General features: G+C 60.2%; 816 protein-coding genes, 18 tRNA genes, 3 rRNA genes, 1 other RNA gene, 17 pseudogenes and 3 riboswitches (2 of these 858 only partly in view). Of the genes and pseudogenes, 486 read left to right on the top strand and 369 right to left on the bottom strand.

All coding sequences use genetic code 11. The features are described 5' to 3' along the window. A protein-coding gene (gene dksA / locus LOY35_RS23785; RefSeq protein ID WP_024779597.1) for an RNA polymerase-binding protein DksA crosses the window boundary here: on the bottom strand, positions 1–346 show its 5' portion. 98 nt of this gene lie to the left of the window's left edge; only the first 346 of its 444 coding nucleotides appear in the window; it begins with the start codon at positions 344–346; the stop codon falls past the left edge of the window. 342 nt (positions 347–688) lie between these two features. Between dksA and LOY35_RS23780 the strand changes: the two genes are divergently transcribed. After that, positions 689–1,861, top strand: a complete 1,173-nt coding sequence (locus tag LOY35_RS23780) for a pyridoxal phosphate-dependent aminotransferase (RefSeq protein WP_144929979.1) — start codon at positions 689–691, stop codon at positions 1,859–1,861. Continuing rightward, positions 1,861–2,616 carry a DNA/RNA nuclease SfsA gene (gene sfsA, locus LOY35_RS23775; RefSeq protein ID WP_258627847.1) on the top strand — a complete coding sequence of 252 codons (756 nt, stop codon included), beginning with the start codon at positions 1,861–1,863 and terminating at the stop codon, positions 2,614–2,616. The genes LOY35_RS23780 and sfsA overlap by 1 nt, the downstream gene beginning before the upstream one ends. Here sfsA and LOY35_RS23770 read toward each other — a convergent pair. Beyond that, on the bottom strand, positions 2,572–2,889 hold the full coding sequence (locus tag LOY35_RS23770; RefSeq protein ID WP_258627844.1) for a Rieske (2Fe-2S) protein: 318 nt from the start codon (positions 2,887–2,889) through the stop codon (positions 2,572–2,574). The two genes, sfsA and LOY35_RS23770, sit on opposite strands and share 45 nt — an antisense overlap. A 152-nt stretch (positions 2,890–3,041) precedes the next feature. Between LOY35_RS23770 and LOY35_RS23765 the strand changes: the two genes are divergently transcribed. Continuing rightward, positions 3,042–3,884 (top strand): ChaN family lipoprotein, encoded by an 843-nt coding sequence (locus LOY35_RS23765; protein ID WP_258633723.1) that lies wholly within the window; start codon positions 3,042–3,044, stop codon positions 3,882–3,884. A gap of 221 nt (positions 3,885–4,105) precedes the next feature. Here the strand turns inward: LOY35_RS23765 and LOY35_RS23760 are convergent, their stop codons facing one another. From LOY35_RS23760 to LOY35_RS23750, 3 genes are all read right to left on the bottom strand, one after another. Further along, positions 4,106–4,378: a TfoX/Sxy family protein gene (locus LOY35_RS23760; RefSeq protein ID WP_024779602.1), complete on the bottom strand. Its 273-nt coding sequence runs from the start codon at positions 4,376–4,378 to the stop codon at positions 4,106–4,108. A 202-nt stretch (positions 4,379–4,580) separates the two neighbouring features. Continuing rightward, complete coding sequence (locus LOY35_RS23755) at positions 4,581–4,922, bottom strand: pentapeptide repeat-containing protein (protein ID WP_258627838.1); 342 nt, start codon at positions 4,920–4,922, stop codon at positions 4,581–4,583. Between the two features lie 91 nt (positions 4,923–5,013). Then, positions 5,014–6,570 (bottom strand): bifunctional aminoglycoside phosphotransferase/ATP-binding protein, encoded by a 1,557-nt coding sequence (locus LOY35_RS23750; RefSeq protein ID WP_258627834.1) that lies wholly within the window; start codon positions 6,568–6,570, stop codon positions 5,014–5,016. 139 nt (positions 6,571–6,709) lie between these two features. Here LOY35_RS23750 and mrcB point away from each other — a divergent pair, with 139 nt between their 5' ends. The 3 genes from mrcB to LOY35_RS23735 are packed head-to-tail and all read left to right on the top strand — an operon-like array spanning position 6,710 to position 10,093. Beyond that, positions 6,710–9,028, top strand: coding sequence for a penicillin-binding protein 1B (gene mrcB / locus LOY35_RS23745; RefSeq protein WP_258627832.1), 2,319 nt, complete (start codon positions 6,710–6,712; stop codon positions 9,026–9,028). Between the two features lie 16 nt (positions 9,029–9,044). Continuing rightward, complete coding sequence (locus LOY35_RS23740) at positions 9,045–9,764, top strand: M48 family metallopeptidase (protein ID WP_258627830.1); 720 nt, start codon at positions 9,045–9,047, stop codon at positions 9,762–9,764. Then, entirely contained in the window at positions 9,764–10,093 is a 330-nt protein-coding gene (locus LOY35_RS23735) for a YqcC family protein (RefSeq protein WP_258627828.1), read from the top strand. The genes LOY35_RS23740 and LOY35_RS23735 overlap by 1 nt, the downstream gene beginning before the upstream one ends. 6 nt (positions 10,094–10,099) lie before the next feature. Here the strand turns inward: LOY35_RS23735 and LOY35_RS23730 are convergent, their stop codons facing one another. Further along, positions 10,100–10,522: a DUF4124 domain-containing protein gene (locus tag LOY35_RS23730; RefSeq protein ID WP_258627824.1), complete on the bottom strand. Its 423-nt coding sequence runs from the start codon at positions 10,520–10,522 to the stop codon at positions 10,100–10,102. Positions 10,523–10,922: 400 nt separating this feature from the next. Here LOY35_RS23730 and LOY35_RS23725 point away from each other — a divergent pair, with 400 nt between their 5' ends. The 14 genes from LOY35_RS23725 to LOY35_RS23660 all read left to right on the top strand — a co-directional run bounded on the left by LOY35_RS23725 (position 10,923) and on the right by LOY35_RS23660 (position 26,379). After that, entirely contained in the window at positions 10,923–12,647 is a 1,725-nt protein-coding gene (locus LOY35_RS23725) for an acetolactate synthase 3 large subunit (protein ID WP_258627822.1), read from the top strand. A 2-nt stretch (positions 12,648–12,649) separates the two neighbouring features. Beyond that, positions 12,650–13,141, top strand: a complete 492-nt coding sequence (gene ilvN / locus LOY35_RS23720; RefSeq protein ID WP_003205610.1) for an acetolactate synthase small subunit — start codon at positions 12,650–12,652, stop codon at positions 13,139–13,141. Positions 13,142–13,186: 45 nt separating this feature from the next. Further along, positions 13,187–14,203, top strand: a complete 1,017-nt coding sequence (ilvC, locus tag LOY35_RS23715) for a ketol-acid reductoisomerase (protein ID WP_024779611.1) — start codon at positions 13,187–13,189, stop codon at positions 14,201–14,203. Between the two features lie 145 nt (positions 14,204–14,348). Then, entirely contained in the window at positions 14,349–15,194 is an 846-nt protein-coding gene (pssA, locus tag LOY35_RS23710; protein WP_258627820.1) for a CDP-diacylglycerol--serine O-phosphatidyltransferase, read from the top strand. A gap of 75 nt (positions 15,195–15,269) precedes the next feature. Beyond that, positions 15,270–16,283 (top strand): protein-methionine-sulfoxide reductase catalytic subunit MsrP, encoded by a 1,014-nt coding sequence (gene msrP / locus LOY35_RS23705; RefSeq protein ID WP_258627818.1) that lies wholly within the window; start codon positions 15,270–15,272, stop codon positions 16,281–16,283. After that, on the top strand, positions 16,283–16,903 hold the full coding sequence (msrQ, locus tag LOY35_RS23700; RefSeq protein WP_258627816.1) for a protein-methionine-sulfoxide reductase heme-binding subunit MsrQ: 621 nt from the start codon (positions 16,283–16,285) through the stop codon (positions 16,901–16,903). Before msrP ends, msrQ begins: the two co-directional genes overlap by 1 nt. A 553-nt stretch (positions 16,904–17,456) precedes the next feature. Then, a 16S ribosomal RNA gene (locus LOY35_RS23695) occupies positions 17,457–18,993 on the top strand. A gap of 65 nt (positions 18,994–19,058) precedes the next feature. Then, positions 19,059–19,135: transfer RNA gene (locus LOY35_RS23690), tRNA-Ile, on the top strand. Positions 19,136–19,161: 26 nt separating this feature from the next. Next, positions 19,162–19,237 (top strand) — tRNA-Ala (locus LOY35_RS23685). Positions 19,238–19,487: 250 nt separating this feature from the next. Further along, a 23S ribosomal RNA gene (locus tag LOY35_RS23680) occupies positions 19,488–22,379 on the top strand. A 170-nt stretch (positions 22,380–22,549) separates the two neighbouring features. After that, positions 22,550–22,665: ribosomal RNA gene (gene rrf / locus LOY35_RS23675) — 5S ribosomal RNA — on the top strand. Together the 16S, 23S and 5S rRNA genes with 2 tRNA genes alongside form the textbook arrangement of a ribosomal RNA operon. A 148-nt stretch (positions 22,666–22,813) precedes the next feature. Further along, the gene (locus tag LOY35_RS23670) at positions 22,814–23,473 is read left to right on the top strand and encodes a paraquat-inducible protein A (protein ID WP_258627814.1); all 660 of its coding nucleotides are present in this window, start codon (positions 22,814–22,816) and stop codon (positions 23,471–23,473) included. After that, positions 23,460–24,083 (top strand): paraquat-inducible protein A, encoded by a 624-nt coding sequence (locus tag LOY35_RS23665; protein WP_258627813.1) that lies wholly within the window; start codon positions 23,460–23,462, stop codon positions 24,081–24,083. The genes LOY35_RS23670 and LOY35_RS23665 overlap by 14 nt, the downstream gene beginning before the upstream one ends. Continuing rightward, on the top strand, positions 24,076–26,379 hold the full coding sequence (locus LOY35_RS23660) for a PqiB family protein (protein WP_258627811.1): 2,304 nt from the start codon (positions 24,076–24,078) through the stop codon (positions 26,377–26,379). The genes LOY35_RS23665 and LOY35_RS23660 overlap by 8 nt, the downstream gene beginning before the upstream one ends. 216 nt (positions 26,380–26,595) lie before the next feature. Here LOY35_RS23660 and mksF read toward each other — a convergent pair whose 3' ends face one another. From mksF to mksB, 3 genes are read right to left on the bottom strand one after another with little or no spacing between them, the layout of a single operon-like run. Beyond that, positions 26,596–29,436, bottom strand: coding sequence for an Mks condensin complex protein MksF (gene mksF, locus LOY35_RS23655; protein ID WP_258627808.1), 2,841 nt, complete (start codon positions 29,434–29,436; stop codon positions 26,596–26,598). Beyond that, positions 29,433–30,134 (bottom strand): Mks condensin complex protein MksE, encoded by a 702-nt coding sequence (mksE, locus tag LOY35_RS23650; protein ID WP_024778194.1) that lies wholly within the window; start codon positions 30,132–30,134, stop codon positions 29,433–29,435. Before mksE ends, mksF begins: the two co-directional genes overlap by 4 nt. Next, entirely contained in the window at positions 30,124–31,401 is a 1,278-nt protein-coding gene (gene mksB / locus LOY35_RS23645; protein WP_024778193.1) for an Mks condensin complex protein MksB, read from the bottom strand. The genes mksE and mksB overlap by 11 nt, the downstream gene beginning before the upstream one ends. A gap of 180 nt (positions 31,402–31,581) precedes the next feature. On the opposite strand from mksB, the gene LOY35_RS23640 reads away from it, so the two are divergent. Further along, positions 31,582–32,367 carry an energy transducer TonB gene (locus LOY35_RS23640; protein ID WP_258627800.1) on the top strand — a complete coding sequence of 262 codons (786 nt, stop codon included), beginning with the start codon at positions 31,582–31,584 and terminating at the stop codon, positions 32,365–32,367. Next, a complete protein-coding gene (gene rimI / locus LOY35_RS23635) occupies positions 32,360–32,812 on the top strand; it encodes a ribosomal protein S18-alanine N-acetyltransferase (protein WP_047701427.1) in 453 nt (150 codons plus the stop codon). The genes LOY35_RS23640 and rimI overlap by 8 nt, the downstream gene beginning before the upstream one ends. 142 nt (positions 32,813–32,954) lie before the next feature. On the opposite strand, the gene LOY35_RS23630 is transcribed toward rimI, so the two are convergent. Continuing rightward, the gene (locus LOY35_RS23630; protein WP_258627798.1) at positions 32,955–33,359 is read right to left on the bottom strand and encodes a serine kinase/phosphatase; all 405 of its coding nucleotides are present in this window, start codon (positions 33,357–33,359) and stop codon (positions 32,955–32,957) included. Between the two features lie 131 nt (positions 33,360–33,490). Here LOY35_RS23630 and can point away from each other — a divergent pair, with 131 nt between their 5' ends. Next, positions 33,491–34,135, top strand: coding sequence for a carbonate dehydratase (can, locus tag LOY35_RS23625; RefSeq protein WP_258627797.1), 645 nt, complete (start codon positions 33,491–33,493; stop codon positions 34,133–34,135). Between the two features lie 11 nt (positions 34,136–34,146). Here can and LOY35_RS23620 read toward each other — a convergent pair whose 3' ends face one another. The 3 genes from LOY35_RS23620 to LOY35_RS23610 all read right to left on the bottom strand — a co-directional run bounded on the left by LOY35_RS23620 (position 34,147) and on the right by LOY35_RS23610 (position 37,575). Beyond that, positions 34,147–34,674 carry a lysine methyltransferase gene (locus LOY35_RS23620; RefSeq protein ID WP_258627795.1) on the bottom strand — a complete coding sequence of 176 codons (528 nt, stop codon included), beginning with the start codon at positions 34,672–34,674 and terminating at the stop codon, positions 34,147–34,149. Between the two features lie 210 nt (positions 34,675–34,884). Beyond that, complete coding sequence (locus LOY35_RS23615; RefSeq protein WP_258627793.1) at positions 34,885–36,045, bottom strand: hypothetical protein; 1,161 nt, start codon at positions 36,043–36,045, stop codon at positions 34,885–34,887. A 111-nt stretch (positions 36,046–36,156) separates the two neighbouring features. Then, positions 36,157–37,575, bottom strand: a complete 1,419-nt coding sequence (locus tag LOY35_RS23610) for a short-chain fatty acid transporter (RefSeq protein ID WP_258627791.1) — start codon at positions 37,573–37,575, stop codon at positions 36,157–36,159. A 215-nt stretch (positions 37,576–37,790) separates the two neighbouring features. Here LOY35_RS23610 and LOY35_RS28700 point away from each other — a divergent pair. The 4 genes and pseudogenes from LOY35_RS28700 to LOY35_RS23590 all read left to right on the top strand — a co-directional run. Continuing rightward, positions 37,791–38,573 (top strand): annotated as a pseudogene (locus LOY35_RS28700) (PAS domain-containing protein); the annotation flags it as partial. A 108-nt stretch (positions 38,574–38,681) separates the two neighbouring features. Further along, positions 38,682–39,113: a methyl-accepting chemotaxis protein gene (locus LOY35_RS28695; RefSeq protein WP_371926949.1), complete on the top strand. Its 432-nt coding sequence runs from the start codon at positions 38,682–38,684 to the stop codon at positions 39,111–39,113. Positions 39,114–39,205: 92 nt separating this feature from the next. Beyond that, the gene (locus LOY35_RS23595) at positions 39,206–39,760 is read left to right on the top strand and encodes a DUF2975 domain-containing protein (protein WP_258633722.1); all 555 of its coding nucleotides are present in this window, start codon (positions 39,206–39,208) and stop codon (positions 39,758–39,760) included. Between the two features lie 7 nt (positions 39,761–39,767). Beyond that, positions 39,768–39,986: a helix-turn-helix transcriptional regulator gene (locus LOY35_RS23590; protein WP_258627789.1), complete on the top strand. Its 219-nt coding sequence runs from the start codon at positions 39,768–39,770 to the stop codon at positions 39,984–39,986. Positions 39,987–40,003: 17 nt separating this feature from the next. Here the strand turns inward: LOY35_RS23590 and ggt are convergent, their stop codons facing one another. Both ggt and LOY35_RS23580 read right to left on the bottom strand, forming a co-directional pair. Then, positions 40,004–41,857, bottom strand: coding sequence for a gamma-glutamyltransferase (ggt, locus tag LOY35_RS23585; protein WP_258633721.1), 1,854 nt, complete (start codon positions 41,855–41,857; stop codon positions 40,004–40,006). Between the two features lie 216 nt (positions 41,858–42,073). Then, entirely contained in the window at positions 42,074–43,075 is a 1,002-nt protein-coding gene (locus tag LOY35_RS23580; RefSeq protein WP_258627786.1) for an NADP-dependent oxidoreductase, read from the bottom strand. 304 nt (positions 43,076–43,379) lie between these two features. On the opposite strand from LOY35_RS23580, the gene LOY35_RS23575 reads away from it, so the two are divergent. Genes LOY35_RS23575 through LOY35_RS23565 form a run of 3 tightly spaced genes read left to right on the top strand, consistent with a single transcriptional unit; the run spans position 43,380 to position 45,637 of the window. Continuing rightward, the gene (locus LOY35_RS23575) at positions 43,380–43,991 is read left to right on the top strand and encodes a TetR/AcrR family transcriptional regulator (protein ID WP_258633720.1); all 612 of its coding nucleotides are present in this window, start codon (positions 43,380–43,382) and stop codon (positions 43,989–43,991) included. 7 nt (positions 43,992–43,998) lie between these two features. Beyond that, positions 43,999–44,850: a DUF692 domain-containing protein gene (locus LOY35_RS23570; protein ID WP_258627784.1), complete on the top strand. Its 852-nt coding sequence runs from the start codon at positions 43,999–44,001 to the stop codon at positions 44,848–44,850. Beyond that, the gene (locus LOY35_RS23565) at positions 44,840–45,637 is read left to right on the top strand and encodes a DNA-binding domain-containing protein (protein WP_258627780.1); all 798 of its coding nucleotides are present in this window, start codon (positions 44,840–44,842) and stop codon (positions 45,635–45,637) included. The genes LOY35_RS23570 and LOY35_RS23565 overlap by 11 nt, the downstream gene beginning before the upstream one ends. Before the next feature lie 6 nt (positions 45,638–45,643). Here the strand turns inward: LOY35_RS23565 and LOY35_RS23560 are convergent, their stop codons facing one another. The 7 genes from LOY35_RS23560 to LOY35_RS23530 form a co-directional block, all read right to left on the bottom strand. Further along, positions 45,644–47,596: an aconitase family protein gene (locus tag LOY35_RS23560; RefSeq protein WP_258627777.1), complete on the bottom strand. Its 1,953-nt coding sequence runs from the start codon at positions 47,594–47,596 to the stop codon at positions 45,644–45,646. A 111-nt stretch (positions 47,597–47,707) separates the two neighbouring features. Continuing rightward, a complete protein-coding gene (locus tag LOY35_RS23555; RefSeq protein WP_258627771.1) occupies positions 47,708–48,943 on the bottom strand; it encodes an MFS transporter in 1,236 nt (411 codons plus the stop codon). Positions 48,944–49,019: 76 nt separating this feature from the next. Continuing rightward, positions 49,020–50,054, bottom strand: coding sequence for a cyclase family protein (locus tag LOY35_RS23550; protein ID WP_258627769.1), 1,035 nt, complete (start codon positions 50,052–50,054; stop codon positions 49,020–49,022). A 79-nt stretch (positions 50,055–50,133) separates the two neighbouring features. Continuing rightward, complete coding sequence (locus tag LOY35_RS23545; protein WP_258627768.1) at positions 50,134–50,778, bottom strand: glutathione S-transferase family protein; 645 nt, start codon at positions 50,776–50,778, stop codon at positions 50,134–50,136. Between the two features lie 52 nt (positions 50,779–50,830). Then, positions 50,831–51,049, bottom strand: coding sequence for a 4-oxalocrotonate tautomerase family protein (locus tag LOY35_RS23540; protein ID WP_258627766.1), 219 nt, complete (start codon positions 51,047–51,049; stop codon positions 50,831–50,833). Next, positions 51,037–52,314 carry a pyridoxal phosphate-dependent aminotransferase gene (locus LOY35_RS23535; RefSeq protein WP_258627764.1) on the bottom strand — a complete coding sequence of 426 codons (1,278 nt, stop codon included), beginning with the start codon at positions 52,312–52,314 and terminating at the stop codon, positions 51,037–51,039. The genes LOY35_RS23540 and LOY35_RS23535 overlap by 13 nt, the downstream gene beginning before the upstream one ends. A 20-nt stretch (positions 52,315–52,334) precedes the next feature. Continuing rightward, positions 52,335–53,399, bottom strand: a complete 1,065-nt coding sequence (locus LOY35_RS23530) for an iron-containing redox enzyme family protein (protein WP_258627762.1) — start codon at positions 53,397–53,399, stop codon at positions 52,335–52,337. Positions 53,400–53,821: 422 nt separating this feature from the next. Here LOY35_RS23530 and LOY35_RS23525 point away from each other — a divergent pair, with 422 nt between their 5' ends. From LOY35_RS23525 to LOY35_RS23500, 6 genes are all read left to right on the top strand, one after another. After that, entirely contained in the window at positions 53,822–54,724 is a 903-nt protein-coding gene (locus tag LOY35_RS23525; RefSeq protein ID WP_258627760.1) for a LysR family transcriptional regulator, read from the top strand. 128 nt (positions 54,725–54,852) lie between these two features. Next, positions 54,853–56,280, top strand: coding sequence for a 3-isopropylmalate dehydratase large subunit (gene leuC / locus LOY35_RS23520; RefSeq protein WP_258627758.1), 1,428 nt, complete (start codon positions 54,853–54,855; stop codon positions 56,278–56,280). An 18-nt stretch (positions 56,281–56,298) separates the two neighbouring features. Next, entirely contained in the window at positions 56,299–56,946 is a 648-nt protein-coding gene (leuD, locus tag LOY35_RS23515) for a 3-isopropylmalate dehydratase small subunit (RefSeq protein ID WP_258627756.1), read from the top strand. Positions 56,947–57,111: 165 nt separating this feature from the next. Continuing rightward, positions 57,112–58,101: a LysR family transcriptional regulator gene (locus LOY35_RS23510; RefSeq protein WP_258627754.1), complete on the top strand. Its 990-nt coding sequence runs from the start codon at positions 57,112–57,114 to the stop codon at positions 58,099–58,101. An 11-nt stretch (positions 58,102–58,112) separates the two neighbouring features. Then, positions 58,113–59,522, top strand: coding sequence for an SUMF1/EgtB/PvdO family nonheme iron enzyme (locus tag LOY35_RS23505; RefSeq protein ID WP_258627753.1), 1,410 nt, complete (start codon positions 58,113–58,115; stop codon positions 59,520–59,522). 79 nt (positions 59,523–59,601) lie between these two features. Further along, positions 59,602–60,933: an MFS transporter gene (locus LOY35_RS23500; protein ID WP_258627751.1), complete on the top strand. Its 1,332-nt coding sequence runs from the start codon at positions 59,602–59,604 to the stop codon at positions 60,931–60,933. A gap of 339 nt (positions 60,934–61,272) precedes the next feature. On the opposite strand, the gene LOY35_RS23495 is transcribed toward LOY35_RS23500, so the two are convergent. Both LOY35_RS23495 and LOY35_RS23490 read right to left on the bottom strand, forming a co-directional pair. Continuing rightward, a tRNA-Met gene (locus tag LOY35_RS23495) sits at positions 61,273–61,349 on the bottom strand. Between the two features lie 103 nt (positions 61,350–61,452). Then, positions 61,453–63,510 carry a methyl-accepting chemotaxis protein gene (locus LOY35_RS23490; RefSeq protein ID WP_258627749.1) on the bottom strand — a complete coding sequence of 686 codons (2,058 nt, stop codon included), beginning with the start codon at positions 63,508–63,510 and terminating at the stop codon, positions 61,453–61,455. Positions 63,511–64,056: 546 nt separating this feature from the next. On the opposite strand from LOY35_RS23490, the gene LOY35_RS23485 reads away from it, so the two are divergent. Further along, the gene (locus tag LOY35_RS23485) at positions 64,057–65,628 is read left to right on the top strand and encodes a TerC family protein (protein WP_258627747.1); all 1,572 of its coding nucleotides are present in this window, start codon (positions 64,057–64,059) and stop codon (positions 65,626–65,628) included. On the opposite strand, the gene gcvA is transcribed toward LOY35_RS23485, so the two are convergent. Further along, entirely contained in the window at positions 65,510–66,475 is a 966-nt protein-coding gene (gene gcvA, locus LOY35_RS23480; protein WP_258627745.1) for a transcriptional regulator GcvA, read from the bottom strand. The genes LOY35_RS23485 and gcvA overlap by 119 nt on opposite strands. Positions 66,476–66,570: 95 nt before the next feature. On the opposite strand from gcvA, the gene LOY35_RS23475 reads away from it, so the two are divergent. From LOY35_RS23475 to LOY35_RS23460, 4 genes are all read left to right on the top strand, one after another. Continuing rightward, on the top strand, positions 66,571–67,179 hold the full coding sequence (locus LOY35_RS23475) for a LysE family translocator (RefSeq protein WP_258627743.1): 609 nt from the start codon (positions 66,571–66,573) through the stop codon (positions 67,177–67,179). Between the two features lie 67 nt (positions 67,180–67,246). Beyond that, positions 67,247–67,690, top strand: coding sequence for a DUF3592 domain-containing protein (locus LOY35_RS23470; protein ID WP_258627741.1), 444 nt, complete (start codon positions 67,247–67,249; stop codon positions 67,688–67,690). Between the two features lie 2 nt (positions 67,691–67,692). Beyond that, the gene (locus tag LOY35_RS23465) at positions 67,693–68,277 is read left to right on the top strand and encodes a hypothetical protein (protein WP_258627737.1); all 585 of its coding nucleotides are present in this window, start codon (positions 67,693–67,695) and stop codon (positions 68,275–68,277) included. Between the two features lie 270 nt (positions 68,278–68,547). Continuing rightward, positions 68,548–70,611, top strand: a complete 2,064-nt coding sequence (locus LOY35_RS23460) for a calcium-binding protein (RefSeq protein ID WP_258627735.1) — start codon at positions 68,548–68,550, stop codon at positions 70,609–70,611. A gap of 51 nt (positions 70,612–70,662) precedes the next feature. On the opposite strand, the gene ychF is transcribed toward LOY35_RS23460, so the two are convergent. The 8 genes from ychF to LOY35_RS23420 all read right to left on the bottom strand — a co-directional run bounded on the left by ychF (position 70,663) and on the right by LOY35_RS23420 (position 77,571). Further along, positions 70,663–71,763: a redox-regulated ATPase YchF gene (gene ychF, locus LOY35_RS23455; protein WP_258627734.1), complete on the bottom strand. Its 1,101-nt coding sequence runs from the start codon at positions 71,761–71,763 to the stop codon at positions 70,663–70,665. Between the two features lie 21 nt (positions 71,764–71,784). Then, positions 71,785–72,369, bottom strand: coding sequence for an aminoacyl-tRNA hydrolase (gene pth, locus LOY35_RS23450; protein ID WP_024778155.1), 585 nt, complete (start codon positions 72,367–72,369; stop codon positions 71,785–71,787). Positions 72,370–72,530: 161 nt separating this feature from the next. Continuing rightward, the gene (locus LOY35_RS23445) at positions 72,531–73,133 is read right to left on the bottom strand and encodes a 50S ribosomal protein L25/general stress protein Ctc (protein ID WP_258627732.1); all 603 of its coding nucleotides are present in this window, start codon (positions 73,131–73,133) and stop codon (positions 72,531–72,533) included. 137 nt (positions 73,134–73,270) lie between these two features. Further along, complete coding sequence (locus LOY35_RS23440) at positions 73,271–74,212, bottom strand: ribose-phosphate pyrophosphokinase (protein WP_003205529.1); 942 nt, start codon at positions 74,210–74,212, stop codon at positions 73,271–73,273. 47 nt (positions 74,213–74,259) lie between these two features. Then, positions 74,260–74,334 (bottom strand) — tRNA-Gln (locus LOY35_RS23435). 37 nt (positions 74,335–74,371) lie between these two features. Next, positions 74,372–75,223 (bottom strand): 4-(cytidine 5'-diphospho)-2-C-methyl-D-erythritol kinase, encoded by an 852-nt coding sequence (gene ispE / locus LOY35_RS23430; protein ID WP_258627730.1) that lies wholly within the window; start codon positions 75,221–75,223, stop codon positions 74,372–74,374. A 1-nt stretch (position 75,224) separates the two neighbouring features. Next, positions 75,225–75,842, bottom strand: a complete 618-nt coding sequence (gene lolB / locus LOY35_RS23425) for a lipoprotein insertase outer membrane protein LolB (protein ID WP_258627729.1) — start codon at positions 75,840–75,842, stop codon at positions 75,225–75,227. Positions 75,843–75,846: 4 nt separating this feature from the next. Then, on the bottom strand, positions 75,847–77,571 hold the full coding sequence (locus LOY35_RS23420; protein ID WP_258627727.1) for a tetratricopeptide repeat protein: 1,725 nt from the start codon (positions 77,569–77,571) through the stop codon (positions 75,847–75,849). Positions 77,572–77,743: 172 nt separating this feature from the next. Between LOY35_RS23420 and hemA the strand changes: the two genes are divergently transcribed. The 6 genes from hemA to LOY35_RS23390 all read left to right on the top strand — a co-directional run bounded on the left by hemA (position 77,744) and on the right by LOY35_RS23390 (position 83,122). Then, the gene (hemA, locus tag LOY35_RS23415; RefSeq protein ID WP_258627725.1) at positions 77,744–79,033 is read left to right on the top strand and encodes a glutamyl-tRNA reductase; all 1,290 of its coding nucleotides are present in this window, start codon (positions 77,744–77,746) and stop codon (positions 79,031–79,033) included. Further along, positions 79,030–80,112 (top strand): peptide chain release factor 1, encoded by a 1,083-nt coding sequence (prfA, locus tag LOY35_RS23410; protein WP_258627723.1) that lies wholly within the window; start codon positions 79,030–79,032, stop codon positions 80,110–80,112. Before hemA ends, prfA begins: the two co-directional genes overlap by 4 nt. 11 nt (positions 80,113–80,123) lie before the next feature. Next, on the top strand, positions 80,124–80,954 hold the full coding sequence (gene prmC, locus LOY35_RS23405) for a peptide chain release factor N(5)-glutamine methyltransferase (RefSeq protein ID WP_258627722.1): 831 nt from the start codon (positions 80,124–80,126) through the stop codon (positions 80,952–80,954). Further along, the gene (locus LOY35_RS23400) at positions 80,948–81,703 is read left to right on the top strand and encodes a molybdopterin-synthase adenylyltransferase MoeB (protein WP_258627720.1); all 756 of its coding nucleotides are present in this window, start codon (positions 80,948–80,950) and stop codon (positions 81,701–81,703) included. Before prmC ends, LOY35_RS23400 begins: the two co-directional genes overlap by 7 nt. Beyond that, positions 81,696–82,487 carry a glutamate racemase gene (murI, locus tag LOY35_RS23395; RefSeq protein ID WP_258627718.1) on the top strand — a complete coding sequence of 264 codons (792 nt, stop codon included), beginning with the start codon at positions 81,696–81,698 and terminating at the stop codon, positions 82,485–82,487. The genes LOY35_RS23400 and murI overlap by 8 nt, the downstream gene beginning before the upstream one ends. A gap of 116 nt (positions 82,488–82,603) precedes the next feature. Then, on the top strand, positions 82,604–83,122 hold the full coding sequence (locus LOY35_RS23390; RefSeq protein ID WP_258627716.1) for an acyloxyacyl hydrolase: 519 nt from the start codon (positions 82,604–82,606) through the stop codon (positions 83,120–83,122). 182 nt (positions 83,123–83,304) lie between these two features. On the opposite strand, the gene LOY35_RS23385 is transcribed toward LOY35_RS23390, so the two are convergent. From LOY35_RS23385 to LOY35_RS23360, 6 genes are all read right to left on the bottom strand, one after another. Then, a complete protein-coding gene (locus LOY35_RS23385; protein ID WP_258627713.1) occupies positions 83,305–83,610 on the bottom strand; it encodes a YkgJ family cysteine cluster protein in 306 nt (101 codons plus the stop codon). A 28-nt stretch (positions 83,611–83,638) separates the two neighbouring features. Beyond that, positions 83,639–84,397 (bottom strand): SDR family oxidoreductase, encoded by a 759-nt coding sequence (locus LOY35_RS23380; RefSeq protein ID WP_258627710.1) that lies wholly within the window; start codon positions 84,395–84,397, stop codon positions 83,639–83,641. 122 nt (positions 84,398–84,519) lie between these two features. Next, entirely contained in the window at positions 84,520–85,974 is a 1,455-nt protein-coding gene (phrB, locus tag LOY35_RS23375) for a deoxyribodipyrimidine photo-lyase (protein ID WP_258627705.1), read from the bottom strand. A 13-nt stretch (positions 85,975–85,987) separates the two neighbouring features. Next, positions 85,988–86,926, bottom strand: a complete 939-nt coding sequence (locus LOY35_RS23370; RefSeq protein WP_258627700.1) for a MerR family transcriptional regulator — start codon at positions 86,924–86,926, stop codon at positions 85,988–85,990. Continuing rightward, positions 86,926–87,888: a DUF523 and DUF1722 domain-containing protein gene (locus tag LOY35_RS23365; RefSeq protein ID WP_258627698.1), complete on the bottom strand. Its 963-nt coding sequence runs from the start codon at positions 87,886–87,888 to the stop codon at positions 86,926–86,928. The genes LOY35_RS23370 and LOY35_RS23365 overlap by 1 nt, the downstream gene beginning before the upstream one ends. Before the next feature lie 175 nt (positions 87,889–88,063). Further along, on the bottom strand, positions 88,064–89,050 hold the full coding sequence (locus LOY35_RS23360; RefSeq protein WP_258627696.1) for an NAD(P)/FAD-dependent oxidoreductase: 987 nt from the start codon (positions 89,048–89,050) through the stop codon (positions 88,064–88,066). Between the two features lie 196 nt (positions 89,051–89,246). On the opposite strand from LOY35_RS23360, the gene LOY35_RS23355 reads away from it, so the two are divergent. Next, on the top strand, positions 89,247–90,146 hold the full coding sequence (locus LOY35_RS23355; RefSeq protein ID WP_258627695.1) for a TIGR01777 family oxidoreductase: 900 nt from the start codon (positions 89,247–89,249) through the stop codon (positions 90,144–90,146). 13 nt (positions 90,147–90,159) lie between these two features. Further along, positions 90,160–91,185: a ferrochelatase gene (gene hemH / locus LOY35_RS23350; RefSeq protein ID WP_258627693.1), complete on the top strand. Its 1,026-nt coding sequence runs from the start codon at positions 90,160–90,162 to the stop codon at positions 91,183–91,185. Between the two features lie 133 nt (positions 91,186–91,318). Here the strand turns inward: hemH and LOY35_RS23345 are convergent, their stop codons facing one another. Both LOY35_RS23345 and upp read right to left on the bottom strand, forming a co-directional pair. Continuing rightward, the gene (locus LOY35_RS23345; protein ID WP_188258743.1) at positions 91,319–92,593 is read right to left on the bottom strand and encodes a uracil-xanthine permease family protein; all 1,275 of its coding nucleotides are present in this window, start codon (positions 92,591–92,593) and stop codon (positions 91,319–91,321) included. Between the two features lie 2 nt (positions 92,594–92,595). Continuing rightward, positions 92,596–93,234: a uracil phosphoribosyltransferase gene (upp, locus tag LOY35_RS23340; protein WP_024778135.1), complete on the bottom strand. Its 639-nt coding sequence runs from the start codon at positions 93,232–93,234 to the stop codon at positions 92,596–92,598. Between the two features lie 162 nt (positions 93,235–93,396). Between upp and LOY35_RS23335 the strand changes: the two genes are divergently transcribed. Together LOY35_RS23335 and LOY35_RS23330 are read left to right on the top strand one after the other, a co-directional pair. After that, positions 93,397–93,954 (top strand): hypoxanthine-guanine phosphoribosyltransferase, encoded by a 558-nt coding sequence (locus LOY35_RS23335; protein WP_258627690.1) that lies wholly within the window; start codon positions 93,397–93,399, stop codon positions 93,952–93,954. A gap of 3 nt (positions 93,955–93,957) precedes the next feature. Beyond that, positions 93,958–94,431, top strand: coding sequence for a WbuC family cupin fold metalloprotein (locus LOY35_RS23330; RefSeq protein WP_258627689.1), 474 nt, complete (start codon positions 93,958–93,960; stop codon positions 94,429–94,431). Positions 94,432–94,556: 125 nt separating this feature from the next. Here LOY35_RS23330 and dauA read toward each other — a convergent pair whose 3' ends face one another. Continuing rightward, a complete protein-coding gene (gene dauA, locus LOY35_RS23325) occupies positions 94,557–96,281 on the bottom strand; it encodes a C4-dicarboxylic acid transporter DauA (protein ID WP_258627687.1) in 1,725 nt (574 codons plus the stop codon). Between the two features lie 185 nt (positions 96,282–96,466). On the opposite strand from dauA, the gene LOY35_RS23320 reads away from it, so the two are divergent. Both LOY35_RS23320 and LOY35_RS23315 read left to right on the top strand, forming a co-directional pair. After that, entirely contained in the window at positions 96,467–96,952 is a 486-nt protein-coding gene (locus tag LOY35_RS23320; RefSeq protein ID WP_258627685.1) for a hypothetical protein, read from the top strand. Between the two features lie 61 nt (positions 96,953–97,013). Next, a complete protein-coding gene (locus tag LOY35_RS23315) occupies positions 97,014–97,301 on the top strand; it encodes a PA4642 family protein (protein ID WP_258627683.1) in 288 nt (95 codons plus the stop codon). Between the two features lie 133 nt (positions 97,302–97,434). Here LOY35_RS23315 and mqo read toward each other — a convergent pair whose 3' ends face one another. After that, positions 97,435–98,940 carry a malate dehydrogenase (quinone) gene (gene mqo / locus LOY35_RS23310; RefSeq protein ID WP_258627678.1) on the bottom strand — a complete coding sequence of 502 codons (1,506 nt, stop codon included), beginning with the start codon at positions 98,938–98,940 and terminating at the stop codon, positions 97,435–97,437. A gap of 735 nt (positions 98,941–99,675) precedes the next feature. Next, a complete protein-coding gene (locus LOY35_RS23305) occupies positions 99,676–99,909 on the bottom strand; it encodes a hypothetical protein (RefSeq protein ID WP_258627676.1) in 234 nt (77 codons plus the stop codon). A 202-nt stretch (positions 99,910–100,111) separates the two neighbouring features. Between LOY35_RS23305 and LOY35_RS23300 the strand changes: the two genes are divergently transcribed. Next, the gene (locus LOY35_RS23300; protein ID WP_047701387.1) at positions 100,112–100,696 is read left to right on the top strand and encodes a YajG family lipoprotein; all 585 of its coding nucleotides are present in this window, start codon (positions 100,112–100,114) and stop codon (positions 100,694–100,696) included. Positions 100,697–100,828: 132 nt separating this feature from the next. Here the strand turns inward: LOY35_RS23300 and LOY35_RS23295 are convergent, their stop codons facing one another. Next, positions 100,829–101,035 (bottom strand): hypothetical protein, encoded by a 207-nt coding sequence (locus LOY35_RS23295; RefSeq protein ID WP_041020607.1) that lies wholly within the window; start codon positions 101,033–101,035, stop codon positions 100,829–100,831. Positions 101,036–101,314: 279 nt separating this feature from the next. Here LOY35_RS23295 and LOY35_RS23290 point away from each other — a divergent pair, with 279 nt between their 5' ends. Continuing rightward, positions 101,315–101,599: a hypothetical protein gene (locus LOY35_RS23290; RefSeq protein ID WP_258627673.1), complete on the top strand. Its 285-nt coding sequence runs from the start codon at positions 101,315–101,317 to the stop codon at positions 101,597–101,599. 176 nt (positions 101,600–101,775) lie between these two features. Here LOY35_RS23290 and LOY35_RS23285 read toward each other — a convergent pair whose 3' ends face one another. Further along, entirely contained in the window at positions 101,776–102,942 is a 1,167-nt protein-coding gene (locus LOY35_RS23285; protein ID WP_258627671.1) for a 1-acyl-sn-glycerol-3-phosphate acyltransferase, read from the bottom strand. Positions 102,943–103,084: 142 nt separating this feature from the next. On the opposite strand from LOY35_RS23285, the gene LOY35_RS23280 reads away from it, so the two are divergent. Genes LOY35_RS23280 through LOY35_RS23270 form a run of 3 tightly spaced genes read left to right on the top strand, consistent with a single transcriptional unit; the run spans position 103,085 to position 104,199 of the window. Beyond that, on the top strand, positions 103,085–103,267 hold the full coding sequence (locus LOY35_RS23280) for a CPXCG motif-containing cysteine-rich protein (RefSeq protein ID WP_258627669.1): 183 nt from the start codon (positions 103,085–103,087) through the stop codon (positions 103,265–103,267). Positions 103,268–103,279: 12 nt separating this feature from the next. Next, positions 103,280–103,540, top strand: a complete 261-nt coding sequence (locus LOY35_RS23275) for a DUF2007 domain-containing protein (RefSeq protein WP_258627667.1) — start codon at positions 103,280–103,282, stop codon at positions 103,538–103,540. 35 nt (positions 103,541–103,575) lie between these two features. Next, on the top strand, positions 103,576–104,199 hold the full coding sequence (locus LOY35_RS23270) for an SOS response-associated peptidase (RefSeq protein WP_258627666.1): 624 nt from the start codon (positions 103,576–103,578) through the stop codon (positions 104,197–104,199). Between the two features lie 105 nt (positions 104,200–104,304). Here the strand turns inward: LOY35_RS23270 and LOY35_RS28690 are convergent, their stop codons facing one another. Further along, positions 104,305–105,048: a methyl-accepting chemotaxis protein gene (locus LOY35_RS28690; protein WP_408981265.1), complete on the bottom strand. Its 744-nt coding sequence runs from the start codon at positions 105,046–105,048 to the stop codon at positions 104,305–104,307. A 114-nt stretch (positions 105,049–105,162) separates the two neighbouring features. Beyond that, positions 105,163–105,357 (bottom strand): annotated as a pseudogene (locus LOY35_RS28685) (HAMP domain-containing protein); the annotation flags it as partial. A gap of 1,303 nt (positions 105,358–106,660) precedes the next feature. Between LOY35_RS28685 and LOY35_RS23260 the strand changes: the two are divergent. Then, positions 106,661–107,476 (top strand): M48 family metallopeptidase, encoded by an 816-nt coding sequence (locus LOY35_RS23260; RefSeq protein WP_258627663.1) that lies wholly within the window; start codon positions 106,661–106,663, stop codon positions 107,474–107,476. A gap of 153 nt (positions 107,477–107,629) precedes the next feature. Here the strand turns inward: LOY35_RS23260 and LOY35_RS23255 are convergent, their stop codons facing one another. The 3 genes from LOY35_RS23255 to LOY35_RS23245 form a co-directional block, all read right to left on the bottom strand. After that, a complete protein-coding gene (locus LOY35_RS23255) occupies positions 107,630–108,214 on the bottom strand; it encodes a TMEM165/GDT1 family protein (protein ID WP_047701379.1) in 585 nt (194 codons plus the stop codon). 90 nt (positions 108,215–108,304) lie between these two features. Further along, a riboswitch (yybP-ykoY riboswitch) is annotated at positions 108,305–108,423 on the bottom strand. Between the two features lie 51 nt (positions 108,424–108,474). After that, positions 108,475–109,473 (bottom strand): class I SAM-dependent methyltransferase, encoded by a 999-nt coding sequence (locus LOY35_RS23250; protein ID WP_258627661.1) that lies wholly within the window; start codon positions 109,471–109,473, stop codon positions 108,475–108,477. Positions 109,474–109,506: 33 nt separating this feature from the next. Beyond that, complete coding sequence (locus LOY35_RS23245) at positions 109,507–110,472, bottom strand: 2-hydroxyacid dehydrogenase (protein ID WP_258627659.1); 966 nt, start codon at positions 110,470–110,472, stop codon at positions 109,507–109,509. Positions 110,473–110,609: 137 nt separating this feature from the next. Between LOY35_RS23245 and LOY35_RS23240 the strand changes: the two genes are divergently transcribed. The 6 genes from LOY35_RS23240 (at position 110,610) to LOY35_RS23215 (ending at position 120,245) form a co-directional block, all read left to right on the top strand. Further along, positions 110,610–111,239: a LysE family translocator gene (locus tag LOY35_RS23240; RefSeq protein ID WP_258627658.1), complete on the top strand. Its 630-nt coding sequence runs from the start codon at positions 110,610–110,612 to the stop codon at positions 111,237–111,239. 249 nt (positions 111,240–111,488) lie between these two features. Further along, positions 111,489–113,171, top strand: coding sequence for a fatty acid--CoA ligase (locus LOY35_RS23235; protein WP_258627652.1), 1,683 nt, complete (start codon positions 111,489–111,491; stop codon positions 113,169–113,171). Between the two features lie 334 nt (positions 113,172–113,505). After that, positions 113,506–115,365 (top strand): DUF1302 domain-containing protein, encoded by a 1,860-nt coding sequence (locus LOY35_RS23230; RefSeq protein ID WP_258627650.1) that lies wholly within the window; start codon positions 113,506–113,508, stop codon positions 115,363–115,365. Positions 115,366–115,389: 24 nt separating this feature from the next. Continuing rightward, a complete protein-coding gene (locus LOY35_RS23225) occupies positions 115,390–116,754 on the top strand; it encodes a DUF1329 domain-containing protein (RefSeq protein ID WP_258627649.1) in 1,365 nt (454 codons plus the stop codon). A 201-nt stretch (positions 116,755–116,955) separates the two neighbouring features. After that, positions 116,956–119,691, top strand: coding sequence for a LuxR C-terminal-related transcriptional regulator (locus LOY35_RS23220; protein WP_258627647.1), 2,736 nt, complete (start codon positions 116,956–116,958; stop codon positions 119,689–119,691). A gap of 53 nt (positions 119,692–119,744) precedes the next feature. Then, positions 119,745–120,245, top strand: a complete 501-nt coding sequence (locus LOY35_RS23215) for a methylated-DNA--[protein]-cysteine S-methyltransferase (RefSeq protein WP_258627640.1) — start codon at positions 119,745–119,747, stop codon at positions 120,243–120,245. A gap of 94 nt (positions 120,246–120,339) precedes the next feature. Here the strand turns inward: LOY35_RS23215 and LOY35_RS23210 are convergent, their stop codons facing one another. After that, the gene (locus LOY35_RS23210) at positions 120,340–120,774 is read right to left on the bottom strand and encodes a YhcB family protein (protein WP_024778106.1); all 435 of its coding nucleotides are present in this window, start codon (positions 120,772–120,774) and stop codon (positions 120,340–120,342) included. Between the two features lie 148 nt (positions 120,775–120,922). Between LOY35_RS23210 and LOY35_RS23205 the strand changes: the two genes are divergently transcribed. The 3 genes from LOY35_RS23205 to zapE all read left to right on the top strand — a co-directional run bounded on the left by LOY35_RS23205 (position 120,923) and on the right by zapE (position 124,129). Continuing rightward, the gene (locus LOY35_RS23205) at positions 120,923–121,552 is read left to right on the top strand and encodes an alpha/beta hydrolase (protein WP_258633719.1); all 630 of its coding nucleotides are present in this window, start codon (positions 120,923–120,925) and stop codon (positions 121,550–121,552) included. Positions 121,553–121,576: 24 nt separating this feature from the next. Then, the gene (locus LOY35_RS23200; protein WP_258627638.1) at positions 121,577–122,932 is read left to right on the top strand and encodes a tryptophan--tRNA ligase; all 1,356 of its coding nucleotides are present in this window, start codon (positions 121,577–121,579) and stop codon (positions 122,930–122,932) included. Between the two features lie 102 nt (positions 122,933–123,034). Further along, entirely contained in the window at positions 123,035–124,129 is a 1,095-nt protein-coding gene (zapE, locus tag LOY35_RS23195) for a cell division protein ZapE (RefSeq protein ID WP_258627636.1), read from the top strand. A gap of 180 nt (positions 124,130–124,309) precedes the next feature. On the opposite strand, the gene LOY35_RS23190 is transcribed toward zapE, so the two are convergent. Next, on the bottom strand, positions 124,310–125,206 hold the full coding sequence (locus LOY35_RS23190) for a GlxA family transcriptional regulator (protein ID WP_258633718.1): 897 nt from the start codon (positions 125,204–125,206) through the stop codon (positions 124,310–124,312). 243 nt (positions 125,207–125,449) lie between these two features. On the opposite strand from LOY35_RS23190, the gene LOY35_RS23185 reads away from it, so the two are divergent. Then, the gene (locus LOY35_RS23185) at positions 125,450–126,586 is read left to right on the top strand and encodes an acyl-CoA dehydrogenase family protein (protein ID WP_258627634.1); all 1,137 of its coding nucleotides are present in this window, start codon (positions 125,450–125,452) and stop codon (positions 126,584–126,586) included. Positions 126,587–126,690: 104 nt separating this feature from the next. Here LOY35_RS23185 and LOY35_RS23180 read toward each other — a convergent pair whose 3' ends face one another. Further along, on the bottom strand, positions 126,691–127,731 hold the full coding sequence (locus tag LOY35_RS23180) for an NADP(H)-dependent aldo-keto reductase (protein ID WP_258627632.1): 1,041 nt from the start codon (positions 127,729–127,731) through the stop codon (positions 126,691–126,693). 245 nt (positions 127,732–127,976) lie between these two features. Between LOY35_RS23180 and rplM the strand changes: the two genes are divergently transcribed. The 7 genes from rplM (at position 127,977) to LOY35_RS23145 (ending at position 132,857) form a co-directional block, all read left to right on the top strand. After that, a complete protein-coding gene (rplM, locus tag LOY35_RS23175) occupies positions 127,977–128,405 on the top strand; it encodes a 50S ribosomal protein L13 (RefSeq protein ID WP_024781110.1) in 429 nt (142 codons plus the stop codon). Positions 128,406–128,419: 14 nt separating this feature from the next. Continuing rightward, the gene (gene rpsI / locus LOY35_RS23170; RefSeq protein WP_003228056.1) at positions 128,420–128,812 is read left to right on the top strand and encodes a 30S ribosomal protein S9; all 393 of its coding nucleotides are present in this window, start codon (positions 128,420–128,422) and stop codon (positions 128,810–128,812) included. Between the two features lie 257 nt (positions 128,813–129,069). Next, positions 129,070–129,663, top strand: a complete 594-nt coding sequence (gene petA / locus LOY35_RS23165) for a ubiquinol-cytochrome c reductase iron-sulfur subunit (RefSeq protein WP_041020585.1) — start codon at positions 129,070–129,072, stop codon at positions 129,661–129,663. After that, complete coding sequence (locus LOY35_RS23160; protein WP_258627631.1) at positions 129,663–130,874, top strand: cytochrome bc complex cytochrome b subunit; 1,212 nt, start codon at positions 129,663–129,665, stop codon at positions 130,872–130,874. The genes petA and LOY35_RS23160 overlap by 1 nt, the downstream gene beginning before the upstream one ends. Beyond that, the gene (locus LOY35_RS23155) at positions 130,874–131,656 is read left to right on the top strand and encodes a cytochrome c1 (protein ID WP_041020584.1); all 783 of its coding nucleotides are present in this window, start codon (positions 130,874–130,876) and stop codon (positions 131,654–131,656) included. The genes LOY35_RS23160 and LOY35_RS23155 overlap by 1 nt, the downstream gene beginning before the upstream one ends. Before the next feature lie 153 nt (positions 131,657–131,809). After that, a complete protein-coding gene (locus LOY35_RS23150) occupies positions 131,810–132,427 on the top strand; it encodes a glutathione S-transferase N-terminal domain-containing protein (RefSeq protein ID WP_047701361.1) in 618 nt (205 codons plus the stop codon). A gap of 16 nt (positions 132,428–132,443) precedes the next feature. After that, positions 132,444–132,857: a ClpXP protease specificity-enhancing factor gene (locus tag LOY35_RS23145; protein WP_041020582.1), complete on the top strand. Its 414-nt coding sequence runs from the start codon at positions 132,444–132,446 to the stop codon at positions 132,855–132,857. A gap of 782 nt (positions 132,858–133,639) precedes the next feature. Here the strand turns inward: LOY35_RS23145 and LOY35_RS23140 are convergent. The 5 genes from LOY35_RS23140 to LOY35_RS23120 form a co-directional block, all read right to left on the bottom strand. Continuing rightward, the gene (locus LOY35_RS23140; protein ID WP_258624523.1) at positions 133,640–134,668 is read right to left on the bottom strand and encodes an IS110 family transposase; all 1,029 of its coding nucleotides are present in this window, start codon (positions 134,666–134,668) and stop codon (positions 133,640–133,642) included. Between the two features lie 509 nt (positions 134,669–135,177). Next, complete coding sequence (locus LOY35_RS23135) at positions 135,178–135,756, bottom strand: BON domain-containing protein (RefSeq protein WP_024781263.1); 579 nt, start codon at positions 135,754–135,756, stop codon at positions 135,178–135,180. Next, a complete protein-coding gene (locus LOY35_RS23130; protein ID WP_139644899.1) occupies positions 135,753–136,346 on the bottom strand; it encodes a phosphoheptose isomerase in 594 nt (197 codons plus the stop codon). The genes LOY35_RS23135 and LOY35_RS23130 overlap by 4 nt, the downstream gene beginning before the upstream one ends. A 111-nt stretch (positions 136,347–136,457) precedes the next feature. Continuing rightward, positions 136,458–136,820 carry a YraN family protein gene (locus tag LOY35_RS23125; RefSeq protein ID WP_258627627.1) on the bottom strand — a complete coding sequence of 121 codons (363 nt, stop codon included), beginning with the start codon at positions 136,818–136,820 and terminating at the stop codon, positions 136,458–136,460. Then, the gene (locus tag LOY35_RS23120; protein ID WP_258627625.1) at positions 136,820–138,631 is read right to left on the bottom strand and encodes a penicillin-binding protein activator; all 1,812 of its coding nucleotides are present in this window, start codon (positions 138,629–138,631) and stop codon (positions 136,820–136,822) included. The genes LOY35_RS23125 and LOY35_RS23120 overlap by 1 nt, the downstream gene beginning before the upstream one ends. A gap of 230 nt (positions 138,632–138,861) precedes the next feature. Here LOY35_RS23120 and rsmI point away from each other — a divergent pair, with 230 nt between their 5' ends. From rsmI to LOY35_RS23025, 19 genes and pseudogenes are all read left to right on the top strand, one after another. After that, the gene (gene rsmI, locus LOY35_RS23115; RefSeq protein WP_258627623.1) at positions 138,862–139,734 is read left to right on the top strand and encodes a 16S rRNA (cytidine(1402)-2'-O)-methyltransferase; all 873 of its coding nucleotides are present in this window, start codon (positions 138,862–138,864) and stop codon (positions 139,732–139,734) included. Positions 139,735–139,808: 74 nt separating this feature from the next. After that, positions 139,809–140,162: RNase P RNA component class A (rnpB, locus tag LOY35_RS23110), an RNA gene on the top strand. A 307-nt stretch (positions 140,163–140,469) separates the two neighbouring features. Then, a complete protein-coding gene (mraZ, locus tag LOY35_RS23105) occupies positions 140,470–140,925 on the top strand; it encodes a division/cell wall cluster transcriptional repressor MraZ (RefSeq protein WP_003205355.1) in 456 nt (151 codons plus the stop codon). Further along, positions 140,922–141,869: a 16S rRNA (cytosine(1402)-N(4))-methyltransferase RsmH gene (gene rsmH / locus LOY35_RS23100; RefSeq protein ID WP_408981169.1), complete on the top strand. Its 948-nt coding sequence runs from the start codon at positions 140,922–140,924 to the stop codon at positions 141,867–141,869. Before mraZ ends, rsmH begins: the two co-directional genes overlap by 4 nt. Then, positions 141,866–142,159 carry a cell division protein FtsL gene (ftsL, locus tag LOY35_RS23095; RefSeq protein ID WP_258627621.1) on the top strand — a complete coding sequence of 98 codons (294 nt, stop codon included), beginning with the start codon at positions 141,866–141,868 and terminating at the stop codon, positions 142,157–142,159. Before rsmH ends, ftsL begins: the two co-directional genes overlap by 4 nt. After that, entirely contained in the window at positions 142,159–143,898 is a 1,740-nt protein-coding gene (locus LOY35_RS23090) for a penicillin-binding protein 2 (protein ID WP_258633716.1), read from the top strand. The genes ftsL and LOY35_RS23090 overlap by 1 nt, the downstream gene beginning before the upstream one ends. Continuing rightward, positions 143,898–145,361: a UDP-N-acetylmuramoyl-L-alanyl-D-glutamate--2,6-diaminopimelate ligase gene (locus LOY35_RS23085; RefSeq protein ID WP_258627616.1), complete on the top strand. Its 1,464-nt coding sequence runs from the start codon at positions 143,898–143,900 to the stop codon at positions 145,359–145,361. Before LOY35_RS23090 ends, LOY35_RS23085 begins: the two co-directional genes overlap by 1 nt. Continuing rightward, positions 145,354–146,721, top strand: a complete 1,368-nt coding sequence (gene murF, locus LOY35_RS23080; RefSeq protein ID WP_258627615.1) for a UDP-N-acetylmuramoyl-tripeptide--D-alanyl-D-alanine ligase — start codon at positions 145,354–145,356, stop codon at positions 146,719–146,721. The genes LOY35_RS23085 and murF overlap by 8 nt, the downstream gene beginning before the upstream one ends. Beyond that, complete coding sequence (mraY, locus tag LOY35_RS23075) at positions 146,721–147,803, top strand: phospho-N-acetylmuramoyl-pentapeptide-transferase (RefSeq protein WP_258627613.1); 1,083 nt, start codon at positions 146,721–146,723, stop codon at positions 147,801–147,803. The genes murF and mraY overlap by 1 nt, the downstream gene beginning before the upstream one ends. A 5-nt stretch (positions 147,804–147,808) precedes the next feature. Continuing rightward, a complete protein-coding gene (murD, locus tag LOY35_RS23070) occupies positions 147,809–149,155 on the top strand; it encodes a UDP-N-acetylmuramoyl-L-alanine--D-glutamate ligase (RefSeq protein WP_258627611.1) in 1,347 nt (448 codons plus the stop codon). 2 nt (positions 149,156–149,157) lie between these two features. Next, complete coding sequence (ftsW, locus tag LOY35_RS23065) at positions 149,158–150,369, top strand: putative lipid II flippase FtsW (protein ID WP_258633715.1); 1,212 nt, start codon at positions 149,158–149,160, stop codon at positions 150,367–150,369. Further along, on the top strand, positions 150,359–151,429 hold the full coding sequence (gene murG, locus LOY35_RS23060; RefSeq protein ID WP_258627610.1) for an undecaprenyldiphospho-muramoylpentapeptide beta-N-acetylglucosaminyltransferase: 1,071 nt from the start codon (positions 150,359–150,361) through the stop codon (positions 151,427–151,429). Before ftsW ends, murG begins: the two co-directional genes overlap by 11 nt. Beyond that, positions 151,422–152,882: a UDP-N-acetylmuramate--L-alanine ligase gene (gene murC / locus LOY35_RS23055; protein ID WP_258627604.1), complete on the top strand. Its 1,461-nt coding sequence runs from the start codon at positions 151,422–151,424 to the stop codon at positions 152,880–152,882. Before murG ends, murC begins: the two co-directional genes overlap by 8 nt. After that, positions 152,879–153,844 carry a D-alanine--D-alanine ligase gene (locus LOY35_RS23050; RefSeq protein ID WP_258627601.1) on the top strand — a complete coding sequence of 322 codons (966 nt, stop codon included), beginning with the start codon at positions 152,879–152,881 and terminating at the stop codon, positions 153,842–153,844. Before murC ends, LOY35_RS23050 begins: the two co-directional genes overlap by 4 nt. A gap of 3 nt (positions 153,845–153,847) precedes the next feature. Further along, entirely contained in the window at positions 153,848–154,714 is an 867-nt protein-coding gene (locus tag LOY35_RS23045; protein ID WP_258627598.1) for a cell division protein FtsQ/DivIB, read from the top strand. A 15-nt stretch (positions 154,715–154,729) separates the two neighbouring features. Continuing rightward, entirely contained in the window at positions 154,730–155,989 is a 1,260-nt protein-coding gene (gene ftsA / locus LOY35_RS23040; protein WP_003205342.1) for a cell division protein FtsA, read from the top strand. Positions 155,990–156,088: 99 nt separating this feature from the next. After that, on the top strand, positions 156,089–157,282 hold the full coding sequence (ftsZ, locus tag LOY35_RS23035; RefSeq protein ID WP_258627596.1) for a cell division protein FtsZ: 1,194 nt from the start codon (positions 156,089–156,091) through the stop codon (positions 157,280–157,282). 112 nt (positions 157,283–157,394) lie between these two features. Continuing rightward, entirely contained in the window at positions 157,395–158,306 is a 912-nt protein-coding gene (gene lpxC / locus LOY35_RS23030; RefSeq protein WP_010452622.1) for a UDP-3-O-acyl-N-acetylglucosamine deacetylase, read from the top strand. Positions 158,307–158,527: 221 nt separating this feature from the next. Beyond that, a pseudogene (locus LOY35_RS23025) lies at positions 158,528–158,899 on the top strand (UDP-3-O-acyl-N-acetylglucosamine deacetylase); the annotation flags it as partial. Positions 158,900–159,162: 263 nt separating this feature from the next. Here the strand turns inward: LOY35_RS23025 and LOY35_RS23020 are convergent. From LOY35_RS23020 to LOY35_RS23000, 5 genes are all read right to left on the bottom strand, one after another. Then, the gene (locus LOY35_RS23020; protein WP_258627590.1) at positions 159,163–160,656 is read right to left on the bottom strand and encodes a sensor domain-containing diguanylate cyclase; all 1,494 of its coding nucleotides are present in this window, start codon (positions 160,654–160,656) and stop codon (positions 159,163–159,165) included. A gap of 135 nt (positions 160,657–160,791) precedes the next feature. After that, entirely contained in the window at positions 160,792–162,171 is a 1,380-nt protein-coding gene (locus LOY35_RS23015; protein WP_258627588.1) for a heavy metal sensor histidine kinase, read from the bottom strand. Beyond that, positions 162,146–162,820 (bottom strand): heavy metal response regulator transcription factor, encoded by a 675-nt coding sequence (locus LOY35_RS23010; RefSeq protein WP_258627586.1) that lies wholly within the window; start codon positions 162,818–162,820, stop codon positions 162,146–162,148. The genes LOY35_RS23015 and LOY35_RS23010 overlap by 26 nt, the downstream gene beginning before the upstream one ends. Positions 162,821–162,830: 10 nt before the next feature. Then, positions 162,831–165,944 carry a multidrug efflux RND transporter permease subunit gene (locus LOY35_RS23005; protein ID WP_258627584.1) on the bottom strand — a complete coding sequence of 1,038 codons (3,114 nt, stop codon included), beginning with the start codon at positions 165,942–165,944 and terminating at the stop codon, positions 162,831–162,833. Then, positions 165,941–167,098: an efflux RND transporter periplasmic adaptor subunit gene (locus LOY35_RS23000; RefSeq protein WP_258627582.1), complete on the bottom strand. Its 1,158-nt coding sequence runs from the start codon at positions 167,096–167,098 to the stop codon at positions 165,941–165,943. Before LOY35_RS23000 ends, LOY35_RS23005 begins: the two co-directional genes overlap by 4 nt. A 283-nt stretch (positions 167,099–167,381) precedes the next feature. Here LOY35_RS23000 and LOY35_RS22995 point away from each other — a divergent pair, with 283 nt between their 5' ends. Next, on the top strand, positions 167,382–167,612 hold the full coding sequence (locus tag LOY35_RS22995; RefSeq protein ID WP_258627580.1) for a hypothetical protein: 231 nt from the start codon (positions 167,382–167,384) through the stop codon (positions 167,610–167,612). A gap of 30 nt (positions 167,613–167,642) precedes the next feature. Here LOY35_RS22995 and LOY35_RS22990 read toward each other — a convergent pair whose 3' ends face one another. After that, positions 167,643–168,611: a LysR family transcriptional regulator gene (locus LOY35_RS22990; RefSeq protein ID WP_258627578.1), complete on the bottom strand. Its 969-nt coding sequence runs from the start codon at positions 168,609–168,611 to the stop codon at positions 167,643–167,645. A 328-nt stretch (positions 168,612–168,939) separates the two neighbouring features. Here LOY35_RS22990 and LOY35_RS22985 point away from each other — a divergent pair, with 328 nt between their 5' ends. From LOY35_RS22985 to LOY35_RS22970, 4 genes are read left to right on the top strand one after another with little or no spacing between them, the layout of a single operon-like run. After that, a complete protein-coding gene (locus LOY35_RS22985; protein ID WP_258627576.1) occupies positions 168,940–170,424 on the top strand; it encodes an efflux transporter outer membrane subunit in 1,485 nt (494 codons plus the stop codon). Between the two features lie 10 nt (positions 170,425–170,434). Continuing rightward, entirely contained in the window at positions 170,435–172,627 is a 2,193-nt protein-coding gene (locus tag LOY35_RS22980; protein ID WP_258627574.1) for an FUSC family protein, read from the top strand. After that, positions 172,617–172,817 carry a DUF1656 domain-containing protein gene (locus LOY35_RS22975; protein ID WP_258627572.1) on the top strand — a complete coding sequence of 67 codons (201 nt, stop codon included), beginning with the start codon at positions 172,617–172,619 and terminating at the stop codon, positions 172,815–172,817. The genes LOY35_RS22980 and LOY35_RS22975 overlap by 11 nt, the downstream gene beginning before the upstream one ends. Before the next feature lie 10 nt (positions 172,818–172,827). Then, positions 172,828–173,691: an HlyD family secretion protein gene (locus LOY35_RS22970; RefSeq protein WP_258627570.1), complete on the top strand. Its 864-nt coding sequence runs from the start codon at positions 172,828–172,830 to the stop codon at positions 173,689–173,691. 892 nt (positions 173,692–174,583) lie between these two features. On the opposite strand, the gene LOY35_RS22965 is transcribed toward LOY35_RS22970, so the two are convergent. Together LOY35_RS22965 and LOY35_RS22960 are read right to left on the bottom strand one after the other, a co-directional pair. Beyond that, the gene (locus tag LOY35_RS22965; RefSeq protein WP_258627568.1) at positions 174,584–175,408 is read right to left on the bottom strand and encodes an SDR family oxidoreductase; all 825 of its coding nucleotides are present in this window, start codon (positions 175,406–175,408) and stop codon (positions 174,584–174,586) included. A gap of 37 nt (positions 175,409–175,445) precedes the next feature. After that, the gene (locus tag LOY35_RS22960) at positions 175,446–175,910 is read right to left on the bottom strand and encodes a multidrug transporter (RefSeq protein WP_258627567.1); all 465 of its coding nucleotides are present in this window, start codon (positions 175,908–175,910) and stop codon (positions 175,446–175,448) included. Between the two features lie 166 nt (positions 175,911–176,076). Between LOY35_RS22960 and LOY35_RS22955 the strand changes: the two genes are divergently transcribed. Beyond that, the gene (locus LOY35_RS22955; RefSeq protein WP_258627566.1) at positions 176,077–178,830 is read left to right on the top strand and encodes an RHS repeat domain-containing protein; all 2,754 of its coding nucleotides are present in this window, start codon (positions 176,077–176,079) and stop codon (positions 178,828–178,830) included. A 101-nt stretch (positions 178,831–178,931) separates the two neighbouring features. On the opposite strand, the gene LOY35_RS22950 is transcribed toward LOY35_RS22955, so the two are convergent. The 13 genes from LOY35_RS22950 to yaaA form a co-directional block, all read right to left on the bottom strand. Beyond that, positions 178,932–180,383 (bottom strand): mannose-1-phosphate guanylyltransferase/mannose-6-phosphate isomerase, encoded by a 1,452-nt coding sequence (locus tag LOY35_RS22950; protein ID WP_258627564.1) that lies wholly within the window; start codon positions 180,381–180,383, stop codon positions 178,932–178,934. A gap of 212 nt (positions 180,384–180,595) precedes the next feature. Continuing rightward, complete coding sequence (locus LOY35_RS22945; protein ID WP_258627562.1) at positions 180,596–181,261, bottom strand: alginate O-acetyltransferase AlgF; 666 nt, start codon at positions 181,259–181,261, stop codon at positions 180,596–180,598. A 14-nt stretch (positions 181,262–181,275) separates the two neighbouring features. Continuing rightward, a complete protein-coding gene (locus tag LOY35_RS22940; RefSeq protein WP_258627559.1) occupies positions 181,276–182,451 on the bottom strand; it encodes an alginate O-acetyltransferase in 1,176 nt (391 codons plus the stop codon). 11 nt (positions 182,452–182,462) lie between these two features. Next, entirely contained in the window at positions 182,463–184,028 is a 1,566-nt protein-coding gene (locus LOY35_RS22935) for an MBOAT family protein (protein ID WP_258627555.1), read from the bottom strand. Positions 184,029–184,222: 194 nt separating this feature from the next. Then, positions 184,223–185,344: a mannuronate-specific alginate lyase gene (locus tag LOY35_RS22930; RefSeq protein WP_258633714.1), complete on the bottom strand. Its 1,122-nt coding sequence runs from the start codon at positions 185,342–185,344 to the stop codon at positions 184,223–184,225. A gap of 23 nt (positions 185,345–185,367) precedes the next feature. Beyond that, entirely contained in the window at positions 185,368–186,816 is a 1,449-nt protein-coding gene (locus tag LOY35_RS22925; protein WP_258627549.1) for an alginate O-acetyltransferase, read from the bottom strand. Between the two features lie 11 nt (positions 186,817–186,827). Then, positions 186,828–188,417, bottom strand: coding sequence for a mannuronan 5-epimerase AlgG (gene algG, locus LOY35_RS22920; RefSeq protein ID WP_258627543.1), 1,590 nt, complete (start codon positions 188,415–188,417; stop codon positions 186,828–186,830). 26 nt (positions 188,418–188,443) lie between these two features. Continuing rightward, positions 188,444–189,928: an alginate export family protein gene (locus tag LOY35_RS22915; protein WP_309475915.1), complete on the bottom strand. Its 1,485-nt coding sequence runs from the start codon at positions 189,926–189,928 to the stop codon at positions 188,444–188,446. A gap of 5 nt (positions 189,929–189,933) precedes the next feature. Further along, positions 189,934–191,442: an alginate biosynthesis TPR repeat lipoprotein AlgK gene (algK, locus tag LOY35_RS22910; RefSeq protein ID WP_309475889.1), complete on the bottom strand. Its 1,509-nt coding sequence runs from the start codon at positions 191,440–191,442 to the stop codon at positions 189,934–189,936. 9 nt (positions 191,443–191,451) lie between these two features. Next, on the bottom strand, positions 191,452–192,621 hold the full coding sequence (locus LOY35_RS22905; protein WP_258627538.1) for an alginate biosynthesis protein Alg44: 1,170 nt from the start codon (positions 192,619–192,621) through the stop codon (positions 191,452–191,454). 35 nt (positions 192,622–192,656) lie between these two features. Next, positions 192,657–194,138: a mannuronan synthase gene (gene alg8, locus LOY35_RS22900; RefSeq protein WP_408981168.1), complete on the bottom strand. Its 1,482-nt coding sequence runs from the start codon at positions 194,136–194,138 to the stop codon at positions 192,657–192,659. A gap of 93 nt (positions 194,139–194,231) precedes the next feature. Then, the gene (locus tag LOY35_RS22895) at positions 194,232–195,548 is read right to left on the bottom strand and encodes a nucleotide sugar dehydrogenase (protein ID WP_258627532.1); all 1,317 of its coding nucleotides are present in this window, start codon (positions 195,546–195,548) and stop codon (positions 194,232–194,234) included. A gap of 806 nt (positions 195,549–196,354) precedes the next feature. After that, positions 196,355–197,134 (bottom strand): peroxide stress protein YaaA, encoded by a 780-nt coding sequence (gene yaaA, locus LOY35_RS22890; protein ID WP_258627530.1) that lies wholly within the window; start codon positions 197,132–197,134, stop codon positions 196,355–196,357. Between the two features lie 201 nt (positions 197,135–197,335). Here yaaA and LOY35_RS22885 point away from each other — a divergent pair, with 201 nt between their 5' ends. From LOY35_RS22885 to moaE, 6 genes are all read left to right on the top strand, one after another. Next, on the top strand, positions 197,336–198,460 hold the full coding sequence (locus LOY35_RS22885) for a polysaccharide deacetylase family protein (protein WP_258627528.1): 1,125 nt from the start codon (positions 197,336–197,338) through the stop codon (positions 198,458–198,460). A 43-nt stretch (positions 198,461–198,503) separates the two neighbouring features. Then, entirely contained in the window at positions 198,504–198,710 is a 207-nt protein-coding gene (locus LOY35_RS22880; protein WP_258627523.1) for a hypothetical protein, read from the top strand. Between the two features lie 86 nt (positions 198,711–198,796). Then, positions 198,797–200,191 (top strand): PhoH family protein, encoded by a 1,395-nt coding sequence (locus tag LOY35_RS22875; RefSeq protein WP_258627517.1) that lies wholly within the window; start codon positions 198,797–198,799, stop codon positions 200,189–200,191. Between the two features lie 196 nt (positions 200,192–200,387). Then, positions 200,388–200,861: a cyclic pyranopterin monophosphate synthase MoaC gene (gene moaC / locus LOY35_RS22870; protein WP_144927791.1), complete on the top strand. Its 474-nt coding sequence runs from the start codon at positions 200,388–200,390 to the stop codon at positions 200,859–200,861. Next, positions 200,858–201,100 (top strand): molybdopterin converting factor subunit 1, encoded by a 243-nt coding sequence (gene moaD, locus LOY35_RS22865; protein WP_258627514.1) that lies wholly within the window; start codon positions 200,858–200,860, stop codon positions 201,098–201,100. The genes moaC and moaD overlap by 4 nt, the downstream gene beginning before the upstream one ends. A gap of 3 nt (positions 201,101–201,103) precedes the next feature. Then, entirely contained in the window at positions 201,104–201,556 is a 453-nt protein-coding gene (gene moaE, locus LOY35_RS22860) for a molybdopterin synthase catalytic subunit MoaE (RefSeq protein WP_258627512.1), read from the top strand. Between the two features lie 175 nt (positions 201,557–201,731). Here moaE and rhlB read toward each other — a convergent pair whose 3' ends face one another. Continuing rightward, positions 201,732–203,198 (bottom strand): ATP-dependent RNA helicase RhlB, encoded by a 1,467-nt coding sequence (rhlB, locus tag LOY35_RS22855; protein WP_258627508.1) that lies wholly within the window; start codon positions 203,196–203,198, stop codon positions 201,732–201,734. Positions 203,199–203,287: 89 nt separating this feature from the next. After that, positions 203,288–203,944, bottom strand: a complete 657-nt coding sequence (locus LOY35_RS22850; protein ID WP_258627506.1) for an alpha/beta hydrolase — start codon at positions 203,942–203,944, stop codon at positions 203,288–203,290. 474 nt (positions 203,945–204,418) lie between these two features. On the opposite strand from LOY35_RS22850, the gene LOY35_RS22845 reads away from it, so the two are divergent. The 4 genes from LOY35_RS22845 (at position 204,419) to LOY35_RS22830 (ending at position 208,580) form a co-directional block, all read left to right on the top strand. Next, a complete protein-coding gene (locus tag LOY35_RS22845) occupies positions 204,419–205,450 on the top strand; it encodes an amino acid ABC transporter substrate-binding protein (RefSeq protein ID WP_258627504.1) in 1,032 nt (343 codons plus the stop codon). A gap of 65 nt (positions 205,451–205,515) precedes the next feature. Next, a complete protein-coding gene (locus tag LOY35_RS22840; RefSeq protein WP_258627501.1) occupies positions 205,516–206,697 on the top strand; it encodes an amino acid ABC transporter permease in 1,182 nt (393 codons plus the stop codon). 10 nt (positions 206,698–206,707) lie between these two features. After that, entirely contained in the window at positions 206,708–207,805 is a 1,098-nt protein-coding gene (locus LOY35_RS22835) for an amino acid ABC transporter permease (RefSeq protein WP_258627500.1), read from the top strand. A gap of 10 nt (positions 207,806–207,815) precedes the next feature. Then, complete coding sequence (locus LOY35_RS22830; RefSeq protein WP_003178331.1) at positions 207,816–208,580, top strand: amino acid ABC transporter ATP-binding protein; 765 nt, start codon at positions 207,816–207,818, stop codon at positions 208,578–208,580. 63 nt (positions 208,581–208,643) lie between these two features. On the opposite strand, the gene LOY35_RS22825 is transcribed toward LOY35_RS22830, so the two are convergent. Together LOY35_RS22825 and LOY35_RS22820 are read right to left on the bottom strand one after the other, a co-directional pair. Further along, on the bottom strand, positions 208,644–209,126 hold the full coding sequence (locus tag LOY35_RS22825; RefSeq protein WP_258627499.1) for a type II TA system antitoxin MqsA family protein: 483 nt from the start codon (positions 209,124–209,126) through the stop codon (positions 208,644–208,646). Further along, positions 209,123–209,434 carry a type II toxin-antitoxin system MqsR family toxin gene (locus tag LOY35_RS22820; RefSeq protein WP_258627498.1) on the bottom strand — a complete coding sequence of 104 codons (312 nt, stop codon included), beginning with the start codon at positions 209,432–209,434 and terminating at the stop codon, positions 209,123–209,125. Before LOY35_RS22820 ends, LOY35_RS22825 begins: the two co-directional genes overlap by 4 nt. Positions 209,435–209,602: 168 nt before the next feature. Here LOY35_RS22820 and LOY35_RS22815 point away from each other — a divergent pair, with 168 nt between their 5' ends. The 5 genes from LOY35_RS22815 to LOY35_RS22795 all read left to right on the top strand — a co-directional run bounded on the left by LOY35_RS22815 (position 209,603) and on the right by LOY35_RS22795 (position 213,519). Next, the gene (locus LOY35_RS22815) at positions 209,603–210,262 is read left to right on the top strand and encodes a FadR/GntR family transcriptional regulator (RefSeq protein ID WP_258627497.1); all 660 of its coding nucleotides are present in this window, start codon (positions 209,603–209,605) and stop codon (positions 210,260–210,262) included. After that, complete coding sequence (locus LOY35_RS22810) at positions 210,252–211,580, top strand: CynX/NimT family MFS transporter (RefSeq protein ID WP_408981167.1); 1,329 nt, start codon at positions 210,252–210,254, stop codon at positions 211,578–211,580. Before LOY35_RS22815 ends, LOY35_RS22810 begins: the two co-directional genes overlap by 11 nt. An 88-nt stretch (positions 211,581–211,668) precedes the next feature. Continuing rightward, positions 211,669–212,139, top strand: coding sequence for a nuclear transport factor 2 family protein (locus LOY35_RS22805; RefSeq protein WP_258627495.1), 471 nt, complete (start codon positions 211,669–211,671; stop codon positions 212,137–212,139). Between the two features lie 41 nt (positions 212,140–212,180). Then, positions 212,181–212,504 carry a GIY-YIG nuclease family protein gene (locus LOY35_RS22800; protein ID WP_258627494.1) on the top strand — a complete coding sequence of 108 codons (324 nt, stop codon included), beginning with the start codon at positions 212,181–212,183 and terminating at the stop codon, positions 212,502–212,504. A 79-nt stretch (positions 212,505–212,583) separates the two neighbouring features. Next, entirely contained in the window at positions 212,584–213,519 is a 936-nt protein-coding gene (locus LOY35_RS22795; protein WP_258627493.1) for a glutathione S-transferase family protein, read from the top strand. A 150-nt stretch (positions 213,520–213,669) separates the two neighbouring features. On the opposite strand, the gene LOY35_RS22790 is transcribed toward LOY35_RS22795, so the two are convergent. Then, complete coding sequence (locus tag LOY35_RS22790) at positions 213,670–214,026, bottom strand: glutaredoxin family protein (RefSeq protein WP_258627492.1); 357 nt, start codon at positions 214,024–214,026, stop codon at positions 213,670–213,672. Further along, positions 214,026–215,030, bottom strand: coding sequence for a nucleoid-associated protein YejK (gene yejK / locus LOY35_RS22785; protein ID WP_014340016.1), 1,005 nt, complete (start codon positions 215,028–215,030; stop codon positions 214,026–214,028). The genes LOY35_RS22790 and yejK overlap by 1 nt, the downstream gene beginning before the upstream one ends. Positions 215,031–215,427: 397 nt before the next feature. On the opposite strand from yejK, the gene LOY35_RS22780 reads away from it, so the two are divergent. Then, the gene (locus LOY35_RS22780) at positions 215,428–215,712 is read left to right on the top strand and encodes an HU family DNA-binding protein (protein WP_024777638.1); all 285 of its coding nucleotides are present in this window, start codon (positions 215,428–215,430) and stop codon (positions 215,710–215,712) included. An 86-nt stretch (positions 215,713–215,798) separates the two neighbouring features. On the opposite strand, the gene rlmF is transcribed toward LOY35_RS22780, so the two are convergent. The 5 genes from rlmF to LOY35_RS22755 all read right to left on the bottom strand — a co-directional run bounded on the left by rlmF (position 215,799) and on the right by LOY35_RS22755 (position 222,457). Beyond that, positions 215,799–216,824, bottom strand: coding sequence for a 23S rRNA (adenine(1618)-N(6))-methyltransferase RlmF (gene rlmF / locus LOY35_RS22775; protein ID WP_258627491.1), 1,026 nt, complete (start codon positions 216,822–216,824; stop codon positions 215,799–215,801). Positions 216,825–217,078: 254 nt separating this feature from the next. Continuing rightward, positions 217,079–219,925: a valine--tRNA ligase gene (locus LOY35_RS22770; RefSeq protein ID WP_258627490.1), complete on the bottom strand. Its 2,847-nt coding sequence runs from the start codon at positions 219,923–219,925 to the stop codon at positions 217,079–217,081. Positions 219,926–220,092: 167 nt separating this feature from the next. After that, a complete protein-coding gene (locus LOY35_RS22765) occupies positions 220,093–220,470 on the bottom strand; it encodes a DNA polymerase III subunit chi (RefSeq protein ID WP_258627488.1) in 378 nt (125 codons plus the stop codon). A gap of 7 nt (positions 220,471–220,477) precedes the next feature. After that, positions 220,478–220,906: a DNA polymerase III subunit chi gene (locus LOY35_RS22760; RefSeq protein ID WP_258627485.1), complete on the bottom strand. Its 429-nt coding sequence runs from the start codon at positions 220,904–220,906 to the stop codon at positions 220,478–220,480. 60 nt (positions 220,907–220,966) lie between these two features. After that, a complete protein-coding gene (locus LOY35_RS22755; RefSeq protein ID WP_258627482.1) occupies positions 220,967–222,457 on the bottom strand; it encodes a leucyl aminopeptidase in 1,491 nt (496 codons plus the stop codon). Positions 222,458–222,746: 289 nt separating this feature from the next. Between LOY35_RS22755 and lptF the strand changes: the two genes are divergently transcribed. From lptF to pdxJ, 8 genes are all read left to right on the top strand, one after another. Beyond that, positions 222,747–223,868: an LPS export ABC transporter permease LptF gene (gene lptF, locus LOY35_RS22750; RefSeq protein ID WP_258627480.1), complete on the top strand. Its 1,122-nt coding sequence runs from the start codon at positions 222,747–222,749 to the stop codon at positions 223,866–223,868. Then, complete coding sequence (gene lptG / locus LOY35_RS22745) at positions 223,861–224,922, top strand: LPS export ABC transporter permease LptG (protein ID WP_258627478.1); 1,062 nt, start codon at positions 223,861–223,863, stop codon at positions 224,920–224,922. Before lptF ends, lptG begins: the two co-directional genes overlap by 8 nt. A 302-nt stretch (positions 224,923–225,224) precedes the next feature. Continuing rightward, positions 225,225–227,024 (top strand): translation elongation factor 4, encoded by a 1,800-nt coding sequence (gene lepA / locus LOY35_RS22740; RefSeq protein ID WP_258627476.1) that lies wholly within the window; start codon positions 225,225–225,227, stop codon positions 227,022–227,024. Positions 227,025–227,029: 5 nt separating this feature from the next. Further along, positions 227,030–227,884, top strand: a complete 855-nt coding sequence (lepB, locus tag LOY35_RS22735) for a signal peptidase I (RefSeq protein WP_258627473.1) — start codon at positions 227,030–227,032, stop codon at positions 227,882–227,884. Between the two features lie 167 nt (positions 227,885–228,051). Beyond that, on the top strand, positions 228,052–228,741 hold the full coding sequence (gene rnc, locus LOY35_RS22730; RefSeq protein WP_041022961.1) for a ribonuclease III: 690 nt from the start codon (positions 228,052–228,054) through the stop codon (positions 228,739–228,741). After that, positions 228,734–229,636 (top strand): GTPase Era, encoded by a 903-nt coding sequence (gene era / locus LOY35_RS22725; RefSeq protein WP_024777649.1) that lies wholly within the window; start codon positions 228,734–228,736, stop codon positions 229,634–229,636. Before rnc ends, era begins: the two co-directional genes overlap by 8 nt. 197 nt (positions 229,637–229,833) lie before the next feature. Next, a complete protein-coding gene (gene recO / locus LOY35_RS22720; protein ID WP_258627471.1) occupies positions 229,834–230,523 on the top strand; it encodes a DNA repair protein RecO in 690 nt (229 codons plus the stop codon). Positions 230,524–230,574: 51 nt separating this feature from the next. After that, positions 230,575–231,318: a pyridoxine 5'-phosphate synthase gene (gene pdxJ, locus LOY35_RS22715; RefSeq protein ID WP_258627469.1), complete on the top strand. Its 744-nt coding sequence runs from the start codon at positions 230,575–230,577 to the stop codon at positions 231,316–231,318. A gap of 140 nt (positions 231,319–231,458) precedes the next feature. Here the strand turns inward: pdxJ and mltF are convergent, their stop codons facing one another. Beyond that, on the bottom strand, positions 231,459–232,919 hold the full coding sequence (gene mltF / locus LOY35_RS22710; protein WP_258627467.1) for a membrane-bound lytic murein transglycosylase MltF: 1,461 nt from the start codon (positions 232,917–232,919) through the stop codon (positions 231,459–231,461). A gap of 288 nt (positions 232,920–233,207) precedes the next feature. Between mltF and purL the strand changes: the two genes are divergently transcribed. Together purL and LOY35_RS22700 are read left to right on the top strand one after the other, a co-directional pair. Next, on the top strand, positions 233,208–237,104 hold the full coding sequence (purL, locus tag LOY35_RS22705) for a phosphoribosylformylglycinamidine synthase (protein WP_258627465.1): 3,897 nt from the start codon (positions 233,208–233,210) through the stop codon (positions 237,102–237,104). A gap of 18 nt (positions 237,105–237,122) precedes the next feature. After that, on the top strand, positions 237,123–237,434 hold the full coding sequence (locus LOY35_RS22700; RefSeq protein ID WP_258627463.1) for a YqfO family protein: 312 nt from the start codon (positions 237,123–237,125) through the stop codon (positions 237,432–237,434). A 237-nt stretch (positions 237,435–237,671) separates the two neighbouring features. On the opposite strand, the gene LOY35_RS22695 is transcribed toward LOY35_RS22700, so the two are convergent. From LOY35_RS22695 to LOY35_RS22670, 6 genes are all read right to left on the bottom strand, one after another. Further along, complete coding sequence (locus LOY35_RS22695; RefSeq protein WP_258627461.1) at positions 237,672–238,760, bottom strand: hypothetical protein; 1,089 nt, start codon at positions 238,758–238,760, stop codon at positions 237,672–237,674. Positions 238,761–238,975: 215 nt separating this feature from the next. Further along, a complete protein-coding gene (nagE, locus tag LOY35_RS22690) occupies positions 238,976–240,688 on the bottom strand; it encodes an N-acetylglucosamine-specific PTS transporter subunit IIBC (RefSeq protein ID WP_258627459.1) in 1,713 nt (570 codons plus the stop codon). A gap of 31 nt (positions 240,689–240,719) precedes the next feature. Next, positions 240,720–243,233 (bottom strand): phosphoenolpyruvate--protein phosphotransferase, encoded by a 2,514-nt coding sequence (ptsP, locus tag LOY35_RS22685; protein WP_258627457.1) that lies wholly within the window; start codon positions 243,231–243,233, stop codon positions 240,720–240,722. A 26-nt stretch (positions 243,234–243,259) separates the two neighbouring features. Continuing rightward, a complete protein-coding gene (locus tag LOY35_RS22680; RefSeq protein WP_258627455.1) occupies positions 243,260–244,282 on the bottom strand; it encodes an SIS domain-containing protein in 1,023 nt (340 codons plus the stop codon). Beyond that, positions 244,263–245,369, bottom strand: coding sequence for an N-acetylglucosamine-6-phosphate deacetylase (nagA, locus tag LOY35_RS22675; protein ID WP_258627448.1), 1,107 nt, complete (start codon positions 245,367–245,369; stop codon positions 244,263–244,265). The genes LOY35_RS22680 and nagA overlap by 20 nt, the downstream gene beginning before the upstream one ends. 30 nt (positions 245,370–245,399) lie before the next feature. After that, on the bottom strand, positions 245,400–246,131 hold the full coding sequence (locus LOY35_RS22670) for a GntR family transcriptional regulator (protein ID WP_047701283.1): 732 nt from the start codon (positions 246,129–246,131) through the stop codon (positions 245,400–245,402). A 1,483-nt stretch (positions 246,132–247,614) separates the two neighbouring features. Between LOY35_RS22670 and LOY35_RS22665 the strand changes: the two genes are divergently transcribed. Beyond that, entirely contained in the window at positions 247,615–247,974 is a 360-nt protein-coding gene (locus LOY35_RS22665) for a DUF6124 family protein (RefSeq protein ID WP_258627446.1), read from the top strand. Between the two features lie 269 nt (positions 247,975–248,243). Here LOY35_RS22665 and LOY35_RS22660 read toward each other — a convergent pair whose 3' ends face one another. Both LOY35_RS22660 and LOY35_RS22655 read right to left on the bottom strand, forming a co-directional pair. Then, positions 248,244–248,750: a murein L,D-transpeptidase family protein gene (locus LOY35_RS22660; protein ID WP_258627444.1), complete on the bottom strand. Its 507-nt coding sequence runs from the start codon at positions 248,748–248,750 to the stop codon at positions 248,244–248,246. A gap of 37 nt (positions 248,751–248,787) precedes the next feature. After that, positions 248,788–249,339: an NUDIX hydrolase gene (locus LOY35_RS22655; RefSeq protein WP_258627442.1), complete on the bottom strand. Its 552-nt coding sequence runs from the start codon at positions 249,337–249,339 to the stop codon at positions 248,788–248,790. Between the two features lie 145 nt (positions 249,340–249,484). Here LOY35_RS22655 and LOY35_RS22650 point away from each other — a divergent pair, with 145 nt between their 5' ends. The 3 genes from LOY35_RS22650 to LOY35_RS22640 are packed head-to-tail and all read left to right on the top strand — an operon-like array spanning position 249,485 to position 250,829. Continuing rightward, positions 249,485–250,084 carry a CoA pyrophosphatase gene (locus LOY35_RS22650; RefSeq protein ID WP_258627440.1) on the top strand — a complete coding sequence of 200 codons (600 nt, stop codon included), beginning with the start codon at positions 249,485–249,487 and terminating at the stop codon, positions 250,082–250,084. 14 nt (positions 250,085–250,098) lie between these two features. After that, positions 250,099–250,623, top strand: coding sequence for a gamma carbonic anhydrase family protein (locus tag LOY35_RS22645; RefSeq protein WP_024780898.1), 525 nt, complete (start codon positions 250,099–250,101; stop codon positions 250,621–250,623). After that, the gene (locus LOY35_RS22640) at positions 250,620–250,829 is read left to right on the top strand and encodes a DUF1289 domain-containing protein (RefSeq protein ID WP_258627438.1); all 210 of its coding nucleotides are present in this window, start codon (positions 250,620–250,622) and stop codon (positions 250,827–250,829) included. Before LOY35_RS22645 ends, LOY35_RS22640 begins: the two co-directional genes overlap by 4 nt. Positions 250,830–251,005: 176 nt before the next feature. On the opposite strand, the gene LOY35_RS22635 is transcribed toward LOY35_RS22640, so the two are convergent. Together LOY35_RS22635 and LOY35_RS22630 are read right to left on the bottom strand one after the other, a co-directional pair. Beyond that, positions 251,006–251,638 carry a Pr6Pr family membrane protein gene (locus LOY35_RS22635; protein WP_258627436.1) on the bottom strand — a complete coding sequence of 211 codons (633 nt, stop codon included), beginning with the start codon at positions 251,636–251,638 and terminating at the stop codon, positions 251,006–251,008. Positions 251,639–251,641: 3 nt separating this feature from the next. Next, on the bottom strand, positions 251,642–251,872 hold the full coding sequence (locus tag LOY35_RS22630; RefSeq protein WP_024780901.1) for a VF530 family DNA-binding protein: 231 nt from the start codon (positions 251,870–251,872) through the stop codon (positions 251,642–251,644). A gap of 417 nt (positions 251,873–252,289) precedes the next feature. Here LOY35_RS22630 and LOY35_RS22625 point away from each other — a divergent pair, with 417 nt between their 5' ends. Continuing rightward, entirely contained in the window at positions 252,290–254,704 is a 2,415-nt protein-coding gene (locus tag LOY35_RS22625) for a glucose/quinate/shikimate family membrane-bound PQQ-dependent dehydrogenase (protein ID WP_258627435.1), read from the top strand. A gap of 236 nt (positions 254,705–254,940) precedes the next feature. Here LOY35_RS22625 and purT read toward each other — a convergent pair whose 3' ends face one another. From purT to LOY35_RS22605, 4 genes are all read right to left on the bottom strand, one after another. Further along, entirely contained in the window at positions 254,941–256,122 is a 1,182-nt protein-coding gene (gene purT, locus LOY35_RS22620) for a formate-dependent phosphoribosylglycinamide formyltransferase (RefSeq protein ID WP_258627433.1), read from the bottom strand. A gap of 102 nt (positions 256,123–256,224) precedes the next feature. Beyond that, positions 256,225–256,692: a preQ0 transporter gene (locus LOY35_RS22615; RefSeq protein ID WP_258627430.1), complete on the bottom strand. Its 468-nt coding sequence runs from the start codon at positions 256,690–256,692 to the stop codon at positions 256,225–256,227. 252 nt (positions 256,693–256,944) lie between these two features. Beyond that, the gene (locus tag LOY35_RS22610; protein WP_258627425.1) at positions 256,945–257,730 is read right to left on the bottom strand and encodes a siderophore-interacting protein; all 786 of its coding nucleotides are present in this window, start codon (positions 257,728–257,730) and stop codon (positions 256,945–256,947) included. Next, the gene (locus tag LOY35_RS22605) at positions 257,723–258,304 is read right to left on the bottom strand and encodes a PadR family transcriptional regulator (protein WP_258627422.1); all 582 of its coding nucleotides are present in this window, start codon (positions 258,302–258,304) and stop codon (positions 257,723–257,725) included. The genes LOY35_RS22610 and LOY35_RS22605 overlap by 8 nt, the downstream gene beginning before the upstream one ends. Positions 258,305–258,722: 418 nt before the next feature. Here LOY35_RS22605 and LOY35_RS22600 point away from each other — a divergent pair, with 418 nt between their 5' ends. From LOY35_RS22600 to LOY35_RS22570, 7 genes are all read left to right on the top strand, one after another. Then, complete coding sequence (locus tag LOY35_RS22600) at positions 258,723–259,208, top strand: fimbrial protein (RefSeq protein ID WP_258627420.1); 486 nt, start codon at positions 258,723–258,725, stop codon at positions 259,206–259,208. Between the two features lie 115 nt (positions 259,209–259,323). Beyond that, complete coding sequence (locus LOY35_RS22595; protein ID WP_258627418.1) at positions 259,324–261,858, top strand: CS1-pili formation C-terminal domain-containing protein; 2,535 nt, start codon at positions 259,324–259,326, stop codon at positions 261,856–261,858. A gap of 149 nt (positions 261,859–262,007) precedes the next feature. Then, the gene (locus LOY35_RS22590; protein WP_258627416.1) at positions 262,008–263,264 is read left to right on the top strand and encodes a hypothetical protein; all 1,257 of its coding nucleotides are present in this window, start codon (positions 262,008–262,010) and stop codon (positions 263,262–263,264) included. A 47-nt stretch (positions 263,265–263,311) separates the two neighbouring features. Then, positions 263,312–264,556 carry a hypothetical protein gene (locus tag LOY35_RS22585; protein ID WP_258627414.1) on the top strand — a complete coding sequence of 415 codons (1,245 nt, stop codon included), beginning with the start codon at positions 263,312–263,314 and terminating at the stop codon, positions 264,554–264,556. 57 nt (positions 264,557–264,613) lie between these two features. Next, entirely contained in the window at positions 264,614–265,357 is a 744-nt protein-coding gene (locus LOY35_RS22580) for a molecular chaperone (RefSeq protein WP_258633710.1), read from the top strand. A 45-nt stretch (positions 265,358–265,402) separates the two neighbouring features. Next, a complete protein-coding gene (locus LOY35_RS22575) occupies positions 265,403–265,885 on the top strand; it encodes a fimbrial protein (RefSeq protein ID WP_258627412.1) in 483 nt (160 codons plus the stop codon). Positions 265,886–265,974: 89 nt separating this feature from the next. Next, entirely contained in the window at positions 265,975–266,469 is a 495-nt protein-coding gene (locus tag LOY35_RS22570; protein ID WP_258627409.1) for a fimbrial protein, read from the top strand. Positions 266,470–266,481: 12 nt separating this feature from the next. On the opposite strand, the gene LOY35_RS22565 is transcribed toward LOY35_RS22570, so the two are convergent. Beyond that, the gene (locus LOY35_RS22565) at positions 266,482–269,589 is read right to left on the bottom strand and encodes a transglycosylase domain-containing protein (RefSeq protein ID WP_258627406.1); all 3,108 of its coding nucleotides are present in this window, start codon (positions 269,587–269,589) and stop codon (positions 266,482–266,484) included. A 2,698-nt stretch (positions 269,590–272,287) separates the two neighbouring features. Here LOY35_RS22565 and LOY35_RS22560 point away from each other — a divergent pair. Next, entirely contained in the window at positions 272,288–273,706 is a 1,419-nt protein-coding gene (locus LOY35_RS22560; protein WP_258627404.1) for an amino acid permease, read from the top strand. Positions 273,707–273,778: 72 nt separating this feature from the next. On the opposite strand, the gene LOY35_RS22555 is transcribed toward LOY35_RS22560, so the two are convergent. The 13 genes and pseudogenes from LOY35_RS22555 to LOY35_RS22500 form a co-directional block, all read right to left on the bottom strand. Beyond that, positions 273,779–276,076: a glycoside hydrolase family 3 N-terminal domain-containing protein gene (locus tag LOY35_RS22555; RefSeq protein ID WP_258627400.1), complete on the bottom strand. Its 2,298-nt coding sequence runs from the start codon at positions 276,074–276,076 to the stop codon at positions 273,779–273,781. 58 nt (positions 276,077–276,134) lie between these two features. After that, positions 276,135–277,727 (bottom strand): glucan biosynthesis protein, encoded by a 1,593-nt coding sequence (locus tag LOY35_RS22550; protein WP_258627398.1) that lies wholly within the window; start codon positions 277,725–277,727, stop codon positions 276,135–276,137. Positions 277,728–277,858: 131 nt separating this feature from the next. After that, the gene (locus LOY35_RS22545) at positions 277,859–279,478 is read right to left on the bottom strand and encodes an FMN-binding glutamate synthase family protein (RefSeq protein ID WP_258627394.1); all 1,620 of its coding nucleotides are present in this window, start codon (positions 279,476–279,478) and stop codon (positions 277,859–277,861) included. Between the two features lie 185 nt (positions 279,479–279,663). Beyond that, positions 279,664–279,807, bottom strand: coding sequence for a hypothetical protein (locus tag LOY35_RS22540; protein ID WP_258627391.1), 144 nt, complete (start codon positions 279,805–279,807; stop codon positions 279,664–279,666). Between the two features lie 185 nt (positions 279,808–279,992). Next, positions 279,993–280,136 carry a hypothetical protein gene (locus LOY35_RS22535; RefSeq protein WP_258627389.1) on the bottom strand — a complete coding sequence of 48 codons (144 nt, stop codon included), beginning with the start codon at positions 280,134–280,136 and terminating at the stop codon, positions 279,993–279,995. A gap of 185 nt (positions 280,137–280,321) precedes the next feature. Next, a complete protein-coding gene (locus LOY35_RS22530; RefSeq protein WP_258627385.1) occupies positions 280,322–280,465 on the bottom strand; it encodes a hypothetical protein in 144 nt (47 codons plus the stop codon). A 185-nt stretch (positions 280,466–280,650) separates the two neighbouring features. Further along, on the bottom strand, positions 280,651–280,794 hold the full coding sequence (locus tag LOY35_RS22525) for a hypothetical protein (RefSeq protein WP_258627383.1): 144 nt from the start codon (positions 280,792–280,794) through the stop codon (positions 280,651–280,653). Between the two features lie 515 nt (positions 280,795–281,309). After that, positions 281,310–281,363, bottom strand: a pseudogene (locus tag LOY35_RS28680) (hypothetical protein); the annotation flags it as partial. Between the two features lie 22 nt (positions 281,364–281,385). Beyond that, positions 281,386–282,792: an ATP-binding protein gene (locus LOY35_RS22520; protein ID WP_258627380.1), complete on the bottom strand. Its 1,407-nt coding sequence runs from the start codon at positions 282,790–282,792 to the stop codon at positions 281,386–281,388. Further along, positions 282,789–284,591, bottom strand: coding sequence for a DAHL domain-containing protein (locus tag LOY35_RS22515; RefSeq protein ID WP_258627375.1), 1,803 nt, complete (start codon positions 284,589–284,591; stop codon positions 282,789–282,791). The genes LOY35_RS22520 and LOY35_RS22515 overlap by 4 nt, the downstream gene beginning before the upstream one ends. After that, a complete protein-coding gene (locus LOY35_RS22510; RefSeq protein ID WP_258627373.1) occupies positions 284,588–285,547 on the bottom strand; it encodes a cytochrome-c peroxidase in 960 nt (319 codons plus the stop codon). The genes LOY35_RS22515 and LOY35_RS22510 overlap by 4 nt, the downstream gene beginning before the upstream one ends. A gap of 36 nt (positions 285,548–285,583) precedes the next feature. After that, positions 285,584–287,458: a GGDEF and EAL domain-containing protein gene (locus LOY35_RS22505; protein ID WP_258627372.1), complete on the bottom strand. Its 1,875-nt coding sequence runs from the start codon at positions 287,456–287,458 to the stop codon at positions 285,584–285,586. Then, a complete protein-coding gene (locus LOY35_RS22500) occupies positions 287,455–289,746 on the bottom strand; it encodes an EAL domain-containing protein (protein ID WP_258627370.1) in 2,292 nt (763 codons plus the stop codon). Before LOY35_RS22500 ends, LOY35_RS22505 begins: the two co-directional genes overlap by 4 nt. Before the next feature lie 228 nt (positions 289,747–289,974). Between LOY35_RS22500 and LOY35_RS22495 the strand changes: the two genes are divergently transcribed. From LOY35_RS22495 to LOY35_RS22480, 4 genes are all read left to right on the top strand, one after another. Next, positions 289,975–291,342 (top strand): HD domain-containing phosphohydrolase, encoded by a 1,368-nt coding sequence (locus LOY35_RS22495; protein ID WP_258627368.1) that lies wholly within the window; start codon positions 289,975–289,977, stop codon positions 291,340–291,342. 215 nt (positions 291,343–291,557) lie between these two features. Beyond that, entirely contained in the window at positions 291,558–291,986 is a 429-nt protein-coding gene (locus LOY35_RS22490; RefSeq protein WP_258627366.1) for an NUDIX domain-containing protein, read from the top strand. A gap of 5 nt (positions 291,987–291,991) precedes the next feature. Continuing rightward, a complete protein-coding gene (locus LOY35_RS22485; protein WP_258627364.1) occupies positions 291,992–292,630 on the top strand; it encodes a LysE family translocator in 639 nt (212 codons plus the stop codon). Continuing rightward, the gene (locus LOY35_RS22480; RefSeq protein WP_258627361.1) at positions 292,627–293,124 is read left to right on the top strand and encodes a GNAT family N-acetyltransferase; all 498 of its coding nucleotides are present in this window, start codon (positions 292,627–292,629) and stop codon (positions 293,122–293,124) included. The genes LOY35_RS22485 and LOY35_RS22480 overlap by 4 nt, the downstream gene beginning before the upstream one ends. A gap of 112 nt (positions 293,125–293,236) precedes the next feature. On the opposite strand, the gene metR is transcribed toward LOY35_RS22480, so the two are convergent. After that, entirely contained in the window at positions 293,237–294,154 is a 918-nt protein-coding gene (metR, locus tag LOY35_RS22475; protein WP_258627357.1) for a transcriptional regulator MetR, read from the bottom strand. 109 nt (positions 294,155–294,263) lie between these two features. Here metR and metE point away from each other — a divergent pair, with 109 nt between their 5' ends. Further along, positions 294,264–296,576, top strand: a complete 2,313-nt coding sequence (gene metE / locus LOY35_RS22470) for a 5-methyltetrahydropteroyltriglutamate--homocysteine S-methyltransferase (RefSeq protein ID WP_258627355.1) — start codon at positions 294,264–294,266, stop codon at positions 296,574–296,576. A 318-nt stretch (positions 296,577–296,894) separates the two neighbouring features. Then, entirely contained in the window at positions 296,895–297,914 is a 1,020-nt protein-coding gene (locus LOY35_RS22465; RefSeq protein WP_258627353.1) for an alpha/beta fold hydrolase, read from the top strand. 84 nt (positions 297,915–297,998) lie between these two features. On the opposite strand, the gene LOY35_RS22460 is transcribed toward LOY35_RS22465, so the two are convergent. Beyond that, complete coding sequence (locus LOY35_RS22460; RefSeq protein ID WP_258627348.1) at positions 297,999–298,928, bottom strand: AraC family transcriptional regulator; 930 nt, start codon at positions 298,926–298,928, stop codon at positions 297,999–298,001. 323 nt (positions 298,929–299,251) lie between these two features. On the opposite strand from LOY35_RS22460, the gene LOY35_RS22455 reads away from it, so the two are divergent. Next, positions 299,252–299,596 carry a putative quinol monooxygenase gene (locus tag LOY35_RS22455; protein ID WP_258633708.1) on the top strand — a complete coding sequence of 115 codons (345 nt, stop codon included), beginning with the start codon at positions 299,252–299,254 and terminating at the stop codon, positions 299,594–299,596. Positions 299,597–299,638: 42 nt separating this feature from the next. Continuing rightward, positions 299,639–299,872, top strand: coding sequence for a hypothetical protein (locus LOY35_RS22450; RefSeq protein ID WP_258627343.1), 234 nt, complete (start codon positions 299,639–299,641; stop codon positions 299,870–299,872). A gap of 170 nt (positions 299,873–300,042) precedes the next feature. On the opposite strand, the gene LOY35_RS22445 is transcribed toward LOY35_RS22450, so the two are convergent. After that, positions 300,043–300,663, bottom strand: coding sequence for a flavin reductase family protein (locus tag LOY35_RS22445; RefSeq protein ID WP_258627341.1), 621 nt, complete (start codon positions 300,661–300,663; stop codon positions 300,043–300,045). A gap of 172 nt (positions 300,664–300,835) precedes the next feature. Next, entirely contained in the window at positions 300,836–301,246 is a 411-nt protein-coding gene (locus LOY35_RS22440) for a heme utilization protein (RefSeq protein WP_258627339.1), read from the bottom strand. A 340-nt stretch (positions 301,247–301,586) separates the two neighbouring features. Between LOY35_RS22440 and LOY35_RS22435 the strand changes: the two genes are divergently transcribed. After that, positions 301,587–302,345: a hypothetical protein gene (locus LOY35_RS22435; RefSeq protein WP_258627337.1), complete on the top strand. Its 759-nt coding sequence runs from the start codon at positions 301,587–301,589 to the stop codon at positions 302,343–302,345. Between the two features lie 122 nt (positions 302,346–302,467). Here the strand turns inward: LOY35_RS22435 and LOY35_RS22430 are convergent, their stop codons facing one another. The 7 genes from LOY35_RS22430 to LOY35_RS22400 all read right to left on the bottom strand — a co-directional run bounded on the left by LOY35_RS22430 (position 302,468) and on the right by LOY35_RS22400 (position 319,114). Continuing rightward, on the bottom strand, positions 302,468–303,787 hold the full coding sequence (locus tag LOY35_RS22430) for an MFS transporter (protein ID WP_258627336.1): 1,320 nt from the start codon (positions 303,785–303,787) through the stop codon (positions 302,468–302,470). A 287-nt stretch (positions 303,788–304,074) separates the two neighbouring features. Then, positions 304,075–305,409, bottom strand: a complete 1,335-nt coding sequence (locus LOY35_RS22425; RefSeq protein WP_258627335.1) for a sigma-54 dependent transcriptional regulator — start codon at positions 305,407–305,409, stop codon at positions 304,075–304,077. After that, entirely contained in the window at positions 305,402–307,168 is a 1,767-nt protein-coding gene (locus LOY35_RS22420) for an ATP-binding protein (RefSeq protein WP_258627333.1), read from the bottom strand. Before LOY35_RS22420 ends, LOY35_RS22425 begins: the two co-directional genes overlap by 8 nt. Positions 307,169–307,242: 74 nt before the next feature. Next, positions 307,243–310,062 carry an RHS repeat-associated core domain-containing protein gene (locus tag LOY35_RS22415; RefSeq protein ID WP_258627332.1) on the bottom strand — a complete coding sequence of 940 codons (2,820 nt, stop codon included), beginning with the start codon at positions 310,060–310,062 and terminating at the stop codon, positions 307,243–307,245. A gap of 134 nt (positions 310,063–310,196) precedes the next feature. Next, on the bottom strand, positions 310,197–312,920 hold the full coding sequence (locus tag LOY35_RS22410; RefSeq protein ID WP_258627330.1) for an RHS repeat domain-containing protein: 2,724 nt from the start codon (positions 312,918–312,920) through the stop codon (positions 310,197–310,199). Positions 312,921–312,944: 24 nt separating this feature from the next. Beyond that, on the bottom strand, positions 312,945–317,396 hold the full coding sequence (locus tag LOY35_RS22405; RefSeq protein ID WP_258627328.1) for a SpvB/TcaC N-terminal domain-containing protein: 4,452 nt from the start codon (positions 317,394–317,396) through the stop codon (positions 312,945–312,947). A gap of 194 nt (positions 317,397–317,590) precedes the next feature. After that, the gene (locus tag LOY35_RS22400; RefSeq protein ID WP_041020308.1) at positions 317,591–319,114 is read right to left on the bottom strand and encodes a fumarate hydratase; all 1,524 of its coding nucleotides are present in this window, start codon (positions 319,112–319,114) and stop codon (positions 317,591–317,593) included. Positions 319,115–319,711: 597 nt separating this feature from the next. On the opposite strand from LOY35_RS22400, the gene LOY35_RS22395 reads away from it, so the two are divergent. Beyond that, complete coding sequence (locus LOY35_RS22395) at positions 319,712–320,818, top strand: diguanylate cyclase (protein WP_258627325.1); 1,107 nt, start codon at positions 319,712–319,714, stop codon at positions 320,816–320,818. Next, positions 320,811–321,758 (top strand): iron-sulfur-binding ferredoxin reductase, encoded by a 948-nt coding sequence (locus LOY35_RS22390; RefSeq protein WP_258627324.1) that lies wholly within the window; start codon positions 320,811–320,813, stop codon positions 321,756–321,758. The genes LOY35_RS22395 and LOY35_RS22390 overlap by 8 nt, the downstream gene beginning before the upstream one ends. Before the next feature lie 291 nt (positions 321,759–322,049). Here LOY35_RS22390 and pyk (LOY35_RS22385) read toward each other — a convergent pair whose 3' ends face one another. Further along, a complete protein-coding gene (pyk, locus tag LOY35_RS22385; protein WP_258627322.1) occupies positions 322,050–323,501 on the bottom strand; it encodes a pyruvate kinase in 1,452 nt (483 codons plus the stop codon). A 429-nt stretch (positions 323,502–323,930) separates the two neighbouring features. Here pyk (LOY35_RS22385) and LOY35_RS22380 point away from each other — a divergent pair, with 429 nt between their 5' ends. Together LOY35_RS22380 and LOY35_RS22375 are read left to right on the top strand one after the other, a co-directional pair. Beyond that, the gene (locus LOY35_RS22380; RefSeq protein WP_258627320.1) at positions 323,931–324,305 is read left to right on the top strand and encodes a tol-pal system YbgF family protein; all 375 of its coding nucleotides are present in this window, start codon (positions 323,931–323,933) and stop codon (positions 324,303–324,305) included. Positions 324,306–324,576: 271 nt separating this feature from the next. Then, positions 324,577–324,936, top strand: a complete 360-nt coding sequence (locus tag LOY35_RS22375; RefSeq protein WP_258627317.1) for a PilZ domain-containing protein — start codon at positions 324,577–324,579, stop codon at positions 324,934–324,936. Positions 324,937–325,110: 174 nt separating this feature from the next. Here LOY35_RS22375 and LOY35_RS22370 read toward each other — a convergent pair whose 3' ends face one another. Beyond that, positions 325,111–325,479: a DUF6124 family protein gene (locus LOY35_RS22370; protein WP_258627315.1), complete on the bottom strand. Its 369-nt coding sequence runs from the start codon at positions 325,477–325,479 to the stop codon at positions 325,111–325,113. 374 nt (positions 325,480–325,853) lie between these two features. Here LOY35_RS22370 and LOY35_RS22365 point away from each other — a divergent pair, with 374 nt between their 5' ends. From LOY35_RS22365 to LOY35_RS22355, 3 genes are read left to right on the top strand one after another with little or no spacing between them, the layout of a single operon-like run. Beyond that, positions 325,854–329,078 carry a hypothetical protein gene (locus LOY35_RS22365; protein WP_258627313.1) on the top strand — a complete coding sequence of 1,075 codons (3,225 nt, stop codon included), beginning with the start codon at positions 325,854–325,856 and terminating at the stop codon, positions 329,076–329,078. A gap of 35 nt (positions 329,079–329,113) precedes the next feature. Then, positions 329,114–331,387: a Tc toxin subunit A gene (locus tag LOY35_RS22360; RefSeq protein WP_258627308.1), complete on the top strand. Its 2,274-nt coding sequence runs from the start codon at positions 329,114–329,116 to the stop codon at positions 331,385–331,387. Further along, positions 331,344–332,648, top strand: a complete 1,305-nt coding sequence (locus LOY35_RS22355; RefSeq protein WP_258627306.1) for a hypothetical protein — start codon at positions 331,344–331,346, stop codon at positions 332,646–332,648. The genes LOY35_RS22360 and LOY35_RS22355 overlap by 44 nt, the downstream gene beginning before the upstream one ends. A 1-nt stretch (position 332,649) precedes the next feature. On the opposite strand, the gene LOY35_RS22350 is transcribed toward LOY35_RS22355, so the two are convergent. The 6 genes from LOY35_RS22350 to LOY35_RS22325 all read right to left on the bottom strand — a co-directional run bounded on the left by LOY35_RS22350 (position 332,650) and on the right by LOY35_RS22325 (position 339,551). Then, a complete protein-coding gene (locus LOY35_RS22350; RefSeq protein WP_258627303.1) occupies positions 332,650–333,981 on the bottom strand; it encodes a DUF58 domain-containing protein in 1,332 nt (443 codons plus the stop codon). A gap of 184 nt (positions 333,982–334,165) precedes the next feature. After that, entirely contained in the window at positions 334,166–335,170 is a 1,005-nt protein-coding gene (locus LOY35_RS22345) for a MoxR family ATPase (protein ID WP_258627298.1), read from the bottom strand. Beyond that, the gene (locus LOY35_RS22340; RefSeq protein WP_258627295.1) at positions 335,167–336,333 is read right to left on the bottom strand and encodes a DUF4350 domain-containing protein; all 1,167 of its coding nucleotides are present in this window, start codon (positions 336,331–336,333) and stop codon (positions 335,167–335,169) included. Before LOY35_RS22340 ends, LOY35_RS22345 begins: the two co-directional genes overlap by 4 nt. Further along, entirely contained in the window at positions 336,330–337,868 is a 1,539-nt protein-coding gene (locus tag LOY35_RS22335; RefSeq protein WP_258627293.1) for a DUF4129 domain-containing protein, read from the bottom strand. The genes LOY35_RS22340 and LOY35_RS22335 overlap by 4 nt, the downstream gene beginning before the upstream one ends. Continuing rightward, a complete protein-coding gene (locus tag LOY35_RS22330) occupies positions 337,855–338,829 on the bottom strand; it encodes a stage II sporulation protein M (RefSeq protein ID WP_258627289.1) in 975 nt (324 codons plus the stop codon). The genes LOY35_RS22335 and LOY35_RS22330 overlap by 14 nt, the downstream gene beginning before the upstream one ends. Next, positions 338,826–339,551: an RDD family protein gene (locus LOY35_RS22325; protein WP_258627284.1), complete on the bottom strand. Its 726-nt coding sequence runs from the start codon at positions 339,549–339,551 to the stop codon at positions 338,826–338,828. Before LOY35_RS22325 ends, LOY35_RS22330 begins: the two co-directional genes overlap by 4 nt. A gap of 186 nt (positions 339,552–339,737) precedes the next feature. On the opposite strand from LOY35_RS22325, the gene sbcB reads away from it, so the two are divergent. Beyond that, positions 339,738–341,165 (top strand): exodeoxyribonuclease I, encoded by a 1,428-nt coding sequence (sbcB, locus tag LOY35_RS22320; protein WP_258627282.1) that lies wholly within the window; start codon positions 339,738–339,740, stop codon positions 341,163–341,165. A gap of 90 nt (positions 341,166–341,255) precedes the next feature. Here the strand turns inward: sbcB and mvaT are convergent, their stop codons facing one another. Then, positions 341,256–341,636, bottom strand: coding sequence for a histone-like nucleoid-structuring protein MvaT (gene mvaT / locus LOY35_RS22315; RefSeq protein ID WP_047701220.1), 381 nt, complete (start codon positions 341,634–341,636; stop codon positions 341,256–341,258). Between the two features lie 294 nt (positions 341,637–341,930). On the opposite strand from mvaT, the gene purU reads away from it, so the two are divergent. Together purU and LOY35_RS22305 are read left to right on the top strand one after the other, a co-directional pair. Next, complete coding sequence (purU, locus tag LOY35_RS22310; protein WP_258627279.1) at positions 341,931–342,779, top strand: formyltetrahydrofolate deformylase; 849 nt, start codon at positions 341,931–341,933, stop codon at positions 342,777–342,779. A 229-nt stretch (positions 342,780–343,008) separates the two neighbouring features. Next, on the top strand, positions 343,009–343,173 hold the full coding sequence (locus tag LOY35_RS22305; RefSeq protein WP_178111825.1) for a hypothetical protein: 165 nt from the start codon (positions 343,009–343,011) through the stop codon (positions 343,171–343,173). Positions 343,174–343,186: 13 nt separating this feature from the next. On the opposite strand, the gene LOY35_RS22300 is transcribed toward LOY35_RS22305, so the two are convergent. The 4 genes from LOY35_RS22300 to LOY35_RS22285 all read right to left on the bottom strand — a co-directional run bounded on the left by LOY35_RS22300 (position 343,187) and on the right by LOY35_RS22285 (position 347,777). Further along, a complete protein-coding gene (locus tag LOY35_RS22300) occupies positions 343,187–344,182 on the bottom strand; it encodes a lysylphosphatidylglycerol synthase transmembrane domain-containing protein (protein WP_258627276.1) in 996 nt (331 codons plus the stop codon). After that, positions 344,179–344,952, bottom strand: coding sequence for a DUF2334 domain-containing protein (locus LOY35_RS22295; protein ID WP_408981166.1), 774 nt, complete (start codon positions 344,950–344,952; stop codon positions 344,179–344,181). The genes LOY35_RS22300 and LOY35_RS22295 overlap by 4 nt, the downstream gene beginning before the upstream one ends. A gap of 10 nt (positions 344,953–344,962) precedes the next feature. Beyond that, positions 344,963–346,084, bottom strand: coding sequence for a glycosyltransferase family 1 protein (locus LOY35_RS22290; RefSeq protein ID WP_258627273.1), 1,122 nt, complete (start codon positions 346,082–346,084; stop codon positions 344,963–344,965). 211 nt (positions 346,085–346,295) lie between these two features. After that, positions 346,296–347,777 carry a DUF853 domain-containing protein gene (locus tag LOY35_RS22285; RefSeq protein WP_258627271.1) on the bottom strand — a complete coding sequence of 494 codons (1,482 nt, stop codon included), beginning with the start codon at positions 347,775–347,777 and terminating at the stop codon, positions 346,296–346,298. Between the two features lie 188 nt (positions 347,778–347,965). On the opposite strand from LOY35_RS22285, the gene LOY35_RS22280 reads away from it, so the two are divergent. After that, positions 347,966–349,855, top strand: coding sequence for a methyl-accepting chemotaxis protein (locus LOY35_RS22280; RefSeq protein WP_258627269.1), 1,890 nt, complete (start codon positions 347,966–347,968; stop codon positions 349,853–349,855). 137 nt (positions 349,856–349,992) lie between these two features. Here the strand turns inward: LOY35_RS22280 and LOY35_RS22275 are convergent, their stop codons facing one another. Continuing rightward, positions 349,993–350,448, bottom strand: a complete 456-nt coding sequence (locus tag LOY35_RS22275) for a DUF721 domain-containing protein (protein WP_041022924.1) — start codon at positions 350,446–350,448, stop codon at positions 349,993–349,995. Between the two features lie 297 nt (positions 350,449–350,745). Here LOY35_RS22275 and secA point away from each other — a divergent pair, with 297 nt between their 5' ends. The 4 genes from secA to LOY35_RS22255 all read left to right on the top strand — a co-directional run bounded on the left by secA (position 350,746) and on the right by LOY35_RS22255 (position 356,551). Then, on the top strand, positions 350,746–353,487 hold the full coding sequence (gene secA, locus LOY35_RS22270) for a preprotein translocase subunit SecA (RefSeq protein WP_258627266.1): 2,742 nt from the start codon (positions 350,746–350,748) through the stop codon (positions 353,485–353,487). A 100-nt stretch (positions 353,488–353,587) separates the two neighbouring features. Continuing rightward, positions 353,588–354,805, top strand: coding sequence for a bifunctional glutamate N-acetyltransferase/amino-acid acetyltransferase ArgJ (gene argJ, locus LOY35_RS22265; RefSeq protein WP_258627264.1), 1,218 nt, complete (start codon positions 353,588–353,590; stop codon positions 354,803–354,805). Positions 354,806–354,977: 172 nt separating this feature from the next. Then, positions 354,978–355,610: a glutathione S-transferase family protein gene (locus LOY35_RS22260; protein WP_258627263.1), complete on the top strand. Its 633-nt coding sequence runs from the start codon at positions 354,978–354,980 to the stop codon at positions 355,608–355,610. Further along, the gene (locus LOY35_RS22255; protein WP_258627260.1) at positions 355,607–356,551 is read left to right on the top strand and encodes a Nudix family hydrolase; all 945 of its coding nucleotides are present in this window, start codon (positions 355,607–355,609) and stop codon (positions 356,549–356,551) included. Before LOY35_RS22260 ends, LOY35_RS22255 begins: the two co-directional genes overlap by 4 nt. 110 nt (positions 356,552–356,661) lie before the next feature. Here the strand turns inward: LOY35_RS22255 and LOY35_RS22250 are convergent, their stop codons facing one another. The 3 genes from LOY35_RS22250 to LOY35_RS22240 are packed head-to-tail and all read right to left on the bottom strand — an operon-like array spanning position 356,662 to position 360,245. Next, positions 356,662–357,243 (bottom strand): cob(I)yrinic acid a,c-diamide adenosyltransferase, encoded by a 582-nt coding sequence (locus LOY35_RS22250; protein ID WP_258627258.1) that lies wholly within the window; start codon positions 357,241–357,243, stop codon positions 356,662–356,664. Positions 357,244–357,245: 2 nt separating this feature from the next. Further along, positions 357,246–359,282, bottom strand: coding sequence for an ATP-binding protein (locus tag LOY35_RS22245; protein ID WP_258627256.1), 2,037 nt, complete (start codon positions 359,280–359,282; stop codon positions 357,246–357,248). Between the two features lie 45 nt (positions 359,283–359,327). Then, positions 359,328–360,245 carry a putative 2-dehydropantoate 2-reductase gene (locus tag LOY35_RS22240; protein WP_258627253.1) on the bottom strand — a complete coding sequence of 306 codons (918 nt, stop codon included), beginning with the start codon at positions 360,243–360,245 and terminating at the stop codon, positions 359,328–359,330. Positions 360,246–360,388: 143 nt separating this feature from the next. On the opposite strand from LOY35_RS22240, the gene LOY35_RS22235 reads away from it, so the two are divergent. Further along, a complete protein-coding gene (locus tag LOY35_RS22235; protein ID WP_024776466.1) occupies positions 360,389–360,874 on the top strand; it encodes a YajQ family cyclic di-GMP-binding protein in 486 nt (161 codons plus the stop codon). Between the two features lie 86 nt (positions 360,875–360,960). After that, on the top strand, positions 360,961–361,803 hold the full coding sequence (locus LOY35_RS22230) for a mechanosensitive ion channel family protein (RefSeq protein ID WP_258627251.1): 843 nt from the start codon (positions 360,961–360,963) through the stop codon (positions 361,801–361,803). Between the two features lie 162 nt (positions 361,804–361,965). Here LOY35_RS22230 and LOY35_RS22225 read toward each other — a convergent pair whose 3' ends face one another. Then, entirely contained in the window at positions 361,966–363,228 is a 1,263-nt protein-coding gene (locus tag LOY35_RS22225) for an OprD family porin (RefSeq protein WP_258627249.1), read from the bottom strand. A gap of 862 nt (positions 363,229–364,090) precedes the next feature. On the opposite strand from LOY35_RS22225, the gene LOY35_RS22220 reads away from it, so the two are divergent. Both LOY35_RS22220 and LOY35_RS22215 read left to right on the top strand, forming a co-directional pair. After that, positions 364,091–364,516 (top strand): HIT domain-containing protein, encoded by a 426-nt coding sequence (locus LOY35_RS22220; RefSeq protein ID WP_258627247.1) that lies wholly within the window; start codon positions 364,091–364,093, stop codon positions 364,514–364,516. 3 nt (positions 364,517–364,519) lie between these two features. Beyond that, positions 364,520–364,726, top strand: a complete 207-nt coding sequence (locus LOY35_RS22215; protein ID WP_258627244.1) for a SlyX family protein — start codon at positions 364,520–364,522, stop codon at positions 364,724–364,726. A 70-nt stretch (positions 364,727–364,796) separates the two neighbouring features. Here the strand turns inward: LOY35_RS22215 and LOY35_RS28445 are convergent, their stop codons facing one another. Continuing rightward, on the bottom strand, positions 364,797–365,402 hold the full coding sequence (locus tag LOY35_RS28445) for a cold-shock protein (protein ID WP_309475888.1): 606 nt from the start codon (positions 365,400–365,402) through the stop codon (positions 364,797–364,799). A 463-nt stretch (positions 365,403–365,865) separates the two neighbouring features. Here LOY35_RS28445 and LOY35_RS22205 point away from each other — a divergent pair, with 463 nt between their 5' ends. The 18 genes from LOY35_RS22205 (at position 365,866) to LOY35_RS22120 (ending at position 379,803) form a co-directional block, all read left to right on the top strand. Further along, the gene (locus LOY35_RS22205; RefSeq protein WP_047701202.1) at positions 365,866–366,339 is read left to right on the top strand and encodes a Dps family protein; all 474 of its coding nucleotides are present in this window, start codon (positions 365,866–365,868) and stop codon (positions 366,337–366,339) included. Between the two features lie 273 nt (positions 366,340–366,612). Continuing rightward, positions 366,613–366,963, top strand: a complete 351-nt coding sequence (locus tag LOY35_RS22200; protein ID WP_258627242.1) for a ribbon-helix-helix domain-containing protein — start codon at positions 366,613–366,615, stop codon at positions 366,961–366,963. Positions 366,964–367,143: 180 nt separating this feature from the next. Beyond that, the gene (locus LOY35_RS22195) at positions 367,144–367,365 is read left to right on the top strand and encodes an FmdB family zinc ribbon protein (RefSeq protein ID WP_024776474.1); all 222 of its coding nucleotides are present in this window, start codon (positions 367,144–367,146) and stop codon (positions 367,363–367,365) included. 75 nt (positions 367,366–367,440) lie between these two features. Next, a complete protein-coding gene (gene aspS / locus LOY35_RS22190) occupies positions 367,441–369,216 on the top strand; it encodes an aspartate--tRNA ligase (RefSeq protein WP_024776475.1) in 1,776 nt (591 codons plus the stop codon). Between the two features lie 118 nt (positions 369,217–369,334). Further along, positions 369,335–370,081, top strand: coding sequence for a YebC/PmpR family DNA-binding transcriptional regulator (locus tag LOY35_RS22185; RefSeq protein WP_258627238.1), 747 nt, complete (start codon positions 369,335–369,337; stop codon positions 370,079–370,081). A 256-nt stretch (positions 370,082–370,337) separates the two neighbouring features. Then, on the top strand, positions 370,338–370,862 hold the full coding sequence (ruvC, locus tag LOY35_RS22180) for a crossover junction endodeoxyribonuclease RuvC (RefSeq protein ID WP_024776477.1): 525 nt from the start codon (positions 370,338–370,340) through the stop codon (positions 370,860–370,862). A gap of 114 nt (positions 370,863–370,976) precedes the next feature. Continuing rightward, a complete protein-coding gene (ruvA, locus tag LOY35_RS22175) occupies positions 370,977–371,585 on the top strand; it encodes a Holliday junction branch migration protein RuvA (protein ID WP_258627236.1) in 609 nt (202 codons plus the stop codon). Further along, a complete protein-coding gene (gene ruvB / locus LOY35_RS22170) occupies positions 371,586–372,647 on the top strand; it encodes a Holliday junction branch migration DNA helicase RuvB (RefSeq protein ID WP_041023877.1) in 1,062 nt (353 codons plus the stop codon). Between the two features lie 127 nt (positions 372,648–372,774). Beyond that, a complete protein-coding gene (gene ybgC / locus LOY35_RS22165; RefSeq protein WP_139645237.1) occupies positions 372,775–373,242 on the top strand; it encodes a tol-pal system-associated acyl-CoA thioesterase in 468 nt (155 codons plus the stop codon). Continuing rightward, the gene (gene tolQ, locus LOY35_RS22160; RefSeq protein WP_042728759.1) at positions 373,232–373,927 is read left to right on the top strand and encodes a protein TolQ; all 696 of its coding nucleotides are present in this window, start codon (positions 373,232–373,234) and stop codon (positions 373,925–373,927) included. Before ybgC ends, tolQ begins: the two co-directional genes overlap by 11 nt. 23 nt (positions 373,928–373,950) lie before the next feature. Beyond that, positions 373,951–374,403: a protein TolR gene (gene tolR / locus LOY35_RS22155; RefSeq protein ID WP_172679583.1), complete on the top strand. Its 453-nt coding sequence runs from the start codon at positions 373,951–373,953 to the stop codon at positions 374,401–374,403. Beyond that, complete coding sequence (gene tolA, locus LOY35_RS22150; RefSeq protein WP_139645239.1) at positions 374,403–375,461, top strand: cell envelope integrity protein TolA; 1,059 nt, start codon at positions 374,403–374,405, stop codon at positions 375,459–375,461. The genes tolR and tolA overlap by 1 nt, the downstream gene beginning before the upstream one ends. Further along, the gene (gene tolB, locus LOY35_RS22145; protein ID WP_408981165.1) at positions 375,458–376,759 is read left to right on the top strand and encodes a Tol-Pal system beta propeller repeat protein TolB; all 1,302 of its coding nucleotides are present in this window, start codon (positions 375,458–375,460) and stop codon (positions 376,757–376,759) included. The genes tolA and tolB overlap by 4 nt, the downstream gene beginning before the upstream one ends. Positions 376,760–376,811: 52 nt before the next feature. After that, positions 376,812–377,312 (top strand): peptidoglycan-associated lipoprotein Pal, encoded by a 501-nt coding sequence (gene pal / locus LOY35_RS22140; RefSeq protein WP_024779460.1) that lies wholly within the window; start codon positions 376,812–376,814, stop codon positions 377,310–377,312. Between the two features lie 6 nt (positions 377,313–377,318). Further along, the gene (gene ybgF, locus LOY35_RS22135; protein WP_258627227.1) at positions 377,319–378,155 is read left to right on the top strand and encodes a tol-pal system protein YbgF; all 837 of its coding nucleotides are present in this window, start codon (positions 377,319–377,321) and stop codon (positions 378,153–378,155) included. Positions 378,156–378,322: 167 nt separating this feature from the next. After that, on the top strand, positions 378,323–378,970 hold the full coding sequence (queE, locus tag LOY35_RS22130) for a 7-carboxy-7-deazaguanine synthase QueE (protein ID WP_258627225.1): 648 nt from the start codon (positions 378,323–378,325) through the stop codon (positions 378,968–378,970). 1 nt (position 378,971) lies between these two features. Then, positions 378,972–379,664: a 7-cyano-7-deazaguanine synthase QueC gene (gene queC / locus LOY35_RS22125; protein ID WP_258627223.1), complete on the top strand. Its 693-nt coding sequence runs from the start codon at positions 378,972–378,974 to the stop codon at positions 379,662–379,664. Between the two features lie 63 nt (positions 379,665–379,727). Next, positions 379,728–379,803, top strand: a tRNA-Lys gene (locus LOY35_RS22120). A 111-nt stretch (positions 379,804–379,914) separates the two neighbouring features. Here LOY35_RS22120 and LOY35_RS22115 read toward each other — a convergent pair. The 6 genes from LOY35_RS22115 to LOY35_RS22090 form a co-directional block, all read right to left on the bottom strand. Continuing rightward, positions 379,915–380,850 (bottom strand): LysR family transcriptional regulator, encoded by a 936-nt coding sequence (locus tag LOY35_RS22115; RefSeq protein ID WP_258633707.1) that lies wholly within the window; start codon positions 380,848–380,850, stop codon positions 379,915–379,917. Between the two features lie 524 nt (positions 380,851–381,374). Further along, positions 381,375–382,562 carry a cyanate transporter gene (locus LOY35_RS22110; RefSeq protein WP_258627220.1) on the bottom strand — a complete coding sequence of 396 codons (1,188 nt, stop codon included), beginning with the start codon at positions 382,560–382,562 and terminating at the stop codon, positions 381,375–381,377. A gap of 355 nt (positions 382,563–382,917) precedes the next feature. Continuing rightward, complete coding sequence (gene copD, locus LOY35_RS22105) at positions 382,918–383,844, bottom strand: copper homeostasis membrane protein CopD (RefSeq protein ID WP_258627218.1); 927 nt, start codon at positions 383,842–383,844, stop codon at positions 382,918–382,920. A gap of 1 nt (position 383,845) precedes the next feature. After that, positions 383,846–384,232 (bottom strand): copper homeostasis periplasmic binding protein CopC, encoded by a 387-nt coding sequence (gene copC, locus LOY35_RS22100; protein ID WP_258627215.1) that lies wholly within the window; start codon positions 384,230–384,232, stop codon positions 383,846–383,848. 57 nt (positions 384,233–384,289) lie between these two features. After that, positions 384,290–385,192, bottom strand: coding sequence for a copper resistance protein B (locus LOY35_RS22095; protein ID WP_258627210.1), 903 nt, complete (start codon positions 385,190–385,192; stop codon positions 384,290–384,292). Positions 385,193–385,203: 11 nt separating this feature from the next. Beyond that, positions 385,204–386,976 (bottom strand): copper resistance system multicopper oxidase, encoded by a 1,773-nt coding sequence (locus LOY35_RS22090; RefSeq protein WP_258627207.1) that lies wholly within the window; start codon positions 386,974–386,976, stop codon positions 385,204–385,206. Between the two features lie 337 nt (positions 386,977–387,313). On the opposite strand from LOY35_RS22090, the gene nadA reads away from it, so the two are divergent. Beyond that, a complete protein-coding gene (gene nadA / locus LOY35_RS22085; RefSeq protein ID WP_024779477.1) occupies positions 387,314–388,372 on the top strand; it encodes a quinolinate synthase NadA in 1,059 nt (352 codons plus the stop codon). A gap of 195 nt (positions 388,373–388,567) precedes the next feature. Here nadA and LOY35_RS22080 read toward each other — a convergent pair whose 3' ends face one another. The 8 genes from LOY35_RS22080 to LOY35_RS22045 form a co-directional block, all read right to left on the bottom strand. Continuing rightward, positions 388,568–389,056, bottom strand: coding sequence for an RDD family protein (locus LOY35_RS22080; protein WP_258627205.1), 489 nt, complete (start codon positions 389,054–389,056; stop codon positions 388,568–388,570). Between the two features lie 92 nt (positions 389,057–389,148). After that, positions 389,149–389,361, bottom strand: coding sequence for a cold-shock protein (locus LOY35_RS22075; RefSeq protein ID WP_258627200.1), 213 nt, complete (start codon positions 389,359–389,361; stop codon positions 389,149–389,151). A gap of 395 nt (positions 389,362–389,756) precedes the next feature. Further along, a complete protein-coding gene (gene gcvT, locus LOY35_RS22070) occupies positions 389,757–390,881 on the bottom strand; it encodes a glycine cleavage system aminomethyltransferase GcvT (protein ID WP_258627197.1) in 1,125 nt (374 codons plus the stop codon). 33 nt (positions 390,882–390,914) lie between these two features. Next, the gene (locus LOY35_RS22065; protein WP_258627192.1) at positions 390,915–392,291 is read right to left on the bottom strand and encodes an L-serine ammonia-lyase; all 1,377 of its coding nucleotides are present in this window, start codon (positions 392,289–392,291) and stop codon (positions 390,915–390,917) included. 106 nt (positions 392,292–392,397) lie between these two features. After that, entirely contained in the window at positions 392,398–395,247 is a 2,850-nt protein-coding gene (gene gcvP / locus LOY35_RS22060; RefSeq protein ID WP_258627190.1) for an aminomethyl-transferring glycine dehydrogenase, read from the bottom strand. A gap of 10 nt (positions 395,248–395,257) precedes the next feature. Continuing rightward, positions 395,258–395,641: a glycine cleavage system protein GcvH gene (gene gcvH, locus LOY35_RS22055; RefSeq protein WP_175364257.1), complete on the bottom strand. Its 384-nt coding sequence runs from the start codon at positions 395,639–395,641 to the stop codon at positions 395,258–395,260. 412 nt (positions 395,642–396,053) lie between these two features. Next, positions 396,054–397,559, bottom strand: a complete 1,506-nt coding sequence (locus tag LOY35_RS22050) for a sigma-54-dependent transcriptional regulator (protein ID WP_258627186.1) — start codon at positions 397,557–397,559, stop codon at positions 396,054–396,056. A 214-nt stretch (positions 397,560–397,773) separates the two neighbouring features. Further along, positions 397,774–398,679 (bottom strand): LysR family transcriptional regulator, encoded by a 906-nt coding sequence (locus tag LOY35_RS22045; RefSeq protein ID WP_258627181.1) that lies wholly within the window; start codon positions 398,677–398,679, stop codon positions 397,774–397,776. A 112-nt stretch (positions 398,680–398,791) separates the two neighbouring features. Between LOY35_RS22045 and LOY35_RS22040 the strand changes: the two genes are divergently transcribed. Both LOY35_RS22040 and LOY35_RS22035 read left to right on the top strand, forming a co-directional pair. After that, entirely contained in the window at positions 398,792–399,670 is an 879-nt protein-coding gene (locus tag LOY35_RS22040) for an MBL fold metallo-hydrolase (protein ID WP_258627179.1), read from the top strand. A 174-nt stretch (positions 399,671–399,844) separates the two neighbouring features. Further along, the gene (locus tag LOY35_RS22035; RefSeq protein WP_258627176.1) at positions 399,845–400,459 is read left to right on the top strand and encodes an NAD(P)-dependent oxidoreductase; all 615 of its coding nucleotides are present in this window, start codon (positions 399,845–399,847) and stop codon (positions 400,457–400,459) included. A gap of 92 nt (positions 400,460–400,551) precedes the next feature. Here the strand turns inward: LOY35_RS22035 and LOY35_RS22030 are convergent, their stop codons facing one another. From LOY35_RS22030 to glpK, 10 genes are all read right to left on the bottom strand, one after another. Next, positions 400,552–400,881 (bottom strand): GlpM family protein, encoded by a 330-nt coding sequence (locus tag LOY35_RS22030; protein WP_170167956.1) that lies wholly within the window; start codon positions 400,879–400,881, stop codon positions 400,552–400,554. A gap of 26 nt (positions 400,882–400,907) precedes the next feature. Beyond that, positions 400,908–402,236, bottom strand: a complete 1,329-nt coding sequence (locus LOY35_RS22025; protein WP_258627173.1) for a sigma-54 dependent transcriptional regulator — start codon at positions 402,234–402,236, stop codon at positions 400,908–400,910. Next, entirely contained in the window at positions 402,233–404,134 is a 1,902-nt protein-coding gene (locus LOY35_RS22020) for an ATP-binding protein (RefSeq protein ID WP_258627171.1), read from the bottom strand. Before LOY35_RS22020 ends, LOY35_RS22025 begins: the two co-directional genes overlap by 4 nt. A gap of 160 nt (positions 404,135–404,294) precedes the next feature. After that, the gene (locus LOY35_RS22015) at positions 404,295–405,029 is read right to left on the bottom strand and encodes an amino acid ABC transporter ATP-binding protein (RefSeq protein ID WP_258627169.1); all 735 of its coding nucleotides are present in this window, start codon (positions 405,027–405,029) and stop codon (positions 404,295–404,297) included. Beyond that, complete coding sequence (locus LOY35_RS22010) at positions 405,026–405,697, bottom strand: amino acid ABC transporter permease (RefSeq protein WP_258627167.1); 672 nt, start codon at positions 405,695–405,697, stop codon at positions 405,026–405,028. Before LOY35_RS22010 ends, LOY35_RS22015 begins: the two co-directional genes overlap by 4 nt. Then, a complete protein-coding gene (locus LOY35_RS22005) occupies positions 405,697–406,443 on the bottom strand; it encodes an amino acid ABC transporter permease (RefSeq protein ID WP_258627164.1) in 747 nt (248 codons plus the stop codon). The genes LOY35_RS22010 and LOY35_RS22005 overlap by 1 nt, the downstream gene beginning before the upstream one ends. 192 nt (positions 406,444–406,635) lie before the next feature. Next, a complete protein-coding gene (locus tag LOY35_RS22000) occupies positions 406,636–407,550 on the bottom strand; it encodes a glutamate/aspartate ABC transporter substrate-binding protein (RefSeq protein ID WP_258627162.1) in 915 nt (304 codons plus the stop codon). A 440-nt stretch (positions 407,551–407,990) separates the two neighbouring features. Next, positions 407,991–409,529, bottom strand: coding sequence for a glycerol-3-phosphate dehydrogenase (gene glpD, locus LOY35_RS21995; RefSeq protein ID WP_258627161.1), 1,539 nt, complete (start codon positions 409,527–409,529; stop codon positions 407,991–407,993). A gap of 350 nt (positions 409,530–409,879) precedes the next feature. Then, on the bottom strand, positions 409,880–410,635 hold the full coding sequence (locus LOY35_RS21990; protein ID WP_258627159.1) for a DeoR/GlpR family transcriptional regulator: 756 nt from the start codon (positions 410,633–410,635) through the stop codon (positions 409,880–409,882). A gap of 94 nt (positions 410,636–410,729) precedes the next feature. Continuing rightward, positions 410,730–412,235: a glycerol kinase GlpK gene (gene glpK, locus LOY35_RS21985; RefSeq protein ID WP_258627156.1), complete on the bottom strand. Its 1,506-nt coding sequence runs from the start codon at positions 412,233–412,235 to the stop codon at positions 410,730–410,732. 196 nt (positions 412,236–412,431) lie between these two features. On the opposite strand from glpK, the gene ybaK reads away from it, so the two are divergent. Together ybaK and LOY35_RS21975 are read left to right on the top strand one after the other, a co-directional pair. Beyond that, entirely contained in the window at positions 412,432–412,902 is a 471-nt protein-coding gene (gene ybaK / locus LOY35_RS21980; protein ID WP_258627154.1) for a Cys-tRNA(Pro) deacylase, read from the top strand. A gap of 121 nt (positions 412,903–413,023) precedes the next feature. Continuing rightward, entirely contained in the window at positions 413,024–413,806 is a 783-nt protein-coding gene (locus LOY35_RS21975) for a PhzF family phenazine biosynthesis protein (RefSeq protein ID WP_258627152.1), read from the top strand. Between the two features lie 205 nt (positions 413,807–414,011). Here LOY35_RS21975 and LOY35_RS21970 read toward each other — a convergent pair whose 3' ends face one another. Next, a complete protein-coding gene (locus LOY35_RS21970) occupies positions 414,012–415,121 on the bottom strand; it encodes an ABC transporter ATP-binding protein (protein WP_258627150.1) in 1,110 nt (369 codons plus the stop codon). Next, the gene (gene argF, locus LOY35_RS21965; RefSeq protein WP_258627148.1) at positions 415,118–416,038 is read right to left on the bottom strand and encodes an ornithine carbamoyltransferase; all 921 of its coding nucleotides are present in this window, start codon (positions 416,036–416,038) and stop codon (positions 415,118–415,120) included. The genes LOY35_RS21970 and argF overlap by 4 nt, the downstream gene beginning before the upstream one ends. A gap of 404 nt (positions 416,039–416,442) precedes the next feature. Between argF and LOY35_RS21960 the strand changes: the two genes are divergently transcribed. From LOY35_RS21960 to grxD, 3 genes are all read left to right on the top strand, one after another. After that, complete coding sequence (locus LOY35_RS21960; protein ID WP_024779502.1) at positions 416,443–416,727, top strand: hypothetical protein; 285 nt, start codon at positions 416,443–416,445, stop codon at positions 416,725–416,727. A gap of 131 nt (positions 416,728–416,858) precedes the next feature. After that, the gene (locus tag LOY35_RS21955) at positions 416,859–418,967 is read left to right on the top strand and encodes a molybdopterin oxidoreductase family protein (protein ID WP_258627145.1); all 2,109 of its coding nucleotides are present in this window, start codon (positions 416,859–416,861) and stop codon (positions 418,965–418,967) included. A 99-nt stretch (positions 418,968–419,066) separates the two neighbouring features. Beyond that, positions 419,067–419,408, top strand: coding sequence for a Grx4 family monothiol glutaredoxin (gene grxD / locus LOY35_RS21950; protein ID WP_258627139.1), 342 nt, complete (start codon positions 419,067–419,069; stop codon positions 419,406–419,408). A 215-nt stretch (positions 419,409–419,623) separates the two neighbouring features. Here grxD and bfr read toward each other — a convergent pair whose 3' ends face one another. Together bfr and LOY35_RS21940 are read right to left on the bottom strand one after the other, a co-directional pair. After that, positions 419,624–420,097, bottom strand: coding sequence for a bacterioferritin (bfr, locus tag LOY35_RS21945; RefSeq protein ID WP_258627133.1), 474 nt, complete (start codon positions 420,095–420,097; stop codon positions 419,624–419,626). Positions 420,098–420,296: 199 nt separating this feature from the next. Next, complete coding sequence (locus tag LOY35_RS21940; RefSeq protein ID WP_041020240.1) at positions 420,297–420,515, bottom strand: bacterioferritin-associated ferredoxin; 219 nt, start codon at positions 420,513–420,515, stop codon at positions 420,297–420,299. A gap of 297 nt (positions 420,516–420,812) precedes the next feature. Here LOY35_RS21940 and LOY35_RS21935 point away from each other — a divergent pair, with 297 nt between their 5' ends. Then, positions 420,813–421,415, top strand: coding sequence for a peroxiredoxin (locus LOY35_RS21935; RefSeq protein ID WP_047701158.1), 603 nt, complete (start codon positions 420,813–420,815; stop codon positions 421,413–421,415). A 225-nt stretch (positions 421,416–421,640) separates the two neighbouring features. On the opposite strand, the gene rnt is transcribed toward LOY35_RS21935, so the two are convergent. Both rnt and pyrC read right to left on the bottom strand, forming a co-directional pair. Beyond that, the gene (gene rnt / locus LOY35_RS21930; protein WP_258627129.1) at positions 421,641–422,318 is read right to left on the bottom strand and encodes a ribonuclease T; all 678 of its coding nucleotides are present in this window, start codon (positions 422,316–422,318) and stop codon (positions 421,641–421,643) included. Next, entirely contained in the window at positions 422,315–423,361 is a 1,047-nt protein-coding gene (gene pyrC, locus LOY35_RS21925; RefSeq protein WP_258627124.1) for a dihydroorotase, read from the bottom strand. The genes rnt and pyrC overlap by 4 nt, the downstream gene beginning before the upstream one ends. A gap of 191 nt (positions 423,362–423,552) precedes the next feature. On the opposite strand from pyrC, the gene LOY35_RS21920 reads away from it, so the two are divergent. Together LOY35_RS21920 and LOY35_RS21915 are read left to right on the top strand one after the other, a co-directional pair. Next, the gene (locus LOY35_RS21920; RefSeq protein ID WP_258627114.1) at positions 423,553–424,569 is read left to right on the top strand and encodes an OmpA family protein; all 1,017 of its coding nucleotides are present in this window, start codon (positions 423,553–423,555) and stop codon (positions 424,567–424,569) included. A 128-nt stretch (positions 424,570–424,697) separates the two neighbouring features. Next, the gene (locus LOY35_RS21915) at positions 424,698–425,915 is read left to right on the top strand and encodes an argininosuccinate synthase (protein ID WP_024779511.1); all 1,218 of its coding nucleotides are present in this window, start codon (positions 424,698–424,700) and stop codon (positions 425,913–425,915) included. Between the two features lie 97 nt (positions 425,916–426,012). On the opposite strand, the gene LOY35_RS21910 is transcribed toward LOY35_RS21915, so the two are convergent. Continuing rightward, on the bottom strand, positions 426,013–426,504 hold the full coding sequence (locus tag LOY35_RS21910) for a hypothetical protein (protein ID WP_258627105.1): 492 nt from the start codon (positions 426,502–426,504) through the stop codon (positions 426,013–426,015). Between the two features lie 473 nt (positions 426,505–426,977). Here LOY35_RS21910 and LOY35_RS21905 point away from each other — a divergent pair, with 473 nt between their 5' ends. Next, positions 426,978–427,604 (top strand): response regulator transcription factor, encoded by a 627-nt coding sequence (locus LOY35_RS21905; RefSeq protein ID WP_024779512.1) that lies wholly within the window; start codon positions 426,978–426,980, stop codon positions 427,602–427,604. A 54-nt stretch (positions 427,605–427,658) separates the two neighbouring features. Here the strand turns inward: LOY35_RS21905 and LOY35_RS21900 are convergent, their stop codons facing one another. From LOY35_RS21900 to metG, 8 genes are all read right to left on the bottom strand, one after another. Next, complete coding sequence (locus LOY35_RS21900) at positions 427,659–427,838, bottom strand: PA3496 family putative envelope integrity protein (RefSeq protein WP_047701153.1); 180 nt, start codon at positions 427,836–427,838, stop codon at positions 427,659–427,661. Positions 427,839–427,945: 107 nt separating this feature from the next. Next, positions 427,946–428,584, bottom strand: coding sequence for an endonuclease III (nth, locus tag LOY35_RS21895; protein ID WP_258627098.1), 639 nt, complete (start codon positions 428,582–428,584; stop codon positions 427,946–427,948). Then, positions 428,581–429,111 carry an Rnf-Nqr domain containing protein gene (locus tag LOY35_RS21890; protein WP_258627092.1) on the bottom strand — a complete coding sequence of 177 codons (531 nt, stop codon included), beginning with the start codon at positions 429,109–429,111 and terminating at the stop codon, positions 428,581–428,583. Before LOY35_RS21890 ends, nth begins: the two co-directional genes overlap by 4 nt. Further along, complete coding sequence (locus LOY35_RS21885; protein WP_258627090.1) at positions 429,104–429,715, bottom strand: RnfABCDGE type electron transport complex subunit G; 612 nt, start codon at positions 429,713–429,715, stop codon at positions 429,104–429,106. The genes LOY35_RS21890 and LOY35_RS21885 overlap by 8 nt, the downstream gene beginning before the upstream one ends. Further along, positions 429,712–430,698: an RnfABCDGE type electron transport complex subunit D gene (locus LOY35_RS21880; protein ID WP_258627087.1), complete on the bottom strand. Its 987-nt coding sequence runs from the start codon at positions 430,696–430,698 to the stop codon at positions 429,712–429,714. Before LOY35_RS21880 ends, LOY35_RS21885 begins: the two co-directional genes overlap by 4 nt. Further along, on the bottom strand, positions 430,685–431,701 hold the full coding sequence (gene rsxB / locus LOY35_RS21875) for an electron transport complex subunit RsxB (RefSeq protein ID WP_258627085.1): 1,017 nt from the start codon (positions 431,699–431,701) through the stop codon (positions 430,685–430,687). Before rsxB ends, LOY35_RS21880 begins: the two co-directional genes overlap by 14 nt. Further along, positions 431,698–432,270: an Rnf-Nqr domain containing protein gene (locus LOY35_RS21870; RefSeq protein WP_258627083.1), complete on the bottom strand. Its 573-nt coding sequence runs from the start codon at positions 432,268–432,270 to the stop codon at positions 431,698–431,700. The genes rsxB and LOY35_RS21870 overlap by 4 nt, the downstream gene beginning before the upstream one ends. Before the next feature lie 118 nt (positions 432,271–432,388). After that, complete coding sequence (gene metG, locus LOY35_RS21865; RefSeq protein WP_258627080.1) at positions 432,389–434,434, bottom strand: methionine--tRNA ligase; 2,046 nt, start codon at positions 434,432–434,434, stop codon at positions 432,389–432,391. Positions 434,435–434,751: 317 nt separating this feature from the next. On the opposite strand from metG, the gene apbC reads away from it, so the two are divergent. After that, positions 434,752–435,846 (top strand): iron-sulfur cluster carrier protein ApbC, encoded by a 1,095-nt coding sequence (gene apbC / locus LOY35_RS21860; protein WP_258627069.1) that lies wholly within the window; start codon positions 434,752–434,754, stop codon positions 435,844–435,846. A 110-nt stretch (positions 435,847–435,956) separates the two neighbouring features. Here the strand turns inward: apbC and LOY35_RS21855 are convergent, their stop codons facing one another. After that, positions 435,957–436,715 (bottom strand): SDR family oxidoreductase, encoded by a 759-nt coding sequence (locus LOY35_RS21855; protein WP_258627067.1) that lies wholly within the window; start codon positions 436,713–436,715, stop codon positions 435,957–435,959. 56 nt (positions 436,716–436,771) lie between these two features. Here LOY35_RS21855 and LOY35_RS21850 point away from each other — a divergent pair, with 56 nt between their 5' ends. The 4 genes from LOY35_RS21850 to groL all read left to right on the top strand — a co-directional run bounded on the left by LOY35_RS21850 (position 436,772) and on the right by groL (position 440,435). Beyond that, complete coding sequence (locus LOY35_RS21850; RefSeq protein ID WP_258627064.1) at positions 436,772–437,503, top strand: HugZ family protein; 732 nt, start codon at positions 436,772–436,774, stop codon at positions 437,501–437,503. Positions 437,504–437,731: 228 nt separating this feature from the next. Continuing rightward, the gene (locus LOY35_RS21845; protein WP_258627062.1) at positions 437,732–438,208 is read left to right on the top strand and encodes an FxsA family protein; all 477 of its coding nucleotides are present in this window, start codon (positions 437,732–437,734) and stop codon (positions 438,206–438,208) included. 239 nt (positions 438,209–438,447) lie between these two features. After that, on the top strand, positions 438,448–438,741 hold the full coding sequence (locus tag LOY35_RS21840; RefSeq protein WP_024779525.1) for a co-chaperone GroES: 294 nt from the start codon (positions 438,448–438,450) through the stop codon (positions 438,739–438,741). 50 nt (positions 438,742–438,791) lie between these two features. Next, positions 438,792–440,435: a chaperonin GroEL gene (gene groL, locus LOY35_RS21835; RefSeq protein ID WP_024779526.1), complete on the top strand. Its 1,644-nt coding sequence runs from the start codon at positions 438,792–438,794 to the stop codon at positions 440,433–440,435. Between the two features lie 208 nt (positions 440,436–440,643). Here the strand turns inward: groL and LOY35_RS21830 are convergent, their stop codons facing one another. Continuing rightward, positions 440,644–441,387: a phosphatase PAP2 family protein gene (locus LOY35_RS21830; protein ID WP_258627058.1), complete on the bottom strand. Its 744-nt coding sequence runs from the start codon at positions 441,385–441,387 to the stop codon at positions 440,644–440,646. Between the two features lie 205 nt (positions 441,388–441,592). On the opposite strand from LOY35_RS21830, the gene colR reads away from it, so the two are divergent. From colR to LOY35_RS21805, 5 genes are all read left to right on the top strand, one after another. After that, positions 441,593–442,276 carry a two-component system response regulator ColR gene (gene colR, locus LOY35_RS21825; protein WP_025215158.1) on the top strand — a complete coding sequence of 228 codons (684 nt, stop codon included), beginning with the start codon at positions 441,593–441,595 and terminating at the stop codon, positions 442,274–442,276. Then, positions 442,266–443,543: a HAMP domain-containing sensor histidine kinase gene (locus LOY35_RS21820; protein WP_258627054.1), complete on the top strand. Its 1,278-nt coding sequence runs from the start codon at positions 442,266–442,268 to the stop codon at positions 443,541–443,543. Before colR ends, LOY35_RS21820 begins: the two co-directional genes overlap by 11 nt. Positions 443,544–443,654: 111 nt before the next feature. Then, a complete protein-coding gene (locus LOY35_RS21815; RefSeq protein ID WP_258627050.1) occupies positions 443,655–444,323 on the top strand; it encodes a class I SAM-dependent methyltransferase in 669 nt (222 codons plus the stop codon). A 4-nt stretch (positions 444,324–444,327) separates the two neighbouring features. Next, entirely contained in the window at positions 444,328–445,038 is a 711-nt protein-coding gene (locus LOY35_RS21810; protein ID WP_258627047.1) for a lipopolysaccharide kinase InaA family protein, read from the top strand. Positions 445,039–445,040: 2 nt separating this feature from the next. After that, a complete protein-coding gene (locus LOY35_RS21805) occupies positions 445,041–445,268 on the top strand; it encodes a hypothetical protein (RefSeq protein ID WP_258627043.1) in 228 nt (75 codons plus the stop codon). Between the two features lie 224 nt (positions 445,269–445,492). Here LOY35_RS21805 and LOY35_RS21800 read toward each other — a convergent pair whose 3' ends face one another. The 11 genes from LOY35_RS21800 to LOY35_RS21750 all read right to left on the bottom strand — a co-directional run bounded on the left by LOY35_RS21800 (position 445,493) and on the right by LOY35_RS21750 (position 457,981). Beyond that, complete coding sequence (locus LOY35_RS21800) at positions 445,493–448,519, bottom strand: multidrug efflux RND transporter permease subunit (protein ID WP_258627040.1); 3,027 nt, start codon at positions 448,517–448,519, stop codon at positions 445,493–445,495. A gap of 13 nt (positions 448,520–448,532) precedes the next feature. Next, positions 448,533–449,681, bottom strand: a complete 1,149-nt coding sequence (locus LOY35_RS21795) for an efflux RND transporter periplasmic adaptor subunit (RefSeq protein ID WP_258627038.1) — start codon at positions 449,679–449,681, stop codon at positions 448,533–448,535. Positions 449,682–449,831: 150 nt separating this feature from the next. Continuing rightward, positions 449,832–450,929 (bottom strand): DUF1513 domain-containing protein, encoded by a 1,098-nt coding sequence (locus LOY35_RS21790; RefSeq protein ID WP_258627031.1) that lies wholly within the window; start codon positions 450,927–450,929, stop codon positions 449,832–449,834. A gap of 2 nt (positions 450,930–450,931) precedes the next feature. After that, a complete protein-coding gene (locus LOY35_RS21785) occupies positions 450,932–451,996 on the bottom strand; it encodes an imelysin family protein (RefSeq protein ID WP_258627028.1) in 1,065 nt (354 codons plus the stop codon). Positions 451,997–452,022: 26 nt separating this feature from the next. Further along, positions 452,023–453,459 (bottom strand): di-heme oxidoredictase family protein, encoded by a 1,437-nt coding sequence (locus tag LOY35_RS21780; protein ID WP_258627026.1) that lies wholly within the window; start codon positions 453,457–453,459, stop codon positions 452,023–452,025. Positions 453,460–453,752: 293 nt separating this feature from the next. Next, the gene (locus LOY35_RS21775; RefSeq protein WP_258627024.1) at positions 453,753–455,093 is read right to left on the bottom strand and encodes a cell wall metabolism sensor histidine kinase WalK; all 1,341 of its coding nucleotides are present in this window, start codon (positions 455,091–455,093) and stop codon (positions 453,753–453,755) included. Positions 455,094–455,158: 65 nt separating this feature from the next. Further along, complete coding sequence (locus LOY35_RS21770) at positions 455,159–455,593, bottom strand: Spy/CpxP family protein refolding chaperone (RefSeq protein WP_258627022.1); 435 nt, start codon at positions 455,591–455,593, stop codon at positions 455,159–455,161. Between the two features lie 279 nt (positions 455,594–455,872). Then, positions 455,873–456,550 (bottom strand): response regulator transcription factor, encoded by a 678-nt coding sequence (locus LOY35_RS21765; RefSeq protein WP_024779541.1) that lies wholly within the window; start codon positions 456,548–456,550, stop codon positions 455,873–455,875. A gap of 7 nt (positions 456,551–456,557) precedes the next feature. Further along, entirely contained in the window at positions 456,558–456,968 is a 411-nt protein-coding gene (locus LOY35_RS21760) for a translation initiation factor 2 (protein ID WP_258627019.1), read from the bottom strand. A gap of 115 nt (positions 456,969–457,083) precedes the next feature. After that, positions 457,084–457,383: a YciI family protein gene (locus LOY35_RS21755; protein ID WP_258627016.1), complete on the bottom strand. Its 300-nt coding sequence runs from the start codon at positions 457,381–457,383 to the stop codon at positions 457,084–457,086. A 1-nt stretch (position 457,384) separates the two neighbouring features. Next, complete coding sequence (locus tag LOY35_RS21750; RefSeq protein WP_258627014.1) at positions 457,385–457,981, bottom strand: septation protein A; 597 nt, start codon at positions 457,979–457,981, stop codon at positions 457,385–457,387. An 87-nt stretch (positions 457,982–458,068) separates the two neighbouring features. Between LOY35_RS21750 and LOY35_RS21745 the strand changes: the two genes are divergently transcribed. The 5 genes from LOY35_RS21745 (at position 458,069) to rluB (ending at position 462,860) form a co-directional block, all read left to right on the top strand. Further along, complete coding sequence (locus tag LOY35_RS21745) at positions 458,069–458,932, top strand: PHP domain-containing protein (RefSeq protein WP_258627012.1); 864 nt, start codon at positions 458,069–458,071, stop codon at positions 458,930–458,932. A 13-nt stretch (positions 458,933–458,945) separates the two neighbouring features. After that, on the top strand, positions 458,946–459,575 hold the full coding sequence (locus LOY35_RS21740; RefSeq protein ID WP_258627010.1) for an L-threonylcarbamoyladenylate synthase: 630 nt from the start codon (positions 458,946–458,948) through the stop codon (positions 459,573–459,575). A gap of 132 nt (positions 459,576–459,707) precedes the next feature. Beyond that, positions 459,708–460,406: a ScpA family protein gene (locus LOY35_RS21735; protein WP_258633706.1), complete on the top strand. Its 699-nt coding sequence runs from the start codon at positions 459,708–459,710 to the stop codon at positions 460,404–460,406. 11 nt (positions 460,407–460,417) lie between these two features. Further along, the gene (gene scpB, locus LOY35_RS21730; protein ID WP_258627009.1) at positions 460,418–461,362 is read left to right on the top strand and encodes an SMC-Scp complex subunit ScpB; all 945 of its coding nucleotides are present in this window, start codon (positions 460,418–460,420) and stop codon (positions 461,360–461,362) included. 280 nt (positions 461,363–461,642) lie between these two features. Then, on the top strand, positions 461,643–462,860 hold the full coding sequence (rluB, locus tag LOY35_RS21725) for a 23S rRNA pseudouridine(2605) synthase RluB (protein ID WP_258627008.1): 1,218 nt from the start codon (positions 461,643–461,645) through the stop codon (positions 462,858–462,860). A gap of 231 nt (positions 462,861–463,091) precedes the next feature. Here rluB and LOY35_RS21720 read toward each other — a convergent pair whose 3' ends face one another. Both LOY35_RS21720 and LOY35_RS21715 read right to left on the bottom strand, forming a co-directional pair. Further along, positions 463,092–464,057 carry a leucyl aminopeptidase gene (locus tag LOY35_RS21720; RefSeq protein ID WP_258627007.1) on the bottom strand — a complete coding sequence of 322 codons (966 nt, stop codon included), beginning with the start codon at positions 464,055–464,057 and terminating at the stop codon, positions 463,092–463,094. Between the two features lie 91 nt (positions 464,058–464,148). After that, positions 464,149–464,286 (bottom strand): hypothetical protein, encoded by a 138-nt coding sequence (locus LOY35_RS21715; RefSeq protein ID WP_042729498.1) that lies wholly within the window; start codon positions 464,284–464,286, stop codon positions 464,149–464,151. 633 nt (positions 464,287–464,919) lie between these two features. Between LOY35_RS21715 and LOY35_RS21710 the strand changes: the two genes are divergently transcribed. Both LOY35_RS21710 and arfB read left to right on the top strand, forming a co-directional pair. Further along, on the top strand, positions 464,920–466,329 hold the full coding sequence (locus tag LOY35_RS21710) for an amino acid permease (RefSeq protein ID WP_258627006.1): 1,410 nt from the start codon (positions 464,920–464,922) through the stop codon (positions 466,327–466,329). A gap of 211 nt (positions 466,330–466,540) precedes the next feature. Continuing rightward, on the top strand, positions 466,541–466,954 hold the full coding sequence (gene arfB, locus LOY35_RS21705; protein WP_258627005.1) for an alternative ribosome rescue aminoacyl-tRNA hydrolase ArfB: 414 nt from the start codon (positions 466,541–466,543) through the stop codon (positions 466,952–466,954). 46 nt (positions 466,955–467,000) lie between these two features. On the opposite strand, the gene LOY35_RS21700 is transcribed toward arfB, so the two are convergent. From LOY35_RS21700 to LOY35_RS21675, 6 genes and pseudogenes are all read right to left on the bottom strand, one after another. Further along, positions 467,001–468,200, bottom strand: coding sequence for an MFS transporter (locus LOY35_RS21700; protein ID WP_258627004.1), 1,200 nt, complete (start codon positions 468,198–468,200; stop codon positions 467,001–467,003). A 92-nt stretch (positions 468,201–468,292) separates the two neighbouring features. Continuing rightward, on the bottom strand, positions 468,293–468,487 hold the full coding sequence (locus LOY35_RS21695; protein WP_258627003.1) for a hypothetical protein: 195 nt from the start codon (positions 468,485–468,487) through the stop codon (positions 468,293–468,295). A 75-nt stretch (positions 468,488–468,562) separates the two neighbouring features. Then, a complete protein-coding gene (locus tag LOY35_RS21690; RefSeq protein ID WP_167355718.1) occupies positions 468,563–468,706 on the bottom strand; it encodes a hypothetical protein in 144 nt (47 codons plus the stop codon). A 126-nt stretch (positions 468,707–468,832) separates the two neighbouring features. Next, positions 468,833–469,015: pseudogene (locus LOY35_RS21685) on the bottom strand (magnesium transporter CorA); the annotation flags it as partial. Between the two features lie 83 nt (positions 469,016–469,098). Continuing rightward, positions 469,099–469,410: a PepSY domain-containing protein gene (locus LOY35_RS21680; protein WP_258627002.1), complete on the bottom strand. Its 312-nt coding sequence runs from the start codon at positions 469,408–469,410 to the stop codon at positions 469,099–469,101. 225 nt (positions 469,411–469,635) lie between these two features. Beyond that, positions 469,636–470,763 carry a glycerophosphodiester phosphodiesterase gene (locus LOY35_RS21675; protein ID WP_258627001.1) on the bottom strand — a complete coding sequence of 376 codons (1,128 nt, stop codon included), beginning with the start codon at positions 470,761–470,763 and terminating at the stop codon, positions 469,636–469,638. 238 nt (positions 470,764–471,001) lie between these two features. Here LOY35_RS21675 and LOY35_RS21670 point away from each other — a divergent pair, with 238 nt between their 5' ends. Continuing rightward, positions 471,002–471,328 (top strand): DUF2025 family protein, encoded by a 327-nt coding sequence (locus LOY35_RS21670; protein ID WP_258627000.1) that lies wholly within the window; start codon positions 471,002–471,004, stop codon positions 471,326–471,328. A 258-nt stretch (positions 471,329–471,586) separates the two neighbouring features. Here the strand turns inward: LOY35_RS21670 and LOY35_RS21665 are convergent, their stop codons facing one another. Further along, positions 471,587–471,901 carry an antibiotic biosynthesis monooxygenase gene (locus LOY35_RS21665; protein WP_258626997.1) on the bottom strand — a complete coding sequence of 105 codons (315 nt, stop codon included), beginning with the start codon at positions 471,899–471,901 and terminating at the stop codon, positions 471,587–471,589. Further along, positions 471,898–472,608, bottom strand: coding sequence for a CTP synthase (locus LOY35_RS21660; RefSeq protein ID WP_258626993.1), 711 nt, complete (start codon positions 472,606–472,608; stop codon positions 471,898–471,900). Before LOY35_RS21660 ends, LOY35_RS21665 begins: the two co-directional genes overlap by 4 nt. 14 nt (positions 472,609–472,622) lie before the next feature. On the opposite strand from LOY35_RS21660, the gene LOY35_RS21655 reads away from it, so the two are divergent. Then, entirely contained in the window at positions 472,623–473,570 is a 948-nt protein-coding gene (locus LOY35_RS21655; protein ID WP_258626990.1) for a LysR family transcriptional regulator, read from the top strand. Between the two features lie 333 nt (positions 473,571–473,903). On the opposite strand, the gene LOY35_RS21650 is transcribed toward LOY35_RS21655, so the two are convergent. Beyond that, positions 473,904–474,512 carry a TetR/AcrR family transcriptional regulator gene (locus LOY35_RS21650; protein WP_258626982.1) on the bottom strand — a complete coding sequence of 203 codons (609 nt, stop codon included), beginning with the start codon at positions 474,510–474,512 and terminating at the stop codon, positions 473,904–473,906. Between the two features lie 187 nt (positions 474,513–474,699). Here LOY35_RS21650 and LOY35_RS21645 point away from each other — a divergent pair, with 187 nt between their 5' ends. Then, the gene (locus LOY35_RS21645; protein ID WP_258626979.1) at positions 474,700–475,758 is read left to right on the top strand and encodes an MBL fold metallo-hydrolase; all 1,059 of its coding nucleotides are present in this window, start codon (positions 474,700–474,702) and stop codon (positions 475,756–475,758) included. A 20-nt stretch (positions 475,759–475,778) separates the two neighbouring features. Here LOY35_RS21645 and LOY35_RS21640 read toward each other — a convergent pair whose 3' ends face one another. Then, on the bottom strand, positions 475,779–476,096 hold the full coding sequence (locus tag LOY35_RS21640; RefSeq protein ID WP_024779566.1) for a helix-turn-helix transcriptional regulator: 318 nt from the start codon (positions 476,094–476,096) through the stop codon (positions 475,779–475,781). Between the two features lie 147 nt (positions 476,097–476,243). On the opposite strand from LOY35_RS21640, the gene LOY35_RS21635 reads away from it, so the two are divergent. Both LOY35_RS21635 and LOY35_RS21630 read left to right on the top strand, forming a co-directional pair. Beyond that, a complete protein-coding gene (locus tag LOY35_RS21635) occupies positions 476,244–476,594 on the top strand; it encodes a hypothetical protein (protein WP_258626971.1) in 351 nt (116 codons plus the stop codon). A gap of 23 nt (positions 476,595–476,617) precedes the next feature. After that, positions 476,618–477,313 (top strand): DUF6933 domain-containing protein, encoded by a 696-nt coding sequence (locus LOY35_RS21630; RefSeq protein ID WP_258626969.1) that lies wholly within the window; start codon positions 476,618–476,620, stop codon positions 477,311–477,313. A 48-nt stretch (positions 477,314–477,361) separates the two neighbouring features. Here the strand turns inward: LOY35_RS21630 and LOY35_RS21625 are convergent, their stop codons facing one another. Further along, positions 477,362–478,351, bottom strand: a complete 990-nt coding sequence (locus LOY35_RS21625) for a hypothetical protein (protein WP_258626967.1) — start codon at positions 478,349–478,351, stop codon at positions 477,362–477,364. A 215-nt stretch (positions 478,352–478,566) separates the two neighbouring features. On the opposite strand from LOY35_RS21625, the gene LOY35_RS21620 reads away from it, so the two are divergent. After that, positions 478,567–478,812 carry a type II toxin-antitoxin system Phd/YefM family antitoxin gene (locus LOY35_RS21620; RefSeq protein WP_258626965.1) on the top strand — a complete coding sequence of 82 codons (246 nt, stop codon included), beginning with the start codon at positions 478,567–478,569 and terminating at the stop codon, positions 478,810–478,812. 11 nt (positions 478,813–478,823) lie between these two features. Next, positions 478,824–479,195, top strand: coding sequence for a type II toxin-antitoxin system VapC family toxin (locus LOY35_RS21615; RefSeq protein ID WP_258626962.1), 372 nt, complete (start codon positions 478,824–478,826; stop codon positions 479,193–479,195). 388 nt (positions 479,196–479,583) lie between these two features. On the opposite strand, the gene LOY35_RS21610 is transcribed toward LOY35_RS21615, so the two are convergent. The 5 genes from LOY35_RS21610 to LOY35_RS21590 form a co-directional block, all read right to left on the bottom strand. Continuing rightward, the gene (locus tag LOY35_RS21610; RefSeq protein WP_258626959.1) at positions 479,584–479,742 is read right to left on the bottom strand and encodes a DNA-binding protein; all 159 of its coding nucleotides are present in this window, start codon (positions 479,740–479,742) and stop codon (positions 479,584–479,586) included. A gap of 103 nt (positions 479,743–479,845) precedes the next feature. Next, the gene (locus LOY35_RS21605; RefSeq protein WP_258626957.1) at positions 479,846–480,559 is read right to left on the bottom strand and encodes an HNH endonuclease; all 714 of its coding nucleotides are present in this window, start codon (positions 480,557–480,559) and stop codon (positions 479,846–479,848) included. Between the two features lie 102 nt (positions 480,560–480,661). Further along, positions 480,662–481,195, bottom strand: coding sequence for a Bro-N domain-containing protein (locus tag LOY35_RS21600; RefSeq protein WP_258626955.1), 534 nt, complete (start codon positions 481,193–481,195; stop codon positions 480,662–480,664). 393 nt (positions 481,196–481,588) lie between these two features. After that, entirely contained in the window at positions 481,589–482,836 is a 1,248-nt protein-coding gene (locus LOY35_RS21595) for a ribonucleotide-diphosphate reductase subunit beta (RefSeq protein ID WP_024776511.1), read from the bottom strand. 486 nt (positions 482,837–483,322) lie between these two features. After that, a complete protein-coding gene (locus LOY35_RS21590; RefSeq protein WP_258626952.1) occupies positions 483,323–483,586 on the bottom strand; it encodes a DUF2790 domain-containing protein in 264 nt (87 codons plus the stop codon). A gap of 428 nt (positions 483,587–484,014) precedes the next feature. Between LOY35_RS21590 and acs the strand changes: the two genes are divergently transcribed. From acs to astE, 13 genes are all read left to right on the top strand, one after another. Then, positions 484,015–485,970 carry an acetate--CoA ligase gene (acs, locus tag LOY35_RS21585; protein WP_047701102.1) on the top strand — a complete coding sequence of 652 codons (1,956 nt, stop codon included), beginning with the start codon at positions 484,015–484,017 and terminating at the stop codon, positions 485,968–485,970. Between the two features lie 718 nt (positions 485,971–486,688). Next, complete coding sequence (locus LOY35_RS21580) at positions 486,689–487,462, top strand: ABC transporter substrate-binding protein (RefSeq protein ID WP_258626949.1); 774 nt, start codon at positions 486,689–486,691, stop codon at positions 487,460–487,462. 90 nt (positions 487,463–487,552) lie between these two features. Beyond that, positions 487,553–488,242, top strand: a complete 690-nt coding sequence (locus LOY35_RS21575; protein WP_258626946.1) for an ABC transporter permease — start codon at positions 487,553–487,555, stop codon at positions 488,240–488,242. Next, positions 488,239–488,937 carry an ABC transporter permease gene (locus tag LOY35_RS21570; RefSeq protein WP_258626944.1) on the top strand — a complete coding sequence of 233 codons (699 nt, stop codon included), beginning with the start codon at positions 488,239–488,241 and terminating at the stop codon, positions 488,935–488,937. Before LOY35_RS21575 ends, LOY35_RS21570 begins: the two co-directional genes overlap by 4 nt. A 56-nt stretch (positions 488,938–488,993) precedes the next feature. Then, the gene (locus LOY35_RS21565) at positions 488,994–489,758 is read left to right on the top strand and encodes an ABC transporter ATP-binding protein (protein WP_175363326.1); all 765 of its coding nucleotides are present in this window, start codon (positions 488,994–488,996) and stop codon (positions 489,756–489,758) included. A 113-nt stretch (positions 489,759–489,871) separates the two neighbouring features. Further along, positions 489,872–490,852, top strand: a complete 981-nt coding sequence (argR, locus tag LOY35_RS21560; protein ID WP_047701099.1) for a transcriptional regulator ArgR — start codon at positions 489,872–489,874, stop codon at positions 490,850–490,852. Positions 490,853–491,267: 415 nt separating this feature from the next. After that, positions 491,268–492,488 (top strand): aspartate aminotransferase family protein, encoded by a 1,221-nt coding sequence (locus tag LOY35_RS21555; protein ID WP_258626939.1) that lies wholly within the window; start codon positions 491,268–491,270, stop codon positions 492,486–492,488. A gap of 191 nt (positions 492,489–492,679) precedes the next feature. Continuing rightward, complete coding sequence (aruF, locus tag LOY35_RS21550) at positions 492,680–493,699, top strand: arginine/ornithine succinyltransferase subunit alpha (RefSeq protein WP_144930305.1); 1,020 nt, start codon at positions 492,680–492,682, stop codon at positions 493,697–493,699. Positions 493,700–493,745: 46 nt separating this feature from the next. After that, entirely contained in the window at positions 493,746–494,768 is a 1,023-nt protein-coding gene (gene astA, locus LOY35_RS21545) for an arginine N-succinyltransferase (RefSeq protein ID WP_144930304.1), read from the top strand. Continuing rightward, positions 494,765–496,234, top strand: a complete 1,470-nt coding sequence (astD, locus tag LOY35_RS21540) for a succinylglutamate-semialdehyde dehydrogenase (RefSeq protein WP_258626934.1) — start codon at positions 494,765–494,767, stop codon at positions 496,232–496,234. The genes astA and astD overlap by 4 nt, the downstream gene beginning before the upstream one ends. Before the next feature lie 129 nt (positions 496,235–496,363). After that, positions 496,364–497,710, top strand: coding sequence for an N-succinylarginine dihydrolase (gene astB, locus LOY35_RS21535; protein WP_258626927.1), 1,347 nt, complete (start codon positions 496,364–496,366; stop codon positions 497,708–497,710). Between the two features lie 69 nt (positions 497,711–497,779). After that, positions 497,780–498,067 (top strand): hypothetical protein, encoded by a 288-nt coding sequence (locus LOY35_RS21530; protein WP_024776525.1) that lies wholly within the window; start codon positions 497,780–497,782, stop codon positions 498,065–498,067. A gap of 12 nt (positions 498,068–498,079) precedes the next feature. Then, on the top strand, positions 498,080–499,087 hold the full coding sequence (gene astE, locus LOY35_RS21525; RefSeq protein WP_047701094.1) for a succinylglutamate desuccinylase: 1,008 nt from the start codon (positions 498,080–498,082) through the stop codon (positions 499,085–499,087). A gap of 120 nt (positions 499,088–499,207) precedes the next feature. On the opposite strand, the gene LOY35_RS21520 is transcribed toward astE, so the two are convergent. After that, a complete protein-coding gene (locus LOY35_RS21520) occupies positions 499,208–499,714 on the bottom strand; it encodes a 6,7-dimethyl-8-ribityllumazine synthase (RefSeq protein ID WP_258626922.1) in 507 nt (168 codons plus the stop codon). Between the two features lie 100 nt (positions 499,715–499,814). Then, positions 499,815–499,984: riboswitch (FMN riboswitch) on the bottom strand. Between the two features lie 267 nt (positions 499,985–500,251). Between LOY35_RS21520 and ltaE the strand changes: the two genes are divergently transcribed. The 7 genes from ltaE (at position 500,252) to LOY35_RS21485 (ending at position 506,214) form a co-directional block, all read left to right on the top strand. Continuing rightward, positions 500,252–501,256 carry a low-specificity L-threonine aldolase gene (gene ltaE, locus LOY35_RS21515; RefSeq protein ID WP_258626920.1) on the top strand — a complete coding sequence of 335 codons (1,005 nt, stop codon included), beginning with the start codon at positions 500,252–500,254 and terminating at the stop codon, positions 501,254–501,256. A gap of 145 nt (positions 501,257–501,401) precedes the next feature. Then, positions 501,402–504,023, top strand: coding sequence for an alanine--tRNA ligase (gene alaS, locus LOY35_RS21510; protein WP_258626917.1), 2,622 nt, complete (start codon positions 501,402–501,404; stop codon positions 504,021–504,023). Between the two features lie 87 nt (positions 504,024–504,110). Further along, on the top strand, positions 504,111–505,352 hold the full coding sequence (locus LOY35_RS21505) for an aspartate kinase (protein ID WP_258626916.1): 1,242 nt from the start codon (positions 504,111–504,113) through the stop codon (positions 505,350–505,352). Positions 505,353–505,538: 186 nt separating this feature from the next. After that, the gene (csrA, locus tag LOY35_RS21500) at positions 505,539–505,727 is read left to right on the top strand and encodes a carbon storage regulator CsrA (protein ID WP_003178872.1); all 189 of its coding nucleotides are present in this window, start codon (positions 505,539–505,541) and stop codon (positions 505,725–505,727) included. 62 nt (positions 505,728–505,789) lie between these two features. Then, positions 505,790–505,880: transfer RNA gene (locus LOY35_RS21495), tRNA-Ser, on the top strand. Positions 505,881–505,988: 108 nt separating this feature from the next. Beyond that, positions 505,989–506,065 (top strand) — tRNA-Arg (locus LOY35_RS21490). Positions 506,066–506,137: 72 nt separating this feature from the next. After that, positions 506,138–506,214: transfer RNA gene (locus tag LOY35_RS21485), tRNA-Arg, on the top strand. 40 nt (positions 506,215–506,254) lie between these two features. On the opposite strand, the gene LOY35_RS21480 is transcribed toward LOY35_RS21485, so the two are convergent. Continuing rightward, positions 506,255–506,758, bottom strand: coding sequence for a cell envelope protein SmpA (locus LOY35_RS21480; RefSeq protein WP_258633703.1), 504 nt, complete (start codon positions 506,756–506,758; stop codon positions 506,255–506,257). Positions 506,759–507,211: 453 nt separating this feature from the next. On the opposite strand from LOY35_RS21480, the gene mgtE reads away from it, so the two are divergent. After that, entirely contained in the window at positions 507,212–508,654 is a 1,443-nt protein-coding gene (gene mgtE / locus LOY35_RS21475; protein WP_258626914.1) for a magnesium transporter, read from the top strand. Positions 508,655–508,765: 111 nt separating this feature from the next. Here the strand turns inward: mgtE and LOY35_RS21470 are convergent, their stop codons facing one another. Further along, positions 508,766–509,092: an Arc family DNA-binding protein gene (locus LOY35_RS21470; protein ID WP_003178899.1), complete on the bottom strand. Its 327-nt coding sequence runs from the start codon at positions 509,090–509,092 to the stop codon at positions 508,766–508,768. Positions 509,093–509,764: 672 nt separating this feature from the next. Between LOY35_RS21470 and LOY35_RS21465 the strand changes: the two genes are divergently transcribed. The 3 genes from LOY35_RS21465 to LOY35_RS21455 all read left to right on the top strand — a co-directional run bounded on the left by LOY35_RS21465 (position 509,765) and on the right by LOY35_RS21455 (position 513,726). Then, positions 509,765–509,839, top strand: a tRNA-Arg gene (locus tag LOY35_RS21465). Between the two features lie 315 nt (positions 509,840–510,154). After that, positions 510,155–511,969, top strand: coding sequence for an ATP-dependent endonuclease (locus LOY35_RS21460; RefSeq protein WP_258626901.1), 1,815 nt, complete (start codon positions 510,155–510,157; stop codon positions 511,967–511,969). Continuing rightward, positions 511,966–513,726, top strand: a complete 1,761-nt coding sequence (locus tag LOY35_RS21455) for a UvrD-helicase domain-containing protein (protein ID WP_258626899.1) — start codon at positions 511,966–511,968, stop codon at positions 513,724–513,726. The genes LOY35_RS21460 and LOY35_RS21455 overlap by 4 nt, the downstream gene beginning before the upstream one ends. An 819-nt stretch (positions 513,727–514,545) precedes the next feature. Here LOY35_RS21455 and LOY35_RS21450 read toward each other — a convergent pair. Continuing rightward, positions 514,546–514,824 (bottom strand): helix-turn-helix domain-containing protein, encoded by a 279-nt coding sequence (locus LOY35_RS21450; RefSeq protein WP_073638108.1) that lies wholly within the window; start codon positions 514,822–514,824, stop codon positions 514,546–514,548. A 136-nt stretch (positions 514,825–514,960) separates the two neighbouring features. On the opposite strand from LOY35_RS21450, the gene LOY35_RS21445 reads away from it, so the two are divergent. Both LOY35_RS21445 and LOY35_RS21440 read left to right on the top strand, forming a co-directional pair. Further along, positions 514,961–515,518, top strand: coding sequence for a hypothetical protein (locus LOY35_RS21445; RefSeq protein WP_258626878.1), 558 nt, complete (start codon positions 514,961–514,963; stop codon positions 515,516–515,518). 118 nt (positions 515,519–515,636) lie between these two features. Then, positions 515,637–515,810, top strand: a complete 174-nt coding sequence (locus LOY35_RS21440; protein ID WP_258626862.1) for a hypothetical protein — start codon at positions 515,637–515,639, stop codon at positions 515,808–515,810. Positions 515,811–516,965: 1,155 nt separating this feature from the next. On the opposite strand, the gene LOY35_RS21435 is transcribed toward LOY35_RS21440, so the two are convergent. The 4 genes from LOY35_RS21435 to LOY35_RS21420 form a co-directional block, all read right to left on the bottom strand. Then, complete coding sequence (locus tag LOY35_RS21435; RefSeq protein ID WP_258626857.1) at positions 516,966–517,220, bottom strand: hypothetical protein; 255 nt, start codon at positions 517,218–517,220, stop codon at positions 516,966–516,968. A gap of 136 nt (positions 517,221–517,356) precedes the next feature. Next, the gene (locus LOY35_RS21430) at positions 517,357–518,046 is read right to left on the bottom strand and encodes a hypothetical protein (protein WP_258626842.1); all 690 of its coding nucleotides are present in this window, start codon (positions 518,044–518,046) and stop codon (positions 517,357–517,359) included. A gap of 90 nt (positions 518,047–518,136) precedes the next feature. Further along, on the bottom strand, positions 518,137–519,516 hold the full coding sequence (locus tag LOY35_RS21425) for a relaxase/mobilization nuclease domain-containing protein (RefSeq protein ID WP_258626838.1): 1,380 nt from the start codon (positions 519,514–519,516) through the stop codon (positions 518,137–518,139). A gap of 38 nt (positions 519,517–519,554) precedes the next feature. Continuing rightward, positions 519,555–519,947, bottom strand: coding sequence for a hypothetical protein (locus LOY35_RS21420; RefSeq protein ID WP_258626827.1), 393 nt, complete (start codon positions 519,945–519,947; stop codon positions 519,555–519,557). A gap of 1,533 nt (positions 519,948–521,480) precedes the next feature. On the opposite strand from LOY35_RS21420, the gene LOY35_RS21415 reads away from it, so the two are divergent. The 3 genes from LOY35_RS21415 to LOY35_RS21405 all read left to right on the top strand — a co-directional run bounded on the left by LOY35_RS21415 (position 521,481) and on the right by LOY35_RS21405 (position 525,825). Then, complete coding sequence (locus tag LOY35_RS21415) at positions 521,481–522,809, top strand: hypothetical protein (RefSeq protein WP_258626824.1); 1,329 nt, start codon at positions 521,481–521,483, stop codon at positions 522,807–522,809. Between the two features lie 253 nt (positions 522,810–523,062). Then, complete coding sequence (locus LOY35_RS21410; RefSeq protein WP_258626821.1) at positions 523,063–524,934, top strand: hypothetical protein; 1,872 nt, start codon at positions 523,063–523,065, stop codon at positions 524,932–524,934. Positions 524,935–525,030: 96 nt separating this feature from the next. After that, positions 525,031–525,825: an NYN domain-containing protein gene (locus tag LOY35_RS21405; RefSeq protein WP_003347561.1), complete on the top strand. Its 795-nt coding sequence runs from the start codon at positions 525,031–525,033 to the stop codon at positions 525,823–525,825. Positions 525,826–526,029: 204 nt separating this feature from the next. On the opposite strand, the gene LOY35_RS21400 is transcribed toward LOY35_RS21405, so the two are convergent. The 3 genes from LOY35_RS21400 to LOY35_RS21390 all read right to left on the bottom strand — a co-directional run bounded on the left by LOY35_RS21400 (position 526,030) and on the right by LOY35_RS21390 (position 529,756). Beyond that, a complete protein-coding gene (locus LOY35_RS21400) occupies positions 526,030–527,031 on the bottom strand; it encodes a restriction endonuclease (RefSeq protein WP_258626820.1) in 1,002 nt (333 codons plus the stop codon). A gap of 82 nt (positions 527,032–527,113) precedes the next feature. Beyond that, a complete protein-coding gene (locus tag LOY35_RS21395) occupies positions 527,114–527,509 on the bottom strand; it encodes a hypothetical protein (protein WP_258626819.1) in 396 nt (131 codons plus the stop codon). Between the two features lie 525 nt (positions 527,510–528,034). Then, entirely contained in the window at positions 528,035–529,756 is a 1,722-nt protein-coding gene (locus LOY35_RS21390; protein WP_258626812.1) for a sigma 54-interacting transcriptional regulator, read from the bottom strand. Positions 529,757–529,944: 188 nt separating this feature from the next. Here LOY35_RS21390 and LOY35_RS21385 point away from each other — a divergent pair, with 188 nt between their 5' ends. The 7 genes from LOY35_RS21385 to LOY35_RS21355 all read left to right on the top strand — a co-directional run bounded on the left by LOY35_RS21385 (position 529,945) and on the right by LOY35_RS21355 (position 536,645). Continuing rightward, a complete protein-coding gene (locus LOY35_RS21385; protein WP_258626805.1) occupies positions 529,945–530,307 on the top strand; it encodes a hypothetical protein in 363 nt (120 codons plus the stop codon). A gap of 62 nt (positions 530,308–530,369) precedes the next feature. Continuing rightward, positions 530,370–531,608 (top strand): GTPase, encoded by a 1,239-nt coding sequence (locus LOY35_RS21380; protein ID WP_122811381.1) that lies wholly within the window; start codon positions 530,370–530,372, stop codon positions 531,606–531,608. A 140-nt stretch (positions 531,609–531,748) separates the two neighbouring features. Then, positions 531,749–533,392 carry a hypothetical protein gene (locus LOY35_RS21375; protein WP_122811382.1) on the top strand — a complete coding sequence of 548 codons (1,644 nt, stop codon included), beginning with the start codon at positions 531,749–531,751 and terminating at the stop codon, positions 533,390–533,392. Continuing rightward, positions 533,389–534,012 carry a thymidylate kinase gene (locus LOY35_RS21370; RefSeq protein ID WP_258626789.1) on the top strand — a complete coding sequence of 208 codons (624 nt, stop codon included), beginning with the start codon at positions 533,389–533,391 and terminating at the stop codon, positions 534,010–534,012. The genes LOY35_RS21375 and LOY35_RS21370 overlap by 4 nt, the downstream gene beginning before the upstream one ends. A gap of 47 nt (positions 534,013–534,059) precedes the next feature. Further along, complete coding sequence (locus LOY35_RS21365) at positions 534,060–535,055, top strand: GTPase (RefSeq protein ID WP_258626788.1); 996 nt, start codon at positions 534,060–534,062, stop codon at positions 535,053–535,055. Between the two features lie 5 nt (positions 535,056–535,060). Then, positions 535,061–535,747 carry a GTPase family protein gene (locus LOY35_RS21360; protein ID WP_258626780.1) on the top strand — a complete coding sequence of 229 codons (687 nt, stop codon included), beginning with the start codon at positions 535,061–535,063 and terminating at the stop codon, positions 535,745–535,747. Positions 535,748–535,976: 229 nt separating this feature from the next. Continuing rightward, the gene (locus tag LOY35_RS21355) at positions 535,977–536,645 is read left to right on the top strand and encodes an ankyrin repeat domain-containing protein (protein ID WP_258626768.1); all 669 of its coding nucleotides are present in this window, start codon (positions 535,977–535,979) and stop codon (positions 536,643–536,645) included. A gap of 148 nt (positions 536,646–536,793) precedes the next feature. On the opposite strand, the gene LOY35_RS21350 is transcribed toward LOY35_RS21355, so the two are convergent. After that, positions 536,794–537,666, bottom strand: a complete 873-nt coding sequence (locus LOY35_RS21350) for a WYL domain-containing protein (protein ID WP_122811386.1) — start codon at positions 537,664–537,666, stop codon at positions 536,794–536,796. Positions 537,667–537,785: 119 nt separating this feature from the next. On the opposite strand from LOY35_RS21350, the gene LOY35_RS21345 reads away from it, so the two are divergent. The 13 genes from LOY35_RS21345 (at position 537,786) to LOY35_RS21285 (ending at position 557,311) form a co-directional block, all read left to right on the top strand. Next, positions 537,786–538,040, top strand: coding sequence for a hypothetical protein (locus tag LOY35_RS21345; protein ID WP_122811387.1), 255 nt, complete (start codon positions 537,786–537,788; stop codon positions 538,038–538,040). A gap of 10 nt (positions 538,041–538,050) precedes the next feature. Then, positions 538,051–539,103 (top strand): ADP-ribosylglycohydrolase family protein, encoded by a 1,053-nt coding sequence (locus tag LOY35_RS21340; protein WP_122811388.1) that lies wholly within the window; start codon positions 538,051–538,053, stop codon positions 539,101–539,103. After that, on the top strand, positions 539,096–539,893 hold the full coding sequence (locus tag LOY35_RS21335; RefSeq protein ID WP_258626749.1) for a DUF1819 family protein: 798 nt from the start codon (positions 539,096–539,098) through the stop codon (positions 539,891–539,893). The genes LOY35_RS21340 and LOY35_RS21335 overlap by 8 nt, the downstream gene beginning before the upstream one ends. Beyond that, positions 539,890–540,462 (top strand): DUF1788 domain-containing protein, encoded by a 573-nt coding sequence (locus LOY35_RS21330; RefSeq protein ID WP_258626745.1) that lies wholly within the window; start codon positions 539,890–539,892, stop codon positions 540,460–540,462. Before LOY35_RS21335 ends, LOY35_RS21330 begins: the two co-directional genes overlap by 4 nt. Before the next feature lie 5 nt (positions 540,463–540,467). Further along, a complete protein-coding gene (gene brxC, locus LOY35_RS21325; RefSeq protein WP_258626742.1) occupies positions 540,468–544,145 on the top strand; it encodes a BREX system P-loop protein BrxC in 3,678 nt (1,225 codons plus the stop codon). An 83-nt stretch (positions 544,146–544,228) separates the two neighbouring features. After that, positions 544,229–544,858, top strand: a complete 630-nt coding sequence (locus tag LOY35_RS21320; RefSeq protein ID WP_258626739.1) for a hypothetical protein — start codon at positions 544,229–544,231, stop codon at positions 544,856–544,858. Continuing rightward, positions 544,855–548,418: a BREX-1 system adenine-specific DNA-methyltransferase PglX gene (gene pglX, locus LOY35_RS21315; RefSeq protein WP_258626737.1), complete on the top strand. Its 3,564-nt coding sequence runs from the start codon at positions 544,855–544,857 to the stop codon at positions 548,416–548,418. Before LOY35_RS21320 ends, pglX begins: the two co-directional genes overlap by 4 nt. A 53-nt stretch (positions 548,419–548,471) precedes the next feature. After that, positions 548,472–550,160, top strand: a complete 1,689-nt coding sequence (locus tag LOY35_RS21310) for a DUF262 domain-containing protein (RefSeq protein ID WP_258626728.1) — start codon at positions 548,472–548,474, stop codon at positions 550,158–550,160. Between the two features lie 174 nt (positions 550,161–550,334). Further along, positions 550,335–551,099, top strand: a complete 765-nt coding sequence (locus LOY35_RS21305) for a type IV toxin-antitoxin system AbiEi family antitoxin (RefSeq protein ID WP_258626726.1) — start codon at positions 550,335–550,337, stop codon at positions 551,097–551,099. After that, positions 551,089–552,027: a nucleotidyl transferase AbiEii/AbiGii toxin family protein gene (locus LOY35_RS21300; RefSeq protein WP_258626724.1), complete on the top strand. Its 939-nt coding sequence runs from the start codon at positions 551,089–551,091 to the stop codon at positions 552,025–552,027. Before LOY35_RS21305 ends, LOY35_RS21300 begins: the two co-directional genes overlap by 11 nt. A gap of 99 nt (positions 552,028–552,126) precedes the next feature. Then, positions 552,127–554,748 carry a BREX-1 system phosphatase PglZ type A gene (gene pglZ / locus LOY35_RS21295; protein WP_258626720.1) on the top strand — a complete coding sequence of 874 codons (2,622 nt, stop codon included), beginning with the start codon at positions 552,127–552,129 and terminating at the stop codon, positions 554,746–554,748. Then, complete coding sequence (brxL, locus tag LOY35_RS21290) at positions 554,732–556,786, top strand: protease Lon-related BREX system protein BrxL (protein WP_258626712.1); 2,055 nt, start codon at positions 554,732–554,734, stop codon at positions 556,784–556,786. The genes pglZ and brxL overlap by 17 nt, the downstream gene beginning before the upstream one ends. Positions 556,787–557,080: 294 nt before the next feature. Beyond that, complete coding sequence (locus tag LOY35_RS21285; RefSeq protein ID WP_258626709.1) at positions 557,081–557,311, top strand: ThiF family adenylyltransferase; 231 nt, start codon at positions 557,081–557,083, stop codon at positions 557,309–557,311. A gap of 858 nt (positions 557,312–558,169) precedes the next feature. Here the strand turns inward: LOY35_RS21285 and LOY35_RS21280 are convergent. The 4 genes from LOY35_RS21280 to LOY35_RS21265 all read right to left on the bottom strand — a co-directional run bounded on the left by LOY35_RS21280 (position 558,170) and on the right by LOY35_RS21265 (position 562,672). After that, the gene (locus LOY35_RS21280; protein WP_258626706.1) at positions 558,170–559,837 is read right to left on the bottom strand and encodes a non-canonical purine NTP pyrophosphatase; all 1,668 of its coding nucleotides are present in this window, start codon (positions 559,835–559,837) and stop codon (positions 558,170–558,172) included. Between the two features lie 333 nt (positions 559,838–560,170). Beyond that, complete coding sequence (locus tag LOY35_RS21275) at positions 560,171–560,812, bottom strand: hypothetical protein (RefSeq protein ID WP_258626694.1); 642 nt, start codon at positions 560,810–560,812, stop codon at positions 560,171–560,173. Further along, positions 560,805–561,527, bottom strand: a complete 723-nt coding sequence (locus LOY35_RS21270; RefSeq protein ID WP_258626693.1) for a hypothetical protein — start codon at positions 561,525–561,527, stop codon at positions 560,805–560,807. Before LOY35_RS21270 ends, LOY35_RS21275 begins: the two co-directional genes overlap by 8 nt. Continuing rightward, positions 561,527–562,672: a DNA adenine methylase gene (locus LOY35_RS21265; protein WP_258626692.1), complete on the bottom strand. Its 1,146-nt coding sequence runs from the start codon at positions 562,670–562,672 to the stop codon at positions 561,527–561,529. Before LOY35_RS21265 ends, LOY35_RS21270 begins: the two co-directional genes overlap by 1 nt. A 1,077-nt stretch (positions 562,673–563,749) precedes the next feature. On the opposite strand from LOY35_RS21265, the pseudogene LOY35_RS21260 reads away from it, so the two are divergent. Next, positions 563,750–563,910 (top strand): annotated as a pseudogene (locus LOY35_RS21260) (transposase domain-containing protein); the annotation flags it as partial. Positions 563,911–564,377: 467 nt separating this feature from the next. Here LOY35_RS21260 and LOY35_RS28675 read toward each other — a convergent pair. Both LOY35_RS28675 and LOY35_RS21255 read right to left on the bottom strand, forming a co-directional pair. Continuing rightward, positions 564,378–564,560 (bottom strand): AlpA family transcriptional regulator, encoded by a 183-nt coding sequence (locus LOY35_RS28675; RefSeq protein WP_098950608.1) that lies wholly within the window; start codon positions 564,558–564,560, stop codon positions 564,378–564,380. A gap of 530 nt (positions 564,561–565,090) precedes the next feature. Beyond that, positions 565,091–565,390, bottom strand: a complete 300-nt coding sequence (locus LOY35_RS21255; RefSeq protein WP_004668039.1) for a chorismate mutase — start codon at positions 565,388–565,390, stop codon at positions 565,091–565,093. Between the two features lie 275 nt (positions 565,391–565,665). On the opposite strand from LOY35_RS21255, the gene LOY35_RS28670 reads away from it, so the two are divergent. Together LOY35_RS28670 and LOY35_RS28435 are read left to right on the top strand one after the other, a co-directional pair. Further along, positions 565,666–565,791, top strand: a complete 126-nt coding sequence (locus LOY35_RS28670; protein WP_397417207.1) for a transposase domain-containing protein — start codon at positions 565,666–565,668, stop codon at positions 565,789–565,791. Positions 565,792–565,845: 54 nt separating this feature from the next. After that, positions 565,846–565,977 (top strand): annotated as a pseudogene (locus LOY35_RS28435) (N-acetyltransferase); the annotation flags it as partial. Here LOY35_RS28435 and LOY35_RS21245 read toward each other — a convergent pair. From LOY35_RS21245 to tnpA, 4 genes and pseudogenes are all read right to left on the bottom strand, one after another. Beyond that, positions 565,977–566,135 (bottom strand): annotated as a pseudogene (locus tag LOY35_RS21245) (GFA family protein); the annotation flags it as partial. The pseudogenes LOY35_RS28435 and LOY35_RS21245 overlap by 1 nt on opposite strands. A gap of 103 nt (positions 566,136–566,238) precedes the next feature. Continuing rightward, positions 566,239–567,822, bottom strand: a complete 1,584-nt coding sequence (gene tnpC / locus LOY35_RS21240; RefSeq protein WP_122324940.1) for an IS66 family transposase — start codon at positions 567,820–567,822, stop codon at positions 566,239–566,241. Positions 567,823–567,883: 61 nt separating this feature from the next. Further along, on the bottom strand, positions 567,884–568,219 hold the full coding sequence (tnpB, locus tag LOY35_RS21235; protein WP_024669638.1) for an IS66 family insertion sequence element accessory protein TnpB: 336 nt from the start codon (positions 568,217–568,219) through the stop codon (positions 567,884–567,886). Continuing rightward, positions 568,216–568,548: an IS66-like element accessory protein TnpA gene (gene tnpA, locus LOY35_RS21230; RefSeq protein ID WP_122324941.1), complete on the bottom strand. Its 333-nt coding sequence runs from the start codon at positions 568,546–568,548 to the stop codon at positions 568,216–568,218. Before tnpA ends, tnpB begins: the two co-directional genes overlap by 4 nt. Before the next feature lie 103 nt (positions 568,549–568,651). On the opposite strand from tnpA, the pseudogene LOY35_RS21225 reads away from it, so the two are divergent. Next, positions 568,652–568,993: pseudogene (locus tag LOY35_RS21225) on the top strand (transposase); the annotation flags it as partial. A 241-nt stretch (positions 568,994–569,234) separates the two neighbouring features. Here the strand turns inward: LOY35_RS21225 and LOY35_RS21220 are convergent. The 3 genes from LOY35_RS21220 to gstA form a co-directional block, all read right to left on the bottom strand. Then, the gene (locus LOY35_RS21220; RefSeq protein ID WP_258626691.1) at positions 569,235–569,855 is read right to left on the bottom strand and encodes a hypothetical protein; all 621 of its coding nucleotides are present in this window, start codon (positions 569,853–569,855) and stop codon (positions 569,235–569,237) included. A 639-nt stretch (positions 569,856–570,494) separates the two neighbouring features. Continuing rightward, positions 570,495–571,931 carry an integrase family protein gene (locus LOY35_RS21215; RefSeq protein ID WP_258626688.1) on the bottom strand — a complete coding sequence of 479 codons (1,437 nt, stop codon included), beginning with the start codon at positions 571,929–571,931 and terminating at the stop codon, positions 570,495–570,497. 331 nt (positions 571,932–572,262) lie between these two features. Then, entirely contained in the window at positions 572,263–572,874 is a 612-nt protein-coding gene (gene gstA, locus LOY35_RS21210; protein WP_258626686.1) for a glutathione transferase GstA, read from the bottom strand. A 133-nt stretch (positions 572,875–573,007) separates the two neighbouring features. Here gstA and LOY35_RS21205 point away from each other — a divergent pair, with 133 nt between their 5' ends. The 5 genes from LOY35_RS21205 (at position 573,008) to LOY35_RS21185 (ending at position 579,497) form a co-directional block, all read left to right on the top strand. Continuing rightward, complete coding sequence (locus LOY35_RS21205) at positions 573,008–573,934, top strand: transcriptional regulator GcvA (protein WP_258626684.1); 927 nt, start codon at positions 573,008–573,010, stop codon at positions 573,932–573,934. Between the two features lie 293 nt (positions 573,935–574,227). Next, positions 574,228–575,835, top strand: coding sequence for a tetratricopeptide repeat-containing response regulator (locus tag LOY35_RS21200; RefSeq protein ID WP_258626682.1), 1,608 nt, complete (start codon positions 574,228–574,230; stop codon positions 575,833–575,835). Further along, the gene (locus LOY35_RS21195; RefSeq protein ID WP_258626680.1) at positions 575,828–576,520 is read left to right on the top strand and encodes a sensor histidine kinase KdpD; all 693 of its coding nucleotides are present in this window, start codon (positions 575,828–575,830) and stop codon (positions 576,518–576,520) included. The genes LOY35_RS21200 and LOY35_RS21195 overlap by 8 nt, the downstream gene beginning before the upstream one ends. Positions 576,521–576,860: 340 nt before the next feature. Beyond that, positions 576,861–578,102, top strand: a complete 1,242-nt coding sequence (locus LOY35_RS21190) for a glutamine synthetase family protein (RefSeq protein ID WP_258633701.1) — start codon at positions 576,861–576,863, stop codon at positions 578,100–578,102. Between the two features lie 69 nt (positions 578,103–578,171). Further along, positions 578,172–579,497 carry an MFS transporter gene (locus LOY35_RS21185; protein WP_258626678.1) on the top strand — a complete coding sequence of 442 codons (1,326 nt, stop codon included), beginning with the start codon at positions 578,172–578,174 and terminating at the stop codon, positions 579,495–579,497. 132 nt (positions 579,498–579,629) lie between these two features. Here LOY35_RS21185 and LOY35_RS21180 read toward each other — a convergent pair whose 3' ends face one another. From LOY35_RS21180 to flgA, 4 genes are all read right to left on the bottom strand, one after another. Then, positions 579,630–580,376, bottom strand: a complete 747-nt coding sequence (locus LOY35_RS21180; protein WP_258626674.1) for a flagellar brake protein — start codon at positions 580,374–580,376, stop codon at positions 579,630–579,632. A gap of 92 nt (positions 580,377–580,468) precedes the next feature. After that, on the bottom strand, positions 580,469–580,936 hold the full coding sequence (locus LOY35_RS21175; RefSeq protein ID WP_258626672.1) for a flagella synthesis protein FlgN: 468 nt from the start codon (positions 580,934–580,936) through the stop codon (positions 580,469–580,471). A gap of 46 nt (positions 580,937–580,982) precedes the next feature. Further along, positions 580,983–581,288, bottom strand: a complete 306-nt coding sequence (flgM, locus tag LOY35_RS21170) for a flagellar biosynthesis anti-sigma factor FlgM (RefSeq protein WP_258626668.1) — start codon at positions 581,286–581,288, stop codon at positions 580,983–580,985. Positions 581,289–581,460: 172 nt separating this feature from the next. After that, on the bottom strand, positions 581,461–582,225 hold the full coding sequence (flgA, locus tag LOY35_RS21165; RefSeq protein WP_258626667.1) for a flagellar basal body P-ring formation chaperone FlgA: 765 nt from the start codon (positions 582,223–582,225) through the stop codon (positions 581,461–581,463). A 78-nt stretch (positions 582,226–582,303) separates the two neighbouring features. On the opposite strand from flgA, the gene LOY35_RS21160 reads away from it, so the two are divergent. The 6 genes from LOY35_RS21160 to flgE all read left to right on the top strand — a co-directional run bounded on the left by LOY35_RS21160 (position 582,304) and on the right by flgE (position 587,428). Next, positions 582,304–583,230, top strand: coding sequence for a chemotaxis protein CheV (locus LOY35_RS21160; RefSeq protein ID WP_258626664.1), 927 nt, complete (start codon positions 582,304–582,306; stop codon positions 583,228–583,230). Positions 583,231–583,284: 54 nt separating this feature from the next. Next, positions 583,285–584,112: a protein-glutamate O-methyltransferase CheR gene (cheR, locus tag LOY35_RS21155; protein WP_258626662.1), complete on the top strand. Its 828-nt coding sequence runs from the start codon at positions 583,285–583,287 to the stop codon at positions 584,110–584,112. 383 nt (positions 584,113–584,495) lie between these two features. After that, complete coding sequence (flgB, locus tag LOY35_RS21150; RefSeq protein WP_258626660.1) at positions 584,496–584,903, top strand: flagellar basal body rod protein FlgB; 408 nt, start codon at positions 584,496–584,498, stop codon at positions 584,901–584,903. Between the two features lie 3 nt (positions 584,904–584,906). Beyond that, positions 584,907–585,350 carry a flagellar basal body rod protein FlgC gene (gene flgC, locus LOY35_RS21145; protein ID WP_003204730.1) on the top strand — a complete coding sequence of 148 codons (444 nt, stop codon included), beginning with the start codon at positions 584,907–584,909 and terminating at the stop codon, positions 585,348–585,350. 15 nt (positions 585,351–585,365) lie between these two features. Beyond that, entirely contained in the window at positions 585,366–586,088 is a 723-nt protein-coding gene (gene flgD / locus LOY35_RS21140; protein WP_258626659.1) for a flagellar hook assembly protein FlgD, read from the top strand. Positions 586,089–586,117: 29 nt separating this feature from the next. Further along, on the top strand, positions 586,118–587,428 hold the full coding sequence (gene flgE / locus LOY35_RS21135) for a flagellar hook protein FlgE (RefSeq protein ID WP_258626652.1): 1,311 nt from the start codon (positions 586,118–586,120) through the stop codon (positions 587,426–587,428). Positions 587,429–587,697: 269 nt separating this feature from the next. Here flgE and LOY35_RS21130 read toward each other — a convergent pair whose 3' ends face one another. Continuing rightward, positions 587,698–590,589 (bottom strand): ribonucleoside-diphosphate reductase subunit alpha, encoded by a 2,892-nt coding sequence (locus LOY35_RS21130; protein WP_258626649.1) that lies wholly within the window; start codon positions 590,587–590,589, stop codon positions 587,698–587,700. A gap of 888 nt (positions 590,590–591,477) precedes the next feature. On the opposite strand from LOY35_RS21130, the gene LOY35_RS21125 reads away from it, so the two are divergent. After that, positions 591,478–592,200 carry a response regulator gene (locus LOY35_RS21125; protein ID WP_258626646.1) on the top strand — a complete coding sequence of 241 codons (723 nt, stop codon included), beginning with the start codon at positions 591,478–591,480 and terminating at the stop codon, positions 592,198–592,200. Further along, positions 592,197–593,807 (top strand): ATP-binding protein, encoded by a 1,611-nt coding sequence (locus tag LOY35_RS21120; RefSeq protein ID WP_258626644.1) that lies wholly within the window; start codon positions 592,197–592,199, stop codon positions 593,805–593,807. Before LOY35_RS21125 ends, LOY35_RS21120 begins: the two co-directional genes overlap by 4 nt. Before the next feature lie 117 nt (positions 593,808–593,924). Here LOY35_RS21120 and LOY35_RS21115 read toward each other — a convergent pair whose 3' ends face one another. Next, positions 593,925–594,650 (bottom strand): 4'-phosphopantetheinyl transferase, encoded by a 726-nt coding sequence (locus LOY35_RS21115; protein ID WP_258626642.1) that lies wholly within the window; start codon positions 594,648–594,650, stop codon positions 593,925–593,927. Between the two features lie 213 nt (positions 594,651–594,863). Further along, positions 594,864–595,655: a dienelactone hydrolase family protein gene (locus tag LOY35_RS21110; RefSeq protein WP_258626640.1), complete on the bottom strand. Its 792-nt coding sequence runs from the start codon at positions 595,653–595,655 to the stop codon at positions 594,864–594,866. A 155-nt stretch (positions 595,656–595,810) separates the two neighbouring features. Between LOY35_RS21110 and LOY35_RS21105 the strand changes: the two genes are divergently transcribed. From LOY35_RS21105 to LOY35_RS21095, 3 genes are all read left to right on the top strand, one after another. After that, complete coding sequence (locus LOY35_RS21105) at positions 595,811–596,410, top strand: porin family protein (protein WP_258626637.1); 600 nt, start codon at positions 595,811–595,813, stop codon at positions 596,408–596,410. Between the two features lie 108 nt (positions 596,411–596,518). Beyond that, entirely contained in the window at positions 596,519–597,196 is a 678-nt protein-coding gene (locus LOY35_RS21100; RefSeq protein ID WP_258626635.1) for a response regulator, read from the top strand. Next, positions 597,193–598,539: an ATP-binding protein gene (locus LOY35_RS21095; protein ID WP_258626629.1), complete on the top strand. Its 1,347-nt coding sequence runs from the start codon at positions 597,193–597,195 to the stop codon at positions 598,537–598,539. The genes LOY35_RS21100 and LOY35_RS21095 overlap by 4 nt, the downstream gene beginning before the upstream one ends. Positions 598,540–598,667: 128 nt before the next feature. Here the strand turns inward: LOY35_RS21095 and LOY35_RS21090 are convergent, their stop codons facing one another. Continuing rightward, positions 598,668–599,666 (bottom strand): AraC family transcriptional regulator, encoded by a 999-nt coding sequence (locus tag LOY35_RS21090; protein ID WP_258626626.1) that lies wholly within the window; start codon positions 599,664–599,666, stop codon positions 598,668–598,670. 334 nt (positions 599,667–600,000) lie between these two features. Here LOY35_RS21090 and LOY35_RS21085 point away from each other — a divergent pair, with 334 nt between their 5' ends. Together LOY35_RS21085 and LOY35_RS21080 are read left to right on the top strand one after the other, a co-directional pair. Beyond that, positions 600,001–601,353 carry a dicarboxylate/amino acid:cation symporter gene (locus LOY35_RS21085; RefSeq protein ID WP_258626623.1) on the top strand — a complete coding sequence of 451 codons (1,353 nt, stop codon included), beginning with the start codon at positions 600,001–600,003 and terminating at the stop codon, positions 601,351–601,353. Positions 601,354–601,611: 258 nt separating this feature from the next. Further along, positions 601,612–602,793 carry a CaiB/BaiF CoA-transferase family protein gene (locus LOY35_RS21080; RefSeq protein ID WP_258626621.1) on the top strand — a complete coding sequence of 394 codons (1,182 nt, stop codon included), beginning with the start codon at positions 601,612–601,614 and terminating at the stop codon, positions 602,791–602,793. A gap of 118 nt (positions 602,794–602,911) precedes the next feature. Here LOY35_RS21080 and LOY35_RS21075 read toward each other — a convergent pair whose 3' ends face one another. Both LOY35_RS21075 and LOY35_RS21070 read right to left on the bottom strand, forming a co-directional pair. After that, positions 602,912–603,406 (bottom strand): SprT family zinc-dependent metalloprotease, encoded by a 495-nt coding sequence (locus LOY35_RS21075; protein ID WP_139647900.1) that lies wholly within the window; start codon positions 603,404–603,406, stop codon positions 602,912–602,914. Between the two features lie 156 nt (positions 603,407–603,562). Further along, positions 603,563–604,165 carry a Yip1 family protein gene (locus LOY35_RS21070; RefSeq protein ID WP_139647902.1) on the bottom strand — a complete coding sequence of 201 codons (603 nt, stop codon included), beginning with the start codon at positions 604,163–604,165 and terminating at the stop codon, positions 603,563–603,565. A 333-nt stretch (positions 604,166–604,498) separates the two neighbouring features. On the opposite strand from LOY35_RS21070, the gene ttcA reads away from it, so the two are divergent. Both ttcA and LOY35_RS21060 read left to right on the top strand, forming a co-directional pair. Further along, positions 604,499–605,323, top strand: a complete 825-nt coding sequence (gene ttcA, locus LOY35_RS21065) for a tRNA 2-thiocytidine(32) synthetase TtcA (RefSeq protein ID WP_258626618.1) — start codon at positions 604,499–604,501, stop codon at positions 605,321–605,323. 19 nt (positions 605,324–605,342) lie between these two features. Continuing rightward, on the top strand, positions 605,343–606,017 hold the full coding sequence (locus tag LOY35_RS21060) for a DNA-3-methyladenine glycosylase I (RefSeq protein WP_258626613.1): 675 nt from the start codon (positions 605,343–605,345) through the stop codon (positions 606,015–606,017). A gap of 99 nt (positions 606,018–606,116) precedes the next feature. Here the strand turns inward: LOY35_RS21060 and LOY35_RS21055 are convergent, their stop codons facing one another. Genes LOY35_RS21055 through arsC form a run of 3 tightly spaced genes read right to left on the bottom strand, consistent with a single transcriptional unit; the run spans position 606,117 to position 607,490 of the window. Then, positions 606,117–606,542 (bottom strand): DUF2069 domain-containing protein, encoded by a 426-nt coding sequence (locus LOY35_RS21055; protein ID WP_139647907.1) that lies wholly within the window; start codon positions 606,540–606,542, stop codon positions 606,117–606,119. Continuing rightward, a complete protein-coding gene (gene wrbA, locus LOY35_RS21050) occupies positions 606,535–607,140 on the bottom strand; it encodes an NAD(P)H:quinone oxidoreductase (protein ID WP_258626608.1) in 606 nt (201 codons plus the stop codon). The genes LOY35_RS21055 and wrbA overlap by 8 nt, the downstream gene beginning before the upstream one ends. After that, complete coding sequence (gene arsC, locus LOY35_RS21045) at positions 607,137–607,490, bottom strand: arsenate reductase (glutaredoxin) (RefSeq protein ID WP_258626605.1); 354 nt, start codon at positions 607,488–607,490, stop codon at positions 607,137–607,139. The genes wrbA and arsC overlap by 4 nt, the downstream gene beginning before the upstream one ends. Positions 607,491–607,579: 89 nt before the next feature. On the opposite strand from arsC, the gene LOY35_RS21040 reads away from it, so the two are divergent. Then, the gene (locus tag LOY35_RS21040; RefSeq protein ID WP_258626600.1) at positions 607,580–608,047 is read left to right on the top strand and encodes a TlpA disulfide reductase family protein; all 468 of its coding nucleotides are present in this window, start codon (positions 607,580–607,582) and stop codon (positions 608,045–608,047) included. A gap of 194 nt (positions 608,048–608,241) precedes the next feature. Here LOY35_RS21040 and LOY35_RS21035 read toward each other — a convergent pair whose 3' ends face one another. The 3 genes from LOY35_RS21035 to LOY35_RS21025 form a co-directional block, all read right to left on the bottom strand. Beyond that, entirely contained in the window at positions 608,242–608,646 is a 405-nt protein-coding gene (locus LOY35_RS21035) for an META domain-containing protein (protein ID WP_258626596.1), read from the bottom strand. Then, positions 608,646–609,080, bottom strand: a complete 435-nt coding sequence (locus tag LOY35_RS21030) for a hypothetical protein (protein ID WP_258626593.1) — start codon at positions 609,078–609,080, stop codon at positions 608,646–608,648. The genes LOY35_RS21035 and LOY35_RS21030 overlap by 1 nt, the downstream gene beginning before the upstream one ends. A 194-nt stretch (positions 609,081–609,274) precedes the next feature. Then, positions 609,275–612,025, bottom strand: a complete 2,751-nt coding sequence (locus LOY35_RS21025) for a response regulator (RefSeq protein WP_258626590.1) — start codon at positions 612,023–612,025, stop codon at positions 609,275–609,277. Positions 612,026–612,239: 214 nt separating this feature from the next. Here LOY35_RS21025 and LOY35_RS21020 point away from each other — a divergent pair, with 214 nt between their 5' ends. From LOY35_RS21020 to LOY35_RS20990, 7 genes are all read left to right on the top strand, one after another. After that, positions 612,240–612,962, top strand: coding sequence for a response regulator transcription factor (locus tag LOY35_RS21020; RefSeq protein ID WP_258626588.1), 723 nt, complete (start codon positions 612,240–612,242; stop codon positions 612,960–612,962). Then, positions 612,949–614,382, top strand: coding sequence for a sensor histidine kinase (locus tag LOY35_RS21015; protein WP_258626587.1), 1,434 nt, complete (start codon positions 612,949–612,951; stop codon positions 614,380–614,382). The genes LOY35_RS21020 and LOY35_RS21015 overlap by 14 nt, the downstream gene beginning before the upstream one ends. Before the next feature lie 181 nt (positions 614,383–614,563). Continuing rightward, the gene (gene cysM / locus LOY35_RS21010; protein ID WP_258626586.1) at positions 614,564–615,466 is read left to right on the top strand and encodes a cysteine synthase CysM; all 903 of its coding nucleotides are present in this window, start codon (positions 614,564–614,566) and stop codon (positions 615,464–615,466) included. After that, positions 615,466–616,836: a 23S rRNA (uracil(1939)-C(5))-methyltransferase RlmD gene (gene rlmD / locus LOY35_RS21005; protein ID WP_258626584.1), complete on the top strand. Its 1,371-nt coding sequence runs from the start codon at positions 615,466–615,468 to the stop codon at positions 616,834–616,836. The genes cysM and rlmD overlap by 1 nt, the downstream gene beginning before the upstream one ends. Positions 616,837–616,937: 101 nt before the next feature. Further along, a complete protein-coding gene (relA, locus tag LOY35_RS21000) occupies positions 616,938–619,184 on the top strand; it encodes a GTP diphosphokinase (RefSeq protein WP_258626583.1) in 2,247 nt (748 codons plus the stop codon). Positions 619,185–619,341: 157 nt separating this feature from the next. Beyond that, positions 619,342–620,175: a nucleoside triphosphate pyrophosphohydrolase gene (mazG, locus tag LOY35_RS20995; RefSeq protein ID WP_258626581.1), complete on the top strand. Its 834-nt coding sequence runs from the start codon at positions 619,342–619,344 to the stop codon at positions 620,173–620,175. 26 nt (positions 620,176–620,201) lie between these two features. Next, positions 620,202–620,741, top strand: coding sequence for a DUF2058 domain-containing protein (locus tag LOY35_RS20990; RefSeq protein WP_024779739.1), 540 nt, complete (start codon positions 620,202–620,204; stop codon positions 620,739–620,741). 131 nt (positions 620,742–620,872) lie between these two features. On the opposite strand, the gene LOY35_RS20985 is transcribed toward LOY35_RS20990, so the two are convergent. From LOY35_RS20985 to purM, 4 genes are all read right to left on the bottom strand, one after another. Next, on the bottom strand, positions 620,873–621,079 hold the full coding sequence (locus tag LOY35_RS20985; RefSeq protein ID WP_258626578.1) for a hypothetical protein: 207 nt from the start codon (positions 621,077–621,079) through the stop codon (positions 620,873–620,875). Between the two features lie 374 nt (positions 621,080–621,453). Further along, the gene (locus tag LOY35_RS20980) at positions 621,454–622,167 is read right to left on the bottom strand and encodes a DUF3108 domain-containing protein (RefSeq protein WP_258626576.1); all 714 of its coding nucleotides are present in this window, start codon (positions 622,165–622,167) and stop codon (positions 621,454–621,456) included. A gap of 8 nt (positions 622,168–622,175) precedes the next feature. Further along, a complete protein-coding gene (gene purN / locus LOY35_RS20975; protein WP_258626574.1) occupies positions 622,176–622,826 on the bottom strand; it encodes a phosphoribosylglycinamide formyltransferase in 651 nt (216 codons plus the stop codon). A gap of 11 nt (positions 622,827–622,837) precedes the next feature. Then, positions 622,838–623,896: a phosphoribosylformylglycinamidine cyclo-ligase gene (gene purM / locus LOY35_RS20970; RefSeq protein WP_258626573.1), complete on the bottom strand. Its 1,059-nt coding sequence runs from the start codon at positions 623,894–623,896 to the stop codon at positions 622,838–622,840. Positions 623,897–624,261: 365 nt separating this feature from the next. Here purM and LOY35_RS20965 point away from each other — a divergent pair, with 365 nt between their 5' ends. The 6 genes from LOY35_RS20965 to LOY35_RS20940 all read left to right on the top strand — a co-directional run bounded on the left by LOY35_RS20965 (position 624,262) and on the right by LOY35_RS20940 (position 629,504). After that, complete coding sequence (locus tag LOY35_RS20965) at positions 624,262–625,320, top strand: DUF2066 domain-containing protein (protein ID WP_258626571.1); 1,059 nt, start codon at positions 624,262–624,264, stop codon at positions 625,318–625,320. Positions 625,321–625,352: 32 nt separating this feature from the next. Continuing rightward, positions 625,353–626,426 (top strand): AI-2E family transporter, encoded by a 1,074-nt coding sequence (locus LOY35_RS20960; protein WP_258626569.1) that lies wholly within the window; start codon positions 625,353–625,355, stop codon positions 626,424–626,426. 157 nt (positions 626,427–626,583) lie between these two features. Then, positions 626,584–627,288, top strand: a complete 705-nt coding sequence (gene hda, locus LOY35_RS20955; RefSeq protein ID WP_003178999.1) for a DnaA regulatory inactivator Hda — start codon at positions 626,584–626,586, stop codon at positions 627,286–627,288. A 212-nt stretch (positions 627,289–627,500) separates the two neighbouring features. Continuing rightward, positions 627,501–628,127, top strand: a complete 627-nt coding sequence (locus LOY35_RS20950) for a C40 family peptidase (protein WP_258626566.1) — start codon at positions 627,501–627,503, stop codon at positions 628,125–628,127. Between the two features lie 165 nt (positions 628,128–628,292). Next, positions 628,293–628,826: a C40 family peptidase gene (locus LOY35_RS20945; RefSeq protein WP_258626563.1), complete on the top strand. Its 534-nt coding sequence runs from the start codon at positions 628,293–628,295 to the stop codon at positions 628,824–628,826. A gap of 15 nt (positions 628,827–628,841) precedes the next feature. After that, positions 628,842–629,504 carry a class I SAM-dependent methyltransferase gene (locus LOY35_RS20940; protein WP_258626562.1) on the top strand — a complete coding sequence of 221 codons (663 nt, stop codon included), beginning with the start codon at positions 628,842–628,844 and terminating at the stop codon, positions 629,502–629,504. A gap of 182 nt (positions 629,505–629,686) precedes the next feature. On the opposite strand, the gene LOY35_RS20935 is transcribed toward LOY35_RS20940, so the two are convergent. Both LOY35_RS20935 and LOY35_RS20930 read right to left on the bottom strand, forming a co-directional pair. Next, positions 629,687–630,997, bottom strand: a complete 1,311-nt coding sequence (locus LOY35_RS20935) for a sorbosone dehydrogenase family protein (protein WP_258626561.1) — start codon at positions 630,995–630,997, stop codon at positions 629,687–629,689. 66 nt (positions 630,998–631,063) lie between these two features. Then, the gene (locus tag LOY35_RS20930) at positions 631,064–631,648 is read right to left on the bottom strand and encodes a hypothetical protein (protein WP_258626559.1); all 585 of its coding nucleotides are present in this window, start codon (positions 631,646–631,648) and stop codon (positions 631,064–631,066) included. A 159-nt stretch (positions 631,649–631,807) separates the two neighbouring features. After that, positions 631,808–632,008: riboswitch (cobalamin riboswitch) on the top strand. 80 nt (positions 632,009–632,088) lie between these two features. On the opposite strand from LOY35_RS20930, the gene cobO reads away from it, so the two are divergent. From cobO to LOY35_RS20865, 13 genes are all read left to right on the top strand, one after another. Next, positions 632,089–632,715 carry a cob(I)yrinic acid a,c-diamide adenosyltransferase gene (cobO, locus tag LOY35_RS20925; protein WP_258626557.1) on the top strand — a complete coding sequence of 209 codons (627 nt, stop codon included), beginning with the start codon at positions 632,089–632,091 and terminating at the stop codon, positions 632,713–632,715. Beyond that, positions 632,712–634,112, top strand: a complete 1,401-nt coding sequence (locus LOY35_RS20920) for a cobyrinate a,c-diamide synthase (protein WP_258626555.1) — start codon at positions 632,712–632,714, stop codon at positions 634,110–634,112. Before cobO ends, LOY35_RS20920 begins: the two co-directional genes overlap by 4 nt. After that, a complete protein-coding gene (gene bluB / locus LOY35_RS20915; RefSeq protein WP_258626553.1) occupies positions 634,109–634,759 on the top strand; it encodes a 5,6-dimethylbenzimidazole synthase in 651 nt (216 codons plus the stop codon). Before LOY35_RS20920 ends, bluB begins: the two co-directional genes overlap by 4 nt. Next, positions 634,756–635,664: an adenosylcobinamide-phosphate synthase CbiB gene (gene cbiB / locus LOY35_RS20910; protein WP_055126767.1), complete on the top strand. Its 909-nt coding sequence runs from the start codon at positions 634,756–634,758 to the stop codon at positions 635,662–635,664. The genes bluB and cbiB overlap by 4 nt, the downstream gene beginning before the upstream one ends. Further along, positions 635,657–636,649, top strand: a complete 993-nt coding sequence (gene cobD, locus LOY35_RS20905; protein WP_258626548.1) for a threonine-phosphate decarboxylase CobD — start codon at positions 635,657–635,659, stop codon at positions 636,647–636,649. Before cbiB ends, cobD begins: the two co-directional genes overlap by 8 nt. After that, positions 636,646–638,097, top strand: a complete 1,452-nt coding sequence (locus tag LOY35_RS20900) for a cobyric acid synthase (RefSeq protein WP_258626542.1) — start codon at positions 636,646–636,648, stop codon at positions 638,095–638,097. The genes cobD and LOY35_RS20900 overlap by 4 nt, the downstream gene beginning before the upstream one ends. 120 nt (positions 638,098–638,217) lie before the next feature. After that, on the top strand, positions 638,218–638,739 hold the full coding sequence (gene cobU, locus LOY35_RS20895; protein ID WP_258626540.1) for a bifunctional adenosylcobinamide kinase/adenosylcobinamide-phosphate guanylyltransferase: 522 nt from the start codon (positions 638,218–638,220) through the stop codon (positions 638,737–638,739). Continuing rightward, positions 638,736–639,791 (top strand): nicotinate-nucleotide--dimethylbenzimidazole phosphoribosyltransferase, encoded by a 1,056-nt coding sequence (gene cobT, locus LOY35_RS20890; protein WP_258626538.1) that lies wholly within the window; start codon positions 638,736–638,738, stop codon positions 639,789–639,791. Before cobU ends, cobT begins: the two co-directional genes overlap by 4 nt. Beyond that, positions 639,788–640,363: an alpha-ribazole phosphatase family protein gene (gene cobC / locus LOY35_RS20885; RefSeq protein ID WP_258626531.1), complete on the top strand. Its 576-nt coding sequence runs from the start codon at positions 639,788–639,790 to the stop codon at positions 640,361–640,363. Before cobT ends, cobC begins: the two co-directional genes overlap by 4 nt. A gap of 2 nt (positions 640,364–640,365) precedes the next feature. Beyond that, a complete protein-coding gene (locus LOY35_RS20880) occupies positions 640,366–641,097 on the top strand; it encodes an adenosylcobinamide-GDP ribazoletransferase (protein ID WP_258626530.1) in 732 nt (243 codons plus the stop codon). Positions 641,098–641,212: 115 nt separating this feature from the next. After that, entirely contained in the window at positions 641,213–641,617 is a 405-nt protein-coding gene (locus LOY35_RS20875; RefSeq protein WP_047700515.1) for a MarR family winged helix-turn-helix transcriptional regulator, read from the top strand. Between the two features lie 61 nt (positions 641,618–641,678). Next, a complete protein-coding gene (locus LOY35_RS20870) occupies positions 641,679–642,878 on the top strand; it encodes an MFS transporter (RefSeq protein ID WP_408981264.1) in 1,200 nt (399 codons plus the stop codon). 182 nt (positions 642,879–643,060) lie between these two features. Beyond that, positions 643,061–643,612, top strand: coding sequence for a glutathione peroxidase (locus LOY35_RS20865; protein WP_258626526.1), 552 nt, complete (start codon positions 643,061–643,063; stop codon positions 643,610–643,612). 92 nt (positions 643,613–643,704) lie between these two features. Here the strand turns inward: LOY35_RS20865 and LOY35_RS20860 are convergent, their stop codons facing one another. The 3 genes from LOY35_RS20860 to LOY35_RS20850 form a co-directional block, all read right to left on the bottom strand. Next, entirely contained in the window at positions 643,705–644,979 is a 1,275-nt protein-coding gene (locus tag LOY35_RS20860; RefSeq protein WP_258626524.1) for an OmpP1/FadL family transporter, read from the bottom strand. A 145-nt stretch (positions 644,980–645,124) separates the two neighbouring features. After that, positions 645,125–645,607 (bottom strand): hypothetical protein, encoded by a 483-nt coding sequence (locus LOY35_RS20855; protein WP_041022718.1) that lies wholly within the window; start codon positions 645,605–645,607, stop codon positions 645,125–645,127. A gap of 478 nt (positions 645,608–646,085) precedes the next feature. After that, positions 646,086–646,310 (bottom strand): hypothetical protein, encoded by a 225-nt coding sequence (locus LOY35_RS20850; RefSeq protein WP_007898912.1) that lies wholly within the window; start codon positions 646,308–646,310, stop codon positions 646,086–646,088. Positions 646,311–647,219: 909 nt separating this feature from the next. Here LOY35_RS20850 and LOY35_RS20845 point away from each other — a divergent pair. Together LOY35_RS20845 and rmuC are read left to right on the top strand one after the other, a co-directional pair. Further along, complete coding sequence (locus tag LOY35_RS20845) at positions 647,220–647,543, top strand: sel1 repeat family protein (protein ID WP_258626521.1); 324 nt, start codon at positions 647,220–647,222, stop codon at positions 647,541–647,543. 189 nt (positions 647,544–647,732) lie between these two features. Next, entirely contained in the window at positions 647,733–649,121 is a 1,389-nt protein-coding gene (rmuC, locus tag LOY35_RS20840) for a DNA recombination protein RmuC (RefSeq protein ID WP_258633698.1), read from the top strand. Positions 649,122–650,006: 885 nt separating this feature from the next. Here the strand turns inward: rmuC and LOY35_RS20835 are convergent. Continuing rightward, positions 650,007–653,477: a PAS domain-containing hybrid sensor histidine kinase/response regulator gene (locus tag LOY35_RS20835; RefSeq protein WP_258626518.1), complete on the bottom strand. Its 3,471-nt coding sequence runs from the start codon at positions 653,475–653,477 to the stop codon at positions 650,007–650,009. Positions 653,478–653,851: 374 nt separating this feature from the next. Beyond that, a complete protein-coding gene (locus LOY35_RS20830) occupies positions 653,852–654,391 on the bottom strand; it encodes a TetR/AcrR family transcriptional regulator (protein WP_258626515.1) in 540 nt (179 codons plus the stop codon). Between the two features lie 116 nt (positions 654,392–654,507). Here LOY35_RS20830 and LOY35_RS20825 point away from each other — a divergent pair, with 116 nt between their 5' ends. The 4 genes from LOY35_RS20825 to LOY35_RS20810 all read left to right on the top strand — a co-directional run bounded on the left by LOY35_RS20825 (position 654,508) and on the right by LOY35_RS20810 (position 659,308). Then, positions 654,508–655,701, top strand: a complete 1,194-nt coding sequence (locus LOY35_RS20825) for an MFS transporter (RefSeq protein WP_258626512.1) — start codon at positions 654,508–654,510, stop codon at positions 655,699–655,701. A 67-nt stretch (positions 655,702–655,768) separates the two neighbouring features. After that, positions 655,769–656,080: a cupin gene (locus LOY35_RS20820; RefSeq protein WP_258626507.1), complete on the top strand. Its 312-nt coding sequence runs from the start codon at positions 655,769–655,771 to the stop codon at positions 656,078–656,080. Between the two features lie 104 nt (positions 656,081–656,184). Continuing rightward, complete coding sequence (locus tag LOY35_RS20815) at positions 656,185–657,333, top strand: TDT family transporter (protein ID WP_258626506.1); 1,149 nt, start codon at positions 656,185–656,187, stop codon at positions 657,331–657,333. Between the two features lie 100 nt (positions 657,334–657,433). After that, positions 657,434–659,308, top strand: coding sequence for an MFS transporter (locus LOY35_RS20810; protein ID WP_258626504.1), 1,875 nt, complete (start codon positions 657,434–657,436; stop codon positions 659,306–659,308). Positions 659,309–659,438: 130 nt separating this feature from the next. Here LOY35_RS20810 and sugE read toward each other — a convergent pair whose 3' ends face one another. The 3 genes from sugE to rdgC all read right to left on the bottom strand — a co-directional run bounded on the left by sugE (position 659,439) and on the right by rdgC (position 661,923). Further along, positions 659,439–659,753: a quaternary ammonium compound efflux SMR transporter SugE gene (gene sugE / locus LOY35_RS20805; RefSeq protein WP_258626502.1), complete on the bottom strand. Its 315-nt coding sequence runs from the start codon at positions 659,751–659,753 to the stop codon at positions 659,439–659,441. A gap of 131 nt (positions 659,754–659,884) precedes the next feature. Then, complete coding sequence (locus LOY35_RS20800) at positions 659,885–660,853, bottom strand: bile acid:sodium symporter family protein (protein WP_258626498.1); 969 nt, start codon at positions 660,851–660,853, stop codon at positions 659,885–659,887. A 149-nt stretch (positions 660,854–661,002) separates the two neighbouring features. Continuing rightward, positions 661,003–661,923: a recombination-associated protein RdgC gene (gene rdgC, locus LOY35_RS20795; RefSeq protein ID WP_258626495.1), complete on the bottom strand. Its 921-nt coding sequence runs from the start codon at positions 661,921–661,923 to the stop codon at positions 661,003–661,005. 160 nt (positions 661,924–662,083) lie between these two features. Between rdgC and LOY35_RS20790 the strand changes: the two genes are divergently transcribed. The 5 genes from LOY35_RS20790 (at position 662,084) to LOY35_RS20770 (ending at position 663,494) form a co-directional block, all read left to right on the top strand. After that, positions 662,084–662,159 (top strand) — tRNA-Val (locus LOY35_RS20790). 20 nt (positions 662,160–662,179) lie between these two features. After that, positions 662,180–662,256: transfer RNA gene (locus tag LOY35_RS20785), tRNA-Asp, on the top strand. Between the two features lie 319 nt (positions 662,257–662,575). Next, positions 662,576–663,199 carry a hypothetical protein gene (locus tag LOY35_RS20780; protein ID WP_258626491.1) on the top strand — a complete coding sequence of 208 codons (624 nt, stop codon included), beginning with the start codon at positions 662,576–662,578 and terminating at the stop codon, positions 663,197–663,199. Between the two features lie 125 nt (positions 663,200–663,324). Next, a tRNA-Val gene (locus tag LOY35_RS20775) sits at positions 663,325–663,400 on the top strand. 17 nt (positions 663,401–663,417) lie between these two features. Further along, positions 663,418–663,494 (top strand) — tRNA-Asp (locus tag LOY35_RS20770). A gap of 157 nt (positions 663,495–663,651) precedes the next feature. Here the strand turns inward: LOY35_RS20770 and LOY35_RS20765 are convergent. Further along, positions 663,652–664,788: a catalase family protein gene (locus tag LOY35_RS20765; RefSeq protein WP_258626490.1), complete on the bottom strand. Its 1,137-nt coding sequence runs from the start codon at positions 664,786–664,788 to the stop codon at positions 663,652–663,654. Positions 664,789–664,819: 31 nt separating this feature from the next. Next, positions 664,820–666,628 carry a cytochrome c gene (locus LOY35_RS20760; protein ID WP_258626488.1) on the bottom strand — a complete coding sequence of 603 codons (1,809 nt, stop codon included), beginning with the start codon at positions 666,626–666,628 and terminating at the stop codon, positions 664,820–664,822. Between the two features lie 269 nt (positions 666,629–666,897). Between LOY35_RS20760 and LOY35_RS20755 the strand changes: the two genes are divergently transcribed. The 6 genes from LOY35_RS20755 (at position 666,898) to LOY35_RS20730 (ending at position 674,781) form a co-directional block, all read left to right on the top strand. Next, entirely contained in the window at positions 666,898–667,611 is a 714-nt protein-coding gene (locus LOY35_RS20755; protein ID WP_030142016.1) for an FKBP-type peptidyl-prolyl cis-trans isomerase, read from the top strand. A 293-nt stretch (positions 667,612–667,904) separates the two neighbouring features. Next, positions 667,905–668,360, top strand: a complete 456-nt coding sequence (locus LOY35_RS20750; protein ID WP_258626486.1) for a YkvA family protein — start codon at positions 667,905–667,907, stop codon at positions 668,358–668,360. A gap of 113 nt (positions 668,361–668,473) precedes the next feature. Continuing rightward, positions 668,474–668,815, top strand: a complete 342-nt coding sequence (locus tag LOY35_RS20745) for a helix-turn-helix domain-containing protein (protein WP_258626484.1) — start codon at positions 668,474–668,476, stop codon at positions 668,813–668,815. Further along, positions 668,812–669,183: a hypothetical protein gene (locus LOY35_RS20740; RefSeq protein ID WP_003179080.1), complete on the top strand. Its 372-nt coding sequence runs from the start codon at positions 668,812–668,814 to the stop codon at positions 669,181–669,183. Before LOY35_RS20745 ends, LOY35_RS20740 begins: the two co-directional genes overlap by 4 nt. A gap of 405 nt (positions 669,184–669,588) precedes the next feature. Next, a complete protein-coding gene (locus LOY35_RS20735) occupies positions 669,589–674,349 on the top strand; it encodes an RHS repeat protein (RefSeq protein WP_258626481.1) in 4,761 nt (1,586 codons plus the stop codon). 9 nt (positions 674,350–674,358) lie between these two features. Further along, a complete protein-coding gene (locus tag LOY35_RS20730) occupies positions 674,359–674,781 on the top strand; it encodes a hypothetical protein (protein WP_258626477.1) in 423 nt (140 codons plus the stop codon). Positions 674,782–674,849: 68 nt separating this feature from the next. Here the strand turns inward: LOY35_RS20730 and LOY35_RS20725 are convergent, their stop codons facing one another. From LOY35_RS20725 to LOY35_RS20715, 3 genes are all read right to left on the bottom strand, one after another. Then, a complete protein-coding gene (locus LOY35_RS20725; RefSeq protein WP_258626474.1) occupies positions 674,850–675,206 on the bottom strand; it encodes a DUF6124 family protein in 357 nt (118 codons plus the stop codon). Between the two features lie 364 nt (positions 675,207–675,570). Next, a complete protein-coding gene (locus LOY35_RS20720; protein WP_258626472.1) occupies positions 675,571–677,346 on the bottom strand; it encodes a bifunctional diguanylate cyclase/phosphodiesterase in 1,776 nt (591 codons plus the stop codon). A 119-nt stretch (positions 677,347–677,465) separates the two neighbouring features. Continuing rightward, the gene (locus LOY35_RS20715) at positions 677,466–679,547 is read right to left on the bottom strand and encodes a carboxy terminal-processing peptidase (RefSeq protein ID WP_258633697.1); all 2,082 of its coding nucleotides are present in this window, start codon (positions 679,545–679,547) and stop codon (positions 677,466–677,468) included. Positions 679,548–679,686: 139 nt separating this feature from the next. Here LOY35_RS20715 and LOY35_RS20710 point away from each other — a divergent pair, with 139 nt between their 5' ends. Next, positions 679,687–680,649: a zinc-binding dehydrogenase gene (locus tag LOY35_RS20710; RefSeq protein ID WP_258626471.1), complete on the top strand. Its 963-nt coding sequence runs from the start codon at positions 679,687–679,689 to the stop codon at positions 680,647–680,649. Between the two features lie 60 nt (positions 680,650–680,709). On the opposite strand, the gene LOY35_RS20705 is transcribed toward LOY35_RS20710, so the two are convergent. Then, positions 680,710–682,293, bottom strand: a complete 1,584-nt coding sequence (locus LOY35_RS20705; protein WP_258626469.1) for a hypothetical protein — start codon at positions 682,291–682,293, stop codon at positions 680,710–680,712. A gap of 404 nt (positions 682,294–682,697) precedes the next feature. Between LOY35_RS20705 and LOY35_RS20700 the strand changes: the two genes are divergently transcribed. Continuing rightward, positions 682,698–685,481, top strand: a complete 2,784-nt coding sequence (locus LOY35_RS20700) for a hypothetical protein (protein ID WP_258626467.1) — start codon at positions 682,698–682,700, stop codon at positions 685,479–685,481. 131 nt (positions 685,482–685,612) lie between these two features. Here the strand turns inward: LOY35_RS20700 and LOY35_RS20695 are convergent, their stop codons facing one another. From LOY35_RS20695 to LOY35_RS20670, 6 genes are all read right to left on the bottom strand, one after another. Further along, positions 685,613–686,266, bottom strand: a complete 654-nt coding sequence (locus LOY35_RS20695; protein WP_258626465.1) for an HAD family phosphatase — start codon at positions 686,264–686,266, stop codon at positions 685,613–685,615. 46 nt (positions 686,267–686,312) lie between these two features. After that, positions 686,313–687,302 carry an ABC transporter ATP-binding protein gene (locus LOY35_RS20690; RefSeq protein WP_258626462.1) on the bottom strand — a complete coding sequence of 330 codons (990 nt, stop codon included), beginning with the start codon at positions 687,300–687,302 and terminating at the stop codon, positions 686,313–686,315. Then, a complete protein-coding gene (locus LOY35_RS20685; protein ID WP_041021858.1) occupies positions 687,299–688,099 on the bottom strand; it encodes an ABC transporter permease in 801 nt (266 codons plus the stop codon). The genes LOY35_RS20690 and LOY35_RS20685 overlap by 4 nt, the downstream gene beginning before the upstream one ends. Next, on the bottom strand, positions 688,086–688,922 hold the full coding sequence (locus LOY35_RS20680) for an ABC transporter permease subunit (RefSeq protein ID WP_258633694.1): 837 nt from the start codon (positions 688,920–688,922) through the stop codon (positions 688,086–688,088). The genes LOY35_RS20685 and LOY35_RS20680 overlap by 14 nt, the downstream gene beginning before the upstream one ends. A 5-nt stretch (positions 688,923–688,927) precedes the next feature. Beyond that, positions 688,928–689,734 carry an alkaline phosphatase family protein gene (locus tag LOY35_RS20675; RefSeq protein ID WP_258626459.1) on the bottom strand — a complete coding sequence of 269 codons (807 nt, stop codon included), beginning with the start codon at positions 689,732–689,734 and terminating at the stop codon, positions 688,928–688,930. A gap of 183 nt (positions 689,735–689,917) precedes the next feature. After that, positions 689,918–690,985: an ABC transporter substrate-binding protein gene (locus LOY35_RS20670; protein WP_258626457.1), complete on the bottom strand. Its 1,068-nt coding sequence runs from the start codon at positions 690,983–690,985 to the stop codon at positions 689,918–689,920. Between the two features lie 361 nt (positions 690,986–691,346). Here LOY35_RS20670 and LOY35_RS20665 point away from each other — a divergent pair, with 361 nt between their 5' ends. After that, on the top strand, positions 691,347–692,075 hold the full coding sequence (locus LOY35_RS20665) for a UTRA domain-containing protein (protein ID WP_258626456.1): 729 nt from the start codon (positions 691,347–691,349) through the stop codon (positions 692,073–692,075). Here LOY35_RS20665 and LOY35_RS20660 read toward each other — a convergent pair. The 6 genes from LOY35_RS20660 to minC all read right to left on the bottom strand — a co-directional run bounded on the left by LOY35_RS20660 (position 692,067) and on the right by minC (position 696,904). Next, positions 692,067–692,249 (bottom strand): hypothetical protein, encoded by a 183-nt coding sequence (locus LOY35_RS20660; protein WP_258626454.1) that lies wholly within the window; start codon positions 692,247–692,249, stop codon positions 692,067–692,069. The genes LOY35_RS20665 and LOY35_RS20660 overlap by 9 nt on opposite strands. Positions 692,250–692,592: 343 nt before the next feature. Continuing rightward, complete coding sequence (locus tag LOY35_RS20655; RefSeq protein WP_024779630.1) at positions 692,593–693,882, bottom strand: M18 family aminopeptidase; 1,290 nt, start codon at positions 693,880–693,882, stop codon at positions 692,593–692,595. A gap of 200 nt (positions 693,883–694,082) precedes the next feature. After that, positions 694,083–694,718 carry an RluA family pseudouridine synthase gene (locus LOY35_RS20650; RefSeq protein ID WP_258626451.1) on the bottom strand — a complete coding sequence of 212 codons (636 nt, stop codon included), beginning with the start codon at positions 694,716–694,718 and terminating at the stop codon, positions 694,083–694,085. Between the two features lie 180 nt (positions 694,719–694,898). After that, positions 694,899–695,153, bottom strand: coding sequence for a cell division topological specificity factor MinE (gene minE, locus LOY35_RS20645; protein ID WP_007960071.1), 255 nt, complete (start codon positions 695,151–695,153; stop codon positions 694,899–694,901). Then, positions 695,153–695,965, bottom strand: coding sequence for a septum site-determining protein MinD (minD, locus tag LOY35_RS20640; protein WP_041021853.1), 813 nt, complete (start codon positions 695,963–695,965; stop codon positions 695,153–695,155). Before minD ends, minE begins: the two co-directional genes overlap by 1 nt. Before the next feature lie 201 nt (positions 695,966–696,166). After that, a complete protein-coding gene (minC, locus tag LOY35_RS20635; protein ID WP_258626444.1) occupies positions 696,167–696,904 on the bottom strand; it encodes a septum site-determining protein MinC in 738 nt (245 codons plus the stop codon). Positions 696,905–697,022: 118 nt separating this feature from the next. On the opposite strand from minC, the gene LOY35_RS20630 reads away from it, so the two are divergent. Then, on the top strand, positions 697,023–697,955 hold the full coding sequence (locus LOY35_RS20630) for a lipid A biosynthesis lauroyl acyltransferase (RefSeq protein ID WP_258626441.1): 933 nt from the start codon (positions 697,023–697,025) through the stop codon (positions 697,953–697,955). A 36-nt stretch (positions 697,956–697,991) separates the two neighbouring features. Further along, positions 697,992–699,152: a patatin-like phospholipase family protein gene (locus LOY35_RS20625; RefSeq protein WP_258626439.1), complete on the top strand. Its 1,161-nt coding sequence runs from the start codon at positions 697,992–697,994 to the stop codon at positions 699,150–699,152. A 213-nt stretch (positions 699,153–699,365) separates the two neighbouring features. Here the strand turns inward: LOY35_RS20625 and LOY35_RS20620 are convergent, their stop codons facing one another. The 6 genes from LOY35_RS20620 to puuE form a co-directional block, all read right to left on the bottom strand. Further along, positions 699,366–700,151, bottom strand: a complete 786-nt coding sequence (locus LOY35_RS20620) for an outer membrane protein OmpK (protein WP_258626437.1) — start codon at positions 700,149–700,151, stop codon at positions 699,366–699,368. Positions 700,152–700,411: 260 nt separating this feature from the next. Beyond that, a complete protein-coding gene (locus LOY35_RS20615; protein ID WP_258626435.1) occupies positions 700,412–701,713 on the bottom strand; it encodes a urate hydroxylase PuuD in 1,302 nt (433 codons plus the stop codon). Positions 701,714–701,765: 52 nt separating this feature from the next. Beyond that, positions 701,766–702,269: an ureidoglycolate lyase gene (locus LOY35_RS20610; RefSeq protein ID WP_039594514.1), complete on the bottom strand. Its 504-nt coding sequence runs from the start codon at positions 702,267–702,269 to the stop codon at positions 701,766–701,768. A 120-nt stretch (positions 702,270–702,389) separates the two neighbouring features. Continuing rightward, positions 702,390–703,385, bottom strand: coding sequence for an allantoicase (gene alc / locus LOY35_RS20605; protein WP_041021561.1), 996 nt, complete (start codon positions 703,383–703,385; stop codon positions 702,390–702,392). 60 nt (positions 703,386–703,445) lie between these two features. After that, positions 703,446–703,961 (bottom strand): 2-oxo-4-hydroxy-4-carboxy-5-ureidoimidazoline decarboxylase, encoded by a 516-nt coding sequence (gene uraD / locus LOY35_RS20600; protein ID WP_024779639.1) that lies wholly within the window; start codon positions 703,959–703,961, stop codon positions 703,446–703,448. Then, complete coding sequence (gene puuE / locus LOY35_RS20595; protein ID WP_258626430.1) at positions 703,958–704,884, bottom strand: allantoinase PuuE; 927 nt, start codon at positions 704,882–704,884, stop codon at positions 703,958–703,960. The genes uraD and puuE overlap by 4 nt, the downstream gene beginning before the upstream one ends. Before the next feature lie 411 nt (positions 704,885–705,295). Here puuE and uraH point away from each other — a divergent pair, with 411 nt between their 5' ends. Beyond that, positions 705,296–705,649: a hydroxyisourate hydrolase gene (gene uraH / locus LOY35_RS20590; protein ID WP_024779641.1), complete on the top strand. Its 354-nt coding sequence runs from the start codon at positions 705,296–705,298 to the stop codon at positions 705,647–705,649. A gap of 93 nt (positions 705,650–705,742) precedes the next feature. On the opposite strand, the gene LOY35_RS20585 is transcribed toward uraH, so the two are convergent. The 5 genes from LOY35_RS20585 to LOY35_RS20565 form a co-directional block, all read right to left on the bottom strand. After that, positions 705,743–707,233: a hypothetical protein gene (locus LOY35_RS20585; protein ID WP_258626425.1), complete on the bottom strand. Its 1,491-nt coding sequence runs from the start codon at positions 707,231–707,233 to the stop codon at positions 705,743–705,745. Positions 707,234–707,485: 252 nt separating this feature from the next. Then, the gene (locus LOY35_RS20580; RefSeq protein WP_258626423.1) at positions 707,486–711,211 is read right to left on the bottom strand and encodes a calcium-binding protein; all 3,726 of its coding nucleotides are present in this window, start codon (positions 711,209–711,211) and stop codon (positions 707,486–707,488) included. Positions 711,212–711,307: 96 nt separating this feature from the next. Further along, complete coding sequence (locus LOY35_RS20575) at positions 711,308–711,937, bottom strand: LysE family translocator (protein WP_258626422.1); 630 nt, start codon at positions 711,935–711,937, stop codon at positions 711,308–711,310. Between the two features lie 62 nt (positions 711,938–711,999). Beyond that, positions 712,000–713,349 (bottom strand): NCS2 family permease, encoded by a 1,350-nt coding sequence (locus LOY35_RS20570; RefSeq protein WP_258626421.1) that lies wholly within the window; start codon positions 713,347–713,349, stop codon positions 712,000–712,002. A 322-nt stretch (positions 713,350–713,671) separates the two neighbouring features. Further along, positions 713,672–714,118, bottom strand: coding sequence for a MarR family winged helix-turn-helix transcriptional regulator (locus tag LOY35_RS20565; RefSeq protein ID WP_258626420.1), 447 nt, complete (start codon positions 714,116–714,118; stop codon positions 713,672–713,674). A gap of 81 nt (positions 714,119–714,199) precedes the next feature. Here LOY35_RS20565 and LOY35_RS20560 point away from each other — a divergent pair, with 81 nt between their 5' ends. After that, positions 714,200–715,366 carry a PLP-dependent aminotransferase family protein gene (locus tag LOY35_RS20560; protein WP_258626417.1) on the top strand — a complete coding sequence of 389 codons (1,167 nt, stop codon included), beginning with the start codon at positions 714,200–714,202 and terminating at the stop codon, positions 715,364–715,366. A gap of 135 nt (positions 715,367–715,501) precedes the next feature. On the opposite strand, the gene LOY35_RS20555 is transcribed toward LOY35_RS20560, so the two are convergent. The 3 genes and pseudogenes from LOY35_RS20555 to LOY35_RS28430 form a co-directional block, all read right to left on the bottom strand. After that, positions 715,502–715,873: a glutathione S-transferase N-terminal domain-containing protein gene (locus tag LOY35_RS20555; protein WP_258626414.1), complete on the bottom strand. Its 372-nt coding sequence runs from the start codon at positions 715,871–715,873 to the stop codon at positions 715,502–715,504. A 102-nt stretch (positions 715,874–715,975) separates the two neighbouring features. Next, on the bottom strand, positions 715,976–716,521 hold the full coding sequence (gene folE / locus LOY35_RS20550; protein ID WP_010456659.1) for a GTP cyclohydrolase I FolE: 546 nt from the start codon (positions 716,519–716,521) through the stop codon (positions 715,976–715,978). Between the two features lie 22 nt (positions 716,522–716,543). Next, a pseudogene (locus tag LOY35_RS28430) lies at positions 716,544–716,759 on the bottom strand (site-specific integrase); the annotation flags it as partial. Positions 716,760–716,903: 144 nt separating this feature from the next. On the opposite strand from LOY35_RS28430, the gene LOY35_RS20545 reads away from it, so the two are divergent. Further along, entirely contained in the window at positions 716,904–717,431 is a 528-nt protein-coding gene (locus tag LOY35_RS20545; RefSeq protein WP_258626406.1) for a hypothetical protein, read from the top strand. Between the two features lies 1 nt (position 717,432). Here the strand turns inward: LOY35_RS20545 and LOY35_RS20540 are convergent, their stop codons facing one another. From LOY35_RS20540 to LOY35_RS20525, 4 genes are all read right to left on the bottom strand, one after another. Next, positions 717,433–717,651, bottom strand: coding sequence for a hypothetical protein (locus LOY35_RS20540; protein WP_258626405.1), 219 nt, complete (start codon positions 717,649–717,651; stop codon positions 717,433–717,435). 413 nt (positions 717,652–718,064) lie between these two features. Then, on the bottom strand, positions 718,065–718,622 hold the full coding sequence (locus tag LOY35_RS20535) for a Smr/MutS family protein (protein ID WP_258626402.1): 558 nt from the start codon (positions 718,620–718,622) through the stop codon (positions 718,065–718,067). 74 nt (positions 718,623–718,696) lie between these two features. Next, entirely contained in the window at positions 718,697–719,017 is a 321-nt protein-coding gene (locus LOY35_RS20530) for a hypothetical protein (protein WP_258626398.1), read from the bottom strand. A gap of 121 nt (positions 719,018–719,138) precedes the next feature. After that, on the bottom strand, positions 719,139–719,729 hold the full coding sequence (locus LOY35_RS20525; RefSeq protein ID WP_258626396.1) for a cysteine hydrolase family protein: 591 nt from the start codon (positions 719,727–719,729) through the stop codon (positions 719,139–719,141). Positions 719,730–719,982: 253 nt separating this feature from the next. Here LOY35_RS20525 and prmB point away from each other — a divergent pair, with 253 nt between their 5' ends. Then, positions 719,983–720,891 carry a 50S ribosomal protein L3 N(5)-glutamine methyltransferase gene (prmB, locus tag LOY35_RS20520; RefSeq protein ID WP_258626394.1) on the top strand — a complete coding sequence of 303 codons (909 nt, stop codon included), beginning with the start codon at positions 719,983–719,985 and terminating at the stop codon, positions 720,889–720,891. Between the two features lie 189 nt (positions 720,892–721,080). Here prmB and LOY35_RS20515 read toward each other — a convergent pair whose 3' ends face one another. Together LOY35_RS20515 and LOY35_RS20510 are read right to left on the bottom strand one after the other, a co-directional pair. After that, positions 721,081–721,869, bottom strand: a complete 789-nt coding sequence (locus LOY35_RS20515) for a hypothetical protein (RefSeq protein ID WP_258626384.1) — start codon at positions 721,867–721,869, stop codon at positions 721,081–721,083. A gap of 99 nt (positions 721,870–721,968) precedes the next feature. Further along, on the bottom strand, positions 721,969–722,934 hold the full coding sequence (locus tag LOY35_RS20510; protein ID WP_258633692.1) for an alpha/beta hydrolase: 966 nt from the start codon (positions 722,932–722,934) through the stop codon (positions 721,969–721,971). A 142-nt stretch (positions 722,935–723,076) separates the two neighbouring features. Between LOY35_RS20510 and aroC the strand changes: the two genes are divergently transcribed. From aroC to mtnC, 5 genes are read left to right on the top strand one after another with little or no spacing between them, the layout of a single operon-like run. Then, the gene (gene aroC, locus LOY35_RS20505; protein WP_258626378.1) at positions 723,077–724,168 is read left to right on the top strand and encodes a chorismate synthase; all 1,092 of its coding nucleotides are present in this window, start codon (positions 723,077–723,079) and stop codon (positions 724,166–724,168) included. 34 nt (positions 724,169–724,202) lie between these two features. Next, complete coding sequence (locus LOY35_RS20500) at positions 724,203–725,348, top strand: MFS transporter (RefSeq protein ID WP_258626374.1); 1,146 nt, start codon at positions 724,203–724,205, stop codon at positions 725,346–725,348. Further along, positions 725,345–725,965: a methylthioribulose 1-phosphate dehydratase gene (locus LOY35_RS20495; RefSeq protein ID WP_258626366.1), complete on the top strand. Its 621-nt coding sequence runs from the start codon at positions 725,345–725,347 to the stop codon at positions 725,963–725,965. Before LOY35_RS20500 ends, LOY35_RS20495 begins: the two co-directional genes overlap by 4 nt. Positions 725,966–725,983: 18 nt before the next feature. Continuing rightward, the gene (locus LOY35_RS20490) at positions 725,984–726,529 is read left to right on the top strand and encodes an acireductone dioxygenase (RefSeq protein WP_258626354.1); all 546 of its coding nucleotides are present in this window, start codon (positions 725,984–725,986) and stop codon (positions 726,527–726,529) included. Between the two features lie 4 nt (positions 726,530–726,533). Further along, positions 726,534–727,217, top strand: a complete 684-nt coding sequence (gene mtnC, locus LOY35_RS20485; protein ID WP_258626349.1) for an acireductone synthase — start codon at positions 726,534–726,536, stop codon at positions 727,215–727,217. A 188-nt stretch (positions 727,218–727,405) separates the two neighbouring features. On the opposite strand, the gene LOY35_RS20480 is transcribed toward mtnC, so the two are convergent. After that, positions 727,406–727,684, bottom strand: coding sequence for a DUF3509 domain-containing protein (locus tag LOY35_RS20480; protein WP_041021541.1), 279 nt, complete (start codon positions 727,682–727,684; stop codon positions 727,406–727,408). A 349-nt stretch (positions 727,685–728,033) separates the two neighbouring features. On the opposite strand from LOY35_RS20480, the gene LOY35_RS20475 reads away from it, so the two are divergent. From LOY35_RS20475 to LOY35_RS20460, 4 genes are all read left to right on the top strand, one after another. Then, positions 728,034–729,860, top strand: coding sequence for a long-chain-acyl-CoA synthetase (locus LOY35_RS20475; protein ID WP_258626335.1), 1,827 nt, complete (start codon positions 728,034–728,036; stop codon positions 729,858–729,860). 95 nt (positions 729,861–729,955) lie between these two features. After that, positions 729,956–730,474 carry an ankyrin repeat domain-containing protein gene (locus LOY35_RS20470; RefSeq protein ID WP_258626332.1) on the top strand — a complete coding sequence of 173 codons (519 nt, stop codon included), beginning with the start codon at positions 729,956–729,958 and terminating at the stop codon, positions 730,472–730,474. Positions 730,475–730,725: 251 nt separating this feature from the next. After that, a complete protein-coding gene (locus LOY35_RS20465) occupies positions 730,726–731,256 on the top strand; it encodes a hypothetical protein (RefSeq protein WP_258626324.1) in 531 nt (176 codons plus the stop codon). A gap of 71 nt (positions 731,257–731,327) precedes the next feature. Continuing rightward, positions 731,328–731,519 carry a PLDc N-terminal domain-containing protein gene (locus LOY35_RS20460; protein WP_041021537.1) on the top strand — a complete coding sequence of 64 codons (192 nt, stop codon included), beginning with the start codon at positions 731,328–731,330 and terminating at the stop codon, positions 731,517–731,519. Between the two features lie 54 nt (positions 731,520–731,573). Here the strand turns inward: LOY35_RS20460 and LOY35_RS20455 are convergent, their stop codons facing one another. From LOY35_RS20455 to gcl, 9 genes are all read right to left on the bottom strand, one after another. Beyond that, complete coding sequence (locus LOY35_RS20455; RefSeq protein WP_258626321.1) at positions 731,574–732,761, bottom strand: MFS transporter; 1,188 nt, start codon at positions 732,759–732,761, stop codon at positions 731,574–731,576. A 278-nt stretch (positions 732,762–733,039) separates the two neighbouring features. After that, positions 733,040–734,038: a sulfate ABC transporter substrate-binding protein gene (locus LOY35_RS20450; protein WP_258626315.1), complete on the bottom strand. Its 999-nt coding sequence runs from the start codon at positions 734,036–734,038 to the stop codon at positions 733,040–733,042. Between the two features lie 87 nt (positions 734,039–734,125). Further along, the gene (locus tag LOY35_RS20445; RefSeq protein WP_144929609.1) at positions 734,126–734,950 is read right to left on the bottom strand and encodes an ion transporter; all 825 of its coding nucleotides are present in this window, start codon (positions 734,948–734,950) and stop codon (positions 734,126–734,128) included. A 19-nt stretch (positions 734,951–734,969) separates the two neighbouring features. Beyond that, complete coding sequence (locus tag LOY35_RS20440) at positions 734,970–735,872, bottom strand: urea transporter (RefSeq protein ID WP_258626303.1); 903 nt, start codon at positions 735,870–735,872, stop codon at positions 734,970–734,972. A 117-nt stretch (positions 735,873–735,989) separates the two neighbouring features. Further along, positions 735,990–737,405, bottom strand: a complete 1,416-nt coding sequence (gene pyk / locus LOY35_RS20435) for a pyruvate kinase (RefSeq protein WP_258626300.1) — start codon at positions 737,403–737,405, stop codon at positions 735,990–735,992. Next, on the bottom strand, positions 737,395–738,675 hold the full coding sequence (locus LOY35_RS20430; protein ID WP_258626296.1) for a glycerate kinase: 1,281 nt from the start codon (positions 738,673–738,675) through the stop codon (positions 737,395–737,397). The genes pyk (LOY35_RS20435) and LOY35_RS20430 overlap by 11 nt, the downstream gene beginning before the upstream one ends. Positions 738,676–738,822: 147 nt before the next feature. Then, positions 738,823–739,713 carry a 2-hydroxy-3-oxopropionate reductase gene (locus LOY35_RS20425; protein ID WP_258626290.1) on the bottom strand — a complete coding sequence of 297 codons (891 nt, stop codon included), beginning with the start codon at positions 739,711–739,713 and terminating at the stop codon, positions 738,823–738,825. Positions 739,714–739,896: 183 nt separating this feature from the next. Continuing rightward, positions 739,897–740,679 (bottom strand): hydroxypyruvate isomerase, encoded by a 783-nt coding sequence (gene hyi / locus LOY35_RS20420; RefSeq protein ID WP_258626278.1) that lies wholly within the window; start codon positions 740,677–740,679, stop codon positions 739,897–739,899. 154 nt (positions 740,680–740,833) lie between these two features. Continuing rightward, complete coding sequence (gene gcl, locus LOY35_RS20415) at positions 740,834–742,609, bottom strand: glyoxylate carboligase (RefSeq protein ID WP_055127360.1); 1,776 nt, start codon at positions 742,607–742,609, stop codon at positions 740,834–740,836. A 265-nt stretch (positions 742,610–742,874) separates the two neighbouring features. Here gcl and LOY35_RS20410 point away from each other — a divergent pair, with 265 nt between their 5' ends. Together LOY35_RS20410 and LOY35_RS20405 are read left to right on the top strand one after the other, a co-directional pair. Further along, positions 742,875–743,315, top strand: a complete 441-nt coding sequence (locus tag LOY35_RS20410; protein ID WP_258626258.1) for a heme-binding protein — start codon at positions 742,875–742,877, stop codon at positions 743,313–743,315. 213 nt (positions 743,316–743,528) lie between these two features. Further along, entirely contained in the window at positions 743,529–743,987 is a 459-nt protein-coding gene (locus tag LOY35_RS20405; protein WP_258626255.1) for an REP-associated tyrosine transposase, read from the top strand. Between the two features lie 126 nt (positions 743,988–744,113). Here LOY35_RS20405 and LOY35_RS20400 read toward each other — a convergent pair whose 3' ends face one another. After that, complete coding sequence (locus tag LOY35_RS20400; protein WP_041024959.1) at positions 744,114–744,728, bottom strand: TetR/AcrR family transcriptional regulator; 615 nt, start codon at positions 744,726–744,728, stop codon at positions 744,114–744,116. Positions 744,729–744,859: 131 nt separating this feature from the next. On the opposite strand from LOY35_RS20400, the gene LOY35_RS20395 reads away from it, so the two are divergent. Continuing rightward, on the top strand, positions 744,860–745,774 hold the full coding sequence (locus LOY35_RS20395) for a DUF808 domain-containing protein (protein ID WP_258626252.1): 915 nt from the start codon (positions 744,860–744,862) through the stop codon (positions 745,772–745,774). A gap of 123 nt (positions 745,775–745,897) precedes the next feature. Here the strand turns inward: LOY35_RS20395 and LOY35_RS20390 are convergent, their stop codons facing one another. Both LOY35_RS20390 and LOY35_RS20385 read right to left on the bottom strand, forming a co-directional pair. Continuing rightward, positions 745,898–746,671 carry a VacJ family lipoprotein gene (locus tag LOY35_RS20390; protein WP_408981164.1) on the bottom strand — a complete coding sequence of 258 codons (774 nt, stop codon included), beginning with the start codon at positions 746,669–746,671 and terminating at the stop codon, positions 745,898–745,900. Next, complete coding sequence (locus tag LOY35_RS20385) at positions 746,664–747,962, bottom strand: serine/threonine protein kinase (protein ID WP_258626249.1); 1,299 nt, start codon at positions 747,960–747,962, stop codon at positions 746,664–746,666. Before LOY35_RS20385 ends, LOY35_RS20390 begins: the two co-directional genes overlap by 8 nt. 372 nt (positions 747,963–748,334) lie before the next feature. Between LOY35_RS20385 and LOY35_RS20380 the strand changes: the two genes are divergently transcribed. The 3 genes from LOY35_RS20380 (at position 748,335) to LOY35_RS20370 (ending at position 751,487) form a co-directional block, all read left to right on the top strand. Further along, a complete protein-coding gene (locus LOY35_RS20380; protein WP_258626246.1) occupies positions 748,335–749,189 on the top strand; it encodes a glycine betaine ABC transporter substrate-binding protein in 855 nt (284 codons plus the stop codon). A gap of 331 nt (positions 749,190–749,520) precedes the next feature. After that, positions 749,521–749,832, top strand: a complete 312-nt coding sequence (locus tag LOY35_RS20375) for a DUF485 domain-containing protein (protein WP_258626243.1) — start codon at positions 749,521–749,523, stop codon at positions 749,830–749,832. Then, positions 749,829–751,487 carry a cation acetate symporter gene (locus tag LOY35_RS20370; protein WP_258626237.1) on the top strand — a complete coding sequence of 553 codons (1,659 nt, stop codon included), beginning with the start codon at positions 749,829–749,831 and terminating at the stop codon, positions 751,485–751,487. Before LOY35_RS20375 ends, LOY35_RS20370 begins: the two co-directional genes overlap by 4 nt. 273 nt (positions 751,488–751,760) lie before the next feature. On the opposite strand, the gene gltA is transcribed toward LOY35_RS20370, so the two are convergent. Then, on the bottom strand, positions 751,761–753,050 hold the full coding sequence (gltA, locus tag LOY35_RS20365; RefSeq protein ID WP_041024952.1) for a citrate synthase: 1,290 nt from the start codon (positions 753,048–753,050) through the stop codon (positions 751,761–751,763). Positions 753,051–753,401: 351 nt separating this feature from the next. Between gltA and sdhC the strand changes: the two genes are divergently transcribed. The 11 genes from sdhC to LOY35_RS20310 all read left to right on the top strand — a co-directional run bounded on the left by sdhC (position 753,402) and on the right by LOY35_RS20310 (position 770,754). Next, complete coding sequence (gene sdhC / locus LOY35_RS20360) at positions 753,402–753,788, top strand: succinate dehydrogenase, cytochrome b556 subunit (protein ID WP_172679607.1); 387 nt, start codon at positions 753,402–753,404, stop codon at positions 753,786–753,788. Further along, positions 753,782–754,150 (top strand): succinate dehydrogenase, hydrophobic membrane anchor protein, encoded by a 369-nt coding sequence (sdhD, locus tag LOY35_RS20355; protein ID WP_258626224.1) that lies wholly within the window; start codon positions 753,782–753,784, stop codon positions 754,148–754,150. Before sdhC ends, sdhD begins: the two co-directional genes overlap by 7 nt. A 3-nt stretch (positions 754,151–754,153) precedes the next feature. After that, positions 754,154–755,926 (top strand): succinate dehydrogenase flavoprotein subunit, encoded by a 1,773-nt coding sequence (gene sdhA / locus LOY35_RS20350; protein ID WP_258626217.1) that lies wholly within the window; start codon positions 754,154–754,156, stop codon positions 755,924–755,926. Positions 755,927–755,937: 11 nt separating this feature from the next. Next, positions 755,938–756,642 carry a succinate dehydrogenase iron-sulfur subunit gene (locus tag LOY35_RS20345; RefSeq protein ID WP_258626214.1) on the top strand — a complete coding sequence of 235 codons (705 nt, stop codon included), beginning with the start codon at positions 755,938–755,940 and terminating at the stop codon, positions 756,640–756,642. 259 nt (positions 756,643–756,901) lie between these two features. Further along, positions 756,902–759,733, top strand: a complete 2,832-nt coding sequence (locus tag LOY35_RS20340; protein WP_258626212.1) for a 2-oxoglutarate dehydrogenase E1 component — start codon at positions 756,902–756,904, stop codon at positions 759,731–759,733. Between the two features lie 42 nt (positions 759,734–759,775). After that, a complete protein-coding gene (gene odhB / locus LOY35_RS20335; RefSeq protein WP_258626209.1) occupies positions 759,776–760,999 on the top strand; it encodes a 2-oxoglutarate dehydrogenase complex dihydrolipoyllysine-residue succinyltransferase in 1,224 nt (407 codons plus the stop codon). A gap of 110 nt (positions 761,000–761,109) precedes the next feature. Continuing rightward, the gene (gene lpdA / locus LOY35_RS20330) at positions 761,110–762,546 is read left to right on the top strand and encodes a dihydrolipoyl dehydrogenase (protein WP_258626199.1); all 1,437 of its coding nucleotides are present in this window, start codon (positions 761,110–761,112) and stop codon (positions 762,544–762,546) included. A 197-nt stretch (positions 762,547–762,743) separates the two neighbouring features. Continuing rightward, on the top strand, positions 762,744–763,910 hold the full coding sequence (gene sucC / locus LOY35_RS20325) for an ADP-forming succinate--CoA ligase subunit beta (protein ID WP_003179235.1): 1,167 nt from the start codon (positions 762,744–762,746) through the stop codon (positions 763,908–763,910). Beyond that, positions 763,910–764,794, top strand: coding sequence for a succinate--CoA ligase subunit alpha (gene sucD, locus LOY35_RS20320; protein WP_003179236.1), 885 nt, complete (start codon positions 763,910–763,912; stop codon positions 764,792–764,794). Before sucC ends, sucD begins: the two co-directional genes overlap by 1 nt. Positions 764,795–768,441: 3,647 nt before the next feature. Then, positions 768,442–769,755 carry a branched-chain amino acid transport system II carrier protein gene (gene brnQ / locus LOY35_RS20315; RefSeq protein ID WP_258626194.1) on the top strand — a complete coding sequence of 438 codons (1,314 nt, stop codon included), beginning with the start codon at positions 768,442–768,444 and terminating at the stop codon, positions 769,753–769,755. Between the two features lie 261 nt (positions 769,756–770,016). Next, positions 770,017–770,754, top strand: coding sequence for a DUF599 domain-containing protein (locus LOY35_RS20310; protein WP_258626192.1), 738 nt, complete (start codon positions 770,017–770,019; stop codon positions 770,752–770,754). A 92-nt stretch (positions 770,755–770,846) separates the two neighbouring features. On the opposite strand, the gene LOY35_RS20305 is transcribed toward LOY35_RS20310, so the two are convergent. Further along, a complete protein-coding gene (locus tag LOY35_RS20305; RefSeq protein WP_258626190.1) occupies positions 770,847–771,098 on the bottom strand; it encodes a hypothetical protein in 252 nt (83 codons plus the stop codon). Between the two features lie 157 nt (positions 771,099–771,255). Here LOY35_RS20305 and LOY35_RS20300 point away from each other — a divergent pair, with 157 nt between their 5' ends. The 4 genes from LOY35_RS20300 to LOY35_RS20285 all read left to right on the top strand — a co-directional run bounded on the left by LOY35_RS20300 (position 771,256) and on the right by LOY35_RS20285 (position 774,976). Then, the gene (locus LOY35_RS20300) at positions 771,256–771,732 is read left to right on the top strand and encodes a PaaI family thioesterase (protein WP_258626188.1); all 477 of its coding nucleotides are present in this window, start codon (positions 771,256–771,258) and stop codon (positions 771,730–771,732) included. Beyond that, entirely contained in the window at positions 771,729–772,190 is a 462-nt protein-coding gene (locus LOY35_RS20295; protein WP_258626186.1) for a PaaI family thioesterase, read from the top strand. The genes LOY35_RS20300 and LOY35_RS20295 overlap by 4 nt, the downstream gene beginning before the upstream one ends. An 86-nt stretch (positions 772,191–772,276) precedes the next feature. Then, positions 772,277–774,181, top strand: coding sequence for a molecular chaperone HtpG (gene htpG / locus LOY35_RS20290; RefSeq protein WP_258626183.1), 1,905 nt, complete (start codon positions 772,277–772,279; stop codon positions 774,179–774,181). A 66-nt stretch (positions 774,182–774,247) separates the two neighbouring features. After that, on the top strand, positions 774,248–774,976 hold the full coding sequence (locus tag LOY35_RS20285) for a dienelactone hydrolase family protein (RefSeq protein WP_258626182.1): 729 nt from the start codon (positions 774,248–774,250) through the stop codon (positions 774,974–774,976). Positions 774,977–775,115: 139 nt separating this feature from the next. On the opposite strand, the gene LOY35_RS20280 is transcribed toward LOY35_RS20285, so the two are convergent. Then, positions 775,116–775,976 (bottom strand): pirin family protein, encoded by an 861-nt coding sequence (locus LOY35_RS20280; protein ID WP_258626181.1) that lies wholly within the window; start codon positions 775,974–775,976, stop codon positions 775,116–775,118. 119 nt (positions 775,977–776,095) lie between these two features. On the opposite strand from LOY35_RS20280, the gene LOY35_RS20275 reads away from it, so the two are divergent. After that, complete coding sequence (locus LOY35_RS20275) at positions 776,096–777,109, top strand: amidohydrolase family protein (RefSeq protein WP_258626179.1); 1,014 nt, start codon at positions 776,096–776,098, stop codon at positions 777,107–777,109. Between the two features lie 275 nt (positions 777,110–777,384). On the opposite strand, the gene fabB is transcribed toward LOY35_RS20275, so the two are convergent. From fabB to LOY35_RS20250, 5 genes are all read right to left on the bottom strand, one after another. Continuing rightward, positions 777,385–778,605, bottom strand: a complete 1,221-nt coding sequence (fabB, locus tag LOY35_RS20270) for a beta-ketoacyl-ACP synthase I (protein ID WP_258626178.1) — start codon at positions 778,603–778,605, stop codon at positions 777,385–777,387. Between the two features lie 11 nt (positions 778,606–778,616). After that, positions 778,617–779,132, bottom strand: coding sequence for a 3-hydroxyacyl-[acyl-carrier-protein] dehydratase FabA (fabA, locus tag LOY35_RS20265; RefSeq protein WP_258626176.1), 516 nt, complete (start codon positions 779,130–779,132; stop codon positions 778,617–778,619). Positions 779,133–779,368: 236 nt separating this feature from the next. After that, the gene (locus tag LOY35_RS20260) at positions 779,369–781,273 is read right to left on the bottom strand and encodes an ATP-binding protein (protein WP_258626171.1); all 1,905 of its coding nucleotides are present in this window, start codon (positions 781,271–781,273) and stop codon (positions 779,369–779,371) included. Next, positions 781,270–782,202 (bottom strand): ABC transporter substrate-binding protein, encoded by a 933-nt coding sequence (locus tag LOY35_RS20255; protein WP_258626169.1) that lies wholly within the window; start codon positions 782,200–782,202, stop codon positions 781,270–781,272. Before LOY35_RS20255 ends, LOY35_RS20260 begins: the two co-directional genes overlap by 4 nt. Continuing rightward, a complete protein-coding gene (locus tag LOY35_RS20250) occupies positions 782,203–784,326 on the bottom strand; it encodes a TonB-dependent siderophore receptor (RefSeq protein ID WP_258626167.1) in 2,124 nt (707 codons plus the stop codon). A 199-nt stretch (positions 784,327–784,525) separates the two neighbouring features. Here LOY35_RS20250 and LOY35_RS20245 point away from each other — a divergent pair, with 199 nt between their 5' ends. From LOY35_RS20245 to pyrF, 9 genes are all read left to right on the top strand, one after another. Then, positions 784,526–785,551, top strand: a complete 1,026-nt coding sequence (locus LOY35_RS20245; protein ID WP_258626165.1) for an NAD(P)H-dependent glycerol-3-phosphate dehydrogenase — start codon at positions 784,526–784,528, stop codon at positions 785,549–785,551. Positions 785,552–785,581: 30 nt separating this feature from the next. Beyond that, a complete protein-coding gene (locus tag LOY35_RS20240) occupies positions 785,582–785,929 on the top strand; it encodes a DUF4389 domain-containing protein (RefSeq protein WP_258626164.1) in 348 nt (115 codons plus the stop codon). Continuing rightward, positions 785,926–786,378, top strand: coding sequence for a histidine phosphatase family protein (locus LOY35_RS20235; protein WP_258626160.1), 453 nt, complete (start codon positions 785,926–785,928; stop codon positions 786,376–786,378). Before LOY35_RS20240 ends, LOY35_RS20235 begins: the two co-directional genes overlap by 4 nt. A 191-nt stretch (positions 786,379–786,569) precedes the next feature. Next, entirely contained in the window at positions 786,570–787,013 is a 444-nt protein-coding gene (locus tag LOY35_RS20230) for a hotdog fold thioesterase (RefSeq protein WP_258626159.1), read from the top strand. A 250-nt stretch (positions 787,014–787,263) separates the two neighbouring features. Further along, positions 787,264–788,058 carry an alpha/beta fold hydrolase gene (locus LOY35_RS20225; protein ID WP_258626154.1) on the top strand — a complete coding sequence of 265 codons (795 nt, stop codon included), beginning with the start codon at positions 787,264–787,266 and terminating at the stop codon, positions 788,056–788,058. Continuing rightward, positions 788,055–788,906: an alpha/beta hydrolase gene (locus LOY35_RS20220; protein ID WP_258626153.1), complete on the top strand. Its 852-nt coding sequence runs from the start codon at positions 788,055–788,057 to the stop codon at positions 788,904–788,906. Before LOY35_RS20225 ends, LOY35_RS20220 begins: the two co-directional genes overlap by 4 nt. Before the next feature lie 129 nt (positions 788,907–789,035). Next, a complete protein-coding gene (locus LOY35_RS20215; protein WP_258626151.1) occupies positions 789,036–789,857 on the top strand; it encodes a DUF4892 domain-containing protein in 822 nt (273 codons plus the stop codon). Between the two features lie 62 nt (positions 789,858–789,919). Continuing rightward, positions 789,920–790,957 carry an AI-2E family transporter gene (locus tag LOY35_RS20210; protein ID WP_258626150.1) on the top strand — a complete coding sequence of 346 codons (1,038 nt, stop codon included), beginning with the start codon at positions 789,920–789,922 and terminating at the stop codon, positions 790,955–790,957. A gap of 299 nt (positions 790,958–791,256) precedes the next feature. Beyond that, the gene (gene pyrF / locus LOY35_RS20205; protein ID WP_258626148.1) at positions 791,257–791,955 is read left to right on the top strand and encodes an orotidine-5'-phosphate decarboxylase; all 699 of its coding nucleotides are present in this window, start codon (positions 791,257–791,259) and stop codon (positions 791,953–791,955) included. A gap of 128 nt (positions 791,956–792,083) precedes the next feature. Here pyrF and LOY35_RS20200 read toward each other — a convergent pair whose 3' ends face one another. Then, complete coding sequence (locus LOY35_RS20200; protein WP_024776953.1) at positions 792,084–793,088, bottom strand: NADP-dependent oxidoreductase; 1,005 nt, start codon at positions 793,086–793,088, stop codon at positions 792,084–792,086. A 226-nt stretch (positions 793,089–793,314) separates the two neighbouring features. Between LOY35_RS20200 and LOY35_RS20195 the strand changes: the two genes are divergently transcribed. The 4 genes and pseudogenes from LOY35_RS20195 to LOY35_RS28660 all read left to right on the top strand — a co-directional run bounded on the left by LOY35_RS20195 (position 793,315) and on the right by LOY35_RS28660 (position 797,765). After that, positions 793,315–794,076 (top strand): SDR family oxidoreductase, encoded by a 762-nt coding sequence (locus LOY35_RS20195; protein WP_258626146.1) that lies wholly within the window; start codon positions 793,315–793,317, stop codon positions 794,074–794,076. A 217-nt stretch (positions 794,077–794,293) separates the two neighbouring features. Further along, on the top strand, positions 794,294–795,691 hold the full coding sequence (locus tag LOY35_RS20190; RefSeq protein ID WP_258626145.1) for a PLP-dependent aminotransferase family protein: 1,398 nt from the start codon (positions 794,294–794,296) through the stop codon (positions 795,689–795,691). A gap of 109 nt (positions 795,692–795,800) precedes the next feature. Further along, positions 795,801–796,856, top strand: a pseudogene (locus LOY35_RS28665) (HAMP domain-containing protein); the annotation flags it as partial. Positions 796,857–796,883: 27 nt separating this feature from the next. Next, positions 796,884–797,765, top strand: coding sequence for a methyl-accepting chemotaxis protein (locus LOY35_RS28660; protein ID WP_408981263.1), 882 nt, complete (start codon positions 796,884–796,886; stop codon positions 797,763–797,765). Between the two features lie 175 nt (positions 797,766–797,940). Here LOY35_RS28660 and LOY35_RS20180 read toward each other — a convergent pair whose 3' ends face one another. Then, positions 797,941–798,711, bottom strand: coding sequence for a hypothetical protein (locus tag LOY35_RS20180; RefSeq protein ID WP_258626140.1), 771 nt, complete (start codon positions 798,709–798,711; stop codon positions 797,941–797,943). Positions 798,712–799,067: 356 nt separating this feature from the next. Between LOY35_RS20180 and LOY35_RS20175 the strand changes: the two genes are divergently transcribed. From LOY35_RS20175 to LOY35_RS20160, 4 genes are all read left to right on the top strand, one after another. After that, a tRNA-Glu gene (locus tag LOY35_RS20175) sits at positions 799,068–799,143 on the top strand. 2 nt (positions 799,144–799,145) lie between these two features. Beyond that, positions 799,146–799,221, top strand: a tRNA-Gly gene (locus LOY35_RS20170). A gap of 105 nt (positions 799,222–799,326) precedes the next feature. Then, positions 799,327–799,402: transfer RNA gene (locus LOY35_RS20165), tRNA-Glu, on the top strand. Positions 799,403–799,405: 3 nt separating this feature from the next. Next, positions 799,406–799,481: transfer RNA gene (locus tag LOY35_RS20160), tRNA-Gly, on the top strand. Between the two features lie 229 nt (positions 799,482–799,710). Here LOY35_RS20160 and LOY35_RS20155 read toward each other — a convergent pair. The 3 genes from LOY35_RS20155 to LOY35_RS20145 form a co-directional block, all read right to left on the bottom strand. Next, complete coding sequence (locus tag LOY35_RS20155; protein WP_258626137.1) at positions 799,711–800,424, bottom strand: DUF1266 domain-containing protein; 714 nt, start codon at positions 800,422–800,424, stop codon at positions 799,711–799,713. A 16-nt stretch (positions 800,425–800,440) separates the two neighbouring features. Then, a complete protein-coding gene (locus LOY35_RS20150; RefSeq protein ID WP_258626136.1) occupies positions 800,441–801,184 on the bottom strand; it encodes a DUF1266 domain-containing protein in 744 nt (247 codons plus the stop codon). 614 nt (positions 801,185–801,798) lie between these two features. Further along, complete coding sequence (locus LOY35_RS20145) at positions 801,799–802,668, bottom strand: DNA-binding response regulator (RefSeq protein ID WP_258626134.1); 870 nt, start codon at positions 802,666–802,668, stop codon at positions 801,799–801,801. Positions 802,669–802,922: 254 nt separating this feature from the next. On the opposite strand from LOY35_RS20145, the gene LOY35_RS20140 reads away from it, so the two are divergent. The 12 genes from LOY35_RS20140 (at position 802,923) to LOY35_RS20085 (ending at position 813,200) form a co-directional block, all read left to right on the top strand. Next, positions 802,923–803,120, top strand: a complete 198-nt coding sequence (locus LOY35_RS20140; protein WP_258626131.1) for a Flp family type IVb pilin — start codon at positions 802,923–802,925, stop codon at positions 803,118–803,120. Between the two features lie 150 nt (positions 803,121–803,270). After that, positions 803,271–803,468 carry a Flp family type IVb pilin gene (locus LOY35_RS20135; protein WP_258626129.1) on the top strand — a complete coding sequence of 66 codons (198 nt, stop codon included), beginning with the start codon at positions 803,271–803,273 and terminating at the stop codon, positions 803,466–803,468. Positions 803,469–803,494: 26 nt separating this feature from the next. Next, the gene (locus LOY35_RS20130) at positions 803,495–804,025 is read left to right on the top strand and encodes a prepilin peptidase (RefSeq protein ID WP_258626128.1); all 531 of its coding nucleotides are present in this window, start codon (positions 803,495–803,497) and stop codon (positions 804,023–804,025) included. A 2-nt stretch (positions 804,026–804,027) separates the two neighbouring features. Continuing rightward, positions 804,028–805,356: an AAA family ATPase gene (locus tag LOY35_RS20125; RefSeq protein WP_258626125.1), complete on the top strand. Its 1,329-nt coding sequence runs from the start codon at positions 804,028–804,030 to the stop codon at positions 805,354–805,356. Positions 805,357–805,371: 15 nt separating this feature from the next. Beyond that, on the top strand, positions 805,372–806,190 hold the full coding sequence (cpaB, locus tag LOY35_RS20120; RefSeq protein WP_258626123.1) for a Flp pilus assembly protein CpaB: 819 nt from the start codon (positions 805,372–805,374) through the stop codon (positions 806,188–806,190). A gap of 63 nt (positions 806,191–806,253) precedes the next feature. Next, positions 806,254–807,573 (top strand): TadE/TadG family type IV pilus assembly protein, encoded by a 1,320-nt coding sequence (locus LOY35_RS20115; RefSeq protein ID WP_258626120.1) that lies wholly within the window; start codon positions 806,254–806,256, stop codon positions 807,571–807,573. Between the two features lie 8 nt (positions 807,574–807,581). Next, entirely contained in the window at positions 807,582–808,061 is a 480-nt protein-coding gene (locus LOY35_RS20110) for a TadE/TadG family type IV pilus assembly protein (protein WP_258626119.1), read from the top strand. A gap of 8 nt (positions 808,062–808,069) precedes the next feature. Next, positions 808,070–808,564, top strand: a complete 495-nt coding sequence (locus tag LOY35_RS20105) for a TadE family protein (RefSeq protein WP_258633690.1) — start codon at positions 808,070–808,072, stop codon at positions 808,562–808,564. Beyond that, complete coding sequence (locus tag LOY35_RS20100; protein WP_258626116.1) at positions 808,558–809,778, top strand: AAA family ATPase; 1,221 nt, start codon at positions 808,558–808,560, stop codon at positions 809,776–809,778. Before LOY35_RS20105 ends, LOY35_RS20100 begins: the two co-directional genes overlap by 7 nt. Positions 809,779–809,781: 3 nt before the next feature. Next, a complete protein-coding gene (locus LOY35_RS20095; protein ID WP_258626114.1) occupies positions 809,782–811,224 on the top strand; it encodes a CpaF family protein in 1,443 nt (480 codons plus the stop codon). Continuing rightward, complete coding sequence (locus tag LOY35_RS20090; protein WP_258626113.1) at positions 811,221–812,207, top strand: type II secretion system F family protein; 987 nt, start codon at positions 811,221–811,223, stop codon at positions 812,205–812,207. Before LOY35_RS20095 ends, LOY35_RS20090 begins: the two co-directional genes overlap by 4 nt. Positions 812,208–812,234: 27 nt before the next feature. Continuing rightward, the gene (locus tag LOY35_RS20085) at positions 812,235–813,200 is read left to right on the top strand and encodes a type II secretion system F family protein (RefSeq protein ID WP_258626111.1); all 966 of its coding nucleotides are present in this window, start codon (positions 812,235–812,237) and stop codon (positions 813,198–813,200) included. A 490-nt stretch (positions 813,201–813,690) separates the two neighbouring features. On the opposite strand, the gene LOY35_RS20080 is transcribed toward LOY35_RS20085, so the two are convergent. The 6 genes from LOY35_RS20080 to LOY35_RS20055 all read right to left on the bottom strand — a co-directional run bounded on the left by LOY35_RS20080 (position 813,691) and on the right by LOY35_RS20055 (position 820,553). Further along, positions 813,691–813,960, bottom strand: a complete 270-nt coding sequence (locus LOY35_RS20080; protein WP_258626110.1) for a DUF3613 domain-containing protein — start codon at positions 813,958–813,960, stop codon at positions 813,691–813,693. A 22-nt stretch (positions 813,961–813,982) separates the two neighbouring features. Continuing rightward, positions 813,983–814,696, bottom strand: a complete 714-nt coding sequence (locus tag LOY35_RS20075; protein ID WP_258626105.1) for a tetratricopeptide repeat protein — start codon at positions 814,694–814,696, stop codon at positions 813,983–813,985. Between the two features lie 56 nt (positions 814,697–814,752). Beyond that, positions 814,753–815,976: a type II and III secretion system protein family protein gene (locus LOY35_RS20070; RefSeq protein ID WP_258626102.1), complete on the bottom strand. Its 1,224-nt coding sequence runs from the start codon at positions 815,974–815,976 to the stop codon at positions 814,753–814,755. Between the two features lie 333 nt (positions 815,977–816,309). After that, positions 816,310–817,227 (bottom strand): IS110 family transposase, encoded by a 918-nt coding sequence (locus LOY35_RS20065; protein WP_258626100.1) that lies wholly within the window; start codon positions 817,225–817,227, stop codon positions 816,310–816,312. Between the two features lie 379 nt (positions 817,228–817,606). Beyond that, a complete protein-coding gene (locus tag LOY35_RS20060) occupies positions 817,607–818,014 on the bottom strand; it encodes a PA2817 family protein (RefSeq protein WP_258626093.1) in 408 nt (135 codons plus the stop codon). Positions 818,015–818,105: 91 nt separating this feature from the next. Then, positions 818,106–820,553 carry an acyl-CoA dehydrogenase gene (locus LOY35_RS20055; protein ID WP_258626091.1) on the bottom strand — a complete coding sequence of 816 codons (2,448 nt, stop codon included), beginning with the start codon at positions 820,551–820,553 and terminating at the stop codon, positions 818,106–818,108. A 470-nt stretch (positions 820,554–821,023) separates the two neighbouring features. Between LOY35_RS20055 and LOY35_RS20050 the strand changes: the two genes are divergently transcribed. From LOY35_RS20050 to LOY35_RS20040, 3 genes are all read left to right on the top strand, one after another. Further along, positions 821,024–821,647: a glutathione S-transferase family protein gene (locus tag LOY35_RS20050; protein WP_258626090.1), complete on the top strand. Its 624-nt coding sequence runs from the start codon at positions 821,024–821,026 to the stop codon at positions 821,645–821,647. A 133-nt stretch (positions 821,648–821,780) separates the two neighbouring features. Then, positions 821,781–822,713 carry an ABC transporter ATP-binding protein gene (locus tag LOY35_RS20045; RefSeq protein WP_258626089.1) on the top strand — a complete coding sequence of 311 codons (933 nt, stop codon included), beginning with the start codon at positions 821,781–821,783 and terminating at the stop codon, positions 822,711–822,713. Next, a complete protein-coding gene (locus LOY35_RS20040) occupies positions 822,710–823,489 on the top strand; it encodes an ABC transporter permease (RefSeq protein WP_258626088.1) in 780 nt (259 codons plus the stop codon). Before LOY35_RS20045 ends, LOY35_RS20040 begins: the two co-directional genes overlap by 4 nt. A 197-nt stretch (positions 823,490–823,686) precedes the next feature. Here the strand turns inward: LOY35_RS20040 and LOY35_RS20035 are convergent, their stop codons facing one another. Beyond that, positions 823,687–824,202: a DUF2062 domain-containing protein gene (locus tag LOY35_RS20035; protein WP_258626086.1), complete on the bottom strand. Its 516-nt coding sequence runs from the start codon at positions 824,200–824,202 to the stop codon at positions 823,687–823,689. Between the two features lie 144 nt (positions 824,203–824,346). Here LOY35_RS20035 and LOY35_RS20030 point away from each other — a divergent pair, with 144 nt between their 5' ends. The 12 genes and pseudogenes from LOY35_RS20030 to LOY35_RS19975 all read left to right on the top strand — a co-directional run bounded on the left by LOY35_RS20030 (position 824,347) and on the right by LOY35_RS19975 (position 835,851). After that, a complete protein-coding gene (locus LOY35_RS20030) occupies positions 824,347–826,581 on the top strand; it encodes a DNA internalization-related competence protein ComEC/Rec2 (RefSeq protein WP_258626084.1) in 2,235 nt (744 codons plus the stop codon). A 107-nt stretch (positions 826,582–826,688) separates the two neighbouring features. Next, positions 826,689–827,324 (top strand): MotA/TolQ/ExbB proton channel family protein, encoded by a 636-nt coding sequence (locus LOY35_RS20025; RefSeq protein WP_258633689.1) that lies wholly within the window; start codon positions 826,689–826,691, stop codon positions 827,322–827,324. Then, complete coding sequence (locus LOY35_RS20020; RefSeq protein ID WP_258626083.1) at positions 827,321–827,749, top strand: biopolymer transporter ExbD; 429 nt, start codon at positions 827,321–827,323, stop codon at positions 827,747–827,749. The genes LOY35_RS20025 and LOY35_RS20020 overlap by 4 nt, the downstream gene beginning before the upstream one ends. Then, positions 827,749–828,758: pseudogene (gene lpxK / locus LOY35_RS20015) on the top strand (tetraacyldisaccharide 4'-kinase). The gene LOY35_RS20020 and the pseudogene lpxK overlap by 1 nt, the downstream one beginning before the upstream one ends. A 23-nt stretch (positions 828,759–828,781) precedes the next feature. Continuing rightward, positions 828,782–828,967 carry a Trm112 family protein gene (locus tag LOY35_RS20010; RefSeq protein WP_003179363.1) on the top strand — a complete coding sequence of 62 codons (186 nt, stop codon included), beginning with the start codon at positions 828,782–828,784 and terminating at the stop codon, positions 828,965–828,967. After that, positions 828,964–829,728, top strand: coding sequence for a 3-deoxy-manno-octulosonate cytidylyltransferase (gene kdsB / locus LOY35_RS20005; protein WP_258626081.1), 765 nt, complete (start codon positions 828,964–828,966; stop codon positions 829,726–829,728). The genes LOY35_RS20010 and kdsB overlap by 4 nt, the downstream gene beginning before the upstream one ends. Then, a complete protein-coding gene (locus LOY35_RS20000) occupies positions 829,728–830,192 on the top strand; it encodes a low molecular weight protein-tyrosine-phosphatase (protein ID WP_258626073.1) in 465 nt (154 codons plus the stop codon). Before kdsB ends, LOY35_RS20000 begins: the two co-directional genes overlap by 1 nt. After that, complete coding sequence (gene murB, locus LOY35_RS19995; protein WP_258626071.1) at positions 830,189–831,208, top strand: UDP-N-acetylmuramate dehydrogenase; 1,020 nt, start codon at positions 830,189–830,191, stop codon at positions 831,206–831,208. Before LOY35_RS20000 ends, murB begins: the two co-directional genes overlap by 4 nt. 263 nt (positions 831,209–831,471) lie before the next feature. After that, positions 831,472–831,942 (top strand): (2Fe-2S)-binding protein, encoded by a 471-nt coding sequence (locus LOY35_RS19990; RefSeq protein WP_055127035.1) that lies wholly within the window; start codon positions 831,472–831,474, stop codon positions 831,940–831,942. Continuing rightward, the gene (locus LOY35_RS19985) at positions 831,939–834,254 is read left to right on the top strand and encodes a xanthine dehydrogenase family protein molybdopterin-binding subunit (protein ID WP_258626055.1); all 2,316 of its coding nucleotides are present in this window, start codon (positions 831,939–831,941) and stop codon (positions 834,252–834,254) included. Before LOY35_RS19990 ends, LOY35_RS19985 begins: the two co-directional genes overlap by 4 nt. Further along, positions 834,254–835,225: an XdhC family protein gene (locus tag LOY35_RS19980; RefSeq protein WP_258626053.1), complete on the top strand. Its 972-nt coding sequence runs from the start codon at positions 834,254–834,256 to the stop codon at positions 835,223–835,225. The genes LOY35_RS19985 and LOY35_RS19980 overlap by 1 nt, the downstream gene beginning before the upstream one ends. A 26-nt stretch (positions 835,226–835,251) precedes the next feature. After that, complete coding sequence (locus tag LOY35_RS19975; RefSeq protein WP_258626051.1) at positions 835,252–835,851, top strand: nucleotidyltransferase family protein; 600 nt, start codon at positions 835,252–835,254, stop codon at positions 835,849–835,851. 317 nt (positions 835,852–836,168) lie between these two features. On the opposite strand, the gene rne is transcribed toward LOY35_RS19975, so the two are convergent. Continuing rightward, positions 836,169–839,372 (bottom strand): ribonuclease E, encoded by a 3,204-nt coding sequence (rne, locus tag LOY35_RS19970; protein ID WP_258626049.1) that lies wholly within the window; start codon positions 839,370–839,372, stop codon positions 836,169–836,171. A 697-nt stretch (positions 839,373–840,069) separates the two neighbouring features. Here rne and rluC point away from each other — a divergent pair. Genes rluC through LOY35_RS19955 form a run of 3 tightly spaced genes read left to right on the top strand, consistent with a single transcriptional unit; the run spans position 840,070 to position 842,688 of the window. Beyond that, entirely contained in the window at positions 840,070–841,026 is a 957-nt protein-coding gene (rluC, locus tag LOY35_RS19965; protein WP_258626046.1) for a 23S rRNA pseudouridine(955/2504/2580) synthase RluC, read from the top strand. Continuing rightward, complete coding sequence (locus LOY35_RS19960) at positions 841,016–841,678, top strand: HAD-IIIA family hydrolase (RefSeq protein ID WP_258626037.1); 663 nt, start codon at positions 841,016–841,018, stop codon at positions 841,676–841,678. The genes rluC and LOY35_RS19960 overlap by 11 nt, the downstream gene beginning before the upstream one ends. A gap of 20 nt (positions 841,679–841,698) precedes the next feature. Continuing rightward, on the top strand, positions 841,699–842,688 hold the full coding sequence (locus tag LOY35_RS19955) for a S49 family peptidase (protein ID WP_258626036.1): 990 nt from the start codon (positions 841,699–841,701) through the stop codon (positions 842,686–842,688). Between the two features lie 5 nt (positions 842,689–842,693). Here the strand turns inward: LOY35_RS19955 and LOY35_RS19950 are convergent, their stop codons facing one another. Beyond that, positions 842,694–843,272 carry a nucleoside triphosphate pyrophosphatase gene (locus LOY35_RS19950; RefSeq protein WP_258626035.1) on the bottom strand — a complete coding sequence of 193 codons (579 nt, stop codon included), beginning with the start codon at positions 843,270–843,272 and terminating at the stop codon, positions 842,694–842,696. 266 nt (positions 843,273–843,538) lie between these two features. On the opposite strand from LOY35_RS19950, the gene LOY35_RS19945 reads away from it, so the two are divergent. The 23 genes from LOY35_RS19945 to araH all read left to right on the top strand — a co-directional run bounded on the left by LOY35_RS19945 (position 843,539) and on the right by araH (position 863,875). After that, positions 843,539–844,066 (top strand): YceD family protein, encoded by a 528-nt coding sequence (locus LOY35_RS19945; RefSeq protein ID WP_003204262.1) that lies wholly within the window; start codon positions 843,539–843,541, stop codon positions 844,064–844,066. Positions 844,067–844,079: 13 nt separating this feature from the next. Beyond that, on the top strand, positions 844,080–844,262 hold the full coding sequence (rpmF, locus tag LOY35_RS19940; protein ID WP_003179396.1) for a 50S ribosomal protein L32: 183 nt from the start codon (positions 844,080–844,082) through the stop codon (positions 844,260–844,262). Positions 844,263–844,265: 3 nt separating this feature from the next. Continuing rightward, on the top strand, positions 844,266–845,276 hold the full coding sequence (gene plsX, locus LOY35_RS19935; protein WP_258626033.1) for a phosphate acyltransferase PlsX: 1,011 nt from the start codon (positions 844,266–844,268) through the stop codon (positions 845,274–845,276). A 123-nt stretch (positions 845,277–845,399) separates the two neighbouring features. Continuing rightward, complete coding sequence (gene fabD / locus LOY35_RS19930; protein ID WP_258626031.1) at positions 845,400–846,338, top strand: ACP S-malonyltransferase; 939 nt, start codon at positions 845,400–845,402, stop codon at positions 846,336–846,338. A 15-nt stretch (positions 846,339–846,353) separates the two neighbouring features. Continuing rightward, the gene (fabG, locus tag LOY35_RS19925) at positions 846,354–847,097 is read left to right on the top strand and encodes a 3-oxoacyl-ACP reductase FabG (protein WP_258626023.1); all 744 of its coding nucleotides are present in this window, start codon (positions 846,354–846,356) and stop codon (positions 847,095–847,097) included. Between the two features lie 190 nt (positions 847,098–847,287). Then, a complete protein-coding gene (gene acpP / locus LOY35_RS19920; RefSeq protein WP_258626015.1) occupies positions 847,288–847,524 on the top strand; it encodes an acyl carrier protein in 237 nt (78 codons plus the stop codon). A gap of 108 nt (positions 847,525–847,632) precedes the next feature. After that, positions 847,633–848,877, top strand: coding sequence for a beta-ketoacyl-ACP synthase II (fabF, locus tag LOY35_RS19915; protein ID WP_258626013.1), 1,245 nt, complete (start codon positions 847,633–847,635; stop codon positions 848,875–848,877). Then, positions 848,877–849,692 (top strand): aminodeoxychorismate lyase, encoded by an 816-nt coding sequence (gene pabC, locus LOY35_RS19910; protein WP_258626004.1) that lies wholly within the window; start codon positions 848,877–848,879, stop codon positions 849,690–849,692. Before fabF ends, pabC begins: the two co-directional genes overlap by 1 nt. Positions 849,693–849,695: 3 nt before the next feature. Further along, positions 849,696–850,856: an endolytic transglycosylase MltG gene (mltG, locus tag LOY35_RS19905; protein WP_258625998.1), complete on the top strand. Its 1,161-nt coding sequence runs from the start codon at positions 849,696–849,698 to the stop codon at positions 850,854–850,856. 19 nt (positions 850,857–850,875) lie between these two features. Continuing rightward, positions 850,876–851,508: a dTMP kinase gene (tmk, locus tag LOY35_RS19900; RefSeq protein ID WP_258625991.1), complete on the top strand. Its 633-nt coding sequence runs from the start codon at positions 850,876–850,878 to the stop codon at positions 851,506–851,508. Next, the gene (locus LOY35_RS19895; protein WP_258625977.1) at positions 851,501–852,487 is read left to right on the top strand and encodes a DNA polymerase III subunit delta'; all 987 of its coding nucleotides are present in this window, start codon (positions 851,501–851,503) and stop codon (positions 852,485–852,487) included. The genes tmk and LOY35_RS19895 overlap by 8 nt, the downstream gene beginning before the upstream one ends. A gap of 50 nt (positions 852,488–852,537) precedes the next feature. Continuing rightward, on the top strand, positions 852,538–852,894 hold the full coding sequence (locus tag LOY35_RS19890; protein WP_024776899.1) for a PilZ domain-containing protein: 357 nt from the start codon (positions 852,538–852,540) through the stop codon (positions 852,892–852,894). Between the two features lie 11 nt (positions 852,895–852,905). Then, positions 852,906–853,700 carry a TatD family hydrolase gene (locus LOY35_RS19885; RefSeq protein ID WP_258625965.1) on the top strand — a complete coding sequence of 265 codons (795 nt, stop codon included), beginning with the start codon at positions 852,906–852,908 and terminating at the stop codon, positions 853,698–853,700. 383 nt (positions 853,701–854,083) lie between these two features. Continuing rightward, positions 854,084–854,722, top strand: coding sequence for a TetR/AcrR family transcriptional regulator (locus LOY35_RS19880; RefSeq protein ID WP_003204240.1), 639 nt, complete (start codon positions 854,084–854,086; stop codon positions 854,720–854,722). Positions 854,723–854,860: 138 nt separating this feature from the next. Further along, positions 854,861–855,829 (top strand): GTP 3',8-cyclase MoaA, encoded by a 969-nt coding sequence (locus tag LOY35_RS19875; RefSeq protein WP_258625961.1) that lies wholly within the window; start codon positions 854,861–854,863, stop codon positions 855,827–855,829. 231 nt (positions 855,830–856,060) lie between these two features. Further along, a complete protein-coding gene (locus tag LOY35_RS19870) occupies positions 856,061–856,666 on the top strand; it encodes a DUF4823 domain-containing protein (protein ID WP_258625958.1) in 606 nt (201 codons plus the stop codon). A 15-nt stretch (positions 856,667–856,681) separates the two neighbouring features. Next, positions 856,682–857,242: a DUF1285 domain-containing protein gene (locus tag LOY35_RS19865; RefSeq protein WP_258625956.1), complete on the top strand. Its 561-nt coding sequence runs from the start codon at positions 856,682–856,684 to the stop codon at positions 857,240–857,242. A 190-nt stretch (positions 857,243–857,432) separates the two neighbouring features. Continuing rightward, the gene (locus LOY35_RS19860; RefSeq protein ID WP_258625951.1) at positions 857,433–858,179 is read left to right on the top strand and encodes a FadR/GntR family transcriptional regulator; all 747 of its coding nucleotides are present in this window, start codon (positions 857,433–857,435) and stop codon (positions 858,177–858,179) included. Next, positions 858,176–859,051: an SMP-30/gluconolactonase/LRE family protein gene (locus LOY35_RS19855; protein ID WP_258625949.1), complete on the top strand. Its 876-nt coding sequence runs from the start codon at positions 858,176–858,178 to the stop codon at positions 859,049–859,051. Before LOY35_RS19860 ends, LOY35_RS19855 begins: the two co-directional genes overlap by 4 nt. A 236-nt stretch (positions 859,052–859,287) precedes the next feature. Continuing rightward, complete coding sequence (locus LOY35_RS19850; RefSeq protein ID WP_258625947.1) at positions 859,288–860,106, top strand: SDR family oxidoreductase; 819 nt, start codon at positions 859,288–859,290, stop codon at positions 860,104–860,106. A 172-nt stretch (positions 860,107–860,278) separates the two neighbouring features. Next, the gene (locus tag LOY35_RS19845) at positions 860,279–861,283 is read left to right on the top strand and encodes a substrate-binding domain-containing protein (RefSeq protein WP_258625939.1); all 1,005 of its coding nucleotides are present in this window, start codon (positions 860,279–860,281) and stop codon (positions 861,281–861,283) included. 68 nt (positions 861,284–861,351) lie between these two features. Beyond that, positions 861,352–862,896, top strand: coding sequence for an L-arabinose ABC transporter ATP-binding protein AraG (gene araG / locus LOY35_RS19840; protein ID WP_258625933.1), 1,545 nt, complete (start codon positions 861,352–861,354; stop codon positions 862,894–862,896). 10 nt (positions 862,897–862,906) lie between these two features. Further along, positions 862,907–863,875, top strand: a complete 969-nt coding sequence (gene araH / locus LOY35_RS19835) for an L-arabinose ABC transporter permease AraH (RefSeq protein ID WP_258625923.1) — start codon at positions 862,907–862,909, stop codon at positions 863,873–863,875. A gap of 274 nt (positions 863,876–864,149) precedes the next feature. Here the strand turns inward: araH and LOY35_RS19830 are convergent, their stop codons facing one another. Next, on the bottom strand, positions 864,150–864,530 hold the full coding sequence (locus LOY35_RS19830; protein ID WP_047699132.1) for a Rho termination factor N-terminal domain-containing protein: 381 nt from the start codon (positions 864,528–864,530) through the stop codon (positions 864,150–864,152). A gap of 32 nt (positions 864,531–864,562) precedes the next feature. Beyond that, the gene (locus LOY35_RS19825) at positions 864,563–864,907 is read right to left on the bottom strand and encodes a hypothetical protein (RefSeq protein WP_258625913.1); all 345 of its coding nucleotides are present in this window, start codon (positions 864,905–864,907) and stop codon (positions 864,563–864,565) included. 176 nt (positions 864,908–865,083) lie between these two features. Between LOY35_RS19825 and LOY35_RS19820 the strand changes: the two genes are divergently transcribed. Beyond that, positions 865,084–865,566: a GNAT family N-acetyltransferase gene (locus LOY35_RS19820; protein WP_003179435.1), complete on the top strand. Its 483-nt coding sequence runs from the start codon at positions 865,084–865,086 to the stop codon at positions 865,564–865,566. Positions 865,567–865,571: 5 nt separating this feature from the next. Here the strand turns inward: LOY35_RS19820 and LOY35_RS19815 are convergent, their stop codons facing one another. Further along, the gene (locus LOY35_RS19815; protein WP_258625910.1) at positions 865,572–866,204 is read right to left on the bottom strand and encodes a glutathione S-transferase family protein; all 633 of its coding nucleotides are present in this window, start codon (positions 866,202–866,204) and stop codon (positions 865,572–865,574) included. A gap of 189 nt (positions 866,205–866,393) precedes the next feature. Between LOY35_RS19815 and LOY35_RS19810 the strand changes: the two genes are divergently transcribed. The 5 genes from LOY35_RS19810 (at position 866,394) to LOY35_RS19790 (ending at position 871,568) form a co-directional block, all read left to right on the top strand. Then, positions 866,394–867,377, top strand: a complete 984-nt coding sequence (locus LOY35_RS19810) for a 2-dehydro-3-deoxygalactonokinase (protein WP_258625903.1) — start codon at positions 866,394–866,396, stop codon at positions 867,375–867,377. 19 nt (positions 867,378–867,396) lie between these two features. Beyond that, complete coding sequence (locus tag LOY35_RS19805; protein ID WP_041020448.1) at positions 867,397–868,017, top strand: 2-dehydro-3-deoxy-6-phosphogalactonate aldolase; 621 nt, start codon at positions 867,397–867,399, stop codon at positions 868,015–868,017. A 48-nt stretch (positions 868,018–868,065) separates the two neighbouring features. Continuing rightward, complete coding sequence (gene dgoD, locus LOY35_RS19800) at positions 868,066–869,214, top strand: galactonate dehydratase (protein ID WP_024776883.1); 1,149 nt, start codon at positions 868,066–868,068, stop codon at positions 869,212–869,214. A gap of 178 nt (positions 869,215–869,392) precedes the next feature. Next, positions 869,393–870,703 carry an MFS transporter gene (locus tag LOY35_RS19795; protein ID WP_258625895.1) on the top strand — a complete coding sequence of 437 codons (1,311 nt, stop codon included), beginning with the start codon at positions 869,393–869,395 and terminating at the stop codon, positions 870,701–870,703. Between the two features lie 61 nt (positions 870,704–870,764). Further along, on the top strand, positions 870,765–871,568 hold the full coding sequence (locus tag LOY35_RS19790) for an IclR family transcriptional regulator (protein ID WP_258625893.1): 804 nt from the start codon (positions 870,765–870,767) through the stop codon (positions 871,566–871,568). A gap of 69 nt (positions 871,569–871,637) precedes the next feature. Here LOY35_RS19790 and LOY35_RS19785 read toward each other — a convergent pair whose 3' ends face one another. Then, positions 871,638–872,690: an NAD(P)-dependent alcohol dehydrogenase gene (locus LOY35_RS19785; RefSeq protein WP_258625888.1), complete on the bottom strand. Its 1,053-nt coding sequence runs from the start codon at positions 872,688–872,690 to the stop codon at positions 871,638–871,640. A 179-nt stretch (positions 872,691–872,869) separates the two neighbouring features. Here LOY35_RS19785 and LOY35_RS19780 point away from each other — a divergent pair, with 179 nt between their 5' ends. Further along, positions 872,870–873,760 (top strand): AraC family transcriptional regulator, encoded by an 891-nt coding sequence (locus tag LOY35_RS19780; protein WP_258625887.1) that lies wholly within the window; start codon positions 872,870–872,872, stop codon positions 873,758–873,760. A gap of 182 nt (positions 873,761–873,942) precedes the next feature. On the opposite strand, the gene LOY35_RS19775 is transcribed toward LOY35_RS19780, so the two are convergent. Continuing rightward, positions 873,943–875,607, bottom strand: coding sequence for an electron transfer flavoprotein-ubiquinone oxidoreductase (locus tag LOY35_RS19775; protein ID WP_258625885.1), 1,665 nt, complete (start codon positions 875,605–875,607; stop codon positions 873,943–873,945). 545 nt (positions 875,608–876,152) lie between these two features. Here LOY35_RS19775 and LOY35_RS19770 point away from each other — a divergent pair. The 13 genes and pseudogenes from LOY35_RS19770 (at position 876,153) to LOY35_RS19710 (ending at position 885,196) form a co-directional block, all read left to right on the top strand. After that, positions 876,153–876,902 carry an electron transfer flavoprotein subunit beta/FixA family protein gene (locus LOY35_RS19770; protein WP_024776877.1) on the top strand — a complete coding sequence of 250 codons (750 nt, stop codon included), beginning with the start codon at positions 876,153–876,155 and terminating at the stop codon, positions 876,900–876,902. A gap of 2 nt (positions 876,903–876,904) precedes the next feature. Further along, positions 876,905–877,834 carry an electron transfer flavoprotein subunit alpha/FixB family protein gene (locus LOY35_RS19765; protein ID WP_258625875.1) on the top strand — a complete coding sequence of 310 codons (930 nt, stop codon included), beginning with the start codon at positions 876,905–876,907 and terminating at the stop codon, positions 877,832–877,834. A gap of 138 nt (positions 877,835–877,972) precedes the next feature. Further along, entirely contained in the window at positions 877,973–878,797 is an 825-nt protein-coding gene (locus tag LOY35_RS19760) for an ABC transporter substrate-binding protein (protein ID WP_258625872.1), read from the top strand. Positions 878,798–878,806: 9 nt separating this feature from the next. After that, on the top strand, positions 878,807–879,166 hold the full coding sequence (locus LOY35_RS19755; RefSeq protein WP_042732091.1) for a DUF4398 domain-containing protein: 360 nt from the start codon (positions 878,807–878,809) through the stop codon (positions 879,164–879,166). After that, positions 879,163–879,972 carry an OmpA family protein gene (locus LOY35_RS19750; protein ID WP_258625870.1) on the top strand — a complete coding sequence of 270 codons (810 nt, stop codon included), beginning with the start codon at positions 879,163–879,165 and terminating at the stop codon, positions 879,970–879,972. The genes LOY35_RS19755 and LOY35_RS19750 overlap by 4 nt, the downstream gene beginning before the upstream one ends. A gap of 197 nt (positions 879,973–880,169) precedes the next feature. Beyond that, entirely contained in the window at positions 880,170–881,612 is a 1,443-nt protein-coding gene (locus LOY35_RS19745; protein ID WP_024776873.1) for a PLP-dependent aminotransferase family protein, read from the top strand. A 72-nt stretch (positions 881,613–881,684) separates the two neighbouring features. Continuing rightward, positions 881,685–882,170: a translation initiation factor 2 gene (locus LOY35_RS19740; protein ID WP_258633688.1), complete on the top strand. Its 486-nt coding sequence runs from the start codon at positions 881,685–881,687 to the stop codon at positions 882,168–882,170. A gap of 147 nt (positions 882,171–882,317) precedes the next feature. Next, positions 882,318–882,572, top strand: coding sequence for a YkgJ family cysteine cluster protein (locus LOY35_RS19735; protein WP_041021834.1), 255 nt, complete (start codon positions 882,318–882,320; stop codon positions 882,570–882,572). Positions 882,573–882,652: 80 nt separating this feature from the next. Next, positions 882,653–883,261, top strand: a complete 609-nt coding sequence (locus LOY35_RS19730; protein WP_258625868.1) for an START domain-containing protein — start codon at positions 882,653–882,655, stop codon at positions 883,259–883,261. A 147-nt stretch (positions 883,262–883,408) separates the two neighbouring features. After that, positions 883,409–883,645 (top strand): hypothetical protein, encoded by a 237-nt coding sequence (locus tag LOY35_RS19725; RefSeq protein WP_144929489.1) that lies wholly within the window; start codon positions 883,409–883,411, stop codon positions 883,643–883,645. A gap of 203 nt (positions 883,646–883,848) precedes the next feature. Next, on the top strand, positions 883,849–884,190 hold the full coding sequence (locus LOY35_RS19720) for a ribonuclease E inhibitor RraB (protein WP_258625865.1): 342 nt from the start codon (positions 883,849–883,851) through the stop codon (positions 884,188–884,190). 98 nt (positions 884,191–884,288) lie between these two features. Further along, positions 884,289–884,399 (top strand): annotated as a pseudogene (locus LOY35_RS19715) (hypothetical protein); the annotation flags it as partial. Further along, positions 884,396–885,196, top strand: a complete 801-nt coding sequence (locus LOY35_RS19710) for a transglutaminase family protein (protein ID WP_258625863.1) — start codon at positions 884,396–884,398, stop codon at positions 885,194–885,196. The pseudogene LOY35_RS19715 and the gene LOY35_RS19710, both read left to right, overlap by 4 nt. A gap of 153 nt (positions 885,197–885,349) precedes the next feature. Here LOY35_RS19710 and LOY35_RS19705 read toward each other — a convergent pair whose 3' ends face one another. Further along, positions 885,350–886,177, bottom strand: a complete 828-nt coding sequence (locus LOY35_RS19705) for a cytochrome c (protein WP_258633687.1) — start codon at positions 886,175–886,177, stop codon at positions 885,350–885,352. A gap of 608 nt (positions 886,178–886,785) precedes the next feature. Between LOY35_RS19705 and LOY35_RS19700 the strand changes: the two genes are divergently transcribed. The 3 genes from LOY35_RS19700 to LOY35_RS19690 all read left to right on the top strand — a co-directional run bounded on the left by LOY35_RS19700 (position 886,786) and on the right by LOY35_RS19690 (position 890,976). Further along, positions 886,786–887,991, top strand: coding sequence for an acetyl-CoA C-acetyltransferase (locus tag LOY35_RS19700; protein WP_258625861.1), 1,206 nt, complete (start codon positions 886,786–886,788; stop codon positions 887,989–887,991). Positions 887,992–888,014: 23 nt separating this feature from the next. After that, positions 888,015–890,159: a 3-hydroxyacyl-CoA dehydrogenase NAD-binding domain-containing protein gene (locus tag LOY35_RS19695; protein ID WP_258625859.1), complete on the top strand. Its 2,145-nt coding sequence runs from the start codon at positions 888,015–888,017 to the stop codon at positions 890,157–890,159. Positions 890,160–890,241: 82 nt separating this feature from the next. Continuing rightward, complete coding sequence (locus LOY35_RS19690) at positions 890,242–890,976, top strand: amidotransferase (protein WP_258625857.1); 735 nt, start codon at positions 890,242–890,244, stop codon at positions 890,974–890,976. A 138-nt stretch (positions 890,977–891,114) separates the two neighbouring features. Here LOY35_RS19690 and LOY35_RS19685 read toward each other — a convergent pair whose 3' ends face one another. The 3 genes from LOY35_RS19685 to LOY35_RS19675 form a co-directional block, all read right to left on the bottom strand. Then, positions 891,115–892,086: a magnesium and cobalt transport protein CorA gene (locus LOY35_RS19685; protein WP_047699176.1), complete on the bottom strand. Its 972-nt coding sequence runs from the start codon at positions 892,084–892,086 to the stop codon at positions 891,115–891,117. 131 nt (positions 892,087–892,217) lie between these two features. Further along, the gene (locus LOY35_RS19680; protein ID WP_258625855.1) at positions 892,218–892,940 is read right to left on the bottom strand and encodes a 1-acyl-sn-glycerol-3-phosphate acyltransferase; all 723 of its coding nucleotides are present in this window, start codon (positions 892,938–892,940) and stop codon (positions 892,218–892,220) included. A 251-nt stretch (positions 892,941–893,191) separates the two neighbouring features. Beyond that, complete coding sequence (locus LOY35_RS19675) at positions 893,192–893,881, bottom strand: crotonase/enoyl-CoA hydratase family protein (RefSeq protein WP_258625853.1); 690 nt, start codon at positions 893,879–893,881, stop codon at positions 893,192–893,194. 305 nt (positions 893,882–894,186) lie between these two features. Between LOY35_RS19675 and LOY35_RS19670 the strand changes: the two genes are divergently transcribed. From LOY35_RS19670 to LOY35_RS19655, 4 genes and pseudogenes are all read left to right on the top strand, one after another. After that, positions 894,187–894,276: transfer RNA gene (locus tag LOY35_RS19670), tRNA-Ser, on the top strand. Positions 894,277–894,459: 183 nt separating this feature from the next. Continuing rightward, complete coding sequence (locus LOY35_RS19665; protein WP_258625850.1) at positions 894,460–894,939, top strand: hypothetical protein; 480 nt, start codon at positions 894,460–894,462, stop codon at positions 894,937–894,939. Positions 894,940–895,083: 144 nt separating this feature from the next. Continuing rightward, positions 895,084–895,311 carry a hypothetical protein gene (locus LOY35_RS19660; RefSeq protein WP_047699184.1) on the top strand — a complete coding sequence of 76 codons (228 nt, stop codon included), beginning with the start codon at positions 895,084–895,086 and terminating at the stop codon, positions 895,309–895,311. A gap of 2 nt (positions 895,312–895,313) precedes the next feature. Continuing rightward, positions 895,314–895,445, top strand: a pseudogene (locus LOY35_RS19655) (2-hydroxyacid dehydrogenase); the annotation flags it as partial. A 272-nt stretch (positions 895,446–895,717) separates the two neighbouring features. Here the strand turns inward: LOY35_RS19655 and LOY35_RS19650 are convergent. Next, positions 895,718–896,536, bottom strand: a complete 819-nt coding sequence (locus LOY35_RS19650) for a DUF1206 domain-containing protein (protein WP_258625848.1) — start codon at positions 896,534–896,536, stop codon at positions 895,718–895,720. 511 nt (positions 896,537–897,047) lie between these two features. Between LOY35_RS19650 and LOY35_RS19645 the strand changes: the two genes are divergently transcribed. From LOY35_RS19645 to LOY35_RS19610, 8 genes are all read left to right on the top strand, one after another. Beyond that, complete coding sequence (locus tag LOY35_RS19645) at positions 897,048–898,076, top strand: sterol desaturase family protein (RefSeq protein ID WP_258625843.1); 1,029 nt, start codon at positions 897,048–897,050, stop codon at positions 898,074–898,076. A gap of 144 nt (positions 898,077–898,220) precedes the next feature. Further along, on the top strand, positions 898,221–898,409 hold the full coding sequence (locus LOY35_RS19640; RefSeq protein ID WP_258625841.1) for a hypothetical protein: 189 nt from the start codon (positions 898,221–898,223) through the stop codon (positions 898,407–898,409). 326 nt (positions 898,410–898,735) lie between these two features. Beyond that, entirely contained in the window at positions 898,736–900,925 is a 2,190-nt protein-coding gene (locus LOY35_RS19635) for an ATP-binding protein (RefSeq protein ID WP_258625839.1), read from the top strand. A 121-nt stretch (positions 900,926–901,046) separates the two neighbouring features. After that, entirely contained in the window at positions 901,047–901,268 is a 222-nt protein-coding gene (locus LOY35_RS19630; RefSeq protein ID WP_258625832.1) for a hypothetical protein, read from the top strand. 410 nt (positions 901,269–901,678) lie between these two features. Beyond that, entirely contained in the window at positions 901,679–902,086 is a 408-nt protein-coding gene (locus LOY35_RS19625) for a glycine zipper domain-containing protein (RefSeq protein WP_258625827.1), read from the top strand. Between the two features lie 295 nt (positions 902,087–902,381). After that, positions 902,382–902,591 (top strand): hypothetical protein, encoded by a 210-nt coding sequence (locus LOY35_RS19620; RefSeq protein WP_258633686.1) that lies wholly within the window; start codon positions 902,382–902,384, stop codon positions 902,589–902,591. Between the two features lie 86 nt (positions 902,592–902,677). After that, positions 902,678–903,019, top strand: a complete 342-nt coding sequence (locus LOY35_RS19615; protein ID WP_258625825.1) for a hypothetical protein — start codon at positions 902,678–902,680, stop codon at positions 903,017–903,019. A gap of 262 nt (positions 903,020–903,281) precedes the next feature. After that, positions 903,282–903,977, top strand: a complete 696-nt coding sequence (locus tag LOY35_RS19610; RefSeq protein ID WP_258625823.1) for an HAD-IA family hydrolase — start codon at positions 903,282–903,284, stop codon at positions 903,975–903,977. Between the two features lie 70 nt (positions 903,978–904,047). Here LOY35_RS19610 and LOY35_RS19605 read toward each other — a convergent pair whose 3' ends face one another. Then, entirely contained in the window at positions 904,048–904,794 is a 747-nt protein-coding gene (locus tag LOY35_RS19605) for a 3-oxoacyl-ACP reductase family protein (protein WP_258625821.1), read from the bottom strand. Positions 904,795–904,919: 125 nt separating this feature from the next. Between LOY35_RS19605 and LOY35_RS19600 the strand changes: the two genes are divergently transcribed. Then, complete coding sequence (locus LOY35_RS19600; protein ID WP_258625820.1) at positions 904,920–905,843, top strand: LysR family transcriptional regulator; 924 nt, start codon at positions 904,920–904,922, stop codon at positions 905,841–905,843. Positions 905,844–905,987: 144 nt separating this feature from the next. Here LOY35_RS19600 and LOY35_RS19595 read toward each other — a convergent pair whose 3' ends face one another. The 3 genes from LOY35_RS19595 to LOY35_RS19585 all read right to left on the bottom strand — a co-directional run bounded on the left by LOY35_RS19595 (position 905,988) and on the right by LOY35_RS19585 (position 909,502). Further along, positions 905,988–906,716 carry an aspartate/glutamate racemase family protein gene (locus tag LOY35_RS19595; protein WP_258625819.1) on the bottom strand — a complete coding sequence of 243 codons (729 nt, stop codon included), beginning with the start codon at positions 906,714–906,716 and terminating at the stop codon, positions 905,988–905,990. A 60-nt stretch (positions 906,717–906,776) separates the two neighbouring features. Continuing rightward, entirely contained in the window at positions 906,777–908,306 is a 1,530-nt protein-coding gene (locus LOY35_RS19590) for an NCS1 family nucleobase:cation symporter-1 (RefSeq protein ID WP_258625817.1), read from the bottom strand. Positions 908,307–908,761: 455 nt separating this feature from the next. After that, positions 908,762–909,502 (bottom strand): phosphoadenylyl-sulfate reductase, encoded by a 741-nt coding sequence (locus tag LOY35_RS19585; protein WP_258625815.1) that lies wholly within the window; start codon positions 909,500–909,502, stop codon positions 908,762–908,764. A gap of 156 nt (positions 909,503–909,658) precedes the next feature. On the opposite strand from LOY35_RS19585, the gene thrH reads away from it, so the two are divergent. Beyond that, positions 909,659–910,276 (top strand): bifunctional phosphoserine phosphatase/homoserine phosphotransferase ThrH, encoded by a 618-nt coding sequence (gene thrH, locus LOY35_RS19580; protein ID WP_258625812.1) that lies wholly within the window; start codon positions 909,659–909,661, stop codon positions 910,274–910,276. A 119-nt stretch (positions 910,277–910,395) separates the two neighbouring features. Here the strand turns inward: thrH and pabB are convergent, their stop codons facing one another. The 7 genes and pseudogenes from pabB to LOY35_RS19545 all read right to left on the bottom strand — a co-directional run. Next, positions 910,396–911,739 carry an aminodeoxychorismate synthase component I gene (gene pabB / locus LOY35_RS19575; protein WP_258625808.1) on the bottom strand — a complete coding sequence of 448 codons (1,344 nt, stop codon included), beginning with the start codon at positions 911,737–911,739 and terminating at the stop codon, positions 910,396–910,398. Between the two features lie 280 nt (positions 911,740–912,019). Further along, positions 912,020–912,154, bottom strand: a pseudogene (locus LOY35_RS19570) (alpha-L-glutamate ligase-like protein); the annotation flags it as partial. Positions 912,155–912,342: 188 nt separating this feature from the next. Continuing rightward, positions 912,343–912,477 (bottom strand): annotated as a pseudogene (locus LOY35_RS19565) (alpha-L-glutamate ligase-like protein); the annotation flags it as partial. Positions 912,478–912,664: 187 nt separating this feature from the next. Continuing rightward, a pseudogene (locus LOY35_RS19560) lies at positions 912,665–912,799 on the bottom strand (alpha-L-glutamate ligase-like protein); the annotation flags it as partial. Between the two features lie 188 nt (positions 912,800–912,987). Next, a complete protein-coding gene (locus tag LOY35_RS19555; protein WP_258625806.1) occupies positions 912,988–913,974 on the bottom strand; it encodes an alpha-L-glutamate ligase-like protein in 987 nt (328 codons plus the stop codon). After that, a complete protein-coding gene (locus LOY35_RS19550; protein WP_258625804.1) occupies positions 913,974–915,506 on the bottom strand; it encodes an inactive transglutaminase family protein in 1,533 nt (510 codons plus the stop codon). The genes LOY35_RS19555 and LOY35_RS19550 overlap by 1 nt, the downstream gene beginning before the upstream one ends. A gap of 6 nt (positions 915,507–915,512) precedes the next feature. Continuing rightward, positions 915,513–915,912, bottom strand: the 3' portion of a protein-coding gene (locus LOY35_RS19545; RefSeq protein ID WP_258625802.1) for an ATP-dependent zinc protease. The gene runs 137 nt beyond the window's last position; only the last 400 of its 537 coding nucleotides appear in the window; the start codon falls outside the window, past its right edge — the gene reads right to left on this strand; the stop codon is at positions 915,513–915,515.

Genomic DNA, 915,912 nt, shown 5'->3' with positions numbered 1-915,912 from the left:
CGATGCCGCAGGACTCACACCAGCCGTATTCTTCGTCTTCGATCAGTTGCAACGTCTTGTCGATTTTCTTGATCAGCTTGCGTTCACGGTCACGTGCACGCAGTTCCAGGCTGAATTCTTCTTCCTGACTGGCACGGTCGGCCGGGTCGGGGAAGTTGGCCGCTTCGTCTTTCATGTGATCCACGGTGCGATCGACTTCCTGCATCAAGTCCTGTTTCCACTTGTTCAGGATCTTGGTGAAGTGCGCGCGCATGGGGGCGCCCATGTACTCTTCGCCCGCTTTAGGGACATAAGGCTCAAACCCGCTGAGCGACTGATTTTGATTTTGCTTTGCTTGGGTGGGCATGAATGGACCGCCTCTACTCTTGTAATCCACTACGCAGGATTGCTCCATCACCGACACCTGCCGGCCCTGCGGCTGCAAGCGGGCGAACTTACCAGATCGAATCGGGCCGCGCCACTCCCGGTTGTCGAGCCTGCGGCGGGCGGGGCCTCGCAAGGCATGGCCGGGTTCGGTCCGGTGAAGAGGTCATCCTGCTCAATGCTTGATTCTAGTCAAGCCTGGGCCAATCGCCGGAGTCATTTCCTGCGATCCGGGGGCTATAGGCTTGCGCTCGTTCCCGCAGTTGTTTCTGACTTGGGCTGAGAGTTGGGTAGAATCGGTTCTTTTTTACGCGAAGGAAGGCTAATGGCTCAGCCCTACAGTGCGCGCAGTCGCGCTATCGAACCTTTCCATGTGATGGCGTTGCTGGCCCGTGCCAATGAGTTGCAGGCTGCCGGACACGACGTCATCCATCTGGAGATCGGCGAGCCGGATTTCACCACGGCCGAGCCGATCATCCAGGCCGGCCAGGCCGCGCTGGCGGCGGGCAAGACCCGGTACACCGCCGCCCGCGGCATCCCCGAACTGCGTGAAGCCATCGCCGGTTTCTATGGACAGCGCTACGGGGTGAGTATCGACCCCCGACGTATCCTGATCACGCCGGGCGGGTCCGGGGCGTTGCTGCTGGCCAGCGCCTTGCTGGTGGACCCGGGCAAACACTGGCTACTCGCCGACCCGGGCTACCCCTGCAACCGTCACTTCCTGCGTTTGGTGGAGGGCGCGGCGCAACTGGTGCCGGTGGGGCCGGAGGTGCGTTACCAGTTGACCCCCGAGCTGGTGAACCGGCATTGGGACCAGGACAGCGTCGGTGCGTTGGTGGCGTCCCCGGCCAACCCGACCGGGACGCTGCTTTCCCGGGACGAGCTGGCCGGGCTGTCAAAGGCAATCAAGGCCCGTAATGGCCATCTGGTGGTGGATGAGATCTATCACGGCCTGACCTATGGCACCGAGGCCGCCAGCGTGCTGGAAGTCGACGACGATGCCTTCGTCCTGAATAGTTTTTCCAAGTATTTCGGCATGACCGGCTGGCGACTGGGCTGGCTGGTGGCGCCTTCGGCCGCCGTCAGCGAGTTGGAGAAACTTGCGCAGAACCTCTACATCAGTGCGCCGAGCATGGCCCAGTACGCGGCCCTGGCCTGTTTCGAGCCGGCGACCATCGAGATCTTCGAGCAGCGACGGGCCGAATTCGCGCTACGCCGCGACTTCTTGCTACCGGCCTTGCGTGAACTGGGTTTCGGCATTGCGGTCGAGCCGGAAGGCGCGTTCTACCTCTATGCCGATATCCGCGCATTCGGTGGCGATGCCTTTGCCTTCTGCCAGCACTTCCTGGAAACCGAACACGTGGCGTTCACCCCCGGCCTGGACTTCGGCCGCCATCAGGCCGGGCACCATGTGCGCTTCGCCTACACCCAGAGCCTGCCGCGGCTACAGGAAGCGGTGGAGCGAATCGCGCGTGGACTGCGGAGCTGGCAAGGCTGATGCGCTTTTCTCCCGCTTTGGAAGAGGGTCGACTGATTCGGCGCTACAAGCGTTTCCTTGCCGATATCGAAACCCTTGATGGCGAACAGCTGACTATCCACTGTCCCAATACTGGCTCGATGCTCAATTGCATGGCCGAAGGCGCACGGGTCTGGTTCAGTCGCTCCAGCGATCCCAAGCGCAAGCTGCCCGGGACCTGGGAAGTCGGCGAAACCCCTCAGGGACGGCTGGCCTGCATCAATACCGGGCGGGCCAATGGCTTGATCGAGGAGGCGTTGCGCGCCGGTGTGATCAGCGAGCTCAATGGCTTCATCGGGTTGAAGCGGGAAGTGGCCTACGGCGTGGAGAACAGTCGTATCGATTTTCGCCTCGACTACGAGCACGGCTCGGCCTGGGTCGAAGTCAAGAGCGTTACGTTAGGGTTCGATGGCACGAACATCGCCGCATTTCCCGATGCCGTGACCCAGCGCGGCGCCAAGCACCTGAGGGAGCTGGCCTGTCTGGCCCGCGAAGGTGTGCGTGCGGTGCAGCTGTATTGCGTGAACCTGAGTGGCATCGAGGCGGTGCGCCCGGCCGAGGAAATCGATCCGGGCTATGCGGCTGCCTTGCGCGAAGCGGCAGCGGCGGGTGTGCAGGTGCTGGCCTACGGGGTCACGCTGACGCCCGAGCAGATGTGGGTGGATCGTGCGCTGCCGGTGCTGCTCGAGCCGTTACAGCTTGACCCAGATGCCTTGCGCGTCCTCCCGGCTGTCTAGCGCCGCCAGGAACTGACCGGCACAAGGACCGGCCACGCATTCGCCGCTTTCGATCAGAAACAGCGCGCCGTGGGTGGCGCACTGGATCAGGCTGGCACTGGCGTCGAGGAACCGGTCGGGTTGCCATTCCAGCGGGACGCCTCGGTGCGGACAGCGGTTGAGATACACGTGGACCTGACCCGCGCGCCGTACTGCCAGCACTTTGCGCCCCTCGATATCGAAACCGCGACTGTCGTTGTCAGGCAGTTCGGCGTTGGTGCACAGAAATTTCATGTGAGTCTCGATGCTGATGTTGAATACCTCCCGGTGGGAGTGATTTCACAGTTGACGGTCCGGACAAAGTATTCATCAAATGTCGGTTCGAGAGTACTCGGCCTGACGATTCCATGCCCATCCGTGAACACCACCGTCGCGAACGCCGCCCGATGCGCCTGATCCTGATTCTGGTCTTGAGTGCCTTGGCCGCTTGCCAGAGCATCGCACCGCCACCCATCAACGGGCGGATCCGTGACCTGCACAGCGGTCAGGCCGTTGCGCCCGGGGCTCTGGTCAAACAGCTGGCGAAGACACCTCGGGTCATCGTGGGCGAGCAGCATGACAACCCTGATCACCACGCGCTGCAATTATGGTTGCTCCAGGCCCTGGCCGGGCAGCGGGCGCAAGGCAGCCTGCTGCTGGAAATGCTGACGCCCGACCAGCAGTCGCGGGTCGATGGGGTCCGCCAGCTATCTGCCATGCCGGAAAACCTGCCCGACGCGCTGGATTGGTCGCCGGGTTGGGATTGGAACCTGTATGGGCCTGTCGTCGAATACGCCTTGGCGCAACCTTATCCATTGTTGGCCGCTAACCTGGATGCTGTCGAAATCCAGCGCTTCTACCAGCAAATGCCAGGCTTGAGCGGTGTTCGCTCCAATAGAGCGGCGGTAAAGGACGAGTTGCTGGGGCAGATTCGTGACTCCCACTGCGGCCTGCTGCCGGAATCGCAGATGCCGGCGATGGTGGCCGTCCAGCAACAGCGAGATCGACGCATGGCCGAACGATTACTGGCCGCGCCAACGCCCGCGTTGTTGTTTGCAGGTGCCTGGCATGGACGCAAGGATGTCGGCGTACCGCTGCATACCCTGGACATCGGGGCCGGAGAGGCGCCGGTGGTCCTGATGCTGGCCGAAGAGGGCAGCGAGGTCACATCGGCCATGGCGGATTACGTCTGGTACACACCGGCCACGCCGCCCGTGGATTATTGCGCGCAAATGCGCGGACAGCCTTAGAGGCGCTTTCCAGCGGGCAAAAAAAGACCCGGCAAAAGCCGGGTCAAATAACCGTGATTAGCCTGATGAGGAGATATCTGAGAGTCCGAACCAAGGGCTTTTCAAATATCGGCCAGTCTCGCGACCGGATGTGGTAATCATAGCGATTCTCATTACCATGTCAAACGTTGTTTTCCAATCAGCCCAAATAACTGCTGTGGCCATGTCAGTGATGAAGAGCATCAGGCCTTGTGACGGGTGGAAATGGCGTCCAATTGCTTGTTCAACGCTTCCTTGCGCTCGGCAGGAATGTCGTTCCAGTGCATGTCCATCAACGCGCCTTCAATCGCATACAACAGCACCTTGGAGGCTCGAAAACCACGGGTGCGCACAGCACGATAGGCATCGACCGCTCCGAGTCGACGCAGATCCGAGGCGCTGTGGATCCCCACGGCGTGTAGCCATTGGGCCGACGTCTTGCCCAGATTCTTCAGGTGCTGCAGTTCATCATTCATCGAGCCTCCTTGCGACGGCCGACTGTTCAGTGGGCAAGCTTCTCAGGAGTGTAGCGCTCAGTAGGAAAAGCGTGATTCTTTGGCAGAATTGTCGCAAAAACTTCTAAGGCATAACGCACGATGAGGGAAACCAGTGGCAACGCCCTCCATCCAGCGCGGGCAGGGGCGCTGGAGGTCGTGTGGGCTTACTCTGTCTGGCGAATCAGCGGGTACGGTAGCGCAACCGGGTGCCGAAGTTCATCGACATCAGAATTTCGTCGGCCGATAGCTCAGGTGGGAAATAGGCGCCGGAGATCTGCGCATGGGCCAGGCTCGCGCCCTCCAGCTTCGACTTGCGGAAGTCGACGCCACGCAGATCGGCGGAACGGAAGTAAGCGTCCGTGAAATCGATGTCGTCCACGTTCAGTTCCCGCAGGTCGAGCCCGCGAAAGTCGCCGCCGCACAGGTCGACCGGGCCTTGAGGGCGTTCCTTATTGAAGCCTGCAATGTCGTCTTTGCGCAGCAAGGCATACAGCGGAGTGTTAAGGATCTTAGGGCGGTTCATGTCATGTCACCTGTTGGTTTTATGGCGCCAGTATAGTGCCACCACTTAACGACCGTGAAGCCGGGTGTCGCTTCACGGTCGAAATAGTTGCCTACAGGCCTGGCAGGCGCTGGCGGATCTGCGCGACCACGTTGTCGAGTGTGCCGCTTTCATTGGTCTGGACCGGTTTGCTGCAGAGGATTTCCGCCGGCGTCAGGGCTTCGCGGCTGGCCTGCTGTGCGGCGATGACCGCCAGGGTCGCGTCGGAAGGGTCTTTCTGGTCGGCCTGGCGCTGCGCAAGCCTGCTCTCGACGATCGCTTGCGGCGCATTGCAATCCAGGATCAGGAACGGGGTGGCCGTCGCTTCGGCGATTTTCGCTGCGGCTTCACGCTGATCGCGCTTGAGGTACGTGGCATCGATTACCACCGGGAACCCGGCGCGCAGAATTCCGCCGGCTATTTCATGCAAGCGCGCATAGGTGGCGCTGCTGGCATCGCTGCTATAGATGCCGGCCTGGGGATCGTTTGGTACCTGCTGTTCACCGAACAGGCGCTTGCGTTCCACATCCGAGCGCAGGCGAATCGCACCCAGCGCTTCCACCAGGCGCATCGCAACGTGGCTTTTGCCTACGGCTGAAACGCCATGGGTAATGGCCAGGAACGGCGACGGAATGGTGCTGTAGCTTTCCGCCAGGTTGGCGTAGTTGCGGTATTGGCGCAGAGTGGTGGCGCGTTGCACCGGGTCGGCTTCGGCCGGCATGCTGAACAATGCGATCTTGGCCCGGACCAGGGCCCGGTAGGCTTTGTAGAAGTTCAGCAGTTCCAGGCCCTGGTAGTCGCCGGTCAGCTCCAGGTACTGGCTGACGAATCGCCGTGCCAGGGACTTGAGCCCGCGGTCTTCCAGGTCCATCGCCAGGAACCCCGTGTCGCCGTAGACGTCGGTGAAACGGAACGGTTCGTTGAACTCGATGCAGTCGAAAATCACCACGTTGCCATCGATCACGGTGGCGTTGCCCAGATGAATGTCGCCGTGGCATTCGCGGATGAAGCCTTCGGCCTTGCGCTGGATGAACAGTGGCTTGAGACGTTCGAAACTGCTTTCAGCCCAGGCTTGCAGGGCTTCGAGTTGCGTCAGGTCCGCCTTGTCGCTGAGGAACGGGCGGATCTGTTCGAAATTCTGCCGCACCGGTGCCATCACGCTGTCCGGGGTGCCGGCGGGGTTTTCGGCGGGGACCTTGGGCGTGGAGAGGTGGAAGCGGGCGATCTGTTCAGCCATTTCGTCGACGTGGGCAGTGGTCAACTCACCGTTGGCCTGCAACGTGCTGAGCAGTTGGCTCTGCGGGAACTGACGCATCTTCAGAGCGTACTCGATCGCCGGCCCGTCACCATTCAGTTGTGGCGCTTCGGCGCTGCCGGTGATCGGCAGCACTTCCAGGTACAGGTCCTGGGTCAGGCGCTGGTTCAGGCGCAACTCTTCGCCACAGAAATGCTTGCGGGCGTCGAGATCGGTGAAGTCGAGGAAGCCGAAATTGACCGGCTTCTTGAATTTGTAGGCGTAAGGACCGGTGAGCAAGACCCAGGAAATGTGGGTTTCGATGACCTGGAACCCTTCGACGGGGTGCGGGTAGAGGGCCGGGTTTTGCAGAGCGGCGATCAGTGACTGGCTCACAGGCGATCCTTCAGAGTCTGGAAAATTCAAGGCCGTCATTATGGCGGCAAGCTGCGTTAACGCAAACCGGATGGTCCGCGCATCACGCAGCTTATCGGGCTCATGTTGAACCACCGCAAAGTGCGTATAATCCGCCGCCATGACTCGTACCCGATCCTCTCGTACCCCCAAGAAACCACCCGCCAGCCGCCTGCGGCCCTGGCTGGGCTGGGCCCTTAAACTCGGCCTGGTGGGCCTCGTCGTGCTTGCCGGTTTTGCCGTCTACCTCGATGCGGTGGTCCAGGAGAAGTTCTCCGGCAAGCGCTGGACGATCCCGGCCAAGGTCTACGCCAGACCGCTGGAGCTGTTCGTCGGACAGAAGCTGAGCAAGGACGATTTCCTCACCGAACTCGATGCCCTGGGCTATCGCCGTGAAAGCGTGGCCAACGGCCCGGGCGAAGCTTCCGTCAATGGCAACACTGTCGATCTCAATACCCGTGGCTTTCAGTTCTACGAAGGCATGGAACAGGCGCAAGCGGTGCGCGTGCGGTTTTCCGGCGACTACGTGGCCGCGCTGACGGGCGCCAACAATGCCAGTCTTTCGGTGGTGCGCCTCGAGCCGCTGTTGATCGGCGGCCTGTACCCGAAGAACCTCGAAGACCGGATCCTGATCAAGATCGACCAGGTGCCGCCGTTCCTGATCGATACGCTGGTCGCCGTCGAAGACCGGGATTTCTACCATCACTTCGGCGTCTCGCCCAAGTCGATTGCCCGGGCCATCTGGGTCAACACGTCCTCGGGGCATATGCGCCAGGGCGGCAGTACGCTGACTCAGCAGTTGGTCAAGAACTTCTACCTGACCAACGAGCGCAGCCTCAGCCGCAAGCTCACCGAAGCCATGATGGCGCTGTTGCTGGAGCTGCATTACGACAAGCAGGAGATCCTCGAGGCATACCTCAACGAGGTCTTCATCGGCCAGGACGGGCAACGGGCGGTGCACGGTTTCGGCCTCGCCAGCCAGTTCTTCTTCAGCCAGCCATTGTCCGAGCTCAAGCTGCATCAGGTGGCATTGCTGGTGGGCATGGTCAAGGGGCCGTCTTCCTACAACCCGCGGCGTAATCCGGAGCGGGCCCTCGAACGTCGCAACCTGGTGCTCGACCTGCTGCAACAACAAGGCGTGGCGACGGCCGAGCAGGTCGAAGCGGCGAAGAAGATGCCTCTGGGCGTGACCAAGCGCGGCAGTCTGGCGGACAGCTCGTTCCCCGGTTTCCTCGACCTGGTCAAGCGGCAACTGCGTGAAGACTATCGCGACGAAGACTTGACCGAAGAAGGCCTGCGGATCTTCACCAGTTTCGACCCGATCCTGCAGATGAAAGCCGAAGCGTCGGTAGAGGACACGTTCAAACGCCTCGGCGGACGCAAGGGTGCCGAGGACGTGGAAGCAGCCATGGTGGTGACCAACCCGGAAACCGGCGAAGTCCAGGCCATGATCGGCAGTCGCCAGGCCAGTTTCGCCGGTTTCAACCGGGCCCTGGATGCCGTGCGCCCGATCGGTTCGTTGATCAAGCCGGCGGTGTACCTCACCGCCCTGGAAAAACCAAGTCAGTACACCCTGACCAGTTGGCTGTCGGACGAGGCGTTCTCGGTCAAGGGCGCGGACGGCCAGGTGTGGAAACCGCAGAACTATGACCGGCGCTCCCACGGTACGGTTTTTCTGTATCAGGGGCTGGCGCATTCCTACAACCTGTCCACGGCTCGCCTGGGGCTGGAAGTCGGTGTGCCGAACGTGCTCAAGACGCTGGCGCGCCTGGGGGTCAGCCGCGAGTTGCCGGCCTTCCCGTCGATGCTGCTGGGGGCCGGTGGCCTCACGCCGATCGAAGTCGCGGCCATGTACCAGACGCTGGCCAACGGCGGCTTCAATACACCGATGCGCGGGATCCGTAGCGTGCTCACCGCCGACGGCGAGCCGCTCAAGCGTTATCCGTTCCAGATCCAGCAGCGTTTCGATCCGGGTTCTATCTACCTGATCCAGAGCGCCATGCAGCGGGTCATGCGTGAAGGTACCGGCAGCTCGGTCTATAACGTGCTGCCCCGGACCCTGACGCTGGCGGGCAAGACCGGTACCAGTAACGATTCCCGTGACAGCTGGTTCGCCGGTTTCAGCCAGGACCTGCTGGCCGTGGTCTGGCTCGGCCGCGACGACAACGGCAAGACGCCGTTCACCGGCGCCACCGGCGCATTGCAGGTCTGGACCAGCTTCATGCGCAAGGCCGACCCATTGCCGCTGGACATGCCGCAGCCGGACAACATCGTTCAGGCCTGGGTCGATTCGCGCACCGGACAAGGCTCCGATGCCAATTGCCCGGGCGCGGTGCAGATGCCGTATATTCGCGGCAGCGAACCACCTCCCGGTGCCGCCTGCGGCGGACAGAATCCAGCCGATTCGGTGATGGATTGGGTCAAGGACTGGATGAATTAAGCAAAGAGGGTTTCACGTGAACAAGTGGTTGATTCCAGCGGTAACTGCCGTGGCTTTGCTCAGTGGTTGCTCGACCGTACAGCGCGGTTCGATTCCGGTTGTCGATTCCGGCACTGCCGTCTCCAACAGTGAAAGGGTGTCGGCCAACGGCGGTTTCCGTCAAACAACGGTGAGACGACCGGCGCAAGGCCAGGCCCAGGCGATTCCTCAAGGTGACACCGGTGTGGTCGTGATGGTGCCCGGCGGCGGTGCCACGACCTCGGCGCCGATCAGCACTACGCCGATCACGCCCGGCCCCATCACGCCGGGCCCTATCGAAACCTCGCCGATCAATCAGGGCAGCTACGGCACGCCTGCCTCGCCCGGCAGCATTCCGTCGGCCGGCTCCGGTGGCCTGTCCGCCGATGAACAACTGGATGGCCCGGTGCTAGCGCTGCTGACCACCGCCCAACAGCAACAGTCCAGTGGCGACCTCAACGGTGCCTCTTCCAGCCTGGAGCGCGCCCAGCGCGTAGCGCCGCGGGAACCCCAGGTTCTTTATCGCCTGGCTCAGGTGCGCATGGCCCAAGGCGATGCACCGCAAGCCGAACAACTGGCCCGTCGTGGTCTGACGCTCGCCAGCGGTCGTCCGGCCCTTCAGGCCAGCCTGTGGGAGCTGATCGCCCAGGCGCGTGAGAAGCAGGGCGATTCGGCTGGCGCGGCGCTGGCCCGCCAGAAGGCCAAGGTTTCGCTCTGATGGACACGCGTTTTCCCCAGATCGCCGATCAGCTGCTGCTGATCGAGCGGGAATTGCGGGTCCAGGGCTGGTGGAGCAGCGTTTCGCCTTCGGCCGAAGCGCTGGCCAGTGTCGAGCCGTTCGCGGTCGACACCCTGGACTTCGAACAATGGTTGCAGTGGATTTTCCTGCCACGGATGAAAGCCATCCTGGAAAACGACCTGCCGCTGCCCAACGCCTCGGGCATCCTTGCCATGGCGGAAATGGTCTATGCCCAGCGACCAGGGCAGGGCATCGAGTTGCAGCGGCTGCTGTCGCAGTTCGACCGGTTGATCAGCGACGTCAGCTGACTGCCGTCACTGGCAGTGTTCCTCTATCTGTTTGCGCGTTTCGTCGATTCGCTGGCGTCGCTCCTCGTCCGAGAGGCGGCGCATTTCCCCTTCCACATCTTCACGGACCCGCGGGTTGTTCTTCAATTGCGCGAGGTTGGTCCGGGCCTGTTCGCAAAACACCTTGAGCTGGGCTTCCTGGTCGGCCACCTGCTGCTTGACCTGTTCGTCAATGGCCTTCTGATCGCCAATGGTGCCGGCGGGTGGTGGCTCGGGCGGTTTGCCGACGGACGGTGAAGACTTGATCACGGTCGTGGCCCCTGTGCCGTCTGGCGGCTGGGCGCTGAAGTGGGTCACCCCCTGGGCGTCCACCCATTTGTAGATCTGACCGGCCATGCACATCGGGCTCAGGCCAACCAGCAGGCTGGCCGTCAGTAGGAACATTCGCATGCTGTTTCCTTGTCATGGGTTGCGCAATTGAAGCTAACACAGTTGCCGTTTAAAGGTTTTTTCTTGCGTTCTCATGCGCTTACTTCGAATAAAGCACATAGACGACTTGACTTGCAGAAGGCGAAACAGAAGAATCCAAAGTCCGCTGTAGAGGGACTGCCAGAAGCAGGCCCACTCGGCAGATCATGAGGCGCATATCCGCGTCGACCTGTTACACCCGCAACGCGTTACCTCGCGCTGGGTGGGAAAGGCCCGCAACACTTGGGACGATCCCAATACTTGCTCAGTCAGTGCTGACGTAGTCGGCGACCACCGTCGCTCATGCTCTGCCGAGAAGTAAACCTATTAAGACCCGTCCCCTTTTGAGGGGCGGTATTCTGGCGTTTTAGAGGTGAACAACGTGGAGCTTTTATCTGGCGGTGAGATGCTCGTCCGCTTTTTGCGTGACGAAGGCGTCAAATATATCTACGGGTACCCGGGTGGTGCTCTTCTTCATGTCTATGATGCCCTGTTCAAAGAACCGGAAGTGACCCACATCCTGGTTCGTCACGAGCAGGCGGCGACCCACATGGCTGACGGCTACGCCCGCGCCACCGGTAAGGCCGGTGTGGTGTTGGTGACTTCCGGTCCAGGCGCCACGAACGCCATCACCGGTATTGCCACGGCCTACATGGACTCCATCCCGATGGTGATCATCTCCGGCCAGGTGCCCAGCACCATGGTCGGTACCGATGCGTTCCAGGAAACCGACATGATCGGTATCTCCCGGCCGATCGTGAAGCACAGCTTCATGATCAAGCACCCGTCGGAAATCCCGGAAGTCATGAAGAAGGCCTTCTACCTGGCGGAATCCGGTCGTCCGGGTCCGGTGGTGGTCGATGTTCCCAAAGACATGACCAACCCGGCCGAGAAATTCGAATACATTTTCCCGAAGAAAGCCAAGCTGCGCTCCTACAGCCCGGCCGTGCGCGGTCACTCCGGACAGATCCGCAAGGCAGCCGAGATGCTCCTGGCGGCCAAGCGTCCCGTGCTGTATTCGGGTGGTGGCGTGATCCTCGGTGGTGGCTCCGCGCCGCTGACCGAACTGGCGAAGATGCTCAATCTGCCGGTCACCAATACGCTGATGGGTCTGGGCGCCTTCCCGGGCACCGACCGTCAGTTCATCGGTATGCTCGGCATGCACGGCAGCTACACCGCCAACCTGGCGATGCACCATGCCGATGTGATTCTGGCCGTTGGCGCGCGCTTCGACGACCGGGTCATCAACGGTGCGGCGAAATTCTGCCCGAACGCCAAGATCATCCACATCGACATTGACCCTGCGTCCATTTCCAAGACCATCAAGGCAGACGTGCCGATTGTCGGTCCCGTGGAAAGCGTCCTGACCGAAATGGTCGCCATCCTCAAGGAAATCGGCGAGACCCCGAACAAGGAGTCCGTGGCCAGTTGGTGGAAGCAGGTCGATGAGTGGCGTGGCGACCGTGGCCTGTTCCCCTATGAGAAGGGCGACGGCAGCGTGATCAAGCCGCAGACCGTGATCGAAACCCTCTGCGAAGTGACCAAGGGCGATGCCTTCGTGACCTCCGACGTGGGCCAGCACCAGATGTTCGCCGCGCAGTACTACAAGTTCAACAAGCCCAACCGCTGGATCAACTCCGGTGGCCTGGGCACCATGGGTTTCGGTTTCCCGGCGGCCATGGGCATCAAGTTGAGCTTCCCGGATGTCGACGTCGCCTGCGTCACCGGCGAGGGCAGCATCCAGATGAACATCCAGGAGCTGTCCACCTGCCTGCAATACGGTTTGCCGGTGAAGATAGTGATCCTGAACAACGGTGTGCTGGGTATGGTTCGCCAATGGCAGGACATGAGCTACGGCAGCCGTCACTCGCACTCCTACATGGAATCGCTGCCTGATTTCGTCAAGCTGGCCGAGGCCTATGGTCACGTCGGCGTGCGTATCACGGAATCGAAGGACCTGAAGTCGAAGATGGAGGAGGCGTTCGCCATGAAGGATCGTCTGGTGATCATCGACATTTCGGTCGACACCAGCGAACACGTCTACCCGATGCAGATCAAAGACGGTTCCATGCGCGATATGTGGCTGAGCAAGACGGAGCGTACCTAATCATGCGGCATATTATTTCCCTGCTTCTGGAAAACGAACCGGGTGCTCTGTCTCGCGTAGTGGGCCTGTTCTCGCAGCGCAACTACAACATCGAAAGCCTGACGGTGGCACCAACCGAGGACCCGACCCTGTCGCGTCTGACGCTGACCACCGTGGGCCACGATGAAATCATCGAGCAGATCACCAAGAACCTGAACAAGCTGATCGAGGTGGTCAAGCTCGTGGACCTGTCGGAAAGTGCTCACATCGAGCGCGAACTGATGCTGGTCAAGGTCAAGGCCACCGGCGCCCAGCGCGCCGAGATCAAACGCACTACCGATATTTATCGTGGGCAGATCGTCGATGTCAGCGCCAGCGTCTATACCGTTCAGTTGACCGGTACCAGCGACAAGCTCGACAGCTTCATCCAATCGATCGGCACTGCCTCGATTCTGGAAACCGTACGCAGTGGCGTCACCGGGATTGCCCGTGGCGACAAAGTACTGAGCATCTAAATCAAATTAGCGAATGGCCTGAACGGCCGGATATAGGGGAAATTCATGAAAGTTTTTTACGATAAAGATTGCGACCTGTCGATCATCCAAGGCAAGAAAGTCGCCATCATCGGTTACGGTTCTCAGGGTCACGCCCAGGCGTGCAACCTGAAAGACTCCGGCGTTGACGTGACCGTCGGCCTGCGCAAAGGCTCGGCCACCGTTGCCAAGGCAGAAGCCCATGGCCTGAAAGTGGCTGACGTGGCTTCCGCCGTTGCCGCCGCAGACCTGGTCATGATCCTGACCCCGGACGAATTCCAGGGCGCGCTGTACCGCGACGAAATCGAGCCGAACATCAAGAAGGGCGCTACCCTGGCCTTCTCCCACGGTTTCTCGATCCATTACAACCAGGTCGTGCCGCGCGCTGACCTCGACGTGATCATGATTGCGCCGAAGGCTCCGGGCCACACCGTGCGTTCCGAATTCGTCAAGGGCGGCGGTATCCCTGACCTGATCGCGATCTACCAGGACGCTTCGGGCAACGCCAAGAACGTGGCCCTGTCCTACGCTGCCGGTGTTGGCGGCGGTCGTACCGGCATCATCGAAACCACCTTCAAGGACGAGACTGAAACCGACCTGTTCGGCGAACAGGCCGTTCTGTGCGGCGGTACCGTCGAGCTGGTGAAAGCCGGTTTCGAAACCCTGGTTGAAGCTGGCTATGCGCCGGAAATGGCCTACTTCGAGTGCCTGCACGAACTGAAGCTGATCGTTGACCTCATGTACGAAGGCGGTATCGCCAACATGAACTACTCGATCTCCAACAACGCCGAATACGGCGAGTACGTGACCGGCCCTGAAGTGATCAACGCCGAGTCCCGCCAGGCCATGCGCAACGCCCTGAAACGTATTCAGGACGGCGAATACGCCAAGATGTTTATCAGCGAAGGCGCTACCGGCTATCCTTCGATGACCGCCAAGCGTCGCAACAACGCTGCCCACGGCATCGAGATCATCGGCGAGCAACTGCGCTCGATGATGCCTTGGATCAGCGCCAACAAGATCGTCGACAAAGCCAAGAACTGAGTCGCGGACTTGATCGAAAAAACGCGGCCTCGGCCGCGTTTTTTCGTTTGGGCGATGGCTTCTGGTATAAAGCTGCATCGTTTGCGGCCGAACCGTCGTCCCAGACGCCTGTCGAATTTTTTCACACCGTTGCAAGGTACTGTCCATGAGCGAACGTCCCGACGAGCCAAACCAGGCTCCTGACGCCGAAAGCATGCTGCCCATCGATGAGCACGTCGAAGAAGGTCATGACGCTGAAGGCCGTAAGGTCCGGCATCGTGGCATCTATCTGCTGCCGAATCTGTTTACCACCGCCAACCTGTTTGCCGGCTTCTATTCCATCATCAGCTCCATGAGCGCCCAGGCTGCCCTGAGCGCCGGTGATACTGCCGGGGCGAGCCGTTATTTTGCTTTCGCCGCCATTGCGATCTTTGTCGCCATGGTGCTCGACGGCCTGGACGGGCGCGTGGCCCGCATGACCAATACCCAGAGCGCATTCGGCGCCGAGTATGACTCGCTGTCGGACATGGTCGCTTTCGGCGTGGCTCCGGCCTTGCTGGCGTTCGGTTGGGCGCTGGGTGACATGGGCAAGGTCGGCTGGATGGTCGCTTTCATTTATGTCGCGGGCGCCGCGTTGCGTCTGGCGCGTTTCAACACCCAGGTCGGCAAGGCCGACAAGCGTTACTTCATCGGCCTGGCGAGTCCGGCTGCGGCGGGCGTCGTGGCGGGCGTGGTCTGGGCGTTCAGCGACTATGGCATCCAGGGCTCGAAGATGTCTTTCCTGGTGGCACTGCTGGTGGCGGCGGCCGGTATGCTGATGGTCAGCAACATCAAGTACAACAGCTTCAAGGAGCTGGATCTGAAGGGGCGTGTGCCGTTCGTGGCAATCCTGGCTGTGGTGCTGGTGTTCGCGGTGGTCTTCAGCGATCCTCCGCGGATTCTGTTGCTGGTGTTCCTCGCCTATGCCGCTTCCGGACCGGCGCAATATTTGTTGCGTCTGCGCCGACGCTAAACGTTGCCTTAATGTAATTTCCCCCATACTCCGCAGTCTATTGGTGCATCTGCCCCCCAATACTGCGGAGTTGTCATGCTTATCAAGATCCCCAAGTCGTCCGACTGCCGTGAATCGGACGTCACCCCCGAGACCCTCTATCTATCCCGTCGCCAGATGCTGGGAGCAACCGTGGCCGGCCTTGCCGTGAGCAGCCTGCCGCGTTGGGCGAGCGCTGCCGATGTGGCGCGTTACCCCGACGTGGAGCCTGGAAAGGCGCCGTCCTGGTTTGCCGAGAAGCTGCCGGCCACCCAGTGGGGCGCGGTTACGGTCAAGAATGAACCGATTACGCCGTTCAAGGATGCCACCCATTACAACAACTTCTATGAGTTCGGAACTGACAAAGGCGATCCGGCGGCCAACGCCGGGTCCCTGAAAACCGAACCCTGGAGCGTGGTGGTGGATGGGGAGGTGGGCAAGCCAGGACGCTACGGTCTGGAAGACTTCATGAAGCCCTATCAATTGGAGGAGCGGATCTATCGACTGCGCTGCGTGGAAGCCTGGTCGATGGTCATCCCGTGGATTGGCTTCCCCATTTCCGCGCTGCTCAAGCAGGTTGAACCAACCTCCAAGGCCAGGTACATCCGTTTTGAAACGCTGCAGGATCCCAAGACCATGCCCGGCCAGCGCTCCGGCTTCGCCTTGATCGACTGGCCTTATGTAGAGGGCTTGCGACTGGATGAGGCGATGAACCCGCTGGCTATCCTCGCGGTTGGCATGTATGGACGGGAGTTGCCGAACCAGAACGGCGCACCGCTTCGCTTGGTGGTGCCGTGGAAGTATGGTTTCAAAAGTGTGAAATCCATTGTGCGTATCAGTCTGGTCAGCGAGCAGCCCAAGACGACCTGGCAAAGCATTGCATCGGACGAGTACGGCTTCTATGCCAACGTCAATCCGACGGTCGACCACCCACGTTGGACCCAGGCGCATGAACGTCGCCTGCCGAGCGGGCTGTTCAGTCCCAATGTGCGCGATACATTGATGTTCAACGGCTATCAGGATGAAGTCGCTTCTTTATATGCAGGGATGGACCTGAGGAAGGACTACTGATGCGTTTTCCAGTGTGGCGGATTGGCGTCTTCGTCGCGGCGGCGATCTGGCCGTTGCTCTGGCTCTACGAGGCGTTGATGAATGCGTTGGGTCCCGATCCCGGCAAAGTGCTGGTGGACCGGTTGGGGTTGGGCACGCTGATCCTGCTCCTCATCACCTTGAGCATGACCCCTCTGCAGAAGTTGACGGGGTGGGCGGGGTGGATCGCGGTCAGGCGCCAGCTTGGATTGTGGTGCTTTACCTATGTGGTGCTGCACCTGAGTAGCTACTTGGCGTTTATCTTGGGGTTCGACTGGTCGCAGTTGGGCATCGAGTTGAGCAAGCGGCCGTATATTATCGTCGGGGTACTTGGGTTTCTCGGTTTGTTGGCCTTGGCCGTCACGTCCAACCGTTATAGCCAGCGGCGCCTCGGTGTGCGTTGGAAGAAGCTGCATCGCCTGGTTTATCTCATACTCGGGCTTGGGTTGTTGCACATGTTGTGGATCGTGCGGGCGGACCTGAAGGAGTGGGCAATCTATGCCTTCATCGGAGGTGTCTTGATGGTATTGAGGATTCCTTCGATTACGCGCCGGATCCCGCGTTTGATGGGTAAGAAAGTATCTTCTGCCACAAAAGCGTAATTAAGGGTTGACGGCAGATTCTGAGTCTCTATAATTCGCCCCACTTCCGGCGCAGCCGAAACGGAAAATTCCTTGAGTTTCAATGAGTTAGATGTTTTCTGGCAGCGCAGGGCTTCAGTTCATCGAAGTCCGGAAGGAGTCGGCAGGGCAGGTTGTTTGGCTCGGTTTGACGGTTCGATCTTCTCGGTCGAAAGCGGTGAAAAAGAGGTGTTGACAGCAGCGACCAACGCTGTAGAATTCGCCTCCCGCTAACGAGAGATCGGAAGCGCAAGTGGTTGAAGTTGTTGAGGTTTTGGAAAGCAAAACTTTGAAAACTTCTAAAATAACCGCTTGACAGATACACGGGGCGCTGTAGAATGCGCGCCTCGGTTGAGACGAAAGGCTCAACCCACCGCTCTTTAACAACTGAATCAAGCAATTCGTGTGGGTGCTTGTGGAGTCAGACTGCTAGTCAACAGATTATCAGCATCACAAGTTACTCCGCGAGAAATCAAAGATGTAACCAACGATTGCTGAGCCAAGTTTAGGGTTTTCTCAAAACCCAAAGATGTTTGAACTGAAGAGTTTGATCATGGCTCAGATTGAACGCTGGCGGCAGGCCTAACACATGCAAGTCGAGCGGTAGAGAGGTGCTTGCACCTCTTGAGAGCGGCGGACGGGTGAGTAATGCCTAGGAATCTGCCTGGTAGTGGGGGATAACGCTCGGAAACGGACGCTAATACCGCATACGTCCTACGGGAGAAAGCAGGGGACCTTCGGGCCTTGCGCTATCAGATGAGCCTAGGTCGGATTAGCTAGTTGGTGAGGTAATGGCTCACCAAGGCGACGATCCGTAACTGGTCTGAGAGGATGATCAGTCACACTGGAACTGAGACACGGTCCAGACTCCTACGGGAGGCAGCAGTGGGGAATATTGGACAATGGGCGAAAGCCTGATCCAGCCATGCCGCGTGTGTGAAGAAGGTCTTCGGATTGTAAAGCACTTTAAGTTGGGAGGAAGGGCCATTACCTAATACGTGATGGTTTTGACGTTACCGACAGAATAAGCACCGGCTAACTCTGTGCCAGCAGCCGCGGTAATACAGAGGGTGCAAGCGTTAATCGGAATTACTGGGCGTAAAGCGCGCGTAGGTGGTTCGTTAAGTTGGATGTGAAAGCCCCGGGCTCAACCTGGGAACTGCATTCAAAACTGTCGAGCTAGAGTATGGTAGAGGGTGGTGGAATTTCCTGTGTAGCGGTGAAATGCGTAGATATAGGAAGGAACACCAGTGGCGAAGGCGACCACCTGGACTGATACTGACACTGAGGTGCGAAAGCGTGGGGAGCAAACAGGATTAGATACCCTGGTAGTCCACGCCGTAAACGATGTCAACTAGCCGTTGGGAGCCTTGAGCTCTTAGTGGCGCAGCTAACGCATTAAGTTGACCGCCTGGGGAGTACGGCCGCAAGGTTAAAACTCAAATGAATTGACGGGGGCCCGCACAAGCGGTGGAGCATGTGGTTTAATTCGAAGCAACGCGAAGAACCTTACCAGGCCTTGACATCCAATGAACTTTCCAGAGATGGATTGGTGCCTTCGGGAGCATTGAGACAGGTGCTGCATGGCTGTCGTCAGCTCGTGTCGTGAGATGTTGGGTTAAGTCCCGTAACGAGCGCAACCCTTGTCCTTAGTTACCAGCACGTTATGGTGGGCACTCTAAGGAGACTGCCGGTGACAAACCGGAGGAAGGTGGGGATGACGTCAAGTCATCATGGCCCTTACGGCCTGGGCTACACACGTGCTACAATGGTCGGTACAGAGGGTTGCCAAGCCGCGAGGTGGAGCTAATCCCACAAAACCGATCGTAGTCCGGATCGCAGTCTGCAACTCGACTGCGTGAAGTCGGAATCGCTAGTAATCGCGAATCAGAATGTCGCGGTGAATACGTTCCCGGGCCTTGTACACACCGCCCGTCACACCATGGGAGTGGGTTGCACCAGAAGTAGCTAGTCTAACCTTCGGGAGGACGGTTACCACGGTGTGATTCATGACTGGGGTGAAGTCGTAACAAGGTAGCCGTAGGGGAACCTGCGGCTGGATCACCTCCTTAATCGACGACGGCAGCTGCTTCATGAGCTCCCACACGAATTGCTTGATTCATTGAAGAAGACGATTGGGTCTGTAGCTCAGTTGGTTAGAGCGCACCCCTGATAAGGGTGAGGTCGGCAGTTCGAATCTGCCCAGACCCACCAATTACTGGTGCACCCTGTAGCGATACGGGGCCATAGCTCAGCTGGGAGAGCGCCTGCCTTGCACGCAGGAGGTCAGCGGTTCGATCCCGCTTGGCTCCACCATTACCGATTGGTGACCCTCGTTAAAGCTTAGAAATGAGCATTCCATCAAGACGATGCTGAATGTTGATTTCTAGTCTTTTGATTAGATCGTTCTTTAAAAATTTGGGTATGTGATAGAAAGATAGACTGAACGTTACTTTCACTGGTAACGGATCAGGCTAAGGTAAAATTTGTGAGTGGCTCTTTGAGCACAATCGAATTTTCGGCGAATGTCGTCTTCACAGTATAACCAGATTGCTTGGGGTTATATGGTCAAGTGAAGAAGCGCATACGGTGGATGCCTTGGCAGTCAGAGGCGATGAAAGACGTGGTAGCCTGCGAAAAGCTTCGGGGAGTCGGCAAACAGACTGTGATCCGGAGATGTCTGAATGGGGGAACCCAGCCATCATAAGATGGTTATCTTGCACTGAATACATAGGTGCAAGAGGCGAACCAGGGGAACTGAAACATCTAAGTACCCTGAGGAAAAGAAATCAACCGAGATTCCCTTAGTAGTGGCGAGCGAACGGGGACTAGCCCTTAAGCTTCTTTGATTTTAGCGGAACGCTCTGGAAAGTGCGGCCATAGTGGGTGATAGCCCTGTACGCGAAAGGATCTTAGAAGTGAAATCGAGTAGGACGGAGCACGAGAAACTTTGTCTGAATATGGGGGGACCATCCTCCAAGGCTAAATACTACTGACTGACCGATAGTGAACTAGTACCGTGAGGGAAAGGCGAAAAGAACCCCGGAGAGGGGAGTGAAATAGATCCTGAAACCGTATGCGTACAAGCAGTGGGAGCCCACTTTGTTGGGTGACTGCGTACCTTTTGTATAATGGGTCAGCGACTTATTTTCAGTGGCGAGCTTAACCGAATAGGGGAGGCGTAGCGAAAGCGAGTCTTAATAGGGCGTCTAGTCGCTGGGAATAGACCCGAAACCGGGCGATCTATCCATGGGCAGGTTGAAGGTTAGGTAACACTGACTGGAGGACCGAACCGACTACCGTTGAAAAGTTAGCGGATGACCTGTGGATCGGAGTGAAAGGCTAATCAAGCTCGGAGATAGCTGGTTCTCCTCGAAAGCTATTTAGGTAGCGCCTCATGTATCACTGTAGGGGGTAGAGCACTGTTTCGGCTAGGGGGTCATCCCGACTTACCAAACCGATGCAAACTCCGAATACCTACAAGTGCCGAGCATGGGAGACACACGGCGGGTGCTAACGTCCGTCGTGAAAAGGGAAACAACCCAGACCGTCAGCTAAGGTCCCAAAGTTATGGTTAAGTGGGAAACGATGTGGGAAGGCTTAGACAGCTAGGAGGTTGGCTTAGAAGCAGCCACCCTTTAAAGAAAGCGTAATAGCTCACTAGTCGAGTCGGCCTGCGCGGAAGATGTAACGGGGCTCAAACCATACACCGAAGCTACGGGTATCACGTAAGTGATGCGGTAGAGGAGCGTTCTGTAAGCCTGTGAAGGTGAGTTGAGAAGCTTGCTGGAGGTATCAGAAGTGCGAATGCTGACATGAGTAACGACAATGGGTGTGAAAAACACCCACGCCGAAAGACCAAGGTTTCCTGCGCAACGTTAATCGACGCAGGGTTAGTCGGTCCCTAAGGCGAGGCTGAAAAGCGTAGTCGATGGAAAACAGGTTAATATTCCTGTACTTCTGGTTATTGCGATGGAGGGACGGAGAAGGCTAGGCCAGCTTGGCGTTGGTTGTCCAAGTTTAAGGTGGTAGGCTGGAATCTTAGGTAAATCCGGGATTCTAAGGCCGAGAGCTGATGACGAGTTACCCTTTGGGTGACGAAGTGGTTGATGCCATGCTTCCAAGAAAAGCTTCTAAGCTTCAGGTAACCAGGAACCGTACCCCAAACCGACACAGGTGGTTGGGTAGAGAATACCAAGGCGCTTGAGAGAACTCGGGTGAAGGAACTAGGCAAAATGGCACCGTAACTTCGGGAGAAGGTGCGCCGGTGAGGGTGAAGCACTTGCTGCGTAAGCCCACGCCGGTCGAAGATACCAGGCCGCTGCGACTGTTTATTAAAAACACAGCACTCTGCAAACACGAAAGTGGACGTATAGGGTGTGACGCCTGCCCGGTGCCGGAAGGTTAATTGATGGGGTTAGCTAACGCGAAGCTCTTGATCGAAGCCCCGGTAAACGGCGGCCGTAACTATAACGGTCCTAAGGTAGCGAAATTCCTTGTCGGGTAAGTTCCGACCTGCACGAATGGCGTAACGATGGCGGCGCTGTCTCCACCCGAGACTCAGTGAAATTGAAATCGCTGTGAAGATGCAGTGTATCCGCGGCTAGACGGAAAGACCCCGTGAACCTTTACTATAGCTTTGCACTGGACTTTGAATTTGCTTGTGTAGGATAGGTGGGAGGCTTTGAAGCGTGGACGCCAGTCTGCGTGGAGCCATCCTTGAAATACCACCCTGGCAACTTTGAGGTTCTAACTCAGGTCCGTTATCCGGATCGAGGACAGTGTATGGTGGGTAGTTTGACTGGGGCGGTCTCCTCCTAAAGAGTAACGGAGGAGTACGAAGGTGCGCTCAGACCGGTCGGAAATCGGTCGTAGAGTATAAAGGCAAAAGCGCGCTTGACTGCGAGACAGACACGTCGAGCAGGTACGAAAGTAGGTCTTAGTGATCCGGTGGTTCTGTATGGAAGGGCCATCGCTCAACGGATAAAAGGTACTCCGGGGATAACAGGCTGATACCGCCCAAGAGTTCATATCGACGGCGGTGTTTGGCACCTCGATGTCGGCTCATCACATCCTGGGGCTGAAGCCGGTCCCAAGGGTATGGCTGTTCGCCATTTAAAGTGGTACGCGAGCTGGGTTTAGAACGTCGTGAGACAGTTCGGTCCCTATCTGCCGTGGACGTTTGAGATTTGAGAGGGGCTGCTCCTAGTACGAGAGGACCGGAGTGGACGAACCTCTGGTGTTCCGGTTGTCACGCCAGTGGCATTGCCGGGTAGCTATGTTCGGAAAAGATAACCGCTGAAAGCATCTAAGCGGGAAACTTGCCTCAAGATGAGATCTCACTGGAGCCTTGAGCTCCCTGAAGGGCCGTCGAAGACTACGACGTTGATAGGCAGGGTGTGTAAGCGCTGTGAGGCGTTGAGCTAACCTGTACTAATTGCCCGTGAGGCTTGACCATATAACACCCAAGCAATTTGCTTGCTCCGAGCTGAGAAGCGCAAGGGCACCAGATTGCGGTGTGTGAAGACGAAATGAACCGAGAGTTCGACGCTCACAAAGCACCGAAAGCTGTCACATACCCAATTTGCTGAAGCGAGGCCAGCCGGTCACGAGTCAGTACCCGAATTTCTTGACGACCATAGAGCGTTGGAACCACCTGATCCCATCCCGAACTCAGCAGTGAAACGATGCATCGCCGATGGTAGTGTGGGGTTTCCCCATGTGAGAGTAGGTCATCGTCAAGATTAAATTCCGAAACCCCTATCTGCTGATGCAGGTAGGGGTTTTGTTTTGCCCACGAAAAAAGTCTGCGAAAGCTCGAAATAAATTTGAACAGTTATTTTTGAGCTGGAGCACTAGAATAGCCGCACCTCAGTTGAGCCCGAGTTGTTTATGCCCGACCCGCTGGACACCCATCGGCTGTCAGAGCTGCCTTTAGGCGAACTGGTAGCGTGCCATGAGTGCGACCTGTTGATGCGCAAGCCTCGACTGTCCCATGGCGAGAAAGCCGAATGCCCCCGTTGTGGATATGAGCTCTACGCCCACCGGCCCAATGTTGTCGAGCGCAGTCTTGCCTTGGTCATCGCTGCCCTGCTGTTGTATGTGCCCGCGAACTTTCTACCCATCATGCAGCTCAACCTGCTCGGCCAATCCGCCCAGGACACCGTGTGGAGTGGCGTGGTCGGTCTGTTCGATAGCGGTATGCAAGGCATCGCGGTGGTGGTGTTCCTGTGCAGTATGGGTGTACCGCTGCTCAAGCTGCTTTGTCAGTTGGCTGTATTGTTGACCATTCGCTGGAACGTCGGCCGCAGCTACGGCTTGTTGCTGTATCGCATTTATCACCATCTGCGAGATTGGGGAATGCTTGAGGTCTATCTCATGGGCGTGTTGGTGGCCATCGTCAAGTTGGCAGACATGGCCGCCATCACCGTGGGCCTGGGGTTGGTGTGTTTCATCAGTTTGCTGCTGGTTCAGGTCTGGTTGGAGGTGGTGATGTCGCCGCATCAGATCTGGCAAGCATTATCAGGAGAGGATGCCCATGCGGGCGATTGATGCGGGCATTCTGATCTGTACCGAATGCCATGAATTGAATCGGCTGGATGCAGACGCCGACGCACAGGCCTGTACCCGCTGCGGGGCACGGATTCATCCCCGTCGCCCGAATAGCCTGATGCGTACCTGGGCGCTGCTGATCACCGCGGCAATTCTCTACATCCCGGCCAATATGCTACCGATCATGACGATCAACTCGCTGGGCCACGGTGCCCCCAGTACCATCATGGCCGGTGTCATCGAGTTGGTGCAGCACGGCATGATCCCGATTGCCGCCGTCGTATTCGTCGCCAGTATCCTGGTCCCTACCTTCAAACTGGTGGGCATTGGTTTGCTGCTGTTTTCCGTGCAGCGGCACCAGCCCATGTCTGCAAGGCAACGCATCCTTATGTACCGTTTCATCGAGTTCATTGGTCGCTGGTCGATGCTGGATATTTTCGTGATCGCGATTCTGGTGGCGGTAGTGAATTTCGGACGACTCGCCAGTGTCGAAGCCGGTCTTGGCGCGATTGCCTTTGCCAGCGTAGTGATTTTGACAATGATTGCCGCAGTAACCTTCGATCCCCGGCTGATTTGGGATAACACGGAGTCGGATAACGACCATGACTGATTTGCCTACCGCTAAAACCCGACCGGCCTCGAACTGGTCGGCCATCTGGGTCTTGCCGCTGATTGCCTTGATCATCGGGGGCTGGCTCGGCTGGAGGGCTTATAACGAGACCGGGATCGAGATCAGCGTGCGCTTCGAGAGCGGCGAGGGTATCCAGGTCAACAAGACCGAGGTGGTCTACAAGGGCATGCCGGTCGGCAAGGTGAAGGCCCTCACCCTGGATGACGAAGGCAGCTCGAAAGGGGTGATCGCGACCGTCGAGATGAACAAGGACGTAGAACAGTACCTCAAGACCGGAACGCGTTTCTGGCTGGTCAAGCCGAGCGTGAGCCTGGCCGGGATCACCGGTCTGGAAACCCTGGTATCGGGTAATTACGTGGCGATCAGCCCGGGTGAGGGCGAATCCACCCGCAAGTTCAAGGCCCTCGCCCAGGAGCCACCACTGTCGGACGCGAAGCCGGGCTTGCACCTGACCATCAAGGCTGACCGCTTGGGTTCGCTGGATCGGGGCAGCCCGGTGTTCTACAAGCAGCTTCAAGTCGGGCAGGTGAAGAGCTACCAGCTATCTGAAGATCAGAACACGGTGGAGATCAAGGTCTTCATCGAACCGACCTATGCCAGCCTGGTGCGTAAACATACGCGTTTCTGGAACGCCAGCGGTATCAGCATCGATGCCAATCTTTCAGGTGTCAAAGTCCGCAGCGAATCCCTGGCAAGTATCGTTGCCGGTGGTATTGCGTTCGCCACGCCGGAGAGCCGCAAGGACAGTCCGCCCACGGACCCCAGCCTGCCGTTTCGTCTCTACGAGGACTTTGACGCCGCCGCTGCCGGCATTCGTGTGAAGGTCAAGCTCAGCGACTTCGAAGGTTTGCAGGCCGGCCGTACGCCGGTGATGTACAAAGGCATCCAGGTCGGCAGCCTGAAGAACCTCAAGATTGACCCTGACCTGTCCAGCGCTACGGCCGAATTGACCATGGACCCACTGGCTGAAGACTACCTGGTAACCGGTACTCAGTTCTGGGTCGTCAAGCCGTCGATTTCCCTGGCGGGGATCACCGGCCTGGAAGCGCTGGTCAAGGGCAACTACATTGCCGTGCGACCCGGTGACAAGGGCGCGGCTCCCCAGCGTGAATTCGAAGCCAGGGCGAAGGCGCCGCCGCTGGACTTGCGCTCGCCCGGCCTGCATCTGGTCCTGTTGACTGAAAACCTCGGATCGCTGGAGGTCGGCAGCCCGATCCTCTACAAGCAGGTCAAGGTCGGCTCGGTGCAGAGCTACCAGTTTTCCCGCAAGAAAAAGCAGTTGATCGTCGGCGTGCACATCGAGAAGGAATACGAAGGGCTGGTCAACGGCTCGACGCGGTTCTGGAACGCCAGTGGCATTACCCTCACGGGAGGTCTGACGGGGGGGATCCAGGTCAAGAGTGAGTCGCTGCAAAGCTTGATGGCCGGCGGTATCGCCTTCGAAACGCCGGTACCCAATGTACCGTTGAAGAAGCGTGTACCTCGTTTCCGCCTGTTCGAGAACCGCGAAGTCGCGCAACAGAATGGCACCGTGGTGACGATCAAGGTCGATCGTGCCGACGGTTTGCGCAGCGGAACACCGATTCGCTACAAAGGGCTGGACGTAGGCAAGGTCGAAGACGTTGATCTCAGTGCCGACCTGCAGTCGGTGCTGCTCACTGCGCGCATCACCGAAGTGCCAGAGCGTATCGCCCGGGTCGGCAGCCAGTTCTGGGTGGTCAAGCCCGAGCTGGGGCTGATCAAGACCTCGAACCTGGAGACGCTGGTGACCGGTCAGTACCTCGAAGTACTGCCCGCGACGAAAAACCTCGGGCCACAGAAGAGCTTCGTGGCCCTTGCCAACCCACCGGAAAGTGCCGTGCCCGAAGCCGGTTTGAGCCTGGTGCTCAGCGCTGCCCGCCGTGGTTCGTTGAAGACGGGCGTGCCGGTGACCTATCGCGAGATCACCGTGGGCAAGGTTACCGGCTATGAACTGGGCCAGACGGCGGACCGGGTGCTGATCCACATCCTGATCGAACCCAAGTACGCGCCGCTGGTACGTAGTGGTACGCGGTTCTGGAACACCAGCGGTTTCGATATGGACTTCGGATTGTTCAAGGGCGCGACGGTGCGGACCGAGTCGCTGGAGACGCTGATCCAGGGTGGCGTCGCTTTCGCGACACCGGATGGCGAGAACATGGGCAGCCCGGCGCGACCGGAGCAGACCTTTCCGCTGTTCGAAAAGTTTGAGGATGAATGGCTGACCTGGGCGCCGAAGATCAAGCTCGGTAAGTAGCGGGTCAGGCGGTGGCCTGTTCCGACGTCATCGCGAGCAGGCTCGCTCCCACAATGACCCGTTACGAACAGAATTTCTGTACCTGGCACAAATCCTCTGTGGGAGCGAGCCTGCTCGCGATGGCGGCGGTACAGTCAATACAAGTGCTCCAGACGCTCCAATGAAAAAGGCCGCGATCCAATGGATCGCGGCCTTTTTCATTTTCCGAGACCTACCTCACACGGGATCCAGCTCCGGCTCATCGGCCTCTACATTCAGCGTGGCCTTCACCACATCATGGCGGCGGATGTACTTCCAGTCCGCTTCGTCGATGTAGATACCGTTCGGGCCGCTGCCGCCTTCCAGGTCGATGGCGACACTGGCACAGACCTGCGGCTTCACACTGGCCAGGATCGGCACGAAGCCCAGTTGCAAGCTGGTTTCCAGCAGTGCTGCCTGGTTCTTTTCATCGATGTCCGCCGCTTCATCCAGGTAGTACGGCAGGCGCACGCGACCGGCCTGCTCGCGGTCCATCAGGTGCAGCAACAGGTACATGTTGGTCAGCGCCTTGATGGTCATGGTGGTGCCGTTGGAGGCCGCGCCATCGATGTCGGTATGGATCACAGGCTGGCCATTGACCTTGGTGATCTCGAAGGCCAGTTCGAACAGGTCCTTGAGGCCGAGCTGGTTGTGGTTCGCCGCCACCAGGCGCGCCAGGTATTCCTTGGCTTCTTCGTTCTTGTTGTCCTGCTCGGCGCTCTGGCTGAGGTCGAACACCGAGAGAGTCTCGCCTTCCTCGTATTGACCGGCGCTGTGGATGATCTGGTCGATGTGCTTGAGCGCTTCCTTGTTCGGCGCCAGGACGATGCGGAAGCTCTGCAGGTTGGACACCTGGCGCTTGTTGATCTCGCGGTTGAACAACGCCAGCTGGTGTTCGAGGCTGTCGTAGTCGCTGCGGATGTTGCGCAGGGTCCGGGCGATGTCGGTCACCGCCGCACGCCGGGCCTTGCCCAGCGTCAAGGCTTCGTCGGTACGGTGGGCATAGGCGTTGATCAGCAGTTGCAGACGGCGCTCCATGTCATCTTCGCTGTCGAACTTGGCGACGCCCTTGAGGCGCACCTGGGCATACAGCGCCTCAATCTGGCCGTCGACCCGCAGCAGGCCTTGCCAGCTGTCCTGATAGTCATTGAGCAGCGGCAGCAGGTTGTCCATGGAATCGTCGACCGGGTCCATGAACGGCGTGCCGAACGGCAGGTCCGCCGGCAGCAGTTGACGGCGGCGCAAGGCGTCGTCGAGGGTACGCTGCTTGGCCTCCATATCGGCGATCTGCCGGCCCACCAGTTGCAACTTGGCGGAGAGCTGCTGGACGCGCTCGGTGAAGGCATCGCTGGAACGCTTGAGTTCGTCCTGGGCGGCTTCCATCTGCGCCAGTTGCTCGAGCTTTTCGCCTTCCTCGGCACTGAGGGTCTGGCTGCGACGGAAGTCTTCCAGGGCCTTTTGCGCGTCCAGTACCCGCTGGTACAGCGCTTCGGTCTGGGTCTTGCTCGCCGCACGGTCGGCCGCCACGGCTTGCTGGGTCTTGAGTTGCTTGAGTTCTTTTTCCAGGCGCTCTTTCTGGTCCCGCAACGCGGCGCGGTCGGCCAGGGCTTGCAGGGCCGGCGGCTCGATGTGGGACAGGTCGATGGACAGGCCCGGTACTTCGAAACGCTCGCCCTTGAAGCCGTCGAGGATCAACTCCATGGATTTGACCCAGTCGCCGTTCTCGTCCAGTGCGATGCCGTGTTCGCCCAGCGGCAGGCTGAACAGGGCGCTGTTGAACAGGCGCATCAGGCGCTCGACGTCCTGTTGCGAGAATTCTTCCCGCAGGCGGGCGTAGCTGTTGTTGTCGGCGTGATCGAGTTGCTGCTTGACCGACTTCAGGCGTTTTTCCAGATCCCGCAGGCGCTCTTCCAGGTCTTCGGCGCTGAACTGCCGGGACTGGGCCAGGGCGCCGGCCAGTTCATCGTGGGCGTCCTTGGCGGCGAGCAGTTGTTGCTCCAGGACTTTGACGTCATCCACCAGGGCGAAGCGATGCTTGAGCACCGACAGTTCGCCGAGCCAGCGCTGGATGCCGGTGATTTCCCGCTCCAGGCGCATCAGCTCCTGGGTGCTGCCGCGCTGGTCGTTCTGCAGTGAGTCCTGCTCGTTGCGGTAGTGCTCGGCCTGGATGGTCAGCTCTTCCTTGCGTGCACCGGCGTAGTCCGACCAAGTACCCAGCAACGAGTCGAGCAAGGGCGACAGGCGATGCAGTTTGCCGCGCAGGATATCGCGCTGCTTCACGCCATTGGCCAGGGCTTCCACCAATGGACCTGCGGCCACCAGGGAGTTGTAGTCCTGCTCCATGCGTCGTACATCGCGGAAGGCTTCTTCGCATGCGGCGATGTAGTCCACGCTGCCGGAACGCAGGCTGTGCTCGAAGGCATCGAGGAACAGTTGCTTGAGCTTGGCCGCGGTGATTTCGCGCATGTGCAGCAGGTTGATGAACAGCGCACGGAACGTCTTGAGGCTTTGCTCGCTGGTGGAGCGCAGCGGGATCAGCGTCAGATCCAGGGGAATCGAGGTATGACCACCCACCAATAGACGACGCAATTCATCAGGCTTGAGCTCATAAGCCTTGAGGCCTTCGCGCTCCAGGTTGGTGAACAGTTCTTTCTGGCGCAGGCAGGTGTCGTTTTTCTGGTAGTGGGCCAGGTCCAGTTTGCCGGCATAGGCAAAGAACTGGTGGCCGAAACCGCCGCCGGGGCCGCGACCGACCACGCCGATCACATGAGGGCCGTGGGGCAGGGCGACTTCCACCAGAATGTAGCTGGTGTCCGACGCGAAGTAGAAGCGCCGGGATTGTTCCAGGCTGTACTTGCCGAAGCTCATGTCGGACATGCGCGCCAGGATCGGGAACTGCAAGGCATTGATCGAGGCGGATTTACCGAGGTTGTTTGCGCCATACACCGACAGCGGTTCTTCCAGCGGGAACAGGCCGAGGCTGTAGCCGGCGGTGTTCAAAAGGGCAAAGCGGCGGATGCCGTAGCGTTCCTGGCTCATGCGTCGGTCTCCTGTTCTTCGGCAATGGCGCGGGCCAGTGCGTCTTCTTCGCTTTCGTCTTCAAACGGCGCCAGGTCAAGCGGATCGTCGGTTTGCAGCAGCTTCTCGTCGCTGTCTTCGTCGATCAGTACCGGTGCCGGCAACGGCAGCACGCTGTGCACGCTGGCCGCCAGGTCGCGGTCCTGCTGGACCGACAGGCAGACGTCGAGGAACCGGTGCATCGGCGGCAGGAAGCGGTACACGCCGTTGTCTTCGCTGGCGAAGCCCAGTTGGGTCATGCGGCGCATGATTTTTTCTTCCAGCTCTTCCTGGGTCTGCACTTCGGCCTGGATGAACAGGTCGCGGTACTTTTCCAGCAGTGAAGGCAGCTCATCGCGGCCCAGGCTGCCACCGTCGAGCACGGCAATCGGGTCACGTCCCTGGTCGGCCAGGTGCTCGACGAGGATGAAGGTGAACAGCGCCAGGCGCTGGGCGGTCTTGTTCACCGCCGCCGCAGCCAGGTCCGGCACGAAGTAGTAGAAACCACGGGTATCGCACACCAGTTCGAAGCCCAGGGCCTTGAACAGCGTGCGGTACTGGTCCTGGAAATTCGACAGTTGCGCGTACAGCTCCGGGTCGCGGCGGCTGACGTGGTAACCCTTGAACAGCTCGCGAAAGATCGGCGCCAGCTGGGACAGTTCGGATAGATCAAGATGCATGGGGGATGCTCGCAGAATCCTCGGCAGCGTCGCGGGCCGAGAGCAGGGCGAAGGAGCGCAGGCTGACCTGATGCTCGTGAGTGTGGTATTCGCGGCGCTCCAGGCGCTCGCGCTTGAAGCGTTTTTCCCGCGACAGGCGCGAGAACCAGTACAGCAATTCGTCGGTGGCGCCGTCCGGCTCCTGCTCCAGCAACCAGACCATCAGATCCGGCAACGGCAGGGCGTCTTCGCAACGCTCGACCATCTCGCGCACGGTACGCGGTGCCCGTGGCGCATCGCCGCCCTGGTGGGTCTTGTGGGACTTGGGGAAGCGTGCCGGCTTCGGCTCGAAACGAGCCAGGGCGTAGACATAGGCTTCAACCTGGCTGGCGCTGCCGAGGAAGGTGCTTTGCGGCCGGGTGAACAATGGCATGGCCGCTTGCGGCACGGCGTCGATGCCTTTACGACGGATGGCGGCCAGGGCCAGGGCCGCGCCGCGGGTCACGGCGTTGTGACGGCGGGCCTCTTCGCGCAACGGCAGGAGCAGTTCACGGGCATGGCGCAGGGTCAGCTGGGCACTGGTCTGCATCTCGAGAATGCGTGCGTGGGTACGCAGCAGCATGTCGTCGTCCACCAGATGGCCGAGGCGCTGCTGTTCGGTGAGCATGCGCAACAGCACATTCTCGACCTTGCGCACGCCTTGCTCGAACGCACCGTCGGCGTTCACCAACTGGATCATCGGTTCGACGTACTCGTCCCAGGTCGCCAGCACTTCAGCGTAGCGCTGGCGCAGTGGGATCTGCCGGTCGCTGGTCTTGGCCCGTTCGGCCACGGCCACCAGGGCCTGCTCGTCGTTGGCGAGTTTCTTCAGGACGTCCCGCACGCGCATGTCCAGCAGGCGCAACTGGCGGGCCAGGTCGTTGCCGTCGCGCACGTCGAAGGCGTCCTGGATGTAGCCGGCCAGACGTTCGAGGTGGCGCAGGTAGGCTTCGATCTCCAGGCACAGGCCCAGGCGGTGTTCGCGACGCAGGTAGGCGAGGAAGTCATGGATCTGGGCGTTCAGCTCGAAGCGATTCGGGCTTTTCGCCACCGGCACGAGGATGTCCAGGCGGATCCACACGTCCAAAAGGTTGGTGATGTCCTGGGGCGTGCTGTCCAGCTGTTGGGCGGCCAGTTGTGAACGCAATTCGTTGAGGCTCAGGGTGCCCTGGTCGAAGTGCTCGCACAAAGGTTCCAGCAATGCCCAGTGTTCAGCGAGGGCGCGCAAGACGCGCTTGGGTTCGATCATCGCAATGGCCGTCGGGTTGGCAATTAAAAGGGGCGATTGTACTGCATCGGGCCGGTTGCGATTCACCCCCGAGACAGACTGTCGTCGGTATTGCCCAAGTATTGACTCAACAAAGAAGCGATCCGCGCCGAAGGGCGGTAGAATCCCCTCCACTTTCAGTTATCCACAAGTGGCCGACCTTTGCTTATCGAGTCCCGTCGCCGCGCCTATCTGACCGCCATGCAGGTGGTCAATTGGCTGCCGCGCACCGAATTGCCGTTCGCCGCCCCGTCGCGGCCCGAGCTGCTGGAAACGCCCGAGCCGGCAGAACTCGCGCCGGTTGTGGCGACGCCTGTGGCCAGGACCGTGGCCGAGCCGGTAGCACCTGTGGCCGAACGGCCGAAAATCGAAGTGCCACGGCCTAGCCTGGCCTCGACCCGCAACGGCGCCAAACCGGTGGAGGAAGCGCCGGAGGTGCCGGCCCCGGCCAGGGTCGCGCCGGTCCCGCCACCGCGTTTCGCCCTGCAATTGCTGCGTGCCGGACGCTGCCTGTTGCTGGTGGAGCTGCCCACCGGCGAGCCGTTCCAGAGCCGCGATCCGGCGTACCTGCTGCTCAAGGACATGTTGCGCGCCGCCGGTCTGCCGGACAGTCCGCAGATCGTCGGGGAACCGGTGCGCTGGCCGCTGTTGTCCCGTGGGACGATGGACCAGGGACCGGAAGCGGCGCGGGATTTCGTCCAGGGTTTTGTAGCTGCGCGGCTCGAAGAGGCGCCCTGTGCATGTCTGTGGCTGATCGGCCTGCCGGCGGTGAAGTTTGCCGGCGAGGCGGACGCGCAAGCGTTCAATCGCGAATTGCAGGTCGAAGGGCTGGGATCGGCCTGGGCATTACCGGGGCTGGAACTGTTAATGGAAACGCCACAGCACAAGGCTGAAGTCTGGCAAGCCATGCGCCGGCTGATGGCGCGCTGGAAAGAATCGAATGAGTGACGCTGTTTCGTTTCGCCCGATGACCGAGGCGGACCTCGATGCCGTGCTGAAAATCGAGTACGCAGCCTACAGCCACCCCTGGACCCGAGGGATATTTCTCGATGGGTTGGGCAAGTACCAGATCTGGCTGATGTTCGAAGGCCAACAGCAAGTCGGGCATGGCGTGGTGCAAATCATTCTTGACGAGGCGCACCTGCTCAACATTACCGTCAAGCCGGAAAACCAGGGCCGGGGGCTGGGGTTGCGCCTGCTGGAGCAGCTCATGTCGATTGCGTACAAGGCCGAGGCCCGGGAGTGCTTCCTGGAGGTGCGCGACAGTAACCGCACGGCGTTCCGGTTGTACGAGCGCTATGGCTTCAACGAGATCGGCCGGCGGCGGGACTACTACCCGGCGGTGGGTGGGCGTGAAGATGCGGTGGTCATGGCTTGCACGCTGGTGGACTGAAGCCAGCATAGAAGTCCCCTGTGGGAGCAAGGCTTGCCCGCGATAGCGATGTGTCAGTTGTCGAGCTATCGACCGTCCTGGCCTCATCGCGGGCAAGCCATGCTCCCACAGGTGTATAGGCAGCCTGGAGGCTGCGTTTCACTCAGCGCTTGCCATCCAGTGGGTCGATATCCGCCATCTCGGCCTCGTCCAGTCCATCGCCCCCGCCAATGTCATTTTCATCCACCACGCTCAGGTCCCAATCGGCCTGCTCGTCGTCGCCGGCCTCGCGGGCATCCCGGGCACCGTCTTCGCGGATGAGCGTCTCGGGGCTCATGTCATCTTCGGTCGGTTGATGATCGTCCGTCGCGGCGCCGGTCATGCCGGCCTCGCGGACGCGTTCACGAGGCATCAATTGTTCGCGTTCGTTTTCCGGCAGCTCGTCACCGATCTTCGCGCTGGGCTCATCTTCATCGAATTCCAGTTCATGTATCGAACCTATGCGGTCTTCGTTGTCGTCGATGGGTTCCGGTTGCGCCGCATCGAAAGGACGTCGTGAATCATTCATGGCAATTCTCCTGCTTTGGGCCTTACTGGATGGACCGGTAGCTGTGTCGAGAATTCCAACGGCATTATCGAAGTGACCTCGACAGCCGCTCCGTTGTCAAAGTTGCGCACTGTTCTCGAGGGCAAGACAGCATGAACGAACTACAAGATCTGATTGATAACAACGCGCGCTGGGCCGATGCGATCAAGCAGGAGGATCCTGACTTCTTCGCCAAGCTGGCTCGTCAGCAAACCCCTGAATACCTGTGGATCGGCTGCTCCGATGCGCGGGTGCCGGCCAACGAAATCGTCGGCATGCTGCCGGGCGATCTGTTCGTGCACCGCAACGTGGCCAACGTGGTGCTGCACACCGATCTCAACTGCCTGTCGGTGATCCAGTACGCGGTGGACGTGCTCAAGGTCAAATACATCCTGGTCACCGGCCATTACGGCTGTGGCGGCGTGCGGGCCTCGATGCAGGATCGCCAGCTGGGCCTGATCGACGGCTGGCTGCGGTCCATTCGCGACCTGTATTACGAGCATCGCGAAGCGTTGGCACAACTGCCGACCGAAGAAGAACGCGTGGACCGCCTGTGCGAACTCAACGTGATCCAGCAGGTCGCCAACGTCGGCCACACCAGCATCGTGCAGAACGCCTGGCATCGCGGACAGAAGCTGTCGATCCATGGTTGCATCTATGGCATCAAGGACGGGCGCTGGAAAAGCCTGGACACCACGATCAGCGGTTTCGAGCAATTGCCGCCGCAGTATCGGTTGCGTCCGGTGGGCGCTCCCTGATCCGGCTGGCGTCAGTCGCGGTGACAGCGGCGGCGCCAATGCTTCAGGAACTTCATGCCCTGTTCGTTGGGCGGTTCGTCATAGCCGGTGATCCAGCCATGGCAATTGGACGAACCGCACCGACAGGCAAACTGTCGGTAGAGCTTCTGCTCCGTGCTGGCGTGATCCATCGTCAGGCAGTCGCCTGCGTGGATGGGTGTCAGTGCCCATAACCACAGTTCGCTCATGTCGAGAAAGACATTCGGGTTGCAGGAATGCAGCAGCAATCCGGCGAAATGCGGGTCATACATATGGATGTCCGGCAGGATCTGCACGGTGTGCAGGCGTCGCCGGCCCACCAGCAGCCCCGATACCCTGCACATCCGCTCCATGGGCGCGAACCTTTTCCGGGCGATAACGGCATTGCCGCGCCCGTTGGGAGCGCGTAACACTTCGAAATCACGGGCAGACGGATAACCCAGGCGGAGGCTGAGTGCCTTTTCCGGGTATATGCAGTCCCGGTCCTGCGAAAAGGCTTTATCTGCAACGAAGATGGTCATGACGGTCCTTGTCGGTACAGGCCGACTTGCTGGCGTTGGCGTCCTGCCAACGGTCGTGGATTGACCCGGGTAGATTCCTCCAAGTCCGGCGCGGCATCTACTGTCAACTCTGACAGGCGCCAAAGGCCCTTTCCCGTGTGAGCGAGGACTTACACAGGAGCGCGGGGCCCGTGGCGAGGAGTACGCCCCTTCGCCACAAGTCCTGTGGGGTTATACCGGCTCGGATGGCAACGGCATGGGCGCCTTCAATTGCGGGAGTTGCGACTTGATTGCAGGCGTCTCGCATTTTTTCGCCGCGTCTTCCGGCGACAGCTTGCGAATCGAGGTATAGAACAACTCGCAGGTTTTTTCCTTTTGCGTGACCTGCCAGGTCTGCGTGCACTGGTTCAATTGAGTGGTTGGATCGCTGCTCGGCTTACTGCCCATGCCGGCTTGCCAGCAGGCAGCGCTCAGGTCCTGGCCCATGACTTTCAGGCCTGCCGCGTCTGCCTTGGCTTCGTCGCCGCCGTAGCTTTCCGGGTCGGCGGCGTACCAGATGTAACTCGGGTGGTTGGAACCCAGGACCGGAACCTTGACGCCGGTGGCGGGGGAGATGGTCGCCAGGCCGAGCACCGCCACGGTCTGGCCGTATTGGGTCTTGATCCAGTTCCGCACGGGCGCGCCAAAGGCCACCATCGGCAGCGCGGTCCCGCCGGCGCTCTGGCTGACTTGCTTGACCATGGTGGTCTGGTAGTCGTTGAAGTAATCGTAGACACCCTCCAGCGTCGCGCCGGCGGTAGACGGCGCGGCAATGGGGGCGATGTCGATGATGGTCTGGTAGGCCGGCGTCTGGTCGGCGGCAATGCCGTTGGCCGTCAGCAGGGTGGCCCAGCGATCAGTGGTGGCTGACTCCAGGTAGTCTTGGGCCTGGGTCAGGGAGTAATCCGGCGGGAAGTGCAGCAGCTCGACACTCTTGCGGTTTTCCAGGGCCATGCCCAACGGCAGGAACAAATACCAGTTGTAGGCCCATTTCTTGTCGTCGTTGAGCTTCGTGGCGCCTTTGTATGCCAGGTCGCCGGCATCGAGCAGTTTGCTCAGTGGTTGGTCATAGGCTTTCGGTACGCCGCTGATGTGGGCATGAATTTTACCGTTGTCGCGTTTGACCCTGACCTTGGCACTGCCATAGCCGTCACGTTGAACGCTCTGGGTCAGGTAATGCTCGACGGTCTGTTCCAGCGTCCAGTTGCGGAAGCAGATGACGTTGCAGTTGTTGGGGTAAGCGAAGAGGCGGGTAACGCGTTCGGTACTGCCAAGCTGTACATCAATGCCGGCAGCGTGGACGGTGGCACTCAAGGCCAGCGCGGCAAGGGGAAATACTGCGAGTTTAGACATGCTCAGATCCTTTTCAGCGTTTGAGCCCTTCGAACAGGGCGCCCCCATACTGAAACAGACCGAGCCGAAGAAAAAGTGGGCCGATATAAATATCGGCCCTTTTTTATGGCTTTATGGCATCACTGGCGGCAAATAAGCCAATGTTGTCCCCAGCGCCCATAGCAGCACCAGCACCAACGGTGCATGCACCAGCAGTTGCACGAAGGAAAAACCGATCAAGTCCCTGGCTTTGAGCCCCAACACACCCAGCAGCGGCAGCATGTAGAAGGGGTTGATGAGGTTTGGCAGCGCTTCGGCGGCGTTGTAGATCTGCACCGCCCAACCCAGGTGGTACTCCAGGTCATTGGCCACCTGCATCACATAGGGGGCCTCGATGATCCACTTGCCTCCGCCGGAAGGAATGAAGAACCCCAGGACCGCCGAGTAGACCCCCATCAACAAGGCGTAAGTGTCATGGGAAGCAATCTGTACAAAAAAAGTCGAGATATGGTGGGCGAGTGTCTGGGCATCGCTGCCCTTGACGGTGGTCAGCAGCGCGGCGATCGAGCCGTATAGCGGAAACTGGATCAATACGCCGGTAGTGGTCGGTACCGCGCGGGCCACCGCATCGAGAAAACTGCGTGGGCGCCAGTGCAGCAAAGCGCCGAGCATCAGGAACAGGAAGTTGTAGGTGTTGAGTCCTGAAATTGCGTTGATCGCCGGTTTGGTCGAAAACTCGTGGAACAGCCAACCGGCGGCCAGCAGCACCAGTGCGATAGTCAGCAGCGGGCTGTGTTCCAGCCATTCCCCGGGACGGGTGCGAGGCTGCAGGGCCGGCATGCTGAAGCTGGGGTCGATCCCGCACGCGGCGGCGTCACGGGCGCTATTCGGACCTGGGGCGGTCGCATAGGCCACCAGCAGCGAAATGACGATCAGCGCCAGCAACATCACGCCGGACTGCCAGAGGAAAATGGTCTGGGTGAACGGAATGACACCGGTGATCGACAGGATCGACGGCGGCAGGCTGGCCGGGTTGGCCTGCAACTGCGCGGCCGACGACGATAGGCCCAGGGCCCACACCGCGCCGAGGCCCAGGTAAGCGGCGGCACCGGCGGCGCGATAATCCATTTTCAGATCGGTGCGGCGGGCGAGGGCGCGCACCAGCAGGCCACCGAAGACCAGCGACAGGCCCCAGTTGAGCAACGAGGCGACCATGGAAATCAGCGCCACCCAGGCCACCGCGGATCGCCCGTTCCTTGGGATACGTGCCAGGCGATCGATCAGCCTGACGGCGGGCGGCGAGCTGGCGACCACGTAGCCACCGATCACGACGAAGGCCATTTGCATGGTGAACGGGATCAGGCTCCAGAAGCCATCGCCGAACGCCATGGCGGCGGCCGTGGGCGCGGCACCGATGAACTGTGTCGCCAGCGCGACCACCAGCACCGCCAGCGCGGCAAAGACCCAGGAGTCGGGAAACCAGCGTTCGGCAAAACTGGAACAGCGCAAGGCGAAGCGGGCGGAGCGGCTGTCTTGAATGTCGGTGGTCACGGCGATTACCTCGATTCTTGTGATTGATTTTATGGGTACGGGTATCTGGAGCGGCGAGGCCCCGACAACGGTAGAACAATTCACTGACCGTGAAAGACGGGCCAGGGTTCGCGAGCGTTCCGCAAACCACCAAGCCGACCAATGGCACTCTTTAGAAACAAGTCGCCGCGCCGATGGCATGAGAACAGCTTGTCAACTCTCCTGCCACCCGGAGCATGTCTATGTTCAATCAACGCTTGAAGCAGGAGCTGACGGCTCTTCGCCAAGAACTCTCCAGCCTCATGCAAGTGAAGGAAAGCCTGGACCGCGAAATGCTCGCGCTCATCCTCGATGCAGAAGGGCGGGTGCAAACGGTCAATCAGAAATTTCTCGATGAAATGCACTACAAGAGCCAGGACCTCATTGGTCGGGGGGTGGACGATCTGGTGCCGGCCTACTTGAAGTCCAATGAGTTCCAGCTTCGCTTCAAGACGGCATTGACCCGCGGCGAGCATTTCTCTGGCGCCGTGCGCCTGCTGCGGGGCAACGGCAAGGAAGCCTGGTTGCGTTCGATTCTTCAGCCGGTAAAAGGCGAAGATGGGCGAGTCCGCTATTTCTCGATGTACTCCAGTGACCTGACCCGCACCATTGAAGCTTCTCGCGAACATGAAAACCTCATCGGTGCGTTGGTGCGTTCAACCGCCGTGATCGAATTTGACCTGGACGGTCACGTACTGACAGCCAATGATCGTTTTCTCAATGCCATGGGCTATAGCCTGGCGCAGGTCAAGGGCAAGCATCACCGCAGCTTTTGCGAGCCGGAGGAATACAACAGCCCCGCCTACCAGCAGTTCTGGAAACGCCTGAACAGCGGTGAGTTCGTTGCCGGCCGCTTCAAGCGCCTCGACAGCAATGGTCGTGAAGTATGGCTGGAGGCTTCCTATAACCCGGTGGTCGACGCCAACGATAGACTGTACAAGGTGGTCAAGTTCGCCACGAACATCACCGATCAGGTCAATCAGGAAAAGGCCGTCGCCGAGGCCGCCAATATCGCCTACAGCACCTCGTTGCAGACCGACAACAGTGCCCAGCGCGGTACCACCGTGGTGACTCAGGCCGTAGACGTGATGCGTGACCTGGCCCGGCACATGCAGACCGCCGGCGAAGGCATCGAGGCGCTGAACGAGCAATCCCTGGTGATCGGCACCATCGTCAAAACCATCAGCGGCATCGCCGAACAGACCAACCTGCTGGCGCTCAACGCGGCCATCGAAGCCGCTCGTGCCGGCGAACAGGGCCGGGGCTTTGCGGTGGTGGCCGATGAGGTGCGGCAACTGGCGTCGCGTACCAGCCAGGCGACCGATGAAATCGTCGGCGTGGTTCGCCAGAACCAGGACATGGCGCGTAATGCCGTGTCGCTGATGACGGATGGACAACACCAGGCCGAACAAGGCCTTGCCCTGGCTGCCGAGGCGGGGACGGTGATCGTCGAGATCCAGGATGGGGCGAAGAAAGTGGTCGATGCCGTGAGCCAGTTCGCCAATCAACTGTCGACTTGATGCGGGCGTTATTGTTTTTTACATATTAATTATTGTTGTACGATAATTTCGTGGCTATGTTTGGCGCTCCCGTACTCTATTGGAGCCCCGACATGTGTTCGAATCGTCTCGCCCTGTACAGCCAGCGCATGGCTGCCATCACGCTTGTTTTCATTGTCGCGATGATGGCCGTCAACGCGGCTGCCTGGCTGTTTCCTGATATTGCGTCAAAATACGGCCTGGGCTTTTCCCTGACCGAGCGGCAGTTGTCCAGTTTGCCCGGAGGGGCGACGGCGTTGACGAGCTGGCAACGTCTTGGCGGGATTCTTTTGTCCAGCGTGCCTCTGCTGGCGCTGGCGGCCGGGCTGGTCAACCTGCGCCAGCTCTTCAGGCGCTATGCCCAGGGGCAGTATTTTTCCAGTGAGGCAGCGGTTTACTTGGGAAACGCGGGTCGCGCGGTAGCGCTGTGGGTGTTGCTGGATTTCCTGTGCGAGCCGTTTCTCAGCTTGCTGGTCACGATCAACGCGCCGGTCGGCGAGCGGTTGCTGACCATCAGCATCACCGCCCCGTCCTTCGTCGCCTTGTTCCTGGCCGCCTGTATCGCAATTATTGCGCGGATATTGTCCCAGGCCAGTGAAGTCGACTCAGAAAACAGAACTTTCGTTTGAGAACCCCATGCCTATCGTTATTCAACTGGATGTGATGCTGGCGACGCGCAAGGTCAAATCCAAGGACCTGGCCGCCGCCATAGGCATCACGGAAGCCAACCTCTCCCTGTTGAAGCAGGGAAAGGTCAAGGGCATACGCCTGGCGACGCTCGAGGCCATCTGCAATTACCTGGAGTGTCAGCCCGGCGATCTGCTGATTTATCAACCTGAGGACGGACAGTCGTGAGGGAGCCAGGTATCCATTCAATCCCCCAGCGCTTCACCTTCACGCCGAGGATCCGCTCCCCCGGCGAGTGATGTTTTCCCTTGCGCGTCACGCACCCGGACAATCGCCTGGGTGCCGCTGGTCATATCGATTTCGCTCACCGTATGGCCCTTATCCTTCAACGCCTGGATCAACGCAGGACTGAATTGCCCTTGTTCCAGCTCGGTGGGGCCATTGCGGCTGCCGAAGTTGGGCAGGTTGATGGCGGTTTGTGGGTCCAGGTTCCAGTCCAGCATGCCGATCACCGATTTGGTTACGTACTCGATGATCTGAGAGCCCCCCGGGGAGCCGACAGCGGCCAGCAGCTCACCATTCTGACGGTCGAAAATCAGTGTCGGAGCCATGGATGAACGTGGGCGTTTGCCGGGTTCGACGCGGTTGGCGACTTTTTGTCCATTCTCTTCCGGGATGAACGAGAAGTCGGTCATCTGGTTGTTGAGCATGAAACCCTGGACCATCAGATGTGAGCCGAATGCCGATTCCACCGTGGTGGTCATGGACACGGCGCCGCCCTGGTCGTCCACCGCCACCACTTGCGAGGTTGAGATACGCAGCGGCGAACGGTCCGGGGCGTAGGCCACCTGGATGCCTGGTGGTGTACCGGGCTTGGCAACGCCCATGCTGCGCGGGCCGATCAGGTTGGCGCGGCTGGCCAGGTAGCCGGGGTCGACCAGGCCCTTGACCGGCACAGGGACGAAGTCTGAATCGGCGACATACTGGGCGCGGTCGGCGTAGGCCAGACGTTCCGCTTCGGCGATCAGGTGCACGGCTTCGGGCGCGGGCTCAAGGCCGGCGGGTTTGCCGCTCTTGATGGGTTTCAAGGGGGCGAGGGCGGTGTGGCTGTCGCGCTGTTCCAAGGCCTGCAAGGTCCCGAGAATCTGTGCTACGGCGATCCCGCCGGAAGAGGGCGGGGCCATGCCGCAGACCTGCCAGCGCTTGTAGTCGGTACACAGCGGCGCGCGCTCCCGGGCGGCGTAGCCTTTCAGGTCGTTCAGCGAAAGGCTGCCGGCGTTGGCATGGCCCTGCACCTTGGCGACGATTTCCCGGGCCACCGGTCCTTCGTACAACGCATCGGGACCTTCATTGGCGATGCGCTTGAGCACACCGGCCAATGCCGGATTTTTCAGCAGCGTGCCGACGGCTTTCGGGCTGCCATCGGTATTCAGGAAGTAAGCGGCCATGTCCGGCGAGCCAGGCAGGGACGGGTCGCTGGCAATCATTGAGTGCAAACGTGGCGAGATCGGGAAACCTTGTTCCGCCAGCTTGATGGCCGGTTCGAACAGTGTTGCCCATTTCAAGTGTCCGTGTTTTCGGTGGGCCAGTTCCAGCGCACGCAACACACCCGGCGTGCCGACCGAACGGCCACCGATCTGTGCGGCGGTAAACGGCATGGGTTTGCCATCGGCCTGCAGGAAAAGTCGCTCTGTAGCGCCGGCCGGTGCCGTTTCGCGACCATCGTAAGTACGCACGGCCTTGCCATCCCACAGCACAATGAATGCTCCGCCGCCGATGCCTGAAGACTGCGGTTCCACCAAGGTCAACACCGCTTGCATCGCAATCGCCGCGTCGATGGCCGAGCCCCCACGCCGCAACATCTCTCGCCCGGCCTCGGCGGCCAAAGGATTGGCTGCGGCGGCCATGTGCTTTTCGGCATGGCGGGCCTGCAGATCGGCGCGGTAACCGGAAGCGATTTCCGGTGCGGTGGGTAATGCGGATGTGGAGGAGGAGGGCGGAGCCTTACAGGCAACGAGGGAGAGGGCGACAGCCAGCAAAGAAACGGCTGACAGGCGATAAAGATTCGGTTTGAGGTCTGTAAGCACGTGCTGCTCCATCCGTGGCATGGGATATAGAGTCGGACTGTAGCGATGCGAGACGCAGGGTGCAAACCGACAGGGCCCCGTTTCTCAGCAGTACCGCCAGAAAACAGGATTGGTCCGCATCACGGAGGAATGACCTGATGAAACTGGTTGGCCTGCTGGATTCTGACGATCACGACGGGGCTGAGCCAGGCCACAACTAATATGCACCTGCTCTGGCCTGCTACTCACTCATTTGATCTTAACGACGACCTTACCTTTTGCTCGACCTTGACTCAGATAGTCGAGTGCTTCTTTCGCGTTCTCGAAAGCAAAGACCCGATCAATGACAGGCTTGATGCGCTCGGATCTGACCAGCATGCCAATTTCATTGAGCTGAGTGCCGTCCGGGCGAACGAACAGGAACGAATAGGTCACGTTGTGCTTTTTCGCCAGAGCGATGATCTTGCGGCTCATCAGGCCGAAGACGAACGAGAGGAGAGCATTCATCCGACGGGCCTTGGCAAAGGCTTTGTCCAGGGGGCCGATCAGTGAAACAATTTTTCCGCCCGGCTTGAGAATGCCAATGGACCTTTCAAGCGTGTCTCCTCGAGTTGTGCCGAGTACCACATCGTAACCACTGAGCACCCGCTCAAATGCCTGTTTCTTGTAATCGACCACTTCGTCTGCGCCCAGGCTACGTACCAGCTCGATGTTTGCGGTACTGGTCGTGGTAGCGACCTTGGCCCCCAGATGTTTTGCCAGTTGGATCGCGAAGGTCCCGATACCTCCTGATCCTGCCGGGACGAACAGTTTCTGACCGGCCTTGAGATGGGCGCGCTCTTTCAACGCTTGCCAGGAGGTCAGCCCCACCATGGGCAGGGATGCGGCTTGCACGAAATCCAGGTTCTCGGGCTTTAATGCGGCAACCGTTTCGGGTACGACTGCAAACTCGGCGATTGAGCCGGTGCCCAGGTCAAAAAGACTGGCAAATATCGCGTCACCTGCCTTGAAGCGAGTGACCGCACTGCCAACCTCAATGACCACGCCCGCGAGATCGCTGCCCATGACGGCTGGCAAACTGAATTTCAGGACAGGTTTGAACATACCGGTTGGAATCATGTTGTCGATCGGGTTCACCCCGGCGGCATAGACCTCGACCAGCATTTCATCGGGCGCGATTGTCGGTCGGGCAACTTGCTCAAACCCGATTTGCGGCGACTTGCCATAGCGTTTGAATGTGAGTGCTTTCATGGTGCTTTGATTCCGATGTGGGTCTGCCATTGGCACTTCGCTCCCCCACGACATGGCCACAGGGAAGCTTTGCGTTCAATTGCGTTGATTGAGCGAGAGCCGTGGCACTCAGGCTTTCGGTTGATAGCGCTCAGCGGCGTGGGCTTGGCGAATATCCGACATCAAACCTTGCGCGGTTACGGTTTCCGGTTTCTGGTCTGGAATTGGTTTCAATAATTACGATCGAACTCTAAAATGTCAACATTTTGATGTTGGATGACATCAATGTATGCTGATCGCAAGTTGGGCAACGCTTGGACGGACGATGAAAGTCACGAAGAAACAGGCGCAGGCGAATCGCGCGCATATTGTTGAAACCGCGTCCGCGCTCTTTCGGGAGCGAGGCTATGACGGCGTTGGCATCGCAGACCTCATGGCTGCCGCCGGATTTACCCAGGGAGGTTTCTACAAGCACTTCCGCTCCAAGGCCGACCTGATGGCTGAATCGTCGGCGTGCGGCATCGCGCAGTCCGCGGAGCTCACTGCCGGTGCCTCGCTGCAAGAGTTCGTGCGTGTCTACCTCTCGCGCGAGCATCGGGATAACCGGGCCACAGGCTGTACGCTGGCGGCGTTGTGCTCGGATGCCGCTCGCAAGGAGGATGAGGAGGTCCGCAGTACCTTTGCCGCAGGCATCGAGACCCAACTGGATGTGTTGAGGGGAAGAGGAGACGTGAACCCTGAGGCCGCTGAGAAGGCTCGCGCAACGCATCTGGCGATAATGGCCCAGGCACTCGGCGCCATTGTGATGTCCCGCGCCTGTCCCGACGACTCGTCACTGGCTGATGAAATTCTTGAGGCCTGCCACGTCGCGATCCTCAAATCCGTGGCGTTGTCGGAGACCGTGGCGCAGTTGCACAGATCGCTTCCGTCCGCATAATGGGGTCATGAATCCATTGCCCGACGAGTCACGAACGCGCCCGTTACCGCCGGTTGGTGTTGGTCTGCGCGCTGCGCATTACCCTGACTTTCTGCAGACACTGCCGCCCGTCGACTGGCTTGAAGTGCACACCGAGAACTACTTCGGGCCCGGTGGCTGGGATCTGCATGTGTTGCGGCGCCTGGCCAATCACTATCCGATCAGTCTGCATGGGGTGGGATTGGGCATCGGTTCTGTACATGGTTTTTCCATGGAACATGTCGAGCGCATTCGCCAGTTGGCAGCCAGCGTCAGCCCCTTTCTGATTTCGGAACACCTGACCTGGGGCGCGGTGGAAGGGCGCTGCATTAACGATCTGTTACCGCTGCCGCTGACCGAAGCGTCTCTGAGCCTGGTCTGTGAGCGCGTCGATCAAGTGCAGAGCGCCCTCGGCCAACAATTGTTGCTGGAAAACGTGTCGACCAGTCTGCGCTACAAGGGGGACACCTTGGGTGAGACGCAGTTTCTTGCGGAAGTCGTGGCGCGCACCGGGAGTGCGGTGCTGTTGGATTTGAATAATCTTTACGTCAATCAATGCAACCACGGCGAACCGGCGTTGGCCGCCATGCAAACGCTCGCTGTTGGCTGCTTGGGGGAATTGCATCTTGCTGGCCATAGCCATGAGCAAGGCTTACTGGTGGATGATCATGGCAGTGCGGTTGCCGAGCCGGTCTGGGCGCTGTATCGCAGCGCATTGCGCCAGTTTGGCAGCGTGCCGGTGCTGATCGAATGGGACACCCGTCTGCCGCCGTTTGAAGAGCTGTTGAGTCAGGTCGAGATTGCTCGGGCGATTGCTGCTGAGGTGCCGATTGACGCGTGAAGAGTTGGCGTCGTTGCAAGCCGATTTCGTTGCAAGCCTCGACGATTCGTCAGCACCTGCGATTCTGCCGCAGGGTTGGTTTGACGCGGCCAGTGCCGATGATCTGCAGCGTTTTTCGCGTTACCGCAGTGCTCTCTGGCAGCACCAGGAGCGCTCGCTGGCGTTGACCTATCCGGTGATCAAGGCGTTGGTCGGCGATGAGTTTTTCCGCACGCTTGCGCATGCTTATGGCCAGCGATATCCATCGCGCCAAGCCGATCTGAAAACGTTCGGCGCGCAGTTTTCGGTGTTTCTCAATGATTACTCAGCCGTTCACGCCTACCCGTATTTTGCTGACGTGGCGGCGCTGGAGTGGTCGGTGCAGTGTGCGGCGTTCGCTGCTGACGCTGTGGCATTGAGTGCTGGGGAACTGGCTGCGCTGAGCAGCAGTCAACTCGATGCCCAGCGTTTGACCCTGCATCCAGGCTGTTCGCTGCTGCACAGTGACTGGCCATGCGCGGCGTTATGGACTGCTCATGTGACGCCGGGCCAGGCATTTCCGGATCTGCAAGCGAAGCACCGGACGACTCTCGTTTATCGGCTCGGCTGGGTGGTGAAGGTGCGGGAGTTGAACCCTTGCGAAGTGGCGGGGTTGATCTGCCTGAGTGGCGGGGCCAGCCTGAGCGAGGCCTTGCTGGCCGCTCAGGCGCGATTCGCCGAGGCGAATCGCTCCTCGCGGTTGATCGATAGCGCAGCGCTGGTTACGCGCTGGTTGAACGATGCGCTGCTGGTTACCGTCAGCGTCTAGCGATCCTTACGGAACGCCAACTGCCAGCGTCGCCTGAAGTTCGGCGAAGGTGGTGATGCGGCCGGCAATCGCGCTGGCGGCCACGGTGTAGGGGCTGGCCAGCCAGACGCTGCCGGGACCCGAACGGCCGGGAAAGTTACGGTTGATCGCGCTGATAGTGACCTGTTCCGCCGATACCGACTGCCCCGGTCCACAATTGGCGCAGGCGCCGCAACCCGGTTTGATCAGCACCACGCCGGCCTGCTCGAAGGTTTTCAGGTAACCGCGCTGCTGACAGTAATCGTGAACGTCCATCGTGCCGAACTGCAAAAACAGCCGTGTGTCTGCGTTCAGGGGATAGTCGTTGGCCAGCGCCCACGCCAGGACTTCGTGATAGCAGTCAAAATCACTGCGCTTGCCGGCGGTGCAGGAGCCGCCATAGGCGATGTCCACGTTCACCGGCGTGGGCAGGTCCGCCACCGCCACGCCGTTGCCGGGATCTCCCGGGCGGGCCAGCATGGCTTGCAACCGGGCGCCGTCGATGTGGATCACTTCGCGATAGTGGGCATGCGCATCACTGCTCATCCAGTCTTCGAGCTGGAAGTCGATGCCGCGCCGCTCTTTGAGAAAACTCACGGTTTTGGCATCGGGCTCGACAATGCCGGTCATGCCGCCGAGCTCGGCGACCATGTTAGTCAACGTCGCGCGTTCATCAATGCTCATTCCTCGAACGGCCGGGCCGCCATATTCGAACACTGCGCCGATTGCACCACCGGCCTGGATCGACTCCATCTGCAGCAGATACAGCACCAGGTCCTTGGCCATCACGCCAGGCGCCAACGTGCCGCTGACCTCGATCCGAATCGTGTCGGGGACTTTGCAACGCACGTAACCGGTGGCCCAGCTATTGGCCATTTCGGTCGCGCCAACGCCGAACGCCAGACAGCCCAGCGCGCCGGAATGCGGTGTGTGCGAATCGGTGCCGGCGACCACTTGGCCGGGCAGGGCGTAGCGCTCGATCATCAAGGCATGGCAAATGCCCTCTGACCCGGATTTGTCTTGCAGCGCCCCGTGGGAACGCACCGGATACTGCTCGGAAAAGTGCCGGTGGCCACGGGCAAGATCTGCCACTCCGTCGAGCAGTCCCTGCTGGATGTGCGGAATACTTTGCGGCGCGAGGACCAGATGATCCTCAAACGCAATGATCCGGTCTGGATCGATCAGGCTGGCTGGCTGACCGAACGCCTGGTGCATCAGGTGAGCGCTCATGCCGGTGAAATAGTCGTGACTGAAGCGGTAATCCGCGGCGATGAACACGCCCTCGCCACGGGTGACGGTCTGCGCATCCGGATGCAGGTGACGAGTGATGATTTTCTCGACCAGAGTCTGGCCTGTCTTGCTCGGGGTAACCCGCTCGCGGTCCGGCAGCGGCCAGTGCGCAGCGCGGCTGTACTTGAGCAGTCCACCGCTGCGGATGATCTGCTGCGTCAGTTCGTCGCGACCTTCCAGGAAGGTCGAAAATTCGATGGCTTCACCAGCGGCAATGCGTTCAAGCACAGAGAAATCGGTGGTGGTCAGAATGCCAATGTTGTCGCAGTTCTGTTGATAGATCCGCTCAAAGCTCTCGGCCACGATCAGGCGGATACCGGCCGACAGTTCAGCCACCGGCGAGGACTCGCGTGACGACCCTTTACCGTAGCGCTTGCCCGCGACGGTGATCTCAAAACCGCCTCGCTTGATCGCATGGCGGGCAATCGGCAATTGCTCGCCAGCCTTGAAGCCGACATAGGGGAACTCCCCCAGGCGCTCGTCGTAAACCATCATGACGGTAACGGGGGTGATTTCGTCGGTAGAGATGTTGTCGCGCAGCGGCTCGGCGCTTGCCAACGTCAGGTCTTCGCCGTCGAGCTGACGGCGAATACACTCAGGGTTCTGCGACAAATACAGCGCGCGCCCGGAAAAGCGAATTGCATTGTTCATAATGAGTTCTCCTGATTGCACTCTATCAGCGGGGAAAACGCCCCGCGCTGATGGTTGGAGAACACAGCGATGCTGGTTGGAGACGAATCGCCAAGCGCTGCGGGCAAGGCCTCAGACATCGACCGGGAGCTTGTCGCAAAGTGCTTTTCGCCGTTGCTGCACGTTCAATTGGCCGATCCACAGCGCACAGCCGAGCAGCAGCACGCAGGTGGCGATGAACACCGAACGAATCCCGATATGTCCGGCAAAAAAACCACCGGCGACCGGCCCCAGCACTTGTCCGGCGTATTGCGCGGAGGTCGAGTAACCGAGCATGCGGCCGACCGAGCGATCATCGACATTGTGCCGGATCAACGCAGTTACGCAGGGCAGCAAGCCGCCGAGCGCCAGGCCCATGCAGAAACGCAGGACAATCAGTTGCCATATATCGCTGACAAAGGCTTGTGGAATCAGCAACAGCCCGGCCAGTGCGAGGCTCGCGGCGACCACTTTAAGGCCTCCGATCCGGTCAGCGATCTTGCCCAGCCGCGGCGCTGAAATGATGCTGCCCAGCGCGGCGGCGGACATGGTCAAACCGGCGTAGAACGTCACGCTGCCGGCGGCCTCGACCAGTTGTTGCACGTACACGGTGATGATCGGCTCGATGGACATGTTGGCGACCATCAGCAAGGACGCCGTGGCGAGCATCGAGAAGACTACCGTGCGCTGATTATTCGATAAACCGGCGTCGGTCGCGGGGGCGCGCGCCGCGTTCGTCCTGGCCGGGGCGACGCGCTTTTCTTCGCGGACGAACAGGCACGTGGCCAGGAAGTTCAGAAAAATGCAGGCGCTGGCGAGGAAGAAGATGCTGCGAATATCCAGCACCGCCGGCAACGCACCGCCAATCAACGGGCCGACCAGACTCCCGGCCATGATGCCCGACGCCAGGGTGCCCAGCGCCCAGGCCGAGCGATCCTTGGGGGTCTGCGCCGCCACGATCACATAGGACCCGGACGTGTAGCCGCCCGCCAGTCCCACCAGAAACCGCAACAGAACCAGCTGCCAGACATTCTGCGCCAGGCCGATCAGCGCCATGCTCACAACCATGCCCAGGCTCGCGCGGATGAGGTTTTGTTTGCTGCCATAGCGATCGGCCAGACGCCCCCACAGCGGCGCCACCAGAGCCGCGGAAAGGAACGTGGCGCCATAGGCGATGCCCGACCACTGGACGATTTGCGCATGGCCCTCAACGCCCAGTTGCCCGATGTAGATCGGCAGAAAAGGCAGCAGCAACGTCATGGCGACGATATTGATGAATGAGCCGAAGAAACAGATGGCCAGGTTACGTTGCCAGTACACGCTACTCATGTGATGAATCCCTGTAAAAATGATCGAGCGCATGGGCGTTGCCTGCGCCATGCCAATGCGCTCGCCGACGCTGGGTTCAGACCGTGGCCACCGGCGTCACCGGCGAGGCCACGGCGCCAGTCAGGCGCAGGGGCGGCGCGGTCAACAGAAAACGGCTGCGACCGTTTTCCCGCAGCCATTGGGCGAGTGGCGTCAGATACCAGAGTTCGCCCAAATGGATGCCCAGTTTGAACAGACACAACTCGTGCAGCGGCAGAATCGGGTAGTGCGGCAGATCGAGTTTTTCCGACGGGAAGGCTTCCACCGCATGATTATCCGCTGCAATCGCACTGATCTGCGCTTCGTCGATCCAGCGTAGCAACTCTTCGTCACGACCGTTGAGGTCGACGCACGAGTGCTCAAGCAAATGCACGTCCGGATCGCCTTGCATATCCACCAGCATCTGCGCGAAACCGGTGTGGAACAGTACGATGTCGCCAGGCTCGACCACAATATTGTCGTCCTCCATGATCTGACGGATCTCGGCATAACCGACGCGCCGCTTGGCATTGCCAAAATGTTTGTGCAGGTCGATCAGTACCGCCCGGCCTTGCAGTCCGGTGGCGGCCATGTGCTCGACCCCGAGGAACCTGGCTGGCGCCGGGGGGAAATCGCCGTGGGCATCAGGCTCACGTACGATCTCGCCAAATATGTCCTGCTCGGCGCGGAAACCATTGTAAAAGCAGCTCTGCAAGCGCCCGTCACCGTCGATATCGAACAGGCTGCCGACTTGCGCAAGGCTGTCCCACTGGGTCGAATACTGTGTGCAAAGGGTCACGGTGTGGTCGCACAGCACATCGGTCAGATGCGGATCATCCTGGCTCAGTTGGTAGTCGATGTTCGAACGATTGTTGCGCAGTACCGGTTTCAGCACGGGTGGCTGGCGACGCGAGTTCCACTTCGAACCGCCCGGCAGGTCAAGCGGCAGACTCAGGCAGAACGATTTGCCGGCACGAACCTCGGCGGCACCTTGACGGATCTTTTCGGCGGTCAACAGATTCAGCCGCCCGAGTTGATCATCAGGACCGAAATCCCCCCAGTTCGAACCCGCCGGACGTTGCTTGTAGCGCATGTTGATACTCCACTCAGACCAGTGGGCAGCCCGCAGGCTGCCCGTTTCAACTCAGATGCTCGGCTTGAGCAAGATCGATTCAGTTGTGTTCGGTCGGGTCTGGCTCAGGTGGTAACACGGCAAAGCGCTTGAAGCCCGGGCGCTGGCTGATGCGTTGATACCAGGCGTCCAGATGCGGGGTGTCGGGTTTGTTGTCGAGCTCGAAGGTTTCATAGGTTTGCGCCAGCACACCGAGGGCAATATCGGCGATGGTGAAGTACTCGCCGGTGATGAATTGCTTGCCGGCCAGGTACTCGTCGGCAATCGACCAGTTCTTCGCCAGGCGCGTCGATTGAATGCGCACGGCATTCATGTCGCGCCGCTCGGGAGCGGTGCGGATCAGTGCAGTGAACAGCGGCACGATATCCGGCCACAGCGCACCGACAGACCAGTCCAGCCAGCGGTTGCAGTCCGCATGCAGCTTCGGTTCGGACGGGTAAAGGCTTGGCGGGCCGTAGCGCAGCGCCAGGTAGCGCATGATCGCGTTGGATTCCCACAGCACGAATTCATCATCGATCAGCGTCGGCACCAGACCATTGCGATTGAGCCGCAGGTATTCCTCATCATTGGTCCGGCCATACTGGCGGCCGGCATCGATTCGCTCAAAATCCAGCTTCAGGTCTTCAAGGCACCACAACACCTTCTTGACGCACAAACCACGTTCTCTGCCCCAAACTGTCAACATGACTATCCCTCGCACGATTTAATCAGATGGCTACTGCTTGCGTTGACCGACCTTATGCGGACGGCTTTTTCATGAATGTTTCGCGATACTCCGGCACTTGCAGACCAGCCATGCCCCAGTTATCGACATGGACTTCATCGATGACCACCGTGGTACTTCGCGGGTTTTTCTGCAGCACGCGTTCCAGCACCGCGGTGACTTCGGCGATCAGCTCGCGTTTCTGCTCGCGGGTGACGCCTTCATCGGTAATCTTGATATTTACGTAAGGCATGCAACGCTCCTCGGGTTGGCGGCGACGAGGCTCGGCACCGGGCCTTGCTTCGCCAGTTCTGTCTGTAAACCGCGCGCCAGACGCTCCATGGCATGGCGCAGCAGTTCGGGTTTCTGGGCAAAACACACACGAATGAAGCCTTCTCCCGCGGGGCCGAACGCGCTGCCCGGTGCGATGGCGACGCCATGCTGTTGTACCAGCGCCATGGCCAGGCTCAGGCTGTCGCTGACGCCCTCCAGTTGGATGAACGCATACAGGGCGGCGTCTGGCTGGTGGTAGCGGATGCCTGCAACACCGGCCAGCGCGGCGGACACGATCGCCCGCCCGGTCACGCAGTAATCGCGGAACCCGTCCACGAATGGCCGATCCTGCAACGCCGCCAGCGCCGCCATCTGCACGAAGGGCGCGACCCCGGAATGAGTCAGCTCGATCAGCTCACCAAGCTTTTCCCGCTGGCCTTGCGGCGCCACCAGCCAACCCACCCGATACCCGGTCATGGCCCAGGCTTTGCTGAAGCTGTTGCACACCACCAGACGATCCTGGGCCGTGGCGATGTCGAGCATGGAAGGGGCGGCTTGCCGGCCGTCATAGATCAGGCGTGAATAGACTTCATCGCTGACGATCCACACCCCGTAGCGGCGGCACAGGTCCAGAATTGCCTGCATCTGTTGCGCACTGGCGGTCCAGCCGGTGGGATTGTTGGGCGAATTGAGAAACAGCACCCGGCTGCCCGGCAACGCCGCTTCCAACGCTTCCAGGTTCAGCGTGAACCCTTGTTGATCGAGCAACAGCGGCACGTCGCGCACCTTCACGCCTTTGAGCGCCGCGAGATTTCCCGGGTTGGGCCACGCGGGCGAAATCAGTACCGCCGTGTCGCCTTCGCGCAGCAGCGCAGCGAAGGCGACGTTGATTGCGGCCATGCCCGAGGCGGTCACGGCGATCCGATCCTCACTGACTGGCATTTGATGCAGCTCGCTCAGGTAGTCGGCCAGCCCTTGGCGCAGGGCCGGTACACCGCGAATGTCCGGGTAGCGGGTGTGCCCGGCATCGAGCGCTTGCTTGAGCGCGGTTTGTGCGCAGACGGGGCTCGGATGATCGCTTTCGCCGAAGCACAGGAAGTCCACATCCCCGAGCCGAAACGCTTCCCGGGCCACCCCGACCAACTGCGAACCTGCGATGTGATCGAGATCGAACGTTGCCAGGTGTTCGAAGGCATCGGACACCGAATCGGGCAGCTGTCTGTCATGACTGTTCAAAGAAACCACGGATGTACCCCTCAGCCGGTTCAGGCAATCGAAAGAACGTTCTGCGGTTGCGCCACTCGGTCCTGGCGTTGCACGTGGGCGAGCAGGGCGTCGAGGAAAGTGTTCGACGAATTGAGGCGGATCAGTGCGCCGTAGAGGATTTCCCTGATGACACGCGGATCCTGTTCGACCGCCGGTTCCATAACGTTGTCGAACCAGCCTTTGCCGTGAATTGCGTCGATGCGGATGTGCAGGTCGTGGTAAGCCAGGCCAAACTCCGGCAGCCCCAGGCGCCGCCAGCCGGCAACCAGTTTCTTGAAGCGCCGAGGGGCGAGGTATTCGGTAACCCCGAAGTAACCGATGGCTTTGTAATGATGCCGTGGGCTCAGGGCCAGGCAGGCAGAAAGGTTGCCGCACACCCGTGCCTCAGGGAGCAATGCCTTGTCGATGTAAGCGGCGTCGACATTCAGCGCCTTCAAGGCTTTGCTGAACAGGACGGTATGCACCTCTCGCTCATCACCATTGCCCATCTCGTCGAAATAGTTCTTGGCGATTTCCATTTTCTCCGCGCCGACGGTGCCCACTTGCATCAGCGCCAGAATATCGTCGAAGCGCGGGTCGAGAGTGGTTTCCTGGGCCAGGAAAGTTCTGAAAGCTTCAACACTTGCCGAGTCTCGAAGATAGTTCTGGAAGAATGGGTGCGCGCCCGCGGGATGTTGAGCTATCAGTTGTTTGAACCAACTTACAAAAGCGCCGCCGCTAGTCGGCATCTGATCGAATATATCCGCCGGGATAATATCGATTTCACTTTGCAGAATGACCGGTTCAAGTAAGGTAGTGATGTCGGCGAATACACAAGAGACATCAATATCGACTGTTTCCATTGCCGGCACTGAAAAGCGGTAGTCATAGATGACGGCCAGTACCCGATGCAGTTGTTCACGCGATTCCTGTTGGCCGCAAGCGCATAGACGTTTCAGGCGGAGGCACTCGTCGAGGACTTTCTGGCGGATGTCACTGTTCAGCGCATAGGGCTGCGATCCACTGAGTCCTTGCTTGCAATAGTCAGTGATGAATGAAAGCAAATTGAAATTTTGCGTTTGCATCGTGCACTCCTTCGAACGAGTAAAACAACTTTCACGGACAAATAGTGGCTCGCAAAATTGCGCTAATAGAGTCGATTGCGTTTCTATTAGTGCAAGTAGATAGGGCGCTATTCAGTTGCGTTCCATGGTCTACGGCGATGCTGTGAAAATCAATTCTCGAATTTTCTACAGTGTTCAACTTAATGAGAACGATCGCTTCGGGTTGACGTGCTTCAGTGCTCTGAGCGAGCGGCGGAGTTTCAGTGGGTCGACCTTGTGCGGGGTGGGCTGATACTTCCAATGGTGTTGAAAAGCGTGTATTCCATGTCGGCAAGTCGCACTTCGTACTCAGTTGGAGTAGCGGTTTAATATCATTAAACAAGAACTATTCGTGTTGGCGTGTCTGGAGTTGGTCGAGAGTCTGTCGCGCCCAAGGGAGGGCCATGAATCACTTAGTCAGAAAACTGGACTTCACTTCGTTGCGCTTGTTCGTGACGGTTTGTCAGGAAAAAAACATCGCCCGCGCCGCCGAACGCGAGTGCATCACACCCTCGGCCGTCAGCCGGCGTATCGCCGAGATCGAGGCGATTGTCGGGCTGCCGATCATTCATCGCGAATCGCGCGGCATTTCCGTAACGCCGGTCGGTGAAATGATCATTCGTCACGCCAAGGCGATGATTGCCAGCCTGGAAAGCCTCAACGCCGAACTCTCACAGTTCACCTCGGGCGCCAAGGGCAGTGTGCAGATCGCCGCCAACCTGTCGGCCATCGTTCAGTTTCTTCCGGAGGACCTGGCGGCGTTCAAGCGCTTGTTCCCGGAAGTGGAAATTCTCGTCGATGAACACAGCAGTGCCCACGTGATGCGCAGCGTCACCGAGGGCACTGCTGAAATCGGTATCTGCAATGCCAATTACGGTACCGCAGAGTTGGAGTTCTTGCCGTATCGCACGGACAGGCTGGTGCTGGTGGTACCGCGTGGCCACCACCTGGCCGAAGCCGGCTCTGTAACGTTCGACGATATCGCCCGCGAAAGCTTCGTCGGTTTGTCTGAGGAAACCTCGTTGATGACTTTGCTGGCGCAGCGCGCCCGGGACATTGGCGAGGAGCTGGACGTGAAGATTCGTGTGCGCAGCCTCGATGTGTTGTGCCGGATGGTGCACGTCAAACTCGGGGTGGCGGTGGTTCCGCAACTGGTGGCCGAGTTGAATATGAACGCGCTGGACCTGCGCGTGGTGCCGATCGTCGAGCCGTGGTCGATCCGCAAACTGGTGGTTGTGTTTCGCCATCGTGATCGCCTGACTGCCACCGCGGCAGCGTTGGTCAATTATCTGACCAACAAGCACTGAGGATCTGGCGGAAGTCTTGAGCAAAGCACCTGTCACTCGCCAATCGGCACGTTAGCCATCTCGACATGTCACGTCTGGGATTGGATCCAGGTATTAATATTTGGATACATCTCCGACGGGACTTGCCCATGACCATCGCCACGCCAGCCAAAACCCTCTACGAAAAGCTCTGGGATGCGCATGCCGTGACCACCGATGAAGACGGCACGGCGCTGCTCTACATCGATCGTCATCTGATCAACGAAGTCTCCAGCCCGCAGGCTTTCGAAGGGCTGAAGCTGAGCGAGCGCACGCCGTGGCGGGTTGCATCCAACCTTGCCGTTGCCGATCACAACGTGCCGACCAGTGATCGCGCCGGTGGCAAGATCCGTGATTCGTTTTCGCGGATGCAGGTTCAGACACTGGACGCCAATGCGCAGACTTATGGCTTCACCTACTTCGGGATGAACGATCCCCGCCAAGGCATCGAACATGTGATCGGCCCGGAACAAGGCGCGACGCTGCCCGGCATGACGGTGGTCTGTGGCGACTCGCATACCTCGACCCACGGCGCTTTCGCTTGTCTGGCACATGGCATTGGCACCTCGGAAGTCGAGCATGTACTGGTCACCCAGACCCTGCTGACGAAGAAAATGAAGTCGATGAAAGTCCAGGTCGACGGCCAATTGCCGCTCGGCGTGACGGCCAAGGACATTGTTCTGGCAATCATTGGCAAGATCGGCACAGCCGGTGGCACGGGTTGCGCGATCGAGTACGCCGGTTCGACCATCGAAGCGCTGTCGATGGAAGGGCGCATGACGATCTGCAACATGTCGATCGAGGCTGGTGCGCGGGCCGGGCTGATTGCCTTCGACGATACAACCCTGGCCTATGTCAAAGGCCGGCCGCTGGCACCCACCGGCGAGCAATGGGAGCAGGCAGTCCAATACTGGCGAACCTTGCACTCGGACGCGGATGCGCAGTTCCACGAGGTGGTGACGCTGGACGCCACAACCATTGAACCGCAGGTGACGTGGGGTACTTCGCCGGAAATGGTCGCGCCGGTCGGTGGCCGGGTGCCAGACCCGAGTCAGGAAGCGGATCCGGTCAAGCGGGATGGCATGCTCAAGGCGCTGGCGTACATGGGGTTGCAAGCCGGGACTTCGATCAAAGATATCGTCCTCGACAAAGTGTTCATCGGCTCCTGCACCAACTCGCGAATCGAAGACTTGCGCGCTGCTGCCGCGGTTGTGCGCGGGCATTCGCTGGCTGCCAACATCAAGCTGGCGATGGTGGTTCCGGGCTCCGGGCTGGTCAAGAGTCAGGCGGAGCTTGAAGGTCTGGACCAAGTGTTCATTCGCGCCGGATTCCAATGGCGCGAACCCGGCTGCTCGATGTGCATGGCAATGAATGACGATCGCCTGAGCAGCGGCGAACGCTGCGCTTCAACCTCCAATCGCAATTTCGAAGGGCGCCAGGGCCCCGGTGGGCGAACGCACCTGGTCAGCCCCGCGATGGCTGCGGCGGCAGCTATTGCCGGGCGTTTCGTCGATGTCCGCACGCTTGAACACCCATAACCATAAAAGGAAATGACTGTGACGCCATTGATCCAACATCGCGGTCTGGTTGTGCCTTTTGATCGAGCCAACGTCGATACCGATGCGATCATTCCCAAGCAGTTTCTCAAATCGATCCGCCGCACAGGCTTTGGTCAGAATCTGTTTGACGAGTGGCGCTACCTCGATCATGGGGAGCCAGGGCAGGCCTGTGAGCAACGGCCACTGAACCCGGATTTCATCCTCAATCAACCGCGTTACCAAGGTGCGTCGATCCTGTTGACGCGCGCCAATTTCGGCTGCGGATCGTCGCGCGAACATGCGCCGTGGGCGCTCGAGCAATACGGATTTCGGGTGATGATCGCGCCAAGCTTTGCCGACATCTTCTTCCACAACAGTTTCAAGAACGGCCTGTTACCGATTGTGCTGGAGGAGGCGCAGATCGATCGGCTGTTCGAGGCGGCCACTCAGACCGAACCTTTACATTTGACCATCGACCTTGAACAGCAGCGCATCACATCTGATGCGCACGCCGTTTCCATCGCGTTCGAGATTGATCCATTCCGCAAATTCTGCCTGCTCAACGGGCTGGACGATATCGCTCTGACATTGCAACGCCAGGCGCTGATTCAAGCCTTCGAACACAACCATCTCAAACGCTTCCCATGGCTACTGAACACTCTATAAGCGACAGCAACTGACCGCGTTAACGGTGGGGATTGCTACCGAGCACTCGGTTCGATCCCCGGGCATCGAATGACCTGCACGGCACCGCGCTGCAAGCGGCTATCGGGGAAAGGAATGGATACCCGTTGCGTGCTTTGGCGCGCACAGGTTTAACGGAGTAAGTGCATGTATCCGATCAGTTTGTTATACCACCTGGATCTGACCACGCTGAAGCTGCTGCTTTCGATCAGCGAGGAAGGCAACCTGACACGCGGTGCTCGACGCGAGTCCATCGCTATTTCGGCCGCGAGCAAAAGACTGCTCGGTCTGGAGCAAGCCATTGGCCTGCCGCTGTTCATTAGGAAATCCAAGGGCATGACGCTCACCGCAGCCGGTGAAACCTTGCTCGACCATGCGCGGCAAATGCTACAAGGCGCGCAACAGATTCATGCCGCACTGATGGAACATGCGCGCCAGGCGCAGGATTGCGTCAGGGTTGCTGCCAACCCATCCTCCATCGCCCAGTTTGTGCCCGACGATGTCAGTCATTTTCTCAACGCCCACAAGCGGATCTGCGTCGACCTGCAGGAGGATTCCAGCCTTAACGTGTTGCAGGCCGTAGAGGCGGGCAAGGCCGATATCGGGGTGTACGCGGACAACGGCGTGGCACACGATTTGTACTGCGAACCGTACCGCCAGGATCGCCTGGTCATGGTTGTCCATCACAAGCATCCGCTGGCAGCGCGCGGTCAGATCAGTTTTGAAGAGTCGCTGGACAATTATCACATCGGTCTGCACGGCAACGACTGGATTATCAACCACGCGATGAAAAGCTCGCTGGAAGCCGGCAAACCCTTGAACATTCAAACGCAGGTGCCGAGTTTCGAAGTTTTATGCCGCATGGTCCAGGCCGGGGTCGGCGTAGGGCTGATTCCTTATCAGGTGTTCAAAAGCCTCGGGCCGCCGAAGAGTCTGGTTTCGCTCGACCTGCGCGACGATTGGGCCACGCGTCACTTGAAAGTGGTCGTGCGCGATCCTCGGCATTTGTCGCCTGCTGCCGGAAAACTGTTCACACACCTGACCCAGGCTAACAACGAACACCGCGCTGACGTATGGCTCGCACGTCCGCGCGAGCGAGTTGCGGGCGGCAATCCACATCAGTTGTTCATGTCCTGAATTCGGCCCTGATGATGAATCTCAAAGATCTTCTGTTAGCGTCGGCATTGGCCTCAATCGGTGCGACGGCCGCGAGCGAAGCCGATGCCGCCGCACAGAAAAACGCCGAAAACGAGGTGTGTTATGGCGTGGCCAAGGCTGGCCATAACGACTGTGCCGACACCCGTTGTTTTCACTCCTGCTCCGGCATGAGCAGTGTCGACAACGACCCGGGCGAGTGGACCATGGTGCCCAAAGGCACTTGCGTACAGTCAGGTGGAACGGTTGCCGCCCAGCCGCAGGCTTGCTCGGCGCACGTAGCTCCGCTGTCCGCCACGGCCGACCTGCAAGCCGGTGCCAAACTCTACGCCGAGGGTGATCATGCGCGCGCGATTCCGGCCTGTACGGCGTGCCATGGCGTGGCCGGTGATTCGCAAAACAGTGCATTTCCAAAACTGGCAGGCCAGTTCGCCGGCTACCTCGACGCTCAGTTACGCGCTTTTCGCGACGGCACGCGAGCTTCGCCGATCATGGACGTCGCGGCCAAATCCTTGACCGACGAAGAAGTCGCGAACATCGCCCAGTTTCTTGCCACACGCCAACCGGTCAGCGTGGCGAACCGCCTCAGAGCGCAAAGCCTGCAGGCCGTGCTCAGCCAGGCGAAGCCCCAGTCCGGCGAGCCGTTCAGTGATTGCGAGGACGCTTGTCCACCCTTGATGCCGATCCCTGCGGGTGATTTCGCGATGGGTTCACCGCCGAGCGAGACACAGCGCTTCGGCAATGAGCAACAGCATCCGGTGAACATTGCCAGGCCCTTCGCCATGGCGGTTACCAGTGTCACGTTCCAGCAATGGGATGCCTGCCTGGACGATGGCGGTTGCAACGCTTACAAGCCCAGTGACGAAGGATGGGGGCGCGGCAAGCGTCCGGTGATCAACGTCAGTCTCAGCGATGCGCGTGCCTATATCCAATGGCTCTCGAACAAGACCGGCCATCGGTACGCACTGCCCAGCGAGGCGCAGTGGGAATACGCCGCCCGTGCTGGCACGTCTACCGCGCGCTGGTGGGGTGAGGCCGCCAGTCGCAGTCAGGCCAACTACGGCCCGGACGATTGCCCTGCGCAAATTCGCTGTGGCGGCTTCATTGCGGGAGCGGATCAATGGTTGAACACCGCTCCTGTCGGCAGTTTTGCGGCGAACGATTTCGGGTTGTTCGACATGCTCGGTAACGTCTGGCAGTGGACCGACGATTGCTGGCACAGCGATTACCGGAATCCACCGCAGGACGGCAGCGCCTGGCAAGAGCGGCAATGCACGCAAGGGGTCATCCGGGGTGGTGCCTGGGGCAATATCCCCGCGTTCATCCGCTCGGCGAGCCGCGCCGGCTACAAGGTCGAGGGGCGGACCAGCAATATCGGTTTCAGGGTGGTGCGTGAACTGTAGAACCTTTTAATGCGGCAACCGGCTGCCGTGCGTAGCCGGAACAAATGATCTCCAACAACTACAAGTAAGGAGAAATATCATGACAACTGCCATTCAAGGCGCTGTGGTCGATACGGCCAGCGTTGATGAACTCATGCTTTACCGGCGCATTGCCTGGCGTATTCTTCCGCTCACCATGGTGTGCTTCCTCTTCTCGTATTTCGACCGGATCAATATCAGTTTTGCCAAGACCCAGATGCAGGCCGAACTCGGCTTGTCGGATTCGGCGTACGGGTTCGCCGCCAGCATCTTCTTTTTTGGTTACGTGCTGTTTGAAGTGCCCAGCAGCTATGGACTCAAACGCTACGGCGCACCCAGCTGGATCTGCCGCATCATGATTTCCTGGGGGCTGGCGACCGCCGCATTGGTGTTTGCCTACAATGAATATTCGTTGTATTTCCTGCGCTTTCTGATCGGGGTGATGGAAGCCGGTTTTGGCCCGGCGCTGTTGTTCTATCTGGCGTGCTGGTTTCCGAAAAAGAATCTGGCGAGCATGAACGGCATCTGGTTTCTTTCGATCCCCCTAGCCGGCGTGCTCGGTGCGCCGGTGTCGGGCCTGATCCTCGAATACATGAATGGCTTTCTCGGACTCGCCGGATGGCACTGGCTGTTTGTCTTGTCCGGGTTACCCTGTGCTCTGCTGGGGATTATCGTGCTGTACAAACTTGATCGCGACATTCAGTCCGCCAAATGGCTCACCCAGGACGAAAAGGATGTGCTGCAGTACAACCTGGACAACGACAAGAAACAGTCGCAGCCGATCCAGGCCTCGCTGTTCAAGGTGATCTTTACCCGCCAGGTCGCGGTGCTGTCGGTGATCTATTTCATGATCAAACTGACCGCCTATGGGCTCAACTTCTGGATGCCGCACCTGATCGGCGCATCGGGGATAAAGAGCGAACTGATGGTCGGGCTCCTGACGGCACTGCCGTATCTGGTGGCCGCCATCGGCATGATCATCGTCACCCGACGCTCGGATGCCTCCGGAGAACGGCGCAAGTACTTGTGGATGTCGATGATGGTCGGCGCCGTCGGCTATTTCGCCGCTTGCTATTTCAATCAACAATACATCCTGCTGACGGCATTTCTGGTGCTGGCCACGGCGGGTATTTTTATTGCCATTCCGATTTTCTGGACGATTCCGCAACAGGCGTTTACCGGCCTGGCAATTGCCGGCGGGATTGCTGCGATCAATACCGTCGGGCAGTTGAGCGGCATGGTGGCGCCGTTGTTGGTGGGCTACATAAACGATGTGAGCGGTAACACCTACATGGGCATGTTGGCGCTGGCCCCGTTCTGCGTTCTGTGCGCGGCGCTGATCCATTGGGGCCTGCCGGATGATTCGAAAAACGCGAGACGGGTTATGGTTTGACGCGATGCCGGGCCGACAGCCTGGTCTGCGTTGATCGAAGTCCCTGGTCGAAAGCTCGCTCGGTGCAGCCACTTGACCAGGGTCGGCGTTGAATTGCCTGGTATGCCCCTGATTCGGGAGTTAGGTTGGCCAGCGCTGTATCAAAGAGAGGTCGGCGTTTTGTCGGGGCGCTTCATCTGTGTATGCCTCCAGTTCAATTATTATTGAAGCATTACGGGGCATACAAAATGTGTGGGGCACGAGTAGAAAGGGGTGGACGTCCAGATACAAGAAAGCCCGCACTAGGCGGGCTTCTTGAGGTGATTCATAGACTGCTGTAGACATCTATGGATCGGTACTTGGTGGCTACACAGGGACTTGAACCCCGGACCCCAGCATTATGAATGCTATGCTCTAACCAACTGAGCTATGTAGCCAAGTGGCGCGCATTATTCGCCGGTAGCGAGGATGTGTCAAGCGTAAATCTGAAATATTTCTCTGCGCTTTCAACCGCTTAACCTTCCTCGCCACAAATGCCCCTCAACCGAGTTGAAATCTCCCGGTATTGGCACTTAGCGCCTGGCTTCCCTGGCTCAGGGTATCCGCTGCCAGGTTCACTGCCCGTGCACCGTCCAGCAAGCGCATGGCGGCTTGATCGACCTGCTGGATATTGCCACTGACCTCGTCCGCGGTACTGGCCTGTTCGTCCACTGCGGTGGCGATCTGCGCCAGGGTATCGGTAACGCTTTGCACGGCGCTGGCGATTTCTCCCAGGCGCTCGCCCAGGCTGGTGACGGCCAGCGCGTCGGTCTGTGCTTGCTCGCAAGCGGCTTCCATCAGGCTGACCGCTTCATTGACCGTAGCGCGCAGGCTGTCGACCGTGCCTGCAATCTGCTGGGTGGAAGATTGGGTACGCTGCGACAGGCTGCGGACCTCATCGGCCACCACGGCGAAACCGCGGCCCTGTTCCCCGGCGCGGGCCGCTTCGATGGCAGCGTTGAGGGCCAGCAGGTTGGTCTGCTCGGCCACGCCACGGATGGTGTCGACCACCAATTGGATCTGTTGTCCCTGTTCGCTTACGCGGCCCAATGCGGCGGCGGTGTCGTTGAGGCGTTGATTGAGCTGCTGAATGCTCGCGGTGGTGCGTTGGCTGTCGCGGCTGCTGTCGGCGGCGATGCGCCGGGTCTGCTGGGCGCTGTCGGACGCCTGCTCACAGCTTTTTGCCACGCCTTGAGAGGTTGCGGCCAGTTGCGTTGCCGCGGCGGCGATCTGGCTGATTTGCATCTGTTGGGCTTCGACTTCGCCCAGGGCGCCGCTGGAATGGGTGTTGAGGGTGCGCACGGCATTGCTCACTTGCGACGTCTCATGGTCGACCCCCAGCAGGCTGTTGCGCAGTTGCACCACGGCGACGTTGAGGGCGGTGCTGATTGCCGCCAATTCGTCGTGTCCCTGCACAGGCACTTGCAAGCTGAGATTGCCGTCACGCAGGGCTTCGGCCAGCAAGGTGATGCCGCTGGCGCTACGACGAATGGACGCTTGCAGACAGACAAACAGGTAGAGCGCCGCCAACAGCAGGCAACCCAGTACCGTCGCCACCAGCGTGAACTGGCGGATCGCCGTGGCGTGATAGTGGTTCAACCGTGTATCCAGGGCCGCCAGGGATTGCTGGCGCAGGGCGGCCAGATCGGACAGCAGGGCGTCCAGGTGTTTCTCGAAGTCTTCCGGCTTGAGGTTGATGGAGCCGCCGAACACGCCTTCATCCAGCACTTTCAGCTCGGCATCCAGATGCTTGAGACTTCCTTGGTATTGACCGGCCCAGGTTTGCAGATCGCTGGGCAGGCGTGCTTCCAGGAGCCCGCCAGTCTTGAGCAATTGATCCCGGGCGTCGCCGATGCGGCTGCGCAGGTCCCGCAACTGCAGGCGGCTCTGCAGGGTGAACTGGCCCGACACCACGGAGGCCTGTCCAACGCTGGCCAGGCGCCCGACCCGTTCGATCAGTTCGGGGGTCTGCTGGGTCGAGATCTGGGTCAGCAGATAGGTTTCGAGCCAAGAGGCGAGGGTCAGGCGATTGTCCATCACGATCTGCTCACGCAGGGCTTGCAATGAACTGAGGGCGGCGGTGAAACGGTCATAACCGTCCGGCCACCAGCCCACGGCGCCCAGGCTTTTCGAGTCCAGGCCCTTGAGGCTGGTCTGCAAGGCTTGGTAGCGGGCGAGGATGTCGGCTTCGGCGCCCTCGGCCTGCAAGGTGGCGTTCAAATCATCGGCAGCCTGGTTGAGGGCCGGTTGCACGGCATCGAAAGCCGCCATCGCGGCGATGGTGGCAGGCGTGGGCTGCCGATTGGTTTCCGTGGCACGCCACCGGGCGGCGCGGTTGCGCTGGGCGGTGAGCAGGTTGTCCAGGTTGTCCAGGGCCAGCAACTGGCGGACCCCGGCACGTTCCCCGGAAATCAGACTGAGCTGATCGCGATAGTCCTGACCGATGATCCACAGGCTGCCCATGAGTGGCAGGATGAAGAGCAGGAACAACAGCTGGAATTTACCGGCGAAGCCGAAACGTCCCAATAAGCCGATGCCCGGTGATAGAAAAGCCTGCATGCCCATACTCCCCTGAACACCCTCGCACTATTTTTGTGCGTTTCTACACAAATGCCGAAACAGGTGTTCTTTTAAAAGGCCTCGAAAGTTCGCTCTGGTTCGCTCTGTACGCGGGCTCTGTAGCGAAACTTCCCATTCTCGGTCCCCTTTGTAAGGGGCCGCGTTATAGCGATAAATAAGGCAAGATTCAGACCATGGCGTTGCGCTATCACCTTGTAAGCGGACATTTTTCAAGGCGGATAACAACAAAGCCAAGGGGATCGTTGCTGCACCAAGAAATGGCACGGTGCTGGGCCTGGCCGCGTGCCCTTCCGCAAAAAGTATCAAGTGTGAAGACTCAGGGCGAACCGCGCAGCTTCACCTCAGGCGCCTTGTCAGATCCTGTAATGATTCGTTTCGCATGAAGCATCCGGAATTTCTGTAGGATTTTTATCCCAAATTACTTTCAGGTCGATATGAACACCCCCATGGAGCCCCCCAGTCGCTTTTCTCCTCTCATTCGCTGCATCCATCTGACGATCTCTTTCCGAGGGGGCGAATAACGCCATGGAATGGATCGTTGACCCCACGGCCTGGCTTGGCCTCCTGACGCTGATCGTGCTGGAGCTGGTGCTCGGCATCGACAACCTTGTCTTCATCGCGATACTGGCCGACAAACTTCCTCCAGAGCAGCGGGATCGCGCCCGTATCATCGGCCTGTCCCTGGCGCTGTTGATGCGTCTTGGCTTGCTGGCCAGCATCTCGTGGATGGTGACCCTGACCGAGCCGTTGTTCGAGGTCTTCGACAAGACGTTCTCGGGACGAGACCTGATCATGTTGTTCGGGGGTGTGTTCCTGTTGTTCAAGGCAACCATGGAGCTGCATGAGCGACTCGAAGGGCATGTAGCTCAGCGCACGGGTCACGCGGCCTACGCGATGTTCTGGCCAATCGTTGCGCAGATTGTGGTGCTGGATGCGGTGTTTTCGCTGGATGCCGTTATTACCGCCGTGGGGATGGTGGAGCACCTGTCGGTCATGATGATCGCGGTGATTTTCTCCATCGGCTTGATGATTATCGCGAGCAAGCCGCTGACCAGATTCGTCAACGGCCACCCTACGGTCATCATGCTCTGCCTGGGCTTCCTGATGATGATCGGTTTCAGCCTCACCGCGGAGGGCCTGGGTTTCCACATTCCGAAAGGTTATCTCTACGCCGCGATAGGCTTCTCGATCCTGATCGAACTGTTCAACCAGTTGGCTCGCTCGCGCCGCAAGAAGAGCCTGCAGGGTCATCGTCCCATGCGCCAACGCACCGCCCATGCGGTGATGCGTTTGTTGGGCGGCCAGCCGTTGGGCGCCGACGAGGTGGGTGAAGAGATCGCCGACATGCTCTCAAGCGATGAAGCCGAACCGGCATTCGACCGCCGCGAACGCGTCATGATCAGCGGCGTGCTTCAGTTGGCGGAACGCCCGATACGCGGGGTCATGACCCCGCGTGCGGAAATCGACCACCTCGATCTGGCCGAGGCTCCAGATGTGGTCCGAACGAGGCTGATGCACTCGTCGTACTCCAGGTTGCCGTTGATTCGCAATGGTCAGGTCGATGAGCCGTTGGGTTTCGTCCACAAGAAGGAGCTGCTCAAGGAACTGTTGGCGGGGCACGAGCCAGATCTGGAAGCCATGGCCCGCAAGGCAATCAACTTGCTGGACAGTTTCACGATTCTCAATGCGCTGGAACAGATGCGTAAGGAATCGACGCACATCGCTTTTGTGGTGAACGAGTTCGGTGATTTCGTGGGACTGCTCACCATGACCGACATTCTCGAATCCATCGCCGGTGAGCTGCCCGATGCCAGTGAAATCGAAGGCCCGAATGTCGTGGCCCAGGAGGGCGGCTTTCTCATCAACGGTGCGCTGAACCTCAGCCAGATCCGCGAGCAGACGGGCTTCCAGGCGCAAGCCACCGAGGATTACCAGACACTCGCGGGATTGGTCATGAGCCTGCTGGATCGCTTGCCGGTCATTGGCGATGAACTCCGCTGGCAGACCTGGAGCCTGCGAGTGGTAGAGGTCCAGGAGCGTCGGGTGACGAGGGTGTTGTTGCGTCCTGATGGATATGAGACCGCATCCAGTCGATAAACACCTGGGTCTCAGCCGCTGCGTCCTGGGAGACGCCGTAGTAATAACGGATCAGCGGCAGGCGCAAGGAAGGAAACGGGCAGGTCAGCCGCCCTGTGGATAAGTCCCTGCCCAGCAATGAGGCCGGACACAGGGCGACACCCAGGCCATCGACGGCGGCTTGCAACACCAGGTGCATGTGGTCGAATTGCAGGGTCGGTTGGGTTCGCAATTGAGCGATGCCTGCCTGCTTGGTCCAGTCCTGCCAGTCGCTGCTGCGGGTTCTGCCGGTCAGCAGCGTGTGCTGGAGCAGATCGTTGGGGTTGTCCAGCGGCTGGCTTTGCAGCAAGGACGGGGCGGCGACCAGTATCAGGTGATCTTCCAGCAACGCATGGGGTTGAACGTTGGCTGACCATCCGGACTGCCCGCGGCGAATCACGACGTCGAATGCTTCGCGCGACAGATCTGGTGGCCGGGTGCTGGTGATTACTTCAGGGTGGATATCCGGATACTGCGCCATGAAATCCGGCAATCGCGGGATCAGCCAGCGTACAGCGAAGGATGGGCGCACATTGATCGTCACTTTGCGCCGCGAAGCGCTCCGGGTCAGGGCGGTCGCGGCGTTGGCAATCTGTGCAAGGGCCATGCTGACCTGTTCGTAAAACGTCTGGCCGGCCGGCGTCAGCACGGACTGGCGGGTGCGACGTTCGAAAAGCAGCACCCCCAGGTGTTCTTCGAGCAGCTTGATATGCCGGCTGACAGCGCTGTGGCTGACATGCAGTTCTTCGGCCGCACGGCTGAAACTCTGATGGCGAGCGGCAGCGGCGAAAGCACGCACGGCGTTCAAGGGCGGGAGGTCGGCAATCATGTGTCTAATTTAGTCACATCAGGGGCGTAATTAAAGCGTTTGTCAGCGATGCCCCTTCATACCACTCTGGGCACCACTTGCTTTGGAGTGATTTCATGGTTAATTACGGATTGTTTCTGATGCTGGCTACCCTGACCGTGCTCAGCCCAGGCCCGGGGGTGGTGCTGACGATCTCCAACGCCTTGCGCCATGGCTGGACCGGTTCGTTTCCCGGTATCTTCGGCATCGCGTTGGGGGCGTTTGTCGTGGCGGGTATTTCCGCTACCAGCGTCGGGTTGATCCTCGCCGCGTCATCCACCGCGTTCACCATTCTCAAATATGTCGGCGCACTGTACCTGTTGTACCTTGGGGTGAAGATGTGGCGTACGAGGCGTTTCATCCCGGAACTCAACGTCACGTCGCCGCGTCCGTGGCGCCGATTCGGCGAAGCGCTGTCGATCCAGCTATTGAATCCCAAGGCGGGTTTCTTCTTTCTCGCGGTATTCCCGCAGTTCATCAAGCCGGGGGACAGCTACTACAGTCAGTTTTTCCTGCTGGTGTCTTCCTATGGCTTGCTTGTCGTACTGGTTCACACCGGCTATGCGCTCATGGCCAACCGTGCAAGAGGCTGGCTCTCCACGAACAGGGGCGCAGGGATCGTCGGCAAGTTATCAGGCATCACCTTTTTCTGTTTTGGTGTATTGATGGCTTCCGCGAGCAAATGAGCGGACTCGGATAAAGCTTCTTGCTATTCTGACGTCCCTCTTTCATGGACGAATACTGAGACCCTCCATGGCTAACGACACTTCGTCATCCATCGGGAAGATACTGCGGGCACTGCTGTTTGCCCTGATCGGTATCGGCCTGTTGAGCATTGCCGTTCATCTCACCCTTGATCGACGCGAATTCCTCGCTCATGCACAGACCGCCGATGGCGTCGTCAGCCGCTTGAATGCCGGTGGCTCGCATCCCGAGATTGCCTTTACCACCGGCAATGGTGAAAAGATTTCCTACCCGCAGGGCGGTTTTATCTTCGGCTATCGGCAGGATCAGTCGGTGCGTGTGCATTACCTGCCCGAACGGGCGGCGGGCAGCGCCATCGTCGATGACCCGGCCGCACTGTGGGGCACCTCCGGTGTATTGGGTTGCATCGGCCTGGTGTTCGCCATTGTCGGTTTGTTGGGAATCATCCGTCAGCGTGGTCGCGGTGCGGCTCATTCACATAAAGGATCTTGAACATGAGTTACAACATCCCGATCCCGGTCAACGAAAGTCGCTGGCAGTACCAGACCGCCAGCGGCGGCGGCCTGACCGTGGTGATGGTGGCGGGCAGTGGCGGTTCGATCATCTTGCGTTCGCCCCAGGGCGAGGACGTCAGCTACCGTTACGGCGGCGTTGGGGTTGGAGCCGGATTTGGCGCGCGGCTGCCGCGTTTCGGCAAGATCAATATCCAGATCAAAGGCAAGAGCGTGGGTGGGGCCGCGGCGGCGGAGGCTTTCCCGAGTACCGGCAAGGTGTTTGTCAGCGATGCCCTGGTCGAGCGTGACCTGACCAGCGACGACATCACCGGGCCGTGCATGTACACCGAAGTGGGGGCGGGCCTGGTGGTTGGCGGTTCGGCCACGGCGTTGCTGTTCGGGCTTGATCCCAAATTGCTGGCGTTGTCGGTGGCGCTGAGCGCCAGCCCCGCGACCATGATGGCCGCCAGCATCGTCAACCGGCAACTGGTGCAGTCGGCCAAAGGGGCCCTGGTGATGGCGGGCATGAACGCTGGCGTGCAGGCCGGTGGTGGGGCGGCGATCTATATTGGCTACCTGTTTTAGCCAGTTATGAAGAACCTGTGGGAGCGAGCCTGCTCGCGATAGCGGTGGGTCAGGTGGCATTGATGCCGACTGTTGCTTCGCTATCGCGAGCAGGCTCGCTCCCACGGGGATAGTGCTCGTGTCGAGCCACTGCAGAGTCCCTGGGCCTATGAAAAAGCCGCGAATCAACGCGGCTTTTTCATGCCTTCAAGAAGCCGCCCGTCGTGCGCTGCTGGCAGCGACTTGCCGCTCTACTACAGTGACGGATCCACCCTCTTAAAGGATTAAGACATGGCAACTACCGATAGCACGACGGCAAGTACCCATTCCGTGAGAAGTGGCCCGGGCACCGTCCAGATCGATCTCACCGGCCAATCCGACGAAAACCAAAGCATCGTTATCCAGCCGGACGGCAAGATACTGGTCGGGGGGTATACCGAATATCTGGCATGGGGTTACCCCGGGGCACCAGGCGAAGAAAGCTACGGCTACGAACAGAACCATTCCGTTATCCGCCTGAACGCGGATGGTAGCCTGGACACCAGCTTCCATGACGGTGGCGTCGATATCATACCCGCCGCGATAGCCCCGGCGTCGCGCTATGAGCTGACGGCCGTGCAGCCCGATGGCAAGGTGCTTATCGCCGTCGCGCAGAACACCAGCGTACAGGTGGAGCGCTTCAACAGCGATGGGACGCGGGATGCTACTTTTGGTCAAAACGGCGTCATCACCGTCGGCATCAGCCATGAGTTCAAGGACATCGACCTGACGGCCAATGCGGATGGCACATTCCAGATCAGCGCCCGCGGGTTTGATCAGGCCACTGTTTCCTGGATCGGCAATGACGGCACCTTCGTCGATGGCTTTGGCGAGAATGGCGTGCTGAGTGTCGCCATTCCCGAAGACGCCTACTACAACGGCGGGATTTCCACCGCAGTGCAGGCAGATGGAGGCGTTGTGGTCGGGGCTGCGTACAATGCCGCCGATGCAGGGGAGCCGACATACGCCCTGCAGCGTTTCAACCCCGACGGTCAGTTGGATACCCATTTCGGCAACGACGGTGTCCTTTACCTGAGCCCTGCCATGGGGTTTGGCGAAGACTCGGTGATCAGCCTGCAAACGGACGGCAAGATCGTCGTGATGGGCCATGGCGAAGGCGACACCTTGGCCACCGTGGTGCGGCTGAACGTCGACGGCTCCTTCGACAACACCTTTGGCGCCAATGGCGCGGTCACCTTCGAGGCCGGCACGCCTGTGGCTCTGACGGTACAAGCCGATGGCAAGATCGTCGCTGCCGGCACGAATAACGGGGATTTCAGCGTCATCCGCTTGAACGCGGATGGCAGTTTAGACACCCGCTTCGGCAGCCAGGACGGCAAGCTCCATGTGGACGGATACGCCGGCGAGGAAATCCTGCAAGGTACCGATGCCGCCGAAATCATCCATGGCCTGGCCGGTGATGACGTGCTTCAAGGCAACGGTGGGCGCGACGTTTTGCAAGGTGGCGCTGGCGCCGACATCTTCCGCTTTAGCGAACTGAGCGACAGCTTCCGCACCGATACGCAAAACAGCAGCGATCGAATCCAGGACTTCGACGCCTCCCACGACCGCATCGACCTGATTGCCCTGGGCTTCACCGGAATCGGCGACGGCCATGACGGCACCTTGGCCATCCAGGCCAGCGCAGATGGCACGCGCACCTACCTCAAGAGTTACGACGCCGATGCCTCCGGGCAACGCTTCGAACTGGCCCTGGACGGCGATTGGGTAGCTCAGTTGAACAGCACCAACCTGGTGTTCACCGCGCCCACGGTAGAGGGAGCGTCTGGCAAAGATACGATCACCGGTACTGCCTTGTCGGAAATCGTCCATGGCCTGGACGGCAACGACCGTATCAACGGCGGCGCTGGAGCGGATGTCATCATCGGTGGCAGGGGCGCCGATCGCCTTAACGGCGGGGACAGGGCCGACATCTCGTTGTGGACCGATAACCATCAGAACGATGACGTGTTTCGCTATACCTCTACCGAGGACAGCTATCGTACTGACAGCCAGAGCTTTGCCGACCTGATCGAGGGCTTCACGGTTGACGACAGGATCGATGTATCGGCGCTGGGTTATACCGGCTTCGGAGAGGGTACGGATAATACGCTGAAGGTGGTCTACAACGAGGCGTTGGACCGGACGTACCTGACGGATGTGGAAGCAGACGCCCAGGGTCACTGGTTTCAGATCGGGCTTGCCGGGGACTGGCGGGAAAGCCTCGACGAAGATCACATGATCTTTGCTCCCGATGCCGGGATAGGATTGGTCGGGGTAGCGTCAGAGGTCGATCCAGGACATCTGTTGTCCTGATGCCCGTGGAGGAGGTCGCGTGGCAGTGGGGAGCTGCCACGCGACAAACCGTCAGACGTTGAAGCGGAAGTGCATCACGTCGCCGTCCTTGACGATGTATTCCTTGCCTTCCAGGCGCCATTTACCGGCTTCCTTGGCACCGGCTTCACCCTTGTACTGGATGAAGTCGTTGTAGGCGATCACCTCGGCACGGATGAAGCCCTTTTCGAAGTCGGTGTGGATCACGCCGGCGGCTTGCGGGGCGGTGGCGCCGACGCGCACTGTCCAGGCGCGGACTTCCTCGACACCGGCGGTGAAGTAGGTCTGCAGGTGAAGCATTTCATAGCCGGCGCGGATCACGCGGTTCAGGCCAGGCTCTTCCAGGCCCAGGGCCTCGAGGAACATGTCTTTCTCTTCGCCGTCGTCCAGCTCGGCGATCTCCGCTTCGATCTTGTTGCAGACCGGAACCACCATGGCACCTTCTTCTTCGGCGATGGCCTTGACCACGTCCAGGTGCGGGTTGTTCTCGAAACCGTCTTCAGCGACGTTGGCGATGTACATGACCGGCTTGGTGGTCAGCAGGTGGAAGCCCTTGATCACCAGCTTCTCATCGTTGCTCATGTTCTTCATCAGGCTGCGCGCAGGCTTGCCTTCGGTGAAGTGGGCGATCAATTGCTCCAGCAGGCCTTTCTGGACCACTGCGTCCTTGTCGCCACCCTTGGCGTTGCGGGCGACTTTCTGCAGTTGCTTTTCGCAGCTGTCGAGGTCGGCAAAGATCAGTTCCAGGTCGATGATCTCGATGTCGCGCTTCGGGTCGACGCTGTTGGAGACGTGAATCACGTTCTCGTCTTCAAAGCAGCGCACCACGTGGGCGATGGCGTCGGTTTCACGGATGTTGGCCAGGAACTTGTTGCCCAGGCCTTCGCCTTTCGAGGCGCCGGCAACGAGGCCCGCGATGTCGACGAACTCCATGGTGGTCGGCAGGATGCGCTTGGGGTTGACGATGGCCGCCAGTGCGTCCAGGCGCGAATCCGGCATCGGCACGATACCGCTGTTCGGCTCGATGGTGCAGAAGGGGAAGTTCTCGGCCGCGATACCGGATTTGGTCAGGGCGTTGAACAGGGTGGACTTGCCGACGTTAGGCAGACCGACGATGCCGCAATTGAATCCCATGGTGTTTCCCCTCGGTAAGAGTCAGGCCTTCTGGCTGTGCAGGTTTTTCATCGCGCGGTTCCATTCACCGGCGAGAATATCCGGCAGCACGCCGAGGGCAAAGTCGATGCTGGCATCGAGTTTTTCCTGTTCGGCGCGAGGCGCGCGACCCAGGACAAAATTTGAAACCATGCTGGCTACGCCCGGGTGGCCGATGCCAAGCCGCAGACGGTAAAAGGTATTCTGATTACCCAGCTGCGCGATGATGTCGCGCAACCCGTTGTGACCGCCATGGCCGCCGCCCTGCTTGAGCTTGGCAACGCCCGGAGGCAGGTCGAGTTCGTCGTGGGCCACCAGGATTTCTTCAGGCTTGATGCGGAAGAAACCAGCCAATGCCGCCACGGCCTGGCCGCTGCGGTTCATGTAGGTGGTGGGAATCAACAGGCGAACATCCTGACCTTGATGCGAGAAGCGCCCGGTCAGGCCGAAATACTTGCGATCGGCCGCCAGGCTGACGCCTTGTGCGTGCGCGATGCGCTCAACAAAAAGGGCCCCTGCGTTATGCCGGGTCTGTTCGTATTCGGTGCCTGGATTTCCCAGGCCAACGATCAGTTTGATGGCAGTCACGATAGGGGCCCTTCCTGGAGTGTGGACAACGTCGCGATCAGACCTAGCGACAGTGGACGAACAATGCGGATCTACCGTTAAGTAAACTTCGCGTTCCCGCCCGCTGTCTCGCTACGTTCCAGTCCGCGATGTTTTCCGGTCACTCCGGCGACAGAGTGAAATTACTCTGCAGCGCCTTCTTCGGTAGCTTCTGGAGCAACACGTGGAGCGTGGACGTTGGCAACAGCCTTGTCATCACCGTGTGCCAGGGCAACGAACTCAACGCCTTTAGGGGCCTTGAGGTCAGACAGGTGAATGATCGTGCCGATTTCGGCGTCAGCCAGGTCGACTTCGATGAATTCAGGCAGGTCTTTCGGCAGGCAGGAAATTTCCAGCTCGGAAGTCACGTGCGAGATTTCGCCGCCTTTCTTGACCGGGGCAGCTTCGTTGATGAAGTGCACTGGAACGGTAGCGGTCAGTTTCTGGCCAGCCACGACGCGAATGAAGTCGGCGTGCATGATGAACTGCTTGGCCGGGTGACGCTGCATCGCTTTAACGATGACGTTCTGCTTCTTGCCATCAACGTTCAGTTCGATTACGTGGCTGAAAGCAGCCTCGTCTTCGAACAGCTTGGCCACTTCTTTGGCCAGCATGGTGATGGACTCAGGGGCCTTGTCACCACCGTATACAACGGCAGGAACCTGGCTGGCGAGACGACGCAGGCGGCGGCTCGCACCTTTCCCCAGGTCGGTACGCGCTTGGGCGTTCAGGATGAAATCAGTCATTTTGTATCTCCAAAATAGCCATTCCGGGTGACGTCTGCGACCGACGTCAAAGCGGATGGGCAAAAAAGCCCCGCCCCAACATGATTGTTGGGGCGGGGCGCTTTTCGTCAACGGGATGTCATGTAAGGGCAGGGCCCTTAGCGGAACATCGCGCTGATCGATTCTTCATTGCTGATGCGGCGAACCGCCTCGGCAACCACCGGTGCGATATCCAGTTGACGGATACGTACACAGGCTTGTGCGGCAGCGGACAGCGGGATGGTGTTGGTCACCACCAGCTCGTCCAGCACGGAATTTTCAATGTTTTCGATTGCCCGACCCGACAGCACAGGGTGAGTGCAGTAGGCAAAGACCTTGGCAGCGCCATGCTCTTTCAGGGCCTTGGCCGCGTGGCACAGGGTGCCGGCGGTGTCGACCATGTCGTCAACCAGGATACAGGTACGCCCTTCGACGTCACCGATGATATGCATCACTTCGGAGTGATTGGCTTTCTCACGGCGTTTGTCGATGATGCCCAGATCCACGCCCAGGGATTTGGCAACTGCCCGTGCACGCACGACGCCACCAATGTCCGGGGACACGATCATCAGGTTCTCGAAGCGCTGATCTTCAATGTCATCCACCAGGACTGGGGAGCCGTAGATGTTGTCCACGGGAATATCGAAGAAGCCCTGGATCTGGTCAGCATGCAGGTCAACCGTGAGGACACGATCGATGCCGACGACGGTGAGCATGTCAGCCACGACTTTCGCGCTGATAGCCACACGCGCGGAACGCGGACGGCGATCCTGGCGGGCATAACCAAAGTAGGGAATAACAGCAGTGATACGAGTAGCCGAGGAACGGCGGAAGGCATCAGCCATCACGACGAGTTCCATCAGGTTATCGTTGGTCGGAGCGCAAGTCGGCTGAATAATGAAGACGTCTTTACCGCGAACGTTTTCATTGATCTCGGCAGTGATTTCGCCGTCGGAGAACTTACCGACAGAAATGTCACCGAGAGGGATATGCAGCTGACGTACGACACGCCGAGCCAGATCGGGGTTAGCGTTCCCCGTAAAGACCATCATCTTGGACACGCGCAGTACCTGAAGGCTGAGGGTATACCTGGATGAGTATAGGAAAATGGCAGGGGCGGCTGGATTCGAACCAACGCATGGCAGGATCAAAACCTGCTGCCTTACCGCTTGGCGACGCCCCTGTATCTGTTGCTGCGAGTGCCCAGCACTCGATTCCTTTTAGAGCAGACTTTGCAGCTTGCGATGCAACATCGAAACGTTGCTTCCTTTCGCTACAAACCCTGTAAGGGTCTCTGTCAGAAGGGCCGAGACTTTATCAGCTTCAGCTTTGCTTGGGAAGCCCCCAAACACACAACTTCCAGTTCCGGTGAGTTTTGCTTCGGTAAATTTACCTAACAAATTCAATGCGTTACGAACATCTGGATAACGCCTTGCTACCACCGGTAAGCAGTCATTTCGACTGTTTCCCTTGGGAACGGGGCGCACTTTAATGGGCGGAGAGTTACGTGTCAACAGTGGATCTGAAAAAATTTCTGCTGTACTTACAGAGACTTGCGGCACCAGTACCAGGTACCAGGGTTCTTCGGGCTCGACGGGGGTGAGTTTCTCCCCGACGCCCTCGGCAAAAGCCGCGTGGCCACGCACGAAAACCGGCACGTCGGCCCCTAGCGTCAGGCCCAGCGCCGCCAGGCGATCAGCGTCCCAGTCGAGCTGCCACAGATGATTGAGCCCGAGCAGGGTCGTCGCTGCATTCGAGCTGCCACCGCCGATACCGCCGCCCATGGGCAGGATCTTTTCGATCCAGATGTCGATACCCAGCGCACAACCGGATTGCTCCTGGAGTTTTTTTGCGGCCTTGACGATCAGATTGCTGTCGTGGGGAACGCCTGCGAACTCGGTGTGCAGGCGAATGACACCGTCCTCGCGCACCGCGAAGGTGATTTCATCGCCGTAGTCCAGGAACTGGAAAATCGTCTGCAGCTCGTGATAACCGTCCGGACGACGCCCCAGGATGTGCAACATCAGGTTGAGCTTGGCCGGGGAGGGCAGGGTCAGGCGCGCAGCGGTCATGTCATTGCCCCAGTTTGCGCGGCTGCCATTGCTTGATCACCAGCGTGACATCCAGATCGCTGCCATGCAGCTTGATTCGTTCGGGCAGCCAGTAGCCATTCTGCTGGGCATAGCTGAGGTATTCGATCTGCCAGTCGTCCTGCTCCAGATTGGACAGGCGGCTGTCGGCGTCCAGGGTCAGGCGGCTCTTGCTGTCCGGTGCCGGCAACCCGCGCACCCACCAGGTCAAGTGGGAGACCGGCAATTTCCAGCCCAGTTGCTCTTCCAGCAAGGCTTCGGGCGTGGGGGCTTCGTAGCGGCCCTGGTTGGCGACTTCCAGCGAAACCTGCCCCGGCCGACCGGTCAGGCGCGCCGCGCCGCGCCCCAGCGGGCCGGACAGGCGGATGTCGTAGTAGTCCTGGCGTTGCAGCCAGAACAGCGTCCCACTGCCCGAATCCTTTGGCGCACGGATGCCGATCTTGCCGTCGATCTGCCAGCCGTCGAGGCTGCTCAGTTGAGCCTTGTGCTCCCGCCACTGGGCCGGGTTGCCGTGGCCCTGGACGGATTCGCGGGTGCCGAAGCCCGTACAGCCGGCGAGCAGGGCGATGAAGCTGAAAACGATGAAGTGGCGCAAAAGCATGATCTTAAAGGGTCTCTGATCCGGTCAGGCGTTTAATGGTACCGCGCAGGATAGGGCTGTCGGGCTGGTCCTTGAGGAACTTGCTCCAGATCTGCCGGGCCTCGCGTTGTTTGCCGGCGGCCCACAGGACCTCGCCCAGGTGAGCGGCGACTTCCTGATCGGGAAAGCGCTCCAGGGCCTGGCGCAGCAGGCGTTCGGCTTCGTCGAGGTTGCCCAGGCGGAAATTCACCCAGCCGAGGCTGTCGAGCACTGCCGGGTCTTCCGGGTTGAGCTGATGGGCCTGCTCGATCAATACCTTGGCTTCGGCATAGCGGGTGGTTCGGTCCGACAGGGTATAGCCGAGGGCGTTCAGGGCCATGGCGTTGTCGGGGTCGCGCTGGATGATCAGGCGCAGGTCTTTTTCCATCTGCGCCAGGTCGTTGCGTTTTTCTGCCAGCATCGCACGGGTGTACAGCAGGTTCAGATCGTCCGGGTATTGCTTCAGGGCCTGTTGCAACACGCTCCAGGCTTTGTCGCCCTGATTGTTGGCCGACAGGGTTTCGGCTTCGATCAGGTAGAGCTGGATGCCATAGTCCGGCTGGGCGTCGCGCTGTACGGCCAGGCGACTCTGGGCCTCGGCCGTCTTGCCGTTGCCGATCAGGATATCGGCCTGGCGTAACTGCGCCGGCAGGTAGTCGTTGCCCGGGCCGACCTGGGCGTACTCGATCAGCGCGCTTTGCGGGTCGTTGCGTTCTTCGGCGATGCGACCCAGGTTCAGGTGGGCCGAGTCGACATGGCTTTCCCGGGCGATCAGGTCTTCCAGGTAGCCCTTGGCCTCGTCCCAGGCCTTGGCTTCCAGGCAAACCAGTGCCAGGGAGTAGCGCAATTCGTCGTCTTCGGGGTATTGCTGGACCAGGCTGGAGAACTCCACCTTGGCATCGTCCATGCGGTTGTTTTCCACCAGCATGCGGGCGTAGGTGAGGCGCAGACGCTTGTCGTCCGGATACTTCTTGATGCTTTTTTCCAGCAGCGGCAGGGCTTCGTCGCCGCGGTTCAAGCCTTGCAGCAGGCGGGCACGCAGCAGGATCGGCGCTACTTCGCCGGCTTCCGGCGGGTTGTCTTCCAGCAGGGTGAGGGCGCCCTGGGCGTCGCCATCCTGTTGCAGCAGCAGGGCCTTGCCGAAAATCAACTGCCCATTGTTCGGATGGCGTTCCAGCAGGCGGTCGAAGCTTTTCATCAGACCGCTGCGGGTTTCCTGATCGGTATCGGCAGCCGACAGCGCGAGGAAATCGAAGTGGGTATCCCCCTTGCCCTGCAGCACTTTCTCCATATAGGCCATGGAATCGTCGTAGCGCCCGGCGCGTGCCAGTTGCACGGCGGCGGCGCGTTGCGCTTCGAGGTCGTCCGGGGCATTGCGAGCCCAGATCATCGCGGTATCCAGCGCAGCCTGATCGGCTCCCAGGTACTCGGCGATGCGGAACGCCCGCTCGGAGATACCCGGGTCCTGGGTATTGATGGCCTGGGTCACGTAGTTGTCCAGCGCAATGTCGAAGCGATTGCGCTGGCCCGCCAGTTCGGCGCTCAACAGGCTGAAGATGGTTTCTTCACTGAACGAGCCGTAGACCTTGGGTTTTTCAGGTGCCTGCGTGCTGTCTTCGACCGGCGGCGTACCGTCCGTCGAAACGGGGGCCATGGACTGGCAGCCGCTGAGCAAGGCAAGAGCGAGGAGCAACGCGGAAGATCTATTCATATAGGAAGAGGACGACTAACCTGCGGTCGGATCATCATGACACAAGCCTTCGGTCAAACATAACCGCCCCGTCGATTTACGGAGCGGGCGAGGGCGATAGAGATGCGGTAGTTGTTCTGGATCTGGCGAAGTAGGACAATTGCCGGCTTCACGTCACCATCAGCGACCTTGAATGGCCTTCCTTGCACTTGGTATCAACCACAAGACTGCTTCAGTAGACGTCCGCGAGCGCGTGGCCTTTACGCCTGAGCAACTGGTGGAGGCCTTGCAGCAGCTCTGCCGGCTCACCGAGAGCCGCGAGGCTGCGATCCTCTCTACCTGCAATCGCAGTGAACTCTATATAGAACAGGATCATGTTTCGGCCGATGCGGTGCTGCGCTGGCTGGCCGAATACCACGACTTGAGCCTTGAGGAGCTGCGCGCCAGTGCCTATGTGCACGAAGATGATGCGGCCGTTCGTCACATGATGCGCGTCGCCTCCGGGCTCGATTCGCTGGTGCTGGGCGAACCGCAGATTCTTGGCCAGATGAAGTCGGCCTATGCCGTGGCCCGGGAGGCCGGTACGGTCGGCCCGCTGCTGGGGCGGTTGTTCCAGGCCACGTTCAATGCCGCCAAGCAGGTGCGCACCGACACGGCCATCGGCGAGAACCCGGTGTCCGTGGCGTTTGCCGCCGTCAGCCTGGCAAAACAGATTTTCAGCGATCTTCAACGCAGCCAGGCACTGCTGATCGGCGCCGGCGAGACCATCACCCTGGTCGCCCGCCATCTGCACGACCTGGGGGTCAAGCGCATCGTCGTCGCCAACCGGACCCTGGAGCGGGCCAGTACCCTGGCCGAACAGTTCGGCGCCCATGCGGTGCTGCTGTCGGATATCCCGGCCGAGTTGGTGCACAGTGACATCGTCATCAGTTCCACCGCCAGCCAGTTGCCGATCCTGGGCAAGGGCGCGGTGGAAAGCGCCCTGAAGCTGCGCAAGCACAAGCCCATCTTCATGGTGGACATTGCCGTGCCCCGGGACATCGAGCCGGAGGTCGGCGAACTGGACGATGTGTACCTCTACAGCGTCGACGACCTGCATGAAGTGGTCGCCGAAAACCTCAAGAGCCGGCAGGGCGCGGCCCAGGCGGCGGAAGAGATGATCACCGTTGGCGCCGAGGACTTCATGGTGCGCCTGCGCGAGCTGGCCGCGGTGGATGTGCTCAAGGCCTATCGTCAGCAGAGCGAACGCCTGCGCGATGAAGAGCTGCAAAAGGCCCAGCGCCTGCTGGCCAACGGCGGCAGCGCCGAAGAAGTGCTGGTGCAACTGGCCCGTGGCCTGACCAATAAATTGCTCCACGCCCCCAGTGTCCAGCTCAAGAAACTGACCGCCGAGGGCCGCCTCGATGCACTGGCCATGGCCCAGGAACTCTTTGCCCTCGGTGAGGGTTCACCGGATAGCTTTTCGGATAAGAAATCGCAATGAAAGCGTCACTGCTCAATAAACTGGACACCCTCCAGGACCGTTTCGAAGAACTGACTGCCCTGCTGGGCGATGGTGAAGTCATTTCCGACCAGAACAAATTCCGCACCTATTCCAAGGAGTACGCGGAAGTCGAGCCGGTTGTCGCCACCTATAAACAGTTGCTCAAAGTGCAGGACGACCTTGCCGGTGCCCAGGCGCTGCTCAAGGACAGCGACCCGGACCTGCGTGAAATGGCAGTGGAGGAAGTCCGCGAAGCCAAGGAGCAGTTGATCGAACTGGAAAGCAACCTGCAACGCATGCTGCTGCCCAAGGATCCGAACGATGGGCGCAACGTGTTCCTCGAGATCCGTGCCGGCACCGGTGGCGACGAGGCAGCGATCTTTTCCGGCGACCTGTTCCGCATGTATTCGCGTTATGCCGAGCGTCGCGGTTGGCGGGTGGAGATCCTCTCGGAGAACGAAGGGGAGCATGGCGGCTATAAGGAAGTCATCGCCCGGGTCGAAGGCGACAACGTCTACGGCAAGTTGAAGTTCGAGTCCGGCGCCCACCGCGTACAGCGCGTGCCGGCCACCGAGTCCCAGGGGCGCATCCACACCTCGGCCTGCACGGTGGCGGTATTGCCCGAGCCGGACGAACAGGAAGCCATCGAAATCAACCCGGCGGACCTGCGGATCGACACCTACCGCTCTTCCGGCGCGGGCGGTCAGCACGTCAACAAGACCGATTCGGCGATCCGCATTACCCACTTGCCTTCGGGCATTGTGGTCGAATGCCAGGAAGAGCGTTCCCAGCACAAGAACCGGGCCCGGGCCATGGCCTGGCTGTCGGCCAAGCTCAACGACCAGCAGACCAGTGCCGCCGCCAGCGCCATCGCCAGCGAGCGCAAGTTGCTGGTGGGCTCGGGTGATCGCTCCGAACGCATCCGCACCTACAACTTTGCCCAGGGCCGGGTCACCGATCACCGGGTCAACCTGACCTTGTATTCCCTGGATGAAATCCTGGCCGGCGGTGTCGATGCGGTGATCGAACCGCTGCTGGCCGAATACCAGGCCGACCAATTGGCCGCGATTGGCGAATAAAAGGTGAACACATGACCATCATCGCCAGTCTGCTACGCGCCGCCGAGCTGCCGGATTCACCCACGCCAAAACTGGACACCGAGTTGCTGCTGGCGGCGGCGCTGGGCAAGTCCCGCAGCTTCCTGCACACCTGGCCCGAGCGGATCGTGCCAAGCGAGGCCGCGCTGCTGTTTTCCGAGTACCTGCGTCGGCGTCGTTCCGGCGAGCCGGTGGCCTATATCCTGGGGCAGCAGGGCTTCTGGAAACTTGACCTGGAAGTCGCGCCCCATACCCTGATTCCGCGTCCCGACACCGAGTTGCTGGTAGAAACCGCGCTGGCCTTGCTGCCGGCCGCTGCGGCCAGGGTCCTGGATCTGGGCACCGGCAGCGGCGCGATTGCCCTGGCCCTGGCCAGCGAGCGCCAGGCCTGGATGGTCACGGCGGTCGACCGGGTGCTGGAGGCCGTGGCCCTGGCCGAGCGCAATCGCCAGCGCCTGGGCCTGGCCAACGTCACGGTGTCGAGCAGTCACTGGTTCAGTGCCTTGGATGGTGAGCGTTTCGAGTTGATCATCAGCAACCCGCCTTACATTGCCGCCGCCGATCCACACCTGGCCGAAGGCGACGTGCGTTTCGAACCCGCCAGTGCATTGGTCGCGGGCCAGGATGGGCTCGATGACCTGCGCGAGATCATTGCTCAGGCGCCGGTTCATCTGGCACCGGGCGGCTGGTTGATGCTCGAGCACGGTTACGATCAGGCCGGGGCGGTGCGGGATCTGTTGCAGGCCCAGGGCTTCTCCGAGGTCCACAGTCGCAAGGACCTCGGCGGCCATGAACGCATCAGCCTGGGGTGCCTGCCGTGCTGAACGATCAGGAGCTGTTGCGCTACAGCCGGCAGATTCTGCTGCAACATGTCGACATCGACGGCCAGCTGCGCCTCAAGCAGAGTCGTGCATTGATTGTCGGCCTCGGTGGTCTCGGTGCGCCGGTGGCTTTGTATCTGGCCGCCGCCGGGGTTGGCGAACTGCACCTGGCGGACTTCGATACGGTCGACCTGACTAACCTGCAACGCCAGATCATCCATGACACCGACAGCGTTGGCCTGAGCAAGGTCGATTCGGCCCTGCGTCGTCTCACGGCGATCAATCCCGAGGTTCGACTGGTGCCTCATCCGACGGCCATGGACGAGGACAGCCTGGCCGCGGCTGTCGCGGCAGTGGATCTGGTGCTGGACTGTTCCGATAATTTTTCGACGCGCACGGCGGTCAACGCGGCGTGTGTCGCAGCGGGCAAGCCACTGGTCAGCGGTGCGGCGATCCGTCTTGAGGGCCAGCTTTCGGTGTTCGACCCACGCCGTCCCGAAAGCCCTTGCTATCACTGCCTCTACGGCCATGGCAGCGAGGCCGAGCTGACCTGCAGCGAAGCGGGGGTGCTTGGGCCGTTGGTGGGCCTGGTGGGCAGTTTGCAAGCCCTTGAAGCCTTGAAATTGCTGGCCGGTTTTGGTGAGCCGTTGGTGGGACGCCTGCTGTTGATCGATGCCTTGGGGACGCGGTTCCGCGAATTACGGGTCAAGCGTGACCCGGGCTGTAGTGTCTGTGGTGGCTCGCATGAGTGAAGCGCCGGTCGGTGTGCTCGACTCGGGCGTCGGCGGGTTGTCGGTGCTGGGGGAGATCCGTCGGCTGCTGCCCAACGAATCGCTGTTGTACATGGCTGACTGCGGGCATATCCCCTACGGCGAGAAAACGCCGGAATACATCCGACAGCGCTGCGCGATCATTGCCGATTTTCTCCTCGGCCAGGGCGCCAAGGCACTGGTGGTGGCTTGCAATACCGCGACGGTCGCCGCGGTAGCTGATTTGCGTCGCGATTTTCCCCACTGGCCCATCGTCGGCATGGAGCCGGCGGTCAAGCCGGCCGCCGCCGCTACCCGCAGTGGCATAGTCGGCGTACTGGCCACCACTGGCACCTTGCAGAGCGCCAAGTTCGCCGCCTTGCTCGACCGTTTCGCCACCGATGTGCGGGTCATCACCCAACCGTGCCCGGGCCTGGTGGAACTGATCGAGACGGGTGACTTGCACAGTCCGGCCTTGCATCAGTTGCTGCAACATTACGTTGACCCGTTGCTCGCAGCCGGCTGCGATACGCTGATCCTGGGGTGCACGCACTATCCGTTCCTCAGGCCATTGCTCAAGCAGATGATCCCGGATCACATCAGCCTGATCGACACCGGCGCCGCCGTGGCCCGGCAACTTCAGCGTCTGCTGGCCGAACGTGGGTTGTTGGCGGAGGGACCGGCCAGCGAAACTCAATTCTGGAGTAGCGCTGATCCGACACATTTAAGAAATATCCTACCGATGTTATGGCGTTCGTCTGGCCTTGTGCAAAGCTTCAATCTGTAAGCAAAATGTGAAAATTCCGTAAATGCTGCTGAACTTCTGTTCCGGCGCGGATTTCTATAGCTCTGTCGGTTTGTAACAAAAAACTAACGATGTTCGTTCGGAAAAGGATGTTTCTAATGAAGCGCTTATTCTGCTTTGCCGCATTTGCGGCTGCATTGCTGGGGCACACTTACACGGCGCAGGCTGCGGGTGTTGAGTTCGGGGTCGGCCAGACCAGCGACTCGACCATGACCTATCGCCTGGGGATGCAATTCGATTGGGACAAGAGTTGGTGGCAAAGCGACGTAGGCCGTCTGACCGGCTACTGGAGCGGTGCCTACACCTACTGGGAAGGGGATAAGACTTCCAGTAACCACAGCCTGTCGTTCTCGCCGGTCTTCGTGTATGAATTTTCCGGGGAGAACGTGAAGCCTTACATTGAGGCCGGCGTGGGCGTTGCGCTGTTCGACAAGACCGAGGTGGAAGATAACAAGCTCGGTACCGCGTTCCAGTTCGAAGACCGCATCGGCTTCGGCCTGCGCTTCAATGGCGGACATGAAGTGGGCATTCGTGCCACTCACTATTCCAATGCGGGCATCAAGTCGACCAACGATGGCGTGGAAAGCTACGCCCTGCATTACACGATGCCGCTGTAATACCTGACCCTGTGGGGAGCAGTTGCTTGCAACGGCGCTGGTGCGGTTGGCTTTGACGTCGATTGTGTTACCGCTATCGCGAGCAGGCTCGCTCCCACACTGTTTCGCGGGTAGCCGCGAGTCTGATATCCCCTGCTGATCCCTGTGGGCGCACGCCTGCTCGCGATAGCGGCGGCGATGTTCTACCGATATGCCGTCGTAATCCCCTGGCGCTCCTCAATACACTCCGGCGCTCCCATCTCGAACTCCCGGCAGATCAGCGGGCGCTTTTCGTAGATGGTGCACTTCATGCTGTCGCGATCCAGCGCCGCGCACCAGCCATCATCGAGACGCAGCATCACTTCCCCGCCCCAATCGTCCGTGGCGATGAAGCGTTGCGGGACGCCGGTGTCGGTGATCAGCAGCACTTCCAGTTGGCAGCAGCACGCCGCGCACGTTGAACACGTAACGGTCGGTGCGGTGAGGTCAGCGAGAGGGATGGTTTCCATGGCGCGCAGTGTAAGGCAAGCGGGCCGTTCAGGGTCGACCCTTGATCGGTGACCAGGCGCTTGCCTGGCAAGGATCGATGTCCGCCTGTGCGGTCTGTCCCGAAGGTGGTAACGGCCATAGCGCGGCCAGGGCCGTGACAGGGAGAAGCACTTCATGGGGACGTTCGACCAACTGGCTCAGGATGTAGGCGGCCGTTTCGTCTGCCGAGCCTGGTGTGGCCGGAAAGTCCGCCAGGCTCCCAAGCGCGCTATCGAAGTCCGGGCGAACAAGCGTTACATCGATGTTTTCGGAGGCGCGAGCCGATTCGAAAAGATAACGCATTGCCCCGTTGTTGCCTTCGGTGTGGGACGGTGGCAGGTAAGTTGCCGGGCTGATGATGCCCACCAGCAGGGGCGCGGTGCCGGCACGCAGCAATGGCGAGGCTGTTTCGATGCAAAGGCTTGCGACCAACAGGTTGCTGCGCACAATGTGTTCGATGAGAGCAGCGTCGGGGAGCTGACTGTCAACGTACTCGGTGGTGCCGGCGTTCAGGATCAGCGTGTCCAGGGCTCCCCACTGTTGAGCGATCCGATCAATGATGTCGCGTACCGTCTGGTCGTCGGTCAAGTCGCCAGGCATCGTCAGTACCTGACCTGGATAACGTGCCGACAGCGCTTCGCAGGATTGAGCCGAGCGTGAACTGATGGCCAGGTTCGCCCCGGTTTCGAGTATTGCCTGGGCCAACGAAGCGCCAACTCCGTTACCAGCCCCCGTTAGCCAATATCGTCGTGGTGGTCTCTGGCCCATTCCATACTCCTCTTGATCGGGGCGGCACGCCGCGACGGGTAAGGGGTGCCCATGGCAAAGTCCTTGCGTATAGTTTGACTATATCTCGCCTGACTGAGCCAGCACTCCGGATGTCGATAATTTTAAGTTCGCTGATCGCCCGGCTTGCCAGTCGTGGCATGTCGCCGCGTCGGCAAATTCCTGAATGCCCCCAACGCACGTTCCCGGGATTGGCTGAGATTGACGATCGGAGCCGGGTAGTCCGGCCTATGGAACAATCCGCCCAATGGATTATGGACCTGTTGCTTATCGAGATCGTTCAGCTCAGGTAACCAGCGTTTGATAAACAGGCCCTCACGGTCGAATTTTTCCGATTGGCTCAAGGGGTTGAAGATGCGAAACCAGGGCGCCGAGTCGGTGCCGGTGGAGGCGCTCCATTGCCAGCCACCGTTATTGGCGGCCAGGTCTCCGTCGATCAGGTGCTGCATGAAAAAGCGCTCGCCTTCGCGCCAGTCGATCAGCAGGTTCTTGGTAAGAAACATCGCGACGACCATCCGTAAACGGTTATGCATCCATCCTGTTTCCAATAGCTGACGCATGGCTGCATCGATGATCGGCAGTCCGGTGCGTGCCTGCTTCCAGGCTGCCAGCTCTTCAGGCGCATTGCGCCAGGCCAGGGCTTCGGTTTCCGGGCGAAACGCACGATGACGGGACACACGGGGAAAGCCCACCAGAATGTGTTTATAGAACTCACGCCAGAGCAATTCATTGATCCAGGTCACAACTCCGACACTTCCGCTCTCGAATTCGCCCTGGTTAGCCTGCAATGCGGCGTGCAGGCACTGGCGCGGCGAGACCACGCCAGCCACCAGGTAAGCCGAAAGCTGGCTGGTACCGGGCCTGGCGGGGAAGTCCCGTTCGCTTTGGTAAAAGTCCAGGTGTTGATCGACGAACGTGTCGAGGCGCCGCCGAGCTTCGTTTTCTCCGGCGGGCCAGAGGGCGCGCAAGGAATCGCTAGGGAGAGCAAATCCTTCGACCTCTGTGGGCACCGGGTCGCTGTGGATGCCGGTCGGTGCCTGCCGGGCCGGCGCACAGACCAGCTTCGGCAGTGAAAGGCGCAGGCGGCTGTAACAGACTTTGCGAAATTGGCTGAACACCTGGAAATAGCTGCCGGTCCGGGTCAGCACGCTGCCGGGCTTGAACAGCAGTTGGTCGAGATAACTGTGAAAATCGATGCCCTGGGCTTTCAGGCAACGGGCTGCTTCGGCATCGCGCCGAGCCTCATTCACTCCGTATTCTTCGTTGGCATGAACGGCTTCGATGTTCAGTTCGCGGCACAGCGTGAGCAATACGGACGGAGCCTGATCCCAGTGCGGTGCATGGCGGATCAACAAGGGAATGTTCAGTTCGGCCAAGGCCTTGCTCAGCGCAGCCAGGTTGCGCAGCCAGAAATCGATCTTGCACGGGGCGTCATCATGGGCACGCCACTGTGCCGGGCTCGTCAGGTACACCGCCACGCAAGGCCCCCGGGCCGCGGCAGCCGCCAGCGCGGTATTGTCGTTCACGCGCAGGTCACTGCGCAGCCAGATCAATTGCATGGGTTTTTCCATTTCAAAGAAGTGCTCTGCGACTCAGCTCGCGGTAAGCCGCTAACGGGTCTTCGGCCCAGGCGATGTCCTTCATCGAGACGCCGGTGGACAATTTGGCGTGATGGATCGAGGCGGCGCTGCCGGCAACGATGATCGGGCAGTCGACTCCATTCAGCAGCCTGGGCAGTTGGGACAGATTCATGGCGTGGCTGGAGTACAGCAGTACGCCGCGGGCCTTGAGGCGTTCGACCGCCAAGGCCAGTTCGCCTGCCGGTATCGGCCCGTCGAAGACTTCCACCGGGCAATCGGCGCTGCTCGCCAGCCAGGCGGTGAGCCACAGGCCCGGTTCCAGGGGAACGTCCGACTGGTTGACCAACAGCAACGGCGCGCCGCGTAGCTGACGGTTGTTGTGATAGATCCGGCTGCCGAACTTGCTGCGCAGCCAGGAATACAGGAATACCCGCTCCAACTGCGCGCCGAACTGGCCCTGCCAGCGCAACTGCAGCTCCTCCAGCAGGGGCAACAGCAACTGTTCGCACACTGTCCCGGGTGGGTACAAGCCCATGGCCTGGTTGACCAGATCATCCACCTGGCGCTCGGCCAGTTGCGTCACTGCCAGGGCGAGGGCGTGACGCTGGCGCTGCCAATGGCTGTCCGGCGGTTCGGTGGGCGGTTGCGGCGCGTCTAGCAAGGGCTTGATCTTGCTGACCGTCACGCCCCGGTCGATCCAGGTGAGGATGCTCTGGATTCGCTGTACATGTTCGGCGTTGAACAACCGGTGTCCCTTGGGTGTGCGCAACGGCACGATCAGGCCATAACGGCGCTCCCAGGCGCGCAACGTCACGGCGTTGACACCGGTTCGCCGCGCCACTTCGCGTATGGGCAGCCAGCCGTCTGCCAGGGCCTGGGCGAAATCGCTGCCAAGGTCTTCGCGAGCGCTGGAGTCGGTATCGCCTTTCATCAGATGGCGTTCCGCAAACTGAGGTTTTCCGGATGCGGTTGCAGGTAGACCTGCTGCGCCAGATAGGGATCGGGATGCAGGCGAAGGTGATGCTTGAGCAAGGTCAGCGGCACGACCAGCGGGACGATGCCGAGACGGTACTGGGCGATGAGATGCCGGACTTCCTGTTTGTCTTCGGCGTCGATGGCGCGTTTGAGATAACCGCTCAGGTGCTGCAACACATTGGTATGGGTGCGGCGGGTGGCGCATTTTTTCAGGGCGGCCATCAGTGCGCTGAAGTATCGCGGGCCCAGCTCGTTGGGGTCGGTCTTGCCCATGTTGCCCAACAGGTTGCCCAGGACTTTGTATTGCACAGGGTTGTGGGCCATCAGCAGGTACTTGTAGCGCGAGTGGAACGCAATCAGGTCGCGCCGGGTCAGGCCCTTGCGGCGCAGCGCTTGCCAGGCGGCGTAGGCGTACACCCGGGTGAGGAAATTCTCCCGCAGCACCGGATCGTTGAGGCGGCCGTCTTCTTCCACTGGCAGGTCCGGATGGAGCTCGCAGAATGCCTGGGCATAGACGCCACGTCCGCCACCTGGCTGCGACGCACCGTTATGGTCATGGACCTTGACCCGCTCCAGGCCGCATGACGGCGATTTTTGCATGAAGATGTAGCCGCAGATGTCGTCCAGTTCCGCAGCCATTTGCCGCGCGTAATCGACCAACGGGCGGGTCACGTTGAGGTCCCGTGTCACCGTGCCGACCACCTCGGGACGTTCGGGATTGCCCACCAGCCGGATCGGTTCTCGCGGAATGCCCAGGCCGATGGCGACTTCCGGGCAGACCGGCACGAAATCAAAATGCTCCGCGAGAAGACGACTGCACAACTGCGATTGCTTGTGCCCGCCGTTGAAGCGAACTTCTGCTCCCATGAGGCAAGCGCTGACGGCGATTTTCGGGCGGATGGCGGCTGAGTCGGACATGGGGACCTCTGATGCATAAACTTGTACAATTTGTTATTTCTTGTATAGTTTTTTCATCATAGATCCATGGCTGTACAAGTCAACCCGGTTTGCATGATGGGAGAGGTCGCTGGCGTTGTTCACGGGCAGGCTGCCGTCTCGTTCGACAGCAGCGGGTGGCGCAGGGTGACACGATCTACTGGAGGCTGGCGTGCAAGCGCCGCGCGGCTTCCTGGCCGCTGAGCCAGGCGCCTTCGACCCGGCCGGACAGGCACCAGTCGCCACAGACATACAAGCCCAGGTCGGCATCGGCCAGGGCGCCCCACTCATGATTGCCAGCGGGGCGGGCATAAAGCCAGCGATGGGCCACGCTGAAGCTCGGCGCTGGCATGGCGCTGTGCAGCAGTTCGGCAAAGGCACCGTGCAGGTGTTCGATCACCGCTTCCTTGGACAGGTCGATGTGCTGCCGGCTCCAGTCGCTCGTGGCGTGCAATACCCAGGTGTCGAGCGTGCTGTCGCGTCCCGGTTTGCTGCGGTTACGGGCCAGCCAGTCGAGGGGGCTGTCCTGCACGAAGCAGCCTTCCATGGGCGTATCCAGTGCCTGTTCGAAGGCCAGGGCAACGGCCCAGGTGGGGTCCATCTTCACGCCGGCCGCCACCCCGGCAAGTTTCGGCACGGCCGCCAGCAATGCGGTGGCCTGGGGCGCGGGCGTGGCGATGACAACCTGGCCGAAGGGGCCGTGGGTGAAGCCTTCCGCGTCCTGCAAGTGCCAGTGTTCCTGGCCGCGGTAGACCTCGGTGATCCGGCAGGAGAACTGCACTTGCAGCTTGCCGAGCAAGGCGCGGGTGATGGCGCTCATGCGTGGGGTGCCGACCCAGCGGGTCTGTTCGTCCGGGGAGGGGGTCAGTTGCCCGTCTTGGAAGTTGTAGAGTTGCGGGTTCCACTCCGCCGCCCAGCCGTTGGCCTGCCAGCGCTGGACTTCGGTGACGAAGCGGCGATCACGGGCGGTGAAATATTGCGCGCCCATGTCCAGTGTGCCAGCGTCGCTGCGTTTGCTGGACATGCGTCCGCCGCTACCGTGGCTTTTGTCGAAGAGTTGAACGACATGCCCGGCCTCCGTCAGGGCCTGGGCGGCTGAGAGTCCGGCGATGCCGGTGCCGATGATTGCGATGGGTACAGTCATGAGGGCCTCGTTTACCTTTCTGTACAGACTATGCCGTCGTTTAAACCTGTACAATTTGGGTTTTTGGTATAAGTTTTACCGTTCGCGTTTGGACAGGTTGACCTATTGTTAAACACAGACCCTGTCCGATACGAAAAATCCCTGCTTATAAAAATAGACTAGTGGGCCGGGTAAAACGCGCTGCGAGGAACATCTCATGCACATATTGCTGACCGGCGGTACTGGTTTGATCGGGCGTCAGCTCTGCCGCCTCTGGTTGGGGCAGGGGCATCACCTGACGGTATGGAGTCGCCGACCCGCGGAGGTGGCGAAAATCTGTGGGACGCAGGTGCGGGGCGTCGCCAGGCTCGATGAGATCGACGAGCCGGTGGACGCGGTGGTCAACCTCGCCGGAGCGCCGATTGCCGACCGGCCCTGGACCCATAAACGCAAGATGTTGTTGTGGAGCAGTCGCATCACCCTGACCGAGGTCCTGCTGGCGTGGCTGGAGCGCTGCGAGCGGAAACCCGCCGTGTTGATTTCAGGTTCCGCGGTGGGTTGGTACGGCGACGGTGGCGAACGGGAATTGACCGAGGAGTCGGGACCGGTCAGCGAAGATTTCGCCAGCCAATTGTGCATCACCTGGGAAGAAACCGCGCAACGGGCCGAGGCCATGGGCATACGCGTGGTACTGGTCCGCACCGGCCTGGTCCTGTCCGCCGAGGGCGGCTTTTTGTCGCGGCTGCTATTGCCCTTTAAACTGGCGCTGGGTGGGCGTATCGGCAATGGTCGGCAATGGATGCCATGGGTCCACATCGACGATCAAATCGCCCTGATTGATTTTCTTCTGCACCGCGATGATGCCAGCGGTCCTTATAATGCCTGCGCGCCGAACCCGGTGCGTAACCGCGATTTCGCCAAGGCCCTGGGACATGTGTTGAATCGGCCCGCCGTGATGCCGATGCCGGAGCTGGTATTGAAAGTCGCCCTGGGGGAATTGTCATCGCTGTTGCTGGGCGGCCAGCGCGCCACGCCGGCCCGGTTGCAGGCGGCGGGTTTCGCTTTCCGGTTCACGGATTTGCCTGCGGCACTGGACGACTTGTCCGGCCGCTTCTGAAATAGGACGTTGCATGACCGATCACGCGTTGCTTCTGGTGAATCTGGGTTCGCCTGCCTCCACTTCGGTGGCCGATGTACGCCGCTACCTCAATCAATTCCTGATGGACCCGTACGTCATCGACCTGCCATGGGCGGTGCGGCGTTTGCTGGTGTCGCTGATCCTGATCAAGCGCCCCGAGCAATCGGCCCACGCCTATGCCTCGATCTGGTGGGAAGAAGGATCGCCGCTGGTGGTGCTCAGCCGCCGGCTGCAACAGGCGATGGCCGCCCAGTGGACCCAGGGTCCGGTGGAATTGGCGATGCGTTACGGCGAACCGTCCATTGAGTCGGCGCTGGTGCGTCTGGCGAGCCTGGGGCACAAGAAGATCACGCTGGCGCCGTTGTATCCGCAGTTCGCTGACAGCACCGTCACCACCGTGGTCGAAGAAGCCAAGCGGGTCGTGCGAGACAAGAAGCTCGACGTGCAGTTCTCGATTCTCCAGCCGTTCTACGATCAGCCGGAGTACCTCGACGCGCTGGTTGCCAGTGCCAGGCCTTATCTGATGCAGGATTACGATCATCTGCTGCTGAGTTTCCATGGCTTGCCGGAACGGCACCTGACCAAGCTCGACCCGACAGGGTTTCATTGCTTCAAGGATGCCGACTGCTGCAAGAATGCGCCGCCGGAGGTCATTGCGACGTGCTACCGCGCCCAGTGCATTCGCACGGCCGAGCTGTTCGCCCGGCAGATGGGGCTCAAGGAAGGGCAATGGTCGGTGTCGTTCCAGTCCCGACTGGGCCGCGCCAAGTGGATCGAACCCTACACCGAAGTACGCCTGGGAGAATTGGCCAGAAGCGGAGTCAAGAAGGTGATGGTGATGTGTCCGGCGTTCGTGGCCGACTGCATCGAGACCCTGGAAGAAATCGGCGATCGCGGGCGCGAGCAGTTCCGCGAGGCCGGGGGAGAGGAGTTGGTGTTGGTGCCGTGTCTCAATGACCAGCCGCAATGGGCCGAGGCGTTGAGCACGTTGTGCGAGCGGGCGCCGATCGCGCTGTAACATTCAAGGGCCCTATCGCGAGCAGGCTCGCTCCCACAGTGGGATCCAGGTTGGTTACAAAATCTGTGTACACAACCGATCCCTTGTGGGAGCGAGCCTGCTCGCGATGGGGCCATGTCAGGCAACAAACATCTCAGAGCAACGGCTCATCCGCCTTCTTCTGCTTCCAACCGTCGTTACCCGGCAGCAGCAGGTTCAGCCCGATCGCCACCACCGCGCACAGCGCGATGCCTTTGAGGCCGAAGTCATCCGGGCCGGTGCCGGTCCCCACCAGTACGCCGCCGATGCCGAACACCAGCGTCACCGAAACGATCACCAGGTTGCGCGCTTCGCCCAGGTCGATCTTGTGGCGGATCAGGGTGTTCATGCCCACCGCCGCAATCGAGCCGAACAACAGGCACAGGATCCCGCCCATGACCGGTACCGGGATGCTTTGCAGCAGCGCACCGAACTTGCCGATGAAGGCCAGGGCGATGGCAAAGATCGCCGCCCAGGTCATGATTTTCGGGTTGTAGTTCTTGGTCAGCATCACCGCGCCGGTGACTTCGGCGTAGGTGGTATTGGGCGGACCGCCAAACAGACCGGCCGCGGTGGTGGCGATGCCGTCACCGAGCAGGGTCCGGTGCAGGCCGGGCTTTTTCAGGTAGTCGCGACCGGTCACGCTGCCCACCGCAATCACTCCGCCGATGTGCTCGATGGCCGGGGCCAGGGCCACCGGCACGATGAACAGGATCGCCTGCCAGTTGAACGCGGGGGCGGTGAAGGCCGGCAGGGCGAACCACGGTGCGGCGGCGATCTTGGCGGTGTCCACCACGCCGAAGAAAAACGCCATGGCGAAGCCCACCAGCACGCCGGAAATGATCGGCACCAGACGGAAGATGCCTTTGCCGAACACCGCGACAATCAGCGTGGTGAGCAGGGCCGGCATCGAAATCATCATTGCGGTCTGGTAGTGGATCAGTTCGGTGCCGTCGCCGGCCTTGCCCATCGCCATGTTCGCGGCTATCGGCGCCATCGCCAGGCCGATGGAGATGATCACCGGGCCGATGACCACTGGCGGCAGCAACCGGTCGATGAAACCGGTGCCCTTGATCTTCACGGCCAGGCCCAGGAAGGTGTAGACGAAACCCGCCGCCATCACGCCGCCCATGGTCGCCGCGAGGCCGAACTGGCCCTTGGCGAGGATGATCGGGGTGATGAAGGCAAAGCTCGACGCCAGGAACACCGGCACCTGCCGCCCGGTGACGATCTGGAACAGGATCGTTCCCAGACCTGCGGTAAACAGCGCGACGTTCGGGTCCAGCCCGGTGATCAGCGGCATCAGCACCAGGGCGCCGAAGGCGACGAACAGCATCTGTGCGCCGGACAGCACCTGGCGCCAGAGCGGATCGTTGAACTCGTCCTGCATGCTCAGGCGTCCTTCTGCTTGGTGCCGAAGATCTTGTCGCCGGCATCGCCCAGGCCCGGGATGATGTAGCCGTGCTCGTTGAGTTTCTGGTCGATGGAAGCGGTATAGATAGTCACGTCCGGGTGAGCGTCCTGGACCACCTTGATGCCTTCTGGGGCGGCAACCAGGACCATGGCGCGGATGTCGCGGCAACCGGCCTTTTTCAGCAGGTCGATGGTGGCGACCATGGAACCGCCGGTGGCGAGCATCGGGTCGATGATCATGGCCAGGCGCTCGTCGATTTCCGGCACCAGTTTTTCCAGGTAGGTGTGGGCCTGCAGCGTTTCTTCGTTGCGAGCCACGCCCACGGCGCTGACCTTGGCACCCGGGATCAGGCTCAGCACGCCCTCGAGCATGCCGATGCCGGCGCGCAGGATCGGTACCACGGTGATCTTCTTGCCGGCGATTTTTTCCACCTGGACCGCACCGGCCCAGCCGTCGATCTCGTAGGATTCCAGCGGCAGGTCCTTGGTGGCTTCGTAGGTGAGCAGCGCACCGACTTCCTGGGCGAGCTCGCGGAAGTTCTTCGTGCTGATATCGGCGCGGCGCATCAGGCCGAGTTTGTGTCTGATCAGCGGATGGCGGATCTCGAGAATGGGCATGGGGAAGGCTCCGGCGGCGGGCAAAAAAACCGGGCTAGATTAATCTATCCCGAAGGCTTGTCCTATAGACAATACAGAACGTTAGTCCACAAACCCTTGATCTGGCCGGGCGGGATGCGTACCTTTGCCCGCTTTTCCGACCTGCCACCCCTGGAGAGCGACATGTCCGCTGATCTCGAACATATCCGTCAAATCATGGCGGAGGCTGACTGCCTGTACACCGAAGCCGAAGTCGAAGCGGCCATTGCCCGGGTCGGTGCGCAAATCAACGACCAACTGGCCGATTCCAACCCGGTGGTGTTCTGTGTCATGAACGGCGGGCTGATCTTCTCTGGCAAGCTGCTGACCTACCTGAACTTCCCGTTGGAGGCGTCGTACCTGCATGCCACCCGTTATCGCAACGAAACCAGCGGCGGCGACCTGTTCTGGAAAGCCAAGCCGGAAGTCTCGTTCATCGACCGCGATGTATTGGTCATCGACGACATCCTCGACGAAGGGCACACCCTGGGCGCGATCATCGACTTCTGCCGGCATGCCGGCGCCCGTGCCGTGCACACCGCCGTGCTGATCGACAAGGACCATGATCGCAAAGCCCGTCCCGACCTGAAGGCCGATTTCGTCGGCCTGCCGTGCATCGACCGCTATATCTTCGGCTATGGCATGGACTACAAGGGTTACTGGCGCAACGCCAACGGTATTTTCGCCGTCAAGGGTATGTGATCGATGACTCGGCCTGGCTTCCTGGATCAGACACTGTTCGCTGAGCTGGCCGAGAAAGCCGCGACCAGCCCTCGCGGGCGGCAGCACCACAACTTCCATCAGATGGACGAGCCCTGCCATCGCATGGCGGTGGGGTTGCAACCGTCCACGTACATTCCGCCCCATCGTCACCTCAGTGCCGACAAGGCGGAAACCCTGCTGGTGCTCAGGGGCCGGTTGGGAGTGTTGATCTTCGACGACGCCGGTGCGGTGACGGACAAGCGGATTCTCCAGGCCGGAGGCGATTGCCTCGGCGTCGACCTGCCGGCCGGCGTGTATCACGGCCTGGTGGTGCTGGAAGCCGACAGCCTGATGTTCGAGTGCAAGGCCGGTCCTTACCGGCCCGTGGGCGAAGGTGAACAGGCCCACTGGGCACCCCGGGAAGGCGAGCCGGGTGTGGCTGAGTACCAGGCCTGGATGCGTGCTCAGTTCGATTGAGCGCCGGTTAAGGATTGTGTGGGCGCAAAGCTTGCTCGCGAAACAGGCGCTTCGATTTCTGAGAGACGGCGTCGCCTTCGTCGCGGGGCAAGCCTTGCTCCCACAACAGATCCCCTTGCCACAATTCAGGCAGGGCCGGCCTTAAGCCAATGCTCGCTCTTGATCCGCGCCTGCTCCAGGGTCTGCACATACGCCAGTTGACGCTGCTCGCGATGGATGCCGGCGCGGCGCAGCTTCAGGCGCACCCGCGGCGCGGTCGCTACCAGGATCAGGCCGATACCGTGCTTGCGGTAGTCCTTCAGGATATTTTCAAACGCCGCCAGTGCGGTCATGTCGAGTATCGGCACGGCGCTCATTTCCACCACCACGACGCGGACTCCCGGATCGAACCGGCGCAGCACCCCCAGGGCTTTTTCTGCCGCACCGAAGAACAGCGGGCCGCGAATCCCGTAGCACCGTACATGCTCGGGCATATCCAGCAATGCCTGGTGAAAGTGCCGCGGCAGTTCGGCGCTGTCGGTCAGCTCGCTCATGCGTTTGATGAACAAGCCGGCCGCCAGCAACAGGCCGACGGAGACCGCCAGGACCATGTCGAACAGCACTGTCAGGCCCAGGCAGGTCAGCAGCACCAGCACATCGCTGCGCGGGGCGATGCGCAGGGTGTGCAGCACGTGCCCGGCTTCGCTCATGTTCCAGGCGACCATCACCAGCAGCGCCGCCAGCGCGGCCATGGGCAGGTAGCTGAACAGCGGCGCCAACAGCACGATCGCCGCCAGCACCACCAGGCTGTGGATAATCGATGCCAAGGGCGAAGACGCGCCGCTGCGCACGTTGGTGGCGCTGCGGGCAATCGCGGCGGTGGCGGTGATGCCGCCGAACAGCGGCGCCACCAGGTTGCCCAGGCCCTGGCCCATCAGCTCTGCGTTGGGATCGTGCTTGCTGCCGGTCATGCCGTCCGCCACCACGGCGCATAACAGCGACTCGATGGCGCCGAGCATGGCGATGGCGAAGGCGGGGCCCAGTAGTTGTCGGATCAAATCGTAGGACAGCGCCAATGGCCGCCCCTGGCTGTCAGGAAGATTCCAGGGCCAGTCGAAGCTCGGCAGGAACGGTGGAATTCCCGGGTGGCTGATGCCATCGACCACATAACTGAAGCGTTCTCCCAGCGTTGCCACTGGCCACCCGCCGCGTTCCAGCACCCACCCCAGCAGTGCCCCGAGCAGCAGGGCGACCAGGTGGCCTGGCACCCGCGGTACCCAGCGCGGCCAGATAATCAGGACCGCCAGGCACGCGACTCCGATGAGGCTATCACCGAGGTGGGCCCCCGGCAGTGCCACGATCAGCTCGCCCAGTTGTTCGATGTAGTGTCGGGCCTGGCCGGCAGTCGTCAGGCCCAATAGATCCTTCAGTTGCAGGGTGGCGATGACCACGCCGATGCCGGCGGTGAAACCGAGGATGACCGGATAGGGGATGTACTGGATCAACCGCCCGGCGCGCATCAATCCCAAAACGATCAGAATCAAACCGGCGAGCATCGTGCACAGCAGCAGGCCACCTAGCCCGTACTGCTGGGTGATGGGCAGCAGGATCACCACGAATGCCGCGGTCGGCCCGCTCACGTTGAAACGCGAGCCGCCGGTCAAGGCAATCAGCGGTGCGGCCACCAGTACCGTGTACAGGCCGTGCTGCGGCGGTACCCCCACCGCGATTGCCAAGGCCATCGCCAGGGGGATGGCGATGATCCCGACCGTCAGCCCGGCCACCAGATCGCCCCGCAGGCGTTCAAGGGTATAACCGGCCCGCCAGCTTTGGCGCCAGGCGGCGAATAGAGGTGGGGCGGAGAAGGACATGGGTACTCCCTCAAAATGAACGGGCAAAAAAATCGAGTTCCCCTCGCCACAGGGAGTCTTGTGTAGTGTCAGGCTGATGGCTCTAGAGTATGCCGTGGTCGTTGCGCGGATGTATTGACCCGGATCGCTTATTTTTACCGACCATGCTCATGCTAGAGTGCCGGGCCAAGATCCCGGAGCCTGTCATGACTGTATCGATCCGCCGCCGTGCCGCCTTGCTTCTGATTTCCAGCCTGCCGCTGGTGGCCGTGGCCGCGCCGATGCACAGTCAGTTCCTGCCGCCCGACGACCTTACGGTACGCCAGGAACAACCCGAACAGCAGCAACTGCTGCAAGTCACCGAGTACTCGGTGGTACTGGGCAATCAGCGTCAGTCCAACCAGCAGCCGATACCGGTGACTTCGCCGCTGCTGGTACGCCTCAAAGGCAAGCCGCTGAACAAGGGCGCCACTATCAATCAGGTGATCCTCAATTTCGATGGCGAAAGCAAGAGCCTGAAAAAGCCGGTTTTCGACGAGACGAGCAAGACCCTGACCCTGTCTTATCCACAGGCGCATTATCAGGCGGTCATCGATCTGCTGCGCAACGACACGGTGTATGTACAGTTTCTCAGCTATGCCAACGGCCATGTCTGGGCCGATCTGCACACCGGAGCGGTACGCCCGCGTTGAGCCGCGGGGCCTGCCGGGGGTAAACTGCCCGCCCCGTGAACTGTGCGAGTTGGAGCCGGCAATGCGTAAAGACAAAAAACAAGTGATTGGTGACGAGATTGGCGATGAACAGATCAAGCTGTTCCTCAATTTCGAACCGGCCGATGCCACTCCGCCGTCGTTGCACAAACTGATCAAGGGCTACCGTGGCCTGCGGGTCGATGATTTCGCGCGTTTCCTGACCTTCTTCGTCGAAGCCGGCTATGACCTCAATGGCAAGGATGAGCACGGTAACGATTTCGTTGCGTTGATCCGGGATCAGCGCAATGCCGAGGAATACATCGAGTTGTTCAACAAGGCGCGCGGCTGAACGTGCAAGAGTGGATTTAAACGCCTTTCGGGGCGCTTGACCGCCTTCTGGCGAAACACGCGTCAAGTTCAGCGTGAAGCCCCATAAAAAAGCCTCCATCAGTTGGAGGCTTTTTATTTATAGCGAGACAGTATCAGGCGTAACTTTGAGCCTTGCTGTCTTCAACCAGTTCCAGCGCGATGTTGTTCTGCGCATTGATCTTGCGATACAGCGCCGCATCGGTTTCCAACACTTTTTCCCGGGCCGGGAAGATTTCCGCGAGCTTGGCTGCCCACTCTCCGTTGGCCTTGTCCGGGAAGCAGCGTTCGATCAGGTCCAGCATGATCGACACCGTCACCGAAGCGCCTGGCGATGCGCCCAGCAGGGCGGCGAGGGTACCGTCCTTGGCTGCCACCAGCTCGGTACCGAACTGCAGGACGCCACCTTTCTTCGGGTCTTTCTTGATGATCTGCACCCGTTGGCCAGCCACTTCCAGGCGCCAGTCCTCGGCTTTCGCCTCGGGGTAGAAGCGACGCAGGGATTCCAGGCGCTGCTCCATGGATTGCATCACTTCGCTGATCAGGTACTTGGTCAGGTCCATGTTGTCCCGGGCTACCGCCAGCATCGGGCCGATGTTGCCGGCGCGTACCGACAGCGGCAGGTCCATGATCGAGCCGTGCTTGAGGAACTTGGTGGTGAAACCGGCATAGGGTCCGAACAGCAGGGATTTCTTGCCATCGACCACGCGGGTATCCAGGTGCGGTACCGACATCGGCGGCGAACCCACCGCGGCCTGGCTGTAGACCTTGGCCTGGTGGTGCTTGACCACTTCCGGGTTGTCGCAACGCAGCCATTGGCCGCTGACCGGGAAGCCGCCGAAGCCCTTGCTTTCCTCGATGCCCGAGGCTTGCAGCAGCGGCAACGCGGCGCCACCGGCACCCAGGAACACGAATTTGGCATCGACGTCGCGGCTGCTGCCGGAGTTGACGTCCTTGATGCTCACCGTCCAGCCGCTGCCGTTGCGCTTGAGGCCGGTGACGCGCTTGCAGTACTTGACCTGGGCGTCGGGCGCGCTGGTCAAGTGCTTGAGCAGTTGGTTGGTCAGGGCGCCGAAGTTGACGTCGGTGCCATTCATGACCCGGGTGGCGGCAAGGACTTCATCGGCCGGCCGGCCCGGCATCATCAGCGGCATCCACTCGGCCATCTTGCCTTTGTCTTCGGTGTATTCCATGTCGGCGAAGGCGTGATGCTGGCTGAGCAATTCGAAGCGCTTCTTCAGGAACGACACGCCCTTTTCGCCCTGCACGAAGCTCAGGTGCGGCACCGGGGCGATAAAGGACTTGGAGGAGCCAAACGTGCCTTTCCTGGTCAGGTACGTCCAGAACTGCTTCGACACCTCGAACTGGGTGTTGATGTGCACGGCTTTCTTGATGTCGACACTGCCATCGGCTGCCTGCGGCGTGTAGTTCAGCTCACACAGCCCGGCGTGGCCGGTACCGGCGTTGTTCCAGGGGTTGGAACTCTCCGCGGCACCGGAATCCATCAGCTCGACGACTTCCAGCGAAATCGCCGGGTCGAGCTCCTTGAGCAGCACGGCCAGGGTGGCACTCATGATGCCGGCCCCTACCAGAACTACATCGACTGCTTCGTTATGCGCCATTTAACGCGTCTCCAAAATCTGCAGCACCAAATTGTCGGCATAGCGGCCAGGAGTGGCGGGGCAGGTCGGTTGCGCCCCAGGTACCCATGGCCAGGATCGCCATGTCCGAATCTTCGCAATTTTTTGCAACTGCTACGGATGGATGCAGCCTGGCCTCAAGAGTCACATGAACTCATTTAAGCGCCGGGCAGGCAATTCGACTTATGGCCGAGACATCCGTTCGTGCAACCAAATCCGTAGCGGACAGGCTTCAGGCGCCGGTTCTTGAGCGATATCCGGTCCTGTGTCGTTGGGCTGTTTCAGACGCCAATGGTGCTTGTTCAGACGCAAAACTCTTCATTTGCTCGCCACACTCTTGTGAAGTTGTGAAAACCCGTTTTTTCACGCTCTTTTGAAGACGTGAACCTCAAAAAAGGGCTGTCCCAGCCAGGCACCGTGTCCGGATTGTTCGCCCCATGCAGTACATGACAGGCAAAACGGGCAGACAGCTCAGTGACCGAGCGTAATGACAGCTCTGCAGATTCGCGAAAAGTGGTGATTGGCCCGGAAACAGCAGGCGTGCCAGCTTCACTCGATCTGTGTGGGCGGCTCTCTGTGGGCAATGTGGGGTGCCAATACAAGCGCATCGGCGGTGTTGCGAGGCCCGATCAGGAGACGTCCTTATAATCGGGGGGAGATTGTAACGAAGAAACGCAGGAAAATGGTCGTGTTTAATGACTTTTATTAGCCATTCGGTCAGATGGCCAACAACTGGCTACTGCGCGCGCGGCTGTGAAGCGGTTGTACGCGGGCGCTGGCGGGCAAAGGTCGGTGCAGCCAACTGAGACGGACTTCTTCAATTTCCACCCAGCCTTCGCCCATGGGCTGCAAGCTGCATTGTTTGAACGCCTGGCAGTGGCCGTTGCGATCGAGCAGAGCGAAGCAGCGGTGCTGTGGGCGTGGCGTGAACAGGGAGATGAGAAGGCGCATGGTCGGATTTCCGTGTCGGGGGGACTTGCATACAGCCTGACAGCGAGCCATGACATGCCGGTGTCAGGACCGTGACAGTGGAGTGACAGGAACCGGCGCTGGCGCTACATGTCAGAAATTTCAGTATTCATTCGGCTGGTTCGCCGCGATGGCGCACCGCTATACTGCGGGTCTGTCAGTGCCCGATTCTGGAGAGATGAGCATGTTGCAACGCCTGTTGTTCGGTTTGATCGCTGTGACCAGTCTGACCCTTGTCGGCTGCGCCCACAGCCCGCAACAACTTAACCCGGAACCCAAGCTCAACGCCCAGCTGGCGCCTGTGGGTCATGGCCAGCCGGTGGTGGTGCGGGTAGTGGATGGCCGTCCATCGCCGACGCTCGGCACCCGTGGCGGGCTCTACCCGGAAACCAGCGTCATCACGGTCCAGGGCGCGCAGATCCTGCCCAAGCTGCAGGCCCAGGCTGAAGCCGCAGTGCGTTTGCTGGGCTTCACCCCTACCGCGAATGCGATGAATGCTCCACAACTGACCGTTACCCTGGCCGAACTCAAGTATCAATCGCCCAAGGAAGGCATGTACGTGACCGAAGCCACCATCGGCGCGACCTTCCGTTCCGACGTGCAAAACGCCAACCGTCGTTACAGCGGTCGTTATGGGGCTTCCCTGGACCAGCGTTTCGGCATGGCGCCCAACCAGGACACCAACACCAAACTGGTCAGCGATGTATTGAGCGACGCCCTGACCCGTCTGTTCAAGGATCCGACCATTGGTCAGGTGCTGGCTGAGTAAACTCTGCGCTTGATCCCCCACCTGTGGGAGCGAGCCCTGCTCGCGATAGCGGCGTCACATTTGAAGTCAATGTGACTGATAAACCGCTATCGCGAGCAGGCTCGCTCCCACAGGTTTTTTTTGCGCGATTTCCTAGGCGGCCTGTGAATACAGTTCCAGCACACTGATGCCCGTCAGCAGGTCTGTCTCCGGCAGGTCGGCATGTTGATGGCCACCGAGGGCGCAATACACCAGCCAATGGGGGTCCTGTACGTTGAAGGATAGGCTGCCGACGAGGTTCTGCTGTTCGTCGCTTGGCGTGATGAGGTAGAGGCGATCCTGGTTTTCGGCGTGAAGCATGACGGGGTCCGTGCGGGTTTGGAGGGCGACAGGGTGGCCTATCCAGATGACGAAACCGTGACGGGGAACGTTAATCCGTAGCTCGGCCTCGCAGCAACGAAGCTCTGTGGGAGCAAGGCTTGCCCGCGATGAAGGCGCCTCGGTCCTCGGTAAACCGCGACAGCTTCATCGCGGGCAAGCCTTGCTCCCACAGGTCGGAAAAAACAGGGCAGGGCGGTGGGCTTTCGGTAGAATCCGCGCCTGTTCGAAGGTCCCGCCTGTTTTCCCTTGAGGTTTGTGATGTCGCTGCATCTGCTTTCGTTGTTCGCTGCCCACCCCGCCAAACTGATCAACCTGTTTGCCCTGCTGTTTGCCTGCCCTGGCGGCTGGGTGCTGCATGCGACGCGCCGCCGTGAACAGCGGGCGCGGGCGAGCCTGCAAGCAGGCAATCGCAATAGCGAAGAACGGTTCGAAGCGTTGCTGGACCTGGCGACCCAGCGCATGAACCGGTTCTTCTACCGGTTCGGTTTTGGCTGCCTGGCGTTGGCGTTGCTGGTGTCGTGGATCAGTACGCAGATCGGTTGAGATGACCTGACCTGTAGCAAAGTTGCTCTTGTGGCGAGGGGATTTATCCCCGCTGGGCTGCAAAGCAGCCCTAAAACCAGCCAACCCGATGGGTCAGACAGATTGAGCCGATAGCGATAGGGCCGCTTTGCAGCCCAGCAGGGATAAATCCCCTCGCCACAGGGCCCTGCGTCGTCTTACAACGCCAACCCCGCTTTGACCCGATACTGATTACGCACCGGCGTCGCATATTGCAGTACCAGGAACGGCCGGTGTTCCGCCGGGCACGCATCCAGCCGGCGCTGCCATTCTTCCTGGGCCTTGGCCAGTTCATCGGCGCCGAATACCTCGGCCGCCTGCGGAACCTGCAACTGCGGATCGGCGTCGGCCCATTGGGCGTAAGCCAGGTAATGCACCGGAAACAGGCGGTAACCGCCGAGAATCTGCCGGTCCATCTCCTGGGCCAATTGCTTGGTGTCCTCGAACAACTCGGTGATCGGTGCGGCAAAGTTCACGTGTACCCGGCCCTTGTAGCCGGTGATGCCCTTGGCAATGCTCACGTCATCTTCGCCCGGTGCCTTGGCGTAGGTGCCGGTGGTGGCGCGGATGTACAGCTCGCGGGCCTTGGCCTGGTCGCACGGGTCGTATTCGTAGCTGATCGACACGGGCGTGAGGTTCAGCGACTGGATGACCTCGCCAAATGGCTCGTCCTTGCGGCTCATATGGAACATCTTGAGGATGGCCGATTCGGTACGATCGTCGCCGTCCTTGGCCCGTCCTTCGGCCTGGGCGATCCAGATCGAGGCGCAGTCGTTGCGGATCGAGTGGTTGATATACGCTGATAGCAACTGGTAGGCCGCCATCTTCTCCCGTCGTCCGCTGATGGAGCGATGCACGATGAAGCTCTTGTTCAGGCGCATCAGGTCGCTGACGAAAGGCTTTTGCAGCAGATTGTCACCAATGGCGATGCGTGGGGTCGGCAGGCCGGCGTGATACACCGCATAGTTGACGAAGGCCGGGTCCATCACGATGTCGCGGTGGTTGGCGATGAACAGGTATGCACTGCCGGACTTGAACTGCTCCACCCCGGTATAGGTCACGCCATCGGTGGCGCGCTCGATGGTGTGATCGACGTAGAACTCCACTTTGTCCTGCAAAGTGGCGACCGATGTCACTCCGGCGAACTCACGGCGCAATCTTTGCGCTATAAGAGGTTTGAGCATCCAGCCGAAGGCGCCGGCCAGGCGCGGGAAGCGGAAGTGGGTGAGGATATCTAGAAACGCCTTGTCGCCGAGCAGCCGGGCCAGCACCGCTGGGACTTCGCTGTCGTCGTAAGGTCGGATGGCATCGAATTCGCCCATCATGCTCTCTTGTTGGAAACGGCTAGGGTAAGTTAAAGGTTCGATCGAAAAAAAACGACAGGGCACGGCCTGGAAGATAAGCCAGACGAAAATAGCCCTGCAAATAGACCGGCGATTATACGCACAAGTCACCTGGGAGACCGCGATGCTGGAAACCGCTCTTTATGATTGTCCGTATTGTGGTGAAGAGGTCGAGACGACCGTGGATCTGTCGGGTGGGGATCAGGACTATATCGAAGACTGTCAGGTCTGTTGTCGGCCGATCACCTTTATCCTGCAGGTGCATGGCGAGGAGTGGCATCTCGAGGTCCATGCCGAAAACGACTGACAGGGGCGCGCCATGCAACGCATCTACGAGTTGGAAAGCCTTATGGAAGGCGAGCTGCTGCAAGGCATGCTCGCCAGCGAAGGTATCACCGCGCATCTGGTGGGCCGTGACTTGGTGGGCGGCGCTGGCGAGTTGCCGATGCAGGGCCTCCTGGGGCTGGTAGTGGAGGACGAGCAGGCGCAATACGCTCGGGAACTGATCGTCGCGTACAATGCCGCGATGCCAGTGCCGGGCGATGAGCCGGAGAGCTATCCCGGCACGCTGGTCTGTTAGGCTGGCAACCGTTTGATCAAGAGTCGTGTTACCCCATGTGTGGACGTTATGCCCTGTTTCGCTGGAATCCCGCTTTTGCGGCCTTGCCCGGCTTTCCTGCCGACCAGAAGGCCCAATGGAATATTTCGCCCAATGATTCGGTGCTGATGTTGCGGGCCGGTGCCGAGGGCCAGCGGGAACTGGCCCGGGCACGTTGGGGACTGACGCCGCCCTGGCTGACCGATCTGTCCCGCACCCCGGCCCACGCCCGGGCCGAAACCGTGGCCGAGCAGCCGATGTTCCGTGAAGCCCTGCGCCTGCGGCGCTGCCTGCTGCCGGCCAACGGCTTTTACGAATGGCGCGGCGGCACGCGCAAGCGGCCCTACTGGCTGACGCCGGGAGAGGGTTCGTCGTTGTGTTTTGCCGCGATCTGGGAAGCGTATCCCGTGCAGGAACAGGTGTGGCTGAGCACGGCGGTCATCACCCAGCCGGCGGCGGGGCAGCGCAGGCCGTTGATCCTGGACGAAGAGGGCCAGCGCCTGTGGCTCGATCCCGAAACGCCGCTGCATGCCTTGCAAGGGTTGCTGGCGAGCGAACCGGCGCAACTGCGTGAGCGGGTGCTGGCCAACATGGTCAACGACCCGAAGCTCAACGGACCGGAATGCCTGACTCCGGCTTGAGTTCCGTTGTGCTTGTACTGCCGCTATCGCGAGCAGGCTCGCTCCCACAGGGTCATTTCCGCAACCTCCTGTGGGAGCGAGCCTGCTCGCGATAGCGGTTCTGGTTCAGACCCTGAACTGATTGATCAACCGCCGCTGCTGCTCCGCCAGTTTGGTCAAGTCGGCACTGGCCGCGCTGGACTCATCCGCGCCGCCCGCCACTTCGTTCGCCACTTGCCCGATATTGATGACGTTGCGGTTGATGTCATCGGCCACGGCGCTCTGTTCCTCGGCGGCGCTGGCGATCTGGGTGTTCATGTCGTTGATCACCGACACCGCCTGGGTGATGGTTTCCAGCGCCTGAGCCGCTTTTGCCGCATGCTGCACGCTTTCATCGGTGCGGTGCTGGCTGTCTTCCATCACCCGTACCACGTCCCGGGTACCCTGCTGCAATTGCTGGATCATCGACTGGATTTCTTCCGTGGCCTGCTGCGTCTTCTGCGCCAGGTTGCGCACTTCATCCGCCACCACGGCGAATCCGCGACCCTGTTCACCGGCCCGGGCAGCTTCGATGGCCGCGTTGAGGGCCAGCAGGTTGGTCTGTTCGGCGATGCCACGGATGGCGGTGAGAATCGCGTTGATGTTCTCGCTGTCCTTGGCCAGGGTTTGCACCACGCCCACCGCCTTGCCGATTTCCACGGCCAGGGCGCCGATGGACGTGGACGTATCCCGTACGATCTGCATGCCCTGGCTGGCGGCCTGGTCGGCGTGACTGGCGGCCTGGGCGGCCTGGGTCGCGTTGCGGGCCACGTCCTGGGCCGTGGCGGTCATCTCGTGCACGGCGGTGGCGACCTGGTCGATCTCCGACATTTGCTTATGCACGCCCTGGTTGGTGCGGATTGCGATGTCGGCGGTGTGCTCCGACGAATCGCTGACGCTCTGCACCGAGGTCACCACTTGGGTGATCATCCCCTGCAGCTTGCTCAGGAAAGTGTTGAAGCCCCTGGCAATCGCGCCCAATTCGTCGGCGCGGTCACTCACCAGGCGCCGGGTCAGGTCGCCTTCACCCTGGGCGATGTCATCGAGCATCGCCACCATTTGCTTGAGCGGCCGGGCAATGCCATGGCCCACCAGCCAGATCACAAGCAGACCGATACCGGCAATCGCCAGGCCCACCATTGCCATGCCGAAAATGTCGGACTGGCGCCGATCGTTCAGGTCTTTCTGCAGCGCTTGCAGGTCGGCCATCACCGCGTTCAGCGGCAATTGCAGCATCAGCGTCCAGCGGGCGTTGGTCTCGCCAATGCCGAAGGGCATATACACTTCGATGTGCCCGTGCTCCTCGTCGATGTCGTACCGCACTTCGCCGGTACCGAGCTTGCCGAGGTTGTCCAGTTCACTGGCATCGAGCAGGTCGCTGGCCTTTTCCCCGAGTTTGCCCGGGTCCTTCGTAAATGCCACGAACCGGTTGTTGCTGGAGAGCAGCGCCAACTCGCCGGCGCCGTTGTACAGCTTGGCATCGGCGGCCACGAGCATGTCCTGGATGAAGTTCACCGACAGGTCCGCCCCGACGATGCCCTGGAACTTGCCATCGATGAGGATCGGCTCGATGAACGAGGCGAGCATGGTCATGGTGTCGCCGACGCGGTAGGGCGCCGGGTCGATCACGCAGGCTTTCCTGCTGTCCTGGGAGCACAGGTAGTACTCACTGGCGCGGACGCCGGTGGACAGCAACTTCTGATCGGTCACGTCGGCAAGTTTTTCCAGGCCCAGGGTGCCGTCCTGATTGCGGAACCACCACGGCAGGAAACGCCCGTTGGTTTCCATGCCCACCACGGGGCTGTTCACGTAGTTGGCGTCATCGTGGTCGATGGCGTTCGGTTCCCAGGCGATGTAAGCGCCAAGGACCTTGGGATTACGCACTACGGTTTCGCGCAACAGACTGATCATCTGCTCGCGGGCAATCTTCAACGGTGGGTTGCCGTCCGTGCCCTTCATGCCCATCAGCGCGTTAGTGGTGGCAAGCCCTTTGGCGAGCTGCAGCGGGGCTTCCAGTTCCCGTTGGATCAGGCTGGCCTGGGTACGGGCCAGGGCGCTGAGGCGTTGTTCGATGAGCTGCTCGAACTGCGCCTTGGTTCGTTGCTGCACCATGTCCTGGGTGCGGGCCCCGGCGAACAACGCATATAGCACCAGGGCACCGACCACGCTGAGCACAATGGCGCCGGCCAGGGCGGCCACGGAAAACTGGATCGACTTGAATTTCATAAAAGCTCCGGACGCGAAAATGACGTCTGGAATTTGTATCGGCGTTCATGGGGGGCAGCATGAGGTGCTGTTCGTCGGCTGACTGTTCTTGAATGGTGAGTGTCGCTACTGGAGTGGGAGTGGGATCTGTCTGAAATAGCTGTAATACGTCGTTGTGTATCTGGCGCCGATACCAATCACCGCATAGGATACGACCACGTTTCCAGGGAGCTTTTATATGCACAAGACGTTGATGGTGAGTGTACTCGGCACGAGCCTGTTGCTTGCCGGTTGCCAATCGGTGAATACCACCAGTGGCGGCGCCGTGGGTGTGGAACGCAAGCAGTACATGTTCAGCATGTTGTCGACCGATGAGGTCAACCAGATGTACGCCCAGTCCTATCAGAAGACCGTAGGCGAGGCGAGCACCCAGGGTGTGCTGGACAAGAGCAGCAGCGAAGCCAGGCGCGTCCAGGCGATTGCCGACCGACTGATTGCCCAGGCTCCGGTGTTCCGTCCGGACTCGGCGCAGTGGAAGTGGGAAGTGAACCTGATCAAGAGTGACGAGCTCAATGCCAACTGCGGCCCAGGTGGCAAGATCATTTTCTACACCGGGTTGATCGACTCGCTGAAGCTGACCGACGATGAAATCGCCGCGGTCATGGGCCATGAAATCGCCCACGCCCTGCGCGAGCACGGCCGTGAAGCGATGTCCAAGGCCTACGGCATCGAGATGGCCAAGCAGGGCGCGGGTGCCTTGTTCGGCCTGGGCCAGGACAGCCTGGCCCTGGCCGACACTGTGGCCAACTACGGCATGACCTTGCCCAACAGCCGTGCCAACGAGAACGAAGCCGACCTGATCGGCCTCGAACTGGCTGCCCGCGCCGGCTATAACCCGAACGCCGCCATCACCTTGTGGAACAAAATGAGCAAGGCCTCGGAAGGCGCACCGCCAGAGTTCATGAGCACTCACCCTGCGTCGAGCAGCCGGATCGCTTCGTTGCAGGCTGCGATTCCGAAGGTGATGCCGCTTTACCAGCAAGCCAAGAAATAACCGATCTTATGCGGTGAGGTGACTGGCCTCATCGCGAGCAGGCTCGCTCCCACATTGGGCGCGGTGCTCACAAAAAATGTGGGCACTGCATATCCCCTGTGGGAGCGAGCCTGCTCGCGATGAACGATGACACGGTATTACTTGCCTACCTGATCAAACCCATCCACTGCTCTGCATTGCCTTGTACACCGCCACAATCGCCAGGATGAAGAATGCCGAGGCGGCCAGGCGGCGGATCAGGGTGAGAGGCAGTTTGTCGGCGGCGAAATTGCCGGCCAGTACCACCGGCACGTTGGCAATCAGCATGCCCACGGTGGTGCCGATGATCACCAGCCACAATTCCGGGTACTGCGCGGCGAGCATCACGGTGGCGATCTGGGTCTTGTCGCCGATTTCCGCCAGGAAGAATGCAATCAGCGTGGTCAGGAAGGGGCCGAACTTGCGCGCGGTGCTGGCTTCTTCGTCGTCCAGTTTGTCGGGAACCAGGGTCCACAGCGCCGTGGCGGCGAAGCTCGCTGCCAGGATCCAGTGCAACACCGCATCCGAGAAAATACTGCCCACCCAGGCCCCCACGGCTCCGGCTGCCGCATGGTTGGCCAGGGTCGCGGCGACAATGCCGGCGATGATCGGCCAGGGTTTGCGAAAGCGAGCCGCAAGGACGAGCGCGAGCAATTGGGTCTTGTCGCCGATTTCGGCCAGCGCAACGATGGTAGTAGGTACGAGGAAAGAGTCCAGCATCAGGTGATTCCTAGAGGGGCGGGTCGACACGGCTATGACACGTACAACCTCCCCGCCCCGGGTAAGGTGTGCGTGTCATAGGTCTTGTCAAACCCTGCGACCGGTTCCGGACGCTTGGGCCGCATACGCCATGGTCTGCTGACCAAGTATGTTGACGTATGCCGGGCGAGCAGGGTGCTCGCGGGAGACTACTCCCCTAGGACGGAGCGGATTCTGCCTAGGCAAATCCGATTGGGCAAGTGCTGTGTCTTAAAAAGGTTTCAACCGCGCTTGGCCCGGTAGATGCGAAAACCCTGGCCCTCGGCCTTGATGGTGCATATGCCCAGATGCTCTTCGATCAGCGGTTGGTACTTGAGGAAACTGTTCGCAACCAAGCGCAATTCCCCACCGTTCTTCAGATGTTTGGCCGCTTTTCGCAGCAGGTTTTCCGTCGCGTAGTAATCGGTGTGGACGCCGACGTGGAACGGCGGATTGCTCAGGATCGCATTCAGGCCCATCGGCGCGGCATCGATGCCATCACCGGTCAGCACGTCGGCCTCGAGGCCGTTGGCAGCCAGGGTCAGACGACTGCTGGCCGCAGCGAAAGCGTCCACATCCAGCAAGGTGACGGTGTTGTGGGGATAGCGACGCTTGACGGCCGCCCCGAGTACACCGGCACCGCAGCCGAAGTCCAGCAGGTGGCCGCTGGGCAATTTGTCCAGGTGTTCGAGCAGCAGTGCGCTGCCGCGATCCAGGCGACCGTGGCTGAACACCCCCGGCAGGCTGATGACCTTCAGGGGACCTTCCTCCAGGGGCAGCTCGTAGGTCTGGGCCAGGCTTTCCAGGGGCTTGGCCTCTGGAACGTTGGCGACGGTGACCTGCCACAGTTGACAATGCCGTGCGCTGTCGAGCTTGCGCGGTTTACCGAACGGGTTGAGCTGCTTGGAAGCACCTTCGATGCCGCTGCGCTTTTCCCCCACCAGGAACACTTCACGACCACCCAGGCGCGAGGCCACGGCATTGAGGATGTAGTCCGTCAGGTCTTTGGCCTTGGGCAGGAACACCACCGCGCTGTCGAACCCTCGGGAGGGGACGTCTACGCCAAAGTGGCTGCGCTCGGGGAAGCGGGCGTCCAGTGCGGCCTGATCGCCGGCATGCCAGCACCAGCCATGGGCGTCGGGCAAGCGGCCGAGCAGGTCGTCGGCGGGCAGGCCAGCCAGCAGGACCGAGCCCTGGAATAGTTCAGGCTGACGAAGCAGTACTTCACTGCGCGGATCCATGGTCTGCTCCTTGAAAAAAAGTGCGGCAGTTTATCAATTGACGACTCGTCGCGCTGTACCGCTGAAAAAGCCTTGGGCGTTTTCCGTCAATTGGCCAACGATCCGTTGTCGCGCCTCGCGGCTGCCCCAGGCGTTGTGCGGCGTGATGATCAGGCGGGGAATATCACCGGCCAGCAGCGGATTGCCCTGGGTTGGCGGCTCCACGCTCAGCACATCGGTCGCCGCGCCACCCAGGTGACCGTTGCGCAGGGCGTCAGCCAGAGCCTGTTCATCGATCAGGCCGCCACGGGCGGTGTTGACCACGAAAGCGCCGGGCTTGAGCAGCGCCAGTTCCCGCACGCCGATGAAGTGGCGGGTGTGCTCATTGAGGGGGCAGTGCAGGGTCAGTGCATCGACTTGCGACAACAGCTGATCCAGCGGCAAGCGGTCAGGGCGAGCAGGGCGTCCGGGGATCTGCCCCAGCAGCACGCGCATGCCGAAGGCCTCCGCCAGCCGCCCGACGGCACTGCCCAGTTCGCCGTGACCCAGCAGGCCCAGGGTCTTGCCTTGCAGTTCGACGATAGGAAAGTCCAGCAGGCAGAACTGTGAAGCCTGTTGCCAACGCCCGTCGCTCACCGCCTTCTGATAATCGGCCAGCCGCGTCGCGAGGTTCAGCAATAGCATGATCGTGTGCTGGGCGACCGATGGCGTACCGTAGCCCTGGCAGTTGCACACCGTAATGCCGTGATGGCGAGCGGCCGTGAGGTCGACGTTGTTGGTGCCGGTGGCGCTGATCAGGATCAACTTCAATTCGGGGCTGGCGGCCATGGCGGCGGCATCGATCACGACTTTATTGGTAATCGCCACGCTGGCGCCCTTGAGTCGTTCGATTACCTGGTCCGGTGTGGTGCGGGCAAACAGTTGCAACTCACTGAAGCAGTGGCGCAGCGGCTCCAGGTCCAGGTCGCCAAGATCCAGGGAAGGGTGGTCGAGGAAAACTGCGCGGCCGGTATTTGTCATCAGCTGTACCTTTTCTGTCTGGAACCGAAGGCGTAAGGTGGCGAGCCTATCAGATGAACTGCGGCCCTGTGGCGAGGGGATTTATCCCCTCGCCACAGAAGTCGATGTCCGTTCGAAATTGAGTCAAGGAGCCCGCCATGTACCTCACCGAATTCCTCACGGTCGCCCTGATCCACCTCCTGGCGGTTGCCAGTCCCGGGCCGGATTTTGCCGTGGTGGTGCGCGAAAGCGTGACCCATGGCCGCCGCGCCGGGACCTGGACGGCGCTGGGCGTCGGCACGGCGATTTTCCTGCATGTAGGGTATTCGTTATTGGGCATCGGCCTGATCGTGTCGCAGTCCATCGTGTTGTTCAACGCGCTGAAATGGGCCGCCGCCGCGTACCTGCTGTACATCGGCTTCAAGGCGCTGCGGGCGCAACCGGCCAGGCCGAGCGAGGAGAGTCTGCACAAGGAGGCTGGTGAACGGACCGCCCGCGGCGCATTCACTTCGGGTTTCGTCACCAATGGCCTGAATCCCAAGGCGACCTTGTTCTTCCTGTCGCTGTTCACCGTCGTGATCAACCCTCATACGCCGCTGGCGATCCAGGCCGGTTACGGTGTGTACCTGGCGGTCGCAACGGCCGCCTGGTTCTGTCTGGTGGCCATGCTGTTCAGCCAGCAGCGGGTGCGCGCCGGTTTCGCCCGCATGGGCCACTGGTTCGATCGGACCATGGGGGCGGTACTGGTTGCTATCGGTGTGAAGCTGGCATTTACCGAGGCGCATTGACTGGATCGACCCCTCTTTAGTGCCACCACTGCAGAAAGTTGCGATCTTCTTGACTTCTGCAGCTTGGCTTCTGGCAGCGGCAGTCCCGGCGGGATTGTAGATTCAAAGTATCCGGGATGGGTGGATGGATGGCTCTGGGCCAGTATTTTGCTGGCTGATCAAATCATTCCTTTGGCTGATTTGAACCGTGTATAAGCCCTCTAGAGTGCTTACTTCCAGTTACGACCATGCAGTCAGAAAAGGATTCTTATGTTGCAGACTCGCGTTATTCCTCCCGCCGAAGGCGCTTATCAATATCCACTGCTGATCAAGCGGCTGCTGATGTCCGGTGTGCGTTACGAGAAAACCCGCGAGATCGTCTACCGTGACCAGTTGCGCTACAGCTATCCGACGCTGATCGAGCGGGTGGCGCGGTTGGCCAACGTGCTGACCGAGGCCGGGGTCAAGGCGGGCGACACCGTGGCGGTGATGGACTGGGACAGCCATCGTTACCTGGAATGTATGTTCGCGATCCCGATGATCGGCGCAGTGATCCACACCATCAATGTGCGGTTGTCGCCGGAACAGATCGTCTACACCATGAACCACGCCGAGGACCGCTTCGTGCTGGTCAACAGCGAGTTCGTCGGGTTGTACCAGGCCATTGCCGGGCATCTGACCACGGTGGACAAGACCCTGCTGCTCACTGACCTGCCGGAAAAAACCGCCGATCTGCCCAACCTGGTGGGCGAATACGAGCAGTTGCTGGCGGCCGCCAGCCCCGTCTACGACTTCCAGGATTTCGACGAGAACTCCGTCGCCACGACCTTCTACACCACCGGCACTACGGGTAATCCCAAGGGTGTCTACTTCACCCACCGGCAACTGGTGCTGCACTCTCTGGGCGAGGCGACCATCATGGGTGCCATCGACAGCGTGCGATTGCTGGGCACCAACGACGTGTACATGCCGATCACGCCGATGTTCCATGTCCATGCCTGGGGCCTGCCGTACGTCGCTACCATGCTCGGCCTCAAGCAGGTCTATCCGGGCCGCTACGACCCCGAGCTCCTGGTCCAGTTGTGGCGCAAGGAGAAGGTCACCTTTTCCCATTGCGTGCCGACCATCCTGCAGATGGTGCTCAACGCCAAGGGCGCCCAAGGTACCGATTTCGGCGGCTGGAAAATCGTCATCGGCGGTAGCGCCCTGAATCGCAGCCTGTACGAAGCCGCCAAGGCCAGGGGGATCCAGCTTACCGCCGCCTATGGCATGTCGGAAACCGGCCCGCTGGTGTCCTGCGCCCACATCAACGAGGAATTGATGGCCGGCAGCGAAGACGAACGCATCAGCTACCGGATCAAGGCCGGTGTGCCGGGCCCCCTGGTGGAAGCGGCGATCGTCGACGCCGAAGGCCGGTTCCTGCCTGCCGATGGCGAGACCCAGGGCGAACTGGTGCTGCGCGCGCCCTGGCTCACCGAAGGCTATTTCAACGAACCGCAGAAGGGCGCCGAGCTCTGGGCTGGCGGCTGGTTGCACACCGGCGATGTCGCCACGCTGGACAGCATGGGCTTCATCGATATCCGCGACCGCATCAAGGACGTGATCAAGACGGGGGGCGAATGGATCTCGTCCCTGGACCTGGAAGACCTCATCAGCCGTCACGTGGCGGTACGCGAAGTAGCAGTGGTGGGTGTTCCCGATCCGCAGTGGGGTGAGCGCCCGTTTGCCTTGCTGGTGATTCACGACGGGCAACAGATTGGGGCTCGCGAGCTCAAGGAACACCTCAAGCCTTTTGTCGAACAGGGGCACCTGAGCAAGTGGGCAATCCCGAGCCAGATCGCCCTTGTTACGGAAATTCCCAAGACCAGCGTCGGCAAGCTCGACAAGAAACGCATCCGCGTCGACATCGCCGAATGGCAGAGCAACAACAGCGCCTTCCTGTCCACGCTTTGAGGTGAGCCTGCCGTGCCCGAAAGGGCGCGGCAGCCCCACCGAGCAAGCGCTTGCCTTGTCAAACCGCAAATTTCAGCCATCCTTGCCGTGCCGACAGGTGTCGGCCTGGCAAAGGACTGTTCCAGAGTGGTCGGGGGCTGCAAATCACACTTTAGAGGGATCAAGCCGTACTACCTGCTGGCTATAGTCCGCTCAAGGATTTTCAAGAATAGGGCACCTGCACGAACGGGCGATGCGACTTTGAATGAGTGCCGCAACCCTGCCGCTGGCCGTCGAAGACGTTCCTTGAAAATACCCCCCTGCCATAACAATAAAGAACATGGAGTAGCGTCGAATGACCTCTGCAAACACGTTCTGGCGCCGGGCAAAATTGCCTCTGGCGGTCAGTCTCGCCTCTTCGCTCGCCGGGCCTGCATTCGGCGTCAGTTTCAACATCGGTGAAATCGAGGGCCAGTTCGATTCGTCCCTGTCGGTGGGGGCGAGCTGGTCAACGGCCAATGCCAACAAGGACCTGATCGGCGTCAACAACGGTGGCAGGGGCCTGTCCCAGACCTCCGATGACGGTCACTTGAACTTCAAGCGCGGGGAAACCTTCTCGAAGATCTTCAAGGGCATTCATGACCTGGAGTTGAAGTACGGCGATACCGGTGTGTTTGTGCGGGGCAAGTATTGGTACGACTTCGAACTCAAGGACGAGAATCGTCTGTACAAGGACATCAGCGACAACAACCGCAAGGAAGGCGCCAAGTCCTCCGGCGGGCAGATTCTCGATGCGTTCGTCTACCACAACTACGCCATTGCCGATCAGCCGGGCTCGGTGCGCCTGGGCAAGCAGGTGGTCAGTTGGGGTGAAAGTACCTTCATCCAGGGTGGCATCAACTCCATCAACCCGGTCGACGTGTCCGCGTTCCGCCGTCCCGGCGCCGAGATCAAGGAAGGCCTGATCCCGGTCAACATGTTCTACGTGTCCCAGAGCTTGACCGATAACCTGTCGGCCGAGGCGTTCTATCAGTTGGAATGGGACCAGACGGTTGTCGATAACTGCGGGACGTTCTTTTCCCAGCCGGATGTGATTGCCGATGGTTGTACGGATAATCTGCGGGTGCTGAACAAGCGTTCCATGATTCCTGGTGCTGCCTTGCCGGCACTGGGTGCATTCGGCGTGGATGTCAACGAAGAGGGCGTCCTGGTCCGCCGTGGTCCTGATCGTGACGCTCGTGACAGCGGCCAATGGGGCGCGTCCATGAAGTATATGTTCGAACCACTGGACACCGAGTTTGGTGCCTACTTCATGAACTACCACAGCCGGGCACCGATCTTCAGTGCTACGGGGGCGCCTTCACAGTTCTATACGACTCCGCTGGGACCATTGGCAGCGCTACGTCCCCTGATCGTTGCAGGGAACTCCAATTACTTCGTTGAATACCCGGAAGATATCCGTCTGTACGGCCTGAGTTTCTCTACAACCCTGCCTACCGGCACGGCGTGGAGCGGTGAACTAAGCTATCGCCCGAATGCCCCGGTACAATTGAGCACCACTGACATTCTTTTCGCTGGTGTTCGACCAATAGGAGGGCCATTGGCTAACGCCTCGGTGCTCACAGGCGTGCCAGGCCAGGATCTGCATGGCTATCGTCGCAAAGAGATCACTCAATTCCAGACTACTTTTACCCACTTTCTTGATCAGGTCATGGGCGCCAGTCGTTTGACCCTGGTGGGTGAAATTGGCGTGACGCATGTGGGTGGCCTGGAAAGCAAATCTGAAGCCCGATACGGTCGTGATCCCGTGTTCGGTCCGGGTCAGCTGCCAAACGGCACCTGCGAAGCGCTCAACGCCTCGACTGCCGCAGGCGGCGGACAGACTGCCGGCAACGTGAACAGCAACTGCAACAACGACGGCTTCACCACCGCCACCTCCTGGGGCTACCGCGCCCGCGCCATCTGGGAATACCCGGACGTCTTCGCCGGCGTGAACCTCAAGCCCAACGTGGCCTGGTCCCATGACGTCAAAGGCTACTCGCCAGGCCCTGGCGGCAACTTCGAGGAAGGCCGCAAGGCCGTCAGCCTCGGCCTGGATGCCGAATACCAGAACACCTACAACGCGAGCCTGGCTTACACCAACTTCTTTGGTGGCGATTTCAGCACCGTGGACGATCGCGACTTCCTGGCGCTCAGCGTCGGCGTGACCTTCTAAGCACCGTATTCAGGACGACATACTATGAAAATAACAAAGAGTCTGTTGCAGGCCGGCGCACTGGGATTGTCCCTGCTGGCCGCCAGCGTCATGGCCGCGGTGCCTGCGGCCGAGGCCGATAAACTGGGCAAGGGCCTGACGCCGATGGGCGCCGAAATGGCCGGTAATGCCGACGGTTCGATTTCCGCATGGAAACCCATGGCGAAGAACGCCGGTAGCGTGGACAGCAAGGGATTCCTCGCCGACCCGTATGCCAGCGAGAAACCGCTGTTCACCATCACCGCGCAGAATGTCGAGCAGTACAAGGACAAGCTCGCGCCGGGCCAGTATGCGATGTTCAAGCGCTACCCGGAAACCTTCAAGATGCCGGTCTACCCGACCCATCGTGGCGCCACCGTGCCGGATGAGGTGTTCGCCTCCATCAAGAAGAACGCGGTGAACACCAAGCTGGTCTCCGGCGGCAACGGCCTGGAAAACTTCGAGACGGCCGTGCCGTTCCCGATTCCCCAGAGCGGCGTCGAGGTGATCTGGAACCACATCACCCGCTACCGTGGCGGCAGCGTGACGCGCCTGGTGACCCAGGCCACGCCGCAACCCAACGGCTCCTATAGCCTGGTGTACTTCCGCGATCAGTTCGTGTTCCGCGACAAGATGAAGGATTTCGATCCGGCCAACCCCGGCAACATCCTGTTCTACTTCAAGCAGCAAGTGACTGCGCCGGCACGCCTGGCCGGTGGCGTGCTGCTGGTGCACGAAACACTCGACCAGGTGAAGGAACCGCGTTCGGCCTGGGTCTACAACGCCGGCCAGCGTCGGGTGCGTCGTGCGCCGCAGGTCTCCTATGACGGTCCGGGTACCGCCGCCGACGGCCTGCGTACCTCCGACAACCTGGACATGTACAACGGTGCGCCGGATCGCTACGACTGGAAGCTGGAAGGCAAGAAAGAGCTGTACATCGCCGCCAACAGCTACAAGATCGACTCGCCGCAACTCAAGTACGCCGACATCCTCAAGGCCGGCCACATCAACCAGGACCTGGCGCGCTACGAGTTGCGTCGGGTCTGGCATGTCACCGCAACCCTGAAGGAAGGCCAGCGCCACATCTACGCCAAGCGCGATTTCTTCATCGATGAAGACACCTGGCAGGCGGCGGTGATCGACCATTACGACGGTCGTGGCCAGCTGTGGCGCGTTGCCGAGGCCCATGCCGAGAACTACTACGACAAGCAAGTGCCGTGGTACGCCCTGGAAACCCTCTACGACCTGCAATCCGGTCGCTACCTGGCCCTGGGTATGAAGAACGAAGAGAAATCGGCCTACGATTTCGGCTTCACCGCCACCACGGCAGACTTCACGCCGAACGCGCTGCGCCAGGACGGTATCCGCTAAAACCGCTTTACCCCGAGGCCGCATCCTCGAATAAACGCCCCGACTGGTTCGGGGCGTTTATTTTTCAGGTTTAAACACAGGGTTGTGGCGATTTGTAGTCTTTTTGTAGCCATTTGTAGCACTCCCTTCAATACCTCTTCGTTTACGGCTAGTCTGCGGACATCTGCAACGCCGCCATCTGCATTTAAACAAGAGCCGGCCATGACCGATCTGTCTTCACTTCCGGATTCTGCCCGCGCAGCCATCGCGGTACAGGACGGGCGCTTCTACCGACCGCCTCTGCCCGACGGGCACGTCGTGCGGCCGCGGTTGTGCGAGCGTTTGAGTGCGGGGCTCGGTGGCCGATTGCTGTTGGTCAGTGCGCCGGCGGGGTTCGGCAAAAGCTCCCTGGCAGTGGAGTTCTGCCAGAGCCTGCCGGTCCATTGGCAAAGCCTATGGTTGGGGCTCAACGCCAGGGACAATGACCCGGGACGTTTCCTGGAGCGGCTGCTCGAAGGACTCCAAGTGCTCTTTCCACAGCTGGGCGGCCGGGCAGCGGGGTTGCTGAAAATGCGTCAGCGCCACCAGCCCTTCGCGTTCGAAGAATGGCTCGACGGCCTGCTGGAGGAGTTGACCAGTCACCTGACGCTCAGCAATCCCTTGCTGCTGGTGCTCGACGATTATCACCTGGCCCAGGGTCCCGTACTGGATCGCTGCCTGCAGTTTTTCCTCAATCACCTGCCCGACGGCTTGCTGGTACTGGTCACCAGTCGCCAGCGGCCGAACTGGCATCTGGCGCGCCTGCGCCTGTCGCGGCAATTGCTCGAACTGAATGAACAGGATCTGCGTCTGACTCATGGCGAAGCCCTGACCCTGCTCGAGCATCACAGCAGCTCGCTGCGCGGTGAAGCGTTGGAAAGCCTCATCCAGCGCAGCGAAGGCTGGGTGGCCGGGCTGCGTTTCTGGTTGCTGGCTGCCTCCGAAGCCGGCTCCGAGGGCCGGCTGCCCCAGGCGTTGCACGGTGGGGAAGGGCTGATCCGCGATTATCTGCTCGAAGAAGTCATCGACTGCCTGCCCATCGAGGTGCAGGCGTTTCTCTACGACACCGCGCCACAGGATCGCTTTTGCAGCGAACTGTGCGATGCGGTGCGCGAAGCCCATGACAGCGCCGAGATCCTGCACTACCTGGCGGCCCATCAGGTATTTCTGGTGCCCCTGGACGAACACGGACACTGGTATCGCTATCACCACCTGTTTTCCGATCTGTTGCGCAGCCGCCCCAGCGCGCCGGCCATGGTGCCGGCCGCGACCCTGCACCTGCGCGCCTGTCGCTGGTTCAACGCCCGGGGGCTGATCGACGAAGCCGTGGAGCAGGCGTTGCGGGCCGGGCACCTGGATGTGGCGGCGAACCTGGTGCAGACCCTCTCGGAGGAACAGCTGCTGGCCGAGCAGAACGTCGGCATGTTGTTGCGCTGGAAGATGGACTTGCCCGACAGCCTGCTCATCAGCACCCCGAGGCTGATCGTGCTCTACAGCTGGGCGCTGGGGCTGGCCTGTCAATTGGACGCCGCCGAAGAACTGGCCGCCCACCTGAGCCGTTTCCTGCCGGCACCGTCGGCCACCGCGCAGAAATCCATGCTTGCCCAATGGTTGGCCCTGAGCGGGATCGTCGCCCGTGGCCGGGGGGATCGTGAAGCCACGGTGCGCTATTGCACCGAAGCCCTGGAGAGCCTGCCGCACAAACGCTACGGCCAACGCCTGATATGCCTGTCCACGTTGTCGAACCTGGCGATTGCCGACGGTGACCTGTGGCGTGCCCGGGGGCTGAATCGCGATTCCCTGGAACTGGCCCAGCGGGTCGGCAACCCGTTGTTCGAAGCCTTGGCTCATTACGATCGTGCCCGGGTCCTGCAGGCGCGGGGAGAGATTCTGCGGGCGCTGGATGAAGTGCGCCAGGGCTTGCAACGTTTGCACGAGCTCTCGCCCCAGCGGCTTTATGCGGTACGGGCGCGGCTGATCCTGTACGAGGGTTTCCTGCTGACCTTGCGCATGCAGCCCCAGGCCGGACTGGCGCGGTTGCAGGCCGGCCTTACCGAAGCACGAGCCTGTCGCGACATCAGCGTGCTGCTGGGTCATTGCGTGATCGCCCGTATCGAAGGCAACAATGGCGAGTTCGCCCGGGCCTTTGCCGAACTGGCCGAAGCCGAGCGTCTGATGCACATCTGGGATGTTCCGCCGATCTATTACCTGGCGATGATCACCCTGGTCAAATGCGAGCTCTGGCTGGCCCAGGGCCGTACCGAGCTGGCCGAAGCCTGGCTGGCGCGGCTGGGGCGGACCTACACCGGCGAACAGGCCGCCGCCCCGCCGGAGTTCCACCCGCAATTGCCGCTGCATGTCGAGCTGCAACAGGCGCTGCTGGAATCCATCCGGGGCCAACCGATGCTGGCGGAAGGGCGGCTCAATGCCTTGCTTGAGCACGGCCAGCAAACCGGCCGACAAATGCTCAGCGTGATGGCCCTTAACCAGAAAGTCGCCTTGTTGTTGAGCCTTGGCCGCGAGCCGGCGGCCCGCAGCACCCTGGCCCAGGCTTTCGAAGCCGCCGCTGGTGGTGCACTGCAGCCTTTTGAATGGTTGCTGGGCGACAAACATCGTGAATGGCTGCGTGAGCAACTGCTGCACGCGCCCTCCAGCACCTTGTGCCAGAATCTGCTCGAACGCCTGCCGACGTCGACGCAACCTGTCGACTCCCCGACACCTGTCGAAAACCTCAGCAGCCGTGAACGGGCGGTGTTGCAATTGATTGCCCGGGGCTGTTCCAACCAGGAAATCAGCGAGCAACTGTTCATTTCGCTGCACACCGTCAAGACCCACGCCAGCCATATCAACAGCAAGCTGGGCGTGGAGCGCCGTACCCAGGCCGTGGCGAGGGCGAAGGAGTTGGGGTTGTTGGGCTGAACCCGGCTTCTCGAGAACCCGCCACGAAAGCCAGTCAGTAAAGGAATGACTCGATGTTACCCCGGTACAAAACCATCCAATCCCCGGTCGGCCAACTGATCCTCGTTGCCCGAGGCGCAAGGCTGGCCGCCATCCTGTGGGAAAACGAGCGACTCAACCGCGTGCGCCTGGGACCCTTGGAGGAAGACATCCATCACCCGGTGCTCCAGGAAACCGAGCGTCAACTGGGTGAATACTTCGCCGGCCAGCGGCGTCGTTTCGAGCTGGAGCTGGACTTTGCCGGCACTGATTTCCAGAAGCGGGTCTGGCAGGCTTTGCTGACCATTCCCTTCGGCGAGACCCGCAGTTACCGCGACATCGCCATCCAGATCGGCCAGCCGACCGCTGTTCGGGCGGTGGGCGCGGCCAACGGCCGGAATCCCATTTCGATCATTGCTCCCTGCCACCGCGTCATCGGCACCTCCGGCAGCCTCACCGGTTTCGCCGGCGGGCTGGCAGCCAAGCAATTGCTGCTCAGCCTCGAAGGCCAGCAGAGTCTTCAATTGGCGTTCTGACCTCAACGGGCAGGCCTCACCGATGGAAACCCTGCGCCCATGAAAAAGCCCGCCCGATCACAGGATCGGGCGGGCTTCTGGTGTGGCTTGCAGCTTACTTTTTCAAACCGTAATGCTCATCGAGCATGCCGGGCGAATTCGGTGCCTTGGGCGCGTAGTCCCGAGGTGGCTCCTGATCCCTTGGCGGAGTCAGGCGTTCCCGTGGAGCCTGCGCCGAGTCGGCGTGCAGGGCGGCCAGCAGGCGCTGGCGAGTCTGTTCGTCCAGAGCCAGGCGATTGGCGCCCTCGGACAAATGATCCTGAACATCCTGGTAGCTCTGGGTGAGTTTCTTCACCAGAGAAGCGGTGGCGTTGAAGTGGGTGACCACTTCATTCTGATAACTGTCGAAACGTTCCTGAATGTCGTCCAGCTGACGTTGCGTGCTGTTGGGCACTGCGTTGGGCAGCAGTCGGGCAAGCAGGAATCCAATGGCGACACCGGCAACCAGGGCAAGAGTCGGCAACAACCAAACTAAGAGCGAGTGTTCCACGAGTCCTTCCTCTATAAACGGCTTTGCTTTACGTTAACGGCTCGGACCTGCGCTGTATACCGCGAAGAACATCGCAATCATGCCAGGCACAGACTTTTAGCTAGACGAGTCGACCCTATCCGGGGTCACGGAGTTCTTTCCCTTGCTTATGCGCGAAACCCCTGTAGTCATCGAAGGCCCGGTGGGCCAACTGGAAGCTTTGTACCTAGACAGCGAGGCGCCCCGTGGCCTGGCGCTGATCTGCCACCCGAACCCGGTGCAGGGCGGGACCATGCTCAATAAGGTGGTCTCGACCCTGCAACGCACGGCCCGGGATGCCGGCCTGGTCACATTGCGTTTCAATTATCGTGGTGTCGGCGCGAGTGCCGGCAGCCATGACATGGGCACCGGTGAAGTAGACGACGCCGAGGCCGCCGCTGCATGGCTGCGGGAAAAACACCCGCAACTGCCCTTGAGTCTTTTCGGTTTTTCCTTCGGTGGCTTCGTCGCTGCCAGCCTGGGTGGACGGCTCGAAGCCCAGGGGCAATCGCTCAAGCACCTGTTCATGGTGGCGCCGGCGGTGATGCGCCTGGACGAGCAGTCGCCTTTGGCGATGCGCGGCGAGTTGACGGTGATCCAGCCGGAAAATGATGAAGTCGTCGATCCCCAACTGGTCTACGATTGGTCCGATGCGCTCCAACGCCCCCATGAGCTGCTGAAAGTGGCAGAATGCGGACACTTTTTTCATGGCAAGCTGACCGATCTCAAGGATCTGCTCCTGCCGCGCCTTTCGAATTGACAGCAGTCTGACAAGCGATAATCCATGACGACTCGTACCCGTATCCTGACCGGCATCACCACCACCGGCACCCCACACCTGGGCAACTACGCCGGTGCCATCCGCCCGGCGATTCTCGCCAGTCGTGACAGCAATGCCGATTCGTTCTACTTCCTGGCCGACTATCACGCCCTGATCAAATGCGATGATCCGCTGCGCATCCAGCGCTCGCGCCTGGAAATCGCCGCCACCTGGCTGGCCGGCGGCCTGGATGTGGATCGTGTGACCTTCTATCGCCAGTCCGATATTCCCGAAATCCCGGAACTGACCTGGCTGCTGACCTGTGTCGCCGCCAAGGGCCTGCTCAATCGCGCCCACGCCTACAAGGCCTCGGTGGACAAGAACGTCGAGACCGGCGAAGACCCGGACGCGGGCATCACCATGGGCCTGTACAGCTATCCGGTGCTGATGGCCGCTGACATCCTGATGTTCAACGCCCACAAGGTGCCGGTCGGTCGCGACCAGATCCAGCACGTGGAAATGGCTCGGGACATCGGCCAGCGCTTCAACCACCTGTTTGGCCAGGGCAAGGAGTTTTTCACCATGCCCGAAGCGCTGATCGAAGAAAGCGTCGCCACGCTGCCGGGGCTCGATGGCCGCAAGATGTCCAAGAGCTACGACAACACCATTCCGTTGTTCAGCAGCGCCAAGGACATGAAGGACGCGATCTCGCGGATCGTCACCGACTCCCGCGCCCCGGGCGAAGCGAAGGATCCGGATAACTCGCACCTGTTCACGCTGTTCCAGGCCTTCGCCACCCCGGCCCAGTCAGCGGAGTTCCGCAGCGAGCTGGTGCAGGGCCTCGGTTGGGGCGAAGCGAAGAATCGTCTGTTCCAGTTGCTCGACAGCGAGCTGGGTGAGGCCCGCGAGCGTTATCACCAGTTGATCGAGCGTCCGTCGGACCTCGAAGACATCCTGCAGTTGGGCGCGAAAAAAGCCCGCGCGGTGGCGACGCCGTTCCTCAATGAACTGCGTGAAGCCGTTGGCCTGCGTTCGTTCGTCAGCCAGGTTCAGGTGGCGGCCAGCACGAAGAAGAAAGCTGCCAAGGCCGCACGCTTCGTCAGCTTTCGCGAAGACGACGGCAGTTTCCGCTTCCGCCTGCTGGCCGCCGATGGCGAGCAATTGTTGCTGTCTCGCCATTTTGCCGATGGCAAGACCGCGGGCCAGGTGACCAAGCAACTGCAAGCCGGCCTGCCACTGGACGTACGCAGCGAGACAGCGGGTTTCAGCGTCTGGCTCGAAGGTGAGTGCGTGGCGGACAGCCCGGCTTTTGCCGACGATGCCGCGCGGGATGCGGCCATCGATGCGCTGCGCGTCGCGCTGACGCCCGCGCAGGATTGATCCAAAGCATCATCCGACCATCGGCCCTGGATAAGGGCCGATTGCCATTCCTGCGGGCCGTCGCTACAGTGACGGCCCGTTTTTGTTGCCTTGCTAACGAATATGACCCCCCTAGAACGATATCAAGCTGATCTGAAACGCCCGGAGTTCTTCCACGACGCAGCCCAGGAAACGGCAGTGCGGCATTTGCAGCGCCTGTACGACGACCTGATCGCCGCGTCGAACAACAAGCCGGGCTTGTTGGGAAAACTCTTCGGCAAGAAGGAACTGGCACCGGTCAAGGGCCTGTACTTCTGGGGTGGTGTCGGCCGTGGCAAGACCTACCTGGTAGACACCTTCTTCGAAGCGCTGCCGTTCAAGGAAAAGACCCGCACCCACTTCCACCGCTTCATGAAGCGCGTGCACGAAGAGATGAAGACCCTGGGTGGCGAGAAGAACCCATTGACCATCATCGCCAAGCGTTTCGCCAGTGAAACGCGGGTGATCTGTTTCGATGAGTTTTTCGTGTCCGACATCACCGACGCCATGATCCTCGGCACCTTGATGGAAGAGTTGTTCAAGAATGGCGTGACCCTGGTCGCCACGTCGAACATCGTACCGGACGGCTTGTACAAGGATGGCCTGCAACGGGCGCGCTTCCTGCCGGCCATTGCGTTGATCAAGGAACACACCGAAATCGTCAACGTCGACAGCGGCGTCGACTATCGCCTGCGCCATCTCGAACAGGCGGAGCTGTTCCATTACCCACTGGATGCCGCTGCCGAGGAAAGCCTGCGCAAGAGCTTCCGCGCCCTGACGCCGGAATGCACCCAGGCGGTCGAGAACGATGTGCTGATGATCGAGAATCGCGAGATCCGCGCCATCCGCACCTGTGACGACGTGGCCTGGTTCGATTTCCGCGAACTGTGCGACGGCCCTCGCAGCCAGAACGACTACATCGAGCTGGGCAAGATTTTCCATGCCGTACTGCTCAGCGGCGTCGAGCAGATGAGCGTCACCACCGACGACATCGCCCGTCGCTTCATCAATATGGTGGACGAATTCTACGACCGTAACGTGAAGCTGATCATCTCGGCCGAAGTCGAACTCAAAGACCTCTACACCGGTGGTCGCCTGACGTTCGAATTCCAGCGGACGTTGAGTCGCCTGCTGGAAATGCAGTCCCATGAGTTCCTGTCGCGGGCGCATAAGCCCTAGGCTGATTCGCAAAGCATGAAGGGCCTGCAATTGCAGGCCTTTTTTTATGGCTGAACCACCGCAAACCCTGTGGGAGCGAGCCTGCTCGCGATGACGGTGGGCCAGCTTGCTACGATTCCGAATGTGCCGCTGTCATCGCGAGCAGGCTCGCCCCCACATGGGGTCGTGGTGACCGAAGCCTCAGGCCGCCTGCTGGAACTGCTGCCGGTACTGGTTCGGCGACAGGTCCGTGTGCTGCCGGAACAGCCGTGCGAAGAAGCTCGCGTCGTCGTAGCCGACTTCGTAGCTGATGGTCTTGATGCTCTTGCGGCTGCCGGAGAGCAGGCCCTTGGCGGTTTCGATGCGCAGCCGCTGCAGGTAATGCAGCGGTTTGTCACCGGTAGCGGTCTGGAAGCGGCGCATGAAATTGCGAATGCTCATGCCGTGTTCCCGGGCGACGTCTTCAAAACGGAACTTGTCGGCGAAGTGCTCTTCGAGCCAGTGCTGGATCTGCAGGATGATCACGTCCTGATGGAGTTTCTGCCCGCCGAAACCGATCCTGCCCGGCGAATAGTTGCGCTGCACTTCATACAGGATGTCTCGCGCCACGGCCTGGGCGATGTTGGCGCCGCAGAAGCGTTCGATGAGGTAGATGTAGAGGTCGCACACCGAGGTCGTGCCGCCGGCGCAGAACAGGTTGTCGGCGTCGGTCAGATGCTTGTCCTGGTTCAGGTGTACCTGGGGGAAACGCTCCCTGAAGGCGTTGAAGAAGCGCCAGTAGGTGGTGGCTTCCTTGCCATCGAGCAACCCTGCTTCGGCCAGCCAGAACACGCCCGTGGCTTCGCCGCATAGCACGGCGCCGCGAGCGTGCTGTTCCCGCAGCCAGGGCAGGACCTGGGGATAGCGTTGGCAAAGGGTGGGGAAGTCATCCCAGAACGCCGGCAGGATAATCACATCGGTGTTTTCCAGGCCGCCATCCACCGGCATGATCACTTCGCTGAAGCTGTTCACCGGTTTGCCATCGGGGCTGACCAGGCGGATTTCGAACGCCGGTGTCAGGCCTAGGCCCAGTTGTTTGCCGTAGCGCAGGCTGGCCATGTGGAAGAAGTCCTTGGCCTGCATGAGGGTGAAAGCGAAAACCCGGTCGACTGCCAGGATGCTGACGCGCCGCAAGGGCGTGGAAGGGTGCATAGACATAAATTCATCTTGTTTTTATAGGGGAAAGTGGTCACCAGACGGCTGGATCGTCTTATTTTTTGTCGGATGTGTCCAGTGTCCTATGGTACTTCCCGGGCTTAGGCTCAGCGGATGACCCCATCCAACCATAACCAAAGGTGCGCCATGATCCCAAGAACCCTGTTCAGTCCCGAGCACGAATTGTTTCGCGACAGCGTGCGAACGTTCCTGGAAAAGGAGGCCGTGCCGTACCACAGCCAGTGGGAAAAACAGGGTCATGTCGACCGCCAGCTCTGGAACAAGGCCGGGGAGGCAGGGATGCTGTGTTCGCACCTGCCGCAAGCCTATGGCGGGCTCGATGCGGATTTCCTCTACAGTATGGTGGTGATCGAGGAGATCGGCCGTCTGGGGCTGACGGGCATCGGCTTCTCACTGCATTCGGATATCGTTGCGCCTTACATCCTGCATTACGGCAGCGAAGCGTTGAAGCATAAGTACCTGCCGAAACTGGTCTCCGGCGAAATGGTCACGGCCATTGCCATGACCGAACCCGGCGCCGGGTCCGATCTGCAAGGGGTGAAAACCACGGCAGTACTGGACGGCGATGAATACATCATCAATGGTTCGAAGACTTTCATCACCAATGGCTTTCTTGCCGACCTGGTGATCGTGGTCGCCAAGACCGATCCGAAAGCCGGTGCCAAGGGTACCAGCCTGTTCCTGGTGGAGGCGGGCACGCCAGGCTTCGAGAAGGGCAAGCGTCTGGAGAAAGTCGGAATGAAAGCCCAGGACACCTCGGAACTGTTCTTCCAGGATGTCCGGGTGCCGAAGGAGAACCTGCTCGGCCAGGCCGGAATGGGCTTTGCCTATCTGATGCAGGAGTTGCCCCAGGAGCGCTTGACCGTCGCGATTGGGGGGCTGGCCTCGGCCGAAGCGGCGCTGCAATGGACGCTGGATTACACCCGCGATCGCAAGGCCTTCGGTAAGTCCATCGCGGAGTTCCAGAACACCCGCTTCAAATTGGCGGAAATGGCCACCGAGATCCAGATCGGCCGGGTCTTCGTCGACCGCTGTCTGGAACTGCATCTGCAAGGCAAGCTCGACGTGCCGACGGCGGCGATGGCCAAGTACTGGGGCACGGACCTGCAATGCAAGGTGCTCGACGAATGCGTGCAGCTGCATGGCGGCTACGGCTTCATGTGGGAATACCCGATTGCCCGGGCGTGGGCGGATGCGCGGGTGCAGCGGATCTATGCGGGGACCAATGAAATCATGAAGGAGATCATTGCGCGGTCGCTTTGAGTGCGTTGTGGTCTTGAGATCGCTATCGCGAGCAGGCTCGCTCCCACAGTAGGCAACGATCCATTGTGGGAGCGAGCCTGCTCGCGATTGGGTCTATGGGGCAATCAAGGAGCAGGATTCGGATGATCCTTGTGAATCGCCTCGATCCCCGCCAGCACTTCATCCGACAGCTTCAGGTCGAAGCTGGCGATGTTGCTGTCCAGTTGTTCAAGGGTGGTGGCACCGATGATGTTGCTGGTCACGAACGGTTGTTGCGTGACGAACGCCAAGGCCATCTGCGCCGGGTCCAGACCGTGTTCACGGGCCAGCGCCACATAACGGCTGCATGCCGCCTCCGACTGTGGATTGAAGTAGCGCATGAAGCGGCTATAGAGCGTCAGGCGGCCCTTGGCCGGCCGTGCGCCGCCTTCATATTTGCCCGACAGGAAGCCGAACGCCAATGGTGAGTAGGCCAGCAGCCCGCACTGTTCGCGAAGGGCGATTTCCGCCAGGCCGATCTCGAAGCTGCGGTTGAGCAGGTTGTACGGGTTCTGGATCGACACCGCGCGCGGCCAGCCGCGGGCTTCGGCCAGGGCGAGGAATTTCATGGTGCCCCACGGCGTCTCGTTGGACAGGCCGATATGGCGGATCTTGCCGGCACGGACCTGTTCGTCGAGGGCCTCGAGGGTTTCTTCCAGTGGGGTGAAGTCTTCATCGGCCTTGTGCTTGTAGCCCAACTGCCCGAAGAAATTGGTGCTGCGTTCCGGCCAGTGCAACTGGTAGAGATCGATCCAGTCGGTCTGCAGGCGCTTGAGACTGGCGTCCAGCGCCTCGACGATGTGGCGGCGGTTGTGCTTGAGATTTTTGTCGCGGATGTAGTCGATGGTGTTGCCGGGGCCGGCGATCTTGCTCGCCAGGATCCAGTCGGCGCGGTCGCCACGGCTCTTGAAATAGTTGCCGATGTAGCGCTCGGTGGTGGCATAGGTTTCGGCCTTGGGTGGGACCGGGTACATCTCGGCGGTGTCGAGGAAATTGATGCCGGCACCCTTGGCGCGTTCGATCTGGGCGAAAGCCTCGGCCTCGCTGTTCTGCTCGCCCCAGGTCATGGTTCCGAGGCACAGGGCGCTCACGTTCAGATCGGTACGGCCTAGCTGGCGATAGTCCATCGGGGACTCCTTGGGCAAAACAATCATAAAAGCAGGTTGAAATATTTTTCGCAATCTGCATAATTGCGCACCTCTTTCTGCAGTGGAAGTGATGCGCCGCCGCCGAAGAATCTTGCCGTTGAACGGACGCGCCGACCCGAGCCCCCGAAAGCGTCTGTATCCGGCTGCCTTTGACTTGTCAAAGTACGCACTATTCAGTAAGATCCGCCGTCTAATTTACAGGGCGGCCCCTGAGGCTATAAAGAATGAAAACTTTTACTGCTAAACCGGAAACAGTACAGCGCGACTGGTTCGTCGTCGACGCTGCTGGTCAGACCCTGGGTCGTCTGGCCACCGAAATCGCGAGCCGTCTGCGTGGCAAGCACAAGCCTGAGTACACCCCTCACGTTGACACCGGTGACTACATCGTCGTGATCAACGCTGAGCAAGTACGTGTTACTGGCGCTAAAACCACTGACAAAATGTACTACTCCCACTCCGGTTTTCCGGGCGGCATCAAGTCGATCAACTTTGAAAAGCTGATCGCCAAAGCCCCTGAGCGCGTGATCGAGACCGCGGTTAAAGGCATGCTGCCTAAGAACCCGCTGGGTCGCGACATGTATCGTAAGCTGAAGGTTTATGCGGGCGCTGCTCACCCTCATACTGCTCAGCAGCCCCAAGAACTGAAGTTTTAACGGAATAGTTCATTATGTCGGCGACTCAAAATTACGGCACTGGCCGTCGCAAGACTGCAACCGCACGCGTTTTCCTGCGTCCGGGCACTGGTAACATCTCCATCAACAACCGCTCCCTGGATAACTTCTTCGGCCGCGAAACTGCCCGCATGGTAGTTCGTCAGCCGCTGGAACTGACCGAGACCGTCGAAAAATTCGACATCTACGTCACCGTTATCGGTGGTGGTGTGAGTGGTCAGGCTGGCGCAATCCGCCACGGCATCACTCGCGCCCTGATGGACTACGACGAAACCCTGCGTAGCGCGCTGCGCAAAGCTGGCTTCGTGACTCGCGACGCCCGTGAAGTTGAACGTAAGAAAGTCGGTCTGCGTAAAGCGCGTAAGCGTCCGCAGTACTCGAAGCGTTAATTTCGCTTCCGCTTTCAGAAGGCGCCCAGTTTCCTCACGGAGCTGGGCGTTTTTTTATGGGCGAAATAAATGCTCTGTGACAACTTGCCACATTCGTAGAGCCCCTATACTACAAGGCTTGGCGGTAGCGCTGCTTGGTAATTACCTTGTCAGAATTGGGGGTTTTCATTACCATTCGGCAAAATTTTTATAAGTTCAGATTTTTACTTAGTAGACGCCTGATCTAACAGGCCACAAAGCTGATGGGAGAGGACTGAATGAGCAATGACGGCGTGAATGCAGGCCGGCGTCGCTTCCTGGTAGCAGCCACATCCGTGGTGGGTGCTGCAGGAGCGGTGGGGGCTGCGGTCCCGTTCGTGGGGTCATGGTTTCCCAGTGCCAAGGCGAAAGCTGCAGGTGCACCGGTGAAAGTGAATGTCAGCAAGATCGAGCCAGGCCAGCAGATGATTGCTGAGTGGCGTGGTCAGCCGGTGTTCATTGTCCGCCGTACAGAGGAAATCCTGGGGAATCTGAAAAAGATCGAGGGCCAGCTGTCCGATCCCTCTTCCAAGAACTCGGTCCAACCGGAATACGTCAATCCAGAAACGCGTTCGATCAAGCCTGAGCTCCTGCTGCTGATCGGGATCTGCACGCACCTGGGTTGCTCGCCAACATTCCGTCCCGAAGTGGCTCCTGCCGATCTGGGCAAGGACTGGGTAGGTGGCTATTTCTGCCCTTGCCACGGCTCCCACTACGACCTGGCGGGTCGCGTCTACAAATCGCAGCCTGCACCTCTGAACCTGCCAGTTCCCCCGCATTCCTATGAGTCGGATGACATCATTGTCATCGGCGTCGACACGGAGAAAGCGTGATGAGCAAACTTATGGATTGGGTTGATGCGCGCTTTCCCGCGACCAAGATGTGGGAAGACCATCTCAGCAAGTACTACGCTCCGAAAAACTTCAACTTCTTCTATTTCTTTGGCTCCCTGGCATTGCTCGTTCTGGTCAACCAGATCGTTACCGGTGTCTGGCTGACCATGAGCTACACCCCGTCGGCGGAAGAGGCGTTCGCTTCCGTCGAGTACATCATGCGTGACGTCGAGTACGGCTCGATCCTGCGCCTGCTGCACTCCACCGGCGCTTCGGCGTTCTTCATCGTGGTCTACCTGCACATGTTCCGTGGCCTGCTCTACGGTTCGTACCAGAAGCCTCGTGAGCTGGTATGGGTCTTCGGCATGCTGATCTACCTGGCGCTGATGGCCGAGGCCTTCATGGGGTACCTGCTGCCATGGGGCCAGATGTCCTACTGGGGTGCCCAGGTGATCATCTCGCTGTTCGGCGCGATCCCGGTCATCGGCAACGATCTGACCCAGTGGATCCGTGGTGACTACCTGATCTCGGGTATTACCCTGAACCGCTTCTTCGCCCTGCATGTGGTAGCCCTGCCGATCGTGATCCTCGGCCTGGTAGTGCTGCACATCCTGGCGCTGCACGAAGTCGGCTCGAACAACCCCGATGGCGTGGACATCAAGAAGCACAAGGACGAAAACGGCGTACCGCTGGATGGCATCGCCTTCCACCCGTACTACACCGTGAAGGACATTGTCGGTGTGGTGGTGTTCCTGTTCATCTTCTGCTCCATCGTGTTCTTCTTCCCGGAGATGGGCGGCTACTTCCTCGAGAAGCCGAACTTCGAACAGGCGAACGCCTTCAAGACGCCTGAGCACATTGCCCCGGTCTGGTACTTCACGCCGTTCTACGCGATTCTGCGGGCGATCCCGGACAAGCTGCTGGGCGTTATCGCCATGGGCGCGGCCATCGCCGTGCTGTTCGTCCTGCCGTGGCTGGACCGCAGCCCGGTCAAGTCGATGCGCTACAAAGGCTGGCTGAGCAAGATCTGGCTCGTGGTGTTCTGCATTTCGTTCGTGATCCTGGGTGTGCTGGGTGTACTGGCACCGACACCGGGGCGTACGTTGCTGTCGCAGGTCTGTACGTTCCTGTACTTCGCCTACTTCATTCTGATGCCGTTCTATACCAGGCTCGAGAAGACCAAACCGGTTCCGGAAAGGGTGACTGGCTGATGAAAAAGCTATTTGCTGTACTGATTCTTGCTGCCATGCCTGTCTTGTCCTTCGCGGCCGAACACGGTGGTCCAGAGCTGGAAAAAGTCGACATCGACGTTTCCGACAAAGCCGCCATGCAGGACGGCGCGCGTACGTTCGCCAACTACTGCATGGGTTGCCACAGTGCCAAGTTCCAGCGTTACGAGCGCGTGGCCGATGACCTGGGCATTCCCCATGAGCTGATGCTCGAGAAACTGGTGTTCACCGGCGCCAAGCTGGGCGACCACATGACCATCGGCATGCAGCCGGCAGATGCCAAGACCTGGTTCGGCGCTGCGCCGCCCGACCTGACCCTGGTTGCCCGTGTACGCGGTACCGACTGGCTCTATGGCTACCTGCGTTCGTTCTATGAGGATCCTGCGCGTCCGTGGGGCGTGAACAACAAGGTCTTCCCGAACGTCGGCATGCCGAACGTCCTGGTCGGCCTGCAGGGTCGTCAGGTGGTAGGCTGCAAGCAGGTGCAGGTCGTCGAGCACGGCAAGAAGCAATACGATCCGTTGACCGGTACCGCGCTGACTCACGAAGCCTGTGATCAATTGACCATCGTGCCGAACAGCGGAACCCTGACGCCTGAGCAATTCGACGAGAAGGTCAAGAACCTGGTGACCTTCCTGGCCTACTCGGCCAACCCGGTGAAGCTGCAACATCAGCGCATCGGTACGTATGTATTGCTGTACCTGGCGTTCTTCTTCGTATTCGCTTATCTGCTCAAGCGTGAATACTGGAAAGACGTACATTGATAACGCTGTAAGCTGTAACGTTGCTGTTAATCGTGCGCGCCCAAGGGCGTCTCTGAAGGTGTAACGAGCCTGGTCAGCCAGGTGTTACGGGAGACGCCCTCTGGGCGCGCTCGTTTTTCTTTTCTAAAATTTCAACAAGCGAGGAGGATCGCCATGGGCGTGACCAATCGGTTGGCCTGTTACTCCGACCCCGCCGACCACTATTCCCACCGGGTACGTATCGTACTGGCAGAAAAGGGTGTCAGCGCCGAGATCATCTACGTCGAGGCTGGCCGTCAGCCGCCGAAGCTGATCGAGGTGAACCCCTACGGCAGCCTGCCCACGCTGGTCGATCGTGACCTGGCATTGTGGGAGTCGACGGTGGTGATGGAATACCTGGATGAGCGTTATCCGCATCCGCCTTTGCTGCCGGTATACCCTGTGGCACGTGCCAACAGCCGTTTGCTGATCCATCGCATCCAGCGTGACTGGTGTGGGCTGGTGGATCTGATCCTGGATCCGCGGACCAAGGAACCGGCGCGGGTCGTGGCGCGCAAGGAGTTGCGTGAAAGCCTGACGGGCGTATCGCCGCTGTTCATCGACAAGCCGTTTTTCCTCAGTGAGGAACAAAGTCTGGTGGATTGCTGCCTATTGCCCATACTCTGGCGTTTGCCGATTCTGGGTATCGAACTGCCGCGGCCCGCCAAGCCGCTGCTTGATTATATGGAGCGCCAATTTGCGCGTGAGACTTTCCAGGCGAGTCTGTCTGGTGTTGAACGCGACATGCGCTAAGGCTTAGGGAGCCGCTATGAACTCCAGTCGACCTTATCTGGTCCGCGCGCTCTATGAGTGGATTGTGGACAACGATTGCACCCCGCACATGCTGGTCAATGCCGAGTATCCATCGGTACAGGTGCCGCAGGGGTTTGCCAATGACGGGCAGATTGTCCTGAACGTTTCGCCGGCCGCCGTGCGCCATCTGCACATGGATAACGATGCCGTGAGCTTTGAAGGCCGCTTCGGTGGCGTGCCTCATACGCTGTATGTGCCTATCGCCTCGATCCTGGGGATTTATGCCCGGGAGAATGGGCAGGGTATGGTGTTTGAGCTGGAAGCGCCGCTGGATGGCGAGGAAGAGTACGAGGTGGATGATGATTTGCCGCCACCGGATGATGAGCCGCCGCGGCCTAGTGGTCGGCCTAGTCTTAAGGTGGTGAAGTAGCGGGGGCGCCTTTTTTTGACGGGTTGGTGTGTATATCCGTTTCTTCGGTGACGGCTACTAAAGGTTCCGCCCTTACGGCGGGTCACTTTTGGCAAACGCCCCAAAAGTAACCAAAAGGTCTTTGCCCCACCACTGGGCACCTCGCCAAGGCTCGGTGTTCCCTCACTCCGGCATCGCTCCGTGGGCCCGCCGCGAAGGGCCATCCATGGCCCAGCGCGGCTAACCCGGCATCCATGCCGGGTTGCCCACTACGCAACGCCTGCGTTCGGCCCTTGTGGTTTACGGGGCACCCAAGATCAAAAGCAAAAGCAAAAGCCAAAGCGAGGCGGCCTAATGGCCGGCCTGACTTTTCCGGTTGTATCTGAATCCACCTGTGGGAGCAAAGCTTGCTCGCGAGGCGACCTGGCAGCCGACCTATCTTTCCCCGCCGTCCCCGACCAATTGTGGGAGCGAGCCTGCTCGCGATGGCCTCAGGTCAGCAGCATTGATGTAGGCTGACACATCCCCATCGCGAGCAGGCTCGCTCCCACATCTATGGTTACCCCCTTTTCTGCAATACTGTCTTTGATGCGTGTTTGGCTTGCTTTCATCTATCCGGCGTCTGGGTGGGGAATTGCGTCCCCCGCGCCTTGATGAGAATTCGATGCCCGACGATCCTGATTAGTTGAACGGCCTTGCAGCCGTGTGGGAGCCCAGGGTTTTCGTCAGGCCGGTTAGCCGTTCATGTCATCTGTTATCCAGCATCGCAAAACCAGGTAGGTGGTGCTCGGGTAATAGCGGGGTCAGGCGTTCATCGCGCTTGGCCCTGCATCGAATACCGTATGGTTTGCCGCAATTGACCAAGCGATCCTGGCTAACTTGTTGGCCAGTGCGCAGACCACAAGGTTGCGGTGACGGTGGCTGGCCAGGAGCTTGCGAACCCAATCGGCCAGCTTCCCTTCCTGTCGATCCAGCCTGTTCACATACGTCTGGGCACACTGGACGAACAGGCGCCTTTGATTTCGATCGCCACGCTTGCTGATGCCCAAAAGTACCGTCCGTCCGCCCGTTGAGTGTTGTTTGGGGACCAGTCCAATTGACGCTGAGAAGTCTCGACCACATTTGAACTGCTTACCGTCGCCCACTTCGGCAGCCAGGACGCTGGAGGTGATCGGACCCACGCACGGCATTGTCATCAGGCGGGAGGCCAGATCATCTCCAGCGGCCTGGCAGTCGACCTCCTTGTCTAACGCCTTGATACGCAGATTGAGGTAGAGGTAATGCTCGTACAAGTCCGCCAGGAGTTTGCGGATGAGCCCATGAAATGAACTTGCCTCCAACAGGGCTGGTATGTCCTTGAGCGATTTGTAGCCTGGAGTCAGGCTGACGCCGACTTCCAGAAACGCTGCATGGATCCGATTGACGGTCGCCGTGCGATCCTTAATGAACGAGTCGCGCACCGAGTTGAGCATCGCCAAAGCCTGCTGAGCTTGGTTTTTAACCGGTACAAAGCGCATCGTGGGACGACTGGCGGCCTCGCAGATTGCCTCGGCATCGGCGAAATCGTTTTTGTTGCTTTTCACATAAGGACGTACGAGATGAGGCGCTATCAGTTTGGGAGAATGCCCAAACTTGGCGACTTCTTGCGCCATGAAATGGGCCCCACCACAGGCTTCCATCACGACGATGCACGGTTCGAGATTTGCTAGATGCTGGAGGAGCTCCACTCGCTTAAACTTTTTGCGCAGAAGTGGATGCCCCTGATCATCTTGCTCATGTACGTGAAAGGTGAGCTTTCCAAGGTCGATGGCGACAACGGCTACTTTGTTCATGACGGCGGTCTCCGGTAGATCCCCCTGTGAAAGCTTAGTGGGCGTTCACAGGGGGCAGCGGGGGTAGCCATCTCATTAGTTGAATTGAGGTGCAGCCCTAGAGACAGGCCGGCCGTAACGCCGCCTCGCTTTTGCTTTTGCTTTGCTTTTGATCTTAGACGCCCCATTAACCACAAGGGCCGAACGCAGGCATTGCGTAGTGGGTATCCCGGCATGGATGCCGGGATAGCCGCGCTGGGCCATGGATGGCCCTTCGCGGCGGGCCCACGGAGCGATGCCGGAGTGAGGGAACACCGAGCCTTGGCGAGGTGCCCAGTGGTGGGGCGAGGCGCTTTTGGTTACTTTTGGCGCTCTTCCAAAAGTGACCCGCCGTAAGGGCGGAACCGCCAGTAGCCGTCACCGCACAAACGGATATACACACTAACCAACCCCCCAAAAAAAACGGCGCTTCCCCGTCTGAAGAAGCACCGTTTTCTAGCCAAGCGCAGCATCAAGAACCGCAACTACCCTCAGTCAATATACTCAAACAACTTCACGATCTTCTGCACCCCAGACACCCCTTGCACCAGATTGGTCGCCTGGGCAGCCTCTTTCTTGGTCAGCAGCCCCAGCAGGTAAACGATGCCATTCTCGGTCACAACCTTGATGCGCGAACCAGGAATGCTCGCATCGGTCAGCATCTGGGTCTTGATCTTGGTGGTCAGCCAGGCATCGTTCTGCCGCGCCAGCAACGAGGACGGTTGCAGGACCTGCAATTCGTTATGCACGGTTTTGACCCGTTGTACGGCGCTGGCCTCCTGCTCGGCCTTGGCCTTGAGGTCTTCCCGTGGGGTCTGGCCGGCCAATAGCACGACGCCGTTGAAGCTGGTAACGACGATGTGCGAATTATTGTCCAGGTCCGGGTCGGCCTTGGCGATGTTCACACCGACTTTGGTTTCGATCAGGGAGTCGTCGATCTTGCTGCCGAAGGTGCGAGTGCCGCGGTCGTCTTCGATCGGCTTTTCCCGGCTGGCATTAACCACCGATGTGCAGCCGCTGATGCCGAGGCACAAGGTCAGGGCCAGAAGGCCCAGGCGATTAGGGGTCATTCTTCACTCCCGAATATTTGGCTGTCGATCAAGTCGCAGAGACAGTGAATCGCCAGCAGGTGGACTTCCTGGATACGTGCGGTGACTTTGGCCGGTACGCGGATCTCGACATCTTCCGGCAATAGCAATGAGGCCATGCCGCCGCCGTCACGCCCGGTCAATGCTACGACAATCATTTCGCGATCATGTGCGGCCTGGATCGCCTGAATAATATTGGCCGAGTTGCCGCTGGTGGAAATCGCCAGCAGCACATCGCCGGGTTGGCCCAGGGCGCGGATCTGTTTGGAGAAGATTTCGTTGTAGCTGTAGTCGTTGGCGATCGAGGTGATCGTCGAGCTGTCGGTGGTCAGCGCGATGGCCGGCAGGCTCGGACGCTCGCGTTCGAAGCGGTTGAGCAGTTCGGACGAAAAGTGCTGGGCGTCGCCGGCGGAACCGCCATTGCCACACGAAAGCATTTTGCCTTCGTTGAGCAAGGCGTTGACCATCACTTGGCTGGCTTGCTCGATGTAGGGTGCAAGTACGTCCATCGCCTGTTGCTTGGTGTCGATACTGGCCTGAAAAAGCTGGCGAATTCGCGATTGCATGTCCATCTGTGTGACCTTAAGTAGCGCGACTTATCGGCACAAACGTGTGCGGCGCGCAAAGCAAAGAGCAGAAGTTGAGTGAAGGTGTCCGGCTCGGTTCGTCATGGACGTAGGTGTTCAGCTGTCGAAGGCGTTCTGCAGCCAATTCAACTGATCGGCGTTGCTGTCGATGGCAACCACGTCGAAACGGCAGGGGTGATCAGCCCAGCGGGATTCGCTTTGCAAGAAATACTGCGCGGCGAAAACCAGTTTCTGGCGCTTGCGCTCGTCGATGCTATCGAGCGCGCCACCCCATTGGGTATTTTTTCTGTAGCGGACTTCGACGAATACTACTGTATCGCCGTCAAGCATGACCAGATCAAGCTCGCCGCGTTTGCACAACCAGTTCTGCGCCACCAGGCGCAGGCCTTGCTGCTGGAGATGCGCGAGGGCCTGGCCCTCGGCATCCCGTCCGCTTTGCTGGCTTGATCGTTCGGGCATCAGCGCTGGGTGTCCGGCAGGCGCTGCACCTGGCCGTTGACGAACTCGGCCCAAGGCAATTGGCGTTGAACCCGTTGGGACTGGGACACCGCCAGGCTGCCCGACAGGCCTTCGATGCGGCTGTCCGGCAGTGTCTTGAGCTGACCCAGGCGCGGTGCCAGGCGATAGGCATCGGCGCCCATCGCATACAACCGGCCCAGACTGCCGGCAGCCTGTGGCCACTGGGCGGTGACCTGCTTGCGCAGTGGGTCGTTGGCATCAAGCAGCCATGGGGTTTCGCAGAAGCGGATACCGTTCATGTCGTTGTACTGGTTCTGGTCGCCGCTGGCGCTGAACACCTGGGAGGTCGCGTAGACCGGCACATCCCCGGCGTACTGGAAGTTCAAGGTCGGCTTGATCTGCTGGGCCTGCTGCGGGGTCGACGCCAGGAAGATGAACTCGATGTCCTGGCGACGGGACGGCTGGGCCGCGACCGTGGTGCCCACGGTGTTCTGCAGGCTCTTGGCGCGACCTTCGCTCTGGCGCAACTGGAACATGTCGGCGATCTGCTGGGCCAGTTGCACGGGCTGGTCGACGCGCTCGATGGCGAGGATGGTGCCGCCGTTGGCTTGCCAGTCCTGGCTGAAGGCTTTCAATACGCGATCACCCCATTCGCCTTTCGGCACCATGACTGCTGCGCGATGCAGGCCATCGGCACGGGCGCGGCGGGCGACTTCGCGGGCTTCGTCCTCGGGCGCCAGGCCGAACTGGAACAGCTGGGGTGGGCCTTGCTCGCCTTCGCTGTAGTTCAATGCCAGGGTGGTGATCGGCAGCTGCGCGCGCGTGCTGATCTGCTTGACCAGTGGTTTTTCCAGGGGGCCGACCACCAGTTGCACGCCGTCGGCCTGGGCTTTGCGATAGAAGTCGTCCATGGAGGTCAGGGTCGAGCTGTCATAGAACTGGATGCTCGGTGGGTTCTGCCCGGCCTGTTGGGCCTGATAGTGCGATGCCATGAAGCCCTCACGCAGGGCTTTGGCGACGGCGGCCAGTTGCCCGTTCTGGGGCAGCAGCAGGGCGATCTTGCTCAGTGGCTGGCTTGCCAGTTCCTTGAGCTTGACCAGGGGCGTCGGCAACTGGAGGGCGGCCGGATGCTTCGGGTTCTGTTCGCGCCAGTGGTCGATGGCCGCTTGCTGCTGTTCCAGGGTGCCGGCGGTTTTCACGGCGCGGGCCAGGCTCAGCCAGCCACCGAGGTCGTCGGTGGTGGTCGGTTGCAATTGATCGGTGGGCAGCGAGGCAATCAGGGACCAGATCGCTTCGTGGTTCTTGGCGGCGGCTTCGTTCTCGAGCAGGGGCGCAATGAAGATGCGTTCCTTCGCGGCCGCCAGGGTCTGGCCATCAGCTTCGAGGGCGCGGGCGTGGACGGTCCCGGTGCGGACCTGCTGTTCCACTGGCATTTCGCCCAGGTGTTGCAAGCTCGGGTGGCTCAGGGCGGTCAGCGCTGCCTTGGGCTGGTTGCGCGTCATTGCCAGTTCCGCCGCCAGGGTGCTGGCGAAAATCTGCTGGCCTGGCTTGAGCTGCTCCAGCGGCACTTGTTGCAGGATCTGTGCGGACTGGCCGGCATTGCCCTGGCGGTAGGCCAGGTCTGCCGCGCTCAGGCGCAGCAGGGCGGCTTTTTCCGGGGTCTTGCTTTGGGCGGCCTGTTCGAGCAGCTGCTCGATACTGGCATCCGGGGTCCGGGGGAGTTCGCCAAGGCTGGACGAGGGCGAGCTGACGCAGGCCGCCAGAAGGGCGGCGAGGCAAAGGGCGGAGAGCAGCCGCAGGCAAGCGATCATGTAAATGTCCTGATACGAGATCAAATTAGCGTCGAATTGTACCCAAGCGCTGGCCGGGGCGCGATGTCAGTGGCGTGAATCGATCAATTTAGATGGTTCAAATGTTGTGGTGCAGCAAAAAGCGTCGTTCACTCAGGTGGTGACACTGAACCTGTGGCAAGGGGATGATGTGAACGGCTGAGACCGGCACACGCTACAATGGCGGTTTTACCGATTGTGAGGTGCGCGTTTTGACTGCTCCAGGTGCTTTGAATTCCGCTGCGGGCTCGCTTTATGTGGTGGCGACGCCCATCGGCAACCTGGACGACATCAGTGCCCGGGCGCTGAAGATCCTGCGGGAGGTCGCCCTGATCGCGGCTGAAGACACCCGTCATTCCCAGCGACTGCTGCAGCATTTCGGCATCTCCACGCCGCTGGCCGCCTGCCACGAACATAATGAACGGGACGAGGGCAGTCGCTTCATCACGCGCCTGCTGGCGGGTGATAACGTCGCACTGATCTCCGATGCGGGCACGCCACTGATTTCCGATCCCGGCTACCATCTGGTGCGCCAGGCCCGTGCGGCAGGCATCAGTGTGGTGCCGGTGCCCGGCGCCTGTGCCCTGATCGCGGCGCTGTCGGCGGCCGGCCTGCCATCGGACCGCTTCATCTTCGAAGGCTTTCTACCGGCCAAGGCCGTGGGGCGCCGGGCGCGGCTGGAGTCTATAAAGGAAGAGCCGCGCACGCTGATTTTCTACGAAGCGCCGCACCGTATCCTCGAGTGCCTGCAAGACATGGAGCTGGTGTTCGGTCCCGAGCGTCCGGCGCTCCTGGCGCGTGAGCTGACCAAGACCTTCGAAACCCTCAAGGGATTGCCGCTGGCGCAGTTGCGAAGCTTCGTCGAAAGCGATAGCAACCAGCAGCGTGGCGAGTGTGTCGTGCTGGTGGCGGGTTGGACCGCGCCGGAGAGTGAGGAGGCCGTCAGTAGCGAAGCGATGCGCATCCTGGATCTGCTGCTGGAGGAGATGCCGCTCAAGCGTGCGGCCGCCCTGGCTGCGCAAATCACCGGCGAACGCAAGAACGTGCTGTATCAAGTCGCGCTGGACCGGCAGAAGGCCCGGTAAAACCGGACAGGCAACATGGCCAAAGGCTTTTAGCGCTTGTTCTTCAAGCGCTGTGCCGTTAACCTTCGCGGCGGAGAGTCGATCGGACAGTCGCTGCCCTCTATGAGAATTAGGGGGGGGAGGAAAGTCCGGGCTCCATAGGGCGAAGTGCCAGGTAATGCCTGGGAGGCGTGAGCCTACGGAAAGTGCCACAGAAAATAACCGCCTAAGCGTTTCGGCGCCGGTAAGGGTGAAAAGGTGCGGTAAGAGCGCACCGCACGGCTGGCAACAGTTCGTGGCTAGGTAAACCCCACTTGGAGCAAGACCAAATAGGGTCCCAAGGCGTGGCCCGCGCTGGGACCGGGTAGGTTGCTAAAGATGTCCAGTGATGGCCATCGTAGACGAATGACTGTTCAAGACAGAACCCGGCTTACAGATCGACTCTCCACCTTTTCCCTCCCTGCCGAAATCACTGGCAGACGCAATTCCTAAGACCAAAAAAATCTTACTCTTAACAAATCACTTTAACTTGTGCGCGCAGCTTCCTGTGGTTGCTCGGGTTGAGGTGAAAAATCCTACGTCAGATTCTTGTTGCCCCTCCTGAAACGCTCCTAAATCTCCGATCTATAAGGCTTTTCCTTCAATCCGCGCCTTGACGGTGTGGTAGGCGCATTCCTATAGTGTGCGCGAGTGGAGGAAAGTGGCATGAAGTGGGTTTTTTGGACGTAAAACGCTAGATTTTGGAGAAACGCTGACGTGTTTCGCGGAGCCAACGCTATCAGTCTCGATGCAAAGGGCCGTCTCGCCATGCCGAGCCGGTACCGTGACGAGCTCGTTTCGCGTAGTTCCGGTCAGTTGATCGTCACGATCGATGCCGTTGACCCCTGTCTATGCGTCTACCCGCTGGATGAGTGGGAAATCATCGAAACCAAACTGCGCGCGCTGCCTTCGCTGCGTGAAGAAAACCGCCGGCTGCAACGCCTGCTGATCGGTAATGCCGTCGACCTGGAGCTCGATGGCAGCGGTCGTTTCCTGGTTCCGCCGCGCCTTCGCGAGTACGCCAAGCTGGACAAGCGCGCGATGCTGGTGGGCCAACTGAACAAGTTCCAGCTGTGGGACGAAGATGCCTGGAATGCGGTTTCCGCCGCCGACCTCGCTGCTATTCAACAACCGGGCGCCATGCCCGATGAACTGCGTGATTTGATCCTGTGACTATAAATAGCGGCTTTAACCACATCACCGTACTGCTTGACGAGGCCGTCGAGGCCCTCGCCGTACGTCCTGATGGCTGCTATCTGGACGGCACGTTCGGGCGCGGTGGGCATAGCCGGTTGATTCTCAGCCAGCTCGGTCCGGATGGCCGGCTGCTGGGATTCGACAAGGATCCTCAAGCGATTGCCACCGGGCAAGCGCTGGCGGCCGAAGACGGCCGCTTTGTCATTGTGCAGCGCAGCTTTGCGGAGCTGGGGGCGGAGGTTGCCGGACGTGGCCTGGCCGGCAAAGTCAGCGGGATCCTGCTCGACCTGGGCGTCTCTTCGCCGCAACTGGACGATCCCGAGCGCGGCTTCAGTTTCCTCAACGATGGCCCGCTGGACATGCGCATGGATCCGTCTCGCGGAATCAGCGCCGCCGAATTCGTCAACACTGCTCCGGCGGAAGAAATCGCCCGTGTCTTCAAGGAATATGGCGAAGAGCGTTTCTCCGGGCGCATGGCGCGTGCCGTTGTGGAACGCCGTGACATCAAGCCATTCGAGCGCACCGGCGACCTGGCCGAAGTGTTGAAAGTCGCCAACCCTGCATGGGAGAAGGGCAAGAACCCGGCTACCCGTGCTTTCCAGGGGTTGCGCATCCACGTCAATAACGAACTGGGCGACCTCGAGGCAGGCCTCGATGCCGCCCTGGAAGCGCTGGAGATCGGCGGTCGCCTGGTGGTGATCAGCTTCCATTCCCTGGAAGACCGTATCGTCAAGCTGTTCATGCGCAAGCTCACCAAGGGTGAAGCCGACAACCTGCCGCGCAACCTGCCGGTGCGTTTCGAGGCATTCGTGCCGAAAATCAAGATTCATGGCAAGGCGCGGTTCGCCTCCGAGACGGAGCTCAAGGCCAATCCCCGGGCCCGTAGCGCCGTCATGCGTGTTGCGGAGAAGTTGCGGTGAGCCGGCTCTTCGCCAAGCCCCTGCCGGGTGGCAGCTTTTTCATGCTGCTGCTGTTTATCGGCGTGCTTCTGTCGGCCATCGGCGTGTCCTATAGCGCGCACTGGAACCGGCAGTTGCTCAATACGCTTTATAACGAACTGAGCGTGCGCGACAAGGCGCAGGCCGAGTGGGGCCGGTTGATCCTGGAGCAGAGCACCTGGACTGCCCACAGCCGCATCGAAGTATTGGCCACCGAACAGCTGAAGATGCGCATCCCGAATGCTGCCGAAGTACAGATGGTGGCGCCATGATGAAGCTCGAAGGGGCGCTGTTCCCGTGGCGGTTCCGTCTCGTCCTTGGATTGCTCGGGCTCATGGTGGCTGCCATCTCCTGGCGCATCATCGACCTGCAAGTCGTCGACCGGGACTTCCTCAAGGAGCAGGGCGATGCTCGCAGCATGCGTCATATCCCGATCCCGGCTCACCGTGGCCTGATCACCGACCGCAACGGCGAACCCCTGGCCGTGAGTACCCCGGTGACCACCTTGTGGGCAAACGCCAAGGAAATGCAGCAGGCCAAGGAAAAGTGGCCGGCCCTGGCCGCCGCCCTCGGGCAGGACCCCAAGGCCCTGGCCGAACGTCTTGAAGCCCAGGCCAATAAGGAATTCATCTATCTGGTGCGCGGGTTGACCCCCGAACAGGGCCAGAGCGTGCTCGACCTGAAAGTGCCGGGTGTCTATGGCATCGAAGAGTTCCGGCGGTTCTACCCGGCCGGTGAAGTGACGGCCCACATGGTCGGCTTTACCGACATCGATGACCGGGGACGCGAAGGCATAGAGCTGGCCTATGACGAATGGCTCGCCGGAGTTCCGGGCAAGCGCCAGGTCATCAAGGACCGGCGCGGCAGGCTGATCAAGGATGTCCAGGTCACCAAAAACGCCAAGGCCGGCAAGCCCTTGGCGTTGTCCATTGATCTGCGCCTGCAATACCTGGCCAACCGCGAGCTGCGCAATGCCATCGTCGAGAACGGTGCCAAGGCCGGCAGCCTGGTGATCATGGACGTGAAGACCGGCGAAATCCTGGCCATGGTCAACCAGCCGACCTACAACCCGAACAACCGCCGCAATCTGCAGCCGGCGATGATGCGCAACCGCGCAATGATCGACGTGTTCGAGCCGGGCTCGACCATGAAGGCTGTTTCCATGGCCGCCGCGCTGGAAACCGGACGCTGGAAACCGAGCGACACCGTCGAGGTGTATCCGGGGACCTTGCAGATCGGCAAGTACACCATTCGCGACGTCTCCAAGAGCGAGGGTCCGGTGCTCGACCTGCCCGGCATCCTGATCAATTCCAGCAACGTCGGCATGAGCAAGATCGCCTTCGATATCGGCGGTGAGACGATCTATCGCCTGGCGCAGAAGATCGGTCTCGGCCAGGACACCGGCCTGGGCTTCCCTGGCGAACGTGTCGGCAACCTGCCGAACTACCGCGAGTGGCGCAAGGCCGAGACGGCAACCCTGTCCTACGGCTACGGTGTATCCGTGACGGCGATCCAGCTGGTCCACGCGTTCTCGGCATTGGCCAACAACGGCCGCATCGCGCCGCTGACCCTGATCAAAACCGACAAGCCGCCGCAGACCACCCAGGTAATCCCCGAAAGTGTCGCCAAGACCATGCAGGGCATGTTGCAGCAGGTGATCGAGGCGCCGCGTGGCGTGTTCCGCGCCCAGGTACCGGCCTATCACGTCGCCGGCAAATCGGGTACGGCCCGCAAGACCTCCGTGGGCACCAAGGGCTATGCCGAGAACTCCTACCGTTCGCTGTTCGCCGGCTTCGGGCCGATGAGTGACCCGCGCTACGCCATCGTGGTGGTCATCGACGAGCCGAGCAAGGCGGGCTACTTCGGTGGCCTGGTGTCGGCGCCGGTATTCAGCAAGGTCATGTCCGGCACCCTGCGCCTGATGAACGTCACCCCGGATAACCTGCCACCCACGCAGCAGGCGAGCACCGCGCCGGTCGTCCCTTTGAAAGCCGATGGAGGGCGTGGCTGATGTCTCTGAGCCTGAACAAGATTTTTGCCCACGCCGGTCACGATCTGCTGATTCGCGAACTGGCCCTGGACAGCCGCAACGTCCGCGCCGGGGACCTGTTCCTGGCCGTGCCGGGCGCCCGGTACGACGGCCGCGCCCATATCGCCGATGCCTTGAAGCGCGGCGCGGCTGCGGTGGCGTATGAGGTAGAAGGCGCGACCGTGCTGCCGATCACCGATGTGCCGCTGATTCCGGTCAAGGGCCTCGCGGCGCAGCTGTCGGACATCGCCGGGCGCTTCTATGGCGAGCCGAGCCGTCACCTCAACCTGATTGGCGTGACCGGCACCAACGGCAAGACCAGCGTCACCCAACTGGTGGCTCAGGCGCTGGACCTGCTGGGGCAGCATTGCGGCATTGTCGGAACCCTGGGCAACGGTTTCCACGGCGCGCTGGAGAGCGGCCTGCACACCACGCCGAACCCGATTGCCGTGCAGGCGACCCTGGCCGACCTGAAAAAGGCTGGCGCCAAGGCTGTTGCGATGGAAGTTTCCTCCCATGGCCTGGACCAGGGACGCGTCACCGCCCTGGCATTCGACATCGCCGTTTTGACCAATCTGTCCCGGGATCACCTGGACTATCACGGCACCATGCAGGCTTATGGCGAAGCCAAGGCCAAGCTGTTTGCCTGGAACAACCTGAAGTGCCGGGTCATCAACCTCGACGATGAGTTCGGCCGGCAATTGGCGGCCAATCAGGGCGAGTCCCGATTGATCACCTACAGCCTGGAAGATGCCAGCGCCCACCTTTATGTGCGCCAGGCGCAGTTCGACGACGAGGGCGTACGGGCGACGCTGGTCACCCCGCAGGGTGAGCACCATCTGCGCAGTACCTTGCTGGGTCGTTTCAACCTGAGCAACGTATTGGCTGCCATCGGCGCCTTGTTGGGGCTGGACTACGCGCTGGATGAAATCCTCAAGGTCCTGCCGAAGCTCGAAGGCCCGGCCGGTCGCATGCAGCGCCTGGGTGGCGGTACTCAACCGCTGGTGGTGGTCGATTACGCCCACACCCCCGACGCCCTGGAAAAAGTCCTGATGGCCCTGCGGCCTCACGCCAAAGGCAAACTGCTCTGCCTGTTCGGCTGCGGCGGCGACCGTGACCGCGGCAAGCGCCCGCTGATGGCCGAGGTGGTGGAGCGGTTGGCCGATGGCGTACTCGTCACCGACGACAACCCACGTAGCGAAGACCCGTTGCAGATTTTCGACGACATCCGTGCCGGATTTTCGGCGGTGGACAAGGTGATTTTCGTCGCCGGTCGCGGCCAGGCGATTGCCCAGTTGATCGCCAGCGCTTCGGCGGACGATGTGGTCGTCCTGGCTGGCAAGGGGCACGAGGATTACCAGGAAATCAACGGCGTGCGCCATGACTTCTCCGATCTGGTCGAGGCCGATCACGCCTTGACCGCCTGGGAGGTGGCCCATGCTTAAGGCCTTGAAGCTCAGCGAACTGACCGGCGTCCTGAATGCGCGCCTCATCGCGGCGGATGCCCGTTTCGACGGCGTCAGCATCGACAGCAGGGCGATTGCGCCGGGGCAATTGTTCGTCGCCTTGGCCGGGCCGCGTTTCGACGGCCACGATTACCTGAATGACGTGGCGGCCAAAGGGGCGGTCGCGGCATTGGTCGAACGCGAAGTAGCCAACAGCGCGTTGCCACAGCTGCTGGTCGGCGACACCCGCCAGGCCCTGGGCCAGCTCGGCGCACTGAACCGTGCGGCATTTGGCAACCCGGTCGCCGCCATCACCGGTTCCAGCGGCAAGACCACGGTCAAGGAAATGCTCGCCAGCATCCTGCGTACCCGTGGTCCGGTACTGGCAACCCGGGGCAATCTGAACAATGACCTTGGCGTGCCGTTGACCCTGCTTGAACTGGCGCCGGAGCACAGCGCCGCCGTCATCGAGCTGGGGGCCTCGCGGCTCGGCGAGATTGCCTACACCGTGGGCATGACCAAGCCTCACGTCGCGGTGCTCAACAACGCCGGGACCGCCCATGTCGGCGAGTTCGGCGGCCCGGAAAAAATCGTCGAGGCCAAGGGCGAGATCATCGAAGGGCTGGAGGCCGATGGCGTCGCCGTGCTGAATCTCGACGACAAGGCTTTCGAAATCTGGAAGGCGCGGGCAGGTGAGCGCAAGGTGCTGACATTCGCCCTGAGCAACCTCGCCGCGAACTTCTACGCCAGCGACCTGGACCGCGATGCCCGTGGCTGCCCGGCCTTCAATCTGCACAGTCCCGACGGTGCGGAGCGGGTCCAGCTGAACCTGCTCGGCACCCATAACGTCGCCAATGCCCTGGCCGCCGCCGCCGCCGCCCATGCGCTGGGCGTGTCCCTGCCGGGCATCGTCGCGGGCTTGAACGCGGTGCAGCCGGTCAAGGGCCGCACCGTGGCGCAACTGGCCAGCAACGGCATGCGGGTGATCGACGACACCTACAACGCCAACCCGACGTCCATGTGCGCGGCGGTGGATATCCTCGCCGGTTTTCCCGGCCGCACCGTGCTGGTGCTGGGAGACATCGGCGAATTGGGCGACTGGGCGCAACAGGGGCACCACGATGTCGGTGCCTATGCCCGTGGCAAGGTCGATGCGCTGTATGCGGTCGGCCCGATGATGGCCCATGCCGTCGCCGCGTTTGGCGCGCACGCACGGCATTTCACCACTCAGGCCGACCTGATCCAGGCCCTGGGTGCCGAGCAAGACCCGAACACCACCTTATTGATCAAGGGCTCTCGTAGCGCAGCGATGGAAAACGTCGTCGCGGCGCTGTGCGGCACCCGTACGGAGAAACATTGATGCTGCTGCTGCTAGCGGAGTACCTGCAACAGTTCTACAAAGGCTTCGCGGTCTTCCAATACCTGACCCTGCGCGGGATCCTGGGTGTGCTGACCGCGCTGTCGTTGTCGCTGTTCCTGGGGCCGTGGATGATCCGCACCCTGCAGAGCCTGCAAATCGGCCAGTCGGTGCGTAACGACGGGCCGCAGTCGCATCTGTCCAAATCCGGCACCCCGACCATGGGCGGCGCGTTGATCCTGTCGTCCATCGGCGTCAGCACCTTGCTCTGGGCCGACCTGGCGAACCGCTATGTCTGGACCGTGCTGCTGGTGACCCTGCTGTTCGGTGCCATCGGTTGGGTTGACGATTACCGCAAGGTCATCGAGAAGAATTCCCGTGGGCTGCCGAGCCGCTGGAAATATTTCTGGCAGTCGGTGTTCGGCCTGGGCGCGGCGATCTTCCTTTATATGACCGCCGCCTCGCCGGTGGAAACCACCCTGATCCTGCCGATGCTCAAGGACTACAGCATTCCACTGGGCGCGGGCTTCGTCGTGCTGACCTACCTGGTGATCGTCGGGTCGAGCAACGCGGTCAACCTCACGGACGGCCTCGACGGCCTGGCGATCATGCCGACGGTGATGGTCGGCGGCGCGCTGGGGATCTTCTGCTATCTGTCGGGCAACGTGAAGTTCGCCGAATACCTGCTGATCCCCTACGTGCCCGGTGCGGGTGAGCTGATCGTGTTCTGCGGCGCGTTGATCGGCGCCGGCCTGGGGTTCCTCTGGTTCAACACCTACCCGGCCCAGGTCTTCATGGGCGACGTCGGCGCGCTGGCGCTGGGCGCGGCCCTGGGCACCATCGCCGTCATCGTTCGCCAGGAAATCGTCCTGTTCATCATGGGCGGCGTGTTCGTGATGGAGACCCTGTCAGTGGTCATTCAGGTTGCGTCCTTTAAATTGACCGGCCGCCGCGTATTCCGCATGGCGCCGATCCACCACCACTTTGAACTCAAGGGCTGGCCCGAGCCGCGCGTGATCGTCCGTTTCTGGATCATCACCGTGATTCTGGTGTTGATCGGCCTTGCCACCCTGAAGCTGAGGTAGAACGAGTGTCCCTGATCGCTTCTGACCACTTCCGCATCGTTGTCGGCCTCGGCAAGAGCGGCATGTCCCTGGTTCGCTTCCTGGCGAGCCGGGGCGTGTCGTTTGCTGTGGCCGATACGCGGGAGAATCCGCCTGAGCTGGCCACGCTGCGGCGTGACTATCCGCAGGTGGACGTGCGTTGTGGCGAGCTGGACGTCGAGTTCCTGTGCCGCGCCGACGAGCTCTACGTGAGCCCCGGCCTGGCCCTGGCGACGCCGGCCCTGCAGGCTGCTGCTGCCCGTGGCGTGAAATTGTCCGGTGATATCGAGCTGTTCGCGCGTAATGCCAAGGCGCCGATCATCGCCATCAGCGGCTCCAATGCGAAAAGCACCGTCACCACCCTGGTGGGCGAAATGGCCGCGGCGGCCGGCAAGCGGGTCGCCGTGGGCGGCAACCTCGGGACCCCGGCGCTGGACCTGCTCAGCGATGATGTCGAGCTGTATGTGATGGAACTGTCGAGCTTCCAGCTCGAGACCACCGATGATCTCGGCGCCGAAGTGGCGACCGTGCTCAACATCAGCGAAGACCACATGGACCGCTATAGCGGCCTGCCGGCTTATCACCTGGCCAAGCACCGGATTTTCCGGGGTGCCCGGCAAGTGGTATTCAACCGCCAGGACGCCCTGACCCGTCCGCTGCTGGGCGAGGGCATGCCGTGCTGGTCCTTCGGCCTGGGCGTACCGGACTTCAAGGGTTTCGGGTTGCGTGAAGAGAACGGCGAGAAATACCTGGCCTTCGAATTCCAGAACCTGATGCCGGTGCGCGAACTGAAGATCCGTGGTGCCCACAACCAGGCCAATGCGTTGGCGGCCCTGGCCCTCGGCCATGCGGTCGGCCTGCCGTTCGACGCCATGCTGTCGGCGCTGCGTACCTTCGCCGGTCTCGAACATCGCTGCCAGTGGGTTCGCGACCTGGATGGCGTGGCCTGGTACAACGATTCCAAGGCCACCAATGTGGGGGCCGCGCTGGCCGCCATCGAAGGTCTGGGCGCAGACATCGAAGGCAAACTCGTGCTGATCGCCGGTGGCGACGGCAAGGGTGCCGACTTCAAGGACCTGCGCGATCCGGTCGCGGCCAACTGCCGCGCCGTGGTGCTGATGGGGCGTGACCGCGAGTTGATCGCCGAGGCCATCGGCGACGACGTACCGCTGGTTCGCGTCGGTTCGCTGGACGAGGCCGTGCAGCAATGCCGTGCCCTCGCTCACCCGGGCGATGCCGTCCTGCTGTCGCCGGCCTGTGCCAGTTTCGACATGTTCAAGAACTACGAAGAGCGCGGGCAGTTGTTCGCTCGGGCTGCGGAGGACTTGGCATGAGCCTGAGAAGTGTCATCAAGCCGTATCCGTCGCCGCTGATCACCGGGCGTGGCATCGACCTCGATTTCCCGATGCTCGCCGGTTGCCTGGCGTTGCTCGGCCTGGGCTTGGTGATGATCACCTCCGCGTCGTCGGAAGTGGCGGCCGTGCAGTCCGGCAATCCCCTGTACCACATGATCCGCCACCTGATTTACCTGGTGATTGGCCTGGGTGTCTGCGTCGTCACCATGATGGTGCCGATCGCCACCTGGCAGCGCCTGGGCTGGATGATGCTGCTCGGCGCCTTTGGCCTGCTGGTGATGGTGCTGGTGCCGGGTATTGGCCGCGAGGTCAACGGCTCGATGCGCTGGATCGGTTTCGGCTTCTTCAACGTACAGCCTTCGGAAATCGCCAAGGTCTTCGTGGTGCTTTTCCTCGCCGGTTACCTGGTGCGTCGCCAGAAAGAAGTGCGCGAAAGCTGGATGGGCTTCTTCAAGCCCTTCATCGTGTTGCTGCCCATGTCGGGCCTGTTGCTGATGGAGCCCGACTTCGGCGCCACGGTGGTGATGATGGGCGCGGCGGCGGCGATGCTGTTCCTGGGCGGGGTCGGGCTGTTCCGCTTCATCCTGATGGTGGCGCTGGCGGTGGCTGCCGTGACGGTGCTGGTGCAAGCGCAACCCTATCGGATGGCGCGCCTGATCACCTTTACCGACCCGTGGGCCGACCAGTTCGGTTCTGGTTATCAATTGACCCAGGCACTGATCGCCTTCGGGCGCGGCGAATGGCTGGGCGTGGGCCTGGGCAACAGCGTGCAGAAACAGTTCTACCTGCCGGAAGCCCACACCGACTTCGTGTTCTCGGTGCTGGCCGAAGAGCTCGGCGTGGTGGGGTCGCTGTGCACCCTGGCCCTGTTCGTGTTCGTCTGCGTGCGTGGAATGTACATCGGCTTGTGGGCCGAGAGGGCCAAGCAGTTCTTCGCCGCTTATGTGGCCTATGGTCTGTCATTCCTGTGGATTGGTCAGTTCCTGATCAACATCGGTGTGAACGTCGGCCTGCTGCCGACCAAGGGCCTGACGCTGCCGTTCCTCAGCTATGGCGGTAGCTCTCTGGTGATCTGCTGTGCCTGTCTCGGCCTCTTGCTGCGCATCGAATGGGAGAGTCGGACCCACCTGGGCAGCGAAGAGATGGAATTCCAGGAGAGCGACTTCGCCGAGGAGCCGACTCATGGGCGCTAACGTGCTGATCATGGCGGGCGGCACCGGCGGGCACGTGTTCCCGGCGCTGGCCTGTGCCCGGGAGTTCCAGGCGCGCGGCTACACCGTGCACTGGCTGGGCACCCCACGGGGGATCGAGAACGAATTGGTTCCCGGTGCGGGTCTGGAGTTGCACCGGATCAATGCCAGCGGCCTGCGGGGCAAAGGCAAGCTGTCCTTGCTCAAGGCGCCACTGATGCTGCTCAAGTCGGTCTGGCAGGCGCGGGCGATCATTCGTCGCCTGCGGCCGGTCTGTGTGGTCGGGTTCGGTGGTTATGTGACCGGCCCTGGCGGTGTAGCGGCGAAACTGGCCGGCGTACCGGTAATCGTTCACGAGCAGAACGCCGTCGCCGGTACCGCCAATCGGTTACTGGTGCCGTTGGCCGCCCGGGTCTGTGAAGCCTTTCCCGACACCTTTACCCTGTCGGGCAGCCGCCGCACCACCGGCAATCCGGTGCGTACCGAGCTGTTTCTCGATACCCCGCGCCCGGCCCTGGCCGGACGCAAGGCGCGCTTGCTGGTCCTGGGTGGAAGCCTGGGGGCAGAGCCGTTGAACAAATTGCTGCCCGAAGCCTTGTCGCAGGTTGCCACCGAACTGCGGCCGGAAGTCTTTCACCAGGCCGGCAAGCACCACGATGAAGTGACCGCCGAGCGCTATCGCGCCGCAGGCGTCGAGGCGCAAGTGCAGCCGTTCATCAAAGACATGGCCCAAGCCTATGGCTGGGCCGACCTGGTGATCTGTCGCGCAGGCGCGTTGACCATCAGTGAACTGGCTGCCGCCGGTCTGCCCTCGATGCTGGTGCCCTTGCCCCACGCCATCGACGATCACCAGACCCGCAACGCCGATTATTTGGCCCGTGAAGGCGCTGCCTTCCTGCTGCCGCAAAGAACGACCGGCGCCGCGGATCTTGCCGCCCGCCTGACAGAGGTCTTGATGCAACCGCAACGACTTGAAGACATGGCCCGCGCCGCGCGCCGCCTGGCCAAACCCGATGCAACGGCCCAAGTGGTCGATACCTGCCTGGAGGTGGCCCATGGTTGAGAATCGCAAAGCCATGCCACAGCCGGAGATGCGCCGTATCCGCCGCATCCACTTCGTCGGTATCGGCGGCGTGGGCATGTGCGGGATTGCCGAAGTGCTGCTGAACCTGGGCTATCAGGTGTCAGGTTCCGACCTGAAGGCTTCGCCGGTCACCGAGCGCCTGGAATCCTTTGGTGCCCAGATCTTTATCGGCCACCGTGCCGAGAACGCCGCCAATGCCGATGTGCTGGTGGTTTCCAGTGCCGTGAACACCTCCAACCCGGAAGTCGCCACCGCCCTGGAACGCCGCATTCCGGTGGTGCCCCGTGCCGAGATGCTGGCCGAGCTAATGCGCTATCGCCACGGCATCGCCGTGGCCGGTACCCACGGCAAGACCACCACCACCAGCCTGATCGCCTCGGTGTTCGCCGCCGGCGGCCTGGACCCGACCTTCGTGATCGGCGGTCGTCTGAATGCCGCGGGCACCAACGCCCAACTGGGCACCAGCCGCTACCTGATCGCCGAAGCCGACGAGAGTGATGCGAGCTTCCTGCACCTGCAACCGCTGGTGGCCGTGGTCACCAACATCGACGCCGACCACATGGCGACCTATGACGGCGACTTCAACAAGTTGAAGAAGACCTTCGTCGAGTTCCTCCACAACCTGCCGTTCTACGGGCTGGCGGTGGTGTGCCTGGACGATCCGGTGGTACGCGAGATTCTGCCGCTGATCAAACGTCCGACCGTGACCTACGGTTTCGGCGAAGAAGCCGACGTGCGCGCCATCAATGTGCGCCAGCAGGGCATGCAGACGTTCTTCACCGTGCTGCGTCCCGACCGTGAGCCGCTGGACGTGTCGGTGAACATGCCGGGCAACCACAACGTGCTCAACGCCCTGGCCACCATCTGCATTGCCACCGACGAAGGTGTCAGCGACGAAGCCATCGTTCAGGGACTGTCGGGGTTCCAGGGCGTGGGGCGGCGCTTCCAGGTCTATGGCGAGCTGCCGGTGGACGGCGGCCAGGTGATGCTGGTGGACGATTACGGCCACCACCCGACCGAAGTCGCGGCGGTGATCAAGGCCGTGCGCGGTGGTTGGCCGGAGCGCCGCCTGGTGATGGTTTACCAGCCGCACCGCTATAGCCGTACCCGCGACCTGTACGACGATTTCGTCCAGGTGCTGGCCGATGCCAACGTGCTGCTGTTGATGGAAGTCTATCCGGCCGGAGAAGAGCCGATCCCGGGCGCCGACAGCCGTCAGCTGTGCCACAGCATCCGCCAGCGCGGTCAACTGGACCCGATCTACATCGAACGCGGCGTGGACCTCGCGCCGCTGGTCAAGCCGCTGCTGCGCGCCGGAGACATCCTGTTGTGCCAAGGGGCCGGTGATATCGGTGGCCTGGCGCCGAAACTGTTGAAAAGTCCGTTATTCGCCGGTGCCACCGCGGCCTCCAGCGAGGGGAAACTGAAATGACTGCTGCCTACGCCAACCTGGTCTCCACCCTTGACCCGAAAGCTTTCGGCCGCGTCGCCGTGCTGTTCGGCGGCAAGAGTGCCGAGCGCGAGGTGTCCCTCAAGTCCGGCAACGCCGTGCTCGAAGCCCTGCAAAGCGCCGGTGTCGATGCGTTCGGCATCGACGTGGGCGATGACTTCCTGCAGCGCCTGCTGAGCGAAAAGATCGACCGCGCGTTCATCATTCTCCACGGTCGCGGCGGTGAAGACGGCAGCATGCAAGGCCTGCTCGAATGCCTGGGCATTCCCTACACCGGCAGCGGCATTCTGGCGTCGGCCCTGGCGATGGACAAACTGCGCACCAAGCAGGTCTGGCACAGCCTCGGCATTCCGACGCCGCGTCATGCCGTGCTGGCGTCCGAGGCCGACTGTATTTCGGCGGCCACGGAACTGGGCTTCCCTTTGATCGTCAAACCGGCCCATGAAGGTTCAAGTATCGGCATGGCGAAAGTGAATTCGCTGCCTGAGTTGACCGCGGCATGGAAAGACGCCAGTTCCTACGATTCGCAAGTGTTGGTCGAGCAATGGATCACCGGTCCCGAGTTCACCATCGCCACCCTGCGTGACCAGGTGTTGCCGCCGATCGCGCTGGGCACGCCTCACACGTTCTACGACTACGACGCCAAGTACGTGGCCAATGACACCCAGTACCGCATTCCCTGCGGGCTGGACAGCACCAAGGAAAAAGAATTGATGGACCTCACGGCCAAGGCCTGTGAGGCGCTGGGTATTGCCGGTTGGGGACGGGCGGACGTGATGCAGGACGCCGATGGGCAGTTCTGGTTCCTGGAAGTCAACACGGCGCCCGGCATGACCGATCACAGCCTGGTCCCGATGGCGGCCCGTGCCGCCGGTCTGGATTTCCAGCAACTGGTGCTGTCGATCCTGGCCGCCAGTGTCGGCTCTCAAGAGCCAAGAGGTTAAGCCATGCAAGGCGCATCGCTTCGTCATCAGCCATCCGCACCCGGTCGCAAGCCGGTGCCGCGGGGTGCCAGCCGAATGGTGGCCAAAGAGCCGATGTCGGCGCGCTTGCCGAAAGCCAACTTTGGTTTTCTCAAGAGCCTGTTCTGGCCGGTGCTGCTGGTGGCGTTGGGGTTCGGTACCTATGAAGGCGCCCAGCGGTTGCTGCCTTACGCCGACCGGCCGATCGCCCGGATCAACGTCCAGGGCGACCTCAGCTACATCAGCCAGCAAGCGGTGCAGCAGCGGATCGCCCCGTTCGTGGCGTCGAGCTTCTTCACCATCGACCTGGCGGGCATGCGCACGGAGCTGGAGCAGATGCCCTGGATCGCCCATGCCGAAGTCCGGCGCGTGTGGCCCGACCAGGTCTCGATCCGCCTGGAAGAACAACTGCCGGTGGCCCGCTGGGGCGACGAGTCGCTGTTGAACAACCAGGGCCAGGCGTTCACGCCGCGGGAACTGGCCAACTACGAACATTTGCCACAGTTGTTCGGCCCCGTGCGGGCTCAACAACAGGTGATGCAGCAATACCAGGTGTTGAGCCAGATGTTGCGGCCGTTGGGTTTCTCCATCGCGCGCCTGGAATTGCGCGAACGCGGCAGCTGGTTCCTGACCACTGGCGCGGGCAGCTCTGGGCCGGGCATCGAGCTGCTGCTCGGTCGCGGCAACCTGGTGGAAAAGATGCGCCGTTTCATCGCCATCTATGACAAGACGCTCAAAGAACAGATTACGAACATCGCGCGCATCGATCTGCGCTACGCCAATGGCCTGGCTGTTGGCTGGCGGGAACCGGTAGCGCCCACGACGGCCCAACCCGCCGTCGCGAAGAATTAAGAAGAGGCAGGACCCATGGCAAACGTGCAAAGCGGAAAAATGATCGTCGGGCTGGATATCGGCACTTCCAAGGTGGTTGCGCTGGTAGGCGAGGTCGCGGACGACGGCACGCTGGTCATCGTCGGGATCGGCACCCATCCGTCCCGTGGCCTGAAGAAAGGTGTGGTGGTGAATATCGAGTCCACCGTGCAATCGATCCAGCGCGCCATCGAAGAAGCGCAGCTGATGGCCGGTTGCCGGATCCACTCGGCGTTCGTCGGCGTGGCGGGCAATCACATTCGCAGCCTGAACTCCCACGGTATCGTCGCGATCCGTGATCGCGAAGTCAGCTCCGCCGACCTCGAACGCGTGCTCGACGCGGCCCAGGCCGTGGCGATTCCGGCCGACCAGCGGGTGCTGCACACCCTGCCGCAGGATTACGTGATCGACAACCAGGAAGGCGTGCGCGAGCCCCTGGGCATGTCCGGCGTGCGTCTGGAAGCCAAGGTCCACGTGGTCACTTGCGCCGTGAACGCCGCGCAGAACATCGAGAAATGCGTACGCCGTTGCGGCCTGGAAATCGACGACATCATCCTCGAGCAACTGGCTTCGGCCTACTCGGTGCTGACCGACGACGAGAAAGAACTGGGCGTGTGCCTGGTGGACATCGGCGGCGGCACCACCGACATCGCGATCTTCACCGAAGGCGCCATTCGCCACACCGCGGTGATCCCGATTGCCGGTGACCAGGTGACCAACGACATCGCCATGGCGTTGCGCACCCCGACCCAGTACGCCGAGGAAATCAAGATCCGCTACGCCTGTGCCCTGGCGAAACTGGCCGGTGCCGGTGAAACCATCAAGGTCCCGAGCGTCGGCGACCGTCCTCCGCGCGAGCTGTCCCGTCAGGCCCTGGCCGAAGTGGTCGAGCCGCGCTACGACGAACTGTTCACGCTGATCCAGGCCGAACTGCGCCGCAGCGGCTACGAAGACCTGATTCCGGCCGGCATCGTGTTGACCGGCGGTACGTCGAAGATGGAAGGCGCGGTCGAGCTGGCCGAGGAGATCTTCCACATGCCGGTGCGCCTGGGCGTGCCCCATGGCGTCAAGGGCCTGGATGACGTGGTGCGCAACCCGATCTATTCCACCGGCGTGGGCCTGTTGATGTACGGCCTGCAGAAACAGTCCGACGGGATCTCGTTCTCGGGCATCGGCAGTCGCGACAGCTACAGCAGCGACGAGCCGAAGGCACCGCTGTTCGAGCGGCTCCAGGCGTGGGTCAAAGGAAATTTCTGATACAGGTTTCAAGCTTCGGGTGGCAGGTTTCAGGCCTGGTGCCGGAAGGGCAGCAAACGCAGTAGGCGAAAAAAACTAGAGAATGTAAGGAGAGGGAAAATGTTCGAACTCGTAGACAACATCCCCGCTAGCCCGGTTATCAAAGTAATCGGTGTCGGCGGTGGCGGCGGCAACGCTGTCAACCACATGGTCAAGAGCAACATCGAAGGCGTCGAGTTCATCTGCGCCAACACCGATGCTCAAGCGCTGAAGAACATTGGCGCGCGGACCATCCTGCAACTGGGTACCGGCGTGACCAAGGGCCTGGGTGCCGGCGCGAATCCCGAGGTTGGCCGTCAGGCTGCCCTGGAAGACCGCGAGCGCATCGCTGAAGTCCTGGCCGGCACCAACATGGTGTTCATCACCACGGGCATGGGCGGCGGTACCGGTACCGGTGCGGCGCCGATCATTGCCGAAGTGGCCAAGGAAATGGGCATCCTCACCGTTGCGGTGGTGACCCGTCCGTTCCCGTTCGAAGGCCGCAAGCGCATGCAGATTGCCGATGAAGGCATCCGCGCGCTGAGCGAAAGCGTCGACTCGTTGATCACCATCCCCAACGAGAAGCTGCTGACCATCCTCGGTAAAGACGCCAGCCTGCTGTCGGCGTTCGCCAAGGCCGATGACGTACTGGCCGGTGCCGTTCGCGGTATCTCCGACATCATCAAGCGTCCTGGGATGATCAACGTCGACTTCGCCGACGTACGCACCGTGATGTCCGAAATGGGCATGGCGATGATGGGCACTGGCTGCGCCAGCGGTCCGAACCGTGCTCGCGAAGCCACCGAAGCGGCCATCCGCAACCCGTTGCTCGAAGATGTGAACCTGCAGGGCGCCCGCGGCATCCTGGTGAACATCACCGCGGGTCCCGACCTGTCCCTGGGCGAGTACTCCGACGTGGGCAGCATCATCGAAGCGTTCGCTTCCGACCACGCCATGGTCAAGGTCGGCACCGTGATCGATCCGGACATGCGTGACGAGCTGCACGTAACCGTGGTTGCCACCGGCCTGGGCGCGAAAATCGAGAAGCCGATGAAGGTGATCGACAACACTGTCCAGACCACAATGGCCTCGCAGCCTCAGCAGCAAGCCTCCGTTCGTCAGGAACAGCCTGCGGTGAACTACCGCGACCTGGACCGTCCGACTGTCATGCGCAACCAGGCCCAGGCCGGTGCTGCGACTGCCGCGAAGATGAATCCACAAGACGATCTGGACTACCTGGACATCCCGGCCTTCCTGCGTCGTCAGGCCGATTGATGAAATGTATCAGGGGTATTCGGGTGATTGGTGTTCAGCAAAGGTCTGGTCTGCTATCATCGCCAGCCTTTGTTGATACCAGTTCGCAATTTGCGCTGAAGCGGCCCATGCCATGATTAAACAACGCACCCTGAAGAATATTATCCGTGCCACAGGTGTCGGCCTGCACTCCGGCGAGAAGGTCTACCTGACCCTCAAGCCCGCGCCTGTCGACACCGGCATTGTGTTTTGTCGTGCCGACCTCGACCCTGTGGTGCAGATTCCTGCTCGCGCGGAAAATGTTGGTGAAACCACCATGTCGACCACGCTGGTCAACGGTGACACCAAAGTGGACACGGTGGAGCATTTGCTCTCGGCCATGGCTGGCCTGGGCATCGATAACGCCTACGTCGAGCTCTCCGCGTCCGAAGTCCCGATCATGGATGGCAGCGCCGGACCCTTCGTATTCCTGATTCAATCGGCTGGCCTGGAAGAGCAGGACGCGGCCAAGAAGTTCATCCGCATCCTGCGGGAAGTGACAGTGGAAGACGGCGACAAGCGCGCCACTTTCGTCCCTTTCGATGGTTTCAAGGTGAGCTTCGAGATCGATTTCGATCACCCGGTTTTCCGTGACCGCACCCAGAGTGCAAGCGTGGATTTTTCCAGCACTTCGTTCGTAAAAGAAGTCAGCCGCGCCCGTACCTTTGGTTTCATGAGTGACATCGAGTACCTGCGCAAGCACAACCTCGCACTCGGCGGCAGTGTTGAAAACGCGATCGTGGTCGATTCCGATGGCGTGTTGAACGAAGACGGTCTTCGCTATGAAGACGAATTCGTCAAACACAAGATCCTCGATGCAATCGGCGACCTCTACCTGCTGGGCAATAGCCTGATTGGTGAGTTCAAGGGCTTCAAGTCCGGCCACGCACTGAACAACCAGCTGCTGCGCAAGTTGATTGAGCAGAAAGATGCTTGGGAAGTGGTGACGTTCGAAGATGCCAGTACCGCACCGATCTCTTACATGCGTCCTGTTGCGGCCGTGTAAGCAAAAAACCTCTCTAGTTTTTTAAGGGCTGCCTTCGGGTGGCCTTTTTTTATGGCTTGTCTGTGGCGAGGGGATTTATCTGTGGCGAGGGGATTTATCCCCGCTGGGCTGCGCAGCAGCCCCAAAACCAGGCAACTTGGTGAGTCAGATGGATTGAGTCCATAGTGATGGGGCTGCTCCGCAGCCCAGCGGGGATAAATCCCCTCGCCACAGATAACTTCTTTGCCAAAGAAGTCAGCCGCGCCCGTACCTTTGGTTTCATGAGTGACATCGAGTACCTGCGCAAGCACAACCTCGCACTCGGCGGCAGTGTTGAAAACGCGATCGTGGTCGATTCCGATGGCGTGTTGAACGAAGACGGTCTTCGCTATGAAGATGAATTCGTCAAACACAAGATCCTCGATGCAATCGGCGACCTCTACCTGCTGGGCAATAGCCTGATTGGTGAGTTCAAGGGCTTCAAGTCCGGCCACGCACTGAACAACCAGCTGCTGCGCAAGTTGATTGAGCAGAAAGATGCTTGGGAAGTGGTGACGTTCGAAGACGCCAGTACCGCACCGATCTCTTACATGCGTCCTGTTGCGGCCGTGTAAGCAAAAAACCTCTCTAGTTTTTTAAGGGCTGCCTTCGGGTGGCCTTTTTTTATGGCTTGTCTGTGGCGGGGGGATTTATCTGTGGCGAGGGGATTTATCCCCGCTGGGCTGCGCAGCAGCCCCAAAACCAGGCAACTTGGTGAGTCAGATGGATTGAGTCCATAGTGATGGGGCTGCTGCGCAGCCCAGCGGGGATAAATCCCCTCGCCACAGATAAACTTCTTTGCCCCAGAAAACTCCTTTGCCACAGGGGCATCGGGATCCTACATCGCGCAGACCACGCAATTGCGTCCGCTGGCCTTGGCCTGGTATAGCGCCTTGTCGGCGGCGAACAGGAGCTGTTCGAAGTCGCCATACGGTCCCTGGGACCAGGTGGCGATGCCGATGCTGACGGTCATGGGCGCCTCGCCCGGCCGGACGGGCAGCTGTTCCACTGCTTCGCGAATGCTCTGGGCCATGGCAAACGCCCCGGCAGTGTTGGTTTCCGGCAATACCACCGAGAACTCTTCGCCACCGTAGCGGGCGGCCAGGTCGGCTGGACGACGGACACGTTCACCGATCAGGCGTGCCAGGACTCGCAATGCCTCGTCACCTTGTTGATGGCCATGACGATCATTGAATGCCTTGAAGTGGTCGGCATCGATCATCAGCACCGACAGCGGCTGGCCCGAGCGCAAGGCACGTGGCCATTCCCGTTGCAGCGTCTCGTCGAGGGCCCTGCGGTTGGCCAGGCCCGTCAGTGGATCGGTGGCCGCCCGCTGGGCCAACTCCCGTTCAGCACGATGGCGGCGTCTCAATTCGCGGCGCAGCAGCCAGGTCAGCCAGAGCAGGCCGATGCACAGCGCACCGGTAGCGCCGCTGACGATCAGCGTCGTGCGTAGCCATGAAGCGAAGACTTCCTCGGAGGAGAGCGCCACCACGACGATCAACGGCAAGTTGCCGACCTGGGAAAAAGTGTAGAGGCGCTGTTTCTGGTCAAAACCGGAAATGCTGGTGAAGCTGCCGTTACCTTCATGCAGGATGCGCACGAAATTCGGCCGGTTGCTGAAATCCCGACCGATCATGTCCTCGGCCAGGGGCGGTTCCTGGGCCAGCAGGATTCCCTCGCGGCTGATCAGGTTGACCGTACCGCCATGCCCGATGTTCAAGCTCTTGAACAACTGGCTGAAGTAATTCAAGCGCATCGCTGCTTCGGCCACGCCCAGGAAATCGCCGCGCTCGTCGCTCAGCCGGCGACTGAAACTGATACGCCAGTCGTGCTCGTCACTCCTGGCCCGGAAGGGGCGACTGATCATCATGTCCGGACTCGGGTTCTGGAGGTGGGACTGGAAATACTCCCGCTCAGCATGGTTACCGACGCGTGGTTCGACCGAGGTCGAGTCAGCGATCACATCGCCTTGTTTGTCCAGCAGCAGGATGTCGCCTTTGTAGGGGGCGGCGGTGGCGCGGTCGAACAGGGCCAGGTGGCGGATTTCCGGTGAGACGTCTTTCAGGTCTTCGCGCTTGGCCGCGGCTATCAGGCCTTGCACCGACACGTCGTAGAGTTCCACGTTGCGCAGCACATCGGCATTGATCAACTGCACGATATTGGTGGCCGCACGGGTCGCCGCTTCACGGGCGCTGGCGTGTTCGCGAATCAGCAGGAAGGTGACGATGCTCAGGATGGCGATGACAACCAGTGAGCTGGCCAGTACGAGTATCCGCTCCGAACGTATCGATAGCGGGGTGCTGCCGGATGTCGCACTGCTGGGGCTCATGATTCCGATGTCTATTGGGTCGATCCATTCCGAAGGGAGCATAGCTGGCAATTCACCAGATGCTGGCCTTTTGCTGATTGTGCTTGGATCGGCGAGAGGGGGCAATCAGTGTTCGCGCAAAAAACGGTACGGGGATCAGGCCGGCAAACGAATCCCGAAGGTATTGGCACCCCGGTCACTGCGCACGAAGACATCGCCACCGTGCATCAGGGCGATGGCCCTGACGATGGCCAGCCCCAACCCATGGTTGGCCCCACTGTTGCTGCGAGAGGCATCGACCCGGTAGAAGCGTTCGAACAGTCGCGGCAGGTGTTCATTGGCAATGGGTTCGCCAGGGTTGGTGACGGCGAGGGTGATCTGGTCGGCCTGGGCTTCGATGCTCACGTCGATAATCTGTCCGGGTGCGGTGTGCTGTACGGCGTTGCTCAGCAGGTTGATCAGCGCCCGGCGCAGATGAGCGATCTCGATGCTGGCCTGGGCGTCGCCGCTGACCCGCACCTGGACCTGGGCATCTTCGAGGATGAAGTCCAGGTAATCGAGGGTGGTGGCCACTTCGTCGGCCAGGGACGTGGTGGTCAGCTTGGTGGCCTTGTTGCCTTGGTCGGCGCTGGCGAGGAACAGCATGTCGTTGATGATCGAGCGCAGCCGTTCCAGTTCCTCGAGGTTCGATTGCAGCACTTCGAAATAATGCTCGGCCGAACGGCCACGGGTCAACGCCACCTGGGTCTGGCCGATGAGGTTGGTCAGGGGCGAGCGCAGTTCATGGGCGACATCGGCGTTGAACGACTCCAGGCGTGAGTAGGCCTGTTCGACCCGGTCGAGGGTGGCGTTAAAGGAACTGACGAACTGGCTGAGCTCCGGTGGCAACGGCGAGAGCCGTAGGCGCCCGGACAGGCGCGGAGGGGTCAGGCGCCGGGCTTCATCGGACAATTTGATCAGTGGTTTGAGGCCGATATGCGCCACCCAGTAGCCCAGCAGGGAGGCGAGCAACACCCCGACAATCGCCAGGCTCACCAAGGCCACCAGCAGACGATGCTGGGTCTGGTAGAACGTCTCGGTGTCGATGCCGATCATGAAGCGCAGCGGCGGTCGCTGGTCCTTGGCCGGAAACTGGCTCACCAGCACTTTCATCGGGTAGTGGCGGTTGGGCAATTGCAGGTCGCGTTTACCCAGTGGCCCTTGAGTGAAGGCGCGGATCTGCGGGTCGGGATCGCCATATTCGAAGTGTGGATCACCGCTGACGATCCAGAAGTGGATGCGCTTGTCTTCCTCGCCCAGCAAGTGCAACTTGTTGTGGATCTTCACCCAGTGCTCGGGCGTACCGTAACGGCCCACGGTGGATTCGAGGACGCTGTAGCGGGCGTCGAGTTCGGCTTCGGGCAACAGGCCGAGGCCTTTTTCGACCTGCTGGTACAAGGCACCGCCGATCAACAGGAACACCAGCGCGGCGACCAGGGTGAACAGGCCGCTGAGGCGTAGCGCGATACTGTTACTCACTGCGACTTTCCAGCACATAGCCCATCCCGCGGATGGTATGCAGCAACTTCTGTTCGAACGGCCCGTCAAGCTTGGCCCGCAGGCGTTTGATCGCCACCTCCACGACATTGGCGTCGCTGTCGAAATTGATGTCCCAGACCATTTCGGCGATGGCGGTCTTGGAGAGGATTTCACCCTGGCGGCGGGCGAGGACACTGAGCAGCGAGAACTCCTTGGCCGTCAAATCCAGGCGTTGGCCGGCGCGGGTGGCCTTGCGGCTGATCAGGTCGATCCACAGGTCGGCGATGCTCACCTGCATCGGCTCATGGCCGCCGCTGCGACGGGTCAGGGCTTGCAGGCGGGCCACCAATTCCAGGAAGGAGAACGGCTTGCCCAGGTAATCGTCGGCGCCGTCGCGCAAACCCTTGACCCGGTCTTCGACCCGTTCCCGGGCCGTGAGCATGATCACTGGTGTCTGCTTGCGGGCGCGCAGGGCACGCAGCACGCCGAAGCCGTCCAGGCCCGGCAGCATCACGTCGAGCACGATCACCGCATATTCGCTTTCCAGGGCCAGGTGCAGCCCTTCGACACCATCGGGGGCCACATCCACGATGTAGCCCTGTTCCGTCAGGCCACGATGCAGGTAATCCGCGGTTTTTTCTTCGTCTTCGATGATCAGAACGCGCATTGGCCCCGCCTCAGTCTGTAGTCGCCAGCGCCGTAGCTGGCGCAGGCCCGGAATGATGGGCGGGCCGATGGAACAAGCGCTCGAGCCACAAGTATATGACCGGTGTGGTGAACAACGTCAGCGCCTGGCTCACCAGCAGGCCGCCGACTACCGCAATGCCCAGGGGCTGGCGCAACTCCGCGCCAGGGCCATGGCCAAGCATCAGCGGCAGGGCGCCGAGCAGGGCGGCCAGGGTGGTCATGATGATCGGGCGGAACCGGGTCATGCCGGCCTGGAAGATCGCCTCTTGCGGAGTCAGCCCGCCATTGCGCTGCGCGTCGAGGGCGAAGTCGATCATCAGGATGCCGTTCTTCTTGACGATCCCGATCAGCAGCACCAGCCCGATCAGCGCCATGATCGAGAAGTCCTGGCCCAACAGCCAAAGCATGATCAGCGCACCAAGGCCGGCAGAGGGCAGGGTGGAGATGATGGTCAGCGGATGCACGAAGCTCTCGTAGAGCACGCCGAGGATGATATACACCGCCACCAGCGCGGCAAGGATCAGCCACGGCTGGTTGGCCAGGGAGCTCTGGAACGCCTGCGCCGCGCCCTGGAAGTTGCCGCTGATGGCGGCCGGCATGCCGATCTCGTTCTTCGCCTGGTCGAGTATGCGCACCGCATCCCCCAGCGCCACGCCTGGTGCCAGGTTGAACGACAGGTTAGCGGCGGGGAACATGCCGTCATGGGCAATGGACAGCGGGCCGTTGGTGGGGGGATCGAAGCGGGCCAGGGCCGAGAGCGGCACCATTTCCCCGCTCAGGGGCGAGCGCAGGTAGAAGTAGGCCAGGCTTTCGGCCTTGCCACGTTGCCGGGTGTCGAGTTCCAGGATCACGGTGTACTGGTTGGTCTCTGTCTGGAATTCGTTGATCTGCCGCTGTCCGAAGGCATCGTACAGCGCCTGGTCGACGTCGCTGGCGGTCAGGCCGAAGCGTGCCGCCGCGCTGCGGTCGATGTTGATGTGGGTAATGCTGCCGCCCGGTTGCAGGTCGTTGGAGATGTCTCGGAACGCCGGGTTGCCGCGCAGCCTTTCGGTGAGTTTCTGGGTCCAGGTGTTGAGGGTAGGGCCGTCGTTGCTCTTGAGGACATACTGGTACTGAGCGCGACTGGGACCGGAACTGAGGTTGATGTCCTGCCCGGCCCTGAGGTACAGCACCACGCCAGGAATTTTCTGCAGCTTGGGACGGATCCGGTCGATGAAGCCGCTGGCCGTGACGTCGCGCTCGTCCTGGGGCTTGAGGGCGATCCAGAAACGGCCGCTGGCGATGGTCTGGTTGCTGCCCGAGACGCCGACGGAGTGGGAGAACGTCTGCACCGCCGGGTCGGCGGCGACGATTTCGGCCAGGGCCTTGTGCTTGGCCACCATGTCCGGGAACGACACATCGGCGGCCGCTTCGCTGGTGCCCAGCACCAGGCCGGTGTCCTGTACCGGAAAGAACCCCTTGGGGATGAACACATAGCCTGTCACCGCCAGTGCCAGGGTCAGGCCAAACATACCGATCATCAGCTTTTGATGGGCCAGCGCCTTGCGCAAGCCCTTTTCATAGCCGCCCAGCAGCCGTTCGCCAAAGCCCGGACCTCGGTGGGCATGATGCACCGGGGCGCGCATGAACAGCGCTGCCAGGGTTGGCGCCAGGGTCAGGGACACCACCACGGAAATCAGGATGGTCGAGGTGGCGGTCAAGGCGAACTCCTTGAACAGTCGCCCGACCACGCCGCCCATGAACAGCAACGGAATGAACGCGGCGATCAGGGAGAAACTGATGGACACCACCGTGAAGCCGATTTCGCCGACGCCCTTGATCGCCGCCTCGCGCATGCCGTCACCGGCCTCCAGATGCCGGTGGATGTTCTCCACCACCACGATCGCGTCGTCCACCACAAAGCCCACCGAGATGACGATGGCCACCAGGGTCAGGTTGTTCAGACTGAAGCCCATCACGTACATCAGGGCGAAGCTCGCGGTCAGGGACACCCCCAGCACGGCCGAAACGATCAGCGTCGCCGAGAGCTGGCGCAGGAACAACGCCATGACCGCCACCACCAGCAGCACGGCGATCAGCAGGGTGATCTCCACTTCGTGCAGCGAGGCGCGGATGGTCTGGGTGCGGTCGATCAGCACCTTGACCTGTACCGCGGCGGGCAACATGGCTTCCAGGGTGGGCAGCGCCGCCTGGATGCGGTCGACGGTTTCAACGATGTTCGCCCCGGGCTGCCGGAAGATCACCAGGTTGAGCCCAGGCTCGTTATCGGACCAGGCCTGGACGTAGGCGTTTTCCGAGCCATTGACCACCTTGGCGATGTCCTTGAGGTGCACTGGTGCTCCATTTTTGTAGGACACGATCAGGTCGCCGTATTCCTCCGGCTGGAACAATTGATCGTTGGTGGACAAGGTCGAGATGCTCGAGTCGCCGTACAGCGCGCCCTTGGCCAGGTTGAGGCTGGCCTGCTGGAGCGTGGTGCGGATGTCGGCCAGGGTCAGGCCGATGGCGGCGAGACGGTCGGCGGAGGCCTGGACCCGGATCGCCGGGCGTTGTTGACCGGAGATGTAGACTTGGCCTACGCCGTCGATCTGGCTGATCTGACGGGCAAGCAGCGTTTCGACGTAGTCGCTCAGTTCGGTGCCGGGCATCAGGCTGGAACTGATACTGAGGATCAGCACCGGGCTGTCGGCGGGGTTGACCTTGCGCCAGGTGGGCAGGTTCGGCATGTCGCCGGGCAGTTTGCCGGCGGCGGTATTGATGGCTGCCTGCACTTCCTGGGCGGCGGTGTCGATGCTCTTGTCGAGGCTGAATTGCAGGGTCAGGTTGGTCGAGCCCAGGGCGCTGCTGGACGTCATCTGAGTGATGCCGGGGATCGCGCTGAACTGCACTTCCAGCGGCGTAGCCACCGAGGAGGCCATGGTTTCGGGGCTGGCGCCGGGTAGTTGGGCCCTGACCTGGATCGTCGGGAACTCCGCCTCCGGCAAGGGGGCGACGGGCAGGCGAGGGAAGGCGATACTCCCCAGCAGTATCAGGGCGAACGTCAGCAGCACCGTGGCGACGGGGTGGTCGATGCACCACGCCGAAATCGAGCCGCGACCCTTCATGGCTGCGGCTCCGTGGTCTTGGCGAGGGCCAGTGGGGCAGTGAGCACCTGGACACGGGCCCCCGGCCTGAGGCGTGACTGGCCGTCACTCACCAGTTGATCACCGGCGTTCACCCCCTTGATGATCTGCATGCCGCTGTCCTGGTAAACCATTTCCACCGGTACGCTCTCGACCTTGTCTCCCTTGACCCGGTAGACGAAGTGCTGGTCCAGTCCGCGCTGGACCACGGTCGGCGAAACCACCAGGACACCCGTGTCGAGGGCGGTCTGGATTTTCAGCGTGACCAGTTGCCCGGGCCACAGCCTTTGCCCGGCGTTGTTGAACTCGGCCTTGGCCCGCAGGGTGCCGGTGTTGGGGTTGATCTGGTTGTCGATGAGGCTCAGCCGGCCTTCGCCAAGCATTTCCCCGGCCGTGCCATCGGCGCCGATGTAGGCCTTGACCAACGCCTGTTCGGGCGCGGCGATCAGCCGTTGCAAGGTGGGCAGCATCTGCTGGGGCAAGGAAAACTCCACCGCAATCGGGTCGATCTGGGTCACGGTGAACAGGCCTTCGGTATCGCTGGTGCGCAGGAAGTTGCCTTCGTCCACGTTGCGGATGCCGACGCGACCGGTCACCGGGGAGCGGATCTGGGTGTAGGACAACTGCACCTGTGCGGCGTCAATGGCCGCCTGGTTGCCCTGGGCAGTGGCCTTGAGCTGATTGACCAGGGCCTGTTGCTGATCGTAGGTCTGCTTCGAGACGCCATCATCGACGCTCAGCAATTTGTAACGCTTGAGATTGACCTGGGCCACCGCCAGTTGCGCCTGGCTTTCGCCAAGCTGGGCCCGGGCCTGGTCGAGGCTGGCGCGAATGGAGCGATCGTCGATGGTCGCCAGCAGGTCGCCCTTGCTCACCCGTTGCCCTTCCTTGACCAGCAATCGGGTGAGAATGCCGTCGATCTGCGGACGGATCACCACGCTGTGCAGTGACAGCACCGTACCGATGCCGCTGGCGAAGCGCGGTACATCCTTCTGCTCCACGCTGACGACCCGCACCGGAACGGCGGCAGGCACCCCTGGCTTGGCGGCGATGGGCTTCATGAGGAACCAGAGGGCGAAGGCCGCCAGGGCGGCCAATAGCGCGACGAGCAGGACGGTTCTTTTCTGGGTGTGCATGGATGTGGGACGCCGGGCCGGGACGAAGGGATTTACAGGATTCTTATATAGCGTTGCGAGACGGTCAGGAAGGTGACGGCTAACTGACAGGTTTGTCAGTTTTGTCCTGAGTTACTGTCGGACGGTTGGTCCGCCAGGTTGAATCTGCCCGATACGTTGCGGCAGCGGGCGGGTATACTGGCGCCTGTCGCGCCTCCCTCCAAGCCCGACTTGCACACAGTGTGGCGAGGACCAAGCGCCCTCGCCACGGATAGATGGCCTACCTTGAGTGAACGGCATTTACATGACTTCCCCTAACGGCGAACCGGCCGACCTGCCTGACGGCGATGTTTCCAGCGCCGAGAGCGGCAAAGCGGCGATCCCGGCCTTCAAATTTCCCTTCAAGCCCGGTGAACTGGCCACGGCCAAAGGGGCAGGACAATTGCCGTGGTACAAGAACGGCGTGAAGGATGGTCACACCAAGTCCCCGGGTGCCGCGCCTCCCGGCACGCGTCGTTCGATGGGCAAGCGCTGAAGGTCGTTCCTCGATACAGGAGCGGCGATTTCAATTCGCGACTCGCGCGCCCGCCAGGCTTCCGCTCAACTCATACGCCGTCAGCTCGGCCTGGTGCGCTGTCAGGATTTCCGGCAGCGAACCTCGCAGATACTCGACCCAGGTCTTGATCTTCGCATCCAGGTACTGGCGTGAAGGGTAGATGGCGTAGAGATTCAATTCCTGGGAACGGTAATTGGGCATTACCCGCACCAGCGTGCCGTTGCGCAGGCCTTCGATGGCTGCATAAACCGGCAATACACCCACGCCCATGCCGCTGATGATCGCGGTTTTCATCGCGTCGGCGGAGTTCACCAGGAAAGGTGACTGGCTGATGGTGACCATTTCCTGGCCTTCGGGGCCGTCGAACACCCATTTCTCCAGCGGAATGACCGGGCTGACCAGGCGCAGGCAGGCGTGGTTGAGCAGTTCGCCGGGCTTCTGTGGGCAACCGTTGGCCTTCACGTAGGCGGGTGACGCGCAGACGATGCTGTAGGTGATGCCCAGGCGCTGGGAAACGAAGCCCGAGTCCGGTAGTTCGCTGGCCAGCACGATGGAAACGTCGTAACCCTCGTCCAGGATGTCCGGCACGCGGTTGGCCAGGGTCAGGTCGAAAGTCACGTCCGGGTGGGTCTTGCGATAGCGCGCGATGGCGTCGATCACGAAATGCTGACCGATACCGGTCATGGTATGGACCTTCAATTGCCCGGCCGGTCGGGCATGGGCGTCGCTGGCCTCGGCTTCTGCTTCTTCGACATAGGCCAGGATCTGTTCGCAACGCAACAGATAGCGTTTGCCGGCTTCGGTCAGGGCAATGCGGCGGGTGGTGCGGTTGAGCAGGCGGGTTTGCAGATGTGCTTCCAGGTTGGAAACCGCACGCGAGACGTTGGCTGTCGTGGTGTCGAGCTGCACGGCGGCGGCGGTGAAACTGCCGGCTTCGGCAACAGAACAGAACGCGCGCATGTTTTGCAAGGTGTCCATGAAAGGCTCTCTGGGGCGATGGCAAATTGTGACATGAAGTTACGGTGCTACGGGATCCGACTTACGGATTATCGCGTTTACGGTAACAAAGATTCGCAGAAAGATCGGCTTATCGCCGTTTGGATGGGTGCCTAGAATTGCGGCCGTTGTAGGGGCGGGCTGTCTGGCACGGACCTCATGTGGGAGCGAGCCTGCTCGCGAGGAGTTGGGTCAGTTGCCGGCGATAAGGCGGATGACGCCTTCGCGAGCAGGCTCGCTCCCACAGGTCGCGTAACCGGCATGCACGCTCGTTGCTTTTCCCTGTCCCTCTCCCAGGAATCTTGCGCAAGTGCCGCCTCGCATCAGCAGAGAGCTGAAGACTCTCAGTGTTTGGGCTTTATCGTTGACCCTCTGCGCTTGCATCGGGACGGGAGGGATCGCACCCCAGGGCGAGGCGTTGTCAGCCAATCGACTGGCCACCGATGAAGCGATCCGCGAGGCCGCCCGCGATGCCCACTGGCCCAGTCGCCAGTGGTGGAAGGCCTATGGCGACCCGCAGCTGGACCGCTGGATCGACCTGGCTGTGCAGGACAGCCCGAGCCTGGCCCTGGCCGCCGCCCGGGTGCGCCAGGCCAAGGCCATGGCCGGCGTTGCCGAGGCGGCCGAGTCGCCGCAGGTCAATGGCCAGGCGACCCTCAAGCGTCACAACTGGCCCACCGATCAGTTCTACGGCCCTGGCGAACTGGCCGACACCACCACGTGGGACAACGATGCCGGCCTGGGCCTGAGCTATGCGCTGGACCTGTGGGGGCGCGAGCGCAATGCCAGCGAGCGGGCAGTCGATCTGGCCCATGCCAGCGTCGCCGAGGCACGCCAGGCGCAGCTGGAGTTGCAGAACAACATCGTGCAGGCCTATATCCGCTTCGCGCTGCACTATGCCCGGCGCGATATCGTCGCCGCGACCCTGCGCCAGCAGGAACAGATTCTCGACCTGGCGCAAAAGCGCCTCGGCGGTGGCATCGGCACTCATTTCGAAGTCAGCCAGGCCCAGGCACCGTTGCCCGAGACCCATCGTCAACTCGACGCCCTCGACGAAGCCATCGCCTTGAGTCGCAATCAACTGGCGGCATTGGCGGGCCAGGGGCCCGGGGAGGGCGCGGGCCTGCGACGACCGGCCCTGGCCCTGGGGGCACCCTTGAAGCTGCCGTCGGCGTTGCCCGCCGAGCTGCTGGGCCAGCGACCGGATGTGGTTGCCGGTCGTTGGCAAGTGGCGGCCCAGGCACGGGGCATCGATGTGGCCAGGGCCGGTTTCTATCCCAATGTCGATCTGGTGGGAAGCCTGGGCTACATGGCCACGGGCGGCGGTGCGCTGGAGTTCCTGACAGGCAAGAAGCTGACCTACAGCGTCGGGCCGGCCTTCACGCTGCCGATCTTTGACGGCGGGCGCCTGCGTTCGCAGTTGGGCGAGGCCGCGGCCGGCTATGACGCCGCCGTGGCGCACTACAACCAGACGCTGGTGAACGCGCTCAAGGGCATTTCCGACCAACTGATCCGTCGCAAGTCCATGGACCAGCAACAGGCCTTCGCCGCCGAGTCCGTGGCCGCTGCGCAACGCACCTACGACATTGCGCTGGTGGCGTTCCAGCGCGGGCTGACGGACTACCTCAATGTGCTCAACGCCCAAAGCCTGTTGTTCAAGCAGCAACAGGTGCAGCAGCAGGTAGAGGCTGCGCGCCTCGGTGCCCATGCCGATCTGGTGACGGCCCTGGGCGGTGGGCTGGAGGCCGGCAGCGATGTACCTGACACCGCCACGCTGCTGAATTTCGCCCGGTGAATGCTTGCCCATGACCTCTTTGATGACTCCTTTGCGCTGGCTCCACCGCCTCGAATGGCGCCGTGGTTTCTTCGACTGGGCCCGCAGCGACGGGGTGACCTGGGTCTATATCTTCAAGGTGCTGTTTGCCGCGTTCCTGACGTTGTGGCTGGCGATGCGCCTGGAGCTGCCGCAGCCGCGCACGGCCATGATCACCGTGTTCATCGTCATGCAGCCGCAGAGTGGCCAGGTGTTCGCCAAGAGCTTCTACCGCTTTCTCGGCACGTTGGCCGGTTCGGCGGTGATGGTGGCGCTGGTCGCGCTGTTCGCCCAGAACACCGAATGGTTTCTTGGCTGCCTGACTCTCTGGGTCGGTGTCTGCACGGCGGGCGCGGCGCGTTATCGCAACTTCCGGGCCTACGGTTTTGTGCTGGCCGGCTACACCGCGGCCATGATCGGCCTGCCGGCCCTGGCTCATCCGGAAGGGGCGTTCATGGCGGCGCTCTGGCGGGTCCTGGAGATTTCCCTGGGCATTCTCTGTGCCACTCTGGTCAGCGCCGCGATCCTGCCGCAAACCGCCAGTGCGGCCATGCGCAATGCCTTGTACCAGCGTTTTGGGGTGTTCGCGCTGTTCGTCACCGATGGTTTGCGCGGGCGTAGCCGGCGGGATGCGTTCGAAGCCGTCAACGTGCGTTTCATTGCCGAAGCGGTAGGCCTGGAGAGCCTGCGCAGCGTGACGGTCTTCGAAGACCCGCACATGCGTCGGCGCAACGGCCGGCTCAGTCGCCTGAACAGCGAGTTCATGGGCATCACCACGCGCTTCAATGCCTTGCACCAATTGCTCCAGCGCCTGCGCGTTGGCGCCGTCGATCATGTGGTGGACGCCATCAAGCCCGGCTTGCAGAACCTCGCCGAATTGCTGGACGGCTTCAGCGCGCGGGCCTTGACCGATAGGGACGCGGCACGCCTGGCCCAGGCCCTGGCCCGCTACAAGGCCGACTTGCCGGCACAGGTCCGCCAGTTGCGGGCAGTCTTCCAGGAGACAGGACCGAGCGATGCGCAGTTGCTGGACTTCCACACCGCCTACGAATTGCTCTATCGCTTCGTCGATGACCTGCACGGTTACGCCCTGACCCATGCGTCCCTGGCCGAGCACCGTCACGAGCGTGAACACTGGGACGAGCCGTTCGTATCGCGGACCAATTGGCTGGCCGCCGCGGCTTCGGGGTTGCGCGCCGGCTTCATCCTGCTGGTGCTGGGCAGCTATTGGGTCGCCACCGCTTGGCCGAGCGGCGCGACCATGACGATGATTGCCGCCGCCACGGTGGGCTTGTCGGCCGCCACGCCGAACCCCAAGCGCATGGCCTTCCAGATGGCATGTGGCACGTTGCTCGGGGCGCTGGTGGGTTTCGTCGAGATGTTCTTCATCTTCCCGTTGATCGACGGCTTCCCGTTGCTCTGCATGATGCTGGCGCCGGTGATCATGTTCGGCTCGTTCCTCAGTTCGCGGCCGCAATACGCCGGGGTCGGGCTGGGGTTGCTGATCTTTTTCTGCACGGGTTCGGTGCCCGACAACCTGACGGTGTACAACCCCTACACCTTCATCAACGATTACCTCGCGATGATCCTCGGCATGCTGGTGTGCGCCGCCGCCGGAGCGATCATCCTGCCGCCCAACAGCCGCTGGCTGTGGCGCCGGCTCGAACAGGACTTGCGCGAGCAAGTGGTGTTCGCCATCAGCGGCCGGCTCAAGGGGCTGGCGTCGGGCTTCGAGAGTCGCACCCGCGACTTGTTGCACCAGGCCTACGGCTTGGCGGCGGGACAACCCGCCGTGCAACGGGACCTCTTGCGCTGGATGTTCGTGGTGCTGGAAGTCGGTCACGGGATTATCGAGTTGCGCAAGGAGCAGGCGATCCTGCCGGTGCATCCGGCCTACGCCGAGAGCCAGCCGTGGCGCCAGGCCATCCGCGTAATGGGACGGGCGCTGGTGCGGCTGTTCCGCCAGCCGAGCCAGAGCAACCTGGAGCGTGCCCTGGTGGCGGTAGATCAGGCCATCTGTCGCGTGCAGGCCACCGACGAACCGTTCGCCCCGCATTTCGACACATCAGCCCTGCGCCGGGTGAAGAGCTACCTGCATTTCATCCGCACTTCGCTGCTGGATCCGCAATCGCCCGTGGCGGCCTTCGCCGCTGTGCCCTCCCAGGACCGTCAACATGCCCCGTGAAATCGCCTTCCACGGCGTATACATGCCCAGTCTGACCCTGATGTTTTTCCTCGCCGCGGCGTTGGCCTGGGCGCTGGATCGGTTCTTGTCGGGGCTGGACCTGTACCGCTTCTTCTGGCACCCGGCGCTGTTGCGCCTGAGTCTGTTTACCTGTCTGTTCGGTGCGCTGGCGCTGACGGTCTACCGTTGAGATCGATGCAATGAAAAAGTTTTTCAGTCTGCTTGCGACGCTGCTGGTGCTGACCCTTGCGCTGTGGATCGGTCGTGCATTGTGGGTTCACTACATGAACACACCCTGGACCCGCGATGGTCGGGTACGAGCCGACATCATCAACGTCGCTGCCGATGTCAGTGGCGAGGTGATGGACGTGCCGGTGCATGACAATCAGCAGGTGAAAAAGGGCGACTTGCTGATGCGTATCGATCCCGAGCATTACCGTATCGCGGTCAAGCAGGCGCAATCCCTGGTGGCCTCCCGCAAGGCGACGTGGGAAATGCGCAAGGTCAATGCCCATCGGCGCGCCGATCTGGACAGTCTGGTGATTTCCCGGGAAAACCGCGACGACGCCAGTAACATTGCCGACTCGGCCCTGGCCGATTACCAGCAAGCCCAGGCGCAACTGGAGGCGGCCGAATTGAACCTGTCGCGCACTGAAGTTCGCGCCGCTGTGGATGGCTATGTCACCAACCTCAACGTGCACCGTGGCGACTATGCACGTATCGGCGAGGCGAAGATGGCGGTGATCGATATGAATTCGTTCTGGGTGTATGGCTTCTTCGAGGAAACCAAGCTGCCCAAGGTGCGGATCGGCGACCCGGCGCAGTTGCAGTTGATGAGTGGCGAGGTGCTGAAGGGGCATGTGGAAAGCATTTCCCGGGGGATCTACGACCGCGACAACCCGGTCAGTCGCGAATTGATCGCCGACGTGAACCCGACCTTCAACTGGGTTCGCTTGGCCCAGCGGGTGCCGGTAAGGATCCATCTCGACGAAGTGCCGGACAACGTGCTGCTGGCGGCGGGGATGACCTGTACGGTGGTGGTCGAGCCCCAGGCCGGCAGCTGAGGCTCTGAGGCATGTGGGAGCGAGCCTGCTCGCGAAGCGGTGGGTCAGTTGCAGGAGAGGTTGCCAGTGCCGCCGTCATCGCGGGCAAGCCTTGCTCCCACAAGGCTTCCTGCATGTGCGAGAGACGTGTGTTCGCCGCCAATCCCTGTGGAAGCGAGCCTGCTCGCGAAGCGGTGGGTCAGTTGCAGAAGAGGTTGCCAGTGCCGCCGTCATCGCGGGCAAGCCTTGCTCCCACAATGCTTATCCTGCATGTGCGAGCGACGTGTGTTCGCCGCCAATCCCTGTGGGAGCGAGCCTGCTCGCGAAGCGGTGGGTCAGTTGCAGGAGAGGTTGCCAGTGCCGCCGTCATCGCGGGCAAGCCTTGCTCCCTCAAGGCTTCCTGCATGTGCGAGAGACTTGTGTTCGCCGCCAATCCCTGTGGGAGCGAGCCTGCTCGCGAAGCGGTGGGTCAGTTGCAGAAGAGGTTGCCAGTGCCGCCGTCATCGCGGGCAAGCCTTGCTCCCACAAGACTTCCTGCATGTGCGAGAGACGTGTGTTCGCCGCCAATCCCTGTGGGAGCGAGCCTGCTCGCGAAGCGGTGGGTCAGTTGCAGGAGAGGTTGCCAGTGCCGCCGTCATCGCGGGCAAGCCTTGCTCCCACAAGGCTTCCTGCATGTGCGAGCGACTAGTGTTCGCCGCCAATCCCTGTGGGAGCGAGCCTGCTCGCGAAGCGGTGGGTCAGTTGCAGGAGAGGTTGCCAGTGCCGCCGTCATCGCGGGCAAGCCTTGCTCCCACAAGACTTCCTGCATGTGCGAGAGACTTGTGTTCGCCGCCAATCCCTGTGGGAGCCGAGCTTGCTCGCGATAGCGGTGGGGCAGTTGTCGGTGGGCTCCCGTCGGGCCATGCCGTTTCGATCAGAGTGACCCACCCAGCCCGAACCGCTTCATCAAGCCCTTCTCCAGCAACCCTTTGGGCAGCAATCCCGCCATCAACGGCAGCGCCCGGCTTCCATTGCCCAGGCGCAGCAGGCGGGGTGGCCGGGGGTGTTGCACGGCCTTGAGCAGCCCGGCGGCGAATTCGCTGGCAGGGGTGGGGTTGTCCTGGGACGCCTTGGCCCGGGCGCGGATACCGTCGCGCAGGGGCCACCAGGGTGATTGTTCGTGGATCAACCGTTCGGCTTCATGACCGGCGTTCTTGGCAAAGCTCGAGGCAATGGCGCCGGGCTGCACCTCCATCACGCGGATACCGAAGGGCGCCAGTTCCATGCGCAGCGCATCGCTCAAGGCATGCACCGCGGCCTTCGAGGCGCAATAAGCGCCGGCAAACGGTGTCACCAGCACACCGGAGACACTGCCGATATTCACCACCAGCCCCTTGGCCCGGCGCAGTACCGGGAACAACGCCCGGGTCACGCCAACGATGGCGAACACGTTGGTTTCGAACTGACGCTGCATCGCCGGTACGCCACCGTCCAGCAGTGGACCCATGGCGCCGTAACCGGCGTTGTTGATCAGCACGTCGAGGCCGCCGTGCTCTTGGTTGATCCGTTCGCTCAATTGCTCCAGAGCCGGGCCATCGTTCACGTCCAGCTGCACCGCGGTGAACCCGGCGGCGCTGAGCTGGGTAACGTCTTCAGCTTTGCGGGCACTGGCCCAGACCTGATACCCGGCGACCTTGAACGCCTCGGCGAGGGCGCGGCCGATGCCGCTGGAACATCCGGTAATCAACGCAACGGGCATGGCGCGTTCCTTGTGCAGAATAAAATCGGGAGAGAAATCAGTCGGAGAAACTACCCTGCAATCGCTCGGCGCGAAACTCCAGGGTCTGTGGACGATAGCCAGGTCGCAGGGCTGGCAGCGGCAGGCAATCCTGCCAGTCCTTGCCCGCCTGCAATTGGCCAGGGCCCCGGTAGCGCGGCGCGCTGTAGGGTGTGTCGGCCAGGTTGATGGTATCGCCGGGGGCATAGGCCGCAATTCGCCAACGCAGTTCAACCAAGGGGACGTCGTTACCGTTGTTCATGTTCAGCAACAGCGGGCGATCGGCGGGGCAGCGTTCGGGGGCGTAGGTAATGCGCAGCTCCAGGCGTGCCAATTGCCGGGTTTCACGGTTCTCCTGCCAGACCACCCAGGCGGCGACCAGCCCTAGGCCGACGAATGCAGCCAGGGACACCGGCAGCGCCTTGGCCGGATAGCGCAGCAGCAGGATCAGCCAGGTAATGACCAGCAAGACGCCGATAAGCATGTTCGAAGCCTCTGATACCGTTGTTCCATCCTACCGAAGGGGAGGGACCATGGATATCTCATCCATCCCGCTCCGTCGGTCGTCACTGTTATCTCTGACAGTAGTCACTAGGGATTACCCCTTGTTAGATGTCGGCCAGACCGCACGACTATCAGGAGGCCAAGGCATGAGCAGGGATCACGGCACGCCGAGGCTGATTGCGGTAGACCCAAGGTTCCTGCCGGTCCGTTCGGTCGATTATTGCCGCGCACTCGAGCGTGAGCCTGCGCAGTCACGAGTCAACCGCAGCCTTTTCGACCTGGGCGCACGCGCGGTCAAGCAATGGGACCCGCGCCTGTGGGCCCTGCAACAGGACGATGCGGCGACTCCGGCCAACCTTTCGACGATGTATACGCTGTCCGGTGCCGTGCTGTTTGCGAGCAGTGTCGACGCAGGCTGGCAGCTGGATTTGCCCGGGCTCGGCAGTGAAAGCCTGCGGGGCTGGGATGGCCGGGGCACGCAGCGCGACGTGGCGTTCGACGACTTGCTGCGTCCGGTGGCGGTGTTCGAACAAGGTCGCGAGCAACTGCGCACCTGCGTCGAGCGCATGCAATATGGCGCGCCGGGCCAGGGTCTCCAGGTCTTCAATCAGTACGGCCAGTTGATCCGCCACGATGACCCGGCGGGCACCTTGTTGCTGGCGTCCTTTGCCCTGACCGGCCAGAACCTGGCCCAGAGTCGACGTTTCAGCCTGGATGGCGCCATGCCGGACTGGCCGGTGTCGGAGGCCGATCGCGAAGCCCTGCTCGAACCCGGCGGCGGTGCGCTGTCGACGTGGCGTCTCGGTCCGCTGGGGGATGTGCTGGAGCAGGTCGACGTCAGGGGCAATCGGCAGCGCCAGGTACTGACTCGCGATGGCCGGCTGTCCAGCAGCCAATTGTTGTTGCAAGGCCAGAGTCAATGGCAACCGCTGGTGAACGAGATCGACTACAACGCCCAAGGCCAGATCGAACGGGAAGTGGCCGGCAACGACGTGCAGACCACGCTCACTTACGCCCCTGAAAATGGATGGCTGATGGAGCGCCATGTCCGGCGGGCCGGTCAGTCGCTGCAACACCTGGTCTATGCCTACGACCCCATGGGCAACGTACTGGGCATCGAGGACAAGGCGTTGCCGGTGCGCTACTTCGCCAACCAGCGCATCGACCCGATCAGTCGTTTCCGTTACGACAGCCTCTATCAATTGATCGAAGCCATTGGATGGGAAGCGGGTGCTCAGAATCAAGGACCTGTCGGCCGGCTCGACCCGGCCGCCCTCAGTAATTACCGACAAACCTATCGCTATGACGACAGCGGCAACCTGCTGGAACTGATCCACGTTGGGGCGCAGAACCATAGCCGCCAGTTGCAAGCGGCGCGCTACAGCAATCGTTGCCTGCCGCACCGTGACGGCGTGCCGCCGACAGAAGAGGAGATCGCCGCGGCGTTCGATGGACGGGGTAACTGCCTGGCGTTGGAGAGCAGCCGGACCCTGGCCTGGGACCTGCGCAATCAACTGCGCTCGGTCACGCCGATCGAGCGAGAGTCGGGGCTCAATGACCGTGAGGCCTATGTTTACGATGGCGGCGGTCAGCGGGTGCGCAAGCTGCGCACGTTGCAAACCGGGGCCCGGACCCTGGCCGCCGAGGTGCGTTATCTGCCGGGACTGGAACTGCATGTCGACAGCCGCACCGGGGAATCACTGCAGGTCATCACCGCTCAGGGCGGGCTCGGCAGTGTGCGGGTCTTGCATTGGGACAGCCCACCGCCCTCCGGCGTGAATGACTGCTATCGCTACGGTGTTGCCGAGCACCTGGGCTCGATCAGCCTGGAGCTTGACCAGGATGGACGGATCATCAGCCAGGAACACTTCTACCCCTTCGGTGAAACGGCGTTTCTGGCTGGGGATAATGTGATCGAGGTCAGCTACAAGACGGCCCGCTATTCAGGCAAGGAGCGGGATGCGACGGGACTTTACTACTACGGCTATCGGTTCTATGCGCCGTGGTTGCAGCGTTGGGCCAGTCCGGATCCAGCGTGGGCAATCGATGGACTGAATTTCTATCGGATGGTCCACAACAACCCGATTACCTTGTTCGACACCGATGGCAGGATACCCACAGGCGCTGCCCCCCCTCCACCCCCTGGAATGAGAGGCCCCCCCATGCCTCCTCCACCCATGGGCGGTCCGCCGCCCCCTCCTGGAGCTGGTTCCCAGCAACCCATCCAAAAAAAATGGGTCATTAAAAAAGACCCGGCATTATATAAGCAACAGGGGGGTGAGTACCCTTACTACTCTTCGTTTTCAATTACTCTGCAGAAGCTGAATATTGAGCATTACAGTTCGATTTTTGATATGGAGATGTTTGTAAATGTATGGCGTGAAACCGGGCTTAATATGATTCCGCCCGCCAGAAGCATAGATTATGAAAAGGCCTTGGAGGTTCAAGGCGTGCTCAGAGAAATAGATGCGGAATGGTCTACGTATCGTCGTGCAGAGGTAAAGGAGGTTTTCCGCGGAGACTCGCCGGCTATATTGAAAAGCTATCCATGGCTCGCGACCTTTGCAAAGGGGGGCGGGGATAGTGCGATACAAGAAACAATAAATTTGGAGATCCGGTCCCAACTTATAATGTCAACGGCAAAAGACCCCGGGATGGGTTACGTGTCCGGTAAATCAATAATGTGGCACTTTCAATTGGAACCTGGACATGCAGGTGTCTCTGAGGGGTTGTATGCATCTGAGGGCGAAGTGACGTTTCCGCTATATAACAAAATTCAAATAGTCTCCTTGCATTACATTCCAAAAGGAAAGGCCTATATGAATAATGCAGAGCGATTCGGAGTGGCGCATCGATACGTAATCAAGGCGAAGATGCTGCCCCGCTCAGTCTCCAAATAAATATCAGCGATGCGAAAGAAGAAACTAAAAAAGCCCCCACCCAACCCGCTGCGGATAGGGGGCGCAGTGGGCTGGATGGGGGCTTCTTGTCTTGCTGATCGTTACTGCGCGATGGTCTTCACCGACACGCCGCGCTCGATCGGGGTGGAACGACCGTAGATGTCCTCGAAGCGCTCGATGTCGTCTTCGCCCAGGTAGCTGCCGGACTGCACTTCGATGATTTCCAGCGGGATCTTGCCCGGGTTGCGCAGGCGGTGAACCGACGCGATGGGGATGTAGGTCGACTGGTTTTCGGTGAGCAGGAACACGTTCTCGTCGCAGGTCACTTCGGCGGTGCCGCTGACCACGATCCAGTGTTCGGCGCGGTGGTGGTGCATCTGCAAGGACAGGCACGCACCCGGCTTGACCGAGATGTGCTTGACCTGGAAACGCCCGCCCATGTCCACCGAGTCATACGAGCCCCACGGACGATAGACTTCGCAGTGGTTCTGGGTTTCGGAGCGACCCCGGGCATTGAGGGTGTTGACCATCTTCTTGACGTCTTGGACCTTGTCCTTGTGGGCAATCATCATGGCGTCCTTGGTTTCGACCACCACGATGTTTTCCAGGCCGATCACCGATACCAGCTTGCCGTTGCCATGGATCATGCAGTTGCGGCTGTCCTGGATCACCACGTCGCCCTTGGTGACGTTGCCGTCGGCATCCTTGGGGTTGACTTCCCACAACGACGCCCAGCAGCCGACATCGCTCCAGCCGGCCGACAGCGGCACCACGCAGGCGCGCTGGGTCTTTTCCATCACGGCGTAGTCGATGGAGTTGTCCGGGCAGCAGGCGAAGGTGGCTTCGTCGAAGGTGATGGTGTCTGCGGTCTGCTCGCTGCGCTCCAGGGTCAGCAGGCAGGTGTCGTAGATATCCGGATCGTGTTTTTTCAGCTCTTCGAGGAAACGGCTGGCGCGGAACAGGAACATGCCGCTGTTCCAGAAGTAGCCGCCGGCCTCGACGAACTCGGTGGCGCGCTTGACGTCGGGTTTTTCGACGAAGTGCGAGACACGGCTCACGCCTTCAGGCAGCAGTGCGTCATTGGTCGACTTGATGTAGCCGTAGCCGGTTTCCGGTTTGGTGGCCGGTACGCCGAACAGCACCATTTCACCGCGCTCGGCGGCTACGGTGGCCAGGGCCAGGGCACGTTGCAGGGCTTTCTGGTCTTCGATCACGTGGTCGGCCGGCAGCACCAGCATCAATTCGTCGCGACCTTCGTTGACCAGCATCATCGCGGTCAGCGCCACGGCTGGCGCGGTGTTGCGGCCGAACGGTTCCATCAGGATGCGCTGGGCTTCGAGGTTGCGACCGCTCAACTGCTCGTTGACGATGAAACGGTGGTCTTTGTTGCAGACCACGATCGGCGTATCCATGCCCTCGAACACCAGGCGTTCGAGGGTCTGCTGGAACAGGGTGTGTTCGCCGGTCAGGGCCAGGAACTGTTTAGGGAATTGCTTGCGCGAAAGCGGCCAAAGACGTGAGCCGCTACCACCTGACAAGATCACCGGAATCATGTGTGTTACTCCTTTGAAGCGAAATGGTTATAGAGCTACTGCGTTCTGTCGTTTCACTCTTGTTTTTGTTCCGTACCCGAATGACGCCCCGGTTCAGGGTGGGAGCGGGCTTGCTCGCGAAGGCTGAGTGTCAGTGGACATCCATGCTGAATGTCCTACCGCAATCGCGAGCAGACTCGCTCCAACAGGAAAGCGTCAGTCGAGTGAATCCATCAGCGAGTTGACACTGGACGCTTTACCCAGACCGGCGACAAGCTGCTTCCGGAGCCGGTGACGTACAGCACGGCCGCTTCGCCGCGCTCCAGGGCCACGGGCTTGAGGTCGCCGACTTTCTTGTCGCCCTCGAACAGCGCCAGGCTGACTTTCACCGGGTTGATCTCACGTTCGCCACGGCCCTTGGCCGCGACGTTCGGCACCACGTCGGTCTTGCCGTCGGCGGTCTTGAGGGTCAGTGCCTTGTCGGTGAGGTTCTGCACACGCACCAGGGATTTCTGCTTGTTCTTGAACGGTGGTTCTTCGATCAGTTGCGGCTGGCCGCTCGCGTTGTTGACCAGGGTGTAGTAGTGATCGGGGGCCAGTTTAACCGGAACGGTCTGGCTGCCCACCTTGGCGCTGTAGTCGCCGCCGGGCATGAAGCTGAAGTCGCTGCTGGCCAATGGGGCTACGTCGTTGAGGTTGGTACTGCCGACGGTGGCGCTGACTTCGCTGTTGCTGGCGTTGTAGATACGCACGAAGCTCGAGCCTTTTGGCGCGACCGGACCGTACAGGGCCGAGTCACCGGCAAACGCTGTGAAGGAAAGGGCGCTCATGCTGGCAACCAGGGCAACGGCCTTGAAGGAACGAGCAGCGAGACGGCGAGGAGTAGTGTTGAAAGTCATGGTGGACCTCTCTTTCAGTTTTGCGCCCGGTCGGGCGTCTCGGATTGAGTGTTGGCGGCAACGTTCTGTTGGCGCGCACCGGCTTGTTTGAGCTCTGCGACCCACTGCGGGTCGGCGTCGCCGATTTCGTTGTTCACGGGCAGATAACGTTCAGGAAACTCCCAGATCAGCACTTGTGGCGGGCTGTTCTTGAAAGCGTCGCTCTTGAGGTAGCTGAGCATCGGCAGAATCGGGCCATGGCCGTCTTCGGCGTAGTTCACGACGTCGCTGTGCAGGGCCTGCTTGAGCGCACCGACGAAGTTCCAGTTGGGGTTGGCGCTGTAGCTGGTGCCGATCAGGGCCACGGGAACCTGGGCGTCGGCAAACAGCGCGTCGTCGCTGGCCGGTTGATCGTCGGCTTCGCGGGTGTTGCGCTTGACCAGGGGCTCCTGGGCCGGCATCAGGTTTTCGAACAGCGGGTCCAGGGGCAGGAACTGGCGCAGGTCGCCCTTGTGGGTGATCTTTTCCGCAGGTTCCGTGACGAAGCGTTGCGGCTCGCCGTTGAGGGGCGTGCGTTCGGCAATGGTCTTGGCAATTTTTTCGGCTGCGACCTGGGCGCCTTCCGGGGTCCAGTGGGTGTCGGTGCGCAGGAAGACTTGCTGACCGCTCTGCTTGGCCTGTTGCAGCGGGCCGAGCAGGTCGGGGGCGAGGATCTTGTCGGCCGCCACGCGGGCATGGAAGTCCTGGTAGAGATTGGCGTGAATGCTCGCCGGCTTCACTTCACCCAGGTGCTCCGGATACAGCCGCGCCTTGGCCGGCACGATCGCCATCACCAGGGTGATGCCCTGTTCCTTGAGTTTCTGACGCACGCCTTCGACCAGCGCGTAGTTACCTTGCAGGTTCAGTTCTTCGTTGACGATCGGGTTGAACTCTTCGTCGCTGTACAGCCACTGGTCGCGGCCGAGGACCACGCCTTTGCGGCCTTCGTTGAACAGCTTGTAGTCCAGCGCGGCCCAGATGTTGGTGCCCAGGCGTTTGATCGGGAACTGATCGTCGTAGTGGGTTTCGACAGCCTTGGTCCAGCGCCCGTTGAGCACGGTGGCATCGGGGTTGGTGCTGAAGCCGAAGAAACTGCGCATCGACCACAGGCCCAGGACCGCGAGGATCAGCAGGAACAGTGCGATGTAAAAGATGCGTAATGAGCGGGTCATGTTCAGATCCCTCAGAACTGGAAGTAAAGGAACGGCGAGAAGCTTTGCGCCGAGAGTTTGAGAATCGAAGCGATGAACAGCAGCAGCACCAGCGCACGCATGACGTAGCGCGGCCAGTCCGCGACCCAGTAGGCCGGTTGCACCTGGGCCTCGACGCCCACGGTGTAGCCCGGTTCGTGGATCGTCGACGGGTTATCGCCCGGTACGGCCTTGATCAGCCCCGGTTGCGCAGTGGCCGGGCCATTGGCCTCGGTGTTGACCTCCGGCTTGGTCTTGAGCGGCGGACGGTTGGTGTAGAAGTCCCGCAGGCCGAAGAACGCGAGGGTGACGTAGGCCACCACCAGCGTGGCGATCTGCAGGCCGGTGAGATTGGCGCGGGTCAGCTCCGACAGCGACCAGTCGCCGAAGCTGAACATGGCGCCGTACATGCGGGCGGCCACGTGCAGGTTCTCGGCACGGAAGATCACCCAGCCCATTACCACCAGCAGGAAAGTCAGCGCCCAGCGGATCGGGTTGAGGCTGCGTGGCGTGGTGTTGATGCCCACGGCCTTCTCGATGGCCAGCCAGATACCGTGCCAGGCGCCCCAGATTACGTAGGTGATGTTCGCGCCGTGCCACAGACCACCGAGCAGCATGGTCAGGAACAGGTTGCGATAGGTCATCAACGTGCCTTTGCGGTTGCCGCCCAGGGTGATGTAGAGGTAGTCGCGCAGCCAGGTCGACAGGCTGATGTGCCAGCGCCGCCAGAACTCGGTGATCGATTGGCTGATGTAGGGCTGCTTGAAGTTTTCCATGAAACGGAAACCCATCATCAGACCCAGGCCGATGGCCATGTCGCTGTAGCCGGAGAAGTCGAAGTACAACTGCGCGGTGTAGGCCAGGGCGCCGAGCCAGGCATCACCGGTGGTCGGGTTCTGCAGGGCGAAGCAATGGTCGGCCACCACCGCCAGGGTGTCGGCGATGAACACTTTCTTGATGAAGCCCTGCATGAAGCGCGTGCAACCTTCGGAGAACTTGTCCAGGGTGTGGGTGCGGTTGTTGAACTGGTCGGCCAGGTCACGGAAACGCAGCACGGGGCCGGCGATCAGGTGCGGGAAGATCGCCACGAACGCTGCGAAGTCGATCAGGTTGCGGGTCGCCGGCGTGTCACCGCGATAGACGTCGATGATGTAGCTGATGGACTCGAAGATGTAGAACGAGATCCCGATCGGCAACAGCACGTGGGTCAGGATGAACGGGTTGAGACCGAAGCCGGTGATGATGGCGTTGAGGCTGTCCACGCCGAAGTTGGCGTACTTGAAATAGCCCAGGATGGCCAAGTCCACGCCCACGCCGAGCAGCAGCCAGCGCTGGGCCGGTTTGGTGCGCACACCGGCGGCACCCACTTTCAGGCCGATCCAGTAGTTCCACAGGGTCACGCCGGCGAACAGGGCCAGGAAGTCCACCCGCCACCAGGCATAGAACACATAGCTGGCGATCAGCAGCAGCAGGTTGCGATAGCGTTGCCCGCTCAAGTAGTACAAGCCGAGAAAGATCGGCAGGAACAGGAACAGGAACACGTTGGATGAAAATACCATCCCGATCTCTCCATGTTGAATCAACAGTCAAGGGCCAGAGCCCCCCCAAACCCCCCCAGTGAAAAAGGGCGGTTACGATCGTTCCCACGCTCTGCGTGGGAATGCCTCTACGGACGCTCCGCGTTCGGCTTTTTGGGACGCAGAGCGTCCCCGGCTGCATTCCCACGCAGAGCGTGGGAACGATCAGCGGTGAATCAGCTTCCTTTACCTTTCTCGTTGGCCGGGTCGTACACCTTGGTCAAGTCCCCGCCGAGGCGGAAGGTCTTGAACGGCTGCATGTCATGTTTGCGCTCCAGCACATCGCCTGAGCAGGTGTAGAGGCTGCAGAACGGTTCGAGCCAGGCGAATTTCGAATCGATTTTCAGATCCTTCATGTCCTGTTCTTCGCCGTTCTTCTCTTCGAAGATGTCCGGGTCTTTCACCCCGGCCAGCACCCGGTCACCCAGGCGCTTGAGGGCGCCGTTGTTTTCCTGGCGCAGATCCACACCGTTGACCTGAGCGAAACTGGCGATCATCGCCAATGGCGGCAGGGCGTAGTTGTGATAGGACAGGGCCCGTTGCTTGCGCTTGAGTTCGTTGGGCAGGAAGCCGTCGGCATCGATCTGGTTGACGCCGACCTTGTATTCCTTGACGGCCCAGTCGAACAGGTCGCGGCGGTTGGTCGCGACCGAGGTCGCCATCACCGACCAGGCGGCCCAGTAGGAGTGGTTGTTGGTCTTGTCCAGCGGCAGGTTGTCCCAGTCGCTGACCACCTGATCGGCCATCTTGCTGAACCAGCTTTCGATCAGTTGCGCCTGTTCCTGATGGTTCGCCAACGGATGAGAGTCGGAGAACTTCAGGCGTACATAGGCCGACGCCATGCTGCCCAGGGCCCATTTGCGCATGGACTTGCCGGTGTGGTTGAAGTCCTTGGACATCAGCGCATCGGCCTTGGCCCAGGTGGTCAACCAGTTCAGGGTGCATTCCAGCTGTTCGGGACGGCCGTCACGCATGAACTGCATCACTTGCTTGCTGACGCCGCGCTCGATCTTGGTGATGTCGGCGGTGCTGTCGCGGAAGGCTTTTTCCGATTGCACGTTCAACGTCGCACGGGCCTTGTCGGAACCCTCGTACTTGCTGCGAAACTGCAGGGAGCCGGTATAGGGCGCCGGCACGGCATCGCAGCCTTGGGCGGAGTCGCCGGCCTTGGTCTTTTCGATCGGCGCGAAGTAACCCTGTGGCGGGCGCAGCGGGGCCGCGGCCTGGGTGGCCCCGGCGAACATCGCCAGGGTCAGCAGGGACGGCGCCAGCAGCGTTTTCAACGTTCGGTTGCGCATGTTTCTGGTCATAAAGCGAGACCTCATTGTCCGATTTGAGCCGTTTGTTCGGCTTGCGGAGAGACATTGCGTTTGCAGACTTTCGCTTCCACTTGCTGTGGGGCCGCACCGGCTTCGGGGCCCTGGACTTCAACGGCCAGCAGATTCTGCGAAGCCCAGTCCTCATCGGTGCGCAACTGGAAGGCGAAACGCCCGTCGGTGTCCGAGGTATTCGGTTTTTCGATCTTGATGTCCTCGTGGCGCCCATTCATGTACCAGAGGGTGGCTTGCAACGTTTTCACCGAGGTATCGGCGAAACGGATATCGACCTGGTGGCTGCCGTTACGCAGATCCATGTTCTTGCTATTGACCATCAATTCGTTCTTGCCCGGCTTGAGGGCGGTCTTGCTGCTCATCAGCGCCGGCTTGCCTTCACAACCGTTGTCGTCCAGCAGCGCCATCATCTGGCGATAGATGGTTTCCTGGTCCAGGCGATACAGCGGCGAGAATTCCCAGATCAGGATTTTCGGCGGGCTCTTCTGGAATTCTTCGCTGCCCAGGTACTGGATCATCGCGCCTTCGAAACCGCCGCCAGGGAAGGCCACGTTGAGGATGTCGGCGCCGATGGCTTCTTGCAGGAAGCCTGCGAAGTTGTAGTTCTTGCCGCTGTGACTGGTGCCCACGAGGGTGATCTGCGGGTTGCCGGAGTCGCCGAACAGATCGCCGTCACCGGCCTCGCCTTTAGGCTCGGTGGTGAACTGGTCCATGTACTGGATGGCGTAGCTGGTGCCGCACAGTTGCCCGGCCATGTTATGCAGGGTGCCGGTCTTGCCCATGCGGCCGGACTTCTTGGTCTCGAATTCACGCTTGGGAATGTCGGCGAAGGCCGGGATCTGCTTGACCTTCTCGGCGACGATCTTCGCCGTGCGCTGGGCCCCGTAAGGCGTCCAGTGCTGGTCGCCACGGAAGTAGAAATCGTGGGCCGGCAGGGTTTCGGGCAGGTTTTCGTTGGTCAGCGGCGACAGGTCCGGCACTACGTAGCCCATCTGCGCGAAACGGCCGAGCATGGTCTTGTAGTTGGTCAGGGCTTTTTCATAATCGAAACCGGCCTTTTCCTGCGGGTTGAGCTTGTTGCGGTTTACCAGGCCACGGGTCGGCTGGTAGACGATGACCAGCTCGACGCCTTTTTTCTTGAACGCATCGTGCAGCTGCTGCATGCGCTTGTAGCCGGCCGGCGTGGTGTTGAATTCGGTGCGCAGGTCTTCCTGGGTCCGGAACAGCCAGTCGCCCTGGGCCTGTACCAGCGTGGTGAAGTTCTGCTGGTAGCGCGTGGTGTAGTTCTTTGCATCGTGAGCGGCAGGGCACAGGTTGCAGCAGGGCTCCGCGGTGAAGGCAGGCGCCTTGATTTCGTCGGCGCGCGCGCCGCTTGCAGCGGCGAGAATGCCGGCAGTCAGGGCAGACAGGCCCAGGAGTTTAATCATCTGTGGGTTCATAAAGGTCATCCTCAGTCCCGCAATTCGGTCTGGCGTTCGACAGGGTCGATCAGTACGGCTTTCTGCTGGCGCACCAGCAGGTCGAGAATTTCATCCTGGCGCTCGCCCAGGATCCCGGTGAAGCTGATGCCGCTGGATTTGGTCGGCGCGAGCATGGACACGCGGTACAGCTCGACGCTCAGGGGCGAGTCGATGGACAGCGGGCCACTGCCGTTGGCGGCCAGTTCACCACCGACCACGATCAGCGAAACCTCGGCGTCGAACGGGTCGAGCTTGATGTCCCGGTCGGTGTTGGACAGGTCCTTGATGTGGCCATAGATGCCGGTGAGGCCGTTGGCCATGGACACGTTTTCGTAGAGGCGGATGTTCACGCTGTTACGAATCCGGATGCCGTGGCGCTGGTTGCTGATCACTTTGTTGTCCCACAACAGGTTGTCGGCACTCTCGTAGAGGGTGATGCCGTCGGTGTGGTTCTTGTAGATCTCGTTGTAGGCAATGATGTTGTTGACGCTGTTACGGTCGATCACCAGGCCCGAGAGTTTGTTGTCGTAGCTGCGGTTGTTGAAGATGAAGCTGTCGTTGACCTCACGGGAGATGATGATCCCGTGCTTCTTCTTCGTCCCGTAGACGGTGTTGTCGGCGATGATCAGCCGATGGGACCGGTCGTGGGGGTCGATGCCGTAGACAATGTTGTCCTTGTAAGTGTTGCCCTTGACCACGAAGTCGCGCGTCTCGTAGCAGTAGAAGCCGTACCACATGTCCGAGAACTCGGAACCGATGATCCAGCCGGTCGGTTCCGGGCGCTTGAGGACCTTGGCCATGTTCGGCGTGTACTGGGAAATACTCACCCCATACGACTTACTGTTGGAGTAGCCGAAGCTGGCCATCTTGGTGTTGACGATGTAAGTCTCGGTGCCGCCCCACGCGAGCAGGAACGGGCGGAACTCCTTGGGCGAGCGGAACGTGGCGGGGCCGTTGTCCTTTTCACGCCAGCCGGTGACCTTGGTGTCGCGGATGAACATCCGGCCATCGTTGACCAGGAACGAACCGCCTTCCTGGGACAGGCGCAGTTCCTGGGTCTGTTTGTCGATTTCCAGGATGCCTTTCTGGCCAACCACGATCGGAATCTTCGCCAGGTAGACACCCGGCGAGGTTTCGATGACGTACTTGGGCAGCTTCTTGGCCAGGTCCTTGAAGTTCATGTAGCCGTCGTCGATGAAGATGGCCTGCGGGATGCCGTGCTGACGCACCACCCACTCGGCCATCTTGTTGTCACCGCCGATGAAGTCCTTCAAGGCGTTTTCCTGCATCATCCGGCGCACGCTGACCTTGCCGGGCTTGGTCCGCACGATCTTGGCCGCGACCGCTTCGGCGGTGAAGCCTTTGAGGTCGGGCAAGGTCGGCTTGGCCAGTTCCAGCGGCTCGGTCGGCGCGCTGTTGACGGTGTAGGTCTTGGCGCGTTGCAGTTCCTTGACCACGTTGCCCGGCTTGACCACCGGTTCAACGTTGGCGAACGCCGGCGAGCCGGCCAGCAGCATCGCTGCGACCAACAGGCTGATCGAACCTTTCATCGCCTGGCTGTTCCTGAGGTAGCGGTTCATTTCGGGCACTCCCATGGCCATTCGCATCAGAAGCGCCAGATCACGTCGACAAAGGCACGGTGCATGTACGAGTCGACGTCTTTGCCGTAGGCATCGCCTGGCTTGAACACGCCGCCACGCAAGCGCACCAGCGCCGAGGGTTCGTCGATGGACTGGCTCAGTGCGGCCGGCAGCAATCCTTGCTTGAAGTACTTGGTGACCACCAGGTCGACCTCCTGGCCCAGGTCCTTGTCGCCGTCACGCAGCGGCAGGGTCGAGGTGGAGAGGATGGCGCCGGTCACGTCGTCGGTGTTGTTCTGCACGGCGTTGATGCCGTTGCTGCCCACTGGCTTGTTGCCGTCCACACGCCAGAACTTGTGGTACACCAGGCTGGCGTCGTATTCGTCGCGCAGTTGCCAGGAACCGAACAGGCTGGCGCTCTGGGTGTTGGCCATCTCGCCACGGAACGCTTCGCCGAAGCGGTGGACCCGCGAGCGGGTGCCGGTGAAGTTCGAGCGGTTGCTCTGCAGGCCGTTCTGCTGGTACTCATCGCTGGCGCGGGCATAGGCCGCACCAACCTGCCATTGCGGATCGAGGCGCAGGCGGATACCCAGGTCAGTGGCCCAGCCGTTCAGGTCTTCGCTGCGCTTGGCTTGCGCGGGACGCGTGCCGTCGGCGTTGAGCGGGTTGACGCTGTCGCTGTCACCGGACATGCCGGTGAGGCTGGCCCAGTAGTTGACGGTGTTAGTGTTGCGCCAGTTGTAGGCGTCGCTGTTGGCTTCCAGGCCGAGCCAGGTCAAGTCGCCGTTCTGGGTCTTGTCCAGGGCGTCGGTGGGTTCGCCCGGGGTCGGATAATCGAGGTTGCCGTTGTCATGGGTGTGATGGGCACGGATACCGGCCCACTGGCCTGGCATCCACTGGTAGGCCACATCGCCATAGACGTGCAGGCGATCCTTGTCCTTGGGCGACAGTTCCTTGAGGTCGGTGCGGTATTCGCTGAAACGTTCGGCGACGCCGACGTTGGCCCGCAGCAAGGTGGTGTCGAAGGTCCAGTTCAGGGCTTCGATGTTGGTGTCGCGCCATTGGCCGTCGTCGTTGCGCAGGCGCTGGCGACCGAACTTCAACTGTTCGCCCGGATAAGGGGTCAGGCCGCTGTAGCCAATCCAGAATTCACGCATGGCCAGGTAGTTTTTCTTGGCTTCGCGGTCGCCGCTGTCTGTCTGCTGGGTGGCGCCATCGGACTGTTGCAGGGTGTCGGTCTCGATGACGTCGGTGGAGGTCACGGCCTGGGCCATGGCGTAGGCGCTCCAGTTGCCGCTTTCGCCATAGACCCATGGACGCAGGTCCAGGCCCACGCCGTTGACGTCGCCACCGCTCTGGGTGCCCAGGTCACGGTCGTCTTCGGATTGGCCGGTGATCTTCACTTCCAGGCCGAAATTCTTGCTTTCGGTCAGGGCCGCCAGGGTCGGGCAGGACCACATCAGTGCGAACGTCAGGCCAATTCCGGCCTGCACGAAAGGATTGAGCTTCAAAGGCTTCATAGTTGTTCCTCGCCGTTATCTTCTTTTAGGGCTTGCAGTTCCAGCGTATCGGGGCTCATGACGCCACGAATGGCCTGCTCTTGTTGTAGCAGGCGTTTGGCTTGTGCAAGCTGCTCCGGCGGTAATTGTGCTTCGAGGGTCTGGGCAAGCTCGATGGCTTGCGGGGTGTTCTGCACCTTGGCCAACTGGCTGAACACATAAGCGTTGACCGGGTTGGGCTTGGTGCCCTTGCCTTGGGAAAACAACTGGGCAATGGCGAAGTCGGCGCTGTTCTGGCCGTTGCGGGCGGCCTTGAGCAGATGGTCCAGGGCCTTTTGCGAGTACACCCGACCCAGGTAGCCACGGCGATAGATCTGGCCAAGGTAGTAATCGGCGGCTACTTCGCGGCCGACGGCTTTCTGGAAGTGTTCCTCGGCGACCTTGGCGTCGGCCGGCACCCATTTGCCTTCGTAGTACAGCTTGCCCAGCAGCAGCTCGGCGCGAGGCTGGTCGGCGGCGCGGCCGTTTTCCAGGTATTGCATCATCTTGTCGACGTCGCCCAGTTCGGGGAAGTCGTAGAGCAGTTGCGCCAGGCTGACCCAGGCAGCGGGGTAGCCAGGGGCGATGCCTTCGAGCAACGACTGGGCAGTCTTTTCGTCGGTCTTGCCCAGGCTGGCATCGGCCAGGACACGGGCGACACTGTCCACGCGCTGGGCGGACACGACGCCACGGGCGTGGCCGGCCTGCATCTGCTTGAGCAATTCGGCCTGCTGTTCCGGCTGGCCACGCTTTTGATAGACCGTGGCCAGTTCGACGTAGCAGATATCGGTGGTGGCCAATGCGGCCTTGCAGACCTTCTCGACTTCGTCCAGATGCTGGTCGTAGGTGCCCTGGGTGCGATAGAGCAGAATCTGCGCCAGGCCCGCTTCCGGGTAGCCGGCGCTGCGCCACTGGCTGATCTGCTGCTGGGCGTTGACGTTCGGAAAGCTGTGGGGATATTGCAGGTACAGCATCGCCAGCGGGATCAGGGTATTGCCTTCACCGTTGGCGAAGGCTTTTTTCAACAGGCCTTCGGCTTCGTGCTTTTCCGCCTCGGTGGAACCCGGCTTGGCCACCAGCAGGCGACCCAGGCGAGCCTGGGCCCGTGGCGAGATATCGGCGGCGGTGCGGTAAGTGGCCTCGGCCTTCTTCATTTGCTCGGGGTCGCGGCTGTCCACCTGGATATCGGCCAGACCGACCTGGGCCTCGCTGTAGCCCAGGTCAGCCAGTTGCTGGTAGTTCTGCTGCGCCAGCGTCGTATCACCACGCTTGAGGGCCTCATTGGCCAGGCGCTGGTCGGGCAGGCCGGCGCAACCGGCCAGGCTGATTGCCAGTGCAATGGCACTGAGGGTGCCCATGTGGGAGCGAGCCTGCTCGCGATGCGGGCCGCTCGATACATCAGACACACCGCGCTGATCCCATCGCGAGCAAGCTCGCTCCCACAGGGAATGCAGCGCGTTGTTGTTTTGTGGAGTCGTCACGGGCATGTCCTCCGCTTACTTACCGACAGCCATGGCTTTTTCGACCAGCCAGTTCAGGTTCGGACCACGGTCGCTGTTGACTTCCACGGGACGACCGGCCAGGGCGCTGTCCAGGGGCTCGTCGGGCTTGATCAGCACGCGGATATCCGACGACAGGTCTTCGCTTTTCAGGCTGGTGCTGCTGATGATCTTGCCGGTGCGGGTGACGTCTTCGCCGGCGACCTGGAAGTTGACCGAGGTGCCTGGACGTACTTCACCGAACTGGCGATAGGAGAAGCGTGCTTCCACGTTGGCTTCGGTGCCGCGCGGAACCAGTTGGAAGATCACGTCGCCCTTGCTGGCGTACTGACCGTTGGCGACCAGCTGCTGGGCCACGATGCAGTCGCAAGGGGAGGTGAGGGTGCCGGTCATCTGCTTGCCGAACAGCTCCTCGACTTTAGCCGGTTGCAGTTGGTTGTCGTCCAGGTGGCCCTTGAGCACGTCGAGCATGCTGGTGCTGAAGGTCGCCAGCGGGGCACCTTTGGCGGCCACGCCGTCAGCCTTGACCAGGCTCTGCACGGTGCCGTCGCGCGGCATGGTGATTGCCATGCCCGGTACGTTCACCAGGCCCGCCTGGGCGTGGCTGACGAAGTACATGCCGTACACCGACTTGAAGATGAACCCGAACGCCGCCAGGCCGACGATGAACACGCCGAGGCTGAAGGTCACGGCCCGCAGGCGACCCAGGGCGCTCATGCCACTGTTTTCATCCTTCTGCCTGCGCGCCTTGGTGAAGTTGTCCCGTTGCAGGGTCGCCAGCACATCGCCGACGCCGACGATGTCGCCGGCCAGGTGCGAGGTGATGATGTGACGCAGTGTCGAGATATCCCGAGGTTCCAGGTTCTGGAACTGGCAACCGGTGCGACCGGTCTGGCGCTCGTGGGAACGAATCTGCAATTCCACATCCATGGCCAGGCCAAGGTTGTCGATGACGAATTGCAAGCGACCCTTGTAGGCCTCACCCACCCTGAGCGGCATCTGGCCGGCGTTGAAGCTCAGGCCGCCGGCGGACAGGTCCAGGACCTTGACTTCCATGGGGGTACGGTCGGGGCCGAAGAAGCGCAACTTGGCCGGGATTTTCACTCGGGCGTGTTGGCGCTGGGCTTCGGATTCATGCACTACGTTGACGTTCACGGCGGTGTTCATAGGGGCGATTTCCTAGTTAATTCAGGCGAGTTCGGTCAGACCATCGTCAACAGCACGGCGACGAAAATGCTGCCGGCAGAGAAGGTCATGGTCCGAGACGACCAGGTGTTGAACCAACGTTGAAAGCTGGCGAGATCACGGGTAAGAGAAGTGGGCTGGCGGGTCCAGGACTGTTGATCGAGGCGGAAGAACACATAGATCTTCACCATCGCGCCGACGATCTGGTTGTAATAGAGAATCGCCGGGTAAGCGGGGCCGATCCGGTGTCCGGAGCACGACAGCAACAGGGTCAGGATCAACCGGGTGATGCCGATCCACAGCAGATAAACCAGAATGAACGCGGTGCCGTACTTGAAGCTGGCGATCAGTGCCACGGTCAGGCCCAGCAGCGAGGTCCACATCGACACGCGCTGGTCGAACAGCACCACTGAGGTAAACAGGCCCAGACGTCTCAAGCCCAGGCCCAGTGCCCGGGAGTTCTGCCGCAGGTTGTTGCCGTACCAGCGGAACATCAGCTTGCGACTGGCCTTGATGAAGCTTTTTTCCGGTGGGTGCTCAACGGTGTTGATCGCCGCATCGGGTACGTAGAAGGTGTCGTAGCCCAGGCGCATCAGGCTGAACCAACTCGACTTGTCATCACCGGTAAGGAACTTGAAGCGACCCAGGCGCCAGTGTTGCAGCGAGTCGCTTTCCACGTCGGCGATGAATTCCGGGTTGGTTACCACGGTGGCGCGGAACACCGACATGCGCCCGGTCATAGTCAACACGCGCTTGGACAGGGCCATGGAGCACATGTTGATGTGACGCTGGGCGAAACGCAGCTTGTGCCATTCGGCCATGACGTAGCCGCCACGCACTTCGCAGAACTCGTTGGTGGTCAGGCCGCCGACGTTGCCGAACAGCTGGAACCACGGCACGGTCTTGCGCACGACGCCTTCGGCGAGCACGGTGTCGCCATCGATCACGGCAACCACGGCCCGGTCGTCCGGCAAGTGGCGGGAGATGGCGCGGAAACCGTAGGCCAGGCCGTCACGCTTGCCGGTGCCCGGGATGCGCACGAAGTCCAGCTTGACCCGCGCGGGCGGGTTCAGGCGGGCCCAGAGGCTCTTGACCAGCAGTTCGTCGGACATCTCCACGATGGAGCAGACCACGGTGGTGGGCAGCCCGCACTCGATGGCCTCGCGGATCACCGAGCCGTAGACCTGGGCAGTGGTCAGCGCGTCGATCCGGAAGCTGGTGACCATCAGGTAGACGTGGGAAGGATCCGCCGCCGCGCCCAGCTTGCGTACCTTGCGGCGCAGGTGCGGGTAGACGATGTACAGGAAGATCATGCCACGCACGAAATGCGTTGCTCCCATGGAGTAACGCCAGATGCCCACGGCGCCGATCAGGAAAATGAAATCCTTGGATTCGGAGTCGAACGTGGACGTGGGCAACGCCATGGCGATACCCATCAATAAACTCAAGTAAAACAGCCAACCGGCGGCCTGAAGCAGGCCGTGCTTTAGCCTGTGCATAATCTTGATTCCCAGAATCAGTTGCAAGCCTCAAGCTGCAAGCCGCAAGAGGGCTTTCAGCTTGAAGCTTGAAGCTCGCAGCTTGGGGCTGCCTTACCAGCAGATGCCTTCGGTCCGGCCATTTGGAGTCGTGGCCTTGGACATGAACCCGACCAGGTCGATGACCTGCTTGCCTTCCGGTACGTTCTCGGTCAGCGCACGGAACTTCTCGTCGCGGTTGCCGAGGATGATGATGTCGGCGTTGTCGATCACCGAGTCGAAGTCGGAGTTGAGCAAGGACGAGACGTGAGGGATCTTCGACTCGATGTAATCCTTGTTCGCCCCGTGGACGCGGGCGTATTCGACGTTGCTGTCGTAGATGCGCAGGTCATAGCCCTTGCCGATCAGCATTTCCGCCAGTTCTACCAGTGGGCTTTCGCGCAGGTCGTCGGTGCCGGCCTTGAAGCTCAGGCCCAGCAGGGCGACTTTGCGTTTGTCATGGCTGGAGACGATGTCGAAGGCGTTCTGCACCTGGGATTCGTTGCTGCGCATCAGCGAGTTGAGCAGCGGTGCTTCCACGTCCAGGGAGCTGGCGCGATAGGTCAGGGCGCGTACGTCCTTGGGCAGGCACGAGCCGCCGAAGGCGAAGCCGGGACGCATGTAGTACTGAGACAGGTTCAAAGCCTTGTCCTGGCAGACCACATCCATCACGACGCGACCGTCGACGCCCACAGCCTTGGCGATGTTGCCGATCTCGTTGGCAAAGGTCACCTTGGTGGCGTGCCAGACGTTGCAGGTGTACTTGATCATCTCGGCGACCGCGATGTCCTTGCGGATGATCGGCGCATCGAGTTCTTCGTACAGCGATTGCAGGACGTCGCCAGAGGCTTTGTCGAATTCGCCGATGACGGTCATCGGTGGTTGGTCGTAGTCCTTGATCGCGGTGCTTTCACGCAGGAACTCAGGGTTGACCGCGACGCCGAAGTCGACACCGGCCTTCTTGCCGGAGCAGTCTTCGAGGATCGGGATGACAACGTTTGCGACAGTGCCTGGCAATACGGTGCTGCGTACCACAATGGTGTGGCGGGTGGTCTTTTCGCGCAGGACAAAACCGATCTCGCGGCAAACGGCCTCGATGTAGTTCAGTTCCAGGTCGCCATTCTTCTTGCTCGGCGTGCCGACGCAAATCATCGACAGGTCCGTATCGCGAATGGCTTCCGCGAAGTTGGTGGTGCCACGCAGGCGACCTGTTTGAATACCTTGCGCCAGCAACTCGCCGAGACCCGGTTCAACAATTGGCGATTTGCCGGCGTTGATCATATCGATCTTGTCTTTGGCGACATCTACGCCAACCACATCATGGCCCCGTGCAGACAGGCAACCGGCACATACTGCACCGACGTAACCCAAACCAAATATGCTAATGCGCATCGCATTTTCCTCTGTTTTCATGCCATTAAATGGCCGGAGTTAATAGTGTTCAGCGGTCATAGTGCACTCGGAAGTGTGGAATGCAGGCGCCACAGTGCCATGTGCAGGCATACTAAGTTCCGAGTGTCTAAATAATTGCACTCAAGTTGTGCGCAATGCGGCCTTCTTGTTATGACCTGCCCTGTTATGCAGCCAGTCCTCGTTATCCAGAACGTTCGTGCAAAGGTCGTTTACTTCTGATTTCTGGCAAAAAGCCCACAAAATCAGAAGCTTGTGTGTTCGGGTGAACACGTTATAGGGGCGCAGCCTTGGCCTTGTAGGGGATAGTGATGGTGCTTATCTCCTGTCCTTTTATCTTGGATCCATAAGGACGACCGTTTCGCTTAGTTGCTGTGACAACTTGGTTACTTCGGTCGACGTCCCTTGTAAGTTATCTCGTACACGTTCAGCGAGAATCGTTACGGGTGGTATGAGCCGTGCATTTGGACATAGTTCCAGTCCGCTCATCGTGATTTCTGAAATTTTTTGAAATATTGGCCGAGATGGCACTGCTCTCATATTGATAGCACTTGTGATTTCGCCCTTTAGTTACGGGGAGTTAAAGGCCTCGATATTTTTTTGCCACTACTGTTGAAAATTTTCTGTGCCACTACGGAAAAAACTGACAATTGTCGAGTGAAAGAAAAGTTAGCGCAGAGGGCTGTTTGAATATTGACGCCAGTAAAGTGGCGAATTAAGCAGGGAAGTGGGATGACCTGTCGGGGTCTGATCGAGGCCCCTGATCAGGGGCCTGGAAGAGTGTTGCGTTATTGTGGGGCGTGGTCGCGCAGGAAAACCAGTTTTTCGGCCGAGGACTGTTCGGCACTGTAACGATAGCCTTGCACATCGAACTGTTTGAGCAAGACCGGATCGTTGATGCGCTCTTGAATGACAAACCGGCTCATCAACCCGCGGGCCTTTTTGGCGTAGAAGCTGATGATCTTGTACTGGCCGTTCTTCAGGTCCTTGAATTCGGTATCGATGATGCGCGCGTTCAAGGCGCTGCGTTTGACCGCCGAGAAGTACTCGTTGGAGGCCAGGTTCAACAGCACGTCATCGCCCTGGTCGGTGAGGGCTTCATTCAGCCATTCGCTGATGCGATTGCCCCAGAACGCATAGAGATCCTTGCCCCGGGCATTGGCCAGTTTCGTGCCCATTTCCAGGCGATAGGGCTGCATCAGGTCCAGCGGTCGCAGCAGGCCATAAAGACCGGAGAGCATGCGCAAATGCCGTTGGGCGTGATCGAAGTCGGCTTCGCTGAAGCTCTGTGCGTCCAGGCCCGTGTACACGTCACCCTTGAAAGCCAACAGGGCCTGCTTGGCATTGGCCGGGGTGAACGCCGGGGTCCAGCTGCCGAATCGCGCAGCATTGAGGCCGCCGATCTTGTCGGAGACGTGCATCAGTTCGCTGATCTGGGCCGGCGAGAACTCACGCAATTGCTCGACCAGTTCCTGGGAATGGTCCAGGTACTGCGGCAGGGTAAAGCGCTCGATGGCCGGCGGTGTTTCGTAATCGAGGGTCTTGGCGGGGGAAATCACCATCAGCATGAATCGTCTCCTTTAAGGGTGCGGCGATTCTAGGGGGTTGGCCGGGTGGACTCCAGCTATTGGGGTGATAGGTGATCGGTGGTGTGAACGAAATATTCAAAGCCCCTCGCCACAAAAGCCCTGTTCGAGCAATGAGATAAGCGGGCGTCGTTCTTGGATCAGCTATGATGCCGCGCGGGTTTCGTTATGGAGATATCCCTTTTGCGCATCGTGCTTCTGTTATCGGCCTGGCTCTTGAGCCTCAATGCCCTTGCCGCGCCCAACGACATCGCCACCCTGGACCGCAGTACCTGGCCGGAACAACTCACCAGCCCGACTCTGTTCGACGTCGCTTCGCGGGCCGAGATCCTGATGTTCGCCCGGGTGTTGCTGGATACCGATGCCATGGACGAAATCGCCCTCAAGCAGTACCTGGGGCTGCGCTCGGTGAACATGGCGGCGATCTCCGCCCTGCGTGCCCGGTTGTGGCAGCGGTTGCTGGCCAGCTACAACTTCGCCCAGCGAAGTTGTGATCAGGACGCGTCCTTCTGTTACCTGGTGGAGAACATGGCGACCTTGCGTGAGGAGGCACGCAGGTTTCATCTCGACGAGAACTCGTTCTACTTCAAATGGGCCGGACCGAGCCAGATTTTTCATGCCCAGTACCGGGATGAGTTGTTGCGAAAAGCCGCGCTTTTTCCGCAAGCAAGCAACGAAATAGCACGTTTCGGTGAATACGAACGCAACGGCGAGGACATGCCTGATCGGCTGTTTTTGCTGACCTTCGACAGTGGTGCCAATGTTGCGCCGGACAACACTCCGTGGCTGACGGATTACTTGCGCAAGGCGAACATGAACGGCACTTTCTTTGTGTTGGGCAAGGACATCCAGGCGCGGCTGGTGGAGGCGTCCGTCAACGATCTCCAGTCGCTGTATTCAGCACAGTGCGTGGGGATCCAGGGCTGGGAGTTCCGCTCCCATAGCTATTGGCAGGACTGGCAGGACTCGATACGGCGCAGCGTCGACCTGGTCAAGGGCAAGCTGCCGGAGAATTATGTGCCGCTGTTCCGCCCGCCCCAGGGCCAGCGGCGTGGCGATGCCGAAGCATTTTTCAGGCAGCAGGGCTTGCAAGTAGCGTTGTGGGATATCGATCCCCAGGACGGCACCAACCGGCTCAAGCCCGAGCAGAGCGCCCAGCGCGCGCTGACCTTGATGCTGCTGTGGCGCCACGGGGTGATCAACTTCAACGCCAAGCAGGATGCGGTGAAGACGGCAATGCCCTGGCTCATTACGCAAACGGCGCAAAGCGGGATCGGTTGGGAAGATTGTCAGGAGGCGTTTCGCTGAAACCGCGCAAGGCCCGGAAACATTGGGGGAGAGGAAAAAGACGGTGCGCATTCATAACGACCGGACTTCCGACTTTAACGGCGTAGCGGCGGTACGCCAAGGGCTTTTCGTCACTCTGAAAAATAAACTTCAAAAAAGCGTCAAAGTGCTTTTTCCCGTCATGGTTTTTGGAGTATCAAGAAGTCAGACCGCCGAAACCTGCAACACAGGTGGCGTCTTCCAAGACCCCGTTTGTGTGCAGTTCACCTGAATCCTCGCGGGTGAATCCGGTGGCTACCTCGAGGCGCAGCACTGTCATGGTATTGCGTCGAATGGCCCCCACAAAGGTGACCGAGTATGGATGACCACGGACGTAGCCCTTCCTCCAACCAGCCAATCCTCTATGTACTCGATACCAACGTATTGATCCACGATCCAAACGCACTGCTGAATTTCGAAGAACACCACGTTGCCATCCCGATGACCGTGCTCGAGGAGCTGGACAAGCTCAAGAGCGGCCATCACAGCGTCGCGGCCGAATGCCGGCAGGCGATTCGTCTGATCGACAAGACCCTTGGCGATGCTTCACCCGAAGACGTCGAGCTGGGTGTGCCGATCCAGCGTGGCAAAGGCGGCCCCAAGGGCCTGCTCTCGATCCTGATGAGCAAGCGCACCGAACCCAACCTGGTACTGCCCGAACACCTGAACGACAACATCATCATCAACCAGTTGATCGACCTGCACGCGCGCAACCAGGATCGCGCCGTGGTGCTGGTGACCAAAGACATCAACATGCGCCTCAAGGCCCGGGCCTGCGGGATTGCGGCGGAGGATTACAGCACCGACCAGTTGGTCGACGACGTCTCGCTGCTGCCCAACGGCTACCACAACATGACCGGCTCCTTCTGGGACCGCGTGAGCAAGGTCGACACCCGCCAGGACCATGGCCGCACCTGGCACCAGGTGCAACTGATCGACAACCTGCCAGCGGTGCACATCAACGAGTTCATCATCGACGAACAGGGCTTCGTCGGCTGGATCAAGGAGATCGAGGACGACAAGCTGCTGATTCTCGACCTGCACCAGGAGCCCTTGCTGCATCAGGAGGCCTGGGGCCTCAAGCCCCGTGACATCTACCAGAGCCTGGCCCTGTTCGCCTTGCTCGACCCCGATATCCATCTGGTCAACCTGTCCGGCGCCGCCGGTTCCGGCAAGACCATCCTGGCCCTGGCCGCCGCCATCGAACAGACCATGGTCAGCAAGCGTTACCGGCGCATCATCGCCACCCGCAGCGTGCAGGGCCTGGACCAGGAGATCGGCTTCCTGCCCGGCACCGAAGCGGAAAAAATGGAGCCCTGGCTGGGGGCCATTACCGACAACCTCGAAGCCTTGCACATGGATGACGAAAGCACCCATGGCAGCGTCGACTACATCCTCAGCAAGGTGCCGTTGCAGTTCAAATCCCTCAACTACATCCGGGGGCGCAGCTTCCAGCAGAGCCTGATCCTGATCGACGAATGCCAGAACCTCACCCCGCACCAGATGAAAACCATCATCACCCGTGCCGGCGCCGGTTCCAAAGTGGTGTGCCTGGGTAACCTGGCGCAGATCGACACCCCTTACCTGTCCGCGACCAGTTCCGGGCTGACCTACCTGACCGAACGCTTCAAGGACTTCCCCAACGGGGTCCACATCACCCTGCAGGGCGTACCGCGCTCGATCCTGGCCGAATACGCCGAATCTCATCTGTAACCCTCGATGCAACCGGGCGGCCTTGCGGTCGCCCGGTTCCCGAACACGACAAATACCTCCTGTGGGCAAGCCTAGCTCCCACAGCAGCTCTGCTCCAGCGAGCCGGCTCTCATAGAGAAGGGCGGGTGCGACAATCAGGCGTGCCCGAATCTGACTCACGGGTTTACAATCGACACTCCTGATCAGGAGTAACCCTGTGCTGACCCATCTCGATTCCCAAGGTCGCGCCAACATGGTCGACGTGACCGACAAGGCCGTGACGTTCCGTGAGGCCACCGCCGAAGCTTTTGTGCGTATGTTGCCCGCCACGCTGCAGATGATCGTCAGCGGCGGTCACCCCAAGGGTGACGTGTTCGCCGTCGCGCGCATCGCCGGTATCCAGGCGGCGAAAAAAACCAGCGATCTGATTCCGCTCTGTCATCCGCTGATGCTCACCAGCGTCAAGGTCGAGCTCAATGCTGAGGGAGAGGACCGGGTACGCATCGTTGCCCGCTGCAAACTCTCGGGGCAGACCGGGGTGGAGATGGAAGCTTTGACCGCCGCCAGCGTCGCCGCGCTGACCATCTACGACATGTGCAAGGCCGTGGACCGGGGCATGACCATTGAAGGGGTGCGGGTGTTGGAAAAGCTCGGCGGCAAGAGCGGTCACTTCCAGGCGGACGCATCATGAAAATCAATGTGAAGTTCTTTGCCCGTTATCGCGAGGCCCTGGGTGTGGACGCCCTGAGCGTCGAGGATGATTTCTCCACGGTGGACGACGTTCGCGCGCAGTTGGCGGATCGCCCGGGCTTCGACGTGCTGAGCGAGCAGAATCTGATGTGTGCCCGCAACGAAGAATTGTGCCAGCTCGATGAACCGCTGGCGGATGGCGACGAAGTCGCGTTCTTCCCCACGGTGACCGGAGGCTGAGTCATGGCGATTCGTGTACAGGTCGGCCCGTTCGACCCGGGCGCCGAAGTCAACGCGATGCACGCGGCCAACGTGGGCGTGGGCGCGGTGGTGAGTTTTGTCGGCTACGTGCGGGACTTCAATGAGGGCCTGGATGTGTCCGGGATGTTCCTGGAGCATTACCCGGGGATGACCGAGAAAGCCCTGGGCAAGATTGCCGTCGAGGCGCAGCAGCGCTGGCCGCTGCTGAAGCTGGAAGTGCTGCACCGCATCGGCGCCCTGGAGCCGGGCGAACCCATCGTCTTCGTCGCTGCCGCCAGTGCCCATCGCCAGGCGGCATTCGACGCCTGCGCCTTTGTCATGGACTACCTCAAGACCCGCGCTCCGTTCTGGAAAAAGGAAAACACCGCCGATGGCCCGCGCTGGGTAGAAGGGCGGGACAGTGATCACGCGGCGGCGGATCGCTGGAAGCAGTAAAGCAACCGGCTGTTTGCGTGTAAGCCGATAGCCCGCCATCGCGAGCAGGCTCGCACACAAGGGGGATGTTGTTCGGCGTCGATCAGCATCTCGTCGGTCGAACCCTATTCAGCAATATCCCGGGCAAAAAAAAGCGCAGCCGTCGAGGCTGCGCTTTCTGAGGGGGGGGCGACTGTCAGGGACGTTTACGTTCGACCGGCCGCAGCAGATGCGTCGGCGGCATTTCGCAACTGATCTTGCGGCCCAGCAGCGCCTCGATGGACGGCAACTGATAGGAGTCGTCCTCGCCGGCGAAGCTGATGGACACGCCCTCGGCGCCCGCCCGACCGGTACGACCGATGCGGTGCACGTAGTCGTCCGGCACTTCCGGCAGGGTGAAGTTGATCACATGGCTGATGCCGTCGATGTGGATGCCGCGACCGGCCACGTCGGTCGCCACCAGCACGCGGATCTTGCCTTCGCGAAAGCCTTCGAGCGTCTTGATGCGCTTGTGCTGGGGCACATCACCTGACAGCTGGGCTGCATTGACGCCGTCGCGCACCAGGCGTTCTTCGATGCGCCGCACTTCGTCCTTGCGGTTGGCGAACACCATGACCCGTTCCCAACCGTTGTCGTTGACCAGGTTGTAGAGCAGCTTGTACTTGTCTGCACCGGCTACGGCATAGATATGCTGTTCGACGTTTTCACTGGCGACGTTCTCGGCTTCGATCTCGACGACGGCCGGGTCGGTGGTCCATTGCCGGGCCAGGTTCATCACGTCCTCGGTGAAGGTGGCGGAGAACAGCAGGGTCTGGCGTTCGCTTTTTGGCGGCGTCTGGCGAATGATCTGGCGCACTTGCGGGATGAAGCCCATGTCGAGCATGCGGTCGGCTTCGTCCAGCACCATGACCTCGACCATGTCCAGGTGCACGTCGCCGCGCTGGTTGAAGTCCAGCAGGCGGCCAGGCGTTGCCACCAGGATGTCGCAATGACGGGCTTCGAGGTGCTTGAGCTGCTTGTCGAAGTCCATTCCGCCGACGAACGTCATGACATTCAGGCCGGTGTATTTGGTCAGGTCGGCGGCGTCCTTGGCGATCTGCACCACCAGCTCGCGGGTCGGCGCGATGATCAGCGCCCTCGGCTCGCCCATGTAACGCTCTTTGGGCGGTGGTGTCTGCAGCAGCTGGGTGATGATGGAGATCAGGAACGCGGCGGTCTTGCCGGTGCCCGTCTGGGCGCGACCGATGGCGTCCTTGCCGGCCAGGGTGTAACCCAGCACCTGGGCCTGGATCGGCGTGCAATACGGGAAACCCAGGTCCTGGATGGCGTGCATCAGTTCCGGGGCGAGCTTGAAATCGTGGAAGCGGGTCTTGCCTTCCTGGGGCTCCACGACGAAGTCCTCGAGCTTCCAGGCGACGACCGGCGGTTTTGGTGCACGTTCGCGGCGCGGCTTGGGGGCTTCATTGCGCGGTTTGTCCGGCGCAGGAGCGGCGGCAGGGGAGCTCACCGGCTCTTTTATCGTCTGCGCAACAGGGGCGGGGTGGCGCGATTGTTGTGGCGCTTCGGTACGGCTCGGGCCTTGGGCAGGGGCACTGGGGCCAGGCGCGAGCTGCTCGGCCTCGCTCTTACCGAACATCTTCTTGAGTGCTTTGAGCACGGTCATCTCATCGATTGGTTAAGGAATGTACGCCGGCCAGTGTAATGCAAGAAACGGGCGCGGCGTAGTGTGTTCGTCAAAGGCTTGGCGGCGATTCAGCGTAACCGTTCGGCCAGCCAGGTACCGATGTCGCGAATCTCCTCGGGTAACACTTCGTGGCCCATTGGGTATTCCTGCCATGTCACGGTGACACCATGCTGCTTTAAATACTCTTTTGCAGTCCGGCCCATGGGGTTGAGCACCACCTCGTCGTATTGCCCGTGCAGCGCCAGGACCGGAATGCGTTGCTGGCTGGCGGATAATTGCAGTTCGTCACCGAATGTCGGCGCATAGGTGGACAGCGCGATCACGCCCCCCAACGGCCCCTGCCACTTCACGAAAGCCGTGTGATAGATCACCGCGCCGCCTTGGGAAAAGCCGGCCAGGAAAATCCGCGAAGCGTCTATTCCGCCGGCTCGCTGGCTTTCGATCAGGTCCATGACCCGTTTGGCCGACACTTCCAGTTGCTGTTCGTCGATGGCCCGCGCCGGGCTCAAGGCACGGATGTCATACCAACTGGGCATGGCGTAGCCGCCGTTGATCGTTACTGGCTGGGTCGGTGCCTGGGGTAGAACGAAACGTGTGGAGTGCAGGCTTTGCTGCAGGATTTCAGCTACCGGCAGGAAGTCGTAACGATCGGCGCCCAGGCCGTGAAGCCAGATAACACACGCATCCGCGGCGTTGTTGGGCTCGAGAATCAGGGGGTCGGTCATGGCTGTGCTCCAAATTTGTGCGGGTGCGCCCAATCAGTGCGTGATAACGGTGCACGCCCGGTGCCTCAGTTAATTAGATGTCGCAAAATTACAACTTTTTGTCTTGACGTAATTCTCAAGGGCCCATCGCGGCGGTCTGGTACGGGCTTTGCTATGAGGATACCCGAGTGATGAATCTCACGCTGCGCGGTAACACTATCAGCTCGACGCGACGCATGGGATATCGGAAATCCGGTGATGGATGTTCGCCAATAGCCGCTACGGGCTTCGCGAACGTGAAGGGCTACAGCCCGTTCGGCCGATTGGTGAGAAGTGGGTATGGCCGCCGATAGTGCACCGTCCTCATTAATAGACTCATAGCGAAGGTCCAAACGTCGGTTGACCCTAAAAAAAGCCAACAAGGGTCGGCAATGCCCCAAAAGGGTGCGACAGGACTCAAGCTCCGACACAACAAGAGCAAAACTGGAGGTTTGAATGAAGTTACTGAAATCCACCCTGGCTGTCGTGACTGCAGCAGCTGTCCTCGGCGTCAGCGGGTTCGCGCAGGCGGGTGCCACCCTGGACGCAGTGCAGAAGAAAGGTTTTGTACAGTGCGGCGTAAGTGATGGCTTGCCGGGTTTCTCGGTGCCTGATTCGACCGGCAAGATCGTCGGTATCGATGCTGACGTCTGCCGTGCCGTTGCCGCTGCGGTATTTGGCGATGCGTCCAAGGTCAAGTTCAGCCAGTTGAACGCCAAGGAGCGCTTCACCGCGCTGCAGTCCGGCGAAATCGATGTGCTCTCGCGCAACACCACCATGACCAGTTCCCGTGATGCGGGCATGGGCTTGAAGTTTCCGGGCTTCATCACCTACTACGACGGCATCGGTTTCCTGGTAAACAATAAGCTGGGTGTCAAGAGTGCCAAGGAACTGGACGGTGCAACCATCTGCATCCAGGCCGGTACCACCACCGAACTGAACGTTTCCGACTACTTCCGCGCCAACGGCCTGAAGTACACCCCGATCACGTTCGACACCTCCGATGAGAGCGCCAAGTCGCTGGAATCCGGTCGTTGCGACGTACTGACCTCCGACAAATCCCAGCTGTTCGCCCAGCGCAGCAAACTGGCTTCGCCGAAAGACTTCGTGGTTCTGCCGGAAACCATTTCCAAGGAACCACTGGGCCCGGTCGTTCGCAATGGCGACGATGAGTGGCTGGCGATCGTGCGTTGGACTGGCTACGCAATGCTCAACGCTGAAGAAGCCGGCGTGACCTCGAAGAACGTCGAGGCCGAAGCCAAGTCCACCAAGAACCCGGATGTCGCTCGTATGCTCGGCGCTGACGGTGAATACGGCAAGGACCTGAAACTGCCGAAAGACTGGGTCGTGCAGATCGTCAAGCAAGTCGGCAACTACGGCGAAATGTTCGAGCGCAACCTCGGCAAGGGCACCCCGCTGGAAATCGACCGCGGCCTGAATGCGCTGTGGAACGCTGGCGGCATCCAATACGCACCACCAGTGCGCTGATGGTTCTGTCACCCGGTGGGCCAACCACCGGGTGATGTTCTGTTCCATTCTTTGCGGGGCACTTCATGCAAAATTCAATCGGCGCACCAAAGCAGAGGCTCGGCCTCAGCGATCCAAAAGTGCGTGCGTGGGTATTTCAGATCGTCACCGTCGTGGCGGTTATCGCGCTGGGCTGGTTTCTGTTCGACAACACACAGACCAACCTCCAGCACCGGGGCATCACGTCCGGTTTCGACTTCCTGGAACGCAGTGCCGGGTTCGGCATCGCTCAACACCTGATCGACTACACCGAAGCGGACAGCTATGCCCGTGTGTTTGTCATCGGTTTGCTCAACACGTTGCTGGTGACCTTCATCGGGGTGATCCTGGCGACGATCCTCGGCTTCATCATCGGTGTCGCACGCTTGTCGCAGAACTGGATCATCTCCAAGCTGGCGACCGTTTACGTGGAGGTTTTCCGTAACATCCCGCCGCTGCTGCAGATCCTGTTCTGGTACTTCGCCGTCTTCCTGACCATGCCAGGGCCGCGGGCCGCCTATAACTTCAGCGACACTTTCTATGTCAGCAGCCGGGGCCTGAACATGCCGGCCGCGCAGATTGCCGACGGGTTCTGGCCGTTCGTGGTCAGTGTGGTTCTGGCAGTCGTTGCTACCGTGCTGATGACCCGCTGGGCGAACAAGCGTTTCGAAGCAACTGGCGAGCCGTTTCACAAGTTCTGGCTGGGCCTGGCGCTGCTCCTGGCGATCCCGGCATTGTGCGTCTTGTTTTTCGATTCGCCGGTGCGTTGGGAAATGCCAAAACTGGCCGGGTTCAACTTCGTCGGTGGCTGGGTATTGATCCCGGAGTTTCTGGCGTTGACCCTGGCCTTGACCGTGTACACGGCAGCGTTCATCGCCGAGATCGTGCGCTCGGGCATCAAGTCGGTCAGCCACGGCCAGACCGAGGCGGCCCGCTCCCTGGGTCTGCGCAACGGTCCGACCCTGCGCAAGGTGATCATTCCGCAGGCTCTGCGCGTAATCATTCCGCCGCTGACCAGCCAATACCTGAACCTGGCGAAAAACTCCTCCCTGGCGGCCGGTATCGGTTATCCGGAGATGGTGTCGCTGTTCGCCGGCACGGTGTTGAACCAGACCGGTCAGGCCATCGAGGTGATCGCGATCACCATGAGTGTGTACCTGGCAATCAGTATCAGCATTTCCTTGCTGATGAACTGGTACAACAAGCGCATAGCGCTGATCGAGCGGTGAGGAAACGCGCATGACATCCCATACTTTCAAACCCGACATGCCCCCGCCGGGCAGCAGCATCGGCGTGGTGGCGTGGATACGCGCCAACATGTTCTCCAGCTGGATCAACACGCTGCTGACCCTGTTTGCGTTCTACCTGATCTACCTGATTATCCCGCCGCTGCTGCACTGGACGATCCTGGATGCGAACTGGGTGGGTACTACCCGCGCCGACTGCACCAAGGAAGGCGCCTGCTGGGTGTTCATCCAGCAACGTTTCGGTCAGTTCATGTACGGCTACTACCCGACAGACCTGCGCTGGCGCGTAGACCTGACCGTGTGGCTGGCAGTGCTCGGCGCGGCGCCGCTGTTCATCTCGCGCTTCCCGCGCAAGGCGATCTACGGTCTGGGCTTTCTCGTTCTGTACCCGATCATTGCCTACATCCTGCTGCACGGCGGCGTCTTCGGCCTGAAAAACGTAGCGACCAGTCAATGGGGCGGCCTGATGCTGACCCTGGTGATCGCCACCGTCGGTATCGCCGGCGCGCTGCCGCTGGGTATCGTGCTGGCCCTGGGCCGGCGGTCGGACATGCCGGCGATCCGCGTGGTCTGCGTGACTTTCATCGAGTTCTGGCGTGGCGTGCCGTTGATCACGGTACTGTTCATGTCGTCGGTGATGCTGCCGCTGTTCCTGCCTGAAGGCATGAACTTCGACAAGCTGCTGCGGGCGCTGATCGGGGTCATCCTGTTCCAGTCGGCCTATGTGGCCGAAGTGGTGCGCGGCGGCCTGCAAGCGATTCCAAAGGGGCAATACGAAGCGGCTGCGGCGATGGGCCTGGGCTACTGGCGCAGCATGGGCCTGGTGATTCTGCCGCAAGCCCTGAAGCTGGTGATCCCCGGTATCGTCAACACCTTCATTGCGTTGTTCAAGGACACGAGCCTGGTGATCATCATCGGCCTGTTCGACCTGCTCAACAGCGTGAAACAAGCTGCCGCCGACCCGAAATGGCTGGGCATGGCCACCGAAGGCTATGTGTTCGCCGCCCTGGTGTTCTGGATTTTCTGTTTTGGTATGTCGCGCTATTCCATGTACCTGGAACGCAAGCTCGACACAGGCCACAAGCGTTAGGAGTTTTGTAATGAGCGAAGCAATCAAACAGCCTGTGAGCCCTGAAGGCATTATTCAGATGCAGGGCGTCAACAAGTGGTACGGCCAGTTCCACGTGTTGAAAGACATCAATCTGAACGTCAAGCAGGGCGAGCGTATCGTACTGTGCGGCCCGTCGGGCTCCGGCAAGTCCACCACCATCCGTTGCCTCAACCGATTGGAAGAGCACCAGCAAGGCCGCATCGTGGTCGATGGCGTGGAACTGACCAACGACCTCAAGCAGATCGAAGCGATCCGCCGTGAAGTCGGCATGGTGTTCCAGCACTTCAACCTGTTCCCGCACCTGACCATCCTGCAGAACTGCACCCTGGCGCCAATGTGGGTGCGCAAGATGCCCAAGCGCAAGGCCGAGGAAATCGCCATGCACTACCTGGAGCGCGTGCGCATTCCAGAGCAGGCGCACAAGTACCCGGGCCAGCTCTCCGGCGGTCAACAGCAGCGTGTGGCCATCGCTCGCGCCCTGTGCATGAAACCGAAAATCATGCTGTTCGACGAGCCGACCTCCGCGCTCGACCCGGAAATGGTGAAGGAAGTACTCGACACCATGATCGGCCTGGCCGAAGACGGCATGACCATGTTGTGCGTAACCCACGAAATGGGCTTCGCCCGCACCGTGGCCAATCGCGTGATCTTCATGGACAAGGGTGAAATCGTCGAACAGGCGGCGCCGAACGACTTCTTCGACAACCCGCAGAACGACCGCACCAAGCTGTTCCTGAGCCAGATCCTGCATTGATCGACGCCAGGTAATGAAATGAACCCGGACTGTGCTCCGGGTTTATTTTTTGTGTGGCGATACTCAGGAGTCCGTGAGGATTTCATGCTCCTTGTGCACAGTGGTCTTGAATTGCCGCAAGTCGGCGCCTTCCGCCAGGGTTCGTGCATCTGCGAGCAAATGGGGATAGAGGTCAAGCAGGCGCATCAGCAGCATCAATGGTTTTGGCGGCAATACCTCGCCGCGCTCGTAGCGGGACATCGCGTTATGCCCTCCGCCTGACAAAAGCGATACGGCGTCCTTCTGCGACAGATGCAGCTTGCGGCGGATGCGTTTCATTTCCTCTCCGATCATCTGCCTGGCGGCGTTGACCAGTGCATCCCCCGCCTTTGCATGGCGCTCCGCGCAGTCGGCATCGAGCTCGACTTCCCCGCACATCCGGCATTCCCAACCCGACAGGTCATCGACCCGGCGCTCCAGTCCCTTGACGCTCAAGGTTTCGCCGCGACCTTCGAAATGCAACATGCCCTCCGGGGCACCACAGCTGAAACATTGCTGGGTTGTCATACGTTTTTCTCCTTGAAGGAGATTACCGGTGGGCCTCCGCTCGGACGGTAGGTCACCTTGATGTAAATCTCCAGACCGTGTGTTTTGGCGTGATAGACGTCGTGCCAGACTCGATGATCGTCATGGGCGGTCATCGATTTATAGAACTGCTTTCGCTGGAGTCCGCAAATGACTTCCTGCATATCCGAGAGCGTAAGGCCGAGCACCCACGCATTGTTTTTTGCGGTGCTGGTAAACGCATTTCCCCTGAGCTGCCTGACATCCGCCTGTATCACCGCCAACGCGTAATGAGGTGTGTTCTTTTCCATAAGAAACCGTGGGCCTCTGCTTCTAGATTTACCCTGAAAGGGTAATTTTGCCAATCGGAAATTTTGCTTTGTTTTCCCCCTCACTGACCGTAGGCGGTTGCTGTCCTACATGAAGCTGACTAACATGTCAGAAAATTCATCCTATGATTGGATGAAAAGGTGCTCTCTATGACAGAAACTTCTCCACTCATCCGTCGATCCTTGGTCGATCAGGCGCTGGATCAGATGCGTCGGCGCATCAGTGATGGCGTATGGCCGGTGGGGCGGCGATTGCCCACCGAGCCGGAACTGGTGGCCGAGCTGGGTATCAGTCGTAATACCGTGCGCGAAGCCATGCGTGTACTGGCATTTTCCGGCCTCATCGAGGTCCGCCAGGGTGACGGCAGTTATGTACGGGCGGTGGTCGATCCACTGGACACCTTCAAGGTGTTGTCCCGCTGTACGCTGGCACAGGCTCGGGAAACCCGGCATATCCTGGAAGTCGAGGCCATCGGCCTGGCGGCGATGCGGCGTACCGACGAAGACCTGCAAGCCTTGCACCAGGCGTTGCAGGCCAGTGGCGCGCATTATCATGGCGATCTGGAGCAGTACATCGCCTGCGACCTGGTGTTCCATCGCCGCTTGGTAGACGCCGCGCACAACCCGGCGCTCAGTGAGTTGTATCGCTACTTTTCCAGCGTGATCGCTGCGCAACTGCGCCAAAGCCTCAACATTGCCCCGCGTCATCAACACGTATTCGACCTGCACGCCGAAATCCTCGAAGCCGTCGAACAGCAAGATCCGCAGCGGGCCAAGGCCCTTTGTCGACAGTTGATCAATGAACCCTGAGTCCGAGTTTTCCATGTCCCGTGATCTGCTTGACCCTACCGCCTCGAAGACGCCCAAGCGCGGCGCCGAGCTCGAAGAATTGTTGATCGACGCCGAGGCCGACGACGAACAGGCCCAGCAGGCTCATCCGCTGCTGCGCCGGCCCTGGCTGTTGCTGCTGGGGTTGATCCTGGTCGCATTGAACCTGCGTCCGGCGCTGTCGAGCATGGCGCCGTTGCTCAGCGAGGTTTCGAAAAGCCTCGGCCTGTCGGCCGCCCAGGCCGGTTTGCTGACCACGCTGCCGGTGCTGTGTCTTGGCCTGTTCGCGCCACTGGCGCCGGTGCTGGCTCGGCGTTTTGGCGCCGAGCGCGTGGTGCTGGGAATCTTGCTGACGCTTGCCGGCGGGATTGTGCTGCGCAGTTCGTTCGGCCAGGTTGGCCTGTTTGCCGGCAGCATCCTGGCCGGTGCGAGCATCGGTGTGATCGGGGTGCTGTTGCCGGGCATCGTCAAGCGTGACTTCGCCCGGCAGGCCGGTACCATGACCGGGGTCTACACCATGGCGTTGTGCCTGGGCGCGGCAATGGCCGCCGGGGCAACGGTGCCATTGAGCGAACAACTGAACCATAGCTGGGCCCTGGGGCTCGGGTTCTGGGCGATTCCGGCATTGCTGGCGGTCGTGTTCTGGCTGCCGCAAACCGGTCAGAAACATGGCGGCCACCAGGCGGCGTATCGGGTTCGCGGGTTGTTGCGCGATCCACTGGCCTGGCAGGTGACGCTATATATGGGGCTGCAATCGTCCCTGGCCTACATCGTGTTCGGCTGGCTGCCATCGATCCTTATCGGTCGTGGCCTGACCCCGACCCAGGCCGGCCTGGTGTTGTCGGGTTCGGTCATCGTGCAGTTGATCAGCTCCCTGGCGGCGCCCTGGCTGGCGACCCGCGGCAGGGATCAGCGCCCGGCCATCGTGATTGTCATGGTCATGACTCTCGGCGGGCTGTTCGGCTGCCTCTACGCGCCTCTCGACGGTTTGTGGGGCTGGGCGATTCTGCTGGGGCTGGGGCAGGGGGCGACGTTCAGCCTGGCGCTGACGCTGATCGTACTGCGTTCGCGAGACGCCCATGTGGCCGCGAACCTCTCCAGCATGGCCCAGGGCTTCGGTTATACCCTGGCGTCCCTGGGGCCGTTCGCAGTGGGCGTGGTGCATGACTGGACCGGTGGATGGCAAGCCCTGGGCTGGATTTTCGGCTTGGTCGGCCTGGGCGCGATCATCGCCGGGATCGGCGCGGGGCGGGCGTTGTACGTCGGCGTCAGCAGCGAGAAAATCACCGATCTTCGCTGATGTTATTTTCATGGCGAATGACGATAGTGTTCTCGCCAGTGGCAGATTATTGTGGCGAGTCTACTGAAATGTTTTTCGGAGTTCGTCCATGAGTGATGCCCATACCGCCCTGATCAACCGGTTCTATCAGGCCTTCCAGCGCCTGGATGCCGACGCCATGAGCGCCTGCTATACCGACGACGTGGTCTTCAGCGACCCGGCGTTCGGCGAGCTGCGCGGGCGTGATGCCGGTGATATGTGGCGCATGCTCACCACCCGCGCCAAGGACTTTTCCCTGACCTTCGATAACGTGCGCAGCGATGAGCGTTCCGGGGGCGCGCATTGGGTGGCGACTTACCTGTTCAGCCAGACCGGTAATGTCGTGGTCAATGACATCCAGGCGCGCTTCGTGTTTCGCGATGGCAAGATCTGCGAGCATCATGACAGCTTCGATCTGTGGCGCTGGTCCCGTCAGGCCTTGGGTGCCAAGGGCCTGCTGCTGGGCTGGACGCCGCTGGTGCGCAACGCGGTCAGGGCCCAGGCCCTCAAAGGGCTTCGGGCGTTCCAGGCCAGTCGCTGATAAGATCGCGACCTACTTCCTACGCGTCTGTTGAACATTTCGTGACGACTGCCAACAACACTTCCGACCTGCCTGTGGAGGCCACGGCCGAACCGGGCAAGCCCTGGTTCGTCTACCTGGTGCGGGCCGCCAACGGCGCGTTGTACTGTGGCATCAGCGACGATCCGGTGCGCCGTTTCGCCAAGCACCAGAGCGGCAAGGGCGCACGTTTCTTTCTCTCCAGCCCGGCGGTGGCACTGGTCTATACCGAAGCCTGCCGTGACAAGGGCGAAGCCCTGCGCCAGGAGCGGCTGATCAAAAAGCTGCGCAAAAGCGCCAAGGAATGCCTGGTGGCGAGTGTGGCGCCGCATCATCCATCTCACTGATGAGCCCTCATCAGGTGGGTAGGCTGTGTGGCCGTGGCACGCTAAGCTTGCGGACCTCCTTCCTGCATTGGCAAATCTCATGTCAGAGCTGATTCTTCATCATTACCCGACGTCTCCCTTTGCTGAAAAAGCCCGTCTGCTGCTCGGTTTCAAAGGCTTGTCCTGGCGCTCGGTCAACATCCCGCCAATGATGCCCAAACCCGACCTGACGGCGTTGACAGGCGGCTACCGCAAGACGCCGGTGTTGCAGATCGGCGCGGACATCTATTGCGACACGGCCCTGATCGCTCGGCGACTGGAGCAGGAAAAGGCCACGCCGGCGCTGTTTCCCGAAGGCCGGGAAATGATCGCGGCATCCTTCGCGGCCTGGGCCGATTCGGTGGTGTTCCAGCATGGGGTGAGCCTGGTGTTCCAGCCCGAGTCGATGGCCGCGCGTTTCGCCAAGTTGTCGCCTGAGGCGATCAAGGCGTTCATCGCGGACCGCGCCGGGCTGTTCAGTGGTGGCACCGCCACGCGTTTGGCTACCGAGCAGGCCAAGCACCAGTGGCCGACGATCATGGCGCGCCTTGAGCAGCAGTTACAGCGCGAAGAAGGCGACTTCCTGTTGGGGGAGCCCTCGATTGCCGACTTCGCCATGGCTCACCCGCTGTGGTTTCTCAAGGGCACACCGGTGACCTCGCCATTGGTGGATGCCTACCCGGCTGTCTCGGCCTGGCTGACGCGGGTGTTGGCTTTCGGTCATGGCGCGTCGAGCGCGATGAGTTCCGAAGAGGCCTTGGAAGTGGCCCGCAACGCTACGCCGGCCGCGTTGCCGGATGAACCATTCGATGAGTCGAGCGGGTTTGCGAAAGGGCAGCAGGTGACCATCGCTGCGACTGACTATGGTGTCGATCCGGTGGCGGGAGCGTTGCTGTTTGCCGGGCGCGAAGAACTGATCCTGCGCCGTGAAGACGAGCGCGGCGGGGTGGTGCATGTGCACTTCCCGCGGTTCGGGTTTCGTATCGAGGCTTGCTAAGCCACCCAAGACCTGTGGGAGCGAGCCTGCTCGCGATAGCGGTGTGACAGTCAGTGCAAATTGTGACCGGAATGCCCTCATCGCGAGCAGGCTCGCTCCCACGCTGGATTTGCGACGTTCCCGGGATCGCGGTCCGCCGCTGATGTGGCGCTATGTTGCAGACAATGCCTTGAGAATCCTTTGCGGTTCATACCCACGAATCAACGTGCCATTCACGTCCAGGATCGGAATTCCCCGATCGCCCAGCGCCTCATAGGCCTTGCGCGCTTCGGGGTCTTTCTCGATATCGAACTCGCGATACGGCACGCCTTTTTCATCCAGGAAGCGTCGTGTTGCCTTGCAGTAGCCGCACCAGTCGGTGGCGTACAGCGTAACCTGGGCATGGCTGCGGATCTGCTGCGAGACCATCTGCGAGGGGTTGAACAACCGCTCGATCTTGCCCCAGTTCTGGTACGCCACGACCACCAGCAGAATCAGCAGAAACTTCCTCAGGACCCCGCCGAGCATCAATTGCGCCGCTTGAGCTGGTCAGTCAGGGACGTCGGCAATCCCTTGATGATCAACGTGCCGGCTTCTTCGTCATATTCGATCTTGGAACCCAGCAGGTGCGCCTCGAAGCTGATGGACAGACCTTCGGCGCGACCAGTGAAGCGGCGGAACTGGTTGAGGGTGCGTTTATCCGCCGGGATTTCCGGCGACAGGCCGTAGTCCTTGTTGCGGATGTGATCGTAGAACGCCTTCGGGCGATCCTCGTCGATCAGTTCGGACAGTTCTTCCAGGCCCATGGGTTCGCCGAGCTTGGCCTGGCTGCTGGCGTAATCCACCAGCGTCTTGGTCTTTTCCCGGGCATCGTCTTCGGGCAGGTCTTCGCTTTCGACGAAGTCGCTGAAGGCCTTGAGCAGCGTGCGGGTTTCACCGGGGCCGTCGACACCTTCCTGGCAGCCGATGAAGTCGCGGAAGTACTCCGAGACCTTTTTGCCGTTCTTGCCCTTGATGAAGGAAATATATTGCTTGGACTGCTTATTGTTCTGCCATTCCGACACGTTGATCCGGGCCGCCAGGTGCAACTGGCCCAGGTCGAGATGGCGGGACGGGGTGACGTCCAGCTCATCGGTAACCGCCACGCCTTCGCTGTGGTGCAGCAGGGCGATGGCCAGGTAGTCGGTCATGCCCTGTTGATAATGGGCGAACAGTACATGGCCGCCCACCGACAGGTTGGACTCTTCCATCAGCTTTTGCAGGTGTTCCACGGCCACGCGACTGAACGCCGTGAAATCCTTGCCGCCGTCCAGGTATTCCTTCAGCCAGCCGCTGAACGGGTGTGCACCGGACTCGGCATGGAAAAACCCCCAGGCCTTGCCTTGTTTGGCGTTGTAGCTCTCGTTGAGATCGGCAAGCATGTTTTCGATGGCCGTGGACTCTGCCAGTTCAGAGTCCCGAGCATGGAGCACAGCAGGGGTGCCGTCGGGTTTTTTGTCGATCAGGTGGACGATGCAATGACGGATCGGCATGGGCTTCTCGGCTGATGAAAGAGAGGAGGGCGCGCTCCCCCGAAAAGCGCCCAGTGTACCGCAATCACTGGTTTTGAAGCGTTGCGAAGGGGATTTCGGAGCCGTCCGACAGCCCATAAGCATTTTTTTACCGATTTAGCGCAATAAAGCTGACCAAATGGGTAGCTAAGGGCGGATATTTCACAGGGGTTGTGCTAGTTTTGCCCGGTCTTACGCGAAGGCACTGCGTTAAGCAGGCATTCAGCATTTTGTCAGGTCGAACCAAACCCGGATTTCGGCATCTATTACCCCGACCCGTCGTGGTGATGACCGAGGGTGTCCGATCCGAAGAGATCGGGCTCGATGGCTGACACTGCACTCTGCAATCCATATGAATTTGATAGGGAAGGAACACTACATGGCTCTTACTAAAGACCAACTGATCGCTGACATCGCTGAAGCTATCGACGCGCCGAAAACCACCGCGCGTAACGCTCTGGACCAGTTGGGCCAAATCGTTGCCGACCAGCTGGAAAGCGGCGGCGAAATCACCTTGCCAGGTATCGGCAAGCTGAAAGTCACCGAGCGTCCTGCCCGTACCGGTCGCAACCCTTCGACTGGCGCTGCCATCGAAATCGCTGCAAAGAAAGTCGTCAAGCTGGTTCCGGCCAAAGGCCTGGTTGATTCGATCAACGCCAAGTAAGACGCTTTAAAAAAAACCGTGCAGCGGAGCAGTCCGGGCACGGTTTTTTGTTGTCCTGAAGAAAGTGGCTGACGCAATGCAGGCATTCAGTCCTTGCGAACCCACCGCGCCTGGCGCCAGGCCTGCTGTTGTGCCTCGGTGTGGAAGGTCCAGGCCACGAAGCGGCTCTGCTTTTGTCCCTGGGACATCTCCACCACCTCGCTGTGCACCGCGCCGGCCTTCTTCAGGGCGGCCTGAATCGCCGGCAGGTTCGAAGCCTTCGACACCAGGGTGCTGAACCACAGGACCTGTCGGGCCAACTGCGCGCTTTCACCGATCAGTTGGGTCACGAAGCGGACCTCTCCACCTTCGCACCACAACTCGGCGGCCTGACCGCCGAAATTCAGGACCGGCAACTTGCGTTTCGGATCGGCCTTGCCCAGGGAGCGCCATTTACGCTGGCTGCCTCGGGTGGCCTCCTCCAGGGACGCATGGAATGGCGGATTGCACATCGTCAGGTCGAACCGCTCGGCTTCGTCGAGCAGGCCCAGCAGGATCTGCTTGCGATTGGTTTGCTGGCGCAGTTGGATAGCCTTGGCCAACCCATTCGCCTGGACAATGGTCTTGGCCGAGGCGATGGCCGTCGGGTCGATCTCCGAGCCCAGGAAGTGCCAGCGGTAGTCGCTGTAGCCGATCAACGGATACACGCAGTTGGCGCCGGTGCCGACGTCCAGCACCTTCACTGCCGCGCCCCGAGGGACTTCCCCTTCGTTATGGCTGGCGAGCAGGTCGGCGAGGAAGTGCATGTAGTCCGCACGCCCCGGCACCGGAGGGCACAGGTAGTCGGCCGGAATGTCCCAGTGGGCAATGCCATAAAAGGATTTGAGCAGCGCCCGGTTGAACACCCGCACGGCTTCAGGGCTGGCGAAGTCGATGCTTTCCTTGCCATAGGGATTGATGATCACGAACCTGGCCAGTTCCGGCGTGCCCTTGATCAATGCCGGGAAATCGTAACGGCCCTGGTGGCGATTGCGTGGGTGCAGGCTGGCTTTTTCACGGGGCACGGCGGCCTTGGCTTCGGCGGCGGGCTTGGGCTTCTGGCGTGCGGGTCTGGGGGGGCGGGGCGCGGTCATGGGCGGGTCGATTCGGGGCTGGCTCAAAAAGTGGCGGGCATTGTCCCACATCCGATGCGGTCTTGAGGCGCGCGCCGATTAAATGTGGGGGCGAGCCTGCTCGCGATAGCGGTGGGTCAGGCTGCATCTGTGGCGAATTTACTGCCGTCATCGCGAGCAGGCTCGCTCCCACAAGGTTTGTTCAGCGTTTGGAGGAAACGGCGGGCAGAAAAAAGGAGGCCACCGGGGCCTCCTTCGTTCATCGCAGCTTGCCGTTACAGACTGGCAATCCGCGCATGCTGCTCGGCCAGCTTGCCCAAGGCCTGTTCCGCCTCGGCCAGTTTGGCCCGTTCCTTCTCGATGACGTCGGCCGGGGCCTTGTCGACGAAGCCGGCGTTGGACAGCTTGCCGCCCACGCGCTGCACTTCGCCCTTGAGGCGCAGGATTTCCTTGTCCAGGCGCGCCAGTTCGGCAGCCTTGTCGATCAGGCCGGCCATCGGCACCAGTACTTCCATCTCGCCCACCAGGGCGGTGGCCGACAACGGCGCTTCTTCGCCGGCTGCCAGGACCGTCACCGATTCGAGCTTCGCCAGCTTCTTGAGCAGCGCTTCGTTTTCGTTGAGGCGGCGCAGGTCTTCGGCGCTGGCGTTCTTCAGGAACAGGGTCAGCGGCTTGCCCGGGCCGATGTTCATCTCGGCGCGGATGTTGCGCAGGCCGAGCATGAAGGTCTTGAGCCATTCGATGTCGTCTTCGGCTGCCGGATCGATGCGGCTTTCATTGGCCACCGGCCACGGTTGCAGCATGATCGTCTTGCCTTGGGCGCCTGCCAGCGGCGCGATGCGCTGCCAGATTTCCTCGGTGATGAACGGCATGAACGGATGTGCCAGGCGCAACGCCACTTCCAGCACGCGCACCAAAGTGCGACGGGTGCCGCGCTGGCGTTCGGCCGGTGCATTTTCGTCCCACAGCACGGGCTTGGACAGTTCCAGGTACCAGTCGCAATACTGGTTCCAGATGAACTCGTACAAGGCCTGTGCGGCCAGGTCGAAGCGGAACTGGTCCAGCTGGCGGGTCACTTCGGCTTCGGTACGTTGCAGCTGCGAGATGATCCAGCGGTCTGCCAGGGTCAGCTCGTAGGTTTCGCCGTTCTGGCCGCAGTCTTCACCCTTGTCCAGCACGTAGCGCGCGGCGTTCCAGATCTTGTTGCAGAAGTTGCGGTAGCCTTCGACGCGGCCCATGTCGAACTTGATGTCGCGACCGGTGGACGCCAGCGAGCAGAAGGTGAAGCGCAGGGCGTCGGTGCCGTAGCTGGCGATGCCCTCGGCGAACTCTTCGCGGGTAGCCTTCTCGATCTTCTTCGCCAGTTTTGGCTGCATCAGCCCGGAAGTGCGTTTCTGCACAAGGGTTTCCAGGTCGATGCCATCGATGATGTCCAGGGGGTCGAGGACGTTGCCCTTGGACTTGGACATCTTCTGGCCCTGGCCATCGCGTACCAGGCCATGGACGTAGACGGTCTTGAACGGAACCTGCGGCGTGCCGTCGGGGTTCTTCATCAAGTGCATGGTCATCATGATCATCCGGGCGACCCAGAAGAAAATGATGTCGAAACCGGTGACCAGCACGTCGGTGGAGTGGAAAGTCTTCAGGAACTCGGTCTGCTGCGGCCAGCCCAGGGTCGAGAAGGTCCACAGGCCCGAGCTGAACCAGGTGTCGAGGACGTCGTTGTCCTGTTGCAGCGCAACGTCCGGGCCGAGGTTGTGCTTGGCGCGGACTTCGGCCTCATCGCGACCGACATAGACCTTGCCTGACTCGTCGTACCAGGCCGGGATGCGATGGCCCCACCACAGCTGGCGGCTGATGCACCAGTCCTGGATGTCGCGCATCCACGAGAAGTACATGTTTTCGTATTGCTTGGGCACGAACTGGATGCGGCCGTCTTCCACGGCGGCAATCGCCGGCTCGGCCAGGGGCTTGGTGGAGACGTACCACTGGTCGGTCAGCCACGGCTCGATGACGGTGCCGGAACGGTCGCCTTTCGGCACCTTCAGGGCATGGTCGTCGACGCTGACCAACAGGCCGGCGGCGTCGAACGCGGCGACGATCTGCTTGCGCGCTTCGAAGCGGTCCAGACCAGCGTATTCGGCCGGGATCTGGCCGTCGACGCCTTCGTTCAGGGTGCCGTCGAGGTTGAACACCTGGGCTGCGGGCAAGACGTTGGCATTTTTGTCGAAGATGTTCAGCAGCGGCAGGTTATGGCGCTTGCCGACTTCGTAGTCGTTGAAATCGTGGGCCGGGGTGATTTTCACGCAGCCGGTGCCGAATTCGGGGTCGCAGTAATCGTCACCGATGATCGGAATGCGACGACCAACGAGCGGCAGCTCCACGAACTGGCCGATCAGCGCCTTGTAGCGCTCGTCGTTCGGGTTCACCGCCACGGCCGAGTCGCCCAGCATGGTTTCCGGGCGGGTGGTGGCGACGATCAGGTAGTCCTTGCCTTCGGCGGTCTTGGCGCCGTCGGCCAATGGATATTTCAGGTTCCACAGGAAACCTTTCTCGTCGTGGTTTTCCACTTCGAGGTCGGAAATGGCGGTGTGCAGCTTGGTGTCCCAGTTGACCAGGCGCTTGCCGCGATAGATCAGGCCGTCTTCATGCAGGCGCACGAAAGCTTCCTTCACCGCTTCCGAGAGGCCGTCGTCCATGGTGAAGCGTTCGCGGCTCCAGTCCACGGACGAGCCGAGGCGACGGATCTGACGACTGATGTTGCCACCGGACTCGTCTTTCCATTCCCAGACTTTCTCGAGGAATTTCTCGCGACCCAGGTCGTGGCGGTTCTGGCCCTGGGCTTCGAGGCGGCGCTCCACCAGCATTTGCGTGGCGATACCAGCGTGGTCGGTGCCCGGCTGCCACAGGGTGTTGCGACCCTGCATGCGACGGAAACGGATCAGGGCGTCCATGATCGCGTTATTGAAGCCGTGGCCCATGTGCAGGCTGCCGGTGACGTTCGGCGGCGGGATCATGATGGTGTAGGAATCGCCCGCGCCTTGCGGAGCGAAATAATTCTCGGACTCCCAGGTGTTGTACCAGGAAGTTTCAATGGCGTGCGGCTGGTAGGTCTTATCCATGCGCGGCGGGACCCTATTGGCATTTATTCAGGAAAAGCCGGGAAGTATAGCCCTGCGGGCAGCGGCAAGCTACCAGCTACAAGCCGCAAGATAAGGCAGCCTGGCTTTGGCTTTGGCTTTGGCTTTGGCTTTGGCTTTGGCTTTGGCTTTGGCTTTTTGCTTGCAGCTTAAAGCTTGCCGCTCGTAGCTGCGGCGAGCAGCCGCTCCATCCTGGCATCCAGCCGGCGCTTGATCTCGGTCTCGATGTGCGGGGCGAAGTCGTCGATCACGTCCTGCATGATCAACTGCGCGGCGGCGCGCAACTCGCTGTCCAGGTGCAGCAGCGCGTCGGGGCCCTTGGGGTCGGCCTTGGGCGCCGGCTTGGGCTCGGGCTGGCCGGAAATCGGTTCGAACAGCAGGGGGATCTGTTCTTCATGCACGGGCTCATGCACGACCGTGTCGGTCAGCAATGGCGGTTGCAGGGTATCGTCGCCGAGCAACTGGCGGATCGACTCAAGGTCATCCAGCAGGTGTGGAGGCTTTTGCGGTGGTTTTGGAGTATCCATCGTAGGCTCAGAGTCGCTGTAAACGGTGGTCTTGCAGAGGATAGCCCTGTTCGCGGTAGAAACGGAAACTCTCCCGCGCGGCTTGCCGGATGGCCGGATCCTCCACCACCACTTCCGCCACCCGGGCGAAGCGTGAGGCAAAGGCCGGTACTTTCAGGTCGAGATTGACCAGCAGGTCCTGGTGTGGGCCGCAGTCATCCCCCAGTCCCAGCACGATCAGCCCTTCGGGTTCGCTTTCGGCCGGGCCATGGGGCACGAAGCTTTCGCCCTTGAAGGCCCACAGGCGCGCATCAAGCGCTTCGCGCTGGGCGGCATCGCTGCAATGCAGGTAGATGCGGTGACCCATGCGCCAGGCTTTTTCGGTGAGCTTGCAAGCGAAATCCAGTCGGGCCGACGGATCGGCGCTGGGCAGGATGTAGAAATCGACTTTGGTCATTGCGGTTCCTGAGCCGCCGGTGACACCGTCCGCAGACGATGCCATCGGCAGTCATTGGTGTCAGGCCTTGGCGCGGTCCAGCAGGTACTGGGTCAGCAGTGGGACCGGACGACCGGTGGCGCCTTTATCCTTGCCGCCACTGGTCCATGCCGTACCGGCGATGTCCAGGTGCGCCCAGTTCAGGTTCTTGGTGAAGCGCGACAGGAAGCACGCTGCCGTGATGGTCCCGGCTTTCGGGCCGCCGATGTTGGCGATATCGGCAAACGGGCTGTCCAGCTGTTCCTGGTACTCGTCGAACAGCGGCAATTGCCAGGCGCGGTCGTCGGCTTGCCGGCCGGCGCTGAGCAGTTGGCCGATCAGTTCGTCGCTATTGCCCAGTAGGCCCGAGGTGTGGGCGCCGAGGGCGACGACGCAAGCACCGGTCAGGGTCGCGATGTCGATCACCGCTTGCGGCTTGAAGCGTTCGGAGTAGGTGAGGGCATCGCACAGCACCAGGCGGCCTTCGGCGTCGGTGTTGAGGATTTCCACGGTCTGGCCGCTCATCGTCGTGACGATATCGCCCGGGCGCGAGGCCGTGCCGCTGGGCATGTTCTCGGCGCAGGCCAGGATGCACACCAGGTTGATTGGCAGTTGCAGTTCGAGCACGGCACGCAGGGTGCCGAACACGCTAGCGGCGCCGCCCATGTCGTATTTCATTTCATCCATGCCGGCACCGGGCTTGAGGCTGATGCCACCGGTGTCGAAGGTAATGCCCTTGCCGACCAGCGCGTAGGGCTTCTCGGACTTCCTGCCGCCGTTGTACTGCATGACGATCAGGCGTGGCGGCTGGGCGCTGCCCTGGCCGACGGAATAGAAGGAGCCCATGCCCAGGTCCTTGATTTTCTTCTCGTCGAAAACCTCGACCTTCAGGCCCTTGAATTGCTTGCCCAGGGCCTTGGCCTGCTCGCCGAGGAACGTCGGGTGGCAGATGTTCGGCGGCAGGTTGCCCAGGTCGCGGGTGAAAGCCATGCCGTTGGCGATGGCGGTGGCGTGGGTCACGGCGCGCTGGACTTCGGCCTGGGCGGCCTTGATGGTCAGCAAGGTGATTTTTTTCAGGGCGCGGGGTTCGGCCTTCTGGCTCTTGAACCGGTCGAACTGGTATTCGCCATCCACCAGGGTTTCGGCCAGCAGGCGGGTCTTGCCGTAGCTGTCGCGGTCCTTGACCACCAACTCGTCCAGTGCCAGCGCGGCATCGCTGCCACCCAGGCTCTTGAGGGTGCCCAGCACCCCGGCGATGATCTTGCGAAACGGACGGTCGCCCAGTTCGGCATCCTTGCCCACGCCGACCAGCAGCACGCGCTCGGCCTTGAGGTTGGGCAGGTTGTGCAGCAACAGGCTCTGGCCGACCTTGCCGGCAAGGTCGCCGCGCTTGAGCACGGCGCTGATGGCGCCGCCGCACAGGGCGTCGAGCTGGGAGGCGACGACGCCGAGCTTGCGGGCTTCGCCGACGGCAACCACCAGGGTGGCGGTTTTCAACGTTTCTGGGCTAACGCTTTTTACAACCAGTTCCATGTCCGGATCCCTGAATGAATGGTCAAGATGTCGGGCGCCGACCACAAGTCTCGAATGAAGCAGTCACGGTATCGCGCCGGCGACAAAGGCCGCAGTTTGAACCCCGGGCCCCGAAGCTGACAACCCTTGGGGCAGCTATCTTTGCGGCTTCAGCCACCGGTTTAAAGCGTGCGAAGTGACAGGCGCCTCCAATCACAGGATAATGCGGCTCTTTTTTCGGCGGCTCGCGATGGCGAGTGGCTCGATTGCTTGTTTGGCCCCCTAGCCTGACAATCCTGGAGTGTCTGGTTTGATCGTCTTTCGATATCTATCCCGCGAAGTCCTGCTGACCCTGAGCGCGGTCAGTGCCGTGCTGCTGGTCATCATCATGAGCGGGCGTTTCATCAAATACCTCGCCCAGGCGGCTTCCGGCGCGCTGGATCCGGGCTCGCTGTTCCTGATCATGGGTTTCCGCCTGCCAGGCTTCCTGCAACTGATCCTGCCGCTGGGCCTGTTCCTTGGCATCCTGCTGGCCTATGGTCGCCTGTACCTGGACAGCGAAATGACGGTCCTGTCGGCCACCGGCATGAGCCAGCAGCGTCTGTTTCGCATTACCCTGTTCCCGGCTGCATTGGTGGCGCTGGTGGTGGCCTGGCTGAGCCTGAGCCTGGCGCCCCAGGGGGCCAACCAGTTCCAGTTGCTGATCAACCAGCAAGACGCCCTGACCGAATTCGACACTCTGGTGCCGGGGCGCTTCCAGGCGCTGCGCGACGGTACGCGCGTCACCTACACCGAACAGCTTTCGGATGACCGGGTCAACCTCGGCGGCGTCTTCATCACGCAAAAGAACCTGTCGTCCAACAGCCAGAAGGATCGCGGTATCTCCGTGCTGGTGGCCGAGAAGGGACGCCAGGAAATCAATCCCGACGGCAACCGCTACCTGATCCTCGAAAACGGCTATCGCTACGACGGCAAGCCGGGGCAGGCCGACTACCGGGCCATCAAGTACGACACCTACGGCGTGCTGCTGCCCAAGCCGGAGGCCAGCGAGGAAGTCACCGATCGCGACGCGATGCCTACCGCCAGCCTGCTGGGCAGCAATGACATCCGTGCGCGCACCGAGCTGCAATGGCGCCTGTCGCTGCCGCTGCTGGTGTTCATCGTGACCCTCATGGCCGTCCCGCTGGCCCGGGTCAACCCGCGCCAGGGCCGTTTCCTCAAGCTGCTCCCGGCGATTCTTCTGTATATGGCGTACCTGACCCTCCTCATTACCGCCCGCGGCTCTCTGGAAAAAGGCAAGATCCCGCCGGCATTGGGCCTGTGGTGGGTGCATTCGATTTTCCTGGCCATCGGCCTGGGGCTGCTCTACTGGGAGCCGCTGCGCCTGAAACTGGCGAGCCGCCGCAGCGCGCAGGAGGTGGCCCGTGGTTAAACTCGATCGCTACATCGGCAGCAGCGTGTTCATGGCGATCCTCGCGGTGCTGGGGATCATCCTTGGCCTGGCGACGCTGTTCGCCTTCATCGATGAAATGAGCGACGTCAGCGATACCTACACCCTGGCGGACGTGGCGAGCTACGTGCTGCTGACCGCGCCAAGGCGTCTGTATGACATGCTGCCGATGGCGGCGCTGATCGGTTGCCTGATCGGCCTGGGCAGCCTGGCCAGCAACAGCGAACTGACCATCATGCGGGCTGCCGGGGTTTCCGTCGGTCGGATCGTCTGGGCGGTGATGAAACCGATGCTGGTGCTGATGCTGGTCGGCGTCCTGATTGGCGAATACGTCGCTCCGGCCACCGAGAACACCGCCCAGGCCAACCGTTCCCTGGCCCAGGGTGGTGGCGACGCACAAAGCGCCAAACATGGCCTGTGGCACCGCCAGGGCGATGAGTTCATCCACATCAACTCGGTCCAGCCCAACGGCATCCTCTATGGCGTGACCCGGTATCGCTTCGACGAACAACGCCACATGCTGTCGTCGAGCTTTGCCAAGCGCGCCCAGTTTGTCGAGGATCACTGGCAGTTGAGCGATGTCACCACCACCCTGTTCCACGAAAGGAACACCGAAGTGGTCGCGACTCCGCAGGAGCGTTGGGACGTGGCGATCAGCCCGCAGCTGCTGAGCACGGTGGTCATGGCGCCGGAGTCCCTGTCGATTACCGGCCTGTGGGGGTATATCCACTACCTGGCCGACCAGGGCCTGAACAACGGCCGCTACTGGCTGGCTTTCTGGGTCAAGGTCTTGCAACCGCTGGTCACCGCCGCCCTGGTGCTGATGGCCATCTCCTTCATCTTTGGGCCTTTGCGCTCGGTCACCCTCGGCCAGCGGGTGTTTACCGGTGTGCTGGTGGGCTTCACCTTCCGCATTGCCCAGGATCTGCTGGGGCCTTCGAGCCTGGTGTTCGGTTTCTCGCCACTGTTCGCGGTGCTGGTGCCGGCGGGCGTGTGTGCGTTGGCCGGACTCTGGCTGCTGCGCCGGGCGGGTTGATCCCGGGGTTCGGGGGCGACGGGGCGAGAGGATTTCTGTGGCGAGGGGATTTATCCCCGCCGGGCTGCGCAGCAGCCCCAAGGCAGTCGCCCTCATCTACCTGACACACCGGGTTGCCTGGTTTTAGGGCTGCTACGCAGCCCAACGGGGATAAATCCCCTCGCCACAATGCCTCATTGCCACAGAAGCCCCCTCGGCGAAACCTCACCGACAGGCAAACGTGACGCTTGCGCGCTGTATCAGGTACAATTCCCGGCTATTTTTCGGCGGGCCCTGCCTGCAGCCTTTTTGAGTGTTGATCCGTGAGTGATTTGAGTCATATCCGCAATTTCTCCATCATCGCCCACATTGACCATGGCAAGTCGACGCTGGCTGATCGCTTCATCCAGATGTGCGGCGGCCTGACCGAGCGTGAGATGGAAGCCCAGGTCCTGGACTCCATGGACCTCGAGCGTGAACGCGGGATTACCATCAAGGCCCACAGCGTCACCCTCTACTACAAGGCCAAAGACGGCGTCACCTATCAACTGAACTTCATTGACACCCCCGGCCACGTCGACTTCACCTACGAAGTCAGCCGTTCGCTGGCGGCCTGTGAAGGTGCGTTGCTGGTGGTCGATGCCGGCCAGGGCGTCGAGGCTCAATCGGTTGCCAACTGCTACACCGCCATCGAGCAGGGCCTGGAAGTCATGCCGGTCCTGAACAAGATCGACCTGCCCCAGGCCGAGCCGGAGCGGGTCAAGGATGAGATCGAGAAGATCATCGGTATCGACGCCACCGACGCGGTCACTTGCAGTGCCAAGACCGGCCTGGGCGTGGACGAAGTGCTCGAACGCCTGGTAACCACCATTCCCGCGCCGACCGGCAATATCGAGGATCCGCTGCAAGCGTTGATCATCGACTCCTGGTTCGACAACTACCTGGGCGTAGTCTCCCTGGTTCGCGTGCGCCACGGCCGCGTGAAGAAGGGCGACAAGATCCTGGTCAAGTCCACCGGCAAGATCCACCTGGTGGACAGCGTCGGTGTATTCAACCCGAAACACACCGCCACCGCCGACCTCAAGGCCGGTGAAGTGGGCTTCATCATCGCCGGCATCAAGGACATCCACGGGGCTCCGGTCGGCGACACCCTGACCCTGAGCTCCACCCCGGACGTCGATGTGCTGCCGGGTTTCAAACGTATCCAGCCCCAGGTCTACGCCGGCCTGTTCCCGGTCAGCTCCGACGATTTCGAGGATTTCCGCGAAGCGCTGCAGAAGCTGACCCTGAACGACTCGTCGTTGCAATACACCCCGGAAAGCTCCGACGCCCTGGGCTTCGGCTTCCGTTGCGGGTTCCTGGGCATGTTGCACATGGAAATCATCCAGGAGCGCCTGGAGCGCGAGTACGACCTGGACCTGATCACCACGGCGCCGACGGTGATCTTCGAGCTGCTGCTCAAGAGCGGTGAAACCATCTACGTCGACAACCCGTCCAAGCTGCCGGACCTGTCGGCCATCGAAGACATGCGCGAACCGATCGTGCGGGCCAACATCCTTGTGCCTCAAGAGCACCTGGGCAACGTCATTACCCTGTGCATCGAGAAGCGCGGCGTGCAGCACGACATGCTGTTCCTCGGCTCGCAGGTCCAGGTGACCTACGACCTGCCGATGAACGAAGTGGTGCTGGACTTCTTCGACCGCCTGAAATCCACCAGTCGCGGCTATGCTTCGCTGGATTATCATTTCGATCGTTACCAATCGGCTAATCTGGTGAAGCTGGATGTGCTGATCAACGGTGAGAAAGTCGATGCCCTGGCATTGATCGTGCACCGTGACAACGCGCACTACAAAGGTCGTGCATTGACCGAGAAGATGAAGGAACTGATTCCGCGGCAGATGTTCGACGTGGCAATCCAGGCCGCCATTGGTGGGCAGATTGTGGCGCGTACAACCGTCAAGGCACTCAGAAAGAACGTATTGGCCAAATGCTACGGCGGCGACGTCAGCCGTAAGCGCAAGCTGTTGGAAAAGCAGAAGGCCGGTAAAAAACGCATGAAGCAGGTCGGTAATGTGGAGATTCCACAGGAAGCCTTCCTTGCGGTGCTCAGGTTGGATAGTTAGGTCCTATGTCGCTAAATTTCCCGCTGTTGCTGGTTATCGCCGTGTTTGTCTGCGGTCTGTTGGCGTTGATTGATCTGTTGTTCCTGGCGCCTCGGCGCCGGGCGGCCATTGCCTCCTATCAGGGTAGCGTCAGCCAGCCTGACGGTGTGGTGGTCGAGAAGCTCAACAAGGAACCGCTGCTGGTCGAATACGGCAAGTCGTTCTTTCCGGTGCTGTTCATCGTGCTGGTGCTGCGTTCGTTCCTGGTGGAACCGTTCCAGATCCCGTCGGGCTCGATGAAGCCGACCCTGGACGTGGGCGATTTCATCCTGGTGAACAAGTTCTCCTACGGGATCCGCCTGCCGGTGATCGACAAGAAAGTCATCGAAGTGGGTGATCCGCAACGCGGCGACGTGATGGTGTTCCGCTTTCCCAGCGACCCTAGCGTCAACTACATCAAGCGCGTGGTCGGCCTGCCCGGCGACAAGATCCGCTACACCGCTGACAAGCGCTTGTACGTGAATGGCGAACTGGTGGCCGAACAGTTGCTCGGCTCCGAGCCAGGCACCCTGGGCAGCGCCGAGCTCTATCAGGAAAAACTCGGCGAGGTCGAGCACCTGATCCGTAAGGAAATGAGCCGCTACCGCGCCACGCCGGACCATTCGTGGACCGTGCCGGCCGAGCACTATTTCATGATGGGTGACAACCGCGACAACTCCAACGACAGCCGTTACTGGGATGATCCGAACATTCCCAAGGACATGCTGGGCATGGTTCCCGACCGCAATATCGTCGGCAAGGCCTTCGCGGTCTGGATGAGCTGGCCGGAACCCAAGCTCGGACACCTGCCAAACTTCTCGCGGGTTGGCCTGATCAAGTAAACACACACGGCGCTGTTGAACACAGCGCCGAAGCATTTCTGGAGCCTGTACAAGGCGCCAACGATAGTCAGGACGTCATTTTTGAACACAGCGTTAATTGTCCCAAGCCAACGGCGCGTTGCCGACCTGGCGGTGGAATCCAGCCACGAACTCAGCGTGGGTAAACCGTGAGCGTTTCTCTAAGCCGCCTCGAGCGCCAGCTCGGCTACACCTTCAAGGACCCGGAGCTGATGCTCCTGGCCCTCACTCACCGCAGTTTTGCCGGGCGCAATAACGAGCGCCTGGAATTCCTCGGTGATGCCATCCTCAATTTCGTCGCCGGCGAGGCGCTGTTCGAGCGCTTCCCGCTGGCTCGCGAAGGCCAGTTGTCGCGTCTGCGCGCACGGCTGGTAAAAGGTGAGACCCTGGCCGTGCTGGCCCGTGGTTTCGACCTGGGTGACTACCTGCGCCTGGGTTCCGGCGAGTTGAAAAGCGGCGGTTTTCGTCGCGAGTCGATTCTGGCCGACGCCCTGGAAGCATTGATTGGCGCGATCTACCTGGATTCAGGCATGGAAAAGGCCCGTGAGCGCGTGCTGGCCTGGCTGACTTCCGAAATCGACAGCCTGACGCTGGTGGACACCAACAAGGATCCGAAAACCCGTTTGCAGGAATTCCTGCAATCGCGCAGTTGCGAGCTGCCGCGCTACGAAGTCGTGGACATCCAGGGCGAGCCGCACTGCCGTACCTTCTTCGTCGAATGCGAAGTGGTCCTACTGAATGAAAAAAGCCGTGGCCAGGGCGTGAGCCGTCGTATCGCCGAACAGGTGGCGGCCGCCGCAGCATTGATCGCCCTGGGCGTGGAGAATGGCAATGACTGATACAACCGTTACCCGTTGCGGCTATGTCGCCATCGTTGGCCGGCCGAACGTGGGCAAGTCCACATTGCTGAACCACATCCTGGGCCAGAAACTGGCGATCACCTCGCGCAAGCCCCAGACCACTCGCCACAATATGCTGGGTATCAAGACCGAAGGCGACGTCCAGGCCATCTACGTCGACACCCCGGGCATGCACAAGGGTGGCGAAAAGGCCCTGAACCGCTACATGAACAAGACCGCTTCGGCGGCGTTGAAAGACGTCGACGTGGTCATCTTCGTGGTCGACCGTACCAAGTGGACCGAGGAAGACCAGATGGTTCTCGAACGCGTCCAGTACGTGACCGGCCCGCTGATCGTGGCGCTGAACAAGACCGACCGCATCGAGGACAAAGCTGAGCTGATGCCGCACCTGACCTGGTTGCAGGAACAGCTGCCCAACGCCCAGATCATCCCGATCTCGGCCCAGCACGGCCATAACCTGGACGCGCTGGAGCGAGTGATTGCCGAACACCTGCCGGAAAACGATCACTTCTTCCCCGAAGACCAGATCACCGACCGCAGCAGCCGTTTCCTCGCCGCGGAGCTGGTGCGCGAGAAAATCATGCGCCAGCTGGGCGCGGAGCTGCCATACCAGATCACCGTGGAAATCGAAGAGTTCAAGCAACAGGGGAAGACCCTGCATATCCACGCGTTGATCCTCGTCGAACGTGACGGCCAGAAGAAAATCATCATTGGCGACAAGGGCGAACGCATCAAGCGCATCGGCACCGAGGCGCGCAAGGACATGGAGCTGTTGTTCGACTCCAAGATCATGCTCAACCTGTGGGTCAAGGTGAAGGGTGGCTGGTCGGATGACGAGCGGGCGTTGCGTTCGCTGGGTTACGGCGACTTGTAATCCGTCCGGCAGTACACCACGGACCTTGTGGGAGCGGGCTTGGTGGGAGCAAAGCTTGCTCGCGATACAAGCGACTCGGTTTCAAGAAGACCGCGTTGTGTTCATCGCGGGCAAGCCTTGCTCCCACCAGGCTCGCTCCCACAGTAGTTTCTGGTTGTTGGTAATACTGCGTTTCCTTATTGAGAACTGCGACCTTCATGTCCGCCACCCATCCCATCGCCCAAGCCGCCTACGTCCTGCATTCGCGCGCCTACCGCGAAAGCAGTGCCCTGGTGGATTTCCTCACACCCCAAGGACGCTTGCGGGCGGTGCTGCGGGGCGCGCGGGGCAAGGCCGGGACGCTGGCGCGGCCGTTCGTGCCCCTGGAGGTCGAATTCCGCGGACGGGGCGAACTGAAGAATGTCGGGCGCATGGAAAGCAACGGGGTCGCGGCCTGGCTCAACGGCGAAGCCTTGTTCAGCGGCCTCTACCTCAATGAGCTGCTGATCCGCCTGCTGCCTGCCGAAGATCCCCATCCCGCCGTCTTCGAGCACTACGCCGCGACGCTGCTGGCATTGGCCGAAGGCCGGCCGCTGGAGCCGTTGCTGCGATCCTTCGAGTGGCGGTTGCTGGATGACCTGGGTTATGGGTTCGCCCTCGACGTCGACCTGCACGGCGAACCCATTGCCGCCGATGGCCTGTACCGCTTGCAGGTGGATGCCGGCCTGGAGCGCGTCTACCTGCTGCAGCCCGGTCTGTTCAACGGCGTCGAGCTGCTGGCCATGGCCGAGGCCGACTGGAGCGCGCCGGGCGCCTTGTCCGCGGCCAAGCGCCTGATGCGCCAGGCCTTGGCGGTTCACCTGGGTGGCAAGCCGCTGGTCAGTCGCGAGTTGTTTCGCAAGCCCTGATCAACCCGTATGCTGTGGACCGAATCTCTGTCCATTCAAGGAGCGCTTTTCGTGAGCACCAGCAATCGCATTCTTCTCGGCGTGAACATCGACCATGTCGCCACCCTGCGCCAGGCCCGCGGTACCCGCTACCCGGATCCGGTCAAGGCCGCACTGGACGCCGAGGAGGCGGGCGCCGACGGCATCACCGTGCACCTGCGCGAAGACCGTCGCCATATCCAGGAACGCGATGTGCTGCTGCTCAAGGACGTATTGCAGACCCGCATGAATTTCGAGATGGGCGTGACCGAAGAAATGATGGCGTTCGCCGAGCGCATTCGTCCGGCGCACATCTGCCTGGTGCCGGAAACGCGCCAGGAACTGACCACCGAAGGCGGCCTGGACGTGGCCGGGCAGGAAGCGCGGATCAGGGCGGCGGTGGAGCGACTGTCGAAAACCGGCGCCGAGGTGTCGTTGTTCATCGATGCCGACGAGCGGCAGATCGAAGCCTCCAAGCGGGTCGGTGCCCCGGCCGTGGAACTGCACACCGGCCGCTACGCCGACGCCGAGACCCCTACGGATGTGGCCGATGAGCTGCAACGAGTGGCTGACGGCGTCGCGTTCGGCCTGGCCCAGGGCCTGGTCGTCAACGCCGGCCATGGCCTGCACTACCACAACGTCGAAGCCGTGGCGGCCATCAAGGGCATCAACGAGCTGAACATCGGCCATGCGCTGGTGGCCCATGCGTTGTTTGTCGGGTTCAAGTCGGCGGTGGCGGAGATGAAGGCGCTGATCCTGGCGGCCGCCAGGCCCTGATATCACTGTCAGGCCCCTGTGGGAGCAAGGCTTGCCCGCGATGAAGTTGATGCGGTCCTTCTGATAGGCGCGGCGCCTGTATCGCGAGCAAGCTTTGCTCCCACAGCACAAGCCCCACACATTCGGCTGGTGTGGGACCGTCAGAGCTGCGGGCTTTCCTGGTTCGGCTTGCTCTTGTCGACGCCCGGCACATGCAGGTTGCCTTCGGCCACCTGGTTGCCTTCGAGCTGCGGCTGCGTGACCCAGGTCAGGATGTCGTAGTAGCGGCGGATGTTCGCCACGAAATGCACCGGCTCGCCGCCCCGAGCGTAGCCGTAGCGGGTCTTGCTGTACCACTGCTTCTGGGATAGGCGCGGCAGGATCTTCTTTACGTCCAGCCACTTGTTCGGGTTCAGCCCTTCCTTGGCCGCCAGCTTGCGGGCGTCGTCCAGGTGACCGCTGCCGACGTTATAGGCGGCGAGGGCGAACCAGGTGCGGTCCGGCTCCTGAATGCTCTCGTCCAATTGATCCTTCATGTAGGCCAGGTACTTGGCGCCGCCCATGATGCTTTGCTTCGGGTCCAGTCGGTTGGACACACCCATGGCCTGGGCGGTGTTCTGGGTCAGCATCATCAGGCCGCGCACACCGGTCTTGGACGTGACCGCCGGTTGCCATAGCGACTCCTGGTAACCGATGGCGGCCAGCAGGCGCCAATCGACTTTTTCCCGCTTGGCGTAGGCCTTGAAGTGCTGCTCGTACTTGGGCAACCGTTGCTGCAAATGCTGGGCGAAGGTGGTGGCACCCATGTAGCCGAGGACATCGACGTGTCCGTAATAGCGGTCTTTCAGACGTTGCAGGGTGCCGTTCTTCTGCACTTTGTCGAGGTAGGTGTTGATTTCGTTGAGCAGGCTGTTGTCTTCACCGGGGGCCACCGCCCAGCTCTGGCTGCGGGCATCGCCCAGGTCGAAGGCCACGCGGACGTTGGGGAAATACACCTGGTTCATCGCCACTTCGTTGGAGTCCACCAGGGTCAGGTCGATCTGCCCCTCATCGACCATGCGCAACAGGTCGACGACTTCCACGGCGTCGGATTCTTCGTATTCGATGCCCGGATACTGCTGTTTCAGTTGCGCCAGCTGCTCGGCGTGGGTGCTGCCCTTGAGGACTATGATCTTCTTGCCCGCCAGGGCCGCCGCGTCGGTGGGGCGTGACTGGCCGTTGCGGTAGATGACCTGGGGGGTGACCTCCAGGTAGGAATGGGAGAACCGCACCTGTTTCTTGCGCGCCTCGCTGCTGACCAGGCCGGCGGCGGCCAGTACCGGGCCGTTGGGCTTGCCGATCTGGCTGAACAGGTCGTCGAGGTTGTCGGCGGTTTCGATTTTCAGTTCCACGCCCAAATCGTCGGCGAAACGCTTCACCAGCTCGTATTCGAAGCCGGTTTCACCGTTGCGATCCTCAAAGTAGGTGGCGGGGCTGTTTCGGGTAACCACCCGCAGCACGCCATCCTCCTTTACGCGCTCCAGTGTGTTGGGTTTCTCAACACAACCACTGAGCACCAGGAAGAGTCCGGTTGCGATCAGCCATCTGGCGTACCGCGGACGCAAAGCCGTTGGGGAAAACATCTGCGCAGTATACGCAAACGGCCCTTGCCGCCATATCTCGACAGCGAAAGGCCAGTCTGCTAGCGGTTGCAAAACATGTCTGCAACACAAGCCGGCCGGCGTGCGGCGGGTTTTGTGTCGATTAAAAAAATCTCGGTATGAACATTGGAACAGACGTTGGACAAGGGTTTCGGCGCAGAGACCGACATTCGGCCCGCATCGCGGATGCCGTTTCGGGTGCCGTTGCCGACGGTTTAGGCTAGAATGCACGGCCTCAAAGCACACCCCCTTCCCGAGGCTGTCCCGAAGATGTTGATCCTGCGCGGCGCTCCTGCCCTTTCTGCCTTTCGCCACAGCAAACTCCTTGAGCAACTGAGCCAGAAAGTTCCGGCTGTCAGTGGCTTGTATGCTGAATTCGCTCACTTCGCCGAAGTCACCGGCGGTTTGACCGGCGACGAACAGCAGGTGCTCGCGCGCCTTCTGAAATACGGTCCCAGCGTTCCCGTCCAGGAGCCGGCCGGTCGCCTGTTCCTGGTACTGCCGCGCTTCGGCACCATTTCGCCATGGTCGAGCAAGGCCAGCGACATCGCCCGCAACTGCGGCCTGGCGAAAATCCAGCGCCTGGAGCGCGGCATCGCCTTTTATGTCGCCGGTGAGTTCAGCGAGGCCGAGGCCCGACTGATCGCCGACAGCCTGCATGACCGCATGACCCAGGTCGTGCTGGGCAACCTGGAACAGGCCGCCGGCCTGTTCAGCCACGCCGAGCCCAAGCCACTGACTGCTATCGACGTGCTGGGTGGTGGCCGTACCGCGCTGGAAAAAGCCAACGCCGAGCTGGGCCTGGCCCTGGCCGAAGACGAGATCGATTACCTGGTCAACGCCTTCCAGGGCCTGAAGCGCAACCCCCATGACATCGAACTGATGATGTTTGCCCAGGCCAACTCCGAGCACTGCCGCCACAAGATCTTCAACGCCAGTTGGGATATTGACGGCCAGAGCCAGGAAAAAAGCCTGTTCGGCATGATCAAGAACACCTACCAGATGCACAGCGAAGGCGTTCTGTCTGCTTATAAGGACAACGCTTCGGTCATCGTCGGCAGCGTTGCCGGCCGTTTCTTCCCGAATCCCGAGACCCGCCAGTACGGTGCGGTCCAGGAGCCGGTGCACATTCTGATGAAGGTCGAGACCCACAACCACCCGACCGCGATTGCGCCGTTCCCGGGCGCATCCACCGGTTCCGGTGGCGAGATCCGCGACGAAGGTGCCACCGGTCGCGGCGCCAAGCCCAAGGCCGGCCTGACCGGTTTCACCGTGTCGAACCTGCAGATCCCGGGCTTCGAACAACCGTGGGAAAAGCCTTACGGCAAGCCTGAGCGCATCGTCAACGCCCTCGACATCATGATCGAAGGCCCGCTGGGTGGCGCTGCGTTCAACAACGAATTCGGCCGTCCGGCCCTGACCGGTTACTTCCGTACCTTCGAACAATCCATCACCACGCCCCGTGGCGAAGAAGTGCGCGGCTACCACAAGCCGATCATGCTCGCCGGCGGCATGGGCAACATCCGCGCCGAACACGTGCAGAAAGGCGAGATCGTCGTCGGTTCCAAGCTGATCGTCCTCGGCGGCCCGGCCATGCTGATCGGCCTGGGCGGCGGCGCGGCTTCCTCCATGGCCACCGGCACCAGCTCGGCGGACCTGGATTTCGCGTCGGTCCAGCGGGAAAACCCGGAAATGGAACGCCGTTGCCAGGAAGTCATCGACCGTTGCTGGCAGTTGGGTGACAAGAACCCGATCAGCTTCATCCACGACGTCGGCGCGGGCGGCCTGTCCAACGCCTTCCCGGAGCTGGTCAACGACGGTGGCCGTGGTGGCCGCTTCGAGCTGCGCAACATTCCGAACGACGAGCCGGGCATGGCCCCGCACGAAATCTGGAGCAACGAGTCCCAGGAACGTTACGTCCTGGCAGTCGGCCCGGCCGACTTCGAGCGCTTCCAGGCGATCTGCGAGCGCGAGCGCTGCCCGTTCGCCGTGGTCGGCGAAGCCACTGCCGAGCCGCAACTGACCGTCACCGACAGCCACTTCGGCAACAGCCCGGTGGACATGCCGCTGGAAGTGCTGCTGGGCAAGGCCCCGCGCATGCACCGTTCGGCCGTTCGCGAAGCCGAGCTGGGCGACGATTTCGATCCCTCCACCCTCGACATCGCCGATTCCATCGAGCGCGTCCTGCACCACCCGGCCGTGGCGAGCAAGAGCTTCCTGATCACCATCGGTGACCGCACCATCACCGGCCTCGTGGCCCGTGACCAGATGGTCGGCCCATGGCAGGTGCCGGTGGCTGACGTCGCCGTGACCGCCACCAGTTTCGACGTCTACACCGGTGAAGCCATGGCCATGGGCGAACGCACGCCGCTGGCCCTGCTGGACGCCCCGGCGTCGGGCCGCATGGCCATCGGCGAGGCGCTGACCAACCTCGCGGCCTCGCGCATCGGCAAGATTTCCGATATCAAGCTGTCGGCCAACTGGATGTCCGCCGCCGGTCACCCGGGCGAAGACGCCCGTCTGTACGACACCGTCAAGGCTGTCGGCATGGAGTTGTGCCCGGAGCTGGGCATCACCATTCCGGTGGGCAAGGACTCCATGTCCATGGCCACGCGCTGGAACGAAGACGGCGTGGACAAGAGCGTGACCTCGCCGCTGTCGCTGATCGTGACCGGTTTCGCCCCGGTCACCGACATCCGCCAGACCCTGACCCCGCAACTGCGCATGGACAAGGGCACCACCGACCTGATCCTGATCGACCTGGGCCGTGGCCAGAACCGCATGGGCGCCTCGATCCTGGCCCAGGTGCATGGCAAGCTCGGCAAGCAGGCACCGGACGTCGACGATGCCGAGGACCTGAAGGCGTTCTTCGCCGTCATCCAGGGCCTCAATGCCGACGGCCACCTGCTGGCCTACCACGACCGTTCCGATGGCGGCCTGCTGACCACCGTGATGGAAATGGCCTTCGCCGGTCACTGCGGCCTGAGCCTGACCCTCGACAGCGTCGCGGAATCCGCCGCCGAGATCCCGGCCATCCTGTTCAACGAAGAACTGGGTGCGGTGATCCAGGTTCGCCAGGACGCCACCCCGGACATCCTCGCCCAGTTCAGCGCGGCGGGCCTGGCCGATTGCGTCTCGGTGATCGGCCAGCCGATCAACAACGCCCACGTCAACATCACCTTCAATGGCGATACCGTCTTCGAAGGCCAGCGTCGCCTGTTGCAACGCCAATGGGCTGAAACCAGCTACCAGATCCAGCGCCTGCGGGACAACGCCGATTGCGCCGATCAGGAATTCGACGTCCTGCTGGAAGAAGACAATCCGGGCCTGAGCGCCAAGCTCAGCTACGACGTCAACCTGGACGTGGCCGCGCCTTACATCAAGAAAGGCATTCGCCCACAAGTAGCGGTACTGCGTGAGCAGGGCGTCAACGGCCAGGTGGAAATGGCGGCGGCGTTCGACCGCGCCGGTTTCAACGCGATCGACGTGCACATGAGCGATATCCTCGCCGGCCGTGTTGACCTGAACGACTTCAAGGGCATGGTTGCCTGTGGCGGCTTCTCCTACGGTGACGTGCTGGGTGCCGGTGAAGGCTGGGCCAAGTCGGCGCTGTTCAACAGCCGTGCCCGCGATGCGTTCCAGGGTTTCTTCGAGCGCACCGACAGCTTCACCCTGGGTGTGTGCAACGGTTGCCAGATGATGTCCAACCTGCACGAGCTGATCCCGGGCAGCGAGTTCTGGCCGCACTTCGTGCGTAACCGTTCCGAACAGTTCGAAGCCCGCGTGGCGATGGTTCAGGTGCAGGAGTCGAACTCGATCTTCCTGCAGGGTATGGCCGGTTCGCGCATGCCGATCGCCATCGCCCACGGTGAAGGTCATGCGGAATTCGAAAGCGAAGAAGCGCTGCTCGAAGCCGACCTGTCCGGTTGCGTGTCGCTGCGGTTCGTCGACAACCACGGCAAGGTCACCGAAAGCTATCCGGCCAACCCGAACGGCTCGCCGCGCGGGATCACCGGCCTGACCAGCCGCGACGGCCGGGTGACGATCATGATGCCGCACCCTGAGCGCGTATTCCGCGCGGTGCAGAACTCGTGGCGTTCGGACGACTGGAACGAAGACGCGCCATGGATGCGCATGTTCCGCAACGCCCGCGTATGGGTTAATTGAAAAAGGTGAACTGAAGCGGTGTACAAGCTCTGCTTCTTCGTCCCGGCCAGCCATGTCGACGCCGTCAAAGCTGCCGTATTCGCTGCCGGTGGCGGACGGATCGGCGACTATGACCACTGCGCCTGGCAAGTGCTGGGCCTGGGCCAGTTTCGCCCCTTGGACGGCAGCCAGCCGTTCATTGGCGAAGCGGGGCAGGTCGAGCAGGTCGAGGAATGGAAGGTTGAGCTTGTGGTGGCCGATGAGTTGATCCGTCCGGTCGTGGAGGCCTTGAAACAGAGCCATCCCTACGAGACACCGGCGTATGAGGTCTGGCGGTTGGAGGATTTCTGATCTTCTGCCCGTTGAAATGAGAAACCCGCTGATTGATTCAGCGGGTTTTTTATTGGGTGGGCGGTTTGTTGCAGTCAGTGACGGCCCCTTCGCGAGCAGGCTCGCTCTCACAAGGGATTCGGGTGTTCCCATAAATCGTAACCTGCGCCGTACCCTGTGGGAGCGAGCCTGCTCGCGAAGGCGTCCGACCAGACAACGCAAACCCTGGCACCAAACCCACAGCCATGCCCAGTGCCGCTACTGATGCCGACGCTCCAGGCGACAAACCTCTTTCTCGATACCGATGCACTCGACCGGTTCGCTCATACCTTTCTCGAACCGCCGCGCATTCATCAACAACCCGCCCTTGATGCCACCGATGAACGCGTAAGCGCCCTCACGTGCGCCGGTGGTACGGCCGGATAAATCCACCGCCACGGTGTTGGACCTGACTTCATAGACCCAGCCGCCGTTCGAGGCTTGCTCGGTGGCCCAGAGCTTGGCTTCGCCATAGTCGCGAAACGCCACGACGACCGATTGAGCCAAGGGGGACTCCGGCTGGGTGGCCAGTCTCAAATTTGGCGGCAGAGCGTTCCAGGCCTGTAACCCCTGGCTAAGCGCATCCGCGCCCTGCACGGGGTTGATGGTTGCGGAGCCGACGGCCCAGAGGGGTTCCTTGGTCGTTACCCAGGCCAGTCCTTCTGGAGGCTCCAGCTGATTCCAGTCGATGGTAATCGCAGCAACCTGCTGCATCGTCTCGTGGCCGGTGGGTTCACGGTAGTCCGGGTTCGCCACGCAATTGGCCAGGTTCGTTGCCTTGCAGGCCTTGCTGATGAAGTACCCCTTGACCCCACCCGGGAAGCTGATTTCCACCTCGCGGGGGAAGGGGCCTCCTGATTGCTCCTGATCGATTCCATGGGGCGCCTTGAACTCGTACACCCACTCGCTGGCGTAGTGTTGGGCGATGAACTGACTGCGCGTGGTGCTGCTGAACACTGTTCCTGCGGAGCCACCCGCATGGTTGTACCAGTTGTATATCCATTCGCTCTCGGGGATGCCCACGGCTTTGGGCAGCAGACCGTCCTGGAAAGCGCTGAGGCCCTGACCCGTTGTATCTCCCCGGTAGAGCGTGTCCATGTCGGTACGCCAGCGCAGCGATGGCGTGGTTTTGCGAATATCCACGTCTGGATTCGCGGTGACCCTGAGCCAGTCTTGATACCAGGGCTCTTCCTTCAGGTCTTGAGAGCCCTGGGCCGCCGCCCAAGCATCGGGCCCTGGTTGCCAGATGCCCGCCAATCCCACTGCCGCAACAGTCGCCGCCCGTATAAAAGTGCTTTTCCTAGTCATGATTGGATGCCTCAGCTGGAACGAGGAGCCAGTCGAATCACATACGTCATGACTGCCTATTCTTCGATCTGACAGGGTGGGTGATCGATTGCGGCAGGAGGGCGCCGCTGGGGCGCGCCTCGGTCCACCGCGTGAGTCCAGAGAATAGGCGACGGCGGGTTTGTCAGCTGTCTTTTTGGATCCAATTTTGTAACAAGCTACTCCAGCGGACGCCGCTAGAGGGGGTTCGCACAGGTGTTCCGATGGTTCAGCGTTGCCCTCAGCGCGTCACTCATTGCACCGGCCCGATCACCCACCAGCACATGCCAGATGCCGCCGTCCATCTGGCTGACACCCTGGCAGCCCAGCACTTTCAGATCCGCCTCGGATAACCGCCGGGCATCTTCGAGCTGCACCCGCAGCCGCGTCTGGGCGACGCATTCCAAGGCCAGCACATTGTCCTTGCCGCCCAGTGCGTCCAGCCATTGGCCGACCTGTTCGGTGCTGAGGGTGGCTGACTCGACCTGCACCGGTTCACACTCCGGCCTGTCGACTGAGCCGGTCACTGGCAAGGCCAGGCGGATTTCATCGGCAATGCTGTCGGCCATTGGCCCCACCACCACCTGCAGGCTGCCGCCGTTGCCGGGACGCACCACGGCCATGGCGCCCAAGGCCTTGAGTTGGGCATCGGAGGCCTTGCTGCGATCGACCATGTCCAGTCGCAGCCGCGTAGTGCAGGCGCCGACGGTGATCAGGTTGCCGGCGCCGCCGAGTGCCGCGATGTAGGCCCCGGCTCGCTCATTCTGGGCAATCACCGGTTTGTCGGCGGTCGGGACGTCTTCACGACCGGGAGTCTTCAGGTCGAAGCGGCGGATGCAGAAGTCGAACACGGTGTAGTAGATCACCGCGTAGGCCAGGCCCACCGGCACCACCAGCCAGCCGTTGTTCGATTTGCCCCAGCCCAGGACCATGTCGATGAAGCCGCCGGAGAAGGTAAAGCCCAGGCGAATGTTCAGCCAGTCGGTGATGGCCATCGACAGCCCGGTGAGCAAGGCATGCAACAGGAACAGCAACGGCGCGAGGAACATGAAGGCGAACTCCACCGGCTCGGTGACCCCGGTGAGAAACGAGGTCAGCGCCATGGACAACAGGATCCCGCCCATGACTTTGCGCCGCTGGGGCAGGGCGTTGCGGTACATCGCCAGGCAGGCGGCGGGCAGGCCGAAGAGCATCACCGGGAACATGCCGGTCATGAACTGGCCGCCGTTGGGGTCGCCGGCAAAATAGCGGGTCAGGTCGCCGGTCACCACCGCACCGGTGTGCGGGTCGGTGAAGCTGCCGAAGATGAACCAGGCCATGTTGTTGAGGATATGGTGCAGGCCGGTGACGATCAGCAGTCGGTTGAACACCCCGAACACGAATGCACCCAGGCTGCCGCTTTCCATCAACAGCGCGCCGAAGCTGTTGATGCCTTGCTGGATCGGCGGCCAGATCAGGCCGAACACCAGCCCCAGGCCCACAGCGCTGAAGCCGGTGACGATCGGCACGAAGCGCCGGCCGCCAAAGAACGCCAGGTACTCCGGCAGCTTGATGTCCTTGAATCGGTTGTACAGTGCCCCCGCGAGCAGGCCGCTGATGATCCCGGCGAGCATGCCCATGTTGATGCTGGCGTCGAGCACCTTCAGCGTGGCGATCATCACCAGGTAGCCGATGGCCCCGGCCAACCCCGCCGTACCGTTATTGTCCCGGGCGAAACCCACGGCGATGCCGATGGCGAAGATCATCGCCAGGTTGGCGAAGATCGCTTGCCCGGCATCGTGGATGATGGCGATGTTCAAAAGATCGGTGTCGCCCAGGCGCAGCAACAGGCCGGCGATCGGCAGGATCGCGATGGGCAGCATCAGTGCCCGGCCGAGACGTTGCAGTCCTTCGATGAAATGCTGGTACATGGCGGTTCTCCCTTATTGTTCTTCGACGTACTCAGCCCAGGGGCCAGTGTTGATGACAGGCCTGGCGCACCGCAGCGGCACTGCCCAGATTCAGCAATTCGGCGCTGAGACAGGCGCACTTGACGGTATCGAGGTCGCGCACTCGCGCCTTGATCTCGCCGATCTGCGCCGGGCTGACCGACAGTTCGCGCACGCCCAGCCCCACCAGCACCGGGGTCGCCAACGGATCGGAGGCCAGGGCGCCGCACACGCCGATCCAGCGCCGATGCCGGGCCGCGCCGGCGCAGGCCTGGGCGATCAGCCGCAGCAGTGCCGGGTGCAGGGCATCGACCCGGGCGGCGAGGCCGGCGTGGTCGCGGTCCATGGCGAGGGTGTACTGTGAGAGGTCGTTGGTGCCGATGGACAGGAAATCCGCGTGCTCGGCCAGTTGTTCGGCCAGCAAGGCGGCCGCCGGCACTTCGATCATCACCCCCAGTTGCGGACGTTCGCTCAGGCCCAACTCGTTGGCCAAGGCATCCAGGCGTCGGCGGATGTGCAGCAGTTCGTCGACTTCGGTGACCATCGGCAACAGGATCCGGCAGCGGTGCAGCGGACGGGTTTGCAGCAAGGCTCGCAATTGCTGGTCGAGCAACTCCGGGCGCACCTGGGCCAGGCGAATACCCCGCAGGCCCAGCACCGGGTTGGCTTCGCTTGGCAGCGGCAGGTAGTCCAGTTGTTTGTCGCCGCCGACATCGATGGTGCGGATGATCACCGGCTTGTCGCCCATGGCGTCGAGCACGGCTTGATAGCTTTGGCGCTGTTCTGCTTCGTCCGGGGCTGTGTGGCGGTCGACGAAGAGGAATTCGGTGCGCAACAGTCCCACGCCGTCGGCGCCGTTAGCCAGGGCCTCGGCCGCGTCGGCGCTGGAGGCGACGTTGGCCGCCACTTCGACAGTCACCCCGTCAACGGTTCGGGCCGGTGTGTGGGCGAGGGCGTGTTGTTGAGCGCGACGGGCGGCTCGCTGGGCGTGAGCCTGTTGCACCTGGGTCAGGCGCTCGGCGGTGGGTCGCAGTTCGAGACGGCCTTCGTCGGCGTCCAGTACCACTGACTGGCCTTGTTCCTGTTCCAACAATGCAGCGCCCAGCGCCACCAGGCACGGGATACCTTTGCCTCGGGCCAGGATAGCCACGTGGGAAGTGGCGCCACCCTCGGCCATGCACACGCCGGCCACGCCTTGGGCGCTGAGTTGCAGCAGGTCCGACGGGGTCAGTTCCTGGGCGGCGACAATCGCGTCCGCCGGCACGTCGAATTGCCAGGCTTCCCCCAGCAGTGCCCGCAGGACCCGCTGGCGCAGGTCACGCAGGTCGTTGGCGCGCTCGGCCAGCAGCGTGCTGCCCAATTGCTCCAGCACCCGGCATTGCACGTCGATGGACTGGCTCCAGGCGTGGGTAGCGGCGCTGCCCTGATCGATGCAGAGGTGGGCGGCGTCCAGCAGGATCGGGTCTTCCAGCAGCGCCAGATGGGCGCTGAAAATCGCTTCTTCGTCGTGGTTACGCCGGGCCCTGGCGTTGTCCAGGGTCAGGTGGATGTCACGGCTGACGTGGGCCAGGGCATGGCTCAGTTGCTGGCGCTGATCCTCGACGTCTTGGCCGCCCGCATCCTCCGGCAACTGAATGCCATTCAGCCGAACCAGCGGTCCGGCCACCAGTCCCGGGGCGGCGCACACGCCGTGCAGCACGCCGTCTTCGGCTGGACGGCCATGTGGTTTGAGCACAGGCGCTGCGGCGTGGGGTTCTTCGGAGAGAGCGGTGGACAAGGTTGTCAGTAACGCTTGCAGCGCCGCTTCGGCATCGTTGCCACGGCAGCTCACCTGCACTTCTGCCTGCTCGGTGATTGCAAGGCCCATCATCCCCATCAGGCTGTCGCAGGAGGCCGACTTGCCGCCGAAATGCAGCTGCGAGCGACTCTTGAAGCTCTGGGCGGTCTGGCGTATCAATGCCGCCGGCCGCGCGTGCAGACCGCCGCGATGGGCGATGCGGATCTGGCCGAAGACCTCGATGCCGACGTCCTGATGTTCGTCCGTTGACGAGCCGGTCGCCACGGCGACGATATGCAGCAGCGGCTCGCCGACCTTTACGCCCTTGAGGGTGACGGGGCGCGCCTGGAAATGCTCACCGTTGGTGATGACCAACAGGCTGACCAGGCTCTTGCAGTGCCGCGCCACTTTGTCCACGTCATAACGCAGCAAGGGCTGGCCGTTGCTGACCCGTGCGCCTTCCTTGACCAGCATGGAAAACCCGTCGCCACGCAGCTCGACGGTGTCCAGCCCCAGGTGCAGCAGCAGTTCGGCGCCATTGTCGGCCCGCAGGGTCACGGCGTGGTTGGTGCGGGCGACATGGATCACTTCGCCGTCACAGGGCGCGTAGAGGGTGTCGTTCAGCGGATCGATGGCGATCCCGTCGCCCATGGCGCCGCTGGCGAACACGGCGTCCGGCACGTTGGCGAGGGTGAGCACCGGGCCGCTGAGCGGGGCGCTGAGGGTCAACTCTTTATTATTGTTGGGCATGGCGCGCTCTCATCAGGCTTCGTTAGTCAGTGCGTACGGGTGACTTTGCTCAGGTGCCGCGGTTGGTCGGGGTTCAGGCCGCGGGCCACGGAGAGCTGGGCGGCCATCCCGTAAAAGCTCTGGATCGCCAGGATCGGGTCCAGGGCCGGGTGTTCGGCGCGGGTCAGGGTCAGGTCGCGTTCGGCGATGTCATCGGGCGCCGCCAGTAAGACCCGGGCGCCGCGCTGACGCATGTCGGCGGCCAGGCTCAACACGCCGGCCTGCTCGGCACCGCGAGGGGCGAAGACCAGCAGTGGGTAGTTCTCATCGATCAGCGCCATCGGCCCGTGGCGCACCTCGGCGCTGCTGAAAGCTTCGGCCTGGATCGCCGAGGTTTCCTTGAACTTGAGCGCCGCTTCCTGGGCGATGGCGAACCCGGCGCCACGGCCGATCACCATCAACCGCTGGCAAGTGCGCAGGGCCTCGACGGCGGCGCTCCAATCCTGGCGGGCGGCCTCGCGCAAGCCTTCGGGCAGGGCGCTGCCGGCTTCCAGCAATTCAGCGTCGTCTTTCCAGTGGGCCACCAACCGTGCGCTGGCGCTGAGGGTGGCGATGAAACTCTTGGTGGCGGCGACGCTGCTTTCGACACCGGCGCACAGCGGCACGCTGAACTCACAGGCAGCTTCCAGGGGCGAGTCGAGCGCGTTGACCAAGGCCACGCTCAAGGCCCCGCGCTTGCGCAACAGGCGCAGGCTGTTCACCAGGTCCGGGCTCTGTCCCGACTGGGAAAAACCGAATGCTACCTGGCCGCTGACCTTGAGCGGCGCTTGCTGCATGGTCACCACCGACATCGGCAACGACGCCACCGGCAAACCCAGTTGCTGCATGGTCAGGTAGGCGAAGTAGCTGGCGGCGTGGTCGGAACTGCCACGGGCAATGGTCATCGCCACTTGCGGCGGCTGACGGCGCAGGCGTCCGGCGATTTCCTGCAGGGCCGGGTCCAGTTGCTGCAACTGGCGTTCGACGGCTTCGCAGGCGGCGAGGGCTTCTTCAAGCATTTTGGAAGTCAATGGCTTCTCCTTCGACCATCACGTCGGTCAGGGTCAGGGAACGGTCAAAGCGCACGCAGTCGGCCCAGGCACCGGGTTGCAGGCGTCCGCGCTCGGGCAGGCCGAGGTAGTCGGCGGGAAACTGGGAGAGGCGCTGCGAGGCTTCAGCGATGGGCAGGCCGATTTTCACCAGGTTGCGCAAGGCCTGGTCCATGGTCAGGGTGCTGCCGGCCAGGGTGCCATCGGCCAGCCGCACGCCGCCCAGGCATTTGGTCACGGTGTGGCTGCCCAGCTTGTACTCGCCGTCGGGCATGCCCGCGGCGGCGGTGGAATCGGTGACGCAATACAGGCACGGGATCGAGCGCAAGGCCACGCGCATGGCGCCGGGGTGCACATGCAGCAGGTCCGGGATCAGCTCGGCATAGCGGGCGTGGGCCAGCGCCGCGCCGACAATCCCCGGCTCGCGGTGATGCAGCGGGCTCATGGCGTTGTACAGATGGGTGAAACTGCTGGCGCCGGCGGCCAGCGCGGCGACGCCTTCTTCGTAGCTGCCCAGGGTGTGGCCGATCTGCATACGCACGCCTCGGGCGCTGAGGGCGCGGATCAGCTCATCGTGGCCGGCGATCTCCGGGGCGATAGTGATCACCCGGATCGGCGCCAGGGCCAGATAGGCCTCCACTTCGACCATCAACGCGGTGTGAGCGAAGTTCGGTTGCGCGCCGAGTTTGCCGGGGTTGATGTAGGGGCCTTCCAGATGCACGCCGAGCATCCGGGCGCTGCCGCTGCGCCGTTGTTCACAGAACTCGCCCAGGGCCTTGAGCACACGGGTGATCTCTTCGCCCGGTGCGGTCATGGTGGTCGCCAGCAGCGACGTGGTGCCAAAGCGCACATGGGTGCGGGCAATGGTGTCGAACGCCGGGGCGCCTTCCATGATGTCCTTGCCGCCACCGCCGTGGACATGCAGGTCGATGAAGCCGGGCAGCAGGTAGGGCAGGTCGTTGTCGGCCGGATCGCAAGGCTGGCCTTCGACGGACACGACCTTGCCGTGGGCGTGGATCAGGCGGCCGCGAACCCAGCCATGGGCGGTGAGGATGTTGTCTTCGGACATGGGCAGTCTCTGATGTCTGGGGAGGCAGCGCTAGCGCCGGAGCTCGGCGACAAAGTCGTAGTAATCGTTGCGGCAATAGGTGTCGGTGACTTCGATGGGCGTGTTGTCCTCCAGGTAGCCGACCCGGGTCATCAGCAACATGGCGGTGCCCGGGGCGATGCCCACCAGGGCGGCGAACTCGTCCGAGGCATTGATCGCCTGGATGTGCTGCAGGGCGCGCACCACCGGTTTGCCGATGCTGTCGAGAAATTCGTAGAGCGAAGCGCCAATGGCCTGGGGCTTGGGGATGATGGCGGCGGGCAGGGTGCTCATCTCGATGGCCATGACCGTGTCGTCGGCCTTGCGCAGGCGCTTGAGCCGCGCGACCTTGTCGGTGGGCGACAGGCCCAGGCGGATCAGCTCTTCGTGGGTCGGCGGGGTGATCTCCCGTTCGAGCCACTGGGAACCGGGCACGAAACCCTTGAGCCGCAGCATTTCGCTGAAGCCGCTGAGGCGTGACAGCGGTTGTTCCAGGCGCGGGGTGATGAACGTGCCCGAGCCTTGGTTGCGGCGGATCAGGCCTTGTTCGAACAACACTTCCAGTGCCTTGCGGGCGGTGACCCGGGAAATGCCGAGTTGTTCGCTCAAGCTGCGTTCGGACGGCATGGCTTGTTCGGCTTTCCATTGGCCGGCGTGGATCGCGGCTTCCAGGTTGCGGGCCAGTTGCAGGTACAGCGGTGTGGCTTGGGTGTCGTCGGGGCGTAGGGCCTGGATGTCGTTCATGGGGTGTCCGATGCGGTTGTTGGGGTGTTGTCGCTCGGTGATGGGGTGGAAATTAATACCACTTGAATACCACGTCAATGTGGATGGCCTTTGGGTTTCTGGGATTGTCGGGGGGATTTTTGGGAGTGGATTTCAAGTGGTATTATTTTTGGTCGTTTTGGTGGAAGAGGACCGTAGCTGCTAAGGGGGGCTTTGGGGGAAGTGGTATTTGCGCTTTGGTGATGGGGGCTGGTTGGATTTATTTTTTATGCCGACCGGCGGTTGGGTTGAGGTGTGGTGTGTATATCCGTTGCTGCGGTAACGGCCACTGGTGATTCCGCCCTTACGGCGGGTTACTTTGGCAAACGCCCCAAAGTAACCAAAGGTCTGTGCCCCACCACTCGGCACCTCGCCTAGGCTCGGTGTGCCCTCACTCCGGCATTGCTCCGTGGGCCCGCCGCGAAGGGCCATCCATGGCCCAGAGCGGCTAACCCGGCATCCATGCCGGGTTGCCCACTACGCAATACCTGCGTTCGGCCAGCGTGGTTAACGGGGCGTGAAGATCAAAAGCAAAAGCAAAGCAAAGCAAAGCAAAAGCAAAAGCAAGGCGGCCTTGCCGCCGACCTGCTTTTTGAGCGCACGCGTTCCCCTGTGGGAGCGAGCCTGCTCGCGATGGCGTCGGTTCATGCAGCACTTTTCAAACTGGCCCACCGCTATCGCGAGCAGGCTCGCTCCCACAATTGATCGGGGACAGCGGAAAAAGATAGGTCGCCTTCGCGAGCAAGCTTTGCTCCCACAAGTGGATTCAGGTACAGCCGGAAAAGTCAGGCCGGCCACTAGGCCGCCTCGCTTTTGCTTTTGCTTTTGCTTTTGATCTTGATCTTAGACGCCCCGTAAACCACAAGGGCCGAACGCAGGCGTTGCGTAGTGGGCAATCCGGCATGGATGCCGGATTAGCCGCGCTGGGCCATGGATGGCCCTTCGCGGCGGGCCCACGGAGCAACGCCGGAGTGAGGGAACACCTCGCCTTGGCGAGGTGCCCAGTGGTGGGGCAAAGCGCTTTTGGTTACTTTTGGCGCTCTTCCAAAAGTGACCCGCCGTAAGGGCGGAACCCTTAGTGGCCGTTACCGAAGAAATGGATATACACACCTACTGGCATTTGCAGGCGATTGAAATCATCAGCGATCTATCGCGCGGTCTGTCAGACGCACCGAAGTTTCCGACAAGTTTTTAAGGTTGTCCCTCGGAAACGGTGGCTCTAGCCTGTGGGTGTCGCTGCCAATTCAGCGACCGGATTTGACCGTCCGAGAATCTAGACGCGCCAGCGTTCCAAGACCTAGTTCAGGCGTTTTTCTTTCGTCTGAGGTATCGTGTCGCGGCGGCTGTGCGTGGGACGTCTTCGGACGTGCCGGATTCCTGATTCCCGGTCGGTCAACCCGCGTACAGCTGCCACTTTTTGTTTGACCGCAGAAGGTTGGTAGCTCCACCGAATCAGGAGCTGCACATGATCAAAGAAACCCCAAACCCTCCAAAACCCACCTCCACCTTCCCCTACGGTGACTACGTCCCCGAAAAACTCCAGGAGGCCGGCGACCGTGCGCTGGACTACTACCTCAAGCCTGACGACAGCGACCCAGCCCCCGAACCCACATCGCAGCTGTTCATCGTGGCAGACAGCGTCGACACCGAAGTCCTGCTAGCCAACCTCAGCGAAACCCTGGCTTCGGCCAATGCCATGCTCAGCGACCTGGCCTTCGATCTTGACGGCTCGCGGCGGCATGTGGCGCTGGGGGTGGCGCAGATGATTGAGTTGGGCGCGCTGTTGGCGGACAAGGCGCTGGATCGGGTGGAGCTACGGGCTTGATGGCGTAAGGACCGGCGCCATCGCGAGCAGGCTCGCTCCCACAGGGAGGTGTTCACAGATGTGTGGACCCCCTGTGGCGAGGGGATTTATCCCCGCTGGGGCGCGCAGCGGCCCCAAAGCAAGCGACTCAATCTGCCTGACGCACCGGGTTGTTTGGCTTTAGGGCCGCTGCGCAGCCCAACGGGGATGAATCCCCTCGCCACAAAAGCCCTCATGTCGCAACAAGGCTTCCATGCCTCAACAAGCGCTTGCCGCATAAGAGACAGACGCTACGGCCGGATCTCGATCATCGTGCCATCCGGCACCAGGTTCCAGACTTCGCGCATGTCCACATTGCGCATGGCAATGCAGCCATTGGTCCAGTCCAGGGTGTGGAACAGCTGTTCAGGGTTTTCTTCGCTGTCCGGTGTGCCGTGGATCATGATCATGCCCCCAGGGTCCACGCCTTCGCGTCGGGCGCGGGCAGCATCGCTGATGTTGGGGTAGGAGATGTGCATCGACAGGTTGAAACGGTCACTGACCTTGCGCCAGTCGATCCAGTAGAAACCTTCAGGGGTGCGCTTGTCGCCTTCGATCAGCTTGGGGCCTTTCTTGGCGCCCCTGCCGAGGGATATACGATAGGTCTTGAGCGGTTTGCCGTCGCTGATCAATTGCAACTGATGGGCGGACTTGAGTACCAGCACCTTTTCGATGGGCTTGCCGTCGTATGCTCCCACCGCAGAAGCCTGGGACACAGCAGCGAACGACAAGCAGAACAGCACAAGCAACCAGCGCATTGAAATATCCCTAGGGGCGTCGTGACGATATGGTTTTTCAGGTCCTGGCAGGCTGAGCCAGCGGCGGGATCGATTCGGATCGCACCGGGTAATGCTCGGTGCGTCGGTCAGCATAAAAATATTCCAGGGTCCGGCCCACCGTACGAAAAGCCAGTTCGTCCCAGGGAATGTCCGCTTCTTCGAACAGCTTCACTTCCAGGCTCTCGGGTCCGGCGGCGAAATCCTCGTCCACCAGCTCGGCGCGGAAGAATACATGGACCTGGCTGATGTGCGGTACGTCGATCAACGTATAGATGCTTAAATTTCGCACCCGGGCGCAGGCTTCCTCGGCGGTTTCGCGCTCGGCGGCCTGTTCGATGGTTTCACCGTTTTCCATGAAGCCCGCCGGCAGTGTCCAGTAACCGCGTCGCGGCTCGATGGCGCGTCGGCACAGCAGGACTTTGCTGCCCCAGGTCGGTACGCAACCGGCCACGATGTTGGGGTTCTGGTAGTGGATGGTGTGGCAGGTGTCGCAGACAAAGCGCAGGCGCGAGTCGCCTTCGGGTATGCGCTGGGTCACCGGGTTACCGCACTGGCTGCAGAATTTCATGCTTGGGTTCCTGAATGCTGCGCCTATCTTGGCGTGCGGGACGGGTGTCGGCAAGTTGTCGTTTCGCGACACGTCGCCGTCCGGGGGTTGGGCCGCTTGAACGATTGGTGCATGATGCAAGGTAGCGAATAAATCGAGAAGTCTCATGCTGGACGAGCTACTGCATCGAGTAAGCAACCATATCCCGCGTGACCTGCAGGCCGACCGACGTTTCCCTGAAGCCGCGGTACTGGTGCCGATCACCCGCAGTGACGAGCCGGAGCTGGTACTGACCTTGCGCGCCAGCGGGCTCTCGACCCATGGCGGCGAAGTGGCTTTCCCCGGTGGGCGGCGCGACCCGGAGGACCCGGACCTGGTGTTCACCGCCCTGCGTGAAGCCGAAGAGGAAATCGGCTTGCCCCCCGGTCTGGTGGAAGTGATCGGCCCTCTCAGCCCGTTGATTTCGCTGCATGGCATCAAGGTCACGCCTTATGTCGGGGTGATTCCGGATTTCGTCGAGTATCACGCCAACGATGCCGAGATCGCCGCGGTATTCAATGTACCGCTGGAGTTTTTCCGCAAGGATCCCCGCGAACACACCCATCGCATCGATTACCAGGGCTGCAGTTGGTACGTGCCCAGCTACCGTTTTGGCGAGTACAAGATCTGGGGCCTGACGGCGATCATGATCGTCGAGCTGGTGAACCTGCTGTTCGACGCCGGCACCGACCTGCACAAACCACCCAGAAGCTTCATCAATACCTGAGCCCGAGGATCCTCATGAAATACCGCCTGGGCGATGCCCGTGTCGAAACCCACCCACAGAGCTGGGTCGCGCCCAACGCCACGCTGGTGGGCAAGGTCCGCCTCGAAGAAGGCGCCAGCGTCTGGTTCAACGCCGTGCTGCGCGGCGATAACGAGTTGATCCTGATCGGCAAGGACAGCAACGTGCAGGACGGCACGGTGATGCACACCGACATGGGCTTCCCACTGACCATCGGCACTGGCGTGACCATTGGCCATAACGCCATGCTCCACGGTTGCACGGTGGGGGATTACAGCCTCATCGGCATCAATGCAGTGATTCTCAACGGCGCGAAGATCGGCAAGAACTGCATCATTGGCGCCAACGCGCTGATCGGCGAAAACAAGGAAATCCCCGACGGTTCGCTGGTGATGGGCTCGCCTGGCAAGGTCGTGCGGGAATTGACCGAGGCGCAGAAGAAAATGCTCGAGGCCAGTGCGGCGCATTACGTCCACAACGCGCAGCGCTACGCCCGCGACCTGGCCGAGCAGGAATCATGAACAACGCCGAACGCCCGGTGCCCTCGCCCTGCGTGAACATTTGCTCGCTGGACGATGACGACGTCTGCACCGGCTGCCAGCGCACCGTGTCCGAGATCACCCGTTGGCGCAGCATGGACAACGATGAACGGCGTAGCGTATTGGCCTTGTGTCATGAGCGGGCGAAGGTCAGTGGGTTGGTGTGGATGTTGCCGGGAAGGTCTTGAGTACAAGTCCCCTGTGGCGAGGGGATTCATCCCCGCTGGGCTGCACAGCAGCCCCAAGATCAGGCGACTCGGTGAGTCAGGCAGATTGAGTTCACAGTGATGGGGCTGCTATGCAGCCCAGCGGGGATAAATCCCCTCGCCACAGGGGCGGTAGCCACAGAGGCAGTAGCAGTCTTCTAATGCCGTTGCCCCATCCACCGATCCAACCCCACCATCCCCAGCGCAATCCCGACAAACCCCAGCAATATCCCCCCGGCGTTGATGAACACCTGTGGATAACCCAAGTTTGCCACGTCGATGAAAGGGTAGGGGTACGCCCCCAGGAAACTCCCCCGCAACAGGACATGGGCGAAATACACCACGGGGTAAATCACCCAGAGCCCGATATGCCACAGGCGCAGGGTGCCTTTGGGCACGCACCGCCACCAATAGGCGATGAACAGCAGTGGCATCACGTCGTGTAGCAACTCGTCGGCCACGAACTGCCAGCCTTCGGGTTGCCAGAGATGGCGCAGCAGCAGGTTATAAGCCAGGCCGACCAGGGCGATGCTCACGGCGATTCCGCTGCTGACGGCGGGCCGCAGGAACCAGCGCCGGGCGGCCGATTCGCGGCGGGTCACTTCGCAGGTCAACACCACGGCCACCAGGGTGTTGGTCAGCACGGTGAAGAAGCTGAAGACATTCACCAGGCCGCCCAGCAGGCTCGCACCCAGTTCCCAGCGCCCCAACAGAACCAAATACAGCTGGATGCTCAATCCCGCCCAGCCCAGCAGCGCCGCCACCGATACGAAGCGCTGTCGAAGGTTCATGATTCAGACCGGCCGCTTGGTACGCATCAGCTTGATATACAGCCGCTCGACTTTCTCCCGCGCCCACGGGGTCTTGCGCAGGAAAGTCAGGCTCGATTTGATGCTCGGGTCGCTCTTGAAGCAACGGATATCGATGCGTTCGGCCAGGCCCGACCATTCGTAGTGCTGCACCAGGGCGTTGAGGATTTGCTCCAGCGTCACGCCGTGCAGGGGGTTGTTGTGCTGTTCGGTCATGGAGGTATTTGCGTGAAGGGAATAGGCGCGCACCTTAGCCGAGGTGCCCATGGGTTGGAAGTCTAGTGGCAACACTGTTACCGGATTCGAAAAGATTCATGTCGGTAAAAGCGCTTTCTCTATCGGGAGCGGGACATTATTCTTGCGCCGCTTGCTGAAACGGTTCTTCTGACGTACCAGAATCTTGGAAGATAGCGCTGTCTTGCCCTGCAGTCCCATGTGGGAGCGAGCCTGCTCGCGATGGCGGCGGATCAGCCAACACGCTTGTTGAAGGTGACGCCGCCATCGCGAGCAGGCTCGCTCCCACAAGGGCTTGCTACTAACTGATCAGCTTTTTACTGAACCATGCCTGCACAGGATCGTCATCTACAGTGATTACTTGCGCGGGACTCCTTAAATATCACGGAGAATCACACTATGAGCACTGAAGGTGCTTCGAATCGAGGCCGTCTGCTACCGAGTCTGCTCGGCATTCTGCTTCTATTGATGGGCCTGGCCCTGTTGGCCGGCGGGGTCAAGCTGAGCACGCTTGGCGGTTCGTGGTATTACCTGCTGGCCGGGATCGGCCTGGCACTGACCGGCGTGCTGCTGATCATGGCCCGCGGTGCGGCCCTGGGCCTGTACGCGCTGGTGCTGTTCGCCAGTACGGTATGGGCCTTGTGGGAAGTGGGCCTGGATTGGTGGCAACTGGTACCGCGCCTGGCGATGCTGTTCGCCCTGGGCATCGTCATGTTGTTGCCATGGTTCCGCCGTCCGCTGCTGACGGCCGACGCATCTCCCATGGGCACCCGCGCATTGGGCGCCGCCGTGGTCATCGCCGGTGTCGCGGCGCTTGCCAGCCAGTTCACCAACCCGGGTGAAATCAAGGGGCAGTTGGACCGCGACAACGTCGCGGGCATGGCCAACACCGCACCGGCAATGCCCGACGGCGACTGGAACTCCTATGGCCGCAGCGCCCATGGCGACCGTTATTCGCCGCTGGCGCAGATCACGCCGCAGAACGTCAGCAAGCTGGTTCCGGCCTGGACCTATCGCACCGGCGACCTGCCGGGGCCGAACGACCCGGGCGAGACGACCGCTGAAAACACCCCGTTGAAAGTCAACGGCATGCTCTACGTGTGCACGCCCCACAGTCAGGTGATTGCCCTGGAGCCTGAAACCGGCAAGGAAATCTGGCGTTTCGATCCGAAGCTTTCCACGCAGAAGGCGGAAAACTTCAAGGGTTGGGCCCACATGACCTGCCGTGGCGTGAGCTATCACGATGACGCCGTGTACGCCTCTGCCGAGCAGAGCCCCACCGGTACTGCCAGCACCACGCCGGCCAGCACCGTGTGCCCGCGCCGGATCTTCCTGCCGACCGCCGACACCCGTCTGATCGCCCTCAACGCCGACACCGGCAAGATGTGCGAAGACTTCGGGGATAAAGGCCAGGTCGACCTGACCGCCAACATCGGTGGCTTCACCGCGGGGGGGTACTACTCCACCTCGCCTCCGGCCGTCACCCAGAACCTGGTGGTGATCGGCGGCCACGTCACCGACAACGTTTCCACTGACGAGCCAAGTGGCGTCATCCGCGCTTACGACGTGCACACCGGCAAACTGGTATGGAACTGGGACAGCGGCAACCCGGACGACACCACGCCGATTGCCGAGGGCCAGACCTACACCCGCAATTCGCCGAACATGTGGTCCATGTTCAGCGTCGATGAAAAACTCGGCATGCTCTACCTGCCGATGGGCAACCAGACTCCCGACCAGTTCGGTGGCCTGCGTACCCCGGAATCGGAAAAATACTCCGCCGGCCTGACCGCGCTGGACATCGCCACCGGCAAGGTGCGCTGGTACTTCCAGTTCACCCATCACGACCTGTGGGACATGGACGTCGGCGGTCAACCGACCCTGATGGACATGAAGACCGCCGACGGCGTGAAGCCGGCCGTACTGGCTTCGACCAAACAGGGCAGCATCTACGTGCTGGACCGCAGCAACGGCCAGCCGATCATCCCGATCAAGGAGATCCCGGTGCCGCAAGGTGCGGTGGAAGGCGACCACACCTCGCCGACCCAGCCGATGTCCGACCTGAACTTCGTGCCGCCGGTCCTCAAGGAACGCGACATGTGGGGCGTGACGCCATTCGACCAGATGCTCTGCCGGATCGACTTCAAGTCGCTGCGCTATGACGGCATGTTCACGCCGCCGTCGCTGCAGGGTTCCATCGTTTACCCGGGTAACTTCGGGGTATTCGACTGGGGCGGTATCTCGGTTGACCCGGTGCGCCAGATCGCCTTCGTCAACCCGAGCTACATGGCGTTCAAGTCGAAGCTGGTACCGGCGGCCGAAGTGGCCGGTGGTCCGGGTCGCAAGAGCGAAACCGAAGGCGTGCAGCCGAACAAGGGCGCGCCCTATGGCGTGATCCTCGAAGCGCTGCTGTCGCCCATGGGCCTGCCCTGCCAGGCACCGGCCTGGGGCTATGTGGCCGCAGTCGACCTGACCAACAACAAGACCCTGTGGAAACACAAGAACGGCACCGTGCGTGACAGCTCGCCGGTGCCGATCCCGCTGAGCATGGGCGTACCGAGCCTGGGCGGCACGTTCACCACCGCCGGTGGCGTGGCGTTCCTGAGCGGCACCCTCGACCAGTACCTGCGTGCCTATGACGTGAAAAACGGCAAGCAACTGTGGGAAGGCCGCCTGCCCGCTGGCGCCCAGACCACGCCGATGACCTACACCGGCAAGGACGGCAAGCAATACGTGCTGGTCGTTGCTGGCGGTCATGGTTCCCTGGGCACCAAGCAAGGTGACTATGTGATCGCGTACAAACTGCCGGATTAAGCCTGACCGGCGCTCATGAAAAAGGCGACGCCCTTGCGGGTGTCGCCTTTTTCATTGCCACACTGTTCTGTGACAAGAGATTCATCTGTGGAAGGACATTATCTGTGGCGAGGGGATTTATCCCCGCTGGGCTGCGAAGCAGCCCCAAACCCAGCCGACCCGATGGGTCAGACAAATTTAATCCACAGTAATGGGAGCGGGGATAAATCCCCTCGCCACAGGGGCTTTGCGCAGCCTTAGAGTTCGATCTTCACCGCCTGCGAAGCCCGGGTCGCCTTGGCGCGGGCGGCTTCGATGGATTCGTCGCGGGCCAGGGCCACGCCCAGGCGGCGTTGGCCGTTGACCTCCGGTTTGCCAAACAGACGCAGCGCGGTGTCCGGCTCGCTCAGGGCGACGCCCAGGTTGGCGAAAGCGGTCTGGGTTGACTGGCCTTCCACCAGGATCACCGCCGACGCCGACGGGCCGAACTGACGGATCAGCGGGATCGGCAGGCCGAGGATGGCGCGGGCGTGCAGGGCGAACTGCGACAGGTCCTGGGAAATCAGCGTTACCAGCCCGGTGTCGTGTGGGCGCGGAGAGACTTCGCTGAACCACACCTGATCGCCCTTGATGAACAGCTCGACGCCGAACATCCCACGTCCGCCGAGGGCCTCGGTCACGGCCTTGGCGACGCGCTCGGATTCGGCCAGTGCCGCCGGGCTCATGGCCTGGGGCTGCCAGGATTCCTGGTAATCGCCTTTCTCCTGGCGGTGACCGACCGGCGCGCAGAAGGTGGTGCCGCCGATATGACGCACGGTCAGCAAGGTGATTTCGTAGTCGAAGTCGATAAAGCCCTCAATGATCACCCGGCCCTTGCCGGCGCGGCCGCCTTCCTGGGCGTAGTCCCAGGCTTTCTGCACGTCGTCGCTGCCGCGCAGCAGGCTCTGGCCTTTGCCCGACGAGCTCATCACCGGCTTGACCACGCACGGGAAACCGAGGGTTTCAACGGCCTTGCGGTAGTCTTCCACGGTGTCGGCGAAGAAGTACGGCGAGGTCGGCAAGCCCAGCTCTTCGGCGGCCAGGCGGCGGATGCCTTCGCGGTTCATGGTCAGCTGCGCGGCGCGGGCGGTGGGGATCACGGTGAAGCCTTCGGCTTCCAGTTCCACCAGGGTGGCGGTGGCGATGGCTTCGATTTCCGGCACGATGAAGTGCGGTTTCTCGGCCTCGATCACCGCACGCAGGGCGGCGCCGTCGAGCATGTTGATCACATGGCTGCGATGGGCCACTTGCATGGCCGGCGCGTTGGCGTAGCGATCCACGGCGATCACTTCCACGCCCAGGCGCTGCAATTCGATTACCACTTCCTTGCCCAGTTCGCCGCTGCCACACAACAAAACGCGGGTCGCGGTGGGCGACAAGGGAGTTCCGATACGGGTCATCTGAAGGTCCTCAAACAGGAGCGGATCATCGAGGGTTGCGCGCCGGGCGAGCTTCCCATAGGGAGAAAGCGCGGCATTTTACATGAACCACGGGGTTTGGCTTCAGCCGGCGACGGCCTGTTTGCGCAAACGCCAGGCCATGATCAGCCAGACGGCGGTGACCCCGGCGAATTTCGAGGCCAGGGCGGTGATCACCACGGGTGGGGTCAGGGCGTCGATCAGGCCGAAGAAAATGAAGGTGTCGAGGGGAATGCTCAGCGCCGAGCTGATCCACAACCGATCATGCAGCGGACGCTTGGTGATCGTGAACACCAGCCAGTCGATGCACTCGGACACCGCAAACGCTGTGGCGCTGGCCAGGGCGATGGTCGGGTCCGAAGTAACGTAGGACAACACCAGCGCCGCCAGCATCGCCGCGATGGCGCCATGGCCGAACCGGGTCTGCACCATGTCCCGCAGGATAAACACCAGGCCACCCCAGGCCGACCAGATGATGTCCAGGTGCGGTGCGGCGGAAAAGGCGAAATTGATCAGCACGACGCTGGCGATGTAGGCGATCAGGAAAAGCATGGAATACCTGGTTCAGTAAGTAGTAACGGCAACGATAATTCTGTGGCAGGAGGGCATCTGTGGCGAGGGGATTTATCCCCGTTGGGCTGCGAAGCAGCCCCATCACTGTAGTCTCAATCTGCCTGACACCCCGAGTTGGCTGGGTTCAGGGCTGCTACGCAGCCCAGCGGGGATAAATCCCCTCGCCACAGATGAATCTGCCTTGCCACAGATGAATCTGCCTTGCCCTGGCAGGCCGGGTTTGTCAGAGGATTACTCCTCCTCGTTATCATCCGCCTTCCAGTAGCCCACCGCCTTCACAAAGTCCTGATCCAACCCTTTCTCTTCCAGCAACACCTTGCGAATCTGCCGCGCCACCTTGCTTTCGGTGGCGACCCAGGCGTACAGCTTGCCGCCAGGCACTTCCAGTTGGCGCACGGTGGTCAGCAGGCTGTCCTGGCGACCTTCGCGCAGCACCCAGATCACGTGGACCTGGGCCGGGCTTTGCAGAACCTGCTGTTCGGCACCGTTTTCCACCTCCACGACCACCAGCGCCCGGCGGTTGGGCGCCAGGCCTTCGAGGCGGCGGGCGATGGCGGGCAGGGCGGTTTCGTCGCCGATCAGCAGGTAGCTGTCGAAGATGTCCGGCACGATCATCGAGCCCCGTGGCCCGCCGATGTGAAGGGATTGTCCAGGCTCGGCCTGGGCCGCCCAGGTCGAGGCGGGGCCGTCGCCATGGAGCACGAAATCGAGGTCCAGTTCCAGGGTCTCCAGGTCGTAGCGGCGTGGGGTGTAGTCGCGCATTTGCGGCAGAGAACCCTGGGCCTTTCCGGCGCTGGGGTCGAAGGTCTCCAGGGCGGCCCGTTCCTCGGCGTTCTGGGGGAAAAACAGTTTCACGTGATCATCCGTGCCCAGGCTGACGAACCCGGTCAGTTCCGGCCCGCCGACGGTGATGCGGCGCATGCGCGGTGTCAGGTCCACCACCCGCAGCACTTGCAGGCGACGGCGCTTGATCTCGTGGCTGACACGGTGAATGGTGCTTGGATCGATTTCAGTCATCGCTTGACTCCGAAACAGGTGGACGGGTGGGGCCGTCAATGATGGCTTTGGCGGTGTCGTTGAGCAGGTCGCGTATCCGCAGGATTTCTTCCGGGCTCCAGCGGTCCTGGTGCCTCTGCAGGGCACGACGCAGGTTACCCACCGCTTCGTGGATTTCAGCCGGTCGATCCTGCTCGCGCAGGATGCGCTTGCTGGCTTCAATGCGCATCCGCACGCCCTCCAGCGCCTCGGCCTGGTCGTGAAGGAACAGGCGTCCGGCATCGGTTGCGCTGTAGCATTTTTTCCCGCCCTCGGCGTCCCCGCTGACCATCTTACTCATTTCCAGGTGGGTCAGGGTGGGGTAGATCACGCCGGGACTCGGGGTGTAGGCGCCGTCGAACATGGCCTCGATCTGGCGAATCAGTTCATAACCGTGACAAGGCTTTTCGGCGATCAGTGCCAACAGCAGCAACTTCAGGTCGCCGGCGGCGAACACCCGTGGACCGCGCCCACCGCGCTCACGACCGGGCGGGCGCCGTTCGAAGCCATCGCGATAGTCTTGTTCGCGAATGGGAGAGGAATAAGGAACTGTCATCTATCTGCTCTCTGTTCTGCATAAATAGAACCGAGATATATCTTTGACTTCAGATATATCATCGACTATAGATATATCTTTGTTAAAAGATATATCTCGGTTGCGTCATACTTGAAATGAAACAAGACCTTACCTGAATAACTTATGGGTGCGGGACGAAACCGGATGGGCGTCTGGGTGTTTTAACCGCAACTAGTGAGAATGTCGGAAGTCTCTTACATTCAAAGTCACGCTTTATCGAAAATCGCGTATTTTTCGTTGTTTCGCATGCGTGATTTACTACATGACTCTGCGAACTTTCCTGCTTATTTTTAATTAAAGAGCGACGATCATGCACCGGCGTTGAAGGAGCACGCCAAGCTGTATTGGTGTGCAACTTCGGCCCTTCTCTCTTTATTGCTATGAACAGGTGTTAACAATGCTCATGAAAATCGTAACCGCCGCTTCCCTGACCGCTGCGGCCCTGAGTTCTTCGCTGGCCTTCGCTGCCGATGATGCACGTTCGGCGATCCACATCACCGCGAATATCCCGACCATGCAGTTCCATGTGCAGCCACGCGACGGGAACTGGGGTAAGGACGAGACCATGACCTACAACACGGTCAACGGCACCCTGACTTCGCTGCGTCAGACCTACGACGTGAAGAACACCGACGGTTCGGTCAATGCCTACATCGAAGGCGGCCCGGCTTCGCTGTACAACGGTAGCGATGCCATCGCCCTGACCACCTCCTTCAACGGCGTCACACTGACCGCCCAGTCCCAGGAGGTGGTGGACGATGCAACCTCCACTCCAGGTACCCAGGCCGAGATGACCATCACCCCGGCCAAGCCGCTTGCGACCCAGAATGGCGTGTACACCGCCGACATGACCGTCATCTTCGACGCCGTGCCGCGCCCGTAAGGCTATTCGTTGTCCGGTGAGCCTCACCTCGCTGGCAGCAGGCCGGCCGGTTCTCCCCAGCCGGTCGGCCTGAACCTGAAACACCCGAAAGCTCGCTGATTATGAGAGTCCGTTGATGTTACCGATGACACCCATCGCGGGTGCGCTCGCGCTGTTGTTTTGCGCGAGTGCATTGGCCGCGCCGACTGCCCCCGGTACTACACCGACAAGCCTGCTGTCCCAGGCCAAGGGCCTGCCGGCGGAGTTTGAAGCCCACTTCTTCGATGTGCCCTTGGCGGTTCGTATTGAACTCAATCAACAGTATCTCGGTGAAGCCATGGTGGTCTTGACGCGGGATGATCGCATTACCCTGCTTGAGTTCACCGATACCCACGACAGCACGATCAAAGCCGCCGAGCGGGACCAATGGGAGCAGACGCTCAAGCAAGGACAACTGCTAGGCGCCTGTGAAAAGAACTGCACCGCCGGACTGCTTGCCGTGCACTACAGCCTTGAAAACTCACTGGTGTCGATCCTCACCCGGGATGTCGAGCGCGGTACCGAAGCCCTGCGTTATCACGATCAGCCCCAGGGCGGCAGCCTCGGCCTGATCTTCAATAACCAACTCAATATCAATGGTGGCCAGGAACAGGACACCGGTGGGCGCTATGGCCTCAACGCCAGTTCCAGCGTGGGTAACTGGAGCCAGTCCCTGGACCTTCAGCTTTCTCGCCTGGGCGGGCCTGACGACAAGGTCTACCACGCCGTCCATGAACTCTTTACCCAACGCGAGTTGGAAGGCCATTTTTTCCGCCTGGGTTATTTCACCCCCAGCTCCGATGGCTTGAACCGCCAGATCCGTTCGTTCGGTGCCAACCCGGACACCGCATTGGGCGTGATGTACGGCAGCTCCGACAGCCTGGTGATCGAGAATCCCAAGCCCAGCGTCTACCCCATCTACGTCACCGCGAGCCGTCAGGCTTCGGTGGAGATTTATCGCAGTGGCCTGCTGATCAATACCCAGGCCGTCAGCGCAGGCTTGCAAAGCCTGGACACCCGCCCATTGCCCGGCGGTATCTACGAAGTGGAAGTGCGGCTGATCGAGGACGGACAAACCACCGCCACCAGCCAGGAACTGGTGTACAAGCCGAACAATTGGAACAGTACCGAGGAGCGCTGGCGCTACAACCTGTTCGCCGGTCGCGAAACCCGGCTCTGGAGCAACTGGGAAGACCAACCCTCCGGGTTCACGACGGCGGGGATTGGCCTCAACTACCTGCTGCACCCACGGGTGATCGTCGGCGGTTCCACACGCCAGGTGCAGGACAAGCTGCAAGTCGGCACGTCGATAGACTGGACGCTGGCCTCCCACACCAGCCTGTACGCCAACGTCTACCACACCGAGCAGTACGGCAACGGCATGGACATGCAAGCCCTGTACAGCTACGGCCACGGCAGCCTCGTCGCCAGCCACAACCGCAGTTGGCTGGACACCCGCAACACCTACGAGACCCTGCCGGACGGCACCCGCATCCGGCAACGCAACGTGTTCGTCGGCCAGACCAGCAACTCGTCGCTGTCGGTCAATCATCGCTTGAGCAACAAGTCCTCCGTCAACGGACGGCTGGCCTATAGCGAAGGCAATGTCCAGGGCACGGGCCTGGACCTGGGCTGGACCCAGCGCGGCAAGTTGCGTGGCAGCGATGCCAACTGGCGGTTGTCGCTGTTCGATCGCCCCGGTACCTCGAGCACCAGCGACCGTCGCAATCGCGGCGTGGACCTGAGCGTCAGCGTGGCCTTGGGCGGGCCGGGCGAATACTGGTCGGGCAGCATCGGCACCCGCACCTCCCGCGAAGGTGACCGGGACAACAACGCGTCACTGACCTACCGTCGCGACCTCCAGGATCACGTACTGCAAAACGTCTCCGGCACGGCGCTGGCCGACACCTATGGCGTGGGCCTGTCCGGCATCGCCAGCTTCAGCACCGAGTCGCTCTACGGCGACGGTTTCGTCCAGCGCTCCTCCTATAACGACAACCTCACCGGCGGCCTGAACCTGAGCAGCACCGTGGCTGTCGGCGGCCAGAAAGCCGTCTTCACGGGTGTGCCCCAGGGCCGTGGCGCCGGAATGATCGTCGATGTGGAAACCGAGCTGGACAACATCGTCCTGCGCGCCGACGACCTGACCGGCGGCAGCACCATCTTGCATCCGGGCCGTAACTTTGTGCCGATCACCGCCTACCGCAACAGCATGGTGACCTTCGACTTCGAGGGCGTGCATCCACCGGCGGCGAGTATCGAGCCGGCACGCACCCGTTATCACCTGAACAAGGGCGGCGTGGACTATCGCAAGGTCAACGTGTTGAAAACCGTGACCGTGCTCGGGCGCCTGCTGGACGAACAGGGGCAGCCGCTCAAGGGCCATCACGTGATCAACCACGCCAGCCGCGGGGTCAGCGAGGCGGACGGATTCTTCTCCATGGAGATGAATGCCGCGTCCCCGACCCTGGAAGTGCGTTATGGCAACGAGTTGTTCTGCCGCTTCCGCCTCGACCCGGAAACCGCCAGCGACGAAGGCGATGTGTTGATGATCGGCGACCTGCGCTGCACGCCGGACAGTCTGGCCGATAGTTCGCTGGCCGCGGCCGACCCGGCGAAGCAGCGCTCATGAGGCCGTGGGAGCAAAGCTTGCTCGCGATAAACGATAACGCCGTTTGCGTGAAGACCGAGGCGCCTGCATCGCGGGCAAGCCTTGCTCCCACTGTGAAATTTTCTCCCAAAAACCAGCAGGGATTCGCTTTGATGTATGAGGTTGTATAGATGAAATTCTTATCGGTAGCCGTGAGCAGCGTGGTCTCGATGCTGTTGCTTGCCTGTGTGCCTGCCGCCAATGCCGTGAGCCGGGATATCACTGCGATATTCCGGCCCGATGCTTCGAAACCAAACCTGAATCAATTTACCAATACCACGCCGGTCAGTGGCTATTGCACAGTCTTTCCGGCGGATTGCGCGGCCACAAAAATATTCAGTATTCAGTTGCCTGTCAGCTTCAGCTCGGTCGGCCCTATTCAGGCGAATCATACTGACTACCGGCAAGGGGCGACGTTCAAGGTACCCGCCAACTGGCGTACCGCCCAGGTGACTCATGCCGGTACGGGGGAAACTGAAACCGTTGAAGTACGCTTTTCGGGAATCGGCTCGAGATATCGCCTTCCGATGGACGTGCTAGAACTGATAGGTAATCCAAGCATAGACCTTACGCTGGCACACAACCGGCTATGGGGCGGTTATGGGCATAGTTGGGTGAACCCCCCTTCACCTTGCGGATATACCGGACACGGAGGTTTGAACGCGACGACTTACCGGTTTTTCTGGAAGACCCGAGTCGAAGCGGCTTGCTCCAAAAAGAGTAGTTTTTTGATCCCTAGCCTGGTCTACGACTATCTGGACTTTGCCTACGAATTGCGCACCCCGAACCCCTTGAAAATGTCGAGTGGTTTGTACACGGGGTCTTTGACCTACAGCATTGGGCCGGGCCAGGATCTGGACATGGGCGATATCATGATCCCCTCCGATCCGATACTCACGTTCGATTTCAGGCTGACGGTCGAGCACACCCTCAAGGTCGAAGTTCCCCCCGGCGGCAACCGCGTGGAACTGGTGCCCCAGGAAGGCTGGCAAGCCTGGCTCAACAGCGGACGCAAGCCAACGCGGCTGTTCCGTGACCAGCGCTTCCATATCTCCGCCTCATCCCGTTTCAAGATGGCAATCGAATGCCAGTACATCAGCGGCAACACCTGCGCGATCGCCGAAACCGACACCGGACACACCGTGCCGGTGGATGTCGGCGTGACCCTGCCCGATGGCTTGACCGATGGCGCCGGGCAACCGGTCAACCGCCGACGACTGATGCGCGACGGCAGTGGCACCGAGTTGTTCCAGCCTGGCTTATACGTCGATCGTCGGCTCGGAATGCTGCATTTCGAAGTGGACCGAACCAGCGTCGAAGCGATGCTCGACACCGGCGCCACTCGCTACACCGGCGATGTCACGGTGATCTGGGATTCGGAAGTTTAAAGGGCATGGATTGGCCAGCCTGAGGCGAAAGGGAAGGTGAGGGATAGATGAGTCGTCTACCAGTAGCAATGCGTAGTGTGGTTTCGGTGATGTTGGTGGCCTGTGCGTCGACGGTCAATGCCGTGAGCAGGGATGTCACCGCCGTCTTCAGGCCTGATCCCTCGATGCCCAACGAAAATACCTTCCGTAACACCACGCCGAACTCGGGTTTTTGCGCCCTGTATCAAGCGATCTGCGAGCGGGAGAAAATATTTAGCATCCAGGTGCCCATGACCTTCAATTCAACCGGCCCCATCCAGGCCAATCATGACAGCCCTCGGCAAGGGGCAATGTTCGATGTGCCCGCCACTTGGCGTTTGGCACAGGTGACCCATACCGGGACAGGCGAAACCGAACTGGTTCAAGTGCGCATATCCGGTGTTGGATCACGCTACCAATTCCCAGTGAATGTCGTTGAGCTCGTGGGCGGCGGCGTGGACGCCTTGACTGCTCACCGCATGTTATGGGGGTCCGATTGGCTTTATGCGCCGTCGCCCTGTCGGGGTACCAATCATGGCACCTATAACCACCATATTTTCAACTTCTTCTGGAAGACACCCGTCGACGGTGTGTGTGCAAAAACGGCCCGATTCCTGATCCCGAGCATGGCCTATATCAACCTGGACTTTGCCTACGAACTGCGCACCCCCAACCCGTTGAAGATGTCGTCCGGCCAATACACCGGGTCCATCATCTACGGCGTCGGGCCGGGGCAGGACTTCGACATGGGCGACATCATGATCCCCAATGACTCGACGATCATGCTCAATTTCAAGCTGAACGTTGAGCACACCCTCAAGGTGGAAGTCCCTCCCGGCGGCAACCGGGTGGAGCTGGTGCCCCAGGAAGGCTGGCAAGCCTGGCTGAACAGTGGGCGCAAACCGACGCGGCTGTTTCGTGACCAGCGCTTCCATATCTCGGCCTCTTCGCGTTTCAAGATGGGGCTCGAATGCCAGCACGTCAGCGGCAATACCTGCGCCATCTCGGAAACCGGCACCGGCCATGCCGTGCCGGTGGACATCAAGGTGACGCTGCCCGAAGGCCTGACCGACGCTGGCGGGCAATCGGTGAACCGGCGCCCCTTGCTACGTGACGGCAGCGGCACCGAGCTGTTCCAGCCGGGTTTTTATGTCGACCGCAGACTCGGGATGCTGCACTTCGAAGTGGCCCGGGGCAGTGTCGAGCAGATGCTGGACAGCGGCGCCCAGGCCTACACAGGCAGCGTCACGGTGATCTGGGATTCAGAAGTCTAGTGGCCTGCCGGCCAAATTTTCAGTGAGTTGCGTTCAACGCATGAGGTTAAGCAAGTGATGAAACATCTATGGGCATGGGTTGGCTTTTCCCTGTTCTGCGGCGTGGCACAGGCCGGTCCGCAGATCGGTGTCGGGGTGGTCTACGACTACCTGGAGGGCAACAAGACCACGTATATGAAGCGGGTGTTCAACGGCGGCACATCGACGGCTTTCGTCAAGGTGAACATCCTGGAAATCATCTACAACGAAGACGGTACCTTCAGCGAGGTACCCCTGCAGAACCAGGCCAGCGCCCAGGCCAGGGATGGCCTGATGGCCAGCCCGGCGCGCCTGATCGTGCCGGCCAACGGTGTGCAGGGCACGCGGCTGCTGTTCATGGGCAACCGCGACAAGGAGCGTTACTTCCGCGTGCGTTTCGTGCCGGTGGTGCCGGAAGCGGAAGACGAATTTGCCGTCAGCGCGGAGGAGCGCGAAGCGTATAAAAAAGAGCGCGTGGCGGCCGGGGTCAAAGTGCTGGCGGGGTACGGCACGGTATTTTTCGTGCGACCCAAGGACACCCGCTTCGACACCGTGATCGATAACAACGCCAATCGCTATGTGCTGCGCAACAACGGCAACAGCGTGGTGGTGATCGATGAGTTCAAGGACTGCGAAGCGAAGAAAGAAAACGAATGCCGGCCGACCACCAAGCATCACGTCATGACCGGTCGCACGTTCTCGTTCGACAAGGAAGCAGGGCGTGAATATCGCTTCACCCTGATCGAAGGCAGCAAGACCCAGAACGTCGAGATCAAGGGCTGACGGCACCCGTCGCCGAACCGTCGTTGACGCAAGAGGTAAATCAAAATGATCAAGACACGGCTACGCCCCCTCGCATTGACGGCCCTGCTGATGCACTGGACCTCGGCCTGGGGGGCGGTCGAGCGGGAAACCTTCGAACTCTACGTGACCATCCCGACGGCCGACTTCTACGTGTTGCCGCTGGACCCACAGTTGGTCCAGCGGGAGCAGCGCCTGCCGTTCAGCACCATCACCTCGGACCTGAGCCCGTTGCGGGCCATTTACGAAGTGAAGAACAGCAATGGCTCGATTGGCGCACGCCTCGGGGAGGAGGCCTATTTGTCCAATGGTCGTGATCGCATCGACCTGCGTGTGCGCTTCAACGGCGTCGAACTGACCCTGGATTCCGCCCAGGTAGTCACGGCCACCGAGGCACGGCCGGGCCGGCAGGTGCCGCTGGAAATCGCCGCCATCAAGCCCGATGACGACTACAAGCCCGGCGACTACTACGGCACGGTGCACATGGTGTTCGACGCCACGGCGCCGTAGGGCCGAACGGCGCACATTGAGTCAGTGCAGAACCCTGTGGCGGCACGGACGCCGCCTCCCAGACAATAACGATGAAAAAGGAAGCAAGCATGTTCAAGCAATTCGTATCCATCATGGCCCTGGGCGCCGGGACCCTGAGTCCTTCGCTGGCATTCGGCGCCGATGATGCGCGCTCGGCCATTCATATCAAGGCGAACATTCCGACCCAGCAGTTTCACGTACAGCCACGGGATCCGGAGTTCGGTAAGGACGAACGCATGTATTACGATCCGATCAAGAATGATCTGAGTGTTTTACGCCAGACCTTTGATGTGAAGAATACCGATGGCTCGATCCATGCGCACTTGCCGCAGGACCAGCCTGATCTGAGTAACGGTAATCAGGCTATTCCGCTGCGGGTCAAGTTCAACAATGTTCGCCTGAGTGCAGTGCCCGTCGAAGTGGTGGACGATGCCACATCTACGCCAGGAACCCAGGCCGAGATGGTCATCAGTGCAGACGCCATTCCTACGACTCTCACGGGGGGCTTGTACACGGTCGGCTTTATCGTGATTTTCGACGCCGTGCCCCGGGTGACGCCGTAATCCGCAAGGTCCTTACTGGCGCGCCACCAACGGCGTGCACCGGGTATGACCTCCCGGCTGCAAGTAGGGCGTGAGGAACGGTGCCATCCCCTTGAGCACCTGCACCGGCAAGGCGGAGGTGAACTTGAAGTTCTGCGCCGAGGCCCCCGGTACAAAGGCGGTGAGGGTGCCGAAATGGCTGTCGCCGATGTAGAACACGAAGGTGGCCGTGCGGTTGATTGCCTTGGAACTGATCACTCGCCCACCGGCGCCGATGGCTTCGATGCGGTTGTCGCCGGTGCCGGTCTTGCCGCCCATGGCCAGCGGCGTACCGTCGGCCAGTTTGAAACTGCCGGCCACCCGTTTCGCGGTGCCGGCATCCACCACCTGAGACAACGCGCCGCGCAGGGCCTGGGCCACTTCAACCGGCATCACGCGTTTGCCTTTGCCCGGGTCATTGACCAGTTGCGTTTCGTAAGGGGTATCGACGGCAAATTGCAGGCTGTCGATCCGCAGTACCGGTTGGCGGATGCCGTCGTTGAGAATGGTGCCCACCAGCTCCGCCAGTGCGGCGGGGCGGTCGCCGGAGCTGCCGATAGCCGTGGCCAGCGAAGGCACGAGATGGTCGAACGGGTAGCCGACTTTCTGCCAGCGCTGGTGGATATCCAGGAAGGCTTCGATCTCGAGCATGGTGCGGATGCGACTGTCGCGTGCGCTCTTGTGCCGGCTCTTGAACAGCCAGCTGTAGACTTCCTGGCGTTCGAACTCACTGGCCTTGACGATCTGGCTGAACTTGGCGTCGGGGTTGTTCAGCAGGTAACCCATCAACCATAGATCGAGCGGGTGGACCTTGGCGATAAAGCCCTGGTCCGGCAGGTCGTAAGCGCCGGGGCCGTAGCTCTGGTAGAGCCGTTCCAGGCGTTCGTCGGTGAGCTTTTCGTTGCTCTTGACCGATTTGAGGTGTGAGCGCACGAAGCGGTTGAAGCTGTCTTGGCTGTCATTGGGAAAGAAATAGCGGTGCACGGCGGCCAGGCGGATCGCCGTGGGGTGCATGCTGTCGAGAAAGGTTTCGAGGCGCTGGCTGGTGTCCTTCTTCTGATATTTTTTCCAGAACCTGAGTAGGAACGAGGTGCCTTCGCGGTCGGCGAACTGTGCCAGGTATTCCTGGCGCCGCGGGTCACTGTCGTCCTTGAGCAATTCGGCGCTGTTGTTGGGGCCGGCATAAGTGGCGTAGCGCACCAGGTCGCGCATCAGGCGGATGAACGGCAGGTTGATCGACTCACGCAGGGCATCGCGCAAGGTGGGGTTGCGGCCGTTGTCTTCGTTGCGGAAGTTGTGGAAGGTGTGCAACCCGCCGCCGGTAAAAAATGCCTCGCCGGGGCTGGCGGAGTACGTACGATCCAGCGCCGCCTCGAGCATCTTCGGCAGGCTGCGGTCGCTGTTCTGGATCAGGTAGTCGACGGCCCAGCGGGACAGGCGATCCTGCTCGGCGACCTCGACTTTTTTCAGGGCCGCCGGGGTCTCGGCGCCGTAGCGGTCGTGCAGCTCGGCAATGATCTGCAGATAGGTGGTGAGTACCCGCAACTTGGCGGTGGAACCGAGTTCGAGTTTGCTGCCTTCGTTGATGTCGAAAGGCTGGTCGGTACTGTCGGTCTGCACCCGCACGCGCGAGCCGTCCGGGGTCAGTTCCAGCAGGGTGAAGCTGTAGCGCACCTGGGTGGTGCTGGTGGGGGTGAGCAGGCGTTCTCCCATCAAGCCGATCTCGGTCGCGAAGGCCGGGTCGGCCAAACGCTTGAGGTATTCGGTGGCCTGGGTCTGCAAGTCGTTCTGCAGGGTACTGGTGGCGGACAGGTCCAGGCGATCGAGGTCATACAACGGACGGTCGAGCAGCGTGGCGAGTCGACTGCGGGCGGCGCTGATGCCTTTATTGGTTTCGTTGGGCTGGATCGTCGGTTGTTGCACCCAATCGCGATAGCTGACCTTGCTCGCCAGGGCGGCATCGGCCAGGGCGCCGTCGATCACACCGTTCTGGGTCAGTAGCCGGATGTGGCTGTCCGTCAGGCTTGCCAACTCGTCATGGCCTTTGGACAGGTAATGGGAAGGGCGGCGCTGAGCGATCATCAACGACAACATCTGTCGCAAAGCCAGGCCTTTTTCCGCCAGGCTCCGTGGATCGGTGGCGGTGTTGAACAACTGCTCGTTGGCCCGGTTGAAGTCGGCGCCGTACCAGACCCGCAGGCCTTCAGCCATGCCATGGACCTCTCCATGCCCCGGTACGGCGGACAGCGGCACGCTATTGAGGTAGTCGCGCACGATACGCTGCCGCGCCTCGAGGGTCTGCGGGCCGGTCCGATAGGCGCGCACGCTGGCGGAAATCATCTGGCGGATCTTTTCACCCCCCGAGACGGTCAGGCCATCGGGGGAATGACGGTACTTTTCCAACTGCGTCGCCAGAGTGCTGCCCCCGGCGGACTGTCCCGGCAGGCTCAACAGCTTGGCCACCTGCGACCACGCCGCCATGCCGAAGCGCGGCCAGTCCACCGCCGGGTTGGCCTTGGGCTGGCGGGGATCGAGCAGAAAGCGGTTTTCGATGAACAGCAGGCTTTGCACCACCACCGGGGGGATGGCGTCGAAACTGGCATACAGCTGTTGTGGGTACTTGAACTGATACAGCGGCGCGGCGCGGCAATCGGTAATGGTCAGCCCGGCCTGGCTCTTTTCCGAATAGGGTACGAACAGGCCTTTGCCGACGTAATCCATCAAGGCCGGCGAAAACCGCGTCTGGGCCTGGATCACGTAGTTGCGCTTGAGCAGTCGCGGCAGGAACTCCCCCAGGGAACTGTAGCCCAGCCGTCGGTCGAAAGGGCCGGTACCGGGGTAAACGATGGCATCACTGGGGCCCGGTTGCAGCGAGTAGCTCAGGGAGGCCGCGTACTTGCTGATCTCCCTGGCCTGGAACCTGGAGGTGCGCATTTCCTTGGCCACCGCGAGACCGACCACCACGATAATAATCAGCAGCAGCAACCAGAACGCCCGCCAGCCATGCCGCGTGCGGCGTTTTCTTGGGGGTGTAGACGCTTCTTCCATACGTTCAGTCGGGACCATAGGTTTGTTCGAATCGGTTTGCCATAGAGCGCCCATAGTCGACTGATCCATTCACGCAGATTGATCGGACTTGCTTGAAGCTTAGACGGTGGTTTGCGTGGGGGGAGAGGAAAATTGTGGACGTGCAATTGTCATGTCCCTCGACGACATACTCCTCGTGGCGAGGGGATTCATCCCCGCTGGGGCGCGCAGCGGCCCTAAAGCCAGACGACTCGATGCTTCCGGCAGAATTGAGTCTGCTGCTTGGGGCTGCTACGCAGCCCAGCGGGGATGAATCCCCTCGCCACGGGGCTGCGGTGGTTGTTGAGTTGCTGCGGTGCTCTTTCTGCGTAATCGAAGGTTTACACCGAAATTCCCAGGACGCTGAGACGTGTGAGCGAAGATTTCGAAACTGTGGCGAGGGGATTTATCCCCGCTGGGGCGCGCAGCGGCCCTAAGACCAGACGACTCGATGACTCTGGCAGAAATTGAGTCTGCTGCTTGGGGCTGCTGCGCAGCCCAGCGGGGATGAATCCCCTCGCCACGGGGCTGCGGTGCTTGTTGAGTTGCTGCGGTGCTCTTTCTGCGTAATCGAAGATTCACAGTGAAACTCCCAGGACGCTGAGACGTGTGAGCGAAGATGTCGAAACCGTGGCGAGGGGATTTATCCCCGCTGGGGCGCGCAGCGGCCCTAAGACCAGACGACTCGATGACTCTGGCAGAAATTGAGTCTGCTGCTTGGGGCTGCTACGCAGCCCAGCGGGGATGAATCCCCTCGCCACGGGGGTTGCGGTGCTTGTTGAGTTGCTGCGGTGCTCTTTCTGCGTAATCGAAGGTTCACAGTGAAACTCCCAGGACACTGAGACGTGTGAGCGAAGATGTCGAAACTGTGGCAAGGGGATTTATCCCCGCTGGGGCGCGCAGCGGCCCTAAGACCAGACGACTCGATGACTCTGGCAGAAATTGAGTCTGCTGCTTGGGGCTGCTACGCAGCCCAGCGGGGATGAATCCCCTCGCCACGAGGGGCTGCGGTGCTTGTTGAGTTGCTGCGGTGCTCTTTCTGCGTAATCGAAGGTTTACACCGAAATTCCCAGGACGCTGAGACGTGTGAGCGAAGATTTCGAAACTGTGGCGAGGGGATTTATCCCCGCTGGGGCGCGCAGCGGCCCTAAGACCAGACGACTCGATGACTCTGGCAGAAATTGAGTCTGCTGCTTGGGGCTGCTGCGCAGCCCAGCGGGGATGAATCCCCTCGCCACGGGGCTGCGGTGCCTGTTGAGTTGCTGCGGTGCTCTTTCTGCGTAATCGAAGGTTCACAGTGAAACTCCCAGGACGCTGAGAGGTGTGAGCGAAGATGTCGAAACCGTGGCGAGGGGATTTATCCCCGCTGGGGCGCGCAGCGGCCCTAAGACCAGACGACTCGATGACTCTGGCAGAAATTGAGTCTGCTGCTTGGGGCTGCTTCGCAGCCCAGCGGGGATGAATCCCCTCGCCACGGGGCTGCGGTGCTTGTTGAGTTGCTGCGGTGCTCTTTCTGCGTAATCGAAGATTCACAGTGAAACTCCCAGGACGCTGAGACGTGTGAGCGAAGATTTCGAAACCGTGGCGAGGGGATTTATCCCCGCTGGGGCGCGCAGCGGCCCTAAGACCAGACGACTCGATGACTCTGGCAGAAATTGAGTCTGCTGCTTGGGGCTGCTACGCAGCCCAGCGGGGATGAATCCCCTCGCCACGGGGCTGCGGTGCTTGTTGAGTTGCTGCGGTGCTCTTTCTGCGTAATCGAAGATTCACAGTGAAACTCCCAGGACGCTGAGACGTGTGAGCGAAGATTTCGAAACCGTGGCGAGGGGATTTATCCCCGCTGGGGCGCGCAGCGGCCCTAAGACCAGACGACTCGATGACTCTGGCAGAAATTGAGTCTGCTGCTTGGGGCTGCTACGCAGCCCAGCGGGGATGAATCCCCTCGCCACGGGGGTTGCGGTGCTTGTTGAGTTGCTGCGGTGCTCTTTCTGCGTAATCGAAGGTTCACAGTGAAACTCCCAGGACACTGAGACGTGTGAGCGAAGATGTCGAAACTGTGGCAAGGGGATTTATCCCCGCTGGGGCGCGCAGCGGCCCTAAGACCAGACGACTCGATGACTCTGGCAGAAATTGAGTCTGCTGCTTGGGGCTGCTACGCAGCCCAGCGGGGATGAATCCCCTCGCCACGGGGCTGTGGTGCTTGTTGAGTTGCTGCGGTGCTCTTTCTGCGTAATCGAAGGTTTACACCGAAATTCCCAGGACGCTGAGACGTGTGAGCGAAGATTTCGAAACTGTGGCGAGGGGATTTATCCCCGCTGGGGCGCGCAGCGGCCCTAAGACCAGACGACTCGATGACTCTGGCAGAAATTGAGTCTGCTGCTTGGGGCTGCTACGCAGCCCAGCGGGGATGAATCCCCTCGCCACGGGGGTTGCGGTGCTTGTTGAGTTGCTGCGGTGCTCTTTCTCGTAATTCTCACCAATTCTCTGCAGTCCCAGTCAATACCTCTCCAAAAACCCAAGTTTTGCTATGGTTTATCCCTGAATTTCCAAGGTTTTACAGTGAAACTCTCTATCCCCGGCTTTTTATACTGCACGGCCCATCGGTCTTGACGTTCTGTTTATCGGAACGGTCTGTCCACGAGGCAGGCCCGGTTTCGGCAAGGTGGCAGGCTTATCGGTCTGTGGCCTTGGAAACCCGGTGGCTAATCCAATAACAAAACGGAGTTGTATCCCTATGCCTGTCGGCAATCATCTGCCCCCTGGCGAGACCGCTCAGGGCGGTCCGCTCAAACGTGAGCTCGGCGAGCGGCATATCCGCCTGATGGCGCTTGGCGCCTGCATCGGTGTCGGTTTGTTCCTCGGTTCGGCCAAGGCCATCGAAATGGCCGGCCCGGCGATCATGCTGTCCTACATCATCGGCGGCCTGGCGATCCTGGTGATCATGCGCGCCCTCGGCGAGATGGCCGTGCACAATCCGGTGGCCGGTTCGTTCAGCCGTTACGCTCAGGATTACCTCGGCCCGCTGGCAGGTTTTCTGACCGGCTGGAACTACTGGTTCCTGTGGCTGGTGACCTGCGTGGCGGAAATCACCGCGGTGGCGGTGTACATGGGCATCTGGTTTCCCGACGTGCCTCGCTGGATCTGGGCCCTGGCCGCCCTGGTCAGCATGGGCTCGATCAACCTGATCGCGGTCAAGGCCTTCGGAGAGTTCGAATTCTGGTTCGCCCTGATCAAGATCGTGACCATCATCGCCATGGTCATCGGCGGCGTGGGCATCATCGCCTTCGGGTTCGGCAACGACGGCGTGGCCCTGGGTATTTCCAATCTCTGGACCCACGGTGGGTTCATGCCCAATGGGGTGCAGGGTGTCTTGATGTCCCTGCAGATGGTGATGTTCGCCTACCTGGGCGTGGAGATGATCGGCCTGACCGCCGGTGAGGCGAAGAACCCGCAGAAAACCATTCCCAACGCCATCGGTTCGGTGTTCTGGCGGATCCTGTTGTTCTATGTCGGCGCGCTGTTCGTGATCCTGTCGATCTACCCCTGGAACGAGATCGGCACCCAGGGCAGCCCGTTCGTGATGACGTTCGAGCGCCTGGGCATCAAGACGGCTGCGGGCATCATCAACTTCGTGGTCATCACCGCTGCGCTGTCGTCCTGCAACGGCGGCATCTTCAGCACCGGGCGGATGCTCTACAGCCTGGCGCAGAATGGCCAGGCCCCGGCCGGCTTCGCCAGGACCTCGGCCAACGGCGTACCGCGCCGCGCGTTGCTGTTGTCCATTGCCGCGTTGCTGCTGGGCGTACTGCTCAATTACCTGGTGCCGGAAAAAGTCTTCGTCTGGGTGACCTCCATTGCCACCTTCGGCGCGATCTGGACCTGGGTGATGATCCTGCTGGCCCAGCTCAAGTTCCGCAAAGGCCTGAGCGCTGCCGAGCGTGCCGCCCTGAAATACCGCATGTGGCTGTATCCGGTCAGCTCGTACCTGGCGCTGGCCTTCCTGGTACTGGTGGTTGCGCTGATGGCTTACTTCCCGGATACACGGGTGGCGTTGTATGTAGGGCCGGCGTTTCTGGTGCTGCTGACGGTGTTGTTCTACACCTTCAAGTTGCAGCCGACGGGTGAAGCTCAAGGTTCGGTAAGTTCGGTTTAATGATGCGACAGATCTGGCGAGGCCATTGTCAGGCTTGACGGTAGCCTCGCTCGATTCCGAACGATTGAGTCCCTAACGCAGTGACGTCTCGCGCAACCACCGTGGAATGGCCGAGCGTTGTTCGTTCAGGCGGGCCCCTGACGTCACTTCGAAACTGGCCTGGTTATCAGTGGCGGAGCTACCTCCGACGTACACCGTGAATATCCCGGACTCGACAACCGGCAGATAATCGGTATCGAGCGACGCGAAGTCGTCCTGATCGAGGGTGAATCCTACGGTTTCTGTTTCCCTCGCAGCGAGATTGATCTTGGCGAAACCCCGCAGAGTACGAACGGGGCGTGTCACGCTCGCGACATTCTGACGCAAGTACAGTTGCACAATTTCGTCACCGCTTCGTTGACCGCTGTTGCGAACGTTCACCTGGACTTCCAGCGTTTCATTAAAGGCCAACCGCTGTTTACTGAGGATCGGGGTTTCATACGTGAACGTGGTGTAGCTCAGGCCGTGGCCGAATGGATAGAGTGGTGTCCACTGTTCATCCAGGTATCCGGAGGCATAGGGGTTGGTTATGCTCGGTGGCCGTCCGGTATTTTTATGAGCGTGGTAAATCGGAATCTGTCCCACCGATCGTGGGAACGTGATGGGAAGCTTGCCGCTGGGGTTAATATCGCCAAACAGCACGTCGGCAACCGCATGGCCCATTTCCGAACCCAGAAACCAGGTTTCGAGAATCGCAGGCGCCTGCTCGTCCACGGCGGGGAGGGTCAGCGGCCGGCCATTCATGAGAATGACCACCACAGGTTTGCCCGTTTTGGTCAGTTCCCTGAGTAACGCATTCTGCGTTCCAGGCAAACCAAGGGAGGTGCGACTGCGGGCCTCACCGCTCATGTCTCCGGTTTCGCCAAGCACGGCGACGATCACGTCGGCGTTGCTCGTCACGTGTTCAATTTCCTTCATGACTGGAATGTCGCTGTTCCCAGGAGAACCCATGGGCAGGTAGATAATCTCCGTTGCGGGTGATACAGCGCGTTTTATACCCTCCAGGACGGTCATCGAATCCTCGGCATGCCCATCTCCATACCAGGGGCCCAGCGTTGATTGCGCGTCGTTTGCCAGGGTTCCGACGACAACGAGCTTGCGCAGTTTTTTCGACAGCGGCAGCAACGCTCGGTCGTTTTTCAGCAACACAATGGATTTTTGCGCGGCTTCCCGTGCCAGCGCACGGGTGTGAGAGGTCAGAAGTAAAGCCTGCTCTCGGGCCGGATCGCTATAGCGATAAGGGTCTTCGAATAGTCCCAGTCGCTGTTTTGCCAGCAGCACCCGGCGTACTGCATCGTTCAACCGATCCTCCGGAACCTGACCGCTACGTACCAAAGCCGGTAATCTGGAGACGTAGTCGACACCGACCATATCCACATCGACTGTCGCATTGAATGCCCGCAGGGCGGCCGTTTGGGAGGTCGAAGCGACGCCGTGCTGGATCAGTTCATGAATGCCGGCGAAGTCGCCGACGACGAGCCCTTGGAACCCCCACTCATTGCGCAGTTTATCCTTCAGCAATCGTTGGTTGGCGTGCATGGGGGTGCCGTTTACCTCGTTGAATCCCGGCATGATCGCATCGACGCCGGCCTGTACCGCGGCACGAAACGGCGTGAGGTAGACCTCCTCAAGTGTACGTTCGGATAGATCGGAGGTGTTGTAGTCACGCCCACCTTCCGCGGCACCGTAAGCGACGAAATGTTTGGCGGTAGAGAGCATTTTCTCTGTATCGGGAGCGTCCTCGCCACGAAAGCCGCGGACGCGTGAAGCCGCCAGCGCCGAGGCCAGAAATGGATCTTCACCGGCGCCTTCGACCACTCGCCCCCAACGGGGATCGCGGGTGATGTCCACCATGGGGGCGTAGGTCCAATGCACACCCGCGGCCGTTGCTTCAACGGCGGCTGCCCTTGCGGTACGTTGCGACAGATCCGGATCCCAGGCTGATGCCTCGGCCAGCGGCACGGGGAAGACGGTGCGGAACCCATGGATCACATCGAAGGAGAACAGCAATGGAATATGCAGACGCGAGCCTTGCATGGCCTGCTGCTGTACTTTGCGGGTATTTTCCGCGCCATATACTCCGAGCACTGAACCAACATCCGCGACGCCAGGGTGGTGCTGGCCTTTGGTGTCTGTCATCGGGCCAGTGGCCGTGAGCTGCATACCCAGTTGAGTCAATTGGCCGGCTTTTTCTTCGAGCGTCATCTGCCCAATCAATCGTTCGATAAAGACCCTCTTGTTTCTATCCGGGTCGTTATCGCCGCTTGTGAGTTCAAATCCGATCATGATAAGCAGCGTACCAACCAGGATGGCGGTAATAAGATGGTTCATGGTGTCGGACCTTTCGTAGGCTACGTCAGGTGGGCACTGGATACATCTTCTTCGCGGCTTATGGAGGCTCGGCCGTGTGGTATTGGTAAAGCCAGGTTTCGGTAAGCGTCTCGCCTTTGAAGCTCAGGTACAGGCGCATTTCGACCGGTTCGCCAGGCTCTACACTCAAATCGAATTGCGCGTAGCCGTGGCCGGCTTGTCCGTCCGGGAGCATTCCCGAAAAAACATTCGAAAACGTCCCTCTTGAGGCCCATAGCACGACTTCGGGCTCCTGGCTCAAGGCGAGTTTTTCCAGCGGCGCGCCTGAGAACTCGACGAAGAACTTGCGTACGCCCTTGGGTCGCGGCCGGCCCGCCAGGCCTCCATTCCCCAGGCGCGTAGCCACGCAGCGTGCCAGGCTGGAGGGGTAGGGCTCTTCGGACAGCCAATGCAGCCGATATTTGAAATGGTATTGATTACCGGCCTCGGCGGGCTCTTTGGGGACCCACATTGCGACGATGTTGTCGTGGATCTCATCGTCGGTCGGGATTTCCACCAACTGTACGCTGCCGTTGCCCCAGTCCCCCAATGGCTCGACCCACAAGCCGGGACGGCGTTCATAGCGCGCCTTGTCCAGGTAATGGTCGAAAGAGCGGTCTCGCTGGAGCAGTCCGAAACCTCGGGGATTATTATCGGAAAACGCGGAGGCCATGGTGCGCGAGGGGTTGTTAAGCGGGCGCCAGATATGTTCACCCGTTCCTGTCCATAGCGCCAATCCGTCAGAGTCGTGCACTTCAGGACGCCAGTCGAGAGCGGTAGCCTTGGTCGTTTCGCCGAACCAATACATTGACGTCAGCGGTGCGATGCCGAAGCGATCGATATTCTGGCGTAGAAACAGCGTGGCCTCGACGTCCATCAGCACACCTTTGGCGCGGCTCAGCACAAAGCGATAGGCGCCACACAGGCTGGGCCCTTCAAGCAACCCATACAGCGTCATGCTGGCTTGTCGATCGTCGGTGGGTGTCTCGATCCAGAACTGGGTGAAGTCAGGAAATTCTTCGGCCATGCCCGCCTGTGCGACATTCAGTGCTATTCCCCGCGCTGAAATGCCGTACTGGTACTGCTCTCCAATGGTCCGAAAATAAGAGGCGCCGACGAACGCCGCCCAATCGTTGTGCTTCCAATCACGATTCTTTGGCTTGCCCAAACGGCTTTCCTGAAGACGCAAACCGGCAAAGCCAACATTGGAGGCGAGCGCCTGGGCCGGGCTGTCGGCGGGCATATCGAAGAGCGATTTGTCGTAAGGGATCTCATGGGCGACGCCATCAGCGACGACATGAATTTTTACCGGGGTACGAAAGAACTCTCCCAGATGGAAGAAGGTGATCGGGTACTGGCCGGGGCCGTTGGCAAAAAGCGCACGTGCGCTGTCGAATCGAATCTTGCTCAATGCGTCGTAATCGATTTTCGCCAGCAGGTGCCCGGGAATGGCGGTCGATTTGACATAGGGTTTGAGCGCCATGGCTTCGGCGAGCAGGATCAATGTGTCGAAGCTGAAGGGGACCGGCGTGTCGGGCTTCACGTCGCTGGCCAGCGCGGGGACAGGCAGGGGCAATGAGGTAAAGGCTGCACAGAGCGAGGTGAAGCTCACGAGATCGCGGCGCGTCAACATAGCATCTTCCCTGCAATTGAACGTCTGAGGGGATGTTCAATTGCAGGGGCGTAGCCGTCTACTGTCAGAGTTGACAGGTGGAGCGATCCGAAACCCCGGCCGATCGAGGCTTTCGGGCCCTGCGTTAACGGTTACGCAACCTCCATTTCCAAAGGCTCGAAACTGTCCGCCCGCGCCATCTGCCACATTCGCGAATAAAACGCGCCATTGACTTCGCCCGTCAGCAACTCCCCTGGCTTCAGAAACACATGCAGCTGTGAAAACAGCTTGATCTCGGTCGCGGACATCCGTCGAACCAGGTGCTTGGGTTGCAACTGCGACGGGTGTTCGAGGCCGGCGGCGGCGAGCATTTCCGCCAGGGCCTTGAGGGTGTTGCGGTGAAAGCTGTAGACCCGCTGGGCCTTGTCCGGGACGACCAGGGCGCGCTGGCGCAAGGTGTCCTGGGTGGCGACGCCGGTGGGGCATTTGTTGGTGTGGCAGCTTTGCGACTGGATGCAGCCGATGGCGAACATGAAGCCCCGGGCGGCGTTGGCCCAGTCGGCACCGATGGCCAGTACGCTGGCGATGTCGAAGGCGCTGACGATCTTGCCGCTGGCGCCGAGCTTGATCTTGTCCCGCAAGTTCAGACCCACCAGGGTGTTGTGGACGAACAGCAGTCCCTCGCGCAACGGCGCGCCGATGTGGTCGGTGAACTCGACCGGCGCGGCGCCCGTGCCACCTTCCTTGCCGTCCACCACGATGAAGTCGGGCAGGATACCGGTTTCCAGCATGGCCTTGGCGATCCCCATGAACTCCCATGGGTGACCCAGGCAGAATTTGAAGCCCACCGGCTTGCCACCGGACAACTCACGCAGTTGCTGTACGAACCGCATCAACTCGATGGGCGTGGAGAACGCACTGTGGCAGGACGGTGAAACGCAATCCTCGCCCATGCGGATGCCGCGGGTTTCGGCGATTTCCCGGGTGACCTTGTGCTTGGGCAGAATCCCGCCGTGGCCGGGTTTGGCGCCCTGGCTCATCTTGATTTCAATCATCCGCACCTGTGGGTCCCGGGCCTGGGCGGCGAACCGCTCCGGGTCGAAGTGGCCGTCCGCGGTGCGACAGCCGAAGTAGCCGCTGCCCAGCTCCCAGGTCAGGTCGCCGCCGTGTTCACGGTGGTAGGGGCTGATGCTGCCTTCGCCGGTATCGTGGGCGAAATTGCCGAGCTTCGCGCCTTGGTTCAACGCCCGGATGGCGTTGGCGCTCAGGGAGCCGAAGCTCATGGCGGAAATGTTGAACACCGAAGCCGAGTAAGGCTGGGTGCACTGCGGGCCACCGACCGTTACGCGAAACCCACTGGGGTCGCTCAGCGGAGCCGGGCGCATGGAGTGGCCGATGAATTCGAAACCGGCCTGGTAGACGTCGATCAAGGTGCCGAAGGGTTTGTCGGCGCTTTCGTTCTTGGCCCGGGAGTACACCAGTGAGCGCTGGGCGCGGGAGAAGGGCAGGGCATCGCTGTCGGATTCGAGCAGGTATTGGCGGATCTCCGGGCGAATGCCTTCGACCAGGTAGCGGATATTGCCCAGGATCGGATAGTTGCGCCGCACGGCGTGGCGTTTTTGCAGCAGGTCGAACAACCCCAGCAGGCTCAGCAGGCCTGTCACCAGCGCGATCGGCCATAGCCAGTCATGCGCAAGGAACGGCAGGCTGGCGAGGGTGAACAGCACACAGCCGGCGAAGAAGGCGTAACGGCTTAATAGCGACAGGCTCATGCGGTTTCCTTGGGGTAGGGGCGAAGGGCCATTCTGCGCTGCTGGCGAAACGCTGGGCAACCGATGATAAGAGGATTTCATGTGCTAAGGGCTTTATCCGTGGCGAGGGGATTCATCCCCGCTGGGCTGCGTAGCAGCCCCAATACAATCGACTCAATCTGCCTGAAGTACCGAGTCGCCTGGTTTTAGGGCCGCTGCGCGCCCCAGCGGGGATAAGTCCCCTCGCCACAGAGGATCTTGCCCAGGCTTTGTGTTGGAGCAAATCTGGCGAGGGTGAACAGCACACAGCCGGCGAAGAAGGCGTAACGGCTTAATAGCGACAGGCTCATGCGGTTTCCTTGGGGTAGGGGCGAAGGGCCATTCTGCGCTGCTGGCGAAACGCTGGGCAACCGGTGATAAGAGGATTTCATGTGCTAAGGGCTTTATCCGTGGCGAGGGGATTCATCCCCGCTGGGCTGCGTAGCAGCCCCAATACAATCGACTCAATCTGCCTGAAGTACCGAGTCGCCTGGTTTTAGGGCCGCTGCGCGCCCCAGCGGGGATAAATCCCCTCGCCACAGAGGATCTTGCCCAGGCTTTTTGTTGGAGTAAATCTGGCGAGGGTGGACAACACACAGCCGGCGAAGAAGGCGTAACGGCTTAATAGCGACAGGCTCATGCGGTTTCCTTGGGGTAGGGGCGAAGGGCCATTCTGCGCTGCTGGCGAAACGCTGGGTAACCGGTGATGAGAGGATTTCATGTGCTGAGAGCTTTATCCGTGGCGAGGGGATTCATCCCCGCTGGGCTGCGCAGCAGCCCCAATACAATCGACTCAATCTGCCTGAAGTACCGAGTCGCCTGGTTTTAGGGCCGCTGCGCGCCCCAGCGGGGATAAATCCCCTCGCCACAGAGGATCTTGCCCAGGCTTTGTGTTGGAGCAAAGCTGGCGAGGGTGGACAACACACAGCCGGCGAAGAAGGCGTAACGGCTTAATAGCGACAGGCTCATGCGGTTTCCTTGGGATAGGGGCGAAGGGCCATTCTGCGCTGCTGGCGAAACGCTGGGTAACCGGTGATAAGAGGATTTCATGTGCTAAGGGCTTTATCCGTGGCGAGGGGATTCATCCCCGCTGGGCTGCGTAGCAGCCCCAATACAATCGACTCAATCTGCCTGAAGTACCGAGTCGCCTGGTTTTAGGGCCGCTGCGCGCCCCAGCGGGGATAAATCCCCTCGCCACAGAGGATCTTGCCCAGGCTTTGTGTTGGAGCAAATCTGGCGAGGGTGGACAGCACACAGCCGGCGAAGAAGGCGTAACGGCTTAATAGCGACAGGCTCATGCGGTTTCCTTGGGATAGGGGCGAAGGGCCATTCTGCGCTGCTGGCGAAACACTGGGTAACCGGTGATGAGAGGATTTCATGTGCTGAGGGCTTTATCCGTGGCGAGGGGATTTATCCCCGCTGGGCTGCGTAGCAGCCCCAATACAATCGACTCAATCTGCCTGAAGTACCGAGTCGCCTGGTTTTAGGGCCGCTGCGCGCCCCAGCGGGGATAAATCCCCTCGCCACAGAGGATCTTGCCCAGGCTTTGTGTTGGAGCAAATCTGGCGAGGGTGGACAGCACACAGCCGGCGAAGAAGGCGTAACGGGCTTAATAGCGACAGGCTCATGCGGTTTCCTGGGTAGGGGCGAGGGGGGGCATTCTGCGCTGCTGGCGAAACGCTGGGTAACCGGTGATGAGAGGATTTTATGTGCTAAGAGCTTTATCCGTGGCGAGGGGATTTATCCCCGCTGGGCTGCGTAGCAGCCCCAATACAATCGACTCAATCTGCCTGAAGTACCGAGTCGCCTGGTTTTAGGGCCGCTGCGCGGCCCAGCGGGGATAAATCCCCTCGCCACAAGAGGGGCACTCTTTTACAGGTAAATTCGGGTCACTCCGCCAACTTCATCTGCCGCATCGGCAACTCGATCCGGAACGTCGTACCCACCCCCACCTCACTTCGCACGCTGATCTCGCCGTTGTGCTTCTTCACGATGCCATAGGACAGTGACAGCCCAAGCCCCGTGCCCTGGCCGATGGGTTTGGTGGTAAAGAACGGGTCGAAGATTTTTTGCAGGGTTTCCGGTGGGATGCCCGAGCCGTTGTCGGCGACTTCGATCCACACGCTGTCACCGTCGACGCCGTTGCGCAGGGTGATAGTGCCCCGTTCGGGGCCGATGGCCTGAGCGGCGTTGACGATCAGGTTCATGATCACCTGATTGATTTGCGACGGCAGGCATTCGACCTCTGGCAGCGGGCTGTACTCCTTGATCACGTCGGCCTTGTACTTGATTTCGTTGGCAACGATGTTCAGCGTCGAATCCATGCCCTGTTGCAGGTTCGCCATCTGCCATTCCTGGTTGGAGTCCACGCGGGAGAAGTCCTTCAGGTCCTTGACGATCTGTCCGACCCGGGCGATGCCGTCCTTGGACTCCTTGATCAGCAACGGAATGTCCTCGACCAGGAAGTCCAGCTCCACCTGCTCGCGCAGCTTGACCAGGTACATCACCAACTCCGGCGAGGCGATGGCTTCCTCGGCGTTGCCATAGGCCAGGAGCATTTCTTCCAGCTTGCTGAAATAGCCGTCCAGGGCGCCCAGGTTGGAGGAGATGAAACCGATGGGGTTGTTGATTTCGTGGGCCACCCCGGCGGCCAGCTGACCCAGCGAGGCGAGCTTTTCCGATTGCACCAACTGGGTTTCGAGCATCTTGCGTTCGTCGATTTCCATTTGCAGCAAGGTACTGGCCTGCTTGAACGCCTGGGTGCGTTGCTGCACCAGTTCCTCGAGCTTGCTCATCTTCAACTGTGCGCGCGAAGTCATTTCCCATTTGGTGGTGAGGGTGTTGGCCATCTGCTGGACTTCGATGTTATCGAAGGGCTTTTTCAAGATCAGCAGGCGGTCGTGGCCGTTCAGTCGATCCAGCAGTTCATCCCAGGAATAATCCGAATAGGCCGTGCACACCACCACCTGTAACTGTGGGTCGCACTTCCACAGTTCTTCGATGGTCTTGGCCCCGTCCCACCCCTCAGGCATGCGCATGTCGACGAAAGCCAGTGCATACGGACGGTCTTTTGCCAGTGCCGCCTGCAATTTGCTCAGGCCTTCCTGGCCGCCATAGGCCGAGTCGAGCTCGTATACCGTGCCGACCGGTTTCGGTGCCTCGCCGAACAGCGCGCTTTCCATGTCCTGCAGGTCGGTGTTGCTGTCTTCCTCGGGGGTGAGGATCTTGCGGAAATCCTCATGAATGGCGGGCGTGTCGTCGACCAACAGGATGCGCCGGTTACTTAAATTATTCATGAATCGTCTTCCGCGAGTTTCAGGGGCACGTGCAGTACGAATGTCGCCCCCTTGCCGGGGCCCTCACTGTGGGCGGTGAGGCGGCCGTTCATTTCGATGGCGGCCGTTGCACAGCTGTGCAGGCCGAACCCGTGGCCTTCCTTGCGCGTGGTAAAACCGTGGGCAAAGATACGTGTCATGTTTTCTTCCGGAATACCTTCGCCCTCGTCCTTGACACTGATCTGCAACGTCTCGTCATTTACGACCGCCGCACTCAGGGTCATGTTCCGCGCATGATTCGAGACCCCGGCCATGGCGTATTTGGCGTTGCTGATCAGGTTGATCAGGATCAGCAGCAGCCGGTGCTTGTCGCCCATGACCCGAGGCACGTTACCGTATTCCTTGATCACCGTCACATGGTGCCGGGTCAGGGCGCCGGAGTTCATGCGCAGGGCATCTTCAAGCAATTCGCTGATCACCAGCGGTTCCATCATGCTGTTGGCTCCGGCATAGGATTGCTGCGTGGAGACGATGTCCTTGATGTGGTCCACGCTCTTGCTCAACAGGGCCAGCTCATCGATCAGGCTCTGCTGCTCGACTGCCATGGCGTCCACCAACTGGTTGAGATAGCCGGGCAGCAGCTTGCCTTTCTCGTCTTCGCTGAGGAAATGCCCCAGGTCATGGGGGTGCTCGTTGATCAGGCTCATTGCCTTGCCCAGTCCCTGGGCCTTGCTGCTGCGCAATTTGCGACTGACCAGATCGGCGGAGATATTCACGCTGTTGAGCACGTTGCCGACGTTGTGCAGCACATTGGTGGCGATTTCCGCCATGCCGGCCTGGCGGGCGGTATCCATCAATTCACTCTGGGTATCCTTGAGCTCGCGGGTGCGCTCTTCGACCCGTTGTTCCAATTCGTCGTTGGCGGTTTGCAGGGCGTTGTTGACCCGCTTGATCTCGGCAAAGCTGCGTATCAGCCGGATGGCCAGCCAGATCAATATCAACACCAGGAGAGTGGCGAACACCAGCAGGTACACGTGATTGCGCTGGTACCTGTGGGCGGCTATTTCCTGGTCCTCATCGAGCAGGCGGGTGATGGTGTCCAGGTGATCGGAGACGGGAACGGCTTCGATGCCCTCCAGCAACTCATTGACCCGTGGTTGTTCGCGCAGGATCAGGGCAATGTGCCGGCTCAGGATGTCGATGGAGTCATGCAGGCCCACCGGCAGGCGCTCCTTGTTCACATCGAGGCGGTTCAGGCCAAGCAGCACCTCGGCGGCAATTTCGCGGGTAGTGAGCTGGGAGAACTCCATGCTGCTGAGCAGCAGGTCGTAGGTATCGATGGCAACACTTTGCAGCTGCAGTTTGTCCTCGTCGGACAGCTGGGCGAACTCGGCCTGGATGTCGTCCTCGGCGGTGGGCAGGAACGCCAGGGAATTGCGCAACACTGCATTGTGGGACTTGAACTGTTCCACCAGTCGGGTCTTTTCCTTGATGGCCTTGAGGTATTCGTCGCGCTGGCTCTCCCAGAGCGAGTGGGCATGGCGACCAGGCTCCGATTCAATGGCGTCGAGGCGTCGCCACAGGCGCGTCATTTCGTGCAATGGGGAGACCAGCGGATCGTAGTTGTGACTCAGGGCGATGCGGGATTTGAGTACTTCGTTGTCCCAGATGGCGTCCTGCTGCTTGAGCAGGCGGACCAGGTCCCTGGACTCGATGTACGAAGCAGCCTGCTGGGCACTCGAATTGATGTACATGAACAGCAGGACCGAGGCGAGCAGGGCACCGATGAAGAACAGGCCGAAGCGGCGAAGGGCCTTCATAGTGGCTTGCCCTCCCATTCGCCGGTCAGGGTCTTGAGGAATTCGACGATCAGCTCCGTGTCGTTCTTCAAGGGCTCACGGCCCAACTGGTATTTGAACATCACTTCCACCGCACGCTCGAGGGTCGGCGCGGATCCGTCGTGGAAATACGGTGCGGTAACGGCCACGTTACGCAGGCTGGGAACCTTGAAGACCTGACGGTCGCCTTCATCGCCGGTGATGTTGAAGCGACCCTCATCGACCTGGGTAGGGTTGCCCCGATCCGCAATGTAGTCACCCATGACGCCGAACTTCTGGAACATGTTGCCGCCGATATTCACACCCTGGTGGCAAGCGATGCAGCCGTATTCCTTGAAACGTTGGTAACCGAACTTTTCCCGGGGGGTGAGGATGTCGGTGTTGCCCAGCAGATATTGGTCGAAGCGCGAGTTGGGCGTCAGCAGGGTGCGCTCGAAATCGGCCAGGGCCCTCTGGATATTGGGTTGGGTGACGCCCTCGGGATAGGCGCTGGCGAAATCCTTGGCGTAACCCGGATCATCGGCGATGCGCTTGACCACCGATTCCCAGGTACTACCCATTTCCGTGGAGCTGGTCACCACGGTCTGCACCTGTTCTTCCAGGGTATCGACGCGGCCGTCCCAGAACTGGTGGAAGTTCAGACTGGCATTGAACACAGTGGGGGTATTGACCTCCACGGGCTTGCCATCGAAACCCAGGGAAAACCGTTTGTCGTCGGCCCCGCCTTTGTCCAGGCGATGGCAACTGGCACAGGACAGGGTGTTGTTGACCGATAGCCGAGGGTCAAAGAACAGCCGTTGGCCCAACTGGACGCTTTTGGGGTCCAGGGCCGGAGCGGGGGGGAGTGGTTTGAGCGGCTCGTCCAGTGGTGCGGCGTGAGCAGCCACGCCTGAGCCCATGAGCAGGCCGAGAGCGAATAACAGTCCAGATGACGCCATCGGGTGCTTCCTTGAGTCTCTTGGTTGATGAGTGTTTCACGAAAACGGATTCGGACGTCGTTCCCACTCGGCCATCCACTGGACGAAGGCTTGCGGCTCCACTGCCTTGCTGAAGTAGTACCCCTGGGCCTCCTCACACTGGTGGACCTTGAGGAACTCCAGTTGCTCGCGGGTTTCCACGCCTTCGGCGATGATGTGCAGGTTCAAGCCCTTGCCGAGGTTGATGATGGTGCTCACCAGCTTGGCGTCGTTGCTGTCGATGCTCAGGTCGCCGACGAACGATTGGTCGATCTTCAGTACATCCACCGGAAATTTCTGCAGGTAACTCAGGCTCGAATAACCCGTGCCGAAGTCGTCGATGGCCAGCCGGATCCCCTGTTGCTTGATGGCCTTGAGGATGGCGACGGTGGTATCGATGTTCTGCATCAGCACGCTTTCGGTGATCTCCAGTTCTAACTGTGTCGGGTCCAGTCCCGTTTCCTTGAGGGTGCGGGCGATGCCTTCGACGAAGCTGCGTTGACGAAAGTCGATGGCCGAGACGTTGACCGACAGGTACAGCGGCCGCATGCCCTGGGCTTGCCAGGCGCAGGCCTGCTGGCAGGCCTCCTGGAGCACCCATTGGCTCAATGGCACGATCAGCCCGCTGTCCTCGGCCACCGGGATGAAATCCGACGGAGGGACCAGCCCGTGCCCCGGCCGGTTCCAGCGCACCAGTGCCTCGGCCCCGACCACCTTGCCACTGCGCAGGTCCAGCTTGGGCTGGTAATGCAGCACGAACTCCTTGCGTTGCAGGGCCAGTCGCAAACCGGATTCGATGGTCTGTTGCTGTCGGGCCCGACGATTCATGTCTTCGGTAAAAAAACGGTAGTCGTTGGGACCGGTTTCCTTGACGTTGCGCATCGCTGTCTCGGCTTTCTTGATCAGCGCCACGGCGTCGAAACCGTCGGCCGGATACACGCTGACCCCCAGGCTCGCGGTGACGGTCAGGTCATGGCCGTCGATGGGTTGGGGCGAGTTGATGGCCGTCAGCAGTTTTTCCGCAACGCCCTTGATCTGTTGCGGGTCGGTGATGTCTCCCAGCACCACCACGAACTCATCGGAACCGTAGCGAAACACTGAGTCGGACTCACGCACCACCGTCGTCAGCGTGCGGGCCACGCGTTTGAGCATCTCGTCGCCCACCGGATGGCCGAGGGCATTGTTGATGCGCTTGAAGCGATCCAGGCCGATGAACATCACCGCCAGTTGCCGGTCATGGCGCCGGCACTGGGCCATGGCCTGGGTCAGGCGATCACCCAGCAGCATGCTGTTGGGCAGTTCGGTGAGCACGTCGTATTGCAGCAGGTGGGACACCTTGAGCAATTCCTGGACCCGCTCCTCGATCGTGCGCTCCAGGCTGCGCATTTTTCTCGCCGCATCCTGGGCCAACTGCCATTTCCAGGTCATGGCGCTGGCCATCTGGCGGATTTCCAGGGTGTCGAAGGGTTTTTTCAGGATCAGCAGTTGATCGTCGAACTCGATGCGTTCGGACATGGTTTCCCAGGTGTAATCCGAAAAGGCCGTGCACAAGGCGATTTGCAGCCGCGGGTCGGCTTGCCACAAGCGCTCGATGGTCTGCAGGCCGTCCCAGCCCGGCGGCATGCGCATGTCGGCGAACACCAGCGCATAGGGCTGGCCTTCGGCCTGGGCGCGCTTGACCAGCTCCAGGGCTTCCTCGCCCTGATAGGCCGAGTCGATCTGAAATTGCAGCCGGTTGACCTGCGGTGTTCCGAACAACAGGCTCTCGGTGTCGTCCAGCGAATCATCGCTGCCGTTGCCGGGGCTGAGGATTTTGCGAAAGTCCTGATGGATGGCCGGCGTATCGTCCACCACCAGGATCCGCCGGTTGGCAGGTACCGACATGGGGTTCATGGGTTGCTCTCCGATAGCTGGCTCGCCGGCCGGGTCCAGTGATCCACCACGGGAACGATGGTACCGGCCTTGAGCAGTTCGGCGGCCTGGCCGCTGTCCACCGCCGTGCTGAAATAGTGTCCCTGGGCTTGCATCTCTCCGCCGGTGGACATCAGCGTGGTGCGTTGTTCCTGGGTCTCGACACCCTCGGCGATGATGCCGATGCCCACGTCCCGGGCAAAGTTGATGATCGCCCGCAGCGTCATGGCGTTGTCCGGGTCGTCGTTGGCGCTGTCGAGCAGGCGTTGGGCGAGCTTGAGGTGATTGACCCGATAGGTCTTGAGGTAATCGAACGAGGAATACTCGGTGCCGAAATCATCGATGGCCACCTGTACCCCCAGCTCACACAGGCGCGGCAGTACGTCGTTGTGGGTCCACTTGGTCTGGGCGAGGGTGGCTTCGGTGACATCGAAGCGCAGGTCCCAGGGGGCCAGCTCCCAGCGGGCCGTGGTACGCAGGACATCGTAGATCAGTTCCGGCCCGGTCTTGAGCTGGGTCAGTGACAGGTCGATGGCAATCACCGGAGGCGCCACACCCTGGTCGCGCCACTGGCGCATCTGTTGGCAGGCCTGATCCAGAACCCAATGCCCGAGGGCAATGATGAGCCCGGTTTTTTCGGCCGCCGGCATGAACACCGACGGCTCCAGCCAGCCCCGTTCGGGGTGCTTCCAGCGTACCTGCACGCCCATGCCCAGGATCTTGCCGGTGCCGAGGTCGACTTCCGGCAGGTACTGCAGGTGCAGCTCATGGTTCTCGATGGCCTGGCGCAGGTCGTTGGTCAGGGCCACCCGGTCCGTCACCTCCTGGTTGATCTCCTCGTTGTGGAAGTGGTACTGGTTGCGGCCTTTTTCCTTGGAACGGTACAGGGCCATGTCGGACTGGGCCATCAGGCTGTCGGCGCTCTGGCTTTCAGGGGTGTACAGGGCAATGCCGATACTCACGGAGATCCGTACGTCGTTGCCGTCCAGGGAGTAGGGCGCCACCAGGGTGTCGCGGATCTTGGCCGCCAGGGCGGCGCATTGGGTTGGTTCGTGGACATCCAGTTGCAGGATGGCGAACTCGTCGCCGCCCAGGCGCGCGACCACGTCGTTTTCTCGGGTGCAGCCCTTGATGCGCGTGGCGACTTCCTGCAACAGCAGGTCGCCGATGGGATGGCCCAGGGTGTCGTTGATCCGCTTGAAGTGGTCCAGATCCAGGTAGAACATCGCGAACGCCGCCGCCCCCCGGCGAGCGGCGGCGAAGGCCTGGTGCAGGCGCTCGATCACCGTGGCGCGGTTGGCCAATCCGGTGAGGCCGTCGGTTCGGGCCAGCAGGGCGATCTTTTCCTCGGCCAGCTTGCGCTCGGTGATGTCGAGGATGATGCCTTCCACCTCCAGCAACAGGCCTTGCTCGTTGCGCACCGGGATATAGCGGTTTTCCACCCAGCGGAACGCACCGTCGCCGGTGCGCATGCGGAACTCGATGGACGCCCCCGCTGTATCGCGATCCAGCACCCGGACCATGGCCTGGTCGATCTTGGACTGGTCGTCGGGATGGATCAGCGCTTGTGCCCAGTCGGGTGAGTTGACCAGTTGCGCCGCGACATGACCGAACTTGGTGATGTTGTGGGAGATGTACATCAACGGGAAGGGCGGTTCGCCGCGCAGGCGATAGAGGATGGTCGGGCTGTTCTGCACGATGATGTTGGCGTCGGCCAGTTCCCGGGTGCGTTCCTCCACCGCCTGTTCGAGCATGTCCATTTTCAGCGCCGCGTCTTCGGTCATCTGCCATTTGACGGTCAGGGTGCTGGCCATCTGGCGAATCTCGATGGCGTCGAAGGGCTTTTTCAGGATGAGCAGGCGGTCGCCCAGTTCGAGACGGTCGGCGATGTCTTCCCAGGAATAATCCGAATAAGCGGTGCACAGCGCGACTTGCAGCTTGGGGTCGGCGCGCCACAGCCTTTCGATGGTTTCCAGGCCATCCCAGCCAGGGGGCATGCGCATGTCGATGAAGGCCATCGCATAGGGAAGCCCTTTGGCCAGCGCTGTCTCGACCTTGTTCAGGGCTTCCATGCCCTGGAACGCCGAATCAAGCACGAAACTCTGGGTGGCGACTGCGACCGGCGCGCCGAACAGGGCCTCTTCGGCACTGCTCAGGTTGTCTTCGGCAAGTGCCTGGGGACTGAGGATTTTTCGAAAATCCTCATGAATCGTCAGGGTGTCGTCGACGATCAGGATCCGCCGATTGGCTCTCTCCAGGGGCTGGCTCATGGCCGTGCACCGAGGTGATGCTGACTACAGAACCGTGGGTACATCTGATGTCCCTTTCGCTGGCATGAGTATTCTGGCCTGTACTTGGCCCTTCATGGGGTACAGCATAGTCGTCTGATCGGGATGCGCTCGCTCGGTGGTGGCAAATCGTGCCTAAATTATTGCAATCTACTAGCCTGTTATTTGGGGGTAGGGTAGAACGTTGTCGTCTTACAGGAGGGGGTAGCAATGGAAGATCAATCGCCGGACGTTCCGGTCACGAAGCCGACGGTGCTGTTGGTCGATGACGAAGAATCGATTCTCAATAGCCTGCGTCGGTTATTGCGCAGCCAGCCATATGAAATCCTGCTGGCGGACAGCGGTGCCAAGGCTCTGGAAATCCTCAAGGAGCGGCCGGTCGACCTGGTGATGACCGATGCGCGCATGCCCAACATGGACGGTGCGACGCTGCTGGCCCAGATCCGCAAGCTCTATCCGTCGACCCTGCGCATCCTGCTCACCGGCTACGCCGATGTGGACATGATGACCAAGGCCATCAACGAGGGGGGGCTGTATCGCTACCTCAGCAAGCCGTGGAACGATGATGAACTGGTACAGGCCCTGCGTCAGGCCCTGGCCCACCAGCATTCCGAAAGCGAACGCCAGCGCCTCGAAGCGCTGAACCGCGAGCAGAACCAGCAACTCAAGACCCTCAACGCCACCCTGGAAAAGCGCGTGGCGTCCCGTACCGCCGAGCTGCAGCAGACCGCCGACATGCTCGACCTGGCCTACGAAGAGCTCAAGCGCAGCTACGTGACCGGCACCGAGGTGTTCTCCCTGATCGCCAACCTGCGCCTGCCCAAGGCCAAGCAGATCAACCGGCAGATCATCGAGCTGATCCGCGTCTACAGCCGGCTGCACTTTCTCGACGAGTCCACCGACCGCGACCTGACCATGGCCGCCGCGCTCTACAACATCGGCAAGCTGAGCTGGACCGATAACATGATGGTCACGCCGGCCGACATGTTGCATCACAACGAACTGGACCTGTATCGCTCCTATCCGAAGCAGAGCGAATCGCTGCTGATGACCCTGGACCCGATGAAGGACGCGGCGCGAATCATTCTTCATCACCAGGAGCGCTGGGACGGCAGTGGCTTCCCCGATCACCTCAGGGGCGAGGCAATTCCGTTCGGCTCCAGGCTGTTGAAGCTGGCGGTGGACTTCATCGAGTTGCAGCGCGGGCTGATTCTCGAGCGGCAGATGAACAGCGACGAGGCACTGGTCTACATCCGCAAATACGCCGGCAAGCTGTATGACCCGGACATGGTGGAGGACTTCATCAAGGCCTGTGCCGAGTACCTGGAAGACGTGACCCTGTCCGACCCGACGGTGAAGGTCATGACCACCCGCGAGCTGGCGTCCGGCATGGTCCTGGCCCGCAACCTCAACGCCGACAACGGCATGTTGTTGCTCAATGCCGGCAAGGTATTGAGTGGCCCATTGGTGGAGAAGCTCATCGCCTTCGAAGCGATGGAAGGGGCCCGGTACAGCGTATTCGTCAAGATCCCCGAGGAGGAGCTGGATCCTTCGGCACCGAAGCCGATGTTGGAGTGATGCAAGGCTGATTGGAAAATCGAATCCCCTGTGGGAGCGAGCCTGCTCGCGAAAGCGGAGTGTCAGCTATTGAACAGTCACTGATACACCGCCATCGCGAGCAGGCTCGCTCCCACAGGGGGTGGTGTTGTGCCTGTACAAGTGGGGGCAGGCTTTGCTCCAGCCTCTGTGGTCTGTAATCTCCCCAGGCATTTTTCCGCCAAGGCCGATCATCCATGACCACTCCCCTCATCCACATCGCCGCCGCCCTGCTGATCGGGCCGGACGGTCGAACCCTGCTGGTGCGCAAGCGCGGGACCCGGGCCTTCATGCAGCCGGGCGGCAAGATCGAGCCCCGTGAGCAACCGGTCCAGGCCCTGGCCCGGGAGCTGGAGGAAGAGCTGGGGCTGACAATCGATCCGGCACAGGCTCGCTACCTGGGCCCGTTCAGCGCGCCGGCCGCCAACGAGCCGGGCTTTGTCGTCGAGGCCGAGGTGTTCCTGTTGACGATCGACTCAGCGGTTCTCCCCGCTGCCGAGATTGAAGAGGTTCGCTGGATCGACCCGGCCGGCGACGGCGGGTTGCCGCTGGCACCGTTGACAGGCGAGGTCATCCTGCCGTTTTATCGAACCTCAGAGTTGTCAAACCCACGCCTCAAGGACTGACCCACATGATTCCCTTGCCGGACCTGCTGGTTTTTGCCGCCGCCGCGCTGCTGATGGTGCTTACGCCCGGCCCGAACATGATCTACCTGATTTCTCGTTCGATCTGCCAAGGCCGCAAGGCCGGGGTCACCTCCTTGCTGGGGGTGGTGGCGGGATTCTTTGTGCATGTGTTCGCAGCGGCGGTGGGGCTGACGGCGGTGTTCCTGGCCGTGCCCATGGCCTATGAAGTCCTGAAATGGGCCGGTGCGCTGTACCTGTTGTGGCTGGCCTGGCAGGCCGTGAAACCGGGTGCGCGCTCGCCGTTCCAGGCGCAGCAGTTGCCTGCGGACTCGACGCGCAAGCTGATCACCATGGGCTTTCTCACCAGCGCCCTGAATCCGAAGATCGCCGTGTTCTATCTGTCGGTATTTCCCCAGTTCATCAGCCCGGAACATGGCTCGTTGTTCACCCAGAGCCTGATCCTCGGGCTGACCCAGATCAGCGTCAGTTTCAGCGTCAACCTGCTGATTGCGCTGTTCGCTGCGGGCATTGCTTCGTGGTTCGTTCATAACCCCATCTGGTTGGCGGTGCAGCGTTATTTCATGGGGTTTGTGCTGGGTGCGCTGGCGTTGCGGCTGATGCTTGAGCAACGGCGGGCCGCGTGAGCATCCGACGGCTGCGGGCCGGCGATACACCGGCCTATCGCGAGCTGATGCTCCAGGCCTATGGGCTGCATCCGCAGGCCTTCACCTCCAGCGTCAGCGAGCGGGCGACGATGCCCATGAACTGGTGGGAGTCTCGCCTGACCAGCCGGTTCGACGTGGTGCTGGGGGCCTTCGTCGAGAATGAACTGGCCGGTATCGTCGGCCTGGCCCTGGAACCCCGGCAGAAAGCCCGGCACAAGGCGACGCTGTTCGGCATGTACGTCGTCGATGCCCATCGTCACCGTGGGCTTGGCCAGCAATTGCTGGAGGCCGCGCTTGACGAAGCCCGTCGCCATCCCTTCCTGCGTCTGGTGCAACTGACCGTCACCGCGGGGAATGATCCGGCGCTCAAGCTCTACCAACGCTGCGGTTTCGTGCTCTATGGCCTGGAGCCGATGGCGATACGTGTTGGCGACGAGTATTTCGACAAGATCCACATGTGGCGCGAGCTCTAAGGCCTCATCGCGAGCAGGCTCGCCTCCCACAATTGGATTTCCGTAGCAGGCATTGAGGTCAACACAGCTTCCCTGTGAGAGCGAGCCTGCTCGCGATAGCGGCGCCCGGGTATCACCGAACCGCACTGACCCCATCCAGCGTGGAAAACGACGTGTCCTTGGCCGTCAACAGGAAGTCGCGCATGTACGGTGCATCGAGCATGTCGGTGCGAACCGCCGCGTACAGCGTGGCGAACAGGCCTTTCTCCCCCAGCCGCTTGGCTTTCACGTAACCCCGTGAGCTGTATTCATGCAGGGCCCAGTGGGGCATGCCGCAGACGCCACGGCCGCTGGCCACCAACTGCATCATCATCACCGTCAGTTCGGACGTGCGGACCTGGGCCGGTTCGATGTCGGCCGGCTCGAGGAAGCGGGTGAAGATGTCCAGTCGGTCCCGTTCCACCGGGTAGGTGATCAGGGTTTCGCTGAGCAGGTCTTCAGGCACGATATAGGGTTTGCCCGCCAGCCGATGCTGGTTGGCCACGGCGAGCATCGCTTCGTAGGTGAACAGCGGCACGTAGGTGATGCCCGCCAGTTCCAGCGGGTCGGACGTCACCACCAGGTCCAGGTCGCCACGGGCCAGGGCCGGCAACGGGGCGAAGGCAAAGCCCGAGGCCAGGTCCAGTTCGACTTCCGGCCAGGCATCGCGGAACTGGTCGATGGTCGGCATCAGCCACTGGAAACAACTGTGGCATTCGATGGCCATGTGCAAACGTCCGGCGGTACCACCGGCCAGCCGGGCGATGTCCCGCTCGGCGCCGCGCAGCAACGGCAGGGTGGCGTCGGCCAGTTGCAACAAGCGCAGGCCGGCGCTGGTGAACCGCACCGGTTTGGTCTTGCGCACGAACAACTGCATTCCCAGGCGTTCTTCCAGCTCCTTGAATTGGTGGGAAAGGGCGGACTGGGTCAGGTGCAGGCGTTCGGCGGCCTCTACCAGGCTGTCGGCTTCGCGCAGGGCGTGCAGGGTCTTGAGGTGGCGGAGTTCAAGCACCGGAGTTTCTCCATGAATAAAACTTGTGATCAACACGAAAAGGTTGAGTTTGTCTCATGCAGGGTCGGCTGTCGACAATGGCGTCATCTTTTACAGGAGGACTCTTACCATGGCCCTGGCCCACACCCTCGGTTTTCCCCGCATCGGCGCCGACCGCGAACTGAAGAAAGCCCTCGAAGCCTACTGGAAGGGCGACCTGGCGCCGACCGCGTTGCAGAGTGTCGGCCGCGAATTGCGGGCCCGGCACTGGCAATTGCAGAAAGACGCCGGGATCGACCTGCTGCCGGTGGGGGATTTTGCCTGGTACGACCAGGTGCTCGGTCACACCCTGACCCTGGGCGCGGTGCCGGCGCGATTTCACAATACGTTGAACCCCCAGGGTCGACCGACCCTCGATACGCTGTTCGCCATGGCCCGTGGCGCCACGCCGGCCTGTTGCGATGCCGACCACGGCCACACGCAACATGCCCAGGAACTGACCAAGTGGTTCGACACCAACTACCACTATCTGGTACCGGAATTTTCCGTCGACCAGACCTTCGCCGTGAGCTGGGAACAGCTGTTCGATGAAGTGGACGAGGCCCATGCCCTGGGGCACCGGGTCAAACCGGTGATCATCGGCCCGCTGACGTATCTGTGGCTGGGCAAGGCCAAGGGCCAGGATTTCGACAAGCTCGAACTGCTGGAACGCCTGCTGCCGGTCTACGGTGAAATCCTCAATCGCCTGAAGGCCCAGGGCGTGGAGTGGGTGCAGATCGACGAGCCAATCCTCACCCTCGACCTGCCCCTGGCCTGGCGCAGTGCCTTCGAGCGGGCTTACCACATCCTCCAGTATTCGCCGCTGAAGAAGCTGGTAGCGACTTATTTCAGTGGCCTGGAAGACAATCTCGGCCTGGCCGTGAGCCTGCCGGTGGACGGTTTGCACATCGACGCGGTACGTGCCCCGGAGCAACTGGGCCAGGTGTTGGATCGCCTGCCGACCTACAAGATTCTCTCGGTGGGCCTGGTCAATGGCCGTAACGTCTGGCGCTGCGAACTGGAACAGGCCCTGGCACAGTTGCAGCCGGCCCAGGAACGCTTTGGCGACAACCTCTGGGTCAGCACGTCATGCTCGTTACTGCACAGCCCGGTGGACCTGGAGCGTGAAGACCGGCTCGATCCCGAGCTCAAGAGCTGGCTGGCCTTCGCGGTGCAGAAATGCGGCGAAGTGGCGGTGTTGCGTGACGCATTGAACGACCCGCAAGCTCCCGGCGTACAACAGGCGCTGGCCGCCAGCCGCGAGATTCAGGCGAGCCGTGCCGCTTCGACGCGCATTCACAAGCCCGAGGTCCAGGCCCGACTGGCGGCCATCAAGCCGCAGGACAGCCAGCGGCGTTCAGCGTTTGCCCAGCGCATCGGACGGCAGCGAGACCGCCTGAAATTGCCGGCCTTTCCAACCACCACCATCGGCTCTTTCCCGCAAACCCCGGCGATTCGCCTGGCGCGTCAAGCCTACAAGCAGGGCAGACTGTCGGCCAACGATTATCAGGACGCCATGCACACCGAAATCCGCCACGCCGTGCAGATCCAGGAGCGCCTCGGCCTGGATGTGCTGGTCCATGGCGAAGCCGAGCGCAACGACATGGTGGAGTATTTCGCCGAGCAATTGGACGGCTACGCCTTCACCCGCTTCGGTTGGGTGCAGAGCTACGGTTCGCGGTGCGTGAAACCGGCGATCATCTATGGCGACATCAGCCGGCCGAAGCCCATGACCGTCGACTGGATCCGCTACGCGCAGAACCTGACCGACAAGGTCATGAAGGGCATGCTCACTGGCCCGGTGACCATGCTGATGTGGTCATTCCCTCGCGAAGACGTGTCGCGCCGGGTCCAGGCACAGCAACTGGCGCTGGCCCTGCGTGACGAAGTGGTGGATCTGGAAGCGGCCGGGATCAGCATCGTGCAGATCGACGAAGCCGCGTTCCGCGAAGGGCTGCCGCTGCGGCGCGGGCAATGGCAGGAATACCTGGACTGGGCGGTGGAAGCCTTCCGCTTGAGCGCGTCGGGTGTGCGTGACGAAACCCAGATCCATACCCACATGTGCTACAGCGAATTCAATGACGTGATCCAGGCCATCGCGGCCATGGACGCCGACGTCATCACCATTGAAACCTCACGCTCGGACATGGAGTTGCTGGAGGCGTTCGAAGCGTTCGACTACCCGAACGATATCGGCCCGGGCGTCTACGACATTCACTCGCCGCGAGTGCCGGACACGGCCGAAATGGTCGGGTTGATGAACAAGGCCGCGAAGCGGATTCCCGCCGGGCACCTGTGGATCAACCCCGACTGCGGCCTGAAAACCCGGGCGTGGCCGGAAACCGAAGCGGCGCTGGTGAACATGGTAGCGGCGGCGCGGCAGTTGCGTGGGCAGTTGGCCTGAATGATTTCAAAGTGCTTGTAGGTGAACACCTTTGTGGCGAGGGGACTTTCTGTGGCGAGGGGATTCATCCCCGCTGGGCTGCGCAGCAGCCCCCATGCTGACAACTCAATTTGCCTGACACACCGAGTTGCAGTTGGTGGGGCTGCTGCGCAGCCCAGCGGGGATGAATCCCCTCGCCACGGAAATCCCCTTGCCACAAGGGGGAGTGCCTGGCCTTTCGGCAATCTTCATCAAACTGTCACGCAACTGTGGCAGCGCGCTTGAACGAATTTCATCAGACTCGCGCTCTACTGGGGTTCTGCGTTTTGGTGTTTCTTCATGCGTGTGTTTATTTTCCTGGCCGTCCTGGTGTTCGGCCTGCCGTCGATTGCGGCGTCTCGTTGTGATGTCAACGTCCCGACCCAACGGGTCGACCTGGATCAGGTGAGCCTGGCGTACCAGAGCATTGGCCGGGTCTCCGATCCGGCCTTGTTGTTGGTGATGGGGCTGGGCGGGCAGTTGATCCATTGGCCGGACGAAGTGGTGGTTGCCCTGTGCGAGCAGGGTTTTCGGGTGATCCGCTATGACAACCGGGACGTGGGCTTGTCCACCTGGCGGCAGGCACCGGGCAGCGCCAACCTGACCTTTGAAGCGCTTCGCTACAAGCTGGGGTTGACGGTGGACGCGCCTTATACCCTTACCGACATGGCCGATGACGGGCTGGGGCTGATGGATGCGCTGCATGTGCAGCATTTTCATCTGCTCGGGGCGAGCATGGGCGGCATGATCGCCCAGCACATGGCCGCCATGGCGCCGCAGCGGGTCGAAAGCCTGACCCTGATCATGTCCAGCTCCAGCGCCGCCGGCCTGCCAGCGCCCAGCGAAACGCTGGTGCGATTACTGTCCCGCCGCAGTGCGCCGAATCGCGCGGTGGCGCTGGAGCAGCAGGCTGACCTGCTGGCCGCCCTGGGTAGCCCCCTGGTGGTCGATGATCGCCAGGCCCTGCTGCATCAGGCTGCTGTGGCTTATGATCGGGCGTTCAACCCCGAAGGTGTGCAACGCCAGATCATGGCAATCATGGCCGAGCCGAGCCGCGTCGAGCTGCTCAATCAATTGCAGGTGCCGACCCTGGTGGTCCATGGCACCGCCGACCCGTTATTGCCGGTCATGCACGGCGTCCATCTGGCGGCGCATATCCGCGGCAGTCAGTTGAAGTTGATCCCGGGCCTGGCCCATCGTTTCCAGGAGGCGTTCAAGGAGCCCTTGCTGGGGGCGGTGTTGCCCTATCTGCAACAGCATCGCGAAGACACCTCGCACTGGGCGCAGGTCGAACCGGCGCAGGCGCCGAATCTGCTCTGATAGAGCGTTGCCGAATCAGACGCGCTCCTCTGTGGGAGCGGGCCTGCTCGCGATGAGGCCGGTACAGCCAACGCAAAAGCCCAATCAAACCGTCAGCCGCAACCGCGCCAGATCCCGCAACGGCGGGGCTCCGAACAACCGGCTGTATTCGCGGCTGAACTGCGAAGGGCTTTCATAACCCACCCGATACCCCGCCGCCGAAGCCTCCAGCCCTTCGGCCAGCATCAGCCGTCGGGCTTCCTGCAGGCGCAATTGCTTCTGATATTGCAGCGGGCTCATGGCGGTCATGGCTTTGAAGCGATGATGCAGGGTCGAGACGCTGAGGTTCACTTCTCGGGCCAGCTCGTCGATGCGCAGCGGCTGTTCGAAATGACCATTGAGCCATTTGATCGCCTGGCCGATGCGATGGCTCTGGCTGTTGGCAATGGCGATTTCGTACAGCCGGTAACCCTGGGGACTGCGCAGCAGGCGGTACAGGATTTCCCGTCGCACCAGGGGCGCGAGCATGGCGATATCCTTGGGGTGGTCCAGCAGGCGCACCAGGCGCAGCACCGCGTCGAGCATCGACGTGTCCAGGCGTTCGACATACAGGCCGCGACCGGCGGGGCGGGTCGGCACGCTCAGCGGGCCGGCATCGGCGATCAACGCGGTGATTTCCGCCGGGTCGATGTCCAGGCGCAGGGCCAGGATCGGATGTTCGGGCGAAACGTCGGCGATGCACCCACTCAACGGCATCGACACCGAGACCACCAGGTAATGGAGCGGGTCGTAATTGAACAGTTCGTCCGCCAGCCGCACCTGTTTGTTGCCCTGGGCCATGATGCACAGCGCTGGTTGCGCCAGCACTGGTGCAAATTTATGGGGCTTGCTGTGGCGAGACAGATTCAATAAGCCGATCGCCGTGGCGTAGCTGCCGTCTTCGCGGGTATTGCGGTCGATGATCGACGCCAGTTCGGCGCGCTGTTGTTCCAGATGCGGGTCCAGGGGGGCGTGGGCGTGATCGAGCGGCGACATGCCAGGATCCTCGGAAAATAGGAGCGATGGACAAAGCTTATGTTTGTGCAAGGGCCAATGGTAGTCACATCCTGTTGAAAGCTTGCCTGATCCTGCATGGCTATCGCGCCGGATCGTTGCATGGCTGCCGAAACTTGCTTGAAATCTTTCGTTTCAAATTGTCCGGTTCTGTCGGGGTGCTGCGGCTTTGCTGCCTCCTCTTGCGCAGGATTGTGCAAGGCGTCGGCAGAAATCGACTAACGACCCTGGCGTCGCGGCGCTTAACCTTCAATCCTGTCGCAGCTGTCCCCGGCTGCACAATGGATGACCTGGGAGGGTTGAACATGTCTACACAGATCCCCGTCAGTCACATGGCTTTTGTGCGAGCCCGCGCCGGAAGCTCCAAATCATTGGGCGCGCGCTTGAGCAAGCTCATCGCGCCTTCACGCCAGGCCCCCGGTTGCGTGCACTTTGCGTTACAACAATCGCAATGCGATGCCGATTTGTGGCTGATGTCCGGGCTGTGGGTCGATCAGCAGGCGATGGATGCGTATTTCAATTCCCCGGCCATGGGGATTTTCGCTGAGCTGGTACAGGACCTGGTGGTAAGCAGTCTGGATTTTCACACCTTCAGGGAAGTGTCCGCTGCCCAGGCGACACTGGCGACGGTACACAAACTGGCCGGATGAAGGTTTAATGACCGCCAATTTCTCATTGCCAGGATGCGCAATATGGCACGTAAAGTCTTTGGACCCTTTGAAGCTGTTTCCGCCGTCAAACCCCGGGAGGGTGGTGGCTACCATGCAGCCATTGCGACCAAAGCCATCGGCGGCTCCGGGGCTCCACGCTTCAACACGATACTCACGGAGCAGACTTTCGAAACCGCTACCAAGGCTGATGAAGCTGCCGCTGTGCAGCTGACCCGCCTGAAGGGCGTCGACGAGGAGGGCGGGTTGCTCTGGTGACCCTCAGCCAATAAAGCTTTTCTGTGGCGAGGGGATTCATCCCCGCTGGGCTGCAAAGCAGCCCTGAAGACAGGCTACTCGGTGCATCAGACAAATGGAGGCGATTGCTTTGGGGCTGCTTTGCAGCCCAGCGGGGATGAATCCCCTCGCCACAGGGATTGTGTAGGCCGTTATTGCGGGCGATTCATCTTGAACAGCGCCTCAGCCCCCAACTGGAAGTAATCCGCCGCCCCGCCCCCGCGCAAGATCGGTTCGGCGGCGGCTGTGTCGTAGATCCCGTCCTTCAATAGCCACTTGGCAATATGCACCGCAACCACTTCGCCGAGGATCAGCCAGCTCGGCACCAACCCCTTGTCCGCTCGCTGCAGCTGAATGATCTGGGTGACCTTGCATTCGAAGGACACCGGGCTTTCGGCCACCCGCGGCACCTGGATTACCCGTGATGTCGCTGGCGTCAGACCCGCGAGTTCGAATTCGTCGACCTCGGGCGCGACCATCGCGCAGCTCTGGTTCATTCGCTCGGCCAGCGGGCGTGTGGCCAGGTTCCAGGCGAATTCGCCGGTCTGTTCGATGTTGTTCAGGCTGTCTTTGCGTCCGACGCTGGAAAAACCAATGATCGGCGGGATGTAGTTGAAAGCATTGAAGAAGCTGTAGGGCGCCAGGTTCAGGCGGCCTTCGGCGTCTTGGGAAGAGATCCAGCCGATAGGGCGTGGGCCGACGATGGCGTTGAACGGATCGTGGGGCAGGCCATGGCCGTTGGCGGGTTCGTAATAGTGAATGTCGTCGGGCATGGAGGCGCTCAAATCCTGGGGTTGGGGGGATTCGAGAATAGTGCCGGGCCGTGTCGGTTTTGTCAGTACCGCAGGGAGCTTCGCAGGAGTTCTTTTGCACCGGAACGGCGATTGTCAGGGGCTTGAATGACTAAGCCCGGCGAAGCCGGGCTGTGGGGACGCCTTTGGAGGATCAGCTGATGGAGGCACCGCCGGTACGGTCGAAGCCATCTTCAGCGACAGTGGCGCCGTTGGTACGGTCGAAACCATCTTCAGCGACAGTGGCACCGCCGGTACGGTCGAAACCATCTTCAGCGACAGTGGCACCGCCGGTACGGTCGAAGCCATCTTCAGCGACAGTGGCACCGCCGGTACGGTCGAAACCATCTTCAGCGACAGTGGCGCCGTTGGTACGGTCGAAGCCGTCTGCGGCGACAGTGGCACCGCTGGTACGATCGAAGCCGTCTGCAGCGACGGTGGCAGCACCGGTGCGCTCATAACCATCGGCGGCGATAGCTGAACCGGTACGATTGAAACCGTCGGCGGCGAAGGTGTTGGCAGCCAGTACGGACAGGGTCAGGGCAAGGATCAGTTTGGTTTTCATGGTCGTAGCTCCAAATCGTTGAGAGGGTGTGTCTTGCATGGGTTTCATTTTACGCATGCAAATTTGATTAAAAAGCGCAAAATAATGCTAAAAATAATCGATTAATTCGATATTAAGGCCGACGCATCTCATGGCGTTGCAAGCCATTGCGAAGATCGCAAACGTATCGATTCAAGTGAGATGAGGATGCCAAGCCAACATTAATCGGCGATTAATTCGATCTCGGATGGATGTGACAGAATTTTCATGTATTCCCGACCTGTTTTTCACCGCCGCAACGCCAGCCTTCCGCATGGCCTGAAACCAAGGGCTGGCCGCCTCACACTGGAGCGCTCCTGCGATGAATAAACTGCCTCAAATCACCCTGGCCTTCTGGGTCATGAAAATCTGTGCGACGACCCTGGGCGAAACCGCAGGGGACCTGTTGTCGATGACCCTCGATGTCGGTTATGCCCTCAGCTCGCTGATCCTGATCAGCGTGTTCGTCCTGACCCTGGTCACGCAGTTGATGGCCAAGACCTACAAGCCGTTGCTGTACTGGATCGTGATTCTGTCCACCAGCACTGCCGGCACCACCATGTCCGACTTCATGGATCGCACTCTCGAACTGGGTTATGCCACCGGATCGATGATCCTGATCGCGATCCTGTTGGCGATCTTCGCGGCCTGGCGCCTGAGCGGTGATTCGCTCAACGTCACCAAGGTGCAGACGTTCCGTGGCGAGATGTTCTATTGGATGGCGATCCTGTTCTCTAACACCCTGGGCACCGCGCTTGGCGACTACCTGGCGGATGATTCGGGCCTTGGGTTTGGCGGCGGTGCGTTGCTGATCGGCTCGACCATTGCCCTGGTCGTGCTGCTCAAGTACCTCACCAAAATATCGACAGTGGTGTTGTTCTGGATCGCGTTCGTGCTGACCCGTCCGTTGGGAGCAACGCTGGGTGACCTGATGACCAAATCCCATGAACAGGGCGGCCTGGATTTCGGCACCATCGGTTCGTCGGCGGTGCTGGCGGGGATACTGGTGGTGATGATCGCTGGAGCGGCGTATGCGCAGAATCGGTATGGCAACCGGGAGCGTGCGGCGGAATTGAGCTAAGACCGAGTTGCCCCCTTCGCGAGCAAGCCCGCTCCCACAGGCCTAGCGCAAATCCTGTGGGAGCGGGCTTGCTCGCGAAAGGGGCATTACAGTCACTAGAGCAGTGACTGTAGAAACACCTGTCAGTCCGTCACGATCCGCGAATGCTTGCGGGTGTCTTTCATGGTGATGTACACCAGCAGCGACACCGCGATGCACGCCGTCACGTACCAGTAGTAGCCCGTCTCCATGCCAATGCTCTTGAACCACAGGGCGATGTATTCAGCCGTGCCGCCGAAGATCGACACGGTCAGCGCATACGGCAGGCCCACACCCAAGGCGCGGATCTCGGTGGGGAACAGCTCGGCTTTCACCACGGCGTTGATCGAGGTGTAGCCGCTGACGATGATCAGCGCGGCCATGATCAGGAAGAATGCCCCCCACCAGGTCTGCACGGTATGCAGGGTGGTGAGGATCGGCACGGTGCACAACGTCCCCAGGATGCCGAAGGCAATCAGGATCGGCCGGCGCCCGATCTTGTCCGACAGGCCGCCGATCACCGGTTGCAGGCACATGAACAGGAACAGCGTGGCGGCGGAAATCGTGGTGGAGTCGGAAATGTTCATGCCGACGGTGTTCACCAGGTATTTCTGCATGTAGGTGGTGTAGGTGTAGAACGCCAGGGTGCCGCCCATGGTCAGGCCGACCACGGTCAGCAATTCCTTCGGGTGGCGCAGCAGGGTGCGCATGGCGCTTTCCTTGGCCTTTTCCTTCTTGGTGAACGACTCGGTTTCTTCCATGCCACGACGCAGGTACAGCGCCACGATCGCACACAAGGCCCCGATGGCGAACGGAATGCGCCAGCCCCAGGCGTACAGCTGGTCGCTGGTGAGGAACTGCTGCAATACGATCAGCACGCCGAGGGCGATGAGCTGGCCGGAGATCAGGGTGACGTACTGGAAGCTGGAGAAGAAGCCGCGACGTTCCTTGGTCGCCATTTCGCTCAAGTAAGTCGCCGACGTGCCGTACTCGCCGCCCACCGACAGGCCCTGCAGCAAACGGGCGAAGACCAGCAGGATCGGTGCGCCGACACCGATGGTTTCATAACCGGGGCTCAGGGCGACGATCAGCGAGCCGAAGCACATCAGGTAGACCGAAGCCATCAGCGCCCGCTTGCGCCCGGCGCGGTCGGCGTAGAGGCCCATCAACCATCCGCCGATCGGACGCATCAGGAAGCCCACGGCGAAAATCGCGGCGGTGTTGAGCAACTGGGCAGTGGTGTCGCCCTTGGGGAAGAAGGCTTTGGCGAAGTACAACGAGAAAGCGGCGTAGACGTACCAGTCATACCACTCGACCATGTTGCCGACCGAACCGCTGAAGATCGATTTGATCCGGCTGGCGGTGGTTCTTTCACGGGCGGGCACGGCAGCCGACCCGAGGGGCAGGGCGTTGGAGTTATCCATTGAAGGATCCTTCGTTTAATTGTTTTTGTGAAGCGCGTAGGAACGCAGCCTGACAGGGCTATAGCAGGAGCTGTGCCAGGTGGTAGAGGGCCGGTCTAGAGGGGTTTGGCGTCTGGGGTGAGCGGAAATCCGCTTATTTTGGTCGGGTGGTGAGCGGGAATCCGCTGATTAGGCGGTGCTTGTGCCGGCCCCATCGCGAGCAGGCTCGCTCCCACTGTGGAACGGTGTACATCCCTCTGTGGGAGCGAGCCCTGCTCGCGATGGGGCCAGTACAGGCGGCACGACTCTCAGCTGTCCTGCAGGAACATTTCCCGACTCAACCCATGCCGTTGCATCTTTTCGTTGAAAGTGCGGCGCGGCAGTTGCAGTTCTTCGAGCACGGCTTTCACGTCGCCTTTGTGTCGGGTCAGGGCGGCGCGCAGGCATTGGGCTTCGAAGGCCTCCTGCTGGGCGGCGAGGGATTGGCCGGGGTCCGTCTCCAAGGCATGGGACTGATCCAGCCCAAGTAACTGGCGCTCGGCGACGTTCGCCAGTTCGCGCACGTTGCCCGGCCAGTCGTGGCTCAGCAGATGGCTCAATTGCGGGCCGCTCAAGGGGGTGGCGGGGCGGCCGAGGCGTTCGGCGGCGCTGTGGGTGAAATGCTCGAACAGCAAGGGAATGTCCTCGCGCCGTTCGCGCAACGGCGGCAGGCGCAGTTCGGCGATGTTCAGGCGATACGCCAGGTCTTCACGAAAGCGCCCGGCCCGGGCTTCGTCCAGCAGGTCGGGTTTGGTGGCGGCGATGATGCGCAGGTCCACGGCGATGCTCTGGTTGGAGCCCAGGCGTTCGAGCTTCTGTTCCTGCAAGACCCGCAGCAGCTTGACCTGTTGGGCCAGGGGCATGCTCTCGATTTCATCGAGAAACAGCGTGCCGCCATGAGCATACTCGAGCTTGCCGATGCGCTTGCCCTGGGCGCCGGTGAAGGCCCCGCTTTCATGGCCGAACAGTTCCGCCTCGAACAGCGGTTCGGGGATGGCCGCGCAGTTCAATGCCACGAAGGGCTTGTTCGCCCGGGGGCCGAAGTCATGCAGGCATCGGGCGACCAGCTCCTTGCCGCTGCCGGTTTCGCCGCGGATCAATACATTGACCGGCAGGGCCGCCAGGTCCAGTACCTGGCGTCGCAGGTTTTGCAGCGCCCGGGAGACCCCCAGCAACGTCCCGTCGAGTCGGGCCCTGGCGTCGGCCTGTTCATGCAGCCGGCGGTTTTCCAGCACCAGGGAACGCTTGTCCAGGGCGCGGCGCAGGCTACCCAGCAGGGCTTCGGGGCTGAAGGGTTTCTCCAGAAAGTCGTAGGCCCCATCGCGCATGGCTTCCACGGCCATCGGCACGTCGCCGTGACCGGTCAGCAGGATCACCGGCAGATCCGCGTCGCGCCGGCGCACTTCGGCCAGCAGCTCCAGGCCACTGAGCCCGGGCATGCGCACGTCGCTCAGGATCACTCCCGGAAAATGTGCCGGCAACGCCGCCAGGCATGCTTCGGCGCGGCTGAACAATTGCACCTGGAAACCCGACAGGCTCAACCATTGTTCGACGGCGCTGCGGATGGTGCCTTCGTCATCGACGACCATGACAGAGTCAAGCATGCAGCCGGGTCTCCTGATCGATGGGCAGTACCACGCAGAATACGGCGCCGCCTTCATGATTGTCAGCCGTCAGCCGCCCGCCGGACTCATGGATGATGGCAAACGATACCGCCAGCCCCAGGCCCAGGCCATCGCCCACCGCCTTGGTCGTAAAGAACGGATCGAAGACCTGGGCCAAGTGTTCCTCGGCAATCCCGGTGCCGCTGTCACTGACCGTCAGACGCCACAGTTGCTCATCGGCTTCCAGGCGCACTTCCAGGCGCTTCAACGGTTGCCCGGCCATGGCGTCGAGGGCGTTGCGCAGCAGATTGATCAGCACCTGTTCGAGGCGGATCGCATCGCCACGCACCCATGCCGGACGGGTCAGGTGCAGCACGGTGCTGACCTGTTCGTCCCGCAGGCGAGCGTCCAGCAGTTGCAGGGCCTGATCCACCACCGCCGCCAGGTCCAGACGTTCGCGCAGGCCGCTGGGGCTTTTTCGGGCAAAAGTTTTCAGGTGACCGGTGAGGGAGGCCATGCGGGTCAGCATGTCATCCACCGGTTTGAGCGCCTTGTAGGCATCGTCGACCCGACCGTGATCCAGCAGCAGGCGCAGGGTTGCCAATTGCATGCGCTGGGCAGTCAACGGCTGATTGATTTCATGGGCCAGAGCCGCCGACATCTGCCCCAGCGCCGCCAGTTTGGCCGACTGCACCAAGCCTTCCTGGGCGGTACGCAACTCCCGGGTCCGTTCTTCCACCAGGCGTTCGAGCTCTGCGCGGCTGCGTTGACGCAGCTTCGCCAGGCGCCAGCGCTGGTTGAGGAATAGCAGTAGGAACACCAGCGCCAGCCACGACCCGGCGGCGGCGAGCCCGGCGTTGCGGCGGTCTTCGAAAGCGATCTGCGGGCGCCGCAGCAGATGCAGAGTCCAGCCTTCGGCCGCCAGTGGCAGGGATTCCCACAGGTAATCTGCCGGGCCATCAGGGGTATCGACCCGGGCCAACTGACTGTTGTCGTCGAAACGCCGCAGTGCTTCGTAGCCCAACGGTTGCAGCGGTTGCTTGTCGTATTGGCGGGTAGCCTTGAGCTCGGCATGATCGCTGTCGGTCAGGGGCAGCAGATGGCGATAACGCCAGCCCGGCCGGTTGGCGATGAATACGATCCCCCGGGCGTCGCTGACCAGCAGGGTGTCGCTGCCCTGGCGCCATTCACGTTCAAGCACGGGAAATTCCAGCTTCACCACCATTGCTCCGAGGAATTCGCCGTTGTCACCGGTCACAGCGCTGGACAGGAAATAACCCGGAATGCCGCTGGTCACACCCACCGCATAGAAACGCCCGGTGCCCTGGGTCCGGGTCTGGAGGAAATAGGGCCGGAAGCCATAGTTGTGCCCGACGTAACTGCTGGGCAGGCGCCAGTTGCTGGCCGCCACGGCCTGGCCGGTCCGGTCGAGCAACTCCAGGGTCGAGGAGTGCGCGGTGTCGTTGATTTTCTCCAGCTTGCGATTCAGCGCGTCCTGTTGCGCCGCGCTGACCGGTCCCGCCAGGGCCGAACGCAACTCCGGGTCCAGGGCCAGTACGGCGGGCAGGGCGCGGTAGCGGTCGATCAGGGTATGCAGGGAATTGGCGTACAGCGCCAGTTGCTGGTTCGCACGGCTGACGTCCTCTTCCAACGCCTGGCGTTCGGCGTGGCGCATGGCCAGGGCGGCGGCGCCTACCGCGCCGGCGAGGATCAGTACAATGACAAGGGACAGGCGCAAGGGGCGAGGCATTGCGAGCATGTGAGCGCTTCAAGGGCCGACGGGACTGGCACCATAGCATGCCACTAGCGTGACGTAATACGCGTCCTACCGGACTATCGCAGCGCTGTTTGGGTCTGCCTCAGTCGGCCGATGGTGGCCTCCATTTCCCTGCGCAGGGATCGACGCGTGATGCCGTTGGTGGGGCCGAGCATCTTGCTCAATGGCCGGTAGGTATTGATCGCTTCGACCCCCGCTTCGTCGAACAAGGTATCGACATAGTCCATTTGCAGGTTCAGTACATTAATCATGTCGTTGATGTAGGTGTCTGCCCGGGCCAGTTTTTCCTCGGAAAGGGTTTGTCCCGCCTTGCCGATCTCATGAATGATTTCGATGGCGCCCGCAACGGTGTTGACCACCGCTCCGATTTCGTTAGCCGCTATGTTTCCGGTGGCCTTCAGCGCGGCCTTGGTACCGATGACCGTCGCTTCCTTGCCCAGCTTCAAGACGTTTTTTTGGGTTGGCGCATACGTGGCTTCGATCAGGTGCTGGACTTTACTCTGGGCATAGGACGAAAAGACCATGGATTTGTATTCGCCTTTCCTCACGATTCGATCAGGGTCCAGCTTGCGGGATTTGAAGTTCACTGCCGAGCTCAGGCTCAGCCTTTCCAGGGCATAGTCCAGGCCAACGCTCACGGCTTTGCCGGTCACGAACCCCAACGCGGCGCCCATGATGATGCCCGGGGGCCCCGCGGCACTGCCCAGCGCCGCGCTCCCAATCCCCACCGCCACACCCATGCCATAGCTGACGACCTGGGCACCCACATGAGCGCCGATACGTACCGCGGCGGATTGGGCGTGGTCCGCCGCCGAGCGGTGGTTGGCCAGTTGAGATTGCGCTTCGCTGGCCCTGCGTGAGGTCAGTTTCATGATGTAAATGAATTTTTCGACTTCCCTGTTCAGCCGGGAAAGCGTCTTCCAGCGCTGCAATTGCGTAGCGGCCAGGGCTTTCCTGGCATCTCGTTGCGCCGGTGTCTCCAGCATCAGTCCGCTGAAATCGGTGAAGATGATCGGGTTGTTACCGACGAACCCATAGAGGTTCAATCCATCCACATCTCCCGCCGGATCCGAGCTGACCCAGCGTTGCAACCACGGCGCATAGTAGCGTGCGCCGTAGTAATACAGCCCGCTGGCGTCCATCTCCTGACCTGAATAGCGGAGCGTCTTGTAATCGGCCTCCACCTCGGAGCGGGCGGCGTGCCAGGCCGTGCCGCCGAAAGGATAGTAGTGTTCCAGGCTGATCAGCGCGGCATTACGGTCCAGTTCCAGGGTGCTGGAGCCCAGGTGGTCATCCAGGCTGTAGCGCAGTTGATCGGCTTCGATACCGCTGGGTTGGCCGGTTTCCCAATGCAGGCAACGGACCTGACCGTGGGTCAACAGGCAGGTGATCACGTGCAGTTCTTCGCCGTTGGAGGCAAGACGGATTTCAAGGCCTGGCAGGTAGCGTGTCTCGTGGCGGGCGCCCGCGCGGGTGTGGGTCTTGCTGACCCGTTCACCCTGGCTGTAGAGGTAGGTTTCGTCATCGTCCGACAAACCGTTGTCGCGTTTGAGCAGCGTGACTTTACTGAGCTGGTCGCGAGCGTCCCACGTCAGCGGCTGCGCGCCGCGTTGCAAATGCAGTTGGTTGCCGTGGGCATCGAACAGCGCGTCGAAAACCGGCTCGGGGTCGCCTTCGGCCCAGCGCACTCCCCGGTTGCTGTGGGGGTCAATCCGTAGCGTCTGGGTGTGGTTGTTGCCGGTACGCACATGACGCAAGCGGGTCAGGTTATTACCGGTGTCGTAGTCATAGCGTTGGGTGTAGTTGAAACGACGACCGGGGTCGATGGGAATGAGCGGCTGCGGGAGCCCGGGTTGCAGATGCGGTATGTCTCCCTCCAGGCCGCTGGCGCTGGTCAAGCGGTAGAGTGAGTCGTAGGTGAAATCTCGATGCCCGTCCACGCGCTGGTTGGCACAGTACACCGTGGCGACGCTGTGGTCTTCGATGCGCAACACATTGCCTACGCGGTCGTAGAAATAGGCGAGGTCCTGGCGCAAGGCTCCATCGGGTTTCCCTGTCTTCAAAGTACTCAGCAGATCGTTGGCCGGGTCGTAGGTCCAGTGAGTGGTCACCCCGTTGGCAGTGTCCTGTCGCTCGACCTGGCCGACGGCATTGTAGTGGGCGTCCAGCAGAATCTGTTGCGCGCTGGCATGCCCCTTGATTTGCAGGTCCACCCGCTTGAGCTGCCCGCAGATGTCCAACTGCAGGAATTGCCGGTGGCCGCCAGCGTCAGCCCGGCCTATCGGTGTGCCGAGGGCGTCGTAGATCAGCTCGGTGGTGTAGGCGGTGGCGTCGGCAAAGCGGCGTACCTGACGCAAGGATTCGCCCGACAGGCCATAGCTGTCCAGCCGCACGACACCCGATGAGTCGATCTGCTCCAGTAATTCTCCGCGCCGGTTATGCGCGGCGTCGGCCGTGGCGTCGGCGTAGATGAAGGTATCGGTTTCGGGCTCTGTCCGGCTGTTCTCCTCAAGGAGCAGCGGACGCAATCGAGGGTCGTAAGTGATCCGCCAATGATTGCCGCGTTCATTCCACAATTGCAGGACTTCACCTGCCAGGCCCGGTAATAGCAGGCGCCACCCGGCATCGACGCTGTCGGAGCGCAACGAGTTGCCCGTCAGGGTGTACAGGCTGGCCTGATTGGCTTTGGGGGCCTGACCGAAAAGACGCGGGTCCCACTGCTCCAGCAGATGGCCGGCGGCGTTGTAGCGTTGGCGGGATATCAATGCGGTAACGGTGGATGCGACCTGGCTGCGCAAATAGACATTCTGCCGTGCCGGCAAGCCGCGACCGTCGATGGCAACGACGTTTGGAGTGCGGTAATGGATGGCGCTCATCAGTCGACGGCCTCCAGGGGGCATCGCTTCGATCTTTAACGAGGTTGCGCACTGAGGGGGCAATATACCCGCGAAAGAACAGTGCCGAACCTGTCAGGTCTGACAGGCTGCCCGGGGCAAGCCGGTCGATCGCGTCATCCTCCCGCGCCCTTGGCGTGGGACCGCTTCAACAGGAACTGATTGTCCGTGGTGCTCATCTCTTTGTACCAGGTCATGCCTGTCTGCGCCCGGTCGATGTAGTCCAGCGTGACCTGGGTCTTTCTCTGCAGGACCGAATGGTGGATCGGTGCCAGGGTTTGCCGTGTCGTCATGTGGTTGACGTTGGGCAGCAAGTCGCCCGGGTAGACCACCGATTGACCCAGGGCTTTGAAGGCGGCGTCCGTGGTACTCCAGCGCTGTTCCACGGTGCTTTTCCATTCGGCGAGCATGGCGTCGATCTTCTGGATCTTCATGGGGGTGAGCCCCATCTTGATGTCCTCGGCTTCCTGGGCCCGGGCACCCAGTTTCAGCAAGTTGATGCCGGGGACCACCGAGCCTACGACTCGATTCAGGAAAAAATTCGAGAAGTCCTGGACCGAGGCGCCCGCAGAATCGTCTCGAGCGTACCCTAGCCGGCTATCGATTGCCTTGATCGACATGGCCGACGTCTGCGGGATGAGCGGCCGTAACAGGCGGGCAGTCGGGAGGCTGGTTTCGGCTGTCACGTCAGCGATGTCGGCGCCTATGTTCCCACCGGTGAGGCCACTCAGATAAGGGATTTCATTGAGCGATGGCATCACTGAACCGAACCCCTCCGCCCCCACGTAGCCACCCGAAAAACCGACCACGGCGCCGAGAGTCTCACCCGCGAGGTTTTTCAGCAGCTCCTTACCGATGTTCGTCTTGTGGATGATGTTGTCGATCTGCGCCAGCGCCGTTGCGGACTCCTTCCCGAGTTCTGAAATGAAATCCGAATAGTTCAGAATCTGCCATTCGATTCGGTTCGTTCCGCTGTCCACATAGCACAACGGGCTATTGCCCAGGAACGCATACAGGTTCAACCCGTCCACATCCCCCGCTGGATCGGCGGCGATCCAGCGCTGCAGCCACGGTGCGTAGTAGCGTTCGTTGTAGGCATACAAGCCGCTGACATCCATTTCGCGACCCGAATAGCGCCGGGTCTTGTAGCCGATCTCCGGGGTCGATCGTGCGCTCATCCAGGCCGTCGCCCCGAACGGATAATAACCTTCGTGGCTGATCAAGCGGGCTTGCTGGTCGAGCTCCATCAGGCTTGAACCCAGATGATCCTGGAGGCTGTAGCGCAGTTGGTCGTCGGCAATCCCGGCCGGCTTGCCGCTGACCCAATGCAGGCAGCGTACGTTGACGGGGCCGGCGGCAATCTGGACGACGTGCAACTCCTCGCCCGAGTCCCGTGTACGGATTTCCAGGCCAGGCAGATAATGCACCGCGTGGAAATGACGGGAAGTCCCGGCATGGGTGGTGTGGCATTTATAAACCCGCTGGCCCTGGCTGTAGTGGTAATGCTCTTCGTCGTTGGGCGCGGCATCACGCTTGACCAATGTTACGGTCGTCAACTGGTCACGGGCGTTCCATTCCAGGTCCCGGCCGGGCTGCAAGGCCAGGAGGTTACCGTGACGGTCGTACAGCACGTCGAACGACGGTGCCGGATCGCCCGGCTCCCAGCGCGCCCCCCGGTTGCTGTGCGGGTCGATGAACATCTGGCGGGTGTGGCTGGCACCGTCGCGTGCGTGGTGGAGCCTGACCAGATTGCCGCCGTGATCATATTCGTAGGTCTGAACGTAGTTGCGCCGGTCATTGGGGTCTGTCGGTTGCGGGAGGCCGGGATTGTCCGAGGGTGGGCCATCGTCGTACCCGCTGGCGCTGAGCAGGCGATACAGCGAGTCATAGCTGAACCCGCGATGACCCTCGACCCGCTGGTTGGCGAAGTGACTGGGCGTGAAGGCCTGATCGAGGATACGGGTGATGTTGCCCACCGGGTCATACGCGTATTCGAAATCCTGCAGGGCCGTCTGGTCGCTCAGCGTCCATTGACGCTGCAAGCGCGCATCGGCCGGATCGTAACGCCAGTGGCTGATAATGCCATTGCTGATCCGCTGTTCGATAATCTGCCCGGCGGCGTTGTAGTGCGCACTCTCCAGGATCGGTAGCCATTCGGCCTGCCCCGTGAGCTGCAATTGGGCCTGTGCAAGCTGTCCGGTCAGGTCATAGCGCCACCGCTTCCGGTTGCCGCCGGCGTCGGTCTGCTCCAGGACGGCGTCCAGCGGATCGTAGAGGTAGCGGCTGGTAAAGGCTTTGTCATCCTGGAACGTACGTGTTTCGCGCAGCGGCCGGCCGAGCAGGCCGTAGCTGTCCAGGCGCAGGCTGCCCGAGGGGTCGGTCTGTTCGAACAGGCGCCCGCGCAGGTTGTGACCGGCATCCGCCGCACTGTCGCCATAGGTGAAGGTATCCGCATTGGCCTGGCCGTTCTCCTCCAGTGTCACCGGCCGCAGTTGCTCATCGTGCCTCATGCGCCAGTGGCTGCCGCGCTCGTCCCAGCGTTGCCGGAGCTCACTTGCCAGGCCCGGTAGAACCAGGCGCCAACCCGCATCGACGCTGTCGGTGCGCAAAGGATGCCCGCTCATGCCATAGCGGATGGTCTGGTTGGGTTTGGGCGCGCTATCGAACAGACGTGCGTCCCATTGCTCGACGAGTCGGCCGGCGGCATCGTGGCTGCGTCGGGAGATCAGCGCCCTGGCCGGGGTCGCGACTTGGTCGCGCAAATAAACGATCTGCCGAGCCGGCAGGCCACGCCCCTCGACGACGATCAGATGCGGCGTACGCACGTGCACAGTGCTCATGGCGTGGGCCTGCCTGTACATGTTTCAGTCCCCTGGATCCGTATCGTTGTAATCGAAGTCGCATTGGTACCAGGGGTGATAGACATGCCAGGCTTCGTGTCCCTTGGCATTGATGGCCTTGACCAGGCGTCCTGGCGGATCATAGAACTGCTGGTCGTGATAACCGTGCACGCGCAGCGACGCGTCGTTGATGTAGCGCCAGGCATCGGCGAAGTAGGGCCGGTAGACCCGCGTGACCAATCCCTTGTTGTCGTACTCGACCCGTTCACTCACACGCCAGCGCCGTTCGGCCAGGTGCTGGAGCGGCTGGCCATCCTGCAACACCAGCGAGCCGTCTTCACCCACGGCATAGGCTTGTCCGGCTTCCACCCGCTGTTTGCTTTGCAGGGCACGACCGAATCCGTCGACGGCATTGACGGTGATGCGGATCTGTTGCAACGGATCGTCCGGGTAACGATCGGCGTTCAGCACGACGCTGTGGACCGGCTCCCGGGTCGCTGCCTGCACCAGCACCCGCAGGAGTGCCTGGGCGGCGCTGCGCTCGGTCAGTCGTTCCAGACGCGTGCGCGCCGAGGCGCGGATATGGCCATCGGGCAACAAGTAGCGCTCGCTGATCCACTCGCTGCGTTGTGCGGGGAGTACCAGGGCGAGATCGAGGGACCCCATCCAACTGAGCGCATCGCTGCGCACGGCACTGGCGATCCGGCCCAGGGTGGCTTCCGGATGGTCGATGGCATGGCCGGGTGTCAGGTCTTCGGGCGGCTGGTAGGTAGCAATATCGTCGAAGCCCGCCGGAGCGCCGCTCTCGGTGCCATGAAAGGTCACGCCCAGTGGAGCGCCCGCCGGACCATAGAATGCTTGCTGGATATTGTCATTGGCATCGACGATCTTGCGCGGCAGCAACGCGTGGTAATCGTACTCGATCCGGGTCGTGCAGCCGTCCGGCAAGGTCACGGCGGTGGTCATCAAGTGGTAAGGGTCGTGCTCGACGGTGGTCACCCCGTGGCTTTGGGTTTCCCGCAGGGTCGTCAGCTGGAAGAAGCCCCCGAGGGGTTCGTAGGTCGCAAACCCGACTTTCCTGGACCAGAGATTTTCGCGATCGTCCTCATCCGGGTCGTCCGGTAGAAACAGCTTCATGGGCTCGAAGCCGATGGTTTCCAACTGCTCGCGAATGTCGAAGGGGGGAGGCAGATCGTCATAGGCTTGCAGCGCAAGCTTGTCGAACTCGGCCACCTCCAGTGGACCGCGCAGTGCCTGGAAGACAATGTCGTCGTGCTCGTCCAGCAGGTAGTTCTGTTCCTGGAGCGCGATCAGTTGCCGGGCGGCGTCCCATTGCGCGGAGTCCTGATGTTCGAGGAAGCTTTCATAGCTGACCTGCCCGGGGGTGAGCCCCAACGGCAGTTCACCTTTTGGACGTTGCAACCCGTTGGCCCTGGAGCGCCAGGGCAGGCCCAGCCGCTGGCGCTGCCTGTCGTCATCGATCAGGTGCCGATGCTCGGCGCGTTTCTCGACGAGGTGGAATACCTGTTGCTGATCGTCATGGGCGTCGCGCCACCAGTCGTTCTCGTCGTCATCGTCGAAGGGCGGTGGGTCGAGGGGGGTGAGGCGCCGGGCGTAGTGGACCGCGAAACCGTGGATAAGCTGGCCGAACAGGTTCCACTTCAGGTTGAGGCCATGCTGGATCTGCGGGTCGTCGATAAACCCGTCGTATTGATAGGTGATCGTCTCCAGTTCCAGTACCAGCAGGCTCTTGTGGTGGACATGGGGATGGCGCAGCAGGTAGCGCTGTTGGGTCACGGTGTAAGGCTTGGCGGTGTCGGCCGGTTCGGCGGGATGGGTTTCGGTGCGCAATACATGGCCACCCAGGGCATAGGCCATTTCCCGCGCGGTGTCCGGGTCGGGGCTGATGATCTCGTTGGCCTCATCGCTTTCATGGAAACGGGTCAGCAGCGTCGGGCCCAGCGGCACTGCGTCGGTGTCGCCTGCGAAACAGTCCTTGAGGGGTTGATCGACGGTGCGGCCGGTGTGGAACCAGGTCTTGACCAGTACTGGCGCGGTCAAACCGGTTGACGTCTCGCCTGCGGGCACTTCGCTGTCGACCTGGTACAGCCGGCCGAAGCCCCGGAACTCCCGGTGGTGGCTGTCATAGTCGCCTTCGAAGTAAGTGAAGCGTTGGGTCAGGCAACTACCGGTGATCTCGTCCAGTTGTTGTTGGCGCGCCACCAGCGGCAAGGCCAGGGGCAGATAGCAGGTTGGCGGCTCCCGGCTGGCCAGGCGTTGCTGCTTTTCATCCAGCCAGTACTGTGCACTGCTGCGATAGGTCAGGGTGCTGCTGCAACCCATGTTGTTGTTCATGGTACTGAGCAGATAGGGGCGGGCCGCGACGAAGTCATAGCGCCAATGCCCGGTCTTCATGTCGGGCGTCAGGTGCGGCTTGCTCAGGATCAGGCTGGCACATCTCAGGCCTTGCAGGTCGGCCAGGGTAACCTGGCACAGATTGTCGTACCGCAGGCCTTCGGGCCATGGCACTTGCACGGGGGTCTGTTCAAGTCCATTGCCGCCGCGGTTGAGGTAGATCTCGAAGCACTCGCTCTTGAGGTAGATCAACGCCGCCGCGCCGGACCCGTCCAGGTCGGCGATGCGGACCCGGTCGGCGTCGAACTGGCTGTAGCTGAAGGGCAGGACGCTCATGACAAAGCCTTCGCCGAAATGCCCATGGCCCAGGCTCGGCCAGCACTTGATCTCGTTGCAGCGGATGCGGCACAGCTCGGTACTGTCGCTGCCCAGCAAGTTGCCGAACATCACCACCTCGCTGTGCAGGTCGCTGAACAAGGGCAGGGCGCTGTCCGGTTCATGGGGCACCGTCACGCCAGGGGCAAACCCCTCCTCGCGAAGGTTTGCGTACAGCCGCACACTCTTGGGACCGATCATGGCCAGGGAGCGCAAACCGTCGCCGTTCAGGTCGCCCAGTTGCGCGGACGGGTGCAGGAACTCCGTCGGGAAACGCTTGAAGTCCGTGAAGGTGGACCAGCTACGGTCCGGGTTGAGGGTGTAGAAGCCACTCATGCCGGGCTGGACGATGAGCCAGTTGAGGCGGCCCCTGCCCGTCAGGTCCGTCAACACCTGCAAAACCGCCGGGTTGTCGGCGGCGACCGGGATGCTCTCCAGGCGTGACCACGGACCGTAGGCGATTTTGTCGTCGGCCTCGCCGCGTTCCGGCTCGCGGTAATACCAGCCCTGGGTGTAGCGGCACAGGAAGCCCGGAACGCCCTCGCCGTACAGGTCGACGCAGTGGTAACGACTGCCGTCTTCAATGGCGGGCATCGTCTGCAATTCAAAGAACGGCTCAGGTGTCAGGTTGAGCTCGAAACCGCTGTAGTGCAGCTCGACGGGGGGGCGGTAATCGACCCGGCCCTCGGCGTCCCAGTCTTGATAATGGGCTGCGGTCAGCAGGTTGTAGCCCAGTGCGGTGGCGCTGTATTCCAGCAGCAACCGTGCGACCAGCGCAGGCTCGGTGCCCGCTTCGGCGGGGAAGTGGTGGAACATCAGTACCTGCTGGCACAGGCGCCGCGTGCCGATTTCGAAACCGTACCGGTAGGCGTGGATCGGGTCGCTGCGCAGTTGCCATGGCGCTCCCTCAGGAGCGTGCCACGTCGGTTTTTGCGCAAGATCGAGGGTGCGCTGCCCATAGTCGAACAGCAGATGGAAATGCCAGTGTCTGTTGGCCGGGTCGTCCTCTTCGAAGCAGAAGAAGCTATCGCTGGCCGTGGCGTTGCCGTAGCACACCCGCCGCAGGTAGCGCTGGGCGCGATAGTCATGGGGCCCGTCGAACGGGCCGGGATCGCTTTCGTATTCATAAAAGATGTGTTCGCCTGATGGGCCGAGTTCTTCGAGCAACAACCATTCGGCGATGCGGTCCGGCTTCTGGGGATCGGCGGCGGCAACGGGGTCTACGATGCGCGACGCTTCGCTGTTGCCGTAGCAATACAAATGGCCGTTACTGCCCTGGACCCGCCAGAACGGCGCCTGGCCATCGTCGGGGCTCCAGAGTTCATACACATCGAATGCACGTTCGATCCTGGGGTAGTAGCGCACCACCGAGCAGGCCCGGCTACCGGGCCCGGCCAGGGTGCGAATGACCGGCACGCCGTCGTTGAACTCGGGCCAGCGCTCGACCCCGACGGCATCGATCATCACGTCGTCATCGCCATAGTGCGGGACGCCTTCGCTGGTGCGGCGGGCGATGCTGGGCAGGGACAACTGCATGCCGATGCCGAAGGTGCCGTTGCCGCTCTGGTTGTTGTAGTGCAGCGCCAGGGCCGGGGTCAGGTGGCGGGCGCTGGAAAGGGGCAAGGGCAATTCGAAAGAGGCTGCCCCTCGCGTGCCGACAGGGCCGATCCGGCTGCCCAGCGTGGCAATGGATGCACTGTTGGCGATAGTGGGGGGCACAATCTGAAGGGGCGCTTGTTCTGCCATTGGGGGATCTTCTCGTTAGGCATTGTCAGGGAATACCCGGCTGAACATGAGGATGCCAAGAGATGAACGATGGGTAACCTGTCAGATCCGACAGGTGCGTGGGTGGGCCGATAAGTGGTAGGCGTACCTGCGTGCAACAAAAAAGGCCGGTGGGCTTGTCGCCCACCGGCCTTTCTACGGTGCCAAAGTGCGGGTTACTGCACTTCTACCGCCAGGCTGTCACTGATCTTCTTCTGCCAGATGGCCGGGCCGGTGATGTGCACCGACTCGCCCTGGCTGTCGACCGCAACGGTCACCGGCATGTCCTTGACCTCGAACTCGTAGATCGCTTCCATGCCCAGTTCGGCGAATGCCAGGACCTTGGACTTGCGGATCGCCTGAGCCACCAGGTACGCGGCGCCGCCAACGGCCATCAGGTAGACGGCCTTGTTGTCCTTGATCGCTTCGATAGCGGTCGGGCCGCGCTCGGATTTGCCGATCATGCCCAGCAGGCCGGTCTGTTCGAGGATCTGGCGGGTGAACTTGTCCATCCGCGTGGCGGTGGTCGGACCGGCCGGGCCAACCACTTCGTCGCCTACCGGATCGACCGGGCCGACGTAGTAGATGAAGCGGCCCTTGAGGTCTACCGGCAGGGTTTCACCCTTGTTCAGCATCTCGACCATGCGCTTGTGCGCCGCGTCGCGACCGGTGAGCATCTTGCCGTTGAGCAGCACGGTTTCGCCCGGCTTCCAGCTCTGCACTTCTTCCGGGGTCAGGGTGTCGAGGTTCACGCGACGAGCCGACGGGCCGGCTTCCCAGACGATTTCCGGGTAGGCGTCCAGCGGTGGCGCTTCGAGCTCTGCGGGGCCGGTGCCGTCCAGCACGAAGTGGGCGTGACGGGTGGCGGCGCAGTTGGGGATCATGCACACCGGCAGGGAGGCGGCGTGGGTCGGATAATCCATGATCTTCACGTCGAGCACGGTGGTCAGGCCACCCAGGCCCTGGGCGCCGATGCCCAGTTGGTTGACCTTCTCGAACAGCTCCAGGCGCATCTCTTCGATACGGTTCTGCGGGCCACGGGCCTTGAGCTCGTGAATGTCGATGGATTCCATCAACACTTCTTTGGCCATGACCGCGGCTTTCTCGGCGGTGCCGCCGATGCCGATGCCGAGCATGCCCGGTGGGCACCAGCCGGCCCCCATGGTCGGAACGGTCTTGAGCACCCAGTCGACGATGGAATCGGACGGGTTGAGCATGGCCATTTTCGACTTGTTCTCGGAGCCGCCGCCCTTGGCCGCCACGTCCACTTCCACGGTGTTGCCCGGAACGATGGAGTAGTGGATGACCGCCGGGGTATTGTCCTTGGTGTTTTTGCGCGCACCGGCCGGGTCGGCGAGGATGGAAGCGCGCAGGACGTTTTCCGGCAGGTTGTAGGCGCGACGCACGCCCTCGTTGATCATGTCGTCCAGGCTCATGGTCGCGCCGTCCCAGCGCACGTCCATGCCCACCCGTACGAACACGGTCACGATGCCGGTGTCCTGGCAGATCGGCCGATGACCGGTGGCGCACATGCGCGAGTTGATCAGAATCTGCGCCATGGAGTCACGGGCCGCTGGCGATTCTTCGCGCAGGTAGGCTTCGTGCATCGCCTGGATGAAGTCCACGGGGTGGTAATAGGAAATGAACTGCAGGGCGTCGGCAACGCTCTGAATCAGGTCGTCTTGCTTGATCACGGTCATGAGTCGCGCTCCTCTCTAAGACGGGAACATTCAATAAGGTACCGTTCGTTTGGGTGCATCGGTCGACGGACGGCACCTCTTAAGACACGCCGGGCATGCTGGCGCGACGCTAAAAAGGCGCGGCAGTATATCGCAGGCGGACACCCTGTGGGAGCAAGCAGCCCCTGTGGCGAGGGGATTTATCTGTGGCAATAGGATTTATCTGTGGCAACAGAATTTGTCTGTGGCGAGGGGATTTATCCCCGCTGGGCTGCGAAGCGGCCCTAAATGATGGGTACACATTAACCTGGCACACCGCAGCGGCAGCTTTTAGGTCTGCTTCGCAGCCCAGCGGGGATAAATCCCCTCGCCACAAATAAATCCTCTAACCACAGATAAATCTTCTAGTCACAGATAAATTCTCTTGCCGCAGATAAATCCCTCAGCACAGGGGTGTGCGTCGGGCAATGAACACTGCGTCAATATGGGTCATTGCTTTGACGCCATTTTTCTGCTCCAGAATTGAATGGTCATTTGTCCTACACGCCACTAAAGTGGCGTCTGGCCTGTAGCGTAGGACGCCTCCTGTCAGTTTCCTTTCCCATGGTGAGTCAACGATTGACCCATAACGCCATTCAACGTCTCCTGCTCAAACGCTTCGCCCTGGCGGCCGCGACTTACGCGCTGGCGCTGGTGTTGTTGTGGCTGGCATTTTTCAGTGGGCATTACCTCGACTCGTTACGCGGCGTCATCATCGGCAGCGCCTTGGTGGTGCTGTGCCAGGGTGCGCTGTTTGCAGTGTTCATCAGCGGTCGCAACCTGCGTTTCGCCGACCCCAGTCTCACCGAAGTGCAAGTCCTGATCGGCCTGGGCTGGCAGACCTGGATGATGGGGCACCTGGACCAGGCCCGGGGCCTGTTCCTGGTGTTCTATGTACTGATCCTGCTGTTCGGGCTGTTTCATCTGTCGCGCCGGGCTTTTGTGCGTTGCGCGATGCTGGTGTTCTTCAGTTTCACCGGCCTCACCTTATGGGACGCCTGGTTCTTCCGGCTTTCCGACCCCACGCTGGCCGGCTTGCAGGTGTGCGTGCTGTTTATCGTGCTGGTGTGGCTGGTGCTGTACGCCCGCTATGTCCAGACGTCGCGCCAGCGCATGCGTCAACGACGGTTTGCCTTGCAGGCGCACCAGGACACTCTGCGCGGCATGATGCGCCAGCTCGAAGACCTGGTGGCCACCGACGAACTGACCGGCCTGTTCAATCGCCGGCATTTCCTGCGCCTGGCGTCCCGTGAACTCAACACGCTCAAGCCGGACATGGCCCATGGCCTGGCCTTGATCGATCTTGACCATTTCAAACGCATCAACGACCTGCACGGCCACGCTGCCGGCGACCAGGTGCTCCAGGCCTTCGCCAGCGTTGCCACGGCCTGCCTGCGTGAAGGCGATGTGTTGGCGCGCTATGGCGGCGAAGAGTTCGTCATGCTCCTGCCCGCCTGTGACCCCGCGCGCCTGACCGCTTGTTGCGAGCGGTTGCGCCTGGCGTTTGCCGCCGTCGAGTTGACCGGTCTACGGGTGGGGGCCCTCAGCCTGTCGGCGGGCATGACACTGTTGGAAATGGACGATGATCTGGACAGCGCGTTGCAACGTGCCGACCAGGCCTTGTACCGTGCCAAGCGAGACGGCCGGAATCGATGTGCCGCCGCCTGGGAGAGTGTCGATGCCTGAACTGACGGTCGCCGGCCGGCAATGGACCGTCGCGCCCGGCAGTAACCTGTTGGACGCGTTGAATCAGTCCGGGGTGCCGGTGCCCTACAGTTGCCGCGCCGGCAGTTGCCATGCCTGCCTAGTGCAATGCACCGGCGGCGATGTGCGCGACGCTCGGCCCGATGCCTTGAGCCCGACGCAGCGCGATCAGGGCTGGCGGCTGGCCTGTCAGTGCCAGGTAGTCGAGGATGTGCGGATCCACACGTTCGATCCGCAGCGCGACGGTCAGGCGGCCCAGGTAGTGGCGGCGGACTGGCTGGGGCCCGACGTGCTGCGTTTGCGCGTCAGCCCTGAACGGGCGCTGCGTTACCAGGCCGGGCAACACCTGGTGCTGTGGCTTGGTGACGTCGCCCGACCCTATTCCCTGGCGAGCCTGCCGGAGGAAGACCGTTTCCTGGAATTTCACCTCGACTGCCGCCAGCCCGGGCAATTTGTCGACAGGGCTCGCTCCCTGAACGTGGGGGACCCCATCCGCCTGGGTGAACTGCGCGGCGGTGCGCTGCATTACGATCCAGCCTGGCACGACAGGCCGCTGTGGCTGCTGGCCGCCGGTACCGGGTTGGGGCCGTTGTTCGGCATCCTGCGCGAAGCCCTGCGCCAGCAGCATCGAGGGGCGATTCATCTTGTGCATGTCGCCCATGACGCCAGCGGGCATTACCTGGGCAAACCCCTGGCGGCGCTGGCCGCCAAGTACCCGCAACTCAGCGTTCAACTGCTGACCTCGGTCGAGGCCCCTTCAGCCCTGGCGCAACTGCGGCTGGCCTCCCGACACACCCAGGCCCTGGCCTGCGGCCACCCCGAGCGGGTCGAAGCCTTCGCCAAACGCCTCTACCTGGCCGGCTTGCCGCGTAATCAGTTGCTGGCGGATGTTTTTCTTACCCGTGAGGGCGACGGGGGCTGAGCTACCGCTATCGCGAGCAGGCTCGCTCCCACAGGGTCTTGTGGTATTTCGCAGATTCACTGTGGGAGCGGGCTTGCTCGCGATAGCGGTGGATCTGTCACTGAGAGGTTGAATGTACCGCCGCCTTCGCGGGCAAGCCCGGCTCCCACAGAGTCGGGTGATGTCTGTAGATGCTGCGTACGCCGCAGATCCACTGTGGGAGCGAGCCTGCTCGCGATGGCGTCCGCCCAGGCAAAGTAAAAAAAAGCCCCGCCATTCACATGGCAGGGCTTTTATCTTTCAGCGGGACACTCAGACCATCGGGTCGCCGACGTGCAGGATCTTCATCCCGTTGGTGCCGCCGATGGTGTGGTAGCTGTCGCCCTTGGTCAGGATGACCCAGTCACCGGTCTGCACCACGCCGCGCTTGACCAACTCGTCCACCGCCGCCTGGCTGACCTCGCCCGGTTGCAGGGCGGCCGGGTCGAACGGCACGGTGTAGACGCCACGGAACATGGCGGCACGGGCCTGGGTTTCGCGGTGCGGGGAGAACGCGTAGATCGGCACCGAAGAACGGATGCGCGACATGATCAGCGGCGTGTAGCCACTTTCGGTCAGGGCGATGATCGCCTTCACGCCCGGGAAGTGGTTGGCGGTGTACATCGTTGCCAGGGCGATGCTTTCGTCGCAGCGCTCGAAAGTCTTGCCGATACGATGGCTGGAGGTCTTGCCGGTCGGGTGCTTTTCCGCGCCTATACAGATACGTGCCATGGCTTGCACCGCTTCGAGCGGGTATTGGCCGGCGGCGCTTTCGGCCGAGAGCATCACGGCATCGGTGTAGTCGAGCACGGCGTTGGCTACGTCGGACACTTCGGCGCGGGTCGGCATCGGGTTCTGGATCATCGACTCCATCATCTGGGTCGCCACGATCACCGCTTTATTGTGGCGGCGTGCGTGCAGGATGATCTTCTTCTGGATGCCCACCAGCTCGGCGTCGCCGATTTCCACGCCGAGGTCGCCACGGGCCACCATCACGGCGTCGGACGCCTTGATCAGGCCGTCGAGGGTTTCGTCGTCGGCCACGGCTTCGGCGCGCTCGATCTTCGCCACCAGCCAGGCGGTACCGCCGGCTTCGTCGCGCAGTTGACGGGCGTATTCCATGTCGGCGGCGTCGCGGGGAAAGGACACGGCCAGATAGTCGACTTCCATTTCCGCGGCCAGCTTGATGTCGGCCTTGTCTTTTTCTGTCAGGGCCGGTGCCGTCAGGCCGCCGCCGCGACGGTTGATGCCTTTATGGTCCGACAGCGGGCCGCCGATGGTCACGGTGCAGACCAGTTCGGTGGCGGTAGCGGTGTCGACGCGCATCACCACGCGACCGTCGTCGAGCAGCAGCTCGTCGCCCACGCCGCAGTCCTTGACCAGGTCCGGGTAGTCGATGCCGACCACCTGCTGGTTGCCTTCGGTCAGCGGATGACTGGTGGAGAAGGTGAAGGTGTCACCGATCTTCAGCTCGATGCGCTTGTTGGCGAATTTGGCGATACGGATCTTGGGGCCTTGCAGGTCACCCAGCAGGGCAACGAAGCGGCCGTGCTTGGCGGCGAGGTCGCGCACCAGCTTGGCACGAGCCTTGTGCTCGTCGGGGGTGCCGTGGGAAAAGTTCAGACGGGCAACGTCCAGGCCAGCCAGAATCAGCTGTTCGAGAACTTCCGGCGAATTACTGGCCGGGCCAAGGGTAGCGACGATTTTGGTGCGACGGACGGACATGCAAGACTCCTCAAGTTCAAGCGCCAGCGAAGGCTACTATGGTCTTTGGGTGTAGTCATTGTTCATGTGCACTACTTATTCGTTTCTTTTTCGAAATGAACATTCCCGAAGATTTTCACACCTCTCTGGCCTACACACACTCCTGTGGCCATGAGAATTCATCTGAGGCAATGGGATTTATCTGTGGTGAGGGGATGTATCTGTGGCGAGGGGATTTATCCCCGCTGGGCTGCGAAGCAGCCCTAAAACCAGACCACTCGGTGCATCAGGCAGAATTGAGTCGGCCACTTTGGGGCCGCTTCGCGCCCCAGCGGGGATGAATCCCCTCGCCACAATCCCCTCGCCACAGGAGCAAGCCCGGTGCCATATATAGGGTTGAAGATTTTTCCACTCAGGCCGATACAGCGCTCAAGACAGGAGAACCTTCCCATGCGATTCGTGCTTTTTATTGCCCTGGCCCTGAGTGTCACGGGCTGCACCCGGTGGTCGATGAACCATCACATGAACCTGGCCTACAAAGCCTATGACCGTGGCAATTGCGAACAGGTGATGCTCGAACTGTCCCAGGTCGACCGCGCCAGCCGGGCCCGCCGCTATATGCAGCCGGAAGTCTCGATGCTGCGCGGCCAGTGCCTGGAGCGGCAGAAACTCTTCGTCGACGCGGCGCAGACCTACCAGTTCATCATTACCCAATACCCCACCAGCGAATACGCCTTCCGCGCCCGTGCCCGGCTCGAAACCCTTGAAAGCCTGGGGCACTACCCGACCCGTAGCGCCACGGCGGTCCGCCCGACTGCATTGTGATCGCCACCGCAGCGAAGCCGCGTCTGGGAATATTTCCCAGCCGAGGAGCGGCATCGCTGGGGACTGGCTTCTGTCCAGGCTTGAGCTATATTTGTACAACTCGTGGCTAGAGCAGATTCTCTAATCGCGAGGCAACACCTGTGACCGGCAGGAGCAGGCTCAAGGCGCTTACGGGCGTCTGGCACCGGGATCGGGGAGAGCGGGCTGGCTTGGGCTCGTTCCGAAGCATTGGGTTGGCCTCTGTTTGGGGCTGGAAAAAGCGATACAAGACATGTACAAAAAGCGTCGAATTGATCGGCAGGATCTGCCGTGCTTCTTGAAAGTGTTCAACGGCGTCAACGACAGGCCCATCGGTTTTCTGGGGAACGTTTCTGAACATGGCCTGATGCTGATCAGCACGTTGCCGTTGATGATTGGCGCAGACTTTGAGCTGCACCTGAAAATTCCCGCCGACGAAGGGCCGCAGAGGAACATCAAGCTGAAGGCCACTTGCCTGTGGTGCCACGAAGACGTGACGCCACAGCATTTCGACGCCGGCTTCAGCCTCCATGGGGCGCCACCGGAGTACAGCCAGCTGGTCAGTGCGCTGCAGCATTATTTCAGTTTCCACTCGTTGCCGGCGTCGGCTTGATGCCTTACCTGACTTTTTACAGATGTACTTCAACCAATGACGGGAGAGGGCGAGCCGATCCCCTGTGGGAGCGAGCCTGCTCGCGATAGCGGTCGGCCAGTTTCATCGATATTGAATGTGCAGCCCTCTTCGCGAGCAAGCCCGCTCCCACAAGTCCTTCGTGAATCCTGATCTTCAGCGCTGGATCTTCTCTTCGCCGTCCAGCAGCTTCTCCAGCAACAACACCCCCATCTCGCCCATCTGGTGAATCGCCAGGGCCAGGTTGCGCGGGGCGCCTTCCAGATCTTCCGATAAATCCAGAATCAGCGTGCTGACCGAGCAGAAGGTTTCGTAAGTGTGCGCGAGCATGCCTTCGGGGTCGGCGTCGGGGGCGACGATGAAGTAGTCCAGGTGTTTGGCGGTTTTCTGCTCGGGTTGGCCGTTGTCGGGCTTGAGGTAGTAGTCCAGGGCTCTTTGAGCGGCTTGATCGAGCTTGGCGGGGTCGAGGGTTTCGTGGGGGGACAGTGGGTCGGTGTGCGGGGGATTGGGTGTTGGTTTGATCATGTTTCGTTATCCATTAAATGGGCTGCCACCGACTCGCGACTAAACGAGGGTGGCGGCTGAACGCAGGTTAGTCGACCGGGAGGATAACGAAAGAACCGGCGCGCCCGAGGGCGCCCTGCGCACAGCCACCATTAAGCACGGGAATAGGGAACCCGACTGGATGATGCTTATGCACTTCGTTATACCTCCCGGGCGACTAAACCCGACCGCTGGATATCAGCGACACGAATCAAGTTACGGGGCACAGCCAAGGCACACAAGCCGGCGGATTCTGGCGGATCTGTAGTCCGTTGCGCAAGGCGCTGTAGTCAAGCGGTTTTTTCCTCTCCAAGCCGAGCCGCTCGTCGGGACTGTCAGAATCAACAGGTGTTGGCGTGAGCACGCCTGTCATCTACTGGCTCAAGCGCTTAGGCGATGTTGCCAACCGAAACTTTCTTATAGTTGAGCGAGTAGTCATGCAAAGTGATGACGGTGTTGAGCAGAGCGAGTCCACAGGGAAGCCCGACGATAATATTGCCGATGGGCTCACCCATGTCGGTGAAACCCGCGCGGTGAAAACCCTGAGGGCCAGTAGTGGTGCGGCTTATTGGGCTGAATTGGAACTTAACGCCATATGGTCTGGGAATGGCAAAACGTTCACGGTAGAAACCATACGATTTAGGGCCGCAGACAATGGTCGGACTGGGGGGGATATTAAACTAGGGCTGGTTTCAGCAGTTGACACCGGTTGGGATCATCTGGAGAAACATGCGACCCAAGACGGACAATGGCACACTTATGTGAAGAGTCGCTCCGTGGCTGGGAATGTCGATCATGCAATCATACATTTCAACTTTATATATGACAGGGACGACACGACCGACAAGAACATGACGGCACAAGCCGGAGTAGAGTACGTCATTCCTAAGCCCTCCATAACCCCGATCAGAAATGTCAGTGCCCGAAGGTTTTATATGTATGGAACGGGTGGCATATTCAACGGGGGAACGGTGTTTGTACGAACCAGTATCGACCCTGCCCACCACGTTGCACAGATAACGACGGTAAACGGAACCTGGCAAGCCCTTGTCAGTCTTTCGGCAGACGGGCGGCACATGACGCTAGACGCCTATCAGAAGATGGCCGGCAGCCTTAAAGAGTCCGAACGTGCAGCCAGTCAAGACATCTACCTGGCTTACATCACCGCACCCGACGCCAATGCTGTTCTAGGCATTGGGGACAAGTTCAAGGGCTTTGGCGCCCCTGGAAGTAAAGTCAAAGTGGTCATGAGGGACAATCAGAGTTTTCAATTGGCGCCCGAAGTGACGGTGACTGCGAACGACACTTGGGAAACGGCTATCGATGTAGTGCTACCCGAAGGCTCTATCGCGGTGGTGGCAATCTTTGAGTTGGCGGGTTTCCCCAGCGTTATTTCCGAACCCGTGATCTATACCGTATTACGCACGCCGACCATCACTGGTCCTGCCGCCAATAGTATTCAGGCACAGACCTTTAACCTCAGCGGTAACAACGCACTCAAGGGTGCAACGGTGAAGGTCTATCGCGACTTGTCGGAAACCAGTGTGGGTCACACGGTGGTCACGCAGGACAATGGTAGTTGGAATGCAGACGTGACCGTGCCGGGGGGGCCTGTCTCGCTGGTTGTCTTGCAAACATTGAACGGGAAAGACTCGGCTCGTAGTTCGCCTAGAGCGTTCAAGATAAAACCGCCGAAACTGCTCAATATCCAGGTCACCTACCCCAGCCCCGGCACGGCGAAATTCTCCGGCACCGGTCACGTCGGTGCCACGGTGGATGTCCATAAAACCGGCGTTAACGACCCGCAGGTCAGCACGGGCGTCAATGGCGGCCAGTGGGCGGTGGAATGGACCGATCAGCCGCCGGGAAACTACTCGGTGGATATCCGGCAAAAACTCCCCGACGGTTCCGCCTGGATTCATTCGGATTGGAGCGACAGGCTCACGGTCACGATACCTGTGCCGATGCCGACCTTGGAGGTTCAGGTTGGCGGGGACCGCAAACCGGAGTTTTCCGGTATCGGTCACAGTTGGACGGGACAGCTTGCGGCGCAGATCGAGGTGCTGCGTGTGGGCGAATCGACGCCTGCCGTGCCGACGGTCGAGGTTGCCAACAACAGGTGGTCAAGCGCTGCGACCGAAGCCTGGAATCCGGGGAGTTATTCTGTCGAAGCCCGGCAGTTGTTCAATAACCTCTCTTCCGAGCCCACTTCAAGGCAATTCGTCATCCGGGCCCCGGTCCCCACCGTGGAGGTTCGCCAGGACGGCCTGACTCCGCGCTTCTCCGGCACCTGCCTGAATGGTGCGCAGGTGCAGCTTCAGTTCGATGGGGACCCGAATTCCCCCTATGCCGCGCAAGTGAGCGGCGCCACTTGGAGTTTTACCCGGACGGAGCCTTTCATGCCCGGCACTTATACCGCCAGGGTGACCCAGTCCTTCGGCGGCCAGACCTCGGATGAGGTGTCCCAACCGTTCGAGGTCGTCGTGTTGCGGCCGGTCATCACCTCACCGCTGAATGATGAAGAGGTGGACCACAACCCGATCATTCAGGGCACGGGTGGTATCCCTGGGGCTTTGATGCGCGTGTTTGACTTTGTATCAGAAACCCTTCTCGGCGAAGCCGAGGTCACCGACAACGAATGGTCGGTGCCCATTACCGAGGACCTTGCGTTTGACGATCACAAGGTTTACGCGGTCCAGCAATACGGCGACTTTCCCTCCGAGGACAGCGAGCCCGTCAGCTTCAAGGTGATCCTGTTCCCCCCCACCATCGACCATCCCCAGCCGGGCGATGCCATTGCCCGGGTCTCGGTCATTGACGGCTATGCCCGCCAAAAATCGCAGTGGGACACCGCGATCGTCGAGTTGTGGCTCGACGGTGCGGAAGAGCCTTTGGCGAGGGTGCGGGCCAGAGGCAACGATGGCTACTGGTTCTATGACGCGCACTTGCCGGTGGGCACCTATACGCTGCGGGCCAAACAGTTTTTTCAAGATGAAGAATCTGTCTTCAGCCCCGACCATGCCTTCACCGCCGTGCCGGCCACCCCGGTCATCGAGTCGCCGGCACTGCAGCAGCACCTCGGTGCAACGGTGACGATTTCCGGGCATGGCTACACCGGCGACTGGGTCGAAGTGGCCTGGAGCGATGCACCCGACACGGTGCTGGGCAGGGTGCAGGTGCAGGCGAACCGGACCTGGTCGATTCCCCTGGTTATCGAACGCCCGGCCGGTTCTCACTCGTTGATCGTGCAGCAGGACTGCGACGGGTACAGCTCCGGGTGGAGCGCGACCCATGAGGTGCTGTTGTTGTCCGCGGCTCCAACCTTCACGACGCCGGAGGCGGGGCACTGGTTCGCGGGCACGGCGTTCTTCGAAGGCACCGGTGAGAGCGGCAAGCGCGTTGAGGTGTCGCACTGGTTCGATGTCCGGCAGGTGATCGCCCCGGACCTTGCGGTGGCTGACGGCACTTGGGCGGGCTCACCCCGGGAGCCATTGACGCCTGGCCCGCACTGGGTAAAGGCGCGGCAGGCCGGCTCGGACTGGGGAGAAAGCCCGCGTTTTGACTTGGCCCAGGACCTGTAGCCACCCGTCTCCAATACCTGAAACGGAGCACTGCGATGAAAGATTCTCCGGCGCAAATTGCCAGTCTTTTTTGCGAACAGCTCTTGGCGGGGCGACAGTCCGAGCCTCTGTCCGACCTGGGGCAGTATTTCGAGGCAGGCGGCTCGGTGTGTGCGCTGGCACGCAAAGGGGCATCCGGGCTGGTGAACGAGTACGGGCTGGACCCCGAAAATGCCCAGGCGCTGACACTACGCCTCAACGGCTTGGCAACGTGGGTGCTGCGCAGCTTCATCGAAGATCAACTGACCCGTCAGGAACCGCTTCCCCCGCACCTGCGCCAAGGCCTGCTGGCGTTGGTTCCGGGGCCCACTTATGAAGAGCTGTTCAAGCCCAACTTCAGTAATAAATGCCCGGCGGATGCGATCGAAGCCATCCATTCGCCCGTGGCCTATGCGGTGTGGCTCAAGCATTGGTCCGAACGCCGCCTCGACCCTTCCGAGGCCGATCACGCTTACCCGCTCACCCTGCGCCGCAAGGACCTGGGACTGCTGCGCGTCGACCCGGTGACGACATATCGGGTGGTGTCGTCGGTCGAGGTGGTCAGCGCCGTGCTGGAAAAGTCCATCGAAGACTCCCTGAGTGAGGGCGTCGATCTGGATGAGATGTTGAGTCGGCGACGCTACCCCAACGGGCTGCCTTATCATCACCCGTGGGTCACGCTGGATGAGTGGACCCGGGACCTGAAACTTTCCATTGGTCGCGTCGTGCAGCTGTGCGATCCAGTGTTTCCCTATTTCCTGCAGGCGCTGCCCTGGGGCGACACCAGCGGCGCTGCCCTGACCCAGGCGGCCCGGCTCAGCCCGGCGTTGCGGCAGGTCATGGTGGAAGAGTCGCCTTTCCCCGAGGGAGACACCGAGGACTGGTTCAAGAAGAACTTCGGGGCGCGAGGCATTGAACCGCAGAACCTGAACCAGACGGCATTTTTCAACCAGCGGACCAAACTGACTCAGCGTGGGCTGGAAGCCTTGCTTTCGGTCGAGTCGTTTGCCCCCTCGCTGTCCGACCATGTGCTGATAGTCGATACAGTGATCACCCCCGGACATGCGGGCTCGGTGTTCGTCAACAATGGGTTGGCGGATGACTCGATGAGCATCACCTATGGCGGCCATGCCAGCACCAATAGAATCATCGGGCTCATTGACGACGTGAGCTTCAATGACAGAATCGATCGGCTCAACCGCAAGATCCGGCTGGACAACGCGTTGCAATTGCCCAGCCATGAAACCGATGCACTGCTGGCGGCGATCATCGCTGCCGAGCTGGCTCCAGAGGCACGGCAGGGCGGCGCGTCAGCGACGGAACCGCCCGATTACTGGATGACCAGCAGCACCGTTCGGGCCCTGGGACTGTTTCAGATGTTGCGGGAAGACTACCGCTGCTCGGCGGAAGAATTCGCGGCGTTCGTGGGCGATATTTCGATTTTCGGACGGGGCACCGAGCTGTCGCAATTCGACCGGGTGTTCAATCGCGACGTGCTGTCCACACCGCCATTGCGGATGTCCGTCCCTACCGAGCCGTCAGAGGCACAGGACCGGCTGTTCGATCAGATCCGCTCGCAGCTCACGCCCGTGCTGTTTACCGAAGCCGCGTTGCGCATGGGCGGTGTCTCGCCGTTGTCCAACGACCGGCAATGGACCCAACAGTTGCTGGAGCTGGTCGATGAACAGGGGTTGGTCATTCATCGCGACGAATCCGCTGACCCGGCTTATGAGGATCATGCCCGGGAAGTGGTCGCGCGCGTGGTGCGGCGAGTGCTCGGTAAAGACGATCCACAGACCGTCGAACAGATCGTCGCAGTGTTGCTGAGCAGCCGTGCCGGCCAGCGCGGTGTGGTTCAGGAGAGCCTGGCGGTGTTTGGCGAACTGGCCCCGCCCCTGGCATTGCCGGTGCTGACCTGGGCGGGCAGTACGGTGCAAGAGGTGCTGGCCTATGTGTCGGGACGCTCAAAGGCGGACGCTCCGTCAAGCGCCGGTGAGGAGGATGAGCCCGGCGACCCGTTCCTGGGCATGCTCAACAGTTTTATCAGCCGTAGCGAGGTCGTGAAGGCGCTGAAACTGAGCGCGGAGTTCCTGGCGCTTTACCTCGTCATCGGTGATGGCGTCGAAAACGCCCCCGCCACCAGTCCCTTCACACCCAGCGCTTTGTACTACCTGACGATCTACAACCGCGCCGTCGCGCTCAGCCAGGAACCCGAATCACAGCTGCTCGATTACCTGCGGCTGGTCAATGGGCTATGCAGAAGATCCCTGGCTCGACCTGAACGTACATAGCGGTACGGGAGCCACGCAGCGTTGGGGCGAACAGACCTTCTTCCCTCGACGGGCGGAGAAGCTCGATTTGAGGCTGTCGGTCGCAGAGGGCAGTCCGTTGCTCGATCAGATGCTGACGCTGGGGATCCAGGGTGCTGATGAACTGGATACGGCCATGAATTTCGGACCGGTAGGGCTAGGGTTTCCCCGACCATTGACCGTCGATGGCCTGCCGGTGAGTCTTGCGGCTGGTGACCGGACCGACGCGGCGTTCTATTTGCAACTGTCGGCCTCGCGGCTGCTGGCGCGCTCGCCGCTGAATGCTTTTTCCCTCGGCAGTCATATTCCGGTGGATGTCCTGGCGGTCACGCATCAAGACCCGACGGTGGTCGACTGGGGCGAAACCTTGTCCTTCGAAATCACCCTGACCAACGCACTGACCGGTCAACCGGCCCGACAGGTAGAGGTGTCCTGGCGTGGCACGGACGTGGCCATGGAGGACACGATCACGTTCACCAACTTCTACGGTGTCGCACGCTTCAATTTCGTGGCGACAGTCGACGGGCCGGGCACCGTGACGGCCAGGGCAGTCGGTGGGACCGAGGTTGTATCGTTTGAGTATCTCGTCCATGAGGCTTGCGTGATCCAAAGCCTGACCAGTGCTGACCTCGAGGGGCTCCCGGGAGAAGAGGTCAGCGCTGAGGCCACGGTGGTCAGTGCGGCCAGCGGTGAGCCGGTTCAAGGCGTGCGGGTGCACTGGTTCTACAAGGGTGTTGTGCTGGAGCCGGTCGTTACCGATGCGAATGGCAAGGCGCGGATTACCTTCGAGTTGCCGTCGAGGATAGGGCGTTATTCACTGAGTGCGTCCGTGAGGGGGGCGCTGGGGTGGGAGGCGGAGTGGTTGGAATCCAGGGTATTGGCAACGGAAGATACCTGGGTGCAGGAATTTACGCTTCGGTTAGATGAACGTCCGATCAACATGGACGACCTGGCCAATTGGAGAATGGTGATCAAGGATTCAAGTCCCAGCATTCTGGAGCTGAGGGTCAGGAAAGACAGCAATTTGATCAACGAGACGAGTGTCACTTTGTATGGAGTCCCACCGGAGGCTCTGGGGTTACGGTTCGATCCAGCACTGTTCGTACCACTGCCGGTGACGGGGGCTCCCTTATCCTGGTCCATTATTCCCAAGACAGCGGCTTACGGTGAGTTTGAGTTGGAGTTCCGCAGCCCGGATTCCTATTTGCCACCACGGTGGTTGCCTTTCAAGGTGGAACATTGATTTATAGATTCCCTGCCTTTTTCCATCCCAGGTACAGCGTCACCAGCTCGGCCCCCAGCTCCCCGGGCCGGGCTTGCAGCACCGAAATGCCATGGGCGCTCATCCGTTCATGCAGCTCGGCCCGTGCAGTCAAATAGTCCACCGTCCCGCAATAGGCCAACGCCTCCGGCAAGGTCTGCACCGGCGCCTGGCGAAGCCGGTCGAGCGCTTCTTCGCGCAAGCTCGCCACCAATACCCGGTGCTGCTGGCCCAGCCGTTTGACCGCCGTCAGCAGGTCTTCGTCGTCTTCATCCCGCAGATTGGTCACCAGCACCACCAGGGCCCGGCGTTTCTGGCGGGTCAGCAGGTCGTTGACGGCGGCCTGGTAATCGGCGGGACGTTGACTGCTATCGAGGTCGTACACGGCGTTGAGCAACACGTTGAGTTGGCCCTGGCCTTTGGCCGGGGCGAGGTAGCGGGGCGGCTCGCTGGCGAAGGTGCTCAGGCCCACGGCGTCACCCTGGCGCAACGCGGTGTAGCTGAGCAGCAGGCAGGCGTTGAGAGCGTGGTCGAAATGCGACAGTTCATCGTCCTGGCTGCGCATGCGCCGGCCGCAATCGAGCATGAAGATGATCTGCTGATCGCGTTCGTCCTCGTACTCCCGGGCGATCGGCGCGCGGTGGCGGGCGGTGGCCTTCCAGTCGATCTGGCGCAGGCTGTCGCCCTCGCGGAATTCGCGCAGTTGATGGAACTCCATCCCCTGGCCCCGCCGTTGGCGCTGGCGCACGCCGAGCTGGTTGAGCCAGTTGTCCACCACCAGGAGCTGGCCGTCGTAGAGCCTGGCGAAATCGGGATACACGCGAACTTCATCGACCGCATCCAGCAGGCGCTTATCGGTCCACAGGCCCAATGGGCTGGGCAGATTGATTTCGCAGTGTTCGAAGCTGAAATGCCCACGCTTGAGGGGGCGCAGGCGATAGCCGACCTGGCTGTGCTGGCCGGGTTGCAGCTCGACCGACAGTGGCAGGTATTCGAAATCCAGACCATTGGGTACGTGATCGAAGACCTGGACGTTCAGCGGCTGGTGAGCGTCGTGCATGATCATCAGGTGAACGTCGCTCCAGCGACCCAGTGCCAGGCTCCCGGGCATTTGCCGTTGCACGCGGGGCGACGGCAAACGCCTGAGGCGCACGGCGTCGAGGACCGCCAGGGCCAGCAGGGCGAGCTGCAAGCCCCAATTGATCGACACGAGCGCCGATGCCACCACGATGCCCAGCGCTTGCAACGTACCCAGCCCAATGCCCAGGACCAGCAGGATTGCCAGCCAGATCAACAGCAGGCGCGAGGGCTTCATGGGTGCATTCCTTTGTCCAGGAAGTCCATTGAGGCGAGGATGCTTTTTGTGGCGAGGGGATTTATCCCCGCTGGCTGCGAAGCAGCCCGTTGCGGTGTGTCAGGCAGAACCAGGGGGCTGCTGCGCAGCCCGGCGGGGACGAATCCCCTCGCCACAGAATGCGGCGTCATCAGGAGATCCATCATCACAAGCGCGGCGCCGGGACTTGGTCCAGCAGTTGTCCCAATACCTGGTCCACCGAGAGCCCTTCGATGTCCAGCTCGGGCGCCAAGCGTACCCGGTGGCGCAGCACCGCCAGGGCACAGCCCTTGATGTCGTCCGGCACCACGAACTCGCCGCCGCGCAGCAACGCCCGGGCCCTTGCACAACGCACCAGCGCGATCGAGGCCCGTGGCCCGGCCCCCAGGCTCAACCCCGGCCAACTGCGGGTGGTGCGAGCCAGCCGCACGGCGTAGTCGAGGACCTGGTCGTCCATTGGCAGGTCGCTGGCGATGCGTTGCAGCGCTTGCACGTCCTTGGCCTGCAACACCGTCCGCAAGGGTTGTACATCGAGCATGTCGGCGCGGGTCGAGCGGCTGACCTGGCGCACCATGTTCAACTCTTGCTCGGCATCGGGGTAGTCCATGCGCACCTTGAGCATGAAACGGTCGAGCTCGGCTTCCGGCAGCGGGTAGGTGCCTTCCTGTTCGATGGGGTTCTGGGTGGCAAGCACCATGAAGGGCTGGGCGATGGGCAAGGCACGGCCTTCGAGGGTCACCTGGCGCTCCTGCATGGCTTCGAGCAACGCGGCCTGGGTCTTGGCCGGCGCACGGTTGATCTCGTCCGCTAACAGAAGGTTGGTAAACACCGGCCCCTTGCGCAAGTTGAACTGCTCGGTCTGCAAGTCGTACACCGCATGCCCGGTAACATCGCTGGGCATCAGGTCGGGGGTGAACTGGATGCGCGCGAACTCGCCGCTGAAGCAGCGGGCCAGAGCACGCACCAGCAGCGTCTTGCCCAGCCCGGGAACCCCTTCGAGCAGTACGTGGCCACCGGCGATCAAAGCCGTGAGCACATCGTCGATCACCGCAGCCTGGCCGACCACCGCCTTGTGCAGCTCGGTGCGGATGGCCTGGGCCAGCTGACTGGCGCGCTGGCGCTGTTGGGCGGCATGGGCCTGGCTGCCGGCAGGTTCGTTCTGTTCAGTCATAAGGCATTCCTGAGGGTTTGCAGATGGGCGACCTGGCGGCAGAACTCGGCGCTGGACATGCGCTGTTTCGGCCGGGGGCTCAAGGCCTGGCTGATGGCCCGGGTGGATTGGCGGCTGAGCCGTGCAAGCACTTGCCACTGTTCGGCGACGGCCAGTTGTTCGAAGCCGGGATGACGATGCCGCGCCCGGCGCAGCACGTCCTGTCGCAAGGCCTGCAATAGATGCTGCCGGCCGTTGTGCCGCAGATGGAACCCGGCGCTGGCCTGCACATGTTCTTCCAGCTGGCGCCGGGCCTTGGAAGCCGGTTGTTGCAGCGGGCCGTGGCGTATCGCCGAGCGCCAGAGCCAAAGGGCGATCAAGGCCGCCAGCGCCACCAGTGCCTGGGGAAAATAACGCAGCAGCAGGATCAGCAGGCTGTCGTGGTCGATATTGAACAGCAAGGTGACGGTGCTGTCGGCGCTCAGGTACCAGAGCAGCCAGGCGTTGTCGTACTGCTCGATCTGGTCGTTCTTCCACAGCTCGGCGTCGGTGATCACGGTGATCGAGCCCTGGCCGTGTTTCAGCTGCATCATGTGGGTCGACAGCGCGCTGTTGGCCCAGGCCTGGGCGAGGTTCTTCGGGTCTTCGAGGTGAAAGTCGGTGTCGAAGCCGACATAGGCGGGTGCCTCTTCGTCTTCCAGGTACAACTTGGTCAGCTCGGGGTAGGGATCCTTGATCAGCTCGGGGGACGGCTCCTTGAGATCCTTGCTCAGGAGCTGGTGCAGTTGCACGCGGTCCAGCAGCAGGTCGCCGCTGCTGCCGGTGCTGTCATCCCACAAGGCTTCGGCCACGAACAGCAGGCGGCCACCGGCACGGGTCCAGTTCATCAACTGGTCGACCTGCCGTGGCGTCATGTTCGTCCGTTCACCCAGCAGCAACAGGGTACGCTGACGGGGTTCCAGGGTAGGCAGGACGTCCAGGTTGTTGGCGTGCTCGACCTCCACACCCTGCTGGCGCAGGAAATGCTCGGCCGCCAGGTAGGGATTGGCCTGGGCCTCGGGGGACGGGCCGTAATCGACGGTTTCCTGATAGGGCACCGCGTTCCGGTAGAGGTACATGGCCAGCGCCCCCACCAGCGCGACGACGATCAGTATCGTGAGCAGCCACCCTGCGCGGCGGTTCATCGGGATACTCCCGTGTCGAACAAGCCGCGCCAGCCGTCGCATAGCTCCCGCTGCAAATCCGGGGGCGGAGTGCGGTGTCCATAGGCAATGTTCTGCCAGTGCAGGGTCAGGTGTTTGCTGAACGCCAGCAGGTTTTCGTGCTGGAGCTGTTCGACCCGCTGCAGCACCTGGCCTTCGGTATCGGCCGGTTTCAAGGCAACGCCGAACTGATGATGCAACCGGCTGAGCAAGGCCCGATACAGCAGGCCCAGGGCGTCACGAGGATCACTGCTCCACAGTTGCTCGACGCGGGCCGCCACGTCGTCCGGCAGACTCTCTTCGCGAATATCCAGGCCGAACATCCGGGGCGGTGCCGGTCGTTCCACGGGCGACCGTTTTGTCGGTCGACGCTGGCCCAGGGCCTGGAAGTGTTCACGGTAGCGCCAGACCAGCCAGGCAATCGCTCCCGCCAGAGTGGCCCAGAGCAGGACCTGGATCAGCGCGGCGGCAGATTCGTAGCGCTGGTGGCCCAACCATTGGAACAATGCCTTGAACCAGCCCGGCGTTTCCTTGGCTTCGGTGGGTTCGGTGGTGCCTTCGCCGAAACGATAGCGGGTGACGGTTTCCGGGTTCTTGAACGGTGGGGCTTCGAGGATCGCCTTGATGCTGTCCCTGGAGGCCTCGCTGGTCAGGGGCTGGTTGAGCAGGCGCGGGCTGTCGGGGGCGCTGCTGTCTTCGTCGGCCCAGGCCGGGGGCGCCGGCGGCAGCAGGAGCAGCGCCAGCAGCATTAGCACCGGGGCTGCGCTGCTCAGGCGCTGGCGCAGTCGCCGGAACACCAGTTCAATGTCCCAGGCCTCAAGGATCGTGCGCCGATTCAGGTAGAGGCTGAAACCGCAGGCGACGTATATCGGCTCCCAGATGATCAGCAGCAGGGGGTACAAGACGTTCACCAAGTGCTCGAACCACAACCAGTCGTGCTCGGTCGCTGCGACCAGCTTCTGCCAATCCCATTCCAGTTCGACCTGTTGCGGTATGAACATATAGAACAGGGCCATCAGGCCGAACCACAAGACGGTCTCCAGGTGCACGCCGATCACCGTCAGCCACCGCGCCGCGCGGCCGTTGCGTTGCAGCAACACTTGCAGGCGCAGCCCTCGCGCATTCCCGGCGAGTCCTTCGAGTTGCACCACCGGCATCAGGAAGCTGCGACTCAGGCTCAGGCGCCGCCAGGTCAGGCTGGCGAACAATTGCGGCTTGAGCACCGCGGGCCACTGGCGCAAGGCCTGCTTCAGGGTCGGCGTTTCGCCGAACAGCGCTTTGGACAGGATGTACAGCGGCAAGCGGTCGAAGGCCGGTTTCAACCACCAGAACACCAACACGACCAGGGACGGCGAGTCCCACAACAACAGGCACAGCAGCGCGTAGATCGGCAGCGTGACAATGGCCCAACTGGTCATCAATAGCCGTCGGTGCTGCTGGCTCATCAGCACGCCCAGGTCCATGGCTTCCCAGGCGGTACGGGGACGGATGGCAACGGTGGCATCACTCAGCCGCATGGCGTATCCGTCCGGCAAACAGCAGGTAACTGACCACCAGCAGCCACAGCAAGGCGCCGACGGTGTATTTGACGGTGGGGGACACGCTGCTGGAGGACCAATACGCTTCGATGAACGCGGCAAGGAGCAGGAACAGCATGACCCCGCCGATCATCGACACGCTTTTGCCCGCGGCGAGCCGCAGGGCTTCGCCCCGGGTGAGGCGTCCCGGCGCGATCAATGCCCAGCCCAGTTGCAGGCCTGCGGCGCCGGCCAGGCTGATGGCGGTGAGTTCGAAGGCGCCATGCCCGATCACGAACGACCAGAAGGTGCCTCCGGAACCGATCTGGGTCAGGTGCCCGGCGATCGCGCCAATGGTCAGGCCATTGAAAAAAAGGAAGAAGGCACTGCCCAGGCCAAACATCATGCCGCTGGCAAACGTCTGAAAAGCGATGCCGATGTTATGCATGATGTAGTAGCCGAACATGGCCCAGTCTTCGCTGGCCGCCCGCTCGATCGAGCGCCCCAGGTGGCCGGCAGCCGGGTCGTACATGCTGCGGATCTGGCTGATCTCTTCGGCATCCATCACGCTATAGACAAGGTCCGGAAACAGATAGACCAGCAGCCCGATGCCGGCCAGGCTGCCGAGGAACATCAGGCTGGCCGCCAGCACGAAGCGCCATTGTTCACGTACCAGGCGGGGAAAACCGAACAGGATGAACGTCGAAAGGCTGGCCGACGGCCGGCTGCGGTCACGGTAGAGCTGCTGGTGTCCGCGCAACGCAAGTTGTTGCAGGGTATCGACCAGCAGGCTGCTGTAGCCCCGCGCCTGGGCCAATGCCAGGTGCTGGCAGAGCCGGCGGTAGGCGTGGGGAAAATCGCTGCTCTGGGGCACGTTGCGGCTGCGCTCCAGTTGATCGAGTTGCCGGGACAGCTGGTCCCATTCCCCTTGGTGACGGCTTTCGAACAGGCTTTGCTTCATGTCGGCCCCAGCAGGCCGCGGGCGATGCCATTGAGTTCGGCCACGGCTCGCGGTGGCTGGACGTTCAGGGGGGCAGCCAGGATGGTCGCCAGTTCGTTGACTCTGGCTTGGGACAGTTCGGCCTGGCGCTCGGCGAAACCGAGCACCGCGCGTTGCTCGTTCAGGCTCAGGGCAAAGGGTGGGCGTACCGGCAGTACTGATGGCAGGGCGGGGCGCTTGACCGGTTGCTCGCGATACACCACCAGCGTGCCGGCCGCCAGGTCGCCCAGGCGCTTGAACGCCGGGTGCTGCAGGCAACTGATCGCCCCGAAGGTGTAGCCGAAGGGCAGCATGTCGACGAAACGCAGCAGGTTGCGGATCAGCGAGGCGGACCAGCCGATGGGACGGCCGTCGTCCTGTACCACCCGCAACCCCATCATTTGCTTGCCGGGAGAGCACCCTTGGTGCAATACCTCGAACAGCACCATGTACCACCAACTGATCACGAACAGCAGGATGGAGCCCAGGCCGATACCCAGGTCACCGAAAAACGCGAGGATGCCGAACAGAAAACCCAGGATCAGCCCCCGTATTCCCAGGTCGATGGCAAAAGCCAGCGCGCGGGGTATCAACCCCGCCGGGCGCAGTGGCAGGTCGATGCCTTCGGGCGTCTCGACCTGATACCGCGTGTCCAGTGGCGGGGGCAGCGTCGCGGTCCTTTGCAGTGCTGGTGTCTCGAGCATGGGCAACCTGAGTGATGGGCCGGTTCGAACATTCAATTCCGGCAGATGCTAGCAGCCTTCGTGCGGGCAAACGATACAACTATGTATGTCATTTTATGGATCGTGACGTGATTCAATCCCCGGACCACTGGCCGAAGCCGGGTGGGACCCCCTAGACTTCGCCAGTCTTTTGCCCAGGAACAGCCCGTGACCTCCATCTTCTGGTACGACTACGAAACCACCGGCATCGATCCGCGTTGTGACCGGCCCTTGCAGGTAGCGGGCATCCGTACTGATTTCGAACTCAATGAAATCGACGAACCGGTGAACCTGTATTGCCTGCCGAGCGATGACATCCTGCCTCATCCGGCGGCTTGTGCCATTACGGGAATCACCCCGACGTGCCTGGCTGAAAAAGGCTTGAGCGAAGCCGATTTCATGACCCGTGTCCACCAGCAACTGGCCGCGCCCGGTACCTGTGGCGCCGGGTACAACACCCTGCGTTTCGACGATGAAATGACCCGCTACAGCCTTTATCGGAATTTTTTCGACCCGTATGCGCGGGAGTGGCAGGGTGGCAACAGCCGTTGGGACTTGATCGACCTGGTCCGTGCGGCCTATGCGCTGCGCCCCGATGGTATTGCCTGGCCGCAAGAGGACGGCCGGGTCACCCTCAAGCTCGAGCGCCTGACCGCCGCCAATGGCATCGACCATGGCCAGGCTCACGACGCATTGTCGGACGTGCGCGCAACGATTGCCCTGGCTCGCCTGATCCGCCAGAAGCAACCCAGGCTCTACGACTGGCTGTTCCAGTTGCGCAGCAAGCAGAAGGTGATGGACCAGATCCGCCTGTTGCAGCCAATGGTGCATGTCTCCGGGCGCTTCTCGGCCGCTCGAAACTACATCGGTGTGGTTTTGCCACTGGCCTGGCATCCGAAGAACCGCAATGCCCTGATTGTCTGCGACCTGCACCTGGATCCCCAAGGGTTGTTGGACCACGATGCGGATATCTTGCGGCAGCGTTTATATACCCGCCGCGACGAACTGCTCGAGGGAGAGTTGCCAGTGCCCCTCAAACTCATTCATATCAATAAATGTCCGGTGGTCGCGCCGCTGTCGGTGCTGCGTGCCGAGGACCGGCAGCGATTGCAACTGGACATGGATGGACTGCAGCAACGGGCGTTGCAGCTAAGTGATGCCCGGCAAGTTTGGCAGGATAAACTTCAGGCTATTTATGGCCGCGAGGATTTCACCGCCAGCGAGGACCCCGAGCAACAGTTATACACAGGCTTCCTCGGTGATCGCGATCGTCGTTTATGTGAACAAGTGCGCATGGCGGATCCGGCTCATTTGGCACAAGAACGCTGGCCTTTCGATGATGAGCGTTTGCCGGAATTATTGTTCCGATATCGTGCGCGTAACTTTCCAGATACCTTGAATCCGGAAGAGCAGGGGCGCTGGAGGCTGTTCTGCCAGCAACGCCTGTCATCACCGCAATGGGGCGCACCCAATACCTTGGAAAGGTTTGATGAGGCGATGGGAGAATGGCTGGCGCTTTCCACGCCATTGCAGCGAGAGGTGCTTATGGAGTGGCAAGGTTACAGCCAGCAACTGCGCAAACGTTTAAGCCTTTGAATGGCGATGAAGTGAAAAAACACAGGCATGAAAAACGCCAGCAATGGCTGGCGTTTTTATGTGCGTCGAGCACGCTGGACCTGGCGAGGCTTAGCCCAGCAGGGTTGCCCAGCCTTCAACCACGTCACCGCCCCACTTGGCTTTCCACTCTTTCAGAGTCTTGTGGTTGCCACCTTTGGTTTCGATGACTTCGCCGTTGTGCGGGTTTTTGTATTGCTTAACTTTGCGAGCGCGTTTGGTGCCGGTAGTTTTCACGGCGCCGCCACGAGGTGCTTTACCCGACTTGGCTTCTGGATCCAGCAGACCAATGATGTCGCGCAGGGACTTGGAATATTCGCCCATCAGAGTGCGCAGTTTGCCTTCGAATTCCAATTCTTTTTGCAATTTATCGTCTTTGGACAGGTCGGCCAGACGCTGTTGCAGTTCTTCAATGGCTTGTTTTGTAGCGTTGTATTCAGTGATCAAGGACATGGGGACTACCTTATGTAGGACGCTGCGGACAAGGAGACAGTGTGGCAATAGTAATCAGACAGTTTCATCAAGTAAACATTTAAGCAGGCTTTTATTTAATTACTTAGTGCCAGCCCACAGAACAGGGCCTTGCAGTTAAATACCTTCACGGGTTTTCACATCCGTTCACAATATAAGCGCTTGCCCCTGACTCGCCCTGCTCGCTGCCCGAAGGCGCTCGGCCTGTCATCAATACTGCAGTTTTGCTGCGCAATGGCTAGAATGGCCGCCTTTGCGAAGTTCTGGAGTTCTCTAATGCGCACTTTTCGGCTGGTGATTGCTTGCCCGGACCGCGTCGGTATCGTTGCTAAAGTCAGTAACTTTCTGGCGTCCCATAACGGCTGGATCACTGAAGCAAGCCATCACTCGGACAATCAGAGCGGCTGGTTTTTCATGCGTCACGAGATTCGGGCCGACTCGCTGCCCTTTGGCATCGAAGCTTTTCGCGAGGCGTTCGCGCCGATTGCCGAAGAGTTCTCGATGGACTGGCGCATCACCGACACCGAGCAGAAAAAACGCGTGGTGCTGATGGCCAGCCGTGAGTCCCACTGCCTGGCAGACCTGTTGCACCGTTGGCACAGCGACGAGCTCGACTGCGACATCGCCTGCGTGATTTCCAACCACGACGACCTGCGCAGCATGGTGGAGTGGCACGGCATCCCGTACTACCACGTCCCGGTCAACCCCCAAGACAAGCAGCCGGCGTTCGCTGAAGTCTCGCGGCTGGTCAGGCAGCACGATGCCGAGGTGGTGGTGCTCGCCCGCTACATGCAGATCCTGCCGCCGGCCTTGTGCAGCGAATACGCCCATAAGGTCATCAACATCCATCACAGCTTCCTGCCGTCGTTCGTCGGCGCCAAGCCCTACCACCAGGCTTCGATGCGGGGCGTGAAGCTGATTGGCGCCACTTGCCACTACGTGACCGAAGAACTGGACGCCGGTCCGATCATCGAGCAGGACGTGGTGCGGGTCAGCCACAGCGACAGCATCGAAGACATGGTGCGCTTCGGCCGCGACGTGGAGAAGATGGTGCTGGCCCGAGGCTTGCGTTATCACCTGGAAGACCGGGTGCTGGTGCACGGCAACAAGACTGTGGTGTTCTGACCGAACGGCTGGCGATCAACAATGGGGATAAACCCGCGCACCTGTGGCGAGGGGATTTATCCCCGCTGGGGCGCGAAGCGGCCCTAAAATCGACACCTCGGTGTGTCAGGCGGGCCGATTGATTATCTTGGGGCTGCTGCGCAGCCCAGCGGGGATAAATCCCCTCGCCACAAAGTTCTGTGTTGTCTGTTATTTAACGGACAGGGCTCTTTTCATGATGAGGCACGCCATGACCGACCCACTGGACAAAGCCACCTCCAAAGCCCCGGCCACCCTCGGTGAGGGTTGCCTGAGCCGCTACGATCCCGAAGAGCTGGGGCCGGAGGACGGCACGGAGTTTCCCGACGCCGCCGAACTGTGGCAACAGACCCATCCCCAGGACGATGCCGAGTAGGCAATCGACTGTTTCAAGCTTGTCTCAGCTTCATCAGCTTCTTGATCAACGGACGCCCCACCATCAGGAAGAACACCGGCCCGCCGGCCACCAGATAGAAGTAATAGGTCACTGCCCGCCAGATCAGAATTGCCGCCGCTGCGGTGGACTTGCCCACCATGGGCGCTAGCAGCGCGGCCGATGTCACCTCCGCGGCCCCGGCGCCGCCGGGTAGCAGGCTGAATTGTCCCGCGCTGAGGGACAGCATCTGGACCAGGAAACTCCAGGCCCATTGCAGATCCGCCCCCAACCCTTTCAGCGCCAGGTAGAGCACGCTATAGCGCAGGGCCCAGTGCAGGCAGGTCAGGCCGAATACCTGGAAGAGCGTCTGCCGTGGCAGTTTCAGCGTCGCGGTGAACGCCGCCAGGAAATTCAGGATCTTGCGCCCCCAGCGGCGGCGGGTAGTGGCTTTCACGCGCAGATGTCGCAGCAGCCTGGCGCCCAGCAGGATCAGCCGGCGATGGTAGCGAGCTACCAAGGCACAGCCGATCAGCCCGCCAAACAGCGAAAACGCGCTCAGCGCCAGCATCCATTCCATGCGCTGGCTGAGATTCTGGAACAGCGCATACAGCAGGATGCCCACCAGGGCGCAGAGGAAGAACAGCAGGTCGCTCAACTGGTCCATGGCGAACACCGCGCTGGCGTGGGCCGGGCGCACGCCGTTGCGGGCCAGCAGGGCCATCAGCGTCAACGGCCCGCCGCTGCCGCCGGGTGTTGCGCACATGGCGAACTCGGTGGACATCACCACACCGATGCTTTTCAGCCCGCCGATGCACCCACGTTGTTCCCCCAGCAACAGCCGCAGGCGCACGGCGTTCAGCGTCCAGCACAGCCCGATCATGCCCAGCATGCTCAACAGCAGAGACATGGGAAACCGCTGCACCCGTGACCACATTTCCCCGCCACCCACCAGCAGCGGCACCAACAGCGCCGTGAGCAGCGCCGCAGCCAGCCAGATCAGCCGCTTCATGCAGCGCGGCTGAGCCGCAGGCCTTGGGTGGCGAGCCACCCGGCCTTGGTCATCGGTACGCGACCGTCGTCGAGCAGGCGCTCAAGGGTTCGCAACCAATAGTCCCGGGAAAACCGGTGACGCATGTCCACCGGATGCAGGCCCAGGCGAATCACCTGTTCCTTTCGCCAGTGTTGTTCGCGTTGATCGCTAATGACTTTCGACAAGCCGCGGCGCCAGGCGCTGCGGGCGCTCCAGACCAGCCCCGGGGCGTCGATCGGGGTGAAATCCGGCAGGCGATAAAGATGCCGAGTGTCGCTGGTATAGCTCAGCGGCAACTGGCGCAAGGCTCGGCGCGTACCTTCGCTCATCAACCAGGCCGGGGCGACGAAGCCCTCCAGCGGCCATTGGTAACGCTCAAAGGTTTCGATCCCGGCGCGCAGGCGGGCGAGGGCGGCCTCCTCGGAAAGCGAATAGAACTCGCCTTCATGAGTGTAGACCCGGCGCATGAACCAGTCCCTGGGGTGAAGGGCCGGTGGGCCGTCGTCGCAATGGTAATAGCCGTGGAGCACCAATTCGTCGCCGCGCGCGACCCGGCTGTCGAGCAGGCGCCGGAAACCCGGGTGATCGTCCAGCGCGTTGGTGTGATGGAAGTCCGGCACCACCAGCCAGGTCATCGGTACATGACCGAGTGCGTCAACGGCTTCGACGAAGGGTTGGTAGTCGGGCCAGGTTTGCGGTGCCACGTCATGCAATACCAGTAATACGCTGGGTGAGTGATTCATCGGCATGGACCTCGCCTCAACCATTGGCCTGTAGCGGCAGCTGTTCACCCAGCACGGCGTAATAATGCCCCAGCAGGCTGTTGACTACCGAATCCCAGGCGTAATGACGTTCGACATGACGGCGCGCGAGCAAGCCGCGGCGCTGGCAACCTTCGGAGAAGAGCTGTCGCACGGCATTGGCCATGGCCTGTGGATTGTTCGGTGCGCATAGCAGGCCGCAGTCTTCGTGGACGATCTCGGTGAATGCCCCGGCCGCGACTGCCACTACCGGAATGCCGCTGGCCATGGCTTCGAGGATCACCAGGCCGAAGGTTTCCTGATCGCCGGCATGCAGCAGGGCATCGGCGCTGGCCATCAGTCGGGCAACTTGTGGCGCCGGACGGAACGCATCGATCACGGTGACGTTGTCCGGCACGATGGCGGGCATTGACGAGCCCACCAGCAGCAGGTGGTAGCGCTCGCCCAGGCGCTTCATGCACTTGAGCAGCACCGGCAGGTTCTTTTCCCTGGAGCCGCGCCCGGCGAAGATCAGCAGGCGTGTGTCTTCGGCAATGCCCAACTCGGCCCGCAGTTCCGGGTCGCGGGCGCCGGGGTTGAAGGTCTGCAGGTCTACGCCCAAAGGCTGCACATGGACATTGCGCACACCCAACCCCGTCAGCTTGTCGGCCATGACCTGGCTCGGAGCCAAGACCCGGTCGAAATTGCCATATAACTTGCTGACATAGGCTTCGATGTTGGGGGTGAACCAATTGCCCATGCGATTGCTCACCAGCAGCGGAAGGTCGGAGTGATAGAACCCGATGACGGGCACGTCCAGCTGGCGTCGGGCATCCAGCGCGGCCCAGGCGGTGAGGTAGGGATCGCCGACTTCGATCAGGTCCGGTTGCAGATCACGCAGAGCGTTGCGCCAGGGCGCCAGGCGAAGCGGAAAGCGGTAGCCCTTGCCGAAAGGCAGCGCAGGGGCGGGGACCTTGTAGATCCCATCCTGCTCGCTCAAATGCGCGCCGGGAATCAGCAGACTGTGGCGGATACCGGGCCGATCCCCCAGGCGACGGTGCTTGGCATCCAGATAAGTGCGCACGCCTCCGCTGGCGGGGGCGTAGAACATGGTTATGTCCGCTATGTGCACGATGAACATCCCTCCGGTCTGTGTTCTCCTGTGTTGACCTTTATGAAGAATAGATGTTCGGTTGGGTTGTGGTGGGGCAGTGAAGCAATGGATGGGCTGGAGGGCCCCATCGCGAGCAGGCTCGCTCCCACAGGGATTGGGGCTGGATGCAGACTTGTGCCTACTGAAGACCCCTGTGTGGGAGCGAGCCTGCTCGCGATGAAGGCGACTCGGTTTTCAGCTACCGCCGCTTGCTACCTCCCAGCAACGATCCCATCAACCCCCGCACCAGTTGCCGCCCCAATTGATTGGCCGCCTGGCGCATCGCCGATTTCAATGCCTGGCCCGCCGCCGTGCCAAGAAACTCCCCGGCCTTTTCGGTAAGGCTCGGCTCCTCGGCCGCCGGTTTGCCTGGCGCCACCTCGGGCTCCAGGCCCTTGCGGCCCATCAGCACTTCATAGGCCGATTCGCGATCGATGGGTTTATCGTAGCGTCCCTGCAACGGCGAACGGGCGATCAATCCGGCGCGCTCGGCCTCGGTCAGCGGTCCGATGCGCGACTGCGGCGGTGCCACCAACACCCGCTGGACCATCTCCGGCGTGCCTTTTTCCTGCAGGGTGCCCACCAGGGCCTCGCCGATGCCCAGTTCGGTAAGCACCGCCAGGGCATCGAACTGTGGGTTCGGCCGGAAGCCGTCCGCCACCGCCCGCAGGGACTTCTGCTCCTTGGCGGTAAAGGCCCGCAGGCCATGCTGGATGCGCAATCCCAACTGCGCCAGGACGTCGTCCGGCAAGTCGCCGGGGGACTGCGTGACGAAGTACACCCCGACGCCTTTGGAACGGATCAGGCGCACCACTTGCTCCAGGCGTTCCTGCAATGCCTTCGGCGTACCGGCGAACAGCAAATGCGCCTCGTCGAAGAACAGCGCCAGCAGCGGTTTGTCCGCATCACCGCGCTCGGGCAATTGTTCGAACAGCTCGGCCAGCAGCCACAACAGGAACGTCGCGTAGACCTTGGGCGCCTCGTGGACCAGGCGACTGGCGTCCAGCAAGTGAATGCGGCCGCGGCCGTCGCCGTCCGGTTGCAGGATGTCTTCGAGCTGCAAGGCCGGTTCGCCGAACAACGCGTCGGCCCCCTGCTGTTCCAGGGTGGACAAGCGCCGCAACAGCGCCTGGCTGGAACCGGTGGTCATCAGGGCCGCATCGTCCCCCAACAGCGCCGGGTTGTCCTTGAGGTGGTTGAGCAGGGCCTTCAGGTCCTTGAGGTCCAGCAATAACAGGCCTTCGCGATCCGCCACCTTGAACGCGGCGTACAACGCCGCCTGCTGGCTGTCGGTCAGCTCCAGCAGGCTGCCGAGCAGCAACGGCCCCATCTCGCTCAGGGTGGTGCGCAGCGGATGACCGGACTGGCCATGAACATCCCACAGGGTCACCGGATAGGCCCGGGGCTTATGTTCGAGCCAGGGCATGCCGGCGATACGTTCGGCGACTTTGCCCTGGGGATTGCCAGCGGCGCCGAGTCCGCACAGGTCACCCTTGATGTCTGCCGCGAATACGGCCACGCCGGCATCGCTGAAGGCCTCGGCCAAGCGTTGCAGGGTGACGGTCTTGCCGGTGCCGGTGGCGCCTGCCACCAAGCCATGACGGTTCGCCAGGCGCATGGCCTGGCCAATGGGCTGGCCGGCGAGATCGGCCCCGATAACGAGTTGCAGTGAGTCAGGCATGTGGTCACCTGTGATTAATTTTTAGCCAAGTATGGCCGATATAAGAAGCGACAGACCTCAGTGAAAACACGGTCGGATAATTCCCCAGGGAGAGAAGGAAATATCAGAACTTTCAACACGGCGCCTTTTTTCGAACTTTTCATATAAAAGCACGCCCAGAGCTATAAGACTCCGCGGAACCCCGAGCCATGAACAAAAACCTGCGTTTCAGCCACAAAATCCTGTTTGCCGCCGCACTGATCGTCATCGCGGCTTTCGCTTCATTCACCGCCTACAACGATTACCTGCAACGCAACGCCATCCGTGACGACCTCGACAGCTACCTGCATGAAATGAGCGACGTCACGGCGAGCAACATCCAGACCTGGCTGAGCGGCCGTATCCTGCTGATCGAAAACCTGGCCCAGAACATCGCCGCCACGCCAGACCAGGCCAGCGTCACCCGCCTGCTGGAACAGAAAGCGCTGACTTCCACCTTTATGGCGTCCTACCTGGGTGATGCCAAGGGCAGCTTCATCATACGCCCCGACGCGAAGATGCCCGACGGCTTCGATCCGCGGGTTCGCCCCTGGTACAAAGGCGCCGAAAGCAGTGGCAACGCTACCCTGACCGAACCCTACATCGATGCCGCCAGCGGCGGACTGATCATCTCCATCGCCAGCGCCTCCAGGAACAACGGGCAAAATGTCGGCGTGGTAGGTGGCGACCTGAGCCTGCAAACCATCATCGACAACCTCAAGACCGTGGATTTCGACGGCATGGGTTACGCCTACCTGGTCAGCGCCGATGGCAAGATCCTGGTACACCCCGACAAAGCCCTGGTCATGAAGACGCTGACCGATGCCTATCCGCAAAACACACCGAAAATCAGCGACCAGATCAGCGAAGTCGAGGTCGACGGCCATACGCGCATCGTCACCTTCACGCCGATCAAGGGCCTGCCCTCGGTGAACTGGTACGTCGCGGTGTCGGTCGACAAGGATCAGGCCTACTCGATGCTCAGCAATTTCCGAACCTCGGCGGTGATCGCCACCGTCATTGCCGTGGTCTTCATCATCGCGCTGCTGAGCATGCTGATTCGTCTCTTGATCCAGCCATTGCATGTCATGACCCGGGCCATGGAGGACATCGCCGACGGCGAGGGTGACCTGACCAAACGCCTGACGATCCAGAACCAGGACGAATTCGGCATCCTGGGCACCGCGTTCAACCGCTTCGTGGAGCGGATCCACGGGTCGATCCGCGAAGTGTCTTCCGCCACCGAGCACGTCAACGAAGTCGCCTTGCGCGTGGTGAGCGCCTCGAACTCGTCAATGGTCAACTCCGACGAACAGTCCAGCCGGACCAACAGCGTCGCCGCAGCCATCAACCAACTGGGTGCCGCCGCCCAGGAAATCGCCCGCAACGCCGCCCAGGCCTCCCATCAGGCCAGCGATGCCCGGGGCCTGGCGGAAGACGGCCAGCAAGTGGTGGACCGCAGCATTGCCGCGATGAACCGGCTGTCCGACCTACTGAGCACCTCAAGCAGCAACATCGAATCGCTCAATAGCAAGACCGTGAACATCGGCCAGATCCTGGAAGTGATCACCAGCATTTCCCAACAGACCAACCTGCTGGCCCTCAACGCAGCGATCGAAGCCGCCCGGGCCGGTGAGGCCGGGCGCGGTTTTGCCGTGGTGGCCGATGAGGTGCGCAACCTGGCCCATCGCACTCAGGAGTCGGCGCAACAGGTGCAGACCATGATCGAGGAATTGCAGGTCGGCGCGCGGGCGTCGGTCACGACCATGAATGACAGCCAGCGCCACAGCCAGGAGAGCGTGGAGATCGCCAACCAGGCCGGCGAACGCCTGAACAGCGTGACCCTGCGCATCGGTGAAATCGACGGCATGAACCAGTCGGTGGCCACGGCGACCGAGGAACAGACGGCCGTGGTGGAATCGATCAACGTGGACATCACCGAGATCAACACCCTGAACCAGGAAGGTGTGGAAAACCTGCAATCCACCTTGCGCGCCTGTTCCGATCTTGAACGGCAGGCGGCGCGGCTCAAACAATTGGTAGGCAGTTTCCGGATCTAGCGCACTCAAGGGCCCTTTCGCGAGCAGGCTCGCCTCCCACACTGGGATCTTCAGTTGGCACAAGTCTGCATCCAGCCCCAGATCCTCTGTGGGAGCGAGCCTGCTCGCGATGGCGGCCGGTCAGGCAACTCGCAACTTCAGGGCTTGGCCCTGGCATGGGCGGCCAACCGCTCCAGCGCGGCGCGCAGGCTCGGGTCGCTGATGCCGTCCGCGGTGGCCTGGATGGTTTCGGCGGCGTCGGTGGACAGGTCCAGGGTATGCCCCTTGGCCCCGGCCTGTACGGTGGGTGGCTGCACCTTGAAGAGTATCCGCGTCAGGCTGGCAAACTCCTCGAATGCCTGCAATTGACGTAGCAGGCGTTTCTGCTGATAGCGAAGGCGCGTGGCCCAGTGACCGTCCGTGACGATCAACAGCAAACTGCCTTCACGCCAGGACGCCACGTGGCAGTGTTCGCGGGCGGCGGGCTGCAACTGGCTGTCCAGCAGGCGTTGCAAGTGGCCCAGGCGCTTGGCGTGGCCGAAGATGGCTTTCAGCGGTTTGGCTTCGCGCAACAGAACGGCGGGAGCCTTGGCTGGGAGAGGGCGGAAGGCCATGAACGAATACCGCGAGTGACAGAGGCGCCATGGTAGCAGAAAGCGCCAGGTACGCCTCGGCCAATGGCCGCTTACTCATACAAACAGTAGGAACTTATGCAGTTTTTGGGTTGAACTTCGCGTAAAAGCCCTTATTTTAGGAAGGCCCCGTCACAGCGCTGTGCCAGCATCGTGGATAACGCCACTTTCCTCACCATCGTTTCCGGGTAGAATGCTCGTTCGCATGCGGCCATGAGGGCTGCACGGGCGACTCACGGGGCCGCCCTCCATCCCTTTAGTGTGGAAGATCCTGCCGATATGTTTGCGCCTTTGTTAAAGAAACTCTTTGGAAGCAAGAACGAGCGTGAAGTCAAGCGCATGCTCAAGACGGTACAGATCGTCAATGCCTTCGAAGAGCAAATGGTGGCCCTTTCGGACGATCAGTTACGCGCCAAGACTGCCGAATTCAAGGACCGCATCGCCAAGGGGGAAACCCTCGACCAACTGCTGCCCGAAGCCTTTGCGGTTGCCCGCGAAGCCGGCAAGCGGGTCATGGGCATGCGTCACTTCGACGTCCAGTTGATCGGCGGCATGACCTTGCACGAAGGCAAGATCGCCGAAATGCGCACCGGTGAGGGTAAAACCCTGGTGGCGACCCTGGGCGTCTACCTCAACGCGCTGTCCGGCAAGGGCGTGCACGTGGTGACGGTCAACGACTACCTGGCCCGCCGCGACGCCAACTGGATGCGCCCGCTCTACGAATTCCTCGGGCTGACCGTCGGCGTGGTCACGCCATTCCAGCCGCCGGAAGAGAAGCGTGCCGCCTACGCCGCCGACATCACCTACGGCACCAACAACGAATTCGGTTTCGACTACCTGCGCGACAACATGGCGTTCAGCCTGGAAGAAAAATTCCAGCGTGAACTCAATTTCGCGGTCATCGACGAAGTCGACTCCATCCTCATCGACGAAGCCCGTACCCCGCTGATCATTTCCGGTCAGGCCGAGGACAGCTCCAAGCTGTACATGGAGATCAACAAACTGATCCCGCAGCTCAAGCTTCACGTCGAGGAAGTCGAGGGCGAAGTGACCCAGGAGGGGCACTTCACCGTTGACGAGAAGACCCGCCAGGTCGAGCTCAACGAAGCCGGGCACCAATACATCGAGGAAATGCTGACCCGCGTCGGCCTGCTGGCCGAAGGCGAAAGCCTGTATTCGGCCCATAACCTGGGCCTGCTGACCCACGTCTATGCCGGCTTGCGTGCCCACAAGCTGTTCCATCGCAACGTCGAATACATCGTGCAGGACGGACAGGTCGTGCTGGTCGACGAGCACACCGGTCGTACCATGCCGGGCCGTCGCCTGTCCGAAGGCCTGCACCAGGCCATCGAAGCCAAGGAAGGCCTGAACATCCAGGCCGAGAGCCAGACACTGGCCTCGACCACCTTCCAGAACTACTTCCGCTTGTACAACAAGCTGTCCGGCATGACCGGTACCGCCGACACCGAAGCGTTCGAGTTCCACCAGATCTACGGCCTGCAAGTGGTGGTGATTCCGACGAACAAGCCGCTGGCGCGTAAAGACTACAACGACCTGGTGTTCCTGACCGCCGAAGAGAAGTACGCGGCGATCATCAACGACATCAAGGACGGCATGGCCCAGGGTCGTCCGATCCTGGTGGGTACCGCCACCATCGAAACCTCCGAGCACATGTCCGCATTGCTCAACAAGGAAGGCATCGAGCACAAGGTCCTCAACGCCAAGTTCCACGAGAAGGAAGCCGAGATCATCGCCCAGGCCGGTCGCCCGGGTGCGCTGACCATCGCCACCAACATGGCCGGTCGCGGTACCGACATTCTGCTGGGCGGCAACTGGGAAGTGGAAGTCGCCTCCCTGGAAAACCCGACGCCCGAGCAGATCGCACAGATCAAGGCCGACTGGCAGAAGCGTCACCAGCAGGTGCTCGAGTCCGGTGGCTTGCAGGTGATCGCTTCCGAGCGCCATGAATCGCGCCGTATCGACAACCAGTTGCGTGGCCGTGCCGGTCGCCAGGGTGACGCCGGTTCCAGCCGCTTCTACCTGTCCCTGGAAGACAGCCTGATGCGCATCTTCGCCTCTGACCGGGTGAAGAACTTCATGAAGGCCCTGGGCATGCAGCCTGGCGAAGCGATCGAACACCGCATGGTGACGAACGCCATCGAGAAGGCCCAGCGCAAGGTCGAAGGACGCAACTTCGATATCCGCAAGCAACTGCTCGAGTTCGACGACGTCAACAACGAACAGCGTAAAGTGATCTATCACATGCGTAACAGTTTGTTGGCCGCCGACAACATCGGTGACACCATCGCCGACTTCCGCCAGGAAGTGCTCGACGCAACCGTCAGCGCCCACATTCCGCCGCAGTCGCTGCCGGAGCAGTGGGACATCGCCGGCCTGGAAGCTGCATTGCGCAGCGACTTTGGCGTGTCGTTGCCGATCCAGCAGTGGCTCGACGAAGACGACCATCTGTACGAAGAGACCCTGCGCGAGAAGCTGCTGGCCGAACTGATTGCCGCGTATAACGAGAAAGAAGACCAGGCCGGCGCCGAAGCGCTGCGCTCCTTCGAGAAGCAGATCGTGTTGCGGGTACTGGACGACCTGTGGAAAGACCACCTGTCGACCATGGATCACCTGCGCCACGGTATCCATCTGCGCGGTTATGCCCAGAAGAACCCGAAGCAGGAATACAAGCGTGAATCCTTCACCTTGTTCTCCGAGCTGCTGGATTCCATCAAGCGCGACTCGATCCGTGTGCTGTCCCACGTTCAGGTCCGTCGCGAAGACCCGGCCGAAGAGGAAGCCCGACTGCGTCAGGAAGCCGAGGCCCTGGCCGCGCGCATGCAGTTCGAACACGCCGAAGCCCCGGGTCTGGAAGTGTCCCAGGCCCAGGAAGAGGGTGTCGATGTGGATGTAGCCCTGGCGACCGCGCCGGTGCGCAACGAGCAGAAGCTGGGCCGTAACGAGCTGTGCTATTGCGGTTCGGGCAAGAAATACAAGCATTGCCACGGGCAGATCCAATAACGCCCGTCTCAAACGCTGAACGACCCGCGCCGCGACAGGCCACCTCTGTCGCGGCGTTTTGCCATTTGATTCAGACATACATTTATTGAGGAGCGCATTCATGGCTGTTGGTCTTGGTCCGTTGCCAACGTTGCACCCGGTTGCCGGTTTTGAACTCGGTATCGCCTCGGCGGGCATCAAGCGCCCCGGGCGCAAGGATGTGGTGGTCATGCGTTGCGCCGAAGGCTCGACGGTTGCCGGCGTGTTCACCCTCAACGCCTTTTGTGCCGCACCGGTCATCCTGGCCAAGCAACGTGTCCAGGGGCCGGTGCGCTACCTGCTGACCAACACCGGTAACGCCAATGCCGGCACCGGTGCGCCGGGCCTGGCCGCCGCCGAGCGCACCTGTGCCAAGCTGGCCGAGCTGACCGGTGTCGAGGCCGCCCAGGTGCTGCCGTACTCCACGGGTGTGATCGGTGAGCCGCTGCCGGTCGAGAAGATCGAAGGCGCGCTGCAGGCCGCCCTCGATGACCTGTCGGAAAACAACTGGGCCGCCGCCGCCACCGGCATCATGACCACCGACACCTTGCCCAAGGGCGCGAGCCGTCAGTTCCAGCACGACGGCGTGACGGTCACCGTCACCGGCATCAGCAAGGGCGCCGGCATGATCCGCCCGAACATGGCGACCATGCTCGGCTACATCGCGACCGATGCCAAAGTCTCCCGCCAGGTGCTGCAGGACCTGATGCTCGACGGCGCCAACAAGTCGTTCAACCGCATTACCATCGACGGCGATACGTCGACCAACGACTGCTGCATGCTGATCGCCACCGGCAAGGTCAACCTGCCGGAAATCACCGAAGCCAGCGGCCCGCTGTTCGCGGCCCTGAAGCAGGCGGTGTTCGAGGTGTGCATGGAAGTGGCCCAGGCCATCGTCCGTGACGGCGAAGGCGCAACCAAATTCGTGACCGTGCAGGTCAACGGTGGTGGCAATCATCAGGAATGCCTGGATGTCGGTTACACCGTGGCGCATTCGCCGCTGATCAAGACCGCGCTGTTCGCCTCCGACCCGAACTGGGGACGGATCCTTGCGGCTGTCGGCCGTGCCGGCGTGCCGGACCTGGACGTGAGCAAGATCGATGTGTTCCTCGGCGAAGTCTGCATCGCAAGCCAAGGCGCCCGCGCCGCGACCTACACCGAGGCCCAGGGGGCGGCGGTGATGCAACAGGAAGAAATCACCATCCGCATCGAACTGGGGCGCGGTGATTGCAGCGAGACGATCTGGACCACCGATCTGTCCCATGAGTATGTGAAGATCAACGCCGAGTACCGGACTTAACAAGGCTCGGGACCGAGTTGTGCCTATCGCGAGCAGGCTCGCTCCCCACAGGGATTTATGCTGGAAACAGGCTTGTGCCAGCCTGCAGATCTCCTTGTGGGAGCGAGCCTGCTCGCGATGGCGTCGGAACAGACTGCAATATTTCTGAATAGCCATAAGAAAGGACCCAGACATGAGCCTGCACCTGATCATCGGCGACAAGAGAATATCCTCCTGGTCCCTGCGCGCCGCGCTGGCCCTGGACTTGACCGGCGCGAAGTACACCGAAGAGCTGGTCAGGCTCTTTCAACCCGACACCCGGGAGAAACTGCTCAAGTATTCAGCCACCGCCAAGGTCCCGCTGCTCCAGACCGAAACGGGGGTTGTCGCCGATTCCCTGGCGATTGCCGAATACCTGGCCGAACGGTTTCCCAATGCCGGCCTATGGCCCAAGGCTGTGGCCGCCCGGGCCCAGGCGCGTTCGGCTTGTGCGCAAATGCACAGTGGTTTCTTCGCGCTCCGTAGCAACATGCCATTTGACCTGACCCACGACGCGCCGTTGTCGCCCGTGCCGGCCGATGTCCAGGCGGAAATCGAGCGGATGTTGGCGCTGTGGGCCGAGTGCCGTGCCGTGGCGACCGAAGCCGGCCCATACCTGTTTGGCACCTTGAGCCTGGCGGACGCGTATTTCGCGCCGGTCGCCGTGCGCCTGCGTACCTATCAGGTGGAACTGCCGGAGGTCGATGCGGCCTATGTTGAAACCCTTTACCAATGGCCGGCGTTCAAGGCGTGGCAACAAGCCGGCCTGGAGGAAACAGCGCGGTGAAACGAGTACATGTAGCGGCGGCGGTCATTCGCGACGCCGCCGGCAAGATCCTGATCGCCCGGCGTGCCGACACTCAGCACCAGGGCGGCCTTTGGGAGTTTCCCGGCGGCAAGGTTGAAGCGGACGAGTCTGTCGAGACGGCCCTGGCTCGGGAGCTTCATGAGGAGTTGGGGATTGTGGTCGAGGCTGCCCGGCCATTGATCAAAGTGCGTCACGATTACCCGGACAAACAGGTCTTGCTGGATGTCTGGGAAGTCTCGGCGTTCTCCGGCGAACCTCATGGTGCCGAAGGGCAACCGTTGGCCTGGGTCACGGCTCGCGATCTGACCAACCATGAGTTTCCCGCAGCCAACCAGCCGATCGTGGCGGCGGCTCGCTTGCCCGGCGAATACCTGATCACCCCGGAAGGCCTTGAAACACCGGCCCTGTTGCGCGGAATGCAGAAGGCTATCGCCGGTGGGATCAAGCTGCTCCAGCTGCGGGCGCCCAATGGCTACGATCCGCAATACCGTGATCTGGCGGTGGATGCGGCGGGATTGTGTGCCGGCAAGGCCCAGTTGATGCTCAAGGGGCCTTTCGAATGGCTGGGGGACTTTCCCTCCGCCGGTTGGCACGTCACCGCCGCGCAACTGCGCAAGCATGCGGCGGCCGGTCGCCCCTTCGGCAAGGACCGTTGGCTGGCCGCTTCCTGTCATAACGCCGAGGAACTGTCCCTGGCGCAGCAGATGGACGTGGACTTCGTGACGCTCTCGCCCGTACAACCGACCCAGACCCATCCCGAGGCCCAGCCATTGGGTTGGGCAGAGGCTGCGCGACTGATCGAGGGCTTCAACCGTCCGGTGTATCTGTTGGGCGGGGTGGGGCCTACCGAGCGGCAGAAGGCCTGGGAGGCCGGCGCGCAGGGTGTGGCGGGGATTCGGGCGTTTTGGCCAGAGGCTTGATTCTGTGGTGTAACCGCTGGCGCCATCGCGAGCAGGCTCGCTCCCACACTTGATCGCCGTATCCCTGTGGGAGCGAGCCTGCTCGCGATGGCGTCCTCACGGACGACGAATCACCCCCCAGGCTTGGCCGCCGCCACCCAGAGCACCTCCGCCACACCCTGCCGCCGGGCAATCACCCGCGCCGCCACGAACAACAGATCCGATAACCGATTGATGTAGGCCAGCCCCGGCCCGGCCAGCGGCTCGACGGCGTTCAACTGCTGGCAACGGCGTTCGGCGCCACGGGCCAGGCTGCGGCAGACGTGGGCCTGGGCTACCAGGGTCGAGCCACCGGGCAGGATGAAGTTTTCCAGCGGCCCCAGCTCTTCGTTCCACAGATCGATCGCCGCTTCCAGTCGCTCGACTTCCGCCGTGGTCAGTGCCTGATAAGCCGGCATCGCCAGTTCGCCGCCCAGGTCGAACAACCGGTGCTGACAGGGCGCCAACACTTCGATGATCTCCCTTAGCGCCGGGTATCGGCTCGCCTCGTCGCTGAGCCCCGCCAGCAGCAAGCCCAGTTGGCTGTTCAGGCCATCCACTTCACCGATGGCCTCGACCCGTGGGTGGTCCTTCGCCACGCGACGACCATCGCCCAACCCGGTTTCACCCTTGTCGCCGGTGCGGGTGTAAATCTTCGACAGGCGAAAGCCCATGCTCAGCGCTCCAGTTGCTTGTGTTCTTGGGGCATCATCGAAATGCCCGCCAGGGGCAGGCGCAAGGTGAAGCAGGTGCCTTGGCCCGGCGCTGACTGCACTTCCATCTGGCCCTTGTGGTTGTTGGTGATGATGAAGTACGACACCGACAGCCCCAGGCCCGTGCCCTGGCCGATTTCCTTGGTGGTGAAGAAGGGCTCGAAAGTGCGTTTGCGCACGTTCTCGCTCATGCCGATGCCGTTGTCCTCCACCTGGATTTCCGCCCAGGGCGGGTTCAGCCGCGTGCGCAGGATAATGCGCCCGGGTTCACTGTCGTCCTGGCGTTGGTGGATGGCCTGGGCGGCATTCTTCAACAGGTTGAGCAGCACCTGCTCCAGTTCGTTGGCCGTGCCGGGTACCGGGCCCAGGTTCGGGTCGAATTGACGGATGATCGCCTGGCCCTTGAAGTCGAAACCGATTGCCAGGTCGAAGTCGTTGCCGGCGATTTCCACCGCCTGGTCGATCAGGGCCGGCAGGTCGCAGGGTGCCATCTGTCGTGTGCTGCGGCGGCTGAAACTGAGCATGTGGGTGACAATTTTCGCCGCCCGGGCGCCGGCCTGCTGGATGCCATCGAGCAACTGCGGGATGTCCCGGCTCTGGAGGTACTGATTGACCACCTGCAGTTCGATACCCAGTTGTTCGGCCTGTTCGAGGTTCTTGGGCAGTTCCGGTGACAGGCGGCGGCGGATGTTCTGCACGTTGTGCAGGATGGCCCCCAGCGGGTTGTTGATCTCATGGGCCATGCCCGCCGCGAGGCCACCGACCGAGAGCATCTTTTCCGACTGCACCATCATTTCTTCCAGCGACAGGCGCTGGGTGATGTCGTCGATCCGGATCACCACCCCGCGTCCCGCGCCACCCATCAGCGGGTAGAAGGTCAGGGCGTAGTGCCGGGCTTCATCGTCTTTGGTCCAGGTGACGCGTTCGATCTTGGCCACCGTGTGCTGCTCGACCGTTTGCTTGAGCTGCGGCAGGTAAGGCTTGAGGGGTTCGAACGCGAGGAAGATCGGCTGGTTCAGTGCCTCGTCCAGCCGGGTGCCGGAAAGGGCGCTGGCCTCCTGGTTCCATTGGGTGACATAAAGCTGTTCGTCGAGGGCAATCAGGGCCGACGGCATGGAGTCGATGATGCTGTTGAGGTAGTTCTGGAAGCCGGTGAGCTTTTTCTCGATCTTGCTGCGCACCTGGACTTCGAGCTCCAGCTTGCGGTTGGTGTGCCGGGTTTCTTCCGCCAGGCCCTGGGCCTGGTCATAGGCCGCCTGGGAGTCGTCCCGGGCGCGCTTGAGCTGCTGCTCCCGGGCTTCGATCCGTGACAGCATGGTGTTGAAGGCTTCGGCCAGGCTACCGATTTCGTCGTGGTTGCCACGGGCGGCGCGCAGCGAATAGTTTTCTTCCCGGGTGACCTGGCGCGACAGTTCTTCCAACTGATGAATCGGCCGGGTGATCAGGCGTTTGATCTGCTGGGCAATGACCAGCCATAGCAGCACGCTGAAAATCAGGATGCCGAGGCTGGCGGTCAGGGTGCCGGTGTAGAACGCCGTGGGCAGCTCACTGCTGGCGACCAGCAGCAGGTGGCCCGGCGCGGTACCGGGGCGGGGCAGGGTGATGACCTGGTTACTGCGGAATTCACCGGCCTGCCAGGCTTGCACGTTGCGGAAATGATCCGGCAGCTTGAGCTTCTCACCTTGTTGCAGCTGCGCCAGGCGTTCGCCCTCGCCGTCATACAGCGCCGCCGCCCGCAGCGGGGCGTAGCTGTTGAGTTCGTCGAGCAGGCGCTTGGCGTCTTGCGGCGATTGCAGGGCATCGGAGATCAGGCTCGGGTTGGCGATCAGCCGGCCGATGGTTTGCAGGGCCTGGGGGGCCATGCTTTCCTGGGAAATGTAGTAGGCGGCGCTGATAAAGGTCAGGTTGGCGACCAGCAGGACAGTGGTCAACAACACCAGCAGGGCGGCCAACAGTTTCTGGCCGACCGGCAGGTTTTCAAGGCGCTGGCGCAATGGCATCAGATTCGTCGCTGAAAAGGAACACGAGGCCAGCGTAGCCGCTGCTCAGTCGCTGGGCAATCCGAGGTTGTTCAAGTGACCGATCAGGCGCTGGCGCAACTGTTCCAGATGCGGTACCGCCAGCTCGTGCCGCCGGGCGACCTTGCAGGCGTGGCCGAGCAGATAGCTGATTTCGGTGCGGCGCCGGTTGGCAACATCCTGGTGCATCGAGGAGTAATTGGCAGCAGTGGCCTGGATCACCCGTTCGACTTCCGGCTGCAAGTCTTCGGCCGCCGCGGGCTGGCCGCAGCGTTCAAGCAGGTCGGTGAGCTCCGCGCACAGGGTTGCCACTTCGCAACGATGCTCCTGCAGGCCGCCATTCTTGCAGTGATAGAGCACGGTCAGCGGGTTGATCGCGCAGTTGAGGGCCAGTTTTCGCCAGAGCCGGGTGAGAATGTCCGCGCTCCATTCGTGGGGGATGCCGGCGGCGCTCAGGTCGTCCAGCCAGAACGGCGCCACGGGATGGGCGGGGTCACCCAGCCAGGTGTAGCCGTGACCGGCGAACACTACGCGCCAGTCTCCGTCGCGGAACGCGCCTTCGGTGCTGGAGGCGCTGATGCAACGAGCCTGGGGGACGCGGTTCGCCACCGCGTCCTGGCTGCCGAGGCCATTCTGCAGCAGGATCAGTTCCGACTCGGCGTCCAGGCGATGGGCTACCGAGGCCACCGCCGCTTCCGCGTCATAGGCCTTGCAAGCCAGCAGCAAGCGCCTGATCGGCTCGGGAGCGTCAGCAGTTTCGCCCGGCACCGGGTAGCACTGCGACTGGCCCTGTTCCACCAATGTCAGGCCGCCAGCGCTCCGATAAGCCTGGAACCGACCTTCATTGCGCAGCACCAGCCGCACCGGCAGACCGGCCCGGGCCAGGCGCGCTGCCCATAATGTGCCGAGACTGCCGGCCCCCAGGACATGCCAGGTGGTGGACATCAGCTTTTTACTCGGTTTGGTAGGGGCATCTTGGGGGCTCACGGTATCGGCTGGAAAAGACTCGTTATAATGAGCGCGATTTTAACCACAAGCCAAGCGCGCGCCTTTATTACCGGGGCGCCTTTTTTATTGGAGAACTCTACATGCCGTCATTCGACGTGGTATCCGAACTGGACAAGCACGAAGCCACCAACGCGGTTGAAAACGCCATCAAGGAACTCGATCGTCGTTATGACCTCAAGGGCAAGGGCAGCTTCGAGTTCAAGGAAAAGGACCTGACCGTCAACCTGACCGCCGAAGCCGAGTTCCAGCTCGAGGCGATGATCGAGATCCTCAAGCTTGCGCTGGTCAAGCGCAAGATCGACGTGCAATGCCTTGAGATCAAGGATGCCTATGCCTCGGGCAAGGTGATGAAGCAGGAAGCCGTGCTCAAGGAAGGCATCGACAAGGAGCTGGCAAAGAAGATTGTCGCTCACATCAAGGATGCCAAGCTCAAGGTGCAGGCCGCCATCCAGGGCGAGCAGGTGCGGGTCACCGGCAAGAAGCGCGACGACTTGCAGGAAGCCATCGCGGCACTGCGCGCCAAAGAATTCGGCATGCCGCTGCAGTTCAATAACTTCCGCGACTGACAGGACGTCAGGCTGTTCAGGAATAGGGTGGTGAGGGAGCAGGCTTCCTCGCCACATTCGTGTTTATGGTAATAAAGGAGAGTCGAATGGACTTGAATACAGAAGTGGATCATCTGATCAAAACCTCCCAGGCCGCGATACCGATGGTCATGGAGTACGGCAGCCGTGTGCTGCTGGCGGTCATCACCCTGGCCATCGGCTGGTGGTTGATCAACAAGGTTACACACAAACTGGGCGCGCTACTGGCCCTGCGTAATGCCGACCTGGCACTGCAAGGGTTCATCAGTACCCTCGCCAATGTCATCCTGAAGATATTGCTGGTGGTCAGCGTCGCGTCGATGATCGGCGTGGAAACCACCTCGTTCGTCGCCGCCATCGGTGCGGCAGGCCTGGCAATCGGCCTGGCGTTGCAGGGTAGCCTGGCAAATTTCGCCGGTGGCGTGCTGATCCTGCTGTTCCGCCCGTTCCGTATTGGCGACTGGATCGAAGCCCAAGGTATCGCCGGCACGGTCGACAGCATCCAGATCTTCCATACCGTGTTGCGCACCGGTGACAACAAGACGGTGATCGTACCTAACGGCAACCTGTCGAACGGCATTATCACCAACACCAATCGTCAGCCGACCCGCAAGGTAGTGTTCGATGTGGGGGTGGATTATCAGGCTGACCTGCAGAAAGCGCGCGAAGTCTTGTTGAATCTGGCCAAGGATGAGCGCGTGCTGGCCGATCCGGCGCCCGAAGCGGTGATTTCCACTCTGGGTGACAGTTCGATCACGGTGTCGTTGCGGGTGTGGGTCAAGACTGCGGATTACTGGAGTGTCATGTTCATGTTCAATGAACAGGCGCGGGATCGCTTGAAAGATGCGGGGATTGATATTCCGTTTCCGCAGCGGGTGATTCGGGTTGTTCAGGAAGAGACGGCGAGATAACAAACGCAGATATAACTTGTCGATTGGATCAGGTTTTATTTAGTTAGCTTGCTATTTATGAAGTTGCGCCAGGTTGTTTTATCGGGCGCATAAAAAACCGCTCACCTGGATCAGGTGAGCGGTTTTGTTTTGTTGCGGTATAGCTATCGACTCAGCACTGAATTACAAGATGCTCAGTGGGTACTCGACGATTACGCGGAAGTCGTTATTGTCGTTGCCGTTGATGCCGTTGTAAGAGGTGTTGGCACGATAGAACGCACTACGCAGACGGAAAGACAGATCTTTGGCTGGACCGCTTTGCATAACGTACTTGGTTTCGAAATCCCACTCGTGCTCTTTACCTTCGTCAGCACCAGTAGAGATGTTGTCACCCTTGACGTAACGGGTCATGAAGCTCAGGCCTGGAACGCCGTAGGTTTTCATGTTCAGGTCGTAACGAGCCTGCCAGGAACGCTCGTCTTCACCGTTGAAGTCGGAGTACTGGATGGAGTTGGCGAGGAAGATGGTGCCGTTACCATCTGCACCATAGGCATAACCACTCGAACCGCTTGAGTTCTGGTGAGCCAGGGTGAACTTGTGAGCGCCGATGCTGTAGGCAGCAGCAAGAGACCAGATGCGGTTGTCAACGTCGCCGCTGAGTTCCTGACCTTGGCTCTTGGTGTCGTAGCCGTTGAAGTCGAAGTTCAGGGACTGATCTTCATTGATCGGCAGGGTGTAGTTCAGGTTGATATATTTCTTCTTGTAGTAGTCTTCAATATCGGAAGCCGCTACACCTGCTACAAAATTGTCGGTGAACTGGTAGGTTGCGCCAGCAATGTCAGCGGACTTCAGGCCGGTGCCATTGATGCTGTCGTGACCCATGTGGTTCTGCCCGCTGATCGCGGTGAAGTGACCAGCGCTCAGCTCCAGACCTTTGATTTCCTTACTGGTGATCAAAGTGCCGGTAGCAACTTCTGGCAGCAAGCGGCTGTCGTCAGTGGAGAGGACAGGGCTGGCAACGTACTGGCTACCATACTTCAGGACCGTGTCGGACAGACGGAACTTGACCGCGCCGCCAGCGATGGATTGAGTGTCTTCCGGACGGCCGTCACTATCGGAACCGAACATGCCATTACCGGTGCGGCCACGGCCGCTGTCCAGTTTGACCATGCCATTGGCCAGAGCGTCTATACCAAAACCAACGGTACCTTGGGTGAAGCCAGACTCGTAAGTCGCGCGAGCGGCAAGACCGCTCTCTTCACGATAGCTTTGAGCGGTACTGGGGTTGTTCTTGAAATCACGGTTCATGTACAGGGCGCGGGTCAGAACTTTCAGGCTCTGATCTTCAAAAAAGCCCTTGGATTCCTCTTGGGAGGAGGCCACTGCGAACTGCGAAACGCTGGCCGAAACAGCCAGTGCGATCATGCTCCACTTCATCACGCGCATCGTGATTTGCTCCTTTGGTTTTTAGAAGAGTACTGCCGTCCCACCTGTTTTTTTATCTGGGCGGCTCTTTCTTTTTGTGTCGGCGCGAATTTATATCACGACGACATCATTGGCGATACTTGCCCATCCAACCTTTCAACTTCTTTACGACCGTGTCGCCAATGGCTCGATCCATGTCGTAATGGAGCTGTTCCGACGCAATCGGGTTTCACAACTTGAATGTTGCTTGTCTTTTTTCGGCGTCGGCGTAAAGAGTCCTTCGTTACTGCACTTGAAGCTCCATGAGGGCAACCTTGCCACTTTATTTATAGGCCAGCAGGTTCTCGTTCCAACGATTCCCTGAAGGCGATGTCCGGGATGAATGCAACAAGTATGCACAAACCCGAATTTTGTTCACATTTTTTTCACATTCTTCCTTTCGATGCGGTGAAACCCCATGAAACCGGGGCCAAAAGGCCTTGTTTTAAATAGGGTTGACTGCTGTGCCACTAACGTGTTTGAAACCTGTAAACGGCCCGAGACAATCAAAAACGTTACCGGTTCACCCTATCCAGTGAGTAAATCCCGGATGCCTCGTGCACTGAGCGTAGACGCTTTGTGCGGTTTTGGTGCAAAAAAACTTCTTGAATCGAGCAAGGCCGGTGCTTGCCACGTCCTGCGACCGCCGTTTCCGCGCTATCGAGGGGTTGGTTGCGCTGAAATGGTGCACTCTGTTGTCGCGTCAATAAGGTCGGCTCCGAAAACAGGCATTTAGCCAGGCCTGGAGGTGCGCAGTGAACGTTCAGCCATTCGCGGGTATGCTGCGAATATCCGATACAGGCCCAAACCGGGCTGCCCCCATAACGAGCAAGGAGTACTCGCGGTGTTTGTCTTAGATCCACAACTGCAGCAGGACACATTGCCCATTGGCGATTTCCCGCTGTGCCGGTTGCTGTTGTCCAATGATTCGAATTACCCGTGGTTCATTCTTGTACCAAGGCGCGAAGATATCAGTGAGTTATTTCAGCTCGATGACGCCGATCAACGCCAGCTGTGGAAAGAGACCACCACGCTGGCGGAAATCCTCAAGGACTCCTTTGACGCCGACAAGTTGAACGTTGCGGCGTTGGGTAACGTCGTCAGTCAGTTGCACATGCACGTCATCGTGCGCAGGTATGAGGATGTGGCCTGGCCGTCGCCAGTTTGGGGCAAGCATCCGGCCCGGCCTTATAATGCGCAACAGGTGGCGGCCATTCGCGAGCGGTTGCGGATGGCCCTGACCGATGATTTCAAATTTGTGGAGGGTTGAACCGTGGATCTTGAGGCGCGTGTTACCGATCTGGAAACTCGCCTGGCATTTCAGGATGACACCATCCAGGCGTTGAATGATGTGTTGGTGGCGCAGCAGCGGGTCGTCGAGCGTTTGCAATTGCAGATGGCGGCGTTGCTCAAGCGGCAGGAGGAAATGGCCGGGCAGTTCGAATCCGTCGAGGAAGAGGCGCCGCCCCCGCATTACTGATCGCCCGAGTGACAGGGCATAAAAAAACCGCGATGCAGCCTGGCTGCTCGCGGTTTTTTCATGCCTGGGATCAGCGGCGCGGCAGTGCGGCGATGACGTCTTCGGCTTGCAGGCCTTTGTCGCGGTGCATCACGGAAAACTCCACGCGCTGGCCTTCGACCAGGACGCGATGGCCTTCGCCGCGAATGGCCCGGAAATGCACGAAAATATCATCGCCGGAATCGCGGGAGATAAAGCCGAAGCCCTTGGAGGTGTTGAACCACTTCACGGTGCCGGTATCGCGGTTGGACATGTCGTAGTTCTGCGGCGCGGCGGTCGGCGACGACTTCCTGTAGAAGCTGACGGCCAGGTGCAGTGCCACGGCAAGCAGCGCCGCGGCGAGGCTGAACAGGACGGCCGGTTGGCCGCTGATTTCCGGCATCGGAGCCAGCAGGCTCAGGGTTTGCAGGGCAACGGCCAGCACCAGCAGTACGCTGACCAGGTTTTGCAGTTGATGACGAGGACCTTTGTGCCAGTAAGGAATGACAGGTGCGAGGGTCAGGTTGAGCAGGCCGAAGAAGGCCAGGTAAAGCGCATCGGGATGTTGCAGGTAAGGTGTGGCTTCGGAACCCAGGCTAGGGATGAAGGACAGCAGCAGGGCAGCTGCGCCCATTAGCAAGTGGACGATTTTCAACATTTTGATTGGCTCACGGTTAAGACGGATCACAAGGAAGAGCTGGTCGGGTGCGGTTCGCTTCAGAACAATGAGAGGCGCTGGACACGTACCCGAATCAGCCTATGCGCCACACCCAGGAAAATAGGCGTAGCGACACACTGCCTATTTAACAGCAAAGCCCGGGCCTTCTCAAACTCGTAACAGGTGTGTGCCGCGCTGTTCGTCGGCCGGAGAGCTGTACGCCTGTAGGAGCGAGCCTGCTCGCGATGGCGGCGGGTCAGCAATACCTGCATCAACTGACAGACCGCCATCGCGAGCGGGCTCGCTCCCACAGGGAGCGGTGTTTATCCTGCTGATAGCGGATAGCCTGGAACCGGCCTGCGTCTTGGCTTGTCGGTTCAGGAGGGCAGGCGATTTGTCGCAGGCCACAGGAGGCAACACCCGCTACGCTGTGGAATTCATCACCGTCAGGAGATCAACCAACATGGCTATTGATATCGGTATCAGTGAAGAAGATCGCAAGTCCATCGTCGACGGGCTCTCGCGCCTGCTGTCGGACACCTATGTGTTGTATCTCAAGACCCACAATTTCCACTGGAACGTCACGGGGCCGATGTTTCGGACCCTGCATCTGATGTTCGAGGAGCAATACAACGAATTGGCGCTGGCGGTGGATCTGATTGCCGAGCGCATTCGTGCGCTCGGCTTTCCCGCACCTGGGGCCTATTCGGTGTACGCACGCTTGTCTTCCATCAAGGAAGAGGAGGGCGTACCCGGTGCCGAAGACATGATCCGGCAACTGGTCGATGGCCAGGAGGCGGTGACGCGCACGGCCCGTGGCATCTTCCCCTTGCTGGACAAGGTCAGCGATGAGCCGACCGCCGATCTGCTGACCCAGCGCATGCAGGTTCATGAAAAGACCGCGTGGATGCTGCGCTCTCTGCTGGACGAGCGGTAAGTCTCCGGCGGGCGATGGTGGGGCAAGTGGCATCATCGCCCGTGTGCCGCGACCGTTGGTTTCCTTATATCGGGCTTTCCGATCAGTCGTGCGCCTGCTGTGGGGTAACCCATCGCGTGTAGGACGATGTAATTCATCGTCTATCTGCTGTTGGCTTGTCCTACGTTGCTGGTCAAAAAGTCATCTGGATCTGGCGACTCCGTTGAGCTTCCATAGGGCATCAGATTGGTTGTCCTGACTGAGAGGTTCGTATGGCAAAGGAGTGTCGACGGTATGATTCAAGGAAAAGAACCAAGGGAGGGGGCACAGTCCATCGAGGTCGACCCGTTCGTCAGTGGATTCGATATGCAGCTGGCCCGGCCCTTGTCCCGATCCATCCGTTTGAATGGTTTCGCCACCTGTCTTCGGCTGGAGCGGGTCTATTGGGAGATTCTCGGCGACATGGCCCAGCTCAACAACTGTTCCGTCAACGCCCTGTTGTCCCATGTCGACAGGGAGGTGCACCTGCGCCACGGCGGGGTCCGCAATTTCAGCGGCCTGGTGCGTGTCGTCTGCGTGGTGCACAGTTTGAAGGAGGCTGGCATGGAGGTCGTGGAGCGTCACTGGCGTGGGGCCTCGCGGTGACCCGGCCGGGCCGGTAGGTGCCCTGGGGAGCCTTGGGGGCTTCCAGATTCGTTTCCCGTCCCGTGGGAAACGAATGGAGAACGCCCCTACGGCTGCACAGGCTGCATTTAATGGATATAATCCCGCTCTTTGCCGCAAAGCCCAGCTTTTGCGCGATTAACCTGATCGCCGAGACAACCCATGCCGATGTACGACTATCAATGTGCTTCCTGTGGTCATCAGATGGAAGCCATCCAAAAGATCAGCGAAGCACCGCTGGTCGACTGCCCAGCCTGCCAGGCCCCGGAACTGAAAAAGATGCTGTCCATGCCGGGTTTCCGTCTCGGCGGTACGGGCTGGTATGAAACCGACTTCAAGACCGGCGCGAAGAAGAACCTCGCCGGTGGCGACAAAGCTGACTGAGATGAATACGCGCGGGTTCTTGCATGGGCAGGACCTCCAACCGAATGTCGAATTACGAGAAGTGAAACCACTACCATGATGCGCAGCCATTATTGCGGCCAACTGAACGAAAGCCTGGAAGGTCAGGAAGTTACTCTTTGCGGATGGGTCCATCGTCGCCGTGACCATGGCGGGGTGATTTTCCTCGATATCCGTGATCGTGAAGGCCTGGCCCAGGTAGTGTTCGATCCGGACCGTGCTGAAACCTTCGCCACCGCCGACCGCGTGCGCAGCGAATACGTGGTCAAGATCACCGGCAAGGTGCGCCTGCGTCCGGCCGGTGCCGGCAATGCCAACATGGCGTCCGGCATGATCGAAGTGCTGGGTCATGAGCTGGAAGTGCTCAACGAAGCGGAAACTCCGCCGTTCCCGCTCAACGAATTTTCCGACGTGGGCGAAGAAACCCGCCTGCGCTATCGCTTCATCGACCTGCGTCGTCCGGAAATGGCCGAGAAGCTGCGCCTGCGTTCGCGCATGACCACCAGCATCCGTCGCTACCTGGACGAGAACGGCTTCCTCGACGTCGAGACGCCGATCCTGACCCGGGCCACGCCGGAAGGCGCCCGCGACTACCTGGTGCCGAGCCGTACCCACCCCGGCAGCTTCTTCGCCCTGCCGCAATCGCCGCAGTTGTTCAAGCAGCTGCTGATGGTGGCCGGCTTCGACCGCTACTACCAGATCGCCAAGTGCTTCCGCGACGAAGACCTGCGTGCCGACCGTCAGCCTGAGTTCACTCAGATCGACATCGAGACCAGCTTCCTCGACGAAAAAGACATCATGGGCCTGACCGAAGGCATGATCCGCAACCTGTTCAAGGAAGTGCTGGGTCTGGAGTTCGGTGACTTCCCGCACATGACCTGGGACGAGGCCATGCGCCGCTACGGTTCCGACAAGCCGGACCTGCGTATCCCGCTGGAACTGGTGGACGTGGCCGACCAGCTCAAGGACGTCGAATTCAAGGTCTTCAGCGGTCCGGCCAACGATCCGAAATGCCGCGTAGCCGCCTTGCGCGTGCCGGGTGCGGCGAGCATGCCGCGCAGCAAGATCGACGACTACACCAAGTTCGTCGGCATCTACGGGGCCAAGGGCCTGGCGTACATCAAGGTCAACGAGCGCGCCAAAGGCGTCGAAGGCCTGCAATCGCCGATCGTCAAGAACATCCCTGAAGCCAACCTGAACGTGATCCTCGATCGCGTCGGCGCGGTCGATGGCGACATCGTGTTCTTCGGCGCCGACAAGGCCAAGATCGTCAGCGAAGCCCTGGGGGCGTTGCGGATCAAGGTCGGCCACGACCTGGAACTGCTGACTTGCGAATGGGCGCCGTTGTGGGTCGTTGACTTCCCGATGTTCGAAGAAAACGACGATGGCAGCTTCACCGCCCTGCATCACCCGTTCACCGCGCCGAAATGCACGCCGCAAGAGCTGGAAGCCAACCCGGCTACCGCTTTGTCGCGTGCCTACGACATGGTTCTGAACGGCACCGAGCTGGGTGGCGGTTCGATCCGTATCCACCGCAAGGACATGCAGCAGGCGGTGTTCCGTCTGCTGGGCATCGACGAAGCGGAACAGGAAGAGAAATTCGGCTTCCTGCTCGACGCCCTGAAGTTCGGTGCACCGCCCCATGGTGGCCTGGCCTTCGGCCTGGATCGCCTGGTGATGCTGATGACCGGTGCCCAGTCGATCCGTGAAGTGATCGCATTCCCGAAAACCCAGAGCGCGGCCGATGTCATGACCCAGGCCCCGGGTGCGGTGGATGCCAAGGCGCTGCGCGAGCTGCACATCCGCCTGCGTGAACAGCCAAAGGCTGAGTAAGGCTGACACCTGAAGGCGCATCTTCGGATGCGCCTTTTCGTTGGTGTCGATATTTCTGCTTGTCTGCCACCGTGCGAGCGCGGGGCGGGCAACGTTTCAAGAAGAACCGGAGCGAGTTATGGCAGGTCATTCCAAGTGGGCGAACATCAAGCACCGCAAAGAACGTCAGGATGCCAAGAGGGGCAAGATCTTTACCAAGTGGATCCGTGAGCTGACGGTCGCGGCCCGCCAGGGTGGCGGCGATCCGGGGTCCAACCCGCGTTTGCGCCTGGCCCTGGACAAGGCGCTCGGTGCCAACATGAGCCGCGACATCATCGACCGGGCCATCGCCCGTGGCGCCGGTGCGACCGAGGCCGATAACGTTGAAGAGCTGACCTATGAAGGTTATGGCCCGGGAGGCGTGGCGGTGATGGTCGAGTGTATGACCGATAATCGCAACCGTACCGCCGCTGCCGTGCGTCATGCCTTCAGCAAGTGCGGTGGCAACCTTGGTACCGACGGTTCGGTGGCTTATCTGTTCGAGCGCAAGGGGCAGATCAGCTTCGCGCCGGGCCTCGATGAAGATGCCCTGACGGAAGCGGCCCTGGAGGCCGATGCCGATGATGTGGTCAGCCATGAAGACGGCTCGTTCGATGTCTTCACGTCGTTCGCCAGCTTCTATGCCGTGCGTAATGCCTTGGAGGCCGCCGGGTTCAAGCCCGTCGACGCGGAAATCGTCATGCAGCCGACCACCAGCGCCGAACTGGATCTTGAAGGCGCCGAGAAAGTGCTCAAGCTGATCGACATGCTCGAAGACCTGGATGACGTGCAGAACGTCTATTCCAATGCCGATATTCCGGAATCGGTGGCTGAACAGCTAGGCTGATCCCCAATGTGATCAGTTTAGCGGAACCCTGTGGCGAGGGGATTTATCCCCGCTGGGCTGCGTGACAGCCCCAAACCAGTCAACTCAATCTGCCTGATGCACCGAGCTGCAGGATTTGGGGTCGCTTCGCGACCCAGCGGGGATCAATCCCCTCGTCACAGGGAAATTGCTCGGCTTTACATATCGTGCGTCACCGGCATTGGGTCAAGCCCTTGCTGTATCCTCATTTGCAACCGCACTACCTTTCGCAGGCGTTATGACTTTAATCCTTGGCATCGACCCCGGTTCGCGCATTACCGGTTACGGCGTGGTTCGCGATACCGGGCGCGGCTGCGTGTATGTGGCGTCCGGCTGCATCCGCACCGGGGCAGGTGAGCTGCATGAGCGCCTGCAGATCGTTTATCGCGGGGTGCGCGAAGTCATCCAGACCTACGGCCCGGTCACCATGGGCATCGAAAAGGTCTTCATGGCGCGCAATGCCGATTCCGCCTTGAAGCTGGGGCAGGCCCGGGGGGCGGCGATTGTTGCCGGCGCCGAGGAAAGCCTGGAGATTGCCGAGTACACCGCGACCCAGGTCAAGCAGGCGGTCGTCGGAACGGGGGCGGCAAACAAGGAGCAGGTGCAAATGATGGTGATGCACCTGTTGAAACTGGTCAGCAAGCCGCAGATTGACGCCTCTGACGCCCTGGCTATCGCCATTTGCCATGCCCATACCCGTTCCAGTTTGTTGCCTCATGGTCTGGGAACCGCACGCAGTCGTGGCGGGCGCCTGCGTCTCTGATAGCATCAGCGCACTCATTCATGAGCCCGAGTCTGTTGCGCCTGTGTCGTCGGCCTTCACGCCCGGGCTGTTATTCGCCAGCCAGCGGCTGGTCAACGCCCAAGGATCTGAAACGTGATTGGACGCTTGCGCGGCACCCTGGCTGAAAAACAGCCGCCGCACCTGATTCTGGATGTAAATGGCCTGGGCTATGAGCTGGAAGTGCCCATGACCACGCTGTATCGCTTGCCGTCGGTCGGTGAGCCGCTGACGTTGCACACCCATTTGGTCGTGCGCGAGGATGCGCAGTTACTCTATGGCTTTGTCGGCAAGCGTGAGCGGGATTTCTTCCGTGAGTTGATCCGCCTCAATGGTGTCGGCCCGAAACTGGCGCTGGCCTTGATGTCGAGCCTGGAAGTCGACGAACTGGTACGTTGCGTGCAATCCCAGGACACCTCGGCCTTGACCAAGGTGCCGGGTGTCGGCAAGAAAACCGCCGAACGCCTGCTGGTGGAACTCAAGGATCGCTTCAAGGCCTGGGAAGCGGTGCCAGCCATGTTCGCGCTGGTGCCGAACCAGCCGGATGCGCCGGTGCCGACGGCCAGTGCCGAGAACGACGCGGTCACTGCGCTGATCTCCCTGGGCTACAAGCCGCAGGAGGCCAGCAAGGCGATTTCCGCCATCAAGGAAAAAGGCTTGAGTACTGAAGACATGATTCGTCGTGCCCTGAAGGGAATGATCTAAGTGATTGAAGCTGACCGCCTGATCGCCGCCACGGGGGCGCCCCGTGACCGTGAAGAAGTCCAGGACCGTGCGATTCGCCCCGTCAGCCTGGCCGACTACATCGGCCAACCGACCGTGCGCGAGCAGATGGAGTTGTTCATCCAGGCGGCCCGTGGGCGTAGCGAGTCGCTGGACCACACCTTGATCTTCGGCCCGCCGGGCCTGGGCAAGACCACCCTGGCCAACATCATTGCCCAGGAAATGGGCGTGTCGATCAAGAGCACGTCCGGTCCGGTCCTCGAGCGTCCGGGTGACCTGGCGGCGCTGTTGACCAACCTCGAGCCCCACGACGTATTGTTCATCGACGAAATCCATCGGTTGTCGCCGATTGTCGAGGAAGTGCTGTACCCGGCCATGGAGGATTTCCAGCTCGACATCATGATCGGCGAAGGTCCGGCGGCGCGTTCCATCAAGCTGGACCTGCCACCCTTCACCCTGGTGGGGGCCACCACCCGCGCCGGCATGCTCACCAACCCGCTGCGCGACCGTTTCGGCATCGTCCAGCGCCTGGAGTTCTACAGCAACGCGGACCTGGCTACGATCGTCAGTCGCTCGGCGGGCATCCTCGGGTTGCCGCTGGACCCGGAGGGCGCCTATGAAGTGGCGCGTCGGGCCCGGGGCACGCCGCGGATCGCCAACCGGCTGCTGCGCCGGGTCCGGGATTTTGCCGAGGTCCGGGCCAAGGGCCACATCACCAAGCCGATTGCCGACCTGGCGTTGAACCTGCTGGACATCGACGAGCGTGGTTTCGACCATCAGGACCGGCGCCTGCTGCTGACCATGATCGAGAAGTTCGACGGTGGTCCGGTGGGCGTGGACAGCCTGGCCGCGGCCATCAGCGAAGAGCGCCATACCATCGAGGATGTACTGGAGCCGTACCTGATCCAGCAGGGCTACATCATGCGCACCCCTCGTGGGCGGGTGGTGACGCGCCATGCCTACCTGCACTTCGGCTTAAACATCCCGACACGAATGGGCGAGATGCCGGTGGTAGACGAATTCCTCGATGCCGTGGACGATTGAACGACTTTTTAATGCAGCGACTTTTTTCCGGATTGTGCTGTCCCAGACGACGTCCGGAGCGTCTATGCACTCGAGAATGAAAAAACAGTTGCCGCCGATTGGCAACCCGAGGAGTAAGCACTAGAGTATGCGCGCGCAAAACGGGCTGGAGTCGTTCGCACATCGCTGTCGCGTTTATTACGAGGACACCGATGCCGGCGGCATCGTTTACTACGTCAACTACCTCAAGTTTATGGAACGGGCTCGAACCGAACGGCTGCGGGAACTGGGTTTTGCCCAATCCGCGCTGGCAGGGGAGGACCTGTTATTCGTCGTGCATTCCAGCGAAGCGCGTTACCACGCGCCGGCGCGACTGGACGACGAGCTTCTGGTAAGTGCCGATGTCATCGAATTGAACCGTGTCAGCCTGCGTTTCAAGCAGCAGGTCAGGCGGGCTACGGATAATGCGCTGCTCTGTGAAGGGCAGTTTTTGGTGGCCTGTGTGCGCACCCATAGTTTGAAACCCCGGGCCATTCCCGAAGCTCTACGCGCGGCCTTTGCCGGCGTGAGCGGCGCGGGTACACACTCAGAGCAGGAGATAAAGCGTGGAAGCTAACGTCGTCGACCATACCTCCATGTGGAGCCTGGTCAGCAATGCCAGCGTCGTGGTGCAACTGGTAATGCTGACCCTGGTAGCCGCATCGGTGACCTCATGGATCATGATTTTTCAGCGCAGCAACCTGCTGCGCGCCGGTCGCCGTGCCCTGGAGAGCTTTGAAGAGCGCTTCTGGTCGGGTATCGACCTGTCCAAGCTGTACCGCCAGGCGGGCAGCAACCCGGATCCGGATTCGGGCGTGGAGCAGATCTTCCGTGCCGGTTTCAAGGAGTTCTCCCGTTTGCGCCAGCAGCCAGGCGTCGACCCTGAAGCGGTGATGGAAGGCGTGGCCCGTGCCATGCGCGTGGCCATTTCCCGGGAAGAAGAAAAGCTGGAGCAGAGCCTGCCGTTCCTGGCCACCGTCGGTTCGGTCAGTCCGTACATTGGCCTGTTCGGTACGGTGTGGGGGATCATGAACTCCTTCCGTGGCCTGGCCTCCGCCCAGCAGGCAACCCTGGCCACCGTGGCCCCGGGTATCGCCGAGGCGCTGGTCGCCACCGCCATTGGCCTGTTCGCGGCGATCCCGGCCGTTATCGCCTACAACCGCTTCGCTGCCCGCAGCGAGACGCTGATCGGCCGTTACTACACCTTCGCCGATGAATTCCAGGCGATCCTGCACCGCAAAGTGCACACCAGCGAAGAATAAGCAGGTATTTCCCGATGGCTTTAATCGCTCGAGCCCGAAACAAGCGCAAGCCGGTTGCCGAGATGAACGTGGTGCCCTACATCGACGTGATGCTGGTGCTGCTGGTCATCTTCATGGTGACCGCACCGATGCTCAATCAGGGCGTGAAGGTGGATCTGCCCAAGGTTTCCAGCGAAGCCTTGCCGCAGGACAACAACACCCAGGTCCTGACCATTTCGATCAAGGCTGACAAGACCTACTACTGGAACCTTGGCAGCGAAGTCGATACCGAGAAGCAGCAGGACCGGGCCATGACCCTGCCCCAGATGACCGATGCGGTGACCAAGATCATCAATAATGGCAACCAGAACGGCAAACGCACCCAGGTCTTCATTCGCGGTGACAAGACCGTCGACTACGGTGCCGTGATGGGCGCGATGGGTGGTCTGCAGAAAGCCGGGGTCGGTAATGTTGGCTTGATCACCGAGGCCCCCTGATGCAGCAACAGCGAGAGCCGTCCGCCTCGGAAAGCTACTTCTGGCCCAGTGTTCTGGCAATCGGCCTGCACGTGCTGGTGTTCGGCATGTTGTTCGTCAGTTTTGCCATGACGCCGGAGCTGCCGCCGGCCAAGCCAATCGTGCAGGCGACCCTTTATCAGCTCAAGTCCAAGAGCCAGGCCACCACGCAGACCAACCAGAAGCTGGCCGGCGAGGCGAAGAAGTCCGCTGCGCGGCAGACTGAAGTCGAGCAGATGGAGCAGAAGAAGGTCGAGCAGGAGGCGATAAAGGCAGCGGAACAAAAGAAAGAGGAAGCTGCTCAAAAGGCCGAGGAAGCGAAGAAGGCCGACGAGGCGAAAAAAGCTGACGAGGCCAAGAAAGCCGATGAAGCGAAAAAAGCCGAGGCCAAGAAGGCAGAAGAGAAACAATTGGCTGATATAGCCAAGAAGAAAGCCGAAGAGGAAGCCAAGAAAGCCGCTGAGGAAGAGGCCAAGAAAGCGGCCGCCGAAGAGGCCAAGAAGAAGATTGTCGAGGACGCCAAGAAGAAAGCGGCCGAAGACGCCAAGAAGAAAGCTGAAGCTGACGAGGCGAAAAAGAAAGTCGCCGAAGACGCGAAGAAGAAAGCCGCCGCCGACGCCGCCAAGAAAAAGGCCCAGGACGCAGCGCGCAAATCTGCCGAAGAGAAGAAGGCCCAGGCCTTGGCAGACCTGCTTTCCGACACGCCGCAGCGCCAGCAGGCCTTGGCCGATGAGCAAGGCGATGAAGTCGCCGGTAGCTTCGATGATCTGATTCGTGCCCGGGCGGCAGAGGGTTGGGCTCGTCCACCTTCGGCGCGCCAAGGCATGACGGTAGTATTGCAGATCGGCATGTTGCCGGACGGTACGGTGGCCTCGGTCAGCGTGGCCAAGTCCAGCGGCGACGGACCTTTCGATGCTTCGGCGGTTGCAGCGGTCAAGAACATTGGACGATTGACGGAAATGCAAGGAATGAAGTCGAGCGATTTCGCTCCCTATCGTTCATTCAAGATGACATTCACACCTGAGGATCTAGCCTTGTGAGAAACCTTCTTCGAGGAATGCTTGTCGTTATCTGCTGCCTGGCAGGGATAGCGGTGGCAGAGGAAAAGAACATTCTGGTCACCAGCGGCAGCGACCGGGCCACCCCGATCGCCGTCGTACCGTTCGGCTGGCAGGGCGGTAGCGTCCTGCCGGACGATATGGCGGAAATCATCGGCAACGACCTGCGCAACTCGGGTTACTACGCGCCGATTCCGAAGCAGAACATGATCAGCCTGCCCACCCAGGCCAGCGAAGTCATCTACCGTGACTGGAAGGCCCTGGGCGCCCAGTACATCATGGTCGGCAGCATCGTTCCGGCTGGCGGCCGCCTGCAGGTGCAATACGCCCTGTTCAACGTCGCCACCGAACAGCAGGTGCTGACCGGCAGCGTGTCGGGCAGCACTGACCAACTGCGTGACATGGCGCACTACATCTCCGACCAGTCGTTCGAGAAACTCACCGGCATCAAGGGTGCATTCTCTACCCGCATGCTCTACGTGACGGCCGAACGCTTCTCCGAGAAAAACACCCGCTACACCCTGCAGCGCTCCGACTACGACGGCGCCCGCGCGGTCACCCTGCTGCAATCGCGTGAGCCGATCCTGTCGCCGCGTTTCGCTCCCGATGGCAAGCGCATCGCCTATGTGTCGTTCGAGCAGAAGCGTCCGCGCATTTTCGTGCAGCACATCGACACCGGTCGCCGTGAACAGATCACCAACTTCGAAGGCCTGAACGGCGCGCCAGCCTGGTCGCCGGACGGTAACCGCCTGGCGTTCGTACTGTCCAAGGACGGTAACCCGGACATCTATGTGATGAACCTGGCCTCGCGTTCGATCTCCCGTGTCACCAACGGCCCGGGCATCAACACCGAACCGTTCTGGGGCAAGGATGGCTCGACCATCTACTTCACTTCCGACCGTGGTGGCAAACCGCAGATCTACAAGACCAGTGCCAGTGGTGGCGGTGCCGAGCGCGTGACCTTCGTCGGTAACTACAACGCCAACCCTAAACTGTCGGCGGACGAGAAGACCCTGGTGATGATCCATCGCCAGGACGGTTTCACCAATTTCAAGGTGGCAGCCCAGGATATTCAGCGCGGCAGCGTAAAAATCCTAACTGATAGCACTCTGGACGAGTCACCTACTGTTGCGCCCAACGGCACCATGGTAATCTACGCCACCCGCCAGCAGGGCCGGGGAGTCTTGATGCTCGTGTCCATTAATGGACGCGTAAGGCTCCCGCTTCCTACCGCTCAAGGCGAAGTCAGAGAACCGTCCTGGTCCCCTTACCTGAACTGACGCGGCGCAATACGTTTTACTTAACACACTGGGGTTCATTAGGAGTTTCACGATGGAAATGCTGAAGTTTGGTAAATTTGCTGCGCTGGCTCTGGCCATGGCTGTAGCTGTAGGTTGCTCGTCCAAAGGCGGCGACAACGCTGGTGAAGGCGCTGTTGATCCGAACGCTGGTTACGGCGCTAACACCGGTGCAGTTGACGGCTCCATGAGCGAAGAAGCTGCTCTGCGCGCAATCACCACCTTCTACTTCGAATACGACAGCTCGGACCTGAAGCCAGAAGCCATGCGCGCCCTGGACGTTCACGCCAAAGACCTGAAAGCAAACGGCGCTCGCGTTGTTCTGGAAGGCAACACCGACGAACGTGGTACTCGTGAGTACAACATGGCACTGGGCGAGCGTCGTGCGAAAGCCGTTCAACGCTACCTGGTACTGCAAGGTGTTTCCCCAGCTCAGCTGGAACTGGTTTCCTACGGCGAAGAGCGTCCAGTTGCTACCGGTAACGACGAGCAGTCCTGGGCTCAGAACCGTCGCGTCGAACTGCGTAAGAACTGATTCGTCATGCGAACGTGCCGTCGTGCTGTAACTGTTCTGGCTCTCAGTCTCGCACCGCTTGCGGTGTGGGCTGCGGTTCCTGTGGTCGATAACGATGCTGGCTATAACAATAGCGGGAGCAGTTATCCGCCTGCGGGTTACGGTACGAACGGCGCCTATGCCGGGGGAGGGGTTTCGGCCCCTGTCTCGGCACAGGGCCAGCTGTTCAACCAACTGCAGCAAATGCAGGATCAGCTTTCACGCCAACAAGGCGCGATTGAAGTTCTGCAAAACGAAGTATCGCGCATGAAGCAGGAAAACCTGGAGCGTTACCAGGATCTTGATCGGCGCATAGTAAGCGGTGCTGCACCTGCCGCGACTTCTGAGAATTCTCCTGCCGGTGGCGACTTGAACGCCCCTGGCACTGCCGCAGGCGCGGGTGCAGGGGCTAGCGCTCCGGCACCTGCCGCCAGTGGCGAACCGGCTGATCCGGCGAAGGAAAAGCTCTATTACGATGCTGCCTTCGACTTGATCAAGGCCAAGGATTTCGACAAGGCCAGCCAGGCCTTTGCCGCTTTCCTGCGCAAATACCCAAACAGCCAGTACTCGGGCAATGCCCAATACTGGTTGGGTGAAGTGAACCTGGCCAAGGGCGACCTGCAAGGTGCCGGCCAGGCATTCGCCAAGGTTTCCCAGCTGTATCCCAAGCATGCCAAAGTGCCGGATTCGCTGTACAAGCTGGCTGACGTGGAGCGCCGCCTTGGTCACACCGACAAGGTCAAGGGCATCCTGCAGCAGGTGGTCTCCCAGTATCCGGGGACTTCTGCCGCCCAGTTGGCCCAGCGCGATCTGCAGCGCATGTAAGCCGGTTTGGTCCTGTAACGAAGAAACCCGCGCCTGTCGCGGGTTTTTTCGTTAGAATTCACGCCCTTTTTCTGAAACACGCTTTTTGGGGCCTGCGCGATGGCGGGGTTCCTTGAAGTGCCTGACGGAGGCGGACGGCCTGTTTAGCTGTTACGCCCGTGGCGACTATGCAAGACACATTGAGAATCACCGAAGTTTTTTACTCGTTGCAGGGTGAAACACGAACGGCCGGGCTGCCCACGGTATTTGTGCGCCTCACCGGTTGCCCGTTGCGTTGCCAATACTGCGACAGTGCCTACGCCTTCAGCGGTGGCACCCTGCGAACCCTCGACGACATCCTCGAGCAAGTGGCCGGCTATCGGCCGCGCTACGTTTGCGTTACGGGTGGCGAGCCACTGGCACAACCCAACGCCATTCCCTTGCTCAAGCAGTTGTGTGATGCCGGTTATGAGGTTTCGCTGGAGACCAGCGGCGCCCTGGATATCTCAGCCGTCGATCCACGCGTCAGTCGCGTCGTGGACTTGAAAACCCCAGGCTCCAAGGAAGCGCATCGTAACCGCTACGAGAACATCGAACTGCTGACGCCCAACGATCAGGTCAAGTTCGTTATCTGTTCGCGGGAAGATTACGACTGGGCCGTGTCCAAGCTGATCCAGTATGGGCTCGACCAGCGAGCCGGTGAGGTCCTGGTGTCGCCAAGTCATCACGACTTGAATGCGCGGGATCTGGCGGACTGGGTGGTGGCGGACAACCTGCCGGTGCGCCTGCAATTGCAGCTGCACAAATATCTTTGGAACGACGAGCCGGGGCGCTGACATGACAGAACAGACGAACACTGCAGAAAAACGAGCGGTCATCCTGTTGTCCGGCGGCCTGGATTCGGCCACGGTCGTGGCCATGGCCCGTGCCGAAGGTTATCGCTGCTACACCATGAGTTTCGATTACGGCCAGCGCCATCGCGCTGAGCTGCACGCTGCCGAGCGGGTGGCTCGGGACCTGGGCGTGGTGGAGCACAAGGTGATTGGCCTGAACCTCAATGGCATCGGTGGTTCGGCCCTGACCGACAGCACCATCGCTGTACCCGAAGCTCCGAGTGAAGGCATACCGGTAACCTACGTGCCGGCGCGTAACACGGTATTCCTGTCCTTGGCCCTGGGCTGGGCTGAGGTGCTGGAAGCCCGTGACATTTTCATCGGCGTCAATGCGGTGGATTATTCCGGTTACCCGGACTGCCGTCCCGAGTTCGTCGAAGCCTTCGAGCGCATGGCCAACCTGGCGACCAAGGCCGGCGTGGAAGGGCAAGGCTTCCGCATCCAGGCTCCGCTGCAGAATCTCAGCAAGGCCGATATTGTCAGGGCCGGTGTGAAGCTCGGCGTGAACTATGGACTGACCGTTTCCTGCTACCAGGCTGATGATCAGGGCCGCGCTTGTGGCAAATGCGATAGCTGCCGACTGCGTGCCGAAGGCTTCGCTGCGGCGGGCGTGAGCGACCCAACCCCTTATTTTTGATTTATTTCAAATTAGGTGTTGAATAGTCCTTAGAAATCAGTATTATACGCGCCACCACACAGCGGGTCGTTAGCTCAGTTGGTAGAGCAGTTGGCTTTTAACCAATTGGTCGTAGGTTCGAATCCCACACGACCCACCATTTTTGCTGTTTTAAAAGTCTGGAAGGCCCACGAAAGTGAGGATTTCCGGATTTTTTTTTGCCTGTAGAAAATCCCGGGCAGGCAATCCCGGGAACCACCTCTCGGGTGGTTCAGAGCAAGCCGTCCTCGGCGCAGACCTTCACGATCTGTTCGCGAAACCAGACGTTGGCGTTGTCCTGGCCCGGTTTCTCACTCCACATCATATCCAGCGTAAAGTTCGGTAACCCGGCCGGTGGCTTGCGATGGCTGAATCTGGCCTCATCACAGGTCAATGCCTGAATGCGTCGGGGCAGGGTCAGCACGAAATCGGTCCCGGTCACCATGTTGAGCGCGGCCACATAGCTGTTGGCCCGGGCGACGATCTTCCGGCTATAGCCCTGTCGGGCCAGCCAACCGTCGATCATGTTGGTGTCGGATGTCCATGGGGTCGGGAACACATGCTGGCATGCCACGAATGTTTCCAGGCTGAGGGCCTCGTCCGGCAAGTCGACGTTCCTATCGACCACGCAGACCAGTTCATCTTCCAGTAATACTTGCGAGCGCAAGCCTTTGGCACTGCGATGAAAGTTTGGGCCGAAACAAACCACTAGATCAAAACGGCCGTCCGTCAGTTCATCAACGGGAATATCTTTGTGAAATTTGGTTGTATTGATGATGACCGGGAATTGACTGCCAATAAAATGCTTGACCAACTTGGGTAAGATCAATAATTCAAAATATTCCGGAGCACAAATGTTGAATGTTGTTTCTTTCTGCGTGGGGTCGAAGCTCTGGATACCTGAATGGCAGATATTAATAGTCTGGAGAATCTTGGCGATATGACTGTGCATCGCAGTGGCTTTGTTGGTGGGGCGCATGCCACTGCGGGTATTAATGAATAATTCATCTTCAAAGCTGTTGCGCAGCTTCTTCAAGCAATAACTCACGGTCGACTGGCTGACGCAGAGGGCCTCGGAGACCTCGGTGACGCTGCTCTGTTCGTACACCGCGACGAACACCATCAGGTCCTGCATGTCCAGTTTTCTAAGCAAATTACTATTGAGCATAAGGTCCTTCTTGGTGCTATCCATGGGCTAGCGTCTCTGATTTTTATGACAAAGACGTTGATTTGTATACTAGCGGAAGCAATTTATTTTCTAAATGGCTTGTAAGGATTTTCTTAAATATGCTTGCCTCGCTTTTAAAGACATCCTGCACAAGGACGGAGGGGGACGAAATGCAAATACGTGTCGCGGAAACTAAAGCGCCATTGTGGGTATAGGCCACTGAGGTAGTAAAAGACAAGTTTCGAAGTTCTTATGCAGCCTCGGTAGCGGCTGGCGGCAGTTGTTCGGGTCGATGAACAAACGTCGTTTCCCCCGGCCCTTGCCCAGTTGCTGGACATGAGTGAGGCGACTGAGTTGAGCGTGGATGAAGTCAAGCGGGCGTTTGAGTTGTGACGGGGCAGGTGCTGGTACGCAGAATTTGTAGGAGCTGCCAAAGGCTGCGATTTTTTGATCTTATCGGTGCAAGGATCGCAGCCTCGTTTCGCGAGACAGCTCCTGCGGCGGCTTTCCAGCGGGGTTGATCATCAACTGATATGCCGCGCGTACTGCTTGGGATTGAAGCGCAACACCATCAGGATCATCAGCGCCATGACCGCGGTGAGCGACCACCAGGCCCATTCGAAGCTGCCCAACTGATCGCGGATCATCCCGGCGATCAACGGCGAAAGCCCGGCGATCAGGTAGCCGATGCCCTGCACGAACGCTGTCAGGCCACCGGCCCGGCGCGGGTTGTCCAAGTGGTCGAGGGAAACGATCAGGCTCATCGGGAACAGGCCGCCGATGCCCAACCCCAGCAGGCAGGGCCACAGCAGGCTGAAGCGTTCAGGGCTGAGGATCAGGCCGCAGAAACCCGTCATGATCAGGGCCAGCAGAACGGCCAGCACCAGGCGCTTGTCCTGGCTGCGGTTGGCGATTGCCGGGGTGACCAGACCCGATAGCACTTCCATCGCCGTGAGGAACCCCAGCAACAGGCCCGCGTGCTGCTCGCTCCAGCCTTTTTCCACGTAGTACGGCGCCAGCCAGGCCAACACACAGGTATAGGACGCAGTGCCGAGGCCGAAGAAAATCGCCAGCAACCAGGCCCGGCCATTGGCGAAGAACGACTCCTTGTTCCGGCTCGGCGCATCGGGCAGCGGTGTGACGGCCGCACGCTGGGCGTACCAGCAACCCAGGGCAACCAGCGCCAGTATCGCCCAGATCGCCAGGCCGATACGCCAACTGCCGGTCTGGGTCAGGACGAAGGGGGAAAATGACGCCGCCAGTGCCGCTCCGCCCATGATCGAGGTGACATACAGTCCCATGGACAGCGAGACGTTGTCGCTGAATCGCGATTTGATCAGGGCCGGCATCACCGCCTGGATCAGCGCGATCCCGACCCCGGCCACCACGGCGCTGACAATCAACTCGGCGGCGCTGTCCAGATACAGGCGCGACGCCGTGGCGATGCCGATGATCAACAGCGAGAGCACGATGGTGCGGTGTTCACCGATGCGCAGGGCAATGCGCATGCCCAGGAACATCGCCAGCCCCATGGCCATGACCGGCAGCATGATGAGCAGCGAGGCGGTGCTGAAACTCAACGGCACGTCACCGCGAATGGCTGACAACAATGGCCCGACCGCTGCCATCGAAGGTCGCAGGTTCAGCGCCACCAACACCACACTGACCATCAGCCAGACGGCGTGGGTGCTTGAAGTTCGAACGTTTTCCATAACAGAGCCTTGGTCGATAAAAATGCCATTTAGGCCGGGAAGCAAGGGCAGGGGCAAACTGAAAACTGGGCAGGCATATTGAAAGATTAAATGCTCATCAACCTTGTGATGACGGCAGTGAAGCCAACATCGCCGCAAGCCGCCCCACCGCTATCGCGAGCAGGCTCGCTCCCACATTGCATCTGGATGTAAGCAGCATTTGCAGACGCCGCCAGACCCTGTGGGAGCGAGCCTGCTCGCGATGGCGGCGGTAAAGCCAACATCGCCGCAAGCTGACCCACCGCTATCGCGAGCAGGCTCGCTCCCACAATGGGATGCAGGGGGTATGCAGCATTTGCATACGCTCCCACAGATGCTATTCCATGGCCGGGCTCAACGTACCCAACCAGGCCACCAATGCCAGGATGACCGCCGCTACAGTGAACTCAAGCACCATACTGCGTCGCAAGGCCGCCACGGCGATACTGTGTTCGCCGGTTTGCCTGGCCTGTTCCAGCCGCGGGCTCAGATGAAAACGGTTCAGTGCGGCGAACACCAGCATGGCCCCGAACAGGACGAGTTTAAGGATCAGCAACTGACCATAGGTGCTGTCGAACAGCCCGTCGAGGCTCGGGCCGACGATGAACAGGTAATTCATCACGCCGGTCACGCTGATGATCAACACGATCACGGCCCCGGCGCTTTCAAAACCGGTCAGGGTCCGAGACAGCACCGACAATCGGTGTTCAGCCTGGCGAAGCAGCAGCACAAACGCTGCCAAGGCGCCGACCCAGGCACCCGCTGCCCACAGGTGCAAGAAATCGGTGATGAAGTGCCAGTTCCGTCGTTCGCCTTCGTCCATGGCGCCATGTCCCGCCCATGCCAATGTCGCAAGGGCCACGCCCCCGGCCAGGGTGCCCAGCCACAGGCTGGCGCTTGGCCGGCGCTTGCTTTGCGTCGCGGCGACAAGGGTCAGTGTCAATGCCAGGATCCGCAGGCTCCAGCTCGAACCCACGTCAGTCTCCAACACTATCATTTCAACGTGCGGCTGCAACTCGGCCCAGTCCGTCACGCCGCTCATGGCCCAAGCCATGCACAGCATGCCGGCGATGGACAGCAGCACGCCGACGATGGCCGTGCTCGCCAGGAGCCTTGCGAAAGGCAATACCTCCCCCGATTTTCGTTCCTGGCCCCGCAGAGCATAAAGGCCGAAAGCCGCGAGGCCGAACAACAGCATCAGGTCCAGATACAGGACCAGGCGTAGAGCAATGTTGATCAGATCTATGTCGATCGAATCGCTCAACTCACTTCACCTTGAACGTGACGTTGCCGGTGATCGGGTGAGTATCGGACGATACCGCGCGCCATTGGACCTGATAGGTGCCCGGTGTGAGCGGGGTATTCGGGACGATGACCATGGTCTTGGGGTCTTCGCTGCCCGACACCTTGGCCGGCATGGCCATGGGCGAATGGGCCGACATGCCGGGCATCTCGGTCATCAGTAGCTTGGCGCCGGAGAACTTGGTCATCAGGTTCTCGGAAAAATGCAGCTCGATCTTCGCCGGGGCCGGTCCCTGCGTACCCTCGGCAGGGGTGGAGGACAGCAGCTTGGGGTGTGCCTGGGTCAGGCCGCTGCTCAGCAGCCCGGTGGATAACGCGACGGTGATCACAGCGTTTTTGATCAATGACATGCAAGGACTCCTACAACGATTTTCTTGTTTTTGGGGAATGGGCGGGTGCGCAATCCGTTAGAACCACATGCGCACGCCCAGGACCAGGCGTGCCTCGCTACGGTCATCGTCCTCCTCGCGGGCGTAGTCGGCGGTGTTGCCATAGACACGGTTCCAGGTGACACCGATGTAAGGGGCGAATTCGCGACGGATTTCATAACGCAGCCGCAGCCCCAGCTCGGTGTTCGATAACCCTGGACCCACCGCGCGGGCCGGATCGTTCCGGCCATAAAAGTTGGCTTCGGCGGTGGGCTGCAGGATCAGGCGGTTGGTCAACAGGATGTCGTAGTCGCCTTCCAGGCGCACGGCGCTCTGGCCATTCTCGCCGAGGTAGGCCGTGGCCTGGGTTTCGAAGTTGTACAGCGCCATGCCCTGGATGCCCAAGGCAGCCCAGGTTTGCGGCTCGTCCGGCTTGAAGTCCTGGCGCATACCGGCCACCACGTCCCACCAGGGGTTGATGGCGTGGCCCCAGAGGGCCTGGAGTTCGGCTTCCTCGGTCTTGCCATGGGTGCGTTCGCCTTCGGAGCGCAGCCACAGCCGGTCGATGTCGCCACCGATCCAGCCGGAGGCGTCCCAACTCAAGGCGCTGCCTTCATCGGCGTCTTGCCATTCCAACTGATTGATCAGAAAGAACGAGTTGAGTGCGCTGTCATGCACCTGGTGACCGCCGTGGTCTTCATAGACCGCCGCGCGGTCGGCGGTGCTCGGTTCGGGAATCGGTGTGCGGCTAGTGGTCGTGGATGGCTCCATCGACTGCATCGAATCCATGCCTTGCATCTGACCATGGTCCATGCCCTGCATCTGACTGTGATCCATGTCTGGCATAGCGTTGCCGGCTGCCCAGGCGGGCGCGGCGATGCCTTGTGCCAGGCCAGCCATGATCATCATCGACAGGAGGGGAGATTGAAGGTGGCGGGTCATGGTTCGGCTCCTCATTCCTGTACCCGGATTTCACGGAACATGCCCATTTCCATGTGGAAGAGCAGGTGACAGTGATACGCCCAGCGGCCGAGGGTATCGGCGGTGACCCGGTAGCTACGCCTGGAGCCGGGCGGCACATCAAGGGTGTGCTTGCGCACCATGAACTGACCGTTTTCGTCCTCCAGGTCGCTCCACATACCGTGCAGATGGATGGGGTGAGTCATCATGGTGTCGTTGATCAGCACGATGCGCAGCCGTTCGCCGTACTTGAACAGCAACGGCTCGGCGTCGGAGAACTTCACGCCGTTGAATGACCAGACAAATTTTTCCATGTGTCCGGTCAGGTGCAATTCGATGGTGCGACCCGGTTCGCGGCCGTCCGGGTCGGGGAAGGTGCTGCGCAGGTCCGCATAGGTCAGCACCTTGCGCCCGTTGTTGCGCAGGCCCATGCCCGGGTCGTCGAGCTTGGGCTTGACGCTCATGACTTGCATGTCCACCAGTGGGTTGTCTTGCTCCGATGCCGGATGGGACGGCATGTTGCCGTGGTCCATCATGGGCATGTCACCCTGATCCATGGTCGACATTTCGCCATGATCCATGCCTTGCATGCCGTCCATGCCCTGCATGGCACCGTGATCCATGCCCTGCATCGATCCATGATCCATGCCGCCCATGCCCATGTCGTCCATGGTGACCAGCGGTCGCGGGTCCAGCGGTGGAACCGGGGCCGAGAGTCCGGCCCGGGTCGCCAGGGTGCCGCGGGCATACCCGGTGCGGTCCATCGATTGGGCAAACAGGGTGTAGGCCTGCTCGGTCGGCTCGATGATGACGTCGTAGGTTTCGGCCACGGCGATCCGGAACTCGTCGACGGGCACCGGATTGACGTATTGGCCGTCGGAGGCGACCACCGTCATTTTCAGGCCGGGGATGCGCACGTCAAAGTAGGTCATGGACGAACCGTTGATGATGCGCAAGCGAATCCGCTCGCCGGGCTTGAACAGGCCGGTCCAGTTCATGTCCGGCGCCTGGCCGTTCATCAGGTAGGTGTAGGTCGCGCCACTGACGTCCGCCAGGTCGGTGGGATTCATTTTCATCTCGGCCCACATCTTGCGATCGGCCACGGCTGCGCCCCAGCCCTTGCTGGCGACATCGTCGATGAAGTCGCCGACGGTGCGTTTGTTATAGTTGTAGTAGTCCGACTGCTTCTTGAGTTTGCGGATGACGTCGGCGGGGTCTTCGTCGGTCCAGTCGGTGAGCATCACCACGTAGTCCCGTTCGTACTGGAAGGGCTCGGGTTCCCGGGCATCGATGACCAGCGGGCCATACACTCCGGATTGCTCTTGGAAACCGGAATGGCTGTGGTACCAGTACGTGCCGTTCTGGCGGACCTTGAATTGATAGACGTATTGGCCGTCGGGTTCGATGCCCTTGAAGCTCAGCCCTGGCACGCCATCCATGTTGGCCGGCAGGAGGATGCCGTGCCAGTGGATGGATGTAGTGTCCTTCAAGCGGTTGCGGACCCGCAGGGTCACGGTGTCGTCTTCGCGCCAGCGCAGCAGCGGGCCGGGAATGCCGCCGTTGATGGTCTGGGCGATACGGGGATGACCGGTGAAATTGACCGGGCTTTCGCCAATGAACAGGTCGAAATCGGTGCCGCTCAATACAGTGGGCTGGCCTGGGCCGGTCACCGCCCAGGCGGGGGCGCGCCACAGGCCCAGGCCACCCAGGATGCCGCCAGCGCTCAGGCCCTTTACGAAGGTGCGCCGGGAAGTTCTTGTTTGCATCGATAAAAGTCCATCCGTCGATTCGCGACGTGCACGGGGCAGTCCCCGTACAGGTGTGAAGCAAAAGATGACACAGGCGAGCGGGGCGGGTGATTACATTTCAGTCAGGTTGGTTTGGGCATCCGCTCCCCAGCGACGCGGTGTTTGAATGGCGCTGGAGCGTGCCGGGCAGGCACCGATCAGAATGATCTTTTGCATCGGCGGGATATTCTGTAGCCTTGCCGGCTTCACGTTGTCCCGTGCCTGATTGATACCCACTTTCCCGGCGGTACCCGAGTGGTCCGGAGCCGGGTGTATACTCGACTTTCGCGCAAATGCGCCTGCAGGTCTTGCGAACATGACGCAAATTTCCGAACGCCTTCTGGTCCAGGCTCACCTCGACGCCAAGCAGCCCAAGCCGCTGAGTGCCGAGCAAGAGGCCTGGTACCGCGCCGCCATCGCCGCCGAGCTCAAGGCTCAGGACGCGGTGCTGGTCGCGCACTTCTACTGCGACCCGATCATCCAGGCCCTGGCCGAAGAAACCGGCGGTTGCGTGTCCGATTCCCTGGAAATGGCCCGCTTCGGCAACGCCCATCCGGCCAAGACCGTGGTGGTGGCCGGGGTCCGGTTCATGGGCGAGACCGCCAAGATCCTCAATCCTGAAAAACGCGTGCTGATGCCGACCCTGGAAGCCACCTGCTCCCTGGACCTCGGTTGCCCGGTGGACGAGTTCTCGGCGTTCTGCGACCAGCACCCGGAGCGTACCGTGGTGGTGTATGCCAACACGTCGGCGGCGGTCAAGGCCCGGGCCGACTGGGTCGTGACGTCCAGCTGCGCGCTGGAAATCGTCGAGAGCCTGATGGACAACGGCGAGACAATCATCTGGGGCCCGGACAAGCACCTGGGCACGTACATCCAGCGCAAGACCGGCGCCGACATGCTGCTCTGGGACGGCGCCTGCATCGTCCACGAGGAGTTCAAGTCCAAGCAATTGGAGGACATGAAGGCCCTGTACCCGGACGCCGCGATCCTGGTGCACCCGGAGTCGCCGACTTCGGTGATCGAACTGGCGGACGCCGTGGGCTCCACCAGCCAACTGATCGCCGCGGCCCAGAGCCTGCCGAACAAGACGCTGATCGTTGCCACTGACCGCGGCATCTTCTACAAGATGCAGCAGCTGTGCCCGGACAAGGTCTTCATCGAAGCCCCAACCGCCGGCAACGGCGCGGCCTGCCGCAGTTGCGCGCATTGCCCGTGGATGGCGATGAATACCCTGGAGCGTACCCTCAAGAGCTTGCAGGAAGGCACCAATGAGATCTTCGTCGACCCGGCGCTGATTCCCCAGGCCATTCGCCCGCTCAAGCGCATGCTGGACTTCACCCAGGCGGCGCGGATGAAGCTGGCCGGTAACGCCTGACGCAAGCTGTCTCCTGTGGCGAGGGGATTTATCTGTGGCGAGGGGATTTATCCCCGCTGGGCTGCGAAGCAGCCCCCATCACAGCCGAGTCAATCTGCCTGACTCGCCGAGTTGCATGATTTTGGGGCTGCTTTGCAGCCCAGCGGGGATAAATCCCCTCGCCACAATGAATTCCACTTGCCGAAGCAGTGCTTGTCATCGAGTCTTCTTGGGAACCCGCACCAGTTGCGTATCCGAGTAGATGTCATGCCAGCTGCGCTTGCGCTTGTCGATCAGCGACCAGAAGAAGCCCAGCCCCACCGGCAGCCATGAGGCAATCGACACCACGAACCGCAACAACGCCTGCCACAGGCTGATGGCCGTGCCATCGGCGTTCTGTACGCGGATGCCCCACACCTGCATGCCCAGGGTCTGGCCGTTATGCGTCCAGAACTTGGCGAAGAAACCGAACAGCACGAACAGCAGCACGGTGGACAGCAGGGGGTCGCCATCCAGTGCGCCGGCTTCGGTGAGGGTGCGCATTTTCTCTTCGCCGATGATTCCCATCTGGATCATCTTGTAGACGCCGCTGGTGACGATCAGCAACGCCGTGCACAGCAGGAAGTCATAGAACATCGCCGCCAGGCGACGACCCAGGCCGACGGGGGGAAAGTCGCCCTGAGGGGTGAGCAGGTGTTTCGGCATGACGGCCTCGGACCAAAAAGAGCTCATTCTACGGATTTACGCCCATAAAAAAGCCCCTGATATCAATCAGGGGCTTCTGGGGGCGCGAAAGCTTAGACTTCGCCGATAACCTCGTCAGCCTGCATGCCTTTCTGGCCCTGCACGGCAACGAAGGTGACCTTCTGGCCTTCCTTAAGGCTCTTGAAGCCGTTGCCCTGGATGGCACGGAAATGTACGAACAGATCCGGACCGCTTTCAGGAGTGATAAAACCAAAACCCTTTTCGTCGTTGAACCACTTGACGGTACCGCTCTGACGCTCAGCCATTTTCTTATTTCCTTTGACGCTTAAATTGATGACAGCCTCTTTCACTGGAAAGAGTACTGGGGCTGGGTTGCAGGAAAGTAAGAGACGTCGAACGGGATGTAGCGAACTTCATAGGCTACTGCCCAGGTCACGATTCCAAGCGACCCATGCAAACACAGTGACCAAACTCTACGCCAACTACGAATGAAAAAACAACCCCCTCTGAAGGGCCCGGTTTTCCTAAGCTTTGCGCCATTTATGCGCTTCGCTGGCCTGGGCTTAATCGATAGGCTAGTTCAATTGTTTGCCAGCGTTATAAACACCGTTCAATAGAAGATAGAAGCACCTTCTTATGGCGATTGCGTTACACATTAGTGCACGTATAACGCAATCGCGTTACTTATAGAAACAGTCAATCAGCCGCGGTAGTAGCGTTGTGCAACGAATGGCATTTTGCTTACAAGCAAAGGCACCCTTTTCCCACGGACAATGGCCCAGACGGGCGTTTCCAGGGCGATATAGGCGGCGTCCAGATAACCCATCGCCAAAGGACCACCCAGGGTCGGACCGAAGCCGCCGCTGCACACCGTGCCGATGATCTCGCCAGCCTCGTTGACGATTTCCGCGCCTTCGCGCACCGGGGTGCGTTCCTGGGGCAGCAGGCCGACGCGTTTACGGCTCACGCCATTGTGTTGCTGGGCGAACACGGTTTCAGCGCCCGGGAAGCCACCGGCGCGGGCGCCGTCGGCGCGGCGGACCTTGGAAATGGCCCACAGCAGGCTGGCTTCGATCGGCGTTGTGTCGGTGTTCATGTCGTGGCCGTAGAGGCACAGGCCGGCTTCCAGGCGCAGGGAGTCACGGGCGCCGAGGCCGATGGCGGCCACTTCCGGTTCCGCCAGCAGGGCACGGGCGAGTTTTTCCGCATCGGCGGCGGGCACGGAGATTTCGAAACCGTCTTCACCGGTGTAGCCCGAACGGCTGACAAAGCAGTCCACGCCCAGCAGCGTGACGCGCTGGAACTGCATGAAGGTCATTTTCGCCACGTCCGGTGCCAGGCGAGCCAGCACGGTGACGGCAGCCGGACCTTGCAGGGCGAGCAGGGCGCGGGCCTCGAACAGCGGCTCGATGTCGCACTGACCGCCAATGTGAGTGCGCAGATGGGCCAGGTCCTGGTCCTTGCACGCTGCGTTGACCACCAGGAACAGCTCGTCGTTGCCCAGGTTGGCGACCATCAGGTCGTCGAGAATGCCGCCATTGTCGTTGGTGAACATGGCGTAGCGCTGCATGCCCACCGGCAGGTCGATGATGTCCACCGGCACCAGGGTTTCCAGGGCCTGGGCGGCGCCCGGGCCGGTCAGGCGGATCTGGCCCATGTGGGACACGTCGAACAACCCGGCCTGATCGCGGGTGTGCTGATGTTCTTTCATGACCCCCAATGGGTACTGCACCGGCATGTCGTAGCCAGCGAACGGCACCATGCGGGCGCCGAGTTCTAGGTGCAGGGCATGCAGCGGGGTCTTCAGCAGTTGTTCGGTGGACATATCAGCTCCTGGAAAAATGAAGAGAGGCGCGCATCAGCATTCGATGATGTTGACCGCCAGACCGCCGCGGGCGGTCTCCTTGTATTTGCTTTTCATATCGGCGCCGGTCTGGCGCATGGTGCGGATGACCTTGTCGAGGGACACGAAGTGATGCCCGTCGCCGCGCATGGCCATGCGCACCGCGTTGATGGCTTTCACCGAGCCCATGGCGTTGCGTTCGATACAGGGCACCTGCACCAGGCCGCCGATCGGGTCGCAGGTCAGGCCGAGGTTGTGTTCCATGCCGATTTCAGCGGCGTTTTCCACTTGCTGCACCGTGCCGCCCAGGACTTCGCACAAGGCACCGGCGGCCATGGAGCAGGCAACGCCGACTTCACCCTGGCAACCGACCTCGGCACCGGAAATGGAGGCATTTTCCTTGTACAGGATGCCAATGGCGGCGGCAGTCAGCAGGAACCGCACCACGCCGTCCTCGTTGGCCCCGGGGATGAAACGCATGTAGTAATGCAGCACGGCCGGGATGATCCCCGCCGCGCCGTTGGTGGGGGCGGTGACGACGCGGCCGCCAAAGGCGTTTTCTTCGTTGACGGCCAGGGCGTACAGGTTGACCCAGTCCAGCACCGACAACGGGTCGCGCAGCGATGCTTCGGGGTTCTTGCACAGCTGACGGTGCAGCGCCGCTGCCCGTCGCTTGACCTTCAGCCCGCCCGGCAGGATCCCTTCGTTGCGACACCCGGCCGCCACGCAATCCTGCATCACTTGCCAGATCTTCAGCAGACCGGCGCGGGTTTCGGCTTCGGGGCGCCAGGCGCTTTCGTTGGTCAGCATCACCTGGCTGATGGACAGGCCATAGGTGCTGCAATGCCCCAGCAGGTCCTTCGCGCTTTTGAACGGGAAGGTCAGGGGCGTGGCGTCTTCGACGATACGGTCGGCGCCGGCGGCGTCTTCATCGACGACGAACCCGCCTCCCACCGAGTAATACTCGCGGCTGCGCACTTGCAGGCCCGCGCCGTCGAAGGCGCGGAAGATCATGCCATTGGGATGGAAGGGCAGTGGCTTGCGAATCATCGCCAAGTGCAGTTTTTCGTTGAATTCGATGGGGTGCTGGCCCAGCAGGTTCAAGCGACCGTTGCCGCGAATGTCCTGTAGGCGGGCGTTCACCGTTTCGGTGTCCACGGTGTCCGGGTGTTCACCTTCCAGGCCCAGCAGCACGGCCTTGTCACTGCCGTGGCCCTTGCCGGTGGCGCCGAGGGAGCCGTACAGCTCCACTTTGACGCTGGTAATGGTCTCAAGCAGGTCATCACGACGCAGCCCTTCGACGAAACGGGCAGCGGCACGCATCGGGCCGACCGTATGGGAGCTGGAAGGGCCGATACCGATCTTGAACAGGTCGAACACGCTTAACGACATAGGAGGCTCCTTGGGGAGCAGCTAGGAGCTTCAAGCTACAAGCTGCAAGTTAAAAGCAGAGTGGGTCTAACTTGCAGCTTGCGGCTCGTCACTTGCCGCTGCTTCTTTAAGCGTAGCTTTCGATCGACGGACAGGCGCAGACCAGGTTGCGGTCGCCGAACACATTGTCGACCCGGCCCACTGGCGGCCAGTATTTGCCTTCGATCAACGATGCGACCGGGTACACCGCCTGTTCGCGGCTGTAGGGGTGAGTCCACTCGCCGACGATTTCCGCCGCGGTGTGCGGGGCGTTTTTCAGCGGGTTGTCGTCCTTGTCCAAGCTGCCGTTTTCCACCGCGCGGATTTCTTCGCGGATGCAGATCATGGCGTCGCAGAAGCGGTCCAGTTCTTCTCTGGATTCGCTTTCGGTCGGCTCGATCATCAGCGTGCCGGCCACCGGGAACGACATGGTCGGGGCGTGGAAACCAAAGTCGATCAAGCGCTTGGCCACGTCATCGACGCTGATACCGCTGCTGTCCTTGAGTGGGCGCAGGTCGAGGATGCACTCGTGGGCCACCAGGCCGTTGCTGCCGGTATAGAGCACCGGGTAGTGCTCCTCCAGGCGACGGGCGATGTAGTTGGCATTGAGGATCGCCAGTTGCGAGGCGCGCTTGAGGCCCGCGCCACCCATCATGCGGATGTACATCCAGGTGATCGGCAGGATGCTGGCGCTGCCGAACGGCGCCGCACACACCGCGCCTTCCTTGCGTTCCATGTTGGCGTGGCCCGGCAGGAAAGGCGCCAGGTGCGATTTGACGCCAATCGGGCCGACGCCCGGGCCGCCACCGCCGTGGGGGATGCAGAACGTCTTGTGCAGGTTCAGGTGCGATACGTCGCCGCCGAACTTGCCTGGCGCACAGAGGCCGACCATGGCGTTCATGTTGGCGCCGTCGATGTACACCTGGCCGCCGTTGTCATGGACGATGCCGCAGATTTCGCGGATGCCTTCTTCGAACACACCGTGGGTGGACGGGTAGGTGATCATCAGCGCGGCGAGGTGTTCGCGGTGCTCGATGGCCTTGGCCCGCAGGTCTTCGATGTCGACGTTGCCACGGGCATCGCAGGCGGTAACCACTACGCGCATGCCAGCCATGTTGGCGGTGGCCGGGTTGGTGCCGTGGGCCGACGAAGGGATCAGGCAGATGTCGCGACGCTCTTCGCCACGGCTCTGGTGATAGGCACGGATTGCCAGCAGGCCGGCGTATTCACCCTGGGAACCGGCGTTGGGTTGCAGCGACACCGCGTCGTAACCGGTGGCGGCACAAAGCATGGCTTCCAGTTCATCGGTCAACTGCTGGTAACCGGCGCTCTGCTCGGCTGGGGCGAATGGGTGCAGGGCACCGAATTCGGCCCAGGTCACCGGGATCATTTCGCTGGCGGCGTTGAGTTTCATGGTGCAGGAACCCAGCGGGATCATGGTGCGATCCAGGGCCAGGTCCTTGTCGGCGAGCTTGCGCAGGTAGCGCATCAGCTCGGTTTCGGAATGGTAGCGGTTGAACACCGGGTGGCTGAGCACCGGCGACTGGCGCATCAGCTCGGCGGGGATGCGGCTCTGCACGCTGGCAGCCAGGGCGGCGAAGTCCGGCAGGGCCTTGCCGTCGGCCAACACGCGCCAGAGGGTTTCGATGTCGGCCTGGCAGGTGGTTTCGTCCAGGGACAGGCCCAGGCGTTCAGCGTCTACTACGCGCAGGTTGATGCGTTGGGCGCGGGCCTGGTCGTGCAGGGCGGCGGTTTGCGCGCCGGTGTGCAGGGTCAGGGTGTCGAAGAAGCTGTCCTGTTCGACGCTCACGCCCAACGCGCCCAGGCCCTTGGCGAGGATCGCGGTCAGGTGATGGATGCGGTTGGCGATTTGCACCAGGCCCTTGGGACCGTGGTACACCGCGTACATGCTGGCGATGTTCGCCAGCAGCACCTGGGCGGTGCAGATGTTGCTGGTGGCTTTCTCGCGACGGATGTGTTGCTCGCGGGTCTGCATCGCCAGGCGCAGAGCCGGCTTGCCGAAACGGTCCACGGACACCCCGACCAGGCGGCCTGGCATGTCGCGCTTGAAGGCATCCTTGGTGGAGAAATACGCCGCGTGCGGGCCGCCGAAACCCAGTGGTACGCCGAAGCGTTGGGCGCTGCCGATGGCGACATCGGCGCCGAATTCACCTGGCGGGGTCAGCAGGGTCAGGGCCAGCAGATCAGCCGCGACCGCTACCAGGGCGTTGGCCCCGTGGAAGCGGTCGGTCAATTCGCGGTAGTCGAACAGGTCGCCGTTGCTGGCCGGGTATTGCAACAGCGCGCCGAAGAACGGGCTGGCATCGGTCAGCTCGCGTTCGTCGCCGACCACTACGTCGATGCCCAGAGGCTCGGCACGGGTGCGCAGCACGTCGAGGGTCTGCGGGTGGCAATGACGCGAGGCGAAGAAGGCGTTGCTACCCTTGTTCTTGCTCAGGCGCTTGCAGAAGGTCATGGCCTCGGCGGCGGCGGTGGCTTCGTCCAGCAGGGAGGCGTTGGCAATCGGCAGGCCGGTGAGGTCGCTGATCAGGGTCTGGAAGTTCAGCAGCGCTTCGAGACGACCCTGGGAAATTTCCGGTTGGTACGGCGTGTAGGCGGTGTACCAGGCCGGGTTTTCCAGCAGGTTGCGCAGGATCGGTGCCGGCGTGTGGCAGTTGTAGTAGCCCTGGCCGATGTAGGTCTTGAACAGTTGGTTCTTGGCGGCGATGGCCTTGATCGAGGCCAGTGCATCGGCTTCGCTCTGGCCGTCACCCATCTCCAGCACGCTGGTGCCCTTGATGCTCTCAGGGATGACGCTGGCGCTCAGGGCTTCCAGGGAGTCGTAGCCCAGGCGTTCGAGCATGGCTTGCTCGTCGCTGGCCCGTGGGCCGATATGACGGGCGATGAATTCGTTGGCGGTGCCCAGATTAACGGTCATGTGGCGCTCCTCAGGCTTCGGCGTTGGCTTTGATCAGGCGGTCATAGGCGTCCTGATCCAGCAGTTGGCCAACTTCAGCGGCATTGGCTGGCTTGAAACGGAAAAACCAGCCTTCGCCCAGCGGATCTTCGTTGACCAGTTCAGGATTGCTTTCCAGGGCCGGGTTGACTTCCAGCACGTCGCCGTCCAGCGGCATGTAGACACCGCTGGCGGCCTTCACCGATTCCACGGTAGAGGCTTCGTCACCCTTGGCGTAGGTTTGCAGTTCCGGTAACTGAACATAGACCACATCGCCCAAAGCGTTCTGTGCAAACGCGGTGATGCCGACTGTGACGCTGCCATCGGCTTCGGCGCGCAGCCATTCGTGATCTTCAGTGAAACGCAACTCGCTCATGGAAACTCCTGGGGCCAGATCGTCTGGTGGACGCGAAAAAAGGCGCGGGACATGACCCGGCCATATGGTTATACCCATAGCAAGAATGCGGCCAATATCGATAAGTGCTTATGGATCAATGATTTGAAGGGGGTTTGAAGGATGCGGTCGGCTATGTCTGTAGCGAAATCGCTACAGTGTCGTGCCTGTAAAAAATGATTGTGGGATCAAAGCCTTATACGGCGCAGTTTACCGCTTGCTGTAGCGATATCGTTCCGCTGTAGCGCTTTCAGTACAGATGGAGGTCGTTTTTGTATGGGTCCAGGCGCGCGCCGTCCCTGTGGGAGCGAGCCTGCTCGCGATGGCGGAGTATCAGCCAATATTTCTGTAGCTGACACGCCGCCATCGCGAGCAGGCTCGCTCCCACAGGGCCTTATTTATTGGGAATCCCATACTTGCGCAACCGATGAGCAATCGCCGTGTGGGAGGTTTGCAGGCGACTGGCGAGTTGGCGGGTGGACGGGTAGTTGACGTAGAGGCTTTCGAGCAGGTGTTTCTCGAAGGTTTCCACGGCCTGCTCCAGGCTTTCGACGTCCACATCGCCTTGTCGCGCCACGGAGGTGCCGGCGATGTCCAGGTCGCCGATGTCCACCAGGCTGCTCTCGCAGATGGCCGCGGCGCGGAAAATCACGTTCTGCAGTTGTCGCACGTTGCCGGGCCAGCGGTTGCCCAGCAGCGCCGGGTAGGTGCCGGGGGCCAGGCGACAGACCGGGCGCTGGATCTGGGCACAGGCCTGCTGCATGAAATACCGGGCCAGCAGGAGGATGTCCTGGCCGCGCTCACGCAGTGGCGGAACTTCGACGTTGAGTACGTTCAGGCGATAGAACAGGTCTTCGCGGAACGATCCCTCGTTGACCATTTTCTCCAGGTTGCGATGGGTCGCGCTGAGGATCCGCACGTTGACCTTGATTTCCCGGTCGCCGCCGACCCGGCGGAAGCTGCCGTCGTTGAGGAAACGCAGCAGCTTGGCTTGCAGGTACGGCGACATCTCACCGATTTCGTCGAGGAACACCGTGCCCTGGTTTGCCAGTTCCATCAGTCCCGGTTTGCCGCCGCGTTGGGCGCCGGTAAAGGCGCCGGGGGCGTAGCCGAACAGTTCGCTTTCGGCCAGGTTTTCCGGCAGCGCGGCGCAGTTCAGGGCCAGGAACGGTGCGCCGTGCCGCGTGCTGATGGCATGGCAGGCCCGGGCCACCAGCTCCTTGCCGGTGCCGGTCTCGCCCTGGATCAACAGCGGTGCATCCAGCGCCGCAACCCGCTGCGCCCGGGCCTTGAGGGTGCGGATCGCCGGGGAGTCGCCGAGCAGCGCGTCAAACCCTTCGGCATGGTCGTGGTGCAGCGCCGACAGGCGTTCGCCGATGCGGTTCGGCTGATACAACGTGAGCAGCGCACCGGCGTCGGTGATGGGCGTGGCGTCCAGCAGCCAGGTCTGGCCATTGAGGGTGATTTCCCGCAGCGGCAGGCGAAAGCCGTTCTCCAGCAAGGTGCCCAACAGCGCCTCGTCCCCGAACAGCCCGGCCACGCTCTCGCCGGCCGGTTCCCGACCGTACAGGGCGATCAGCGCGGGGTTGGCGAGCAATACGTTGCCGGCGCTGTCGAGGGCCAGCACCGGGTCGGTCATGGCCGCCAGCAGGGCATCGAGCTGCAGATGCCGACGCTGGCCCGGCAGGATATCCACCACGGTGACCGCCTGCACCCCGCGCACGCTGAACAGCGCCTCGCGCAGCTCGTCCAGCACCTGCGGGCTGAGGGTCGGGGCGTCGATGTAGACGTTGGGCGGCACCATCTCCACCGCATCCAGATTGAGGTTGCGCCCACCCAGCAACGCCAGGACTTCCTGGGTGATGCCGACGCGGTCGATGAAACTGACGTGGATACGCATGGGGCGGTTTCGGGTTCTGGAATACGGAGGGTGGCAAGTATGCCTTGGGGCGGGCTGTTGGTGGAATCCAGGTGCACGACTTGAGAGTTGTATTGCCCCCTTGTGGGAGCGAGCCTGCTCGCGATGGCGGAGTATCAGTCAACATTTGCGCAACTGACACATCGCCATCGCGAGCAGGCTCGCTCCCACAGGGGGCAGTGGTGAGGAAGTGTTTCTACAACCCCACATCCCACTCCGGCGGCTCGGGAAACCTCACCACCAGGAAATCCACCAGGCTGCGCAGCGCCGAGGGCATGTGCCGGCGTGATGCGTACACCGCGTACATGTTCATCTGCCGGGGTTCGGCGTGGGCCAGCAGGCGAACCAGCTCATCGCTCTTGATGTGGGCGCCGGCCTGGTAGCTGGGCAGCATTGCCACGCCGGCGCCGGCCATGGTCGCCCGTAGCAAGGTGCTGGCGTCATTGCCGCTGATATTGCCCTGTACCGGCACCGAGACCTGCTCGCCGTCCTGTTCGAAATGCCAGAGGCTCTTGCCCACGTAGGAGTGGGTCAGGCAATTGTGCCGGCTCAGGTCCTCGACCCGTTGCGGGGCCGGGTGTTCGCGCAGGTAACCGGGCGAGGCGCAGATCACCGAGCGGCAGACGGTGAGGCGCCGGGCGATCAGGTTGGGATCCAGGTCGTTGCTCATGCGGATCGCCAGGTCGATGCGCTCGTCCACCAGGTTCATGGTGCGATCCAGCATTTGCAGGTCGACACTCACCCCCGGGTACCGGTTGACGTACTCGGCGATCGCCGCTGCCAACTGGGCCTGGCCGAACGAGGTGCTGGCGCTGATGCGCAATATGCCCCGTGGGGCATCGTCGGGTGCGCTGACGGCCGCCTGCATGTCGCTGGACAGCTCCAGCATCTGCCGGCAGCGCGGCAATGTCTCCAGGCCTGCGGCCGTCAGGCTCAGCTTGCGGGTGGTGCGGTGCATAAGCCGGGCACCGACCCAGTCCTCCAGCTCCGCCAGATACCGCGAGACCACCGGCCGCGACAGGTCCAGGTATTCGGCCGCGGCCGACTGGCTGCCCAGGTCCACCACGGCGACAAACACCCGCATTGCTTGTAGACGATCCATGATTTGCCCGCTTTCAGAAACAAACTATGTCGTAGCATCGCATTTTTGGGAACGAACCAGATGACTAAGCTCCGTTCCATTGCCTTCGGGCCCATAAAAAACGGAGCACAGCATGACCGCAAGCACCTCACTCAAGCGCCTGTTGCTGGCAACCGCCGGCCTGGTCTTCACCGCCCATGCCTGGGCCGCCGACCTCACGCTCGACGTCTACAATCCTGGCGAGGCAGCGGTGTTTCCGGTGACCTCGGTACTGGTCAGCGGCGCAAAGGAGGCGATTCTGGTGGATGCCCAGTTCGGCAAATCCCAGGCTGAACAGGTGGTGCAGAAAATCCGCGCCAGCGGCAAGCAACTGACCGCGATTTATATCAGCCATGGCGACCCGGACTACTATTTCGGCCTGGAAACCCTGACCGCCGCGTTCCCGGAAGCCAAGGTGCTGGCGTCTGCGCCAACCGTCGAGCACATCAAGCAGACCGTCGACGGCAAGCTTCAATACTGGGGTCCGATCCTGAAGGCCGACGCGCCGGCCAAGGCGGTCGTGCCTCAGGTGCTCAAGGGCGACAGCTTGATGCTGGAAGGCCAGCGTTTGCAGGTCGTCGGCCTCGACGGTCCGCAACCGGACCGCAGTTTCCTGTGGATTCCATCGATCAAGGCCGTAGTCGGCGGAGTGGTGGTGGCCGAGAACATTCATGTCTGGATGGCCGATACCCAGACGCCGCAGTCCCATAAGGACTGGCTGGCGACGCTGGCCGGCATTGAGAAGTTGCAGCCGAGCACCGTCATTCCAGGCCATTACCTGGGCGAGAGCAGTCGCTCCCTGGCCGCGGTCACCTTCACCGCCGGCTACATCAAGGCGTTCGACGAAGAGACCGCCCGGGCCAAGGATTCCGCTGCGCTGATCGCCGCCATGAAACAACGTTATCCGAACCTGGGCGACGACAGCTCCCTGGCGCTCAGTGCCAAGGTGGCGAAGGGTGAGATGAAGTGGTGAGGGACTTGTTCTTGTTATGCAGGAGCAAGGCCTGTGGAAGCAAGGCTTGCCCGCGATGAATTTGATGCGGTCTTTCTGAAATCGCGGCGTCTGTATCGCGAGCAAGCTTTGCTCCCACAGGCTTTGTATTCACAACAGTATTCTGTCAAACATCGTTAATCACAGGAGAACACCATGAGCAAAATCGCAATCATCGGCGCCACCGGTCGTGCCGGCAGCCAACTGATGGAAGAAGCCCTGCGTCGCGGTCACAGCGTGACGGCCATCGCCCGTAGCACCGCGAAAATCGGGGAAAGGGCCGGGGTGACCTGCAAGCAACTGGACGTACTGGACAGCGAGGCGTTGACCGCAGCGGTTGCCGGTCACGACGTGGTGATCAGCGCCGCCCACTTTGCCACCGTATCGGCCGACAAGATCGTCGCGCCGCTGAAGGCCGCCGGGGTCAAGCGGTTGCTGGTGGTGGGCGGCGCCGGCTCGTTGCTGCTGCCGGACAACAGCCGGGTGATCGACAGCGAGGGCTTCCCTGAGGAATACCTCGCCGAAGCCACCGCTGGTGCGCTGTTCCTGGATGTGCTGCGCAAGGAGCAGGACCTGGACTGGACCTTCCTCTCGCCCTCGGCGGAGTTCGTCGAAACCGGACGCACCGGCCAGTTCCGGCTCGGCAAGGATCACCTGATGTTCGACGCCACCGGGCGCAGCTGGATCAGCTTTGCCGACTACGCCATTGCGATGATCGATGAAGTGGAAGCACCGCAGTTCTCGCGCGCGCGGTTCACCGTCGGCTACTGATCCGACGCCATCGCGAGCAGGCTCGCTCCCACCATGTCATGGTTGATCGCAGAGACCGCGGTCACACCGGCCCCTGTGGGAGCCGCCAACATTCAGCCGTGAACCCTCACCCAGACGCTGACCAGCACCGTCGCCGCCATCAGCCAGGCCACGGCCGCCACGGCCAGCGAAGCCTCGAGGCGCATGCGGTCGACCATGATGTACAGCGTTGCCAGATAGACGAAGTAGGGAATGATCGACCACATGCCAAACACGATGGTGGTCTTCAGGTCGTCAACCGAGCGGCCCTTGCCGACGATGTAGTGGGCGATCAGGGCAAAGGTGGGGAACAGCGGCACCAGCCCGGCGATGTAATAGTTGCGGGTCTTGGCGAGCATCGCCAGGATCACCACCACCGCCGCGCCGAGCGCGGCCTTGAAAATCAGGTCCACGGTTTCATCGTCCCCGGTTAATGGCTCAGGCCATACTTTTTGACTTTGTCGAACAGCGTGGTCTTGGCCATCCCCAGTTCCAGGCTGGCCTGGGTCAGGTTGCCGCCGCTGCGTTGCAGAGCGTCGACCAGCAGGTTGCGCTCGAAAGCTTCCACCGCTTCGGCAAAGGCCAGGCCCTGGCTGGCGCCGCTGGCCCCGGATTTCTTGAAGGCCGGCAGGCCGAGGGCGAAGCGTTCGGCGACGTTGCGCAGCTCCCGCACGTTGCCCGGCCAGTCGTGGCTCATCAGGTTGGACAGGGTCTGGTTGTCCAGCTCCGGCGCCGTACGGTCGAAGCGCAGGGACGACTGCTGAAGAAAATGCTCGAACAGTTGCAGGATGTCTTCGCGCCGTTCGCGCAGCGGCGGCAGTTCCAGGGTCACCACGTTGAGGCGGTAATACAGGTCGCTGCGAAACTGTCCGGCCCGCCCCAGTTCATCCAGGTCGGACTTGGTCGCGGCGATCACCCGGCAATCCACGGCCACGCTCTGGTTCGAACCCAGCCGTTCGAGGGTGCGTTCCTGCAGTACGCGCAGCAGCTTGATTTGCAAGGGCAGGGGCATGCTTTCCACTTCATCGAGAAACAGCGTGCCGCCGTCGGCGTGCTCGATCTTGCCGATCCGACGCTTGCCGGCACCGGTGAAGGCATTGGCTTCATGGCCGAAGATCTCGCTTTCGAACAGGTTCTCCGGCAAACCGCCGCAGTTCAGCGCGACGAACTGTTTGCCGTGGCGTCGGCTGAAATCGTGCAGGCAGCGGGCGACCAGTTCCTTACCGGTACCGGTTTCGCCTTCGATTAGCACGTTGGCCGACGTATCGGCGACGTTGGCGATCAATTCCCGCAAGTGCTGCATGGCCGGCGAGCGACCGATGATCCGGCCTTCCAGGGAGTCGCGTTCGGCCAGTTGCCGGCGCAGTGACGTCACCTCTCGGGCCAGGCTGCGCTTTTCCAGGGCGCGGCGGGCGACGTCCACCAGGCGTTCGGGGGAAAAGGGCTTCTCCATGAAGTCGTAGGCACCTTTCTGCATGGCGTCCACCGCCATGGAGATGTCGCCGTGACCGGTGATCAGCACCACCGGCAGGCTGCGGTCCCGGGCCTTGAGACGGGTCAGCAGCTCCAGGCCATCGATGCCCGGCAGGCGGATGTCACTGATGACGATGCCGGCAAAGTCATCGCCGACCTGCGCCAGGGCGTCCTCGGCGCTGCCCACGCCGACGCAGGGAATGTCTTCCAGGGCCAGGGCCTGCTGGCAGCCCAGCAGGACATGGGGATCGTCTTCGACGATCAGTACGCTCAGGTCGTTGTTCATAGCGGCTCGGCAGATAAAGGGCTTACCAACGGTAAACTGAGGACAAAGGTACTGCCACCGCCATCCGGTTGCTCGACATCCAGGTGCCCGCCAGCGGCGGCGGCCAGGCTCGCCGAGAGTGTCAGGCCGAGGCCCAGGCCTTGTTCGCCGGGTTTGGTGGTGAAGAAGGGTTCGAACAGATGCTTGCGCGTTTCCGGATCGATACCGTGGCCATTGTCCCGTACCCGCAGGCGATATTTTCCATCCTGGGCCTGGCCTTCGAGCCACAGCCGTGGCTCGGGCCGATCCTGCATGGCGTCCAGGGCGTTGCCGATCAGGTTCACCAGGATCTGCTCCAGGCGCGTCTGGTCGATCTGCACCTGGATGTCATCGAAGCCGGCATGCACCTGGATACCCTGGCTTTCAAGGCGACCGGCCAGCAGTTGCAGGGCGGCCTCGACGGCCTTGCCGAGGCTGGCCCGGCCCTTGTCGTCGCCGCGCCGGGCGAAGGAACGCAGGCTGGCGGTAATCCGGCCCATGCGATCGATCAGTTCGTTGATGGTCTTCAGGTTGGCGCTGGCGGTATCCAGCTGGCCGCGTTCCAGGAAGCGCACGGTGTTGCCGGACAAGGTGCGCAGCGCGGCCAGCGGCTGGTTGAGCTCGTGGGCGATGCTAGTGGACATCTGGCCGATGGCGGCCAGTTTGCCGGCCTGTACCAGTTCGTCCTGGGCCCGGCGCAACGTTTCTTCAGCCTGCCGGCGTTCGCGGATCTGGCTCTTGAGCCGATCGTTGCTGGCCCGCAGATCGGTGGTGCGTTCGGTAATCCGACGCTCGAGCTGGCTGTTGGCTTCCTGCAAGGCTTCGCGGGCGGCGAGGCGGGTGGCGATGACCTTGCGCCGTTCGTTCCAGGCGATCAACAGGAACGCCACCAGGGCGAAGGCCACGGCCACCAGGATGCCCTGGTTGATCGATTGGCGTCGCAGGTCTTCAAGGGGGGTCAGCAGGGTGAAATTCCACGGCGTGTCGTTCAGGGGCCGGGTCTGCGAGAGGTAACTGATGGCCTGCTTCTCGGCGGCCACTTCGGTGTTGGCCGGGAAGGTCAGTTTCTCCATGCCTTCGGTCAGCCGCTCCCGGGCCAGGGGGATCAGTTCGTTCAGCGGGAACCAGTAATACTGCAGGCTGCGGGCCAGGCGTTCCTTGGTATCGTCACTCAGCGGACGCACGGACTTGAGCCGTCGTGCCGGATCGCTGGAGAGGATGATGATGCCGTTCTCGTCGCTGACGAAGGCCTCCAGGCGTGCCCGTTGCCAGCGCTCCTCCATGGCTTCGAGTCGTACCTTGACCACGGCGACGCCGATGATCTTGCCCTGTTGTTCGAGGCCATGGGCCAGGTAATAGCCAGGCTCGCCATTGGTGCTGCCGATGCCGTAGAAGCGTCCCGGCTGGCCGCGGACGGCGTTCTGGAAATAGGCGCGGAAGGACAGGTCTTCGCCCAGGTAGCTGTCGACGTCGCGCCAGTTGCTGGTGGCCATGACCCGGCCGGTGGTGTCCATCACGTAGATAGCCCGGCTGAGGCTGCGGCGGTTCAGGCCTTCGAGGTATTCGTTGACGGTCTTGCGATGTTCCGGTGTCGGGTCGTCGAGCAGTTGCGAGACGCTGGATTCAAGCTCCAGCAGGCTGGGCAGGTAGGTGTATTTGCTGATCTCGCTCTCGACCGCGCGGGCGTGCAATTCCAGCTGGCGCTCGCCATTCTCGGCAAGACCGCGAATGCCATAGTGCTCGCTGATCCAGAAACCAAGGTAACCCAGGCCGATCGTCAGCGCGATGATCAACGGCGGCAGGAACAGATGGCGGATCAGGCGGGGTTTCACGGCAAGTGATGGCGGCGTCGCGCGATAGAGAGTGGGGTCGCATTTCATCACAGAAGCCTTGGGTCAACCACAACACAAATCTACAAAGCCACTCGACCGTTGTGGGGGCGAGCCTGCTCGCGATGAGGGCAGTACAGTCGACATGGATGCTGACTGTTGGTCCGCTTTCGCGAGCAGGCTCGCTCCCACAGGGGAACGTGTTGAGCTGTCAGTGCTGCAGGATTTTCTCAAGGAAGTGCTGCGCACGTTCGGAGCGGGCGCTGATGTCGCCGAAGAACTCCTCCTTCGGGCAGTCTTCGATGATCTGGCCCTGGTCCATGAAGATCACCCGGTTCGCCACTTTGCGGGCGAAGCCCATTTCGTGGGTCACGCACATCATGGTCATGCCTTCGTGGGCCAGTTGCACCATCACGTCGAGCACTTCGTTGACCATTTCCGGGTCGAGGGCCGAGGTCGGTTCGTCGAACAGCATCACCACCGGGTCCATCGCCAGCGCACGGGCAATCGCCACGCGCTGCTGCTGGCCGCCGGAGAGCTGGCCCGGATGCTTGTGAGCGTGGGCCGAGAGGCCGACCCGATCGAGCAACTGCAAGCCTTTCTTGGTGGCTTCTTCCTTGCTGCGACCCAGCACCTTGATCTGCGCGATGGTCAGGTTCTCGGTGATGGTCAGGTGCGGGAACAGTTCGAAGTGCTGGAACACCATGCCCACCCGCGAACGCAGTTTCGGCAGGTTGGTCTTCGGGTCGGCGATGGACGTGCCGTCGACCACGACGTCGCCTTTCTGGAACGGCTCCAGGGCGTTCACGCACTTGATCAGGGTGGACTTGCCCGAACCCGACGGCCCGCACACCACCACCACTTCACCCTTGCTGACCTCGGTGCTGCAATTGGTCAGTACCTGGAAGTCCCCATACCACTTGTTGATGTTCTTGATAGAGATCATACGGCGAACCTTTTTTGCAGACGCTTGACCAGCAGCGAGGCGGCAAAGCTGATTGTGAAGTACACGAGACCTGCGACGATCAGGAACTCATTGGAGCGGCCGATGATGTCGCCATTGGCCCGCGAAGCATTGAGGAAGTCCACCAGGCCGACGGTATAGACCAGCGAGGTGTCCTGAAACAGGATGATGCTCTGTTGCAGCAGCAGCGGGGTCATCTTGCGAAACGCCTGGGGCAGGATGATCAGACGCATGGTCTGGCCATAATTCATGCCCAGCGCCTGGGCGGCGCCCATCTGGCCCTTGGGAATCGACTGCACGCCGGCCCGCACGATTTCGCAGAAGTACGCGGCTTCGAACATCATGAACGCCACGACGCAGGAGCCGAACGCGCCGATTGGCGTGTCTTCGCCGGTGATCCAGCGCAGCACGAACGGCACCGCCAGGTAGAACCAGGTGATCACCAGCAGCAGCGGGATCGAGCGGAAATAGTTGACGTAGGCGCCGGCGATGTTGGACAGCAACTTGTTATGGGACAGGCGCATCAGCGCCAGGATCGTGCCCAGGACGATGCCGCCGACCACGCCCAGGACCATCAGTTGGAGGGTCATCATCATGCCGTTCCACAGGCCGGGAATGGCCGGAACGACACCACTGAAATCGAATTCCATTATTTACCCCCCACGGAGATGAGGCCGGGCACCGCGACTTTCTTCTCGACCATGCGCATGAGTAGCATCAGGCTCATGTTCAGGGTGAAATAGATCAAGGTCGCCAGGGTGAAGGCTTCGAACAGGTTGGCGGAGAACTCGGCGGTCTGCTTGGTCTGCGCGAGCAGTTCCATCAGGCCGATCAGCGAGGCCACGGAGGAGTTCTTGAAGACGTTGAGGAATTCCGAGGTGAGCGGCGGAATGATGATCCGGTAGGCCTGGGGCAGCAGCACGTTCCAGTAGATCTGCGGCAGCTTGAAGCCCATGGCCCGGGCAGCGGATTCCTGGCCGCGTGGCAGCGCCTGGATACCGGTGCGCACTTGTTCGCAGACCCGGGCGGCGGTGAACAGGCCCAGGCACACGACAACGCTCAGGTAGGCCGAGGTGGTCGGGTTCAGGTCCTGCTTGTACCACTCCTGCATATCGGCGGGCAGCAGGTCGGGCACCAGGAAGTACCAGATGAACAGCTGCACCAGCAACGGCACGTTACGGAAAAGCTCCACATAGCAGGTGGCGATACCCGACACCAGCCGGTTCGGCACGGTGCGCATCACGCCCAGGATCGAGCCCAGCAGCAGGGCGATGATCCAGGCCACGACGGCGATGGCGATGGTCCAGCCCAGGCCGGCGATGTACCAGTCGAGATAAGTCTCGCTGCCCACGCCGGTGGACTTGAAGAACACGCCCCAGTCCCAGTTGTAATTCATTAGGGTCTCCCCTCAGATCGTTCGATGTACAGATGCCCGTCTGGGGAAGCTCCGTTCCCGCCCGACCCTGAAGGTCAGGCACACGCGTCCGGCTCGACAGCCACCGGTTCGAGTGTTTCCTTATTGTCAGCTGGGAGTGACCATCCCCTGAAAGGGCCGGGCCCCTTCAGGAGATAAGGTTAGTCAGAAAAATCAGGACTTCTTGTCGTCAGCCGCTTTGTCCGTCGGATTGGCGATCAACTTTTTGAGCTCTTCGCTCATTGGGAAGTTGAGGTTCAGGCCTTTTGGCGGGATAGGCTGCATGAACCATTTTTCGTAGATCTTGTTGATCTCGCCCGAAGCGTAGGTGGCCTTGATGGCGTCATCGACAGCCTTTTTGAACGGCTCGTCGCCCTTGCGCATCATGCAGCCGTAGATTTCGTAGGACTGTGGCGTGCCAGTGACGGCCCAGTCATCGGCTTTCTTGGCCTTGGCCGCTTCGCCGGCCAGCAAGGCATCGTCCATCATGAACGCGACGGCACGACCCGATTCCAGCATTTGGAAGGATTCGCCGTGGTCCTTGGCGGAGATGACGTTCATGCCCATCTGCTTGTCGGCGTTCATGGCCTTGAGCAGGCGCTCGGAGGTGGTGCCGGCGGTGGTCACGACGTTCTTGCCTTTCAGGTCGTCGAAATCCTTGTATTTGGAGTCTTTCTTGGAGAGCAGACGGGTACCGATCTCGAAGATGCCGACGGAGAAGTCAACCTGCTGCTGACGCTCGACGTTGTTGGTGGTGGAGCCGCATTCCAGGTCCACGGTGCCGTTCTGCACCAGCGGGATACGGGTTTGCGAAGTGACCAGGTTGTACTTGACCTGCAGGTTAGGCATGTCCAGGTCTTTTTTCAGGGCTTCGACGACTTTCAACTGAATGTCGTGGGAGTAGCCGACCGGTTTGCCGGAAGCGTCCGCGATGTAGGAGAACGGGATGGAGGCGTCGCGATGGCCGAGCGTGACGACGCCGGACTCTTTGATCTTTTTCAGCGTGCCGGTCAGTTCGGCGGCGAAAGCAGGGGTGCTGATCAGAGCGACAGCAACGGCTGCGCCCAGGAGATGGGGAACGATACGCATCGATGTTTCCTCGACATTGTTTTTTTTATTTCAGCCGGTTCGGCCCTGAGTACTTCGAGTGCCCGGTTGCTCCTGTTGTGTTGGCGTCCAGGCATTCGTCTCCACGAGTGTAGAGCATGACCCGTGCCAGGCCAGGACGTTAGTACTAACCTATTGTTTTATATGGATATTAATGTTTTGTTTCGGGTTTTTTATGGGGAAATCATCCGGTTAGCCGAACCGACCGTCGGGTCGTGTTCGGAAAACCGAATGCTTTGAATCCGCCTCGACCTTTGTGGGGGCGAGCCTGCTCGCGATCGCGGTGGGTCTGAATCAACAAATGCTGAATGTGCCATCGCTATCGCGAGCAGGCTCGCTCCCACAGGACGGCGGCGAGAGTTCAGATAGCAAAAAGCCCCTGGATCGTTAGATCCAGGGGCTTTTGTGAGCAGGCTGATGGATCAGGCCGCTTCGATCTTGCGGCGGTTGTCGGCAACTTTGTCCAGGTACTGCTGCAGCTTTTCCTGTTCGGCAGGGCTGGTGAACAAGCCCAGCTTGCTGCGGCGCCACAGAATGTCCCGGGCATCGACGGCCCACTCGTCGCTGCACAGGTAGTCGACTTCCCGGGTGTAGAGGCCGGCACCAATCAGCTCGCCCAGGTCGCTTTGGTTGTGTACGCCTTCGAGCATGCGCCAGGTACGGCTGCCGTAGGTCGTGGCCCAGCGGCGCGCGAGGTCGGTGGGTACCCAGTCGAACTTGTCGCGGATCGCTGAGCAGAGTGCTTGCGGGGTGGTCATGTTTTCGCCGCCGGGCAACGGGGCGTCGGCGGTCCAGCTCGGCTGCATCTGGGTGAAGTAGGGGGCCAGTTGCGCCATGGCCGATTCGGCCAGTTTGCGGTAGGTGGTCAGCTTGCCGCCGAATACCGAGAGCAAGGGCGCCTCTGCGCCGCCGCCGGAGAGTGCCAGGGTGTAATCCCGGGTCACGGCCGACGGGTTGTCGGACTCGTCGTTGCACAGCGGACGCACACCGGAATAACTGTGCAGGATGTCGTCACGGCTGATCTGCTTCTTGAAGTGGGCGTTGACCACATTCAACAGATAATCGGTTTCGCCGTCGGTAATCGTCACCTTGGCCGGATCACCGGTGTATTCGCGGTCGGTGGTGCCGATCAGGGTGAACTGGTTCAGGTAAGGAATGGTGAACACGATGCGCTGGTCTTCGTTCTGAAGGATATGCGCGTGTTCGCCTTCATAGAGTTTCGGCACGATCACATGGCTGCCCTGGATCAGACGAATACCGTAAGGGGATTCCATCTTCAGGTCATCGCGAATGAACTTGGCGACCCACGGGCCGGCTGCGTTCACCAGCGCCTTGGCGCGGATTGAAAACAGGCTGCCGTCGGCGCGTTCCAGGTGCAAATGCCACAGGCCGTTGCTGCGGCGGGCGTTCACGCAACGGGTACGGGTGTGAACGTGCGCGCCTTTTTCCCTCGCCGCCATGGCGTTGAGCACCACCAACCGTGCATCGTCGACCCAGCAATCGGAGTATTCGAAGCCCTTGGTGATCTCGCTTTTCAGCGCGCTGTCGGCACCGAATTTCAAACTCCTGGAGCCGGCGAGCTGTTCACGCTTGCCCAGGTGATCATAGAGGAACAGACCGGCACGGATCATCCAGGCCGGACGCAGGTGCGGGCGGTGGGGCAGTACGAAGCGCATCTGCTTGACGATATGCGGGGCCTTGGCCAGCAACACCTCGCGCTCGGCCAGCGCTTCACGCACCAGGCGGAATTCGTAATGTTCGAGGTAGCGCAGCCCGCCATGGATCAGCTTGCTGCTGGCCGAAGACGTGTGGCTGGCCAGGTCATCCTTTTCGCAAAGGAACACCGAAAGACCGCGACCGGCAGCGTCCGCGGCAATCCCTACGCCATTGATACCACCGCCAATGACGGCGACGTCGTAGATTTCGGCGATTGGGGGCGTAGGCAACGTGGAGGTGGGCATCGGCTGGCCTCGGGCTCTTCTCGTAACATTTGAATTCGAACATAGATGTTCATTTACGAAAATACTAGCCCATTAATACAGCAACGGCTAGTTGATCCCGATTGAAAAAACTCATCGAAAGGCGTCAAAAGGAAAATTTTCGAACATGAGAAAGGGTATACGGGGCGATGTGCTCTTGTGGCGAGGGGATTTAGCGAAACGTCGCACCGCCCCGCTGGGCTGCGCAGCAGCCCCCTTCAGTCACCCAACTTATCTGAAGTACCGAGGGGCAGGGCTTAGGGTTGCTGCGCAACCCAGCGGGGCGGTGCGACGTTTCGCTAAACCCCTCGCCACAAGGTCTTGTAGGGCGCTCAGACCACTTCCAGCCGAATCTTGTGCTGGCTCAGCAACTGCACCAAGGCCGGCACCGGTTGCTGGTCGGTCACCAGGCAGTCAATCAGGCTGATGGGCCCCAGGCGGACCATGGCGTTGCGCCCGAACTTGCTAGAGTCCGCCGCCAGCAAGACTTGCCGGGCATTAGCGATGATCGCCTGGGAGACGCGCACTTCCTGGTAATCGAAGTCCAGCAGGCTGCCGTCTTCGTCGATCCCGCTGATGCCCACCAGGGCGAAATCGACCTTGAACTGGTTGATGAAATCGACGCTGGCCTGGCCTACCACACCGCCGTCGCGGCGCACGTTGCCACCGGCGATCAACACTTCGAAGTCGTCCTTGGCACTGAGGATCGAAGCCACGTGCAGGTTGTTGGTGATGATCTTGAGCTGGTTGTGGTTGAGCAGTGCCCGGGCGATGGATTCGGTGGTGGTGCCGATGTTGATGAACAGCGATGCGTGATCGGGAATCTGGGCGGCGATGGCTTCGGCGATGCGTTGCTTCTCATCGCGCATCTGATCGGCGCGCATGGCATAGGCGGTGTTTTCAACGCTCGAATCGTAGGCGGCGCCACCGTGGTAGCGACGCAGCAGATTCACCTCGGCCAGCTGATTGATGTCGCGGCGGATGGTTTGCGGGGTGACGACGAACAACTGAGCCATTTCCTCGATGCTGACATAGCCGCGTTCGCGGACCAGTTCGAGGATTTGCTGCTGACGGGGAGGCAGATTCATGGGACTTCCTTTGGGCTGCCATGCAAAATTTGCCCATGATGCCGCAGGAATCCACTCCCGACCAGTTGCAGTCCTTCTTCATGCCGGTTTCAGGCTATTCGGCGTCTTCGTGGGATTCCCAATCGCGGGTGCGGCTGATGGCTTTTTTCCAGCCAGCGTAGAGTTTTTCCTTCGCCTGTTCGTCCAGTTGCGGTTCGAACCGGCGCTCGATCACCGCTTTGCCACGCAGCTCTTCCAGGCTGCCCCAGAAGCCGCATGCCAGGCCCGCCAGGTAGGCGGCGCCCAGGGCTGTGGTCTCGCGCATTTTCGGGCGTTCGACTTGGGTGCCGAGGATGTCGGCCTGGAATTGCATCAGGAAGTTGTTCGCCACCGCGCCGCCGTCCACGCGCAAGGCCTTGAGGCGCTCGCCGGAATCCTGCTGCATGGCGTCGAGCACGTCGCGGGTCTGGTAGGCAATCGACTCCAGTGCCGCGCGAATGATGTGGTCGACCCGCACGCCGCGCGTCAGGCCGAACAGTGCGCCACGGGCATAGGGGTCCCAGTACGGCGCGCCAAGGCCGGTGAAGGCGGGCACGAGGTACACGCCATTACTGTCTTTGACCTTGTTGGCGAAGTATTCGGTATCGAGGGCGTCGTTGACGATTTTCAGCTCGTCGCGCAACCATTGCACCGTGGAGCCGCCATTGAATACCGCGCCTTCCAGGGCATAGGCCACTTCGCCGCGTGGGCCGCAGGCGATGGTGGTGAGCATGCCGTGATTGGATTTGACGGCCTTGTTCCCGGTGTTCATCAGCAGGAAACAGCCGGTGCCATAAGTGTTTTTTGCCTGGCCCGGTTCCACGCACATCTGGCCGAAGAGGGCGGCTTGCTGGTCGCCGGCGATACCGCCAATGGCGATACCGCTCTTGGTGCGGCCATAGATTTCCGAGGATGACTTCACTTGCGGCAACATTTCCCGGGGGATGTCGAGGATGTCGAGCATCTTCGTGTCCCATTCCAGGGAGTGGATGTTGAAGAGCATGGTGCGCGAGGCGTTGGTGTAGTCGGTGACGTGGACCTTGCCGCCGGTAAATTTCCAGATCAGCCAGCTGTCGACGGTGCCGAACAGCAGTTCACCGTTGCGCGCCCGCTCGCGACTGCCTTCCACGGTGTCCAGGATCCACTTGAGCTTGGTGCCGGAGAAGTACGGGTCGGTGACCAGGCCGGTGGTCTGGCTGATGTAGGGCTCGTGGCCATCGCGCTTGAGTTGTTGGCAGATTTCGGTGCTGCGCCGACATTGCCAGACGATGGCGTTGTAGATCGGACGACCGGTGGTCTTGTCCCACACCACCGTGGTTTCACGCTGGTTGGTGATGCCGATGGCGGCCACCTGATCATGATGCAGGCCGGCCTGGGCCAGGGCTTCGACCATGACCGCACTCTGGGTGGCGAAGATTTCCATCGGGTCATGTTCGACCCACCCGGCCTGGGGATAATGCTGGGCGAATTCGCGCTGGGCGGTGCAGACCACATTGGCGTCACGGTCGAAGATGATCGCGCGGGAGCTGGTCGTGCCCTGGTCGAGGGCAATGATGTAGTTCTTGTTCTGAATGTCGGTCATATCGATTGCCTTGGGACGTAAATCTGGTCTCGGGTGGGGCTCGAGACATGCGTTCTGGCTTTCACTTTCGAAAAAATATAGACAAGAAACGCTGCTGTCAAAGATTGAAAGTGAACCTTCGGTCTTATTTTCAACTATTCGTGAAGTATGACTTAGAATTCCGGCCCACTCTTTTCTGATTTCTTCAGGAGCGGTCATGACCCCCGCATTGGATCTGCTTAAAAAAGTGCGCGCCGAGCATCGTATCCACAGTTACGAACACGATCCCAAAGCCGCCTCCTATGGCCTGGAGGCCGCGGAAAAGCTGGGGCTGGATCCGGCGCAGGTGTTCAAGACATTGCTGGCCGCCAGTGAGAAAGGTGAGTTGCTGGTGGCGGTGGTGCCGGTTGGGGGCAGCCTGGATCTGAAAGCGCTGGCCCATGCCGCCGGTGTGAAAAAAGTCGAGATGGCCGATCCGGCGGCCGCACAACGCTCCACGGGTTATCTGCTGGGCGGTATCAGCCCGTTGGGGCAGAAAAAGCGCTTGCGCACCTTCATCGACAATTCCGCTCAACCCTTCGCCAGCATCTATGTCAGCGCGGGTCGGCGTGGGTTGGAGGTGGAGCTGGCGCCAGGGGTACTGGCCGAGCATACCGGGGCGGCGTTCGCCGATATCGGTCGCGCCTGAGCTTCTTGCGGGCAGATCTTGCCCTACGCTGTAGGGTGAAAATTCACTTGATCTGTCACTGGCGTGACGGTTTCAAGACGTCTCATGCTCGCACCTCCATAACAAGACGAAGGAGAAGGCCATGCAGCTCGCGTTTCATCAAGTCGATGCGTTCAGCGACCGACCGTTTGGCGGCAACCCGGCGATAGTCTATCGGCTCGATGCCTGGCTGGCCGATGACTTGATGCACAAGATCGCCGCCGAACACAACCTGGCCGAAACCGCGTTCCTGGTTCGCGAAGGCCAGTATTGGCACATCCGCTGGTTCACCCCCACCACCGAAGTCCCGTTATGCGGACACGCCACGCTGGCCAGCGCCCATGTGTTGTTCGAGATCTACCACGAGGCTGCCGAGCGGTTGGATTTCATCTGCAAATCCGGCCCGTTGAGCGTCAGTCGCGAAGGTGAGCGGTTGTGGCTGGATTTTCCGGCCATGGTGTCCAGCGAACTGGGCGCCTCCCTGGCCGTGCAGAATGCCCTCGGTGTCGAGGCGGTGGACGTCCTGTCATCCAATGTGCTGATGGTGGTGCTGGAGTCGGAGCAAGCGGTGCTCGACTGCAAACCGGACATGGCGGCCCTGGCCAAACTGCCGTGGCCCGGCGCTATCGTGACCGCGCCAGGTAGCCGGCATGACTTTGTCTCGCGTTACTTTGCGCCGGCGATTGGGATCAACGAGGACCCGGTGACTGGCTCGACCCATTGCAGCCTCGTTCCGTACTGGTCCAAGCGCCTGAACAAGCTGGGACTGACGGCCTATCAGTGCTCGACCAGGGGTGGGGCGCTGTTCTGCCGGCTGGAGGGGGAGCGGGTGAAGATTGGCGGGGATGCGAGGTTGGTGGCCAGTGGGACGTTGTTGCTGGGCTGAGCTGAACTGAGTACGTCAGGGAGAGTCAGGCCGCTATCGCGAGCAGGCTCGCTCCCACAGGGGATTTGGGCTGTACGCAGCCTTTGCATACACCACCAAGACCTGTGGGAGCGAGCCTGCTCGCGATGACGGCGGCAAAGATAAGACAGCTGCTCCTACGATCAAAGATCCGAGCACAGTGGAGAGAAGGCGGCTCGGCCCAGGCTCAATGAGTCGCGCTATACCGCCGCACGCCACTTTCCACCGCCGGTATCTGCGCGGCCATGCTGCCCGAGGCCTGGAACAGCACCAGATGTTCAGCCGACACGCGGATACCGACATCGGCGCCGACCTGATGATCGGCATGGCTCGGGAAAATCGACTCCAGTTGTGCCCCCGTCGGCAATTGCAGGCGGTACAAAGTCGAAGCTCCCAGGAACGTCTTGCCGATGATCCGGGCGGTGAGTGGGCTGTCCGGCGCGTAGACGATATCGTCCGGCCGTAACAGCACATCCACCGCGCTACCGACGGGCCAGGTGTAGGCCCGGTTGCCACGCAGGATACCCAGCTCGGTCTGTACCGATTCCGGGCTTTCGAGCCGGCCACGGATGAAATAGCCCTGGCCGATGAAACTGGCGACGAAGGGCGTCAGGGGTTCGTGGTACAGGTTGTAGGGCGTGTCCCACTGTTCCAGCCGACCGTCCCTGAACACGCCGACATGGTCACTCACGGCGAAGGCTTCTTCCTGGTCATGGGTGACCAGAATGGCGCTGGTGCCGCGGGCCTTGAGAATGTCCCGAACCTCATGGCTGAGCTTGCGACGCAGCTCGCCGTCGAGGTTGGAGAACGGTTCGTCGAGCAACAACAGTTGTGGCTCCGGGGCCAGTGCTCGGGCCAGTGCCACGCGCTGCTGCTGGCCGCCGGACAATTCGTGGGGAAAGCGTTTGCCCAGGTTCTTCAGGTTGACCAGCTCCAGCAGCTCTTCCACCACGCGATCCTTGGCCGGATGCTTGCGGATGCCGAAGGCGATGTTCTCGGCCACGCTCAGGTGGGGAAACAGCGCGTAGTCCTGGAACACCATGCCGATACGGCGCTTTTCCGGAGCCAGAGTGAAGCCGGCGCGGGAAAGGGTTTCCCCGGCCAGCTGGATTTCACCTTCGTGCACCGGCTCGAAGCCGGCGATGGCTCGCAGTGTCGTGGTCTTGCCACACCCGGACGAGCCGAGCAGGCAACCGATGTCGCCGGCATTGAGATGCAGGTTGAGATTCTGCACGACCCGCTGGTCCTGGTAACCGCAGGCCAGGTTGTGCAGGTTCAACAGCAGGGGATGACTCATGCGTGGTGGTACGCCGGCTCGACAAGGAACTCAAGCAGGGCCTTTTGTGCATGCAGACGATTCTCGGCCTGGTCCCAGGCGACCGAGCGCGGGTCGTCCAGCAAGTCGAAGCTGATCTCCTCGCCACGGTGGGCCGGCAGGCAATGCATGAACAGCACCTCGGCATCCGCCAGGTCGAGCAGGGCGCGGTTGACCTGCAGCGGCGCGAACAATTCGAGGCGCTTGGCGGTTTCCTCTTCCTGACCCATGGAGGTCCAGACGTCGGTGCTCACCAGATGCGCGCCGGCCACGGCCAGTTTCGGATCACGGACGATGGTCACCCGGTCCCCGGCCTTGGCGACCAGTTCGGCGTTGGGGTCGTAGCCCTCGGGGCAGGCGATGCGCAACTGGAAGTCGAATTGCATCGCCGCTTCTATATAGCTGTTGCACATGTTGTTGCCATCGCCGATCCAGGCCACGGTCTTGCCCTGGATCGAGCCCCGGTGTTCCAGGAACGTCTGCATGTCGGCCAGCAACTGGCAGGGGTGCAGGTCATCGGACAGGCCATTGATCACCGGCACGCGGGAATGCGCGGCGAATTCGGTCAGGGTGCTGTGGGCAAAGGTACGGATCATCACCACGTCGAGCATGCTCGACATGACGATGGCGCAATCGCTGATGGGTTCGCCACGGCCCAGCTGGGTATCGCGGGGCGACAGGAAGATCGCCTGGCCGCCGAGCTGGATCATGCCGGCTTCAAACGAAATACGGGTACGGGTCGATGATTTCTCGAAGATCATTCCCAGTACGCGGTTCTTCAGGGGCTCGAACAGTACGCCGCGGTTACGCAGGTCTTTGAGCTCCACGCCTCGACGGATCACGCCGAGCAACTCATCGGGCGTGAGATCCATCAGGGAGAGAAAGTGCCTTGCGCTCATGATTGACTACCTTTTTGTAACGGACCGCAGATACTCAAAGCCTTGTTTAAGGAAAAACGGGCGAGACCTGCGGCAAAAGCCGCACGGGGGCGACGAAAATAAGGGAAGGCGCGATATTGACATTAAATGTCGCGTCTTACCAATAGGGCTACGGTTTTTGGGGATTTCAGCGGGGTCATCGCCAGGTTGGGATGACATGTTTGAGGCCGGTTTCCTGACAGCAGCGACCCATTTGTACACTGGCGTTGCGCGGCTTGGCAATCCGTCGGGACGGGCCTGGCATGGCGGGTGGTCGGTTTATGACCTGTCGCTCAATGATTCGCCTGTCTGTTGGTAAGTGTGAAACATTTCCTAATGCAAAAGGGCTGGGTTATAAAAGAACCCCTAGACGCAGGAGCCTCGAAATGGATTCGAAAGAGCAACAACTGATGGAGCTGCTGGGGCTGACGGCACGCTCCCTGACCCACCTCACCGCTTCGGTGACGTCCATGTCATTCGAGTTGTTGCGCAGCGACGATGAAGTCATCAAGGCCGCCGGTCGCCGAATGATCGATCGCATGGCCACTATCAGCGGCGGGCTCGACGAGCATTGGCGATTGATCGGCGAGCTGACGGGCACGCCCATCGCCCAAGAACAGGTGCAGACCGTCGAAGAGATCCAGCTGTTGGCACCACCTCCTGAACAATGATGCCAGTTCATCGGTACGCCTGATGCCCGGCAATTCACAGGACGAACCTCGCTGGCAAAGGTGTGGATCACGCGCCATAGTTTTGTTCCCGCGGCCGAAAGCGGCCGCCACGAATAAAACAGAGACTGGCCATGACCAAGACTCTTCATCACCGTGCGTGCCATCTGTGTGAAGCCATCTGTGGCTTGACCCTGGAAACCACCGAAACCGAAGGCCAGGGCCTGGCGATCACCTCGATCAAGGGCGATCCGCTGGACAGCTTCAGCCGGGGCCACATCTGCCCCAAGGCGGTGGCCCTGCAGGATATCCAGAACGACCCGGATCGTTTGCGCCAACCCATGCAGCGCATTGGCAGCGAATGGCAGCCCATTGCCTGGGACGAAGCGTTTGCATTGGTCGCTGAACGTCTGGCGGCCATTCAGGAGCGCCACGGCCAGAACGCCGTGGCGGTCTACCAGGGCAATCCCAGCGTGCATAACTATGGGCTGACCACCCACAGCAACTATTTCCTGGGCTTGTTGAAAACCCGTAGCCGCTTCTCGGCGACGTCGGTGGATCAGTTGCCCCATCACCTGACCAGCCATCTGATGTACGGCCACGGCCTGTTGCTGCCGATCCCGGACATTGATCACACCGACTTCATGCTGATCCTGGGCGGCAACCCGTTGGCGTCCAATGGCAGCATCATGACCGTGCCGGACGTCGAAAAGCGCCTCAAGGCGATTCAGGCCCGTGGCGGCAAGGTGGTGGTGGTCGATCCGCGTCGCAGCGAAACGGCGGCCATGGCCAGCCAACATCTCTTTGTACGCCCCGGTGGTGACGCCGCGCTGCTGTTTGGCCTGCTCAACACGTTGTTCAGCGAAGGCCTGACCCGTGACAGCCACTTGCCGGTGGATGGCCTTGAGGACGTGCGCCAGGCTGTCGCAACCTTCACCGCCGAGGCGATGAGCCCGCTCTGTGCGGTGCCGGCAGCGCAGATTCGTCAATTGGCCCGGGACTTCGCGGCTGCGCCATCGGCGGTCTGCTATGGGCGGATGGGCGTCTCGACCCAGGCTTTCGGTACGCTGTGCCACTGGCTGATCCAGGTGATCAACTTGGTGACAGGTAACCTGGACCGGGTTGGCGGGGCCCTGTGCACCGAGCCGGCGGTGGATGTGGTTGCCAGTACCTCGGGCGGGCATTTCAACCGCTGGCAAAGCCGTGTGTCCGGGCGCCCCGAGTACGCTGGCGAACTGCCGGTGTCGACCCTGGCCGAGGAAATGCTCACCGAGGGTGAGGGGCAGATCCGGGCATTGGTCACCGTGGCCGGCAATCCGGTGCTGTCCACGCCCAACGGACGGCAACTGGAACAGGCGCTGGACGGGCTGGAGTTCATGGTCAGCGTCGATCTGTACATCAACGAAACCACGCGCTATGCCGACCTGATCCTGCCTTCGACTTCCGCCCTGGAAAATGACCATTACGACACCACGTTCAACCTGTTCGCGGTGCGCAACGTCACTCGTTTCAATCGGGCCATCCTGCCCAAGCCCGAGGGCGCACTGCACGATTGGGAGATTTTTGTCGGCCTGGCCAAGGCCTTCGCCGCCAGGACCGGCAAGGAACTCAAGCCGACCATGCCGCCGGCGCAGATGATCGACTTTGGCTTGCGGGCGGGCGCTTACGGGGATGCTTCGCCGCACAAGCTGTCCCTGGCGACATTGTTTGACCATCCCCATGGCATCGACCTGGGGGCGCTCAAGCCCAACCTGACACCGCGACTGAAAACCGAGAACCGGCGGGTGCAGGCCGCCCCCGCGGTGATTCTCGCCGACATCGGGCGTTTCGCCGCGTTGCCGACACCCAAGTCGGATGAGCTGCTGATGATTGGCCGTCGGCATGTGCGCAGTAACAATTCCTGGATGCACAACTTTCATCGACTGGTGAAGGGCAAACCGCGTCATCAACTGTTGATGCACCCGGATGACCTGGCCAGTCGCGGGCTCAGTGATGGGCAACGGGTGAAGGTCAGCTCACGGGTGGGGGTGATCGAAGTCGAAGTGCAGGGCAGCCCGGACATGATGAAAGGCGTGGTCAGCCTGCCTCACGGTTGGGGGCATGCCCGGCCGGGTGTGCAGATGAGCATTGCCAGCGCACAGCCCGGCTCCAGCGCCAATGACCTGACCGATGAGTGCCTGCTGGATGAGTTGTCCGGCAATGCGGCGCTCAATGGCGTGCCGGTGACGGTGGCGGCTGCGTGAATTTGTCTCTGGAGGAGACCGAGCACCTTGCTCGGCTTTCCGTTACAATGCGCCACCGTGTCGACGACTTGAGTCGCGAAGTTTAAGCCGAGGTGCTCCATGGATATCATCGAAACGATCAAAGACCAGATTGCCAACAACACCGTCCTGCTCTACATGAAAGGCTCGCCGAATGCGCCGCAGTGCGGTTTCTCGGCCAAGGCTGCCCAGGCGGTAATGGCATGTGGCGAGAAGTTCGCCTACGTGGACATCCTGCAGAACCCGGAAATCCGTGCCAACCTGCCGAAGTACGCCAACTGGCCAACCTTCCCACAGCTGTGGGTCGCGGGTGAACTGATCGGTGGCAGCGACATCATGACCGAGATGGCCGCTGACGGCTCGCTGCAGACCGCGATCAAGGAAGCTGTAGAGAAAGCTGCGGCGAACAAGACCGAAGCTTGATTTACGCTGGTCCGGGTTCAACACACATACCGTGGTTGAACCCGGACCTTGTGGGAGCGAGCCTGCTCGCGATAGCGGCGGGTCAGATACAGTGATGGCGGCTGATACACCGTCATCGCGAGCAGGCTCGCTCCCACAGGTGGATTAGTAACCAATAAAAAGCCCCGCCTCTCATCAGAGGGCGGGGCTTTTTAGTGGCTCATTTCCAGCGAAGGTTATTCTTCGCCCATCTGCGATTGCAGGTAATTCTCAAGACCCACTTTGTCGATCAGACCCAGTTGGGTTTCCAGCCAGTCGATGTGCTCTTCCTCGGATTCGAGGATATCTTCCAGCAGTTCACGACTGCCGAAGTCGCCAACGCTTTCGCAATGAACGATGGCGGCCTTCAGGTCGGCGTGGCCGGTGCGCTCGATGCGCAGGTCGCACTCGAGCATTTCCCGGGTGTGTTCGCCGATGTGCAATTTGCCCAGGTCCTGGACGTTCGGCAGGCCTTCGAGGAACAGGATGCGCTTGATCAGCTTGTCCGCGTGTTTCATCTCGTCGATGGACTCGTGGTACTCGTGCTTGCCCAGCTTGTTCAGGCCCCAATCCTCGTACATGCGTGCGTGCAGGAAGTACTGGTTGATTGCGACCAGTTCATTGGCGAGGATCTTGTTGAGATGCTGGATGACTGTAACGTCGCCTTTCATGGTGAGGCCTGCCCTGTAGTAGCTGTGTATAAGGCGGAGTTTGAGCCGCGCATTTACGGGTGTCAAACCTAAGTTATTGAATAATAAATGAAAATTAATCGGAATAAGAATGTTTGTGTTCCGCGTCTTGGCGCTAAGCAATTGATTTAAAGGCATAAAAAAACCGGACACTAAGTCCGGTTCTTTAAAAAGCCTGTTTTTACGCGGCGGTGAATTCCACGGGAAAGGGGATCGACGCCTGGGCCGTCTGCACTTTGGCGAGGGTTTCGCGAACCACTTCCTTGGCCAGGCAGGCGCATTTGCCGCATTGGCTGGCTACGCCGGTGGCCTGGCGGACTTCGCGATAGCTGCAGCAACCTTCATAGATCGCTTCGCGGATCTGTCCGTCGGTGACGCCAGTGCAGAGGCATACATACATAAGTGAGAACCGTCGCTGGTTGTGACTCAATTGAGACGGATCTTAATGTTAACGAGAATGATTGTCAAAGTGGTTTCTGAAGTGCCTGGGCTAGAGCGGCGTCGGGCTGACGAACGGCTTTTTAGTGGCACTCTGGCGATTTTTCGATAACGCCAAAAAACCGTTGAGGACAGTCCAAATGCGCGGTGTATGATGGTCGGTCCTTGCGAAGCAGGTTCGTGTCACAGGGCTGTCGCCGGAGGGTGGCAGGCTGATGCGAACCTTGGTTTTTCACGTTATTACACCAGGAGATATCCAATGAGCGTACTCGTAGGCAAGCAAGCCCCTGACTTCACCGTTCCTGCCGTTCTTGGCAATGGCGAAATCGTCGACAGCTTCACCCTGTCCTCGGCCATCAAAGGCAAATACGGCCTGGTGTTCTTCTATCCGCTGGACTTCACCTTCGTCTGCCCGTCCGAGCTGATCGCCCTGGACCACCGCATGGACGACTTCAAGGCCCGTAACGTTGAAGTGATCGCCGTTTCCATCGACTCCCACTTCACCCACAACGCCTGGCGCAACACGCCGATCAACGGCGGCGGCATCGGCCAGGTGAAATACACCATGGCTGCCGACATGAAGCACGAAATCGCCAAGGCCTATGACGTCGAGTCCGAAGGCGGCGTGGCGTTCCGTGGTGCATTCCTGATCGACGACAAAGGTGTGGTCCGTTCGCAGATCGTCAACGACCTGCCACTGGGTCGTAACATGGAAGAGCTGATCCGTCTGGTCGACGCCCTGCAATTCCACGAAGAGCACGGCGAAGTCTGCCCTGCCAACTGGAAAAAAGGCGACAAGGGCATGACCGCTTCGCCAGAAGGTGTTGCTGCTTACCTGGGTGAGCACGGCGACAAGCTGTAAGCGAAACAGGCATAAAAAAACCGGCCCTCGATGGGCCGGTTTTTTTATGGTTTAGAACTGCACGCAGTACTTGTGGCGAGGGGATTTATCCCCGCTGGGCTGTGCAGCAGCCCTAAAAGCACTCACTCGGTGTATCAGTTCCGGTTGAGTCGTTGCCATTGGGGCTGCTGCGCAGCCCAGCGGGGATAAATCCCCTCGCCACATAAAGCCAAGCCAGGATTTGCATCAATCGTCGAAATCCTGCCAGCCACCCATCTCCTTCCAGCGATTGACGATCCCGCAAAACAGCTCGGCGGTCTTCTCGGTGTCGTAGCGGGCCGAGTGGGCCTCGCGACCGTCGAAATCGATGTCGGCTGCCTGGCAGGCTTTGGCCAACACGGTCTGGCCGTACGCCAAGCCGGCCAGGGTTGCAGTGTCGAAGCTGGAGAACGGATGGAACGGGTTGCGCTTCATGTCCAGGCGCGCGACGGCCGCGTTGAGGAAACCGAGGTCGAAGCTGCTGTTGTGCCCGACCAGGATCGCGCGTTTGCAACCGTTGGCCTTCAGTGCCTTGCGCACACCGCGGAAGATGTCGGTCAGTGCCGTTTCTTCGCTGACGGCCATGCGCAATGGGTGATCGAGCTTGATCCCGGTGAACTCCAGGGCCGCGGCTTCGATGTTGGCGCCTTCGAAGGGTTCGACGCGAAAGAAATAGGTGTGGTCGGGGAACACGAAGCCTTTTTCATCCATGCCGATGGTGGTCGCGGCAATTTCCAGCAGCGCATCGGTGGCGGAGTTGAAACCGCCGGTCTCTACGTCGACCACGACCGGCAGGTAACCCCGGAACCGGGCAGCCATGGGGTGGCGAGTGCCGCCTGAACCGCCGTTGCCGTCCAGTTCGTCATCGAAATGCTCTTCACTCACACGCTTTCCTCCAGCAGGCGCCAGCGCAGTTTTTCACCGGCGCGCAGCGGGATGACAGTCTGCTCGCCGAAGGGCAGGCTGGCGGGGGCGGTCCATTCGTCGCGGACCAGGGTAATACGATCGGTGTTCACCGGCAGGCCATAGAAGCGTGGGCCATGGAGGCTGGCAAAACCTTCGAGCTTGTCCAGCGCGTTGCGCTGTTCGAACGCCTCGGCGTACATCTCGATGGCGGCATAGGCGGTGTAGCAACCGGCGCAGCCGCAGGCTGCTTCCTTGGCATGGCGGGCATGGGGCGCCGAGTCCGTGCCGAGGAAGAACTTGGTGCTGCCGCTGGTGGCGGCATCGAGCAAGGCTTCCTGGTGGGTGTTGCGCTTGAGGATCGGCAGGCAATAGAAGTGCGGCCGGATCCCGCCCACCAGCATGTGGTTGCGGTTGTACAACAGGTGATGCGCAGTGATGGTTGCGCCGACGTTGGCCGGGGCCTCGTTGACGAATTGCACGGCATCGCCGGTGGTGATGTGCTCGAACACGACCTTGAGTGTCGGGAAACGCTCCACGACGCGGCGCATGTGCTCATCGATAAAGATTTTCTCGCGGTCGAATACGTCGACGTCGCCGCGGGTGACTTCACCGTGGATCAGCAAGGGCATGCCGACTTCGGCCATGGCCTCCAGCGCCGGGAAGATCTTGTCGATACTGGTGACACCGGAGTCCGAGTTCGTCGTGGCGCCGGCAGGGTACAGCTTGGCGGCGTGGACGAAGCCGCTGGTCTTGGCGTCGCGGATTTCTTCGGGCTGGGTACGGTCGGTGAGGTAAAGCACCATCAGCGGTTCGAACCGGCTGCCGGCCGGGCGTGCGGCGAGGATACGCTGGCGATAGCCGTCGGCCTCGCTGGCATTGCGCACGGGCGGAACCAGGTTAGGCATGATGATTGCGCGCCCGAAGGTGCGCGCGACATCGGCGACGGTATGGGTCAACACAGCACCATCGCGAAGATGAATATGCCAGTCGTCGGGACGCAGCAGGGTCAGGCGGTCGGACATTGGGGGGCTTCCAGGCGGGTCAAACTCTGGGGAATGCTACCGGAAAAGACCGATACAGGCACCCGCTATCAAGTTTTGCCGCAAGTTACCGATAGCCCCTTCAGGTATGAACCGAATCCGTGCAGTGTCTCCGGCCGGCGTCATACTCTCAGCGAGTATCGAATTTCGTATAAATGCCAGTGGAGCCTGCCGTGCGCCAGCGTTATCTAGCCTTGCTCAGTGTGTTTGCCAGCCTTCCAGCCATGGCGCTCACTTTCCAGACCCGTCTGGAGAGCATTGAGTGGACGGTTGAGGGTGACAAGTTCGAGTGCCGGCTGAGCCAGCCGATCACCGATTTCGGCAGCGGCGAATTCGTGCGCCGGGCGGGCGAACAGGCGACGTTTCGTCTCAAGACCTATAACCCGATGATGGGGGGCGGGTCGGCCACCTTGCTGGCGGCGGCTGCGCCGTGGCAACCGGGGCGGGGCGATATCAATCTGGGTTCGGTCAGGATCGGCAGTGGTGACGTGTTGTTCAACAGCTCCCAGGTCCAGGCGGGTCGCTTGATCAGCGGGCTGATGGAGGGCCGTAGCCCGGTGGTGCGTCGCAATACCGAGGACGGGCGGGTGTCGGAAGTCCGGCTGTTGCCCGTGCGCTTCAACAAGGCCTTCAGCGACTATCAAGGCTGTGTGGCAAAACTGTTGCCAAAGAATTTCGAGCAGGTGAAGCAGACCCAGATCGGCTTTCCTGGCGAAGGAACCGAGCTCGATGCTCGGGCCAAGGCTCAACTGCAGGTAATGCTCGATTTCATCAAGGCTGACCCGAGCGTCAATCACGTCGAACTCGATGGTCATTCCGATAATAGTGGCAACCGATTGACCAATCGTGAACTGTCGCGCCGTCGAGCGCTGGCGGTCATGGACTTCTTCAAGGCCAATGGTTTCCAGGAATCGCAGATCACTTTGCGCTTCCATGGCGAGCGTTATCCCCTGGTGCCCAACACCAACGCCGCCAATCGGGCCAAGAACCGCCGCGTGGTCGTCCAGCTATCCCGTGTGTCCCCCTCCGAAGCGCCGGCCCCTCAGTCGGCCCCTCAGCCTGCGCCCGCCGCGGCTCCAGCCAAGGTTCCAGCCCCGGCCGCTACGCCGGCCAAGGCCCTGGCACCCGCGTCTGCGCCGGCCAAGACCTCGGCCCCGACGCCCGCTACGGCGACTGCGCGCACATCCTGATTCGATGTTGATCGTCGCGCGGTCGACATAATCTGTCGCTTCGTCGTCATAAGCTGTCGCGCCTCTGTAAATTATCCGCGCCGGACGTTAGACTTCACGGCTTTCCGTACAACCCGTGGAGTAATGGCATGGCGGACGTAAACAAGGTCGTTCTGGCGTATTCCGGCGGCCTGGACACTTCGGTGATCCTCAAGTGGCTGCAGGACACTTATAACTGCGAAGTGGTGACCTTCACCGCTGACCTGGGGCAGGGCGAAGAAGTCGAGCCTGCACGCGCCAAGGCTCAGGCCATGGGCGTCAAAGAGATCTACATCGATGACCTGCGCGAAGAGTTTGTCCGCGACTTCGTGTTCCCGATGTTCCGTGCCAACACCGTTTACGAAGGTGAGTACCTGCTCGGTACCTCCATCGCCCGTCCGCTGATCGCCAAGCGCCTGATCGAAATCGCCAACGAAACCGGCGCCGACGCCATTTCCCATGGCGCTACCGGCAAGGGCAACGATCAGGTGCGTTTCGAACTGGGCGCCTATGCCCTCAAGCCCGGCGTGAAAGTCATCGCTCCGTGGCGCGAGTGGGACCTGCTGTCCCGTGAAAAACTGATGGATTACGCCGAGAAGCATGCGATCCCGATCGAGCGTCACGGCAAGAAGAAATCCCCGTACTCGATGGATGCCAACCTGCTGCACATCTCCTATGAAGGCGGCGTGCTGGAAGACACCTGGACCGAGCACGAAGAAGACATGTGGCGCTGGACCGTTTCCCCGGAAAAGGCCCCGGACACCCCGCAATACCTGGAGCTGACCTATCGCAACGGCGATATCGTCGCACTGGACGGCGTGGAAATGAGCCCGGCCACCGTGCTGGCGACCCTGAACCGCATTGGTGGCGAACACGGCATCGGTCGTCTGGACATCGTCGAAAACCGTTACGTCGGCATGAAGTCCCGTGGTTGCTACGAAACCCCAGGCGGCACGATCATGCTGCGTGCCCACCGGGCAATCGAATCGATCACCCTGGACCGTGAAGTGGCGCACCTCAAGGACGAGCTGATGCCCAAGTACGCCAGCCTGATCTACACCGGGTACTGGTGGAGCCCTGAGCGCCTGATGCTGCAACAGATGATCGACGCCTCCCAGGTCAATGTGAACGGTGTCGTACGCCTGAAGCTGTACAAGGGCAACGTGATTGTGACCGGGCGCAAGTCCGACGATTCGCTGTTCGACGCCAATATCGCGACCTTCGAAGAAGATGGTGGCGCCTACAACCAGGCCGACGCGGCCGGGTTCATCAAGCTCAATGCCTTGCGCATGCGCATCGCGGCGAACAAGGGTCGCAAGCTGTTCTGACCCTGCCGATGTGAAAGCGGCCTGCCTCGAGCAGGCCGTTTTTTTTTTGTCTTCCCTGCCTGTGCGGCGCCCCGTTGCGGCGCTTTCTCCTGATCGCTCATCCGTCCGGCACAACATCGGCCCTGTCGTGGTTGTACATGACGTACACGACGATCTCTGCACGCTCCGTCACCTGTCTCGAACGTTTTGCCCGGTTGACGTCGATCAGTTGCTCCGACGGGCTACACACCAGAAAATCCACCCGTCGTGGATCGTGCTTTGCTCGCTGAAGGCGTACCCGCCATCTCTTTATCTTGTGGGGCCGACGGAACATGCGTTTAGCGTGGCGCGTCGGGTCATCCATGGTCTTGACGAAGTGTTTGTTCTTGCGAAAGTCTGATGGGGAATATAACGAGCGATAGTTGAAGTTGAGTGTGACGAAAAAAAGAAGCAGTAGATAAAAAGGAAAACTGATCAGGAACCACAAATAATATTTACGATCCTGATCATCCAGAAATGGCAAGGAAATCGCCGCGGAAGTTTCTGATAGCGTTGCGAATATGGCGATGAGAGTCATGGGATTTGCAATGGTTTTCAATGGCTTGTTCATGGTGAATGCTCATGGGTAATCCAGTTTGATAGTTTAAGTAAAGTAATATTTGGCAGGTTGTCGGGTTGATGAGTTTGAATCAAGCGAGAGTGTTCTCTTGTAATCGTTGTGTTGACGGGTCCTTTCCCTTTTATATGAATTCTGTTGCGTGAGCAGAAAGAAATTTCATTTATGGATAAATAATTCAGTTACTTTTTATGAGCGGTCGAGTCGCTATCTATATGTAAAAAGCACGGTTCCATAGGGTTAAAGCCGCGCTGCTCATAGGGAAGCGGGATCCGAGAAAGCGTTTCCAGCGTTCTGATGATCCATTCATGGCACATTATTTCCACGGGAATTTGTAGGAATTTTCTGTGTTGCCTGTAGGTTGCGTCTTTCGGTGTTGGCGGCCAGGGGGCGCGGCATGCCAAGGTAGAAATGACTAGGCTATTGTGCCTGCTCTAAAAATTCGAACAGCGAAGTTGGATTTGCCCATGAATAAAGTGCTGATCGTCGATGATCATCCCGTCATTCGTCTTGCTGTACGTTTACTAATGGAGCGTCATGGTTATGAAGTTATTGCCGAAACGGATAACGGCGTCGATGCGTTACAACTTGCCCGGGAGCAAGCCCCTGATATTGTTATCCTGGATATTGGTATTCCGAAACTGGATGGACTGGAGGTCATTGCGCGTCTGACCGCCAACCCCTCGCCATTGAAAGTGCTGGTACTGACCTCCCAGGCACCCGGGCATTTTTCGATGCGATGTATGCAGACGGGCGCGGCCGGATATGTATGCAAGCAACAGGATCTCACGGAATTGTTGAGTGCAATAAAAGCAGTACTCTCCGGCTACAGCTACTTTCCCAACCAGGCGCTGCACACCGTGCGTTCGAGTCTTGGCAATGCCAGCGAGTCCGATATGGTGGATCGCTTGTCCGGACGAGAAATGATGGTACTGCAGCAACTGGCCCGCGGAAAAACCAACAAGGAAATTGCGGACGGGATGTTTTTGAGCAACAAGACCGTCAGTACCTACAAGACCCGTCTGTTGTTGAAGCTCAATGCCCGTTCGCTGGTCGACTTGATCGAGTTGGCACAGCGTAACGGGTTGGTGTGAGGTTTCGGTCACGCGTACTCAGTAAAAAGCCTCCACCAGGGAGGCTTTTACGTGTCAGAGGTCAAAGTCGTAATCGGCCAGCTGCTTCTGCAGGCGACGCTCTTCCAGCAGGTTGTCGATGGTGCGGCGCTTGCTCAGATTGGTCTTGGGCACTTCCACCACCGGTTCGGCGTCTTCGGTTTCAACGGCGATGAAATCGTCTTCTACATCCAGTTGTTCTTTGCCAGTACTCATGGGTTCGACTCCAGGCTAAGACTGCCTTTGGGGCACCTTATATCGATAAACCACGAGCGGGTAAAAAAGATTTTTTCAATCGATGAATCTATAAAAGCAATAACGACTCAATCGTCAGAGGTCTTGTCCTTGTATTCGCACAGGTCTTCGATCCGGCAACTGCCGCAGCGGGGCTTGCGTGCCAGGCAGACGTAGCGCCCATGGAGGATCAGCCAGTGATGGGAGTCGAGAAGATACTCCTTGGGCACGAATTTCATCAGCTTCTTCTCCACTTCCACCACGTTCTTGCCCGGCGCCAGGCCGGTTCGGTTGCTGACGCGGAAAATGTGGGTGTCCACGGCCATGGTCAACTGGCGGAATGCGGTATTGAGCACCACGTTGGCGGTCTTGCGACCTACGCCGGGAAGGGCTTCCAGCGCTTCGCGGGTCTGGGGAACGACACCGCCATGGCGCTCGACCAGCAGGCGGCAGGTTTCGATCACATTCTTTGCCTTGCTGTTGAACAGGCCGATGGTCTTGATGTACTCCGATAGCCCCTCGACGCCCAGGGCATGGATCGCCTCTGGAGTGTTGGCCACCGGAAACAGCTTGGCCGTGGCCTTGTTGACGCCGACATCGGTGGACTGGGCCGAGAGGATCACCGCGATCAACAACTCGAACGGCGAGGAGTAGGCCAGTTCGGTTTTCGGCTCGGGATTGTCTTCGTGAAAGCGACGAAATATTTCCAGGCGTTTTGCGGCGTTCATGGGCGCGGCGTTTCCTCGAGGGTTGATTGGGTTTTGGCAGGCGTCCAAGCCTGGCGGGCCGCGAGCAGCAGGCCGAGCAGCAGGAACCCTCCGGGGGCAAGCGAGGCCAATGGCGTGCCGTTGCCGATCAGTTCGCGCAGGGCGCCCAAGGCGATCATCAACAGGCCGAACAGTCCCGTCAGGGTGATATAGCCTCGCAGGCGTGACTCGATGAAGACACGGTCGTGCTCCAGTGCCACGCAGCTCAAGGCTATCCAGCCGATGTAAAGGTTCAGCGGCTGGTACCACTCCAGCAGCCAGGCCTGCGCGGCAAGGCTGGCACAGGCGGTCAGGGTCGAAGCCAGGACGACAGAGGCCAGCAAGCGCTGGTAGGTGCTCAGGCGCAGCCGCACGAGGCCCATTGCCAAGCCGTGGCTGCTGCTGATCAGCGTCCAGGCCAGCCAAAGGCCCAGGGCATTGACCAATGAGTTGCTGGCGCCGACCAAGGGCACGAGCAGCAGGCCGTGGGTCAGCGACTGTTTATTCATGGGCAACGCCTGCGGTCAAGGATGCCTTGTGTTCGTCAAAATAGCGCAGTGCATCGTGAACGGCCTGGAGCACCGCCCGGGATGTCACCGTTGCGCCGGCCAGTTGATCGAACTGCCCCTGGTCTTTTTTCAAGGCCCAGCCGCTGTCGCTGGGAGCCTCGCGGGATTTGCCGTTGAAGCGCTGCAGCCAGGCATTCGGCCAACCGGCAATGGCCGCGCCCAGGCCCGGTGTTTCGGTCTGGCGCAGGGTTTTCACCCCCAGCAGACGGCCCGACGGGTCGATGGCGATCAGCAGTTCGATGCTGCCTTCGTAGCCCAGCGTCTGGCTGCGTAACAGCACCGCGGCGGGTTGGCCGGCATGGGTCGCGAGGTAGCCGCCCAGCAGCGTGCTATGGTCCAGAGGTACCGGGTCTGTCAAAACTGGTCGTGCCAATGGCTGGTTGTCGTACAGGTCGGCGGGCAATACCTCAAGCAGGCTTCTGTTCGCGAGGGTCTGTTGCTGGACCTCGATGCGCTCGGCCGTGCCGATTTGCATGAGATAAGTAGCGCCGAAACCGAGGGCGGTCAACAGCGCCAGGAAGGCAAGGCCGCCGGGATTTCTCATGGCGCTTGCCGTCCTTGCCGTGCGTCGGCGAAACGCTCCAGTGCCGGCACCCCGAGGTTCATCAGCAGCACCGCAAACGCCACGCCGTCCGGGTAGCCGCCCCAGATACGGATCAGGTAGACCAGCAGCCCCACGCCCGCTCCGAACAGCAGGCGGGCGAGCGGGGCATTGGGCCCCGAAACCGGTTCGGTCACGATAAAAAACGCCCCCAGCAGGGTTGCTCCCGTCAGCAGATGAAACAGCGGTGACCCGTGGGAGTCCGAGCCGGAACCGTTCCAGCACACCAGGCTGATGGTGAACAGGCCGGCCAGCATGCCCACCGGCGCGTGCCAGCTGAATACACGTTGCTGCAGCAGAAACAGACCGCCCGCCAGGAACGCCAGGTTGATCCACTCGGCCCCGCGACCGCCGAAACGTCCGAACGCCGGATTGTTGGCGAACAACTCATCGATGGTCAGGCTTTTGTTGATACGCAGGCTGTCCAGCGCTGTCGCGCCGGCCCAGGCATCGGGGGCGGGATGAACGCCAACCACCTGTTGCAGGCCTTCAAGCAAGCCGACGCCATGGGGCATTGGCCATTGACTCATGTGGGCGGGGAATGCCACCAGCACCAGGGCGTAACCGAGCATGGCCGGGTTGAATGGATTGTTGCCGACGCCGCCCCACAGGTGCTTGCCGAACAACAAGGCGCAAGCGGCCGCAGTCACTGTCAGCCACCATGGGCAATAGGCCGGCAAGGCCAGGGCCAGCAATGTGGCACTGACCAACGCGCTGCCGTCGTTCAACTCGGGTTTGAGCGGTCGATGTCGCAAGCGCAGCACCAGTGCTTCGACCGCCAACGCGGTGATCCCGGACAGCAGTAGGTTGAGAACTACGCCCCAGCCATGAAACCACATCAGTGCCAGCACGCCGGGTAACGTGGCTAACAGCACGCGCATCATCGCTTGCCGCAGCCGCTCGTCGGGAGCCTCAGGAAGTGGCATGGGCGTCCACCTGGTGTTCGGCGTTTTTGACCGCGTGCTCCAACGCCTGTATGTCTGCGTCCGGGGCTGCCGCTGCCCGGGCTTTGCTGAGTTCGGCGCGGCGCATCGCCAGTTGAATCTTCGCCCGCTTCAGTTCGGCGTCCTGCGGCGGTGCTGGTGTTGGTGCTGGTGAAGGTGGCGCGCTGTTTTCCAGCTGTGCCAGGGCCTGTTCCGCCGCTTCGTACTGGCGTTGCAGCAGAATCAATTGCGACTGCTGTTCGAAAGTCGGCGGATGGCCGAACGCTTTCAAGGATTTGTTCAATTGTGCCCGGCTCATGGCCAGGTCGACCTTGGCCTTTTTCAGCGCGGCATCGGCGCTGGCGGCTTTTTGCGCACGTACCCGTTCCAGTGCGGCTTGCACCGGATCAATTGCCTGAGGCTGGGCTTGGGTTTCAGCGGCATGCTGGGTACGGGCCAGGCGTTCCGCCTGACGCTGCTCTTCTTCGCGCTGCAAGCGCGCATTGCGTTGTTCATAGCGCCGCTGGGCATGGTTGCGCTTGGCGGTACGTGCCTGTTGTTCCTCAAGACTGAAGGCCAGGCCTCCGACAACCGGCAGCACGGTTGCCATCGGCAAGGGGCGCATTTCAATACAGTCGACCGGGCAGGGAGCCACGCAAAGATCGCAGCCCGTGCATTCGTCAATGAGGACGGTGTGCATCAGCTTTGCCGCCCCGACAATCGCGTCCACCGGGCAGGCCTGGATGCACTTGGTGCAGCCGATGCACTCGGCCTCACGGATGAAGGCTATTTGCGCAGGGGCCGGGCCACGGCTGGTATCGAGTTCCAGTAGCGGTATTTTCAGCAGGTCGGACAGGGCCGCAATGGTTTCGCTTGCACCGGGTGGACATTTATTTATCGGCTCGCCCTTGGCGATGCCTTCGGCGTAGGGCTTGCATCCCGGGTGACCGCACTTGCCGCACTGGGTTTGCGGTAGCAGGGCGTCGATACGTTGAATCAGATTCATGTCTTGACCAGCCCGCGTAATCCAAGGAACGCCACCGCCATCAAGCCGGCGGCAATCAACTGAACAGGCAGGCCTCGAAAGGGTAGGGGAATATCGTTATCGAGGGTGCGCTGGCGCAAATCGTCGAACAGGCTCAACACCAGCCAGAAGCCCAGTCCGGCACCCAGGCTCAAGGCAATGGCGTGGGCCAGCCCCTGATCGTCCAGGCTATTGAGCAGCGTGACACCCAGTATGCCGGCGTTGCCCAGCAACAGCGGCCACAATCCCTTGAACGGCAGTGCCGGCAGCCAACGCGACAGCAGGCGCAGCAATGGCCCGATCAGCAGGACGCTCAGGGGCAGCCAGGCGAACAGGCGCAGCGACGTCAGGTTGGCCGGGATCAGCAGCCAGTGGTCGATCAGGTAACCCAGGGTGCCGACCATCAGCATCATGCCTGTCGAGGCCAGGCCCAGGGCATGGACCTGCCGTCTTCCGCCAGCCTTCAGCAGCGGATCGACGCCCAGCGGCCAATGCAACACCAGGTTGTTGATCAGGGCAGTGCCGAGCAATGTGAGAAGGATGTCGGACATGAGGTATTAGGCGACAAAAGGACCTGTTACAAGATTAGGCATTATCCGGCAGGCCAGATATGAAAATCCCACAGCCGCTTGCAAAACGTCTGTGGGATCGGTGCCGCGTGCATTCGCTTTACTTGATCCGCTGACCCGGCTTGGCGCCGCTGTCGGGGCTCAGCAGATAGATTTCCTCGCCGCCTGGGCCCGCCGCCATCACCATGCCTTCAGAGATGCCGAAGCGCATTTTGCGAGGCTTGAGGTTGGCGATCATCATCGTCAACCGGCCTTCGAGTTTGGCCGGGTCCGGGTAGGCGCTCTTGATGCCGGAGAACACGTTGCGTTGCTCGTCGCCGATGTCCAGGGTCAGGCGCAACAGCTTGTCGGCACCCTCGACGGCCTCGGCTTTGACGATCAGCGCCACGCGCAGGTCAACGGCGGCAAAGGCGTCGAACTCGATTTCCGGCGACAGCGGGTCCTTGACCAGTTCGCCGTTGCCGGCCGTGGCGCCGGTGTCGGTCTGGCTGGCGGCCAGGTCTTCCTTGGAGGCGTCGGTCATGGCTTGCACCTTGGCAGGGTCGATGCGGGTCATCAGTGGCTTGAACTCGTTCAACTGATGATTGCTCAACAGGGTCTGGTGATCGTTCCAGGTCAGCGGTGCGACGTTCAGGAACGCCTCGGCGTCGGCGGCCAGCAGTGGCAGTACCGGCTTGAGGAAAATCACCAGCTGGCGGAACAGGTTGACGCCCAGTGCGCAGATCGCCTGGACCTCATCCTGCTTGCCTTCCTGTTTGTTCAGCGACCACGGCGCCATGTCGGCGATCCAGGCATTGGCACGGTCGGCCAGGGCCATGATCTCGCGCATCGCGCGGGCAAAATCGCGGGCCTCGTAGGCTTCGGCGATGCTTGGCGCTGCGGCCAGGAACGCGTCGGTCAGCTCCGGTGCGGCATTACCCGCCACCAGCACGCCGGCGTTGCCCTTGTGGATAAAACCGGCGCAACGGCTGGCGATGTTGACGACCTTGCCCACCAGGTCGGAGTTGACCTTCTGGACGAAGTCCTCGAGGTTCAGGTCCAGGTCGTCGACGCCACGGCCAAGCTTGGCCGCGTAGTAGTAGCGCAGGTATTCCGGCGACAGGTGGTCCAGGTAGGTACGGGCCTTGATGAACGTACCGCGGGACTTGGACATCTTCTGACCATTGACGGTCAGGTAGCCGTGGACATTGATGCCGGTCGGCTTGCGGAAGCCGGCGCCTTCGAGCATCGCAGGCCAGAACAGGGCGTGGAAGTTGACGATGTCCTTGCCGATGAAATGGTACAGCTCGGCGGTGGAGTCCTTGCTCCAGAACGCGTCGAAGTCCAGCTCCGGCGTGCGGTTGCAGAGGTTCTTGAAGCTGGCCATGTAGCCGATGGGCGCATCCAGCCAGACGTAGAAATACTTGCCCGGCTCGTCGGGGATCTCGAAGCCGAAGTACGGCGCATCGCGGGAGATGTCCCACTGTTGCAGGCCGGCGTCGAGCCATTCGGCGAGCTTGTTGGCGACGGCGTCCTGCAGGGTGCCGCTGCGGGTCCAGGCCTGCAGCATCTGCTGGAAGTCCGGCAGCTTGAAGAAGAAATGCTGGGAATCCTTGAGCACCGGGGTCGCGCCGGAAATCGCCGACTTCGGATCCTTCAGGTCGGTCGGTGCATAGGTCGCGCCGCATTTTTCGCAGTTGTCGCCGTACTGGTCCTCGGTGCCGCATTTCGGGCAGGTGCCCTTGATGAAGCGGTCGGCCAGGAACATTTTCTTTTCCGGGTCGAAATACTGGGTGATCGAACGGGTTGCGATGTGCCCGGCGTCACGCAGCTTCAGGTAGATCTGGCTCGACAGCTCACGGTTTTCTTCGGCGTGAGTGGAGTGGAAGTTGTCGAAATCCACCAGGAACTCGGCAAAGTCGGCGCTGTGTTCAGCCTGAACGTTGGCGATCAGTTGTTCCGGGGTGATGCCTTCCTTTTCCGCGCGCAACATGATGGCCGAACCGTGGGCGTCATCGGCGCAGACATAAATACATTGGTTGCCGCGATGTTTCTGGAAGCGCGCCCACATATCGGTCTGGATGTACTCCAGCATATGGCCGAGGTGAATCGAACCATTGGCATAGGGCAGGGCGCTGGTGACGAGGATCTTGCGTGGCTCGGACATGGGGCTCGGCTACTTGATGAAACGGAGGTCGGCCACTATAAAGCGCCGGCGGCTTTTTTTCACCCTTCGGGCCTGTTCCGGGGTGGCTAAAGTGTGAACTGTGGCGAGGGGATTCATCCCCGCTGGGCTGCGAAGCAGCCCTGAAATCAGCCGACTCGGTGTGCCAGGCTGATCCCAGTTGGCGGACTGGGGGCGCTTCGCACCCCAGCGGGGCGGTGCGACGTTTCGCTAAATCCCTCACCACAAAAGTATTCACATATCGGTAATCGGGTCTAGGATAGCGACCTGTTTTTAAAGTCCTGCTATCGGAGTTGCCCATGAGCGCCGTCAATCGCGCAACGGTGGAAGCCGTCCTTCGCCAATACACCGACCCCTACCTGAACCAGGACCCGGTCAGCGCCGGATGCGTGCGCGCTATCGACATCCAGGGCGATCGTGTCAGTGTCCAGCTGGAAATCGGCTACGCCGCCGATCTGTTCAAGAGCGGGTGGGCGCAGATGCTGCAGATGGCCATCGAGGCCCTGGACGGTGTGACCACCGCCAAGGTCGATGTCACCAGCGTGATCGCCCCCCACAAGGCCCAGGCACAAGTGCCGGGACTGGCGAACGTCAAGAACGTGATCGCCGTGGCTTCGGGCAAGGGGGGCGTGGGCAAGTCCACCACCGCCGCCAACCTGGCCCTGGCCCTGGCCCGTGAAGGGGCGAAGGTCGGGATGCTCGACGCGGACATCTATGGTCCGAGCCAGGGCATCATGTTCGGCATTGCCGAGGGCACCCGGCCGCAGGTCAAGGACCAGAAGTGGTTCGTGCCGATCCAGTCCCATGGCGTGGAGGTCATGTCCATGGCCTTCCTGACCGACGACAACACGCCGATGGTCTGGCGCGGGCCGATGGTGTCCGGTGCCTTGCTGCAACTGGTGACGCAAACCGCCTGGGGCGACCTGGATTACCTGGTGATCGATATGCCGCCTGGCACCGGCGATATCCAGCTGACCCTGGCGCAGAAAGTCCCGGTGGCCGGCGCGGTGATCGTCACTACGCCCCAGGACCTGGCCCTGCTGGATGCCCGCAAGGGTGTGGAGATGTTCCGCAAGGTGAACATTCCGGTGCTGGGTGTGGTGGAAAACATGGCGGTGCACATCTGCTCGAACTGCGGGCATGCTGAACATCTGTTCGGCGAGGGCGGCGGGGAAAAACTGGCGACCCAGTACGGCGTCGAATTGCTGGCTTCGCTGCCACTGTCGATGCTGATCCGCGAGCAGGCCGACGACGGCAAGCCGACGGTGATCGCCGAGCCGGACAGCCAGATCGCCATGATCTATCAGGAACTGGCCCGTCATGTCGGTGCGCGGATCGTGTTGCAGGAAGCGGCTGCACCGGCGATGCCGAACATTACTGTCAGCGACGATTGACCGGTCGGAGGCAAATCCTGTGGGAGCGAGCCTGCTCGCGATAGCGGAATTACAACGGATACACCGCCATCGCGAGCAGGCTCGCTCCCACACTGGTTTTTGCGGCGGTTTTACATCCGCAACCCGCCATCCATCTCCAGGATCCGTCCGGTGTAATAGTCGTTCTCGAAGATATAGGCCGCTGAATGGGCGATCTCTTCGGGCCGACCCATGCGCCTGAGTGGAATCGCCGATGTCATTCTTTCCAGGGCCTCGGGTTTCATGCTTTGGGTCATCTCGGTTTCGATGAAGCCCGGTGCGATGCCGGCGACGCGAATGTCGTAGCGCGCCAGCTCCTTGGCCCAGGTCACGGTGGCGGCGGCCACGCCGGCCTTGGCGGCTGAATAATTGGTCTGGCCGATGTTGCCGGCCCGGGAGATCGACGAGATATTGATGATGGCGCCGCTGTTCTTCAGCTCGACCATTTTCGCCGCCACTTCACGGGTGCACAGGAACACGCCGGTGAGGTTGACGTCGATCACGGCCTGCCACTGGGCCAGGCTCATCTTGGTCATCTCGCCGTCCTTCACCTTGAGCAGCAGGCCGTCACGCAGGATCCCGGCGTTGTTGATCAACCCGTGGATTGCGCCGAAATCCTGGGCGACCCGGGCGACCATGTCGCTCACCTGCTCTTCATTGGCCACGTTGCACAGGTAGGCCCGGGCTTCGACGCCCTTGGCCACGCAGGCGGCAACCGCCTGGTCGAGTTTCTCCTGGTTGAGGTCAACCAGCGCGAGCTTCGCGCCTTTGCCGGCAAAATACTCGGCCATGGAGCGGCCCAGACCCTGGCAACCGCCGGTGATAATGATTACTTTGTCAGTGAGCTGCATTCGTATGTCCAGGTGTCTGAGCGTTTTTAGACGAATTTCATCAAAGGAGTCATAAATTGAGCGTTGAAGCTGCCAAGCATGCCCGAGAATTACTGCTCAAGGAATACCGTGGAATGCTCTCCACCCATTCCAAGTCCATGCCTGGTTTTCCGTTCGGCTCCGTGGTGCCGTATTGCCTGGACGAGCAGGGCCGGCCGTTGATCCTGATCAGCCGCATCGCCCAGCACACCCATAACCTGCAGAAAGACTCCAAGTGCTCCATGCTGGTGGGCGAGCGGGGCGCCGAAGACGTGCAGGCCGTCGGGCGCCTGACCTACCTGGCCGAGGCGCGGAAACTTGAAGACAGCGCCGCCATCGACACTGCCGCCGAGCGTTACTACCGCTACTTTCCTGAATCGCAGAACTACCACAAGGCCCACGATTTCGATTTCTGGGTGCTCGATCCGGTGCGTCATCGCTACATCGGCGGTTTTGGCGCCATTCACTGGATCGACCGGATCACCTTGACCAACCCCTTTGCCGGCAAAGCCGAGGCGAGCATGATCGAGCACATGAATGCGGATCACGCCAAGGCCATCGCCCATTACGTCGATCTGGCCGATCTGCCCAAGAGCGAAGCGGCGCAACTGGTGGGCATCGACAGCGAAGGCATGCACCTGCGCATCGGTCAGGGACTGCATTGGCTGGCATTTCCAGCGACTTGCAATACGCCGACACAAGTTCGCGAAGCCTTGGTTTATCTGGCCCACGCCGAACAATGGCCGAAAAATGCAGAGGCCGACGCTTGAATTCACGAAAGGGCGACGTCATTTAGGTTTTCATAGCTAGTGGCCTGTGTGGCTAATTCGTGCACTCAACTTCGGCGCCAGGGTTTGTCAGCCTGCGTTGCCATTCCTCGCCGTAGCGGGGCTACGACTCGTCATGGCGCCTTGCCTGGCAAGCCCTGACACTCGAATTTGAGTACTCGAATTAACCGTACAGGCCACTAGGCATTCTTGCGTTGAGGAAACCATTTGATGCGCCCTTTTTTATTGCTCTTTCTGCTGTTCCCGGTGTTGGAGCTGTTCGTATTCGTCAAGGTCAGCGGTGCGATCGGGTTCTTCCCGGCCTTGCTGCTGGTCATCCTCGGCTCGATGCTCGGCGTGTTCGTGCTGCGCATCGCCGGTCTCGCCACGGCCTTGCGTGCCCGTGAAAGCCTGAGCCGTGGCGAGCTGCCTGCGCAGACCATGCTCGAAGGCCTGATGCTGGCCCTGGGCGGCGGTCTGCTGATCCTGCCTGGCTTCATCAGCGACGTATTGGGTTTGCTCATGTTGCTGCCGTTAACCCGTCGGTTGCTGGCCAACAAGATGCGCCAGCGTGCCGAAGAACAGGCGATGCGCCAGCGGGCTTTTGCCGACGACCTCCAGCCTCGTGGTGGTCCGGCACCGCGAGAACCCCTGGGCCGCGAACCCGATGTGATCGAAGGCGAATTCGAACACCGCGATTCCAAATAAAACCCACCACACGGCACCTTCGGGTGCCGTGTTCGTTTGTGCGATGAAGAAATTTTTTCGATCCGGCCCTTGTAATCCCCTTGTACGCCCTTATGTATCGGTCACCGCAAGGTTTCCGGTGGCAACACCGGACAGACTTCCGCGGTTCGACTGACGAACCGCACCCGGCTTTGCCGGCTTTTGTTAAACCCGCCGGGACTACACCGGCCGATGAAAACCAAAATTAGGAGAGATCGACAATGAAGCTTCGTCCTCTGCATGACCGCGTCGTCATCCGTCGTAGCGAAGAAGAGAAGAAATCCCTTGGCGGTATTGTCCTGCCAGGTTCGGCTGCCGAGAAAGCCAACCACGGTGAAGTTCTCGCTGTAGGTACCGGCCGTGTGCTGGACAACGGTGAAGTGCGTGCGCTGGCCGTGAAAGTGGGTGACAAGGTCGTGTTCGGCCCTTACTCCGGCAGCAACACAGTAAAAGTCGACGGCGAAGAACTGCTGGTAATGGGCGAGAGCGAAATCCTCGCTGTTCTCGAAGGCTGATTTCCCCGCTCATCTTCCCGCTACTACACAGTATTTAAGGAATATCGATCATGGCTGCTAAAGAAGTTAAATTCGGCGATTCCGCCCGCAAGAAAATGCTCGCCGGTGTCAACGTCCTGGCTGACGCGGTAAAAGCGACCCTGGGCCCGAAAGGCCGTAACGTGATCATCGAGAAGAGCTTCGGCGCTCCGACCATCACCAAGGACGGCGTTTCCGTAGCCAAGGAAATCGAGCTCAAAGACCGTTTCGAAAACATGGGCGCGCAGCTGGTCAAGGACGTTGCCTCCCGTGCCAACGACGACGCCGGTGACGGCACCACCACCGCCACCGTTCTGGCTCAATCGATCGTCAACGAAGGCCTGAAAGCCGTCGCTGCCGGCATGAACCCGATGGACCTCAAGCGCGGTATCGACAAGGCGACCATCGCCATCGTCAAAGAACTCAAGGCCCTGTCCAAGCCATGCGCCGACTCCAAGGCCATCGCCCAGGTAGGTACCATCTCGGCCAACTCCGACAACTCCATCGGCGACATCATTGCCGAAGCCATGGAAAAAGTCGGTAAAGAAGGCGTGATCACCGTTGAAGAAGGCTCGGGCCTGGAAAACGAACTGTCCGTCGTTGAAGGCATGCAGTTCGACCGTGGTTACCTGTCGCCATACTTCGTCAACAAGCCGGACACCATGGTTGCCGAGCTCGACGGCCCGCTGATCCTGCTGGTCGACAAGAAGATCTCCAACATCCGTGAAATGCTGCCAGTGCTGGAAGCCGTTGCCAAAGCCGGCCGCCCACTGCTGATCGTGGCCGAAGACGTTGAAGGCGAAGCCCTGGCGACCCTGGTTGTGAACAACATGCGTGGCATCGTCAAGGTTGCTGCCGTCAAGGCACCAGGCTTCGGCGACCGTCGCAAGGCCATGCTGCAGGACATCGCCGTCCTGACCGGCGGTACCGTGATCTCCGAAGAAATCGGCCTGAGCCTGGAAAGCACCACCCTGGAGCACCTGGGTAACGCCAAGCGCGTGATCCTGTCCAAGGAAAACACCACCGTGATCGACGGTGCCGGCGTTGAGACTGATATCCAGGCTCGCGTTGCCCAGATCCGTGCCCAAGTCGCCGAGACTTCCTCCGACTACGACCGTGAAAAACTGCAAGAGCGTCTGGCCAAGCTGTCCGGCGGTGTTGCGGTGATCAAGGTTGGCGCCGGCTCCGAAGTTGAAATGAAAGAGAAGAAAGCCCGCGTTGAAGACGCCCTGCACGCCACTCGTGCAGCCGTCGAAGAAGGCGTGGTACCTGGCGGTGGCGTGGCGCTGGTTCGTGCCCTGCAGGCCATCAGCGAACTGAAGGGCGACAACGCCGATCAGAACGTCGGTATCACCCTGCTGCGTCGCGCTGTCGAAGCTCCGCTGCGCCAGATCGTTGCCAACTCCGGTGACGAGCCAAGCGTTGTGGTCGACAAGGTCAAGCAGGGTTCGGGTAACTACGGTTACAACGCTGCTACCGGCGAATACGGCGACATGATCGAAATGGGTATCCTGGACCCGGCCAAAGTGACTCGTTCGGCTCTGCAGGCTGCGGCTTCCGTTGCCAGCCTGATGATCACCACCGAGGCGATGATCGCTGAAATCAAGGAAGACGCTCCAGCTGGCGGCGGCATGCCAGACATGGGCGGCATGGGTGGCATGGGCGGCATGATGTAAGCCAGCCTTACCCCTGTATTGAAAAACCCCGCCTGCGAAAGCAGGCGGGGTTTTTTATTGGCTGGCGTTGGAGGTACTTTCGCTATTCAGCCAATTTCTGTGGGAGCCGAGCTTGCTCGCGATGACGGGGGACATCCGACATCATTGCAAACGGGTTCACCGCTATCGCGAGCAAGCTCGACTCCCACAGGTTCCGGTCGGATGCTGCTCAAGCATTGACCGGCTGTGCTTCGACCATGGGCTCTGCTCTTGTGGCCGGCCGGTACAGGACGAAGTAATAACAGCCCAGGCAAATCAGCCAGCAGAACACCGCCGTCCACACGTTGTGTGAGAAGAAGTGGGCCCCTTGCATCATCCGGCCTATGGAGAACACCGTTCCCAGGGTGAAGGCAAATACCAAGGCTCGTCGGGCCAGGCGCGGCTTGCGGTCGCGAAATACGAAGAACAGGGCGAACAGGGTAAATCCGGTGGCGGCATGCCCCCCAGGCCAGCATCTGCCCGGTTTTTGGGTGTCTGGGCGCGGGCTCAGCAATTCACTGTAGGTTTCCTTGCCGCCGAACTCCTTCAGGCTCCAGGGGCATTGCACGGCGGTCACCGCTTTCATCGGCGTGACGAAGGAGGTCGCCAGCGCCAGGGAGAGCACCAGGCAGCCCAACTCACGTTTGAAGGGCTTAAGTCGGGGGATAAAAAAAGCGCCGATGAAGCCGACGATGGAAAACACCGAAAAGGCGATGACCACTTGTTTCGCCCGGTCATGGAGGATGTCTTCCAGGAAAAAACTATGTCGCCCGATGAAATTGCCGGCGCTCGGGTCATAGAACAGCCGGGCCAGGCTCATGTCCAAAGTGGTCAGCTCCAGCAACACCAGTATCAACGCGACAATGGCGGGCACGCCCAAGGCGATCCAGAAATTCAGAGGCCTGGAAGTGGGGCGGACGGCAGCGGAAACCATGGTAGTACCTTTGGTGGGAGTGTCATGAAGAGCGCGTGGCGCGCAGTCTGCCCTGCGTTGCGTTGGCGAGACGTGAAGGCATAGTGAAAAACTCGTCAAGATTCGCGCAACGCCATCAAAGAGCTCGTCCCGCTAGCCGCGAGCCTTACTTGGCCTTAAGCTGCGCGGGCCACGACGACTGTCCACGTGCGCAGAGGAGATGCCCATGCGAATTCTATTGGTCGAAGACAACCGCGACATCCTGGCCAATCTGGCCGATTACCTGGGGCTCAAGGGCTATACCGTCGATTGCGCCCAGGACGGTCTGTCGGGCCTGCACCTGGCAGCGACCGAGCATTACGACCTGATCGTGCTCGACATCATGTTGCCGGGCATCGACGGCTACACCTTGTGCAAGCGTCTGCGTGAAGATGCCCGGCGCGATACGCCGGTGATCATGCTCACCGCCCGGGATCAACTGGACGACCGCCTGCAGGGCTTCAAATCCGGGGCCGATGATTACCTGATCAAACCCTTCGCCCTGTCGGAACTGGCGGCCCGGATCGAAGCGGTCATGCGGCGGGCCCAGGGCGGCGGCCGGCGTGCGTTGCAGGTCGGCGACCTGAGTTATGACCTCGATACCCTGGAAGTGACCCGCGAGGGCAAGCTGCTCAAGCTCAACCCGGTCGGCCTGAAGTTGCTGGCGGTACTGATGCAGAAGAGTCCCCACGTGCTGCGTCGGGAAATCCTTGAAGAAGCCCTATGGGGCGATGATTGCCCGGACAGCGACAGCCTGCGCAGCCATGTCCACCAATTGCGCCAGGTGATCGACAAACCATTCGACAAGCCTTTGCTGCATACCGTGCACGGTGTCGGTTATCGCCTGGCCGAGGGCCGCGATGGAGTTTAAGCAGAGCCTTGCCCAACGGATCATCATTGCATTTGCATTGATGAGTGCGCTGGTGGCCGGAGCCTTCGCCATGGGGATCGTGGCGACGGTACACCTGGTGGAAGAAAAGCTGATTTCTTCCGGACTGGGTGGCGACCTGCAACGCCTGTTGCTGATGGACAGTGTCTCGGACTGGAATCATCGTCCGGAACCTGACCAGTTGTTCTATTTCAGCGGCGGCCCGGGTGACTTCGAATTGCCCAAGGATCTGCGTCACCTGGAGCCTGGCTTCCACGAAGTGTTTCGCGAGCAATTGTCCTATCACGCCATGGTGGAGATCGTTGACGGCCGGCATTACGTGTTGCTGCAGGACCAGAGCGACTTCGAAGAGCGCGAGCGGGTGCTGTTCGCCGTCGTGCTGGTGGGCTTTGTGCTCAGCCTGGCGCTGGCGGTGTTCCTTGGCTGGATCCTGGCGCGCCGGGTGATGGCGCCGGTGGTGCGTTTGGCCCGGCAAGTGCGGCACCGCGACCAGCTTCTTGGACTCGCCCCTCCGTTGGCGCCTGATTATGCCGCTGATGAGGTGGGCGAGCTGGCGGTGGCATTCGACGCGACACTGGGGCGGTTGCGCCAGGCCCTGACCCGCGAGCGGTTGTTTACCAGTGATGTCAGTCATGAGCTTCGCACGCCGTTGATGGTCCTGGCGACCTCCTGTGAACTGTTGCTGGAAAACCCGGCACTGGATCAGCGGGGTCGCCTGCAGGTCGAGCGCATCAACCGCGCCAGTGAAGAGATGCGCGAACTGGTGCAAACGTTCCTGATGCTTGCCAGGGCTCAGCGCGAGGACAACGGCATGTCGCCTCGCCTGACCCTTGGTCAGGTCGCGGAAAATCTCCTCGGGGTATGGCGTGCGGCCATCGAGTCCAAAGGCCTGACGCTGATTTTCGAACCGGGACAGCCTCTCGACACACCCTATAACGCCACGTTCCTGACAGCGGTCATGGGTAACCTGTTGCGTAACGCCTTGCATTACACCGATCAGGGCTTTATCCGTCTCACCCTCTACGGCACCGGATTCGTGGTGGAGGACAGCGGCGTGGGTATTCCCGAGGAGAAGCGCGAGGCGATGTTCGAACCGTTCGTGCGCGGCAATGAGAAGCGCGGTGAGGGGCTTGGGCTGGGGCTGTCGCTGGTACAACGGATTTGCGAGAACCAGGGCTGGATGGTGAGTCTCAGTACGATGGAGCCCAACGGTTGCCGTTTCGAGGTTGAATTGAATCCGAAGGATTGAGTGTGTCCTGAAAAATTTTGTAATCATTGCGAAGATTGCATGACTTTTTTTTCACAAGGCGATGACACACCGATTCATAAGTTGGACCTGTCTGGAAAGGAGGTCCCCTTAATGTCCAAACCCATCAAGCTCGATTTTTCCGAAAAGTACGACGAGCAGCATGCCCGGAAATACTTTCACAAGCATCGAAGCGGCTTGAGTCGCCGTCTCTCCAATCAGCGAGATCAACAACTGGCCAAGCGTGCATTGGCACTGGCCGGTGACCCGGGCCTGGTATTGGATCTGCCTTGCGGTGCAGGGCGCTTCTGGTCCTCGCTGGCGGAAAAACCGAATCGCGTCATCATCGGCGCGGACAATTCCGAGGCCATGCTCAAGACTGCAATGGAGTCTCAACCCGCCGATGTCGTGAAACGGGTACAACCCTTGCACACTTCTGCCTTCGACATCGCCTTGCCTGATAACGCCGTCGACAGCATTTTTTGCATGCGCCTGCTTCATCACATCGGTGAACCCGCGCATCGACTGGCGATTCTGAAGGAATTCGCGCGCGTCAGCCGTGACAGCGTGATTATTTCATTGTGGGTTGATGGCAATTTCAAGGCCTGGAAACGCAAGCGTCAGGAACGTAGCCGTGGGCAGAAAGACTACCAGAATCGATTTGTGTTACCGGTCGCTACAGTAGAAGAGGAGTTTCGGCAGGCCGGGTTTCGCATCCAGGAACAACTGGACTTCCTACCGCTCTACGCCATGTGGCGAGTTTATGTATTACGCAAGAGGTAACAGCATGGTTGCGCAGGTAGCAGAGACTCCTGGGATTTCCCGCAGCAGCTTCGACCATTACTGGAGCATGAAGGGTGAATGGGTAGAAGAGCCCAACGTGCGTCGTGGTGGAGAAAGTGGCGTGCAACGGATCATCAGCAAGGATGGCGAGCTGCTTTATGCCAAGCGCCAGACTGGACACATTTATCGCAGCTGGCTGCATCCGTTCGGTCGTCCGACCGTGCTGCGTGAGCAGGACGCGCTCCTGGCGTTGCCTCGACTCAACGTCCGGGTACCCGAGCTGGTTTTCTGTGCTGCCCAACCGGACCCGGACCATAAGTGGCGGGCGTTATTGGTGACTCGTGCGCTTGAAGGTTTCGAGGAGATCGAGCACTGGTATGCCGGCGGCGGTCGCGAGCGTCACGGCGAAGCGGTGCATGACCAGGTCCTTCGGGAGCTGGCCGAAAACCTGGCCCGCATGCACAAGGGCCGATGGCAACACAGCTGCATCTACATCAAGCATGTTTTTGTGCGTGTGACCGGGGAGGGCGAGGCGGCCAAGCCCGAAGTGGCGCTGCTGGATCTGGAGAAGTGTCGCCGGCGCCTGACCGCCCGACGGGCTGCATCCCATGACATGAAACAGCTCCGGCGCCATTCGTCGTTCAGCGATTCTGACTGGAAAAAACTCGTCTACTTTTATGAGACGGCGTTTGGCAGCGCTATCAAAGGCTTATGACGATGAAACTGGAAATTGCTAGAGGTGTGTTTTTAATCGGAGCCCTGGCAGTTGCGTCAATGGCGGTGGCTGTGTGGGAACAGCCCCGTTCTCAGATACTCAGTGCCTCCCACTCTGGTGCTTATTGCCCTTTGCCGCGGGTGGCCAAGGCCAGCGAGGTGGTCCGGCCGGATAATGACCTGTTGCTGTTCATGTTCAGTCTTTCCCAAGGCGTGAGGCCGCAGAGTTGAGAGTCACGGAGCCCAAATAAAGGCTGCCTTCGGGTGGCCTTTTTTTATGTCTGGTTATTTATCGGAAAAACATTTGTGGCGAGGGGATTTATCCCCGCTGGGCTGCGAAGCAGCCCCTTTGCAGGCAACTCAATCAATCTGACACACCGAGTTGCATTTGATGGGGCTGCTTCGCAGCCCAGCGGGGATAAATCCCCTCGCCACAATGATCCCCTTGCCACTGGTCAGGCTTTATCCGGCTTGGCTAGCAGCGTGTAGATACATGGCAATACGAACAGCGTGAACAGGGTGCCAATCGACATGCCGGTGGCGATGACCGTGCCGATGTCGAAGCGGCTCACCGCTCCGGCGCCGGTGGCCAGGATCAGCGGCACCATGCCAAACACCATGGCGGCGGTAGTCATCAGTACCGGCCGCAAACGAATCGACGCGGCCTGTTCCACGGCTTCCCGTGGCGTCAGGCCCTGTTCCTTGCGCAACTGGTTGGCAAACTCAACGATCAGAATCCCGTGCTTGCTGATCAGGCCGATCAGCGTCACCAATCCCACCTGGGTATATATGTTCATGCTCGACCAGCCGAGGAACAACGGAATCAGTGCGCCACAAATGGACAGCGGTACCGTCACCAGGATCACCAGCGGGTCACGAAAGCTCTCGAACTGGGCAGCCAGCACCAGGAAGATGATCGCCAGCGCCAGGGCAAAAGTGACCCACAACGCACTGCCTTCCTGAACGAACTGACGCGAGGCCCCGGCATAATCGAAGGCAAACCCCACCGGCGCTTCTTCCCGGGCGATCTGGCGAACCGTCTCGATGGCCTCGCCCATGCTCACCACGGGAAAGCCGGAAATCGTCACCGCATTGAGTTGCTGGAACTGGTTGAGTTGCCGCGGGCGAGCCCGGTCGCTGACCTTGATCAGGGTCGATAGCGGTAGCGATTCACCCTTGGCATTTTTCACGTAGTAATTGTTCAGCCAGCCAGGATTGTCGCGGAACGGCCGTTCGACCTGGGCAATGACCTTGTAGCTGCGCCCTTCGAGGGTGAAGCGGTTGATCTCCGACTCCCCGAGCAAGGTGGCGAGGGTTCCGCCCAGGTCCTGCATCGAGACCCCCATCTGGGCGGCCTTGTCACGATCGATGTCGACGACGACCTCGGGCTTGTCGAAGGCCAGGTCAATGTCCATGAACGCGAACTTTCCGGATTCCACTGCGCGTTTCTTGATCCGCTCGGCAACTTCCAGCAGCGTCGCGTAGTCTTTCGGGGAGTTGATGACGAAGGCAAAGGGCAGGCCTTCACCCGTGCCCGGTAGGGAAGGGAGGTTGAAACCGAAGATCTGCAGGCCTGGGATGCTTTCCAGCTTGGCCTGGACATCAGGCAGGATTTCCATCTGGGTGCGGCTGCGTTCGTTCCAGGGCTTGAGCAGAAAACCGCCGATGCCGGACTGCACGCCGTTGTAGCCGTTGATCTGGAACGAAGAGTAGTACTCCGGGAACTCCTTGAAGATTTCGAGGAAGTGATCCGTGTAGGTGTTCAGGTAGTCGAGATTGGTGGGCTGCGGTGCCGTGGCCATCATGAAGATGATGCCCTGGTCTTCGTCGGGGGCCAGCTCGGACTTGGTGAACATGATCAGTACAGGAATCAGCAGCAGGACGATCACGGCGAACACCAGCACCACCGGCCGGGTATTGAGCGTGCCGTGAAGCATGCGCTGGTAGCGGTTCTTCAAACGCTCGAAAGCCATGTCCAATCGATGGGCCAGCCCCGAAGGGTTTTCGTCGTGGCGCAGCAGCATCGCGCACATCATCGGTGACAGGGTCAGGGCGACGATTCCGGAAATCACCACGGCCCCGGCCAGGGTTAAAGCGAATTCCTTGAACAGGGCGCCCGTCAGGCCTTCGAGCAAGCCGATCGGCGCATACACCGCCGCCAGCGTGATGGTCATCGAGACCACCGGCATGGCGATTTCCCGGGCGCCTTCCAACGCCGCGTCGAACGGGCTCTTGCCTTCCTCGATATGCCGGTGGATGTTTTCCACGACGACGATGGCGTCGTCCACCACCAGGCCGATGGCCAGCACCATGGCGAGCAGTGTCAGCAGGTTCATCGAGTAGCCCATCAACTGCATGAAGAACATCACGCCGATCATCGACAACGGGATGGTCACCACCGGAATGAGTACTGAACGCAGGGCGCCGAGGAACAGGAACACCACGACGATGACGATCAGCACCGCCTCGAACAGGGTCTTCACCACCTCATCGATGGAGGCCTGGATGAACAGGGTCGCATCGTAGGCAATCTCGGCCTTGAGGTTCGTCGGCAGTTGGGCCTCCATTTCCGGCATGATCTTGCGCACTTCCCTGATCACATCCAGAGGGTTCGCGCCGGGCGTGGCCTTGATCCCGATATACACCGAGGGCGTACCACCGAAGGAACTGATGGTGTCGTAGTTTTCAGCGCCCATCTCCACCCGTGCCACATCCCGCAGCAGTACCCGGCTGTCACCGTCGATCTTGAGCGGTATCGCGGCAAAGGCTTCGGCGGACTTGAGTTCGGTGTTGGCGTTGATGCTGGTGACCACGTATTCGCCCTTCACCTCGCCAGCGGCCGAGAGAAAGTTGTATTGGCGCACGGCGTTGGTCACGTCGGCGGCGGTCAGGCCGAAACCGGCGAGCTTGATGGGGTCGAGCCACAGGCGCATGGCGAAGACCTGGTTACCGAGGATCTCCGCCTCAGCCATGCCCGGAAGGGTCGCCAGCTTGGGCTGGATCACCCGTGACAGGTAGTCGGTGATCTGCGGGTTGCTCAGTTCCTTGCTGAAAAAACTGATGTACATCAAGGCCGAGGCATCGGCGGCCTCCCGGCTGAGTACCGGGTCCTCGGCGTCCTGGGGTAGCTGGTTCTTGACCTCGTTGGCCTTGGCCAGCAGTTCGGTGAAGAGCCGGTCGCTGTTGGAGCCGATACGGGCGTAGACCGATATCACCGAGAAATTCTGACGACTGACCGAGGTCATGTAGTCGATGCCTTCGGCGCTGGCCAGGCTCTGCTGCATCGGCTGGGTAATGTAGCCCTGGATGGTTTCGGCGTTGGCCCCGGGGTACGCGGTGGTCACCGTGATCAGGGCATTTTCCATCTGTGGGTACTGGCGCAGGGGCAGCTTGCTCCAGGCCTGGAAGCCCAACAGCACGATCAGCAGGCTGACCACGGTGGCGAACACCGGACGGCGGATGAACGGATCGGTAAAAGCCATGGGGATTCCTTGATCAGTCCGCGCGTCGCGGGCTGTTCTGTTCGGTCAGGGTCTTGTCGTCACTGATGGCGATGTGGGTACCATTATCCAGTTTGATCTGGCCGGCGATCACCACCTGTTCGCCGCTCTGTACGCCCTTGGTAACCAGCACCAGCCCGTCACGACGTTCGCCGGTCTCGACGAAGCGCCGTTCGGCAATCAGGACCGGCTGGCCCTTGTCGTCCTTCTCGACATTGCCGTCGGCGGCTTTCTTCTGCGTCACCACGTACATGGAATTGCCATAGAGGGTGTAGGTCACGGCGCTCTCCGGCACGACGATCCCGGCCGCCACCTCCGGCAGGATCACCTGCAGGTTGGTAAACATGCCGGGCAACAGCTTGCCGTCGGGGTTGGCCAGGGTGGCGCGTACCAGCACATTGCGGGTGCTGTCCTCGACCTTGGGGTTGATGGCACTGATGGCGCCGACGAACGTCTGGCCGGGGTAGGCCGAGACGCCGACGTTGACCGCTTGTGCAACAGCCAGCCTTGGCACCATTTGCTCAGGGACGTAGAAGTCCACGTAGAGGCTGCTGAGGTCTTGCAAGGTGGCGATGACCGTGCCGCTGGCCAGATAATCGCCGACATCCACCTGGCGAATGCCGATGGTGCCGCTGAACGGGGCGACGATGCGTTTCTTGTCCAGCGACGCCTTGAGCTGATTGACCGTGGCCTGGTTCTTTTTCAACTGTGCCGAGAGTCGGTCGAACTCGCCCTTGGAGATCGCCTGGCTGCCCACCAGTTGCCGGCCGCGACCGAAGTCCAGTTGTGACAGGCCCAGGTCGGCCTCGGCGGTTTCCAGCAGGGCGCTTTCGACCTCGCTGTCCAGTTGCAGGAGCGGCTGGCCGACCTTGACCTTCTGTCCGGACTGGAACAGCACCTTCTGCACGGTCCCGGCAATCTCCAGGCTCAAGTCCACCCCTTGCAGCGCTTTGAGGCTGCCGACGGCAGGCAGTCGGCTCTGCCAGGGTTGCTCGGCGGCGCTGGCCACGGCAACACTGACCGGTGGTTTCGGTACAGAAAACATCTGGATCTGTTGGTAGACGGAGAAGGCTTTGTAGCCGCCAAGCAACAGCACCACCAGCAGGACAACCCCCAACATGATCAGCATGCGGCGTCGCAGCATGTTCCACTTCCTTGGAAAGGTGTTAGAAAAGACATTCAGGCCGGCACATTACTCTGAGTGTGCTGGGGATTCCAGATCCTGTAAGGCCTGTGTTGTGTAGGAATATTCCCGAAATACGGGGCTTTGCGTTGATAGCTTAGCCCCACTCGATCAGGCCAGATGCAAATGGTTGTCCCAGAGCCCCGCCGGCAGGTCCAACGGCTTTGCAACCGGTTGGGCCTGTCGGCAATCGTAATAGCGGCAACGCCCCTGGCCCGAGGTCACGACGAAGCCATCCGCCACTGCCCCCACCCCGGCGCAATCCGGCAGAGGGGCATCCAGGCGGACTTCACCGCTGTCCAGGTCCCAGATGAAAAAGCGATTGCCACGGGGGGCTGTCAGGGCGACCAGGCGCAGGTCGCTGTGCACGGCGACGCTGGCGGTGTAATGCCCCATGGCTTGCAATTGCTGTTCGGACACTGCAAACGCCTTGAACGGCTGGCCCGGACGCTTGATCGCCACCAGCTCCGAGGATTCATGGGCGTCCCCCATGAACTGCTGGCCGGAAACGATAGTGCCGTCACTGGCAATGCCCAGGTGGCGCACACTGTTCATGGACTGGGGGAGGGTCTCCTTGCTCAACAGCGTGCCGTCGCGCTGCATGAGGACCAGGCTGGGCTCCATGGCATCGAGGTTCATCTCGACCCGGCTCTCGGCTTCGGTGCGGATACCGCCGTTGGCCACCACCAGGGTTTCGCCGTCGGGCATCCATGACACCTGGTGGGGGCCGATACCGTGGGTGGGGATCTCGCCGCTGTGTACCAGCCGTTCGCCTTCGAAACGGTACACGCCCAGCAGGCCGCGCCCCGGATCAGAGGTGTCATTCTCGGTGGCGTACAGCCACTCGCCGCTGCGATGGATCACCGCGTGGCCGTAGAAGTGCCGGTTCGGCAAGGACGTGATGGTCTGCAGCAACGTGCCGTCGCGCAGGTCGATCAGGTAGCTTTCGGTGCCCGGGCGACGGGCGACGAACAGCGCAACCGGCTGCGACGGATGATTGACGATGTCATGGCAGCGCTGGCCAACCTGGGTGGCGAACACCCGCGTGCCGTCCAGTCGATAACCCACGGCGTAGTGCTTGCCGTCACCATCGTCCCGCGCCGAAAGCAGCAGCGCAGGCTTGTCCTTGTGCTTGAACAGCGTCCAGCCACCCAGGGTAACGGCGCCGAGCAGCAAGCTGCCCAGTGCCAGGGCCTGACGTCGAAACATGATCAGTCACCGTCGTTGGCATTGAAGCCCAGTTGGATGCCCAGCGCCTTGGCCAGTTCGCCCTCATGCAGACGATGGACGACGTTGAGGCTGTCATACAAGTCGTTGAGTTGCTGGCGCCCGGCGTCGTCGCTGAGCATTTCGGTCAGCGAACGCTGGGTGCTGGCAAACAGTTTCAACGAGGCGTCATAGGCGGCGTCGATCTTGTCGGCCAAGGGCTTCTGGTCGCTTGGCAACAGACCGCGCAGGCCCTTGTTATCCACACCTGCCCAGACGGTCCTGGCCGCGCTGAGGCTGGCTTCCAGGCCTTGCAGCGACGACTGGCTGCGCCAGGCATCGGCCTGGAAAGGTTGCGGTATGCCCTTGGTCTGGCGGCCCATCGGGGTGCCGAGTTTCTTCTTCAATGTATCGAGGGCGGTGACCTGGACCCGCAGCAGATCGGCGATCGCTTCGTGGGAATCGGCGTAGCGCTGGTTCGGAAACTTGCTCATCTGCGCGAGCATGCCGTCGTTGGTGTTCCAGCGCGAGAGGATCTCTTCGGCCAGTTGTTTCTGGCGTTCGCCGATGGCCATCAGCAGTGGGCAATACTTGGCTTTCTGCGCGCTGTCGGCCATGTCGATTTTGGCATCGAACAGCAGGTATTCGTAGGCCGAGAGGCCTTGGACCACGACGCTGGATTTGGCCAGGCCGGCGGCGTCGATCTGCGGCTGGCTGTCGACCAGTTGCTCGACCTGACGGCCCACCAGGTTTTTCTTGTCCGGCCAGAACTGTACCTGCCACGCACGGTTGCCCTCGGCCAGCGGACCGATCAGCAGCGGTTGCAGCTCGGCCCAGGCCTTTTGTGCCTTGAGGAAATCGGCGCGGGCGGTGTCCAGGTTTTCCTTGCCTTGGCAGAACGCCAGGGCGCTGCTCGCCAGTTGCCGGTCGGCATCGACCCAACGGCTGTAGGTCGGCAGGATCACTTGCTTGGCGATGGCCGCAGAAGTGACGGCTTGTGGGTCCTGCGGCGAGCAGGCACCAAGGGCGAGGGCGGCGAGGCTGGTGAACAACAGCTTGGGACGGAACATGTCGGACTCCCGTTTCGGAAAATTGTTTAAAGGGAATTCAGGAAAGCCAGCAACGCGGCGCGCTGCTCGGCATTGAACGCTAAAACCTGGCGCTGAGCCGCTTGCGCTTCGCCGCCATGCCACAGCACGGCTTCGAGCAGGTTGCGGGCGCGCCCGTCGTGCAGGAACTGGGTGTGGCCGCTGACGGTTTCGGTCAAGCCGATACCCCACAACGGCGGGGTCCGCCAGTCACGGCCGCCGGCCTTGAATTCGCTGCGGTTGTCGGCCAGGCCTTCGCCCATGTCGTGCAACAACAGGTCGGTGTAAGGGCGGATGACCTGATTCGCCAGCTCTGGCTCGGCGGCGTTGGCGGAGGTGGTGTATTTCGGTGTGTGGCAGGATTGGCAACCGGCCTGGAAAAACAGATTCTTGCCGGCCAGCACCTGGGCTGAGTTCACGTCCCGGCGCGCCGGTACGGCCAGGTTGCGGCTATAGAACAGCACCAGCCGCAGGATGTTGTCGCTCACTTCCGGCTCGCCATCCGGGCCATTGCCATTGGGCGCGCGCTTGCAATCGACCTGGGCCTCGGTGCAATCGTCGAACGGCCGCAAGCTTGTCGTCAGGCCCATGTCGCCGGAGAACGCGTGGACGTTCTGCTGGTTGAGGTTGGGCTGCCCGGCCTTCCAGCCAAAACGTCCCATGACGGTTTTCTGCTGGACATCGTCCCAGACCTGGTTCGGTCGGCCGGCGATGCCGTTCTTCTCCCGCGCCTGGGCCTCGGCGTTCGCCAGGATGGCTTCATCGGGAATGGCTTCCAGCAATCCCAAACCGATCATCGGCGGGGCGACACGGGCGGACAACCGCGTGTCGGGGTGCATCGGGCCGTAGCCCAGCTGGCTGATCTGCAGGTTCGGCTTGCGCAGTTCCACCACCGTGCCGTCCTTGAAGCGCACCGGGACAGGCGCATAGTCGACCCGCACTTTGCCTTCCGGGGCGACGCCGGGCACGGACATATCCTGCAGCTGCCCGCCGTAGACCGGCTCCGGCACCACGCCCAGTTGCTCAATGACCTTGGCGTAGGGCGGCGCGTCGGGGATCGACAGGCGCACCAGCATCGACACCGCGTTGGCCGCGTCCGGCGCCGGTGGATGGCCGCGACCGTCCTTGATATGGCAGTTCTGGCAGGCATTGGTATTGAACAGCGGCCCGAGGCCGTCCCGGGCGGTGGTGGTCGATGGTGCGATCACCCAGGGGCTGCGGAAAAAACTGTTGCCGACGCTGAAGTCCACGCGCCGTGAGGGCGGCAGGTTGGCCGAAGGCAGGGAAAAGGCGTTCTGATCCGCCTTGCGAACCGTCGCGGCGCCACCGGACCGGGCTTCGCCGGGTTCGGCCTGGGTAAAGCGTGGCGCATCATCGCAGGCACTCAGGCCCATGGCCATGGACAGTGCCATGAGCAGCGTGCATAGAAGAGGCAACGACGGCATCGAGCATCCTGGAAGGCGAGTAAAACGAGGGCGCAAAGTCTAACAGGACCGGGGACTTTGAATAAGAGGAATTATCGTTTGGTTGTTCACAGAGCAGCTTCGAATAGGGGGAGAGGCTGTGTGCTCGAGGTCGGTTTGTTCCATTGTGGCGAGGGGATTTATCCCCGCTGGGGTGCGAAGCGCCCCCAAGTCTGTCTGCCACCGCATCGCATCAGATAGGCCTCAAGGGGGCTGCTGCGCACCCCAACGGGGATAAATCCCCTCGCCACAGACTGATCGCTTCATTTATGAGATTACGGCTGGACGACAGCTCCCGGCACCAACGGCAACTCCAGGCTCGCGATGAACCCGCTATCGGGATGATTGGCCAGTATCAACGTACCACCGTGGCGTTCGGCGGCACGGCGCGCAATGGCCAGGCCCAGGCCATGGCCGGCGGCCGTCTGGCCCGGTGCACGATAGAACGGCTCGCCCAACTGACCCAAGTGCTCGGCCTCCACGCCCGGGCCGTGGTCGCGCACGCTCACTACGAGGCGTTCGCCCTGGCGCACCGCGCGCATCTCGATGGGTAGCCCGGCAGGGTTGAAGCGCTGGGCGTTGCGCAGCAGGTTGTCCACCGCTCGCTCGATCATGGTCGGCCAGCCCTTGAGGGTCAGGTTCGGCTCGGCGTTCAATTGCACGCTTTGCTCGGGGGAGGCCAGTTGCGCGTCTTTTTGCAGGGCGGCCAGCAAGCCATTGAGGTCCACGTCTTCGGCGCTGGCGTTGTCGGCATCGACCCGGGCCAGCACCAGGATTTCACTGATCAACGCTTCCAGGCGATCGCATTCGCGGGTCAGGCGCGGCCAGAGCTTTTCACGTTCCTCGGGGCCGGCCCGTTCAGCCAATGCCAGGGCAATGCGCAGCCGGGCCAGGGGCGAGCGCAGTTCATGGGACACGTCCCGCAGCAATTGTCGCTGGCTGCCAATCAGGCTTTGCAAGCGCGCGCCCATGCGGTTGAAGTCCGTCGCCAATACACCGAACTCGTCGCGACGGTTGGCCAGTTTGGCGAGGCTGTTCTGTTGGTAGGTGGTCTGTCCCAGGTCATGCACGGCACCGCGCAGTCGGTTCAACGGGCGAGTGATGGAGAAGGTCACCAGCAGACTGAACAGGGTCAGTACCACCAGGGCGATTCCCAGGGCACTGAGGGGCCAGAGCAAGCTGTCGCGGTGCCAGGCGTCCAGCTCGGGATGGGGGATGCGGTAGATGAACAGGTACGTGTCGCCGGTCTTGGCGCTGGTGAGCTCGTCGGTCAGTCGCCGCCAGGGCAGGCGTCGGTCGTCTTTGTTTTGTCGTGCCTCGAAGGCGGCGGCGCGATGGGGAAACGTGCCGCGCACAACCGGGTCGCCGCTTTCGTTGAACACCTGGACGTCGATGTGATACTGGCGTTTGCGCTGTTGCAGAATGTCCTGGGCAGCGTCTTCGCCCTGGCTTTCGTAGGTTTGCGTCCACTCTTCGGGCAGGGTGTTGAGCCCCGGATGGCGGCTGAGAATCCAGGCGTCCTGGTTCAGCATGTGCCCCAACAGGATGGAAAGCCCTGCAACCAGCGTGATGGCCAGCCAGAAACTGGCCAGGATGCGCCAGAACAATGAACGCACGGTAAATCCTCGAAACAGGGAAAGCCCAGCGGCACGTAGCCGCTGGGCTGGGGAACGTCAGCGCATTATTGCGCTTTTTGCGGCTGTTGCGCCTTCCAGGCCTTGAATTCTGCCCATTCGGCGCGACGCTCGGCCTGTTTCTTCTGAATCGCGTCGAACTCTTTCTGTTGCTCGGGTTTCAACAGACCACGGATCTGGGCATCGACTTTATCGTGCCGTGCCTTCATTTCATCCTGCATGGCCTTCTGATCGGCCGGCGACAGTTTCGCCAGGTATTTCTCCACCAGCTCCTGACGGTCATGACGCTGTTCGCCCATGATCCTGCGGATCTGTTGGCGTTGTTCGTGGGTCAGGTCCAGTTGGCTGTATGGGCCTTTATTGTGCATCTGGCCGTGACGCGGGCCATCCATCGGCCCCATCGGGCCAGCGCCTTCCGGCATGGCCATGGCCACGGTCGGCAGGGCGGCGGCGAACATCAGAGCGATAAGGGTCTTGCGCATGGTGTCTCTCCTTGTCTCATTCCCGGTCAGTTCCGGATGTGTGCAGATTACGGAGATGAAGGTCAGCGGCGGTCAGGGGTGGGTAAAGCTTGGGTAAAGAGGTTTTGGTGTGGTCCTGACAAAAAGTCAGTGAAGTGACTGGCTTCTTTGTGGCGAGGGGATTTATCCCCGCTGGGGTGCGAAGCGCCCCCAAGTCTGTTTGCCACCGCGTGACATCAGATAGATCTTAAGGAGGCTGCTGCGCACCCCAACGGGGATAAATCCCCTCGCCACAGTGTGTTAGAGGCTGTAGTAATAACCCCGGCTGCGCAACGCCACGATGCGCGGGCGGCCGTCGGGATGGGGGCCGATTTTCTTGCGCAGGTTGCTCACGTGCATGTCGAGGCTGCGGTCGTACAGGGTCAGCTTGCGGCCCAGGGCGATCTGCGCCAGTTCCTGCTTGTCCAGTGGCTCGCCCGGCTGCTTGAGCAGCGCTTCGAGCAGGCGGCTCTCGGACACGGTGAGAGTCTGTTCCTGTTCATCGATGCTGACCACGCCACGTACCGGGCTGAAGGTCAGGTCGCCCAGTTCGATCTGGCTGGACACCGCCGTCGGATGACTGCGGCGCAGCACAGCGCGCAGGCGGGCGGTCAGTTCCCGTGGGTCGCAGGGTTTGGCCAGGTAATCGTCGGCGCCCAGTTCCAGGCCGAGGATGCGGTCCAGCGGTTCGCCGCGGGCCGAAAGCATCACCACCGGCAGTTCCGGATGGTCGGTGCGCAGTTGCTTGAGCAACTCCAGGCCACTGCCGTCGGGCAGCATCACATCCAGCACCACCGCCGCCGGAGCGGTTTCGGCCAGCGCCTTGCGGGCACTCTGGCCATCGTGGCAGGCCCGGACCTGGAAGCCTTCCTGACCCAGCCAACTGCCGAGGAGCTCACACAGCTCCTGGTCATCATCAATCAGTAACAGCTCGCTCATGAATCACTCAATTTAGCCATTGCCGACGCTGTCTACGTCCACCGCTGGCAAAGATACCGCAGAGTAGGGCCAATAGCGCTACCCCGGCGCCAATGACGAACCACTGCTGTTGATCGGTCAACAGGCGCGGCAGCGTGCTTGACTGGGCTTCCTTGAGTTGCAGCTTCAGGCGCTGATTCTCCTGGCGCAACCGGCTCACCAGTGCGGTTTCGCGTTCGCTGTTGGAGTTCTGCAATTGTTGGGTCAGTTCTTCGCGCATCCGCTCGCTGTCTTTCAAGCGTTGCTGCAGCTCGGTGATCTGGCCGCCCGCGCTCAGGGACAAGGGCGTCGAGTGATTACCTTCGGTACTTTCTTCGCCATGGGCGGGGGCCCCGATCGACAACATGACCCATAACAGGCACAACGGACCTTTGCGCATCGCCACTCCTGAATTCCAATCGAGACTAGACAGATTAGACAGGTTGTCGGCAGGCGAACGAGAACAATGAGCAATTGAATGCGATGAGCCGCGCAGACTCATCGCATTCGAGGATTTACGGCAGGACTTGCTTGAACGGCTTGACCACGACATTGGCGTAGACGCCAGCGGTCACGAACGGATCGGCTTCGGCCCAGGCCTGCGCGGCGGTGAGGGATTCGAACTCGGCCACGATCAGGCTACCGCTGAAACCCGCGGCGCCGGGGTCGTTGCTGTCCACCGCCGGGTGCGGGCCGGCCAATACGACACGGCCCTCGGCCTTGAGTTGCTGCAGGCGCTCCAGGTGCTCGGGGCGAGCGGCCAGGCGTTTTTCCAGGGAGTTGGCGACGTCGGTGGCAATGATTGCGTAGAGCATGTCAGTCCTCGGTTTTTTGCGTGGAGGTGTCGGCATCGTGCAGATGACGGGACAGGTAGATGCCCTGGCCGATCAGGAACAGCAGTGTCATGCCCAGGCTGCCGAAGACCTTGAAGTCGACCCAGTAGTCCTGGAACGTGAACGCTACGAACAGGTTGGCGCCGCCGCAGAACAGGAAGAAGGCGATCCAGGCGATGTTCAGGCGGGTCCAGATCACGTCCGGCAAGCTGACGGCATGGCCCATGATGCGCTTGATCAGCAGGCTGTCGCCGATGAAATGACTGCCGATAAAGGCCAGGGCGAACAACCAGTTGACCACCGGCGCCTTCCACTTGAGGAAGGTATCGCTGTGGAAGGCCAGGGTCAGGCTGCCGAACACCAGGCAGGCGATCAGGGTCAGCCACTGGCTTTTTTCCAGCTTGCGCTGGGAGATGAACAACGCGCCGTAGACCACCAGGGAACTGATGATGAGCACCGCGGTGGCGCTGTAGATACCGCCTACAGTCAGGGACTGACCGGCAATGTCGACGGTGCGTGGGTCAAGTTTATAGGTGATGAAAAACAGCAGAAGCGGGATGAAGTCGATGAATTGTTTCACAGTGGCAGCCAGAAGCAGGATGTGGCGGCATAATAACAAACATCCTTGGCCGCGATAGGGCCAGCTGATTTGAGGTAACAACCCCCTGTGAATGTTGATTTGCACTGCCATAGCACGGCCTCCGATGGCGCCCTGGCGCCTGCGATTGTGGTAGCGCGGGCGTTCGAGCACGGCGTGCGAGTCCTGGCCCTGACCGATCACGACACTCTCGAAGGCCTCGATGAGGCCCGTATTACGGCGACAGCGTTGGGCATGCAACTGATCAACGGCGTCGAATTGTCCTGCACCTGGGGCGGGGCGACCATCCATGTGCTGGGCTACGGTTTCGATGTCGATGCGCCGCCACTGGTCCAGGCCATCGCCCAATTGCGCGACGGCCGCTGGCTGCGTGCCGAGGAGATCAGCCGCAAGCTGGCCCTCAAGGGCATGCCCGGTGCGCTGGAGGGGGCCCGGCAGATCCAGCAGGAGTTGGGTGACAGCGGAAATGCACCGGCCCGGCCGCACTTCGCCGACTGGATGGTGCGCGAAGGTTTCGTCAAGGACCGCGCCGAAGCGTTTCGCAAATGGCTGGGGGCCGGCAAGCTGGGGGACGTCAAGCAGCATTGGCCTACCCTGGAACAGACGGTTGAAACCCTGCGGGCCGCCGGGGCCTGGGTCAGCCTGGCGCATCCCTGGCACTATGATTTCACCCGTAGCAAGCGTCGTCGCCTGATAGCCGACTATATTCAAGCAGGGGGCCACGCCATTGAGGTGGTCAATGGCCATCAGCCGGCCGAGCAGGTCGGCAGCCTGGCGATTCTGGCCCGGGAGTTCGGCCTGCTGGTCACCGCCGGCAGTGATTTCCATGGCCCTGGAGGCTGGTCCGAGATCGGCGAATACCGTCCGTTACCCGAAGATCTGCCACCGCTTTGGTGTAGATTCAAACATGATCTTGTTACCGACGCCGTCTGAACAGGTAGAACACGTGAGTCAATTTTTCCAGATTCATCCGGAAAACCCGCAAGCGCGCCTGATCAAACAGGCGGTGGAAATCATTCGTGGTGGTGGCGTGGTGGTCTATCCCACCGATTCCTCTTATGCCATCGGCTGCCAGATCGGCGATAAGAATGCCGTGGAACGGGTCAGGCGCCTGCGTCAGCTGGACGACAAGCACAACTTCGCGCTGATCTGCAGTGACCTGTCGCAACTGGGCCTGTTCGCCAAGATCGATACCGGCACCTTCCGGCTGCTCAAGGCCCATTTGCCGGGCCCCTACACCTTTATTCTCAACGCCACCCGCGAAGTGCCGCGACTGTTGCTGCACCCGAAGAAACGCACCATCGGCCTGCGGGTACCGAGCCACCCGATTGCCCTGGCGCTGTTGGCGGAACTGGGTGAGCCGTTGATGAGCGTGACGCTGATCATGCCCGGTGAAACCGATCCCCTGACCGATCCCTACGAAATGCGTCAAATGCTCGAACATCAGGTCGACCTGATCATCGACGGCGGTTACGGCGGCATGAAGGCTTCCACTGTAATCAACCTGGCCGACGGCGAGCCGCAGGTGGTGCGCGTCGGTTGCGGCGATCCGGCACCATTCCTGGTCGAGGCCTGAATGTCCGCCGTGGAAGCCGTGGTGGACAGCGTAGACAGCCAGGCCGGCGCCCAGCAGGAACTGCCGTTCGCCATGGTCTATGGCCAGGCGGTCACCGAAATGCCCCTGGACCTGTACATTCCGCCGGACGCCCTGGAGGTGTTCCTCGAAGCTTTCGAGGGCCCGCTCGACCTGCTGCTGTACCTGATCCGCAAGCAGAACATCAACATTCTCGACATTCCCGTGGCGGAAATCACCCGCCAGTACATGGGCTATGTCGAGCTGATGCAGTCGGTGCGCCTTGAGCTGGCGGCCGAATACCTGGTGATGGCGGCCATGCTGGCCGAGATCAAGTCACGGATGCTGTTGCCGCGCTCGGCCGAGGTCGAAGCGGAGGAAGACGATCCCCGTGCCGAACTGATCCGCCGTTTGCAGGAGTACGAGCGCTTCAAGGGCGCCGCCGAAGGCATCGACGGCTTGAGTCGGGTCGGGCGCGATGTGGTGGTGCCCAAGCTCGATGCTCCCGAGGCGCGAGCACGCAAGTTGTTGCCGGACGTGAGCCTGGAAGAGTTGCTGATGTCCATGGCTGAGGTCCTGCGAAGGGGCGACATGTTCGAAAGCCACCAGGTCAGCCGCGAAGCGCTGTCCACCCGCGAACGCATGAGCGACGTGCTGGAACGGCTCAAGGGCGGCGCTTTCGTGCCCTTCGTCGAGCTGTTCACCGCCGAGGAAGGTCGGTTGGGGGTGGTCGTCACCTTTATGGCGATTCTGGAACTGGTCAAGGAATCCTTGGTCGAGCTGGTGCAGAATGAGCCGTTCGCAGCGATCCACGTGCGGGCACGAGCCGAATAACGAGCAAATCAATGAATCTGACTGAACCCCGCGAGCTGGCCCCGTTGCTTGAAGCTTTTTTGTTGGCCTCGGGAAAGCCGCAATCGATGGAGCGCCTGTTCGAGCTTTTCGAAGAAGGCGAGCGGCCGGAGCCGGCCGTGTTCAAGAAAGCCCTGACCCTGCTGGGCAAATCCTGCGAGGGGCGGGCCTTCGAACTCAAGGAAGTGGCTTCCGGTTATCGCTTGCAGATCCGCGAGAAATTCGCGCCTTGGGTCGGACGCCTGTGGGAAGAGCGGCCCCAGCGCTATTCCCGCGCCATGCTCGAAACCATGGCCTTGATCGCCTACCGCCAACCGATCACCCGTGGCGAGATCGAGGACGTGCGGGGCGTGGCGGTCAACAGCCACATCGTCAAGACGTTGCTTGAGCGTGAGTGGATCCGGGTGGTCGGCTACCGCGACGTGCCAGGCAAACCGGCGATGTTCGCCACCACCAAGGCCTTCCTCGACCATTTCAACCTGAAAAACCTCGATGACCTGCCACCGTTGGCCGAATTGCGAGAGTTGGAGCCCGAGCCGATGCTTGAGTTCGACGACGCCCCGGTACCCCAGGGGTTGCAAGACCTGGCCGATGCCAGTGCCGAGCCGGAGGAGCCGAAGGAAGAAACCAGTTTCCATTCGTTGCTGCTGGAGCTGGACACCATGGAGGAGGGGCTCAAGACCGATTTCGACGACTTGCTGCGTGACGGTTCGGAACCTGAGGGCGAGACGCTTGACCACGAAGTTGAACCCGCGGCCGAGCCTGAGCCCGAAGAGGACGTGCTTGGGGTTGCCGAAGCCCGGGAAAAACTGCTGGCCGCCGTGGCAGCCCTTGAGCCACACACAGCCGAGCCTGAAGCTGAGCTGAGCGACGAAGAAGCCGAAGCCCGGGCGCTGGCTGAAGCGATTGAAAACGAACGTCGCCAGTTTGAGGATTGATCCAGCTGATATCGCAATCCCCCTGTGGGAGCGAGCCTGCTCGCGATAGCGGTCGTTAATCTTGCATCAATGTTGGGCATGCTGCCGCCATCGCGAGCAGGCTCGCTCCTACAGGGGAATGCTGCGACGGTAGACCACCGATCGGCGGAAAACCCACTGAACACCCATCGATCAACTAGTCTCTGATGCGCAAACGCCTCAACGGGCGTATGATTCGCGACCCTTTGGCGAACCTTGCGCCGAACGACCCTTTTCAAGACCACACCGGGAGGTGCCCAGCATGAAAGACCAAGACCAGAACGACAGCCACGAAATCGGCCCCGCAGGCGAGAAACTGCAGAAAGTCCTCGCCCGCATCGGCGTCGGCTCGCGCCGCGACGTGGAAGCCTGGATCACCCAGGGCCGGATCAAGGTCAACGGCAAAGATGCCACCTTGGGCCTGCGCGTCGACATGCACGACGCCATCACCATCGATGGCAAGGTGATCAAGCGCGAAGAGGCCGCCGAAACGGTGCGCCGCGTGATCATGTACAACAAACCCGACGGCGAGATCTGCACCCGTGACGACCCGGAAGGCCGTCCGACCGTGTTCGACAAGATGCCGCGCCCGAAAGAAGGTCGCTGGATCAACATCGGCCGCCTCGACATCAACACCACCGGCTTGCTGATGTTCACCACCGACGGTGAGCTGGCCAACCGCCTGATGCACCCGTCCTACGAGATGGACCGCGAGTACGCCGTGCGTGTACGCGGTGAAGTCGACGACGAGATGATCGAGCGCCTGAAGGCCGGCGTCGTGCTGGAAGACGGCCCGGCGCGTTTCACCGACATCAAGCAGGCGCCCGGTGGTGAAGGTTTCAACCACTGGTACCACTGCGTGGTGATGGAAGGTCGCAACCGTGAAGTGCGTCGTCTGTGGGAATCCCAGGGGCTGGTGGTCAGCCGTCTGAAGCGCGTGCGTTTCGGCCCGGTGTTCCTCAACTCCGACTTGCCGATGGGCCGCTGGCGCGAAATGAGTCAGAAGGAAGTCGACATCCTGTCGGCCGAGGTCGGCCTCACGCCTGTGGCAATGCCGCAGATGACCGCCAAGAGCAAGGACAAGCTGGAGCGGATGCAGCGTAAATCCTCGCGCCCGATGGGCAAGACCGAGCGCGTGCGGACCTTGCGTCCGGCGGCTGAGGGCGCTACGCCTGGCCCACGTGCTCCCCGCGAGCCGCAGATCGAAGGCGAACGTCCGGCCCGCAAGCCGGGGCCTCGTCAGGATGGCGAACGTGGCCCACGCACGCCGCGCCCGGCCAATGGCCGGACCGAGCGTGGCGAAGGTCGCGGTACGCCGGTGGCTGAACGCCCGGCCGACGTCAAGCGCCCGGCCAAGCCGACCTCGAAGAAGCGCCCGGCCATCACTTTGGTGGATCGTGATGCGCCGTCGGGCAAGCGTCGTGGCGCGCCGGCGGGCTCGGGGCAGCGTCCTGGGTTTGGGCGTCGCAAGCCGGAGTGAGGCAGCTTTGAGTTTCTAGCTGCAAGCGGCAAGAAAAAACGCCAACCGTAGGGTTGGCGTTTTTTTTTGGTCTGGCTTTAGTGATGAGGTGTAGCTGAGACCGCCATCGCGAGCAGGCTCGCTCCCACAAGGGACAGTGGCGAACACCAGTTTTCCATACGCTGGAGATCAAGTGTGGGAGCGAGCCTGCTCGCGAAGGGCCAGTAGCTCCACCATCAGTCCCCCAGAAGGCTAAAGCACAAACCGCCCATCAAACATCGGCTCATTATCCAGCGCCAGCACACCGCTCTCGAAAATCAGATCCAGGTGATGGCTGCCCTTGGCGCCGCCACCGAGCCCCAGGTGCAGGCCGCAATGGCGCTCCTCGAACCCGGCATTGCGGGCATACAGGCTCTTGACCCCTTCGTTGGTGCCGATGCCCAACTCCTCGATGCGCCGGTTGGACGGATTGGCGTCCAGGTAGCGGTTGAAGTCGTGTTCCAGGCCCGGCACCTCGGTGGCGATTTTCTGGATGGTGGAGTCCTCGATCCACAGCTCCAGCGGCGACTGCAGCACGCCATATTTGCGGGCGAACGGGATGGTGCTCAGGAATGTGCCGACGAAACTCACCCGGCCATTGATGGTGTCGCTGTGGGTGGCGATTTCACCGGGGGCCAGGTCGTAGTTGCCGAGGCCGTTGATGTCGGTCCACTTCTTGACACTGTCCAGGGCCGTGTCGAAGTACGAGCCATGCTCGTCCTGGAAGCTCAGCGTGCTTGCCTGTGACATGCGCCGGATGAGATGACTGTTGAGCCCGGCGATACGTTGCGGGATGACGCTGAAGGTGTCGTAGAAATATTCGCCGTAGTCCTTGAACAACAGCGATTTCTTCCAGTTGTCCGCCATCACGCCTTGCAGGGCGCGGACGAAGTCCGGACCGTCAGGCCGTGGGTTGGGCAAAGTGGAAGAGTCGTAGAAGAAAATGTACAGATCGCTGTCGGCAATGGCCTTGGACAGGCGCTCGGTGGGTTCAAGATCCAGGCGCATGGCACTGAATCGGAAGGGTGAGGCGTTGCCGGCTTGTTCGGCAATGGCACCGGTCAGTGCTTCGTAGTCGGCGGTGTGGCCGAGCAGTACCTTGGCGGGCTGGATGCCGACCAGGGCGGGGTGGTGTTCGAGGTAGTAAAGGAAATGTGAGATGGCTCGTTGAGTGTCCATACTTGTTTTCTTCCCTGATGAATGAGCGTCCCGGACAACCTGCTAGAAAGTGGCGGAGCCGACCGGCCGGATCAACTCCGCCGGGTTGCGCTTACAGAGGCCACATCGCCGTGCCGAACGGAACGACGGCGTCGGCTTGCATCATTTCAACGGCGGCTTCATGGGTTGGCGCTTCAAACCATTCGTCCAGTTGCAGTTCGGTTTCCAAGTCTTTGTCCAGTGTTTGCATAGTGAATCTCCTAGATGACTTTTACGGAAAGTTGCGGGTAATCCGGTGAGTGGAAGCTGACCGCATCAGGCCCCGCAAGGCTTGCCGGCACGACGCCTGGGCAAGTCGCTAAAACCTAGTCGACGGGTTTTTGGAATGCAAAAAATAATTTCATTTTTTTGAGATGAACTTTTTGTTCTATTTTTTGCGAGGTTTTTTGCTTATAAAAAACAGCTACCTGCAGGATTTATTGCTTAGGAAGCTTCCTACCGTCAATTTGCAGACGGCTTACAGAAAATTCCTACTTGGAAAAATTTCGTTACGCATCGTAAAGGAATGCTGACAAAAAGCGTGCGCGCGCCCGGTTTGAAATTCCCTTCCCTGTGGATGTAAGAAAAAGCTTCCAGCAGACCCTTCATGCGGCGTGTCAGCGGGTGTTGGCCGGCTTGTTTCCAATCCGTCGGGAGGGTCAGATGCGCCTCATGCCTTGTCAGGGTGTCTGGTGGCCAAGGGTCGGCGGTGTACAATGCGCCGCGTTTTACTGTGACCCTTCGCGTACCCACGCATCTTCAAGGTTATCCGCCTTGCTCATTCCGCCACGTCACAAGCGTGTCGGGTTCGATTTCGTCACAGATAAAAACAAACAGGTGACGCATGACCGGTGTAAATACAGGCGAGCTTAAGCGCGGCCTGAAAAATCGACATATTCAATTGATCGCCCTCGGCGGCGCGATCGGTACCGGCCTTTTCCTGGGCTCGGCGGGAGTGCTGAAATCAGCCGGCCCGTCGATGATTCTGGGTTACGCCATCTGCGGCTTCATCGCCTTCATGATCATGCGCCAGTTGGGCGAAATGATCGTCGAAGAGCCGGTGGCCGGTTCTTTCAGCCATTTTGCCCACAAGTACTGGGGCGGTTTCGCCGGGTTCCTGTCGGGTTGGAATTGCTGGATTCTGTATATCCTGGTGGGCATGTCCGAGCTGACCGCCGTGGGCAAGTACATCCATTACTGGGCACCGGATATTCCGAGCTGGGCCTCGGCGGCGGCGTTTTTCATCCTGATCAATGCCATCAACCTGGCCAACGTCAAGGTCTTCGGTGAAGCCGAGTTCTGGTTTGCGATCATCAAGGTCGTGGCGATTGTCGGCATGATTGCCTTGGGCAGCTACCTGCTGGTCAGTGGCCACGGTGGTCCACAAGCTTCGTTGACCAACCTGTGGTCCCACGGTGGGTTCTTCCCCAACGGCGTGAGCGGCCTGGTGATGGCGATGGCAATCATCATGTTCTCCTTCGGTGGCCTGGAAATGCTCGGCTTCACCGCCGCCGAGGCCGACAAGCCGAAAACCGTGATTCCCAAAGCCATCAACCAAGTGATCTACCGGATCCTGATTTTCTACATCGGTGCCCTGGTGGTGCTGTTGTCCCTGACCCCGTGGGACAGCCTGCTGGCCACGCTCAATGCCTCCGGCGATGCCTACAGCGGCAGCCCGTTCGTGCAGGTGTTCTCGATGCTGGGCAGCAACACGGCGGCGCACATCCTCAATTTCGTGGTGCTGACCGCCGCGCTGTCGGTGTACAACAGCGGCACCTACTGCAACAGCCGCATGCTGCTGGGTATGGCCGAGCAGGGCGATGCGCCCAAGGCCCTGGCCCGGATCGACAAGCGTGGCGTGCCGGTGCGTTCGATCCTCGCCTCGGCGGCGGTGACGCTGGTGGCGGTATTGCTGAACTACCTGATCCCGCAACATGCGTTGGAGCTGCTGATGTCGCTGGTGGTCGCGACCCTGGTGATCAACTGGGCGATGATCAGCTACTCGCATTTCAAATTTCGCCAGCACATGAACCAGACTCGCCAGGTTCCGCTGTTCAAGTCGCTGTGGTACCCCTACGGCAACTACATCTGCCTGGCGTTCGTGGTATTCATCCTGGGTGTGATGCTGATGATTCCCGGCATCCAGGTTTCGGTGTATGCGATTCCGGTGTGGCTGGTGTTCATGTGGGTGTGCTACGTGATCAAGAACAAGCGCAGTGCCAAGCATGAATTGACCTTGGCGGCTGCCAAGTAGGCGTCCTTGAGATACCCAAACCCGGCCGAGTGCCGGGTTTGTTTTTTCTGATTCACCCCCTGTGGGAGCGAGCCTGCTCGCGATGGCGTCGGGTCAGAAGCGTCAATGGTGGCTGGCACACCGCAATCGCGAGCAGGCTCGCTCCCACAGGGGTTGAGCGTTGTTCCTGGGATTCGGGGTATTCTGTGGGGCCTGATACCGGACGCTTTCCATGCTGGCGATTTCCAACAACGTGCACATTCCCGATGCCGAGATCGAGCTGACGGCCATCCGCGCCCAAGGCGCCGGGGGGCAGAACGTGAACAAGGTCTCCAGCGCCATGCACCTGCGCTTCGACATCCCTGCGTCGTCACTGCCCGAGTTCTACAAGGAGCGGCTGCTGGCCCTGCGTGACAGTCGCATCACCAGCGACGGCGTGTTGATCATCAAGGCTCAGCAATACCGGACACAGGAACAGAACCGGGCCGATGCGCTGGAGCGTCTGGCCGAGCTGATCCTCAGCGCCACCAAGGTCGAGAAGAAGCGCCGCCCGACCAAGCCGACCCTGGGTTCGAAGACGCGTCGCCTGGAGTCCAAGAGCAAGCGCGGCTCGATCAAGGCCGGGCGGGGCAAGGTGGACTTCTAGTGGCCTGTACAATTAATTCGAGTACTCGAATCAACCGTACAGGCCACTAGCTTTTGTCCCGTTCCTCGCGATACCTCGGCGCTTGCCGGTACAGGTAGATGCTCAACGCCAGGCCACCGAGCGCTGCCAATGCCGCGAACAGGAAGATTGAGGCAAAGCCAAACCCCGCCGCAATCGCGCCGGCCAATGGTCCGGTGATCCCCAGCGACAGATCAATGAACAACGAGTAGGCGCCCACCGCCGCCCCACGGCTGGAGGCCGGTACCAGGTTGACGGCCTCGACACCCAGCGCCGGAAATACCAGCGAAAAACCGAAGCCACTCAACGCTGCGCCCGCCAGTGCCCACTGCGCATCCGGTGCCAGCCATAAAAGCAACAAGCCAAGGGTTTCCACCGACAGGCAGGCAATCGCCACCCGAAAGCCCCCCAGGCGATTGATCAGATTGCCGAACACCAGGCGCGCGCCGATGAAGCAGGCACCGAACAGGCTCAGGCACAGCACCGCGTTGTCCCAATTCCGGGTCGCGTAGTACAGCGTAATGAAGGTGGCGATGGTGCCGAAGCCGATGGAGCCCAGGGCCAGGCCGCTGCCATGGGGCAGGACGCGGCCTAGCACATGTATGAATGGCAGGCGTTCGCCGACGACGATGGGCGCCGCGGTTTTTGGCCAGGCCAGTGCCACCCCCAGCACGGCCAGCAGGATGATGCTGACGCCCATGCTCCACAGCCCCAGGGATTTGACCAGCCACACCCCCAGCGGCGCGCCTATCGCCAGCGCGCCATAGCTGGCGATGCCGTTCCAGGAAATCACCTTAGCGGTATTCGCGGCGCCGACCCGGCCGATGCCCCAGCCAATCGAGCCCGAGCCCACCAGGCTTTCCGCGCTGCCCAGCACCAGGCGACCGATCAGCAGGCTGGTCAGGCTCAAGGTTGGCAGGTCATGGGTCCAGGCGGATGCCAGCATGAACACGCCGCTCAACCCGCACCCGGCGAGGCCGACGATGACGGCGCGCTTGCTGCCCAGGTTGTCGATGATCTTGCCTGCGTAAGGGCGGCTAAGAAGGGTGGCCAGGTACTGGACGCTGATCACCAGCCCGGCGATCACCGCGCCAAAACCCAACTCGCCATGGACGAACCCGGGCAGCACGGCCAGGGGAATGCCGATATTCAAATAGCCGATGAAGGTGAAGAGGACGATGGAAACGACTTGCAGCGTGACCGCCAGGGGGCGCTGGGAATCTGACATGGGAAAAGGTCCACGGAGCAGCAGGATAGATAGGCTGCTTATGATAACGGCGCGCGTGGGGGGAAGCGTAGAAAGGTAAAACTATTTGCCTGTCAGCCGTCGTTTTGCCCGGCGACCAGGTGTGTGGTGACCAACGCGGCGAGGGCGTTTTCCTCGGTGCCGAAACGGGCCAGCAGCGTGGCTTGTTTCTCTGGTGAAAGGCGCGTCCAGATCTCGACCATTTTTTCAGTAGTGCCGATCAGCACACTGGCCTGGGCTTCGCTGAAGGAGGAGGTGTCATCGGTCATGGTACGGGCTCGGGATTCAGGCAGTGTGGAAAGCGCATCTTAGCGCTTTCCACACGGTCTGGTGCTGCTGATGGATCAGTCTTCGCTGTCGGCCTGATGGCGTTCAGTGGCTTCTTTGGGCTCGGGTTGCCGGGCGTCTGGTTGCCCTCCGGCCTGTAGCGTGGTCGTCTGCTCAGTGTCGTGCAGGCTTGGGAAGGGGAGATTAGGAATCTCGTGCATATCGCGCTCCTCGCAAAGTCTGTTGGTAGATCTGGTAGATCCTCGCTTTCATAAAGCCCAAGCAGGATACCGCAGGAGAGATGACAAAAAGACTTTTAAATTCTGCCGTACCGACAGATGGGATTGTCTGGTGGTCTGTACGGTGAGTTTGGGGGCGAGCTCTTCCTGCAACAGCTTGATTCGTTCGCCCAGCGCGGTGAGGTCGTTGATGATCAGGGCGCATTCCTCGGTGGATCTGCGCCGCTCCTTGACGTCTCTCATCCAGCGCTCGCAGGCGGCATGGGCCAGATCAAGGATGTTTGATGGTTTTGTGAAAGTAGCGTGATGCGGAAGCGTTTTTATAAGCACAATAAAAAGCCGCGCAACCTGAGGGTTGCGCGGCTATTTTTTAATCAATGGTCTTCTTTGTTTTCAAGTACTTTGCCAGTGGTGGCGTCGAGCTCAATGTCAAACTCTCTGCCATCGGGGTAACGCACTTCAACTTCATATTCGTAACCGTTGAAGCGCTTCTCCAGATCAGGGGTGCCGACGGTCGCTCCTGGGTGCAGTTTCTCGACTATTTGCTTCAGTTCTGCCATCGATTTGATCTTGCCTTCTTTGACCAGTTGAGGAACCTGGTCAGGCCGAACATCATCATCCGCTTGGGCCAGGCCGGCAGTAAGGGTCAGGGCAGCGGCAGTGAACAGGGCAGTCAAAGTTTTCATAAGGTCTTTCCTTGGGTGTGTCGTTTAAGTGGGATCAGATTAACCGTGGCAACTTAATTCACCCTTAATTCGAAAAAACCTTTGCGCGGGACTGCTGAAGTAAGGTTTGTTGGGGCAAGAACTGTGAATGCCTGTGGGAGCAAAGCTTGCTCGCGATGTGGGCAGTGCGGTTTAAGTACAACCGCATTATCGTTCGTCGCGAGCAAGCTTTGCTCCCACACTTGATCAATAACCGTTCTTTTCCAGCAACTGCGTCACACTGCCAGTTTCGGGGCGCTTGAAATACTTGAGCAGTTCACTGGCCCGGTTGGTGAAAATGCCATCCACGCCGGCATCCATCACTTTCTTGAAGTCCACCGGCTCATCCACAGTGTAGACATGCACCAGCAAACCCTGGTCGTGGGTGTACTGGTTCATCCATGGCTGCACCAGGTCTGCATAACTCTGGCTGCCGCCGTGGGTCAGCGCGGCGGACGGTCCGGTGCCGATGGCGCCCTGGGCCTTGGCGTACTGGACCCATTTTTCGAACTCGGCGCGGTCCTTGGGTTGCTGCTTGGCATAGTAGGCTGCCTTGTCGGTTTCACCGGAGTCGGCAAATGTCACCTTGGACTTGGGCTCGATGTTGCCTTCGCCCACCCACAACAACAGCACCTTCGGTACCTTCGGCATTTCCTTGTGCAGCAGTTCGAGACTGTTCTTTTCGAAGGTCTGCAAGACCACCTTGCCCTTGCCCTGGCCTACACCGGTAGCGCTCTTGGCCAACTTGGACCCGGCCGGACTCAGCCAGCCGCGGTCCTGCAGTTTATTCTTCAGGTCGCGTTCGATGCCGGGGAACAGTGTCGGCTCCTTGGTTTCGATGTACAGCCCCGGTTTGTGCTGCGGATTACTCTCGGCGATGTTGATGACTTCATCGAGGGTCAGGATCTTCAGCCCCGCGAACCCAGGGCGCGCACGGTCCGGGTAGGCGGTGTTGAACCAGCTGCCGGCATCGAGGGTCTTGAGCTCGGCCATGGTGAATGCGTTGGCGCTGCTGTCCTTGCGCTCGGGAAACTTGGTCGCGACGTCCGTGGTGCGCAGCAGGCTGTCATCGTGCAGGACGAACAGCACGCCGTCCTTGCTGCGTTGCAGGTCCAGCTCCAGGTAATCGGCGCCGAGGTCGCGGGCCAGCTTGTAGGAGGCTGCGGTGGATTCCGGTGCATCGAACGAAGCACCACGGTGGGCGATCACCGCCGGGTGGGGGATCCCTTGGCGGGTGGCCAAGGCCTTGGGGTTCGGCGCCTCGGCGGCCTGTGTCTGACCGAAGCCGAGCACCAGGCTCAACATCAACGCGCTACGGGTAAAGGTGACGGGCATGCTCGAGATCCTTTCGTCGTTGGGCAAACCTATCTTTTAACAACTGAACGCTCTGAGCGCTATCGCCAGACCGACATAAACCTGTGGGAAACAGATTTTTCCCACGCCTTTGCAGGCAGGTTTGCAGTACCCTTGGCCGCAGCAGTTTCCCCGGCAGAGGGAAACCTGAAACCGTTCGCTTGCCCTGCGTGTAAACCATCGATCAGACGTCCTGCGGGACGCATCCATGAGGTTTACCATGCGTACCACTTCAACCTTCATCTGCCAGGCCGCCGACCAACTCAAGGGCTTTGTCGGCCTGAACCGCAAGACCGGCCAGTACATCGTGCGCTTGGGCGAAGACGCCTTCGGCATGGACGTGGCCGACGACGGCATCATCCCCACCTGCGAGTTCGTCTGGGTAGCTGTCACGGACGGCACCATGACCCTCAAGCGCGAGCGGATCCAGTTGCTGCTGGAGCAGAACATCGACGATCGCATCAACCTAACCGAACCTTTGCGGGTATACATGGCACGCAGCGACCTGCCGGAAATCGTCGCGATACGGCAGTTGGTCGAGGGCTGATTCCTTGCCGCAAATCCTATGGGAGCGAGCCTGCTCGCGATGGCGTCGGCACAGTCGGCATGGATGCAGGCAGACCCACCGCTATCGCGAGCAGGCTCGCTCCACAGGGGATTTGTGGTGGGCATGATTCGGGTGCGCGACGCTGAACAAAGTGTGGGAGCGAGCCTGCTCGCGATGGCGTCGGCACATTCAAGGTGGATGCAAACTGATCCACCGCTATCGCGAGCAGGCTCGCTCCCACAGGGTTTTTGGTGGATGTCAGGACTGGCGTTGGAACGCGTAATCCCTTTCGACCTTGCACACCCTGGTATGGCAATGGGCATACCAGGTAGAACGGCCACGCTCGCGGATTGCGCTGTGTTCGGGATGTTGCTTCCAGGCCAGGATCGCCGCTTCGCTGCTCCAGTACGATACGGTAATGCCAAGGCCTTCTTCACCCCGGGCCGATTCGATGCCGAGGAATCCTGGCTGCTCTCTCGCCAGCGCCACCATACGCTCGGCAGCTTCGGCGTAACCCTGATCTCCTTCGGTGCGCAGGGAGGTGAAAATCACGGCGTAATACTGACTGCTCATGGCAGCTCCTTCGCACACGCTTCGACAAAGGCCTTGACCAATGGCGGCACGCGATCTTCCAGCGCTGCGCGTTCAGGTTGGAACAGGGTCGCGACAAAGAACGGATGATCCCGCAGTTCCACCGCTCGCAGCTCGCCGGCCGAATCCCGGGCCACGGCCCGCAAACGGTCGCTCAGCAAATCCCGCTCAAACGCTGGATTGACTCCAAAGCGACACTGATAACCTTCGAACACTGTCTGGCGGCCATAGGCCTCGGCAATCAACGACTGTGCATCAAGCTGAAGACTGTCGATGGTTTCGATCAAGGCACAGCTCAGCGGCGTCAATAGCGCCCGTTCTGCCTCGGGGGAGGTTTCGCCGTGGGCCGCATCGGTCCAGCCCATCACGTGGCGCGCGTATTCCAGCACGGCGTGCTGAAACCCACCGCAGGTGCCCAGGAACGGACGACGCTGTTCGCGGGCAAAGCGAATGGCGTGCAAGGCGCCGTTTTCGTTTCGGTAGGGGCTGCCGGGTACGCACCAGATGCCGTCGAAGTCGTCCAGAGGGGTATCTCCGGCGATCAGATCGGTCGCCAACCATTGAAAGCTGATGCCATGGCCGGTTTGCCTGCTGACGAGATCAAGTGCAATGGGAATGGCCCGATGGGCCGTTATTTGCGGATCGTGGTCGCCGATCAGGGCGATGTGCAAAGGACGCTGGATTTCCATGGAAGGCTCGCCGCTTGTTGATTCCTGGCCGCCACTATAGATTGGCGGCCACGCACTCAATATTGGCGTTTATCCAAGTGTTCAATGCAGCGACGCAATATCGTCTGGAGTATCCCGATCTCTCTTTGATCCTGGCGCTGGTCCGTGGCGGCTCGCTGGCTCGGGCGGCGCGGTTGCTGGATGTGGATGTGTCTACGGTGTTCCGCTCGGTACGCCGGCTCGAGGCGGCCCTGGGCCAACCCTTGTTCGAAAAAAGCCGTGCCGGATATTTGCCCACGAGCCTGGCCCAGACGCTGTCCGAACAGGCCGAGCGCGCCGAGCAGGCCCTGGAGGCGGCACGTATCGGTGTGGAGCAGGGCGGTGAGGTGGTCACTGGCACCGTGCGCCTGACCTGCACCGACTCGGTCCTGCAAGCGTTGCTGCTGCCCGCACTGGCGCGGTTCATGCCGGCCTATCCGGCATTGACCCTCGAATTGAGCACCTCGAACGATTTTGCCAACCTGAGTCGTCGCGATGCCGACATTGCCTTGCGCCTGACCCGCACGCCGCCGGAACATCTGGTGGGGCGGCACCTGGGCGATGTCGTTTACCGGGTCTGCGGAAGTCCGACCTATCTGCCTGGTGCGAATCTGGATGACTTGGCATCCCTGACCTGGATCGCGCCGGATGACTTCCTCCCCGATCACCCCACCGTGGCGTGGCGGCGACAACACCTACCCGGCGTGATGCCTGCCTATCGCTGCAACAGCATGCTCTCAGTCGCCGAGTTGGCGCGGGCCGGCTTGGGCGTTGCCGCGTTGCCAGACTTTCTGATCGGTGAAGGCCAGGGCCTGATTCCCTTCGGCGAACCGCTGGAGGGATATGACACGGCGCTTTGGCTGCTGACACGGCCAGACTGCCGCGCCTTGCGTTCGGTGGTGACACTGTTCGACGAGTTGGGGCGCAGCTTGCGGCAGCGCTGATGTTTCACGAGTGGAGAGTAGAAGGTGATCGCCACGGTTATAGTGCCTTCAGCACCAGCCCAGGCGGAGAACATCACGATGGCGAACCCTTACCAACCCGCTCCCGCAGCGCCCGTTGACCACTTGCGTTTTCATCGCCCTCACGCGCACCTGGGACCCACCTTCGGGAATGATCGCGTTGCGTTGCGGGGCGGAGGCGTTCGCGCGTTTTTTCGGCACGCCGATGTTCCTCGGCGCGCAAACCCTGATCGTGCGGTCTGGGTAGGCACCAGAAATTTGTGAACACGCCCCCGGGGCAGTAACTCCCATGTCGCGACTCGCGATGGTGGGAACTCAAGCCTCGTAGCGAACGAGGAACATGTCGAGAGCCGACTCGATCACCTGCACTTGTTCATCCAGGGTCAGGCTCGGCTGCCCCATGGAAATCTGTGGCCAGAAGGCGAACGTCTTGATCAACCCGTGCATTTGCTGGGCAGCAAATGCCGGTTCCACGGGCTTTAGCCGGCCATCGACCTGGGCTTGGCGAATCCAGGTGGTGAGGCCTTCTTCACGCTGGCCCATGCGCGACACCATGTCCTGGGCACGCTCGGGAGAATGTATGGTTGCGGCGATGGCGATACGCGCCAGATCGAGGAAGTTCTCCTCCGACAGCAGCTGCAGCTTGGCTTGCAGCAACCGACGCAATTGTTCACGCAAAGGCTCCAACGGGTTGTAGGCCATCTCCTGCTCAGCGGTGATGCTGTCCCATAGCCGATTCAGGATTTCAGCGAACAGCTCTTCCTTGCTGGGAAAGTGGTTATACACCGTACGCTTCGACACACCGGCGGTCGCCGCGATCCTGTCCATGCTGGTGATCTCGAAACCGCTGCTGCGAAACTCGGCAATCGCGGCCTGGAGAATGGCTGCGCGTTTTCGTTCGGTGAGGCGTTGCGGTACGGTCATGGGCATTCGTCGATTGAGGAGATTGGAATTACACTTGGTAGTTTACTTGCTCCCGGGATTCATGCAATCTAGAAACTACACCGAGCGGTGTAGATTCAGTGTGCATGGTTGAGCGTAGACGTCGCAGCCATCCTATCCCCGCAACGGCGCCGCGCACTTTCGGCGACGCCCTTGGAGTAATCGCACCATGAGCATTCCTGCTTCCTCGACCGACAGCACGGCTGCCAGCCCTGCTTCCCGCCACGAACAAGGGAAGTATCGCAATCACGCCCATACCCCGCGAGAAGGGTTCGGCCAGATGCTGCGCATCATCTGGAACATGCTCCTTCACAAGCCGCGCACCACCCGTCCGGCGGGCGCCATCACCGTTCAACCGCTGACACGCGCCGAGCTGCTGGCAGCACCGAACCAGAGTGTGTTCCGTCTCGGCCATTCCACGGTTCTGCTCAAGCTGCGAGACAAATTCTGGATCACCGACCCGGTTTTCTCCGACCGTGCATCGCCTGTGCAATGGGCCGGCCCCAAGCGTTTCCACCAGCCGCCCATCAGCCTGGAGGATCTGCCGCCAATCGAGGCGGTGATCCTTTCCCATGATCATTATGACCACCTCGACCACCAGGCCATCCTCAAGCTTGCCGCCAGGACCCGGTACTTCCTGACGCCCCTTGGCGTGGGTGACACCCTGGTCAAATGGGGCATCGAGGCCAGCAAGGTACGTCAGCTGGATTGGTGGCAAGGCACCGAAGTGGACGGCATCGAGTTCATTGCCACGCCGTCGCAGCATTTTTCCGGTCGCGGTCTGTTCGATGGCAACAGCACGCTATGGGCGTCATGGGTGATGCTCGATGGTGGAACGCGGATCTTCTTCAGCGGCGACACCGGTTATTTCGACGGTTTCAAGCGCATCGGCGAGCGATACGGCCCCTTCGACCTGACACTGATGGAAACCGGTGCCTATAACGTCGATTGGCCCCATGTTCACATGCAGCCGGAGCAGACCCTCCAGGCTCATATCGACCTCAGGGGCCGTTGGCTGCTGCCGATTCACAATGGCACGTTCGACCTGGCGATGCATGCCTGGTTTGAACCCTTTGACCGCATCCTGGCCCTGGCCTGGGAGCGCAACGTGCCCATCACCACGCCGCAAATGGGCGAAGCCTTCACCCTGACCCATCCGCATCGCGGCCGTGCCTGGTGGCTGGATGTGGAGGCCTCGGCCTATCAGAACCCCGCTGGCGCGGCCTGATACCTGATGCAACGATCCCGCTATTCGATCATCGCGTAGTCGGGCCGCCCCGCCGGATCCGGGGTGGCGCCTTTGATGTTCATGCCTCGCCCCGGTGCAAAGCCGGGGAAGAACACCAGGCCTTCGGCTTCAAGGCAGAATGCGAGCGCCAGGCGTGTCACATCGAGCAACTCGCCTCCCGCTTCGAAGCGTCGGATAGCCTTGACCGAAACCCCGGACTGCCGGGATAGTTCCTCGACGCTCCAGCCCAGCATGGCTCGGGCCTGTGCGCTATGGGCTGGGGTGAATTGATAGACAGCGATGCGTTCCAGGGTGGTTTTGATTGCGAGAGAGGCCATGGGATTCTCCAAAGCAGTGGATTCAAAAATACTGTGTTTTTGTACAGTTGTTTTGCAACCGGATCAATCTCATTTTTTGATGGGTGACCAATGGCCTGCCCTAGCCAAGCGCTCGGTGTACCCTGGTGCCTAGCGAAGGAGGGTGGTATGTCGATTTCCGACAGTGACTGGAAAAATTACAATGAGCTTTACGAGCTAGCATTGGACCGCTTCTGCCAAGGGGTTCTTGCTGATGCCCAGACGATCGCTCAGAACGAAACTTTATCGGCCCACGCTCGATACGCAACGCTGTATGGCCTCATACGCAGTCGAGACAAGGACCTGGCGATGGCCTTCAACGGACGTCGACGCAGAGAAGTTTCCCTATCTTTGAGGCTGATGGTCGCCTATGACCTGCTGAGCGATCAGGAGCTGATGGTTCTGAGCGACGAGTTACGAGAAGGGATTTCCGACGCTGTTCGTCAGCCCTATGAAATCGAATGGGTCACAGACGCATAGTCTTTTTCAAGTAGAGCACCTGAATGTTGATCTTCAACTGCACCGAAGCGGCTTGCAACTTCTTTAGCCGCGTACACAAAGGCAAGAAAATCACTCCCGTGGGGAAGCCACCGTCACCCGTCATCGAGGATGATGAGGTGGTTGAATTCGCCGAGCAGTGGCTCGTCCATGCCATCACTGTGCAACGCAAGCACGTGTTGTTCGTCATCCATGTACATACTCGTTATTGCATGATCTTCGCTGACGCCAAAAAAGCTGATGTGGAAGGTTTTATTCATCGGTTTTCAGAGCGCTGGATTAACGGCTTGATGCGCCACGCCGGGCAGCATGACCTTTTGCGCTGGGTCGATGACGAACCAATGATGGACCGCTTCCAGGAAAGTTGTAGAGAGTACGTTTTTTACAAGCGCGGCCATCGCGGTGCGCAAAAGCACATCAATGAAATCTCCTGGGTTTTAGAGGATTGCGCCGCCGAGTGGGGAACATTGCCTTCTGATGAGTTCTCCGCAGGCCGCTTTGATGGTGATATGAACAACACCCCGAGAGGCAGCAAGGGGCACAAGGACTATTACTTTCCAGACGAGGAAATGATTATTCATTGGTTGCGGCGTTATGGTGGACTGGATGAGCCCAGCCTCCATAACGCCCGTGAACGACGCATGGAAGTGAAACGGGAAATGTGGGCGTTTGAACAGCAACTTGCCCAAGATGCACCATGAGAAGAAAACCGCTAACACCTGTAGGGTTGCTGTCAGCGCAAGACGAGACTAGTTATTGGCCAACCCCGGCGCTTCACGAATGATGAAGTGGTCCAGATTCTCAATCTGAGTACTGAACACCCCGAACGTCTGTTCGGGGTTTTTCTTGCTCGGCACCTGTTTCAGCTCCGGCGTCACGCCATAGAAGAAGCAGTACAGATCCCGCTCGCTCTCGGCGGCATGCTTGATCTCCTCCAGAAACGCCTTGCGCTTGCGGTACTGATCGATCAACTTCTTGCTCAGGTAAACGTTGACCGAATAGGGCCGCTTCTTCGCCTCGCCCGGTAACTTGACCCAGACCTTTTGCTCGAAGTCGACGCGAAAACTGGCGCTGTGATAATCCTCGATCTTCTTGATCTTGCCCCAGTAGATCAGCCCCTTGTTGTCCAGCAGGTATTCGATCTTCTTGAAGAACGATGCGTAGGGCGCCGTGTGCTCGCCAATCTTCAGCGGCATGCGCTTGAGCAGGTCCTTGTCCGCGAAATTCGACACAAAACATTCCACCGGGTGGGCAAAGACACTGGTCTTGTCCGGCGCTGAATCACGGCTCTGGCGCTCGACAAGATTGGCGGCTGAAGGCGCTCGCTCATCGCGCATCACGTCCGCCGCCACCGCCGGGCTGGACGGCTTGCGCACATACTCGCGCCGGGTCAGTAACAGCTCCGAAGGAAAGTGTTCCTCCCGACCGTCATCCGCTTCCGACGCGTCCGTCTCCAGACCGATTGTCGGGGTTTTCAAACTGGAATAAGGACAACCCTCGACATGCCGCGTGCTGGGGATGTTCTTGAAGTGCGGCGTGCGCACGTAATTCACATTCTTGGCGTTGAACGTCCCCAGCATATTCGCCGCATCGAATGCCATCCGACAGGCATCGTTGGGGCACTGGAAATGCTCCTTCGCAGAATCGAAGTCCACCGTCTCGTCAAAATTCAAATCGCGCACGTCATAGATCGACAACTTGTCGTCGAGGCTGCGGCAGTAGGCGAGGTCGAATTTCATGAGGGCTCGGGTCCTTGAGGGGGAGGGTATTAATAGCGGGTGGTGGGGCGGGTTGCACTGAATGTTTTCAATGCGTTACAGAATCGCAGCTATTCACCGGTCAGGCAGTCAATAGTGGAGGCCTGAGACGCAATTTTGATAGACGGTCAGTTCACACCCTTGTCTATCGCTCATCTCTGACTTAGCCTAGCTTAGCTAAATTATGGAGGTGTTTTATGAGTGATGTGGTGCAAGTCAATATGCACGAAGCAAAGTCTCAGCTCTCTCAATTGGCTGAGCGTGTATGGCGTGGCGACAAGGTGGTGATCGCCAAGGCTGGCAAGCCTTATCTGGATCTCCTACCTCATGTCGATACTCCTCGGGCTCGCAAGCCTGGACGGTTGAAAGGGAAAATTCGGATCTCCACAGATTTTGACAAGACCCCTGAGGATATCATCGATGGATTCGAGGGCAGTCTATGAGGCGCTTGTTGTTGGATACCCATGCGTTGCTTTGGTGGCTGTCCGACGATCCTGCATTAGGCGCAGATGCTCGACAGATGATGGTGGAACCACGTAATCAGGTATTGGTAAGCGCCGCCTCGATTTGGGAGATATCCATCAAGCAGGCTAAAGGAATGCTCGAGGCTCCAGAGGATCTTGAGGCGCTGGTTGAGGATGAGGGCTTTACCAAGCTGCCGATTTCGCTGTTCCATGGACAGCAAGCGGGCAAGTTGCCGGAGATTCATCGCGATCCATTTGATCGGATGTTGATTGCTCAGGCTCAGGCAGAGGGTCTGGAGTTAGTCACTGCCGATGGGATAATCCCGCAGTACGGGGTACGGGTGGTTTCGGCGCGGTTGTGAGGGGCACTCGACATTTCAAACCCGCACACAATCCTGTGGCGAGGGGATTTATCCCCGCTGGGCTGCGAAGCGGTCCCCAACCAATCGGATTATTCACATGACGGTAAATCTCTGAAGGACAAGGGCAATCCGACCCTCAGCACCATCGACTCCATCTTACGGAAATTCGGTCTTCGCCTGGGACTGACCGCAGCGCTCCAAACCATTTATGCGCCGCCTGCCCCGCACAAGCCTGCCGCTACCGCGCCGATTCGTGGGGCTAAACCTCGGCGCAAGTAGGCGGGTTGGGCTCCGCAGAACGGCTGCTCTGCGAGCCAATTGGGTGGCCAAGGATGGCGACAAAGGCCCACCGGATGAGTAAGGCCCTTTCCTCATCTCCTAGCCAGATTTATTCAATCTGAACAGGCGGGATTTCAACAGGCTTCTCACCAATGCAGGCGTCGTCGAACTCGCCCATTATGGTCTCGTCGATAGCGCCGATTTTCAGCAGTGCTTCAGCCGAGCTGTGGATCGACTCGAAAGCCTCACTTTTAAACTCGTTAGTCATTAAATCTCCAGTAGAAGTTGGACTGAAGTCTTGCCCCAATCGCCCGTGGCGAGGGAGCTTGATCCCGCTGGGCTGCGAAGCAGCCTTGCTTTAACTAAAGTCGTCATTCAACGATCAGCCGCCCAACCCTCTCATACAACGACAGAGTAAACGCCTCTCGATCACTGGCAAGATGACACCGCCGATGGCAGTTCGGACACAACGCAACGGCATTGGTAATACTGTCCGACCCTTGCTGCGCCAAATGCTTCACATGATGTACTTCAAGAAACGGTAGTCCATCCACCTCGAAGGGTGCCTTCTGGCCGCAACCTTCGCAGACACCTTTCGCCAACTCAGCAACCCACGCCCGAACCTTCGGATCCCGAACGTAGGCCGTCGTAGTCGTGCTGACCTGCGGCGGATTTGGATTCCCTGATGGCTCGACCTTGAGTCCGTTTTTTTGAAGCTTCGAGGCTCGGCTGATCAAAGTTCGCTGATCAGATGTCGGAGCAACTTCATCGGCGCCAGGTATTACCTTATTGGCGAGCACCTTGCGGATCCGTTGAGCCACACCCGCCCCGATGTTCTTGGCAGGCATGTAGCCGCTGATGCGCCGCAAACCCATCTGTTCCAACACCGCCGAGATATTTTGCATGCGGTATTCCACCGATGAGGCACTGCGCTTGCTCAGCGGTCCATCACGTAAAAGCTGGTTCTCAACCGACTTCTTGAATGTCTGACCGCTTAACTCGCGGGCGAGCATCATCAAGTACGCATCGACCGACGCCTCAAGCTCGTCATCGCTCCAGCCACTTTTTTCAGTTGATGTGTCCATACAGCCGCCGAGGGTTGAAAACCCTCGGACGATACTGACTGGCCATTACCCCTGTCTACGAAAACTCCTACAGAACAAACTGAACCTTCGCTCGGAATGCTCCTAGGAAACCGAATGCCCAGACACGTGAAACACCTCAAGCAACCTACGCCACCATGGCTTTGCCGACACCGCCCGACCTCGCGTCCGATTCAATAACAGACAGGGCATATCTCGAAGCCGAATCCAACCGTCGTTTTGCCAATGCAGCAAACTCATGGACATCTCCGGCCAGTCCAAAACACTCAGCATCGGCCGCTCGGTATTGCTCGATGCCTGCGCGTCTCGCAGTGCCGGCACCACCTGATGCGTCAGCCACTCCCGCAACAAGCGATTCCCCGGTGTGTAGTGGTAAACCAGCAGGGCATAGACACCCGATTCGCTGAGCATCAGCCGTTTTTCAGGCTGTCCGTGGTAACGGATTAATAGGACGTGTCGCTGGTCCTCGTCCAGTTTGCTGACCATGCGGTCATTCAGATGCACACCCATCAATCGCCCAAGGTCACGAGCGCAGAACCAAGGTTGGTTTTCCAGGAGGAGGGCGTGAAGGTGTCGGCTTTGGCGGGTGAACACCGACGGAATGTAGGCTTCAGGCATGATCGATCTCCGAGGTATGCGGAGAACAGAATGGATTCTTTGTGAGCATAACGACCTCTACGTATGAAGTTAGCGGCGTGAGCCCGACGTAGAGGATGTAAGAAAAATCCCAACAAGCTAGTGCTCTGCACAGAATGCGTAAGTCCTGTGACAGTACGCGATTCTGTTCGGCGATTAGCTACTACGTTGGGCGTTTCTTAGGCACCTGCGACAAAGAGTAGATAACGAGGAGATACGGCGTCAATGGGGGACTATTCTGGGTTTTTCGTAGGGTAAAGGTAGTGTTTCTGTTCTAGCGTTAAACACGGTTGATTCTGCAAATGCTAAAAACCCCGTTTTCACGGGGTTTTTAGTTAAGCGTTAGCTGACAGGTTCAACTCAGGATTTCTTGAATCAATCCCAGCTCAAAGCCCCACCCGTCTGATACTCAATCACTCGCGTCTCAAAGAAGTTCTTCTCTTTCTTCAAGTCCATGATCTCGCTCATCCAAGGGAACGGGTTCGTAGTCCCCGGATATTCCTCTTTCAAGCCAATTTGCGACAACCGACGGTTAGCAATGAACTTCAGATAGTCTTCCATCATCGCCGCGTTCATGCCCAGCACGCCGCGAGGCATGGTGTCGCGGGCGTATTCGATTTCCAGCTGCGTACCTTGCAGGATCATCTGGGTCGCTTCTTCCTTCATCTCGGCGTCCCACAGGTGCGGGTTTTCGATCTTGATCTGGTTGATCACGTCGATGCCGAAGTTCAGGTGCATGGATTCGTCGCGCAGGATGTACTGGAACTGCTCGGCGACGCCGGTCATCTTGTTGCGGCGGCCCATGGAGAGGATCTGGGTGAAACCGCAATAGAAGAAGATGCCTTCCAGGACGCAGTAGTAGGCGATCAGGTTGCGCAGCAGCTCTTTGTCGGTTTCCGGGGTGCCGGTTTCGAACTTCGGATCGGAGATCGAACGGGTGTACTTCAGGCCCCAGGCGGCTTTTTTCGCGACCGATGGGATCTCGTGGTACATGTTGAAGATTTCACCTTCATCCATGGCCAGCGATTCGATGCAGTACTGGTAGGCGTGGGTGTGGATCGCCTCTTCGAAGGCCTGGCGCAGGATGTACTGGCGGCATTCCGGGTTGGTGATCAGGCGGTATACGGCCAGGACCAGGTTGTTGGCGACCAGGGAGTCGGCGGTGGAGAAGAAGCCCAGGTTGCGCATCACGATGCGGCGCTCGTCGTCGGTCAGGCCTTCCGGATTTTTCCAGAGGGCGATGTCGGCGGTCATGTTGACTTCTTGCGGCATCCAGTGGTTTGCGCAGCCGTCCAGGTACTTCTGCCAGGCCCAGTCGTATTTGAATGGCACGAGCTGGTTGAGGTCGGCGCGGCAGTTGATCATGCGCTTTTCATCGACGGCGACACGGGCGGAGGCGCCTTCGAGTTCGGCGAGGCCTTCGGCGACGTCGAGTTTGTCGAGGGCGGCCTTGGCGCGAATGATCGCGGCCGAGTCGCTGGCCGTCACGGCGCGGGCTTCGAGCGCGGCGGCACCGCCGGCGCTGTCGAGGCGGTCCATGTTGGCTTCAGAAGCGTGGCCGGCGTTGGCGCCTTTTACAGCGACTTCGCCGTCTTCTTTGTCGAATTCGTCCCAGCTCAGCATGACGTGTCGTCTCCTGCGTGAGGGCCAGAAGCCTGGTGATGGCCTGCTGGCGGCGGTGGATCTTGGAAAATCGTTTCTTGCAGCTGACGCAGGCAATAAACAGAAAAATGTACGGGTTGTGCTGAAGCGGCGGTGAACGCGAAGAGGCGAGGGGCCTTTGCGTGGGCTTCAGGCTGGCTTGATCCCCTGTAAGGGAATATTGCAGGCCCGTTTAAGGCGGCATTATAAGGACTTTTTTGCCTACGTGGTGCGGGGAAATCGCCCACGGAGGGCACGGCAGGGGGCGTATCCGCGTTGGAGCGAGGGTTTACAAGGCTTTGGCGGTTATAGAATTTTTTTGCATGAATCGAACGGCATGATTTTTTGATCAAAAAACGACCTGATTTTGCGTTTTTACACTACATGTTGTGTTTGGGAAGGGTTTTGGACGTCGCCAGACACAACCAGGCCCGATCAGAATCGGGCCCTGGAAAATAGCGGTAATGATCAGCCGTTGGAGCAACCGTTGCCCATGACGCTGTAGCGCAGGATATGGAGCTGGCCTTTGGAGTCTTCGTATTCCATCTTCGCCGGGACTACTTCGCAGACATTCGGGACCGCGCTCATGGAGATGATTTTGGCAATGTCCAGGTGGGTGGAGTAGGTGTACTCCTCAATGGCGGGTTTTTGCCGGGCGACATCGGTCGGGGCCTCGTCTGCCATCGCCGTTGCGCAGAGGCTGCCGAGGACCAGGACCCATAAAGCTTTCATCTTATTTCACCTTTCTTGAGGTCGAGTGGGGTCACGCAACCTTTTTGGGGTTGCGTGTGGAGCAGGTTTGGGAAGTTTGATTAACGGCCTTCGTGGGGGCTGTGTTGCGTCAATCGTGTTTGCCGGTTGGCGGGGTGGATTCTAGGGAGCGGGGGTGGATGCAAACAGACCGGGTTTTGATAAAGACTTTTGGTTGATTTGGTAATAATCGCCAGAAACTGGAGACATGTCTGTTGGATATGTTCTGGATTGACTGGCGTCATCGCGAGCAGGCTCGCTCCCACAGGGAATGGTTGTGATTATGGTCGTGCACGTTAGTACCGACATTTTGTAGGGACTTGTTACTACCATCGTCGAATGGTTCTATAGGCCCGCCCCGGGCTACAACGGGACCATACAAAAACAACTATGTCACCGAGGTAAGAAACATGAGTGCGGCTTCTCTGTATCCCGTTCGTCCCGAGGTAGCAGCCAGTACGCTGACTGACGAGGCGACCTACAAGGCCATGTACCAACAGTCGGTGGTCAACCCGGATGGCTTCTGGCGCGAGCAGGCCAAGCGCCTCGACTGGATCAAGCCGTTCACTACGGTGAAGCAGACGTCCTTCGACGATCACCATGTCGATATCAAGTGGTTTGCCGACGGCACCTTGAACGTTTCCTACAACTGCCTCGACCGTCACCTGGCTGAACGTGGCGATCAGGTCGCGATTATCTGGGAGGGCGATGACCCGGCCGAGAGCCGCAAGATCACTTACCGTGAACTGCACGAAGAAGTCTGCAAGTTCGCCAACGCCCTGCGCGGCCAGGACGTGCATCGCGGCGATGTGGTGACCATCTATATGCCGATGATCCCCGAGGCCGTGGTCGCCATGTTGGCTTGCACCCGGATCGGCGCGATTCACTCGGTGGTGTTCGGTGGTTTCTCGCCTGAAGCACTGGCCGGTCGCATCATCGACTGCAAATCCAAAGTGGTGATCACCGCCGACGAAGGCGTTCGTGCCGGTAAGAAGATTCCGCTCAAGGCCAACGTCGACGACGCGCTGACCAACCCGGAAACCAGCAGCATCCAGAAAGTCATCGTATGCAAGCGCACCGCGGGCAACATCAAGTGGAACCAGCACCGCGACATCTGGTACGAAGACCTGATGAAAGTCGCCGGCACCGTTTGCGCGCCGAAGGAAATGGGCGCTGAAGAAGCGCTGTTCATCCTCTACACCTCCGGTTCCACCGGCAAGCCAAAGGGCGTGCAACACACCACGGCCGGCTACCTGCTGTATGCGGCCATGACCCATGAGCGCGTGTTCGACTACAAGCCGGGCGAGATCTACTGGTGCACCGCCGACGTCGGTTGGGTCACCGGCCACAGCTACATCGTCTACGGTCCGCTGGCGAACGGCGCGACCACGCTGCTGTTCGAAGGCGTGCCGAACTACCCGGACATCACCCGGGTGGCTCAGGTCATCGACAAGCACAAGGTCAATATCCTCTACACCGCGCCCACCGCCATCCGCGCGATGATGGCCTCGGGTACCGCGGCCGTCGAAGGCGCCGATGGCAGCAGCCTGCGCCTGCTGGGTTCGGTGGGTGAGCCGATCAACCCGGAAGCCTGGGACTGGTATTACAAGAACGTCGGCAAGGAACGTTGCCCGATCGTCGACACCTGGTGGCAGACCGAAACCGGTGGCGTGCTGATCAGCCCGCTGCCAGGTGCCACGGCGTTGAAACCGGGTTCGGCCACGCGTCCGTTCTTCGGCGTGGTGCCGGCGCTGGTGGATAACCTCGGCAACCTGATCGAAGGCGCGGCCGAAGGCAACCTGGTGATCCTCGATTCGTGGCCAGGCCAGGCGCGGACGCTGTACGGCGACCATGACCGTTTCGTCGACACCTACTTCAAGACTTTCAGCGGCATGTATTTCACCGGCGATGGTGCGCGCCGCGATGCCGATGGCTACTACTGGATCACCGGTCGGGTGGATGACGTGCTCAACGTGTCCGGCCACCGCATGGGCACCGCCGAGATCGAAAGTGCCATGGTCGCCCACCCGAAAGTCGCCGAAGCGGCGGTGGTCGGTGTGCCGCACGATATCAAGGGGCAGGGCATCTATGTCTACGTCACCCTCAATGCCGGTGAAGAAACCAGCGAAGCTCTGCGCCTGGAGCTGAAGAACTGGGTGCGCAAGGAGATTGGTCCGATTGCTTCGCCGGATGTCATCCAGTGGGCACCCGGTTTGCCGAAGACCCGTTCCGGCAAGATCATGCGCCGTATCCTGCGCAAGATCGCCACGGCGGAATACGACGGGTTGGGTGATATCTCCACGTTGGCCGATCCGGGTGTGGTGGCGCACCTGATCGAGACGCACAAGACCATGAACGTCGCCTGACGACGGTTCGTGTCACCTGAAAGCCTCGCCCGGTGTTTGCCGGGCGGGGCTTTTTTATGTGTAACGCATTCCCATGAGGTGAGGATGCCTCTGTGGCGAGGGGATTTATCCCCGCTGGGGCGCGAAGCGGCCCTAAACCCTGACACCTCGGTGTGCCAGACAGATTAAGTCAACCGTCTTGGGGCTGCTGTGCAGCCCAGCGGGGATAAATCCCCTCGCCACGAGTTTTGCGTGTGGCATTTCCTGCGAATAAATATCGACGTTCAGCGTCAGACCTTTCGCGGCGTTACCGATGTTTCGAAATGTGTAACCAAAGGCACCGTACCGAGGCGATGGGAAACGTCGAACCCCGGTTCAGGGCATTCGCAGCTTCTCGTTAAAATAAGCCGACATGCTGTGCTTGCCGGATTAGAAGGGTTTGCGAATAATGGGCCCGCAATTTGCAATGTGTATTGGTTTCCTTTCTTTCGCCTTCGCATGAATTTGCTGGGCTGTCAATGTGCTCGAACCGCTTTCTCGATGCTTCTGTAATTTGTTGTCGCATTGAAGAAATATCGACTTCGGGCCTGTCGTTAGAATGCCGATCACTCGCTCGTCGTGGCTTGCGTTGATAAAAACGCCCGCTTCCTAGGACGCAGCGCCTACGTTCGTTCCACCCATTCGCATATTGGGCTGTTGCTCACTCTGCCGTTTTGCCCTTTACCGATGGAGTCCCAAGATGAAGAAACTTGTGCTGCTTGGCGCCCTGGCACTGTCCGTGCTGTCCCTGCCGACATTCGCCGATGAAAAGCCCCTGAAGATCGGTATCGAAGCGGCTTACCCTCCGTTTGCCTCGAAAGCCCCGGACGGCAGCATCGTCGGTTTCGACTACGATATCGGCAATGCGCTGTGCGAAGAGATGAAGGTCAAGTGCGTGTGGGTCGAGCAGGAGTTCGACGGCCTGATCCCAGCGCTCAAGGTGCGCAAGATCGACGCGATCCTGTCCTCCATGTCGATCACTGAAGATCGCAAGAAGTCCGTGGACTTCACCAACAAGTACTACAACACCCCGGCCCGTCTGGTGATGAAGGCCGGTACCCAGGTCAGCGATGGCCTGGCCGAGCTCAAGGGCAAGAACATCGGCGTGCAGCGTGGTTCGATCCACGAGCGCTTTGCCCGTGAAGTCCTCGCCCCGCTGGGTGCCGAGATCAAGCCATACGGTTCGCAGAACGAGATCTACCTGGACGTCTCCGCCGGTCGCCTCGATGGCACCCTGGCAGACGCTACCTTGTTGGATGACGGTTTCCTGAAGACCGACGCCGGCAAAGGCTTCGCATTCGTGGGCCCGGCCTTCACCGACGTCAAATACTTCGGCGACGGCGTAGGGATCGCGGTTCGCAAGGGCGATGCCTTGAAAGACAAGATCAATGGCGCCATCGCCGCTATTCGCGAGAACGGTAAGTACAAGCAGATCCAGGACAAGTACTTCGCCTTCGACATCTACGGCAAGTAACACCGTCCCGCCACTCGTGCGAAATGGCGCAAGCAACAGGCTCCCTGCGGTTTGCGCCATTTTTTCATCCCACTTTCGAGGACCTGAATCATGTTGAAAGGCTACGGGGCTGTCATCCTCGATGGCGCATGGTTGACGCTTCAGCTCGCCTTGTCGTCCATGGCCCTGGCCATCGTCCTTGGACTGATCGGTGTCGCGTTGCGCCTCTCGCCGGTGCGCTGGCTGGCGTGGTTGGGTGACCTTTATTCCACGGTCATTCGTGGTATTCCCGACCTGGTGCTGATCCTGCTGATTTTCTATGGCGGCCAGGACCTGCTCAACCGCGTGGCGCCGATGCTCGGTTATGACGACTACATCGACCTCAACCCGCTGGCGGCCGGCATCGGCACCCTGGGCTTCATCTTCGGTGCCTACCTGTCGGAAACCTTTCGTGGTGCGTTCATGGCGATCCCAAAGGGGCAGGCCGAGGCGGGCATGGCGTATGGCATGAGCGGGTTCCAGGTGTTCTTCCGGGTGCTGGTGCCGCAGATGATTCGCCTGGCGATTCCGGGCTTCACCAACAACTGGCTGGTGCTGACCAAGGCGACCGCGTTGATCTCGGTGGTGGGCCTGCAAGACATGATGTTCAAGGCCAAGCAGGCGGCGGATGCCACCCGTGAGCCTTTCACCTTCTTCCTGGCAGTGGCGGCGATGTACCTGGTGATCACCAGCGTCTCGTTGCTGGCATTGCGTCACGTTGAGAAGCGCTACTCGGTAGGCGTAAGGGCGGCTGATCTATGATCTTCGACTACAACGTCATCTATGAAGCCTTGCCGCTGTACTTCGGCGGTCTGCTGACCACTCTGAAGTTGCTGGCGCTGTCGCTGTTTTTCGGTTTGTTGGCGGCGCTGCCCCTGGGGCTGATGCGGGTGTCCAAGCAGCCGGTCGTGAACATGACGGCCTGGCTCTATACCTACGTGATTCGCGGCACACCGATGCTGGTGCAGCTGTTCCTGATCTACTACGGGTTGGCGCAGTTCGAATTCGTGCGCGAGAGCGTCCTCTGGCCGTGGCTGTCCAGCGCAACGTTCTGTGCCTGTCTCGCGTTCGCTATCAACACCAGCGCCTACACCGCCGAAATCATCGCCGGCAGCCTGCGGGCCACGCCCAATGGCGAGATCGAGGCGGCCAAGGCCATGGGCATGTCGCGCTTCACGCTGTATCGCCGGATCCTGTTGCCATCGGCCCTGCGCCGGGCGCTGCCGCAATACAGCAACGAAGTGATCATGATGCTGCAGACCACCAGTCTGGCCTCCATCGTGACCCTGATCGACATCACCGGTGCCGCGCGCACGGTGAACGCCCAGTATTACCTGCCGTTCGAGGCTTACATCACGGCCGGGGTGTTCTACCTGTGCCTGACCTTCATCCTGGTGCGCCTGTTCAAGCTGGCCGAGCGTCGCTGGCTGAGTTACCTGGCCCCGCGCAAGCACTGATAACGCGTCGACCCGATCGACTGCCCAACGAATGACGTTTTGTGAGAACCGACCGCATGTACAAGCTCGAAGTCCAAGACCTGCATAAACGCTATGGCAGTCACGAAGTGCTCAAGGGCGTGTCCCTGAAGGCCGCCGCTGGCGATGTGATCAGCATCATCGGCTCCAGTGGCTCCGGCAAAAGTACCTTCCTGCGCTGCATCAACCTGCTTGAGCAACCCCATGCCGGCAAGATTCTGCTCAACAACGAAGAGCTGAAGCTGGTGGCCAACAAGGATGGCGCGTTGAAGGCCGCGGACCCCAAGCAACTGCAACGCATGCGTTCGCGGCTGTCGATGGTGTTCCAGCATTTCAACCTGTGGTCCCACATGACCGCGCTGGAAAACATCATGGAAGCGCCAGTGCATGTGTTGGGCGTCGCCAAGGCCGAAGCCCGCGAGAAGGCCGAGCATTACCTGAACAAAGTGGGCGTGGCCCATCGCAAGGACGCTTATCCGGGCCACATGTCCGGCGGCGAGCAGCAGCGCGTGGCAATTGCCCGGGCGCTGGCGATGGAGCCGGAAGTCATGTTGTTCGACGAGCCGACGTCGGCCCTCGACCCGGAACTGGTAGGCGACGTGCTCAAGGTGATGCAGGCCCTGGCCCTGGAAGGCCGGACCATGGTGGTGGTGACCCACGAAATGGGCTTTGCCCGCGAGGTGTCGAACCAACTGGTGTTCCTGCACAAAGGCATTGTCGAAGAAAGCGGTAACCCGCGTGAAGTGCTGGTCAATCCGCAATCGGAGCGCCTGCAACAATTTCTTTCGGGCAGCCTCAAGTAATTGCTCCCGTTACGCACCTGATTTGGGTCATGCTGCGCACCACGTGCCAGATGGTCTAATTTGGTTGCAGCCGCTTTTGGCTTTAACACTGTTTTCGTTTCGGATCGCCCGCCATGACTGCCCATCGAATTGGTTTCCTGATTTGGCCCAGCACTAAAGCCTTGACGCTGGCGCTGGCAGAGGAGGCCTTGCGTGTCGCTCAGCGCGTGCATCCGGAGGTGGTCTACGAGCTTTCGTTTCTGCAGGCCGAACCGGCGGGCGAGGGTGCCTGGCAATTACCCGGCGAACCCTGGGCAGGCAAGCTCGAAGGCCTCCAGAAGCTGTTCCTGTTGGCTGATGAACCACCGGCTGCGCTGGCCTCCAACCTGAGCAGCGCGCTCAAGCAACTGGTGCGTGCCGGTTGTGTGATTGGTGGCCTGTCGGCCGGTGTCTATCCGCTGGCTCAATTGGGCTTGCTCGACGGTTACCGCGCCGCCGTGCACTGGCGCTGGCAGGACGATTTCTCCGAGCGTTTCCCCAAGGTCATCGCCACCAGCCATTTGTTCGACTGGGATCGCGACCGCCTGACGGCCTGCGGTGGCATGTCGGTGCTCGACCTGCTGCTGGCGGTACTGTCGCGCGATCACGGCGCGGAACTGGCCGGGGCAGTGTCGGAAGAGCTGGTGGTCGAGCGCATCCGTGAGGGTGGCGAACGCCAGCGCATCCCGTTGCAGAATCGCCTCGGCTCCAGCCATCCGAAGCTCACCCAGGCGGTGTTGCTGATGGAGGCCAACATCGAAGAACCGCTGACCACCGATGAAATCGCCCAGCACGTGTGCGTATCCCGCCGGCAACTGGAGCGGATCTTCAAGCAATACCTCAACCGCGTGCCGAGCCAGTATTACCTGGAGCTGCGCCTGAACAAGGCCCGGCAGATGCTGATGCAGACCAGCAAATCCATCATCCAGATCGGTTTGTCCTGTGGTTTCTCCTCGGGGCCGCACTTCTCCAGCGCCTACCGCAACTTCTTCGGCGCCACGCCGCGGGAAGACCGCAACCAGCGACGCAGCAGCAGCCCGTTCGAATTGTCGTCGGTGCCGGCCGAGCGGGGTTAGGGCGCGCTCACGACTTTTGTAGGCAGTAGATTTATCTGTGGCGAGGGGATTTATCCCCGCTGGGGCGCGAAGCGCCCCTGGAACCCGGCACCTCGCTGCGCCAGATAGATTGATTTGACTGTTCTGGGGCTGCTTTGCAGTCCAGCGGGGATAAATCCCCTCGCCACAGTTGTCCTTTCCCAAACTGCTGTTGTGTCTGGCAATGGAAATGTGGACGTCGACGCCTAAAGTCCCCCGACAACGTTTAAACTGCGCCTTTGCGACGCTATTTGTCGCATTGCCATAAACCCAATGAAAACGGGGTTTGGCGCTATAAGAAGTTGTCGCTTGGCGGCAAGGCCGGGCTGAAAACTGTCCTTACAATCCTCACCAAGCTCGCCATTTCCAGGCGAGTGTTTCTCTTCAGGAGACTCCGATGTCCGTTGAGCAAGCCGCGGTACAACGCGCCGATTTCGACCAGGTAATGGTTCCCAACTATGCGCCTGCTGCCTTCATTCCCGTGCGTGGCGCCGGTTCCCGCGTGTGGGACCAGTCCGGTCGCGAGTTGATCGATTTCGCTGGCGGTATTGCAGTCAACGTGTTGGGCCACGCCCACCCGGCGCTGGTTGGCGCGCTCACCGAGCAGGCCAACAAGCTGTGGCATGTCTCCAACGTATTCACCAACGAACCGGCGCTGCGCCTGGCCCATAAACTGGTCGACGCGACATTCGCCGAGCGTGCGTTCTTCTGCAACTCCGGCGCCGAAGCCAACGAGGCCGCCTTCAAGCTGGCCCGTCGTGTTGCGTTCGATCGTTTCGGCACTGAAAAGTACGAAATCATCGCCGCGCTCAACAGCTTCCACGGCCGCACGCTGTTCACCGTCAACGTCGGCGGGCAGTCGAAGTATTCCGATGGTTTCGGTCCCAAGATCAGCGGTATCACCCACGTTCCCTATAACGACCTGGCAGCCTTGAAAGCAGCCATTTCGGACAAGACCTGCGCCGTGGTGCTGGAACCGATCCAGGGCGAAGGCGGCGTGCTGCCAGCCGAGCAAGCCTACCTGCAAGGCGCCCGCGACCTGTGCGATGCACACGATGCGCTGCTGGTGTTCGACGAAGTGCAGACCGGCATGGGTCGCAGCGGTGAACTGTTTGCCTACATGCACTACGGCGTGGTCCCGGACATCCTCACCAGCGCCAAGAGCCTGGGCGGTGGTTTCCCGATCGCGGCGATGCTCACCACCGAAGCGCTGGCCAAGCACCTCGTCGTCGGGACCCACGGCACCACTTACGGCGGCAACCCGCTGGCGTGCGCGGTGGCGGAGGCGGTGATCGATGTGGTCAACACCCCTGAAGTGCTCGGCGGCGTCAAGGCCAAGCATGACAAGTTCAAGACCCGCCTGGAGCAGATCGGCGAGAAGTACGGCCTGTTTACCCAGGTGCGCGGTCTGGGCCTGTTGATCGGCTGCGTGCTGAATGACGCCTGGAAAGGCAAGGCCAAGGACATCTTCAACGCCGCCGAACAGGAAGGCCTGATGATCCTGCAAGCCGGCCCGGACGTGATCCGTTTCGCCCCGAGCCTGGTGGTGGAGGACGCCGACATCGACGCCGGCCTGGACCGTTTCGAGAAGGCCGCGGCGAAGCTGACCCAAGCCTGATCCTGAAAACTGGCTCCATGGGAGCCAGGTTTCTGTGGGAGCTGAGCTTGCTCGCGATGGGATCGCCTTGTTGTGACAGGTGAAACTCAGTGTGTGCATCGCGAGCAAGCTTTGCTCCCACAGGAAGCCGTTTTTTTCTTTGTGTCGACCCTTTTGGTCGAACCCTTTATTTCAAGTTAAGGAGTGACACCATGCTGGTGATGCGCCCCGCGCAAATGGCGGATCTGGGCGAGGTACAGCGTCTGGCTGCGGACAGTCCGATCGGTGTCACTTCCTTGCCGGATGACGTGGAACGCTTGAGCGACAAGATCGCCGCGAGCGAAGCCTCGTTTGCCGCCGAAGTCAGTTTCAATGGTGAGGAAAGCTATTTCTTCGTCCTTGAAGACACCGCCACCGGCAAGCTGGTGGGCTGTTCGGCCATCGTCGCGTCGGCCGGTTATTCCGAGCCGTTCTACAGCTTTCGCAACGAGACGTTCGTCCATGCCTCCCGTGAGCTGAAGATCCACAACAAGATCCACGTGCTTTCCCAGTGCCACGACCTGACCGGCAACAGCCTGCTGACCAGTTTCTATGTGGTCCGGGACCTGGTGGGCACGCCATGGGCAGAACTCAATTCCCGCGGGCGCCTGCTGTTCGTCGCCAGCCATCCGGAGCGGTTCGCCGATTCGGTGGTGACCGAGATCGTCGGCTACAGCGATGAAAATGGCGATTCGCCGTTCTGGGACGCCATCGGTCGCAATTTCTTCGACCTCAACTATGCCGCCGCCGAGCGTCTGTGCGGGCTGAAAAGCCGCACTTTCCTGGCCGAGCTGATGCCGCATTACCCGATCTACGTGCCACTGCTGCCGGACGCCGCCCAGGAAGCCATGGGGCAGGTCCATCCGCGTGCGCAGATCACCTTCGACATCCTGATGCGCGAAGGCTTCGAGACCGATCATTACATCGACATCTTCGACGGCGGCCCGACCCTGCATGCCCGCGTCTCGGGGATTCGTTCGATTGCCCAGAGCCGCGTGGTGCCGGTCAAGCTCGGCGAACCGGTCAAGGGTGCCGGCCGGCAATACCTGGTGGCCAATGCGCAGTTGCAGGATTACCGCGCCGTGTTGCTCGAGCTCGATTACGCGCCGGGTAAACCGGTGATCCTGGACATGGAAGCGGCCGAGGCCCTGGGCGTTGGCGAAGGCGCCAGCGTGCGCCTGGTGGCGGTTTAAGTCTGAGTTTCGCGGGTGGCATGAGCGGCCCGTTTGAGGAGATAGCATGATCGTTCGTCCCGTACGCAGCAGCGATTTACCCGCTCTGATCGCCCTGGCCCGCAGCACCGGTACCGGCCTGACCACCTTGCCGGCCAACGAAGAGCGCCTGGCCCATCGGGTCGGCTGGGCCGAGAAGACTTTTCGCGGTGAAGCCGGGCGTGGCGATGCGGACTACCTGTTCGTGCTCGAAGACGACGACGGCCAAGTGGTGGGCATCTCCGCCATTGCCGGTGCCGTGGGCCTGCGTGAGCCCTGGTACAACTTCCGCGTCGGCCTGACGGTGAGCGCTTCCCAGGAGCTGAACATCTACCGGGAAATCCCGACGCTGTTCCTGGCCAACGACCTGACCGGCAATTCCGAGCTGTGTTCGCTGTTCCTGCATGCCGATTACCGCAATGGCCTCAACGGCCGCATGCTGGCCAAGGCGCGGTTGCTGTTCATTGCCGAATACCCGCAGTTGTTCGGCAACAAGATCATCGCCGAGATGCGCGGCATGTCCGACGACACCGGCCGTTCGCCTTTCTGGGAAAGCCTGGGCCGGCACTTCTTCAAGATGGAATTCAGCCAGGCCGATTACCTGACCGGAGTCGGCAACAAGGCGTTCATCGCCGAACTGATGCCCAAGTTCCCGCTGTATACCTGTTTCCTGTCCGAGGATGCCCGCGCCGTGATCGCCCAGGTTCATCCGGACACCGAGCCGGCCTTGTCGATGCTCAAGAGCGAAGGTTTCAATTATCAAGGCTACGTCGACATCTTCGATGCCGGCCCGGCCGTGGAATGCGAAACCGCCAAGATCCGTGCGGTTCGTGACAGCCAGGCCCTGGTGCTGGCCATCGGTACGCCGGGCGACGACGCCACGCCATTCCTCATCCATAACCGCAAGTGCCTGGATTGCCGCATCACGGCGGCACCGGCGCGCTTCGCCTCGGGCACCCTGGTGGTTGATCCGCTGACCGCCAAACGCCTTCAACTCAACGCCGGCGATCAAGTGCGCGCCGTTGCGTTGTCTGCTCGGGAGTCGAAATGATGAACTCGCTGTATATCGCGGGAAGCTGGCTGGAAGGCCAGGGCGACATGTTTGAGTCGTTGAACCCGGTGACCCAGCAAGTGTTGTGGTCGGGCAAGGGCGCCACGGCGGCGCAGGTCGAGTCGGCGGTGCAGGCTGCGCGCCAGGCATTTCCGGACTGGGCCCGGCGCGCTCTGGATGAGCGCATCCAGGTGCTGGAGGCCTTTGCTGCGGCGCTGAAGAGCCACGCGGACGAACTGGCCCACTGCATCGGCGAGGAAACCGGCAAGCCGTTGTGGGAAGCGGCCACAGAAGTCACCAGCATGATCAACAAGGTCGCCATCTCGGTGCAGAGCTACCGCGAGCGGACCGGCGAGAAGAGCGGCCCCCTGGGCGACGCCACTGCGGTACTGCGGCATAAGCCCCACGGTGTAGTAGCGGTATTCGGTCCTTACAACTTCCCTGGCCATTTGCCCAACGGCCACATCGTGCCGGCGTTGCTGGCGGGTAACTGCGTGTTGTTCAAGCCGAGCGAACTGACCCCGAAAGTCGCCGAGCTGACGGTCAAGTGCTGGGTCGAAGCCGGTTTGCCGGCGGGCGTGCTGAATCTGCTGCAAGGTGCACGGGAAACCGGTATCGCCCTGGCGGCGAACCCGGGTATCGACGGGCTGTTCTTCACCGGCTCCAGCCGTACCGGCAATCTGTTGCATCAACAGTTCTCCGGTCGCCCGGACAAGATCCTGGCGCTGGAAATGGGCGGTAACAATCCACTGGTGGTGGACGAGGTGGCGGACGTCGATGCGGCGGTCTACACCATCATCCAGTCGGCATTCATTTCCGCCGGCCAGCGCTGCACCTGCGCCCGCCGATTGCTGGTGCCGGAAGGGGCGTGGGGCGATGCCCTGCTGGCGCGCCTGGTGGCGGTCAGCGCTGCGATTGAAGTCGGCGCGTTCGACCAGCAACCGGCGCCGTTCATGGGCTCGGTGGTTTCCCTGGGCGCGGCGAAAGCCTTGATGGACGCGCAAAATCATCTGCTGGGCCTCGGCGCCGTGGCGCTGCTGGCGATGACCCGGCCACAGCCCCAGGCCGCGTTGCTGACGCCAGGGATCCTCGATGTGACGGCGGTGGCCGAACGTCCTGACGAAGAGCTGTTCGGGCCGCTGCTGCAAGTGATCCGCTACGCGGATTTCCCGGCGGCCATTGCTGAGGCCAACAACACCCAGTACGGCCTGGCCGCCGGCTTGTTGTCCGACTCCCAGGAGCGCTACCAGCAGTTCTGGCTGCAAAGCCGTGCCGGTATCGTCAACTGGAACAAGCAGTTGACCGGCGCCGCCAGCAGCGCTCCGTTCGGCGGCGTCGGCGCCTCGGGCAACCATCGCGCCAGTGCCTATTACGCGGCCGATTATTGCGCGTACCCGGTGGCGTCCCTGGAGACGCCGAGCCTTGTCATGCCGGCTGCCCTGACTCCCGGCGTGAGAATGGCGTAGCGCCAATCGCGAGCAGGTTCGCTCCACAAGGGCTGCGCAAAACCCTGTGGGAGCGAGCCTGCTCGCGATAGCAGCGCCGCCGTTGCTACTTGATGCCTATAAAAAACAGATCCTCGTGGAGCCTCGCTGATGAAATCCTTTGAAGTCAATTTTGACGGTCTAGTGGGGCCGACCCATAACTACGGCGGGCTCTCGTACGGCAACGTCGCGTCCCAGAGCAACAGCCAGGCCTGCTCCAACCCAAAGGAAGCGGCATTGCAGGGCCTGGCGAAAATGAAAGCGCTGATGGACATGGGCTTCCAGCAGGGTGTACTGGCGCCACAGGAGCGCCCCGACGTGGCTGCTCTGCGCCGGTTGGGCTTTGCCGGCAGCGACGCCGAGGTCATCCAGCAGGCCGCGAAAGAAGCGATGCCGCTGCTGGTCGCCAGTTGCTCGGCCTCCAGCATGTGGGTGGCGAATGCCGCCACCGTCAGCCCAAGCGCCGACACCGCGGATGGCCGCGTGCATTTCACCGCCGCCAACCTGAACTGCAAATACCATCGCAGCATCGAGCACCCGACCACCAGTCGCGTACTGGGGGCGATGTTTGCCGATCAACAGCACTTTGCCCATCACGCCGCGTTGCCGGCGGTGGCGCAGTTCGGCGATGAAGGGGCAGCCAACCACACCCGGTTCTGCCGGAGCTACGGTGAGGCGGGCGTCGAGTTCTTCGTGTTCGGTCGCAGTGCTTTCGACACCCGCTACCCGGCGCCGCAGAAATACCCGGCCCGTCAGACCCTCGAAGCGTCCCGCGCTGTCGCTCGTCTGCATGGCCTGCGGGAAGAGGGCGTGGTGTACGCCCAACAGAACCCGTCGGTGATCGACCAGGGCGTGTTTCACAACGACGTGATCGCGGTCGGCAATGGCGAGGTGTTGTTCTATCACGAGGACGCGTTTCTCGAGACCGACAAGATGCTCGCCGAACTGAGCGGCAAACTCGCCAAGGTCGGTGGGACATTTCAGTCTGTGTGTGTGCCGCGTTCGGCGGTCAGCGTCGATGACGCGGTACGTTCCTACCTGTTCAATAGCCAGCTGTTGTCGCGTCCCGACGGCTCGATGCTGTTGATCGTGCCGGAAGAGTGCCGCAGCAACCCGCGTGTCTGGCAATACCTGCAAGGCCTGACGGGCTCTGGCGGGGTGATTCGCGAAGTGAAGGTCTTCGACCTAAAACAGAGCATGCAGAACGGTGGCGGCCCGGCTTGCCTGAGGCTGCGCGTGGCCCTCAATGAAACCGAACTGGCGGCCGTCAACCCAGGGGTTATCATGACGGCGCCGCGGTACGATTCGCTGACCCAGTGGGTCGAGCGGCATTACCGCGACCGTATGACCGAAAGCGACCTGGCGGACCCGCAATTGCTGCTCGAATGCCGGTCGGCACTGGATGAACTGACACAAATCCTTAAACTTGGCGCGGTTTATCCTTTCCAGATCAATTGAAAGCGCGCGCGACCTGACTACAGTCAAAGCAGGGCGCGTGGCCTTATCCCCAGACGAGAACGTAAAAACATGAGCGATGCACTGCAGCTGATTCTTGAAGACACCGACGGCACCCAGCTGGAAACCTCTTGCACCCGCGTGGCGGTGATGTGGCAAGGCAAGGAGTTGTGGATCCAGCAGGACGGCCGCGGTCAGCTGCTGATCGGCGTGGACGTCGAGGAAGGGGATGAGGAATACGCCAACCTGTTGTTGCGCCCGTTGGCAACCAACCTGGTCAGCCTGCAGCTGGAAATGGAACCGGCCGACCTCGGCGACGATGACCATGTCCATGGCCCGGATTGCGGCCACGACCATTAAGGAAACCGCGCTATGCTCGCCCTCGGCAAACTGCTTGAACTGACCCTCGCCGGCCGTGAACCGGCGGAGAAGACTCAACTGACTGTCGAAGGCGTGCGGATGCGCTGGTTGAGCGAGGGCGCGCTGGAGGTCAAGCCGCCCGAAGCCCGGGATAATGGCCTGGACCTGTTGTTGTCGGCGGGGATCCACGGTAACGAAACCGCGCCAATCGAATTGCTCGACCGCCTGCTGCATGACATCGCCCGTGGTGACGTGAAGCCCCGGGCACGCATTCTGTTCCTGTTCGGCAATCCCGAGGCCATCCGCCGCGGTGAGCGTTTCGTCGAGCAGGACGTCAACCGGCTGTTCAATGGCCGTCATGAGCTGAGCGGCGGCCCGGAAGCGCTGCGGGCTTGCGAGCTGGAGCGGCTGGCTGCCAGCTTCTTCAACCGGCCAGAGCGCAGTCGCTTGCATTACGACCTGCACACGGCCATCCGCGGCTCAAAGATCGAGCAGTTCGCCCTGTACCCCTGGAAGGAGGGGCGCCAGCATTCACGTCGTGAACTGGCCCGCCTGCGTGCGGCGGGTATGGAAGCGGTGCTGCTGCAAAACAAGCCGTCCATCGTATTCAGTGCCTACACCTACGACCAGCTCGGCGCAGAATCCTTTACCCTGGAACTGGGCAAGGCGCGGCCGTTCGGAGAGAACGAAGGCGTCAACGTCAGCCTGCTGGAAACCCGCCTGAAGCAGATCATCGAAGGCAACGAGCCTGAGCTGGACGAAGGGCTGGATGGTCTCCAGCTGTTCAGCGTGGCCCGGGAAATCATCAAGCACAGCGATAGCTTCCGCTTGAACCTGCCGGCGGACATCGAGAACTTCTCGGAGCTGGGAAAAGGCTATGTGCTGGCCGAAGACATCGCCCAGACCCGTTGGGTGATCGAAGAAGAGGGGGCGCGGATCATCTTCCCCAACCCCAAGGTGAAGAACGGCTTGCGGGCAGGCATCCTGATTGTGCCGGCCACGGATGAAAATCTGGCCTGAGTCCAGCGCCGAGCCCTTGTGGGAGCGAGCCTGCTCGCGATAGCGGTATACCAGCCGACATTCATGGCGACTGACACTCCGTCATCGCGAGCAGGCTCGCTCCCACATTCGGTTCGGTGTTTAGACGGCTAAAGCGCGCTGTTCGCTACGGCGCAGCGTCCGGGTCTTGCGCAAGGTGTCGGCGCAGGTCTTCGCCGCTTCCTGACCCTTGTGCACGAAGTGCTCGAAGAAAAACTTCTGGTGCTCTTCCCCGGCATGGAAGTGGTGCGGCGTGAGCACCACCGAGAACACCGGCACCTCGGTTTCCAGCTGCACCTGCATCAGGCCGCTGATCACCGATTGAGCGACGAACTCATGCCGGTAGATACCGCCATCCACCACCAGGCCAGCGGCGACGATGCCCGCGTAGCGGCCGGACTTGGCCAGCAGTTTGGCGTGCAGCGGGATCTCGAAGGCGCCACCGACTTCGAAGAAGTCGATATCACTTTCCTGGTAGCCCTGGTTGAGCATTTCCGCGACGAAGCCGTTACGGCTCTGGTCGACAATTTCCTTGTGCCAGCAGGCCTGGATGAACGCAACGCGTTCGCCCGGATGTTTGATTTTGCTGTCGATTGCAGTGGGTTGCATGTTCTGGTTCCTGTTTGTGTGAAAAACAGGGCGTCATGAATCGAAGGGGAGTCGAGGGTACGCTGCGCACAGATAGCCGCAAGCGGTCCTTGGGAGCCGATCCCGTTCTCTCTTCATCCGGACTATGACCGTCGGCCCCGGGATCACACCGGGTCTGCTGACCTTGTCGCCGCACCGCTAAAAAGCCGTGCATCGCCAAGCGCTCGCGGGCTATGCACCTTGCGTGCAATTACCGCCGGTGGGGAATTGCACCCCGCCCTGAGAACGTTTTGCCGCTACGCTGTGTGGCGGCGCAGGATTTTTAACACATAACTCCCTGTGGGAGCGAGCGGTGGGAGCAAAGCTTGCTCGCGATGGCGCCGGGTCAGGCTGTATTGATATTGATTGACCCACTGCTATCGCGAACAAGCTTTGCTCCTACTGCACACAAGCGTTTTGTTGTGTTTTCCTTCAGGCGGTCTTGATTATTCGCCGTCATGACCGCAGTAATTACCCTTCGAAAGGGAATTCTCCCCACCCGCACCCGAGGCCAGATTCATGAGCGTTATCGATCTTCGCAGCGACACGGTCACCCAACCTTCCGCCGCCATGCTGGATGCCATGGCCGGCGCGCCGACCGGCGACGATGTGTATGGCGAGGACCCGACTGTCAATCGTCTCGAAGCCGAACTCGCCGGGCGCCTGGGGTTCGCGGCGGGGTTGTTCGTGCCCACTGGCACCATGAGCAACCTGCTGGGGTTGATGGCTCACTGCGAGCGTGGCGATGAGTACATCGTCGGCCAACAGGCCCACACCTACAAATACGAAGGCGGCGGCGCGGCGGTGCTCGGTTCGATCCAGCCCCAGCCCCTGGAGGTGCAGGCGGACGGCTCCCTGGACCTGGCGCAAGTCGCCGCTGCGATCAAGCCCGATGACTTCCACTTTGCCCGCACCCGCCTGCTGGCCCTGGAAAACACCATGCAGGGCAAGGTGCTGCCGCTGGAGTATCTGGCCCAAGCCCGGCGTTTCACCCGGGAGCACGGCCTCGCGCTGCACCTGGACGGGGCGCGTTTGTACAACGCGGCGGTCAAGCTCAACGTCGATGCGCGGGAGATCACGCAGCATTTCGATTCAGTGTCGGTGTGCCTGTCCAAAGGTTTGGGCGCGCCGATCGGTTCGGTCCTGTGCGGCAGCGCCGGCTTGATCGACAAGGCGCGCCGGCTGCGCAAGATGGTCGGCGGCGGCATGCGCCAGGCCGGGATCCTGGCGGCAGCGGGGCTGTATGCCCTCGATCATCAGGTCCAGCGCCTGGCCGACGACCACGCCAATGCCCGGCGCCTTGCCGAAGGGTTGCAGGCGGCGGGTTATGAGGTCGAGCCGGTGCAGACCAACATGGTCTATGTGCACATGGGCGATCGGGCTGAGGCGATCAAGGCATTTGCCGCCGAGCGGGGCATCAAGCTCATTGCTGCGCCGCGCCTGCGGATGGTGACCCACCTGGACGTCAGCGCTGGGCAAATCGACCGGGTGATCGCCACTTTCGTCGAATTTTCCGGCAACTGATCGCTCAAGCAGCCCAATTGACAGTTTCTATCGCATAACACGCTGTACCCCAAGCGCAGGGCCGATATAATGCGGCCCTTTGCCGTTGCTTCGTCTGTTGACGTTTTGCACAGGCCTTTGGCCGCAGCCTCCGTGGAAGAACCTAATGAAAAGCGCAGAAATCCGTGAAGCCTTCCTTCGCTTCTTCGAAGAGCAAGGTCACACCCGAGTAGCCTCCAGCTCTTTGATTCCGGGCAATGACCCGACCCTGCTGTTCACCAACGCGGGGATGAACCAGTTCAAGGACTGCTTTCTGGGCCAGGAGAAACGTGCCTACACCCGCGCGGTGAGTAGCCAGAAGTGCGTGCGTGCCGGCGGCAAGCACAACGACCTGGAAAACGTCGGTTATACCGCTCGTCACCACACGTTCTTCGAAATGCTGGGTAACTTCAGCTTCGGCGACTATTTCAAGCGCGACGCCATCACCTTCGCCTGGACCTTCCTGACCTCCGACAAGTGGCTGAACCTGCCCAAGGAGAAACTCTGGGTAACGGTCTACGCCACCGATGACGAAGCCTATGACATCTGGACCAAAGAGGTCGGTGTCCCGGCCGAGCGCATGGTGCGCATCGGTGACAACAAGGGCGCGCCATACGCCTCCGACAACTTCTGGACCATGGGCGATACCGGCCCGTGCGGCCCTTGCACCGAGATCTTCTACGATCACGGCGCCGACATCTGGGGCGGCCCACCCGGCTCGCCGGAAGAGGACGGCGACCGTTACATCGAGATCTGGAACAACGTGTTCATGCAGTTCAACCGCACCGCTGATGGCGTGTTGCATCCGCTGCCGGCGCCGTCGGTCGACACCGGCATGGGCCTGGAGCGGATCAGTGCGGTGTTGCAGCACGTTCACTCCAACTACGAAATCGACCTGTTCCAGAGCCTGCTGGACGCTTCGGCCAAGGCCATCGGTTGCACCAACGACAACCAGGCTTCGCTGAAAGTGGTGGCCGACCATATCCGTTCCTGCGGCTTCCTGATTGCCGACGGCGTGCTGCCGTCCAACGAAGGCCGTGGCTACGTGCTGCGCCGGATCATCCGTCGCGCCTGCCGTCACGGCAACAAGCTGGGCGCCAAGGGCAGCTTCTTCTATCAGATCGTCGCGGCCCTGGTGGCCGAGATGGGTGAGGCCTTCCCGGAATTGAAATCCCAACAGGCGCACATCGAGCGCGTGCTCAAGGCCGAAGAAGAGCAGTTCGCCAAGACCCTGGAGCAGGGCCTGAAGATCCTCGAGCAGGACTTGGCCGAACTCAAGGGCAACGTGGTACCGGGCGACGTGGTGTTCAAGCTGTACGACACCTACGGTTTCCCGATGGACCTGACCGGCGACATCGCCCGCGAACGCAACCTGACCCTCGACGAAGAAGGCTTTGAACGCGAGATGGAAGCCCAGCGGGTGCGTGCGCGTTCCGCCAGCGCCTTCGGCATGGACTACAACAGCCTGGTCAAGGTTGACGTGGCCACCGAATTCACCGGTTACGCCGGCACCAGCGGTTCGGCCAAGATCGTGGCTATCTATAAGGACGGCCAATCGGTCGACATCCTGAGCGAAGGCCAGGAAGGCGTGATCGTGCTCGACACGACCCCGTTCTACGCCGAGTCCGGCGGCCAGATCGGCGACAGTGGTTACCTGCAGGCCGGCAGCTCGCGTTTTGACGTGCGCGACACCACCAAGACCGGCGGCGCGTTCCTGCATCATGGCGTGCTGGCTTCGGGCAGCCTGATGGTCGCCGCCCCGGTATCCGCCCATGTCGACGCCGAAGTGCGTCACGCCACCTCGCTGAACCACTCCGCCACGCACTTGCTGCATGCGGCGTTGCGCCAGGTGTTGGGTGAGCATGTCCAGCAGAAGGGTTCGTTGGTAGACAGCCAGCGCCTGCGCTTTGACTTCAGCCACTTCGAAGCCATCAAGCCTGAGCAGCTCAAAGCCCTGGAAGAGATCGTCAACGCCGAGATTCGCAAGAACTCCCCGGTAGAAACCGAAGAAACCGACATCGACACCGCCAAGAAGAAAGGCGCGATGGCGTTGTTCGGCGAGAAGTACGGCGATAGCGTGCGCGTGCTGAGCATGGGTGATTTCTCGGTGGAGCTGTGCGGTGGCATTCACGCCAACCGGACCGGCGACATCGGTCTGCTGAAGATCATCAGTGAAGGCGGCGTGGCCTCCGGCGTGCGGCGTATCGAAGCGGTCACCGGTGCCGCGGCACTGGCGTACCTCAACGCTGCCGAAGAACAACTCAAGGAAGCGGCGAGCCTGATCAAGGGCAGCCGTGACAACCTGATCGACAAGCTGTCGGCAGTGCTGGAGCGCAACCGCCTGCTGGAGAAGCAACTCGAGCAGTTGCAGGCCAAGGCCGCCAGCGCCGCGGGCGACGATCTGTCGGCCCAGGCCGTGGACGTCAAGGGTGTGAAAGTGCTGGCCGTGCGTCTGGACGGTCAGGACGGCAAGGCCCTGCTGGGGCTGGTCGATCAACTGAAAAACAAACTCGGCCGCGCAGTGATCCTGCTCGGCAGTGTCCATGAGGAAAAGGTCGTTCTCGTCGCAGGCGTGACCAAGGACCTGACTGGCCAACTCAAAGCCGGTGATTTGATGAAGCAGGCCGCTGCGGCAGTGGGCGGCAAGGGCGGTGGCCGTCCGGACATGGCGCAAGGCGGCGGTACCGACGTTGGCGCACTGGACGCGGCACTGGCCCAGACCGTTGCATTTGTAGAGCAGGGTATTTAAGGCGGTGCTTCGGGCTCGCGGTCTAGTCGCGGGTCCGACCGCCGTAGTAACTATTGGGCGCCCTTCAGGGGCAGAGGCGGCTTTGAAATGGCTTTGATCGTACAGAAATTTGGAGGCACCTCGGTCGGCACTGTCGAGAGAATCGAACAAGTCGCCGACAAGGTTAAGAAATTCCGTGAAGCGGGCGATGACCTGGTGGTTGTACTGTCGGCAATGAGCGGCGAAACCAACCGTCTGATCGATCTGGCCAAGCAAATCAGCGGCGAGCAGCAGCCGGTTCCCCGTGAACTGGACGTGATCGTTTCCACCGGCGAGCAGGTGACTATCGCCTTGCTGGCCATGGCACTGATGAAGCGTGGCGTGCCGGCGGTGTCCTATACCGGCAACCAGGTGCGTATTCTGACGGACAGCGCGCACAACAAGGCGCGTATCCTGCAGATCGACGATCAGAAAATTCGTGGAGACCTGAAGGCTGGCCGTGTCGTAGTGGTCGCCGGTTTCCAGGGCGTGGACGAGCACGGCAACATCACCACCCTGGGTCGTGGCGGTTCCGACACCACCGGTGTTGCACTGGCGGCAGCCCTCAAGGCTGACGAATGCCAGATCTACACCGATGTGGATGGCGTCTACACCACCGATCCGCGAGTGGTTCCCGTGGCTCAGCGCCTGGACAAGATCACCTTCGAAGAGATGCTGGAAATGGCCAGTCTCGGCTCGAAGGTGCTGCAGATCCGGGCGGTTGAATTCGCTGGCAAGTACAACGTCCCGCTGCGCGTCCTGCACAGCTTCAAAGAGGGTCCGGGCACCCTCATTACTATTGATGAAGAGGAATCCATGGAACAGCCGATCATCTCCGGCATCGCTTTCAACCGCGATGAAGCCAAGCTGACCATCCGTGGCGTGCCAGACACCCCTGGCGTGGCCTTCAAGATTCTTGGCCCGATCAGTGCCGCGAACATCGAAGTCGACATGATCGTGCAGAACGTCGCGCACGATAACACCACCGACTTCACCTTCACCGTGCACCGCAACGACTATCAGGCCGCCGAAGCCGTGCTGAAGAAGACCGCAGCCGAGATCGGGGCCCGGGAAGTGGTGGGGGACACCAAGATCGCCAAGGTGTCGATCGTCGGCGTTGGCATGCGCTCCCACGCAGGCGTGGCCAGCCGCATGTTCGAATCCCTGGCCAAGGAAAGCATCAATATCCAGATGATCTCGACTTCGGAAATCAAGGTTTCCGTGGTGATTGAAGAGAAATACCTGGAACTGGCCGTGCGTGCCCTGCACACGGCTTTCGAACTCGACGCAACCGCCCGACAGGGCGAATAAGGCCTTGTCCCGAGGGCGCGGTTCTACCGCGCCCTTTGTTTTTTTGAATGGCGCGTCCCAAAACTGTTCTTTTGCTCGCGCTGGTCAATACTGAGGCCTGTAGGCTGCGACCGTTGCGGTTGCAGGTCCGACGTCCTTGTTTTGCAGACTTGTAGTCCCTGAACTGAATTGCGTGAGGAGAAAGGTATGCTGATTCTGACTCGTCGGTGCGCAGAGAGCCTGATTATTGGCGATGGCGAAATCACCGTGACCGTGCTGGGCGTCAAAGGAAACCAAGTGCGTATTGGCGTCAACGCGCCGAAAGAGGTCGCGGTGCACCGGGAGGAAATTTACCTGCGCATCAAGAAAGAGAAGGACGACGAACCAAGCCATTAATTTTTATCGATTTTTATGTTTGCAAACGGGGATGAAGGTGGTTAATATACGCCCCGTGTTGCGGAGAGCTGGCCGAGTGGCCGAAGGCGCTCCCCTGCTAAGGGAGTACACCTCAAAAGGGTGTCGGGGGTTCGAATCCCCCGTTCTCCGCCATTATTCATGTAGTGCGTTGTAATCTGGCTTGTTCGGTAAGTTGTTGAAATTACTGGAAAAAAGCGCTTTACAAAAAGATTCGACGACCTATAATGCGCGGCAACACATGCACTCGTAGCTCAGCTGGATAGAGTACTCGGCTACGAACCGAGCGGTCACAGGTTCGAATCCTGTCGAGTGCACCATTTAAGAGTCGTTTGCAGCAATGCAAATAACTTGGCTTCAACCAGTTGTGATCTGGTATAAAACCACAACCTGCACTCGTAGCTCAGCTGGATAGAGTACTCGGCTACGAACCGAGCGGTCACAGGTTCGAATCCTGTCGAGTGCACCATATATCAAAAAGCCCGCGTTTAACGCGGGCTTTTTGTTGTCTACGATTTGCCTTTTACACAGCCTTTCTCATCGAACACGACCTCTGCGCTGCGACCGTTCTTCGCTTTGTAGGTGTAGCGGGTGCTCGAATTCCGAATCTTGATTGAGTCAGGTTTGCCGAGGGCGCTTTCCACGTCTTGCTGGTTCATGCCCGCGACGATGCGCCTGTCCATGATTGCATCGCGACGCTGCCCGGTGCTCAGCAGATTCCCACAGGGGTCTTCAAGCTGGCCGACAACCGTCGGTGCTCTGCGCCTGGTTTTGTTGCCGGGTGTTTGTCGGTGTTCTGCTTCGGGCAGCAGCGATTCGCCGGTGGGGGCGATTGTGCCAGGGCTGTACGGATGGATTCGCTGCAATGACAGGTTCTCTTCCGGCCCGCAGCTCAAGGTGGTGAAGGTGACGTGCCCTGCGCTGTTTTCGCAGCGATGAACGGTGTGTTCGGCGGCCAGCGAAGGCAGGCAGCACAGGGTGAGGAGCAGAAAAATATAGCGATTGAGCGGCATTCGAGCGCCTTCCTGGCGGATGAAAGGTGGGAGTTGACGCATCACTTGTGGGAGCAAAGCTTGCTGGCGATAGCGGTAGGCCAGCCGATTCGCTGTCTGTTGACTGACTGCAATCGCGAGCAAGCTTTGCTCCCGCGGGCTCGTGATCAGCTGACTGACATCAGAGTAGTCGCTCCATTTTTGCTGGGTGGTGTGTTTTCTTTTCTGGATAAATCGTCGTAATTCCATAGGTTCAGCCTGCGTTCAGGTTTGTCTCGCAAGCGCTTGTTCTTGCCATGATTTTTTAACGTTTTAAAACGCCAGGCGGTGTATGATTGCGCCCGTCAGCCCCGCCGGGGCTTTGGAATACTTCCATGGACTTACCCAGTAGTTACTCAAAACCTCGTTTCACCAATCATGAATTGACTGATTGATCCTTCCGGCGTGCCCCACTGCTGGGAGTGGAGTTCGCCTATGACCGAAATTGAAGTAAAAAAAACGCAGGAAAGCCTTCAGGACCGTCTCGCGCAAGTCGTTGAGCTGCTGCATCGCCAGCGGGTCGTGGAGGACCTGACGCATCGCCAGGAAGGTCCGCATCATGACCGGGTCGAGAACCTGGTCCACCGGCAGAACCTCGTCGAGTTGCAGCGCAAGCTCGATGACCTGCACTCCGCCGACGTCGCCTACATCCTTGAAGCCTTGCCGCTGGAAGAGCGTCTGACGGTCTGGCAACTGGTCAAGGCTGATCGCGACGGTGACATCCTGCTCGAAGTGTCCGACTCGGTTCGTGAAACCCTGATCGCCGATATGGATGATCACGAGTTGCTGGCGGCGGCCAAGGAAATGGACGCCGACGAACTCGCCGACCTTGCGCCCGAACTGCCACGGGACGTTGTCCACGAACTGATGGAAGCCCTCGACGGCCAGCAGCGTGAGCGCGTGCGCTCGGCGTTGTCCTATGACGAGGAGCAGGTCGGTGCGCTGATGGACTTCGAGATGGTGACGATCCGTGAGGATGTCAGCCTTGAAGTGGTATTGCGCTACCTGCGTCGTCTCAAGGAGCTGCCGGGGCATACCGACAAGCTCTTTGTGGTCGACTACGACGGTGTGCTCAAGGGCGTGCTGCCGATCAAGCGACTACTGGTCAACGATCCGGAGAAGCAGGTCGCCGAGGTCATGGCCAGCGATCCGGTGAGTTTTCATCCGGACGAAGACGCCTACGATGCGGCCCAGGCCTTCGAGCGTTATGACTTGATCTCCGCCCCGGTGGTCGACAAGAACGGCAAGCTGATCGGCCGTCTGACCATCGATGAAATGGTCGACCTGATTCGTGAGGAAAGCGAAAGCGAAGTCCTCAATATGGCCGGTCTGCGCGAAGAGGAAGACATCTTCGCCTCGGTCTGGAAATCCCTGCGCAACCGTTGGGCCTGGCTGGCGATCAATCTGATCACGGCGTTTGTCGCCTCTCGGGTCATCGGCTTGTTCGAGGGCTCCATCGAGCGGTTGGTGGCGCTTGCGGCGCTGATGCCCATCGTGGCCGGTATTGGTGGCAACTCCGGCAACCAGACCATCACCATGATCGTTCGCGCCATGGCGCTCGACCAGGTCAGCACCGGCAATACCTCGCGATTGATGCGCAAGGAGCTGGTGGTGGCCCTGATCAATGGCGTGCTATGGGGCGGTGTAATCGGTGTGGTGGCGTATCTGCTCTATGGCAGTTGGTCATTAGGGGTGGTCATGACGGCCGCGATGACCCTCAACTTGCTGTTGGCGGCGTTGATGGGCGTCTTGATCCCCATGACCCTCGCCCGGTTGGGGCGTGACCCGGCCATGGGCGCGAGCGTGATGATTACCGCCATGACCGACAGCGGCGGGTTCTTTATTTTCCTCGGGCTGGCGACCATCTTCCTGCTCTGATCGCTCGTTCCCATGCAGTGCGTGGGAACGCTTCAGCTCGGTGGGCGTAGGCAGGATAAATCCCAAGCAAAAAAAAGCCAGCGCAAGGCTGGCTTTGGGTATTTCCTGCGATCAGGACGCGTCTGCGGCCATCTCTGCATCGTGGGCAATCAGCGAAACGAGGGCGTTCTGCTGGCGGTGGGAGAGTTGTCGGAAGCGTTGAAGCAGTTCGCGCTCATGCAGTGACAGCTCCGGGCTGTCCAGGCGCATGCTCAGTTCTTCACCCAACGCGCCTTCCTGGATAAGGCTTTGCTCTAGGCGCGCGATGATTTCAGAGTTCATGCTGCGGTGATGATTGCGAGCCACCTCGGCAATGCGTTCCCGCATTCCGTCTGGCAGACGTACGACGAACTTGTCAGCCGTACGGCTGGAATAAATTGCCTGTTTCAATGGGCGCATATATTTAACCGGTTAGTTCAGGGGAGCGGTTCTCGGGATTGGCCGCAGGATGTCGAATAGGACAAGCACCGTAGCCAAATGTTCAACCTGAATTGTTAAGAGGCCCGCATCATGCCTCAAAATTGCCAGATCATTGGCGCCAATTCTGTGACAAATATTGATCCGCGTAAAGGCGTTCTGCCATTACCCTTCATCAAAAATGCGGACTGGTTGGAAAAATCAACAGGTCTGCACGTTGTGACCATCGCATCGTGTCTATGTGCCATACCGTCTGGCGGATAACCGGAACGGCAGCAAAGACCGGTGCTCCTTGTACTGTATAGGATAGTGGCAATTTGCCGATTTACTAGCAGGGGCCGATGGGGATGGATGAGCGGCGTTCCGTTTATCTGTGTCATCGTGTTGAGGGGCTGTGAGCAGCAGCATTTGCCTACACTTAAAAAGCCTACGGACGACATGACAAACGCCAGGCTGGCCGTTAACATGCACGCCGTCCATCGCACCGCGTTTCTCGTGGTCGACCTGTGTCTCAGTAGCTCAATTGGATAGAGCATCCCCCTCCTAAGGGCTAGATACGATTTCTTGCAAGGGACAGGGCGCAGTGTTAAGTTGTGATCGTTGTTGGTTTTGTTTTTTGATTTTTCTGTTTGTATTCAAGCCGTTATCTCTATAGTCCTTGTAGTTCAACGGATAGAACGGGGCCCTCCTAAGGCTCAGATGCAGGTTCGATTCCTGCCGGGGACACCATCTTAGTCACTACTTCAGTCACTACTTCTCTTCTTGCTCAGCATGACCTTGCTCGGGTCAGCTAGGCCTCGCGCTGACCTGCACATCCATCGTGCCGTATGCATGCGCTGTGCACTCTGTCGGCAAGCTTCGATTTTCATCCGCTTCGATGGGTATCAAGTCAATGAACGCTCTGTGCGCGATCCTCTACGCATATGAACCGCGTGTAAGTCTCAGCTAGCTCACATCAGGCATGGCTTATACGCCTTTGGATCCATCCCCTCGTGATTTCGTGCCACTGCTATAGTGGCTCGTAGAATCAACTGAGGGATCAGAATGAAGGTCGTCAAACTCGGCATAGAGAATTTTCGCGGGATTCGGTGCGCCAGTCTTTGCTTCGATGGGCATACGCTCCTGGTTGGAACGAATAATGTAGGGAAAAGCACCATCTGTGAGGCTCTGGATCTGGTATTAGGCCCGGATCGACTCAATCGGTTCCCCCCCATAGATGAGCATGACTTTTACAACGGAATTTATCTGTTCCCGTCGCTAGAAGAGGGATTGCCGCCTACGCCAATTCGCCTGCGCATCGAGGCTGTCCTGGTTGGGTTGAGCGTCGAGGTCAGTAATCGGTGTGGAGGTAACTCGGAGTTTTGGCACCTGTTAGAAAAGCGCGTTCTCGCGGCTGGTGAAATCGACGCTGCGAATCCACCCGATGTCGTACCTTGCCTAAGGATCGAGACCATTGGTCTCTACGACATCGAGGAGGACGAGTTTGTCGCCAGGACTTATTTCTCTCATAGCCCTGATGCACCATTGGGTGAGTTGACGGCTGTTCCAAAGACCATCAAGCGACAGTTCGGATTTCTGTATCTACGCACCCTTAGGACGGGATCGCGAGCGCTCAGTTTGGAAAGGGGGTCGTTGCTGGACATCATCCTGAGAGCTAAGGGTGTAAGGCACAGCCTCTGGCAGAAAACGATATCTCGGCTGCAAAGCCTAGACATCGAAGCCGATGCGACTGAAATAGCTCCCGTCCTTAGATCAGTTGAAAAAAGGCTCTCCAGATATGTAGCCCTTGAATCGCCTGGCAATGCCACGAAGCTTCACGTATCGGAACTTACCAGAGAGCATCTACGGAAAACGCTGACCTTTTTCATGGCGCTGTCCGCTGATCAGGCGCATGTTCCGTTTGCCCATGCCGGCACTGGGACGATTAACACCCTGGTGCTGGCGCTGCTGTCACTTATTGCTGACCTCAAGTCTGATGTGATCTTTGCGATGGAAGAGCCTGAGATCGCTGTTCCCCCACATACTCAGCGAAGGATCGCCGAGTACCTTCTCACCAAAACGACGCAGGCGTTCGTCACGTCTCATTCTCCCTTTGTGATCGAGAAGTTTGAGCCTAGTCAAACGCTGCTGCTTGCCCGACAGGACGCAGGTACTGTCACATCTCGGAAAGTCTCGGATGCGACCGGACTTAAAGATAATGATTACAGACGATTCGCTAAGTCGGGGCTTTCAGAGTGCATGTTAAGTCGCGGTGTCATCGTCGTTGAGGGGGTGACCGAGCTGCATGCTATGCCAGTGATTGCTCGTCGCATGGAAGAACAGGATCCGAGTCTCCAGCCGCTGGATATTTCTGGGGTGGCATTCTTTGACGCGGATGGCGAGTCGAATGTGCCCAAATTCGGCAAGTTTTTTAAAACGTTGGGGCTTCGGACGTTTGCCTTCTACGATCTTCTTCCCAAAGGAAATCGAAAACCCGAGGTGCTCCAAGCGTTGGCCGATACCTATGAGATAAACACTGAACACCCCTACAAGGGCTTCGAGGGTCTGCTTGCTGCTGAGGTTCCAGCGTCACGTCTTTGGTCATTTCTACTCGATCTGAGGATCAGCGACGAGAGTGGAAACGTGATGGTGCCTGAGCTACAGCCAAGTGATGCTGCGGTAAGGTCTTTGGCGATGCAGGCTCTTGGAAGTAACAAGGGCGCGGGATGGGCGGCTCGCTTACTTAATGACTGCGAATATGAGGAGCTGCCCGGAGCGACTAAAGATTTCTTGGCTGGTATCTACAAACTGTTCCCTCGTCCTGTAGAAGCGGAAGAGGAATCGCAGCCTGATGATGCTTGGTTGGATGATCCGATATGACCGAAGCGCGTGATTTGCGCGATACAGTTATCGCCTGCGAGAAGCACATTTTAGTATTAGGCGGCCCCGGAAGCGGCAAAACTACGTTAGCTTTGCGCAAAGCGGTCCACCGGATCAGGCAGGGATTGCTTCCAGGGCAGTCCGTCTTATTCCTCAGTTTTTCACGTGCGGCTGTTGCTAGGATCGCAGATGCGGCGAAGCTGGAGTCCACGACGCAGGAAAAGGATTGCCTTTCAATCCAGACCTTCCATTCATTTTTTTGGACCATTCTTAAGGCGCACGGTTACCTGCTTGGGGCTCCAACTAAGCTATCTATCTTGCTTCCCCAAGATGAAAAAGCTCTATCGGCGGGTATCGACGATGATGATGTAGGTTGGCCTGCTTGGCTTGTGGAGCGTGATCGCTTGTTCAGGGAGGAGGGCAGGGTCGCGTTCGATCTTTTTGCTACCAACGTAGGCGATTTGCTAAAGAGCAGTAGTTACCTGCTTCAATCGGTCGCTGCTAAGCACCCACTCATCATCGTGGATGAGGCGCAGGACACCAGCGAGCCAGCGTGGGGCAATATTCAGCTTCTCGCGTCGAGGTCCCGGGTGATGTGCCTAGCTGACCAAGAGCAACAGATTTTTGACTTCTTGCCTGGCGTGGGACCGGAACGAATCTCCGTGATTCGCCAGGTTTTGCAGCCCTTTGCTGTGGATTTGGGAACGCAGAATCACCGTAGTCCGAATTCGGAGATACTTTGCTTCGGGAACGACACGTTGAATGGCGTCGTTCGTGGGGCGCCGTATCAAGGTGTATCACAGTTAATGTACCGCCCAGAAAATCCCACCCCTAATTGGAATCATTTGCTGCGTCGTGCTCTTAAGGAGCTGTATGGCTCCATTATCGCGCAGGCCGGCGCCATGCCAGGCACGATCGCCATCCTGGTCGGTAATAATCGCAGCGCTTTAAGGATGTCTAATGCGCTCAACGCACTGGGGCCTAATGTTGGCAAAGCCGTTCAACATAAGCTCCATTTTGACGAAGCAGAATCTCTGCTTTCAGCGCGGTTAGCTGCCTTTCTTCTAGAGCCAAAAAAATCAGAGAACGAAGCCTTTGACATAGCATCTAGCATGGATCTAATCGTTGCGGCCCGTAATGCCACGGGCCAGGCAAAAGCTGCTATTGCCACGCTGAAAGCGCAGGCTCTGCAAGTGAGGCAGGGTAAGCAGTTGAAGATCAACCTCGTAAAAGCATTGCGAGGTGTGCTGGTGACCCTATCTGAGTCTCCGTTCACGGGAGATCCCGCTTACGATTGGCTGGCGGTGAAGGGCGCGCTGCGGGGAAGTGGCCAGAGCGAGTTGCTCAGAGTGGCGGACCAGCTTGACTACCTTGTGGCCTTCAAGCGTGGTCACCGCATCTCTGCCGCATTGGCAGCGGAGTGGATCCGCGACGGGAAATACACCAATGCTCGGGGTGCCCTCGATCAAGCTTTGGCGCAGGAACAAATTCTTGATGGGGTTGAAGCAATACCTGGTCTTCAGATAATGAATATCCACAAGGCTAAAGGGAAGCAATTCGACGGTGTGATCATAGTTAGAGAAGCAAAGCGGAGCGCCAACGGAGTGGGGTCGTCCTTTGTGTGGAGAGACGACGATCCGCCGTACCCCAAAAGTCGAAGGCTCCTGCGAGTGGGCATCACGCGTGCTCGAACGCACCTCCTACTGCTTAATCCCCTGTGGCCTGTATGTCCTCTCTTAAAAGGACAGCAACTATAATCGGCTCAACTGAAAAACAAAGATATCTGAATGACGTGCTGACTCGCTTAACGAAGCAGTGGCCAAGTGGAATTGAGCAGCTTTCGGTAGAAGTGGTAGCCAGTTCAATCACGGAAAACGTGATGTCCCGACGCATAGAGCGATGTTGATGAGGCGGTAGGTGCTTCAGCCAGCCTTTCTCAAGGCTGAACTAGACCAGCGTGGGTGCCGCCAGTGAGGCGTATGCCGGATCAGTCTAGCTCAGGCTGTCAGCCCACAAGATTGGACAATAGGAGGTGGCGAGGGTACGAATAAATGAGAAAAATTCTTAATAAAGCATTATTTGTAATCAAAAATATACCCGGCTTTGCCGGAAGATAACCAGGCTTGTTCGGCGAAGGACCTCTAAGAGGTATTTTATGTATATATATACAGTATGTCAAGGGAAAAATTAACCCTCCCTATATTGACCTGTATGTGAGGGTGGGGTAAGAATTCTGGTTTTTGTATCAGCGCTTAACTTTGACTTTCAGCAAGCAGTTGTCGGTTTGAATGAGGAGGGTGTCGTGTTTTGTCGCGGTGTAACGCTTTTATATGGCCTTTAAAGCGCTTTGTTGTTGATGGGTATGCGAGGGTGGCGGCTAATTTCTATCGTCCAGCCTGCGCGCTTGTAGGTGGCTCCTGCTTTTTTCTATGACGCCGCTCGTAGGGCTGCGAAAAAATCCACAAAAGCGACGCAATATTCCACGGCACGGCACCGCATCCTTGACTCTACGGCTTCTTGGTTCATCACTACACCGCTCCGGCTCGCACGGGTTGCGCATCTTCAGGCTGGCTGGATCAGATCCAGTTGCAAACGTCTTCACACAGCTCATTCAGGAAGCTGGCAGAGTCTTGGCTGTCCTGCTCGTAAAACGCTGTCAGGGTGAGTAATGCTGCTGAGGAGACGTTTAGAAGCGCGGCCAATTCGACGATGCGTTCTAGAGTTGGCGAGTGGATTCCTCTTTCCAGTGCGCTGATATATGTCCTTACGACGCCCGGCTCAAACGCCTCTTGCGTCATTCCGCGGGCCTTTCGTATCTGTCTCAAGGCCTTACCAAAAGCGAGCTTCACGTCCATCCTCAAAATACCCCGAGCAAATCCGGACATGAGAAATTTGCTCTGAGGTATTTTCTACACTGTATACCATTCATTTTTATCGAATCGCTGGTATCCTCTCTTCGACATACCGGGCACCTAAACGTGGAGATATTTCATGATTGGCGACATTAATGACGCAATCCTGAGGCTAAAAAGTGACGCTGGCGACCTGCCGTTCACCGGCTATCTTACGAATGCTCACGTCGAAGATCCTCCAAGCGTTAAGGGCGAAATTTGGCGGCACATTCGAGCCGAACCCTCCGGGAAATTCGCAGACGGTCATCGCGTCGAGACATCGCGAATGGTTGAGATTGAGGTCCGTGGCGAGAGCATGTGGGTGGTTACCGAGCAGGGAAGTCGGTATGGCATTCTTTCTATCAGCCCGATCGGTTGGATCTATTTCAGCAGAATCCTTTGTATTAATGAGCGTCTCAATCCAGCGCCAGCGCAGACTCCTCGATTCATAATGGATCTCCAGGCTGTTGATTCGCCGCTGCCGGAGCTTCGCGGCCTTCGGATAAGATCGCCCAAGCAGCCCGATTCTGCTGCTGTGGCGAACTCTTCGTCGATTCGTCGTGTTCTGGATCCGAGCGCGCAGCCGCCCGAGGTTGAAAGTACGGAACGATTGATCGAAGCCTTGAAACGAAATGGCGTGCGTTTTGTGACGCATTAACGATTTGTTAGGACGTACCTATGACGTAGGTTCGGCTGAAATTCTGCCTGAGTCGTTATCGGCCAGTAACGGACGTTTCTGGGGGGGGGGGGAGGTCTGTCCCAAAAGAATTGTGCCAATGCTGGCCTCAACGGATAGCGAACGGTGGGGAAAAGTGCACTTTAAAGAACGATTCACCCTGGTAAATGATCTTGCCCAGGCCATGTCTGAGATATTCGACAGCGTCACACTAGAGATTGCCTTGGGTGGCGCCAGTCCAGTCATCGGCGACTGGCCGGACCCAGCCAATTAGGGAATGCTGGTCAACGGCGATGGTGTTGGGTGCAAGAGCGGCGTGTATTTGTTTGGTAGCCGAGTAGTTGCTCGCGGTAAGCCTTACGGGTCGTCACCATGGTCGTGGAGGCATCAGCGATGCTTCTAGTGTGCAAGGTAAGCAGCGAAGCCAAGCCATTTAGGTCGACCACGCTTTCATTAAGCTGCTGGCGCCGAGGATTTTCATAACCCGCTTCATGTTGTAGGCGAGTACCTGTGCATGAATGGCGTTAGGAACCTCTTTTGTCCGACTTTTGCCGGTCAAGGTTACCCAGAATGCGGGTCTAGTCCGATGAAAGCGACTGGTGAAATCCATGCAATACGCAAAAAAGAATTTCACCGACCGTAACGCATTTTTTTTACGTAACGTAGATGTGTTACAAGCAAAAAAAAGCGTTACGTCACGGTGGCTAAGGGCCGTGAGAGGGCTCCGAGTCGAAAAATTTCAAGACTGAGTGCCGCTATCCACAATTTCTAGGCATGGGTGACTAGCATTGTGCAAAATTTGCACTTTCCAATTGGCGGATCTGGGTACATCGGTGCCGCCATCGCCCGACAGCGCTGACAGACACGATATCCGCTCAAAGCACTCAGTCAGTAGTCAGCCTCTACACGTGTCTTGGAGACCTTAGAGGTGGTTGTATCGCGAATCAGAGCCCGACGCTTATCTCCACAGCGCGTCGGCGGAGACGCGCGATCGTAAAGCTGCTCTCCGGATGTGAGTGCGCCATTCGATATGGCGGTGAGGCCATACGAGCTGAGCGTTCGGTTGAGAATAATCAGGCTCGTTTGGAAGGGTGGCAGCGCGCTCGTGGCGACGGAAATCTGGTTACGCACGCAGAGCGCTTTCTACGGATTGAGGAACTGGTCGCCAAGGTGGCGGCGGTGAGGTAGCACTCGCTCGTATATGTATACGGTGTACACTCCTCAGCACCGCAACTATGTTGTGAGAATGCTCATTTCTGCTCAAGGCTCGCTGGAGAATTGCAGTGGATCGATATAGCCAACTTGCATTGTCATCTGGGCGACTGCTAATCGCGCGCATTCCTTGCAACCTTTGGTTAAGTTCCGCATCGCGGGTCTCTAATCGGTACATCACTCTAACAGCGCTAAGTTGGTTGCCTAGCTTAAGTTACTAACGAGGTTCTTCATTGGGGGAGACATAACGACGGCTTCGACCAAATTGATCCGCAATTTTTTTTGCTGCATCACCGAATCGCTTTTCAAAAGTCTCGCGCTCCTCTTGAGATAAGCCTTCAACTTTAGCTGCCGAAATTACGCGATGCTCAGCCAGCTCATCCTGGTTTTTGGCCTTCAGGTAAGCGCAGGTATCGAACCCATCTGGACGTTTCGGACCATTCTTAGCGTCCTGATCAATCTGATTTCCCATTTCGGGTTAGCTCCGTCAGATGACGACCCAAGCGTCGTCTCGGGTTTTGGATAATATCAGGTTTGTAGGCCCAAACTGCTTAACCAGCTGCATATCGACTAAATACTGAAGTGACGTCTGATCACAACTTAGCGGATCACCTGATCAACTGCACCTCTTTTTTGATTTTATTGAACAGGGCAGTCCCTTGGTCGGCGGGGGAAGGGATTTGTGCGGAGTCGTCTTTTTTGATGACATACCCTATACCCCGGCTATCTAATGCACAGCCAAGCGCAGAGTGAGCTACAAGCATCTCTCGGGCGTCTTCGGCGCTACAGTATTTTTTTCCGCTGGTTTGAATTGTATATAGTATGCGTTTGCATATGTTCAATAAGTCAGACTTTACTTCGCTCGTTGCAATCAAAACGTCTTCGAGGCCTTCTCTGTCCAGATCGAGTTCTGGAGTGAGGTGAGTACCAGGGTTTATTAAAATTCCACCAAGTATCACGCCACTAAACTCACCGATCTTAATTTCAGATTTACCCATCGTTGATTTGGTTTTTGCTTGAGGTATACCGCCGTGCATCCCTTCTGAAGCGTTGCCTAGAAGCGCAATGTGTATGCGACGAATTTGCTCTTCTCGCCAATTTGTGAATCTCTCGGCGTCTTCAGGAGGTATTTCGCAATGCTCTATTTTTTGTTCGTGACTAAACTCAGCAATTTTAACCGTAGAGTTTTTCCTGGCTCCTTTTATGAGGTTGCTTTTTTCGTCATAAGCCACAATGCTTGAGCTAACGGTTTTGAGAACTATGCAGCGGTCGCAATTTTGGGTGAGCTTTATATACATACGCGTGCCTTTTTTATTGTTTTTTATTTTTCAATTGTAACATATGCGCTTGAGGTTGGAGTTAATGTTTTCTGTTCGAAAGTATTATTTTCAATTCTCGTGAGTAGCAATGAGGTTTTGAAATTGTGCTTTTTCGGTGGGTAGTGAGCGTTGTGGGTGTATTAGTAATCCTATTCTATCCAAGGCTTCAATAAGGCCGTTATCGCGAAAATACATTTGAGTCTTATTCAGTTTTTCTTCTAGGTTTTCTATCGTCAGGTTTTGAATCGAGATAGTACCTGATGGCTTGATATTATTCGGTGGTAGTAAGAATATTTTGAATATCGGCGTCTGAAAATGCTTCTGCAAAAGGCGTAGCATGTTTTTGGTGCCAAGATTGACAATGGTTTCCCAGGTCTTCATTTCGTTCTTGCCATTGGGGCGGGTTTGGGGGGTAAAGTTAAAGTTAAATTTGAAGCCGATTTTATAATAATTATCGGTTTCTATGGAAATTACACCTTCTCGATTATTTCGATTAATGAATTCACGAGCTTGATTTGACAGATGGGTTACTGAGGTCATCATGCCGACGCTTACAGTTTTTACATCCCGCTCAAACTTCGATACTGCTGGGAGCGTAGGGTTCGCACCGAGTCCCAGGGTGGCTTCGTCGCGAGCAGGGGAGTAGTTTAGTCTTCCACACAGGGCCCCGAACGTTAGCACGGTTGACATGATCTTACTTCCGCTTATCCATCTGCCGTCCTCAGAGTTAAGCTTATAGCTGAGACCCTTGATTTCTCCTGTGGTAGTGAGCACGGGCTTTATCTGCACGCCGCGCTTTGCCATTGCATGTAAGAAGTCACTTACCGTTTCAGGATGGCTGGACAGAGTGCTTTTAGCGATTGCACGAATGATTGACGCTTGGTTTTTGTTATTTACATTATCTCCAGGAGAAAGAGTCGGCGTTAGCTCATACTTTTGCTCTAGGACTCGTACCATCTCCATGCCGCGCTCGAAATCGTTCTTGTTGGCTAAGAGTCCATAATGGGATGCTAAGCTGCTATCTTCGAATCGTAATTGGACTCGGCACAGTGCGATATGGACATGGCTATGATCAGTGTCGTTATGGCAAGCTGCAACCCACATCATGCTATTATCGACCCCCATGCCCTCCAAGAATTCCCTCGTGAGCGATTCAAACTCAGTATGTGTGAGTTGGTCTTGGGCGGGTAGAGATAGAACGTGATGTTCTATAAGCTTTTCCCCATTGCCGTGATAGCGTTGTATTTGTATATTAAACTCGTTCTCTAACTCTCTGGTGTCAACAACTCTAATATCGCCTCTGTATCCTTTGAACGGGGACCCACTTACGGCGCTTCCACCGAGGTACTCTATGAACGGTCGTTTGTCGATCTCTTTAGTATTTGCTGCAAAGATGTAGCGTATAAGAGTTTCGCAAGATTGGAATGTGTGGGCTTTTTTGTAAATCATAATATATGCTCATTATTGTTATTATTATTTGTGATTCTTTACAGTTTTTTGGGGGTGGCAGGTTTAAAAATTTTTCCTCTGATTGCAAAGTGTTCAAGCTCTGATAAGCTGGTGGTCAGTTCAGCGGGAAGTCGAACGTTTAGGCTGAGTAGTCTCAAGTTTTCAATTTTGCTTAGTAAGGCTTCTATGTAATCATTTCGAGATTCTATCTCGTGAATTATATATCGCTCGTACCCCATACTCCTCTCTAATTTGTCAAAGGTATAATCTTTGGCGAAGCGAGAAAGGCTTTTGTATTTGCTCATTTCAGCCTTAAGGTTAAATTGCTCGAATTCGCGTTCGTTGAGATGCATTGTGATACGTCGCGATGCTTTTTCCGTGTCCGCCTTTTTTGGTCGGCCACTTTGTTTCTTGGTCAGATCGATGATCATGCTTTTTCTCTTGTTGTTATTATAAATGCGCAGAAATCGAAGATTTTGAGCACTGGCAGTTTCATGCGCCAAAAATTCATTTTTGAAGCTTGGAACATAGCTTGCTGAAAATATCTTTATCTAATTATACATTTAAATATCTCGACTGTGGTGGTGTGCTTTTGGGTATTTATATGTTGTGTGATTATTGGTTGGTCCTGAGGCTTTGGTCCTTCTTTCGGTTGCTTGCGAGTGTTGCGACGATTAGAACGGTATTTGTCTTTTCGTTAAGAGGGTTTGTGTTGCTTAAAGTGTTTTAGCTATGAAGGTCTCGTACTTTTTTCTAGAGGTGTGGACTATTAGGTTGGAACTTCACAATTTACATAGGTTGGTGGGTGTCGATGGCTGTTATTTTTTTATTGGCTTTTGGCAAGATTGAGACTTTATTTTTTTTGCAATTGAAGTGCTCTAAGCAAGCTTGGATTGTCGTGACCCGTTACGCGGAATGTACCCAGTGGCCGGATTGGGCGATAGGAGGTTTCCATTGGTAGATTTATTTTGCAAAAGCGTAAAAATATTTTAAGGGTTTACAATAAGTAATGGGCAAAAAACCGTGCTACTATTAACTTGCAACAATCCTGTTGTTTCAATAGATGGCTGGCACCGGGAAAGACTGGTGGTTTCGCTGGCGATTGGTCAGCGAAACTTAATTTCAAACAGCGGGAATTCATAATATTCGTTAGTTATACTTCGCCGTCGCTGCCGCCCAGTCGGTCATTTTCGTTGAAATGGGCCCTGGCAACGACCGCCCTTGCTGGGCATTTTCGCGCAGCGGTCGGGATACAGCTTGTATAGCCGTAGTTTCCAACAAACTCTCCAATCAGACAGCCTAGGGTGGCGTCGCATGGTAACGTCATAACGCATTAGTTTTTGCTTCTCACGACCATACCTGCGATGAACCCTTAGTAAAAAGCAGGCATCGATTGGGAAGTTTCTAGGGCGCTCTGTTCATCGTCGAGGCGAATCACGTAAGGTCGTTGTAGCAGGCTTAGCTCGCCTATGCTCCTCCTCGCCAAAAGATATGGCGCAAAGCCACTTAGAATTCAGGAGTCGGGCGTGATCACGGAATTGAATTGCAGCCATCGGCGAATTAATCCTTTGAGCACTTCCTCTAGCGTATTCGGTAGCTAAGTCGAATTGTGCGTCAGCGCTGAGCATCGTGTGAAGAACGAAAAGATCCGTCATTGCGCTCCACTTACCGATTACCCCGTGATCAAACTGATCAGAACTGCATTCTGAAGGTAGCACCATTGGTGAATGTTCACGAACTCCAGTTTTTCAACTCAAGATTGGTCATCACCAAAGTGGTGGGTGGGGGTGACTTGCTTCGACAGGCGGGTTTACCGAGTCGGTTTCGGAAGCCAAGAAGGTAGAGGTTGAGATTCTTACTAGGGATCTGGCTTTTCGCTATCAATATAGGCCTGCCCGCAGTTACCTTATGGTCTTGCCATTTTTCTGCATTGAGACAGGATTTCACACGTAATGAGATTGGGTATGGACGTCCGGATTAGGTTTCATGGTGTGGGCCAGGGGTTGTTCAGTTCGGGAAGCATTTACCCGCTTCCGAAGTCTGGCGGTAGTGCATTCAATTGGGTCTACGATTGTGGAACTGATTCGGCACAGCACTATCTCGACAGCTCGCTCAGCGACTTGGATCATAGCATTCGGACGCCCGAAGGGCAGCGGCCCTACCTTGACCTAGTGACCATCTCCCATTTCGATTCTGATCACATCAGCGGTCTCGTAAAGCTGCTGGAGCGCTTCGATGTGGGTGATCTTTTGCTACCGTACGTACCCTTGTGGCAGCGGCTTGTTATCGGTTTTCACGCCCACCGGGCGCACAGTTCACGATTGACGAGATTTTTGGTAAATCCGGTTGCATTCATCGCTGCGGTTCCTGAGGCTAAAGTCAAACGTATTTTGTTCGTATCAGGCAGTCCTTCTATCGACGAGTCGCCCCCAGAGCGAGACGGTCCACCTCGACGACCACTACAACTACCAGTGGTAAACGATAGGGATGCGGATCCTCAAGATTCAGGTTCTATCCCCGTGAAGGTTGAAACCGAGGATTTGAGCGGTCTGAGTGATGTGGATGACAAAAGATTTGACTTCCAAAATATGGCGCGGGCAGCAGGGAAACGGACGGACGTAGCATTTATTACCTATGGTAGAGGGATTGTGATTGCGGGGTGTTGGGAGTTTTTGCCATACAACGATGCGCAGTTGGCACCGATGGCTTCTCGAATATTTCGTGATCGCGTTTCACATATTCGCGACAAACTGCTGGGTAGCGTAAAAGCTATTACTACCCGTGCCTTGAAGGAATTAAAGGATCTCTATGCTAAAGAATTCAACTTCAAGGGCCAGAAAGAAAATCAGAACCTCATCTCGCTGTTTCTTTACGGTGGCCCAATAGGATCGAAACTGGGCAAAATGTGGGTCAGGGGTTCGGAAGTAGACAGGCCATTGCCCCCTCGGAGGCTATGGTGTGTGCCGATTTCGATATGCAAAGGCGGCGTGCTCTATACCGGTGATGGTTACCTCAATACACCGCTACGGTTTGATAGCATGAAGGCTTTTCTGGGGGCTCACCGTGTGAGTGGTCTTTCGCTCCTACAAGTCATGCACCATGGGGCTAAAGCAAACTGGCATGCCGGGTTGGCCTATAAAATACAGCCGATGTTCAGCGTGTTTAGTTCGAATCCCGATCACCAGGGATATCGCCATCCACATACTGAAGTGACCACGGATTTTGCTTCCTACAGGCCACTGCAAGCGAGTAAAGGATCGGCTGTAAACATTGCGCTTTTGCGGTTGCGATAGGTGGGCATTGAATCTGCCTGCGGATCAAACATGCGTGGATGCTATTGAAAAAACTCTACAGTGCGCCTTACACTACTCGCTATCACCTCGATGGTGAGTGGTAACTGAGCAACCACGGTCAAGAAGTCGCCTCCTTGATTGATCGGCTCTAAAGGTTTTCATGACCTTCTCTCTCCAAATCCTTGTTGACCATTCCCTATTGCCTGAGGCGATGCGGTGCTATGTGCCGTGGTTTTTGGAGAGATAAAAATCGATGCTAGAATTTCTTTGCGCTACCCGTGACACCTATGTTTTAACTGATCGCCCAGGTGACGCCCCGTCTGATGTCAATCGCAAATGGTCGATCCGTATAGGTGGACTGCATCAGGACCATCTGCGTGATGCTGTTAACAGATTGCGTCAGCAGCACCTCCCGCGCGCGGACAAACCGTCGAAAAAACGTTCCCTCAAACCAACTGCTCTGCTGGACTCCCTCGCTAAGGCACTCGGTGCGAAGAGCTATGACCATTGGCTTACGATTGAACAGCCAAAAATCATTGCCCTGCTAAACGAGCACGGAATGTCGCGTCCTGTCGATCTCATCAAATGGGCGACACCAGCCTTCACACCTCTTGCTGCTCAGCAGGTGGCCGACAGGTTGTTCAACTCGAGTATGGACATTCCTCAGCGGATGTTTACCGGCGTGGGATCACCATTGTTTGCCGCATCCAGTTACGGTCGAATCGACATCGATACGCTTGCTGGAAAATATTTCGTGAACGACAAGCAGCGGTACAACTTCTGTGAGCAGTACAGTGAACAGGTGGTGCTTCGCGCCGTACATATGAGCGAAAAAAGCGCACTGAGTTATCTCGATTTGACTGGGCGGATGCTCATGCTCAACTCCGTCAGGGAGCACGTCGACGGTATGTTCAACCTGCTGGGTAGCAATCTCATGCAGCCATCGACTGGCGAGCCAGTGATGCGGGTTTACAACACGACTGAGAGCGACCGGGAATGGGACCTTTGTCTGTTTCAACTGTTCCGTGCGGAGATCGAGAGCAGCAGCGCTGGTTGGGTCGAGGTGATACCTGTACCTGGCAACGTAAATGTTATTTTCCTGAAAGGGCAGGATGGCACCTTCGACTGGGTGATCCGTGATCAGCGCGATGAGGCACTTTCGACGAACTCTCTCCATCCTTTCTTCGTGCAGAGTGAAGTCCCGACAGCAATGGACCAAGGCAAGCTGTTAGGGCATCTGTATTACTCGACAGCAATCTGGCGCGAGCGGTTAGAGCACGACGCTGAGTCTCGGCATTACGCTAACGGTGGTACTGCGGCCAATTGGCCTGGGTACCAGGCATTGATTGAGCGTGAACTAGTAGCTGCGCAGGGTTTTCAAATGCCTCGCCAGCCCTCGGGTCGCGTTCACGGCGATTTTTTCGCGCATCGTATCAATGAGCGCTGTTTGATGGTGTCGCCGCTGATAACGATTGCCGAATTCCAGGCGTTTAGCTCGCGAACCGGTTGGAGGAGCTTGCGTGCAGAAAAGGCCCATCTGGCTCACTTTGACCATTTTGATGATCTGGAGGCTCTAAACTCGTGTGACCCGGACGAGCTTCCCATAGCTCTTACATGGCTCGATGCTGTTGCGTATTGCCGTGACTTTGAGACACATAGTGGGTTGCCAGTCCGTCTTTTGACTATTGAGGAGTGGCGCCAAATCACTCCACCGCCATCGATCAACTTTCGAGCCATCAACACTGTCCGCAGTTTTAAGGTGAAATCGGGTGAGCGTCCGAATGACCCTATCTATGAGCAGATGGGGTGGGGCGTAGTTGGTAGCGATGGAGAACTTGGTACGAACTCTAGCGATGTAGAGCGTGTGGACGGTGTCATGCGATTCGGCGCCAGTCTGAACTGGGTAATCAATAGTGAAGGCCTGCCGTTTCTTTCGACGGCGGGATTTGCTGAGTGGCTTGCGGATCACCGCCATCAGCAAGCCCCCGCAGGCTGCACGGCAACCCACCAAAGTATTAGGGGGGGAGGAGTTGAACGAGCGTTATGCCCTGTTCACAGCAGCATGAGCTACAAAGGTGCCAAAGTGGGCTTTCGGTTGTGCTACGTGGCCAATGCCGATGCGTAATCATCTTTGTTTTGTAAATACGGGACTGGCCAGTAATACGGATCGTCTGCCTTATATCGACGGCGGCCTTCATTCTGGAATTAAAGGGATTTTTTCATGAGCAATCAACTACAGAACTTGAACGTCGCGATGTTCATCGACGCAGATAACGCCCCAAGTAAAAAGCTTGGTAGCGTCCTGGCGGAGCTTGCATCTTATGGCGCCGTCTCTATCCGACGTGCCTACGGAAACTGGAAAAGTCCCTCCCTGGACCCGTGGGGCAAGGTCCTTCATGAGCACGCGATTCAGCCAGTGCAACAGTTTGATTTGGTCAAGGGTAAGAATGCTACGGATATGGCCATGGCCGTGGATGCAATGGACGTACTATTCAACAAGCCCGTGGATGTTTTCTGTCTCGTCTCCTCTGATTGCGATTTCACGCCTCTGGTCATGAGACTTCGAGCCGAGGGCAAACAGGTTGTTGGCTTCGGTGAGAGGAAGGCGCCGGAGCCCTTTGTAAACGCATGCTCCAGATTTTTGTATTTTGACCAATACCTGATGAGCGACGATCAGCAAGTATCAGCAACTGTGCTAGCGGGGAAAAAAGCGATTTCAGATAGCGCGGTTCAGTCCGGCGCCCTTGTCAGGAAGACTGCGAACGAGTTGAAAGGAGACACGAAGCTCTTGAATCTGCTCCGTAATGCCGTGGCGTACGCTGAGAATGAAGACGGATGGGCGCAATTGAGTGTAGTGGGGAGTCGGATAGGCAACCAGGCATCCTTCGATGCTCGAAATTACGGCTATCCACGACTCGTCGATTTGCTGGCAGCAATTGATCTTTTTGAAATGAAGCGGGTGAACAATCATCCCCAGATTCGGCATAAACGGCGGGTTGCTATCGCCGGTGGGTAATTCGCATTGATAGATGGCGGATAGTAGTCTAAGCCTTGGGTTTGGCTAAACTATTTGGGGGAGTGGTTAATAGCCACCGATCACTGTCGATATGTGCTCTCGCTCATCTCACTAAAGTCTGCCGGCCTTAGCACTGCCGGCATTCTTCCTGTTTTATTCTGCTGGGCGCTTACGCCGACGTCATGTCCCAATGATGGTTTCACATTAAGAACCTTTGTAAGTCAGAAGCTCGACCTTGAGCTTGCTCGCCATCTCCAGAGCCGCTGAGGTGAATCCGCTGGTGCTATAAACGATGAATCGGGTACAATCATAATAATGCCCACCTGAGTGTGCCTGCATTACGGCTTCCACACCTACCGCTCCAGAATAGTTCTTGCATTGGATTCCGATTTTTTCGGTATTCGATTGAGCAAGAATGTCTATGCCAAAATCACCCGTTGCGCTGGTTTCCGAGACGGTATAACCGATTACCCTATAAAGATCAAACACAGCCTTTTCAAGGCTCATTCCCACCGCAGTTGAGTTTGGTTTCGTCGCAACCGTTGAGTATTGGCTCAACAAGCGTCCAATAATGACACCCTTGTATGCGATGTACCCATTATGAGGCTCACCAAACTGAGATTTCATAACCTTAAGTATTTTATCGAAATTCAGCTCACCCGTTGCGTATCGGATATTTTGAGTAGAAAAAACCTGGATAATTGAATCCCGTTTGGGAACTATCGAGTGAAGCGCGGTCTGGAAGTGACCTATTTCATAACAAAAATCTCTAAGCCCTTTTGACATGCGCTCTAACACATCTTCGGATAAATCACCGTTTCTGTAGAGATTAAAGCTAGTCATATACCAATTAAAGCTTTCAGGGTCGCTATATTTCTCAAAGGTTTTCGTCAGGTTTTCACTTTCTAGCAACGTAACTAACACATGAAAGCGTTGGGTAATAGTAAGCTTAGAAACTTCGTAATTTATATATTGATCTAGGTCGGGCGGTATTTGGCACAGTAATGCATATTCAGCCAGTTTTTCTTTAAGTTCGGGAAAGCTACTTGTAACGTCAATCCACCATATCGCGTTCCAAACTTTAAAAAAATGTTCAGGTATAGCGGTAAAGTTTCCGGTGATTTCGGATAATTTATCCAAAAATGGTTCAACGTTGATGCATGAAATGCTTTTGGGGGCGTTTTTTCCGTAAAATTGGTAAGACATTTTAACTTCCTTGAACTGAAAAATCCTCAAAAGCGCGTCAACCATGCCTGCGGCGCATTGCCCGTAGTACTGCTGAGAATTTTTATGAGCTTGAAACGAGCTGGATAACGTTGATGTTGTCGGGGTAGGAAGTGGATATGGCGATGCGGTCCACTTCGATGGTCGTATTATAGTATCGACCCGTCTTGGTATCCTTTCGCTCATTGAATCCATAGGCATGGTTCGTGTACGAGCAAGCCACAAGGTAAAGCGCGTTGTCATCGTCACGTCCAACAATCGCTACCCAATGATCCCCCATCCCACCCTCTTCGAATTCAGCCTTCTCTTTCACACAGAGAATCGCCACCGAATCAGTGAAATTCATCGTTGCCAGAGACTCAATGTTGGAGGGGGTAACCATCGAGGACACAGCGGATCCATCGGTCATCACTTGGAAGCAGGTGACGATAAACTGTTGCTTGACCTTAGCGTCTGTCACGTTCCTGAGCTTCCCGAAGTCACTACCTTCGCCCAGTACGAAATTGTGGAGGGACGGCGTGTTACTAATCACCCGTTTCCAAAAATTTGAGTTCCTGAACGCAAAATCTGAAGCTCTTTCGCTAGGACTTCTTAGCGATTTGTACGCGTTGAACAGAGAGTAAATCAGGCACAGCCCATCAAAGTGACCTTGAGCCAAGATCCGTTGAATCCGAGTCGATTTCAAGTTTACTATCCTTTTCTCTAGCCAAATCTGAGGTTTTGGTAGGCGCTTCAACTCTGATCCTGCATCCACGCCACGATCAGCAGCCTCTGGAGGGCCGTGTGTACCCCAGCAAGCGGGGGAGGGGGGGGGCGAGTCTGATCAAGTACAATGCAAATGAGTGATCATGTCCAATACAAACGGCTGGCCAATGGCAATTCATGCGGCTGGTCAGATGCGATTTCTCATCCTGTAGAGAGATGTCCGACCAGTGTCAAATGTCGACTCAAAACTGATCTTGTACAGGATATGAAGGCTTGTGGTTTAGCCGCGCTTGCCATGCAAGAAGGCAGCAATGGCTGTGTGTTCGCGAACTTGTGATTCTAGGATGTCTTCATTTTGCAGCAGGTAGGCGCGGAGTGCCGCGCGAGATTTGAGCTTGAGGTGAGTAAGTTCGCTCAGACTTCGGGAAATGACATAACGGTTATTTATCAGCACTCGCTGCACATAGTTGAGTTTTTGCTGCTCCTGACTACGGGGTTGTGGATCAGCGATTGTGGTTTCGTGCCCCTCGCGAGTGCGTTCTTCCTTCAATAGGGTGCTGATGAGAGTGTCGTCTATTTCATCGTTGGACTGAAGTTTCGCTTCTTCAAATAGGTCGTGGCAAAACCGTTCGAACTGACGGAAGTTTCCCGGCCAGTCAAAGCTACTGATGCATGCCAGAGCTTCGTTGCTAATACGAAAGAAGGGCTGCGGCAAAGCTACATCGCTGGTTTTGTCGAATAGATCGGTGATGTCCACGCTGTCTTGCCAATTCCACCGGTAAAGGGTGAGCAGGGCGCGGATAAATTGGAAATTTGCTTGGGGGTTGTTGTGAAGTCCGCTGGTACTGCTGGCTGTGGGGTAAGGGCTGGTTTGCTCCTGTGTGTCGTGGCCGTCAAAGCGCTGGTTTAGTGAGGGGAGGCGCACCACGTTACGCACCCGGTGAAACAGGTCGTAGCGCAGTTTTCCTTCTTCTAGCAGTTCGGATAGGGGGCGGTTTACCGCCAATATTAACTTTACGTTCAGTTGTCGCGGCGCGCCTTCTTTGCCCATGGGGCTGATGGAAACTCTATCGCTTATCGCGCTAAGTAGGTCGAGAAGTTGGGTTTGTGCTGGAAGGCTGGCGCTTTGCAGCTCGTCCAGAAACAGCACCGCTCCGTCTGCCAGTTCGAATATGCCCTGCGAATCTTCCGTCGCCCCAGTGAATGCGCCTTTTTTGTGGCCGCGAATGCGGCTTTCTAGCAACTCTTCGGTTACTGCCGCCAGGTTCAAGGTGACGAAGCGCTTTTTAAGTTTTCGTGCTATCTGGCGGGCCCCCATGCTTTTGCCAGTGCCGGTTTGCCCAGCGATCAAAATCGGGCCCGGCTTCTGAGCGCGGTGTTCAGAAAGTGCGAGGCTGGACGTAGACATCAGTAGATTCTGCATTACCTCGTCATGAATATTCGGCCCAATGGCTGAGTCGCCTTTAGTGCCGCGCAGTATGCCGATGGTCTCGTTTCCACCTTCCAGACTTTGGTAAAGGAGGGTGCTGAACATCTCTATGCAGGGATGTTCGGCAGGTATCTGGCTTTTGTAGCTCGGCAGCACGAACACGGTATGTCGGGTCATGATGCGCTGTGCTGCGTGAATGAGTTGGCGATCCCGGCCAGGGGGCAGGTGTTCGAACTGTAGTTGCGCCTGGTCGAGCAATCGCTTGCTGTGCTGTGCAATGACCGCGTAGTCGAGCGATTTGAGCATTTCCAGCAGATCTTGCATGTGCGCCGCCGAGGCTTTGTTGGCGCGGATGTCACTTTTCAGTTCGGTATCTAGGTAGTGAATCCATTCCTGAGTTCGGGCCTGGGTAATCAATCGTTCTAGAAGTGCAAAGCCCGCTGATTCAGTAGGATCGCTCCCTTTCAGGATGAGTTGGTCGTCCTGCAACGCTGCTGCGTGTACCGGCGGGTTTTGCGAAAGATTGGCGATAGTCGGAGTGCAGAATGATATGTAGCGGTAAGAGCTTTTCATGAATAAATCTCAATCTAATGATTCATGAGGTATCTAAAGGTTCATCATACATAAGATTTTAGGGTGGCGGTCATATTCATAATATGTTGAAAAATAACAATAAAAAATAAATTCAAGACTTGGCACGCTCCTCGCTAATACCTGTGTAGCCCGACCTGGGCACCTACAGACTAAACAGGAGTTCCGCTATGCAACCTCGTACCCTGCAAGAATACTTTGCTATCGCCCGCGCATTTATCATGGCTAAGGGCAATGGGCGGCTGTACATTCCAGCATCGTTGAAGTCCGAATTGATGGGGTTGGTGAGTGAATTCGCCAAGGCCCACAAGATCCGGGTGGAGTTAGTAGAGGCGTCCTTAGAGCGTACCCAGCGCTTCAAGTGGGGCGGAGCGCTGCTGGGGGCGTCCATCGGTTATGGTATTGCCAGTGTTAGCGGGGCTGTTGCCGGTGGCGTCATCGGTTATTGCGTCGGGGCCTGTGCCGCGAAAGTGCGCATTTCCATTGCGCCCTTGCCCAATGGCGACTTCGTGTTCGACATCTCTTCCAACTAATCGAAATTACATTTTGCGCAGGTGCTGCTGCGTGCCTGCGCCGCAATAATGAGGGTTAACACATGGCTACGAATAAGCATCTGGATTTGTCGGAAGTGTTGCAACGGTCGTTGGCCTACGATCCCAATGATGTATTGCCGTTGCTGGAATACTTGGGTATGCCCAAGGACAAGCTCAGACTGTCCAAAGACAGCACCCAGCAGGACGCCATGGAAATTTCACACTATCTCCGTAAGATGGGGAGCAACGATATCGCCACACTGTTTCGCGGCGGTGACGGGGTGCCCTACGCGGAGGTACTGTGTGATGTGGGGCACAAGCTGAGCACACCCGGCATCGATAAGACGAACTCTGTAGAAGAGAACGAGGCGTTCATCATCAAGAAGCTGTTCGCCGATGCATTGGACAAAATGTCTGAGGATGAAAAGCGCCAGTTGTTTAGCACCTTAGGTGTTACTGGGAAAGATATTCCGTACACCTCAGCGGGGGTGATTTTGACCCAGGTGCTACTCAAGGAATTCGGCGGCTTCGCTATCTACAAAGGCTCGCTGGTGCTGGCAAACATGATTTCTCGGGCGTTGTTAGGCTCCGGTCTGCGCTTTGCCACTAACGCAGCCATTACCCGTTCTATTGGTATGGCGTTAGGCCCGATTGGCTGGATCGCTTCCGGCGCCTGGCTGGCCGTGGAAATTGCAGGCCCGGCATTCCGCAAAACGGTTCCAGCGGTGATTCACGTAGCAATGCTGCGGCAGATAGTTCTCAAGCGCATCACGGTTGGGGTGGTGGGAGAAGGCTCGGTTGGCAAGGACGCACTCTTCAAGGCGGTGTTCGGCATAGACACGGACAACATCCATCCGGTGGCGGGCTCCACGCAGCAGACCGAAGTCTACAACTGGGGCAACAACGATGCCCTCCGGGTGGTCAACTTTCCGGGGTTTAACGATACGAATATGGATGTGAACAGCCTGACTCAGGATCACCTCAATCATACGGATGTATTTCTAATGGTGGTGGATTTGACCCGGGGTATTAGCGATGTAGAAGTGTCGCGCCTTCGGCAGTTGAAGACCTTCGGACGGCCCATCGCGGTATGTCTAAACAAGGTGGATCTTCCACGTCCAGCCGACAAGCCTCGTCTGCTAGAAGCGGCCCGGCAGCGCCTGGAAGGCGTGAAGATATTCGAAACAGCATTCGACCCGGACCCACGACTTTATCAGGACGGCCCATTGGGGGCTGGTGACGTCCGGCATTGGGTACTAGACCGTCTGCGTGAAGCAGACAAGGACGTCTCTCACCTCTGACATTTGGTAAGTCGCCCTTTAGCAAAGCACCTACCAGGCCGATAGTCTTGGTAGACATTGGTTTCGCCGGATCTGCGGTGGCGCGCTACTTAATCAATACAGGAGTTGGGTCCCCCTTCAGCGGGGCTCATTAGACATCTATGGATCAGACGAAACACGTGGCATGCCATACCATCCCAAATTGGGCGCTCAACAACCCATACCTCGATATTTTGGCTCCTCGCTTCTTCGAAAACACTAGCAACTACGACTGGGCAGACCTTCCTCGTCGTGTTGTGCGAATGTTCACTGAAGTCGAGCGCCGTTACGCCTCGGAAGCCGAATCCATCGCGTTAGCTGAGAAACTGCATCTTTTGCTGCTTGATGGTGCATTCCTGCCCAACTCTCCTGTAATGATGAACAGTGAGCACAGCAGCTCTACGAACCTGTTTGCATGTCACGTTTTGGCTCCGCCTGTGGATGCTGAAGCCATGGCGATTGCAGGCAAGATCCACGATGGGTGCGGGGGTATTGGCTACGACTTGACATCGGTCGATGACCCCGTTGCCATGACGATGTTTATTGAGAGCCAAACGGCGGCGCTAAACCCCAATCGTAAACGCAAGGCTCACAGCGCCGTAACTCTTCACGTCGATCACCCTATGGTGGGGCCATTCATCGATATGAGCAGCTCTCTAGAAATCACCCACACGAACGTCGAGCTGGATGCTCCTTTTTTCGCCGCTTTGTCTGCGGAGCAGTCGGGCGTTGTTGGTATATGGAGGTCGGTATGCTCCTCCATTTTCAAGACCGGTAGACCCGCGATTGCTTTCGGCGAGCACAAGTCCCTGCGATCTCCCAATGGGGAGCGCCTGATTCTGAATGTGTGTGGTGAGTCGCTTTTACGGGAGAATGAGTCTTCTCTGATTGGCTCGTTAAACGCTTCTCGATTTGTCAGTCAGGGTCTATTCGATGAAGATCGCTTTAAAGTGGCAGTAGATGTGGCCGTACGGTGCTTGGACAACCTTCACGATATTCAGGATCACGCATCTACGACTGTTGCAGAGCGTTGCATGCAAAGTCGCAAAATTGGACTCAGTGTAATGGGATTCGCCGATGCACTTCTGATGCAGGGCATAAGGTATGGGAGCAGCCAGGCCCTAGATTTTGCTGCTTTAGTCATGGGGCTTTTGCAGTCAACCGCCAGGGCCACTAGCGAATCATTGGCCTCCGCTCGGGGTAGCTGTGACCCTTCTTTACTCCGTGCCGGCGAACCATTGCGTCGCAACGCATCACTAATGGCTATCGCTGCAAATGGAACCCTCAGCTTGCTTGCCAACGTGTCGGGCGGTATCGAGCCAATTTTTAGTTATGTTACACGGCAGACCGTCGACGGCAGCGTTATCAATCAGATGCAGCCTACGCTTCGTCGATTGCTCGGTGAGCACGGAATGGCGGAAGACGCGATTGCTGAGGTTGCCAACTCTTTAATGAATGGGGTCTTACCTGCTGATCTTGAGCAGATTCCGCCCATCATCAGGCTGGCAATGGTGCGCGCGCACGATTTGAGTCCGAGCGACCATATTCAAACCCAGGCGACCTTTCAATCGTTTATTGATGGTGGAATTTCCAAAACAATCAATCTCCCCGCCAGCAGTACGGTGGATGATATTGCGGCAGCGATTCTCAATGCTCGCGCCAGCGGCTGCGTAGGCATTTCTCTCTATAGGGACGGAAGCATCAGCGGCCAGCCCTCTCAGATTGCTGCGACACAGTCACTGGACGCAGGAGTGGTCGCCGCTTGAAGGGCCAATTCTTCCTTTCTTTCGACGGCCCGAAGGCTACTGGCAAGACTACAGTCCTTGAATCGGTTGCCGAAGTGCTACGAGTTCGTGGGCAGCAACCTGTGGTTTCACTCTGTGAGAAGGAGGTTGACCCTTATCGCCATGAAATACTGGATCTAATCAAGGAGCTTGTGGTCAGGCCTGGCTCCACTCTGGAGCGTCGGATATGTGAGCGACTTGCGGATGGGCGAGCATGGATATCGGCGAACGTTTTGAACCAGCAACCCGCAGACGCCATAATCCTGATTGACCGCTGGTATCCATCTGATGCTGCGTTTCGAAAGATTACTCCATTTTCGGAAATCCTGAAGTTGAACATCGACCGAAAGGTTCGAGTGCCTGATTTACATGTCGGTGTCCTGGCTTCTCCGGATATATCGTGGTCGCGTGCGGAGTGCCGACCCCGAGGCTTGAGCAGCGTTGTGATCAGAAATTTTCAGGAGCATGTAGATTGTTCGGCGGCCTTTGAGCGAGCCATCGTTCAGCAAGGTTGGTTTGTATGTCGTAACGAGGGCAGCGTTGAAGCTTCAACGAAAATAGTGACGGATACGATCACCGCTGCCCTTAGAGAAAACTCATAATCATTCCAGCAATTCTGCGTGTGAAGAAAACGACAATAGGGATTTATATGATTCACAGCGATAAGATATTTGAAGTGTTAGAGAAAGACATCACAAACTCAAAAGACATCGATGAACTGACAAAAAGCAAGCTGCTGAAAAACGTTTTGGCGCTCAAAAGCCAGAAGCTGAATATTATGATTACTGGTGCGACAGGTGCTGGAAAAAGCTCCACGATTAATGCTCTATTCAACACCGACATAGCTAAGGTTGGTGCGGGCGTTGATCCTGAAACGATGGATGTGACACGGTATGAGCTTAATAATCTCGTCCTGTGGGATAGCCCCGGCTTAGGGGATGGCAAGGAGAAAGACAATCTTCATGCCAAAAATATTATTGCAAAGCTTAATGAGCTTGATTCAAAGCAACAGCCATTAATTGATTTGGTCCTTGTTATTGTTGATGGTAGCACCAAAGATCTTGGAACCTCGTATGAACTAATCAATAGCGTGATTATCCCTAACCTGGGTGCCAATCCAGAGGATAGAATATTGGTGGGGATCAATCAGGCTGATAATGCTCGTAAGGGACGAAATGTATGGGATTATGATCACAATAGACCTACCCCTGAAACTGAAGCGTTTCTAATAGATAAAGTTCGTTCCGTAAAAGCTAGGATCAAAGAAGCTACAGATGTTGATGTTGAACCAGTTTTTTACGCGGCCGGCTTTAAGGATGGAGATGAAGCCCAAAATCCTTATAATCTGTCAAAACTGCTTTACATGATTATTAATAAAATCCCCAAGGCTAAGCGAGCGGTGCTTGCAAACAATAATATCTCTAAAGAAGAGGAGATGTGGCAGGATAACGACGATATTAAGAACTATAATGCCGAAATCAAAAAAGGCATCATGGAATCGATCATTGAAACAGCCTCGGCGGGGGCCGATATTGGCCGTAATGTTGGTAAATTATTTGGCAAAACTGGCGAGGCGGTAGGGGCCATGGTCGGCGCTACAGCGGGAGCCGTTTGGGGTGGTCTTAAAAGCATTTTTGGTTTGTGATCATAATGTATTTAAAATATAAGCTTTCGGAGTTTTCCGGGCGTATCAATCGGATGGGTATCAGGCCACTGGATGTCATGCTTGTCGGTAGTACGGGGGCGGGGAAATCCAGCACTATAAATGCGCTATTTTCGACTTCAGTGGCTGCGGTTGGTAAGGGCGTTGATCCTGAAACCATGGACTTGGACTGGTATGACGTGCATGACTACCTCCGTGTGTGGGATACGCCAGGATTAGGTGATGGGATAGCCCGCGATAAAGTTCATGCAAAAAAAATTATAGACCTGCTGTACAAAACTTATCCCAAGGAGGGGGTGAGTTTCGGTTTCGTTGATTTAGCTTTAGTAATTGTCGACGGGGCAAGCCGGGACTTGGGTACGGCGTATAAGCTGATTAATGAAATTTTAATTCCAAATTTTCAATCTGACCGAATAATCGTGGCTATTAATCAGGCGGATGTCGCAAAGAAAGGGGCGCGATGGAATTATGAAACTAACGTCCCCGATAGCGATGTTCGGGAGTTCTTGAGTGATAAAGCCTATTCAGTAAAAACACGAGTGGTCGAGGCAACTGGTGTTGAAATTAATATGCCGATTTGCTATTCCGCTAGCTCTGGATACAATGTTTCAGCCTTGTTGGACTTACTTGTAGAATCTGTGCCTGATCAGCGGCGATCCATCGTGGCTTCTTAATTGTCGGTCAGTTTTTCATAGTTGCGTGGGACATCTCTGCTTTTGAAACGGTAGTAAGACAGGAGCATGTAATACGTAGCGTTTTTAGGGCGCTTGGTGACGGTTGGGTAAACGTATTGCGGCCACTCGTACCGACGAGCAACCCGGCTCAGCAAACAGCCCGTTTAGGGGCGCTTATTGGGTTCTGATGGGCTGGTAAAAGCTTAGAATAATTACGGAGAATATAGATATGATCTCGCATCCGATGCTGAAAACGCTGGTCGACAGGGCCCTCGCGCCAACCAGCTACTGCTTAGATGATATGCAGCTGCACGGTATGGGCGACTGGCATGCTGCCGTTTTGTTGGATAATTCAGATCATTTTGATGAGCTTTCTGCCGAATCTCTGAACTCCCGAGATTTCGCAGGTTTTACAGCCTTGGAAATTGCCTACAGGCTTAATCGATCAGAACTGATCGATAGATTGCATGCTCTCGGGGCGGAGGGAGATCCCTCGATCTTGGCAGAGCGAGGCGTGGATCATGTCATCGAAAATGAAAGCTATGTTCACTTATCCGCTAAGCAGGGCAAGCTCAAGACTCTTGAAAAACGTTACTTAGAGGGCGGAAGTCTGAATTCCCGAGATTCTGAGGGAAATACCCCTATCCATTGGATCGCGTCAAACGGCCACCTCAAAGCAGTGGTGTATTTCACAGAAAAGCATTTCATGTTCAGTATTGACCTAGATGCGAAAAATCATGCAGGGAACACACCTCGTAACCTGGCGATATTGGCAGGCCATCTCGACATCGTGAATCAGCTGATGATTTGGGAGCTAGAGGATTACATCCTTTCAGCTCGGATTCGTCACAAAATGAGTGCCGGGCTGAAGGAGGTGTTGCCTAAGCAGAGGTCATAAGGACGGTGGACACCCAAGCTTGTCGGCTGCGCCGGTGTCCATTGCTTATGTGATGCTCACAATCGATTGAGTGAGCATTCCAGTAAAAGCTGAATGACCTAGTTCAGCAGGCAAACGGCGCGTTATCCATCTTGCTTGAGGTGAGCGCTTATTCATAAAGCCATGGCTTCAAGTCGTCTAGGTTCTTGACAACGATCTGCTGCGCCGCAGCCTTTGGGTCAAGTTTTTTCGGGTCGATCTGAAAACGCTGAAGGACGTATTTCACTAATGCGCGTCGGGTTGGGATGACAAGAACGCCTGCTTGCATACCAAAGTCCGCCTCAATAATCGCCTTCTGTGCAGGGTTGAGGCGTGAGTCTGGCTCAATGATCACAGCCACCTCTGTGTTCCAGTCATCATCTTCATGAATTAGATTTTCGGTCTGTTTTTCGTAATCCGGCTGGCCGCGAAGTCTGCTTAGAACGAAGTCACGGTATCCACGATTCTTTTCACAGTAGGCCCGGACGTGCCAGCGCATTCCGGTATGCACTAGCGTGTGGGGGGCAATCAAACGTGTTTCGGGTACCGGGTTGGCTAGTGACACGTATTCGACAGATATCACCTCGTGGTTACGGCACGCTTTGAGCAAAGGGCGTAATACTTCAGCCTTTATCGTCCGGTCGGGCACCTCCAGCACCATCGTATGTGCATAGGCGAGAGCCAGCCCTTCTACGTGCGGGGCACGTGAGTGCGTTTGATTCAGTAGGTGTAAGTACGCGCTGGCGCTGTCCTCTATAAAGAGTGGCTTGAAGTGCTTGCTGGGCGTGTATCCCTTTAGTTGCTTGTCATATGTAAGATTTTTAGGCGCATGCTCGGTCATGTAGGTATTGATGTCTTTCGACGCCTGCTGGCGGCTGATTCCAAAGCTCTGAATCAGATGTCCCGTGGTCAGTCGGCCTTCCCACCATACTACCGTTTCAATCAACCGATAGCGTAGGGCTAGGTCCCAGCGAACCTGGTGAACGTCTTGCTTGCGCTTCATAGCCGCTCCATGTGTGCGAATTGTTTACCTGTACAAGTCTACATTATATACGTGTCGTAAAAGACTACATATCCTGCGCCTGTCTTCCAACTGAACTGAATTCATCGTAGGGGTGGGATATGACTGCATTGGATGCAATTTCTATTGGAAGCTTGTTCGGGATGGGCGCCATTGCGCTGGTGATGATTATCGAGTGTCGGAGGCTTTGTGGCTTGGCGCGAATAATCTACGACAGGAAAGGTGCTGCTCCAGATCCATGCGTCAGGGATGTCGAAAATATGGAGCTGCGCTCGGCTCTACGTGCCGAGAAAGCACATGTCCAGCAGTTGCAAAGAAAATTAGTGCTGTTGCAAGCACTGCCTGCGGCCGAGTAAGGGCACGGATATGAATAGACTAGATCGAATTAAAGGGTGTCTTATCGGCGGAGCAGTCGGAGATGCGCTAGGAGCCCCTATTGAATTCCTTGAATGGAGTGCCATCCGCACTAAGTTTGGACCTGAAGGTATCAAGGATTTCTTCGCTGTTTATGGCGTAACCGGCGCCATCACCGATGATACGCAAATGATGCTCTTCACGGCGGAGGGGCTGCTACGGGCATACGTGCGTGGCAGCTCGCGGGGAATCTGCAATGTACCTGCTGTCATCCATCATGCTTTGTTGCGTTGGTTGATGACCCAAGATTACCAACCGTCCATGGCAGTTAGCATGGATGGCTGGCTTGTCGGCGAGAGTGCCTTATGGTCCCGTCGAGCCCCTGGGAATACTTGCATTAGCGCTCTAAGGGCGAGCCAATATTTTGGTTTTCTCGCTGAAAACAATAGCAAGGGTTGTGGCGCGGTCATGCGTGTTGCGCCCTGTGCATTCTTCGGTAACGCCTTCGATTTCGCAGCAGAGTCCGGCCGTCTAACGCACGGGCATCCAACTGGGTATCTGGCCGCAGGGCTTTTTGCCGATATTCTCCAGCGTATGGCTGATGGCCGAAAAAGCCTTGAGCACGGCCTTACCGAAAGCCTTGCGGCCCATGGCGATAAACCAGGGATGGAAGAAACCAGATTGGTCCTTGAGAGGGTGCTTTTTTACTTCAGCGAAGGCTACTGCGCGACGCCTGAGCGTATTGACGAATTCGGCGGCGGGTGGGTCGCGGAAGAGGCTTTGGCAATCGGAGTTTGGTGCGCACTTACCGCAACGTCTTTCGAACAGGGAGTGATCACCGCTGTAAATCACAGCGGGGACAGCGATAGCACTGGGCTGATTGCCGGGCATCTGTTGGGTATTCAGCATGGAGTTGCTGCGATTCCGGCGAGATGGTTTGAGCGTCTGGAGCTAAGGCGTGAGATTGAAAAGATGGCTGTAGATATTGAGAGCGTTCAGCGAAATTACTCTGGGCTCGGCGGGGATGACGACTCGACAATCGAGCAGGAGTATCCTGGTGCTTGAATGTCATTTAGCTACCCGAGGATTGCCAGAGGCCATAAAGAATTGGTTTGCCAAAATCGGGAGATTCAGCGCGAGTCCGGTCGGCAGACTCAACAGAATGTTTTTTGCGCAGCCAGTGACCTTCTCGCTGGCGCTGCTGGCTCCTGACCGTCAAAATACGGTTCTTGTAGCTGTAGCAGAATCAAAGTCATTTATGAGCATTAAATCCCTAAACGGCTTCACTCGGTGTTCCCTCATCGTTCCTGAGACCCGTGTCGTTGCTGCGATGCTTTTAGAGGGGATCAGTAAGCAGGAGTGGCAAAGGCAGATAGTTGAGCTGAACGTCTTGCAGAAGCGAACTGCGAAGACGGCCATGACCTATGCGGGTACGGCTCGCTCTAGATTGGAGACTATGCATCCTGATTTATGGGTGCTGGTGCGAGACGAGAGCCTCCCAGTCGCTACGCAGGCGGTGCTCGCTGCTACCGTGAAATTTTCTCCGTTGCTGGGGGACTTTCTGCGCACCGTGGTGCGTGACCAGTTCCGACGTTTTTCTACGCACCTTGAACCGCGCCATTGGAATGCATTTTTAGAGGACCGTCTCCAAGTCGACCTCGACGCTCCGACCTTCAGCGCTTCAACACAAGTCAAGCTGAGGCAAAATGCCATGAGAATGCTTGCTGAGGCCGGTTTCATTGAGGACACTCGTAGCCTGCGGCTGCGCAGTCAGCATATTGAGCCTGCTGTTTCCCATTTTTTACATGAGCACGACGAACGATACGTGCTTGATTGTCTCCAGGTGTGCCCGTGAACAACCTTGACGAACGGCTGAACAAAATTCTGGACCGTCTTACTTCCGACGACTTTCTCGGTGGGCAAGGCTTGGGTAATGAGGTTCCTTTTTACGCGTTCGACTATCCCCCGCAGGAAGAACTTAAGGTTCGGGAACACGTGCAGTTTCTCCAGGTAGCGATTCCTAAGCGTCGTCCAGATCTGAAGGTCGCGTGCGTCAACCTCTTTGAGTTAGTACTAGAGATGTTGAGCAGCCGAAACCTGCTTGAAAAATCCATTGAGCGACAAGCCACAAAGGGCGACGAGGCGTTGTTTAAAGCCCTGAAAGCTCCGCTGGATGCCGGCAAGATCGCAAAAGAGTTGGTCGGACGCTATCCACCCACAGAATACGGACTGATCATGGTCACCGGGGTTGGTAGCGCTTACCCGCTAGTACGCACCCATAACTTGCTGAACAACCTGCAACCTTTCATGGGGCAAACCCCCTTGGTGTTGTTTTACCCAGGGCGATACGACGGTCAAGCGCTCCAGCTGTTTTGTCAGTTAGGCGAAAAACCCTACTACCGTGCTTTCCGTCTGGTGAGCTGAAAAGGATGTCCACTTTGTTAATCAAGAATTTGTTCACGCGCCCTATCAACCGCTCCATCAACGGGGTAATCAAGGCTGACCAAGATGACGAAGAGTCCGTCTGGCAGGAGCTTGATGAGTACGTTATTACTCGTGAGTTGGATCAACACCTCCGTAGTTTTTTCGAAAGCTATCTTGCAGCGCTGGATAATCCTCAAGCAGCGTCGGGGCGTGTAGGTGTGTGGATCTCGGGCTTTTTCGGTTCGGGAAAATCCCACTTCCTGAAAATTCTGTCATATCTCTTAGAAAACAAGCGAGTGAGCAACGCTGGCGAAAGTCGCCATGCTATTGATTTTTTTGAGCGAAAAATTGCAGACCCAATGCTCGCAGCTGATATCAAGCGAGCGGTTGCGGCTGATACCGACGTGTTGCTGTTCAACATTGACAGTAAGGCTGACAGTGGTGACGGTCGTGACGCAATCCTTCGGGTATTTCTCAAAGTGTTCAACGAGCGTCTCGGTTTCTGTGGCGACCATCCGCACATTGCACACATGGAGCGTTACCTAGATGAGCAAGGTAAGTTTGGCGAATTCAAGCAAGCTTTTGCAGAGTCGTCGGGTTCTACTTGGGAAGAGGAGCGTGACGCTTATCACTTTCAGGTGGATGCGCTAGCTAACGCTTTGTCACAGACGTTGGGTCAAGAGATCAAAGATGCCGATGCCTGGGTTGAGCGTTTTGAAAACGACTTCAACTTGAATGTCCAAAGTTTTGCCAGATGGGTCCAGGGTTACCTGGACAAGCGCGGTAAAGATCACAGGATTGTTTTCTTGGTGGACGAGGTGGGCCAGTTCATCGGTCAAGACACCCATTTGATGCTCAGTCTGCAAACCATCACTGAAGAGCTAGGCGTAATCTGTGGAGGACGTGCGTGGGTATTGGTAACCTCTCAAGAAGACATCGATGCAGTCCTGGGTGAGGTACGCGCGTCCAAGGCCAATGACTTCTCCAAGATTCAGGGACGTTTCAAAACCCGTTTGTCGTTGTCCAGCGGTAACGTCGATGAGGTCATCCAGCGTCGTCTACTCGACAAGGAGCCAGAGCCCAAGGATGTCTTGCGTAAAATCTATCGCGAAAAAGCCGACATTCTCCGGAATCAGTTAAGTTTTACAAATACTGGGCGTACCTATAAGGCCTTTACTGACGAAGACAACTTCGCCGCCGTCTATCCCTTTGTGCCGTATCAGTTCCAGTTGGTACAAAGAATCTTTGAAAGCATTCGCAAGGCCGGGGCCACCGGCACTCACCTGGCCCGAGGCGAACGCTCGCTGCTAGATGCCTTCCAATCAGCTGCCAAAGCCGTCAGTGAGAACTCCGTTGGTGTACTGGTGCCGCTTTACCGCTTCTACCCGTCCATCGAAGGCTTCCTTGAAGGGGTGGTCAAGTCGACCATTGACAACGCGGCCAGCAATCTCAGTCTGCAAGAGTTTGACACATTGGTTTTGAAAACCCTGTTCCTCATTCGATATGTCGATGAGATCAAGGGCAACGTAGATAATCTGATCACGCTTTTTATTGATGAGATCGACGCCGACCGCCAAGCGCTTCGCAAGCAGATCGAAGACAGCCTCCAGCGTCTGGAGAAGGAAACCCTCGTCAGTCGTAATGGTGATGATTTCTTCTTCCTGACCAACGAAGAGCGCGATATCAGTCGCGAGATCAAAGAGGTTGATCTCACCAGTGCCGACGAGGCTCGTGAACTGGGTCAATTGTTGTTTGATGAGTCCCTGCGTGGTCAGCGTAAGTTTCGCTTCCCAGACAATGGCAAAGATTTTGGTCTCAATCGCCAATGCGATCTGCATCCCATGGGTAACCGCGTCGATGGCGATCTGCTGATCTCGGTCATCAGCCCCTTGGTGGATGACCGGGATACCTGGAGCGAGCAACGCTGCATTCTCGAATCTAGTCAGGGGGAGGGCAGTGTGCTGTTGCGCCTGGACGATGAGCGCGATTTAGCGCGTGAACTGCGGCTGTACTTGCAGACCGACAAGTTCATCACGCGAAAGAATGATGGGACGCTGCCGCATAACACCAAACGTATCCTTCAGGATCGTGCCGAAGAAAACCGCCAACGCCGCCAGCGCTTGAGCGCAAGTGTGGACCGTCTGCTGCGTGAGGCGGAAGTTTACGTCGCGGGTAACAAGCTGGAAACCAAGGCCTCCAGTGCACCGATGCTGGCGGAGGAAGCGCTTGATTATCTCGTCCGTAACACCTTCAGCAAACTTGGCTATATCCAACACTTGAGCAGCGACCCGCAGAAGGAAATTCAGGCTCTGTTGGCCACGCCACTGACGCCGGGCCTCGGCCTGGAGAGTACTGGCGAAGCTAATCCGCGTGCGCTCAAGGAAGTTAGCCAGCACATCGAATTGCTGGCCTCGCAATCACGTCGGATCGTCCTCCATGATCTCGCGGAAAGTCATTACGGTCGACGTCCATATGGCTGGCCAGAGTGGGAAACGGTGCTGCTTATTGTACGCCTGCTGCTCAAAGGTGAAGTCAGCCTGATCGGCAATGGCGGCCCCTTGGCTCCGCAGCAAATCTGGAGCGAAATCTCCACTCCTGCTCGCTGGCGCACCACCGAAATTCAGAAACGCCAGCAGGTAGGCTCAGGTGAGCTGCAAAAGGCCCGCCAGCAGTTCAAAGACGTGTTTCAGAAAATTGCCCCGGACGGTGAAGATACCCTCTACGATCACCTGCAAAGCAGTCTGATCAAATGGGAGGGCGAGCTTAAGCAATGGCGTGTGTTGGCACAAAACGGCCAGTATCCCGGTGTGGATGAAATCGATCTGGGCCTCAAACTGATTGGTAAGCTCAAGACTGCTCCCGATAGCTTCGATGCCATCCAATTGTTCCTCAAAGAGCGTAACCCGTTGCTCGATCTCTCCGATAGCTACGGCGATCTGGATAATTTCTACAGCAGCCAGAAAACGGCTTGGGACAAGTTGCGTTCCGCACAGTTAGATTTTCAGCCCAACCGGCCAAAGCTGGAGAAGGACGAAAAGGCGGCCCGTGCTTTGGCGCGTATTGACGAAATCTTGAGTGCCAAAGCGCCGTACAATCTTATTCGCGAAGGAGAAGGGCTGATTCAGGCTGCTACCCAAGTCAACGACAGCTTCCTTCGGGAATCCCATGAGCGCGCCGACTCCTGGGTTGAGAAGTACATAACCAAGGTCAGCGTTGAGCTGGACGCGTTGCTTGCCAGTCCTGATCAACGAAACCGCAGTTTGCTGCCATTGCAAACCCTTCGTCAGCGCATCGCTAAGCAGCGAAGTTTGGCTCACATCAGCCAAATGCAGGAAGAAGCCAGAGAGCTTGCCGATGTGGCACTGGACCATCTACAGCAGTTGGCGGAGCAAGCCGCAGCTAAAGCCAAAAAGGCTGCCAGCGAACCGGACCCTAAACCTCCAGTATCGGATAGCGGTACGCCAGATTTGATCGTGGCCGAACCAACCGCCCCGGTTAATAACTCTCCAGCGGCAGTAGTGGCACCAATTGTACCGATCAAAAAGCGCCGGATCATCGATGCTCAGCTGCTTGCCGGTTCTGGATACATCGAGACCCAGGTCGACATTGATAACTTTCTTGCCAAGCTGCGTAAGGAGCTGGAAGAAGCGGTGGCTGACAACCAGCGGGTGGAAATTCGTTAAGGAGTTCCGGTTCAAAAACAGAAATGGCGGCTGTATGGGTACAGCCGTCGTTCTTCTTAGTCGGCGCATTGGAGCAAGTGACCATGGATGTTGAAAAAGTATTTGGGTCTGCCGATTGGCAGCTTATCAAGGGCGAGGTCCAGTCCACCTATAGCGAGCATTTTTCCCAATACAGTTATGCCATGTATCCGGCGCTAGACTACCAACGCTTCAAGCAGACTTTTTCAGCCTTCAAACCTGTCGTCGAACTGGATTTGGCATTGCTCTGGAAATGGGGGCACTGGGGGAAGGCCAATTATCCCAGTAAACAGGGGCTATTGATCACTGAAATATCGGCGCTTTGGGGGGAGTATCTCAATTGGGTAGGTGTTCTCCCTGACGCCCCTTCTCCGAAGAATACCTTTCAATGGTGGAACGAGCGGCTAGGGCGGCTGCGCTACATCACTTCGGCTTTCCTGACTCACCTGATTCATCCGAGCGACGTGCCGATTATTGACCAGCATAATTTTCGCGCAATGAATCATTTTCTACGCGTGCAACAGCCGAAGAAAAAGCCTTCTGACTGGCGCGATATTGCTCACCTGAAATGTTTTCTAACCGAAGCAACTAACAAGCTTCAGTACTCAGAAAGCGACTTTGACAAATACCTAATGATGTATGGCCGCGCCCTTAAGTCGCATAAGCCTAGGACGTCGAGCAAGGAAAACGCATGAACCGCTCTGCACTCAAGAAATACGCTCCCCAAGCCCGTCTCGATTTTATCGAGGCCGTAACTCTGCGTGCACGGCGTTTGGGGCTGGATCCGACCCATCCCGTCAATATCGAACAAAACGGCGATGTGTTATTGATCGGCGGCCAGCCATTTCCGGCCATCATTGGAAAGCAGCGGGCCACGCTGGACCAGCGTATTCAGCAACAGGGCTTTAGCACTGTAGTTGAGACAATGGCCTACACGTGGTTCAACCGCTTGGTTGCCATCCGCTTCATGGAACTCAAGGGGTACCTCAGCCACGGATATCGTGTGCTCAGCCATCCGCAGGGCCAGCAACCGGAAATACTTGACCATGTTCAGCATCTTGAGCTTACGGGGTTAGATAAGGTCGGAGCACTCCGCCTGAAAACCGCAGGTAATCAGGATGAGGCGCTGTACCGTGAGATCCTGCTCGCCCAATGCCACGAGCTGCACCGCAGCATGCCGTTCCTGTTCGAGGCGCTGGATGATGCCACCGAACTTTTGCTCCCGGACAACCTCCTGCGTACCGATTCGCCCATTGCCCGTTTGGTGAACGGTATCGAAGAGGTCGACTGGAAAGAGGTGGAGGTCATCGGCTGGTTGTATCAGTTCTACATCAGCGACAAGAAGGACGAGGTCATCGGTAAAGTGGTCAAGAGCGAGGATATCCCCGCAGCCACTCAACTATTTACCCCCGACTGGATCGTCCAGTACCTAGTGCAGAACAGCCTCGGTCGCCTCTGGCTAATGGCCAATCCAGGCTCTAATCTTAAAGAGAAAATGCCCTACTACATTGAGCCCGCCGAACAAGCGTCGGAAGTGCAGACCCAGCTCGATGCCTTGATCAAGCTTCGGGTGGATGAGGATGGTGGCACGCTTAATCCTGAATCTCTTACAGTGCTCGACCCAGCCTGCGGCTCAGGTCATATCCTAGTGGAAGCCTACAATCTGCTGCGCGCCATTTATGAGGAGCGGGGCTATCGTGCGCGTGAGATTCCTCGACTGATCCTGCAAAAGAACCTCTATGGCCTGGATATCGACGATCGCGCAGCCCAACTTGCCGGTTTCGCACTGTTGATGAAAGCTCGTGAGGACGATCGTCGGCTGTTCGATGATGAGGGGAGTCCACCGCATCTCAACGTCATGGCAATTCAACAAAGCGCAGGTCTTCCGGATGAGGAAATGGCCAGAGTCATCCTCAATGCCGCTATCCAGATCGAGGGTGGTAATGCTTTTCACTCTAAGCAGCTATTCGGCGATGCTCAGCTGGAAACTCAGCATAGCTCGGGGTTGACTGTGCTCGACCTACGCCAGTTGATTAGGTTGTTTGAGCATGGAAAGACCGTTGGCTCGCTGATAAGTGTGCCAGAACTTCTCAAGGCAAAGCTGGCCAAAATCGTTGATCTACTTGCTTGTGTTCGTAATCAGGGCGATGACTTGTCTCGAAGCTATGCCAGTCAGATGCTGGAGCAGTTTGTATGGCCGGCTAGTTTACTGGCTGCGCAATTCGATTCGGTCGTTGCGAATCCCCCCTATATGGGTAGCAAGGGCATGTGCTCGATGCTTAAGGAGTTCGCGAAGAAGGATTTTCCAGATAGCAAGGCAGATTTGTTCGCCATGTTTATTGAGAGGGGAGGTTTTTTTTGCAAGTTGGGTGGTTTTAGTAGTTTGATAACCATGCAGAGCTGGATGTTTCTTTCGACTTATGAGGTGTTGCGCGAAAAATTGCTCGCGAACAGAACTGTTATCACGATGGCTCATCTCGGGGCTCGTGCTTTTAGTGAGATATCTGGTGAAGTGGTACAGACTACCGCATTTGTTCTTCAAAAGACTCACCAGCCATCCTTTAGACCTGTTTTTTTCAGGCTGGTCGGAGGTGGCGAATCCGAGAAAAAGTCCACGCTATTGGCTGGTAAATCCAGATATGAAAGCATTGTTCAGAGTGATTTTTCAAATATTCCTGGAAGTCCATTTGCATATTGGGCGTCTGGCGAGGTAAAGAAAAGTTTTTTGGAGAAGAATCTATCTGATGTCTCTTTCTCCGACGGAAAAAATATAACTGGTGATAACTCAAAGTATCAAAGGTTTTTTTGGGAGGTCGATTCTGAGCTTGTTGGGATGGAGCGTCGGTGGTTTTTTATTTCGAAAGGAGGCGGATTTCAAAAGTGGGTTGGTATTAGTGATGTGACTGTCGATTGGTCGGAGGGGGCTAGAGCTTTTTATAAAAGCAGTCTTGTTGGAAGATTGATAGATTCCTCGTTGTGGGGGCGTGTTGGAATTAGCTGGGGGCTAATCGCGTCCTCCCTGCCTAGCTTTAGGCTAATAGGTTTTGATACAACATTTAGTGACGTTGGGTTGTTCTTTAATGATGAAAGTGACGTTCTTCTGGCTCTCGGCTTTCTAAATTCAAAGGCTTCATTTGAGTTTTTAAGTTTACTAAATCCAACGCTCAACTATCCAATGGATGTTATTCTTAAGCTACCATTTGCTAGGATGCAGGGCTGTGGGGTTGTTTCAAAGAATGTGGAGTCGCTAATAGCCTTGACTAAGAAATGTCATTCTTATTACGAGGTCGATTGGGGATTTTCAAGGTCATATTTGGTCGAGGTGGGCGCCCAGAGCTGCATGGAGGCTTATCGTAAATGGGAGGATCAGATAAATGGCTGTCGCGCACAGCTCAAGGCCTTGGAGGAAGAGAATAATAAAATATTTATTGATTTTTATGGATTGGGAGAGCAATTAACGCCACATGTTCCTGACAGTCAGATAACGATTCAGGAGGTTAATCGTGAGAAGGATGTAGGGCGTCTTATTTCCTACGCGATTGGTTGCATGATGGGCCGCTATAGCCTTGATGAGCCTGGACTTATTTACGCTAAAAGCAGCGGAATTGGTTTGGAACTCTCACGTTATCTCAAATTTCCAGCGGATACCGACGGCATCATTCCTGTAAGCGACGAGCATTGGTTCGAAGACGATGCCGCTGCGCGTGTGCGCGAGTTCGTTCAGGTAGTTTGGGGTGTTGACACCCATGTGGAAAATATGGAATGGCTGTCGGATAGCTTGGGCCGTAAGGCTGGTGAGTCCGCCGCCGAAGCCATCCGCCGCTACCTGTCTACTAGCTTCTACAAAGATCACCTGCAAGCCTACAAGAAGCGCCCGATTTACTGGTTGTTTTCTAGCGGTAAGCAAAAGGCCTTCGAGTGCTTGGTTTATCTGCACCGCTACAACGAGGGCACGCTCTCGCGCATGCGTATGGAGTATGTTGTTCCCCTGCAAAGCCGCATGCAGGCCCGTATCGATACGCTTGCCGACGACATCAACAGCGCCACCGGCAGCGCTCAGCAGAAAGCCTTGCAAAAGCGCAAAGACAAATTCACCAAACAACTCGAAGAACTCCGCCGCTTCGATGAAACGCTACGTCCCTACGCGGACCAACGGATCGCTCTCAACTTAGATGATGGCGTCAAGGTCAACTACGGGAAATTTGGTAATTTGCTGGCCGAAGTGAAAGCAATTACGGGTGGCAAGGAAGACTGACTGATTGGCGGCTCACTGATGTGGGCCGCTTTATCTCGACAAGGAAAATGTAAGTGCAAACAGGCAAATCCACTGTCAAAGATATTTTCGATGGCACTCGTATTTTCAGTGTTCCCACCTACCAGCGTGCCTATTCCTGGGAGCGTGAGGACAATCTTGAAGACTTTTTCAATGATCTATGTAGTCAGCACCCAGACAGACCTTATTTCCTAGGTTCTTTTCTCTTCCATCTGAACGGAAACAAGAGCGAGTTCGCACTTGTGGATATCGTGGATGGTCAGCAACGGTTGACCACCCTGGTCATCTTTATGCATGTATTGATTGGGAAGATGATTTCCCAGGGTTCTACGCTCATATCTGAGCGTACGCGGCGGATCTTTGTGCGTGATGGTGATGTCTTCAAGCTTGAATCGGCGAATGAGGGTAATGCCTTCCTACATGATCTGGTTTTGGGCGACCGCCCGCCTGCAACCGAGGACGTAACACTAAGAACCCATTCGCAACGGCTTTTGTTGGACGCACGGCAATATTTCGAGGAGCAGCTGGTTCGCCATGATCTGGCCATGCTTGAGCGAGTTTATACGACCGCCATCAATGCTGATGTGCTGCTCTATGTGGTGGACAAGATCAGTACGGCTACCCAGATATTTGAGTTGTTGAATGATAGGGGGCGGCGATTAACGGATCTGGAATCGATCAAAAGTTTCCTGATGTATAACGCGGGAATTGTTTACGATCACCCCGAGCAAGTGATAGGGAAAATCCAAGAGGACTTTGCTGAAATTTATCGTTTGATTGAGTCGCACAACATTAATGATCGGGATGTGCTGCGTTATCACACGCTTGCATTTGAGACGTACCCGAGTGATTACACTGATAAACCGAAGTCCTACATCAAGGAGAAAATACTTGGATTGGTGAGTGATGCGGAACGGCGGGAAGAGGCGAGAGAGCAGATTAGAGACTACCCAGCTCGCCTGAAAAAAAGCTTTCAATTATTTGCTCAGATCCGAGATCGCCGATTCATTGATCCGGAGTTGGCAAAAACATTTATGATTGGTCGTGTTGCTCCCTTCTATCCAGCGCTTATGAAGGTGCATAGTGAAAGACCATCTGAATTTCCGCGCTTGGTTAAAGCCATCAATGCCTTTACCTTTCGCTCCTCTTTAGCTCGACTGCGAAGCAACGGCGAAAGCTATCAGTTTACTTCTATGCGCAACGATAGAGATGTCGTTGAAGTGATCGAGAACTTTGTTTTGGGGAATTGGTGGAACATTAACGGGCGGGCTCGCGAAGCCTTTGATTATAATAATTATTATGATTGGCTTGAAAAAAACGTAGTCAGATATATTCTTTTTTCTTACGAGAATAGTCTTCGTCGGCATAGGGGCTTTCCATTGTTGTCGAGCAGAGACTACGCTTCAAAAGATGCCCGTGAAAAGCTTAGTATTGAGCATATCACTGCAAAAAAAGCATTGTCTGTTGAGTTTGATGATGACTTTAGAGAGAACTATCTGAATAATCTGGGTAACTTAGTGATTGATCATGCGGCATCCAACTCCAGCAAGGGACGGAAGGGCGGTGATGAGAAGGTTATTCATTATAATTTAGCGCCTTTGATGTCTCAAAATGAAATAAATGAAGTCGGTTGCGATTGGAATGATCTTGAATCAATAAAGAGATTCATTCGTCACCGTGAGGAAAAGTTAAAGAAGGAAGTTTCGGCTGAGTTCGAAATTTGAATCACCATTAGAACGATGGTCATTTCACATCAGTTGATGGTCTTCGGACTGGTTGCGTAGCCGTGGTTTAGAGCAGGCCCCCTTGGGGGCATACTTACCGACATCCGACTGGCTGAATTCAGCTGGCTGGTTTAAAATCTAGCTGAAAATAATCCTTATGGATAAATACTGGCAGTGAAAATAAACCAGCTCCTTTCCGATTGGCCCTCCGGTGCTGTAGCCACGCAAGCGTGGCTACATGAGCATGGCGTAGGGCCAAACCTGGTACAAAAGTATCAGCACAGTGGCTGGCTGGAGCGTATTGGTCACGGCACGTGGAAGAGGAGCGGCGATAAGATTGACTGGCAAGGCGGCGTTTTCGCATTGCAACAGGACGAGCCATTACGGATTTGGCCGGGTGGGGCGACGGCTTTGAGCCTGGCTGGACACAGCCATTACCTATCATTCGGGAAAGAGACTGTCGAACTGTTCGCCACAGCCGCCACCAGCCTGCCTGGCTGGTTCAGAAAGTACGCATGGGAAGTCTCGGTAAATTTTCACTCCACCGGGCTCTTCGCCTCAATGGAAGATCCTGCGTTGCAAGCCTTTCAGGTGCCTTACTCTCAATTTCACCTGCAAATTTCCACCCCAGAGCGTGCCGTGCTTGAGCTTATCCATCGAAGCGCGGACGAGAGTCTTTTTAGCGGTGTGGTCGACTTGTTCAGCGGGTTAGGTACCCTTAGCCCCCGCCGCTTGCAAAGACTGCTTGAGGCCTGCACCTCCATTCGCGTCAAACGTGTATTCCTTTTGCTGGCTCGAAATGCTGGCCACGCATGGTATAGCCGAATAGACGTTTCGAAGGTGGATATAGGCAAAGGCAAGCGTCAGATCACGCCGGGTGGTCGACTTGATAAAGAGTTCCTCATAACCGTGCCAGAGAAATTTGCCAATGTCTCTTGATCCTCGTTACGCCGCTCAGGTCCGTTTGTTGGTCCAGGTGATACCTTACGTGGCGGCTGAGCACTGTTTTGCGCTCAAGGGTGGGACTGCGATCAATTTGTTTGTCCGAGATCTGCCTCGTCTGTCGGTGGATATCGATCTGGCTTACCTACCCAGTTCTGATCGTCACCAGGCTTTGTTGGATGTTCGCGCTGCGCTTGGACGTATTGCAGATGCGGTGGGTCGTGGCTTGCCCAATACAGGTGCAACCGTCCAAAGCAATCGGGAAGATGAGTTGCGAATTTTGGTAAGAAGCCAACAAGCTCAGATCAAGGTCGAGGTGTCGCCGGTTTTACGAGGCACGGTTCATCAACCCACTGAGCGTGCTGTGGTCGCGCAGGTGGAGGACGAGTTTGGATTTGCTTCTATATCATGCGTTTCTTTGCCTGATCTGTATGGCGGAAAAATTTGCGCTGCCCTGGATAGACAGCACCCCAGAGACCTGTTTGATGTCATGTTAATGCTCCGTGAAGAAGGGCTGACACGTGAAATTTTTGAAGGTTTCTTGGTTTATCTGATCAGTCATGGTCGACCTATGGCAGAGCTTCTTTCCCCTCGATGGAAGAAGCTTGATGGGATCTTCCAGGCAGAGTTTTCGGGCATGACGCGTGAGCCAGCTACCCTCGATCAATTGGAATCCACCAGGACGTCGTTGCTTACTGCAATCCGTGAGCAATTCACCGAGCGAGACGCCGATTTTTTGCTTTCTCTTAAGCGTGGGGAGCCGGACTGGTCGTTGTTAAATTTGCCTGGGATTGATCAGTTGCCAGCGGTTCGATGGAAGCTGCGTAACATCATGGAAATGTCTGCTTCAAGGCGGGCGGGCGTGGTTGATACTCTGCAAACTGTCGTTGACCAAATACTTACGGGCCGAGCAACACAAGGCTAGTGATCGGCTCTTGAAACGGTCGGTTTATTTTTTGCTCTTAAAGCACCCTTATAGGGTTTTATTTTGTAATATTTTAAACCCGCTTGGGGGCGGTGAATCATGTCAGAGCAGTCTGCACAACTAGAAAAGATTGGCCAAAGCTTGTTGCAGCTGTTCAGCGTTTGCCGAGTTGTATGGTGGGAAGATGCGGAGGGCGAGTTCAGTGAGCTACTGGATAGCATCGTTCTTCCAGACGTCCAGGTCCTAAGACGCTCCTCGGTGCCCGCGTTAGCGATCAAGAAAACCATAGAAACCGACAGGCCGGACTCTCTTTTTCTCCTTTATGAGCAGGCTAGCCCTCCTGCCCCCGAGGATGATTGGCTACTGGATATCCGCCTTTATGCCGCCTCTTTCGCTGCGGATAGGACATCCATGCTGCTACAAGAGCTAGGGTTGCGACGTCAAAGTTTGCGAGATCACTTGAAGGCTCGCAGCGCATTCTTTGCTAGCAAGGATAGGGTAGCGAAGATTCAGCGTCTTTTGAGTCCGGATGACGATGAGGCCGCCGTAGACCTTAAGATCCTGGCTGTGCTCGCGAAAGTTGAGCAAGCGGAGCAGTTTGCGGTTTTTACTGCGATATTTTCGTCGCTTGCTGACGCTGAAAACCTCGAAGAGAACGTGTTGTGGGATTCAATCTGCAAATTCGAGATGCAGGCGGTCTTCTGGCAACTCATGCTACAAGCTTTTGGATATCAGCATGCCGATCCATCGGTGAAGCATTTTTTTGTGCGTTTGTTTGCTACCGACATTGGTTATGCACTGGGCGCACAGGCACCAAGCAACATGCTCTCTCTCCAGTTGAGCACAGTACGTGCGGCTAACGTGGCCGTCTTCCTGTCCCAATGGCGAGACAGTACTCTTCGTCAGCGCGCGTATGATCGGTTGTCCAGCAGACTTGCAATGGAATTGCGGCCGGGTGACTTGCTGGCTCAGGCACCTGTGGAGGCACTCATGTTGGTCAGCACTTTTGTCGACGTTGAGCGGCAGATAGCTGAACGGCTACGCGATTCGGTGCTAAGCAACACCAGCGAGATAATGGGTCAGCAGCTACGGGATATGGCGGCTCGCCGAATGGACGGATATTGGGCTAATCCCCGCTGGCCAGATAACGATGACGCGAACCGTTCGGTGTGGCACGCCTACTACCGCTCGCTAATCGCAGCCTCTGAGTTGTTTGAGCTGAGAAGGCGCTATACAGGTGGTTTCTCCTTCGAGTCTCCGGAAGCTTGTTACAACGCGTATACCCAAGAGCTTTACCGCTTTGATCAGTTGTATAGGATCTACCACGAAGCTGCTGATGTCGTGTATGCCCGAAGCCCGGATGCGTTGTCTCCGTTGACATCTCGGGTTGAGCAAGATTACTTGACGGGTTTCCTCCAGCCTCTCGCACAGAAATGGGGAGCATTCCTTGATGGCGGACTGCTCCAGCAATGGAAGCTTCCTGGGATTCCTAATCAGCAGAATTTTTATGCCGATCAAGTTGATCGCTATCTGAAGGGTGGCGATGACCGGCGTGTTTTTGTAGTTATCAGCGATGCATTGCGCTATGAAGTTGCTCAAGAACTGCGTGACTCGCTCAACGGTAAGTACAGGTTCGCGGCTGAGTTGGGTAGTCAATTGGGAGTCCTGCCGTCCTACACGAAGCTCGGGATGGCGAGCCTGCTACCCCACAAAACTCTTAGTTACACCGATGCTGGTTTGGTGCAAGTGGATGGGCTTAGCACAGATGGGTTGGACGCGCGCAACAAAATTCTTTCGGCAGTAAATGGTCTGGCCATCCGTGCGGAAGATTTTCTGAACATGAACAAGACAGATGGGCGGGAGCTAATCAAGCCCCACCGGGTTATCTACATTTACCACAACAAGATTGATGCCGTAGGCGACACAGCAAGCACGGAAAGCAGCACATTTACCGCCTGCCGTGACGCGATCCACGAGCTGGAATCCATCGTGAGTCGAATCATCAACAATCTGAATGGGCATCGTGTGTTGGTCACTGCTGACCACGGTTTCCTGTTCCAGGATTCAGCGCTAGAGTCATTGGACAAAAGCAAGCTGGTCACTAAGCCTGCCAACAGTGTGGTATCGAAAAAGCGTTATTTGATTGGGCGTAACCTCGGTACCAGCGAACAGGTGTTGAGCGGGTACATCAGAGAAACTGCGGGCATTACTGACGATATGATGTTTTGGTCGCCCCGCGGGGTTAGCCGATTCCACTTTGTGGGGGGGGCTCGTTTCATCCACGGCGGTGGAACGTTGCAGGAAATTGCCGTTCCTGTGCTGAAGGTCCAGCAGGTGAGAGGCCAAAAGGCCAAAGAGACTGCGGTTCGGAAAGCGCAGGTGACAGCACTAGGTAACAATTTCACAGTGACGACCAACCGCTATGTATTCAATCTGTTGCAGACCGAGCCTGTGTCTGACCGGATTCAGCCTGCTGTATTGCGCGTTGGGGTCTTTGATGCCATTGGAGAGGCGGTTTCTGTCGTTGAGCAGGTGTCGTTCGATAGCGACTCACCAAACCTTGATCAGCGGCAGCGCAAGGTAATCTTGACCCTGCTGAATCGACCGTTCCCTTCTGGTGAGCGGTATTATTTCAAACTGCTTGATGCCGAAACCGACGTTGAGCAGTTCCGTATTGATGTCCGTATCAACCTGGCGATCAGCAATGACTTTGATTTCTGACAGTGAAAACCTCGATCTGGACCTTGATGGTCGCCTGAACGAGTTCTTCATGGGCAAGGTGGTCCGCAAGGATCTCACCAAGCGATTGAAGGAAGGTATCAACGTACCTGTTTACGTTCTTGAGTATCTGCTCGGGATGTACTGTGCATCAGACAACGAAGAAGTGATTGCGGACGGTCTTGAAACGGTCAAGCGCATCCTCTCAGAGAACTACGTGCGCCCCGATGAAGCCGAGAAGGTGAAGTCGAAGATCCGTGAGCGAGGCAGCTTCAAGATCATTGACAAGGTTTCCGTGAGCCTAAACGAGCGTCGAGATATCTACCAGGCGCTGTTCATGAACCTGGGGGTCAAGGATGCGGAAATACCCAGTCGCTTCATCAAAGAGTTCGAGAAGCTGCTGGCGGGCGGTATCTGGTGTATCGTGACGATGAACTATTTGTTCGAAGAGGGCGCCAAAGGCTCGCCTTTCACCGTCCATGATCTGAAGCCGATCCAGATGCCAAATATGGACATGGATGCGCTGCTGGTGGCTCGGAAGCACTTCACAGAAGATCAGTGGATGGACGTGCTGTTACGTTCGACGGGTATGGAGCCGGCTCATTTCAACGTGCGTACGAAGTGGCATCTCCTTACGCGGATGATCGCTTTCGTAGAAAACAACTACAACTGCTGTGAGTTGGGGCCGCGCGGTACCGGTAAAAGCCATATCTACAAAGAAGTCAGCCCGAACAGCATTCTGGTTTCAGGTGGCCAAACTACGGTTGCTAACCTTTTCTATAACATGTCTCGGCGTCAGATCGGCTTGGTCGGGATGTGGGACGTCGTTGCGTTTGATGAAGTGGCGGGTATCTCATTCAAGGACAAGGATGGGGTCCAGATCATGAAAGATTTCATGGCCTCGGGCTCCTTTGCTCGTGGCCGGGACTCCATTTCCGCATCCGCAAGCATGATGTTCGTGGGTAACATCAATCAGCCTGTAGACACACTGGTGAAGACCAGCCATCTCTTGGCGCCGTTTCCTTCTGCAATGATCGACTCAGCATTTTTTGATCGTTTCCACGCCTACATCCCTGGGTGGGAAGTACCTAAGATGCGTCCCGAGTTTTTTACGAATCGCTATGGGCTGATCACTGATTATCTGGCCGAGTTCATGCGAGAAATGCGTAAGCGTAATTTCGCTGATGCCATAGACCGCTATTTCAAGCTTGGGAATAACTTGAACCAGCGTGACACCATTGCAGTGCGGCGTACGGTTTCTGGTCTCCTTAAGCTGCTGCACCCCAGCGCAAATTATGATCGCGAGGCCGTCCGCCGTTGCCTTGAATATGCATTGGAGACGCGTAGAAGGGTAAAAGAACAGTTGAAAAAGATCGGGGGAATGGAGTTCTACGATGTTCATTTTTCTTACATTGATTTGGACACGCTGGAAGAAACGTTCATTAGCGTGCCGGAGCAGGGCGGCGGTGGGCTTATTCCTGAGGGGCAAGGCAAGCCAGGGGCGATGCACCTCGTTTCCACAGGCGCTAACGGACATCTGGGGTTGTACCGTCTGGAAACGCAGGTAACGGCAGGCAGCGGGCGTCTGAATATGTCTGGTCTTGGGAACAGCTCTTCTGCAAAAGAGGCGCTGAAAGTTGCCTTTGATTACTTCAAAGCAAACATCAGTCGGGTGAGTGCTGCGTCGAAAGTGGGGGATCACGACTATCACCTTCATGCAGTCGAGCTTCATAACACTGGCGCACCTAAAGCGCTAACTCTCGCTGGGTTTGTCGCTTACTGTTCCGTGCTGATGCAGAGGCCACTCCAGGCGCAGATGGTTGTGCTTGGCGATATGAGCTTGGGTGGCAATGTAATTCCAGTCGAAAACCTCGCAGAATGCATGCAAGTGGCATTTGACGCTGGCGCGAAACGAATTCTCCTGCCAATGGCTAGCGTTACCGATATCCCAACAGTACCTGGCGAGCTGTTTGCAAAATTTCAAACCAGTTTTTACAGCGATCCGGTAGATGCCGCTTTTAAGGCTCTGGGTGTTAGCTGAAGTTTGGGTGTGCGCTCAATCAATCGAGTTCCCCGGGTCGGTGCACCGACTCGCCGATCATCCGGTTCGGAGGTGATGGTGCAACGAGCGGAGGTCGAGCTTCAAGGATTTTGATTCTTAGAGGCAAAAAACCAGTTGGCGGAGCGGCGCCCGCTGGTCCATTCCTGGAGCTTGTCTCCGGGGACCTGCTCCGCAGAATGCACCCACCGGGTCGCTCCTCGCGCGCACTCACCACACAATTGATATCCGTGTAGGAAGTAGCTGACCAGCTTCCGAGTCACCCGGCTTGGTGCGATGCGCATTGACGAGCACTACATCGCGCAGCGCAGCATCCCATCAGTGAGGACGCTGTCAGGATTGAAGATTGCCTTAGTGGGTTGTGGGACGATTGGTGGGTATCTCGCTGACATGCTTGCAAAGATGGGAGGTGGGATTGGTGGAGGTAATCTCACGCTGGTGGATTTCGATCAACTGATGTCAGAAACGTTGGACGTCACTGTCTCGGGTTGCGGTATTTCACCATGAATAGAGCCCTTTGTATGAGCATCACGCTTGAGCTGGACAGTCCCGGGATCTCCTCTCCGTACGAATGCTGGATGTTGATTTGCGAAAGGCGCACCTGGGCGAGGTAGATATGTTGATTGATGCGACAGGAGAGGAGGCGCTAGGACATTGGCTCTCGGCAAATTAATCCTCTGTCGTACGAATTCTATCGGTCTGGGTTGAAGGACCAGAACTAAGAACTGCCATAAGGGCGATTCTGAAGACCCCAGGGGGGGGCATGTTATCGCTGCCTATCGATTCACGCTCGGCTGGGACAATTCCCGACCGTTGAGGGCGGGGTTCCCTGTGTTATGGCCGGGCACGGACTTGAGGGCTTATACGGTATCTACGTTTATGCGTTTATGTATCACTTGACTGGCTTTAATGCGAGGCATGCGTGATTGCCTTTGACCAATAGCTCACAAAGCAGACCTTGTATCTGGTAATGCAGCGCAGCCAGGTGTTTGACTGTCCGCCCATCGCCCTTAATGCTTGGTGGAGAATTGCACTCCACTTGACCAGCGCACGGGTTGCGCTTTGGCCGGCAGAAGTCGACCGATTCTGTTGAAAAGTCGGTTTTTCAGGAAACGTGACGCTGAGCTTGGCCTCATCAATGAACCTACTCTGGCTATTCGATACTTCGTTGACCGTTGCTGCTGTGTCAGTGGGTTGATTTTAGGGTTTTTGCTTGAAGCAGGCTTACCTATCCTGTGGCGGGTGGCCCTTGAAATGTAAGTTTGGCCAGTCGACGCAGGTTCTGTACCGCAGCCGCTCATGTGAATTTATCCGCCGCGCCATTTTTTTCATAATTCTCACTTGAAACACAGGTGCGAGACCGGATTATTGAGTGTCACTTGATATTTTTCTTAAAAGAGAGATCGCTGCACTTATGCCCGTGTGTGACAAACTGAAATATAGTTTCTCGTTTCGATTAAACGCCTCAAAATGGGGGCTGAAGCGCTGGTTGAAAAATCTGCTCACGTTGTTCTTGTCCATTGGGAGATACTTGTCTCCTTTCATCCTCAATTCTGGAATATTAGACTCCGCATTTCTCGCGATTTGTGTAGTAGTGAGGGGAAGAAGCCCTTTGCTATGATCTGCCAACATTGATATAAGAAGCGCTTGTTCAAGTGGAAGAAATATCGTCGCTCTGGAGATTTCGCAGTTAAAGGGTATCAGATGAGAGTCATTAGTTAGATAGCGGAGGGTTTTTCTTATATAAGAGAATAAACTCCTCTCATTTTGTATTGTTTTAGATTGCGCACGAATTGCATCAAGCCCCATCGCATTTTGCGCGTCATTTTTCTGTCGGAACTCCGGCAGGCTAATAGGCGCGTCAGCACGATTTCTTTTACGGTTACGTTGATATCTAATTTCAAGGCTACTGTCTATGTAGAGTGTCTCGATAGCAATACCTGAAAGCTCTACCTCTAGAATTTTAATCTCTTGAGGTGAGCGAAAACCTGTTATTACAAGCCCGGTGGTCGGCATATTTTTGACGTAAGAAGCAATTTGGCGAGCTACAATTCCCGGATCTTTTTTTAAAGCATCCGAGGCAAAGTCCTGAATCTTCATGGTGGTTGTATATCCATGCCTAGTATACAGGGCGCACCTCATAAAATCACTTGCCTCGATGTGTTGGTAAGCATGGAGACGTGTGAGGGCTGAAGCTAGCAAGGTTTTACCCGCGCATGTAGCGCCGCAGATTATGTAATTCCTCCTTGGAAAAAGCTCCCCCTGCAAAGGCTTTACCTGGGACTGTTTAGTATCAAGGAGATCCTTTGTTCTCAGAAATAAAATCAACTTGTGCAAGGCTAGATTTCTAAAGTCATACTTCAGGCTAGAGCTGATTGATAGCTGACTTATAGGCTTCTTTGCACCGTTGGGTACGAACCATTTATTGAACGTTTTATTATCAAGCCATGGGTATACTTTGTTTGTCTTGAAAGAGGTTTCTTCGTTAACGATAGACCCTGCGACCTCACCTACAAAAACCTTATATGTTTCCTCGGGCGTGTTGCGCAGGTGTGGCGGTAGATACAATACAATATCCGATCTAACGGTAACTTTTCTGTTGTTGCCTAGTGACTTCAGTTGTTGGTCTAAGTCGGAGAATGATGTTTCTCTCATCCAGTACTTGACGTCTACGCCAGGGAACTCTCGATTTATGCTAAGAGCTTCGATGGCTATTGAAGTATCCTCGATAAAAAAAATCCGATGCTGGTGTTTTGATGCATATCTTGCTAAAAGACCTGTATTCTCTTTTTCAGTGTTGAAAGCCATATCAGGCTGAAGTAGTTGGTCATTCCCGCTTGCGTTCTTTGCTAATTTTAGGTTGGCGCTCTGAATACTTTTCTTTAACAGCTCATCTCGGTCTTCAATGCGCGGTTCGTAGTATGGCTTTCCATAATTAGGAGGCGGCAGGAGCATGATCGGATGCTCGCGAAGCAGATATTCAAAATGAGCTATTTTCGTTAGATTTGAGGATAGGAAGAAAAGTTTAATCAATTTCTAAAGTCCTCCCTGAATTGTTGGGCAGGCATTTTGTCAAGTAGTAATCACTAGGTAGGTTAAGACGAGCGAATACTTCATCAAGGTCATCAGACATGAAGTAGACAGCCGGACCTAAGCTCGAAAGACCAACGCATTTGGCACCGGCCGCGTGCAGAGATTTTCTAAGTGCAGTGAGTGTGTTCCCCTGCGCACGCCATTCTGCCTCTTTCCATTCAGTTTCCTGAATAGCATTGATAGCCGAGCAGAAGGTGTCAAAATCCGACTCAATCGCGCTGCACGCCATCCCTGACAATGCATGATAGATTGACTGTTGAACCGAGAGAAAATTTACAGGGCACGTTCTGTTAAAAAATTAATTTCTTCTTCTGCTGAAATTCTATAGGCCTTTGGCACCACAACGATGCCGACTCTCCAACTGATTGGCAATGGAAGGCTTAGTATTTGGGTCGGCAGGATCCGGGGACCTTGCCTTGCGGACGAGGGGGCTAGAGGTAAGCCAGTCGATTTAACCCCAAGGTCTATACTCATTCCTCCGCTGAAATAGGTATTAACACCAACTCCAGAAGTTCCACCTCGTCCGGACGCTGATATAATTTTATTTACATCAGCTTCAACTTTGTTAAACCGATTGGCAGCCTCGACACAAGCTAATCGGGTAGATGTGCCTGTTCCAAAACCACTGTGTGGCGCTGGGCCGGAAAGAAATTTTACAGAAAATTTCTGTACATGCTCACGCGATGCATATAGTTGCTCTAAAAAACCTATTAGTGCAATGATTTCTCGATCCGAGTGTCCGATTGTTCGCTTGTCGATCACCCTAAAATCTTTGCGTGCTGCAAACTCGATAATGGTATCCAATCCAGCTATGCAGAACCCAATGCCCCCGTTTTGTCGGTATCCGCTTTTGCTCATGTCAAATAAATTGACATGAATGCGCCCAGGTGCAGCGATTTTGATTTTCTTACACATGATCGGCAGAAGCGCTATTTATTGTTTCGTTAATATAATTAATATATGGTTTTATATAGCGTCCATCCTTGTGGAACTTTATCGCAGGTGTATCTTTGCTTGGTATGCTTCTGAATATTGGCCCAACCACACAGTATGATCCTGCCAAAAAAATACTATGTGAAGGTTCAAAGTCGTAGTAAAGGATTTTAAAGTTTGGGTGCTGTGCTGCGATGGCTTGTGCCGCAGGAAAAGTTTTTAGGTTGAAGTCTGAACGATTTGCTTCTGTGAGATATTTTGTTTTTGGTAGTAGTAAGGTTACATCGACATTTCGTGCCATTGCTTCCAGAAGATCTTGTGATTGGGCATTAGCTGGATTGGCGAAGTCGTCTAATAACCTGTTGCACGTAACTCCGACCACTACAATCTTATCTCCGACTTCTGTTTGCTTAATCAAATTCCGGTAGTACTCTGCATCTTTTCTGTTAGGGAGGAATTCATCCAGGCCATGTTTTTTATATTCGGCCAGAGTGTTTTGTTCTATGTATTGTGTAAAAAATTGTATCGCTGCAATACCTAAGCCTGTCACAAGTCCGCTAAGTATACCAATGTACCGGGCGTCGGCATTTGCATCCGTTAAGTAGAGCATGGCCCCTATGCCTATTGCAATTGCCACCAATACTCCAAAATACAAGAGTGGTGCTTGCACTACAAACCTAAATTTTGACATTTCCATTACGATCTCCCTATGAGAATAACTTCCTTTTTTGTTTTTTTACTTAAAGCGTGGGCCATGTCGTGCTCAAGCAGAACAGTATTCCTAAACGTTGTCGAAAAAAAGTTCTTAATATCTTGAATATTAGGATATGCATCATGGACGTAAGAAAGACATACAGTAGAGTGCTTATGCTTCTCGATCAGCGAGAATAGATGGTCTTTGAAGTGTTTTTTGTTTGTCCATTTACACATATCCTCTGGGCTCGGGATTGGTCGATTACTCTTCGCTAAATCAATCTTGTCTTTCCATTGCTCCGGGTTACAAAGCCCCTCAAGAAAGTGGTATCTGTCCATGTAAGATATGTCTTGCTTTTTCAATGGTACGTATGGCGGGTCAAGGTAGACAAAGTCATAGCCCGAGGGGATGGCAATGGCGTCAGTGCAAGGCAGAATGATGGGGTCGTACTTGGAGGGCTGTCGTGCTTTTATTATTTCGCCCAGTGCTCGACGGATGAGAACTGTAAAGGGTCTTTCCCAGGTCGCCCAGTTGCCGAACTTGGTGTCTCTAGTATTGTTTTCCCTTAAGTACAAGTTTTTTCGATGAAAAAGATTAAAGGGCCGCTTTTGCAAACAAGCCTGCATCACGCAATATAATATTTCATATTTTTTTAGTGTGTTTTCGATTTTGTTTAGCTCTTTGATTGCGCCATCAAGCCAATTGTTTTCTTCAGCAGTATAATAAATTCCATGGAAGTACTCTGATACAAATCCATGTTCAGGTATGACTTTCGAAAAAAAATCATCTAAATCTTGATGAGTCGTAAGGCATAACTGGTTGGAAAGTAAAGCAGTAGCCGTAATTCGGTTCGATTCCAATATGTCATTGTATGTTATCTGTTTACCTAAATTTTTTAGAGCTAAGGAGACTGTGGATGTTCCTCCGAAAACGTCAAGCGCAGTTTGGAAGTCGTATTGTAGAAACTCGCTAACCATCCAGTCGATAAGTCTGCGTTTACTTCCGTAGTACCTAGTCAAAGGCAGATAAGCCTTGTCATGCTTAATGTCTGGGCTAAGTGCATCTTTGGTTATAAGGCTGTGGGTGCAGGACAAATCGGCGGCTGTCTTCGGAGAAGCTGGGGCATCCGGCTCACGCCGCAACGACAAAGCCTCTCTATCGGGGCAATGGCGTGGTTGCCTCTTGAATCAACGTTGAACATTCGGTGCTCCAATCATGCCAAATTTCTTCCATAGCCCGAATGATGACCCGATTCGATAATCATTTAGAATTGAAGGTTATTAATTAATCGCAGCGGTGACGTGCCAACACTCGTTGTGTCATAGGTACCGCCAACCCATGATCATAGCCGAATGATGAGATGACCAAGCGCTTATGAGCCCACCCCCCCTTGTTGCCGATCGGGAATAGCTCTCGGTGACATCATCGCTTTTTGCGTTTGAGATTGCCACTGAGCAAGCGTTCTGGTTGCCCGTTTTTGACAGGCTCTTAGCTTGACTCTGGTGTCTGGGATGCAGAGGCTTTGTCTCGTTGAGCATCTGACTTGGGCTCAGGAGGCGTGTGGACGGAAATCGGAGAGCGAGGCGGAAATGCTACTCTCCGGAATCCTCAGCAACCTGGATTTCCGCTAGTACCAGTAAATATGGATGTCTACCTGCTATTTTCCTGCACGTGAATCCAGTTGGGAGGCTTGTGAGGGGCGGCCTTGAATAACTGGGATTTTGACATGGGCTATACGCTGTTTGTGGGCGCCTGTTAAACCATCTGTTTTCCCGGCGCTTGCCCTTCCGATGCCGCACGTCGGGAGACTGACGATGCTAACAAGCCCTTGGACCGATTGTCGCCAGTCAAGGCCGTGGGGATCAGTGTCATGTGCTTCATTCTTCGCCAGTCGCTCTCGTTCTAGCGGCTGCTCACCGAGGCACCAGATTCGGCAGCGCTCTTCCAGGTGGGTGCCTACATTTGCGATGAGCGCGGTATTGCCCGTTGCTTTGATAGTGACTTGCCTAAAACTGCTTCTCGCTGCATCGGAAGAACCGCGTTTGCCGCTGCACTAGGAGGAGAGACGAAAGGGGAGGGCTGTCAGTTCGCACAGATTGATAGCGCTAGTCCATTTTGAACTGAACAAGAAATGGTGCTGCTCTGGCATATTTTTTGTGGCTTGCCTGTAGCCGATTTGCTAGGTTCGCTCACGCGTAGAAATGCGAAGAGCGCTGTTTGGTAACTTCGTAGGGACGCTACGCAGCGGAAAATGGGCAGCGGCGATTATGAGCTTGATCCGGTCTGCGCGGCTCAACGGGCACGACCATGTCTATCTGAAAGGGGTTCTCACACGTTTGCAAGTGAAGTCGATCAGTTGCTGCCGCATATGTGGCAACCGGTTTAATTGCACAAGGCGTGATGGCCGGCTTACACACTTACGCTAAATGGGTGTGAATGGGTGTGAATGGGTGCGAATGGATGTGTAATTGGGCTTTGGGACGCTGAAGCTCTTTTCGGATCGAAGGAGGTGCGCGTCAGCCTACAGGCCCGGTGTTCTCGCATAAGAAAGATTTGTTCCCGACGGATACATTACGAAGTCGGCTAGCTTTAAGCGGTCGGCGAATACAACTAGCTGAGCATGCTCCCCAAATGCTAACTGACAACTAATGTTGAATTGGCGTCACAGGGTACTCCGCTTACGCCATTGCGATGCACCTGTGTAGGTGACTTGGCAGGAAGGTTACTCTGCATTGACTGGATGTCTCACTGTGTAGTCAGACTGATTTCAAAAAAATGGGCCAAAAAAAGGCACCCTGTAGGTGCCTTTCATAAACGGTAAATCATTCGATTCTCCGCGCCCTGCCGCTTGGCTCACAGTGTATCCATAAACTCTTGAAACCGGCTTGCTCGCCAGCCAACCGTCTTATGACTTAGTCGCGTTTTCGGAGGTAGCTGTCCGGCTTTCTCCCAGCGTCCGATCGTCCGTGTTGACACGTTAAATAGATTCGCTGCTTGTTTAATGCTCAAAAAACGATCAGAAATTACTTCATTCATATTGCCTCCCAGTGGCCAGTTGATGCGCTATTTTGGTGGCAAAACAATATTAAAGTCAAGTAGTTTTGCAAATGTCAATAGCATTGACGGTTTTTTTTAAGGGCTGAATTGGGCACATTTTCTCGTGTGGAGGGGGAGGCTAGGAAATGTTGGCTGTGCTTTTGTCAGGCAACTCAGTAGCGCGTTTTGAAGTGGGCGACATCTGGCAGCAAGGCGGAAGCTAGATTCGGCAAGTAGGATTTCATCTATCTTGCTGCGCCGGACGAGTACCAATGCCTGCGGGATAGTTATTAACTAGGCGGCACTCGATGACGGAAAATGGCATGTTAGTAAGCGTCTGGGCATCACATCTTGCGTGATGAAACCGGTTCCTAGTTATGCGGCAGCAACTGGCCCATCTCACTCGCCTCCAACGTCGGGAGGCGCATCAAACATCGTTTGCTGTGCTCGCCGTCGCGGCTTTTAGAGTTGAGGTACGGGGCTTAAATTCCAGCCTCGCGGAGCCTCAGTGACTGTGAAAGCCGAAGTCTTTAAAACTTCTCTTTTAAGGTTGAGTGAGTTTTCAACTCTTCTTCAATGAATGCAGAGATCATAGCTCTATATACCCGTTCCACGACATCAGGTGAGGCGCCGAAATCGGTTGCAATTCCGCGCACTTTACTGATGACCTGTTCAACCCTGGCTGGAGCGCGCACATCATCAGTGGTTTTCTTGAAACCCGCCGCCTGAGTGACGAGGTCGCCTCGCTTGGCGAGGAGTGCAACCACATCGCGATCGATGCGGTCTATGTGCTGACGAACTTCCTCAATTGATGCGCAACGTACTTCCATATAGATATCCCTTTTTAAGTAGCCGAAATGCGTCAGTATTCTGGATATGACATTAGCGAGAAGCACTCCATAAGTCCACCGCAAGGTAAGCAGCCAAAGGCCAAGGTCTCCATGTACACCGAAGCGATTACTCGGTGACCGGCGCTGTAGCGTTAACTCGACGACTCGGCCAATATTTGGGCGGGGAACTAGATCCGACCTTGGGCGTTGGGGGTTAGAACTGGCTTTTCGCAGTTTCTGCGGAGCGGCAAACAGACGTCGACGATCATGAGTTTATCCAATCCGTACGCATGAACGGACATGATCCCCATGCTTACTCCAAGGACGTTTTGACTCGTTCGCTGACACAGCGGATGAGTGAATTCGAGCAGTTGCTTTCTCATGTGTGGATGCTGAACTGAGTTATGCGAGGTAAAATTAGACTACGAATCCAGTGAACCTGAAAGATAGAAAGCATGCATACCTACTACTTCCGGCTGAGTCGTACTGAGGATGTGGCGGATTTATGCCGTATCTCGGCAGAGGCTCGTCTGCGTTACAGGACATTTCCATCTCTAGCCCATATCGCTGACACACCTGCGTTGACCCCTTGAGTCCATTTAAAATGCTCTCTCAACACCCCAGCTGTGGAGACATAAGCCGCAGCATGGGTCTTCCGACAGGTACTACAATGACAATGGCTAATTGGCGTATCAATGCTATCGATCTCATAACCTACAGCCCCACAAGCGCAGCTTCCTTTCATTTTCATCCTCCGATTTCGACACAGTGCGAAAATTATGGTCACCATCGTAAATCGAACCAACAAGCAGTGACTAGAATGCTACGCGGAGCGCATGCCTCCGGGATCACGCCCCGCGCAACCAAACCGGTTGCCAGTTGTGTGGCAGCAATTGATCGATCTCACTAGCCCGCTGTGTCGGCAGGCGCGTGAGAACGTCCTTCAGATAGGCATACGGATCATGGCCATTCAGCCGCGCAGACTGGATCAAGCTCATGATCGCTGCCGCCCGCTTGCCGCTGCGTAACGACCCTGCGAAGAGCCAATTCTTGCGTCCAAGAGCCCATGGTCGGATCTGGTTCTCGGCCCAATTGTTGTCTATGGGTACGGCCCCGTCATCAAGGTAGCGCGACAGCGCTGACCAGCGTTTCAGGCTGTAATCCAGTGCTCTGCTGATAGCTGAACCTTCGGGCACGAGATCGCGCTGGGCGATCATCCAGGCATGCAGCGCATCCATCACAGGCACAGCCTTTTCTTGCCGAATTCGACGGCGTAAATCCGGTTCCAGGTCGCGAACTTCACTTTCGATTTCGTAAAGCAACTGGATGTAGCGCAGGGCCTGCTCGGCGAGCATGCTCTTGTTGGTGGCATGCAGTTCGAAGAACTTGCGTCGCGCATGGGCCATGCAGCCGATCTCGGTCACACCGAGTTCGAAGCTGGCCTTGTAACCACCAAAATCATCGCAGACCAGCTTGCCCTTCCAGCCTTGCAGGAAGCTGCGAGCATGCTCACCGGCGCGGCTGGGGCTGAAGTCGTAAACGACTGCCGCTGTTTCGCAGAATTGGCTGGTGGCGTAGGCCCACACATAGGAGCGGTGAGTCTTCTTCGTTCCCGGCATGAGCATTTGCACGGGTGTTTCATCGGCATGAATAACCAGCTGCCCGAGCACCACGTCGCGCAGCGCATCGACCAGCGGCTGCAACTGAACCCCAGTTACACCAACCCATTGAGCCAGGGTTGAGCGTGGAATCGCCAGGCCAGCTCGACCGAAGATCGATTCCTGACGGTAAAGCGGCAGGTGGTCGGCAAACTTGGCGATCATGACGTGGGCCAGCAGGCCCGCAGTCGGAATGCCTTTATCAATAACCTGCGCCGGTACGGGCGCCTGGGTCAGCGTTTCGCAGTCATCGCAGACCCATTTGCCACGTACATGGCGTTCAACGGTAAATACGCCGGGCGTGTAGTCCAGCTTCTCGCTGACATCCTCGCCGATGCGCTTGAGAGCACAGCCACATGGACAGTAAGTGTCGTCCGGTTCGTGATGGATCAGCGTGCGTGGAAACTCAACCGGTAATGCGGTGCGCTTGGGCTTCTGCTTTTTCTCAGACGGAGTTATCACTGCCTGCAAGCTTTGAAGCTCTGCTTCAATCGCTGCGATATCGGTATCGATCAGGTCATCGAGCAGGCTGGCCTGCTCGGGATTCATTTGCTCGCTGCGTTTGGCAAATTTCAAACGCTTGAGCTGGGCGATTTCGTGGGTCAGTTTCTCGATCAGCGTTTGATCACGGTTGATCTTCTTGCCCATGGTCTCAACGGTCTTGCCCATCGTCTCAACTTGTTGGTCGAGCGTCTCGACACGCTGAATTAACTGCGCCGCCAAGGCGCGCAGTTGTTCAGGGGGCAGGTGATCGAGATTGGGTAGCGAAGTCATGGGGCCGATTTTGCCAGAGCAGGCAATTCGCGGCGATAGACCGATAGGCTAATGGTCGCGGTTAAAGCAGTGTGATCGAGCCTCCAGAGCCTGCACGTTGCCATGGCAGACCCAGCACCAATGCCTGAAGCTGCTCGGTATCGAGTTCCATTTCAGAGCCATGGCGAATGCCAGGCCAGTGAAACTTGCCTTGGTTTAACCGGCGCGCTGCCAGCCATATCCCGAAGCCGTCATGCACTAGCACTTTAATGCGATTGGCGCGGCGGTTGGCGAACAGATAAGCACAGTGCGGCTGCGCCGCACCGAACACTGCGATCACCCTGGCCAATGCCGTCTCGGTACCGGCGCGCATGTCCATCGGCTCGGTGGCGAGCCAGATGGAGTCGATGCGAATCATCGCAGAAGGTCTCGAAGAAAGGTCGCGCAGGCAGCAGCATTTTCAGTGGGCCAGCTCACTTTTACGGTGCCGCGCGTGTGCTGTATTTCAACGCAGATGTTCGATGATGATGGGTGGGATTTTGTCCCAGCCAGCGACACGGGTAATGGAATAAATGCAGGTTGCAGCGCTGTGCTTTTCTGCGATTGCAGCCGAATCCATTTGTGGACGAGGTTTGCGTTGAGGTTATGGCTGAGGGCGACGCTGGCAATCGAAGCACCAAGCTGGGCACACTCTTGAATGACTTGGGCTTTGAAGGACTTGGAATAGGAACGGCGTGTTGGCTGCATAAATACCCACTTAAAAGGTTAGAACTGGTGTCCACTTAATTTAAGTGCACACCATGTCTTGGCTTTTCGGGGCTGGGTAGATGACTTGGCCGGACGCATACGCATGTTACTTCACTGTCACTACTTCACTGGCTGGCAACTCTGCGCGATGAAAAAGCAGTGTACGACGGGCACAGAGCGTCGAGTTAAGCGCTGGGAGCATGAAGCGGTAGTGGATGCAGTGTAAAGGCGATTGGAACATGAGCCAGGGAAAATGAAGGTTCGCTGTCAGGCGGACGAGCATCTACTTGAAACGCTAAAATATTGGATGGGAGCTACAAACTTCCTGACTAAAACGCTGCCGCGAGTCAGTACTGAGGTGAACCTTCATGTGCTCGCGTACAACCTCAAACGAATGATGAGTATCTTCGGTGTCGCCGTACTGCTTGAGGTGATCAGGGCGTGAATCACGCTCGCTCATGAGGTGCCCTTTGAGCTGCTGACGCGGCCCAAAGGGCATTAAAATCATCTATGCCGGTAACCCAGACGTTTGCGTTATTGCGTGCTAATTCCGGTGAGACTCTTGGGAATGATCATTCTTTGGGATGTTTACGTTTTCACACAGCCTGGGCCCCGGACATCTTGGAATTAAAGGCTAAAGCCGCGCCCGCGGAGATTAGTTCTGTTGATGAAAATGTTAGGTCACCTTAGTATCGTTCATTATTTGGACGGTAGGAGGTAAAAGTCTTAAGCCCATCTCGGGCATTTCGGAGGTTCGTTTTGTACGACTCCCGTTCTGATGTCGATAAGACGTAGGGATTCTGGGGACTGATAGCGATACGATTTTGCAGCGCGGCGATAGCTTCAAGTGATGCAATTGCACTTTCAAGGTGACCAGTATTGGGATCTCGCGCTTGCTCTGCGGCTTTCCGGATTGAATCAAAAACTTCCTCAGAGATTGCCGGCGAGTTTTTGAGGTAGTCAAGTTCAGGTTCCGAGCTTGATCCAGAGAGCTGAGTCAGCAAACGCGCAGCGAGTCTGTCCAATTCGCGTTTGCCCTCTTGTCTGCTGGTTTCTTCTTTGTCTTTTACCTCGTCTAAGCGCTGTTGGTTGAGAGCCCGCTGCTCCTGCGCCAACTCTGCAAGGCTCGCTGAAACCTCCGCCTGAATGCGCGCTAGCTCGACTTGCTCCTTCGCCGCACTGGCAATAGCTCCAGTTAGATTCACATATCGGTACGTGAAGAGAGCAAGCAAGGCAGTCAATATGGCCACTGAAATTGAGGCCAGACCTTGCACTGCTCCAGTGTTTTCGTTTAACCAACTTATCATTTGAAACTCCGGCGCCAGTGGCGATTAGCCACAATCGGACAAAATAATGTATTTCTACGAAATGCGACAGGCTTTGTCATAAATAGCCAGTAAAGTCATCGCACACCAGCTTGTCATTCCATGAGCCGAGGAAGCCACGTTAGTGCTCACCTGCACGGCTTGGGCTGAAGTCATAGATCACTGCCTTGAGTGCCGAAAACGCGGTGGCGCAGTAAGTGCGGAGAGTTTTCTTTTCTCCAAGCGAAGCATCTGCACATCTGCTTACCGTTAAATGGGTGTGAATGGGTGTGTAATTGGGCTTTGAGTGTGCGTCTGTCCAACATGTCTTGCCTAGTGATCACATCTGTCTGGGAGCAGGATCGCTTCCTCGGATATACCCCGCGGCGCGGATGGTCACGGGGTGTGTGGCTGGCCTCAGGTTAATTCCATGCGAGCCAGCAACCATAGCCTTAAGCGACGGCATCAGAAAGGCGTGTTTCCCGGACGGTTACGGCGCTCAAGGGCGCCGGTCCAGTATGGCATGGCCACGGCGCTCCGCTGCACAAAAAACCGGAATCGGACGTGAGCGACTACAAGTTGACTACCGCCTGGCGCTTCGAACTGTGTTGGTAAGTCGGCGTAGGGCGGCGGGGAAACGGTTCACTTGTAGTCATCCCCGCGAAGCTCGTTGAGGGATTGTATTTTTAGATCAGGGCGGTACTTTTTCTGCCGAATGTCGTCTAGAAAGTCTCCCCACTTCGTGAGAGCTTCGGTTTTCTCAACAAGATAGCTGTTCCGATCATAAAACTTGTTTTGTACGGACGATCTCCCGTGCGAGAGGATGTGGGCCCTAGTCTCCCGACTAATCCCGATGCCTGCCAGCATTGTCTCAGCAGATACTCGAATGTTTTTCCAAGTGAAATAGCGGGTCTTGGACGCTGCCTCATCTGACCCACCGGCTTCGCTGAGGCGGGTTCCAGCCTCGCTAAATAGTTTGCTAAAGGCGTCAGCCCGTATCAAGTTATGGGTCAGGGCGAAAGGGCCTTCCGCGCTGAGACGCAGGTCGAGCAATGGCTTAATTATCTCGGTAATGCGGGGGGTAAAAGGCAGAAAATAGAGCCTGGGCTTTCCCTTGCCTTTGATATCAATCAGCGTAATGCCGTCGTCAGAAACTCGTTCCCACTTAAGGGCTGCGAGCATTTTAAGACGTTGTCCACCAAAATAGATTGGGGCAAGTGCGATCGCTCTTTGTCGATCCGGCAGGGTGTCGAGATAGATAAGCAGTTCAGCAAGCTCAGCTTGCTCAAGCGACTCGGTATCACCTTTGTAAACATCTTCTAGGCCTCCGACACCTGATACTGGGTTGGTAGTGATATCAAAATTCTTCGAATCTTCGACTTTTCGTTCAAGACTGGTAATGCTGCTCCGCGCTTTTTCAAACGCGGTACTAAGGTAGCCATGCAGGGTGTCGGTGGTCGAACGCATGTTAGAGGCGGGGGCGGGAGTGGTGTGATTTTTGCCTCGATTTTTTGGCTTTCCGGCAAGGACGTGTTTAAGGATGGTCGTGATGTCATAAACAGTGATGTCACGGGCTGGTTTTGCCACAAGCTCGGGGAAGGGGGTGCTAACGTGGAGCTTGAACATGCCCGCGACCTGCTTTGCTTTCACTCTTCCTCTGGCCAGAAGGTCGTCACAGTAATTATCTAGAAGATCCTGAAATGTACCCACTCTAGATGCGTCATCGGCGATTTTCGCATCGACCACGCGTTGCGCCTCCTCCTGCGCCGCGTTTTTCTCTAGATATGCCTTGGGGTTGCCGTGCTCCAGCAAAATTGCGACGAGGTCGCGTGCCTTCTCTCGGATTTCCGCTAGCGTGAGGCCGGGAGCATTGGGAGTGGATCGGTATTGGCCTATGCTCAAAAGTCCTGCTTTTTTGTTAATCGTCCAGCGGTAGTAAGCTGTCGTAACGGCGCCTACTTTTTTAAACAGGATGCTCCCAGTCCCGCGACCTAGCATAGACTCGGTAAGAGTGCCCCCGTCGCCGAGCCCTCTTAGTCGTTGATCGTTGACGCGTTTGTCTTGGCTATTGCCTGCCATATGTCGATGCTCTAGGTGACTACTGGTCACTACTTTAGCAACTACTTCTCCTGTCGCTCAAGGTCTTTTAATGGTCACGACTGTCTCTCATTTTATTAAAAAAACTAATAAAACAACGGGTTATGCCGGATATGGTGGTATCTGTCTTGCTTGGTCTTTAATATCCTATCCCCTCCTAAGGGGAAGGTTGGCAGTTCGAACCTGCCCTGGGACACCATATGATCGAAGGTTGGCGCATCCCTCGAGCCGTTCGTCTCTAGCGGTACAGTGCCAATCCGACTCTCCAAAGAATCAGCAGAAGCCAGCATCGACCGGCTTCTGCCGCCCATGATTAGACCGGTTGTGTTGCCTCTTCCGCAGCAATGGCGGCGCGTACGCTTGGACGTGCTTCGATGCGATTCATGAATGACGCCAGCTCCGGCCAGTCCTTGACATCGATATTGAAGAACGGCAGCCACTTGAGCACGGTGAACAGGTAAGCATCGGCCAGGCCGAAGTCGCCCAGCAGATAGTTATTGCTCACCAGCCCTTTGTTCAAGTAATCCAGGCGCTTGAACAGCTTCTGCCGGAAAATCTGTTTCGTGGGTTCAGGAGTATCGGCGTTGAACAAGGGCGCGCTGCCACCGTGGATTTCCGAAGTGATGAAGTTCAGCAGCTCCTGCAAGCGGATACGTTCCCAGGTGCCGTTGGCCGGCGCCAGGGAGTTGTCCGGGACCTGATCCGCCAGGTATTGGAGGATGGCAGGACCTTCGGTCAGCACCTGGCCGTTGTCCAGCACCAGGGCGGCCACGTAACCCTTTGGGTTGATGTCGCGAAAGTCACGACCGTCAGCGGTGGCTTTGGTCTTGTTGTTGACTCGGATCAATTCGAAAGGCAAGCCCAGTTCACGCAGCACGATGTGCGGCGACAGTGAGCAGGTCATGGGGGCAAAGTACAGTTTCATGAGTATTTCCTTATAGACGAGGAGCGGATGCCCGAATGCGCGGGCCACTAGGATCCGCGACCGCTGAAACGTTTTGCAAAGGACTTCTTTGGCGCTACCTTATGACAAAAACTCATGAGCATTACGCACCCCTATGGTCGCCAGAATTCCCTCTCTCAATGGATTGAAAGCGTTTGAATCGGCTGCTCGCCATATGAGTTTTACCAAGGCTGCCGAAGAGCTCAATGTCACGCAGACCGCCATCAGCCATCAGATCCGCCGGCTTGAAGACGAATTGGGTCTTCGCCTGTTCTTGCGGCTCAAGGACGGTCTGGCGCTGACCGCCGAAGGCCATGCCTACTTGCCGGGCATTCGCTCGGCATTTCATGAACTGCGCTACTCCACACAAATGTTGCTCGAATCGACCAACAACAGCGTGTTGACCATCAGCACGCTGGTTTCCCTGGCGTCCAAGTGGCTGTTGCCTCGCCTGGCATCCTTCCAGGAAGCATTTCCCAATATTGACGTGCGGGTGACCGCGTCAACCGAGCTGGTCGACTTCCGCAAGGGTGGCATCGACGCCGCGATCCGCTACGGTTTCGGCGACTGGAAGGGCCTGCGGGCAGACTGGCTCATGTCCGACGAGATCTTTCCTGTATGCAGCCCCAAGCTGCTGACCGGGCCCAAGGCTCTGAAAAGCCCGGTCGATCTGGTCAATCACACGCTGTTGCAGGTCAGTGGCATGACCAGTAACGACTGGAACATGTGGCTGAGCGCGGCCGGGCAATCGAAGAAGCTCGCCGAAGGCACGCGGCTGACGTTCGATCTGACAATGATGGCGGTGCAGGCTGCCATCGACGGACTGGGGGTGTGCATCGGTCGATCCACCTACGTCGATGACGATTTGAAGGCGGGAAGACTGGTAGTGCCGTTCAACCTCAAGTTGAAGTCCGATCCGGGCTTCTATCTGGTGACGCCGCTGGAAATGGCCAACTCGAAAAAAGTCGTGGCATTGCGAACCTGGTTGATCGATCTGGTGCAGAGCGCTGAGTCGGCCCCGGCTTCCGACATCTTCAAATGAGCTTCCTGGCCTGGACGCCTGCTTCTTGGCAACAACCTTTCGATCCTCTTACCTGCGATCCGCTTAACGGAAATCCAACTTCAGCCGATAGCCTGATAAGCCCGTTTTTCTCCCGTACCTGTGTGTGCTGGAACGGTTCGCAATGTGCGCCAAGGCACGGCCAGCACAAGAGATTCGGAAAATCTTTTGCTCGTTAGTGGCTTGTGGCTATCATCTGCGCGCCCACGGAGTGCAGGACCGCATTTTCGTTGTTTGCCATTGGGTGCATCTTTTTACTTGCCTGGACATCCTCGATGCTGGCGTACCACCAAAAAAGCTTTCTGATCGTCGATGATTTCTCGGATTTCCGCAGCTCGATCCGCTCCATGTTGCGTGAGCTGGGCGTCAAGGACGTGGACACCGCCGATACCGGCGAAGTGGCGCTGCGCATGTGTTCGCAGAAGCGCTATGACTTCATCCTGCAGGACTATCACCTGGGCGACGGCCGCAAGAACGGTCAGCAGGTGCTGGAAGACTTGATGATCGAGAAGCTCATCAGCCATGAAAGTGTGTTTCTCATGGTGACCGCCGAGACCAGCCAGGCCATGGTGCTCAGTGCCCTGGAGCATGAGCCCGATGCGTACCTGACCAAGCCTTTCAACCGCTCCGGTCTGGCCCAGCGGTTGGAACGGCTGGAGCAGCGCAAGACCCTGCTCAAGCCGATTCTCCAGGCGCTGGATCGTGGCAAGCCGCTGGAAGTGCTCAATGCTTGCATCGCCCTGTGCAAGCAGGATCCGCGCTACGGGCCGTTGTGTCTGCGTTATCGGGCCGATGCCCTGCGGGACCTGAACCAGAACGAAGCCCTGGAGCGCCTGTACAACACCATCCTGGCCGATCGTCCGTTGCCTTGGGCCTATGCGGGCCTGGGCAAATTGATGTTCAAGCGCGGTCAGGTGGCGCAGGCCAAGGCTGTCTATGAAAAGGCCCTCAAGGCCTTTCCGATGATGCCTGCCTTGTATGACGGCATGGCCGATGTCCTGGTGGCCGAAGGCGACACGAAACAGGCGCAGGAGGTGCTGGAGGAAGCGGTTCGCCTGTCGCCCCTGGCGGTGCGTCGACAATCGTTGTTGGGCAAGTTGGCGATGACCAACGAAGACTACGACACCGCCTCCAGGGCCTACCGCCAGGCGGTCGGGCAGGGCGCGCAGTCGCGTTTCAAGGATCCGGAAAGCAACCTCGGCCTGGCCCATGCCCTGATCAGCAAAGGCAGCGAGAAAGGTCTCGACACCCGGACCCGGCTGGAGATCAACACGACCCTCAGTGCGGTGGCGAAGGAAAACCTCAACGACCCGGGATTGCAGGTCCGGGCGCGACTGATGAAGGCCACGAGCCTGTTGTTGAACGATGCCGAAACCGCGGAAAAACTCACCGAGCAGGCCTTGCAGCGCCTCGACGGCATGGAGCAGTTCATGAGTGCCGAGGCCGCGCTGCTGGTGGCCAAGCAATTGCGGATGCTCGGCCAGACCAGCGCCGGCGAGTCGATGCTCAAGAACTGCGCGGAAATCTACGGGGATGACCCGACGGTGATGCAAGGCATTGCCAAGCTCACCGACGACCCGAACATTCTCAATCAGGGCAATGCCGCCGCCGAGCTGAACCGCGAAGGTGTGCGGGTCTACAAGACCGGCGCGTTGCCCGAGGCACGGGAGTTGTTCCGCCGTGCGCTGAAGATGCAACCGAAGAACATCAGTATTGCCCTGAACATGGCGCAATCCCTGCTGCATGGCACCGATACCAGTGTGGCGTCGGAGCTGCTGGAGGAATGTCGCGCCTGCCTGAAACTGGTGGGCATGATGCCCGACACCGATGCGCGTTTTGCGCGCTATCAGAAACTGCGAAGCAAGGCATTTAGCGATGAATGACAGCGAACAGGCACTCGATTTTTCCACGGTGATCGCGTCGACCGTACACGACATGAAAAACTCCCTGACCCTGCTCATGCAGGCTCATGCGCAGTGGCTCGAGCGCTTGCCCGAAGCGGCGCAGCAGACCCCCGAGCAGGGGGTGATGGAGTTCGAATTCGCCCACCTCAATGGCTTGATGGTGCAACTGCTGGGGCTGTACAAGCTGGGTGTCAACCAGTTGCCGCTGCACCCGGCCTACCACGAGCTGGATGATTTCATCGAGGCGCAGCTGGCCGGCCATCAGGAGGTGTTCCGCAGTCGCGGGATCATGGTCACCTATGAAGTCGACCCGTTGAGCCCCCTGGGCTTTTTCGACCGTGAGTTGATCGCTTCGGTGCTCGACAACTGCATCAACAATGCCATTCGCCACGCCCGGCAGGCGCTGTTGATCAGTGCGAGCGATGAGGCCGGGCAATTGGTGCTCACCATCAATGACGACGGCGAAGGCTATCCGCCTGAAATGCTCGAGCGCCAGGCCGATTATGTGCAGGGCATCAACCACAGCAGCGGCAGCACCGGGCTGGGCCTGTACTTCGCCGCGCGGATAGCCGGGCTGCATCAGCGCGGCGGCGTGTGCGGGCGGACCGAAATTGCCAATGGCGGTGCGCTGGGGGGTGGAGTATTTCGGATTTATCTGCCCTGAGTTCGTCCCGCTCAGGAGGCCCTGGCAGCATAAATCCTTGTGGGAGCGAGCCTGCTCGCGATAGCGCCGGGTCGGTTCATGTCGGGTTGACTGAGATACCGCCATCGCGAGCAGGCTCGCTCCCACAGGGCATTCCAAACTCGGGTGTTTATTGTCCCGGGTGCTTGATATTCCGAACAGCTGAAGCCTATTTTGTACGGGTTGCCGTTCGCGGCTCGCACATAACAAGGAATGCGTCATGACGACCGATGGCCTAGCTTCACTCGCACAGCGACTGACGGGCATTGATGAGATTGAATGTGTCACGCCGGACCTCAATGGCGTACCGCGGGGCAAGGTGATGACCGCCGCGGGTTTCCTGGAGGGACGGCGGTTACAGATGGCCCGGGGCGTGTTGCTGCAATGCATCATGGGCGGTTATCCACCGTCGCGTTTCTATGGCAGTGACGATGGCGACCTGGCGTTGGTGGCCGACCCGAAACAGATCCACCGCCTGCCCTGGAGCGCGTACCCCCGTGCCCTGGCGATCTGCGATGCCGACGAGCTGACCGGTGAAAGCTCCCGGCTCTCGACACGCGGCCAGCTCAAGACTGTGATCGCCCGGTACGCCGCCCGGGGCTTGGCGCCGGTGGTGGCGACCGAGCTGGAATTCTTCGTTTTTGCACCCAACCCGGATCCGACCCAGCCATTCCAGCCACCGATGGGCCTGGATGGACGTCGTGAAGACGGTCACTCGGCGTTCAGTGTCAGCTCCAACAACGGTCTGCGCCCATTCTTCAATGAGGTCTATGAGTGCATGGCTGCCCTGGGGTTGCCGCGCGATACCTTCATGCATGAAATGGGCGTGAGCCAGTTCGAGATCAATCTGCTGCATGGCGATGCCCTGCTGCTGGCCGACCAGACTTTCCTGTTCAAGCACCTGCTCAAGGAGGTCGCTCTCAAGCACGGCCTGACCGTGGTGTGCATGGCCAAGCCGCTGGCCCATACACCGGGCAGTTCGATGCACATTCACCAGAGTGTCGTCGAGCTGGACAGCGGTCGTAATGTGTTCAGCGACGAGGCTGGCGAGCCGACGGCGGCGTTCAGGCACTTCATTGGCGGGCAGCAGGCGGGCATGGCGGATTTCACGGCGCTGTTCGCGCCGAACGTCAATTCCTACCAGCGCCTGTGTCATCCGTTCGCCTCGCCGAACAATGCCTGCTGGTCCCACGACAATCGCTCGGCCGGGTTACGGATTCCGGCCAGTTCGCCGGTGGCCCGACGGGTCGAAAATCGCTTGCCCGGGGCGGATGCCAACCCCTACCTGGCGATTGCCGCCAGCCTGGCGGCCGGTCTTCACGGGATTGAAAGTCGCCTGGAGCCGAGCGCTGCGATACAGGGCGAGTTCCAGGTGCCGGATAATCTGTCGTTGCCATGTACCTTGCACGCTGCCCTGGAGCGTCTGAAACGTAGCCTTCTGGCGAAGGAACTGTTTGGTACGGAGTTCATCGAAGGCTACATCGCGACGAAAACCCTGGAACTGACCAGCTACTTTGATGAAATCACGCCCTGGGAACGGCGTGTGCTGGCAGCTCAGGCCTAACGAAACGTTGCATTCGGGCTGTCTTCACAAACAGCCCCTACTTATCTCAAGGAGCCGCTCGGAACGCCGATGCGCCAAATCTGGAAACCTTTTCGAGCGCTTTATTTCGCCTCGCTGATGATGCTGATCGGCTCGGGGCTTTTGAGTACCTACCTGGCCTTGCGCCTGGCTGCCGAGCATGTGGACAGCCTGTGGGTCGGTGCGCTGATGGCCGCCAACTATTTCGGCCTGGTGCTGGGCGGCAAGATCGGCCATCGGCTGATTGCCCGCGTCGGGCATATTCGCGCCTATTCGGCCTGTGCCGGGATCGTCGGTGCGGCGGTGCTGGGCCACGGCCTGGTGAGCTGGCTGCCGGCCTGGGTGGTGCTGCGGATAATCGTCGGTCTCGGCATGATGTGCCAGTACATGGTCATCGAGAGCTGGCTCAACGAGCAGGCCGATGCCAAGCAACGCGGGGTGGTGTTCAGCGGCTACATGATCGCCTCGTACCTGGGGATGGTGCTGGGTCAATTGATCCTGGTGATCCACCCGGCCCTGGGGCTGGAACTGCTAATGCTGGTGGCGCTGTGCTTTGCCCTGTGCCTGGTGCCGGTGGCGTTGACCCGCCGGATCCACCCGGCGCCGTTGCGTCCGGCGCCCATGGAGCCGCGGTTCTTCATCAAGCGCGTCCCGCAGTCGTTGAGCACAGTGCTGGGCTCCGGCCTGATCGTCGGCTCGTTCTATGGCCTGGCGCCGCTGTATGCCTCCCAGCAAGGGCTGTCGACCGAACAGGTCGGTCTGTTCATGGGCAGTTGCATCTTTGCCGGTCTACTGGTGCAGTGGCCGCTGGGCTGGCTGTCCGACCGTTACGACCGGGCGCTGCTGATCCGTTGCTTTGCCCTGTGCCTGGCGGTCTTCGCGGCGCCACTGGCGATCCTGTCGACGGTGCCACTGGAAGTCCTGTTCGTCGCGGGGTTCTTCTGTTCGCTGATGCAATTCTGCCTGTACCCGCTGGCGGTGGCATTTTCCAACGACCACGTCGAAGCCGATCGCCGGGTGTCGCTGACGGCGATGCTGCTGGTGACCTACGGCGTGGGTGCGAGTATTGGCCCGTTGGTGGCCGGGGTGCTGATGAAGTCGTTCGGCAGCCACATGCTGTACGCCTTCTTCACCTTCTTCGCACTGGTACTGGTGTGGCGCATACGGCCGAAAGCGGTGACCAACCTGCATCAGGTCGATGACGCACCGCTGCATCACGTGGCGATGCCCGACAGCATGTCCAGTTCGCCGCTGGTGGCATGCCTCGACCCGAGGGTCGATGAGCAAGTGGTGCAGGAGCAGATGCAGGTGGCGCCTAATCCGGAGGTCGAGCCGGTGGCAGAGACGGCTGAGGCTGAGGAGCCTCAGGTCAGGTAAGTGGGCCGCGGTGCTCCCAATCGCAAGCAGGCTCGCTCCTACATGGGGTGCGGTAACGCCGCAAGTCCCTGTGGGAGCGAGCCTGCTCGCGATGAGGTCAGTCCAGGCGCAGCAATACTTGGGCGCTTAAGATCAGAGATCGTCTTTATCGAAGCGGCGCGCTTCGCGCTGCAACTGATAAACGAAACGCTCGACCTGCCGCTGCACCAGGCCACTGATATTGTGGAAGCGCACGCCAGCGAAGGTGGTGTTGATGCGTTCTTCGAAATGCAGGTAACGCAGTTCGACCGGTGCCGTCATGTTGCCAAAGGGCAGGGCGGCGATGAAGCGCTCGTAAACCTGGCCCAATTGCAGGCGCTCGGTGATGTCGCCATCGAAGCGCAGCTTGCAGCCGGTGGCGGAGATATCCAGCAGTTTGCCGTTCACCGGTGACTTGAGCTTGTCGCCGCCCAGTTCGATGTTCACCAGTTGCGCCAGCTTCAGGGCGGCGCGGAAGGCATTGCGACGCTGGTGATAAACCACTTCGTCGGGCAAGGCGCCGCGATAGCAGCGACCCTCGCTGGATTCATTGATTGTCAGCGGACCCTTGCCTTCCCACGCGATGCGTACGCCATCATGGAAACCCTCGACCCGAAACGGCTCGCCCGCGAGCAGGAAACGCTCCCCGTCGCGGGGGATCATTTCATCCAGGGCCAGGGTGTTCTTCTCGCGATCGACGTCGACCAGATAGCTCTGGAAGCGCTGGGTGCGTTCGTGGAAGGTGATGATCAACGGATCGTGGCTATCTTGCAGCATCCGCAAGTTGCCGGAGATTTCCAGGGGCGTGGTAAGGACCTTGGGCGGTTGCGGAGCATCATCCGCGTTTGAGGCATTGAACACGGTGGGTCAATCTCCAGGCAAAATACGACTACGAATAGCCAGCATTTTGCCAGCATCTATCGCGGGTTGATAGAGCGCAGGCATGGTTCGTTTCATGCTTGGCTGAGCGGGCGGTGCTTGACCATCTTGGCGGTCGAACCGCGAGCATCGTAAAGCGTCGGGATCTCACCGCCATTGAGGATGCGTAGCTGGTTGGCGGTAGCGGCTTGCTGGAGTTGGATCGACTGGCCGTTGCGGGCGTTGGCCGCCTGGCACTGGGCGAGCAGGTCATTGAGCACTGCGCTTTGGGACAACAATTGATCGCCGAGCGTCGACTGGCTGGCCAGTTGCTCGAGGCCATCGTTGTTGGCGGGCAGGTTGAGGCTGGCGAGAATCTCGCTGCGTTTGCGGCCATGCTGATCGAGCAAAATGATCAATGCCTGTTTCTGTGCCAGGATATTTTCCAGCAAGGGCATGTCACGACCGTGCAGCGCCAGGGATTCGGTCTGCAGCAGCTCCAGCAATTGTTGCGCTGGAGCAAAGTCGTCGATGATCAGTTGCAATAAATTAGTGTCGTGCATGGCTGGCCTTGGGTCTTAGCGTCCAAAAGCCTGCGCAGGCGGCGGCCTAGCGCTGGGCTTCGAAGTTGAGCAGTTTGCTGGCTACACGGTTGCTGTCGACTTTATAGCTGCCATCGGCGATAGCTGCTTTCAACTCGGCCACGCGGGCGTTGTCGACGACAGGTTGATCGCGCAGCTTGTCAGTGACCTTCTGCAACTGCTGAGCCTCATCACTGAGGTGTACCGACTCCCCGTTCTTGACAGTGGTGGCTTGCTCGGCCGGCGAGGATTTTTCGGTTTCCTTGCTGGCGCTGGGGCGCGTAGTGCCTGTCAATGGTGAAGAGCTGTTTAAACGATTGAAATCGATGACCATGGTAAAAAACCTCTGGGTATTTGGACGCTTGCCATGTTTTCGGCCATCCCCAAAAAAACTTTAGGCTCATTTGTTCAATGAGCGTGCGCACGTCTGCGCTTGCCTTGCGTAAGGCACAGTCTAGGGAACAGCAGGGTCAAGCGCCAGCTTTCTACCCCTCTCTACCGGATCGCTACATAGCCACTTCCACATGGCCTGGGGCCATCACCTGCGCCTTGATGACGCGTTGGGAATTGAGGTTTTTCACCCGAATCTGTTCGTTCATGGCGCCATTGGACAGGGCTTCGCCGGGCATGCGCACGGCCAGCGTGCCGCTGCGGGCGGTGATCACCACCTGGTCGCCTTTGCGGACGACTTCGGCCTGCTCCAGGTGCAGGAGAGTCACGACCTGGTCGGCTACCATTGGTCGGACAAGTTTCTGTCCGATGGCCTGATCGACCGAGGTCAGGAACCCTTGGTTGATCTGGCTGACATCCCGTTCACGCAACGTCACGTCCTGGGGCTCGACGATTCCGGCCCGTTTCAAGGGGCGGGTCGTGGTAACGATTTCGCGAAACAGGCGCACCTGGGCCGGCACGAAGACTGTCCAGGGCGCCGTGCTGTCGCAGCGGACCTTTACCGTGACCCGGCCCAGGGGCCTGGCGGGGCTTTCCAGGGAGGCAGTCAATTCCTTGTCGCACATTGGCATGCGTAAGCGCGGGTCGATCTGGTTGACTTCGATTTCGTAGCGACCTTCGGTTTGACTGGAAGCCAGATAGTCTTCTACGGTGAATTCAAGAAAGCCCTGAGTGACGCCGATAAGGAGATCAGGCAAGGTAACTGGAGCATCGGCAAGGGCGCGTCCCCCCGAGGCGAACAGGCAGGCAGCCAGCAGCACACCGAGCCAGAGGCGGCAATGAGTGGTCAGGCGTCGAGAAAATGTCGTTTGTGTGTTCATGCCGGTTGAATAGCAAGCCCCGTGCCGTTTAGTGATGAATGCGCGTCGGACACATTAGCGTTAGGTAGGAGTCAGGGCATGGCGGGAGTGATGGATTCGGTAAACCAGCGCACGCAGCTGGTCGGTCAGAATCGCCTGGAGCTGTTGTTGTTCCGTCTCGATGGCCAGCAGTTATATGGGATCAACGTATTCAAGGTCCGCGAGGTGCTGCAATGCCCCAAGCTGACCTTGATGCCCAAGTCCAGTCCCGTCGTGTGCGGTGTGGCAAACATCCGGGGAGCGACCATCCCGATTCTCGATCTGGCGATGGCCACCGGTTCTGGTCGGCTGCTGGATCAGAGCAATCCGTTTGTGATCATCACCGAGTACAACACCAAGACCCAGGGTTTCCTGGTGCGCTCGGTGGAGCGCATCGTCAACATGAACTGGGAGGAGATTCATCCACCGCCCAAGGGCACCGGCCGCGATCACTACCTGACGGCGGTGACCCGGGTCGACGGCCAGTTGGTGGAAATCATCGACGTGGAGAAAATCCTCGCCGAAGTGGCGCCGACCACGGAAACCATCTCCCACGGTGTGGTGGACGCCGAAACCCAGCACAAGGCGGTTTCGCTGCGGGTGCTGACGGTGGATGATTCGTCGGTGGCGCGCAAGCAGGTGACCCGTTGCCTGCAGACGATCGGCGTCGAAGTGATTGCGCTGAACGATGGACGGCAGGCGCTGGACTACCTGCGCAAGCTGGTCGACGAGGGCAAGAAACCTGAAGAGGAGTTCCTGATGATGATCTCCGACATCGAGATGCCGGAGATGGACGGGTATACCCTGACGTCGGAAGTCCGCAGCGATCCGCGTATGCAGAAGCTGCACATCATTTTGCATACCTCTCTGTCGGGCGTCTTCAACCAGGCGATGGTCAAGAAGGTCGGTGCCGACGATTTTCTCGCCAAGTTCCGCCCCGATGACCTGGCTTCCCGGGTGGTCGAGCGGATCAAGGCAGCTGAATAAAGGTCGGGCGCATTATGTGCCCGGCAAATCAATACAATGGAAAGAGGCGGTAACTTGTCTACGGGTAATTTGGATTTCGAACAGTTCCGGGTTTTCCTGGAAAAAGCCTGTGGCATATTGCTTGGTGAAAACAAGCAATATCTGGTGTCGAGCCGTCTCAACAAATTGATGGAGCAACAGGGCCTCAAATCGTTGGGCGAGCTGGTGCAGCGCATCCAGACCCAGCCGCGCAGCGGTTTGCGCGAAATGGTGGTGGACGCCATGACCACCAACGAAACCCTGTGGTTTCGCGATACCTATCCGTTCGAAGTCTTGAAGAACAAGGTGCTACCGGCGGCCATCAAGGCCAGCCCGGGCCAGCGCCTGCGGATCTGGTCGGCAGCCTGTTCGTCGGGCCAGGAACCTTATTCGTTGTCGATGTCCATCGACGAGTTCGAGCGGACCAACATCGGCCAGTTGAAGGGCGGCGTGCAGATCGTCGCCACGGACCTGTCCGGGACCATGCTTAACAACTGCAAGACCGGTGAGTACGACAGCCTGGCCATCGGCCGCGGCCTGTCACCTGATCGCCTGCAACGCTACTTCGATCCGAAAGGGCCGGGGCGCTGGGTGGTCAAGGCGCCGATCAAGAGCCGGGTGGAATTCCGCTCGTTCAACCTGCTGGACAGCTATGCCAGCCTGGGCAAGTTCGACATCGTGTTCTGCCGCAACGTACTGATCTACTTCTCCGCCGAAGTGAAGAAGGACATCCTGCTGCGTATCCACGGCACCCTTAAGCCGGGCGGTTACCTGTTCCTCGGTGCGTCCGAAGCGCTGAACGGCTTGCCCGATCATTACCAGATGGTCCAGTGCAGCCCGGGGATTATCTACCAGGCGAAGTGATGCGGTCGGGTCGTCAAAAAAACGGGAGCTCCTACCGGCTCCCGTTTTTTTATGCCTGCTGATTAGTGCTTGCTCACTCTGTGGACCGAGCTTTTGTGGGAGCCGAGCTTGCTCGCGATGCAGGCAACACGGTTTCAACTCCCGACCGCGTCATCGTTCATCGCGAGCAAGCTCGGCTCCCACAAAAGCTCGCTCCCACTGTAATTGCCAGTGCTACTCAAAAAGCGGCAGAAAAGCGGCAGGTAAGCGGAAAGCGGTTGCCGCTTTTCTGGCATTGCCGCCTTGCCGATGCCCGCAAAGCCCCGGTTTATGGGGTTTTTGAAAGTGGCACGACGCTTGCTATGTCCATGTACGTACATTCTGGTCACCCAAAGGTTTCCGACATGAGCATCAGCTTCGATAAAGCGCTCGGTATCCACGAACAGGCCCTGAGCTTCCGCGCCCAGCGTGCCGAAGTCCTGGCCAACAACATCGCCAACGCCGACACCCCGAACTACAAGGCTCGGGATCTGGACTTCTCCAAAGTGCTCGCCGAGCAGAACGAGAAAACCAAGAACGGTTCCTTCGCCCTGAACATGACCAACAACCGTCATATCGAGGCCGAAGGCCTGGGCAACGGCGATGAGTCGCTGATGTATCGCACGCCGATGCAACCTTCGATCGACCAGAACACCGTGGACGCTCAACTGGAACAGTCCAACTACGCGGAGAACTCCGTGAACTTCCAGGCCAGCTTCACCCTGCTCAACAGCAAATTCAAAGGGCTGATCTCGGCCCTGCGCGGAGAATAAGCCATGTCGATTGCGAGCGTATTCAACATCGCCGGCAGTGCCATGAGTGCCCAGACCACTCGCCTGAACACTGTCGCCAGTAACATCGCCAACGCCGAGACCGTTTCGTCGAGCATCGACCAGACCTACCGGGCCCGTCACCCGGTGTTCGCCACCATGTTCCAGGGCGGCCAGTCGGGCGGCAGCGACTCGCTGTTCCAGGAGCAGGATGCGGCCGGGCAGGGCGTGCAGGTGCTTGGCGTCGTCGAGGACCAGAGCAACCTCGAAGCGCGCTATGAACCGAACCATCCGGCTGCCGACGCCAAGGGCTACGTCTATTACCCGAACGTCAACGTCGTCGAAGAAATGGCCGACATGATTTCCGCCAGTCGTTCGTTCCAGACCAACGCCGAAATGATGAACACCGCCAAAACCATGATGCAGAAGGTCCTGACCCTGGGTCAGTGATAAGGGGCGAGTCACATGAGCGTTACCAATACCACCGGCGGTTTGAGCCTCAACGAGATTCTGGCCAACTCCTCGGTCAAGACCAATAACACCTCCGATAGCCTGGCTTCGGTGACGGGTGCTGCGACCGGTAAAAAGGAGCTGGGCAAGGATGCGTTCCTGCAATTGCTCGTTACCCAGCTGAAAAACCAGGACCCGCTGTCGCCACAGGACAACGGTGAGTTCGTTGCCCAACTGGCACAGTTCAGCAGCCTGGAAGGCATCACCACCCTCAACGATACCGTGAGCGGGCTGGCCAGCAACTACAACTCGTCCCAGGCCTTGCAGGCCTCGTCGCTGGTGGGGCGCTCAGTCATTGCCCCCGGCGACAAGGCGGTGGTCGACACCTCCAAAAGCCTCAACGGCACGGTGGTGGTGCCATCAGCGGTATCGTCCGTCGCGGTCAAGATCGTCGACAAGGACGGCAAGACGGTTCGCACCATCGACCTGGGCAGCCAGAAGGCCGGTAACTCCGCCTTTATCTGGGATGGCAAGAACGACTCGGGCACCACGGTCGAGTCGGGCACTTACACCTTCACGGCTTCGACCACCATCGACGGCCAGGCCACGTCGCTGATCACCAACCTGCCGGCAACCGTCAGCAGCGTGACGATCAGTCAGACAGGGGGAGAGCTGATGCTCAACCTCGCCGGGCTGGGCAGCATCGCCCTGTCCAAAGTACAAACTATTGGTATGTAGAGCCGACTAACCCGGCAAAGGAGTGGAATATGTCTTTCAACATCGGCCTTAGCGGTCTCTATGCTGCCAACAAACAGCTGGACGTCACCGGTAACAACATCGCCAACGTGGCAACCACCGGCTTCAAATCGTCCCGAGCGGAATTCGAAGACGTCTACTCGGCTACCAAGCTGGGTTCAGGCAGCAAGACCGTCGGCAACGGCGTGCGGCTGTCCAACGTTTCCCAGCAGTTCGGCCAGGGTGACGTCAACAACACCGGCAACGTGCTGGACATGGGCATCCAGGGCCAGGGCTTCTTCGTCCTGAGCAACGACGGTTCCCTGAGCTACACCCGTGCCGGTACGTTCAAGACCGACAAGGAAGGCTTCATCACCAACAGCGACGGCACTTCGCGTCTGCAAGGTTATGGTGTGGACGCCAACGGCAAGATCCAGAACGGGATCCTGACCGACCTGCGTATCGACACCTCCAACCTGCCGCCGAGTGCTACCAGCCTGGTTTCGTCGACCATCAACCTGAACTCGACGGCCACGGCAATTACTGCGGCGTTCGATCCGACCGATACTTCGACCTTCACCAAGCAGTTCACCACCCCGGTCTACGACACCCAGGGCAACCAGCACTCCATGGACCAGTACATGGTCAAGACGGCTGGCAATACCTGGAACGTTTATACCTTGATCGATGGTCGTAACCTCGATGGCTCCGCGCCGACCACGACCGGTGCGACCGCGCCGGTCCCGTCGACCATGACCTTTGATTCGAGCGGTAAGCTGGTCCAGGTCAGCACCCCGAATCCGCCGGGTGCGCCGCTCACTGACAGCGACCTGAAGCTCACTGGCTGGATTCCCGGCACCGTAACCAACGGCGTATGGGCCGCCAACGGCGCAGCCAGTGCGCCAACCATCACGATCTCCATGGGCAACACCACCCAATTCAACGCCGATACCGCGCGTTCGATCCCGACCCAGAACGGTTACGCCACCGGCCAGATCACCAACCTGACCATCGACGGCAGCGGTGTGTTGCTGGCCAACTTCAGCAACAACCAGACCAAGCCGATCGGCCAGCTCGCACTCGCCAGCTTCACCAACGAGCAAGGTCTGCAGCCGGTAGGTGGCACCAGCTGGAAAGAAACCTTCTCGTCCGGGATCCCGGGCTACGATGCTCCAACCACCGGTACCTTGGGTTCCATCGTCTCCAATGCCCTGGAAGAGTCCAACGTCAACCTGACCAACGAACTGGTCGAGCTGATCAAGGCCCAAAGTAACTACCAGGCAAACGCCAAGACCATCTCCACCCAGAGCACCATCATGCAGACCATTATCCAGATGGCTTGATTCTCGATGGTTGCTTGAAATGTTGTACAAGGAGCCCCTCGCAAGAGGGGCTTCTTTTTGGGCGAGTGTTTTGGGTTGCCTGGGCTTGCCTCATCGCGAGCAGGCTCGCTCCCACATTGAAATGCGTTCCCCTGTGGGAGCGAGCCCGCTCGCGATGAGGCAAGCCCAGACACCACTTTCCTCCAGACAAAAGAAAACCCCCGATAAACCAGCGGTCTATCGGGGGCTTTCTTTAAAGGTCGGCGCCTTTCAGCGCCCACCCGCTCAGCTTATTGGCAAGCTTCGCAATCCGGCTCGTCGATCGCGCAGGCCTTTGGCACTGGCGCAGGTCCTGCTGGAGCAGCCAGGACCGAGTCGTCACCGTGGTTGCCGCCGCTGGAAACAGCGTTCAGCTTGCCGGTGTTGATGGTCGACTTCTCGGTGCTGGTGGCGGCCAGGGCACGGAGGTAGTAAGTGGTTTTCAGGCCACGGTACCAGGCCATGCGGTAAGTCACGTCCAGCTTCTTGCCCGAAGCGCCGGCGATGTACAGGTTCAGCGACTGAGCCTGGTCGATCCACTTCTGGCGACGGCTGGCGGCGTCGACGATCCAACGGGTGTCCACTTCGAACGCGGTCGCGTAGAGCTCCTTGAGCTCCTGCGGGATGCGCTCGATCTGCTGTACCGAACCGTCGTAGTACTTCAGGTCGTTGATCATGACCGAGTCCCACAGGCCGCGGGCCTTGAGGTCGCGGACCAGGTACGGGTTGATCACGGTGAATTCGCCCGACAGGTTCGATTTCACGTACAGGTTCTGGTAGGTCGGTTCGATCGACTGCGACACGCCGGTGATGTTGGCGATGGTGGCGGTCGGTGCGATGGCCATGATGTTGGAGTTACGGATGCCTTTCTGTACACGGGCGCGAACCGGTGCCCAGTCCAGGGACTCGGTCAGGTCGACGTCGATGTACTTCTCGCCACGGGACGCGATCAGGATCTGTTGCGAGTCCAGCGGCAGGATGCCCTTGGACCACAGAGAGCCCTGGAACGTCTCATAGGCGCCACGCTCGTCGGCCAGGTCGCAGGAAGCCTGGATCGCGTAGTAGCTGACCGCTTCCATGGACTTGTCGGCGAACTCGATCGCGGCGTCGGAGCCGTACGGGATGTGCTGCAGGTACAGCGCGTCCTGGAAGCCCATGATGCCGAGGCCGACTGGACGGTGCTTGAAGTTGGAGTTCTTCGCCTGTGGCACCGAGTAGTAGTTGATGTCGATCACGTTGTCGAGCATGCGCACGGCGGTGTTCACGGTGCGTTGCAGCTTGGCGGTGTCCAGCTTGCCGTCGACGATGTGGTTCGGCAGGTTGATCGAGCCCAGGTTGCAGACAGCGATCTCATCCTTGTTGGTGTTCAGGGTGATCTCGGTGCACAGGTTCGAGCTGTGGACCACGCCCACGTGCTGCTGCGGGCTGCGCAGGTTGCATGGGTCCTTGAAGGTCAGCCATGGGTGGCCGGTTTCGAACAGCATCGACAGCATCTTGCGCCACAGGTCCTTGGCCTGGACGACCTTGAACAACTTGATCTTGTTGTACTCGGTCAGGGCTTCGTAGTACTCGTAGCGCTCTTCGAAGGCCTTGCCGGTCAGGTCATGCAGGTCCGGCACTTCGGATGGCGAGAACAGGGTCCACTTGCCGTCGTCGAAGACACGCTTCATGAACAGGTCGGGGATCCAGTTGGCGGTGTTCATGTCGTGGGTACGACGACGATCATCACCGGTGTTCTTGCGCAGCTCGATGAACTCTTCAATGTCCATGTGCCAGGTTTCCAGGTAGGCACAGACCGCGCCCTTGCGCTTGCCGCCCTGGTTGACCGCGACAGCGGTGTCGTTGACCACCTTGAGGAACGGCACGACGCCCTGGGATTTACCGTTGGTGCCCTTGATGTACGAGCCCAGCGCACGAACCGGCGTCCAGTCGTTGCCCAGGCCGCCGGCGAATTTCGACAGCATGGCGTTGTCGTGGATCGCGCCGTAGATGCCCGACAGGTCGTCCGGTACGGTGGTCAAGTAGCAGCTCGACAACTGTGGACGCAGGGTACCGGCGTTGAACAGGGTCGGAGTCGAGGCCATGTAGTCGAAGGACGACAGCAGGTTGTAGAACTCGATGGCACGGTCTTCTTTCTGCTTCTCTTCGATGGCCAGGCCCATGGCCACGCGCATGAAGAAGATCTGTGGCAGTTCGAAGCGGACACCGTCCTTGTGGATGAAGTAACGGTCGTACAGGGTTTGCAGGCCCAGGTAGGTGAACTGCTGGTCGCGCTCGTGGTTGATCGCCTTGCCGAGTTTTTCCAGGTCGAAGGAAGCCAGGACCGGGTTCAGCAATTCGAATTCGATACCCTTGGCGATGTAGGCCGGCAGGGCCTTGGCGTACAGGTCGGCCATCTCGTGGTGGGTCGCGCTCTCGGCGACTTCCAGGAAGCCCAGGCCTTCGGCGCGCAGGGTGTCCATCAACAGACGGGCGGTCACGAAGGAGTAGTTCGGCTCGCGTTCCACCAGGGTCCGCGCGGTCATTACCAGGGCGGTGTTGACGTCCTTGAGCGCGACGCCGTCATAGAGGTTCTTCAGGGTTTCGCGCTGGATCAGCTCGCCATCGACTTCTTCCAGGCCTTCGCAGGCTTCGGTGACGATGGTGTTCAGGCGGCCCATGTCCAGCGGCGCCAGGCTGCCATCGGCGCGGGCGATGCGAATGGACGGGTGAGCCTGGACCGGTGCGTCGGCCGGGTTGCGGGTGGCGCGTTCCTTGGCGCGGGAGTCGCGGTAGATCACATAGTCACGCGCTACCTTTTGCTCGCCGGCACGCATCAGGGCCAGTTCGACCTGGTCCTGGATTTCTTCGATGTGGATGGTGCCACCCGACGGCATGCGACGCTTGAAGGTCGCGGTGACCTGTTCGGTCAGGCGGGCCACGGTGTCGTGGATGCGCGACGAAGCGGCTGCGGTGCCACCTTCAACTGCGAGGAACGCTTTGGTGATGGCGACGGTGATCTTGTCATCGGTGTAAGGAACGACAGTGCCGTTACGCTTGATCACGCGCAGTTGACCAGGCGCGGTGGCGGCCAGATCCGGGGTCGAATCGGCGGCCAGCGGCGCGGTGCCCTGCGGGTTCTCGCGAGTTGTGTCGGTGTGCATGGGTGTCTCCACGTTCTCTATGTTTGTTTGGGCACCATCACGGTGCCCACCGTTCCGTCCTGAAGCACTACAACCGGCTGGCGCCGGGCATAACAACTTCGGGACAGTAGGAAGCAGGCCTGAGGGGCTGCTTCCATCCGAAGTTCTTGGGTTGCGAGCCTGGGCTCGAACCGGGTTGCAGGGGTGGCAGCAATGGACTGCAACACCCGTACCGTTTCGGTCGTTTTCGACCCTTGAAACAGTGGCCATCCGCAGGGGCGGTCTGGTCTTGGGAAAATACGTTGTTCAAGTGGAAAGAGGCACGAAAAAGCGCTTGAATTCTCTGTCCGACTTGTGGTTGGTTTTTGGCTTAAACCCCTACATGTAGGGTTTTTTTTGCAGCGGGCTACAAGATAATGCGTTTTGGGGGATGAATGCAACGTACTGCCTGTGGATAAACCTGTGCGTAATTTGTGTGCGAAACAGGGAACTGCGCTGTAGGCCGCGACCTTGCTGGAGCGGGCGTTTTTTCATCGTTTTCGAGGCGCCGAAAACAGCCTGCCGGTTTTTGCGGGCGCGGACGTTATCACACAAATCCCGCCCGACCGAACGCATTTGTCCGCTTGTTTTCTACCGGGCCGCCGTTTATACAATCGGCCGGGGTGTGGGACAGGGTTATCCTCTTTTGACATGACAAAAAGAAGGACATCTGCATCGATGGGCGAACCTGCATGCCCTGTGGCGAGGGGATTCATCCCCGCTGGGTCGCGAAGCGGCCCCCTGTGTTCTGCCTGATACAGCTAAGCGACTGATTTGGGGCTGCTTCGCAGCCCAGCGGGGATAAATCCCCTCGCCACAGGTGAGTGCGTCGTTCTTTCTTTCTATATTCACAGCAACACGAGGCCCCAAGTGGAACAAGAAGCCTGGCAGGTACTGATTGTCGAGGATGACCAGCGTCTGGCCGAGCTGACCCGTGACTACCTGGAAAGCAACGGGCTGCGTGTCGCCATCGAAGGTGATGGCGCGGCAGCGGCACAACGGATCATCGCCGAGCAGCCGGACCTGGTGATCCTCGACCTGATGCTCCCCGGCGAAGACGGCCTGAGCATCTGCCGCAAGGTCCGCGCGCAGTACGATGGGCCGATCCTGATGCTCACGGCCCGCACCGACGACGCCGACCAGATCCAGGGCCTGGACCTGGGCGCCGACGATTACGTCTGCAAGCCGGTGCGCCCGCGCGTACTGCTGGCGCGCATCCAGGCCTTGTTGCGGCGCAGCGAGCCGGTGGAGCCGAATCCGCAAAAACCGCGGCGCCTGCAATTCGGCCCGCTGGTGGTGGACGACGCCTTGCGCGAGGCCTGGTTGCAGGGCAACGGGATCGAACTGACCAGCGCCGAATTCGACCTGCTGTGGCTGCTGGTGTCCAATGCCGGGCGCATCCTGTCCCGGGAGGAGATCTTCACCGCCCTGCGTGGCATTGGCTATGACGGCCAGGACCGCTCCATCGACGTGCGCATCTCGCGCATCCGGCCCAAGATCGGCGATGACCCGGACCATCCACGGCTGATCAAGACCATCCGCAGCAAAGGCTACCTGTTCGTGCCCGAAGCCTGTGTAGACCTGGCACCGTGAACTCGATCTTCCTGCGCATCTATGGCGGCATGTGCGCGGCGCTGGTGCTGGTGGCGGTGCTCGGGGTGCTGGCCTTGCACCTGCTCAACCAGACCCGCAGCGAGCAGTACCGCGAGCGCCTGGCCCACGGCACGTTTTCCCTGATGGCCGAGAACCTGCGGCCGATGAATGTCACCGAGCGTCATCGGGCGTTGCTGCTGTGGGAGCGGCTGCTGGGCATCCCCCTGGCGTTGCAGACCTTCGCCCAGACCGACCTGGACCTGGGACAGCGCACCCGCGTGCTGCGTGGGCAGGCCCTGGTTGAACAGACCGGGCCCCATGCGGCGAAGGTCTATCGACTGGTCAGCGATGGCGAGCAACTGATGCTGGTGGGGGAAGTCCGGCAGATCAGCGAGCAATTGGCCCGGGCGACCATTTACCTGCTGGCCGACGAACTGGTGCGCTACCCGGTGAGTGAGCAACCCCGGCGGCTCGCGCAACTCATGGAAGAAAAAGGTTTCGGTTTCGATCTGCGGCTGATGACCGCCGAGCAGGCGGACATGGACGAAGACCAGCGTCGTCGCGTGTCCGAGGGCGATACGGTGATGGCCTTGGGCAAGGGCGGCGATTCGATCCGGGTGTTCGCCGGGATGGTGGGTACGCCATGGGTATTGGAAATCGGCCCGTTGTATCAGATGAACCCTTACCCGCCTGAATGGCTGGTGCTGATCGCGGCGTTGGGCTTGAGTCTGATCGGCTTGATCGTCTACCTGTTGGTGCGTCAGTTGGAACGGCGCCTGAGTGGCCTGGAAGCCGCCGCCACCCAGATCGCCCAGGGCAGCCTGGAAACCCGCGTGCCGGCCCGTGGCGCCGACTCGGTCGGGCGGTTGGCCGCAGCGTTCAACGACATGGCCGAGCACTTGCAACAACTGTTGGCGATCCAGCGTGAGCTGGTACGGGCGGTTTCCCACGAACTGCGTACCCCGGTGGCGCGCTTGCGCTTCGGCCTGGAAATGCTCGGCAGCGCTGCCACTCCCCAGGCCCGGGAAAAATACCTGGCGGGCATGGACCATGACATCGAAGACCTGGATCGACTGGTGGACGAGATGCTGACCTATGCGCGACTGGAGCAAGGCTCACCGGCGCTGAACTTCCAGCGGGTGGACCTGGATGCGCTGGTCAATCAGGTGATCGAGGAGCTGGGTCCGTTGCGGGTCGGGGTCACGGTCGAACGCGGCCTGTGCCTGTCTGCCGCCGATTGCGACGGTGCCTGGGTCGAGGCCGAGCCACGCTTCCTGCATCGCGCCTTGCAGAACCTGGTGAGCAATGCCATGCGCCATGCCAAATCCCGGGTGATTGTCAGCTATCAGGTGGGGCAACTGCGTTGCCGGGTGGACGTCGAGGATGACGGGCCCGGTGTGCCGGAGGCGGCCTGGGAGCGGGTGTTCAAGCCCTTCCTGCGCCTGGACGACAGCCGTGCCCGGGCCTCGGGCGGCCATGGGCTGGGCCTGTCGATCGTGCGGCGGATCATTTACTGGCATGGCGGCCGGGCGTTGATCGCCAAGAGCAAGAGCCTGGGTGGGGCGTGTTTCAGCTTGAGCTGGCCGAGACATCAGGACAGGGGTTGAGGGATGTAGCGATTGGATTGTCCTCATCGCGAGCAGGCTCGCTCCCACATGGGAACGCATTCCTCCTGTGGGAGCGAGCCTGCTCGCGATGGGGCCTTCAAAAGCGATACAGAAGCCTCAGGCCTTGATCCCCACCAGACTCAACAACTGCCCATCCTTCACCCCGAACCGCGCCTGCAATTCACTGCCATGGCGCCATTCGGCCGACAGGTCCGTCAGCAACCGGAGTCGCACCTGCCCGTCGCGGGTCCACTCCAACACCTCGGCATGTTCGAAATAAAAGCGCTGCTCGACGATCGGGTACAGCGCCTTGAACAGGCTTTCCTTCACCGAAAAGGTCAACGTCACCAGCAGGGCCCGGTCATCTCGCCGGGTGGTGGCCATGCGTTGCAGTTCCGGTGGGGTCAGGATTTCACTCGCCAGCCGCTCGGCGCGCTCCGGGTCGAGCAGGTTTTCCAGGTCCATGCCCAGCCCTTGCCAATGGTCCTTGCTGGCGACGATGGCCGCGGCCCGGCGGGTGCTGTGGGTGATCGACCCGCTGACATGGGCCGGCCAGACGGGAGCACGGTCATCGCCAATCGCCGGTACGCAATGCTGGCCGTTCAACTGATAAAGGGCTGCCCGGGCGCAGATCCGCCCGGCTAGGAATTCTGCCTGACGCTTGGCCACCGAACGCTGGATGCTGGCGGGTGGCTCGATGGCACTGTTCGGGAAGTCTTCACCGATCAGCAACAGCGGATCGAAGCGGGTGCTCAGCAGGATTGTATCGGGCAGGGCATCGGGCAACAGCCAATGTTCATCCAAAGGCGAGCAGCAGGCGGGCAGGGCGGGGAGTCGGTTCATGCCGGGCATTTTGCCGGGTTGGCTTGATGCTGGGTAGTGGGTGATGCCGGGGAGTTGTGAACACTGTTGTGGCGAGGGGATTTATCCCCGCTGGGCTGCGAAGCAGCCCCATCCCAGAACACTCGATCTGTCTGACATACCGAGTCAGCAGGTTTTGGGGCTGCTGCGCAGCCCAGCGGGGATGAATCCCCTCGCCACAGATAGCTTCAGTGATCAACCAAAGATCTTCTTGAAGAACTTCTGCATATCCGCCCACGACTGCTCATCGGCCGCCTTGTTGTAGCCGATGTCCGGCCCGCCATGTTCGCCGTGGCTCAGGCGGTCGGCATCGGGGTTGCTGAAACCGTGCTTGGCGCCTTTCAGGCTGACGAACTTGTAATCGGCGCCGGCCTTGTCCATCTCGCTCTTGAGTGCGGTGACGTTATCCACGGTGACCATGCTGTCCAGCGCGCCATGCTCGATCAGTATTTTCGCCTTGACGCTGCCGGGCGTGGCCGGAGTGTTGGTCGCCAGGGCGCCGTGGAAGCTCACCACGCCAGCCAGCGGAACGCCCTGGCGAGCCGCATCCAGCACCACTTTGCCGCCGAAGCAGTAGCCGATGGCGGCAAGTTTGTCCGGATCGGTCTGGGGTTGTTTCTTCAACAGGTCGAGCCCGGCCTGGAATCGCCCGCTGGCGGCCTTGCTGTCCTTGAGCGCCGCTTGCATGAAGGCCATGGCGTCCGTGGGGTGCTCGGTGTTTTTGCCATCGCCGTACATGTCGATGGCCAGGGCGCTGTAGCCCAGGCCGGCGAGGTCGCGGGCGCGGCGCTTGGCGTAGTCGTTCAGCCCCCACCATTCATGCACCACCACCACGCCCGGGCGCGGCCCCTTGATCGCATCGTCATAGGCGTAATAGCCGATCAGTTTCGTGCCGTCGGCACTGGTGTAGGGGATTTCCTGGGTCTGGACGGCAGCGTGGCCCGCGCCGCTCAAGGCCAGAAGTACAACAGCAAGCAACCTGCGCATGGGGAATCTCCTTGAAAGAATGGGTTCGCTCTAGACAGAACACTCTAGCCGATTCATTCAGCGCAGGTTCAGAGAACGTTCAAGGGGGGTTCAGGAACCGCTGGTTAACGTGATCACGACTTCACACACCACCCACGTTTCAAAGGAATCTGAACATGACACACATGAAGAAACTGCTGCTGGCTTTCACTGTGCTGGGTGCCAGCGCCCTGGCCCACGCCGATGATAACTTCGCCAGCCTGACCCTCGGCCAGACCAGCGACAAGGTCAAGAAATCCAGTGCCCTGGACCAGGCGCTGAACAATCCGAACGCCGACGGCGTGATCGGCAAGGACACCACCTACGGCCTGCGCCTGGGCAAGCAGAACGACCAGGGCCGCTACTATGCGACCTATGACAATGTTTCGGGGACCCATAACGGCATCAAGCTGCGCCAGGAAAACCTGCTGGGCAGCTACGACCTGTTCTACCCGGTCACTGGCAGCACCAAACTGTTCGGCGGTGCGACGGCGGGCCTGACCAAGGTAACCCAGGACTCCCCAGGTTTCAGTCGCGACAGCGACATCGGCTACGCGGTGGGCCTGCAGGGCGGCGTGCTGCAACAAATTTCGCGGAACACCTCGGTGGAACTGGGTTACCGTTACCTGCGCAGCAACGCCAGCACCGAGATGAGCCCCCACGGCGGCGACAAGGTGGGTTCGCTGGACCTGACCGGCAGTGCCCAGACCTACCTGTCCGCCAACTACACGTTCTAAGCGGTTCCTTGCGGGAGCGAGTCTGCTCGCTCCCACACAGGGCCGATCCGGCGGCTTTCGTTGCGCTGCACAGCACCGGATTGTCTGATTCACCTGGAGAAAGGCTCCATGAAGTTACTGGTCGTCGAAGACGAAGCGCTGTTGCGCCATCACCTGCAAACCCGTCTCACCGACAGCGGCCATGTAGTGCAGGCCGTCGCCAATGCCGAAGAGGCCCTGTACCAGGTCGCGGAATTCAACCATGACCTGGCGGTGATCGACCTTGGCTTGCCCGGGATCAGCGGCCTGGAACTGATCCGCCGGCTGCGTGCCCAGGACAAGACCTTTCCGATCCTGATCCTTACCGCCCGTGGCAACTGGCAGGACAAGGTCGAAGGCCTGGCCGCCGGGGCCGATGACTATGTGGTCAAGCCGTTCCAGTTCGAGGAACTGGAGGCCCGGCTGAATGCCCTGTTGCGCCGCTCCAGCGGTTTTACCCAGTCGACCATCGTCGCCGGCCCGTTGCGGTTGGACCTCAACCGCAAGCAAGCCTGCCTCGACGAGGAGCCGCTGGCGCTGACAGCCTACGAATACCGCATCCTCGAGTACCTGATGCGTCATCACCAGCAGGTGGTGGCCAAGGATCGCCTGATGGAACAGTTGTATCCCGATGACGACGAGCGCGACCCCAATGTCATCGAAGTCCTGGTCGGGCGCCTGCGCCGCAAACTCGAAGCCCCCGCCGGCTTCAAGCCGATCGACACCGTGCGCGGCCTGGGCTACCTGTTCAACGAGCGCTGCCAGTGATTCGTTCCCTGCGGTTGCGGTTGATGCTGGCCGCCACGATCCTGGCAGTCTTGTTCATGCTGGCGCTGCTGCCCGCCATGCAAGGCGCGTTCAGTCTGGCGTTGCAGGAATCCATCCAGCAACGCCTGGCCTCGGACGTGACCACGCTGATTTCCGCCGCCCGGGTGGAAAACAATCGCCTGAAGATGCCGGCACAGTTGCCCGACGAGCGTTTCAATCTCGCCGACGCCCGTCTGCTGGGCTACATCTATGATCGCGACGGGCGGCTGGTCTGGCGGTCGAAGGCGACCCGGGATGAAAATATCAACTACACGCCTCGCTATGACGGCCAGGGCAACGAGTTTGCCCGCATCCGTGAGCAGAGCGGCGAGGAGTTCTTTGTCTATGACGTCGAGATCAAGCTGCTCGCCGGCCAGAACGCGGCGTTCAGCGTCGTCACCTTGCAGCCGGTGCGCGATTACGAAGTGACCTTGCAGGGCCTGCGGGACAAGCTCTACCTGGGTTTCGGCGCGGCGCTGGCGGTGTTGCTGGCACTGTTGTGGATCGGTCTGACCTGGGGGCTGCGGGCGTTGCGCCGCCTGAGCCAGGAACTGGATGAAATCGAAGGCGGCACCCGGGAGAGCCTCAGTACCGAGCATCCCCGGGAACTGCTGCGCCTGACCGGCTCCCTCAACCGGCTGTTGTACAGCGAGCGGGAGCAGCGCAGCCGCTATCGAGACTCCCTCGACGACCTGGCCCACAGCCTGAAGACGCCGTTGGCGGTGTTGCAGGGGGTCAGCGAAGACATGGCCCGGCGCCCCGAAGACCGTGGGCAGGCCTGGGTGCTGCAAACCCAGATCGAGCGCATGAGCCAGCAGATCGGCTACCAGTTGCAGCGCGCCAGTTTGCGCAAGAGTGGGCTGGTGCGCCATCAGGTGCGCCTGCGGCCGGTGCTGCAAAGCCTGTGCGACACCCTGGACAAGGTCTACCGCGACAAACGGGTCAATGTTCGTTTCGACCTGCCGGAGCACTGCCACGTGCCGATCGAGCAGGGCGCTTTGCTGGAGATGCTCGGCAACCTGTTGGAAAACGCCTATCGACTGTGCCTGGGCGAAGTGCTCGTCAGCGTGCACCAGACCCTTGGCGGCATCGAGTTGTGTGTCGGGGATGACGGCCCGGGCGTGCCGCCGGACCAGCGTGCGCGGATTCTCCAGCGCGGCGAGCGGCTGGATCGCCAGCATCCGGGGCAGGGAATTGGCCTGGCGGTGGTCAAGGACATCATCGAGAGCTATGGCGCGTGCTTGACCTTGGGGGACTCGGAGCTGGGCGGCGCGGCGTTCCGGGTGCTTTTTCCGGTGGTTTGACTGGAGGCGAACCTGTGGCTTGAACCTGCATGAACCCTGTGGGAGCAAGGCTTGCCCGCGATGGCGTCCTCGAGATTGTCATCGCGGGCAAGCCTTGCTCCCACAGGGGTAAACACCAAACCCTTCCCTCAATTCTCCTGGTCCCGGTAAGCCCCCGGCGTCAGCCCCGTCCACTTCTTGAACGCCCGGTGAAACGCCGACGGCTCCGAGAACCCCAACTGCTCGGCGATCTGCTGCAACGACAGGTCCGCGCGTCCCAGGTGGTAGATGGCGATATCCCGCCGCAGGTGATCCTTGAGTTCCTGGAAGCTGGTGCCTTCCTCTCGCAGATGGCGGCGCAGGGTCTGGGGGCTGAGGTGCAGGTGACTGGCGGCAGCCTCCAGGTCCGGCCAGCGTGCGGTATCGCGGCCGAGCAACCGGCGCAACTGGCTGCTCAGGCTGTGGCCATCGTCCGGGCGCGAGAGCAGATCGGCGGGGGAGTGCTCGAGAAACCGCTTGAGAGTCCGTTCGTCCTGAAGCAACGGCATGTCCAGGTAGCGGCTGTGGAACAACAGGCCGCTGTGCTGCGCCTCGAACGCCAGCGGGCAGGGGAACAGCAAATCGTACTCGGCGCCATGGACGGGCCTGGCATAACTGAAACTTGCCTGCTCCAGGGTGATTCGTTGGCCGATCAGCCAACTGGCAAGGCGATGCCAGACCACCAGCAGGCTCTCGGCGAGGAAATGATCCGGGTCCCACAAGGCCGAATCGTCCAGTACCAGGCGCACCCGTTCGCCTTCGGTCACCAGTGTCAGGTCCGGGGCGTCGGGGAACAGACGATAGAACAACAGGCCACGTTGGAGCGCCTTGCCCAGGGTCCGGCAATGGATCAGCGTATGGCACATCATGGCGAACGTCCCGGGTTTGCTCGGAGCGTTGCCGAATCCAAGGTATTCATCACCCAGCGCCAGCCACAGCGACTGCAGCAGGCGGGCGAACTGCTCCGGTGCGATACGCGCGCGCGGCTCGTCCAACAACTCGGGGCTGATGCCCAGCTGTTGCAGCAAGGGAAGGTAGTCGAACCCCTGCCGACGGGCGCCGCCCAGGGCTGCGCGGGCGAAGTGACTGGCAATTGTGCGTTGGCGCATGGCATCAATCCGTTTGATAAGCGGCCGATGGTAGCAGGGCAATCCATTGCGACAAGGCGGATATCCGCCAAATCCCGGAACAGGAATCGGCCTGTTGGCGGATATCCGCCATCTCATACACGTTCGTTTAACCCGAGTCTAATCGCCAAGCCTGTCTACCATGGCGGCTGTAGGGCTTTTCTCGGAAATGGCATGGGCTTTGCGATGCACCACGTAGGTCTGCCCCTGTGCAGCCGACAAAACAAATCCCTCCAGTGCAGGAGGGTTCGCAAAGTTGAGGTGCCGTGGACGACAGATGGATGTTGTCACACGGGACGCTTGAGGAAGGTTTGCCATGACGACTCGTCAGCCCCTGTACAAATCCCTGTATTTCCAGGTGATCGTTGCCATTGCCATCGGTATTTTGCTCGGCCACTTCTATCCACAGACCGGTGTGGCCCTCAAGCCGTTCGGTGACGGATTCATCAAACTGATCAAAATGGTCATCGCCCCAATCATCTTCTGCACCGTTGTCAGCGGCATCGCCGGCATGCAGAACATGAAGTCGGTCGGCAAGACCGGCGGCTACGCGCTGCTGTACTTCGAAATCGTCTCTACCATCGCCCTGTTGATCGGCCTGGTCGTGGTCAACGTCGTGCAGCCGGGCAGCGGCATGCACATCGACGTGACAACCCTGGACACCAGCAAGATCGCCGGTTTCATTTCGGCTGGTAAAGACCAGAGCATCATCGCCTTCATCCTCAACGTGATCCCGAACACCATCGTCGGCGCGTTCGCCAACGGCGATATCCTGCAAGTGCTGATGTTCTCGGTGATCTTCGGTTTCGCCCTGCATCGCCTGGGTGCCTATGGCAAGCCGGTGCTGGACTTCATCGACCGCTTCGCCCACGTGATGTTCATCATCATCAACATGATCATGAAGCTGGCCCCCCTGGGTGCGTTCGGTGCCATGGCGTTCACCATCGGCGCCTACGGTGTCGGTTCGCTGGTGCAACTGGGCCAGCTGATGATCTGCTTCTACATCACCTGCGTCGTGTTCGTGCTGGTGGTGCTGGGCGCCATCTGCCGCGCTCACGGTTTCAGCGTCATCAAGCTGGTCCGCTACATCCGTGAAGAGCTGCTGATTGTGTTGGGTACTTCCTCGTCGGAATCGGCCTTGCCACGCATGTTGATCAAGATGGAACGCCTGGGTGCCAAGAAGTCGGTCGTAGGCCTGGTCATCCCGACAGGCTACTCGTTCAACCTCGACGGTACTTCGATCTACCTGACCATGGCTGCGGTGTTCATCGCCCAGGCCACCGACACCCCGATGGACCTGACTCACCAGATCACCCTGCTGGCCGTGCTGTTGCTGTCCTCCAAAGGGGCTGCTGGCGTGACCGGTAGCGGCTTCATCGTACTGGCGGCCACCCTGTCGGCCGTGGGCACCTTGCCAGTCGCCGGCCTGGCGCTGATCCTGGGTATCGACCGCTTCATGTCCGAAGCCCGCGCCCTGACCAACCTGGTGGGCAACGCTGTCGCCACCATCGTGGTTGCCAAGTGGGTCAAGGAACTGGATGAAGACCAGTTGCAGACCGAACTGGCTTCCGGCGGTCGCGGCATCTCCGATGTCCGTGAAGACGACGAGCAGATCGCAGCCGCGCAAATTGCGGCGGCTGAAACCTCTGCGCCAGGTGTCGCGAGGTAATCTTCAGACAGCAATGAAAAGCCCGCTTCGGCGGGTTTTTTCATGGGCACTTTCCAAGGGGTGGCGAAGTTCCTGTGGCGAGGGGATTTAGCGAGACGTCGCACCGCCCCGCTGGGTTGCGACGTCTCGCTAAATCCCCTCGCCACAACAGAGGTGCGCAAGTCTTGAGCGCATCGGTCATCCCAAACGACACCCGCGGTAATTGCCCTACCGCCAGCGCCTGCCTAGTCTTTGCTTATCATCCAGCGGAGACCCTCCATGCAAGGCCCATTGGCATCGCTCAAGATTCTGGATTTCTCGACCCTGCTACCCGGCCCGTTCGCCTCGCTGCTACTGGCGGACATGGGGGCCGAGGTGCTGCGCGTCGAATCCCCGACCCGTCCGGACCTGCTGCGCGTCCTGCCGCCCCATGACCGGGGTGTTTCCGCCAGCCATGCCTACCTCAATCGCAACAAGCGCAGCCTGGCCCTGGACCTCAAGCAGCCGGAGGCGCTGGAGGTGATCAAGCGGTTGCTGGGCGAGTACGACATTCTGCTGGAACAGTTCCGTCCCGGGGTAATGGAGCGATTGGGGCTCGGGTATGAGGCGTTGAAGGCGATCAATCCCCGGCTCATCTACGTGTCGATTACCGGCTACGGCCAGACGGGCCCCTACAAGGACCGCGCCGGACATGACATCAACTACCTGGCCCTGACAGGCCTGGCCAGCCAGACCGGGCGTGCCGCCAGCGGCCCGTTGCCGCTGGGGATTCAGGCGGCGGACATCGCTGGCGGGTCGCTGCATGGGGTGATCGGATTGTTGGCGGCGGTGATTGCCCGCCAGCAGAGCGGGCAGGGCCAATACCTGGATGTGAGCATGGCCGATTGTGTATTCAGCCTGAACGCACTGGCGGGTGCCGGCTACCTGGCCAGCGGGGTCGAGCCCGGCAGGGAAAAGCACCTGCTCAATGGCGGTAGCTTCTATGACTATTACCGCACCCGGGATGGTCGCTGGATGTCGGTGGGCAGCCTGGAGCCGGCTTTCATGCAAGCGTTGTGTGAGGCCCTGGGCCGGCCGGAACTGGCCGTTCATGGGCTGTCACCCGAGCCCGAGCGACAACACATGCTCAAGCAGGCGCTCCAGGCCGAATTCGAGAAGCATGACTTCACCGAACTTTGCCGGTTGTTTACCGAGATCGATGCCTGCGTCGAACCGGTGCTGGGCCTGGAGGAAGCTCTCGGGCATCCGCAGTTGCAGGCCAGGAAAGTGGTCACCCAGGTGCCTCGCGGCGATGGCTCGAGTCAGGCGCAGATCGCTTGTCCGTTGAAGTTCTCGGAAGGCTTGCCCGAGTCTCGGCATATTGGTGCAGGACTGGGGGCGCATACGGATCAGGTGCTGGGGGAGGTGGGGTTCAGTGCTGAGCAGATTGCCCAGCTGCGGGGTGCCGGGGTGGTTGTGTAGTGTTTTTGTGGGCCTCATCGCGAGCAGGCTCGCTCCCACAGGGTTTTGTAGCGCTCACAGATCCAATGTGGGAGCGAGCCTGCTCGCGATGAGGCCGGCCCAGGCACCACAAATCCCGCTACTCCACCCGCGTCTCCCCGCTGAACACCAACGTCCCGCGACAGCTGCGGCACAGATACCGCCGCCCCTGGCGCACCAGGCTGTGACGTTGGGCCGAGAACGGGAAGTCGCTGCCTTCGCAGGGGCATTTGTAGATGTAGCGGGTGACGCTGCGGCGTTTGATTTCGTAGGTGTGGCAGCGGTTGGGAGGCAGTTCGTACACGCCACGCATGATCAGTTGCCACTCTTCGCCATGGGGCTGGATGCGTTCGCCAAACAACTGATGGGCGATCAGGTGCGCGACTTCGTGGGCGACGGTCTGCTTGAGGAAATCTTCGGCATTTTCCCGGTATAGCTGCGGATTGAAGCGCAGCAAATTCTCGTGCAAATGCGCCACACCGGCTTTCTGGCCACGCAATTTGAAGCTGACCACCGGGCGTTTGAAAGGACGTTTGAAAAAGGATTCGGCTTGTTGGTAACACTCTTCGACGCGGGTATTGAGTTGCTCGAGCATGCTTTACGGGTCTCCAGAAACCCGAGTATGCCGCAAGCATCGGCCGTTGCGAATCGCTCAGGTGCCCAGCGGTCGTTTCCATAGTCAGACACAGGAAGGCCGCCTTGCGGCGGCCTGTGTTGGCAGATCCTTTTTTTATAGGAGAGCCTTGGTTTTTCAGTTGGTATAGACCGGGCCGACGCCCAACCCCCAGACAATCACCGTGAACGCCATGATGGCAACCAGCACCACCAGGCCGACAGCCAGTACCGAACTGGAAAACAGAAAACCTTCGTCCTGAGGAATATTCATGAAAGTCGGCAAGCCCACATACAGCAGGTAGACCGTATAGCAGATCGCCGCCGTACCAACGATCATCCCCAGCCACATGTGGGGATAAAGCGCCGCCAGACCGCCGATGAACAGGGGGGTGGCGGTGTAGGTAGCGAACGCCACGCAGCGGGCCAGGCTCGGGTTGGCATCATAGGTGCGGGCCATCCAGTGGATAAACGCCCCCATCACCGCGACACCGCCCAGCATGGCCAGGTAGGACATGATGGTCATCCACAGCGCGCTTTCATGGGTGAGCATGACGGGGGCTCGATTGCCGATGACCCATCCTACCTGCGTCGTGCCAATAAACGCCGATACAGCGGGGATCGCCGCCAGGATCAGCGTGTGGGTGAGGTACATGTGGCTGATGCTTTCCTCCTGATCGCCACGGATGTCTTTCCATTCTTGATCAGGGTGGGTAAAGAGCCCCACGACATGATGGATCATAGTCAGTCACTCCTTTGTTATTGCCATCGCCCCCCAACGGAGCGCCTACGAGCCAAATGGCCAAGTAAGTAAAGGTCTGAATATGTGTGCGACCTTATGACGCAGTATAGAAAGGAGTTATCCCCAGGGGGATGGGGGGCTTAGAGCAAATCGCGCTGTAGGGTGGCGGGTTAATCGCCGATAGGTCTGTGTACGCAGTCTTGAAGCCAGTGATTAACCCTGTGGCGAGGGGATTTATCCCCTCGCCACAACAGTGGTGTGCCAGCCTCTTCGCCACAGGCCTGTTTTTGCGTAAAATGCCGGCCCCTCGTCACACCTCACGGATTTCGCGTCATGGGCACTCTTACGGTCAACCAGAACAAACTGCAAAAGCGCTTGCGCCGCCTGGCCGGTGAGGCGGTTGCCGATTTCAACATGATTGAAGACGGCGACAAGGTCATGGTCTGCCTGTCCGGTGGCAAGGACAGCTACACCATGCTCGATGTGCTGATGCATCTGCAGAAGGTTGCGCCGATCAAGTTCGACATCGTCGCGGTGAACATGGACCAGAAGCAGCCGGGGTTTCCCGAACATGTGCTGCCGGCGTACCTCAAGTCGCTGGGCGTGGAGTACCACATTGTCGAGAAAGACACCTACTCGGTGGTCAAGGAGCTGATCCCCGAAGGCAAGACCACCTGTTCGCTGTGTTCACGCCTGCGTCGCGGTACGCTCTACACCTTCGCCGACGAGATCGGCGCGACCAAGATGGCCCTGGGGCATCACCGTGACGACATCGTCGAGACGTTCTTCCTGAACATGTTCTTCAACGGCTCGCTCAAGGCCATGCCGCCCAAGCTGCGCGCCGATGACGGGCGTAACGTGGTGATCCGCCCGCTGGCCTATTGCAGCGAGAAGGACATCCAGGCCTATTCGGATCTCAAGCAATTCCCGATCATCCCCTGCAACCTGTGCGGTTCCCAGGAGAACCTGCAGCGTCAGGTGGTCAAGGAGATGCTCCAGGAGTGGGAGCGCAAGACGCCAGGCCGCACCGAGAGCATCTTCCGCGGTTTGCAGAACGTCGTTCCGTCGCAACTGGCGGATCGCAACCTGTTCGATTTCACCAACCTGCGTATCGATGAAAGCGCTGCTTCGCGCTTCGTCAATGTCGTGAACCTCTGACCGGACCCCAGGAGCGGGAATGCGCGATTACAAGTGGCTGCATGAGTACTGTCTGAACCGCTTCGGTTCGGCGGCTGAACTGGAAGCCCACCTGTCTGTTCCCAAGACTCCGGCGCAACTGCGCAAGATCGGCGACGACCGCTATCTCTCGACCATGTCGCTGCGGATCTTTCGCGCCGGGCTCAAGCACAGCCTGGTGGATGCCAAGTGGCCGGCGTTCGAAGAGGTGTTCTTCAAGTTCGATCCGGAAAAGGTCGTGCTGATGAGTGCCGAGCACCTAGAGCGGTTGATGCAGGATGCGCGGATCATCCGGCACCTGGGCAAGCTCAAGAGCGTGCCCCGCAACGCGCAACTGGTACTGGACGCGGCTCATGAAAAAGGCAGCTTCGGCGCGCTGATCGCCGACTGGCCGGTGAACGATATCGTTGGCCTGTGGACCTACCTGAGAAAACATGGCCATCAACTGGGTGGCCTGTCGGCTCCGTACTTTTTACGAATGATGGGCAAGGACACCTTCGTGACCAGCAACGACGTTGTAGCAGCGCTCAATGCCCAGGACATCGTCGACAAAGTCCCCACCAGCCTGCGGGACCTGGCGACGGTGCAGAATGCCTTCAACCAGTGGCATGAAGAAAGTGGCGGGCGGCCGATGAGCCAGATTTCGAAGATGCTGGCCTACACAGTGAATCATTGAAACCGCGTCGCACCTATCGCGAGCAGGCTCGCTCCCACACTGGATTTGTGAACGCCGAAAATCCCCTGTGGGAGCGAGCCTGCTCGCGATGGCGGCCTGTCAGGCGACGGAGATGTCTCCCTCGCCAGCCAACCGCCGGTTCAACTGGAACCGCCAGCGCACATACAACAATGCCGAACAGAACACCGCCACGCTCGCGAGCATTTCCAGCACGCCGAACAGTTGCCGGTTAGGGTCATAGGCCGCCAGTGCGCCCTTGATGAAATACAGGTTCACCACGAAGCACATCCACGAGTGGCCGCGAGCGCTGCCGGTGAGCATGCCGGGGGCCAATATCAATAGCGGTACCAACTCGATCAGCAGGATCACCCAGGGACGCGCGCCGTGCAGGTCGGCGATCAGCAGGTAATAGACGCTGAGCACCCCCACCAGGCCGAAAAAGCACAGCAGGCTGAGGACGCGGGCGATGCGTACGCGTGGCTCCAGCCACTGGATGGAGGGGAGGATCTTCGGCTTTTTAGCCACGGCCGCTCTCCAGCAATTGTGCGGTTTTCGCCAGGCGCGAACCCAAGGCCCGGCACAGGGCGACTTCATGCTCGTTCAAGCCGCTTTTACCATCACTCCCGGCGTGATGGCTCGGCCCGTAGGGCGTACCGCCGCCCTCGGTGTCGATCAGGGCCGACTCGCTGTAGGGCAGGCCGGTGATCAACATGCCGTGGTGCAACAGCGGCAGCATCATCGACAACAGGGTGGTTTCCTGGCCGCCGTGCAGGCTCGCGGTGGAGGTGAACACCCCAGCCGGCTTGCCCACCAGGGCACCGGTCAGCCACAGGTTGCTGGTGCCGTCGAGAAAGTACTTGAGCGGCGCCGCCATGTTGCCGAAACGGGTCGGGCTACCCAGGGCCAGGCCGGCACAGTGCTTCAGGTCATCGAGGGTGGCGTACAGCGGACCTTGCTCGGGAATGTCCGGGGCCACCGCTTCACACTCGGTGGAAACCGCCGGTACCGTGCGCAACCTGGCTTCCAGCCCAGCCTGTTCGATGCCGCGGGCGATCTGCCGGGCCATTTCGTTGGTGGAGCCACTGCGGCTGTAATACAACACCAGGATGTACGGTGTGCTCACGGCAGGATCTCCAGGATCTTCTCCGGCGGACGGCCGATCACGGCTTTGTCGGCGGTTTCGAGAATCGGCCGCTCCATGAGTTTCGGGTGGGCGGCAATGGCGGCGATCAATTGCGCCTGACTCAGGCTTTCGTCGGCCAGGTTCAGGCGGGTGTATTCGTCCTCGCCGGTGCGCAGCAATTGCCGGGCCGTGATGCCGAGCTTGCCCAGCAGCCGTTCGAGCTGCGCTGCATCGAGCGGGGTCTCCAGGTAGCGGACCACGGCGGGCGTCAGGCCGCGGGCCTCCAACAGTTCCAGCGCACCGCGGGATTTTGAGCAGCGCGGGTTGTGATAAAGCGTCAGATCAGTCATGAGCGGGTCGCATCTTGCGTAAGGTGGCGGCTATTCTACTGTGCCACGATGGGTCGTGGCAGCGTTCACATTCAGACAAGGATTGGCACATGGCAAGGCGATTGACGGCGGCACTGACATTCATGGGTATCCTGTTGCTCGCCGGTTGCGGAAACGACTACGGAGTCGACCAGAACGGCCAGGCGATCGACTCGCAACGGCTGGACAAGCAGTGGCTGGTCATCAACTACTGGGCCGAATGGTGCGCGCCATGCCGCACCGAGATCCCGCAGTTCAATGCCTTGGCCGAACAGCTCAAGGAACGCAACGTCGGTGTGTTCGGGGTCAATTTCGATCAGGTGCAGGGCGAGGAGCTCAAGAGCGCCAGCGACAAGATGGGCATCCGTTTCACCGTATTGGCCCGGGACCCGGCCGAGATCTTCGACCTGCCGCGCAGCGAAGGGTTGCCGGTGACCTACATCATCGACAACGAAGGCAAGGTGCGCGAGCAATTGCTGGGCGAGCAGACGGCGGCGGGGGTGATGGCGAAGCTTGAGGCGTTGCAGGCGCTTAAATAGCACTTTCGTGACGGGTTGTTGTAGGAGCTGCTGTGGCGAGAGGATTCATCCCCGTTGGGCTGCGAAGCAGCCCCAAAAATGCAGCTGCTACTGCGCTGTGTCAGACCAGACCCAGGAGGGCTGCTTCGCAGCCCAGCGGGGATGAATCCCCTCGCCACAGGGCCCAGCCAGGCTCAAGAGCTCCGCTTGGAGGCTCAACCCTCTTCCAGCCACCACCGCAGCGGCTTGCCCTGGGCTGGCCAGAAACGTATCTGTTCGATGGGCGAGATGTCCCAGCGTTCGACCTTTTCCAGCGCCTGCAAGAACCGCGACTCCTGCTCCATCACGGCCGGCCCGCAGAGTTTGCGGGTGCTGCCGATCTTGCCGAAGCTCAAGCGATGGCCTTCCAGGGTATAGGGGCCGAACCAGTGATTGCAGCCGGCATTGCCATAGGCGCGGCCGTCCTCACCGAGGGTGATGGTCAGGTGGCTGTAGTCCATCAATGGCCGTTCGCCGATCCATTCCAGGATGTAGCTGCGGTTCTGTTGCAACTGTACAGGTTCGGCGGCACAGCCCAGCAGGCTCATGCCGATCAACGCGGACAGGACCAGACGTTTCATCAGGCAGCTTCCCTGCATGTCGGGCACAGGTGTTTTTCACCCACGGTGGTCCAGCCCAGCTCGGCGATGCGTGCGCTGGCGGCCGGTTTCTGGGCCTTGACGCCGAGCTTGGCATCGACGGCAAATTCGAAGCTCAGCTCCTTGGCGCAACTGTCGCAATTGACTTGCCAGGTGTGGATCGCCAATTCGCCGAACACCGGGCCGGTGGTCATGGCGGTCCATTGACCCATGGGCTTGAGCAGGTGGCGAACGGTGTCCACGGTCAGGTGCATGGACAAATCCTTGCTGCCCTTTAGCGTGACCAGCAGTACGTCGTTGGCCTGGATCGAACCGCCGTTGCCGGTGACCTGATAGCGGCCCGGCGCCAGGGCGCGGACTTCGGTCAAGGTGTGCTGCGGATTCATCAGGGTGTAGCGGAAATCGTGCTCGGCCATGGGTCCTCCAAAATAGGCGCGACATGCTAGCACGCGGCATGGCTTGGGATGGTCCGGATGCGACGAACTCCCCCTTTTCCCATTGTGGGAGCGAGCCTGCTCGCGATAGCGGTGGATCAGTCGCATTGATGTCAACTGACGAACCGCTATCGCGAGCAAGCTCGCTCCCACAGGGTTTTGTGCCGGTTGAAGGATCAGGCGCTGATGCGTGCCTCGCTGGCCAGCCGATCGATGGCCCGATCCAGGTCCTGCAGGGCGACGGCAGCCTTGGGGTCCTGTTGCTTGAGCAGGGTTTCGCTGCGCTGGCAGGCGGCACGCAATTGCGGAACGCCGCAGTAGCGTGTGGCGCCGTGCAGGCGATGGACCCGCTCGATCAGGGCGTTGTGATCGTTGGCCTCGCTGGCCTGGCGAATCGCTTCGCGGTCGGCTTCCAGGGAGGCCAGCAGCATCGCCAGCATGTCTGCCGCCAGATCGGCCTTGCCGGCGGCCAGTCGCAGGCCTTCTTCGTGATCGAGCACCAGCAGTTCGCTGCCGCCCTGGGCGTCGAAGCCTCGCTCCGGGGATTGATTGCGCAGGGCCAGGCCGGTCCATTTGAGCACCACTTGGGCCAGTTGCCGCTCGCTGATGGGTTTGGTCAGGTAGTCATCCATGCCGCTTTGCAGCAGGGCGCGCTTTTCGTTGGCCATGGCGTGGGCGGTGAGGGCGACAATCGGCAGCGGCGTGCAATGCCGCTCGCTTTCCCACTGGCGGATGGCCTCGGTGCTCTGGCGACCATCCATGCCAGGCATCTGCACGTCCATCAGGACCAGGTCGAAGGTTTCCTTTTGCACGGCCTGGACCGCGGCATAGCCGCTTTCCACCGCTAGCACCTTGGCACCCATGTCTTCGAGCAGGGTTTGCACCAGCAGCAGGTTGGCCGGGTTGTCGTCCACGCACAGGACCTTGGGTGCGCGGCTGGCCACCGGTTCATTGGGTTCGTTGCGTGGTGGGCGCGGGTTGACCAGGTCGGACAGCGAGCGGCGCAATTTGCGGGTACAGGCCGGCTTGGCCTGCAACTGACTGTGGGGGTTGGGCACCGAGAGGTGGTACAGGGTCTGCTCGGTGGTCGGGCACAGCACCAGGACCTTGCAGCCCAGATGTTCAAGGTCCCATATATGCTGGTTGAGGCGCTCCGGCGGCATGTCGTTGCTGGTGATGCCCAGCACGGCCAGGTCGATGGCCCGGTCGGTCTGGTGCGCGATGGTCACGCCATTGGTCAGGTTTTCCAGGGTATTGAACGACGTCACCTGCAAGCCGCAGTCTTCCAACTGATGCTGCAAGGCCTGGCGGGCCAGGTCGTGGTTTTCCAGCAGGGCCACGTGACGACCCAGCAACGGTGGACCGGGCAGGTCCTCGGCGTCGTCACGGGTCTTGGGCAGGCGCAGGCTGATCCAGAATTCCGAGCCTTCGCCCGGTGTGCTGTCGACCCCGATCTCGCCACCCATCTGTTCCACCAGGCGCTTGGAAATCACCAGACCCAATCCGGTGCCGCCGGGTTGCCGCGACAGCGAGTTGTCGGCCTGGCTGAACGCCTGGAACAGCGCCCGCACGTCCTGGTTCGACAGGCCGATCCCGGTGTCCTGGATGCTGATGCGCAATTGCACGCTGTCTTCGTGTTCGTCTTCGAGCATGGCTCGGGCGACGATGGTGCCTTCGCGGGTGAACTTGATGGCGTTGCTCACCAGGTTGGTGAGGATCTGCTTGAGTCGCAGCGGATCGCCCACCAGCGACAACGGCGTGTCGCGGTAGACCAGGCTTACCAGTTCCAGCTGTTTGGCGTGGGCGGCGGGGGCGAGAATGGTCAAGGTGTCCTGCAACAGGTCCCGCAGGTTGAACGGAATGCTGTCGAGCACCAGTTTGCCGGCCTCGATCTTCGAAAAATCAAGTATCTCGTTGATGATGCCCAGCAGGCTGTCGGCGGACTTTTCGATGGTGCCCAGGTAATCGAGCTGGCGCGGGGTCAGTTCGCTCTTCTGCAGCAGGTGCGTGAAGCCGAGGATGCCATTGAGGGGCGTACGGATTTCATGGCTCATGTTCGCCAGGAATTCGGACTTGATCCGACTGGCCTCCAGGGCCTCCTTGCGGGCCAGGTCCAGCTCGATGTTCTGGATCTCGATGGTTTCCAGGTTCTGGCGCACGTCTTCGGTGGCCTGGTCGATGCTGTGCTGCAATTCTTCCTGGGCGTTCTGCAGGGTGCCGGCCATGCGGTTGATGCCCGACGCCAGCTCATCCAGTTCCTGGCTGCCCAGCGGGGGCAGGCGGGTTTCCAAGTGACCATCCTTGAGCTGCGCCACGGCCAGTTTGATCTGGCTCAGCGGTCGATTGATCGTGCGGCCCATGCGCAGGGCCAGCAACCCGGTCAGTCCCAGGCCGGCGGTAATCAGCAACAGGCTGGCAAACAGGCTGCGGTAACCGCGCAGCAACATGCTGCTGTGGGACAGCTCCAGCTCGACCCAGCCCAGCAGGCGATCGGCTTCCTCGGGGATCAGTTTGCCGGCGAGATTACGATGCTTGCCGAAGACCGGCAGCAGGTAGCGCGTGGCATCGTTGCCGGTGCGTTGTAGCAGATGGGCGCTGTTGCCCTCCGGTGCGCGGTTGAGCATGGTCGGGCCGGCGTGGGCCAGGGGCGTGCGGTCGGGGGCGAGGAACGTCACGGCGCGCACATCCGTTTGTTCGAGGGACTGGGTGGCAATGCGCTCCAGCAGATCGCTGTCCTGGCGACTCATGGCCGGGGCGACCAACGGGGCAAGCTGTTCGGCGATCATCTCGCCACGCTGCAGCAACTGGGCATGCAGGTCCGATTGCTGCATCCAGGTGAAATAGCCGCCCAGGACCAGCGCCATCAGGCTGGTCGGCAACAGGGTCAGCAACAACACGCGACCTTTGATTCCCAGTTTCTTCAGCACACCTGTCTCCTGCATCCAGCGGTCAGATCGACTTTGCGCGCATCCGGCACGCAACACCTGCGCAGTGTAGCGACTTGCAGGCGGGCAATCTTCGTAAAATTCATGTCGCCGTGCATCCGTGCCGCCCGTTGCATCGGTGTAGCGATGCGCGGCGGTTGCCTCCTGAGAGGCGATCTTGAATAATTCGGCAACTGAGAATTATTTGCAGATAATCATGAATCCCACTCCCGTTGGTCATCCCCGCATTCTTTCCATTGAAGACGATCTCGTGCTGGGCGCCTATGTCCACGAGCAACTGGGCCGCAGCGGGTTCGACGTGACCTGGTGCCAGAACGGCCAGGAAGGGCTGGAATTGGCCTGCCGCCAGGCGTTCGATGTGGTGCTCATGGACATCCTGCTGCCCGGCATGGATGGGCTCGCGGTGCTGACCCGTTTGCGCCAGAGCCATTCCACCCCGGTGGTGCTGATGTCGGCCCTGGGGGCCGAAGCCGACCGCATCAGTGGTTTTCGCCTCGGCGCCGACGATTACCTGCCAAAGCCTTTCAGCATGGCTGAGCTGCATGTGCGTATCGAAGCCATCCTGCGCCGGGTGGCCCTGGACCGGCGTCCGGCCCCGGTGTTGCCGGTGCATCAGGTCCAGGGGCTGGATTTCGACGAAGAGCGCTGTGACGTGCAGGTCGCCGGGCACTCTGCCGGACTGACCCGCAGCGAGTATCGCCTGCTGGAAGTCCTGCACCGCAGCGGCGATGAAGTACTGAGCAAGGCCTTCCTTTATCAGCACGTTTTGCAGCGTGGTTACGCTCCTCACGACCGCAGCCTGGACATGCACGTCAGCCAGATCCGTCGCAAGCTCAAGGCCATCGGCTACACCGCGCGGGAAGTGCGCACGGTGTGGGGCAAGGGTTATGTGTTGAGTGCCGTCGATGAAATGGTCTGACCTGCCGCCGCGGCATTCAGTGTTCTGGAAACTGGCGTGCCTGCTGGTGGCGTTCTGTCTGCTGATGATCTGGTTGAGCTGGTCCTGGGGCCGCTACATGGAGCAGCGCAACCAGTTCCTCTCGGATGAGGCCAGAGGCACCCTCACGCGTTATGCCGCCGAGGCCGAGCGGGCTTGGCATGGGGGGAGCCAGGCGGGTGTCGATCGGTGGTTGCAGGGCATGCAGGAGCGGGAAGCCAGTTGGGTCGGTGTCATCGGTGCGGACTTGCAGTCCCTGAGTGAACATCCGCTGACGGACAAGGAGATCGAGCGCCTGACATTTCTGCGAGGGCTCGACTGGCCCATCCATCGCAAAGGCCGGCCATGGCTGCGGGTGCCGTTTCCCGAGGATCCGTCCGCCGGCAGCCTGGTGATCGAGTTGCCCGAGCGTTTCCTGCCGGGGCGGTACCGGGTGTTCTGGCGGGTGATTACCAATGGTGTGATCCCAGGGTTGTTCACCTTGTTGCTGTGCGTCGGCCTGTACCGCTTGCTGGTGGTGCCGCTCAATCAGCTGCGCGAGCAGGCCAATGCCTGGCGTGTCGATCAGTTGAACGTGCGCTTGCCCCGTCGCACGACCGACCGGACCGATGAGTTGGGTGAGTTGGGGCGCGCGTTTGATCACATGGCCGAACGCCTGCAATCCACCGTCATCCTGCAACAGCAATTGCTGCGCGACCTGTCCCATGAACTGCGCACGCCCCTGAGTCGCTTGCAGGTCGCCAGCGAAAGCGAGCAAGCGCTCGAGCCATTGCGTGAGCGGGTCGCCCGGGAAGTCGAGGGCATGCGGCGGCTGGTTGAGGACACATTGCAACTGGCCTGGCTCGATACCGACCGTGCGCCGCTGCCCGGGGAAGCCATCCAGGTCCAGGCGTTGTGGGAAATGCTCACGGAGAATGCCTGCTACGAAAGCGCCTGGCCCACCAGCCAATTGCAGTGCGCCGTGGCGGCCGACTGTTGGGTGCGGGGCAACCTCAATACCCTGGCCCAGGCCCTGGAAAATATCCTGCGCAACGCCATCCGCCATTCCCCGCCCCATGGCATCGTGCGCCTGGATGGCCGGCGCGAAGGCGCGTTCTGGCATCTGTGGCTGGAGGACGAAGGCGGCGGGGTGGCGGAGCAGGATCTGCGGCGCATCTTCGATCCTTTTACCCGCCTCGATGGCTCCCGTCCCGGCGATGGCGGTTTCGGCCTGGGCCTGAGCATCGCGCGCAACGCGGTGCAGCGCCAGGGCGGGCGGATGTGGGCGGAAAATACGGGGAGAGGGCTGCGGTTGAGTCTGTGGTTGATAGCCGGCGAGAGCGCCGACAAAGACCAGTCGAACGAGATGCTTGTGGCGAGGGAGCTTGCTCCCGCTGGGCTGCGCAGCAGCCCTCAAACCTGAGTCCGCGGTATGTCGGGGCACTTGTCGGGGGGCCGCTTCGCGCCCCAGCGGGAGCAAGCTCCCTCGCCACGGTGTGTGGTGCTTATTCCCATAAACCATAACCACCATACTTTGCGTGATATGGCCGAGGAGGGTTTGCCGGTATGATAGGCGCCCCCGCAGCCCGGATTGCGAATACGCCATGACTGTGCAATATCCCACCATCGCCGATTGCGTCGGCAACACACCGCTGGTCCGTTTGCAGCGCCTGCCCGGCGTGACCAGCAATACGCTTTTGCTCAAGCTCGAAGGGAACAACCCGGCGGGTTCGGTCAAGGACCGGCCGGCGCTGTCGATGATCACCCGTGGCGAGTTGCGCGGGCAGATCCAGCCCGGTGACACGCTGATCGAGGCGACCTCCGGCAACACCGGGATTGCCCTGGCGATGGCGGCGGCGATCAAGGGCTACAAGATGATCCTGATCATGCCCGACAATTCCAGCGCCGAGCGCAAGGCGGCGATGACCGCCTACGGTGCCGAATTGATCCTCGTCACCAAGGACGAGGGCATGGAAGGCGCCCGTGACCTGGCCGAGCGGATGCAGGCCGAAGGTCGCGGCAAGGTGCTCGACCAATTCGCCAATGGCGACAACCCCGAAGCCCACTACACCACCACCGGCCCCGAGATCTGGCGCCAGACCGATGGCACCATCACCCATTTTGTCAGTTCGATGGGCACCACCGGCACCATCATGGGCACTTCGCGCTACCTGAAGGAACAGAACCCGAACGTGCAGATCGTCGGCCTGCAACCGGTGGAAGGCGCGTCGATTCCCGGCATCCGCCGCTGGCCCGAGGAATATCTGCCGAAGATCTACCAGGCCGACCGCGTGGACCGCATCATCGACATGGCCCAGCTCGAAGCCGAGGACGTGACCCGTCGCCTGGCCCGCGAAGAAGGCATTTTCTGCGGCGTATCGTCCGGCGGTGCCGTGGCGGGCATGCTGCGCTTGTCGAAGGAAGTTGAAAGCGCAGTGATCGTCGCGATCATCTGCGACCGCGGCGACCGCTACCTGTCCACCGGCATTTTCGACGCGCCCAACTGATGGCCAGGCATGAAAGAGGCTTGCGCTTCCAGCCCAGTGGCGGAAGCCGGGCCCCACAAGTGCCGACCGGCAAAAAACAGCGCCTGATCATCGAGCGCCTGGCCAACGATGGCCGGGGCATCGCGTTTGTCGACGGGCGCACCTGGTTCGTCATCGGCGCCCTGGCGGGCGAAGAGGTCGAGGCGCGGGTACTGGGTGCCCATGGCAAGGTGGTCGAGGCGCGCACCGAACGGGTGTTCCAGGCCAGTGAACTGCGCCGCGCTACGCCGTGCATCCATGCCGGCCGATGTGGCGGTTGCAGCGTTCAACACCTGCCCCACAACGAACAGCTCGCCCTGAAACAGCGCATGCTCGCCGAGCAATTGTTGCGGGTTGCCGGTGTGGCGCCGCAGGAGTGGGCCGCGCCGCTGAGCGGGCCGGAATTCGCTTACCGGCGCCGCGCCCGCGTGGCGGTACGCTGGGACCAGAAAGCGAAGAACCTCGAGGTCGGGTTCCGCGCCGTCGGCAGCCAGGACATCGTCGCCATCGGCGATTGTCCGGTGCTGGTACAGCCCTTGCAGCCGATCATGAATCGCTTGCCGGACATGCTGCGCCGCTTGAGCAAACCTCAGGCGCTGGGGCATGTGGAATTGTTCGCCGGCTCGTCCCTGGCGGTATTGCTGCGGCACATGGCGCCGCTGTCGGAAGCCGACCTGACCATCCTCAAGGATTTCTGCGCATTCCATGGCGCCCAACTGTGGCTGCACGGCGAAGGTGAGCCACAACCGGCCGAACCTGGATTGACCCTGGGCTATCGCCTGGACACCTGGGACCTGGAGCTGGCTTATCGGCCGGGGGATTTCATTCAGGTGAACGCTGGGGTCAACGAGGCGATGATCGCCCAGGCATTGCAGTGGCTGGCGCCGCGATCCGAGGAGCGAGTGCTGGATCTGTTCTGCGGCCTGGGCAACTTTGCCTTGCCGTTGGCCCGGTGCGCGCGCGAGGTGGTGGCCGTGGAAGGCGTGCAGACCATGGTGGACCGCGCGGCGGCCAATGCCATCAGTAATAATTTGCATAACACTGCCTTTTTTCAGGCCGATTTATCCCAGCCACTGACCGATGCCGAATGGATCGGCGAAGGCTTTTCTGCGGTACTCTTGGACCCACCCCGTGACGGTGCTTTCGAGGTGGTGCGCAAGCTGGCGTCCCTGGGCGCCAAGCGGTTGGTTTATGTATCGTGCAACCCGGCAACTTTGGCCCGGGACACGGTCGAATTGATCAAGCAGGGCTACCGGTTAAAACGTGCCGGGATTCTCGATATGTTTCCTCAAACGGCGCATGTCGAGGCCATGGCGTTATTTGAAGCGAGCCAGGATGGCTTGTCCGACTGACCCGTTCGTGTCACCCCGCCACAGTCCTGGGCGGAAACACGGGCAACGAAGGTCAGCGATGTTGACGCATTGAATCTGCGTCGTAGGGAAGGTAAGTAAAGATGGTACAGGTGAGAGCACACCAGCCGATCAACACCGACGGCAGTATCAATCTCGAGGCTTGGCTCGATCACGCGGTCAGTATCGACATGGCACTGGATCGCGAAGCCTTGAAGGAAGCCTGCGAGTTCGCTCGCGAGGCGGAACAGCAACACAATGCGGCGAAGAACCTCTGGTCCGAAGGCACGTCGAGTTTCCAGACGGGCCTGGAGATCGCCGAGATCCTCGCCGACCTCAAGCTCGATCAGGACTCGCTGGTAGCCGCCGTGTTGTACCGTGGCGTGCGCGAAGGCCAGATCCAGCTGTCGGTGGTCAGCCAGCGTTTCGGCGCGGTGGTCGCCAAACTGATCGATGGCGTGTTGCGCATGGCGGCCATCAGCGCCAGCCTCAGCCCGCGTCATTCCATGGTCTTGGGGACCCAGGGCCAGGTGGAGAACCTGCGCAAGATGCTCGTGGCCATGGTCGACGACGTACGCGTCGCGCTGATCAAGCTGGCCGAGCGCACTTGCGCGATCCGCGCGGTGAAAGCCGCCGACGACGAAAAGCGCAATCGTGTCGCCCGGGAAGTGTTCGACATCTATGCCCCCCTGGCCCACCGTCTCGGCATCGGTCACATCAAATGGGAGCTGGAGGACCTGTCCTTCCGCTACCTGGAGCCCGACCAGTACAAGCAGATCGCCAAGTTGCTGCATGAACGGCGCCTGGACCGCGAGCGCTTCATCACCGACGTGATGACCCAGTTGCGCGAAGAACTGCAGGCCACTGGAGTGGTGGCCGACATCAGCGGCCGGGCCAAGCACATCTATTCGATCTGGCGCAAAATGCAGCGCAAGGGCCTGGAGTTCAGCCAGATCTATGACGTGCGCGCTGTTCGCGTGCTGGTCCCGGAAATGCGCGATTGCTACACCGCGCTGGGGATCGTCCACACCTTGTGGCGGCACATTCCAAAGGAGTTCGACGACTACATCGCCAACCCCAAGGAAAACGGCTATCGCTCGCTGCACACCGCCGTGATCGGGCCGGAAGGCAAGGTGCTGGAAGTGCAGATCCGCACCCACGCCATGCACGAGGAAGCCGAGCTGGGCGTCTGTGCCCACTGGAAATACAAGGGCACCGACGTCAAGTCCGGGTCCAACCACTACGAAGAGAAAATCTCCTGGCTGCGCCAGGTGCTCGAGTGGCACGAGGAACTGGGTGACATCGGCGGCCTGGCGGAACAGTTGCGGGTGGATATCGAGCCGGACCGGGTCTACATCTTCACCCCCGACGGCCACGCCATCGACCTGCCCAAGGGCGCGACGCCGCTGGACTTCGCCTACCGGGTCCACACCGAGATCGGCCACAACTGCCGGGGTGCCAAGATCAACGGGCGGATCGTGCCGCTCAACTACAGCCTGCAGACCGGTGAGCAGGTCGAGATCATCACCAGCAAGCACGGCACGCCGAGCCGCGACTGGCTGAACCCGAACCTGGGCTACATCACCACCTCCCGGGCGCGGGCGAAGATCGTCCACTGGTTCAAGTTGCAGGCCCGCGACCAGAACGTCGCCGCCGGCAAGACCCTGATCGAGCGGGAGCTCAGTCGCCTGGGCCTGCCGCAGGTGGATTTCGACAAGCTGGCCGAAAAGGCCAACATGAAGACCGCCGAGGACATGTTCGCCGCCCTCGGGGCCGGCGACCTGCGCCAGGCGCAACTGGTCAACCTGGCCCAGCAGCTGGTGGAGCCGGAGCGTGGCAACGAACAACTGGAGCTGATTCCGCGCAAGGCCACCGGCTACAAGCCGGGCAAGCGCGGCGATATCCAGATCCAGGGCGTGGGCAACCTGATGACCCAGATGGCCGGCTGCTGCCAGCCGTTGCCGGGCGATGCGATCGTCGGCTACATCACCCAGGGGCGTGGCGTGAGCATTCACCGCCAGGACTGTGCCTCGGTGCTGCAACTGGCCGGTCGCGAACCCGAGCGGATCATCCAGGTCAGTTGGGGGCCGGTGCCGGTGCTCACCTATCCGGTGGACATCGTCATCCGCGCCTACGACCGTTCCGGGCTGCTGCGTGACGTGTCTCAGGTACTGCTGAACGAGCGCATCAACGTGCTGGCGGTCAACACCCGCTCGAACAAGGAAGACAACACCGCGCTGATGTCCCTGACTATCGAGATTCCGGGGCTGGATGCGCTGGGGCGGTTGCTTGGGCGGATTTCCCAGTTGCCGAACATCATCGAGACCCGGCGTAACCGGACGCCGGGGTAAGCGCAGTCAAAATGTGGGAGCGAGCTTGTGGGAGCAAAGCTTGCTCGCGATAACGGTGTTTCAGTCAGCATTGATGTTGTTGGCCAGACCGCCATCGCGGGCAAGCTTTGCTCCCACTGGCTCGCCCCCACAAGGTTTTGTGTGACGAGATGGATTTATGTATAGCCTTGAAGACCTGCTCCACCTGATGAACCGCCTGCGGGATCCGCAGTACGGTTGCCCGTGGGACATCAAGCAGACCTGGGAGACGATCGTCCCCCATACCCTGGAAGAAGCCTACGAAGTGGCCGACGCCATCGAGCGCGGTGACTTCGACCATGTGCAGGGTGAGTTGGGCGACCTGCTGTTCCAGGTGGTGTATTACAGCCAATTGGCCCGGGAAGAAAACCGCTTCGAATTTGCCGGTGTGGTCGACAGCATCACCCGCAAGTTGATCCGTCGCCATCCCCACGTATTTCCCACCGGCGACCTGTACGCGCCGCTGGATGTGCCGCGCCTGAGTGAAGAGCAGGTCAAGCAGCGCTGGGAGGAGATCAAGGCCGAGGAACGGGCCGAGAAGTCCGCCGCGCCGTTGCAGCTCTCGCTGCTCGACGATGTGCCCGGTGCGTTGCCGGCGCTGTCCCGTTCGGCCAAATTGCAGAAGCGCGCCGGGCAGGTCGGTTTCGACTGGCCGGACGCCTTGCCGGTGCTCGACAAGGTCCGGGAAGAGCTCGACGAAGTGCTCGAAGCCATGTCGGAGAACGATCAGGCGGCAGTCACCGACGAGCTCGGTGATTTGTTGTTTTCGGTCGTCAACCTGGCTCGGCATCTCAAGGTCGATCCGGAAGGCGCACTGCGCGGCGCCAACGCCAAGTTCGAGCGACGTTTCCGATTTATCGAACAGGCATTGCGCGACACCCACCGTCCCATGGAAGATTGCACCCTTGAAGAGTTGGACGCCTTGTGGGGCGAAGCCAAACGTCAGGAAAAGAATTTGCCCAGCTGTGGCTGAGGCCGTTGCCTAAGTGAGTAAGCACCATGAGCCTTTCCCTTCGCGACCAGTTGCTCAAAGCAGGGCTGGTCAACCAAAAGCAGGTCAAGCAGGTCGGCAAGGACAAGCAGAAGCAGCAGCGCCTGGCCCATAAGGGCCAGATCGAGCTGGATGACTCCCAGCAGCGCGCCGCCCAGGAAGCCATGGCCGAGAAGGCCCGGCGCGATCAGGAACTCAACCGTCAGCAGCAGGAGAAGGCCGAGCAGAAGGCCCGTGCCGCGCAGATCAAGCAATTGATCGAAGTGTCGCGCCTGCCGAAGCTGACCACCGAGGATTACTACAACTTCGTCGACGACAAGAAGGTCAAGCGCATCTCGGTGAACACCCTGATGCGCAACAAGCTGAGCAGCGGCTCCCTGGCGATCGTCCATCATGCCGGCGGCTACGAAGTGATCCCGCGCGAGGCCGCGCTGAAGATCCAGGAACGTGACCCCAAGCGCATCGTCCAGCTCAACACCCAGACCGAAGAAGTGGATGCCGACGATCCGTATGCGGCGTATCAGATTCCTGATGATTTGATGTGGTAAGCCTGGCGCAATGCCGGTGAGCTAAACGCAAAATCCTGTGGGAGCCGAGCTTGCTCGCGATGACGGTATGTCAGTCGATAGGTTTGCTGACTGATACGCCGCCATCGCGAGCAAGCTCGGCTCCCACAGGGTCAGAGTTGTTCCTGGGATTGCGTTGCCCCATGGGCACGCTGGCTTTCCTCGCGCTCCAGCTCGGCCTTGTAACGGTAGGCCTCCGTCTCGGAGTGGAACATCCCCACCAGCAGATCCTGTTGGCGCACATCCCAGATCTGAATGCCGGCGGCAATGGCTTCGTGGGACATGTGGGCATCATCGCGTTCATTTACTTTCACAGTCATCTTGCAAACTCCAATCTCTGTCATCTGCAGCAAGGCGTGTGCAGGACTTTGTTATAGATTTTGGTAGTCTGCTAAGTAAATACCCTGGCCGGTTAAGAAATTTTCATGAAAGTCGCACCATCCTCCAGGCCGGGCAGGGCGCGGCGTTTGGTCGCAGGGAAGGGTTCATGAAAAAGATTTCATGTGGCAGAAACCACTCTTGAGTAATGCAAGCCCCGTGGGAGCAAAGCTTGCTCGCGATAAACGATAACGCGGTCGGCAGAGACCGAGGCGCCTGCATCGCGGGCAAGCCTTGCTCCCACGAAGCTCCCACCGAGCCGAAATCCAGGCAAAAAGAAGCCCCGCATTGGCGGGGCTTCTTGTGTTCGCGTCGATCAGCTGCCTTTCACCGGCTTGCCGTTGACCGTGCCGTCCTGGAGCATGATGTTGTACTCCTTGCCGTCGGTCTCGACCTGTTGCAGGCGAACCAGCAGGTAGTCCCAGTCCTTGGCGAACCAGAGTACGGTGGTGCGTTTGCTCTGTGTCGGATCGCGTACGCGCTCGACCTTGATCGCATCGATCTGGCCGGCCTTGGTGTCGACCTTTTCCGAGCCCAGCACGCGGAAGTCATAGGTATCGACTTCGCCGTCATCGACGACCTGATAGCTCATGCTTTTCTTGCCGGCCGCGACATCGTGCTGCAGGGCCAGCTGGTAAGTGGATTTATCGACCATGCCACGGTTCAGCGGCAGCTTCACCGCATCACCGCGATCGGTGCCGGTGACCATCTTCGTGCTCCAGTCGAAGTCCAGATCGGCCTTCTTGGCCTTGCCCAGGCCACCGCGTTCGAAGTGATAGGACTGTGGCAGCAGCGTGTCCTTGTCCAGGGTCAGGGTGCTTTCTTCCGTCAGGCTGGCGATCATCATCGATGCCTTGAAGCTCAGCTTCCAGGTGCCGTTGGCCTCCTTGGTCAGGCTGCGTTCGGCGGTGCCGCTCATGGGCAGTTGTTTCCAGTCGGCGGTGTAGCTGGCGGAGAACGGTTGAAGGTCTGAAGCCTGTGCCAGGGGCAAGGCAAGCAGAGCGCAGGCGAAGAGCAGGGCGCGACGCATAAAATCTCCTAGTGTCGAATCAAATGGCCGCTGGCGGCGAGTAACTGACCGTCCAGTGAGGCACCACGATCGTCGAGGGTGAGCCGTCCTTCGGCAAACCAACGCACGGCCATCGGGTAGATCTGGTGTTCCCGGGCGTGAACCCGTTGTGCCAGGCTTTGCGGCGTGTCGTGCAACTCTACCGGTATTACTGCCTGTACGACCAGTGGTCCGCCGTCGAGTTCCTCGGTGACAAAGTGCACGGAGCAGCCGTGCTCGGCGTCTCCGGCCTCCAGCACGCGCTGGTGAGTGTGTAACCCTTTGTATTTGGGCAGCAGCGAGGGGTGGATATTGAACAGCCGGCCCTGGTAGTGGCGCACGAAGCCGGCGCTGAGGATGCGCATGAAGCCAGCCAGGACCACCAGATGGGGATTGAAGGCGTCGATCTGTTCGATCAGCGCGGCGTCGAAGGCTTCGCGGCCGTCGAACGCCTTGTGATCCAGGACACGGGTGTCGATACCCGCGTCCTTGGCACGTTGCAGGCCGTAGGCATCGGCACGGTTGGAAATCACCGCGCGGATGCGGACCGGGCTGTCGCCGGTCCGCGTGCTGTCGATCAGCGCCTGCAAGTTACTGCCGGTGCCGGACAGCAGCACCACGACGTCACAGGTTGCAGGCATGTTTTCCTGCATCAGTGAGCCTTGAGGTTTTTCAGCTCGACCTGGGCAGCGCCTTCGGCCGCGGTTGCGATCTGGCCGATGACCCAAGGCTGTTCGCCGGCTTCACGCAGTACGTTCAGGGCAGTTTCGACGTGCTCCTGGGCCACGCAGATCACCATGCCCACGCCGCAGTTCAGCACGCGGTGCATTTCGGTTTCGTCGACGTTGCCTTTCTCTTGCAGCCAGTCGAACACCGCCGGGCGGGTCCAGCTCGCCACGTCGACCACCGCCTGGGCGCCTTTTGGCAGGACGCGCGGAATGTTGTCCAGCAGGCCGCCGCCGGTGATGTGGGCCATGGCCTTGACGGCGCCGGTGTCCTTGATCAGCTTGAGCAGCGGCTTGACGTAGATGCGGGTCGGGGCCATCAGCAGGTCGGTCAGGGGCTTGCCGTCGAGCTGGATGTTCTCGATGTCGGCGCCGGACACTTCGATGATCTTGCGGATCAGCGAGTAGCCGTTGGAGTGCGGGCCGGAAGATGGCAGGGCGAGCAGGGCATCACCGGCGGCGACTTTCGAGCCGTCGATGATCTCGGCCTTTTCCACGACGCCGACGCAGAAGCCGGCCAGGTCGTAGTCTTCGCCTTCGTACATGCCAGGCATCTCAGCGGTTTCGCCGCCGACCAGCGAGCAGCCGGACAGTTCGCAGCCGGCACCGATGCCGGTCACGACCTGGGCGGCGGTGTCGACGTTCAGCTTGCCGGTGGCGTAGTAGTCGAGGAAGAACAACGGCTCGGCGCCACAGACCACCAGGTCGTTCACGCACATGGCCACCAGGTCGATGCCGATGCTGTCGTGCTTGTTCAGGTTCAGCGCCAGGCGCAGCTTGGTGCCCACGCCGTCGGTGCCCGAGACCAGCACCGGTTGCTTGTAGCCGGCCGGGATCTCGCAGAGGGCGCCGAAACCGCCCAGGCCGCCCATGACTTCCGGGCGCGCGGTGCGCTTGGCGACGCTCTTGATGCGTTCGACCAATGCTTCACCGGCGTCGATGTCTACACCGGCGTCCTTGTAGCTCAGGGAGGGTTGCTTGCTCATGATCCAGGCCTTTAGGGGGGATTTCTGGGTAACGACCGATCGCCGGGGCCATTGAATAACCGTTGTACGGATTATTCCGGGTGCCCGGCCATTGCCGGTCTGCGAAGGCGCGCGATTTTATCAGGCTTGTGGGGCAGCGGCCATCCTCGTGCCGACGGGCAGGGACATATCCGAGGAAAAAAACCGATATTTCTTCTGTTGGTGCTGCGCGGTGCGCCTGTATAAGGTGTAGCGGTAACCGGCTATGGTTACGCGGTGCGAAACTTCCATCGGGTGTGTGAATGTTTTGCCAGGTGCTGTGGTCACAGCCATGCTCAGTCTTCTTCACACGGCTTGTTCCAGTCGTTTATGTCCGGGAATCTTCCATGCGTTTGTTCAAATTCTTGTCCGTGGGCTGTTTGTCGCTGATCAGCCTGGCGAGCCATGCCGAAACCCTCAATGGTCTCTATCAAGTGCTCGAACCGGTGAGCAGCCAGACACCGGAAGAGCGTAACCAGGCGACGCTGCGCGCGCTGGATACGCTGGTGCTGCGCCTGACCGGCGACGCCAAGGCCGCCCAGAACCCGGGGCTGGCGGCGATCCGCAAGGACCCGCAGCAGATCATTCTTCAATATGGCTACGACGCCGGCCCTCCGGAAAGCCTCAAGGTCGACTTCGATCCGGCGAGCACCGATCGGGCCTTGCGTTCGGCAGGGCTGTCGCTGTGGGGCGTGAACCGGCCGGCGATCCTGGGCTGGTGGCTCAACGATTCGGCCGAAGGCTCCAGCCTGGTGGGCGATGGTCAGGCCAGCGCCATGCCGCTGCGCCGTGCCGCCCAGCACCGTGGCCTGGCATTGCACTTGCCGCTGGCGGACCTGAGCGAGCAGATCGTTGCCACCGCGCCGAACCTGGAAGGCAGCGATCCGGCGCCGTTGCACGATGCCTCGGAGCGATACGCGGCGGATGCCTTGCTGGCGGTCCATGCCAAGGAAGAGGGCGGTCAGTGGCGCGGGACCTGGCGCCTGTGGCTGGGCGACCAGCGTGAGCAGGGCACTGCCCAGGGCGCCGATCAGGCTGCGCTGGCCGATGCGGTGATGCTGGCGGTGAGTCAGCGCCTGGCACCGCGCTTCGTGGCCAAGCCGGGCGTGGCCACCGAGCAGTCGCTGGAAGTGCAGGGCATGAATCTTGAGCGTTATGCCGCCCTTGGGCGTTTGCTCGAACCGTTCGGTGGGCAGGTGCAGCGGGTCGAAGGTGACCGGATCATTTATCGGGTCAATGGCAGCGCGGAGCAATTGAAGGCGCAACTGGCCCTGGCGAAGTTGCAGGAAATTCCCGCCGGTGAAGCGGTTGCTCCGGTACCAGCGGTTCCGCCGGCTGCCGATGGAACGGCCCCGGCAACAGCGCCGGCGCCCGCGCCGACGGCCAGCCTGCGGTTCCGCTGGTAGGTTTTCTTTCTTTATATAGCTGGGAGTGGTTCATGGGCGATACGCGGCGTTGGTTCTGGTTGGGCGGGGTTGCCCTGCTGTTCGCGTTTATCTATTTGCTGCATCCGATTCTGACGCCGTTCCTGGTTGCGCTGCTGTTGGCTTACCTGTTTGACCCGGTGGCGGATCGCCTGGAAAAGCTCGGCCTGTCGAGAACCTGGGGGGTGATAACGGTATTCACCCTGTTTACATTGATTGTCAGTGCCCTGTTGCTGGTATTGATACCGATGCTTGCCAAGCAATTGGTGCGTCTGTACGAGCTGGCGCCGCAGATGCTCGACTGGTTGCAGCACACGGCGGTGCCGTGGGTGCAGTCGAAACTGGGGTTGGCGGACGGTTTCTGGAAGTTCGACAAGGTCAAGGCTGCCATCAGTGCACACATGGGCCAGACCACCGACATCGTCGGCGTCGTGCTGAGCCAGGCCACCGCTTCGGGCCTGGCGCTGATCGGCTGGTTGGCCAACCTGGTGCTGATTCCGGTCGTGAGTTTCTACCTGCTGCGGGACTGGGACCTGATGATGGCCAAGATCCGCAGCCTGCTGCCCCGTCACCGTGAAGAACGCATCATGACCCTGGCGGGTGAATGCCACGAAGTGCTGGGTGCCTTTGTGCGCGGGCAGTTGCTGGTGATGGTGGCGCTGGGCTTCATCTATGCGGCGGGGTTGATGCTGGTGGGGCTGGAGCTGGGGCTCTTGATCGGCATGATCGCCGGGTTGGCCGCCATCGTTCCATACATGGGTTTCGTGATTGGTATTGGCGCGGCATTGATCGCCGGGTTGTTCCAGTTTGGCGGTGATCTCTACCCCATGGTCGGTATCGTAGCGGTGTTCATGGTCGGCCAGGCCCTGGAGGGCATGGTGCTGACGCCGTTGCTGGTGGGGGATCGGATCGGCCTGCATCCGGTGGCGGTGATCTTCGCGATCCTGGCGGGCGGCGAGTTGTTCGGCTTCACCGGCATCCTGCTGGCGCTGCCGGTGGCCGCGGTGATCATGGTGCTGGTGCGTCATGTACATGATCTGTACAAGGATTCGGATATCTACAGCGGCGTTGAAGACCCCGAGCTGTAGGATAAATGTCAGGAAAACCGTCGCTCCCTGGCGTTGTCGCTGCAAACCTTTGATTTTGCTCGTGGTCCGGCGCATTGTGCGGTCCGCGCCACGGGTATAGACTTTGCAAACTTTACACAGAGGCCACTCACGGTTCCTTTGGAGCTGTCCAGCCAGCATGAAACCGATTCAGCTGCCCCTAGGTGTGCGTCTGCGTGACGACGCCACCTTCATCAACTACTACCCAGGCGCCAATGCCGCTGCACTCGGCTATGTCGAGCGGCTTTGCGAAGCCGACGCCGGCTGGACCGAGAGTCTGATCTATCTGTGGGGCAAGGACGGGGTAGGGCGTACGCACCTGTTGCAGGCCGCTTGCCTGCGGTTCGAGCAGTTGGGCGAGCCGGCGGTGTACTTGCCGCTGGCGGAGTTGCTGGATCGCGGCGTGGAAATCCTCGACAACCTTGAACAGTACGAACTGGTCTGCCTGGACGACCTCCAGGCCGTGGCCGGCAAGGCTGACTGGGAAGAGGCGCTGTTCCATCTGTTCAACCGGTTGCGCGATAGCGGCCGGCGTTTGCTGATCGCCGCATCGACGTCGCCACGGGAGCTGCCGGTGAAGCTGGCGGATCTCAAGTCCCGTCTTACCCTGGCGCTGATCTTCCAGATGCGGCCGCTCTCCGACGAAGACAAGCTCCGTGCCTTGCAGTTGCGTGCTTCCCGGCGAGGCCTGCACCTGACCGACGAAGTCGGGCATTTCATCCTCACCCGTGGCACCCGTAGCATGAGCGCGCTGTTCGAATTGCTCGAACGCCTCGATCAGGCTTCCCTGCAAGCCCAGCGCAAGCTGACTATTCCTTTTTTGAAAGAAACCCTGGGCTGGTAGAACCGTTGTCTGTAGTGGCTTCTGGCCTTGTCTGGGCGCGGCGAAACCCGCGGTCCTGCTGGGCGGCAGGCCGCATGACTTCTAAAATGGGCTTAAGCGCTTAGATGTAGACGTGAAACCGAGAAGTCACATTTGCATCGATTGAATTTGCAAATGAAGTCGATAGAAGGCATAGTCTCGCCATCTTTACTACTTCAGCCACGGTCGTGCCCATGCTCAATCGCTTCGCACCCCTCGTGCCTCTCGCACTCGTTACCCTGCTGTTCGGTTGCGCTGCCCACTCTCCAGTGTCGCAGCAAGCGCAACAACCACAGGTCAAGAACTCCGTTACCGCCCAGTCTTCTTCCATGGCATTCCAGGAAGAAATGGCAGACGACAAAGAACTGGCAGCCTTCGCTGGCAACAAGCCTTATCAGCTCCCGGTGCTGGCCGACAGCATCCTGGAACGTGGCATGTCCCTGATCGGTACCCGCTACCGTTTCGGCGGTACTTCCGAAGCCGGCTTCGATTGCAGCGGTTTCATCGGCTACCTGTTTCGTGAGGAAGCCGGCATGAACCTGCCGCGTTCCACACGTGAAATGATCAACGTGAATGCACCGCTGGTCGCTCGCAACCAGCTGGAACCCGGTGATCTGCTGTTCTTCAACACCAGCGGGCGTCGTGGTCGCGTCAGTCACGCCGGTATCTACCTGGGCGACAACCAGTTCATCCATTCCAGCAGTCGCCGCAGCGGTGGCGTACGGATCGACAGCCTGGGTGACAGTTACTGGAGCAAGACCTTCATCGAAGCCAAGCGCGCCCTCGCCATGGCACCGACCGTGGTTACCGCTCGCAAGTAAGCGCACAGTTTGTAAGGCAAACTTAAAGTCTTACTTGAAGTTTGCCTCATAGCCGCTAGAATCCTTGATCATTGATTGATGGCAATCCGCCTGCGTACTCCGCAGGCGGATTTGTTTTCATGTCCACGGCAGAAAAGCCGCATCCAGATCAGGATTGTTCTGCATATGTCGACGTCGGCCCGCCTCGCTCTCATCTGCCTTGCCGCACTGCTCAGCGCGTGCGCAAGCCGCACGCCACCGCCCGCGCCTGTTCGGGCTCCCGTAGTCTTTGCCCCCGCGCAACCTTTGTCTCCGGCCGCCGAAGATGTGCTCTTCCGGGCCTTGGGCCTGGTCGGGACACCCTACCGCTGGGGCGGCAACACGCCGGATTCGGGCTTCGATTGCAGTGGCCTGATCGGTTATGTGTATCGCGATGCCGCCGGTATTTCCCTGCCACGCTCGACCCGCGAGATGATCGGCATGCGCGCCCCGAATGTCGGCAAGGATGCACTGCAAAGTGGTGACCTGATTTTCTTCGCCACCAATGGTGGCTCCCAGGTCAGCCACGCCGGGATCTATGTCGGTGAGGGCCGTTTCGTTCATGCGCCGGCCACCGGCGGTACGGTCAAGCTCGACAGCTTGTCCAAGGCCTATTGGCAGAAAGCCTATCTGAGCGCCAAGCGGGTGCTGCAACCTGAGCATCTGGCGCGTTATCCCTGATTCGCGGAGGTTGTCATGACCGCTCGCACCCTCAACCTCGATGATGCCCTTTACCAGTATCTGCTGGACGTTTCCCTGCGGGAGACGCCCTTGCAGCGACGTCTTCGGGACGAGACCCAGGCGCTGCCAATGGCGCGCTGGCAGATAGCGCCCGAGCAGGGCCAATTCCTGGCATTGCTGGTGAAACTCACCGGTGCCCGACGCTTGCTGGAGGTCGGTACATTCACCGGCTACAGCGCGCTGTGCATGGCCTCGGCTCTGCCGCAGGATGGTTCGTTGATCTGTTGCGATATTCCCGGTGACTACAATGCCGTGGCGCTACGTTATTGGCGCGAAGCCGCGCTGGCCGAGCGAATCGAGCTGCGCCTGGCGCCGGCCCTGGAAACCCTCGACGACCTTGAGCGCCAAGGGCAGGGCGACACGTTCGATCTGATCTTCATCGACGCCGACAAGGCCAACTACCCGGCTTACCTGGAGTGCGCGCTACGGCTGCTGCGCCGGGGTGGGCTGGTGATGTTCGATAACACGCTGTGGAGCGGACGGGTGCTGGAAACCCAGCCCCAGAGCGAGGACACCCGCGCCATCCAGGCTCTGAACCGCGCTTTGAAGGATGACCGGCGGGTGGATTTGTCGCTGTTGCCGTTGGGGGATGGGTTGACCTTGTGTCGCAAGCTTTAAGCGCAGTTTCTGGTTGGAATGACATTTGTGGCGAGGGGATTTATCCCCGCTGGGGTGCGCAGCAGCCCCAAGCCAGTCAACTCAATCTGACTGATACACCGAGATGACAGGATAGGGCTGCTGCGCAGCCCAGCGGGGATAATCCCCTCGCCACAGAGTTGTCTGCAGGCCATAGGCAGACTTTATTTACCCGACACCCGCCATACCTTGTTCCCCACATCATCGGCCACCAGCAACCCACCCTGCTTGTCGATCACTACGCCCACGGGCCGGCCCTGGGCTTTTTCATCCGCATTCAGGAAACCGGTCAACACATCCACCGGTTTCCCCGCCGGTTTGCCACCGTTGAACGGTACGAAAATCACTTTGTAGCCGCTGTGGGGCTTACGGTTCCAGGAACCATGCTGGCCAATGAACGCACCTTCGGTGAAGGGCGCAGGCAGGGTGCTGCCTTCGGCGAAAGTCAGGCCCAGTGAGGCCGTGTGGGGGCCGACGGCGTAGTCCGGGGCAATGGCCTTGGCCACCAGGGCCGGGTTCTGTGGCTCGACCCGCACGTCGACGTTCTGCCCGTAGTAGCTGTAGGGCCAGCCGTAGAAAGCGCCGTCCTTGACCGAGGTGATGTAGTCCGGCACCAGGTCGCTGCCGATCTCATCCCGCTCGTTCACCGCTGTCCACAGCGCGCCGCTGCGCGGTTCCCAGGCCAGTCCGTTGGGGTTGCGCAGGCCGGAAGCGAAAATGCGGTGATTGCCGGTGGCGCGGTCCACTTCCCAGATCGCCGCGCGGCCTTCCTCCGCCTCCATGCCATTTTCCGCGACGTTGCTGTTCGAACCAGTGGTGACGTAGAGCTTGCTGCCGTCACGGCTGGCAATCACGTTTTTGGTCCAGTGGTGGTTGATGGTCCCGCCCGGCAGATCGACGACCTTGATCGGCTGTGCCTTGATTTGCGTGTCGCCATCCTTGTAGGGGAAGCGGATCAGCCGATCGGTGTCGGCCACGTACAGGTCATTGCCCACCAACGTCATGCCGAATGGCGAATTGAGGTTTTCCAGAAAGACCGTGCGGGTTTCGGCGATGCCATCGTGATCGGCGTCACGCAACAACGTAATGCGATTGGGACTGGGGACTCCGGCGCCGGCGCGGCCCATGACTTTTTTCATTACCCAGCCACGGATGCCCTTGGCGTCGTCCGGCTTGGGCGGCGCGTTGGTTTCCGCCACCAGCACGTCGCCATTGGGCAGTACGTAGAGCCAGCGCGGATGGTCCAGCCCTTCGGCGAACGCTGCCACTTGCAAGCCTTCGGCCGCGGTTGGCTTGGCGCCCTGAGGCCAGCCGACGGCTTCGGCGATGTTGACGGTGGGGACCAGCGTTTTGTTCGGTTCGGGCAGTTTTGGCGACGGGCCGATGCCGTCGGAGACTTGCAGTGTGGAAGACTCGCCACAAGCGACAAGCCCTGCGGCGAGGGCTACGATCAGGAGGTGTGGTGGCTTGAGCATGCTGGCTTCCCTATGAATGCACGTGGTTATTCATAGAGAAGCATATACCGGCGATGGTTCAACCGGTCAGCCGTGGGCCTGCTTGAACAGCACGGCGATGCCCGGGTGGTAATGACCGGCCTCGTTGCGCAACTTGCGATAGTTGTAAGGGAAGTACCAGGCCACGGCGCAGGTGTTCTCCTTTTGCAGGTCATCGATCATGTCCTGCAGTTCTTCAGGCGTAGCACTTTGCTGGGCTTTTTGCGGAGCGACGAAAAGGCAGCCCAGCTTCAGGTCGGTGGCATAGCTGATGCGCTTGGCATCGCTGGTGACATCCTGCAGGGGCTGGGTCAGGTTGAGGCTCTTGACCTTCGGCCAGCGTTGGGTGGCCTGGATGAAAGCGCGATCATCGGCACCGGCAATGAACAGGTCGGCACTGACATTGCGTTCGCCTTCTTCATTCTGTTTGCGGGTCGCGGTGTTCTGCAGCGTGATCATCTCGGCCATCCAGGCGGCGGCAGAGAGCAGGCCGAGATTGGCCTTTTCATCGAACCAGTAGGGCGTATCGTTATCGCCGCGCACCGCGTTGTAGCGGTCGATACAGTCAAACCAGCGTTCCAGCACCGGGCGCAGGAATTCCAGCCTCGGATTGCTGATGATCATGCCTTGCATGTTTTTGCCCCCTTGTTCTTGTGATATTGGGTCGTAATGCCTATTTGATATCACTTGCTGTAGCGTGACACAAGATTGGCGTCACTTTATTGATCTGGACCCATGATCAGCGCTGGGCTCGCGGTGGCTTTAATTGACGCTCCACCCCCAACCCTCTAACCTTCGCGACTTGTTTCAGGTGCTCTGTGACCCGGGTCGACAGAGTGAAACAGGGAAACCGGTGAGAACCCGGCGCTGCCCCCGCAACGGTAAATGAGTCAAAGCTGCCAGCAAGCCACTGTGTCTCGACATGGGAAGGCGCGCAGCCCGGCATCACGCCGCTCATGAGCCCGGAGACCGGCCTGATTCATCCAACGGCATCACGGTGGGCGATGCCAGGCTTGTTGCCGTCTTTTCCCGTGCCCGCCTGCCGTTATCCAGTTCCCCACGGAGGCTTCCCCATGACCAGCTCCCCCGATACAGATGCGTCCGACCGCGACGAGCGTCACCTGGCGCGCATGCTGCGCAAGAAAGCCGTGATCGACGAGCGCATCGCCAATTCCCCTAACGAATGCGGCTTGCTGCTGGTGTTGACCGGCAACGGCAAGGGCAAGAGCAGTTCTGCGTTCGGCATGCTGGCCCGGGCCATGGGGCATGGGATGCAATGTGGCGTGGTGCAGTTCATCAAGGGCCGCAGCAGCACCGGGGAAGAATTGTTCTTCCGGCGTTTCCCGGAGCAGGTGCGCTTTCACGTCATGGGCGAAGGGTTTACCTGGGAGACCCAGGATCGACAACGCGACATTGCCGCGGCCGAAGCGGCCTGGGCCGTGTCGCGCCAACTGCTGAATGATCCGTCCATTGGCCTGGTGGTGCTCGATGAATTGAACATCGCCCTCAAGCACGGTTACCTCGATCTCGACCAGGTACTGAGCGACCTGCAGGCGCGTCCACCCATGCAGCACGTCGTGGTGACCGGTCGCGGCGCCAAGCCGCAAATGATCGAGCTGGCGGACACTGTCACCGAAATGGGCATGATCAAGCACGCCTTCCAGGCCGGCATCAAGGCACAGAAAGGCGTCGAACTGTGAGTGACGCTTCGTTTCCAGACCGCCAGTGCCCGGCGGTATTGATTGCCGCCCCGGCGTCGGGGCAGGGCAAGACCACGGTCACCGCTGCCCTGGCCCGGTTGCATCGCAACCAGGGGCGCAAGGTACGCGTATTCAAATGCGGCCCTGATTTCCTCGATCCGATGATCCTGGAGCGTGCCAGCGGCGCGCCGGTCTATCAATTGGACATGTGGATGGTCGGCGAGCAGGAAAGCCGACGGCTGTTGTGGGAGGCGGCCGCCGAAGCGGACCTGATCCTGATCGAAGGGGTGATGGGATTGTTCGACGGCACGCCGTCCAGCGCCGACCTGGCGCGGCATTTCGGCGTGCCGGTGCTGGCGGTGATCGATGGTACGGCCATGGCCCAGACCTTCGGCGCCCTGGCCTTGGGGCTGGCGCGCTATCAACCGGACCTGCCGTTCGCCGGCGTGTTGGCTAACCGGGTTGGCACTGTCCGTCACGCGCAATTGCTTGAAGGCAGCCTCACCGAAGGCCTGCGCTGGTATGGCGCGTTGTCCCGGGAAACCGGAATCGAACTGCCAAGTCGTCATCTCGGGCTGGTCCAGGCCAGCGAGTTGAACGACCTGGACCTGCGCCTCGACGCGGCAGCCGAGGCCCTGGCCGGCACGTGCGAAGTGACGCTTCCGCCAGCGGTGACATTCGCCGCGCCCGAGGTAGTCGTCGCGCAACCATGGCTCGACGGGGTCCGCATCGCCGTGGCCCGGGACGAAGCGTTTGCCTTCACCTATGGCGCGAGCCTCGATCTGCTGCGAGCCATGGGCGCGCAGTTGCGCTTTTTTTCACCGATCCATGACCGCGAACTGCCCGAGGCGGACAGCCTATACCTGCCTGGCGGTTATCCTGAGCTGCATCACCTTGCCCTGGCCCGGAACGCACCGATGCTGGCGGCGATCCGTGCGCATCACGACGCCGGCAAGCCGTTGCTGGCGGAGTGCGGCGGCATGTTGTATCTGCTGGATTCGCTGACCGATGTCGAGGGCAATCGCGCCGAGCTGCTCGGGTTGCTCGCCGGTGACGCGCAGATGCAGAAGCGCCTGGCCGCTCTGGCGCTGCAATCGGTGGAGCTGCCGGAAGGCACTTTGCGCGGACATACCTATCATCATTCGCTGACCAGCACTGACCTGGAGCCGATCGCCCGTGGCCATAGCCCTAACGGCGGACGTGGTGCGGAGGCGGTGTTCCGGCAGGGACGGATGACGGCGTCCTATGTGCATTTCTATTTTCCGTCGAATCCGCGGGCGATTGCCGCGTTGTTGGCGCCGGACCCTGAGGCCGCTTTCGCGAGCAAGCCCGCTCCCACATTGGATGGGTGTTCACAATTCTCTGTGGGAGCGGGCCTGCTCGCGAAGAGACCATGACCGACAACGCATTTCCCCAGGCCGAACGCAACGCCATCTACCGCGCCATCGCCGAGCGCCGCGACATGCGGCATTTCACCGGTGGCACCGTAGAACCCCAGTTGCTGCGGCGCCTGCTGGAGGCCGCCCACCAGGCGCCGAGCGTGGGCCTGATGCAACCTTGGCGGTTCATCCGCATCAGTGATCGTGCCCTGCGGGAAAATATCCGGGCACTGGTGGAGCAGGAGCGTATTCGCACCGCCGAGGCCCTGGGCGAACGCAGTGATGAATTCATGAAGCTCAAGGTCGAGGGCATCAATGACTGCGCCGAAGTGCTGGTGGCGGCGTTGATGGATGACCGCGAGCGACACATCTTCGGCCGTCGGACTTTGCCGGAAATGGACCTCGCCTCGCTGTCCTGCGCGATCCAGAATCTGTGGCTGGCGTCCCGCGCCGAAGGGCTGGGGATGGGCTGGGTTTCGCTGTTCGAACCCCAGGCCCTGGCCGATCTGCTGGGCCTGCCCGCGGGCGCTAAGCCCCTGGCGATACTCTGCCTCGGCCCGGTGGAGGGCTTCTATCCGGCACCGATGCTCGCCCTGGAGGGCTGGGCCCAACCGCGTTCACTCAATGAACTGCTCTATGAAAACCGTTGGGGAGTGAACCCATGAGTGTCGCGTTGCTCAGTGCCGCCGCCGTAGCGCTGGATGCACTGTTGGGTGAGCCCCGGCGCTGGCATCCGCTGGTGGCGTTCGGCCGTTTTGCCGATCGCATCGAACAACGCTTCAATTCCGGCGGGCGCGGTTGGCGCAGTCATGGGGTCACGGCGTGGGTGATTGCGGTGGTGCCGCTGACCCTGCTCGCCACGGCCTTGTCCTGGGCGCCACTGGTGGGATGGCTGGTGGATATCCTGGCGCTGTACTGCGCTCTCGGCCTGCGCAGTCTCGGCGAACATGTCGAGCCGGTGGCCCGGGCGCTGCGCAGCGGCGATCTGGAGGAAGCCCGCACCCGCGTCGGCTATCTGGTCAGCCGTGAAACCCGTGAGCTGGATGAAACCGCCGTGGCCCGAGCGGCCACCGAGTCGGTGCTGGAAAACGGCAGCGACGCGGTATTCGCCGCGCTGTTCTGGTTCGCCGTGGCGGGGGCGCCCGGCGTGGTGTTGTATCGCTTGAGCAATACCCTCGACGCCATGTGGGGCTATCGCAACGAACGCTTCGAGCGCTTCGGCTGGGCCGCGGCAAAAATCGACGATGTGCTCAACTATATCCCGGCGCGGCTGGTGGCGTTGACCTACGCACTGCTCGGTAAAACCCGTCTGGCGCTCAAGTGCTGGCGCAGCCAGGGCCCGACCTGGGACAGCCCCAATGCCGGGCCGGTCATGGCCGCCGGTGCCGGTGCGCTGGGTGTCGAGCTGGGGGGCGCGGCGGTGTATCACGGTGAGCTGCACCAGCGTCCGCCGCTGGGCGAGGGCGTGCCGGCGAGTGCCGATTCCATTGATCGCGGCTGGCAACTGGTGCAGCGCGGCGTATGGTTGTGGTTGCTGATTCTCTGCCTGGGAGCTGAGTTCTATGCTTGAGCACGGCGGACGCCTGCGCAAGGCGGTCCGGCAATATGGCATTGCCGAGGCGGATTGGCTCGACCTGTCCAGCGGCCTGGCGCCATGGTCGTTCGATGTCCCGGCGATTCCATTGCGGGCCTGGGCACGCCTGCCTGAAACCGATGACGGGCTGGAGCAGGCTGCCTGCACCTATTACGGGGCGGCCCAGGTACTGCCGGTGGCCGGTTCGCAGATGGCGATCCAGCTGTTGCCGCGCCTGCGTCGCAGCGGCGAGGTCGGCGTGTTGTCGCCCTGTTACGCCGAGCACGCCGAAGCCTGGCGCCGCTGCGGTTACATCGTGCGCGAGGTGCTGGAGTCGGAAGTGGATTTCTTCCTCGACAGTCTCGATGTGCTGGTGGTGGTCAACCCTAACAATCCCACGGGCCTGAACCTGAGTCCCGAGCGTTTGCTGGACTGGCATGCCCGGTTGGCCCAGCGCGGCGGCTGGCTGGTGGTGGACGAGGCTTTCATGGACGTTACCCCGCAACTGAGCCTGGCTGCCCATGCCCATCAGGTCGGGCTGATCGTGCTACGTTCCTTCGGCAAATTCTTTGGCCTGGCCGGGGTTCGCCTGGGGTTTGTCCTGGCCGAGCAACATTTGCTCAGGTTGCTCGCCGAACAGGTCGGGCCGTGGGCGGTCAGCGGGCCGACCCGGGTCCTGGGCCAAGCCTGTTTACTCGACACCGCCGCCCACACCCGTCAGCGACAGCGCTGTGAAGCTGCCAGCCAACGCCTGGCGCTGCTGCTGGCTCGTCATGGCTTCGAGCCCCAGGGTGGTTGCGCGTTGTTCCAGTGGCTGGTCACCGAACATGCCCAGATGCTTCACGACTTTATGGCCCATCGCGGCATTCTCCTGCGGCTGTTCACGAACACCAGCAGCCTGCGCTTCGGATTGCCGGCCGACGATGCCGAATTCCTGCGCCTGGAACAGGCTTTCGAGGCCTACGCCGAGGACTTCCAATGACCACATTGATGGTGCAAGGCACCACGTCCGATGCCGGTAAAAGCACCCTGGTCACGGCGCTGTGCCGCTGGGTCAGGCGCCAGGGCGCGAGTGTGGTGCCGTTCAAGCCGCAGAACATGGCCCTCAACAGCGCGGTGACCACCGACGGTGGCGAAATCGGTCGCGCCCAGGCCGTACAGGCCCAGGCGGCCGGCCTCGAACCGCATACCGACATGAACCCGGTGTTGCTCAAGCCCAACAGCGACACGGGGGCCCAGGTCATCATCCATGGCCGTGCGGTCACCACCATGAATGCCGTGGCCTATCACGATTACAAGGCCATCGCGATGCAGGCCGTACTGGCTTCCCACGAGCGCTTGAGCGCGGCGTATCCGGTGGTGATGGTAGAGGGCGCGGGTTCGCCGGCCGAGATCAACCTGCGGGCCGGTGACATCGCCAACATGGGGTTTGCCGAGGCGGTGGACTGCCCTGTGCTGCTGATCGCCGATATCAATCGCGGTGGGGTATTCGCCCATCTGGTGGGTACCCTGGAATTGCTTTCGCCCAGCGAGCAGGCGCGGGTCAAGGGCTTCATCATCAACCGTTTTCGTGGCGACATCGCCTTGCTGCAACCGGGCCTGGACTGGCTGGAAGCGCGCACCAGCAAACCGGTGGTGGGGGTGTTGCCCTACGTGATGGACCTGCACCTGGAAGCCGAGGACGGGCTGGACCAGCGCCAGACCGACAAGGCCGAGCAAGTGCTCAAGGTGGTGGTGCCAGTGCTGCCGCGCCTCAGCAATCACACCGATTTCGATCCATTGCGCCTGCACCCGCAGGTCGACCTGCAATTCATCGGCCCCGGCCAAGCCATTCCGCCAGCCGACCTGATCATCCTGCCGGGGTCGAAAAGCGTGCGCAGCGACTTGGCCCATCTGCGGGCCCACGGCTGGGAAGCGGCCATCCAGCGGCATCTGCGCTACGGCGGCAAGCTGCTGGGGATCTGCGGCGGCTTGCAGATGCTCGGCCAGCAGGTCCACGACCCGCTGGGGTTGGAAGGCGCGCCGGGCTCCAGCGACGGACTGGGGCTCCTGGCGTTCGAAACGACCCTGGAGCACGAGAAGCAGCTGCGCAATGTCCGAGGCCGATTGACCCTGGAGAATGCCGGGGTCAGTGGCTATGAGATCCATGCCGGCGTGACCGTCGGCCCGGCCCTGGAACACCCCTTGGTGCAGTTGGATGACGGCCGTTGCGACGGGGCCCGGAGCCTCGACGGACAGATCGTCGGCACCTACCTGCACGGCCTGTTCGAGTCGCCCGAGTCCAGCAGCGCCTTGTTGCGTTGGGCCGGGTTGGCGGATGTGCAGGCGGTGGATTACCACGGCTTGCGCGAGCGTGACATCGAGCGGCTGGCGGACCTGGTGGAGAAGCATCTGGATACCGGGTTGTTGCGTGATCTCTGTGGGATCTAGGGTGGCCCTATCGCGAGCAGGCTCGCTCCCACAGGGGATTGTGAACACCGGCCAATGTGGGAGAGAGCCTGCTCGCGATGGGGCCGGCAGCAACACCGCCTATTTGAAAGGTAATACACCATGCTCCAACTGATTCTCGGCGGCGCCCGCTCCGGCAAGAGTCGCCTGGCTGAAAAACTCGCGGCGGACACTCGCTTGCCGGTGACCTACATCGCCACCAGCCAACCCCTGGATGGCGAGATGAACCAGCGTGTCGCCCTGCATCGCGCCCGTCGTCCGGCCGAATGGGCGCTGGTGGAAGAGCCGCTGGCCCTGGCCCGGGCGTTGCGGGACAACGCCGCACCGGGACACTGCCTGCTGGTGGATTGCCTGACCCTGTGGCTGACCAACCTGCTGATGCTCGATGACGCCCGACAACTGGGTACGGAGCGCGACGCACTGCTGGACTGCGTGGCCGCACTGCCCGGTGAAATCATTTTTGTCAGCAACGAGACCGGCATGGGTGTCGTGCCGCTGGGCGAGCTGACTCGCCGTTATGTCGATGAAGCCGGTTGGCTGCATCAAGCCTTGGCCGAGCGTTGTCAGCGTGTTGTGCTGACCGTTGCCGGCCTGCCCCTGACTCTCAAAGGTACTGCGTTATGAATCACCGCTGGTGGCTGGACCCGTGCAAGCCCCTCGATACCCAGGCCCTGGAACAGGCCGCGGCCCGTCAGCAACAACTGACCAAGCCGGCCGGCTCCCTGGGACGGCTCGAATCGGTGGCGGTGCAGCTGGCAGGCCTGCAAGGGCAGGTCAAGCCAAGCCTGGATCGACTGTGGATCGCGATTTTTGCCGGCGACCATGGGGTGGTGGCGGAGGGTGTGTCGGCCTTTCCCCAGGAAGTTACTGGGCAGATGCTGCTCAACTTCGTCAGCGGCGGCGCGGCCATCAGCGTTCTGGCGCGGCAATTGGGGGCGGGGTTGGAGGTCGTGGACCTGGGGACCGTGACGCCGTCGCTGGATCTGCCCGGTGTGCGGCATCTGCATGTCGGGCCCGGCACGGCGAATTTCGTCCAGGGCCCGGCGATGACCTTGACCCAAGGCGAGCAGGCCTTGCAAGCCGGGCGCGACAGTGTTGCCCGTGCGATTGCCAGCGGCACGCAGTTGTTCATCGGTGGCGAGATGGGGATCGGCAACACCACGGCGGCCAGTGCCCTGGCCTGCGCCTTGCTCGACTGCCCGGTGGCTCATCTGGTCGGGCCGGGTACGGGGTTGGACGCGGCGGGTGTCAGCCACAAAGCGCAAGTGATCGAACGTGCCCTGACGCTGCATCGAGCCCAGAGCAGCGATCCCTTGCAGACGCTGTTCAACCTGGGTGGATTTGAAATCGCCGCGCTGGTCGGTGCTTACCTGGCCTGCGCGCAGCAAGGGGTCGCGGTGCTGGTGGACGGCTTTATCTGCAGCGTCGCGGCATTGGTCGCGGTGCGCCTCAATCCCGGGTGCCGGCCATGGCTGCTGTTCGGCCATCGCGGCGCCGAACCGGGGCATCGCCACGTTCTGGAAACCCTCGGCGCCGAGCCGCTGCTCGACCTGGGCCTGCGCCTGGGCGAGGGCAGTGGCGCCGCGCTGGCCGTACCGCTGTTGCGCCTGGCCTGTGAGCTGCACGGGCAAATGGCGACGTTTGCCGAAGCGGCCGTGGCGGATCGCCCGGCATGACCTTGCGTCTGGACCTGCTGCGCCATGGCGAAACCGAGCTGGGCGGCGGGTTGCGCGGCAGCCTCGACGATGCGTTGACGGCCAGGGGCTGGGAGCAGATGCACGCGGCTGTAGCAGCGGACGGTCCTTGGGATCGGCTGGTGAGTTCGCCGTTGCAACGATGTGCGCGTTTTGCCGAGCAGTTGGGCAGCCGACTCAATGTGCCGGTGCACTTGGACGCGGATTTGCAGGAACTGCATTTCGGTGCCTGGGAGGGCCGCAGCGCAGCGGCGTTGATGGACACGGACGCCGAGGCCCTGGGCCGGTTCTGGGCCGATCCTTATGCTTGCACACCCCCCGACGGTGAGCCGGTGCTGGCGTTTTCGACCCGGGTCCTGGCGGCGGTGGAGCGCCTGCACGCGGCTTACGCGGGGCAACGGGTGTTACTGGTCAGCCATGGCGGCGTGATGAAATTGTTGCTGGCCCGGGCCCGAGGCCTGCCTCGGGAGCAGTTGCTCAACGTTGAAGTCGCCCACGGTGCGCGGTTCTCCTTGCGGGTATCGTCCGGTCCGGTCTTAACGGAGATGAGCTGACGATGCTGCCGTTCTGGATCGCCCTGCAATTTCTCAGCAGCTTGCCGGTTCGCCTGCCGGGTATGCCGGAACCCGCGCAGCTTGGCCGTTCGCTGCTGTTCTATCCGCTGGTGGGGGTGTTGTTCGGTGCATTGCTCTGGGGCTTGAACGCTTTGCTGCTCGGTACGCCGTTGCTGCTGCATGGCGCGCTGGTGCTGACGGCATGGGTGCTGCTCAGTGGCGGCCTGCACCTGGATGGCCTGGCCGACAGTGCCGACGCCTGGCTGGGTGGCTTTGGCGACCGCGAACGCACGCTGCTGATCATGAAAGACCCACGCAGCGGTCCGATTGCCGTGATTACCTTGGTCCTGGTGCTGCTGCTCAAGTTTGCTGCGTTGCTGGCATTGCTCGAACAAGGACAGTTCCTGATGTTGCTCATCGTGCCGGTATTGGGGCGCGCCGCACTGCTGGGCCTGTTCGTGACCACGCCTTATGTGCGTGCTGGCGGGTTGGGCCAGGCACTCGCCGATCATCTGCCACGAGCCGCGGGGTGGCAGGTCTTGTCGGTCTGTGCGCTGAGTTGCGTACTGGTGGCGGGCTGGGCCGGGGTCTGGGCGTTGATCATTGCGGCGGCGATTTTCGTCGGCTTGCGGCAGATGATGCTGCGCCGGCTGGGTGGGTGCACCGGCGACACGGCCGGGGCCTTGTTGGAGCTGCTTGAGATGGCGGTGTTGGTGGGGGTGGCATTGATCTGACGCCGCGCTTTTGTGGCGCGGAGGTCGGTGGGAGCAAGTTGCTCCCACAGGTTTTCCTCGGCGAGCGATACATTTAAATTTGCATTCATCCAGTTAACGGGTATATACACGCACCATGCTTCCTTCTCAATGTCTGTGCATCAACCTGCGTCGCGCCGCTCGAGGCGTCAGCAGGTACTACGACGGCGCCCTCGACGGCTTCGGGATCAACGTTGCCCAGTATTCTTTGCTGAACAACCTGGCACGCCTGGATCAGCCGAGCATTTCGTCCCTGGCCGAAGCCATGGGCCTGGACCGCAGCACCCTGGGGCGCAATCTTCGGGTTCTGGAAGGCGAGGGGCTGGTAGCGCTTGCGGAGGGCGAAGACATGCGTAACCGCATCGTCGTATTGACGCAAGCCGGACGCGACCGACTGGCGGCGGCATTGCCTGCCTGGGAAGCGGCGCAACAACGATTGATCGATAAGCTGGGTGCCGAGAAGCGCACGGCATTGCTGGCCTTGCTGGATGAACTGGCGTGAAGCCGGTTCGTTCGATGATAAGCGGGTATATACCCGCGAGCGGAGAATAAAAATGGCATCGATGTGGCGTACCTGTGGTTGGGTCCTGGTGGGCAGCGCGCTGATCCTGGCGTTGTCCCTGGGTGTGCGGCATGGTTTTGGGCTGTTTCTGGCCCCCATGAGCACCGAGTTCGGTTGGGGCCGCGAGGTGTTCGCCTTCGCTATTGCGCTGCAGAACCTGATCTGGGGCCTGGCGCAGCCGTTTACCGGGGCGCTGGCCGACCGCTTCGGTGCGGCGAAAGTGGTGCTGATCGGCGGTGTGCTCTACGCCTTGGGCCTGGTGTTCATGGGGTTGTCGGATTCCGCCTGGTCGCTGTCATTGAGTGCAGGGCTGCTGATCGGTATCGGTCTGTCCGGTACGTCTTTCTCGGTGATCCTCGGGGTGGTCGGTCGTGCCGTACCGGCGGAAAAACGCAGCCTGGGCATGGGCATCGCCAGTGCCGCCGGCTCCTTCGGCCAGTTCGCCATGTTACCGGGCACCCTGGGCTTGATCGGCTGGCTCGGCTGGTCCGCCGCGCTGCTGGCCCTGGGCCTGCTGGTGGCGCTGATCGTGCCGCTGGTGACTATGCTCAAAGACACGCCGACGCCCTTGGCCGGCCATGAGCAGACCTTGTCCGAAGCGTTGCGCGAGGCGTGCAGCCATTCCGGGTTCTGGTTGCTGGCGTTCGGCTTTTTCGTCTGCGGTTTCCAAGTGGTGTTCATCGGTGTGCATCTGCCGGCCTATCTGGTGGACCAGCACCTGCCGGCCAGCGTCGGCACCACCGTGCTGGCCCTGGTCGGGCTGTTCAATATCTTCGGTACCTACACCGCCGGCTGGCTCGGCGGGCGCATGTCCAAGCCGCGGCTGCTGACAGGGTTGTACCTGGCGCGGGCGGTGGTGATCGGCGTGTTCCTCTGGTTGCCGGTCACTACTACCACGGCCTACGCATTCGGTATGGCGATGGGGTTCTTATGGCTCTCCACGGTGCCCTTGACCAACGGCACCGTGGCGACCCTGTTCGGTGTGCGAAATCTCTCGATGCTGGGTGGGATCGTGTTCCTGTTCCATCAGTTGGGATCGTTCCTGGGTGGTTGGCTGGGCGGGGTGGTGTATGACCGCACCGGCAGCTATGACCTGATCTGGCAGGTCGCCGTCCTGCTGAGCCTGCTGGCGGCAGCGTTGAACTGGCCGGTGCGCGAACGTCCGGTAGCGCGCCTGCTGGCTCAAGCCGGTGCGGCATGAGTCGCGTCGGCCCCTGGTTGATTGTGGCCGGTGCGGTCCTGCTGTTGGCGTTTGCCTGGTGGGGCTGGCATCAGGGTGGGTTGGCCTTGATGCAGCTGGGCATGGGCAACTGCTGAGCGGTGGACGCTTCAGGTTATGACGAGTAACGTCGTGGTCTGACATGTTTTCAAGGAAGTGCCTACATGCTGATGCGCTGGCTAGCTATTCCCACCCTGCTGCTGGTTGTGACCGGGCAAGTATGGGCCGCCGACTGCCCGCCGTTGCTGGAAGGGTCGCTGCCCAAGCTGCGGGCCAAGGAAACCATCGATCTGTGCCAGCGCTTCGCCGGCAAACCGCTGGTGGTGGTCAACACCGCCAGCTTCTGCGGGTTCGCGCCCCAGTTCAAAGGCCTCGAAGCACTGAATCAACGCTATAAGGACCAAGGCCTGCAAGTGCTGGGCGTACCGTCCAACGACTTCAAGCAGGAATCCAAGGACGGTGCCGAGACGGCCAAGGTCTGTTACGTCAACTATGGCGTGACCTTCACCATGACCGAACCGCAGCCGGTACGCGGTGCGGACGCCATACCACTGTTCAAGCACCTGGCCGAACAATCCGGCGCGCCGAAATGGAATTTCTACAAATACGTGGTGGATCGCCAGGGTAAGGTTGTTGCCAGCTTCTCCAGCCGGATCAAGCCCGACGATCCTGAGTTCATCAAGGCGGTGGAGGCGGCCATCGCGTCTAAACCCTGATCGCCGGCCACGAAAAAGCCCCGGCTCTTTGCAGAGTGCGGGGCTTTTTTTTTTGCTTCGGATGGCGAGGGGTTCAGGCTCGCCGTGAATCATCAGAAGCGGTAGGTTGCGCCAACACCGAAGCCGTTTGCGCTGTTTTCGTATTCAGCGTTGTAGGCCTGGCCTAATGCGTTGGTACGGTTGACGTTGACCTTCTCTTCCTTGAGGTAGGAATAGGCTACGTCGATGGTCAGGTCGTCGGTCGGGCTCCAGCCGGCACCCAGGCTGAAGATGGTCCGGTCGCCAGTTGGGATGCGTGGCGAGCGGTCTGTGTTGTTGGCAGGCGACTGGTCGAAGGTCAGGCCCGTACGCAATACCCACTGTTTGTTCAGCTGGTAGGAGGTACCGATGGCGTAGGCCCAGGTGTCGTGCCAGTTCTGTTCTTCGGTGATAGTGCCGAAGAGGGTCGGGTTCAGCGCGCCACCTCCCGTTACGTCATTGTTCACTGTGATGTCTTTCAGGCGGCTCCAGCGAGTCCAGGTGCTACCGGCGTAAACGGTCCAGGCATCGTTGATTTGCTGGGTGACCGAGAAATCCACTGTTTCAGGGGTCGTGATATCCAGCGAAGCGTCGTAACGTCCGCTATTCAGCAAAAAGCCTGGAGTGCCTGCGCCTGGGGTGACTTCGGTATGGCCTTCGAGTTTGTACTTGACTTTGGAGTGGTAGGTCAGGCCGACACGAGTGGTATCGGTCGCCTGGACCAGCAGGCCGATGTTATAGCCGTAGCCAATATCGTCGCCTTTGATCTTCACATTGCCGTCGTTAGGCGAGAATGGGGTGGTCAGCGCCGACTCCAGTTTGCCGGAAAGACGGTTGATCGTCGGACCGAAACCAATCGACACCTTGTCGTTGAAGGCATAGCTGACAGTTGGCTGGAAGGTGACGACCTTCACTTCGCTCTTGCTGCCGAAGTTCTGCCCCTGGAAGCTGTTTTCATAGTCGGTGATCAGGCCGAACGGCGCATAGACACCCAGGCCGAACGCCCATTGATCATCGATAGGCTTGACGTAATAGCCCATGGGTACGGCAGTGAAGGGCACCATGTCGCCGTCGTTGGTACCGGTACGATTGCCGCTGGCATCGCTGATGTCGGAAGAAGCATCGATGGCCGCCAAGCCACCCGTCACTTGCTGGCGCTTGAGGCGCGACATGCCGGCAGGGTTGCCAAACACGGTACTTGCATCATCGGCAGAGGAAGAACGACCCGCGAAACCAGTGCCCATGCCACTGATACTCTGTTCGTTCAGGGCAAAGCCGCTGGCGAACAATTGAGTGGAGGCCAAAGTTACGGCGAGGCCAAGGGTGGTTTTGAGCATCATTTTTTTCATTGTTAGAACTCCGTGTGGTCACCGAGGCGAAAATTACCAACATTTTCGTTCAAGCGCTATAGCCTGTTTTGCGTAAGTTAGAGCGGTTTTGTAGGACAATCCGACCAAATTCGTGACCGTTGTAGGAAGTTTCCAAACATCCTCTTCAACAGGCGACCTGATTCAGCGATGAAACACAGTGTTGCCAGGCGCAGGTGAAGTCCCGCAGGCGCCCTTGGGGGTGAAATGTCTGACGCCAGATCCGGGCCATGCCCAACAGATCGTCGGCATCGGGAAGCGGGGTGTTTTGTTCCTCCACCAGCAGCCAGGCAATGGCTGTGGCGTAACGCAGGTTGACGGTCAGTTCCAGGTGTGGACCGCTGAGAAAGGCATGTTGGCTGGCCAGGCCGCGCACGAGGCTGGCGCGCTCCGGATCCAGCGCCAGGTAATGGTCCCAGAGTGCTTGGTGACGGCATTCGGTAATGCGATACAGGCCATGGCCGCGACGGTCATGCAAGGCGGAACCCAGACCGGACTGGCTGGCGGCAATGCCCAGCAACAAGGATTCCGCCGTTGCGCTGTGGCGCCCCAGATACAGGAGCGTCGGGCGGATCACATATCGACACAGTTCGCTGGCAGCGATACCCATAACATCCTCGAAGCGTAAGAGGGGCGGAGCCTGAAGGAGTGGGGCTTGGCAGCGGTGGATCGGTCCAGGCTCCGCCGACAGCGGATCATGCCGCTTGACTTGAAGTGTAGTGTCATATTCCCGTTGTAAAGGGCTGTTTTTAAAACATCTTCCGCCAGCGGTTATAACTGTTATATCCGTTGGTGCTTAAGCCGCTTCGCTTTATCGAGAAGTTTCAGGCAATAAAAAGCCCCGTTTTTTCGGGGCGTGATACTGATCATTCGAGGTTCAGTAATCATTGTGGCGAGGGGATTTATCCCCGTTGGGCTGCGAAGCAGCCCTGAATCCGCGTTCTGCCGAGTGGATCGCATTCAGCCTTTTTAGGGGCTGCTTCGCAGCCCAGCGGGGATAAATCCCCTCGCCGCAGGTTCATCTACTTCCTTAAATAAAAGCCCCGCTTTTCGGGCGGGGCCTTTGGGTTTTCAGCGTTTCTGGCGTCTCAGGCAACCAGTGCCTGACGGGTACGCTCGATCACGGCCTGCAGCGGTTCCGCGCTGGAGTACTGATCGGGGTACAGGCGTTCGCTGTGACGGGCGATGCCGTGTTCGTTGACCAGGGTAAAGCTGAAGCAGCCTTTGCGAGCGGCCATGATCAGGCAGTTCATTGGAGCAAAAGCGTTGGTGAGGGTGCGGATGGCATCCTGTGTGTGGATTTGAGTCGACATGTTATGGGTGTTCCTACAAATGACACGGTTAAGAACCGTGCAACGTTAAAACGTTCCAGTAACGTCGACCACCATTGGTCGAACGAAGAACCCGACTGGAACAAAGCAGCCAGTTTGAGCGCTATATGAAAGTGCGCGCTTGGGCTGGCAGGTAGGTACTTAGGAGGGCAGGCGACACAGCAAGGGCAAAGGTTCTGGGCCCAGGGTGAAGATCCTGATCAATTTTGCAGGTTGGTTCGGTCAGAGTAACGAACTTGGCAACACCCTTTGTATTCAGTCAAAGGCTGTGTCGGCGCAAGGTTTACCTGGAAACCATCGAGGGGGTCGGTCTCTTTTATCGGTGAGGTGTCCCTTGGGCATGGCTGACCGCGGAGATGTGTTCGACCCGGAATTGACTTTCAGCTTGGTACTAACGGCGCGGATGTTAACGGATCGAACGGCGTAAGGGAAGCGGGTTGTTTAAAAAATATCCAGATCCGCTGCATTTGGTCGCAAGGGCAAGGCTAGAGCGTCATACCACTGAGTCGGGTTATCCCCAGGCTTACCGCCAAATGCCTCAAGAAAGCGCACCGATATAACCACTTCGGGTGTTACTTGTGCACACTCCCCAGGGGGGTTGTCACCGAACTGTCATGTCGCATCAATCCAGGGTGGGTGCCTGTATCCAAAATTTAAGTCAATGAAAAACATCGCTTTTTTTTACTGGTGAAAAAATCGTCAGTTTGAGCGCAGGCCCCGTCCCACAGGGCTTTCGACCCCTTCAGGGGGGGTTGTCCACTGAGTTATCCACAGCTTCTGTGGATTGTCCCAAGCACTTGCTCTAGCACGGGCGTGCTGGTTTTTTTCGGCTTTACCCACACGAAAAAAGGAGTAGAGTGGCGCGCCTTTCGATCTGCCTCATAGTGCGTTATGAAGTTTCGCTCAGTATCACATCCTGTTACTTCCACACCCCCGAGTGTTACCCCGCCCAAGCGCATGTCAATGCGGGTCGCTGAGTGGTTGCTCGACAACCCGCGTCTCGGAGAAAGCCCCAGCGTCAAGCACCTGGCCGGGCGCCTGCTCAAGCAGCCGGCCCGTGAAGGTGTCGTGGCTGCGCAGAGCCGCCTCGGTCAGTTGATGTGCCGTGAATGCGGTAACGCCCGGGACCGGCGCATTGGCCAGGATCTGCTGCGCCAGGCTGCCCGGGCTGGGGATCATCGGGCCCGGCAGGCGCTTCTTGAAATAGAAGACTGAAATAGAAGGGCTGAGCTGGGCAACTTCCAGCGGCTTGGTTAACCTTCGGGCTTTATCTGATCGGCAGGATTTGTCATGGCTATGGATTTGACCAGCCTGTTGTTGGGCCTGGCAGGCGCTGCGGTGCCGTTGCTTGCACTGGCCTGGCACCTGCAACGCCAGGCCAGTGCCGCGCAGACCGAAGTGGCCTTGCTGGAGGAGCGCCTGGCCACCGCGCACATGGCCCATGATGGCCTGAATGCCCAGCTCGATGCCTGCCGCGACGAAATCAGCGACCTGAGCCAGGCCAACGGGGCCAAGCAAGCCGAACTCGCGGCGGCCTGTCGGGAGGTCGAACTGTTGCAGATCGAGCGTGATAACGCCCGGGATGCGGCCCATGCCTGGAATCTGGAACGTGCCGGCAAAGAGGCCGAACTGCGGCGGCTCGATGCCCAGGCGGCGTCACTGCATGCCGAATTGCGCGAGCAACAGGAAAGCCATCAGCAACGCCTGGATGACCTGCAAGGTTCACGGGACGCGCTGCGGGCGCAGTTCGCCGAGCTGGCCGGAAAAATCTTCGATGAACGTGAGCAACGCTTCGCCGAAACCAGCCAGCAGCGCCTGGGGCAGTTGCTCGATCCGTTGAAAGAACGCATCCAGTCTTTTGAAAAACGCGTTGAGGAAAGCTATCAAGCTGAAGCCCGGGAGCGTTTTTCCCTGGGCAAGGAGCTGGAGCGACTGCAACAGCTGAACCTGCGCCTGAGCGATGAAGCCACCAACCTCACTCGCGCGCTCAAGGGCCAGAAGACCCAGGGCAACTGGGGCGAGTTGATTCTCGAGCGGGTGCTTGAGCACGCCGGCCTGGAGAAGGGTCGTGAGTATCAGACCCAAGTCAGCCTCAAGGGCCCGGACGGCGAGCGGTTCCAGCCCGACGTGTTGATCTATCTGCCCGGCGACAAGCAGGTGGTGGTCGATTCCAAGGTCAGTCTCACCGCCTATCAGCAGTACGTGGCCGCTGAAGATGACACCATCGGCCAACTTGCCCTCAAGCAACACATCGTGTCGCTGCGGGCCCACGTCAAAGGGCTGGCCGGCAAGGACTACAAACGCCTGGACGGTTTGCACAGCCTGGATTTCGTCTTGCTGTTCGTGCCGATCGAAGCGGCGTTCTCCGCTGCCCTCCAAGCCGAGCCGAATCTGTTCCAGGAAGCCTTTGACCGCAACATCGTGATCGTCAGCCCGACCACGTTGCTGGCGACGCTGCGGGTGATCGACAGCTTGTGGAAGCAGGAGCGCCAGAGCCAGAACGCCCGGGAAATCGCCGAACGGGCCGGGTGGCTGTACGACAAGTTCGTGCTGTTCATCCAGGACCTGGATGAAATAGGCAGTCGCCTGCAACAACTGGACAAGGCCTACAGTGCCGCTCGCAACAAGCTGACGGAAGGGCGCGGCAACCTGGTCAGTCGCACCGAACAACTCAAGCTGCTCGGCGCCCGGGCGAGCAAGCGGTTACCGGGTGAACTGCTTGAGCGGGCGATGACGGATGAGGATGGGCTGCCGGAGTTGCCGGAAGAGGCCGATGCCAAACCCCACGCTTAATGCCACCCCCTAGTTGACGCAAAACCCCGTGGCGAGGGGATTTATCCCCGCTTGAGTGCGCAGCACTCACAAAGGAGGCTGCTGGGCAGCCTGACGGGGATAAATCCCCTCGCCACAGGGTTAAGGTGTCAGGAGGAATCCAGCCTGGCGGCGTATACCTGGGCCACCGTCTCGGGCGGCTGTCGACGGGTGAGGATGGGCTGCCCGAGTTGCCGGAAGAGGCCGATGCGAAACCCAACGCTTAATGCCACCCCCTAGTTGACGCAAAACCCCGTGGCGAGGGGATTTATCCCCGCTTGAGTGCGCAGCACTCACAAAGGAGGCTGCTGGGCAGCCTGACGGGGATAAATCCCCTCGCCACAGGGTTAAGGTGTCAGGAAGAATCCAGCCCGGCGGCGTGTACCTGGGCCACCGTCTCGGGGGGCTGTCGACGGATGAGAATGGGCTGCCAGAGTTGTCGGAAGAGGCCGATGCCACACCCAACGCTTAATGCCGCCCCCTAGTTGACGCAAAACCCCGTGGCGAGGGGATTTATCCCCGCTTGAGTGCGCAGCACTCACAAAGGAGGCTGCTGGGCAGCCTGACGGGGATAAATCCCCTCGCCACAGGGTTAAGGTGCCAAGAAGAATCCAGCCTGGCGGCGTATACCTGGGCCACCGTCTCGGGGGGCTGTCGACGGATGAGAATGGGCTGCCTGAGTTGTCGGAAGAGGCCGATGCCAAACCCAACGCTTAATGCCGCCTCCTAGTTGACGCAAAACCCCGTGGCGAGGGGATTTATCCCCGCTTGAGTGCGCAGCACTCACAAAGGAGGCTGCTGGGCAGCCTGACGGGGATAATCCCCTCGCCACAGGGTTAAGGTGCCAGGAAGAAAGATGGTTTCTTCTTACAACGGCAAATGCCGACTCAACAACGCCCTCAACGCCGCCGGCTTCACCGGTTTTGCCAGGTAATCCAGCCCGGCGGCGTGTACCTGGGCCACCGTCTCGGGGCGGCCGTCGGCGCTGATCACGACCCCCGGTACCGGTTCACCCATGCGGGTGCGCAGCCAGGCCATCAGTTCGGTGCCGGTCTCGCCGTTGTCCAGATGAAAGTCCACCAGGGCCAGTTGCGGGCGTCCGCCCTCGGCGAGCCAGCGCTCGCATTCTTCACGGTTGCGCGCTGTCCACACCTGGCAACCCCAGCGGGTCAGGAGGCTGTTCATGCCGATCAGGATGCTGTCTTCGTTATCGACACACAGGACCTGTGCGCCGCTAGGCAAATGCCCGTTGGGTTCGGCCACGATGCTGGGCGCGGCTATCTGCGTATGGGCCAGCGGTACGCTGACGCTGAACACACTGCCGCGTCCCGGCCAGGAGCGCACGCGCAAGGTATGGCCGAGTACCCGGCACAGCCCGTCGGCAATGGCCAGGCCCAGGCCCAGGCCTTTTTCGGCGCGGGTCTGATGGCTGTCCAGGCGTTTGAATTCTTCGAAAATCACTTGCCGCTTATCTTCCGCGATGCCCGGTCCGCGATCCCAGACCTCCAGGCATAGCTCGCCACTGCGCCGACGCACGCCCAGCAGGACTGGTCCATTGGCATAGCGGAAGGCATTGGTGAGGAAATTCTGCAGAATGCGCCGCAGCAATTTGATGTCGCTGTCGACCCGCAGTCGCGAGCCTCGAACGCGGAACTTCAAGCCTTGTTCCCGTGCCAGCACCGTGAACTCGGCACCGAGGGTATCGAACAGGTCATTGAGGGCGAAGGCTTTACGGTCGGGGTTGATCTTGCCGTTTTCCAGGCGGGAAATGTCCAACAGGTCGGTGATCAGGTCTTCGGCCGAGCGCAGTGAACTGTCCAGATGCTGAACCAGTTGCCGGGCTTCGCCTGGCAAGCCGTCGTGCTGGTGGGACAGCGCGGCGGAGAACAGTCGAGCGGCATTGAGGGGTTGCATCAGGTCATGGCTGACAGCGGCCAGGAAGCGGGTCTTGGATTGGTAGGCCGCTTCGGCGGTGCTTTTGGCTTCGGTCAGGGCTTCGTTCAGTTGCGACAGCTCCCGGGTGCGTTCGGCCACCCGTTGCTCCAGCCCTTCGTTGGCTTCGGTCAGGGCCTGTGCGGCTTCGCGGAAGGCGGTGATGTCGGTGAAGCTCATGACGAAACCGCCGCCGGGCATCGGGTTGCCGATCAGCTCGATCACCCGGCCGTTCGGGAACAGCCGTTCGGAGGTGTGGGCACGGCCCTGGCGCATCCAGTGCAGGCGCCGGGCGACGTGGACTTCGGCCTCGCCCGGACCGCAGAGGCCGCGTTCGGCGTTGTAGCGGATGATGTCGGCAATGGGCCGGCCGACGCTGATCAGGCCGTCCGGGTAGTTGAACAGTTCCAGGTATCGACGGTTCCACGCCACCAACCGGAGGGATTGGTCCACCACGCTGATGCCCTGGGTGATGTTCTCGATGGCGCCTTGCAGCAGGGCACGGTTGAACTGCAGCACTTCCGAAGCTTCGTCAGCGATCCGGACGACATCCTCCAGTTGCATCTCCCGACCTTCAATCGCGGCTTTGACCACGGCCCGCGTCGACGATGCCCCGAGCACACCAGCCAGCAGGCGCTCGGTGTGGGCGATCCATTCGCTGTCGGCGTTCTGGTTTGGGTTGAAGCCCTTGCCCTGGCGGTAGGCAAAGCGGATGAAACTCTGGCGCGCCCGTTCCTCGCCGACGAAGCGTGCCGCCAGTTGCAGCAGGTCTTCGATGTGCACCGCCAGCATCGACCGGGCGCTGGGGCGGGCACTGATCTCCTGGCCGATGAAGCGTCCGGCCTGCCAGTGTTCCGACACCCGGGTGCGCGACAGTACCGAGATCCAGGCAAACAGCGTGAAGTTACCGGCCAGGGACAGGACGACGCCCTGGGTGAGCGGGCTGATCGGCAGATGCAATGGATTGCCATGCAGCCAGGCCAGGCCCGGGAACGTGTTCAGGGACCAGCCCAGGCTGTGGGCAGCGATCGGCAGCACCAGGGTGTAGAACCAGAGGAAAATCCCCGCGGCGAGGCCGGCGAATACACCGCGGCGGTTCGCCTGTTTCCAGTACAGCGCGCCGAGCATGGCGGGCGCCAATTGGGTGACGGCGGCGAAGGCAATCTGGCCGATGGTCGCCAGGCTCGCGGTGGAACCCAGCAGGCGGTAGCTGACATAGGCCAGCAGCAGGATCACCACGATGCTGACCCGACGCACCGAGAGCATCCATTGGCGGAACACTTCGAACGGCCGCTCGGCGTTGTTACGACGCAACAGCCAGGGCAGCAGCATGTCGTTGGACACCATGGTGGACAGGGCCACGCTCGCGACGATCACCATGCCGGTTGCCGCCGAGGCGCCGCCAATGAACGCCAGTAACGCCAGTGACGGATGGGCCTGCGCCAGCGGCAGGCTGATGACGAACGAGTCCGGCAGCACCGAGCTGGGCAACAGCATTTGTCCGGCGAGGGCGATGGGCACCACGAACAGCGCGGCGAGGGCCAGGTAGGCGGGGAACACCCACTTGGCCAGACGCAGGTCCTGGGGCTCGATGTTCTCCACCACCGTCACATGAAACTGACGCGGCAGGCAGATGATCGCCATCATCGCCACCCCGGTCTGCACCACCATGGACGGCCAGTTGATGGTTTCTTTCCAATATTGCTCCAGGCGCGGTGCGAGCATCGCCTGGTCGAACAGGTCGTCGAAGCCGTCGTAGAGACCGAACGTCACGAAGGCGCCGACCGCGAGGAAGGCGAACAGCTTGACCAGCGACTCGAAGGCAATGGCCAGCACCATGCCGCGGTGGTGTTCGGTGGCATCGAGGTTGCGAGTGCCGAACACGATGGTAAACAAGGCCAGGATCAGCGAGACGATCAGGGCGGTGTCCTGGGCGCGGGTGCCCATGGCATCGGCGCCGGCGCCGATCAACAGGTTCACTCCGAGCACGATGCCCTTGAGCTGCAAGGCGATGTAGGGCAGCACGCCCACCAGGCAGATCAGCGCGACCACCACCGCCAGCGACTGGGACTTGCCATAGCGGGCGGCGATGAAGTCGGCGATGGAGGTGATGTTCTCCTGTTTACTGATCATCACCATTTTTTGCAGGACCCACGGCGCCAGCACCAGCAGCAGGACCGGCCCGAGGTAGATCGGCAGGAATGACCAGAGCTGTTCGGCTGCCTGGCCCACCGCGCCGAAGAACGTCCAGCTGGTGCAATACACCGCCAGCGACAGGCTGTAGACCCACGCCCGTACCCGTGGAGGCAACGGCGTGCTGCGCCGGTCGCCGTAGAAGGCGATGGCGAACATGATGGCCATATAGGCCAGGGCAACGACGGCGATCAGCCCGCTGGACAACGACATGGAAACTCCTGAACGAAGAACACCGGGGCTTGGGCCCGGCAAGACAGTCTCGCATGCCCGCTCGGGTTCGTCAGTGTCGACCAAGGTCGGGGCGTGGTGGGGTGTCGCACTCGGGTCATGCTGTGGATTTGCGGGCCTCATCGCGAGCAGGCTCGCTCCCACAAGGGATTCGCAGCGGTCATGAATCTCTCATCCACTGCAGAACAAAATGTGGGAGCGGGCTTGCTCGCGAAAGCGCCGGGTCAGCTTGCATCAATGGTGAACGTAAAGTCGTCTTCGCGAGCAAGCCCGCTCCCACAGGGTTATGGACCATTCACAGATCCGGCGTGCGCCGCCTGTTCCCTGTGGGAGCGAGCCTGCTCGCGATGGCTGCCTTACTGAGCCAGCGCGATATCAATCAACCGATACAACTCCTCAACCTCCAGCGGCGCGCTGGCAAAGAGAATGCGAAACACCGTCGGCGCCACCATCACATTGATCAGCCGCTCGATGCCAGGATTTGGCTCATCGGGATACCGTTCCAGAATGATCCGCAACTGAGCGCTGATGATCCCCACGCAATGCCCTGGCGTGGCGCAGGCCTGGATGTCGCGCATCATGTTGCGACCGGGTTCGGAATTCATTTCGTCGAGGTATTGCTCGGCCCAGGCGCGCAGATCGCCGCGCAGGCTGCCGGTGTTGGCCGGTTCGCTGTCGTGGCGCATGCGGGCGACGGCGACATCGGCCAGCAGCGCCGGCAGGTCACCCCAGCGCCGGTAGATGGTGGACGGCGTCACACCCGCGCGCGCGGCAATTTGCGGCACGGTCAGCGTGGCGCGTTCCTGTTCCTGGAGCAGGGCGTGAACGGCCGAATGGATCGACTCTTGTACCCGGGCGCTTCTGCCGCCGGGGCGTAAACCTTCTTTAATAGCCATGGATCGGACCTTAACACAAAGAATTTGCTTTAAGCGCACCTCGGGAGCACACTCGGAAAAAGCAAAAAATTAGCTTTTGCTGATATTTTTGTGAACAGCTTCTGCGGAGTGTGCCCATGTCCCGTCCAGCTTCGACCCGTGCCAGCCTGATATTCCTGGCTGTCACCTTGCTCGGTTTCCTCGCCGCCTCCAGCGCGCCGACGCCGTTGTATCACCTCTATCAGGAACACATGCAGTTTTCCCCGGCGATCCTCACGCTGATCTTCGGCGTATACGCCTTCAGTCTGTTGGCGGCCTTGCTGACCGTGGGGTCGTTGTCGGATTACCTGGGTCGCAAACCGGTGATCTTCGTGGCGCTGTTGCTCAACATGCTGGCGATGCTGATGTTTATCAATGCCGACAGCATCGCTTGGCTGATCGGGGCCCGGTTGATCCAGGGCTTCGCCACGGGCATGGCCACCAGTGTGCTGGGGGCCGCGCTGCTGGACTTCGATCGTCAGCAAGGCCCGTTGATCACCAGTGTCGCGCCCTTGCTGGGGATGGCCTGCGGAGCGCTGGGGTGTGGTTTGCTGGCGGAGTTCGCGCCGTTGCCCCTGCAACTGACCTATTGGCTGTTGCTGGGCCTGTTCCTGGCCCAGGCCATCTATCTCTGGCGCCTGAAGGAAAGCGTCAGCCCGCAACCCGGGGCCTGGCAGTCCCTGCGCCCGACCTTGCATGTGCCGACACAGGCGCGGCGGCCCTTGTGGCTGGTGCTGCCGTTGAACCTGGCGGCCTGGGCGGTGGGCGGTTTCTATCTGTCGTTGGCGCCGTCCCTGGTGCGGACAGCGACCGGATCGACCTCCAACCTGATCGGCGGTGCATTGGTGGCGGCCCTGACGCTCACCGGAGCCTTGTCCATTTACACGCTGCGCAACCAGGGCGCAGAAAAGATGCTGCGTCTTGCCGCCAGCTTGTTGATAACCGGCCTCGCGCTGGTGTTGATCGCCGCGCACACGGGGAGCCTGCCGTTGTTCTTCATCGGCACGCTGGTGACCGGCAGCGGTTTCGGCGCGGGTTTCCTCGGTGCGTTGCGCAGCATCATGCCGCTGGCCTTGCCCCATCAGCGGGCGGGGTTGATGTCGGCATTCTATGTGCTCAGTTACCTGGCTTTCAGCTTGCCGTCACTGCTGGCCGGGAACCTGACGCGGGTGTTCGGGTTGATCCCGACAACCGATGGTTATGGTCTGGTGCTGATCCTGTTGGCGAGCGCTGCGTTGCTGGGGCTGTTGCGGCAGGCCGCGAAACCGGCAGGCGATGGTGTTCGACCTTGATCCGTTGAATGCAAACGGTTGAATTGAGGTAGCCTTGGCCTCTCGTCATTTTTCCGGTTGAACCTCCTTGAAGATTATTCGCAGCAAATCCTTCACCGGCGACCGTGCCTGGGCCGCATTGGATATCGCCAACATGAACGGCATCACCACCCGCCTGCACTGGACCGATCAGCCGTACAAATGGCACGTCAACGATGCTCAGGAAGTGTTCGTGGTGCTCGATGGGCTCGTGCAGATGTGCTACCGGGAGGAGGGTGTCGAAAAGGAGACCTTGCTGGGGGTTGGGGATATCTTCTACGCATCGGTCGGGGCCGAACATGTGGCCAAGCCCCAGGGAGCGGCGAGAATCCTGGTGATCGAAAGCGAAGGCAGTGTCTGATTGATTATCTGTAAAACAGATAACATATAGAGAAATTACCCGTTATATCGATATTCGATCCGGCTCTAAGATCACTCCACCTCAACCGGGGACTGGAGTTCGTCATGACATGCTGCCCTGCAACAAGCCGTTTGCGCCCACTCAGCCACTTGCCCAGGCCGTTGGAAGCCATTCGCCAATTCACGCCCAACTGGTTCGCCGTGACCATGGGCACCGGCGTACTCGCCCTGGCCCTGGTCCAGTGGCCGGGTAATCTGCCTGGCCTGCGTGTCGTGGGTGAAGGTTTGTGGTGGTTCAACATCCTGCTGTTTGTGTTGTTCAGCGGTTTGTACGCTGCCCGTTGGGTGTTGTTCTTCGATGAGGCGCGGCGGATTTTCGGCCATTCAACAGTCTCGATGTTCTTCGGCACCATTCCCATGGGGCTGGCGACCATCATCAACGGTTTCCTGGTGTTCGGCCTGCCGCGCTGGGGAAACGCCGTGGTGTCGCTGGCCGAGGCGTTGTGGTGGATCGATGTGGCAATGTCCCTGGCCTGTGGCGTGTTGATCCCGTTCCTGATGTTCACCCGGCAGGAGCACCGGATCGACCAGATGACCGCCGTGTGGCTGTTGCCGGTGGTGGCTGCCGAAGTCGCAGCCGCCAGCGGCGGGCTCTTGGCACCGCACCTGGCAAGCGCCCATTCGCAACTGGTCATGCTGGTCATCAGCTACGTGCTCTGGGCCTTTTCCCTACCGGTGGCGTTCAGCATTCTGACAATTCTGCTGCTGCGCATGGCCTTGCACAAACTGCCTCACGAGAACATGGCGGCGTCGAGCTGGCTGGCACTGGGACCAATCGGCACAGGGGCCTTGGGCATGCTGGTGCTCGGCGGCGAGGCCCCGATGATCTTTGCTGCCAATGGCATGCCTGGCGTCGGTGAAATCGCCGCCGGCCTGGGGCTGGTGGCCGGTGTCACGCTATGGGGGTTCGGGTTCTGGTGGATGCTGATGGCGCTGCTGATCACGGCGCGTTACTTGCGCGAAGGCATCCCGTTCAACCTCGGTTGGTGGGGCTTTACCTTCCCCTTGGGTGTGTACGCATTGACGACGCTGAAACTGGCGAGCCTGTTGGGCTTGGGGTTCTTCAGCCTGTTCGGTTGCCTGTTGGTGGTAATGCTGGTGGTGCTGTGGCTGATCGTCGGCTGGCGCACGGTATCGGGTGCCTGGCACGGTGAGTTGTTCGTGTCGCCGTGCATTGCCGGGCTGGCGAAATAATTGCCCGGCGGCTCCCAAGCGACGTGCCGTAGGTTAATGTGTGGCCTGGATAAAAAAACGTTATTCCAATAAGCGTCCACGCCACTCAGGAACATGGAAGATGAGTCACCCTTCGCAGTTCACCTTGCTTCGCCGGCGGCGTTTCCTGCCGTTTTTCATCACGCAATCCCTCGGGGCCTTCAACGACAATGTGTTCAAGCAGTCGCTGATCCTCGCCATTCTCTATCGGCTGACCATCGAGGGTGATCGTTCGATCTGGGTCAACCTGTGCGCACTGCTGTTCATCCTGCCGTTCTTTTTGTTTTCGGCGCTGGCGGGGCAGTTCGGGGAAAAATTCGCCAAGGATGCGTTGATTCGTCTGATCAAGCTTGGCGAAATCGTCATCATGACAGTCGGCGCCGTAGGCTTTCTGTTCGATCATCTGTCGCTGATGCTGGTGGCGCTGTTCGCCATGGGTACCCACTCGGCGCTGTTCGGTCCGGTCAAATATTCGATCCTGCCGCAAGCGCTGCACGAGGACGAACTGGTCGGCGGCAACGGCCTGGTGGAGATGGGCACCTTCCTGGCGATCCTCGCCGGCACCATTGGCGCCGGGGTCATGATGTCCTCGGCCCACTATGCACCGGTGGTGTCGACCGCGATCATCGGCATCGCCGTGCTCGGTTACCTGGCCAGCCGCGGCATTCCCCGGGCGGCGGCCGCTTCGCCGCAGATGCGCCTGGACTGGAACATCTTCAGCCAGTCCTGGGCCACCCTGAAACTGGGCCTGGGGCAGACCCCGGCGGTGTCCCGCTCTATCGTCGGCAACTCCTGGTTCTGGTTCGTCGGGGCGATTTACCTGACGCAGATCCCGGCTTACGCCAAGGACTGGATGCACGGCGATGAAACCGTGGTGACCTTGATCCTCACGGTGTTTTCGGTGGGGATCGCCCTGGGTTCGCTGCTCTGCGAAAAACTCTCCGGGCGCAAGGTCGAGATCGGCTTGGTGCCGTTCGGTTCGTTCGGCCTGACGGTGTTCGGGCTGTTGTTGTGGTGGCATTCCGGTGGAATCCCCGACAGTGTCAACGGCCACGGTTGGCTCGAATTGCTCGGCTTCGGCCATGCCTGGCTGGTGCTGGTCGACATCCTTGGCCTTGGCGTGTTTGGCGGTTTCTACATCGTGCCGCTGTACGCGCTGATCCAGTCGCGCACCGCCGAAAACGAACGGGCCCGGGTGATTGCCGCCAACAATATTCTCAACGCCTTGTTCATGGTGGTTTCGGCCATTGTCTCCATCGTGTTGCTGAGCCTGGCCAAACTGTCGATCCCGCAACTGTTCCTGGTGGTGTCGCTGCTGAACATCGGCGTCAACGCCTACATCTTCAAGATCGTCCCCGAGTTCACCATGCGTTTCATGATCTGGTTGCTGAGCCATTCCATGTACCGCGTGGAGCACCGCAATCTGGACGCGATTCCCGATGAAGGTGCCGCGCTGTTGGTTTGCAATCACGTTTCCTTCGTCGATGCGTTGCTGATTGGCGGCGCGGTGCGTCGGCCGATTCGCTTCGTGATGTACTACAAGATCTACAACCTGCCGGTGCTGAATTTCATCTTCCGCACTGCCGGGACCATTCCGATTGCCGGGCGTCAGGAAGACATTCACATCTATGAAAAGGCCTTCACGCGGATCGCGCAATATCTGAAGGATGGCGAGCTGGTGTGCATCTTTCCTGAAGGAAAGTTGACCGCTGATGGTGAGATCAATGAGTTCAAGAGCGGCTTGACGCGCATCCTGCAGGAGACACCGGTGCCGGTGATTCCCCTGGCCTTGCAGGGTTTATGGGGCAGTTTCTTCAGCCGCGATCCGGCCAAGGGCTTATTCCGGCGGTTCTGGTCGCGGGTGACCCTGGTGGCTGGGCCGGCGGTGGCGATGGAGATGGCCGAGCCGGCCAAGCTGCAAGCGTTGGTCGGCGAGTTGCGCGGGAGTGCCAGGTAAACACTCAGGCCTTATGAGGCCTCAATCTGTGGGAGCAAGGCTTGCCCGCGATGGCGGTCTTGAGATCGCTATCGCGGGCAAGCCTTGCTCCCACAGACCCTGCTTCCCCAGGCTCCATTTGCAAAAGGGTCTAGGCGCTGACTTTAAGCCCGATCAATCCCGCAATGATCAACGCCACGCTGACTAACCGAACCAGCGCCATCGACTCACCAAATAGAATAATCCCGGCGATCACCGTGCCCACGGCGCCGACTCCGGTCCAGATCGCATAGGCCGTGCCCAGTGGCAATTCCTTCATGGCAAGGCCGAGCAGGCCGAGGCTGATCGCCATGGCTGCAATCGTCAATGCAGTGGGGAGCGGGCGGCTGAAGCCGTCGGTGTATTTGAGGCCGACAGCCCAACCGACTTCGAACAGGCCGGCAAAAAACAGAATGATCCAGGACATCAAGCACCTCCATCAGTGGATGGGGTCGTCCCCGGATTGACACTTGATCGGCGGACGGGATCAAGTGGCGGGGTCGTCCCCGCGCTGAAAGGGTAGAGTGCCCATTCCCGGGCACTCGATCAAGCCTGTTTTCAATCGACCGCTTGGCCGGCGGCGAGCGCTTCGCGGTCCTGCTTTTCGCTCATGCGGCGGAAGTAGGTTGAGAGCAACGCCCCGGAGATGTTGTGCCAGACGCTGAACAACGCGCTGGGCACCGCCGCCAGCGGCGAGAAATGCGCACTCGCCAGGGCCGCGCCCAGCCCGGAGTTCTGCATGCCCACTTCCAGCGCCAGGGTCTTGCGTTGGGCCAATGGAAGGCCGAACAAGCGCCCGGTGAAGTACCCCAGCAAGTAACCGAAGCTGTTGTGCAACATCACAATGGCCATGATCAGCAGGCCGGATTCGGCGATCTTCGGCTGACTGGCCGCCACCACCGCCGCCACGATGATCACGATGCTCACCACTGATATCAGCGGCAGCACTTCTACAGCATGACGAACCCGGGCACCCAACAGGCGTTGGGCGATGATGCCCAGTGCAATCGGCAACAGGACGATTTGCAGGATCGACCAGAACAGCGCCGAGAACGACACCGGCAACCAGGCCGAGGCCAGCAACCAGATCAAGGCCGGGGTCAGCAGGGGAGCCAGCAGGGTGGTGATCGCGGAGATTGCCACGGCCAGGGCCAGGTCGCCGCGCGCCAGCCAGGTCATGACATTGGACGACGTGCCGCTCGGGCAGCAGCCCACCAGAATCACACCGACGGCGATCTCCGGCGGCAGGCTGAACACTTGGCAAAGCAGCCATGCGGAACCGGGCATGATGACGAACTGGGCAATCACACCCAGGGCCACACGCCCAGGACGGCGGGCCACTTCGGCAAAGTCATCCAGCTTGAGCGCCAGGCCCATGCCGAACATCACCAGCCCCAGCAAGGGCACGATGGCGACCTTCAGATCCACGAACCACTCCGGCAGCAGGAATGCCACGATGGCGAAAATCAGTACCCAGTAAGCGAAGGTATTGCCGACGAAGCGGCTCAGTGCAGCCAATGCGCGCATGACCAGATCCTTGTTATTAGTAATTGAAACCACACAAAACCAATGTGGGAGCGAGCCTGCTCGCGAAAGCGGTGCATCAGCAACATTGATGTTGACTGATCTGACGCATTCGCGAGCAGGCTCGCTCCCACAGAGGTGATGCTATTGCGTTAAATCCCCTGTGGTGTCTCTTCCCCACCCAGCGCTTCAACCAGCGCTGGCAGGAATTCGCCGAAGGTCAACATCATCAGCGTGAAGCTGGCGTCCAGTTGGCCGAGGGCTTCATCGCCACCGTCCTGCTCCGCCTGGTCCTGCAGTAAATCTTCGAACTTCAGGCGCTTGACCACCATTTTGTCGTCGAGAACGAAAGACAGCTTGTCCTGCCAGGCCAACGACAGTTGCGTCACCACCTTGCCAGTGTTGAGGTGCAGCTGGATTTCGTCGCTGGTCAGGTCCTGGCGCTTGCAGCGCACGATGCCACCGTCTTCATGGGTGTCACGCAGTTCGCATTCGTCCAGCACGAAGAAGTCGTCCGCAGCTTTCTGGGTCTTGACCCAGTCGGTCATGACGGCGGTCGGTGCGGTCTTGACCGTCAGTGGACGCACCGGCAGCGAGCCGATGACTTCGCGCAGGGTGGAGAGCAGGTCTTCGGCGCGTTTCGGGCTGGCGGAGTTGACCAGGATCAGCCCCTGTTTCGGCGCGATGGCGGCGAAGGTAGAGGAGCGACGAATGAATGCACGTGGCAGGAACGCCTGGATGATTTCATCCTTGATCTGGTCCCGTTCCTTTTTATAGACCTTGCGCATTTGTTCGGCTTCGATCTCTTCGACCTTTTCCTTCACTGCATCGCGTACGACGCTGCCAGGCAGGATGCGCTCTTCCTTGCGCGCGGCGATTAACAGGAAATCCTGGCTGACATGCACCAGGGGAGCGTCTTCGCCTTTGCCGAAGGGCGCGACGAAACCGTAAGTGGTCAACTCCTGGCTTGCACATGGACGCGCCAGTTTGCTGGCCAGTGCAGTTTCCAACGCCTCGGCATCAAAAGGCAGATCTTGGGTCAGGCGATAGATAAGCAGGTTTTTGAACCACATGGGGTGAATCTCTCCTTTATACAAAGGAGGGCATTATTCTCTTCGCGGCGCCATAGGCCAACCCTTCGCTAAGCCTTTGGAAGACCTGAGGAAATTAATTTAAAAAGTGCTTGCCAGCGTGGAGGACGCTCCGTAGAATGCGCGCCACACCGAAAGCGAAGGGTGATTAGCTCAGCCGGGAGAGCGTCTGCCTTACAAGCAGAATGTCGGCGGTTCGATCCCGTCATCACCCACCATTCGTTTCCAAGTGTTACGCGCAGCGGTAGTTCAGTCGGTTAGAATACCGGCCTGTCACGCCGGGGGTCGCGGGTTCGAGTCCCGTCCGCTGCGCCATATTTGCTTATCCAGGCCCACTGAACACCTGGAAGCCAAAAAACAAGCGGCCTTGAGCCGCTTTTTTTGTGTCTGGAATTCCATTCGGATCCACTCTCGCCACGGTTTCAAGTACACCGTCGCGATGCTTTTGCCGCCTCGATGGCACCCCACCTTTCCGTCTTTTTTGACCGCTCGTGCCTGTCGCGATCAACGCGAGCCGGCCTGCGGCGTTGATTTTCCCGACTTGCCGCCGCGACTGCGGTGCCGTCCCGACAGTTGGGTTTGGCAAACGGGATCACCTGTGCCTAACTGCGTCGATAACAAGCGAGGACGCTCCATGCGACGTAGAAGCGCACAGTACTGGCTTTGGGTTGACAGGCGTCTGCCTGGCAAAATCTATAATGACCTTCTTGACGATGGACGACAGGTCGAGGTACAGGCCCGGCTGACACTGGAGCGTGGGATTCAGGTCTTCATAGGGGTGTATGCGGCCGACGGTGCTGTGATTTGCGAAGAGCTCCATGACCGTCACGCCGGTGAAAAACTAGCTTGCGCGCTGGCCTGGGGCGTACAACAGGCGCGCTCCAGAATCATGCAGTCGGAGCGTTTCAAAGCCCCTCACCGCCCGCAATTTACGCTCGGTCCTGTGATCGTCGATGAGGTCAAGCTGATGCTAAGACGCGTGGAAATGGGGGAACGAGAACGTCTGAGGCTTCAGGCGCAGGATGCCTGGGACGAGTATGTCGAAGCTAAAGAGGCGATGCTTGATTTGATGCGTCAATCCCGAGTGGATCAGGAAGCATGGGCCCAATGCCAGGAGCGACTGCGGCAGGCGATTGATCGCCGGACCTCTATTCAGCGAGTTTATTTGCAAGACACGCTTGCAGCTGAAGGCGTCGAATATGGAACTGGGCACGTGCCAGTGAAAGGGACTGGTGCAGACGGTTGCTCATCTGCGTAATGAAGGCTGCTGAGGCCGGGTTTTGGCTGTTTGTCGCACCTTTTTCATTTTTTTTTCTGAGTTTTGCAATTAAATCAGCACGTTACAAAAAACTGTGAGAGAATGCGCCCCGCATCGAAAGTGCAGGGTGATTAGCTCAGCCGGGAGAGCGTCTGCCTTACAAGCAGAATGTCGGCGGTTCGATCCCGTCATCACCCACCAAGCTTTCAATGTTACGCGCAGCGGTAGTTCAGTCGGTTAGAATACCGGCCTGTCACGCCGGGGGTCGCGGGTTCGAGTCCCGTCCGCTGCGCCATATTCGATGGCCTGGAATACTGAACGCCAGGTCATCAGCAAAAAGCCCACTCATTGAGTGGGCTTTTTGCTGTCTGCTGTTTGAATCGGTACGCCTTGGCGGTCCCTGGTTGCGTTCCCACGCGGAGCGTGGGAACGATCATTCCCGAGGCGTTTATCTACTGCTCGGCGTTCCGGCTGTGACGGTAATCGCTGACCGCCTCGTACACCGCCTTACGCAAGCGGTTGATACCGCCGATGGGGCGGTGCGCCTCGATGCCGAACCACGGATTGAACGACAGGTTGTCACAGGCCAGGTTCAGCTTGGGGCTGTCGAAATCCTGGGGCGGTACCTTGATTCGCGCCACCGTCTCGAACGGTGCGTCACTTTCGCGCCATTCAATGCTGGTGTCCTCGATCGGCATGTATTTGCCAGGGTCCTGGCGTTGGATCTGCAGGACAAAACACGCCGGTACCCGGTCTGTGGATAACTGCTGATGCAACGCACTGCGCAGGAAATTCGGCAGTGCCTGGTTTTGCGGCGGCAGGGTATAGCTTGGGCAACTGTCCGGGTCTGGCGCTACACGAAACTTGGCGTTGGCCTCGCCGAACTTGTAAGGCGATACCGAAAAATACGTAGTCTGGGTCGGACTGGCGGGAGGTGGTGAGAGTGTCGCCAGGGCGATGAACAGATGGCGAAACTGCCAAGTGCGCGGGTCCAGTCCTGGAAAGAACGCCATCACTTTTTTTCCGTCGGCCTGGGCGGCCACATTCTGACGGTACTCGGCGACATCACTGACGAAGAAGTTCGGGTGATTGAACATTACGAAATCCTGTTCACCCTGTGACTGTCGGTCCGCCAGCAGTGGCTTGCCTGGCACGTTCAACAGCTTGATGGCCATCCCTCGCGCATCCCGCAGGCTATCGAATTGCGGGTACGCATTGCCGTTGGACAGGCGCATCGTTGCCTGCCAGACCTTTCCCGGCTCGGCAAACACGCCCTGGCGCAGGGGGGCTGGAAGGTCATTCGGCACCTGGACCTCGGCCATCACGCAGCCATGTGCCTTGGCATGGGCGTCCCGCAGATAGCGCGTGCCTTCACGATGCTGATCGACGATGCGGATGGCGGTCTGGATGATCTCCTGGGTCATGGCGGCTTCGCCCGGCGGTATCTGCTCCTTGTCCGACACCGGTCCGCTGTGTTGCCAGGCGAACCACGCCGTGGCGAGCGCCCAGCCGAGCAAGCCGATGCCCAGCAGCCACAGGAGTGTCTTGCCCAGAAAGGCGCCGAGGCGCAGCCAGAGCGTGATCAGCATGGGTCAGTCCTTTTGCCTGAGAGATTCATCATCACAGTTGCGACTCCAGTGGCCCGCCCAGCACCTTGAGGTACTCCAGCAATGCCCAGCGTTCCTGCGGTTGCAGCAGGCGACCGATCACCCCGTTACCCCGCTCGCCAGCGCGGAACTCATGCCCGCTGTTGTGGTTGCCGGTGAGCCGGGTGTCGAAGAGGAATCCGTTGGTGAAGGCTTCGGTGCGGTAGCCCAGGTGCCGGGGATCGTACTCGAAGCTGCCTTTATAGAAGGTGGTCGCTCGTTCGTCCTGAGGGGACAGCAACTGATAGATCGTCGGCACGGAGCCGTTATGCAGGAACGGTGGCGTGGCCCAGACGCCGACCAGCGGCCGGGCCTTGTAGGCGCGCAGTTCACGTACGCCGATGGGCAGGCCGAAACCATCCATGGCCGGCCGCTCGACCGGAGTGACGCCGGCGTCGCGGTAAGCGCGGTTCTCCACGAAGGCCGTGACGTAGGCCAGTCCCTTGGCGACCGAAACCTGGCCCAGGTCCAGCGGTTGCGCGGGGGCAGGGTGCAGTTGCACGTCCAGTTTGGCCAGTTCGGCCGGGTCCCATTGCAGGCTGGTCAAATCGAAGCGGTGGTCGGCAATGTTATTGGCCGTGCCCGGATCGGTGCCGATCACCTTCACCGGCAGCATGTGCAATTGCTGGACCGGTCTGTCAGGGCCCTGGACGACTTCAGGCACATGGCAGCCGGCGCAGTTTTCGGCGAACAGCGCCCGGCCCTTGGCGGCAAGAGGTTTATCGATCGAACCCAGCAGCGCTTCCGGCCATACCGGGGGTTTGAGCAGTTGCAGGGTTTCTTCGATCGTATGCAGATCGCGCACGCGTACGCTGGAGGGGTAGCGCGCATCGCCCTGCAACGGCTTGCCCTGGGCATCGAAGAAATTCAGCGTGGCGCCCACACCCAGCGCTTCACCGACGTTGCGGGCCATCGGCTGTTGGGCCGAGCCGTTCCATTGCACCCAGTCAAAGGTCCAGATGTCCCACAACTGCGGGTAATCCACCGGGGCGTCGGCGACCCGGTAATTCGTCGCCGAAATGGCATCGCCGAAACTGGCATTGGCGATGCGACCAAACGCGTCGGTGCGGCCCGGTCCTTCTTCGGTGGGATAGAGGCCGCGGTGGGTGTCATTCCAGGCGACCCGCAGGAACGTATCCAGAGAGTCCTTGAATGCCTTGCGCAACGCGTCGTGGCGGGCATCGTCGTAGTCCTGGCCCAGGACCTGGCGGGCGAAGCGTTCGAATTTCCAGGGGTTGTAGTAAGTCGAGGCGAGGCTGGCGACCAGTGCTTGTCCGAAGCTGCCACCGCGCAACGTCGGTACGCTGGAGGGCAGGACGTGTTGCGCCGAGCCGCCATCGATCCGTATCGCCTGACCCTTGAAGCGCAATTCGCCGGTGTGGCAGGCGGCGCAGGTGATGTCCAGGAACTGCTCGGTGCTGCCCGGGTTCTGGTGCCGCGCAAAACCCACCGGCAGGTTGCCGGGATTGTTCTGCGAGGCTTTCTGCGCCGGGTCGACCAGAAAGCCGAAGCGCGCCAGGTATTCGGGCGACGCGAAGCGCTGCTGCGAGAATGGCAGTTCGAGAGCCGTGAACCACTCGTAGCGCAGGCCTTTGACCTGCGTCCCCTGGGGTGTGAAGTAATACGTCTGGCGCTCGGCGGCGCTCCATTGGTCCAGGTAGTGCACCTGTTCGACGGGGGTGTAGAACGGCAGCCGGGGATTGGCAATGTAATAAAGCACCACGGCCACGACGACCAGTACCAGTACGAGGAGCAGCAGGAAAATGCGAGAGAGGAGGCGCACGGTCACTTCCTTGTTTTTTTGATACGCCCTTATGCCTCAGTGCCGCGCGGCCGGCAAGTGGCCATTATTTGTCGACCCCAGGGCGCGGCGATAGGTCCCTGTATGTAATAGATGACAGATGCTTCATCTGCACAGGATCAAAAAGCATTTGTGGCACCTGAACTTATCCCCGGTTTTCGGCTCACATGCCGGTAGCCATTGGTCGTGGCGGCCTGATAAGCTCGCGGCTTTATTCGATTGCCCTTTAGGCGCATGAACAAGGAAATAGCATGAAACAGCATCGGTTGGCGGCGGCGGTTGCCCTGGTTGGCCTGGTACTCGCAGGTTGCGACTCGCAGACCAGCGTTGAGCTGAAAACCCCGGCGCAGAAAGCTTCCTACGGTATCGGCCTGAACATGGGCAAAAGCCTGGCTCAGGAAGGTATGGACGACCTGGACTCCAAAGCGGTCGCCCAAGGCATCGAAGATGCCGTCGGCAAGAAAGAACAGAAGCTGAAAGACGAAGAACTGGTTGAAGCCTTTGCCGCACTGCAAAAGCGTGCCGAAGAGCGCATGGCCAAGATGAGTGAAGAGTCGGCGGCCGCCGGCAAGAAATTCCTCGAGGAAAACGGCAAGAAGGCTGGCGTGACCACTACCGCCTCCGGTTTGCAGTACGAAGTGGTCAAGAAAGCTGACGGCGCGCAACCCAAGCCGACCGACGTCGTGACTGTCCACTACACCGGCAAGCTGACCAATGGCACCGTGTTCGACAGTTCCGTGGAACGCGGCAGCCCGATCGACCTGCCGGTCAGCGGCGTGATCCCGGGCTGGGTTGAAGGTCTGCAACTGATGCATGTCGGCGAGAAGTACAAGCTGTACATCCCGAGCGACCTGGCCTACGGTGCCCAGAGCCCGAGCCCTGCGATCCCTGCCAACTCGGTTCTGGTCTTCGACCTGGAACTGCTGGCGATCAAGGATCCGGCAAAAGAAGACGCAGCCAAGTAATCGCGTCTGCTATAACGACAACGCCTCGCTTATGCGGGGCGTTGTTGCATCCGGGCTACGGAAAATCCGAAAAAACCGAACGCACATCGCAGACGACAGTCATAGGCAATACAGGCGCTGTGCTAGACCCAGTCAGCCTGTCAAGTCAATGAAATATTGGGTTTTTTTATGTGAGTAAAAAACGCCCGATCTGAGCTCGGCCCTTATGAAACGCGGGCTTCAGCGTGGAAACATAGCTCTGTTCACAAGGTTATCCACAATTTGTGTGGATAACATTTCAGTAGGAAGAAAAAATGAAGGCACCGTGGAATTTTGCACGCTTTCTGCCTTTGGCGGGACGGCTGCTGGCGCGTGGCCGATTGCCGACGCTGTTGTTTGCCGTCGCCCGCAAAGGCGCCCGGGAGGGTGGGCGCCTGGGGAAACTCAAGGACGATCTGCGTTTGCTGCAGGCGTTGTGCCTGGCTTACTGGCGCGGTGAGTACCGGGCGGTCAGTGCCAAGTCGCTGCTGTCGGTGGTGGCGGGGCTCATGTATTTCCTCAGCCCCCTGGATGCGATTCCGGACCTGCTGCCGATGTTTGGCATGATCGATGATATCGCCGTGCTGGCGTGGATCATGAAAACCCTCGATGACGAGCTCAGTGCCTTCCGTGCCTGGCGTGATAGCCAATCTCCCGAAAAGCTCGCACGGGTCGAAAGACTCCCCGATACCCCTCGACAACTCCAGCTCCAGGAACAGAAAAAGCCCTGATTCTGTTGGTTTCCCGTCGGTCGATCATCACCCCGCGACCTTGGCCGTCATTTAGGATTACACTTCTAAGGAAAAGGCTGACTCGCTAAGTGTCATCGTCCTACGGGGTAGAGATGGATATTCAGATAATCACACGCGACGGAGAGCCCGAGTACGCGGTTTTGCCGTGGGAGCAGTACCAGTCGTTGTTGAGGGCCGCAGGCATCCATCAAGCACCGCCGCAAGAGGCCAAGGCCCAATACGCGGCGGCACCGGACCAGATTCTTCCTGGCCTGGATCAATTACGCAGTTTGCGCGAAGGGAAGGGCATCGCCATCGAGGCGCTGGCCCGCACGGTAGGTATCAGCCCGTCTTATCTGGCCATGATCGAAAGCGGCGAGCGTCAGCCCGATGCTGCGATTCGGCGTAGTCTGGCCTGGGAATTGACGGTGCCGGGGTGGAGGGAAGGATCGTGAGTGTACGCATCAGTCGGCAGCATTGGGATGGGTTGTTGGGTGAATTGGACCAGGCGCGCCGCCAGCGCCATTTGTTGACGTATCGTGCCTTGCTGGAGCGCTTGCAGCTGCCCAGCCCGGCCATGCAGACCCTGACCGCCGCCCTTGAACATCTGGCGGCGCTGGACGCCCGGGCCGAGCAGCCGTTGCGCAGCTCGCTGGTCATCAGTCAGGGCGCCAGCCGGTTGCCACGCACCGGTTTCTTTGAATGCGTGGAACGCCTGGGGCGCTTTTCCGGCCCCTCCGACGGCGTGGCCGCCGCGTCCTGGCATGCGTCGGAAGTGGTCCGGGTGTTTGAGTATGAGTATCCGGAGTCGGCAGAGGCCTGATTGGTCTGACGGATCCCGGCGCGGACCGGTTAAAGAAAAATCGGAAAAACCGGACGTTCTCAAGATTTTCCTGGGCAACTCAAGAAAAATTGGGCGGCCAAGTCGAAAAAGAAGATTTTTGCCTGGGCTCAGTTGGGTATGCGGCGGCAAATCGCGGGCGCTTCAGCAACTGACGCATGCGCTGAGCAATCGCCGACAACGACCTTTTTTGCGGATTGAAGACCCATCGACTCCAAGGGGGCGATGGGTTTTTGCATTTAGCGAATCGCCCTACATTCAATACCTCCTTCCCTGACTTATTTCTCCAGCCATCCCCGGCAAAGTCTCGCGCTTCCTGAGTGCTGCGAGACGTCTACCCATGTTCGACCGGTTTTCCCTGCTGGCCCTTGATCGTGTCGTACCTTGATGGATCAGGCGCACCGTATCGAGTTGGAGCTCGACAGTTTCAAAGACACCCTTTCTCTCTATCGCGAGCAACTGGGGCGCTGGTACAGCCGTGCGGCGGAGCGGGCCAGCCAGGCGGCCGACCTGCCTTCGTTGATGGGCATGGAGCGGCTGATCCGCTTCGGTGACAGCACCACCGCCGTCAGCAGCGGCGACGACGACTTTCTCTCCACTGTCGTCCAGTGCCCCCAAGGCGGGGTGATGACGATCGAGAGCAAGCTCGAATCGGTGTACGACATTCCGCTGGGCGACATCGTGGTGGATGTGGTGGCGGTGGACAGCGGCGAGATCACGCCGGTCACCCTGGATGCCCAGGGGCTGGGAGTCTTCAGGGGGGATGCGGGGAAGTTCTATCGGGTCCATGTCCAGGGCGAGGTCTCGCCCGCCCAGATCAATAAACTGTTTTCCTCCTACGATGGCTTGACCACGGAGCTGACAGACTGGCTGCGCGGCGAGTGGCAGGGGTTCAAGCCGCAGTGGGAGCAGCAATCCCTGGCGACCTCGGCAGCCGCGGTGGGCAACGGCTTGCTCGCCGGCAGTTGGGCGGCAATCGAAGGGGTGTGGGACAGTCTCAATCTGCTCTCGGACATCCTCAAGGATCCCGGGCAGTTCGTTGAGCGCCTGGGCGACAGCGCCGATCAGTTGGCGAAACTGGCGCAGGCAGCACCGCAAGTGATGGCGAAACTGCAGTTGCTGGCCAGTGACGAAGCGGCGCTGTGCCTGCTGGTTCGCACCGCCAGTCTCTGGCTGGAGATGCTGCCACCCAGTGAGCTCGCCGGCGAAACGACCGAAGCACTTTCGACGGTGGTGGTGCAGTTGCTGCTCGACCTGCTGATCGGCGTGGTGCTGACCTTCGCCGGGGCGGGGGCCGGCATCGCTTATCTGGCGATGCGTCTGGCCAGGCACGGCGCAAGCCTGATGAATGCCGTACAGCGTTTCGTCAGCGCGATCTTTGCCGTCGTCAACGGTTTCATGGGCTACGTCGACCGCTACAAGGCCGTGGCGGCGCGGGGTATCGCGGCCGGAGTAAAAAAAGGTCGGATGCAACTGCGCTGGGATGCGCAACGCAACACCACGCTGAAAAAAGACGAGCCCCACGACGACGCCCCGGCCCAATCGAAAAACCCCAACGGCGACAGCGCCGACAGCGCGGCCCTGACCCGCACCGACGGCTGCCCGGTGTCGATGGTCACCGGCGAAGAACTGCTGACCCTGGACGACGGCACGCTCGATGGCCGACTGCCGTTCATCTTCACCCGCCTGTACCGCAGCAGCGCGGCGGAGCAGGACGTGGGGCTGGGACGCGGCTGGAGCCATGCCCTGGCACACCGCTTGTTGCTTGAGGGTGAGCAGGTCATCTGGATCGACCAGGAAAACCGCCGCACGACCTTTCCACTGCCCAACGCCCAGCGCCCGGCGATCCACAACAGCCTGGCCCGGGCGGCGATCTACCTGGGCAGCGAGCCGGATGAACTGATCATCGCCCAACCCGGCGAAAACGCACCTTTCCTACACTTTCGCGACGGTTATCTCACCGCCCTCAGCGACCGCTACGACAACCGCCTGACCCTCCAGCGCAACATCCATGGCGACATCTGCCGCCTGGACAACGGTGCCGGGCGCTGCCTGCAGTTGCGCTACGAACAGCGCCACCTCATCGCCCTCGACTACCAGAGCTTCCACCCGGCGCTGACCCTGGACGAAGCCTGGCGCACCGAACAGACCCTGGCGACCTACCGCTACGACGCACGCTCACGGCTGATCGAAGCGACCAACGCGGCCGGCGAAAGCGAGCGCTACGACTACGACGATGCGCACGTCATCCTCCAGCGGCAACTGGCCGGCGGGGCGAGTTTCTTCTGGGAGTGGCAAGGCACCGGACAGGCGGCCCGCTGCGTGCGGCACTGGGCCTCGTTCGCGCAGATGGACACGCGCTATAGCTGGGGCGAGGACGGCAGCGTCACGGTCCGCCACCTCGACGGCAGCGAAGAGACGTATGTTCACGACGACCGTGCGCGGCTGGTGCGCAAGGTCGAGCCCGACGGCGGCGAACACCTCAAGGCCTACGACGCACAGGGCCGGCTGATTGCCGAACAGGACCCGTTGGGCGCCGTCACCGAATACCACTACGACGAAGTCGGACGGCTGGTGGCGCTGATTCCCCCCGAAGACGTGCCCACGTCCTACGAATACCGCAACGGTTTCCTGCACGCCCGCGCCCGTGGCAAGGCCGTCTGGATCTACCGGCGCAACGACCGCGGCGAGGTGATCGAGGCCATCGACCCGGATCAACAACGCACCCGCTATGCCTACGACGCCCACGGGCAGTTGCTGTCGATCCACTACCCGGACGCCAGCGAACACCGCTTCACCTGGAACCGGCTCGGCCAACTGACGGAAGAAACCCTGCCTGACGCCAGCCAGTGGGTTTTTGCCTACGACGTCCTGGGGCGCTTGCTGAGCCGCCAGGATGAACACGGCGGGGTGACCCACTACCAATGGGACGCCGTGGGCCGGCTGCTGCAGACCACCTTGCCCAGCGGCACCACCCGCGCCTGGACCTACAACGCCTACGGCAAGGTCACCGCCGAGCGCGACGAACAGGGCCGTGTCACCCGCTACGAATACACCGACGACCTGCACCTGGTCAGCCGCCGCATCAATCCCGACGGCAGCACGCTGCACTACCGCTACGACTCGGCGCAGCTGCTGCTGACCGAGATCGAGAACGAGTCCGGCGAAAAATATCAGCTGGACTACACCCCCAGCGGCTTGATCCGACAGCAAGTCGGCTTCGACGGCCAACGCACCGCCTATGCCTACGACCTCAATGGGCACCTGCTGGAGAAAACCGAGTTCGGTGCCGACGGCAGCCAGCTTGTCACCGCCTACCAGCGTGACGCGGCCGGACGGCTACGGCGCAAGACCCTGCCCGACGGCCAGACGATCCAGTACCGCTACGACGGGCTGGGCCGGCTGGTCGATGTCGATGACGGCAGCGACCATCCGCTGGCCTTCGAGTACGACGCTCAGGACCGGCTGATCACCGAGCACCAGGGCTGGGGCACTCTGCGCTATGGCTACGACGCCTGCGGGCGGCTCAACCACCTGCGCCTGCCGGACAACAGCCAGCTCGACTACCACCACGCCCCGGGCGGCGCACTGACCGCCATCGACCTCAACGGCGCCCGCCTCACCGAACACCAGCTGCGTGGCGGCCGCGAACACCAGCGCCGACAGGGCCTGCTGCTCAGCCGGTACGAACATGACGAACAGGGCCGGCTCAAGGCCCACACCGTGCAGCAGAACCAGCAGACCCTGTTCTGGCGCGATTATGCCTACAGCCCCAAGGGCAACCTCGCCGCGCTTTCCGACAGCCGTCGAGGACGGCGCGAGTACCAGTACGACCCGCTCGACCGGCTGACCCGGATCGACCATTCCCACACCGATCCCACGGAACACTTCGCCCACGACCCGGCCGGCAACCTGCTGATGCAGGACCGACCCGGCCCGACCCAGCTCAAGGGCAATCGCCTGCTGATGGAGGGCGACCGCCACTATGACTACGACGCCTTCGGCAACCTGATCCGCGAACGCCGCGGCAAGGCCCGGGCCCTCGTCACCGAATACCGCTACGACAGCCAGCACCGCCTGATCGGCCTCACCACGGCGGACGGCCGAGAAACGTCCTACCGCTACGACGCCTTCGGCCGACGCATCAGCAAGACCGTGGCCGGCCTGACCACCGAGTTCTTCTGGCAGGGCGACCAGCTCGTCGCCGAAAGCAGCCGCCAGCACCACCGCAGCTACCTCTACGAACCGGGCACGTTCCGGCCGCTGGCACTGCTCGACGGCAAAGGCCTCAATGCCTGCCCGTTCTACTACCACCTCGACCACCTGGGCACGCCCCAGGAGCTGACCAACTACGGCGGCCAGATCGTCTGGTCGGCGCGCTATAACGGCTACGGCAAAGCCCACGGGATAGAACACGGCGGCGGCGAACAACTGGAACAACCGCTGCGCTTCCAGGGCCAATACTTCGACCCGGAAAGCGGCCTGCACTACAACCGACACCGCTACTACAATCCGGAAACGGGGCGCTACCTGACGCCTGATCCGAGCAAGTTGGCGGGTGGGCTCAATGGGTATCGGTACACCCTGAACCCGACGGGGTGGGTGGATCCGTTGGGGTTGGTAGATTGTCCGGGGAAGGGCGGGTGCAAGGCGGCGGTTGGGGAGCAGGATCCGGCGGGTAAGGCTCAGGTGGATGAGGGTGAGCCGCCACTGCCTAAGCCAACTGCCGCAGAGCTGGCAGAAAAAGAGGTCAGGCGTTTAGATAAAGAACAAGGCATGCATATGGTTGGTAAGCATAGCCCCGCAGTTTCAGATCAGGTATGGAAGCAACGATCAATTGACGGTACAGATCCCATTACCGGCAAGACCCCTTGGCATAGGAAAGGGAATCCAAGTTCAAGGTTCTACAGTTGGGAGTTACAGCTGAAAGCCTATAAATTAGCAATTAGAAAAAAGAATGATGGTCACGAGCTAATGACGGATAAAAGCGGAAGCAAATACCTGCGGTTGGACTTTCCTGGCGCGGGGGAAGGTTATATTCCAAATGCTAAAAATCCAAGTGATCCAAAATTGGTTAAAATGGATCGAATAGAAATGAAGTTTGATCGAGATACTGAAATTCCATTTACCCTGTATCCAATTAAATAGGAAATTTAAATGATTGATCCTAGTACAAACCAGCCATACACGCCTTCACCTGCATATTTTTTGGGGTGTTTTGATATATATGATCGAGAGGAAACATTGGGCGAAGAGCTTGAAAAATTCGACCCTAACAACCCTGTGGATAGAGAGGTGTTGATTGTAAATTACTCGCTAACAGAACGCTGGCGCATTACGTACAGACAAAAATACCTACTTTATAAAAGCTTAGAGGAAGCGTTGCGAGATAGTAGCTATGACTTTCAGGCCTTATTGGAACATGATTCTCAGGTGTGCTCCTCCTTCCCTAATGGCTGGGACGCAATGGCCAATCCACGAGTGTTCTTTGAGGATATATATAGGCTGGCAAGCGAAATATGGAAGGATGATCTTCGCAAGGCTGAAACTGAAGACAAGTCTACTTGGGAATATATATAGAATTGCTTGCTCTCTGACACTAAAGGTCTCGCATGGGTGGACCTTTGTGTCAGAGAGTGAGCAATTATTTATCTCACCTCAGCAATATCCAAAGCCCGATTAGCCAGCAGTTCACTCAACTCAATCACCTGCTGAATCCCCAGTGCAACATGCCGTCGAGAACCCTCAAGGTCAAACGCCAAATCACTGATCATGGCATTTGCTGACGCCAGATTTTCACTGAGATTGGCAAGCAAACATTCAGAATCCACATCAGGCGCGATGATGAAGAGGGTGTGTGTGTCGGACGTTTCTTTCTCAGGCGTGGGTTTCAGATAGAAATCCAGAGCCCGCGTAGCAGCGTCATCGAGCTTTTTGTTACGGGCCGACTGAACGCGTGATGCGGTTTCGTCTGCGGCTGGAGGATTCGGTGTAATTTTGGCCATCTACTTAGGTTCCTGTAAGTGATGCTGAAACCACCTCGCGACTAAACGAGAGGGCGGCAGCTGTACGCAGGTTAGTCGACCGGGGAACCTAAGAATCCGGCGCGCCCGAGGGCGCCCTGCGCACAGCCACCATCAATACAGGAACAGCAAAGCCTGTCAGACAGAGACCTGATACGCCTTAGGTTGAGACGGGCGACTAAACCCGATCACTGATGAGCAGTGACAAGGCTCAAACTACCGACGTGGTCCAAGGCGCACAAGCCGGCGGATTCTGGCGTAGTTGTAGGCAATGGCGCAAGGCGATGTCGGCAAGGGGTTAGAACCGCAAAGCTGTCAGGAAAATCCCATCCACTAGGGATGCAGCTCAAACCAACGCATCCACATACTTGGCAGGCTCAGCCTCAACCAGATACAAACTCCCCCCAGGCACTTCCTTCGCATGATGCTTAGCCTGCGAAGCCAGTTCCGCCAACTGGCTCGCATCCAGCTCCTCGCAGGCCTCTGAGCGCAGGTGCACTACGCCAATCGACAGCGACAACAACGCAAACTCCTGCCGGATACCCTGCCGATTCAGCGCGGTAAAACAGCCCGCGTCCAGATGTTCAGGGCGATAGAACCGGCGGCAATGGGTCTGGAAGTCGCCGAGCAGTTGGTTCAGACGCTTGCGCCAGTCTTCCGGGCCGAGGACCAGCAGGAAGTCGTCGCCGCCGATGTGGCCGACGAAGTCGCGGCTGGGGTCTATGCGTTCGTTCAGGCATTGGGCCAGGCACAGCAGGACTTCGTCGCCGCGGCCGTAGCCATAGATGTCGTTGAAGGGTTTGAAGCTGTCGATGTCGACGTAGCAGATCACCGCTTCCTGCCGCTGTTGCAGCAGACGGGTGAGACATTGCTGGATCGGTACGTTGCCTGGCAGCAGGGTCAGCGGGTTGGCGTAGCGGGCCTGTTGGATCTTCAGTTCGGTGATGAGCTTGAGCACGTCGATCACCCGTCCCAGTCCCAGGTAGTGACCATTGAGGGTGATGATGAAGTCTTCTTCGATGCGTTGCCGGGCGCGGCTGGTGATGAGGCGGCTGACTTGCTGCAGCGACTGGCTCAGTTCCACGGCCAGGAAATCATCGCTCATCAGGCGGCTGATGGGTTTGCGGGCGAACAGGTCGGTGGCGAAGGGTTTGAGCAAGGCGTCCGAGAGTGAATGGCGGTGGACGATGCCGCAGGGGTGGTTCTGATTGTCCAGCACGGCCAGGGAGTTGAGGTTGGCCTGGCGCCGAAAGGCTTCCAGGACCCGTGCCGTAGGGGTGTCGTGGGGCATGGCCGGTTGCTCGTTGAGCAGGGCGCTGAGATCGTTGATTTCATCGCTCAGCGGCACCGCGCCGCTGTCCTGTTTGGGCATCAGCGCCTTGGCGTCCCGTGACGGCTGTTCCTGAGGGCGGGCGAGCAGGTATCCCTGGACCAGATCGACGCCCATTTCCATCAACACCGCCAGTTCTTCCGGCAGTTCTATGCCCTCGGCAATCACCTGGGAGCGTGACGTCCGGGCGATCTTCAGGATCGAGCCGACGAATTCGCGCTTGAGGGCATCCTGGTGAATGCCGTCGATGAAGTGCCGGTCGATCTTCACATATTCGGGGCGCAATTCGGACCACAGCCGCAGGCTCGAATAACCGGCGCCAAGGTCGTCCAAGGCGATGGAGAAACCCATGGCCCGATAATGATGCAGTGCGTTTTGCAGGAGCTGGAAATCATCTATCGGGGTCTGTTCGGTCAGCTCGATCACCACCTGGCTGGGCGGGATGCCAAAGTCCTGCAGCAGTTGCAGGGTGCGTCCGGTCTGGTGCGCCGATTCCAGCAGCGACTCGGGTGAGACATTGAGAAACAGCTTGCCTGGCAGTTTCTGCTCGTTGAAGCGTTGGCAGGCGCTGCGGCGGCAGGCCAGTTCCAGTTCACTGAGGCGTCCGGCCTGGCGGGCCACGGAGAGCAAGGCGACGGGCGAATGCAGAGGGCTGTTGGACGGCCCGCGGGTCAAGGCTTCGTAGCCCAGGATGCGCCGTTCGGACAGGCACACGATCGGTTGGAACAGACTCTGCAAACCGCTTTGAGTCAGGATTGAACTCAAGGCACTCAGCTGTTCGGTCGTGGTCATGGCGATCTCTGGCGATAAAAAAAGGACCGGGCGCCGTGGTGGGGCGCCCAGTCCTGTATTTCACGACAGACTGATGTCAGTTTGATGACGCTCTGGCGAGAGTCACCATTAAATGGCCATCATCCTTGCTTGGCGACCGTCGTATTGAGTTTCAGGTAATCCAGCAGGATTCGCCCGGTCTCGCTCAGGTACGCATCGTCTTCCGGCTTGGTCTTTTCCGGTTCGGTGATCAGGTCTTCGTCTTCTTTCTTCAGCTCTTTGAGCGGCTCTTCGCCCTTGGCCTTGCGACGCAGGTTCTCCATCGCCAGTTGCTTGGCCTCGATGTCGGTATGCTGGGCGCGACGCTCGGCTTCGTTGAGGGTAACGGTTTTTTCCAGCATCAACTTCTGCGCCAGGGCCAGCTTGTCGCGGATGAACACGAACTCGGCATCCCGGGAGCTGCGGGCGTCGTGGTCGGACTTGAGCTGGGCCAGGAACGGTTTGAACGGGTCCACCGCCGGTTTGATTGCCGGCCGGATGGTGTCCCAAGGCATGGCTTCGGGCAGGGCGCTTTCACCGATTTCCTTGGTGTCGATGATCGACGGGTAATCGATATCAGGCAGCACGCCCTGATGCTGGGTGCTCTGGCCGGACACGCGGTAGAACTTGGCCAGGGTCAGTTTCAGTTCGCCATGGTTCAGCGGCTGGATGGTCTGCACGGTGCCCTTGCCGAAGGTCTGGCCGCCGATGATCAGCGCCCGGTGGTAGTCCTGCATGGCACCGGCAAAAATTTCCGAGGCCGACGCCGACAGGCGATTGACCAGCAAGGCCATCGGCCCCTTGTAGAACGCGCCCGGGTTCTCGTCTTCGAGCACATCCACCCGGCCATCGGCGTTGCGCACCAGCACGGTAGGGCCCTTGTCGATGAACAGGCTGGTCAGTTCGGTGGCTTCCTGCAAGGACCCGCCGCCGTTGTTGCGCAAGTCGATGACGACGCCGTCGACCTTTTCCTTCTGCAGTTCGGTCAGCAGCTTCTTGACGTCGCGGGTGGTGCTCTTGTAGTTCGGATCCCCGGCGCGGAACGCCTTGAAGTCCAGGTAGAAGGCCGGGATCTCGATGACGCCAAGTTTGTAATCCTTGCCATCCTGTTTCAGGTTGAGAATCGACTTCTTCGCGGCCTGTTCTTCCAGTTTCACCGCTTCACGGGTGATGGATACGATTTTGCTGGTCTGGTCATTTGGTGCATTGCTGGCCGGAATGACTTCCAGGCGCACCACCGAGCCTTTCGGGCCACGGATCAGCTTGACCACCTCATCCAGACGCCAGCCGACCACGTCGACCATTTCCTTATTGCCTTGGGCGACACCGATGATCTTGTCCGCCGGGCCGACCTGCTTGGTCTTGTCGGCCGGGCCCGCCGGTACCAGGCGCACGATCTTCACCTGGTCGTTGTCGCTTTGCAGGACCGCGCCGATGCCTTCCAGGGACAGGCTCATGTTGATGTCGAAGTTTTCCGCGTTATCCGGCGACAGATAATTGGTGTGCGGGTCGTAGGACATGGCGAAGGTGTTGATGTACGCCTGGAAGATGTCTTCGGCGCGAGTCTGGTCCAGGCGAGCCAATTGGTTCTTGTAGCGCTTGGTCAGGGTTTCCTGGATCTGCTTGGGGTCCTTGCCGGCGATCTTCATGCGCAGCACTTCGTCCTTGACGCGTTTGCGCCACAGGTCATCGAGTTCGGCTGTGCTTGTGAGCCAAGGGGCGTCCTTGCGGTCGACCAGCAGGGTTTCCTTGGTGTTGAAATCGATCTTGTCGACGCCTTTGTTCAGTTCGGCAATGGCGTAGTCCAGACGCGCCTTCACGCGGTCCAGGTAACGCTTGTAGATAATGAACCCTGCGTTCAGATCGCCGCTCTTGAGGAAATCGTCGAACTGGGTTTTCCACTTGTTGAATTCAGCGATATCGCCGGCCATGAAATAGCTGCGCGACGGATCAAGCAGCTTCAGGTAGCTGTCATAGATGATGACCGAGCGCGCGTCATCGAGCGGTGGTTTGCTGTAGTGATGACGCTTGAGCAACTCAACGACGTTAAGGCTGGCAATTACCTCGTCGCGATCAGGTTGAAGCTTGTCCCAGCTGTTGGCTGCGAACGTATCGCTCGACAGTGGCAACAGACCGAGGCCAATGACAAGCGCGAGGGCGGTGCTGGGGAACAGGTGCTTCATACTGATTCGACGCAGGGACAATTGATAACGCATATTAGGCCGTCTTTGAAGTCGCCGGTTCCATGTGGCCCGGGCGCAAAATGCAAGAAAGCCCGGCGTTACAGCAGCGGGCCCAGTCGAGACTCACTATGGAGGCACCGTGAAAGCATTGCAAGGCGTTGAAGGGCAAGTGGTATGGGCTGATGAGCCAAGTCCTACGTGCGATGTAGGGCAAGTTCGCATTCGTGTGGCGGCTGCCGGCCTGAATCGGGCCGATTTGTTGCAGAAAGCCGGACTTTATCCGCCGCCCCCCGGGGCCAGCCACGTACTGGGGTTGGAGTGTTCCGGGGTCATCAGCGAGGTTGGGGCGGGCTCGTCCTGGCAGGTGGGTGATCGCGTGTGTGCTTTGCTCGCCGGCGGCGGCATGGCCGAGGAAGTGGTGGTCGATGCCCGGCATGTGCTGCCAGTGCCCGAGGGCCTGTCATTGCCTGAAGCGGCCGCGCTGCCTGAGGTCTACAGCACTGCGTGGCTGAATCTGTTCCAGCTGGCAGGCCTCAAGCCCGGGGAGAAAGTGCTGCTGCACGCCGGGGCCAGTGGCGTCGGGTCTGCTGCAATCCAACTGTGCAAGGCGTTCGGCAACCCATGCTGGGTCAGTGTCGGTTCTGTCGATCGGCTGGCCTATTGCGAGGCGCTGGGGGCCCAGGGCGGCGTGGTGCGGGCTGACGACATCGAGCGCTTGAACGACTTCGCGCCCTTCGACGTGATCCTCGATCCGGTGGGCGCCAGCTACGCCAGGCTCAACGTGAAACTTTTGTCAGTTGACGGGCGTTGGGTGTTGATCGGGCTGATGGGCGGACGGGAAAGCCACCTGGACCTGGCGAAGATCCTCGCCAAGCGTATCCAGTTGCTGGGTTCGACCCTGCGCAGTCGCGACGATCAATTCAAGGCCGATCTGCTGCGGGATTTGGGTGAACATGTCTGGCCGTTATTCACCGAGAAGCGCCTGAGCCCACAATTGGCTGCGACTTTTCCGATCGAGGAAGCCGAAGCGGCGTTTGCCGAGCTGGCGGGTAACAAGGTGTCAGGTAAGTTGGTATTGGTGATTGATGAGAGTCTGAGCTGATTCCGGGGGACTGCCCGTGCTGCCGGAATGTGGAAAACCACGTACTGCCAAAGGGTTGACCTAGAGGTTAACCCTAAGGACCTGGGAGAACATTCGTTGCTCGTTGCTGTTTTTACGGACAATCGAGTAGTTGATCAGGACGGGTTTTCCGCTGTTTTCGGATACCCAGGCACTGGGAATGTCAAAAATGTTGGCTTGGCCGGACGTCACATCCTGGCTTTCAGTATCGTGAGTCGTGACACCGACCCAACGAACCCTGACGGTGTAGCCTGTTTCACCGCCGTAGTTCACGCTAACCTTCGAGTTGGAATAACTCGGCGCCGGTAATGGATGCACCGCTTGCGGGTCGATATGCAGCGTCAATCTTGCCGACTCTATCGTCTCACCGACGCCTTTCTCCTTGACTGAGTAACCGACCTCGACAGATCGACCGATATTGTCGAGGACTTCCAGACGAGGAATTGGGATCAATCTTTTACCGGGCGGGTCGCCCACCTCTATTACCCCGCTGTTGTAGTTGACCCGACCCTGCCAGCGCACCCTGATGGTATCGGTTGCATGCATACCCGTGTAGTGAGGTACTTCTACATCCACATGCGCGTCGGTGTAGATGTCGCTCATTTTCAGACGGTCGCCCGCTGCGTTATACGTTTTGGGAACCCTGGGTCTAAGCTTGTGCGAGGGAAGCACAGCCTGGTCCGCGACACTATAGGCAAACGTGGCGTCCTCCGAGGGGGTGTTGGGTAAGATAAGACGGATGATGGGGACCACCATGCCTGCGGTGCGGTCGTAATACTTCCGTTGGTCGATTCGGGCATTCGCGAGCCCGGCGCCGAGATAGAAGAAGGCTTGAATCGGTAATACCCCTGGCTGATTCTCAGGCCAGGCTTTAATTCGAAGTTCGTTGTGGTCTCCAAAGGCTACGGTGGGAATCAACGAGCGTACCCGGATGGCTTGATTGAAGGCATTTACCGCTTCAGAGCCCAAGTCATTTCCCACCATAAAGGCACAGGAGTGCACAGTTGGATTCCTGGAATGAGGAGCCGATTGATAATGAGCCACCCACTGCTCCGCGGTGGTCACATTTTGTTCTCGGCAAGGTTTACTGGTAGGGAACACGAACGGAGGAACAATGCTGTCCCTGCATCCGTACTGTCCCGCCGCGTCTCGATAGAAAGTAGCGCCGTCGAGTGGAAAATAACAGATGACTTCAGGTCTGATCTTGTCCGTTGGGGCGTTGAAATAAGGGTAGAAGATAAAACCGTTGGCTCCATTCCAGGGCGCGCGCACAAATTTCGTATCGGCTCTCAAGTAGGAAAAAGAGACCGCATCGGTCGTTCTTGAGAAGTCGCTATGATCCCAAGGATCGTACCTATCACTGGTTTTAGTGATGCGTAGCGTTACGCCTGAGCAGAGAAAGGCCGGTGTACTGGGGTGGCCGCAGTTGGTGGCGGTATTGTGATAAGCCGTGGTCAGGTTTCTGGCGGTTTCCTCACCGGAGTGCTCATAAATATTAGACGTCTGAAGTGCGGGCGGCGGTGAGGGTGATTGAGTTGCACAACCAAATAATACGGCGAGCGTGACGGCCGTAAGTACCTTTATGCTGGCGTTGATATAAGTCCACTGTTCAAGGCGCTTGTCCATGAAGGTTCCCGTCGTGGAGGACTGTCAAGTTGATCAGACGTGGAGTGTATTAACCTGCGGACACAGCGTTGCGTCTACTGTCAGAAATAACAGGTCAAAGCAAGAAGGCGCACCATCTATCGGAGACCTGCATGCGCCTCGCGTTGAACGTGTGAGAGCGAACTTGCTGAAGTGCCAAGTGGTGACTACAGAGCCTGAACGCCAGAGAACATCCGCTGCTCGGTACTGTTTTTACGCACAGTTGAGTAGTTGATAAGAACCGGTTTTCCACTGTTTTCGATTATCCAGGTACTGGGAATGTCGAACACATTGGCCTGGCGGCCCCGATCCCCCTGGACGAGATCGCCGGCACCCTCGACCCCCAACTGCCCGGTACCACCATCGAGATCCCGCTGGACCCGGCCATGGAAGAGGGCAATGCCATTGCGTTGATCTGGAACGGTATCACCGAGAGCGGCAGCTCTTATACGCCTGACTTGCCCCTGCATCCGCTCAGCAAGAATGAAGCGGAGGGCAGCGTACCGATTGAAATCGTCGTGGCCGGTGAGCACCTCACCGCCATTGAAGGCGGGACGCTGGATCTGTACTACAAACTGCTGCGCGATGCGGTGAGCCGGGAAGTCATCGAAGAGGAATCGCTGCACGCCGACCTGCTGACTATCGGCGTCCCCCAGGCTGAATTGCCAGCGCCGGTGGTCGAAGGGGAGAGCGACGGGGTTCTGGACCCGGCGGACAAGCCAAATGGCACGCGCCTGATCGTTCGCCAATACAGCGGGCAAAAGGCCGGCGATCGGGTGCATATCTTGTGGTGGGGGTCGAACACCGGCCGGTATCGGGATTCGCTTCCGGTCACTGAAGTGACCGAGAACCAGGACATCCCGTTCACCATCAGCGCCGCGCTGATCGAGGGCAACCGTAATGGCACGGTGCGGGCGATGTATTGGGTGAGGCGGGTTGCGGGTGGGACCAGTCCGTCAGAAATTCTGCTGATGAGCATTGGTGCGGGGATGGATTTGACTGCGCCCAGTGTCAAGCAGGCCACAGGCAGTTCGCCGTCCCAGCAACTGAACCCGGTGGCGGCCAAGGATGCCTTGACCGTGGTGATTCCAGACTACGGCGTCCAGCCGGGCGATCAGGTCAGCGTGACGTGGGCCGGCACTGCAGGCGCGGGCTCCCACACCACTCCAGTGCAAGCACTGCCTGCCGATCGCGAGATCGCTATCCCGGTCGAGGTGATCGCCTACAACCTGGGCCGGTCGGTGACGGTGACCTACACGGTGACGCGCAATGGCAATGAATCTGATCCGTCAGCCGCGCTCAACCTGGCGGTGCAGACTCTTGCCGAGAATGATCTGTCGGGTTCCAAGCCGAAGATCCTGCAAGCGGCCAACAACGGTGAGGGCACTGAGCTGGATCTCAATTCCATCAGTGCCGATGCCACCTGTCGGGCCGGTATCTGGCCGCTTATCGCCCCGGATCAGGATGTGTGGCTACGCCTCAAAGGCACCAGGGCCGACGGGACCGTTCCCTATGACCTGAATATCTGGGCCCCGCCGCCACGGGGCCCAAGAACCAGTCCAACCTGGATCACCCAAGGGTTCTATGACGTCATGGCTGCCTATAGCTATCTGAAGGAACTGAAGGACGGCAGCACTTTGTCGATGGAGTTCAAGGCAGACTTCAGCAAAACCACCAACGAGGCCAATGCGCTGACCTTTCCGTTGCGCACCTATACCGTCAAGACCGTTGCACTGGTGAATCCAACCCTCACCGATGTCCGCGACACCAAAGGTTCTGTTGTCGGCAAAACCACTGTTGAAACCACGGTGACTGTCACCGGTACCGGCAGCAGCGGTCAACAGATTCAACTCATGAATGGAGCGGCCAACATCGGCAGCCCGTTCACGATCCCGGCGACCGGCACAATCTGGAGCACCTCCCTCACGGGCCTGACACCCAACGCCTATAGCATCAAGGCCAAAGCGTTGTACGGCACGGGGATACCTGATTCTGCGGCAAAAAATTTCAATGTCACCGCCATCGAGATACCCCGCATCACCAATGTGGAAACCGCTGCGGGCGTGGAAGTGCCTGACGGTAGCATCACCGATCAGGTCAATGTCACCCTGTTTGGCAAGGCCTCGAAAAACCAACGCGTCGAGATCTTCGATAGCGCCATCTCGAAGGGCACTGTTGACGTTAATGGTGGTGGTGACTGGAGCTTGCATCAGAACGGGTTGGAGCAGGGTTTGCACAGCTTTACCGCCAAAGGACTCTATGGCAGCAACCCGGAATCGGCTGTCCGTAGCTTTACCGTGCAGACCTCCACCGAAGCCCCGACCATCACTTCGGTGCAAGATCCCGCCAATACCGAAATCCCCAACGGCGGTTATACCGTTTCGACCACTGTCAACGTCATTGGCAGGGCTCAGCGGAGCGAGCGTCTTCAGATTTTCGACAATGCCGTCTATAGAGGTGACGTCGAGGTCGACGGCAACGGTAACTGGAGTTTGTTGATGGGGGCACTTGTTCCAGGGCCCCATCTATTCACCGCCAAGGCGCTCTATGGCAATAATCCCGAGTCCAATGTCTGGGGCATTAACGTCTACGTGCCTTTAATAGTCGACCCCAGCGATATAAATCTGAGTGCCACACACTACAGAAAAGACGCAACCCCGCCGAATCCTCCCTCGGGTGCCTATGCGCACCGTGCTGTGTCAGGAGGAACGCCCCCCTATGCCTGTACCTCCAGTAATCCGGCCGCTGTCGAAGCGTATATGTATGACGCATCGACAGTGCGCGTTATATCGAAAGGGTCGGCAGGCTCCACTATCACGGTATCGGATCAACTCGGCCAAACGACGGCTTTCAACGTCTGGGCGAGTAATGTTCAGATGTTCTTGCCGGCCTTCAACAGGGGTAATTACCGCAATTGCAGGGACTGGATCAATGGCCAGGGTTGCCGGGTTCCAAGTGAATATGAGTGGGGCGCTCTGTGGACGAATTACAACCAGAATATGGGCTTGGGTGATTGGCGCAACTGGATTCTCGATCCAGGTGGTGCCCCCGTTGGGAAGAAGTACGTGATCAATCCACATACTTTAGCGAAGTTCCTGATCATGGATTTTGGAGACGTTCCTCCTTATGCAAGTGAAAACGCAGATGGCTTTGGCGTGAAAGGCGTTTGATAGCGCGGGTTTGATGCGTCAAGAACTGTGGTCATCCTGAAACGGTGACGGACTGATTTATGTCGGTGCGGTACGTACCCGATAAACTGTGGAAGCGAGCTTGCTCGCTCCCAATCAGGGTGGATCGGTGCTCACTTCCAGCTATGAATCGGCCACCCCGCCAGTTCGGCATGGGCCTTCAACACCGGATCCGGGTTCACCACATGGGGGTAGTCCACCCGCTGCAACAGCGGCAGGTCATTGCGTGAATCGGAGTAGAAACTCGCCCCCTCCAGGTTTTCTTCCTCGGCGTCCAGCCAGTCCAGCAACCGCGCGATCTTGCCTTCCCGGTAGGTCAGGGTGCCCACGGTTTTGCCGCTGTAGGCCCCATGGGCCACTTCAAGCTCGATTGCCAGGATCTCATCGATGCCCAGGCGCTCGGCAATCGGCTTGACCAGATGCGTGCCCGAGGCCGAGATCACCAGGATCCGGTCGCCGGCCTTGCGGTGTTCGGCGATGGCCTTGGTGGCGTCGCTGAAGATGATCGGTTCGATGAAGTCCTCCACCCAGGGTGCCACCAGGTGTTCGACTTCTTCCGGTGTGCGCCCGATCATCGGCTCCAGACTGAAGTCCATGTACTCTTCCATGCGCAGCTTGCCGTGGCTGTAGGCGTCCATCAGCTCGTTGTTGCGACGCATGAACGACTCGGGGTCGACCCAGCCCAGGCGCCCCATCTGCTCGCTCCAGAGGGTGGCGCAATCGCCGTGGATCAGGGTTTCGTCCAGATCAAAAATTGCCAGGGCCATCAGTGCGTTTCCCTTCTCAAGATCAGCTTCAAAATCAACACAGCCATCAGGCTACCTCACACAGGGCCGACGGATCGATGGAAAGCGCCAGGCGGGCGCCATCGGGATGCAGGTCGGCGGCCGAGCGGTTGAGCACGTCCACCACCAGTTCCACGCCGCGAGCCTCGACCCGGTAGCGGATCACGTTGCCCAGCAGGCTGTGGCTACGGATCAGCGCATCCGGTTCGCCGCTGCGACTCAGCTCGATGGCTTCCGGGCGAATGGCGATGCGCCCGTTCACCGGCCGTTGCAGCAATCGGCTGGCGCTGTCGGCGTCCAGCAGGTTGTAGTTGCCGATGAAGCCGGCTGCGAAAACGTCGACGGGCGCAGTGTAAAGGGTCTCGGCATCGCCGCTCTGTACGATCTTTCCCTGGTTCATCAGGAAAATCCGGTCCGACATGGTCAGGGCTTCTTCCTGATCGTGTGTGACGAAAATCGTGGTCAGGCCCAACTCGCGCTGAATCTGTCGGATCTGTTCGCGCAGGTGTTTGCGAATCCGCGCATCCAGGGCTGACAACGGTTCGTCCAGCAGCAACAGGCGCGGCCGGGTCACCAGGGAGCGAGCGAGGGCCACGCGCTGGCACTGGCCGCCGGAGAGTTGATGGGGGTAGCGGCTGGCGAAGTCTTGCAGTTCCACCAGGCGCAGGATTTCCTGCACGCGCTGGCGGCTGTCGTCGGCCTGGATCTTTTGCATGCGCAGGCCGAAGGCGACGTTCTGCTCCACGGTCATGTTGGGAAACAGAGCGTAACTCTGGAACACCATGCCGATGCCGCGCTTTTGCGGGCTCAGCGGGACGATGTCCTGACCGTCCAGCAGGATCTTGCCGGCATCCACCGCCGTCAGCCCGGCAATGCAGCGCAGCAGCGTGGACTTGCCGCAGCCGGAAGGGCCGAGGAGGGTGACGAATTCACCCTTGCCGATTTCGCAATTGATGTCGCTGAACACCGGCGTGCCCGCGTAGCCTTTTTGCAGGTGTTGGACGCTGACGTAGCTCATTGGCTTTTGTCCTTGTTCAGAATGTTCGCCGCCCAGGTCAGGACCAGTACGAAGAAGAAGTAGGAAATCACCAGGGCACTGGTGAAGTGGCCGCTGCTGTTGCGCATGTTGTTCAGGTAGACCTGCAGGGTTTCATAGCGGGTGCCCACCAGGATGTTGGCGAACACGAACTCCCCGAACAGGAAGGAGAAGGACAGCAGCAGCGCCACCATCAGGCCCTTGCGCAGGTTGGGCAGCACCACCAGCAAGGCCGCCTGGAAGGTGCTGGCGCCGAGCAGTTGGGCGGCGTCCATCAGATCGCGCAGATTGATGGCTTGCAGGTTGTTGGTGATCGCGCGGTACATGAACGGCAGGGCGACGGTGAAGTAGCAGCCGATCAGGATCCACGGCGTCCCCACCATTGCCAGCGGGCCGGAACCATAGAGTTGCAGCAGGCCTACCGACGACACTACCGGCGGCACCGCGAAGGGCAGCAGGATGAGGATGTTCATCAGTGCGTCGAGTTTCGGGAAGTGGTAATGAACCACGAACAGCAGTGGCAGGATAAGCACCACCGAGAGCACCAGCGCGCCGACGCAGACGATCAGCGACTGGCCGAAGGCGCTGAGAAAACGTGGATCGCTCCACAACTGCACGTACCATTTGAAGGTAAAGCCTGCGGGCAGCACGGTGGCCGACCAACTGCTGGCGATGGAGTAGATCAGCGTGCCGGCCAGGGGCAACAGCAGTATTGCGAACAGCAGGTACACCACGGCCCGATGGTAGAGGCCGACAGGGCTCGATTCAGCGCGAGACATGGTAGCTCCTCTTGAGCAGCAATTGATGGACGACGGTCACCAGGGTCATCAACGCCACCAGCACCACGGCCAGGGCGCTGGCCATGTTCGGGTCGAGGGAGATATCGCCGGAAACCATGGCGGCGATGCGAATCGGCAACACGTTGAAATTGCCGGTGGTCAGCGCGTATACCGTGGCGTAGGCACCCAGGGCGTTGGCCAGCAGGATCACGAAGGTACCCAGCAGCGCCGGGGTCAGCACCGGCAGACCGATGTGTCGCCAGAACTGCCAGCCGTTGGCGCCCAGCAGCGCGGCGGACTCGCGCCAGTCTTCGCGCAGCGCGTCGAAGGCCGGGTAGAGCAGTAGCACACCCAGGGGAATCTGGAAGTAGGTGTAGAGGATGATCAACCCGGTTTTCGAGTACAGGTTGAAGTCTTCGATGATCCCTGCCTGCTTGAGCATGAGGGTGATGCTGCCGTTGAACCCCAGCAGAATGATGAAGGCGAACGCCAGGGGCACGCCGGCGAAGTTGCTGGTCATGTTGGCGAAAGCGTTGACGAAGTTGCGCAGCTTCGAGTCGACCCGGCGCAGTGAATAGCTGCCGAGTACCGCGATGATGATCCCGAATACACTGGACCAGAAACTGATTTCCAGGCTGTGCTGGATCGCTTGCCGGTAGAACTTCGAACTGAAGATCTTGCTGAAATTGGCCAGGCCCCAGCCGAACTCTTCCGACTCCAGGCTGTTGACCAGCACCCAGAGCAGCGGGGCGATCTGGAACACGATGAAGAAAATCGCGAAGGGCACCAGGCACAACGCTGCCAGCCATTTGCCGCGCGTCATGGCATTCACTTGAGCAACTCCTGGCAATACGGTTTGTCGTGAGCAACACCGAGCAACTGGCAGAGGGTGCCGCACAGTTCGGTCTGCCGGGGCTTCGCGGCGGGGTCGAGGCTGAAGCTGTCCCCGAGCACGAACAGCGGCACTTCCCGTTCCTCGGCCAACAGGCCGTTGTGGGAACGGTCGTTGTTCATGCCGTGATCGGAAGTCACCAGCACCTGATAACCGCCATCGAGCCAGGCTTGCAGGTAGACCGCCAGGTTGATGTCGGCCGAGCGGGCACTGTTGCGGTATTGCGGGGTGTCGAGGCCATGCTTGTGGCCGGCATCGTCGATATTCATCGGATGCACCAGCAGAAAGTTCGGCGCGTAGCGCTGACGCAAATGTTCGGCATCGGCGAACAGATGGGAGTCGGGGTAGTGGTCATTCCAGTAGAAATGCCCGTACTGGATTGGCAGATCGGGGTTGTCGGTATGACGATCCCGCCCTGCCACGAATGGTGAGACGTTGTAGAGCTCGCTGACCCAATGGTACGCAGCCGCCGCCGTGCTCAGGCCAGCGTCGGTGGCGTAGTGGAAAACGCTGCGCTGGTTCGACAGGCGCGAGACGTTGTTGTGCACAATGCCGCTGTCGATGGGCGCGACGCCGGTGAGGATACATTCATAGAGCGGGCGGGACAGGGCCGGCAGTTCACATTCCAGTTTGTAGAGCGCCGCGCGTCCTGCGCTGATGTAAGCCTGCAAATGTCCCATGGCATGCCGGGCGACTTCGTAGTTGAGGCCGTCGAGCACTACCAGGATGACGTTGTGCTTCATGGGTACCGGGACTCCGGACAGGAACCAGAAAGCTCGGATTCACCGCAGCCCCCGTGGGAGCGAGCCTGCTCGCGATAGCGCAGTGTCAGTCGACTTCACTGTCGAAAAGTAGACCGCTATCGCGAGCAGGCTCGCTCCCACAGGGGGATCTTCGTTGGATATCCGAGCGGGCTAACGACCGCTTTATTGCATATTGATGATCACTTCTTCCTGCCACTTCTGTGGCAGTGCCTTGGACGTCTTCTCCCAGGCGTCCGCGTCCTTGATCGGGGTCACGCCTTTGTACTGCTCGTTCGGCAGCAGCTTGGCCTGGACCTCTGCCGGCAATTTCAGGTGCTCGGCGCGGATCGGCCGGGCGTTGCCTTTGGCCAGGTTGATCTGGCCGGCGTCACTGAAGATGTACTCACGAGTGAGCTTGGCCGCGTTCGGGTGCTTGGCGTATTTGTTGATGATGGTGGTGTAGCCGGAGATGACCGAGCCGTCGGACGGAATCAGCACGACGTAGTCATCCGGGTTGGCCATTTTGGCCTTGTAGCTCAGGCCGTTGAAGTCCCAGACCACGCCCACTTCGACTTCACCCTTCTCCATGGTGGCGATGGTCGGGTTGGCCATGGACAGGCGTCCTTGCTTGGCGATCTCGGCGAACATCAACAGGGCCGGTTGCAGGTTCTTCTCGTTGCCGCCGCTGGCCAATGCCGCCGCCAGCACGCCATTGGCAGCCTGGGCCGCGGTGCTCACGTCACCGATCGAAACCTTGTATTTGCCGGTTTTGAGATCAGCCCATTTGGTGGGTACTTCGGAACCATGCAACAGCTTCTTGTTGACGATGAATGCGATGGTACCGGTGTAGGCCAGGGCCCAGTTGCCGTCCTTGTCCTTGGCCCAGTCCGGAACCTGCTCCCAGGTGCTTGGCTTGTACGGTTGAACCACGCCCTGCTTGACCGCAATCGGGCCGAACGCCGCGCCGACGTCACCGATGTCGGCACTGGCGTTGTCTTTCTCGGCGGCGAACTTGGCGATTTCCTGGGCCGAGCTCATGTCGGTGTCGACATGTTTCAACCCGTAGGTCTTGGCCAGGTCTTCCCAGGTGCCTTTCCAGTTCGCCCAGTCATCGGGCATGCCGACGCTGTTCACGGCGCCTTCCGCTTTCGCAGCGGCTTCCAGCGTTTTCAGATCGGTCTCAGCGGCCATGGCGGTGGTGCACATGGCAATGGTCGAGCCTAACAGTGATGCCAGGAAAAGCTGTTTCATCCGAAGCTCCTATGGGCGTTTTCAACGCTGCGATTGCGGTTGTGTTGGCGGTTATGTTGGTCTAGGTCAGCAATACCTGAGCCAATGTAGGCGAGCCCTGTGACATTTTGATGTCGACGGTGGATGCACCCACACCGATTCGGTTCGCGCGCAGTGACTGATAGCTAAGCGTAGACCATGGTTAAACAGCTGATATGAAAGGACTTGGCCGCAAATTTGCAGGTCTGCGCATCGACCGTTCGGCGGTTCTGTCATCTGCCAGTAATGTGCAGTGCCTAGGCTTGCAGGAACGAAAGTGGCTCGAAGCGTGTACCGATTCCGCCCCGAAACAGTGCTGGTCTAGTCCAGATAGGTAACGTTGATGCGCATTGAGACAACCAAAGCGGTGACAACCATCGGGCAGGTTCTGCAGGAGCAGCTTGACCATGGGTTGCTGGCCCCCGGCAGCAAGTTGCCGGCCGAGCGCAAGCTCAGTGAGTTGTTCGGGACCACGCGCATCACCGTGCGTGAGGCCTTGTTGCAGCTCGAAGCCCAGGGGCAGATTTATCGCGAGGAGCGCCGGGGCTGGTTCGTCTCGCCGCCACGCCTGGCCTATAACCTGATGCAGCGTAGCCATTTCCACGCCATGGTGACGGCCCAGGGACGGGTGCCTTCTACCCAGGTGATCTCGGCGCGTCTGCAACCGGCCTCGGCGGCGGTGTGTGCCTGGCTGCAATTGCCGGCCTTGTCGAGCGTGATCCAGATCTGCCGCGTGCGGCGAATCGACGAGCGGCTGGTGCTGTATGTCGAACATTACCTGAACCCGCAGTATTTTCCCGACATCCTCGGGTTCGACCTCAACCAGTCCATGACCGAGTTGTACGCCCGTCATTACGACCTGCACTACGGTCGGGTGAAATTCGAGATTGTGCCCACGTCTTTACAGCCCGAAGCCGCGGCGGCGCTGAAGGTCTCGGTGGGCAGCCCCGGCTTGCGGATTGCGCGGGTCAATTATGACCAGCATCAACGGCTGATCGACTGCGACCTGGAGTTCTGGCGACACGATGCGATTCATGTCGGAGTGGACGTGCTGGACGCGGAGTCAGATTGACTGGTTGAGTTTGCTCATGATCCTGAACAGCACGGTGGCGAGGATCAGCAGCATGCCGATCCACATGGCGAAGACCCCGACATTCTTGTCACGAAAATTGAAGCCGACGGCCAGCAGGATCATCCCGGCGAGGATCGGCACCAGCATGGCGTTGAGGATGGACGAGGGAATCATGGTGACGGCCTTGTCGGGGGGATAAAGTCAGTCTAGTTGGGGTTTTGCGAGGTCGCGATGACCTGTATCAAACGCTGTTGTGGCGAGTGGACTCATCTGTGGCGAGTGGATTCATCTGTGACGAGGGGATTTATCTGTGACGAGTGGATTTATCTGTGGCGAGGGGATTTATCCCCGTTGGGCTGCGAAGCAGCCCCCAGCGACAGCGACTCAAATTGGACTACACCGAGTGGCCGACTTTAGGATTGCTTCGTAACCCAGCGGGGATAAATCCCCTCGCCACAGATTCATCTACTCCTGTAAGTGCATAGCATGACTAGCCGCAGGGGCCATGCTGCTGTGATCAGGGCAACTCCCGGCTGGCGTAGAACGCACTCAGCACTTTCACCAAGTGCGCCAGGTCATGGCTGCCGCACAGTTCCCGGATCGAGTGCATGGCGAAGGTCGGCAGGCCGATGTCCACGGTGCGTACGCCTAACTGGCTGGCGGTGATCGGGCCGATCGTCGAGCCGCAACCCATGTCGCTGCGTACCACAAAGCTCTGCACCGGCACTTCTTCGGCCATGCACAGGTGGCGGAAGAACCCGGCGGTTTCGCTGTTGGTGGCGTAGCGCTGGTTGCTGTTGACCTTGATCACCGGCCCGGCGTTGAGCTTGGGGCCATGGTTGGCGTCATGTTTGTCGGCGTAGTTGGGGTGTACGCCGTGGGCATTGTCCGCAGAAACCAGCAGGGATTTCTGAATGGTTCGTACGAACTCTTCCCCTTCCGGCAGCAGGCGACGCAGGGTCTGTTCCAGCATCGGGCCGTCGGCGCCACAGGCCGAGCAGGAGCCGACTTCCTCGTGATCGTTGCACACCAGCACGCAGGTTTCTTCCGAGTCGGCGTTGAGCAAGGCTTGCAGGCCCGCGTAGCACGACAGCAGGTTGTCCAGGCGCGCGCCGGCAATGAAATCGCCATGCAGGCCGATGATCGCGGCGCTCTGGGTGTCGTAGAAGCTCAACTCGTAGTCGAGCACCACGTCGGCGTTCAGGCCGTGTTCGCGGGCCAACTGGTCAGTGAGCACGGCACGGAAATCGACGCGCTCGTCGCCGGCGAACTGGGCAAGGATCGGCGGCAGTTCGTTCTGCGGGTTGATGGCCCAGCCCTGGTTGGCTTCGCGATTGAGGTGGATGGCCAGGTTCGGAATCGTGGCAATGGGCGCCTTGAAGTCGATCAGCTGGCTTTCGACCTTGCCGTCCCGGCGGAAGGTGACGCGCCCGGCCAGGGACAGGTCGCGGTCGAACCACGGCGCCAGCAGCGCGCCGCCGTACACTTCCACTCCCAGTTGCCAGAACCCGTGACGTTGCAGCTCAGGCTGGGGCTTGACCCGCAGGCAAGGGCTGTCGGTGTGGGCGCCGACCAGGCGGATGCCGTCGTGCAGCGGTGCGTTGCGGCCCAGCTTGAAGGCAATGATCGAAGAGTCGTTGCGCGTGACGTAATAGCGACCGTTGGCCTCGGTGGCCCAGGTCTCGCGCTCGTCGAGACGCTGATAACCCGCCGCCTCCAGGCGTTGGGCAAGGCTGGCGGTAGCATGGAATGGGGTAGGGGAGGCCTTGAGGAAGTCGATCAGGCCCTGGTTCAACTCTGCGCGCATAAATAGCTCCAGACAGCAATGGGCGGGAGTTTACCGTATTGGCTGTTGATAGGGAGAGGGACTGCAGTCTACGTTGACTGTGCCGCCGTCATCGCGAGCAGGCTCGCTCCCACAGGGGATCTTCGTCGAATACAGATTCTGCGTTCAACGCAATCCCTTGTGGGAGTGAGCCCTGCTCGCGATGAGCGCGCCGCAATCCTTCAGAACGGCGCCGGGCACTCAAAGCGCAAACGCTCGCCACTTTGCGGGTGGGTAAAGCTGAGCATGCTGGCGTGCAGGCACAGGCGGGGCCAGGCGGCCAGGGCCTGCGGGTGAGCATAGAGACCGTCACCCAGAAGCGGATGGCCGATGGACAGCATGTGCACGCGCAACTGGTGCGAGCGTCCGGTGATGGGCGTCAGTTCGACCCGGCACCAATCGCCACAACGTTCCAGCACGCGCCAGAAGGTCAGGGCGTGCTTGCCATGCTCATGGTCGACCACGTGACGAGGCTTGGTCGGCGGGTCGTAGCACAGGGGCAGATCGATGCTGCCGCTGTCCAGTTCCGGCTGGCCCCAGCACAACGCGGTGTAGGCCTTTTCGGTTTCCCGGTCATGAAACTGTCGGGACAGTTCACGATGGGTGTCCGGATCCCGGGCCAGCAGGATGATGCCCGAGGTTTCCCAGTCCAGTCGGTGCACGATTCGCGCTTCCGGATAGCCGTTTTCCTGCAGACGGGTGATCAGGCAGTCCTTGTTATCGTCGGCCCGACCGGGCACCGACAGCAGCAGGGTCGGCTTGTCGACCACCAGGACGGCGGCGTCCTGATGAATGATGCGGATGTTGGAAAGGGGCATTGAAAACAGTCTCGGTACAAACGCCAACGGCGGCTCGGATCCATTCCCTGTGTGGGAGCGAGCCTGCTCGCGATTGCGGTGGTCCAGCTTGCATTGAAGCTGAAGGGTCCACCGTCATCGCGAGCAGGCTCGCTCCCACATAGGTTCAGGCCCGAGCCGCCGTGGCTCCCGCTGGATCGATCAGCGATCCGGCAGGGTGATATTGAGTTCCAGAATCGAGCAGCTACCCTGGCTTTCCAGTGCGACATGGACGTCATCGTTGCCGATATTGACGTACTTGCGAATCACTTCGACCAGTTCCTTCTGCAAGGAGGGCAGGTAGTCCGGGGTGCTGCGTTGGCCGCGTTCGTGCGCCACGATGATCTGTAGACGCTCTTTCGCGACCGAGGCGGTACTGGGCTTTTTGTTGGCACGAAAGAAGTCAAAAAGGTTCATTACCTACCTCCAAACAGGCGCTCGAAGAATCCCTTCTTCTCGACGTTGAGGAACCGGTGTTCCAGGTCTTTGCCCAGCAGACGGTCGACAGTATCGCTGTAGGCCTGGCCGGCGTCGCTCTGGTCGTCGAGGATCACCGGGACGCCCTGGTTGGATGCCTTGAGCACCGCCTGGGATTCCGGGATCACGCCGAGCAGGCGTACCGCAAGGATTTCCTTGACGTCTTCGACACCGAGCATTTCGCCTTTTTCCACGCGCTCCGGGTGGTAGCGGGTGATCAGCAGGTGTTCCTTGATCGGCTCCTCGCCCTTCTCGGCGCGACGGGATTTGCTCGCCAGCAGGCCCAGCATGCGGTCGGAGTCACGCACCGAGGACACTTCCGGGTTGGTCACGACAATCGCTTCGTCAGCGAAGTACATCGCCAGGTGGGCACCTTTTTCGATACCGGCCGGGGAGTCGCAGACCACGAACTCGAACTGTTCCTTGAGGTCCATCAGGACTTTTTCCACGCCTTCCTGGGTCAGCGCGTCTTTGTCGCGGGTCTGGCTGGCGGCCAGCACGTAGAGGTTCTCAAGGCGCTTGTCCTTGATCAGGGCCTGTTGCAGGTTCGCTTCGCCATTGACGACGTTGACGAAGTCATAGACCACGCGGCGCTCACAACCCATGATCAGGTCCAGGTTACGCAGGCCGACGTCGAAGTCGACGATGACAGTTTTGTGGCCGCGCAGTGCGAGGCCGGTACCGATAGCGGCGCTGGTGGTGGTCTTACCCACACCACCCTTGCCGGATGTAACCACGAGAATCTTGGCCAAGGTGTTTCACCCCTAAGGAAAAAGGACGTTGTCCGTCCTTGAAAAACATCTCTTGAAAACTGCTGCAATTGGACAGGCTTGGCTGGAATAGGGGGCGGGGCCGGGTTTACCTCCGGTAAACACTGCCTGATCCTTTTTCCTACGTCGTTTTAGCCGTTTTCGCTACGTTTTAGAGATGCTTGGAAAATGCGGCAGTATCCGTTAAAGCCGAATGATGTTCAACACGTCGCCCGACAGGCTGACCTGGACGCCAGCCCCCCACAGCGGGTCACGGCGTAAATCTTCGGAAACCTTGTACTGCCCGGCGATGGAGAGCAGTTCAGCGCTCAGTTGCTGGCAGAAAATCCTGGCTTTCGTGTCGCCCTTGACGCCGGCCAGCGCGCGGCCGCGCATCGGACCGTATACATGGATGTTGCCATCGGCCAGAAGTTCCGCGCCCGGGCTGACCGAGGACACCACCACCAGATCGCCACCCTGGGCATAAATCTGCTGTCCGCCGCGCACCGGCGAGGTAATGACCCGGGTCGGCTTGACCTCGGGCACCGGCGGTTTTTCCGGTTTTCTGGTCGCTTCGGCCGGGGCCGGTTCCAACAGGCGCTCCCGGGCGCCGGACGGCGGCAGCACCGGAATGTCCACGGCGATGGCGGCGGCGATGTCTTCGATGCGGCTGGCGCGGATTGCCAGGGTGCGCAGGCCGTGCTGGCGGCAGACGCGCATCAGGCCCGGCAGGTCCACCGAGCCTTCGTGGGTCGGCAGCTTGTCCAGGGCCAGCACCAGGGGGGCGTTGCTGAAGAAGTTCGGCGCCTGGGCGACTTTGGCCGCGAGCTGCCGGTCAAGGCCCTCCAGGTCGTTGCGGGCCAGCTCCAGCACCGTAATGGCGAGCATGCTGCCCTTCAGCTGGAACACGGAATCTTGGTCTAGCGGTTCGGTTTGGCTCATGGTCGGCGTACAACGGCTTGTCACTAAAAGTGCCGAGACTTATAACGAGATCGTCCGCGAGCCGCAAGCCGGGTCGAACGATGTAGAATGCGCGGCCCATGTCTTTATGGAAGCTGTAATGGATCGCCCGCGTTTTCGAAGTGCTTTTTTTCACCCGCGTTTCTGGCTGCTATGGTGCGGCCTGGGGCTTTTGTGGCTGATCGTTCAGTTGCCTTACCCGTTGCTGCTGCGGGTCGGTCGTGTCCTGGGGGCGCTGATGTACCGGGCAGCGGGCGACCGACGGCGCATCGCCAAGCGCAACCTGGAGCTGTGTTTTCCGCAAATGTCCACGGCTGAACGCAAGCATCTGCTCAAGGAAAATTTTGCCTCCACCGGTATCGCCTTCTTCGAAATGGCCATGAGCTGGTGGTGGTCGCGTTCGCGGCTGGCCAGGCTGGCTCATGTCGAAGGCCTGGAGCATCTCAAGCAGGCCCAGCGCGAGGGCAAGGGCGTGATCCTGATGGCCCTGCATTTCACTACACTGGAAATCGGCGCGGCGTTGCTCGGCCAGCAGCACACCATTGACGGCATGTACCGCGAGCACAAGAATCCGTTGTTCGACTACATCCAGCGTCGGGGCCGCGAACGGCACAACCTCGACTCCCTGGCGGTGGAGCGTGAAGATGTGCGTGGCATGCTCAAGTTGCTGCGTGCCGGCCGGGCGATCTGGTACGCCCCGGATCAGGATTACGGCGCCAAGCAGAGCGTGTTCGTGCCATTGTTCGGTATCCAGGCGGCCACGGTGACCGCTACCAGCAAGTTCGCCCGTCTCGGCAAGGCGCTGGTGGTGCCGTTCGTCCAGGAACGCCTGGCCGATGGCAGTGGCTATCGTCTGGTGATCCAGGCGCCTTTGGAGGATTTTCCGGGTGAGACCGAGGAAGCCGATTGCATCCGTATCAATCGGTGGGTGGAGCAGTCGGTGAGCGACTGTCCCGAGCAATACCTCTGGGCCCACCGGCGTTTCAAGAGTCGTCCTCCGGGTGAGCCGAAGCTGTACGGCAAGCGCGGTTGAGCCAGCAGTTCCTATCCATGAGCACGGAGTGTTGCGATGATCCCAGCTGAACCGGTTACAGGTTTGATTCTTTCCGGCGGCGGGGCTCGGGCGGCGTATCAGGTGGGGGTATTGGCGGCAATTGCCGAATTGTTGCCGGACGAGGCGCAGAACCCGTTTCCGGTGATCGTCGGCACCTCGGCCGGGGCGATCAATGCGGTCAGCCTGGCGAGCGGGGCGATGCACTTCAAGACGGCCATCGAGCGGTTGACCGCGTTCTGGCAGGCGGTGCACAGCCATCAAGTCATGCGCAGCGACTGGCGGGGAGTGTTGGGCCAGGCAAGGCGTTTCTTTGGTCATAGCCTGCTGGGCCTGGGCGCCAGGTTGCCGGTGGCGCTGATCGACAGTTCGCCGCTACGTGAGTTGCTCGAGGCACAGTTCCACGCTTCGGGTATCGAGCAGGCCATCGCAGAACACCAATTGCGTGCGGTGGCGGTGACGGCGTTCGGTTATGAGTCCGGCCAGGCCGTGACGTTTTACCAGGGCCGCGGGACTATCGACGCCTGGCTGCGCCACCGGCGGATCGGCGTGCCGACGGTGCTGTCGGTCGAGCATCTGCTGGCCAGTTCGGCGATTCCCCTGCTGTTCGCGCCGGTCAAGATCGGCCCGCAGTATTTCGGCGACGGCGCGGTGCGCCAGTCGGCGCCCATCAGCCCGGCATTGCATCTGGGCGCGAATCGGGTGCTGGTCATCGGTGTCAGCGGCAACCCCCGTGGGTTCGCTGCGGCGGAGCCGGTGGCGCGCAGCTACACCGGTCTGCAACCGACCCTGGCGCAGATCAGCGGGCACATGCTCAACAGTACCTTCATTGACAGCCTGGAAAGCGATATCGAGTTGCTTCAGCGCCTGAACGGGTTCAGTCATTTGCTACCCGACGACGTGCCGGTCCATGCCTTGGGCGCGGCACCGGTAGACGTGCTGGTGATTTCTCCGAGCCAGCCGATTGATGAAATCGCCGCCCGCCACCGCCAGGAGCTGCCCCGTGCTCTACGGGTTTTCCTGCGCGGGCCGGGCGCGACCAAGACCAGCGGTGCCAGTGTGTTGAGCTATCTGCTGTTCGAGGCGGGGTATTGCAACGAACTGATCGAGCTGGGCCGCCGGGATGCGCTGGCCCAGCGCGATGAACTGAGACGGTTCCTGGGGGTGGCTCAGGGTTGATGCCAACTGATCCATCGCCATCGCGAGCAGGCTCGCTCCCACAAGGGATTTGTGGTGAACGCGAAATCTCAACCCACCCATAACCCCTGTGGGAGCCGAGCTTGCTCGCGATGGCGGCGGTACATCCAGCACTTACCTGGCCTGATCCATCGCTATCGCGAGCAAGCTCGGCTTCCACAAGGATTCCTGTGTATCCAGGATCAAGGTGGGTAATCAGAAGTGATACTTCAGCAAGAAGCTCGTATTGCTCTGGTTGGTCTTGAACCCATCACTGTCTTCGATTCCGTACTTGTTCTTCCAGTAGTCATATTCCACACCCACGTACAACTGCTTGGCACCCAGGTTCAACGCCTTGCCCAGGTCATATTTGATCTGCGGGTTGATGTGCAGGTTGGCGTGGGAGGTGCCTTTGGAATTGCTGTCGTTGTCCACCACCCAGTCGATGAAACCGTCGATCAGGATGTCGGATGAGCCCACGGGAATCGTGTATGCCCACACCGGGGTGATCTGCCAGACGTTGTCGCCAGCGCGTGGGCCTTCGGTCTGGCGGTTGTAGAAGTTCAGCTGGAAATAATCGAAGCCAGGGATGGCCAGGTCGAAGCCCGGGCCGATCAGGTAGGACTCGTTGTCGCCTTCACCGAACTCATAGGTCATGGCCAGCAACACGTCCTTGATCGGTCCCACTTCCAGCTTCTGGTCGAAAATCTTGCCGAACGACAAACGCGGGCTGAACTCGCCATAGTAGGTGTTCGAGCCCGACTGGCCGTCCTCCTTGCCGTTGTAGAAGATCCGGTCGAGGAAAAAGAAGTTGTCGCCGTATTTCCACGCATCGGCGTGTTCGAAGGTCACCGTCTGCTGGATGCGCGGGTTGACCTGGAAATCCTTGCCGTACAGGTAGGTCAGGCTGTTGTTCTGCCATTGGAACAGATCGTCGGCCATGGCCTGGCCGCCGGCCAGCAAGGATCCTGCGAGTATCAGGTTGGTGCACGTACGTTGCATTCGGTTTGCTCCCAAGGTAAGTGGTACCGCTTTTTTTTGTCAGCGCTCTGGTGTGGCGCCTTTTCTCCAGATAAAACATCCGTTCGGTCAGGTTTTTGCTTGTGGCAAATCCTGCTTGCCGAACCCAGGGAAAGATTCCCGGAGGGCTCGTTCAGCTGTCTGGAACAATATTTGTCGAGATGCAGGGAGTGGTTGCCAGGCGACCGGGTCGCCTGGCAGGTAGTGCGTGTAACGGGGTCAGCCAGGCCGGGTAGGGATACTCAGTTGGTCTGTGCGCCCTGGGTAATCCACGCGCCGATCAGGTCACGTTCCTGTTGGGTCATCTGGGTGATGTTGCCCAGGGGCATGATCTGGGTGGTCACGGCCTGGGCCTGGATACGCGCGGCCTGTTGCTGGATCTGCTGTGGCGTATCGAACATCACCCCGGCCGGTGCCGCGCTGAACAGCGGGCTGGTGGGCTTGGCCGAATGGCAGACCGAGCAGCGTTCCTGAATCACGCTATGTACCTTCTCGAACGAAGGCCCCTGGGCGTTGGCGGCCTGGGCCGGCGCTGCGGCGGGTTGTGCAGGCACGGTTTGCGGCTTGGCACCACCGCCGACGGCGGTTTCCGGCAATGGTTGGTACTCGATGGCGGCCGGCGCCTTGGCCACGTCGGGGGCGGTGGATACGGGCTTGGGTCCGGTGACATACGCCAGGCAGATCATCGCCAGGGCGCCGACTGGCAGCGTCCAGGCAAACCGGTTGCTGTCGTGACGGGTGTTGAAGTAATGACGCACCAACACCGCCGCCACCGCGATCCCGGCGAGGATCAACCAGTTGTACTGGCTGCCGTAGGTGCTCGGGAAGTGGTTGCTGATCATGATGAACAGCACGGGCAAGGTGAAGTAGTTGTTGTGCCGCGAGCGTAGCAAGCCCTTGGCCGGCAGCGCCGGATCGGGCGTGCGGTTCTCGGCGATGGCGGCGACCAGCGCACGCTGTGCCGGCATGATGATGCGGAACACGTTGCCGACCATGATCGTGCCGATGACTGCCCCGACATGCAGGTAGGCACCGCGACCGCTGAACACCTTGCTGAACCCATAGGCCGCGGCGATCAGCAGCACGAACAGGATCGCGCCGAGCAGAGCGGGACGCTTGCCCAGGGCCGAGTCGCAAAGGAAGGAATAGACGAACCAGCCGACGAATAATGAACCGATGCCCAGGGCGACGCCTTCGGGCCCGCTCAAAGTGCTGCCGGGGGCCAGCAGGTAGATCGTTGGATTCCAGTAGAACACCACGCACAGCAACGCGATACCCGACATCCAGGTGAAATAGGCTTCCCACTTGAACCAGTGCAGGTTGTCCGGCATGGACGGCGGTGCGAGTTTGTATTTTTCCAGGTGGTAGATGCCGCCACCGTGGATGGCCCACAGGTCACCGGCCAGGCCGCTCCTGGGGTTGACGCGATTGAGGTTGTTTTCCAGCCAGACGAAATAGAACGACGCGCCGATCCAGGCCACGCCAGTGATCATATGAACCCAGCGGATGCTCAGGTTCAGCCATTCCAGCAAATGTGCTTCCACAGTCGTTACCTCTCGCCCGTCACGCTTGTTCTCGCGTGATCGGACGCTTCTCTTATTGGTGGGGGGCGAGGATCAAACACTCATCCTCTTTGAAAAAATGCTCATCGCAGTTATTGCCTGTGCCACTGCGATCAACCACCAGGAAGTCATCCCGCTTTTCGATCGTCAGCACCGGGTGGTGCCAGACGCCGCGATGGTAATTGATGCCCTGCCTGCCGTTGGTGACGAAGGCGCGGACCAAGCCTGATACAGGTGCATCGCCAAGTGGCGCGACCACGATCAGAAAGGGGTTGCCGAGCAGCGGAATGAAAGCCTGGCTGCCCAGCGGATGGCGCTCCAGCATGCGCACGGTCAACGGCATGTCCAGCGCGTCGGCGCGGAAGATGCTGATGATCGCCTTGTCGTCCGGCGTGGCGGTTTCAACCGTCGCCAGGCGATGGAAGCGCATGGTCGAACCGTTATTGATCATGAAGTGATCGCTGCCGTCGGTTTCGATCACGTCACCGAAGGGGGCGAAGGCTTCTTTGGTCAAGGGTTCGATCTTGAGTGTGCGCATGTTGGTCTTCTTATCCAAAAATTCTGTGTTGTCTGTTCTATTGCTATCGCGAGCAGGCTCGCTCCCACATTTGACCGCGTGTCCTTGTGGGAGCGAGCCTGCTCGCGATTGGGCCCGACCCTATTTAGCGACCTTGCCCAATACCCGCAGGCGACTCACACCCCCATCCGGGAACACATTCAGGCGGATGTGGGTAATCGGGCCCAGGGCCTTGATCTGCTCGGCGAAGGTGTGTTCGGCGTGCATTTCCAGTTTCTGGCTTGGCAGCAGCTCGCGCCAGAACAAAGACTGAGTTTCGATCTGGCTGTCGGTACCGCCCTTGACGAAGGCGCCCTGGATCGAGCAGCTGTCGGGGTAGTTGCCCTTGAAGTGCAGGGTGTCGACGATGACTTTCTCGACCTCGCCGGCGTGGCCCAGGGCAACGATGACCCAGTCGTTGCCTGGCGTGCGGCGACGGGCGGTTTCCCAGCCGTCGCCCATGTTGACGCCACGGCCCGGGTTGAGGATGTTGCTCATGCGACCGAAGTGCTCGTCGGAGCAGGCCAGGGCGCGACCACCGTTGAGAGCAGCCGCCAGGTCGATCTGTTCGTTGTCGCCGACAGCCGACCAGTCGCGATACGGAATGCCGTAGACCCGCAGCCGGGCCACGCCGCCGTCGGGGTAGATGTTGAAGCGAAGGTGGCTGAAGGCCTGGTCGTTGCTGATTTCGTGGTAATGGTGGCTGTTGCCTTGCAGCTCGACAGCGGACAGGACTTCGGTCCACTGAGTGTTGTCGTCCGGTTCACCTTCGGCCAGGAAGCAGGCTTCCAGGGACGCCGACGGTGGGTAGTTGCCGGTGAAGAATGAAGTGTCGATGTCCACGCCCTTGATCGAGCCCGGTACGCCCAGGCGGATCACGGCGCTGTCGTAGCCTTCGAAGCGCTTGCGGCGCGACTCCCAGCCGTCCATCCACTTGCCGTTGTCATCGAACACGCCTTCCTTCCAAACGGCCGGCGTGGGCTGGAACAGGCGGTTGGCATCGGCGAACCAGTCATCGGTGACGGAGATGATCTTCGTGCCGAGACGGGCGTCGGCCAGGTTGACGAACTTCTCGAAAGGTACGGCGTAAGCTTTCATTCTTCTTGTCTGCCTTTAATAAGTTGGCTGGGATGCTTGCTGCCTGGGTCAGGCTGCTCGCTAAAGGGTCAGTAGCCGGAACAACGCGATCTTGTTGATCTCCGCCAGCGCGCACTTGAACTCGGTGTCCACCGGGTTGTGGATGCGGGTTTCGAACGCCGCGAGGATCTGGTGCCGGTTGCTGCCTTTTACCGCCATGATGAAGGGAAACTCGAACTTGGCCTTGTAGGCGTCGTTCAGCTCGGTGAAGCGCTGGAACTCTTCGGCCGTGCATTGGTGAATACCGGCGCCGGCCTGTTCGTTCGTGCTGGCTTCGGTCAGTTGGCCCTGGACGGCGGCTTTGCCGGCCAGGTCCGGGTGAGCGTTGATCAGGGCCAGTTGGCTGGCGTGATCGGCACTCAACAGGATGTCGCTCATGCGCTGGTGCAGGGTCTCGATCTCGTCGATCGACGGGTCCTGGCCCAGGTCGAAGGCTTTCTCGGCGACCCACGGCGAGTGTTCGTAGATGTCGGCGAAGGCATCGACGAACGCCTCGCGGCTCAGGGTCGACGGCTTGAGGGTCTGGAACGCGGTCATTGGGTGGCTCCAGGGTGCGGATGGGTCTGTTGCCAATGGCGGGCGATGTCGACGCGACGGCTGAACCAGACCTGCTCATGGCCCTTGGCGTATTCGAGGAAACGCTTGAGGGAAGCGAGGCGCGCAGGACGGCCGATCAGACGGCAATGCAGGCCGATGGAGAGCATCTTCGGGGCCTCGGCGCCTTCGGCATACAGCACATCGAAAGCATCCTTGAGGTACTGGAAGAAGTCGTCGCCGTTGTTGAACCCTTGCACCTGGGTGAAGCGCATGTCGTTGGTATCGAGGGTGTACGGGATCACCAGGTGCGGCTTGCCGTTGGGGGTGTTCGGTTCCCAGTAGGGCAGGTCATCGTCGTAGGTGTCGCTGTCGTAGAGGAAACCACCTTCCTCCATCACCAGCCGCCGGGTATTGGGGCCGGTGCGGCCGGTGTACCAGCCCAGCGGACGTTCGCCGGTGATTTCGGTGAGGATGCGGATCGCTTCGAGCATGTGCTCGCGTTCCTGGGCTTCATCCATATATTGGTAGTCGATCCAGCGATAGCCGTGGCTGCAGATCTCATGACCGGCGGCGACCATGGCGCGGATCACGTCCGGATGACGCTGGGCGGCCATCGCCACGGCGAAGATGGTCAGCGGGATATCGAATTCCTTGAACAGCTTGAGGATGCGCCAGACGCCGGTGCGGCTGCCATACTCGTACAGCGACTCCATGCTCATGTTGCGCTCGCCCTGCAGCGGTTGCGCCGCGACCATTTCCGAAAGGAACGCTTCGGACTCCTTGTCGCCATGCAGGATGTTGCGCTCGCCGCCTTCTTCGTAATTGAGCACGAAGGACAGGGCGATGCGGGCATTGCCCGGCCAGTGGGGGTGGGGAGGGTTACTGCCGTAACCGATCAGGTCGCGTGGATAGTCAGCGCTCACTGCAGTCTTCCTTCTTGTTCGTACCATGTAGGTGGCGCCCGGGCGATGAAGCAAAGGCTGGCGTCACGACGATGGGGTGATTGTATACAACTTTATGCGCAGTTTGTAAGCCCGTTTTTCTGCATTTTTCACCGCACCCCTGGCTGACCCTACACTGCAAGAAATCTGCCGGTTTGGTCAATTAATCATTAGAGGAGCCGTGTATCCTTTGGTTTGGCTCGAACCTGGTCTAAGGAGCGGGCGGACGAAGGGTGGAGCAAATGTGTGTTTTTTATTGTGTACAATTTCTTTTTAAAATGTCTTAATTTGCACATCGCCGCAGCGTTTCATGCTCTGAAACGGTGCGGCTTGTCTTTCAACTGATCAGGAGGCGTCGGGCCGGACTGCTCTGCAGCGAGGCACGCACAATCAATGGGACGTTTGACTACTCACGTTTTGGATGCTGCACACGGCTGCCCGGGCAGCTCGATCAAGGTCGAGCTGTACCGTGTAGAAGGCCCGCAACTGCACCTCGTCGCCAGCGCGTCGACCAACAGCGATGGCCGTTGTGATGCACCGCTGTTGCAGGGGGAGGATTACCGTTCGGGGGTCTATCAGTTGCAATTCCACGCTGGCGATTACTACCGCGCCCGGGGTGTGCAATTGCCCGATCCGGCTTTCCTCGACGTGGTGGTGCTGCGCTTTGGCATCTCGGCCGAGCAGGAGCACTACCACGTGCCCCTGCTGATTTCGCCCTACGCCTATTCAACCTATCGCGGCAGCTGACCCCAGGCAGCCGCCTGCTCCTGGAAGCGCCTGCGCATAGAGCTTCCTTGGTTTTTCGCCCGCTCACACTGCGGGCTTTTTTTTGCCTGCCTGTTACAGCCGGGCATTGTCATCCCGGATGATGAAGACGGTGTCGGCGTAGCCTGGCAGGATCTGGGAGCCGCCCTTGAGCCAGATGATCTTGTTGGCGGCGTGGGCGTTCTTGACGGCTTGCGCGGCGGCGTCGCCGACCTGGGTTTCCAGGTTCATGCCGGTGGTGTTGGGGTTGGTGTGGGTGGGCAGGGACAGCTTCGGGATCCGGGTGCGATGCAGGCTCATGAAAAACAGATGGTCATGCCCTGTTCGCCGAAAGACCAATGCCGGAAAGCTGTTGAAGTTGTTGGGCTCCATGACCGTATAACCATTACGGGTCAGGAGGCCGGCCATGAAGCGTTTGAAGTCCACTGTCGAATAGGTCGAGAGGAAGAAATCCCACTGCCGCCGGAACCGCATGGGGTCGAAATCCAGCCGCTCCAATGGGCCGGCCGAGGACGGGAAGGGCAGCTCGATCGCCCGCGAGGTGCTCGTAACACCTGATGAGGTTGGCAGAATCGAGAGCATCAGCAATGGATCGCTCCATTGCGGGTGCGGTGACGGGGTGGCCTGTTTCCAACTGTGGAAAATCTGCCTGAGGGCGGTCAACCCCGCGGCATCGGCATAGTTCGAGCTGTTGGCCAGCTCGAACTGCTTTCTGGCAATGTTTTCCAGGGTGACGGTCGTGACTTCCGGAAAAACGTCCCTGACGTAGGCCGTCAGCGGTTTTTCGAAGGGCAGCCTGGCGTCGATCTCCCAGTGATCATCCGGTGGGACGCGTATGACGGCCCTGGGCTGCTCGTCAGGCGTATGCCTGAGAATGGCCTCCAGCAGGTCGAAATCATAGGCAGGATGGGTGGGGGGCTGGATGTAGCTGATCGGGAATTCGCGCTCCTCCATGCGACTCATCACCTTGTAGTGAACATCGTTCACGGTGATGAATTGAGGCCGTGTGAGCGTAGGCGTGAACGCCCAGTCCCGCCTGAATACCGCCGGGCTTTGCACAGCGGCTTCGCCTGGGGGAGGCGACGTCGTGCGCTGGCGCTTGGGCGCGGTCGCTCCGGACGGTTCATCGTCCGACAGGCTGTGGAGGGTGATGGTTTGTGGGGAGTCACTGTTACCTGGTTCGACGGGCTGGGAAACCCGCCGCCACAGGAGGCTGCCTTGCACTTGCTCCAGGCGCGGTCCAGAGGCGATGAGCTCAGTGCTTGACCGGGCCCGATAGTTTTGTTCGGCATCGCGGCCCAGCAGTACCGTTGCACCGTCTTCAAGCTCGACGTACGTACGTGTCCTGAACGTTCGGATGCCGGAGGTCGCGTCTGGCACCGATAACAGGGGGACCAGTTCGGGGGAGAGGTGGTAAGTGTCCAGTGACGCCGCTGCGGCCACACCGCTGGCGGACGCCTGTTGTGTGATTTCGGATACCTGGATGGTGATGGATTGGGATTCAGGCGCTTCAGTGTGCCTCCCCTGCGGTGAGACGGATGCCTGGCCCGATCCTTCCGTTCTCATGGGACTCCTGGGCAAACTTTCCGGGGTTGTATCGTGACTGGTGCGGGACGTATCGGAGGAAGACGTTGGAACAGTGGGGCGAGTGTTTTTTCTTGGACTCATGGAATGTTCGGCTCTTGAATATAAATAATGAACATGACTTTGGAACTGATGACTGATCGTCGCCTTGAAGATACTCATGGAAAATGCGCGCGCAGGTGCACTACATATGTATTGCGTTTGAACTAAATATCTGGAAAAGCCTGCCAGAGACTATGTAGGGTCGGTAAGGACTTCACCCGGCGAAAGCATCCAATTCATATAAGGCAGTTCTCCGGCAAACGTCGGGCTCAAGATGATTGCCTGCGCCAACATCAATGACTTGCTCAACGTTAAGCTCTCTATCAGTTTTGCGCACTGTTCCCACAATAAACGCAGTGTCTCATCGTCCAGCGGGGGATGTTGGCTGAGGCCTTCTCGGGCCATATCCTGATAGATCCTGAGATGGTGGTCGCACAAGTTCGTTTTTTTTAGATCCCGCGTTGTAATGACACGAGACTTATCGGTATCCAGGGTCCACTTGCGTGTCTTGAGGTGATAGCTCAGTGTGCCGGGGGAACCATCCCTGACGGCAATGTTGAAGACTTTTAATTGTTCGGACGACAACTTGGCAAGTTCCAGGGGCAACGCGACGTCAGGGTCGAGCACGGGCGCGAAATACCGGGCATCCAGCCCTTCCACATAAACCCTCTCGAACAGGCTGTCGACCGCATGCACCACACCCTGTGCGGTGATCACGCGTATCTGGTCCACCAGGTCGTCAACTTCATAAGCGGGAAGATGAATGACTGTTCTACCGATTCGCAGCAGGTTGGAAGCCAGCTTTATCTCGACCTGGCCGAGCAGGGTGGCGTCGAATTCCCACCGCGAGGCCTGAGGTATTCTGGGTTTGGCGCTGGCCAGTGCGCCTGGCGTGGAGAGGCGCAGCGTCATGTCCGGGCCCAGGTGGACAAGGTAGGTGGAGCCTTGGCCAATCAGGACCTCGACACCCGTTTGTACAGCGGATGAAGTAAGCAGGGCGCAGGTCGCCCGGTTGCCCATGTCATGGGGCTTGTTATCCAAGGGCTGAAGATAGGCGTACTTCTTTTTCGTCGGCGTGAGTGGCAGTAATAGTTGCGTTTTCCATTGCACCGGGTCCTTGTCTATGAACTTCTTGTCCAACAACAGGCCGTAGTCGGGGGTGGGCACGGCCAAACGGCAGGATGTGCCGTCATTCATGATCAGGATCACCGTATGATTCGAGCCGAGGACGGAGAATACACGTCGTCCCGTGGCGTTTTTTCGCGCGGTATAACGCTCGTCGGAACTGACGAGGTTATTCACGATGACCCGGCGATTGCCAAAGTACAGCGTCAGGCCACACTCTCCATACTTCACCGTATCCGATTCGTCTTCCCGAATGACATGGGCATTGTAGTGGGCTTCGATTCGTGTCAATTCGGAGTGGACGTAGTCCAGGTGAAGTGTGGTGGTGTAGTCACTTTTCTGTTTGATGTTGAGTGTAGTGAGTTCGATAAGGCGGGAAACGTAATAGCTCGTATCTTTGTCGTGGGCGATCGATTGCTCGCTTCGATCATTCAGGATGGCCGGGTTTCGCGGCGTCCCTTGTTGCACCATGACGGCTTCGATGGCTAGCCAGTTGCCATGTTCGATGCTGTCGGGCAGGTCGGGTACCCAATGGAAACCATCTTTCGTAATGAACGTCAGTTTGTTGTTTTGTAAGGATCGCGGATACGCAGTGTCGCGGTAGACATTGTTGACGGTGACCTTGCGCACGTCCCAATCGTTCGAGTCGAAGCACGAAACCAGCACCAGGTTGCCGGCTTCAATTGCCCAGCTTTCGATCAGGTCCGCTCGCCAGTCCAGTGCGATAACGCTGTTACCTACGCCGTCTTCGCTGATCGATACATGACCCGGTTTATGGGCGACGGCGTAGACATCGTCGCCTGGGCCGCCGTCTGCGTTGCGGTTATTGCCACTGAGGATAAAAATCCGGTCATCTCCCGCGCCGGCCTCGATGGAGTCGTTACCTCGGGATTTGATGATGTTCGGGCCGGCCGTCCCCTTGATGACGCTGGTGCCACCCTCACGCAGTTCGACATGTTCAATGCTTTCAAGGACGGTAGGGCGATAGGTGCCGTTTGCTGCGCCATGTGGGGCTTGAGTGATCACGCTGACCCGCCCGGCGGCCAGATCGACCCGGTAACCCAGGCGCGGCTCCTGACTGTCGCTGGCACCGCCCGCCAGGACCAGCGTGTCATTGCCTGCGCCCCCCATCAGGCGGTTAGGTCTGGGCGCCGGGGTCCCGGCGACGATCTCGGGCGCTCCCTCGAAAATGAACACATCATCCTTCACGCCGCCGGTCAATGCCTTGACGCCTGCCCCGTAATGGAAGACGTTCGGCTTGTTTTCAACACCCAGGACGGTGTCGTTGCCGCCGCCGATAGCCCAATGGATGTCTTTGTGGTCAGCCGCCGTTCCAATGACTGCACCGGGTGTCTCAGGCGTTACGCCGCTGCGTGCATCGATCCAGTCATCGCTGTCCTTGATCCGGGGGCGCACGGCGGTTGCCTGATACCTTTCCCCGGTCCACCAACTCCGGGTGTTGTAGGTCACCCGTTCGAGCTCCACGGTGAACGTGCCGTTTACGATTGCTTCAGTGCTGTCTTTCAACGGTCCCCTGAGCAGGTTCAAGGCGTTGGCCTGGAGCCGCTTTGTGTGTTCAGTGGTCGCCTTGGCGAGGGTGTAGCGGTCTTGGATACCGTCATCGGGACTGATCGTCCAGAAGGCGAACCAGCCCGTACGGAGGCGCTCGTGGACGGTGAGTTGTATGTAGTCGTCGATTTCATCGACTTGACGGATCGCGCCCCAGATCTGTGAGCCGACCACTAGGATAAGCCCGGCGGCCAGGCCCGCGGGACCCGCCGATGTAAACCCTGCCAGCGCCGCGACGCCGAGGGTCACGGCCATGGCGGCACTGGTCACGTTCAAGGCCGCGTTGACGTAGTGGTCGGTAGCCTCGCGGCCGGTGGAGCCGGCCGCGGCCTTGAACGAGTCCACCGCGGCGATGATGTCGAAAGGCAGTGTGAGCACGCTGGCAATCAGGCCGCTTCCCCGGGCCAGCCTGATGGCGAAGGTCGTTTTGGCGAAATCCCCCAGGGAGCGTTGGCCGGCCTTGATCATGTGGGTGGCTTGGCGGGTCACAAGCGCTTCGACACCGATGGAGGTCACCTCGGCGGCCACGCTGGCCCCGTTGAACAGGGTCTGGTACGCGTCCTTGTCCCTGATGGCGTCTTGCAGGCCCCGCAGGCCGCTGTAGATGCCGAAGGCCTGAAGCCCCAGGCCCGTGGGAATGAGGGCCTGGCTCTTGGCCTGGTTGATCCAGCTGGATGACCGTTGCACCAGCACTTGGGCGTCGAGGTTCCGGGCCACGTTCAACAGTCGTTCAAGCGTGTTCCGATAACGGCTCGGTTCAGCCTGGGTGCCGGGATTTTCCCGCAACAATGATTGCGCGGAGCGTGACCGCTGGCTTGCCAGTTCGAACAGCAACGTTGGCAGCCGATAGTCGTTTGCATCGCCGGTGAGTTCTAGACGGGTTTCAATATCACTGGCGTTGAATTGCAGTGAGTTCAGGAAAAAGCGATTGGGGATGCGGAAGAAAGTATTGTCACCGTTCAGGGGCTGTCCATCGGTTGTTGCACCGAGTGCATTCAGGGCAGAACGAGTGACGGCCACGGAACCGATGTGGAACGGGCCGTGCAGTTTATCCACAACTTCAAGTTGCGCCTGTCGCTGCTTGAGTTCTGAACTGAGCTGCGATCGATCGGCAGCTTTGAAATCGAGCGTTTCGGTTGTGCGCGCATTGGCGTGCAAACCGATGTCTGTAATGACGATGCCACGCTCGGCAAAAACGGAGGGCGGTTGAATAACCTTGGCCATTGTGAACGTCCTTGTTCAACGATGATTGAATGGCCCTCTATGTAAGATGTTTTCCTGAGCGGTGTATATCGATGGGTTGTTGCCTCGTTTTGCCACTCAGTGGGTGGACAATAGAGACGCTGCGCCCGCGCCTCCAAACAAGCCCGCACTGAGGCGATTGAACCAGCTCTGGCCTTTACCCGTACGCAGGTACCGCGCCGCGCCGTGGGCGCCGAGGCCGTAGGCCAGCTTGCAGAGCAGGTCGAGGACGGTCCAGGTGGCGATCATGATCAGCAACTGGGGCAGAAACGGTTGTCCGGCGCTCAGGAACTGCGGCAGGAAAGCGGCGAAGAACAGGATGTCTTTCGGGTTGCTGGCGCCCAGCACGAATGCCCGGCCAAACAGCGCACGAAAGCGCGGGACGGCGGCGGCCTGGGGCACTTCGGCGCCTTGGGAGGGCTGGCGCGATTGCTGCCAGCTTTGCCAGGCCAGGTAGAACAGGTACAGCGCACCGACGATTTTCAGGGCACTGAACAGTTTTTCCGAGGCCAGCAGCAACGCCCCGAGCCCCAGCGCCGAGGCGCTCAACAAGCAGATCGAGGCGATCACCCCACCCAGGAACGCCGGATACGAACGACGCAGGCCGTAGTTCAGGCTGTTGCCGATCATCAACAACGACAGGGGGCCGGGGATGAGAATCACCACCAGCGCGGCGCCACTGAACAACAGCCAGGTTTCCAGATTCATTGCTTTGCTCCTGATGTACAAAAGCCTCACCCAATGGGTGAGGCGGGTGGATACGGTGCCGCTTACAAGAAGATGAACTTGGCGATGAAGATCGCGCAGAGCACCCACAGGCTGACAGAAATTTCCTTGCGTTTACCGGTGCCGGCCTTGAGCACCACGTAGGTGATGAAGCCCAGTGCGATACCGTCGGCGACCGAAAAGGTCAGGGGCATCATGATGGCCGTGACGATGGCCGGAATGCTGTCGGTCGGCTCGTCCCATTCGATATGGGCCATGCCGCCCATCATCAGCATAGCGACGTAGATCAAGGCACCGGCGGTGGCGTAGGCGGGGATCATCCCGGCCAGCGGTGCGAAGAACATGGCGGCAATAAATAGCACGCCAACGGTCACCGCGGTAAGCCCCGTGCGGCCTCCCGCCGCGACACCGGCAGCGCTTTCCACGTAGCTGGTCACCGGGGGCACGCCGACCATGGCGCCGAATACGCTGGAAGCGCTGTCGGCCTTCAGGGCGCGGGAGAGGTTCTCGATCCGGCCATCGGCCTTCACCAGCCCGGCACGCTGGGCCACGCCCATCAAGGTGCCGGCGGTGTCGAACATGTGCACGAACAGGAAGGCCAGCACCACGCTGATCATGCTGACGTTGAACACGCCAGCCACATCCATTGCCATCCAGGTCGGCGCCAGGCTCGGTGGCGTCGACATCACACCGTTGTACTGCACCAGACCCAGGCCCCAGCCGGCCAGGGTCACAGCGATGATGCTGATCAGGATCGCGCCGAACACTCGGTGATAACTGAGCACGGCAATCATCAGGAAGCATACGGCGGCGAGCAGCGGGCCGGGTTCACGCAACGAGCCGAGCTTGATCAGGGTGGCAGGGCTGTCAACGATGATCCCGGCGGTCTTCAGGCCGATCAGTCCAAGGAACAACCCGACCCCCGCGCCCATGGCGAACCGCAAGCTCACCGGAATGCTATTGAGCAGCCATTCACGAACCCGTGACAGGGTCAGGATCATGAACAGCACGCCGGAAATGAACACCGCGCCCAACGCGGTTTCCCAGTTGTAGCCCATGGTGCCCACCACGGTGTAGGTGAAGAAGGCGTTCAGGCCCATGCCCGGCGCCAGGCCCACCGGCCAGTTGGCATACAGACCCATCAACAGGCAACCGAGAGCGGCGGCGATGCAGGTGGCGACGAACGCCGCGCCGTGGTCGATGCCGGCGTCGGCCATGATGTTGGGGTTGACGAAAATGATATAGGCCATGGTGATGAAGGTCGTCAGACCGGCGATCAGCTCGGTCTTCACCGTGGTGCCATGCAAGCTGAGTTTGAAGATGCGCTCCAGCCAGCCATTGCTTGATGGCGGCGAGAGGTCCAGCGTCCGGGCTTCGGGTTTGCGGCTTTCCACAGCGAGTACTCCTCAACAGTTTTATTGTTATTTCCAGCGTCGCAGGCCTTGCGGGGGAGGCTTGCGCGCCTTGAGGCAGGTAAGGCTGGCGAAGTAGTTGACCTGATGGTCAGGAACTCGCACGAAGCGAATTATGCTTTTGTATACAAATAAAGCAAATAATGTTTTCTGGTTTGTAGACGAAATGTCCGGCGATAGGGATATATCGCCAGGGAGGACGCTATCGCGGGCAAGCCTTGCTCCCACAGATACGGATCATCTTGTGGGAGCAAAGCTTGCTCGCGATTGCATAGCTCAGGCCATGCATGACTTGAATTGGATCTCAGTCGGCGGATACCTGACCCTTACCCAGCGCCATATTCACCGCCAACCACCCATTCACCGCCGCCTCTCCGGCCTCGGCAAACACCCGTTCCAGCAACTTCACCTGCTCGCGCCGCAACGCCTGTTCGAACCGCGCGCCTTCCTCGGTCAACTCCAGCAGCCGCTTACGTTTGTCGGTCTCGGAGGCGACGCTGTTGATCAGGTGCATTTCCATCAGTTGCCGCAGCGGCATGTTCAGGGCCTGCTTGGTAACGCCCAGCAGGGCCAACAGTTCCTTCACGTTGAGGGACGGATAGCGGGCAACGAAGAAAACGATGCGCTGATGCACCCGGCTCAACCCACGACGTTCGAGCATTTCATCGGCCTTGGCGGTGAACGCCTGGTAGCCGAAGAAAAACGCTTCCATGGCCATTTGCTGGGAAGTCGGGTTTTTAAGGTCAAGCATATTGACGTATCCAGAAAGGTCGGAGTAATTTCGGTCAAGCAGTTTGACTCATTTCTCCAATGCCTCGCTACAGGTGGTCCCATGGCTTTTTCCGAACGTGTCTCGCGCCTCAAAAGTTCTTTGATTCGAGAAATCCTCGCCGCGGCCCAACGCCCTGAGGTGATGTCGTTCGCCGGCGGTCTGCCCGCCGAAGCCATGCTGCCGAAAGTGGAGTGGGACGCCATGCCCTTGGCCATGGGCCAATACGGCATGAGCGAAGGGGAACCGGCCCTGCGCGAAGCCTTGGCGGCGCAGGCACGGGCGCTGGGCCTGGCTTGTGAGGCGAGTCAGGTGCTGGTGGTCAGCGGCTCGCAGCAGACCCTCGACCTGGCGGCGAAGCTGCACATCGACGTCGGTACCGAGATCATGCTGGAAGCGCCCACTTACCTGGCGGCGCTGCAGATTTTCCAGCTGTTCGGCGCCGATTGCATCACCGTCCCCCTGCAGGCCGATGGCCCGGACCTGAAGCAATTGCGGGCGCGCCTGGAACAGCATCGACCGGCGTTCATCTACCTGATCCCCACGTTCCAGAACCCCTCGGCGGTGCGCTACAGCGAGGCCAAGCGCGACGCGGTGGCGGCACTGCTGGATGAGTTCGGTGTGACCCTGATCGAAGACGAACCCTACCGCGAACTGACCTTCGACGGCGGCAGCGCCACACCGATTGTCAGTCGCTTGAAGAAAGCCAGTTGGATCTACACCGGCACCGTGTCGAAGACCCTGTTGCCGGGGCTACGGGTGGGTTACCTGATTGCCAGTCCAGACCTGTTTCCGCACCTGTTGCGGCTCAAGCAATCGGCGGACCTGCACACCAATCGCATCGGCCAATGGCAGGCGTTGCAATGGATCGGTAGCGAGAAGTACCGCAGCCACCTCGGCGAGTTGAGGGATTTCTACCGGGAGCGTCGCGACCGGTTCCAGGCTGCGTTGCACACGCATTTTTCCGACATCGCGGACTGGAACATGCCCCAGGGTGGGCTGTTTTTCTGGTTGACCCTCAAGCAGCCGCTGGACACCCGCACACTACTCGCTGCCGCGCTGGAGGCAGATGTGGCGTTCATGCCGGGAGAGCCGTTCTTTCCCGAGCCGGACCGGCATCCGGGGCATTTGCGCTTGAACTTCAGCCACATCGATCCGGCGCGGCTGGATGAAGGGCTGAGGCGGCTGGCGGGGGTGGTGCGGGCGGCGTTGGCTGTCGAAGCGGCGTGAGGCAGTGGGTTTTGTGGTGAGCGGGCCGGCGCTATCGCGAGCAGGCTCGCTCCCACAATGGATCTTCAGTGTTCACAAAACCCCTGTGGGAGCGAGCCTGCTCGCGATGAGGCCCTTACATCCACCCCAAAACCATCAGACCGCCGAAAATCGCTTGTCCAAGTAATCAATGATCACCTTGGACTCATACATCCAGGTGGTCTGGCCATTCTCTTCGATGCGCAGGCACGGCACCTTGATCCGGCCGCCTTGCTCCAGCAGTGTCTGGCGATCCTGTTCGTTGTTCTTCGCATCGCGCAGGGCCACCGGTACGTTGAGGCGGCGCAGGGTGCGGCGGGTTTTCACGCAGAACGGGCACGCGTGGAATTGATACAGCGTCAGGCTGCGGGCGGCTTGGTCGACCTGCGCCTGGGCATCGGCCGGGCGTTTTTTCTTGCCAGGACGGGTGATGAAGTCGATGAAGATGATCAGTTGGCCCAGACCAACTCGAAGCGCTTTGACGATCACGGTATAAGCCTCGCGGCAGGGAAGAAGAGGGCGCGCAGCTTACCTGATTTTTCACAGGCAAAAAAAACCGGCGATCAATGCCGGTTTTTCTCGAACGACAGGTTACTTGATGAGGCTGAGGAACTCGCTGCGGGTCGCGGCGTTTTCACGGAACTCACCGAGCATCACCGAGGTGATCATCGAAGAGTTCTGCTTTTCCACGCCACGCATCATCATGCACATGTGCTTGGCCTCGATCACCACCGCCACGCCCAGGGCGCCGGTGACTTGCTGGACCGCGTCGGCGATCTGGCGGCTGAGGTTTTCCTGGATCTGCAGGCGACGCGCATACATGTCGACGATCCGCGCCACTTTCGACAGCCCCAGCACCTTGCCGCTCGGGATGTAGGCGACATGGGCCTTGCCGATGAACGGCAGCAGGTGATGCTCGCACAACGAGTACAACTCGATGTCCTTGACCAGCACCATTTCGCTGTTGTCGGAGCTGAACAAGGCACCGTTGGTGACTTCTTCGAGGGTCTGTTCATAACCACGGCAGAGGTACTGCATGGCCTTGGCAGCGCGCTTGGGCGTGTCGAGCAGGCCCTCGCGGGAAACGTCCTCGCCCAGTTGGCCGAGAATCGCGGTGTAATTCTGTTCCAGTGTCACAGAGGCTGATTCCATAAGGGTTTCAGGAGGGTACTTGTTCTGTCTGTACCAATTTTGTACCAATCAAGCTGTTTTCGAGCTTCCCGAGTTCGCCCCAGACGGTGCTGGAGTTGATCCATCGGGCATAGGTCGAGAGCAACATCTGAACGCTGAGACCCAGCTGAGTGGCAATAAACGCAGGGTTCATACCCGCCATGAGTCACATGGTAGCGTATGTGTGCCTGCAGTTGTATTGCCGAACGGAGCTATTCATCCAATCTCATCGGGTGATGAAGCTTCTCTGTCTGCGCGATCATCCGGTCTGTTCGTATCGATAGAGACAGAGAGGGGGGAGGCTGATAGCCTATAGCCATCCATGCCAGTCCCTTTAGGAACGGAATCCATGTTGAAAAAAATTGCTGCGCTTACGTTGTGCACTGTTGTTTGCTTGGGTGGTTGTGCTGTTAATGTTAAAACAGAAAAAAAACCTCAAGCTAGTATTACCTTAGACATAATAAATCGCTCCTCTCAGGATAAACTTACAGCTGTCTATTTTGAAGATAGTTATGATTGCTTTGGTATTAAATCTATTGTGGTAAATTCTTCCCAAAGAAATATCACGGTGTCATTGGAAAAAAAACCGTATCAGACTATTTATATAAAATACGTCGGTAGCACCTTTGATGGAGCGAATTTTCATCCCCGTAGCTGTAGCACGTCGTATACGTTCAGAGCAGATGAATCGGATGCCTACACTGTTATATTAGAAAATGTTTATAATAATTGTGATGTTGAGGTGCGAAGGGATGTTTTAACCGCCTCGGCCTTCTTGATCCAGAAAGTCAAACTAAATTCAAGGCAACCAGCGGCTGCTGTCCCAGCGGTTTCAAGCGGACCTTGGTGTGAAGCGGTTGAGGCGTTTAAGGGTTGAATTAGCTAATTCTATTGCTGAGCGTTAAAGCTATTTTTGGCACTCGGGACATTGGTAAGCCACAAACTTCACACAAATAGGTGCCATTTGGACCGCTTTTGAGGCCCTTGGTCGATACGCGTTCCCAGGATTTGGAATACGGCTGGTCGTTCTCGATTGTTTTCTCTTCGCCCTGGTGGCCGTTTGGGCAAGCAAAATAGTCGTAGGTGCGCATTGCCATGACATGGTTCTCCGTATTTTGTTCGGACATTACCCTGCGTACTGCTCCCATTTTTGATCGCCACTGCCATGGATACCGTGGCCGAATGTTTTCGACAGCATCGACCGAAAGGTACCGAGCGAGCGAGAATGGGGCTCCAGCTACGAAAAAGCCCCGCGTCGTTGCAGCCGACATGGGGCTCTAGGCGCATGCGTTCTCGTACCAATTCCCGTACCAATGGTTGCATTGTGGCGAGAGAAATCAGGTAGCGCTAAGCACAAACCCCCTGACTTTGTTACCTCTAAACACCAAGCAGAACCCACCCCACATAGCGGTGTAATTCTGTTCCAGAGACATGAAACTACCTGTGGGATTTTACGCAAAGGGCAAGGGTACGGTGGCGGACACGGCGCTGCAAGCTCGGCAATCGAGGGCTATTCGTCGCGGCCTTCCATCATGGTGCGCTTGAGCATCACGTACACCGCTCCGGCACCACCGTGTTTCGCCTGGCAGGAGGTGAAGCCCAGCACTTGTGGGTGCTGGCGCAGCCAGGTGTTGACGTGGCTTTTGATCATCGGCCGCTTGCCGTCCAGCCGCACGGCTTTGCCGTGGGTGACGCGCACGCAGCGGATTTCGAACTTCGTGGCTTCGGCGAGAAAGGCCCAGAGGGTCTCCCTGGCTTTTTCGACGCTCATGCCGTGCAGGTCGAGGCTGCCTTCGAAGGGGATCTGGCCGACCTTCAGCTTGCGCATCTGGCTTTCCTGGACGCCGTCGCGGGCCCACATCAACTCGTCTTCGGGACCTACGTCGATCACGAACTGATCGGACAATCCGTCCACGGTCGTGGCATCGGTGCGCACGGTAGCGGCTTGGCGCAGCTTGGCGATCTGTGCGCGGTCGGCTTTGGGTTTACCGGTGTCGGCGCGATCGTGTTTGATCGGTTTAACGCCCTGGATCGCACTTTTGAACAGGGAAAAATCGTCGTCTTGCATGTCAGCCTCCGCGAAGGCCGGCCAGTTTACCCAAGTCCGGCTGGATCGGGCGCGACAAAACGTCGGATGGCGGGTCAGTCGTGCTTTTTCATCAGGTGCGGAGCCATGGCCAGCTCCAGGGATTGGCGGGCGCGACGGCGGCAGCGGCGCCAGAGCCAGACACCCAGCAACAGGACGAGCAGGCCCACGGCCAGGATGATCGCTGAACCGAGCGGGGTGGCATTCAAGTCGCCCAATGCGGGCGGGCGGCCCAACAGGCTGGCGGCTCCGGCCATGGCCAGCAGGACGCCGAGTGTTGCCAGGAGCGCCGCGATGGCTGCGCCAAAACGAAACCGCCAGTTGCTCGGGCCTTTGGGCCGCAAGCGACGTGCGTCAAAACCATCGGATAACTTCATTCCGATCTTCCTCAGTGGGTATCGGCCCTTCGACCGGAAGATGTTCGGGTTGTTCCTGAGGCTGGGGCTAATGAGAGTCTTTTGCGGATGAGCGGCGGAGGCGGCCGCTCATCGAGGGCAATCAGATCAAGTCGTGGGTCAGGGCCAAGGTGGCGAAGTTGTCCGCCATGATCGCCATTTCGGTCTGGTGCACGTGTTCGGCGCTCAGGACGCCGCCCTTGTGCGGCAGGTCGCGGGTGGTGCAGGCGTCTTCCACCAGGGTGCAGCGAAAACCCAGGTTCTTGGCGGCGCGCACGGTGGTGCTGACACTGGAATGGCTCATGAAACCGCAGACAATCAGGTCCAGGGGGCCAAATTCTTCCAGGCGCTTTTTCAGTTCGGTGCCATGGAAGGCGCTGGGCAGCAGCTTGCCGATGATGGTTTCGTCACCCTGGGGTTCGAGGCCTGGAATGAATTCCCCGCGTTCGCCCTGTGGGTCGAACAGCCCGCCATGGGTGCCCAGGTGACGCACGTGGACGATTGGTCGGCCGGCGGCACGGGCCGCGCCGAGCAATTGCCTGATGTTCGCAACCGCTGCATCCATGCCGCTCAGGGCCAGAGGGCCGGCGAGGTATTCTTTCTGGGCATCGATGATGATCAGGGTCGCTTGACTCAGGTTGGCCGCCGCATAACCACGGCCGCTGAGTTGAAACATCGTTTTTGGAACGGACATTCTGGGGCTCCTTCGGGTGGGGCTTTTGCGACATTGTCCTCTGGCTGAGCGGTTCTGTGAATCGCTTCCATCGCAAGCGCCGTCGTTGCTGGCCTACAGCCTTGTCAAGTTGCCCGTCTTGTTCAATGGGGAGTGTAAAAAACGGAAGGTTCCTACGAGTGCTCTGGCGTTTTCAGTCGTCCTTGAGGCACGTTTGGGTGGCGGCGCGTTTGGCTGTTAGACTCGCCAGTCGTTTTTTCTGGAGTTTGCCGCCGTGATCACTTCCCGTCTTCGTACCCTGCGCGACCATATCCGTTGGGCCGTCAGCCGTTTCCATGGGGAGGATCTGTTTTTCGGCCATGGCACCGACAATGCGTGGGATGAAGCCCGCCAACTGGTGTTGGGCGCGCTGCACCTGCCGTGGGAAATTGCCGACAGCTACCTGGATTGCAGCCTGGAAGACGACGAGTTGGTCCATGTGCAGCGCCTGCTGCAGCGACGTATCGCGGAGCGGATCCCGGCGGCGTATCTGTTGGGCGAGGCCTGGTTCTGCGGGATGTCATTCATTGTTGATGAGCGCGTGCTCATTCCGCGCTCGCCCATCGGTGAGCTGATCGAAAAACGTTTCGAACCCTGGTTGGCCCAGGCACCTGCGCGGATCCTCGACCTGTGCACCGGTTCCGGCTGCATCGGCATCGCTTGTGCCTATGAGTTTCCGGAGGCCGAAGTGGTGCTGGCCGACCTGTCGTTCGACGCGCTGGAAGTGGCCAACCAGAACATCGAGCGCCATGGCGTTGATGAGCGGGTATTCACTGTCCAGGGCGATGGCTTCGACGGTCTGCCGGGGCAGCGTTTCGACCTGATCGTGTCGAACCCGCCCTACGTCGATGCGGAAGATTTCGCCGACATGCCCCAGGAATACCAGCATGAACCGGAGTTGGGCCTGGCCTGTGGCGATGACGGCTTGAACCTGGTTCGCCGGATGCTGGCCGAGGCGGCCGATCATCTGACCGAGAAGGGCCTGCTGATTGTCGAGGTGGGCAACAGCCAGGTGCATGTCGAGGCGTTGTACCCCGAAGTCGATTTCACCTGGCTGGATTTCGAACGCGGCGGGCATGGCGTGTTCATGCTCAGCGCCGAGCAGTGCCGCCAGCATCAGGGGCTGTTCGCTTCGCGGGTTTAATGCGGTTTAGACAGGCTTTTGTGGCGAGGGGATTTATCCCCGCAGGGTTGCGAAGCAGCCCCAATAACAGCGACTCAATTGGATCTGATACACCGAGTGGCTGACTTTAGGGCTGCTTCGCAGCCCAGCGGGGATAAATCCCCTCGCCACAGGTGTATTCCAAGTCATTGCCCCGAAAAGAGCCGGTAATCAGTGCCGCGTCGCAATCCAGATCAGCAAGCCCGCCTGGAACATGGCGAACGCCACCAGGCAGGTGATGGTGAAGCGCAGGCCGGTGTCTTCGCGCTTGAATTTGTTGACCTTCTCCTCCTGCTGCTTAAGCTTGACCTCCTGTTCCGCGAGGTTCTGCTCGGCTTGTTGCAGCATCTGCGCGGCTTCGAGGATTTCCACGAACTGCAGCTTTTCGGTATTCCAGTCACCTTTCAGGTCACCGACCTGGGCATCCTTGACGCTGCCCTTGAGGTGCTGGGCGTCGGCATAGACCACTTCGAAGCCATGGGCTTGCAGGAAGCGGTCGCGGCGCAGTCGGGTGTCTTCGTTCAGCGCGTCCTTGTTGTTCAGGTCAGTGCCGTCGACCCGGTAGCTTGACCAGCGCTTCTTGGCCCACGTAATGGCCTGGGCCGCGAGGAAGCGGCCGATGCCACGGTTCATCGGCTCCATCTGCAGGCTGTCGGGGGAAAAATGCAGGCGCTTTTCGACGTGATCGGCCCAGACATCCAGATGGTTCTGTTCCTTGCGCACGCGCTGGCCCGGCAACTGGATGCTCATGCGCAACAAGCTGCGTTCCTTGCTGTGGCGCTCGGCGTAGCTGAATTCGACAAACCGCAGCGGCCGCGCGCCCGTGGCACGGTCCGTCTTGAGCGGGGCCAGCCGGAGCATCTTGTGGTGCTCGGCTTGCACGTCCGCCCATGGCAGATCCGCCGCCGGTGTGGCGGGCGTTTCGGCGGTGGTGTCGGGTGAAGTTTCAGTCTCAGTCATAACGGCGAAATCCTGTCCTGGCCGGCTCGTCGGCAGCCAATGCGCTGTCCGACACCGGTCTATCGGCCGTTTTTTCCAGGACTGGAGGGTTAAAAGCGTTTAACGGGCGGCTATCGAGTCAATAAAGGCCAGGATATGCGTGCCGAGCGCCGCCGCCAGGGGCAGGTCGGGGTTCTTGTAAGACGCCAGTTGCTGTTTCTCGTCGTTGGGCACGATACGCATCACGTGGTTCATGCCCTCGATCAGCGCCAGCTCGGCGTCGGGTTTGGCCGCCTTCAATTGCCGGGCATCATCGACGCTGACCTGGATGTCATGGCTGCCCTGGATGATCAAGGCCGGCACCTTCAGCGCCGCGAACGCCCGGGCCGGATCCTGGCGGAACAGTGAGATCAGGTACGGCTGCACGCTGGGGCGGAAAATGAACTGCAGTTGCGCCGGTACGTTCGCGTCGACGCGACCGGCCTTGAGGCTGTCCAGCAGTTCATTGCTACGCAACATCAGTGGCGGTGGCAGGCGGCTGCCCAGTTGCTGGCGCAGCACCTGGTCGATCGGGCGGGCGCTGCCGGCCACCGAGATGACCGCTGCCGCATTGGCCTGGGGGGCGGCGAGGCTGGCGATCAATGCGCCTTCGCTGTGGCCCAGCAGGATCAATGGGCCCAGCCGTGGGTCCGCGGCCAGTTTGTGGCTCCAGGCCACGGCGTCGGCCACATAGGCTTCGACGCTCAAGTCGCGCTCGTCCGGTGTCGCGGCCAGGCTGGCGGCCACGCCGCGCTTGTCATAGCGCACGCTGGCAATGTTGTGTTTGGCCAGGACCCAGGCCAGGCGCTTGAGACTGTCGTTGCGCCCGCCCTCGGGGTTGTTGCCGTCGCGATCCGTGGGACCGGACCCGGAAATGATCAGGACAACCGGCACTGGCGTGTCGGATTTGGGCAGCAACAATGAACCGAAGAGCTCCCCGTGGCCGGTGTCGAGGCTGATCGGTCTTAACAGGACCGTCGCCTGGGCCAGGCTGGAAAACAGACCGATGAACAGGGTAAGGCTCAGGACACGCAGGTTTAGCATCATCACGCCACTGGTTGCGAAGGTGCCGGTTGGACTGGCGGCCACCGATAAGGTTCGAGGATGAACTACGCAGTTAGCCTGCGTATACTGGCGCCCATCAAGAATCCCAGATTGAGTTTCTCAGCGATTTCACGGAGCACCCTGCATGTCCGGCAATACCTACGGCAAGCTGTTCACTGTCACCACCGCGGGCGAAAGCCATGGTCCGGCGTTGGTCGCCATTGTCGACGGCTGCCCGCCGGGCCTGGAGATTGCCCTGGAGGACCTGCAGCGTGACCTGGATCGCCGCAAGCCCGGTACCAGCCGCCACACCACCCAGCGCCAGGAAGCCGATGAAGTCGAGATCCTTTCCGGCGTGTTCGAAGGACGCACCACCGGTTGCGCCATCGGCCTGCTGATCCGCAACACCGACCAGAAGTCCAAGGACTACTCGGCCATCAAGGATCTGTTCCGTCCGGCCCACGCCGACTACACCTACCACCACAAATACGGTGAGCGCGACTACCGTGGCGGCGGTCGCAGTTCGGCCCGGGAAACCGCGATGCGCGTGGCGGCCGGGGCGATCGCGAAGAAATACCTGGCCAGCCAGGGCATCGTGATTCGTGGCTACATGAGCCAGTTGGGCCCTATCGAAATCCCATTCAAGACCTGGGATTCGGTGGAGCAGAACGCCTTTTTCTGCCCTGACCCGGACAAAGTGCCAGAGCTTGAGGCCTACATGGACCAGTTACGCCGGGACCAGGATTCGGTCGGCGCGAAGATCACCGTGGTGGCCGAAGGGGTGATGCCCGGCCTTGGCGAGCCGATCTTCGACCGCCTCGACGCCGAACTGGCCCATGCGCTGATGAGCATCAACGCGGTGAAAGGCGTGGAGATCGGTGCCGGTTTCGCCTGCATCGCCCAGCGGGGCACCGAGCACCGCGACGAACTGACTCCGCAGGGCTTCCTCAGCAACAACGCCGGCGGCATTCTCGGCGGCATTTCCTCGGGCCAGCCGATCGTGGCGCATCTGGCATTGAAGCCGACGTCCAGCATCACCACGCCAGGCCGCTCCATCGACATCCACGGCAATCCGGTGGAAGTGATCACCAAGGGCCGTCACGATCCGTGCGTCGGCATCCGTGCCACGCCGATCGCCGAGGCGATGATGGCGATCGTGTTGATGGATCACCTGTTGCGTCATCGCGGCCAAAACGCCGATGTCCGGGTCGGCACCCCGGTGCTGGGTCAGCTTTGATGGCTGATCTGCCGACCGCCGTGGCCTGACGACCATGGCGGCACTGCCGTACTGGCGGCTTTCCAGCTTCTATCTGTTCTATTTCGCCCTGCTCGGTTCGACGGCGCCGTTCCTGGCGCTGTATTTCGATCACCTGGGATTCAACGCCGCACGCATCGGCGAGCTGGTGGCGATTCCCATGCTGATGCGTTGCGTGGCGCCGAACATCTGGGGCTGGCTGGGGGACTACACCGGCCAGCGCCTGGCAATCGTGCGGTTCGGCGCGGTCTGTACGTTACTGACCTTTTCCCTGATCTTCATCGACAAGAGCTACGCCTGGCTGGCGATGGTCATGGCCTTGCACGCGTTCTTCTGGCACGCGGTGCTGCCGCAGTTCGAAGTCATCACCCTGGCTCACCTGAGCGGGCAGGCCTCGCGCTACAGCCAGATCCGCCTGTGGGGCTCCATCGGTTTCATCATCGCCGTGATCGTGCTGGGCCGGTTGTTCGAATGGCTGAGCCTGGACATCTACCCGCTGGCGCTGGTGCTGATCATGGGCGGCATCGTGCTCGCCAGCTTCTGGGTGCCCAATGCCCAGCCGGTGCAGGGGCCACGGGTGGCGGGCGACGGCTTCCTGCGCCAGTTGCGCAACCCCGGTGTGCTGGCCTTCTACGCGTGCGTCGGCCTGATGCAGATGAGCCATGGGCCGTATTACACCTTTCTGACGCTGCACCTTGAGCGGCTGGGTTACAGCCGTGGGGTGATCGGCGTGCTCTGGGCCGTGGGCGTGGTGGCTGAGGTGCTGGTGTTCCTGGTGATGAGCCGGATCCTGGCGCGGTTTTCCGTGCGGCGGGTGCTGCTGGCGAGTTTCCTGCTGGCCGCATTGCGCTGGCTGCTGCTGGGCTCATTGGCCGAATTTCTCTGGGTGCTGTTGTTTGCCCAGGTGCTGCATGCGGCGACCTTCGGCAGCTTTCACGCCGCTGCCATCCATTTCGTGCAACGTAGCTTCGGCTCCCGCCAGCAAGGCCAGGGCCAGGCGCTGTATGCCGCGCTGGCCGGCACGGGCGGGGCATTGGGCGCGTTGTACTCCGGCTACAGCTGGAACGCCTTGGGCGCCACCTGGACTTTCAGCATCGCCAGCGTCGCAGCCTTCGCTGCAGCCGTTATCATTGCCACACGTATGCAAGAGGACAGGCCATGAGCCTTACCCGTGAACAGCTTGCCCGGGACATCATCGATGCCGGGCGTTTCCTGTATGGCCGCGGTTGGTCCCCGGCCACCAGCAGCAATTATTCCACCCGTCTTGCGCCTGACCAGGCCTTGCTCACCGTGTCCGGCAAGCACAAGGGACAACTGGGCGTTGACGATGTGCTGGCCACTGACCTGGATGGCAACAGCCTGGAGCCGGGCAAGAAACCCTCCGCCGAAACCCTGTTGCACACCCAGCTTTACCGCTGGCACCCGGAGATCGGCGCGGTGCTGCATACCCATTCGGTGAATGCCACGGTGCTGTCGCGCCTGACGGCTGAAGCGTTCATCGATTTCGAAGACTATGAACTGCAAAAAGCCTTCAGCGGTGTGTCGACCCACGAGTCCCGGGTGCGCGTGCCGATTTTCGACAACGACCAGGACATCGCCCGCCTGGCAGCCAAGGTACAGCCGTGGCTCGATGAACATCCCGAGTGCGTGGGCTACCTGATCCGTGGTCACGGCCTGTACACCTGGGGCCCGTGCATGAATGATGCGTTGCGCCAGATCGAGGCGTTCGAGTTCCTGTTCGAGTGCGAGCTGAAGACCCGCGCACTCCTGAACCGTTAATTTGCTGGAGTCATTGCCATGAGCAGCCTGTCCGTTTACCACGTCTCGAGTCCCGACATCCCGAACAAGGTGCTGACCCACTTCGAAGACATCGCCGCGACCCTGGCCGAGCAAGGGGTTCGCTTCGACCGTTGGGAGGCCGCGACGAAAATCCAGCCTGGCGCGACCCAGGACGAAGTCATTACCGCCTACCGCAGCCAGATCGATCAATTGATGACTGAGCGCGGCTACATCACGGTCGATGTCATCAGCCTCAACAGCGATCATCCGCAAAAAGCCGAACTGCGCGCCAAGTTCCTCGATGAGCATCGCCACGGCGAGGACGAAGTGCGCTTTTTCGTCGCCGGACGTGGCCTGTTTACCCTGCACATCGATGACTACGTCTACGCCGTGTTGTGCGAAAAGAACGACCTGATCTCCGTACCGGCCGGCACACCGCACTGGTTCGACATGGGCGAGCACCCGCACTTCGTTGCCATTCGCCTGTTCAACAATCCGGAAGGCTGGGTCGCCAAGTTCACCGGCGACGACATCGCCAGCCGTTTCCCACGCCTGGAGGACTGAGCCCGTGTCGATCAAAGCCATCCTCACCGACATCGAAGGCACCACCAGCGCGGTGAGTTTCGTCTTCGACGTGCTCTTTCCCTACGCGGCGAAGCATTTACCGGCGTTTGTCCGTCAGCACGCCGACCGCGACGACGTGGCCGAGCAACTGGCGGCGGTGCGCCAGGACAGTGGCGAGCCGGACGCTGACGTCGAGCGGGTCGTCGCGATTCTGCTGGGCTGGATTGCCGAGGACCGCAAGGCCACGCCACTCAAGGCGTTGCAGGGCATGGTCTGGGAGCAGGGGTATCAGGCCGGGCAATTGAAAGGGCACGTGTACCCGGATGCGGTCGAGGCCCTCAAGCGTTGGCATCAGGCCGGCTACGGGCTCCATGTGTATTCATCGGGATCGATCCAGGCACAGAAGCTGATCTTCGGCTGCTCAGAGGCCGGCGACCTGTCATCGTTGTTCAGCGGTTACTTCGACACCACCTCAGGGCCCAAGCGCGAGGTGCAGTCCTATCAGCGGATCAGCCAGGCCATAGGCATTGCGCCGGATGAGATCCTGTTCCTGTCGGACATCGTCCAGGAACTGGATGCGGCCCGGGGGGCTGGCATGGCGACGTGTGGATTGGCTCGGGAGGGGGGGACGCTGGAAGGGCACGTCACGGTGAAGAGTTTCGCCGACATAAATCCCGAGGGTTTCTGAGGACCACCGCAAGCCCTGTGGCGAGGGGATTTATCCCCGTTGGGCTGCAAAGCAGCCCTATGCGGTCAACTCAATCTGTCTGATACACCGAGTTGTCTGGTTTTAGGGCTGCTTTGCAACCCAACGGGGATAGATCCCCTCGCCACAAAAGCCCAGTTGAGGGAGCCCAACTGGGCGAACTTCAAAGATCAAGCGCTGTGGTAAGTCGGCAGCGCGAAGCGATGCTGGCTCTGCAGCATGGTGATCTGCGGCAGCTCGCTGGCCTGTTCGGCCAAGTCACGACGGATAGCACTGATCACCCAGGACAACTGGTCCCCTGCGTGCAACTGGGCGTAGGAAATCGAACGTTTGAACTGTTTGCCTTCGCTGTTGCGCAATGTCAGCAGGATGCCGCCGTCCGGGCGAGCTTGTGTAGTCACTTCGTAGTTGGAAAACAGGGACGCGAACTTCTCTTGAATCATATTCATATGACTGCTCCTTGGTGGTGGCAAACCGTGGAGGAGAAGTTGCACTGACCATGCCAGCATTGGATCCTCTATAAATCCCTTTAAAAACAATGGGTTGGTTTTTTGCCGTTTTTTTGATTTCGTGCATCTTGCATGAATGGCCATCGTGCATCCTGCATTTTGCGTGGTCGGGCAATGATTTTTGGAACCAAATCGATTCCTGGCGCTCACGCTTCGCCTGTCCCCGCAGTGGATACAAAACATTGCAAAAACAGCGTGTACAGCGTGGCAACCGCTGGGTACTTTCGACCGACCATCACTGCCAGCCCGAAAGCAGGAACCGAGACCCGCAGGTCGAACAGGGAGTTTCATGAGTCGTACACCCAACGACGCCATTACCTGGGGCATGATGCTGCGCAAGCTGCCTTCCCTCCTCAGAGTCGTTCCCCGGATCATCAAGGGCCGCAAGCTCGCCAATGTCCGGGACCCGGCCCAACCCTGCGGCCTGGGCTGGAGTTTCGAGCAGGCCACGCAACGCAATCCCCAGGGCCCGGCGTTGCTGTGTGGCGACATTTCATTGAGTTATGCACAGGTCAACGAGCAGGCCAATCGCATCGCCCACTACTGGTTGGCGCAGGGCATCGGCAAGGGCGATTGCATCGCGATTTTTATCGAAAACCGTCCACACCTGTTGATAACACTGCTGGCGGCGGCGAAGGTTGGGGCGGTCAGCGCCATGATCAACACCTCGCAAACGGGCGATGCGCTGGTCCATAGCCTGGCGCTGGTTGCGCCGGTCGCCGTGGTGGTAGGGGATGAGCGGGTGCCGGCTTTCGAGGAGGTGCGCGGTCGGACCGCTTTGTCGAGCGCACGCATCTGGTGGCTGGCGGACGAGCACAGCGCCGCTGTTCCTTGCGGCTTTGTCGACCTGCTGGGCAACAGCGACAACTACCCCAGTGGCAACCCGGCCAGCAGCCGCCAGGTATTTTTCGACGACCCGTGTTTTTATCTCTACACCTCGGGCACCACCGGCCTGCCCAAGGCCGTGGTGTTCCGCCATGGGCGCTGGATGCGCACGGCCGCTCATTCTGGCCTGATTGCATTGGACATGCAGTCCGACGATGTTCTCTATTGCCCCTTGCCCCTGTATCACGCCACGGGATTGTGCGTGTGTTGGGGAGCGGCGATCTGTGGTGCGTCGGCTTTTGCGATCCGGCGCACCTTCAGCGCCGGCCGGTTCTGGAGCGATGTACGCCGTTATCGGGCGACCACGCTGGGTTACGCAGGGGAATTGTGCCGCTACCTGATCGATCAGCCGGCCAGCGGCGAAGACCGGCGCCATGAAGTAAAGAAGATGATCGGCAATGGCCTGCGACCGGGCGCCTGGGCTGCGTTCAAGGCCCGCTTCGGCGTCGAGCACATCTGTGAGCTGTACGCGGCCAGCGACGGCAATATCGGCTTCACCAACGCATTGAATTTCGATCATACCGTCGGGTTTTCCCTGACGGGCTGGGCGCTGGTGCGGTACGACCAGAGCAGCGGGATGCCGTTGCGCAATCTGCAAGGGCGGCTGCAGAAGGTGCCGAAGGGCCAGCCTGGCCTGTTGTTGGCGCGGATCGATGACAAGGCGCCCCTGGATGGCTGCACCGACCCGGCCCAGACCGAAGCAACCCTCTACCGGGACGCCTTCACCCCGGGCGACCGTTACTTCAACACCGGCGATCTGCTACGTGACCTTGGTTTTGGCCATGGGCAGTTCGTCGATCGTCTCGGCGACACCTTCCACTGGAAAGGCGAAAGCGTATCCGCCATGCAGGTTGAGAATGTCTTGCTGCAGCACCCGCAAGTGGCCGAGGCGGTGGTCTATGGGGTGGAGGTCAATGGCATCGACGGGCGCGCCGGCATGGCGGCCATCATCCCGGCCGAATCGCTGGCAATCCTGGATTTCAGCGAGCTGTTGCAGTTCCTGCAAGCCAGGCTGCCGGCCAGTGCGGTGCCGCTGTTCCTGCGCATCAAGGTAAAGATGGACATCACCGGCACCTTCAAATACCACAAGGCCCGGCTCAGGCGCGAAGCCTTCGACCCCTGCGTCATGGGCGATGAGCCGATCTACGCCTGGCTTCCCGGCATCGGGACCTATGTGCGCGTCGACCACCCATTGGCGACGCAGATCCAGGGTGGGCAGTTCTGCTATTGATTGTGGCTATAACGGGTACAGAGAAAAAGGGGATGACAGGCTCTGCGTCGCTCGGGAAACTAGCCGCATTCTCGAAGACTCAAGTGGAGTGCCCCATGTCCGATACAAGCCGCCAGATGACCCCGGAAGAGGCTGCGGAATTTGCCGAACAGGTGTTCAACGTGGCGCGCCAGGGCGACGCCGCGATGATGGCGGCCTTGCTGAGCAAAGGCTTGCCGCCCAACCTGCGTAACCACAAGGGTGACACCTTATTGATGCTGGCCGCTTATCACGGACACGTGGAGACGGTGAAGGTACTGCTGGAACACAAGGCCGATCCGGAAATCCGCAACGACAACGGCCAGAGCCCGATTGCCGGCGCGGCGTTCAAGGGCGACCTGGCGGTGGTCTCGACGTTGGTGGACGGGGGCGCACAGGTGGAAGGCGCGTCCTTCGATGGCCGCACGGCGCTGATGATGGCGGCGATGTTCAACCGGGTGGCAATCGTCGACTACCTGATCGGCAAAGGCGCGGACCCGAAGGCCAAGGACGCCAACGGCGTCTCGGCTCTGGATGCGGCCCGGACCATGGGCGCGGTGGATACCACGGCGCAGTTGGAGAAGTTGTTGGGTTGATATCTTTTACGAGTACGGCTCTTCAGTCTGCAATACCTTGTGGCGAGGGGATTTATCCCCGCTGGGGCGCGAAGCGGCCCCACAACCTGACAACTCGGTGTTCAGGTTATCTGGAGGGGCTGCTTCGCAGCCCAGCGGGGATAAATCCCCTCGCCACAAAAGCATTGATGCAGCGGGTCTGTTTCAGTCCCAGGCCGGGTGTGATCGGGTATCCTGCGTGCCCTTGAATTTCATTGCCACAGGATTCGCCCATGAAAGCCGCACTCGTCGAACTCATCAGCAAAATCAGCTCCGGCTGCCTGGGCGAGGCCGACATTGACAGGATTGCCGACGAAGCTGCCCAGGCTTACGCCGATCCGGCGGCTTTCCTGGCGGCCAACCCGGACATCAACTACGACGACACCTTTCCGATCCCGCTGGGCGAATGGGTGGTGGTGGGCAGCTTGCCGGACACCGTGCTGTTCCAGGCCGACACCTATGTGCAGTTGTTCGAGCAGATCGTCGCGTCGTTCGGCCCCGGCGTGGCGTTCAATCTCAAGCCCAAGCAACTGGCGAAAACCGAAGCCCTGACGGCGCTCAACCGCATCCAGATCCAGATGAGCAGCCTGAACAAGGAAGACGGCGGCTACGTGCTGATGAACTTCAGCCAGTTGCTCGACGATGAATTGCAGATGGTGCTGGTGTACGGCAACGACGTGCCGCGGGTGCTGGAGTTGTGCGCGCAAGTCGGCATCGCCGCCGCCCCCGCCCTGGAAGCCCTCAAGGTCGCGGTCCACGTCTGAAGCAATCAAACGGAACCCTCGCTGGAGGCGGACTATCCTAAGTGTGCATGTCATCACTTGGGAGCGACACCATGGGTTCCACCTTCAATGGCCTGGTTGGCCTGATCATCCTGGCGCTCGATATCTGGGCGATCATCAATGTACTCAAGAGTGGCGCGGAAACCGGGATGAAAATCCTCTGGGTACTGCTGATCCTGCTGTTGCCGGTATTGGGCCTGATCATCTGGGCGATTGCCGGGCCGCGAGGCAACGTGCGGGTTTGACAGTTCTGCTGCGGCGCCCGGCAGGTTTCGCCCGCCGGGCTTCTATCGATTCGATCAGGCCGCCGCCAACGCGTGCTTCTGCGACGTGCCGAGGAAGCGCAGCAGGGCCAGCAGCGGGAACGCGCTGCCAATGATTACTACCCACAACCAGCCGCCATGCTCGTACACCGCGCTGGCAATCGACGAGCCGAAGGCGCCGCCGACGAAGATGCTGGTCATGTACAAGGCATTGAGCCGGCCACGGCTTTTGGCATCCAGGGCATAGATGGTGCGCTGGCCCAGCACCATGTTCATCTGCACACAGAAATCCAATACCACGCCGGTGACCGCCAGGCCGATGACGCTATAGAGCGGATGGATGAATGCCGGCAGAAAACTCAGGCTGGCGAACAGCATCGCCAGCAGCGAGGCGATGCGGGTATGGCCGGCGTCGGCCAGTCGCCCGGCAATGGGAGCGGCGATGGCGCCGATGGCACCGACCAGGGCGAACAGGGCAATCTCGGTCTGGGACAGCCCATGGTTACGCGCCAGCTCCAGGGGCGCGGCGGTCCAGAACAGGCTGAACGTGGCGAACATGCAGGCCTGGTAGAGCGCCCGTTGGCGCAACTGCGGTTGTTGCCGCAGCAAGGTGCCGAGGGAGCCCAGCAGTTGTCCGTAGGTGGCGCTGTGATCGGGTTGGCGCTTGGGCACGGTGAACGCCAGGACGAGGCTGATCGCCGCCATCAATGCCGCCGCGATCATGAACATCGCGCGCCAGCCGAAGTAATCGGCCACCACGCTGGACACCGGTCGTGCCAGCAGGATCCCCAGCAGCAACCCACCCATGATCCCACCCACCACCCGACCCCGGGACGCTTCCGGGGTGAGATGCGCGGCCAGGGGAATCAGAACTTGCACCGACACCGAACTGAACCCCACCAGCAGCGAAACCAGCAGGAACACATTCGGCTGATCGGTGAACGCCGCGCCCAACAGGCTGGCAATCGCCACGAGGGTGGTGAGGATCATCAACCGGCGGTTTTCCAGCAGATCGCCCAGCGGCACCAGGAAGAACAGGCCCAGGGCATAACCGATCTGGGTCAGCGAGACGATCAGGCTGGCCATGGTGCTGGACAGGCCGACGTCGGGGGCGATCAGTTCGATGATGGGTTGGGCGTAATAGAGGTTGGCAACGATGGCGCCGCAGCAGAAGGCGAACAGCAGGACCATGCCTCGGGTCAGGGCGGTTGGATGGGCACTCATGGCAATCTCGTCATCGGGGGGGAAAGGATGGCCGTGAGGCTAAAGGCTCGCGGGCCTCTGGAACAGGCCCCGTGGTTGATATCAGACATGCCTGTCGTTGATGGTAGCGTATGTAGATCCGGATCGATCAACTGTGGCGAGGGGATTTATCCCCGCTGGGCTGCGCAGCGGCCCCCAGCGGTTTGTCTGATACGCTACGGGGCAATAACTCAGGGCCGCTTTGCGCCCCAGCGGGGATAAATCCCCTCGCCACAGGGCGCGCACGGCTTGCTTTCTTTTTACTGCCCGCTGTAGATCTGGTCGAAAACCCCACCGTCATTGAAGTGCGTCTTCTGCACGGTGCGCCAGTCGCCGAAGGTTTTTTCCACCGAGAGAAAATCCACTTTCGGGAAGCGGTCGGTGTATTTGGCCAGTACGGCAGGATCCCGTGGACGCAGGTAGTTGGCGGCGGCGATTTCCTGGCCTTCGGGCGACCACAGGTACTTGAGGTACGCCTCGGCGGCGACGCGGGAGCCCTTTCTCTCCACGACCTTGTCCACCACGGTCACCGGAGGCTCGGCCTCGGCGGACACGCTCGGGTAGACCACTTCGAACTGGTCGCGTCCGAATTCGCGGGCGATCATCTCGGCTTCGTTTTCAAAGGTCACCAGCACATCGCCGATCTGGTTGGTCATGAACGTGGTGGTCGCGGCACGACCGCCGGTGTCCAGCACAGGTGCCTGCTTGAACAGCTTGCCGACGAAGTCCTTGGCCTTGGTTTCATCGCCGCCGTTCTTCAGCACATAGCCCCAGGCCGACAGGTAGGTGTAGCGGCCGTTACCGGAGGTCTTCGGGTTGGGCACGATCACCTGCACGCCGTCCTTGAGCAGGTCGGGCCAGTCTTTCAGGGCCTTGGGGTTGCCCTTGCGCACGATGAACACCGTGGCCGAGGTGAACGGGGCGCTGTGGTCCGGCAAGCGGCTGACCCAGTCCTCGGGCACCAGTTTGCCGTTGTCCGCCAGGGCGTTGATGTCGGTGGCCATGTTCATGGTGATGACATCCGCCGGCAGCCCGTCGATGACCGAGCGTGCCTGCTTGCTCGAGCCGCCGAAGGACATCTGCACGGTGATGTTCTCGTTGTGCTCGGCCTGCCAGTGCTTCTGGAAGGCGGCGTTGTAATCCTTGTAGAAGTCGCGCATCACGTCGTAGGACACGTTGAGCAGTGTCGGGGCGGCGTGAGCCAGGCTGCCGAAGGTCAGGCCGGCGGCGAGAAGGGTGACGCCAAAGAAGTTCTTCACTGCGAATTCCTTTTTATTGAAAGGGGTGTCCAGGCCAGCACACTAGCGGCAGGCCTTTTGGCCGGCAAGCATCAAAAAGTGCTTTGCTTATTCCAGTTTCCTGAACAGCGCATTGCCACAGCGGGAGCAGAACGCGGCTCCATGTTCGTGATTGTTTTTGCTGCACACCGGGCAATCGTGCTTGAGCTGGTCACCGCGCATGGCGGTGGCCAGTTCCGCGGTGAAGATACCGGTGGGCACGGCGATGATCGAATAACCGGTGATCATCACCAGGGACGAAACCACCTGGCCCAGGGGCGTCTTGGGCACGATGTCGCCGAAGCCCACGGTGGTCAGGGTCACGATAGCCCAGTAGATGCCCTTGGGAATGCTGGTGAAGCCATGCTCCGGGCCTTCGATGACGTACATCAACGTGCCGAACACCGTCACCAGGGTAGAGACGCTGACCAGGAACACGATGATTTTCTGCTTGCTGCCCCGCAGCGCCGCCATCAGGTAATTGGCTTGCTTGAGGTAGGGGCTGAGCTTGAGCACCCGAAAGATCCGCAGCATGCGGATGATCCGGATGATCAGCAGGTACTGGGCATCGCTGTAGTACAGCGCCAGGATCCCCGGCACGATTGCCAGCAGGTCCACCAGGCCGTAGAAACTGAACGCATAGCGCAGGGGCTTGGGCGAGCAATACAAGCGCAGGCCGTACTCGACGAGGAAGATGAAGGTGAAACCCCATTCGATCCCGGCCAGCAGGGCCGCATAATTCTTGTGCACGCTGTCGATGCTGTCGAGCATCACGATCACCAGGCTGGCGAGGATGATCAGCAGCAACGCACTGTCGAAGCGTCGACCGGCCACGGTGTCGGTCTGGAAAATCATGATGTAGAGGCGTTCACGCCAGTTGTCGGTGCTGTCCATAACCTTCGCCTGATTCAAGTCAGCGAAGCCTAGGGCGATTGCCCCGCAGAGCGCAAGGCGCGGTGTCGAGTCTGGCCTGTTGCCACGCCCGAACCGTGGCGCGGACCAGCCAGCCTGCGAGGATGAAAGGGGCGGTCAGCGGCGCCAGGCCGAGGGCGGCGAACCCCGGCGTGAGCAGGATTGCCAAGAGGATGCCCACGAGCGGCAGCCAGGGTGAGCGTCGCGCTTGGCTGAGCGCCAGCGCCACCAGGGCCGGGTTGTAGCCAGCCAGCCCTGACAGGGCGGCTGCGTTTTCATGCTGCAGCAAGGCGAAGGCCAGGCCGGCGGCCGAACCGAACAATGCCCAGCTGGCAGCGCGCGGGTTGGCCAGCAGCATGCCTGTCGCAATCAGTGCTCCGGCCAACGGCTGGTCGAGAAACATCACCTGGCCCAATCCGTTCAACCAGCCGGTCAGCAGGTTGGGCACTGTCAGTTCGACCGCCAGGGCTGGCGGCTGCAGCGGGGCGAACCCCAGCAGCAGCCAGCCCAGCCCCACGAAGGGCGCGGTGTAGGCGGGCAGGCATCGCGGGCCACGGGTGCGCTTGAGCCATTGCTGGGTCAGCATCGCGCTGAGGCCGCCGCCCGCGATGACCAGCGGCGGCAGCAAGACGGACCAGGGCAAGACCAGGCCCGCCAGCAACCCCAGCAGGATGCCGTTGTAGCTGAACAGCCCGGCCTGGCGATCCGCCTTGGGGTAATCGCGCCGCTGGGCCGTGAGCAACCCGGCCACGCCACCCAGCAACGCCCACCCGAACAAGGCCGGCGCGCTGAACAGGATTGCCAGCAGGCACAACAGGCCGCACAGCGGATGACGCTGGAGGAAGATCTGGCTGAAGCCGTTGAGCAGGGCGGTGGCCCAGTCGGGGCAGTGGGTGTTGGGCATGATGGGGTGGTGTGTCTGATGGACCGAGTCGACCTCATCGCGAGCAGGCTCGCTCCCACAAGGTTTGGCGTAATCCCTGTGGGAGCGAGCCTGCTCGCGATGGGGCCAGTACAAGCGCTAGATCAACGTCTCGATGCGCAACGAGTTGGTCGACCCCGGCTGCCCGAACGGCACGCCCGCGGTGATCAACAGCGTATCGCCGCGCTGCGCCATGCCTTGGGCCTGGGCAATTTCCAGGGCGGTGGAACACACTTCATCCACCTGCCGCAGCCGATCGTTGACCACCGAGTGCACGCCCCAGGCCACCGTCAAGCGGCGGGCGGCCTGAAGGTTCGGCGTGAGGTTGAGGATCGGCACCGTCGGCCGTTCCCGCGCGGCTCGCAGGCTGGAACTGCCCGATTCGCTGTAGTTCACCAGCACCGCCACCGGCAGGACGTTGCTGATGCGACGGATTGCACAGCTGATGGCGTCCGATACCGTGGCCTCGGCTTTCGGTCGGCTGACGTCCAGTTGGGTCTGGTAATCCGGGCCGTTTTCGACCTGGCGGATGATCTTGCTCATCATCTGCACGGCTTCGAGGGGGTAATCGCCCGACGCGGTTTCCGCCGATAGCATCACCGCATCGGCACCTTCGGCCACGGCGTTGGCGACGTCGGTGACCTCAGCCCGAGTGGGCGCCGGGGAGAAGCGCATCGATTCCAGCATCTGGGTTGCCACCACCACCGGTTTGCCGAGGGCGCGGCAGGTGCCGATGATGTTCTTCTGGATCTGCGGCACGCTCTCGGCCGGCACTTCAACGCCCAGGTCGCCACGGGCAACCATGATCGCATCGCTCAACTCGGCGATTTCCCGCAGTTGGGCCACCGCCGACGGCTTCTCGATCTTGGCCATCAGGAATGCCTTGTCGCCAATCAATGCGCGGGCTTCGCGGATGTCTTCGGGACGTTGGACGAACGACAGCGCCACCCAATCCACGCCCAATTCCAGGCCGAAGCTCAGGTCGCGACGGTCCTTGGCGGTCAACGGGCTCAGGTCGAGCACGGCCTGGGGCACGTTCACGCCTTTGCGGTCCGACAGTTCGCCACCGTTGAGCACTTCGGTGTCGATGGCGTCGCTGTGCCGGGCAACCACCCGCAGGCGCAGCTTGCCGTCATCCAGCAGCAGGTCCATGCCCGGCTCCAGGGCCGCGATGATTTCCGGGTGGGGCAGGTTGACCCGGCGTTGATCGCCGGGCGTCGGGTCCAGGTCCAGGCGCAGGGCCTGGCCGCGTTGCAGCAGGACCTTGCCGTCGGCGAACCGGCCGACCCGCAGCTTCGGGCCTTGCAGGTCCATCAGGATACCCAGCGGGTAGTTGAGCTGCTGCTCCACTTGGCGAATCCATTGGTAGCGCTGGGCGTGGTCGGCGTGATCGCCGTGGCTGAAGTTCAGGCGGAAGATGTTCACCCCGGCCCGCACCAGCTCATGGATGTCGTCGATCCCGCGTGTGGCGGGGCCGAGGGTGGCGAGGATCTTGACCTTTTTGTCAGGCGTCATGGGCGGGGTTCTCGAGGATCAGGATGGCGCGGAAGTCGTTGACGTTGGTGCGGGTCGGCTCGGTGACGATCAGCGCATCCAGCGCGGCGAAATAGCCGTAGCCGTTGTTGTTGTCCAGCTCGTCGCTGGCGCTCAGGCCCAGCTCGGCGGCACGGCGATAACTGTCTGGGGTCATGATGGCGCCGGCGTTGTCCTCGGAGCCGTCGATGCCGTCGGTGTCGCCGGCCAGTGCATAAATGCCGGGGTGCCCCTTGAGGTTGTCGGTCAGGCTCAGCAGGAATTCGGCATTGCGACCACCTCGGCCGTGGCCGCGCACGGTTACCGTGGTTTCGCCGCCGGAGAGGATCACGCAGGGCGCTGCCAGGGGCTGGCCGTACCGGGCGATTTGCCGGGCGATGCCGGCATGGACTTTCGCCACTTCCCGGGACTCGCCCTCCAGGTCGCCAAGGATCAGCGGGCTGAAACCGGCCTGACGGGCTTTCACCGCTGCCGCTTCCAGGGATTGCTGGGGGCGGGCGATCAATTGGAAATGGCTGCGGGCCAGGCTTGGGTCGCCGGGCTTGACGGTTTCCGACTCCGGGCTGTGCAGCCAGCTATGCACCGACGCCGGGACCTCGATGCTGTAGCGCTTGAGGATCGCCAGGGCTTCGGCCGATGTGCTGGGGTCGGCCACGGTGGGGCCGGACGCGATGACCGTGGCGAGGTCGCCCGGCACATCGGAAATCGCATAGGTGTAGACCGTCGCGGGCCAGCAGGCCTTGCCCAGGCGTCCGCCCTTGATCGCCGAAAGGTGCTTGCGCACGCAGTTCATCTCACCGATGGTGGCGCCGGATTTGAGCAAGGCTTTGTTGATCGCTTGCTTGTCGGCCAGGGTAATACCGGCCGCAGGCAGTGCCAGCAACGCCGAACCACCGCCGGACAACAGGAAGATCACCCGGTCGTCTTCCGTCAGATTGCTGACCAGTTCCAGCACCCGTCCGGCTACTGCCAGGCCGGCCGCGTCGGGCACGGGATGGGCGGCTTCCACCACCTCGATTTTCTGGCAAGGCGCGCCATGGCCGTAGCGGGTCACCACCAGGCCGCTGACCTCGCCCTGCCAGCAACGCTCGACCACCTGCGCCATCGCCGCGGCGGCCTTGCCGGCGCCGATGACAATCACCCGGCCGCTACGGTCGGCTGGCAGATACTGTTCAAGGACTTGCTGCGGATGGGCCGCGTCGATGGCTGCGGCAAACAGCTCGCGGAGCAATTGTTGCGGATCGACCGACATGGCGGGCTCCCGATTCTTATTATTGGATTGATGCGGTCTCTTGTGGGAGCGAGCCTGCTCGCGATAGCGGTGGTTCGGTCAACAACATCGTTGACTGTGAAATAGCCATCGCGAGCAGGCTCGCTCCCACAGGGTTTGGGGCAGGTGTCAGTTATCGCGAATCGAGAAATTCGCCATGTGCTCCAGCCCCTTGATCAGCGCCGAGTGATCCCAGTTGCTGCCGCCGATGGCCGCGCAGGTACTGAACACTTGCTGGGCGTTGGCGGTGTTGGGCAGGTTGATGTTCAGTTCCCGGGCACCTTGCAGGGCGAGGTTCAGGTCCTTCTGGTGCAGGCTGATGCGGAAGCCCGGATCGAAGGTGCCCTTGATCATGCGCTCGCCGTGCACTTCCAGGATCTTCGACGAAGCAAACCCACCCATCAGCGCTTCGCGGACCTTGGCCGGGTCGGCGCCGTTCTTCGAAGCGAACAGCAGGGCTTCGGCCACGGCCTGGATGTTCAGCGCCACGATGATCTGGTTGGCGACCTTGGCGGTCTGGCCGTCGCCGTTGCCGCCCACCAGGGTGATGTTCTTGCCCATGGCCTGGAACAGCGGCAGGGCGCGTTCAAAAGCGCTGCTGTCGCCACCGACCATGATGCTCAGGGTCGCGGCCTTGGCGCCGACTTCGCCACCGGACACTGGGGCATCGAGGTACTGCGCGCCTTTCTCATTGATCTTCGCCGCGAACGCCTTGGTGGCGGTGGGGGAGATCGAGCTCATGTCGATCACCACCTTGCCCGCGCCCACACCCGCCGCGACGCCATCGGCGCGGAACAGCACGTCGTCGACCTGGGGCGTGTCCGGGACCATGACGATGATGAACTCGGCTTCCTGGGCGACTTCCTTCGGATTGGCCAGGGCCACCGCGCCAGCGGCCAGCAGATCAGCGGGAGCCGGGTCGTGGTGTTGGGACAGGAACAGGCTGTGCCCGGCCTTCTGCAGGTTCAGGGCCATGGGGTGACCCATGATGCCGGTGCCGATGAATCCGATTTTAGCCATGGGGAAATCCTCTTGTTTTGTTGCTGTTTCAGGCGAATGAGGGAGTGCTTTTATGTGGGAGCGAGCTTCTGTGGGAGCAAGGCTTGCCCGCGATAACATCGGCTCGGTACCAGGATGAACCGAGGTGCCTACATCGCGGGCAAGCCTTGCTCCCACACGGGCCAGCTCCCACAAGAGTGCATGTCAGATCGCGTTATGGGTTTTCAGCCAGTTCAAACCCGCTTCGGTGCTGGTCAACGGCTTGTATTCGCAGCCGACCCAACCCTGGTAGCCGATGCGGTCCAGGTGTTCGAACAGGAAGCGATAGTTGATCTCGCCGGTGCCCGGCTCGTTGCGTCCCGGGTTGTCCGCCAGTTGCACATGGTTGATCTCGTCCAGGTGCGCCGACAGGGTCCGGGCCAGGTCACCTTCCATGATCTGCATGTGGTAGATGTCGTACTGCAGGAACAGATTGGCGCTGCCCACCTGCTCGCGGATCGACAGGGCCTGGGCGGTGTTGTTCAGGTAGAAGCCGGGGATGTCACGGGTATTGATGGCTTCCATCACCAACTTGATGCCCTTGTCCTGCAGCTTCTCGGCGGCGTACTTCAGGTTGGCGACGAAGGTCTTGCGCACCAGGGCTTCGTCGCAGTTCTGCGGGCAGATCCCGGCCAGGCAGTTGACCTGGGTATTGCCCAGTACCTGGGCGTAGGCAATCGCCAGGTCGACGCCGGCGCGGAACTCCTCGACGCGGTCTGGCAGGCAGGCAATGCCACGCTCGCCCTTGGCCCAGTCACCGGCCGGCAGGTTGAACAGCACCTGGGTCAGGCCGTTGGCGTCGAGCAGGGCCTTGAGTTCAGCGGAGCTGTAGTCGTAGGGGAACAGGTATTCGACACCCGTGAAACCGGCCTTGGCGGCCGCTTCGAAGCGGGCGAGGAAATCCTGTTCGGTAAACAGCATGGACAGGTTGGCGGCGAAACGCGGCATGACAGTCTCCTATGAATATTCTGAAGCCGTTGTGAGAGTGGGCCTCTGTGGGAGCGAGGCTTGCCCGCGATCACATCGCCTCGGTATCAAGATGAACCGAGGCGTCTCCATCGCGGGCAAGCCTTGCTCCCACACGAGCTCGCTCCCACAGGGGTCAATCGAGCAACGAAATGGCCGTCGGCGCGTCGTTGCCCACCAGTGCCAGGTCTTCGAATTCGTTGACGGCGTTGATCTCGGTGCCCATGGAAATATTGGTCACCCGCTCCAGGATGACCTCGACGATCACCGGCACCTTGAACTCCTCGATCATTTCCTGGGCCTTGCGCAGTGCCGGCTGGATGCCGGACGGTTCGAACACCCGCAGTGCCTTGCAGCCCAGGCCCTCGGCGACGGCGATGTGGTCCACCCCATAACCGTTGAGTTCCGGCGCGTTGAGGTTGTCGAAGGACAGCTGGACGCAGTAGTCCATGTCGAACCCGCGCTGTGCCTGGCGAATCAGGCCCAGGTAGGAGTTGTTCACCACGACGTGGATGTACGGCAGCTTGAACTGTGCGCCCACCGCCAGTTCTTCAATCATGAACTGGAAGTCGTAGTCCCCCGACAAGGCCACGACCTTGCGGCTCGGATCGGCCTTGACCACCCCCAGCGCGGCTGGAATGGTCCAGCCCAAGGGACCGGCCTGGCCGCAGTTGATCCAGTGACGTGGCTTGTAGACATGCAGGAATTGCGCGCCGGCGATCTGCGACAGGCCGATGGTGCTGACGTAGCAGGTGTCCTTGCCGAACACCTGGTTCATTTCTTCGTAGACGCGCTGGGGCTTGACCGGCACGTTGTCGAAGTGTGTCTTGCGTTGCAGGCTGGCCTTGCGCTGCTGGCAGTCCTGCAACCAGGCGCTGCGGTTTTTCAGTTTGCCGGCGGCCTGCCATTCACGGGCGACTTCGATGAACACCGTCAGTGCCGAGGCGGCGTCGGAGACGATGCCCAGGTCCGGGGTGAACACGCGGCCGATCTGGGTCGGTTCGATGTCCACGTGAATGAACCGGCGACCTTCGGTGTAGACATCCACCGAACCGGTGTGGCGGTTGGCCCAGCGGTTGCCGACACCCAGCACCAGGTCCGACTTCAGCAGCGTCGCGTTGCCGTAGCGGTGGGACGTCTGCAGGCCGACCATGCCGACCATCAGCGGATGGTCGTCCGGGATCGTGCCCCAGCCCATCAGTGTGGGGATCACCGGGATTCCGGTCAGCTCGGCGAACTCCACCAGCAGCTCGCTGGCATCGGCATTGATGATGCCGCCACCGGCCACGAGCAAGGGCCGCTCGGCCTGATCGAGCATCGCCAGGGCTTTCTCGACCTGCGCACGGTTGGCCGCGGGTTTGGCCAGCGGCAGTGGTTGGTAGGTATCGATGTCGAACTCGATCTCGGCCATTTGCACATCGAAGGGCAGGTCGATCAGTACCGGGCCGGGGCGGCCGGAGCGCATCTCGAAGAACGCTTTCTGGAACGCGTAGGGCACCTGGCCTGGTTCCAGGACGGTGGTCGCCCACTTGGTCACCGGTTTGACGATGCTGGTGATGTCCACCGCCTGGAAATCTTCCTTGTGCAGGCGGGCACGAGGGGCTTGCCCGGTGATGCACAGGATCGGGATCGAGTCGGCCGAGGCGCTGTAGAGCCCGGTGACCATATCGGTGCCGGCCGGGCCCGACGTGCCGATGCAGACGCCAATGTTGCCAGCCTTGGTGCGGGTGTAGCCCTCAGCCATGTGCGAGGCACCTTCAACGTGGCGCGCGAGGACATGATCGATGCCACCCACCTTCTGCAGGGCGGAGTACAGCGGGTTGATCGCGGCACCCGGAATACCGAAGGCGGTGTCCACGCCTTCACGGCGCATCACCAGAACGGCGGCTTCGATTGCTCTCATTTTGCTCATGGTTTTGTGCCTCTTACGTTTTGTAATTGTATACAAGTGGCTTTTCGGCGAGTTTATTCACGGCGAACGGTATAGGTCAATCCTTTTCCTCAGGTGCCTGTTTCATTCGTCGGAAGGCCGATAATCCTGTGGCTTTTCGTCGCGCATGGCGTTTTGCGAAAATTATTGTATACAAAAACAAATTAAATTGTGGTCTATTTGTTGTGTAAGGGTTTGCCTAAGGTGAAACCCAGAAGGCTTTCCAACAACAAAAAGGACAGCATCCATGAGCGCTCTAACCTTGAACGTCGCCGTCAACCTGGCGGAGCAAGCCCTTGTCGCGGGCCGTGAAATCAACGCCGCACCCCTGACTGTCGCGATCCTCGACAACGGCGGGCACCTGATTGCCCTGCAGCGCGAGGACGGCGCCAGCCTGCTCCGCCCCCAGATCGCCATCGGTAAGGCCTGGGGCGCCATTGCCCTGGGTAAAGGCTCACGCCTGCTGGCCCAGGACGCCCAACAACGCCCAGCCTTCATCGCCGCGTTGAACAGCCTGGGGCAGGGCAGCGTCGTGCCGGTTCCGGGTGGGGTGTTGATCAGGGATCAGGCGGGGCAGGTGCTGGGCGCGATTGGAATCAGTGGCGATCTGTCGGATGTCGATGAGCAGGTGGCTGTCAGGGCTGTGGAGGTGATGGGGTTGTGGGCGGATGCGGGGGTGGTTGTTTGATTCTGCATTGACTGACCTATCGCTATCGCGAGCAGGCTCGCTCCCACAGGTTTCGATGGGTGGACACAAAATGTATCAACACCGCAATTCCCCTGTGGGAGCGAGCCTGCTCGCGATGACAATCTCTCAGACACATCCTGCTAATGGTCTGCCCCGCATCCCTGCATTCATAGGTCTAGCCTTGCCCGGGACTCGATGACAAAGGGGCACGGAATGCCTGATTTACCCGCTTCGCACCGACTGCGCCTCGGCCGTTGTGCGGAGTCCAGTCGTATATATCTATTAACCGCAAACACCTTCGACCGGATGCCAATCTTCAGTGACTTTGTCTTGGGAAGATTGGTTGTCGAGCAGTTTCGAAAAGCTGAGGATCTGGGCCTTGCCAACTCATTGGCGTGGGTCGTCATGCCGGATCACTTCCATTGGTTGATCGAATTGCGCAGGGGGGCGCTAAGCGGCTTGATGCAAAGGACAAAATCATTGAGTACCAAGTCCGTGAACCTGCGGCTTGGCCGGAAACTCGGCCTTTGGCAGCCAGGTTTTCATGACCGGGCGCTGCGGCGGGAAGAAGATCTGGTCAAGCTTGCCCGATATGTTGTGGCTAACCCATTGCGGGCTGGCTTGGTCAAACGGTTTGGCGATTATCCGTTGTGGGATGCGATTTGGGTTTGATTTGGAACCGAGTCGCCTTTATCGCGAGCAGGCTCGCTCCCACAGGGTTTGGCTGTGAATATGATTCAGCAAACGATCGAAATCCCTTGTGGGAGCGAGCCTGCTCGCGATAAAGGCGACTCGATGCTAAGCCTGGCGATCCAACTCACACCCCTTCAACACCAACCGGATAATCGTCTGCGCCGCCGCTTCATAATCGGCTTCATCCAGCTTCGCCTTGCCGGTGATGGCGGTGATCTGCCAGTCGAAATCGGCGTAGGTCTGGGTGGCGGCCCAGATGCTGAACATCAGGTGGTTGGGGTCGATGGGGGCGATCTGGCCGCGGTCGATCCAGGTCTGGATGCAGTCGATGTTGTGCCGGGCCTGGGCGTTGAGTTGTTCTACCAGGTCGGGGCTCAGGTGGGGGGCGCCGTGCATGATCTCGCTCGCGAAGACCTTCGAGGCGAAGGGCAGGTCGCGGGAAATGCGGATCTTGGAGCGGATGTAGTGGCTTAGCACTTCGCCGGGCACGCCGTCGGCGTTGAACGGGGTCGAGGCCTGGAGGATCGGCTCGATGATGCTTTCCAGAACCTCGCGGTAGAGGTTTTCCTTGGATTTGAAATAGTAGTAGACGTTGGGTTTGGGCAGGCCCGCCTTGGCCGCGATGTCGCTGGTCTTGGTCGCCGCGAAGCCCTTGTCGGCAAATTCCTCGCTGGCGGCACGCAGGATGAGTTCTTTGTTGCGCTCGCGGATAGTGCTCATAAACCCAGGGGTTCCTTGCCTGTTCTGGCGGTGGCGCATGGTAGCACCGGCCTCGCGCGACGCTCAAGAATGCCCCGTGGCACGGCGGCTCGCGGTATGCTGCGCGGCATTATCATTCAAGGAGCCCCACCATGGCCGGAAGCAGTTTGTTGGTGTTGATCGACGATATCGCCACCGTGCTCGACGATGTCGCACTGATGACCAAGATGGCCGCCAAGAAAACCGCCGGCGTGCTTGGCGACGATCTGGCGCTCAACGCCCAGCAGGTGTCCGGCGTGCGAGCCGAGCGAGAGCTGCCGGTGGTTTGGGCTGTGGCGAAGGGCTCATTCATCAACAAGCTGATCCTCGTGCCGTCGGCCCTGGCGATCAGTGCCTTTGTGCCCTGGCTGGTGACGCCGCTGTTGATGGTGGGTGGTGCCTACCTGTGTTTCGAGGGGTTCGAAAAACTTGCCCACAAGTTCCTCCACAGCCCGGCCGAAGACCAGGCCGAGCATGCGCAACTGGTCGAGGCCGTGGCCGATCCGGCGGTGGACCTGGTGGCGTTTGAGAAGGACAAGATCAAGGGCGCGGTGCGTACCGATTTCATCCTGTCGGCGGAGATCATCGCCATCACCCTCGGCACCGTCGCCGACGCACCGCTGACCCAACAGGTGATCGTGCTGTCGGGCATCGCTGTTGTCATGACTGTCGGCGTCTATGGCCTGGTGGCCGGGATCGTCAAGCTCGATGACCTGGGGCTGTGGCTGACACAGAAGCCGGGGCAGGTTGCCAGAAGCATCGGTGACGCCATCCTGCGCGCCGCGCCGTACATGATGAAAAGCCTGTCGGTGATCGGCACGGCGGCGATGTTCCTGGTGGGCGGCGGCATCCTCACCCATGGCGTGCCGGTGGTGCATCACTGGATCGAAGCCGTGGCAGCAAGTGCCGGCGGGGCCGGGTTTATCGTGCCGATGTTGCTCAATGCGGTGGCGGGGATTGTCGCGGGGGCGGTGGTGCTGGCGGGGGTGATGGTGGTGGGCAAGCTCTGGAAGGCGCTGAAAGGCTGAGCCTGACAACCCAAAACAACTGTGGGAGCGAGCCTGCTCGCGATTGCGGCGTGTCATCCAATAGAGATATTGGCTGATACACCGCAATCGCGAGCAGGCTCGCTCCCACAGGGGGGGCGACGGCTACTCGGCAATCTGCAACTTGCGCGATTCCGTGTACACGTAGCGCACCTTTTCATACTCGAACGGCGAGTTCAGCTGGCCATAGCGGAAGCTGGTCTGGTAGCGCTTGTCCACGCCGCGCAGGAGCAGCAGTTCCGGGTGGTTGGCGCTGACTTCCGAGACGTTCAGGAAGTTGATCGCCGACTCGGCCGTGTAGTCCACCAGCAGCCCTGAAGTATCCCGCAGGTTGGAAGGACCGAAGATCGGCAGCACGAAGTAGGCGCCGGCCGGTACGCCGTAGAAGCCCAGGGTCTGGCCGAAGTCTTCGCTCTGGCGCGGCAGGCCCATGGAGGTGGCGGGATCCCACAGGCCGGCGACGCCGATCGTGGTGTTGAGCAGCAGTCGCGCCGTGGTTTCCATCGAACGCTTGCCCTTGAATTGCAGCAGGCTGTTCATCAGGTTCGGCACGTCCCCCAGGTTATTGAAGAAGTTGCTGACGCCGGTGCGCACGAAACTCGGGGTGACGTAGCGGTAGCCATCGACCACCGGCAGGAACACCCATTGGTCGAAACGGTAGTTGAAGTGATAGACGCGACGGTTCCAGGATTCGAGCGGGTCATAGACGTTCAACGCGTTGAGGGTCGAACGCTCGAATTCGCGCTGGTCCAGGCCCGGATTGAACTTGAGCCTGGTCAGCGGTTGCTTGAAGCCGTCGGCATCCACCGTGCCCTGGTCATCGGCGTGAACCGCGCCCGCACCCATTAACGCAACGAGAAGCAGGAGGTATTTAGCCACGGAAGAACTCCAGCATGGCGTCGCTGTTGACGCGGTAATTGAGGTTGCCGCAGTGGCCGCCCAGTGGATACACCGTCAGGCGGTCGCCAAAGGTCTTGCGCAGGAAGCCCAGGTCGCCAGGGCCGAGGATGACGTCGTCGGCGTTGTGCATCACGGCAATTTTCGGGCTTTCGTGCAGGTAATCCTTCAGGGCGTAGAGGCTGACCTGGTCGACCAGTTGCAGCAGGCTGCCGCCGTCGGTCCGCGCGCGCCACATCGGGATCACTTGTTCAGTGAGGTAGCAGTCGAAATCGCATTGCAGCGCACGCTTGAGAAACGGCGTCAGGCTGGTGCTTTCGGTGATCGGGAATTTGGGTGGGGTAATCAGGCCGCGACGGTTGATCAGGTCCGAAGTGAATGCGATATCGGCTGCCGAGAAACGGAACGAGGTGCCGATCAGCATCGCCATCTGTTCGTTGCTCAGGTGTTGCTTGGACTGCTGGAAGTCATAAAGGAGGGCATCGTTGAGGTCGATGTAGCCTTTTTGCTGGAAGTAGCGGGTCAGCTTGTTCAACACCACTTCATAGAAAGTCGTGGTGCTGTTGATGCCCTTGACCTGGGTCTGGACCAGTTTGTCCAGGTTGGTGACCGAGGTATAGAGGTTCACCGGCGGGTTCAGCAGCAGCACTTTCTTGAAATTGAAGCTGCGCCGGGTTTCGTCCAGGTGCGCGACAAAGGCTGCGTCCAGCGCGCCGAGGCTGTAGCCGGTGAGGTAGTACTCGGTCACCGGCACCTTGGGGTTCTGCGCGCGCACGGCTTGCATGACCCGGTACATGTCTTCGGCATCTTCCTTGGTGATGCCCGGGGTGGCGAAGCGCGAGGCGGCGCTCATGAAGTCGAAACTGGTGGGCGATGACAACTGCACCACGTGGTAGCCGGCCTTATAGTAGAGGCGCTTGAGGTATTCGTTGAGGGTGCTGTCGTACCGTGCACCGGTCCCGGCGATCAGGAAGATCAGCGGTGCCGGTTTGTCCTGGGTGGCCATGCGGTAGGTGAGACTTTTCACTGGCCAGAAGTTGTCCGGCAGGATGAACTCGCGTTCCGGGCGCAGGGTAACGCTGTAGTCCGCCTGGTCGATGTCCTCGATCAAGGGCAACTCGGGCCGCAGGTCAGGCGGGGTGGTCGCGATGGTCGCCTCGAACGGGTTGGTCAAGGGGTAGCCATAACTGGCGGCGTCGATATCCACCGCCAGCGCGGACGCACTCAGGATAAGGCCGCCGATCAGGGCAGCGAAGCGCAAGGAACGGAGCATGACTGGATCCCTTAGAGGATGGTGCCGAATGAGGTTCGCAGGCTATGACCACTGAAGCGAAACCAAGTGCCATGACCGGCAATAAACAGGTTTGAGTGGGCGCGCGATAGCAACGGGACGATACACGGAGTGGTGGTTGGTGGCTAGTTGCCTACACTTGTCGTGGATGGCGTTCTGATGTCGCTCCTCGCTGTTTCGATGTCGCTAACAGATCAGGTTCAAGATCGGCGCAGGTTGATGATCGTTGCATCAGTACTCCACTGATGTTCGAACTGGTTTGGCAGGCGAGCGTGATGGGGGCGCTGAGCACCATAACAATACGTTGACGTCGCTCGGCATTCGCCGGGCGCAGCACTTTCGGGGAAGTACACGATGAAGATGCGACGACTCATGGGCGCAGGTGCCGCACTGGTACTGGCGATCAGCTCCACACTGGCTAGCGCCGAAACCAAAACCCTGAGCATCGGCTACGTTGACGGTTGGTCCGACAGCGTCGCGACGACTCACGTGGCGGCGGAAGTCATCCAGCAGAAGCTCGGTTATGACGTGAAGCTGCAAGCTGTGGCGACCGGGATCATGTGGCAGGGCGTGGCCACCGGTAAGCTCGATGCCATGCTTTCGGCCTGGTTGCCAGTGACTCACGGCGATTACTGGACGAAGAACAAGGATCAGGTGGTCGATTACGGCCCCAACTTCAAAGACGCGAAGATCGGCCTGATCGTGCCGGAGTACGTCAAGGCTCAGTCCGTGGCCGATCTCAAGACCGATGAAAGCTTCAAGAACCGCATTGTTGGCATCGACGCCGGTTCAGGCGTGATGCTCAAGACCGAACAGGCGATCAAGGACTACGACCTGACTGGTTATCAACTCAAGGCCAGTTCCGGCGCCGGCATGATTGCCGAGCTGACCCGTGCCGAGAGAAAGAACGAGTCCATCGCCGTCACCGGTTGGGTGCCGCACTGGATGTTCGCCAAGTGGAAACTGCGCTTCCTGGAAGACCCGAAAGGCGTCTATGGCGCGGCTGAAACCGTGAACAACATCGGTAGCAAGGAATTGGCGACCAAAGCACCGGAAGTCGCTGAGTTCCTGAAAAAATTCCAATGGTCCTCGAAAGACGAAATCGGCGAGGTCATGCTGGCTATCCAAGAGGGTGCCAAGCCTGAAGCCGCTGCCAAGGACTGGGTCGCCAAGCACCCGGACCGCGTGAAGGAGTGGACTGGCAAGTAATCTGCTGATCCAGTGATCCCGAAAGCCGCATGATGTCGTGTCATGCGGTTTTTTTTTGCGATACGCAATACTCGAATGCTGCGCACATACCTGTGGGAGCAAGGCTTGCCCGCGATGCAGGCGCCTCGGTTGATCTTGATGCCGGAGCGATGCTGTCGCGGGCAAGCCTTGCTCCCACAGCGGTTCGCTCCCACAAGGGCGTGGCGATGGTTTTTGCTGGAAACTGGCAAAGCCGTCATGTCGTTCTAATACTAAGGTCGTCTGGAACCTGGCCTTGAGCCGCATAAAGTAGAGTCGTTCCAACTTAAATTGTGCTGCGAGGATAAAAACAATGAACGACAGCATTTACCTCTCGATTCAGAACAGCCCGCGCTTCAAGGAGCTGGTGAGAAAAAGAGAAAGGTTCGCCTGGATTCTTTCGGCGATCATGCTAGGGCTGTACTCCGGATTCATTCTTCTGATCGCCTATGGGCCGCACATTCTCGGGGCCAGGATCTCGCCCGAGTCGACGATCACCTGGGGTATTCCCATTGGTGTCGGCTTGATTGTCTCGGCGTTCATCCTGACTGCCATCTATGTGCGACGCGCCAATGGCGAGTTCGACGAGCTGAACAATGCGATTCTCAAGGAGGCTCAACAATGATCCGGCGTCTACTGGCTCTATTGAGCGTCGCAGCGTTCGCCCCGGGTGCCTGGGCGGCTGAAGCCCTGACCGGGGCCGTGGAGAAACAACCCCTCAACGTCTCCGCCATCATCATGTTCGTGGCGTTTGTCGGCTTGACCCTGGGCATCACCTACTGGGCGTCCAAGCGTAGCAAATCGGCCAGTGACTACTATGCGGCGGGTGGACGGATCACCGGTTTCCAGAACGGCCTGGCCATTGCCGGTGACTACATGTCGGCGGCGTCCTTCCTGGGGATTTCCGCGCTGGTGTTCGCGTCCGGCTATGACGGTCTGATCTACTCCATCGGCTTCCTGGTGGGCTGGCCGATCATCCTGTTCCTGATCGCCGAGCGTCTGCGTAACCTGGGTAAATACACCTTTGCCGACGTGGCGTCCTATCGCCTGGGGCAGAAGCAGATCCGTACCTTGTCCGCCAGCGGTTCGCTGGTAGTGGTGGCGTTCTATCTGATCGCGCAGATGGTCGGCGCCGGCAAGCTGATCCAGCTGCTGTTCGGGCTGGACTACCACGTTGCGGTGGTGATGGTGGGCATCCTGATGTGCCTCTATGTACTGTTCGGTGGCATGTTGGCGACCACCTGGGTACAGATCATCAAGGCAGTGCTGTTGCTGTCCGGCGCTTCGTTCATGGCGTTGATGGTGATGAAGCACGTCAACTTCGACTTCAACATGCTGTTTGCCGAAGCGGTCAAGGTTCACCCTAAAGGCGAGGCGATCATGAGCCCTGGTGGCTTGGTGAAGGATCCGGTCTCGGCCTTCTCCCTGGGCCTGGCCCTGATGTTCGGTACCGCTGGCCTGCCGCATATCCTGATGCGCTTCTTCACCGTGAGTGACGCGAAGGAAGCGCGCAAGAGCGTGCTGTATGCCACTGGCTTCATCGGTTACTTCTACATCCTGACCTTCATCATCGGCTTCGGCGCGATCCTGCTGGTCAGCACCAACCCGGCCTTCAAGGACGCGGCAGGTGCCTTGCTGGGCGGTAACAACATGGCGGCGGTGCACCTGGCCAACGCCGTCGGCGGCAGCGTCTTCCTGGGCTTCATCTCGGCCGTGGCGTTCGCCACCATCCTGGCGGTTGTGGCAGGCCTGACCCTGGCCGGCGCCTCGGCGGTGTCCCACGACCTGTATGCCAGTGTGATCAAGAAAGGCAAGGCCAACGAGAAGGACGAGATCCGTGTCTCGAAGATCACCACCATCGCCCTGGCGGTGCTGGCGATCGGCCTGGGCATCCTGTTCGAGAAGCAGAACATCGCGTTCATGGTGGGCCTGGCGTTCTCCATCGCGGCGAGCTGCAACTTCCCGGTGCTGCTGCTTTCGATGTACTGGAAGAAACTGACCACCCGTGGCGCCATGATCGGTGGCTGGCTGGGCCTGATCAGTGCCGTGGGCCTGATGGTTCTGGGCCCAACCATCTGGGTACAGATCATGGGTCACGAGAAGCCGATCTACCCATACGAGTACCCGGCGCTGTTCTCGATGGCGATTGCCTTCGTCGGTATCTGGTTCTTCTCCATCACCGACAAGTCGGCTGAAGCCGAGAACGAGCGGGCGCTGTTCTTCCCGCAGTTCGTGCGTTCGCAGACTGGCCTGGGGGCGAGTGGGGCGGTTAATCACTGATGCGGTAAGTAGCAAGCGTAGTGCTTGAGGAAATACCCCGGTCGAGAGGCCGGGGTATTTTTTTGTGCCCGGATTAAGGGGGGGCAGGTCTGGCGCCATCGCGAGCGGGCTCGCTCCCACATTGGAATGTGGTCACCTGTGGGAGCGAGCCTGCTCGCGATGGCGTCAGACCTCTTGCCACCGATCAAAGCGCATACAAACAAAACGGCCCCCGCTCTTATATATAAGAAGCGGGGGCCGTTCCGGTGCAGCTTTAGCCGTTATGGCAAGGACTTACTTGCGATCTTCCAGCTTGGTGATGTCACGCGACTCGTAGCCGGTGTACAGCTGGCGCGGACGGCCGATCTTGTACGGGCTGGAGAGCATTTCCTTCCAGTGGGAGATCCAGCCGACGGTCCGCGCCAGGGCGAAGATCACGGTGAACATGCTGGTTGGAATGCCGATCGCCTTGAGGATGATCCCCGAGTAGAAGTCGACGTTCGGGTACAGCGAGCGTTCGATGAAGTACGGGTCGGTCAGGGCGATCTCTTCCAGGCGCATGGCCAGTTCGAGTTGCGGATCGTTCTTGATCCCCAGTTCCTTGAGCACTTCGTCGCAGGTCTGCTTCATGACGGTGGCGCGCGGGTCGCGGTTCTTGTAGACCCGGTGACCGAAGCCCATCAACTTGAACGGATCGTTCTTGTCCTTGGCCTTGGCGATGAACTTGTCGATGTTCGAGACATCGCCGATTTCATCGAGCATGGTCAGTACCGCTTCGTTGGCACCGCCGTGGGCCGGGCCCCAGAGTGCGGCGATACCGGCGGCGATACAGGCGAACGGGTTGGCGCCCGACGAGCCGGCCAGGCGCACGGTGGACGTGGAGGCGTTCTGCTCGTGGTCGGCATGGAGGATGAAGATCCGGTCCATGGCCTTGGCGAGCACCGGGCTGATCGGTTTGATCTCGCACGGGGTGTTGAACATCATGTGCAGGAAGTTTTCCGCGTACGACAGGTCGTTGCGCGGGTACATCATGGGCTGGCCCATGGAGTACTTGTAGACCATGGCTGCCAGGGTCGGCATCTTCGCCACCAGGCGGACCGCGGAGATTTCGCGATGCTGGGGGTTATTGATGTCCAGGGAGTCGTGGTAGAAGGCCGAGAGGGCGCCGACAACGCCGCACATGACGGCCATCGGGTGGGCATCGCGACGGAAGCCGTTGAAGAAGGACTTCAACTGCTCGTGGACCATGGTGTGGTTTTTCACGGTGCTGACGAACTGAGCCTTTTGTTCTGCGGTCGGGAGCTCGCCGTTGAGCAGCAGGTAGCAGGTTTCCAGGTAGTCCGATTTTTCAGCCAGTTGCTCGATCGGGTAGCCGCGGTGCAGCAGGATGCCGTTGTCGCCGTCGATGTAGGTGATCTTCGACTCGCACGAAGCGGTCGACATGAACCCTGGGTCGAAGGTGAAGCGGCCCGTGGCCGTCAGGCCGCGAACGTCGATTACATCGGGACCAACGGTGCCGGTTAAAATGGGCAGCTCGACGGGGGCTGCGCCCTCGATGATCAACTGCGCTTTTTTGTCAGCCATGTGGCCTCCTATTAATGCTTGGAATCATCAGACAGACCCCCCACGCAGGGCCCGCACCACTATAGTGAGATAAATCCGAATGTCAATTTGCCTAAAGTCTTGCTCCAGAAGGCTTTAACCGGACTTTTTCCTCGAAATTGCCTGCCGTTTACGCCTTTTAACGCTGTTGTGCAATGCGCCATCAGTGCAAGGTGAACGCGTTGTCATTAGTAACCTAACTGTCTATACTCGGCAGCCGACCGCCAGGGGCTTTTGGGCCAGCTTTGCTGGGGGTCGTCACTCCCTGGGTGGTGAGTACCTGACCAGTGCGCGCCGCAACAACTTTGCCCTGATTCTTAGGGGCTCTTCAGTGTGAAAAAAGCCGTGAAAAGCCAACGACCTGTAAACCTAGACCTAAGGACCATCAAACTCCCAGTCACTGCTTACACGTCCATTCTTCACCGTATCTCCGGTGTCATCCTCTTTGTCAGCCTGGCCATCATGCTCTACGCATTGGACAAGTCGCTCGACTCGGAAGAAGGCTTCGGTCAGGTGAAGGCGTGTCTGACCAGTCCGCTAGCCAAGCTAGTGATTTGGGGCATCCTGTCCGCCTTGCTGTATCACCTGGTTGCCGGCGTGCGCCACTTGATCATGGACATGGGCATCGGTGAGACGCTGGAAGGCGGCAAGCTGGGCTCGAAAATCGTTATCGCCGTTTCCGTGGTGGTAATCGTTCTGGCAGGAGTCTGGATATGGTAACCAACGTCACGAACCTCTCGCGTTCGGGCCTCTATGACTGGATGGCGCAGCGTGTGTCTGCGGTCGTTCTCGCGGCTTATTTCATTTTCCTGATCGGATATGTCGTCGCCAACCCAGGCCTTGGCTATGCCCAATGGCATGAACTGTTCGCAAACAACTGGATGCGTATCTTCAGTCTGCTGGCCCTCGTCGCACTGGGCGCTCACGCCTGGGTCGGCATGTGGACCATCGCTACCGACTACCTGACGCCGATGGCGTTCGGCAAGTCGGCGACTGCCATACGTTTTCTTTTCCAGGCGGTATGCGGCGTTGCGATGTTCGCTTACTTCGTCTGGGGTGTGCAGATTCTCTGGGGTATCTGATCCATGGCTAACATTCCAACGATTTCTTTCGACGCCATCATCATTGGCGGCGGCGGTGCCGGCATGCGCGCAGCGCTGCAACTGGCACAGGGCGGTCACAAGACTGCCGTGATCACCAAGGTCTTCCCGACCCGTTCGCACACTGTTTCCGCCCAGGGCGGCATCACCTGCGCCATCGCTTCGGCCGACCCGAACGATGACTGGCGCTGGCACATGTACGATACCGTCAAGGGTTCCGACTACATCGGTGACCAGGACGCTATCGAATACATGTGTCAGGAAGGCCCGGCCGCGGTGTTCGAGCTGGACCACATGGGCATGCCATTCTCGCGTACCGAGCAAGGTCGTATCTATCAGCGTCCGTTCGGTGGCCAGTCCAAGGACTACGGCAAGGGCGGCCAGGCTGCACGTACCTGCGCGGCGTCCGACCGTACCGGTCACGCGCTGCTGCACACCCTGTACCAGGGCAACCTGAAAGCCGGTACCACGTTCCTGAACGAGTACTACGCCGTAGACCTGGTGAAGAACCAGGACGGCGCCTTCGTCGGTGTGATCGCGATCTGCATCGAAACCGGCGAAACCACCTACATCCGCTCGAAAGCCACCGTACTGGCGACCGGCGGTGCAGGTCGTATCTATGCCTCCACCACCAACGCCCTGATCAACACCGGTGACGGCGTCGGCATGGCCCTGCGTGCTGGCGTACCGGTGCAAGACATCGAAATGTGGCAGTTCCACCCGACCGGCATCGCCGGCGCCGGTGTATTGGTCACCGAAGGTTGCCGTGGTGAAGGCGGTTACCTGATCAACAAGCACGGCGAGCGTTTCATGGAGCGTTATGCTCCGAACGCCAAGGACCTTGCCGGTCGTGACGTCGTGGCTCGTTCGATGGTCAAGGAAATCATCGCCGGTAACGGCTGTGGCCCGAATGGCGACCACGTGATGCTCAAACTCGACCACCTGGGCGAGGAAGTGCTGCACAGCCGTCTGCCAGGCATCTGCGAACTGTCGAAGACCTTCGCTCACGTCGACCCGGTCGTCGCGCCGGTCCCAGTGGTTCCAACCTGCCACTATATGATGGGCGGCGTTGCCACCAACATTCATGGCCAGGCAATGACCCAGAACGCCGAAGGCGTGGACGAAATCATCCCTGGCCTGTTTGCAGTGGGTGAAGTGGCGTGCGTATCGGTTCACGGTGCCAACCGCCTGGGCGGCAACTCGCTGCTCGACCTGGTGGTCTTCGGTCGTGCCGCTGGCCTGCACCTGGAGAAGGCGCTGAGCGACGGTATCGAATACGACGACGCTACCGACGCCGACATCAATGCAGCCCTGGCTCGCCTGTCCGCCCTGAACGAGCGTACCGAAGGCGAAGACGTGGCCACCCTGCGTCGCGAGCTGCAGAACTGCATGCAGAACTACTTCGGTGTGTTCCGTACCGGTGAATACATGCAGAAGGGTATCGCCCAGCTGGCGGAACTGCGTGAACGAATTGCCAATGTGAAGATCAACGATAAGTCACAGGCGTTCAACACTGCACGTATCGAAGCGCTGGAACTGCAGAACCTGTTGGAAGTGGCCGAAGCCACCGCCATCGCCGCAGAAGTGCGTAAAGAGTCCCGTGGCGCCCACGCCCGCGAAGACTTTGAAGACCGTGACGACGAAAACTGGCTGTGCCACACCTTGTACTTCCCGGGTGAAAAACGCGTCGCCAAGCGTGCCGTGAACTTCTCGCCGAAGACTGTTCCGACTTTCGAACCTAAAGTCCGGACTTATTAAGGGTGACCGCCATGTTGCAAGTCAGTGTTTATCGCTACAACCCTGATCAGGACGCTGCGCCGTTCATGCAGGATTTCCAGGTCGATACCGGTGGTAAGGACCTGATGGTGCTGGACGTGCTGGCCCTGATCAAGGAGCAGGACGAAGGTTTCTCCTATCGTCGCTCCTGCCGCGAGGGCGTTTGCGGCTCCGACGGCATGAACATCAACGGCAAGAACGGCCTGGCCTGCATCACGCCGCTGTCGGCCGTGGTCAAGGGCAACAAGCTGGTGGTTCGTCCATTGCCAGGTTTGCCGGTCATCCGTGACCTGGTCGTCGATATGAGCATCTTCTACAAGCAATACGAGAAGGTGAAGCCATTCCTGCAGAACGACACGCCGGCTCCGGCCATCGAGCGTCTGCAGTCCCCGGAAGAGCGTGAGAAGCTCGACGGTCTGTACGAGTGCATCCTGTGCGCTTGCTGCTCGACCTCGTGCCCATCCTTCTGGTGGAACCCGGACAAGTTCCTGGGCCCGGCCGCCCTGCTGCAAGCGTACCGCTTCCTGGCAGACAGCCGCGATACCAAGACGTCCGAGCGTCTGGCCGCACTGGATGACCCGTTCAGCGTATTCCGCTGCCGCGGGATCATGAACTGCGTCAACGTCTGCCCGAAAGGCCTGAACCCGACTAAGGCCATCGGTCACATACGTAACATGCTGCTGCAAAACGGCGTGTGATTCAGCTGCTGTACCGTAAACCGCTGTACCCGTAGAGGCTAAGGCGCGGGCTTCAACCCGCGTCGTAGCATAACCAGAACAGCCGCTCACAAAGCGGCGGTTCTTATTTTGAAGAAATGAGACAAGCAGGGGCATCCGGGCTGGTACCCGGACTATCAGCGTGATCCTAAGTGGCTTGTTTTAGTCGCTGCACTCGGACTTCTGCAAGTTTGCTCGGTGTTTTCGCCGATGGTGTTCCCCTAATCGAGGGTGACCAAGCATGCAAGAAAGCGTGATGCAGCGCATGTGGAACAGTGCCCACCTCTCCGGTGGTAACGCTGCCTATGTGGAAGAGCTCTACGAGCTCTACCTGCACGACCCTAACGCTGTGCCAGAAGAGTGGCGCACCTATTTTCAGAAGTTGCCGGCTGACGGTAACTCTGCCACCGATGTTTCGCACTCGACGATTCGCGATCATTTCGTGCTGCTGGCAAAGAACCAGCGCCGCGCTCAACCGGTCTCCGCCGGCAGCGTGAGCAGTGAACACGAGAAGAAGCAAGTTGAAGTACTGCGACTGATCCAGGCCTACAGGATGCGAGGCCACCAGGCAGCCCAGCTGGACCCGCTGGGGCTGTGGCAGCGTCCTGCACCTGCAGACCTGTCGATCACTCACTACGGCTTGACCAATGCCGATCTTGATACGACCTTCCGTGCCGGCGACCTGTTCATCGGCAAAGAGGAAGCGAGCCTACGTGAAATTCACGAAGCGTTGCAGCAGACATATTGCCGCACCATTGGCGCTGAGTTCACGCACATCACCGATTCCGAGCAACGCCAGTGGTTCCAGCAGCGTCTGGAAAGCGTTCGTGGCCGTCCGACGTACTCCGCCGACATCAAGAGCCACCTGCTTGAGCGTGTGACTGCCGGTGAAGGCCTGGAGAAATACCTGGGCACCAAATACCCGGGCACCAAGCGTTTCGGCCTGGAAGGCGGCGAGAGCCTGATTCCGATGCTGGACGAGCTGATCCAGCGTTCCGGTTCGTATGGCACCAAGGAAGTGGTCATCGGCATGGCCCACCGTGGCCGTCTCAACGTGCTGGTCAACACCTTCGGCAAGAACCCGCGCGAGCTGTTCGACGAGTTCGAAGGCAAGAAGAAGGTCGAGCTGGGTTCCGGTGACGTGAAATACCACCAGGGCTTCTCGTCCAACGTGATGACCACCGGTGGCGAAGTCCACCTGGCGATGGCGTTCAACCCGTCCCACCTGGAGATCGTTTCCCCGGTGGTCGAAGGTTCGGTTCGCGCCCGTCAGGATCGTCGCAACGACCCGACCGGCGAGAAGGTACTGCCGATCTCCATCCACGGTGACGCGGCTTTCGCCGGTCAGGGCGTGGTCATGGAAACCTTCCAGATGTCCCAGACCCGCGGTTTCAAGACCGGCGGTACGGTGCACATCGTCATCAACAACCAGGTCGGTTTCACCATCAGCAACCCGCTGGACTCGCGTTCCACCGAGTACGCGACCGACGTGGCGAAGATGATCCAGGCGCCGATCCTCCATGTGAATGGCGATGACCCGGAAGCCGTGTTGTTCGTGACCCAGCTGGCCATCGACTACCGCATGCAGTACAAGCGCGACGTGGTGATCGACCTGGTTTGCTACCGTCGTCGCGGCCACAACGAAGCCGACGAGCCAAGCGGCACCCAGCCTCTGATGTACCAGCAGATCGCCAAGCAGCGCACCACCCGTGAGCTGTATGCCGAGCGCCTGACCCAGAGCGGCGTGCTGAATGCCGAGCGCGTCCAGGAAAAAGTCGACGAATATCGCAACGCCCTGGACAACGGCCTGCACGTTGTAAAAAGCCTGGTCAAGGAGCCGAACAAAGAGTTGTTCGTGGACTGGCGTCCGTACCTGGGCCACGCCTGGACCGCTCGTCACGACACCCGTTTTGACCTCAAGACCTTGCAGGAACTGTCCGCCAAGCTGCTGGAGATCCCGGAAGGCTTCGTGGTCCAGCGCCAGGTCGCGAAGATCTACGAAGACCGTCAGAAGATGCAAGCCGGCGGCCTGCCGATCAACTGGGGTTACGCCGAAACCATGGCGTACGCGACCCTGGCGTTCGAAGGTCACCCGATCCGCATCACCGGCCAGGACGTAGGTCGCGGCACTTTCTCGCACCGCCACGCGGCGCTGCACAACCAGAAAGACGCCAGCACCTACATTCCGCTGCAACACCTGTACAAAGGCCAGCCACGTTTCGACCTGTACGATTCGCTGCTGTCCGAGGAAGCCGTCCTGGCGTTCGAATATGGCTACTCCACCACCGAGCCGAATGCGCTGGTGATCTGGGAAGCCCAGTTCGGCGACTTCGCCAACGGTGCCCAGGTGGTTGTCGACCAGTTCATCACCAGCGGCGAGCACAAGTGGGGTCGTCTGTGCGGCCTGACCATGCTGCTGCCGCATGGTTATGAAGGGCAGGGGCCGGAGCACTCCTCGGCACGCCTGGAGCGTTACCTGCAACTGTGTGCCGAGCACAACGTCCAGGTCTGCGTACCGACGACTCCGGCGCAGATCTACCACCTGCTGCGTCGTCAGGTCATCCGTCCGCTGCGCAAGCCGCTGATCGTGCTGACGCCGAAGTCGTTGCTGCGCCACAAGCTGGCGATCTCCACGCTCGAGGACCTGGCCGAAGGCTCGTTCCAGACCGTTATTTCCGAGATCGATACGCTGGAGGCGGCCAAAGTGACCCGCCTGATCCTGTGCAGCGGCAAGGTCTACTATGACCTGTTGGAAAAGCGCCGTGCCGAAGGCCGCGAAGACATCGCCATCGTGCGTATCGAGCAGCTTTACCCGTTCCCGGAAGAAGACCTGATGGAGGCCATCGCGCCTTACACCAACCTCACCGACGTGGTGTGGTGCCAGGAAGAACCGATGAACCAGGGCGCGTGGTACAGCAGTCAGCATCACCTGCGTCGCAGCATCGGCAACCATAACAAGGCCCTGGGCCTGGAATACGCCGGTCGTGAGGCTTCTGCCGCACCTGCTTGTGGTTACGCATCGATGCACGCCGAGCAGCAGGAACAACTGCTGCAAGATGCCTTTACCGTTTAATGCCTCCGCGCACCTGAAACCGAATTTAAGGAACCACAGATAATGGCTATCGAGATCAAAGCCCCCACTTTCCCGGAATCGGTTGCCGATGGCACCGTTGCCACCTGGCACAAAAAACCGGGCGAGGCCGTCAAGCGTGACGAACTGATCGTCGACATCGAGACCGACAAGGTCGTGCTGGAAGTCCTGGCGACCGCCGACGGCGTGCTGGGCGCGATCGTCAAGAACGAAGGCGACACCGTTCTGTCCGACGAAGTGCTGGGCTCCATCGAAGAAGGCGGTGCTGCCGCCGCTGCTCCGGCCGCTGCTGCTGCACCAGCCGCTGCCCAGGCCGCCGCTCCGGCTGCCGATGGCGAAGACGATCCAGTCGCTGCGCCGGCTGCCCGCAAGATCGCTGAAGAAAACGGCATCAACATCGCTTCCGTTGCCGGCACCGGCAAGGGTGGTCGCGTGACCAAGGAAGACGTGGTTGCCGCCGTGGCTGCCAAGAAAGCGGCTCCGGCGGCCGCACCTGCCAAGCCAGCCGCACCGGCCGCTTCGGCGCCGGTGTTCGCTGCCGGTGATCGCGTTGAAAAACGCGTTCCGATGACCCGCCTGCGTGCCAAGGTTGCCGAGCGTCTGGTCGAAGCCCAGTCGAACATGGCGATGCTGACCACGTTCAACGAAGTCGACATGACCGAAGTCATGGCCCTGCGTTCGAAGTACAAGGATCTGTTCGAGAAGTCCCATAACGGCGTACGCCTGGGCTTCATGTCGTTCTTCGTCAAGGCTGCCACCGAAGCGCTGAAGCGCTTCCCGGCCGTCAACGCGTCGATCGACGGTTCCGACATCGTCTACCACGGCTACGCCGACATCGGTGTTGCGGTATCCAGCGACCGTGGCCTGGTGGTTCCGGTCCTGCGCAACGCCGAACTGATGAGCCTGGCCGAAATCGAAGGCGGCATCGCCACCTTCGGCAAGAAGGCCCGTGACGGCAAGCTGTCCATCGAAGAGATGACCGGCGGTACGTTCACCATCACCAACGGTGGTACATTCGGTTCGATGATGTCCACGCCGATCGTCAACCCGCCACAAGCGGCGATCCTGGGCATGCACAACATCCTGCAGCGTCCGATGGCGATCAACGGTCAGGTTGTGATTCGTCCGATGATGTACCTGGCCCTGTCCTACGATCACCGCCTGATCGACGGTAAAGAAGCCGTGACGTTCCTGGTGACCATCAAGAACCTGCTGGAAGATCCGGCTCGTCTGCTGCTGGATATCTGATATCGCCGCGAGGGCCGGTCCGTTGACCGGCCCCTTGCTGAAACAACCGGTTTCGTCCCACGACGGTCTCCACAAGTGACCGTCCGGTTTGATTCGAGAAGGAATGACTCATGACTCAGAAATTCGACGTGGTAGTGATTGGTGCGGGCCCTGGTGGCTACGTAGCGGCCATCAAGGCTGCGCAACTGGGCCTCACCACCGCCTGCATCGAGAAGTACACCGACAAAGAGGGTAAACAGGCCCTGGGCGGTACCTGCCTGAACGTCGGTTGCATTCCATCCAAGGCGCTGCTGGACAGCTCCTGGAAGTTCCACGAAGCGCAAGACGGCTTCAAGATCCACGGTATCAACCACTCCGGCGTGAGCATGGACGTACCGGCGATGGTCAGCCGCAAGGCCAACATCGTGAAGAACCTGACCAGCGGTGTTGCCACCCTGTTCAAGGCCAACGGCGTGACCTCGATCCAGGGCCACGGCAAGCTGCTGATGGGCAAGAAGGTCGAAGTGACCAAGCCGGACGGCTCGGTTGAAGTGATCGAAGCCGAGAACGTCATCCTGGCTCCGGGCTCCCGTCCGATCGACATTCCACCGGCTCCGGTCGACCAGAATGTGATCGTCGACTCCACCGGCGCCCTGGAATTCCAGTCCGTGCCTAAGCGCCTGGGCGTCATCGGTGCCGGCGTGATCGGCCTCGAGCTGGGTTCGGTATGGTCGCGCCTGGGCGCGCAAGTGACCGTGCTGGAAGCCCTCGACACCTTCCTGCAGGCCGCTGATACCGCGGTGTCCAAGGAAGCACTGAAGACCCTGACCAAGCAGGGCCTGGACATCAAGCTGGGCGCTCGCGTGACCGGTTCGAAAGTCAACGGCGAAGAAGTCGTGGTCAACTACACCGACGCCAATGGCGAACAGACCATCACCTTCGACAAGCTGATCGTTGCGGTCGGCCGTCGTCCGGTGACCACCGACCTGCTGGCTGCCGACAGCGGCGTGGAACTCGACGAGCGCGGTTTTATCAAGGTTGACGACTTCTGCGCCACCACCGTACCGGGCGTCTTCGCCATCGGTGACGTGGTTCGCGGCATGATGCTGGCGCACAAGGCGTCCGAGGAAGGCATCATGGTTGTCGAGCGCATCAAGGGTCACAAGGCCCAGATGAACTACGACCTGATCCCGTCGGTCATCTACACCCATCCGGAAATCGCATGGGTCGGTAAAACCGAGCAAGCCTTGAAAGCCGAAGGCGTTGACGTTAACGTCGGCACCTTCCCGTTCGCCGCCAGTGGCCGTGCCATGGCTGCCAACGATACCGGCGGTTTCGTGAAAGTCATCGCCGATGCCAAGACGGATCGCGTATTGGGCGTTCACGTCATCGGCCCAAGCGCTGCCGAGCTGGTACAGCAAGGCGCGATCGGCATGGAATTCGGCACCAGCGCTGAAGATCTGGGCATGATGGTCTTCTCCCATCCGACCCTGTCCGAAGCCTTGCACGAAGCGGCCCTGGCCGTAAATGGCGGCGCCATCCACGTGGCCAACCGCAAGAAGCGTTAATAAATAATAAGAAACCACGGCGGTTCGGCCCGTCGTGAGCCTTGCGAGCAAGACTCACCGCGGAATGTCCGCTGGACGCAGTCTTGCGTAGCTCTACCGGTTGACCGGAAGGCTACGCAAGCAGCAGTCACAGGTGGTGCGGCACTGAAAACGGTGCAGCACCGAATGCGCAGTACCTAACGAAGACGGTAATAAGCATGAATCTTCACGAGTATCAGGGTAAGCAGCTGTTCGCTGAGTACGGCCTGCCAGTATCCACAGGCTACGCGGTAGACACCCCGGAAGCAGCAGCAGAAGCTTGCGACAAAATCGGCGGCAGCGAATGGGTTGTCAAAGCCCAGGTTCACGCCGGTGGTCGCGGTAAAGCGGGCGGCGTCAAGCTGGTTCGCAGCAAAGAAGACGCCAAGGCCTTCGCACAACAGTGGCTGGGCAAGCGTCTGGTAACTTACCAGACTGATGCCAATGGTCAGCCAGTCACCAAGATCCTGGTTGAATCGTGCACTGATATCGCTAAAGAGCTGTACCTGGGCGCTGTCGTTGACCGTTCGAGCCGTCGCATCGTGTTCATGGCTTCCACCGAAGGTGGCGTGGACATCGAGAAAATCGCTCACGATACCCCTGAGAAAATCCTCAAGGCCACGATCGATCCACTGGTTGGCGCTCAGCCATTCCAGGGTCGCGAACTGGCATTCCAGTTGGGTCTGGAAGGCAAGCAGGTCACTCAATTCGCCAAGATCTTCGTAGGTCTGGCCAAGCTGTTCCAGGACCATGACCTGGCACTGCTGGAAGTGAACCCGCTGGTGATCAAGGCCGACGGCGACCTGCACTGCCTCGATGCCAAGATCAACATCGACGCCAACGCCATGTACCGTCAGCCTAAGCTGAAGACTTTCCACGATCCGTCGCAAGACGATCCGCGCGAAGCGCATGCTGCCAAGTTCGAACTGAACTACGTAGCCCTGGAAGGTAACATCGGCTGCATGGTCAACGGTGCCGGCCTGGCCATGGGTACCATGGACATCGTCAACCTGCACGGCGGCAAACCAGCCAACTTCCTCGACGTGGGTGGTGGTGCTACCAAGGAACGCGTAACCGAAGCGTTCAAGATCATCCTGTCCGACACCAACGTCGCTGCAGTACTGGTCAACATCTTCGGCGGCATCGTTCGTTGCGACATGATTGCCGAAGGCATCATCGGCGCCGTGAAAGAAGTTGGCGTGAAAATCCCGGTTGTTGTTCGCCTCGAAGGCAACAACGCTGAGCTGGGCGCTAAAGTACTGGCAGAAAGCGGTTTGAACATCATCGCTGCTACCAGCCTGACCGACGCTGCTCAACAAGTCGTTAAAGCTGCGGAGGGCAAATAATGAGCGTCCTGATCAACAAAGACACCAAGGTTATCTGCCAGGGTATTACCGGTTCGCAAGGTAGTTTCCACACCCAGCAAGCCATCGAATACGGCACCAAGATGGTTGGCGGCGTAACTCCGGGCAAGGGCGGCACCGAACACCTGGGCCTGCCTGTTTTCAACACCGTCAAAGACGCTGTTGCAGCCACTGGCGCCACCGCCAGCGTGATCTACGTTCCGGCTCCTTTCTGCAAGGACTCCATCCTTGAAGCAGCGTTCGGCGGCATCAAGCTGATCGTTTGCATCACCGAAGGCATCCCGACCATCGACATGCTGGAAGCCAAGGTCAAGTGCGACGAGCTGGGTATCACCCTGATCGGTCCTAACTGCCCAGGCGTGATCACCCCAGGCGAATGCAAGATCGGCATCATGCCAGGTCACATCCACTTGCCAGGCAAGGTCGGTATCGTTTCCCGTTCCGGCACCCTGACCTACGAAGCCGTGAAGCAGACCACTGACGCCGGTTTCGGTCAGTCGACTTGCGTCGGCATCGGCGGTGACCCGATCCCGGGCTCGAACTTCATCGACATCCTGAAGCTGTTCCAGGAAGATCCGAAGACCGAAGCGATCGTCATGATCGGTGAGATCGGCGGTTCGGCTGAAGAAGAAGCGGCTGCCTACATCAAGGCAAACGTGACCAAGCCGGTTGTTTCCTACATCGCCGGTGTGACTGCTCCTCCGGGCAAGCGCATGGGCCATGCTGGCGCAATCATCTCTGGCGGCAAAGGCACTGCAGACGAGAAATTCGCTGCACTGCAAGACGCAGGCGTGAAAACCGTGCGTTCGCTGGCAGACATCGGCAAGGCCCTGGCCGAGCTGACTGGCTGGGAAATGAAGAAGTAAGCTTCGGCTGACTGATTCGTTCCAGCAACAAAGGCCACCTTCGGGTGGCCTTTGTCGTTTCTGGCCTGCTGGATCTACACGTTGTTTTTGTGGAAGGGAGATTAATCTGTGGCGAGGGGATTTATCCCCGCTGGGGCGCGAAGCGGCCCCCAGATATCTGGTCGTGATTTGTCTGAAAAAATGTGGTTGCCTTGTTGGGGCCACTTCGCGGCCCAGCGGGGATGAATCCCCTCGCCACAGGTCATCCGCTTTTCATCGAGGGTGGGATTGGAAAAATAGATATGTAAACGCGACGACTGAAATGTCGTAGGGCTTCTTGTGGCGAGGGGATTCATCCCCGCTGGGGTGCGAAGCGGCCCCCAGATATCTGGTCGCGATTTGTCTGGAAAAATGTGATTGCCTTGTTGGGGCCACTTCGCGGCCCAGCGGGGATGAATCCCCTCGCCACAGGTCATCCGCTTTTCATCGAGGGTGGGGTTGGAAAAATAGATATGTAAACGCGACGACTGAAATGTCGTAGAGCTTCTTGTGGCGAGGGGATCTATCCCCGCTGGGGCGCGAAGCGGCCCCCAGATATCTGGTCGCGATTTGTCTGGGAAAATGTGGTTGCCTTGTTGGGGCTGCCTTGCAGCCTAGCGGGGATGAATCCCCTCGCCACAGGTCATCCGCTTTTCATTGAGGGTGGGATTGGAAAAATAGATATGTAAACGCGACGACTGAAATGTCGTAGGGCTTCTTGTGGCGAGGGGATTCATCCCCGCTGGGCCGAGAAGCGGCCCCCAGATATCTGGTCGCGATTTGTCTGGAAAAATGTAGTTGCTTTGTTGGGGCTGCTTTGCAGCCCAGCGGGGATGAATCCCCTCGCCACAGGTCATTCGCTTTTCATCGAGGGTGGGATTGGAAAAATAGATATGTAAACGCGACGACTGAAATGTCGTAGGGCTTCTTGTGGCGAGGGGATTCATCCCCGCTGGGGCGCGAAGCGGCCCCCAGATATCTGGTCGCGATTTGTCTGGAAAAATGTGATTGCCTTATTGGGGCTGCCTTGCAGCCCAGCGGGGATGAATCCCCTCGCCACAGGTCATCCGCTTTTCATCGAGGGTGGGATTGGAAAAATAGATATGTAAACGCGACGACTGAAATGTCGTAGGGCTTCTTGTGGCGAGGGGATTCATCCCCGCTGGGGTGCGAAGCGGCCCCCAGATATCTGGTCGCGATTTGTCTGGAAAAATGTGATTGCCTTGTTGGGGCCACTTCGCGGCCCAGCGGGGATGAATCCCCTCGCCACAGGTCATCCGCTTTTCATCGAGGGTGGGGTTGGAAAAATAGATATGTAAACGCGACGACTGAAATGTCGTAGAGCTTCTTGTGGCGAGGGGATCTATCCCCGCTGGGGCGCGAAGCGGCCCCCAGATATCTGGTCGCGATTTGTCTGGGAAAATGTGGTTGCCTTGTTGGGGCTGCCTTGCAGCCTAGCGGGGATGAATCCCCTCGCCACAGGTCATCCGCTTTTCATTGAGGGTGGGATTGGAAAAATAGATATGTAAACGCGACGACTGAAATGTCGTAGGGCTTCTTGTGGCGAGGGGATTCATCCCCGCTGGGCCGAGAAGCGGCCCCCAGATATCTGGTCGCGATTTGTCTGGAAAAATGTAGTTGCTTTGTTGGGGCTGCTTTGCAGCCCAGCGGGGATGAATCCCCTCGCCACAGGTCATTCGCTTTTCATCGAGGGTGGGATTGGAAAAATAGATATGTAAACGCGACGACTGAAATGTCGTAGGGCTTCTTGTGGCGAGGGGATTCATCCCCGCTGGGGCGCGAAGCGGCCCCCAGATATCTGGTCGCGATTTGTCTGGAAAAATGTGATTGCCTTATTGGGGCTGCCTTGCAGCCCAGCGGGGATGAATCCCCTCGCCACAGGTCATCCGCTTTTCATCGAGGGTGGGATTGGAAAAATAGATATGTAAACGCGACGACTGAAATGTCGTAGGGCTTCTTGTGGCGAGGGGATTCATCCCCGCTGGGGTGCGAAGCGGCCCCCAGATATCTGGTCGCGATTTGTCTGGAAAAATGTGATTGCCTTGTTGGGGCCACTTCGCGGCCCAGCGGGGATGAATCCCCTCGCCACAGGTCATCCGCTTTTCATCGAGGGTGGGGTTGGAAAAATAGATATGTAAACGCGACGACTGAAATGTCGTAGAGCTTCTTGTGGCGAGGGGATCTATCCCCGCTGGGGCGCGAAGCGGCCCCCAGATATCTGGTCGCGATTTGTCTGGGAAAATGTGGTTGCCTTGTTGGGGCTGCCTTGCAGCCTAGCGGGGATGAATCCCCTCGCCACAGGTCATCCGCTTTTCATTGAGGGTGGGATTGGAAAAATAGATATGTAAACGCGACGACTGAAATGTCGTAGGGCTTCTTGTGGCGAGGGGATTCATCCCCGCTGGGCCGAGAAGCGGCCCCCAGATATCTGGTCGCGATTTGTCTGGAAAAATGTAGTTGCTTTGTTGGGGCTGCTTTGCAGCCCAGCGGGGATGAATCCCCTCGCCACAGGTCATTCGCTTTTCATCGAGGGTGGGATTGGAAAAATAGATATGTAAACGCGACGACTGAAATGTCGTAGGGCTTCTTGTGGCGAGGGGATTCATCCCCGCTGGGGCGCGAAGCGGCCCCCAGATATCTGGTCGCGATTTGTCTGGAAAAATGTGATTGCCTTATTGGGGCTGCCTTGCAGCCCAGCGGGGATGAATCCCCTCGCCACAGGTCATTCGCTTTCCATCGAGGGTGGGATTGGAAAAATAGATATGTAAACGCGACGACTGAAATGTCGTAGGGCTTTCTAGTGGCGAGGGGATTTATCCCCGCTGGGGCGCGAAGCGGCCCCCAGATATCTGGTCGCGATTTGTCTGGGAAAATGTGGTTGCTTTGTTGGGGCTGCTTTGCAGCCCAGCGGGGATGAATCCCCTCGCCACAGGTCATTCGCTTTCCATCGAGGGTGGGATTGGAAAAATAGATATGTAAACGCGACGACTGAAATGTCGAAGGGCTTCTTGTGGCGAGGGGATTTATCCCCGCTGGGGCGCGAAGCGGCCCCCAGATATCTGGTCGCGATTTGTCTGGGAAAATGTGGTTGCTTTGTTGGGGCTGCTTTGCAGCCCAGCGGGGATGAATCCCCTCGCCACAGGTCATCCGCTTTTCATCGAGGGTGGGGTTGGAAAAATAGATATGTAAACGCGACGACTGAAATGTCGTAGGGCTTCTTGTGGCGAGGGGATTTATCCCCGCTGGGGCGCGAAGCGGCCCCCAGATATCTGGTCGCGATTTGTCTGGGAAAATGTGGTTGCTTTGTTGGGGCTGCTTTGCAGCCCAGCGGGGATGAATCCCCTCGCCACAGGTCATCCGCTTTCCATCGAGGGTGGGATTGGAAAAATAGATATGTAAATGCGACGCTGGAATGTCGTTTATCGGATAGTTTGCCCCGTAACAGTGCGTTTTTGCTCCGATTTGGTTAGGCTGGCAGCCATTTTTGCGACCGCTGCCCACAAGGACGCGACGCGCTAAACGGGTCGATCCCATACGGATCGGCAGCATTTCCCTCACCCATGGGGAAATCCCTCTCTAAATTCCGATTCAGTAGTGTGGTTTCCTTAATGAAAGTGTTGAAAGGCCAGGACATCCTGGCGCTTGGTTTCATGACATTTGCCCTGTTCGTCGGGGCCGGCAACATCATCTTCCCGCCTATCGTCGGTTTGCAGTCCGGGCCCTATGTCTGGATGGCGGCGCTGGGCTTCCTGATCACGGCGGTCGGGCTGCCGGTGATCACCGTGGTCGCGCTGGCGAAGGTCGGCGGGGCGATGGATGCCTTGAGCAGCCCAATCGGCAAGCTCGCCGGCGGTCTGCTGGCGGCGGTCTGCTACCTGGCCGTCGGCCCGCTGTTCGCCACACCGCGTACCGCCACCGTCTCGTTCGAAGTCGGCCTGGCGCCGCTGACCGGCGAAAGCCCGCTGGCGCTGTTTCTCTACAGCGCCGTGTATTTCCTGCTGGTGTTCTTCATCTCGCTCTATCCGGGTCGGCTGCTCGATACCGTTGGACGTTTCCTCGCGCCGCTGAAGATCATCGCCCTGGCCGTGCTGGGGATCGCTGCGTTTGCCTTGCCCGCCGGCGGCATCGGCGTGGCCACGCCAGAGTATGTCGCGGCGCCGTTCTCCCAGGGCTTCATCAACGGCTACCTGACCATGGATACCCTCGGTGCCCTGGTGTTCGGTATCGTCATCGTCAACGCGATCCGCTCCCGTGGCGTCGAATCACCGGCCTTGATCACCCGCTACGCAATCATTGCCGGGTTGATCGCCGGGGTCGGCCTGGCGCTGGTCTACATCAGCTTGTTCCGCCTGGGTTCGGGCAGTCACGAAGTGGCACTCGGCGCCAGCAACGGCGCTGCGGTGCTGCATGCCTACGTGCAGCACACCTTTGGCAACCTGGGCAGCGGGTTCCTCGCTGTACTGATCTCCCTGGCCTGTCTGGTGACCGCGGTGGGCCTGACCTGCGCCTGTGCCGAATACTTCAGCCGCGTCCTGCCCCTGTCCTACAAGATGCTGGTGGTGATCCTGGCGGCGTTTTCGTTGCTGGTGTCCAACCTCGGCCTGACCAAGCTGATCGCCTTTTCGATCCCGGTCCTGACCGCCATCTATCCGCCGTGCATCGCCCTGGTGGCCCTGAGCTTCTGCAAGGACTTCTGGCACGAACAGGGGCGCATCGTCGGCCCGGTGATGCTGGTGTCGTTCCTGTTTGGCCTGGTCGACGCGCTCAAGGGCGCGGGGTTGGCGAACTGGATGCCGGCGCAACTGGCTCATCTGCCGCTGAGTGAGCAGGGGCTGGCCTGGCTGGTGCCGTCGGTCATGACCCTGGTCCTGGCCGTGGCGTGTGATCGCTTGCTGGGCAAGCGCAGCGAAGCATTGGCTTAAGTGGCTACAAGCCGTTCCCGCTAGACCGAAATGCCCCGTATCAATCGATACGGGGCATTTTTTTATGCTGCGGTGTCTTTTTCCTTGGGCTAACGTCGAAGCAGTGTCCTGCACACATGAAGATCCCCTGTGGGAGCGAGCCTGCTCGCGATTGCGGTGGGTCAGCTATCCACTTATTGGCTGACCTACCGCAATCGCGAGCAGGCTCGCTCCCACAGGGACGCTACAACTGCTCCATGTACTTTTCCCACAAGGAATCAAATGTCATTCATCCAAGCCAACCTGACCCATCTTCTGGCCGCTGTCTGGTTCATCATCTGCTGGGGCGGCTACACCCGTTATGCCACGTGGAAGGCGCGGGATACGGCCTGCCTGGCCAGCGTGATGCACTTGTATCGTGAAGACTGGATGCGCCGCATGCTGCTGCGCGAGAACCGTATCGCCGATGCGAGCGTGATCGGTAACCTGGAGCGTAACGCCTCATTCTTTGCCTCCAGCACGCTGATCATCCTGGCCGGTATCCTGACGGTACTTGGCGCGTCCGATCGCGCGGTGTCCTTGCTGGCGGACCTGCCGCTGGTGCAGCAGGCTTCCCAGGGCATGGCCGAAGTCAAGCTGCTGTGCCTGGCGTTGGTGTTCGTGTACGCGTTCTTCACGTTCAGTTGGTGCATGCGTCAATACAACTTCGCTGCGGTCCTGGTGGGCTCGGCGCCGATGATCGGCGAGCGGCATGTCTCGGAGCAGGAACGCAAGGCCTTTGCACTGCGGGCCGCGCGGGTGATCTCGATGGCGGCCAACCAGTTCAACTTCGGCCTGCGCTCTTATTATTTCGGCATGACCATGTTGGCGTGGTTCGTCAGCCCCTGGTTATTCATGTTGATGAGTGCCGGGGTCGTGTTTGTGCTCTATCAACGCGAGTTTCATTCCGATGTGTTGGACGTCATGGTCTACACGCCGACGGAGGTACCGCCACCCGAAGTCGTCAAGGACGTGGTCTGACAACAGGCGCGGTATGACAACATAGGCTGGCTAAATCTCAGGCAAAAGAAAACCCGCACCAGGCGGGTTTTCTTTTTGCCGCTAAAACCGTATCAGTTGGTTTTAGGCGCTTCGGCAGGCGCTTGTTCCTGCGCAGCGGCTTTGTTCGCTTCAGCCTGATCTTTGGCGGCTTCGGCGTTTTCTTTCGCCGCGTCGTTCACTTTATCCTGTGCTTTGTTCATGTCCTGCTGAGCTTGCTCAGCATGTTGGTTGGCATCTTGAGCTTTGTCCTCGGATTTCTTATCGCAGGCAGCGAGACCGAGAGAGGCGGCCAACATCAAGGCAATAGCTAAAGTCTTACGCATGGGGTGTTTCTCCTTATGGAAATAACTACTGGCCGTTTGAGCAATCAGCCTCAGGTTAAGTTCCTCTTTTGCGACAGATATATAACGTTGCAGTGGAATTGAACTTTATGAGGCACGCCTGTTATCAGGTCCCATTAATGACGAGAGCATTGAACCCATGGCCGAAGACCCCGTTTTTGAGCGCGCGACGCGTTTTCTGTCCGCGCTGAGACATTGCCAGGTACTGGGCATGAAGTTGCACAGTGCAAGCCACGAAGGATTGACCCTGGTGCTGCCTTTCAGTCCCCGGATCGTAGGTAACCCGCTTACCGGCGTCCTCCATGGCGGGGCGTTGACGTCACTGATGGACACGGCCTGCGGCATGTCGACCCTCTGCGTGCTGCCGGAATTCGAGGTTTGTCCGACCCTGGACCTGCGCATCGACTACATGCACGCCGCCGAGCCGAACAAGGATGTCTATGGCTTTGCGCAATGTTATCGGGTGACGCCGGACGTGATTTTCGCCCGTGGTTTCGCCTATCAGGACGATCCCGCTCAACCCATCGCCCATGTGGTAGGAACTTTCATGCGCCTGGGCCAGCACGCCAGGGGACTGACGAAAGGTGGCCCGATGGCCGCCAGGGACACGCCATGACCGACATCACCCGGGAACACCTGCGCCAGGCCTGCGAGCAGGGCGACCATGCGCGGCTGCTGGCCGCGATCCCCTATGCCCAGCTTATCGGTGCCGAATGCACACGTCAGGGCAATGACCTGATTTTTCGCCTGCCGGCGAACAAGGACAACATTGGTAACCCTTTACTGCCGGCGATCCATGGCGGCGTGATTGCCGGCTTCATGGAGCTGGCGGCGGCCGTCCATCTGCTGATTGCCACCCGCACGCCGGGTGTGCCGAAAATCATCGATTTTTCCCTGGATTACCTGCGCGCCGGGCAGTTTCGCGACACCTATGCCCGGTGTCAGGTCTGGCGTCAGGGCCGACGGGTGGCCAATGTTGCCATCACCGCCTGGCAAGACGCGCAGGCTGAGCCGATCGCAACCGCGCGGGCGCATTTCAAGATCCAGGAACCTGCAAAGCCTGACCACCCTTGAAATCCCCATCGTCGCCCCCACCTTGAGGACATCCCGCCGCCATCTCAGTGAGGCGGACACCACCATCCACTTGGAGTTTGATGACCATGAGCGTGGAAACTCAAAAGGAAACCCTGGGCTTCCAGACCGAGGTGAAGCAACTGCTGCACCTGATGATTCACTCGCTGTATTCGAATAAGGAAATTTTCCTTCGCGAGCTGATTTCAAACGCCTCCGATGCTGTCGACAAATTGCGTTTCGAAGCCCTGTCCAAGCCAGAATTGCTGGAAGGCGGCGCTGAACTGAAGATCCGTGTGAGCTTCGACAAGGACGCCAAGACCGTCACCCTCGAAGACAACGGCATCGGCATGAGCCGCGAAGAGGTGATCACGCACCTGGGCACCATCGCCAAGTCCGGCACCGCCGACTTCATGAAAAACCTGTCGGGCGACCAGAAGAAGGATTCCCACCTGATCGGTCAGTTCGGCGTCGGCTTCTATTCCGCGTTCATCGTTGCCGATCAGGTCGAAGTGTTCAGCCGCCGTGCCGGCCTCGCTGCGAGCGAAGGTGTGCACTGGTCGTCCAAGGGCGAGGGCGAGTTTGAAGTCGCCACCGTCGACAAGGCTGATCGCGGTACCCGCATCGTGCTGCACCTCAAGTCCGGCGAGGACGAATTCGCCGATGGCTGGCGCCTGCGCAATATCATCAAGAAGTACTCCGACCATATCGCGTTGCCGATCGAGCTGCCGAAGGAAGTCACCGCTGCCGAAGGCGAAGAAAAGCCTGAAGTGGAATGGGAAACCGTCAACCGCGCCAGCGCCCTGTGGACTCGCCCACGCACCGAGGTGAAGGACGAGGAATATCAGGAGTTCTACAAGCACATCGCCCACGATTACGAGAACCCACTGAGCTGGAGCCATAACAAGGTCGAAGGCAAGCTGGAGTACAACTCGCTGCTGTACGTGCCGGCCCGCGCCCCGTTCGACCTGTATCAGCGCGAAGCACCACGTGGCCTGAAGCTGTACGTGCAGCGCGTATTCGTGATGGACCAGGCCGAATCGTTCCTGCCGCTGTACCTGCGCTTCATCAAGGGCGTGGTGGATTCCAACGATCTGTCCCTGAACGTTTCGCGGGAAATCCTGCAGAAAGATCCGATCATCGATTCCATGAAGTCGGCGCTGACCAAGCGTGTCCTGGACATGCTGGAAAAACTGGCGAAGAACGAGCCCGAGCAGTACAAGAGCTTCTGGAAGAACTTCGGCCAGGTGATGAAGGAAGGTCCGGCCGAGGACTTCGCCAACAAAGAGAAAATCGCCGGCTTGCTGCGTTTTGCATCGACCCAGGGCGACGATGGCGAACAGATCGTCGGCCTGGCCGATTACCTGGCCCGCGCCAAGGAAGGTCAGGACAAGATCTACTACCTGACCGGTGAAACTTATGCACAGGTCAAGAACAGCCCGCACCTGGAAGTCTTCCGCAAGAAAGGCATCGAAGTGCTGCTGCTGACCGACCGTATCGATGAGTGGCTGATGAGCTACCTCAACGAGTTCGACGGCAAGAGCTTCGTCGACGTGGCCCGTGGCGATCTGGATCTCGGCAATCTGGATTCGGAAGAAGACAAGAAAGCCGCCGAAGAAGTCGCCAAGAGCAAGGAAGGCCTGGTGGAGCGGCTCAAGACAGCCCTGGGCGATGCCGTCAGCGAAGTGCGTGTCTCGCACCGCCTGACCGATTCCCCGGCGATCCTCGCCATCGGAGAGCAGGACCTCGGCCTGCAAATGCGCCAGATCCTGGAAGCCAGTGGCCAGAAGGTCCCGGATTCCAAGCCGATTTTCGAGTTCAACCCGGCGCACCCTCTGGTGGAAAAACTCGACAACGAGCAGAGCGAAGAGCGCTTCGGCGACCTGTCGCACATCCTGTTCGACCAAGCGGCCCTGGCGGCGGGGGACAGCCTGAAGGACCCGGCGGCCTATGTGCGTCGCCTGAACAAGCTGCTGGTTGAACTGTCAGCTTGATGAGGTAAGGAAAACCCCGCTTCGGCGGGGTTTTCATTTCTGGTATCCATAAAAAAGGAGACAGTCATGAGTCAGATTACGGTTCGTTCAGTGGTCTATCAGATCGACGGTCAGACCTACGAAAGTCGCCTGGCCTTCGATGCCGCCCAGCAGGGCCCGCGTCCGGGCTTGCTGATGGCGCCGAACTGGATGGGCGTAGGGGCGGGAGCCGAGGAAATCGCCAAGTCGGTGGCGGCCAAGGGTTATGTGGTGTTGATCGCCGACCTGTACGGCCAGACCGTGCGCCCGACCAATGCCGATGAGGCGGGGGCGGCGATGATGCCGCTCAAGAATGACCGGGCCCTGCTGCGCAAGCGCATGCAGGTGGCATTCGAGCAACTGCAAGGGCAGGGCGAGGCGCAGGTCGACGTTGCGAAACTCGCCACGTTTGGCTTCTGCTTCGGCGGTTGCTGTGCCCTGGAGCTGGCCCGCAAGGGCGCGCCGCTGAAGGCCACTATCTCGTTCCATGGCACCCTGGATACGCCGAGCCCGGCGGATGCGCACAACATCAAGGGCGCGGTGCTGGTGATGCACGGCGCTTCCGACCCGCTGGTGCCGAAGGAACAACTGCCGGCCTTCGAGCAAGAAATGAACGCCGCCGGGGTCGATTGGCAACTGCTGAGCTACGGTGGCGCAGTGCATTCGTTTACCGATCCCCACGCCAATGTGCCGGGCAAGATGATGTACAACGCCAAGGTGGCCAAGCGGGCGTTCAGGTCGATGCACAATTTGCTGGATGAAGTGTTCGCGGGCTGAGTTGGGCTTGATCTGATTTGCTGTTGTCTGGCCTGCCGCCATCGCGAGCAGGCTCGCTCTCACATTGGATTGGTGAACGACGCTCCCCCCTGTGGGAGCGAGCCTGCTCGCGATGACGATCGATCAGGCGATACTGAACTCAGGGCAACTCGATCCGCTCACTTTCCCCCGGCACGGTCGGCCAGTCTCCGGCCGCCCAGCGTCGGCGGGCTTCGTCGATCCGGGCCGGATCGCTGGAGACGAAATTCCAGTTCATCCGGCGCGGTCCGTCCAGCGGTGCGCCGCCGAACAGCACGGCATGGCAGTCGCTGCTGGCAAACAGGGTCATCTCTTCGCCTACCGGCAGTATCACCAGCGAATGGGGCTCCAGTGGCTCACCTTCCAGCAGCGCCTCGCCGCTCAGTAGGTACAGTGCCCGTTCTTCATGTTCGGTGGGAATCAGCAGTGTCGTCGCGGTTTGCAGGTTGAGTTCGGCATAGAGCGTAGGAGACAGCACCGGTACCGGTGATTCCAGGCAAAAGCCCGACCCGGCGATCATGCGGATAGCGACGCCCAGGTTGTCGCTGACCGGCAGGGTGTGTGCCGGATGATGGCTGTAGTGCCCCGGCCCTTGTTCGTGGGATCGGGGCGAGGCCAGCCAGACTTGCAATCCGTGCATGACGAAGTCGCTGTCCAATTGCGCTGCCGGCGTGCGCTCGACATGGGCAATGGCGCTGCCTGCGGTCATCCAACTGACATCGCCGGCTTCGACCACCTGGTCTGAACCCAGGCTGTCCTTGTGCTGGATTTTTCCCTCGAACAGATAGGTGAGGGTGGAGAGCCCGATGTGGGGATGCTGGCGGATATTCATCCCTTTACCCGCCGGGTAGGTGGTTTGCAGCATGTGGTCGAAAAACACGAAAGGTCCGACGCTGCGGCACTTGGCAGACGGCAGCGGGCGAAGAATCGGCTGGCCTTCGACATCTTCTGCGCGGGGGCGAACGGTCAGGAGCGTGGTCATGGTGTCTTCCAGATTGAACGACGGATGCGGCGAGCATAACCCGCCGTCAGGGTCGGTGGCACAGGCGTCTTGAACCCGAGCGGGACGGGCGGGGTCTATGCTGCACATGGCCCTTGGAAATGACTCCCTTGACCCGTCTGTTTTTCGCCTGGCTGCTGATCGCTTCGAGCGCCGCCGCCATGGCCCGTGAATATGCCTACAGCGATGCGCACCTGCATTACGTCGATTTCTTTCAGGAAACCGCCGGCATGCCCCAGTTGCTCCAGGCGATGCACGACAATCGCATCGAGCATGTGATGATCTCAGGCATCCCGGTCGCCAAGAAATGGCACGAGGACGAACCCAAGCGTCCACGTTATTACGCCGGTGACGATGCGGACGCCTATTGGTACAGCGCCACCGATGTGATTGTCGCGGCGGCGATAGGCAAGCTGACCACCGAACAACGCCGGCACTTTCATCCTTTCCTCTCGGGTTTCAACCCCAATGACAAGAACTCCGCTGCTCATGTCCAGCGCATGCTCGATCTGTACCCGGGGGTGTGGGAAGGCATCGGGGAAGTCTTTACCCGCCACGATGACCTCACGGCGCTGACCTCGGGCGACACCCCGCGCGCCAACAACGAAGCCATGACGATGATCTATCACCTGGCGGCCGAGCACGACCTGCCGGTGATGCTGCATTCCAACATCACCTCCAAGCGTGAGAAGAATCCGCTGTACCTGCCAGAAATCGAAGAACCGTTGCGTAGCCACCCGCACACCCGCTTCATCTGGGCCCACGCTGGCACCAGCATGGAAATTCATCGGCATCAGACCCAGCTGGATTTCCTGTTGCCGACCCTGACCCGGATGCTCGAGTCCTACCCCAACCTGTACATAGACCTGTCCTGGAGCCTGCTTACGCCCTACTTGCTCGACGAAGCGGGCACGCCTCGGCTGGAGTGGGTAAAACTGATAGAGCGCTTCCCGGAGCGCTTCATGGTGGGGTCGGATGTGGTCGGACGTTTCAACAAGCTGGGCAAAACGCTGCATGGCTTCGATCCGTTTCTGGATGCCTTGCCCGAGGAGGTGGCGAGGAGGGTGGCGCGGGATAATTTCCTGGCGGTGTTGCCTCGGGCGATCCGAGAGTAAGGGTGTTTGTGGCAATAGGAGCTCCGTGGCAATGAGGTTCTGTGGCGAGGGGATTTAGCGAAACGTCGCACCGCCCCGCTGGGTCGCGAAGCGGCCCTAAAACCAGATAACCTGGTGCATCAGACAGATGAGGGCGATCGCTTTGGGGGCTGCTTTGCAGCCCAACGGGGATAAATCCCCTCGCCACAGGGTGATAGCCACAGGGGGTAATGACACAGGCAAAAAAACGCCCCGAACCAGTCGGGGCGTTTTCGTGTGCGGCGTAGCGGCGGGGCTTACTTGCCCTGCCAGCGCTTCAGCACCAGGGTGGCGTTGGTGCCACCGAAGCCGAAGCTGTTGCTCATCACGGTGTTGAGGGTGGCATTTTCGCGGGTCTTGGTCAGGATCGGCAGGTCGGCCACTTCAGGGTCCAGCTCGTCGATGTTGGCCGAGCCGGCGATGAAGTTGCCTTCCATCATCAGCATGCAGTAGATCGCTTCGTGAACGCCGGCGGCGCCCAGGGAGTGACCCGACAGGCTCTTGGTGGAGCTGATGGCCGGCGCCTTGTCGCCGAACACTTCACGCACACCTTTCATTTCCGCAACGTCGCCGACCGGAGTCGAAGTGCCGTGGGTGTTCAGGTAGTCGATGGGTGCGTCGACGGTGGACATGGCCATCTGCATGCAGCGGATAGCGCCTTCGCCGCTTGGAGCCACCATGTCGTAGCCGTCGGACGTGGCGCCGTAGCCGACGATTTCCGCGTAGATTTTCGCACCACGGGCCAGGGCATGTTCCAGCTCTTCGACCACCACCATGCCGCCACCACCGGCGATGACGAAACCGTCACGGTCGGCATCGTAAGCGCGGGAAGCTTTTTCCGGCGTTTCGTTGCGCTTGCTGGACAAGGCGCCCATGGCGTCGAACAGGAACGACTGGCTCCAGTGTTCTTCTTCACCGCCGCCGGCGAACACGACGTCCTGCTTGCCCATCTGGATCTGTTCCATGGCGGTACCGATGCAGTGGGCACTGGTGGCGCAGGCAGAAGCGATGGAGTAGTTCAGGCCCTTGATCTTGAAAGGCGTGGCCAGGCAGGCGGAAACGGTGCTGCTCATGGTCCGGGTGACGCGATACGGACCGACGCGCTTGACGCCTTTCTCGCGCAGGATGTCCAGCGCTTCCATCTGGTTCAGGGTCGAGGCGCCGCCCGAGCCGGCGATCAGGCCGGTGCGCGGGTTGGACACCTGCTCTTCGGTCAGGCCGGAGTCAGCGATGGCGTCCTTCATGGCCAGGTAGGCGTAAGCCGCGGCATGGCCGACAAAACGGTAGATCTTGCGATCGATCAGTTCTTCGAGATTGAGGTCAATGGAGCCGGAAACCTGGCTACGCAGACCCATTTCGGCGTATTCCGGGTTGAACCGGATGCCAGGGCGACTTGCACGCAGGTTAGCGGAGACGGTCTCTTTGTCATTGCCCAGGCAAGAAACGATACCCAGACCAGTGATAACGACGCGGCGCATGCGGATAACCCTTAGAAGTTGTCAGTGGAGGTGAAAACGCCGACCCGAAGGCCCTCGGCGGTGTAGATCTCGCGACCGTCGACACTCACCGAACCATCGGCAATGGCCATGTTCAGCTTGCCCTTGAGGACGCGTTTGATATGAATGTTATAGGTGATTTTCTTCGCGGTCGGGAGGACCTGACCAAAGAACTTCACTTCGCCCGAACCCAGGGCGCGACCACGGCCCGGCAGACCCTGCCAGCCGAGGAAAAAGCCGACCAGTTGCCACATGGCATCCAGGCCCAGGCAGCCCGGCATGACCGGATCGCCTTCGAAATGGCAGGCGAAGAACCACAGGTCCGGATTGATATCCAGCTCGGCGACCAATTCACCTTTGCCGTACTTGCCACCCTCTTCGCTGATATGGGCGATGCGATCCACCATCAGCATGTTCGGGGCGGGCAGTTGCGCGTTACCTGGGCCGAACAGCTCACCGCGACTGCAGCGCAGCAGATCTTCCCGGGTAAAGGCGTTTTGTTTGGTCATGCGAGCTCCTCAATAGTCCCATGCGGCAGGGTTGGGCGAATCTTCCCGACCGACCGAAGCGGTCATGCCTCGAATCGACAGCCTACTCATAGACTATTGCGTTGTAGTGAAAGTCACAGCGCACGGAAAATGAATGTACACCTGTGCACTGAAATTTTTATTCAAGCCTCAATCGAGGCTCGTTCGGGTGCCTAAGACTGCCGCACTTTCGCCTTTCACGCCAGCTACACAGGCTACTAATGCACCCAACGCTGCAGAATATGCTGCAGATCAACCCTTTTGAACGGCTTTGCGAGGTAATCGTTCATACCCGCCGCCAGGCAGGCTTCGCGATCGCCCTGCAAGGCATTGGCCGTCAAGGCGACGATCGGCACCTCGCTGCAGCCTGGCAACTGGCGGATCCGTCGCGTGGCCTCGTAGCCGTCCACCACCGGCAAGCGGCAGTCCATGAGGATCAATTCGAACATCAGGCTTTCAGCGCTGCGGATGGCCTGGGCACCGTCGGCGGCGATGCTGACGGTGAAGCCCAGGCTGCGCAACATGGCTTCGATCACGGTCTGGTTCACCGGGTTGTCCTCCACCAGCAGCACGTTGCGGCCTTCACCACCCTCGCTGCCTTGGGACAGCCGCCGCGGCACCATTTCCGTCGGGTTCTGTGTGGACAGGGCCAGCGGAATCTCCAGGGTAAACACCGAACCCTGGCCTTCCTCGCTCTGGGCCCGCAGCGTACCGCCCATGCGCTCGGCCAGGGTGCGCGCGATCGGCAGGCCCAGGCCGGTGCCGCCGTAGCGGCGGGAAATCGAACTGTCGGCCTGCTGGAAAGCGTCGAACATGCGCTCCAGACTGTCGGGCGAAATGCCGATGCCGCTGTCGCGCACCGTGCAGGTGAACCACATCAGCTCGTGGTCCAGGGCCTGCCACTGACACTGCACGGTGACACGTCCCTGCTCGGTGAACTTCAGCGCGTTGCCGATCAGGTTCACCAGGATCTGTCGGATCCGCGTCGGATCGCCTTGCACCTGCAAGGCCTTCATGTCGTCGGGAATCAACAGGTCCAGGCCCAGTTTGCGTTGGGCGGCGCTGTGCTGGAACGACTGGGCGCAACTGCCCACCAGCTCGGTCAGGTTGAACGGGATGTGTTCCAGTTCCAGGGCCGAGCGTTCGATGCGCGAGAAATCGAGGATGTCGTTGATCACCTTCAGCAGGTGTTCGGTGGATTCCGAAGCCAGCGCCGTGTACTCGTGCTGCTCATCGGTCATCCGGGTGGTTTCCAGCAGTTGCAGCATGCCCAGCACACCGTTCATAGGGGTGCGCAATTCGTGGCTCATCATGGCCAGGAATTCCGATTTGGCGCTGTTGGCTTTTTCCGCTTCTTCCCGGGTCCTGATCAGCTGCGCCATGGCCTGGTGCTGTTCCCGACTGGCTTGGTCCAGGCCGTCGGCCAGGTTGTTGATGTGTCGCGACAAGGCCCCCAGCTCGGCGTCGTCCACGATAGGCAACGGCTTGCTGTAGTCGCCTTGCTGGATGGCCTTGACGGCATTGCCGATGTCGCGGATCGGCCGGGACAGGTCAGAGGCCAGGCGACGCGCTACCAGAAAGGTGAACAGCAGGGCGAACAACGCCAGGATCGCGGCCTTGAAGAGGATTTCCTGCTGCCGCTGGCTGAAGGCATCACTGGACATGCCGACGATCACCCGGCCCAGGTAATCTTCGCCGGGCGCCTCGATGGGCGTGCTGTTGCCTTGCAGGAAATCGTTGTTCAGGCTGATGCGTTGCAGGCGAACCGGCGCCTGGAACATTTCGATCTGCTGGGAATGCACGCGGTCTTGCGCGGACTGCTCGACGTGCACCAACACCCGGTGCGTGCTGTCCTGTATTTCCAGAAAACGCACGTGGGGCGTGGCCAGGGTGGCGGTGAGCAGACTTTCCAGTACATCGTTGTTACCGGAAATCACTCCATATTCGGTGGCCGGAGCCAATTGGTTGGCGATCAGTTGCCCGGTGTGATTGAGTTCCTGGCGCAGGTCCTGGATTCGCACGAAGGTGAAGAAGCTGATCAACAGCACCGTCAGCAACAGCGCCGGACCCAGGGCGATGAGCTGGGTGCGTGTATTGATATCCCAACGGCGACGCAAGGTCATGGGCGGTGTTCTCCTTCGGCCAACTGCGTAGCGACGGAAGCGGCGTCGATCGGTTCGAGCCCCAGGGAGCGGGCGACTTGCCGGTTGTCCAGGACTTTGAAGCGGGCCGGGTATAGCGCGCGTGGCCAGGTGGCGACGGGACGATCGAGCAGATCGTCGAGAATCGCCAGCCAGTCTTCCTGGTCGCTGTAGGTGCTGGCCAGGCTGCCGGCCCTGACGAACGCCGCGCTCGGCCCGATCAGTGCGCGTTGCCGGGCATAGCTGCTGAGCAACAGGTTCTTCACGGTCTTGGGGTTGTACAGATTGGGGTCGTCGAGGCCCAGCAATACATCGCTCTGGCCCAGCAGGCTTTGCAGGGGGCGGCTGTCGCTGGTGTCTTCCCAGCGCTCGGTGACGATCTCCAGATCCAGCGGTGCGGCGGCCTGGCGGATCTCCTTGAGCAGGAACTCGCTGTGCCCGTCGAACAGCACGCCGACCCGGCGCGCTTGCGGGAAGATCGCGCGGATCAGACGCAATTGGCGCGCTACCGGCGGATCGCTCCACAACAGGCTCAGGTGCGCGGGGATTGCCCCGTCCAGGCGGTCCCGGGCTTGCAGGCGGCTGATCCGCAGCACCAGCGTGGCCGGTCCCTGGGACGCTTGCAGGCGCCAGTCGAGGCTGGGCAGGTCCAGCAGGACCAGGCGGACATCGGCCGGCAACTTGTCCGGTGCCGGCAGGTTCGCCACCGGGGTGAAGCGCACATCGTCTTCGGGTCGCAGGGCCTTCAGGGCCTGGGTAAAGGACTGTACGCCAGGACTGTCCCGGGCTCCGGCCAACAGGATTTCGGCGGCGCGGGCCTCGAGCGTTGCCAGCAGGCCGGCCAGCACCAGGCACAGGGCCAGCGGCAGGCGGCTAGGAAATGGCCTCTTGCGCGGTCGACTCCGGGGCATCTAGAAGGACAGCTCCGCGCTGAAATACATGACATGTCGGGAGTCGTAGCGGTTGTCGACGAAGGTGGTGGGCTGATTGTCGAGGCGTTGTTGCAGGACACCCGCCAGCTCCAGGCTGGCTTTGCCCAGGGGGATGCGCCGGGCGAGGCGGGTATCGACCCGTTCGAAGCGGTAGCCGTTGAGCGCATCGGCGGCGTAATAGAACACCGAGCTGTTCCAGCCCTGGCCCCAGTCCCGCAACCAGCCGGCCGAACCACTGTTGCGAGCGGTCAGTTGTTCATCGAGGGGGGCGCTGGCCAGGGCGTCGACGTAGGCATACGTCACGCGCAGGCGGTCGGCGTTGGTCATGCGCCAGTCGAGCTGGGTTTCGGCGCCGGAAAACTGCGATTCATTGGCATTGCTGGCGATGTACTGATTGTTGCGCAGCGGTTCGCTGATCATGCCGGTGATTTCGTCATGGAACAGCCTGACGTCAACCGTCAGGCCCAGGTCCATGAAATGACCGTTGTAGCCCAGTTCCCGGGAGCGCATGTGTTCCTGCTCGAGGTTCCCCGGGCCGCGGGTCTGGACAAAGTAACGCGCGCTGCTTCGGCCGAAGGCGGTGGGTTGCAGATTCGTCACCTGGTAGCTCCAGTTGACGTTGTTCTCGAACATGTCCGGTGAGCGTACCGCTTCGGAGTACACCGCCCGCAAGCCATGCCGTGGCGTGATCAGGTAGTTGACCGCCACCCGCGGCGTCAGCGAACTGCCCGTCAGGCGGGTGTCCTCGAACATCGCGCCGCCCTGTAACAGCCAGTGCTCGGTGGCCCGCCACTCGAATTGGCCAAACAGCCGCCAGGTGGTGTCATCCAGGGTGCCGTTGAAGTAGGTCTCGGAGTCGGCCCGGTCATAGCGATAGTTCGCCCCGGTCACCAGCCGCAGGCTGTCGGACAGGCTCAGGGTGTCCTGGATCTCCAGGTCGTAGCGTGATTCCCGGGCGCTCTGGTCGATATCGCCGCAGACGGTTCGCGAGGCGCCGTTACGCCATTGGTCGAGCACCTGGTTGGCCAGCGCCTGTTCCTGCGCCGTACCGGGTGGAGCCCCGCTGCTGGTGAAGCCGGGCATGTTGCGCGCCAGCTTCTCGGCGTAGTTGGGATTGAGCAGCCACAGGTCGGTCAGTTGCGGGCTGAAGGACACCTCGGCATCGCAGGCGCGCCAGGTCTGCTGACGATCCCAGTGCTGGATCGAGTTCTGCACATACAGGCTGTGGTTGGGATTGAGGTCCAGATTCCAGCGCAGCGAACCGGCATAGTCCTTGGCGATGACGTCGGAGTTATCCCCAGCAGCGGTAATCCCGGCGAATACCGGGCGGTAGGTGTAAGGCCGCTGGTTGGTCCCGTCCTTGGCGCTCAACTGCCAATCGATGCTCTGCTGTTCGTTCAGTGTCTGGCTGACCGACAGGTTGATGCGGTTCAAGCGGCGACTGTCGCGGTAGTCCGCGCCGTTGCGGTCGCTGTCAAAGCCGTCGTCTTCCTGGCCGGACAGCGAAAGGCGCAGATCGCCGCCGTCCCAGCCGGTGCCCTGGCTGGCGTACCAGTCGCTGATACCACGCTGGCCCTGGGTGGTTTTTATCCGCGTGCCGTGGCTGTTGGCCGGCGACCGGGTGATGATGTTGACCACCGCCATCAGTGCGTTGGCGCCATAGCTGACAGTGTTGGGGCCGCGGAAGACTTCGATTCGCTCGATGTCCTCCATGGCCACCGGAATGTCGCTCCAGTCCACGGTGGCGAGGCCGGCGCGGTACACCGAGCGGCCATCGATCAGCACCTGCATGCGGCGGGCTTCGCTGGCGTTGGTGCCGTGGTAGTTCACGGTGGGCTGATTGCCGCTGAGGTTGCCGACCATCATGCCGGGTACCAGGCGCAGCAACTCGCTGATGTCCCGGGCGCCGCTGGCCTTGATCAGCTCGCTGTCCAGCACGGTCATGCTGCCCGGCACCGCCGCCGGCGATTGTTTCAGGCGAGTGGCGGTCAGGACCTGGGGCAGTGGTTGGCTGTCGACGAACAAGTCGTCGGCCCACACCGGCGGGCTGACGAGCAGCGCCAATAGCAGTGACGAACCTGAGCGGGAGGGGCCAACGGTCACGGCGGAGCCTTTGATAACAGAACGATGGCAGGCATGTTAACTGAGCTGAAAGACTTTTCCAGTTGCGTTGACAGCATTTTCCGAGCAACCGATGGTCAGCTTCCTACAGTTGTAGGTAATTATTGGCGGGGCTAGTCGCGCTCTGGCCGCTCCGTATAATGCCCGGCATCGCCACTTGGTATGGATGAACGGATTGCATATGACTGAACAGCGCCCGATTGCGGTCCTGGGAGGCGGGAGTTTCGGTACCGCCGTGGCTAACCTGCTGGCCGAGAATGGTCACCCGGTGCGCCACTGGATGCGTGACCCGGAGCAGGCCGAGGCCATCCGGGTCAATCGTGAGAACCCGCGTTACCTCAAGGGCATCAAGATCCGTCCGGAAGTGGAGCCGGTGACCGACCTGCAGGCCACGCTCCAGGGCAGCGACCTGTTTTTCGTCGCCTTGCCGTCCAGTGCCTTGCGTTCGGTACTGGCGCCCCATGCCGAATGCCTGAGCGGCAAGCTCCTGGTCAGCCTGACCAAGGGCATCGAAGCCCAGACCTTCAAGCTGATGAGCGAGATTCTTGAAGATATCGCGCCAAAAGCGCGGATCGGGGTGATTTCCGGGCCGAACCTGGCGCGGGAAATCGCCGAACACGCCTTGACCGCTACCGTGGTGGCCAGTGAGGACGAAGAACTGTGCCAGCGGGTCCAGGCCGCACTCCATGGCCGCACCTTCCGGGTCTATGCCAGTGCCGACCGTTTCGGCGTGGAGCTGGGCGGGGCGCTGAAGAATGTCTATGCGATCATTTCCGGCATGGCGGTGGCGCTGGGCATGGGGGAGAACACCAAGAGCATGCTGATCACCCGGGCTCTGGCGGAAATGACGCGCTTTGCCGTCAGCCAGGGCGCTAATCCGATGACCTTTCTCGGCTTGGCCGGGGTGGGTGATCTCATCGTTACTTGCTCCTCGCCCAAGAGCCGCAACTACCAGGTCGGTTTCGCCCTCGGCCAGGGCCTGAGCCTGGACGAGGCCGTGTCGCGCCTGGGCGAAGTGGCGGAAGGGGTGAACACCCTCAAGGTGCTCAAGGCCAAGTCCCAGGAGGCCGGGGTCTATATGCCGCTGGTCGCGGGGCTGCACGCGATTCTGTTCGAAGGGCGCACGCTGGAACAGGTGATCGAACTGTTGATGCGTGGCGAACCGAAGACCGATGTCGATTTCATTTCCACCAGTGGCTTCAACTGAGCCGCTGTCGATGACAAACAGGAGTGAGCTATGAACGATCCGAAGGGCCAGGCCCAGTACGAGTCCATCCTGTTGCGGGTGCTGTGGATGGTGGTCTACCTGCTGGTGTGGCAAGTGGCGCAATTCATCCTCGGCGCCGTGGTGCTGGTGCAATTGATCTATCGGCTGATCTACGGCGCACCCAGCGCCAGCCTGATGAACTTCGGCGACAGCCTCAGCCAGTTTTTGGCCCAGATCGGCCGTTTCGGCACCTTCCACAGTGACCAGAAACCCTGGCCGTTCGCTGACTGGCCGAGCCCGCGCGCGCCGGAAGGTGAAGCGCCCCACGTCGTGGCACCGGCGCCGCACCCTGCCCAGGATGAGGAACCCAAACTATGAAAGTGTGGGTACTGCGCCATGGAGAAGCCGAGCCGTACGGCGCCCGCCCCGATCCCGAGCGGGCGTTGACGGTACACGGGCGTGAAGAGGTCCTGCGCAGTGCCGCCGAACTGATCGGCCGCCCCCTGACGGCCATCTATGCCAGTCCTTATCTGCGTGCCCAGCAGACTGCGCAACTGGTGCGCGAGGCCTTGGGGTTCGAACCGGAACTGATCACGGTCGACTGGCTCAAGCCGGACACCCGGCCACAGACAGTTCTGGAACATCTGGCGGATCGGGATGATGTGCTGCTGGTCAGCCATAACCCGCTGGTGGGCAGCCTGTTGGGCTTGGCGCAACATGGTCACCTGCAACAACCCGAGCAGGTGAAAACGGCCGGCCTGGCAGAACTGGAAGGTGACCTGCCGTTGGCCGGGGCGATGCAACTCAAGGGCCTTCGGCATCCATGAAACCGATATGGCGCAGCTTCCTGTGGCGAGGGGATTTATCCCCGCTGGGCTGCGAAGCAGTCCCAAGACAGTCTACTCAATCTGCCTGATACATCGAGGTGTCAGGATTTAGGGCTGCTTCGCACCCCAGCGGGGATAAATCCCCTCGCCACAGGAACTGTGTTTTACATGAGCTATAAGGAAGGACAGCAATGAGTCTGTGGCGCACCACACCCAACATCGAACAACTGAACGCTGCCGCTAAAAACACCATCAGCGAGGTGCTGGATATTCGTTTCGAGTCGTTCGACGACGAATCCCTGACCGCCAGCATGGTGGTCGATCACCGCACTCACCAGCCGTTCGGCCTGCTGCATGGTGGCGCTTCGGTGGTCCTGGCCGAAACGGTCGGTTCCATGGCCGCCTACCTGTGCGTGGACACCAGCAAGTTCTATTGCGTGGGCCTGGAAATCAATGCCAACCACCTGCGCGGCGTGCGCAGCGGGCGGGTGACGGCCACGGCCAGGATGGTTCATCTGGGCCGTACCACCCAGGTCTGGGACATCCGCCTGAGCAACGACGAAGGCAAGGTCAACTGCGTATCGCGCCTGACCATGGCGGTGGTGCCACTGGGCGAGCAACCGCCGGCGTGCTGATTCCGCAGGCCGTTGTGGCGAGGGGATTTATCCCCGTTGGGGTGCGAAGCGCCCCCAAAACCAGCTCACCCGATAAGCCTGGCGGACAGAGTCGCCTGATTTCAGGGCTGCTTCGCACCCCAGCGGGGATAAATCCCCTCGCCACAATAGCCCAAGCCAGACTGTCATCATTCCTGTCAGTTACGGTCATTGCCGCGCCGTAGGCTTCTGCGGACAATCTGCCTCAGTTCCCCCCAATGGATCGGCTGTCATGTCGCAACAGGTGTTTTTCACCCACGCCAATGGTTTTCCCTCGGCCACCTACGGCAAGCTGTTTGCCGCGCTGGCGCCGCAGTATCAGGTCGCGCATCTGGAGCTGCATGGCCATGACCCGCGTTTCCCGGTGGACGATAACTGGCACAACCTGGTGGATGAGTTGATCCATCACCTGGAACAACAGCCTGAACCGGTGTGGGGTGTCGGTCATTCCCTGGGCGGTGTACTGCACTTGCACGCGGCATTGCGCTGCCCTCGGTTGTACCGTGGTGTGGTCATGCTCGATTCGCCGGTCCTGACCCGCACGGACCGCTGGGTGATCCTGGCTGCCAAACGCCTGGGCTTCATCGACCGCCTGACCCCGGCCGGCCGGACCCTGGGCCGACGCGAGGAGTTCGCCGATCTGGAAGCGGCCCGGCTGTATTTTTCCGGCAAGACCCTGTTTCGCGGTTTCGACCCGGATTGCTTCGACGCCTACCTGCAACATGGCTTGCAACAAGTCGGTGATCGCCTGCGACTGCGCTTCGATCCGGCCACGGAAATCAGCATCTACCGCGGCGTGCCGCACACCAGCCCCGGTCGGGCACGCACGCTCAAGGTGCCCCTGGCGGTGGTGCGCGGTCGGCAAAGTCGCGTGGTGATGCGTCATCACACCCGTTCGGTGGGCAGCATGCCCCAGGGCGAATCCCTGAGCATGCCCGGCGGTCACATGTTTCCCCTGGAGCATCCTCTGGACACGGCCGATCTGCTCAAGGGGCTGTTCCAGCGTTGGCAGGGGAGCGGCGCATGAACGGCGTCGAAGAAGTCCGCCTGAGCCTGCCCCACATCGAACTGGCAGCCCACCTGTTCGGACCGGAAGACGGCCGCCCGGTGATCGCTTTGCATGGCTGGCTGGACAACGCCAACAGTTTCGCCCGCCTGGCCCCCCGGCTCGAGGGCTTGCGGATCATTGCCCTGGACATGGCCGGTCATGGCCATTCGGGGCACCGCCCGCCCGGTGCCGGCTACGCCCTGTGGGATTATGCCCATGATGTGCTGCAAGTCGCCGAACAACTGGGCTTGCAGCGTTTCGCCCTGTTGGGGCATTCCCTGGGCGCCATCGTGTCGCTGGTGTTGGCCGGGGCCCTGCCGGAACGGGTGACGCACCTGGGGTTGATCGACGGCATCATTCCGCCGACCGCCCAGGGTGACAACGCGGCCGAACGCATGGGCATGGCCCTGCAGGCGCAGCTTGATCTGCAGAAAAAGACCAAACCGGTCTATAAAACCCTCGACCGGGCTATCGAAGCCCGCATGAAAGGGTTGGTGGCGGTCAGCCGCGAGGCTGCCGAGCTGCTCGCCCAGCGAGGTCTGATGCCGGTACCGGGAGGCTACACCTGGCGCACCGACAACCGCCTGACCTTGCCATCGCCGCTGCGTCTGACCGACGAACAGGCCATGGCCTTCGTGGCGCGGATTGGTTGTCCCGCCCATCTGATCGTGGCGGCCGACGGCATGCTGGCCCGGCACGCCGAATTGCTGGAGCGTCTACCCTTCAGTCATGAACAATTGCCCGGCGGCCATCATTTGCACCTGAACGACGAAGCCGGTGCCGTGCTTGTAGCAGACTGTTTCAATCGGTTCTTCAGCACTTCTTGACTTGCGTCGGGCAACTGTCGAGGCTGGGCGGGTTGAAAGGGAGACCACCATGACAGAGCTCTGTTTACCCGCCTTGTGGCGCAGGCACGACGCCGGTTTCGTCCTCGGGCGCCAGGCCAAGTTCATCCGATGAAATCATTCGTTCATTCACTTGCCTGGTTGGCGCTGGCCTGCGCCAGCCCGACCTCATTCGCCGCTGATGTGCCCGGCAGTCGGGACCTGGAGCGCGTGCCGCGCCTGCCCGACGCGCAGATTGTCGATTACCGGCAAACCAGCGACGTCGAGCGCATCTACCCCCTGGGCTCGATTCGCAAGATCAGCGGCCAGTTGCGTTTCGACGGGCAGGTCGATGGCCGTGGCGCCGTCACGTCGGTGACGTATGAGCTGCCGCCGGAACATTCCGCCACGCAGGCCTTTACCGCCGCTCGCGAAGCCTTGCAGCAGCAAGGTGCCGAGTTGTTGTACTGGTGCCAGGCCCGTGATTGCGGCGAAAGCAGCCTCTGGGCCAACGAAGTGTTCGGCAACGCCAAGCTCTACGGGGCCGACAACGGTCAGGCCTATCTGCTGCTGCGCCTGGCGCCGCCGACGGACAACACCTTGATTGCGCTATATGGCATCGCCCGCGGCAATCGCAAGGCCTACCTGCATGTCGAGCAGTTCGAGGCGAGCGCTCCACTGGGGGATTTGCTGCCGACCTCTGCCACGCTGCTGCGCCAGCTCAAGGACACCGGCGTGCTGGATTTGCCACGCCTTGCCGGTGAACCGGACGAGACCTGGCTACGCCTGCTGTCCCGGGCGCTGAACCTGGACACCGGCCTGCGGGTCAGCCTCGCTGGGTCCAAGGCCGAGGCCTGGCGCCAGGCGCTGGCGGAGCAGGGTGTTCGTGAGGCGCGGATGGAAACGGCCGGTGGCGGCGATACGGCGGGCCTTCACCTTGAGTTGCTGCGTTAATCCGTGCGGGGCAGCGGACGTTGTGCCGCTGCCCCGGTCCTGTTCATTCTTCGAGACTGTTCATGCTCAATAACGATCGGCTGTTGGTGCAGATCCTGCTCCTGGTGTTGTTCGGTGCAAGCCTGTGGGTCATGGCGCCGTTCTGGTCGGCGCTGTTCTGGGGGGCGGTGCTGGCCTTTGCCAGTTGGCCGCTGATGCGTTTGCTGACCCGCTGGGTCAATGGTCGCGAGTCCCTCGCGGCGGCGGTGCTGACGGTAGGTTGGATGCTGTTGGTGGCGGTACCTCTGGTGTGGTTGGGGTTCAACCTGGCCGATCATGTGCGCGATGCCACGGCGTTCATCAGGGATGTGCAGGTCGATGGCCTGCCCGATGCCCCGGCCTGGCTGGGCGGCTTGCCGCTGGTGGGCGGGCGGCTGGTTGCTGTGTGGAACAGCATTGACCAGCAGGGGGCGGCGATGATGGTGGCGATCAAGCCGTACCTGGGACAGGTCGGTAACTGGTTGCTGGCCCGCAGCAAGCAGATTGGCGGCGGCATGCTCGAACTGACCCTGAGCATCGTGTTCGTGTTCTTTTTCTATCGCGACGGCCCGCGCCTTGCGGCGTTTGTCCACGGGCTGCTCGAACGTCTGATCGGTGACCGTGCCGGTTACTACATCGAGCTGGTGGCCGGTACGGTGCAACGGGTGGTCAACGGCGTGATCGGTACTGCCGCCGCCCAGGCCTTGCTGGCACTGATCGGCTTCCTGATCGCCGGGGTACCGGGGGCGCTGGTGCTGGGCATCATCACGTTCCTGCTCAGCCTGATTCCCATGGGGCCGCCACTGGTGTGGATCCCCGCAACGGCCTGGCTGGTGTGGAAGGGCGAGTACGGAATGGCGGTGTTCCTCGGCATCTGGGGTACGTTCATCATCAGCGGCGTGGACAACGTGCTCAAACCCTACTTGATCAGCCGTGGTGGAAACCTGCCCTTGGTCATCGTCCTGCTGGGGGTGTTCGGTGGCTTGATCGCTTTCGGTTTCATCGGCCTGTTCATCGGCCCCACGCTGCTGGCGGTGGCGTACAGCCTGCTGACGGATTGGAGCAAGAGCCAGGCGCGGTGAGGCTGTACGGTCAAGAAACCGTGATGAAGGATTTATCTGCGGCGAGGGGATAAATCCTCTCGCCACAAGTGTGATTCTGGTTAATGAGCCTGGCTTTTGTGAGGTCAGGCCCATGCTGCATCAGGTCGCCGTCGCTTTTCTGCGGCAGAGCCGTGCTTAATGCAGGCCAGACGCAATCCTTGTGGGAGCGTTGTCCATGCTCAGCGGGGCGCGATGATGATTTACCGATCATCGGGTCCCCCACGGGCGCTGGTTCCGCTACAATGCGCGCCGATTTCGACTTGCCTGAGAGCCCGCTCATGTCCGCCTGCCAGACGCCTATTATCGTCGCCCTGGATTTCCCTACCCGTGACGCCGCCCTGAAGCTGGCCGACCAGTTGGACCCGAAGCTCTGCCGGGTCAAAGTCGGCAAGGAACTGTTCACCAGCTGCGCGTCGGAGATCGTCGGCACCCTGCGTGACAAGGGGTTCGAAGTGTTCCTCGACCTGAAATTCCACGATATCCCCAACACCACCGCCATGGCCGTCAAGGCTGCCGCGGAGATGGGCGTGTGGATGGTCAATGTGCACTGTTCCGGTGGCCTGCGCATGATGGCGGCCTGCCGTGACGTGCTGGATCAGCGCAGCGGCCCGAAACCGTTGCTGATTGGCGTGACCGTGTTGACCAGCATGGAGCGCGAGGACCTGGCGGGGATCGGCCTGGACATCGAGCCTCAGGAGCAGGTGTTGCGCCTGGCGGCGTTGGCCGAGAAGGCCGGTATGGACGGTCTGGTCTGCTCGGCCCTGGAAGCCAATGCCTTGAAAACGGCGCATCCGTCGCTGCAGTTGGTCACCCCGGGTATCCGTCCGGCGGGCAGTGCCCAGGACGATCAACGCCGTATCCTGACCCCGCGCCAGGCACTGGACGCCGGTTCCGATTACCTGGTGATCGGCCGTCCGATCAGCCAGGCGGCCGATCCGGCCAAGGCGCTGGCGGCGGTCGTGGCTGAACTGGCCTGATCCCGCACTGAAAATCAATGTGGGAGCGAGCTTGCTCGCGATGAGGCCGTGTCAGTCGACATCCCCGTCAACTGACCGACCGCTATCGCGAGCAGGCTCACTCCCACAGGTTTTTGGATCGTGACCGGTCAGACCTTGAGGACGAGTTTCCCGAAGTTCTCTCCGCTGAACAATTTGGTCAGCGTCTCGGGAAATGTCTCCAACCCTTCGACGATGTCTTCCTTGCTCTTGAGCTGCCCCTTGGCCATCCATCCGGCCATTTCCTGGCCGGCGGCGGCGAACTGGGCGGCGTAGTCCATGACCACGAAGCCTTCCATGCGTGCCCGGTTCACCAGCAGGGACAGGTAGTTGGCGGGGCCTTTCACCGCTTCCTTGTTGTTGTACTGGCTGATGGCGCCACAAATCACCACGCGGGCCTTGAGGTTCAAGCGGCTGAGCACGGCATCCAGAATGTCACCGCCGACGTTGTCGAAATACACATCGACGCCTTTGGGGCATTCGCGTTTGAGGCCCGCCTGGACGTCTTCGCTCTTGTAGTCGATGGCACCGTCGAAGCCCAGCTCGTCGATCAGGAACTTGCATTTGTCGGCCCCACCGGCGATGCCGACCACACGACAGCCTTTGATCTTGGCAATCTGCCCGGCGATGCTGCCCACCGCGCCGGCGGCACCCGACAGCACCACGGTTTCACCGGCCTTGGGGGCGCCGACGTCCAGCAGCGCGAAGTAAGCAGTCATGCCCGTCATGCCCAGGGCGGATAAATAACGCGGCAGCGGCGCCAGTTTCGGATCGACCTTGTAGAAACCTCTTGGCTCGCCGAGGAAATAATCCTGCACGCCCAGTGCTCCGTTGACGTAGTCCCCGACCGCAAACCCTGGGTTGTTCGAGGCAATCACCTGGCCAACGCCCAATGCACGCATCACTTCACCGATGCCCACCGGCGCGATATAGGACTTGCCCTCGTTCATCCAGCCGCGCATGGCCGGGTCCAGGGACAAGTACTCGTTCTTTACCAGGATCTGGCCGGCCGCCGGTTCGCCGACCGGTACTTGCTGATAAGTGAAGGTCTCGCGGGTCGCGGCGCCCACCGGGCGTTTGGCGAGCAGGAACTGGCGATTGGTCTGGGCAGTCATGGTGGGTACTCGAGATGAAATGAAGCTTTGTTGATAGCCCTTCGAAGCGCTTGTCGCAAGGTTTGCCGGGGTAGCGAATGCAGGCCGATACAACCCGGTGATAATGCCGCCGGGGCTCTTATCACTGGTGTCCATGGATGCTTAACCGGCATCTGGATAGTGCTGCTGCGCCACGCCGGGCTGTGGCTACACTGGCGCCACCCCTGCATCCTTCAAGGAACTGACAATGAGCATGACGTTTTCCGGACAAGTCGTCGTAGTCACCGGTGCCGCCGCGGGCATCGGCCGCGCCACCGCCCGTGCGTTCGCCGCGGAAGGCCTGAAGGTCGTGGCGGCCGACCTGGATGTGGCGGGTGGCGAGGGCACGGTCCAGTTGATTCGCGAGGCTGGCGGCGACGCGGTGTTCGTGCGCTGCAACGTGACACTGGAAAGCGACGTGCGGAACCTGATGAACGAGGTGATCAGTACCTATGGTCGTCTCGATTATGCCTTCAATAATGCCGGGATCGAGATCGAGAAGGGCAAGCTGGCCGACGGCACTCTCGATGAGTTCGACGCGATCATGGGCGTCAACGTGAAGGGTGTCTGGCTGTGCATGAAATACCAGTTGCCGCTGCTGCTGGCCCAGGGCGGCGGTGCCATTGTCAATACCGCCTCGATTGCCGGCCTGGGCGCGGCGCCGAAAATGAGCATCTATGCGGCCTCCAAGCATGCCGTGATCGGCCTGACCAAATCGGCCGCCATCGAATACGCCAAGAAGAAGATCCGCGTGAACGCGGTCTGCCCGGCAGTGATCGACACCGATATGTTCCGCCGTGCCTATGAAACCGACCCGAAGAAGGGTGATTTCGCCAATGCCATGCACCCGGTAGGACGTATCGGCAAGGTCGAGGAAATTGCCAGCGCGGTGCTGTACTTGTGCAGCGATGGCGCAGCGTTCACCACCGGCCATTCACTGGCGGTGGACGGTGGTGTCACGGCCTTCTAAAGGAACTGGATTGTAGGAAAAAGCCCGCACTTGTCGCGGGCTTTTTCTTGGGCGACTGGAAATTCCCTGGATCGGCCCGTCAATGTGTTTCAAGGCGTGAGAATCGACCCTTTTGACGACGTTGTCGTACATCGTCCGGCGGCACCCTGTGCTTAACTGCCATCGGAAAACCGACTGTTTCTGGAAATAAAACAATCGCTTAGGAGCTTGGTTACTCATGGAGTTGAGAATCGACCGGCAGGCCCTGGTGCCTGTCGTGCAGCAAATTGTCGATGCGCTGGCCGGCTGGATTCGACAGGATGGGGTGCAACCGGGGACCCGTCTGCCCTCCATCCGCCAATTGGCGCGAGAGAATCTGCTCAGCCAGTCCAGCGTCAATGAAGCGTGTGAACGCCTGGTCGCCCAAGGAATATTGGCTTCCCGCCATGGTTCGGGTTTTTTCGTCGCATCGCCTTCTTCGATCAGGCCCGGACCCTGCGGCAAGGGCGTGCCGGATGAGGTGCAGTGTCCCCGCGCCGATTCAGCCGAGAGTGTGCAGTGGGAACTGAAGTTGGGCAGCGGCGGATTGCCCGAGCGTTGGCGCGAAAGCGACGACCTGGCCTATGCGATCCGCCAGGTCTCCCGCACCGACATGGCGGGGCTGTTCAACTACAGCACGCCCCTGGGGTTGCCCGCCTTGCGTGAGCAACTGTCCAGGCGTCTGAAGCAGCTCAATATCAACGTGGATGAAAACCTCATCCTGACCACGACGGGGGCGACCCATGGCCTGGACCTGATCGTGCGGACACTGCTGCGGCCGGGATGTTGCGTCGTGGTGGAGAGCCCCGGCTATTCGAGCCTGTTCGAGCTGCTCAGGCTCCATGGGATCGACATGATCGAGTTACCCAGGACACCACGGGGTCCGGATGTCGACGCGTTACAAGCGTTGTTGGCGACCCACCGGCCCAGCGCCTTGTTCATCAACAGCGCGTGTCACAACCCCACCGGCAGTTGCCTGGCGCCCGCCGTGGCCCAGCGGCTGCTGCAACTGACCCGCAAACATGCGGTGCTGGTCATCGAAGACGACGTTTATGCCGATTTCCAGAGCACCACGCGGACCCGGTTGGCAGCGCTGGATGCGGACGTGCTTTATGTGGGCAGCTTCTCGAAAACCCTGAGCAGCTCCTTGCGGGTCGGCTTCGTGGTGGCCGGGGCGGCGATCATCGAGCGCTTGAGCAAGGTCAAGGAGGTCACCAGCATGGGCGGCTCGCGGTTCTGCGAGTCGGTTGTCGCCGGCCTGTTGGCCAACGGCGCCTATCGCAAGCTCGTCCAGCGTCAGCGGCAACGCCTGGGTACCGAAATGGCCGCGGTGCTCCAGGTACTGGAGGACGCCGACTGGACAATCTTCGGCAAACCGGCTGGTGGGCTATTCATCTGGGCACGTCCGCCCATGTGCGACTACGCTGGATTACAGCGCCTGGCCAAGCGGTTTGGCGTGCTGCTGTCTTCGCGTACAGCGTTCAGCCCTTCGGGTGTCGACAGTGACTGGCTACGGATCAACGTGACCTATGCCCGGGACTCCAGGGCGTTGGCGTTCTTCCGGGCCGCGGGTCTGAATCGACCTCAAACGTTCTGAAAACGACGAAGCCGTAGCTTTTTGCCATTATTCCGACGCCAGCATCTTGTGCGATGGGGCGTCTCGTTGCGAATCTGCGATTACACACACTGGCAGAGGACTGAGCGCAATGATTTCGGCCGTGCAAAGACGTTTTGCCAACCTGGGTATGGCAAAGAAGTTGGGGATCGGGTTTGTCATGGTGCTGCTGCTCACGGCTGTCGTGGCGGCCATCGGCGTCTGGTCCTTGCAAACCATCAGTCAGCGCTTCGATGGTTTGAAGCAAATGTCCTCGTTCAGTAGCGAGCTGCTCAAGATCCGGCTGCTTGAACGGGACTATGCCTTGCGTTCCGATCCCAAGACGGTCGATGTCCTGCACCAGGGCGTCGACAGCTTGATCGCCAAGGCAAACGAGCTCAAGGCGCAGTCGGCTGCCAATGTGCTGGTGATGAACGATGTGGAGCAGGCCCTGGTGGCGTATCGCAAGGCATTCGACGAGTTCGTCGGATTGAGCCAGAGCAAGGACCTGGCCCTGGAGATGGCCAGTTGGTCGGTGTCCAGCGTCGCCAATAACCTCGATGTGCTGCGGGCGGGGTTGGCGGATGATGGCACCTACACGTTGAAAGACACCCAGGGCAAGGAGGGGGCCGAGTTCGTTGAACAAGCCGGCCAGGTCAGTGAGGTGTCGCGGTTGATGCTGGTGGCCATGAATGAGGCGCGGGTGCGCCTCGATCAGACCCGCAAAGGCAGTGAGGAGGCCGGGCAAGGCCAGATCGAACAGGCCGAGCAGGCCATGAAGCAGGCCGAAATCCTCAAGACTACGATCAAGGATCCGGGCTACCAGACCGTCATCAACGAAGTGGCCGGGCACATCGCCGGATTCAACGAGAAACTTGCCGAATATACCGGCCTGTTGGCTCAGGAGAAGGTCATTTCCCGGCAGCTGCACGAACGGGCCGCCCAAGTGGTGGATCGGGTCGACCAGGCCTATGAGGCCGAAGATCAAGCCATGCAGGCTGAGCTGAAAAAGAACTCGCTGCTGATCATTGGTTCGTCGGCGCTGGCGTTGCTGGTGGGGTTGATTGCGGCCTGGGTCATTACCCGATTGATCGTGGCACCGTTGCGCAGCGTCATTCGTGTCGCCCAGCAAATTGCCGGGGGAGACTTGAGTGCAACGGTTGAAGTGACGCGCCGGGATGAAATCGGGCAGTTGATGCTGGCCATGCAGCAGATGGGTGCCGGGCTGAGCAGTATCGTCAGTGGGTTGCAGTCCGGTATCGAGCAGTTGGCCAATTCCGCCCAGTCATTGTCGGCCGTGACCGAACAGACCAACCTGGAAGTCAGCAGCCAGAAAGAGGAAACCGAGCAGGTTGCCACGGCCATGAACCAGATGACCGCCACCGTGCACGATGTGGCGCGCAATGCCGAGGAAGCGGCCCAGGCGGCCCAGACCGCCGACGACAAAGTCGAAAGTGGCCAGCAGGTGGTGCGCCAGAGTATGGCGCGTATCGAGCAACTGGCCGACTCGGCCACGTCAGCCAGTTCCAGTATCGAAAGCCTCAGCGCCGAGATCCAGAACATCGGCACGGTATTGAGCGTGATCAAGAGTGTCGCCGAGCAAACCAACCTGCTGGCACTCAATGCCGCGATCGAGGCGGCTCGCGCCGGTGAGCAGGGCAGGGGCTTTGCGGTGGTGGCCGATGAAGTGCGGGCGCTGGCCAAGCGCACACAACAATCCACCGAGGAAATCGAGCGGTTGGTGAGCGCCTTGCGTTCAGCCGCCCAGACTTCCGTGCAGCAGATCCAGAGCAGCGGCGAGCTGGTGAAGATGGCGGTCAGCGATGCCCTGCAGACCGAGAGTGCCCTGGGTAGCATTGCGGCAGCCGTGTCGCTGATTCAGCAGATGAACCAGCAGATTGCCGCCGCAGCCGAACAGCAGAGCTCGGTCGCCGAAGAAATCAACCGCAGCGTCACCAGCATTCGCGCCAGTGCCGATCAGTCCTCTCTTGCGATGCAGGGCAACGCAGCGTCCAGCATTGAACTGGCGCAGTTGGGTGTTGAGCTGAAGGGGATGGTGGGGCATTTCAGGTTGTGACGTAGGCAGCTTGAGACCATAACCTGTGGCGAGGGGATTTATCGAAACGTCGCACCGCCCCGCTGGGCTGCGAAGCGGCCCCAAAAACCTGAACATTCGGTGTATCAGTTAACAACGTAGGGCTGCTTCGCAGCCCCGCGGAAATCCTCTCGCCGCAATAAGGGGCGACTTGGCCTCAGTCGTAAACCTTCTTCTTCTTCCATTCATCGTTTATTTCGTCTTCCTTCAAACCTTCGGTCAACTGGTTGACTTCACCTTCGGCCGCCTTGGTGCTGGCCAGGACCATGGCATTGACGCGGGTCAGGAGTTTCTCGAGGTAAGCCAGTTGCTCGGCATAGAGCTGCGGTTCCTGCTGTTTGCGCAGGTACTGCACGCCACGTTCGAATGCCAGGCGAGCCTGCCCCGGTTGCTCCTGCTGCAAGGCCTGTTGGCCGAGGTTGTTGAAGAACTCGATGTGTAGCAGCACCAGGATGTGCCGCACTTCGCGGATCCAGCGCTTGGCTTCGTTGGGCGGCAGGAAGCCGTCCTGGGCGGCGCGGGTGATCTGGCCGTGCAAGGCCTCGAGCAGGAACCGGACGTCCTTGGCCTTGGCTTCGGTCTGGATCGGAGCCGGGGGATTGTTCACCGGGATCGATTCGCCCTGGGCCGCCAGGGCGCTCAGTTCGTCCAGGCGTGCTTTCACCGCTGCATTGGTCTTCTCTATGCCCAGCAAGCGCTGGCAGACATTGATCTCAAGGCGGGTGATCAGCAGCTTCAGGGCCGGGGTCATAAACTGGCCGGGAAAGGTTTCGGTGAGCTCGCCGCAACGACGCAGGCGGTCGTTGAGCTCAACCTTGGTGCGGGCCTTTTCCAGCTTGCTGTTTTCCGCCACATGGTTCATGTAGCCAATGGCGATCAACAGTGCGATCCCGGCTACGACGAGCAGGGTGATCATGAGTGGTGTCACCGGTAAGACCTCTTTAATAGGGTTCGCATAGATCAGTGTAGTGGCTAGGCTTTTAAGCGCATAGGCCCGAACGACGAGATTAGACGGGCGTGCGGCTTATTAGAGACACGGTAGCGTAGATGCACATTGCCACTATTTGCCGGGCGCGACTATAACGTCTTGGCAGACGACAGAATATAGGCGTCAGAGACTGGGCAGGCAAAATCTGCAAATCGTTCCTCAAACCGGTCGAAGTCATTGATTTAAATAAATTTATATCTGGGGGTTGACGACCCCTCAATCCATCCATAGAATGCGCGCCACTTACAGCGTAAAGCACTCAGCCAAACGCCATAAGCAGTGAATGTTGTACGTGTGTCCCCTTCGTCTAGTGGCCTAGGACACCGCCCTTTCACGGCGGTAACAGGGGTTCGAGTCCCCTAGGGGACGCCAATGCGGGAATAGCTCAGTTGGTAGAGCACGACCTTGCCAAGGTCGGGGTCGCGAGTTCGAGTCTCGTTTCCCGCTCCAATTTTAAACAATCTTGCTTTCGGGCAGGGTTGAGTGAAACCAGAAACGATACCTTCGGGTTCGGGTCTGGGCACTGGAACACACACCATGTGTTCCGGGCAGCGTGTCCCCTTCGTCTAGTGGCCTAGGACACCGCCCTTTCACGGCGGTAACAGGGGTTCGAGTCCCCTAGGGGACGCCATTTGCGGGAATAGCTCAGTTGGTAGAGCACGACCTTGCCAAGGTCGGGGTCGCGAGTTCGAGTCTCGTTTCCCGCTCCAAATTCAAAAAAACGCCGCTCAATGAGCGGCGTTTTTTTTGCACCTGATATGGCGCCTTGCGCATAAGCTTCCGAACGTATGGATCCACTAGGCTCTGTACGAAAGGCCTTGATACTCGTTCATGCTGCGTTGAAAACAGCCTCGGAATGCTCATGTACTCCAGTACACTGCGCTTGCTCGGCTGTTTTCGCCTTGCCTGACCTTTGTCTCAAGACTTTTCGTACAGAGCTTAGGTTTTGAAATCGAATCGCTGATAGATGTCAATGTCTTGAATTTTATTCGTCTTGTCTGATGCCTGCCCATTGATCAAGGCTTTCGCGATCAAGGCTACATCATCCAGATCGAAGCCTTGAATTGTCCGGCCCAACAGAAAAGAAATCGTATAGTCCCGCCAGTTACTGCCTAACTCGCTTGCCTGACTGGATGCTGAAGAAATGAAGTCCCAGGTTTCATCTTCGGTAATGTACCCGCACCAGTAGCACCATTTCGAGAGCGAGACAGCTCTTGCCAAGTCCCACGCATAGGTCGAGGTGGTGTCCTTCAGCTCGGTAACCGGGATATCAATTTGTCTGGAGATGGCCTTCCAGATGAGATCGGTATTAAGGGTGCTGTGTTGAATGGAAAGATCATATTCCTGGCTTCTCTGGCGCTCCAGCAGTTCGTTGATGGCTTCTTTCGCTTCGGTGGGGCAGGTAATCTGCCATTGGTTTTTAAGTCCGAAAGGATAGAGAAGAATATTTTTGTCAGGATAGAATGTCAGGATGTTTTCATCCCGCATTGCAAAAAGAATACCCCCATAAGCCAAGCCTTTCTTTTGAGCGTCAGTCAGCGGTCTTCCAGACTGTTTCGCTATGAATTGCCTGTTTTTATAAAGACTTAAAATCTTTATCAGTGCATAGCAGGCGCATGCTAATGCCAGGATTGAGGCGCTGGTGAGTAACATATAATTCCTGGCTCTATTACTGAGCGTTAAATTGGATGTCAGTGTAGATCGCAGGGATGCGCATGCCCGTATAATCCCAGCTGGTCCCCGATAACAGGTGTTTCACAATGATATGGCATTCATCCAGTTCTTCCGGGGAGGGAATGTCAAGCGTGAAGCCTAGAAGGAAAGAGATGCTGTATTCTTCCCAATCGGCGCTTCGCTGACGAGCCATTTCAGGAACCCTTGATATAGATGCCCACATTTCTTCTTCTGTCAGGTATCCATTCCAGAAACTCCACTTCGCCACTTCGACGGCGCGCGATAAATCATAAGCGAAGGTCGAGGTGATAGCCGTAACTGCCTGGGCTGGGATTTTTAATAGTTTCGAGATTTCGTTCTGTATTTTAGTCAGCCCTTTGATGGAATCGTTTTGTATACGTATGTCTACCTCATTGCTTGCCTCCAGGCCGAGTAGAGTGTTCAGTGTCGATTGCGCTTCCTCTTTCGAGGTGATTTTCCATTGTCTTTTCAGGCCGTAGAAGCTTTTATCCAAGCCTTGTTGCGGTGACATGACCCAGAAATTTTCTCTGTGCAGAATAGCCGATATAGCGCCGAAAGTGAGTGTAGATAACTGTTCGTTATCAATCTCCAGTTCGGTATGGTCGTTGGAAAATTGTTCTATCTGGTTTTTTCTTCTGGATGAGCTGTATTTGGCCGTTATGCCTATATATATTATGAAAATAATGGCTATTACAGAAATGATCAGATACACGTTCATTCAAATAATGCTCTCTATAAAAAAAGCCCTGCGTGAAGCAGGGCGGTGGGTTGCAAGTGGACAACTCTGTTGTGCTTGCAAGGTGTTGCTCAGGACGGTTTGCTTACTTGATGATGCCCTTTTTCTTCAGGAAAACATACAGTGCAACAATCGCAACTACTGCAATAAGGGGAAGCCATGTGCTCATTTTTTTAGTCTCGATGGTGGTTGGTTTTTTTGCTTTTATTGTGAAGGGTGGGGCGCTACAGTCACAAACTCATCAAATTTTTGAAAATATTAGTCTGTATTGGCAATGGCGGTTTTAGCGCCAGAGAGTACGTTTATTTTTATCAGCCACGGCAGTCTTGCATAGGGGATTTTTGTCGTCAACAGTCTGGCGATAGCATATTTTCGCGGTCTGGTTGCTTGCGATCCGGGGGTTAGTAGGGGGATGCCTACCCTATGTAATCTTTTTGCTAACTAAACGTCAGTCGGCGGCGATGTTTCGGTTTCTATAGGCCACACAACACGCACCGCACTTTGTTATCACTGCCTCGTTCTGAATCACCCGTCGAAAAGAAGAGGGCCTAACTTTCTTTCGCAATTTTTTCGTAATCATCGCCTTTGTTGGGCCGTCATCCTTCCAGGCTATGTACCAGGCTTTCAAGCGCTGCAGTACTCGCTTCCTCCGGCACCGATGGTGTGGCTACCGGCGTACGCACTTGTCGCGCCAGGCGGTATTCGCTGGGGGTGCAGCTGGCGTACTGCTTGAAGGCGCGGGCAAAGTAGGACGGGTCCTTGAAACCGGCTTCGTAGCCAATGCTGGTGATGGGCATCTCGCTGTTATCCAGCAGGTCCTTGGCAAAACTCATGCGTTTGTTCAGGACATAGTCGGTAAAGCCCAACCCGTTGGCCTCCTTGAACAGGCGACTGAAGCGAAACGTGGTCATGCCGCAACGTTTGGCCAGGTCACGCTGATCGATGCTGTCGCGAAAATGCTGGTCGATGTACAGCAGGATATGGTTGAGGGCCTGGTGTTTCTGATGCCCGGAGGTCAGGCGGATGCTATCCGGCAGGGTAGGGGAGTGGTCGATCAGCGACGTTTTGCCCCGGCTGCCGGTATTGCGTCGCAACTCGCACAATTGCACCACTGCCGTCAGGTAGCGCTTTCTCTCGGTGGCAGAAAGGGGCAGGACCATGTATTCCCAGACATTGGAACGCATGGCCCAGACCGCCAGCTCTTCGGAGTGCTGCACGGTGAACATGGTGATGGGAATGGTCGGCACGGCCCGCTTGATCTCCAGCAACCGCCTCAGACCAGGGGTGTCCGGCCGGTCGAAGTGAATGCAGATCATGTCGACCTGTTCGCCACCCGGCAGCGTCGCGTTGGTGGCCAGCGAGCAATGGCAGGCTTGCTCGAACTGGCTGGCGAGTTCCTTGGTGGACCGATCGTGAGTCAGATCGAACCACAACAACCTTGGCTTTCCGGTCAGATTCGACGTCATATGCCTACTCAGTGGTTCTGCTGCCTTTAGCCGGAAGTATCGTCAATGTGCCATCACCGCGCCGAATTAATTCTTATAACAAATCCAGTTTTTATCGCCATTCCGGCGTGACAAGTCTACGGGTGATGTCGCGCAAAATAATCCTAGCGATGTGCAAAATCCTCCTAACGGCTATGCCGGCCTCCTGACTAGGGTTGCATCAGGCAGTTCGCGATGTACTGCCCTTGAAAAACAACCCCGATGAGGTGTGCGAAATGACTCTTCAAACTATCAAGGCTTCGGTACTGAAGTTCGCCAAAGATGAAGACGGCCTGACCATTGTGGAATACGCCGTGGCCGGTGGGTTGATCACCGTATTGGTAGCCGCTGCCTTCGTTCTCCTGGGCGGTGCCGTGAATACCAAGATCCGTGCGCTGTGCGCAGCCGTAAACGGTGGCGCTGTCTGTGCATAGCGATAAGCCAGGATGTGGGGACACGGCAACTTCCACGGAATAACGCTGCGACTCTTTTGCTGTGAGTACAACGAAATTTCAAATGGACATGACGCTGTCCCCAATAACTAAGTTCATTGCCGTATTACTTCTGAACATGAGGTAAATAAAATGACTCTGCATACCATCAGAACTTCCATCAGCAAGTTCGCCAAAGATGAAGATGGCCTGACCATTGTTGAATATGCCGTGGCGGGTGGCTTGATCACGGTGGCGGTTGCCGCTGCGTTCGTGCTGCTGGGGGGCGCCGTGGACACCAAGATCCGCGCGCTGTGCCGGGCGGTCAACGGCGACGTTGCCTGCGCATAACGATAACTGCAGCCAGGAGACGCGCCATGTCCATGGAATTGCTGGTGTCGACATCAATACTGCTGGGACTGCTGGGCGTAGCGGTGGTAAGCGATCTGCTCCGCCACCGCATCCCCAACTCACTGGTCCTGCTGGGGCTTGCCCTGGGGCTGGCCGGTCAGGTTTACACGGGCGGAATCAGCGGTTTGGGCGACAGCCTGCTGGGGCTGCTGATCTGCTTCGGGCTGTTCTTGCCGATGTACGCGGTAGGTGGCATGGCGGCCGGTGACGTCAAGTTGATGACCATGGTCGGCAGCTTCCTGCCGTTCCACTACGCATTGTGGGCCGCACTGTTCAGCCTGATCGCCGGCGGTGTGTGCGGATTTCTGATTGTCCTGGTCCGTGGGCAACTGCTGCAAACCCTTGGGCGCTACTGGTTGATCGTCCGGGCCCAGTCCTACCTGGCGCCCACTTCGGACGAAGTGGCCGGCAAACCCTTTCCTTATTCGATTGCAATCCTGATCGGCACGTTGAACAGCGTCTACTGGCAACTGGTTGCCGGCGGCTGGGGAGGCTAGTCATGCATGTCATCAACGATAGTGATGCCTACCCCAGCGAGCGGGAGGCGGTACAACGCTTGGCACCCCAGCCTTGCACGATTCGAGACACCGGCCTGACCGACAGTTTTCTCGGTGAACTGGTATGCAAGCATCTGCACGACGCCGGTGTGCTGGACATGCCGCGGTTGGTCGAGCGCCTGGCGCTGACAGGCGCGGTGCTGGAAGAAGTCCTGGCGTTTTTGCGCAAGGACGGCCGTGTCGAGGTGCTGGGCCAGATCGGCCAGTCCAGTGTTCAGGCGTTGCGTTATGGCCTGACCGAGCGCGGTCGCGGTTCGGCCCGGGATGCCCTGGCCCGCAGTGGTTATATCGGCGCGGCACCGTTCCCGGTGAGCACCTATCGCTCGCTGATCAAGATCCAGACCATTCACCACGGTCGTATCACCGCCAACGACATGCAGCGAGCCCTGTCGGGCATGGTGCTGAGCCAAGGCATGCTCGACCAGTTGGGCGTGGCCCTGAACTCCGGGCGGGCGATCATGATTTATGGCCCGGCGGGCACCGGCAAGACCTACGTCAGCAGCCGGTTGATCCGGCTGTTTGCCGAGGCCATCTGGGTGCCCCACGCCATTGTCATCAACGAGTCGGTGATCGAGATCTACGACCCGCAGGTGCATCAGCGCCTGGATGACAACAGCCAGCCGAACAACCTGATGCTCAACGAAGGCATCGACCGCCGGCTGCTGTGTTGCAAACGCCCCATCGTCATCACCGGTGGTGAGTTGAGCATGGAACAGTTGGACGTCCGCTACGATCCGTTCGCCCGTCAATACCAGGCCGCCTTGCAGCTCAAGGCCAGCAATGGCCTGTTCATCATCGACGACATGGGCCGCCAGCGCATGGCCCCGGCCGAGTTGCTCAATCGCTGGATCGTACCCATGGAAGAGAAGCGCGACTTCATCAACCTGGGCGGTGGTCGGCATTGCGAGCTGCCGTTCGACCTCGTCCTGGTGTTCTCCACCAACCTCAATCCGTTGGAACTGGCCGACGAGGCATTCCTGCGGCGCATCGGCTACAAGGTCCAGTTCGGTTACCTCAAGCCCGACGAATACGAGCGCATCTGGCGCCAGGAATGCGAGCGCCTGGGTGTCCCTTACGACCCGCTGTTGGTGCGCTACGTACTGCAGCGGCTGTATGCCGGCGAAGGGATGCCCTTGGTGCCTTGCCATCCCCGCGACCTGTTGAACATGGCGCTCGACCGCCAGCGCTACCTGGGCGGTTCCGGACCCCTGATGCCGCAAGAGCTGGAATGGGCCTGGCACAACTACTTCGTTCAGCTCGACTTTCTTTGATTCGGAGATACCGACATGAGCTCTCGTACGCTTCCGCTGATTGGCGTTTCCCTGGTAATGGGCCTTGGCGCTGCATGGATGGCCGACTCCTGGTTGAGTGCGCGACTCAATGCGACCCCCGATGACCATCTGCGCAGCGTGGTAGTCGCCACCGTGGAAATCCCCTTCGGGCAAATGGTCGAGGCCCAGCAAGTCACCACCGTGCGCATGCCGATGGATACGATCCCGGACGATGCCTTCGACTCCAGTGAAAAGGCCGTGGGCAAGATCGCCACGTTCGACATCTTGCGTGGCGACGTCGTGCGCGGTGCGCGTCTGAGCGAGCACCTGGGGGGCAGCACCCTGGCCTCGCTGATCGCGCCCGACAAGCGCGCCATCTCGGTCCGGGTGGACGATGTCGTGGGCGTCGGCGGGTTCCTGCTGCCGGGCAACCGGGTCGATGTGCTGGCGACCAAGACCACCAGCGCCGGCGGCAACAGCGCCACGTCCCGGACCATCCTGGAAAACCTGCGGGTGCTGGCGGTGGACCAGACCGCGGGCACCGACAAGACCCAACCGGTGGTGGTGCGCGCCGTGACGCTGGAGATGACGGCGGTCGAAGCGGAAGCGCTGGTCACCGCGCAAACCGAAGGCAAGTTGCAACTGGCCCTGCGCAACCCCCTGAACCTGGAGAAAAAAGCCGTGGTCGTCGCGCCACCCGCGCCCGCACCGGCCATGACGGTGGCGGCTGCCCCGGCGCCAAGGCCCATCGTGCAACGCGTCGCCAAGGTGCAGGACAGCGGGGCGGTCACGGTGATCCGTGGTGTTGAAAGCAAGGTGATCAACCTTCGCTGAATGGCGTGAAAAAAGCCTGGTTCCCAGGCGATGGCGATCCTCAATGCAGTCAACGAGGGCGTGATGATGAATTCCGATATGGGACGACGCCAGGGAGGGGCAGTGAGTGTATTGATGGTGATCGCACTGGTGGCGATCTCCATGATGGCAGCGTTGGCCCTGGACGGCGGCCACATGCTGCTCAACAAGACGCGTTTGCAGAATGCAGTGGATGCCGCGGCCTTGAGCGGCGCCAAGACCCTGAGCCAGGTCACCGGTGGCCTCAACATGGCCAGCACGACGCGTGCGGCGGCCCTGGACACGTTGAACAAGAACGCCCAGGCCTCGGGCAACGCTGAGCTGGCCACCGCCGTCGCCGGCAATCCGGGGGCGTTTGCCGTGGTAGAGCTGGCCAGCAGCGTCTACGGTCCGTTCTCTTACCCCGGGCCAGCCGATGCCAAGTACGTGCGGGTGTCGGTATCGAGCTATCAACTGAACGGTTTTTTCTGGAGTTTCGTCCAGACGATGGGCAGCGCCGGCCTCGGCAGCAAGAGAGTGGCAGCCATTGCCACGGCAGGGCCCAGCCCGACCTCGCCTTGTGACCTGGCGCCCTTGATGATCTGCGGTGACGCTGGCCAATACGACCCGGCTGCCGGCAACTTCTGGGGGTACCAGTTTGGTGACCTGGAGGTCTTGAAGACGGCGGCTGGCAATTCATCGCCCATCGGCCCCGGCAACTTCCAACTGCTCGACTTCGGCTCTGGCGGCAGTGCTGTGCGCGAAGACCTGGCAGGCGGTGGCTCGGTGTGCCGGAGTGTCGGGGACAACGTCCAGACTTCGCCGGGCAACACCGCCGGCCCGACGTCCCAGGGCTTGAACACGCGCTTTGGCATCTACAACGGCCCGGTCAGAGCTTCGGACTATCCACCGGACCTGGTGACGACCTCGAGCTCCCCTGCGATGACCTACGACGACGCGCTCTCCCAGGCGCAATACAAAAACAAGCCTGTCACGTCCAGCAATGGCGATCTTTCGGCGGGAGGCGAGGCGATACAGGACTATAACGACTGGCGGGCCAAGGTCGCAGAGTGCGTGGCGGGGGGCGCCAGCGGCTGCCAGAGCAACGGGGTTTTCGAGCGCCGGATGCTGAAGATCGTGATCGGCAACTGCACCGGCAAGCAGGGCGGCTCAACCTCGATTCCGGTCTTGGGGTTCGGTTGCTATTTCGTCGTGCAACCGGTGAATGGTGGCGGTTCGGACTCCCTGGTCTTCGGCCAGTTCGTCCAGGAGTGTGAAGGCGATGGCGTACCGGGCCCCACACCGTCGGGCGATGCCGGCCCGCAGATCATCCAGCTCTATAAAACCTACCTCAACGGCAGTGGCAATCCGAGCACTGACTCGTAGGAGGCATCATGGGACTTGTTCAATTCAAACCCCCGCAGGCCCAGCAAGGCGTGGCGCTGGTGGAGTTCACCCTGGTGCTGCCCCTGGTGCTGATGCTGTTGCTGGCCTTCGGTGAGTTCGGTCGCATGCTCTACCAGTACAACGTGCTGTTGCAGGCCAGCCGTGACGCCGATCGGTTCGTCGCCGGCCAGGCCTGGAACTCCACGTTGGGCGGCATCGCCCTGAGCAACACCTTGTTGACTCAGACGAAGAACGTCGCGGTGTATGGCGTGCCCGCCCAGGTCGGCAGCGCCGTGGTGTCCGGGTTGACCACGGCCGACGTGGCGGTCGCAGCGGTGGGCACGGACCATGTGCGGGTCACCATCACTTATACGTTCTGCCCGGTGATTGGCGCGGGCAATTGCACCGGGTCGCTGCCGGGCTTCTTCGGTGCCGCCATGTCACTGGGCATCCCGCTGGTCGCAACCACTGTGATGAGGGTGCTGTGATGAAATCGATGAACCGCAAACACATGCGCGGCACCTACATCGTCGAGTTTTCCTTCGTGGGCCTGCTGGTGTTCATCCTGTTGTTCGGCGTGCTGGAGATGGGCCGGTTGTACTTTACCGCCAACGCCCTGGATGAAGCCGCGCGGCGCGGTGCGCGCCTGGCGGCGGTGTGCAACATCAGCGATCCGGTGGTATTGCGCCGGGCCATCTTCAATGCCGCGTCCGACGCTGGCACCAGCCAACTGATCAGCAGCCTGGCCACCACGAACCTGGCGCTGACCTACCTGGACGTCAATGGCGCCGTGGTGGCGAACCCTGCCGACACGTCCGGCGCCACCGGCTTCCGGGCCATCCGCTACGTCCAGTTGAGCGTACAGAACTACGTGTTCAACCTGTTCATTCCCGGCTTGGGCGTGTCCATTACCTTGCCCGCCTTCAGGGCAACCTTGCCACGCGAAAGCCTTGGGCGTCATTCCGATTCCGGGGAGATCACACCATGCTGAATACCAGAGAAACGCCCGTTCCGAGCGCCGTCGGCAAAGCCGGGCTGCGACTGCTGATCAGCAGCCGTGACGCCGCGTCCCTGCGCGACCTGCAATGTGTCTGCCAGCGCATGCCCTGCCTGGAAGTCAGTACGCGGCTGGTGAGCAATGGGCATGTCGACCCCCTTTACGGCCTGGAGCGCATGCCCGACCTGCTGCTGTTGCGGGTCAGCCACCTGTGGCGCGAAGAGCTGGCGGCGTTGCTGCAACGTCCGGCCCATGAGCGTCCGCCGATGCTGGTGTGCGGCCTGTTGAGCGACCAGGAGGCCATGCGCCTGGCCATGCAGGCCGGTGCCCGCGACGTGCTGCCCGAGCCCATCGCCGAGACCGAATTGGTCGCTGCGCTGAATCGTCTGGTGGCCGAGGTTCGTCTCGGCAATGGCGTCGAGGGCAAGCTGGTCGCCGTGATTGGCGCCAAGGGCGGTTCCGGCGGAACCCTGGTGGCCTGCAACCTGGCCCAGCAACTGAGCGCCCGTGCGGGTAATACCCTGTTGCTGGACATGGACCTGCAGTTCGGCAGCGTGACCCATTACCTCGACGTCGCGCAGTCCCACAGCCACCTGGAAGTGCTGCAACAGATCGACGATCTGGACAGCATCGCGCTGCGGGGTTTCTGCAGTCACTTCAGTCCGACCCTGCACGTGCTGGGTGGGCGTGCCGGCGAATTGTGCCTGCCCCAGGACGCCCAACCCGAACAGCTCGACACCCTCCTGCAACTGGCCCGCGCCAGCTACGACTGGGTGGTGGTGGACCTGCCGCGGCAGATCGATCATCTCACCGGCTCGGTGCTGGAACAGGTGGACCGGGTGTACGTGGTGGTGCAGCAGAGCGTCAGCCACCTGCGCGATGCCAGTGCTCTGGTGCGGATCCTGCGCGAAGACCTGGGTGTGCGCGGCGAGCAGTTGCAGATCGTGGTCAACCGCTATGACAAGGCGGCCGCGATCAGCCTCAAGGACATCGGCGAGGCCCTGCGCTGCACGAACCTGTCCAGATTACCCAATGACTTCAACCTGGTCAGCCAGAGTCAGAACACTGGCGTGCCGTTGGGGCTGCACGCGCCGAGGGCGGCCATCACTGTCGCGCTGCGCGATTTGACCGAAGACCTGGTCGGTCACCAGACAAGCACAGACAAAGGCCTGTTCAAACGCGCCTTCAACCGTTTCTTCGGGGAATGACCCATGATCAGCGATTTCCGCAACCGCTTGCGCAAACAGTCCGGTAAACCCGGCGCCTCAGTGGCCCCCCTGCACGGCGACGGCCAGCCGGATTCGACAGAGGAGTTGATGGCCTGGGAACAGGCCGTCCCGGACGTGCTCTACGAAACCCGCAGCCAGGTCACGCCGGTGGAAGCGGAGTGGCGGGAAAGGATCTACCAGCAATTGCTCAAGGTCATGGACCTGTCCTTGCTCGATGCCCTCGAACAGGTCGAGGCCGCGCGGCAGATTCGCGATATCTGCCAGCGCCTGCTCGATGAACATTCGGCACCGGTGAGCACCGCCAGTCGCCAGTTGATCATCAAGCAGATCACCGACGAGGTGCTGGGCCTCGGCCCGCTGGAACCATTGCTGGCCGACCACAGCGTGTCCGACATCCTGGTCAACGGGTTTGCCTCGGTCTATGTCGAGCGCTTCGGCAAGCTGCAGCGGACCGACGTGCGCTTTCGTGACGACCAGCATTTGCTGAACATCATCGACCGCATCGTCTCCAGCCTGGGGCGGCGCATCGACGAGTCCTCGCCGCTGGTGGACGCCCGGCTCAAGGATGGCTCGCGGGTCAACGCGATCATCCCGCCGCTGGCCATCGACGGTCCGAGCATGTCGATCCGGCGCTTCGCGGTGGACCTGCTCAACACCGACAGCCTGGTCCAGGTGGGCACCATGACCCCGGCCATTGCCCTGTTGCTCAAGGCTATCGTGCGCGGACGCCTGAACGTGCTGATTTCCGGCGGGACCGGCAGCGGCAAGACCACCATGCTCAATGTGCTGTCCAGTTTCATCCCGCACAACGAGCGCATCGTCACCATCGAGGATTCGGCTGAGCTGCAACTGCAGCAACCCCACGTGGTGCGCCTGGAAACCCGGCCTTCGAACATCGAGGGCCGGGGCGAGGTGAGCCAGCGGGAGCTGGTGCGCAACAGCCTGCGGATGCGCCCGGACCGGATTGTCATTGGCGAGGTGCGCGGTGCCGAGGCGCTGGACATGCTCACGGCCATGAACACCGGTCACGATGGTTCCCTGACCACCATCCACGCCAACACCGCACGGGATGCACTGGGACGAATCGAGAACATGGTGTCGATGACCGGCGCGACATTTCCGATCAAGGCCATGCGTCAACAAATTGCCTCGGCCATCGATGTGGTGATCCAACTGGAGCGTCAAGAAGATGGCAAGCGACGGGTGGTGAGCATCCAGGAGATCAACGGCATGGAAGGCGAGGTTATCACCATGACCGAAATCTTCTGCTTTGCGCGCCAGGGCATCGGCGAGCACGGCGAAGTACTTGGCGAATATCGGCCCAGCGGCATGATCCCGGCCTTTCGCGATGTGTTGGCCAAGCGCGGCATCGAGTTGCCGCTGACCCTGTTCCGCCCTGAGTGGATGGAGGCCCGGTCGTCATGAACAATATCCCTGCCGAATTTATCCTGATTTTCCTGGGCATGGTGTTCATCGCTGTTTTCCTCCTGTCCCAGGGCGTGGTGGTGCCGGTGTTTGGCGAGGCCGGCAAGATGCGCAAGCGCATCCGCGGGCGTCTGCATGTACTGGAAAAGGCCAACCACCTGCCCAATATGCAGACCGTATTGCGGCAGAAATACCTGACGCGCCTGTCGCCCCTGGAGGCCCGGCTCGAACAGTTGCCCTTCATGGCCAACCTGACGCAACTGATCGAGCAGGCCGGCCATGAATATCGCGCCTATCGGGTGATGCTGCTCGGTCTGGTCCTGGGCGTGGCGGCCGCTGCCCTGGTGCTGATGGTTTCGCCGATCTGGTGGATGGCATTGCTGGCGGCCTTTGGGCTGTTCTGGCTGCCGGTGTTGAAGATCGTGCGCGACCGCGGCAAGCGTTTCGCGGCGTTCGAGGAAGGTCTGCCGGATGCGCTGGACGCCATGTGCCGGGCCCTGCGCGCCGGTCATCCGTTCAACGAAACCCTGCGCCTGGTGGCCGATGAACACAAGGGACCGGTGGCCCAGGAGTTCGGCCTGGCCTTCGCCGACATCAACTATGGCAACGATGTGCGCCGGGCCATGCTCGGCCTGCTGGAACGCATGCCCAGCATGACGGTGATGATGCTGGTGACCTCGATCCTCATCCACCGCGAAACCGGCGGCAACCTGACCGAGGTGCTTGAGCGCCTGAGCCGGTTGATCCGCGGACGCTTCCGTTTCCAGCGCAAGATCAGGACCCTCTCGGCGGAAGGGCGCATGTCGGCCTGGGTGCTGGTGGCCATTCCTTTCGTGCTGGCGATTGCCATCGTCCTCACGAGCCCCAGCTACATGCCTGTGCTGATCAACGATCCCATAGGCCACAAGCTGATCATCGGTGCGTTCTGCGCCATGTTGATCGGGATTTTCTGGATACGGAAGATCATCCGGATCCAGGTTTGAACGCTGTCTTGCCGCGGGGTATCAGTCATGGATTTTTTGCTCGGGTTATTCAGTCGGTTTACCGGGAGCGAGGAGTTGGCGCGTCTGCTGTTCGTCACTGCGATTGGGCTCAGTACAGTGCTGACGATGGCCGCCCTACTGTTGTTGGTGCTGGGGTTGCAGGACCCGGTCCAGCGGCGCCTGGCGCTGATCAAGCGCGGTTATTCGGGTAGCGCGGCGGGGCATGAGGCGCCCGGTAACCTGCAACTGCTGCTCGAACGGATCGGCCAGCGCTTTGCCTCGGCCGATCCGACCCAGACGTCCGCCACCCAGATCCTGCTGACGCACGCCGGTTACCGCTCCGCGTCGGCGGTGCAGATGTACTGGGCCGTACGCCTGATGCTGCCGCTGTTGATGCTCGGCCTGGCGCTCTTGCTGCTGCCGCTGGTCAAGGTGCCGGTGGCCCTCGGCCTGCTGGGGGTAATCATGATGGTGGGCATCGGCTGGCTGCTGCCGGCGCTTTACATCGGCAAGCGCAAGCAGGCGCGCCAGGCCCGGCTGCGCGCCGCATTTCCGGATGCGCTGGATTTGATGGTGGTGTGCGTCGAGTCGGGCCTGGCCCTGCCCACGACCATAGAACGGGTGGCCGAGGAAATGGCGGTCAGCCAGGTTGAACTGGCCGAAGAACTGGCCCTGGTCAATGCGCAGATCCGCGCCGGCATCACCAGTACCGAGGCGCTCCGGCAACTGGCCATGCGCACCGGCCTGGAGGACATCCAGGGGCTGGTCAGCCTGTTGGCGCAGAGCATCCGCTTCGGCACCAGCGTGGCCGACACCTTGCGTATCTACGCCGATGAGTTCCGTGACCGGCGTACCCAGGCGGCCGAGGAGATGGGGGCGAAGATCGGCACCAAACTGATCTTCCCGCTGATCTTCTGCTTGTGGCCGAGTTTCTTCCTGGTTGCGATTGGGCCGGCCATGATTGGGGTGTTCAGGGCGTTTGGGAATATGTAGCTGTGTGAGGAGGCGGCCTTATAGCCGGCCTGCTCTCCCGGTTGTACTTGATCCACCTGTGGGAGCGAGCCTGCTCGCGAAGGCGTCCGATCAGTCGCCATCAATGCTGACTGACAGACCGCCATCGCGAGCAGGCTCGCTCCCACATTGTTTCCGGCTGAACCCACTTTCTGCATATGACCGTCAATCCCCTGTGCGGGCTTGCTCGCGAAGGGGGCCTTACAGCCGACCCATCTCTCTGGCCGAACCCACAATCCAATTGTGGGAGCGGGCTTGCTCGCGAAGGGGGCCTTACAGCCGACCCATCTCTCTGGCCGAACCCCAATTCAAATTGTGGGAGCGAGCCCTGCTCGCGATGGCGGAGCGTCTGTCCCGCAAGTGTTGAATGTGCCGACGCCATCGCGAGCAAGCTCGCCCCCACAGACGTGGTGGCATAAAAAATCGTCCGAAAGCAGCAACGCCTTCGGACGATCTTTTTTTTCAGGTTGACTCATTTGCCGCTGCTGATTTCTCCTCCCGAATCCTGGTCGAAGAACTCCGGAATCGGATAGTTGAAACTATTGAGCCAGCGCTGCATGGCCATTTCACGTTCGGCGGCGGAGGCGGTTTGCAGGTTGGTGGACGCTACCACACCGCGAATCTGCAGCTGCATCCAGCTTTCGGTGCCTTGTTGCGCGGCCGAAGAGGGCCCTGGCTCGATTGCCCAGGCGGAGGTGGACAGGCATGCGATGCAGATGATCAACAGCTGTTTCGTTTTCATCTCGTGGACTCCTCGTAACGCTCTACTTGACCGCGCCGGATGAGGCATCGACGACCTCGTTCGAACGGTCTGTCTGTGTCGTTCCCGTCTTGGTGGCCGAACCCCTGATCTTCTCCGCGCGGGCCTGGGCATCCGCCACTTGTGCGGGGCTCAACTTGGCCATGCTCGCGAGTTCGGCGGCTTGCTTCCAGTTGTCCTGGTAGATCAGCAGCGTCACCATGTTGAGGGCGGCCAGGGAGTCCGCCTGCCTGAGTTCCAAGGCGGTCATGAACTCGAAGCGCGCTTCAGGGATCCGGCGTTGATTGAGGTAGACGACACCCAGGTCGTTGCGGATCTTTCCTTCGGTAGGGGCCATTTTCGCCGCGCGCTCAAGGTGCTCGGTGGCGCTGGCATTGTCATTCTTGGCGGCGGCCAGTTGGCCGAGGCCATGTTCTCCATCGGCGGCCAGGCAGGTCCCGAGCAGGCTCTTGTACAACGGCTCTGCCTCGTTGCGTCCCATCAGGCGCAGCACCCGGGCCTTGCGCAGGCGGACCTGGACGAGGTCTTCGGGCAGGCCTTCGAGGTTTGCCAGGCTGGCGTACAAACGCCCATCATTGGCCATGTCATCCGCCAGGTTCAGGGCCAGTTCCTGATCGGAGCCGGGCCTGGCGCAACTGGACTGACGGGAAGCGACTACTCCGTTACTGGCACAACCGGCGAGTATCAAGGTCGCCGTTATCGCGATCACTGCTTTCATGGAATGCCCTCCGACAGCAGGCTGAACCCCCGACCCCTTGCACATCAGACGCCGGCTCATTGGGAGAGCCCGCTACGGTTGTCGAACTCGCCGTGTTCGAGGAAATACATGCGATAGAAGTTCGGGTCATAGTTGCGCAGCTGTTCGCCCGGCAAGGTCGGCAGTTGCGCGTCGGCGGCCAACGGTTGGACCAGGTGCGGCGTGACGATCATCAGCAGTTCCCGTTCCTCGCGATCGATGGAGTGGTTACGGAAGAAGGCGCCGAGAATCGGAATATCGCCCAGGCCGGGAAACTTGTTCACCTGGGAGGCGTTGTGCGTACTGATCAGGCCGCTGATGACGAAGCTTTCGCCGTCGGCCAAGGCAATGCTGGTATCGGTGCGGCGCACGGTGAGCGCCGGAACCAGCGTACCGGCGATGTTCACGGCATTGGTGAAGTCCAGCTCACTGACTTCCGGAGCGACCTTCAAGGCAATGCGGTTTTTCCCGATGACGGTTGGCGTCAAGGTCAGGCGGATACCGAATTCCTTGTACTCGATGGACACGTTGTCGCTGCCGGCGCTGGGCACCGGAATCGGTACCTCGCCGCCGGCCAGGAAGCTCGCGCTCTGCCCACTGAGGGCCACCAGGCTCGGCCGCGCCAGGGTATAGGCAAAGCCGCTGCCTTCCAGCGCGTTGATCATCAGCAAGGTTTGCCCGGTGGCGAAGGACAGGTTGAACATGTCGTTATTGACCGGTAATGAAGGCCGGACCACACCACCAATGGTGGGCAGGGTTCTCGGCGAGCCGAACTGGAAGTTGCCGCGGCTGCCGAAGATCGAGGTCGACGCTTCCTTGAGTTTGGTCCGGCTGACCTCGACGAAACGGATGTCGGTCTGCACCTGGGCGAGCAGCATCGGATCTTCGGAAGGCACGCTCGCGGCACTGGTCAGCGCCTCGGTGGCCCTACCCTTGACGAAGATCATGCTCTGGCGGGGCATTTTCGAACACGCCGTCCAGACCATCAGGCTGGTGGCGCCTGGCGCCATGCCGGTGAGAATGAAGGCGTCGCTGCCACTGGGCTGTACGTCGGCGATTTTCGGGTCGCCCACCGCCAGTTTTGTCACCGGGGCCAGGATGCGCAACTCGCTCTGGAGTCCCTGGCCGACCTCGAAGGTCGCCGGCAAACTGTCCAGTTGCGAACAATTGCTGGCTGCGGCTTGCACCGCATCCAGGCCAAGGCCCATCAGGAACAGGCCATGGATAAAGTGTTTTAACGCGGGCGCGGTTAGATAGCTCATAGAATGCTCCTCGACAGAACAGGCCGTCCTTGGACGTGACCAGTTGCCTCGGATCATTTATGGGGCCCGGGCTACCCCTGTCTCATCACCCGGAAATCAACCCAGGTTGTCGAGCGGTGACTGGCGCAAACAGCTCGCCTGAGAGGCAATTTGCCGATCACCTTGCTCGCTTCTGATTGACGGTAGTTCACCCATGGCAAAGCGCCACGTCGAAAGTGAAAAAAACGTCTGAAAAGTGGCGGGGGTGCAAAAGCTGGTGAGGTGAGCGTCAATAAACTGTCTTTCCTGGCGCCGAGGTTCTTGTGGGAGCAACTGTCTTACTTCCGCCACCCGTCACCGCCACTCAGTGCCGTCTCGAAGCATGGCATTCAGTCTGATTAGCAATATTCGCATGCAGGCGATGAGCGCGACTTTCGCGCTCTTGCCTCGCTCTCGAAGTGCTTCATACCGGGCCTTGAAGTCGGCGTGATAGCGGATGACAACCCAGCACGACATATAAAGCGCACGTCTGACCCGCGCTCTTCCTCCGTAAATCTGACGTTTGCCGCTGTGATTACCACTGTCGTCGTTGTAGGGGGCGATTCCCGCCAGGGCCGCGATCTCTCTGCGATCAAGCTCACCGAGTTCAGGCAGGTAAACCAACAAACTAGCAGTCGCCACAGTGCCGATCCCTTTAACTGACGTGAGTCGGTCGGCCTTCTCCGCATCCAGCTTACGCATGCTTTGATTAATGGCTTTGCCAAACTGCTTGATTTGGATTTGCAGGTAGCGAATATGGTCTTTGATCACCTCGATAACCGCCGGAAGCTGAGCCTGCTGCAGCCGGCGCTTGTTGTCATCTCGCTGCTGGACGAAGTGTTCGCGCAGCTGAATCAGCTCACGCAGTGCTTCACGCTCAGGTGAAATGGGCTTTTCGTGAGACGCATGCAGAGCTTCGGCAAAATCGGCAAGAACAGCCGCATCGATGGGGTCGGTCTTGGCATTCTTGCCCATTGCTACAGCGAAGGCTCTAACCCGGCGAGGGTTGATCCTGAGCACATTGAAACCTGCCTCCTGCAGTGCTGCCATAACCTTTCGTTCATAGCCGCCCGTGGCTTCCAGTAACACCCGGCCAATCGTGTACTGGCTTAGCTGTTCGACCAGTTGTGCAAAGCCCTCAAGCGTATTGGGGACCTCATAGCCTTGGTTCTGTGGTCGAACCCAAACGACGAGATTTGATTTGGATATATCGATACCGACCCAGGAAATCATGGCAAAACCCTCTTACACTCAGAAATGAGAGTGCTCTGGCTTTGCCCACGCTTGTGATTCGAGTGCCGCTCGTCCAACTGTTCGGGCTTATGGGCCAGAGTAGAAAGGTAGATGGCAGCTTTGCTCCCACTCGTGCTTCAAGCACCGCGGACTCACAGCTTGCCATCTACCCCTCTCAACCCAGAGTTTATTCCCTTACTCAGACACAAGCGGGCTTGCTCGCGAAAGCGATCCGTCAGGCGACTCTCCATTGGCCGGTGGTCCGCTTTCGCGAGCAAGCCCGTTCCCACAGGATTTTGCTTCCCCGGGATCATCAGATTTTGGCCAAGAAAAAGGCCCGCAGGGTTAACCGTGCGGGCCTTTGCATGACTGATCGCGATCAGTGCTTGCTGTCCTGCTCCGACATCGCCAGCAATTGCTTTTCCTGGTTCCAGTCGAAAGGTTCGTCGTTCTGTTCGGCTTCGAAACGACGTTCCTCGAGGGCCTGGTACAGGTCGATTTCCTCGTCGGGCATGTAGTGCAGGCAGTCACCGGCGAAGTACCACAGCAGGTCACGTGGTACCAGATGAGCGATCTGTGGATAACGGACGATCACCTGGCAGAGGAGGTCCTGGCCCAGGTACTGGCTTTCGATCGGATCGACGGGCAGTTGCGTGCGCAATTCATCGAAGCGCTCCAGGAACAGTGCATGGCTTTCTTCGGGAACCTGTTCGGCCTCACCCACGGCGACCAGGATGCTGCGCAAGTGGTCAAGCAAGACAAGGTGATCGGCAACGACATTGGACACGAGATAAGTCCTCAAGAGCAAAACGGGCGCGGGAGTATAAAGCCCCTGCGCAGGTTTTTACATGGCCGTGGGTCAGCGTGGGGCCACAAAATCAGCGCACCTTGTCCTCGGCAAGCGTCAGGGCCTCCTTGTCGAAATCATCCACGTCGATCACCTTGCGCCGCGCCGTTTCGGCCGCATGCAGGGTCTGGGCTTCGCCGGCCTGCAGCACACCGGCTTCCAGGGCCGTGTCGATAAGGTGCTCGCCGGGAGCCGGCTTGAGCTGGCCATGCTTGAGCGCTGCGTGCAGTTTTTTCTGCAACGGCTGGGCCGCCGTCAGCAGGTCGGCGGCATGTTGCAGGGCGCCGACCGGATCGTCGACCGAGAGCGGGCGGTAGCAGCCCTGCAGCAGTTCTTCGAGGGTCGGGTCGCCCTTGGCCCGGCCGATCACAGCCGCGACTTCTGCGTCCAGTCTGTCGCTCGGCCCCTTGTGGCGACGGCCGAAGGGGAACACCACGCAGCGCAACAGGCCACCGAGCAGTCGGTTCGGGAAGTTGGCCAGCAGCTCGTCCAGCGCACGCTCCGACTGGCCGAGACTCTCCTCCATGGCCCAGGTGAACAGCGGCGTCATGTGGTCCGGCGAATCCAGGTCGTGATAGCGCTTGAGCGCCGCCGAGGCCAGATAAAGGTTGCTCAATACATCGCCCAGGCGTGCCGACAGGCGTTCGCGCCGTTTGAGCTCACCGCCCAGCAGCATCATGCTCAGGTCCGCCAGCAGGGCAAAGGCTGCTGCCTGTCGATTGAGCGCGCGGAAATACCCCTGGCTCAAAGTGTTGCCGGGAGTCCGGTCGAAATGCCCCAGGCCCAGGTTCAGCACCAGGGTGCTGGCCGCGTTGCCGATGGCGAAGCCGATGTGCTTGAGCAACAAACCGTCGAACTCCACCAGCGCCTGATCTTTGTCTTCGCGGGTCGCCAGGGCCATTTCCTTGAGCACGAACGGATGGCAGCGGATCGCCCCCTGGCCGAAGATCATCAGGTTGCGCGACAGGATGTTCGCGCCTTCCACGGTGATGAAGATCGGCGCGCCTTGCCAACTGCGCCCCAGGTAATTGTTCGGGCCCATGATGATGCCTTTACCGCCATGCACATCCATGGCGTGGCCGATGCACTCGCGGCCGCGTTCGGTCAGGTGGTACTTGAGGATCGCCGACAGCACCGAGGGCTTTTCCCCCAGGTCCACCGCGTTGGCGGTCAGCATGCGGGCGGCATCCATCATCCAGGCGTTGCCACCGATACGCGCCATGGCTTCCTGGATGCCTTCGAAGGCGGACAACGGCACGTTGAACTGTTCGCGCACCTGGGCGTACTGGCCGGTCACCAGGCTGGTGAACTTCGCCGCCCCGGTGCCCACGGCTGGCAGGGAAATCGAACGGCCGACCGACAGGCAGTTCATCAGCATCATCCAGCCCTTGCCGAGCATGGGCTGGCCGCCGATGAGGAAGTCCAGCGGGATGAACACGTCCTTGCCCCAGTTCGGCCCGTTCATGAACGCCGCGCCGAGGGGCAGGTGACGCCGGCCTATGTGCACGCCGGGGGTATCGGTGGGGATCAGGGCAAGGCTGATGCCCAGGTCTTCTTCGTCCCCCAACAGATGGTCGGGGTCGTAGGCCTTGAAGGCCAGGCCGAGGAGGGTGGCCACGGGGCCCAGGGTGATGTAGCGCTTTTCCCAGTTCAGGCGCAGGCCCAGGGTTTCCTGGCCTTGCCAGTCACCTTTGCAGATGATGCCGGTGTCGGGCATCGCGCCGGCGTCGGAACCGGCCAGGGGCCCGGTCAGTGCGAAGCACGGAATTTCGTCGCCACGGGCCAGTCGGGGCAGGTAATGGTCACGCTGTTCCTCGGTGCCGTAGTGCAACAGCAGCTCCGCCGGGCCGAGGGAGTTGGGGACCATCACCGTGGAGGCCAGGTCGCCGCTGCGGGTGGCCAGTTTCATCGCGACCTGGGAGTGAGCGTAGGCGGAGAAACCCTTGCCCCCGTATTCCTTCGGAATGATCAGTGCGAAGAAGCCGTGTTCCTTGATGTGCGCCCAGGCTTCGGGCGGCAGGTCCATGGCCTGGCCGATCTGCCAGTCGCTGACCATGGCGCAGAGTGCTTCGGTGGGACCGTCGAGGAACGCCTGCTCCTCCTCGGTCAGCTGCACCTTGGGGTAGGCCAGCAGTTGGTCCCAATCCGGACGGCCGCTGAACAGCTCGCCATCCCACCACACCGTGCCGGCGTCGATGGCATCGCGCTCGGTCTCCGACATGGGCGGCAGGGTCTTCTGGAACCAGTCGAACATCGGCGCGCTGAAGTACTTGCGGCGCAGGTCCGGTAGCAGCAAAGGCACCGCGATGGCGGCGAGCACGACCCAGAGGATCAGCATCAGCGCGCCTGGCGCATGGCTGAATATGCCCATCGCCAGCAGGTACACCGCGACGATACCCAGCGTGGGCAGCGGGGCGATGCGCCGATGCGCCAGCCAGGCTATCCCGACGACCAGAACCAGTATCCACAACAACAGCATAGGTAGTCCTCCGTGAACCAGGGCAAAACCGACCCACAGAGCTTAGACGGCATCTGTAAAAGCGGCGGTCAGCGCAATGTGATTGATTTCGTGGGAAACCCCGGATGTATTGCGCCAGTCTGGTTGGCAACAATCGTGGGAAATGGTTCGTTGCGAAAGTGAGAAAGCGCCATGATTTGGCAGGAATGGCGTTAACCGCAGATAGCTTTGGAACCTGGATGACAGGGACGAAACGCAAAATCTGTGGCGAGGGGATTTATCCCCGCTGGGCCGCGCAGCGGCCCTAACAGATACAAACCCATCCAATTGGCGCCCCTAAGCTAAGACAGGTTTTGGGGCCGTTGCGCAGCCCAGCGGGGATAAATCCCCTCGCCACAGGGATCAGTTCGGTTCCGGGGCGTGGTGATGATTTGAGTCGCGGCTGATCCGGCGTATGCTGCTGCGGCACTTATCCACTGGGGGAAACCGTGATGCTGAAGATCTGGGGCCGGAAGAATTCATCGAATGTCCGCAAGGCGCTGTGGTGCGCCGAAGAGCTGGGGCTGGCCTTCGAGGCCATCGATGCGGGCGGTGCATTCGGGGTGGTGGACACGCCGGAGTACCGGGCGAAGAACCCCAACGGCCGCGTTCCAATGATCGAAGACGACGGTTTCGTGCTCTGGGAATCCAACGCCATCGTGCGTTACCTGCTGGCGCGCCACGCGTCCGGTTCAGCCTGGTACCCGACCGATCTCCAGGCACGGGCCACGGCGGACAAATGGATGGACTGGACCACGTCGTCTTTTGCCGGGCCGTTCCGCACCGTGTTCTGGGGTGTCCTGCGCACGCCAGCCGAGCAGCAGGACTGGCCCGCCATCCAGGCTGCCATCAAGGAATGCGAGGACTTGCTGGCAATGGCAGAGGAGGCGTTGAGCGAGCGGCCCTATCTCTCGGGTGAAGAGATCGGCATGGGCGACATTCCGTTGGGCAGTTTCATTTATGCCTGGCTCGAAATGCCCATCGAGCGGGTGGCGCAGCCTCATCTCGAAGCCTGGTACCGGCGGTTGCAGCAGCGTCCGGCTTACCGCAAGGCCGTCATGACCGCGTTGACTTAATACTTACTATCGACACGCATGACTGTACTTGTGTGGCGACGCCAAGCACCATGGCTCTCGTGCGCCGTGGTTGTATTGCTCGCCGCGCGCCCTCATGTATTCCTTTCCTCCCTTCTTGGTGCGTAGATCCGATATGAGTTCCGCTCTGTCCATACGGCAGCTAACCAAAACCTACGGCAACGGTTTCCAGGCCCTGAGTGGTATCGATCTGGACGTCGCCGAAGGTGATTTTTTCGCCTTGCTCGGCCCCAACGGTGCCGGCAAATCCACCACCATCGGCATTCTTTCGACCCTGGTGAACAAGACCAGCGGCACGGTGAATATCTTCGGCCATGACCTGGACCGCGAGCCCGCGGCGCTCAAGCGCTGCATCGGCGTGGTGCCCCAGGAATTCAACTTCAACCAGTTCGAGAAGACCTTCGACATCGTCGTGACCCAGGCAGGTTATTACGGTATCCCGCCGAAGATCGCCAACGAGCGCGCCGAGCAGTACCTGACTCAGCTGGGGTTGTGGGATAAGCGTGACGTGCCGTCCCGTTCGTTGTCCGGCGGCATGAAGCGCCGGCTGATGATTGCCCGTGCGCTGGTGCATGAGCCGCGCTTGCTGATCCTCGACGAACCGACCGCGGGCGTGGACATCGAGTTGCGTCGTTCGATGTGGACCTTCCTGACCGAGCTGAACCAGAAAGGCATCACCATCATCCTCACCACCCATTACCTGGAAGAGGCCGAACAGCTGTGCCGCAACATCGGCATCATCGACCACGGCACCATCGTCGAGAACACCAGCATGCGGCAATTGCTCAGCCAACTGCACGTGGAGACGTTCCTGCTGGATCTGAAGGGCGACCTGAAGGCCGCCCCTCAATTGATCGGCTATCCAGCTCGCCTGGTGGATCATCACACCCTGGAAGTCCAGGTGGATAAAAGCGTCGGTATCACCGGGTTATTCACTCAACTGGCCCTGCAGAACATCGAAGTGCAGAGCCTGCGTAACAAAACCAATCGCCTTGAGGAGCTGTTCGTGTCCCTGGTGGAGAAAAACCTGGCAAAGGTGGCGGTATGAGTTCCGAACTGCGACCCAACCTCATCGCCCTCAATACCATCGTTTACCGTGAAATCCGACGCTTCATGCGGATCTGGCCGCAGACCCTGCTGCCGCCGGCCATCACCATGGTTTTGTACTTCGTGATTTTCGGCAACCTGATCGGCCGGCAGATCGGCGACATGGGCGGCTTCACGTACATGGACTACATCGTGCCGGGGCTGATCATGATGTCGGTGATCACCAACTCCTACGGCAACGTGGTGTCGAGCTTCTTCGGCAGCAAGTTCCAGCGCTCGATCGAAGAGTTGATGGTGTCGCCGGTTTCGCCCCATACGATCCTGATCGGCTATACCCTGGGCGGCGTGTTGCGCGGCCTGGCGGTGGGCCTGATCGTTACCTTGCTGTCGCTGTTCTTTACCCATCTGCAGGTGCATCACCTGGGCGTGACGGTACTGGTGGTGGTGCTCACGGCGACGATCTTTTCGCTGCTGGGTTTCATCAATGCCGTGTTTGCGCGCAACTTCGATGACATTTCCATCATCCCGACGTTTGTGCTCACGCCGTTGACTTACCTGGGCGGGGTGTTCTACTCCATTTCCCTGCTGCCGCCGTTCTGGCAGACGGTATCCCTGGCCAACCCGGTGTTGCACATGGTCAACGCCTTCCGCTTCGGCATCCTCGGGGTTTCGGATATCCGCATCAGCGTTGCGATCACCTTCATGCTGGTGGCAACCGCGGTGCTCTATATCGGTTGCGCCCGGTTGCTGGTGAGTGGCCGCGGCATGCGTACCTGACCCCTGTGGGAGCGAGCCTGCTCGCGATGGCGTCGGATCTGACCCACCGCAATCGCGAGCAGGCTCGCTCCCACACTTGATCTGTTTCAGCCGCAAATCCGCAACCCCATGAGATCAATGTGGGAGCGGGCTTGCTCGCGAAGGGGACAGGACAAACACCCAAAAAACAGGCCCCTGAAATGGGGCCTTCTCGTATCTCACATCCGGCTTTTCTTGCGCCGGTTCCATTGCCGGGCCACCCACCAGCGCCAATAACTCATGGTGACGAAGTAGGCCAGGGCGCCCAGCACCACGCCGGTCACCACCGAACCCAGCAGGAACGGCTGCCACAAGGTGGACAGTTGCTCGGTGATCCACGCCCAGGTCAGTTCATCCGGCAACGTCCGGGCAGGCACATCCATCAGCCAGGCGCCGGTCTGGTAGGTGCAGAAGAATACCGCCGGCATGGTAATGGGGTTGGTCAGCCAGACCAGACTTACCGCAATCGGGATGTTGCCCCGCACCACAATGGCCAATGCCGCGGCCAGGAGCATCTGCAAGGGAATGGGGAGAAAAGCGGCGAACAGGCCGACCGCCATGGCCCGGGCCACTGAGTGGCGATTGAGGTGCCAGAGGTTGGGGTCATGCAGGAGGGTGCCGAGAAAACGTAAGGATTTGTGTTCCCGAATACTCGCTGGGTCAGGCATGTAACGTTTGAATAGGCGCCGGGGCATAAGGCTTCTCGGTCGGTTCAAAGCAATGAAGCGACAAGTATGTCCGGATTCCAAGTCCGACAGATTCAGAGTTTGTGACAATTGATAACGCGCACGGTGCCGTAAACCAGCTAAGCCTGGAGAAGAAACTCTCAAGGATGGGTTATGCGCACAGGGTGGGTTGCGCTTGCACTGGGGCTGGTGGCCCCGGTTTTCTTTCCGGCGTTGCCGCCGTTGTGGCTGGTCGCAGCGATGCCGATATTGGCGCTGATGGTGCTGCCGTTTCGAGCGTATCCGCTGGGTTTTTTCCTGTTGGGGTTGGCCTGGGCCTGCCTGTCGGCGCAAACCGCGTTGGACGAACGTCTGCCTCTCGCGCTGGATGGCGAAACCCGCTGGGTCGAAGGGCGTGTCATCGGTCTGCCGCAATACAGTGAAGGCGTGGTGCGCTTCGATCTGGTCGAGGCCCGATCGCGTCGCACCCGGCTACCGACATCAATGCGCCTGGCCTGGTTCGGGGGGCCGCCGGTGAGCAGTGGCGAGCGTTGGCGGGTGGCAGTGAAGCTCAAGCGGCCCGCCGGACTGCTGAACCCCCACGGTTTCGACCATGAAGCCTGGCTGTTGAGTCGGGGTATTGGCGCAACCGGTACGGTCAAGGACGGCCGTCGCTTGCAATCGGCCCAGGGCGCTTGGCGCGACGGGGTGCGCCAGGCACTGGCGCAGGTCGATGCTCAAGGCCGCACCGGTGCGCTGATGGCATTGGTCCTGGGCGATGGCGGCGGGTTGAGCCGTGAAGACTGGCAGGTGTTGCAAGACACCGGCACGGTCCATCTGTTGGTGATTTCCGGTCAGCACATCGGCCTGCTCGCCGGCCTGATGTACCTGCTGGTGGCCGGCGCGGCGCGTTACGGCCTGTGGCCGGGACGTCTGCCGTGGTTGCCTTGGGCTTGTGCCCTGGCTTTCATCGCGGCCCTGGGCTACGGCTTGCTTGCCGGGTTCGAGGTGCCGGTGCGGCGGGCCTGCGCAATGATCGGCCTGGTGCTGCTGTGGCGCTTGCGCTTCAAGCATCCCGATCCCTGGTGGTCGTGGCTGCTGGCCTTCGATGGGGTGCTGTTGTTCGATCCCTTGGCCAGCCTGCGGCCGGGGTTCTGGCTGTCATTTGCCGCGGTCGCGGTACTGATGTTCACCTTCGGTGGGCGTCTGGGGCCCTGGCGCTGGTGGCAAACCTGGACCCGCGCCCAGTGGCTGGTGGCGCTCGGGCTGTGCCCGTTGTTGCTGATATTGGGCCTGCCGGTGAGTCTCAGCGGGCCGCTGGTAAACCTGTTGGCGGTGCCCTGGATCAGCCTGTTGGTGTTGCCGTTGGCATTGCTCGGCACGGTATTGCTGTCGGTGCCGTTCATCGGTGAAGCGTTGCTATGGATCGCCGGCGGATTGCTCGATCTGCTGTTCAAGGGGCTCGCGCTGGTGGCCGGGCGGATGCCGGCCTGGGTCCCCGTTCCGGTCCCCCCGTGGGCGTGGTGCATCGCCGCGCTCGGTGCTGTCGTGCTGTTACTGCCCAAGGGCGTACCGCTGCGTGTGCTGGGTTGGCCGATGTTGCTGCTGATGGTGTTCGCGCCACGGGAAGAAGTGCCACCAGGGCGAGCGGAGGTCTGGCAACTGGACGTTGGCCAGGGGCTGGCGGTGCTGGTGCGCACCCGTCATCACAGCCTGCTCTACGATGCGGGGCCCCGCTTTGGCGATGCCGATGCGGGCGAGCGTGTCGTGCTGCCGACCTTGCGCAAGCTGAATGTGCAGAAGCTGGACCTGATGCTGCTCAGCCATGCCGATGCCGATCACGCCGGTGGTGCCCAGGCCGTGCGCAACGGGCTGGCAACGCTGCGAGTGATCAGCGGCGATCCGGCCGCGTTGTCCGTCGCCCTTGGAGCCGAGGGCTGCGACAGCGGCGAACAGTGGGAATGGGACGGCGTGCGCTTCGAAGTGTGGCAATGGTCATCGGCCCTTGAAAGCAACCAGAAATCCTGCGTCCTGCTGGTCGAGGCCAACGGCGAGCGGTTGTTGTTGACTGGCGATATCGATACCCGTGCCGAACGGGCCTTGCTCGATGGCCCACTGGCGGTGCCGACCCAGTGGCTGGCCGCGCCCCATCATGGCAGTCGCAGTTCATCGTCGATGGCGTTGCTGTCGCGCCTCAAGCCGCATTCGGTATTAATCTCCCGAGGCCAAGGCAACGCCTTCGGCCATCCCCATCCCCAGGTAATGGCCCGGTATCGACGATTGGGCATGGCCATCTACGACAGTGCCGAACAAGGTGCCATTCGTCTGCAACTGGGGGCCTTCGAGCGGCCGGATTCCCAGGCCGGCCACCGGCGCTATTGGCGCGACCCGCCGCCTGCGGGGCCATGAGCCGGACATTGACCCAGGTCGCTTCCCGGCGCAGTTATCGGCGGGGCGGGGCCTCCATGGCGAGTCTCTATGATAAAGTGGCGCACTTTTTCGAGGGGGCAGTCACTGTGTGGGAATTGGTCAAATCCGGCGGCTGGATGATGTTGCCGATCATTCTGAGTTCCATCGCGGCACTGGGTATCGTTGCCGAACGCCTGTGGACCCTGCGGGCCAGCCGCGTGACGCCGGAGCATTTGCTCGGGCAGGTCTGGGTCTGGATCAAGGACAAGCAACTGAACAAGGACAAGCTCAAGGAGCTTCGGGCCAGTTCGCCGTTGGGCGAGATCCTGGCGGCCGGCCTGGCGAACTCCAAGCATGGTCGCGAGATCATGAAAGAGTGCATCGAAGAGGCCGCGGCCCGGGTCATCCATGAGCTGGAGCGCTACATCAATGCCCTTGGTACCATCGCTGCCATGGCCCCGTTGCTGGGCCTGCTGGGTACGGTGCTGGGCATGATCGACATTTTCAGCGCCTTTACCGGGGCCGGCGTGAGCACCAATGCCTCGGCGCTGGCCGGTGGTATCTCCAAGGCCCTGATCACCACCGCCGCGGGCCTGATGGTGGGTATCCCGTCGGTGTTCTTCCATCGGTTCTTGCAGCGCCGCGTCGACGAGCTGGTGGTGGGCATGGAGCAGGAGGCCATCAAACTGGTCGAGGTGGTGCAGGGCGATCGTGACGTGGACCTGGCCGGGAGCAAGAAGTGAAATTCCGCCGCAAACCACGGGAAAACATCGAGATCAACCTCGCGTCGCTGATCGACGTGGTGTTCATCCTGTTGTTGTTTTTTGTCGTGACCACCACCTTCACCCGGGAAACCCAGCTCAAGGTGGAACTGCCGCAGGCGGTCAGCGGTTCGCCAGCCGAAGACCAGCAGTTGAAGAGCCTGGAAATCACCATCAGCGCAGACGGGTCGATTTCGGTGAACAACCAGCTGTTGCCCAAGAGCGACCTGGCGACCCTGATCGAGGTGTTGCAGAAGGAGTCCGGCGGCGACACCAACCTGCCGTTGTCCATCAGTGCCGATGGCAAGACGCCCCATCAATCGGTCATCACCGCCATGGACGCGGCCGGCAAGCTCGGCTTCAGCCAGCTGCGCATGACCACGGTCGAGGCGGCGCCCGCACCCTGATGGCCATGTCCGATCGATTGCTCGCCGCGTGGTACGACGGTCACCCGGCCCTGACGCTGTTGCGACCACTGGAGTGGCTGTACCGGCGCGTGGTGGTCGGCAAGCGCGAGCGTTTCCTGGCGGGTGAGGGCGATATCTATCAGCCACCCGTGCCGCTGGTGGTAGTGGGCAACATTACCGTGGGCGGCACCGGCAAGACGCCGATGATCCTGTGGATGATCCAGCATTGCCAGCGTTGTGGCCTGCGGGTTGGCGTGGTCAGCCGGGGTATGGCGCCAAGCCGCCGCAATTGCCGTGGCGAGTCGAGGCCGAGCAGGGCGCCGATATCGCCGGCGACGAGCCGTTGCTGATCGTCCAGCGCACCGGCGTGCCGCTGATGATCGACCCGGACCGTAGCCGCGCGGTCCAGGCACTGCTGGTGTCGGAACCGCTGGACCTGATCCTGTCCGATGATGGCATGCAGCACTACCGGCTGGCGCGCGATCTGGAACTGGTGTTGATCGACAATGCCCGCGGGCTGGGCAACCGGCGCTGCCTGCCTGCCGGTCCGTTGCGCGAACCGGTCGAGCGCCTGCAGTCGGTGGATGCGGTGCTGTACAACGGCGCCAGTGCCGACCGTGATGACGGCTTTGCCTTCGAGTTGCGACCCACCGCCCTGGTGAATCTGGCCAGTGGCGAACGACGCCCGCTCGACCATTTTTCGTCCGGCCAGGCCATGCACGCCGTGGCCGGTATCGGCAATCCGCAACGTTTCTTCAAGACCCTCGAAACGCTACACTGGCGGCCTATACCGCACGGGTTTGCCGACCATGCCGAATACAGCGTCGAGGCCTTGGATTTCACACCGCCATTGCCGGTGGTCATGACGGAAAAGGACGCGGTGAAATGCCGTGCCTTCGCCGCGCCCGACTGGTGGTACCTGGCAGTGGACGCCGCGCCTTCACCGGCCTTCGAGGCCTGGTTCGATACGCAGTTGATGCGCCTGTTGCCGGATCGGCTATTACCTTAAAAACCTTATCCAGGGGAAATTCCATGGACACCAAACTGCTCGACATCCTGGCCTGCCCGGTTTGCAAAGGCCCGCTCAAGCTCAGCGCCGACAAGACCGAGCTGATCAGCAAGGGCGCCGGCCTGGCGTACCCGATTCGCGACGGCATCCCGGTGATGCTCGAAAGCGAAGCCCGGACCCTGACCACCGATGAGCGCCTGGATAAATGAGCGTCGTCTTCACCGTTGTGATCCCGTCGCGCTTCGCTTCGACGCGCTTGCCCGGCAAACCGTTATTGTCGATCGCCGGCAAGCCGATGATCCAGCACGTGTGGGAACAGGCCTGCAAGAGCAGCGCCCAGCGTGTGGTGGTGGCGACGGACGACCTGCGCATCGTCGAGGCCTGCGAGGGCTTCGGCGCCGAGGTGGTCATGACCCGCGAAGATCACAACTCCGGTACTGATCGCCTGGCGGAAGTCGCCGCGAAACTGGGTCTGGAACCTGACGCCATTGTGGTCAACGTGCAGGGCGACGAACCGCTGATCCCGCCCAGTGTGATCGACCAGGTCGCGGCCAACCTGGCGGCCCATCCCGAAGCGCGCATGGCCACGCTGGCCGAGCCGATCAAGGACGTGCAGACCCTGTTCAACCCGAACGTGGTCAAGGTGATCAGCGATCTGAACGGCCTGGCGCTGACCTTCAGTCGCGCTACGCTGCCCTGGGCTCGAGATGCGTTCGCTCAAACCCGTGACGTCATGCCAGAAGGCGTGCCATACCGTCGCCACATCGGCATCTATGCCTACCGCGCCGGTTTTCTCCAGGATTTCGTCGCCTGGGGCCCGTGCTGGCTGGAAAACACCGAGGCCCTGGAGCAGCTCCGCGCGCTCTGGCACGGTGTGCGGATCCATGTGGCCGATGCGTTGATTGCGCCGCCAACCGGCGTCGACACGGTCGAAGACCTTGAGCGCGTCCGTCGCCTGCTGGAGGCCTGATGCGGGTTCTGTTCGTCTGCCTCGGCAACATCTGCCGCTCGCCCACCGCCGAAGGCATCCTGCGACACAAGCTGCGCGAGACCGGGCTGCTCGGGCAGGTAGAAGTGGCCTCCGCCGGTACCGGTGACTGGCACGTCGGCAAGCCGCCGGACCAGCGCAGCCAGGCCGCGGCCCTGCGGCGCGGCTATGATTTGTCGGCCCAGCGTGCCCGGCAAGTCAGCCGCGCCGATTTCGCCGCCTATGACCTGATCCTGGCGATGGACAGCAGCAACCTGCGCAATCTCAAGGCCCTGCAGCCGGCCGATGGCCGGGCTGAACTGGATCTGTTCCTGCGTCGCTACGAGGCCGGCGTCGATGACGTACCGGATCCGTACTATGACGGCGAGCAGGGTTTCGAGCAGGTCCTGGACCTGATCGAGCGCGCCACGGATCGCCTGGTGATCGAATTGAAGGGACGGCTATGAGCTTGCAGGTCCAGGCCGGCGTCAGCCTCAAGCCTTTCAACAGTTTCGGCGTGGACGTCAAGGCCCGGTTGTTCGCCGAGGCCCACGACGATGCACAGGTGCGCGAGGCGCTGGCCTACGCCGCCGGGCACGAGGTGCCGCTGCTGGTGATCGGTGGCGGCAGCAATTTGCTGCTGACTGGCGACATCGATGCCCTGGTGCTGCGCATGGCCAGCCGTGGCATCCGCCTGTTGAGCGATGAGGGTGAGCGAGTGGTGATCGAGGCCGAGGCCGGAGAACCCTGGCATCCTTTCGTCCAGCACACGTTGGCGCAAGGCTGGGCAGGGCTGGAGAACCTCAGCCTGATCCCCGGTACGGTGGGCGCCGCGCCGATGCAGAACATCGGCGCCTATGGCGTGGAAATCAAGGATGTCTTTGTCGGTCTCACCGCCCTGGATCGTCACACCGGCGAGTTGCGGGATTTCACCCTCGAGGAATGCTGTTTTGCCTACCGCGACAGCCTGTTCAAGCAGCAACCGGGTCGCTGGTTGATCCTGCGGGTGCGTTTCGCCCTCAGTCGCGCCGCCCATCTGCACCTGGAGTATGGCCCGGTCCGTCAACGGTTGACCGAGCAAGGCATTGACCAGGCGACACCCTTCGATGTCAGCCGGGCCATTTGCAGCATCCGCAGCGAGAAACTGCCGGACCCGGCCGTGCTGGGCAATGCCGGCAGTTTCTTCAAGAATCCGCTGGTGCCGGCCGCGCACGTTACGCAACTCAAGCTGCAATACCCCGACCTGGTGGCTTATCCACAACCTGCGGGCCAGATGAAAATCGCCGCGGGCTGGCTGATCGAGCGTGCCGGCTGGAAGGGCTTTCGTGAGGGCGATGCCGGCGTGCACAAGTTGCAGGCGCTGGTGCTGGTCAACTACGGCCAGGCTACTGGCCTCCAATTGCTGGACCTGGCCCAGCGTATTCAGAAAGATATTGCCGAACGTTTCCAGGTTGACCTGGAAATGGAGCCCAACCGCTACTGAGTCAGGGTTCGCCATGAACCGGGACGCCCTGTACAACCTCGCACAAGCATCATTTGTGCAGGATTGTGCAGGGCGTTTTGCTTGAACCTGGGTTAATTTAATCTGCTGACGATGCGACCCTATGCACCGTGGAGGGCCCGGTGCAGACACCTGCGTGTCTGGATAAGAGAGCCCGATCAGCCTGAGCCAGTCTGCGATACCGAACCGTTACCCAAGCGGCAGATTGCTCGACCCCATAACTCGATAACTATGCGGGCGTGCCCATGATTACCCTGAAACTCAATGGACAAGACCATCAACTGGATGTGACCGAGGACATGCCGCTGCTGTGGGCTATCCGCGACGTCGCTGGGTACAACGGCACCAAATTCGGCTGCGGCATGGGCCTGTGCGGCGCGTGCACCATCCATATCGACGGCGCTCCGGCGCGCAGTTGCATCACGCCGATCGGCTCGGTGCAGGGGCAGAACGTCAGTACCATCGACGGGCTGCATGCCGACCCGGTTGGCCAGGTCGTACAACAGGCCTGGCTCGACACCGCCGTGGCCCAGTGTGGTTACTGCCAGGGCGGGCAGATCATGTCCGCCACTGCGTTGCTCAAGAGCAATCCCAACCCGAGCGATGAGCAGATCGAGGAGGCCATGGTCGGCAATATCTGCCGCTGTGGCACGTATAACCGGATCAAGACTGCGATCCGCCAGGCGTCCACCCACTTGAAGGAGGCCAAGGCATGAGCCGTCTGCCCAATGATTTCGTGCTGAGCAATCTCAGCCGACGCGGCTTCCTCAAGGGCGCGAGCGCCACCGGCGTGCTGGTGTTGGCCGCCACCTGGGGCCTGCCGGATGCCTTTGCCGAGGAAAAGAAATTCGGTGCCGAGGGCATGCCCCATGGCGCGGTCGATGACCCGAAGGTGTACGTGAGCATTGCCGCCGACGGCAGCGTGACGGTGATCTGCAACCGTTCGGAAATGGGCCAGGGTGTGCGCACCAGCCTCAGCATGGTCGTGGCCGATGAACTGGACGCCGACTGGGCATTGGTGAAGGTACAACAGGCGCCTGCCGATGAGGCGCGTTTCGGCAACCAGGACACCGACGGTTCGCGCAGCATGCGCCACTGGTACGAACCGATGCGCCGTTGCGGCGCCGCAGCGCGGACCATGCTGGAGCAGGCCGCCGCGGCCCAATGGAATGTCCCGGTGGGTGAGTGCCACGCCCAGTTGCACAACGTGGTGCACCAGCCTTCCGGTCGGAAACTGGGCTACGGTGCATTGGCCGCCGCTGCCAGCGTCTTGCCGGTGCCGGGCCGTGACAGCTTGCGCCTCAAGCAGCCTGCCGAGTTTCGTTACATCGGCAAGGAAGCGAGCCGGGCCATCGACGGTGCCGACATCGTCAACGGTCGCGCCGTGTTCGGTGCCGATGTGCACTTCGACGGCATGCTTTACGCTGTCGTGGCGCGTCCGCCGGTCTATGGCGGCAAGGTCAGGAGCGTGGACGACAGCGCGGCGCTGAAGGTCCCGGGCGTGCTCAAGGTGGTGCAGATCGAAGGGCGTCCGCTGCCTTCGGAGTTCCAGCCCCTCGGGGGCGTGGCGGTGGTGGCGAAGAACACCTGGGCCGCAATCAAGGGGCGCGATGCGCTGAAAATCCAGTGGGATGACGGTCCGAACGCCGGTTATGACTCGGTCGCCTATCGCAAGGAACTCGAAGCCGCAGCCCTCAAGCCCGGAAAAGTCCTGCGCAGCACCGGCGACCTCGACGATGCCCTGGCGAAGGCCGATTCGACTCTGGAAGCCTCGTATTACCTGCCGCACCTGTCCCAGTCGCCGATGGAACCGATGGTGGCCGTTGCCCGGTTCAAGGACGGCCAGTGCGAAGCCTGGGCGCCGAGCCAGGCGCCCCAGGTGACCCGCGAGCGCGTCGCCGAACGGTTGGGCATCCCTTTCGACAAGGTCACGATCAATATCACCCTGCTGGGTGGCGGCTTTGGCCGTAAGTCCAAGCCCGACTTCGTCGTCGAGGCGGCGGTGCTGGCCAAGGAATTTGCGGGCCAGGCAATCCGGGTGCAATGGACCCGCGAGGATGACATTCATCACTCGTACTTCCACACCGTATCGGCCGAGTACCTCAAGGCCGGCTTGAACCGGGACGGGATGCCGTCCGGCTGGCTGCATCGCACCGTCGCCCCGAGCATCACTGCGCTGTTCGCGCCGAATATGGTTCATGAAGCGCCGTTCGAAGTGGGCATGGGCGTGACCAACATGGCCTACGCGATTCCCAACCTGCGGCTGGAGAACCCCGAAGCGGTGGCCCACACCCGGGTGGGCTGGTACCGCTCGGTGTCGAACATTCCCCACGGTTTTGCCATCCAGAGCTTTATCGACGAATTGGCCCACAAAGCCGGGCAGGATCCGCTGAAGTATCACCTCAAGTTGCTCGGCCCTGATCGCAAGATCGACCCGCGTACCTTGAATGAAGAGTGGAACTACGGTGAATCCCCAGAGCGTTACCCCATCGATACGGCGCGGATCCGCACCGTACTGGAAACCGCTGCCAAGGCGGCCGGTTGGGGGCAGAAGCTGCCGAAGGGTCGTGGCATCGGACTGGCGGTGCATTACAGCTTCGTCACCTACGTGGCGGCTGCCATCGAGGTAGAGGTCAAGGAGGACGGCACGGTGATCGTGCACAAGGCCAATATCGCCGTCGACTGCGGCCCGCAGATCAACCCTGAGCGCATCCGTTCCCAGTTCGAAGGCGCCTGCGTCATGGGCCTGGGCAATGCGATGGTGGGGGAGATCAGTTTCAAGGACGGCAAGGTCCAGCAGGACAACTTCCATATGTACGAAGTGGCGCGCATGTCCCTGGCTCCCAAGGAAGTAGCGGTGCACCTGGTCACGCCGCCGGGCGAGGTGCCATTGGGCGGCGTCGGTGAGCCAGGGGTACCGCCGATTGCGCCGGCGTTGTGCAACGCGATTTTCGCGGCCACTGGCCAGCGTATCCGCAACCTGCCGGTACGCGATCAGTTGCAAGGCTGGCAGCAGGCGAAGGCCTGATGGACAGCGTTGACCTGAACGTCCTGCGTAGCGTGCTGCAATGGCGCAGCGCCGGGCAGCGCGTGGTGTTGTTCACGGTGGTCCAGACGTGGGGTACCGCGCCGAGGCCTCCGGGGGCGATGCTCGCCTTGCGCGAAGACGGCGTGGTGATCGGTTCGGTGTCGGGCGGTTGTGTCGAGGATGACCTGATCGCCCGGCTGCACGATGGCCGCATTCCGGCGGACGGTCCGCCGGTGCAGATGATCACCTACGGCGTCACCCGCGAGGAGGCGGCGCGCTTCGGCTTGCCCTGTGGCGGTACCCTGCGCCTGACGGAAGAGCGGGTCGGTGATCCACAATGGGTGGCCGACCTGTTGGAGCGTTGCGAAGCCCATCAGATTGTCGCCCGTGAGTTGAGCATTGCCACCGGCCATGTAGTGTTGACGCCCGCCAGCAAGAGCGATGTGCTGGTTTTCGACGGCCAGACCCTGCGCGCCATCTACGGGCCGCGTTGGCGGCTGCTGTTGATCGGTGCCGGGCAATTGTCGCGCTATGTCGCGGAAATGGCCCGGTTGCTGGACTTCGAAGTGCTGATCTGCGATCCGCGCAAGGAGTTCGTCTACGGTTGGGAGGAACAGCACGGCCGCTTCGTCTCGGGGATGCCCGATGAGGCGGTGCTGAATATCCGGACCGACGAGCGCACGGCAATCGTTGCTCTGACCCACGATCCGCGCCTGGACGACATGGCCTTGCTGACCGCCCTGGATTCCCCGGCTTTTTATGTAGGGGCCCTGGGGTCGCGGATCAACAGCCAGAAGCGCCGGGACAATCTGCTTCAGCTAGGCTTGTCAGCACAGGCCATCGAGCGGCTGCATGGTCCGATCGGCCTGCACATCGGCAGCCACACCCCGGCGGAAATCGCCTTGTCGCTGCTGGCCGAAATCGTGGCCATCAAGAATGGTGTCGAGCTGCGGCAGAAAAAGCCGTTGTAAGGCGCCACTAGAGGCAAGGAGGGCGCATGAGTGGATCGATTGGCGTGATCATTGTCGCGGCCGGACTGGGCAGCCGTTTTCGTCAGGTTGCCGGTCCCGACAAGGACAAGTTATTGGCTGACTGCACGGGGCGTGACGGTGCCGTCCGCTCGGTGATCGAGCAGGTGCTGGTGAATCTGCCTGCCTCCCTGGAAAAGCGTGTGCTGGTGACCCGCGGGGGACGTCCACAGGCCATTCGCATGGCCCAGGCCTATGGATGCGATGTCGTCGAGCTGGACTCCCCTGGCCTGGGCGACAGCATTGCGGCGGGCGTCCAGGCATGCCCGGACCTCGATGGTTGGTTGATTGCGCTGGCGGACATGCCATTTATCCTGCCATCAAGCATTGAACGGGTGGCGGCGGGTATTCGCGAGGATGGCATCTGCGTGCCGGTGCTTGCGGGTGAATATGGGCATCCCGTTGGGTTTGGTCGCGGATTTGGCCCGAAATTGATGGCGCTGAGCGGCGATCGCGGCGCCAAGGTGCTGTTTGCCGGGGCGCGAGTGGTCGAGATCGCCGTGGACGATCCTGGGGTGGTTTGGGATGTGGATGTGCCTGAAGCTTTGAATTTCCAGCAACAACATTGATGTCGACTGGACCACCGCTATCGCGAGCAGGCTCGCTCCCACAGGTTCTGCGGCGGGTTGAGAATTGGTGATCGCCGCAAATCCCAGCGGGAGCGGGCTTGCTCGCGAAGCGGAGGTACTTCAAACATCGTCATCGACTGACCTACCGCATTCGCGAGCAGGCTCGCTCCCACAGGTTCTGTGGCGGGTTGAGAATTGGTGATCGCCGCAAATCCCTTGTGGGAGCGAGCCTGCTCGCGATGGCGATCTGACATTCGACCCAAAATAAAAAGCCCCGCCTGGCATTACCAGGCGGGGCTTTTTATTGGGCGATGAAATCAGGCGTGAGGTTTGGGCTCGTGCTCTTTTTCCATTGGGGCGCGATGCGGTGTGACTTCTTCAGCTTCAGCGGAAGGCTGAGCTTCGTTGGTCACCGGCGTCGATTCGACCGGGGCAGGCTCGGCTGCGGTTTCAGTCGCCGGGGCAGGGGCTGCCTCGACCACTTCCACTGCTGGGGCCGGCGCGGCAGCGGATGCCTGGGCGGCAGCCTCTTCGGCTTCCTTCTGCAGACGCTCGGCTTCACGCTTGCGACGACGCACTTCACGCGGATCGTTGGGAGCGCGGCCGTTCGCGGTCAAGGCGCTGGCGGGTGCAGGCTCCTCGACCGGGGCCGGTGCTTCGGCAACCACAGGGGCTTCGACCACTGGCGCTGGCTCGACCACTGCAGGCTCGGCTGCCTTGACAGGCTCTGGCGTCGGCTCCGGCTCGACCACCGGCGCCGGTGCGGCAGGTTCCGGGTTCCAGTTGAAGGCTGTCTGCTCTTCACGTACAGGTTCCGGTGCTTTTTCCTCGGAACCCATTTCAACAGGCGCTTCAACAGCAGGTTCAGCGACCACCACCGATTGTTCGACGACCGGTGCAGGCTCGGCGGCAGCTTCGGCTTCAGGCTGGGCTTCACGCGCCGGTGCAACTTCCACTTCTGGCGAAGCAGTCGCTTCCATCGGGGTAGTGGCTTCGACCACTGGCTTTTCAACCGGCGCATCTTCCACTGCAGCGGTAGCGCGTTCGGCCTGTTCATTGGCCTGGGCTTCGGCTGGAGCGCTGATGGTGCTGCTGGCAACTGCCGCGGTCACGGCCAAGCCGGCGGCCAGATCGGCTGCGCTTGGCGCCTCGGTGGATTCGGACTCTTCCGAGCCTTCGATCACATTACCGTTGGCATCACGCTGACGCTCACGACGGTTGCTGCGACGACGCTGGCCACGGGAACGGCGGCGTGGACGATCGCCTTCGGCGTTGTCCTGGCCGTCTTCCTGCAACTGCTCCTCGGCGTTCAGCACTTCCTCTTCGCTGGTAGCGGCGGCAGCTTGCTCGGCGCGTGGTTGACGCTCTTCACGGGGAGGGCGCGGTGCGCGCTCTTCGCGAGGCTGGCGGGCCGGACGCTCTTCAGCGGTGGCGGCAGCGGCCGGGGCGGCATCCAGAGGCTCGCGCAGTTCGCGAACACGTTCTTCACGCTCGCCACGGGGCTTGCGATCTTCACGCGGAGCGCGGGGTTGACGCTCTTCACGTGGCGGACGTGGTGCGCGCTCTTCGCGGGCTACGGTCGACACTTCTTCGCGGGCTTCGCGAGGCTGACGCTCTTCACGGGGTTCACGTGGTGCGCGTTCTTCACGCGGTGCACGTTCTTCGCGTGGCTTGCGCTCTTCATCACGACGGCCGTTGCGGTTACGGGTCTGCTGGCGACCGTTACGACGTTCCTCGTTGCGGGCAGGACGCTCGGTGGCGGCAGGCTTGGCAACCACGGCCGGTGCGGCAGGCTCTTCCTTGGTCGCGAACAGGCTGACCAGCGACTTCACCAGGCCCTTGAACAGGCTTGGCTCAGGCGCAGCGACCGGAGCCGGTGCCGGTGCCGGTGCGACGACTTCGGTCGGAACCGGAGCATTGGCGCGGGCAGGAGCAGTCTTCACGGCGGCTTCCTGGCGAACCAGGGTGCGGGTGGCGGCAGCCGGCTGGACTTCTTCCACTTCGGCAGCGGCAGCGGCGATCTCGTAACTGGACTGGTTGTTGTGGGCTTCCGGGCTGTCGTCGCGCAGGCGCTGGACTTCGAAGTGCGGCGTCTCGAGGTGATCGTTCGGCAGGATCACGATGCGGGCGCGGGTGCGCAGTTCGATCTTGGTGATCGAGTTGCGTTTTTCGTTGAGCAGGAACGCCGCCACCGGGATCGGCACCTGGGCGCGGACTTCGGCGGTGCGGTCTTTCAGGGCTTCTTCTTCGATCAGGCGCAGGATCGCCAGAGACAGCGACTCGACGTCACGGATGATGCCGGTGCCATTGCAGCGTGGGCAGACGATGCCGCTGCTTTCACCCAGGGACGGACGCAGGCGCTGACGGGACATTTCAAGCAGGCCGAAGCGGGAGATGCGACCAACCTGTACGCGGGCGCGGTCTGCTTCCAGGCATTCACGGACCTTTTCTTCCACGGCGCGCTGGTTCTTGGCCGGGGTCATGTCGATGAAGTCGATGACGATCAGGCCGCCGATGTCGCGCAGGCGCAACTGACGGGCGATTTCCTCGGCCGCTTCAAGGTTGGTCTGCAGGGCGGTTTCTTCGATGTCGCTGCCTTTGGTGGCGCGCGCCGAGTTGATGTCGATGGATACCAGGGCTTCGGTCGGATCGATGACGATGGAGCCGCCGGACGGCAGTTCGACAACGCGCTGGAAAGCGGTCTCGATCTGGCTTTCGATCTGGAAACGGTTGAACAGCGGAACGCTGTCTTCGTAGAGCTTGATCTTGCTGGCGTATTGCGGCATCACCTGGCGGATGAAGGTCAGGGCTTCGTCCTGGGCTTCGACGCTGTCGATCAGCACTTCGCCGATGTCCTGGCGCAGGTAATCGCGGATGGCGCGGATGATGACGTTGCTTTCCTGGTAGATCAGGAACGGCGCGGAACGATCCAGCGAGGCTTCCTTGATGGCGGTCCACAGCTGCAGCAGATAATCAAGGTCCCACTGCATTTCTTCGCTGCTGCGGCCAAGGCCGGCGGTGCGCACGATCAGGCCCATGTCGGCCGGGGCAACCAGGCCGTTGAGGGCTTCACGCAGTTCGTTGCGCTCTTCGCCTTCGATGCGACGGGAGATACCGCCGGCACGCGGGTTGTTCGGCATCAGGACCAGGTAACGGCCGGCCAGGCTGATGAAGGTGGTCAGGGCGGCGCCCTTGTTGCCACGTTCTTCTTTTTCGACCTGGACGATGACTTCCTGGCCTTCGCTCAGGACGTCCTTGATGTTGACGCGGCCTTCAGGGGCTTTCTTGAAGTATTCGCGGGAGATTTCTTTGAGGGGCAGGAAGCCGTGGCGCTCGGAGCCGAAATCGACAAAGGCAGCCTCAAGGCTTGGTTCGATGCGAGTAATCCGGCCTTTATAGATGTTGGCCTTCTTCTGCTCGCGTGCACCGGATTCGATATCCAGGTCGTAGAGGCGCTGGCCGTCTACCAGTGCAACACGCAACTCTTCGGGTTGAGTTGCGTTAATCAGCATTCTTTTCATGTAGTACCGTCGGTTTCCGGGCTGCCGGAAACGGCGTTCGGCACACACGACTTCTCACGGTCGGTGTCAGGTGCGTCATGGAAGTGGCTGACCACTCCAGTGTCCAGCGAGTTCGGCCCAATGATGGCGAAGTCGCGACGGACGCGTCCTGCTTGCTGGTACTCAAGCACTCAGTCAGGAGGAGGAATCAACCGGCGTCTGTGGACGAGATGAAGCGTCTGAAACAAGCCTAGTGCTACACAGTCCGACGGTTGTACATCTCCACCCTACACGTATCCCTGATAATTCGGGTGCTGCCGCGCGCAGAATCCGCAGCGGGTTGGCATTTACCGTGAGCTCCGGAAAGGGGAGGTCACGCATCATGGCTAATTAGGCGTTGTTTCCGAAGCTTTCGCCCGGGGTCGTTCGCAACTGACTGCACTTTGTGAACTGGCCGTGAATGTGGCACGCAAGGGCGAGTGAAAACTCTGCTTTGCGGCGTATTTCAGGCCTCATGTCACCTGCGCTCGTTACACCTGCTAACTCACCGAATCGTAGCAAAAGCCCCGTAGGACGGCCTCTCGTCCTCGTGAATTGCGTTGGTCAGGGCCGGTTTTTGACCGTTAGTCCGCTGGCCAGCCACTTTTGGCGGCGTTCGCGACTATAGCAGCAATGATTAAGTGCTTCAATTCCATAAAAAATTGTTATGATCGCCGCCATGACGACTACTGCCCCTTCGACTCCGAGCGTTCAACTGCTCGAGGTCTCGCCGGAATATGCCGGCCAACGAATCGATAACTTCCTTCTCGCCCGGCTCAAGGGCGTGCCCAAGACCTTGATTTATCGCATTTTGCGCAAGGGCGAGGTGCGGGTGAACAAAGGCCGGATCAAGCCGGAGTACAAGCTCCAGGCGGGCGATATCGTGCGCGTGCCGCCGGTTCGCGTGCCCGAGCGCGATGAACCGGTGCCGGTTGCCCAGGGTCTGCTGCAGCGCCTGGAAGACTCGATCATCTACGAAGACAAAGCGCTGATTGTGATCAACAAGCCCGCGGGCATTGCGGTTCACGGCGGCAGCGGCCTGGATTTCGGTGTGATCGAAGCCTTTCGTCAGTTGCGTCCGGACGCCAAGGAGCTGGAGTTGGTTCATCGCCTGGACCGCGACACCTCTGGCCTGCTGATGATTGCCAAGAAGCGCAGCATGTTGCGCCATTTGCACGAGCAATTGCGTGGTGACGGCATCGACAAGCGCTACATGGCGCTGGTGCGGGGGAATTGGGCGACGTCCATCAAGCAGGTCCGTGCGCCGTTGCTCAAGAGCAACCTGCGCTCCGGCGAACGCATGGTCGAGGTCAACGACGAAGGCAAGGACGCGCTCACCGTGTTCAAGGTGCTGCGGCGCTTCGGCGATTTCGCCACCATGATCGAGGCCAAGCCGGTGACCGGTCGTACCCACCAGATTCGTGTCCATACGTTGCATGCCGGCCATTGCATCGCGGGTGACCCCAAATACGGGGACGACGATTTCAGCCGGGAGATCCGGGATCTGGGTGGAAAGCGCCTGTTTCTGCATGCCTATATGCTCACGGTGCCGCTGCCCGATGGGGGCGAACTGAAGTTGCAGGCGCCCGTGGACGCCATGTGGGCCAAGACTGTGGAGCGATTGAGTGCACCCTGACTACAAGCTCCTGATCTTCGATTGGGACGGCACCCTGGCCAATTCAATCGGTCGGATCGTGGAGTCGATGCATGTCGCGTCCGATCGTACGGGTTTTGCCAGGCGCGATGACTTCGCGGTAAAAGGCATCATCGGTCTCGGATTGCCGGAAGCGATTCGCAGTCTGTACCCGGACATCGATGACGAGGGGCTGGTGGTTTTCCGCCAGCATTATGCCGACCACTACGTCGCCCTGGAGGCCGAGCCGTCGCCGTTGTTCGAAGGAGTGGCGGATACGCTCCAGGCGTTGCGGGCGGAGGGCTATCACCTGGCTGTTGCCACCGGGAAGGCCCGTCGCGGACTGGATCGGGTGCTGAAGTCTCATGGCTGGGAGGATTATTTCGATATCACCCGCGCCGCCGATGAGACCGCCAGCAAGCCGCATCCGCTGATGCTCGAGCAGATCCTGGCGCATTGCGAGGTGCGCCCGGAACAGGCGTTGATGGTAGGGGATTCGTCGTTCGATCTGCAGATGGCCCGCAACGCCGGCATGGGCTCGGTGGCCGTCAGCTACGGCGCGCAGTCGATCGAGGCGCTGCGGGCGTTCGAGCCGCGACTGGCCATTGACCATTTTCCCGAATTGCACGCCTGGCTGAGCCGGCACACCGATTAAATTTGTTGAAGGATGCAAGTATGACCGATGAATGGAAGGCACCGGCCAAGGCAAGCGCTGACAACGGTGACGACAAGAGCTGGAAGTTGCTGGAAAAGACCCTGATGGCCGGGGTAGAGGAGCAGCGTCGTGCGCGCCGCTGGGGGATCTTCTTCAAGTGCCTGGTCTTTATTTATCTTTTCGTCGGGTTGGGGATCATCATCCAGGCGATCGATATGAAGAAGAGCCCCGGCTCCGGTTCGGCCTACACGGCGGTGATCGATATCGAGGGCATGATCGCGGACAAGGAGGCGGCGAGCGCGGACAACATCATTGGCAGCCTGCGGGCCGCGTTCGAAGACTCGAAAGTCAAAGGGGTGGTGCTGCGTATCAACAGTCCGGGCGGTAGCCCGGTGCAGGCCGGCTACGTCTATGACGAGATCGTCCGCCTGCGTGCGGCGCATCCGGATATCAAGGTCTATGCGGTGATCGCCGACCTTGGCGCTTCCGGTGCCTATTACATTGCCAGCGCGGCGGATCAGATCTATGCCGACAAGGCCAGCCTGGTAGGGTCCATTGGTGTGACCGCGGCCGGTTACGGCTTCGTCGAGACCCTGGACAAGCTCGGTATCGAGCGTCGGGTCTACACCGCCGGTGAGCATAAATCGTTCCTCGATCCTTTCCAGCCGCAGAAGCCGGAAGAAACCGCCTTCTGGCAGGGGGTGCTCGATACGACCCACAAACAGTTCATTGCCAGCGTCAAGAAAGGCCGAGGTGACCGGCTCAAGGACAAGGATCATCCGGAATTGTTCTCCGGTCTGGTCTGGTCCGGAGAGCAGGCGTTGTCCCTGGGCTTGATCGATGGGTTGGGCAGTGCCAGTTCGGTGGCGCGGGATGTGATCGGCGAGAAGGAGTTGGTGGACTTCACCGTCGAAGAGTCGCCACTCGATCGGTTCTCGAAGAAGCTGGGGGCGAGCATTGCCGAGCGCCTGGCGATGTGGATGGGGTTCCAGGGCCCGGCTTTGCGCTAACCCGCTCAGGGTATCTGCACGCCCTCCACCAGCAACATATCCACAAGGCGGATCAAGGGCAGGCCGATCAGGCTGGTGGCGTCGGAGCCTTCGGTGCTCTGGAACAGACTCACCCCCAGGCCCTCGGCCTTGAAGCTGCCGGCGCAGTCATAAGGCTGTTCGGTCCGCAGATAGCGTTCGACCCGCTCCGGGTCGAGCGTGCGCATATTGACGGTAAAAGGCACGCAGTCGACCTGGCAGGCGCCGGTCTGGCTGTTGAGCAGTGCCAGGCCGGTGAGGAACGTGACCTGGGTCCCGCTGGCGGCCAGCAGTTGTTCACGGGCGTTTTCGAAGGTATGAGGTTTGCCCAGGATGCGCTCGCCGAGCACGGCGACCTGGTCCGAGCCGATGATCAGGTGTGCCGGGTGGCTGTCGGCCAGTGCCAGGGCCTTTTCCCGGGCCAGGCGCTTTACCAGCTCCCGGGCAGGCTCGCCGGGGCGGTGACTTTCGTCGATATCCGGCGAGCGGCAGACGAATGGTAGCCCCAGGCGGGCGAGCAGTTCCCGGCGGTAGACCGAGCTGGAGGCAAGTAATAAAGGCAGCATGGTCATCTCCGAAAGTCAGGGGCGAATTCTAGCGTCCTGTCTCGGAAATAAGCTGTTCATTTTTGGCGGCGTCTTGGGTGCCCGGCCGGCGTTGCCACTCCTCGCCATAGCCCTGCTATGACTCGTCGCGGCGCCTTGGCCGAACACCCAAGCCACTCGCCAAAGAGAACGTATTTCCGAGACAGGGCGCTAGCGAGGCGCGCAAGTGACGGACAGGGCTGAATTTCCTTTGACATGGGCGGGTGCATCCCTATAATGCTGCGCCTATGTTGAATGACCCGATTCCACCTCACGTTGACCCGCGCAAATTGGCTGATCGTGGCACCACCCTTCAAGGTGAACTGCTGCTGGCCGATTTGAAGAGACTCTGCGACCCGCTTTCCGATGATGTCGGTACGGTCCAGGCCAAATTCGTTTTTGAACGAGATGAACGTAAATCTGTGGTGATCCACAGCTTTATCGACACTGAAGTCAAAATGGTTTGCCAGCGTTGTCTTGAGCTGGTCACCCTGCCGATCCACAGCGAATGCAGTTACGCCGTGGTGAAGGAGGGTGCGAATACCCAGTCGTTGCCGAAAGGTTATGACGTGCTGGAACTGGGCGAAGATCCATTGGATCTGCAGTCACTGATCGAGGAGGAGCTTCTGCTCGCCTTGCCCATTGTGCCTGCTCATCATCCGGAAGAATGCCAGCAGCCGGCGGGAGCAGATGAGCCCGAACCGAGCGAGGACGAGGTAACGCGGTCCAACCCGTTCAGTGTATTGGCGCAGTTAAAGCGTGACCCAAACGTTTAGGAGTTAATCAATTATGGCTGTTCAGCAGAACAAAAAATCCCGCTCTGCCCGTGACATGCGCCGTTCGCACGACGCTCTCGAGGCTAGCACCCTGTCTGTAGAAAAAACCACGGGTGAAGTTCACCTGCGTCACCACGTATCGCCAGAAGGCGTATACCGTGGTCGTAAAGTGATCGACAAGGGCGCTGACGAGTAATCCTTGTCCGCTCAAGTTATCGCAATTGACGCAATGGGCGGGGACTTCGGTCCCCGCAGCATTGTTCAGGCCAGCCTTGCTTGCCTGAATGCAACGCCCTCGCTGCACCTGACCCTCGTCGGTCAACCCTCCCTTCTTGAAGAAATGCTCAGTGGACAAACGGCTGCGGATCGCGCGCGCCTGACGATTACCCCAGCGTCCGAAGTCATCACCATGGACGAAAAACCGGCCCAGGCCTTGCGCAGCAAGCCTGACGCGTCGATGCGGGTGGCCCTTGAGTTGCTGCGCGACGACAAGGTCCAGGCCTGTGTCAGTGCCGGGAATACGGGGGCGCTGATGGCGCTGTCACGCCATGTGCTCAAGACCCTGCCAGGCATCGACCGGCCGGCGATGGTCGCGGCAATCCCGACCCAAAGGGGTTTTTGCCAGTTGCTGGACCTGGGGGCCAACGTCGATTGCAGCGCCGAGCATCTGCTGCAATTTGCGGTGATGGGCTCGGTCGCGGCCGAGACCCTCGGTATCGCGCGCCCTCGCGTGGCGCTGCTGAACATCGGAACCGAGGACATCAAGGGCAACCAGCAGGTCAAGCTGGCCGCCACGCTGTTGCAGGGCGCGCGGGGAATCAACTACATCGGTTTCGTCGAGGGCGACGGTGTGTACCGGGGCGAGGCGGACGTGGTGGTGTGTGACGGTTTCGTCGGCAATATCCTGCTCAAGTCCAGCGAAGGCCTGGCAACCATGATCGGCGAGCGGATCGAGAGCCTGTTCCGGCAAAGCCTGGCCTCGCGGGTGGTGGGGGCCCTGGCGTTGCCCTTGATGCGTCGCCTGCAGGCGGACCTGGCGCCGGCGCGACATAACGGGGCGAGTTTTCTCGGGCTGCAGGGCATCGTGATCAAGAGTCATGGCTCGGCCGGCGTGCAGGGCTTCCAAAGCGCCATCAACCGGGCTGTGATCGAAATCCAGGAAAACCTGCCCGAGCGCCTCCATGGTCGCCTTGAAGATTTGTTAACTTAGGCGTTTTCGTCCGACAATGCTTAAATGTGACCGGTCGGTTCAACCCGCCATCCAACTGTCAGTTTCCTAGCGCCCCACGGGGCGTCAATTTTTGACGACAAGATCATTAGGGGCTTTGTTTTCATGTCTGCTTCCCTCGCATTCGTCTTTCCAGGGCAGGGCTCGCAGTCCCTCGGCATGCTGGCCGAACTGGGCGCGCAATACCCGCTGGTCCTCGAAACATTCAAAGAAGCGTCCGATGCACTCGGCTATGACTTGTGGGCATTGACCCAGCAAGGGCCCGAAGAGCAGCTCAATCAAACCGATAAAACCCAGCCAGCCATTCTGACCGCCTCGGTCGCCCTCTGGCGCCTGTGGCTGGCTGAAGGCGGCGCGCGCCCGGCCTTCGTTGCCGGCCATAGCCTGGGTGAATACAGCGCCCTTGTGGCTGCGGGCAGCTTGAGTCTGGGCGACGCGGTGAAATTGGTGGAGCGTCGTGGTCAGTTGATGCAGGAGGCCGTTCCGGCCGGGCAGGGCGGCATGGCCGCGATTCTCGGCCTGGACGATGCCGATGTGCTGGCGGCCTGTGCCGAAGCGGCTCAGGGCGATGTGGTCAGTGCGGTGAACTTCAACTCCCCGGGCCAGGTCGTGATCGCCGGCGCCAAGGCTGCGGTCGAGCGTGCCATCGAAGGCTGCAAGGCCCGTGGCGCCAAGCGCGCCATGCCGTTGCCGGTCAGCGTGCCGTCGCACTGTGAATTGATGCGTCCTGCCGCTGAGCGCTTCGCTGAATCCATCGCCGCCATTGATTGGCAGGCGCCGCAGATTCCCGTGGTGCAGAATGTCAGCGCCGATGTGGCGCCGGACCTCGAGACCCTCAAGCGCGACCTGCTGGAACAGCTCTACAAGCCGGTTCGCTGGGTCGAATCGGTACAGACCCTGGCTGCCAGGGGCGCGACCGAACTGGTCGAGTGTGGCCCTGGCAAAGTGCTGGCCGGCCTGAACAAACGCTGCGCCGAAGGCGTGTCGACTTCCAATCTCAATACCCCAGACGCTTTCGCTGCCGCCCGTGCAGCGCAGGCCTGAACAGGAGAAGCTTGCATGAGTCTGCAAGGTAAAGTTGCACTGGTGACCGGTGCAAGCCGCGGCATCGGCCAGGCCATTGCCCTGGAACTGGGGCGCCAAGGCGCCATCGTGATCGGCACCGCGACTTCCGCTTCGGGCGCCGAGCGTATCGCCGCGACCCTGAAGGAAAACGGTATTCAAGGCACGGGTCTTGAGCTGAACGTCACCAGCGACGAATCCGTTGCGGCGGTACTGGCCAGCATTCAGGAGCAGTTTGGTGTCCCGGCGATCCTGGTCAATAATGCCGGTATCACTCGTGATAACCTCATGATGCGCATGAAAGATGACGAATGGTTCGACGTGGTCGATACCAACCTGAACAGTCTATACCGGCTGTCCAAGGGCGTTCTGCGCGGCATGACCAAGGCCCGTTGGGGCCGGATCATCAGTATCGGTTCGGTTGTGGGTGCCATGGGCAACGCCGGCCAAGTAAACTATGCTGCGGCCAAGGCCGGTCTGGAAGGTTTCAGCCGTGCGCTGGCCCGTGAAGTGGGTTCGCGGTCGATTACGGTAAACTCGGTCGCACCGGGTTTCATCGACACCGACATGACCCGCGAACTGCCGGAAGCACAGCGTGAAGCCTTGTTGACACAAATTCCGCTGGGGCGCCTGGGGCAGGCCGAAGAGATCGCGTCCGTGGTCGCTTTTCTTGCATCCGACGCTGCGGCATACGTGACCGGAGCTACAATCCCGGTGAACGGCGGGATGTACATGAGTTAAATGTGACGGATTGCTTCAAAAAAATGTCATACGAGCTGTCTAAAATCCGTTATAAAGCTGCAACTTATTTATAGACGGCGGGCCGTCAGGGTTCGAAGGAAAAGCTTTCGGTTGAAAAATCGAAAAGCCTTTCTATACACTTACCCACCGGCCAGTTGCCTGAATTGTCCATTAGGAGTGAAAACAAGGTATGAGCACCATCGAAGAGCGCGTCAAGAAAATCGTTGCCGAGCAACTGGGCGTTAAGGAAGATGAAGTCAAGAATGAAGCATCTTTCGTTGAAGACCTGGGTGCCGACTCCCTTGACACCGTTGAGCTGGTGATGGCTCTGGAAGAGGAATTCGAGACCGAAATCCCTGACGAAGAAGCTGAAAAAATCACCACTGTTCAGCTGGCCATCAACTACGTAAACAGTCAGCAAGGCTGATCGTTTCTAGTCGTCGCTCGCTGTCATGGAAAAACCGCACTGCCATCACGGCGTGCGGTTTTTTCTTTAGGCCTGATGAAAAGTCGTCATTAGAAAAAGGAGAGTGCTGTGTCGCGTAGACGCGTCGTAGTCACCGGTATGGGTATGTTGTCGCCACTGGGCACGGATGTGCCGAGCAGTTGGCAGGGCATTCTGGCTGGCCGTAGTGGCATTGGTCTGATCGAACACACCGACCTTTCTGCCTATTCCACCCGTTTTGGCGGCTCGGTAAAGGGCTTCAATGTCGAGGAATACCTGTCGGTCAAGGAAGCCCGCAAGCTCGACCTGTTCATTCAATACGGCCTGGCTGCCGGTTTTCAGGCGGTGCGCAACGCCGGCCTGGAAGTTACCGATGCCAACCGTGAGCGCATCGGCGTGGCCATGGGTTCGGGTATTGGCGGCTTGACCAATATCGAAGAAACCAGCCGTACGCTGCATGATTCGGGGCCGCGACGGATTTCTCCATTCTTCGTGCCGGGCTCGATCATCAATATGATTTCCGGTTTCCTGTCCATCCACCTGGGTGCACAGGGACCGAACTACGCCATTGCCACGGCATGCACCACGGGGACCCACTGCATCGGCATGGCCGCGCGCAACATCATGTACGACGAAGCCGACGTGATGATCGCTGGTGGCGCCGAGATGGCGGCGTGTGGCCTTGGTATGGGTGGCTTCGGCGCCTCCCGTGCGCTGTCGACCCGCAATGACGAGCCGGCCCGTGCCAGCCGACCCTGGGACAAGGGCCGCGATGGCTTCGTGCTGTCCGACGGTGCCGGTGCGCTGGTGCTCGAGGAGCTGGAGCACGCCAAAGCGCGTGGCGCGACCATCTATGCCGAACTGATCGGCTTTGGTACCAGCGGTGACGCGTACCACATGACGTCGCCGCCGGCCGATGGGGCGGGTGCCGCCCGGTGCATCGCAAATGCCCTGCGTGACGCGAAGATCAACAGCGAGCAGGTGCAGTACATCAATGCCCACGGCACGTCGACCCCGGCCGGCGACTTGGCCGAAGCCCAGGCGATCAAGACCGTGTTCGGCGAGCATGCCTACAAACTGGCTGTCAGCTCGACCAAGTCGATGACCGGTCACCTGCTGGGTGCCGCGGGTGCGGTGGAAGCGATCTTCAGCGTGCTGGCGATCAACAGCCAGGTCGCGCCGCCGACCATCAACCTCGACGAGCCGGACGAAGGTTGCGACCTGGACTTCGTTCCGCACACCGCCCGGGGCATGGACATCGATGTGGTGCTGTCCAACTCCTTCGGCTTTGGCGGTACCAACGGCTCGCTGGTGTTCCGCCGGTTTGCCGGTTGATGGACAGCTGGGTCGACGGTCAGCCGGCTGACGTTCTGTCGCTGAAGGATCGCGGCCTGGCTTACGGCGATGGGCTGTTCGAAACCGTCGCCGTGCGCAAAGGCGAGCCGGTACTGCTGAAGCGTCATTTGCAGCGGCTCGAGCTGGGATGCCAGCGGTTGGCGCTCAATGTCGACATAGGCGCATTGAGCGTTGAACTGAGCGCCTATGCGCAATGCCTGGGTGAAGGCGTGCTGAAGCTGATCGTGACCCGTGGCGACAGCCTGCGCGGCTACGCCGCCGTCCCCTCGGTCCAGGCTCGGCGCATCCTGCAAGGGAGTCCGCCGGCTGCTTATCCTGCGGCCCATGCCGAGCGGGGCGTATCCCTGTTTCCTTGTGCGACTCGCTTGTCCGAGCAGCCGCTGCTGGCCGGCCTCAAACACCTCAATCGTCTTGAACAGGTCATGGCTCGCGCCGAATGGAGCGATTCGGAGCACGCCGAGGGGCTGATGCTGGATATGTCCGGGCGGGTGATCGAAGGGGTCTTCAGCAACCTGTTTATCGTGCGCGATGGGGTGTTGATGACCGCCGATCTGAGCCGGTGCGGCGTGGCTGGCGTAATGCGTGCCGAATTATTGTTTCAAGCCGAGTCACAGGGCATCGCCACGCAAGTGACCGATATCCGCCTCGAGCAGCTGCACCAGGCCGATGAGGTCTTTGTCTGCAACAGCGTGTATGGCGTGTGGCCGGTACGCGCATGCGGTTCGACGCGCTGGTCGGCCGGGCCGCTCACCCGTAAACTGCAGACCCTTGCCCGCGCGTTATTGGATGTTTGATTCGTGAGACGTAAATTCTTGTTGTTGCTGGAAACCGGTCTGGTTCTGGCAGGGCTGCTGTGGGGCGCTTCGGCCTGGAAGATTCATTCGGCGTTGCAACAGCCGCTGAACATCACCCAGGAAGAGCTGCTGGAAATCCCTAACGGGACCACCCCGACCAAGACCTTCTATCGTCTCGAGGCCGACGGCCTGATCAGGGACGCGTTCTGGCTGCGGGTGTATTGGCGCTTCAATCTCGCCGGCCAACCCCTGCATTCCGGCGAATACCGGATGGTGCCGGGCATGACCATGGAAAACCTGATCGGCGTATGGAAACGCGGCGAGGTGGTGCAGTACAGCGTGACGTTGGTGGAAGGCTGGAATTTCCGCCAGGTCCGTGCGGCGCTGGCCAAGGATGAAAAACTCCAGCAGACCCTCGCCGGCCTGAGCGACAGCGAGGTGATGGATCGGCTGGGCCATTCCGGGGTATTCCCCGAAGGACGGTTTTTCCCGGATACCTATCGCTTCGTGCGCGGGACATCGGACGTTGATCTGCTGAACAAGGCCTATGCCCGGCTTGAAGACGTACTGGCCAAGGAATGGGCCGAACGCGCTGCCGATGTGCCTTATACCCAGCCCTACCAGGCGCTGATCATGGCGTCCCTGGTGGAAAAGGAAACCGGCGTGCCACAGGAACGCAGTCAGATCGCCGGCGTGTTCGTGCGTCGCCTGCGCATGGGCATGCTGTTGCAGACCGATCCCACTGTGATCTATGGCCTGGGCGAGCGCTACACCGGCAAACTCACCCGTGCCCATTTGAAAGAAGAGAATCCTTACAACACCTACATGGTCCCGGGGCTACCGCCGACGCCGATTGCGATGGTGGGGCGCGAGGCGATTCACGCTGCGTTGAATCCGGCGTCGGGCAACAGCCTGTACTTCGTTGCGCGCGGGGATGGCAGCCACGTGTTCTCCGACAACCTGGATGAGCACAACAACGCGGTGCGCGAATACCAGCTCAAGCGGCGCGCCGACTATCGCTCCAGCCCGGCTCCGGCTACGCTGGACGACTCGGCGCCGATTCCCGCGGCTTCGCCCGACACGGCCCCCGAAGCCCTGCCCCAGGTGCAACCCGAGAAGCCTGCTCCCGAACCGAATGCTGACGAGCTCCCGAGCCCGCAATGACTCTGACTAAGGACTGCCCGTGACTGGCTTGTTTATAACGCTGGAGGGCCCGGAGGGCGCCGGCAAGAGCACCAACCGCGAATTCCTGGCCGATCGCCTTCGGGCCGCGGGGATCGAAGTGGTGCTGACCCGCGAGCCGGGCGGTACGCCGCTGGCGGAGCGGATCCGTGAGGTGCTGCTGGCGCCGGCCGAAGAAGTGATGAACCCCGACACCGAGCTGTTGCTGGTGTTCGCCGCCCGGGCACAACACCTGGCCGGGGTGATTCGTCCGGCCCTGGCCCGTGGCGCCGTGGTGCTCTGCGATCGCTTTACCGATTCGACCTACGCCTATCAAGGTGGCGGCCGGGGTTTGTCCCTGGAGCGCATCGCGGCGCTGGAAACCTTTGTCCAAGGCGACCTGCGCCCGGACCTGACGCTGGTGTTCGACCTGCCGGTGGAAATCGGCCTGGCCCGTGCCAGCGCCCGTGGTCGGCTGGATCGTTTCGAGCTTGAAGGCGAGGCGTTCTTCAATGCGGTGCGCAATGCCTTCCTGAGCCGTGCCAAGGCCGATCCGGCGCGTTACCTGTTGATCGATGCCGCCCTGCCGCTGACGCAGGTCCAGCAATCGCTGGACGGCCTGTTGCCCGGTTTGCTGGAGCGCGTCCGTGGCTGAAGCCTATCCCTGGCAGGACGGCCTCTGGCAACAACTGGCCGGCCGTGCCCAGCATGCCCATGCGTACCTGCTGCATGGTCCGGTCGGGATCGGCAAGCGAGCGCTGGCCGAACGCCTGATGGCGAGCTTGCTGTGCCAGCGTCCGGGCCCCTCGAACGCCTGCGGCGAATGCAAGTCCTGCCTGCTGCTCAAGGCTGGCAGCCATCCCGATAATTACGTGCTGGAGCCGGAGGAAGCGGACAAGGCGATCAAGGTCGACCAGGTCCGTGACCTGGTCAGCTTCGTGGTCCAGACCTCACAGTTGGGTGGGCGCAAGGTGGTGCTGATCGAGCCGGTCGAGTCGATGAACATCAACGCCGCCAATGCCTTGCTCAAGAGCCTCGAGGAGCCTTCCGGCGACACGGTACTCTTGCTGGTCAGTCATCAGCCGAGCCGCTTGCTGCCGACCATCAAGAGCCGTTGCGTGCAACAGGCCTGCCCATTGCCGAGCGAGGCGATGAGCCTGCAGTGGCTGGCCCAGGCCTTGCCCGACAGTACCGATGACGAGCGTGTGGAGTTGCTGACCCTCGCCGCCGGTTCGCCCCTGGCGGCCGTCAGTCTTCAGGCCCAGGGTGTGCGTGAGCAGCGGGCGCTGGTGGTGGACGGCGTGAAGAAGTTGCTCAAGCAGCAGCAATCGCCGACGCAATTGGCCGAGGGTTGGAACGCCATCCCGTTGCTGTTGCTGTTCGACTGGTTCTGCGACTGGTCGAGCCTGATCCTGCGCTACCAGCTCACCGAAGATGAGGCGGGCCTGGGGCTGGCGGACATGCGCAAGGTGATTCAGTACCTGGCGCAAAAAAGCAGCCAGGACAAAATCTTGAACATTCAGGACTGGTTGCTTGCCCAACGTCAGAAGGTGCTGGGCAAGGCGAACCTCAACCGGGTGCTGTTGCTCGAGGCGCTGTTGGTGCAATGGGCAAGTTTGCCGGGTCGCCACTGACAGATATCGCCAGGGCTCCTAGACTCAGCTCAATCGCAGCGGAGATAAGCATGAACGAACCTGTCAGTCCCGGACCGCGCAACGGCATCCTGTCCCTGGCTATCAAGGACAAGTCGGTGCTGTACGCCGCCTACATGCCCTTCATCAGGAATGGCGGCCTGTTCATCCCCACCAACAAGCATTATCGACTGGGTGACGAGGTGTTCATGCTGTTGAGCCTGATGGATGAACCGGAGAAGATTCCGGTCGCCGGCAAGGTGATCTGGATGACCCCCAAAGGTGCCCAGGGCAATCGAGCAGCCGGCGTCGGCGTGCAGTTCAATGATGGCGACAGCTCGGCCCGCAATCAGATCGAAACCCACCTGGCCGGAACCCTGAAGTCCGACCGTCCCACCCATACGATGTAGCCCGACCCTTTATGCTTGTAGATTCCCATTGTCACCTCGACCGTCTCGACCTTGCCGCCCACGGCGGCTCCCTGGATGCCGCGCTGGACGCTGCCCGTCAACGGGGCGTCGGACACTTCCTGTGCATCGGTGTCAGCGCCGACAACGCCGCCGACGTCAAGGTCCTGGCCGACCGTTATGAGGACGTCGATTGTTCGGTCGGCATCCATCCGCTGGATGTCCAACCCGATGCCACACCGGCCCTGGATTGGCTGCTGCGTGAGCTCGACCATCCGCGTGTCGTTGCCATCGGCGAAACCGGCCTGGACTATCACTACGAACCGGAAGCCGCCGAGGTCCAGCAGGCTTCGTTTCGTTTGCACCTGGAAGCCGCGAAGCAGACCGGCAAGCCGGTGATCATCCACACCCGGGGCGCACGGGCCGATACCCTGGCCTTGCTGCGCGATGCCGCGCTGCCCCAGGCCGGCGTGTTGCACTGTTTTACCGAAGACTGGGACATGGCCAGGGCGGCGCTGGACATGGGCTATTACATTTCCCTGTCCGGGATCGTCACGTTCCGCAACGCCGATGCCCTGCGCGACGTCGCCAGCAGGGTGCCGGCCGACCGCCTGCTGGTGGAAACCGACTCGCCGTACCTGGCCCCGATCCCATATCGCGGCAAGCCGAATCTTCCGCAATACGTACGGGAAGTGGCGGAGTTCCTGGCTATGCTGCGTGGCGAATCCTACGAGCGGTTCGCTGACCAGACGACCGAGAACTTCAAGCGGTTGTTTCCGCTGGCTCATGTCCGTTCGGTACAGGCTTGAATTTTGCGCAAAAAAAACCCGGGTTCTGGGGGGTGAATCCGGGTTAAGACCATTAGGAGTAAAACAAAGGCACGCGGTCCTTTGGTACCTTTATCGGCGCGTCACTTGGGGGAGATGTCGCGCCGACAGTTCAAGTATTGATCAGGATACCCGTGCGTCCAGTTTGCCCGGGGCGGTTTTTAAACAAATTTGGAATACGCTCGCTTCGGATAAGTTCTCACTGTCGTCACCGGTTGTCGGGACGACGCGATGGCGTAAGCCGCAGCGAGCCAATGTTGTACGATTTTGTGAAGAACTATGGCCGGGAACGGATGATCCGTGCATTTTTGCGTAAGTTAGGCATAATACCCGGCTTCGAATTTTGACCTTCAGACCTTTTTCTTATGCACAAAGAACCTCGTAAGGTCCGTGAGTTTCGCCGCCGCGAGCAGGAAATTCTCGACACCGCGCTCAAGTTGTTCCTCGACCAGGGCGAAGACAGCGTTACCGTCGAGATGATTGCGGATGCCGTGGGTATCGGCAAAGGCACGATTTATAAACACTTCAAATCCAAGGCGGAGATCTACCTGCGCCTGATGCTCGATTACGAGCGCGATTTGAACGAGTTGCTGCACTCGGCGGATGTGGACAAGGACAAGGAGGCGCTGTCCCGGGCCTACTTCGAGTTCCGCATGCGCGATCCCCAGCGCTACCGCTTGTTCGACCGCCTGGAAGAGAAGGTGGTCAAGGGCAACCAGGTGCCGGAGATGGTCGAAGAGCTCCACAAGATCCGGGCTTCGAACTTCGAGCGCCTGACGTTGCTGATCAAGGGCCGGATCAGCGAAGGCAAGCTCGAAGACGTGCCACCTTACTTCCACTACTGCGCCGCGTGGGCGTTGGTGCATGGTGCGGTGGCGTTGTACCACTCGCCGTTCTGGAGCAACGTGCTGGAGGATCAGGAAGGTTTCTTCCAGTTCCTGATGGACATCGGTGTGCGCATGGGCAACAAGCGCAAGCGTGATACCGACGTACCGAGCAGTTGAGGCATTCAGATACCTGATTGCGCCATGTCCGCTTACATGGCGCAGTGCCCCAGTAATATACTCAGGCTTGGGTCTTGCGAAAACCTGAATTCTAGGTCAAGTTTCGTAAGTCCGATTTTTCTTTCGCCGGAGTCATCCATGATCGTTGACCGTCAGGGCAGGCGTTTCCGCAATTTGCGGATCAGCCTGACTTCCGCCTGCAACTACGCCTGCACCTATTGCGTGCCCGACGGCAAACGCCTGGTGGCCGCGCAGGATGAGTTGTCGGCCGAAGCGATGGCGCGCGGCGTGGCTTACCTGATCGAAGCTGCCGGCATCGAACGGCTTCGCATCACCGGGGGCGAGCCGTTGGTCAGTCCCAAGCTCGAACGCTTCATGACGGCGGTGGGGCAGATGGGTCTGGAGGACATCAGCCTGACCACCAACGGCCAGTTGCTGGCGAAGAAGCTGCCTTTGCTGGTGGACGCGGGGATCCGTCGCATCAACGTTTCCCTCGACACCCTGGACCCCAGCGCGTTTCGCAGTATCGCCCGTGGCGGTGACCTGGCGACGGTGCTTGATGGCATGGACCAGGCCCACGCGGCGGGCATGAAGATCAAGGTCAATATGGTGCCGTTGCGCGGGCAGAACCTGGATCAGGTGATGCCACTACTCGAATACTGCCTGGCGCGTGGCTATGAGTTGCGTTTCATCGAGTTGATGCGCATGGGGCACCTGGCCAGCGATTCCAATGCGTTCTTGCAACAGTTTGTCAGCCTGCAACAACTGTTGAGCCTGATTGGCGACCAATACGAATACCTGCAAGCCGATGCGCCGGTGGATGCGACGGCGGTGCGCTATCAGATCCCTGGAATGGGTTATTTCGGTGTGATCGCCAACGAAAGCGTGCCTTTCTGCCGTACTTGCTCGCGGCTGAGGTTGTCCTCCACGGGCTGGTTGCATGGTTGCCTGTCCTCGAGCAACCGTCACTTCGTCGGCGACCTGCTGGACAAGCCTCGCCACCAGGCGTTGCCGGCCCTTCAGCGACTGCTGGTCAAGGCGTTGGGGGACAAGCAGGAGGTGGCGTTTTCCGGTGGCGCGACCATCATGAAGATCATCGGCGGCTGACTCCACGCTGTGGCGAGGGGATTTATCCCCGTTGGGTCGCGTCGCGGCCCCAAGATCGTCATACCCGAGCCCATCTTCGGGGGGCTGCTTCGCACCCCAACGGGGCGGTGCGACGTTTCGTTAAATCCCCTCACCACAGGTGTTAATAAACCCTCCATTCATTGAGCTGGCGCAAAAGCTGCATTCAACGGCCATTCGCCGGTTTTCCGACACCGGTTTCTGGAGGGTAGGATGCGTAGCCTGGTTTTGCTGCTGGCCGTTTTGGCGCTGGGTGGCTGTATGAATGTCAGCGACATGGGGGAAGGCGTTCGTTATCACATGAGCGACGCCGGTCTGCTGGATCACAGCGACAGTCGCCGTGTGAACAACCTGCGTATTCAGCCCGACTCGTTCATCTACATCGCCCAAGGCGCGTTCGCACCGCCGGGCGGCGCCTATCCGCGTCCCAACGTCGTGGCCGAAGAAGCCTTCAACGGGTTCATCGAATATTTCCCGATGGTCCGTCGCGCCCGTGTCCCCGAAGGCCTTGACCAGGCCATGGGCGAAGCTCGTGCCGCGGGGGCTCATTACTTGCTGTACACCCGGTTCGCCAAAGCCGATAACCGCATCGGCAACTCTGACGAATGGCTGGACGAAGAAGCCGTGGATCGCTTGGGGGTCGATACCAGCGTCATCCAGATCATGTTGATCGAGACCAGCACCCAGTATTTGATTGATACTGCACGTATCAAGAGTCGTGGCGGTTTACTGACGTTGCACGACAAGCAGCCACAAGACCTCATCGCCACGCCGTTGCGTGAATATGCCCGCAGCCTGTTGGGGATGAGCGACGAGTAAATACAAGGAGTCACCATGAGCGGACCGCAAAAAGCCAATGACCTGCTGGGGCAGATCCCCAAGACCAAAGGCCTGCCGCCGGTCCACTTATGGAACCCCGACTTCTGCGGCAACATCGACATGCGCATCGCTCGCGATGGCACCTGGTACTACCAGGGCACGCCCATCGGACGCAAGCCGATGGTCAAGCTGTTCTCCACCATCATCCGCCGCGACGGCGATGACTACTTCCTGATTACCCCTGTGGAAAAAGTCGGCATCCAGGTCGACGATGCGCCGTTCGTGGCCGTGACCCTGGAGGTCGAAGGCCAGGGAGAAGGGCAGTTGTTGCGCTTCACGACTCATGTCGATGAAACCACCGAGGCCGGCCCCGACCATCCGATGCGGGTGGTGATCGATCCACACACCCAGGAGCCGGCGCCCTACGTGCATGTGCGCAGTAACCTCGAAGCGTTGATCCACCGAAATGTGTTCTACCAGTTGGTGGAGCTGGCGGTGAGCCGCGAGATTGACGGGCAGCGCTGGCTGGGGGTGTGGAGTGGCGGGATGTTCTTTCCGATAGGCCTGGAACCGTAACCCCTCCTGTGGGAGCGACCTGTGGGAGCAAAGCTTGCTCGCGATAACGCTGCCAGCATGGATGTTGACTGACACTACGCCTTCGCGAGCAAGCTTTGCTCCCACATGTGTGTCCAGAACGAATTCAATTGACAGCCAATCATATGATGATTAGCGTAAGCCACCAATAAGAGTGGCCCGCGGGGTTTTCATGTCCAGCAGTTTTCACGCATCGACCGTCGATTGGCTCGGCGGTTGGATCGCCGCCGGCCAGGTCAAGCCTGGGCAGACGATCAAGGTCGAGGCAGACCTGGGCGAGCAACTGGGGGTCAGTCGCACGGTGATTCGCGAGGCGATCAAGACCCTGGTGGCCAAAGGCATGCTCGAGGTCGGACCGAAGGTGGGGACGCGGGTGTTGCCGGTGCGACGCTGGAACCTGTTCGACCCACAGGTGGTCGGCTGGTTGTCACGCAGCGGTTTGCCAGAGAATTTTGTCGATGACCTGTTGGATCTGCGCCGCACCATCGAGCCGATGGCGGTGCGCTGGGCCTGCGAGCGGGCGACGGTCGAGCAGGTGCAGGCGATCCGCCTGGCCTATCATGCGCTGGAGCGAGCCGTGGACAGCGGTGCCGATTACAACCGGGCCGACCAGTTTTTTCACGAGTGCATCCTCGCCGCCAGCCACAATCAATTCATAGAACAAATGGTCCCGGCCTTGGGGGCGTTGCTGGCTGTGTCGTTCGAGGTATCGGCCGCCGATCCGGATGAACTGCGCCGTACCTTGCCCATTCACAAGGACATCGCCGAAGCCATCGCGTCCCGCGACGCGACACGGGGCGTCTGGGCCTGCATGACCCTGATCGACAACGCTGACCTGGCCATCAAGCGCTTCTACCCAAATGTGATGGCCGGTCGTACGGACACTGGCGGGCAAGCTGGAAACGGGAGGTTTCAATGATGTGGAAGGCGGTAACGGAGCACCGGGCGAAACTGGGCGAGGGGCCCTTCTGGGACGCGCCGACCCAGGCGCTGTATTGGGTCGACATCGCTGGCAAACAGGCACTGCGGTTGATCGGTGCCAATGTGCAGATCTGGCAGATGCCCGAACATGTTTCCGCCTTCATCCCGACGCAGAGAGGGGATGCGCTGGTGACGCTGAGCAGCGGTATCTACCGGCTGGATCTCGATTCGCCGGGCCTGGAGCCGCGCCTGACATTGCTGTGCATGGCCGATCCCCAGCCCGGCAACCGAGCCAACGAAGCCCGTTGCGATGCCCTGGGCCAGCTGTGGCTCGGGACGATGCAGAACAACATCGGCGAAAACGGTGAGGATCTGCCCCTGGAACACCGGTCGGGGGGCTTGTTTCGCGTGGGCGCCGATGGTCGGGTCATGCCGTTGCTGCGTGGGCGGGGTATTCCCAACACGCTGCTGTGGAGCCCTGATGGCACCACGGTGTATTTCGGTGAAAGCCTCGACGGCACGTTATACCGGCATTTCATCCATCCCGATGGCAGCCTGGCCCCCGCCGAAGTCTGGTTCGGCCCCCATTCGCGCGGCGGGCCGGACGGATCGGCAATGGACGCCCGTGGTTATATCTGGAACGCCCGCTGGGACGGCAGTTGCCTGCTGCGAATCAGCCCTGACGGACAGGTCGACCGGGTGATCGAACTGCCGGTCAGTCGTCCCACCAGTTGCGTGTTTGGGGGGGACGATCTCAAGACCCTGTACATCACCAGTGCGGCCAGCCCGTCGGGTCATCCGCTGGATGGCGCGGTGCTGTCCATGCGAGTCGATGTGCCAGGTGTGAGCTGTACGCGGTTTGCGGGTTAAATCCCAAAATATGGGATGTAAATATATATATTGAGATTGTTGGCTGGCCGGGTTTATAGTCGGCTTCATCAGCAACACGCATTCACACTAAAAAAACAAAACAGGTGAAGTGATGCAACGATCCATTCCCGTACGCCCCAGTGGCGTACGTGACCCACTGTCCTCCCAGCGCCTTTGGCCGGTCATCCCTGGATGCCCGGTTTTTGTCGTGGTTGCGGACCGGGGAGCGGTGAACCATGGCTGAGGCACTTTCCTTGCCGCCGGTGCCCGAGCCACCGAAGGGCGAGCGGCTGAAGAACAAAGTGGTGCTGCTGACCGGTGCCGCCCAAGGTATTGGCGAGGCCATTGTCGCGGCGTTCGCTTCACAACAGGCGCGACTGGTGATCAGCGACATCCAGGCTGACAAGGTCGAGCAGGTTGCCGCTTACTGGCGTGAGCGCGGGGCAGCCGTGCAAGCCTTGCAAGCCGATGTGTCGAACCCGCAGGACTTGCAGGCCATGGCCCGCCATGCCGTTGAACTGCACGGCCGCATCGATGTGCTGGTGAACTGCGCTGGCGTCAATGTGTTCCGCGACCCGCTGGAAATGACCGAGGAAGACTGGCGCCGCTGCTTCGCCATCGACCTGGACGGCGCCTGGTACGGTTGCAAGGCTGTATTGCCGCAGATGATCGAGCAGGGCGTGGGCAGCATCATCAACATTGCTTCGACCCATTCGTCCCACATCATTCCTGGCTGTTTCCCGTACCCGGTGGCCAAGCATGGCTTGCTCGGCCTGACCCGTGCCCTGGGCATCGAATACGCCCCCAAGGGCATACGCGTCAACGCCATCGCGCCGGGCTATATCGAAACCCAACTGAACGTCGACTACTGGAACGGCTTTGCCGATCCTCATGCCGAACGCCAGCGTGCGCTGGATCTGCACCCGCCACGGCGCATCGGGCAACCGATCGAAGTGGCAATGACGGCCGTGTTTCTGGCCAGTGATGAAGCACCTTTCATCAACGCTTCATGTATCACCATTGATGGTGGACGTTCGGTCATGTACCACGACTGAATATTCCGGGATTGCAGTCTGAAACTTTGCCTGCAATTCAATCATCATACGATATGACTATTTGGATCTATGCTGTAGCAACTTGCTGTGACCGCCCAGCCTGCGTTTTGCCACCGATGGTGGAGCAGACCCTGGACGTTTGGCTTTCAATAAAAAAAACAAGGAGTCAACTATGAATCATCGTCGTGGGATCCGTTCCCTGTGCCGCGTTGCCCTGGCTGTTGCCGCGGTTGGTCTCAGCAGTTCCTTGCTGGCGGCTGAAGAAGTGAAGATCGGTTTTCTGGTCAAGCAGGCCGAGGAGCCCTGGTTCCAGACCGAATGGGCGTTCGCCGAGAAGGCGGGCAAGGACAAGGGCTTCAAGGTGATCAAGATTGCCGTGCCCGATGGTGAGAAGACCCTCTCGGCCATCGACAGCCTCGCGGCCAACGGCGCCAAGGGCTTCGTGATCTGCCCGCCAGACGTGTCCCTGGGCCCGGCCATCATGGCCAAGGCCAAGCTCAACAATATGAAAGTCATCGCTGTCGATGACCGTTTCGTCGATGCCAGCGGCAAGTTCATGGAAGATGTGCCATACCTCGGCATGGCCGCGTTCGAAGTGGGCCAGAAGCAGGGGGCCGCCATGGCTGCTGAAGCCAAAAAACGTGGCTGGGACTGGAAAGAAACCTACGCTGTGATCAACACCTTCAACGAGCTGGACACCGGCAAGAAACGCACCGACGGTTCGATGGACGCCCTCAAGAAAGCCGGTATGCCGGACGATCACATCCTCACCACGGCGCTCAAGACCCTCGACGTACCGGGGAGCATGGACTCCACCAACTCCGCGCTGGTGAAACTGCCCAGCGGTGCGAAGAACCTGATCATCGGCGGCATGAACGACAACACTGTGCTGGGTGGCGTGCGCGCGACTGAAAGCGCCGGCTTCAAGGCAGACAACGTGATCGGGATCGGCATCAATGGTACCGACGCCATCGGCGAGTTGAAGAAACCCCACAGCGGTTTCTTCGGTTCGATGCTGCCTAGCCCGCACATCGAAGGCTACAAGACTGCCGAGATGATGTTCGAGTGGGTCACCACCGGCAAGGAACCACCGAAGTACACCGCCATGGACGAGGTGACGCTGATCACTCGGGAGAACTTCAAGCAGGAGCTGGAAAAGATCGGCCTGTGGAACTGACGGCCGGTTGATTCAAAAGCGGCCCCGGAGTCTTGGGGCCGCTTGATCTCTGTGAGTTCGAGGTGGTTATGCAAGCGCAAACAGCGACACAGCAACACAACATCGGCGCCAGCTTGCGGTTCAATGGAATCGGCAAGACCTTTCCTGGCGTACAGGCGTTGGCCAATATCAGTTTTGTTGCCCATCCAGGCCAGGTTCATGCCTTGATGGGGGAAAACGGCGCGGGCAAGTCCACGTTGCTGAAGATTCTTGGAGGGGCCTACATACCGAGCAGCGGCGAGTTGCAGATCGGCGAGCAGACGATGGCCTTCAAATGCACGGCCGACAGCATCGCCAGCGGCGTGGCGGTGATTCACCAGGAGCTGCACCTGGTGCCGGAAATGACGGTGGCCGAAAACCTGTTCCTGGGCCATTTGCCGGCCCGGTTTGGCCTGGTCAATCGCGGCGTGTTGCGCCAGCAGGCATTGGCGCTGCTCAAGGGCCTGGCCGACGAAATCGATCCCCAGGAAAAAGTCGGTCGCCTGTCCCTCGGTCAGCGCCAACTGGTGGAAATCGCCAAGGCCTTGTCCCGGGGCGCCCATGTGATTGCTTTCGATGAACCCACCAGCAGCCTTTCAGCACGGGAAATCGACCGCTTGATGGCGATCATCGCCCGCCTGCGGGACGAGGGCAAAGTGGTGCTGTACGTGAGCCACCGCATGGAAGAGGTGTTCCGCATCTGTAACGCGGTGACGGTGTTCAAGGACGGCCGCTACGTGCGCACCTTCGAAAACATGAGCGAGTTGACCCACGATCAGTTGGTCACCTGCATGGTCGGGCGCGATATCCAGGACATCTACGACTATCGCGTTCGTGAACACGGTGAAGTGGCGCTGCAGGTCGATCGCCTGCTCGGTCCGGGGCTGCGTGAGCCGGTGAGTTTTCAGGTGCGCAAAGGTGAAGTCCTCGGGTTGTTCGGGCTGGTGGGGGCCGGACGCACCGAGTTGCTGCGATTGCTCAGTGGCCTGGAACGCCAGACCGAAGGCAACATGGTCCTGCACGGTGAAGCGCTGAAACTGCGCTCGCCCCGGGATGCTATCGCCGCCGGCGTGCTGCTCTGCCCGGAAGATCGCAAGAAAGAAGGCATCATGCCCCTGGCCAGCGTCGGCGAGAACATCAACATTAGCGCCCGCAGTGCCCACTCCACCTTTGGTTGCCTGTTGCGCGGCGATTGGGAAAAGGGCAATGCCGACAAACAGATCAAGGCGTTGAAAGTGAAGACGCCCACGGCGGGGCAGAAAATCATGTTCCTGTCCGGCGGCAACCAGCAGAAGGCGATCCTCGGTCGCTGGCTGTCGATGCCGATGAAGGTGCTGTTGCTGGACGAGCCAACCCGCGGCATCGACATCGGTGCCAAGGCTGAGATTTACCAGATCATCCACAACCTGGCGGCCAATGGCATCGCGGTGATTGTGGTGTCCAGCGACCTGATGGAAGTGATGGGCATTTCCGACCGGATCCTGGTGCTGTGCGAAGGGGCCATGCGCGGCGAGCTGTCGCGTGACCAGGCCAACGAATCCAACCTGCTGCAACTGGCGCTGCCACGCCAACGCGTTGCCGACGCGGCGAACTGAGAGGTAAATCATGACCATTCAAAACAATGCACTGCCGACGGCACGCAAACCCCTGGACATGCGTCGGTTCCTCGACGATTGGGTCATGCTGCTGGCGGCTCTCGGCATCTTCGTGCTCTGCGCCTTCTTGATCGACAATTTCCTGTCGCCGTTGAACATGCGGGGCCTTGGCCTGGCGATTTCCACCACCGGCATCGCGGCCTGCACCATGTTGTATTGCCTGGCGTCCGGGCATTTCGACCTGTCGGTCGGCTCGGTGATCGCCTGTGCCGGCGTGGTCGCGGCGGTGGTGATGCGCGATACCAACAGCGTGTTCCTGGGTGTCTGCGCGGCGCTGGTGATGGGCCTGATCGTTGGCCTGATCAACGGCATCGTCATTGCCAAGCTACGGGTCAATGCGTTGATCACGACGCTGGCGACCATGCAGATCGTTCGTGGCCTGGCCTACATCTTTGCCAACGGCAAGGCGGTGGGCGTGTCCCAGGAGTCGTTCTTCGTGTATGGCAACGGCCAGTTGTTCGGTGTGCCGGTACCGATCCTGATCACCATCGTCTGCTTCCTGTTTTTCGGCTGGTTGTTGAACTACACCACCTATGGGCGCAACACCATGGCCATCGGTGGTAACCAGGAAGCGGCGCTGCTGGCGGGGGTGAACGTCGATCGCACCAAGATCATCATCTTCGCCGTGCACGGTGTGATCGGTGCGCTGGCGGGTGTGATCCTGGCCTCGCGCATGACGTCCGGCCAACCGATGATCGGCCAGGGCTTCGAACTGACGGTGATCTCGGCCTGCGTGCTGGGTGGGGTATCGTTAAGCGGTGGTATCGGCATGATCCGTCATGTCATTGCCGGCGTGCTGATTCTGGCGATCATCGAAAACGCGATGAACCTGAAGAACATCGACACCTTCTACCAATACGTCATCCGTGGCTCGATCCTGTTGCTCGCCGTGGTGATCGACCGCATGAAGCAGCGCTGAAACCTGCTTCGACCGGGCGGGCCCCATCGCGGGCAAGCCCGGCTCCCACGGGGCTTGTGTCAGCCACAAAACCAGCGCCCGCCCCAAGACCTCATGTGGGAGCGGGCTTGCTCGCGAAGGCGTCGGCACATCGATATCGATGTTGACTGACCTGGCGCTATCGCGAGCAGGCTCGCTCCCACAGGGTTTTGTGTCTGTCGCGGAGCCCGTAGACGCCGCAGACCCCATGTGGGAGCGAGCCTGCTCGCGATGGCGTCCGCCCTGACGCGGTCAATCATGCGGCCTTGCGCAACGCCTCGATCAACTCCTGCTTGCGCATCTTCGAACGCCCGGGAATGTTTTTCGCCCGTGCTTCTTTCATCAGGCTATCGACCGTCTGGGTTTCATGGGAAGCCTTGCTGCTACGCGGATGGCCTTCCCGGGTCTTGGCTGCACGACGGGCCGATTCCTTGCGGTCGGTTTTCTTTTCCGCGGCCGGTTTATGTTTTCCCGAGCCGCCGGAGCGCTCGCCGCCGCCGGACTGTTTGTTCACCGTCGCCCAAGCCCGTGCTTCGGCCGTCTCCTCGGACAGGCCCTTCTTCTCGTAGCTTTTTTCGATGTGTTCGGCCTTGCGCTTTTGCTCGGCGGTGTATTTGTCTTTGCTTCCACGAGGCATGGGATTTTCCTCCTCAAGTGTGTGAGCAGAGGCTACTGGCTGGCGCCGCCTTCGGAGCCCGAACCACCGCTGGTGGTTTTCGAGCCCACGCCGGTTTCGGCGTTATCGGGCGCTGTGGAGTCCGGTGTGTTCATGCCGCCCTGACGGCCCATGTCATTACCCTGCACACGCGGATCGGTGCCAGTGGCGGGTGGCTGGCCATTGTTCAAGGTGCCGCCGCCGGTGCCGTCGGTATTCAACTTGGGCATGCCCTGGGTGGCCGGCGAGTTGGGCGCCTCCACCGGGTCGGTCGGCCCGGTACCGGAGGTGGACGCCGCGAAGGCCACCGAAGACAGCAGTGCGGCAAATGTGAACGCAGTCAGCCTTGAAGTGATCATGGTGTCGCCTCCATTTTTCAGATGCTTGCCTGATCTTGGGCCGTGCTGGATCGGAGTTGGTGCCGGGGTTGCGACGAATGGTGCTTTCGCCAGCGCAGTCATCATTTGGATTGAAATGTGACGAGCGCCGCGTGGCGGCTTAGTATGGCGCTTTCAATTGGCTACAAGGCCCGTTCATGTCGATCGAGATCCGTCCTGCGCAACCCAGCGATGCGCCTCAAATCCTTGCCTTCATCACCGAACTGGCCGACTACGAAAAGGCCCGTCACGAAGTCATCGCCAGTGTGGCCGACATCGAGCGCAGCCTGTTCAGCGAAGGCGCGACCGCCCACGGGCTGATCTGCCTGCGCGATGGCGTACCGATTGGTTTCGCGGTGTTTTTCTTCAGCTACTCCACCTGGTTGGGCAGCAACTGCCTGTACCTTGAAGACCTGTACATCACGCCCGAACAGCGTGGCGGCGGGGCGGGCAAGACGTTGTTGCGCCATCTGGCCAAGGTCGCCTGCGACAACGACTGCGGTCGTTTCGAATGGAGCGTCCTGGACTGGAACACGCCGGCGATCGAGTTCTACAAATCCCTCGGCGCGCAACCCCAGGAAGAATGGGTGCGCTACCGGATGGACGGCAAGGTGCTACGGGATTTCGCCCAAGGCAACTGAAGGTCTCAGGAATACCCGGCCCCAGCATATTCGGTAAACCCCGGTCGTTGTTCGAGCCGCTTGCAATAGGCGGCCACGGCCGGGTAGTCCGGCCGTTCCATGGGCGTCTGGCGCCAGCGGTGCACGGACAGGCCGATGAGCACGTCCGCCAGGGAGAAATCCGCACCGGCAACGTAGGCGCCGGTGCGATTCAACTGCTGCTCCAGCAACCCCATCTTTTCGTTCCAGCCCTTGATGCCGGCGGCGATGGATTGTGGGTCCTGCATATCCGGATTCTTGCGCACCAGCGCGTGAAACGCGTAACCCCATGACGGGTTGAGTTCCGTCGCCTGCCAATCCATCCATTGCTCGATCCGGGCCCTGGCCGCCGGCTCTAGCGGCAGCAGGTCATTGCGCCCATGCTTGCCCACCAGATAACGGCAGATGGTGTTCGACTCCCAGAGCACACCGTTCTCATCGATGATCACCGGTACCTGGGCGTTTGGGTTAAGCGCCAGGAACGCAGGATCGTGGGTGGAATTGAAGCCGATCCCCCAATCTTCGCGCTCGTAGGAGATGTCCAATTCCTGACAAGTCCATAGCACTTTTCTGACGTTGATCGAGGAAGTGCGGCCGAGAATTTTCAGCAGTTGTCCCATTTCGTTATCCCTGAGAGTTAAGGCGTCCGGACAGGAAACGTAGCAGGGTCGTGGGGTAGATGGCGATGGTTTTGGATGATCTCGTGAGCGTCCCAATATATGGGAGTGATATTTATATATTGAGATTTTGCCGTGCTCAGGTTTATAGTCCGTGCCACTCACTGCCAAAAAACAGAACAGGTGAAGCGGATGCAGGCGCAATTGATCGCGCTCGATTGGGGGACTACCTCACTACGGGCTTACAAACTCGCCGCGGGAGGCGAGGTGCTCGAACAGCGCTCGCTTTCGTCGGGGATCATGCAGTTGCCTTCCGGGCCACGAACCGTGGCCGGTCGGGTGTGCACCAACGGTTTCGAGCTGGCGTTCGACGAAGCCTGCGGTGATTGGCTGGACGCGCAGCCGGGCCTGCCCGTCATTGCCTGCGGCATGGTCGGCAGCGCCCAGGGCTGGTGCGAAGCGCCTTACTGCGACACACCGGCGAACGTCGCCAATCTCGGACATTCCCTACAAACCGTTCGGAGTCTTCGCGGTGTCGATGTGCATATCGTGCCAGGGGTGATCCAGCGTTCGCGGTTGCCCAATGTGATGCGCGGCGAAGAAACCCAGGTACTCGGCGCCTTGCACAGCTTGCCGAACGAAGCGGTGCTGATCGGTTTGCCCGGCAGTCACTCGAAATGGGTGGAAGTGGCCGACGGCTGCATCGTGCATTTCGACACCTTCATGACCGGCGAAATCTTCGCCGTGCTCAGCGACCACAGCATTCTCGGCCGTACCCAACAGCGCGGCGCCGCGTTCGACGGCGTGGCCTTCGACCGGGGTGTGCAGGTGGCGCTGTCGACGGACGGACAGGTCGGCCCGCTGTCCACCGTGTTCAGCGCTCGCAGCCTGGGGCTGACCGGCGAACTCGGCGCGAGTGCCCAGGCTGACTATCTCTCTGGTTTGTTGATCGGCCATGAGCTGACGGCACTGGCCGCCGCACAACGCCATCGGCGCAATAGCGTGCACTTGCCGACGGTGGTGCTGATCGGCAACTCCCAACTCTGCGCCCGTTATCAACGGGCCCTCGACGCCTGCGGCTTTGCCCGGGTGACCCTGGCCGAACAGGCCACCGAACGGGGTTTGTGGCAACTGGCCGTGGCGGCCGGGCTGCTCGAATCCAGCGCATCGCGTTAAACCTGACTGGAGGTCTGACATGCTCACACAAGCACTGGCGCACAACGGGCTGATCGCGATCCTGCGCGGTCTGCGTCCCGAAGAGGCGGCAGCCATCGGCGAAGTCCTGTACAGCGCGGGATTTCGCGTCATCGAAGTACCGCTCAATTCCCCCGAGCCATACGAAAGTATTCGCATCCTGCGCGATACCTTGCCCGCCGACTGCCTGATCGGCGCCGGCACCGTGCTGACGCCGGAGCAAGTGGAGCAGGTCAAAGCCGCCGGTGGCCAGGTGATCGTCATGCCCCACAGCGATCCGAAGGTGTTGCGGGCGGCGAAAGCGGCGGGGCTCTATCTCTCGCCCGGCGTCGCCACGCCGACCGAGGCATTTGCCGCGTTGGCCGAAGGCGCCCATGTATTGAAGTTGTTTCCTGCCGAGCAAATGGGCCCGGCGGTGGTCAAGGCCTGGCTCGCGGTGCTGCCGGCCGGGACCGTGCTGGTGCCGGTGGGTGGGATCACGCCGGACAACATGGCGGTGTTCCTCGAGGCAGGCGTCAAGGGGTTCGGCCTGGGCTCCGGGCTGTTCAAGCCGGGCCTGACAGCTGACGAGGTTGCGGTGCGCGCCAAGGCTTACGTGGCCGCGTGGAATGCCTTGAACTGAAGACTTTTCCAGCGCCCGTGCGCTGCATCTGACAAGAGAGACAACAAGATGAAAATCACCAAACTGACCACCTTTATCGTTCCACCGCGCTGGTGCTTCCTCAAGGTCGAGACCGACGAGGGCGTGACCGGTTGGGGCGAGCCGGTGGTCGAGGGCCGTGCCCATACGGTAGCGGCCGCCGTCGAGGAATTGTCCGACTACCTGATCGGCAAAGACCCACGCAACATCGAAGACATCTGGACCGTGCTGTATCGCGGCGGCTTCTATCGCGGTGGCGCCGTGCACATGAGCGCCCTGGCCGGTATCGACCAGGCGTTGTGGGACATCAAGGGCAAGGCACTGGGCGTGTCGGTCAGCGACCTGCTGGGCGGTCAGGTGCGCGACAAGATTCGCGTCTACTCATGGATCGGCGGCGACCGGCCGGCGGACACCGCCCGCGCAGCGAAAGAAGCGGTAGGGCGAGGCTTCACGGCAGTGAAAATGAACGGCACTGAAGAGCTGCAGTTTCTCGACACCTTCGAAAAAGTCGACCTGGCCCTCGCCAATGTGGCAGCGGTGCGGGACGCGGTAGGGCCGAACGTCGGCATCGGCGTGGACTTCCACGGCCGGGTCCACAAGCCGATGGCCAAGGTGCTGATGAAGGAACTCGACCCGTACAAACTGATGTTTATCGAAGAGCCGGTGCTCAGCGAAAACTACGAGGCCCTCAAGGAGCTGGCACCGCTGACCAGCACGCCGATTGCCCTGGGCGAACGGCTGTTTTCCCGCTGGGATTTCAAGCGAGTGCTCAGCGAAGGCTACGTGGACATCATCCAGCCGGATGCGTCCCACGCCGGTGGCATCACCGAAACCCGCAAAATCGCCAACATGGCCGAGGCCTACGACGTGGCGCTGGCGCTGCACTGTCCGCTGGGCCCGATTGCCCTGGCGGCATGCCTGCAACTGGATGCGGCTTGCTACAACGCGTTCATCCAGGAACAGAGCCTGGGCATCCACTACAACGAGAGCAACGACCTGCTGGATTACGTCAAGGATGCGCGGGTGTTCGACTATGACAAAGGCTTCGTGAAGATCCCCAACGGCCCGGGCCTGGGCATCGAGATCAACGAGGAGTACGTCATCGAACGCGCCGCCGTCGGCCACCGCTGGCGCAATCCGATCTGGCGCCATGCCGATGGCAGTTTTGCCGAGTGGTGATTGAGGCCTGATCGCACTGTGCAAGCCATGGAATCCTGTGGGAGCAAGGCTTGCCCGCGATGAACGATAACGCGGTCCGACTGCAAAACGCATCGCCTGCGTCGCGGGCAAGCCTTGCTCCCATAGGGGCTTCCTTCACCTTTGCCATATTCGACAAATATAAAAAGAGGCACCTCACATGCAAGCGCACACCCTGAGCGCGCAGGCGTCGTTGGTGACGCCCAGCCGCAAGCGTTTTTTCATCATGGTCCTGCTGTTCATCACCGTGGTGATCAACTACCTGGACCGCAGCAACCTGTCGATTGCCGCCCCCGCGCTGACCAGTGAACTGGGCATCGACCCGATCCATGTCGGGCTGATCTTCTCGGCGTTCGGCTGGACCTACGCGGCCATGCAGATCCCCGGTGGCTGGCTGGTGGACCGCGTGCCGCCGCGGATTCTGTACAGCGTCGCGTTGCTGTTGTGGTCGCTGGCCACGGTGATGCTCGGTTTCGCCGCCAGCTTCATCGCCCTGTTCGTGCTGCGCATGGCGGTCGGTGCCCTGGAGGCGCCGGCCTATCCCATCAACAGCCGCGTGGTCACCACTTGGTTTCCCGAGCGCGAGCGGGCCACGGCCATCGGCTTCTACACCTCTGGGCAGTTCGTTGGCCTGGCCTTCCTGACGCCGGTGCTGGCCTGGCTGCAGCACACGTTTGGCTGGCACATGGTGTTCGTGGTGACCGGTGCGGTCGGTATCATCTGGGCGGTAATCTGGTACGCCGTGTATCGCGAACCACGGGATTTCAAGGGCGCCAACGCCGCTGAAATCGATTTGATTCGCGAGGGCGGCGGTTTGGTGGACATCCAGGCCGAGGCGGCCAAGACCAAGGCGAAATTCAGCTGGACCGACCTGGGTACCGTCCTGACCCGCCGCAAGCTGTGGGGCATCTACCTGGGCCAGTTCTGCCTGAACTCCACGCTGTGGTTTTTCCTGACGTGGTTCCCGACCTACCTGGTGAAATATCGCGGCATGGACTTCATCAAGTCCGGCCTGCTGGCATCGTTGCCGTTTCTCGCGGCGTTTGTCGGCGTGTTGTGTTCCGGGTTCTTTTCCGACTGGCTGATCCGTCGTGGCGCCACGGTCGGGTTCGCCCGAAAGCTGCCGATCATTGGCGGGTTGCTGATCTCGACCTCGATCATTGGCGCCAACTTCGTTGAATCGACGCCGCTGGTGATCGCGTTCCTGGCGCTGGCCTTCTTCGGCAATGGCCTGGCGTCGATCACCTGGTCGCTGGTATCGACCCTGGCGCCGGCGCGGCTGCTCGGGCTGACGGGTGGGGTGTTCAACTTCATCGGCAACCTGGCGGCCATCGCCACGCCGATTGTCATTGGCTTCCTCGCCAGCGGCGATTCGTTTGCCCCGGCCATCACCTATATCGCCGTGCTCGCGCTGGTGGGCGCGCTGTCCTACATCCTGCTGGTTGGGAAGGTCGAGCGCATCGAGTTGTAGTCCGACGGGGCGGGCGACCATAATGCCGCCCGTTCCCCGCTCACTGTTGAAGGCCGGCTAAATGCAGCAAGACGATCCAAAAATCACCAAGGACGTAGCGCCTACAGGTACCCAGACATTGCTGCGCGGCCTGGGTGTGGTTCAAGCGGTCGCCAGCGGTGCCCGTGACCTGAAGGAAATTGCCCGGCTGATCGGCACGACCCGCAGCACCACCCATCGCCTGGCCAGTTGCCTGGTGGACGAGCGCTACCTGCGCGTGGTGCCGCAGGTGGGTTACCTGTTGGGGCCGAAGTTGATCGAACTGGGTTTCCAGGCCCGGGAAGAACTGCCACTGGTGAGCCTGGCGGGACCGTACCTGGACGAGTTGTCAGCATTGACCGGCGACACCGTTCACCTGGCGATTCGCGAGGGTGACGAGGTGTTGTACCTGCTGAAGAATCCGGGGCGCAATGGCCCGGAAATGCGCTCGCGGGTGGGCCATCGCATGCCGTTGGCGCGCACGGGGATCGGCAAGGCGCTGATGCTCGATGATCCCGAGGACAATTGGCGGCGGTTGTACGAAATCAGTCTGCCGGCCGCTGGGAAGAGTCAATTCTGGCCCCAGCACCAGGAGCAATCCTGGGAACAGTTCCAGCAGCGGATGATGGAGTACGTGGCGGGAGGCTATGCCTTCGACCTGGAGGACAACGAACCGTCGATCCGTTGCGTGGCGGCGCCGATCCGGGATGCCGGCAAGCGGATTGTCGCCGGCATCAGCATTGCCAGCACCGTACCGTACATGCCGCTGGAAAAAATGGCCGAGCTGATTCCCCTGGTCAAAGGGGTCACAGCCCGGTTGTCGGCGGAGCTGGGTGCCAAGGTCTGATGAGTGGCCTGTGTGGCTAATTCATGCACTCAACTTCGAGTGCCCGAATTAACCATACAGGCCACTGCGTCAGACCTTGAGCGTCGCCATGTCGATGACAAAGCGGTACTTCACGTCTCCAGCGATCATGCGGCTGTAGGCCTCGTTGATCTGGCGGATGTCGAGCATTTCAACGTCGCAACTGATGTTGTGCTCGGCGCAGAAATCCAGCACTTCCTGGGTTTCTGCGATGCCGCCAATCAACGAGCCGGCCAGGACCCGTCGACCCAGGATCAGTTTCGCGGCATGGACCGGTGGATCAATCGGTTCGACCAGCCCCACCAGGATGTGTACGCCGTCGAAACGCAGTGTGTCGAGGTAGGGATTGAGGTCGTGCTGTACCGGAATCGTGTCCAACAGGAAGTGGAAGCGTCCGGCGGCAGCGGCCATTTGCTCGGCGTCGGTGGACACGATCACATGATCGGCACCCTGGCGACGAGCTTCTTCCGCCTTGCTCGCCGAGCGGGTGAACAACGTCACTTCGGCACCCATGGCCTTGGCGAACTTGATGCCCATGTGGCCGAGACCACCCATGCCGAGCACGCCGACCTTGTCACCGGCCTTCACGCCGTAATGCTTGAGAGGGGAGTAGGTGGTGATGCCGGCGCAGAGAATCGGTGCGGCGCTGGCCGGGTCGAGCTTTTCCGGTATACGCAGCACGAAATGCTCGCTGACCACGATGCTGTTGGAGTAGCCACCCATGGTGTGACCGCCGCCGATACGATCGGGGCTGGCGTAGGTCTGCGTCATGCCCTGGTAGCAGTATTGCTCCAGGTCAGCGCGACAGGCTTCGCACTCGCGGCAGGAGTCGACCATGCAGCCAACGCCTACCAGGTCGCCTACATTGTAGCGGGTGACGTTCGCACCCACCGCCGTGACTTTACCTACGATTTCATGACCGGGCATCAGCGGATAAACGGCGATGCCCCATTCGTTGCGGGCCTGGTGGATATCGGAGTGGCACACGCCGCAGTAGAGAATCTCGATGGCCACATCATCGGGACGCGGGCTGCGACGTTCGAACTTCATGGGGGCGAGGGGAGTGGTGGGCGATTGAGCGGCATAGCCGATGGCGGTGTACATATTGAACCTCGCTAAGCAGTGAACAGTCAGGCGATCTATTCTGGGAGCCATGGCCGCATCCCGCGATGGCGATTCCTACGGGTGTCATGCCTAATCCTCCGACCTTGGCCTTAGATTGATCCTATGGAGCGCCAGACCTGCGATGATGTTTCCGTCCCTTTTTCCGTGAAGTTTTTCCCATGTTGCTGACCCGCTATCTCGATGCCAACGCGGCGCTGGTCTCGCTGATCGAACCCTTGGCGACCCGTGACGGCTTTATTCCTACACAGCTGCCAGGCGTGCAAGTGCTGCGATGCAGCCAAGACATCGCCCGTGGCCCGCAGCTCTACGAGCCGAGCCTGGTGATCATTGCCCAGGGCAGCAAGCTGGCTTACCTGGGACCGCGCACGCTGGAGTACGGCGCCGGGCATTACCTGATCCAGGCGCTGCCGGTGCCGTTCGAGTGCGAAACCTACGCCATGCCCGATGCTCCGCTGCTCGGGATTTCCGTTGCGATCGATCGCGCGCTGTTGGGCGAGCTGGTGCTGGCCATGGGGTTGATGCCGGGGCGGAACCTGCCGCCGCAGACACCGGAGTCCATGACCAGCGCGGTGCTTGATGACGCCATGCGCGGATGCGTCGAGCGTCTGTTGCAATGCTTGCACGACCCATTGGAGTGCCAGGTCATGGGCCAGGCGCGGTTGCGGGAATTGCTCTTCGCCGCATTGCGCGGCCCTCAGGCCGATGTGTTGCGGGCGCTGGTAGAGCAGCATGGGCAGTTCGCCCGGATCGCTGCCGCGTTGTGCCATTTGCACGCGCACTTCACCGAACCGCTGAACGTCGAGACCCTGGCCAACTGCGCGAACATGAGCGCCTCGACCTTCCATGAGCATTTCAAGCGCAGTACGTTGCTGTCGCCGGTGCAATACCTCAAGCGATTGCGCCTGCTCAAGGCGCAGCGGTTGTTGCTCAGCGAGGGCATGGGCGTGGCCCAGGTCGCACATCAGGTGGGTTACCAGAGCTCGTCGCAGTTCAGTCGGGAGTACAAGCGTTACTTCGAGCGCAACCCTGGAGAGGAACGCGCCGCCTGAACCGCAGCAAATCCCCTGTGGGAGCGAGCCTGCTCGCGATAGCGGTTCACCTGTCGGCATTTTTACTGGCTGATACACCGCTTCGCGAGCAGGCTCGCTCCCACAGGGGGTATCGGCGCTCCATTAATCGCAGGCAACAAAAAGGCCCCCATCGCGGGAGCCTTGATGTTCAGCGAATCGGCTTACATGTTCGGGTAAGTCGGCCCGCCGGCGCCTTCCGGCGAGACCCAGGTGATGTTCTGGGCCGGGTCCTTGATGTCGCAGGTCTTGCAGTGGACGCAGTTCTGGGCGTTGATCTGGAAGCGTTTCTCGCCGTCCTCCTTGGTCACCACCTCATACACGCCGGCCGGGCAGTAGCGTTGGGCCGGTTCGTCGTACAGGGGCAGGTTCTTGCCGATCGGGATGCTCGGGTCGGTCAGCTTCAGGTGGCAGGGTTGTTCTTCTTCATGGTTGGTACCGGAGATGAACACCGAGCTGAGTTTGTCGAAGCTGATCTTGCCGTCCGGTTTCGGGTAGTCGATCTTCTTGCAGTCGGCTGCCAACTTCAGGCAAGCGTAGTCGGGCTTGTTGTCGTGCAGGGTGAAGGGCAGCTTGCCGCCGAAGATGTTTTGGTCGAGCCAGTTGAAGCCGCCACCGACGATTGCGCCGTACTTGTGGATCGCCGCGCCGAAGTTGCGGCTGGCGAACAGCTCTTCGTACAGCCAGCTGTTCTTGAAGCTGTCGACGTAAGCGGTCAGTTCATCACCGCCTTCGGATTCGGCGAACAGGCGATCGGCCACGGCATCGGCGGCGAGCATGCCGGACTTCATGGCGGTGTGGCTGCCCTTGATCTTGGCGAAGTTCAGCGTGCCCAGGTCGCAACCGATCAGCGCGCCGCCCTTGAAGACCATTTTCGGCAGGGAGTTCAGGCCGCCCTTGCAGATGGCGCGGGCGCCGTAGCTGACGCGCTTGCCGCCTTCCAGGTATTGCTTGAGCACCGGGTGATGCTTGAGGCGCTGGAACTCGTCGAATGGCGACAGGTGGGTGTTGCTGTAGGACAGGTCGACGATCAGACCCACGACCACCTGGTTGTTTTCCAAGTGATAGAGGAAGGAACCGCCGGTGTTCTCGGTGCCCATGATGTCCAGCGGCCAGCCGGCGGTGTGCACCACCAGGCCAGGTTGATGCTTGGCCGGGTCGATTTCCCAGATTTCCTTCAGGCCGATGCCGTAGTGCTGGGCGTCGGCGTCGCTGTCCAGGTTGAAACGCTTGATCAGTTGCTTGCCGATATGGCCACGGCAACCTTCGGCGAACAGCGTGTATTTGCCGCGCAGTTCCATGCCCGGCGTGTAGAGGCCTTCCTTCGGATGGCCTTCACGGTCGACACCCAGATCGCCGGTGATGATCCCGCGGACCACGCCGTTTTCGTCGAACAGCGCTTCCTGGGCGGCGAAGCCCGGGTAGATTTCCACGCCCAGGTTCTCGGCCTGCTGGGCCAGCCAGCGGCAAAGATTGCCGAGGGAAATAATATAGTTGCCTTCGTTGTGCATGGTCTTGGGCACGAAGAAGTCAGGGATTTTGTTCGCAGTGTCGGCGTTTCTCAGGACATAAATGTCATCGCGCTTGACTGGCGTGTTCAGCGGGGCGCCGAGTTCCTTCCAGTCCGGGAACAGTTCATTCAGGGCGCGGGGTTCGAACACCGCGCCGGAAAGGATGTGCGCACCGACTTCGGAGCCTTTTTCCACCACGCAGACGCTGATTTCCTTACCGGCTTCGGCGGCCTTCTGCTTCAGGCGGCAGGCGGCAGACAGGCCAGCGGGGCCGGCACCGACGATGACCACGTCGAATTCCATGTATTCGCGTTCCACAGGCTATCTCCTACTCTCAAGGCTCACGGTTTTTCTAATTGGAGGTTGGGCGTTGCATCCATTGTTTCTGTCGGGAAAACGACGAAAGCGGCAATGGATGACCCGCGGTTCTCTCTTGGGGGCGCATTATATCTACACCACTCTCAGGGTCCAATACAAACGTTTGTTTGAAATAGCCGCAGCCCAGATAAATCACCGACGTGCGGCTTATGACTGGCCATTTTGCCGTATTGACCGGAATAGGCGTTCCGGTCAAGATACGGGCGGTTTTGCGCTCGCCGTAGGCTGACTGTTGGTTTCAAGAGCACCTCTAAAGACAGGGCGAAGGCAGCACGAAGTGACGTATTGCGTGTTTGGACGCGCAGTTTACACGCCGCGATAATGAATGACTCATCGGTCACCATCGACGAACGGTCTTCACTCCCGTGAGCAAGAGTCATGTGTGGTTCATGTCGGCGTTTTTAGAGGTGCCCTTGCGCCCATGAGCATCAACCGCCAGGTTCGCCTAGGCGACTTTCTTTTCACCGGAGAGTAACGAGGAATCCATGAAGGTTCTTGTAGCTGTCAAACGAGTGGTCGACTATAACGTCAAGGTTCGCGTCAAGGCGGACAACTCCGGCGTCGACCTCGCCAATGTCAAGATGTCGATGAACCCTTTCTGCGAAATCGCCGTGGAAGAAGCCGTACGCCTGAAAGAAAAAGGCGTGGCGACCGAGATCGTCGTCGTCTCCATCGGCCCGACCACCGCCCAGGAGCAACTGCGCACTGCGCTGGCGCTGGGTGCTGATCGCGCCATTCTCGTCGAATCCGCCGAAGAGCTGACTTCCCTGGCCGTGGCCAAGCTGCTCAAGGCCGTTGTCGACAAGGAACAGCCACAGCTGGTGATTCTCGGCAAACAAGCCATCGACAGCGATAACAACCAGACCGGCCAGATGCTCGCGGCGTTGAGCGGCTACGGTCAGGGCACCTTCGCGTCGAAAGTCGAAGTGTCCGGCGACAGCGTTGCCGTAACCCGCGAAATCGACGGCGGTGCGCAGACCGTTTCCCTGAAACTGCCGGCCATCGTCACCACCGACCTGCGTTTGAACGAGCCGCGCTACGCGTCCCTGCCAAACATCATGAAAGCCAAGAAGAAGCCGCTTGAAGTGCTGACTCCTGACGCTTTGGGCGTTTCCACCGCCTCCACCAACAAGACCCTGAAAGTCGAAGCGCCGGCTGCACGCAGCGCGGGCATCAAGGTCAAGTCGGTGGCTGAACTGGTCGAGAAACTGAAAAACGAAGCGAAGGTAATCTAACTATGACTATCTTGGTAATCGCCGAACACGACAACAAGGCGCTGGCTCCGGCCACGCTGAACACCGTTGCTGCCGCTGCCAAAATCGGCGGCGATATCCACGTTCTGGTAGCCGGGCAGGGCGCTGGCGCCGTTGCCGAAGCCGCCGCGAAAATCGCCGGCGTGGCAAAAGTGCTGTCGGCCGACAACGCCGCCTATGCGCACCAGCTGCCGGAAAACGTTGCTCCCCTGGTTGCCGAGCTGGGCAAGGGCTACAGCCACATCCTGGCCGCCGCCACGTCCAACGGCAAAAACATCCTGCCACGGGTAGCCGCGGCCCTGGACGTCGACCAGATCTCCGAGATCATCTCGGTGGAAAGCGCCGACACCTTCCAGCGTCCGATCTATGCCGGTAACGCCATTGCCACCGTGCAATCGACCGCTGCGATCAAGGTCATCACCGTCCGCGCCACCGGTTTCGACCCGGTTGCCGCCGAAGGTGGTTCCGCCGCTGTCGAAGCCGTCAGCGCCGCCCACGATGCCGGTATTTCCAGCTTCGTCAACGAAGAACTGGCCAAGTCCGATCGTCCTGAGCTGACCGCTGCCAAGATCGTCGTTTCCGGCGGTCGCGGCATGCAGAACGGCGACAACTTCAAGCACCTGTACGCCCTGGCCGACAAGCTGGGCGCCGCCGTCGGCGCTTCCCGCGCTGCGGTCGACGCAGGTTTCGTACCCAACGATATGCAGGTCGGTCAGACCGGCAAGATCGTCGCGCCACAGCTGTACATCGCCGTCGGTATCTCCGGCGCGATCCAGCATCTGGCCGGTATGAAGGACTCCAAGGTGATCGTTGCGATCAACAAGGACGAAGAAGCGCCGATCTTCCAGGTGGCCGATTACGGCCTGGTGGCGGATCTGTTCGAAGCGGTCCCTGAGTTGGAGAAGCTGGTCTAATCCGGCCTCTTCACTTATAAAGAGCCCGGCTTTGACCGTAGTGCTGTTCATTTAAGGTGGAACTGAATCCTTGAATGACCGCGATACGGTTCAGGCCGGGCTTTTTATTGTCTGCATTTTCAAGGGGAGCGTAACGTCATGGATCTTCGCCGTTTGGCTGGCTGGTCGTTGCTGTGGGCGCTGGCGGGTGTCCCGGGCCTGTCTGTTGCCGCCGGCAAGTGCGAGCGGCTGATTGCCACCGGCAGCCCGGATGCGCCGCCTTATCTCTGGCAGGATCCTCAGGATCCCAAGCACTTGATCGGTGCCAGTGCCGACTTGCTGAGCAAGGTCGCGGGGGAATTGGGCATCAAGGTCGAATTGCTTTATGCCGGCAAGCGCGACCAGGCACTGGACGAGGTGCGCAGCGGGCGCATGGACCTGCTAGCCGACGCCCCGCTGACGCCGACCGGGCTTGATTTCCTGGACTATGTTCATCCCCCCGTGCTGGAAAACGATTACCTGGTCTGGACCCGCAAGGATTCTCCGCTGGTCGTCAATCGGCCCGAGGATCTGCACGGTCATCCCGGTGCCTTGTCGGAAAAGGCTCGCATGACCCAGGCATTTGGTCTCTTTGCCGAGCAGACATTGACCCTTGTCCGTACCTCCAACCTGACCCAGGCCTTTCAGAAATTGCTGCTGGGGGAGGTGGAATATGTCCTCGCCGGGCGCTACTCGGGCCTGGCAATGGCGCAGACACTGGGCATGGCGAACGACCTGCAAGCGGCCGCGCAACCGGTGGATAAGCCGGGACTGTTCCTCGCGGTTTCCCATGACTCCGCCTGCAACGACCCATGGTTGCGCGGACAGCTGGCGCAAAAGATGACAGAATTGGCCGCGTCCGGCCTGACGGAGTCTGTGTTGCAACGCAATCTCGAACGGTGGAACACACAGTTGCAGCCACCTGTCGGTGCCCCAAAACAGTAGGGAACATTAGTGACTATTCGACCTCTTTTCGCTGCCCTGGCCGTTCTGGCTCTGGCGGGTTGCGCAGCCGATCCGGCGCCGAATGAACAGATCCGCCTGACTGAACAGGCCTTGGAACAAGCCCGGGCCGTGGGCGCCAACGCCGACGAAGTGCCCGAATTGAAGCTGGCGGAAGAAAAATTCGCCCGCGCAAAATCCAACATGGCCGACGAGTCGTACAAAAAGGCGCGCATGCGTGCCGAGCAGGCCGAGCTGGACGCACGTCTGGCCGAGGCGAAGGTGCTGACCCTCAAGAGCCAGGAGCAACTGAACGTGCTCGACACCCGCATCAAGCGCTTGCGTAAACAACTGAGGGAGGATGCCCAATGAAGCACTCCCATGTGTTTGGCGGTTTGATCCTGGCGGGCCTGGCCAGCTTGTATGGTTGCGCGGGTCAGCGCAGTGAAGCGGCACTGGAAAAAGCCAGTACCGATTTCCAGAAAGTGAAGGAAGACGCCAACGTCCTGCGCGCAGCGCCCAGGGACGTGATTCGCGCCGGCGAGTCGCTGGCCCGGGCCGATCGCTTGTCCAGTTACTGGGGCAGCGGCGAGGACGTATTGCATTACGCCTACCTCAGCCAGCGCTACAGTGAAATCGCCCGGGAACACAGTAACCAGGTGCTCAACGAAGAGCGTGCGGCGAAGCTCGAACTGGAGCGCCAGCGCCTGCAGCTGGCACTGCGCGAATCCAAGTTGCTCAGTGTCCAGCAACAGGGCAAATGGCTGGAAGAGCAGATCATGGAGATGACCACCACCCAGACTAATCGCGGCCTGGTGATGACCCTCGGTGATGTGCTGTTCGACACCGGCGAGGCTGAATTGAAGAACTCGGCCAACCGGGTCGTGCTCAAGATCGTGCAGTTCCTGCAACTCAACCCCAAGCGGGTGGTGCGCATCGAAGGCTATGCCGACAGCACCGGCGGCAAGCAGGAAAACCTCAAGCTGTCCCGGGACCGCGCACAGGCGGTGGCGGACGTGCTGGTGGACCTGGGGATCGATGACAAGCGCATCCAGGTCGAAGGCTACGGCGACGAGTTCCCGGTGGACGTCAACGCCACCGAGCGTGGCCGGGCGCAGAACCGTCGGGTTGAAATCGTGTTCTCCGATGAGAAGGGCCAGCTCGGCGCTGCTCGCTAAGGGCTGCGTCACTGGAAAACCCGGCCTCTCAGGAGCGCCGGGTTTTTTTGTGCCTGTGGTTCATACACTCGCGCACAGTTGGGGCTGTCACTGCACTGTACGGTCGAGTAATCTGGCAACTGTCCCCGTACACTTCTAAACTGTTCCGGTATCGTTTCCTACAAGAACAACATGCCCGTGAAATCGAGTGCTGCGTCATGACCAACCTCTTGCTCTACCAACGTATTGCTCAGCAACTGGCCGAAGACATCCGCCGGGGTGTGTATCAGCCCGGTGAACGCGTGCCGTCGGTGCGCAAGATGAGTTCGCAGCTCAACGTCAGTCACGCGACGGTGTTGCAGGCCTACGCCAACCTTGAGGATCAGGGGCTGATTCGTGCGCGGCCGCAATCGGGTTATTACGTGCACCAGACGCCAGCGCTGACGGCGCCGACCCCGGATATTGCCCGGGTAGAGCGGCCGGGGTTGGTGACGCGCAGCAGCATCATCCAGCAGGTACTGGTCGAGTCCCGTCGCGAAGGGGTATTTCCGTTGGGCGCGGCGGTGCCGAGTGTGGATTACCTGCCTGTACGGGCACTGCATCAGCAATTGGCCAAGGTCACGCGCTTCCACAGCCCGCGGGCATTCAGCTACATGTTCAGCCCAGGCTTCGAACCCTTGCGTCGTCAGGTGGCGATTCGCATGCGCGATGCCGGTGTCGTGGTGGACCCTTCCGAAGTGGTGATTACCCACGGTTGTGTCGATGCGCTGCAGATGTCCCTGCGGGTACTGACCCGGCCAGGGGATCTGATCGCCGCCGAATCGCCGACTTACTACGGTTTGCTGCAACTGGCGGATCTGTTGGGCCTCAAGGTCATCGAGATTCCCAGCGACCCGGTGACCGGCATGAGCCTGGAGGCCCTGCAACTGGCGGCCAACCAATGGTCGATCAAGGCGCTGGTGCTGACCACGCGGCTGAGCAACCCGCTGGGCGGTACCATGCCCGAGGAGCGGCAGAAGCAACTGTTGCGCCTGGCTTCGGATTTCGACATTCAGATTGTCGAGGATGACATCTACGGCGAGCTGATGTTCGAGCAGGGCCGCACCAAGGCGCTCAAGGCCTATGATCGGCTGGACCGGGTCATCTACTGTTCGAGTTTTTCCAAGACCTTGTCGCCGGGTGTACGCATCGGCTGGATGATCGCCGGCAAGTTCCAGCAGGAGATCCAGCGGCTGCAGACGTTCAGTACACATTCGGCGTGCAGCGTCACGCAGATGGGCATCGCGGCGTACCTGGAAAATGGCGGCTACGACCGCCACCTGCGTTATATCCGCCAGGAGTACCGCAAGAATCTCAGCGCCTTCCAGCTGGCGGTGCAACAGTACTTCCCCGAAGGCACGCAAATGAGTCGTCCCACCGGCGGTTTCATCCTGTGGGTCAGCCTGCCGGGGCGGGTCAATACCCAGGAGTTGCACGTCCGGGCCCTGCAACAAGGGATCAGTATCGCGCCGGGGTTGATCTTCAGTAACACCGAGCAGTTCAACCATTGCATTCGCTTGAACTGCGGTATCCCTTGGAATCGCGAGGCGGAACGGGCCTTGATGACGTTGGGGCTGTTGGCCACGCAGTTGTGCCAGGAGACCGCCAGCGGTTTTCTGTAGGCATCAGCGGGCTTGTCAGCGTCGGCTTATCAAGCGAGCATATACTTCTCTGCCGTAAGTGCCGTCGTATCTATGAAAGCCATTGCTCCTGCCACCTGGGTTTTGATCGGCCTGCTGACAGTCTTCCATGCCGGAGGTGTCGTGGCTGCTTCGGTGCAAGAAAAGCCGGCCGCCAGCGCCACGAAAAAGCCATCGAAAAGCGTCTCGAAGAAGCCACCGGCAGCGAAGAAGGCGCCTGTCAGGAAAACGGCTTCCTCGCAGAAAAAACGCGCGCCCATTGCCTCCAAGAGCAAATCTGCCCATGAGGTCGCCAAGACTCCATTACCGCCAGCGAACCTGGATCTGAGCCTGCCCCATGACATGGTTCAGAAACTGCAACCACCCGGGACGGTACCGCTACCCAAGCGTGAGCCGCTGCTGCCGTCGATGTTCGGGCAGAAGCCGGATCCGTTCCAGCTCAATGGCCGGCTGCTGAATAACGAGATGCAGCTGCCGCTGCGTAATTCGGAGCGTCGGGAAGTGGAGGGCGCAGCTCTGGATTTCGAATTCAAACGCTAAGTCTTCGAGCGCGAGTGCAATTCGTCGCTGACTGTTCGGTCATCTTCCATTGGTCGAAAAAACACGCAGACGGTAATTTAAAACGAGTGTTTAAGCCGTTACTCTGTGGTTCGTTATTGGGCCATTAGCCCTGAGGATGTTGTCGTCATGAAATGCCGTGAAGGCTGTGGCGCCTGCTGCATTGCCCCTTCCATCAGTTCGTCGATCCCGGGCATGCCCCACGGCAAACCGGCGGGAGAACGTTGTGTGCAATTGTCAGTCGATAACTTGTGCCGGATCTTCGGTCAGCCGGAACGTCCGGCGGTATGCTCGGGTTTCGCAGCCGACATTGAGGTCTGCGGCAACAGCAGCGAGGAAGCCATCCGGCTGATCGGCTGGTGGGAGCAGGCCACGGCGGTGTAATGGGTCTATGGACAGGGCTGAATGGCGAAGCCCAATGACGAAATTCAAATGACCGGACTTCGACAATAAGGAAAAAAACTATGGGTTCGCTGCATCGTATGGCTGTGTTGTGTGGCTTGACCGCCTTTCTGGCGACCGCAACTGCGCAGGCGGAAGACTGGCAGGTCGCCAAGGAGCGGGACGGTATCAAGGTTTCACTCAGTGAAGTGGCTGGCTCCAAGTACAAGGCCTACCGCGGCGTGACCGTCATGAAGACCACCATGGCGAAGTTGCGGGCCCTGCAGGAAGATGTCTCGGGTGCCTGTGCCTGGATTCATGAGTGCAAGACCCAGAAGCTGCTCAAGCACGAAGGCAACCAGAGCTGGACCTATACCCAGTTCAATACGCCGTGGCCGGTCACGTCCCGGGATTCGGTGCTGCAAGTCACCACCGTCGAAGGCGCTGATGGCAGCCTGACCCGTAACCTCAAGGGCGTGCCGACCTACCTCCCGGAAGAGCAGGGGTTTGTGCGAGTGGCCCAGGTCGACGGTTTCTGGAAATTCACGCCCAAGGGCGCGGACCAGATCGAGGTGACCTATCAGGTCCACACCGAGCCTGGTGGTGATGTGCCATCCTGGCTGGCCAACAAATTCGTGGTGGATGCTCCGTTCAATACTTTGAAGGCCTTGAGGGAACGGGCCGAGAAGTAATCGGCAGGCCTGATGGATGTCCACACCGAGACCGCCCTTGAGGCGGTCTTTTCATAGGTGCCGTCCAGGGAATCAGTGGAACGATTATTCCACCCCAAATGTCGAGATAGAGGTAAGCCCGGCCATGATTTGATCGAGGAGACAGCAATGCAAAAGTGGGAAATCACGTTCGTTGATGACCACGGCGAAGCGATCGCCGAGCAGTTCGACTATGACCAGGAGCCCACTATGGAGCAGGCAGCACAGTTGATTCGCGAAAGATTGCTCCCGGTGCCCGCCCAGTTGGACCTCAATGACCTGGAAGGGCGAACCGCCGAGCCAACGGTCAAGAATCTCAAATCCCAGCACAGCATTGAAATCATCAACATTAAACCGATTTCATGAAGTTCTTGGCCTGGCCCCGCTTGGCAGTGGCCATCACTTGCGGCTACTCTGCAATTGAGATCAGCGAAAGGATCGCCAAGGTCCGGTCTTGTCAGCTACATGCTTGTGTCCCGACGGTCATTTGATGCCGTATCGCTTGCAATCCACGGGTTGCCCGCACGGGAAGACGGAAAGTCTATCCATCGATCTGAGGAGGACGTTTCATGAGCACAGCCTATCAAGAAGACATCAGTACCAGCGTGTTGCGCCGCATGAAAGAAGGCGGGTTCGACTTCTCACAATTCCATCCAATCGAGTTCTACGCCATTTTCCCGGACGAGGAGCGGGCGCGCAGGGCGGCGGGTCATTTTCGGGGTGAGTCGTTGAATGCACAGATCAGCGCACGGGACGATGGTGCCTGGGCATTGGAACTGAGCCGGGTGATGTATGCCACCTACGATGACATTGGAGATTTCGAGCAAGACTTCGAGGCGGTGGTGGAGCCCTTGGGCGGCATTATCGAAGGTTGGGGGGTAAAACAGGAAATCCGGCGTCTCCAGGCCTGATATTCGTACCCTGCAACAGTACAACGGCTGACCCTCGGGTTGGCCGTTTTCGTCGGACCTGTGCTGGGGGCAGGTTACCGGAGCGGGCGGAAAGCCTCGGTATCGACGAAATCCTCGATGGTGGCCTGCGTGACTGGCTCACCGGATTCATCCCGCTGGTTCGGGAACTGGGCAACGCCATCCACAGTTCCTACCTGGAGGTCACATGAGACTCTCGATCAGCCACGAAACGGCCTACCACTACGAACAGCAGGTTCGTGCCAGCATCCAGTACCTGCGTCTGACGCCCCACGACAGCGAACGCCAGCATGTGCTGAGCTGGCAGCTCGATTTGCCGAGGCCGGTGCGCGCGCAGTTGGACCCTTTCGGCAACATCCTCCACGTCCTTACCCTGGAGGAGCCTCATGAAACGATCATCATCGGCGCACGGGGCCTGGTGGATATCGACCCTCTGCGCGAGGCCGAGCACGAGGAGCAATCAGCCTTGCCGTTCCTGCGCTTCACCCGGTTGACCGAAGCGGACGAGGCCCTTCGTGCCTTCGCTCGGGAGCAATGTCGGCAGCGCCGCGACCGCACGGCGCTGATTGACCTGATGCAGGGGGTGAACCAGCATCTGGTCTACGCCCCTGGCTCCACTGAAGTGGAAACCAGCGCAGCCGAGGCATTCGCCGGGCGTAGCGGGGTGTGCCAGGACCATACCCATGTATTTCTTGCCTGCGCTCGCAGCCTGGGCATACCGGCACGCTATGTGTCGGGCTATGTATATAGCGGGGACAGTGAACACCTGGCCAGCCACGCGTGGGCAGAAGCCTGGCTCGAGGACGCCTGGTACAGCTTCGACGTGACCCACCAGCTGTCACGTCCGGAGCGACACCTGAAGCTGGCCGTTGGCCTGGATTACCTGGATGCCTGCCCGGTACGTGGCCTGCGTCGTGGCGGCGGTGAGCAGATGCGAGCCAGAGTGGCCGTGACGCCGGCACCGGTGATCACGGTGCAGCAGCAATGACGACAGGGCCGTCGCGATCATTGTGGCGAGGGGATTTACCCCCGTTCGGCTGCGCAGCAGTCGTGAACCAGGGCTTTGCCACCCAGCGGGGCGGTGCGACGGTTCGCTAGATCCCCTCGCCACAGGAGCAGGTCGCAACATAGGGCCAGCAGCTTATTGGCTCAACGGCTGTTTACGCCCCGCCATATGCTTCAGGTAGCCCACCAACAGATCCAGCTCCGAGTCCGGCAGCACGGCCGCTGAAAACGCCGGCATCTTGCCTTGGGGCCAATGACGCAGGCCTTGCGGATCGCGGATATAGCGCTTGAGGAAATCCCCCGAGAAATATTCCGTGGGGTTGAAGGGAATATTCAGGTCCGGGCCAAACTGCGCGTCACCTGCACCGTTGAGCCGATGGCACGCCAGGCAATTCTTCTGGAACAGTTCGAAGCCCTTGTTGACCGGATCGTCCTTGGCCAGGCTGGGCGCCGGCAGCAGGGCGGGGAAGCGCTCGGCCACGGCTGACATGCGCTTGATGCTCGCCACTGCGTACGGCCATTGTTCCGGGCTGATATGCCCCGCTTGAGGATCGGTCCACACCAGATAGAACGGTCCAGCGCTGGGCTTGCCCTCTCCCAGGGAGGGCCAAGGGGCGGCCGGGTCTTCGACTGCCAGCCAGGCGCGTGCACCGTTCTTATTGAGTAATGGCGCCGCGGACATTTCGGCGGCGAAACCGTCCAGGGCCACGGCCTGAAGGTGATCATCCGGCTGGACACCCGTCAGCAGCGTCGTCAGTGGCACGGCGCGATAACTCATCGGTTTCTTATAGGAAACGTCGTCGGGTATCTGGATCGTTCGCGCTTCAGGATGCTTGAGCAGTTCTTCGGTTTGCCAGGTACGCGCAGTCGCGCCCAGTTCCAGTACCAGTTGGGCGGCATACAGGGGCGTGCTGAGCAGCAACGCCCCGAGCAGGATGAGAGCTTTCAATGGATCGCTTTCCATGTCGAGAGAGTGACGCAAAGGTTGGCACAGCCAACGCCGCTCGAACAACGAGCCCGTCACATTTTTTGGCGACACAATGGATGGCGATACCGCTCATTGTTGATGCAGACACCCACACGCAGTGTTCAGCCGATCACCTTGGGAATATTCGGCAAAATCAACAGCAACGTCGTGGCGAAGAGAATGAGTCCGGCTTGACGAACTTTCGAATGTTTGAACATGGCTGACCCGCCTTTTTTGTTATTTCCTGAGCCAGCCTGCATAACTCCGTAACGGCTGGCGTTGCACTTCCTGTCTGACAAGCGCCTCGGCAAAACCCGACGACTCTCTTGTACAAGGATTACATTAGGGGCCGCAGCCGCGTTGGCTTAGATCCAATTCGTATCAGTTTTAATTATGTCGCTATGAAAACGCTATGAGGCTTATTGCCACCTTCTTGCGGGTCCCTAAGCTAGACAGCTTGCGTTCCTGAATCGGTTAACCCGATAGCAGGCTACCGTTCGTCTGACCGTGGTCGTCAATGCGGTTGAGCGCTCGGGTCATTGAATCCGGGGCCGCTGGGCTTATGGTTGGAGGCATTGCGTTTTCCGTCGTGGTTCGAGGATGTCATGACCCAAGCTTTGATTTTCGATGCCCTGCGCACCCCCCGTGGCAAGGGCAAGGTCGACGGCGCCCTGCACAGCGTCAAGCCGGTGAACCTGATGGGAGGATTGCTTCAAGCCTTGCAACAGCGCATGGACCTGGACACCCGCCATGTCGACGACATTGTGCTCGGTTGCGTGACACCGGTAGGCGAGCAGGGGGCCGACATTGCCAAGACCGCCGCCCTGATGGCCAACTGGGATGTCAGCGTTCCGGGTGTCCAGCTCAATCGGTTCTGTGCCTCGGGCCTCGAAGCGGTGAACCTGGCCGCGATGAAAGTGCGCTCCGGGTTTGAGGACCTGGTGGTGGCCGGTGGTGTCGAGTCGATGTCCCGGGTGCCGATGGGCAGCGACGGCGGCGCCTGGGCGCTGGACCCGCAAGCCAACCTGCACGGTCACTTCGTCCCCCAGGGCATCGGTGCCGACCTGATCGCCACGCTGGAGGGCTTCAGTCGCGAAGACGTCGATGCCTACGCGCTGAATTCCCAGGAAAAAGCCGCGCGGGCCCGGGCCGACGGCTCTTTCAACAAGTCTCTGGTAGCGGTTCAGGATCAGAACGGCATCGTGCTGCTGGACCATGATGAATTCATCCGTGTCGACACCACACTCGAAGGTCTGGGCAGGCTCAAGCCGAGTTTCCAAGCGATGGGCCAGATGGGCTTCGACGCCACGGCTTTGCGGGTCTACAGCCATGTCGAGCGGATCGACCATGTGCATACCCCTGGTAATAGCTCGGGGATCGTCGATGGCGCGGCGCTGATGCTGATTGGCTCTGAAGCCAAGGGGCGCGCCCTGGGCCTGCAGCCTCGGGCGCGGATCATCGCCACGGCCGTCACCAGCACCGATCCGACCATCATGCTCACCGGTCCGGCGCCGGCCACCCGCAAAGCCTTGGCCAAGGCCGGTTTGCGGGTGGAGGACATCGACCTGTTCGAGGTCAACGAAGCCTTCGCCTCGGTGGTGCTCAAGTTCATCAAGGACATGGCCATCGACCCTGCCAAAGTCAACGTCAACGGTGGCTCCATCGCCATGGGGCACCCCTTGGGGGCAACGGGGTGCGCCATTCTCGGCACCCTGCTCGATGAACTGGAGGTGCGTCGCCTGCGCTACGGGCTGGCGACTTTGTGTGTGGGCGGCGGCATGGGCATTGCCACTGTTATCGAACGCCTCTGAGCCGACTTCAAGGAACAATTTCAATGACCTCTGCCATTCGTTACGAAACCGGCCAGGACCGGATCGTCGTCCTGACAATGGACCTGCCTGGCCAGAGCGCCAACACCATGAACGCTGTGTACCGTGAAGCCATGGCCGGCTGTGTGGCCCGTCTGGTTGCCGAAAGAGATTCGATTGCCGGCGTGATTGTCACCTCGGCCAAGAAGACCTTCTTCGCCGGCGGCGATCTCAACGAGTTGGTCGCGGTCGGCAAGTCCGAGGCCAAGGCGTTCTACGAGATGACCCTGGGGCTCAAGGCGCAGTTGCGCGCCCTCGAGACGCTGGGCAGACCGGTGGTGGCCGCCATCAACGGTGCGGCGCTGGGCGGCGGCTGGGAGATCTGCCTGGCTTGCCATCATCGCGTGGCCCTGGATCATCCGTCGGTGCAGATCGGGCTACCGGAAGTCACCCTGGGCCTGTTGCCGGGCGGCGGCGGGGTGGTGCGGATGGTGCGCCTGCTTGGCCTGGAGAAAGCCTTGCCGTATCTGCTCGAAGGCAAGCGGGTCCGCCCTCGACAAGCGCTACAGGCCGGGTTGATCGATGAACTGGCGGTCGATCGTGATGAGCTGCTGGCCAAGGCGCGGGCCTGGATCCTCGCCAATCCGGATGCGGTCCAGCCTTGGGACGTAAAGGGCTATCGGATTCCCGGGGGCACGCCGTCCGATCCGAATGTCATGCAGACGCTGGCGATTGCCCCTTCGATCCTGGGCAGCAGGACCCAGGGTTGCTTGCCGGCGCCAGAGAAAATCCTCTGTGCCGCGGTGGAAGGTGCCCAAGTGGGTTATGACGCGGCGCACCTGATCGAGACCCGCTATTTCACTGAGCTGACCACGGGCCAGATCGCCAAGAACCTGATCGGTACGCTCTGGTTCCAGCTCAACGAGATCAAGGCCGGAGGCTCGCGCCCACAAGGTTTTGCGCCTTATCTGACAAAAAAAGTCGGTGTGCTCGGCGCTGGCATGATGGGGGCTGGGATTGCCTGCGTCAGCGCCCTGGCCGGTATCGAGGTCGTCCTCAAGGATATCGACCTGGCCGCGGCTGAAAAGGGCAAGGCCCGTTTGGCCGCGCTGCTGGACAAACAGGTCGCCCGCCAGCAGATCAGCGTGCAGCAGCGCGAAACCACGTTGGCGCGGATCCACGCCACTGACAACGATGCGGACCTGTCCGGTTGCGATCTGGTCATCGAAGCGGTGTTCGAGGATCGCGCCCTGAAAGCCAAAGTGTCGGCGGCCGCCCATGCGGCAGCGGGGCCGGATGCGGTGATCGCCTCCAACACCTCGACGTTGCCCATCACCGGCCTGGCCGATGCGATTGCCGACCCGACGAAATTCATCGGCCTGCATTTCTTCAGCCCGGTGGAAAAAATGCCACTGGTGGAGATCGTCAAGGGGGTCCACACCAGCGAGGCAACCCTCGCTCGTGGTTTCGATTTCGTCGTGCAGATCAACAAGACGCCGATTGTGGTCAATGACGGTCGCGGTTTCTTCACGTCGCGGGTATTCGGCACCTTTGTCCATGAGGGCATCGCCATGCTTGGTGAAGGGGTGAGTGCGCCGATGATCGAGACCGAGGCCCGCAAGGCCGGGATGCCGGTCGGGCCTCTGGCGGTTTCCGACGAAGTTTCTCTCAGCTTGATCAGCCATATCCGGGCCGAAACCGCCAAGGGCCTTCAAGCAGAAGGGAAAGCGCCGACTGAGCATCCGGCCTTCGCCGTGATTGACGTATTGCTCGAGGAGTACCAGCGGCCGGGCAAAGCCGCCGGGGCCGGTTTCTATGAGTACCCGGTCGGTGGACAGAAACATCTGTGGCCGGCGCTCAAACGTCGTTTCGAGGATGCCGACAGGCAGATTCCGCCCCAGGACATCCGTGATCGCTTGCTGTTTATCCAGGCCCTGGAAACCGTGCGTTGTGTGGAGGAGGGCGTGCTCATGTCGACGGCCGACGCCAACGTTGGTTCGATCTTCGGGATCGGTTTCGCGACCTGGACCGGCGGTGCGTTGCAATTCATAAACCAGTACGGCCTGCGGGACTTTGTCGCCCGGGCCCAGTACCTGGCCGAGCAATATGGCGAACGTTTCTCACCGCCAGCCCTGTTGCTGGAAAAAGCCGCCAGACAGGCGTTGTTCTGATGGCGGGGGGCTTGCCTTGAGGGGTGTTTCAAGGCAGGCTCTGGGGTGTGCAATATTCCCATCACCGTGTCAGGTATTTTTTATGTCCCTACGCATCTGCATCCTCGAAACCGATATCCTGCGCCCCGAGCTGGTCGATCAATATCAGGGTTACGGGCAGATGTTCCAGCGTCTTTTTTCACAACAGCCTGTCGCGGCCGATTTCGCCGTGTACAACGTCGTGGATGGCCAATATCCGAGCGATGATGAGGTGTTCGACGCCTACCTGGTGACCGGTAGCAAGGCCGATTCCTTTGGTACCGATCCCTGGATTCAAACCCTCAAGAAATATCTGCTGGACCGCTACCAGCGTGGCGACAAACTGTTGGGTATTTGCTTCGGCCACCAATTGTTGGCGCTGCTGCTGGGCGGCAAGACCGAACGCGCGACCCAGGGCTGGGGCGTCGGCACGCATCGCTACAAACTCGCCGCCAAGGCCCCGTGGATGAGCCCGGTGATGGAAGAACTGACCTTGCTGATCAGCCATCAGGACCAGGTCACCCAGCTGCCCGAAAACGCTACGGTCATCGCCTCCAGCGATTTCTGCCCGTACGCCGCCTACCACATCAATGATCAGGTGCTGTGCTTCCAAGGCCACCCCGAGTTCATCCACGATTACTCCCGGGCGCTGCTGGAGCTGCGCCAGCAACACCTTGGCGAGCAGGTCTACAGCCAGGGTGTGGCGAGCCTGGAACAGGAACATCACGGCACGACCGTGGCAGAGTGGATGATGCGTTTCGTCGCTCACAAGCCCCAGGCAGAAACGGCTCAAGGCTGAAGATTTTCATGTGGGAGCGAGCCTGCTCGCGATAGCGGAGGGTCAGTCGACAACAGTGGCGACTGATAAACCGCTATCGCGAGCAGGCTCGCTCCCACAAGGTTATGTGTACATGGGTCAAATGGGGATAAGGTCTGCCTACAACCACCCCGACCGCTTGAAGCTGGCCCATAACGCGGTGCATCCCACGGTAATCACTCCCAGCACCGTGAAATAGCCGTAGTGCCAACTCAGCTCCGGCATGTCCTGGAAGTTCATCCCGTAGATCCCGGCCACCGCCGTCGGAAACGCCAGGATCGCCGCCCATGCCGCGAACTTGCGTTGCACCACACTCTGGCGTGACGCTTCGAGCAGCACGCCGACTTCGATGGTCTGGCTGGCAATGTCCGCCAGGGTCGTCAGGTCTTCCATCTGCCGCGTGACGTGGATCTGTACATCGCGAAAGTACGGACGCATGTTCTTGTCGATAAAAGGAAAGTTCAGCTTCTGCAACTCCTCGCTGATCTCCACCATCGGTGCTGCGTAGCGGCGCAGGCGCAACACGTCGCGACGCAAGCTGTGCAGCTTCTGGATGTCCCGCTCGTTCAAGGCGCTGCACAGCACATGGTGCTCCAGCTCATCGATCTCGTTATGAATGGCTTCGCCCATCGGCTGATAGTTTTCAATCACGAAATCGAGGATGGCATAGAGTACGAAATCTTCCCCATGCTCCAGCAGGAGTGGGCGAGCCTCACAGCGTTGTCGGACATAGGCGTAGGAGGCCGAGTGTCCATTACGGGCGGTGATGATGTAGCCCTTGCCGGCGAAGATATGGGTTTCGATGAATTGCAGCTTGCCGTCCTTGCGTATCGGCGAGTACGTGACGATGAACAGCGCATCGCCGAAGGTCTCGAGCTTGGGGCGGCTGTGCTTCTCCATGGCATCTTCAATTGCCAGTTCGTGCAGGTTGAATTGACGCTGCAGATTGGTCAGTTCCTGGACACTGGGTTCTTCGAGGCCGATCCACACAAAATGCCCTGGTTTTGCGGCCCAGGCGCTGCCTTCGTCGAGGGTGATATTGGTGACTTTCTTACCGGCGCTGTAAACCGCAGCAGCAACGACTCTACCCATGATGGTGGTTCACTTCTTATTGGCAAATGGCAGTGGCAGGCACCGTGCAGCTTAGCGCGCCCTGTTGCATGAGAGTCAGCAAAATCCGCTGAGTTCTCCAATAGAAGACGCGTCGTGGGAAGAGGCTGTGCTCAGCCGGCCTGCAATTGGCTGTCCATCGCCACGATGCACGCCTGCATCTGCTCTCGGCACTGGTCGATGAGGCGGGGCATGTCGTCCAGGGTCAGCCCTTGCGTAGGAATCGCCGGCAGTGAGCGTATGAGAATGTCACCGCTATGCCAGCGGTTGAGGTGCATGTGCTTGATGTAGCGGCTGACGCATACCGGAACAATCGGCACCCCGGCGGCGATGGCCATCTGAAAGGCGCCTTTCTTGAACGGCAGCAAATCCCCGCCAAGATTGCGGGTGCCCTCCGGGAACACCCAGATGGAAGTCTGTTCATGCTGCAGCGTGTGGGTCGTGGTCTGCATGGCGCGGCGCGCCTTGATCGCGTTGCCCCGGTCGATCAACACGTTACCCGCCAGCCAGAACAACTGCCCGAACAGCGGCACCCACTTCAGGCTCTTTTTGCCGATGCACACCGTGCGGTGGGGCACCACATTGCCGAACACGAACAGGTCATAGTTGGATTGGTGGTTGGCGATGATCACGCAACTCTGGGGTTTATCCACCAACATCTCGACATCAGCCCTGACCCGTAGGCCCAGAATCCGCATGGCGGGCCAGGCATACAACCTTGCGCATAAACGGCTGTTGTCCGGGTTGAAGGGGCGGCACAGACCCAGAATCACACCCAACACGCCCGCGATAAGAAAATGCAGACCCATCAGCGACATACGCAATACGAACAACATCCACAGGCCCACCGGGACAAAAAGGTGGCGCAGTGTACGAGTGTGCACTGCTTTCGGCAATTGCCCCTAGGGAGGGGGGAGATGGGCGGTGTTCGAGGGCATGTTTTCAACGGAGGGAGAGCCGCAGGCTAGAGCAGCCTCAGCTTCTGTGGGAGCGAGCCTGCTCGCGATGGCAGAGGTACATTCAATAGATAATGTTGCTGATGTACCGCTATCGCGAGCAGGCTCGCTCCCACAAGGATAAACAGGGATCAGCCCTGGTATTCCTGGTCCAGCAGGATTGCAGTGTCCAGGGACTCCAGCAGTGCCTTGCGCACTTTCAGCTTGGTGTTCTTGTGCGCTTTCATGTTGATTTTCTGCAGTTGGCGCGCCGCTTCCAGCGCCGCATTCTGCAACTCCTGCGCCGACACCACTTTATCGAGGAAGCCAGCATCCACGGCGCTCTGCGGGTTGAACATCTCGCCATTGATGACCGAGCGATGAAACGCGGATTTGCGCAAGCGATCACGGGCCAGCTCGATGCCGGCGTGGTGCATTGTCATGCCGATCTGCACTTCGTTCAGGCCAATGCTGAACGGCCCGTCCACGCCGATGCGGTAGTCTGCCGAGAGCAACAGGAATGCGCCTTTCGCCACGGCGTGGCCAGGGCAAGCAACAACGACGGGGAAGGGGTGTGACAACAGGCGACGGGCCAGGGTCGAGCCGGCGGTGACCAGGCCTACCGCCTCCTTGGGGCCGGCCGTCATCACCTTCAAATCATAACCACCTGACAAGATCCCCGGTTGCCCGGTGATGATCACGACTGCCCGATCCTCTGTCGCCTGATCCAGTGCAGCGTTGAACGCTGCAATGACGTCCGGTGAGATGGCATTGACCTTGCCGTTGTTCAAGGTCAGGGTCGCGATACCGTCTTCGAGATGGTAGGCAATCAGGTCGCTCATGACGCATTCCTTGTAGGAGAAGTGCCGCAAACGTTACCCACCGTCGCGGATCAGGTAAAGCGCCGTGACTGACTCACCGGTCAGCCCCGGGCCGTATAAACAGTCTGTCCCGCCCGGGCGGCCGTGTCTGCATCCGTCAGGCGGCATACATGTCGACCGGAGATTGGCCGGTTTGCCCTGTTCCGTTGCGTTTGAAATCCCGGAACACCTTAACCGCATGAAAATTCTGAAAAAAACCTTTGCCATCGGAAAGGCTTTCGACTACATTAGCGCGCCTCGACAGACTGAACAGTTTGCCGAGACACGGTGAAGTGTCCGAGTGGCTTAAGGAGCACGCCTGGAAAGTGTGTATACAGGAAACTGTATCGAGAGTTCGAATCTCTCCTTCACCGCCACATTCTGCAAACACAAACCCCTGACTTTCCTAGAGAAAGTCGGGGGTTTGTGTTTTTGGTGTCTGGAAATTGATGATTCGGGGCCAAGCATGCTTCATGCCCTGAACAGAACCGGGCCTCTGGCATCGTTTCGAGGATGAAACTACCCTGAAGCCTATTGCTCCCTGTTTGGAAATGGAAAAAATGAAAAGGATTTCGTCGGCAGCAGTCGCATTGACGCTGCTCATCACTTGCTCAACTACCGTTCAAGCTGACGCAGCTTCGCTTGACGAGGCACGTGCGCTCGTTGCCCAGACCGGTTTGGGCAGGAAACTCTCCTCACTTGCATTGTTGACGGCGAAGGGCACGACGACCTACGCGACGATCGCCGATAAGCTTGGAAACGCCAGCGCGAACAGTGCGTTATCCGACGAGATCAATGCGCTGCTGCCGCAATACCAGCCCAAGTGGAATGAGAGTCTTGCCAGAGCCTATGAGAAATCCTTCTCCGAGGAGGAGTTGTCATCGCTCGTTTCGCAAGGTCGCGCTTCACAATACGCGCCAGAAGTGAGAGAGCGACAAGCCGGAATTGGTCGCTACATGCAAGCCAATGCCCAGCCCATCCTGGTTTCGCTCGTCTCTGACGCGCTCAAGGCAACATTGTCCAAATATGTTCAGCAATAGGCCGCGGGGTGAAACCCGACCCGGACTGTTGCGTGTGCAGCCTGCCCATAAGCATCACTTCAATTGGCTAAGCTCGATTCAGAACAAAGGAATTGCTGAATGGTCTGTTGAGTAGCCGAAATCCAACCCACCCGAGGTAGCGCAATGAGCCTGATCGATTGTCCTGAATGTTCTTCCCGTATTTCCGACAAGGCATACGCTTGCCCTCAATGCGGCAACCCCTTTCGCGAGCCCAGCTTTCGCCTGACGGAGAAGAACGTCGGGCAGATTGCCGGGGTGACTGGGGTCTGGCTGACCGCGCCGTGGATCGCACGCATGGTGTTCGGCGTGGTGCTGGTGATAGCGGTGGCGGCGGTGTTGATTCTGCGCTGAAGCATACCGGCATCAACCATGAGCTCATGGCCCAGTTACCCAACCTCGAAGTGGTAGCGGTCAACGGTGTGGGCGCCGATGCGGTGGACCTGGCTTACGCCCGGGATTGCGTGATCCGCGTGACCGCCGCCATCGCGGGCAAGCCCGGCTCCCACAGGTCTGGTGGCGTCCGCAAAGGTTGCGTCCACCTCAAATCCAATGTGGGAGCGAGCCTGCTCGCGATAGCGATGGGACAGTTTCAGAGGTGTGATGCCACTCTCCCACCCTCATGACTGAAATCGATCGGCCAACCTCTTCAAGCGCATACAAACGCCTCGATCCTCCAGGGTCATTTGCAGGAGGAGGTTATAGCCGTTGCTGCTGACGTTGTGGGCTGTGAAGTTCATCTGGCCTTGACTGTACAGGTCTACTGCAAAGTGGCAACGCCCGGCACCTCCATGTTTATCCGGCGCCAGAACGCTTCGGCAAAGCTGTAGACCGAGAAGGCGATCAATCCCAAGGCCATCAACATCAGAACAATACTGCCGGCGGGCAGGTTCTGGAGGGCATCGAGCGCCTCCCTCATTCCCGGTGGATCCATGGCCTTATAGCTTGAACCACTGATCAGCAGCAGGAAGGCGATTTCGATGAAGACCACGCCACGGGCGACAAGACCGAATCGCGACACCGGACGGACGTAGCGCATGACGTCTTCGTCCGCTTCGAAGTACTTCTCGAACGAAGCCCTCCAGCCCTTGATGATATGAGCGAGGCCTGTGCCCAGCGGGACCAGTGCAACCAGATAGATCAACAGATTGGAGTGCTCCCAGGACAGCAGATGGGCCAGCAAGTCCCGGGTTTGTCCACCGCCTGAACCGCTGGAGCTTCTAAGGCCGCTGATAAGCAGGCCCAACGCGAAAAAGGCCAGCGCACCGTTGACTGCCCCTCCCGCCAACAGACCTGCGCGTATCACCAGGCCTTTCAAGTCTTTGCCATGATGGTCCACGTCTTGCGTCGCTTGCAGGATGCGCCAGCCGGCGAAGGCGAGCAGGCCCGCTACCACCAGCCCGACCAATACGTGCCCGAATGGCTGACTCAGCAATGCCACCAGGCTTTTGTGGCTGTCCTTGGGTTTGCTCGAATCCTGAGCCGCCAGCAAAGCGAAAATGCCGATGATCAAGTAGATAATGCCTCGGGCGGCGTAACCACCCCGAGCGAGTACAACAAGGCCCTTTTGTGCGGACATGGTCTGATTCCGAAGACGTGATAAAGAGACGTGATAAGGAGAAGACCCGTCGAGGTGGGAGGCGTTCGATCGAAGTGAAAGGCAGCGTAGCGGCGGCATGGGAGGACGGCTGCGCAAGCCCGTTGCAGCGCTTGGCGGTTCAACCGTCTTTCAAGGAAACAGTTCGACAGTTATCGGCGCAACACCAATAACCCCGCACCCAGGATCAGCGACATTCCACCCCAGGTCAGCCCGTCCGGCACTTCGTCAAACAGCCAATACCCCCAGAAGCAGGCAAAGACCAGGTAGGCGTAGTCAAACGTGCCGATCAGCGCGGCCGGTGCAATTTGATAGGCCCTTGCCGTCGCGGTATTGATTGCAATCAGGGCGATGGCATAGCCGCAGACAAAGACCAGCCCCTGTCAGTCAGCGTATCGATGCTTCGAGGCCCGAACAGCCTTGTCGGTTCTGGAACGCCATCCCCCAATCGACTGATCTACAATGGCCTCTCTTCAGCAGAGGCCGGTCTTTCGTGGATGTGTTTTCCCTGATCTACAAACGGCTGATCGAGTGGGTCATCACACCCATTACCGAACAGTTCTACAGCATTTTCAGCTTCAATGGCCGTCTCGGGGTTTTGTTCCTCTGCGCCTCCTATGGCGTGGCTTATGGCCTGTTCCGCTTCAGGAAACAGCACGGGCTGACCGACGCTCCTTCGTTCTGGCAGTTCATCGGTGGCAGTCGGGTGTATTTTCATCGCTCTGCGTGGCTGGATTGCCGCTACTACCTACTGCGCAAGATCCTCAAGCTCGCACTGGTATTGCCCATCGTTCATCTGGTCGATCCGTACATCCTGCGATCCGGAGACTACCTGGCATTCTTCAACAACCTCTGGGGCGCGCGGCCGCGCCTGGGGGACGGGTTATCACTGGCTTTGCTCTATGGGCTGGGGGTGTTCCTGGTGAAAGACTTCGCCCACTACTGGGTGCACCGGGCGTTTCACTCGCGCTGGCTGTGGGCTTTTCACAAGGTCCATCATTCAGCGCCGGTGCTGGTACCGGCGACAGCGAGCCGGATTCATTTTGTGGAGAGGATTGTCGGAACCCTGAGCATTACCGCCTGCCTTGGCCTCTACGTCGGTACTTTCTGGTACCTGAGCGGCGGTGAGATCAGCCACTACAGGCTGTTCGGTGTGACCTACGTGGTGTTCATCTTCAATAGCCTGGCGGCTAATCTGCGCCATACCCACGTCTGGCTGTCATTCGGCCCGGTGCTCGAACACGCGCTGAACAGCCCCGCCCAGCACCAGATTCATCACAGCGATGCGCCACGTCACTTCAACCGTAACTTCGGCACGAACCTGTCGCTCTGGGACTGGATGTTCGGCACGCTCTATGTCACCAGCGCCCGGCCCGAGCCTCTGCGCTTTGGCACAGGGGAACAGGATCACCGGCGATACCTGTCGGTGTACAGCCTGATTGTCACGCCCTTTGTCGACATTGCCGGCAAGTTGCCGGGGAAACGCTTGCGAGGAATCAAAACGCAGACGCCGTATTCATAGCGCCTGTCGTGGCAGCGCTAGCGGATACAAGAAAACAAGAAACCTCCTACCTTCCATACAGAAACGTCCAAAGCCGAGAAGAGTTATCGTGCAATCTCAACGTTTAAGGCCTTGAAATGAGGTCGCATCCTTGGGAGGTTGGGAATGGAATCGCGTGTAGTGAAGCTTGAGACCCATGTCGAATATATCCGGCATGAACTGAATGGCATGGGCGTGGGCCTGCGGGAACATCGCACTGAAACCAGGCTGGACTTCAGGGTTCTGTTCGCGGCCTTGATCGTGGCCTCACTGGGACTGGCCGGGATGATGGCTAAAGGTTTCGGCTGGTTATAAATGAGAAGCCCCTGATTCAGGTTGAGTCGGGGGCTTTAGTTTCTAGCGTTTCTACTTTTCACGAAACATCGCGCAGCTCCTGTGGGAGCGAGCCTGCTCGCGAAGGCGGTGTGTCGGCTGCTCACGGTGCGCCAATCCGATTTTCCCAAGATATGTAGGAGGTCACCGTAGGCCAATCAGCCATCTCTGCCGCCCCCCTACGATTTAATACGCTCCGTCCTTCAGAATCCGTCGCACATTCCCACACTCAGCGGGATAATACGCACCAGTCTGAAGCCGGAGCGCTTCGTACCTCGATTGAATGGGCGGCAGAAGGATCTAATGCAATGACAGACTGGCTGCAAAGCTATGGGGAAATGGCCGAGCGGGTGCGGTGCCATGATTGGGCGAGCACGCCCCTTGGGTCGCCGACGCAGTGGCCCGATGTATTGAAGACCACCGTGGCCCTCAGTCTCGCCTCGCATTTTCCCCAGGCCATTGTGTGGGGGGCGGATCTGATCATGCTGTACAACGACGCTTTCGTGCCCATCCTCGGTAATAAGCCCGATGCACTGGGGCGGCGGTTCGATGAGGTCTGGCGGGAAGCCTGGAGCGACATCGGCCCGATCGTGCAGGGGGCCTTCGACGGGCAGGCGACCTATATCGAGAATTTCCCCCTCGTCATCGAGCGTGGCGACGGTCCCGAGCAAGCTTATTTCACCTTCTGCTACAGCCCCATCCGTGACCAGTTCGGCAAGGTCGTGGGCATGCTGGATACCGTCACCGAGACCACCTCGACGGTGTTCATGAACCAGCGCCTGGCTGTGCTGGATGCCATCGGTACCGCCGTGGCGAACGTCACCGATCCGCAGGACATCATGGCGGCCACCACGCGAATCCTGGCGGCGCACCTGAACCTGTCCAATTGCGCGTATGCCGACGTGGACGAGGACGAAGACGGCTTCACGATTCGCGGCGACTGGGCCAGGGCGGGCTCGCCCAGTATTGTCGGGCATTACCGGTTGGCCGATTTCGGTCGACTGGCGATTACCAAGCTTAGGGCCGGCAAGGCATTGGTGGTCAACGACAACCTGGTGGAGCTGGCACCACAGGAGGCGGCGACGTTCGAGTCCCTTGGGATCGCGGCGACCATTTGCGTTCCGCTGATCAAGGGCGGACGGTTGACGGCGCTGATGGCGATCCATGACAAAACACCCCGGCGCTGGTCTTCCTACGATCTGGCGCTGCTCAAGGAAGTCACCGAGCGATCCTGGGCCCATATCGAACGCGCCCGTGCGGACGCCGCCGTGCGTGAAGGCCTCGCGGCCCTGGCCGAGTTGAATGCAACGCTTGAGCAACGGGTCGAGGAGCGCAGCAGGCGCCTGAAACAGACGGAAGCTGCGCTGCGTCAGTCGCAAAAACTCGAGGCCATCGGCCAGCTCACCGGCGGCGTGGCCCATGATTTCAATAACCTGCTGACGATCATCCGTTCTTCCGTCGACTTCCTGCGCATGCCCGATCTGTCCAATGAGCGCCGCCAGCGCTACATGACCGCGGTGTCCGAAACGGTGGATCGTGCCGCCAAACTGACCAGCCAACTACTGGCCTTTGCCCGACGCCAGCCGTTGAAACCGGAAGTCATTGATGTCGGCAAGCAGGTGCGGAACCTGGGGGACATGCTGGAAACCATCACGGGGGCGCGAATGAAGGTCAAGGTCGAGTTGTGCGACCGACCCTGTTACATCCGTGCGGATCTGAGCCAGTTTGAAACGGCCCTGATCAACATGGCCTTGAATGCCCGGGATGCCATGAGTGGCCAGGGTACATTGTGGCTTCGCCTCAAATGCGGCGAAGGCATGCCGCCGATTCGGGGTCATGCCGGGTCTGGCCAGCCCTTTGTCGCGGTGACCCTGGCGGATACCGGTACCGGTATTGCCTCGGAAGATCTGGAGCACATTTTCGAACCCTTCTTCACCACCAAGGAGGTAGGCAAGGGCACGGGGCTGGGGTTGTCCCAGGTGTTCGGCTTTGCCAAGCAATCCGGCGGCAATGTCGATGTTTCGACCGTTGTCGGGGAGGGCACCGTGTTTACCCTGTACCTCCCGGAAGTCGAAGCCGAAAAGCTGCACGAACCCACCCGGGAAGAAACCACACACCTGATACTGGAAAAGGGCAGGCGCCGGGTGTTGATCGTGGAAGACAACCTGGAGGTAGGGCGCTTCGCCAACCAGATCCTGCAGGACCTGGGGTACGAAACCTCCTGGGCTACCAACGCTGAAGAAGCGCTGGAGTTGGCCGGTCCGGACGCTGCTGCATTCGATGCGATATTTTCCGATGTGGTCATGCCAGGCATCGGTGGCATCGCATTGGCCCGGGAGCTGCGCCAGCGCCGCAAGGACTTGCCGGTGGTCCTGACGTCCGGCTACAGCGAGGAGCTGGCCCATAGCGGTCGTGAAGGCTTTGAGTTCTTGTCCAAACCTTACTCGGCTGACCAGGTTTCGCGGATCCTCAGCCGGACGATGCGCGCCGTGGATTGAGTGTTTCCCTTTTGAAACAGTGGGTTCCATTCGTCGGTCGATGCTCGCGCGGTCGTGCGGTCTGTTGATGACCGGCTAGTCTCAAAGCCGTGAAGGTCGATATTGTCCAGGTAATCGGTTGATGCCGGTATCGATCTCGATGAAAAGGGGAATGGCGATGGGAGCACCGTACAGCGAGGAAAGCGCAGCTGCATATCCGATCAATGAAGGGCTGCAGTGTGGTCAATCGGCGTATCGGTCGGACTTTGGCGACGAGCCGATCAAGTCCATCCGGACGAAGGTTGCAAAAGTGCAACGCGGGGAAAAAGCCAAGTTCCTGCCCCGGGTACCTGCCAGAAAATAGCCCAAGTACAACCCCGCCACTGGCGACATATGCCGTTCATTCAAACTGGAATGAGCCTGTGGCGAGGGAGCTTGCCCGCGGTTGAATGCAGGCACTCACAAGAGGATTGCCATGCAGCCTGGCGGTGACGGGCTCCCTCGCTTCAGACTATTCCTGTCGTCGATGTAAATTTTTCTACTCTTTCTCCTGCGCGCGATTTCTTTCACGTTTCTTTCACACTCGGGAACGTAGGCTGAGCTCATCCGTTAGAAAGCAGTACCTGCCCGTTTCCCCAGCGGGCTTTTTTTTGCCTGTCATAAAACTCCCCCGACGTTCGTTGTCCAAGCAGCATGGTTGATGCCGTTTGGCGTAAACTCGCGCCCGCGCGCACCGGCCATCTTCCCCGATGCGGCATTCTTGAGGTTTTTATCATGCGTTTGACTTTGTCCACCCTGGTGCTTGGGCTGGTGGTTGCCCAAGGTGCGATGGCGGCTGGCGATGGTACCGCTGCAATCGGCGGTGGCCTTGGCGGTGTATTGGGTAATGTGGTCGGCCAGCAGATGGGCGGCAGCACAGGCGCTGCGATTGGTGCCGGTGTCGGCGGCGCGGCTGGCAGTGCGGTAGGAGCTCGCAAGGGCAGCCGTACGGAAGCAGCCATTGGCGGCGGCCTGGGTTCGGCCGGTGGTTCGATTGTCGGTAACCGCCTGGGTGGCTCCTCCGGTTCGACCATCGGCGCGGGCATTGGCGGCGCGGCGGGTGGTGCGTTGGGCAGCAACCTGTCCAACGACAACGACGGGCATTCCGGTAAGAAGCACAAGCATAAAAGAAAGCATCGCTGAATCGATGTCTGACTGAGAAAACCAGTCCGTACATAGCTGTGGCGAGGGGATAAATCCCCTCACCACAAAGTTCTGTATTGAGCCCTCATTGCGTCAACGACCGGCATGAACCCCGTGCCGGTTTTTCTTTCCAGAGCATTTGCCTGGAACGTTTACTGTCCCTTTGCCTCGAATTGATACATCCATTTGCAATGCGAGGTGTGCCATGACGCCGGAAACTGAAGGCAAGGAAGAGAAAGGCCCGTCGGGTCAGCCTTACGTCAATGATCCGGGTAATGAAGACCCTGGCTCGCTGATGGATGACGCCCTGGTTCCCTTGATCGAGACCGAGGACGAAACCCCGGAATACCCGCTACCCTCGCCAACCAATTCCCTGGGCCGCGATCAACGGCCGCCGGATGATGAGAGCGGCGCAGAGCCGGCGCCCGGCGAGGACGATGATGTCGAGGTGAGCCCGGATGACCCGGATATCGCCGGTGATGATGCTTCCGGCAAACCGAGCTGACGGCCCGGGCCGCCTGTCGATTTCCTGGCACCATCTGCACGCCCAAGTTGCCACATCAGGTAGGTACTTCGAAAAGGAGACTCACCATGATGAAGTCAAACATGACGGCGTTGACCCTTGCGGGCATTCTTTCCGTCAGTTCGCTGGTAGCTGTCGCCCAGACCTCGGGCGGCAGTCCACCCGTGGATAAAGGCGGCATGCCACCTTCGACCCAAATGGATGCCGGCCGCACCTCCGACGCTAATGGCAACGCGCTGCCTCCCGGTTCCGTGAGTGGCGGTAATGGCGGCGACGCCAACGGCAGCAGCACGAACCCTGGCACCGGTAGTGGCTCCACCAGCGGTGGCAGCACCATGGGCGACGATTCCTCCAGCAGCGGAACCGGCTCCAGCAGCAGCTCGGGCGGCTCCAGCAGCTCAAGCCAATGACCAGGCACTGATGGGACTCTGTAGGCGCTGTCGAGCGTAGCGAGGCTGCGATCTTTTCCCTACGCTCACAAGTCTTGGGAAGATCAAGATCAAAAGATCGCAGCCTCGCTACGCTCGACAGCGCCTACGGGGTGTTCGTAAGATTTTCCGTTGCCTCTTCCAGGCCCCCTCGCTATTCTGCTGAATCCTTTAAGGCAAACACGTTGCTCCGGTCGCGCCTGAGCCGTCCCCGGAATGTTGTGTTGATAACGGATCAGATGCGATGAATGCACCGTTGAAAGAGTTTGGCCCGATCAAAGCCGTGATTTTCGACATGGATGGGCTGTTGCTGGACACCGAGGGCATCTACACCGAGGTCACGTCTATCATCGCCGAGCGTTATGGGCGTACGTTTGACTGGAGCGTCAAGCAGAACATCATCGGCCGGGGTGCGGGGGATCTGGCCCGCTATGTGGTCCAGGCCCTGGAACTACCAATCACCCCGGAGGAATTCCTGGTGATCCGCGAGCCCTTGATGCGCGAGCGTTTTCCCCATGCCCTGGCGATGCCGGGTGCCGAGGAACTGGTGCGTCACCTCAAGGCCAGCGGCGTGCCCATCGCGGTGGGCACCAGCTCATCGCGCCATACCTTCGCCTTGAAAACCACCCTGCACCGGGACTGGTTCGCGCTGTTCGACTTCATCGTCACGGCGGACGATCCGGAAGTGGGCGCGGCAAAACCGGCACCGGATATCTTCCTGGTCGCGGCCCGTCGCCTGGGCGTCGATCCTGGTGATTGCCTGGTGTTCGAGGATTCACCGTTCGGCGTCACCGCCGCGAAGGCGGCGGGCATGACGGCCATCGCCATCCCGGATCCGGCCATGGCCGACGAAAAATATACCCACGCCGACGGGATCATCCGTTCGCTGAAAATGTTCCAGCCAGGGCTCTGTGGCCTGCCGGAGCTGGAGCGAGCCTGAAAACCCACGGCGGTACAACGAAACGCCGGTCATGGTTGACGCCATGACCGGCGTTTTTTTCATGCCCGGATCAGGCGCCGAAACCACCGTCGATGGTCAGGCTGGCCCCGGTGATATAGGCCGCTTCCGGACCCGCCAGGTAGGCGACGAAGCTGGCGATTTCGTCCGCCTTGCCGTAGCGCCCGACAGCCATCAGCGCCATCAGGCTGGAGGCGAAGTCGCTGTCGGCCGGGTTCATGTCGGTGTCGACCGGGCCTGGCTGTACGTTGTTGACCGTGATGCCTCGCGGGCCAAGGTCACGGGCCAGGCCTTTGGTCAGGCCCACCAGTGCGGCTTTGCTCATGGCATAAGGGGCTCCGCCGGCAAAGGGCATGCGGTCGGCGTTGGTGCTGCCGATATTGATCACCCGACCGCCTTCGCTCATGTGGCGTGCGGCAGCCTGGGTGGCGATGAACACGCTGCGTACGTTGATGGCCAGGGTCTGGTCGAAGTCTTCGAGCTTGAACTCGTCCAGCGGTGCCATTGCCAGGACGCCGGCGTTGTTGACCAGGATGTCCAGCCCGCCGAAGGCCTCGGCAGTCGCTTCGACGGCGTTGCGGATGGCATCGGCGTCGGCGCTGTCGGCCTTGATCGCCAGGGCCTTGCCGCCCGCTGCCGTGATGCTGTTCTGCAGTTCTTCAGCCTTTGCGGTTGAGCTGACATAGGTGAAGGCGACAGCGGCGCCTTCGGCGGCCAGGCGCTTGACGATGGCGGCGCCGATGCCGCGGGAACCGCCCTGGATCAAGGCGACTTTACCGTTCAGTGTTTGAGTGCTCATGATGTTCTCCAAAATGTACCGGGGCGAGATGCCGCGGCGATGGGGTGAGTATCAGGATGCGACGCCAGCTTGTGTAGACGGTCTTTGCTACAGTCTGTATCAACCAAAAGTTTAGAGTGGCGCCAATGGAGACTTTCAGCAGTATCGAATGCTTTGTGCGTAGCGCTGAAGTCGGCAGCTTTGCCGAAGCCGCACGACGCCTGAGCGTGACCCCGGCGGCAGTGGGTAAAAGCGTCGCCAAGCTTGAGGCGCGTCTGGGGGTGCGGCTGTTCCAGCGTAGCACCCGTAGCCTGACACTGACTGAAGCGGGCCAATTGTTCCTGGGTGAAGTGAGCGGCAGTCTCAATACCATCCAGAACGCCGTCGCCAACCTCGCCAGCGCGGGTGGACAACCGGCAGGTACGCTGAAGGTGAGCATGGGCACCGTGTTCGGTCGATTGTATGTGGTGCCATTGTTGGGGGATTTCCTGCGGCGGTATCCGGCAATCAATCCGGACTGGCATTTCGATAACCGTCAGGTGGACTTGATCGGCCAAGGTTTCGATGCGGCCATTGGCGGTGGGTTTGAGCTGCCCCAAGGAGTGGTCGCGCGCAAGCTGACGGTGGCTCACCGGGTATTGGTCGCAGCGCCATCCTATGTGCAGCAACAGGCTCCGGTGGTCGAGCCGGAAGACCTGGCGCAGCACCAGGGTATCTTGATCCGTTCACCGCAGACCGGTCGCATCCGCTCATGGCAACTGACCAGCCGCACCCGGCAACACAGCCCGTTGACACTGAAAGCGCGCATGACCATGAGTGATTCGGAAGCCGCCTGCGCCACCGCAAGCCAAGGGCTGGGGATTGCCCTGGTGAGTATGCCGTTCGCCGTGCCCTATCTGCAGAGCGGTGCGTTACAACGGGTCCTGCCGGACTGGTACGTCGACGACGGCAACATCTCCATTTATTACGCCGAGCACAAGCTGCTGCCGGGCAAGACCCGGGCGTTTGTGGATTTCATCATCGAGCAGTTCGCCGCGCAGGGGTTGGGGGAGCGGTTCAGTGCGGTTTGAGCCTGGCTTCAGACCGTGTCGGCCCTATCGCGAGCAGGCTCGCTCCCACAGGGTTGTGGTGTTAGAAAATCTTCTGATCACCGCAAATCCAGTGTGGGAGCGAGCCTGCTCGCGATGGGGACAACGCGGTCCAGAGCTGAGAACTCACCGCCCAAACCGCCCCGGCCAGCCAATGATGGTCTTGGGCCGAGGCGTCGCATAGGTGCGCACTTTCGAAGTCGACAGCCCCAGCCGCACCAGGGATTCGGCAATGGTCACCGCCGCCGTCACCCCATCGACCACCGGCACCCCGGTGCGTTGGCGGATCTGTTCATCGAGCCCGGCCATGCCGCCACAACCCAGGCAGATGACTTCGGCCTTGTCCTGGCTGACTGCCAGTTCGGCCTGGCGGACGATGGCTTCGACCGCCCGCTGCGGGTCTTCCTCCAGCTCCAGCACCGCCAGGCCACTGGCCCGTACCGAGGCGCAGCGGTCGTACAGGCCGGACAGCTTGAGACGGTCTTCGATCAGCGGCACGGTGCGGTCCAGGGTGGTGACCACCGAATAGGCATGGCCGAGGAACATGGCGGTGCTGGCGCCAGCGTCGGTGATGTCCACCACCGGGACGTCGAGCAGTTCCTGCAGACCTTCACGGCCATGCTCGCCGTAGCCGGCCTGGATCACCGCGTCGAACGGCTGGTCGTAGGACATCACCCGATCCATCACGGCGATGGCGGCCAGGTAACTTTCGAAATTGCCTTCAACGGATTCGGCACCGAAATGCGGGGTGAGCCCGACGATTTCGGTGCCGGGTGCGGCCACGGCCTGGGCTTGCCGGGCGATGGCCTCGGTGATGGATTCGGTGGTGTTGACGTTGACCACGAGAATTCGCATGAGCAGGTTCCTTTAACGCAGAAAAAACGGCGGCCCGGACCGGCGGGCCGCCTTGAACGATCAATGGCTGACGTTATCCACAGCGATGGATTCACCGCTGACGTCCTCGTAATACGCCTGGCGCTTGGCGATGATCAGGTACAGCAGGCCGGCAATCGAAGCGCCGATCAGCCAGGAGAACGGTGAAACACTGTCGAAGCCGGGCACCAGCGCCAGGACGATCGCGATCAACGCCGCCGGAATGAATGCCGCCACGGCCCGCAGGTTGACCCCGTTGCTGTAGAAATACGCACCGTTCGGATCCTCGCTGTACAACTGCGGCACGTTGATGCGGCCTTTTCGCAGCAGCCAGTAATCGACCATGATCACGCCGTACAGCGGGCCGAGCAGGGCACCGAGGCCAGACAGGAAGTACACGATCACCAGCGGGCTGTTATAGAGGTTCCACGGCAGGATCAGCACGGCGATGGCGGCGCTGATCAACCCGGCGCGGCGGAAGTTCAAGTACTTGGGCGCCAGGTTGCTGAGCACGAAGGCCGGGGCGACGAAGTTGGCCATGATGTTCACCGCCACAGTGACGATCAGGAACGCCAGGCAGCCGAGCACCAGGAAAAAGGTGTTGGGGATCGAGGCGATGACCTGGGTCGGGCTCTCGATGATCTGTCCGTTGATCTGGAACTGCGCACCGCACAGCAGGACCGTAATGGCGGCAAACACCAGGATATTCACCGGCAGCCCCCAGAAGTTGCCGACAATGATGGTCCGACGGCACGGCGAAGAACGGGCGAAGTCACAGAAGTTGAGCACCAGCGTGCCGTAGATCGCCAGCCACAGCGCGCCGCCGGCGAAGATATTGCGCCACATCTTGCCGCCGGTCAGCGGTTCGCGGATCGACCAGGCAATGGTTGCGTCGGCCTGGGTGTACATCCATCCGGCCAGGGCCGCGACGGTCACCAGGATCACCGGCCCGGCGAAGCCTTCGTAACGGCGTACCGTTTCCATCCCGTAGGCCAGGATCAGCAGTTGCACGAACCAGATCGACACGAAACACACCCAGCCCAGGCTCGACAGGCCAAGGATCGAGTTGTGGTCGTAGTCGGCGAAGCCTGGATGAATCGCCGTCAGCAACACCCGGAAAACCACCGACGCGAGGTAGGTCTGAATGCCAAACCAGGCGATGGCGATGACGGCCCTGATCAATGCGGGAATCTGTGCGCCGTGGATGCCGAAGCTGATCCGGCTGATGACCGGGAACGGCACCCCGGTCTTCTGGCCCATGTAGCCGGACAGGTTCATGAAACCGTACACCAGGGCCGCGCCGATCCCCAGGGACAGCAGGATCTGCCAGCCGCCCAGGCCCAGTGCATAGAGGCCGATGGCAAAGGAGTAGTTGGCGATGTTGTGTACGTCGTTGGTCCACAGGGCAAAGATGCTGTAGCGACCCCAGCGTCGACCTTCGGCCTTGGTCGGCGCCAGGTCCTTGTTGTGCAGCCTCGGACTCAAGGCCAGGGTGGCGATGGTTTGATCATCGAAGGCAGTGGTGGGTGAGGGTAGATCCAGCGCGATGTTGTTAGAGAGACTTGTACGCATTCCGGCAGGCTCCTGATTCTCGGCGCAGCGATGACTGTGCATGAGCGCGGAGCTCGGCAATCTTCGTCGCGGCGCGGCAAGCATCATTGGTGATGGGGCATCTGCAGCCTGTACGGGATAGGGCGCTTCAGGCTTGCGGATCTAAAGTGTGTGTATGTTTTATTTGGTTTGTATACAAAACACTTGTCGTCTCAAGCCAGATTTGTGCCATTCAAAGATCTAATAATGACGACCTTGATTTCGATTAGTTATCGATCAGCGATAACTTGCTGAAATTTGGTGCTAATAAATTGACCGTCGAACAGGTATTTATTTTCTTTAGAACGGGAGGGGAACGGCGAAGCTCGGCAGCAGGAAGGCGAAGGTGTAACTTTTCGGTGCATTACATGGAGGAATGCACACAAAAAATGCCACTTGAAGTGACATTTTTGTGTACAGAAAGTCCGGCTACGTTATCAAGCCTTGGATTTGCTGATGATGTTACCGGCGTGCAAGCCGCATTCCTTCTGCGTCGCTTCCTCCCACCACCAGCGGCCTTCGCGTTCATGCTGGTTCGGCAGTACCGGGCGGGTGCAGGGCTCGCAGCCGATGCTGATGAAGCCGCGCTCATGCAGGCTGTTGTAGGGCAGCTCCAGCATGCGGATGTAACCCCAGACTTCCTCGCTGGTCATTTGCGACAGCGGGTTGAATTTGTACAGGGTGCGCTCCGGCGTGGAGAACGCCGTGTCGATTTCCAGCACGGCCACCTGGCTGCGAGTGCCTGGGCTCTGGTCGCGGCGCTGGCCGGTGGCCCAGGCGCGGACGTCGGACAGCTTGCGGCGCAGCGGCTCGATCTTGCGGATGCCGCAGCATTCGCCATGGCCGTCCTTGTAGAAACTGAACAGACCCTTTTCCTTCACGAAAGGCTCCAGTTTCGTATGGTCCGGTGAGATCAGTTCGATGTCGATCTTATAGTGCTCTCGGACCTGATCGATGAACCGATAGGTTTCCGGGTGCAGGCGACCGGTGTCGAGGCTGAACACCTTGACGTTCTTGTTCAGCTTCCAGGCCATGTCCACCAGCACCACATCCTCGGCGCCGCTGAAAGATATCCACAGGTCATCGCCGAATTCGGCGAAGGCCAGCTTGAGGATGTCTTGTGGAGACTTGTTGGCATAAGTCGTGGCGAGTTCCACGACGTCAAACGATGGGCTCATCAGGCGGTTTCCTACAGGTCGGTGGCGCTGCGCGCTCTATAGGACGCTGATGGTAACAAAACCGGCCGGGACTGGCGCGTTCCTGTGCGTTGCGGCTAGAGTCGGCAGGCCGTTTGTTCCGCTCAACCGATAAACATCCAAAAATGGGAGTGTCTTGTGGAAATTGCCTGTCTCGACCTGGAAGGGGTGCTGGTCCCGGAAATCTGGATCGCCTTCGCCGAAAAAACCGGGATTGAATCCCTCAGGGCAACCACTCGGGATATTCCCGATTACGACGTACTGATGAAGCAGCGGTTGCGCATCCTCGACGAGCATGGCCTCAAGCTCTCCGACATACAGGAGGTGATTGCTTCCCTCAAGCCGCTGGACGGCGCCATCGAGTTTGTCGACTGGCTGCGCGAGCGCTTCCAGGTGGTGATTCTTTCCGACACGTTCTACGAGTTTTCCCAACCCCTGATGCGCCAATTGGGTTTCCCGACCTTGCTCTGCCATCGTCTGATCACGGATGAAGGCGGGCGGGTGACGGGCTATCAACTGCGTCAGAAAGATCCCAAGAGGCAGTCGGTCCTGGCCTTCAAGAGCCTGTACTACCGGGTGATTGCGGCGGGAGATTCCTACAACGACACCACCATGCTCGGCGAAGCCGACGCCGGCATCCTGTTCCATGCGCCGGACAACGTGATCCGGGAATTTCCGCAGTTCCCGGCGGTGCACAGCTTTGCCGAATTGAAACAGGAGTTCCTCAAGGCCTCGAACCGCAACCTGAGCCTGTAAACACAATCCCTTTGTGAGAGCGAGCCTGCTCGCGATAGCGTTGGTTCAGTTGCATTGATCTTGACTGACACGACGCTATCGCGAGCAGGCTCGCTCCCACAGGGAAAGTTGTGTGGTGGTTAGAGGCTCTGCAGGGTATCAAGCAGCACTTTGACCTTGGTAATCGACTCCTGATACTCCGCCTGCCAGTCCGAATCCGCGACAATCCCGCCGCCGCCCCAGCAACACACCTGTCCGTCCTTGACCAGCAGGCTGCGGATGGCGATGGAGCTGTCCATTTCTCCGCGCACGTCCAGGTACAGCAACGAGCCGCAATACAGCCCGCGGCGGGTGGGTTCGAGTTCGTCGATGATCTGCATGGCGCGGATCTTCGGGGCGCCGGTGATGGAGCCGCCGGGGAAGCTGCCGGCGATCAGGTCCAGGGCATCCTTGCCGTCGGCCAGTTCGCCGGTCACGCTGCTGACCAGGTGATGCACGTTCGGGTAGCTTTCCAGACTGAACAGCTCCGGCACGCGCACCGAACCGATCCGGCAGGTGCGGCCCAGGTCGTTGCGCAGCAGGTCGACGATCATCAGGTTTTCCGCCCGGTCCTTGGGGCTGGCCAGCAGTTCGGCGGCGTGGGCCGCGTCTTCGCTGGGCGATGTGCTGCGCGGCCGGGTGCCCTTGATCGGGCGGGTTTCCACATGGCCGTCGCTGACTTTGACGAAGCGTTCGGGCGACAGACTCAGCACCGCACCACCGTCGGGCAGGCTCTGGAAGCCGGAAAACGGCGTCGGGCACGCCGCCCGCAGCGCCTGATAGGCGGCCCAGGCATCCCCCTGGCAGGGCGCTCGGAAGCGCTGGGCAAAGTTGACCTGATAACAATCACCGGCCTGGATATAACCGTGGATGCGTTCGATGGCCTGCCGATATTCATCGGCGTTGAGGTCGGGAGCCATCGGGCTTTCAAGTCTGAAGCCGGCCTTTGCTGCCGGGGCTGGCTGGCTGAACAGCGCGATCAGGCGCTGGCGTTCGCTTTCGCCGCAATGCGGGTGGAACACCAGTTGGCTGGTACCGGCCTGGTGGTCGCTGACCAGCGCCCAGTCGTAGACGCCGAAGCCGGCATCGGGCAGTTGCAAGTCGTCTTTGGCGTGAGAGGGCAGGGCTTCGAGGTGTCGGCCGAAGTCATAACTCAGGTAGCCGATCAGGCCGCCGGCGAAGGGCAATTGCAGGGGGGGCGGTAGCACGGCGTGCCCCAGTTGCGTCAGTTGAGTGCGCAAACGTTGCAGGAAATCGGTACCGCTCTCTTCCGGCAGCACCGCCAGTTGTTCCAGCGGCCAAGCACTGAGCAAATCATAACGCCCACGTTCCGCAGTGGGCCGGCCGCTGTCGAGCAGCACGCTTCCCGGGGCATGACGAATCGCCGCGAAATACTCGGCGGGGTTGGCGCGGTAGGGTAATGGGTGTACGGAACAGGTCGGCATGGGCGGGGCAGATCAGCCATTGAGGCGGGGGGGCGATTGTAATCCCTGTGTAGGATTTGCTCCTAGAGGGATGTCGGAGATGAGCAAGTCCGGGGTTCTGAGCTACCTGCAGTATGAGCCCTTGTGGCGAGGGGATTTATCCCCGCTGGGTTGCGAAGCAACCCCAAACCCTGACACTTCGGTGTATCAGACAGATTGAGTTAACTTTGTTGGGGCTGCTTCGCAACCCAGCGGGGATAAATCCCCTCGCCACAGGTTTTCTATTAAACCGCTTAAGTGCTTAGCCCTCGACCGGAGGAATATGCCCAAACAACTCCTGGGCAAACGCCACCCGCTCTTCCACGGTTTCAACGACGCCCCGGGCTTTTAGCTGCTCCAGGTGTGCTTCCACGGCGTGGGTGAGCAGGCTCAGGCCGGGCGTTCAGCTCCAGAGTCTGAACGACATTGTGGCGAGGGGATTTATCCCCGCTGGGTTGCGAAGCAACCCAAAATCCTGACACTTCGGTGTATCAGACAGATTGAGTTAACTTTGTTGGGGCTGCTTCGCAACCCAGCGGGGATAAATCCCCTCGCCACAGGTTTTCTATTAAACCGCTTAAGTGCTTAGCCCTCGACCGGAGGAATATGCCCAAACAACTCCTGGGCAAACGCCACCCGCTCTTCCATGGTTTCAACCATGCCCCGGGCTTTTAGCTGCTCCAGGTGTGCTTCCACGGCGTGGGTGAGCAGGCTCAGGCCGGGCGTTCAGCTCCAGAATCTGAACGACCTTGTGGCGAGGGGATTTATCCCCGCTGGGTTGCGAAGCAACCCCAAACTCTGACACCTCGGTGTATCAGACAGATTGAGTTAACTTTGTTGGGGCTGCTTCGCAACCCAGCGGGGATAAATCCCTCGCCACAGGTTTTCTATTAAGTCGCTTAAGTGCTTAGCCCTCGACCGGTGGAATATGCCCAAACAACTCCTGGGCAAACGTCACCCGCTCTTCCATGGTTTCAACCATGCCCCGGGCTTTTAGCTGCTCCAGGTGTGCTTCCACGGCGTGGGTGAGCAGGCTCAGGCCGGGCGTTCAGCTCCAGAATCTGAACGGCCTTGTGGCGAGGGGATTTATCCCCGCTGGGTTGCGAAGCAACCCCAAATTCTGACACTTCGGTGTATCAGACAGATTGAGTTAACTTTGTTGGGGCTGCTTCGCAACCCAGCGGGGATAAATCCCCTTGCCACAGGTTTTCTATTAAGCCGCTTAAGTGCTTAGCCCTCGACCGGAGGAATATGCCCAAACAACTCCTGGGCAAATGCCACCCGCTCTTCCACGGTTTCAACGACGCCCCGGGCTTTTAGCTGCTCCAGGTGCGCTTCCACGGCGTGGGTGCGCAGGGTCAGGCCGCAGTCGTTGGCGATTTGGATGTTCAGCCCCGGCCGGGCGTTCAATTCCAGGATCAGCGGACCTTTTTCCTGATCCAGCACCATGTCCACGCCGATGTAGCCCAGCCCGCACAGCTCATGGCAGCCGGCGGCCAGCTTCATGAAACCGTCCCAGTAGGGCAGTTGCACACCGTCTACCGCGTTGGTGGTGTCGGGGTGTTTGGCGATGATGTTGTTCAGCCAGGTGCCGCGCAGCGTCAGGCCGGTGGCAAGGTCCACGCCCACACCGATGGCGCCTTGGTGCAGGTTGGCCTTGCCACCGGACTGGCGGGTTGGCAGGCGGAGCATGGCCATCACCGGATAGCCCATCAGCACGATGATGCGGATGTCCGGCACGCCTTCATAACTGATGCTCTTGAAGATCTGGTCCGGCACCACGCGGTATTCGATCAGCGCCCGGTCCCGGTGTCCGCCCAAGGAGTACAGGCCGGTGAGGATGCTGGAAATATGGTGCTCGATTTCCTCGTGGCTGATGATCTTGCCAGACACGGTGCGATAGCGGCCTTCGAAGCGGTCGGCGATCACGACGATGCCGTCGCCGCCAGCACCCTGGGCCGGCTTGATCACGAAGTCGGTGCGCCCGCCGATAATTCCGTCGAGCTTATCGATTTCCTTCTCGGTGGAAATGATCCCGTACAGTTCCGGTACGTGGATGCCGGCGGCGATGGCCCGTTCCTTGGTGATGATCTTGTCATCGACAATGGGGTACAGGCTGCGTTTGTTGTACTTGAGCACGTAGTCGGCATTGCGTCGGTTGATGCCCATGATGCCCCGGGCTTCCAGGGCCTTCCAGGTTTTCCAGAAACCGAACATTACGAGTCAGCCTTGAGAAAGGCCTTGAACCGCACCAGCTCGGTCAGGCGGTAGCCGCGATAGCGACCCATGGCCAGCATGAAGCCCACCAGGATCAGCAGGATCGCCGGGAAGGTGAAGACGAAGTACACCAGCTCCGGCACGCTCATGATCAGGTGTGCCAGGGCTGCGGCGAACAGGGTGCCGATGGCGACCTTCATGGCATGGCCGCCGCCGCGCTCTTCCCAGGTGATGGACAGGCGTTCAATGGTCATGGTCAGGATCACCATCGGAAACAGCGCCACCGACAGGCCGCGCTCCAGACCCAGCTTATGGCTGAACAGGCTGATGGCGGCGATCAGCACCACCACGAACGTCAGCACCACCGAAAGCCTTGGCAGCATCTGCAACTTGAGGTGTTCCAAGTAAGAGCGCAGTGACAGGCCCAGGGCCGTGATCACCGTGAACAGGACAATCCCGAAGCCCAGCTGAGTCTCGCGGAAAGCCAGGGCAATCAGCACCGGAGTAAAGGTCCCCAGGGTCTGCAGGCCGATCAGGTTGCGCAGCACCAGGATCACCAGCACGCCGATGGGGATCATCACCATGATCATGAACGTCTGCTGGGTTTGCAGCGGCAGGCCGTAGAGCGAATATTCGAGGAAGTTGGCGTCGGTGTTCTCGTCCGTCAGCTTGGCCAGGCGAATGGCGTTCATCTCGCTGTTGTTCATGCTGAAGGTGACGGTGGCTTTCTTGCCGCCATCGACGGTGATCAGGTTCTCATCACCGGTCCACCACAGCAGGCGGTCGGTGGGCAGGCCCTGTTCGCCGGTGTCCGGGTTGAAATACAGCCAATCGTTACCGTTGAAGCTGCGCAGCCACAGTTCCGGCGTTTGCGGCTGTTCGGCCGCCAGGCGGATGGTGTGGACCTTTTCCACCGGTACATGGGCGATGGACAGCACCAGCTCGACGATTCTGGCCTTGTTGCTCGAGGACGGGTCGCCAGCCAGCAGCAGCTTGACGTTGTCGTCGTTGAGGTTGTTGACCCGCTTGATGGCTTCGCTGATGAAGGTCTCGACGTCGGCCGAGTGCTGGCGGATCGGCGCGAGCAGGGCTTCGGCGGCGATCTTCTCCGGGCCTTCAATGGCGATGCTGTCGCGGAAGGTGGGCCCCTTGACCTTGGTTTTTTCGGCGCTGTAGCGCTTGGTCAGCACCAGGCGGTAGTAGAGGGTCTGGCTGCCTTTGGCCCGGCGGGCCGACCACGTCACTTTGCGGTTGCCGTCGATCCGGTTCACCGCTACGCCGTAATTGTTGGAAATGAAACTCTCGTTGAGGCTGACGTAGTCGCGGCTCAGGGGCGGCACGAACATCTGGATCTTCACCGGGTCCTTGGCGTTGGGTACGAACTCGACCTTGGCGTCGATGTTCCACAGGTCGTCCGTGGCGTCTTCGGTCACCGGGATGCCGAGCACGAAAATCTGATAGGCCGTCACCGACAGGCCCAGCACCACCAGGATGGCGATCAGCATTTTCAAATGGAGGGTAAGGGAGCGCATTGGAAATTACTCTGCGGTAAGAGCGGCATTGGTGCAGGCGGGTTTGCCGGCAGCGTATTTGAGACTGGGGTCGACCAGTGCGTCGAAGCGTTTGAGTGCCTCGGAACCGATCAGCAACGGGTATTGGAAGGCGCTGCGGTCGGTCAGGTTCACTTCGATGCCGCGCAGGGCCGAGCCCATGCAGATATCCAGTTCGATGACCGGCCGGGCCGTGTATTTCTTGCCTTCTTCCGGGTCGTAATCACCGGCGCGGCGTTTGATCTTGCTGACCCGGGCCAGCGGGCGTTCGATGGGGTGCGAATGGGCCGCGTCGATGGCGAGGTAGAAACGCACCCAGGATTCGCCATTGCGTTTGAAGCGCTTGATGTCGCGGGCACTGAGGGAGGCGGTCTTGGCGCCGGTGTCC

It is taken from the genome of Pseudomonas sp. B21-028 (assembly GCF_024749045.1).
Lineage (GTDB): Bacteria > Pseudomonadota > Gammaproteobacteria > Pseudomonadales > Pseudomonadaceae > Aquipseudomonas.
Note: the sequence above shows the minus strand (reverse complement) of the source record. Positions and strands in the feature narration are given on the sequence as shown.

Excerpts from the sequence above, each read along its gene's own strand:
- LOY35_RS23780 (WP_144929979.1), top strand. The coding sequence starts at position 689 with ATGGCTCAGCCCTACAGTGCGCGCAGTCGCGCTATCGAACCTTTCCAT.
- sfsA (WP_258627847.1), top strand. The coding sequence starts at position 1,861 with ATGCGCTTTTCTCCCGCTTTGGAAGAGGGTCGACTGATTCGGCGCTAC.
- LOY35_RS23770 (WP_258627844.1), bottom strand. The coding sequence starts at position 2,889 with ATGAAATTTCTGTGCACCAACGCCGAACTGCCTGACAACGACAGTCGC.
- LOY35_RS23765 (WP_258633723.1), top strand. The coding sequence starts at position 3,042 with ATGCGCCTGATCCTGATTCTGGTCTTGAGTGCCTTGGCCGCTTGCCAG.
- LOY35_RS23760 (WP_024779602.1), bottom strand. The coding sequence starts at position 4,378 with ATGAATGATGAACTGCAGCACCTGAAGAATCTGGGCAAGACGTCGGCC.
- LOY35_RS23755 (WP_258627838.1), bottom strand. The coding sequence starts at position 4,922 with ATGAACCGCCCTAAGATCCTTAACACTCCGCTGTATGCCTTGCTGCGC.
- mrcB (WP_258627832.1), top strand. The coding sequence starts at position 6,710 with ATGACTCGTACCCGATCCTCTCGTACCCCCAAGAAACCACCCGCCAGC.
- LOY35_RS23735 (WP_258627828.1), top strand. The coding sequence starts at position 9,764 with ATGGACACGCGTTTTCCCCAGATCGCCGATCAGCTGCTGCTGATCGAG.
- LOY35_RS23730 (WP_258627824.1), bottom strand. The coding sequence starts at position 10,522 with ATGCGAATGTTCCTACTGACGGCCAGCCTGCTGGTTGGCCTGAGCCCG.
- ilvN (WP_003205610.1), top strand. The coding sequence starts at position 12,650 with ATGCGGCATATTATTTCCCTGCTTCTGGAAAACGAACCGGGTGCTCTG.
- ilvC (WP_024779611.1), top strand. The coding sequence starts at position 13,187 with ATGAAAGTTTTTTACGATAAAGATTGCGACCTGTCGATCATCCAAGGC.
- pssA (WP_258627820.1), top strand. The coding sequence starts at position 14,349 with ATGAGCGAACGTCCCGACGAGCCAAACCAGGCTCCTGACGCCGAAAGC.
- msrP (WP_258627818.1), top strand. The coding sequence starts at position 15,270 with ATGCTTATCAAGATCCCCAAGTCGTCCGACTGCCGTGAATCGGACGTC.
- msrQ (WP_258627816.1), top strand. The coding sequence starts at position 16,283 with ATGCGTTTTCCAGTGTGGCGGATTGGCGTCTTCGTCGCGGCGGCGATC.
- LOY35_RS23670 (WP_258627814.1), top strand. The coding sequence starts at position 22,814 with ATGCCCGACCCGCTGGACACCCATCGGCTGTCAGAGCTGCCTTTAGGC.
- LOY35_RS23665 (WP_258627813.1), top strand. The coding sequence starts at position 23,460 with ATGCGGGCGATTGATGCGGGCATTCTGATCTGTACCGAATGCCATGAA.
- LOY35_RS23660 (WP_258627811.1), top strand. The coding sequence starts at position 24,076 with ATGACTGATTTGCCTACCGCTAAAACCCGACCGGCCTCGAACTGGTCG.
- mksF (WP_258627808.1), bottom strand. The coding sequence starts at position 29,436 with ATGAGCCAGGAACGCTACGGCATCCGCCGCTTTGCCCTTTTGAACACC.
- mksE (WP_024778194.1), bottom strand. The coding sequence starts at position 30,134 with ATGCATCTTGATCTATCCGAACTGTCCCAGCTGGCGCCGATCTTTCGC.
- mksB (WP_024778193.1), bottom strand. The coding sequence starts at position 31,401 with ATGATCGAACCCAAGCGCGTCTTGCGCGCCCTCGCTGAACACTGGGCA.
- rimI (WP_047701427.1), top strand. The coding sequence starts at position 32,360 with ATGAGTGACGCTGTTTCGTTTCGCCCGATGACCGAGGCGGACCTCGAT.
- LOY35_RS23630 (WP_258627798.1), bottom strand. The coding sequence starts at position 33,359 with ATGAATGATTCACGACGTCCTTTCGATGCGGCGCAACCGGAACCCATC.
- can (WP_258627797.1), top strand. The coding sequence starts at position 33,491 with ATGAACGAACTACAAGATCTGATTGATAACAACGCGCGCTGGGCCGAT.
- LOY35_RS23620 (WP_258627795.1), bottom strand. The coding sequence starts at position 34,674 with ATGACCATCTTCGTTGCAGATAAAGCCTTTTCGCAGGACCGGGACTGC.
- LOY35_RS23615 (WP_258627793.1), bottom strand. The coding sequence starts at position 36,045 with ATGTCTAAACTCGCAGTATTTCCCCTTGCCGCGCTGGCCTTGAGTGCC.
- LOY35_RS28695 (WP_371926949.1), top strand. The coding sequence starts at position 38,682 with ATGCGTGACCTGGCCCGGCACATGCAGACCGCCGGCGAAGGCATCGAG.
- LOY35_RS23595 (WP_258633722.1), top strand. The coding sequence starts at position 39,206 with ATGTGTTCGAATCGTCTCGCCCTGTACAGCCAGCGCATGGCTGCCATC.
- LOY35_RS23590 (WP_258627789.1), top strand. The coding sequence starts at position 39,768 with ATGCCTATCGTTATTCAACTGGATGTGATGCTGGCGACGCGCAAGGTC.
- ggt (WP_258633721.1), bottom strand. The coding sequence starts at position 41,857 with ATGGAGCAGCACGTGCTTACAGACCTCAAACCGAATCTTTATCGCCTG.
- LOY35_RS23580 (WP_258627786.1), bottom strand. The coding sequence starts at position 43,075 with ATGAAAGCACTCACATTCAAACGCTATGGCAAGTCGCCGCAAATCGGG.
- LOY35_RS23575 (WP_258633720.1), top strand. The coding sequence starts at position 43,380 with ATGAAAGTCACGAAGAAACAGGCGCAGGCGAATCGCGCGCATATTGTT.
- LOY35_RS23570 (WP_258627784.1), top strand. The coding sequence starts at position 43,999 with ATGAATCCATTGCCCGACGAGTCACGAACGCGCCCGTTACCGCCGGTT.
- LOY35_RS23560 (WP_258627777.1), bottom strand. The coding sequence starts at position 47,596 with ATGAACAATGCAATTCGCTTTTCCGGGCGCGCGCTGTATTTGTCGCAG.
- LOY35_RS23555 (WP_258627771.1), bottom strand. The coding sequence starts at position 48,943 with ATGAGTAGCGTGTACTGGCAACGTAACCTGGCCATCTGTTTCTTCGGC.
- LOY35_RS23550 (WP_258627769.1), bottom strand. The coding sequence starts at position 50,054 with ATGCGCTACAAGCAACGTCCGGCGGGTTCGAACTGGGGGGATTTCGGT.
- LOY35_RS23545 (WP_258627768.1), bottom strand. The coding sequence starts at position 50,778 with ATGTTGACAGTTTGGGGCAGAGAACGTGGTTTGTGCGTCAAGAAGGTG.
- LOY35_RS23540 (WP_258627766.1), bottom strand. The coding sequence starts at position 51,049 with ATGCCTTACGTAAATATCAAGATTACCGATGAAGGCGTCACCCGCGAG.
- LOY35_RS23530 (WP_258627762.1), bottom strand. The coding sequence starts at position 53,399 with ATGCAAACGCAAAATTTCAATTTGCTTTCATTCATCACTGACTATTGC.
- LOY35_RS23525 (WP_258627760.1), top strand. The coding sequence starts at position 53,822 with ATGAATCACTTAGTCAGAAAACTGGACTTCACTTCGTTGCGCTTGTTC.
- leuC (WP_258627758.1), top strand. The coding sequence starts at position 54,853 with ATGACCATCGCCACGCCAGCCAAAACCCTCTACGAAAAGCTCTGGGAT.
- LOY35_RS23510 (WP_258627754.1), top strand. The coding sequence starts at position 57,112 with ATGTATCCGATCAGTTTGTTATACCACCTGGATCTGACCACGCTGAAG.
- LOY35_RS23505 (WP_258627753.1), top strand. The coding sequence starts at position 58,113 with ATGATGAATCTCAAAGATCTTCTGTTAGCGTCGGCATTGGCCTCAATC.
- LOY35_RS23500 (WP_258627751.1), top strand. The coding sequence starts at position 59,602 with ATGACAACTGCCATTCAAGGCGCTGTGGTCGATACGGCCAGCGTTGAT.
- LOY35_RS23490 (WP_258627749.1), bottom strand. The coding sequence starts at position 63,510 with ATGCAGGCTTTTCTATCACCGGGCATCGGCTTATTGGGACGTTTCGGC.
- LOY35_RS23485 (WP_258627747.1), top strand. The coding sequence starts at position 64,057 with ATGGAATGGATCGTTGACCCCACGGCCTGGCTTGGCCTCCTGACGCTG.
- gcvA (WP_258627745.1), bottom strand. The coding sequence starts at position 66,475 with ATGATTGCCGACCTCCCGCCCTTGAACGCCGTGCGTGCTTTCGCCGCT.
- LOY35_RS23475 (WP_258627743.1), top strand. The coding sequence starts at position 66,571 with ATGGTTAATTACGGATTGTTTCTGATGCTGGCTACCCTGACCGTGCTC.
- LOY35_RS23470 (WP_258627741.1), top strand. The coding sequence starts at position 67,247 with ATGGCTAACGACACTTCGTCATCCATCGGGAAGATACTGCGGGCACTG.
- LOY35_RS23465 (WP_258627737.1), top strand. The coding sequence starts at position 67,693 with ATGAGTTACAACATCCCGATCCCGGTCAACGAAAGTCGCTGGCAGTAC.
- LOY35_RS23460 (WP_258627735.1), top strand. The coding sequence starts at position 68,548 with ATGGCAACTACCGATAGCACGACGGCAAGTACCCATTCCGTGAGAAGT.
- ychF (WP_258627734.1), bottom strand. The coding sequence starts at position 71,763 with ATGGGATTCAATTGCGGCATCGTCGGTCTGCCTAACGTCGGCAAGTCC.
- LOY35_RS23445 (WP_258627732.1), bottom strand. The coding sequence starts at position 73,133 with ATGACTGATTTCATCCTGAACGCCCAAGCGCGTACCGACCTGGGGAAA.
- ispE (WP_258627730.1), bottom strand. The coding sequence starts at position 75,223 with ATGACCGCTGCGCGCCTGACCCTGCCCTCCCCGGCCAAGCTCAACCTG.
- lolB (WP_258627729.1), bottom strand. The coding sequence starts at position 75,842 with ATGCTTTTGCGCCACTTCATCGTTTTCAGCTTCATCGCCCTGCTCGCC.
- LOY35_RS23420 (WP_258627727.1), bottom strand. The coding sequence starts at position 77,571 with ATGAATAGATCTTCCGCGTTGCTCCTCGCTCTTGCCTTGCTCAGCGGC.
- hemA (WP_258627725.1), top strand. The coding sequence starts at position 77,744 with ATGGCCTTCCTTGCACTTGGTATCAACCACAAGACTGCTTCAGTAGAC.
- prfA (WP_258627723.1), top strand. The coding sequence starts at position 79,030 with ATGAAAGCGTCACTGCTCAATAAACTGGACACCCTCCAGGACCGTTTC.
- prmC (WP_258627722.1), top strand. The coding sequence starts at position 80,124 with ATGACCATCATCGCCAGTCTGCTACGCGCCGCCGAGCTGCCGGATTCA.
- murI (WP_258627718.1), top strand. The coding sequence starts at position 81,696 with ATGAGTGAAGCGCCGGTCGGTGTGCTCGACTCGGGCGTCGGCGGGTTG.
- LOY35_RS23390 (WP_258627716.1), top strand. The coding sequence starts at position 82,604 with ATGAAGCGCTTATTCTGCTTTGCCGCATTTGCGGCTGCATTGCTGGGG.
- LOY35_RS23385 (WP_258627713.1), bottom strand. The coding sequence starts at position 83,610 with ATGGAAACCATCCCTCTCGCTGACCTCACCGCACCGACCGTTACGTGT.
- LOY35_RS23380 (WP_258627710.1), bottom strand. The coding sequence starts at position 84,397 with ATGGGCCAGAGACCACCACGACGATATTGGCTAACGGGGGCTGGTAAC.
- phrB (WP_258627705.1), bottom strand. The coding sequence starts at position 85,974 with ATGCAATTGATCTGGCTGCGCAGTGACCTGCGCGTGAACGACAATACC.
- LOY35_RS23370 (WP_258627700.1), bottom strand. The coding sequence starts at position 86,926 with ATGAAAGGCGATACCGACTCCAGCGCTCGCGAAGACCTTGGCAGCGAT.
- LOY35_RS23365 (WP_258627698.1), bottom strand. The coding sequence starts at position 87,888 with ATGTCCGACTCAGCCGCCATCCGCCCGAAAATCGCCGTCAGCGCTTGC.
- LOY35_RS23360 (WP_258627696.1), bottom strand. The coding sequence starts at position 89,050 with ATGACTGTACCCATCGCAATCATCGGCACCGGCATCGCCGGACTCTCA.
- LOY35_RS23355 (WP_258627695.1), top strand. The coding sequence starts at position 89,247 with ATGCACATATTGCTGACCGGCGGTACTGGTTTGATCGGGCGTCAGCTC.
- hemH (WP_258627693.1), top strand. The coding sequence starts at position 90,160 with ATGACCGATCACGCGTTGCTTCTGGTGAATCTGGGTTCGCCTGCCTCC.
- LOY35_RS23345 (WP_188258743.1), bottom strand. The coding sequence starts at position 92,593 with ATGCAGGACGAGTTCAACGATCCGCTCTGGCGCCAGGTGCTGTCCGGC.
- upp (WP_024778135.1), bottom strand. The coding sequence starts at position 93,234 with ATGCCCATTCTCGAGATCCGCCATCCGCTGATCAGACACAAACTCGGC.
- LOY35_RS23335 (WP_258627690.1), top strand. The coding sequence starts at position 93,397 with ATGTCCGCTGATCTCGAACATATCCGTCAAATCATGGCGGAGGCTGAC.
- LOY35_RS23330 (WP_258627689.1), top strand. The coding sequence starts at position 93,958 with ATGACTCGGCCTGGCTTCCTGGATCAGACACTGTTCGCTGAGCTGGCC.
- dauA (WP_258627687.1), bottom strand. The coding sequence starts at position 96,281 with ATGTCCTTCTCCGCCCCACCTCTATTCGCCGCCTGGCGCCAAAGCTGG.
- LOY35_RS23320 (WP_258627685.1), top strand. The coding sequence starts at position 96,467 with ATGACTGTATCGATCCGCCGCCGTGCCGCCTTGCTTCTGATTTCCAGC.
- LOY35_RS23315 (WP_258627683.1), top strand. The coding sequence starts at position 97,014 with ATGCGTAAAGACAAAAAACAAGTGATTGGTGACGAGATTGGCGATGAA.
- mqo (WP_258627678.1), bottom strand. The coding sequence starts at position 98,940 with ATGGCGCATAACGAAGCAGTCGATGTAGTTCTGGTAGGGGCCGGCATC.
- LOY35_RS23305 (WP_258627676.1), bottom strand. The coding sequence starts at position 99,909 with ATGCGCCTTCTCATCTCCCTGTTCACGCCACGCCCACAGCACCGCTGC.
- LOY35_RS23300 (WP_047701387.1), top strand. The coding sequence starts at position 100,112 with ATGTTGCAACGCCTGTTGTTCGGTTTGATCGCTGTGACCAGTCTGACC.
- LOY35_RS23295 (WP_041020607.1), bottom strand. The coding sequence starts at position 101,035 with ATGCTTCACGCCGAAAACCAGGATCGCCTCTACCTCATCACGCCAAGC.
- LOY35_RS23290 (WP_258627673.1), top strand. The coding sequence starts at position 101,315 with ATGTCGCTGCATCTGCTTTCGTTGTTCGCTGCCCACCCCGCCAAACTG.
- LOY35_RS23285 (WP_258627671.1), bottom strand. The coding sequence starts at position 102,942 with ATGATGGGCGAATTCGATGCCATCCGACCTTACGACGACAGCGAAGTC.
- LOY35_RS23280 (WP_258627669.1), top strand. The coding sequence starts at position 103,085 with ATGCTGGAAACCGCTCTTTATGATTGTCCGTATTGTGGTGAAGAGGTC.
- LOY35_RS23275 (WP_258627667.1), top strand. The coding sequence starts at position 103,280 with ATGCAACGCATCTACGAGTTGGAAAGCCTTATGGAAGGCGAGCTGCTG.
- LOY35_RS23270 (WP_258627666.1), top strand. The coding sequence starts at position 103,576 with ATGTGTGGACGTTATGCCCTGTTTCGCTGGAATCCCGCTTTTGCGGCC.
- LOY35_RS28690 (WP_408981265.1), bottom strand. The coding sequence starts at position 105,048 with ATGTCGGAGATCGACCAGGTCGCCACCGCCGTGCACGAGATGACCGCC.
- LOY35_RS23260 (WP_258627663.1), top strand. The coding sequence starts at position 106,661 with ATGCACAAGACGTTGATGGTGAGTGTACTCGGCACGAGCCTGTTGCTT.
- LOY35_RS23255 (WP_047701379.1), bottom strand. The coding sequence starts at position 108,214 with ATGCTGGACTCTTTCCTCGTACCTACTACCATCGTTGCGCTGGCCGAA.
- LOY35_RS23250 (WP_258627661.1), bottom strand. The coding sequence starts at position 109,473 with ATGGATCCGCGCAGTGAAGTACTGCTTCGTCAGCCTGAACTATTCCAG.
- LOY35_RS23245 (WP_258627659.1), bottom strand. The coding sequence starts at position 110,472 with ATGACAAATACCGGCCGCGCAGTTTTCCTCGACCACCCTTCCCTGGAT.
- LOY35_RS23240 (WP_258627658.1), top strand. The coding sequence starts at position 110,610 with ATGTACCTCACCGAATTCCTCACGGTCGCCCTGATCCACCTCCTGGCG.
- LOY35_RS23235 (WP_258627652.1), top strand. The coding sequence starts at position 111,489 with ATGTTGCAGACTCGCGTTATTCCTCCCGCCGAAGGCGCTTATCAATAT.
- LOY35_RS23230 (WP_258627650.1), top strand. The coding sequence starts at position 113,506 with ATGACCTCTGCAAACACGTTCTGGCGCCGGGCAAAATTGCCTCTGGCG.
- LOY35_RS23225 (WP_258627649.1), top strand. The coding sequence starts at position 115,390 with ATGAAAATAACAAAGAGTCTGTTGCAGGCCGGCGCACTGGGATTGTCC.
- LOY35_RS23220 (WP_258627647.1), top strand. The coding sequence starts at position 116,956 with ATGACCGATCTGTCTTCACTTCCGGATTCTGCCCGCGCAGCCATCGCG.
- LOY35_RS23215 (WP_258627640.1), top strand. The coding sequence starts at position 119,745 with ATGTTACCCCGGTACAAAACCATCCAATCCCCGGTCGGCCAACTGATC.
- LOY35_RS23205 (WP_258633719.1), top strand. The coding sequence starts at position 120,923 with ATGCGCGAAACCCCTGTAGTCATCGAAGGCCCGGTGGGCCAACTGGAA.
- LOY35_RS23200 (WP_258627638.1), top strand. The coding sequence starts at position 121,577 with ATGACGACTCGTACCCGTATCCTGACCGGCATCACCACCACCGGCACC.
- zapE (WP_258627636.1), top strand. The coding sequence starts at position 123,035 with ATGACCCCCCTAGAACGATATCAAGCTGATCTGAAACGCCCGGAGTTC.
- LOY35_RS23190 (WP_258633718.1), bottom strand. The coding sequence starts at position 125,206 with ATGGCCAGCCTGCGCTACGGCAAACAACTGGGCCTAGGCCTGACACCG.
- LOY35_RS23185 (WP_258627634.1), top strand. The coding sequence starts at position 125,450 with ATGATCCCAAGAACCCTGTTCAGTCCCGAGCACGAATTGTTTCGCGAC.
- LOY35_RS23180 (WP_258627632.1), bottom strand. The coding sequence starts at position 127,731 with ATGGACTATCGCCAGCTAGGCCGTACCGATCTGAACGTGAGCGCCCTG.
- rplM (WP_024781110.1), top strand. The coding sequence starts at position 127,977 with ATGAAAACTTTTACTGCTAAACCGGAAACAGTACAGCGCGACTGGTTC.
- rpsI (WP_003228056.1), top strand. The coding sequence starts at position 128,420 with ATGTCGGCGACTCAAAATTACGGCACTGGCCGTCGCAAGACTGCAACC.
- petA (WP_041020585.1), top strand. The coding sequence starts at position 129,070 with ATGAGCAATGACGGCGTGAATGCAGGCCGGCGTCGCTTCCTGGTAGCA.
- LOY35_RS23160 (WP_258627631.1), top strand. The coding sequence starts at position 129,663 with ATGAGCAAACTTATGGATTGGGTTGATGCGCGCTTTCCCGCGACCAAG.
- LOY35_RS23155 (WP_041020584.1), top strand. The coding sequence starts at position 130,874 with ATGAAAAAGCTATTTGCTGTACTGATTCTTGCTGCCATGCCTGTCTTG.
- LOY35_RS23150 (WP_047701361.1), top strand. The coding sequence starts at position 131,810 with ATGGGCGTGACCAATCGGTTGGCCTGTTACTCCGACCCCGCCGACCAC.
- LOY35_RS23145 (WP_041020582.1), top strand. The coding sequence starts at position 132,444 with ATGAACTCCAGTCGACCTTATCTGGTCCGCGCGCTCTATGAGTGGATT.
- LOY35_RS23140 (WP_258624523.1), bottom strand. The coding sequence starts at position 134,668 with ATGAACAAAGTAGCCGTTGTCGCCATCGACCTTGGAAAGCTCACCTTT.
- LOY35_RS23135 (WP_024781263.1), bottom strand. The coding sequence starts at position 135,756 with ATGACCCCTAATCGCCTGGGCCTTCTGGCCCTGACCTTGTGCCTCGGC.
- LOY35_RS23130 (WP_139644899.1), bottom strand. The coding sequence starts at position 136,346 with ATGGACATGCAATCGCGAATTCGCCAGCTTTTTCAGGCCAGTATCGAC.
- LOY35_RS23125 (WP_258627627.1), bottom strand. The coding sequence starts at position 136,820 with ATGCCCGAACGATCAAGCCAGCAAAGCGGACGGGATGCCGAGGGCCAG.
- LOY35_RS23120 (WP_258627625.1), bottom strand. The coding sequence starts at position 138,631 with ATGATCGCTTGCCTGCGGCTGCTCTCCGCCCTTTGCCTCGCCGCCCTT.
- LOY35_RS23090 (WP_258633716.1), top strand. The coding sequence starts at position 142,159 with ATGAAGCTCGAAGGGGCGCTGTTCCCGTGGCGGTTCCGTCTCGTCCTT.
- LOY35_RS23085 (WP_258627616.1), top strand. The coding sequence starts at position 143,898 with ATGTCTCTGAGCCTGAACAAGATTTTTGCCCACGCCGGTCACGATCTG.
- murF (WP_258627615.1), top strand. The coding sequence starts at position 145,354 with ATGCTTAAGGCCTTGAAGCTCAGCGAACTGACCGGCGTCCTGAATGCG.
- mraY (WP_258627613.1), top strand. The coding sequence starts at position 146,721 with ATGCTGCTGCTGCTAGCGGAGTACCTGCAACAGTTCTACAAAGGCTTC.
- murG (WP_258627610.1), top strand. The coding sequence starts at position 150,359 with ATGGGCGCTAACGTGCTGATCATGGCGGGCGGCACCGGCGGGCACGTG.
- murC (WP_258627604.1), top strand. The coding sequence starts at position 151,422 with ATGGTTGAGAATCGCAAAGCCATGCCACAGCCGGAGATGCGCCGTATC.
- LOY35_RS23050 (WP_258627601.1), top strand. The coding sequence starts at position 152,879 with ATGACTGCTGCCTACGCCAACCTGGTCTCCACCCTTGACCCGAAAGCT.
- LOY35_RS23045 (WP_258627598.1), top strand. The coding sequence starts at position 153,848 with ATGCAAGGCGCATCGCTTCGTCATCAGCCATCCGCACCCGGTCGCAAG.
- ftsA (WP_003205342.1), top strand. The coding sequence starts at position 154,730 with ATGGCAAACGTGCAAAGCGGAAAAATGATCGTCGGGCTGGATATCGGC.
- ftsZ (WP_258627596.1), top strand. The coding sequence starts at position 156,089 with ATGTTCGAACTCGTAGACAACATCCCCGCTAGCCCGGTTATCAAAGTA.
- lpxC (WP_010452622.1), top strand. The coding sequence starts at position 157,395 with ATGATTAAACAACGCACCCTGAAGAATATTATCCGTGCCACAGGTGTC.
- LOY35_RS23020 (WP_258627590.1), bottom strand. The coding sequence starts at position 160,656 with ATGAGCCCCAGCAGTGCGACATCCGGCAGCACCCCGCTATCGATACGT.
- LOY35_RS23015 (WP_258627588.1), bottom strand. The coding sequence starts at position 162,171 with ATGTGCTGGAAAGTCGCAGTGAGTAACAGTATCGCGCTACGCCTCAGC.
- LOY35_RS23010 (WP_258627586.1), bottom strand. The coding sequence starts at position 162,820 with ATGCGCGTTCTGATCATCGAAGACGAAGAAAAAACCGCGGATTACCTG.
- LOY35_RS23005 (WP_258627584.1), bottom strand. The coding sequence starts at position 165,944 with ATGAAGGGTCGCGGCTCGATTTCGGCGTGGTGCATCGACCACCCCGTC.
- LOY35_RS23000 (WP_258627582.1), bottom strand. The coding sequence starts at position 167,098 with ATGCACACCCAGAAAAGAACCGTCCTGCTCGTCGCGCTATTGGCCGCC.
- LOY35_RS22995 (WP_258627580.1), top strand. The coding sequence starts at position 167,382 with ATGACTTCCCCTAACGGCGAACCGGCCGACCTGCCTGACGGCGATGTT.
- LOY35_RS22990 (WP_258627578.1), bottom strand. The coding sequence starts at position 168,611 with ATGGACACCTTGCAAAACATGCGCGCGTTCTGTTCTGTTGCCGAAGCC.
- LOY35_RS22980 (WP_258627574.1), top strand. The coding sequence starts at position 170,435 with ATGACCTCTTTGATGACTCCTTTGCGCTGGCTCCACCGCCTCGAATGG.
- LOY35_RS22975 (WP_258627572.1), top strand. The coding sequence starts at position 172,617 with ATGCCCCGTGAAATCGCCTTCCACGGCGTATACATGCCCAGTCTGACC.
- LOY35_RS22970 (WP_258627570.1), top strand. The coding sequence starts at position 172,828 with ATGAAAAAGTTTTTCAGTCTGCTTGCGACGCTGCTGGTGCTGACCCTT.
- LOY35_RS22965 (WP_258627568.1), bottom strand. The coding sequence starts at position 175,408 with ATGCCCGTTGCGTTGATTACCGGATGTTCCAGCGGCATCGGCCGCGCC.
- LOY35_RS22960 (WP_258627567.1), bottom strand. The coding sequence starts at position 175,910 with ATGCTTATCGGCGTCTTGCTGGTCATTACCTGGCTGATCCTGCTGCTG.
- LOY35_RS22955 (WP_258627566.1), top strand. The coding sequence starts at position 176,077 with ATGAGCAGGGATCACGGCACGCCGAGGCTGATTGCGGTAGACCCAAGG.
- LOY35_RS22950 (WP_258627564.1), bottom strand. The coding sequence starts at position 180,383 with ATGATTCCGGTGATCTTGTCAGGTGGTAGCGGCTCACGTCTTTGGCCG.
- LOY35_RS22945 (WP_258627562.1), bottom strand. The coding sequence starts at position 181,261 with ATGACTTTCAACACTACTCCTCGCCGTCTCGCTGCTCGTTCCTTCAAG.
- LOY35_RS22940 (WP_258627559.1), bottom strand. The coding sequence starts at position 182,451 with ATGACCCGCTCATTACGCATCTTTTACATCGCACTGTTCCTGCTGATC.
- LOY35_RS22935 (WP_258627555.1), bottom strand. The coding sequence starts at position 184,028 with ATGGTATTTTCATCCAACGTGTTCCTGTTCCTGTTCCTGCCGATCTTT.
- LOY35_RS22930 (WP_258633714.1), bottom strand. The coding sequence starts at position 185,344 with ATGCGCAACCGAACGTTGAAAACGCTGCTGGCGCCGTCCCTGCTGACC.
- LOY35_RS22925 (WP_258627549.1), bottom strand. The coding sequence starts at position 186,816 with ATGAACCCACAGATGATTAAACTCCTGGGCCTGTCTGCCCTGACTGCC.
- algG (WP_258627543.1), bottom strand. The coding sequence starts at position 188,417 with ATGAACCGCTACCTCAGGAACAGCCAGGCGATGAAAGGTTCGATCAGC.
- algK (WP_309475889.1), bottom strand. The coding sequence starts at position 191,442 with ATGCCCGTGACGACTCCACAAAACAACAACGCGCTGCATTCCCTGTGG.
- LOY35_RS22905 (WP_258627538.1), bottom strand. The coding sequence starts at position 192,621 with ATGAACACCGCCGTGAACGTCAACGTAGTGCATGAATCCGAAGCCCAG.
- alg8 (WP_408981168.1), bottom strand. The coding sequence starts at position 194,138 with ATGCACAGGCTAAAGCACGGCCTGCTTCAGGCCGCCGGTTGGCTGTTT.
- LOY35_RS22895 (WP_258627532.1), bottom strand. The coding sequence starts at position 195,548 with ATGCGCATTAGCATATTTGGTTTGGGTTACGTCGGTGCAGTATGTGCC.
- yaaA (WP_258627530.1), bottom strand. The coding sequence starts at position 197,134 with ATGCTGATGGTGATTTCCCCCGCCAAGACCCTCGATTACGAAACACCG.
- LOY35_RS22875 (WP_258627517.1), top strand. The coding sequence starts at position 198,797 with ATGGATGACCACGGACGTAGCCCTTCCTCCAACCAGCCAATCCTCTAT.
- moaD (WP_258627514.1), top strand. The coding sequence starts at position 200,858 with ATGAAAATCAATGTGAAGTTCTTTGCCCGTTATCGCGAGGCCCTGGGT.
- moaE (WP_258627512.1), top strand. The coding sequence starts at position 201,104 with ATGGCGATTCGTGTACAGGTCGGCCCGTTCGACCCGGGCGCCGAAGTC.
- rhlB (WP_258627508.1), bottom strand. The coding sequence starts at position 203,198 with ATGACCGTGCTCAAAGCACTCAAGAAGATGTTCGGTAAGAGCGAGGCC.
- LOY35_RS22850 (WP_258627506.1), bottom strand. The coding sequence starts at position 203,944 with ATGACCGACCCCCTGATTCTCGAGCCCAACAACGCCGCGGATGCGTGT.
- LOY35_RS22845 (WP_258627504.1), top strand. The coding sequence starts at position 204,419 with ATGAAGTTACTGAAATCCACCCTGGCTGTCGTGACTGCAGCAGCTGTC.
- LOY35_RS22840 (WP_258627501.1), top strand. The coding sequence starts at position 205,516 with ATGCAAAATTCAATCGGCGCACCAAAGCAGAGGCTCGGCCTCAGCGAT.
- LOY35_RS22835 (WP_258627500.1), top strand. The coding sequence starts at position 206,708 with ATGACATCCCATACTTTCAAACCCGACATGCCCCCGCCGGGCAGCAGC.
- LOY35_RS22830 (WP_003178331.1), top strand. The coding sequence starts at position 207,816 with ATGAGCGAAGCAATCAAACAGCCTGTGAGCCCTGAAGGCATTATTCAG.
- LOY35_RS22825 (WP_258627499.1), bottom strand. The coding sequence starts at position 209,126 with ATGACAACCCAGCAATGTTTCAGCTGTGGTGCCCCGGAGGGCATGTTG.
- LOY35_RS22820 (WP_258627498.1), bottom strand. The coding sequence starts at position 209,434 with ATGGAAAAGAACACACCTCATTACGCGTTGGCGGTGATACAGGCGGAT.
- LOY35_RS22815 (WP_258627497.1), top strand. The coding sequence starts at position 209,603 with ATGACAGAAACTTCTCCACTCATCCGTCGATCCTTGGTCGATCAGGCG.
- LOY35_RS22810 (WP_408981167.1), top strand. The coding sequence starts at position 210,252 with ATGAACCCTGAGTCCGAGTTTTCCATGTCCCGTGATCTGCTTGACCCT.
- LOY35_RS22805 (WP_258627495.1), top strand. The coding sequence starts at position 211,669 with ATGAGTGATGCCCATACCGCCCTGATCAACCGGTTCTATCAGGCCTTC.
- LOY35_RS22795 (WP_258627493.1), top strand. The coding sequence starts at position 212,584 with ATGTCAGAGCTGATTCTTCATCATTACCCGACGTCTCCCTTTGCTGAA.
- LOY35_RS22790 (WP_258627492.1), bottom strand. The coding sequence starts at position 214,026 with ATGCTCGGCGGGGTCCTGAGGAAGTTTCTGCTGATTCTGCTGGTGGTC.
- yejK (WP_014340016.1), bottom strand. The coding sequence starts at position 215,030 with ATGCCGATCCGTCATTGCATCGTCCACCTGATCGACAAAAAACCCGAC.
- LOY35_RS22780 (WP_024777638.1), top strand. The coding sequence starts at position 215,428 with ATGGCTCTTACTAAAGACCAACTGATCGCTGACATCGCTGAAGCTATC.
- rlmF (WP_258627491.1), bottom strand. The coding sequence starts at position 216,824 with ATGACCGCGCCCCGCCCCCCCAGACCCGCACGCCAGAAGCCCAAGCCC.
- LOY35_RS22770 (WP_258627490.1), bottom strand. The coding sequence starts at position 219,925 with ATGGATAAGACCTACCAGCCGCACGCCATTGAAACTTCCTGGTACAAC.
- LOY35_RS22765 (WP_258627488.1), bottom strand. The coding sequence starts at position 220,470 with ATGGATACTCCAAAACCACCGCAAAAGCCTCCACACCTGCTGGATGAC.
- LOY35_RS22760 (WP_258627485.1), bottom strand. The coding sequence starts at position 220,906 with ATGACCAAAGTCGATTTCTACATCCTGCCCAGCGCCGATCCGTCGGCC.
- LOY35_RS22755 (WP_258627482.1), bottom strand. The coding sequence starts at position 222,457 with ATGGAACTGGTTGTAAAAAGCGTTAGCCCAGAAACGTTGAAAACCGCC.
- lepB (WP_258627473.1), top strand. The coding sequence starts at position 227,030 with ATGTCGCTAAATTTCCCGCTGTTGCTGGTTATCGCCGTGTTTGTCTGC.
- era (WP_024777649.1), top strand. The coding sequence starts at position 228,734 with ATGACTGATACAACCGTTACCCGTTGCGGCTATGTCGCCATCGTTGGC.
- recO (WP_258627471.1), top strand. The coding sequence starts at position 229,834 with ATGTCCGCCACCCATCCCATCGCCCAAGCCGCCTACGTCCTGCATTCG.
- mltF (WP_258627467.1), bottom strand. The coding sequence starts at position 232,919 with ATGTTTTCCCCAACGGCTTTGCGTCCGCGGTACGCCAGATGGCTGATC.
- purL (WP_258627465.1), top strand. The coding sequence starts at position 233,208 with ATGTTGATCCTGCGCGGCGCTCCTGCCCTTTCTGCCTTTCGCCACAGC.
- LOY35_RS22695 (WP_258627461.1), bottom strand. The coding sequence starts at position 238,760 with ATGACTAGGAAAAGCACTTTTATACGGGCGGCGACTGTTGCGGCAGTG.
- nagE (WP_258627459.1), bottom strand. The coding sequence starts at position 240,688 with ATGTACCAGCATTTCATCGAAGGACTGCAACGTCTCGGCCGGGCACTG.
- ptsP (WP_258627457.1), bottom strand. The coding sequence starts at position 243,233 with ATGCCCAACAATAATAAAGAGTTGACCCTCAGCGCCCCGCTCAGCGGC.
- nagA (WP_258627448.1), bottom strand. The coding sequence starts at position 245,369 with ATGTCCGAAGACAACATCCTCACCGCCCATGGCTGGGTTCGCGGCCGC.
- LOY35_RS22670 (WP_047701283.1), bottom strand. The coding sequence starts at position 246,131 with ATGAACGACATCCAGGCCCTACGCCCCGACGACACCCAAGCCACACCG.
- LOY35_RS22665 (WP_258627446.1), top strand. The coding sequence starts at position 247,615 with ATGATCAAAGAAACCCCAAACCCTCCAAAACCCACCTCCACCTTCCCC.
- LOY35_RS22660 (WP_258627444.1), bottom strand. The coding sequence starts at position 248,750 with ATGCGCTGGTTGCTTGTGCTGTTCTGCTTGTCGTTCGCTGCTGTGTCC.
- LOY35_RS22655 (WP_258627442.1), bottom strand. The coding sequence starts at position 249,339 with ATGAAATTCTGCAGCCAGTGCGGTAACCCGGTGACCCAGCGCATACCC.
- LOY35_RS22650 (WP_258627440.1), top strand. The coding sequence starts at position 249,485 with ATGCTGGACGAGCTACTGCATCGAGTAAGCAACCATATCCCGCGTGAC.
- LOY35_RS22645 (WP_024780898.1), top strand. The coding sequence starts at position 250,099 with ATGAAATACCGCCTGGGCGATGCCCGTGTCGAAACCCACCCACAGAGC.
- LOY35_RS22640 (WP_258627438.1), top strand. The coding sequence starts at position 250,620 with ATGAACAACGCCGAACGCCCGGTGCCCTCGCCCTGCGTGAACATTTGC.
- LOY35_RS22635 (WP_258627436.1), bottom strand. The coding sequence starts at position 251,638 with ATGAACCTTCGACAGCGCTTCGTATCGGTGGCGGCGCTGCTGGGCTGG.
- LOY35_RS22630 (WP_024780901.1), bottom strand. The coding sequence starts at position 251,872 with ATGACCGAACAGCACAACAACCCCCTGCACGGCGTGACGCTGGAGCAA.
- LOY35_RS22625 (WP_258627435.1), top strand. The coding sequence starts at position 252,290 with ATGAGCACTGAAGGTGCTTCGAATCGAGGCCGTCTGCTACCGAGTCTG.
- purT (WP_258627433.1), bottom strand. The coding sequence starts at position 256,122 with ATGACCCGTATCGGAACTCCCTTGTCGCCCACCGCGACCCGCGTTTTG.
- LOY35_RS22615 (WP_258627430.1), bottom strand. The coding sequence starts at position 256,692 with ATGCTTTTCCTGATCGCCTACATCGCCAGCGTCGTGCTGATCAATTTC.
- LOY35_RS22610 (WP_258627425.1), bottom strand. The coding sequence starts at position 257,730 with ATGACTGAAATCGATCCAAGCACCATTCACCGTGTCAGCCACGAGATC.
- LOY35_RS22605 (WP_258627422.1), bottom strand. The coding sequence starts at position 258,304 with ATGACAGTTCCTTATTCCTCTCCCATTCGCGAACAAGACTATCGCGAT.
- LOY35_RS22600 (WP_258627420.1), top strand. The coding sequence starts at position 258,723 with ATGCTCATGAAAATCGTAACCGCCGCTTCCCTGACCGCTGCGGCCCTG.
- LOY35_RS22595 (WP_258627418.1), top strand. The coding sequence starts at position 259,324 with ATGTTACCGATGACACCCATCGCGGGTGCGCTCGCGCTGTTGTTTTGC.
- LOY35_RS22590 (WP_258627416.1), top strand. The coding sequence starts at position 262,008 with ATGAAATTCTTATCGGTAGCCGTGAGCAGCGTGGTCTCGATGCTGTTG.
- LOY35_RS22585 (WP_258627414.1), top strand. The coding sequence starts at position 263,312 with ATGAGTCGTCTACCAGTAGCAATGCGTAGTGTGGTTTCGGTGATGTTG.
- LOY35_RS22580 (WP_258633710.1), top strand. The coding sequence starts at position 264,614 with ATGAAACATCTATGGGCATGGGTTGGCTTTTCCCTGTTCTGCGGCGTG.
- LOY35_RS22575 (WP_258627412.1), top strand. The coding sequence starts at position 265,403 with ATGATCAAGACACGGCTACGCCCCCTCGCATTGACGGCCCTGCTGATG.
- LOY35_RS22570 (WP_258627409.1), top strand. The coding sequence starts at position 265,975 with ATGTTCAAGCAATTCGTATCCATCATGGCCCTGGGCGCCGGGACCCTG.
- LOY35_RS22565 (WP_258627406.1), bottom strand. The coding sequence starts at position 269,589 with ATGGGCGCTCTATGGCAAACCGATTCGAACAAACCTATGGTCCCGACT.
- LOY35_RS22560 (WP_258627404.1), top strand. The coding sequence starts at position 272,288 with ATGCCTGTCGGCAATCATCTGCCCCCTGGCGAGACCGCTCAGGGCGGT.
- LOY35_RS22555 (WP_258627400.1), bottom strand. The coding sequence starts at position 276,076 with ATGAACCATCTTATTACCGCCATCCTGGTTGGTACGCTGCTTATCATG.
- LOY35_RS22550 (WP_258627398.1), bottom strand. The coding sequence starts at position 277,727 with ATGTTGACGCGCCGCGATCTCGTGAGCTTCACCTCGCTCTGTGCAGCC.
- LOY35_RS22545 (WP_258627394.1), bottom strand. The coding sequence starts at position 279,478 with ATGAGCCTGTCGCTATTAAGCCGTTACGCCTTCTTCGCCGGCTGTGTG.
- LOY35_RS22540 (WP_258627391.1), bottom strand. The coding sequence starts at position 279,807 with ATGAGCCTGTCGCTATTAAGCCGTTACGCCTTCTTCGCCGGCTGTGTG.
- LOY35_RS22535 (WP_258627389.1), bottom strand. The coding sequence starts at position 280,136 with ATGAGCCTGTCGCTATTAAGCCGTTACGCCTTCTTCGCCGGCTGTGTG.
- LOY35_RS22530 (WP_258627385.1), bottom strand. The coding sequence starts at position 280,465 with ATGAGCCTGTCGCTATTAAGCCGTTACGCCTTCTTCGCCGGCTGTGTG.
- LOY35_RS22525 (WP_258627383.1), bottom strand. The coding sequence starts at position 280,794 with ATGAGCCTGTCGCTATTAAGCCGTTACGCCTTCTTCGCCGGCTGTGTG.
- LOY35_RS22520 (WP_258627380.1), bottom strand. The coding sequence starts at position 282,792 with ATGAATAATTTAAGTAACCGGCGCATCCTGTTGGTCGACGACACGCCC.
- LOY35_RS22515 (WP_258627375.1), bottom strand. The coding sequence starts at position 284,591 with ATGAAGGCCCTTCGCCGCTTCGGCCTGTTCTTCATCGGTGCCCTGCTC.
- LOY35_RS22510 (WP_258627373.1), bottom strand. The coding sequence starts at position 285,547 with ATGGCGTCATCTGGACTGTTATTCGCTCTCGGCCTGCTCATGGGCTCA.
- LOY35_RS22505 (WP_258627372.1), bottom strand. The coding sequence starts at position 287,458 with ATGAACCCCATGTCGGTACCTGCCAACCGGCGGATCCTGGTGGTGGAC.
- LOY35_RS22500 (WP_258627370.1), bottom strand. The coding sequence starts at position 289,746 with ATGAGCCAGCCCCTGGAGAGAGCCAATCGGCGGATCCTGATCGTCGAC.
- LOY35_RS22495 (WP_258627368.1), top strand. The coding sequence starts at position 289,975 with ATGGAAGATCAATCGCCGGACGTTCCGGTCACGAAGCCGACGGTGCTG.
- LOY35_RS22490 (WP_258627366.1), top strand. The coding sequence starts at position 291,558 with ATGACCACTCCCCTCATCCACATCGCCGCCGCCCTGCTGATCGGGCCG.
- LOY35_RS22485 (WP_258627364.1), top strand. The coding sequence starts at position 291,992 with ATGATTCCCTTGCCGGACCTGCTGGTTTTTGCCGCCGCCGCGCTGCTG.
- metE (WP_258627355.1), top strand. The coding sequence starts at position 294,264 with ATGGCCCTGGCCCACACCCTCGGTTTTCCCCGCATCGGCGCCGACCGC.
- LOY35_RS22465 (WP_258627353.1), top strand. The coding sequence starts at position 296,895 with ATGCGTGTGTTTATTTTCCTGGCCGTCCTGGTGTTCGGCCTGCCGTCG.
- LOY35_RS22460 (WP_258627348.1), bottom strand. The coding sequence starts at position 298,928 with ATGTCGCCGCTCGATCACGCCCACGCCCCCCTGGACCCGCATCTGGAA.
- LOY35_RS22455 (WP_258633708.1), top strand. The coding sequence starts at position 299,252 with ATGTCTACACAGATCCCCGTCAGTCACATGGCTTTTGTGCGAGCCCGC.
- LOY35_RS22450 (WP_258627343.1), top strand. The coding sequence starts at position 299,639 with ATGGCACGTAAAGTCTTTGGACCCTTTGAAGCTGTTTCCGCCGTCAAA.
- LOY35_RS22445 (WP_258627341.1), bottom strand. The coding sequence starts at position 300,663 with ATGCCCGACGACATTCACTATTACGAACCCGCCAACGGCCATGGCCTG.
- LOY35_RS22440 (WP_258627339.1), bottom strand. The coding sequence starts at position 301,246 with ATGAAAACCAAACTGATCCTTGCCCTGACCCTGTCCGTACTGGCTGCC.
- LOY35_RS22435 (WP_258627337.1), top strand. The coding sequence starts at position 301,587 with ATGAATAAACTGCCTCAAATCACCCTGGCCTTCTGGGTCATGAAAATC.
- LOY35_RS22430 (WP_258627336.1), bottom strand. The coding sequence starts at position 303,787 with ATGGATAACTCCAACGCCCTGCCCCTCGGGTCGGCTGCCGTGCCCGCC.
- LOY35_RS22425 (WP_258627335.1), bottom strand. The coding sequence starts at position 305,409 with ATGCTTGACTCTGTCATGGTCGTCGATGACGAAGGCACCATCCGCAGC.
- LOY35_RS22420 (WP_258627333.1), bottom strand. The coding sequence starts at position 307,168 with ATGCTCGCAATGCCTCGCCCCTTGCGCCTGTCCCTTGTCATTGTACTG.
- LOY35_RS22415 (WP_258627332.1), bottom strand. The coding sequence starts at position 310,062 with ATGAGCGCCATCCATTACCGCACTCCAAACGTCGTTGCCATCGACGGT.
- LOY35_RS22410 (WP_258627330.1), bottom strand. The coding sequence starts at position 312,920 with ATGAGCACTGTGCACGTGCGTACGCCGCATCTGATCGTCGTCGAGGGG.
- LOY35_RS22405 (WP_258627328.1), bottom strand. The coding sequence starts at position 317,396 with ATGGCAGAACAAGCGCCCCTTCAGATTGTGCCCCCCACTATCGCCAAC.
- LOY35_RS22400 (WP_041020308.1), bottom strand. The coding sequence starts at position 319,114 with ATGACCGTGATCAAGCAAGACGACCTGATTCAGAGCGTTGCCGACGCC.
- LOY35_RS22390 (WP_258627324.1), top strand. The coding sequence starts at position 320,811 with ATGCCTGAACTGACGGTCGCCGGCCGGCAATGGACCGTCGCGCCCGGC.
- pyk (WP_258627322.1), bottom strand. The coding sequence starts at position 323,501 with ATGTCCGTCCGTCGCACCAAAATCGTCGCTACCCTTGGCCCGGCCAGT.
- LOY35_RS22380 (WP_258627320.1), top strand. The coding sequence starts at position 323,931 with ATGCGATTCGTGCTTTTTATTGCCCTGGCCCTGAGTGTCACGGGCTGC.
- LOY35_RS22375 (WP_258627317.1), top strand. The coding sequence starts at position 324,577 with ATGTACAAAAAGCGTCGAATTGATCGGCAGGATCTGCCGTGCTTCTTG.
- LOY35_RS22370 (WP_258627315.1), bottom strand. The coding sequence starts at position 325,479 with ATGATCAAACCAACACCCAATCCCCCGCACACCGACCCACTGTCCCCC.
- LOY35_RS22360 (WP_258627308.1), top strand. The coding sequence starts at position 329,114 with ATGAAAGATTCTCCGGCGCAAATTGCCAGTCTTTTTTGCGAACAGCTC.
- LOY35_RS22355 (WP_258627306.1), top strand. The coding sequence starts at position 331,344 with ATGGGCTATGCAGAAGATCCCTGGCTCGACCTGAACGTACATAGCGGT.
- LOY35_RS22350 (WP_258627303.1), bottom strand. The coding sequence starts at position 333,981 with ATGAAGCCCTCGCGCCTGCTGTTGATCTGGCTGGCAATCCTGCTGGTC.
- LOY35_RS22345 (WP_258627298.1), bottom strand. The coding sequence starts at position 335,170 with ATGACTGAACAGAACGAACCTGCCGGCAGCCAGGCCCATGCCGCCCAA.
- LOY35_RS22340 (WP_258627295.1), bottom strand. The coding sequence starts at position 336,333 with ATGAACCGCCGCGCAGGGTGGCTGCTCACGATACTGATCGTCGTCGCG.
- LOY35_RS22335 (WP_258627293.1), bottom strand. The coding sequence starts at position 337,868 with ATGCGGCTGAGTGATGCCACCGTTGCCATCCGTCCCCGTACCGCCTGG.
- LOY35_RS22330 (WP_258627289.1), bottom strand. The coding sequence starts at position 338,829 with ATGAAGCAAAGCCTGTTCGAAAGCCGTCACCAAGGGGAATGGGACCAG.
- LOY35_RS22325 (WP_258627284.1), bottom strand. The coding sequence starts at position 339,551 with ATGCTCGAGACACCAGCACTGCAAAGGACCGCGACGCTGCCCCCGCCA.
- mvaT (WP_047701220.1), bottom strand. The coding sequence starts at position 341,636 with ATGTCCTTGATCACTGAATACAACGCTACAAAACAAGCCATTGAAGAA.
- purU (WP_258627279.1), top strand. The coding sequence starts at position 341,931 with ATGCGCACTTTTCGGCTGGTGATTGCTTGCCCGGACCGCGTCGGTATC.
- LOY35_RS22305 (WP_178111825.1), top strand. The coding sequence starts at position 343,009 with ATGACCGACCCACTGGACAAAGCCACCTCCAAAGCCCCGGCCACCCTC.
- LOY35_RS22300 (WP_258627276.1), bottom strand. The coding sequence starts at position 344,182 with ATGAAGCGGCTGATCTGGCTGGCTGCGGCGCTGCTCACGGCGCTGTTG.
- LOY35_RS22295 (WP_408981166.1), bottom strand. The coding sequence starts at position 344,952 with ATGCCGATGAATCACTCACCCAGCGTATTACTGGTATTGCATGACGTG.
- LOY35_RS22290 (WP_258627273.1), bottom strand. The coding sequence starts at position 346,084 with ATGTTCATCGTGCACATAGCGGACATAACCATGTTCTACGCCCCCGCC.
- LOY35_RS22285 (WP_258627271.1), bottom strand. The coding sequence starts at position 347,777 with ATGCCTGACTCACTGCAACTCGTTATCGGGGCCGATCTCGCCGGCCAG.
- LOY35_RS22280 (WP_258627269.1), top strand. The coding sequence starts at position 347,966 with ATGAACAAAAACCTGCGTTTCAGCCACAAAATCCTGTTTGCCGCCGCA.
- LOY35_RS22275 (WP_041022924.1), bottom strand. The coding sequence starts at position 350,448 with ATGGCCTTCCGCCCTCTCCCAGCCAAGGCTCCCGCCGTTCTGTTGCGC.
- secA (WP_258627266.1), top strand. The coding sequence starts at position 350,746 with ATGTTTGCGCCTTTGTTAAAGAAACTCTTTGGAAGCAAGAACGAGCGT.
- argJ (WP_258627264.1), top strand. The coding sequence starts at position 353,588 with ATGGCTGTTGGTCTTGGTCCGTTGCCAACGTTGCACCCGGTTGCCGGT.
- LOY35_RS22260 (WP_258627263.1), top strand. The coding sequence starts at position 354,978 with ATGAGCCTGCACCTGATCATCGGCGACAAGAGAATATCCTCCTGGTCC.
- LOY35_RS22250 (WP_258627258.1), bottom strand. The coding sequence starts at position 357,243 with ATGGGCTTTCGCCTGTCGAAGATTTACACCCGCACCGGCGACAAGGGT.
- LOY35_RS22245 (WP_258627256.1), bottom strand. The coding sequence starts at position 359,282 with ATGCCATTGCGCCAGCGCCTTGAAAACCTGCCGGTCGGCCAGAAACTG.
- LOY35_RS22240 (WP_258627253.1), bottom strand. The coding sequence starts at position 360,245 with ATGTCCACCACCTGGCATGTCCTGGGGGCCGGCAGTCTCGGCACATTA.
- LOY35_RS22235 (WP_024776466.1), top strand. The coding sequence starts at position 360,389 with ATGCCGTCATTCGACGTGGTATCCGAACTGGACAAGCACGAAGCCACC.
- LOY35_RS22230 (WP_258627251.1), top strand. The coding sequence starts at position 360,961 with ATGGACTTGAATACAGAAGTGGATCATCTGATCAAAACCTCCCAGGCC.
- LOY35_RS22225 (WP_258627249.1), bottom strand. The coding sequence starts at position 363,228 with ATGCGCGTGATGAAGTGGAGCATGATCGCACTGGCTGTTTCGGCCAGC.
- LOY35_RS28445 (WP_309475888.1), bottom strand. The coding sequence starts at position 365,402 with ATGTTGAAAATCGTCCACTTGCTAATGGGCGCAGCTGCCCTGCTGCTG.
- LOY35_RS22205 (WP_047701202.1), top strand. The coding sequence starts at position 365,866 with ATGGCTATTGATATCGGTATCAGTGAAGAAGATCGCAAGTCCATCGTC.
- LOY35_RS22200 (WP_258627242.1), top strand. The coding sequence starts at position 366,613 with ATGATTCAAGGAAAAGAACCAAGGGAGGGGGCACAGTCCATCGAGGTC.
- LOY35_RS22195 (WP_024776474.1), top strand. The coding sequence starts at position 367,144 with ATGCCGATGTACGACTATCAATGTGCTTCCTGTGGTCATCAGATGGAA.
- aspS (WP_024776475.1), top strand. The coding sequence starts at position 367,441 with ATGATGCGCAGCCATTATTGCGGCCAACTGAACGAAAGCCTGGAAGGT.
- LOY35_RS22185 (WP_258627238.1), top strand. The coding sequence starts at position 369,335 with ATGGCAGGTCATTCCAAGTGGGCGAACATCAAGCACCGCAAAGAACGT.
- ruvC (WP_024776477.1), top strand. The coding sequence starts at position 370,338 with ATGACTTTAATCCTTGGCATCGACCCCGGTTCGCGCATTACCGGTTAC.
- ybgC (WP_139645237.1), top strand. The coding sequence starts at position 372,775 with ATGCGCGCGCAAAACGGGCTGGAGTCGTTCGCACATCGCTGTCGCGTT.
- tolA (WP_139645239.1), top strand. The coding sequence starts at position 374,403 with ATGCAGCAACAGCGAGAGCCGTCCGCCTCGGAAAGCTACTTCTGGCCC.
- pal (WP_024779460.1), top strand. The coding sequence starts at position 376,812 with ATGGAAATGCTGAAGTTTGGTAAATTTGCTGCGCTGGCTCTGGCCATG.
- ybgF (WP_258627227.1), top strand. The coding sequence starts at position 377,319 with ATGCGAACGTGCCGTCGTGCTGTAACTGTTCTGGCTCTCAGTCTCGCA.
- queE (WP_258627225.1), top strand. The coding sequence starts at position 378,323 with ATGCAAGACACATTGAGAATCACCGAAGTTTTTTACTCGTTGCAGGGT.
- queC (WP_258627223.1), top strand. The coding sequence starts at position 378,972 with ATGACAGAACAGACGAACACTGCAGAAAAACGAGCGGTCATCCTGTTG.
- LOY35_RS22115 (WP_258633707.1), bottom strand. The coding sequence starts at position 380,850 with ATGCTCAATAGTAATTTGCTTAGAAAACTGGACATGCAGGACCTGATG.
- LOY35_RS22110 (WP_258627220.1), bottom strand. The coding sequence starts at position 382,562 with ATGGAAAACGTTCGAACTTCAAGCACCCACGCCGTCTGGCTGATGGTC.
- copC (WP_258627215.1), bottom strand. The coding sequence starts at position 384,232 with ATGTCATTGATCAAAAACGCTGTGATCACCGTCGCGTTATCCACCGGG.
- LOY35_RS22095 (WP_258627210.1), bottom strand. The coding sequence starts at position 385,192 with ATGACCCGCCACCTTCAATCTCCCCTCCTGTCGATGATGATCATGGCT.
- LOY35_RS22090 (WP_258627207.1), bottom strand. The coding sequence starts at position 386,976 with ATGCAAACAAGAACTTCCCGGCGCACCTTCGTAAAGGGCCTGAGCGCT.
- nadA (WP_024779477.1), top strand. The coding sequence starts at position 387,314 with ATGACGCAAATTTCCGAACGCCTTCTGGTCCAGGCTCACCTCGACGCC.
- LOY35_RS22080 (WP_258627205.1), bottom strand. The coding sequence starts at position 389,056 with ATGCCGAAACACCTGCTCACCCCTCAGGGCGACTTTCCCCCCGTCGGC.
- LOY35_RS22075 (WP_258627200.1), bottom strand. The coding sequence starts at position 389,361 with ATGGCTGAGCGTCAGAGCGGTACCGTCAAGTGGTTCAACGACGAAAAG.
- gcvT (WP_258627197.1), bottom strand. The coding sequence starts at position 390,881 with ATGTCCACCGAACAACTGCTGAAGACCCCGCTGCATGCCCTGCACCTA.
- LOY35_RS22065 (WP_258627192.1), bottom strand. The coding sequence starts at position 392,291 with ATGTCGTTAAGCGTGTTCGACCTGTTCAAGATCGGTATCGGCCCTTCC.
- gcvP (WP_258627190.1), bottom strand. The coding sequence starts at position 395,247 with ATGACCGTTAATCTGGGCACCGCCAACGAATTCATCGCCCGTCATATC.
- gcvH (WP_175364257.1), bottom strand. The coding sequence starts at position 395,641 with ATGAGCGAGTTGCGTTTCACTGAAGATCACGAATGGCTGCGCGCCGAA.
- LOY35_RS22050 (WP_258627186.1), bottom strand. The coding sequence starts at position 397,559 with ATGCGTATCCACGTCAGTTTCATCGACCGCGTCGGCATCACCCAGGAA.
- LOY35_RS22045 (WP_258627181.1), bottom strand. The coding sequence starts at position 398,679 with ATGGATCGTCTACAAGCAATGCGGGTGTTTGTCGCCGTGGTGGACCTG.
- LOY35_RS22040 (WP_258627179.1), top strand. The coding sequence starts at position 398,792 with ATGACCGCAAGCACCTCACTCAAGCGCCTGTTGCTGGCAACCGCCGGC.
- LOY35_RS22035 (WP_258627176.1), top strand. The coding sequence starts at position 399,845 with ATGAGCAAAATCGCAATCATCGGCGCCACCGGTCGTGCCGGCAGCCAA.
- LOY35_RS22025 (WP_258627173.1), bottom strand. The coding sequence starts at position 402,236 with ATGAACAACGACCTGAGCGTACTGATCGTCGAAGACGATCCCCATGTC.
- LOY35_RS22020 (WP_258627171.1), bottom strand. The coding sequence starts at position 404,134 with ATGAAATGCGACCCCACTCTCTATCGCGCGACGCCGCCATCACTTGCC.
- LOY35_RS22015 (WP_258627169.1), bottom strand. The coding sequence starts at position 405,029 with ATGATCTCTATCAAGAACATCAACAAGTGGTATGGGGACTTCCAGGTA.
- LOY35_RS22010 (WP_258627167.1), bottom strand. The coding sequence starts at position 405,697 with ATGGAATTCGATTTCAGTGGTGTCGTTCCGGCCATTCCCGGCCTGTGG.
- LOY35_RS22005 (WP_258627164.1), bottom strand. The coding sequence starts at position 406,443 with ATGAATTACAACTGGGACTGGGGCGTGTTCTTCAAGTCCACCGGCGTG.
- LOY35_RS22000 (WP_258627162.1), bottom strand. The coding sequence starts at position 407,550 with ATGCGTATCGTTCCCCATCTCCTGGGCGCAGCCGTTGCTGTCGCTCTG.
- glpD (WP_258627161.1), bottom strand. The coding sequence starts at position 409,529 with ATGCCCACCTCCACGTTGCCTACGCCCCCAATCGCCGAAATCTACGAC.
- LOY35_RS21990 (WP_258627159.1), bottom strand. The coding sequence starts at position 410,635 with ATGAATCTGCCTCCCCGTCAGCAGCAAATCCTCGAACTGGTCCGCGAA.
- glpK (WP_258627156.1), bottom strand. The coding sequence starts at position 412,235 with ATGACCGACATTCAGAACAAGAACTACATCATTGCCCTCGACCAGGGC.
- ybaK (WP_258627154.1), top strand. The coding sequence starts at position 412,432 with ATGACCCCCGCATTGGATCTGCTTAAAAAAGTGCGCGCCGAGCATCGT.
- LOY35_RS21975 (WP_258627152.1), top strand. The coding sequence starts at position 413,024 with ATGCAGCTCGCGTTTCATCAAGTCGATGCGTTCAGCGACCGACCGTTT.
- LOY35_RS21970 (WP_258627150.1), bottom strand. The coding sequence starts at position 415,121 with ATGAGTCATCCCCTGCTGTTGAACCTGCACAACCTGGCCTGCGGTTAC.
- argF (WP_258627148.1), bottom strand. The coding sequence starts at position 416,038 with ATGAGCGCAAGGCACTTTCTCTCCCTGATGGATCTCACGCCCGATGAG.
- LOY35_RS21960 (WP_024779502.1), top strand. The coding sequence starts at position 416,443 with ATGGATTCGAAAGAGCAACAACTGATGGAGCTGCTGGGGCTGACGGCA.
- LOY35_RS21955 (WP_258627145.1), top strand. The coding sequence starts at position 416,859 with ATGACCAAGACTCTTCATCACCGTGCGTGCCATCTGTGTGAAGCCATC.
- grxD (WP_258627139.1), top strand. The coding sequence starts at position 419,067 with ATGGATATCATCGAAACGATCAAAGACCAGATTGCCAACAACACCGTC.
- bfr (WP_258627133.1), bottom strand. The coding sequence starts at position 420,097 with ATGAAAGGCGACGTTACAGTCATCCAGCATCTCAACAAGATCCTCGCC.
- LOY35_RS21940 (WP_041020240.1), bottom strand. The coding sequence starts at position 420,515 with ATGTATGTATGCCTCTGCACTGGCGTCACCGACGGACAGATCCGCGAA.
- LOY35_RS21935 (WP_047701158.1), top strand. The coding sequence starts at position 420,813 with ATGAGCGTACTCGTAGGCAAGCAAGCCCCTGACTTCACCGTTCCTGCC.
- pyrC (WP_258627124.1), bottom strand. The coding sequence starts at position 423,361 with ATGTCCGACCGCCTGACCCTGCTGCGTCCCGACGACTGGCATATTCAT.
- LOY35_RS21915 (WP_024779511.1), top strand. The coding sequence starts at position 424,698 with ATGGCGGACGTAAACAAGGTCGTTCTGGCGTATTCCGGCGGCCTGGAC.
- LOY35_RS21910 (WP_258627105.1), bottom strand. The coding sequence starts at position 426,504 with ATGAACAAGCCATTGAAAACCATTGCAAATCCCATGACTCTCATCGCC.
- LOY35_RS21905 (WP_024779512.1), top strand. The coding sequence starts at position 426,978 with ATGAATAAAGTGCTGATCGTCGATGATCATCCCGTCATTCGTCTTGCT.
- LOY35_RS21900 (WP_047701153.1), bottom strand. The coding sequence starts at position 427,838 with ATGAGTACTGGCAAAGAACAACTGGATGTAGAAGACGATTTCATCGCC.
- nth (WP_258627098.1), bottom strand. The coding sequence starts at position 428,584 with ATGAACGCCGCAAAACGCCTGGAAATATTTCGTCGCTTTCACGAAGAC.
- LOY35_RS21890 (WP_258627092.1), bottom strand. The coding sequence starts at position 429,111 with ATGAATAAACAGTCGCTGACCCACGGCCTGCTGCTCGTGCCCTTGGTC.
- LOY35_RS21885 (WP_258627090.1), bottom strand. The coding sequence starts at position 429,715 with ATGAGAAATCCCGGCGGCCTTGCCTTCCTGGCGCTGTTGACCGCCCTC.
- LOY35_RS21880 (WP_258627087.1), bottom strand. The coding sequence starts at position 430,698 with ATGCCACTTCCTGAGGCTCCCGACGAGCGGCTGCGGCAAGCGATGATG.
- rsxB (WP_258627085.1), bottom strand. The coding sequence starts at position 431,701 with ATGAATCTGATTCAACGTATCGACGCCCTGCTACCGCAAACCCAGTGC.
- LOY35_RS21870 (WP_258627083.1), bottom strand. The coding sequence starts at position 432,270 with ATGTCCGACATCCTTCTCACATTGCTCGGCACTGCCCTGATCAACAAC.
- metG (WP_258627080.1), bottom strand. The coding sequence starts at position 434,434 with ATGTCCGAGCCACGCAAGATCCTCGTCACCAGCGCCCTGCCCTATGCC.
- apbC (WP_258627069.1), top strand. The coding sequence starts at position 434,752 with ATGAGCGCCGTCAATCGCGCAACGGTGGAAGCCGTCCTTCGCCAATAC.
- LOY35_RS21855 (WP_258627067.1), bottom strand. The coding sequence starts at position 436,715 with ATGCAGCTCACTGACAAAGTAATCATTATCACCGGCGGTTGCCAGGGT.
- LOY35_RS21845 (WP_258627062.1), top strand. The coding sequence starts at position 437,732 with ATGCGCCCTTTTTTATTGCTCTTTCTGCTGTTCCCGGTGTTGGAGCTG.
- LOY35_RS21840 (WP_024779525.1), top strand. The coding sequence starts at position 438,448 with ATGAAGCTTCGTCCTCTGCATGACCGCGTCGTCATCCGTCGTAGCGAA.
- groL (WP_024779526.1), top strand. The coding sequence starts at position 438,792 with ATGGCTGCTAAAGAAGTTAAATTCGGCGATTCCGCCCGCAAGAAAATG.
- LOY35_RS21830 (WP_258627058.1), bottom strand. The coding sequence starts at position 441,387 with ATGGTTTCCGCTGCCGTCCGCCCCACTTCCAGGCCTCTGAATTTCTGG.
- colR (WP_025215158.1), top strand. The coding sequence starts at position 441,593 with ATGCGAATTCTATTGGTCGAAGACAACCGCGACATCCTGGCCAATCTG.
- LOY35_RS21820 (WP_258627054.1), top strand. The coding sequence starts at position 442,266 with ATGGAGTTTAAGCAGAGCCTTGCCCAACGGATCATCATTGCATTTGCA.
- LOY35_RS21815 (WP_258627050.1), top strand. The coding sequence starts at position 443,655 with ATGTCCAAACCCATCAAGCTCGATTTTTCCGAAAAGTACGACGAGCAG.
- LOY35_RS21810 (WP_258627047.1), top strand. The coding sequence starts at position 444,328 with ATGGTTGCGCAGGTAGCAGAGACTCCTGGGATTTCCCGCAGCAGCTTC.
- LOY35_RS21805 (WP_258627043.1), top strand. The coding sequence starts at position 445,041 with ATGAAACTGGAAATTGCTAGAGGTGTGTTTTTAATCGGAGCCCTGGCA.
- LOY35_RS21800 (WP_258627040.1), bottom strand. The coding sequence starts at position 448,519 with ATGGCTTTTACCGATCCGTTCATCCGCCGTCCGGTGTTCGCCACCGTG.
- LOY35_RS21795 (WP_258627038.1), bottom strand. The coding sequence starts at position 449,681 with ATGCTGCGACGCCGCATGCTGATCATGTTGGGGGTTGTCCTGCTGGTG.
- LOY35_RS21790 (WP_258627031.1), bottom strand. The coding sequence starts at position 450,929 with ATGTTTCGACGTCAGGCCCTGGCACTGGGCAGCTTGCTGCTCGGCGCC.
- LOY35_RS21785 (WP_258627028.1), bottom strand. The coding sequence starts at position 451,996 with ATGTTCCGTCCCAAGCTGTTGTTCACCAGCCTCGCCGCCCTCGCCCTT.
- LOY35_RS21780 (WP_258627026.1), bottom strand. The coding sequence starts at position 453,459 with ATGCCGTCGTTGCCTCTTCTATGCACGCTGCTCATGGCACTGTCCATG.
- LOY35_RS21770 (WP_258627022.1), bottom strand. The coding sequence starts at position 455,593 with ATGCGCAAGACCCTTATCGCTCTGATGTTCGCCGCCGCCCTGCCGACC.
- LOY35_RS21765 (WP_024779541.1), bottom strand. The coding sequence starts at position 456,550 with ATGAGCGAGCTGTTACTGATTGATGATGACCAGGAGCTGTGTGAGCTC.
- LOY35_RS21760 (WP_258627019.1), bottom strand. The coding sequence starts at position 456,968 with ATGCGCAAAGGTCCGTTGTGCCTGTTATGGGTCATGTTGTCGATCGGG.
- LOY35_RS21755 (WP_258627016.1), bottom strand. The coding sequence starts at position 457,383 with ATGCTCTACGCAATCATTGCCACCGACGTCGCCAACTCCCTGGAAAAA.
- scpB (WP_258627009.1), top strand. The coding sequence starts at position 460,418 with ATGAATCTGACTGAACCCCGCGAGCTGGCCCCGTTGCTTGAAGCTTTT.
- rluB (WP_258627008.1), top strand. The coding sequence starts at position 461,643 with ATGAAAGACCAAGACCAGAACGACAGCCACGAAATCGGCCCCGCAGGC.
- LOY35_RS21720 (WP_258627007.1), bottom strand. The coding sequence starts at position 464,057 with ATGGACACTCAACGAGCCATCTCACATTTCCTTTACTACCTCGAACAC.
- LOY35_RS21715 (WP_042729498.1), bottom strand. The coding sequence starts at position 464,286 with ATGCAAACACTGGACAAAGACTTGGAAACCGAACTGCAACTGGACGAA.
- LOY35_RS21710 (WP_258627006.1), top strand. The coding sequence starts at position 464,920 with ATGACCGGTGTAAATACAGGCGAGCTTAAGCGCGGCCTGAAAAATCGA.
- arfB (WP_258627005.1), top strand. The coding sequence starts at position 466,541 with ATGCTGGCGATTTCCAACAACGTGCACATTCCCGATGCCGAGATCGAG.
- LOY35_RS21700 (WP_258627004.1), bottom strand. The coding sequence starts at position 468,200 with ATGTCAGATTCCCAGCGCCCCCTGGCGGTCACGCTGCAAGTCGTTTCC.
- LOY35_RS21695 (WP_258627003.1), bottom strand. The coding sequence starts at position 468,487 with ATGACCGATGACACCTCCTCCTTCAGCGAAGCCCAGGCCAGTGTGCTG.
- LOY35_RS21690 (WP_167355718.1), bottom strand. The coding sequence starts at position 468,706 with ATGCACGAGATTCCTAATCTCCCCTTCCCAAGCCTGCACGACACTGAG.
- LOY35_RS21680 (WP_258627002.1), bottom strand. The coding sequence starts at position 469,410 with ATGAAAACTTTGACTGCCCTGTTCACTGCCGCTGCCCTGACCCTTACT.
- LOY35_RS21675 (WP_258627001.1), bottom strand. The coding sequence starts at position 470,763 with ATGCCCGTCACCTTTACCCGTAGCGCGTTGATGTTGAGCCTGGTGCTC.
- LOY35_RS21670 (WP_258627000.1), top strand. The coding sequence starts at position 471,002 with ATGCGTACCACTTCAACCTTCATCTGCCAGGCCGCCGACCAACTCAAG.
- LOY35_RS21665 (WP_258626997.1), bottom strand. The coding sequence starts at position 471,901 with ATGAGCAGTCAGTATTACGCCGTGATTTTCACCTCCCTGCGCACCGAA.
- LOY35_RS21660 (WP_258626993.1), bottom strand. The coding sequence starts at position 472,608 with ATGGAAATCCAGCGTCCTTTGCACATCGCCCTGATCGGCGACCACGAT.
- LOY35_RS21650 (WP_258626982.1), bottom strand. The coding sequence starts at position 474,512 with ATGACCGTACCGCAACGCCTCACCGAACGAAAACGCGCAGCCATTCTC.
- LOY35_RS21645 (WP_258626979.1), top strand. The coding sequence starts at position 474,700 with ATGAGCATTCCTGCTTCCTCGACCGACAGCACGGCTGCCAGCCCTGCT.
- LOY35_RS21640 (WP_024779566.1), bottom strand. The coding sequence starts at position 476,096 with ATGGCCTCTCTCGCAATCAAAACCACCCTGGAACGCATCGCTGTCTAT.
- LOY35_RS21635 (WP_258626971.1), top strand. The coding sequence starts at position 476,244 with ATGTCGATTTCCGACAGTGACTGGAAAAATTACAATGAGCTTTACGAG.
- LOY35_RS21630 (WP_258626969.1), top strand. The coding sequence starts at position 476,618 with ATGTTGATCTTCAACTGCACCGAAGCGGCTTGCAACTTCTTTAGCCGC.
- LOY35_RS21625 (WP_258626967.1), bottom strand. The coding sequence starts at position 478,351 with ATGAAATTCGACCTCGCCTACTGCCGCAGCCTCGACGACAAGTTGTCG.
- LOY35_RS21620 (WP_258626965.1), top strand. The coding sequence starts at position 478,567 with ATGAGTGATGTGGTGCAAGTCAATATGCACGAAGCAAAGTCTCAGCTC.
- LOY35_RS21610 (WP_258626959.1), bottom strand. The coding sequence starts at position 479,742 with ATGACTAACGAGTTTAAAAGTGAGGCTTTCGAGTCGATCCACAGCTCG.
- LOY35_RS21605 (WP_258626957.1), bottom strand. The coding sequence starts at position 480,559 with ATGGACACATCAACTGAAAAAAGTGGCTGGAGCGATGACGAGCTTGAG.
- LOY35_RS21600 (WP_258626955.1), bottom strand. The coding sequence starts at position 481,195 with ATGCCTGAAGCCTACATTCCGTCGGTGTTCACCCGCCAAAGCCGACAC.
- LOY35_RS21595 (WP_024776511.1), bottom strand. The coding sequence starts at position 482,836 with ATGCTGAGCTGGGACGAATTCGACAAAGAAGACGGCGAAGTCGCTGTA.
- LOY35_RS21590 (WP_258626952.1), bottom strand. The coding sequence starts at position 483,586 with ATGAAAGCTTTATGGGTCCTGGTCCTCGGCAGCCTCTGCGCAACGGCG.
- acs (WP_047701102.1), top strand. The coding sequence starts at position 484,015 with ATGAGTGCGGCTTCTCTGTATCCCGTTCGTCCCGAGGTAGCAGCCAGT.
- LOY35_RS21580 (WP_258626949.1), top strand. The coding sequence starts at position 486,689 with ATGAAGAAACTTGTGCTGCTTGGCGCCCTGGCACTGTCCGTGCTGTCC.
- LOY35_RS21575 (WP_258626946.1), top strand. The coding sequence starts at position 487,553 with ATGTTGAAAGGCTACGGGGCTGTCATCCTCGATGGCGCATGGTTGACG.
- LOY35_RS21570 (WP_258626944.1), top strand. The coding sequence starts at position 488,239 with ATGATCTTCGACTACAACGTCATCTATGAAGCCTTGCCGCTGTACTTC.
- LOY35_RS21565 (WP_175363326.1), top strand. The coding sequence starts at position 488,994 with ATGTACAAGCTCGAAGTCCAAGACCTGCATAAACGCTATGGCAGTCAC.
- argR (WP_047701099.1), top strand. The coding sequence starts at position 489,872 with ATGACTGCCCATCGAATTGGTTTCCTGATTTGGCCCAGCACTAAAGCC.
- LOY35_RS21555 (WP_258626939.1), top strand. The coding sequence starts at position 491,268 with ATGTCCGTTGAGCAAGCCGCGGTACAACGCGCCGATTTCGACCAGGTA.
- aruF (WP_144930305.1), top strand. The coding sequence starts at position 492,680 with ATGCTGGTGATGCGCCCCGCGCAAATGGCGGATCTGGGCGAGGTACAG.
- astA (WP_144930304.1), top strand. The coding sequence starts at position 493,746 with ATGATCGTTCGTCCCGTACGCAGCAGCGATTTACCCGCTCTGATCGCC.
- astD (WP_258626934.1), top strand. The coding sequence starts at position 494,765 with ATGATGAACTCGCTGTATATCGCGGGAAGCTGGCTGGAAGGCCAGGGC.
- astB (WP_258626927.1), top strand. The coding sequence starts at position 496,364 with ATGAAATCCTTTGAAGTCAATTTTGACGGTCTAGTGGGGCCGACCCAT.
- LOY35_RS21530 (WP_024776525.1), top strand. The coding sequence starts at position 497,780 with ATGAGCGATGCACTGCAGCTGATTCTTGAAGACACCGACGGCACCCAG.
- astE (WP_047701094.1), top strand. The coding sequence starts at position 498,080 with ATGCTCGCCCTCGGCAAACTGCTTGAACTGACCCTCGCCGGCCGTGAA.
- LOY35_RS21520 (WP_258626922.1), bottom strand. The coding sequence starts at position 499,714 with ATGCAACCCACTGCAATCGACAGCAAAATCAAACATCCGGGCGAACGC.
- ltaE (WP_258626920.1), top strand. The coding sequence starts at position 500,252 with ATGAGCGTTATCGATCTTCGCAGCGACACGGTCACCCAACCTTCCGCC.
- alaS (WP_258626917.1), top strand. The coding sequence starts at position 501,402 with ATGAAAAGCGCAGAAATCCGTGAAGCCTTCCTTCGCTTCTTCGAAGAG.
- LOY35_RS21505 (WP_258626916.1), top strand. The coding sequence starts at position 504,111 with ATGGCTTTGATCGTACAGAAATTTGGAGGCACCTCGGTCGGCACTGTC.
- csrA (WP_003178872.1), top strand. The coding sequence starts at position 505,539 with ATGCTGATTCTGACTCGTCGGTGCGCAGAGAGCCTGATTATTGGCGAT.
- LOY35_RS21480 (WP_258633703.1), bottom strand. The coding sequence starts at position 506,758 with ATGCCGCTCAATCGCTATATTTTTCTGCTCCTCACCCTGTGCTGCCTG.
- mgtE (WP_258626914.1), top strand. The coding sequence starts at position 507,212 with ATGACCGAAATTGAAGTAAAAAAAACGCAGGAAAGCCTTCAGGACCGT.
- LOY35_RS21470 (WP_003178899.1), bottom strand. The coding sequence starts at position 509,092 with ATGCGCCCATTGAAACAGGCAATTTATTCCAGCCGTACGGCTGACAAG.
- LOY35_RS21460 (WP_258626901.1), top strand. The coding sequence starts at position 510,155 with ATGAAGGTCGTCAAACTCGGCATAGAGAATTTTCGCGGGATTCGGTGC.
- LOY35_RS21455 (WP_258626899.1), top strand. The coding sequence starts at position 511,966 with ATGACCGAAGCGCGTGATTTGCGCGATACAGTTATCGCCTGCGAGAAG.
- LOY35_RS21450 (WP_073638108.1), bottom strand. The coding sequence starts at position 514,824 with ATGGACGTGAAGCTCGCTTTTGGTAAGGCCTTGAGACAGATACGAAAG.
- LOY35_RS21445 (WP_258626878.1), top strand. The coding sequence starts at position 514,961 with ATGATTGGCGACATTAATGACGCAATCCTGAGGCTAAAAAGTGACGCT.
- LOY35_RS21440 (WP_258626862.1), top strand. The coding sequence starts at position 515,637 with ATGCTGGCCTCAACGGATAGCGAACGGTGGGGAAAAGTGCACTTTAAA.
- LOY35_RS21435 (WP_258626857.1), bottom strand. The coding sequence starts at position 517,220 with ATGGGAAATCAGATTGATCAGGACGCTAAGAATGGTCCGAAACGTCCA.
- LOY35_RS21430 (WP_258626842.1), bottom strand. The coding sequence starts at position 518,046 with ATGTATATAAAGCTCACCCAAAATTGCGACCGCTGCATAGTTCTCAAA.
- LOY35_RS21425 (WP_258626838.1), bottom strand. The coding sequence starts at position 519,516 with ATGATTTACAAAAAAGCCCACACATTCCAATCTTGCGAAACTCTTATA.
- LOY35_RS21420 (WP_258626827.1), bottom strand. The coding sequence starts at position 519,947 with ATGATCATCGATCTGACCAAGAAACAAAGTGGCCGACCAAAAAAGGCG.
- LOY35_RS21415 (WP_258626824.1), top strand. The coding sequence starts at position 521,481 with ATGGACGTCCGGATTAGGTTTCATGGTGTGGGCCAGGGGTTGTTCAGT.
- LOY35_RS21410 (WP_258626821.1), top strand. The coding sequence starts at position 523,063 with ATGCTAGAATTTCTTTGCGCTACCCGTGACACCTATGTTTTAACTGAT.
- LOY35_RS21405 (WP_003347561.1), top strand. The coding sequence starts at position 525,031 with ATGAGCAATCAACTACAGAACTTGAACGTCGCGATGTTCATCGACGCA.
- LOY35_RS21400 (WP_258626820.1), bottom strand. The coding sequence starts at position 527,031 with ATGTCTTACCAATTTTACGGAAAAAACGCCCCCAAAAGCATTTCATGC.
- LOY35_RS21390 (WP_258626812.1), bottom strand. The coding sequence starts at position 529,756 with ATGAAAAGCTCTTACCGCTACATATCATTCTGCACTCCGACTATCGCC.
- LOY35_RS21385 (WP_258626805.1), top strand. The coding sequence starts at position 529,945 with ATGCAACCTCGTACCCTGCAAGAATACTTTGCTATCGCCCGCGCATTT.
- LOY35_RS21380 (WP_122811381.1), top strand. The coding sequence starts at position 530,370 with ATGGCTACGAATAAGCATCTGGATTTGTCGGAAGTGTTGCAACGGTCG.
- LOY35_RS21375 (WP_122811382.1), top strand. The coding sequence starts at position 531,749 with ATGGATCAGACGAAACACGTGGCATGCCATACCATCCCAAATTGGGCG.
- LOY35_RS21365 (WP_258626788.1), top strand. The coding sequence starts at position 534,060 with ATGATTCACAGCGATAAGATATTTGAAGTGTTAGAGAAAGACATCACA.
- LOY35_RS21360 (WP_258626780.1), top strand. The coding sequence starts at position 535,061 with ATGTATTTAAAATATAAGCTTTCGGAGTTTTCCGGGCGTATCAATCGG.
- LOY35_RS21355 (WP_258626768.1), top strand. The coding sequence starts at position 535,977 with ATGATCTCGCATCCGATGCTGAAAACGCTGGTCGACAGGGCCCTCGCG.
- LOY35_RS21350 (WP_122811386.1), bottom strand. The coding sequence starts at position 537,666 with ATGAAGCGCAAGCAAGACGTTCACCAGGTTCGCTGGGACCTAGCCCTA.
- LOY35_RS21345 (WP_122811387.1), top strand. The coding sequence starts at position 537,786 with ATGACTGCATTGGATGCAATTTCTATTGGAAGCTTGTTCGGGATGGGC.
- LOY35_RS21340 (WP_122811388.1), top strand. The coding sequence starts at position 538,051 with ATGAATAGACTAGATCGAATTAAAGGGTGTCTTATCGGCGGAGCAGTC.
- brxC (WP_258626742.1), top strand. The coding sequence starts at position 540,468 with ATGTCCACTTTGTTAATCAAGAATTTGTTCACGCGCCCTATCAACCGC.
- LOY35_RS21320 (WP_258626739.1), top strand. The coding sequence starts at position 544,229 with ATGGATGTTGAAAAAGTATTTGGGTCTGCCGATTGGCAGCTTATCAAG.
- pglX (WP_258626737.1), top strand. The coding sequence starts at position 544,855 with ATGAACCGCTCTGCACTCAAGAAATACGCTCCCCAAGCCCGTCTCGAT.
- LOY35_RS21300 (WP_258626724.1), top strand. The coding sequence starts at position 551,089 with ATGTCTCTTGATCCTCGTTACGCCGCTCAGGTCCGTTTGTTGGTCCAG.
- pglZ (WP_258626720.1), top strand. The coding sequence starts at position 552,127 with ATGTCAGAGCAGTCTGCACAACTAGAAAAGATTGGCCAAAGCTTGTTG.
- brxL (WP_258626712.1), top strand. The coding sequence starts at position 554,732 with ATGACTTTGATTTCTGACAGTGAAAACCTCGATCTGGACCTTGATGGT.
- LOY35_RS21285 (WP_258626709.1), top strand. The coding sequence starts at position 557,081 with ATGCGCATTGACGAGCACTACATCGCGCAGCGCAGCATCCCATCAGTG.
- LOY35_RS21275 (WP_258626694.1), bottom strand. The coding sequence starts at position 560,812 with ATGTGTAAGAAAATCAAAATCGCTGCACCTGGGCGCATTCATGTCAAT.
- LOY35_RS21270 (WP_258626693.1), bottom strand. The coding sequence starts at position 561,527 with ATGGAAATGTCAAAATTTAGGTTTGTAGTGCAAGCACCACTCTTGTAT.
- LOY35_RS28675 (WP_098950608.1), bottom strand. The coding sequence starts at position 564,560 with ATGAATGAAGTAATTTCTGATCGTTTTTTGAGCATTAAACAAGCAGCG.
- LOY35_RS21255 (WP_004668039.1), bottom strand. The coding sequence starts at position 565,390 with ATGGAAGTACGTTGCGCATCAATTGAGGAAGTTCGTCAGCACATAGAC.
- tnpC (WP_122324940.1), bottom strand. The coding sequence starts at position 567,822 with ATGACTTCGCTACCCAATCTCGATCACCTGCCCCCTGAACAACTGCGC.
- tnpB (WP_024669638.1), bottom strand. The coding sequence starts at position 568,219 with ATGATTCGCATCGACTCCATCTGGCTCGCCACCGAGCCGATGGACATG.
- tnpA (WP_122324941.1), bottom strand. The coding sequence starts at position 568,548 with ATGCAGCCAACACGCCGTTCCTATTCCAAGTCCTTCAAAGCCCAAGTC.
- LOY35_RS21220 (WP_258626691.1), bottom strand. The coding sequence starts at position 569,855 with ATGATAAGTTGGTTAAACGAAAACACTGGAGCAGTGCAAGGTCTGGCC.
- LOY35_RS21215 (WP_258626688.1), bottom strand. The coding sequence starts at position 571,931 with ATGGCAGGCAATAGCCAAGACAAACGCGTCAACGATCAACGACTAAGA.
- gstA (WP_258626686.1), bottom strand. The coding sequence starts at position 572,874 with ATGAAACTGTACTTTGCCCCCATGACCTGCTCACTGTCGCCGCACATC.
- LOY35_RS21205 (WP_258626684.1), top strand. The coding sequence starts at position 573,008 with ATGGTCGCCAGAATTCCCTCTCTCAATGGATTGAAAGCGTTTGAATCG.
- LOY35_RS21200 (WP_258626682.1), top strand. The coding sequence starts at position 574,228 with ATGCTGGCGTACCACCAAAAAAGCTTTCTGATCGTCGATGATTTCTCG.
- LOY35_RS21195 (WP_258626680.1), top strand. The coding sequence starts at position 575,828 with ATGAATGACAGCGAACAGGCACTCGATTTTTCCACGGTGATCGCGTCG.
- LOY35_RS21190 (WP_258633701.1), top strand. The coding sequence starts at position 576,861 with ATGACCGCCGCGGGTTTCCTGGAGGGACGGCGGTTACAGATGGCCCGG.
- LOY35_RS21185 (WP_258626678.1), top strand. The coding sequence starts at position 578,172 with ATGCGCCAAATCTGGAAACCTTTTCGAGCGCTTTATTTCGCCTCGCTG.
- LOY35_RS21175 (WP_258626672.1), bottom strand. The coding sequence starts at position 580,936 with ATGCACGACACTAATTTATTGCAACTGATCATCGACGACTTTGCTCCA.
- flgM (WP_258626668.1), bottom strand. The coding sequence starts at position 581,288 with ATGGTCATCGATTTCAATCGTTTAAACAGCTCTTCACCATTGACAGGC.
- flgA (WP_258626667.1), bottom strand. The coding sequence starts at position 582,225 with ATGAACACACAAACGACATTTTCTCGACGCCTGACCACTCATTGCCGC.
- LOY35_RS21160 (WP_258626664.1), top strand. The coding sequence starts at position 582,304 with ATGGCGGGAGTGATGGATTCGGTAAACCAGCGCACGCAGCTGGTCGGT.
- flgB (WP_258626660.1), top strand. The coding sequence starts at position 584,496 with ATGAGCATCAGCTTCGATAAAGCGCTCGGTATCCACGAACAGGCCCTG.
- flgC (WP_003204730.1), top strand. The coding sequence starts at position 584,907 with ATGTCGATTGCGAGCGTATTCAACATCGCCGGCAGTGCCATGAGTGCC.
- flgD (WP_258626659.1), top strand. The coding sequence starts at position 585,366 with ATGAGCGTTACCAATACCACCGGCGGTTTGAGCCTCAACGAGATTCTG.
- flgE (WP_258626652.1), top strand. The coding sequence starts at position 586,118 with ATGTCTTTCAACATCGGCCTTAGCGGTCTCTATGCTGCCAACAAACAG.
- LOY35_RS21130 (WP_258626649.1), bottom strand. The coding sequence starts at position 590,589 with ATGCACACCGACACAACTCGCGAGAACCCGCAGGGCACCGCGCCGCTG.
- LOY35_RS21115 (WP_258626642.1), bottom strand. The coding sequence starts at position 594,650 with ATGAACCGACTCCCCGCCCTGCCCGCCTGCTGCTCGCCTTTGGATGAA.
- LOY35_RS21110 (WP_258626640.1), bottom strand. The coding sequence starts at position 595,655 with ATGCGCAGGTTGCTTGCTGTTGTACTTCTGGCCTTGAGCGGCGCGGGC.
- LOY35_RS21105 (WP_258626637.1), top strand. The coding sequence starts at position 595,811 with ATGACACACATGAAGAAACTGCTGCTGGCTTTCACTGTGCTGGGTGCC.
- LOY35_RS21100 (WP_258626635.1), top strand. The coding sequence starts at position 596,519 with ATGAAGTTACTGGTCGTCGAAGACGAAGCGCTGTTGCGCCATCACCTG.
- LOY35_RS21090 (WP_258626626.1), bottom strand. The coding sequence starts at position 599,666 with ATGCGCCAACGCACAATTGCCAGTCACTTCGCCCGCGCAGCCCTGGGC.
- LOY35_RS21085 (WP_258626623.1), top strand. The coding sequence starts at position 600,001 with ATGACGACTCGTCAGCCCCTGTACAAATCCCTGTATTTCCAGGTGATC.
- LOY35_RS21080 (WP_258626621.1), top strand. The coding sequence starts at position 601,612 with ATGCAAGGCCCATTGGCATCGCTCAAGATTCTGGATTTCTCGACCCTG.
- LOY35_RS21075 (WP_139647900.1), bottom strand. The coding sequence starts at position 603,406 with ATGCTCGAGCAACTCAATACCCGCGTCGAAGAGTGTTACCAACAAGCC.
- LOY35_RS21070 (WP_139647902.1), bottom strand. The coding sequence starts at position 604,165 with ATGATCCATCATGTCGTGGGGCTCTTTACCCACCCTGATCAAGAATGG.
- ttcA (WP_258626618.1), top strand. The coding sequence starts at position 604,499 with ATGGGCACTCTTACGGTCAACCAGAACAAACTGCAAAAGCGCTTGCGC.
- LOY35_RS21060 (WP_258626613.1), top strand. The coding sequence starts at position 605,343 with ATGCGCGATTACAAGTGGCTGCATGAGTACTGTCTGAACCGCTTCGGT.
- arsC (WP_258626605.1), bottom strand. The coding sequence starts at position 607,490 with ATGACTGATCTGACGCTTTATCACAACCCGCGCTGCTCAAAATCCCGC.
- LOY35_RS21040 (WP_258626600.1), top strand. The coding sequence starts at position 607,580 with ATGGCAAGGCGATTGACGGCGGCACTGACATTCATGGGTATCCTGTTG.
- LOY35_RS21035 (WP_258626596.1), bottom strand. The coding sequence starts at position 608,646 with ATGAAACGTCTGGTCCTGTCCGCGTTGATCGGCATGAGCCTGCTGGGC.
- LOY35_RS21030 (WP_258626593.1), bottom strand. The coding sequence starts at position 609,080 with ATGGCCGAGCACGATTTCCGCTACACCCTGATGAATCCGCAGCACACC.
- LOY35_RS21020 (WP_258626588.1), top strand. The coding sequence starts at position 612,240 with ATGAATCCCACTCCCGTTGGTCATCCCCGCATTCTTTCCATTGAAGAC.
- LOY35_RS21015 (WP_258626587.1), top strand. The coding sequence starts at position 612,949 with ATGAAATGGTCTGACCTGCCGCCGCGGCATTCAGTGTTCTGGAAACTG.
- cysM (WP_258626586.1), top strand. The coding sequence starts at position 614,564 with ATGACTGTGCAATATCCCACCATCGCCGATTGCGTCGGCAACACACCG.
- rlmD (WP_258626584.1), top strand. The coding sequence starts at position 615,466 with ATGGCCAGGCATGAAAGAGGCTTGCGCTTCCAGCCCAGTGGCGGAAGC.
- relA (WP_258626583.1), top strand. The coding sequence starts at position 616,938 with ATGGTACAGGTGAGAGCACACCAGCCGATCAACACCGACGGCAGTATC.
- mazG (WP_258626581.1), top strand. The coding sequence starts at position 619,342 with ATGTATAGCCTTGAAGACCTGCTCCACCTGATGAACCGCCTGCGGGAT.
- LOY35_RS20990 (WP_024779739.1), top strand. The coding sequence starts at position 620,202 with ATGAGCCTTTCCCTTCGCGACCAGTTGCTCAAAGCAGGGCTGGTCAAC.
- LOY35_RS20985 (WP_258626578.1), bottom strand. The coding sequence starts at position 621,079 with ATGACTGTGAAAGTAAATGAACGCGATGATGCCCACATGTCCCACGAA.
- LOY35_RS20980 (WP_258626576.1), bottom strand. The coding sequence starts at position 622,167 with ATGCGTCGCGCCCTGCTCTTCGCCTGCGCTCTGCTTGCCTTGCCCCTG.
- purN (WP_258626574.1), bottom strand. The coding sequence starts at position 622,826 with ATGCCTGCAACCTGTGACGTCGTGGTGCTGCTGTCCGGCACCGGCAGT.
- purM (WP_258626573.1), bottom strand. The coding sequence starts at position 623,896 with ATGAGCAAGCAACCCTCCCTGAGCTACAAGGACGCCGGTGTAGACATC.
- LOY35_RS20965 (WP_258626571.1), top strand. The coding sequence starts at position 624,262 with ATGCGTTTGTTCAAATTCTTGTCCGTGGGCTGTTTGTCGCTGATCAGC.
- LOY35_RS20960 (WP_258626569.1), top strand. The coding sequence starts at position 625,353 with ATGGGCGATACGCGGCGTTGGTTCTGGTTGGGCGGGGTTGCCCTGCTG.
- hda (WP_003178999.1), top strand. The coding sequence starts at position 626,584 with ATGAAACCGATTCAGCTGCCCCTAGGTGTGCGTCTGCGTGACGACGCC.
- LOY35_RS20950 (WP_258626566.1), top strand. The coding sequence starts at position 627,501 with ATGCTCAATCGCTTCGCACCCCTCGTGCCTCTCGCACTCGTTACCCTG.
- LOY35_RS20945 (WP_258626563.1), top strand. The coding sequence starts at position 628,293 with ATGTCGACGTCGGCCCGCCTCGCTCTCATCTGCCTTGCCGCACTGCTC.
- LOY35_RS20940 (WP_258626562.1), top strand. The coding sequence starts at position 628,842 with ATGACCGCTCGCACCCTCAACCTCGATGATGCCCTTTACCAGTATCTG.
- LOY35_RS20935 (WP_258626561.1), bottom strand. The coding sequence starts at position 630,997 with ATGCTCAAGCCACCACACCTCCTGATCGTAGCCCTCGCCGCAGGGCTT.
- LOY35_RS20930 (WP_258626559.1), bottom strand. The coding sequence starts at position 631,648 with ATGCAAGGCATGATCATCAGCAATCCGAGGCTGGAATTCCTGCGCCCG.
- cobO (WP_258626557.1), top strand. The coding sequence starts at position 632,089 with ATGACCAGCTCCCCCGATACAGATGCGTCCGACCGCGACGAGCGTCAC.
- bluB (WP_258626553.1), top strand. The coding sequence starts at position 634,109 with ATGACCGACAACGCATTTCCCCAGGCCGAACGCAACGCCATCTACCGC.
- cbiB (WP_055126767.1), top strand. The coding sequence starts at position 634,756 with ATGAGTGTCGCGTTGCTCAGTGCCGCCGCCGTAGCGCTGGATGCACTG.
- cobD (WP_258626548.1), top strand. The coding sequence starts at position 635,657 with ATGCTTGAGCACGGCGGACGCCTGCGCAAGGCGGTCCGGCAATATGGC.
- LOY35_RS20900 (WP_258626542.1), top strand. The coding sequence starts at position 636,646 with ATGACCACATTGATGGTGCAAGGCACCACGTCCGATGCCGGTAAAAGC.
- cobU (WP_258626540.1), top strand. The coding sequence starts at position 638,218 with ATGCTCCAACTGATTCTCGGCGGCGCCCGCTCCGGCAAGAGTCGCCTG.
- cobT (WP_258626538.1), top strand. The coding sequence starts at position 638,736 with ATGAATCACCGCTGGTGGCTGGACCCGTGCAAGCCCCTCGATACCCAG.
- cobC (WP_258626531.1), top strand. The coding sequence starts at position 639,788 with ATGACCTTGCGTCTGGACCTGCTGCGCCATGGCGAAACCGAGCTGGGC.
- LOY35_RS20880 (WP_258626530.1), top strand. The coding sequence starts at position 640,366 with ATGCTGCCGTTCTGGATCGCCCTGCAATTTCTCAGCAGCTTGCCGGTT.
- LOY35_RS20875 (WP_047700515.1), top strand. The coding sequence starts at position 641,213 with ATGCTTCCTTCTCAATGTCTGTGCATCAACCTGCGTCGCGCCGCTCGA.
- LOY35_RS20870 (WP_408981264.1), top strand. The coding sequence starts at position 641,679 with ATGTGGCGTACCTGTGGTTGGGTCCTGGTGGGCAGCGCGCTGATCCTG.
- LOY35_RS20865 (WP_258626526.1), top strand. The coding sequence starts at position 643,061 with ATGCTGATGCGCTGGCTAGCTATTCCCACCCTGCTGCTGGTTGTGACC.
- LOY35_RS20860 (WP_258626524.1), bottom strand. The coding sequence starts at position 644,979 with ATGAAAAAAATGATGCTCAAAACCACCCTTGGCCTCGCCGTAACTTTG.
- LOY35_RS20855 (WP_041022718.1), bottom strand. The coding sequence starts at position 645,607 with ATGGGTATCGCTGCCAGCGAACTGTGTCGATATGTGATCCGCCCGACG.
- LOY35_RS20850 (WP_007898912.1), bottom strand. The coding sequence starts at position 646,310 with ATGTCGACTCAAATCCACACACAGGATGCCATCCGCACCCTCACCAAC.
- LOY35_RS20845 (WP_258626521.1), top strand. The coding sequence starts at position 647,220 with ATGAAGTTTCGCTCAGTATCACATCCTGTTACTTCCACACCCCCGAGT.
- LOY35_RS20835 (WP_258626518.1), bottom strand. The coding sequence starts at position 653,477 with ATGTCGTTGTCCAGCGGGCTGATCGCCGTCGTTGCCCTGGCCTATATG.
- LOY35_RS20830 (WP_258626515.1), bottom strand. The coding sequence starts at position 654,391 with ATGGCTATTAAAGAAGGTTTACGCCCCGGCGGCAGAAGCGCCCGGGTA.
- LOY35_RS20825 (WP_258626512.1), top strand. The coding sequence starts at position 654,508 with ATGTCCCGTCCAGCTTCGACCCGTGCCAGCCTGATATTCCTGGCTGTC.
- LOY35_RS20815 (WP_258626506.1), top strand. The coding sequence starts at position 656,185 with ATGACATGCTGCCCTGCAACAAGCCGTTTGCGCCCACTCAGCCACTTG.
- LOY35_RS20810 (WP_258626504.1), top strand. The coding sequence starts at position 657,434 with ATGAGTCACCCTTCGCAGTTCACCTTGCTTCGCCGGCGGCGTTTCCTG.
- sugE (WP_258626502.1), bottom strand. The coding sequence starts at position 659,753 with ATGTCCTGGATCATTCTGTTTTTTGCCGGCCTGTTCGAAGTCGGTTGG.
- LOY35_RS20800 (WP_258626498.1), bottom strand. The coding sequence starts at position 660,853 with ATGCGCGCATTGGCTGCACTGAGCCGCTTCGTCGGCAATACCTTCGCT.
- rdgC (WP_258626495.1), bottom strand. The coding sequence starts at position 661,923 with ATGTGGTTCAAAAACCTGCTTATCTATCGCCTGACCCAAGATCTGCCT.
- LOY35_RS20780 (WP_258626491.1), top strand. The coding sequence starts at position 662,576 with ATGCGACGTAGAAGCGCACAGTACTGGCTTTGGGTTGACAGGCGTCTG.
- LOY35_RS20765 (WP_258626490.1), bottom strand. The coding sequence starts at position 664,788 with ATGCTGATCACGCTCTGGCTGCGCCTCGGCGCCTTTCTGGGCAAGACA.
- LOY35_RS20755 (WP_030142016.1), top strand. The coding sequence starts at position 666,898 with ATGAAACAGCATCGGTTGGCGGCGGCGGTTGCCCTGGTTGGCCTGGTA.
- LOY35_RS20750 (WP_258626486.1), top strand. The coding sequence starts at position 667,905 with ATGAAGGCACCGTGGAATTTTGCACGCTTTCTGCCTTTGGCGGGACGG.
- LOY35_RS20745 (WP_258626484.1), top strand. The coding sequence starts at position 668,474 with ATGGATATTCAGATAATCACACGCGACGGAGAGCCCGAGTACGCGGTT.
- LOY35_RS20735 (WP_258626481.1), top strand. The coding sequence starts at position 669,589 with ATGGATCAGGCGCACCGTATCGAGTTGGAGCTCGACAGTTTCAAAGAC.
- LOY35_RS20730 (WP_258626477.1), top strand. The coding sequence starts at position 674,359 with ATGATTGATCCTAGTACAAACCAGCCATACACGCCTTCACCTGCATAT.
- LOY35_RS20725 (WP_258626474.1), bottom strand. The coding sequence starts at position 675,206 with ATGGCCAAAATTACACCGAATCCTCCAGCCGCAGACGAAACCGCATCA.
- LOY35_RS20720 (WP_258626472.1), bottom strand. The coding sequence starts at position 677,346 with ATGACCACGACCGAACAGCTGAGTGCCTTGAGTTCAATCCTGACTCAA.
- LOY35_RS20715 (WP_258633697.1), bottom strand. The coding sequence starts at position 679,547 with ATGAAGCACCTGTTCCCCAGCACCGCCCTCGCGCTTGTCATTGGCCTC.
- LOY35_RS20705 (WP_258626469.1), bottom strand. The coding sequence starts at position 682,293 with ATGGACAAGCGCCTTGAACAGTGGACTTATATCAACGCCAGCATAAAG.
- LOY35_RS20700 (WP_258626467.1), top strand. The coding sequence starts at position 682,698 with ATGGAAGAGGGCAATGCCATTGCGTTGATCTGGAACGGTATCACCGAG.
- LOY35_RS20695 (WP_258626465.1), bottom strand. The coding sequence starts at position 686,266 with ATGGCCCTGGCAATTTTTGATCTGGACGAAACCCTGATCCACGGCGAT.
- LOY35_RS20690 (WP_258626462.1), bottom strand. The coding sequence starts at position 687,302 with ATGAGCTACGTCAGCGTCCAACACCTGCAAAAAGGCTACGCGGGCACG.
- LOY35_RS20685 (WP_041021858.1), bottom strand. The coding sequence starts at position 688,099 with ATGTCTCGCGCTGAATCGAGCCCTGTCGGCCTCTACCATCGGGCCGTG.
- LOY35_RS20680 (WP_258633694.1), bottom strand. The coding sequence starts at position 688,922 with ATGACGCGCGGCAAATGGCTGGCAGCGTTGTGCCTGGTGCCCTTCGCG.
- LOY35_RS20675 (WP_258626459.1), bottom strand. The coding sequence starts at position 689,734 with ATGAAGCACAACGTCATCCTGGTAGTGCTCGACGGCCTCAACTACGAA.
- LOY35_RS20670 (WP_258626457.1), bottom strand. The coding sequence starts at position 690,985 with ATGAAACAGCTTTTCCTGGCATCACTGTTAGGCTCGACCATTGCCATG.
- LOY35_RS20665 (WP_258626456.1), top strand. The coding sequence starts at position 691,347 with ATGCGCATTGAGACAACCAAAGCGGTGACAACCATCGGGCAGGTTCTG.
- LOY35_RS20660 (WP_258626454.1), bottom strand. The coding sequence starts at position 692,249 with ATGATTCCCTCGTCCATCCTCAACGCCATGCTGGTGCCGATCCTCGCC.
- LOY35_RS20655 (WP_024779630.1), bottom strand. The coding sequence starts at position 693,882 with ATGCGCGCAGAGTTGAACCAGGGCCTGATCGACTTCCTCAAGGCCTCC.
- LOY35_RS20650 (WP_258626451.1), bottom strand. The coding sequence starts at position 694,718 with ATGCCCCTTTCCAACATCCGCATCATTCATCAGGACGCCGCCGTCCTG.
- minE (WP_007960071.1), bottom strand. The coding sequence starts at position 695,153 with ATGAACCTTTTTGACTTCTTTCGTGCCAACAAAAAGCCCAGTACCGCC.
- minC (WP_258626444.1), bottom strand. The coding sequence starts at position 696,904 with ATGAGCCAAACCGAACCGCTAGACCAAGATTCCGTGTTCCAGCTGAAG.
- LOY35_RS20630 (WP_258626441.1), top strand. The coding sequence starts at position 697,023 with ATGGATCGCCCGCGTTTTCGAAGTGCTTTTTTTCACCCGCGTTTCTGG.
- LOY35_RS20625 (WP_258626439.1), top strand. The coding sequence starts at position 697,992 with ATGATCCCAGCTGAACCGGTTACAGGTTTGATTCTTTCCGGCGGCGGG.
- LOY35_RS20620 (WP_258626437.1), bottom strand. The coding sequence starts at position 700,151 with ATGCAACGTACGTGCACCAACCTGATACTCGCAGGATCCTTGCTGGCC.
- LOY35_RS20610 (WP_039594514.1), bottom strand. The coding sequence starts at position 702,269 with ATGCGCACACTCAAGATCGAACCCTTGACCAAAGAAGCCTTCGCCCCC.
- alc (WP_041021561.1), bottom strand. The coding sequence starts at position 703,385 with ATGAAAGCTTACGCCGTACCTTTCGAGAAGTTCGTCAACCTGGCCGAC.
- uraD (WP_024779639.1), bottom strand. The coding sequence starts at position 703,961 with ATGACCGCGTTCCAGACCCTCAAGCCGTCGACCCTGAGCCGCGAGGCG.
- uraH (WP_024779641.1), top strand. The coding sequence starts at position 705,296 with ATGGGACGTTTGACTACTCACGTTTTGGATGCTGCACACGGCTGCCCG.
- LOY35_RS20585 (WP_258626425.1), bottom strand. The coding sequence starts at position 707,233 with ATGAGAACGGAAGGATCGGGCCAGGCATCCGTCTCACCGCAGGGGAGG.
- LOY35_RS20580 (WP_258626423.1), bottom strand. The coding sequence starts at position 711,211 with ATGGCCAAGGTTATTCAACCGCCCTCCGTTTTTGCCGAGCGTGGCATC.
- LOY35_RS20575 (WP_258626422.1), bottom strand. The coding sequence starts at position 711,937 with ATGAATCTGGAAACCTGGCTGTTGTTCAGTGGCGCCGCGCTGGTGGTG.
- LOY35_RS20565 (WP_258626420.1), bottom strand. The coding sequence starts at position 714,118 with ATGCTTGACCTTAAAAACCCGACTTCCCAGCAAATGGCCATGGAAGCG.
- LOY35_RS20560 (WP_258626417.1), top strand. The coding sequence starts at position 714,200 with ATGGCTTTTTCCGAACGTGTCTCGCGCCTCAAAAGTTCTTTGATTCGA.
- LOY35_RS20545 (WP_258626406.1), top strand. The coding sequence starts at position 716,904 with ATGTTGAAAAAAATTGCTGCGCTTACGTTGTGCACTGTTGTTTGCTTG.
- LOY35_RS20540 (WP_258626405.1), bottom strand. The coding sequence starts at position 717,651 with ATGGCAATGCGCACCTACGACTATTTTGCTTGCCCAAACGGCCACCAG.
- LOY35_RS20535 (WP_258626402.1), bottom strand. The coding sequence starts at position 718,622 with ATGCAAGACGACGATTTTTCCCTGTTCAAAAGTGCGATCCAGGGCGTT.
- LOY35_RS20530 (WP_258626398.1), bottom strand. The coding sequence starts at position 719,017 with ATGAAGTTATCCGATGGTTTTGACGCACGTCGCTTGCGGCCCAAAGGC.
- LOY35_RS20525 (WP_258626396.1), bottom strand. The coding sequence starts at position 719,729 with ATGTCCGTTCCAAAAACGATGTTTCAACTCAGCGGCCGTGGTTATGCG.
- LOY35_RS20515 (WP_258626384.1), bottom strand. The coding sequence starts at position 721,869 with ATGACTGAGACTGAAACTTCACCCGACACCACCGCCGAAACGCCCGCC.
- LOY35_RS20510 (WP_258633692.1), bottom strand. The coding sequence starts at position 722,934 with ATGATGCTAAACCTGCGTGTCCTGAGCCTTACCCTGTTCATCGGTCTG.
- aroC (WP_258626378.1), top strand. The coding sequence starts at position 723,077 with ATGTCCGGCAATACCTACGGCAAGCTGTTCACTGTCACCACCGCGGGC.
- LOY35_RS20500 (WP_258626374.1), top strand. The coding sequence starts at position 724,203 with ATGGCGGCACTGCCGTACTGGCGGCTTTCCAGCTTCTATCTGTTCTAT.
- LOY35_RS20495 (WP_258626366.1), top strand. The coding sequence starts at position 725,345 with ATGAGCCTTACCCGTGAACAGCTTGCCCGGGACATCATCGATGCCGGG.
- LOY35_RS20490 (WP_258626354.1), top strand. The coding sequence starts at position 725,984 with ATGAGCAGCCTGTCCGTTTACCACGTCTCGAGTCCCGACATCCCGAAC.
- LOY35_RS20480 (WP_041021541.1), bottom strand. The coding sequence starts at position 727,684 with ATGAATATGATTCAAGAGAAGTTCGCGTCCCTGTTTTCCAACTACGAA.
- LOY35_RS20475 (WP_258626335.1), top strand. The coding sequence starts at position 728,034 with ATGAGTCGTACACCCAACGACGCCATTACCTGGGGCATGATGCTGCGC.
- LOY35_RS20470 (WP_258626332.1), top strand. The coding sequence starts at position 729,956 with ATGTCCGATACAAGCCGCCAGATGACCCCGGAAGAGGCTGCGGAATTT.
- LOY35_RS20465 (WP_258626324.1), top strand. The coding sequence starts at position 730,726 with ATGAAAGCCGCACTCGTCGAACTCATCAGCAAAATCAGCTCCGGCTGC.
- LOY35_RS20460 (WP_041021537.1), top strand. The coding sequence starts at position 731,328 with ATGGGTTCCACCTTCAATGGCCTGGTTGGCCTGATCATCCTGGCGCTC.
- LOY35_RS20455 (WP_258626321.1), bottom strand. The coding sequence starts at position 732,761 with ATGAGTGCCCATCCAACCGCCCTGACCCGAGGCATGGTCCTGCTGTTC.
- LOY35_RS20445 (WP_144929609.1), bottom strand. The coding sequence starts at position 734,950 with ATGGACAGCACCGACAACTGGCGTGAACGCCTCTACATCATGATTTTC.
- LOY35_RS20440 (WP_258626303.1), bottom strand. The coding sequence starts at position 735,872 with ATGCCCAACACCCACTGCCCCGACTGGGCCACCGCCCTGCTCAACGGC.
- pyk (WP_258626300.1), bottom strand. The coding sequence starts at position 737,405 with ATGACGCCTGACAAAAAGGTCAAGATCCTCGCCACCCTCGGCCCCGCC.
- LOY35_RS20430 (WP_258626296.1), bottom strand. The coding sequence starts at position 738,675 with ATGTCGGTCGATCCGCAACAATTGCTCCGCGAGCTGTTTGCCGCAGCC.
- LOY35_RS20425 (WP_258626290.1), bottom strand. The coding sequence starts at position 739,713 with ATGGCTAAAATCGGATTCATCGGCACCGGCATCATGGGTCACCCCATG.
- hyi (WP_258626278.1), bottom strand. The coding sequence starts at position 740,679 with ATGCCGCGTTTCGCCGCCAACCTGTCCATGCTGTTTACCGAACAGGAT.
- gcl (WP_055127360.1), bottom strand. The coding sequence starts at position 742,609 with ATGAGCAAAATGAGAGCAATCGAAGCCGCCGTTCTGGTGATGCGCCGT.
- LOY35_RS20410 (WP_258626258.1), top strand. The coding sequence starts at position 742,875 with ATGAGCGCTCTAACCTTGAACGTCGCCGTCAACCTGGCGGAGCAAGCC.
- LOY35_RS20405 (WP_258626255.1), top strand. The coding sequence starts at position 743,529 with ATGCCTGATTTACCCGCTTCGCACCGACTGCGCCTCGGCCGTTGTGCG.
- LOY35_RS20400 (WP_041024959.1), bottom strand. The coding sequence starts at position 744,728 with ATGAGCACTATCCGCGAGCGCAACAAAGAACTCATCCTGCGTGCCGCC.
- LOY35_RS20395 (WP_258626252.1), top strand. The coding sequence starts at position 744,860 with ATGGCCGGAAGCAGTTTGTTGGTGTTGATCGACGATATCGCCACCGTG.
- LOY35_RS20385 (WP_258626249.1), bottom strand. The coding sequence starts at position 747,962 with ATGCTCCGTTCCTTGCGCTTCGCTGCCCTGATCGGCGGCCTTATCCTG.
- LOY35_RS20380 (WP_258626246.1), top strand. The coding sequence starts at position 748,335 with ATGAAGATGCGACGACTCATGGGCGCAGGTGCCGCACTGGTACTGGCG.
- LOY35_RS20375 (WP_258626243.1), top strand. The coding sequence starts at position 749,521 with ATGAACGACAGCATTTACCTCTCGATTCAGAACAGCCCGCGCTTCAAG.
- LOY35_RS20370 (WP_258626237.1), top strand. The coding sequence starts at position 749,829 with ATGATCCGGCGTCTACTGGCTCTATTGAGCGTCGCAGCGTTCGCCCCG.
- gltA (WP_041024952.1), bottom strand. The coding sequence starts at position 753,050 with ATGGCTGACAAAAAAGCGCAGTTGATCATCGAGGGCGCAGCCCCCGTC.
- sdhD (WP_258626224.1), top strand. The coding sequence starts at position 753,782 with ATGGTAACCAACGTCACGAACCTCTCGCGTTCGGGCCTCTATGACTGG.
- sdhA (WP_258626217.1), top strand. The coding sequence starts at position 754,154 with ATGGCTAACATTCCAACGATTTCTTTCGACGCCATCATCATTGGCGGC.
- LOY35_RS20345 (WP_258626214.1), top strand. The coding sequence starts at position 755,938 with ATGTTGCAAGTCAGTGTTTATCGCTACAACCCTGATCAGGACGCTGCG.
- LOY35_RS20340 (WP_258626212.1), top strand. The coding sequence starts at position 756,902 with ATGCAAGAAAGCGTGATGCAGCGCATGTGGAACAGTGCCCACCTCTCC.
- odhB (WP_258626209.1), top strand. The coding sequence starts at position 759,776 with ATGGCTATCGAGATCAAAGCCCCCACTTTCCCGGAATCGGTTGCCGAT.
- lpdA (WP_258626199.1), top strand. The coding sequence starts at position 761,110 with ATGACTCAGAAATTCGACGTGGTAGTGATTGGTGCGGGCCCTGGTGGC.
- sucC (WP_003179235.1), top strand. The coding sequence starts at position 762,744 with ATGAATCTTCACGAGTATCAGGGTAAGCAGCTGTTCGCTGAGTACGGC.
- sucD (WP_003179236.1), top strand. The coding sequence starts at position 763,910 with ATGAGCGTCCTGATCAACAAAGACACCAAGGTTATCTGCCAGGGTATT.
- brnQ (WP_258626194.1), top strand. The coding sequence starts at position 768,442 with ATGAAAGTGTTGAAAGGCCAGGACATCCTGGCGCTTGGTTTCATGACA.
- LOY35_RS20310 (WP_258626192.1), top strand. The coding sequence starts at position 770,017 with ATGTCATTCATCCAAGCCAACCTGACCCATCTTCTGGCCGCTGTCTGG.
- LOY35_RS20305 (WP_258626190.1), bottom strand. The coding sequence starts at position 771,098 with ATGCGTAAGACTTTAGCTATTGCCTTGATGTTGGCCGCCTCTCTCGGT.
- LOY35_RS20300 (WP_258626188.1), top strand. The coding sequence starts at position 771,256 with ATGGCCGAAGACCCCGTTTTTGAGCGCGCGACGCGTTTTCTGTCCGCG.
- LOY35_RS20295 (WP_258626186.1), top strand. The coding sequence starts at position 771,729 with ATGACCGACATCACCCGGGAACACCTGCGCCAGGCCTGCGAGCAGGGC.
- htpG (WP_258626183.1), top strand. The coding sequence starts at position 772,277 with ATGAGCGTGGAAACTCAAAAGGAAACCCTGGGCTTCCAGACCGAGGTG.
- LOY35_RS20285 (WP_258626182.1), top strand. The coding sequence starts at position 774,248 with ATGAGTCAGATTACGGTTCGTTCAGTGGTCTATCAGATCGACGGTCAG.
- LOY35_RS20280 (WP_258626181.1), bottom strand. The coding sequence starts at position 775,976 with ATGACCACGCTCCTGACCGTTCGCCCCCGCGCAGAAGATGTCGAAGGC.
- LOY35_RS20275 (WP_258626179.1), top strand. The coding sequence starts at position 776,096 with ATGACTCCCTTGACCCGTCTGTTTTTCGCCTGGCTGCTGATCGCTTCG.
- fabB (WP_258626178.1), bottom strand. The coding sequence starts at position 778,605 with ATGCGCCGCGTCGTTATCACTGGTCTGGGTATCGTTTCTTGCCTGGGC.
- fabA (WP_258626176.1), bottom strand. The coding sequence starts at position 779,132 with ATGACCAAACAAAACGCCTTTACCCGGGAAGATCTGCTGCGCTGCAGT.
- LOY35_RS20260 (WP_258626171.1), bottom strand. The coding sequence starts at position 781,273 with ATGACCTTGCGTCGCCGTTGGGATATCAATACACGCACCCAGCTCATC.
- LOY35_RS20255 (WP_258626169.1), bottom strand. The coding sequence starts at position 782,202 with ATGCCCCGGAGTCGACCGCGCAAGAGGCCATTTCCTAGCCGCCTGCCG.
- LOY35_RS20245 (WP_258626165.1), top strand. The coding sequence starts at position 784,526 with ATGACTGAACAGCGCCCGATTGCGGTCCTGGGAGGCGGGAGTTTCGGT.
- LOY35_RS20240 (WP_258626164.1), top strand. The coding sequence starts at position 785,582 with ATGAACGATCCGAAGGGCCAGGCCCAGTACGAGTCCATCCTGTTGCGG.
- LOY35_RS20235 (WP_258626160.1), top strand. The coding sequence starts at position 785,926 with ATGAAAGTGTGGGTACTGCGCCATGGAGAAGCCGAGCCGTACGGCGCC.
- LOY35_RS20230 (WP_258626159.1), top strand. The coding sequence starts at position 786,570 with ATGAGTCTGTGGCGCACCACACCCAACATCGAACAACTGAACGCTGCC.
- LOY35_RS20225 (WP_258626154.1), top strand. The coding sequence starts at position 787,264 with ATGTCGCAACAGGTGTTTTTCACCCACGCCAATGGTTTTCCCTCGGCC.
- LOY35_RS20220 (WP_258626153.1), top strand. The coding sequence starts at position 788,055 with ATGAACGGCGTCGAAGAAGTCCGCCTGAGCCTGCCCCACATCGAACTG.
- LOY35_RS20215 (WP_258626151.1), top strand. The coding sequence starts at position 789,036 with ATGAAATCATTCGTTCATTCACTTGCCTGGTTGGCGCTGGCCTGCGCC.
- LOY35_RS20210 (WP_258626150.1), top strand. The coding sequence starts at position 789,920 with ATGCTCAATAACGATCGGCTGTTGGTGCAGATCCTGCTCCTGGTGTTG.
- pyrF (WP_258626148.1), top strand. The coding sequence starts at position 791,257 with ATGTCCGCCTGCCAGACGCCTATTATCGTCGCCCTGGATTTCCCTACC.
- LOY35_RS20200 (WP_024776953.1), bottom strand. The coding sequence starts at position 793,088 with ATGACTGCCCAGACCAATCGCCAGTTCCTGCTCGCCAAACGCCCGGTG.
- LOY35_RS20195 (WP_258626146.1), top strand. The coding sequence starts at position 793,315 with ATGAGCATGACGTTTTCCGGACAAGTCGTCGTAGTCACCGGTGCCGCC.
- LOY35_RS20190 (WP_258626145.1), top strand. The coding sequence starts at position 794,294 with ATGGAGTTGAGAATCGACCGGCAGGCCCTGGTGCCTGTCGTGCAGCAA.
- LOY35_RS28660 (WP_408981263.1), top strand. The coding sequence starts at position 796,884 with ATGCTGGCCATGCAGCAGATGGGTGCCGGGCTGAGCAGTATCGTCAGT.
- LOY35_RS20155 (WP_258626137.1), bottom strand. The coding sequence starts at position 800,424 with ATGTTACTCACCAGCGCCTCAATCCTGGCATTAGCATGCGCCTGCTAT.
- LOY35_RS20150 (WP_258626136.1), bottom strand. The coding sequence starts at position 801,184 with ATGAACGTGTATCTGATCATTTCTGTAATAGCCATTATTTTCATAATA.
- LOY35_RS20145 (WP_258626134.1), bottom strand. The coding sequence starts at position 802,668 with ATGACGTCGAATCTGACCGGAAAGCCAAGGTTGTTGTGGTTCGATCTG.
- LOY35_RS20140 (WP_258626131.1), top strand. The coding sequence starts at position 802,923 with ATGACTCTTCAAACTATCAAGGCTTCGGTACTGAAGTTCGCCAAAGAT.
- LOY35_RS20135 (WP_258626129.1), top strand. The coding sequence starts at position 803,271 with ATGACTCTGCATACCATCAGAACTTCCATCAGCAAGTTCGCCAAAGAT.
- LOY35_RS20130 (WP_258626128.1), top strand. The coding sequence starts at position 803,495 with ATGTCCATGGAATTGCTGGTGTCGACATCAATACTGCTGGGACTGCTG.
- LOY35_RS20125 (WP_258626125.1), top strand. The coding sequence starts at position 804,028 with ATGCATGTCATCAACGATAGTGATGCCTACCCCAGCGAGCGGGAGGCG.
- cpaB (WP_258626123.1), top strand. The coding sequence starts at position 805,372 with ATGAGCTCTCGTACGCTTCCGCTGATTGGCGTTTCCCTGGTAATGGGC.
- LOY35_RS20115 (WP_258626120.1), top strand. The coding sequence starts at position 806,254 with ATGATGAATTCCGATATGGGACGACGCCAGGGAGGGGCAGTGAGTGTA.
- LOY35_RS20110 (WP_258626119.1), top strand. The coding sequence starts at position 807,582 with ATGGGACTTGTTCAATTCAAACCCCCGCAGGCCCAGCAAGGCGTGGCG.
- LOY35_RS20105 (WP_258633690.1), top strand. The coding sequence starts at position 808,070 with ATGAACCGCAAACACATGCGCGGCACCTACATCGTCGAGTTTTCCTTC.
- LOY35_RS20100 (WP_258626116.1), top strand. The coding sequence starts at position 808,558 with ATGCTGAATACCAGAGAAACGCCCGTTCCGAGCGCCGTCGGCAAAGCC.
- LOY35_RS20095 (WP_258626114.1), top strand. The coding sequence starts at position 809,782 with ATGATCAGCGATTTCCGCAACCGCTTGCGCAAACAGTCCGGTAAACCC.
- LOY35_RS20090 (WP_258626113.1), top strand. The coding sequence starts at position 811,221 with ATGAACAATATCCCTGCCGAATTTATCCTGATTTTCCTGGGCATGGTG.
- LOY35_RS20085 (WP_258626111.1), top strand. The coding sequence starts at position 812,235 with ATGGATTTTTTGCTCGGGTTATTCAGTCGGTTTACCGGGAGCGAGGAG.
- LOY35_RS20080 (WP_258626110.1), bottom strand. The coding sequence starts at position 813,960 with ATGAAAACGAAACAGCTGTTGATCATCTGCATCGCATGCCTGTCCACC.
- LOY35_RS20075 (WP_258626105.1), bottom strand. The coding sequence starts at position 814,696 with ATGAAAGCAGTGATCGCGATAACGGCGACCTTGATACTCGCCGGTTGT.
- LOY35_RS20070 (WP_258626102.1), bottom strand. The coding sequence starts at position 815,976 with ATGAGCTATCTAACCGCGCCCGCGTTAAAACACTTTATCCATGGCCTG.
- LOY35_RS20065 (WP_258626100.1), bottom strand. The coding sequence starts at position 817,227 with ATGATTTCCTGGGTCGGTATCGATATATCCAAATCAAATCTCGTCGTT.
- LOY35_RS20055 (WP_258626091.1), bottom strand. The coding sequence starts at position 820,553 with ATGCTGTTGTTGTGGATACTGGTTCTGGTCGTCGGGATAGCCTGGCTG.
- LOY35_RS20050 (WP_258626090.1), top strand. The coding sequence starts at position 821,024 with ATGCTGAAGATCTGGGGCCGGAAGAATTCATCGAATGTCCGCAAGGCG.
- LOY35_RS20045 (WP_258626089.1), top strand. The coding sequence starts at position 821,781 with ATGAGTTCCGCTCTGTCCATACGGCAGCTAACCAAAACCTACGGCAAC.
- LOY35_RS20040 (WP_258626088.1), top strand. The coding sequence starts at position 822,710 with ATGAGTTCCGAACTGCGACCCAACCTCATCGCCCTCAATACCATCGTT.
- LOY35_RS20035 (WP_258626086.1), bottom strand. The coding sequence starts at position 824,202 with ATGCCCCGGCGCCTATTCAAACGTTACATGCCTGACCCAGCGAGTATT.
- LOY35_RS20030 (WP_258626084.1), top strand. The coding sequence starts at position 824,347 with ATGCGCACAGGGTGGGTTGCGCTTGCACTGGGGCTGGTGGCCCCGGTT.
- LOY35_RS20010 (WP_003179363.1), top strand. The coding sequence starts at position 828,782 with ATGGACACCAAACTGCTCGACATCCTGGCCTGCCCGGTTTGCAAAGGC.
- kdsB (WP_258626081.1), top strand. The coding sequence starts at position 828,964 with ATGAGCGTCGTCTTCACCGTTGTGATCCCGTCGCGCTTCGCTTCGACG.
- LOY35_RS20000 (WP_258626073.1), top strand. The coding sequence starts at position 829,728 with ATGCGGGTTCTGTTCGTCTGCCTCGGCAACATCTGCCGCTCGCCCACC.
- murB (WP_258626071.1), top strand. The coding sequence starts at position 830,189 with ATGAGCTTGCAGGTCCAGGCCGGCGTCAGCCTCAAGCCTTTCAACAGT.
- LOY35_RS19990 (WP_055127035.1), top strand. The coding sequence starts at position 831,472 with ATGATTACCCTGAAACTCAATGGACAAGACCATCAACTGGATGTGACC.
- LOY35_RS19985 (WP_258626055.1), top strand. The coding sequence starts at position 831,939 with ATGAGCCGTCTGCCCAATGATTTCGTGCTGAGCAATCTCAGCCGACGC.
- LOY35_RS19980 (WP_258626053.1), top strand. The coding sequence starts at position 834,254 with ATGGACAGCGTTGACCTGAACGTCCTGCGTAGCGTGCTGCAATGGCGC.
- LOY35_RS19975 (WP_258626051.1), top strand. The coding sequence starts at position 835,252 with ATGAGTGGATCGATTGGCGTGATCATTGTCGCGGCCGGACTGGGCAGC.
- rne (WP_258626049.1), bottom strand. The coding sequence starts at position 839,372 with ATGAAAAGAATGCTGATTAACGCAACTCAACCCGAAGAGTTGCGTGTT.
- rluC (WP_258626046.1), top strand. The coding sequence starts at position 840,070 with ATGACGACTACTGCCCCTTCGACTCCGAGCGTTCAACTGCTCGAGGTC.
- LOY35_RS19955 (WP_258626036.1), top strand. The coding sequence starts at position 841,699 with ATGACCGATGAATGGAAGGCACCGGCCAAGGCAAGCGCTGACAACGGT.
- LOY35_RS19950 (WP_258626035.1), bottom strand. The coding sequence starts at position 843,272 with ATGCTGCCTTTATTACTTGCCTCCAGCTCGGTCTACCGCCGGGAACTG.
- LOY35_RS19945 (WP_003204262.1), top strand. The coding sequence starts at position 843,539 with ATGTTGAATGACCCGATTCCACCTCACGTTGACCCGCGCAAATTGGCT.
- rpmF (WP_003179396.1), top strand. The coding sequence starts at position 844,080 with ATGGCTGTTCAGCAGAACAAAAAATCCCGCTCTGCCCGTGACATGCGC.
- fabD (WP_258626031.1), top strand. The coding sequence starts at position 845,400 with ATGTCTGCTTCCCTCGCATTCGTCTTTCCAGGGCAGGGCTCGCAGTCC.
- fabG (WP_258626023.1), top strand. The coding sequence starts at position 846,354 with ATGAGTCTGCAAGGTAAAGTTGCACTGGTGACCGGTGCAAGCCGCGGC.
- acpP (WP_258626015.1), top strand. The coding sequence starts at position 847,288 with ATGAGCACCATCGAAGAGCGCGTCAAGAAAATCGTTGCCGAGCAACTG.
- pabC (WP_258626004.1), top strand. The coding sequence starts at position 848,877 with ATGGACAGCTGGGTCGACGGTCAGCCGGCTGACGTTCTGTCGCTGAAG.
- LOY35_RS19890 (WP_024776899.1), top strand. The coding sequence starts at position 852,538 with ATGAACGAACCTGTCAGTCCCGGACCGCGCAACGGCATCCTGTCCCTG.
- LOY35_RS19885 (WP_258625965.1), top strand. The coding sequence starts at position 852,906 with ATGCTTGTAGATTCCCATTGTCACCTCGACCGTCTCGACCTTGCCGCC.
- LOY35_RS19880 (WP_003204240.1), top strand. The coding sequence starts at position 854,084 with ATGCACAAAGAACCTCGTAAGGTCCGTGAGTTTCGCCGCCGCGAGCAG.
- LOY35_RS19875 (WP_258625961.1), top strand. The coding sequence starts at position 854,861 with ATGATCGTTGACCGTCAGGGCAGGCGTTTCCGCAATTTGCGGATCAGC.
- LOY35_RS19870 (WP_258625958.1), top strand. The coding sequence starts at position 856,061 with ATGCGTAGCCTGGTTTTGCTGCTGGCCGTTTTGGCGCTGGGTGGCTGT.
- LOY35_RS19865 (WP_258625956.1), top strand. The coding sequence starts at position 856,682 with ATGAGCGGACCGCAAAAAGCCAATGACCTGCTGGGGCAGATCCCCAAG.
- LOY35_RS19860 (WP_258625951.1), top strand. The coding sequence starts at position 857,433 with ATGTCCAGCAGTTTTCACGCATCGACCGTCGATTGGCTCGGCGGTTGG.
- LOY35_RS19855 (WP_258625949.1), top strand. The coding sequence starts at position 858,176 with ATGATGTGGAAGGCGGTAACGGAGCACCGGGCGAAACTGGGCGAGGGG.
- LOY35_RS19850 (WP_258625947.1), top strand. The coding sequence starts at position 859,288 with ATGGCTGAGGCACTTTCCTTGCCGCCGGTGCCCGAGCCACCGAAGGGC.
- LOY35_RS19845 (WP_258625939.1), top strand. The coding sequence starts at position 860,279 with ATGAATCATCGTCGTGGGATCCGTTCCCTGTGCCGCGTTGCCCTGGCT.
- araG (WP_258625933.1), top strand. The coding sequence starts at position 861,352 with ATGCAAGCGCAAACAGCGACACAGCAACACAACATCGGCGCCAGCTTG.
- araH (WP_258625923.1), top strand. The coding sequence starts at position 862,907 with ATGACCATTCAAAACAATGCACTGCCGACGGCACGCAAACCCCTGGAC.
- LOY35_RS19830 (WP_047699132.1), bottom strand. The coding sequence starts at position 864,530 with ATGCCTCGTGGAAGCAAAGACAAATACACCGCCGAGCAAAAGCGCAAG.
- LOY35_RS19825 (WP_258625913.1), bottom strand. The coding sequence starts at position 864,907 with ATGATCACTTCAAGGCTGACTGCGTTCACATTTGCCGCACTGCTGTCT.
- LOY35_RS19820 (WP_003179435.1), top strand. The coding sequence starts at position 865,084 with ATGTCGATCGAGATCCGTCCTGCGCAACCCAGCGATGCGCCTCAAATC.
- LOY35_RS19815 (WP_258625910.1), bottom strand. The coding sequence starts at position 866,204 with ATGGGACAACTGCTGAAAATTCTCGGCCGCACTTCCTCGATCAACGTC.
- LOY35_RS19810 (WP_258625903.1), top strand. The coding sequence starts at position 866,394 with ATGCAGGCGCAATTGATCGCGCTCGATTGGGGGACTACCTCACTACGG.
- LOY35_RS19805 (WP_041020448.1), top strand. The coding sequence starts at position 867,397 with ATGCTCACACAAGCACTGGCGCACAACGGGCTGATCGCGATCCTGCGC.
- dgoD (WP_024776883.1), top strand. The coding sequence starts at position 868,066 with ATGAAAATCACCAAACTGACCACCTTTATCGTTCCACCGCGCTGGTGC.
- LOY35_RS19795 (WP_258625895.1), top strand. The coding sequence starts at position 869,393 with ATGCAAGCGCACACCCTGAGCGCGCAGGCGTCGTTGGTGACGCCCAGC.
- LOY35_RS19790 (WP_258625893.1), top strand. The coding sequence starts at position 870,765 with ATGCAGCAAGACGATCCAAAAATCACCAAGGACGTAGCGCCTACAGGT.
- LOY35_RS19785 (WP_258625888.1), bottom strand. The coding sequence starts at position 872,690 with ATGTACACCGCCATCGGCTATGCCGCTCAATCGCCCACCACTCCCCTC.
- LOY35_RS19780 (WP_258625887.1), top strand. The coding sequence starts at position 872,870 with ATGTTGCTGACCCGCTATCTCGATGCCAACGCGGCGCTGGTCTCGCTG.
- LOY35_RS19770 (WP_024776877.1), top strand. The coding sequence starts at position 876,153 with ATGAAGGTTCTTGTAGCTGTCAAACGAGTGGTCGACTATAACGTCAAG.
- LOY35_RS19765 (WP_258625875.1), top strand. The coding sequence starts at position 876,905 with ATGACTATCTTGGTAATCGCCGAACACGACAACAAGGCGCTGGCTCCG.
- LOY35_RS19760 (WP_258625872.1), top strand. The coding sequence starts at position 877,973 with ATGGATCTTCGCCGTTTGGCTGGCTGGTCGTTGCTGTGGGCGCTGGCG.
- LOY35_RS19750 (WP_258625870.1), top strand. The coding sequence starts at position 879,163 with ATGAAGCACTCCCATGTGTTTGGCGGTTTGATCCTGGCGGGCCTGGCC.
- LOY35_RS19745 (WP_024776873.1), top strand. The coding sequence starts at position 880,170 with ATGACCAACCTCTTGCTCTACCAACGTATTGCTCAGCAACTGGCCGAA.
- LOY35_RS19740 (WP_258633688.1), top strand. The coding sequence starts at position 881,685 with ATGAAAGCCATTGCTCCTGCCACCTGGGTTTTGATCGGCCTGCTGACA.
- LOY35_RS19735 (WP_041021834.1), top strand. The coding sequence starts at position 882,318 with ATGAAATGCCGTGAAGGCTGTGGCGCCTGCTGCATTGCCCCTTCCATC.
- LOY35_RS19730 (WP_258625868.1), top strand. The coding sequence starts at position 882,653 with ATGGGTTCGCTGCATCGTATGGCTGTGTTGTGTGGCTTGACCGCCTTT.
- LOY35_RS19725 (WP_144929489.1), top strand. The coding sequence starts at position 883,409 with ATGCAAAAGTGGGAAATCACGTTCGTTGATGACCACGGCGAAGCGATC.
- LOY35_RS19720 (WP_258625865.1), top strand. The coding sequence starts at position 883,849 with ATGAGCACAGCCTATCAAGAAGACATCAGTACCAGCGTGTTGCGCCGC.
- LOY35_RS19710 (WP_258625863.1), top strand. The coding sequence starts at position 884,396 with ATGAGACTCTCGATCAGCCACGAAACGGCCTACCACTACGAACAGCAG.
- LOY35_RS19705 (WP_258633687.1), bottom strand. The coding sequence starts at position 886,177 with ATGGAAAGCGATCCATTGAAAGCTCTCATCCTGCTCGGGGCGTTGCTG.
- LOY35_RS19700 (WP_258625861.1), top strand. The coding sequence starts at position 886,786 with ATGACCCAAGCTTTGATTTTCGATGCCCTGCGCACCCCCCGTGGCAAG.
- LOY35_RS19695 (WP_258625859.1), top strand. The coding sequence starts at position 888,015 with ATGACCTCTGCCATTCGTTACGAAACCGGCCAGGACCGGATCGTCGTC.
- LOY35_RS19690 (WP_258625857.1), top strand. The coding sequence starts at position 890,242 with ATGTCCCTACGCATCTGCATCCTCGAAACCGATATCCTGCGCCCCGAG.
- LOY35_RS19685 (WP_047699176.1), bottom strand. The coding sequence starts at position 892,086 with ATGGGTAGAGTCGTTGCTGCTGCGGTTTACAGCGCCGGTAAGAAAGTC.
- LOY35_RS19680 (WP_258625855.1), bottom strand. The coding sequence starts at position 892,940 with ATGTTGTTCGTATTGCGTATGTCGCTGATGGGTCTGCATTTTCTTATC.
- LOY35_RS19675 (WP_258625853.1), bottom strand. The coding sequence starts at position 893,881 with ATGAGCGACCTGATTGCCTACCATCTCGAAGACGGTATCGCGACCCTG.
- LOY35_RS19665 (WP_258625850.1), top strand. The coding sequence starts at position 894,460 with ATGAAAAGGATTTCGTCGGCAGCAGTCGCATTGACGCTGCTCATCACT.
- LOY35_RS19660 (WP_047699184.1), top strand. The coding sequence starts at position 895,084 with ATGAGCCTGATCGATTGTCCTGAATGTTCTTCCCGTATTTCCGACAAG.
- LOY35_RS19650 (WP_258625848.1), bottom strand. The coding sequence starts at position 896,536 with ATGTCCGCACAAAAGGGCCTTGTTGTACTCGCTCGGGGTGGTTACGCC.
- LOY35_RS19640 (WP_258625841.1), top strand. The coding sequence starts at position 898,221 with ATGGAATCGCGTGTAGTGAAGCTTGAGACCCATGTCGAATATATCCGG.
- LOY35_RS19635 (WP_258625839.1), top strand. The coding sequence starts at position 898,736 with ATGACAGACTGGCTGCAAAGCTATGGGGAAATGGCCGAGCGGGTGCGG.
- LOY35_RS19630 (WP_258625832.1), top strand. The coding sequence starts at position 901,047 with ATGCCGGTATCGATCTCGATGAAAAGGGGAATGGCGATGGGAGCACCG.
- LOY35_RS19625 (WP_258625827.1), top strand. The coding sequence starts at position 901,679 with ATGCGTTTGACTTTGTCCACCCTGGTGCTTGGGCTGGTGGTTGCCCAA.
- LOY35_RS19620 (WP_258633686.1), top strand. The coding sequence starts at position 902,382 with ATGGATGACGCCCTGGTTCCCTTGATCGAGACCGAGGACGAAACCCCG.
- LOY35_RS19615 (WP_258625825.1), top strand. The coding sequence starts at position 902,678 with ATGATGAAGTCAAACATGACGGCGTTGACCCTTGCGGGCATTCTTTCC.
- LOY35_RS19610 (WP_258625823.1), top strand. The coding sequence starts at position 903,282 with ATGAATGCACCGTTGAAAGAGTTTGGCCCGATCAAAGCCGTGATTTTC.
- LOY35_RS19605 (WP_258625821.1), bottom strand. The coding sequence starts at position 904,794 with ATGAGCACTCAAACACTGAACGGTAAAGTCGCCTTGATCCAGGGCGGT.
- LOY35_RS19600 (WP_258625820.1), top strand. The coding sequence starts at position 904,920 with ATGGAGACTTTCAGCAGTATCGAATGCTTTGTGCGTAGCGCTGAAGTC.
- LOY35_RS19595 (WP_258625819.1), bottom strand. The coding sequence starts at position 906,716 with ATGCGAATTCTCGTGGTCAACGTCAACACCACCGAATCCATCACCGAG.
- LOY35_RS19590 (WP_258625817.1), bottom strand. The coding sequence starts at position 908,306 with ATGCGTACAAGTCTCTCTAACAACATCGCGCTGGATCTACCCTCACCC.
- LOY35_RS19585 (WP_258625815.1), bottom strand. The coding sequence starts at position 909,502 with ATGAGCCCATCGTTTGACGTCGTGGAACTCGCCACGACTTATGCCAAC.
- pabB (WP_258625808.1), bottom strand. The coding sequence starts at position 911,739 with ATGCCGACCTGTTCCGTACACCCATTACCCTACCGCGCCAACCCCGCC.
- LOY35_RS19555 (WP_258625806.1), bottom strand. The coding sequence starts at position 913,974 with ATGTTCGGTTTCTGGAAAACCTGGAAGGCCCTGGAAGCCCGGGGCATC.
- LOY35_RS19550 (WP_258625804.1), bottom strand. The coding sequence starts at position 915,506 with ATGCGCTCCCTTACCCTCCATTTGAAAATGCTGATCGCCATCCTGGTG.